Source organism: Delftia sp. Lp-1, from assembly GCF_020523835.1.
GTDB classification, from domain to species: domain Bacteria; phylum Pseudomonadota; class Gammaproteobacteria; order Burkholderiales; family Burkholderiaceae_C; genus Comamonas; species Comamonas acidovorans.
This window is the reverse complement of record NZ_JAJALJ010000001.1, coordinates 1,493,118-2,238,227: the sequence shown is the minus strand read 5'-3', so window position 1 is coordinate 2,238,227 and position 745,110 is coordinate 1,493,118. Positions and strand designations below refer to the sequence as shown.

The 745,110-nt window shown below is 66.9% G+C and carries 682 protein-coding genes, 13 tRNA genes, 1 other RNA gene, 2 pseudogenes and 3 riboswitches (1 of these 701 cut by a window edge); of the genes and pseudogenes, 333 read left to right on the top strand and 365 right to left on the bottom strand.

Going from position 1 to position 745,110, the window contains the following annotated elements:
* Positions 1-6 precede the first annotated feature (6 nt).
* The 13 genes from LGR64_RS10020 to uvrB form a co-directional block, all read right to left on the bottom strand.
* Positions 7-81 (bottom strand) — tRNA-Val (locus LGR64_RS10020).
* Between the two features lie 38 nt (positions 82-119).
* Positions 120-194, bottom strand: a tRNA-Val gene (locus LGR64_RS10015).
* Positions 195-232: 38 nt separating this feature from the next.
* Positions 233-307 (bottom strand) — tRNA-Val (locus LGR64_RS10010).
* A 37-nt stretch (positions 308-344) separates the two neighbouring features.
* Positions 345-419: transfer RNA gene (locus LGR64_RS10005), tRNA-Val, on the bottom strand.
* Between the two features lie 42 nt (positions 420-461).
* A complete protein-coding gene (gene dnaQ, locus LGR64_RS10000; protein ID WP_034394212.1) occupies positions 462-1,178 on the bottom strand; it encodes a DNA polymerase III subunit epsilon in 717 nt (238 codons plus the stop codon).
* Positions 1,179-1,188: 10 nt separating this feature from the next.
* A complete protein-coding gene (gene fdx / locus LGR64_RS09995; RefSeq protein ID WP_013802212.1) occupies positions 1,189-1,527 on the bottom strand; it encodes an ISC system 2Fe-2S type ferredoxin in 339 nt (112 codons plus the stop codon).
* A gap of 25 nt (positions 1,528-1,552) precedes the next feature.
* A complete protein-coding gene (gene hscA / locus LGR64_RS09990) occupies positions 1,553-3,421 on the bottom strand; it encodes a Fe-S protein assembly chaperone HscA (RefSeq protein WP_012205820.1) in 1,869 nt (622 codons plus the stop codon).
* Between the two features lie 84 nt (positions 3,422-3,505).
* Complete coding sequence (gene hscB / locus LGR64_RS09985) at positions 3,506-4,024, bottom strand: Fe-S protein assembly co-chaperone HscB (RefSeq protein ID WP_141831793.1); 519 nt, start codon at positions 4,022-4,024, stop codon at positions 3,506-3,508.
* Between the two features lie 117 nt (positions 4,025-4,141).
* Positions 4,142-4,465 (bottom strand): iron-sulfur cluster assembly protein IscA, encoded by a 324-nt coding sequence (gene iscA / locus LGR64_RS09980; RefSeq protein WP_012205822.1) that lies wholly within the window; start codon positions 4,463-4,465, stop codon positions 4,142-4,144.
* Between the two features lies 1 nt (position 4,466).
* Positions 4,467-4,865 carry a Fe-S cluster assembly scaffold IscU gene (iscU, locus tag LGR64_RS09975; RefSeq protein WP_012205823.1) on the bottom strand — a complete coding sequence of 133 codons (399 nt, stop codon included), beginning with the start codon at positions 4,863-4,865 and terminating at the stop codon, positions 4,467-4,469.
* Between the two features lie 43 nt (positions 4,866-4,908).
* Positions 4,909-6,129 carry an IscS subfamily cysteine desulfurase gene (locus LGR64_RS09970; RefSeq protein ID WP_012205824.1) on the bottom strand — a complete coding sequence of 407 codons (1,221 nt, stop codon included), beginning with the start codon at positions 6,127-6,129 and terminating at the stop codon, positions 4,909-4,911.
* Positions 6,130-6,263: 134 nt separating this feature from the next.
* On the bottom strand, positions 6,264-6,800 hold the full coding sequence (iscR, locus tag LGR64_RS09965; RefSeq protein ID WP_012205825.1) for a Fe-S cluster assembly transcriptional regulator IscR: 537 nt from the start codon (positions 6,798-6,800) through the stop codon (positions 6,264-6,266).
* Positions 6,801-7,025: 225 nt separating this feature from the next.
* Complete coding sequence (gene uvrB / locus LGR64_RS09960) at positions 7,026-9,113, bottom strand: excinuclease ABC subunit UvrB (RefSeq protein ID WP_141831791.1); 2,088 nt, start codon at positions 9,111-9,113, stop codon at positions 7,026-7,028.
* Between the two features lie 128 nt (positions 9,114-9,241).
* Here uvrB and LGR64_RS09955 point away from each other — a divergent pair, with 128 nt between their 5' ends.
* From LGR64_RS09955 to LGR64_RS09945, 3 genes are all read left to right on the top strand, one after another.
* Complete coding sequence (locus LGR64_RS09955) at positions 9,242-10,438, top strand: amino acid aminotransferase (protein ID WP_012205827.1); 1,197 nt, start codon at positions 9,242-9,244, stop codon at positions 10,436-10,438.
* Positions 10,439-10,631: 193 nt separating this feature from the next.
* Entirely contained in the window at positions 10,632-11,621 is a 990-nt protein-coding gene (locus tag LGR64_RS09950; protein WP_141831789.1) for a CoA transferase, read from the top strand.
* A 332-nt stretch (positions 11,622-11,953) separates the two neighbouring features.
* A complete protein-coding gene (locus LGR64_RS09945) occupies positions 11,954-14,416 on the top strand; it encodes an EAL domain-containing protein (RefSeq protein ID WP_141831787.1) in 2,463 nt (820 codons plus the stop codon).
* A gap of 13 nt (positions 14,417-14,429) precedes the next feature.
* Here the strand turns inward: LGR64_RS09945 and LGR64_RS09940 are convergent, their stop codons facing one another.
* From LGR64_RS09940 to LGR64_RS09915, 6 genes are all read right to left on the bottom strand, one after another.
* Positions 14,430-16,925, bottom strand: a complete 2,496-nt coding sequence (locus tag LGR64_RS09940) for a YgiQ family radical SAM protein (RefSeq protein ID WP_034394236.1) — start codon at positions 16,923-16,925, stop codon at positions 14,430-14,432.
* A gap of 75 nt (positions 16,926-17,000) precedes the next feature.
* Positions 17,001-17,993, bottom strand: coding sequence for an AraC family transcriptional regulator (locus LGR64_RS09935; RefSeq protein ID WP_043822934.1), 993 nt, complete (start codon positions 17,991-17,993; stop codon positions 17,001-17,003).
* Between the two features lie 67 nt (positions 17,994-18,060).
* A complete protein-coding gene (locus tag LGR64_RS09930) occupies positions 18,061-18,300 on the bottom strand; it encodes a DUF2783 domain-containing protein (RefSeq protein ID WP_141831785.1) in 240 nt (79 codons plus the stop codon).
* On the bottom strand, positions 18,297-20,033 hold the full coding sequence (locus LGR64_RS09925; RefSeq protein ID WP_141831783.1) for an FAD-dependent monooxygenase: 1,737 nt from the start codon (positions 20,031-20,033) through the stop codon (positions 18,297-18,299). Before LGR64_RS09925 ends, LGR64_RS09930 begins: the two co-directional genes overlap by 4 nt.
* Positions 20,034-20,134: 101 nt before the next feature.
* Positions 20,135-21,001: a helix-turn-helix transcriptional regulator gene (locus LGR64_RS09920; RefSeq protein ID WP_141831781.1), complete on the bottom strand. Its 867-nt coding sequence runs from the start codon at positions 20,999-21,001 to the stop codon at positions 20,135-20,137.
* Positions 21,002-21,237: 236 nt separating this feature from the next.
* Positions 21,238-21,408 carry a hypothetical protein gene (locus LGR64_RS09915; RefSeq protein WP_012205835.1) on the bottom strand — a complete coding sequence of 57 codons (171 nt, stop codon included), beginning with the start codon at positions 21,406-21,408 and terminating at the stop codon, positions 21,238-21,240.
* Between the two features lie 196 nt (positions 21,409-21,604).
* On the opposite strand from LGR64_RS09915, the gene LGR64_RS09910 reads away from it, so the two are divergent.
* Entirely contained in the window at positions 21,605-22,204 is a 600-nt protein-coding gene (locus LGR64_RS09910) for an IMPACT family protein (RefSeq protein WP_141831779.1), read from the top strand.
* A gap of 21 nt (positions 22,205-22,225) precedes the next feature.
* Here LGR64_RS09910 and LGR64_RS09905 read toward each other — a convergent pair whose 3' ends face one another.
* Positions 22,226-23,404, bottom strand: a complete 1,179-nt coding sequence (locus LGR64_RS09905) for a M20 aminoacylase family protein (RefSeq protein ID WP_141831777.1) — start codon at positions 23,402-23,404, stop codon at positions 22,226-22,228.
* A gap of 10 nt (positions 23,405-23,414) precedes the next feature.
* The gene (locus LGR64_RS09900; RefSeq protein ID WP_141831775.1) at positions 23,415-24,398 is read right to left on the bottom strand and encodes a tripartite tricarboxylate transporter substrate binding protein; all 984 of its coding nucleotides are present in this window, start codon (positions 24,396-24,398) and stop codon (positions 23,415-23,417) included.
* A 134-nt stretch (positions 24,399-24,532) separates the two neighbouring features.
* Between LGR64_RS09900 and LGR64_RS09895 the strand changes: the two genes are divergently transcribed.
* Complete coding sequence (locus LGR64_RS09895; RefSeq protein ID WP_141831773.1) at positions 24,533-25,483, top strand: LysR family transcriptional regulator; 951 nt, start codon at positions 24,533-24,535, stop codon at positions 25,481-25,483.
* A gap of 80 nt (positions 25,484-25,563) precedes the next feature.
* On the opposite strand, the gene LGR64_RS28660 is transcribed toward LGR64_RS09895, so the two are convergent.
* The 3 genes from LGR64_RS28660 to LGR64_RS09885 form a co-directional block, all read right to left on the bottom strand.
* Positions 25,564-25,656 (bottom strand): trypsin-like serine protease, encoded by a 93-nt coding sequence (locus LGR64_RS28660; RefSeq protein WP_442873822.1) that lies wholly within the window; start codon positions 25,654-25,656, stop codon positions 25,564-25,566.
* A gap of 354 nt (positions 25,657-26,010) precedes the next feature.
* The gene (locus LGR64_RS09890) at positions 26,011-26,274 is read right to left on the bottom strand and encodes a hypothetical protein (RefSeq protein WP_141831769.1); all 264 of its coding nucleotides are present in this window, start codon (positions 26,272-26,274) and stop codon (positions 26,011-26,013) included.
* Positions 26,275-26,314: 40 nt separating this feature from the next.
* Positions 26,315-27,529, bottom strand: coding sequence for an HAF repeat-containing protein (locus LGR64_RS09885; protein ID WP_141831767.1), 1,215 nt, complete (start codon positions 27,527-27,529; stop codon positions 26,315-26,317).
* A gap of 294 nt (positions 27,530-27,823) precedes the next feature.
* On the opposite strand from LGR64_RS09885, the gene LGR64_RS09880 reads away from it, so the two are divergent.
* Complete coding sequence (locus LGR64_RS09880; protein WP_141831765.1) at positions 27,824-28,318, top strand: hypothetical protein; 495 nt, start codon at positions 27,824-27,826, stop codon at positions 28,316-28,318.
* A gap of 237 nt (positions 28,319-28,555) precedes the next feature.
* Positions 28,556-29,980, top strand: coding sequence for a dihydrolipoyl dehydrogenase (locus LGR64_RS09875; RefSeq protein ID WP_141831763.1), 1,425 nt, complete (start codon positions 28,556-28,558; stop codon positions 29,978-29,980).
* Between the two features lie 28 nt (positions 29,981-30,008).
* Here the strand turns inward: LGR64_RS09875 and LGR64_RS09870 are convergent, their stop codons facing one another.
* The gene (locus tag LGR64_RS09870) at positions 30,009-31,829 is read right to left on the bottom strand and encodes an ABC transporter ATP-binding protein/permease (protein WP_230355344.1); all 1,821 of its coding nucleotides are present in this window, start codon (positions 31,827-31,829) and stop codon (positions 30,009-30,011) included.
* Positions 31,830-32,114: 285 nt separating this feature from the next.
* Here LGR64_RS09870 and LGR64_RS09865 point away from each other — a divergent pair, with 285 nt between their 5' ends.
* Genes LGR64_RS09865 through LGR64_RS09855 form a run of 3 tightly spaced genes read left to right on the top strand, consistent with a single transcriptional unit; the run spans position 32,115 to position 34,358 of the window.
* Entirely contained in the window at positions 32,115-32,726 is a 612-nt protein-coding gene (locus LGR64_RS09865) for a chromate transporter (RefSeq protein ID WP_141831759.1), read from the top strand.
* Positions 32,723-33,331 (top strand): chromate transporter, encoded by a 609-nt coding sequence (locus LGR64_RS09860; protein ID WP_141831757.1) that lies wholly within the window; start codon positions 32,723-32,725, stop codon positions 33,329-33,331. Before LGR64_RS09865 ends, LGR64_RS09860 begins: the two co-directional genes overlap by 4 nt.
* A 46-nt stretch (positions 33,332-33,377) precedes the next feature.
* On the top strand, positions 33,378-34,358 hold the full coding sequence (locus tag LGR64_RS09855) for an aldo/keto reductase (protein ID WP_013802191.1): 981 nt from the start codon (positions 33,378-33,380) through the stop codon (positions 34,356-34,358).
* 44 nt (positions 34,359-34,402) lie between these two features.
* Here the strand turns inward: LGR64_RS09855 and LGR64_RS09850 are convergent, their stop codons facing one another.
* Together LGR64_RS09850 and LGR64_RS09845 are read right to left on the bottom strand one after the other, a co-directional pair.
* Positions 34,403-35,200: an SIR2 family NAD-dependent protein deacylase gene (locus LGR64_RS09850; protein ID WP_230355343.1), complete on the bottom strand. Its 798-nt coding sequence runs from the start codon at positions 35,198-35,200 to the stop codon at positions 34,403-34,405.
* Positions 35,201-35,256: 56 nt separating this feature from the next.
* Positions 35,257-35,895, bottom strand: coding sequence for a TetR/AcrR family transcriptional regulator (locus tag LGR64_RS09845; protein ID WP_088164529.1), 639 nt, complete (start codon positions 35,893-35,895; stop codon positions 35,257-35,259).
* A gap of 223 nt (positions 35,896-36,118) precedes the next feature.
* Between LGR64_RS09845 and LGR64_RS09840 the strand changes: the two genes are divergently transcribed.
* The 5 genes from LGR64_RS09840 to LGR64_RS09820 all read left to right on the top strand — a co-directional run bounded on the left by LGR64_RS09840 (position 36,119) and on the right by LGR64_RS09820 (position 38,456).
* Complete coding sequence (locus LGR64_RS09840; protein WP_013802188.1) at positions 36,119-36,622, top strand: VOC family protein; 504 nt, start codon at positions 36,119-36,121, stop codon at positions 36,620-36,622.
* Positions 36,623-36,690: 68 nt separating this feature from the next.
* Entirely contained in the window at positions 36,691-37,113 is a 423-nt protein-coding gene (locus tag LGR64_RS09835; protein WP_034394280.1) for a VOC family protein, read from the top strand.
* Between the two features lie 47 nt (positions 37,114-37,160).
* Positions 37,161-37,544 carry a VOC family protein gene (locus LGR64_RS09830; protein ID WP_013802186.1) on the top strand — a complete coding sequence of 128 codons (384 nt, stop codon included), beginning with the start codon at positions 37,161-37,163 and terminating at the stop codon, positions 37,542-37,544.
* 8 nt (positions 37,545-37,552) lie between these two features.
* Positions 37,553-38,029: an SRPBCC family protein gene (locus tag LGR64_RS09825; protein ID WP_123693596.1), complete on the top strand. Its 477-nt coding sequence runs from the start codon at positions 37,553-37,555 to the stop codon at positions 38,027-38,029.
* Positions 38,030-38,054: 25 nt separating this feature from the next.
* On the top strand, positions 38,055-38,456 hold the full coding sequence (locus LGR64_RS09820) for a DUF1428 domain-containing protein (RefSeq protein ID WP_034394298.1): 402 nt from the start codon (positions 38,055-38,057) through the stop codon (positions 38,454-38,456).
* Here the strand turns inward: LGR64_RS09820 and rlmB are convergent.
* A complete protein-coding gene (rlmB, locus tag LGR64_RS09815; protein ID WP_012205857.1) occupies positions 38,453-39,244 on the bottom strand; it encodes a 23S rRNA (guanosine(2251)-2'-O)-methyltransferase RlmB in 792 nt (263 codons plus the stop codon). The genes LGR64_RS09820 and rlmB overlap by 4 nt on opposite strands.
* Before the next feature lie 217 nt (positions 39,245-39,461).
* Here rlmB and sstT point away from each other — a divergent pair, with 217 nt between their 5' ends.
* Positions 39,462-40,685, top strand: a complete 1,224-nt coding sequence (gene sstT, locus LGR64_RS09810) for a serine/threonine transporter SstT (RefSeq protein WP_096916459.1) — start codon at positions 39,462-39,464, stop codon at positions 40,683-40,685.
* Between the two features lie 24 nt (positions 40,686-40,709).
* Here the strand turns inward: sstT and LGR64_RS09805 are convergent, their stop codons facing one another.
* Entirely contained in the window at positions 40,710-41,420 is a 711-nt protein-coding gene (locus LGR64_RS09805; RefSeq protein ID WP_141831750.1) for an ABC transporter ATP-binding protein, read from the bottom strand.
* A 16-nt stretch (positions 41,421-41,436) separates the two neighbouring features.
* On the opposite strand from LGR64_RS09805, the gene LGR64_RS09800 reads away from it, so the two are divergent.
* Positions 41,437-42,102, top strand: a complete 666-nt coding sequence (locus LGR64_RS09800) for an arylesterase (protein WP_034398647.1) — start codon at positions 41,437-41,439, stop codon at positions 42,100-42,102.
* 19 nt (positions 42,103-42,121) lie between these two features.
* Here the strand turns inward: LGR64_RS09800 and LGR64_RS09795 are convergent, their stop codons facing one another.
* The 5 genes from LGR64_RS09795 to LGR64_RS09775 form a co-directional block, all read right to left on the bottom strand.
* Positions 42,122-42,307 (bottom strand): hypothetical protein, encoded by a 186-nt coding sequence (locus LGR64_RS09795; RefSeq protein ID WP_034394318.1) that lies wholly within the window; start codon positions 42,305-42,307, stop codon positions 42,122-42,124.
* A gap of 64 nt (positions 42,308-42,371) precedes the next feature.
* On the bottom strand, positions 42,372-43,181 hold the full coding sequence (locus LGR64_RS09790; RefSeq protein ID WP_141831748.1) for a DUF2189 domain-containing protein: 810 nt from the start codon (positions 43,179-43,181) through the stop codon (positions 42,372-42,374).
* A gap of 112 nt (positions 43,182-43,293) precedes the next feature.
* A complete protein-coding gene (locus LGR64_RS09785) occupies positions 43,294-45,045 on the bottom strand; it encodes an alkaline phosphatase D family protein (RefSeq protein WP_141831746.1) in 1,752 nt (583 codons plus the stop codon).
* A gap of 98 nt (positions 45,046-45,143) precedes the next feature.
* Positions 45,144-46,373 (bottom strand): PLP-dependent transferase, encoded by a 1,230-nt coding sequence (locus LGR64_RS09780; RefSeq protein ID WP_230355342.1) that lies wholly within the window; start codon positions 46,371-46,373, stop codon positions 45,144-45,146.
* Positions 46,374-46,473: 100 nt separating this feature from the next.
* Entirely contained in the window at positions 46,474-46,944 is a 471-nt protein-coding gene (locus LGR64_RS09775; RefSeq protein WP_013802176.1) for a BON domain-containing protein, read from the bottom strand.
* A gap of 150 nt (positions 46,945-47,094) precedes the next feature.
* Between LGR64_RS09775 and LGR64_RS09770 the strand changes: the two genes are divergently transcribed.
* The 4 genes from LGR64_RS09770 (at position 47,095) to LGR64_RS09755 (ending at position 51,349) form a co-directional block, all read left to right on the top strand.
* Positions 47,095-48,840 carry a SulP family inorganic anion transporter gene (locus tag LGR64_RS09770; RefSeq protein WP_141831744.1) on the top strand — a complete coding sequence of 582 codons (1,746 nt, stop codon included), beginning with the start codon at positions 47,095-47,097 and terminating at the stop codon, positions 48,838-48,840.
* Positions 48,791-49,654, top strand: coding sequence for a GGDEF domain-containing protein (locus LGR64_RS09765; protein ID WP_141831742.1), 864 nt, complete (start codon positions 48,791-48,793; stop codon positions 49,652-49,654). Before LGR64_RS09770 ends, LGR64_RS09765 begins: the two co-directional genes overlap by 50 nt.
* The gene (locus tag LGR64_RS09760; protein WP_013802173.1) at positions 49,641-50,510 is read left to right on the top strand and encodes a MinD/ParA family protein; all 870 of its coding nucleotides are present in this window, start codon (positions 49,641-49,643) and stop codon (positions 50,508-50,510) included. The genes LGR64_RS09765 and LGR64_RS09760 overlap by 14 nt, the downstream gene beginning before the upstream one ends.
* A gap of 65 nt (positions 50,511-50,575) precedes the next feature.
* Positions 50,576-51,349, top strand: coding sequence for a sulfurtransferase (locus LGR64_RS09755; RefSeq protein ID WP_034394337.1), 774 nt, complete (start codon positions 50,576-50,578; stop codon positions 51,347-51,349).
* A 100-nt stretch (positions 51,350-51,449) separates the two neighbouring features.
* On the opposite strand, the gene LGR64_RS09750 is transcribed toward LGR64_RS09755, so the two are convergent.
* A complete protein-coding gene (locus LGR64_RS09750) occupies positions 51,450-52,229 on the bottom strand; it encodes an IclR family transcriptional regulator (protein ID WP_034365152.1) in 780 nt (259 codons plus the stop codon).
* Positions 52,230-52,466: 237 nt separating this feature from the next.
* On the opposite strand from LGR64_RS09750, the gene LGR64_RS09745 reads away from it, so the two are divergent.
* The 4 genes from LGR64_RS09745 (at position 52,467) to LGR64_RS09730 (ending at position 56,086) form a co-directional block, all read left to right on the top strand.
* Complete coding sequence (locus tag LGR64_RS09745; RefSeq protein WP_141831740.1) at positions 52,467-53,240, top strand: ABC transporter substrate-binding protein; 774 nt, start codon at positions 52,467-52,469, stop codon at positions 53,238-53,240.
* 91 nt (positions 53,241-53,331) lie between these two features.
* Positions 53,332-53,997, top strand: coding sequence for an ectoine/hydroxyectoine ABC transporter permease subunit EhuD (gene ehuD / locus LGR64_RS09740; RefSeq protein ID WP_034394345.1), 666 nt, complete (start codon positions 53,332-53,334; stop codon positions 53,995-53,997).
* Positions 53,994-54,749, top strand: coding sequence for an amino acid ABC transporter ATP-binding protein (locus tag LGR64_RS09735; RefSeq protein ID WP_034394348.1), 756 nt, complete (start codon positions 53,994-53,996; stop codon positions 54,747-54,749). Before ehuD ends, LGR64_RS09735 begins: the two co-directional genes overlap by 4 nt.
* Positions 54,750-54,751: 2 nt before the next feature.
* Entirely contained in the window at positions 54,752-56,086 is a 1,335-nt protein-coding gene (locus LGR64_RS09730) for an NAD(P)/FAD-dependent oxidoreductase (protein WP_409333510.1), read from the top strand.
* 20 nt (positions 56,087-56,106) lie between these two features.
* Here the strand turns inward: LGR64_RS09730 and LGR64_RS09725 are convergent, their stop codons facing one another.
* The 3 genes from LGR64_RS09725 to LGR64_RS09715 form a co-directional block, all read right to left on the bottom strand.
* Positions 56,107-56,676: a flavodoxin family protein gene (locus LGR64_RS09725; RefSeq protein WP_034394353.1), complete on the bottom strand. Its 570-nt coding sequence runs from the start codon at positions 56,674-56,676 to the stop codon at positions 56,107-56,109.
* A 160-nt stretch (positions 56,677-56,836) separates the two neighbouring features.
* Positions 56,837-57,244, bottom strand: coding sequence for a DoxX family protein (locus LGR64_RS09720; RefSeq protein ID WP_013802170.1), 408 nt, complete (start codon positions 57,242-57,244; stop codon positions 56,837-56,839).
* A gap of 44 nt (positions 57,245-57,288) precedes the next feature.
* The gene (locus LGR64_RS09715) at positions 57,289-57,990 is read right to left on the bottom strand and encodes a pirin family protein (protein ID WP_034394356.1); all 702 of its coding nucleotides are present in this window, start codon (positions 57,988-57,990) and stop codon (positions 57,289-57,291) included.
* A gap of 133 nt (positions 57,991-58,123) precedes the next feature.
* Between LGR64_RS09715 and LGR64_RS09710 the strand changes: the two genes are divergently transcribed.
* From LGR64_RS09710 to LGR64_RS09690, 5 genes are all read left to right on the top strand, one after another.
* On the top strand, positions 58,124-59,062 hold the full coding sequence (locus LGR64_RS09710; RefSeq protein WP_034394359.1) for a LysR family transcriptional regulator: 939 nt from the start codon (positions 58,124-58,126) through the stop codon (positions 59,060-59,062).
* Positions 59,063-59,196: 134 nt separating this feature from the next.
* Positions 59,197-60,324 carry an NAD(P)/FAD-dependent oxidoreductase gene (locus LGR64_RS09705; protein WP_088164516.1) on the top strand — a complete coding sequence of 376 codons (1,128 nt, stop codon included), beginning with the start codon at positions 59,197-59,199 and terminating at the stop codon, positions 60,322-60,324.
* Between the two features lie 55 nt (positions 60,325-60,379).
* Positions 60,380-61,318 carry a tRNA glutamyl-Q(34) synthetase GluQRS gene (gene gluQRS / locus LGR64_RS09700; protein ID WP_141831736.1) on the top strand — a complete coding sequence of 313 codons (939 nt, stop codon included), beginning with the start codon at positions 60,380-60,382 and terminating at the stop codon, positions 61,316-61,318.
* A 64-nt stretch (positions 61,319-61,382) separates the two neighbouring features.
* A complete protein-coding gene (gene trmB, locus LGR64_RS09695) occupies positions 61,383-62,138 on the top strand; it encodes a tRNA (guanosine(46)-N7)-methyltransferase TrmB (RefSeq protein ID WP_373765413.1) in 756 nt (251 codons plus the stop codon).
* A 34-nt stretch (positions 62,139-62,172) separates the two neighbouring features.
* The gene (locus LGR64_RS09690) at positions 62,173-63,195 is read left to right on the top strand and encodes a GGDEF domain-containing protein (RefSeq protein WP_088164513.1); all 1,023 of its coding nucleotides are present in this window, start codon (positions 62,173-62,175) and stop codon (positions 63,193-63,195) included.
* A 20-nt stretch (positions 63,196-63,215) separates the two neighbouring features.
* On the opposite strand, the gene LGR64_RS09685 is transcribed toward LGR64_RS09690, so the two are convergent.
* From LGR64_RS09685 to alaS, 3 genes are all read right to left on the bottom strand, one after another.
* Entirely contained in the window at positions 63,216-64,466 is a 1,251-nt protein-coding gene (locus tag LGR64_RS09685) for a GGDEF domain-containing protein (protein ID WP_141831734.1), read from the bottom strand.
* Between the two features lie 9 nt (positions 64,467-64,475).
* Positions 64,476-65,567, bottom strand: coding sequence for an ABC transporter substrate-binding protein (locus LGR64_RS09680; RefSeq protein ID WP_141831732.1), 1,092 nt, complete (start codon positions 65,565-65,567; stop codon positions 64,476-64,478).
* Positions 65,568-65,655: 88 nt separating this feature from the next.
* Entirely contained in the window at positions 65,656-68,280 is a 2,625-nt protein-coding gene (gene alaS / locus LGR64_RS09675; RefSeq protein ID WP_034394377.1) for an alanine--tRNA ligase, read from the bottom strand.
* A 168-nt stretch (positions 68,281-68,448) separates the two neighbouring features.
* Between alaS and LGR64_RS09670 the strand changes: the two genes are divergently transcribed.
* Complete coding sequence (locus tag LGR64_RS09670) at positions 68,449-68,649, top strand: hypothetical protein (protein ID WP_141831730.1); 201 nt, start codon at positions 68,449-68,451, stop codon at positions 68,647-68,649.
* A 66-nt stretch (positions 68,650-68,715) separates the two neighbouring features.
* Positions 68,716-69,057, top strand: coding sequence for a hypothetical protein (locus tag LGR64_RS09665; protein WP_088164510.1), 342 nt, complete (start codon positions 68,716-68,718; stop codon positions 69,055-69,057).
* A 56-nt stretch (positions 69,058-69,113) separates the two neighbouring features.
* Here LGR64_RS09665 and LGR64_RS09660 read toward each other — a convergent pair whose 3' ends face one another.
* A complete protein-coding gene (locus LGR64_RS09660; RefSeq protein ID WP_013802160.1) occupies positions 69,114-70,451 on the bottom strand; it encodes an MFS transporter in 1,338 nt (445 codons plus the stop codon).
* A gap of 298 nt (positions 70,452-70,749) precedes the next feature.
* Between LGR64_RS09660 and cyoA the strand changes: the two genes are divergently transcribed.
* The 7 genes from cyoA (at position 70,750) to LGR64_RS09625 (ending at position 77,717) form a co-directional block, all read left to right on the top strand.
* Positions 70,750-71,796, top strand: coding sequence for a ubiquinol oxidase subunit II (gene cyoA, locus LGR64_RS09655; protein ID WP_012205882.1), 1,047 nt, complete (start codon positions 70,750-70,752; stop codon positions 71,794-71,796).
* A gap of 66 nt (positions 71,797-71,862) precedes the next feature.
* On the top strand, positions 71,863-73,869 hold the full coding sequence (gene cyoB, locus LGR64_RS09650) for a cytochrome o ubiquinol oxidase subunit I (protein WP_013802159.1): 2,007 nt from the start codon (positions 71,863-71,865) through the stop codon (positions 73,867-73,869).
* A complete protein-coding gene (gene cyoC, locus LGR64_RS09645) occupies positions 73,862-74,494 on the top strand; it encodes a cytochrome o ubiquinol oxidase subunit III (protein ID WP_141831728.1) in 633 nt (210 codons plus the stop codon). The genes cyoB and cyoC overlap by 8 nt, the downstream gene beginning before the upstream one ends.
* Positions 74,495-74,935, top strand: a complete 441-nt coding sequence (gene cyoD / locus LGR64_RS09640) for a cytochrome o ubiquinol oxidase subunit IV (RefSeq protein ID WP_012205885.1) — start codon at positions 74,495-74,497, stop codon at positions 74,933-74,935. It abuts the gene before it with no gap.
* A 71-nt stretch (positions 74,936-75,006) separates the two neighbouring features.
* On the top strand, positions 75,007-75,720 hold the full coding sequence (locus tag LGR64_RS09635) for an SURF1 family protein (protein WP_230355341.1): 714 nt from the start codon (positions 75,007-75,009) through the stop codon (positions 75,718-75,720).
* A gap of 129 nt (positions 75,721-75,849) precedes the next feature.
* Positions 75,850-77,151, top strand: coding sequence for an ATP-binding protein (locus LGR64_RS09630; protein WP_013802157.1), 1,302 nt, complete (start codon positions 75,850-75,852; stop codon positions 77,149-77,151).
* A 29-nt stretch (positions 77,152-77,180) separates the two neighbouring features.
* Complete coding sequence (locus tag LGR64_RS09625) at positions 77,181-77,717, top strand: response regulator transcription factor (protein ID WP_012205888.1); 537 nt, start codon at positions 77,181-77,183, stop codon at positions 77,715-77,717.
* Positions 77,718-77,788: 71 nt separating this feature from the next.
* Here LGR64_RS09625 and cyoE read toward each other — a convergent pair whose 3' ends face one another.
* The 3 genes from cyoE to LGR64_RS09610 form a co-directional block, all read right to left on the bottom strand.
* Positions 77,789-78,694: a heme o synthase gene (cyoE, locus tag LGR64_RS09620; RefSeq protein ID WP_012205889.1), complete on the bottom strand. Its 906-nt coding sequence runs from the start codon at positions 78,692-78,694 to the stop codon at positions 77,789-77,791.
* Positions 78,691-79,890 carry a COX15/CtaA family protein gene (locus LGR64_RS09615; protein ID WP_230355340.1) on the bottom strand — a complete coding sequence of 400 codons (1,200 nt, stop codon included), beginning with the start codon at positions 79,888-79,890 and terminating at the stop codon, positions 78,691-78,693. The genes cyoE and LGR64_RS09615 overlap by 4 nt, the downstream gene beginning before the upstream one ends.
* A 490-nt stretch (positions 79,891-80,380) precedes the next feature.
* Positions 80,381-80,659 (bottom strand): hypothetical protein, encoded by a 279-nt coding sequence (locus LGR64_RS09610; RefSeq protein WP_230355339.1) that lies wholly within the window; start codon positions 80,657-80,659, stop codon positions 80,381-80,383.
* A 52-nt stretch (positions 80,660-80,711) separates the two neighbouring features.
* Between LGR64_RS09610 and LGR64_RS09605 the strand changes: the two genes are divergently transcribed.
* The 4 genes from LGR64_RS09605 to LGR64_RS09590 all read left to right on the top strand — a co-directional run bounded on the left by LGR64_RS09605 (position 80,712) and on the right by LGR64_RS09590 (position 82,132).
* Positions 80,712-81,122 (top strand): hypothetical protein, encoded by a 411-nt coding sequence (locus tag LGR64_RS09605; protein ID WP_013802153.1) that lies wholly within the window; start codon positions 80,712-80,714, stop codon positions 81,120-81,122.
* A gap of 161 nt (positions 81,123-81,283) precedes the next feature.
* Positions 81,284-81,466: a hypothetical protein gene (locus LGR64_RS09600; RefSeq protein WP_230355338.1), complete on the top strand. Its 183-nt coding sequence runs from the start codon at positions 81,284-81,286 to the stop codon at positions 81,464-81,466.
* Complete coding sequence (locus LGR64_RS09595; RefSeq protein WP_230355337.1) at positions 81,463-81,699, top strand: hypothetical protein; 237 nt, start codon at positions 81,463-81,465, stop codon at positions 81,697-81,699. Before LGR64_RS09600 ends, LGR64_RS09595 begins: the two co-directional genes overlap by 4 nt.
* A 151-nt stretch (positions 81,700-81,850) precedes the next feature.
* Positions 81,851-82,132: a hypothetical protein gene (locus LGR64_RS09590; protein WP_034394410.1), complete on the top strand. Its 282-nt coding sequence runs from the start codon at positions 81,851-81,853 to the stop codon at positions 82,130-82,132.
* Between the two features lie 49 nt (positions 82,133-82,181).
* Here LGR64_RS09590 and LGR64_RS09585 read toward each other — a convergent pair whose 3' ends face one another.
* From LGR64_RS09585 to LGR64_RS09575, 3 genes are all read right to left on the bottom strand, one after another.
* A complete protein-coding gene (locus tag LGR64_RS09585; protein WP_230355336.1) occupies positions 82,182-82,970 on the bottom strand; it encodes a class I SAM-dependent methyltransferase in 789 nt (262 codons plus the stop codon).
* A gap of 710 nt (positions 82,971-83,680) precedes the next feature.
* Positions 83,681-83,818, bottom strand: a complete 138-nt coding sequence (locus LGR64_RS09580; RefSeq protein WP_172642938.1) for a hypothetical protein — start codon at positions 83,816-83,818, stop codon at positions 83,681-83,683.
* 177 nt (positions 83,819-83,995) lie between these two features.
* Positions 83,996-84,283 (bottom strand): H-NS histone family protein, encoded by a 288-nt coding sequence (locus LGR64_RS09575; protein WP_012205896.1) that lies wholly within the window; start codon positions 84,281-84,283, stop codon positions 83,996-83,998.
* 134 nt (positions 84,284-84,417) lie between these two features.
* Between LGR64_RS09575 and LGR64_RS09570 the strand changes: the two genes are divergently transcribed.
* From LGR64_RS09570 to LGR64_RS09535, 8 genes are all read left to right on the top strand, one after another.
* Complete coding sequence (locus tag LGR64_RS09570; protein ID WP_013802146.1) at positions 84,418-84,669, top strand: putative hemolysin; 252 nt, start codon at positions 84,418-84,420, stop codon at positions 84,667-84,669.
* 1,276 nt (positions 84,670-85,945) lie between these two features.
* Positions 85,946-86,019 (top strand) — tRNA-Gly (locus LGR64_RS09565).
* Positions 86,020-86,229: 210 nt separating this feature from the next.
* Positions 86,230-86,493 carry a hypothetical protein gene (locus LGR64_RS09560; protein WP_071957157.1) on the top strand — a complete coding sequence of 88 codons (264 nt, stop codon included), beginning with the start codon at positions 86,230-86,232 and terminating at the stop codon, positions 86,491-86,493.
* Between the two features lie 42 nt (positions 86,494-86,535).
* Positions 86,536-87,144, top strand: coding sequence for an RNA polymerase sigma factor (locus tag LGR64_RS09555; protein ID WP_096916536.1), 609 nt, complete (start codon positions 86,536-86,538; stop codon positions 87,142-87,144).
* Entirely contained in the window at positions 87,141-87,668 is a 528-nt protein-coding gene (locus LGR64_RS09550; protein ID WP_230355335.1) for a hypothetical protein, read from the top strand. The genes LGR64_RS09555 and LGR64_RS09550 overlap by 4 nt, the downstream gene beginning before the upstream one ends.
* A 2-nt stretch (positions 87,669-87,670) precedes the next feature.
* Complete coding sequence (locus LGR64_RS09545) at positions 87,671-88,228, top strand: periplasmic heavy metal sensor (RefSeq protein ID WP_230355334.1); 558 nt, start codon at positions 87,671-87,673, stop codon at positions 88,226-88,228.
* A gap of 57 nt (positions 88,229-88,285) precedes the next feature.
* On the top strand, positions 88,286-89,656 hold the full coding sequence (locus LGR64_RS09540; RefSeq protein WP_230355333.1) for a DUF1800 domain-containing protein: 1,371 nt from the start codon (positions 88,286-88,288) through the stop codon (positions 89,654-89,656).
* A gap of 5 nt (positions 89,657-89,661) precedes the next feature.
* On the top strand, positions 89,662-90,885 hold the full coding sequence (locus LGR64_RS09535) for a DUF1501 domain-containing protein (RefSeq protein WP_230355332.1): 1,224 nt from the start codon (positions 89,662-89,664) through the stop codon (positions 90,883-90,885).
* Positions 90,886-91,006: 121 nt separating this feature from the next.
* On the opposite strand, the gene LGR64_RS09530 is transcribed toward LGR64_RS09535, so the two are convergent.
* The gene (locus LGR64_RS09530) at positions 91,007-91,336 is read right to left on the bottom strand and encodes a hypothetical protein (RefSeq protein WP_071956109.1); all 330 of its coding nucleotides are present in this window, start codon (positions 91,334-91,336) and stop codon (positions 91,007-91,009) included.
* 181 nt (positions 91,337-91,517) lie between these two features.
* Between LGR64_RS09530 and LGR64_RS09525 the strand changes: the two genes are divergently transcribed.
* Positions 91,518-92,012, top strand: coding sequence for a hypothetical protein (locus LGR64_RS09525; protein WP_230355331.1), 495 nt, complete (start codon positions 91,518-91,520; stop codon positions 92,010-92,012).
* Between the two features lie 33 nt (positions 92,013-92,045).
* Here the strand turns inward: LGR64_RS09525 and LGR64_RS09520 are convergent, their stop codons facing one another.
* Both LGR64_RS09520 and LGR64_RS09515 read right to left on the bottom strand, forming a co-directional pair.
* Positions 92,046-93,011, bottom strand: a complete 966-nt coding sequence (locus LGR64_RS09520) for a hypothetical protein (protein ID WP_230355330.1) — start codon at positions 93,009-93,011, stop codon at positions 92,046-92,048.
* 38 nt (positions 93,012-93,049) lie between these two features.
* Positions 93,050-93,376 carry a hypothetical protein gene (locus LGR64_RS09515; RefSeq protein WP_225971107.1) on the bottom strand — a complete coding sequence of 109 codons (327 nt, stop codon included), beginning with the start codon at positions 93,374-93,376 and terminating at the stop codon, positions 93,050-93,052.
* Positions 93,377-93,476: 100 nt separating this feature from the next.
* On the opposite strand from LGR64_RS09515, the gene LGR64_RS09510 reads away from it, so the two are divergent.
* Positions 93,477-94,622, top strand: coding sequence for a hypothetical protein (locus tag LGR64_RS09510; RefSeq protein WP_230355329.1), 1,146 nt, complete (start codon positions 93,477-93,479; stop codon positions 94,620-94,622).
* 20 nt (positions 94,623-94,642) lie between these two features.
* Entirely contained in the window at positions 94,643-95,470 is an 828-nt protein-coding gene (locus tag LGR64_RS09505) for an isocitrate lyase/PEP mutase family protein (RefSeq protein ID WP_180319336.1), read from the top strand.
* On the opposite strand, the gene LGR64_RS09500 is transcribed toward LGR64_RS09505, so the two are convergent.
* From LGR64_RS09500 to LGR64_RS09465, 8 genes are all read right to left on the bottom strand, one after another.
* Positions 95,455-95,769 carry a hypothetical protein gene (locus LGR64_RS09500; RefSeq protein ID WP_230355328.1) on the bottom strand — a complete coding sequence of 105 codons (315 nt, stop codon included), beginning with the start codon at positions 95,767-95,769 and terminating at the stop codon, positions 95,455-95,457. The two genes, LGR64_RS09505 and LGR64_RS09500, sit on opposite strands and share 16 nt — an antisense overlap.
* Positions 95,766-97,454 (bottom strand): SWIM zinc finger family protein, encoded by a 1,689-nt coding sequence (locus LGR64_RS09495; RefSeq protein ID WP_230355327.1) that lies wholly within the window; start codon positions 97,452-97,454, stop codon positions 95,766-95,768. Before LGR64_RS09495 ends, LGR64_RS09500 begins: the two co-directional genes overlap by 4 nt.
* A complete protein-coding gene (locus LGR64_RS09490) occupies positions 97,451-98,644 on the bottom strand; it encodes a VWA domain-containing protein (RefSeq protein ID WP_230355326.1) in 1,194 nt (397 codons plus the stop codon). Before LGR64_RS09490 ends, LGR64_RS09495 begins: the two co-directional genes overlap by 4 nt.
* A 47-nt stretch (positions 98,645-98,691) precedes the next feature.
* On the bottom strand, positions 98,692-101,094 hold the full coding sequence (locus LGR64_RS09485; protein ID WP_230355325.1) for a DUF5682 family protein: 2,403 nt from the start codon (positions 101,092-101,094) through the stop codon (positions 98,692-98,694).
* Positions 101,084-102,208, bottom strand: coding sequence for an ATP-binding protein (locus LGR64_RS09480; RefSeq protein ID WP_230355324.1), 1,125 nt, complete (start codon positions 102,206-102,208; stop codon positions 101,084-101,086). Before LGR64_RS09480 ends, LGR64_RS09485 begins: the two co-directional genes overlap by 11 nt.
* The gene (locus LGR64_RS09475; RefSeq protein WP_230355323.1) at positions 102,208-105,135 is read right to left on the bottom strand and encodes a DUF4132 domain-containing protein; all 2,928 of its coding nucleotides are present in this window, start codon (positions 105,133-105,135) and stop codon (positions 102,208-102,210) included. Before LGR64_RS09475 ends, LGR64_RS09480 begins: the two co-directional genes overlap by 1 nt.
* 23 nt (positions 105,136-105,158) lie before the next feature.
* On the bottom strand, positions 105,159-108,149 hold the full coding sequence (locus LGR64_RS09470) for a DUF4132 domain-containing protein (RefSeq protein WP_230355322.1): 2,991 nt from the start codon (positions 108,147-108,149) through the stop codon (positions 105,159-105,161).
* Positions 108,150-108,225: 76 nt separating this feature from the next.
* A complete protein-coding gene (locus LGR64_RS09465; RefSeq protein WP_230355321.1) occupies positions 108,226-111,168 on the bottom strand; it encodes a DUF4132 domain-containing protein in 2,943 nt (980 codons plus the stop codon).
* Positions 111,169-111,541: 373 nt separating this feature from the next.
* On the opposite strand from LGR64_RS09465, the gene LGR64_RS09460 reads away from it, so the two are divergent.
* Complete coding sequence (locus tag LGR64_RS09460; RefSeq protein WP_230355320.1) at positions 111,542-111,724, top strand: hypothetical protein; 183 nt, start codon at positions 111,542-111,544, stop codon at positions 111,722-111,724.
* A gap of 38 nt (positions 111,725-111,762) precedes the next feature.
* Positions 111,763-112,473 carry an alanyl-tRNA editing protein gene (locus tag LGR64_RS09455; protein WP_197943612.1) on the top strand — a complete coding sequence of 237 codons (711 nt, stop codon included), beginning with the start codon at positions 111,763-111,765 and terminating at the stop codon, positions 112,471-112,473.
* 43 nt (positions 112,474-112,516) lie between these two features.
* Here LGR64_RS09455 and LGR64_RS09450 read toward each other — a convergent pair whose 3' ends face one another.
* Complete coding sequence (locus LGR64_RS09450; protein ID WP_230355319.1) at positions 112,517-112,807, bottom strand: hypothetical protein; 291 nt, start codon at positions 112,805-112,807, stop codon at positions 112,517-112,519.
* 328 nt (positions 112,808-113,135) lie between these two features.
* Between LGR64_RS09450 and azu the strand changes: the two genes are divergently transcribed.
* A complete protein-coding gene (gene azu / locus LGR64_RS09445; RefSeq protein ID WP_012206029.1) occupies positions 113,136-113,594 on the top strand; it encodes an azurin in 459 nt (152 codons plus the stop codon).
* Between the two features lie 119 nt (positions 113,595-113,713).
* Here azu and LGR64_RS09440 read toward each other — a convergent pair whose 3' ends face one another.
* The 3 genes from LGR64_RS09440 to LGR64_RS09430 form a co-directional block, all read right to left on the bottom strand.
* Positions 113,714-114,226: a hypothetical protein gene (locus LGR64_RS09440; protein ID WP_230355318.1), complete on the bottom strand. Its 513-nt coding sequence runs from the start codon at positions 114,224-114,226 to the stop codon at positions 113,714-113,716.
* Positions 114,213-115,550: a hemolysin family protein gene (locus tag LGR64_RS09435; RefSeq protein WP_230355317.1), complete on the bottom strand. Its 1,338-nt coding sequence runs from the start codon at positions 115,548-115,550 to the stop codon at positions 114,213-114,215. Before LGR64_RS09435 ends, LGR64_RS09440 begins: the two co-directional genes overlap by 14 nt.
* A 180-nt stretch (positions 115,551-115,730) precedes the next feature.
* Positions 115,731-116,093, bottom strand: coding sequence for a hypothetical protein (locus LGR64_RS09430; RefSeq protein ID WP_230355316.1), 363 nt, complete (start codon positions 116,091-116,093; stop codon positions 115,731-115,733).
* Between the two features lie 133 nt (positions 116,094-116,226).
* Here LGR64_RS09430 and LGR64_RS09425 point away from each other — a divergent pair, with 133 nt between their 5' ends.
* The 3 genes from LGR64_RS09425 to LGR64_RS09415 all read left to right on the top strand — a co-directional run bounded on the left by LGR64_RS09425 (position 116,227) and on the right by LGR64_RS09415 (position 118,589).
* The gene (locus LGR64_RS09425) at positions 116,227-116,733 is read left to right on the top strand and encodes a hypothetical protein (RefSeq protein WP_012206033.1); all 507 of its coding nucleotides are present in this window, start codon (positions 116,227-116,229) and stop codon (positions 116,731-116,733) included.
* Positions 116,734-116,954: 221 nt separating this feature from the next.
* On the top strand, positions 116,955-117,554 hold the full coding sequence (locus LGR64_RS09420; protein ID WP_230355315.1) for a cysteine hydrolase family protein: 600 nt from the start codon (positions 116,955-116,957) through the stop codon (positions 117,552-117,554).
* A 147-nt stretch (positions 117,555-117,701) separates the two neighbouring features.
* On the top strand, positions 117,702-118,589 hold the full coding sequence (locus tag LGR64_RS09415) for a class I SAM-dependent methyltransferase (protein WP_230355314.1): 888 nt from the start codon (positions 117,702-117,704) through the stop codon (positions 118,587-118,589).
* Positions 118,590-118,656: 67 nt separating this feature from the next.
* On the opposite strand, the gene LGR64_RS09410 is transcribed toward LGR64_RS09415, so the two are convergent.
* From LGR64_RS09410 to LGR64_RS09375, 8 genes are all read right to left on the bottom strand, one after another.
* Entirely contained in the window at positions 118,657-119,304 is a 648-nt protein-coding gene (locus LGR64_RS09410; protein WP_065347680.1) for a nitroreductase family protein, read from the bottom strand.
* On the bottom strand, positions 119,301-119,804 hold the full coding sequence (fur, locus tag LGR64_RS09405; protein WP_034394641.1) for a ferric iron uptake transcriptional regulator: 504 nt from the start codon (positions 119,802-119,804) through the stop codon (positions 119,301-119,303). Before fur ends, LGR64_RS09410 begins: the two co-directional genes overlap by 4 nt.
* The gene (locus tag LGR64_RS09400) at positions 119,801-120,406 is read right to left on the bottom strand and encodes a DUF2325 domain-containing protein (protein ID WP_198819070.1); all 606 of its coding nucleotides are present in this window, start codon (positions 120,404-120,406) and stop codon (positions 119,801-119,803) included. Before LGR64_RS09400 ends, fur begins: the two co-directional genes overlap by 4 nt.
* A gap of 303 nt (positions 120,407-120,709) precedes the next feature.
* Positions 120,710-121,741, bottom strand: coding sequence for a c-type cytochrome (locus tag LGR64_RS09395; protein ID WP_230355313.1), 1,032 nt, complete (start codon positions 121,739-121,741; stop codon positions 120,710-120,712).
* 17 nt (positions 121,742-121,758) lie between these two features.
* Positions 121,759-122,514, bottom strand: a complete 756-nt coding sequence (locus LGR64_RS09390) for a c-type cytochrome (RefSeq protein WP_230356172.1) — start codon at positions 122,512-122,514, stop codon at positions 121,759-121,761.
* A gap of 168 nt (positions 122,515-122,682) precedes the next feature.
* Positions 122,683-124,227 (bottom strand): ATP-binding protein, encoded by a 1,545-nt coding sequence (locus LGR64_RS09385; RefSeq protein WP_230355312.1) that lies wholly within the window; start codon positions 124,225-124,227, stop codon positions 122,683-122,685.
* Positions 124,224-124,886 carry a response regulator gene (locus LGR64_RS09380; protein ID WP_230355311.1) on the bottom strand — a complete coding sequence of 221 codons (663 nt, stop codon included), beginning with the start codon at positions 124,884-124,886 and terminating at the stop codon, positions 124,224-124,226. Before LGR64_RS09380 ends, LGR64_RS09385 begins: the two co-directional genes overlap by 4 nt.
* A gap of 151 nt (positions 124,887-125,037) precedes the next feature.
* Entirely contained in the window at positions 125,038-125,625 is a 588-nt protein-coding gene (locus tag LGR64_RS09375) for a TetR/AcrR family transcriptional regulator (RefSeq protein ID WP_216294317.1), read from the bottom strand.
* 144 nt (positions 125,626-125,769) lie between these two features.
* Here LGR64_RS09375 and LGR64_RS09370 point away from each other — a divergent pair, with 144 nt between their 5' ends.
* From LGR64_RS09370 to LGR64_RS09355, 4 genes are all read left to right on the top strand, one after another.
* Entirely contained in the window at positions 125,770-126,969 is a 1,200-nt protein-coding gene (locus LGR64_RS09370) for an MFS transporter (RefSeq protein WP_230355310.1), read from the top strand.
* Positions 126,970-127,105: 136 nt separating this feature from the next.
* Positions 127,106-128,062, top strand: a complete 957-nt coding sequence (locus LGR64_RS09365; RefSeq protein ID WP_230355309.1) for a TlpA family protein disulfide reductase — start codon at positions 127,106-127,108, stop codon at positions 128,060-128,062.
* Complete coding sequence (gene dsbG / locus LGR64_RS09360) at positions 128,059-128,865, top strand: thiol:disulfide interchange protein DsbG (RefSeq protein ID WP_230355308.1); 807 nt, start codon at positions 128,059-128,061, stop codon at positions 128,863-128,865. The genes LGR64_RS09365 and dsbG overlap by 4 nt, the downstream gene beginning before the upstream one ends.
* A gap of 11 nt (positions 128,866-128,876) precedes the next feature.
* Complete coding sequence (locus tag LGR64_RS09355) at positions 128,877-129,278, top strand: DsrE family protein (RefSeq protein WP_141831665.1); 402 nt, start codon at positions 128,877-128,879, stop codon at positions 129,276-129,278.
* On the opposite strand, the gene LGR64_RS09350 is transcribed toward LGR64_RS09355, so the two are convergent.
* A complete protein-coding gene (locus LGR64_RS09350) occupies positions 129,263-129,727 on the bottom strand; it encodes a hypothetical protein (protein ID WP_012206046.1) in 465 nt (154 codons plus the stop codon). The two genes, LGR64_RS09355 and LGR64_RS09350, sit on opposite strands and share 16 nt — an antisense overlap.
* 366 nt (positions 129,728-130,093) lie before the next feature.
* Here LGR64_RS09350 and dsrO point away from each other — a divergent pair, with 366 nt between their 5' ends.
* The 3 genes from dsrO (at position 130,094) to LGR64_RS09335 (ending at position 135,278) form a co-directional block, all read left to right on the top strand.
* Positions 130,094-130,939, top strand: a complete 846-nt coding sequence (gene dsrO, locus LGR64_RS09345) for a sulfate reduction electron transfer complex DsrMKJOP subunit DsrO (protein ID WP_012206047.1) — start codon at positions 130,094-130,096, stop codon at positions 130,937-130,939.
* A gap of 16 nt (positions 130,940-130,955) precedes the next feature.
* On the top strand, positions 130,956-131,999 hold the full coding sequence (gene nrfD, locus LGR64_RS09340; RefSeq protein WP_230355307.1) for an NrfD/PsrC family molybdoenzyme membrane anchor subunit: 1,044 nt from the start codon (positions 130,956-130,958) through the stop codon (positions 131,997-131,999).
* A gap of 78 nt (positions 132,000-132,077) precedes the next feature.
* Entirely contained in the window at positions 132,078-135,278 is a 3,201-nt protein-coding gene (locus tag LGR64_RS09335) for a tetrathionate reductase subunit A (RefSeq protein ID WP_230355306.1), read from the top strand.
* Here the strand turns inward: LGR64_RS09335 and LGR64_RS09330 are convergent, their stop codons facing one another.
* The 6 genes from LGR64_RS09330 to LGR64_RS09305 all read right to left on the bottom strand — a co-directional run bounded on the left by LGR64_RS09330 (position 135,279) and on the right by LGR64_RS09305 (position 142,105).
* Positions 135,279-136,733 carry an efflux transporter outer membrane subunit gene (locus LGR64_RS09330; RefSeq protein ID WP_230355305.1) on the bottom strand — a complete coding sequence of 485 codons (1,455 nt, stop codon included), beginning with the start codon at positions 136,731-136,733 and terminating at the stop codon, positions 135,279-135,281. It abuts the gene before it with no gap.
* A complete protein-coding gene (locus tag LGR64_RS09325) occupies positions 136,730-137,971 on the bottom strand; it encodes an HlyD family secretion protein (RefSeq protein WP_230355304.1) in 1,242 nt (413 codons plus the stop codon). Before LGR64_RS09325 ends, LGR64_RS09330 begins: the two co-directional genes overlap by 4 nt.
* A 29-nt stretch (positions 137,972-138,000) precedes the next feature.
* Complete coding sequence (locus LGR64_RS09320) at positions 138,001-139,776, bottom strand: MFS transporter (protein ID WP_012206052.1); 1,776 nt, start codon at positions 139,774-139,776, stop codon at positions 138,001-138,003.
* A gap of 1 nt (position 139,777) precedes the next feature.
* Positions 139,778-140,326 carry a TetR/AcrR family transcriptional regulator gene (locus tag LGR64_RS09315; protein WP_230355303.1) on the bottom strand — a complete coding sequence of 183 codons (549 nt, stop codon included), beginning with the start codon at positions 140,324-140,326 and terminating at the stop codon, positions 139,778-139,780.
* A 105-nt stretch (positions 140,327-140,431) separates the two neighbouring features.
* Positions 140,432-141,349, bottom strand: a complete 918-nt coding sequence (locus LGR64_RS09310) for a pseudouridine synthase (protein ID WP_141831655.1) — start codon at positions 141,347-141,349, stop codon at positions 140,432-140,434.
* Positions 141,350-141,361: 12 nt separating this feature from the next.
* Entirely contained in the window at positions 141,362-142,105 is a 744-nt protein-coding gene (locus LGR64_RS09305) for a GntR family transcriptional regulator (protein WP_071956139.1), read from the bottom strand.
* A 138-nt stretch (positions 142,106-142,243) separates the two neighbouring features.
* On the opposite strand from LGR64_RS09305, the gene LGR64_RS09300 reads away from it, so the two are divergent.
* The 6 genes from LGR64_RS09300 (at position 142,244) to tsaA (ending at position 149,105) form a co-directional block, all read left to right on the top strand.
* On the top strand, positions 142,244-143,038 hold the full coding sequence (locus tag LGR64_RS09300; protein WP_141831653.1) for an SDR family oxidoreductase: 795 nt from the start codon (positions 142,244-142,246) through the stop codon (positions 143,036-143,038).
* Between the two features lie 54 nt (positions 143,039-143,092).
* Positions 143,093-144,025: a 3-keto-5-aminohexanoate cleavage protein gene (locus LGR64_RS09295; protein WP_043821529.1), complete on the top strand. Its 933-nt coding sequence runs from the start codon at positions 143,093-143,095 to the stop codon at positions 144,023-144,025.
* Positions 144,026-144,137: 112 nt separating this feature from the next.
* A complete protein-coding gene (locus LGR64_RS09290) occupies positions 144,138-145,472 on the top strand; it encodes an MFS transporter (protein WP_141831650.1) in 1,335 nt (444 codons plus the stop codon).
* 147 nt (positions 145,473-145,619) lie between these two features.
* The gene (locus LGR64_RS09285) at positions 145,620-147,893 is read left to right on the top strand and encodes an AsmA family protein (protein WP_141831648.1); all 2,274 of its coding nucleotides are present in this window, start codon (positions 145,620-145,622) and stop codon (positions 147,891-147,893) included.
* Between the two features lie 352 nt (positions 147,894-148,245).
* Positions 148,246-148,608 (top strand): winged helix-turn-helix domain-containing protein, encoded by a 363-nt coding sequence (locus LGR64_RS09280; protein ID WP_013802017.1) that lies wholly within the window; start codon positions 148,246-148,248, stop codon positions 148,606-148,608.
* The gene (gene tsaA, locus LGR64_RS09275; protein ID WP_141831646.1) at positions 148,605-149,105 is read left to right on the top strand and encodes a tRNA (N6-threonylcarbamoyladenosine(37)-N6)-methyltransferase TrmO; all 501 of its coding nucleotides are present in this window, start codon (positions 148,605-148,607) and stop codon (positions 149,103-149,105) included. The genes LGR64_RS09280 and tsaA overlap by 4 nt, the downstream gene beginning before the upstream one ends.
* A gap of 35 nt (positions 149,106-149,140) precedes the next feature.
* Here tsaA and dnaE read toward each other — a convergent pair whose 3' ends face one another.
* From dnaE to LGR64_RS09245, 6 genes are all read right to left on the bottom strand, one after another.
* Positions 149,141-152,527 (bottom strand): DNA polymerase III subunit alpha, encoded by a 3,387-nt coding sequence (dnaE, locus tag LGR64_RS09270; protein WP_141831644.1) that lies wholly within the window; start codon positions 152,525-152,527, stop codon positions 149,141-149,143.
* The gene (locus LGR64_RS09265; RefSeq protein WP_230355302.1) at positions 152,520-154,028 is read right to left on the bottom strand and encodes a Y-family DNA polymerase; all 1,509 of its coding nucleotides are present in this window, start codon (positions 154,026-154,028) and stop codon (positions 152,520-152,522) included. Before LGR64_RS09265 ends, dnaE begins: the two co-directional genes overlap by 8 nt.
* A 6-nt stretch (positions 154,029-154,034) precedes the next feature.
* The gene (gene imuA / locus LGR64_RS09260; protein WP_141831640.1) at positions 154,035-154,907 is read right to left on the bottom strand and encodes a translesion DNA synthesis-associated protein ImuA; all 873 of its coding nucleotides are present in this window, start codon (positions 154,905-154,907) and stop codon (positions 154,035-154,037) included.
* A 90-nt stretch (positions 154,908-154,997) separates the two neighbouring features.
* Complete coding sequence (locus LGR64_RS09255; RefSeq protein WP_034394715.1) at positions 154,998-156,362, bottom strand: HD-GYP domain-containing protein; 1,365 nt, start codon at positions 156,360-156,362, stop codon at positions 154,998-155,000.
* A 102-nt stretch (positions 156,363-156,464) separates the two neighbouring features.
* Complete coding sequence (locus LGR64_RS09250; protein WP_012206068.1) at positions 156,465-157,103, bottom strand: 3-oxoacid CoA-transferase subunit B; 639 nt, start codon at positions 157,101-157,103, stop codon at positions 156,465-156,467.
* Between the two features lie 2 nt (positions 157,104-157,105).
* Positions 157,106-157,813 carry a CoA transferase subunit A gene (locus LGR64_RS09245; RefSeq protein ID WP_013802011.1) on the bottom strand — a complete coding sequence of 236 codons (708 nt, stop codon included), beginning with the start codon at positions 157,811-157,813 and terminating at the stop codon, positions 157,106-157,108.
* A 73-nt stretch (positions 157,814-157,886) separates the two neighbouring features.
* On the opposite strand from LGR64_RS09245, the gene LGR64_RS09240 reads away from it, so the two are divergent.
* Positions 157,887-158,429: a PAS and helix-turn-helix domain-containing protein gene (locus LGR64_RS09240; RefSeq protein WP_012206070.1), complete on the top strand. Its 543-nt coding sequence runs from the start codon at positions 157,887-157,889 to the stop codon at positions 158,427-158,429.
* A 263-nt stretch (positions 158,430-158,692) separates the two neighbouring features.
* Positions 158,693-160,144 carry a catalase gene (locus LGR64_RS09235; RefSeq protein WP_230355301.1) on the top strand — a complete coding sequence of 484 codons (1,452 nt, stop codon included), beginning with the start codon at positions 158,693-158,695 and terminating at the stop codon, positions 160,142-160,144.
* A 66-nt stretch (positions 160,145-160,210) separates the two neighbouring features.
* Here LGR64_RS09235 and LGR64_RS09230 read toward each other — a convergent pair whose 3' ends face one another.
* Positions 160,211-160,651: a nuclear transport factor 2 family protein gene (locus tag LGR64_RS09230; RefSeq protein WP_063325552.1), complete on the bottom strand. Its 441-nt coding sequence runs from the start codon at positions 160,649-160,651 to the stop codon at positions 160,211-160,213.
* 47 nt (positions 160,652-160,698) lie between these two features.
* Positions 160,699-162,720: an oxidoreductase gene (locus tag LGR64_RS09225; RefSeq protein WP_230355300.1), complete on the bottom strand. Its 2,022-nt coding sequence runs from the start codon at positions 162,718-162,720 to the stop codon at positions 160,699-160,701.
* A 163-nt stretch (positions 162,721-162,883) separates the two neighbouring features.
* On the opposite strand from LGR64_RS09225, the gene LGR64_RS09220 reads away from it, so the two are divergent.
* The gene (locus LGR64_RS09220; protein WP_016446262.1) at positions 162,884-163,423 is read left to right on the top strand and encodes a PadR family transcriptional regulator; all 540 of its coding nucleotides are present in this window, start codon (positions 162,884-162,886) and stop codon (positions 163,421-163,423) included.
* A gap of 57 nt (positions 163,424-163,480) precedes the next feature.
* Here the strand turns inward: LGR64_RS09220 and LGR64_RS09215 are convergent, their stop codons facing one another.
* The 9 genes from LGR64_RS09215 to LGR64_RS09175 form a co-directional block, all read right to left on the bottom strand.
* Positions 163,481-164,404 (bottom strand): SMP-30/gluconolactonase/LRE family protein, encoded by a 924-nt coding sequence (locus tag LGR64_RS09215; RefSeq protein WP_230355299.1) that lies wholly within the window; start codon positions 164,402-164,404, stop codon positions 163,481-163,483.
* Positions 164,405-164,426: 22 nt separating this feature from the next.
* Positions 164,427-165,335: an amidohydrolase family protein gene (locus LGR64_RS09210; protein WP_230355298.1), complete on the bottom strand. Its 909-nt coding sequence runs from the start codon at positions 165,333-165,335 to the stop codon at positions 164,427-164,429.
* A 4-nt stretch (positions 165,336-165,339) separates the two neighbouring features.
* Positions 165,340-166,296 carry a tripartite tricarboxylate transporter substrate binding protein gene (locus tag LGR64_RS09205; protein WP_230355297.1) on the bottom strand — a complete coding sequence of 319 codons (957 nt, stop codon included), beginning with the start codon at positions 166,294-166,296 and terminating at the stop codon, positions 165,340-165,342.
* 39 nt (positions 166,297-166,335) lie between these two features.
* Positions 166,336-167,340, bottom strand: a complete 1,005-nt coding sequence (locus LGR64_RS09200) for a Bug family tripartite tricarboxylate transporter substrate binding protein (RefSeq protein ID WP_230355296.1) — start codon at positions 167,338-167,340, stop codon at positions 166,336-166,338.
* A 75-nt stretch (positions 167,341-167,415) separates the two neighbouring features.
* Complete coding sequence (locus LGR64_RS09195; RefSeq protein ID WP_230355295.1) at positions 167,416-168,348, bottom strand: NAD(P)-dependent oxidoreductase; 933 nt, start codon at positions 168,346-168,348, stop codon at positions 167,416-167,418.
* Positions 168,345-169,031: an RraA family protein gene (locus tag LGR64_RS09190; protein ID WP_230355294.1), complete on the bottom strand. Its 687-nt coding sequence runs from the start codon at positions 169,029-169,031 to the stop codon at positions 168,345-168,347. The genes LGR64_RS09195 and LGR64_RS09190 overlap by 4 nt, the downstream gene beginning before the upstream one ends.
* 56 nt (positions 169,032-169,087) lie before the next feature.
* Entirely contained in the window at positions 169,088-170,086 is a 999-nt protein-coding gene (locus LGR64_RS09185) for a Bug family tripartite tricarboxylate transporter substrate binding protein (RefSeq protein ID WP_230355293.1), read from the bottom strand.
* Positions 170,083-171,018, bottom strand: coding sequence for an amidohydrolase family protein (locus LGR64_RS09180; protein WP_230355292.1), 936 nt, complete (start codon positions 171,016-171,018; stop codon positions 170,083-170,085). Before LGR64_RS09180 ends, LGR64_RS09185 begins: the two co-directional genes overlap by 4 nt.
* A gap of 84 nt (positions 171,019-171,102) precedes the next feature.
* Complete coding sequence (locus tag LGR64_RS09175; protein WP_123693724.1) at positions 171,103-172,104, bottom strand: Bug family tripartite tricarboxylate transporter substrate binding protein; 1,002 nt, start codon at positions 172,102-172,104, stop codon at positions 171,103-171,105.
* Between the two features lie 127 nt (positions 172,105-172,231).
* Here LGR64_RS09175 and LGR64_RS09170 point away from each other — a divergent pair, with 127 nt between their 5' ends.
* Positions 172,232-173,020: an IclR family transcriptional regulator gene (locus LGR64_RS09170; RefSeq protein WP_416136096.1), complete on the top strand. Its 789-nt coding sequence runs from the start codon at positions 172,232-172,234 to the stop codon at positions 173,018-173,020.
* A gap of 40 nt (positions 173,021-173,060) precedes the next feature.
* Here LGR64_RS09170 and LGR64_RS09165 read toward each other — a convergent pair whose 3' ends face one another.
* On the bottom strand, positions 173,061-174,614 hold the full coding sequence (locus tag LGR64_RS09165) for a YdgA family protein (RefSeq protein WP_230355291.1): 1,554 nt from the start codon (positions 174,612-174,614) through the stop codon (positions 173,061-173,063).
* Positions 174,615-174,629: 15 nt separating this feature from the next.
* Between LGR64_RS09165 and LGR64_RS09160 the strand changes: the two genes are divergently transcribed.
* Positions 174,630-174,929, top strand: coding sequence for a hypothetical protein (locus LGR64_RS09160; RefSeq protein WP_230355290.1), 300 nt, complete (start codon positions 174,630-174,632; stop codon positions 174,927-174,929).
* A gap of 64 nt (positions 174,930-174,993) precedes the next feature.
* Here LGR64_RS09160 and LGR64_RS09155 read toward each other — a convergent pair whose 3' ends face one another.
* Positions 174,994-175,896 (bottom strand): alpha/beta fold hydrolase, encoded by a 903-nt coding sequence (locus tag LGR64_RS09155; RefSeq protein ID WP_230355289.1) that lies wholly within the window; start codon positions 175,894-175,896, stop codon positions 174,994-174,996.
* Positions 175,897-176,029: 133 nt separating this feature from the next.
* Between LGR64_RS09155 and LGR64_RS09150 the strand changes: the two genes are divergently transcribed.
* Positions 176,030-176,956, top strand: coding sequence for a LysR family transcriptional regulator (locus LGR64_RS09150; RefSeq protein ID WP_230355288.1), 927 nt, complete (start codon positions 176,030-176,032; stop codon positions 176,954-176,956).
* Between the two features lie 120 nt (positions 176,957-177,076).
* A complete protein-coding gene (locus LGR64_RS09145; protein ID WP_013801997.1) occupies positions 177,077-177,658 on the top strand; it encodes a peroxidase-related enzyme in 582 nt (193 codons plus the stop codon).
* On the opposite strand, the gene LGR64_RS09140 is transcribed toward LGR64_RS09145, so the two are convergent.
* Positions 177,627-179,120: an aminotransferase-like domain-containing protein gene (locus LGR64_RS09140; RefSeq protein WP_230355287.1), complete on the bottom strand. Its 1,494-nt coding sequence runs from the start codon at positions 179,118-179,120 to the stop codon at positions 177,627-177,629. The two genes, LGR64_RS09145 and LGR64_RS09140, sit on opposite strands and share 32 nt — an antisense overlap.
* Positions 179,121-179,216: 96 nt before the next feature.
* On the opposite strand from LGR64_RS09140, the gene LGR64_RS09135 reads away from it, so the two are divergent.
* Positions 179,217-180,011 carry an arylamine N-acetyltransferase family protein gene (locus LGR64_RS09135; RefSeq protein ID WP_141831597.1) on the top strand — a complete coding sequence of 265 codons (795 nt, stop codon included), beginning with the start codon at positions 179,217-179,219 and terminating at the stop codon, positions 180,009-180,011.
* A gap of 4 nt (positions 180,012-180,015) precedes the next feature.
* Here the strand turns inward: LGR64_RS09135 and LGR64_RS09130 are convergent, their stop codons facing one another.
* The gene (locus LGR64_RS09130; protein WP_012206091.1) at positions 180,016-181,020 is read right to left on the bottom strand and encodes a LacI family DNA-binding transcriptional regulator; all 1,005 of its coding nucleotides are present in this window, start codon (positions 181,018-181,020) and stop codon (positions 180,016-180,018) included.
* Positions 181,021-181,249: 229 nt separating this feature from the next.
* Here LGR64_RS09130 and LGR64_RS09125 point away from each other — a divergent pair, with 229 nt between their 5' ends.
* The gene (locus LGR64_RS09125; protein WP_141831594.1) at positions 181,250-182,218 is read left to right on the top strand and encodes a Bug family tripartite tricarboxylate transporter substrate binding protein; all 969 of its coding nucleotides are present in this window, start codon (positions 181,250-181,252) and stop codon (positions 182,216-182,218) included.
* 43 nt (positions 182,219-182,261) lie between these two features.
* Positions 182,262-183,419: an L-talarate/galactarate dehydratase gene (locus tag LGR64_RS09120; RefSeq protein ID WP_141831592.1), complete on the top strand. Its 1,158-nt coding sequence runs from the start codon at positions 182,262-182,264 to the stop codon at positions 183,417-183,419.
* 6 nt (positions 183,420-183,425) lie between these two features.
* Here LGR64_RS09120 and LGR64_RS09115 read toward each other — a convergent pair whose 3' ends face one another.
* From LGR64_RS09115 to LGR64_RS09105, 3 genes are read right to left on the bottom strand one after another with little or no spacing between them, the layout of a single operon-like run.
* Complete coding sequence (locus tag LGR64_RS09115; RefSeq protein WP_063325572.1) at positions 183,426-184,772, bottom strand: sigma-54-dependent transcriptional regulator; 1,347 nt, start codon at positions 184,770-184,772, stop codon at positions 183,426-183,428.
* Positions 184,769-186,649, bottom strand: a complete 1,881-nt coding sequence (locus tag LGR64_RS09110) for a sensor histidine kinase (protein ID WP_034394780.1) — start codon at positions 186,647-186,649, stop codon at positions 184,769-184,771. Before LGR64_RS09110 ends, LGR64_RS09115 begins: the two co-directional genes overlap by 4 nt.
* Before the next feature lie 46 nt (positions 186,650-186,695).
* Positions 186,696-188,003 (bottom strand): dicarboxylate/amino acid:cation symporter, encoded by a 1,308-nt coding sequence (locus LGR64_RS09105; protein WP_141831590.1) that lies wholly within the window; start codon positions 188,001-188,003, stop codon positions 186,696-186,698.
* Positions 188,004-188,550: 547 nt separating this feature from the next.
* On the opposite strand from LGR64_RS09105, the gene LGR64_RS09100 reads away from it, so the two are divergent.
* Positions 188,551-188,925, top strand: coding sequence for a hypothetical protein (locus LGR64_RS09100; RefSeq protein WP_141831588.1), 375 nt, complete (start codon positions 188,551-188,553; stop codon positions 188,923-188,925).
* Positions 188,926-188,999: 74 nt separating this feature from the next.
* Here LGR64_RS09100 and LGR64_RS09095 read toward each other — a convergent pair whose 3' ends face one another.
* Complete coding sequence (locus tag LGR64_RS09095; RefSeq protein ID WP_230355286.1) at positions 189,000-190,574, bottom strand: methyl-accepting chemotaxis protein; 1,575 nt, start codon at positions 190,572-190,574, stop codon at positions 189,000-189,002.
* Positions 190,575-190,805: 231 nt separating this feature from the next.
* On the opposite strand from LGR64_RS09095, the gene LGR64_RS09090 reads away from it, so the two are divergent.
* The 5 genes from LGR64_RS09090 to LGR64_RS09070 all read left to right on the top strand — a co-directional run bounded on the left by LGR64_RS09090 (position 190,806) and on the right by LGR64_RS09070 (position 194,388).
* Positions 190,806-191,819 (top strand): MerR family transcriptional regulator, encoded by a 1,014-nt coding sequence (locus LGR64_RS09090; RefSeq protein ID WP_230355285.1) that lies wholly within the window; start codon positions 190,806-190,808, stop codon positions 191,817-191,819.
* Positions 191,780-192,412, top strand: a complete 633-nt coding sequence (locus tag LGR64_RS09085; RefSeq protein ID WP_230355284.1) for a lipocalin family protein — start codon at positions 191,780-191,782, stop codon at positions 192,410-192,412. The genes LGR64_RS09090 and LGR64_RS09085 overlap by 40 nt, the downstream gene beginning before the upstream one ends.
* Complete coding sequence (locus LGR64_RS09080) at positions 192,409-193,479, top strand: NAD(P)/FAD-dependent oxidoreductase (RefSeq protein ID WP_230355283.1); 1,071 nt, start codon at positions 192,409-192,411, stop codon at positions 193,477-193,479. The genes LGR64_RS09085 and LGR64_RS09080 overlap by 4 nt, the downstream gene beginning before the upstream one ends.
* Before the next feature lie 20 nt (positions 193,480-193,499).
* Positions 193,500-193,679: a DUF2256 domain-containing protein gene (locus LGR64_RS09075; RefSeq protein WP_141831580.1), complete on the top strand. Its 180-nt coding sequence runs from the start codon at positions 193,500-193,502 to the stop codon at positions 193,677-193,679.
* 100 nt (positions 193,680-193,779) lie between these two features.
* The gene (locus tag LGR64_RS09070; protein ID WP_012206105.1) at positions 193,780-194,388 is read left to right on the top strand and encodes a DUF4337 domain-containing protein; all 609 of its coding nucleotides are present in this window, start codon (positions 193,780-193,782) and stop codon (positions 194,386-194,388) included.
* Positions 194,389-194,482: 94 nt separating this feature from the next.
* Here the strand turns inward: LGR64_RS09070 and LGR64_RS09065 are convergent, their stop codons facing one another.
* Positions 194,483-194,974 carry a hypothetical protein gene (locus LGR64_RS09065; RefSeq protein WP_034394802.1) on the bottom strand — a complete coding sequence of 164 codons (492 nt, stop codon included), beginning with the start codon at positions 194,972-194,974 and terminating at the stop codon, positions 194,483-194,485.
* 136 nt (positions 194,975-195,110) lie between these two features.
* Between LGR64_RS09065 and LGR64_RS09060 the strand changes: the two genes are divergently transcribed.
* From LGR64_RS09060 to LGR64_RS09050, 3 genes are read left to right on the top strand one after another with little or no spacing between them, the layout of a single operon-like run.
* Positions 195,111-195,602, top strand: coding sequence for a helix-turn-helix domain-containing protein (locus LGR64_RS09060; RefSeq protein ID WP_043821580.1), 492 nt, complete (start codon positions 195,111-195,113; stop codon positions 195,600-195,602).
* Positions 195,599-196,006, top strand: coding sequence for a VOC family protein (locus tag LGR64_RS09055; RefSeq protein ID WP_141831578.1), 408 nt, complete (start codon positions 195,599-195,601; stop codon positions 196,004-196,006). The genes LGR64_RS09060 and LGR64_RS09055 overlap by 4 nt, the downstream gene beginning before the upstream one ends.
* A gap of 11 nt (positions 196,007-196,017) precedes the next feature.
* Positions 196,018-196,248 (top strand): hypothetical protein, encoded by a 231-nt coding sequence (locus LGR64_RS09050; protein ID WP_034394808.1) that lies wholly within the window; start codon positions 196,018-196,020, stop codon positions 196,246-196,248.
* 149 nt (positions 196,249-196,397) lie between these two features.
* On the opposite strand, the gene LGR64_RS09045 is transcribed toward LGR64_RS09050, so the two are convergent.
* Positions 196,398-197,306 (bottom strand): LysR family transcriptional regulator, encoded by a 909-nt coding sequence (locus tag LGR64_RS09045; RefSeq protein WP_096916606.1) that lies wholly within the window; start codon positions 197,304-197,306, stop codon positions 196,398-196,400.
* 127 nt (positions 197,307-197,433) lie between these two features.
* On the opposite strand from LGR64_RS09045, the gene LGR64_RS09040 reads away from it, so the two are divergent.
* Both LGR64_RS09040 and LGR64_RS09035 read left to right on the top strand, forming a co-directional pair.
* Positions 197,434-198,186 carry an SDR family oxidoreductase gene (locus LGR64_RS09040; RefSeq protein WP_141831574.1) on the top strand — a complete coding sequence of 251 codons (753 nt, stop codon included), beginning with the start codon at positions 197,434-197,436 and terminating at the stop codon, positions 198,184-198,186.
* 63 nt (positions 198,187-198,249) lie between these two features.
* A complete protein-coding gene (locus tag LGR64_RS09035) occupies positions 198,250-198,924 on the top strand; it encodes a glutathione S-transferase family protein (RefSeq protein ID WP_230355282.1) in 675 nt (224 codons plus the stop codon).
* 11 nt (positions 198,925-198,935) lie between these two features.
* Here the strand turns inward: LGR64_RS09035 and LGR64_RS09030 are convergent, their stop codons facing one another.
* Complete coding sequence (locus LGR64_RS09030) at positions 198,936-199,820, bottom strand: LysR substrate-binding domain-containing protein (RefSeq protein WP_034394820.1); 885 nt, start codon at positions 199,818-199,820, stop codon at positions 198,936-198,938.
* Between the two features lie 135 nt (positions 199,821-199,955).
* On the opposite strand from LGR64_RS09030, the gene LGR64_RS09025 reads away from it, so the two are divergent.
* The 6 genes from LGR64_RS09025 to LGR64_RS09000 are packed head-to-tail and all read left to right on the top strand — an operon-like array spanning position 199,956 to position 206,330.
* Entirely contained in the window at positions 199,956-201,230 is a 1,275-nt protein-coding gene (locus LGR64_RS09025) for a ribulose-bisphosphate carboxylase large subunit family protein (RefSeq protein ID WP_230355281.1), read from the top strand.
* Positions 201,231-201,233: 3 nt separating this feature from the next.
* Entirely contained in the window at positions 201,234-202,640 is a 1,407-nt protein-coding gene (locus tag LGR64_RS09020) for a four-carbon acid sugar kinase family protein (RefSeq protein WP_216294359.1), read from the top strand.
* A gap of 40 nt (positions 202,641-202,680) precedes the next feature.
* Positions 202,681-203,454, top strand: a complete 774-nt coding sequence (locus LGR64_RS09015) for an SDR family NAD(P)-dependent oxidoreductase (protein ID WP_230355280.1) — start codon at positions 202,681-202,683, stop codon at positions 203,452-203,454.
* A gap of 33 nt (positions 203,455-203,487) precedes the next feature.
* Complete coding sequence (locus tag LGR64_RS09010; RefSeq protein ID WP_230355279.1) at positions 203,488-204,498, top strand: TRAP transporter substrate-binding protein; 1,011 nt, start codon at positions 203,488-203,490, stop codon at positions 204,496-204,498.
* 15 nt (positions 204,499-204,513) lie between these two features.
* Positions 204,514-205,035, top strand: a complete 522-nt coding sequence (locus tag LGR64_RS09005; RefSeq protein ID WP_096916611.1) for a TRAP transporter small permease — start codon at positions 204,514-204,516, stop codon at positions 205,033-205,035.
* Positions 205,032-206,330: a TRAP transporter large permease gene (locus LGR64_RS09000; protein ID WP_230355278.1), complete on the top strand. Its 1,299-nt coding sequence runs from the start codon at positions 205,032-205,034 to the stop codon at positions 206,328-206,330. The genes LGR64_RS09005 and LGR64_RS09000 overlap by 4 nt, the downstream gene beginning before the upstream one ends.
* Here LGR64_RS09000 and LGR64_RS08995 read toward each other — a convergent pair.
* Positions 206,327-207,217, bottom strand: coding sequence for a LysR family transcriptional regulator (locus tag LGR64_RS08995; protein WP_096916612.1), 891 nt, complete (start codon positions 207,215-207,217; stop codon positions 206,327-206,329). The two genes, LGR64_RS09000 and LGR64_RS08995, sit on opposite strands and share 4 nt — an antisense overlap.
* 119 nt (positions 207,218-207,336) lie before the next feature.
* Here LGR64_RS08995 and argC point away from each other — a divergent pair, with 119 nt between their 5' ends.
* Positions 207,337-208,323 carry an N-acetyl-gamma-glutamyl-phosphate reductase gene (argC, locus tag LGR64_RS08990; RefSeq protein ID WP_141831560.1) on the top strand — a complete coding sequence of 329 codons (987 nt, stop codon included), beginning with the start codon at positions 207,337-207,339 and terminating at the stop codon, positions 208,321-208,323.
* A gap of 126 nt (positions 208,324-208,449) precedes the next feature.
* On the opposite strand, the gene LGR64_RS08985 is transcribed toward argC, so the two are convergent.
* A complete protein-coding gene (locus tag LGR64_RS08985) occupies positions 208,450-209,031 on the bottom strand; it encodes a GDSL-type esterase/lipase family protein (RefSeq protein ID WP_043825486.1) in 582 nt (193 codons plus the stop codon).
* 148 nt (positions 209,032-209,179) lie between these two features.
* Complete coding sequence (locus LGR64_RS08980; protein WP_141831558.1) at positions 209,180-209,599, bottom strand: acyl-CoA thioesterase; 420 nt, start codon at positions 209,597-209,599, stop codon at positions 209,180-209,182.
* A 218-nt stretch (positions 209,600-209,817) separates the two neighbouring features.
* Here LGR64_RS08980 and LGR64_RS08975 point away from each other — a divergent pair, with 218 nt between their 5' ends.
* The 4 genes from LGR64_RS08975 (at position 209,818) to LGR64_RS08960 (ending at position 214,716) form a co-directional block, all read left to right on the top strand.
* Positions 209,818-211,518, top strand: a complete 1,701-nt coding sequence (locus tag LGR64_RS08975; RefSeq protein ID WP_141831556.1) for an electron transfer flavoprotein-ubiquinone oxidoreductase — start codon at positions 209,818-209,820, stop codon at positions 211,516-211,518.
* Positions 211,519-211,922: 404 nt separating this feature from the next.
* Positions 211,923-212,894: an ABC transporter substrate-binding protein gene (locus LGR64_RS08970; RefSeq protein ID WP_034394850.1), complete on the top strand. Its 972-nt coding sequence runs from the start codon at positions 211,923-211,925 to the stop codon at positions 212,892-212,894.
* Positions 212,895-213,017: 123 nt separating this feature from the next.
* Positions 213,018-213,905 (top strand): ABC transporter permease, encoded by an 888-nt coding sequence (locus LGR64_RS08965; protein ID WP_034394853.1) that lies wholly within the window; start codon positions 213,018-213,020, stop codon positions 213,903-213,905.
* Between the two features lie 16 nt (positions 213,906-213,921).
* Positions 213,922-214,716, top strand: a complete 795-nt coding sequence (locus LGR64_RS08960) for an ABC transporter ATP-binding protein (protein WP_012206116.1) — start codon at positions 213,922-213,924, stop codon at positions 214,714-214,716.
* Positions 214,717-214,783: 67 nt separating this feature from the next.
* On the opposite strand, the gene LGR64_RS08955 is transcribed toward LGR64_RS08960, so the two are convergent.
* The 3 genes from LGR64_RS08955 to LGR64_RS08945 all read right to left on the bottom strand — a co-directional run bounded on the left by LGR64_RS08955 (position 214,784) and on the right by LGR64_RS08945 (position 217,580).
* The gene (locus LGR64_RS08955) at positions 214,784-215,170 is read right to left on the bottom strand and encodes a cupin domain-containing protein (protein ID WP_043825491.1); all 387 of its coding nucleotides are present in this window, start codon (positions 215,168-215,170) and stop codon (positions 214,784-214,786) included.
* 76 nt (positions 215,171-215,246) lie between these two features.
* Positions 215,247-216,059, bottom strand: a complete 813-nt coding sequence (locus LGR64_RS08950) for an AraC family transcriptional regulator (RefSeq protein WP_063325588.1) — start codon at positions 216,057-216,059, stop codon at positions 215,247-215,249.
* A gap of 60 nt (positions 216,060-216,119) precedes the next feature.
* Positions 216,120-217,580 carry an MFS transporter gene (locus LGR64_RS08945; protein WP_328511967.1) on the bottom strand — a complete coding sequence of 487 codons (1,461 nt, stop codon included), beginning with the start codon at positions 217,578-217,580 and terminating at the stop codon, positions 216,120-216,122.
* 93 nt (positions 217,581-217,673) lie between these two features.
* On the opposite strand from LGR64_RS08945, the gene LGR64_RS08940 reads away from it, so the two are divergent.
* Both LGR64_RS08940 and LGR64_RS08935 read left to right on the top strand, forming a co-directional pair.
* Positions 217,674-218,564 (top strand): LysR family transcriptional regulator, encoded by an 891-nt coding sequence (locus LGR64_RS08940; RefSeq protein ID WP_230355276.1) that lies wholly within the window; start codon positions 217,674-217,676, stop codon positions 218,562-218,564.
* A gap of 255 nt (positions 218,565-218,819) precedes the next feature.
* A complete protein-coding gene (locus tag LGR64_RS08935; RefSeq protein ID WP_013801947.1) occupies positions 218,820-220,301 on the top strand; it encodes an amino acid permease in 1,482 nt (493 codons plus the stop codon).
* 51 nt (positions 220,302-220,352) lie between these two features.
* On the opposite strand, the gene LGR64_RS08930 is transcribed toward LGR64_RS08935, so the two are convergent.
* The 3 genes from LGR64_RS08930 to LGR64_RS08920 all read right to left on the bottom strand — a co-directional run bounded on the left by LGR64_RS08930 (position 220,353) and on the right by LGR64_RS08920 (position 222,029).
* Complete coding sequence (locus tag LGR64_RS08930) at positions 220,353-220,715, bottom strand: VOC family protein (protein ID WP_141831549.1); 363 nt, start codon at positions 220,713-220,715, stop codon at positions 220,353-220,355.
* 85 nt (positions 220,716-220,800) lie between these two features.
* A complete protein-coding gene (locus LGR64_RS08925) occupies positions 220,801-221,568 on the bottom strand; it encodes a helix-turn-helix domain-containing protein (RefSeq protein WP_141831547.1) in 768 nt (255 codons plus the stop codon).
* A 5-nt stretch (positions 221,569-221,573) separates the two neighbouring features.
* On the bottom strand, positions 221,574-222,029 hold the full coding sequence (locus LGR64_RS08920) for an Lrp/AsnC family transcriptional regulator (RefSeq protein WP_012206124.1): 456 nt from the start codon (positions 222,027-222,029) through the stop codon (positions 221,574-221,576).
* Between the two features lie 367 nt (positions 222,030-222,396).
* On the opposite strand from LGR64_RS08920, the gene LGR64_RS08915 reads away from it, so the two are divergent.
* Positions 222,397-224,118: a sensor histidine kinase gene (locus LGR64_RS08915; protein ID WP_409333504.1), complete on the top strand. Its 1,722-nt coding sequence runs from the start codon at positions 222,397-222,399 to the stop codon at positions 224,116-224,118.
* Positions 224,119-224,169: 51 nt separating this feature from the next.
* Here LGR64_RS08915 and LGR64_RS08910 read toward each other — a convergent pair whose 3' ends face one another.
* Positions 224,170-224,661 (bottom strand): DMT family transporter, encoded by a 492-nt coding sequence (locus LGR64_RS08910; protein WP_230355275.1) that lies wholly within the window; start codon positions 224,659-224,661, stop codon positions 224,170-224,172.
* Between the two features lie 98 nt (positions 224,662-224,759).
* Between LGR64_RS08910 and LGR64_RS08905 the strand changes: the two genes are divergently transcribed.
* Positions 224,760-225,689 carry a LysR family transcriptional regulator gene (locus LGR64_RS08905; protein WP_230355274.1) on the top strand — a complete coding sequence of 310 codons (930 nt, stop codon included), beginning with the start codon at positions 224,760-224,762 and terminating at the stop codon, positions 225,687-225,689.
* A gap of 27 nt (positions 225,690-225,716) precedes the next feature.
* Here LGR64_RS08905 and LGR64_RS08900 read toward each other — a convergent pair whose 3' ends face one another.
* A complete protein-coding gene (locus tag LGR64_RS08900; RefSeq protein WP_268868997.1) occupies positions 225,717-227,321 on the bottom strand; it encodes a fatty acid--CoA ligase in 1,605 nt (534 codons plus the stop codon).
* A gap of 169 nt (positions 227,322-227,490) precedes the next feature.
* Positions 227,491-227,602: riboswitch (glycine riboswitch) on the top strand.
* A gap of 15 nt (positions 227,603-227,617) precedes the next feature.
* Positions 227,618-227,736, top strand: a riboswitch (glycine riboswitch).
* Positions 227,737-227,795: 59 nt separating this feature from the next.
* On the opposite strand from LGR64_RS08900, the gene gcvT reads away from it, so the two are divergent.
* From gcvT to LGR64_RS08840, 12 genes are all read left to right on the top strand, one after another.
* Positions 227,796-228,929: a glycine cleavage system aminomethyltransferase GcvT gene (gene gcvT / locus LGR64_RS08895; RefSeq protein WP_442873805.1), complete on the top strand. Its 1,134-nt coding sequence runs from the start codon at positions 227,796-227,798 to the stop codon at positions 228,927-228,929.
* 135 nt (positions 228,930-229,064) lie between these two features.
* Positions 229,065-229,439, top strand: coding sequence for a glycine cleavage system protein GcvH (gene gcvH / locus LGR64_RS08890; protein ID WP_012206130.1), 375 nt, complete (start codon positions 229,065-229,067; stop codon positions 229,437-229,439).
* Between the two features lie 71 nt (positions 229,440-229,510).
* Positions 229,511-232,402 carry an aminomethyl-transferring glycine dehydrogenase gene (gene gcvP, locus LGR64_RS08885; RefSeq protein WP_230355271.1) on the top strand — a complete coding sequence of 964 codons (2,892 nt, stop codon included), beginning with the start codon at positions 229,511-229,513 and terminating at the stop codon, positions 232,400-232,402.
* A gap of 154 nt (positions 232,403-232,556) precedes the next feature.
* Entirely contained in the window at positions 232,557-234,776 is a 2,220-nt protein-coding gene (locus LGR64_RS08880; RefSeq protein WP_065347154.1) for a PAS domain-containing hybrid sensor histidine kinase/response regulator, read from the top strand.
* Positions 234,773-235,495: an RluA family pseudouridine synthase gene (locus tag LGR64_RS08875; RefSeq protein ID WP_409333503.1), complete on the top strand. Its 723-nt coding sequence runs from the start codon at positions 234,773-234,775 to the stop codon at positions 235,493-235,495. The genes LGR64_RS08880 and LGR64_RS08875 overlap by 4 nt, the downstream gene beginning before the upstream one ends.
* A gap of 340 nt (positions 235,496-235,835) precedes the next feature.
* Entirely contained in the window at positions 235,836-236,957 is a 1,122-nt protein-coding gene (locus tag LGR64_RS08870; RefSeq protein ID WP_012206134.1) for a branched-chain amino acid ABC transporter substrate-binding protein, read from the top strand.
* A 97-nt stretch (positions 236,958-237,054) separates the two neighbouring features.
* Entirely contained in the window at positions 237,055-237,981 is a 927-nt protein-coding gene (livH, locus tag LGR64_RS08865; RefSeq protein WP_012206135.1) for a high-affinity branched-chain amino acid ABC transporter permease LivH, read from the top strand.
* A complete protein-coding gene (locus LGR64_RS08860; protein ID WP_043824703.1) occupies positions 237,981-239,219 on the top strand; it encodes a high-affinity branched-chain amino acid ABC transporter permease LivM in 1,239 nt (412 codons plus the stop codon). Before livH ends, LGR64_RS08860 begins: the two co-directional genes overlap by 1 nt.
* A gap of 52 nt (positions 239,220-239,271) precedes the next feature.
* Positions 239,272-240,039, top strand: a complete 768-nt coding sequence (gene livG, locus LGR64_RS08855; protein WP_034394891.1) for a high-affinity branched-chain amino acid ABC transporter ATP-binding protein LivG — start codon at positions 239,272-239,274, stop codon at positions 240,037-240,039.
* A gap of 8 nt (positions 240,040-240,047) precedes the next feature.
* Complete coding sequence (locus LGR64_RS08850) at positions 240,048-240,749, top strand: ABC transporter ATP-binding protein (protein WP_034398706.1); 702 nt, start codon at positions 240,048-240,050, stop codon at positions 240,747-240,749.
* 167 nt (positions 240,750-240,916) lie between these two features.
* Complete coding sequence (gene pdxK / locus LGR64_RS08845; RefSeq protein WP_230355270.1) at positions 240,917-241,828, top strand: pyridoxine/pyridoxal/pyridoxamine kinase; 912 nt, start codon at positions 240,917-240,919, stop codon at positions 241,826-241,828.
* On the top strand, positions 241,825-242,601 hold the full coding sequence (locus LGR64_RS08840; protein ID WP_230355269.1) for an SDR family NAD(P)-dependent oxidoreductase: 777 nt from the start codon (positions 241,825-241,827) through the stop codon (positions 242,599-242,601). The genes pdxK and LGR64_RS08840 overlap by 4 nt, the downstream gene beginning before the upstream one ends.
* A gap of 78 nt (positions 242,602-242,679) precedes the next feature.
* Here the strand turns inward: LGR64_RS08840 and LGR64_RS08835 are convergent, their stop codons facing one another.
* Entirely contained in the window at positions 242,680-242,892 is a 213-nt protein-coding gene (locus LGR64_RS08835; RefSeq protein ID WP_185750922.1) for a hypothetical protein, read from the bottom strand.
* Here LGR64_RS08835 and LGR64_RS08830 point away from each other — a divergent pair.
* From LGR64_RS08830 to LGR64_RS08785, 10 genes are all read left to right on the top strand, one after another.
* On the top strand, positions 242,891-243,889 hold the full coding sequence (locus LGR64_RS08830) for a hypothetical protein (protein ID WP_141831531.1): 999 nt from the start codon (positions 242,891-242,893) through the stop codon (positions 243,887-243,889). The genes LGR64_RS08835 and LGR64_RS08830 overlap by 2 nt on opposite strands.
* Positions 243,890-244,023: 134 nt before the next feature.
* Positions 244,024-246,639 carry a DNA ligase D gene (gene ligD / locus LGR64_RS08825; protein ID WP_141831529.1) on the top strand — a complete coding sequence of 872 codons (2,616 nt, stop codon included), beginning with the start codon at positions 244,024-244,026 and terminating at the stop codon, positions 246,637-246,639.
* A gap of 34 nt (positions 246,640-246,673) precedes the next feature.
* On the top strand, positions 246,674-247,651 hold the full coding sequence (gene ku, locus LGR64_RS08820) for a non-homologous end joining protein Ku (protein ID WP_097202078.1): 978 nt from the start codon (positions 246,674-246,676) through the stop codon (positions 247,649-247,651).
* Between the two features lie 216 nt (positions 247,652-247,867).
* A complete protein-coding gene (locus tag LGR64_RS08815) occupies positions 247,868-248,080 on the top strand; it encodes a hypothetical protein (protein ID WP_012206144.1) in 213 nt (70 codons plus the stop codon).
* A 152-nt stretch (positions 248,081-248,232) separates the two neighbouring features.
* Complete coding sequence (locus LGR64_RS08810) at positions 248,233-250,320, top strand: catalase (protein WP_230355268.1); 2,088 nt, start codon at positions 248,233-248,235, stop codon at positions 250,318-250,320.
* Positions 250,321-250,481: 161 nt separating this feature from the next.
* Positions 250,482-250,658: a hypothetical protein gene (locus LGR64_RS08805; RefSeq protein WP_185750921.1), complete on the top strand. Its 177-nt coding sequence runs from the start codon at positions 250,482-250,484 to the stop codon at positions 250,656-250,658.
* A 74-nt stretch (positions 250,659-250,732) separates the two neighbouring features.
* Complete coding sequence (locus LGR64_RS08800) at positions 250,733-251,782, top strand: DNA topoisomerase IB (RefSeq protein WP_141831527.1); 1,050 nt, start codon at positions 250,733-250,735, stop codon at positions 251,780-251,782.
* A gap of 132 nt (positions 251,783-251,914) precedes the next feature.
* Positions 251,915-253,549 (top strand): sigma-54-dependent transcriptional regulator, encoded by a 1,635-nt coding sequence (locus LGR64_RS08795; RefSeq protein ID WP_141831525.1) that lies wholly within the window; start codon positions 251,915-251,917, stop codon positions 253,547-253,549.
* 64 nt (positions 253,550-253,613) lie between these two features.
* Positions 253,614-254,141, top strand: coding sequence for a hypothetical protein (locus LGR64_RS08790; protein WP_096916632.1), 528 nt, complete (start codon positions 253,614-253,616; stop codon positions 254,139-254,141).
* A 71-nt stretch (positions 254,142-254,212) separates the two neighbouring features.
* Positions 254,213-254,491 carry a GlsB/YeaQ/YmgE family stress response membrane protein gene (locus LGR64_RS08785; protein ID WP_013801923.1) on the top strand — a complete coding sequence of 93 codons (279 nt, stop codon included), beginning with the start codon at positions 254,213-254,215 and terminating at the stop codon, positions 254,489-254,491.
* 18 nt (positions 254,492-254,509) lie between these two features.
* On the opposite strand, the gene LGR64_RS08780 is transcribed toward LGR64_RS08785, so the two are convergent.
* Positions 254,510-256,087, bottom strand: a complete 1,578-nt coding sequence (locus tag LGR64_RS08780) for a hypothetical protein (protein WP_230355267.1) — start codon at positions 256,085-256,087, stop codon at positions 254,510-254,512.
* A gap of 328 nt (positions 256,088-256,415) precedes the next feature.
* Between LGR64_RS08780 and rpoN the strand changes: the two genes are divergently transcribed.
* From rpoN to LGR64_RS08740, 8 genes are all read left to right on the top strand, one after another.
* Positions 256,416-257,978 carry an RNA polymerase factor sigma-54 gene (rpoN, locus tag LGR64_RS08775; protein ID WP_034394922.1) on the top strand — a complete coding sequence of 521 codons (1,563 nt, stop codon included), beginning with the start codon at positions 256,416-256,418 and terminating at the stop codon, positions 257,976-257,978.
* Positions 257,979-258,147: 169 nt separating this feature from the next.
* Positions 258,148-258,462: a hypothetical protein gene (locus LGR64_RS08770; RefSeq protein WP_034394925.1), complete on the top strand. Its 315-nt coding sequence runs from the start codon at positions 258,148-258,150 to the stop codon at positions 258,460-258,462.
* Between the two features lie 48 nt (positions 258,463-258,510).
* On the top strand, positions 258,511-258,705 hold the full coding sequence (locus LGR64_RS08765; protein WP_012206153.1) for a hypothetical protein: 195 nt from the start codon (positions 258,511-258,513) through the stop codon (positions 258,703-258,705).
* 1 nt (position 258,706) lies between these two features.
* On the top strand, positions 258,707-258,907 hold the full coding sequence (locus LGR64_RS08760; RefSeq protein WP_013801919.1) for a hypothetical protein: 201 nt from the start codon (positions 258,707-258,709) through the stop codon (positions 258,905-258,907).
* Positions 258,908-258,962: 55 nt separating this feature from the next.
* Positions 258,963-262,826 (top strand): ATP-binding protein, encoded by a 3,864-nt coding sequence (locus LGR64_RS08755; RefSeq protein WP_230355266.1) that lies wholly within the window; start codon positions 258,963-258,965, stop codon positions 262,824-262,826.
* Between the two features lie 66 nt (positions 262,827-262,892).
* Entirely contained in the window at positions 262,893-264,185 is a 1,293-nt protein-coding gene (locus LGR64_RS08750) for a Zn-dependent hydrolase (protein WP_034394931.1), read from the top strand.
* A 254-nt stretch (positions 264,186-264,439) separates the two neighbouring features.
* Positions 264,440-265,423, top strand: coding sequence for a Bug family tripartite tricarboxylate transporter substrate binding protein (locus LGR64_RS08745; RefSeq protein WP_141831517.1), 984 nt, complete (start codon positions 264,440-264,442; stop codon positions 265,421-265,423).
* A 110-nt stretch (positions 265,424-265,533) separates the two neighbouring features.
* Entirely contained in the window at positions 265,534-266,088 is a 555-nt protein-coding gene (locus tag LGR64_RS08740) for a bacteriohemerythrin (protein WP_224986183.1), read from the top strand.
* Positions 266,089-266,178: 90 nt separating this feature from the next.
* Here the strand turns inward: LGR64_RS08740 and LGR64_RS08735 are convergent, their stop codons facing one another.
* The 3 genes from LGR64_RS08735 to pobA all read right to left on the bottom strand — a co-directional run bounded on the left by LGR64_RS08735 (position 266,179) and on the right by pobA (position 268,805).
* Positions 266,179-266,616, bottom strand: coding sequence for a universal stress protein (locus LGR64_RS08735; RefSeq protein WP_012206159.1), 438 nt, complete (start codon positions 266,614-266,616; stop codon positions 266,179-266,181).
* Between the two features lie 99 nt (positions 266,617-266,715).
* On the bottom strand, positions 266,716-267,498 hold the full coding sequence (locus LGR64_RS08730) for a 2OG-Fe dioxygenase family protein (RefSeq protein ID WP_141831515.1): 783 nt from the start codon (positions 267,496-267,498) through the stop codon (positions 266,716-266,718).
* A gap of 131 nt (positions 267,499-267,629) precedes the next feature.
* Positions 267,630-268,805, bottom strand: a complete 1,176-nt coding sequence (gene pobA / locus LGR64_RS08725; protein ID WP_141831513.1) for a 4-hydroxybenzoate 3-monooxygenase — start codon at positions 268,803-268,805, stop codon at positions 267,630-267,632.
* Between the two features lie 170 nt (positions 268,806-268,975).
* Between pobA and LGR64_RS08720 the strand changes: the two genes are divergently transcribed.
* Entirely contained in the window at positions 268,976-269,758 is a 783-nt protein-coding gene (locus LGR64_RS08720) for an IclR family transcriptional regulator domain-containing protein (protein ID WP_012206162.1), read from the top strand.
* A 40-nt stretch (positions 269,759-269,798) separates the two neighbouring features.
* On the opposite strand, the gene LGR64_RS08715 is transcribed toward LGR64_RS08720, so the two are convergent.
* Positions 269,799-270,698 (bottom strand): LysR family transcriptional regulator, encoded by a 900-nt coding sequence (locus LGR64_RS08715; protein WP_012206163.1) that lies wholly within the window; start codon positions 270,696-270,698, stop codon positions 269,799-269,801.
* Positions 270,699-270,902: 204 nt separating this feature from the next.
* Here LGR64_RS08715 and LGR64_RS08710 point away from each other — a divergent pair, with 204 nt between their 5' ends.
* Positions 270,903-271,910 (top strand): Bug family tripartite tricarboxylate transporter substrate binding protein, encoded by a 1,008-nt coding sequence (locus LGR64_RS08710; RefSeq protein WP_141831511.1) that lies wholly within the window; start codon positions 270,903-270,905, stop codon positions 271,908-271,910.
* A gap of 69 nt (positions 271,911-271,979) precedes the next feature.
* Here the strand turns inward: LGR64_RS08710 and LGR64_RS08705 are convergent, their stop codons facing one another.
* The gene (locus tag LGR64_RS08705; protein WP_141831509.1) at positions 271,980-273,122 is read right to left on the bottom strand and encodes a DSD1 family PLP-dependent enzyme; all 1,143 of its coding nucleotides are present in this window, start codon (positions 273,120-273,122) and stop codon (positions 271,980-271,982) included.
* 11 nt (positions 273,123-273,133) lie between these two features.
* Positions 273,134-273,538 (bottom strand): GFA family protein, encoded by a 405-nt coding sequence (locus LGR64_RS08700; protein ID WP_088164404.1) that lies wholly within the window; start codon positions 273,536-273,538, stop codon positions 273,134-273,136.
* Between the two features lie 110 nt (positions 273,539-273,648).
* Here LGR64_RS08700 and LGR64_RS08695 point away from each other — a divergent pair, with 110 nt between their 5' ends.
* The 12 genes from LGR64_RS08695 to LGR64_RS08640 all read left to right on the top strand — a co-directional run bounded on the left by LGR64_RS08695 (position 273,649) and on the right by LGR64_RS08640 (position 287,480).
* Complete coding sequence (locus LGR64_RS08695) at positions 273,649-274,188, top strand: DUF6886 family protein (RefSeq protein ID WP_141831507.1); 540 nt, start codon at positions 273,649-273,651, stop codon at positions 274,186-274,188.
* A 37-nt stretch (positions 274,189-274,225) separates the two neighbouring features.
* Entirely contained in the window at positions 274,226-274,573 is a 348-nt protein-coding gene (locus LGR64_RS08690; RefSeq protein WP_230355264.1) for a low molecular weight protein tyrosine phosphatase family protein, read from the top strand.
* A gap of 165 nt (positions 274,574-274,738) precedes the next feature.
* The gene (locus tag LGR64_RS08685; protein ID WP_230355263.1) at positions 274,739-278,827 is read left to right on the top strand and encodes a TOMM system kinase/cyclase fusion protein; all 4,089 of its coding nucleotides are present in this window, start codon (positions 274,739-274,741) and stop codon (positions 278,825-278,827) included.
* A gap of 17 nt (positions 278,828-278,844) precedes the next feature.
* Positions 278,845-279,630, top strand: a complete 786-nt coding sequence (locus LGR64_RS08680; protein WP_034394953.1) for a BMA_0021/BMA_0022 family TOMM bacteriocin — start codon at positions 278,845-278,847, stop codon at positions 279,628-279,630.
* A complete protein-coding gene (locus tag LGR64_RS08675) occupies positions 279,605-280,471 on the top strand; it encodes a class I SAM-dependent methyltransferase (protein WP_230355262.1) in 867 nt (288 codons plus the stop codon). Before LGR64_RS08680 ends, LGR64_RS08675 begins: the two co-directional genes overlap by 26 nt.
* Positions 280,428-282,659, top strand: coding sequence for a TOMM precursor leader peptide-binding protein (locus tag LGR64_RS08670; protein ID WP_328511966.1), 2,232 nt, complete (start codon positions 280,428-280,430; stop codon positions 282,657-282,659). Before LGR64_RS08675 ends, LGR64_RS08670 begins: the two co-directional genes overlap by 44 nt.
* Positions 282,660-282,778: 119 nt before the next feature.
* The gene (locus LGR64_RS08665; RefSeq protein WP_141831499.1) at positions 282,779-283,723 is read left to right on the top strand and encodes an FHA domain-containing protein; all 945 of its coding nucleotides are present in this window, start codon (positions 282,779-282,781) and stop codon (positions 283,721-283,723) included.
* A gap of 199 nt (positions 283,724-283,922) precedes the next feature.
* Positions 283,923-284,258: a hypothetical protein gene (locus tag LGR64_RS08660; protein ID WP_225970979.1), complete on the top strand. Its 336-nt coding sequence runs from the start codon at positions 283,923-283,925 to the stop codon at positions 284,256-284,258.
* Between the two features lie 92 nt (positions 284,259-284,350).
* Positions 284,351-284,761 (top strand): GFA family protein, encoded by a 411-nt coding sequence (locus LGR64_RS08655; RefSeq protein WP_088164397.1) that lies wholly within the window; start codon positions 284,351-284,353, stop codon positions 284,759-284,761.
* A gap of 93 nt (positions 284,762-284,854) precedes the next feature.
* On the top strand, positions 284,855-285,331 hold the full coding sequence (locus LGR64_RS08650) for a hypothetical protein (protein WP_230355260.1): 477 nt from the start codon (positions 284,855-284,857) through the stop codon (positions 285,329-285,331).
* Positions 285,332-286,456: 1,125 nt separating this feature from the next.
* Positions 286,457-287,203 (top strand): Crp/Fnr family transcriptional regulator, encoded by a 747-nt coding sequence (locus LGR64_RS08645; RefSeq protein ID WP_141831495.1) that lies wholly within the window; start codon positions 286,457-286,459, stop codon positions 287,201-287,203.
* A 118-nt stretch (positions 287,204-287,321) separates the two neighbouring features.
* Complete coding sequence (locus LGR64_RS08640; RefSeq protein ID WP_034398712.1) at positions 287,322-287,480, top strand: DUF3309 family protein; 159 nt, start codon at positions 287,322-287,324, stop codon at positions 287,478-287,480.
* Here the strand turns inward: LGR64_RS08640 and LGR64_RS08635 are convergent.
* The gene (locus LGR64_RS08635) at positions 287,477-288,265 is read right to left on the bottom strand and encodes a GGDEF domain-containing protein (RefSeq protein ID WP_080736917.1); all 789 of its coding nucleotides are present in this window, start codon (positions 288,263-288,265) and stop codon (positions 287,477-287,479) included. The two genes, LGR64_RS08640 and LGR64_RS08635, sit on opposite strands and share 4 nt — an antisense overlap.
* A gap of 150 nt (positions 288,266-288,415) precedes the next feature.
* On the bottom strand, positions 288,416-288,640 hold the full coding sequence (locus LGR64_RS08630) for a glycine zipper 2TM domain-containing protein (RefSeq protein WP_013801898.1): 225 nt from the start codon (positions 288,638-288,640) through the stop codon (positions 288,416-288,418).
* A 275-nt stretch (positions 288,641-288,915) separates the two neighbouring features.
* Between LGR64_RS08630 and LGR64_RS08625 the strand changes: the two genes are divergently transcribed.
* Positions 288,916-289,158 carry a hypothetical protein gene (locus LGR64_RS08625; RefSeq protein ID WP_013801897.1) on the top strand — a complete coding sequence of 81 codons (243 nt, stop codon included), beginning with the start codon at positions 288,916-288,918 and terminating at the stop codon, positions 289,156-289,158.
* Positions 289,159-289,308: 150 nt separating this feature from the next.
* Positions 289,309-297,864, top strand: a complete 8,556-nt coding sequence (locus tag LGR64_RS08620; protein WP_442873804.1) for a GH36-type glycosyl hydrolase domain-containing protein — start codon at positions 289,309-289,311, stop codon at positions 297,862-297,864.
* Here LGR64_RS08620 and LGR64_RS08615 read toward each other — a convergent pair.
* The gene (locus LGR64_RS08615) at positions 297,861-298,580 is read right to left on the bottom strand and encodes a Crp/Fnr family transcriptional regulator (protein ID WP_034398720.1); all 720 of its coding nucleotides are present in this window, start codon (positions 298,578-298,580) and stop codon (positions 297,861-297,863) included. The two genes, LGR64_RS08620 and LGR64_RS08615, sit on opposite strands and share 4 nt — an antisense overlap.
* Positions 298,581-298,882: 302 nt before the next feature.
* Between LGR64_RS08615 and LGR64_RS08610 the strand changes: the two genes are divergently transcribed.
* Positions 298,883-299,035, top strand: a complete 153-nt coding sequence (locus LGR64_RS08610) for a hypothetical protein (RefSeq protein ID WP_013801894.1) — start codon at positions 298,883-298,885, stop codon at positions 299,033-299,035.
* 88 nt (positions 299,036-299,123) lie between these two features.
* On the opposite strand, the gene LGR64_RS08605 is transcribed toward LGR64_RS08610, so the two are convergent.
* Together LGR64_RS08605 and trhA are read right to left on the bottom strand one after the other, a co-directional pair.
* Positions 299,124-299,447, bottom strand: coding sequence for a hypothetical protein (locus LGR64_RS08605; protein ID WP_071957174.1), 324 nt, complete (start codon positions 299,445-299,447; stop codon positions 299,124-299,126).
* A gap of 158 nt (positions 299,448-299,605) precedes the next feature.
* Positions 299,606-300,259, bottom strand: coding sequence for a PAQR family membrane homeostasis protein TrhA (trhA, locus tag LGR64_RS08600; RefSeq protein ID WP_141831489.1), 654 nt, complete (start codon positions 300,257-300,259; stop codon positions 299,606-299,608).
* A 206-nt stretch (positions 300,260-300,465) separates the two neighbouring features.
* Between trhA and LGR64_RS08595 the strand changes: the two genes are divergently transcribed.
* The 3 genes from LGR64_RS08595 (at position 300,466) to LGR64_RS08585 (ending at position 302,775) form a co-directional block, all read left to right on the top strand.
* A complete protein-coding gene (locus tag LGR64_RS08595; RefSeq protein ID WP_013801892.1) occupies positions 300,466-300,879 on the top strand; it encodes a CopG family transcriptional regulator in 414 nt (137 codons plus the stop codon).
* Between the two features lie 10 nt (positions 300,880-300,889).
* Positions 300,890-301,999: an extracellular catalytic domain type 1 short-chain-length polyhydroxyalkanoate depolymerase gene (locus tag LGR64_RS08590; RefSeq protein WP_141831487.1), complete on the top strand. Its 1,110-nt coding sequence runs from the start codon at positions 300,890-300,892 to the stop codon at positions 301,997-301,999.
* A 335-nt stretch (positions 302,000-302,334) separates the two neighbouring features.
* Positions 302,335-302,775, top strand: a complete 441-nt coding sequence (locus tag LGR64_RS08585; RefSeq protein WP_013801890.1) for a hypothetical protein — start codon at positions 302,335-302,337, stop codon at positions 302,773-302,775.
* 36 nt (positions 302,776-302,811) lie between these two features.
* On the opposite strand, the gene LGR64_RS08580 is transcribed toward LGR64_RS08585, so the two are convergent.
* From LGR64_RS08580 to LGR64_RS08570, 3 genes are all read right to left on the bottom strand, one after another.
* Positions 302,812-303,291, bottom strand: coding sequence for a GNAT family N-acetyltransferase (locus tag LGR64_RS08580; protein WP_230355259.1), 480 nt, complete (start codon positions 303,289-303,291; stop codon positions 302,812-302,814).
* A gap of 144 nt (positions 303,292-303,435) precedes the next feature.
* Entirely contained in the window at positions 303,436-303,873 is a 438-nt protein-coding gene (locus LGR64_RS08575; protein ID WP_230355258.1) for an acetyltransferase, read from the bottom strand.
* 214 nt (positions 303,874-304,087) lie between these two features.
* Positions 304,088-307,987 (bottom strand): IPTL-CTERM sorting domain-containing protein, encoded by a 3,900-nt coding sequence (locus tag LGR64_RS08570; protein WP_442873821.1) that lies wholly within the window; start codon positions 307,985-307,987, stop codon positions 304,088-304,090.
* Between the two features lie 531 nt (positions 307,988-308,518).
* Here LGR64_RS08570 and LGR64_RS08565 point away from each other — a divergent pair.
* Positions 308,519-308,899 carry a hypothetical protein gene (locus LGR64_RS08565; RefSeq protein WP_141831483.1) on the top strand — a complete coding sequence of 127 codons (381 nt, stop codon included), beginning with the start codon at positions 308,519-308,521 and terminating at the stop codon, positions 308,897-308,899.
* Positions 308,900-308,959: 60 nt separating this feature from the next.
* Here LGR64_RS08565 and LGR64_RS08560 read toward each other — a convergent pair whose 3' ends face one another.
* The 6 genes from LGR64_RS08560 to LGR64_RS08535 form a co-directional block, all read right to left on the bottom strand.
* Positions 308,960-310,246 carry an arsenic transporter gene (locus tag LGR64_RS08560; protein WP_141831482.1) on the bottom strand — a complete coding sequence of 429 codons (1,287 nt, stop codon included), beginning with the start codon at positions 310,244-310,246 and terminating at the stop codon, positions 308,960-308,962.
* 88 nt (positions 310,247-310,334) lie between these two features.
* A complete protein-coding gene (locus LGR64_RS08555; protein ID WP_230355256.1) occupies positions 310,335-310,838 on the bottom strand; it encodes an arsenate reductase ArsC in 504 nt (167 codons plus the stop codon).
* Positions 310,839-310,878: 40 nt separating this feature from the next.
* Positions 310,879-311,202: an ArsR/SmtB family transcription factor gene (locus tag LGR64_RS08550; protein WP_012206185.1), complete on the bottom strand. Its 324-nt coding sequence runs from the start codon at positions 311,200-311,202 to the stop codon at positions 310,879-310,881.
* Positions 311,203-311,368: 166 nt separating this feature from the next.
* Positions 311,369-312,073: an SDR family oxidoreductase gene (locus tag LGR64_RS08545; RefSeq protein WP_063325626.1), complete on the bottom strand. Its 705-nt coding sequence runs from the start codon at positions 312,071-312,073 to the stop codon at positions 311,369-311,371.
* A 31-nt stretch (positions 312,074-312,104) separates the two neighbouring features.
* Positions 312,105-313,106: an NADP-dependent oxidoreductase gene (locus LGR64_RS08540; RefSeq protein WP_230355255.1), complete on the bottom strand. Its 1,002-nt coding sequence runs from the start codon at positions 313,104-313,106 to the stop codon at positions 312,105-312,107.
* 73 nt (positions 313,107-313,179) lie between these two features.
* Positions 313,180-313,785 (bottom strand): TetR/AcrR family transcriptional regulator, encoded by a 606-nt coding sequence (locus tag LGR64_RS08535; RefSeq protein ID WP_230355254.1) that lies wholly within the window; start codon positions 313,783-313,785, stop codon positions 313,180-313,182.
* 70 nt (positions 313,786-313,855) lie between these two features.
* On the opposite strand from LGR64_RS08535, the gene LGR64_RS08530 reads away from it, so the two are divergent.
* From LGR64_RS08530 to LGR64_RS08515, 4 genes are all read left to right on the top strand, one after another.
* Entirely contained in the window at positions 313,856-315,166 is a 1,311-nt protein-coding gene (locus tag LGR64_RS08530) for a flavin-dependent oxidoreductase (protein WP_230355253.1), read from the top strand.
* Between the two features lie 131 nt (positions 315,167-315,297).
* Positions 315,298-316,200 carry a glutamate ABC transporter substrate-binding protein gene (locus LGR64_RS08525; protein WP_230355252.1) on the top strand — a complete coding sequence of 301 codons (903 nt, stop codon included), beginning with the start codon at positions 315,298-315,300 and terminating at the stop codon, positions 316,198-316,200.
* A gap of 3 nt (positions 316,201-316,203) precedes the next feature.
* Positions 316,204-316,866 (top strand): amino acid ABC transporter permease, encoded by a 663-nt coding sequence (locus LGR64_RS08520; protein ID WP_013801877.1) that lies wholly within the window; start codon positions 316,204-316,206, stop codon positions 316,864-316,866.
* Entirely contained in the window at positions 316,863-317,663 is an 801-nt protein-coding gene (locus tag LGR64_RS08515; RefSeq protein WP_013801876.1) for an amino acid ABC transporter permease, read from the top strand. The genes LGR64_RS08520 and LGR64_RS08515 overlap by 4 nt, the downstream gene beginning before the upstream one ends.
* Before the next feature lie 6 nt (positions 317,664-317,669).
* Here LGR64_RS08515 and LGR64_RS08510 read toward each other — a convergent pair whose 3' ends face one another.
* Positions 317,670-319,127 carry an MFS transporter gene (locus LGR64_RS08510; protein WP_230355251.1) on the bottom strand — a complete coding sequence of 486 codons (1,458 nt, stop codon included), beginning with the start codon at positions 319,125-319,127 and terminating at the stop codon, positions 317,670-317,672.
* A 128-nt stretch (positions 319,128-319,255) separates the two neighbouring features.
* Here LGR64_RS08510 and LGR64_RS08505 point away from each other — a divergent pair, with 128 nt between their 5' ends.
* From LGR64_RS08505 to LGR64_RS08495, 3 genes are all read left to right on the top strand, one after another.
* Complete coding sequence (locus tag LGR64_RS08505; RefSeq protein ID WP_034395799.1) at positions 319,256-320,194, top strand: LysR family transcriptional regulator; 939 nt, start codon at positions 319,256-319,258, stop codon at positions 320,192-320,194.
* Between the two features lie 187 nt (positions 320,195-320,381).
* On the top strand, positions 320,382-321,065 hold the full coding sequence (locus LGR64_RS08500) for an energy-coupling factor ABC transporter permease (protein WP_034395797.1): 684 nt from the start codon (positions 320,382-320,384) through the stop codon (positions 321,063-321,065).
* A 329-nt stretch (positions 321,066-321,394) separates the two neighbouring features.
* Positions 321,395-322,558, top strand: coding sequence for a GGDEF domain-containing protein (locus tag LGR64_RS08495; RefSeq protein ID WP_230355250.1), 1,164 nt, complete (start codon positions 321,395-321,397; stop codon positions 322,556-322,558).
* A gap of 42 nt (positions 322,559-322,600) precedes the next feature.
* Here the strand turns inward: LGR64_RS08495 and LGR64_RS08490 are convergent, their stop codons facing one another.
* Complete coding sequence (locus LGR64_RS08490) at positions 322,601-323,680, bottom strand: glycosyltransferase family 9 protein (RefSeq protein WP_230355249.1); 1,080 nt, start codon at positions 323,678-323,680, stop codon at positions 322,601-322,603.
* Between the two features lie 188 nt (positions 323,681-323,868).
* On the opposite strand from LGR64_RS08490, the gene LGR64_RS08485 reads away from it, so the two are divergent.
* From LGR64_RS08485 to LGR64_RS08455, 7 genes are all read left to right on the top strand, one after another.
* The gene (locus LGR64_RS08485; RefSeq protein ID WP_230355248.1) at positions 323,869-325,983 is read left to right on the top strand and encodes a metallophosphoesterase family protein; all 2,115 of its coding nucleotides are present in this window, start codon (positions 323,869-323,871) and stop codon (positions 325,981-325,983) included.
* Between the two features lie 227 nt (positions 325,984-326,210).
* The gene (locus LGR64_RS08480) at positions 326,211-326,366 is read left to right on the top strand and encodes a hypothetical protein (protein WP_012206197.1); all 156 of its coding nucleotides are present in this window, start codon (positions 326,211-326,213) and stop codon (positions 326,364-326,366) included.
* 248 nt (positions 326,367-326,614) lie between these two features.
* Complete coding sequence (locus LGR64_RS08475; RefSeq protein WP_034395786.1) at positions 326,615-327,016, top strand: BLUF domain-containing protein; 402 nt, start codon at positions 326,615-326,617, stop codon at positions 327,014-327,016.
* A 60-nt stretch (positions 327,017-327,076) separates the two neighbouring features.
* Complete coding sequence (locus tag LGR64_RS08470; RefSeq protein WP_230355247.1) at positions 327,077-328,861, top strand: putative bifunctional diguanylate cyclase/phosphodiesterase; 1,785 nt, start codon at positions 327,077-327,079, stop codon at positions 328,859-328,861.
* A gap of 86 nt (positions 328,862-328,947) precedes the next feature.
* A riboswitch (yybP-ykoY riboswitch) is annotated at positions 328,948-329,129 on the top strand.
* Between the two features lie 16 nt (positions 329,130-329,145).
* Positions 329,146-329,715, top strand: a complete 570-nt coding sequence (gene mntP / locus LGR64_RS08465) for a manganese efflux pump MntP (protein WP_043824905.1) — start codon at positions 329,146-329,148, stop codon at positions 329,713-329,715.
* A 164-nt stretch (positions 329,716-329,879) separates the two neighbouring features.
* Positions 329,880-330,287, top strand: a complete 408-nt coding sequence (locus LGR64_RS08460; RefSeq protein WP_034395775.1) for a PRC-barrel domain-containing protein — start codon at positions 329,880-329,882, stop codon at positions 330,285-330,287.
* Positions 330,288-330,437: 150 nt separating this feature from the next.
* Positions 330,438-330,812, top strand: coding sequence for a cytochrome c (locus LGR64_RS08455; RefSeq protein ID WP_096916668.1), 375 nt, complete (start codon positions 330,438-330,440; stop codon positions 330,810-330,812).
* A 2-nt stretch (positions 330,813-330,814) separates the two neighbouring features.
* On the opposite strand, the gene LGR64_RS08450 is transcribed toward LGR64_RS08455, so the two are convergent.
* Positions 330,815-331,750 carry a LysR substrate-binding domain-containing protein gene (locus tag LGR64_RS08450; protein ID WP_088164374.1) on the bottom strand — a complete coding sequence of 312 codons (936 nt, stop codon included), beginning with the start codon at positions 331,748-331,750 and terminating at the stop codon, positions 330,815-330,817.
* A 90-nt stretch (positions 331,751-331,840) separates the two neighbouring features.
* Here LGR64_RS08450 and LGR64_RS08445 point away from each other — a divergent pair, with 90 nt between their 5' ends.
* Entirely contained in the window at positions 331,841-333,202 is a 1,362-nt protein-coding gene (locus LGR64_RS08445; protein WP_230355246.1) for an MFS transporter, read from the top strand.
* Positions 333,199-333,837, top strand: coding sequence for a LysE family translocator (locus tag LGR64_RS08440; RefSeq protein WP_013801864.1), 639 nt, complete (start codon positions 333,199-333,201; stop codon positions 333,835-333,837). The genes LGR64_RS08445 and LGR64_RS08440 overlap by 4 nt, the downstream gene beginning before the upstream one ends.
* Before the next feature lie 125 nt (positions 333,838-333,962).
* On the opposite strand, the gene LGR64_RS08435 is transcribed toward LGR64_RS08440, so the two are convergent.
* Entirely contained in the window at positions 333,963-334,268 is a 306-nt protein-coding gene (locus tag LGR64_RS08435) for an antibiotic biosynthesis monooxygenase family protein (protein WP_230355245.1), read from the bottom strand.
* A 166-nt stretch (positions 334,269-334,434) separates the two neighbouring features.
* Positions 334,435-335,430 carry an NAD(P)H-quinone oxidoreductase gene (locus LGR64_RS08430; RefSeq protein ID WP_097202034.1) on the bottom strand — a complete coding sequence of 332 codons (996 nt, stop codon included), beginning with the start codon at positions 335,428-335,430 and terminating at the stop codon, positions 334,435-334,437.
* 140 nt (positions 335,431-335,570) lie between these two features.
* Here LGR64_RS08430 and LGR64_RS08425 point away from each other — a divergent pair, with 140 nt between their 5' ends.
* Positions 335,571-336,467 (top strand): LysR family transcriptional regulator, encoded by an 897-nt coding sequence (locus LGR64_RS08425; protein WP_230355244.1) that lies wholly within the window; start codon positions 335,571-335,573, stop codon positions 336,465-336,467.
* Here LGR64_RS08425 and LGR64_RS08420 read toward each other — a convergent pair.
* From LGR64_RS08420 to LGR64_RS08395, 6 genes are read right to left on the bottom strand one after another with little or no spacing between them, the layout of a single operon-like run.
* Positions 336,439-338,400, bottom strand: coding sequence for a hybrid sensor histidine kinase/response regulator (locus LGR64_RS08420; RefSeq protein WP_230355243.1), 1,962 nt, complete (start codon positions 338,398-338,400; stop codon positions 336,439-336,441). The two genes, LGR64_RS08425 and LGR64_RS08420, sit on opposite strands and share 29 nt — an antisense overlap.
* Before the next feature lie 45 nt (positions 338,401-338,445).
* A complete protein-coding gene (locus LGR64_RS08415; RefSeq protein WP_013801857.1) occupies positions 338,446-339,306 on the bottom strand; it encodes a sensor histidine kinase in 861 nt (286 codons plus the stop codon).
* The gene (locus LGR64_RS08410) at positions 339,303-340,289 is read right to left on the bottom strand and encodes an ATP-binding protein (protein ID WP_230355242.1); all 987 of its coding nucleotides are present in this window, start codon (positions 340,287-340,289) and stop codon (positions 339,303-339,305) included. The genes LGR64_RS08415 and LGR64_RS08410 overlap by 4 nt, the downstream gene beginning before the upstream one ends.
* A gap of 47 nt (positions 340,290-340,336) precedes the next feature.
* Complete coding sequence (locus LGR64_RS08405) at positions 340,337-340,741, bottom strand: anti-sigma regulatory factor (RefSeq protein ID WP_012206212.1); 405 nt, start codon at positions 340,739-340,741, stop codon at positions 340,337-340,339.
* Positions 340,731-341,105, bottom strand: a complete 375-nt coding sequence (locus LGR64_RS08400; RefSeq protein WP_012206213.1) for an STAS domain-containing protein — start codon at positions 341,103-341,105, stop codon at positions 340,731-340,733. Before LGR64_RS08400 ends, LGR64_RS08405 begins: the two co-directional genes overlap by 11 nt.
* 7 nt (positions 341,106-341,112) lie before the next feature.
* Positions 341,113-341,955 carry an STAS domain-containing protein gene (locus LGR64_RS08395; RefSeq protein WP_230355241.1) on the bottom strand — a complete coding sequence of 281 codons (843 nt, stop codon included), beginning with the start codon at positions 341,953-341,955 and terminating at the stop codon, positions 341,113-341,115.
* A gap of 451 nt (positions 341,956-342,406) precedes the next feature.
* On the opposite strand from LGR64_RS08395, the gene LGR64_RS08390 reads away from it, so the two are divergent.
* A complete protein-coding gene (locus tag LGR64_RS08390) occupies positions 342,407-343,108 on the top strand; it encodes a pentapeptide repeat-containing protein (RefSeq protein WP_230355240.1) in 702 nt (233 codons plus the stop codon).
* Positions 343,109-343,143: 35 nt separating this feature from the next.
* On the opposite strand, the gene LGR64_RS08385 is transcribed toward LGR64_RS08390, so the two are convergent.
* Positions 343,144-343,644, bottom strand: coding sequence for a hypothetical protein (locus LGR64_RS08385; protein ID WP_230355239.1), 501 nt, complete (start codon positions 343,642-343,644; stop codon positions 343,144-343,146).
* 103 nt (positions 343,645-343,747) lie between these two features.
* Positions 343,748-344,011 carry a VF530 family DNA-binding protein gene (locus LGR64_RS08380; RefSeq protein WP_097202027.1) on the bottom strand — a complete coding sequence of 88 codons (264 nt, stop codon included), beginning with the start codon at positions 344,009-344,011 and terminating at the stop codon, positions 343,748-343,750.
* Positions 344,012-344,217: 206 nt separating this feature from the next.
* On the opposite strand from LGR64_RS08380, the gene LGR64_RS08375 reads away from it, so the two are divergent.
* The 6 genes from LGR64_RS08375 to LGR64_RS08350 all read left to right on the top strand — a co-directional run bounded on the left by LGR64_RS08375 (position 344,218) and on the right by LGR64_RS08350 (position 350,231).
* A complete protein-coding gene (locus LGR64_RS08375) occupies positions 344,218-345,774 on the top strand; it encodes a methyl-accepting chemotaxis protein (protein ID WP_230355238.1) in 1,557 nt (518 codons plus the stop codon).
* Between the two features lie 26 nt (positions 345,775-345,800).
* Positions 345,801-346,106: an NIPSNAP family protein gene (locus tag LGR64_RS08370; protein ID WP_012206218.1), complete on the top strand. Its 306-nt coding sequence runs from the start codon at positions 345,801-345,803 to the stop codon at positions 346,104-346,106.
* A gap of 112 nt (positions 346,107-346,218) precedes the next feature.
* The gene (locus tag LGR64_RS08365) at positions 346,219-347,211 is read left to right on the top strand and encodes an ABC transporter substrate-binding protein (protein ID WP_071956235.1); all 993 of its coding nucleotides are present in this window, start codon (positions 346,219-346,221) and stop codon (positions 347,209-347,211) included.
* Positions 347,212-347,230: 19 nt separating this feature from the next.
* Entirely contained in the window at positions 347,231-348,094 is an 864-nt protein-coding gene (locus tag LGR64_RS08360) for an ABC transporter permease (protein ID WP_013801848.1), read from the top strand.
* Positions 348,091-348,816 (top strand): ABC transporter ATP-binding protein, encoded by a 726-nt coding sequence (locus LGR64_RS08355; protein ID WP_230355237.1) that lies wholly within the window; start codon positions 348,091-348,093, stop codon positions 348,814-348,816. The genes LGR64_RS08360 and LGR64_RS08355 overlap by 4 nt, the downstream gene beginning before the upstream one ends.
* Positions 348,817-348,863: 47 nt before the next feature.
* A complete protein-coding gene (locus LGR64_RS08350; RefSeq protein ID WP_230355236.1) occupies positions 348,864-350,231 on the top strand; it encodes an LLM class flavin-dependent oxidoreductase in 1,368 nt (455 codons plus the stop codon).
* 31 nt (positions 350,232-350,262) lie between these two features.
* Here the strand turns inward: LGR64_RS08350 and LGR64_RS08345 are convergent, their stop codons facing one another.
* Together LGR64_RS08345 and LGR64_RS08340 are read right to left on the bottom strand one after the other, a co-directional pair.
* The gene (locus tag LGR64_RS08345) at positions 350,263-351,156 is read right to left on the bottom strand and encodes an amino acid ABC transporter substrate-binding protein (RefSeq protein ID WP_141831431.1); all 894 of its coding nucleotides are present in this window, start codon (positions 351,154-351,156) and stop codon (positions 350,263-350,265) included.
* A 274-nt stretch (positions 351,157-351,430) separates the two neighbouring features.
* Positions 351,431-352,144, bottom strand: coding sequence for an alpha/beta fold hydrolase (locus LGR64_RS08340; RefSeq protein WP_065346249.1), 714 nt, complete (start codon positions 352,142-352,144; stop codon positions 351,431-351,433).
* A 212-nt stretch (positions 352,145-352,356) separates the two neighbouring features.
* On the opposite strand from LGR64_RS08340, the gene corA reads away from it, so the two are divergent.
* Together corA and ppk2 are read left to right on the top strand one after the other, a co-directional pair.
* Positions 352,357-353,331 carry a magnesium/cobalt transporter CorA gene (gene corA, locus LGR64_RS08335; protein ID WP_141831427.1) on the top strand — a complete coding sequence of 325 codons (975 nt, stop codon included), beginning with the start codon at positions 352,357-352,359 and terminating at the stop codon, positions 353,329-353,331.
* Between the two features lie 114 nt (positions 353,332-353,445).
* Positions 353,446-354,366, top strand: a complete 921-nt coding sequence (gene ppk2 / locus LGR64_RS08330) for a polyphosphate kinase 2 (protein ID WP_230355235.1) — start codon at positions 353,446-353,448, stop codon at positions 354,364-354,366.
* A 60-nt stretch (positions 354,367-354,426) separates the two neighbouring features.
* Here the strand turns inward: ppk2 and LGR64_RS08325 are convergent, their stop codons facing one another.
* Positions 354,427-360,504 (bottom strand): DUF4011 domain-containing protein, encoded by a 6,078-nt coding sequence (locus tag LGR64_RS08325; protein WP_230355234.1) that lies wholly within the window; start codon positions 360,502-360,504, stop codon positions 354,427-354,429.
* Between the two features lie 201 nt (positions 360,505-360,705).
* Between LGR64_RS08325 and LGR64_RS08320 the strand changes: the two genes are divergently transcribed.
* A complete protein-coding gene (locus tag LGR64_RS08320) occupies positions 360,706-361,593 on the top strand; it encodes a LysR substrate-binding domain-containing protein (protein WP_230355233.1) in 888 nt (295 codons plus the stop codon).
* Positions 361,594-361,652: 59 nt separating this feature from the next.
* Here the strand turns inward: LGR64_RS08320 and LGR64_RS08315 are convergent, their stop codons facing one another.
* From LGR64_RS08315 to LGR64_RS08290, 6 genes are all read right to left on the bottom strand, one after another.
* Positions 361,653-362,522 (bottom strand): DMT family transporter, encoded by an 870-nt coding sequence (locus LGR64_RS08315; protein ID WP_230355232.1) that lies wholly within the window; start codon positions 362,520-362,522, stop codon positions 361,653-361,655.
* Between the two features lie 110 nt (positions 362,523-362,632).
* Entirely contained in the window at positions 362,633-364,303 is a 1,671-nt protein-coding gene (locus LGR64_RS08310) for an ABC transporter substrate-binding protein (protein WP_209802034.1), read from the bottom strand.
* A 115-nt stretch (positions 364,304-364,418) separates the two neighbouring features.
* Positions 364,419-365,936, bottom strand: a complete 1,518-nt coding sequence (locus LGR64_RS08305) for a leucyl aminopeptidase family protein (RefSeq protein ID WP_230355231.1) — start codon at positions 365,934-365,936, stop codon at positions 364,419-364,421.
* A gap of 116 nt (positions 365,937-366,052) precedes the next feature.
* A complete protein-coding gene (locus LGR64_RS08300; RefSeq protein ID WP_013801838.1) occupies positions 366,053-366,442 on the bottom strand; it encodes a thiol-disulfide oxidoreductase DCC family protein in 390 nt (129 codons plus the stop codon).
* Positions 366,439-367,014, bottom strand: a complete 576-nt coding sequence (locus LGR64_RS08295) for a DUF4166 domain-containing protein (protein WP_230355230.1) — start codon at positions 367,012-367,014, stop codon at positions 366,439-366,441. Before LGR64_RS08295 ends, LGR64_RS08300 begins: the two co-directional genes overlap by 4 nt.
* Complete coding sequence (locus tag LGR64_RS08290) at positions 367,011-368,126, bottom strand: saccharopine dehydrogenase family protein (protein WP_034395709.1); 1,116 nt, start codon at positions 368,124-368,126, stop codon at positions 367,011-367,013. Before LGR64_RS08290 ends, LGR64_RS08295 begins: the two co-directional genes overlap by 4 nt.
* Positions 368,127-368,271: 145 nt before the next feature.
* Between LGR64_RS08290 and LGR64_RS08285 the strand changes: the two genes are divergently transcribed.
* A complete protein-coding gene (locus LGR64_RS08285; RefSeq protein WP_034395706.1) occupies positions 368,272-368,610 on the top strand; it encodes a DUF6616 family protein in 339 nt (112 codons plus the stop codon).
* A 55-nt stretch (positions 368,611-368,665) separates the two neighbouring features.
* Here LGR64_RS08285 and LGR64_RS08280 read toward each other — a convergent pair whose 3' ends face one another.
* Genes LGR64_RS08280 through LGR64_RS08270 form a run of 3 tightly spaced genes read right to left on the bottom strand, consistent with a single transcriptional unit; the run spans position 368,666 to position 371,308 of the window.
* On the bottom strand, positions 368,666-369,340 hold the full coding sequence (locus tag LGR64_RS08280; RefSeq protein ID WP_088164352.1) for an RraA family protein: 675 nt from the start codon (positions 369,338-369,340) through the stop codon (positions 368,666-368,668).
* Between the two features lie 40 nt (positions 369,341-369,380).
* Positions 369,381-370,373, bottom strand: coding sequence for a Bug family tripartite tricarboxylate transporter substrate binding protein (locus LGR64_RS08275; RefSeq protein WP_230355229.1), 993 nt, complete (start codon positions 370,371-370,373; stop codon positions 369,381-369,383).
* A gap of 47 nt (positions 370,374-370,420) precedes the next feature.
* Positions 370,421-371,308, bottom strand: coding sequence for an NAD(P)-dependent oxidoreductase (locus LGR64_RS08270; protein WP_268868945.1), 888 nt, complete (start codon positions 371,306-371,308; stop codon positions 370,421-370,423).
* Positions 371,309-371,496: 188 nt separating this feature from the next.
* On the opposite strand from LGR64_RS08270, the gene LGR64_RS08265 reads away from it, so the two are divergent.
* A complete protein-coding gene (locus tag LGR64_RS08265) occupies positions 371,497-372,153 on the top strand; it encodes a GntR family transcriptional regulator (protein ID WP_012206234.1) in 657 nt (218 codons plus the stop codon).
* 6 nt (positions 372,154-372,159) lie between these two features.
* Here LGR64_RS08265 and LGR64_RS08260 read toward each other — a convergent pair whose 3' ends face one another.
* The 6 genes from LGR64_RS08260 to LGR64_RS08235 form a co-directional block, all read right to left on the bottom strand.
* Positions 372,160-373,443 carry an MFS transporter gene (locus tag LGR64_RS08260; RefSeq protein WP_230355228.1) on the bottom strand — a complete coding sequence of 428 codons (1,284 nt, stop codon included), beginning with the start codon at positions 373,441-373,443 and terminating at the stop codon, positions 372,160-372,162.
* 84 nt (positions 373,444-373,527) lie between these two features.
* Positions 373,528-373,965 carry a type II 3-dehydroquinate dehydratase gene (aroQ, locus tag LGR64_RS08255; protein WP_141831405.1) on the bottom strand — a complete coding sequence of 146 codons (438 nt, stop codon included), beginning with the start codon at positions 373,963-373,965 and terminating at the stop codon, positions 373,528-373,530.
* A 55-nt stretch (positions 373,966-374,020) separates the two neighbouring features.
* The gene (locus tag LGR64_RS08250; RefSeq protein WP_230355227.1) at positions 374,021-375,079 is read right to left on the bottom strand and encodes a Gfo/Idh/MocA family protein; all 1,059 of its coding nucleotides are present in this window, start codon (positions 375,077-375,079) and stop codon (positions 374,021-374,023) included.
* 10 nt (positions 375,080-375,089) lie between these two features.
* Positions 375,090-376,241, bottom strand: a complete 1,152-nt coding sequence (locus tag LGR64_RS08245) for a porin (RefSeq protein WP_016451443.1) — start codon at positions 376,239-376,241, stop codon at positions 375,090-375,092.
* A 91-nt stretch (positions 376,242-376,332) separates the two neighbouring features.
* Positions 376,333-377,166, bottom strand: a complete 834-nt coding sequence (locus LGR64_RS08240) for a shikimate dehydrogenase family protein (RefSeq protein ID WP_099751514.1) — start codon at positions 377,164-377,166, stop codon at positions 376,333-376,335.
* 48 nt (positions 377,167-377,214) lie between these two features.
* Positions 377,215-378,609, bottom strand: a complete 1,395-nt coding sequence (locus LGR64_RS08235; protein ID WP_230355226.1) for an MFS transporter — start codon at positions 378,607-378,609, stop codon at positions 377,215-377,217.
* 196 nt (positions 378,610-378,805) lie between these two features.
* Between LGR64_RS08235 and LGR64_RS08230 the strand changes: the two genes are divergently transcribed.
* Positions 378,806-379,576, top strand: a complete 771-nt coding sequence (locus LGR64_RS08230) for an IclR family transcriptional regulator domain-containing protein (RefSeq protein WP_012206241.1) — start codon at positions 378,806-378,808, stop codon at positions 379,574-379,576.
* 17 nt (positions 379,577-379,593) lie between these two features.
* The gene (locus LGR64_RS08225; protein WP_230355225.1) at positions 379,594-380,031 is read left to right on the top strand and encodes a nuclear transport factor 2 family protein; all 438 of its coding nucleotides are present in this window, start codon (positions 379,594-379,596) and stop codon (positions 380,029-380,031) included.
* Between the two features lie 16 nt (positions 380,032-380,047).
* Here the strand turns inward: LGR64_RS08225 and LGR64_RS08220 are convergent, their stop codons facing one another.
* From LGR64_RS08220 to LGR64_RS08155, 14 genes are all read right to left on the bottom strand, one after another.
* Positions 380,048-381,073 (bottom strand): aldo/keto reductase, encoded by a 1,026-nt coding sequence (locus LGR64_RS08220; RefSeq protein WP_230355224.1) that lies wholly within the window; start codon positions 381,071-381,073, stop codon positions 380,048-380,050.
* 72 nt (positions 381,074-381,145) lie between these two features.
* Complete coding sequence (locus LGR64_RS08215) at positions 381,146-382,042, bottom strand: sugar phosphate isomerase/epimerase family protein (protein ID WP_065346192.1); 897 nt, start codon at positions 382,040-382,042, stop codon at positions 381,146-381,148.
* Positions 382,043-382,107: 65 nt separating this feature from the next.
* Positions 382,108-382,992: a 4-hydroxyphenylpyruvate dioxygenase gene (locus tag LGR64_RS08210; RefSeq protein WP_012206245.1), complete on the bottom strand. Its 885-nt coding sequence runs from the start codon at positions 382,990-382,992 to the stop codon at positions 382,108-382,110.
* A 51-nt stretch (positions 382,993-383,043) separates the two neighbouring features.
* The gene (locus tag LGR64_RS08205) at positions 383,044-384,003 is read right to left on the bottom strand and encodes a Gfo/Idh/MocA family oxidoreductase (RefSeq protein ID WP_012206246.1); all 960 of its coding nucleotides are present in this window, start codon (positions 384,001-384,003) and stop codon (positions 383,044-383,046) included.
* Positions 384,000-384,872, bottom strand: coding sequence for a class III extradiol dioxygenase subunit beta (locus LGR64_RS08200; protein WP_088164340.1), 873 nt, complete (start codon positions 384,870-384,872; stop codon positions 384,000-384,002). Before LGR64_RS08200 ends, LGR64_RS08205 begins: the two co-directional genes overlap by 4 nt.
* 1 nt (position 384,873) lies before the next feature.
* Complete coding sequence (ligA, locus tag LGR64_RS08195) at positions 384,874-385,329, bottom strand: protocatechuate 4,5-dioxygenase subunit alpha (RefSeq protein ID WP_141831397.1); 456 nt, start codon at positions 385,327-385,329, stop codon at positions 384,874-384,876.
* A gap of 48 nt (positions 385,330-385,377) precedes the next feature.
* Positions 385,378-386,295: an amidohydrolase family protein gene (locus tag LGR64_RS08190; RefSeq protein ID WP_230355223.1), complete on the bottom strand. Its 918-nt coding sequence runs from the start codon at positions 386,293-386,295 to the stop codon at positions 385,378-385,380.
* A gap of 10 nt (positions 386,296-386,305) precedes the next feature.
* A complete protein-coding gene (gene ligK / locus LGR64_RS08185) occupies positions 386,306-386,989 on the bottom strand; it encodes a 4-carboxy-4-hydroxy-2-oxoadipate aldolase/oxaloacetate decarboxylase (protein ID WP_141831393.1) in 684 nt (227 codons plus the stop codon).
* Between the two features lie 32 nt (positions 386,990-387,021).
* On the bottom strand, positions 387,022-388,050 hold the full coding sequence (locus tag LGR64_RS08180) for an amidohydrolase family protein (protein ID WP_141831391.1): 1,029 nt from the start codon (positions 388,048-388,050) through the stop codon (positions 387,022-387,024).
* A 37-nt stretch (positions 388,051-388,087) separates the two neighbouring features.
* Positions 388,088-389,464, bottom strand: coding sequence for an MFS transporter (locus LGR64_RS08175; protein ID WP_141831389.1), 1,377 nt, complete (start codon positions 389,462-389,464; stop codon positions 388,088-388,090).
* Positions 389,465-389,566: 102 nt separating this feature from the next.
* Entirely contained in the window at positions 389,567-390,694 is a 1,128-nt protein-coding gene (locus tag LGR64_RS08170) for a 4-oxalomesaconate tautomerase (protein ID WP_230355222.1), read from the bottom strand.
* Between the two features lie 180 nt (positions 390,695-390,874).
* A complete protein-coding gene (locus tag LGR64_RS08165) occupies positions 390,875-391,393 on the bottom strand; it encodes a hypothetical protein (RefSeq protein ID WP_034395652.1) in 519 nt (172 codons plus the stop codon).
* Between the two features lie 184 nt (positions 391,394-391,577).
* A complete protein-coding gene (locus LGR64_RS08160; RefSeq protein ID WP_230355221.1) occupies positions 391,578-392,579 on the bottom strand; it encodes a tripartite tricarboxylate transporter substrate binding protein in 1,002 nt (333 codons plus the stop codon).
* A complete protein-coding gene (locus LGR64_RS08155) occupies positions 392,576-393,439 on the bottom strand; it encodes an amidohydrolase family protein (RefSeq protein ID WP_230355220.1) in 864 nt (287 codons plus the stop codon). Before LGR64_RS08155 ends, LGR64_RS08160 begins: the two co-directional genes overlap by 4 nt.
* 121 nt (positions 393,440-393,560) lie before the next feature.
* Here LGR64_RS08155 and LGR64_RS08150 point away from each other — a divergent pair, with 121 nt between their 5' ends.
* The gene (locus tag LGR64_RS08150; protein ID WP_230355219.1) at positions 393,561-394,448 is read left to right on the top strand and encodes a LysR family transcriptional regulator; all 888 of its coding nucleotides are present in this window, start codon (positions 393,561-393,563) and stop codon (positions 394,446-394,448) included.
* Between the two features lie 150 nt (positions 394,449-394,598).
* Positions 394,599-395,375: an SDR family oxidoreductase gene (locus LGR64_RS08145; protein WP_230355218.1), complete on the top strand. Its 777-nt coding sequence runs from the start codon at positions 394,599-394,601 to the stop codon at positions 395,373-395,375.
* Between the two features lie 140 nt (positions 395,376-395,515).
* On the opposite strand, the gene LGR64_RS08140 is transcribed toward LGR64_RS08145, so the two are convergent.
* Positions 395,516-395,941, bottom strand: a complete 426-nt coding sequence (locus LGR64_RS08140; protein WP_230355217.1) for a phage late control D family protein — start codon at positions 395,939-395,941, stop codon at positions 395,516-395,518.
* A gap of 681 nt (positions 395,942-396,622) precedes the next feature.
* Between LGR64_RS08140 and LGR64_RS08135 the strand changes: the two genes are divergently transcribed.
* Complete coding sequence (locus LGR64_RS08135; protein WP_012206260.1) at positions 396,623-397,048, top strand: Fur family transcriptional regulator; 426 nt, start codon at positions 396,623-396,625, stop codon at positions 397,046-397,048.
* Positions 397,049-397,162: 114 nt separating this feature from the next.
* Here LGR64_RS08135 and LGR64_RS08130 read toward each other — a convergent pair whose 3' ends face one another.
* The 6 genes from LGR64_RS08130 to LGR64_RS08105 form a co-directional block, all read right to left on the bottom strand.
* Positions 397,163-398,527 (bottom strand): DUF3526 domain-containing protein, encoded by a 1,365-nt coding sequence (locus tag LGR64_RS08130; RefSeq protein WP_230355216.1) that lies wholly within the window; start codon positions 398,525-398,527, stop codon positions 397,163-397,165.
* Positions 398,524-399,951, bottom strand: a complete 1,428-nt coding sequence (locus tag LGR64_RS08125) for an ABC transporter permease (protein ID WP_230355215.1) — start codon at positions 399,949-399,951, stop codon at positions 398,524-398,526. The genes LGR64_RS08130 and LGR64_RS08125 overlap by 4 nt, the downstream gene beginning before the upstream one ends.
* Positions 399,948-400,787, bottom strand: coding sequence for an ABC transporter ATP-binding protein (locus tag LGR64_RS08120; protein ID WP_230355214.1), 840 nt, complete (start codon positions 400,785-400,787; stop codon positions 399,948-399,950). Before LGR64_RS08120 ends, LGR64_RS08125 begins: the two co-directional genes overlap by 4 nt.
* A gap of 8 nt (positions 400,788-400,795) precedes the next feature.
* On the bottom strand, positions 400,796-403,000 hold the full coding sequence (locus LGR64_RS08115; protein WP_230355213.1) for a TonB-dependent siderophore receptor: 2,205 nt from the start codon (positions 402,998-403,000) through the stop codon (positions 400,796-400,798).
* A gap of 117 nt (positions 403,001-403,117) precedes the next feature.
* Complete coding sequence (locus tag LGR64_RS08110) at positions 403,118-403,507, bottom strand: DUF2946 family protein (protein WP_230355212.1); 390 nt, start codon at positions 403,505-403,507, stop codon at positions 403,118-403,120.
* A 134-nt stretch (positions 403,508-403,641) separates the two neighbouring features.
* A complete protein-coding gene (locus tag LGR64_RS08105) occupies positions 403,642-404,256 on the bottom strand; it encodes a TetR/AcrR family transcriptional regulator (RefSeq protein WP_012206266.1) in 615 nt (204 codons plus the stop codon).
* A 134-nt stretch (positions 404,257-404,390) separates the two neighbouring features.
* Between LGR64_RS08105 and LGR64_RS08100 the strand changes: the two genes are divergently transcribed.
* Together LGR64_RS08100 and LGR64_RS08095 are read left to right on the top strand one after the other, a co-directional pair.
* Positions 404,391-404,783: a hypothetical protein gene (locus tag LGR64_RS08100; protein WP_230355211.1), complete on the top strand. Its 393-nt coding sequence runs from the start codon at positions 404,391-404,393 to the stop codon at positions 404,781-404,783.
* Positions 404,784-405,024: 241 nt separating this feature from the next.
* Positions 405,025-405,303: an H-NS histone family protein gene (locus LGR64_RS08095; RefSeq protein WP_012206267.1), complete on the top strand. Its 279-nt coding sequence runs from the start codon at positions 405,025-405,027 to the stop codon at positions 405,301-405,303.
* A 54-nt stretch (positions 405,304-405,357) separates the two neighbouring features.
* Here the strand turns inward: LGR64_RS08095 and LGR64_RS08090 are convergent, their stop codons facing one another.
* The 7 genes from LGR64_RS08090 to LGR64_RS08060 form a co-directional block, all read right to left on the bottom strand.
* The gene (locus tag LGR64_RS08090) at positions 405,358-405,762 is read right to left on the bottom strand and encodes a RidA family protein (RefSeq protein WP_097201994.1); all 405 of its coding nucleotides are present in this window, start codon (positions 405,760-405,762) and stop codon (positions 405,358-405,360) included.
* Positions 405,763-405,766: 4 nt separating this feature from the next.
* Positions 405,767-406,219: an acyl-CoA thioesterase gene (locus tag LGR64_RS08085; RefSeq protein ID WP_013801801.1), complete on the bottom strand. Its 453-nt coding sequence runs from the start codon at positions 406,217-406,219 to the stop codon at positions 405,767-405,769.
* 9 nt (positions 406,220-406,228) lie between these two features.
* Positions 406,229-407,869, bottom strand: coding sequence for an AMP-binding protein (locus LGR64_RS08080; protein WP_216294431.1), 1,641 nt, complete (start codon positions 407,867-407,869; stop codon positions 406,229-406,231).
* Positions 407,870-407,910: 41 nt separating this feature from the next.
* Complete coding sequence (locus LGR64_RS08075) at positions 407,911-409,080, bottom strand: acyl-CoA dehydrogenase family protein (protein ID WP_230355210.1); 1,170 nt, start codon at positions 409,078-409,080, stop codon at positions 407,911-407,913.
* Positions 409,081-409,082: 2 nt separating this feature from the next.
* Positions 409,083-409,940 carry an enoyl-CoA hydratase family protein gene (locus tag LGR64_RS08070; protein WP_097201990.1) on the bottom strand — a complete coding sequence of 286 codons (858 nt, stop codon included), beginning with the start codon at positions 409,938-409,940 and terminating at the stop codon, positions 409,083-409,085.
* Between the two features lie 42 nt (positions 409,941-409,982).
* Positions 409,983-410,786: an SDR family NAD(P)-dependent oxidoreductase gene (locus LGR64_RS08065; protein WP_230355209.1), complete on the bottom strand. Its 804-nt coding sequence runs from the start codon at positions 410,784-410,786 to the stop codon at positions 409,983-409,985.
* Positions 410,787-410,990: 204 nt separating this feature from the next.
* Complete coding sequence (locus LGR64_RS08060) at positions 410,991-413,339, bottom strand: bifunctional salicylyl-CoA 5-hydroxylase/oxidoreductase (protein ID WP_230355208.1); 2,349 nt, start codon at positions 413,337-413,339, stop codon at positions 410,991-410,993.
* Positions 413,340-413,526: 187 nt separating this feature from the next.
* On the opposite strand from LGR64_RS08060, the gene LGR64_RS08055 reads away from it, so the two are divergent.
* Together LGR64_RS08055 and LGR64_RS08050 are read left to right on the top strand one after the other, a co-directional pair.
* The gene (locus LGR64_RS08055; protein WP_017407498.1) at positions 413,527-413,781 is read left to right on the top strand and encodes a DUF7661 family protein; all 255 of its coding nucleotides are present in this window, start codon (positions 413,527-413,529) and stop codon (positions 413,779-413,781) included.
* Complete coding sequence (locus tag LGR64_RS08050; protein ID WP_230355207.1) at positions 413,778-414,524, top strand: enolase; 747 nt, start codon at positions 413,778-413,780, stop codon at positions 414,522-414,524. The genes LGR64_RS08055 and LGR64_RS08050 overlap by 4 nt, the downstream gene beginning before the upstream one ends.
* A gap of 19 nt (positions 414,525-414,543) precedes the next feature.
* Here LGR64_RS08050 and LGR64_RS08045 read toward each other — a convergent pair whose 3' ends face one another.
* The 13 genes from LGR64_RS08045 to LGR64_RS07985 all read right to left on the bottom strand — a co-directional run bounded on the left by LGR64_RS08045 (position 414,544) and on the right by LGR64_RS07985 (position 430,266).
* Entirely contained in the window at positions 414,544-414,945 is a 402-nt protein-coding gene (locus LGR64_RS08045) for a hypothetical protein (RefSeq protein ID WP_230355206.1), read from the bottom strand.
* The gene (locus LGR64_RS28615) at positions 414,942-415,883 is read right to left on the bottom strand and encodes an RHS domain-containing protein (protein ID WP_185750919.1); all 942 of its coding nucleotides are present in this window, start codon (positions 415,881-415,883) and stop codon (positions 414,942-414,944) included. Before LGR64_RS28615 ends, LGR64_RS08045 begins: the two co-directional genes overlap by 4 nt.
* A gap of 297 nt (positions 415,884-416,180) precedes the next feature.
* A complete protein-coding gene (locus LGR64_RS08035) occupies positions 416,181-416,849 on the bottom strand; it encodes a hypothetical protein (RefSeq protein ID WP_141831356.1) in 669 nt (222 codons plus the stop codon).
* On the bottom strand, positions 416,818-420,867 hold the full coding sequence (locus tag LGR64_RS08030; protein WP_141831353.1) for an RHS repeat-associated core domain-containing protein: 4,050 nt from the start codon (positions 420,865-420,867) through the stop codon (positions 416,818-416,820). The genes LGR64_RS08035 and LGR64_RS08030 overlap by 32 nt, the downstream gene beginning before the upstream one ends.
* 54 nt (positions 420,868-420,921) lie before the next feature.
* Positions 420,922-421,533 carry a hypothetical protein gene (locus LGR64_RS08025; protein ID WP_141441584.1) on the bottom strand — a complete coding sequence of 204 codons (612 nt, stop codon included), beginning with the start codon at positions 421,531-421,533 and terminating at the stop codon, positions 420,922-420,924.
* Between the two features lie 29 nt (positions 421,534-421,562).
* Complete coding sequence (locus LGR64_RS08020; RefSeq protein WP_088164314.1) at positions 421,563-421,922, bottom strand: DUF4150 domain-containing protein; 360 nt, start codon at positions 421,920-421,922, stop codon at positions 421,563-421,565.
* Positions 421,923-421,925: 3 nt separating this feature from the next.
* Positions 421,926-423,035: a DUF2169 family type VI secretion system accessory protein gene (locus tag LGR64_RS08015; RefSeq protein WP_230355205.1), complete on the bottom strand. Its 1,110-nt coding sequence runs from the start codon at positions 423,033-423,035 to the stop codon at positions 421,926-421,928.
* A 10-nt stretch (positions 423,036-423,045) separates the two neighbouring features.
* Entirely contained in the window at positions 423,046-425,355 is a 2,310-nt protein-coding gene (locus tag LGR64_RS08010) for a type VI secretion system Vgr family protein (RefSeq protein ID WP_141831351.1), read from the bottom strand.
* A gap of 235 nt (positions 425,356-425,590) precedes the next feature.
* Positions 425,591-426,304, bottom strand: a complete 714-nt coding sequence (locus LGR64_RS08005) for an ABC transporter ATP-binding protein (protein WP_013801790.1) — start codon at positions 426,302-426,304, stop codon at positions 425,591-425,593.
* Entirely contained in the window at positions 426,304-427,098 is a 795-nt protein-coding gene (locus tag LGR64_RS08000) for an ABC transporter ATP-binding protein (protein ID WP_185750918.1), read from the bottom strand. Before LGR64_RS08000 ends, LGR64_RS08005 begins: the two co-directional genes overlap by 1 nt.
* The gene (locus LGR64_RS07995) at positions 427,095-428,057 is read right to left on the bottom strand and encodes a branched-chain amino acid ABC transporter permease (protein WP_230355204.1); all 963 of its coding nucleotides are present in this window, start codon (positions 428,055-428,057) and stop codon (positions 427,095-427,097) included. The genes LGR64_RS08000 and LGR64_RS07995 overlap by 4 nt, the downstream gene beginning before the upstream one ends.
* Positions 428,058-428,059: 2 nt before the next feature.
* Positions 428,060-428,980 carry a branched-chain amino acid ABC transporter permease gene (locus LGR64_RS07990; protein WP_013801787.1) on the bottom strand — a complete coding sequence of 307 codons (921 nt, stop codon included), beginning with the start codon at positions 428,978-428,980 and terminating at the stop codon, positions 428,060-428,062.
* 110 nt (positions 428,981-429,090) lie between these two features.
* Complete coding sequence (locus LGR64_RS07985) at positions 429,091-430,266, bottom strand: ABC transporter substrate-binding protein (RefSeq protein ID WP_065347534.1); 1,176 nt, start codon at positions 430,264-430,266, stop codon at positions 429,091-429,093.
* A 197-nt stretch (positions 430,267-430,463) separates the two neighbouring features.
* On the opposite strand from LGR64_RS07985, the gene LGR64_RS07980 reads away from it, so the two are divergent.
* Both LGR64_RS07980 and LGR64_RS07975 read left to right on the top strand, forming a co-directional pair.
* Positions 430,464-431,369, top strand: coding sequence for an alpha/beta hydrolase (locus tag LGR64_RS07980; RefSeq protein ID WP_097201976.1), 906 nt, complete (start codon positions 430,464-430,466; stop codon positions 431,367-431,369).
* Entirely contained in the window at positions 431,366-431,854 is a 489-nt protein-coding gene (locus LGR64_RS07975; protein WP_012206289.1) for a MarR family winged helix-turn-helix transcriptional regulator, read from the top strand. Before LGR64_RS07980 ends, LGR64_RS07975 begins: the two co-directional genes overlap by 4 nt.
* A gap of 22 nt (positions 431,855-431,876) precedes the next feature.
* Here the strand turns inward: LGR64_RS07975 and LGR64_RS07970 are convergent, their stop codons facing one another.
* Positions 431,877-433,514: a sensor domain-containing diguanylate cyclase gene (locus tag LGR64_RS07970; RefSeq protein WP_141831349.1), complete on the bottom strand. Its 1,638-nt coding sequence runs from the start codon at positions 433,512-433,514 to the stop codon at positions 431,877-431,879.
* Between the two features lie 476 nt (positions 433,515-433,990).
* Between LGR64_RS07970 and LGR64_RS07965 the strand changes: the two genes are divergently transcribed.
* Positions 433,991-434,206: a hypothetical protein gene (locus LGR64_RS07965; protein ID WP_034395578.1), complete on the top strand. Its 216-nt coding sequence runs from the start codon at positions 433,991-433,993 to the stop codon at positions 434,204-434,206.
* 77 nt (positions 434,207-434,283) lie between these two features.
* Here LGR64_RS07965 and dbpA read toward each other — a convergent pair whose 3' ends face one another.
* A complete protein-coding gene (gene dbpA / locus LGR64_RS07960) occupies positions 434,284-435,684 on the bottom strand; it encodes an ATP-dependent RNA helicase DbpA (protein WP_034395575.1) in 1,401 nt (466 codons plus the stop codon).
* Positions 435,685-436,035: 351 nt separating this feature from the next.
* On the opposite strand from dbpA, the pseudogene LGR64_RS07955 reads away from it, so the two are divergent.
* Together LGR64_RS07955 and LGR64_RS07950 are read left to right on the top strand one after the other, a co-directional pair.
* Positions 436,036-437,941 (top strand): annotated as a pseudogene (locus LGR64_RS07955) (DUF1800 domain-containing protein).
* 55 nt (positions 437,942-437,996) lie between these two features.
* A complete protein-coding gene (locus LGR64_RS07950; RefSeq protein WP_141831345.1) occupies positions 437,997-439,445 on the top strand; it encodes a DUF1501 domain-containing protein in 1,449 nt (482 codons plus the stop codon).
* 40 nt (positions 439,446-439,485) lie between these two features.
* On the opposite strand, the gene LGR64_RS07945 is transcribed toward LGR64_RS07950, so the two are convergent.
* Both LGR64_RS07945 and LGR64_RS07940 read right to left on the bottom strand, forming a co-directional pair.
* Entirely contained in the window at positions 439,486-440,430 is a 945-nt protein-coding gene (locus tag LGR64_RS07945; protein ID WP_230355203.1) for an oxidoreductase, read from the bottom strand.
* Between the two features lie 12 nt (positions 440,431-440,442).
* Complete coding sequence (locus LGR64_RS07940) at positions 440,443-441,552, bottom strand: SDR family oxidoreductase (protein WP_141831343.1); 1,110 nt, start codon at positions 441,550-441,552, stop codon at positions 440,443-440,445.
* A 75-nt stretch (positions 441,553-441,627) separates the two neighbouring features.
* Here LGR64_RS07940 and LGR64_RS07935 point away from each other — a divergent pair, with 75 nt between their 5' ends.
* The 3 genes from LGR64_RS07935 (at position 441,628) to LGR64_RS07925 (ending at position 443,868) form a co-directional block, all read left to right on the top strand.
* Entirely contained in the window at positions 441,628-442,017 is a 390-nt protein-coding gene (locus LGR64_RS07935; protein WP_141832487.1) for a MerR family transcriptional regulator, read from the top strand.
* Between the two features lie 96 nt (positions 442,018-442,113).
* Positions 442,114-442,527, top strand: a complete 414-nt coding sequence (locus tag LGR64_RS07930; RefSeq protein WP_230355202.1) for a VOC family protein — start codon at positions 442,114-442,116, stop codon at positions 442,525-442,527.
* Between the two features lie 114 nt (positions 442,528-442,641).
* Positions 442,642-443,868 carry a PQQ-dependent sugar dehydrogenase gene (locus LGR64_RS07925; protein ID WP_141831341.1) on the top strand — a complete coding sequence of 409 codons (1,227 nt, stop codon included), beginning with the start codon at positions 442,642-442,644 and terminating at the stop codon, positions 443,866-443,868.
* Positions 443,869-443,941: 73 nt separating this feature from the next.
* On the opposite strand, the gene LGR64_RS07920 is transcribed toward LGR64_RS07925, so the two are convergent.
* Complete coding sequence (locus LGR64_RS07920) at positions 443,942-444,175, bottom strand: hypothetical protein (protein ID WP_012206300.1); 234 nt, start codon at positions 444,173-444,175, stop codon at positions 443,942-443,944.
* A gap of 175 nt (positions 444,176-444,350) precedes the next feature.
* On the opposite strand from LGR64_RS07920, the gene LGR64_RS07915 reads away from it, so the two are divergent.
* The gene (locus LGR64_RS07915) at positions 444,351-445,733 is read left to right on the top strand and encodes an aminotransferase-like domain-containing protein (protein ID WP_230355201.1); all 1,383 of its coding nucleotides are present in this window, start codon (positions 444,351-444,353) and stop codon (positions 445,731-445,733) included.
* A gap of 132 nt (positions 445,734-445,865) precedes the next feature.
* Here the strand turns inward: LGR64_RS07915 and LGR64_RS07910 are convergent, their stop codons facing one another.
* Positions 445,866-446,582, bottom strand: a complete 717-nt coding sequence (locus tag LGR64_RS07910) for an aspartate/glutamate racemase family protein (RefSeq protein ID WP_099733283.1) — start codon at positions 446,580-446,582, stop codon at positions 445,866-445,868.
* 105 nt (positions 446,583-446,687) lie between these two features.
* On the opposite strand from LGR64_RS07910, the gene LGR64_RS07905 reads away from it, so the two are divergent.
* The 5 genes from LGR64_RS07905 to LGR64_RS07885 all read left to right on the top strand — a co-directional run bounded on the left by LGR64_RS07905 (position 446,688) and on the right by LGR64_RS07885 (position 452,739).
* Entirely contained in the window at positions 446,688-447,482 is a 795-nt protein-coding gene (locus tag LGR64_RS07905) for an AraC family transcriptional regulator (protein WP_230355200.1), read from the top strand.
* Positions 447,483-447,899: 417 nt separating this feature from the next.
* Positions 447,900-449,129: a sensor domain-containing phosphodiesterase gene (locus LGR64_RS07900; RefSeq protein WP_013801771.1), complete on the top strand. Its 1,230-nt coding sequence runs from the start codon at positions 447,900-447,902 to the stop codon at positions 449,127-449,129.
* 293 nt (positions 449,130-449,422) lie between these two features.
* Positions 449,423-450,532, top strand: coding sequence for an acyl-CoA dehydrogenase family protein (locus tag LGR64_RS07895; protein ID WP_230355199.1), 1,110 nt, complete (start codon positions 449,423-449,425; stop codon positions 450,530-450,532).
* Positions 450,533-450,595: 63 nt separating this feature from the next.
* Positions 450,596-451,462, top strand: coding sequence for a phosphate/phosphite/phosphonate ABC transporter substrate-binding protein (locus LGR64_RS07890; RefSeq protein ID WP_096916728.1), 867 nt, complete (start codon positions 450,596-450,598; stop codon positions 451,460-451,462).
* 8 nt (positions 451,463-451,470) lie between these two features.
* Complete coding sequence (locus LGR64_RS07885; protein WP_328511964.1) at positions 451,471-452,739, top strand: ferritin-like domain-containing protein; 1,269 nt, start codon at positions 451,471-451,473, stop codon at positions 452,737-452,739.
* Positions 452,740-452,975: 236 nt separating this feature from the next.
* Here the strand turns inward: LGR64_RS07885 and LGR64_RS07880 are convergent, their stop codons facing one another.
* Complete coding sequence (locus LGR64_RS07880) at positions 452,976-455,834, bottom strand: midcut-by-XrtH protein (RefSeq protein WP_230355197.1); 2,859 nt, start codon at positions 455,832-455,834, stop codon at positions 452,976-452,978.
* Positions 455,835-456,049: 215 nt separating this feature from the next.
* Entirely contained in the window at positions 456,050-456,667 is a 618-nt protein-coding gene (locus LGR64_RS07875; protein WP_230355196.1) for a LysR family substrate-binding domain-containing protein, read from the bottom strand.
* A gap of 47 nt (positions 456,668-456,714) precedes the next feature.
* Between LGR64_RS07875 and LGR64_RS07870 the strand changes: the two genes are divergently transcribed.
* The 3 genes from LGR64_RS07870 (at position 456,715) to LGR64_RS07860 (ending at position 460,931) form a co-directional block, all read left to right on the top strand.
* Positions 456,715-457,263 (top strand): porin, encoded by a 549-nt coding sequence (locus LGR64_RS07870; protein ID WP_230355195.1) that lies wholly within the window; start codon positions 456,715-456,717, stop codon positions 457,261-457,263.
* Positions 457,264-457,571: 308 nt separating this feature from the next.
* Entirely contained in the window at positions 457,572-459,056 is a 1,485-nt protein-coding gene (locus tag LGR64_RS07865) for a helix-turn-helix domain-containing protein (RefSeq protein WP_230355194.1), read from the top strand.
* Positions 459,057-459,125: 69 nt separating this feature from the next.
* Entirely contained in the window at positions 459,126-460,931 is a 1,806-nt protein-coding gene (locus LGR64_RS07860) for a methyl-accepting chemotaxis protein (RefSeq protein ID WP_141831318.1), read from the top strand.
* A gap of 7 nt (positions 460,932-460,938) precedes the next feature.
* Here LGR64_RS07860 and LGR64_RS07855 read toward each other — a convergent pair whose 3' ends face one another.
* From LGR64_RS07855 to LGR64_RS07810, 10 genes are all read right to left on the bottom strand, one after another.
* Positions 460,939-461,736 (bottom strand): SDR family oxidoreductase, encoded by a 798-nt coding sequence (locus LGR64_RS07855; RefSeq protein ID WP_141831316.1) that lies wholly within the window; start codon positions 461,734-461,736, stop codon positions 460,939-460,941.
* 1 nt (position 461,737) lies between these two features.
* A complete protein-coding gene (locus LGR64_RS07850) occupies positions 461,738-462,748 on the bottom strand; it encodes an ABC transporter substrate-binding protein (RefSeq protein WP_046239925.1) in 1,011 nt (336 codons plus the stop codon).
* Between the two features lie 38 nt (positions 462,749-462,786).
* Positions 462,787-463,548 carry an ABC transporter permease gene (locus LGR64_RS07845; protein WP_016450562.1) on the bottom strand — a complete coding sequence of 254 codons (762 nt, stop codon included), beginning with the start codon at positions 463,546-463,548 and terminating at the stop codon, positions 462,787-462,789.
* Positions 463,545-464,291: an ABC transporter ATP-binding protein gene (locus tag LGR64_RS07840; protein ID WP_185750950.1), complete on the bottom strand. Its 747-nt coding sequence runs from the start codon at positions 464,289-464,291 to the stop codon at positions 463,545-463,547. Before LGR64_RS07840 ends, LGR64_RS07845 begins: the two co-directional genes overlap by 4 nt.
* Before the next feature lie 74 nt (positions 464,292-464,365).
* Positions 464,366-465,853, bottom strand: a complete 1,488-nt coding sequence (locus LGR64_RS07835) for an acyl-CoA reductase (RefSeq protein ID WP_141831312.1) — start codon at positions 465,851-465,853, stop codon at positions 464,366-464,368.
* Positions 465,850-466,968 carry a LuxE/PaaK family acyltransferase gene (locus LGR64_RS07830; RefSeq protein ID WP_141831310.1) on the bottom strand — a complete coding sequence of 373 codons (1,119 nt, stop codon included), beginning with the start codon at positions 466,966-466,968 and terminating at the stop codon, positions 465,850-465,852. Before LGR64_RS07830 ends, LGR64_RS07835 begins: the two co-directional genes overlap by 4 nt.
* 187 nt (positions 466,969-467,155) lie before the next feature.
* Positions 467,156-468,904 carry a YncE family protein gene (locus LGR64_RS07825; RefSeq protein ID WP_230355193.1) on the bottom strand — a complete coding sequence of 583 codons (1,749 nt, stop codon included), beginning with the start codon at positions 468,902-468,904 and terminating at the stop codon, positions 467,156-467,158.
* Positions 468,905-469,004: 100 nt separating this feature from the next.
* The gene (locus tag LGR64_RS07820) at positions 469,005-470,054 is read right to left on the bottom strand and encodes a DUF418 domain-containing protein (RefSeq protein WP_230355192.1); all 1,050 of its coding nucleotides are present in this window, start codon (positions 470,052-470,054) and stop codon (positions 469,005-469,007) included.
* Positions 470,051-470,677: a TetR/AcrR family transcriptional regulator gene (locus LGR64_RS07815; protein ID WP_230355191.1), complete on the bottom strand. Its 627-nt coding sequence runs from the start codon at positions 470,675-470,677 to the stop codon at positions 470,051-470,053. Before LGR64_RS07815 ends, LGR64_RS07820 begins: the two co-directional genes overlap by 4 nt.
* Before the next feature lie 51 nt (positions 470,678-470,728).
* Positions 470,729-472,558, bottom strand: a complete 1,830-nt coding sequence (locus tag LGR64_RS07810; protein ID WP_230355190.1) for a CocE/NonD family hydrolase — start codon at positions 472,556-472,558, stop codon at positions 470,729-470,731.
* 347 nt (positions 472,559-472,905) lie between these two features.
* Here LGR64_RS07810 and LGR64_RS07805 point away from each other — a divergent pair, with 347 nt between their 5' ends.
* Positions 472,906-473,193 (top strand): TFIIB-type zinc ribbon-containing protein, encoded by a 288-nt coding sequence (locus LGR64_RS07805; RefSeq protein ID WP_012206334.1) that lies wholly within the window; start codon positions 472,906-472,908, stop codon positions 473,191-473,193.
* An 81-nt stretch (positions 473,194-473,274) separates the two neighbouring features.
* Entirely contained in the window at positions 473,275-473,775 is a 501-nt protein-coding gene (locus tag LGR64_RS07800) for a MarR family winged helix-turn-helix transcriptional regulator (RefSeq protein WP_099733267.1), read from the top strand.
* A 6-nt stretch (positions 473,776-473,781) separates the two neighbouring features.
* Here the strand turns inward: LGR64_RS07800 and LGR64_RS07795 are convergent, their stop codons facing one another.
* Positions 473,782-474,669 carry a 4-hydroxyphenyl-beta-ketoacyl-CoA hydrolase gene (locus tag LGR64_RS07795; RefSeq protein ID WP_013801753.1) on the bottom strand — a complete coding sequence of 296 codons (888 nt, stop codon included), beginning with the start codon at positions 474,667-474,669 and terminating at the stop codon, positions 473,782-473,784.
* Positions 474,670-474,864: 195 nt separating this feature from the next.
* Between LGR64_RS07795 and LGR64_RS07790 the strand changes: the two genes are divergently transcribed.
* The 9 genes from LGR64_RS07790 (at position 474,865) to LGR64_RS07750 (ending at position 485,057) form a co-directional block, all read left to right on the top strand.
* Complete coding sequence (locus LGR64_RS07790) at positions 474,865-476,574, top strand: tannase/feruloyl esterase family alpha/beta hydrolase (RefSeq protein ID WP_230355189.1); 1,710 nt, start codon at positions 474,865-474,867, stop codon at positions 476,572-476,574.
* A gap of 182 nt (positions 476,575-476,756) precedes the next feature.
* Entirely contained in the window at positions 476,757-477,905 is a 1,149-nt protein-coding gene (locus tag LGR64_RS07785) for a porin (RefSeq protein ID WP_230355188.1), read from the top strand.
* Between the two features lie 49 nt (positions 477,906-477,954).
* Complete coding sequence (locus LGR64_RS07780; protein ID WP_230355187.1) at positions 477,955-478,947, top strand: tripartite tricarboxylate transporter substrate-binding protein; 993 nt, start codon at positions 477,955-477,957, stop codon at positions 478,945-478,947.
* Positions 478,948-479,013: 66 nt separating this feature from the next.
* The gene (locus LGR64_RS07775) at positions 479,014-479,499 is read left to right on the top strand and encodes an Rrf2 family transcriptional regulator (RefSeq protein ID WP_230355186.1); all 486 of its coding nucleotides are present in this window, start codon (positions 479,014-479,016) and stop codon (positions 479,497-479,499) included.
* Complete coding sequence (locus tag LGR64_RS07770; protein WP_230355185.1) at positions 479,486-480,385, top strand: NAD(P)/FAD-dependent oxidoreductase; 900 nt, start codon at positions 479,486-479,488, stop codon at positions 480,383-480,385. The genes LGR64_RS07775 and LGR64_RS07770 overlap by 14 nt, the downstream gene beginning before the upstream one ends.
* A 201-nt stretch (positions 480,386-480,586) precedes the next feature.
* Positions 480,587-482,740: a TonB-dependent receptor gene (locus LGR64_RS07765; protein WP_230355184.1), complete on the top strand. Its 2,154-nt coding sequence runs from the start codon at positions 480,587-480,589 to the stop codon at positions 482,738-482,740.
* Positions 482,741-482,819: 79 nt separating this feature from the next.
* Complete coding sequence (locus tag LGR64_RS07760) at positions 482,820-483,092, top strand: hypothetical protein (protein WP_230355183.1); 273 nt, start codon at positions 482,820-482,822, stop codon at positions 483,090-483,092.
* Positions 483,073-483,411: a hypothetical protein gene (locus LGR64_RS07755; protein WP_013801745.1), complete on the top strand. Its 339-nt coding sequence runs from the start codon at positions 483,073-483,075 to the stop codon at positions 483,409-483,411. Before LGR64_RS07760 ends, LGR64_RS07755 begins: the two co-directional genes overlap by 20 nt.
* Positions 483,408-485,057, top strand: a complete 1,650-nt coding sequence (locus LGR64_RS07750; protein ID WP_230355182.1) for a PepSY-associated TM helix domain-containing protein — start codon at positions 483,408-483,410, stop codon at positions 485,055-485,057. Before LGR64_RS07755 ends, LGR64_RS07750 begins: the two co-directional genes overlap by 4 nt.
* A 73-nt stretch (positions 485,058-485,130) precedes the next feature.
* Here the strand turns inward: LGR64_RS07750 and LGR64_RS07745 are convergent, their stop codons facing one another.
* From LGR64_RS07745 to LGR64_RS07735, 3 genes are all read right to left on the bottom strand, one after another.
* Positions 485,131-485,349 (bottom strand): hypothetical protein, encoded by a 219-nt coding sequence (locus tag LGR64_RS07745; RefSeq protein WP_013801743.1) that lies wholly within the window; start codon positions 485,347-485,349, stop codon positions 485,131-485,133.
* 105 nt (positions 485,350-485,454) lie between these two features.
* Entirely contained in the window at positions 485,455-486,255 is an 801-nt protein-coding gene (gene blaOXA / locus LGR64_RS07740) for a class D beta-lactamase (RefSeq protein WP_230355181.1), read from the bottom strand.
* A gap of 180 nt (positions 486,256-486,435) precedes the next feature.
* Complete coding sequence (locus LGR64_RS07735) at positions 486,436-488,130, bottom strand: long-chain fatty acid--CoA ligase (protein ID WP_141831286.1); 1,695 nt, start codon at positions 488,128-488,130, stop codon at positions 486,436-486,438.
* 216 nt (positions 488,131-488,346) lie between these two features.
* Here LGR64_RS07735 and LGR64_RS07730 point away from each other — a divergent pair, with 216 nt between their 5' ends.
* Complete coding sequence (locus LGR64_RS07730) at positions 488,347-488,886, top strand: pyridoxamine 5'-phosphate oxidase family protein (protein ID WP_141831284.1); 540 nt, start codon at positions 488,347-488,349, stop codon at positions 488,884-488,886.
* A gap of 1 nt (position 488,887) precedes the next feature.
* Here LGR64_RS07730 and LGR64_RS07725 read toward each other — a convergent pair whose 3' ends face one another.
* The 4 genes from LGR64_RS07725 to hrpA form a co-directional block, all read right to left on the bottom strand.
* Positions 488,888-489,391, bottom strand: coding sequence for a hypothetical protein (locus LGR64_RS07725; protein ID WP_141831282.1), 504 nt, complete (start codon positions 489,389-489,391; stop codon positions 488,888-488,890).
* Positions 489,392-489,393: 2 nt separating this feature from the next.
* Complete coding sequence (locus LGR64_RS07720) at positions 489,394-490,296, bottom strand: LysR family transcriptional regulator (protein WP_013801737.1); 903 nt, start codon at positions 490,294-490,296, stop codon at positions 489,394-489,396.
* A 61-nt stretch (positions 490,297-490,357) separates the two neighbouring features.
* Positions 490,358-491,008: a cysteine hydrolase family protein gene (locus LGR64_RS07715; protein ID WP_141831280.1), complete on the bottom strand. Its 651-nt coding sequence runs from the start codon at positions 491,006-491,008 to the stop codon at positions 490,358-490,360.
* Positions 491,009-491,266: 258 nt separating this feature from the next.
* Complete coding sequence (hrpA, locus tag LGR64_RS07710; RefSeq protein ID WP_230355180.1) at positions 491,267-495,349, bottom strand: ATP-dependent RNA helicase HrpA; 4,083 nt, start codon at positions 495,347-495,349, stop codon at positions 491,267-491,269.
* A 214-nt stretch (positions 495,350-495,563) separates the two neighbouring features.
* On the opposite strand from hrpA, the gene LGR64_RS07705 reads away from it, so the two are divergent.
* On the top strand, positions 495,564-496,730 hold the full coding sequence (locus LGR64_RS07705) for a metallophosphoesterase (RefSeq protein WP_185750915.1): 1,167 nt from the start codon (positions 495,564-495,566) through the stop codon (positions 496,728-496,730).
* Positions 496,731-496,757: 27 nt separating this feature from the next.
* Here the strand turns inward: LGR64_RS07705 and LGR64_RS07700 are convergent, their stop codons facing one another.
* Genes LGR64_RS07700 through LGR64_RS07685 form a run of 4 tightly spaced genes read right to left on the bottom strand, consistent with a single transcriptional unit; the run spans position 496,758 to position 502,233 of the window.
* Positions 496,758-497,867 (bottom strand): lactonase family protein, encoded by a 1,110-nt coding sequence (locus LGR64_RS07700; RefSeq protein ID WP_141831274.1) that lies wholly within the window; start codon positions 497,865-497,867, stop codon positions 496,758-496,760.
* Entirely contained in the window at positions 497,864-498,607 is a 744-nt protein-coding gene (locus tag LGR64_RS07695) for an ABC transporter substrate-binding protein (RefSeq protein ID WP_012206352.1), read from the bottom strand. Before LGR64_RS07695 ends, LGR64_RS07700 begins: the two co-directional genes overlap by 4 nt.
* 19 nt (positions 498,608-498,626) lie before the next feature.
* Positions 498,627-499,592, bottom strand: a complete 966-nt coding sequence (locus tag LGR64_RS07690) for a GntR family transcriptional regulator (protein ID WP_230355179.1) — start codon at positions 499,590-499,592, stop codon at positions 498,627-498,629.
* 25 nt (positions 499,593-499,617) lie between these two features.
* Positions 499,618-502,233, bottom strand: a complete 2,616-nt coding sequence (locus tag LGR64_RS07685) for an aconitate hydratase AcnA (RefSeq protein WP_230355178.1) — start codon at positions 502,231-502,233, stop codon at positions 499,618-499,620.
* A 97-nt stretch (positions 502,234-502,330) separates the two neighbouring features.
* Here LGR64_RS07685 and LGR64_RS07680 point away from each other — a divergent pair, with 97 nt between their 5' ends.
* Together LGR64_RS07680 and LGR64_RS07675 are read left to right on the top strand one after the other, a co-directional pair.
* A complete protein-coding gene (locus LGR64_RS07680) occupies positions 502,331-503,344 on the top strand; it encodes a Bug family tripartite tricarboxylate transporter substrate binding protein (RefSeq protein WP_230355177.1) in 1,014 nt (337 codons plus the stop codon).
* A gap of 57 nt (positions 503,345-503,401) precedes the next feature.
* Complete coding sequence (locus tag LGR64_RS07675) at positions 503,402-504,385, top strand: Bug family tripartite tricarboxylate transporter substrate binding protein (protein WP_034395452.1); 984 nt, start codon at positions 503,402-503,404, stop codon at positions 504,383-504,385.
* A 33-nt stretch (positions 504,386-504,418) separates the two neighbouring features.
* Here the strand turns inward: LGR64_RS07675 and LGR64_RS07670 are convergent, their stop codons facing one another.
* The 3 genes from LGR64_RS07670 to LGR64_RS07660 form a co-directional block, all read right to left on the bottom strand.
* Complete coding sequence (locus tag LGR64_RS07670) at positions 504,419-505,564, bottom strand: AAA family ATPase (RefSeq protein ID WP_230355176.1); 1,146 nt, start codon at positions 505,562-505,564, stop codon at positions 504,419-504,421.
* Positions 505,565-505,599: 35 nt separating this feature from the next.
* On the bottom strand, positions 505,600-506,454 hold the full coding sequence (locus LGR64_RS07665; RefSeq protein ID WP_230355175.1) for an RNA ligase family protein: 855 nt from the start codon (positions 506,452-506,454) through the stop codon (positions 505,600-505,602).
* 411 nt (positions 506,455-506,865) lie between these two features.
* Positions 506,866-507,723 (bottom strand): LysR family transcriptional regulator, encoded by an 858-nt coding sequence (locus LGR64_RS07660; RefSeq protein ID WP_230355174.1) that lies wholly within the window; start codon positions 507,721-507,723, stop codon positions 506,866-506,868.
* 135 nt (positions 507,724-507,858) lie between these two features.
* On the opposite strand from LGR64_RS07660, the gene LGR64_RS07655 reads away from it, so the two are divergent.
* Positions 507,859-508,242, top strand: a complete 384-nt coding sequence (locus LGR64_RS07655; protein ID WP_034395446.1) for a tautomerase family protein — start codon at positions 507,859-507,861, stop codon at positions 508,240-508,242.
* Positions 508,243-508,279: 37 nt separating this feature from the next.
* On the opposite strand, the gene LGR64_RS07650 is transcribed toward LGR64_RS07655, so the two are convergent.
* A complete protein-coding gene (locus tag LGR64_RS07650; protein ID WP_043822811.1) occupies positions 508,280-509,164 on the bottom strand; it encodes a LysR family transcriptional regulator in 885 nt (294 codons plus the stop codon).
* A 132-nt stretch (positions 509,165-509,296) separates the two neighbouring features.
* Here LGR64_RS07650 and LGR64_RS07645 point away from each other — a divergent pair, with 132 nt between their 5' ends.
* Both LGR64_RS07645 and LGR64_RS07640 read left to right on the top strand, forming a co-directional pair.
* Positions 509,297-510,286, top strand: coding sequence for a Bug family tripartite tricarboxylate transporter substrate binding protein (locus tag LGR64_RS07645; RefSeq protein WP_013801719.1), 990 nt, complete (start codon positions 509,297-509,299; stop codon positions 510,284-510,286).
* A gap of 13 nt (positions 510,287-510,299) precedes the next feature.
* Positions 510,300-511,931, top strand: coding sequence for a gamma-glutamyltransferase family protein (locus tag LGR64_RS07640; RefSeq protein ID WP_230355173.1), 1,632 nt, complete (start codon positions 510,300-510,302; stop codon positions 511,929-511,931).
* 25 nt (positions 511,932-511,956) lie between these two features.
* Here the strand turns inward: LGR64_RS07640 and LGR64_RS07635 are convergent, their stop codons facing one another.
* Positions 511,957-512,952 (bottom strand): tripartite tricarboxylate transporter substrate binding protein, encoded by a 996-nt coding sequence (locus LGR64_RS07635; RefSeq protein ID WP_013801717.1) that lies wholly within the window; start codon positions 512,950-512,952, stop codon positions 511,957-511,959.
* Positions 512,953-512,978: 26 nt separating this feature from the next.
* Complete coding sequence (locus tag LGR64_RS07630; RefSeq protein WP_230355172.1) at positions 512,979-513,869, bottom strand: amidohydrolase family protein; 891 nt, start codon at positions 513,867-513,869, stop codon at positions 512,979-512,981.
* Positions 513,870-513,939: 70 nt separating this feature from the next.
* On the opposite strand from LGR64_RS07630, the gene LGR64_RS07625 reads away from it, so the two are divergent.
* The 3 genes from LGR64_RS07625 (at position 513,940) to LGR64_RS07615 (ending at position 516,903) form a co-directional block, all read left to right on the top strand.
* Positions 513,940-514,938, top strand: a complete 999-nt coding sequence (locus LGR64_RS07625; RefSeq protein WP_063325727.1) for a LysR family transcriptional regulator — start codon at positions 513,940-513,942, stop codon at positions 514,936-514,938.
* Positions 514,939-514,989: 51 nt separating this feature from the next.
* Entirely contained in the window at positions 514,990-516,195 is a 1,206-nt protein-coding gene (locus tag LGR64_RS07620; RefSeq protein ID WP_230355171.1) for an MFS transporter, read from the top strand.
* A gap of 78 nt (positions 516,196-516,273) precedes the next feature.
* A complete protein-coding gene (locus LGR64_RS07615; RefSeq protein WP_230355170.1) occupies positions 516,274-516,903 on the top strand; it encodes a DUF4124 domain-containing protein in 630 nt (209 codons plus the stop codon).
* A gap of 62 nt (positions 516,904-516,965) precedes the next feature.
* Here the strand turns inward: LGR64_RS07615 and LGR64_RS07610 are convergent, their stop codons facing one another.
* The 4 genes from LGR64_RS07610 to LGR64_RS07595 are packed head-to-tail and all read right to left on the bottom strand — an operon-like array spanning position 516,966 to position 521,838.
* On the bottom strand, positions 516,966-518,111 hold the full coding sequence (locus LGR64_RS07610) for an ABC transporter permease (RefSeq protein ID WP_230355169.1): 1,146 nt from the start codon (positions 518,109-518,111) through the stop codon (positions 516,966-516,968).
* A 1-nt stretch (position 518,112) separates the two neighbouring features.
* A complete protein-coding gene (locus LGR64_RS07605; RefSeq protein ID WP_230355168.1) occupies positions 518,113-519,327 on the bottom strand; it encodes an ABC transporter permease in 1,215 nt (404 codons plus the stop codon).
* Positions 519,328-519,340: 13 nt separating this feature from the next.
* On the bottom strand, positions 519,341-520,390 hold the full coding sequence (locus tag LGR64_RS07600; protein WP_013801710.1) for an HlyD family secretion protein: 1,050 nt from the start codon (positions 520,388-520,390) through the stop codon (positions 519,341-519,343).
* Entirely contained in the window at positions 520,387-521,838 is a 1,452-nt protein-coding gene (locus LGR64_RS07595; protein ID WP_063325732.1) for a TolC family protein, read from the bottom strand. The genes LGR64_RS07600 and LGR64_RS07595 overlap by 4 nt, the downstream gene beginning before the upstream one ends.
* Before the next feature lie 283 nt (positions 521,839-522,121).
* Here LGR64_RS07595 and argA point away from each other — a divergent pair, with 283 nt between their 5' ends.
* Positions 522,122-523,468: an amino-acid N-acetyltransferase gene (argA, locus tag LGR64_RS07590; protein WP_012206372.1), complete on the top strand. Its 1,347-nt coding sequence runs from the start codon at positions 522,122-522,124 to the stop codon at positions 523,466-523,468.
* A 171-nt stretch (positions 523,469-523,639) separates the two neighbouring features.
* Here the strand turns inward: argA and bla are convergent, their stop codons facing one another.
* Positions 523,640-524,551 carry a class A beta-lactamase gene (gene bla, locus LGR64_RS07585; protein ID WP_012206373.1) on the bottom strand — a complete coding sequence of 304 codons (912 nt, stop codon included), beginning with the start codon at positions 524,549-524,551 and terminating at the stop codon, positions 523,640-523,642.
* Between the two features lie 110 nt (positions 524,552-524,661).
* Between bla and LGR64_RS07580 the strand changes: the two genes are divergently transcribed.
* The 3 genes from LGR64_RS07580 (at position 524,662) to LGR64_RS07570 (ending at position 527,038) form a co-directional block, all read left to right on the top strand.
* A complete protein-coding gene (locus tag LGR64_RS07580; protein WP_230355167.1) occupies positions 524,662-525,519 on the top strand; it encodes a LysR family transcriptional regulator in 858 nt (285 codons plus the stop codon).
* 93 nt (positions 525,520-525,612) lie between these two features.
* Positions 525,613-526,284, top strand: coding sequence for a glutathione S-transferase (locus tag LGR64_RS07575; RefSeq protein WP_013801706.1), 672 nt, complete (start codon positions 525,613-525,615; stop codon positions 526,282-526,284).
* A 106-nt stretch (positions 526,285-526,390) separates the two neighbouring features.
* Positions 526,391-527,038: a LysE family translocator gene (locus tag LGR64_RS07570; RefSeq protein WP_013801705.1), complete on the top strand. Its 648-nt coding sequence runs from the start codon at positions 526,391-526,393 to the stop codon at positions 527,036-527,038.
* A gap of 35 nt (positions 527,039-527,073) precedes the next feature.
* Here LGR64_RS07570 and LGR64_RS07565 read toward each other — a convergent pair whose 3' ends face one another.
* The 7 genes from LGR64_RS07565 to rpiB all read right to left on the bottom strand — a co-directional run bounded on the left by LGR64_RS07565 (position 527,074) and on the right by rpiB (position 534,121).
* Positions 527,074-528,030: a sugar-binding transcriptional regulator gene (locus LGR64_RS07565; RefSeq protein WP_012206377.1), complete on the bottom strand. Its 957-nt coding sequence runs from the start codon at positions 528,028-528,030 to the stop codon at positions 527,074-527,076.
* A 45-nt stretch (positions 528,031-528,075) separates the two neighbouring features.
* The gene (locus LGR64_RS07560; protein ID WP_034395413.1) at positions 528,076-529,197 is read right to left on the bottom strand and encodes an alcohol dehydrogenase catalytic domain-containing protein; all 1,122 of its coding nucleotides are present in this window, start codon (positions 529,195-529,197) and stop codon (positions 528,076-528,078) included.
* Positions 529,198-529,245: 48 nt separating this feature from the next.
* On the bottom strand, positions 529,246-530,226 hold the full coding sequence (locus LGR64_RS07555) for an ABC transporter permease (protein WP_141831249.1): 981 nt from the start codon (positions 530,224-530,226) through the stop codon (positions 529,246-529,248).
* A gap of 48 nt (positions 530,227-530,274) precedes the next feature.
* Entirely contained in the window at positions 530,275-531,039 is a 765-nt protein-coding gene (locus LGR64_RS07550) for a GolD/DthD family dehydrogenase (protein WP_141831247.1), read from the bottom strand.
* A complete protein-coding gene (locus LGR64_RS07545; protein WP_141831245.1) occupies positions 531,036-532,091 on the bottom strand; it encodes a substrate-binding domain-containing protein in 1,056 nt (351 codons plus the stop codon). The genes LGR64_RS07550 and LGR64_RS07545 overlap by 4 nt, the downstream gene beginning before the upstream one ends.
* Positions 532,092-532,154: 63 nt before the next feature.
* On the bottom strand, positions 532,155-533,645 hold the full coding sequence (locus LGR64_RS07540) for a sugar ABC transporter ATP-binding protein (protein ID WP_141831243.1): 1,491 nt from the start codon (positions 533,643-533,645) through the stop codon (positions 532,155-532,157).
* A 2-nt stretch (positions 533,646-533,647) separates the two neighbouring features.
* Positions 533,648-534,121, bottom strand: coding sequence for a ribose 5-phosphate isomerase B (gene rpiB, locus LGR64_RS07535; RefSeq protein ID WP_012206383.1), 474 nt, complete (start codon positions 534,119-534,121; stop codon positions 533,648-533,650).
* Positions 534,122-534,415: 294 nt separating this feature from the next.
* On the opposite strand from rpiB, the gene dhaL reads away from it, so the two are divergent.
* The gene (gene dhaL / locus LGR64_RS07530) at positions 534,416-536,212 is read left to right on the top strand and encodes a dihydroxyacetone kinase subunit DhaL (RefSeq protein ID WP_141831241.1); all 1,797 of its coding nucleotides are present in this window, start codon (positions 534,416-534,418) and stop codon (positions 536,210-536,212) included.
* A 3-nt stretch (positions 536,213-536,215) separates the two neighbouring features.
* Here the strand turns inward: dhaL and LGR64_RS07525 are convergent, their stop codons facing one another.
* From LGR64_RS07525 to LGR64_RS07495, 7 genes are all read right to left on the bottom strand, one after another.
* Positions 536,216-536,722, bottom strand: a complete 507-nt coding sequence (locus LGR64_RS07525; RefSeq protein WP_012206385.1) for a disulfide bond formation protein B — start codon at positions 536,720-536,722, stop codon at positions 536,216-536,218.
* A 98-nt stretch (positions 536,723-536,820) separates the two neighbouring features.
* On the bottom strand, positions 536,821-537,948 hold the full coding sequence (locus tag LGR64_RS07520) for a sulfate/molybdate ABC transporter ATP-binding protein (RefSeq protein WP_013801698.1): 1,128 nt from the start codon (positions 537,946-537,948) through the stop codon (positions 536,821-536,823).
* A gap of 37 nt (positions 537,949-537,985) precedes the next feature.
* Positions 537,986-538,984, bottom strand: a complete 999-nt coding sequence (gene cysW, locus LGR64_RS07515; protein ID WP_082848104.1) for a sulfate ABC transporter permease subunit CysW — start codon at positions 538,982-538,984, stop codon at positions 537,986-537,988.
* 1 nt (position 538,985) lies between these two features.
* The gene (gene cysT, locus LGR64_RS07510; protein ID WP_013801696.1) at positions 538,986-539,891 is read right to left on the bottom strand and encodes a sulfate ABC transporter permease subunit CysT; all 906 of its coding nucleotides are present in this window, start codon (positions 539,889-539,891) and stop codon (positions 538,986-538,988) included.
* Between the two features lie 74 nt (positions 539,892-539,965).
* Complete coding sequence (locus LGR64_RS07505; protein WP_013801695.1) at positions 539,966-540,967, bottom strand: sulfate ABC transporter substrate-binding protein; 1,002 nt, start codon at positions 540,965-540,967, stop codon at positions 539,966-539,968.
* A gap of 157 nt (positions 540,968-541,124) precedes the next feature.
* Positions 541,125-541,784: an RBBP9/YdeN family alpha/beta hydrolase gene (locus tag LGR64_RS07500; protein ID WP_013801694.1), complete on the bottom strand. Its 660-nt coding sequence runs from the start codon at positions 541,782-541,784 to the stop codon at positions 541,125-541,127.
* A gap of 115 nt (positions 541,785-541,899) precedes the next feature.
* Positions 541,900-542,829, bottom strand: coding sequence for a LysR family transcriptional regulator (locus tag LGR64_RS07495; RefSeq protein ID WP_099751257.1), 930 nt, complete (start codon positions 542,827-542,829; stop codon positions 541,900-541,902).
* Between the two features lie 176 nt (positions 542,830-543,005).
* Here LGR64_RS07495 and LGR64_RS07490 point away from each other — a divergent pair, with 176 nt between their 5' ends.
* Together LGR64_RS07490 and LGR64_RS07485 are read left to right on the top strand one after the other, a co-directional pair.
* A complete protein-coding gene (locus LGR64_RS07490) occupies positions 543,006-543,644 on the top strand; it encodes an FMN-dependent NADH-azoreductase (protein WP_012206392.1) in 639 nt (212 codons plus the stop codon).
* 335 nt (positions 543,645-543,979) lie between these two features.
* Positions 543,980-544,468 carry a hypothetical protein gene (locus LGR64_RS07485; protein WP_034395398.1) on the top strand — a complete coding sequence of 163 codons (489 nt, stop codon included), beginning with the start codon at positions 543,980-543,982 and terminating at the stop codon, positions 544,466-544,468.
* 91 nt (positions 544,469-544,559) lie between these two features.
* Here the strand turns inward: LGR64_RS07485 and LGR64_RS07480 are convergent, their stop codons facing one another.
* The 4 genes from LGR64_RS07480 to LGR64_RS07465 all read right to left on the bottom strand — a co-directional run bounded on the left by LGR64_RS07480 (position 544,560) and on the right by LGR64_RS07465 (position 547,711).
* Positions 544,560-545,108 carry an NADPH-dependent FMN reductase gene (locus LGR64_RS07480; RefSeq protein WP_063325741.1) on the bottom strand — a complete coding sequence of 183 codons (549 nt, stop codon included), beginning with the start codon at positions 545,106-545,108 and terminating at the stop codon, positions 544,560-544,562.
* A gap of 95 nt (positions 545,109-545,203) precedes the next feature.
* Entirely contained in the window at positions 545,204-546,034 is an 831-nt protein-coding gene (locus tag LGR64_RS07475) for a MetQ/NlpA family ABC transporter substrate-binding protein (protein ID WP_141831239.1), read from the bottom strand.
* Positions 546,035-546,096: 62 nt separating this feature from the next.
* Complete coding sequence (locus LGR64_RS07470; RefSeq protein WP_012206396.1) at positions 546,097-546,762, bottom strand: methionine ABC transporter permease; 666 nt, start codon at positions 546,760-546,762, stop codon at positions 546,097-546,099.
* Between the two features lie 67 nt (positions 546,763-546,829).
* Positions 546,830-547,711: a methionine ABC transporter ATP-binding protein gene (locus tag LGR64_RS07465; protein ID WP_034395395.1), complete on the bottom strand. Its 882-nt coding sequence runs from the start codon at positions 547,709-547,711 to the stop codon at positions 546,830-546,832.
* 386 nt (positions 547,712-548,097) lie between these two features.
* Between LGR64_RS07465 and LGR64_RS07460 the strand changes: the two genes are divergently transcribed.
* From LGR64_RS07460 to LGR64_RS07435, 6 genes are all read left to right on the top strand, one after another.
* Entirely contained in the window at positions 548,098-548,838 is a 741-nt protein-coding gene (locus LGR64_RS07460) for an energy-coupling factor ABC transporter ATP-binding protein (protein ID WP_141831237.1), read from the top strand.
* Between the two features lie 17 nt (positions 548,839-548,855).
* A complete protein-coding gene (locus LGR64_RS07455) occupies positions 548,856-549,449 on the top strand; it encodes an energy-coupling factor transporter transmembrane component T family protein (protein WP_141831235.1) in 594 nt (197 codons plus the stop codon).
* Between the two features lie 70 nt (positions 549,450-549,519).
* Positions 549,520-550,113 carry a biotin transporter BioY gene (locus tag LGR64_RS07450; RefSeq protein ID WP_013801685.1) on the top strand — a complete coding sequence of 198 codons (594 nt, stop codon included), beginning with the start codon at positions 549,520-549,522 and terminating at the stop codon, positions 550,111-550,113.
* Positions 550,106-551,614 carry an AMP-binding protein gene (locus LGR64_RS07445; protein WP_141831233.1) on the top strand — a complete coding sequence of 503 codons (1,509 nt, stop codon included), beginning with the start codon at positions 550,106-550,108 and terminating at the stop codon, positions 551,612-551,614. The genes LGR64_RS07450 and LGR64_RS07445 overlap by 8 nt, the downstream gene beginning before the upstream one ends.
* Positions 551,611-552,810 (top strand): thiolase family protein, encoded by a 1,200-nt coding sequence (locus tag LGR64_RS07440; protein ID WP_141831231.1) that lies wholly within the window; start codon positions 551,611-551,613, stop codon positions 552,808-552,810. The genes LGR64_RS07445 and LGR64_RS07440 overlap by 4 nt, the downstream gene beginning before the upstream one ends.
* A 4-nt stretch (positions 552,811-552,814) precedes the next feature.
* A complete protein-coding gene (locus LGR64_RS07435) occupies positions 552,815-553,540 on the top strand; it encodes a nitroreductase (RefSeq protein ID WP_141831229.1) in 726 nt (241 codons plus the stop codon).
* A 187-nt stretch (positions 553,541-553,727) separates the two neighbouring features.
* Here the strand turns inward: LGR64_RS07435 and LGR64_RS07430 are convergent, their stop codons facing one another.
* The 4 genes from LGR64_RS07430 to ydiJ form a co-directional block, all read right to left on the bottom strand.
* Positions 553,728-554,546 (bottom strand): MetQ/NlpA family ABC transporter substrate-binding protein, encoded by an 819-nt coding sequence (locus LGR64_RS07430; RefSeq protein WP_012206404.1) that lies wholly within the window; start codon positions 554,544-554,546, stop codon positions 553,728-553,730.
* 134 nt (positions 554,547-554,680) lie between these two features.
* On the bottom strand, positions 554,681-555,031 hold the full coding sequence (locus tag LGR64_RS07425) for a single-stranded DNA-binding protein (protein ID WP_012206405.1): 351 nt from the start codon (positions 555,029-555,031) through the stop codon (positions 554,681-554,683).
* A gap of 217 nt (positions 555,032-555,248) precedes the next feature.
* Positions 555,249-555,325: transfer RNA gene (locus LGR64_RS07420), tRNA-Pro, on the bottom strand.
* A 107-nt stretch (positions 555,326-555,432) separates the two neighbouring features.
* Positions 555,433-558,486 (bottom strand): D-2-hydroxyglutarate dehydrogenase YdiJ, encoded by a 3,054-nt coding sequence (gene ydiJ / locus LGR64_RS07415; RefSeq protein WP_141831227.1) that lies wholly within the window; start codon positions 558,484-558,486, stop codon positions 555,433-555,435.
* A gap of 53 nt (positions 558,487-558,539) precedes the next feature.
* Here ydiJ and LGR64_RS07410 point away from each other — a divergent pair, with 53 nt between their 5' ends.
* Positions 558,540-559,538, top strand: coding sequence for a LysR substrate-binding domain-containing protein (locus LGR64_RS07410; RefSeq protein ID WP_082138189.1), 999 nt, complete (start codon positions 558,540-558,542; stop codon positions 559,536-559,538).
* A 90-nt stretch (positions 559,539-559,628) separates the two neighbouring features.
* Here the strand turns inward: LGR64_RS07410 and LGR64_RS07405 are convergent.
* The 10 genes from LGR64_RS07405 to aceA form a co-directional block, all read right to left on the bottom strand.
* Positions 559,629-559,705, bottom strand: a tRNA-Pro gene (locus LGR64_RS07405).
* A 30-nt stretch (positions 559,706-559,735) separates the two neighbouring features.
* Positions 559,736-560,146 carry a MerR family transcriptional regulator gene (locus LGR64_RS07400; RefSeq protein WP_016453295.1) on the bottom strand — a complete coding sequence of 137 codons (411 nt, stop codon included), beginning with the start codon at positions 560,144-560,146 and terminating at the stop codon, positions 559,736-559,738.
* 188 nt (positions 560,147-560,334) lie between these two features.
* Complete coding sequence (locus tag LGR64_RS07395; RefSeq protein ID WP_088164239.1) at positions 560,335-560,667, bottom strand: integration host factor subunit alpha; 333 nt, start codon at positions 560,665-560,667, stop codon at positions 560,335-560,337.
* A gap of 33 nt (positions 560,668-560,700) precedes the next feature.
* Positions 560,701-563,148, bottom strand: a complete 2,448-nt coding sequence (pheT, locus tag LGR64_RS07390) for a phenylalanine--tRNA ligase subunit beta (protein WP_141831225.1) — start codon at positions 563,146-563,148, stop codon at positions 560,701-560,703.
* Positions 563,149-563,223: 75 nt separating this feature from the next.
* Positions 563,224-564,276, bottom strand: a complete 1,053-nt coding sequence (gene pheS / locus LGR64_RS07385; protein WP_012206411.1) for a phenylalanine--tRNA ligase subunit alpha — start codon at positions 564,274-564,276, stop codon at positions 563,224-563,226.
* Between the two features lie 110 nt (positions 564,277-564,386).
* Positions 564,387-564,746, bottom strand: a complete 360-nt coding sequence (gene rplT, locus LGR64_RS07380; RefSeq protein ID WP_012206412.1) for a 50S ribosomal protein L20 — start codon at positions 564,744-564,746, stop codon at positions 564,387-564,389.
* A 26-nt stretch (positions 564,747-564,772) separates the two neighbouring features.
* The gene (rpmI, locus tag LGR64_RS07375; protein ID WP_012206413.1) at positions 564,773-564,976 is read right to left on the bottom strand and encodes a 50S ribosomal protein L35; all 204 of its coding nucleotides are present in this window, start codon (positions 564,974-564,976) and stop codon (positions 564,773-564,775) included.
* Positions 564,977-565,179: 203 nt separating this feature from the next.
* Positions 565,180-565,797: a translation initiation factor IF-3 gene (infC, locus tag LGR64_RS07370; RefSeq protein WP_012206414.1), complete on the bottom strand. Its 618-nt coding sequence runs from the start codon at positions 565,795-565,797 to the stop codon at positions 565,180-565,182.
* An 80-nt stretch (positions 565,798-565,877) separates the two neighbouring features.
* Entirely contained in the window at positions 565,878-567,809 is a 1,932-nt protein-coding gene (gene thrS / locus LGR64_RS07365) for a threonine--tRNA ligase (RefSeq protein WP_013801676.1), read from the bottom strand.
* A gap of 308 nt (positions 567,810-568,117) precedes the next feature.
* Positions 568,118-569,449: an isocitrate lyase gene (gene aceA / locus LGR64_RS07360; protein WP_013801675.1), complete on the bottom strand. Its 1,332-nt coding sequence runs from the start codon at positions 569,447-569,449 to the stop codon at positions 568,118-568,120.
* A 362-nt stretch (positions 569,450-569,811) separates the two neighbouring features.
* Here aceA and LGR64_RS07355 point away from each other — a divergent pair, with 362 nt between their 5' ends.
* The 8 genes from LGR64_RS07355 to hemP all read left to right on the top strand — a co-directional run bounded on the left by LGR64_RS07355 (position 569,812) and on the right by hemP (position 575,282).
* A complete protein-coding gene (locus LGR64_RS07355) occupies positions 569,812-570,762 on the top strand; it encodes a DMT family transporter (RefSeq protein ID WP_230355166.1) in 951 nt (316 codons plus the stop codon).
* Positions 570,763-570,978: 216 nt separating this feature from the next.
* Positions 570,979-571,278 carry an SWIB/MDM2 domain-containing protein gene (locus LGR64_RS07350; protein WP_012206418.1) on the top strand — a complete coding sequence of 100 codons (300 nt, stop codon included), beginning with the start codon at positions 570,979-570,981 and terminating at the stop codon, positions 571,276-571,278.
* Positions 571,279-571,395: 117 nt separating this feature from the next.
* On the top strand, positions 571,396-572,523 hold the full coding sequence (locus LGR64_RS07345; protein WP_141831221.1) for an alpha-hydroxy acid oxidase: 1,128 nt from the start codon (positions 571,396-571,398) through the stop codon (positions 572,521-572,523).
* Between the two features lie 106 nt (positions 572,524-572,629).
* The gene (locus LGR64_RS07340; RefSeq protein ID WP_012206420.1) at positions 572,630-572,902 is read left to right on the top strand and encodes a (2Fe-2S)-binding protein; all 273 of its coding nucleotides are present in this window, start codon (positions 572,630-572,632) and stop codon (positions 572,900-572,902) included.
* Positions 572,903-573,003: 101 nt separating this feature from the next.
* Positions 573,004-573,705 carry an energy transducer TonB gene (locus LGR64_RS07335; protein ID WP_230355165.1) on the top strand — a complete coding sequence of 234 codons (702 nt, stop codon included), beginning with the start codon at positions 573,004-573,006 and terminating at the stop codon, positions 573,703-573,705.
* Between the two features lie 15 nt (positions 573,706-573,720).
* On the top strand, positions 573,721-574,443 hold the full coding sequence (locus tag LGR64_RS07330) for a MotA/TolQ/ExbB proton channel family protein (protein WP_012206422.1): 723 nt from the start codon (positions 573,721-573,723) through the stop codon (positions 574,441-574,443).
* 3 nt (positions 574,444-574,446) lie between these two features.
* Positions 574,447-574,860: an ExbD/TolR family protein gene (locus LGR64_RS07325; protein ID WP_013801671.1), complete on the top strand. Its 414-nt coding sequence runs from the start codon at positions 574,447-574,449 to the stop codon at positions 574,858-574,860.
* A gap of 200 nt (positions 574,861-575,060) precedes the next feature.
* Positions 575,061-575,282, top strand: coding sequence for a hemin uptake protein HemP (gene hemP / locus LGR64_RS07320; protein ID WP_012206424.1), 222 nt, complete (start codon positions 575,061-575,063; stop codon positions 575,280-575,282).
* A 261-nt stretch (positions 575,283-575,543) separates the two neighbouring features.
* Here the strand turns inward: hemP and LGR64_RS07315 are convergent, their stop codons facing one another.
* Positions 575,544-575,951, bottom strand: coding sequence for a GlcG/HbpS family heme-binding protein (locus LGR64_RS07315; RefSeq protein ID WP_063325750.1), 408 nt, complete (start codon positions 575,949-575,951; stop codon positions 575,544-575,546).
* A 190-nt stretch (positions 575,952-576,141) separates the two neighbouring features.
* On the opposite strand from LGR64_RS07315, the gene LGR64_RS07310 reads away from it, so the two are divergent.
* Both LGR64_RS07310 and LGR64_RS07305 read left to right on the top strand, forming a co-directional pair.
* On the top strand, positions 576,142-576,834 hold the full coding sequence (locus LGR64_RS07310) for a Bax inhibitor-1/YccA family protein (RefSeq protein WP_012206426.1): 693 nt from the start codon (positions 576,142-576,144) through the stop codon (positions 576,832-576,834).
* 66 nt (positions 576,835-576,900) lie between these two features.
* Complete coding sequence (locus LGR64_RS07305; protein ID WP_012206427.1) at positions 576,901-577,329, top strand: hypothetical protein; 429 nt, start codon at positions 576,901-576,903, stop codon at positions 577,327-577,329.
* 101 nt (positions 577,330-577,430) lie between these two features.
* On the opposite strand, the gene rlmD is transcribed toward LGR64_RS07305, so the two are convergent.
* Together rlmD and LGR64_RS07295 are read right to left on the bottom strand one after the other, a co-directional pair.
* Positions 577,431-578,903, bottom strand: coding sequence for a 23S rRNA (uracil(1939)-C(5))-methyltransferase RlmD (gene rlmD, locus LGR64_RS07300; RefSeq protein ID WP_034395354.1), 1,473 nt, complete (start codon positions 578,901-578,903; stop codon positions 577,431-577,433).
* A 76-nt stretch (positions 578,904-578,979) separates the two neighbouring features.
* Positions 578,980-579,297, bottom strand: coding sequence for a hypothetical protein (locus LGR64_RS07295; protein WP_013801667.1), 318 nt, complete (start codon positions 579,295-579,297; stop codon positions 578,980-578,982).
* A gap of 186 nt (positions 579,298-579,483) precedes the next feature.
* On the opposite strand from LGR64_RS07295, the gene LGR64_RS07290 reads away from it, so the two are divergent.
* The 4 genes from LGR64_RS07290 to LGR64_RS07275 are packed head-to-tail and all read left to right on the top strand — an operon-like array spanning position 579,484 to position 581,819.
* Positions 579,484-580,044 carry a GbsR/MarR family transcriptional regulator gene (locus LGR64_RS07290; protein ID WP_012206430.1) on the top strand — a complete coding sequence of 187 codons (561 nt, stop codon included), beginning with the start codon at positions 579,484-579,486 and terminating at the stop codon, positions 580,042-580,044.
* 32 nt (positions 580,045-580,076) lie between these two features.
* Positions 580,077-580,946, top strand: a complete 870-nt coding sequence (locus LGR64_RS07285; protein ID WP_230355164.1) for an NAD-dependent epimerase/dehydratase family protein — start codon at positions 580,077-580,079, stop codon at positions 580,944-580,946.
* Positions 580,939-581,343 (top strand): DoxX-like family protein, encoded by a 405-nt coding sequence (locus LGR64_RS07280; protein ID WP_230355163.1) that lies wholly within the window; start codon positions 580,939-580,941, stop codon positions 581,341-581,343. Before LGR64_RS07285 ends, LGR64_RS07280 begins: the two co-directional genes overlap by 8 nt.
* Positions 581,340-581,819: a DUF2269 family protein gene (locus LGR64_RS07275; protein WP_012206433.1), complete on the top strand. Its 480-nt coding sequence runs from the start codon at positions 581,340-581,342 to the stop codon at positions 581,817-581,819. Before LGR64_RS07280 ends, LGR64_RS07275 begins: the two co-directional genes overlap by 4 nt.
* Before the next feature lie 41 nt (positions 581,820-581,860).
* Here the strand turns inward: LGR64_RS07275 and LGR64_RS07270 are convergent, their stop codons facing one another.
* From LGR64_RS07270 to LGR64_RS07235, 8 genes are all read right to left on the bottom strand, one after another.
* A complete protein-coding gene (locus tag LGR64_RS07270) occupies positions 581,861-582,076 on the bottom strand; it encodes a TOBE domain-containing protein (protein ID WP_012206434.1) in 216 nt (71 codons plus the stop codon).
* Between the two features lie 54 nt (positions 582,077-582,130).
* Entirely contained in the window at positions 582,131-583,111 is a 981-nt protein-coding gene (locus LGR64_RS07265; protein ID WP_047218081.1) for an ATP-binding cassette domain-containing protein, read from the bottom strand.
* A 15-nt stretch (positions 583,112-583,126) separates the two neighbouring features.
* Complete coding sequence (gene ssuC, locus LGR64_RS07260) at positions 583,127-583,978, bottom strand: aliphatic sulfonate ABC transporter permease SsuC (RefSeq protein WP_047218080.1); 852 nt, start codon at positions 583,976-583,978, stop codon at positions 583,127-583,129.
* Positions 583,979-583,989: 11 nt separating this feature from the next.
* Positions 583,990-585,150, bottom strand: a complete 1,161-nt coding sequence (gene ssuD, locus LGR64_RS07255; protein ID WP_230355162.1) for an FMNH2-dependent alkanesulfonate monooxygenase — start codon at positions 585,148-585,150, stop codon at positions 583,990-583,992.
* 38 nt (positions 585,151-585,188) lie between these two features.
* Positions 585,189-586,244: an aliphatic sulfonate ABC transporter substrate-binding protein gene (locus LGR64_RS07250; RefSeq protein WP_043820577.1), complete on the bottom strand. Its 1,056-nt coding sequence runs from the start codon at positions 586,242-586,244 to the stop codon at positions 585,189-585,191.
* 23 nt (positions 586,245-586,267) lie between these two features.
* On the bottom strand, positions 586,268-587,269 hold the full coding sequence (locus tag LGR64_RS07245) for a sulfonate ABC transporter substrate-binding protein (RefSeq protein WP_016448337.1): 1,002 nt from the start codon (positions 587,267-587,269) through the stop codon (positions 586,268-586,270).
* Positions 587,270-587,441: 172 nt separating this feature from the next.
* A complete protein-coding gene (locus tag LGR64_RS07240) occupies positions 587,442-587,621 on the bottom strand; it encodes a hypothetical protein (RefSeq protein ID WP_230355161.1) in 180 nt (59 codons plus the stop codon).
* Between the two features lie 81 nt (positions 587,622-587,702).
* On the bottom strand, positions 587,703-588,725 hold the full coding sequence (locus tag LGR64_RS07235; RefSeq protein ID WP_012206440.1) for a sulfate ABC transporter substrate-binding protein: 1,023 nt from the start codon (positions 588,723-588,725) through the stop codon (positions 587,703-587,705).
* 144 nt (positions 588,726-588,869) lie between these two features.
* Between LGR64_RS07235 and LGR64_RS07230 the strand changes: the two genes are divergently transcribed.
* The 8 genes from LGR64_RS07230 to LGR64_RS07195 all read left to right on the top strand — a co-directional run bounded on the left by LGR64_RS07230 (position 588,870) and on the right by LGR64_RS07195 (position 597,754).
* Positions 588,870-589,142 carry an oxidative damage protection protein gene (locus LGR64_RS07230; RefSeq protein WP_012206441.1) on the top strand — a complete coding sequence of 91 codons (273 nt, stop codon included), beginning with the start codon at positions 588,870-588,872 and terminating at the stop codon, positions 589,140-589,142.
* 172 nt (positions 589,143-589,314) lie between these two features.
* The gene (locus LGR64_RS07225; protein WP_012206442.1) at positions 589,315-589,983 is read left to right on the top strand and encodes a trimeric intracellular cation channel family protein; all 669 of its coding nucleotides are present in this window, start codon (positions 589,315-589,317) and stop codon (positions 589,981-589,983) included.
* Between the two features lie 15 nt (positions 589,984-589,998).
* Positions 589,999-591,930 (top strand): FAD-dependent 5-carboxymethylaminomethyl-2-thiouridine(34) oxidoreductase MnmC, encoded by a 1,932-nt coding sequence (mnmC, locus tag LGR64_RS07220; RefSeq protein ID WP_230355160.1) that lies wholly within the window; start codon positions 589,999-590,001, stop codon positions 591,928-591,930.
* Between the two features lie 191 nt (positions 591,931-592,121).
* Complete coding sequence (locus LGR64_RS07215) at positions 592,122-594,203, top strand: TonB-dependent receptor plug domain-containing protein (RefSeq protein ID WP_230355159.1); 2,082 nt, start codon at positions 592,122-592,124, stop codon at positions 594,201-594,203.
* Between the two features lie 132 nt (positions 594,204-594,335).
* Complete coding sequence (locus tag LGR64_RS07210; RefSeq protein WP_230355158.1) at positions 594,336-594,887, top strand: DUF2478 domain-containing protein; 552 nt, start codon at positions 594,336-594,338, stop codon at positions 594,885-594,887.
* A gap of 5 nt (positions 594,888-594,892) precedes the next feature.
* Positions 594,893-595,954, top strand: a complete 1,062-nt coding sequence (locus LGR64_RS07205; protein WP_230355157.1) for an iron ABC transporter substrate-binding protein — start codon at positions 594,893-594,895, stop codon at positions 595,952-595,954.
* Entirely contained in the window at positions 595,954-596,967 is a 1,014-nt protein-coding gene (locus tag LGR64_RS07200) for a FecCD family ABC transporter permease (protein ID WP_230355156.1), read from the top strand. The genes LGR64_RS07205 and LGR64_RS07200 overlap by 1 nt, the downstream gene beginning before the upstream one ends.
* A 1-nt stretch (position 596,968) precedes the next feature.
* The gene (locus LGR64_RS07195) at positions 596,969-597,754 is read left to right on the top strand and encodes an ABC transporter ATP-binding protein (RefSeq protein ID WP_198820246.1); all 786 of its coding nucleotides are present in this window, start codon (positions 596,969-596,971) and stop codon (positions 597,752-597,754) included.
* Here LGR64_RS07195 and LGR64_RS07190 read toward each other — a convergent pair.
* Positions 597,751-598,677, bottom strand: a complete 927-nt coding sequence (locus tag LGR64_RS07190) for a hypothetical protein (RefSeq protein WP_230355155.1) — start codon at positions 598,675-598,677, stop codon at positions 597,751-597,753. The two genes, LGR64_RS07195 and LGR64_RS07190, sit on opposite strands and share 4 nt — an antisense overlap.
* A 381-nt stretch (positions 598,678-599,058) precedes the next feature.
* Here LGR64_RS07190 and LGR64_RS07185 point away from each other — a divergent pair, with 381 nt between their 5' ends.
* The 8 genes from LGR64_RS07185 (at position 599,059) to LGR64_RS07150 (ending at position 606,348) form a co-directional block, all read left to right on the top strand.
* Positions 599,059-600,891, top strand: a complete 1,833-nt coding sequence (locus LGR64_RS07185; protein WP_013801649.1) for a nitrite/sulfite reductase — start codon at positions 599,059-599,061, stop codon at positions 600,889-600,891.
* Positions 600,892-600,919: 28 nt separating this feature from the next.
* Positions 600,920-601,303 (top strand): DUF934 domain-containing protein, encoded by a 384-nt coding sequence (locus LGR64_RS07180; RefSeq protein WP_034395300.1) that lies wholly within the window; start codon positions 600,920-600,922, stop codon positions 601,301-601,303.
* Between the two features lies 1 nt (position 601,304).
* Positions 601,305-602,063 carry a phosphoadenylyl-sulfate reductase gene (locus LGR64_RS07175; protein ID WP_013801647.1) on the top strand — a complete coding sequence of 253 codons (759 nt, stop codon included), beginning with the start codon at positions 601,305-601,307 and terminating at the stop codon, positions 602,061-602,063.
* A 41-nt stretch (positions 602,064-602,104) separates the two neighbouring features.
* Positions 602,105-603,037 (top strand): sulfate adenylyltransferase subunit CysD, encoded by a 933-nt coding sequence (gene cysD, locus LGR64_RS07170; protein WP_013801646.1) that lies wholly within the window; start codon positions 602,105-602,107, stop codon positions 603,035-603,037.
* A complete protein-coding gene (locus LGR64_RS07165; RefSeq protein ID WP_012206455.1) occupies positions 603,037-604,428 on the top strand; it encodes a sulfate adenylyltransferase subunit 1 in 1,392 nt (463 codons plus the stop codon). Before cysD ends, LGR64_RS07165 begins: the two co-directional genes overlap by 1 nt.
* Positions 604,429-604,592: 164 nt before the next feature.
* Positions 604,593-604,922 (top strand): ferredoxin FdxA, encoded by a 330-nt coding sequence (gene fdxA, locus LGR64_RS07160; RefSeq protein WP_012206456.1) that lies wholly within the window; start codon positions 604,593-604,595, stop codon positions 604,920-604,922.
* A 13-nt stretch (positions 604,923-604,935) separates the two neighbouring features.
* Positions 604,936-605,988, top strand: a complete 1,053-nt coding sequence (locus LGR64_RS07155) for an NAD(P)/FAD-dependent oxidoreductase (protein ID WP_230355154.1) — start codon at positions 604,936-604,938, stop codon at positions 605,986-605,988.
* Between the two features lie 87 nt (positions 605,989-606,075).
* On the top strand, positions 606,076-606,348 hold the full coding sequence (locus LGR64_RS07150; protein ID WP_224986237.1) for a hypothetical protein: 273 nt from the start codon (positions 606,076-606,078) through the stop codon (positions 606,346-606,348).
* Between the two features lie 45 nt (positions 606,349-606,393).
* On the opposite strand, the gene asd is transcribed toward LGR64_RS07150, so the two are convergent.
* The gene (gene asd / locus LGR64_RS07145; RefSeq protein WP_230355153.1) at positions 606,394-607,248 is read right to left on the bottom strand and encodes an archaetidylserine decarboxylase; all 855 of its coding nucleotides are present in this window, start codon (positions 607,246-607,248) and stop codon (positions 606,394-606,396) included.
* Between the two features lie 451 nt (positions 607,249-607,699).
* On the opposite strand from asd, the gene infA reads away from it, so the two are divergent.
* Both infA and LGR64_RS07135 read left to right on the top strand, forming a co-directional pair.
* The gene (infA, locus tag LGR64_RS07140) at positions 607,700-607,948 is read left to right on the top strand and encodes a translation initiation factor IF-1 (RefSeq protein ID WP_012206460.1); all 249 of its coding nucleotides are present in this window, start codon (positions 607,700-607,702) and stop codon (positions 607,946-607,948) included.
* 60 nt (positions 607,949-608,008) lie between these two features.
* Positions 608,009-608,085: transfer RNA gene (locus tag LGR64_RS07135), tRNA-Pro, on the top strand.
* A 190-nt stretch (positions 608,086-608,275) separates the two neighbouring features.
* On the opposite strand, the gene LGR64_RS07130 is transcribed toward LGR64_RS07135, so the two are convergent.
* Positions 608,276-608,929, bottom strand: a complete 654-nt coding sequence (locus LGR64_RS07130) for an SOS response-associated peptidase family protein (protein WP_268868990.1) — start codon at positions 608,927-608,929, stop codon at positions 608,276-608,278.
* A 98-nt stretch (positions 608,930-609,027) separates the two neighbouring features.
* Here LGR64_RS07130 and LGR64_RS07125 point away from each other — a divergent pair, with 98 nt between their 5' ends.
* The 4 genes from LGR64_RS07125 to LGR64_RS07110 are packed head-to-tail and all read left to right on the top strand — an operon-like array spanning position 609,028 to position 609,998.
* On the top strand, positions 609,028-609,306 hold the full coding sequence (locus tag LGR64_RS07125; protein WP_230355152.1) for a hypothetical protein: 279 nt from the start codon (positions 609,028-609,030) through the stop codon (positions 609,304-609,306).
* A gap of 16 nt (positions 609,307-609,322) precedes the next feature.
* Positions 609,323-609,532, top strand: a complete 210-nt coding sequence (locus LGR64_RS07120) for a hypothetical protein (protein ID WP_141831188.1) — start codon at positions 609,323-609,325, stop codon at positions 609,530-609,532.
* Positions 609,533-609,540: 8 nt separating this feature from the next.
* A complete protein-coding gene (locus tag LGR64_RS07115; RefSeq protein WP_230355151.1) occupies positions 609,541-609,783 on the top strand; it encodes a hypothetical protein in 243 nt (80 codons plus the stop codon).
* Between the two features lie 5 nt (positions 609,784-609,788).
* Entirely contained in the window at positions 609,789-609,998 is a 210-nt protein-coding gene (locus LGR64_RS07110; RefSeq protein WP_013802140.1) for a hypothetical protein, read from the top strand.
* Between the two features lie 9 nt (positions 609,999-610,007).
* Here LGR64_RS07110 and LGR64_RS07105 read toward each other — a convergent pair whose 3' ends face one another.
* The 3 genes from LGR64_RS07105 to LGR64_RS07095 are packed head-to-tail and all read right to left on the bottom strand — an operon-like array spanning position 610,008 to position 611,683.
* A complete protein-coding gene (locus LGR64_RS07105) occupies positions 610,008-610,469 on the bottom strand; it encodes a DUF421 domain-containing protein (protein WP_013802139.1) in 462 nt (153 codons plus the stop codon).
* Positions 610,470-610,481: 12 nt separating this feature from the next.
* Entirely contained in the window at positions 610,482-611,075 is a 594-nt protein-coding gene (locus LGR64_RS07100) for a cysteine hydrolase family protein (protein WP_141831184.1), read from the bottom strand.
* Entirely contained in the window at positions 611,075-611,683 is a 609-nt protein-coding gene (locus LGR64_RS07095) for a hypothetical protein (RefSeq protein WP_141831182.1), read from the bottom strand. Before LGR64_RS07095 ends, LGR64_RS07100 begins: the two co-directional genes overlap by 1 nt.
* 155 nt (positions 611,684-611,838) lie before the next feature.
* Here LGR64_RS07095 and LGR64_RS07090 point away from each other — a divergent pair, with 155 nt between their 5' ends.
* Positions 611,839-612,042, top strand: a complete 204-nt coding sequence (locus tag LGR64_RS07090) for a hypothetical protein (protein WP_017406852.1) — start codon at positions 611,839-611,841, stop codon at positions 612,040-612,042.
* Positions 612,043-612,111: 69 nt separating this feature from the next.
* Here LGR64_RS07090 and LGR64_RS07085 read toward each other — a convergent pair.
* The 26 genes and pseudogenes from LGR64_RS07085 to LGR64_RS06960 form a co-directional block, all read right to left on the bottom strand.
* A pseudogene (locus LGR64_RS07085) lies at positions 612,112-612,291 on the bottom strand (DUF2514 family protein); the annotation flags it as partial.
* 22 nt (positions 612,292-612,313) lie between these two features.
* Positions 612,314-613,204, bottom strand: a complete 891-nt coding sequence (locus tag LGR64_RS07080; protein WP_230355150.1) for a hypothetical protein — start codon at positions 613,202-613,204, stop codon at positions 612,314-612,316.
* A 57-nt stretch (positions 613,205-613,261) separates the two neighbouring features.
* Positions 613,262-614,116: a hypothetical protein gene (locus tag LGR64_RS07075; RefSeq protein ID WP_230355149.1), complete on the bottom strand. Its 855-nt coding sequence runs from the start codon at positions 614,114-614,116 to the stop codon at positions 613,262-613,264.
* 45 nt (positions 614,117-614,161) lie between these two features.
* Complete coding sequence (locus LGR64_RS07070; protein WP_230355148.1) at positions 614,162-614,671, bottom strand: hypothetical protein; 510 nt, start codon at positions 614,669-614,671, stop codon at positions 614,162-614,164.
* On the bottom strand, positions 614,668-615,279 hold the full coding sequence (locus tag LGR64_RS07065; protein WP_230355147.1) for a lysozyme: 612 nt from the start codon (positions 615,277-615,279) through the stop codon (positions 614,668-614,670). Before LGR64_RS07065 ends, LGR64_RS07070 begins: the two co-directional genes overlap by 4 nt.
* Positions 615,276-615,578 (bottom strand): hypothetical protein, encoded by a 303-nt coding sequence (locus tag LGR64_RS07060; RefSeq protein ID WP_230355146.1) that lies wholly within the window; start codon positions 615,576-615,578, stop codon positions 615,276-615,278. Before LGR64_RS07060 ends, LGR64_RS07065 begins: the two co-directional genes overlap by 4 nt.
* An 8-nt stretch (positions 615,579-615,586) precedes the next feature.
* Positions 615,587-616,099: a hypothetical protein gene (locus LGR64_RS07055; protein ID WP_230355145.1), complete on the bottom strand. Its 513-nt coding sequence runs from the start codon at positions 616,097-616,099 to the stop codon at positions 615,587-615,589.
* 718 nt (positions 616,100-616,817) lie between these two features.
* A complete protein-coding gene (locus tag LGR64_RS07050) occupies positions 616,818-618,014 on the bottom strand; it encodes a hypothetical protein (RefSeq protein WP_230355144.1) in 1,197 nt (398 codons plus the stop codon).
* Positions 618,011-618,961: a hypothetical protein gene (locus LGR64_RS07045; RefSeq protein ID WP_230355143.1), complete on the bottom strand. Its 951-nt coding sequence runs from the start codon at positions 618,959-618,961 to the stop codon at positions 618,011-618,013. The genes LGR64_RS07050 and LGR64_RS07045 overlap by 4 nt, the downstream gene beginning before the upstream one ends.
* Positions 618,958-623,934 carry a tape measure protein gene (locus tag LGR64_RS07040; RefSeq protein ID WP_230355142.1) on the bottom strand — a complete coding sequence of 1,659 codons (4,977 nt, stop codon included), beginning with the start codon at positions 623,932-623,934 and terminating at the stop codon, positions 618,958-618,960. The genes LGR64_RS07045 and LGR64_RS07040 overlap by 4 nt, the downstream gene beginning before the upstream one ends.
* Positions 623,935-623,949: 15 nt before the next feature.
* Positions 623,950-624,405, bottom strand: a complete 456-nt coding sequence (locus LGR64_RS07035) for a phage tail assembly chaperone (RefSeq protein WP_034392011.1) — start codon at positions 624,403-624,405, stop codon at positions 623,950-623,952.
* An 8-nt stretch (positions 624,406-624,413) separates the two neighbouring features.
* Entirely contained in the window at positions 624,414-624,851 is a 438-nt protein-coding gene (locus tag LGR64_RS07030; RefSeq protein WP_230355141.1) for a hypothetical protein, read from the bottom strand.
* 68 nt (positions 624,852-624,919) lie between these two features.
* Positions 624,920-625,588 carry an InlB B-repeat-containing protein gene (locus tag LGR64_RS07025; RefSeq protein WP_230355140.1) on the bottom strand — a complete coding sequence of 223 codons (669 nt, stop codon included), beginning with the start codon at positions 625,586-625,588 and terminating at the stop codon, positions 624,920-624,922.
* A gap of 12 nt (positions 625,589-625,600) precedes the next feature.
* Positions 625,601-626,071 (bottom strand): hypothetical protein, encoded by a 471-nt coding sequence (locus LGR64_RS07020; protein WP_213757786.1) that lies wholly within the window; start codon positions 626,069-626,071, stop codon positions 625,601-625,603.
* Between the two features lies 1 nt (position 626,072).
* Positions 626,073-626,381, bottom strand: coding sequence for a head-tail joining protein (locus LGR64_RS07015; RefSeq protein WP_230355139.1), 309 nt, complete (start codon positions 626,379-626,381; stop codon positions 626,073-626,075).
* A 17-nt stretch (positions 626,382-626,398) separates the two neighbouring features.
* On the bottom strand, positions 626,399-626,755 hold the full coding sequence (locus LGR64_RS07010) for a DUF2190 family protein (RefSeq protein WP_012206481.1): 357 nt from the start codon (positions 626,753-626,755) through the stop codon (positions 626,399-626,401).
* Between the two features lie 41 nt (positions 626,756-626,796).
* Entirely contained in the window at positions 626,797-628,878 is a 2,082-nt protein-coding gene (locus tag LGR64_RS07005; RefSeq protein ID WP_230355138.1) for a prohead protease/major capsid protein fusion protein, read from the bottom strand.
* Positions 628,879-628,931: 53 nt separating this feature from the next.
* On the bottom strand, positions 628,932-630,434 hold the full coding sequence (locus LGR64_RS07000; protein ID WP_230355137.1) for a phage portal protein: 1,503 nt from the start codon (positions 630,432-630,434) through the stop codon (positions 628,932-628,934).
* 2 nt (positions 630,435-630,436) lie between these two features.
* A complete protein-coding gene (locus tag LGR64_RS06995) occupies positions 630,437-630,667 on the bottom strand; it encodes a phage head-tail joining protein (protein WP_097202184.1) in 231 nt (76 codons plus the stop codon).
* A gap of 53 nt (positions 630,668-630,720) precedes the next feature.
* On the bottom strand, positions 630,721-631,074 hold the full coding sequence (locus LGR64_RS06990; RefSeq protein WP_197943846.1) for a Mor transcription activator family protein: 354 nt from the start codon (positions 631,072-631,074) through the stop codon (positions 630,721-630,723).
* 4 nt (positions 631,075-631,078) lie between these two features.
* A complete protein-coding gene (locus tag LGR64_RS06985; protein WP_230355136.1) occupies positions 631,079-633,175 on the bottom strand; it encodes a phage terminase large subunit family protein in 2,097 nt (698 codons plus the stop codon).
* Positions 633,172-633,660, bottom strand: a complete 489-nt coding sequence (locus tag LGR64_RS06980; RefSeq protein WP_230355135.1) for a hypothetical protein — start codon at positions 633,658-633,660, stop codon at positions 633,172-633,174. Before LGR64_RS06980 ends, LGR64_RS06985 begins: the two co-directional genes overlap by 4 nt.
* Positions 633,661-633,859: 199 nt before the next feature.
* Positions 633,860-634,930, bottom strand: coding sequence for a YdaU family protein (locus tag LGR64_RS06975; protein ID WP_230355134.1), 1,071 nt, complete (start codon positions 634,928-634,930; stop codon positions 633,860-633,862).
* Positions 634,931-634,954: 24 nt separating this feature from the next.
* Positions 634,955-635,296, bottom strand: coding sequence for a hypothetical protein (locus LGR64_RS06970; RefSeq protein WP_230355133.1), 342 nt, complete (start codon positions 635,294-635,296; stop codon positions 634,955-634,957).
* A gap of 17 nt (positions 635,297-635,313) precedes the next feature.
* On the bottom strand, positions 635,314-636,174 hold the full coding sequence (locus LGR64_RS06965) for a hypothetical protein (protein WP_230355132.1): 861 nt from the start codon (positions 636,172-636,174) through the stop codon (positions 635,314-635,316).
* Positions 636,164-636,694, bottom strand: coding sequence for a phage regulatory CII family protein (locus LGR64_RS06960; RefSeq protein ID WP_199136431.1), 531 nt, complete (start codon positions 636,692-636,694; stop codon positions 636,164-636,166). Before LGR64_RS06960 ends, LGR64_RS06965 begins: the two co-directional genes overlap by 11 nt.
* 27 nt (positions 636,695-636,721) lie before the next feature.
* Between LGR64_RS06960 and LGR64_RS06955 the strand changes: the two genes are divergently transcribed.
* Positions 636,722-636,970, top strand: coding sequence for a hypothetical protein (locus LGR64_RS06955; RefSeq protein ID WP_230355131.1), 249 nt, complete (start codon positions 636,722-636,724; stop codon positions 636,968-636,970).
* A 3-nt stretch (positions 636,971-636,973) separates the two neighbouring features.
* Here LGR64_RS06955 and LGR64_RS06950 read toward each other — a convergent pair whose 3' ends face one another.
* On the bottom strand, positions 636,974-637,231 hold the full coding sequence (locus LGR64_RS06950; RefSeq protein WP_230355130.1) for a helix-turn-helix domain-containing protein: 258 nt from the start codon (positions 637,229-637,231) through the stop codon (positions 636,974-636,976).
* A gap of 85 nt (positions 637,232-637,316) precedes the next feature.
* On the opposite strand from LGR64_RS06950, the gene LGR64_RS06945 reads away from it, so the two are divergent.
* Positions 637,317-637,826, top strand: a complete 510-nt coding sequence (locus LGR64_RS06945) for a hypothetical protein (RefSeq protein WP_230355129.1) — start codon at positions 637,317-637,319, stop codon at positions 637,824-637,826.
* A gap of 221 nt (positions 637,827-638,047) precedes the next feature.
* On the opposite strand, the gene LGR64_RS06940 is transcribed toward LGR64_RS06945, so the two are convergent.
* Positions 638,048-638,365, bottom strand: coding sequence for a helix-turn-helix domain-containing protein (locus LGR64_RS06940; RefSeq protein WP_230355128.1), 318 nt, complete (start codon positions 638,363-638,365; stop codon positions 638,048-638,050).
* A 366-nt stretch (positions 638,366-638,731) separates the two neighbouring features.
* Between LGR64_RS06940 and LGR64_RS06935 the strand changes: the two genes are divergently transcribed.
* From LGR64_RS06935 to LGR64_RS06900, 9 genes are all read left to right on the top strand, one after another.
* Entirely contained in the window at positions 638,732-639,256 is a 525-nt protein-coding gene (locus LGR64_RS06935; protein ID WP_230355127.1) for a hypothetical protein, read from the top strand.
* A 514-nt stretch (positions 639,257-639,770) separates the two neighbouring features.
* Positions 639,771-640,106, top strand: coding sequence for a hypothetical protein (locus tag LGR64_RS06930; protein ID WP_230355126.1), 336 nt, complete (start codon positions 639,771-639,773; stop codon positions 640,104-640,106).
* Entirely contained in the window at positions 640,103-640,354 is a 252-nt protein-coding gene (locus LGR64_RS06925) for a hypothetical protein (protein ID WP_097202172.1), read from the top strand. Before LGR64_RS06930 ends, LGR64_RS06925 begins: the two co-directional genes overlap by 4 nt.
* A gap of 28 nt (positions 640,355-640,382) precedes the next feature.
* Positions 640,383-640,616: a hypothetical protein gene (locus tag LGR64_RS06920; protein ID WP_230355125.1), complete on the top strand. Its 234-nt coding sequence runs from the start codon at positions 640,383-640,385 to the stop codon at positions 640,614-640,616.
* A gap of 13 nt (positions 640,617-640,629) precedes the next feature.
* Positions 640,630-640,758, top strand: coding sequence for a hypothetical protein (locus LGR64_RS28540; protein WP_255247323.1), 129 nt, complete (start codon positions 640,630-640,632; stop codon positions 640,756-640,758).
* A complete protein-coding gene (locus LGR64_RS06915; protein ID WP_230355124.1) occupies positions 640,736-640,951 on the top strand; it encodes a hypothetical protein in 216 nt (71 codons plus the stop codon). Before LGR64_RS28540 ends, LGR64_RS06915 begins: the two co-directional genes overlap by 23 nt.
* Positions 640,952-640,976: 25 nt before the next feature.
* The gene (locus LGR64_RS06910; RefSeq protein WP_230355123.1) at positions 640,977-641,306 is read left to right on the top strand and encodes a hypothetical protein; all 330 of its coding nucleotides are present in this window, start codon (positions 640,977-640,979) and stop codon (positions 641,304-641,306) included.
* Positions 641,303-642,142 (top strand): HNH endonuclease signature motif containing protein, encoded by an 840-nt coding sequence (locus tag LGR64_RS06905; protein WP_230355122.1) that lies wholly within the window; start codon positions 641,303-641,305, stop codon positions 642,140-642,142. Before LGR64_RS06910 ends, LGR64_RS06905 begins: the two co-directional genes overlap by 4 nt.
* Positions 642,102-642,455: a hypothetical protein gene (locus LGR64_RS06900; RefSeq protein WP_230355121.1), complete on the top strand. Its 354-nt coding sequence runs from the start codon at positions 642,102-642,104 to the stop codon at positions 642,453-642,455. Before LGR64_RS06905 ends, LGR64_RS06900 begins: the two co-directional genes overlap by 41 nt.
* 96 nt (positions 642,456-642,551) lie before the next feature.
* Here LGR64_RS06900 and LGR64_RS06895 read toward each other — a convergent pair whose 3' ends face one another.
* Positions 642,552-643,193: a hypothetical protein gene (locus LGR64_RS06895; protein ID WP_230355120.1), complete on the bottom strand. Its 642-nt coding sequence runs from the start codon at positions 643,191-643,193 to the stop codon at positions 642,552-642,554.
* The gene (locus LGR64_RS06890) at positions 643,190-643,600 is read right to left on the bottom strand and encodes a RusA family crossover junction endodeoxyribonuclease (protein WP_230355119.1); all 411 of its coding nucleotides are present in this window, start codon (positions 643,598-643,600) and stop codon (positions 643,190-643,192) included. Before LGR64_RS06890 ends, LGR64_RS06895 begins: the two co-directional genes overlap by 4 nt.
* Positions 643,601-643,816: 216 nt before the next feature.
* Between LGR64_RS06890 and LGR64_RS06885 the strand changes: the two genes are divergently transcribed.
* The 3 genes from LGR64_RS06885 (at position 643,817) to LGR64_RS06875 (ending at position 645,664) form a co-directional block, all read left to right on the top strand.
* Positions 643,817-644,065, top strand: a complete 249-nt coding sequence (locus LGR64_RS06885; RefSeq protein WP_230355118.1) for a DUF7220 family protein — start codon at positions 643,817-643,819, stop codon at positions 644,063-644,065.
* Positions 644,062-644,922 (top strand): DNA adenine methylase, encoded by an 861-nt coding sequence (locus LGR64_RS06880; RefSeq protein WP_230355117.1) that lies wholly within the window; start codon positions 644,062-644,064, stop codon positions 644,920-644,922. The genes LGR64_RS06885 and LGR64_RS06880 overlap by 4 nt, the downstream gene beginning before the upstream one ends.
* Positions 644,923-645,262: 340 nt before the next feature.
* Positions 645,263-645,664, top strand: a complete 402-nt coding sequence (locus tag LGR64_RS06875) for a BLUF domain-containing protein (RefSeq protein WP_230355116.1) — start codon at positions 645,263-645,265, stop codon at positions 645,662-645,664.
* Positions 645,665-645,744: 80 nt separating this feature from the next.
* Here the strand turns inward: LGR64_RS06875 and LGR64_RS06870 are convergent, their stop codons facing one another.
* Complete coding sequence (locus LGR64_RS06870) at positions 645,745-645,927, bottom strand: hypothetical protein (protein ID WP_157760139.1); 183 nt, start codon at positions 645,925-645,927, stop codon at positions 645,745-645,747.
* 90 nt (positions 645,928-646,017) lie between these two features.
* On the opposite strand from LGR64_RS06870, the gene LGR64_RS06865 reads away from it, so the two are divergent.
* Positions 646,018-646,320: a hypothetical protein gene (locus tag LGR64_RS06865; RefSeq protein ID WP_230355115.1), complete on the top strand. Its 303-nt coding sequence runs from the start codon at positions 646,018-646,020 to the stop codon at positions 646,318-646,320.
* Between the two features lie 19 nt (positions 646,321-646,339).
* On the opposite strand, the gene LGR64_RS06860 is transcribed toward LGR64_RS06865, so the two are convergent.
* Positions 646,340-647,275: an HNH endonuclease gene (locus LGR64_RS06860; protein ID WP_230355114.1), complete on the bottom strand. Its 936-nt coding sequence runs from the start codon at positions 647,273-647,275 to the stop codon at positions 646,340-646,342.
* A gap of 142 nt (positions 647,276-647,417) precedes the next feature.
* Between LGR64_RS06860 and LGR64_RS06855 the strand changes: the two genes are divergently transcribed.
* From LGR64_RS06855 to LGR64_RS06845, 3 genes are all read left to right on the top strand, one after another.
* A complete protein-coding gene (locus LGR64_RS06855) occupies positions 647,418-647,648 on the top strand; it encodes a DUF4224 domain-containing protein (RefSeq protein ID WP_230355113.1) in 231 nt (76 codons plus the stop codon).
* A complete protein-coding gene (locus LGR64_RS06850) occupies positions 647,645-648,673 on the top strand; it encodes a tyrosine-type recombinase/integrase (protein ID WP_230355112.1) in 1,029 nt (342 codons plus the stop codon). Before LGR64_RS06855 ends, LGR64_RS06850 begins: the two co-directional genes overlap by 4 nt.
* Positions 648,674-649,086: 413 nt before the next feature.
* Positions 649,087-649,521, top strand: a complete 435-nt coding sequence (locus tag LGR64_RS06845) for a YbaY family lipoprotein (RefSeq protein WP_141836284.1) — start codon at positions 649,087-649,089, stop codon at positions 649,519-649,521.
* 71 nt (positions 649,522-649,592) lie between these two features.
* Here LGR64_RS06845 and LGR64_RS06840 read toward each other — a convergent pair whose 3' ends face one another.
* A complete protein-coding gene (locus LGR64_RS06840; RefSeq protein ID WP_230356163.1) occupies positions 649,593-650,216 on the bottom strand; it encodes a glutathione S-transferase family protein in 624 nt (207 codons plus the stop codon).
* Positions 650,217-650,317: 101 nt separating this feature from the next.
* Between LGR64_RS06840 and LGR64_RS06835 the strand changes: the two genes are divergently transcribed.
* Entirely contained in the window at positions 650,318-650,782 is a 465-nt protein-coding gene (locus LGR64_RS06835) for a ribonuclease HI family protein (RefSeq protein WP_230355111.1), read from the top strand.
* 59 nt (positions 650,783-650,841) lie between these two features.
* Here LGR64_RS06835 and LGR64_RS06830 read toward each other — a convergent pair whose 3' ends face one another.
* From LGR64_RS06830 to LGR64_RS06820, 3 genes are all read right to left on the bottom strand, one after another.
* Entirely contained in the window at positions 650,842-651,168 is a 327-nt protein-coding gene (locus tag LGR64_RS06830) for a tetratricopeptide repeat protein (RefSeq protein ID WP_012206511.1), read from the bottom strand.
* 397 nt (positions 651,169-651,565) lie between these two features.
* A complete protein-coding gene (locus LGR64_RS06825) occupies positions 651,566-651,778 on the bottom strand; it encodes a hypothetical protein (protein ID WP_141836278.1) in 213 nt (70 codons plus the stop codon).
* Positions 651,779-652,151: 373 nt separating this feature from the next.
* On the bottom strand, positions 652,152-655,970 hold the full coding sequence (locus tag LGR64_RS06820) for an ExeM/NucH family extracellular endonuclease (RefSeq protein ID WP_141836275.1): 3,819 nt from the start codon (positions 655,968-655,970) through the stop codon (positions 652,152-652,154).
* 457 nt (positions 655,971-656,427) lie between these two features.
* Here LGR64_RS06820 and LGR64_RS06815 point away from each other — a divergent pair, with 457 nt between their 5' ends.
* Together LGR64_RS06815 and LGR64_RS06810 are read left to right on the top strand one after the other, a co-directional pair.
* Positions 656,428-656,724: an H-NS histone family protein gene (locus tag LGR64_RS06815; protein ID WP_141836272.1), complete on the top strand. Its 297-nt coding sequence runs from the start codon at positions 656,428-656,430 to the stop codon at positions 656,722-656,724.
* 97 nt (positions 656,725-656,821) lie between these two features.
* Positions 656,822-657,040 (top strand): hypothetical protein, encoded by a 219-nt coding sequence (locus LGR64_RS06810; RefSeq protein ID WP_012206514.1) that lies wholly within the window; start codon positions 656,822-656,824, stop codon positions 657,038-657,040.
* Between the two features lie 142 nt (positions 657,041-657,182).
* On the opposite strand, the gene ssrA is transcribed toward LGR64_RS06810, so the two are convergent.
* The 4 genes from ssrA to ompA form a co-directional block, all read right to left on the bottom strand.
* Positions 657,183-657,560, bottom strand: a transfer-messenger RNA (tmRNA) gene (ssrA, locus tag LGR64_RS06805).
* A 12-nt stretch (positions 657,561-657,572) separates the two neighbouring features.
* A complete protein-coding gene (locus LGR64_RS06800) occupies positions 657,573-658,238 on the bottom strand; it encodes an HAD family hydrolase (protein WP_088164208.1) in 666 nt (221 codons plus the stop codon).
* Between the two features lie 5 nt (positions 658,239-658,243).
* Positions 658,244-658,966 carry a bifunctional 2-polyprenyl-6-hydroxyphenol methylase/3-demethylubiquinol 3-O-methyltransferase UbiG gene (ubiG, locus tag LGR64_RS06795; RefSeq protein WP_141836269.1) on the bottom strand — a complete coding sequence of 241 codons (723 nt, stop codon included), beginning with the start codon at positions 658,964-658,966 and terminating at the stop codon, positions 658,244-658,246.
* An 84-nt stretch (positions 658,967-659,050) separates the two neighbouring features.
* Positions 659,051-659,710: an outer membrane protein OmpA gene (gene ompA / locus LGR64_RS06790; RefSeq protein WP_012206517.1), complete on the bottom strand. Its 660-nt coding sequence runs from the start codon at positions 659,708-659,710 to the stop codon at positions 659,051-659,053.
* A gap of 229 nt (positions 659,711-659,939) precedes the next feature.
* On the opposite strand from ompA, the gene gyrA reads away from it, so the two are divergent.
* The 17 genes from gyrA to LGR64_RS06705 all read left to right on the top strand — a co-directional run bounded on the left by gyrA (position 659,940) and on the right by LGR64_RS06705 (position 680,041).
* Positions 659,940-662,606, top strand: a complete 2,667-nt coding sequence (gyrA, locus tag LGR64_RS06785; RefSeq protein WP_034395021.1) for a DNA gyrase subunit A — start codon at positions 659,940-659,942, stop codon at positions 662,604-662,606.
* Positions 662,607-662,729: 123 nt separating this feature from the next.
* Positions 662,730-663,839 carry a 3-phosphoserine/phosphohydroxythreonine transaminase gene (gene serC, locus LGR64_RS06780; RefSeq protein WP_141836266.1) on the top strand — a complete coding sequence of 370 codons (1,110 nt, stop codon included), beginning with the start codon at positions 662,730-662,732 and terminating at the stop codon, positions 663,837-663,839.
* A gap of 19 nt (positions 663,840-663,858) precedes the next feature.
* Positions 663,859-664,959, top strand: a complete 1,101-nt coding sequence (gene pheA, locus LGR64_RS06775; RefSeq protein ID WP_013801628.1) for a prephenate dehydratase — start codon at positions 663,859-663,861, stop codon at positions 664,957-664,959.
* A complete protein-coding gene (locus tag LGR64_RS06770) occupies positions 664,959-665,837 on the top strand; it encodes a prephenate dehydrogenase (RefSeq protein WP_230355110.1) in 879 nt (292 codons plus the stop codon). The genes pheA and LGR64_RS06770 overlap by 1 nt, the downstream gene beginning before the upstream one ends.
* Positions 665,838-665,951: 114 nt before the next feature.
* Positions 665,952-667,979 carry a bifunctional 3-phosphoshikimate 1-carboxyvinyltransferase/cytidylate kinase gene (locus LGR64_RS06765; protein ID WP_141836263.1) on the top strand — a complete coding sequence of 676 codons (2,028 nt, stop codon included), beginning with the start codon at positions 665,952-665,954 and terminating at the stop codon, positions 667,977-667,979.
* A gap of 167 nt (positions 667,980-668,146) precedes the next feature.
* Positions 668,147-669,850, top strand: coding sequence for a 30S ribosomal protein S1 (gene rpsA / locus LGR64_RS06760; protein ID WP_288124655.1), 1,704 nt, complete (start codon positions 668,147-668,149; stop codon positions 669,848-669,850).
* A 90-nt stretch (positions 669,851-669,940) separates the two neighbouring features.
* Positions 669,941-670,282, top strand: coding sequence for an integration host factor subunit beta (locus tag LGR64_RS06755; RefSeq protein ID WP_013801626.1), 342 nt, complete (start codon positions 669,941-669,943; stop codon positions 670,280-670,282).
* Positions 670,283-670,362: 80 nt separating this feature from the next.
* Positions 670,363-670,683, top strand: coding sequence for a LapA family protein (locus tag LGR64_RS06750; RefSeq protein ID WP_141836260.1), 321 nt, complete (start codon positions 670,363-670,365; stop codon positions 670,681-670,683).
* The gene (lapB, locus tag LGR64_RS06745; RefSeq protein ID WP_141836257.1) at positions 670,673-671,848 is read left to right on the top strand and encodes a lipopolysaccharide assembly protein LapB; all 1,176 of its coding nucleotides are present in this window, start codon (positions 670,673-670,675) and stop codon (positions 671,846-671,848) included. Before LGR64_RS06750 ends, lapB begins: the two co-directional genes overlap by 11 nt.
* Before the next feature lie 260 nt (positions 671,849-672,108).
* Positions 672,109-672,510, top strand: coding sequence for a ComEA family DNA-binding protein (locus LGR64_RS06740; protein ID WP_088164204.1), 402 nt, complete (start codon positions 672,109-672,111; stop codon positions 672,508-672,510).
* 139 nt (positions 672,511-672,649) lie between these two features.
* Positions 672,650-675,628, top strand: a complete 2,979-nt coding sequence (locus LGR64_RS06735; protein ID WP_198820227.1) for a monovalent cation/H+ antiporter subunit A — start codon at positions 672,650-672,652, stop codon at positions 675,626-675,628.
* Positions 675,628-675,993: a Na+/H+ antiporter subunit C gene (locus LGR64_RS06730; protein WP_012206529.1), complete on the top strand. Its 366-nt coding sequence runs from the start codon at positions 675,628-675,630 to the stop codon at positions 675,991-675,993. The genes LGR64_RS06735 and LGR64_RS06730 overlap by 1 nt, the downstream gene beginning before the upstream one ends.
* On the top strand, positions 675,990-677,786 hold the full coding sequence (locus LGR64_RS06725; protein ID WP_012206530.1) for a monovalent cation/H+ antiporter subunit D: 1,797 nt from the start codon (positions 675,990-675,992) through the stop codon (positions 677,784-677,786). Before LGR64_RS06730 ends, LGR64_RS06725 begins: the two co-directional genes overlap by 4 nt.
* Positions 677,783-678,274, top strand: a complete 492-nt coding sequence (locus LGR64_RS06720; protein ID WP_012206531.1) for a Na+/H+ antiporter subunit E — start codon at positions 677,783-677,785, stop codon at positions 678,272-678,274. The genes LGR64_RS06725 and LGR64_RS06720 overlap by 4 nt, the downstream gene beginning before the upstream one ends.
* A complete protein-coding gene (locus LGR64_RS06715) occupies positions 678,271-678,549 on the top strand; it encodes a K+/H+ antiporter subunit F (RefSeq protein ID WP_012206532.1) in 279 nt (92 codons plus the stop codon). Before LGR64_RS06720 ends, LGR64_RS06715 begins: the two co-directional genes overlap by 4 nt.
* Entirely contained in the window at positions 678,546-678,929 is a 384-nt protein-coding gene (locus tag LGR64_RS06710) for a monovalent cation/H(+) antiporter subunit G (RefSeq protein ID WP_012206533.1), read from the top strand. Before LGR64_RS06715 ends, LGR64_RS06710 begins: the two co-directional genes overlap by 4 nt.
* Positions 678,930-679,171: 242 nt before the next feature.
* Positions 679,172-680,041: an LOG family protein gene (locus LGR64_RS06705; protein WP_013801619.1), complete on the top strand. Its 870-nt coding sequence runs from the start codon at positions 679,172-679,174 to the stop codon at positions 680,039-680,041.
* Positions 680,042-680,110: 69 nt separating this feature from the next.
* On the opposite strand, the gene LGR64_RS06700 is transcribed toward LGR64_RS06705, so the two are convergent.
* The 6 genes from LGR64_RS06700 to LGR64_RS06675 form a co-directional block, all read right to left on the bottom strand.
* A complete protein-coding gene (locus tag LGR64_RS06700; RefSeq protein ID WP_230355109.1) occupies positions 680,111-681,292 on the bottom strand; it encodes an MFS transporter in 1,182 nt (393 codons plus the stop codon).
* 1 nt (position 681,293) lies between these two features.
* Entirely contained in the window at positions 681,294-682,784 is a 1,491-nt protein-coding gene (locus LGR64_RS06695) for a DNA recombination protein RmuC (RefSeq protein WP_096916751.1), read from the bottom strand.
* Positions 682,785-682,894: 110 nt separating this feature from the next.
* A complete protein-coding gene (locus tag LGR64_RS06690; protein WP_065345041.1) occupies positions 682,895-683,902 on the bottom strand; it encodes a 2-hydroxyacid dehydrogenase in 1,008 nt (335 codons plus the stop codon).
* A gap of 37 nt (positions 683,903-683,939) precedes the next feature.
* A complete protein-coding gene (locus tag LGR64_RS06685) occupies positions 683,940-685,367 on the bottom strand; it encodes a sodium:proton antiporter (protein ID WP_013801615.1) in 1,428 nt (475 codons plus the stop codon).
* A 61-nt stretch (positions 685,368-685,428) separates the two neighbouring features.
* Entirely contained in the window at positions 685,429-686,649 is a 1,221-nt protein-coding gene (gene pncB, locus LGR64_RS06680; RefSeq protein WP_230355108.1) for a nicotinate phosphoribosyltransferase, read from the bottom strand.
* 115 nt (positions 686,650-686,764) lie between these two features.
* Entirely contained in the window at positions 686,765-687,226 is a 462-nt protein-coding gene (locus LGR64_RS06675; protein ID WP_013801613.1) for an acyl-CoA thioesterase, read from the bottom strand.
* A gap of 323 nt (positions 687,227-687,549) precedes the next feature.
* On the opposite strand from LGR64_RS06675, the gene LGR64_RS06670 reads away from it, so the two are divergent.
* From LGR64_RS06670 to LGR64_RS06660, 3 genes are all read left to right on the top strand, one after another.
* On the top strand, positions 687,550-688,098 hold the full coding sequence (locus tag LGR64_RS06670) for a phasin family protein (RefSeq protein ID WP_013801612.1): 549 nt from the start codon (positions 687,550-687,552) through the stop codon (positions 688,096-688,098).
* A 301-nt stretch (positions 688,099-688,399) separates the two neighbouring features.
* Complete coding sequence (locus LGR64_RS06665; RefSeq protein WP_012206542.1) at positions 688,400-689,446, top strand: Fe(3+) ABC transporter substrate-binding protein; 1,047 nt, start codon at positions 688,400-688,402, stop codon at positions 689,444-689,446.
* Between the two features lie 131 nt (positions 689,447-689,577).
* Entirely contained in the window at positions 689,578-690,336 is a 759-nt protein-coding gene (locus LGR64_RS06660; RefSeq protein ID WP_034394989.1) for a 3-hydroxyacyl-CoA dehydrogenase, read from the top strand.
* A gap of 153 nt (positions 690,337-690,489) precedes the next feature.
* Here LGR64_RS06660 and LGR64_RS06655 read toward each other — a convergent pair whose 3' ends face one another.
* Positions 690,490-691,344, bottom strand: a complete 855-nt coding sequence (locus tag LGR64_RS06655; RefSeq protein ID WP_230355107.1) for a N(5)-hydroxyornithine transformylase PvdF — start codon at positions 691,342-691,344, stop codon at positions 690,490-690,492.
* Between the two features lie 21 nt (positions 691,345-691,365).
* Positions 691,366-693,081 carry a cyclic peptide export ABC transporter gene (locus LGR64_RS06650; protein WP_230355106.1) on the bottom strand — a complete coding sequence of 572 codons (1,716 nt, stop codon included), beginning with the start codon at positions 693,079-693,081 and terminating at the stop codon, positions 691,366-691,368.
* A gap of 245 nt (positions 693,082-693,326) precedes the next feature.
* On the opposite strand from LGR64_RS06650, the gene LGR64_RS06645 reads away from it, so the two are divergent.
* The 5 genes from LGR64_RS06645 (at position 693,327) to LGR64_RS06625 (ending at position 698,725) form a co-directional block, all read left to right on the top strand.
* Positions 693,327-694,292 (top strand): alpha/beta hydrolase, encoded by a 966-nt coding sequence (locus LGR64_RS06645; protein ID WP_230355105.1) that lies wholly within the window; start codon positions 693,327-693,329, stop codon positions 694,290-694,292.
* Between the two features lie 149 nt (positions 694,293-694,441).
* Entirely contained in the window at positions 694,442-695,554 is a 1,113-nt protein-coding gene (locus LGR64_RS06640) for a GNAT family N-acetyltransferase (protein WP_230355104.1), read from the top strand.
* Positions 695,555-695,565: 11 nt separating this feature from the next.
* Positions 695,566-696,864: a lysine N(6)-hydroxylase/L-ornithine N(5)-oxygenase family protein gene (locus LGR64_RS06635; RefSeq protein ID WP_198820233.1), complete on the top strand. Its 1,299-nt coding sequence runs from the start codon at positions 695,566-695,568 to the stop codon at positions 696,862-696,864.
* A 214-nt stretch (positions 696,865-697,078) separates the two neighbouring features.
* Positions 697,079-697,678 carry an RNA polymerase sigma factor gene (locus LGR64_RS06630; protein ID WP_012206549.1) on the top strand — a complete coding sequence of 200 codons (600 nt, stop codon included), beginning with the start codon at positions 697,079-697,081 and terminating at the stop codon, positions 697,676-697,678.
* A gap of 12 nt (positions 697,679-697,690) precedes the next feature.
* A complete protein-coding gene (locus tag LGR64_RS06625; RefSeq protein WP_230355103.1) occupies positions 697,691-698,725 on the top strand; it encodes a FecR family protein in 1,035 nt (344 codons plus the stop codon).
* A 76-nt stretch (positions 698,726-698,801) separates the two neighbouring features.
* Here LGR64_RS06625 and LGR64_RS06620 read toward each other — a convergent pair whose 3' ends face one another.
* The 16 genes from LGR64_RS06620 to gltX form a co-directional block, all read right to left on the bottom strand.
* On the bottom strand, positions 698,802-701,201 hold the full coding sequence (locus tag LGR64_RS06620) for a TonB-dependent siderophore receptor (protein WP_230355102.1): 2,400 nt from the start codon (positions 701,199-701,201) through the stop codon (positions 698,802-698,804).
* Positions 701,202-701,381: 180 nt separating this feature from the next.
* Positions 701,382-719,948: a non-ribosomal peptide synthase/polyketide synthase gene (locus LGR64_RS06615; RefSeq protein WP_230355101.1), complete on the bottom strand. Its 18,567-nt coding sequence runs from the start codon at positions 719,946-719,948 to the stop codon at positions 701,382-701,384.
* Positions 719,948-729,910 (bottom strand): non-ribosomal peptide synthetase, encoded by a 9,963-nt coding sequence (locus tag LGR64_RS06610; protein ID WP_230355100.1) that lies wholly within the window; start codon positions 729,908-729,910, stop codon positions 719,948-719,950. Before LGR64_RS06610 ends, LGR64_RS06615 begins: the two co-directional genes overlap by 1 nt.
* A 10-nt stretch (positions 729,911-729,920) precedes the next feature.
* Positions 729,921-734,663, bottom strand: coding sequence for a type I polyketide synthase (locus LGR64_RS06605; protein ID WP_230355099.1), 4,743 nt, complete (start codon positions 734,661-734,663; stop codon positions 729,921-729,923).
* Positions 734,663-740,005 (bottom strand): non-ribosomal peptide synthetase, encoded by a 5,343-nt coding sequence (locus LGR64_RS06600; protein ID WP_230355098.1) that lies wholly within the window; start codon positions 740,003-740,005, stop codon positions 734,663-734,665. The genes LGR64_RS06605 and LGR64_RS06600 overlap by 1 nt, the downstream gene beginning before the upstream one ends.
* Before the next feature lie 20 nt (positions 740,006-740,025).
* Entirely contained in the window at positions 740,026-741,015 is a 990-nt protein-coding gene (locus LGR64_RS06595; protein WP_016450666.1) for a TauD/TfdA family dioxygenase, read from the bottom strand.
* The gene (locus LGR64_RS06590) at positions 741,012-741,701 is read right to left on the bottom strand and encodes a 4'-phosphopantetheinyl transferase family protein (protein ID WP_012206557.1); all 690 of its coding nucleotides are present in this window, start codon (positions 741,699-741,701) and stop codon (positions 741,012-741,014) included. Before LGR64_RS06590 ends, LGR64_RS06595 begins: the two co-directional genes overlap by 4 nt.
* The gene (locus LGR64_RS06585) at positions 741,679-742,422 is read right to left on the bottom strand and encodes a thioesterase II family protein (RefSeq protein WP_230355097.1); all 744 of its coding nucleotides are present in this window, start codon (positions 742,420-742,422) and stop codon (positions 741,679-741,681) included. Before LGR64_RS06585 ends, LGR64_RS06590 begins: the two co-directional genes overlap by 23 nt.
* A 5-nt stretch (positions 742,423-742,427) precedes the next feature.
* Positions 742,428-742,712 (bottom strand): MbtH family protein, encoded by a 285-nt coding sequence (locus tag LGR64_RS06580; RefSeq protein WP_034395838.1) that lies wholly within the window; start codon positions 742,710-742,712, stop codon positions 742,428-742,430.
* Positions 742,713-742,863: 151 nt separating this feature from the next.
* A complete protein-coding gene (locus LGR64_RS06575; RefSeq protein ID WP_043824402.1) occupies positions 742,864-743,388 on the bottom strand; it encodes a sigma-70 family RNA polymerase sigma factor in 525 nt (174 codons plus the stop codon).
* A 707-nt stretch (positions 743,389-744,095) separates the two neighbouring features.
* Positions 744,096-744,172 (bottom strand) — tRNA-Asp (locus LGR64_RS06570).
* A 44-nt stretch (positions 744,173-744,216) separates the two neighbouring features.
* Positions 744,217-744,292 (bottom strand) — tRNA-Glu (locus tag LGR64_RS06565).
* A gap of 71 nt (positions 744,293-744,363) precedes the next feature.
* Positions 744,364-744,440 (bottom strand) — tRNA-Asp (locus tag LGR64_RS06560).
* A 44-nt stretch (positions 744,441-744,484) separates the two neighbouring features.
* Positions 744,485-744,560: transfer RNA gene (locus tag LGR64_RS06555), tRNA-Glu, on the bottom strand.
* Positions 744,561-744,597: 37 nt separating this feature from the next.
* A tRNA-Ala gene (locus tag LGR64_RS06550) sits at positions 744,598-744,673 on the bottom strand.
* A gap of 70 nt (positions 744,674-744,743) precedes the next feature.
* On the bottom strand, positions 744,744-745,110 hold the 3' end of the coding sequence (gene gltX / locus LGR64_RS06545; RefSeq protein ID WP_065347882.1) for a glutamate--tRNA ligase. Its footprint extends 1,040 nt past the window's final position; 367 of the gene's 1,407 nt are visible here — the last part of the coding sequence; its start codon lies beyond the right edge, outside the window — the gene reads right to left on this strand; its stop codon occupies positions 744,744-744,746.

The window sequence follows — 745,110 nt, the reverse complement described above, 5'->3', positions numbered from 1 at the left end:
AAAAAATGGTGGGTGATACATGGATCGAACATGTGACCCCTGCCGTGTGAAGGCAGTGCTCTACCGCTGAGCTAATCACCCGCGAAGCTGGCTGCTAGGCCAACTTCTTTGGAAAAAAATGGTGGGTGATACATGGATCGAACATGTGACCCCTGCCGTGTGAAGGCAGTGCTCTACCGCTGAGCTAATCACCCGCGAAGCTGGCTGCTAGGCCAACTTCTTTGGAAAAAACTGGTGGGTGATACATGGATCGAACATGTGACCCCTGCCGTGTGAAGGCAGTGCTCTACCGCTGAGCTAATCACCCGCGAAGCTGGCTGCTAGGCCAACCTCTTTGGAAAAAATGGTGGGTGATACATGGATCGAACATGTGACCCCTGCCGTGTGAAGGCAGTGCTCTACCGCTGAGCTAATCACCCATATGTCGTTACTGCGACAAGACTTAGATTATGTCATAACTTCTAGGACTGATTTTCGAAGCCGCGCCAAATTGTCTTGCCGCCGCTCGATTTGTCCATCTGCACCATCACATCCTCGTGTGCGGCCAGCTCCTGATCATTGGCGTGCACCACGCGCAGCTTGAAGCTGGCCAGATCCACCTGCGCCACGACCAGTCCACCCTCGGACTGGACAGGCTCTTCCGCCATCAACAGAGCCTCCTGGCCCCGCGTGAGGTTGATGTAGACATCGGCCAGCAGCTCCGCATCCAGCAAGGCGCCGTGCAGCGTGCGCCCGGAGTTGTCCACCTCCAGGCGATCGCACAGCGAATCGAGCGAGTTGCGCTTGCCAGGGAACATCTCCTTGGCCATGACCAGGGTGTCGATGACCCCGCTCACGCACTGGCGGATCGGCGGGCGGTTGGCAAGCTCCAGCTCCTTGTTCAGGAACCCCAGGTCAAAGGGCGCGTTGTGGATGATGAGCTCGGCGCCCTGCAGGTACTCCCAGATCTCCTCGACCTTGTGCTCGAAGCGCGGCTTGTCCTTGAGGAATTCGGTGGTGATGCCGTGCACGCGCAGCGCGTCCGGATGGCTGTCGCGCCCCGCATTGAAATACAGATGCAGGTTGTTGCCGGTCAGCTTGCGGTTGACCATCTCCACGCAGCCCAGCTCGATGAGCCGGTCGCCGTTGTCGGCTGACAGGCCAGTGGTTTCAGTGTCGAGAATGATTTGACGCGACATGCGCTGGCCCTCAGTGGTTTTCCTTGGCGTGATTGAGCGAGTACTTGGGAATCTCGATGGTCACGTCCTCGCGTGCCAGGATGGCCTGGCAGGACAGGCGGGACTGCGGCTGCAGACCCCAGGCGCGGTCCAGCAGGTCTTCTTCCTCTTCCTCGGCCTCGTTCAACGAGTTGTAGCCCGCCTTGACCACCACATGGCAGGTGGTGCATGCGCAGCTCATGTCGCAGGCATGTTCGATCTTGATGTTGTTGTCCAGCAGGGCCTCGCAGATCGAGGTTCCGGCGGGCGCCTCGATTTCGGCACCCTGGGGACAGTATTCGGCGTGGGGAAGTATTTTGATAACGGGCATGACGGATCTGCTGTCGGATCAGAAATCAGGAAAGGGATTGCACGCTCTTGCCGGCCAGGGCCTGCTGGATGCTGCGGTTCATGCGCTCGGCGGCGAAGGACTCCGTGCCCTTGGCCAGCGCTTGTGTCGCGGCCTCGATGACGGCGGCATCCTCGGAGCCCACGCTGGCGCGCAGGGCGTCGATCAGCGCATCGATGGCTGCGCGCTGGTCCGCGGCGAGCACATCGCCATCGGCCTGCAGAGCGCTCTCGGTGGCCATCAGCATGCGATCGGCATCGACACGTGCCTCCACCAGTGCGCGGGCCTGCATGTCCTGCTGGGCCGTGGCAAAGCCGTCCTGCAGCATGCGGGCAACCTCGTCGTCCGACAGGCCGTAAGAAGGCTTGACATGGATATGGGCCTCTACGCCACTGGTCTGCTCCTTGGCGCCTACCGACAGCAGGCCATCGGCATCCACGGTGAAGGTCACACGGATGCGGGCCGCGCCGGCCGCCATGGGCGGGATGCCGCGCAGCTCGAAACGCGCCAGGCTGCGGCAGTCCGCCACCAGGTCGCGCTCGCCCTGCACCACATGGACGGCCAGGGCCGTCTGACCATCCTTGTAGGTGGTGAAGTCCTGGGCACGGGCTGTGGGAATGGTCTCGTTGCGGCTGATGATTCGCTCGACAAGGCCGCCCATGGTCTCCACGCCCAGGGACAGAGGAATCACGTCGAGCAGTAGCATGTCGCCGCTGGAGCTGTTGCCAGCGAGCTGGTTGGCCTGGATGGCAGCCCCCAGCGCGACGACTTCGTCGGGGTTGAGATTGATGAGAGGATCGCGGCCAAAGAACTCGGCCACGGCCTCGCGCACCTGGGGCATGCGGGTGGAACCGCCGACCAGCACCACGCCCTGCACTTCGTCGCGCGCCAGCCCTGCGTCCTTGAGCGCGCGGCGCACGGCCGCCAGCGAACGTGCCGTCAGATGGGCCGTGCTCGCATCGAAATCGCTGCGCTTTACATCGAAATGCACAGCGCCGGTAGACAGCTCGGCCGTGAGCGTTGCGACCTGTGCATCCGTCAATGCCTGCTTGCAAAGGCGTGCCGCCATGCGCCAGCGGGCCTTGTCCTCGGCCGTCTGGGGAACCACGCCAGTCTGCTGGGCCACCCACTCGGCCAAAGCCGCATCGTAGTCGTCACCCCCCAGGGCCGAATCGCCGCCAGTGGAGACGACTTCAAACACACCCTGGGACAGACGCAGGATAGAAATGTCGAAAGTGCCGCCACCCAGGTCATAGACGGCGTAGACGCCTTCGGAGCCGTTGTCCAGGCCGTAGGCAATGGCTGCAGCCGTGGGCTCGTTGATCAGGCGCAGCAGGTTGATGCCGGCGAGCTTTGCCGCATCCTTGGTGGCCTGGCGTTGTGCATCGTCAAAGTAGGCGGGCACGGTGATGACGGCGCCATGGATGTCGTCATTGAAGGTGTCTTCGGCACGGAAACGCAGCGTAGCCAGGATCTCGGCGCTGACCTCCACGGCTGTCTTGGTGCCATCGACGGTCTCGATCCCGATCACGCCACGGCCGGCCTCCTGCTCTGCAAAGCGGTAAGGCAGCTTTTCCGGCGCATCGATGTCAGCCAGCGTGCGGCCCATGAAGCGCTTGGCCGAGGCAATGGTGTTGCCCGCATCGGTAGACAGTGCAGCCTGGGCGGCGTGGCCGATCTCACGACGGCCCTGGGGCAGATAGCGCACGACAGAAGGCAGCAGCACTCGGCCCTGGTCATCCGGCAGGCATTCGGCCACGCCATTGCGGACAGCGGCGACCAGCGAATGCGTGGTGCCCAGGTCGATGCCCACGGCAATGCGCCGCTGGTGGGGATCGGGGGACTGACCGGGTTCGGAAATCTGCAAAAGCGCCATGAAAATACTCGGGGAAATTGCAGGTCCGGGCCGGCCGGCCTGCCTTGTGAATGAGGGTCTCTCGTGGGAGGTGCGGATCGCGGGCTATTGTCCCAGTTGATCGCGGCGACGCTCTATGTCCTGCGCAAATCGCGCAACAAACATGAGGGCTCTGACCTGCTGCACAGCCGCCTGCGCATCGTGCAGCTCATCCAGCTGACGACCACATTCAGCCAGCATGCTCTTTCTCGCCTGCAGCACCTCGTCGTCCAGCGCATCCAGAGCGGCCTCGTCCTGCGCCTCTTCCAACGCCTCGCGCCACTCCATTTGCTGCATCAGAAAGGCAGTGGGCATGGACGTGTTGTCCTCGGCACGCACGGGTGCACCCTGCAATTCGCAGAGATACGCTGCGCGCCTGAGTGGCTCTTTCAACCGCTGGTACGCCTCGTTGATGCGCACCGACCACTGCATGGCCACGCGCTGCGCGGCGGCTCCCTGCGAAGCAAAGCGGTCAGGGTGGGCCTCGCGCTGCAACTCCTTCCAGCGCGTGTCAATGGTGCTGCGCTCCTGCGCAAATTGGCGCGGCAGCGCAAACAGCTCGAAATCGTCCGATTGCAGGTTCATGTCGATAAAAAGCCGCCAGCACCGAAGCGAAGGCGGCCTCTTGAGGGAGTAGAAGAAATCAGGGTCTGCCGGGCATGCCTCCAGGCCACAAAGGCCCGGCCACCCGGCAAATTCCGGTCAGATGCGAAAGCTCTCGCCGCAACCGCAGCGATCACGCTCGTTGGGGTTGTGGAACTTGAAGCCTTCGTTCAAGCCCTCACGCACGAAATCCAGCTCCGTGCCGTCGATATAGGCCAGGCTCTTGGGATCGACCAGCACCTTGATGCCGTGGTCCTCGAAGATCACGTCCTCGGGCAATTGCTCGTCCACATACTCCAGCTTGTAGGCCAGGCCAGAGCAGCCCGTGGTCTTGACCCCGAGGCGCACGCCGATACCCTTGCCGCGGCGCGACAGGTAGCGGCTCACGTGGCGTGCCGCAGAATCGGTCAGCGAGATCGCCATATCAGGCGGCCACCACCGCAGTGCGCTTGGCACGGTAGTCATCGACTGCTGCCTTGATGGCGTCTTCGGCCAGGATGGAGCAGTGCACCTTGACGGGAGGCAGAGCCAGCTCTTCGGCGATCTGGCTGTTCTTCAGCGCAGCCGCCTCATCCAGCGTCTTGCCCTTCACCCACTCGGTCACCAGCGAAGACGAGGCAATCGCGGAACCGCAGCCATAGGTCTTGAAACGCGCATCCTCGATGACGCCGGTTTCGGGGTTGACCTTGATCTGCAGCTTCATCACGTCGCCGCAGGCAGGAGCGCCGACCATGCCGGTGCCCACCGATTCGTCGTTCTTGTCGAACGAGCCCACGTTGCGGGGATTTTCGTAGTGGTCTACCACTTTGTCGGAATAAGCCATGATGTCTACCTCTTCAATACTTGATTCGCGTGCCGGCCAATGCTCAGTGAGCCGCCCATTGGATGGTGCTGAGATCGATGCCGTCCTTGAACATCTCCCACAGCGGGCTGAGTTCGCGCAGCTTGACCACATTGGTGCGGATGGTGCTGATCGCGTAGTCGATTTCCTCTTCGGTCGTGAAGCGGCCGATCGTCATGCGCAGGCTGCTGTGCGCCAGTTCGTCGCTGCGGCCAAGTGCACGCAGCACATAGCTGGGCTCCAGGCTGGCCGACGTACAGGCCGATCCCGAGGACACCGCCAGACCCTTGATGCCCATGATGAGCGACTCGCCTTCGACGAAGTTGAAGCTCATGTTCAGGTTCTGCGGCACACGGTGCTCCATGCTGCCGTTGATGAAGACCTGCTCCAGATCCTTCAAGCCGTTGAGCAGACGCTGCTGCAGCGCGTAGGCCTTGGCATTGCTTTCAGCCATTTCTTCCTTGGCAATGCGGAAGGCCTCGCCCATGCCGACGATCTGGTGCGTAGGCAGCGTGCCCGAGCGCATGCCGCGCTCATGGCCACCACCGTGGATCTGAGCTTCCAGACGCACACGCGGCTTGCGGCGCACATACAGGGCACCCACGCCCTTGGGGCCATAGGTCTTGTGCGCGGTCATGCTCATCAGGTCCACCGGCAGCTTGGACATGTCGATCTCCACGCGGCCCGTTGCCTGCGCGGCATCCACATGGAACAGGATGCCCTTCTCACGGCACAGCGCGCCGATGGTGGGAATGTCTTGGATGACGCCGATTTCGTTGTTCACGAAGAGCACGCTGACCAAAATGGTGTCGGGGCGCAGCGCGGCCTTGAAGGCTTCAATGTCGAGCAGGCCATCAGGCTGCACGTCCATGTAGGTCACCTCAAAGCCCTGGCGCTCGAGTTCACGCATGGTGTCGAGCACGGCCTTGTGCTCGGTCTTGAGCGTGATCAGGTGCTTGCCCTTGCCCTGGTAGAAATGCGCCGCGCCCTTGATGGCCAGGTTGATGGACTCGGTGGCACCGCTGGTCCAGACAATCTCACGGGGATCCGCGCCGATCAGGTCTGCGACCTGGCCGCGGGCCTTCTCGATGGCCTCCTCGGCTTCCCAACCCCAGGCATGACTGCGCGATGCGGCGTTGCCGAAATGCTCACGCAGCCAAGGAATCATGGCGTCCACCACGCGAGGGTCCACGGGGGTGGTCGCGCCATAGTCGAGATAGATGGGGAAATGCGGGGTCATGTCCATGACTGGCTCTTATCAAGGTTCAGGCTGGCAAAAAACGGGAAGGCGATGAACTCCGGTGAATCCATCCAGGCGGACAACACCACGCCACACAGCCATGCGCGGCGGTGCCCTGCCCTCAGGGTGTCAAAAGTCGATCAGGACTTGGCGAAGGCGTTGCCCAGCGCGAATACCGAGTTCGGGGCATTCACACGGATGGGCTTGACCACGGGAGCCGTGGAAATCGCGCGACGCACCACGGGCTTGTCCTCGATCTGGATGCCCTTGGCCAATTGTTCGTCCACAAGCTTTTGCAGCGTCACGGAATCGAGGAACTCGACCATGCGCTGGTTCAGTGCGGCCCACAGCTCATGCGTCATGCAGCGGCCGGCTTCGCCCAGGCAATTTTCCTTGCCGCCACACTGGGTGGCGTCAATGGGTTCGTCCACGGAGACGATGATGTCGGCCACGGTGATGTCGCCAGCCTTGCGGGCAAGTGTGTAGCCGCCGCCGGGTCCACGGGTGGACTCGACGAGTTCATGGCGGCGCAGCTTGCCGAACAGCTGTTCCAGATACGACAGGGAAATCTGTTGCCGCTGGCTGATGGCTGCCAGCGTGACAGGGCCATTGTTCTGGCGCAGGGCCAGATCGATCATGGCAGTGACCGCAAAACGGCCTTTGGTGGTGAGACGCATTACGAGCTCCTTCAGTCAGGCTTGTACGTTACAGAAACACCCGCTCCAGCGATTTGACTGGAGTTGGGCACAGTCTCCGCCCTTACTCCGTCCTGTTCAAAAGGTTCAGAGCCCTTCTTTTCATCGAAGTTTTTGTTGTTGTTGAGTGTTGACCCTTAGTGTACCACATTCCCCATCAATTTTGTCGGGTAACAGGAGCTAACGGGCTTCAGACCAGGCGCCGCCTCAGGAAACCTGCACGGATGAGCCCCCGAACAGTTGCTCCTTGAGCAGCGCCAGCTGATCGCGCACCCGCGCAGCCTGTTCGAACTCCAGGCTGCGCGCATGTTCGAGCATCTGCTTCTCCAGACGCTTGATTTCCTTGGCCACATCTTTTTCGGACATGTCCTCGACACGCGCTCTTTCGAGCTGATTGGCCTGCAGGCGTTCCGCTTCCTTGCCACTTTTTTCGCTGTAGACACCATCAATCAGGTCTTTCACCCGCTTGACAATCTGTTTGGGTTCGATTCCGTTTTCCTCGTTGAAGCTTATTTGCTTGGCACGACGGCGCTCGGTCTCTCCAATGGCCTTCTTCATGGACTCCGTGACACGGTCCGCATAGAGGATGGCCTTGCCATGCAGGTTGCGCGCGGCGCGGCCGATGGTCTGGATGAGACTGCGTTCGGCGCGAAGAAAGCCTTCCTTGTCGGCGTCGAGAATGGCGACCAGCGAGACTTCGGGGATGTCCAGCCCCTCGCGCAGCAAGTTGATACCCACGAGCACGTCAAAGACACCCAGGCGCAGGTCACGAATGATCTCTACACGCTCTACAGTTTCCACGTCGGAGTGCAGATAGCGCACCTTGACGCCGTTTTCACTCAGGTAGTCGGTGAGCTGCTCGGCCATGCGCTTGGTCAGCGTGGTGATGAGAACACGCTCCGTGCGTTCGACGCGCAGGCGGATTTCCTGCAGTACGTCGTCCACCTGATTGGTGGCCGGGCGCACTTCGATTTCAGGATCGATGAGGCCTGTGGGGCGAACGACCTGATCCACGACCTGGCCCGAGTGGGTCTTCTCGTAGTCTGCCGGCGTGGCGGAGACAAAGATGACCTGGCGCATGCGCCGCTCGAATTCCTCGAATTTGAGCGGCCGGTTGTCCAGCGCCGAAGGCAACCGAAAGCCGTATTCCACCAGCGTGGTCTTGCGCGAGCGGTCGCCGCTGTACATGGCGTTGAGCTGGCCGATCATCTGGTGACTCTCGTCCAGGAACATGAGGGCGTCGCCGGGCAGGTAGTCGGTCAGGGTGCTAGGCGGCTCGCCGGGTGCGGCGCCTGAGAGGTGGCGGGTGTAGTTCTCGATGCCCTTGCAGTGGCCGACCTCGGTGAGCATCTCCAGATCGAAGCGCGTGCGCTGCTCCAGGCGCTGGGCTTCGACCAGCTTGCCGTCACCCACCAGTTGCTTGAGCCGCTCGGCCAGCTCCAGCTTGATGGTTTCCACGGCGGCCAGCACCTTGTCGCGCGGCGTGACGTAGTGGCTGCTGGGGTAGACGGTGAAGCGCGGAATGCTCTGGCGCACGCGACCCGTCAGCGGATCGAACAGTTGCAGGCTTTCAACCTCGTCGTCGAAGAGTTCGATGCGTATGGCCAGCTCGGAATGCTCGGCGGGGAAGACATCGATGGTGTCGCCGCGCACGCGGAACTTGCCCCGGCTGAAGTCCTGGTCGTTGCGCTGGTACTGCATGCGGATCAGTTGCGCAATGACGTCGCGCTGGTTGATGCGGTCGCCGGTGCGCAGCGTCATGATCATGCGGTGGTAGCTTTCGGGCTCGCCGATGCCGTAGATGGCCGAGACCGTGGCGACGATGACCACGTCGCGCCGCTCCATCAGGCTTTTGGTGCATGACAGCCGCATCTGCTCGATGTGCTCGTTGATGGCGCTGTCCTTTTCGATGAACAGGTCGCGCTGGGGTACATAGGCCTCGGGCTGGTAGTAGTCGTAGTAGCTGACGAAGTATTCGACGGAGTTCTTGGGAAAGAACTCGCGGAATTCGCTGTACAGCTGCGCTGCGAGCGTCTTGTTGGGCGCAAAGACAATGGCCGGGCGGCCCAGGCGGGCGATCACGTTGGCCATGGTGAAGGTCTTGCCCGAGCCCGTCACGCCCAGCAGGGTCTGGAAGGATTCGCCGTCCTGGATGCCTTCGACCAGCTTTTCAATGGCTGCGGGCTGATCGCCGGCCGGCGGATAGGGCTGGAACAGCTCGAAGGGGGAGTCCGCGAAATGCACGAACTGGCCGGAGGCCCCAGGTGCTGGAGAGGAATCAGAGACTTCGTGCATGACGTGGGTTCGCAAAAGTGAGTATCGGCCGGCGAGATCGCTAGAATTCATGGGTTAACCCGAAAGCCTACCGTAGCTTGGGGCTAGCCGCGTTTTTTCCACCTCCCAAGACATCCCAAGGACGCTTCATGTCTCTGTTTACCGCCGTCGAAATGGCCCCCCGCGACCCCATCCTGGGTCTGAACGAGCAGTTCGCTGCCGACACCAACCCCAGCAAGGTGAATCTGGGCGTGGGCGTGTACTTCGACGACAACGGCAAGTTGCCCCTGCTCGAATGCGTGCAGGCCGCCGAGAAGGCGATGATGGACAAGCCCACGGCCCGCGGCTATCTGCCCATCGACGGCATCGCTGCCTATGATGCCGCAGTCAAGGGCCTGGTGTTCGGCGCCGAGTCCGACGTCGTCAAGTCCGGCCGCGTGTCCACGGTGCAGGCCATCGGCGGCACCGGCGGCCTGAAGATCGGCGCCGACTTCCTCAAGAAGATCAGCCCCGCCGCCAAGGTGCTGATCTCCGACCCGAGCTGGGAAAACCACAAGGCCATCTTCACCAATGCAGGCTTCGAAGTGGGCACCTATGCCTACTACGACGCGGTCAACCGCAAGGTGAACTTCGAAGGCATGCTGGCCGACCTGAACGCAGCGGCCGCCGGCACCATCGTGGTGCTGCACGCCTGCTGCCACAACCCGACCGGCTATGACATCACGGCCGAGCAGTGGGACCAGGTGATCGCCGCCGTCAAGGCCAAGGGTCTGGTGGCCTTCCTCGACATGGCCTACCAGGGCTTTGGCCACGGCATTGCCGAAGACGGCGCCGTGATCGGCAAGTTCGTGGCCGCCGGCCTGAACATCTTCGTCTCGACCTCGTTCTCCAAGAGCTTCAGCCTGTACGGCGAGCGCGTGGGCGCGCTGTCGGTGGTGGCCAACGACAAGGAAGAAGCGGCCCGCGTGCTGAGCCAGCTCAAGATCGTCATCCGCACCAACTACTCCAACCCGCCCACCCATGGTGGCGCCGTGGTGGCCGCCGTGCTGAACAACCCCGAGTTGCGCGCACTGTGGGAAAAGGAGCTTGGCGAGATGCGCGTGCGCATCAAGGCCATGCGCCAGAAGCTGGTTGACGGCCTGAAGGCTGCCGGTGTCCAGCAGGACATGGGCTTCATCACCACCCAGATCGGCATGTTCAGCTACTCCGGCCTGAGCAAGGACCAGATGGTGCGCCTGCGCACCGAGTTCGGCGTTTACGGCACGGATACTGGCCGCATGTGCGTGGCCGCGCTGAATAGCAAGAACATCGACTACGTCTGCCAGTCGATCGCCAAGGTGGTCTGACCCCCACCCCGGCTGCCCGGCCATGCGCCGGGTTTGCAGACATGCCGCCAACGGTACATTGCCCTGGCGGCATTTTCTTTTTCCGGGCGGCTTTTGCATCCTCACCGTCCGGTATGCGCCAGGCCCTTGGAGGCATGGGTGCGATCATGCGTGCAGTTGAAACACCGAATGCACACTGAGACGCTCGATACCCATGCCCGATCACGCGCCCCTTGACGCTATTGCGCTACCCGCGTCCCTCCCATCTTCCCCCATCAACGGGCTGCCGTTGTCGGGCGTGCGCATCCTGAGTCTGGCCCTGAATCTGCCCGGCCCCGCCGCCCTGATGCGCTGTGCCGCCATGGGCGCGCAGTGCAGCAAGCTGGAGCCTCCGTCTGCACAGCCCGCTGCGGCCGGTGCAGCCGGTGCGGCCGGTGCAGACCCGATGGCGCACTACAGCCCGCAAGCCTATGCCGACATGCACCAGGGCGTTGCGGTCTGGCAGGCGCAGCTCAAGAGCGAGGAAGGACAGGCGGCGCTGCACGATGCGCTGGATGCGGCCGACATCCTGCTCACCTCGTTCCGCCCCGCCGCACTGGCCAAGCTGGGGCTGGACTGGGCGTCGCTGCAGCAGCGCCATCCGCAGCTGTCGCTGGTGCGCATCGTCGGCAGCGCGGGAGCCCTGGCCGATGTGCCCGGCCATGACCTGACCTACCAGGCCGAGGCGGGGCTTGTACAGGGCGGCGCCATGCCACCCAGCCTGTTTGCCGACATGGCCGGTGCGCTGATGGCCAGCGAAGCCGTGCTCAAGGCCTGGCTGCTGCGCCAGCGCAGCGGCCACGGCAGTCTCCAGGAAACAGGCCTGGCCCAGGCCGCGCAGTGGCTGGCTTTGCCCTGGCATTGGGGCCTGACCCGGCCCGATGGCGATGTGGGCGGCGCGCACGCAGGCTATCGCGTCTACGCCTGCGCCGATGGATCGGTGGCCGTGGCGGCCCTGGAGCCGCATTTCGCGGCTCGCCTGTGCGCCGTGGCGTCGGTGAATGGCGATGGCAGCATCGCCAGCATGCGCAGCCCCGCCATGCATGCAGCCCTGCAAGCCTTCCTGGCCCCCTTGTCCTGCGCCGAGCTGGCAGACCTGGCCGAGCAGCACGATCTGCCCCTGCACCCTCTTCCCGGCCAACCCCAGGCATGGCCTCGCTTGTAGGCGGACACCTAAAAGCACCACCTGCCCGCAACCTACATGCCGCGCAGGTCATGGCTGGCCGCAGCATGCGGGCACGCTGCGGCCAATGACCCTCTTTACCGTAATAGCCCGCTCCTCTTAAATCGGAGTTGCGCATACAACCGGACAACCCGAACACATCTGGAAACACCCATAATCGGCTTATCTGGAGGCAGCCCCATGGTTCGAGAACATCCATCAACGGCCCGGATATCCGGGACGCGTCAGCCACCCAGCCATTCGGCGCCAGTTCTGCGGCGCATTGGCGCCAGCGCCTGAGCCGCCCACACGGCCAACTCTCCCCTGCTCCACCCATGCAAAGCCAGCCCCCAGCCCATGTGCCGGTACTGCAGCTGGTGCAGCGCATCTGGCCCCTGGTGCTGGTGGTCGTGGTGCTGGTGGTCATGGCCAGCGGCAGCCTCTACCTTGTGTCTGCGGTGCGCGCCTTCGTGGCCGGGGAAAGCCTGTGGTCCAAGGCACAGAAGGACGCCATCTACGCCCTGAGCCGCTATGTGGACAGCGGCTCGGCGCGCGACATGGCGCGCTTCGAGCAGGCCATGGCCATTCCCGCGGGCGACTGGCAGGCGCGCATGGCGCTGGACGATGTGCCAGCCAGGGTCAAGGATGCGCGTGCCGGCATTCTTCTGGGAGGCAACCACCCTGACGATGCCGAGGCGCTGATCTGGCTCATGCAGACCTTCCGCCATGTCGAGCTTCTGGAAGAGCCTTATCGCTACTGGAAACAAGGCGATCAGTATCTGCAGCAGCTCGACAGGCTGGCCCAGGAGATAGGGCAGCGCCACGCCGTGGGCAGCGTCAGCGCCGAGGACGCCATCACCTGGAAGCGCGAGATCGAGCAGATCAACGCCGGCGTCACACCGGCCACCCAGCAGTTCAGCGCCTCGCTGGGCCGCAGTTCACGGCAGATGGTGATGTGGCTGCAGGGCATCCATCTGGTGCTGGGTGTGGCGCTGATCCTGGTGGCGCTCTGGCATACGCGGCGCATGCTGCAGCAGCGCCAGCAGGTGCAAAACGACCTGCTGACGGAAAAGGAAAGGGCCCAGACCACGCTGGCCTCGCTGGGCGACGCCGTGATCACCACGGACGCCCAGGGCGTGGTGGACTATGCCAACCCCGCCGCGCTGGGCCTGTTGGGCAGCAGCGAGCAGCAGATCAAGGGCCAGCACCTGGCCAAGGGCCTGCATTTCAACAGCATTGACGCCACCCAGACCGCGGAAAGCCTGCTGGCCCATTTGCTTTCGGGCCAGCAATTGCGCGAGGAGCACACGCGCTGGCTGCGGCGCCATGACCGCAGCATCGTGCCGGTCAAGCTCATGGGGTCGGCCATCAGCGGCGGCGGGGAGCGCCCGGCCGGTGCGGTGATCGTGCTCAGGGATGTCTCGCGGGAGCAGCAGTATCTGGACCAGCTGTCTTGGCATGCCAGCCACGACGGGCTGACCGGGCTGGAAAACCGCGTCGAGTTCGAGCGCCGCCTGCAGCGCCTGCTCAACCAGGGCCAGCACAGGCTGCGGCCCTCGGCCGTGCTGTACATGGACCTGGACCAGTTCAAGCTCATCAACGAGACCTGCGGCCACCCGGCGGGCGACGAGATGCTGTGCGAGGTCAGCCGCCTGCTGCTGCACAACCTGCGCGAGACCGACACCCTCGCGCGGCTGGGCGGAGATGAATTCGGCGTTCTTCTGGAGAACTGCCCGCCCGAGCCCGCCCTGCGCATTGCCGAGAAGCTGCGCCAGGCGACCGAGGCCCTGCACGTGCACTGGGGCAAGCAGGTGCTGCGCACGGGGCTGAGCATCGGCCTGGTGCACATCGGCGGCGAGGTCCAGTCGGCCCAGGACCTGCTGCGCATGGCCGACATGGCCTGCTACCGCGCCAAGGAGCGCGGCCGCAACCGCATCTACGTCTACCGCAGCGACGATGGCGAGTACACCCGCCACGTCAGCGAGATGGAATGGGTGACACGCATACGTATGGCACTGGAGCAGGAGCGCTTTTGCCTGTACGCCCAAAGCATTGCACCGCTGCAGCCCGACGGTCAGCGGGGCCTGCATTTCGAGGTGCTGCTGCGGCTGCGCGACGAGCAGGGCCAGATCATCTCGCCGGCCACCTTCATTCCCGCGGCCGAGCGCTACGGCATCATGCCCACGGTTGACCGCTGGGTGATCGCCAGAACGCTGGCCACGCTGGCCCAGCATCCGGCCGCACTGCGCCACATCGACACCTGCGCCATCAACCTGTCAGGCCCCAGCCTGGATGACGACGGGCTGCTGGACTTCGTGCAGAAACAGCTGAGCACGCATGGCATTGCGCCGCAGTTGCTGTGCTTCGAGATCACGGAGACCAGCGCCATCGCCAGCCTGTCCAGTGCCACCAGGCTGATCCAGGCCCTGCGCACCCTGGGCTGCCGCTTTGCGCTGGACGACTTTGGCGTGGGCATGTCCTCGCTGACCTATCTGAAGCAGCTGCCCGTGGACTATCTGAAGATCGACGGCGGCTTTGTGCGCGACATGCTCCAGGACCCCAGCAACCACGCCATGGTGGAGATGATCAACCGCATAGGCCACATCCTGGGCAAGCGCACCGTGGCCGAGTATGTGGAAACCCGCGAGATCGCCCAGGCCCTTCAGGCCGTGGGCGTGGACTATGCACAGGGTTTTGCTCTGGCACGGCCCGTGCCGCTGGACACGCATTACTTTGAAAGCGGCGCCCAGGCCGCCCGCCGCGAATGGCAGGGCACGCTAGCGCCGGCCGCCAGCTAGAGGCAAAGGCGCGTCAGCGCGGCTTGCGACCGCCCGGCGCCGCCTTGCGGCCCGAACCGGCAGCGCCCGCAGAACGGGAAGGACCACCCACACCGGGGCGCGGCGGCAGGCCCGTGTGCTGGGTCAGCATGCGGCCCGGCTGGGGCTGGCTGGAACGGAAACGCACATCGCCCGCAGGCTCGCGCGACTCTGCCAGCACCTTGCCCGGCCCGGCATTCTTGCCGCCGGCCTTGTTGAGGGCGTAGGCCTTGCCTTGCTGGGATACCACGGCACGTGCGGCCACGCCCGTGCCCTGCGTGCTGTTCTTGCGGCGCGCGCTCTGGTAGCCGCCATCGACCAGGGGCTGGAAGGTGGGGATCAGGTGCTGCTTGCCGTTGCCGATGAGGTCGGCACGGCCCATGGCCTTCAAGGCCTCGCGCAGCAGCGGCCAGTTGTTCGGGTCGTGGTAGCGCAGAAAGGCCTTGTGCAGGCGCCGGCGCTTTTCACCGCGCACGATGTCCACCGACTCCTCGTTCACGTCGCGCATCTCGCGGCGCACCTTGGTCAGCGTGTTGCGGCCAGAGTGGTACATGGCCGTGGCCGTGGCCATGGGGCTGGGATAGAAGGTCTGCACCTGGTCGGCGCGGAATCCGTTCTTCTTCAGCCAGATGGCGAGGTTCATCATGTCCTCGTCGCTGGTGCCCGGGTGGGCCGCGATGAAGTACGGAATCAGGTACTGCTTCTTGCCCGCTTCCTCGCTGAACTGCTCGAACATCTGCTTGAAGCGGTCATAGCTGCCGATGCCAGGCTTCATCATCTTGGTCAGCGGCCCGGACTCGGTGTGCTCAGGCGCGATCTTCAGATAGCCGCCCACATGGTGCTGCACCAGCTCCTTGACGTACTCGGGCGACTTCACGGCCAGGTCGTAGCGCAGACCCGAGCCGATCAGGATCTTCTTGATGCCCGGCAGATTGCGCGCGCGGCGGTAGATCTTGACCAGCGGGGCGTGGTCGGTGTGCAGGTTCTGGCAGATGCCGGGGAACACGCAGCTGGGCTTGCGGCAGGCGGCCTCGATCTCGGGGCTCTTGCAGCCCAGGCGGTACATGTTGGCCGTGGGGCCGCCCAGGTCGGAGATGGTGCCGGTGAAGCCCTTGACCTTGTCGCGGATGTCCTCGACCTCCTGGATGATGGACTCCTCGGAACGGCTCTGGATGATGCGGCCCTCATGCTCGGTGATGGAGCAGAAGGTGCAGCCGCCGAAGCAGCCGCGCATGATGTTGACCGAGGTGCGGATCATCTCCCAGGCCGGGATCTTGGTCTCGCCCTCATGGCTGCCGCTGGCGTCGGCATAGCTGGGATGGGGGCTGCGTGCATAGGGCAGGCCGAAGACCCAGTCCATCTCGGCGGTGGTCAGCGGGATGGGGGGCGGGTTCAGCCACACATCGCGCGCGGTCACACCCTCGCCGTGGGCCTGGACCAGGGCACGGGCGTTGCCGGGGTTGGTCTCCAGGTGCAGCACGCGATTGGCGTGTGCGTAGAGGATGGGATCGGCCTTGACCTGCTCGTAGCTGGGCAGGCGCAGCACGGTCTTGTCGCGCGGCGGCTGCTTGCCCTTGCCGCGCAGCGACGGATTGGGCACGAACTGGATGGTCTGAACGGCGGCGACCGAGGCACCGTCCGGCTTCGCGGCGGCATCACCCTCTTCCTTGGAGCAGGTCTGGCCCTGGGCCTCGGCCTGCTCGCTGGTGGTCATGTAGGGGTTGATGTGGGGCTCGACCACGCCAGGCTCGTCCACCACGGAGGAGTCCAGCTCGAACCAGCCCGCTTCCGACTCGCGGCGGAAGAAGGCCGTGCCGCGCACATCGGTAATGCTTTCCACGGGCTCGCGAGCGGCCAGGCGGTGGGCCACCTCGACCAGGGCGCGTTCGGCGTTGCCGTACAGCAGGATGTCGCACTTGCTGTCCACCACGATGGAGCGGCGCACCTTGTCGCTCCAGTAGTCGTAGTGGGCGATGCGGCGCAGGCTGCCCTCGATGCCGCCGAGCACGATGGGCACGTCCTTGTATGCCTCACGGCAGCGCTGGCTGTAGACAATGGCCGCGCGGTCGGGGCGCTTGCCGCCCACGTCGCCCGGCGTGTAGGCATCGTCGGAGCGGATCTTGCGATCGGCCGTGTAGCGGTTGATCATCGAATCCATGTTGCCCGCCGTCACGCCCCAGAACAGGTTGGGACGGCCCAGGGCCTTGAAGGCCTCGGCGCTCTGCCAGTCGGGCTGGGCGATGATGCCCACGCGAAAGCCCTGCGCCTCCAGCACCCGGCCGATCACCGACATGCCGAAGCTGGGGTGATCCACATAGGCATCGCCCGTCACCAGGATCACGTCGCAACTGTCCCAGCCAAGCTGGTCCATCTCGGCCCGGCTCATCGGCAGGAACGGGGCCGTGCCGAAGCGCTTGGCCCAGTACGGTCGGTAGCTGGTCAGCGGCTTGGCAGCGCGATGGAAAAAGGAAACGTCAACGGGGGCGTTCATGATGGGCGGTTCGGCTTCTGGGAGCCTGTGCGGAAGGAACCGGCCAGTGTACGTTTCGGCACTCAACCCTGCTGGCTAAGGGTCTTGCTCCAGCCCCCTGATACGGCCTTCCTGCTGCTGCCAGCCCGACCTCTTTGCGGCCTCCTGCGCCAGATAGGCCTTGGGCGTATGCCCGGACCAGCGGCGGAAGGCCCTCGCAAACACCTTGGGAGAATCGTAGCCCGCGTTCTCTGCGATGCGGGCCGATGACAGCCCGCCGGCCTCCATCTGCTGGGCGGCCAGCGCCATGCGGTGCGCCGTCAGGTAGCCGATGGGGGTGGCGCCCACCAGCTGCTTGAAACGCATGCTGAAGCGGGTGCGCGACATGCCGGCCTCGGCCGCCAGCGTCTCCACGCTCCAGCTGCGCTGCGGCTCCCGGTGCATGCAGACGATGGCGCGGGCAATGCAGGCATCGCCCAGGCCCCGCAGCCAGCCTTCACCCACGGCGGCCTCGCGCGCCAGGTGCTCGCGCAGGATGTTGACCAGCAAAAGCTCGCCCATGCGCGCGGCCGACAGGCGCCAGCCCGGGCGCCGCGCCAGCGTCTCCAGCGTGAGCGACTGCATGGTGGCGGCCAGGCAATCGGCCAGCGGCAGATCGCTTGCGCGGATATGGATCAGCGGCGGCAGGATGCGGAACACCGAATGCCGGCAATAGGCTGAAAACCACAGCAGGGCCGAAAACATGTCGGTCGCCTCGCCCCCGCCGCCATGGCTGAAGACCAGCGGATTCTCGTCCTGCGGGCCTTCGGCATGGCGGGAGATCAGCCGCGAGAACAGCTCGCAGGCCATGCCCAGATCCGAGGCCACCACATGTGCCGCGCCCATGGGCAGCATGACCAGATCGCCCGGCTCGACCCGCAGCGGCTGCATGCCTTCCACCTGTATCCAGTATGGCGCGCCGCGCGCCATGCGGATCATGGCGCCCGTGACGCCCGTGGACTTCAGGCTCCACGGCGCGGTCAGCGCAAAACGCGCCGTCACGGCGCGCTCTGACCGGCAAATATCGAGAACTTCGCTCAGCACATCCATGGGGTCGTGGCATCCTTGATTCCGGGCCGATGTTAGCCAGCGCCGGCCACGCAACCACCCGGCAGGGCTAGCGGTTTACCCTAGGCTGAAGATCCTGCTGCGCCGCCTGCACCAGCTCGGAGAACTGCCGGGCGCTGCCCAGCCGCTCGGCAGCCAGCAGCGCCAGCTTGACCAGAAACAGCTCGGACTGCTGCGGGCCTGCCGCGTCAATGGCCGTGGCCAGTTGGTCGTAGACGGCCTCCAGACCGGCGATATCCAGGGTGCCGGGCGATTCAAGCGTGTCGGGCGATGTGTGTGCTTGGCTCATGCCTGGGCTCCTTGCGTGCAGGTGGCGTTGTCGAGTGCGGATTGCAGGCGTCGCGCATCCAGCGCCAGCCAGCGTGCGCAGACATGCTGGTCGGGCCGCAGCAGGTAGGCGGCGCCAGAAGGTGGATCGGCAGGCACGCCATGGCGTTCGCGGCAGCGGCCCTGACTATCGGAAAGGGTCAGGTCAGCGCCCTGAACTGGCTGCGGCTCCGCCTGGCTGGAGATGGCCACGATGCGCAGGCCCACGCCGCGGCCGCGCACCACGCGGGCAACCTCGCTCAAAGCGGGTGGCACGGCCGAGCCATCGGTGAAATACAGCAGGTCGAAGCCGCCGCCCAGGTGATCCAGCAGATAGTCGTCCGGCGCCAGGCACACGTTCTGCGGCGGCGCGCCATGGGCGGGGCCGCCCTTGAACAAATGGTTGTCGTCGTCCCTGCTGTTGAGGGGCGAGCGGGCGTACTCATGGGGGCGAGATGTACGCCAGTGGTACAGCGGGCGCACGAAGGCCTGGGTGAGCGACAGCGACAGCACGGCATCGCGCAGCAGCCGGAAGCCGCGCGAAGGCGGCGCCATGAAGCGCGTGCTCTTGCCGGCCTCTTCGACAATCTCGCGCGCCGCGCCCACGCGCTCGCTGCTGTAGCTATCCAGCAAACGGGCCGGCGCCACGCCGCGCGCCACCAGGGCCAGGCGCCAGGCCAGGGCCTGGGCGTCCTGGAAACCGGTGTTGGCGCCGCGCACCCCGAAGATGGGCAGCAGGTGGGCCGCATCGCCCGTGAAGACCACGCGGCCGTGCACGTAGTCCGGCAAGGTCAGCGCGCGCGCCGAGTAGACCGAGCTCCAGTCCATCTCCCAGGGCGTGCCGCCAAAGCCGACCATCTCCAGTTGCGCGTCGATGCGCGCCTTGAGCGATTCGGGCTGCAGTGCCTGCTGCGGATCTTCGCCCGCAGGCAACTGGTAGTCCACGCGCCAGATGCCATGCGGCTCGCGGTGCATGAGGATGGTGTTGCCGGGGTTCCACACCGGATCGAAGAAGGCCAGGCGCTCGGTGGGCAGCGGCAGGTCGATGCGGATGTCGGCAATCACGAAGCGGCCTTCGTATGACGCCCCTTCCATGACCAGGCCCATGGCCGTGCGTATGCCCGAGCGTGCGCCATCGGCGGCGACCAGCCAGTCGGCTTCCAGCGCATACGGCCCCTCGGGCGTGTCCACCTGCAGCCGCGCTTTTGCAGCGGCGCCTTCGCCAAACTGCTCCACCCGCTCCACGCGGTTGCCCCAGCGCAACTCGATCAGCGGATGGGCCAGCACGGCATCGACCAGGTACTCCTCCAGGTACTGCTGCTGCAGGTTGGTCATGGGGAAGAAGCGGTCGTCCTCGCTGTGCGGTGCTTCCATGCGAAACACGCGCTGGCCCCGGTAGAAGGAGTTGCCAAAGCGCCATGGCAGCCCGCTGTCGCTGACCCGTCCGGCCACGCCCACCTGCTGGAGGATCTCCATGGAGCGGCGCGTGAAGACGATGGCGCGGCTGCCTTCGGATACCTGCAGCTCGGACTCCAGCAGCACGCATCGCTGCCCGTGGCGCGCCAGCTCCAGTGCCGTGGTCAGGCCTACCGGCCCCGTTCCGACAATGACGACGGGGTGCCGCTGCACCCCCTGATGCTCCGATGGCAGCCAGGGCCGATGCACCTGGTAGCGGTAGTAGATGGACTGCCTGGGCTGGGCATGGGGCTGGTGCATGGGGGTCTCCGTCGTGCGTCTTGTTCAGGGCGCAGTGTAGGCAGCACCGGCCCTGAAGATGTCCCCAGATGAGGACACCCTGCGGTGCCCACCTCCGTGGTTCAGGACATTGCTTCGGGCGCCATCAACAAGGCAAACAGCTCACGCTGCCCCTGCACGCCCAGTTTGGCGCAGACCCGCTTGAGATAGGTTCGCGCGCTGGACACGGTGATGCCCAGGCGCTGCGCCAGCCGCTCGGCATCAAGCCCCTCGATCACGCAGCGCACCACGTCCAGATCGCGCTGCGTGAGATGGGCAAAGCGCCCGGCCAGGCGCGCCAGCACCAGCCCCGCCAGATCGTCCTGCAACGCCTGGCCCGCATAGTGCAGGCGCATGGCCTGCATGACCAGGGGCGCAAAGGCTTCGATGCGTGCGATGGACTGCGCATCAAGGCAGCCGTGCTCCTCGCCTCGGTACAGGTTCACCGCCAGCCACCGTGCGCCAGGCTGCAGGGTCAGCAGCGAGAGCCGCTCCACCAGGCGCGGCAACCCATAGCAGACATGGCGGTACTCGGGATGGCTGACATCGCAGGGGCGCTGGCGGTGCAGCCAGACGCGCGCGGGAGCCTGGGGGTCGCGCTGCTGCCGCGCAAGTTCGGCCTGCATCACGCGCTGTGCGCCGTCGAGCGGATAGAAGCGCTCGCTGTAGTCCTGCGAAATCATGGGCAGCGCCCCCGTGCGTGCCCGGTCGCCAAAACCCACGATGCGCGGACGTGATCGCCCCTGGAACGAGAAGATGGTGCACTGCGCCAGCGGCACGTGCCGGCCCAGCAAATGCAGCAACTGCCCGGCCACCTCGTCGCTGCTGGCGCTGGAGCGGCCCACCTGCTCCAGCAGCGCCGTCACATCGCCCAGGGGCACGGGCAGGCTGGCGTCGCTGGCGGAGGCAGGCGCCAGCAGCCAATGGCTGCGGCCTGTGTCAGTGCTCATGGTTCCTGCAGGAATGCAAAAAGGCCGACGCTTCGCGCAGCCGGCCTGGGTGGGTAGGTACGTGGAAATTGGAAATTGGAAATGATAAATCCAGCGCAGCCAGGCAAGAGCCTGCTGCGCCTGGTTCGCGGCCTGTTCGCTTGAGGATCACCGCCTGTCGGCGGGCCGCTGCACGGTCCAGCCGGACCTGACAGCACTGATGCCGCTGCAGGCCCTTGGCCAGGCGGCACCTGCCATCACCATTCGCCGACGTTGCGGATGCGCTGGTCCAGATCCAGAGGAATGCCGCCGCCAGCGGCTTCATGGTCCTGACCAGCTTGCTCCAGCGCCATGGGCGGGGGACTGAAATGATCGCGGCCAAAGGTGTGTTCGGTGAGAACGGGATCGCGGGAAGGTGGGGTGTTCATGGTTGCGCCTCCTTGACAGAAAGCTTACTGCGAATCTTTCACGATTTCTGTAGGACAAACCTGGATGCAACCCTCTGAAGCTGAAATAACACAAGGTACGCATGCTCACAAATGTGTAGCGCTTCGTAATAAAGGCGTAATGAATCCATGCGCCAAACACCGGGCCAGGGACGATCGGGTAAGCTTGCCGCCCTCCATGCCGCAGACACTCCGCGCACCCGCGCACAGCGAACTCATCATCAAGAAAAGCCGCTTCATCGGTTGCGTGCAGCCGATGGCCGACCGCGCCAGCGCCCAGGCGGTGGTCGATGCGCTATGGCGCGAGCACCCCGGCGCCGCCCATGTCTGCTGGGCGCTGCTGGCAGGCGGCCAGTCGGCAGCCGTCGATGATGGCGAGCCCAGCGGCACGGCAGGCCGTCCCATGCTGGATGTGCTGCGCCACCAGGATCTGGAAGGCGTGCTGGCCACCGTGGTGCGCTACTTCGGCGGCGTCAAGCTGGGCGCAGGTGGCCTGGTGCGCGCCTACACCGATGCCGTGGCCCAGGCCCTGCTGACCGCCGAGAAAGTGACACTGCAGCGCATGCAATCGCTGCGCTGCGCCGTGCCCTATGCGCTGGAAGGCCTGGTGCGCCGCGAGATCGATGCAGCAGGCGCCGAGCTGCTCCAGGTCGAGCACGGCTCCCTGGTGCAGTTCGATCTGCGCCTGCCGCAGTCGCAGGCGGAAGGCTTTGTGAGCCGCCTCAATGAGAGCGGTCAAGGACGCGTGGGCTGGATGGAAATCCACCACGGCGAATGAGATGCGCCGGGCTCAAGCAGCTCAACCGGCCACCAGAAACCGCTGCGCCAGCAGCACCCAATAGGCGGCGCCCACGGCTATGTTGTCGTCGTTGAAGTCATAGCCCGGGTTGTGCACCATGCAGGCGCCTTGCTCGCTTCCCTCGCCATTGCCAATCAGCAGATAGCTGCCTGGCACGCGCTGCAGCATGAAGGCAAAGTCTTCGCTGCCCGGCAAGGGTGGCGCCTGCAGCGTGACATGTTCCGGGCCCAGCAGCTCCAGCGCGATCTGGCGCGCGAAGTCCGTCTCCTTGGGCGTGTTGACCAACACGGCATAGCCGGGCCGCCACTCGAGTTGCGCCTGCACGCCGAAGCTCTCGGCCTGCGCACTCACCAGATCGCGAATGCGCTGCTCCAGCAGCCTGCGCACATCGGCATCCAGCGCACGCACGCTCAACTCCAGCACAGCGCTGTGGGCAATCACGTTGTTGGCCTTGCCTGCGTGGATGGCTCCCACGGTCACCACCGCCATCTGCAGCGGATCGATGTTGCGCGAGACGATGGTCTGCAAGGCCATGATGATGCTGGCGGCCGCAACGATGGGGTCGGCCGTGCGGTGCGGCATGGCACCGTGCCCTCCCACGCCGGTGAGGGTGAGCGTGGCGTAGTCGGAGGACGCCATGGCTGCGCCCTCGCGCAAGGCCAGCCTTCCCTGGGGCAGGCCCGGCATGTTGTGCATGGCGAAGATTGCATCGCAGGGATGTCGCTCGAACAGCCCGTCTTCCATCATGCGCAGGGCACCGCCGCCGCCCTCCTCCGCAGGCTGAAAGATCAGCGTGAGCGTTCCGTCGAAGCCGCCGTGCTCGGCCAGATGCCGGGCCGCTGCCAGCAGCATGGCCGTATGGCCGTCATGCCCGCAGGCATGCATCACGCCGTCATGCGTACTGGCGTGGGCGAAGGCATTGGTCTCGGCGATGGGCAGCGCGTCCATGTCGGCACGCAGGCCCAGACGCCGGTGGCCGCTGCCGCGCACCAGCCGCCCCACCACGCCCGTGCCGCCCAGGCCGCGTTCCACCTCGTATCCCCATTGCTCCAGTTGCTGCGCGACCAGGGCGCTGGTGCGGTGCTCCTCGAAGCCGAGCTCGGGGTGCCTGTGGATGTCGCGGCGCACATCGACGAAGGCTGCGGCCGAGCCGCGCAAAGTGTCCAGAAGGGTGTTCATGTGCGGCATCTCACTGGGGTTGCAGGCGGATGGAGCGGGCAATGCTGCGGTAGCGGGCGATCTCGGCCTCATAGAACTGCGCGGCTTCGGCCAGCGACATGGGCGCCGCGGCCAGCTGCGTCTGCAGGGCCAGTTGCTCGCGCACGCCCGGGTCCTTGAGCATGGCGCCTATCGCCTGGTGCAGCCTTTGCACCACCTCCTGCGGCGTGTCCTTGCGCACCAGAAAACTGGTCCAGGTCTTGTAGGCGAAGTTTTTCAGCTCCCGGCCCTCACGCACCGTGGGCACATTCTTGAGCAACTCCGATCGCTGCTCCCCCAGCTGGCCCAGGATCTTGAGCCGGCCCTGCTCGGCCAGCGCGCCCATGGCAGCGCTGTAAACCAGCACAGCGAAATCGACCTGCCCGCTGCCGATGTCCTGCAGCAGCGGCGCGTTGCCCTTGTAGGGCGCATGCATGAGTTGTATGCCGGCGTCCTGCTGCACCTTCTCCAGGATCAGGTGGTAGAGCGAGCCAATGCCGACGCTGCCGTACGACAGCGGCCGGCTGGCGCTTTTGCGGGCCAGTGCGATCAGCTCATCCACGTTGCCGGCCTCCAGGTCCTTGCGGGCGACAAACACCATCACGGCCTCGGCCACGGGATGGACCAGGCGGAAATCCTCGGCCTTGAGCCGCACAGCCGCATTGGCCAGCGGCGACAGGATCACCTCGTTGGGCGAGCCCTGGAAGACGTAGTGCCCGTCAGGCGGAGCGGTCAGCACTTTCTGTGCGGCCATGGCGCCGCTCACGCCGCCCAGGTTCTCCACGATGACCTGCTGGCCCAGCGCCTTGGACAGCGGCACGCTGAAGATGCGGGCAATGGCATCCGAAGGGCCGCCGGCCGGATAGGGAACCATCAGGCTTACGGGCCTGGAGGACGGGCTCTGCGCACAGGCCAGGCCCGCGCTCAGCAGCAGGCCGGCGCCCGTCAGCCAAACGCGCTGGAACAAAAATCTCATCATGTCTCCTTGGTGGATGGCTCCGGCTCGGTCGGCCGGATACGCGGCATCCTAGGAGCCGGGTCATCGAACGTCCAATGCATTGTTGGCTGCATTAGCATGAGTTTCATGCAGACTTCAGGGCGCGAAAAATCATGACGCTGGTGCAGCTCAGGCATCTCATATCGGTGGCGCAGACCGGCTCCTTCAGCCGCTCGGCCGAGGCCATGCATCTGACACAGCCGGCCCTCAGCCGCAGCGTGCGCGCGCTGGAGCAGGAGCTGGGCATACCCTTGTTCGATCGCATCGGCCGCCACAGCGAACTCACAGCCTTCGGCCGCGAGATGCTGGGACGGGCGCGCGCCCTGGTGGCCGAAGCCGACGAGCTGCGTGACAGGGGGCGCCAATTGCGCGAGGGTGCGGCCGGCACCGTGCGTGTGGGCCTGGGATCGGGCCCCGGCGCAATATTGATGACGCCGTTCCTGCAGCACATGACCGTGCACCATCCCGGCGTGCGAACCGAGGTGGCGCGCGGCAGCACCGATCTGCTGGTGCACTCGCTACGCGAGCGGCTGCTCGACGCCCTGGTCGTGGACCTGCGCGCGCTGCGGCCCGCACCCGACCTTGCGTTGGACGTCGTGCACGAAATGCGCGCCGCCTTCATGTGCCGCACCGACCATCCACTCGCCCGCCTGCAGCGGGAGTTGCGCTTCGAGGATGTGCAGCGCTACCCCGTCGCCTCCACCCCGCTGAGCGACCAGGTGGCCTGGCTGCTGGTGGAGACCTATGGCGCCACGGCCCACCCGGCGCGGTTCGTCACACTGCAGTGCGAGGAGCTGCCCAGCCTCGTGGACGTTGCGCGCAACAGCGACACCGTGCTGCTGGCCGTGCGCGCCGTCGCCCCGGACCTGGCCGAACTGCCCATGGACCCGCCCATGTGCAGCACCGCCCGCTTCGGGCTGGTCACGCTGCGTCAGCGCAGCGAGGCGCCGACGCTGGCAATCCTGCGAGGCCTGATGGGGAAGTTGATGGCCGACGATGCCCCTGCGCCGGAACGGGCGCCCAGCCATGGCGGAAGGCTGGGCCGCATGGCATCGCCAGACTGATTTGAAGCCGATGATTATCCATCAAATGACATAAAGGCAAATCGCAAGCAGGGGAAACAAGCCATGTCAGATTGAATGATTTACACAGCTTTTTTCAATAAATTCCTTACGCAATGACTGGCTGTAAACACCTTAACGTTCGATATCAAGACACCTCCACAAACATGATACATGACAACCCCATTTAAATCACCATCCGCATGCAGGCTGCTATTTTCCAAATTTATTAGACCATCTTCCGAGAAATAAATATTATTCGCATGCAGCGCGGAGGAGGACATTAAAACAATAAATACCACCATAGTGGACAATGATTTTTCATATCGAACTCTCATTTCAGCCTCTTTATCTCATCGTTTTTGAATTGATACTGACGAGCAGGAGTCCACAGATTCTGCACACAGCACGCGTTGTCTGTGGACGCCCAGATGATGGCGCGAAAGCTTTCATCGCCCAGTTCGCTGTAGCAAGCCACCATTGCGGTATCGCCTATATTCACCACAGGCGCATTCATACCGCAAAAATGCTCATATTCCTTTCACCATCAACTGAAATGGCAGTAGTCTGGTTTCACCTATATTCGCAGTCATCATTTCCATCAATTTCGACGACTCGCTCGTTTGCGCCATCATCATCAGTGGCGGCATACTATATGAGCAGCCAAAAGCCTGTGCCGCATTGGAGGAGGAAAAATTCTCGAATGAAATGCCGTTCGCTTGCACAGCAGGGACCCAGAGCCCACACACAACGATTGCCAGTGGGGTTGCAAGTCTTGGATATCGCATCTTCATGGTATTTCCTTTATGCACGGTGTGAGATGAGGCTCCGCCTTCATGGCGCGCACAGGTTCTGCACGAAGGCATGCGTGGCCAATTGCGCGACTTCGCTCCTTCCTGTCATGTAGCAGCCATCCTGGCTCAGTGCCGAGGCCGCACTGTTCTCGCCGCCTGCGAGGGTTCCCTGGTCCACGGTGCCGCCCAAGGGGGTCCAGGTGATGGCGTGCGAACTTCCGTCGGCCAGTTCGCTGTGGCCCGCCACCGTTCCGTTGTCACCGATATCCACCACACGTGCATTCATGCCGCCAGGCAGCGGAGGAATATCGCGGATGACACCGGTCTGGCTGTTCCAGTAATAGGGCATGCTGCGCCCGTCTGCCAACTGGTAGTGCCCAATCACCTCGCCGAGGATGTTGAGATCGACGCCGCTGTTTCGCGCGGGCGGGGACGATATGGACAGCACCTGCGGACTGGAGGACGAGTTGAGCCAGACGACGGTGCGTCCACCTTGGGCACCGAAATCGCAGTAGCCCATGATGCGGGTATTGACGACGGTCTTTGCGCGGCAGAAGACGGCATTGAGAGGCAGGTTCAGGGCCGTGGCCATATAGCCGCCCAGGACTGCGGCAGACCAATAGACAGGACGCGGATGCCCGCTGTTGTCGGGACAGTTGCCCACGATGCCCGGCATGTTGCCGCCCACCACGAAATTGTCCACATCGGACGGAATGCAGTTGGTGCTGTTCAGGCCCAGCAGACCCGCCGGCAGCGCGCGTGCCGTGGTTTCATTGTTGCGCCACATGACAGGGCGGGCCGTGTTGCTGCCGCTCAGGCTGACGCCTGCCACATAGCCGCCCTGGTTGAATGCCGTGGGCATGCTGCGCACATCGAGCGTCAGCGGCTGCAGTGTCTGCACCGTGGCTGGCGTGGCCGCATTCCAGAACACGCCCACGGACACCGAATTACCGTCCAGGCAGCTGCCCACCACCTGGCCGCTGTTGGTGATGGCCGCCGCGTTGCAGTTGCGCCCCGGCGACAGGCGCACAAGGTCTGCCGCACTGCCCGGCGCCAGCGACACGAAGCCTGCGGACGAGCCGTCGCTCTCTGCACAGGCGCCCACGACATGGCCGCTGTTGTTGATGTCCAGGCCCACGCATTGCGGACCTGCCGACGTGCCCACGTCCTGCATGGGCAGGGCCTGCGCGGCCGGCAGTGCCAGCAACGCAAGGCACGCAACGGAAAAATTCAAATGCTTTGGCTGAAGGCGCATGAAGGGTTCTCCTGAAAAAGCAAAGAAGTCGTTCATGGAAATCGGGCGCCGAACAGGAAATCCGCATGGGGCTTGGCATATGCGTGCCGGTGCAGACGCTATTTCCGTGATCCGCATCCCGGCCCCACGATAGGCATCGCGGTATGGAGCCGTCCATCCGAGCAGCAATCAAAACAACAAAAACAATCAACAAAATCAAAAGCTTGCAAAAGAATCCCCCATCAATAATTGTCTCATCGGCATCCGGGATTCAGGCCATGCCACAGCGCAGCGCCATATGAATGGGAGCTTTCCATGGCAATCACACACTGCCTGACATCCGACAGCGCATGGCCGAATGGCGCAATTCGCCGCCGCTGGAGTCCCGCAGAACTGCTTGCACTCGAACGCTGGGCCGGCGTCCTGCCCGTGCAGATGATCTGCCGCCGGCTGAACCGCAGCGAGCGCTCCGTTCGCTGCCAGATGCACAGGCGCGGCCTGAGCACCCGGGTCCGCGAGGGCGTCGGGCTGCGGCAGGTCTGCGAGGACCTGCAGCTGTCCGCACGGTCGGTGAAGGCCTTCATCCTCGATGGCCGCCTGCGCCTGCACAGCGCACAGGTGCATGGCGGGGTGGTGTCGCAGCTTCATTGGTCCCTGCGCCGCTGGCTGCAAACGGCACAAAGCCGCTTGTGCCGCGTCAGCCATTTGAGGGTTACCGAGACATCCCTCAGGCGCTTTGCGCGGGAAGCGGATTTCGGCGCATCAGGCAGCCGCACGGACGCGGCATGGCAGCACTGGGCATCCGGCTAGTCCCTGCGCGGCACGGGCCGGGCCCTGAATGTCCAGCAGCGGTTTCGGCCCTTCGCCTACGACTGCCGCAAGCGCCAGCATGCAGACTGGCACGCATGTCCCATGGCAGGCGAGGCAGTCATCTCGACCATCTGTCGGCACTTCAGTCGGCACTCCCGTCGGCACACCTTTCGGCCCATCCACCGGCAGCGGAGACCTCCACGGGACCTGGTGCCACAGTCAAAGGAATCAGACAGCATGAAAAACCCACCCACCACCGCCCTCGACGTGATCATCGTCGGTGCCGGCTCGGCCGGACTGTCGGCGCTGCGCGAGGTGCGCAAGCACACGGAGCATTTCGCCATCGTCAACGACGGACCCTGGGGAACAACCTGCGCGCGGGTGGGATGCATGCCGTCCAAGTTGCTGATCGAGGCGGCCAACGCCTTCCATGCACGCCATCACTTCGATACCTTCGGCATACGCGGCGCGAGCGGGCTGCAGCTGGACCTGCCCGCCGTTTTGCGCCGCGTGCGCAAGCTGCGCGACGAGTTCGTGGCAAGCACGATCAAGGCCACGGAGGGCCTGGGCTGGCGGGCCATCGACGGGCGTGCCAGGCTGCTGGCGGCCAATCGGATCGAGGTCAACGGCAAGGTGCTGGCTGCGCGCAAGCTCATCCTCGCTCCGGGCTCCAGCCCCGTGGTGCCGGAGGAATGGAAGCGCTTTGGCAAGCGCATCCTGACCACCGATACCTTGTTCGAACGCAAGACGCTGGGCCCGCGCGTGGCCGTCGTCGGCCTGGGTCCGCTGGGCGTGGAGATTGCACAGGCGCTGGCACGGCTGGGACTGGAGGTCACCGCACTGGGACGCGGCCCGAAGCTTGCCGGCCTGTCCGACCCGAATGTCACCGACGCATTGCGGCATCTGCTTGAGAAAGAGATGACGGTGATCACTGACCATGAAGTGCAGTTGAGCAAGGGCCCGGACAGCAGCATCGTCGTGCGAGCAGGCGACACCCGCATCGTCGTGGACCACGTGGTGGCCGCCATGGGCCGGCGCCCGCAGTTGGAAGGCCTGGGGCTGGAGACGCTGGGGCTTGAGCTTGACGAGCATGGGCAGCCGCCCGTGAGCCGCGAGACACTGCAGGTCGGCGAGCTGCCGCTGTTTCTCGCGGGCGATGCCAATGGCGACCGCCCCTTGTTGCATGAGGCCGTGGACGAAGGCCATATCGCCGGCACCAACGCCATGGCAGAGAACGTGGCCTGCTTCGAGCGGCGCGCGCCGCTGTCCATCGTCTTCAGTTCCCCCAACGCGGCTGTCGTGGGCCAGCCCATGAAGGCGCTGCTGGGTCAGGACTTTGTGGTGGGCCGCGTGGATTTCGCGCACCAGGGGCGTGCGCGCGCTGCGCAGCACAACGCGGGCCTGCTTCACGTCTATGCGGACCCGGCCAGCGGCCTGCTGCTGGGCGCGGAAATGTGCGCACCGGGCGGCGAGCATCTGGCCCATCTGCTGGCCCTGGCCGTGCAGCAGCAACTGACCGTGCACGAGTTGCTGCGTGCGCCCTTCTACCACCCCGTGCTGGAAGAGGGCCTGCGCACCGCCTTGCGCGACGCGGTACGCCAGTTGCGCGAGCCGCCGCCGTCCGACCTGGGCAACTGCGATTCTTTGCCTATGGACGATTGATCGCGCGCGACCCAGGGCTGCATGCGGATCAAGCCTGGGGCGCGCTCTGCGGTGCGCTTCCTTCCGACAGCGTCCACCCGCCATTGCCATCGACCGCCAGCGCGTGGGTATGGAAACCCGCCAGCGTGCTGCGGTGGCCCACGCTCACCAGCATGGTCGAGCGCATCTGCTCGCGCAGCAGGGTGTACAGCGCATGCTCCAGGCCCTCGTCCATGGCCGAGGTGGATTCATCGAGAAAGACGATGGCGGGCCGGTTGAACAGCACGCGGGCAAAGGCCAGGCGCTGCTGCTCGCCAATCGACAGGATGCGGGACCAATCCTGGTTCACATCCAGCTTGTCGGCCAGATGGGCCAGGCTGACCTGGCGCAGCGCCTGCCGCAGCCGCTCGTCGTCCTGCGGCGATGCATCGGCGGGATAGGCAATGGCCGTGCGCAGGTCACCCAGCGGCAGATACGGACGCTGAGACAGGAACAGCGCCTGGTGGCCGCCCGGGCGGCCCACCGTGCCTTCGGCATGCGGCCACAGGCCGGCAATGGACCGCAGCAAGGTGGTCTTGCCGCTGCCCGAAGGCCCCTTGATCAGCAGCGCCTGGCCGGGAATGAGCTTCAGTTGCAGGCCGCTGAGCAGGTGGTGGCCATCAGGGCGGCTGACCTGCAGGCCCTCGATGTCCAGGGCGCCGGGTTGCTTTCTGTGGACGACCTGGGGCAGTTCGCGGGTCTGGGCATTGGCATCCAGAAAGCCGCACAGGCGGTCCAGCGCAGCGCGGTACTGGGCGAAGGTGTCGTAGGAGGTTCGGAAGAAGGACAGCGCATCCTGCACCTGCCCAAAGGCCTGCGAGGTCTGCATCACATCACCGAGCTTGATGGCACCGCTGAAAAAGCGCGGCGCCTGCAGCAGAAAGGGAAAGACCACGGCCACCTGGTTGACGGTGAGGTTGAAGCCGTCGAACTTCAGACTGCGGTAGACCAGGGCCCAGACATTGGCGATCAATGCCGAGAAGCGCGTCAAAAGCGTGTTGCGTTCGATGGCCGCGCCCTGGTAGAAGGCGATGTTCTCCGCATATTCGCGCACGCGCACCAGGGCGTAGCGGAAGTTGGCGGTCAGCCTCTCGTTCAGGAAGTTCAGGCGGATCAGCGGCTGGCCCAGGCGAAAGGCGATCAGCGTGGCGATGATCACATAGACGTAGACCGCAAAGACCATGGCCCGCGGAACCTCCACGCCCGCCACCGCAATGGGCGCGGACAGCCCCCAGAGAATGCCCGTGAACGCCACCAGCGAGACCACGGCGCTGACGGCACCCAGCGCCAGGGTCAGCGAGTTCGAGACAAAGGTGTTCACATCCAGCTCGATGCGCTGGTCGGGGTTGTCCACCGGCTCGTCCAGGAAGTGGCTGCGGTAGTAGGCATCGCCGCGCATCCAGTCGGTGGTCACGCGCTCGTTGAGCCAGACCCGCCAGCGGATGCGGAACGCCTGGTTCACGTAGTAGTTGAACAGCTCGCGCATCACATGGATGGTGGCCAGCACCGCGAAGATGCCCAGGAATCGCCAAAAGCCCTTCTGGTCCAGTTCCTGCAGCGCGCTGTAGAAGCCGTTGTACCAAAAGGAGAACAGCACGTTCATGCGCACCGAGACCAGGGCCAGCACCAGCAGCAGCATAAACACCAGCAGCGGCCACCAGCTGTTTCTGGGGTGCAGGAACGGGCCGGCCAGCTGCCAGAACTGCCGACCCCAGCGGGTGAATCGAACCACCAGCAGCGCCACGGCCGCGAAAGCCACGACGGTGATCACTGAGGCCGCCGCCAGCCAGACCAGGCTTTCCTGCAGCGCCTTGCTCCAATCCATGTCCATGCCGGAGATCCTCGGGTTGTGTGGGTGGAGAGAATCTACTCCTGTTCAGGCAGGCCGGCGGGCAGGCCCGGGTGCATGCCGGCAGCAAGCCATCTGCGCTTGCAATGCCCCCATCGCCGTTGCCGATGGGGCCGCTGCCGACGAGGCCGCTGCGCAGGATTAATATTCCGTGCGTGCCACCCCGAGGCAGGCACGGAGACAGGATCGGCCCGCACGGTTCCACCCCATGACAACAGCGATGCCGTCCCCGGGCCCTGCCCGGGCGGCCCAGACACAAGCCAGAACATGCCCGCATCGCCGCCCCAGGCTTCCCCGCCACACGACACCGCCGATGCGCCTGCCCAGCGCCCCGCCCCCGCCAACCTGCGCGACCTGTTCTGGTCCTTCACCTGGCTGGCCCTGCAGGGCTTTGGCGGCGTGCTGGCCGTGGTGCAGCGCGAGCTGGTCGAGAAAAAGCGCTGGCTGACCAACGACGAGTTCGTGGAGGACTGGGCCGTGGCCCAGATCATGCCCGGGCCCAATGTGGTCAACCTGTCCATCACCATTGGCGAGCGCTACTTCGGCTGGCGTGGTGCCGTGGTCGCCGTGTGCGGGATGCTGTGCTTCCCCATGCTGCTGGTGCTGACGCTGACCGTGATCTATTCGCAGCTGGCCGACCACCCCGCCATGGCCGGGGCGCTGCGCGGCATGGGCGCCGTCGCGGCCGGCCTGGTGGCGGGCATGGGGCTGAAGCTGACCAGCACGCTGAGCCGCCACCCGCTGGGGCGCTGGTGCAGCGCGGCCCTGGCGCTGGCCTCGTTCATTGCCATGGCCGTGCTGCGCGTGCCGCTGGCCTGGGTGCTGCTGGTGGTCGGCGGTGCCGGCTGCGTGCTGACCTGGAGAAAGCTCGCCACATGAACGCCGCCCACCAGATCGCCCTGAACCTGCAGCCCGCCGACTGGCTGCAGTTGCTGCTGTATTTCCTGACGCTTTCGCTGATGGCCGTGGGCGGCGCCATTGCCACGGCGCCCGACATGCACCGCTTCCTGGTCGATGGCCACGGCTGGCTCAGCGAGGCGCAATTCAGTAGCTCCATCGCCATCGCCCAGGCGGCGCCCGGGCCCAATGTGCTGTTCATCGCCCTGCTGGGCTGGAACCTGGGCCTGAACGCGGGCGGGGGCACCGGGCCGCTGGCATGGACCTTTGGCGCGCTGGGCGTGACCATCTGCATGGTCGGCATCCTGCTGCCCAGCTCCCTGCTGGCCTGGCAGGCCTCGCGCTGGGGCCAGCGCAACAAGAACCGGCGCGGCGTGCGTGCCTTCAAGCAGGGCATGGGGCCGCTGGTCATCGGGCTGCTGCTGGCCACGGGCTGGCTGCTGGGCAGCGCCGGCGGCCGCCCCGCACAGGACTGGCGCCTGTGGCTGCTGACCCTGGCCTGCGCCCTGCTGGTGTGGCGCTCGCGCATCCACCTGCTGTGGCTGCTGGGCGCGGGCGCGCTGCTGGGTGCGCTGGGCTGGATCTGAGAGGTCCTGAGGACTACCCTGGTTTTTTCGTCAAAAGGAGCCGTACATGGCGCAAGCCCCTTCCCTCCGTTCCCTGGGCCGCAGCGGCCTGCAGGTCTCGCCGCTGTGCTTTGGCGGCAATGTCTTCGGCTGGACCGTGGACGAGGCCACGTCGTTCTCGCTGCTCGACGCCTGGCTGGATGCCGGCATGAACTTCATCGACACGGCCGACGTGTACTCGCGCTGGGCGCCGGGCCATGCGGGCGGCGAGTCGGAGACCGTGATCGGCAAATGGCTCAGGCGCAGCGGACGGCGCGCCGACATCGTGCTGGCCACCAAGGTCGGCAAGGACATGGGCGAGGGCCGGGTCGGCCTGCGCCCCGAGTACATCCGCCAGGCCGTGGATGCCTCGCTGCAGCGCCTGCAAACGGACTACATCGACCTGTACCAGTCGCATGACGACGACGCCAGCGTGCCGCTGGCCGATACCCTGGGCGCCTTTGCCGACCTGATCGCCGCAGGCAAGGTGCGGGCCATCGGCGCCTCCAACCACAGCGCGCCGCGCCTGGCCGAGGCCCTGCGCACCAGCGCCGAGCTGGGCCTGCCGCGCTACGAGAGCCTGCAGCCGCTGTACAACCTGTATGACCGCGCCGTGCTGGAGCGCGATCTGGCGCCGCTGTGCGCGGCCGAGCAGGTGGGCATCATCAACTTCTATGCGCTGGCAGCAGGTTTTCTGACGGGCAAGTACCGCAGCAGCGAAGACGCAGCCAAGAGTGCGCGCGGCGGCAAGACCGTGGCCACCTACCTGAATCCGCGCGGCCTGCGCATTGTGCAAGCCCTGGACGCCGTGGCTGCGCGCCTGAACAGCCAGCCCGCGTGCGTGGCCCTGGCCTGGCAGATGCAGCGCCCATTTGTGACTTCGCCCATCGCAAGCGCGACCTCGCTGGCCCAGTTGCAGCAACTGGTGCAGGCCACGCGCCTGCAGCTGTCGGCTCAGGACGTGGCCGAGCTCAACCAGGCCAGTCAGGAAGAAGGCGCAAGGGACTGACCTGCGCAGGCGAGGGCAGCCTGCCCGCCCTGGCCCGGGGCCTCTCAGCCCGCCAGCAGCGCGGGCAGGATCTGGGCCGATGGGCCGCGCAGGCACTGGTGCGCTGCGTCATCCAGCTCGGAAGGCGCCGGGTTGATGACGGCCACGTGCGCGCCTGCCCGGCGCGCGATTCGGGCCAGCCCCGCTGCCGGATACACGGCGCCCGAGGTGCCGACCACCAGCAGCACCTCGCAGCGCTGCACGGCGGCCTCGGCGGCCTGCCATACGCCCATGGGCAGGGACTCGCCGAACCAGACCACGCCCGGGCGCACCAGGTTGCCGCAAACAGGGCACTGCGGAGGCTCGCCAGGGTTCTGCCCGGCCAGGTCGCAGCAGGCGCGGGGCCGCTCCAACCAACGGTCGCGCATCAACTCGCCATGCAGGCACAGCACGCCGGGGCTGCCCGCGCGCTGGTGCAGGCCATCCACGTTCTGCGTGACCAGGGTCATGCGGCCCGGGTGCTGCAAGGCCCACTGCGCCAGCGCATGGTGGCCTGCATTGGGCTGCACTGCCGCCACGGCCTCGCGCCGGTGCGCATACCACTGCCACACGCGCTGCGGATGGGCGCGAAAGCCCGCTTCGCTGGCCATGTCCTGCGGGTTGAACTGTGCCCAATAGCTGTTCTTGTCATCGCGGAACGTGGGCACGCCGGACTCGGCACTGACGCCTGCGCCCGTGAGCACGGCGATATGCGCTGCATGCGCGATGCGCTCGCGCAGCTCGTGCAGCTCGTGCAGCTCGCGCTGGCCGGGCAGTTCAGCGGCAGCCGCAGGCAGCGAAGTGGGGGAAGGTTCGTCGGGCATTGGAGGGCGAAGGAAAAAAAGCAGGCCATTGTGCGGCAGCGCCGCCCCAGGGCGCATCAAATGCCTTTTTCCACCATCTCCAACAGGCGCAGCGCCAGCGCCCGACGCTGCTCGGGTGTGGCACGGCGCAGCGGGCCGTCGATCACCAGCAAGGCCATGCCGTGCACGGCCGACCAAGCCAGGAACTCGGCCTGGGGACGGCGCTCGGGCGGCAGCACGCCGGCCTCGGCCATGCTGTCCAGCGCGTAGCCCAGCAGCTCGAACGGATTCAGGCCCATGGCCGCCGCACGCGTGGTGTCGGGCGGCAGGTCCACGTCGTACTCGACAGAGGCAAAGGCCGTGCGAAACCAGCCGGTCTCCGTCTGGGCAAAGCCCAGGTAGCCCCGGCCCACGGCGGCCAGCAAGGCGCGTGAGCGCAGCAGCACATCGGGCAGGGTGTGGGCCTGGGCCATTTCGGCCTCGATTGCTGTGGCCAGTGCGCCCAGGGCGGCGGCGCGCACGGCGTCAAACAAGGCCTGGCGGTTGGCAAAGTGACGATAGGCCGCATTCGGCGCCACGCCCGCCCGCCGCGTGGCCTCGCGCAGCACGATGGCCTGGGGGCCACCTTCACGCGCCAGCGCCAGGCCAGCTTCGACCAGGGCCTGGCGCAGGTCGCCATGGTGATATGACTCACGCCTGACACGTCGCTGCGTCACTGTTTTGATTCCTTTTTTTTCTGCATGACCACGTCACACATGAGGGACGACAGCCCTGCCCCGCCGATTTACAGCTTGACACCGAAGCTGACAGCGCCTGATGTGGACAGCGTCCATTTTAGTCCCTAGCATATGTGAACGGCGTACACACGCTGGGCAGAAATAGATAAAAAGCCGGCATCGAACGGCAAAAACGGTTTTCACCGTCACCAAGGAGACAAGCATGGCTTTGCACACCGGCCGCATCCAGCCCTGCCTCTGGTTTGACAACCAGGGCGAGCAGGCGGCGCGCTTCTATACGGAAGTCTTTCCCGATTCCCGCATCACGGCCATTGCCCGCTATGGCGAAGCCGGCCACGACATCCACGGCAGGCCGGCGGGCAGCGTGATGACGGTGCAGTTCGAGTTGGACGGCCAGCCCTTTCTGGCGCTCAACGGCGGCCCGATGTTCCGCTTCAACGAGGCCGTCTCGCTGATGGTCAGTTGCGATACGCAGGACGAGATAGACCACTACTGGGGCGCCCTGTCCGAGGGCGGCGACCCGGCGGCGCGTCAATGCGGCTGGCTCAAGGACCGCCATGGCCTGTCGTGGCAAATCGTTCCGGCCCAGATGGCGGGCTGGATGGGGGGCCCCGACATGGCCGCCGCCCAGCGCGTGATGCAGGCCCTGCTGGGCATGCAAAAGCTGGACATCGCCGCTCTTGAGCGCGCGCATGACGGCCGCTGAGGCCTCCTGCGCCCATCCTCCCACTCCTCTCCCCCTCCCCTCGCCACCATCCACTTCAGGAGCGTTCCATGCAATTCATCCCCTATCTGAACTTCAACGGCAACTGCGCCGAGGCCTTTGCCTTCTACGCCAGGCTGTTCGGCGGCACCATCGTGCACCAGAGCACCTTTGGCGAGACACCGGGCATGGAGCAGATGCCCGATTCCGCCAAGGGGCTCATCATGCATGCCCACCTGCAGATCAAGGACCAGGCGCTGATGGCCTCGGACGCCACCGACAACTGCGGTGGCGGCGGCTACCAGCAGGCCCAGGGCATGTGGATCTCGATCGGCGTGGACGACGCCACCGAAGGCGGCCGCATCTTCAACGCGCTGGCCGAAGGCGGCAAGGTGACCATGCCCTTCCAGGCCACGTTCTGGTCGCCGGGCTTTGGCATGGTGACGGACCGCTTCAACACACCATGGATGGTCAACGTCAAGGGCGAGGCCTGAACAAGGCCGGCCGACACATTGCCTCTGTCACCCAAGAAGGAGTCTTCATGAACGCCAACCCAGTCGTCTGGTTCGAGATCCATGTGCAGGACATGGCGCGTGCGCGCCGGTTCTATGAAACCGTCTTCCAGGGCAAGCTGGAGCATCTGCCCGCGCCAGATGGCTCCGACAGCCAGGAGATGCTGTCCTTTCCGATGGACATGACAGGCCCCGGCGCGGGCGGAATGCTGGTGCGGATGGACGGCGCACCTTCCGGCGGCGGCGGCACCCTGGTCTATTTCGGCTGCGAGGACTGTGCCATCGAACAGGGCCGCGTCGAGGCCGCAGGCGGGCGCATCGAGCAGGCCAAATTCTCCATAGGCCCCCACGGGCACTGCGCCGTCGTGGTGGACACAGAGGGCAACCGAATCGGGCTGCATTCCATGCAATGAGGAGCGCCATGACAGCACAAGACATTCCCGACCATGCCAATGACCTGGTGCTCACGCGCCTGCTGGACATTTCCGCCGACAGGCTCTACCGCTGCTGGACCGAACCCGCGCTGATCCAGCAATGGTTTGCGCCCAGCCCCTGGAGCGTGTCCCGCGTGGACAACGATGTGCGGCCCGGTGGCCACAGCCTCATCGTCATGCGCAGCCCTGAAGGCCAGGAGATGCCCGGCAGCGGTGTCTACCTGGAAGTCATTCCCAACCGCCGCCTGGTCTTCACCGACGCATTCACCCAAGGCTGGGTGCCTGCCGACAAGCCCTTCATGACGGGCATCGTCAGCTTCGATCCCGAGGGCGCCCAGACCCGCTATACCGCCCGGGTGCGCCATTGGAGTGCTGCCGACCGCGCCCAGCACGAAGCCATGGGTTTTCACACCGGCTGGGGCCAGTGCACGGACCAGCTGGCCGAGCTCGCAGCCCGGCTCTGAAGCCGGATTTCACCAGGAGAGAGCCATGCACTACATCGACGGATTCGTGCTGCCCGTTCCCCGGGCCAACCTGCAAGCCTACCGCGAGGTGGCGCAGGCCGCAGGCAAGGTATGGATGGAATACGGCGCGCTGCAGTACTGGGAATGCGCGGGTGATGACGTGCCCATGGGCAAGCTGACCTCGTTTCCCCAGGCCGTGCAGCTCAAGGAAGGCGAGATCGTGTTCTTCTCATGGATCATCTATGCGTCGCGCGCGGAGCGCGACCGCATCAATGCCGCCGTCATGAAGGACCCGCGCATTGCCTCCATGGACCCGGCCACCATGCCCTTCGACGCCAAGCGCATGTTCTGGGGCGGCTTCGAGAGCGTGGTGGAACTGGGCACGGGCGAGGGTGCAAGTGCGGGCGCCAGCGGCGCGCCGGCCTAGATCTGGTCAGCCGGGGCGGCAGACACGGCAGGCGTGGTGCCCTGGCCGCGCTGGCGCAGCGCTTCGTACAGGCACACGCCGCTGGCCACGGACACGTTGAGGCTGGAGACGGCGCCCATCATGGGGATGCCGATCAGCTCGTCGCAGGTCTTGCGCGTGAGCTGGCGCATGCCGTCGCCTTCGGCGCCCAGCACCAGGGCCGTGGGGCCCGTGAGGTCCACCTCGTACAGGGTTTTGGGCGCATCGTCGCTGGTGCCGATGATCCAGATGTCGCGCTCCTTGAGCTCATTGAGCGTGCGCGCCAGGTTGGTGACCATGAAATAGGGCACGGTCTCGGCCGCGCCGCTGGCCACCTTGGCCACGGTGGCGTTCACGCCCACCGCATGGTCCTTGGGCGCAATCACCGCATGGGCGCCGGCGCCATCGGCCACGCGCAGGCAGGCCCCCAGGTTGTGCGGATCGGTCACGCCGTCCAGCACCAGCAGCAGCGGCTTGCTGATGCCGTCTGCCTCCAGCTGCTCCAGCAATTCGTCCAGCGAATGCACCTGGGCCACCGCCTCCACGCGAGCGGCCACGCCCTGGTGGCCATGGCTGCCAGCCAGCTTGGCAAGGCGTTCGCCGTCGGCCTCGATCAGCCGGACGCCGGCCGACTTGGCGCGGTCGAGGAACTGGCGCATGCGCGCATCGCGGCGCGTGGCCTCGTAGTAGACCTCGATGATGGATTGGGGCGCGGTCTTCATGCGCACGCCGACGGCGTGGAAGCCGAAGAGAACTTTGGGGGACGACATGGGGCGCAATTATCCCGCCAATTGAGCGGTGCCCCGGCCCCCGCCTTGCGAAGCCCGTCTGCGCGCAACGGCTCCTGTGGTTTTTACGTAGCCGCTACACTGCGCGGCTTGGCCGCCTTCCAGCAGCCCTGCACATTGCGGCATGCACCGTAGCCACGGGCATGCCGCTTTGCATTTTTCCATCGCTTGAGTTTTTTCCTTTTCTTTGCCAACCATCATGCTCAAAGCCCTCTTCGCCCGGCTTGCCCGCACCAGCCTGGTCGGCCAGATCGCCATCAGCCTGGTCGCTGGCGGCCTGCTGGCCTGGCTCTGGCCCGAGGCCGCCCAGTCCGTGTCCCTGCTGGGCACGCTGTTCATCTCCGCCCTCAAGGCCGTGGCGCCCGTGCTGGTGCTGCTGCTGGTGGTCTCGGCCACCAGCAACCACCGGCCTGGCCAGGCCACGCAGATCCGCCCCATCCTGTGGCTGTATGTGCTGGGCACCTTTGCGGCGGCCGTGGTCGCCGTCGGCGCCAGCATGGCCTTCCCTTCCACCATCCAGTTCAAGGATGCCGCCCCGGCCCAGGGCGCACCCGGGCGCATTGGCGAAGTGCTGATGGCCCTGGTCCAAAGCGCCTTCGACAACCCCGTGCGTGCGCTGATGAATGCCAACTACATCGGCATCCTCGCCTGGGCACTGGCCATGGGCCTGGCCCTGCGCCATGCCTCGGAGTCCACGCGCGCCGTGATGCAGGACCTGGGCCAGGCCATCACCCGCGTGATTCAGGGCGTGATCCGGCTGGCGCCGCTGGGCATCTTCGGCCTGGTGGCCGGCACCTTTGCCCAGTCGGGCCTGGAAAAGCTGCTGGACTATGCCCACCTGCTGGCCGTGCTGCTGGGCTGCATGCTGTTCGTGGCCCTGGTGGTCAACCCGTTCATCGTCTGGACGCAGACGCGCCGCAACCCCTATCCGCTGGTACTGACCTGCCTGCGCGAGAGCGCGGTGACGGCCTTCTTCACGCGCAGCTCGGCCGCCAACATCCCCGTGAACCTGGCGCTGGCCAAGCGCCTGGGCCTGGATGAGGACACCTACAGCGTCTCCATCCCGCTGGGCGCCACCATCAACATGGCCGGCGCCGCCGTCACCATCAGCGTGCTCTCGCTGGCTGCGGCTCATACGCTGGGCATCGAGGTCGATCTGCTGACCGCCATCTTGCTGTGCGTGGTGTCCGCGGTCTGCGCATGCGGCGCCTCGGGCGTGGCCGGCGGCTCGCTGCTGCTGATTCCGCTGGCCTGCAGCCTGTTCGGCATCTCCAACGATCTGGCCATGCAGGTGGTTGGCGTGGGCTTTGTGATCGGCGTGATCCAGGACTCGGCCGAAACCGCGCTGAACTCCTCGACCGATGTGATCTTCACGGCAGCTGCCTGCGAGGCAGCCGGGCGCCGTGAGGCCGTGGCGGCCTGAGCGCAACCCCTTGCTGGCGTCCGATCAGACCGCCAGCGCCTGCCCTTCTTCGATGCTGGCAACGCGGCCGGCCTCGATGGTCACGCGGCGCTCGCAGCGCGCGGCGATGGCTCGGTCATGGGTGACCATGACCAGCGTCGTGCCGCGTTCGCGGTTGAGCGCGAACATCAGCTCCATGATGGTTTCGCCGGTCGCAAAGTCCAGGCTGCCCGTGGGCTCGTCGGCCAGCAGCACGGCGGGCTCGACCACGAAGGCGCGGGCCAGCGCCACGCGCTGCTGCTCGCCGCCCGACAGCAGCTTGGGATAGTGGCCCAGGCGCTGGCCCAGGCCCACGCGCTCCAGCATCTCGGTGGCGCGGCGGCGGGCCTCGCGGCTGCCCGCCAGCTCCAATGGCAGCATCACGTTCTCCAGCGCCGTCAGATTGCCCAGCAGCTGGAAGCTCTGGAACACAAAGCCGAGCTTTTGCGCGCGCACGGCGGCGCGTGCATCCTCATCCAGCGCGAACATGTCCTGGCCCTGCAGCCGCACCGTGCCGCGCGTGGGCGTATCCAGGCCGGCAAGAATGGACAGCAGCGTGCTTTTGCCCGAACCCGAGGCACCGACGATGGCCACGGTTTCCCTTGCGGCAAAACGCAGATCGATATCCCGCAGAATATCCAGTGTTCCGGTCGAATCGCTGACCGACTTGAAGACATGCTCGACTTCGATCAGGGGCTGGGCAGTGCTTTGTGACATGGAGGATGGGAAGACGATGCAAGACAAGCTGCGCGCAATGCGCCGACGCCGCCACTTTATATCGGCCGGCTTGGCCTTCGGCCTGCTGGGTACTTGGACGGCCACGTCCACATGGGCAGCCGAGACGGGCCCGCTGCTGGTGCTGGGCGACTCGCTGAGTGCCGAATACGGACTGGCCCGTGGCACGGGCTGGGTGGCACTGCTGCAAAAGCGCCTGCAGGAGAGCCCAAAGAATGTGCCGCTGGTCAACGCCAGCGTGAGTGGCGAGACCACCTCGGGCGGCCGCTCTCGCCTGCCTGCCTTGCTCAAGCAGCACAAGCCATCGGTGGTGGTGATCGAATTGGGTGGCAACGATGCGCTGCGGGGTCTGCCGCTGCAAAGCACGCAGGGCAATCTGGACGCCATGGTGCGCGCGGCCCGGGATGCCGGAGCCAAGGTGCTGCTGGTGGGCATGCAGGTGCCGCCCAACTATGGCAGCGGCTATACACGCCAGTTCGAGCAGTTGTTTGCCAAGGTGGCGCAGGAGCAGAAGGTGCCGCTGGTGCCCTTCCTGCTGGCCGGCATCGGTGATGCGGCCGATTCGGCCCAGTGGTTCCAGGCCGACCGCATCCACCCCACGGCCAAGGCCCAGCCGCGCATGCTGGACAACGTCTGGCCCCAGCTCAGCAAGCTGCTGCCCTGAGCTCAGGGCAGGCAGGGTGTCAGCTGCCGCGGCCTTCCTCGCCGGGACGGGCTGCTGCAGGAGATGCCTGCGCACTACCTTCTGAGCCGTCGCCCTCATGGTCGTCGGGTCTTTTTTCGGCCTTGGCCTTCTCCTTCTCTAGCTTCTTCTGCTTCTTGGCCAGTTCGCGCTGGCGTTTTTCATAGGCGTAATTGGGTGTCGCCACAGGTGGACTCCTCTGTTGTTGCAAGCCCCACTGTAGCCGCAAGACGGGGCATGCCAGGAAAACCTCAGGATATGGTGGACGCAGGCACGGCGGAATCGCCCACGCTGCAACGGTATGCATGCCAACTGGCACAACCCAGCAAAGGCCCCACCAGCAGCAGGCCCGCGCCGTGCCACCACAGGGCAACCGCCACCAGCACGGTGATGATCGCGGCCCACTGCAGCATGACGGCCAGGTTCAGGCCGACCACGCGCATGCTGGTGATGCAGGCCGTGAGTGCGTCGCTGCCCCGGTCCAGCATGGCCGGCAGCGCCACCACCATGCTGGCGAACACCAGGGCCGCGAATGCGCCGCCGACCAGCAGGTAAATGGCCAGGAATTCCCAGTTCTCGGGCCGCGCCACGGCCTGCAGCATGCCGGCCGTGGTCGGCATGCCGGTATCGAAAAACACAGCAAAGACCACCATGGAGGCGCGCGCCCAGAGCATCTCCAGCACCAGCAGCACCATGACCAGCATGCCCATGCTGCCCATCTGCGTGTCCCAACAGGTCAGCGAGCTGCTCAGTTGGGGCGGCAAGCCCCGCTCCAGCCTGCGGCTGGTGTCGTACAGGCCCATGGCCAGGAAGGGGCCGATAAGCAGGCAGCCGCTGGCCATGGCCATGCTGTATTCCGGGCTGGCGCGGAACACCCAGCCGATCAGCAGGGCCATGGCCCAGAAGCACAGGCCGTAGAACAGCGCCACGCCGGGCGCACGCCGCAGATCGCGCCAGCCCAGGGCCAGCCAGCGCCAGGGATCGGCCATGCGCAGCAGTTGCACCTGCAGCATGCCGGCCGGGTTGTCGGAAGCTTTCTCGGGAGCGGGGGATGCCTGCATGCCTGGACCTCCTGGATCAGCGAGTCCAAAGTTATCGCAGCCATGGCACTGCTGCCATGGCGGAAACTACCGAGGCCCGCCCAGACCCCCAGGTCTGTGCCCAAGTCTGCACTCAGGCCTGCACCAGCTTGCCCGGCTGGCCGGGCAGCACCTTCCAGGCCGCATCGCGCACAGCCTGGTATTGGCGGCTGAACACGGTGTCCACGTAGATCCACTCGGCCTGGCAGGCCTGCGGCGTGGCAGTGACGATCATGTAGCCACGGCGCGAGGTATCGCAGTACTTGAGCGTGGAGATGAATTGCAGCAGCGCGCCACGCAGCTGGGCCGGGTCCTGGCCCGACAGGTATTCCTCGAAACCCGGCGAGCTGACGGACGAGGTGGCGAACTCCACGCCCACGGCCTGCCCGCTGCGGTCACGCAGTTCGCTGGCCCAGGCATTGTGGGTGTCGCCCGCCAGCACGACCAGGTTCTTGCCCAGGCTGCGCGCCGTGGCCAGCACGGTCTCGCGTGCCACGGCGTAGCCGTCCCAGGCATCGAGGTTGTAGGGGATGCTGGGCTGGGCCAGGATGGCCTTTTCCGCCGCCGTCAGGCTGGCCGGGTTCGCCTGCGCCTTGGCCAGCAGCGCCGCGTAGGCCGGCAGCGAGACACCGCTGCCGGGGCTGAGTATGTCCATCAGCAAGGGCGCCGGCAGCTCCATGCGCCCCATCAGCACCTGCTGACCCAGCACCTGCCAGGTGGCCTGCGAGGCTGCCAGCTGCTGGCCCAGCCACTGGGTCTGGTTGGCGCCCATGAGCTGGCGCGCAGGATTGGCCATGTCGGAGGTGAAACGTGCCGCGTCCAGGCCCTGGGCGGTGAAGTAGTCGGCGTAGTCCAGTTGTTTGTCGCGGCCGATGACGCGCGTGTCCAGCATGTGCAGCGCCAGCAGGTCGCCGAAGGCGAAGCTGCGGTAGATGATCTCGGGCTGCGCGTTGCGCGTGGGCATCCACTCGTGATAGGCCTTGAGCGCGGCCACCTTGCGCAGTTCGAAATCGCCCTCGGTGGCCGGCTGGTGGTTTTCGGCGCCGTGCATCCAGGTGTCGTTGGAGACTTCGTGATCGTCCCAGACCGCAATCATGGGCGCTGCCGCATGCAGGGCCTGCAGGTCGGCATCGCTCTTGTACTGGGCATGGCGCTGGCGGTAGTCGGCCAGGCTGACGATTTCGTTGGCCGGCAGGCTCTGGCGCTGCATGGCTTCGGCCTTGCCGTTGGCATAGCCGCCGCGCGCATATTCATAGATGTAGTCGCCCAGGTGCACGGAGGCATCCAGGTCGCCCTGGCGCGCGGCATGCGCGTAGACGTTGAAGTAGCCCGCCGGGTAGTTGGCGCAGGAGAACACGGCCAGCTTGACCTGCTGCACGGCGCCCACGGGCAGGGTGCGCGTGCGGCCCGTGGCGCTGGTCATGCCCTGGCAGCGAAAACGGTAGTGGTAGCGCGTGGCGGGCTTGAGGCCCGTGGCGTCGGCCTTGAAGGTGAAGTCCTGGGTGGCGCGCGCCATGGCCTTGCCCGACACCACGATGGTCTTGAAGTCGGCGTCCGAGGCCAGCTCCCACTCCACCTCGATGTCGCTGGAATGGCCCTGGGGTGGCGTCACGCGGGTCCAGAGGATGACGCGGTCGCTCAACGGGTCGCCGCTGGCCACGCCGTGGCGGAACTCGACGGGAATGCCGCTGTCGCCATCGGAGCCGCCGCAGCCGGCCAGTGGCAGCGCCAGGGCCGATGCGCCCATGCCGCGCACGAAATGGCGGCGGCTGGCCACGATGCCGGACCCATTGGACGCGGTCTTCGCGTGCTGCAGGATATTGGTGATGCTCTCTTTGTGCTTCATGCTGAACCAGGGCCTGGAGGCCCCCGTGGGATGGTATGAAGCCAACGAGCATCGGTGTTGCCGGTGACAGGCGCATGTCACCGGCGCCTGGCGCTCAACTATGCGAACGCAGCGGCCAGGGCCTGCTCCAGGTCGGCACGCAGGTCCTGCACGGCCTCCAGGCCGATGGCAAAGCGCACCACGGTGCCGCTGCGCAGCTGGGGCGTGGGGCAGCTGCGCATGGACGGCAGCTCATAGGGCACGACTAGGCTGATGGGGCCGCCCCAGCTGTAGCCGATCTTGAACAGGCGCAGGCTGTCGCAGAAGCGGTCCACGGCCTGCTGGCCGTGGCGCGGGTCGATGACCACGCTGAACAGGCCGGCCGCCACGCCCTCGCCGCCGCCGGCTGCGCCACACAGGGCCTTCCAGTTCTCGTGGCCTGGAGCGCCTTCCAGCGCGGGATGCAGCACCTGGACCACAGCCGGCTGCTGCTGCAGCCAGCGCGCCAGCTCGCGCGCGGCGCGGTCCTGTGCGTGGTAGCGCAGCGCAATGCTGGGCAGCGAGCGCAGCACGGCCTCGGTGTCGTTGCCGCCCACGCCCAGGCCCAGGCGCATATGGGCCAGCTTGATGCGCATGTGCAGCGCCTGGTCGCGCGTGATGATGCTGCCCATGAGCACATCGCCGCCGCCGCTGGGGTACTTGGTGAGCGCATGGACGGTGGCATCCACGCCCAGGCTGTGCGAGCCGTCGCCCAGCAGGTCGAAGGGATTGAAGGCCAGGCCCGCACCCCAGGTGTTGTCCAGCACGGTGGTGATGCCGCGCGCGCGGCACAGGCGCACCATGGCGATGAGGTCAGGGAACTCCATGGTCACCGAGCCCGGCGCCTCCAGCCAGACCAAACGCGTCTTGGGCGTGATTTTGGCTTCGAGGTCGGCAACATCCATGGCGTCATAGCACTGGTGGCGCACGCCGAAATGGGCCAGCTCGCCCTCGCTCAGGGTCTTGTTGGGACCGTAGGCGTTGTCGGGCAGCAGCATCTCGTCGCCGGTGCGCAGCAGGGCCAGGGAGGTGGTGGCGATGGCCGCCAGGCCGCTGGGCACCAGCAGGCATTGCAGGCCGCCTTCCAGCGCGCTCAGGCGCTCTTCCAGCAAGAACGTGGTGGGCGTGCCGTGCAGGCCGTAGGTGTAGCTGCTCTTGTCCAGCCACTGGCGGCGGCGCATGGCCGCCACGTTCTCGAAGATCACCGTCGAGGCCTTGTGCACCGGCGGCTGCGTTGCGACAAAGCCTTCGGGCGGCTGGTAGGGATGGTGGATGAGATGGGTGCTGATCTGCAGGTCGGGTGTGCTCATGCAGCGCATCTTATGCGCTGGGCCACGGCGTTCAGGCATAAAAAAACCAGGCGGACGAAGCGCCTGGTTTTCATTGGGGGAGCAAAGCCGGTGGCTGCGATCAGCTGGCCTTGATCTCCAGCATGTTGCTGACGTTGTTCACGCCCTTGACGGCCTTGGCAATGTCGCCGGCGCGCATCTTGAGCGCATCGCTGGGCACCGAGCCGGTCAGCGTGACGGCGCCGGCCTTGGTGTCCACGTCGATCTTGAGGGCGGAGATATCGGGTTCCTTGATCAGGTCGGCCTTGATCTGGGCGGTGATGCCTGCATCGTCGAGCGCGGCGCCCGCCTGGCTCATGGCGTTGTTGGTGGCCGTTTCGGCCTTCATCGCGCCTTCCTCGATCTTGGTGCCGGCGCTGCTCATGGCGTTGTCGATCTTCTGGCCTGCGCTTTGCGCGGCCTGCTGGGACTGCTGGACGGCGGAGTCGAGCTTCTGGCCGGCAGTGTCTTCGGTCTTGCCGCATGCGGCGAGGCCGAAGGCCAGGGCGGACACGGCGAGGATGTGGCAGCAGCGTTGGGTGATGAAAGTCATGCGGTTACTCCTTGAATAGTTGTGAGGCGGTCAACACAGGCCTCGACTTTATTTATGGCCCTGGGACAAACCCATACGACGCCGACGCAAGCGCCTGTAGGACAAGCCCGAACATCCCGGCACCATCCAGTTAGCATGACAATAGCGGCCATGCATTCCCTGGCGCGCTGGTTTCCCTTCCTGGCATGGCCCAAACCCTCGGCAGCCGTGCTGCGCGGGGAGTTCTGGGCAGGTCTCACCGTTGGTCTGATGCTTCTGCCCCAGGGCGTGGCCTATGCGGCGCTTGCCGGCATGCCGCTGATCACCGGCATTTACGCCTCCATCGTCCCTGCCCTGGTGGCCGTGATGTTCAGCGGCTCGCCGCGCCTGGGTGTGGGGCCCACGGCCTTGAGTGCACTGCTGATCGGCGCCTCCCTCACGGGCCTGGCCGAACCCGGCTCCGCGCACTGGGTGGCCCTGGCCGCCTGGATGGCAATTCTGTCGGGCCTGGTGCAGTGGTCACTGGGCCTGATGCGCGCCGGCTGGCTGCTCAACCTGGTGACCTCGCCCGTGCTCACGGGTTTCACACAGGCGGCAGCGCTGCTGATCCTGGCCTCGCAGTTGCCCACCCTGCTGGGACTGCGTTCGACCTGGAGCGCAGTCTGGAACACGCCTTCGCTGCAGCTTTTCGACTGGCAGTCCATCCTCTACGGCATTGCCAGCATTGCGCTGCTGGTGCTGGCCAAGCGCTGGCGCGCGGCCTTTCCCTCGGCCATCTTCATCATTGCGCTGACCGGCGTGATCAGCTGGGCCACGGACTTTGCCGATGATGGTGGCGCCGTGGTCGGCCACCTGCCGGCAGGCCTGCCCAGCTTCCAGTTGCCGGGATTGCTGAGCTGGGACGAGTTCGGCGCCCTGGTGATGCCGGTGCTGGTGATCTCGCTGGTGAGCTTTCTGGAGACGGCCTCCAGCGCCCAGGTGGAGCACCAGCAGGCCGGCACGCGCTGGAACGAGAACCAGGACCTGGTCGCCCAGGGGCTGTCCAAGATCAGTGCGGGCCTGTTCGGCAGCTTTGCCACCAGCGCCTCGTTCTCGCGCTCGGCCGTGAACCTGCTGGCCGGCGCCAAGACGGGCTGGTCCAACGTGTTCTCCATCCTGCTGGTGGTCATCGTGGTGCTGTGGTTCATCCCGGCGCTGTACCACGTGCCCAAGGCGGCGCTGGCGGCCATCGTGATCACGGCCGTGGTCAACCTGGTCAAGCCGCGCGTGCTGCTGCAGTTGTTCAAGGTGTCGCGCGTGGAGGGCAGCATTGCGCTGGCCACGCTGCTGCTGACCATCGTCACGGCGCCGCGCATGTACTGGGGCGTGTTCGCGGGCATTGTGCTGAGCCTGGGCTACTTCCTCTACCAGCGCCTGCATCCGCGCATCATCGAAGTGGGCCAGCATCCCGACGGCAGCCTGCGCGACCGCAACCTCTGGCAACTGCCGCCGCTGGCGCCGGGCCTGCTGGCCCTGCGCATGGATGCCGAGCTGGACTTCGGCTCGGCCTCGGCCCTGGAGCGTCGTATCGGTGACGAATGGGCGCTGCGCCCGGAGACCCACCATCTGTGCCTGCTGGCCCAGCCCATCAACCGCATCGACGTGACGGGCGTGGAGACCTTCGTGCGCCTGCAACTGCTGGCGGCCAAGCGCAGCGGCGTGCTGCATGTGGTGGGCCTGAAGCTGCCGGTCGAACAGGTGCTGCTGCGGGCGGGCGCCCTGCACCGCGGACCGCACCTGCGTCTGTACCGCACCGATGCGGAATTCCTCGCCGCCCTTGCCCTGCCGCCGTTCGTGCCTGCACCAGGATCAACATCTGTTACCACCGATGGTGCAAAAGTCGATGCCGACGCGGCGACAATCGAGCCTACACACTGATACACTTCACTGGCTTTTCATTCAGCCCTCCGTGACTGCCCCCGCATCCCACCAATCCGTATACCTGCGCGACCTGCGCCTGGCCACAGCCCACGCGCTGGTTACCCACGCTGGTGGGGCGGTCCATCTGCCCACGGATTCGCCGACGCGATATCTGCAGGCGCTGATCGATGAACTGTGCTCGCTGTCGCTGCGCGACCCGCTCACGGGGCTGGCCAACCGCCGCCATTTCCGCACCATTGCCGAGCGCGAGATCGACCGCGTGGCGCGGTCTGGCGAAGCGGCCCTGATGCTGATGCTGGACATCGACCATTTCAAGCAGATCAACGACCAGCACGGCCATATCGTGGGCGACCGGGTTCTGCAGTCGGTGGCCCGTACCCTGACCAATTGCGTGCGCCCCATGGACACGCTGGCCCGCTACGGAGGAGAGGAATTCGCCATCGTGCTGCCCGCCTGCCCTGCGACCTTCGGTGTCTCCGTGGCCGAACGCATACGCAGCGCCATCGAGCGCATGCCGGTGGTCATCTCACCCACGCTGACACTGCAGATCACCATCAGCATCGGCGGCGCCTATGCGCTGCAGTGGATACGCAGCACCACAACCCTGTGGACCGAGCGTGCCGACAAACAGTTGTACCTGGCCAAATCTGCCGGCCGCAACCGCGTGCACATTGAAGAACAACCTGACAGTACGGTAAGCGCGGAGGAAAAAAGCCTGCTTTTCGGACCTTTGTATGCCCCGTCCCCGTTTGACAATGGGCTGAATCCAGATATTGCAACCGATGTGGACCCCGAAGATGGACTCCGCTGATAGCCAGGTGGTAAGCGACAACGCCATTCCCCACCCCTCCCTGCCCGCTGCCGTTCCGATGAGCGATGCCGTGCGCGCCAAGCCGCGCGGACACATCATCGCCGTGACCAGCGGCAAGGGCGGCGTGGGCAAGACCTTCGTTTCGGCCAATCTGGCCGCAGCGCTGACACGCCATGGCCTCAAGGTCCTGGTGCTTGACGCCGACCTGGGTCTGGCCAACCTGGATGTGGTGCTCAACCTCTACCCCAAGGTCACGCTGCACGATGTATTCACCGGCCGTTCCTCGCTGGAGGAAGCCATCCTGCCCGCGCCCGGCGGCTACTCGGTGCTGCTGGCCGGCTCCGGGATGATCGAGTACTCGCGGCTCACGCCCGAGATCCGCCAGCAGTTCACGCACACCATCGAGACACTGGCCCCGCGCTACGACATCGTGCTGCTGGACACCGGCGCAGGCATCTCGGACGTGGTGCTGTTCTCCGTGTCCATGGCCACCGAGGTGCTGGTCATCGCCACGCCCGAGCCCACCTCGCTGACCGATGCCTATGCGGCCATCAAGGTGCTGGCCATCCAGCAAAAGCGCCAGCAGATCCGCCTGGCCATCAACCAGGCGGCACGCCCCGGAGATGGCCGCGCCATCACGGGCCAGCTGCAGCAGGTGCTCAACCGCTTTGTCAACACGGCCTCCGGCGAGCCATTGCGGCTCACGCACCTGGGCGATATTCCGTCCGACCCGGCCGTGCGCGAGGCGGTGATGCGCCGCCAGTTGCTGCTGCAGTCCATGCCCGGCGCACCGGCTTCGCTGGCAGTGGCCCAGCTGGCCAATAAAATCAAGGCCCTGCTGGTGTCGGGCGGCTGATCGGGTCGCCTCTCGCCGGCGCCCCGATCCAACCCGCGGCCTGTGCCGCACCCGCCTGCCTGCCCGTGTCCGACATCCTCAATATTTCCTGCTACAAGTTCACGCCGCTGCCCGATGCAGCGGCGCTGCGCGACACCCTGGCCGAACGCGCCCAGGCCCTGGCGCTCAAGGGCACCATCCTCCTGGCCGAGGAAGGCATCAACTTCTTCCTGGCCGGCCCCGCCCAGGCGGTGCACAGCTTCGTTGACCAGTTGCGCGCCGATGAGCGCTTTGCCGACCTGGCCCCCAAGGAAAGCTGGTCCGACACCGTGCCGTTTCGCAAGATGCTGGTCAAGGTCAAGCGCGAGATCATCCGCATGGACCACCCCACCATCCGCCCGGCAGAGGGCCGCGCGCCATCGGTCAGCCCCGCCACGCTGCGCCGCTGGCTGGAACAGGGCCACGATGACGAGGGCCGCGAGGTGGTGACGCTGGACACGCGCAACGACTTCGAGGTCGATGCCGGCGCCTTCAAGGACACCATCGACTGGCGCATCACCAAGTTCACCGAGTTCCCGCCCGCGCTGCGCGCCCACAAGGCCGATCTGGCCGACAAGACCGTGGTCAGCTACTGCACGGGCGGCATACGCTGCGAGAAGGCCGCCATCCTGATGCGGGACGAGGGCCTGGAGCATGTTTACCAGCTGGAAGGCGGCATCCTCAAGTACTTCGAGGAAACCGACGGCGCCTTCTATGACGGCGGCTGCTTCGTCTTTGACGAGCGCCGGGCCGTGGACGCGGACCTGTCGGCCGCACCCCAGCTGGAGCATCCGCAGGCCCAGGAGACTCCGTCTCCATAGACTGCTCCCCCAGCCCTGACTTGAAGCCCCTGGGCATGCACGCCACGCTTGCGGCGTGCGACACCAATGCGGCCGTACCGGCTGCAGCATCGGCCGCTGTTCAACCTAGGGCACGCACCGAGTTGCTGAGCGAGCGGGCGCAGGCCAGCAGCCCTGGGCCCAGGCGGGCTTGCGCTTCCTCCACCGTCCATCGGCTGGTCGGTGCGACGATGTGCACGGCAGCCACGGGGCGGCCATGGCTACCGATGACGGGCGCGCCCAGCGTCATGTCGCCCAGAAAGAGTTCCTCCCGGTTGACGGCATAGCCGCGCCGACGCGCCTGGGCCAGTTCATCGAGGATGGCGGCCTCGTCCGTGATGGTGAAACGTGTGTGCGCGGTCCGCTCGCTCTGGCGCAGCAGGGCCAGGGCTTCTTCATCGGGCAGTGCGCTCAGCCAGGCACGCCCCGAGGCAGTGCAGTACATGGGGATGCGGCTTCCAATGGGCATGTGCACCGGCACAAACTGGGCGCTGATGAAGCGTGCCACGTAGACCATCTCCAGCCCGTCGGGCTCGGTCAGGCAGGTGGTCTCGGTCGTGATCTTGGTCAGTTCCGAAAGATACGGATTGGCCAGGTCGATCACCGGGTTGGCCGCCAGGTAGTTGTAGCCCACGCGCATGACGCGCGGCGCGAGCTGGTAGCGCCGGGTTTGCGGATGCTTGCGGACATAGCCCAACTGCTCCAGCGTGAACACCATGCGTTGTGCCGAGCTTTTGTTGATGCCCGCAGCGGCGGCCACATCGGCCAGCGTCATGCTCCGGTGCTGAGCGCTGAAAGCGCAGAGCACGGCCAGGCCTTTCTCCAGCGACTGGTTGAACAGGGGGTTGGTGTCGTCATCCATCGGTGACGAAGCGGGTTGAGGCGTTGCTTGCATGGCGGCAAGTATAGGCATTCACCTCCAAAGAATCGCATATCGATTTCTTTGAATTGCTTAGTGGTTTTCTCTTATTTCTTAAAGATTCATCCACATTGATCATTGGTGCGGTTCCGAGAATTCTCCACTGCAGGCGAGGGGCTGCCCCCAAAGGTGACCTGTCCCTGCTGTTTCCTTCCGCCGTTCACGCCAAGGAGTCAGGCAATGCCAGGTTTTGTCCACCGCGTCCTCCAACTCGCCCTGGGCATGTGTGCCGCCGGCGCCGTCGCGCTGGCTGCAGCGCAAGGCGGCAGCGCCCCGGCCAGCTACAACGTGGGCGCCACGCCAACAGGCATTCCGTTCACCTTTCTGGATGTCAAGAGCAACAGCATCCAGGGCATGATGATCGACACCATGCAGGCCGTGGCCAAGGCCGGAGGCTTCCAGGCCCATGTGCAGCAGACCAGCTTTGCGGCGCTGATCCCCTCGCTCACATCCAGCAAGATCGACATCATCTCGGCCGCCATGCTCAAGACCGCCGCACGCCAGCAGGTGGTGGATTTCAGCGATGCGGTCTACTCCTACGGCGAGGGCCTGATCGTCAAGGCTGACGATGCCAAGGCCTATGTATCACTGGACGATCTCAAGGGCGAGGTCGTCGGTGCCCAGGTGGGCACGGTGTTCTACGACCTGCTGCAGAAAAAGGGCATCTTCAGGGAAGTGCGCAGTTACGACTCGGTAGCCGACATGACGCGCGATCTGGCGCTTGGCCGCATCAAGGCAGGGCTGGGTGACCAGCCCATCATTGCCTACCAGATCCGCCAGCACAGCTTCCAGGGCGTGAAGCTGGCCGAAAGCTACAAGCCCTCCAACGTGGGGGATGTGTGCCTGGTGGTGCGCAAGGGTGACACCGAAACCCTGGCCCGCCTGAACAAGGCCATCGCCACCATCAAGGCAGACGGCACCCTGGCCCAGATCGTCAAGAAGTGGGGCATCTGAGGACATCGGACGCCCGCCGGGTCGCCTCGCGCCTCGCCTCCCCCCCTTGCCGCGCAATGCACGGCAATGACACCTTCGAGGAAAGTACGCCATGCAAGCATTTGTGCAGCACGCGCGAGAGTTCCTGCCCATCCTGCTGCAAGGAGCGGTGGTCACGGTGCAGGTCACCGCGCTGTCGTTCCTGTTGTCCAGCGCGATCGGACTTGTGCTGGCGCTGTGCAAGCTCTCACCCGTGCGCGCCGTCTCGTGGGCCGCATCGACCGTGGTCAATGTGATACGGGGCCTGCCCATCATCGTGCAGCTGTTCTACATCTACTTCGTGCTGCCCGAGGTCGGTATCCAGCTCACCGCATTCCAGGCCGGCGTGATCGGCCTGGGCATTGCCTATTCGGCCTATCAGGCAGAGAACTTCCGCGCCGGCATCGAGGCGGTGGACCCAGGCCAGCGGGAAGCCGCATTGGCCATGGGCATGCGACCCGCCCTGCTCATGCGCCGCGTGGTGCTGCCGCAGGCATTCCGCATTGCGCTGCCGCCCTACGGCAACACCCTGGTGATGATGCTCAAGGACTCGTCCCTGGTCTCCACCATCACCGTGGCCGAGATGACGCGCCAGGGCCAGTTGATCGCAGCGTCCACCTTCCAGAACATGACGGTCTACACCCTCGTCGCCCTGCTCTACCTGGCCATGAGCCTGCCGCTGGTATGGGGGCTCAGGCGTCTGGAGAAGCGCTTTGGAGCGGGGAGGAAGTCACCATGATCGAGATTGACCACCTGGAAAAGGCCTACGGCGAGCATCGCGTGCTGCGGGGCGTCAACCTGCACGTGGCACGTGGAGAAGTGGTGTGCCTGATCGGCCCTTCGGGATCAGGCAAGTCCACTGTGCTGCGCTGCATCAACGGCCTGGAGTCGTACCAGGGCGGCGAGGTGCGCGCATTCGGGGAGTGCGTGGACACCCGCGCGCCCTCCATCCACGCGCTGCGCAGCCGCATGGGCATGGTGTTCCAGCGCTTCAACCTCTTCCCGCACCGCACCGTGGTGCAGAACGTGATGGAAGGCCCCATCCATGTGAAGGGCCAGGCTCCCGGCCAGGCCCATGCCGAGGCATTGGAGCTGCTGCGCAAGGTAGGCCTGGCAGACAAGGCACAGGCCTGGCCCGCACAGCTGTCGGGCGGACAGCAGCAGCGGGTGGCCATTGCCCGCGCCCTGGCCATGAAGCCCGAGGCCATGCTGTTCGACGAACCCACTTCGGCCTTGGACCCCGAACTGGTGGGCGACGTGCTGGGCGTGATGCGCCAGCTGGCCGAAGAAGGCATGACGATGATCGTGGTCACGCACGAGATGGCCTTTGCTCGCGAGGTGGCCGACCGCGTGTGCTTTCTGCATGGCGGCACCATCGTGGAGGAAGGCCCTTCGGCCCAGGTGCTGGGCGCACCGCGCCATGCACGCACGCAGGACTTCCTGCGGCGCGTGCTGCAGCAGCACTGTGCGCCATCAGGAGGTGCGGCATGACGATGGCAGCTACCGCCTCCTTCGCATCGTCTTCGTCGGTACGCCCCGTGCTGTCGCACCCGTCAGCGCCATCGCTGTGGGCAGCCACTGCGCCCGCCGCACCGCCCACGCCACCGCTGGCGGCACCGCTGACCACCACCGACGTGCTGGTGATCGGCGCGGGATATACCGGCCTGTCGGCAGCACTGCATTTAGCCGAAAGCGGCGCCAGCGTGTACGTGCTTGACGCCCATGCTCCCGGCTGGGGTGCGTCGGGCCGCAACGGCGGCCAGGTGAACCCCACCCTCAAGTACGACCCCGACGAACTGCAGCGCATCCACGGCGCCGCTCGTGGCGAGCGGCTGATCGACGCCGTCTCCCGCTCGGCCGACCTTGTGTACGGGTTGATCGAACGGCACGGCATCGACTGCGCGCCCGTGCGTGCCGGCTGGCTGCAGGTCGGATACACCCAGCAGGCGGTGGACGGCATGCACGCACGCGCCCGGCAGTGGGAACGGCGCGGCGTGCGCGTGGAACTGCTGGACCGCGCTGCCACGGCAGCACGCACAGGCACGCCCGCCTTTGCCGGCGGCTGGCTGGATGGACGCGCCGGCGCCATACAGCCCCTGGCCTACGTGCGTGGACTGGTGCGCGCCGCACAGGCCCTGGGCGTGCAGGTTCACAGCGAATCGCCCGTGCTGGCACTGGAGCGCCAGGGCACGGACCACTGGGTCGCCACCACGGCCCAGGGTCACCGCATACAGGCCAGGCAGGTGCTGCTGGGCACCAACGGCTATACCGATGGCCTGTGGCCTGGTCTGGCGCGCACGGTGCTGGCAGCCAACAGCTTCATCGTGGCCACGCAGCCCCTGGGCAAGGCGGGCGCGCACATCCTGCCCGGGGGCGAGACAGGCTCGACCTCGCAGCGCCTGCTGCTGTACTTTCGCAAGGACGCACAAGGCCGTCTGCTCATGGGCGGGCGCGGACATTTTGCGGACCCGCAGGGCGCAGGCGACTATGCCCACCTGGAACGCGCCGTGGCGCTGATGTTTCCCGGCCTGGGCCCCCTCCAATACGAGTACCGCTGGGCTGGGCGCATCGCCGTCACACGCGACTTCATGCCCCATCTGCACCAGCCTGCCCCCGGCATCACCATGGCCCTGGGCTACAACGGCCGCGGCATTGCCATGGCCACCCTGCTAGGGCGGGAGGCGGCAGCGCTGATCGCCGGCGGAAATGCGCTGGCCTGCCCTTTTCCGGTAACGCCGGTTCAGCCAATACCGCTGCATGGGTTGCAACGGTTGTACATAGCGGCGGGAGTGGCCTGGTACAGCCTGCTGGACCGGCTGGGGGCGTGAGGTTCAGTGGGGACAGCCGATCAAGCCGCGCCGGCCTGGCGCATCAGCCGCAGCGCCTGCTGCGCCACGCGCTCGCCGAACACGCGCGCCGTCTCCAGGTCGCCCGGCAGCATCTCGGCGGCCGAGGCATCCGAGGCCGATTGCGCCATGGCACCGCTGAAGGCGCCTATCCAGTTGAGGTCATTGCGCTGCGCGGCGCGCGCGTTGGACGGCAACATGCCGCTGCCCACCCACAGGCCACCATGCTGCATGGCCAGCTGGAACAGGTAGTCCAGCGTGGTCTGCTTGTTGCCGTTGACACTGGCACTGTTGGTGAAGCCGGCGAACAGCTTGTCCTTCCAGGCCTGCACGAACCACGGCTTGGAAGAGGCATCGGCAAAGCGCTTGAACTGCCAGCTCGGCCCGCCCATGTAGGTGGGCGATCCAAAGACGATGGCGTCTGCCGCCGCCAGCAACTCCCAGCCACCCGCAGGCAGCTGGCCGTCGCTGTCGATCGACAGCATGCGCGCGCCTGCGCCGTCGGCCACGGCCTGGGCCATGCGCTGGGTGTGTCCGTAACCCGAGTGGTAGACCACCACGATATCTGCCATACAAGAAATCCAATCCTCAGACGCCCTGCGCAGCCACAGGCCAGCCAGCGCCGCATTCATCAATCCATCCACGCCAAAGGGCCCCGCAGCGCTGCTGCGGGGCCCACTCAAGGCAGTAGCCTAACAAAAATCAGGGCATGGCCAACGCTGCCCCACCCACTTAATGGCGGCGCGCATCCACGCTCCAGCCACCGGCACCGTGGGCGGCAAAGCCCAGCAGGCCGCCAGTCACGGCGATGTTCTTCCAGAACAGCAGCTGCTGCATCATGGCCGCGTCGGCCGGCACGCTCCAGTAGGCATGGAAGAAGAAGCTGGCCACCAGCGTGAAGAACGCCAGCACCAGGGCCGCCCAGCGCGTGCACCAGCCCAGCAGCAAGGCCAGGCCGCCGACGATCTCCACCACCAGGGCAATGGCCACGCCGATCTGCGGCATGGGCATGCCTACCGATGCGGCATAGCCCACGGTCCCGGCGAAGCCTCCGATTTTCTGAAAGCCCGCAGGCACGAACATCAGCGCGATCAGGATGCGGCCGGCCAGCGCCAGCGGGTTGCTCAGACGGTTCAACATGATGGGTACTCCTCGTGAATCTTCAGAGCGTGCTGTGCACGCTCTCAGGCTTGCAGATCGAACACCAGGACCTCGGACTGTTCCCCGTCGTGCAGGCGCAGTCGCGGTTCATTCTCCACAAGGGCCGCATCGCCCGTTGTCAGCCGTTGCCCATTGACACTCAGCGCGCCGCGCACCAGGTGCACATAGGTCTTGCGGCCGGCGGGCAGTTCCAGCTCGGCCTGCTCATCGCCGTCGAACAGCCCGGCATACAGCCGGGCATCGGCATGGACGCTGACCGAGCCCTCGGCGCCATCGGGCGAGGCCACCAGGCGCAGCCGGCCGCGCTTTTCCTCGTCGGCAAAGGCTTTTTGCGCATAGCCGGGCGCTATGCCCGTCTCGCTGGGCAGCAGCCAGATCTGCAGGAAATGCGTGGTCTGGCCCGGCGCATGGTTGTGCTCGCTGTGGACCACGCCCGAGCCGGCGCTCATGCGCTGCACCTCGCCGGGCGAGATGGTCTGCTCGTTGCCCATGCTGTCCTTGTGCGAGAGCCGGCCTTCGAGCACGTAGCTGATGATCTCCATGTCCTTGTGGCCATGGGAGCCGAAGCCCGTGCCCGGGGCGATGTGGTCCTCGTTGATCACGCGCAGGTTGCCAAAGCCCATGTGGCGCGGATCGTGGTAGCCCGCAAACGAGAAGCTGTGGTGCGAGCGCAGCCAGCCATGGTCGGCATGGCCGCGTTCCCGGGATTTGCGCAGGGCGATCATGTTTTTGTCCCTTTCCAACGTGTCAGATCTTCGAAACTCTTGCGTCGATGGCTCCACTGTAGAAGCCGCTGCCGCAGGCAAGGCGCAGCAGGATTGATGGCATCATTCAAAGCTTTTGAAGCCATAACGCCCCATGCCCAGCCCCCGCGACGTGCTCACCCCCGACAGCCTGGCCATGCTCCAGGCCATTGCCGAGGCCGGCAGCTTTGCCGCCGCAGCACGCCAGCTGGGCCTGGTGCCCAGTGCCCTGACCTACCGTGTGCGCCAGATCGAAGATGCGCTGGACGTGCTGCTGTTCGACCGCCGCTCGCGCCACGCCCAGCCCACCGAGGCCGGCCGGGAGCTGCTGCGCGAGGGGGTGCGCCTGCTGCATGAGATCGACACCGTGGCGCATCGCGTGCGCCGCGTGGCCACGGGCTGGGAGCCTCACCTGACCATCGTGGTCGATGGTGCCGTGGCGCGCACGCCGATGCTGGAGCTGGTCGAGGCCTTCTACGCCATGCAGCCACCCACGCGGCTGAAGCTGCGCGACGGCATCCTCACCGGCACGCTGGAGACGCTGACCTCGGGCCGGGCCGACCTGGCCATCGGCGTGGCGGTCAACTCCAGCAACGTGGCGGGCCTGCAGGCCTGCGAGCTGGGCGAGCTGGACTTCGTCTTTGCCGTGGCGCCCCACCATCCGCTGGCCACGGCGCCCGAGCCCATCACCGACGCTACCTTGCTGCAGCACCGCATCATCGCCGTGGCCGATTCAGGCCTGCGCGACAGCGCCAGCATGGGCCTGCTCAGCGGCCAGGACATCTTCACCGTGGACTCCATGCAGGCCAAGATCGAGGCCCAGGTGCGCGGCATAGGCTGCGGCTTCCTGCCCCATTTCATGGCCGATGTGTATGTGCAGGCCGGCCTGCTGGTAACACGCCAGGTCGCCCGGCCCTCGCGCAATGTGCGCATGCACTACGCATGGTCCTGCCCGCCGCAGCAGGTCCCCCCGCGCGCGCTGCAGTGGTGGCTGCAGCAGTTGGAGAGCCCCGCCACGCGCCGCGCTCTCATGGAAAATCATCACCGACATTGAGCTGGCGCACGCCGCCGGGCGGTCTTCGCGGGTGTAGAGTGGTTACAGGTCCCGGCCTGCCACGCCGCTGCGGTGCAACAGGCCGGAAAGGACATGCTTCCCGGAATCTGCCACTGCCCGCAAAGGTCTGCTCCATGAACGCTTCCCGCGCTGCCTCCAAGTCCACGGTCAAGAAAAAGGCCACCAAGCCCCCCGAAGCCTCCAAGGCGCGCCCCAAGGCCGGCGCACGCCGCATTGCCGTGATTGGCGCCGGCATGGCGGGCCTGGCCTGCGCACGCACGCTGATGCAGGCCGGCCACGATGTCCATGTCTACGAGCGGCTGCCCCAGGTGGGCGGGCGCATGCGCTCTGTCAACGCCGCGCATGGCGCCTTCGACATCGGCGCGCAGTATTTCACCGTGCGCGACAAGCGCTTCGAGCTGGCCCTGCAGACCGTGCCCGGCCTGTGCCGCCCCTGGAGCGTGAGCACGCTGCGCGTGCTGGATGCGCAGGGCCGCCAGTCCAGCGCCGCACCCGCACCCACCGAAGCCCATTGGGTGGCCACGCCCGACATGCAGGCCCTGCCGCTGGCCTGGGCCGCGCCGCTGTGGGATGCCGACCGCCTGCACCTGGGCCAGCGCGTGACCAAGCTCGAACGCCAGCCCGGCCCGCAGGGCTGGAGCCTGCATGTGGAGACTACCGAGCCGACCACGCAGATCCGCGCAGGCTTCGATGAAGTGATACTCGCCCTGCCCGCGCCCCAGGCGCGCCAGCTGCTGCAGACCACGCCCCTGGCCCTGTCGCTGGTGCAGGGCATGGCGGCCGTGGAAATGGCGCCCTGCTGGGCGCTGACGCTGTCCTACCCCATGGCCACCGAGGCCGGCCTGTCCACCCTGGGGCCGCAGTGGAATGCGGCCCGCACCACGCATGAGCGCGCGGTCTGGGTGGCACGTGAATCCTCCAAGCCGGGCCGCTCCCAAAGCGAACGCTGGACCGTGCTGGCCAGCCCCCAATGGTCGCAGGAGCACCGCGCCGACGACGCCCCGCGCGTGCTGGCCAAGATGCAGAAGGCCTTTGGCGAGATCACGCGCATCCGCATCCCTCCCCGCCATGCCAGCGTCTACCTCTGGCCCCATGCGCAGACCCTGTCGCCGCTGGGCCGCAGCCATTTGCGCAACAAGGATGCGGGCCTGGGCCTGTGCGGCGACTGGTGCATTGGCCGCCGCGTGGAGGATGCCTTTGTCTCGGGACTGGAAATGGCCCTGGCGTTGGTTGCAGACTGAACCAGGCCACCAGGTCCTGGCAGGGGGCGGCGCAAGGCCTTAACATCCGGCCCCGATGATTCCCGCCGCCCCTGAATCCGCCGAAACCGGCTCCGCACCCGCCCCATCCCCGTATGTCGGCCGCTTTGCGCCCTCACCCACGGGCCTGCTGCATGCAGGCTCCCTGGTGGCGGCGCTGGCCAGCTGGCTGGACGCACGCGCCCATGACGGCCGCTGGCTGGTGCGCATCGAGGACATAGACCCTCCGCGCTGCCAGCCCGGTGCCGACACCGCCATCCTGAACCAGCTTGCCACCTGCGGCCTGCTGCCGGATGGAGAGCCCGTCTGGCAGTCCCGCCGCCACACCTTCTACGAAAGCGCACTGGAGCGGCTCAAGGCCGGCGGCCTGGCCTATCCCTGCGGCTGCACGCGCAAGGACATCGAGGCAGCCTGGGAAAACCTGGGCTGGGCCCATGAGCGCCATGTGGAGCGGCCCTACCCCGGCACCTGCCGCGACGGCCTGCACGGCAAGAGCGCCCGGGCCTGGCGCTTTGCGCTGGACCGCTTCACCCGCCACGACCCCGTGCTGCACTGGCAGGACCGCCGCTTGGGCGCCCAGCAGCAGGATGTGATCCACGGCGTGGGCGACTTTGTCCTGCGCCGGGCCGACGGCCTGTGGGCCTACCAGTTGGCCGTGGTCGTCGATGACGGCCTGCAGGGCATCACCCATGTGGTGCGCGGCGCCGACCTCGCCGACAATACGCCCCGCCAGATGCTGCTGCAGCGCGCCCTGGGCATAGATCACCCGCAGTACCTGCACACGCCGCTGGTGCTCATGCCCGACGGCGAAAAGCTTTCCAAGCAGCACGGTGCCCCCGCACTGGACCTGAGCGCCCCCGTGACCGCGCTGCGCACCGCAGCCGCCCACCTGGGACTGCCCCAGCCATCACCCCAGGCCGCATTGGGCGAAGCGCTGCAGTTCTGGGTCAGGGGCTGGCGCCATACATACAATTGAGCCCGTGAACCCAATTTCTTCCCCCCAAGCCGAGCAGTCCATGGACGGCGATACCCCGAACACCATGTCCGCTGCCCCCGGTGCGCCGCACGATTCCTCTTCGCCCTCCACACCTGCGGCCGCCCGTACCGGCCAGCCGCCCGAGGGCGTGGCCCATCCCAAGACCATCAAGAGCTATGTGCGCCGCGCCGGCCGCACCACGACAGGCCAGGCCAAGGCCTTCGAGGAGCTGGGTCCGCGCTTCGTGCTGAACTACCAGGCCGCGCCGCTGGACGCCTCGGCCACCTATGGCCGCCAGGCCCCCCTGATCCTGGAGATCGGCTTCGGCATGGGCGAGGCCACGGCCCACATCGCGCGCGTGCGCCCCGATGACAACTTCCTGTGCTGCGAGGTGCACGAGCCCGGCGTGGGCGCCCTGCTCAAGCGCATTGGCGAGCAGGACATCTCCAACATCCGCATCCTGCAGCACGACGCCGTCGAAGTCATCGACAACATGCTGCCCGAGGCCAGCCTGGACGGCATCCACATCTTCTTCCCCGATCCCTGGCACAAGAAAAAGCACAACAAGCGCCGCCTGATCCAGGAGCCTCTGGTGGCCAAGCTGGCACGCCGGCTGCGTCCCGGTGGCTACATCCACTGCGCCACCGACTGGGAGCCCTATGCGGTGCAGATGCTGGAGGTGCTGGGCGCGGAGCCCCTGCTGGCCAACACGGCCGAAGGCTATGCCGCCAAGCCCGACTACCGGCCGCTGACCAAGTTCGAGAACCGTGGCATCCGCCTGGGCCACGGCGTGTGGGATCTGGTGTTTGAGCGCCGCTGAGCCGGTCGCGCCCTCTTCCAATACAAGGCCTCGCATGCAGCCATTGCTACAGAATCTGGTCGAGATGACGGCCCACAGGGACCATCTGCGATTGGAAATCTCGGTGCTGTCCACCCTGTTCAAGCTCAATGGCGTGGTGCAGGTGCGGGCGCTGGAGCTGTTCGCCATGCCCGACGGCAGGCATTGCGTGCGTGCGCGCACCTGGAGCCAGGGCGATCAGGTCATGTCCACCGATGCCGAGGCCTTGTATGACCCGCAAAGCGTGGAGCTGGCCTCCATGCCCGCGCTGCAGCAGGCGCTGCAGCAGCGTGCCCTCATCGCCTCGGCCGTGCAGCCCGATGGCCAGCACGTGCTGTGGCTGCCGCTGTGGCGCCAGGAGACGGCCTACCACTGCCTGGAGATCACGCAGTCCACGGCCTTCTCGCCCAGCCGGCTCGATGTGATCCAGGGCATCTTCGGCGTCTATCACAACTACCAGAGCCTGCTGGACTACAGCGAACGCGATGCGCTGACCGGCCTGCTCAACCGCAAGACCTTCGACGAGCAGTTCCTGCGCCTGTCGCTGCAGGAGCCGCCGATGGCCATGCCGGGCGTGGCCACGGAAGACGTTCCCGGCCAGTGGCTGGCCGCCATCGACATCGACCATTTCAAGCGCATCAACGACCGCTTTGGCCACCTGTATGGCGACGAGGTGCTGATCCTGGTGGCCAACATCCTGCGCAGCTGCTTCGACGCCAAGGACCGTGTGTTCCGCTTCGGCGGCGAGGAATTCGTGGTGCTGCTGCGCTCGGTCAGCCTGGTCAATGCCCGCAAGGCGCTGGAGCGCCTGCGCCACGACGTGGAGAGCTACGAATTCCCCCAGGTCGGCCGCATCACCGTGAGCACGGGCTTTGCCGCCATGGGCACGGGCGCACCCGTGGAGGTGCTGGGCCATGCCGACCAGGCCCTCTACCACGCCAAGGAGCATGGCCGCAACCAGACCTGGTACTACGGTGATCTGATCACCCAGGGGCTGCTGGCACCCCAGGTGAACAGCAACGACATCGAACTGTTCTGAGCCGGCCCGGCGCCGTGCCGTCAGGCGAGGCCGGCCACGCGCACGCAGTCGCGCCCGGCGTGCTTGGCCTCGTAGAGCATGGCATCGGCGCGCTGCAGCAGTTCCTGCGCGCTCTCGGCGCCCTGCAGTTGTGCCACGCCAAAGCTGGCCGTCGCCGCCAGCTCCAGGCCATGGACCTGTATGGGCGTGGAGCGTATGGCCTCGCGCAGCTGCCCGGCCAGCGCCCAGGCCTGGGCCGCAGCCACACCGGGCATCACGATCAGGAACTCCTCCCCGCCATAGCGCGCCATCCATTGCGCCGAAGGCTCCCGCTCCAGTGCGCGCCGGCAACGCAGTGCCACCTCGCGCAGCACGGCATCGCCTGCGGCATGGCCGTGCCTGTCATTGACCTGCTTGAAGCGGTCCACGTCCACGAACATCACGCTCAGGGCCGCACCCAGGCGCTGGCCCTGGGCGACCTCGGAGGCCAGGCGCTCGTCCATGGCGCGGCGGTTGAGGCATCCGGTCAGCGCATCGGTCAGCGACATGCGCTTGACCTCTTCCACCAGCTCCTCCAGCTGGGCCGTGCGCTGGGCCACCAGCAGGTCCAGATGCTCGATGTGGCCGCGCAGGTCATGCTGCAACTGGCCAAAGCCCTGCACCACCATGTCGATCTCGTCGCGCTGCCCGCGGCGCGCCCGCTCCAGCACCAAGGGCCTCGACAACTCATTGGGTTTGAGGTTGGCCGCAAAGCCCGCAATCTGCTGCAGCGGCTGGCGCAGCTCCCTACGCATCACCCAGGCCACCATCAGACAGACCAGGGCCGTGAACAGCGCATAGCCCAGCAGCACGCGCAGCGTGGAGTCGCGCAGCACCTCCAGGTAGTGGCCCCGGTTCTCCCAGACCTGCAGTTCACCCAGCGGCAGGCTGGACTGGCTGTGACGCGGTGCCGGAATGAGCATGGACACGGCAGGCGCGCGGCCATCCCTGGGCTCGCCCGCCTCGTACATCTCGCCCGTGGAGGTGACGCGCAGCTGCACATGTCCCACCAGGGGCAGCTTGCCCAGCCACTGCACCTGCTCGCGCACCAGGGCCGGCTCGATGTCCCACAACGCGGCGGAAAGCGAGATCATGCTGTTGGCCACCAGCGTCTCCATGGAGCGGCGAAACTCCTGCTGCCCCTTGCGGTACTCCCACCAGGCGTGGGCGCCGCCAAACACCAGCATGCAGGCCACGGCCAGCAGCATGATGCGCAGGATCAGCAGGGAGGCGATCGAACGGAAGCGGGGCATGGAAGGCGCTCAGCGCAGCAGGTGCTTGAGCTCGAATCCGTAGCGCCGCAGCTGGGGATTGAGGTGCTTGCTGTAGCTGCGAAAGTCCAGAGGGGCCAGCGGCGCGCTGATCCTGTGCTCGTAGCGGTCGATCTGGGACTTGTCCAGCAGCGTGAACATGGGCCGCACCTGCTCCAGCCCTTCGGAGGCGAAATCGGCGCCGTGCGCATGGTCGTAGAGCATGACCAGGGCCCAGGCGCCGGTCAGGAAATGGCCGCCCGCCAGTGCCGACAGCTCGCCCGTGCGCAGCGCCGTCATGGCGGCCGCCGATGAATTGATGGCGCTGAAGAAGGCGTCACGCCCCGGCGAGCCGCCCCGCGCGCGCCAGGCCTGCATGGCGCCAAAGGCCATCTCGTCGTTGCCCGCCCAGACCAGGCGAACCTCGGGATACCGCTGGAACAGCACGGCCGCCTGCTGCTCGGCGCGTTCGCGGCGCCATTCGCCAAAGACTTCCTGCTGCAGCACCACGTCGCTGGCCTCGGCCGCCGCGCGGCGCATGCCGGCATTGCGCTCCACCGAGGAGGGCGTGGAGCGGTCTCCGGCAATGGCCACCATGTGCAGCCGGCCATCGGCCGCACGCGCCTGGCCCGATGCCCGCGCAGCGGCGAACAGTGACTTGGCGGTCAGGTAGCCGGCCTCCTCGGCGCCCGGCTCCAGGCTGCCCAGCCAGTGGCGATAGCGCTCTCGCGCCACGCCGGTCTGGCCGCGCAACGTCTCGGGCACGCCGCTGAAGGCCATGAAGCTGTCGATGCCTGCGGCCTCCAGCGTGCGCAGGATTTCAGGCGCCACGCTGTAGTCGTTGGTAAACATCACGTAGCGGGGCCGCTGCCCCTTTGGCAAGGCGGCAATCTGGCGCGCAATCTCGATGGGGCGCAGGTGGTCGCGCTGCGCGTAGCGCACCTGCAGCTGCATGCCCAGGCTGCTGGCCGCGTCCTGCATGGCCTCGCTGACCGTGGTCCAGTAGCGCTCGTCGGAGCGGCCGGGGTTGATGAAGACCACGCTTTGCGCGGCGGCAGCGGCCGATTGCGCCAGCACGCCCATCACCCAGGCCATGTAGGTCATACGCAGCGCCCACGGCAAGACGCCCCGGTGGAGTCCACCGGGGCGTCCCGAAGAAGGGGCAGCAGGAATCATCTGCCGCGCAGCTGGGTCAGACGCGCTCTGCCACCCAGGCCTGCACACCGGCCAGCGCCGCGGGCAGGCCCGAAGCGTCCGTGCCGCCGGCCATGGCCATGTCGGGCTTGCCGCCGCCCTTGCCGCCGACCTGGCTGGCCACGAAGTTCACCAGATCGCCAGCCTTGATGCGCGAGGTCTCGGCCTTGGTCACGCCTGCGGCCAGTTGCACCTTGTCGCCATCGACGGCGGCCAGCACGATAGCTGCGGCGCCCAGCTTGTCCTTGAGCTTGTCCATGGTGTCGCGCAGGGTCTTGGCGTCGGCGCCTTCCAGCCTGGCGGCCAGCACCTTGATGCCCTTGACGTCCACAGCCTGGCCGGCCAGCTCGTCGCCCTGGCTGGAAGCGAGCTTGCCCTTGAGCGCAGCCACTTCCTTCTCCAGCGCGCGGATCTGCTCCAGCGCACCGCCGATGCGGGTGTTCAGCTCGGCTGTCGGCGCCTTCAGCGCGGCGGCGGCCTGGTCCACCGTGGATTCCAGCGATTGCAGGTAGGCCAGCGCGTTCTCGCCGGTCACCGCCTCGATGCGGCGCACGCCAGCGGCCACGCCGCCTTCGCCCACCACCTTGAACAGGCCGATGTCGCCGGTGCGCTGCACGTGGGTGCCGCCGCACAGTTCGCGGCTGCTGCCGATGTCCAGCACGCGCACGGAGTCGCCGTACTTCTCGCCGAACAGCATCATGGCGCCCGTGGCCTTGGCCGATTCGATGTCCATCACGCGCGCATCGGTGGGCGTGTTGGCCAGGATCTCGGCATTCACGCGGCGTTCGATCTCGCGGATCTCTTCAGCGGTCACGGGCTGGTTGTGGGCAAAGTCGAAGCGCGTGCGCTCGGCGTTGACCAGCGAGCCCTTTTGCTGCACGTGGTCGCCCAGCACTTCGCGCAGGGCCTTGTGCATGATGTGCGTGACCGAATGGTTGCGCATGGTGGCCGCACGCAGCTGCGTGTCCACCTCGGCCTGCACGGCATCGCCCACCTTGAGGCTGCCGGACTCCAGCACGCCGTGGTGGCCGAACACATCGGCCTTGATCTTGAGCGTGTCCTCGACCGCGAAGCGTGCGCCCGTGGTGCTGATCACACCCTGGTCGCCCACCTGGCCGCCGGACTCGGCGTAGAAAGGCGTGGTGTCGAGCACGACCACGCCGCTCTGGCCGGCCTTGAGTTCCTGCACGGCGCTGCCTTCGGCATACAGTGCCACCACCTTGGCGGCCTCGGCCAGCTTCTGGTAGCCCGTGAAGGCATTGGCATCGCCCGTGTATTCCAGGGCGCGGTCCATCTTGAACTTGCCTGCTGCGCGGGCCTTGTTCTTCTGCTCTTCCATGGCGGTCTGGAAGCCCGCCTCGTCCACGCTCAGGCCGCGCTCGCGGCAGACGTCGTTGGTCAGGTCCAGGGGGAAGCCGTAGGTGTCGTGCAGCTTGAAGGCCACGTCGCCGGGCAGCACCTTGGCGCCACCGGCCAGCGCCGCGTCCAGGATTTCCATGCCGTTGGCCAGGGTCTCGAAGAAGCGCTCTTCCTCGACCCGCAGCACTTCAGTGATGCGCGCTTCCTGCTCGCGGATCTTGGGATAGGCATCGCCCATCACGGCCACCAGATCCTTGACCAGCTTGTGGAAGAACGGGGTCTTCTGGCCCAGCTTGTAGCCGTGGCGGATGGCGCGGCGCACGATGCGGCGCTGCACGTAGCCGCGGCCTTCGTTGGAGGGGATCACGCCGTCGGCCACCAGGAAGGCGGTGGCGCGGATGTGGTCGGCGATCACCTTGAGCGAGGGGGTCTCGATGTCGGCGATGTGCGTCTCGCGCGCAGCGGCCTTGATCAGCGCCTGGAACAGGTCGATCTCATAGTTGCTGTGCACATGCTGCAGGATGGCGGCCAGGCGCTCCAGGCCCATGCCGGTGTCCACGCAGGGCGCGGGCAGCGGCTTGACGTTGCCCTGCTCGTCCATGTCGAACTGCATGAACACGTTGTTCCAGATCTCGATGAAGCGGTCGCCATCTTCATCAGGGCTGCCCGGAGGGCCGCCGGCCACGTGCGCGCCGTGGTCGTAGAAGATTTCCGAGCAGGGGCCGCAGGGGCCGGTGTCGGCCATCATCCAGAAGTTGTCGCTCTTGTAGCGGCCGCCCTTGTTGTCGCCGATGCGGATCACGCGCTCGGGCGGCAGGCCGATTTCCTTGGTCCAGATGTCATAGGCCTCGTCGTCCTCGGCGTAGACCGTGGCCAGCAGGCGTTCCTTGGGCAGCTTGTAGACCTCGGTCAGCAGCTCCCAGGCCCACTTGAGCGACTCGCGCTTGAAGTAGTCGCCGAAGGACCAGTTGCCCAGCATCTCGAAGAAGGTGTGGTGGCGGGCCGTGTAGCCCACGTTTTCCAGATCGTTGTGCTTGCCGCCTGCGCGCAGGCAGGTCTGCACCGAGGTGGCGCGCTTGTAGGGGCGCTTGTCGGTGCCCAGGAACACGTCCTTGAACTGGACCATGCCCGAGTTGGTGAACATCAGCGTCGGGTCGTTGCCGGGCACCAGGGGGCTCGACTCCACGATGGTGTGGCCCTTGGATGCGAAAAAGTCCAGAAAGCTCTTGCGAATGTCGGCAACGGTGAAAGTGGGTGTGCTCATGGTGTCTAGGAGTTCGGAGCGCGCACGCGGGGCGCTGTCCCTGGTGGGAGGGTGTCCCGTCGGGACCAACGCGCATTATAGGTTTGCCCCATGGTTGCGGCAGCGAGCCCTGCCTGGCCTCCATCACGCACCTGGCCAAAGAAGGCCTCTCCTCCCATCTGCCCGCCCTTGAGCACGATCTCCAGCCCGTCGCTGGCCGGATCGCTGCCATGCGCGCGCAACAGCGGCGCGCAGCTGGCCGGTCCACGGCGCCTGCAGCTGTGGGTGACGCCCCGTCTGGGCCGCAGGGCCGACATTCTTGCGCTGGAGAAATGGCTGGTGCAGGAGATGAGGGAGATGGCTAGCACAGGCGATCTAGCCGTTCCCTGATCCCGCTCAGACTGCGCGCGATGGGCGCCCTGGATAATCTCCAGCCGGAACCACAGCAAGCACACCATGGCGCAACCACAGACACCCGAGCCTCATTCCAGCGAACCGGCCCCCGCTGCCAGCGCCCACGGATCCGATCCGGCCAAACCGCCCAAGCCGCCAAAAAGCCGCATCGTGCCCTGGCTCATCGGCCTGCCCGTGGCCTTCTTCGCTGTGCTCATGCTGGCTGGCCAGTTGCTGTCCACGCCCGAAGGCGAGGCGCGCTGGGTGGAGCGCGAAACCATCAAGATCTGCCGCAAGGAAACCGCGCGGCCAGAGGCCGAGCGCAAGACGCAGCAGTTTGAATCGGTGCAGGACTGCGACAGGCTCGAATTCGACTTCAAGCAGCGCTACGGTGAAAACCCCTGAGGCGAAGTCACAACGAAAAAGGCCGGCAGAGCCGGCCTTTGATTTGCTGCGCCCGTTCAGTCGCGCGTCTCGATGGCGCGGTTGATGCCCAGCGCCGCCAGCGTGCACAGCGCACCCGACAGCAGATAGATCCCCAGCGCCACCAGTCCGAAGCGCGAGGACACGCCCAGGGCCACCAGCGGAGCGAATGCCGCGCCCACCAGCCAGGCCATGTCCGAGGACAACGCGGCACCCGTGTAGCGATAGCGTGAGGGGAAGTTGGACGTCACCGTGCCTGCCGCCTGGCCATAGGACAGGCCCAGCAGGATGAAGCCGACGATGATGAACACGTTGTTGCCCATCGTTCCGCTGCCCAGCAGCCAGGGCGCAAGGAAGCTGAAGATGCCGATCAGGCAGGCCATGGTGCCCAGCGTGTTGCGCCGGCCCACACGGTCGGCCAGCCAACCCGAGACCATGATGGCGGCAGCCGCACAGAAGGCGCCCACGATCTGCACCCCGAGCACATGGGTCACCGACTGGTCCGAGTACAGCGAGATCCAGGACAGCGGGAAGATGGTCACCAGGTGGAACAGCGCAAAGCTGGCCAGGGCGGCAAACGCACCGATCACCACGTTGCGACCCTCGTCGCGCATCAGCGGCAGCACGCCCATGGGCTCCAGCTCACGCTGCTGCAGCAGTTCGGTGTAGGACTGGCCCACGACCAGGCGCAGCCGGGCGAACAGTGCCACAACGTTGATGGCAAAGGCCACGCAGAAGGGATAGCGCCAGCCCCAGCTGAGGAACTCGTCGGCTCCCACATGGGCGTAGATGAAGGCAAACAGCCCTGCCGCGAGCACGAAGCCCAGCGGCGCGCCCAACTGGCCCATCATCGAATACCAGCCCCGCCGGTTCTTGGGCGCCGACATGGCCAGCAGCGACGGCAGGCCGTCCCACGAGCCACCCAGCGCAATGCCCTGGCCTATGCGCAGCAGCGCCAGCACGATGATGGCATTCACCCCCGCCTGCTGGTAGCTGGGCAGGAAGGCCATGCCCACGGTGCACACGCCCAGCAGAAACAGCGCCAGCGTCAGCTTGGTCGCCCGCCCCCAGCGCCGCTGCACGGCCATGGACAGCGCCGTGCCCAACGGCCGGGCCACAAAGGCCAGCGAGAAGATGGCGAACGACATCAGCGTGCCGTCGAGCTTGGAAAGGTAGGGAAACAGCAGTGCCGGGAAGACCAGCACGCAGGCGATGCCGAACACGAAGAAGTCGAAGTACTCCGAGGATCGCCCGATGATCACGCCGACGGCGATTTCGTTGGGCGTGACATCTTCGTGGGTGTCGGCGCGGGACAGAGATTCTTTGCTCTCATAGCTTCCGCCGGGGAAGCTTGCAGTTGTGTCGAGGCCGCTCATAGATGGATGCTCCTTGTCTCGTCTCACTGACAGCTCTGTTCTACGCCCTCGCTTGATCTGGCGCAAGGCGGTTTCCACCTCGACCGGCCTCGGTGTTTGTCCTGCTGCGCGCGACGCGAAAATGCGCCCTCCGGACCGCCAGGCACCTGCCGTGCACCCGCCCAGGTAGCAGAAAGTTCCCGGGTTCTCCTTGACGTTGGACAAAATGTCCAATGGACAAATTTATACTTCGTAATACATTTGCCCGGATCTTGTAATCCGCGTTTCTATGTAAACGCGCTCTTGTTGCGCCCCTAGCATGCTAAAAATCAAGGAACTCCGTGGGCCTGCGTGGCTCACCGCGGCCGCTTTGACAGCCAGTCTCACTGGCTGCAGCAAAGCCGTCGTGCTCAACCCCGCCGGCGACATCGCCGCGCAGCAAGGCAACCTGGTGGTCACGGCCACCTTGCTGATGCTGATCATCATCATCCCGGTGATCATCCTCACGCTGCTTTTCGCCTGGAAATACCGCCAGTCGAACACCGAGGCCCACTACGACCCCGAATGGCACCACTCCACCACGCTGGAGCTGGTGATCTGGTCCGTGCCGCTGATGATCATCATCGCGCTGGGCGCCATCACCTGGATCAGCACCCACAAGCTGGACCCCTACCGTCCGCTGGACCGCGTCTCGGCCACCAAGCCGCTGAGCACCGATGTCAAGCCGCTGGAGGTGCAGGTCGTGGCCATGGACTGGAAGTGGCTGTTCTTCATCCCTGAAAAAGGCATCGCCACCGTCAACGAGCTGGCCGCTCCCGTGGATCGTCCCATCCACTTCAAGCTGACCGCCACCTCGACGATGAACTCCTTCTACGTGCCTGACCTGGCCGGCATGATCTATGCCATGCCCGGCATGCAGACCGAGCTGAACGCCGTGATCAACAAGCCCGGCGTGTTCCACGGCCTGGCATCGCACTACAGCGGCGCCGGCTTCTCGGGCATGACGTTCAAGTTCCACGGCCTGAGCAACGAAGAGTTCGATCAGTGGGTTGCCAAGGCCAAGTCCGAAGGCAAGGCCCTGACGCGCGATACCTACCTGAACCTGGTCAAGCCCAGCGAGCGCAACCCGGTCGAGCGCTTCGCCACGGTGGACGAAGGCCTGTACGACAAGGTGCTCAACCGCTGTGTCGAAGAAGGCAAGATGTGCATGCATCACATGATGGCCATCGACGCTGCCGGCGGCGAAGCCTATCTCAAGGCCGTGGGCATGAACCTGCCCCAGGATGTGTGCACGGTGCAAAACGCCGACCGCGTCGTGGCCTTCCTGGACCAGCGCGACGGCTCCGCAGCCGCTGCGCAGCAATAAGCAGTTAGCGGACGCGGACGACGGCCAGACCGCCGCCCGCTCCCATCACGACCTAAGAGACTCGATATGTCTGAACATACCTCCCCGGCACAGGCCCACTGGCTGCTGGGACGCATCACTTGGGACTCCATCCCGATGGCGCATGAGCCCATCGTGCTGGCGACCTTCATCGCCGTGGTGCTCGGCGGCCTTGCCGTGCTGGGCCTGCTCACCAAGTTCCGCCTGTGGGGCCCGCTGTGGCGCGACTGGCTGTGCAGCATCGACCACAAGAAGATCGGCATCATGTACATGATCCTCGGTCTGGTCATGCTGTTGCGCGGCTTTGCCGACGCGCTGATGATGCGCCTGCAGCAGGCCATGGCCTTCGGCGACAACCTGGGCTACCTGCCTCCGCACCACTACGACCAGATCTTCACGGCACACGGCGTGATCATGATCTTCTTCGTGGCCATGCCCTTCGTGACCGGCCTGATGAACTATCTGGTTCCGCTGCAGATCGGCGCCCGCGACGTGTCCTTCCCGTTCCTGAACAACTTCAGCTTCTGGATGACGACGGGCGGCGCCGTGCTGGTGATGATCTCGCTGTTCCTGGGCGAGTTCTCCACCTCCGGCTGGCTGGCACTGTCCAACCTGGGGGCGCAGAACCCCGGGGTCGGGCTTGACTACTACATCTGGGGATTGCAGGTGGCCGGCGTCGGCACCACGCTGTCAGGCATCAACCTGATCGTGACCATCATCAAGATGCGCGCACCCGGCATGAACCTGATGAAGATGCCCGTCTTCACCTGGACCGCCCTGTGCACCAACGCGCTGATCGTGGCCTCGTTCCCCATCCTGACCGCAGCCCTGGTGCTGATGTCGCTGGACCGCTACGTCGGCACGAACTTCTTCACGAACGAGCTGGGCGGCAACCCCATGCTGTACGTGAACCTGATCTGGATCTGGGGCCACCCCGAGGTCTACATCCTGATCCTGCCCTGCTTCGGCATCTTCTCGGAGATCGTCTCGACCTTCAGCCGCAAGCGCCTGTTCGGCTACACCTCCATGGTGTACGCGACGGTGTGTATCACCATCCTGTCCTACCTGGTCTGGCTGCACCACTTCTTCACCATGGGCTCCGGCGCCAGCGTGAATACCTTCTTCGGCATCACGACGATGATCATCTCGATCCCGACGGGCGCCAAGATCTTCAACTGGCTGTTCACCATGTACCGCGGCCGCATCCGCTTCACGGTGCCGATGCTGTGGACCGTGGGCTTCATGTGCACCTTCGCCATCGGCGGCATGACCGGCGTGCTGCTGGCCGTTCCCCCGGCCGACTTCGTGCTGCACAACAGCCTGTTCCTGATCGCCCATTTCCACAACGTGATCATCGGCGGCGTGGTGTTCGGCGTGTTCGCCGGCATCAACTTCTGGTTCCCCAAGGCCTTCGGCTACAAGCTCGACGAGTTCTGGGGCAAGTGCTCGTTCTGGTTCTGGCTGGTCGGCTTCTGGGTCGCCTTTACACCGCTGTACGTGCTGGGCCTGATGGGCGTGACACGCCGTGCCAACCACTTCGAGGACCCCTCGCTGCAGATCTGGTTCGTGATCGCCGCCCTGGGCGCCGGTCTGGTGGCACTGGGCATCGGCAGCTTCCTGATCCAGCTCGTGGTCAGCTACTTCAAGCGCGACCAGCTGCGTGACGTGACCGGCGACCCCTGGGAAGGCCGCACGCTGGAGTGGGCCACCTCCTCGCCCCCTCCCCAGTACAACTTCGCCTTCACGCCCGTGGTGCATGAGATCGATGCCTGGTGGGACATGAAGAAGCACGGCTACCAGCGTCCGCTGACCGGCTTCAAGCCCGTCCACATGCCGTCCAACACCGGCGCCGGCGTCGTGATCGCCGCGCTGTCCACGGTCTTCGGCTTCGCGATGATCTGGCACATGTGGCCCCTGGCCATTGCGTCGTTCGCCGCCACCGTGCTGGCGTCGATCATCCACACGTTCAACTACAAGCGCGACTACTACATCCCCGCCGCAGAAGTCGCGGCCACGGAAGAACTGCGCACACAACAGCTGGCACGTCATGTCTGATACCCGTTACACCGCAGGCGGCGCTGCCGCCCTGGCCCCGCGCGAGTACCACCTCGCCGAGGAGCCCCATCCCGAAAACGGCACCGCTCTGGGCTTCTGGCTCTACCTGATGAGCGACTGCCTGATCTTTGCAGCGCTGTTCGCCACCTATGGCGTGCTGGGCCGCAGCTACGCTGCAGGTCCCACGGGCGCCCAGCTGTTCGACCTGCCCCTGGTGGCGATGAACACGGCCTTCCTGCTGCTGTCGTCCATCACCTTCGGCTTCGCCATGCTGCAAAAGCAGCAGGGCAAGCTGGGCGGCACCCAGCTGTGGCTGGCCATCACCGGCCTGTTCGGCCTGTGCTTCCTGGGCCTGGAACTCTATGAGTTCTCCCACCTGCTGCACGAGGGCGCAGGCCCTCAGCGCAGCGCCTTCCTGTCCTCGTTCTTCACGCTGGTGGGCACCCACGGCCTGCACGTGAGCTTCGGCCTGATCTGGCTGGTCACGCTGATGATCCAGATCAACAAGCACGGCCTGACGCACGAGAACAACCGCCGCCTGATGTGCCTGTCGATGTTCTGGCACTTCTTGGACGTGGTCTGGATCGGCGTCTTCACTTTTGTTTACCTGATGGGGGTGCTGTAAATGGCTGCACACGACATCCACGCCGGCCATGGCCACGGTCACCACGACCATCATGGCCATGACGATCACCACCACGACGCAGGCCCGCACAGCACGTTCTCGGGCTATATGTGGGGCTTCGTGCTCTCGATCATCCTGACGGCCATCCCGTTCTGGCTGGTGATGAGCAACGTCATCTCGGACCGTGCAACGGCCGTGATGGTGCTCGGCGGCTTCGCCGTGGTGCAGATCCTGGTCCACATGGTCTTCTTCCTGCACATGAACGGCAAGATCGAAGGCGGCTGGACCCTGCTGTCCACCATCTTCACCGTGGTCTTCGTGGCCATCGGCATTGCGGGCACCCTGTGGGTCATGTTCCACATGAACACCAACATGATGCCCCAGCACACCATGCCGGCCGACCCCGCCGCGCAGACGGCTCCGGCCTCGGTCACGCCTTGACCGCATCCGGAAACTCCGGGCCGTCCAGCCACGCCGGCGCATCGCGCCGGCGTGGCCCACTCGCTCAGGCGATGCTCATCTCGGTGGGCATCGCCTTGTTTTTGGGCTTCATCTTCCTGGGCAGCTGGCAGGTCCAGCGCCGTGCCTGGAAGCTGGACTTGATAGAGCGCGTGGACCAGCGCGTGCACGCCGCACCCACTGCCCTGCCCCCGCCCGCCGAATGGCCGCAGATCACGGCCGCCGACCACGAGTACCGCGCCGTGCAGGCCAGCGGCCACTGGCTGGCCGGCAAGACCGTGCTGACCCAGGCCGTGACCGAATTGGGCGCCGGCTTCTGGGTGCTGACGCCGCTGCAGATGGACGACGGCAACCAGGTGCTGGTGAACCGGGGCTTCATTCCCACAGCGCAGCGCGCGCGCTGGCAGGATCAGCACGCGCAGGCGCCCCAGGACCCGGTGACGGTGGCTGGCCTGCTGCGCATCAGCGAGCCGCGCGGCGGCTTCCTGCGCGAGAACGATCCCGCGCAGCAGCGCTGGTTCTCGCGCGATGTGGCGGCCATTGCACAGGCCCAGGGCCTGGCCCATGCAGCCCCCTACTTCATCGACGCAGGCCTGCCGGGCCAGCCCGTGGCAGACGGCACCTGGCCGCGCCCGGGCATGACCGTGATCCGCTTCCCCAACAGCCACCTGGTCTATGCGCTGACCTGGTACGGGCTGGCGCTGATGGTGGTCGGCGCGGCCTGGCTGGTCAGGCGCAATGACCGGCAGGCAAGCAGCAAGCCGTAAAGCCGTAAGGCCGTAAAGCCGTCGCTGCAGGCAACAGGGCCACCGATGACATCGGTGGCCTTTTTTACGCCAGTCCTCTACAAGACCCTGTCGCGCCACGGCTGCCTGCGGTAGCGCACAATCGCCCGCGTGAATTCGCCTTCAGAGTCCCTGTTCCGCGTCGAGCGCACCACCGAACGCCAGAACATGCAGCTGCTGATACAGCTGCGCTGGTTTGCCGTGGTCGGGCAGGTGATCACCATCTCCCTGGTGCACTACGGCTTCGGCATCACCCTGCCGCTGCCGGCCATGGCCCTGGTGCTGATGGCCAGCGTCTTCACCAATCTTGGCTACATCTACTGGTACCGCAGCCACCGCCGCCAGATCTCGGCGCGCAACCTGTTCCTGGCCCTGCTGGCCGACGTGCTCGCCCTGGCCATACAGCTGTATTTGAGCGGCGGCGCCAGCAATCCCTTCATCTATCTGTTCCTGCTGCAGGGCATTCTGGGCGCCGTGCTGCTCAGGCCCGTGCACGCCTGGATCATCGTTGCCAGCACCTCGCTGTGCACCCTGGTGCTGGCCATCGTGCACTGGCCCCTGCCCATTGGCGCGGCGGGACCGGACGGGCTGCCCGGCCTGTACGTGAGCGGCATTCTGATCAGCTTCGGGCTGACCACGGTGCTGCTGGTCGTCTTCCTGCGCCGCATCGTCTCCAACCTGCGCCGGCGTGACGCACGGCTGGCCAACATGCGCCAGCGTGCCAGCGAAGAGGAGCACATCGTGCGTATGGGCCTGCTGGCCACGGGCGCGGCGCACGAGCTGGGCACGCCGCTGTCCACCATGTCCGTCATCCTGGGCGACTGGCAGCGCATGCCCGCCATCACGCAAGACCCCGACCTGCTGGCCGACCTGCAGGAAATGCAGCAGCAGCTGCTGCGCTGCAAGTCCATCGTCTCCAGCGTGCTAATGTCGGCCGGCGAGACCCGCGCCGATGCGCCACAGGCCACCACGCTGCGCGCCTTCATGGACGGCGTGGTCGCGCACTGGCAGTCACGCCACGCCGTGGAGCATTTCGACTATGTCCAGGCCGACGAGGACTTCCCCATTCTTTCCGATACCGCGTTGCAGCAAATGGTTTGCAATGTGCTCGACAATGCGGCCGAAGCCTCCCCCCGCCATGTGGCGCTGCACCTGGCCGTGCGCACCGGCATGCTGTGCATCACCGTGCGCGACAAGGGACCGGGCTTTGCACCCGCCGTGCTGGAACAGCTGGGCCAGCGCCATATCTCCACCAAGACGGAGCGCCCGGGCCGGGGGCTGGGCCTGTTCCTGGTGCTCAACGTGGCGCGCTCGCTGGGCGGACGCGTTCAGGTGAGGAACACCCCGCCGCGGGGCAGTGAGGTGGAGATCCGCCTGCCCCTGTCATCGATTGCCATTGAACCCGGCGCCTGAAGCGGCGCCCACAGGAACCCGAATCGCCCATGGACAGCTCCCGCCTCCTGCTGCTGGTTGAAGACGATGCGACCTTTGCGCGCACGCTGACGCGCTCGTTCGAGCGGCGCGGCTACCGCGTGCTGCAGGCCGCCAGCGCCGAGGAAGTGCGCGAGCTGCTGCAGACGCACTCGCCGCAATACGCCGTCATGGACCTCAAGCTGGCGGGCAACGCGTCGGGCCTGAGCTGCGTGCAGATGCTGCACCAGCACAACCCCGAGGCGCTGATCGTCGTGCTCACAGGCTATGCCAGCATTGCCACGGCCGTGGAGGCGGTCAAGCTGGGCGCATGCCACTATCTGGCCAAGCCCTCCAACACCGACGATATCGAGGCCGCCTTCGGCCGCCTCGAGGGCCGCACCGACGTGGAACTGTCGCGCAACCCCACCTCCATCAAGACGCTGGAGTGGGAACACATCCACGAAACCCTGGCCGAGAGCGATTTCAACATCTCCGAAGCCGCCCGTCGCCTGGGCATGCACCGGCGCACGCTGGCGCGCAAGCTGGAGAAGCGGCAGATCAAGTAAGGCGGCAGGCACCAAGACAAACCGGGCCTCAAGGGCCCGGTTTTCATTGCGCGGCCATGGCCCTCAGGCCATCAGCCCAGCCAGAGGTAGTGATCGATCAGCAGCGCCAGGAACAGCACGCTCAGGTGGATCAGCGAGAAGCGGAAGGTCTTGCGCGACAGCTGGTCCGAGTAATTGCGCCACAGTGCAAAGGCATAGGCACAGAAGCCCACGCTCAGCACCACGGCCACCACCAGATAAAGCCAGGAACTCATGCCGTACATGAAGGGCAGCATGCAGGCCGCAAACAGAATCACCGTGTACAGCAGGATCTGCAGCCGCGTGTACTCGCTGCCATGCGTCACGGGCAGCATGGGCAGGCCGGACTGGCGGTAGTCTTCCACGCGGTACAGCGCCAGCGCCCAGAAATGGGGCGGCGTCCACAGGAAGATGATGAGGAACAGGATCAGCGCCTCGGGCCCGACCTGGCCCGTCATCGCGGCCCAGCCCAGCACGGGCGGCATGGCACCGGAGGCGCCGCCGATCACGATGTTCTGCGGCGTGGCGGGCTTGAGGATCACCGTGTAGATCACGGCATAGCCCACGAAGGTGGCCAGCGTCAGCCACATGGTCAACGGGTTGGTGCACAGCAGCAGCACCAGCGCGCCCAGCGTGCACAGGATGGCCGAGAAGGCCAGCGCCTGCTGGCTGCTCAGCTCGCCCCGCGCCGTGGGCCGCCAGGAGGTGCGCTTCATGCGCGCATCGATATGGCGCTCCACCAGGCAGTTGAAGGCGGCAGCCGCGCCCGCCACCAGCCAGATGCCCAGGCAGGCCAGCGCCATGTGCAGCCACTGGTCGGCGTTGGGCCAGCCCGGCACGGCCAGCACCATGCCGATCAGTGCGCAGAACACGATCAGCTGCACCACACGCGGCTTGGTCAGGGCATAGAACTGTGTCCAGCGCGAGGGCTCGACACTCAGGGAAGCTTGTTTACTCATGCAATCTCTCCACGGGCAACCGGCAGACCGTCCCGCAGTGCGCCCGGGCGGCTGGCCGCCAGGCACCAAACAATCACGGTCACCAGCGCAGCTGCGCCGCCCGTATGCAGCACCGCGGCCACCAGCGGCCAATCGAGCACCACGTTCGACAGGCCTGTCAGCACTTGCAGCACCAAAAACGCACCCAGCACGCGGCGCTGCGACGCCAGTGCGGGCACTTCACCCAAACGCCACCACAGCCCGGCCAGCGCAGCCACCACCACATAGGCCGCCAGGCGGTGCAGATAGTGGATGGCCGTGAGGCCCGCAAAGCTGATGTTGCTGCCGTCCTGCAGCAGGCCCAGCGGACGCCAGATCTGCAGCGCCTGCGAAAAATCCATGGCCGGCCACCAGCTGCCCTGGCAGGTCGGGAAACTGCTGCAGGCCAGCACCGCATAGTTGGTGCTGACCCAGCCGCCCAGCGCCACCTGCAGCACCAGCAGCGCAAGGCCCAGCCACAGCCCCGCGCGCAGCGCGGGTGAAATTACGGTCGCCCCTTGCTGGCGCGCAGCACGGCTCAACCCCACGGCGGGCACGCACAGCAAGGCCAGCAGCCCCGTGCCGCCCAGCAGGTGCAGGGTCACGATGGCCGGGAAAAGCTTCATGGTCACGGTCCAGGCGCCAAAGGCGCCCTGCAGGCAGACCCAGAACAGCGCCAGCGTGGGCCACCATGGACTCAGGGCACCGCCTGTGCCCCCCGCCCCTGTACGCTCGGCCCCTGCGCCACCCGCCCTGCCCAGGCGCCGCGCGCGCCGCCAGGCCATGATGGTCATGGCGATGATGAGCACGCCCACGGTGGTTGCCAGATAGCGGTGGACCATCTCTATCCATGCCTTGCCATGCGTCACCGGCCCGGTGGGCATGGCGGCCTGCGCCTCGGCAATCTGCGCGCGGGCGCCCATGGGGCTGGCGCTGCCATAGCAGCCCGGCCAGTCGGGGCAGCCCAGGCCGGAATCGGTCAGGCGGGTGAAGGCGCCGAACAGCACTAGATCGAAGGTCAGGAACAGCGTGAGCACCGACAGCGCCTGCAGCCGCTTGAGCGAGCCACCGCTGCGATTGCGCAGCCACACCCAGGCCAGGGGGCCCAGCGCCAGCAACAGGCCCAGCAGCATCAGCTCCAGAACGGGGGCCAGATCGTACAGCGCCTGTTCGCTCACGCCCGCCCTCCGCAGTGCGGCGTGCACCACACGGCATGGCCCCCGGGCAAGCCGAAAGGCAATGCCGCAGGCGCATCCGGTTGGCGACAGCAGATCTTCATAAATGAGAGCAATTTGACGAGAAGGCTCAGCCCCATGCGCGAGATTGGATCGCAGGCCGGGCCTACAGAGAATCAGGACATGCACCCAGATACAGGCAGTGGGAGGCGCACCTCATGCACAAGGCCCGCCAAGCGGGCCCGGTCGCTGCAACTTTCAGAGCAGCATGTCTTTGATATGAAACAATTCTACTTGGCTGCGAACCGCTCAATCGCCCACGCATGCAGTGCCCCTAGATCGCAGCCAGCTTCTTTTGGCCGGTGCGATGCGGCTTGGGCCTGGCGCACACGAATTTCCACAGGACCCTGCCCAAGGCGTCGGCGGCCCAGCTTTACACGACTGCTCAGATTCGCTCAGATTCAGACACCTCGCGTTCCTTAGATTGGTGGTTTCACTTGGGGACCGGCAACTGCCGGGTGAGGCCATGATTGCAGGAGGCTCGTGGACTGTGCTTGATGGGCACGGAAACGAAATCGGGCGTGTCGAAGGCGATGAATTCGTCCGGTGCGGGACCAGGCCCATCTACCGCATCGATGGGCCGGCGCTGTACTCCATGGACGGTCCGGTCAGACTGATGGGCTTTATCGAAGGGACCGAGGTCAGAACGCGGCAAGGCCGGATCTTCCTCAAATTTCTCGCACATTGAGCGGCACTGCTCAGATTTGCTCATCTTCGGCCAGGTGAAGCCAGGGAGACTCCACGTCCAAGAAAACCTCCAGGCAATGGACCTCTTTTTCGTGCGCGTGCTCTCCAACAACGATTTCAATGCCTTCTGGGACGGCATCGCCCAGGACAAGCCCCTGAAGACGCCCGACAAGGGACGCACCGCGTCCTTCACTGTCATCCGCCGCAGCGACAGCGGCCTGGAAGTCAGAACGCACAAGGGCAACACGGTGCGCATAAGGCGGGAAGCCTTCGGCGCCGTGCTGCGACATCTGGCCCAGGAGCATCACGGCGCCGAGCGGCCCTGCATCGTGGCCTCCAGCCAGCACCGGCCCGGCTTTCTGGGCTTTGCGGCCAAACAGGCCAACGACAACGCAGCCGTGGTGATCACCTACATCCTGCCCATACTGCAGGACGCAGGACTTGTGGAAATCGACGGCAACCGGCCCAACAGGACCTGGCTGCTTTGAACAACTGCACAGCCTTCGGCCTTCTGCGCCGGTCGATGACAATCTATGTCAATTCATTCATAGCCAATCACTAAGGCGCACAGATAATTGCCGGCATTCGTGTGAATTGTGAGAAGGGTCCGGGCCACGCTCCGCGCCCTTCGATGCTGGAGGATTGGCAGATGAGCGCCCCGGAAATGGAGGCCATACAGGAGCGGCTGAAGAAGCTGCGGGTCGACGAGGCGCTGGTTGCCGAGCAGCTGGACCGGCTGCAGGCCCAAAAGGCTGCGCTGCAGCACAGGCTGGCCATGATCCAGGGCGCCGTGCAGGTGCTTGAAGAGATGCGTCAGGAGCTGGAGCCATGAACCGTGGCAAGCCCGTCTCACCACCCGCATCGCCCACCTTGCCCACCGCCGAAGACTGGCTGGCAAGAATTGCGGCGCTGGATGCCACACAGCCCCCTCCCACCCCGCCCCGTTTGCGCAACCCCCGCAAGACAAAGCGCCGCAGGGCGGTCACCATCGTGGCAGTGGCCGTGCTGCTGGTGCTGCTGGCCATCGCCCTGGCCGTGGCGGTGCAGTTGATGTGGGTCAAGTAGCTGTCACACGGCAGCAGCGGAAAGAGCCTTCAAGCGTGAAGCCAACCGAGCCGGTGCTGCTGTATACCCTCACATCCTGGCGAAGTCCCCATATTGTTTGCATGCTCACTTACGCCTAGCATGTGTCCACACTCAACGCAGTGGAGGTGCCATGGCCGATCCCGAAGAACCACTGGAAGTACGCTCAGAACGCTGGCAGTCGCTGAAGGGGCTGGACATCGCCTCCGTGGATCTGGGCCCCATCTGCGTGGTGCTCATGCTGACGCTGGTCTGCATGGCCGTGATGATGCTGCTGGCCAAATCAGGCACCGAGCAAGCACGGCAGGCCCAGCCATCGTCCCAGGCCAAGGGCCCGGCTCCCCGACCGAAGCCGGCGCAGCCCGTGACCGAACCCGCCCAGCAACAGACCTGGACGCCGGCCTTGCGCACCTGAGGGCGACATGAGGGCGACCTGAGGGCGTCAAGGCCAGGCAGCAGTACCTTCAGAGTTTCACCGAACGTGTCGCAATGAAGGTCGGCACGAACTTCTCGATCACAAAACGGGCATGGGGTTGCCAGTCTTCATGAAAGCCCGTCAGCACCAGCCCCGCATCCAGCTGGCCGCCGATCTGATCGGCCAGCGTATGGCCGAACACCAGCGCCTCATTGCGCTCCCGCTTGGCATCGATCGCTGCGGGCGGCAAATCCACCACATCGGAATACGGCAGGCGCCACGCAGGCCGCATGAGCCCTTGCTCGCGCAACGCGGGGTCGCGGTCCTCCACGAAAACCACCGGATTCCAGAAGCTGGACAGAAGGCGCCCACCCTTCGCGAGCACCCGCGCGCATTCACGCCATACGGGCCGCACATCAGGCACGTAGAGGTTGGAGATGGGGTGAAAGACCACATCGAAGCCGGCATCTGCAAAAACGCCAAGATCACGCATGTCGCCCTGCACGCAGGTCAGCGCAAGGCCTTCGCGCTGCGCTACATGGCGGTCCTGTGCAAGCTGCCCGGCAGAGGCATCGAACACGGTGACCTGCGCGCCCGCCGCCGCAAGAATGGGCCCCTGCTGGCCGCCGCCGCTGGCAAGGCAGAGGATGCGCAGGCCACGCACATCATCCAGCCAGCCCGCTGGCAAGGGGCCGGGCGTGAGCCGCGCCTGCCAGCTTCCGGCACGGGCCCGGGCTATTTCAGCGCTGTCGACCGGGCGCGACCAGTCGCAGTCTTTCGCTGCCTGCAGGTTCCAGGCGGCGGTGTTGTGGGCAAGGATGTCGATGGGTTCTGTCATGGGCACTCTTTCAAAAAGAGGCCGCACGGCGACGCGAGGTTGCGTTCAGAAAACGCGGAGCAGTCAACGGGCATGCAGGTGGTGACGCGGGCGTCCGCCGTGGGCCGGCAATGGGCTTCGGGGGATCGGTCGGACAAGGGTCCGAAGGCGTCACAGGTTCATGTCAGGCTCGCAGCGGTCGCAGGAATGGAAGAGGCAAATTCTAAGACTGCGCAAATTGCACTGTCAAACCACTGCGGCGCGTTCCCCACACGGTCATGCGGAAGTCACAACCGTGAGACGGCTTGGCTGTAAGTTGAGCACGCACCCTCGATGGCGCTGGCTTCTGCTGCGCCATGGCGCGCCCGCTGACGACCGGCCTTTCCCAACCCGGCGCCCAATGGATACCGAGGAGCAACACTTTGAAGGAGAGCTATGCGTAGTCCCAAGAAAGGCCGAGAGCCGATCCGGCTCATGGACCTGGCCCCCGCCGTCTTCTGCATCCAGTGCGAACAGGAAAAACCCGCCACAGGAGCCCGCCAATTCCACGCGTGGCATGTGTGCAGCGACTGCTCGCAGAAGTTGGCCCAACTCCCCCCGGCGCAAGCACCCACGGCGCACCACGCGCACTGAGGCAAGCGATTCCCCAAAACGAAAGCCCGCCAGATGGCGGGCTTTCTCATGCCCTCGCGGAAATGAGCGGGGGGCGGGAGCGGGACGTCGATGCGCGCCTACCAGGGCACAAACATGATCACCAGTGCCACAGCCACGATAGCGGCAACGATGTACATGGTTCGCTTGGTGGCGAACCGGTTGCGGGACGACGAGGTGGGCACTTGGCCCGGGGTGTTGGGAGTAGGTTTGTTCATGGCCTCAAGCATGGTCGCCGCCCGGGACCGGCCCTGTCGGACAAGCACAGCTAAGGCAATCAGCGCAGAGCATGACAAGGGCGTCGGCCTTGGCGCAAGGTGACGCTTGTGAACTGCCGTGGGCTCACTGAGCGCAAGTGGCCAGAAAAGACAAAGCCCGCGAGTGCGGGCTGTTGGTCAGATTTCGAAGGCAGTGCGGTCCACTGCATCCTTGATCCACGCAGGAGGCTTGCCCCGGCCGGTCCACGTTGCGCCGGTGGACGGATCACGGTACTTGGGCACGCCTGCACCGACGGGCGACTTGCGCTTGCCCGTGCTGAACACATCTTCCTGGGTCAATTGGAATTGCTGGACGAGCTCGCGAACCTTGGCGATGGCCCCGCCTTTTTCGGCTTTCAGGACTTCGGCGATGCGTGCTTCGATCTCTGCCTTTTGCTGCAGGAGCGTCTTGTAATCAGGTGTCATGGACTTTTCTTGGGTTGTATGCTAGCGAGTCAGCATTCTATGCACAAAATGCCGCGCTGACATACCTTTGCATCGCAAACCGAAGGTTGCGGACACAACAACACTCCCAACCTCCAGAGGTATAGAGTGGCGCAATGAACAAAGCACTGGAACTCTCAGGAATCGCGCTGGTGGCGCTGGTGGCACTGGCACTCAGCGCATGCGCCCAACAGAAGCTGGCACCCTCCGTGGGCATGGCCAATCCCGCATCGGTCTATTGCGGTGAAATCGGCGGACAAGTTCGGATGGAGAAGACGCCCCAGGGCCAGGAAGGCATCTGCGTGCTGCCGAACGGCACGGAAATGGAAGAGTGGACGCTGTACCGCAAGGACCATCCGGCCAAGTAGTGGGATAGCGCTCTGCACGAACCACAAGCAAGTCGTTAACGCTCTGCCGTCACTGCGCGGATGCACAGCGCAAATGCACAGCTATACGCTCAGAGCAGGTGAGAACCCGGCCGCAGTCAAGCCACGTTCCACCTGCATCACGCAGCAGACCTGCAACTTCTTTACACGACGTAAAGCTTTCCTTCAGGAAAGGTCTGCATACTGGCCAGCAACGGATTCCGCCGAGCCTGGGAACTTTCTCCTCCCTCCCTCTCAAATCCCTTCCCCAGGCACGCCACCACGGCATCGGCATTTTTCTTCCAGGGCCCGCAGCTTCGCCGCTTGCGGGCCCTTTTCGTTGCCGGATCGCAGCGACCGCACCCCAGCAATTCATCCATCCTGATGACGAACGAACGCTGGCCGGATGTGGCGCGCTGATAGAGGCAACGCGACACGCTTGCCCTTCAACGGCCGCTGCTCCAAGCGGACACCTTGTCGAAAGAACTCATACATCCGGGGCATGCTCGACCTACATAAGCACCCTTACTTGGCTCGCACAGGGAAGCCTCACAAGCAGTTGAAATAGCGTCTGTCCCGAGACCGCAATGCCCTGCTGATGGAGATAAGCATGAGTCAAGTCGTACCGAGTGAGTCTTTCAATCCGGACCCTGATGCCCGTTACCACCGGAGTCTCCTGGATGCCTTTCCGGTAAGGGGCAGCTACCAGCTCATTCAGTTGCGCAGCACCAGATCTCGCAGCCCCTTCCGACGTTTTGCGAAGGCTTGCATTCGGGCGGTTCGCGCACTTGTTCAATGACTTGAAGGAGATTGTGATGCGACATATTTTCCTCACATTTTTCTGGTCCGTGGTGACCCTCATCTCGCTGTACATCTCCACGCTGGCAGGGCCGATGTTCCCCGTCACGAGCTGAAATGCGGTTAACAGCCGGGCCTATGGTTGACTCATGGTTCTCCTCCTGGAATTCATAGGCGCGCCCTGAAAAGGGCACCGGACTTTTTCTTCCCCGTGCCTGCACGTCGCAGGCATTCACAAGCTCGCAGCACCGCTGGCGGGCTTCTTTTCTGTGGGGGCCGCTTGCGGCTTTGGCCCGCTTTGCAGAGATGCAAGGCGGGCATACATCGGGTGCGCACAGCGAAGCGCCAGCGGCGCCAAGGTTCAGGCGACCAAGCGGAGGCTTATGCCGGTGCGGCATCAAGTACAGGACATTGAAAATGCGGAGCGCTCCGCATTTGGTCAAATGCCGGCATCGCGTAAGATGCTGATCCACCAGTAGAAGCGGGCGTCGTTCAATGGCAGGACCTGAGCTTCCCAAGCTCATGATGAGGGTTCGATTCCCTTCGCCCGCTCCAGATTTCCTGGAGCAAAGTCCATCAGTCCCGGATACACATCCGCCACTGATATCCCCACGGACCGCCTTCCGCGCGGGCCCGATCTCTCCCGCCTCCGACCTCTCCCCCGCTTTTCTCCGCGACATTTTTTCGCTCCTCCGCGACGGATCCGTGCTGCCCGCGCGTTGAACGCAATAAGGCTGCCTGATGTGGCCGATGCAGGAGTCTTTCATGTCCTCATTGCGTTTGACTGTTCGCCGCGCCGTCCGTCCGCTTGCGCTGGCGCTTGCCGCCGGCAGCCTGGCCGCGCTGGCCGGCTGCGTGGTAGCGCCTGTTGCGCCCGTGGCGCCTGGACCCTACGTGGTGCCGCCGGGCGTCGCCTATGTGGCGCCTGCCTATCCGATGCCCAGCGTCGGCTTCGTGTGGCAATACCACCCGCGCTACGGCTGGGGCTGGCACCATCCGGTCTACGGCTGGCATCGCGGCTGGCGTTGAGCCGCGCGACACTGGCTGACCCCGCCACTACACCGATGCCCTTTGGCTGAAATCGATGACCCGGATGCCGACCTGCTGGCGAGACTGGCCCGCGGTGAGCCGCAGGCCGCCCGCGAACTGGTGGAGCGCAAGCTGCCACGCATGCTTGGTCTGGCCCAACGCCTGCTGGGCAACCGGGCCGAGGCTGAAGAGGTGGCGCAGGAAGGCCTGGTGCGCGCCTGGCAGCAGGTGGGCCACTGGCAGCCGGGCCAGGCCCGCTTTGACACCTGGCTGCATGAGGTGGTGCTCAACCTGTGCCGCGACCGGCTCCGCCGGCGCGCGGTGCGGCGCGAAGAAGCGCTGGACGAGCACGCCGAAGCCGCCGCCTTCGCCGACCCCGGCCCCACACCGGAGCAGCAGCTGGACCACGCGCAGCACAGCGCCCGGGTCGCCGCTGCCCTGGATGCACTGCCGCCGCGCCAGCGCGAGGCGCTGGTGCTGCACTACTACCAGGCGCTGCCCCAGGCCGAGGCGGCAGCACTCATGGGCGTCTCCGTGGATGCCCTGGAAAGCCTGCTGGCCCGTGCGCGGCGCAGCTTGCGCGCCCGCCTGCAGGACGCAAGCACGAGCGCAATCGCTGCACCCGCAGACCCTGGAGGATCACCGCCATGACGCCAGAACGCTTTGAACAATTGGCCGACGCCTGGGGCGCCGACCTGCGGCGCTGGCCGGCACAGGAGCAGGCTGCAGCACGCGCGCTGATGGAACAGCCGGCCTTTGCGCCTGCGGCCCGGGCCTTGCTCGCCCGTGCGAATGAACTCGACACGCTGCTGGGCAGCCATGCCGTCGCCCCCCCCAGCGCAGCGCTGGCAAGCGCGGTGCTGGCCGGCTTGCAAGCTCGCCCAGGCTTGGCGACTGCGCCAGGCCAACCATTGCCGCATGCATGGCCGCAGCCCCGTGGTACTGCGCCCGCACGGCCGGTGCGCGCCAGCGGCCGCAAGCCCTGGCATGGCTGGTGGTCCGGCGCCAGCATCGCCGGTGCGGGCCTGGCCGGTGTGGCCGCAGGCGCCCTGGCCGTGGCCTTGCTGATAGGCACGGCCTTGCCCACGGCCCGGCCGGCACAGTCCGACGGCGGCTGGTGGCCCGGCACCGCCTTCGACACGGGCAGCGCCTTGGTGGAAGGAAGCGAGGAATGACGATGAACGAATCCCCCATCGGCGATGCCCCCCGCACGACGCACCTGCGCCGCTGGCTGTGGGCCTCTGCCCTGCTGAATCTGTTTCTGGTGGGCGGCATTGCCGGTGGCACCTGGCGCTGGTGGGCACACCAGGCCGAGGCCAGGTCGGTAGCCACATCCACGCAGACAGGAACACCCACCGGAGCACCGGCAGGCAGCTCCCCGGCCACTGCGCGCGGACTGCGCTTTGCCGCAGACGGCCTGCCACCCGAGCGGCGCCAGGCTTTCCGCACAGGACTGCGTGAAGTGCGGCGCGAGGCTGCTGCGCTGACCCAAGGCAGCCGCGAAGGCCGCACCGAGGTGGTTCGCCTGCTGGCTGCGCCGCAGTTCGATCGCGCTGCCGTCGAGGCTGCATTGGCACGCACCCGGGCCGCCGACACGGCGGTGCGCGAGCGCGTGGAAGCGCACGTGGTCGACTTCGCGGCACAGCTCACGCCGGCCGAGCGACAGACACTGGTGCAGGGGCTGGCAGCGCAGCAAGGCCCCTTCCATGTGCCCGCATCCCCGGCCAAGCGCTGAGGAGCACAGGACACGCCCGCCACGCCCGCCACGCCCGCGATTTTTCGAGGTGAATCCATGAATTCTGCCGCCATCGCCCTGAACCGCTTCGGCCTGGGTGCCCGCCCTGACGACGCACTGCCCGCCGACCCGCAGCGCTGGCTGCTGGACCAGTTCGCGCGCTACCAGCCACAGCCCCCTGCCTGGGCCGGTAACGCGGACACGGACGCGCTGCTGTCCGACTACCAGTCCCGGCAGCGCGAGCTGCGCAGCCTGCCTGAAGACCAGCGCGCCGCCGCCCGCCAGCAGTTGCGCCGTGGCGCACGCAACGGCTACCTGGACGCAGTGAACGCGCGCCTGGCCAGCGCCATCGACACACCCGCGCCGTTTGTGGAACGCCTGGTGCATTTCTGGTCGAACCACTTCGCGGTCTCGGTGGAAAAGCCCGTGGTGCTCGACCTAGCCGGCGCCTACGAGGCCGAGGCCATACGCCCGCACGTGCTGGGCCGATTCGAGGACCTGTTGCTTGCCGCCGTGCGCCACCCGGCCATGCTGGTCTATCTGGACCAGGCCCAGTCGGTGGGACCCGCCAGCCCCGCTGCACAGCGCGCCGCCCGGCGCAACCCGGACAAGACACGCGGCCTGAACGAAAACCTGGCGCGGGAAATCATGGAGCTGCACAGCCTGGGCGCGCGCAGCGGCTACACCCAGCAGGACGTGACCGAGTTCGCCCGCGCGCTCACCGGCTGGAGCTTGGGCAATGACGCAGGCAGCCCGGCCGCCAGCGCCGGCTTCCAGTACCGCCCGGCATTGCACGAGCCCGGACCGCGCCGCCTGCTGAGCCGCAGCTATGCCGCAGGCGGGCAAGAACAGGCGCTGGCCATCCTGCGCGACCTGGCGGCCTCCCCCGCTACCGCGCTCCATGTCGCGGCCAAGCTGGCACGGCACTTCGTCGCCGACGATCCGCCGCCCGCGCTGGTGCAGCGCCTTGCGGCCGCCTACCAGCGCAGCGGCGGGGACCTGCCAGCCGTCTACCGCGCGCTGATCGATTCGCCAGAACCCTGGGCCGCGCCAGCCACGAAGTTCAAGACACCCTGGGAATGGGCCGTCTCCTCAATGCGTGCACTGGGCCGGCGCGAGTTGAAGGGTGCTCAGGCCGCCGGCCTGCTCAACCAGCTCGGCCAGCCGGTGTGGCGCCCCGGCTCGCCGGCCGGCTACGACGACATCGCCGCCAGCTGGGCTGCGCCCGATGCGCTGGTGCGCCGTGTCGAGCTGGCGCAGCGGCTCGCAGCCCAGGCCGGCAACAGCGTCGATGCGCGCGCGCTGGCGCCCCGATTGCTGCCCGGCGATGCACTGGGCGCGGGCACGGCCGAGGCCATTGCCCGATCCGAAAGCGGCAGCGGTGCTCTCGCGCTGCTGCTGGTCTCGCCCGACTTCCTGCGCAGGTGAACACCATGACCACGATCCATACGACCGCCACGAACATCGCGACCAGCACGATGGCCAGGCGCAATCGCCGACATTTCCTGGGCCTGCTGGCCGCAGGCACCGGGCTGGCACTGGCCGCGCCCCACCTGGCGCTGGCGCGTGCAGCCACCGAGCGCCGCTTCGTGTTCATCATCCAGCGCGGCGCGGCCGACGGGCTGGAGACCCTGATTCCCTATGCCGACCCCGGCTACGCCCGGCTGCGCGGCGCCATCGCCGTGGACACGGCTGCGGCCACGCGGCTGGACGGCATGTTCGCGCTGCATCCCTCATTGGCCGAGACCGGCAGGCTCTACGCCCAGGGCCAGGCGCTGTTCGTGCACGCGGTCGCATCGCCCTACAGTGACCGCTCGCATTTCGACGGCCAGAACGTACTGGAAACCGGAGGCAGCGCGCCCTACCAGGTCAAGGACGGCTGGCTCAACCGCCTGGTCGCCCAGTTGCCGCACCGGGAAGAGGCCATTGCCTTCGCGCCCACCGTGCCCATGGCGCTGCGCGGGCCGGCGGAAGTGGCCTCCTACGCGCCTTCCTCCCTGCCCCAGGCCAGTGACGACCTGCTGCTTCGCGTGGCCAGGCTCTACGAGGGCGATGCGCAGCTGCATGCTCTCTGGACTTCCGCCATGGACACGCGCGGCGTGGCCATGGACAGTGGCAACAACCGGCCGCGCCTGGATGGCGCCAGCCTGGGCAAGCTGGCAGCCGGCTTTCTTGCCCGCCAGGACGGGCCGCGCATCGCCATGATCGAAACCGGTGGCTGGGACACGCACAGTGCACAAAACAATCGGCTGGCAGCCCAACTCAAGAACCTCGATGCACTGATTGCGGCGCTGCATGACGGCCTGGGCGATGCCTGGTCGCAGACCGTGGTGCTGGTGGCCACCGAGTTCGGCCGCACGGCCGCGGCCAACGGCACCGGTGGCACCGACCACGGAACAGGCGCCGTCGCCATGCTGATGGGCGGCGCGGTTCAGGGCGGCCGCGTGCTGGCCGACTGGCCTGGCCTGCAGCCCGGCCAGCTATTGGAGAACCGGGATCTGAAACCGACCACCAGCGTCGATGCGCTGATTGCCTCGGCAGCCGGCGAGTGCTTCGGCATCGACCCGCAGCGGCTGGCGCGCAACCTGTTCCCCCAAGGCCATGCCCTGCCAGGCGGTGCCCCGGCGCGGTCGCTGCCGCCATTGCTGAGAACCTGAACGCGGGCCGCGCGCCAACATGAAAAAGGGCCGGCGCCTCAAGGCGGCCGGCCCTTGTGTCATGTGCGCAAGATCTGGCGAGATCTGACCGGCGGCCGCGCAGTGGCCGCTCAGTGCCTGCTCAGTGGCCGATCTCACGGCTGACCTGGTTCTCCTGCTGGTTCAGCACATGCTGCTCGCTGCGCGTGATATGACCGCCGTTCTGGCTGGCCATGAGGCGTTCTTCCTGCCGGATCTTGTGGTCCTGCTGGTGCAGCGCAGCCGCCTGGCCATGGCTGATCTCGCCCTTGCGGACTTCGTTGTGGATACGGCGGTCCTGGTTGGCCAGGCGGCCGTTGACCTCGGCACGGCGCGGATGGGCCTGGTCCCAGGTGGCGGCGGATGCGGCGCTGCCGAGGCCGGCCAACGAAGCAGTGGCAATGACGAGCATGAAGGCTTTGCGCAGGGACATGGTGTTTCTCCTTGAAAGGATGTGGACGGACGTTGCTTGCAGAAAGCCGATGTCGGCTTGCCACATCACTTCAACGCACGGCCAAGGCCAATCCGTCGCGGATCAAGCAAGTCCATCGTCCGTCCGGGGCCGTGCACGCTACATTGGCAAGCACCGTATCCGTCCCACCTCACCAGGCAGCATGCAGTACACCCTCTCTTGCGAGAACACCACCGAAGACATCCAGCTGAGCGCCGTGCGCGTGCGTGGCATGAGCGTCTGCAATTGCATCGCACGCATGCACATGGATCTCGAAGCCAGGGGCTCGCCCGATGCACTGGACGTGATGCACCACTTCTTCAACTACTTCTGGCTCAACGACCTGGACCTGCCCTATCTCGCCGAGCTTCTGGATCTGCGCAATCCTCAGGTGCGCGCTGTCAGCCTGCGTGAGGACGGCTGGGCGCAGATGGAGCCGGACCAGCGCCAGGTGCGCATCTGCAGTACCTACGGCGACTCACCCTGTGCGCTGATCGCCTGGGAAGAGTTCAGCGCGGCCATGCAGCTCAAGCACCGCTTTCTTGGCCTGATGCGGCGGTATGAGGGACATGGCATTCCTCGCTACAGCGTGTCGGAAGGCTTCAGGGTCCGGCTTCACGCGCCCGGACTTGAGGGGGCCCGCGCACAGGGTCGGTGATCGATGCGGGCCATGCTCGCTCGCGTTGCTCAGCTACGGCGCCTCATCCTCCGCGCCCTCGGGCCCTACCCACCAGGCCCAGCTTTCTTCCCCGTCGGGCACGGGCAGTTCGCGGGTCTGCACTGCGTCGATACGGCGCCCGGCGCCACCGGCTTGCCATGCGTTGAGCACGGCATCGACGGCGGCGCGGTCCACTGCGGCGATGCCCAGGTTGCGATCGGCCTGCCAGGACGGTTCGCCCTCGCGTGGCGAAGCTTCTTCGGCATGCTGGTGGGGCGTGCCGTAGCTGCAGCGCATGCAGTAGTGGCGGATGCTGGCCGTCCAGTCCTCGGCATAGCCAATGCCCGGGGCTTCGGTACCCAGCAATTCCTGCAAGTCCTGCGCATTGGCGCAGGTGATGAAGACCACGAAGGTCTGGAATGCCGAGGGCTCCAGCCGCTGCAGCTCGTTGAAGACCGGCACTTCGCGCTGGCCGTTGAACCGCTGGCCGGTGGAGGCGCCGTCGTGCAGCACGATGTCGCCGAAACGATGGCCGCTTTCGGGCAGCGGCACGTTGAGCAACTGGGCGCGCACGGGGTCGATGCGGCGCATGAACACGGTCTCGCCGCCCTGCCAGGGGTGCAGGCGCACCACGGCCACGCCGTAGTCACCCTCGATGGGGCCCTGCTCGCCGGGCACCTGGATGCCGCAGGCCTTCCACAGCCTGCGCGCCGTGGTCCAGTCGGACAGCGCCGTGGCCGCGATGGCGCCATTCCAGAGGCTGGCTTCATCGTCTTCGCCCGCCAGTGCAATGGCGCGCAGGTTGTGCTCCAGCGATGGCTGCCAATCGCGCTGGTACTTGCGCGCAAGCCCCAGCATGTAGTGGTAGTGGCGGTTGTCCGGCATGTGGGCTGCCAGCGCCTCGAAGGCCTGGGCGGCCTCGGCCAGCGCGCCGCATTCCATGTCGGCATAGGCCTGATCGTGCAGGGCTTCGAATTCGTCGGGTGTGGAGGAGGTCACGGTGCTGCGATGGGGCAATGCTGGACAGCGCCAGGCGGCTATCGCACGCCGGGCGACGAGCTGCCCATGTCGACTTTCAGGTCCGGGAAGGAACTGACCATCTGGACCTTGAAGTCGGGGAAGGAGGTGACGATCTTCCACTCACCGCAACTGTCTGCAAAGGAGTCCACCACCTTGACCTTGAGGTCCGGGAAAGAGCTGGTGGCCTGGACCTTGATGTCGGGAAAAGAGTGCACGATCTGGACCTTGCCGTAGAGGCGGATGCCTTTGTAGGTGCAGTTTTTCTTGTCGAAGTCTGCGGCGTGAACGAAGGCAGGCAGTGCGAGACAGGCGAGGACAAGGCTGAAACGCGGCAGAAGTGGCATATGCGACAAGGGAGTGGGTCTTGAGAAACAAGCCAGGCCATGGCTTGCGGCCGCCCGCATACTAGCAGGCCGACCCACCCCTGCGAATGACGTCCCGCACATGCCGTCCATCCGTCCTCTGCGCTCCCTGCTGTTGCTGTTTCTGGCGATCTCGGCCGAGGCGCTGCCGCAAGCGCCAGCTCCCGAACCTGTCCCCGCCGATGCTTCCGTTTGCAGGCACCGGGCCGACACCGCCTGCCTGCAATCCTTCAACCTGCCCGGCAACGCGGGGCGCATGCGCTACTACGCATCGCAGGCGCCGGGGGCCAGCAACAGCGCCATGCCCCGGTCCGCGCTGGTGGTGATGCACGGGCATCCGCGCGATGCCAACCGCAGCTTCGAGGCCGGCCTGCGGGCCGCCGAAGGCGCGCAGCGGCTGCAGGACACCCTGGTCATCGCCCCGCTGTACCAGGTGCCCGAGGACCAGGCTGCGCATTGCCACAGCCGTGGCGTGCCCGCAGCCGGGAGCGCAGACGCGGTATGGACCTGCGCGGGCTGGCTGGCCGGCGAGCCCTCGCTGGGGCCGCATCCGATAGGTTCTTTCGCCGCGCTGGATGCGCTGGTGGCCGAGCTCGTGCAACGCTGGCCCGGCCTGCGCAGCGTGACCCTGGCGGGGTTTTCGGCAGGAGCGCAGATGCTGCAGCACAGCGTGGCCTTTGCTGCCGATGCGCCGGGCACGGTCACCTTGCGCTACGTGATCGCCGACCCGGGCACCTGGCTGTATTTCGATCCCGTGCGGCCACAGCCGCAGATGGCCGGGCAGAGCACCGACTGGGCAGCCTGCGGCACAGGCGCGGCGTTTCCGGGGGCGTGCAGCTATGTCTTCCATGCGCCGCCCGCCGCCAGCGCCTGCCCGGCCCATGACCGCTGGAAGTACGGCCTGCAGGACCTGCCCGGCCACCTGGGGCGCGATGCCGCTGCCGCGCGGGCCCGCTATGCGGGCACGCAGATCGACTACCTGGAAGGCGCCCTGGACAGCAGCGCGGACAAGGGCGCGTTCTATCCCATCCTCGACAAGTCCTGCGCCGCCATGCTGCAAGGCCCGTTCCGGCTGCAGCGAGGCCACGCCTTCGCGGCATACGAGCGCGAGCTGCTGGCGCCGAAGCGGCCACGCCGCTTCGTCGTGGTGCCGGACTGCGCCCATGATGTGGCTTGCGTGCTGCCGTCCCTGGCCGCGCGGCCCCTGCTGTTTCCACCAGCGCCCTGACCCCGCAACGGAGTGCCCCCATGACCCCCACCACCGAACAAAAGCGCGCCACCTTCCACGCCCTGCACCGCCAGGGCTGCTTTGTGCTGCCCAATCCCTGGGATGCGGGCAGCGCCCGCATGCTGCAGGGCCTGGGCTTCAAGGCGCTGGCCAGCACCAGCTCGGGCCATGCCTGGTCGCTGGGCCAGCCCGATGGCGCCATCTCCCGCGAGATGACGCTGGAGCACCTGCGCAGCCTGGTCGCGGCCACCGATCTGCCCGTGAATGCGGACTTTGAAAGCGGCTTCGGCCTGGGTCCGCAGGAGGTCGCCGAAAGCGTGCGCATGGCCGTGGACACCGGCGTGGCGGGCCTGTCCATCGAAGACTCGTCGGGCGATGCAGCCAACCCCTTGCGCAGCATCGAAGAAGCCGTGGCCCGGCTGCGCGCCGCCCGTGCCGCCATCGACGAGGCCGGTGGCGGCACCTTGCTGGTCGGGCGTGCGGAGAATTTCTTCGTGGGCCGCCCCGATCTGGACGACACCATTGCCCGGCTCAAGGCCTATGCCGAGGCCGGCGCGGACTGCCTGTACGCACCCGGCATACGCAGCGCCGAGCAGATCCGTGCCGTGGTGGCGGCCGTGGCACCCAAGCCGGTGAATCTGCTGATCGGAGGGGCCAGCGAATGGAGCCTGCAGGATGCCGAGGCCATGGGCGTGCGCCGCATCAGCGTGGGCGGCGCACTGGCGCGCGCAGCCTGGGGCGGCTTTCTGCATGCGGCGCGCTCCATTGCCGAGACGGGGCGCTTCGACGCGTTCGCCCAGGCCACGCCGGGCGCCGAACTCAATGGCTTTTTTCAGGGCAAGGACTGATCCGCACCGGCCTGCAGCCGCTGCGCGGTCATGACCCAGACTGCGATATCGAGCAGGGCGGCCGCGCGCTCCATCGGCGGAAGCTGTGGGTCCAGCACGCCGTCCATCTGCCTTGCCAGGGCGCCCCAGCCCAGCAGCGCGCCCTCATCGGCCCAGGCGCGGCCGGCGGCCAGCAGCGGCATGCCCGCCCCCGCAAGGCCTGCGGCCTGCATATCGGCCAGCCAGGCCTGGCCTTCTGCCAGCCAATGGCGCAGCGGCGCGGTGGTGCTCTCGTTGCTTGCTTTGCTTGAATTGCTCATGGAGCCTTCTCCACACCGACTTCGGCAAGCGGCGGCGGCCAGGCCGTGCTGGGATGGTGCCAGTGCGCGCTGTCCTGCCAGCGCACCGATGCCACGGCCATCTGCAATCGACCGGCCACGAATTCCACGCGGCCAAAGACTTCCCGCAGCACGCGGCCGCGCGCCAGTTCCCTGCGCAATGCCTCACCCGCCCTGCCCTGCATGCCGTGCAGATCGCCCACCAGGGACAGGGAAGGCCCGGGCACGGGCGACTGCAATGCAATCGTCCAGCGCTGCAGCAGCTCGTCACGCTGCGTCAGGCCGCTGCCGGCCACCTGCAGCCGTGCCCAAAGGGGCGGCTGCTGACGCCAGGGGTCGGCATGCAGCTCCTGCAGATGGCGCTGCAGCAGGACCTGGGGGTCGTCGGCCACCGGCAGCGGGCTGGTTGCCTGGGTCGGCAGCGGGCCGGTCGCCTGGGCCGGTGCCAGCCGCGTGGCGTCGCGCGCCGACAGGCGGCCATCGTCGCTGGCCCAGCCGTCCAGCAGCACATGGGGGCCTTGCAGCAGCTGCCTTGCGGTGAGGCCGCCCAGGGTTTCCGAGTCCAGCGCCTTGGCCGGTTCCCACTCCGGGTCGAAGCCTTCGGCGCGCGATGCGGACCAGGTCAGATACCGACCGCTGGCCGCGTCCTGCAAATGCACGGAAAACCCGCGCTGCCCGCCGCGCGCATGCCATAGCTCGGCTGCCACGGCGTGCAGGCAAAGGCCTTGCACGCGCCGGTAGCTGCGCCTGTGCACGCCCGCCAGTTCGCTCAGGGGCCGTGGCATGGGCTGTTGCGCCAGGCCGCGCAGCAGCATCCACAGCGCGGCCAGCAAGGGCGCCACGCGTTCGGCCGCACCGGCACGCCCTGCACGCTCGTCACGCAAGGCGCGTACCAGCAGGTTGAGCACGCTGGCAGGGCGCGGCAGGTCGGCCTGGCGCAGTTCGGTGGCCAGTGCCTCGCCCTGGTCGAGGAAGGCCGGGCTCATGCCTGCACGGCCCTGCAGCACCCAGCCGGTCAGCCATTGGCGCGCCTGGGCCAGCCGCTGCAGTGCGCCGGCTTCCAGCGCATGCGCGGGCAGCTCCGGCATGGGTGCGCCCGCCAGGCGCCGGGCCTGCAATGCCACCAGGGCGCGGTGGGCGCAGGCCGCTGCCTTGCAGCTGCAACTGGCCGCCGCCAGGCCGCCGGCGCGCGGCAGGCGCACGGTGACTTCGTCGGGGTTGGACAGTTCGCCGATCAGCGTGGCCGGGGCCTCTTCCAGCACTGCCTCGAAGCCCTGGGCCATCCAGCGCAGGGCCTTTCGTTGGGCGGCCATTCCAAAGGCCTGGGCCACGGCGCCGGCATCGCCGTCGAGCCACGGGGCAGCGGGCGTCTGGGCCATGCCATCGGCCGGGGTCTCGTGGGCCAGCCGCGCCCGCAGGCCCAGCAGCAAGGCGCACAGATGGTGGCAGGGGCCAAAGGCGGGGCAGCTGCATTGCAGCGTGGCAAAGCCCGCGCCGGCCAGGGTCTGGACATGGCCTTCGATGTCGGCGCGGGCCTGGTTGGCCGCCAGTTCCCACTGCCCTGCATCCGCCGCCGCCAGGGCCTTGGCCCCGCGCTTGAGCAGGCCCTTGTTGGCCCAGTCGGCAATGGCGTCATCGTCCAGGGTGCGCAGCCATTCCTGCATCATGAGGATCGCCCTCCCTGCATGGCACGGGCCAGCCAATCCACCAGATGGTCGGGCGTCATGGCGGCAACCTGGGCGCCGCGCGCCACCAGTTGCGCGGCCAGGTCGCGGTCATAGTCGGGGTGGGCGCGGCGGTCCAGCGCAGCCAGCACCAGCACGCGGGCGCCACTGGCAACCAGCCGCTCGGTCTCGGCGATGACGCGGGCCTCGTCATGGCCTTCGTACAGGTCGGTGATCAGCACGATCACGCTGCGGCGCGGCGCGGCAAGCTGCCCGGCCACATGCGCCAGTGCCAAGCCGATGTTGGTGCCCCCGCCCAGTTGCGCGCCCAGCAGCAGCTCTTCGGGCGCATGCAGCTGGCCGGTGACATCGGCCACCGCATCGGAGAACAGCAGCACATGGGTGCGCAGGGCGCGCACGCGCGCAAAGATGCTGCCCATGACGGCGCTGTGGATGACGGATTCATGCATGGACCCGCTCTGGTCCACCACCAGCCACAGGTCCCAGGTCAGGCGCTGTGCTTCGTTCTCCCTGAAGAACAGGCGCTCCAGCACCAGCATCTGCTCCTCGCTCTGGTAGTGGCGCAGGTTGTGGCGCAGGGTGCGCGGCCAGTCCAGATCGCTCATCTGCCCCTGGCCCCGGCTACTGCGGCGCCTGCGCCGCCGCCCCAGAGCCGAGTGCACGCGCGAGGACAGCCGCGCCTGCAGATCGGCCACCACGCGCGCCACCAGCCGGCGGGCCTCGGCCAGCACCTCGGGGGGCAGGCTGGTGCGCACCGCCATCAAGGCGGCCACCAGTTCGATGCTGGGCGTGGCCTCGGCCAGGACCTGGGGATCACTGAGCAGGCCATGGAGCCCATAGCGCGACAGCGCATCGCGCTGCAGCGTTTCCACGGCGCTGCGCGGGAACAGGTCGCGCACCTCGCCCAGCCAGTGCACGGCCTGGGGCTCGGGCACGCCGCTGCCGCCCTGGCGCGCGGACAGCCCGCCTGTGCCCTGCCAGGCGTCGGTGCCTGCACCGTCGGGCTGCTCGCGCAGGCGGTGCTCGCGCTGGTAGAGATAGTCCAGTGCCGCGTCGCGGCGCGCATCGGCGGCATCGAGCGGCTGCGCGGCAGCCAGGGGCTGGGCGGCTTCGGGCCCGAGGATGAGGCGCCAGCGCCGCAGGGCGGCGGCATCGATTGCCTGTTCCTGCATTGGCGGCTCGTGCATTGGCGGCTCGTGCATTGGCGGATCTTCCCGGCTCATGACAGTCCCCAGGGTTGCAGCAGCCGGCCCACCTGGGCCGCCAAGGCGCGGCTGTGCGCCAGGGCCTCGTCCGATGGCAGGTGCACGGAGGCCAGCGTGGTTGCGCCGGGTGGCGGGGCCGCGCCCGACAGCCCCGCCAGCCGCCCGGCCAGCTGCCGCAGTTCGGCGCGGGTCAGCTGGGCAAAGGCCAGCCGCAAGGCAGGCAGGCCGGCCAGGAAGGCGTCTTCCGGCCAGTGCGCAATGCCGTCACTGAGCAGGCGCAGCAGCGGCGGATGGCTGAGCAGCCAGCCCTTGGCCACGCGCAAAAAGCCCTGCAGGTATTCGCCCATGGCGGCGCCATCGACCTGCGCCAGGCCCAGCATGGCGCGCAGGGCGGCATCGGTCTGCGCGATCTGCCAGCGGCCGGCCATGCTCAGAATGCCGGCCGTGGCGCCGCGCACGCGCGCGGGCGTGCTGTCGGCGCCTGCCTCATGCAAGGCGGCACAGGCATCGTGGAACAGGCCGGCGTCGGCCCAGGGCGCGTGGCGGCAGACCATGCCGTGCAGATCGGCCAGGGCATCCAGGGCCTGTGCCTGCTGGGATGCATCGCCCTCGCCCAGCCAGGGCAGGCGCAGGCAGGCCTGGGCAAAGCAGCGCCGCAGCAGCGGCAGCAGGCGCGCCAGGCCCACGCCGCCCAGCGCATGGCGGGCCTCGTAGGCCAGGGCCAGGCAGCCCGTGGCGCGGGCCAGGGCCAGCGCGTCGTGGCTGCGCTCCATCCAGGCCTGCACGGTGTCCAGCACCTGCTGGGCGATGCCGTCCAGCCCCATGACCAGCACCTCCAGCACGCGCTGCGCGGGCTCCGTGTGGGCCGTCTGCGCCAGGCGCTCGAGCACGAGGTGCACCGCGGCTTCCTCCAGGCTGGAGCCGTGGCACATGGCCTCGGTCAGGGCCACCGTGGTCTCGACCTGCCAGCCCAGCGTCCAGACCTCGCGCACACGCGCCAGGCCCGTGCCCGCCACGAAGTCCGGCCCGGCCAGGCGCTGCGCATAGGGCACGCCCAGGTAGCACAGGCGGTGCAGCCCCTGCGACAGCCGGCGGTGGCGCGCGCTGCGGTAGATGTCCAGCTCCTTGCGCACGGGTGCGGCGGGCCGCACGGGCAGGCGGTGGCGCAGGCAGAAGGCCTGCACATCGACCAGCAGCGGGGCAGCCGGCGCGTTGGGTGGCAGCTGGCCGTAGTTGTCGGCGTCCAGCAGCCATTGAGCAGTCTGCTGCCCGGTCTGCTGCACCGTAGGCTGCGGTCGCAGGGCCTGGGCATGCTCCTTGAACACGGCGCTGTCCAGCGCTTCCAGCAGCTCGGCCCGGCCGCCGCGGCAGGCGCGCAAGGCGGCCAGGCCATGGGCCAGGCGCACGGCCTCGGCCGCGTCAGGCAGGCTGGCGGGCATGCCCCGGGCGCGCAGGCTGTTCACGGTGCGTGCCGCCATCTCGGGCCAGGCCTGGGCATCGGGTTGCGAAGCGCCCTGCTCCAGCGCCTGCCAAACGCCCTGGTAATAGCCGGGCATGGGCATGCCGGCCGCGTAGCCGCTGGCGCGCTCCAGCCGCTGCAGCGTGTAGGCAATGAGGTGCACGCCCACATCGATCGCGGGCCTGGCGTCCGCAGGCTGGGCGGGGGCCGAGAGGCCGGCAACGATGCCCGGCACATGGAAACCGCCGCAGACCACCAGGCAGCGCCCGCCTTCGGCCAGGGCCGCGCTGACCTGGGCGGCCATGTGGGCCTCACGGGCCACGTCCTCGGCATCCATGCCGCTGCCGCCCGCGCCCTGCTCGCGCTCGCGCAGCAGCTGGCTGAAGGCCAGCACGCCGGCAAAGTACGCCTGGGGCGATGCGTCCTCGTTGCCAGATTCGTAATGCCGGTCCCACCATTCGTCGAAATCGCGGCAGCCGCTGGCCTGGATGAGGCCGGCCAGCACATCGGGCGCGCGCCGCGCGGGCTCGTCGGCCAGCAGGGGTTCGGGCGCGCAGGCGAAGTAGTCCAGCTGCGCGGCCTGCGCCAGCCTGTCGGCATAGGGCAGGTCGATGAAGCGCACGGCGCTGCGCAGCCGCGCCGCCTCGCGCAGGGCCACCCATTCGGGCGAGAAGGCGGCAAAGGGCACGTAGCAACGGCAGCGCCAGTCTTCCTCGGCCGTGCCGGGCCCGGCCATGGCCGCATGCAGGTAGGCGGCCAGCGGGGGACGCGCCTGGGCGTGCTGCAGCGCGGGCAGCAGGGCATCGAGCTCGCCCGGGCCTTCGATCAGCACGTGGGTGGGCTTGAACTCGCGCATCAGCGCGCGCAGGTGGTGGGCGCAGCGCGGGCTGTGGTGGCGCACGGGCACCAGGCGCAGCTGCGGCAGCGGCGCCAGCCACGCGGCAGCGTCAGTGCTCACGGCCGCCTGCGACAAAGTCCTGCCACTGCGGCTGCCCTGCGCGCTGGCGTGCCACCACGCGCAGGTATTCGGCGAAACGGCGCCGGTCCTCGTCGTCGTCCTTGATCACCGTGCCCAGCAGGTGGCGCGCCAGGTGGGCCGGACCCACCTGCTCCTGCCCGAAGTACCAGCACTGGCAGGCGGCGTTGAAGGCCACGTCGATGGCCTCGGCCGTGGACAGCACGGTGCCCGGCCGCTCCACGGCCGTGCCCTCCACGCTGCCGCTGCGCAGCTCCTGGAAGGCCGTGGCCAGCAGGGCCAGCACATCGGGCGCGACGGTGGTGCCGATGCGCTGCTGCGCCAGTGCGCGGCCCACCTCCTGCCCTATCAATGCGGCCTGCGCGGCCACGCCTTCGAGCGGGCGCATGGTCTCGAAGTTGAAGCGGCGCTTGAGCGCGGCCGACATCTCGTTGACGCCGCGATCGCGCAGGTTGGCCGTGGCAATCACATTGAAGCCCGGCCGTGCCAGCAGCCAGGGCTGCTCGTGCTTGAGTTCGGGAATCTGCAGCAGCCGCTCGGAGAGCACGGGCACCATGCAGTCCTGCACCTCGGTGGAGCAGCGCGTGATTTCCTCGATACGCAGCAGCCGCCCTTCCCCCATGGCGCGGTGCAGCGGGCCGGGCACCAGGGCTTCGGGGCCAGGGCCGTCACGCAGCAGCAGGGCGTAGTTCCAGCCGTAGCGGATCTGCTCTTCCACCACGCCGGCACCGCCCTGCACGGTGAGCTTGCTGTCGCCGCTGATGGCGGCGGCCAGCAGCTCGGACAGCAGGGACTTGGCCGTGCCCGGCTCGCCCACTAGCATCAGGCCGCGCTGGCCGGCCAGGGTGACGATGGCGCGCTCGACCAGGGCATCGTTGCCGTGGATCTTGCGCGCGATGGCAGGCCCGCCGCCGTCAGGCTCCGCACCGCCCAGGATGAAGCGCCGCACGGAGCGCGGGCTCAGGCGCCAGCCGTCGGGGCGCGGGCCCTGGTCGGCGGCCTGCAGGGCCGCGAGTTCCTGGGCGTGGGCCATCTCGGCCGGCAGCCGCTGGGCGGCAGGCTCAGGGGTGGCCGCTGCAATGCGTTTGGTGGCCATCAGTCGCTCTCTTTGGTGCTGGCCGATTTGGCGGCGATGGCCGCGAACTGCGCCATCAGCGTGGCCTGCAGTGCGCGCGGCCACTGCTGCGGCTGCAGCCGGGGCCAGCGGCCATCTTCGCCGCGATGGCTGCTGTCGTAGACCACGGCATGGGTGATGTCCACGCGGTTGTCCAGGTCCATGAACGGCAGGTAGCGCCCGTGGTGGAGTTCGATGTACAGCTGCGGGCCTGCCAGGTCCAGCTTGTGCTCGTAGATGCCGGGGCCGTCCCCCACGGGGCCGGGGCGGTAGTTCCACTTGGCCAGCAGGCCGGACAGCGCGCCCTGGCGTATCTGCAGCGGGCCGGCGGGGTGCAGTGCATGGTTCTTCCACTGCCCGGCTTCGGGCAGTTGTGCGCCTGCGTTCAGCTGGTCGATCAGCGGCTGCAGCTCGTAGTCGGCCAGGCAGGTGCGCCAGGCCTCAACCTCGCCCGCTGCGGCATCGACCGGATGCCAGAGCAGCACCTGCGCATCGTTGGGCAGCTCCACGGCATCGTCGGTGGCGTCGAGCAGGGAAAAGTCCTCGGCAATGCGAAAGCTCGCGCCCTGCTCCAGCCGCCAGATCAGGCTGCGGCCCACGATGCGCAGCAGGGGATGCTGCAGGAACAGGCGGCGCCAGCGCGGGACGGACCAGCGCTGTCCCGTCATGAAGGCGGTACCCAGGCGCGGCACCTGCTGCTTGGCGACGGCCTTGACGCCAGAGGCAACGGTCTTGAATTCGGCCTGGGCCGCATTCCACTGCAGGCGCAGCGATTCGTCCTTGAGCGCAGGCAGGGTCTTGGAGGCCTTGCCCTTGTCACCCACCACGCGCAGGCTCAGGTCGCCCTGCAGCTGCAGGCGGTAGCGCTGCGGGCCCACCTCCAGCACCAGGCCTTCGCCGCCCAGGCCGAAATCGGGCGTCAGCTCGTCATACAGCTCGATCAGGCTCAGGCCGCGGCGCTGGGCGGCCGCCTTGAGCGCGTCATGCGTGGCTTCAATCACCAGGTCCTTGAGCTTGCGCGAGGTGGACAGGGTCTGGACCTGGGACAGCGCGTACAGCGTGTCCAGCGCACCGAGCTGCTCCACGGCGATGATGGCGCGCAGCTTCTTGCTCCAGCCCCAGGCCTTCACGGCGGCCGCCAGGGTCTGCACCAGGCGGTCGTCGATATGGCCGGTGGCCAGGCGCAGCGCCCAGCGCGCCTTGGGCTCGCCCTCCAGGGCCACCCAGGCATTGACCAGGTGCAGGGACAGCTGGGCGCGGCTTTCGGCCGGCACATGGGCCAGCAACTGTTCCACCAGCGGCGGCAGCTCTTCCTCGGCCGTGGCCACCAGGTGCAGCACGGTGCGTGCCGCATGCCCGGACAGCGGCGCGAACAGCGCCAGGGTCTCGGGCTGGTCATAGGCCTTGATGCTGCTGGAAAAGCGCTTGAAGCGCGCCACGCGGGCCTCCAGCGCATCGAGCGGGACCCGGCCCCCCTCCCCCTGCGCCACGGTCAGAGCGCCTGGCACTGGGACACCCAGGGCCAGCAGCCGGCTCTCGACCATGCTTTCGGAGCCCAGGTCCAGGCCCGTGCGCAGCAGCGCCTGCAGCAGCGGTGCGACCCCGGGATCGGGGTGGGACAGCAGGATATCGCGGCAGGCCAGCTGCATCGCTTTCTCGCGCCGCTGCAGCCAGGCGTTGGACTCGAAGGCAGCGCCTACGGCCTGCGCATCCAGCCCTTGCATGAAGCGCGCCACCGCTTCGCGCAGCGCCCGCGAGCTGCTGGCCGCCAGCAGTTCGCCCAGCAGGGGCAGCCGGGCATGCAGCATGGCCGGGTCCAGCTGCGCCAGCAGCGGGGCCAAGCGCACGGTGGGAATCTCGCGCAGATAGTCGGGCTGCTCGGTGAGCATCTGGTTGAGCAGGCCGATGAAGGGCTCAATGCTCGATTTCTGCAATATGCAGCGCAGCAGATGGGGCAAAAGCTCCGGGTAGCGTGCCGTCCAGATCTGCCGGGCGACCACTGCATCGAAGTGGTACTTGGGCTGCCATCCTTCGATCCAGGCGATGAAGGGCGCGGCATCCTCCCGCATCAGGCGGTCGAAAATGGGGATGAAGTAATCAGCCGGCTCGCGGTCCGCCCTGCCCAGCAGCAGGTTGACCAGTTCCAGGCGCCGCTGGGCGTCGGCGCCCAGGTCCCAGCGCAGCGCGATCAGGCCCGGGTCTTCGTTGATGGGCTTGTCGTCGAACCAGTCGGGATGGCGGCGGTAGAAGTCGTACCAGGGCGCGCAGCGCTGCGGGTGCGGAACGTCGCTGTGCCGCTTCATGTAGACATCGCGGATGTCGGCATAGAGCGCGCCGCCGCGCTCGGCCAGCTCCATCAGGTCCTGGTCTTCCAGGCTGCCCAGCAGCAGCTTCCAGTCGGTTCTGTCATACCTGGCGCCGGACTGGACGTTCAGCTCTGCGGCCCAGTCCAGCAGCTGCATCACCCGTTCGCGGCTGATGCCCGGGTACCAGAGCCAGCCGAACATGTCCAGGATGCGGATTTCACGGTAGTCGTTGTCGCCGTCCGGCGCAGGTGGACGGGCCAGGCTGGCGCGCGCCATCTGCTCGAACTCGGCCGCAAGCTCGGGACTGTGGCGTGGAATGTCGCCGTCCAGGCTGCCGTCGATCCTGCGCCCGAAGGGGATGGTCTGCCGCGCGAAGGCCAGCCACAGGTCATGGTCATGGGTCCAGGGCAGATCGAAGTTGCCCAGGGCGCGGATGGGGTTGGAATAGTCGTCGAAGGCATTGCGCGTGAAGGCGCCCACTTCGTCATGCCGGCCCGCGCGCATGCGGCTGGCCAGCACCTGGACCAGCTCGGCGGGCGGCAGCGAGGCGCTCAGTTCCTCCAGCGTGGCCTGGTCGGTGTGTTCTAGGGTCGAAGAGGTCATGGATTCAGGGGTTCTGGAGGGAGTCAAACCTGGGCTGCGGCTGCCGCGCCCGCAGCGCGCGAGGCCAGGGCCTGGAGCATGGCGCACAGCGATGCCTGCAGCGGCAGCGGCCATTCGGCCGGGGGCAGCAGGCGGTCGGCGGCCATGTCGCGCAGGGCAAAGCCTTCGATGTCGATCTCATGGCCGGGCTCGTAGTACGGCATGGCCGCGCTGTGCAGCAGCTCCACGCGCCAGCGCTGCACGGCAAAGTCCCGCAGGTGCAGGTAGATGCCGGGGCCATCGCACACGGGGCCGGCATGAAAGCGCCATGGCCCTGCCAGGCCGTCCAGCGCCTGCTGCGTGAGCCGTATCGGTGCCTGGGGCTGCAGCAGCTCATGCTGCCACTGGCTGGCCAGTGGCAGGTCGGCGGGCGCATCGACCTGCTCGATCAGGGCATTGAGGCCGTAGTCGGTCAGGCATTCGCGCCACTGCGCACGCTCCTGTTCGGTGGCCTGCGCGGGGTGCCACAGGGCGATGCGGCCCTCGGCCGGCAGTTGCACCGCGTCGCTTTCGGCATCGACAAGGGACAGGTCTTCGGCAATGCGCAGGCTGAACGGCTGGCCGGCCGCCGGCTCCACCCGCCAGACCAGGCCCTGTGCCACCACGCGCAGCAGCGGGTGCTCCAGGAAGAGGCGGCGCCAGGTGTCCAGCGGCCAGTGCCGGCCCAGCATCAGGCAGGACTGCAGGCGCGGCGCCTGCTGCTGCAGCACGGCCTTGATGCCCTTGGCCAGTGTCTTGAGCCGCGCGGCGGCCGCCTCCCACTCCGTGCGCAGGCCCTCGTCGGCCAGGGCCGGCAGGCTGCGCACCAGCTTGCCGGCCGGCGTGCGCAGGCGCAGCGACAGGTCGCCCTGCAGCAGCACGTCATAGGTCTGCGCGCCCACTTGCAATTGCACGCCCCGGCCCAGGTCGAAGTCCGGGGTCAGCTCATCACTGAGGTCGGCCAGCGCCATGCCGCGCCGCGTGGCGGCCTCGGCCAGCACGGCCTGCGCGGCAGCCAGCACGCTGGGCTTGAGCGTCTTGCCGGTGGCCAGGGCCTGCACGCAGGACAGGGCATAGACCGTGTCGAGCCGGCCCAGCTGCTGCAGCGCGACCACGGCGCGCTCCTTGCGCGTCTTGTGCCAGGCCAGGGCGGCCGAGGACAGCACATCGACGATGCGGTCGTCCGCCGCGCCGGGCAGCAGCTTGAGCACCCAGCGCGACTCGGGCGCGCCATCGGCAGCCACCCAGTGCTGAACCAGGGCCAGGGCCAGTCGCGCACGGTTCTCGGCGCTGGCCTGGGCCAGCAGTTGATGGGCCAGCGCCGGCAGCTCCTGCGGGCTGGTGGCCGCCAGGTGCAGCAGCGCGCGCGCGGCCTGGGCGGACAGGGGCGCGAGCAGGTCCAGCAGCGCCGGCTGGTCCAGCGCTGCAATGGCGGGCGACAGGCGCTGCAGGCTGGCGGCCTGGGCTTCAAGCTCTGCCAGGGAGCCGGCATCGCTGCCTGCCGGCGCGGCTTCGGCGGGAGGTGACCTGGTATCGGCCACCGCCGCCACAGGGGCTTGCGCACCCAGAGCCTTCAGGCGTGCCTGCACCGGGCCTTGCTCGGCCACGTCCAGCAATCCACCGGACAGCAGTGCCGACAGCAGGCTGCCAGACGCCGGATCAGGATGGGCCACCAGCACATCGCGGTAGGCCAGCACCAGATTCTTGTTGGGCTTGGCCAGCCAGCCGGCGGCCTGGGGCGCATCCACGGGCAGGGCAGACAGGGCCTGTGCCAGCGCCGCACGCAAGCCCTTGGAGGCACTGCCGGAGGCGGCCTTGCCCAGTTGCGGCAGCAGCCGCTGCAGCGTGTCCACCCGCAGCGCGGGCAGCAGGTGCGTGAGCGGGCCGGCGGCCAGCCGGGCCAGGTCGCCAGGGCGATCGGCCAGCAGGGTCTCGGCCACCGGGGCGTAGCCGGCGCGGTCGGATTCGTGCTTGCAGCCGTCTGCGCAGGCCGGCAATAGCAGCGGCAGCAGGGCCGGCCACCGGGCGTCCCACAGCCGCTGCGCCACGGCGGGATTGATCGCCAGGTGGCCCAGTTGCTTGAACCAGGCGACCAGCGGTGCGGCATCGGTCTGCAGCATGCGCTCCACCAGGACACGGTCATGCGGCCAGTCATCGTCCGAGGCAAAGCACAAGGCCTTGAACAGGTCCTGGGCCAGCAGGTCGCGGCGCGCGGCATCGGCCGTCTCCCAGCGCGATGCAATCAGCACGGGTTCGGGCAGGCGCAGCTGGTCAAGCACGGCGGGGAATTGCGCAAAAAAATCCCGCCACAGCGCCCAGCGCTGCCCTGCAGGCCGCGTGCGCTGCAGCGGCAGCTGGCGTTGGACGATGTCGCGGCTGAGCTGGCCGCCGCCGTCCTCGATGGCCATGGCCAGCAGTTCGGGCTCAGGCAGCTGGTGCAGCAGGTGCTGCCAGTGGCAGTAGTACTGCGCGCCGGGCGCAATGCCGGCCTTTGCGCTCAGTTCCCGCGCCCAGCGCAGCAGGCCGGTGATCTCGGCACTGGACATGCCTTCATGGCCCAGCACGCCAAACACCTGCCTGAGCACGAGGTCGTAGCCATCGCGCAGTCTCCAGGGCTGGTGGCTGCGGCTGCCCCAGTCATCCAGCCAGGCGCGGGCCAGTGTAGTCAGTTCGGCCGTCAGCTCGGCACTGCGCCGGGGCACTCCCGAGTTGCCCCCATAGAACTGTCCCAGCGGAAGGCTGATGCGCGCCAGCGCCAGCCACAGCGCGTGGTCGCGCTGCCAGGGCGCATGCTCGCCGGGCAACTGGTGCAGCCGCTCCTGGCACAGGCTGCTGGTGTCGCGCAGGAAGTCCGCCACCTCGGCATCGCGCCCCTGGGCCAGGCGCTTTGCCAGTTCGGCGGCAAAGGCCGGCATGCCCTCGCGCCCGGCCGGCGCGGCCGTGTGCAGTTCGTACAAAGCCTGCAGGGGAAGCGCTGCTGTCTCGTTGTTGCTCATGGTCTGTGGAGTCTTGGGTGATGGGCGGTCGGGCGGCCAACGTTTCAAGGGGTCAAAGGTTCACAAAGACAAGGACTCAGGCAGCCGCCTTGGCCGCCAGGGCCAGCCACTGGCCTTGCAGCGTGGCCAGCAGCGGCTTGGGCAGCCGCGCCGGGTCGGCGCTGGCCCCATATTCCTTGCTCAGGTCGTGCACTCGCAGACCTTCCACGGCCACGGGCAGGCCCAGGTCCAGATAGGGCGGGAAAAAGCCGTGCGACAGCTCCAGGCTCAGCTCCAGCGCGGGCAGGCGCCACACATGCTCATTGATGCTGGGGCCATCGCCCACGGGGCCGGGCCGGTAGCCGAATTTCTTGAGCAGGCCGCCAAGCTGCTCCTGCGCCAGCGTGATCGGCGCGGGCGGCAGCAGCATGCCGTTCTTGAACTGGCCGGGCGCGGGCTGCTCGGCGCAGGCGCCCAGCTGGTCGACCAGGGGCTCCAGCTCATAGTCGGCCATGTAGGTCTGCCAGGCTTCGCGCTCGCCGGGCTGGGCCGTGGCCGGGTGCCAGAGGCTGATGCTGCAGCCAGCGGGCAGGGTCACGGTTTCATCCTCCACATTAACCAGCGAGAAGTCCTCGGCCAGGCGGAAGCTGGTGCGCGCCAGGCCCGGCGCATCCTCTGCGCGCCAGATCAGGCTGCGCCCCACGATGCGCAGCAGCGGGTGGGCCACGAACAGCCGCTGCCAGCGATCCAGCGGCCAGCGCTTGCCGCTGACCAGGGCCGCCAGCATGCGCGGCGCCTGCTGCTTGACCACGGTCTTGAGGCTGGTGGCCAGGGTCTTGAGCTGCGCGGTGGCCGCCTCCCATTCGGGCTTGAGCGCCTCGTCCTTGACCGCAGGAATGGTCTTGCTGGCCTTGTTTTTGTCGTTGATGACGCGCAGGCTCAGATCGCCCTGCAGCTCCACGCGGTAGCTCTGCGGACCGACCGTGACCGTCAGGCCCTGGCCCAGGCCGAAGTCCGGCGTCAGCTCGTCGAAGAGTTCGGGCACGCTCATCTTGCGGCGCGCGGCGGCAGCGCGCAGGGCGCTGCGCGCCGTGCGCTGCACCTGGTCCTTGAGCGAGCGCGACTCGGAGATCTCCTGCACGCGCAGCAGAGCGTAGAGGCTGTCCACCTCGCCCAGATGCTCGACGGCGGCGGCCGCGCGCTGCAGGCGCGGGCGGTTCCAGGCCTGGACGGCGGACACCAGCGCATCGACCACGCGGTCATCGGCATGGCCGGGCAGCAGCCTGAGCGCCCAGCGCTGCTTGGGCTCGCCCTCGGAAGCAATCCATTGCTGCACCAGGGCCAGCGCCAGGCGGGCACGGTTGTCGGCCGGAATGCGCGCCAGCAGCTCGCCGGCCAGCGGCGGCAGGCCGCCTTCGGCAATGGCGGATACATGCAGCAGCACGCGGGCCGCGTGTTCGGACAGCGGCGCGCACAGCGCCAGCAGCTCGGGCGTGTCAAAAGGCTTGATGGCCGCGCTCAGGCGCTTGATGGAAGCGAGCTGGGCTTGCAGATCCACGCCGCCAGCGGCAGACGCTGGCGATGCGGCATCTGCCTGGCTTTCATCCGATGTCGAGGCGCCCTGCCCTGTCAGGCCCAACTGCTGCAGCCGCTGCTGCACGCTGCTGGCCGAGGCCGCATCCAGCTTGCCGCCGGCCAGCAACTGCGCCAGCAAGGGACCGACAGCGGGGTCGGGGTGGGCCAGCAGCACGTCGCGGCAGGTCAGCAGCAGGTTCTTGGGCGGTTTGTTCAGCCAGCCGGCATCCACCAAGCTGGCCAGCGGAATATGGGCGGCCAGGCTGGCCATGGCAGCGCGCAGGCCCTTGGCGCTGCTGCCGGTGATGATGGCGGTCAGCGCAGGCAGCGCGGCCTTCAGGCTGGCGGTGTCGAACGCGGGCAGCACATTGACCAGGTCCTTGACAGGCACCTCGGCCAGATCGGCCGGGCGGCGGGTCACCAGTTCGCGGATCACGCTGCGGTAGCGGCGCAGCTCGTCCTCGCGGTCGCAGCGCTGGGCCATGGCGGGCAGCAGCAGGGGCAGCAAGGCGGCATCGTCTTGCTTCATGACATGCATGGCCAGCGCCAGGCTGATCTGGTAGCGGCCGTTTTCGCGCAGCTGCTTGGCAAAGGGCGCGGAATCCTCGGCCACCAGGCGGTCCAGCAATTGCAATGCGCTCGTCCGCTCGGCACGCTGGGAGTAGGTCAATTGGCTGAGCAGCAGCGCGGCCAGTTCCTCTCGCCGGGGCGCGCCGGCACTGGCCCAGCGCTGCCCGATCAGGTCGGGATCATCTATGTAGGATTTGTCGAAGAGCTGGGGATGCTCGGCAAAGAAAGGCAGCCAGCCCTTCCAGCCCTGGCCCTTGGGCTGCCCGGGCTGGCGCTCGTTGCGGTAGTGGTCCAGCACATCGTCGAACAGCTTGCCGCCCACGGCGGCGTAGCGCTGCAGGTCGGCATCGTTCAGCTGGGCGACCAGGGGCTTCCAGGCCGCGTGGTACTCATGGCTGCGGCGGAACCCGGCCTCCTCGCGCAGCGCCAGCGCCCAGTCCAGCGTGGACGTCACCTCGTCATAGGGCATGCCGGGATAGCTGAGCCAGGGCAGCAGGCTGCCGAGCACCAAGCCTATGCCCTTGTACACAGGCAGGTCGGCGCTGCGGGCGTGGGCCAGCCATTGCTCGGCCAGCACGCGCACTTCGGCAGCCACATGGGCATTGGTCAGCTCCTCGCTGCGGCCCGACAGCACATGGCCGCGCGGCACGGTGAGCCGCGCAAAGGCCAGCCAGCGATCGCCGTCACGCGACCAGGGTGCGTCGCTGCCGCTCAGATGCCCCAGGATGTTGAGACAACGCTCCTCGCAGTCGCGCAGGAAGGTGCGTGCCTCGTCGGCCCGCCCGTCATGCAGGCGGGCGTCGAGTTCGGCGGCAAAGGCCTCGTCGCTGAGGCTTTCATGCAGCCGGTCATAGAGATCGCTCAGGGAAGCCGCGTGAAGATCGGTAGTGCTCATAAAGATGAGGAGATGAACAATGTGGGCAGCCGCAAACCAGGGCCTGCCGGGATGGAGACGGGGGTGGAGCCTGCACCGGACGGAAGCAAAAATTCTTGATCCATCCGGACAGTCCCTCGGAAAACTCACAGATTCATGCCCTGCGTATGTCGTCAGCTTTGGAAAAATCTGTAGCGCCATCCGCAACGGCCACGCCATTGTTCCCCGGCACGCACGCGGTGCGGGCGCCGATCTTGTCAGGTCGTGGGCACCGCCACTTGACAGGCTGTCAAGCAGGAGACTGCCGCCGCTGCGGGCCATGGACTGTACTGGGGACTTTTCGCCCAGGCGTACTGCCCGGCCCCGCCATGCCGCCGATACCATGGACCGCGACATGACACGCGCCATGACACGGGAGCCTGACCATCTCATCGCCGCCGCAGCCGGACTGGACCGCGGCGCCCGGCATGTGGCCGCCCTGTGGCCGACCTGCGGGGCGTTGCACCCCGGGCCGGCGGCTCGCACGCCCCCAGATCCCCAGATGGAAACCGCCCAGGGCCAGTGCGCCCTGCGCTGAAGCCCCTAACCCAAGAACCAGGACACCGGAGACACCCCATGCCCCAGACGCACAAGCTCTTTGACGACGACGCCTACCTGGACCGCTGCGAAGCCACCGTGACGGCCGTCAGCCCCGAAGGCATCGAGCTCGATGCCACGGTCTGCTATGCCCGCAGCGGCGGCCAGGCCGGCGACACCGGAACGCTGACCCTGGCCGATGGCCGCAGCCTGGCGCTGATCGATACCGTCTATGCCGATGACCGGCAGCGCATCCTGCATGTGCTGCAGACCGATGCGCCGCCCCAGGTGGGCGAACGTGTCCAGGTGGTGATCGACTGGGACAGGCGCCACCGGCTGATGCGCCTGCACACCTGCCTGCACCTGCTGGGCGTGCTGGTGCCTGTGCCCGTGACGGGCTGCAGCATCTCGCCCGACTCGGCGCGCCTGGATTTCGACCTGCCTGAATCCACGCTGGACAAGACCGATCTGACGGAGCGCCTGAACGCCCTGATCGCCGCCAGCCATGCCGTGAACGTGGACCGCATCACGCCCGAGCAACTGGCTGCACAGCCCGATCTGGTACGCACCGCAGGCGCCGCGCCCCCAGGCGGCACGGCGACGATCCGCATCATCGACATCCCCGGCCTGGACCGCCAGCCCTGCGGCGGCACGCATGTGCGCAGCACGGCCGAGATCGGCACGGTGGCCGTCACCAAGATCGAGAAGAAAAGCCGCACCAACCGGCGCGTGGTGGTGCAGTTCGCCTGACACCTCCCAGACCTGTTGATGCCAGACCTGTCGATGCCAGGCCTCAGGACATCCAGGACCTGGGCGCCACAGGCCCGCTCGCTTCAGGGGGCCCATCGCCTCCCTGTGCCAGCCCCTCGCCCTGGCTGCCGGACTTTCGCACCAGTTGCAGGATCTGGTCGAGCTGGTCATGCTCGACGGCGATCGAGTGCAATCTGAACAGCACATACGGAATGAGGACGCTGGCGCAGGCCATGGCCGCCAGCGCCGCCTGTTGATGGGAGCTGTCGACGAAAAACGCCATCAGCAAAAAGATGGCGCCGATGACCGAGCCTATGAAAACAATAAATCTCATACATTCCCTCTATTTACGGCAATCGTACCCAAATGTGACTGACGTGAGTAGAGGCATGCGAGCTGTGGGGTTGCCCGTCGCCAAAAGACCACGGGCGGCAAAACCGTTTTCCTGCGGCAGCCCGAATGCATGCCCTGCATGCGCGACGCCATACCGCATGCTCCAAGCGCAAGTCTTCGAACTCTTTTGACTTGATTCAAATCAACCTGCCGCCCCCGATCCTGTCTATGCTTGGGGCAGCCATACAAAGCATCCATGGCAACAGACCGCCTGCCGGTCCATGGCCCTCGGATGCCAGCCACCTCACCCGCTTTTCAAGGAGAAAACAATGGCAAAGCAATGGAAGCCCGTCCTCTTGGCCCTCGCAATGACTGCCGTCGCCGCGCCTGTGCTGGCCGCCGACTGCGCCGTCGAGATCGAAGGCAACGACGCCATGCAATTCAACAAGCCCACCATCAGCGTGCCCGCCAGCTGCAAGCAGTTCACGGTCAAGCTCAAGCACGTGGGCAAGCTGCCCAAGACGGCCATGGGCCACAACTGGGTGCTGAGCAAGACGGCCGACCTGCAGCCCGTGGCCAATGACGGCATCGCCGCTGGCGCAGCCAAGGATTTCGTGAAGGAAAAGGATGCCCGCGTGATCGCCCACACCAAGGTGATCGGCGGCGGCGAGAGCGATTCCGTCACCTTCTCCACCGCCGCCCTGAAGGCCGGCGAGGCCTACAGCTACTTTTGCTCCTTCCCCGGCCACTCCGCGCTGATGAAGGGCACGCTGACGCTGGCCAAGTAAGCCGGCGATCTGCCTTGGCGCGGGGCTCTCGTCCCGCGTTCAAACCGGCGGCACTTCGGTGCCGCTTTTCATTTGTGGGGATCGGAGCAAGCAGCCTGCCCGCCGCGCTTCATGCCTCTTCAGTGCCGGCCTGCGGCCCCCCTGCCATGCGAGAGGCCCTGCATTTCCACGCAGCCCTTTTGCATCAGGCGCAGCAGCAGCTGGGTCCAGCTGGCGTCGGCCCATTTGGCGCTTTCCAGCACCAGGGAGCGCGCGGCCTGCAGGCCGTCGCCGGGCTGCAGCTCCACGCGGAAACTGCCGCGTTCGCGCTGGGCCGTGACGGCCACCACGCTGCCCAGCAGGGCGATGTCATGCGAAGGCCTGGGGCCCTGCGGGCCGTCCAGGTCCACGCGCAGCACGCAGCCGGAACGCAGTTCGTAGGTCCAGCGATGGTCGGCGTGGCCGGCCGCGCCCATGACGTTCATTTCGGCAAGCCGCTGCTCCTGGGTCATGTCGTAGGGGCTGATGATGGGCGCCTGCTGTTGCGGGTAGCCCTGCACGCCGTCCAGGCAGGCGGCCATGAAGACCACGGCCGCCGCGCATGCCAGCAGTTTCCATGCGCCGCGCGGGCCCCTGCGTTCAGCGCGCGGCATGGGCCGCACCGACGTCTTCACCACCCGGTACCTGCAGCGACACGTCCACGCGCATGGCCAGCACCTTGTCGATGGCCTTGCCGTCCATGTCCACCACCTCGAAGCGCCAGCCTTCCCATTGCACGGTGTCGGTGACACGCGGCAGCCGGCCCGTGAGCAGCATGACCATGCCGGCCAGCGTGTGGTAGCGCCCGCGCTCTTCCTCGGGCACGGTGGCCAGCTCCAGCCGGTCCTTGAGTTCGGGCACGGGGATGTGGCCGTCCAGCAGCCAGCTGCCGTCCTCGCGCTGCAGCGCCCAGGAGTTGCGCGGATCGCGGGGCTGGAATTCGCCCGTGATGGCTTCCACCAGGTCCTGCAGGGTGACGATGCCCTGGACCTCGCCGTACTCGTCGATCACAAAGGCCATGTGCACGTCGGACAGGCGAAAGCTCTCCAGCAGTTCCATGCCGGTGATGGTTTCGGGCACATAGAGCGCGGTCTGCATGGGCTGGTCGGTCAGGCCCTGCTCCTTGCCCTGCAGCGCGCGAGACAGCCACTGGCGCGCGTTGAGCACGCCGATGATGGAGTCCATGCCGCCGCGCACCACGGGAAAGCGCGCATGGTCGGACTGCTCGATCACGCGCAGGTTGTCCTCGAACGGCGCATCGGCATCCAGGCAGACCACGTCGCTGCGCGGCACCATGAGCGAGCCGATCTGGCGGTCATCAAGGCGGAACACGTTGCGCACCATGGTGTGCTCGTGCGATTCGATGACGCCGGCCGTCGTGCCTTCGGCCAGCATGGCGTGGATTTCTTCCTCGGTGACGGCGCTGCCGCTGTTTTCCTTGACGCCCAACAGGCGCAGCAGCGCATGGGTGGACACGGACAGCAGCACCACGAAGGGCTTGGTCAGATGGGCCAGCCAGTTGACTGGGCGTGCGATCAGGCGCGCAAAGGTCTCGGGATAGGTCTGGCCGATGCGCTTGGGCACCAGCTCGCCGACGACGATGGAGAAATAGGTGATCAGCACCACCACCAGCGCCGTGGCCGTGTAGCCGCCATAGGGCGCGGGCACGCCCATGCGCTGCAGCCACTCGGCCAGGGGGGCGGCCAGCGCGGCCTCGCCGACGATGCCGTTGAGCACGCCGATGGAGGTGATGCCGATCTGGATGGTGGACAGAAAGCGCGTGGGGTCGGCCCCCAGCTGCGCGGCGGCGGCGGCGCCGGCATCGCCCTCGTCAATGAGTTTTTGCAGGCGCGCCTTGCGCGCCGTCACCAGCGCGATCTCGGACATGGCGAAGACGCCATTGAGCAGGATCAGCGCAAAAAGTATGGCAATTTCCATGATGCGTGTTGTGGGAACCGGGAGCCGCAGCTGCGGCAGAAAGGGCCCATGCGGCGATGGGTCCGGGAAGAAGGAAAGCCAGGGGCCAGCCCGGCAGCCGGGCATTCAGGACAGGGTCCCGAAGCGGCAGAGGCACCGCAGGCGCAGGGCACTGCAGGTCAGAAAAACGGCAATGGGGGATCAGGCTGCCCGGGGAGGCCGGTCGGGCGGGGCCAGGCTGCGCCACGGGCCTTCGCGCAGGCTGGCGGTGATGTGGCGCCCGGCCTGCAGGCGGGGTGCCGGCATGCCGTCCACGGCGTGCACGACATCGGGGAGGTCCTGCTGATCGTCCATCAGCGCGTGGTCGAAGTCATCGAGCAGGGAGACCGTGTCCACCCGCGGCGCCGCCGCGCGCTCCGGGCCGACGCAGGCCGCGCGCGGGTGGACACCGGGCGGCTCGCATGGCTCGTTCGGCAAGGCGCGCCATGGCGCAAGCCCCAGCGTGGACAAGGCCACGCTGACGACGAAGTGCAGGGAGAAAACCGCGATGAACCATCTGGACATGGTCCTCGGATTCTATCCATGCCCGTGACCCGCAGACAGGCAGGCCGCCTGTCCACCGCTGTTCGCCGCTTCCTACAAGCGGCGCGCCGCAGCCGTGGAAACATGCGCCACGGCCCACTCTCCGCCCTCTGCCATGAAAGCCATCCATACCCTTTTCACCGTGTTGCACGCCCTCATCGCGCTGCTGTTTTCGCTGGCCGCCGTGGCCCTGCTCTGGATCGCGGGCCTGAAGGGCTGGAACGCCATGGCGCATGGCGTGGATGGCGAATCGGGCCTGCGCATCGTCGAGGCGCTGGGCATCCTGGCCTCCGGCGTGGTTGCGCTGCAGATCGCCCAGACCATCACCGAAGAGGAAGTCATACGCGAGGCCCACATCAGCGGCCCCACGCGCGTGCGCCGCTTTCTCTCGCGCTTTCTGGTGGTGCTGGTCGTCGCCCTGGCCGTCGAAGCACTGGTCGCTGCCTTCAAGACGCAGGAAGAGCCGGCCCACCTGCTCTACCCCGCCGCCCTGGTCAGCGCCGTGGGTGTCCTGCTGCTGGGCTGGGGCGCCTTCATCCACCTCAACCGCTCCGCCGAGGAACTGGAGCCCGAGGCCATGGAAGAAGCCAAGGGCGAGGACCACAAGGTCAACAAGTCGTGAGGGCCAGGCCCGCGCACGCCGTGGTTGACAGGCCGCATCGCCGGCCTCAGGATGCGCGGATGGTTTTTGCCACGCACCGCCTCACGACCACGACCGCCAACGGCGGACCGTGGACGGATACCTGAGCGCCGCAAGGCAGCCACCATCCCCCAAGGCCCCGCCCACGATGGACGGGGCCTTTGCGTTTCTCCGTGCATCCAGGGCATCACCGGAGAGACTTCATGCAGATTCCCCCTTCCGCCGCTTCCGCCCCTTCCGCCGCCTCCTCCCCATCCTCGACGGCCGCACCGGACGGCCCACGGCGTGCCCTGCTCGTCATCGACATGCAGCAAGGTCTTTTCAACGGCAGCGACGCGCCGTTCGACAAGGACCGCGTGCTGGCGAACACCCGACAACTGATCGCCCGCGCCCGTGAAGCCGGCGCGCCCATCTTCGCTGCGCGCCACACCGGCCCTGCAGGCTCGCCGATCGCCCCGGGCAGCCCGCTCACGCAACTGCTGCCGCAGCTGGGCATCGATGCGCAGCGGGACCGCGTCTTCGACAAGACACGGCCCAGCTGCTTCGAGGGCACCGGCCTGGCCACCTGGCTTGCCGAAGCCGGCATTGCCGAATTGGTCATCGCCGGCATGAAGACCGAGTTCTGCGTGGACACCACCTGCCGTGCCGCAGCCGGCCTGGGCTTTCGCCCGGTGCTGGTGGCGGATGCCCATACCACCACCGATTCGCCGCTGCTGCAGGCCGAGCTCATCATCGGCCACCACAACCGCACGCTGGGCGGCGCCTTTGCGCAACTGGTGCAGACTGCGGACTGCCGGTTCTGAACGGACTTCGCGCATGATGGCCCTGGAAGCGTCGCGGGTCGTGCCGTGGCAGCCTTGCATCAAACCAATATGAATGACTTCCGTTAACTGGTTCATGACGTGCGCAGGCCTGGCATGCTGGCCTGCAGCGCACCACAGGAGCGAGCAATGCCCGAACCTCTTGCACCGTCGGCCGGCCCGGCTTTCACCGATGCGCCGCCCTCCATGCCCCGGCAGGAAAAACTGTCCGACGTCAGCGAGACGCTGCGCATTCCGCTGACTGCCCGCGCCCTGGGCGACCGGCTGTTTCCGGGCATGGCCGTCAGTGACGCCCATGCCTTGGACACGCTGACCCAACTGGACGACGACGGCAGCCGCTGGCTGCAGGACAGGCAGAGCATCTACGGCGTGCTGGCGCGCACGCACTGCTTTCGCGCGCTGGCGCAGGACTTTCTCCGGCGCCAGCCGCGGGGCCATGTGGTGAACCTGGGCTGCGGCCTCAGCGACTATTTCCAATGGCTGGACAACGGGCAGATGCGCATGACGGATGCGGACCTGGGGCCGGTCGTTGCACTGCGCAGGCAGTTGCTGCCCTGGCAATCGGAGCGCCAGGAGATCCGCGAATTCGACCTGGCCGACGCCGACTGGTGGCAGCGGCTGGGACTGCCGGCCGACAGGTCAGGGCCTGCCGTCTTCATGATGGCCGAAGGCGTTTCCATGTACCTGCAAAAAGAGCAGATACAGGCGCTGTGGACCACGTTTGCGCAATGCAGCCCGCCGGGTTCGGAACTGGTGTTCGACGCCATGTGCTGGCTGGCCGCCGGGCGCGCAAGCCAGCACCCCTCGGTCCGGCTCACCCAGGCCCAGTTCCATTGGGGCCTGCGCCGCGAGGCCGATCTGGCGCAAGCCCATCCGCGCCTGCAGCTGGTGGCCGCGCACCAGGTGATGGAAGGCTACGGCCCGCCCTACTCGCTGGTGGGGCCGGCATTCCGCTGGACCTTTGGCGTGCACTTCTATGCCATCTACCAGTTGAAGTCGGTCGAGACGGCGGCTTAGGCCGATTGCGCAGCCGCAACGAAAGATGCCCGGTCTAGCCGGGCATCCTTGTTTCAGGGAACCAGGATCAGCCTTCGTCGGCCGCGCTGGAGGACAGGGCCAGGGCCAGGCCTTGCACCAGGTCTTGCCCGGGCTGCCATTCGCGCACAAAGCGGTTGCGCGGCGGCCGCAGGGCTTCGCGGCCGGCCGAGACGGGCGTGCCCACATACAGCAGGCCGACGAGCCGGTCATGGGGCTCGAATCCCAGGGCCTCGCGCACGCGCGCATCGTGGCTGTTGGCGCCGCTGGCCCAGAAGCCGCCAAAGCCCAGGATGTGCAGGGCGTTGAGCATGTTCATGGCGGCAGCGCCACCGGCCAGCAGCTGCTCGCTTTCAGGCACCTTGTGCTCGGGCTGCAGGTGCACGCCCAGCGCAATGATCAGCGGGGCGGACAGGGCCTTGGCGCGGAATCGCTCGGCGTCGGCCTGCGGGTCACGCGCCTTGGCAGCCTGCACGAACACCTCGCCCAGCGCATGGCGCGCATCGCCCTGCACCAGCACGAAGCGCCAGGGGCGCAGCTGGCCGTGGTCGGGGGCGCGCAAGGCCGCGTCGATGACGGTGTCGATCACGCCGGGGCCGGGCGCCGGCTCCTGCAGCGGCCAGCGTGACTGGCGCGACATCAGCAGGTCCAGCGCGGCGCGCTGCTCGGGGGTCAGGGATCTGTCGTTGGTGCTCATTCGTTGTCCTGCAGCGCAGGCTGTCTTGCCTGCACGGGCTGTGCCGGTGATTCGGGTGGCAGCTGCGAGCACGCGCCGCAATGGCCGTACAGGGCCAGGCGGTGGTCGGCCAGGCGGTAGCCGTGGGCCTGGGCCACCTGGTGCTGCAGCGCTTCGATGTGGTCGTTGCTGAATTCATCCACGCGTCCGCACTGCAGGCAGATCAGGTGGTCATGGTGCGGCCCCTCATTGAGCTCGAACACCGCCTTGCCGCTTTCAAAGGTCTGGCGCAGCAGCAGGCCTGCGGCCTCCAGCTGCGACAGCACGCGGTAGACGGTGGCCAGGCCCACCTCGGCACGCCGCTCGGCCAGCAGGCGAAACACGTCTTCGGCGTGCAGGTGACGCGACTCGCTCTGGCGAAACATCTCCAATACCTGCATGCGCGGCAGCGTGGCCTTCAGGCCGACGCTGCGCAGTTCGGGTTCGCCGCCCGGGCTCAGGGGCATCTTGCTGCGTGTCATGCGGTGGTGTCTCCGTGTGTCAGTGTCATGGCGGGGTTGTCGCCGCCTTCGGCACCCCGGTGTATGCGGACGATGCGCAGCGCATCGGGCTGCTCCACCAGCACGCAGGTCTTGCCCGTGCGCTGGCAATGGTCCTGCATGCGCCAGTACTCGCCGTGGCTCAGGCAGCCGGTCTGGCAGATCACCAGATCGGCCTCGCGCAGGCTGGCCTCGAAGGCCTCGGCGTCCTGTTCGGGCTTCCGCGCAGGCATGGCGGGCTGCGCCAGGGGCGCGGCCGTCTGGCGCTGCCAGCGTGCGCGCTCGCGCAACAGGTCCTGCACGCGCACCAGCAGCGACTCCACGCGCCGTGCCAGCGTGACGCGGCGCGAGAGGCCGGGAATGGCATTTTCCAGCGCCTCGCGCTCCTCGCGCGCCCACAGCAGCTGGGTTTCCTTGGCCATCAAGGCCGCGCGCTGGCGGATCACCAGCCTTTGCAGCCTCTCTATTTCCTGGGCTTGAAGGCACAGCAGCTCGCTGCTGCGCAACTGGGCGTGGCCGTAGCCACGCAGCAGCACCTGGTGCTCATGCGCCAGTTGCTGAATGTCGTCCAAGGTCTGGGTCATGGTTTCCTCGGCAAACCTGAGCATTGCGCGGTGGTCGCGCGAAGGCCTTTGCGCATGGCTCCGTGCGGCACGGGCCCGGCTTGCCGACAAGGCAGTGTGCTGCGGTGCAAGCCGGATGCGCTGGCAAATCAGTGAGAATGATTCTTATTAAATCATGAAATGCCGGCCGTCAAACCGATGACCGTACGCCGTCTGGTGCGAAGGCCGCACCGGCGCAGATGCGCTTGCAGGGCGGCCGTCAGCGCCCTGCCATGTACAGCAACGCAGGCCTGCGCCCGGCCTGCCGTTGCCTGTCCGACCTGCTCAAAGACCCTTGAGCAGCCGGCCGTTGACCTCGGTGCCGTACAGCGAGAACGGGGTGTCGTGGAACTGCTTGCGCGTGTCGGCCACGTTGCCGGTGAAGCGTGGGTCCTGCGGGCGCTCCATGCTGTTGATGTAGGTAGCCACGTCCCAGGCCTCCTGGTCATCCAGCGTGGGGTTGCCGTAGGGCATGTTGCCCTTGATGAAGCTGGCGGCCTTGTCCACCTCATGCGTGCCCGCGCCCCAGTTGTAGGACTGCTTGCCCCAAAGCGGCGGGAACACGGTCACGCCGCCCGCTTCCTGGCCCTGGCCCTGCGCGCCGTGGCACAGCGCGCACTTGGCCTCGTAGACCTTGGCGCCGCGCTCGAAGCTGGGCTCCTGCGCGGCCTTGCCCACCTTGGTGAAGCCCGCGCCCGGCAGCTTCTCGCCCGTGGGCGCCTTCTGGGCCATCCAGTAGGCGTAGGCCTCCAGCGCCACGAGGATGTCGTGGCCGTCGTCGGGGGCCTTGCCGTTCATGCTGTACATGAAGCAGCCGCGCACGCGCTCGGCGAAGGTGTCCACGTGGTTGGTCTTCTTGCGGTAGGCCGGGTACAGCGGGTAGGCACCCCACATGGGTGCGGCGCCCTTGAGCCGGCCTGCGTCCAGGTGGCAGTTCACGCAGTTGAGGGTGTTGCCCGAAAAGCCCACTGCGTTGGCCGGCGTGCGCAGGAAGATGGCCTCGCCACGCCGAATCCACTCGCCCATGGGCGTGTCGGGGATGTCGCGGGCACCGGGGGGTGTGAAGGCGCCGCCGTCGGCAGCCACTTTCACGGCTTGGGAAGTGACCTGCGCATTCGCATTTGCATCGGCCCTGGCTGCGGTGGCAGCCGCAGCGGGGACCGCGCCCAAGCGGGCCGGCGCAGGTGGCATGTCTGGCTGGCTGATGTACATGCCATAGGCGAGCGCGCCCGCCAGGCCGGCGAACAGGCAGGCGACGACGGCGTACTCGGCGGTATTGGAGTTTTGAGAGGCGTGGGTGGGTTGTGTGTCGGACATGTTCGGCTCCCGGTCCATCAGGGTTTGGCTGGCGCGGAGGCCGTGGCTGCGGTGCTGGTGCTGGTGCTGGGGCTGGTGCCATGCAGGCGGGCGTAGTAGGCCGCCACGGCCTGGATGTCCGCGGGCGTGAGCTTTTGCGCGACCTTGCCCATGAGGCCCAGCGGGCCGGCCTCGCGCTGGCCCTTGTTCCAGGCGGCGACCTGGCTTTGCATGTAGTCGGCCGTCAGGTGGCCGATGGCCGGGAAATCGGCGCCCACGCCCACGCCGCCCGGGCCGTGGCATTGGGCACAGGCGGGAATGCCGTCCGCCCAGCGACCGCGCTCGACCAGCCAGGCGCCGTCATCGTCCTTGCCCTTGGGCAGGGGGCCGCGCACGGGCTGGATGGGCAGCGGCAGGCTGGCGTAGTAGGCCGAGACGTCGGCACGGTCCTGGGCCGACAGGGCCTTGGCCATGGGCGCCATCACGGGGGCCTGGCGGCTGCCGTCGGCCAGGTGCTGGAGCTGGCGCGCCAGATAGCCGGCGTGCTGGCCGGCCAGGGCCGGAAAGCCCGCCATGCCCTCGCCCTTGGCGCCGTGGCAGGTGGCACATGCCGCCGCACCCTGGGGCGTGCCCGACTGGGCGATTTTCTGGCCGGCTGCTGCACTGCCTTGCACCGCAGCTGCGGGCGCTGGTGCCTTGGGCGCGGCGTCTTGCGCCCAGGCGCTGCCCATCAGCATGCAGATGCCGATGGCGATGCACGACCGGGACAGGGTCTGTTTGTTCATGCGGATCATCGTGGGAAGAGGCATTTGCCCTGCCATGCGTCCGCGCCACGCACCCAGGAGCGCACGGCTGCGGCGGACAGGATCGAATAGGGATACCGGCCACCGCCCCGCAAGGCGCAATGCCCGCAGGGCTGGCCAGCCAGGCCCGCACGATACGGAACCGAGATTAAGCCGGCGTTAATGGGTCGGCGTTAATGGGCCGGCGGCCGGGGCCTGCGGGCACGGGCCGTCCGCCAGCGGCAGGTACAGGCGCGCGACCAGGCCGCTGGCCTGGCCTTCCTCGGGCCGCCACAGGCTGCGCGGCTGCAGCAGCAGGCAGCCGCCTGCGCATTCGGCGATGCGCTGCACGATGGGCAGTCCCAGGCCGCTGCCATGCTCCTGGGGACGCTTGCGCCAGAAGCGGCGCGTGGCCTCTTCGCATTCCTCGGCGCTGAGCCCCGGGCCGTGGTCGGCCACGGTGAACTCCACATAGCCTGTGCCCGGCTGCTGTGTCTTGCCCGGCATGGCGCCAATGGGGCGCACGGCCAGTTCCACGGGATGCTGCGGCGCATGGCGCAGGGCGTTTTCCAGCAGATTGCGCAGGGCCGAGACCAGCAGGGGCTCGGAGATGGCCAGCGGCCAGTCCTGCACGGGCTGGCCGTTGTCCAGCCATGTGCGCAGCGCGGGCGCTGGGGTCTGGGCGCTCACGGCATTCACAGCCAGTTGCCAGGCCTTGTCCAGCGCCTGCAGCGCATCGGCTGGCGCATCGCCGCAGGCCAGCACGGAGGCAGCGCCAGGTTCATGCTGCTCCAGCCGCGCCAGCAGCAGCAATTGCTCCAGCGTGTGCTGCAGGTGCTCCACGCCCTCGCCCGCTTGGGCCAGCGAATCGCGGGCCATGGAGCCGGGCGGCGCGGCCAGAAGGCCGGCAGGCATGCCGGGCGCCGCCAGCGCCATCTGCGCCACCTGCACATGGGTCTTGATGGCGGTGAGCGGCGTGCGCAACTCATGGGCGGCGTCGTCGCTCCAGCGGCGCTCGCGGTCGATGGCGGCGCGCACGCGGTGCAGCAGCTGGTTGAGCGTGCCCACCAGCGGCGCCAGCTCGCGCGTCTGCAGGCCCTGGGCCACGGGCGAGTCGTCGCCGGGCGGGCGGCGCGCCAGTTCGCGCCGCAGGGCCTCCAGCGGCCTGAGGCCCTGGGTCACGGCCCACCACATCAGCCCCATGCTGGCCAGCAGCGCCAGCACGAAGGGCAGGACGATGGTGTAGGCAAAGCCGTGGATCAGGCCCTCGCGCACATCGATGCGGTCGGCCGTGGCGATGCGCACGCCGTGGTCCTCCAGCACATAGGTGCGCCAGGGCTTGCCCCCCTTGATGATGGTCGAGAAGCCCAGCGGCATGCTCTGCGGGAACACGGGGCTGCCCTCGGTCTTGGCCAGCACCTGCGGCAAGGCCGACTCGGGCCGCACGGGCTGGACCTCGCCGCGCACCAGGCTGACCTCGCAGGCCACGCCGTCGCGCGCGATCACGTTGAGCATGGGGCTCCAGTCCTGCGGCAGCTCCCGGGCAGGCCGGAACTGGTGGACGATGCCTGCCACCATGCGCGCCGAGGCGATCAGCCGGTCATCCAGCACGGTGCGCAGTTCGTTGCGCATGTCGGAGAACATCCAGGCCGCCACCCCGCCCCACAGCGTGCACAGCGCCAGGCACAGACATGCCAGCAGGCGCACGCGCAGGCTGCGCATCATGGGTGCAGGCCCAGGCGGTAGCCCTCGCCGCGCACCGTCTCCACCAGTTCATGGCCCAGCTTGCGGCGCAGGTGGTGCACATGCACGTTGACGGCATTGCTCTCCACGTCCTGGCTGTAGCCGTAGAGGCTGTCGCGCAGTTGCTCGGTGCTGAGAATGCGGCCCGGCGACTGCAGCAGCGCGCGCAGCAGCGACCACTCGCGGCGCGACAGCTCCACCGTGCGGCCCTGGCGCTGGATGTGGCCTGCGGCGGGATTGATGCGCACCTCGCCCAGCTCGATCCAGTCCACGCTGCGGCCGGCCGCGCGGCGCAGCAGCGCATGCAGGCGCGCCGCCAGTTCGTGCAGGTCAAAGGGCTTGACCAGGTAATCGTCGGCGCCGGTCTGCAGGCCTTCGATGCGCTGTGACACGGCATCGCGCGCCGTCAGCACCAGCACGGGCACCTGCAGGCCCTGGCCGCGCCAGCGCGCCAGCAGCGAGAGGCCATCCTCGTCCGGCAGGCCCAGGTCCAGCACGCAGGCATCGAAATGCGAGTAACGGATGGCCGCATCCGCCTGCCCGGCCGAGGCCACGGTATCCACGCCAAAGCCCTGCAGCTGCAGGCCGGCTCGCACGCCGCTGGCCACCAGGGCGTTGTCTTCCACCAAGAGAACATGCATGTTGTTGTCCGCAGGGCCTGGCGCCAGGCCCCGCCGTCTGTATCCAAGTCGGGAACGAAAAGCGACTGAGCATCGCAGATTTGTAGCGAGGTGTGCGCCAGCATGCCGAATCTCGCAGGCACGCGCACAAGAATGCGGCCAGATGGCCCGCTCAGGGCCGGGCCAGCAGCCCGCCCAGCAGCAGGTCCAGCGCCGCCGCGCCGCGCTCCAGCCGCAGGTCGGCGTCCTCGCCCTCGGCAATCCAGAAAGCCGCTTCGGCCAGGCTGCCGTAGATCAGCGATGCCAGCGCCTGCGGATCGGCCCGGGCCACGATGCCCTGCGCCATGAGGTCCGCAATCAGTACCTGCATGGACGCAATGCAGTGGCGCTGCGATTGCGGCAGCGCACCGCCCAAAGCCGCGCGCGCATCGCGCAGCACGATGCGCTGGATTTCAGGCTCCAGCGCCATTTCCAGGTAGGCCCGGCAGCGGCTGCGAAAGCCCTGCCAGGGATCCTGGGCATGGGCGGTGATGGCCTTCAGGCGTTCATCCACCTCGGCATCGATCTGCTCGACCACGGCCGCCAGCAGGCCCTGCTTGTCGCCGAAATGGTGGTACAGCGCGCCCCGCGTCAGGCCCACCTGCGCGGTGAGATCGTCCATGGAGGCATCGGCGTAGCCCTGCTCTCCAAAGGCCTTGCGGGCCGTGGCCAGCAGCGTGGCGCGGGTTTCTTCCATCTCGGCGCGGGTGCGGCGAACCATGGCCAATCTCCTTACATACGGCGTGCATGATTATTTACATACGCCACGTATGTATATAGGATTCTATTCATACGCAGCGTATGTATTTTCTCTGTCCCGCGACGGCGGTGCAACACCCCCCACCTGTTTGAAGGGATCTGGACCATGAATTCGTCTTCCTCCACGCGGCCCGAACCCGCCGCGCGCCGCCCGTGGCTGGCCGTGTCCGCCGTGGGCCTGGCCACCTTTTCCGTGGTGACCACGGAAATGCTGCCGGTCGGCCTGCTCACATCCATTGCTGGCAGCCTGGGCACCTCCATGGGCAGGGCCGGCCTGATGCTCTCGCTGCCGGCGCTGCTGGCCGCGCTGTTCGCGCCGCTGGTGGTGATGGCGGCGGGCGGCATGGACCGGCGCCGCATCCTGTGCGGACTGCTGGCCCTGCTCGTGCTGGCCAACCTGGCCTCGGCGCTGGCGCCGTCGCTGATCTGGCTGCTGGCCGCGCGCGTCCTGGTGGGCTTTTGCCTGGGCGGCATCTGGGCAATCGCGGGCGGGCTGGCGGCACGGCTGGTACCCCAGGCGTCGATGGGCCTGGCAACCTCCATCATCTTTGGCGGCGTGGCGGCGGCCTCGGTGCTGGGCGTGCCGCTGGGCGCGCTGATCGGCGATTTCGCGGGATGGCGCTGGGCCTTTGGTGGCATGGCAGGCTTCAGCGCACTGGTGCTGGCGCTGCACGTGGCCGTTCTCCCCGCCCTGCCTGCCACAGGCTCGGCCAGCCTGCGCCAGTTCAGCCATCAGCTGGCCAACCGCGGGCTGCAGGCCGGGCTGGCACTGACGCTGCTGCTGGTGGCCGGGCATTTCATGTCCTTCACCTTCGTTCGCCCGCTGCTGCTGACGGTGTCGGGGTTCGATGCGCAATGGATGAGTGCGCTGCTGCTGGCTTACGGCATCGCGGGTATTGCGGGCAACTTCCTGGCGGGCATCATCGCGGCGCGCCGCACGGCGCCGAGTCTGGCGGCGATCGCCCTGGGCCTGCTGCTGGCGCCTGTGCTGTTCCTGTCCGTGGGCGACTCGCCAACCGGTGGTGGCGCCGTGCTGCTGGTCTGGGGCCTGGCCTACGGCGGCGTATCGGTGGGCCTGATGACCTGGATGATGCAGGCTGCGCCACGCGCCGTGGAAATTGCCACGGCGCTGTACGTTGGCGTCTTCAACATCGGTATTGCGCTGGGCTCATGGGCGGGCGGCCAACTGGTCGATGGCTGGGGGCTGCACGCCACGCTCTGGCTGTCTGGCGGCTTGGCCGCTGCGGCCTTGCTGCTGTCTGCGGCCATGGGATTGGCTGGGCGAAATGGACCGGTCGCAGCCTGATGGCCATGAGGCCGTTAACCCTCGTTAACCCCCCGTTAATTCCCCGCTGCCAGCATCCACGACCTGTCAGCCTGCATGGCTGAAACTCCCTTCCATGCATCTCCGGTCATCCCCTCTTCTTTCGTCCTTCCTGCCCTTGCTTGCTGGCCTGCTGCTGGCGCCTTCGCCTGTTCTTGCCGGAGCGGCAGAGCCTGGCGGGCCGTCAGCGCTATCGGCGCTGGGCGCCTGGCTGCACCTGCCTGCCAGCCTGGCGCTGGGCCCGCTGGTCCTGCCGATGGGTGTGGTGGTGGCCATGCTGGCCTGGCTGCTGGCGCAGTGGCTGGCGCGCAGGAATGAAAGGCGCACGGGCCAGGCCGTGGATGCGCTGCTGTGGCAAAGCACCCTGGCCGGCCTGCTGGCGGCGCGCCTGGCCTATGTCGCGCAGTGGTGGACAGAGTACGCGCCGGCCCCCTGGGATTGGAGCGGGATGCCGGCCTTCGCAGGCCGCATCATCGATATCCGCGACGGGGGATGGAACCTGTGGGCCGGCCTGCTGGCCGCGCTGCTGTACATGCTGTGGCGCAGCCGCCGCTCCCCGGTGCTGCGCCGCGCCACAGGGCTGGCGCTGGGCGCGGGGGCGGCCCTGCTGGTGCTGGGCAGCCTGCTGCAGGCGCTGCCGTCCGCAGATGCACCGGCCCTGCCGGCCTTCACCCTGGTCAACGGACAGGCGCAGCCGGTCTCGCTGCAGCAGTTGCAGCAGGCCGATGGCAAGCCCATGGTCATCAACCTCTGGGCCACCTGGTGCCCGCCCTGCCGGCGCGAGATGCCGGTGCTGGCCCAGGCCCAGCAGCAGCGGCCCGATGTGCGCTTCATCTGGATCAACCAGGGCGAGTCAGCCGAGGCCGTGATGGGCTACCTGCGGCGCGAGCAGGCAGCAGCCCCGCTGCCGCTGGCCCAGGTGCTGTTCGACCCGCAGCAGCAGGCCGGCCGGCACTGGCGCCAGCGGGGCCTGCCTTCCACCTATTTCTATGGCGCCGACGGCCGGCTGTGCGGCATGCGCATGGGCGAGCTGTCGCGCGCCAGCCTGGCCCAGCATCTGAAGGAATGTTCATGAGCGCTTCCCCCCTGTTCCCCCTGCCTGCACTGGCAGGAGCCCTGGCCCTGTCGACAGCCTTGGCCCTGCCGGCTGCGGCGTCCGAGCTGCCATCGGAGGATTTCCTGGCCCAGCAGGGACTGACCCTGGTGGGACCGCTGCCGGCCGTGGGCGGACTCAAGGCCTGGGCCACCTACCGCGACCGCCAGCCCGTGCCCATCTACCGCATGCCTGACGGCAAGCACTGGGTGCTGGGCACGGTCATCGACGCCCAGGGCCGCGACGTGAACGCCCAGGCCCTGCAGGCCGCCGTGCAAAAGCCCATGGGCGAGCAACTGTGGAGCGATGTGCAGCGCGCCCAGTCCATACCGGACGGCCGGGCCGACGCGCCGCGCACGGTCTATGTGTTCACCGACCCCAACTGCCCCTATTGCAACCAGCTGTGGAACGATGCCCGGCCCTGGGTGGAGAGCGGCCAGGTGCAGTTGCGCCACATTCTGGTGGGCATCCTCAAGCCCAGCAGCGAGGGCAAGGCCGCCGCCTTGCTGACCGCGCGCCAGCCAGAGCAGGCCCTGGCCGAGCACGCACGTGCCTATGCCAAGGCCGGCCGCGCCAGCGCAGAAGGCGCGGGCGCCACGCCGCTGGCCCCGGTGCCGCAGGCCACGCGGCAGGTGTTGGCCAACCATGCCTCGCTGATGTCCACCTGGGGCCTGCGTGCCACGCCGGCCCTGGTCTGGAAGGATGACAAGGGGCTGGTGCAGGTACGCACCGGCCTGCCGCCGGGCCTGCTGGAAGAGGTCATGGGGCCGCGTGGCAGGAAATGACGAGGACGACCATGAGCACAAGCCGTTGTCCCGCCGCTTCCACCTCCTCCAGCGACTGTAGCGACCTGTTCCCCGCCCGGCCGGATGCGCCGCCGCTGCGCATCGTGCTGCATGCGCCCACGCCCGGCGCCCTGGCCCGTGCACGCAGCAATCTGGCCAACCTGCGCCAGGACCGGCCCGGTGCCGAGGTCCGCATCGTCATCAACGGCCCGGCCGTCGAGGCGCTGCTGGACGCCGCGCCGGGCACGCCCCAACATCTGGATGCAGAGGCCCTGGCCCATGCGCTGGTCTGCCCGAACACGCTCAGGAAGCTGGGCCGCGAGGCGCCTGCCGGCATGCGCGTGCTGCCGCAGGGCGGCATCGAGTCACTGGCCCTGCTGCAGCAGTCGGCCTGGTGCTACGTGCGCTGCTGAGCGGCCTGCGCCAGCGAGGCCAGGCAGCGCGCCTGCCATTGGTATTCAGGCTCGAACGATTCACGGTCCGTGACGGCGCCGTGGCCGCCCTCGCCATAGACCATGGCGTAGGCCGCATAGTCGGCCGCCTGCAGCGCCCGGCCCGCCAGCCCATGGGCCGTGGCATAGGTGGCGGACACGGCGGCATGGCCGCAGCCGTCGAGGGAGCGCGATCCCTGGTGGTGGTTGGCCAGGCTGGCGGCCTCGCGGGCCAGGCGATCCAGCTCCTGCCTGTCGATCTGGCCGTCCAGGTAGCGGCGAAGGCCTTGTGCGCAGCGGATGACGTCCGGGTCTTCCAGCAGGTGCGCGATGCGGTCCACGCAGGCCTGTGTGAATTGCAGCCTCAGGTGCTCGCCGGCTTCGGCGGCAAGGTCCAGTTCCGAAGCAAGGCTGTTCAGGGCATGGTTCATGGAGAACTCCTTGGCAGTGGCGACACAAGCAGCGTAGACCGGGGCCGCGCGCGGAAACAAGAGGGTGATTTCCGATACGCGCCCCGCATTCCCGAGGAATGCAGTCACCCTGTTAACCCCGTCTTAATCCCTGCGCCACACGCTATGGACTGCCTTGGGCGCCTGTCCATGGCAGGCAGTTGGTGGCGCTTTGCAAGCCCTCGGCAGGCACTCAGCAGGCACTTGGAAAGCCCATTGCTTGACTCACATCAAGCCGCCAAGGCCCTGAATTTCATATATTAAATTCAATATAAAAAGCATATTTTTAATGCTTTATTGAGTTTGAGCGACCACGATCCGTGGCCGCAGGACGATGAAAGACAGGCCATGCCAAAAACTTCCCGCGCCGGCAGCGGCTGCAACGACTGCAGCTGCAAGCCCTCCTCCCAGGACATCCCCGCCCGCACCGCCGCCCATGCGCAGCCCGCCGCAGGCAAGCGCGGCTTCCTGCAGGACCTGCTGGCCGCCGCCATGGCGGCCGTGGCCCTGCCCGTGGCGGCGGCCGCGCCCGGCACCCCCGGTTTTCAACCGCCGCGCCGTCCCGGCGAGGCCGGCAGGCGCTACGGCATGCTGGTGGATCTGCGCCGCTGCATAGGCTGCCAGGCCTGCACGGTGAGCTGCTCCATGGAGAACCTGCCGCCGCTGGGCCAGTTCCGCACCACGGTGCTGCAGTACGAGGTGCAGCACGCGGGCAACGAGGACCTCCCGCCGGCCATGCTCAACCTGCCGCGCCTGTGCAACCACTGCGACAACCCGCCCTGCGTGCCGGTCTGCCCGGTGCAGGCCACCTTCCAGCGCAGCGACGGCATCGTGCTGGTGGACAACGAGCGCTGCGTGGGCTGCGGCTACTGCGTGCAGGCCTGCCCCTATGACGCACGCTTCATCAACCACGAGACGCAGACCGCCGACAAGTGCACCTTCTGCGAGCACCGCCTGGAAGCCGGCCTGCTGCCGGCCTGCGTGGAAAGCTGCGTGGGCGGCGCCCGCGTGATCGGCGACCTCAACGACGAGGGCAGCGAGATCCGCCAGCGCATGCGCGAGCACGCCAAGGACCTCAAGGTGCTCAAGCCCGCCATGGGCACGGACCCGCATGTGTACTACCTGGGATTGCCCGACGCCTTCGTCGACGGCGTGGACGGGCAGGCCAGCGTGCGGCTGGTCACTTCCCACTGAACGCAAGGAGCACCCCATGCACATCGTCGAACTCCTGACCCCCGCCTACGAATCGGCCTGGCTGCCCTGGGCCGTGCAGTACTTCTTCCTGGCCGGCATTGCCACGGGCGCTGCCCTGCTGGCCGCCGCCTGCGCCTGGGCGCCGCGCGCCAGCGCCATGGCGCGCCTGCTGCCGGCCGCCGTGCTGGTGCTGGCCGTGAGCGCCATCGCCGCACCCGTGTCGCTGCTGGCCGACCTGCACCAGCCTGCGCGCTTTTGGCATTTCTATGCGCACTTCACGCCGTGGTCGTGGATGTCGGTGGGCGCCCTGCTGCTGCCGGCCTTCGTGGGACTGGCGCTGGCCTTCGTGCTGGCCTGGTGGCTGGGCCGGCCGCAGTGGCTGCGCTGGCTGGCGCCGCTGCTGGCCGTGTCGGCGCTGACCATCACCGCCTATACCGGCGCCGAGCTGATGGCCGTGCGCTCGCGCCCGCTGTGGAACACGCTGTGGGTGCCGCTGAACCTGGCACTCACGGGCTGGCTGGCCACGGTGGGCTGCATGCTGGTGACGGCGCGCTTTCTGCCCGCCCGCCACCGCCCCGATGCCGGCGCCCTGCAGGCCCTGCGCGTGCTGGGCCTGGCGCTGGCGCTGTGCCTGCTGGCCATGGTGGCGGTCTGGGCCGTTGCCGGCTGGCTGGGCCAGGGCCGCTCCTTCCAGGCGGCGCTGCAGCTGTGGCAGCAGTTTCCGGTCTGGCGCCTGAGCATGCTGGGCTCGGCCGTGGCCGGTGCCGCCCTGCTGTGGGCCCTGGTGCGGGGTGGGCAGCGCATGGCCTGCCCGCGCTACACGCTGGCCCTGGGGCTGGGCCTGGCCGCCGCGGCCTGGGCCTTCCGCTGGGCGCTGTTCATGGGCGTGCAAGGCGTGCCCAAGTACGGCGCGGGCCTGTACATCTACCACATGCCGCTGGGCGGCGACGGCCTGCTGGGCATGCTGGGCGTGGCCGGCCTGTGCATTGCACTGGTGACGCTGGCCACCTGGGCGCTGGAGCTGTTTCCCGCGCGTTCGGCCACGGCCCGCGCCCTCTGACACCGCCGCCCTGACGACCCCTCACCCATTCACGGAGCGCGGCCCGCCACCGGCCGGCCGCGCCACAGAAAGCCTTTCATGACCGACAAGAAGAAACTCCCCCAAGCTCCCCAAGATTCCCTGGATGCCGAGGCCGCCCGCCGCCGCCTGCTGCTGCGCGGCGGACTCACCGCCGGTGGGCTGGCCGCCTTCGCGGCCGGCTACGGTGAAACACTGGCGCGCGGTGCCAAGGGCCTGGTTGCAGGCACCTCGGGCACGCCCACGGCCAGCGCCACGCGCGGCAATTCGCTGACGCCCGAGTTCCGCATCGACCCGGCCACGGGCGCGCTCGCCACCCAGCCCGGCCAGGTGGTCAGCCCCTCCAGCTGCCTGGGCTGCTGGACGCAGTGCGGCGTGCGCGTGCGTGTCGATACCGCCAGCAACCGCATCCTGCGCGTGGCAGGCAACCCCTACCACCCACTGGCCACCACGCGCCCGGCCGCCATGGAAGAACCCGTGCGCGAGGTCTACGCCAAACTGGGCAAGGAGCTGGGCCTGGAGGGCCGGGCCACGGCCTGCGCGCGCGGCTCGTCCATGCTGGAGCACCAGAGTGCGCCGCACCGCGTGCTCACCCCGCTCAAGCGCGTGGGCCCGCGCGGCAGCGGCCGCTGGCAGAGCATTTCCTTCGAGCAACTGGTGCAGGAAGTCTGCGAGGGCGGCGATCTGTTCGGCGAAGGCCAGGTCGAGGGCCTGCGCGCCATCTGGGACACCAGGACGCCGCTGGACGCCGACAACCCCGAGTTCGGCCCGCGCTCCAACCAGTTGCTGGTGACCGACGCCTCCAACGAAGGCCGCGCCCAGCTGCTGCGCCGTTTTGCGGGGCCGTCCTTCGGCACCGTGAACGTCAGCAACCACGGCGCCTACTGCGGCCAGAGTTTTCGCGTGGGTGCGGCAGCGGCCCTGGGCGACCTGCCCGGCATGCCGCACGGCAAGCCGGACTGGAGCCATGCCAGCTTCGGCCTGTTCATCGGCGCGGCGCCCGCGCAGTCCGGCAACCCCTTCCAGCGCCAGGGCCGCGAACTGGCCGAGGCCCGCTCGCGCGAGGACAACCGTTTCCGCTACGTGGTGGTCTCGCCCGTGCTGCCGACCTCGTCCAGCCTGGCTGCGGGCAGCGGCAACCGCTGGCTGGCCGTCAAGCCGGCCAGCGACCTGGCCCTGGCCATGGCGCTGATCCGCGTCATCCTGGACGAGGCGCGCCATGACACGGGCTTTCTCGCCCAGCCCGGCCCGGCCGCCATGCAGGCCGCGGGCGAGGCGTCCTGGAGCAATGCCACGCACCTGCTGGTCAACGAGCCCGGCCACCCGCGCCATGGCAGCTTTCTGCGCGGCGCCGACCTGGGCTGGGCCCTGCCCGCGCCAGCCGAAGACGGCAAGCCGGCCCAGGATGTGTTCGTGGTGCAGCGTGCCGATGGCAGCCTGGCGCCGCACACCCAGGCCGAGCCTGCACAGCTGATGGTGCGCGCCCGCGTGGCCGTGCCCGGCCTGAAGGCAGAAGGCGCGGACCAGGCCCCCGAGCTGTCGGTCTGCTCCTCGCTGGCCAAGCTGCATGAGCAGGCCAGCCTCAAGACACTGGACGAATACGCGGCGCTGTGCGGCGTGGCGCGCGGCGAGATCGAGGCGCTGGCGCGCGAGTTCACCAGCCATGGCAAGCGCGCCGTGGCCGATGCGCATGGCGGCACCATGAGCGGCGCGGGCTTCTACACCGCCTACGCCATCAGCATGCTCAACACCCTGGTGGGCAACCTCAACGTGCAGGGCGGCCTGGTGCTGGATGCCGGCCCGTTCGGCCCCTTCGGCCCGGGCCCGCGCTACGACTTCGCCAACTTCGACGGCAAGGTCAAGCCGCGCGGCCTGGCGCTGTCACGCCACCGCCAGCCCTACGAGAAAAGCGCGGAATTCCAGCGCAAGCGCGAGGGCCAGCCCGAGGGCGCGAAGAACTACCCCGCCGCCCAGGCCCCGTGGTACCCGGCCGTGGGCGGCCTGTCCAGCGAGATGCTGGCCAGCGCGCTGGCCGGTTACCCCTATCGCGCCAAGGCCTGGATCAACCACATGAGCAACCCCGTCTACGGCATTGCGGGCTTTCGCAACGCGCTGGTGGACGATCTCAAGGACCCGAAGAAGCTGCCGCTGATCGTCTCCATCGATCCCTTCATCAACGAGACCAGCGCGCTGGCCGATTTCATCGTGCCCGATACCGTGACCTACGAGAGCTGGGGCATCTCGGCGCCCTGGGCCGACGTGGTGGCCAAAAGCTCCACCGTGCGCTGGCCCGTGGTGCAGCCCGCCGTGGCGCGCACGGCCGACGGCCAGCCCGTGAACGTGGAGAGCTTTCTCTTCGCCGTGGCAGAACGGCTGGGCCTGCCCGGCTTTGGCGAGGCCGCCATCAAGGACGCCCAGGGCCAGCCCCATGCGCTGCGCTCGGCCGAGGACTTCTTCATCCATGCCCTGGCCAACGTGGCCTGGGCAGGCGGCAAGCCCGTGCCGGCGGCCAGCGATGACGACATCGCCATCACCGGCGTGGACAGGCTGGTGCCCGCGCTGCGCCAGCGCCTGAAGGACGATGAATGGCGCCAGGTGGCCATGCTGCTGACGCGCGGCGGGCGCTTCGACCGCATCGAGGACGCCTGGAAGGACGGCCACACCCGCAAGGCCCACGCGCCTGCCCTGCAGGTGTGGAGCGAGGAGCTGGCCCGCATGCGCCACGCCATGACGGGCGAGCGCTACAGCGGCTGCCCCACCTGGTATCCGGCGCGGCTGGCCGACGGCAGCGCCATGCGCACGCATTTCGGCGAGCAGCAATGGCCGCTGCTGCTGACCTCCTACAAGTCCAACCTGATGAGTTCCATGTCGATTGCCGTCTCGCGGCTGCGCCAGGTGCATCCGCACAACCCGGTGTCCCTGCACCGCGATGACGCCGAGCGGCTGGGCATCGCCAACGGCGACACGGTGCGCATCCGCACGCCGGGCGGCGCGGTGACGGCCGTGGCCATGGTGCGCGACGGCGTGATGCCGGGCACCGTGGCCATCGAGCACGGCTACGGCCACCGCGAGCTGGGCGCGGGCCGCCACAGCATCGACGGCAAGCCCATGCCGGTGAACGCCGAGCATGCCAATGGCGTGAACCTCAACGACCTGGGCTTTGCCGATCCCACGCGGCCCGGCTGCAAAAACGTGTGGGTGGACTGGGTGTCCGGCGCCACGGTGCGCCAGGGCCTGCCTGCGCGCATCGAGAAGGTCTGATCAGCGGGCGGGGCTGGCGACAGGTGCAGTGACGGTTGCAGCGACTGGTGTGGTGGCGGCCTGCCAGCCCCCGCCCAGCGCCTGGTACAGCGCAATGGCGTTTTCCAGCTGGCTCTGGCGCAGGCGTATCACCTCCTGCTGCGCCTGGAAGAGATTGCGCTGGGCGTCCAGCTCTTCCAGGTAGCTGGCGTAGCCGGCCTCGTAGCGGTCCTTGGCAAAGCCCAGGGAGCGCTGCAGCACCGCCTCGCGTTCGCTGGCGTGCTGCCACTGCGACTGCAGGCGCCGGGTGCCGACCAGGGCGTTTTCCACATCGGCCAGGGCCTTGATCACCACGCCACGGTAGGCATAGGCGGCCTGGTCGCGCTGGGCGGCGGCGGCGTCGAACTGCCCTTGCAGCCGGCCGCCCGTGAACAGCGGCGCGAGCACGCTGCCGCCCAGGGCCCAGACCGTGGCCGGGTGGTATTGCAGGGCATTGACCAGCAGGCTGCCGGCGCTGGCCGTCAGCGAGACCTGGGGCAGGAAGGCGGTGCGCTGCACGGCCAGGCTTTCGTCGGCGGCCGCCAGTTGCAGTTGGGCCCGTGCAATGTCGGGGCGGCGCTGCAGCAAGGCAGAAGGCAGGCCGGCGGCCGGCGCAGGCGGCGGTGCGCCCAGCGCAGCGGACTGGCCGTCGGTTGTTGCCATGAGCGCGGCTGCCTGCTCGTCACCCTCGCCGCCGGCCAGCAGCAGGAGCGCCGTGCGCTGGCGCGCCAGCGACAGCTCCAGCTGCTCCACGGCCTGCTGCACGGATTGCAGCTCGGCCTGCGCCTGGGTGAGCTGCAGCTGCGAGGTGTAGCCGACGCGCGCCTGATCGTCAGCCAGGCGCAGGGCCTGTTCGCGCGAGCGGGCCGTGGCCTGGGCCACTTGCAGCTGCGATTGCAGCGAGCGCAGGCCCACATAGGCCTGGGCCGTGGTGGCTGCCACGGCCAGGGCCACGGCGTCGCGGTCGGCCTCGCTGGCCTGCAGGCGCAGGACGGCGGCCTTTTCCAGGTGGGCGATGCGGCCCCACAGATCAGGCTCCCAGCTGGCCTGCAGGCCGGGCTGAACCGAGCGCGTGTGCGCCAGGCCCCGCGCGCCCAGGCTGCGGCCCGTGGAGGTGCCAGCCGTGGCCGAGAGCTGGGGCAGGCCCGCAGCGCCTGCCACATCCAGGTTGGCCCGCGCCTCATCCACGCGCGACAGGGCCAGCAGCACATCGTTGTTGCGGGACTGGGCCAGCTCCACCCAGCGCGTGAGCAGCGGATCGCCAAAGGCCTGCCACCACGATGCCTGGACGGCGGCGGCCGGCTCCTGCCCTGCCCCGCTCCACTGGGCGGGCATGGCGGGCCGGGCCGCTTCAGGCGCGGTGCTCAGCGGCGGCACGCTGCAGCCGGCCAGCGCGGTGGCGCAGGCGATGGCCATGGCCAGTGCGCGGGCGGTCATGGGCGGGCCTCCGGTTGGGGTGCGGGTTGCCGTGCGGGTTGCGGTGCGGGTTGGGGCTCAGGCTGCGCCGTATCCAGCCGCACCACCACCGACATGCCCGCGCGCAGCCTGGCGGCCAGCTCCTGGTCGGGATCGATTGCAATCTTGACCGGCAGGCGCTGCACGACCTTGGTGAAGTTGCCCGTGGCGTTGTCGGCCTTGAGCACGCTGAATTCCGAGCCCGTGGCCGGCGCGATCTCCAGCACGCGGCCCGTGAGGTGGGCGCCGCCCAGCGCATCGACGCTGAAGCGCACAGCTTGTCCTATGCGCACCTGGGCGGTCTGGGTTTCCTTGAAGTTGGCCACCACCCACAGCGTGTGCGGCACCACGTACATGAGCTGGGAGCCGGCCGTGACGTACTGGCCCCGGCGCACGCCCACCTCGCTGACCTGGCCATCGCCGGGCGCGTGCACCACGGTGTTGTCCAGGTTGATCTGGGCCTGGCGCAGCTGGGCCTCGGCCATCTGGACCTGGGCTTCGAGCGAGGCGCGGTTCACCGTCGTCGCCTTGATCTTCTGGGCGTTGATTTCGATGTCGGCCTGGGCCTTGGCCACGTTGGTGGCCGCCAGGCGCGCGGTGGCACGCACCTTGTCGCGCTCGTTGAGCGAGACGGAGCCGCGCTCGGACAGCGCCTGCACGCGCTGCAGCTCGGCAGCCGCACGGTCGGATTCGGCCTGCGCCGCCGCCAGGCCGGCGCGGCTGGCGCCCAGCGTGGCGCGGTTCTGCGCCTGGGTCTGGTCGGCATTGGCCAGCTGTGCGCGGGCATTGGCCAGCTGGGCCTGCGCCTGGGCCTGGGCGGCTTCGTAGGTGCGGGCGTCGATGCGCACCAGGGGCTGGCCGGCCTTGACGTTCTCGTAGTCCTGCACCAGCACCTCGGTCACATAGCCGCTGACCTGGGGCGCGAGCACGGTGACGGCGCCGCGCACATAGGCGTTGTCGGTGCTGACCACGGTGCCCGCGAAGGGGAACAGGTTCCAGGCACGCAGCACCAGCAGGACGCCGGCCAGTGCGACCACCAGCATCACCAGCACGCTGCGCAGCGAGGGTTTGATGAGCTTGGGCGATGGCGATGGCGATGGCGATGGCGATGGCGATGGCGATGGCGAAGGTGAAGGGGAAGGCGAAGGCGCCGCAGCGGGAGCCGGCGCAGGCGAGGCAGAGGCGGCCGTGCCGCCATTGGAATTTTCGGAGTCACTCATGTTGTTGTCTTTTCTCTTGGCGAACGGTTTCAGGCGCGGGCGACGGGTTGGGTGGGCGGCTGGCCCGGCGCGTCCTGCGGCGCGGCGGCATCGGTGCCGCGCATGGCCGAGGCATCGGCGGCAGCGGCGCGCATGCGCTCCACGAAGGCGCGCTGGCGTGCGCGGCCTGCCAGGGCCAGCATCCACAGCAGGTAGAGCACGGCCACGCCGGCCGTGAGCGCGAACACGTCGTTGTAGGCGCGCACATTGGCCTCGCGGCGTGCGGCCTGCGCCAGCTGGGCCGTGCCCTGGGCCGCACGCAGGGCCGGGTCGGCGATGACGCGGGCCAGGCTTTGCTGCTGCAGGCGCAGGCGGTCGGCCACGATGGGGTCGGTGGGATCGACATCGGCCACGATGGCGGCCGAATACACCTGCTCGCGGTGCATCTGGTAGGTGCTCAGCAGGGCCGAGCCCATGAGCGCGCCCATGGCCTGCGTCATGGAGATGGTGACGATGGCCGTCAGCATGTAGTGCGCGCCGAACTTCAGGCCCTGCACCACGCCGATCAGCATCAGCGGCCCCATGAACAGGCCCGCGCCCACGGCCATGAGGAACTGGCTGCCGAAGAAGTCCTCGGGCCGGGCCAGGCTGGTGCGGCTGTGGTCCAGCCAGGCCGCCAGCGCGAACAGCACGATGGAGCCCACGATCTGCTTGCCCATGTTCTCCAGCCCGAAGGTCAGCGCCGACACGGCAATGCCCGCGATGGTGCCCAGCAGGATGACGATGAACAGCGGCTGCATCTGGTCCACCGTCATGCCCAGCATGCGCTGCATGCCGATCACGCCATAGGTCTGCTCGGTGGTCAGAAAGCGCAGCAGCAGCGCACCGATCACGAAGCGCACCGTGGGCGCCAGCACGAACCAGCGCGTCTGCAGCATGGGGTTGCGGCGGTGGTGCTCGATGTACAGCGCCACGCTCAGCAGGACGATGGAGCCGATCAGCATCCAGGCCAGCCAGGGCGTGTCCAGCCACCAGTGGTTGTAGCCCTGCACCAGCACGGCGATCAGCAGGCCCACGCCGGGCACCATGAGGAAGAAGGTCAGGAAGTCCAGCCGCTCGAAGCTGCGGATATGCACGCCCGGCGGCAGCTTGAGCACCACCACGCCCGCGAACGAGATCAGGGCCAGGCCGGCCTCGAACAGATAGAGGTTGTGCCACTCGCTGTTGAACAGCAGGCCCGGCGAGAGGATCCAGGCCAGCGGCGTGGCGATCTGCCCCAGCCCCACGCCGATCACCAGCATCTTGAGCACATGCTTGCGCGGCGCAGCCTGCAGCATGTAGAGCGTGCCCAGCGTGCTGCAGGTGGCGCCCGCCAGGCCGCTGGCCGCGCGCAGCATGAGCAGGCTGGTGTAGCTGCCCAGCACCAGGTGCAGCAGCGTCAGCAGCGCATACAGGCCCAGGCCGATCTCGGCGAACAGCCGCATGCCGAACTGCTGGCGGAACTTGTAGACCAGCAGGTTGGCCGTCATGTTGAGCATGACGTAGGCGCCGGTCAGCCAGGCGGCCTCGGAAGACGTCAGCCCCATCTGGCCCTGGATGGTGGGCAGGTTGGCCGTGAACAGTGCATTGCCCAGGCCACCCGTCAGCGCCACCAGCACGGCGATCAGGCCATAGGCGGCGCGCACGGCCGGCTGGTGCAGCGGCATGGACGGCGAGCCCGGCAGGCTGGGCTTTTCATGCTCTTCCCAGTCCGGCGGGGGCTTGAGGTAAACGACGGGGGGCGACGGGGGCAGCACGGGCCCCGGTGGAGTGGGTGTGGTGGCCATGTCAGGCCTTCAGGCCTTGCCAGACGATCTGCAGCGCCTTGCGCGCCAGGGTGCGCCGCTGCTGCGGCGTCTCGCCGCGCAGCGAGGCGCCCAGCATGCCGAAGACCAGGGACAGCTCGGCCTGCGTCAGCGGCTGGCGGCAATGGCCACAGGCCACGGCCCGGTCCATGGCCGGCCGAAAGATCTGCCACATGGCAACGCGGGCCTGGGCGATGACCTCGTCGCCGCGCTCCACCGTGCGCCAGTAATCGGTGATGGGGGCGGATACCGCAATGCGCTCGGCCAGGCGGGACAGCAGCTTGTAGAAGGCATCGTCGTCCTCGGCCATGGCTTCGGCCGCGCTGCGCATGGTGTCCAGCGAACGCTCCAGCAGCGCCAGCATCAGCGCGCGCCGGTCAGGAAACTGCCGGTACAGCGTGGCGCGGCCGACTTCGGCGCGCTCGACCACCAGGTCCAGCGGCGCGGTCACGCCATGCTCGGAAAACACGGCATCGGCCGCGTCCAGCAACTGGGCGCGGCGGATATCGGCACTGGGTCTTTTGGAAGTCATGCGGACAATTATCGGACAAAGTTGTCCGTTAAATGTCCGCAACCGGCCTATCCCATGGCAAGGCCATGGGCAAAAAACCAACGGTTTCCGGCAGTGGAAAAGCCTCTACAGGTCGGTCAGCGGCAGCAGCTGGCGGCGGCTGTCAAAGCGCCGCGACTGGCCGTCCAGAGGATCGGTGAAGGCCAGGCTGCGCGCCAGCAGCTGCAGCGGACGCGAATAGTCGCCCTCGGGCATGTCATGCACTTCGGGATAGAAGCCGTCGCCCCACAGCGGCAGGCCCAGGGCGGCCATGTGCACGCGCAGCTGGTGGCGCTTGCCGCTTTCGGGCTCCAGCCGGTAGCGCGCCCAGGGGCCGTGCTGCTCCAGCACCTGCATGTGGGTGCGGGTGTTGGGCGTGCCGGCCACCTCGTGCATGCGGAAGAAATGGCCGCTTTCCTCCATGCGGCTTTCATGCACGCGCGGAAAGGCCACATCTTCGCGCCAGGGCGCGACGGCCTCGTAGGTCTTGTGGATGGCACGGTCGCGGAACAGCGCCTGGTAGATGCCGCGCGTGGCGCGCTGCACCGAAAACACCACCAGCCCCGCCGTGTCGCGGTCGATGCGGTGGATGGGCGACAGCTCGGGCAGGTCGAACTCGCGCTTGAGCCGCACCAGCAGCGTCTGCTGCAGGTACCTGCCGGCCGGCACCACGGGCAGGAAATGCGGCTTGTCGGCCACCAGCAGATGCGCGTCGCGGTGGATGACCTCGGCCTCGAAGGGGATGGGCGGCTCGGCCTGCAGCTCGCGGTAGTAGTAGTAGCGCAGGCCCGGCGCAAAGGCCGTGCCTGCATCGGCGGCGCGGCCATGCTCGTCCACCACCTCGCGCAGCGCCAGGCGCCGCAGCCAGTCTTCGCGCGCCACGGCCGGCAGGCGCTCGGCCAGAAAATCGATCAGCAACCCGCCGCCCTGGCTGGGCAGCACCACGCAGCTGGGGCTGACGCCGTCGCGTATGGGAAGAACCTTGGGGTCGTGGGCGTTGTGCATGGGGCGGCGATTCTAGCGGCGCAGGACTTCCGGCGCGCCGTCATCCCCACCGCCCGCGGCACCGTCCGCCGTCACCAGCACGCCCGCCGAAACGATGTAGTCGGCCGCGCTTTCGATGTCGCCGCGCAGCGCCTCCTTGGCGGCTGGCGCATCGCCGCGCCGCAGCGCCTCGACCAGGCGCGCATGGTGGCCGACCGCCACCTGTTCGCTCACGCGGCGCGAGCCCGAGCGCATGTCGTGGTTGAGGATGGGGCCTATGCGCAGCCACAGCGCCTCGATCATCTGCAGCAGCATGGGCATGCCGGCCGCGCTGTAGACGGCGAAGTGGAAATCCTTGTTGAAGGCGATGAGCCGCGCGCCGTCCGGCGAGGCGCTGGCCATCTCGGCCGCAAAGCGGTCCTGCAGTGCGGCGATGCGTTCCAGCTCGGCGGCCGGCAGTTGCCGGGCCGCCTGCTCCGTGGCCAGGCCTTCGAGGTTGACGCGGATGCGCGTGATCTCGCGGAAGGCGCTTTCCGTCATCAAGGGCACGCGCAGCGCGCGGTTGGGCGTGAGTTCCAGCGCCTGCTCGGCCACCAGCCGGTGCACGGCCTCGCGCACGGGCATGACGCTGACGCCCAGCGCGCTGGCCGTGGTGCGCAGCGAGATCTGCTCGCCCGGAATCATCTGGCCCGTGATCAGCAATTCCCTGAGCTGTGCATAGACATCGCTGCTGAGGGTCTGGCGTTTGAGTGGGGTGACTAGTTCGTTGATGGCCATGGCGGCGATGGTAGCGCGGCGCCGCCGCTGTCATGCCGCATAGGGTATTCACCATATTTGATCTGTGATCACATATACAAAATCCAAACCCAACCCGAATCCCTTTCAACTTTGTTTGAGTCCCCAAGGAGTCCCCGCATGTGGAAAAACGATCTTCTGGCCGGCCAGCGCGTCCTGGTGACGGCGGGCGCCGCCGGAATCGGCCTGGAAATCAGCCGCGCCTTTGCCGAGGCCGGCGCGCGCGTCATGGTCTGTGACGTGGCCCAGGCCAGCCTGGATGCGCTGGCTGCCGCCCTGCCCGGCGCCAGCGGCCGTCTTGCCGATGTGTCGGATGCCTTGCAGGTGCAGGCCCTGTTCAAGGCCGTGGACAACGAGTTGGGCGGCCTGGACATCCTCGTCAACAACGCCGGGGTGGCCGGCCCCACGGGCGCGGTGGAGACGCTGGACCTGGCCGACTGGCAGCGCACGCTGGATGTGAACATCACCGGCGCCTTCCTGTGCACACGGCTGGCCGTGCCCCGGCTTCGGCAATCGGCACGCGAGGGCCGGCAGGCGGCCATCGTCAACCTGTCTTCGGCGGCAGGCCACCTGGGCATGCCGGGCCGCTCGGCCTATTCGGCGTCCAAGTGGGCGGTGATCGGCCTGACCAAGTCGCTGGCGCTGGAGCTGGGCGCCGACGGCATCCGGGTGAACGCCATCCTGCCGGGCGCCGTGGACGGCCCGCGCATCCGCGATGTGATTGCCGCCAAGGCGCAGGCGCGCGGCCTGCCGCTGGAGGACGTCACGCGCAGCTACACGCACCAGGCCGCGCTGGGCCGCATGGCCACGGCGCGCGACATTGCCAACATGGCCGTGTTTGCCGCCAGCCCGCTGGCCGGCCATGTCACGGGCCAGGAGCTGGCCGTCGATGGCCTGACCCAGGCGCTGAGCTGAGCACCCTCTCCTCCCCTCCTCCTCTCGACTTTTCACTGTTCGCAAGGACCTTCCATGGCCACCCGCACCAAAGCCATCATCACCTGCGCGCCCACGGGCGCCATCCACACGCCCAGCATGTCGCCCCACCTGCCGGTGACGGCCGAGCAGATTGCGCGCGCCGCCATCGATGCCGCCGAGGCCGGCGCCGCCATCGTGCACCTGCATGCCCGTGATCCCCGCGACGGACGCCCTTCGCAGGACCCTGAGCTGTTCCGCCCCTTTCTCAAGGCGATCCGTGCCGAGAGCGATGCCATCGTCAACATCACCACGGGCGGCAGCCCGCACATGACGGTGCAAGAGCGCATGCGGCCCGTGACCGAGTTCCAGCCCGAGCTGGCCTCGCTGAACATGGGCTCGATGAACTTCGGCCTGTTCCCCATGCTGGAGCGCTTCAAGGACCTGGAACACGCCTGGGAGCGCGAGCACCTGGAAAACAGCCGCAACCTGGTCTTCAAGAACACCTTTGCCGATATCGAAGGCATCCTGCGGCTGGGCCAGGCCCAGGGCACGCGATTCGAGTTCGAGTGCTACGACATCAGCCACCTGCACAACCTGGCGCATTTCGTGGACCGCGGGCTGGTGCAGGGGCCCGTGTTCGTGCAGTCGGTGTTCGGCATCCTGGGCGGCATCGGCGGCCACCCGGAGGACCTGATGCACATGCGGCGCACGGCCGACCGCCTGCTGGGCAGCAACTACCAGTGGTCCATCCTGGGCGCCGGGCGCAACCAGCTGCCGCTGGCCACCATGGGGGCGGCCATGGGCTCGCATGTGCGCGTGGGGCTGGAAGACTCTCTGTGGATAGGCCCGGGGCAGCTGGCCACCTCCAGCGCCGAGCAGGTGCGCCGCATCCGCACCGTGCTCGAGGCCCTGAATGTCGACGTCGCCACGCCTGACGAGGCGCGCAGCATGCTGGGCCTCAAGGGTGCGGCCAACGTGGCCTTCTGAGCCCCCCCTTTCCAACCATCCAGCACATAGCACCAGAGCCTGCTGCAGCAGGCCGGGCCGGTCCCTGGAAGTTCCGCCCCACGCCCCCCAAGCCTTGAAGGAGACAAGCACCATGTCCAGCCATTCCGTCCATGCGCCGCCGCCAGTTCCTGGCAATGCGGCCAGCAGTGCCAGCGCGGCGCTCAACGCCAGAATCTTCCGCCGGCTGATGCCGCTGCTGGTGCTGTCCTATGTGATCAGCTTCATAGACCGCACCAATATTGCGCTGGCCAAGTCGCACATCGAGGTGGACCTGGGCATCTCGGCGGCCGCCTACGGCCTGGGCGCGGGGCTGTTCTTCCTGAGCTATGCGCTGCTGGAAGTGCCCAGCAACCTGATCATGCACAGGGTGGGCGCGCGGTTCTGGATCACCCGCATCATGGTGACCTGGGGCCTGCTGTCGGCCGGCATGGCCTTCATCACCGGAGAGACCTCGTTCTACGCGATGCGCGTGCTGCTGGGTGCGGCCGAGGCGGGGCTGTTCCCCGGCGTGATGCTGTACCTGACCTACTGGTTCGGCCGCGAGGAACGGGCCCGCGCCATCGGCTACTTCCTGCTGGGCGTGTGCATTGCCAACATCCTCAGCGGCCCCGTGGGCGGCGCGCTGCTGCAGATGGACGGCTTCCTGGGCTGGCACGGCTGGCAGTGGATGTTCGTGATCGAGGGCCTGCCCGCCGTGGCCCTGGCCTGGGTGGTCTGGAAGAAGCTGCCAGACGGCCCGGCCAGCGCGCCCTGGCTGACGGCCGCCGAATCGCGCGAGGTACTGCAACGCCTGCAGGCCGAGCAGGACCAGCAGGCCAGCGCCGGCCAGGTGGGCCACTCGCTCCGGGACTGCCTGCGCGACCGCCAGATCTGGCTGGCCATCCTTGTCTACTTCTGCCACCAGATCAGCATCTACACGGTGATCTTCTTCCTGCCGGGCATCATCGGCACCTACGGCCAGCTCTCGCCGCTGCAGATCGGCACGCTCAACTCCGTGCCCTGGATCGCAGCCGCCATCGGTGCGGCCTGGCTGCCGCGCTTTGCCACCCACCCGCAGCGCTGCCGGCGCATGCTGCTGGCGGGCCTGGCCACCATGGCCGCCGGCCTGCTGGTAGCCGCGCTGGCGGGCAAGGCCTCGCCAGCCCTGGGCCTGCTGGGTTTCAGCCTGACGGCGCTGATGTTCTTCGTGGTGCAGTCCGTGGTCTTCCTGTTTCCGGCCTCGCGGCTGGCGGGCGCAGGGCTGGCGGGCGGCATAGCCCTGGTCAATACCTGCGGACTGGTGGGCGGTTTCATCGGCCCCACGGTGATGGGGATGATCGAACAGGCCACGGGCAGCACGCGCAACGGCCTGTTCATCATGGCGGGCCTGCTGGTGGTGGCCGCCCTGGCATCCACCCGGCTGCGCCAGGGCCAGGAGACGCCGTGATGACGGCCTCTTCCCCGCCGCAGGCCGCGCTGTAGGTCAATCTCCTGTATGCGGGCCTGCCGGCTGCCCGCCAGCGCGTCCCGGGCCTTGGCAAGCGTTTTCATGGCGATAGGATGGACCGAACCCCATTTAGCGGCCCCCTGCGCCATGACAGACACAGCGACCGACACAGCGAACCACAGCCCCGCCACACCAGCACCCCACCGCCCAGCCCGCCGCCGCTGGCTGCGCGCCCTTTTGTGGACGGTGTCGGCCCTGGTGCTGCTGCTCGCCGCGGTTGTGGTCCTGATTGCAACCTTCGACTGGAACCGGGCCAAGCCCTGGGTCAACGAACGCGTCAGCGAAAGTACCGGCCGCCACTTCGCCATTGAAGGCGACTTGCGCCTGCGCTGGACCTGGCCCCAGCCCCTGGACCAGGGCTGGCGCCATTGGGTCCCGGGCGTGACCATCGAGGCCGAGCAACTGGCCCTGGGCCAGCCCGAAGGCTGGCAGGTCGAGCAGGAACCGGCCAAGGGCAGCGACGAACTGCCAGCCCTGCCCGCGCCGCCCGACCATCTGAACAAGGGCCGGCTGCCCGAAGACCCACCCATGGGTCAGCGCAAGGACCAGCTAAAAGGGAAAACGAAGGCCAATGAAGGGGACGCGCAGGCCAGCCGCCCCGCACGCGATATCGATACCGACAGCATCGCCCTCTCCGACGAAAAGCTGGCGCCTCCGGCGCGCGATGCCGACACCATGGCCACGGCAGCCCGCGCCACGGCCAGCCTGCGGCTGTGGCCGCTGCTGGGCCGGCATGTGCTGCTGGACCATCTGCAACTGGAAGGCCCTGACCTGGTCTTTGCCCGGCGCAAGGATGGCAGCAACAACTGGACCTTCAAGCGCCCCGAGTCCACAGGGCCGCGCTGGCGCTTTCAGATAGCGCAATTGAGCCTGCGCGGCGGTCTGGTGGGCTGGAGCGATGGCGTGCGCCAGATGGCGGTACGCGCACGTCTGGACAGCCTTGTGCAGCCGCCCAGTCCAGACTTTCCGTATGGCATGCGCGTCGGCCTGACTGGCCGCATCGCCAAGGCCACGGTCGAGGCCCAGGGCCTCATCGGCCCCGTGCTGGACCTGCAAAGCGAACAGGCACGCTTTCCCGTGAAGCTGTGGGCCCATGCGGGCAGCCTGCGCGCCCGGGCCGAGGGCATTCTCGACAATCCCAGGTCGCTCAAGGGCATGGACCTGCAAGTGCGCCTGCGCGGCTCCAGCATGGCCGACCTGTTCCCGCTGACGGGTCTGCTGCTGCCGCGCACACCGCCCTTCGACACCAATGGCCATCTGGTCGGCAGCCTGGAGCCGGGGCGCGCCGTCTGGGATTACGAGGAATTCGATGGCCGCGTGGGCCAGAGCGATCTGCGCGGTACGCTGCACTACGCATCGGGCAAGCCGCGCCCCAAGCTCAGCGGCGATCTGGCCTCGCGCAAGCTGCGCCTGGCCGACCTGGGGCCGGTGGTGGGAGCACCTTCCACCAAGCAGGGCCAGAAGACCCGGCAGGCGGCCAGCGGCAAGGCCCTGCCCACGCAGCGCTTTGACACCAGCAAGTGGAATGCCATGGACATGGATGTGCGCTTCAAGAGCGACCGCATCGAGCGCCCCCAGGCCCTGCCCATCGAGGACTTCAGCGTGCATGCCGTCATGGACAACGGCGTGCTGCGCCTGTCCCCGCTGCGCTTCGGCATGGCCAAGGGCAGGCTGGACATCGAGGCCGTGGTGGACAGCGGCGCCAAGCCGCCCAAGGCCAGCCTCCAGGGCAAGGTCCAGGGGCTGCAGCTGTCGGCCCTGTTCCCCGAGATCGAACTGATGAAGAAAAGCCTGGGCAGCATGGATGGCGCGCTGGGCCTGGAGGGCCGGGGCCAGTCCATTGCCGAATGGCTGGGCACCAGCTCGGGCGACATCCGCCTGTATGTGCGCGATGGCCGCTTCAGCAAGCAGCTCCTGGACCTGGCCGCGCTGAACCTGGGCAGCGTCATCGTCACCAAGCTGTTCGGCGCCGACAAGGAAGTGCAGCTCAACTGCGCCGTTGCCGACCTGACCGTGAAGCAGGGCATTGCGCGCACCCGCAACGTCAAGCTGGCCACGCCCGAGGCCATCATCGAGGCCACCGGACAGATCAGCCTGGCGCAGGAGACCATGGACCTGCGCATCGTGCCCGAGTCGCTGAAGTGGAAGTTCTTCTCGCTGCGCACGCCGCTGTACGTGCGCGGCAGTTTCGCCCAGCCCAAGGTAGGGGTGGAGCCCGGCCCGCTGCTGCTGCGCGCGGGCGCGGCCGTGGCCGCCGCCGTGGTGGCGCCGGCGGCCCTGGCGCTGGTGCCGCTCACGGTGCCGGCCGCCGAGGAAGATGCGCAATGCCAGCGCCTGCTGGCAGAAAGCAGCAAGAAGTAAACGCGTGACCCGGATGCGCGGCAAGCGCCGCGCTGCATTGGCGCAAAAAGGCTAGCAAACCCGGTGGCAATGTGACGAAATAGCGCCGCAGCACACAGGCATCGAGACGCGGCGCCGGCAGGTCAAGGGCCTCGCCAATGCACTCGCAGACGATGCGCAGGCAGCGGGCGCCCTGGCGGCAGCGCCAGCGCGCCGGCCCCGACGGCCCGTGTGCAGGAACGCCCTGCCAGAGCACCCCTTCGCTGTAGCGATCCATGCATTGCGTATTTCCCCTTAGCCCCTGTGACGGCGCAAGCCGTTGATTTCGCTTAACCTTGACGTTCGCTTTTCTCCTGTGCCAAGTCCTTTTCCCATGTCCTCCAAAGTCCAGTTCCGCCTGCGCGTATACAACGACAGCACCATTGCCATCGGTCCCGGCAAGGTGCAGTTGCTCGAAGCCATTGCCGAGGCGGGCTCCATCTCGGCTGCAGCGCGATCGCTGGGCATGTCCTACCGGCGCGCCTGGGTGCTGGTCGACGAGATGAACCGCGCGCTGCAGACGCCGGCCGTCAACACCAGCGCTGGCGGCGCCCACGGCGGCGGCGCCTCGCTCACCTCCACGGGCGAAGCCATCGTCAGGCATTACCGCTCCATAGAGACCACGGCGCGCATGGCGGCGGCGGCCGATATCGCCGCGCTGACACGCCTGCTCAATCCCCAGGGAACGAGCGCATGAGCGCGTCCGGCTCCACGGCGCAGGCCGTCGCCTGCCGCCCCATCGGCCATGTGCGCAGCCGCTTCACCGACCCGGTGGGCATGCCCATACAGACGGCGGGCGCGGCCGACGAGGCCGGCCGCGTGGAGCTGCTGCCCGAGTTCGAGGCCGGGCTGCGCGACATCGAAGGCTTTGACTACCTGATCCTCATCACCCACCTGCACCAGGCCGTGGAAAAGCTGGAAGTCGTGCCCTTCATGGACGACAGCAGCCACGGCGTGTTCGCCACGCGCGCCCCGGCGCGGCCCAACCGGCTGGGCCTGTCCATCGTGCGCCTGGTGCGGCGCGAAGGACTGCTGCTGCATTTCCTGGGCAACGACATGCTGGACGGCACGCCCGTGCTCGACATCAAGCCCTACGTGCCCAGGCTGGATGTGCGCCAGACCGAGCGCATAGGCTGGTTCGGCAAGCGCATAGACCAGATGCCGGACATCCGCGCCGACGCCCGCATGGCCTGAGCCTGCTTCGGCAGCCGCAGCAACGGCAACAGCCCTCAGTGGAAATTGCGGCTCGCCACGCCGGCACCGCCCAGGCGGCCCAGCCAGCGGCTCATGTCGCGGGCGCGGTGCACGATGAGATGGCGTACGGCGGGCACCTCCTGGCTGGCCTGCTCTGCAGGCGCTGGCTCGCCGCAGTTCTTGCCGCCGCCCCAATCCGAGCTGCTTTGCCAGATGCCCTCCACCGCCAACAGCCGCGCGCCCAGCAAGGGCTCGCCCCAGCGCGTGACGGTATCGGGCCAGACCACCAGGTTGACCGTGCCCGTCTCGTCCTCCAGCGTGATGAAGACCGTGCCCTTGGCCGTGGGCGGGCGCTGGCGCACGGTGACGATGCCGCAGGCCCGCACGCGCATGCCCGGCAGCGTGTCGCGCAGCTCCAGCGCCGTGCGCAGCCCGTGGCGGCGCAGGCGGTCACGCAGCAGGGCCAGCGGATGGCGGCGCAGGCTCAGGCCCGTGGCAGCGTAGTCGAACAGGATTTCCTCGCCCTCGGGCGCGGCGGCCAGTTGCACGGGCGCCTCGTGCACAGGCACGCCCGCAAAAAGCGGGGGCTGCACCTGCAAGGCCGCGGCATCCCACATCTGCTGGCGGCGGTGGCCTGACAGGCCCTGCAGCGCATCGGCCGCCGCCAGGGCCTGCAGCTCGGCGCGCTGCAGCCGAGCGCGCAGAGCCAGGTCCTCGGTGCTCCTGAACGGCGCCTGCGCGCGGACCTGCGCCACGCGCTCGCCCGAAGCCTTTGGCAACTGCGCCACCATGCACAGACCCAGGCGCACGGCCGGCTGCGGCAGCTCGACGCCGGCAATGCGCTCGTGCGGCGCCTCCAGCGTGCAGTCCCAGTCGCTGTGGCGCACATCGACGGGCAGCACGCGCACGCCGTGGCGGCGCGCATCCTGGATCAGCTGCGAGGGGGTGTAGAAGCCCATGGGCTGGGCATTGAGCAAGGCCATCAGAAAACAGGCCGGCTCATGGCGCTTGAGCCAGGCGCTGGCATAGGCCAGCATGGCGAAGCTGTAGGCATGGCTTTCTGGGAAGCCGTATTCGCCAAAGCCCAGCATCTGGCGGAAGATGGCCTGGGCAAATTCGGCGCTGTAGCCGTTGGCCAGCATGCCGTCGATCAATGGGCGCTCGAAGCGGTGCACGCCCCCCTTGCGCCGCCAGGCGGCCATGGAGCGGCGCAGCTCGTCGGCATCGCCCGCCGAGAAACCCGCCGCGATCATGGCGATCTGCATCACCTGCTCCTGGAAGATGGGCACGCCCAGCGTGCGTTTCAGCGCACCCTCGAGCGCGGGCTTTTCCAGGACCAGGGCATCGCCCTGCCGCCGACGTTCGCGCGCCTGCAGATAGGGATGGACCATGCCGCCCTGTATGGGGCCGGGCCGCACGATGGCGACCTCGACCACCAGGTCGTAGAACACGCGCGGCCGCAGCCGGGGCAGCATGCTCATCTGGGCGCGGCTCTCGATCTGGAAGGTGCCCACGGTGTCGGCGCGGCAGATCATGTCGTAGGTGGCGGCGTCCTCCTTGGGAATGTCGGCCAGCTCCCAGCGCGGCCCGCGCAGCGCGGCGCGTGCCTTCAGGCTGCCGCGCAGCACGGTGAGCATGCCCAGGGCCAGCACATCGACCTTGAGCAGATTCATGGTGTCCAGATCGTCCTTGTCCCACTGGATGACCGAGCGGCCCTGCATGGCGGCCGGCTCCACGGGCACCAGCCGCGTCAGCGGCCCGTCGGTCAGCACAAAGCCGCCCACGTGCTGGCTCAGGTGGCGCGGGCTGTCGCGCAGTTGCAGGGCCAGCTCCAGCCACAGCCGCGCACGCTGGGGCGACAGTTGCGGGCAGTCGTCGCCCAGCCGCTCGCGCAGCCGGGCCAGGCGCAGCAGCTTGGAGCGCACCCAGCCCAGGGCGGGGTCATCGGGTTCGGGCTCCGGCTCGGCCGCTTCGTCCTCGGCATCGCTGAACCAGTGGTGCTGCCGGGCCATGGCGTCGATCAGCACCGCATCCACGCCCAGGGCCTTGCCCGCGTCGCGCAGTGCGCCACGCGTGCGCCAGCAGCTGACCACGGCCGTCAGCGCCGCACGGTCACGGCCGTATTTTTCGTAGATGTACTGGATGACGGTCTCGCGCCGCGCGTGCTCGAAGTCCACGTCGATATCTGGGGGCTCGCTGCGCTCGCGGCTGATGAAGCGCGCGATCAACAGCGTCTGCAGGGTGGGATCGACGGCCGTGATGCCCAGGCAGAAGCAGACCACCGAGTTCGCGGCCGAACCCCGGCCCTGGCACAGGATGTCCTGACTGCGAGCGAATCGCACGATGTCGTGCACGGTGAGGAAGTACATCTCGTAGCCACAGTCGGCGATCAGCGCCAGTTCCTCTTTGAGCTTGTCGCTCACCGCGTCGGGAATGCCTTGCGGATAGCGCCCCGCCGCTCCCTGCCAGGTATGCCAGGCCAGGGTCTGGCGCGCGTCCATGCCGGGCAGCACGCTTTCCTGCGGATAGTGGTAGCGGATCTCACTGAGCTTGAAATCGCAGCGCGCGGCAATCTGCAAGGTTGCATCCAGCATGGCGCGCGGATAGATGCCGCCCAGCCGAAACCGCGAGCGCAGATGTCGCTCGGCATTGGGGTGCAGCTCGAAGCCGCACTCGGCCACCGTGCAGCCCAGGCGCAGCGCCGTCACCAGGTCCTGCAGCGGCTTGCGCGAGCGCGCATGCATGTGCACGTCGCCGCAGGCCACGCAGGACAGGCCCAGTAACCCTGCCACGTCCTGCAGGCTTTGCAGCCACAGGCTGTCGTCGGGCGCCAGCAGCAGCTCCACGCCCAGCCAGCAGCCCGGCCCCAGCTGCGCCACGGCGGCCTGCACGGCCTCGGCCATGGCGGGCACATCGCCGGGCAAAAGCTGCGCACGCTGCGGCACAACGATGCATTCGCAGCCTTCACGCAGCAGATGCCAGGGGCTGTCGGCATCGACCAGGTACCGGCCCTTTTCGGCACGGGCGCGCGCTGCGCTGATGAATTCGCAGAGGTTGCCCCAGCCGTTCAGATCGCGCGCCAGCGCCACCACGCGCAGCGGCCCCCAGGCGAATTCGCTGCCATGGATCAGGGCCATCTCGCAGTCGCGCGCGGCCTCGAAGGCGCGCACGGCGCCGGCCACCGAGCATTCGTCGGTCAGGGCCAGCGCCTGGTAGCCCAGGGCCTTGGCGCGCTGCACCAGTTGGGCGGGCGAAGAGGCGCCGCGCAGAAAGCTGAAGTTCGACAGGCAGTGCAGCTCCGCATAGCCGGGCAGGCCCGGGCCCGATGCCATGCCGGACACCGGCCCGGTGGCCTGGGGCGGGGGCTGCAGCCGCTGCAGCTGCGGGGGCGGCGGCTCCAGCAGGATGTCCTGTTCAGCCATAGATGCCTTGCGCAAACCAGGCGGCGGGCGACAGCAGGGCCGGCATGCCTGGCAGCCGCTCCGATGCAGGCGCGCGCTCGCGGTAGATCCAGACATGGCCGACAGCCGCGTTGCTGGCCACGAAATAGTCGCGCACGGCGAGCGCCGCATCGGCCTGCGGCTCTCCCCACCAGCCGGCCTCCAGCCGATAGGGGCCGGCCAGCAATTGCAGCGGCCCCTGCCAGCAGGGGCGGCTGCCCTGCAGGAGCAGAGGCTGGGGCGGATCGAGCAGCCAGGGCGGCAGCAGGTCCTGCCAGGGGTTGGCCGCCTTGCGCGCATGCGCGGGCCGCCGCGGTGCCTGCGGGGTCTGCAGGGCCTCGCAGGCAGGGGTCCAGCGCTGCATGGCCTCGGGCCGGTGGTCCGATTGCAGCTGCGCCACCCGCACGCCCTGCGCACCACGGCGGGCCGAGACGCGCTCCACCCATTCATGCCAGGCCATGCCGCTGGCCGCGCCTGCCCCATCTGTCGCGCCTGCCGTCTCGCCCAGCGGCGCCGGGCCGGGCGCGGCCGGTGGCAGGCAACTGCCGGCATCGGCCGCGAAAGGCGCGGTGTCCAGCGCCACCAGCTCCAGCATGTCCGCAGGCGCGCGCCAGGGCGTGCGGGCCAGGCGTTCGCGCAGCAGGCGCTCCATGTGCTCCAGCGCCTGGGCGGGCCGGGCCGTGCGGATGTCCAGCGCTTCCCAGGCCGGCAGCTGCGTGCCGTCCACGCGCCGCAGATCGTGGTGCCAGCGCAGCTGCAGGCCCAGCACACCCTGGTGGCGGGCCTGCAGCCAGGCCTGCAGCGCACGCAGCAGGGGCCGGGCGGCCTGCAGCAGGGCCTGGGCGTCGCTGGCCGGATAGCCCAGGTCGGCGCGCAATGCAAAGTGCTCGGGCAGCTCCAGCCAGTCCAGCGCATGGGGGCTGCTGCCATAGGCCTGGTCCAGCGCCAGCAGCGCCGGCAGCCCGATGCGCCGCGCCAGGCCCGCGCGCGGCAGGGCGCGCAGCTCGCCCCAGCGGCGGCAGCCCATGCGCTCCAGGGCCGGCGCATGCGGCTCCAGTGCGGGCAGTGTCCAGATGGGCAGTGCGTCGGCAGGCGGCCAGGGCTGGCGCGAATCCGTGCCATGCATGCGCCAGCGCAGACGCGCCAGCGCCTGCCATGCCGTGGCGCCCCGGGCCCAGAACGGCATCCGGGGGCCGCCCGCCTGGCCGCCCTCGGGCTGCTGTTCGCGCAGCGCGCGCAGCAGGCCCAGCAGCATGGCCTGGCGACCGCCCCACAGGCGCTCCACGCTGCCCACCTCCATCAACGCCACGGCCTGCCCTGCCCCGTACCAGAGAGCCACGCGCGGCGTCCAGCGCAGGGCCCACCAGGCCTGCTGCGCGCAGGCACTGCGTTCGCCATCACTGTCACCGTTGCCCTGGCCATCGCCCTGCGCGACATGCAGCGGCCAGGCAATCCAGTGCAGTGCTTGATTCGGCTGTGCCATGGCATCTCACCCCAGGATGTGCGCTGCCGCCTGCAGGGCGGGCGCCTCGGCGGGCAGCAGTTGCCCGTGTCCATGAAGCCAGCGCTGCGCCTCGTCCGCCTGCCGGGTGCGCCGCTGGGCCTGGGCCTGCAGCACGTCCTGCCAGGCCCAGTGGTGCAGCGGCAGCTTCAAGGGATGCTCCAGCGCAGGCCCCCGGCGCTTGAGCAACTGCACGCGCAGGCAGGCTGGCGTACCGCCTTCGCCCGGCTCCCCCAACTCTGTCTCCACGCGCAGCCGCAGCGGCGCGGGCGAGGCCACCGTCTGCAGGGCGGCCGAGGCCTCGCGCCACAGCCACAGAATGCGCCCCTGCGCAGCGGCCGCCCATTGCAGCCGGCGCAGCGTGGCCATGGGCAGACCGGTTGGCAGCCAGGCCAGCACGGCCAGCACGTCGCGGCAGCGCAGTGCCTGCTCACAGACCCAGGCCAGCCCTGCCCCATCGCCTGCCGGGTGGACGCCGGGGTGGGTGTCGGCCTCCACGCAGCACAGCCGGTGCGCCGCCACGCCTGCCGCTTCCAGTCCCGGAGCAAAAGGCCTGCAAGGCGGCGCCACCAGCACCACCTGGCCCGCGCTGCGCTGCATCAGGGCCGCCAGGCCCGGCAGCAGCAGCGGCCACTCGGCATGGCCATGCGCGGGTTGCAGCAGCTCGACCATGGCACCCAGCGGCCAGCCCCCGCCTGGCAATTGCGCATCCAGCAGCGCATGGCCCGAAGGCTGGACCCGCTGCTGCAGCGCCTGCTGCCAGCCATCGCCACGCCACACGCCCTGCAACTGAGGCAGCACACGCGCCGCGCCCGCCATGGGGGCGGGCTGCGCAGGTTGGGAGGCGTGGGGCGTGGTCATGGGGGAAATCTCAAATACTGTATGAATATACAGCATTCTTGATTTCCAAGAGATCCACGGATGTAAAAAAGCCGGGCAAGCCCGGCTGTCTCAGTGCGCTGGCGCTCTCGCTGCGCCGCCCGCTGGGGGTGTGGCGTCGATCTGCATGCAGGCTTCGCACCATTGCGCGACCGCTGTGTCCACGGCGTGGGTGCGGGCGTTAATGGCGGGCCAGCGGCGCAGGCAGGCGTTGACGATGGCCTGCAGTTGCCACAGCGCCTCGCGGCTGAGCAGGGCCAGCTCGCTCATGCCCTGCACATCGTCCTTGAGGTAGGCCAGCAGGTCGGTTTGCTGGCTGGGATGCAGGCCGGCCTCGGCCAGCTGCTTTTTCAGGCCGCCGATGCTGGAGTCGATGTAGACGGCCGCCTGGTGGTCGGGCATGGCCTGCCAGCGCTCGGGAAAAGCCTGGCTGAACGTGTCCCACATCTGGAAGGCGGCCGACAGCGCTGCCACGCTGTGCGTGACCTCGGCCTGCAGCGGCGGCAGCGGCGTGCCCGGCGAGATCTCGTCGTACAGCAGCGGCAGCAGGATGCCGACCAGATCGGCCGGATAGCGGCGGTGGTTCATGCGCAGCATCAGCGACAGGCGCTGGCCAGGCAGGTCCTGGAATTTGTCGAAGAAGGCCGAGACCACCTCGGCCAGCAACAGGATACGGCCCATTTTGGAGATGGCTTCGCCATGCACGCCGCGCGGATAGCCCGTGCCGTCCATGCGCTCGTGGTGCTCGAGCACGGCCATTTCCACGTCCTGCGAATACGCGCCCGCGCCACGCATGATGAGCATGCCCGTGACCGAGTGCGCCACCAGGTGCTTGCGCTCGGCGCCCGTGAGCCGGTAGTTGGGGTCGGTCCAGGCCGGGTCCATGTAGAGCATGCCCACATCGTGCAGCAGGGCCGCCGTGGCCAGCGGACCGCATTCACGCTCGCTCCATTCGCTTTGCAGCGCCAGGTAGACGGCCACCAGCATCATCTGCAGGCTGTGGGCGAACAGCTCGGGCCGCTGCTCGCGCATGACCGTGAGCTTGAAGGCGATCTGCGGCGGCAGCACCATCAGGCGCAGCGGCGCCAGCAGCCGGTCCGTGCCGCCCAGCGACTGCACCAGGCGGCGCATCAGGTCCACGGTCTCGCACTGCACCATGGCCTGGGCCTCGATGGCCAGCACGTCCACGCGGTTGTCCACGCCCAGGTGCTTGTCGATGGGGTCGCGCAGCTTGTGCTTGACCAGGCGCTCGTACATGTTGCCGTCAATGCGCGCTCCCTTGTCCACGAGCTTGACGCCCTTGTCGTTGAAGATGGGCTCGCCGGTGACCACGTTGCAATGCTCGGCCATGTCGGTGACGGCGCGCAGGAAATGCACGCCCTCGTCCTTCCATCCCTGCGCTGTCGGTGGATTGCGCACGGCCGCGACATCCGTCATAGAGGCTCCCATTGGCTCGAAATCTGAAATATAAGCAAAAGAGCCCGCGCAAGGCGGGCTCTCGTTGCGCAGGCCTGCCAAGGCAGGCCGTGCACGGCAACATCAGCGAATCAGCGTCACGCCGGTCTTGGACTGGATGTCCTCGAAGCTCACTTCGGGGGCCAGTTCCACGAGCTTCAGGCCCTGCGGCGTCACGTCCATCACTCCCAGGTCGGTGATGATACGGTCCACCACGCCCACGCCGGTCAAAGGCAGGGTGCAGGCGGGAAGAATTTTGAGGTCGGTCGTGCCGTCCTTCTTCTTTGCCACATGTTCCATGAGCACGATGACGCGCTTGACGCCGGCCACCAGGTCCATGGCGCCGCCCATGCCCTTGACCATCTTGCCGGGAATCATCCAGTTGGCCAGGTCGCCCTTCTCGGACACCTGCATGGCGCCCAGGATGGACAGGTTGATCTTGCCGCCGCGGATCATGGCGAACGACTGGTCGCTGCCGAAGATGGACGAGCCGGCAATCGTCGTCACGGTCTGCTTGCCGGCGTTGATCAGGTCGGCGTCCACGGCATCCTCGGTCGGGAAGGGGCCGATGCCCAGCATGCCGTTCTCGGACTGCAGCCACACTTCCTTGTCACCCGTGTGGTTGGCCACCAGGGTGGGAATGCCGATGCCCAGGTTGACGTAGAAGCCGTCTTCGAGTTCTTGGGCCGCGCGGGCGGCCATCTGGTCTTGGGTCCACGGCATGGTCAGGCTCCTTGTTTTTCTGTGATGGTGCGCTTTTCGATGCGCTTTTCGGGGTTCGGGTTGTGCACGATGCGGTGCACGTAGATGCCGGGCAGGTGGATGTCGTCCGGTGCGATCTCGCCGACCTCGACCACCTCTTCCACTTCCACGATGCAGACCTTGCCGGCCGTGGCTGCGGCAGGGTTGAAGTTGCGCGCCGTCAGGCGGAACTGCAGGTTGCCGCTCTTGTCGGCACGGTGGGCCTTGACCAGGGAGACATCGGGCACGAGCGAGCGCTCCATCACATAGGTCTCGCCGTCGAACTCGCGCAGCTCCTTGCCCTCGGCCACCATGGTGCCCACGCCGGTCTTGGTGAAGAAGGCGGGAATGCCGGCGCCGCCGGCACGCAGCTTCTCGGCCAGCGTGCCCTGGGGGGTGAATTCCAGCTCCAGCTCGCCGGCCAGGTACTGGCGCTCGAACTCCTTGTTCTCGCCCACATACGACGAGATCATCTTCTTGATCTGGCGCGTCTCCAGCAGCTTGCCGAGGCCAAAGCCGTCCACGCCCGCGTTGTTGGAAATCACCGTCAGGCCCTTGGCGCCGCTGTCACGCAGCGCGTCGATCAGGGCCTCGGGAATGCCGCACAGGCCGAAGCCTCCCACAGCCAGCAATTGCCCGTCGGCCACGACGCCCTGGAGCGCCTGCTCCGCGGAGGGGTAGAGCTTTTTCACACATGTCTCCTTCAGATTGGATGCGCTACGATACTACGTACTTGCATAGGTAGTTTTTCGTAAAGATTTGCCCATGGATATAGATTACCGGCTGGCGTTCGAAGCCGCCCCCGTCGGCCTCGTGATCTCGCGCAATCGCACCATGATCGACTGCAACCGCCAGGTCTGCGAGATGTTCGAGGCCTCGCGCGAGGTGCTGATCGGCCAGACCTTCCAGATCCTCTACCCCAGCGCCGACGAGTATGAGCGGCTGGGCGCGCGCATCGCGCCCATTCTCAACGCCCGGGGTTTCTACTCGGACAACCGCATCATGAAGCGCGCCAACGGCGAAACGTTCTGGTGCCATGTCACGGGCCGCACGCTGGACCGCAGCGACCCGCATGCCTCGGGCATCTGGAGCTTCGAGGACCTCAGCGCCCACCGTCCCGTCAAGGCCGAGCTCACGGGGCGCGAGCGCGAGGTGGCGGCCCGCCTGCTGGAGGGGCTTACCTCCAAGGAAATCGGCCGCGCCCTGGCCATAAGCCACCGCACGGTGGAGATCTACCGCGCACGGCTGATGCGCAAGTACGGCGCCTCCACGGCCGCCGATCTGGTCCACAAGCTGGTCTCGGGCTGACAGGGCGACGGCCTACACGGGCCGTATCCGCCCGCGCAACACAATGCCTTGGCAAAAAGCATGCCCGGCACGACGCATGCGGGGGCGGTGAAATTTTTTGGCTATGGCGCAGTTGAGATTTGCCAATCGCCAAAGCCTTGCCGCATCCATAGAACGAAACAACAATAAAAGCAATTCGATAGCACACAGCTATTGATTTTCCAAGCGCCGCGCTGCCTGCGTGCAAGCCGGCGCCGCTACCACCCCTCGATCAAGGAGAGACCATGACCCACAAGCTCACCACCGCCGCAGGCGCCCCGGTTGCCAACAACCAGGACTCGCTCACGGCCGGCCCGCGTGGCCCGATGCTGCTGCAGGACCTGTGGCATCTGGAAAAAATGGCCCACTTCAACCGCGAAGTGATTCCCGAGCGCCGCATGCACGCCAAGGGCTCGGGCGCCTTCGGCACCTTCACCGTGACGGGTGACATCACGCGCTACACCCGCGCCAAGGTGTTCTCCGACATCGGCAAGCAGACCGAAGTGTTCGCGCGCTTTTCCACCGTGGCCGGCGAACGCGGCGCGGCCGACGCAGAGCGCGATATCCGGGGCTTCGCCGTCAAGCTCTATACCGAGGAAGGCAACTGGGACCTGGTGGGCAACAACACGCCGGTGTTCTTCTTCCGCGACCCGCTCAAGTTCCCCGACCTGAACAAGGCCGTCAAGCGCGACCCCTACACCAACCTGCGCTCGCCCGAGAACAACTGGGACTTCTGGACCGGCCTGCCCGAGGCGCTGCACCAGATCACCATCGTCATGAGCGACCGGGGCATTCCGCGCGGCTACCGCCACATGCACGGCTTCGGCTCGCACACCTACAGCTTCATCAACGCCAGCAACGAGCGCCACTGGGTCAAGTTCCACTGGGTCTGCCAGCAGGGCATCGAGAACTTCGGCGATGCCGAGGCCGCCGCCGTGGTCGCCTCCGACCGTGAAAGCAGCCAGCGCGACCTGCTCGAAGCCATCGAGCGCGGCGAGTTCCCGCGCTGGAAGCTGTGCGTGCAGATCATGCCCGAGCATGAAGCCGAGACCTACCGCTTCCACCCCTTCGACCTGACCAAGGTCTGGAGCAAGAAGGACTACCCGCTGATCGAAGTGGGCGTGATGGAGCTCAACCGCAACCCGCGCAACTACCACGCCGATGTGGAGCAGGCCTCGTTCACGCCGGCCAACCTGGTGCCGGGCATCGGCCCCTCGCCCGACCGCATGCTGCAGTCGCGCCTGTTCTCGTATGGCGATGCCGCGCGCTACCGCCTGGGAGTGAACCACCACCAGATCCCCGTGAACGCGCCGCGCTGCCCCTACCACGCCTACCACCGCGATGGCGCCATGCGCGTGGACGGCAACTACGGCGGCACCATCGCCTACGAGCCCAACACCAAGGGCGAGTGGCAGGAGCAGCCCGCCTTCGCCGAGCCGCCGCTGGCCCTCAACGGCGCGGCCGACCGCTGGAACTACCGCGAGGACGATGCCGACTACTTCACCCAGCCCGGCGACCTGTTCCGCCTGCTCACGCCCGATGCGCAGCAGCGCCTGTTCGAGAACACGGCGCGCAACATCGCCGGCGTGTCCGAGCACATCGTGCAAAAGCACATAGCGCACTGCACCCAGGCCGACCCCGCCTACGGCAAGGGCGTGGCCGATGCCATTGCCCGCCAGAAGGCCGGCACGCTCTGACCGGCTGACGCCCACGGCAAAACGCCCCCGCATCGCCGGGGGCGTTTTTCATGGCGCGCCCTGCCCTCAGGCCACGGCCTTGAAGGCGGGAAGCTTGTCGCCCAGCCGCTTGCCCATCTCCGTGCCCAGGGCCTGCAGACCGCTCATGGGGCGCACCATGACCTCGAATTCCCGGATCAGCCCCTGCTCGTCGAAGCGGATGAAGTCGATGCCCTTGAGGTTCTTGCCGCCCACGCTGGCGCTGAACTCCAGCACCACGTCCAGGCCGTCATCGCTGGCCATCTGGCGGTGGTAGGTGAAGTTCTCGAAGACCTGGACCACGGTGGACAGCGCCAGCATCAGCGCGGGTGCCGAGGCATAGGGCGTGTTGGCCATGGGCGAGCGGAACACTGCATCGGGATGGACGATGGTGTGCAGCTCGCCCAGGTCGCTGGCGGCAACCATGCGATGCCACAGCTCCAGGGAGCGGGCGACTGCGGGATGGGCGTTCTTCGGGGGCTGGGACATGCTTGTCTCCTGGTGGTTGAGGTTGAAAACGGAATCGGGCGGCGCCCTCAAAGGCTGGCCGCCAGCGTGGTGCCTTGCACGATGGCGCGCTTGGCGTCGAGTTCGGCCGCCACGTCGGCGCCGCCGATCAGGTGCACGCTGCAGCCCGCCGCGCTCAGGGCCGCATGCAGCTCGCGCTGCGGCTCCTGGCCCGCGCAGAGCACGACGTTGTCCACCTCCAGCAGTTGCGGCTGGCCGTCCACGGTGATGTGCAGGCCGGCGTCGTCGATGCGCTCATAGGCCACGCCCGAGCCCATGGCCACATTGCGTGCCTTCAGCGAAGTGCGGTGTATCCAGCCCGTGGTCTTGCCCAGCTGGTCGCCCACCTTGGTGGACTTGCGCTGCAGCAGGTGCACGCGACGCGGCGAGGGCTCGGCCTGCGGCTGCGCCAGGCCGCCGGCCCGGGCGTAGTCCGTGTCTATGCCCCACTCCGCATAGAACTTGCGGGGCGCCACGGCGCCGCTGTCGCCGGCATGGGTCAGGTACTCGGCCACATCGAAACCTATGCCGCCCGCGCCGATGATGGCCACGCGCTCGCCCACGGGCCTGTCGCCCTGCAGCACGTCCAGGTAGCCGAGCACCTTGGGATGGTCCACGCCGTCGATGGCGGGAACGCGCGGCCGTATGCCCGTGGCCAGCACGATCTCGTCATAGCCGCCCTCGATGAGCTGGGCGGCCTCCACGCGGTGGCCCAGTTGCAGCGCCACGCCGCCCAGCTCCAGCTGGCGCCGGAAGTAGCGCAGCGTCTCGTGGAACTCCTCCTTGCCGGGCACCTTCTTGGCAATGTTGAACTGCCCGCCGATCTCGCTGGCCGCATCGAACAGCGTCACCGCATGGCCGCGCTGCGCGGCGGTGACGGCAAAGCTCAGGCCCGCCGGGCCGGCGCCCACCACGGCGATGCGCTTGGCGGCGGGCGCAGGCGCAATCACCAGCTCGGTCTCGTGGCAGGCGCGCGGGTTGACCAGGCAGGAGGTGATCTTGCCGCCAAAGGTATGGTCCAGGCAGGCCTGGTTGCAGGCAATGCAGGTGTTGATCTCGTCGGCACGGCCCTGGCGTGCCTTGCGCACGAAGTCGCCATCGGCCAGCAGCGGCCGGGCCATGGAGACCATGTCGGCATAGCCCTCGGCCAGCAGGCGCTCGGCCACTTCGGGCGTGTTGATGCGGTTGGAGGTGATCAGCGGGATGCCCACCTGCCCCATCACGCGCTGCGTGACCCAGGCATAGGCGGCGCGCGGCACCTTGGTGGCGATGGTGGGGATGCGCGCCTCGTGCCAGCCTATGCCCGTGTTCAGCAGCGTGGCGCCTGCGGCCTCGATGGCCTGGGCCAGCGCGATCACTTCCTCCAGCGTGGAGCCGCCCTCCACCAGGTCCAGCATGGACAGGCGGTAGATGATGATGAAGTCCCGCCCCACACGCTGGCGCGTGCGCCGCACGATCTCCACCGCAAAGCGCATGCGGCCCGCGTAGCTGCCGCCCCATTCGTCATCGCGGTGGTTGGTGCGCGCAGCGATGAACTCGTTGATCAGATAGCCCTCCGAGCCCATGATCTCCACGCCGTCGTAGCCCGCATGCCGGGCCAGGGCTGCGCAGCGCACGAAGTCCTCTATGGTCTGCTCCACCTCGTCGCTCGTCAGCGCATGCGGCACGAAGGGGTTGATGGGCGCCTGCAGCGCGCTGGGCGCCACCAGCCCGGGCTGGTAGGCGTAGCGGCCGAAGTGCAGGATCTGCATGGCGATCTTGCCGCCCTCGGCATGGACGGCCTGCGTGACGATGCGGTGCTGGTCCGCCTCGTGTTCGTTGACCATCATGGCGCCGCCCTTCATGGGCCGGCCGCGCTCATTGGGGGCGATGCCGCCCGTGACGATCAAGCCCACCTCGCCGCGCGCCCGCTCGGCGTAGAAGGCGGCCATGCGCTCGAAACCGTTGGGCGCCTCTTCCAGTCCCACGTGCATGGAGCCCATGAGCACACGGTTTCTGAGCGTGGTGAAGCCCAGGTCCAGTTCGGCATTCAGGTGGGGGTAGTGGGTCATGCCTGTCTCGCTTTTTTATGCAACTGATTGCATGAATGTAGTCAGCCTCCTTTATTTATGCAACTGGTTGCGCAAAAAATTGCAGAAATGACTGCAGCGCTTGGCCGCACCTCCATGCAGGCCCGTAAGATGGCGCCCAGCTCCAGCGCCTTTCTTGTTGCCGATGTCCCTGCCACACGCCCTTCTCACCGCCTTGGTCGAGCACCCCTGCTCGGGCTCGGAACTTGCCGAGCGCTTCGACCGCTCCATCGGCTATTTCTGGAATGCCACGCACCAGCAGATCTACCGCGAACTCGCCCGGCTGGAAGAGGCGCAATGGATCGAGGCCCTGCCCGCCGAATCCGGCCGGGGCCGCAAGCGCCAGTACCGCATCCTGCCCACGGGCCGCAAGGAGCTCAAACGCTGGGTAGCCGAGCAGGAAGACCCCAAGCCGCTGCGCGAGGAATGGATGGTCCGCCTGCGTGCCGAGGCGGTGGTGGGCCCCTGCGGACTGCAGGACGAAGTGCAGCGGCTGCTGGCACTGCACCAGGCGCAGCTGGACGTCTACCAGCGCCTGGAGCAGCGCGACTTCCTGGACAAGCCGCCCACGCGCGAGCGGCGGCTGCAGCATCTGGTGCTCAAGGCCGGCATACAGCAGGAGCAGCTGTGGATAGGCCTGCTGCAGGAAGCCCGGGAGATCCTGGACATGCCGGCCAGGCCCTGAGGAACGGTTGCGACGACTGAGACGGCTGAGACGGCTGAGAAGGTCGAAACGGCCGCCTCAGCCCTTGTTCAAGCCGTGCAGCGCCAGCCCCGGCGCCTCCAGCCGGGCACGCAGAATGCGCCCGTGCGTGGAGTCCGTCACATACAGCGTGCGGCGGTCCGCACCGCCAAAGGCCAGGTTGGTGAGCGAGCTTCCCGGCACGCCACGCAGCACCTGCACGGGCTCGGCGCGGTGGTTGAGCACCCACACCAGGCCCAGGCCCGGGTTGGCCACCAGCAGCCGGCCCTGTTCATCCACGGCCAGCCCGTCGGGGCCGCTGGGGCCGTAGGAGGTGAAGAACTGCCCCACCTTGGCCACGCTGCCATCGGGCAGCAGGGGCACGCGCCAGACGCAGTTGCCGCGTGTCACGGCCAGGTAGAGCACGCGGCCGTCGGGCGACAGCGCCACGCCGTTGGGGCTGGGCACGTTGGCCAGCAGCAGGTCCAGCCGGCCATCGGGCCGCAGGCGGTACAGGCGGCCGCTGGGATCGTGCAGGCCGCTCTGGCCCTGGTCGGTGAAGTAGAGGTTGCCCTCGGCATCGAAGACGAGGTCGTTCACGCCCTTGAAGCGCTCGCTGTTGCGCCGCTGCAGATAGGGGCTGACGCGCCCCGTGGCCACATCCAGGCGCATCAGCCCGTTCTTGTAGTCGGTGATCAGCAGCGTGCGCTCGTCAAGGAACTTCATGCCGTTGGGCTCGCCGTCGTACTCGGCCACCAGGGTCCAGGCGCCTTGCGGATCGATGCGGAACACGCGGCCCCAGGGAATGTCGGCCACGTACAGATGGCCGGCCGCGTCGAACACCGGCCCTTCGAGGAAGGAGTCGGTCACGGCGCCGCTGCGGTTGGCATCGGCCCAGTCGCTGCGCTCGGGGCGGCGCAGGGCATCGGGCATGGTGGTGAACGATTCGAGGTCGCAGACCTGGGGAGCTTGCAGCAGAAACATGGTGTCTGTCTTTCTTGGAGTGTCAGGCCGCGCCGTCGAAGCCATACAGCCTTGCGGGGTTGCCCACCAGGATGCGGTCCATGGCCTCGTCCGTGCCGGCCCAGGCCTGCAGCAGATCGACCAGATCGGCATCGTTGACGGAGCCCGGCGCCTCGGTGGTGTGCGGCCAGTCGCTGCCCCAGACCAGGCGCTCGGGCGCGGCGCGCACCAGGTCGCGGCCCAGCGGCAGCGTGTCGGCATAGGAGGGGCCGCCCACCGATGAACGCATATAGGCGCCGGAGAGCTTGACCCAGGTGTTGCCGCCGTCGAGCAGCCGGCGCAGCGCGGCATGGGCCGCGCCCTCCACGCCAGCCACGCCCTCAACGCCTTCAGCCGGGTCGATGCGGCCCAGGTGGTCCACGACCAGGGGCACAGGCAGCGCGCCCAGCACGGGCTCCAGCGCCACCAGCTGTTCGGGCTGCACAAAAATCTGCACATGCCAGCCCAGCCGTGCAACCCGGTGCGCCAGCGTGACCAGCATGTGGGCCGTGGTCTCGCCCCAGGACTGCGGCGAGACAAAGTTCACGCGCAGCCCGCAGACGCGGTGCGCGGCCAGCCGGTCCAGCTCGGCATCGGCCACGTCGTGGGCGACCACGGCCACGCCGCGCGCCACATCGCCCAGGCGCTCCAGCGCATCGAGCGTGCAGGCGTTGTCCGTGCCATAGGTCGAGGGCGTGACCACCACGGCGCGCGAAGTGCCCAGGCGCTGCTGCAGTTGCCGGTACATGGCCACGTCGGCATGCGGCGGCGTGCGCGGCCAGTGCGGCGACGGTGCAAAGCGCGCATCGAAGATGTGCATGTGGCTGTCGCAGGCCAGCGGCGGCAGCGTGCGGAAAGGCCGGTTGGTGCCGGCCGAATGCGCAACGGCGATGGTCGATGCGTTCATGGCCATGCGCTCAGTCCAGCACGATGGCGCCCTTGCGCACCACCTCGCCCCACTTGGCGTCTTCCTTCTGGAGGAAGGCGGCGAACTCGGCCGGCGTCGTTCCCATGGGCTGGGCGCCCAGGTCGCTCAGGCGCTGGCGCACCTCGGCTTCCTGCAGCACCTCGGACAGCGCCTGGTGCAGGCGCGCGGCCACGGGCTCGGGCGTGCCCGTGGGCAGGAAGATGCCGTTCCACTCATAGGCCTCGTAGCCGGGAATCACGGTCTCGGACACGGTGGGCACATCGGGCAGGCGCGCCGAGCGCTGGGGCGCGGCCACGGCCAGGGCGCGCAGCTTGCCACCCGTGACCAGCGGATAGGTGGCCGCCATGGTGCCGAACATGAAGTCCACCTGCCCGCCCATCACATCGGCAATGGCCGGCCCGCCGCTCTTGTAGGGCACGTGGACCATGTCCAGATCCAGCCGCTGGCGCAGCAGCTCGGCCGCCAGGCGCTGCACCGTGCCGCTGCCGCCCGAGGCGAAGTTGATCTTGCCCGGCTGCGCCTTGGCCCTGGCGGCCAGGTCGGCCACGCTGCGCACGGGCGAGTCGGCCTTCACCACGACCACATTGGGCATGAGCAGCACCAGCGACAGCGGCTGCAGCGCGCTGCGCGCATAGGGCAGCTTGGCGAAGAGATGCGGGTTGATGGAAAACGGCGTGGCGTCGTAGAGCACCGTGTACCCGTCGGCGCGCGCCTTGGCCACCTGGCTGGCGCCAATCGTGCCGCTGGCGCCGGGCCGGTTGTCCACGATGATGCTGGTGCCCAGCCGCGCACCCATGCGCGTGGCCAGCAGGCGCGCGGCCGCGTCAGCGCCGCCGCCGGGCGCATAGGGCACGACCAGGGTGATGGGACGCTCGGGAAAGGCGGCCTGGGCCACGGCGGCGGCCAGGGCGCAGGCCGCGATCAGGGTTCTGGCAAGGAATTTCATGGCTTGTCTCCAGTTTTTTTCGAGGGGGTGGCGGCCGAATCAATCTGCCTTCAGGTTCAGTTCGCGGGCGATCTGCGCATAGGAGGCCGCTTCGCTGGCCACGCGCTGCGCGAAGGCGCTGCCGCAACTCGACTCGGCATCCATGCCCAGGCCATGCAGCTTGTCCGCGGCCGATGCACTCTTGGCAAACTCCACTGCCACGCGCTCCAGCGCCTGGGCCACGCCGTCGGGAATGCCGGCCGGCGCGAGCACGCCATACCAGACATCGGCCGAGTAGTCGCCGCCGCCCGCTTCTGCAAAGGTGGGCACCTGGGGCAGCAGGGACGCGCGTCTGGGCGAGGCCACGGCCAGCGCCGTGAGCTTGCCGCTGCGCACCTGGGGCAGCACCGAGCCCAGCGTGGCGAACGAGCTGTCGAGCTGGCCGCCCATGAGATCCGTGACCACGGGCGCCGCCCCCTTGTAGGGGACGTGGTTGAGCTTCAGGCCCTTGGCCCGCGCAAACATCTCGGTGGCGAAATGGCCCGAACTGCCCATGCCCGCCGTGCCGGCCGTGACGCTGCCGGGCCGGCTGCGCGCCTGGTCCATGTACTCCTGAAGGCTGCGCGCCGGCATGCCCGGCCCCACGACCAGCACCGTGGGGCTGCTGGCCACCGTGCACAGCGGCCGGAACGAACGCACCACGTCGAACTTCACGCGGCCCTGGTACAGCGCCGGGATCATGCTGTGGTTGGTGGCGCCGAACAGCAGGGTGTAGCCATCGGCCGGCGCACCAGCCACGGCCTGCGCGGCCACGATGGTGTTGGCCCCGGGCTTGTTGTCCACCACGAAGGGCTGGCCCAGCGCCTTGCCCGCATGGTCGGCAAAGGCGCGCGCCACCACGTCGGTGGGGCCGCCCGCCGCAAAGCCCACGACCAGCCGCACGGGCTTGGCCGGATAGTCCTTCTGCGCCAGCGCGGGCTGGGCGCCCAGCGCGGCCAGCCCCATGGCGGCCAGCAGGCCGCCGCGCAAGGCCAGGCGGCGGACCTCTTGAAAATTCCTCGACATCGCTTGTCTCCTCAAATCACATGCATGCACATGCATGGGCCAAGGGCGCGCACGGCGCCCCTGCCCTGCCCTGGCTCAGGCGCCGGCCGCCGCAGGCACGCGGGCCAGCACCTCCAGCACATTGCGTGCCGCGCCCACGCCCATGTTCACGTAGGCATCGCCGGTCACGCCGCCGATATGGGGGCTGAGCACGAAGTTCCTTTCGCCCTGGAACGGATGGCCGGCCACCATGGGCTCCACCGCAAAGCTGTCCAGCCCTGCAGCCGCCACCTGGCCCGAGCGCACGGCAGCCAGCAGCGCGGCCTCGTCGATCAGGCCGCCGCGTGCGGTGTTGACCACGATCACGCCGCGCCTGCAGGCCGCCAGCGTGGAGGCGCCGAGCATGCCCCGGTTTTCCTCGGTCAGCGGGCAGTGCAGCGAAATCGCATCGGACTCACGCCAGATGGTTTCCAGGTCCACGGGCTGCACGTAGGCGGGCAGGTTCTTTGCGAAGGGATCAAAGCCGATCACGCGCATGCCCAGCGCATCGGCCATGCGCGCAAAGCGCAGGCCAATGGCGCCCAGCCCCACCAGGCCCACGGTGCGCCCGCCCAGCTCCAGGCTCTTGTGCGTGGCCTTGTCCCAGTGGCCTGCGTGCATGCGGGCATCCAGCGCCACCACCGACTTGGCGCAGGCCAGCAGCAGGGCCAGTGCCTGCTCGGCCACGGCCGCCGCATTGGCGCCAGCGGCGGCCACCACGGCAATGCCGCGTTCGGCGGCGGCCGCCTTGTCGATGGTGTCCGTGCCGCTGCCGTGCTTGGAGATCACGCGCAGCGAGGGCGCCGCGTCCATCACGGCCGCGCCCACCTTGCCGTAGCGCACGATGATGGCCACGGGATCATGGGCACGGCACAGCGCGACCAGGTCCTCTTCGGTGGGCGTCTTGCCCGCATAGACGATCTCGTGCCGGGCCAGCAGTTCCAGAGCCTGTGGCGCCAGATCGGCGCCGGTGACGATGATGGTGCTCACAGCGATTCCCCTTCCTTGAGCACGCCGGCCGCGCGCAAGGCCGCGGGCAGCCACTTCGATGCCGTGTCGCCGCGCGCAATGGCCTCGATGCGGGCGGCCTCGTCAGCCACCTTCTTCACGGCCAGCTCCAGCATGGCGGGGGCCTTGGCGCGCTCGATGACGACCACGCCATCGGCATCGCCCACCACCAGGTCACCGGCGTTCACGGTCGTGCCACCGGCCGAGATGGCGTGGTTGATGCGGCCCGGCACGAACTTGGTCGGGCCTGCGGGATTGAAGCCTGCGCTGAACACGGGGAAGTCCAGCTCCAGCAGCTCCAGCCGGTCGCGGATGGCGCCGTCCACGATGACGCCGGCCAGGCCCAGCTTCTTGCAGGCGCTGAGCATCAGCGTGCCCATCAGCGCGGCGGTCTGGTCGCCCTTGCCGTCGATGACCAGCACGTCGCCGGGGCGGGCCAGCGCGATGGCGGCGTGGATCATGAGGTTGTCGCCGGGGCGCACCTCGACGGTGAAGGCCGGGCCGGCCACCTTCATGCCCTGGTGCACGGGCGCCACGCGCGAATGCATGGTGCCGCGGCGGCCCGCCACGTCGGCCAGGATGGCGGCCTGAAAGCCGGCTGCGCGTTGCACGACTTGGGCGTCCACGCGCTGTATGTCACGGATGATTTCTGGGAGTTGGCTCATGATGGTCCAGTGAGATGGGGGAAGAAAAACAGGAAGATCAGGAAGATGTGCGCGCGTCAGTCGGCCTTGATGCCGGCCTCGCGGATGAGTTGGGCCCACTTGGCGGAGTCGGATTTCTGCAGCTCGCCCAATTGCCGCGGCGTGCCGCCGACCAGGGTCACGCCCAGCCGCTCGGCCAGCGCCACGACGGCCGGGTCCTTGAGCGCCTGGCCGATCTCCTGGTTCAGGCGCTGCACGATGGCGGCCGGCGTCCTGGCCGGTGCAAAGACGGCCTGCCACTGCTCGACCACGAAGTCGGGGATGCCGGCCTCGGCCATCGTCGGCACGGCCGGCAGGGCCTTGAGGCGCTCTGCCGAGGTCACGGCCAGCGCGCGCAGCTTGCCGCCCTGCACATGGGGCAGCGCGGCCGCCACGGGAGCGAACATGAACTGCACCTGCCCCGCCAGCGTGTCCTGCAGCGCGGGCGTGTCGCCCTTGTAGGGCGCATGGATGAAGCGCACGCCGCCCTTTCTTTGCAGCAGCTCGCCCTGCATCTGCAAGATGGTTCCGCTGCCGCCCGAGGCAAAGGCCAACTGGCCCGGCTGCGCCTTGGCGGCGGCCAGCAGATCGGCCACCGACTGGAAGGGCTGGGCCGCGCCCACCACCAGCAAATGGGGAATGGTGCCTATGGTGATGACGGGCTCGAAGCCCGCAATCGGGTCATAGGGCAGCTTGCCCATGAGGTGGGGCGCAATCGCCTGCGGGCCGATGGAGGTGCCCAGCAGCGTGTGGCCGTCCGGCGCCGCCTTGGCCACGTAGGCCGCGCCGATGGTGCCCGTGGCGCCCGCGCGGTTGTCCACGATCACGGTGCTGCCCAGGACCTTGCCCAGGTGCAGTGCCACCTGGCGGCCCAGCACATCGGTGCTGCCGCCGGGCGGGTAAGGCACGACCCAGGTGATGAGCTTGCCTGCCGGCCATGCGGGCTGCGCCTGGGCGGCGGGGCTGCACAGCGGCCCCAGCAGGGCCGCGCCGCCTGCGGCCAGCAGTGCGCGGCGCGCGGGATGGAAGGTGTTCATGATTTGTCTCCTGCTTGTGTGCAAAGCGATGGCGGCGCTGCGGTCTCGAAGCCGTACAGCGCCTGGGGGTTGTCCACCAGCACGCGCTGCAGCGTGGTGGCACCGCCGGCATGGGAGGTCCAGTCGGCCAGGCGGTCGATCTGGCGGGCGTCATCGGGCAGGGGCTGCATGCCTGCCAAGGCGCTGACATGCGGCCAGTCACTGCCCCAGAGCACGCGCTCGGGCGCGCAGCGCAGATAGCTGGCGGCCAGGGCATCCAGCGCCGGGTCTTCGACCGACTGCAGCGCGCTGACGATGTAGCCGCCGGACAACTTGACCCAGGCCCGGCCGCCCTCCAGCAGCTCCAGCAGCAACGCATGGCCCGCATGGCGCCCCGCCTGCACCGGGGCGATGCGGCCGAAGTGGTCGAACACCAGCGGCACCGGCAAGAGCCGCAGCACGCCGGCCAGGGACGCCAGCAGGTCCGGCGCCATCAGCAGCTGCAGGTGCCAGCCCAGCGGGGCGATGCGGCGGGCCAGCGGCACCAGCAGCTCGGCCGTGCCCGTCACGCCCAGCGACAGGTTCAGCCGCACGCCGCGCACGCCCAGGGCGTGCAGGCGCTGCAGCTGGTCATCGCTTTCACTGCCATCGATCACGGCCACGCCCCGCGCCTGCGGGCCCAGCGCAGCCAGCCCATCCAGCAAACAGCGGTTGTCGCTGCCATAGGTGGACGGCGTGACCAGCACGCAGCGCGAGGTGCCCAGGCGCCGTTGCAGCACGCGGTAGTCGCCGGCCGAGGCATCGGGCGGCAGCAGCCGCGCGCCCGGGGCTGCCGGGTAGCGGCCGTCATAGACATGCACATGGCAGTCGCAGGCATCCGGGGGCAGCACGGCACGAGGCCGGGCGCTGCCCTGCGAGAAACGGACGGGCACGGCAAGGCTGTCGCAGTCCATGGCGAGATCTCGATGGAGGAAGAAAAAGGAAGGGAGGAGGAAGCGCGGAGGAAGCGAAAGGGCTGGCGCCCCTGCCCCCCGGTCTCAGTCCAGGCTGGCGCCCGAGTCCTTGACGATGCGTGCCCAGCGCGGCACCTCGGCACGCAGCAGCGCGGCGAACTTCTCGGACGAGCCGCCCAGCACCTCGCCGCCTTCGGAGCGCAGCTTCTCGGCCACCTCGGGCACGAGCAGCGCGTCGTTGATGGCCTTGTTCAGTTGCTGCACGATGGCCTGGGGCGTCCCGGCCGGGGCCAGCACGCCGAACCAGGTGACGGCCTCGAAGTCCTTGTAGCCCGACTCGGCCAGCGTGGGCGTCTGCGGCAGCTGGTCGGAGCGCTTGAGCGAGGTCACCATCACCGCGCGCAGCTTGCCGTTGCGCACCTGGCCCAGCAGCGTGGGCACGGCCGACATGTAGAAATCGATCTGCCCGCCCACCAGGTCGGTCATGGCCTGGGCCGCGCCCTTGTAGGGCACATGGCGCAGCTTGATGCCGGCGGCGTTCTCGGCCAGTTCGCCGGCCAGGTGGGCCACCGTGCCGTTGCCCGAGTAGCCCAGCGTGAGGCCGTCGGGCTTGGCCTTGGCGGCCTTGACCAGGTCGTCAAAGGTCTTGTAGGGCGAGTTGGCGGGCGCGGCCATCACGATGGGCGCGGAAGACACCAGCGCCACGGGCACCAGGTCCTTCAGCGGGTCATAGGGCAGCTTGGCGTACAGCGAGGGGTTGATGGCCAGGTTGCTGGTCTGGCCCATGACCAGGGTATGGCCGTCCGGCGCGGCCTTGGCCACGGCATCCACGCCCAGGTTGCCGCCGGCGCCGGGCCGGTTGTCCACCACCACGGTCCACTTGTTGTGGTCCGCCAAGCGCTGGGCCACGGTGCGCGCGATCATGTCCGTGCCGCCGCCGGGCGGAAACGGCACGACCAGGCGGATGGGCTTGCGGGGATAGGCGTCCTGGGCCTGGGCAGCGCCCATGGGCACGATGGCGGCAACGCCAACCAGGGCGGCAAGAAGGCGTGCGTTGAGGCAACGCGAAAGCGAGGGAATCGGCATGGCGGTTTGTCTCCGTTTGTTGTGTCCAACGCCCGCATGGCTGCGGTGCGTGGGACGAACTTTATGAAAACGTTTCAACCCATACAATGCCGTTTCATACAGCGCAACCGATTGCATGCCTTGCACCATGAACAAGCCCCCCAGCACCCCTTCCCCGGCGCAGCCACCCGATGACATGGCCAGCCCGGCCAAGGACGGCGGCGTGATTGCCGTCACGCGTGCCTTGCAGTTGCTTGGCGCCTTCGCCCTCGGAGAGTCGCACCTGTCCCTGGCGGAACTGAGCCGGCGCTGCGCTCTGCACAAGACCACGGTGCTGCGGCTGGCGCGCACGCTGGCGCAGTCGGGCTTCATGGTGCAAAGGGACGATGGGGACTGGCGCCTGGGCCCGGCCGCAGGCTGGCTGGGTGCGCGCTACCAGGCGGGCTTCGATGTGCAGAACGTGCTGGAGCCCGCGCTGCGCGCGCTCACGCAGGCCAGCGGCGAGAGCGCGGCCTTCTATGTGCGCGAGGGCAATGTGCGCACCTGCCTCGTGCGCGTGGAAGGGCCGCAGGCGCTGCGCCACCATGCGCGCATGGGCGAGGGGCTGCCGCTGGACCAGGGCTCGCCGGGGCGCGTGATCCTGGCCTTTTCAGGCGAGCCGGGGCCGGTGTACGAGCAGATCCGGCAGCGCGGCTACCACTGGTCCATCGGCGAGCGCGAACAGGGCGTGGCCACGGTGTCGGCGCCGGTGTTCGGCATGCACTGGCGGCTGATGGGGTCGGTGTGCATCTCCGGGCCGGCATCGCGCCTGCCCGAGTCCCGGCTGGAAGCCATGGCGCAGACCGTGGTGGCGGCGGCCAACCAGCTGTCCTATGCGCTGGCGGGCAGCGCCAGCACACAGGCCCCTGTGGTGCGCGCCAGCCAGTGGCATCCCTGAGAACACCTTCCGGGGCGACGCCCGGAAGGTGGATGGCCGCTTACTGCAGCGCGCCCATGGGCAGGGCGATGGGCTTGCCGTTGAGCGTGACCTGACCGGCCTGCATCTTGAGCGCGCTGACCAGCTTGTCGCCTTCCAGGCGGGCATAGCCCGTGGCCTGGGCCATGCCCAGCATGCCTTCCACATCCTCGGCCGAGACATCGGGCTTGCCCGATGCCTTGAGCAGCGGCTCCAGCCAGGCCTTGGGCAGGCTGGCATTGGCCTGCAGTGCCGAGGTCTTGAGCAGCGCGGGCATCCAGCCGGCCTCGGCGACCTGCTCCTGCGTGGGCGCGCTTTGCACTTCGGCGCCGTACTCCAGGTGGCCGGTCTGGCCCTGGTAGGTGGCCTGCAGCTTCATGGAGTACGCCGGCAGGGCCGCCACCAGGCGCGGGGCGTTCTGCATCAGCACGCCCATGCCCTGCTCTTCCAGCGATTCCAGCGCCTTGGCCAGGCCCTCCTTGCGGTAGCCCTCGACCATGACGCGCTGGAAGCCGCGCAGGGCCTCGATGTCCAGGCGCTGGATCTTTTCCTCGTAGCCCACGGACTCGAAATCGATGGGGCCGATGCGGCCCGTGCCCTTGACCTGGGTGGTCATGCCCAGCGTGGTCTTGTCGGACTCGATGACCGAGCTGCCGTCCACGTTCTTGAGGTCCAGCAGCGTCTTGGCCTCGCCGCCTTCGGCGGGCGTGCTGCTCATGCCGAAGCGGGCGATGCGCACGCTGGCCTTGCCAGGGCCCAGGCCCCACAGGCCGTCGATGACCTTGTTCTCAAAGCTGCTCTCCAGGCCCGTGAGCATGATGCTGGTGCGCTCCACCGGCACTGCGGCCGGCTGGGTGGGGAGGGCCTCGTCGTTGTCGGATTCCTCCTCCTCGCCCTCTTCCTCTTCCACGCCCATGGACTTGTCGCGGCTGGGCAGGCCCAGCAGGGCCACCTCGGGCCAGCGCCAGGTGCCCTTGACGCTGCCACCGCCCAGGGCCGTGTCCAGCACCATTTCCTGCCAGCGCATGGTGACTTCCTGGTCGCCCAGCTCGCCGGCGGGCAGCAGCAGGCGCACATCCTGGCCGCCCGTGAAGTGGTGCACGCTGGTCAGCGTGGGGGCTACGGCCTTGGCCAGCATCTGAGTGCTCTTTTCGTCCAGGCCGTCGAGCGCAAAGCGCGTCTCGGAAACCGCTGCCGCCAGTCGGCCACCGGCCAGCGGGCCGTGGCGCACCGTGGTGTCCACCACCAGGCGCACGGGCTTGGACGCAGCGACCGGTTCTGCGGCGGCGGGCGCTTCAGCTGTGTCGGCTGCTTTTGCCGCGTCAGCCGTTTCAGCCGCCTCGGCGGCCTGAGCTTCCGCCGCAGGCCACTGCAGTACCAGCTTGGCCTGGGAGGAGAGGAATCCCTTGTGGTACTCGTCGGTCACGACGACTTTCTCGCCCAGCACCTTGCGCAATTCGGCCACGGCCTCCTTGTAGCCAGCCTCGGCCCGCTGGCCGGTATACCAGGTGGTTCCTCCATAGCCCACGACGGCCAATGCCACGGCAGCGGCCACTACGGTTTTCTTGTTGCTCATTGTGAATATCCCGTGATGAATAAGACCCTCCCCCTCGGGCGGGCCGCGCGACTGTATCAGTTCGGCGTTTCACCACAGATCGGCAATGGGCTGCGCATTGACGCAGCCATGCCTACTGTCGCAGGCACGCATGGACGCAGGCCCTTGCCCAGGGCTTGCCAGGCCTTGCCTGCAGCGGTTTTCAGGATCTGCGCCCCCGGCATTGCCCGCGCAAGACAGGCACCCGGATTTTTCAATTGCTTACCATTGCCGCACATGATTGGCATGCCAATTGAATTCGGAGGAAAACGCTATGGCGTCACGGATATGGCGTGAATGCACCTTTCCCCTCTTTGCCGGCTTGCCCGAATGCCGTACCGAGTGCCTCCAATGACGGCACTCACCCGGCCTGCAGCAGAAATGGCAGGGCCGCGTCCAGCAGTGCATCGGGCGCCTCTTCGGCGATGTAGTGCCCGCAGGCCAGCGGTCGGCCGCGCACATCGTCGGCCACGAGCTGCCACTCGCGCAGCGGATCGAAGCAGCGGTGCACCACGCCCTCCTCGCCCCAAAGCACCAGCAGCGGCATGGACAGCCTGCGCCCGAGCTGGCGGTCTTCGCGGTCATGCTCCAGATCGATGCCGGCCGAGGCGCGGTAGTCCTCGCACATGCCGTGCGCGCTGCCCGGCAGCGCCAGGCAGCGCTGGTACTCGGCCAGCGCACGCGGGTCGAACGGCGCCAGGCCGGCGCTGCGCCGGCCCATGATCTCGCGCACATAGGCGGGGGGATCGGCCTCGATCAGGCGCTCGGGCAGCGGCGTGGGCTGGATCAAGAAGAACCAGTGCCAGTAGGCGCGCGCAAAGGCCTCGCCGGTCTGCTCGTACATGGCCAGCGTGGGCGCAATGTCCAGCAGCACCAGACGCTGCACGCTGGCGGGATAGTCCATGGCCAGCCGGTGCGCCACGCGCGCGCCCCGGTCATGCGCCAGCACGCTGAAATGCTCATGGCCCAGCCGCGCCATCAGCCGCAGCAGGTCGCGGGCCATGGTGCGCTTGCTGTAGTTCACATGCTCGGGGTCGCCGGCCGGGCGCGAGGAGTCGCCATAGCCGCGCAGGTCGGCCAGCACCACGGTGAACTGCTGCGCCAGCCGGGGCGCGACGCGGTGCCAGATGGCGCTGGTCTGCGGGTGGCCGTGCACCAGCAGCAGGGCCGGCCCCTGGCCGCCCACCCAGGCGTTGATCTCCACCCCGTCATCGACCGTGATGCGCTGCTGGCGCAGGCCCGGCATCCATGGATCTGTGTGCATCCCGGAGATTCCTTCTACGTTGTTCATGACTGTCAGCCTGCCATGCTAATCAGTAAACCAGGCTGCATAAATAGCAAAATACTGCATTGATCCATCAGTTCAATTTACGAATCAACCATCCACCGCATCCACCATGGACGGCTTTTCCGACCTGCGTTTCTTCTCGCTGCTGATCCGCGAAGGCAGCCTGGCCGCCGCGGCCCAGCAGATGGGCGTGACGCCGCCCGCCGTCAGCCGCCGCCTGTCCCTGCTGGAGCGGCGCCTGGGCGTGCGCCTGCTGCAGCGCACGACACGGCGCATCCACCTGACGCCCGAGGGCGAAGCCTACCTGCTGGACGGCGCGCGCATCCTGGCCGACCTGGAGGCGCTGGAGCGCAGCATCTCGGGCACGCGCGCCACGGCGCGCGGCCCGCTGTCCATTGCCTGCACGCTGGGCTTTGGCCGCCAGCGGCTGGCGCCCGCGCTGTCGGCCTTTGCGCGTGCCTATCCCGAGGTGCAGGTGCAACTGCAACTGACGGACAGGCCCGTCAACCTGGTCGAGCAGGGCTTTGACGCCGTCGTGCGCTTTGGCACCCTGCCCGACTCCGCCCTCACCGCCCGCCTGCTGCTGCCCAACCGCCGCGTGCTGTGCGCCGCGCCCTCCTACCTGGACGCCCACGGCGAGCCGCGCCAGCCCGCCGACCTGCAGGCCCACCGCTGCATCGTGATCCGCGAGAGCGACGAAACCTATGGCAGCTGGCGCCTGAGCCGGCGCACGCGCCAGGGCCTGAACGAGCACAACATCAAGGTCAACGGCGTGATGAGCACCAACGACGGCGCAGCGGCCCTGGCCTGGGCGCTGGACGGCCACGGCATCCTGCAGCGCTCGCTCTGGGATGTGGCCGCGCCGCTGGCCGCAGGCGCGCTGCGTGAGGTCCTGCCCCAATGGCAGTTGCCTGCGGCCGACATCTACCTGGTGCACGCCACGCGCAGCGAGATGTCGGCCAGAATCCGCGCGCTCACCGGCTTTCTGGGCGACTGGTTTGCACAACGGCCTGAGCCGGAGATGGCGCCCGCCTGAGCCCGGGCGCAATCTGCAACCTCGGCGGCAGACAGGCTGTCATGCGCGTTCACCCCGCGCAGCGCAGGCCATGCGAACATGGCCCGCAACGACAACCACCACACCCAGGAGACAAGACACATGGCCACCGCCCGCTACCCCCAGCCCGAACTGTCCAGCCTGCCCGAGGACATCCGCACCCGCATCCTTGAAGTGCAGGAAAAGGCCGGTTTCATCCCCAACGTCTTCCTGGCCTTTGCGCGCCGCCCCGCCGAATGGCGCGCCTTCTTCGCCTACCACGATGCCCTCATGCTCAAGGAAGAAGGCAGCCTGACCAAGGGCGAGCGCGAGATGATCGTCACCACCACCAGCGCGGCCAACCAGTGCCTGTACTGCGTGGTGGCCCACGGCGCCATCCTGCGCATCTACGAAAAGCAGCCCTACGTGGCCGACCAGGTGGCCGTCAACTACCGCAAGGCCGACATCAGCGCCCGCCAGCGCGCCATGCTGGACTTCGCCATGAAGGTCTGCGAACGCAGCCATGAAATCTGCGAGGCCGACTTCGAGGCGCTGTACCCGCATGGCTTCGACGACGAGGACATCTGGGACATCGCCGCCATCACCGCCTTCTTCGGCCTGTCCAACCGCATGGCCAGCTTTGCCGGCATGCAGCCCAATCCCGAGTTCTTCCTCATGGGGCGCGTGCCGCGCGAGAAGAAGTAGGCTGGCCGGCCTGTGCCCCCTGGCGCGCCGCAGCACCCTCGACCAAACCCCGGCATATCTCCCCCACCTGCCCCACGGCCCCCAGCAGGCGCGGCGTGGGCTCGTTGGCGCAGTTCAGGCGCAGGTGGTTGGGCAGGTCCGAGCGCGATGAGAACAGCGGGCCGGGGCTGACGCCAATGCCCAGCTCCAGCGCGCGGCGGTGCACCTCCAGTGCATTGACCTGGCGCGGCAGTTCCACCCACAGCAGAAAGCCCGCGCGCGGGGCCGAGACGCGGGTGCCGGGCGGAAAGCTGGCCTCGACCCTGGCCGTGACGGCCTGCACCCCGGCCTGCACGCGGGACTTGAGACGGCGCAGGTGCCGGTCGTAGTCGCCGCTGGCCAGCACCTCGCTCACGGCGGCCTCCAGCAGCGGCACACCGGCCCAGTCGCCCGCCAGGCGCACCTGCAGCACCTGGGCATGGAAGCGGCCCGCCGCAATCCAGCCCACGCGCCAGCCCGGCGCCAGGGTCTTGGACACGGAGCCGCAATACAGCACGTTGCCGCTGCCGTCGAAGGCCTTGCAGGCCGGCGGGCGCTGGCCGTCGCCTGCAAGGTCGCCATAGACATCGTCTTCGATCAAGGGAATGCCCGCCCGCTCCAGCAGCGCCACCAGGGCCTGCTTGCGCTCCACCGGCATGCTGGCGCCCAGCGGGTTCTGCACGGTGGGCGATGCCAGCACGGCAGCCGGCCGGTGGCGGGCAATGGCCTCGGCCAACGGCTCCAGCAGCAGGCCTTCGCGGGGATCGGTGGCAATCTCCAGCGCCTTCAGGCCCAGGTCCTCCAGCAGCAGCAGGCTGCCGAAATAGGCGGGCCGCTCCACGGCCACGACATCGCCGGGCTTGCACACGGCGCGCAGCGCCAGCCGCACGGCCTGGGTGGCGCCTGCCGTCAGGACCAGGTCATCGGGGCCGAAGCGCGCGCCCCATTGCGCGGCCCGGGCTGCTATCTGGCCCCGCAGGTCGGCGCGGCCCGGCGGCATGCTGTAGGTCTGCCCGTGCGCGTCCAGGCGGCGCCCGGCGGTCTGCAGCGCGCGCTGCAGCCGGGCCGTGGGCAGCCAGGCCGGATCGGGCAATGCCGCACCCAGCGGGATCAGGCGCGTGTCGGGACTGCTGAACAGCGAGCGCGCCAGGGCCGACAGGGTCACAGGCACGGGGCGCGACGACGGGCGGGACGCCTGCAGCGCCGCGCCGCCCGTTGCCTGCCGCACAAAGTAGCCCGAGCGCGGGCGCGCCACGATCAGGCCCTCGGCCTCCAGGCAGCGCAGCGCCTCCAGCGCGGTGGGCAGGCTGACCTGTTCGCGCTCGGCCAGGCTGCGGGCGGAGATCAGCCTGTCGCCGGGGCGCAGTGCGCCGCAGGCCAGCGTCTGGCGCAGGGCCTGGGCAATGCGGCGGTACTGGGGCAAGGGTTCGTTGGTGGTGGGCATGCCAATCTGTACAGGTCAGTTTTCTTGGATTCTGCTTATACAGGCATTGGCTGCCCGGATTTATCGTTGCATCCATCAAGCAACCCGAGGAAACCCATGCAAGCCAGCAATTTCGATCTCCAGGCCTACTTCCGCCGCATCGGCTTCAGTGCCGGGGACTCCGCCCAGGCGAATGCCGCCACCCTGCATGCGCTGATGCGCCAGCAGCTGTTTTCCGTGCCTTTCGAGAACCTCGACGTGCAGGCCGGCAAGATCGTCTCTCTGGTGCCAGAAGACATTGCGGGCAAGATCCTCGGCGGCGCCCGGGGCGGCTACTGCTACGAGGTGAACGGCCTGTTCGCCATGGCACTGCAGGCCCTGGGCATTGCCTACCGCTTTGTGGCGGCGCGGCCCATGTTCTATCCGGCCCGCCGCCCCCGCACCCACATGGCCCTGGTGGCCGAGGTCGAGGGACGGCGCTGGCTGTGCGACCTGGGCTTTGGCAGCTACGGCATACGCGCCCCCATGGCCCTGGACGTGCTGGATACCGAGGTCCGCCAGGACGGCGACACCTTCCGCCTGAGCCTGGACGACCAGGGCGAATACCTGCTGCAGGCCCGCGTGGACGGTGAATGGGCCAACCAGTACGCCTTCAACCTGTCGCCCCAGGAATGGGTGGATTTCGCCCCCGCCAACTACCTGAACTCCACGCACCCGGACGCCATCTTCGTGCAAAAGCGGGTGGTGGTGCTGCACCAGCCGGCCGGCCGCATGATCCTGGTGGGCGACGCGCTCAAGACCATCACGGCCAGCGGCACCGAAACCAGGCAGCTGGCGCCTGATGAAATCCAGCACGTGCTGGGCAGCCTTTTCGGGCTGGCGGCCGAGCGCCAGGCGGCTGCCGTGTGCTGACTCTCTAAGCTCGGCGGGTCGAATCCCGCTCGATCAGCTCGAACCCCAGGTCGAACGCCGACCGCCCGGCACTGTGGCCCTTGCAGCGTGCCAGCACGAGTTCGGCGGCCAGGCGGCCTATGCCCGGCCCGTCCACATGCACGGTGGTCAGCGACGGCAGCAGGTGGGCCGCGAAATCGGCATTGCCGAAGCCCGAGACGGCCAGGTCCACGGGCACGCGCAGGCCGCGCGCCTGGGCTTCCACCAAAATGCCGTGGGCCAGCATGTCCGAGCTGCAGACCACGGCCTGCAGATCGGGCTGCTGCGCCAGCAACTGGCCCAGCGCCTGCCGGCCCAGCTCCAGGCTGCCGGGCGCGGACACGGTGACCGTGGGCACCTCGCGGCCCCAGGCCGCGAGAAAGCCCTCGCGCCGCTGCTGGGCCCGGTGGTCGCTGCCCGTGGCCATGCCCACGCGCTGCAGGCCGCGCGAGAGGAAATAGCCGGCCAGCGCGCTGCCCACCTTGAGGTGGGAAAAGCCCACCACCATGTCCAGCGGCCGGTCGCTGAAGTCCCAGGTTTCCACCACGGGAATGCCGGTCCTGCGCAGCCGCTCACGCGCCTTGTCGGACTGCACCAGGCCCATCATCACAATGCCGTCGGGCTGGCGCCCGATCATGGCGTTGAGCACCTCTTCCTCGCGCTGCTCGTCGTAGAAGGTCTGGCCCAGCAGCAGCTGATAGCCCTCCTGCGCCAGCGTGGCCGTCAATGACTGCACCGTGGGCAGGAATTGCGACACCGACAGCGCGGGCACCACGCCGGCCACCATGCGGCTGCGGCGGGACTTGAGGCCGCCCGCCAGCAGGTTGGGGATATAGCCCGTGGCCTCCACGGCCTGGCGCACGCGCTCGCGTGTCTTCTCAGAAACGATGGAAGGATTGCCCAGTGCGCGCGAGGCCGTGATCAGCGAGACGCCGGCCGCCTCGGCCACGTCGTGCAGCGTGGCGGGCCTGGGTGGTGTGGGTGTGTTCATGGGCAAGCGCGATCGCGGGCTGGTATCGGGGACGGGCCTGAAGATAGCAGACCGCCCTCCACGCACGGGCGCCAAGCCTGCCCTGCATCGCAGAAATCGTGATTGACAGCCAAAATGACAACGATATCATTTTGCTGAAAGCGCAAATCCTTGCATCTAAAAAATGGCATCGGCGCTTTTTCATTTCCCCGGAAATGACAACGATGTCATTCACAAATCAGGAGACAAGATGAATCACATTCTTCGTGCCATGGCGCTGGCCCTGGCCGCGCTCGCTGCCTTTTCTGCATCGGCCCAGGCCTGGCCCGACAGGCCCGTCACCCTGGTCGTGCCCTTCCCCGCCGGCGGCTCCACCGACCAGGTCGCGCGCGCCGTGGCGCCCAGGCTGGGCGACAAGCTCAGGCAGTCCTTCGTGGTGGAGAACAAGGCCGGCGCCACGGGCACCATCGGCGCAGCCTTCGTGCAGCGCGCGGCGGCGGACGGGCAGACCTTTCTCGTCACCTCGCTGGGCCCGCTGGTCATCGTGCCCCACCTGATCAAGAACCTGCCCTACGACGCGCTCAAGGACTTCGACCTGATCACCGTGGCCGTGCAGTCGCCCAACGTGCTGGTCGTGCCCGCAAGCTCGCCGCACAAAAGCGTGGCCGACGTGGTCGCCCACCTCAAGGCCCATCCGGGCAAGATGAGCTTTGCCTCGGCCGGCCACGGCTCCAGCGACCACCTGACGGCCGAACTGTTCTGGCAGCAAACGGGCACCCAGGGCGTGCACATCCCCTACAAGGGCGGCGCGCCCGCCCATGCCGACCTGATCGGCGGCCAGGTCGATGCCTCGTTCCAGAACATCAATGCCGTGATCCAGCACATCCGGGCCGGCAAGATGCGCGCCCTGGCCGTGACGAGCCCGCGCCGCTCGCCCGTGCTGCCGGACCTGCCCACGCTGGCCGAGGCCGGGGTGAAGAACGTGGAGGTCGCCTCCTGGCAGGCCATCGTCGCGCCCAAGGGCCTGCCGCCTGCGCTGCGCGACAAGGCCCATGCGGCCTTTGTCGAGGCGCTCAACGATCCCCGGGTGCGCGAGCAGTTCGTCTCCATCGGCTACGAGATGGTGGCCGGTACGCCCCAGCAGTTCGCCGAATTCCAGCGCCAGGAATACGCGCGCTGGAAGACGGTCATCGAGGCCGGAAAGATCAGCATCGACTGATGCCTGCCCCTGTCCTTTTTCCAACCACCGCACTCCCGCAGCCATGACTTCTTCCGCGCTCTCCGAAACCACCAGCCAGGACCGCATCCAGTGGATACGCCTGTCGTCCTGCTACCTCCCCCTGGCCCAGCCCATCAGCGATGCCAAGGTGCTCACGGGCCGCCAAAAGCCCATGACCGAGGTGGCCATGCTGTTCGCCGAGATCCAGACCCGCGACGGCCACCGGGGTCTGGGCCTGAGCTACGCCAAGCGCGCAGGCGGCCCCGGCCAGTTCGCCCATGCCAGCGAAATCGCGCCCACCCTGCTGGGCGAAGACCCCAGCGACATTGCGCGGCTATGGACGCGCATGTGCTGGGCCGGCGCCTCCGTGGGCCGCAGCGGGCTGGCCGTGCAGGCCATCGCGGCCTTCGACGTGGCGCTGTACGACATCAAGGCGCGCCGCGCGGGCCTGCCGCTGTCCAAGCTGCTGGGCTCGCAGCGCGAATCCGTGCGCTGCTACAACACCTCGGGCGGCTTTCTGCACACGCCGCTCGATGAGCTCAAGCGCAACGCCAGCGCCTCGCTGGAGCGCGGCATTGGCGGCATCAAGCTCAAGGTGGGCCAGCCCGACTGCGCGCTGGACATACGGCGCGTGGAGGCCATGCGCGCCCACCTGGGCGATGCCGCACCCATCATGGTCGATGCCAACCAGCAATGGGACCGCCCCACGGCCCAGCGCATGTGCCGTGTCTTCGAGGAATTCAACCTGGTCTGGATCGAGGAGCCGCTGGACGCCTACGACCACGAAGGCCACGCCGCGCTGGCCGCACGCTTCGACACGCCGATCGCCACCGGCGAGATGCTGACCAGCGCCGCCGAGCATGGCGATCTCATACGCCACCGCAGCGCCGACTTCCTGATGCCCGACGCGCCGCGCGTGGGCGGCATCACGCCCTTCCTGCAGATCGCGGCCCAGGCCGAACTGGCCCACCTGAGCCTGGCGCCCCACTTCGCCATGGAGCTGCACGTGCACCTGGCCGCCACCTGCGCCAACGAGCCCTGGGTGGAACACTTCGACTGGCTGGAGCCGCTGTTCAACGAACGCCTGGACATCGCCGATGGCCGCATGCTCGTGCCCACGCGCCCCGGCCTGGGGCTGAGCCTGAGCGAGCAGGCGCGGCGCTGGACGCGCGAAAGCGTGGAGTTCGGGGAGCGGGGTTGAGGGTGCCTACCCATCCAGCCCGTACTTGCGGATCTTGTCGTGCAGCGTGGTCTTGGGCATGGACAGGGCTTCGGCCGTGCGCGCCAGGCTGCCGGCGTGGCGGCGCAGGGCGTCGGCGATGAGGGCGCGCTCGAAGGCCTCGACAGCGGCGGACAGCGGCCGGGGCGCGGCGTCCTGCGCGGTGGTGCCGGCCGGCTGGCCGAAGGGGGGCGAGCCGGTCTCGATGCCCAGCACCGTGCGCTCGGCCACGTTGCGCAGCTCGCGCACGTTGCCGGGCCAGTCATAGCCCAGCAGTTGCTGCACGCGCGCCGTGGTCAGCTCGGGCACGGGCCGCTGGTGGCGCGCGGCGCCCTGCAGCGCGAAGTGCTCGAACAGCAGCGGCACGTCCTCGCGCCGCTCGCGCAGCGGCGGCAGCGAGACGGTGGCCACGTTCAGGCGGTAGTAGAGGTCGGCGCGGAACAATCCTTGCCGGCTCAACTCCAGCAGATCCACCTTGGTGGCCGCGATCACGCGGCAGTCGATGGGGATCAGGGTGTTGGAGCCCAGGCGCTCCAGCACGCGCTCCTGCAGCACGCGCAGCAGCTTGATCTGCATGGGCAGGGGCATGCTTTCGATCTCGTCCAGGAACAGCGTGCCGCCGCTGGCGTGCTCCAGCTTGCCGATGCGCTTCTTGCCCGCGCCGGTATAGGCGCCGGCCTCGCTGCCGAACATTTCGCTGTCGAACAGCGTGTCGGGCAGGCCGCCGCAGTTGACGGCCACGAAGTTGCCGTCGCGCCGCGCGCTGGCCTCGTGCAGGCAGCGCGCCACCAGTTCCTTGCCCGTGCCGGTCTCGCCCTGGATCAGCACATCGGCAGCGCTTTGCGCCAGCCCCGTGAGCATCTGGCGCAGCTGGCGCATGTTGGGCGCGCGGCCTATCAGCCGGTGCTCCAGGCTGTCGCGCTGGTCCAGCTGCTGACGCAGCGCACGCACTTCCAGCACCAGGCGCCGGCGCTCCAGGGCGCGGCGCACGGCGCCGACCAGGGTTTCGGGGGCGAAGGGTTTCTGGATGAAGTCCTGGGCGCCGTCCTTCATGGCCTGCACGGCCATGGAGATGTCGCCGTGGCCGGTGATCAGCACCACGGGCAGCTCGGCATCCATGGCCACCAGTTCGCGCAGGAAGGCCATGCCGTCCATGCGCGGCAGGCGGATGTCGCTGACCACGATGCCCGCGAAGTCGCGCGACAGGCGCCGGCGCGCCTGCTCGGCGCTGCCCACGCTTTCGCAGGCGATGCCTTCGAGCTGCAGCGCCTGCTCGCAGCCGAGCACGATGTCGGGGTCATCCTCGATGATCAGGACTTTGAGGGCGTCGGTCATGGTGTGTCGGCAGAGGGTGTGGAGGGAGCCAGGGCCAGGCTCAGCGTGAAGACGGCGCCGCCGCCCGGATGGTTGCTGCCCGTGAGCGTGCCGCCGCATTCACGCACGATGCCGGCCGACAGCGCCAGCCCCAGGCCCAGGCCCACGCCCTCTTCCTTGGTGGTGAAGAACGGCTGGAACAGATGGGCCTGCGCCGCTTCGCTCAGGCCCGGGCCGTGGTCGCGCACGGTGACCTGGGCGCGGCCATCGGCCACGGCGCAGGCCAGCTCCAGGCAGGGCGCGGGCTGGCCGCGCATGGCGTCCAGGGAGTTGTTGATCAGGTTGATCAGCACCTGCTCGATGCGGTTGCGGTCGCACCAGGCCACGGCCTCGGGCACGCCGTCATCGCGCAGGATGCGGGCGCCAGTCTCGGCCACGCGCGACTCCAGCACGGCCAGCGCATTGTCCAGCGCATGCGCCAGCGGCACGGCCTGGCTGGCGCCGCTGGACTTGCGCGCGAAGTTGCGCAGCTGGCCGGTGATGCGGCCCATGCGGTCGGCCAGCTGAGCCATGCGCTCCAGGTTCACGCGCGTGGTTTCGGTATCGCCGCGCTCCAGAAAGCGCTGGCTGTTGCCGGCCAGGGTGCGCAGCGCCGTCAGCGGCTGATTGAGTTCATGGGCGACGCCCGTGGACAGCTGGCCTATCACGGCCAGCTTGCCGGCCTGCACCAGCTCGTCCTGGGCGGCGCGCAGCGTGGCCTCGGCGTGGGTGCGCTCGGCCACCTCGGCCTGCAGCGCCTCGTTGGCGGCCGACAGGTCGGCCGTGCGCTGCTCCACCTTGCGCTCGAGCTCGTCGTGCGCGGCCTGCAGCGCCTCGCGCGCGGCCAGCCGGTCGCGCAGGTGGCGGCGGCGCTCGTTGACCATCATGGCCAGCAGCAGCACAAAGGCCGCGCCCACGGCCGCGGCCAGCGCGCGGCTCTGGGCCAGCTGGTCGACCTGCTCCAGGTGCGATAGCACGGTGATCGTCCAGGGCGTGCCCGGCAGCTGGCGCGACTGGGCCAGGAAGCGGCCGCTGACCGGGTAGACCGAGCCCGGCGATTCCTCGCCATGGCGGGCAATGCGCACCAGGCGCGCGCCCTGGCCCAGGTCGCGCAGCACCTGCAGGCCCAGCGGCTCCAGCGCGCGGCGGTTGTACTGGCGCGTGTGGTCGAAGGCGGCGCGCGTGCCCTCGTCCAGCGTGCGCAAGGTGGTGAATTTCCAGTCGGAGACCGTGCCCAGGATGACGACGCCGTTCTCGTCGCCCACCAGCACGGGCGCCTCCACCGTGGACCACGATTGCTCCAGCTGGTCCAGGCTGACCTTGACCACGGCCACGCCCAGCGTGTGGGTGTCGTCGCCCAGGGTGGAGGCCAGGTAGTAGCCGGGTTCGCCGCGCGTGGTGCCTATGCCGAAGAAGCGCGCGCTGCCCGTGGCCATGGCGGTGCGGTAGTAGGGGCGAAAGCTCAGGTCCTCGCCCATGTAGCTGTCGGTGCGCCGCCAGTTGCTGGAGGCCACGACGTGGCCGCGCGCATCGACCAGGTAGGCGGTCAGCGTGCCCGCGCGGTCGTTGAGCTGCTCGAGGTAGGCGTTGACGCGATTGGTGAGCTGCTCGTCGCCGGGCTCGGCCAGCAGCCTTTGCACATTGCCTTCCAGTGCCAGCACGTCGGGCAGGAAGGCATATTTGCCGATCTCGCGCTGCAGGCTGGCGCCGTACAGCTCCAGCCGGTGCATGCCCGTGGCACGCAGATCGGCGATGCCCAGCCGCTGCGCCAGCAGGTACGCACCCCAGCCGCTCAGCCCGCTCAGGGCAAGCCACAGCAAAAGCAGGATGAGCTGGCGCAGGGGGCGGCGGGCGGGCATGGTGAAGGCACCGATGTTATCAGTGCCCCCCAGCGCCGCCTGGGCCTCAGGCCGAGACAGCGGGCCGCCCTTGCTCGGAATGGTCCGTGGGCAGCAGGGACTCGTCGTCATCCGTAGCCGCAGTCGGATCGACGGCGCCTTCCCACTTGGCCACCACGGCCGTGGCAATGGCATTGCCCAGCACATTGGTCAGCGTGCGGCCCATGTCCAGGAAGTGGTCGATGCCCAGGATCAGCAGGATGCCCGCCTCGGGCAGGCCGAACATGGGCAGCACGGCGGCCACCACCACCAGCGATGCGCGCGGCACGCCGGCAATGCCCTTGCTGGAGACCATCAGCACCAGCAGCATGGTGATCTGGGCCGTCAGCGTCATGTCGATGCCGTAGGCCTGGGCGATGAAGATGGCCAGGAAGGTGGTGTAGACCATCGAGCCGTCCAGATTGAACGAGTAGCCCAGCGGCAGCACGAAGCCGATGATGCGCGGCTTGATGCCGAACTTCTCCAGCTGCTCCATCAGCTTGGGATAGGTCGATTCGCTGCTGGCCGTGGAAAAGCCCACCAGCAGCGGGCCGCGGATCAGGTTCAGCAGGCGGAAGATGTCACGGCCCAGCACGACGTAGCCGGCCACGATCAGCAGCACCCACAGCGTGGCCAGGGCCAGGTAGAAGCACAGCATGAACTTGCCGAACACCGACAGCATGCCCAGGCCATGGATGGTGATGGTGCCGGCCACGGCACCGAACACGCCCACGGGGGCGAAGCGCATCACGTAGTCGGTGACCTTGAGCATGATGTGGACCACTTCGTCCATCAGGCCCACCATGGAGCGCGCGGCCTGGTTGTGCAGATTGCCCAGCGCAATGCCGAAGAACAGCGCGAACACCAGGATCTGCAGCACCTCGTTGGTCGCCATGGCCTCGAAGATGTTCTTGGGGAACACGTGGGCGATGAAGTCCTTGAGGTTCAGCGCCGAGGTCTTGAGGTTCAGGCCTTCGGCCGACGACGGCAGGGCCACGCTCAGGCCATGGCCGGGCTGCAGCACGTTCGCATAGATCAGGCCGATGGCCAGCGAGCAGAACGAGGCCACGATGAACCAGCCCAGCGCGCGGCCGCCGATGCGGCCCACGGCCTTGGCGTCGCCCATGTTGGCCAGGCCCGACACCAGGGTGGCGAACACCAGGGGCGCGATGATCATCTTGATCATGCGCAGGAAGACATCGGTGAGGATGCCGAAGTAGCTGGCGATTTCCTTGGCGGCCTCGGGCGTGGGTGCGTAGCTGTTGCAGGCATAGCCCACCAGCACGCCGAGGACCATGGCCACGAGCACCATGGTGGTCAAGCGGTTGAATTTCATGCGGATTTTTCGTTGGACGTATTTCGGTCTTGCAAGCGAGCCCGGCCACCACGGCTGCCGGCACGGGCCGGATGCCACAGCGAAGACGGGCTTGTCTCCCTGCATACACAACCACGATGCACGTGGCCTGCGCCTGACAGTGCACAGACCGTGCCAGCCACATCCGGCACCTGCACCCCGCGCTAACTGCTTGATTCGCCTATATCGACCTTACTTTTATGCATAAGGTGGCACGGAAATCCGAACGATGGAACGCCTGCGTCGTTCGGAAAACCGGATGACCGGACCTGCCGCCTCCGACCCTCCCGGCCGGCGCTATCATCCGCACCGGCCCCCTGTCACGGGGCCGGTGCTTCAAAACACCTCCATCACACAGCGGCACAACCTCTTCGAAAGCGAGGTCTGTCAATGCAATTCACGGATCAATGCAATCGCAAAGGCCAGTGAATTCGCTTTGCAATGGAGCATCAAACATGAACACCGTTTTCCTCGCACTCGCCTGCGCGCCCTCTGCTGGCGCCGCCCCTTCCACACGGAGGGCCAAGGCATGACCCCCGCCCAACCCACCCCCGCCAAGGACAGCCACACCACGCGGCAGCTGTCCAACGCCCTCACCCAGGTGGACCATCTTGTGCAGCAAGGCTGTGCAGAGATTTCCTCCATCGCCCAGCTCGCCCTGGCATGGCTGGAGACGCCCAAGGGCCATCGCCATATGGACGTGGTGGCCCGCGCCCTGCAAAGCATCCGCGACAGCGCCGAGACGCTGGCCGACTACGCCGGCACCGAGGCCCAGGCCATGGGCTGCGGGTTTGAAGACGCGGCCGAGATGCGCCGCGCCGAAGCGGCCGAGGCAGCCGCCAAAGCCATGGCGCAACTGTTTGAACGCCGGCCGGTGCCCGGGCAGGACGGCGGCAGCGGCTGATGTTCCGGCGCCTGTAGAGGGACCCGCTCTCCCAGGGTCCCGCACCGTGTCTTCACCGGTGCGCCAACCCTGCCTCAACCCTGCGCCTGAGGCCCCAGGCGAAAAACGCTCACGGACTGCACAAGGTCATGCGCCTGCTGGCGCAGGCTCGTGGCTGCCGCCGCCATTTCCTCCACCAGGGCTGCGTTTTGCTGCGTCGCCTGGTCCATCTGCATGACCGCCTCGCCCACCTGCGCAACGCCGCTGCGTTGTTCGGCGGAAGCCGCGCTGATCTCGCCCATGAGGTCGGTGACGCTGCGTATGCTCGTCACCACTTCAGCCATGGTGCCCCCCGCGCGGTCGGCCAGCACAGAGCCCTGTTCGACCCGCTCGACGCTGTCGGAGATCAGGGCCTTGATCTCCTTGGCCGCCGCCGCGCTGCGGCCGGCCAGGCTGCGGACCTCGGAGGCCACCACAGCGAAGCCGCGGCCCTGTTCTCCGGCACGCGCAGCCTCCACCGCAGCGTTCAGCGCCAGGATGTTGGTCTGGAACGCGATGCCGTCGATGACGTTGATGATGTCGGCGATGCGGCGCGAACTTTCACTGATGCCCTTCATCGTGTCCACGACCTGGGTGACCACCTCGCCCGCCTGCCCGGCCACGCCGCTGGCCTGCTGCGCGAGCGCGTTGGCCTTGCCCGCGCCATCCGCGTTCTGGGTCACGGTGGCTCCGAGCTGCTCCATGGAGGCCGCCGTCTGTTCAAGCGCGCTGGCCTGGCTTTCGGTTCGCGAGGACAGGTCGGTGTTGCCCTGGGCAATCTGCGTGCTTGCACTTGCCACGGATTCGCTGCCGCTGCGCACGACGGCCACGACCTGCGATAGCGCATCACTCATCTCGCCGAGGCTGCGCAGCAGGGTCCCCACTTCATCGTGGGTGGTGGCCTCCACCCGCTGCGTCAGATCCCCGCATGCCACCGCGCGTGCCACCTCGATAGCCCGGCCGATGGGGCCCGTGATGGAGCGCGTGACCCAGGTCCCCAGCAAGGCGGCCAGCACGACGGCCACCAGCGCGCCCCCCAGCTCGAACGCCAGCGTCATTGCCGCCAGCGACTCGGTGCGCGTCAGGCGCTCGGCCATGAGCTGCTCCTCCTCACGCACCAGGTCCGCCTGCAGTGCGCGCAGCCCATCCATGGCCGCCTTCTCGCGCCCCAGGGAGAACTCGCGAACCAGATCCTCGACCGTTGCCGAGCCTTCCTGAACTTGCCGCCGCAGCGCCTGCAGCGGCTGCACCGCCTGAACGAATTCACGATGGCGCAGGCGGATACCGTCCAGGCGGCGCTGCTGGGCGGGGTTGTCCTCGGTCAGGCGTACGGCCTCCTGCCAGGAGGCCTCGAACTCCTTGAGTCCTTCATCCCAGGGGGCAAGAAAACGGGAGTCACCCGACAGGAGATAGCCCCGCGAGGCCGTCTCCATGTTGACCATGCCCGTGAGCATGCGCTGTCCCTGGGACATGACCTTGAAGGTGTGCTCGTTCCATTGCTGGGCCTCCTTGAGCCGGGACTGGCTGCTCACGGCCAGCGCGATGACAAGAAGAAAAATGGCGATGACGCATGCGAAGGCAGCTGCGAGACGGCGGGCCAGTGGCCAGTTGGACAAATTCATGATGATCATCGGTACGAACTGCGTGGCCGGAAAGACTGCACAAGGGCGCGGCGATCATGGTGTGAAGCCTCGCCTGCGCCTGGGGCAGTCATCTCCTGGCCGGGATCTACAAAGCACTCGCGCCAGCGAGCCTGCCGGGTGGCGGCCAGTGGGCCTGCGCTTTGTTTCTCTATGTAATATATTGGACAAAACATATTTTTGTCCTAGACAATTCAGAAAATCCCTCAAAACATCCCGGCCATGACCGGACGTTTTGTTCCCTTCAGATCAATGACGCCACTTTCTGACCCCCTGCCTTTGGCGCCTGGCCCCGGGCTGCCCATCTCGGCCGTCGAACGCGAGACCGGACTCGCCAAGGACACCCTGCGTGTCTGGGAAAGACGCTACGGCTTTCCAAGGCCTGAACGGGATTCGGCAGGCGATCGCCGCTACCCGGCGGACCAGGTTCGACAACTGACCCTGATCCGGCGGCTCATGGATACGGGGCTGCGCCCCAGCAAGCTGATGGGCGTGGATCTGGACGGCCTGCAGGCGCTGCTGGCCCGCGCCGACACCTCGCCGAGCATGGATTTGTCCAGGACAAATCCAGAGAACGCAGCAGACTCTGACCGCTTCGCACCCATGCTCAACGCCATTGCCGCCCATGATCCCGCCCAGCTCAGGCATTGCCTGAGCCTGGCCCAGTCGCGCATGGGCCTGGCCGGTTTCGTGACCACGCTCGTGGCCCCGTTGACCACGGCGGTCGGCGATTTCTGGGCACAGGGGCGTTTTGAAGTGTTCGAAGAGCACCTGTACACCGAGGTGCTCACCGGCGTCTTGAGGCAGGCGATCGTCTCGCTCGCCCCTCCTTCCCCGCCGTCCGCGCCCAAGGTGTTGCTGACCACGCTCCCGCAGGAGATGCATGGACTGGGACTGCTCATGGTCGAAGCCCTGCTGGCCCTGGAAGGCTGCAACTGCGTATCGCTGGGCACCCAGACGCCCATCGGCGACGTGGCACAGGCCGCGCGGGCGCATCGCGCCGACATCGTGGGGCTGAGCTTCAGCAGCGCGCACAACGGAGCAATGGCGCAGGCTTGCCTGGGCGAGCTGCGCAGCCACCTGCCGCCGTCGATCGAGTTGTGGGCCGGTGGAGCTTGCCCGGCGCTTTATTCCAGCCCGGTCGCGGGCATCACGCCGGTGCGCCATCTCACGGATCTGCAACCGCTGGTCGCCCGATGGCGGCAGACGACAAGAACATCAAGGACATACGCATGAACTTTCCCGCCCACCGCCCCGTCTTCACCGCCAGGCGGCGCACCCTGCTGGCAACGGCCCTTGGCGCCGGCCTGCTGGCCAGCGGTTGCGCCAGCATGCGCCCGCCCGGCTCGGTCACGCCCGTCTCACCGTTCGATCTGCAGCGCTACCAGGGCCTGTGGTACGAACTGGCACGGCTGGACCATGGTTTCGAGCGGGGCATGACCGATGTGACCGCCGAGTACACGCCGCAGGCAGACGGCAGCGTGAAGGTGGTGAACCGGGGGTTTTCCGTGCCCCGGGGCCAGTGGCAGCGCGCCGTCGGCAAGGCCTTGTTCACGGGCAAGCCGGACACGGCTTCGCTCAAGGTCTCCTTCTTCGGTCCGTTCTACGGCGGCTACCATGTGGCCGCCCTGGACCCTGACTACCGCTGGGCGCTGGTCCTCGGGCCGGACACGCAGTACTGCTGGATACTGGCCAGAGAGCCGAAACTGCCCCCGCAGACCCTGCAATCCATCGTCGCCAAGGCCGGGGAACTGGGCGTCGATACCAGCGCGCTGATCTGGGTCAGCCATGAGCGCCACCAGGAAGCGCACAGCCAGGAGGCCTTGTGAACGGCGCGCCCCCCGTCGCGGTGATCGGCGCGGGAATGGCAGGTTTGGCATGTGCACAGCTGCTGGCCGATGCTGGCTGCCGCGTGGATATCTTCGAGAAAAGCCGAGGCCCATCCGGGCGCATGAGCACGCGGCGCGCGCAGGATCCGCAGGGTGCGTGGCAGTGCGATCACGGCGCTCCATCGTTTGCGGCCCAGGACCCGGAGTTTGTGCAGGAGGTGCGCCATTGGGAGCAGCACGGCGTTGTCGCCGCCTGGCGTCCGCGCGAAGTGCGCCTGCAGGGCAAAGACGTGGTGCCAGCAGATGGGGGCCCCGACCGCTGGGTGGGCGTGCCGCGCATGACCTCTCCCGCAGCGTTTCTTGTCCAGCGGCTTGCACAACAGGGGCATGGTGCACGGCTGCACCTGCAAACCACGGTTCAGCAGTTGAAGTACGAATCTGCCTGCTGGACTGTGCACTGTGCCGAACACGGGCAGATCGGATCGGAATACTGCGCCCTGGTTTTGGCAGTGCCTGCACCGCAGGCGGCAGCCTTGCTGGAGCCGGTCTCGCCCTATGCTGCGGCACTGGCTGCCAGCGCGCGCATGCAGCCTTGCTGGGTGGCCATGCTGCGCACCGACGCCCCCCTGCCGCTGGACTGGGATGCGGCAGAAATCACGGATGGCCCGCTGTGCTGGGTGGCACGCGACAGCGCCAAGCCAGGACGACAGGGGCCGCAAGTGCCGCAAGGACCTCAGACCTGGGTGCTGCATGCCAGTGCACGATGGAGCCAGGATCACATCGAGTCGGACGCCGAATCCGTGGCCCGGCAACTGCTGCAGGCATTCGAGGCCCTGGCCGGCCCACTGGCCGGCTCTCTGTACGACTCTCTACCAGGCGGCCTGCGCGTCACTGCCCACCGCTGGCGCTATGCGCTGCCGGCGCCGCACCTGGTCAACCGCTGCTGGTGGGATGCGCCTGCGGGCCTGGGCCTGTGCGGCGACTGGATGTGCGGCGCAGGGGTCGAAGGCGCCTGGCTCAGCGGACGGGCGCTGGCCCGGCGCGCCCTGGCCACGCTGACGCGCTGAACCACAGGAACGCCCGCGCCATGCACAAGAAGCCCCACCTGCCCTCCAAGCTGTGTGCGTGCTGCGGTCTTGCGTTCACATGGCGCAAAAAATGGGCACGTGATTGGGACGAGGTCAAATACTGCTCGCAGCGCTGCCGCACCGCGCGACCGCCGCCTGATCCCACTCCCCCATCTGCAGGCCGCCAGCCAAGGCGCTGACCTCCAAGCGGGCCATGCGCCCCGCACATCCTGGAGCCCTGGATTGCCGCCAGGCCGGCCCCATAATGCGCCACCCCATTGCATCAAGGAATTGGCACCTATGTCTTCCGGCGGCTTTCACGTCCACGGCCCACACGATCACGAACTCGAACATGCTGCCCAGGGCGAGCATGGCCAAACCGCCCACCACGGCATCGGCGGCGGCAGCCTGACCAACCAGATCGCCATGTGCACGGCAGTCATCGCCACGGTGGGAGCCATCTTCGCGTACATGGGCGGAGCCACCCAGGCCAATGCCGGGCTGTACAAGAACGACGCAGCCATCAAGAAGACCGAAGCGGCCAACCAGTGGGCCTTCTTCCAGGCCAAGAGCACCAAGCAATCGCTGTCCGAGTTCGCGCGTGATCTGGCGACCACGGAGGACAGGCGGGCGGCCTACCAGGCCAAGGTGGAGCGCTACGAAAAGGAAAAGGACGACATCAAGCGCGATGCCGACCGCCTGGAAGCCGAGGCCCGGCAATGGGACGAGAAGTCCGAGATGCAGATGCATCTGCATCACCGCTGGGCGCAGGCCACCACCGCGCTGCAGGTCGCCATTGCCCTTGCAGCCATCGCGCTGCTGACCAAGAAGAAATGGCTGGAATACGCCATGCTCGGCGTGGCAGCGCTAGGCCTTGGCGTGGGCGGGCTGGCCATGCTGCACATCTAGAGCGTGTGGCAAAGCCGCAAAGCCGCAAAGCCGCATATCCGCCTTGGAAGGCAGCTGTGAAACAGCCCCCTGATTCCCCGGCCTTGCCCGCGGCTCAGTCCTCGCTGGGACGGGGGTAGCCTGCCTCTGCCCAGGCTTGCGCAGACGTCCGGGTGAGCTGATGGTCCGGCCTGACTCCCACCTTGGCCAGCTCGCTGCCGTCGGCGGCAGTGGCGGTGAGCGTGGCGCTGGGATTGTCCTCATCGGGCTCGATATCCAGAGAGACGGTCACGCGTGACCCGCTCACCACGATCTGCACATCCTTGTGCAACTGCGCTGCCAGATGCTGCTCATGCCGGCGCATCACCTCGTGCGCCGTCTTCACGAGCGTGTTGAAGGCGGAAACGTCCAGCGGCTTGGGATTTTTCTTGTCGCGGCCCATGGTCCACGGGCCGACCAGGCTTGGCTCCACCTGGCCGTCCTGGGTCATGGCAACGGCCCAGCCATCGTCGTCTTCATTCTTGATGACGCGGGCCTCCCAGCCGTTGTGATGCCAAAGGCGGTCTTCGAAGATTGAGACGACTTCTTGTTCGAGTTCTGCGGACATGTCCAGACCCTTCCCTTGTGGAAACTATCGAGCCCGAAATTCTACTGTCCATCCATACAGTTCGCGCGCAGGGGTCTATTCCCAAACCGTGGACTCCCAAGAGACGAAAATGCTTCCCGATGGCACCGGAGACGGCATGAACAACGACCTTGCACACCAGGATCCTGAACTGTTGCGCCGGCTGCTGCGCGCGAAGGACAGCATTGACGCCGCATCGCACGAGGCCTGGCCTGTCGGGCGACTGGCGCAGGTCAGTGGCGTGTCCGAAGCGCACTTCGCCCGGTCGTTCAAGCAGGCCTTCGGCAGTCCGCCGCACCGGTACTTGCTCACGCGGCGCATCGAGCGGGCAATGACGCTGCTGCGCGAAACCGATCTGGCCATTACCGACATCGCCTTTGATACAGGCTGGGCAAGCCTGGGCACCTTCGGACGCACCTTCCGCGATATCACAGGCGACAGTCCCAGCGCAGTCCGGGTGCGCGCCCGGGCGACGATGCACGAGCTGGGCCGCGTGCCCGCCTGCATCGTCAGCGCCGCGCACCGCCCCGACCTCACGACCGCAGTTTCGGAGAAGCGACGCCGGGCAACAAGCGATACAAACGAACCCGAACAACAGGAGATCCCATGATTCAAGGCGTTGAAGTGGTTGGTTTGTATGTGCGCGATCAAGACGAAGCACTCGCGTTCTATGTCGACAAGCTCGGGTTCCGCGTCCACACGGACGTGGCAAACGGCGACTATCGCTGGCTCACGGTGCAGCACCCGGAACAGCCGTCGTTCCAGCTCGGCCTGTTCACACCCGGCCCGCCCGTGCTCGACGCAGCAACGGCGCAGGCAGTGCGCGCGATTGTGGCCAAAGGCGCCATGCCGCCCCTCGTACTGACCGTGGATGACTGCCGCGCTGCCTACGACCGAATGCTCGCAAGCGGGGTGGAATTCACGCAGGAACCCGTGGCACGGTACGGCACCGTGGACGCAGGCTTGCGCGATCCGTCGGGGAACGGGTGGAAGATGATCCAGGCGCGCCGCTAAGGGAGGCCGCCTTGAACTGGAACCACCGGATCCGGCAGATCCACCGCTGGCTGTCAGTCGCCTTCACGGTCACCGTCATCGCCAACTTCATTGTCCGGGCGCAGGGGGAACCTCCCTCCTGGGTCAGCTACTCGCCGTTGCCCCCGCTCTTTCTCTTGCTGTTGAGCGGTCTGTACCTCTTCGTGCTGCCGTACGCCTGCATGCGACGCAGTGGAACAAGGAAGCCAGGCGATGCAAGGTAGGTGTCTTGGCCATTGAATGGCCGCCAGCAACCGAAGGCCACAGCCGGGCGTCGCCAGCCGGCTGCTGGCCGGTGGCTTCAGGCTGGGAACAGTCTTTCGGGGCGAGCTGATCGACTGTCCGCAGTCGACCCCATAAGGAACATCTGCAACTAGCTCCCCTGCTCCTGGCCAGCGGCACCGAATGCGGGAATCCTGGAGAACACGTCGCTCATGAAGTCCATGAACGCGATGGCCCGTGTGGGAAGCAAGCGGTTTGCGACGTAGACGATCTGAACAGGCACATGCGGGGCGGTATGTTCCAGCAGGATGCGCTGCAAGGCCCCGCTTTTCAGCCCCCCCTCGAACAACCACGCGGGGCCGTGTCCAACCCCCAAACCGGCGATGACCGCTTCGCGAACCGCGTCGGGCGAGTTGACCCTCAACCGGCCTGAAACCGGAACTTCGGCGTCACGGAAGCGCCATGTCGCACCGGACGACAACAAGGTGTAGACCACGCAGTCGTGGTCACGCAGTTCATCGGGCGTCTGTGGCTCTCCGCGTTTGGCCAGATAGCCCTTGCTGGCAACGAACACCCGCTCGTACGAGCCGACGCGCCGAGCTCGCAGCGCACTGTCTTCAAGATGTCCAATGCGAATGGCAAGTTCAGTCCCCTCGTTGACGAGGTCCACGTAGCGATCGCTGATTTGCAGGTCCAGGGCCAGCCTCGGGTAGCGCTCCAGAAACGCGGGGACGTGGGGCATCACGAAGGTGTGTGCCAGTGAGGTGGGACAGGCCACGCGCAAGAGCCCTGAAGGATCGACGCTGTCCCGGAACGAGGATTCCGATTCGTCCACGGCATCCAGGATGCGCCGCGCGTCGGCGTAGTAGCGCTCACCCTCCGGCGTCAGGGAGAGCTTGCGTGTGGACCGGTGCAGCAGCCGTGTCTGCAGGTGCTCTTCCAGCGCCGCCACGTAGCGGCTCACGTTGGGTTGTCCCAGGCCCAGGTCGCGCCCCGCAGCAGAGAAGCTGCCTGTCTCCACGGCGCGGGCAAAGCAGGTCATCCAGAGCAGTCGGTCCATGTTTTTCCTTTTATTCATGCCATTTTTGCATGAAATATATTGAAAAACCATATCTTATGTATTTCAAGACATGAATGCACATTACTCCCAGGCGGCCGCGGTTGGTCGTCACCCCAAGGAGAATTTCATGTCACGCCTGCAAGGCAAACGCACCCTCATCACCGGCGGCACCAGCGGCATCGGCCTGGAGACCGCCAAGCAGTTTCTGGCTGAAGGTGCCCGTGTCATCGTGACCGGAGTCAATCCCGATTCGATCGCCAAGGCCCAGGCCGAACTCGGCCCGGAGGTCCCGGTGCTGCGCGCAGACTCGGCCAGCGTCGCCGCACAGAAAGAACTGGCTCAAGCCGTAAAGGACCGCTTTGGCCAGCTGGACGTCGCCTTCCTCAACGCCGGTGTGTCGGTCTGGCGTCCCATCGAGGAATGGACGGAAGAGATGTTCGACCGCCTGTTCGATGTCAATGTCAAGGGGCCGTACTTCCTGCTTCAGTCCCTGCTGCCGGTGTTCGCCAATCCCGCTTCCGTGGTACTGACCACGTCCATCAGCGCCCATGCCGGTGCGGATCGCTCGTCCGTCTACGCCGCCACCAAGGCAGCGTTCCTGAACATGTCCAAGACGCTGTCAACCGAACTGCTCGGGCGTGGCATCCGTATCAACGCGGTCAGTCCCGGCCCCGTCGAGACACCGCTGTACGACAAGCTGGGCATCCCCGGCGCCTACCGCGAGCAGATCAACAAGGACATCGTGGCAACCATCCCGCTCGGCCGCTTCGGAACCTCCGAGGAGGTGGCCAAGGCTGTGCTGTACCTGGCGTCCGACGAATCCCGCTGGACGGTGGGCTCTGAAATCGTGCTCGATGGCGGCCGCCTGCTCAACCGCTGAGGACGCAGCGTGTGCGGTGTGTCACCGCCTGTGGCTACCGCACCCCCACTTCGAAAGAGCTTCATGATCGAGCCCCGCATCACCCTCGTCAGCCATCCGCTATGCCCCTTTGTCCAGCGAGCGGCGATCGTCCTGCTGGAAAAGGGTGTTCCCTTTGACAGGATCACCATCGATCTGGCCGCCAAGCCCGACTGGTTCCTGGACATGTCGCCGAACGGCAAGGTTCCGCTGCTGCGCGTGCGCCAGCAAGACGGAACGCAAGCCGTGATCTTCGAGAGCATGGTGATCTGCGAGTACCTCGAAGAGTCGCAGGGCGGCGCACCGATGTATCCACGCGACGCACTGGCGCGTGCCCGCCAGCGGGGCTGGATCGAGTTCGGCACCGCGACACTTGCGCACGCCTGGCAGTTTCTCAACGCCATCGACCGCGCGGCTGCAGATGCCAAGCAGGCAGCGTTCCGGCACCGCCTCCAGCAATTGGAAGCGGTGCTCGGGTCGGGGCCCTATTTCGACGGCACCGCGTTTGGCATGGTGGACGCCGTCTTCGCTCCTGTTTTTCGCTACTTCGACAGCCTGGATCCGGCGGTGTCGCACGCCATCTTCGAGAACCTGCCTCGCGTGTCGGCATGGCGCAACGCACTCGCGCTGCGACGCAGCGTCATCGATTCCGTGGGAAGCGACTATGCGCAGCGGTTCAGGCAGCACCTGCGTGAGCACGCCGCGCTGCTCGCCGGCTGACCCGTGGGGATTCAGGGCTCCGTGGCCCGCAGTTCGTCGTGAAGCCAGTCCACCAGCTTCACCACATCGGGGCGGCGGCTGAGGTGGGGCGCGGTCCAGGACACGAGCCGGTTGGGGCCGCGCACAAAGCCCATGGGCGCCACCAGGGTGCCGCTCATCAAGTCGTCGCGCACCAGCATGCGCGGCACATTGGCCATGCCCAGGCCGCAGCGCGCGCCCTGGATAAGCAGGTAGAAATGCTCGAACGACTGGTCCACCCGCAGGTTTTGGTCTGGCTGCGTGCTGCAGCGGGCCCAGTCGGCCCAGGCGTTCGGGCGGGTGCGGGAAACCATGAGCTGCGCCCGCGCCAGGTCTTCGAAGGACGCGATGCGGTTCTGTCGCAGGTACTCGGGCGAACACACCGGCCCGATCCACTCGTGCGCGACGTCTGCACGCACGGCGTCCCGGGGCGGTTCGATCGACGACAGCCGGATCGCCACACTGACGTTGTCGTGCGCAAAGTCGATCGGCCCGTGGCTCATGTTGAAGCGCAGCTCCACCTCGGGGTGAGCTTCCTTGAAGCGACCCAGCCTGGGAATGAGCCAGTACATCATGATCGACTCCGAGCAGGCCAGGGTCAGCGGGCCCGGCTTGAGCTGCTCGACGCTGGACTGGATCAGTCCGAAACCCTTCGAGAGGCCCTCCGCCAGGCGCTGCCCTTCGCCGGTCGGCATGGCCCCCTGCGCCGTGCGCTGCAAAAGTGCCAGACCCAGCGTGTCTTCCAGCATCCGGATGTGGCGGCTGACCGCGCCATGCGTGACCGACAGTTCCTCCGCCGCCGCGCTGAAGCTGCGCAGGCGCGCCGTCGCTTCAAAGGCCCGCAGTGCGTTGAGCGAGAGGCGGTGGGGGGTGGTCATGGATGCACTTTCCAACTAAGGGTCAACCTGGGTGCCGTGTGAGTTTAAGTCACAGCCTACCGAAATCATATCGTTTTACACAAGGAAAGATGGCTCTTATCGTTCAGTCCGGTTTCAAAATTAACTCACAGCCCGATGACCAAGAACACCACCCGTGCCGAATTCACCGCGCGCTACTTCGTCGAAAGCTCGGTCTCGTCCGAGAAGGTTGCGCAGGTCATCGCCGGCGAACAGTCCAGCGGCACCTTCCTCTCGTTGCCCGGCGAGACGGACGAGCTCAAGGAACGCTCTCGCGCTCGTGTCACCCGCATCGAGCCGCTCGCCCCTGCGCTTGAGCCCACGCTGCCCAGCGCCTATGTGGATCGCCAACCGCACGGCGGGGTGTTCCATCGGGCCGAGATCGAGATCGCGTTCCCGGAGGCCAACGTCGGAGCCAACCTGTCCAGCCTGCTGGCCACGGTGGCGGGCAACCTGTACGAACTGGGCGAGGTCACCGGTCTGCGCCTGCTGGACCTGGACCTGTCGCCCGGCTACGCCGCCCAATTCGCCGGCCCGGCCTTTGGGGTGTCCGGCACCCGGCGGATGGCCGGGGTCCACGGCCGGCCGCTGATCGGCACCATCATCAAGCCCAGCATCGGCCTCACGCCTGGCCAGACTGCCGAACTGGTCGACTCGCTGTGCGCAGCCGGCATCGACTTCATCAAGGACGATGAGCTGATCGCCGATCCACCCTATGCGCCGTTCGACGAGCGCCTGCGGGCCGTCATGCCGGTGCTGCAGCGCCATGCAGACCGCCTGGGCCGCATGCCGATGTACGCAATCAACATCTCCGGCTCCATCGACGAGATGCTGCGCCGCCACGATGCCGTGCTCGCAGCAGGCGGCACCTGCGTGATGGTGAGCGTCAACTGGGTCGGCTTCGCCGGGGTGGAACACCTGCGCCGCCACGCTCAGTTGCCGATCCACGGCCACCGCAACGGCTGGGGCGCGTTCACACGGCACCATGGGCTGGGCTTCTCGTTCCAGGCTTACCAGAAGCTGTGGCGCCTGGCGGGCGTGGACCACCTGCACGTCAACGGCCTGCGCAGCAAGTTCTGGGAGCCGGACGACTCGGTCATCGCCTCGGCCCGCGCCTGCCTGTCGCCCTGGGCCGGACACCAGCCGCTGATGCCGGTGTTCTCGTCGGGCCAGTGGGCGGGCCAGGCGCCGGACCTGTACGCGGCTCTGGGTACGGTGGACCTCATGCACCTGGCCGGCGGCGGCATCATCGGCCACCCCGACGGCATCGCCGCCGGTCTGGCCAGCATGCGTGAAGGCTGGGAGGCGGCGGTGGCGAGCATCGGCCTGGACGCCTACGCCAAAACGCACCCCGCACTCCAGCGGGCAATGGCGCACTTTGCCGGGCGGTGAACGATGACTTCGACTGACAAGCCCCAAGGGCTGAAGCTCGCGTTCTACGGCGACGACTTCACCGGCTCCACCGATGCGCTGGAGGTCCTGGCTTTCAGCGGGCTGCGCTGCGCGCTCTTCCTGTCGGTGCCGAAGTCGGCGCAGATGGCTGCGTTGGGCGGCTTCGACGCCATCGGCGTGGCCGGCGCGAGCCGGGCGATGACGCCGCAGGAGATGGATGCGCAGCTGCCCGACGTATTGAGTGGGCTCGCCGCCCTGGCGCCACAGATCGTGCACTACAAGGTATGTTCCACCTTCGACAGCGCGCCAGCGGTGGGCAACATCGGCCGGGTCATCGAACTGTCTCGGGCGGCCTTCCCGCAGCCCGTGGTGCCGATCGTCGCCAGCACGCCGGCACTGGGTCGCTACTGCCTGTTTGGCCACCTGTTTGCGCGGTCGGGCACCGACGGCGAGGTGTACCGCATCGACCGCCACCCGATCATGAGCGTGCACCCGGTGACGCCGATGCAGGAGTCCGACGTGGCCCGGCACCTGGAAAAGCAGGCGCCATTGGCCATCGGCAACGTGCCGCTGACCTGGCTCGACACCCAGTCGCCGGCCGAGCTGGCGCAACACATCCGCGCCATGGCGCCAGCCCGGCAGGCGGTGGTGATCGACGGCCTGAGCGCCGGCCACCTGACCACCACCGGCGACTGCCTTCAGCAGATGGCTGCGGGGCTAAAAGCGCCCCTCTTTGTGGTCGGATCGTCCGGTGTCGAGTACGCATTGACGCAGTCCTGGCAGGGAGAAACGGCTGCGTCGGGCGACCGCTACGGCAGCTTCGGCGCCGTCGACCAGGTGCTGGTCGTCTCGGGCAGCGCCTCGAAGCTCAGTGCGATGCAGATCGAGGCGGCGGTGGACGCCGGCTTCCGCGAGGTGGCGATCGATGTCGAGGCGCTGGCCATCGGCCCTGACACCGCCGCCGCCGAGGCGCGCCTTGTGAGCGAGGTGGTCAGTGCGCTGGCCAGCGGCGCCAGCGTGGTGATGCACACCGCACGCGGCCCGTCCGATCCGCGCGTGGCCCGCTTGATCCAGGGCCTGCAGATGCGGGGCGCCAGCCTGGAGCAGGCGCGCCACCAGAGCGGGCGCCTGGTCAGTGAACGGCTGGGCATCGCGGTGGACGCCATCGTTCGCCGCCACCGGCTGCGTCGCCTGGTGCTCTCGGGGGGCGACACGTCCAGCCGCATCACACAGGCCCTCGGCCCCGACGCCCTGGAGATCCGCGCCCGCCTGTCGCCCGGCGCACCGCTGTGTGCCGTCCTGTCCACACAGTCCCACCTGAGCGGGCTGGAGCTGGCCCTCAAGGGCGGCCAGATGGGCGCTCCCGACTACTTCGTCCGCGCGCTGCGGGGCAGCGCCGGGGACGCCTGATGCATTGAACCATTCACACAAAACCACCAGGAGACCTGTCTTGCCATCCACCCACACTCCACACCGCGTCGCGGTCGTCACCGGCGGCGCCATGGGCATCGGCGCCGAAGTCTGCCGGCGTCTGGCCGCCGCAGGCTTTGCCATCGTCGTCGCCGACAGCGACCAGACGGCCGCCGAGACCACCGCCGCGGACCTGCGCGCCGACGGTGCGACCGCCGAGGCCCAGGCCATCGACGTTGGCGACGCCGCATCGGTCGACAGCGCCTTCGCCGCCATCGAGCAGCGCCATGGACGCTGTGACGTGCTGGTCAACTCGGCCGGCATCGCCAAGGTCCATCCCTTCCTGGAGTTTCCGGACGACAACTTCGCGGCCACCATGGCCGTCAACGTCAACGGCACCTTCCTGTGCAGCCAGCGCGCAGCGCGCCTGATGGTGCGCAACCATTGGGGCCGTATCGTCAACATCGCCTCGGTGGCAGGCATGCGCGCCGTCGGCACCGGGCGGACTGCCTACGGCACCTCCAAGGGCGCCGTGATCGCGCTGACCCGCCAAATGGCAGTCGAGCTGGCCGAAAAGGGCGTGACGGCCAACGCCGTGGCGCCCGGTCCGGTGGACACACCGATGACCCGTGTGCTGCACACCGCGCAATTCCGTCGGGAGTACGAGAACGCGATCCCGATGAACCGATACGGCACCGTGGGCGAAATCGCAGCGGCCGTGATGTACCTGGTGTCCGAGGACGCGGGGTTCGTGACCGGCGTCACCCTGCCGGTCGATGGCGGCTTCCTCGCCTCTGGCGCCCGGGGCATCTGAACCATCACTTTTTCCACCCTGAGAGGAGACTCCATGAACAAGCGCAACTTCATCGCGGGCGCTGCGCTCGCACTCGCCACCCTGGCCGCCGTTCCGGCCATGGCCCAGCAGGTCAAGGCCCGAATGGGCCATGTCTTCGCTGCCAACAGCACCATGGACCAGGCAGCGCAGGAATTCGCCAGGCTGGTGGGCGAACGCACCAAGGGCCGGATCGGCATCATGGTCTTCCCGGCCAACCAACTGGGCGGCGAGCAGGCACAGGCGCGCGAACTGTCGCGCGGCTCGTTGGAGCTGGCACTGCTGAACCCCGGCTCACTGGCCGGCCTGAACCCGCTGCTCGACATCCACTACCTGCCCTACATCGCATCCGACTTCAAGCAGGTAGATGCCATCTTCTACAACCCCAAGGGCGTTCTGCAGACGACGCTGCGCGAGACGCTGGCCAAGCAGAACATCGAGACGCTGGGCTTCTTCGAGCTCGAGTTCCGCGCTGTGACCAACTCCAGCCGTCCGGTGGAGAAGCCGGCTGACCTGAAGGGCCTGAAGCTGCGGGTTCCAGGTTCGGCTGCGATCAAGGGCTTTTTCGAGGAAACCGGCACCCAGGTGGTTGTGATGCCGTTCCCCGAGCTGTTCACGGCGCTTCAGCAAAAGACGGTGGACGGCCAGGACAACGGCGCCAGCATCACCTACGAATCGCGCCTGTTCGAGACACAGAAGTACATGACGCTGACCAACCATGTATATGCCATGGGTACGGTGGCATCGAGCTCGAAGTTCTGGTCGGCGCTGTCCGAAGCCGAAAAGAAGATCCTGACCGACACCGCCGCCGAGGTGACCAGCAAGCAGATCGACAAGAGCCGCCAGCTCAACGCGGACTTTCTGAAGAAGATCGAGGCCGGCGGCATCAAGCTCGTCCGGCCATCGGCGCAGGCCATGGCCGAGTTCGAGAAGGTGGGCCAGGGCCTGTGGGGAAAGCTGGCGGGCACCTACGGTGCTGAACGCATCGCTGCTCTGCGCCAAGAGGCTGCGGCTGCTCGCAAATAAGTGAAGGAGGGGCCCATGTCCGTCAGCAAACGCGCCAGCACGTGGCTGTTTTCGGTGGAACGCCACGCGTTCCTGGCCGAGAAGTGGATTTGCATCATCTCGCTTGTCGCCATGCTGGTGGGCATTTGCTTCAGCGTGGCGGTGAGGTACTTCAGTCTCCACCTGCCCGACGCCGGTGAAATCGCCATCTACGCCATGGCGCCACTCACTTTCGTCGGTGCAGCAATGTGTACCTGCACAGGGACGCACATCGCGGTGGACATCATCGACCAGGTCAAGCGCCCGTGGGTTCGCCGGACCGGTCGGGTGTTCACGGCGCTCACCATGATCGTCTTCGGCGCAGTCTATTGCTGGACAGCACTGGGGTTCTTTCAAAGCGCGTTGAGCTCCGGCGAGCGAGGCCTCGACATGGGCATTCCTGTCGCGATTCCCACTTTCTTCTTCCCGCTCGGCATGGCGCTGGTGGTGCTGCATGCCCTGGCCGAGCTGATCCGTGCCGCAACCAATCAACCATCGGTTGCCAAGGAACACCCATGATCATCGGTCCCGCTCTCATCTTCATTCTGTTGTTGGGTGTGCCCGTCGGTGTGGCCTTCACCTTGGTGGTGATGGTCAACGCCGAACGGTGGAACATCGACTGGTCGGTGCTGCCCTCCATCACCTATGACACCGTTACCGTTTTTCCGCTTCTGGCGATTCCGCTTTTCCTGCTGGGTGGGCAGCTCATGAGTCATGGGGGGCTGATCCGGCAGCTCACCGCTGTCTGCGATGCACTGATCGGGCGGCTACAGGCCCACCTGGGCCATGTGATGGTGCTGGCCAGCGCCCTGATGGGCGCCATCACCGGCTCGTCGGTCGCGACTGTGGCCGCGATAGGTAGCACCGTCGGCAAGGAAATGATCGAACGCGGCTACTCGCCCGGCTACACCGCGGCGCTCAATGCGTCTGCGGGATTGCTCGGCGTGCTCATCCCTCCGTCGATTCCGTTGATCCTGTACGGCTCCATCGTGGGAGTCTCGATCACCGAGCTGTTCATGGCATCCATCGGGCCCGGGATCGTCATGATGCTGGCCTTCATGATCGTGCACGCCTCGCTCGCCCGCCGCGTGCTGCCGGGTGGCAAGGAAAAGCCGGCGGCAGTGCATTCCGGTGAATCCAGCCGTACCTGCGCTGCCGCGCCCGTCTCGCGCACCAGCGTGTTCTTGCGAGCCGTGCCCGCGCTCATGCTGCCGGTGCTGGTGCTGGGAGGCATCTACACGGGCATCTTCACGCCCACCGAGGCGGCAGCGGTGGCGGCGCTCTACGCGCTGCTGATCACGCTCGTCAGCAGGGCCGTGCGCGTGCGCGACATGGAGAAGATTTTCCTGAGCGCCGCGCTGTCCGCCGCGGCGATCCTGGTGATCATCGGCTTCACCAGCATCTTCAACCGCGCCATGGTGCTGGAGCAGGTACCGCAGTCGATCGCGATGTGGGCCACCACGGTGACCGACAGCCCGATCATCTTCCTCCTGGTGGTGAACATCATCCTGCTGGTCGTGGGCATGTTCATGGAAACCAATGCCGCAACCCTGCTCATGGGCCCCCTGCTGGCGCCGACTGCAGCGAAGTTCGGCATCGATCCGATCCACTTCGCCATCATTTTGGTGACCAACATCGAGCTCGGGCTGCTCACGCCGCCGCTGGCCGCGAACCTCTATGTGGCGGCACGAACAAACAAGGTGCCGATCATCGACCTGCTTCGAAACCTGGGCTGGTTCCTGGTGGCGTGCCTGGTCGTGATGGCCATGATCACCTACGTTCCGCAGCTGCCCCTTTGGTATCGATTTTTCTAAGCCGCGATGCCCCGCATCCCCATCAAAACCTCAATCGTCACCGTCGTCGCGTCGTCATCCGGCCTTTTGCGATGCGCGATGCCCAACGCCCTTGACAGTGCTGGCCGCAGGGGTCGCGTGGTGATGCGGGGGTCAGGCTGCGGAGCGCCGGCCTCGTGGGGCAGCAGCGCGGCGCCGTAGCCCGCCGCCACCAGGCTCTTCATTGCGTCGTTGTAGTTCAGCTCGATCCGTGCCTGTGGCCGGGCGCCGCCTGCGGCAAACCATTCGGCGGTCTGGCGTGACAGCCGAGTGCCACGGTCGTTGGCGATCAGGGGGCGGGCCGCAAGCCAGGCGGGCGTGATGTGCCGCGGCGGCTTCCAGGCGGCCGGGATGAAGGCCAGCACGGGGTCCTGGCGCCAGGCCTGCACCTGCAGCCCGCGCAGCACGGGCTGTGGCAGCGCGACGATGCCGATGTCCAGGCTGCCGGCAGCCAGGCGCGCCAGGGCTTCCTCGCTGGTCATCACCGCCACTTGCACGTCGATCTCGGGATGCCGGGCGGCCAGGGTTTCCAGTGCCTGGGGCAAGAGGTGCGCGAGTGCGCCGGTGGAGGCGCCCAGGCGCACGCGGCCCCCGCGCGTGGCGATCTGGCGCTGCACGGTCTGCAGGAGATCATCGGCCTCGGCCAGGAGCTGGCGCGCCTTGTCTATCAGCAGGCTGCCGGCCGATGTGGCGGTGACGCCGGCCGGTGCGCGGTGCAATAGACGTGTTCCCAGACGCTCTTCGAGCTGCGCCACATGCAGCGTCACCGTGGGCGGCGCCAGGTGCAGCACCTTGGCGGCGGCAGCGAATGAGCCCAGGTCGGCCACCGTCAGCAGGGTGCGCAGACGGTCCAGATTGATTTCGCGCATGGTGCGGTGTCCCAGGTTGCCAGCAATTCAGGAATCATGAATCCGTAGTTTGTCAGATTCAACTGGCCTGCATGCGGCAGGCGCTGCACCATGCGCTCCACACCCAATCGGAGCAACCCATGACCTCTCTTGTTTTCATCGATGGCGACCAAGGCACCACCGGCCTGCAGGTGCGCGAATGGCTGGCGGATCGGACCGACCTGCGCCTGCTGCAGCTGCCGGCCGACCTGCGCAAAAGCACGGCGCACCGCGCCGAGGCGCTCAACGACTGCGACATCGCCTTGCTGTGCCTGCCGGACGAGGCTGCGCGCGAGGCCGTGGCGCTGGTGCGCCGGCCCGGCGTGCGCGTGATCGATGCGAGTTCTGCGCATCGCACCGCGCCGGGCTGGGTCTATGGCCTGCCGGAACTGGAGGCAGGCCAGGCTGAACGCATCGCCCATGCCCGGCGCGTCAGCAATCCCGGCTGCTATCCGACAGGTGCGCTGGCACTGCTCAGGCCCTTGATCGACGCGGGCCTGCTGCCCCCCGACTACCCGCTGGCCATTCACGCGGTATCGGGCTACTCGGGACGGGGCCGCGCAGGACTGCTGGACCATGAGGGCGCTGCCGCCGCGACTGCCGTGCCCCTGCAGGTCTATGGCCTGGGGCTGCACCACAAGCACGTGCCCGAGATCCAGCAGCATGCCGGCCTGGCCCATGCGCCGGTGTTCGTGCCGGCCTATGGCCACTACCGGCAAGGCATCGTGCTGACCATCGCCCTGCATCTGCGGCTGCTGCCCGCCGGTGTGACCGCCCGCAGTCTGCACGCTGCGCTGCAGGCGCGGTACCAGGGCCAGCCCTGCATCGAGCTGCAACCCCTGGTGGCGGACGCCGATGCGCAGCGGCTCGACCCGCGCGCGCTCAATGGCAGCAACCGGATGCGGCTCGCGGTGTTCGGACAGCCGCAGGAGCAGCAGGTACTGCTGACCGCCGTGTTCGACAACCTGGGCAAGGGCGCTGCCGGCGCGGCGGTGCAGAACCTTGATCTGATGCTCGGGCTGCAGCCAATGCTGCAGCCACTGCTCCAAGGCTCAACGAATCCGTCGCGCATTCCCCTCCCCCTCTGAGCAGGGGGACATGCACCCCCTGCATAGCGCGGCAAGCAGGCCACCGCCTCGCTGCCAGCCAGACCGAAGCGGGTCCTGCGCCAGTCGGCCCGAACTGTGCGGCTCGGCAGGCCAGGGCCTGCGGTTTCAGCGGGGCAGCCTGTCGATGGTCTGGATCAGCAACTGGGCCAACCTGTCGCTGGCGGCCTGGGTGCGGTGCACGCCATCCGGGTTCAGATCCTCGTCCCCGCGAAAATCGGCATCCCAGCCGGCGTGCGGTATGCCCTGTTGCGTGGCGATGTCGTGCATCACCGCGTTCAGGGCGTCAAGGTTGTCCGTCCATTCCACGGGAAAGCGCCCCAGCGGCATGCCGGGCAGGCCCGTGAAGACGGGAGTGGAACCGCATTCCCGGCTGATGCGCACGGCCTCCAGCAGGTCGGCCCGGTACTCGTCTGGCGGGACCAGGCCGAAGCCATCATTGGCGCCCAGGGCGATGACCGTGACGCGGCTGTTGTGCGGCACGTCGGCAAACGTCAGCATGAGTTTTTGCAGCCGCAGGCCGTTGATGCACCTGTCATCCAGCGTCCACCAGGGGCGTGCCGCCTGGATGCGCTGCACCGGCGTGATGTCCACGCCGTAGCCGTTGAGAATGCTGTCGCCGTTGAGCTCGATGCTCAACGGGCAGCGATAGCCAAACAGCCGGCACAGCAGCTTTTGCAACCAATCCATATCGAACCTCCTGGGGAATGCGGGCATGGACGACACGGCATGTGTCGTTCATCCGATGATCCGCGAGGCTCCCGCGCCCGCAGGCACTCCGGGCGCCATGGCCTGGCGTGCAGTGCCCAGGCACATCATCTGAAGGAAGCCAGGGCCGCTATCCCACCATCTCCCGCACCCAGCCCGGCAACTCGATGGCCTTCTGCCTGGGAAAGTCCACCCAGATCACGGTGCCGCCGCCGGCGGCGCAGATGACGCCGGGCTCGGAGATGCGTTCCATGGTTCCCCAGGTCTCGAAGGTGGTGCGGCCGGGGTCGCTGACGTACATCTTGAGCAGCACTTCGTCGGGATAGGCCAGCTGCTGGTGGAAGTTGCAGAACGCATTGACGATGACCGGCCCCTGCCCGCCCGGCGTAGGCGCCATGCCCGCTTCGACCATCCAGTCGATGCGGGCAGTCTCCAGATAGCGGAAGTACATGGCGTTGTTGACATGGCCCATGGCGTCCATGTCGCCCCAGCGCACTTTGAATCGCATCTCGTGAACCCATTTTTTATATTCTGGAATCTCTATGCGCATGCCTGCAGTCTCCTTGTTGTAGCGCCACCGCAAGGCACCATGCCCCGCAGCCCCCGGTCACTGTGCAGCAGGGCGGATTCCCGCGCTGTCACCTATCAGCAACGACGGGGTCCACGCACGTCATAGAATCCACCGCATTGCGGCATTTGCGCTGCAGCCGAACGAACGTTCGGTCTGCCGAACATCCTGTTTTTTCAATATCCAAGCGAGACACCCCGATGACGAACGAAGAAATCCTGGCCCAGTACGGGCCGCGCGAAGCCATGGAATACGACGTGGTGGTGGTTGGCGGCGGCCCCGGCGGCCTGGCCACGGCCATCCGCCTCAAGCAGCTGGCGGCCGAAAAAGGCCAGGATGTCTCCGTCGTCGTGCTGGAAAAGGGCTCGGAGCCCGGTGCCCACATCCTGTCGGGTGCCATCATGGACCCGCGTGCGCTGACCGAGCTGATCCCTGACTGGAAGGAAAAAGGCGCGCCCCTGACCCAGCCCGTCACCGACGACGCCATGGTCTTCCTGGGCGAGAAATCCGCCCTGCGCACGCCCAACTTCCTGCTGCCGGCCTGCTTTCAGAACCATGGCAACTACATCGTTCGCCTGGGCTACGTGGTCAAGTGGCTGGGCGAGCAGGCCGAGGCACTGGGCGTTGAAATCTTCCCGGGCTTTGCTGCCGCCGAAGTGCTCTACAACGACGACGGCTCGGTCAAGGGCGTGGCCACCGGCAACATGGGCATCGGCAAGGACGGCGAGCCCACGGGCGAGTTCCAGCTGGGCATGGAGCTGCACGCCAAGTACACGATCTTTGCCGAAGGCTCACGCGGCCACCTGGGCAAGCAGATCATTGCCAAATACCAGCTGGACGCCGGCAAGGACCCGCAAAGCTACGGCCTGGGCATCAAGGAGCTGTGGGAAATCGACCCGGCACGCCACAAGCCCGGCTTCGTGATGCACACGGCCGGCTGGCCCATGGACAGCAAGACCTACGGCGGCGCCTTCCTCTACCACCTGGACGACAACAAGGTCACGCTGGGCTTCATCACGGGCCTGGACTATGCCAACCCCTACCTGAGCCCCTTCGAGGAATTCCAGCGCTGGAAGACCCATCCCAACATCCGCTACTACCTGGAAGGCGACGAGTCCAAGGGCATCAAGCCGGCCAAGCGCCTGGGCTACGGCGCGCGCGCCATCACGGCCGGCGGCCTGCTGTCCCTGCCCAAGTTCGTGTTCCCGGGCGGCGCGCTCGTGGGCTGCGACGCAGGTTTCCTGAACGTCAGCCGCATCAAGGGCAGCCATGCCGCCATCAAGACCGGCATGCTGGCCGCCGAAGCCGCCTATGACGCCATCGTCGCGGGCCGCCAGGGCGACGAGCTGGGCGCCTATGTAGAGGCCTTCGAGAACAGCTGGCTGTACGAAGAGCTGAACAAGTCGCGCAACTTCAAGGCCTGGTTCAAGAAGGGCCTGACCACAGCCACGCTGATGAACGGCATCGAGCAGTTCGTGCTCAAGGGCAACATCCCCTGGACGCTGCACCGCGACAAGCCCGACCACGCCTACCTTAAGCCTGCGGCCGAGTGCAAGCCCATCGACTACCCCAAGCCCGATGGCAAGCTGACCTTCGACCGCCTGTCCAGCGTCTTCATCAGCAACACCAACCACGCCGAAGACCAGCCCGCCCACCTGACGCTCAAGGACGCCTCGGTGCCCGTGGCCATCAACCTGGCCAAGTACGCAGGCCCCGAGCAGCGCTACTGCCCGGCCGGCGTCTATGAGTTCGTGGACGACACGGCCCAGGGCGGCAAGCGCCTGCAGATCAACGCCCAGAACTGCGTGCACTGCAAGACCTGCGACATCAAGGACCCCACGCAGAACATCGTCTGGGTCACACCCGAAGGCGGCGGCGGGCCGAACTACGCGGGCATGTGATCCGCACGCCACACCGGCCCTCCTCTGAAGCCTGCCCAAGCCTGCTTGTGCAGGCTTTTTCTTTGAGCGCCGTCAAAGCCATGCAGGCCCAGAAAGCATAGAAGGCCATCCGAAAGGCGCTTGCACGCAATAAAAATGCACGACAAAGCCAAAAACAAGCCCCTGAAGACGCAAACCTGCACCGCCAAACCTGTCCAACACGCATGAAAAAGTTGCACCTAGGGCATTCCCCGCAGATTTCATGCCAATTTTTAGATACAAACCTATAGGTGAAAACCGGGTCGTCCAAACGCCAAGGCGTACAGGGCGGCTGCAGTAGACTTTGCCGCGAAGCGCCGCGACCGTCCTGTGCGGCCTTCTGCTGAGCAAACAGGAACAAACACAAGCACGTTGGAGATACACGTATGAAGCACTTGTCTTGGGCGCCCCTGGGCGCGCTGGCCCTGGCAATTTCCGCCATCACGGGCGGCGCCCACGCCGCTGACGAGAAGTCGGTCGCAGTGACCGCCATCGTCGAGCACCCTGCACTCGACGCCGTGCGCGACGGCGTGCAGGCCGCGCTCAAGGAAGCAGGCTACGAAGCCGGCAAGAACCTCAAGTGGCAGTACCAGAGTGCCCAGGGCAACACCGGCACGGCCGCGCAGATCGCACGCAAGTTCGTGGGCGACAAGCCTGACGCCATCGTGGCCATCGCCACGCCCTCGGCACAGGCCGTGGTCGCATCGACCAAGACCGTGCCCGTGGTGTTCTCCGCCGTGACCGACCCCGTGGCCGCCAAGCTGGTGCCCAGCTGGGAGCCGTCCAAGAACAACGTGACCGGCGTGTCCGACCTGCTGGCACTGGACAAGCAGATGGATCTGGTCAAGCAGGTCGTGCCCAACGCCAAGCGCGTGGGCATGGTCTACAACCCCGGCGAGGCCAACTCCGCCGTGGTGGTCAAGGAACTCAAGGCCCTGCTGCCCAAGCTGGGCATGACCCTGGTGGAAGCCGCCGCACCCCGTTCCGTGGACGTCAGCAGCGCCGCGCGCAGCCTGGTCGGCAAGGTCGATGTGATCTATACCAATACCGACAACAATGTGGTCTCGGCCTACGAGTCGTTGGTCAAGGTCGGCCAGGACGCCAAGATCCCGCTGGTGGCCTCGGACACCGACTCCGTCAAGCGCGGCGCCGTGGCTGCCCTGGGCATCAACTACCGCGATCTGGGCGAGCAGACCGGCCGCATGGTCGTGCGCATCCTCAAGGGCGAAAAGCCCGGCGACATGAAGACCGAAGTCAGCACCAAGATGGAGCTGTTCGTGAATCCCGGCGCCGCCGAGAAGCAAGGCGTCAAGCTGTCCGACGCGCTGGTCAAGTCGGCCGCCCAGGTGATCAAGTAATACCCGGGGTTTGCCTGCCCGGGACCAACCCGGTCAGTGCGCCCACGGTGGCAGGCGCCATGGCAACATGGCCCTGCCCTTTTTTTAAGTCGTTTTCTGTCCCACGCGCCTGTCGCTCCTCCTATGTCTCTTTTCTCATTGCTCGGTGCCGTCGAGATCGGCCTGATCTTCAGCCTGGTGGCGCTGGGCGTCTTCATCTCGTTCAGACTGCTGCGCTTTCCCGACCTCACGGTGGACGGCAGCTTTCCGCTGGGCGGCGCCGTCTGCGCCATCCTGATTTCCACGGGCACCAATCCCTGGCTGGCCACGCTGGCCGGCACGGCCGCGGGCGCCGTCGCGGGCCTGATCACGGGCTGGCTCAATGTGCGCCTGAAGATCATGGACCTGCTGGCCTCCATCCTGATGATGATCGGCCTGTATTCGGTCAACCTGCGCATCATGGGCGGCCCCAACGTGCCGCTGATCAACGAGACCACGCTGTTCACCCTGCTGCAGCCCGACAGCGTGGCTGACTATGTGATGCGCCCGGTGATCCTGTTCGTGATCGTCGTGCTCGCCAAGCTGGGCCTGGACTGGTTCTTCGCCACCGAGCGGGGCCTGGCCATCCGCGCCACGGGCTCCAACGCCCGCATGGCACGCTCGCAGGGCGTGAACACCGGCGCCATGATCCTGCTGGGCATGGCGATCTCCAACGGCCTGGTGGGCCTGGCCGGCGCGCTGTTCGTGCAGACCCAGGGCGGCTCGGACATTTCCATGGGCATCGGCACCATCGTCATCGGCCTGGCTGCCGTGATCGTGGGCGAGTCCATCCTGCCTTCGCGCCGCATCGTCTGGGCCACGCTGGCCGTGGTGGTGGGCGCCATCGTCTACCGCTTCTTCATTGCAGCGGCCCTCAACAGCGATTTCATCGGCCTCAAGGCCCAGGATCTGAACCTCGTCACTGCCCTGCTGGTGACCGTCGCCCTGGTGATCCCACAACTGAAGCGCAAATTTGCACAGCGCAAGTCCTGATCGCCGGAGAACCCTCATGCTGAGCGCACAACAACTCGAAATCACCTTCAACCCCGGCACGCCCATCGAAACGCGGGCGCTGCGCGGCATGTCGCTGGACATTCCCGACGGCCAGTTCGTCACCGTCATCGGCTCCAACGGCGCCGGCAAGTCCACCTTCCTGAACGCCGTCTCGGGCGACCTGTCCGTGGACAAGGGCCGCATCGAGATCGCCGGCCAGGACATGACGCGCCTGCCCGTGTGGGCACGTTCCGAACGCGTGGCCCGTGTCTTCCAGGACCCCATGGCGGGCACCTGCGAGGACCTGACCATCGAGGAAAACATGGCCCTGGCCCAGCGCCGCGGCACCTTCCGCCGCCTGAGCCGCGCCGTCAAGGCCGAGATGCGCGACAACTTCCGTGAGCGCCTGTCCATCCTGGGCCTGGGCCTGGAAAACCGCCTGACCGACCGCATCGGCCTGCTCTCTGGCGGCCAGCGCCAGGCCGTGAGCCTGCTGATGGCGGCGCTGCAGCCTTCGCGCATCCTGCTGCTGGACGAGCACACCGCCGCGCTCGACCCGCGCACGGCCGACTTCGTGCTGCAGCTGACGGCGCGCATCGTCTCCGAGGCCAAGCTCACCACCATGATGGTCACCCACAGCATGCGCCAGGCGCTGGACGTGGGCGAGCGCACGGTGATGCTGCACCAGGGCCAGGTCGTGCTCGACGTCAGCGGCGAAGAACGCGCCCGCATGGACGTGCCAGACCTGCTGCACATGTTCGAGAAGGTGCGCGGCGAAAAGCTGGCCGACGACGCGCTGCTGCTGGGCTGAGCGCTCCGCACTTCCGGGAACAAGGGGCGCTGCGGCGCCCCTTGTTCATGGGATGGCTGCGGGCTGGCTAAACCCACACATCGTTCATCGCCGTCCTCTCGCCGCCTTCCTCCCCGGTGTTCAGCACCCCGCGCGGCTCGATCAGCATGAGGCGGGCTTCCCGCTTGGCGCTGGGCTTGTGCTCCGTGCCTTTGGGAACCACGTAGAGCTCACCCTGGCGCAGCAGCACATGGCCATCACGGAAGTCGATGCGCAGTTCGCCGTCCAGCACCAGGAAGGCTTCATCCGTTTCGGCATGCGAGTGCCAGATGAACTCGCCCTGCACGCGCACGATCTTGAACTGGTAGTCGTTCATCTCGGCGACGACGCGGGGGCTCCACTGGCCGGTGAAGCGGCTGAATTTCTCGGGGAAGTTGATGGCCTCGTAGGGGCGGTTTCCAACGGGGAACGTCATGGGCAGACCTTATGAAAGCGTGTGAAGCCTCCATGCTAGGAAGCGCCATCCCTTCGGTCTTGCACGATCGTGCAGCTCAGGCCGCGCCCAGGCGCCTGAGCCAGCGTGCGGGCGGCACGCCATAGGCCATGGCGAACTGGCGCGCCATGTGGCTCTGGTCGAAGAACCCGGCCTGCAGTGCGGCATCGGCCACGCCCTGCCCGGCCAGCAGCAGGCGCCGCACGGTGTCCAGCCGGCGCATGGTCAGGTAGCGGTAGGGGCTGGTGCCGTAGAGCGCGCGGAAGTCACGGCACAGCCGCCAGCGGTCCAGGCCGCTGGCCTGGGCCAGGGCATCCAGGGTCACGCCCTGCACCAGCGCGTCGTGGATGCAGGCGCGGGCGCGCTCCACGGCCCCCAGGTCGGGCAGGCGCCGGACGTTGCGGCGGCCCGCCACGGCGTCCAGCGCCCATGCCAGGTCGTAGATGGCGTCGTCGCGGGCCAGCGGCTCCAGGTCTTCATCCAGGCCCTGCAGCAGCGGCAGCAGCGCGGCCTTGAGCCGCGGATCGGCAGACAGCCCGCCCTCGACAAAGGGCAAGGGCCTGCCGCCGAGCACCTGCTGGATCAGGGCCGGCTCCACATAGACCATGCGGTAGCGAAAGCCTGCGTCGGTGCCCGCGTGGCCGTCATGCAATTCATCGGGATGCAGCACCATGGCACCGCCCGGCAGACTGTGCCGCTGGCTGCGGCGGTAGGCAAAGCTTTGCACGCCGGACAGCGTCAGGCCCAGCGCGTAGGTGTCGTGCCTGTGGGGCGCATAGCCGTGCCCGCCGAAATAGGCCTCGATGCGCTCCAGGCCAGCGCCCAGTTGCGAATGCCGGACCCAGTCGCTGGAGATGCTCGTTTCTGCCATGTGGGTTGGTGGTGAGGGGTGTGCAAAGCAGCCGCAGATGGTAACTGCGGGCCAGTGACCTCAAGGCGAGCAGGCCGGCTGCTCCGCGCCCGGCACGGCTTGGCTTGACGGTGCGCGGCGCATGCCCGCCGACACCACCCACCCCAGCAGCGCGATCAGCGCAGCACCCCATTCGGCCTGCTGCAGCCCCCGGGCGGTGGCCTCGCGCAGCGCATCGGGCGCCGTGATGCCGGCCAGCGGCGCCGTGGCCACCATGACCAGCAGGGCCAACCCCAGCGCCGCGCCCACTTGCTGGGCCGTGGCCGCAATGCCCGAGGCCACGCCCTGCTGCCCAGCCGCCACGCCCTGGCCGGCCACCACCCACATGGCGGTCCAGCACGCGCCCTGGCCCAGGCTGAGCACCACGAAGCCGGGCACCAGCCAGACATAGCTGCCACCCAGCGGCAGCGCCCAGGCCATGTAGGCCAGGCCGATGGTGCCTGCGGCCCAGCCGCCCATCAGCACGGTGCGCGGCGTGGAGCGGTGCAGCCAGTGTTCGGCCCAGCGGATGCCCAGCGTGCAGACCGCCGTGGGCAGCAAAAAGGCCATGCCGGCCTGCAGCGGGCTCCAGCCGAAGATCTGCTGGAAATACAGCGCCAGGAAGTAGTACTGCACGCCAAAGCTGCTCATGAAGATCATGGTCAGCAGCATGGCCGCGCGCAGGCTGGGCACGCGCAGCAGGGACAGCGGCATCAGCGGCGAGGCGATGCGGGCCTCGATGCGCCAGAACAGCGCCAGCGCCGCGATCGCCACGGCCAGCGTCCCCAGCGTGGCGGCGCTGGCAAAGCCCCATTCAGGGCCTTGCACCAGGGCCGTCACCAGCAGGCTGCTGCCCACGGTCACGCTCAGGCAGCCGGCCAGATCGAAGCCCTGGCCCGGCGCGGCGCGCCCGGTCTGGGCCGAGGGCGGCAGAAAGCGCAGCGCCGCCATGGCACACGGCCAGGCCACGGGCACCAGCACCCACAGCACCCAGTTCCAGCCCAGCGTCTGCGTGAGCACGCCGCCCAGCATCGCGCCGGCCGCCAGCCCGCCGGCCGACGCCATGCTCCACACGGCCAGGGCGCGATTGCGCTCGGGCCCTGCCGCATACAAGGTGTTGATCAGCGACAGCGTTGCCGGAAACAGCAGCGCCCCGGCCACGCCCTGCCCTGCGCGGCCCAGCACCAGCTGCCAGGGCTGCGAGGCAAAGCCGCCGACCAGGGAGGCCAGGCCGAACAGCGCCATGCCCGCCACATACATGCGCCGCTTGCCCAGCAGGTCCGCGCAGCGCCCGCCCAGCAGCAGGCAGCCGCCAAAGGCCACGCTGTAGGCACTGACCACCCATTGCAGATGGTGCGCGTCCATCTGCAACTGCTGACCCATGGCGTCGAGCGCGACGAAGACGATGGTGGCATCCAGCGCAATCAGCAGCTGGGACAGGGACAGCAGCGCCAGCGCGGCGCGCGGGTGGCGCAGGGCGCCGGGGGAATCGGTCATTGGCATGGCGCCGATCCTAATTAATGCACTTGTGAAGATAAACAGCAGATTTTCATTTTTCTTATGCAAAACTGCATTAATCGAATCTGGAGACATGCCATGGATCTCAACGCCGTGCACCTGCTCATCAAGGTGGCCGAAAGCCGCAGCTTCACCCAGGCCGCCACGCTGCTGGGCACCAGCCAGCCCCGCATCTCGCGCGCCGTGGCGCAGCTGGAGAAAGACCTGGGCACGCGGCTGCTGCACCGCAATACGCGCAGCGTCTCGCTCACGCCTGATGGCTGTGCGCTGGTGGACCGCTGCGCCCCGCTAATCGCCGGGCTGGAAGAGGCGCGCCAGCTGGTCAGCGACCGGCGCTGCGCCCCCAGCGGCGTGCTGCGCATGACGGCGCCGTCCATGCTGGGCCGCATCGTGCTGGTGCCGCTGCTGGGGCAGTTGCTGCGCGAGCATCCGCAGTTGCAGATCGACACCAGCTTCACCGACCGCCTGGTGGACATGGTGGAGGAAGGCTTTGACGCGGCCGTGCGCATAGGCCCGCTGGCAGACAGCCGCATGATTGCCCGCGCCCTGCCGCCGCTGCGCTGGGTGACCGTGGCCTCGCCCGCCTACCTGGCGGCGCGCGGCACGCCGCAGACGCTGCAGGAGCTGGCGCAGCACAGCTGCATGGCCGTCTACAACCACTACCTGGGCCGGCGCGTGCCCTGGCAGTTCCTGGCCGGCAATGGCGAGACGCTGGACTGGCCTGCGCCGCAGACCGTGACCTTCGACAGCGGCGATCCGCTGGTGGAAGGCTCGCTGGGCGGCCTGGGCGTGGCCCAGGTCATGGAGTTCGCGGTGCGCGAGCACCTGCAGGCGGGCCGGCTGGTGCGGCTGCTGCCCCAGCACGAGGGCCGCGCCCGCGAACTGTCCCTGGTCTACCCGCGCACGCGCCAGGCCTCGCCGCGCATCAAGGCACTGGCCCAGCTGCTGCTGGCGCAGACACAGTGGTAAGCAGGCAGGCGGGCCGCAGACGGCGTGGCGCCATGCACACAGTGGGTTCGGATTCAGTTCCGCTTATGTGGGTGAAGGGGGATTAAACTCCTGCCTTTCCACGATGGCAGCGTTCTCGGACAATCACGCCTTTTCGTGGTGCATGCACCTTGATGGGGCCGCGACACAGCGGCTCTTTTGTTTTTCCTGTTTTGCATTCCTGCCCCCGCGCCGGCCAGCGGCCGCGCGGGATCTGATCCACCAATCGACACATCCATGGCAGCAGACAACTCCAAGAATGCCGCTCCCACCGCGCTCAGGCGCGAACTCAAGGCGCGGCATCTGTCCATGATCGCCATCGGCGGCTCCATCGGCACCGGCCTCTTCGTTGCCTCGGGCGCCACCATCTCGCAGGCCGGCCCCGGCGGCGCCCTGCTGGCCTACATGATCGTGGGCCTGATGGTCTACTTCCTCATGACCAGCCTCGGCGAAATGGCCGCCAACCTTCCCGTCTCGGGCTCGTTCGCCACCTACGGCGCGCGCTATGTGGACGAAGGCTTCGGCTTCGCGCTGGGCTGGAACTACTGGTACAACTGGGCCGTCACCATTGCCGTGGACCTGGTGGCCGCCCAGCTGGTCATGGCCTACTGGTTCCCCGACGGCAACGGCATGCTGTGGAGCGCCCTGTTCCTGGCCATCATGTTCGGCCTCAACGCCATCTCGGTCAAAGGCTTCGGCGAGGCCGAGTACTGGTTCGCCGCCATCAAGGTGACCACCGTCATCCTCTTCATCGGCGTGGGCGTGCTCATGATCCTGGGCATCGTGCGGGGCGGCGCGCCTGAAGGCGTCTGGGGCAACTTTGCCCTGTGGAGCCAGGGCGACGCGCCCTTTGCGGGCGGTTTCTCGGCGCTGATCGGCGTGGCCATGATCGTGGGCTTCTCCTTCCAGGGCACGGAACTGATCGGCATTGCCGCTGGCGAATCCGAGAACCCTGCCAAGAACGTGCCCCGCGCCGTGCGCCAAGTGTTCTGGCGCATTTTGCTGTTCTACGTCTTCGCCATTCTGGTCATCAGCCTGCTGATCCCCTACACCGATCCGCACCTGCTCAAGAATGATCTGGGCGACATCAGCGTGAGCCCCTTCACCCTGGTCTTCGAGCGCGCGGGCCTGCTGTCGGCCGCCGCCGTGATGAACGCCGTGGTGCTGACCTCGGTGCTGTCGGCCGGCAATTCGGGCATGTACGCCTCCACGCGCATGCTCTACACGCTGGCCTGCCAACGCATGGCGCCGCGCATGTTCTCGTATGTCAACAAGCGCGGGGTGCCCACACTGGCCCTGCTGGCCACCACCGTGGTGGCGGCGCTGTGCTTCCTGACCAACATCTTCAGCCCGCAGCTGGTCTACATCTGGCTGCTGAATCTGTCGGGCATGACGGGCTTCATCGCCTGGCTGGGCATTGCCATCAGCCACTACCGCTTCCGCAAGGGCTTCGAGGCCCAGGGCCTGGACCTGAACCAGCTGCCCTACCGCGCATCCTGGTTCCCGTTCGGCCCAATCTTCGCCTTCGTGCTGTGCATGGTGATCACGCTGGGCCAGAACTACGAGGCCTTCATGGCCGACCGCATCGACTGGACCGGCGTGGTCGCCACCTATATCGGCCTGCCGCTGTTCCTGCTGATCTGGGGCGGCTACCGCCTGGTCAAGGGCACGCACATCGTGAAGTACAAGGACATGCAGCTGGGCTCCAACGTCGACTGACGCCCGGCCCAGTCCCATGAAAAACAGCCCGCAGATGCGGGCTGTTGGCTTTCAGGCATCGGCCGACCACACGGCCAGCTCGTAGCCATCCGGATCGGTGAAGTGGAACCTGCGGCCACCCGGGAACGCGAACACCGCGCGGCTGATCACGGCCCCGGCCCCGGCCGCTTCCACGCGGCGCTGTGCCTCGACCAGATCGTCGGCGTAGAGGATGACCAGCGGGCCACCGGGCCGCACCTCCTCGCCGGTGGTGAAGCCGCCCGTCAGCCGGCCATCGCTGAACTCGGTGTAGGCCGGCCCGTAGTCGGTGAAGGTCCAGCCGAAGGCCTCGCCGTAGAACGCCTTGCTGCGTGCGATGTCGGCCACGTTGAATTCGATGTTGTCGATCTGGTGGTTGTTGCCCCTGATGCCCATGTGATGCTCCATTGAATGTCGGTAAGCCGCCATCATCGGCCACGCAGGGGCACGGCATCTTGAACAAAACGGCCAGCCGGACTGCTCAATCCAGCAGTTGCTGCAGGGCAGCGCGGGGCGTGACGCCGCACAGCGCCCTCACCTCGCGCGACAGATGCGCCTGGTCCGCATAGCCGGCGTCCGCCGCCAGCGCCGCAAGACCTGCCTGCCGGTCAGACCGTGCCAGGGCCAGCAGGCGCTGAAAGCGCAGCACGCGCTCCAGGGTCTTGGGGCCGTAGCCAAACTGCGCGTGGCACAAGCGGCGCAGGCTGCGCTCGGACATGTCCAGCTGCGCGCGCATGGCGGCCAGCACACCGGATTCATCCCGCCCGGCCGCAGCCGCCACACTGAACAGCTCCATGGCCTGCCGGTCCGGCGCTGGGGCGTCGCGGCCCATTTGCACCAGTCCATGGATGAACACGGCCTGCCCTGCGCCCGGCTGCGCATCGTTGATGCGATGCACCCACTCCCGCGCGCGCGGCCCCAGCAGATCGCCCAGTTCCACCGCCTGCCCCACGATCTCGTCCATGGGCAGGCCCAGCCAGGCGCTGGCCGCACCGGGGCCGAAGCGCGCCCCCCATACCTCGGACCCCGGCACCAGCGCGGGCCGCGCAGCCACCCTGTCAGGCCCCACGGCCAGCAGCCGCCCGCCCTTGCAGACGATGTCCACGCAGCCATCGGGCACCACGAGAAAGCCGCCGGCATAGTCCGGGGCCACGGTGCTGCTCCACAGGCACTGGAAGTGCGGCTGCAAGGCGGGCGGCGGGCAGTGTTCGCGGTAGGGGGCGGGCGGCGGCGCCTGGCCAGAGGGCATTGACTTCAGACCCCCAGCGGCAGGTCGGCCTTCTTCAGCGTGCGCAGCACAAAGCTGGACTGGCTGTGGCGAATGCCCTTGATCTTGTAGAGCTTCTCGCGCAGCAAACGCTCGTAGTCACGCGTGTCCTTGACGACGACGCGCAGCAGGTAGTCGTACTCGCCCGAGACCAGATGCGCCTCCACCACCTCGGGAATGGTCGCCAGCATCTCGCCGAATTTCTCCAGCGTGTTGTCCGAGTGGCTGTCCAGAGTGACCTGCACCAGCACCGTATCGCCCAGGCCCAGCGCCAGCGGGTTCAGGCGCACGGTATAGCCCTCGATCACCCCCGCCTCTTCCAGCTTCTTGATGCGCGCCCAGCAGGGCGAGGCGCTCAGACCCACGGCAGCGCCGATTTCCTGCAGGCTGGCGCGCGCGTTGGCCTGCAGGGCGGAAAGAATCTTTCTGTCGAGGATGTCCATGGCCGGCAATCTACTGCAAAACAGGCAGGCGCAGAATAATTTTCTGTAGCAACGCCTGTTTTGAAGAAATAAAGCAGCATTTTCTGAGACCAAACGCGCACACTTGTCTGCATGGAAGCACGCTTACCGGCGCAGCAAAACCATTCACCCAGCCCCGCCGACTACCGCCAGCGCCCGGATGCGTGATCCAGACCAGGAGCCCGTTACAGGCCGCCCCGCTTATCCGCAGCGGGGCGGCCTGTTGCATTGGGGCACCTGGCAGACGGCAGACAGCGCTTTCCCGCAATGGCCGCCGGTGCACAATGGCCCCCCGCAAGCCTGCACGGCGGACATATATGGGCGCACGCCACATCAACCAATCGGACCCTTGATCCACACGCAAGACAACCCCACCGAAGGCGGCCGGGGGCACTGGCAAACAGGTGCTGCAGCGCAATGGCTGATGCAGACCCTGGTGCAGGCCCTGGCAGCTGCAGCGCTTCTGGCACTGCTCACCCGCTTGCTGCCCAACCCACAGGCCGCCCAAGGCATTGCGGTCTTTCCCGGCAGGAGCATGGCGCCGGCCGCCATGCTGCTTTACGCGTACATGGGCTCGGCCCTGGCCATCACGCTGATGAGCCTGATCCTGTGGTGCTGGCTCAGGGAAAGGCTCTACATTCTTTGCGCCGCGCTCCTGGCAGCCGGCTTTGCCTACGCTGCTTTCCGTTACCGGCCCGAAGGCCTGTGGCTGCCCGGCGCCGACCAGCCCCAGCATGCACTGTCCATCGCCTACTGCAGCTTCTGTGTGGTGGCGACGGTGTTTTTCAGCCAATTGTTCGAGTTCCGTCGCCATTGGATCTGGGCTGCGCACCTCTTCAGCGTGGTGGCCTGGCTGAATGCCATCGCACTGGGCCTGGCACTGTCGGGTGGCTATCCGCAGATCTCGCGTGCCGTGGTGTTCACGGCCCTGGTGTCCACATCGTTCGGCGCGGTCTTCGTGCTGTACCTGCTGGTGGTTCGAAGGCAGTGGCAATACCTGCCGGGCGCGCTGGCGTTTGCGGTGCCTTCCGCCCTGGGCATCCTGAACCTGCTGAGAACCCAGGGCCTGCTGCCGGATGTTGCGCTGCCATCGGCACAGATGCTGTGGTTTGCCGGGCGTGTTTCCGAGGCCATCCTGCTGGGAATGGCGGTGACCAATCGCACGCGGGTGGCGGAGCGTGCCCTGCGCAGTGAGCGGATGCAGGCCCTGTCACGCGCCCAGGCGGCCGAGCGCGAGCTGGAGTCCAAGGTCCTGCAGCGCACCGCACAGCTGCAAACAGCCCAGCAGGCCTTGCAGACCGCCTTGCACAGCGAGCGCGAGATGCGGCTGGAGCAGCGCCAGTTCTTCAACATGATCAACCACGAGTTCCGCACCCCGCTCACCATCGTGGACGGCGCCGCGACCGAGCTGCAGACGTTCCCGACGACGGATGCGGATTCCCTCATCGAGCAGGCGTCGCAGATACGCAGGGCTTCGCGCCGGCTGATGAACCTGGTGGACACCTGCCTGATCAACGACCGGCTGGACGCGGGCGCGTTCCGGCTGCAACTGGAGCAGACGCCATTGGATGAACTCCTGGAGGAGTCTGCAGAGCTCGTCGGCTGGTCCCGGCGGCATCGCTTGAAACTGGATCTGGAACACGGCCCGCAGCAATGGCAATGCGACCCTGTCCTGGTGCGCATTGCCATCTCCAACCTTGTCGGCAACGCCATCAAATATGCCAAGGCGGGCGACATCACCCTGGCCGCCCGCTGCGATGCGTCCGGTGACCTGCTGATTTCCGTCAGCGACCAGGGACCGGGCCTTGCGCCCGAAGCGGCAGGACAGGTTTTCGAGCCCTATGAACGCGCAAGCGCCACCCGGCACGTCAACGGGCATGGCCTGGGCCTGTCCGTGGTCAGGCGCATCGCCAGGCTGCACGCAGGCGACGCGTTCTTCCAGCCGGCTGCCGGAGGCGGGGCCTGCTTTGTCATCCGGCTGGGCCGGTTCCTGCCCGGCACGGCAGATGCCCGCCAGGAACGTCCACCAGCGGCAAGGCCGGCCGCCGTGCCGCCGGGCATGCCCGCCTGACGCGGGCAAGGCCGGGGCCTTCGCCGGTGAAGCAGGGCGTGCTCGCGGCACTCATGGGGCCGCCGCTGCACGGGCCGTCCCGCCCTGCACCACCAGCAGCACACCACCCAGGATCAAGGCCACGCCAGCCAGGCGCGTCGCATTGACCGGCCGTGCGCCCAGGCCCATCAGGCCGAAGTGGTCCACCAGCACCGAGACCACGATCTGCCCCGCCACCACGCAAACCAGGAAGCCGCCTGCGCCCAGCTTGGGTGTCACGGCCGCCGCACTGGCCACATAGATGGCCCCCAGCACACCGCCTATCCATAGCCACCATGGCCCCGCTGCCGCCTGGGCCATGGCCGGAGCGGGCGCGCGCAGCACCCACAGTGCAGGCACCACGACCATGACGCTCACGGCCAGCGAGACCAGCGCGCCCCACAGCGGGTGGCCCAGCAGGCGGCCCACCAGGGCATTGCTGGCAGCCTGGAATGGCAGCATGGCCCCCGCCAGCAGCGCCAGGGCCACGGGAGCAAGGGCGGCGAATGTGCTTTTACCTGTCATGCAGCAAGACCTTTCTTCTTCTGTCAATCGATGCCTGCATGCTCTCGCATCCAGCGTGTTGATGGAAATCGTTTGTGTGCACGGTCTATATTCATGGCATGGATGAACTGCGCCGGATCGACCTCAACCTGCTGCTGGCCCTGCACGCCCTGCTGGCCGAAAAACATGTGACGCGTGCGGCCCTGCGTCTGCACAAGAGCCAGCCGGCCATGAGCCATTCGCTCGCGCAGCTGCGCGAACATCTGGGCGACCCGTTGCTGGTGCGGCGCGGCGGCCGCATGGCGCTGACGGCACGCGCACAAGGCCTGGTGCAACCGCTGGCGGATGCGCTGGGCAGCCTCAACGGCTTGCTGGCACAGGCGGAGTTCGACCCCGCCCACGCACGCGGACGGCTGCGGCTGGCGCTGTCGGACTACGCATCGCGCATCGTGCTGCCGCCGCTGATGCGGCATCTGCGCCAGCACGCACCCGGGCTGGACCTGGCCATCAGCCAGTCCACGCGCGAGGTGATGCTGGCCCAGCTGGCCGATGGCGAACTGGACCTGGCCCTGGGGCCCTTCCCCGACGCACCCGACCTGCCCGAGGGCATCGAGGTGCAGGATCTGTTCCAGGAGCAGTTCGTGAGCGTGGCCGACCAGGCCGTGCTGCCGGCACGCGGCGGGCTGTCACTGCAGGACTGGCTGCAGCGCCCGCACGTCATGCTGGCCATGCGGCCCGACGCCAGCGAGGAAATCGAACGGGCGCTGGCCGCCCAAGGCCTGAGCCGCCGCGTGGTGCTGGCCCTGCCCCACTGGAGCGCGGCGCTGGAGGTGCTGGCAGGCACCGACCTCGTGCTGACCGTGGGCAGCCGCGCCATTGGCGACCTGCGCCGCCACAAAACGCTGCGCCGCTTCGCTCCGCCGCTGGAGCTGCCCGAGTTCGCCTACCAGCAGGCCTGGCATGTGCGCAAGCAGGGGGATGCCATGCATCGGTGGCTGCGCAACTCGATGGCGCAGTGCTGTACTGCGCAGGGGCAAACACAGGCGTAAGAGCAGGAGTAAGCGCAGGCCGCAGCCTCAGGCTGCCACCACCACCCTCAGCAACTGCTTCTGTATCTTCCCGCTGGCCGTCTTGGGCAGGGCCTCGCGGAAGTGGTAGCGGCGCGGGCGCTTGTAGGCGGCCAGGCGGTCGCCGTGGACCAGAAAGGCGTCCAGCGCCTCGGCCGTGGGCGTGGCGCCAGGCTTGGCGACCACGTGGGCGGCGACGATCTGGCCCCAGCGCTCATCAGCCTCGCCGATGACGGCGACCTCGAGCACGTCGGCATGCTCGACCAGCGCGTCTTCCACTTCGCGCGGATAGACGTTCTCGGCGCCCGAATTGATCATGTAGTCGATGCGGTCGCGGATCCAGAGGTAGCCATCGTCGTCGATGTGGCCCAGGTCGCCCGTGTGGTACCAGCCGTGCGCCAGGGCGCGGGTGTTGGCGTCGGGGCGGTTGAGATAGCCGGCCATCATGCAGGGGCCGCGCACCAGGATCTCGCCCACCTCGCCGGGCAGGCAGGCCTCGGCCGGATCGGTGGGGGCGTTGTCTTCGCGCAGGCGCGCCACGATGAGGTCATGGCCCATGGAGGGCAGCCCGGCCGAGCCCGCGTGCGAGAGTTGCTCGCGCGGCAGGAGGATGGACATGCAGGGTCCCATCTCGGTGGTGCCGTAGACCTGGACCAGGTCGCTGCCGACCTTGCGCGTCCATTCGCGGATCAGGTGGGGGGCCATGGAGGCGCCGCCGTACTCCACCAGCCGCAGCGCGGGCGCCTGCTCAGGCGAGGCAATGGGGTCGGCCAGCAGCATGGTGACCATGGTGGGCGCCGCGAAGAAGAAGCTCACGCGCTCTTCGCGGATCAGGCGCCAGGCCTCGGCCACGTCGAAGCGGCGCAGCAGCACCTGGGTCGCCCCGGCCTGCAGGCGCGGCAAAAAGCTGGTGTGCAGCTCGGCCGTGTGGTTGAGCGGCGCCATGGCCAGGCCCACGTCGTCGCGCGTGAACTGCATGGTCTGGTGCATGAGGGCGTTGTGCGCCAGCTTGCTGCGGTGCGTATGCAGCACGCCCTTGGGCCGGCCCGTGGTGCCGCTGGTGTACATGAGGATGCAGGGGTCGCTCTCGCGCACATGGGCCTGGGGCGGCGCGCTGCTGCGGCCCCTGGCCAGGGCGGACAGGCGCTGCGTGGCCCAGACCGGCAGCGGGTCGGCCGGGGCATCGTCGGCAAAGATCCAGTGCTCGATGCCTGCGCCAGTGCCGCCGCCTTCGGCCTTGAGCAGGGCCTGGGCGCGTGCGGCCACCTCTCCGCCCTCGTGCTCGAACACCAGGGCGCGCGCAGCACCGTCCTTGAGGATGAAGGCCAGCTCCTGCGCCGCCAGCCGGTAGTTGATGGGGTTGAAGATGGCGCCCAGGCGCGCGGTCGCCAGCATGGTGAAGACAAAGGCCGGCGTGTTGTAGAGAAAGGCCGCGACCACGTCGCCATGGCCTATGCCCAGCTCGGCCAGGCCGTGGGCGTGGCGGTTGACTTCGGCATCGAGCTGGGCGTAGGTCCAGGCGCGGCGCTCGCCGCCCTCCCAAGCGACCAGGGCTTCCTTGTTCGGCAGGTAACGTGCCGGCCAGGCCAATGTGTCTCCCAGCGTCTGCTGCATGTGCGCTTCTTCCTTCTCGCTCACGAGATTTCATATATCGATGCATCTCAATGTAGGAGATTTTTTAGACAGTTATGCAATTTGCAAATGCATCCATGCAGGCAAGCGCATGGAGCTGGGGCCGGCCCGCGGAAATCCCGAAGCCGCGCGGACGCTGGCCGCAGCTAGAATGCGCCGGTCAGGAGAGAGTGCCCGCCCGGCCGCAATGGTCACAGGCAGCGGCACCGCCGAAGGCGCAGGGTTCGTCCCGAACGCTCAGGCAAAAGGACTGGCACCGCCTGCCGCCACGGCCGCAGGCGTTCCTAGCTGGAGAGAGATGCAGGGCACGGCGGTGTGCCCCATCCACCGAAGGAGCAAGCCCCACGCATGGAAGGTGCGGGTGAATCTCTCAGGTAAAGCGGACAGCAGGGCAGGACATCCCGGGATTCCGGGATGGCGTTGTGCCTTGCCCCTTGCCGAAAAGAGAGTCCCTCCTTGACCGCTGCCTCCACCACCGATCTGCTCAAGACCCCGCTGTTCGAACTGCACCAGGAACTGGGCGCGCGCATGGTGCCGTTTGCCGGCTACTCCATGCCCGTGCAATACCCGCAGGGGCTGATGGCCGAGCACCTGCACACGCGCGAGGCGGCAGGCCTGTTCGATGTCTCGCACATGGGCCAGATCATCCTGCGCGGCCCGGATGCCGGCGCGGCGCTGGAATCGCTGCTGCCCATGGACGTGCTGGGCCTGGGCGAACACCGCCAGCGCTACGGCCTGCTGCTCAACGACGCGGGCGGCATTCTGGACGACCTGATGTTCGTGCGCCGCGAGGACGACCTGTTCCTGATCGTCAACGGCGCCTGCAAGCACGAAGACCTGGCGCACATAGAGGCCCGCATCGGCCAGCGCTGTGAAATCGAGCCCCAGTTCGACCGGGGCCTGCTGGCGCTGCAGGGCCCGCAGGCAGCAGCCGCCATGGAGCGCTTGCTGCCCGACACGGCCGGGCTGGTGTTCATGACGGGCGGCCACTTCGACTGGGAAGGCGCCGAGCTGTACATCACGCGCAGCGGCTATACCGGCGAGGACGGCTTCGAGATCTCCCTGCCTGCCAGCCACGCCGAGGCCTTTGCCCGTGCCCTGCTGGCCCAGCCCGAAGTCAGGCCCGTGGGCCTGGGCGCGCGCAATTCGCTGCGCCTGGAAGCCGGCCTGTGCCTGTACGGCAACGATCTGGACACGACCACCACCCCGGCCGAGGCCGCCCTGAACTGGGCCGTGCAGAAGGTCCGCCGCATCGGTGGCGAGCGCGAAGGCGGCTTTCCCGGCGCGGCCACCGTGCTGGCCCAGCTGCAGGCGCCCGAGCTGCTCACGCGCAAGCGCGTGGGCCTGGTGGCCCTGGAGCGCGTGCCCGTGCGCGAAGGCACGGAGCTGCTGGATGCCAGCGGCCGCAAGGTCGGCCAGGTCACCAGCGGCCTGCTGTCGCCCACGCTGAACCAGCCCGTGGCACTGGCCTATGTGGAGCCGGGCAGCGCCGCCGTCGGCACCACGCTGCAGGCCATGGTGCGCGGCAAGGCCGTGCCCATGCAGGTGCAGGCCACGCCCTTCGTGGCGCCCCGCTATCACCGCGGTTGAGGACAGCCTGCGCGCTTGGCGTGGATCGAGTTCGGCGGATTCGTTTTTCCTGCCATCGCATGCCGCTACAGTGCGCACTGACCTTTCTCAAACCGCCTTTCACAGGTTTCTTTTCAGTTTCTATCGGAGCAAGCCATGAGCATCCAGTATTCCAAGGACCACGAATGGATCAACGCCGCCAACCCTGACGCGGCCATCGTCGGCATCACCCTCCACGCGCAGGATGCGCTGGGCGACGTGGTGTTCGTCGACCTGCCCGCCGTGGGCACCAGCTTCAACCAGGGCGATGTGGCCGGCGTGGTCGAGTCCGTCAAGGCCGCCGCCGATGTCTACATGCCCGTCAGCGGCGAGATCGTCGAAGTCAACGAAGCCCTGCGCGACGACCCCTCCCTGGCCAATAGCGATCCGCTGGGCGAAGGCTGGTTCTTCAAGGTCAAGCTCAGCGACGCAGGCCAGCTGGCCGCGCTGCTCGACGAAGCCGCCTACACGGCCTTCGCACAGAGCAACTGACGCCACTTTCCGGCCAGGACGGGCGCCAGGGCCCGCCCTGGCGCTTTTCAGCTTTTGAGACAGGTCACTCCATGCTGATGTCCTCCACCCAGCCCCTTGCCGCCCTCGAGAACGCCACCGAATTCGTGGCCCGCCATATCGGCATCGCGCCCGAAGACGAGGCCCACATGCTCAGCGCCATTGGCGCGGCATCGCGCGATGCGCTGATCGACGCCATCGTCCCGCCCTCCATCCGGCGCCACCAGCCCATGGCGCTGCCGCCGGCCGCCACCGAGGCCCAGGCGCTGGCCGAGCTCAAGGCGCTGGCAGGCCGCAATCAGCTGCTCAAAAGCTTCATCGGCCAGGGCTACTACGGCACGCACACGCCCGGCGTCATCCTGCGCAACATTCTGGAGAACCCCGCCTGGTACACGGCCTACACGCCCTACCAGGCCGAGATCTCGCAAGGCCGCATGGAGGCCCTGGTCAACTTCCAGACCATGGTCTGCGACCTGACGGCCATGCCGATTGCCAACGCCTCCATGCTGGACGAGGCCACGGCGGCCGCCGAGGCCATGACGCTGGCCAAGCGCTCCGTCAAAAGCAAGAGCAACCGTTTCGTGGTGGCCGGCGATGCCCACCCCCAGACCATCGAAGTCATCCAGACGCGCGCCGCGCCGCTGGGCATCGAGGTGCTGCTGGCCAACTCGCTGGAGGAATGGAACCAGCTGATGGAGGGCGACTACTTCGCCGTGCTGGCCCAGTACCCCGCCACCAGCGGCCGCATCGACGATCTGCGCGCCGACGTGGACAAGGCCCATGGCAAGCAGGCCGCCTTCATCGTGGCCACCGACCTGCTGGCGCTGACCCTGATCACGCCGCCCGGCGAATGGGGTGCCGACATCGTGGTGGGCACCACCCAGCGCTTTGGCATGCCCATGGGCGCCGGCGGCCCGCACGCCGCCTTCATGGCCTGCCGCGACGAGTTCAAGCGCTCCCTGCCCGGCCGCCTGGTCGGCGTGAGCGTGGACGTGCATGGCAAGCCCGCCTACCGCCTGGCACTGCAGACGCGCGAGCAGCACATCCGCCGCGAAAAGGCCACCTCCAACATCTGCACGGCCCAGGTGCTGCCCGCCGTGGTGGCCAGCATGTACGCCGTCTACCACGGCCCCGAGGGCCTGGAGCGCATCGCCCGCCGCGTGGCCTCGTACACGGCCATCCTGGCGCGCGGCCTGGCCGAGCTGGGCGCGCCGCTGCGCGAGGTGCCCAGCTTCGACACGCTGAGCCTGCACACGGGTGCGACCACCCAGGCCATCGTGGAGCGTGCCGTGTCCCTGGGCGCCAACCTGCGCGTGTATTTCAAGGAATACCTGTGCATCTCGCTGGACGAGACCACCACGCGCGCCGATGTCGAACTGCTGTGGAAGATCTTCGCCCGGGACGGCCAGGCCCTGCCCAGCTTCGCCGCCTTCGAAAAGGGCGTGGAGCCGCTGATCCCTGACGGCCTGCGCCGCAGCAGCGACTTCCTCACGCACCCGGTGTTCAACACCCACCGCTCCGAGACCGCCATGCTGCGCTACATCCGCCAGCTGTCGGACAAGGACCTGGCGCTGGACCGCAGCATGATCCCGCTGGGCTCCTGCACCATGAAGCTCAACGCCACCAGCGAGATGATTCCCATCACCTGGCCCGAGTTCGCCCAGGTGCACCCCTTTGCCCCGGCCGACCAGCAGCAAGGCTATGCGGAACTGGACAAGCAGCTGCGCGACTGGCTGTGCCAGGCCACGGGCTACGCCGGCATCAGCCTGCAGCCCAATGCCGGCAGCCAGGGCGAGTACGCGGGCCTGCTGGCCATCAAGGGCTGGCATGCGAGCCGGGGCCAGTCGCACCGCAACGTCTGCCTGATTCCCAGCAGCGCCCACGGCACCAACCCCGCCAGCGCGCAGATGGTGGGCATGCAGGTGGTGGTCACCGCCTGCGACGCCAACGGCAACGTCGACATGGCGGACCTGGCGGCCAAGTGCGAGCAGCACAGTGCCAACCTGGCCTGCATCATGATCACCTACCCCAGCACGCACGGCGTGTTCGAGACCCAGGTCAAGGAGCTGTGCAAGCTGGTGCATGACCACGGCGGCCGCGTCTACGTGGACGGCGCCAACATGAACGCCCTGGTGGGCCTGGCCGCGCCGGGCAGCTTCGGCGGCGATGTCAGCCATCTGAACCTGCACAAGACCTTCTGCATTCCGCACGGCGGCGGCGGCCCGGGCGTGGGCCCCGTCTGCGTGGTCGAGGACCTCGTCCCCTTCCTGCCCGGCCATGCCACGGCGGGCCTTGCGGGCGGCACGGGTGCCATCAGTGCCGCGCCGCTGGGCAATGCGGCCGTGCTGCCCATCAGCTGGATGTACATCCGCATGATGGGTGCCCAGGGCCTGACCCTGGCCACCGAGACCGCCATCCTCAGCGCCAACTACATCAGCGCCCGGCTGCGCGACCACTACCCCACGCTGTACGCAGGCGAGCACGGCCATGTGGCGCACGAGTGCATCCTGGACCTGCGCCAGTTCAAGGAAAGCACGGGCGTCATGGCCGAGGACGTGGCCAAGCGCCTGATCGACTACGGCTTCCATGCGCCCACGCTGTCCTTCCCCGTGCCCAACACGCTGATGGTGGAGCCCACCGAAAGCGAAAGCCTGTACGAGCTGGACCGCTTCGTGGACGCGATGATCGCCATCCGCGAGGAAATCCGCGCCATCGAACAGGGCCGCCTGCCCCAGGACGACAACCCGCTCAAGAACGCGCCGCACACGGCCGAGACGCTGCTGGCCTCGGAATGGGCCCACCCCTACAGCCGCGAGGCCGCTGCCTACCCGGTGGCTGCCCTGCGCCAGTCCAAGTACTGGTGCCCGGTGGGCCGCGTGGACAACGTCTACGGCGACCGCAACCTGTACTGCAGCTGCATCCCCGTGGACGCTTACCTGAGCTGAAGCACCTGCCACCGAAAGGGGCGCTTGTGGCGCCCCGCCTGGCGCGCGTACACTGCGGCCCTGCCCGCGCCGGGCTCCGGTAATCTGCCGGACGCCGGGCGCGGGCCACCAGGATTTGTGCGGCATGTGCCGCTTTCCACAGCGCCAGCCCGCGATGAGCAGCCCAGACCATTCCGATCCGCCTCGCGACGACGAGCACCTGCCCCTGCATGCGCTGCTGGCGCCCGGCGCCGACCTGCCCCCCGTCGAACGCTTTCCCCTCTTCCAGCCCGAAGACGACCCGCTGCAGGCCCTGGTGGCCGAGCTGCGCAACTACCAGCGCGAACTGGAAATCCAGAACCGCGTGCTGGACTACAGCCAGGCCGTGGCCGAAAGCGCCTCCGAGCGCTTCGAGGCCCTGTTCGCCAGCATTCCCCTGCCCCTGCTGGTGGTGGACGAGCACGACATGGTGGTGCAGGCCAACGCCATGGCGCACAGCGCCTTCCAGCCCTCCGAGCATGACCGGCTGCTGGTGAACTTCGCGCCCTTCGTGCACCCGGATGACGCCGAGCGCGTGCGCGAGACCTTCTCCGCCGCACGCGAACTGGGCCGCACCGAGGCACATGAGGTCTGCTTCGAAATCACCGAGCAGCACCAGCTGCGCGCCGACCTGCACGTGGCCTGCATCGCCATCCCCCAGCAAAGCGGCCCGCCCATTGCCCAGTACCTGTGCGCCGTGGTGGACCAGGGCCCGCTGCTGGCCGAGCGCCTGGCGCTGCAGCAGCGCAACCATCAGCTGTTCCTGAGCGAGCGGCGGCTGGAATCGGTCATCAACTCGGCGCTGGACGCCATCATCTGCCTGGACTCGGACCAGCGCATCACCGTCTTCAATCCCACGGCCGCCGCCCTGTTCCTGTGCCCGCCGCACGACGCGCTGGGCAGTCCGCTGGAGCGTTTCCTGCCGGACGCGGCACAGGCCCTGTCCTTTGCACCGCTGACCACGCAGGCCGTGCTGGGCGAGATGACGGCGCGCACGGCCAGCGGCCGCGAGATTCCGGTCGAGGTCAGTGTCTCCTTCGAGCACCACAGCGGCGGCGAGACCACCACCGTGTTCGCGCGCGACCTCACCAGCCGCAAGAAGGCCGAGGCCCAGCGCAACGAGCTGGAAGACCAGCTGCGCGAATCGCACAAGATGCAGGCCCTGGGCACCATGGCCGGCGGCATTGCGCACGACTTCAACAACATCGTGGGCGCCATCCTGGGCAACGTGGAACTGGCCAAGGCCGACTGCGGCGGCAATGCCGCGGCCATCGAAAGCCTGCAGGAGATCGAAAAGGCCGGCCGCCGCGCGCGCGACCTGGTGCGCCAGATCCTGACCTTCAGCCGCAACGAGCCGCCCCAGCGCAAGCCCGTGCAGGCGCGCGAAGTCATGGGCGACACGGCGCGGCTGCTGCGCGTGACCCTGCCGCCCGCCGTGGAGCTGCAGGTGCACGTGCCGCCGCAGCTGCCTCCCATGCTGGCCGACGCCATGCAGGTGGAGCAGGCCCTGTTCAACCTGTGCACCAACGCCATGCACGCCCTGGGTGAGCGGCGCGGCCTGATCCAGATGGACGCCGACCTGGTGCGCCCCGACCAGCGCCTGTGCGAGCGCCTGGGCCTGCCGCCCGTCAGCTACGTGGCGCTGTCGGTGCAGGACAACGGCCCCGGCATGGATGCGCGCACGCTGCAGCGCATCTTCGAGCCCTTCTTCACCACCAAGCCCGTGGGCCAGGGAACGGGCCTGGGCCTGCCCGTGGTGCACGGCGTCATGCGCAACCACGGCGGCGCCGTGGACGTGTACAGCATTCCAGGACAAGGCAGCCGCTTCACGCTGTACTTTCCCCCGGCCGACGCCCTGGCGCCCGCCGAGTACGCACCAGCCCAGGCGCCCGCGGCCGAAACGCCGCCCAGCCTGCCCGAGCCGCTGGCAGCCGCAGAAACCCCGACCGGCCCGCAGTTCGCCCTGCTGCCCGACCCGCAGGCCGCACAGCAGCATGTGATGTACGTGGACGACGACCAGGCCCTGGTCTTCCTGGTGCAGCGTCTGCTGCGCCGTCGCGGCTACCAGGTCAGCGGCTTCACCGATCCGCACGAGGCCACCGAGGCGCTGCGCGCCGCCCCCCAGGACTACGACCTGCTGGTCACCGACTACAACATGCCCGGCTACAGCGGCATCGACCTGGTGTACGAGGCGCTGTCCATCCAGCCCCTGCTGCCCATCGCCCTGGCCTCGGGCTACATCACCGCCGAGATCGAGCAGGCCGCCATGGCCGCTGGCGCCCGGGCCCTGGTGCACAAGCCCAATGACGTGGAGGAGCTGTGCGCCACCGTGCACAGGCTCCTGAATGAACGGTGAGCGGCTCAAGCCCTGAACGGCTGCAGGAGTGCCCCGGTGCTGGTACTGCTGCCGATGCAGATACCGATGCAGGTGTCTCCTGCCTGTACGAGGACGCCGAGCTGCTGGTGCTGGACAAGCCCTCCGGCCTGCTGTGCGTGCCCGGGCGCGGCCCCGACAAGCAGGACTGCCTGAGCGGCCGCGCCTTGCAGCGCTGGCCCGATGCGCTGGTCGTGCACCGGCTGGACCAGGCCACTTCGGGCCTGGTGGTCATGGCGCGCAGCCTGGCCAGCCAGCGCCTCCTGAGCGAAGCCTTTGCGCAGCGCCGCGTGCACAAGCGCTATGTGGCCGTGGTCGCCGGCCGTCCTGCCGCGCAGCAGGCCGACGCCTGGCAAAGCATCGACCTGCCGATAGCCGCCGACTGGGAGCGGCGCCCCTTGCGCATCATCGACGCCCTGCAGGGCAAGCCCAGCCAGACCCTGTGGCGCGCCATGCCCGCAGCCACCGAAGACCAGGGCACACCCACCACGCGGGTGCAGTTGCAGCCCGTGACGGGCCGCACCCACCAGTTGCGCGTGCATATGGCGGCGCTGGGCCATCCCATCCTGGGCGATGCGCTCTATGCCGATGCCGCCGTGCAGGCCCTGTCGCCGCGCCTGCTGCTGCATGCGCACCAGCTGGAGCTGGCCCATCCCCTGTCGGGCCAAACGCTGCGTTTCGAATCCGCCGTGCCGTTTTGATCCACCGCAGAAACACGGAAACCGGCGCCCCCTGGCGCGTTGCTGCAATGCAACATTCCGTGTACGTGTTTCCCCTTCTTGCAGTCGGTCATATTGGTTTCATGCAGCACCGTCTGGGTGCACCGTCGGCATCAGGCGTTTTCGTCGCCCAAAACCGGCGTTGACAAGCGGCCTGCGATGGCATCCAGCCCTTAGCGAAAAGCCTGCATGCGCGCCAGCCCCGGGATACCCTGTTGCCATTGGTAACCAGGAGATTAATCTGTGCTTCTTTGCGCGGATCGCCCCTACAGGAGCCACCGCGTTTTTCAGAACGCTTTACCCAAAGTTGAAGGAAGTACTCATGAGCATTCCGTTCCGCATGCACACCGTCGTCGCCGCCCTGGGTTTGGCTGGTGCCGCCTTGTTCTCCACAGCGCATGCGCAAATCAAGATCGCCATGGTGGTTCCCACCACCGGCCCGCTGACGCAGTACGGCGACATGGTCAAGGAAGGCGTGAACACCGCCGTGGAAATGGCCAATGCGGCTGGCGGCGTCAATGGCAAGAAGATCGAGCTGGTGTCCGTCGATGACGCCTGCGAACCCAAGCAAGGCCCCGTGGCCGCCAACCGCGTGGTCAACGCCAAGATCGGCTACGTGATCGGCCCCGTCTGCTCGGGCGCATCGATTGCCGCCGCCCCGATCTACAACAACGAAGGCGTGGTCGTCGTGACCCCCTCGGCCACCTCCCCGGCCCTGACCGACGGCAAGAACTACCACTTCATCTTCCGCACCATCGGCCGCGATGACCAGCAGGGCCCTGCCGCCGCCAAGTTCATCCTGGACAAGGCCAAGCCCAAGAAGGTTGCCGTGCTGCACGACAAGCAGTCGTATGGCCAGGGCATTGCCTCCTCCGTGCGCGACGACCTGAAGAAGGCCGGCGTGGAAGTGGCCCTGTTCGAAGGCATCAACGCCGGCGACAGCGACTACTCCGCCGTCATCACCAAGCTCAAGAGCGCCGGTGTGGACTTCGTCTACTACGGTGGCTACCACCCCGAAATGGGCCTGCTGCTGCGCCAGGCTTCCGAGCAGGGCCTGAAGGTCCGCATGATGGGCCCCGAAGGCGTGGGCAACCCCGAAGTCAACGCCATCGCCGGCAACGCCGTCGAAGGCATGCTGGTGACCCTGCCTGCAGACTTCTCGGCCAACCCCAAGAACGCCGCCGTGGTCAAGGCCTTCAAGGACAAGAAGCGCAATCCCTCGGGCGCCTTCCAGCTGACCGCATTTGCCGCCACGCAAGTGCTGCTGGACAGCATCAAGGCCGTGGGCGACAGCCCCGCCAAGGTGGCTGACCACCTGCACAAGTCCAACTTCGAGACCGTTCTGGGCTCGGTGGGCTGGAACAAGCAGGGCGACCTGAAGTCCTTCGACTTCCAGGTGTTCGAATGGCACAAGGACGGCAGCAAGTCGGTCGCTGCCAAGTAATCCCCCTCGTTGACTGGCCGGGGCACGCTTGCGCGTGTCCCGGTTGTCTGCATCCTGGCCTTTTAGGCCTTTTCCTGTTTTGGGGCGGCATTACACCATGTCAGAACTCTTACCTCAGCTGATACAGCAGCTGTTCAACGGACTGTCCCTGGGCGCCATCTATGCCCTGATCGCCATCGGCTACACAATGGTCTACGGCATCATCGGGATGATCAACTTCGCCCACGGCGACATCTACATGATCGGCGCCTATATCGGCCTGGTCACGCTGTCGGCCATCGGCACGACAAGCGGCCTGCCCGTGTGGGCCATCATCGGCCTGATGCTGGTGGTGTCGGTCTTCGTCACCGGCGTCTACGGCCTAGTGGTGGAACAGGTGGCCTACAAGCCGCTGCGCCGCAGCCCGCGCCTGGTGGCCCTGATCTCGGCCATCGGCATGTCCATCTTCCTGCAGAACTGGGTGGCCCTGGGCCAGGGCGCGCGCGACATGGCCGTGCCCTCGCTGCTGCCGGGCGCGCTGCGTTTCGGCGCCGAAGGTGGCTTCGAGATCTATGTGCCCTACTCGCGCATCCTGATCATCGTGGTCGCCATCGTGCTCATGGTGCTGCTGACGCTGTACATCCGCCATTCCCGCATGGGCCGTGCCTCGCGCGCCTGCGCCCAGGACATGCACATGGCCAGCCTGCTGGGCATCGACACCAACCGCGTGATCTCGTTCACCTTCGTGCTGGGCGCCATGCTGGCGGCCGTGGGCGGCGTGCTGATCGCGCTGGCCGTGGGCAAGCTCAACCCGTTCATCGGCTTTCTGGCCGGCATCAAGGCCTTCACGGCGGCGGTGCTGGGCGGCATCGGCTCCATCCCCGGCGCCATGCTGGGCGGCGTGCTGCTGGGCGTGGCCGAGACCTTTGCGGCAGCCTACATCTCGTCCGAGTACAAGGACATCGTGGCCTTCGGCCTGCTGGTGCTGATCCTGCTGTTCCGCCCCACGGGCCTGCTGGGCAAGCCTGAAGTGGAGAAGGTCTGATGAAAGCCAAACCCACCTTGAACCTGCGCGACGCCCTGATCGCCACGGTGATGACCGCCGTGGTCGTCACGCCCATCTTCGGCCTGCACCTGGAGCGCGCCGGCACCCGCACCATCATCAACCCCGACTGGACGGTGGTGGCCTGGGCCTGCGCCCTGGTCTTCCTGGTGCAGCTGCTGCGCCCGCTGATCGCGGCGAAGATGCCCAAGGTCTCGCTGCCCTCGCTGCCGCACGCACGCCCCAGCCACCGCAACGGCCTGATCCTGGCCGCCCTGCTGATCGCCGTGTCCTGGCCCTTCTTCGCGGGCCGCAACGCGGTGGACATCGCCACGCTGGCCATGATCTACGTGATGCTGGGCCTGGGCCTGAACATCGTCGTGGGCTTTGCCGGCCTGCTGGACCTGGGCTTCGTGGGCTTCTACGCCGTGGGCGCCTACACCTATGCGCTGCTGTTCCACTGGGCCGGCTGGTCCTTCTGGGAAGCGCTGCCGCTGGCTGGCGCCGCCGCCGCGATGTTCGGCTTCGTGCTGGGCTTTCCGGTGCTGCGGCTGCGCGGTGACTACCTGGCCATCGTGACGCTGGGCTTCGGCGAAATCATCCGCCTGATGCTGGTCAACCTGACCAGCATCACGGGCGGGCCGGACGGCATCTCCAGCATTCCCAAGCCCACGGTGCTGGGCCTGGAGATGACGCGCAATCCCTCCACCGAGGGCGGCACGACCTTCCACCAGTTCCTGGGGCTGGAGTTCAGCTCGCTGCACATGGTGATCTTCCTGTACCTGATGGCGCTGCTGCTGGCCGTGATCACGCTGTGCATCTCCAACCGCCTGGTGCGCATGCCCATTGGCCGCGCCTGGGAGGCGCTGCGCGAGGACGAGATCGCCTGCCGCTCACTGGGCCTGAACCCCATGAAGATCAAGCTGTCCGCCTTCACGCTGGGCGCCATGTTCGCCGGCCTGGGCGGCGCCTTCTTCGCGGCGCGCCAGGGCATCGTCAACCCCGAATCGTTCACCTTCATCGAATCGGCGCTGATCCTGTCCATCGTGGTGCTGGGCGGCATGGGCTCGCAGCTGGGCGTGATCATCGCGGCCATCTTGCTGACGGTGCTGCCCGAGCTGGCGCGCGAGTTCTCCGAGTACCGCATGCTGATCTTCGGCCTGGTGATGGTGCTGATGATGATCTGGCGCCCGCAGGGCCTGCTGCCCATGCGCCGCCACCATGTGGAGGTGCGCTCATGAGGCATGCCGACACCATGATTTTTGGGACAACAGAAAGCAGCAAGGGCCGGCAATGAGCGAGTATTTGCTAGAAGTCAAAGACCTGTGCATGCGCTTCGGCGGCCTGCTGGCCGTGGACCATGTGGGCTTCAACGTGCGCCCGCAGGAAGTGTTTGCCATCATCGGCCCCAACGGCGCCGGCAAGACCACGGTGTTCAACTGCATCAGCGGTTTCTACCAGCCCAGCAGCGGCTCCGTCACGCTGGACGGCAGCGCCATCGAGGGCCGCAGCAGCCACCACGTGGCCAACCACGGCGTGGTGCGCACCTTCCAGAACGTGCGGCTGTTCAAGTCCATGACGGTGCTGGAAAACCTGCTGGTGGCACAGCACCGCAGCTCGGGAGTCAACCTGCTGTCGGGCCTGTTCAACACGGCAAGCTACCGCCGCAGCGAAGAGGAAAAGATCGAGAGCGCCCTGCACTGGCTGGACGTCATGGGCCTGCGCGAGTTCGTCAACCGCGAGGCCGGCAACCTGGCCTACGGCCACCAGCGCCGCCTGGAGATCGCGCGCTGCATGATCACCAAGCCGCGCGTGCTCATGCTCGACGAACCCGCCGCCGGCCTGAACCCGCAGGAGAAGAAGGACCTGCAGGGCCTGATCGACCAGCTGCGCCGCCAGTACGGCATTGCCGTGCTGCTGATCGAGCACGACATGGGCCTGGTCATGGGCGTGTCCGAGCGCATCCTGGTCATGGAGTACGGCAAGCCCATCGCCATGGGCCTGCCGGACGCCATCCGCAACGATGAACGGGTCATCAAGGCCTATCTGGGAGAAGCCTGATGCCTGCCATGCTGCAACTGGAGAACATCTCCACCCACTACGGTGCCATCTGCGCGGTCGACAGCGTGAGCCTGCACGTCAACCAGGGCGAAATCGTCTCGCTGATCGGCTCCAACGGCGCCGGCAAGACCTCGCTGCTGATGACGGTGTGCGGCAACCCGCGCGCCAGCTCGGGCCGCATCTCGTTCGAGGGCGAGGACATCACCCAGCTGCCCTCGCACCACATCATGCGCAAGGGCATCGCGGTCTCGCCCGAGGGACGGCGCATCTTCTCGGACCTTACGGTCACGGACAACCTGAAGATGGGCGGATTCTTCCTGGACAAGCCGCAGATCGAGGCCGGCATCGAACATGTGTTCGGCCTCTTCCCGCGCCTGCGTGAGCGCGCCCACCAGCGCGCCGGCACCATGTCGGGCGGCGAGCAGCAGATGCTGGCCATCGGCCGCGCGCTGATGAGCAAGCCCCGCCTGCTGCTGCTGGACGAGCCCACGCTGGGCCTGGCGCCGCTGATCATTGCGCAGATCTTCGAGATCATCCAGACCATCCGCACGGCCGGCGTCACGGTCTTCCTGGTCGAGCAGAACGCCAACCGCGCCCTGCAGATCGCCGACCGCGGCTATGTGCTGGAAACCGGCAAGGTGGTGCTGGAAGACACAGGTGCCAACCTGCTGACCAACGACGCCGTGCGCCGCGCCTACCTGGGCGCCTGACAACGCACAGGCGCCTGGCGCTCCACGGGCCCGCCCTTCGGCGGGCCTTTTTCTTTTCACGCGCAGATCGCACAGTGGTCTGGTCATGCGCGGCCGATTGTGGGGTCTGCGGCCTGGGCGCAGGCGTTATAAAACACGTCCCTGCCTCTCATTGCTCCCCCACGCCCATGAACGCCTGCGCCCCCCAAGACATGCTGCAACCCCTGGCCATCGACGTGGTGTCGGTGCAGTCCCAGGTCGTCTACGGCCGCGTTGGCAACAACGTGGCCATGCCCACGCTGCAGGCGCTGGGGCTGGCGGCGGCGGCCGTGCCCACGGTGGTGTTCAGCAACACGCCGCACTATCCCAGCATCCACGGCGGAGCAATTGCCGCCGAGTGGTTTGCGGGCTATCTGCAGGACCTGGGCGCGCGCGGCGGGCTGCGGCAGTTGCAGGCCGTGCTGGCCGGCTACCTGGGCGGGCCGGCCCAGGCCACGCTGCTGGCGGACTGGGTTGCCGGCCTGCTGGCGCAGCGGCCCGGCCTGCGCGTGGTGGTGGACCCGGTGATCGGCGACCACGACAGCGGCATCTATGTGGACCCCGCCATGGTCGAGGCCTACCAGCGCCACCTGCTGCCGCTGGCCGACGGGCTGACACCCAACCATTTCGAGCTGGAGCGGCTGACCGCGCGCCCTGTGCGCGGCATGGACGATGTGGTCCAGGCCGCGCGCAGCCTGCTCAAGGGACGCACGCAGTGGGTGGCCGTGACCAGCGCATCGCCCGAGCTGGACGGCGAGCCTGCCCAGCGCATGCGCGTGGCCCTGGTCACGCGCGATGACGTGCACGTGATCACCCACGCGCGGGTGGATGCGGTGCCCAAGGGAACGGGCGATCTGTTCAGTGCCGCGCTCACCGGCCACTGGCTGCAGGGCGCCAGCCTGCACGAGGCGGCCGAGCGTGCCTGCGAACGCATCGTGCAGGCGCTGGAGCGCACCCGGCAGGCGCACAGCGCCGAGCTGCTGCTGCCATCGGACCCTGTCGCCGGCCAGGCAGCGGCCGGGCCGGCAGCACGGGCACAAGCGATACCATCGCCCGCATGAACAATGCATCGCCTCTTCTTTCCCTGACGATTCTTACCGGCGCCTCGCGCGGCATGGGCCTGGCCATGGCCCGGCAACTGCTCGATGCCGGCCATGAACTGGTCACGCTGTCGCGCTCCACCAGCGAAGACCTGGCCCAGGCGGCCGCCACGGCGGGCGCGCCACTGCAGCAGTGGAGCGTGGACCTGGGCGAGCCCGAGGCCGCGGCCCGCAGGCTGGGCGACTGGTTGGCCGGCCTGGACGCCGCGCGCTACGCCAGCGTCACCCTGATCAACAACGCGGGCGTGATTCCGCAGATTGCACCGCTGTCGCAGCTGCAGCCCGCCGACATTGCCCAGGCCATGCGCGTGGGGCTGGAGGCGCCCATGCTGCTGACGGCCGCCTTCCTGGCCGCCACCGAGGGCTGGACGGCCGTGCCGCGCAAGGTGCTCAACATTTCTTCGGGCCTGGGCCGGCGCGCCATTGCCTCGCAGGCCTCCTACTGCGCGGCCAAGGCCGGCATGGACCATTTCAGCCGCAGCGTGGCGCTGGACGAGGCGCTCAAGCCCCACGGCGCGCGCATCTGCTCGCTGGCGCCCGGCGTCATCGACACCGACATGCAGGTGCAGCTGCGCAGCGCGGATACAGCCGCCTTCCCCGATGCAGGCAACTTCGCCCAACTCAAGGAGGGCGGCAAGCTGTCCACGCCCGACCAGGCGGCAGCGCTGGTGCTGGGCTGGCTGCAGCGTGCCGATTTTGGCGAGCAGGTGGTGGCCGACGTGCGCCAGCCCTGAGCATTTTCCGGATGGCAGCTTCAATGCGGCGATGAATATCCGGCAATGGAAAAGGCATCGCCGCACTGACCTGAATAATCAAAATACCCGCCCTGGAAAATGTTCTGCAAGAATTACCGATTGCAGGCAGCATTTTCCGTATCCAACCTGAGCATTCGCTTGAAAATCGTCATCTGGCAAAGGATGACGTTTTTCATCTGCGTTTGCCAGTCCTGCATTTCCAATCCTCCTACAGCGGCGTCTATTGCGACTGGCAAGAATGGGGCACTCAACTCCAAGAAAGTCGGCCATGTCCATTGCCTATTCCGAATCCGCGCCCCTGGCTGAAGCGCCAGTGGTCAACACGGTCGCCACCGTAGATACCTCACGCAGCGGCGTTTCATGGGCCGCGATATTTGCCGGCGCCATGGCGGCGGCATCGCTGTCGCTGCTGCTGTTCATTCTGGGCACAGGCCTGGGCCTGTCGTCGGTGTCGGTATGGTCCGGTGAAGGCCTGGATGCAGGCGCCCTGGGCCTGACGGCCGTGGCATGGATCGCCTTCACCCAGCTGGCCTCGGCCGGCGTGGGCGGCTATCTGGCCGGGCGGCTGCGCACACGCTGGCAAGGCGTGCACACGGACGAGGTCTACTTCCGCGATACGGCCCACGGCTTTCTGTCCTGGGCACTGGCCACGCTGGCCATGGTGGCCCTGATGGGCGCCGCTGCAGGCGGTGCCGTCTCCGGCGCCTTCAAGGCAGCGCAGACTGTGGCCACCAGCGCCTCCAACGTGGTGGGCGGCGCGATCGGCGCCGCCGGCGGTGCAGCTGCAGGCGGTGCCGCAGCCATGGCCGGTGCCTCGGGCGCCGATGCCTCGCCCCAGGGCCTGGTCTACTGGACCGGCAGCCTGTTCCGCAATTCAGGCGCCGCTACCTCCACCAGCAATGCCACCCCCGCCGACCTGGCCAGCGCCACCCGCGAGGCCGGCGTGATCTTTGCCCAGTCGCTGCGCACCGGCCAGCTGTCTCCCGCAGACGAGCAATACCTGGCCCAGCTGATTGCGCGCAATTCCGATATGTCCGTGGAAGATGCGCAAAAGAAAGTGCGTAGCACCTTTGATTCCGTGCAAATGCAGATAAAGCAGGCCGAGCAAAAGGCTGAAGAAGCCAAGCAAAAGGCCAAGCAGGCAGCCGAAGAGGCGCGCAAGGCCACGGCCCATTCCATGCTCTGGCTGTTTGTTTCCCTGATGCTGGGCGCTTTTGTGGGCAGCCTGTGCGCCACGTGGGGTGGCCGCCAACGCGATGCCATTTGATTTTGCATCGCAGTCAACACCATCCAACCACTCATTGAACGGAGGCCATTCATGCGATCCATACTGCTTTTTCTTCTGGGCGTGCCCATTCCCATCATCATTTTGATTGCATTGATGTTCTGAAGGAGCGCCGCATGCCCGCACCGCGCCGCAGCCACCCGGTCACACAGCAGCCGCGGCGGGCTGCTGCGGCCGGCGGGCAGGACAAGGCTGCCGCTTCGCTAGCGGCCTACCGGCAAAAGCGCGACTTCACGCGCACACCGGAACCTTCGGCAGAACCTTCCAGTGAAGCGATTGCAGGGCAGCCCGGCGCGGGCGCCCTGCAATTCGTCATTCAAAAGCACTGGGCCAGCCACCTGCACTACGACTTTCGGCTGGAGCTGGAAGGCAGCATGAAGAGCTGGGCCGTGCCCAAGGGTCCCAGCTACGACCCGGCCGACAAGCGCATGGCCGTCCAGGTGGAAGACCACCCCATGGCCTACAACCGCTTCGAGGGCCAGATTCCACCGGGACAGTATGGCGCGGGCAAAGTCATCATCTGGGACCGTGGCACCTGGCTGCCCGAGGGCGATGCGGCAGAAGGCTATCGCAAGGGCAAGCTCAAGTTCGAACTGCGCGGCCACAAGCTGCAGGGCCGCTGGACCCTGGTGCGCATGCGCGGCAAGGACGACGCCAAAAAGCCCGCCTGGCTGCTGATCAAGGAGCACGACGGCCTGGAACGTGCTGCCAGCGAATTCAACGTGGTCGAGGACATGCCCGACAGCGTGGCCGGCCTTCCCGTGCCCACCGCCACAGCGCCCGTCACCACGCCCGTCGCTACGCACGTCGCCGCGCCCATGCCACAGAGCATCGCCCCGCAGCTGGCAACCTTGGTGGACCATGCACCTGCAGATGCCGGGCAATGGATCTTCGAGAGCAAGTTCGACGGCTACCGGCTGCTGGCGCGCATCGAGGACGGCGCCGTTCGCCTTTTCACACGCAACGGCAAGGACTGGACCACCAAAATGCCCGCCCTGGCCCGCGCCTTTGCCGCACTGCCCCTGCAATCGGGCTGGGTGGATGGCGAGGTGCTGCTGCTGGACAGCGACAGCCGCCCTGACTTCCAGGCCCTGCAAAACGCCTTTGACGGCGAGCGCACCGACCACCTGGTGTTCTTCGCGTTTGACCTGCTGTGGCAGGACGGCCAGGACCTGCGGCCCCAGCCCGTGGAGCAGCGCCGCCAGCAGTTGCAGGCCCTGCTGCACAAGGCGCCTTCGGACCGCCTTCGCTTCAGCGAGGCCTTTGACGCCCCGCCCGCCGACCTGGTGGCCGCCGCCTGCCAGCTGGGCCTGGAGGGCGTGATCGGCAAGCGGCGCGGCAGCGCCTATGCCTCGCGGCGCAGTGCCGACTGGATCAAGCTCAAGTGCGGCCTGCGCCAGGAATTCGTGATCGCGGGCTACACCGATCCCCAGGGCACGCGCACGGGCCTGGGCGCCCTGGTCCTGGCCGTGCATGGCGAGGACGGCCAGCTGCGCGCGGCAGGCAAGGTGGGCACGGGGTTCAACAGGCGCACCCTGGCCGACCTGCGCCAGCGCCTGGAGCGCCTTGCCACCGGCATCTCGCCGCTGGCGGACAGCCGGGGCCTTGGCAGCGGGGTGCACTGGGTGCGCCCCACGCTGCTGGCCGAGGTCTCGTTCGCGCAGTGGACCGAGGACGGCCAGGTCCGCCATGCCGTATTCCAGGGCCTGCGTGCGGACAAGCCTGCACGCAGCATTGTCAAAGAGGAGCCACAGCACGTGCCATCGACCGCATCTTCCGCCAGCGCTGCAGCCACGCATGGCGCCGCACGAACGCAAACCCGCCATGCCAGGGCGGCGCGACTGCCCGCCTCGATGACCATCACCCATCCCGAGCGGGTCATCGATCCCTCCACCGGCATCACCAAGATGGATCTGGCGCGCTACTACGCCACGGTGGCGCCCTTCATGATCACCCACCTCAAGTCCCGGCCCGTGGCCATGGTGCGGGCGCCGGACGGCATCGAGGGCGAGCTGTTCTTCCAAAAGCACCTCGACCAGGCGCCGCTGCAGGGCATCGCCGCCCTGTCGCCGCAACTGGACCCCGGCCATGCCCCGCTGATGGAGGTGTCCCGGCGCGAAGGCCTGGTGGCGGCGGCGCAGATGAACACCATCGAATGGCACACCTGGAACGCGCGCAAGGACCGCATCGACCGGCCTGACCGCATGACCTTCGACCTGGACCCGGGCGAAGGCGTGCCCTGGCAGCAGGTGCAGGAGGCCGCCAGCCTGCTGCATGTGCTGCTGCAGGAGCTGGAGCTGCCGGCCTTCCTCAAGACCAGCGGCGGCAAGGGCCTGCACGTGGTCGTGCCCATCAAGCGGCTGCTGGACTGGGACACCGTCAAGGCCTTCTCGCAGGCCGTGGTCCAGCACCTGGCCCATGCCGTGCCCCAGCGCTTCGTGGCCAAAAGCGGGCCGCGCAACCGCGTGGGAAAGATTTTTGTGGACTACCTGCGCAACGGCTTCGGCGCCACAACGGCCTGCGCGTGGACGGCCCGGGCGCGGCCGGGCATGGGCATCTCCGTGCCCGTGGCCTGGAACGAGCTGGACAGGCTCACGGGCGGCGCGCACTGGACCATTCGCTCGGTAGACCAGCGCCTGCGCCTGGGCAACTCCCCCTGGGAGCACTACGGCACGGCCGCCGTGGGCCTGGGCCGCGCCATGAAGGCGCTGGGCTTCGAGGCGCAGCGTTGAGCACCGTCCTGCAGGGATCGAAGAAAGCACCGCCATGAAGAAAGCCGCCTCCCCCAAATCCAGCCCGTCCACCTCCGCGCGCAGCATGTGGAAGGGTGCCATCAGCTTTGGCCTGGTGCACATTCCCATCGGCCTGTACGCGGCCACGGCCAGCTCGGACATCGACTTCGACTGGCTGGACAAGCGCAACATGCAGCCCGTCGGCTACAAGCGCATCAACAAGGTCACGGGCAAGGAGGTGGCCACGGCCGACATCGTCAAGGGCGTGGAATTCGAGGAGGGCCGCTACGTGGTGCTGAGCGCTGAAGAGATTGCCGCCGCCTTTCCCAAGACCACGCAGACCATCGAGATCGAGGCCTTTGTCGATGCCCAGGACATCCCCTTCATCTACCTGGAACGCCCCTACTACACCGCCCCCCTGCACCGTGGCGAGAAGGTCTACGCCCTGCTGCGCGAGGCCCTGCGCAAGAGCAACAAGGTGGGTGTGGCCAAGGTGGTCATCCAGACCAAGCAGCACCTGGCCATCCTGATTCCCTGCGGCCGGGCGCTGGTGCTCAACCTGCTGCGCTGGGGCGGCGAGATCCGCTCCTTCGAGCAGCTGGACCTGCCGCCGCTGGACGCCAAGGCCGCCGGCATCAAGAGCGCCGAGATGACCATGGCCATGGCTCTCATCAAGGACATGAGCCAGGCCTGGGACGCCGACCAGTTCCGCAACTCCTTCAGCGAGGAAATCCACCAGCTCGTGCAGGCCAAGGCGCATGCGGGCGATGTCCAAAACGTGGAAAAACAGGAGACCACACCCGCCGCGCCGGCCAACGCGGCCGTGCTGGACCTGACGGCCCTGCTCAAGAACAGCCTGGGCAAGGGCGCAGGCGGACCATCCGCCACCGCAGCCAAGGAAAAAAATACCGCGTCAACGGTAAAAAATGCAAAGACCCCAGCGCCCAGAAAATCGACAAAATCCACAAAAACCCCGGCCAGGGCCCCTGCAAAACGCCCCGCCGCCAAATAACCCCATATTTGGCCTGGCTGCATTTTTTACAAAAGAAATTTCATTATAAGAAATACATCCATTTGTACCGACAAAATGGAACAAGACCACTCCATAGCAAATTCCAATGCTTTACCAAAAGTAATCTTCCAAATATCCTACAAGCCAGCCATTTTCACGGTCGCACAATGAAATTGCAGTGATGACGGCATCGCTGTTTACTTAAGGAGTACGGAAATGACGCAACAGACCAACAACCCTCAAGGCAACACGGCCAGCAACCAGCAAAACGACAAGAACAAGCAGCAGCAGCAACAGAACAATCCGGGGCAGCAGCAGCAAAGCAATCCCAACAACCCGAACAATCCCAACCAACAGCAGCAACAGAGCAATCCCCAGCGCAACCAACCAGGGGAACAGCAAAAGCAGGGCAGCCATCAGCAGCGTTAAGCTGCCGATAGCGTGAACTGGCAAAGGGCCCCCTGGGCCCTTTTTTTATCCCCAGAGCTTTGCTGACGATGCCCTTTGGTTCAGCCAATCGCCTCTTTCAATAATTATTGCCTCATACAACAGGCCATCCTCTTTCTTTCAAGGAGTAAATCGTGGCTAAGAAATCCCCTGGTGAAAAGAAATCGTCCCAGCAATCCCCCACAGGCCATGGCGGAGAATTACAGCAACAGGCCGACGGACAGCACCCCGGATTGACCACGCAGCAAGGCATTCCGGTTCCTGATAATCAGAACTCTCTCACCGCCTGGGAAAAAGGCCCTACGCTGCTGGAAGATTTCATCCTGCGCGAGAAAATCACGCATTTCGACCATGAGCGCATTCCAGAGCGAATCGTCCATGCACGCGGCACAGGCGCCCACGGTTATTTCCAGCTGACAGATTCGCTGGAGCAATACACCACCGCAAAGGTCCTGACCGAAACCGGCAAGCAAGTGCCGATCTTTGTGCGCTTTTCCACCGTGGCCGGTGGAGCAGGCTCGGTGGACACCCCGCGCGATGTGCGCGGCTTTGCCATCAAGTTCTATACCGAAGAGGGCAACTGGGATCTGGTGGGCAACAACATCCCGGTCTTCTTCATCCAGGATGCCATGAAGTTTCCCGACCTGGTCCATGCCGTGAAGATGGAACCCGACCGGGGCTTTCCGCAGGCCGCCAGCGCGCACGACACGTTCTGGGACTTCATCTCCCTCATGCCCGAGTCCATGCACATGGTCATGTGGATCATGAGCGACCGCACCATTGCACGCAGCCTGCGCATGATCGAGGGCTTTGGCGTGCACAGCTTCCGGCTGGTCAATGCCCAGGGTGAAAGCACCTTCGTGAAATTCCACTGGCGGCCCGAGCTGGGCATCCAGTCCACGGTCTGGGACGAGGCCCTCAAGCTGCAGGCCGCAGACAACGACTACCACCGCCGCGACCTGTTCGAGGCCATCGAGGCGGGCGACTACCCAGCCTGGGAGCTGTGCGTGCAGCTGTTCTCGCAGGAGCAGGCAGACGCCCTGCCCTACGACCACCTGGACCCCACCAAGCTCATCCCCGAAGAGGAAATTCCGCTGCGCAAGATCGGCCGCTTCGTGCTGGACCGCTGGCCCGACAACTTCTTCGCCGAGACCGAGCAGGTGGCCTTCTGCCCGGTCAATATCCCGCCGGGCATCGATTTCAGCAACGACCCGCTGCTGCAGGGCCGCCTGTTCTCGTACCTGGACACCCAGCTGTCGCGCCTGGGCGGGCCCAACTTCACGCAGCTGCCCATCAACGCGCCCAAATGCCCGTTCGCCCACCACCAGCGCGACGGCCACATGCAGACCGAGGTGCCCAAGGGCCGCGTGGCCTATGAGCCCTCCAGCCTGCAGGCCGACAGCCCGCGCGCCTCGGCCGCCCGCGGCTTGCGGCACTTTGCCCAGCCCGCGCAGGAGGGCGCCAAGGGCCGCATCCGCCCCGAGAGCTTTGCCGACCACTACAGCCAGGCGCGCATGTTCTACCAAAGCCAGAGCGCGCAGGAGCAGGCCCACATCGCCAGCGCCCTGGTGTTCGAGCTGTCCAAGGTACAGACGCCGCATGTGCGCCTGGCCGTGGTCGGCCACCTGCAGGTGATAGACGCCGACCTGGCAAAGCGCGTGGCCGACGGCCTGGGCCTGCCCCAGTTGCCGCCTGCCGCCAAGCCTGCCGTGCCCCCGCAAAAGCTGCCTCCCAGCCCGGCCACGCGCATCATCGACCGCATGAAGCCCACCTTGCAGGGCCGCTGCGTTGCCATCCTGGTGGATGAAGGCTCCAGCGCCCGGCACATTGCCGCCTTCCACCAGGCGCTGGTGGCGCAAAAGGCCAGCGTGAAGATCATTGCGCCCAAGATCGGCGGCGCCACGCTGGACGACGGCAGCCACCTGCCGGCCGACGGCCAGCTGGCCGGATCGCCATCCGCGCAGTTCGATGCCGTGGTGTCCATCATCACGCTGGAGCGCGGCCAGGCGCTGGCCCATGAGGCAGCCGCGCAGGACTGGTTCCGCGACGCCTTCGGCCACCTCAAGGCCATTGCCGCCTGCAAGGCCACGCAGCACATCATGAAGACGGCCGGCATCACACCGGACGAGGGCGTGTTCCCCATCGACACGCCCGAGCCCTTCATCGAAGGCGCCAAGAAGCGCTTCTGGGCCCGCGAAGCGAAGTTGAGAACGCTGGCCTGACCACCCGCCCCGGCGTGCGCCACATCATTGCCACCAGATGGCACCGCGCCGGACTTCAACCAACCTTGTACCCGGGCCATTTACCTCGGGTCCAGGCATGGCGCTTGCCACGGCAACACCAAGGCCGGCCCGGCCTGCCACCCCTACAGGAGCAACTTCCCATGATCACTTCGGTACCTGCCCCCCCTGTCACTCCACCCATTGCGCCCCCCGTCAACCCGCCGCCCACCGAGCCGCTGGTTCCCCCCGTGGGCGACCCGCCACCGGCCCCGGCACCTTCGCCCTACTCCGACCCGCCCATTGCCCCGCCGCCACCGCCGCCGCAGGGGGTGCACTGAGCTCCGCGCCAGCCAGGGGCAGGGCAGCGAACGCAGACGGCCCCGGCCCTGCCCTGACCTATGTGAACGACCGCATGCCCGGCTGGCGACGCGTGCGGCGCGGCAAGGGCTTTTCCTACGTGGCACAGGACGGCAAGCCCGTGCGCGATGCCCAGGCGCTGGCGCGCATCCGCAAACTCGCCATTCCACCGGCCTATGTGGATGTCTGGATCTGCCCCGATGCACAGGGCCACCTGCAGGCCACGGGCCGCGATGCCCGGGGCCGCAAGCAGTACCGCTACCACCCGCAGTGGCAGGAACAGCGCAAGCAGGTCAAGTTCGACCGCATGCGCTCCTTTGGCCGCCACCTGCCCGCCATCCGTCGGGCGGTGGCGCGCGACCTCAAGCCTGGCCGGCCGCAGCTGGACACCGTGGTGGCCGCCATCGTCTGGCTGCTGGACTGCACGGCCCTGCGCATAGGCAATGACGAGTATTCCGAGAGCAATGGCTCCTACGGCCTCACCACGCTCAGAAACCGCCATGCCCAGGTGCACGCGGGTGAGCTGACGCTGAGCTTCAAGGGCAAGAGTGGCGTGCTGCAGCAGGCCCGCGTGTCCGACCGGGCCGTGGCCCGCATCGTCAAGCGCTGCCAGGAGCTGCCGGGCCAGCGGCTGTTCCAGTTCATCGACGATGAAGGCGAAGTCCACCATGTGCGATCCGAGCATGTGAACGACTACATCCGCAGAATTTGCGGCAAGGCTGCGGCCCATGGGGCTGATGCCGGAGATACCTCAGACGGCCCGGATTTCAGTGCCAAGGATTTCCGCACCTGGCATGCCAGCGTGTACGCGCTGGAACTGGCGCTGACCGCAGGCAAGGCAGCGCCGCAAGAAGGCGCAGGCACCAGTGCGGCGGCGTTGAACGCTCTGGTCACGCAGGTCGCCCGGCGCCTGGGCAATACCTGTGCGGTTTGCCGCAAGTTCTACATCCATCCCCAGGTGCTGGCCCTGTGCGAGCAACCTGGGCAGGACACTCCCACCGCACCGGACAGGCGTCCGCGCGGACTGAGCGCCAAGGAATGCCTGTTCCTGGGGCTGCTGCAGCCCCGCAGTGGCCGGCACGCCAGTCGCCAGCCGCCTCCCTGATCCCGCCTCCCGCACGCCCGGCAAACACTGTGCCTGTGGACTGACAAAGACGCCTGCATGCTCGCCCTTAAACTGGCCGATCATGAAATTTTGTCAAAACGCGTTGCGGCGAGGACCCCTGGAGGCCATGCAATGAACCACGTGCTGATCGTCGATGACGATGCGGATTCCGCAGCGACCATGCGCGAACTCGTGGGCGTGGACCGCTTCTCGGTCGCCGTGGCCCACACCCTGCGCGACGCGCGCCGGCAGATGGCCATGCAGCCGCCCAGCCTGGTGCTGCTGGACCTGCAGCTGCCCGATGGCAACGGCATGGACCTTTTTGGCGACCAGCAGGTGCCGCAGGACTCGCAGATCGTGCTGGTGACCGGCCACGCCAGCCTGGACTCCTCCATCGAGGCCCTGCGCCGTGGCGCCATGGACTACCTGGTCAAGCCCGTGGGCATCGGGCGGCTGGAGGACATTCTTTCGCGCTTTCTGATCCCCACGGCCGGCCTGCCGGAGACGGGCACCAGCACCGTCACGGGCGCGGCCTTCGACCAGATCACCCCGCAAGACAGGCCAGGCGCCACGCCCGGCGCCGGCTACTGCGCGCAGGAAGGGCGCTTTGGCCGGCTGTGGGGCGGCTCGGCCCCCATGCAGCGGCTGTACCAGCAGATGGAGCGCGTGGCGGGTACTTCGGTCACGGTCTTTCTGACGGGCGAAAGCGGCACCGGCAAGGAAGTCGTTGCACAGACCCTGCATGAGCTGAGCCAGCGGCGCAGCCGGCCCTTCCTGGCGGTCAACTGCGGGGCCATTTCTCCGCACCTGATCGAAAGCGAGATCTTTGGCCACGAAAAGGGAAGCTTCACCGGCGCCGACCGCCAGCACCAGGGCTTTTTCGAGCGCGCGGCCACGGGCACGCTGTTTCTGGACGAAATCACGGAAATGTCGATGGAGCTGCAGGTCAAGCTGCTGCGCGTGCTGGAGACCGGGCGCTTCATGCGCGTGGGCTCCACCCAGACGCTGCAGACGGATGTGCGCGTGATCGCCGCCACCAACCGCTGCCCCTACGAGGCCGTGGCCAGCGGCAAGCTGCGCGAAGACCTGCTGTACCGCCTGAACGTCTTCCCCATCGAGCTGCCGCCGCTGCGCGAGCGCCTGACCGACGTTCCGCTGCTTGCGCAGCATTTCATGGAGGCCATCTCCCAGCGCGAGGGCCAGGCCAAGCAATTCACGGCATCGGCCCTCAAGCAGCTTGCGCAATACAGCTGGCCCGGCAATGTGCGCGAGTTGCGCAATGCCGTGCAGCGCGCCTATGTGATGGAGCCCGGCCCGCTGGTGGGCCAGGAATGGCTGCCCCGGCCGCCCGTGGCCATTGCCCAGCAGCCGGCCCCGGTGCATCCGGCCGCCCACGCCCTGCACCTGCCGCAAGTGCCGCAAACGCCACATATGCCGCAGGCGGGGTCCATGCCAATGAGCGCGCCATTGACCACGCCATTGACTGCGCCCACCCCCCCCACCATCACAGCGCATGCGCCCGCCGACCACGCCCATGCAGCCGCCACCTACGACCTGCCAGACACGGAGCCGGCCACCATACAGCTGCCCATCGGCATGACGATGGCGCAGGCCGAGCGGCTGCTCATCCAGGCCACGCTCAAGCAGTGCAAGTACCAGAAGGAACGCACGGCGGCCGTGCTCGGCATCAGCCTCAAGACCCTGTACAACCGGCTCAGGGACTATGCGGGCGGCAAAAAGGGCGAAACGGACGCCGAGCCCGGCTGACACCCGCCGGCAGGCACGCTGCTTGCCACCTTGCTTTCACCTTCGTGCAACCAAGGACAAGCCCATGGACTCCTCTCCTCCCCGCGCCTACGGTGTCTTCAAGCCCGTGGGCCACATGGTGGTCTCGTTTCCCACAGCTGCGCAGGCCGATGACGGCGTGGCCGCGCTGCAGGCGCTGGACCTGCCCGCCCAGGACATCCAGCGCTATACCGACCGGGAAATGCTGGCCCAGATCGATGAAGACCTGCGCCAGGCCAGCCCCGTTGCCGCCGTGGGCCAGGAGCTCAACCTGGTCAAGGCCCACCAGGCCCTGGCCGAACGCGGCTACCACTGGCTGGTGGTACGCGTGGACAACGACGAGGACGCACGCACGGCCGCCGATGCCCTGAAGGCCGCCGGCGCCGAGCGCGCCCAACTCTATGGCCGCTTCATCATCGAGGAATTGATAGAGCACGCCGCCGACCTGCCCCAGGTCAGCGAGTCGCCCGACCGGGGCCTGGATGCCCAGACGCCTTCGGGCCATGAGGCGGAGCGTGCAGAGATTCGCCCTGCCTCGGACCAGGACACCGCCCCTGACAAGCCGAGGCTCTGAACGGCCTGCAGGAGCCGGGCACGCCGATTGCCCTTGACCACCAACCGTAACTTTTTCTCAAGGGCAATGCCATGGACTTCCTCATCTGGCTCATGGTGGGTGGCCTGATCGGCTGGATTACCAGCATGGTCACGAACACCCAGGCCGAGCAGGGCATTTTGCTCAACGTGGTCATAGGCGCCATTGGCGCACTGTTGGGCGGCTGGCTGCTGGCGCCGATGCTGGGGCCTTCGGCCATGAATGCGCAGACGGAGGCGCCGGCCACCTCCATGTCCATCTTCGTCTCTCTGGCCTGCGCCGTTGCGCTGCTGGCCATCTTCAACCTGTGCAAGCGGAGCGTGCCGCGCTGAAACCGGCCAGGCAGCCTGTCAGTCCAGCCTTTGCGCCAAGCAGTCCTGCGCCGCCATGGCCACGCGCGGCAGCACCAGTGAGACCGCCAGGCAGCGGCCATGCTCACCCTTGGCCCGCACCACGCCACCGCGCTCCAGGCACAGGCGGCGCGCCAGGCTCAGGCCGCAGGTGGCGTCCGCATCGGCATCGTTCAATGGAGTGAAGACAGGCGGCGGATCCTGCCTTTCCACACTTTCCAGCCGTGGCGCGCCCGCCTCGCCGGAGCCGGTGCTGGCGGCGCCCGCCCCGTGGGCCAGGGCCTCGATGCGGATCTCCACCAGCGCATTCCCGCGAGAAGCTGCGGCCTGGGCCTGGGCCAGGTCCTCTGACAGGGGCCGGGCGGCCATGTGCACCTGCGCGCCATCGGTCATCGCTTCGCGGATGGCAAGAAAAATACTGATCAGCGCCAGCTCCAGCTCATCCGGGTCCACATGCACGCCCAATCGCGGCGCCGGCTGGCCGGGCTGACTGGCCTCGGCAGGCTCCGCCACCTCCAGCGCCATGCGCTTGCCCAGCACCACGGCCAGCGTGCCCTGCAGGCCGGGCAGCCAGCGGTACAGGTCCACCACCAGCGCATGCGTGCAATGGCGCGCCCCAAAACGCAGCAGTTGCTGCGTGAGGCGGCTGGCCGTGTCCACCGAGCGCAGCATGGCCTGGGCGGGCAGGCGCAGGCCCGGGTCCTCGGAGCGCCGCTCTATCAGATAGGCGCTGTTGCTCAGAATGCCCAGCTGGTTGTTGAACTCATGGGAAAACCGGCCTGCCAGCCGCCCCACCACCTGCAGGCGTTCGCTCTGGAGACGGGCAGCGGCCTCTTCGAGGCCGGCAGCGTCCACCGCAGCGCCATCGGGCCGGCCGGCATCACCGCCGCCCTGGCCCTGGCCATGGTCTTGCGCATTGCCGCCCATTGCCGGCAACACCAGGGCCGCGCTGCCCCGCAGCGCCAGCCGCGCCAATCCCAGGCCCGCCACCGCAAACAAAACGATGGCCACCCAGATCACCCCCTTCAGGGGCCGGGAGCATGCGGGGTCCAGCGCAGAACAGGGGACCCAGCTCACCCAGGTCCAGCCCTGGGCGGACTTGCTGAAGAAGGCCCGCAGCGGCCCGCCCTGCGCATCTGGCAGATCCAGCCAGCCCTGCGAAGCGTCCTGCCCTGCGCCCTGCCCTGCGCTTTGCTCTGCGCCTTGCCCCGCACTTTTCACGCCGGGCGCAGCCTGCGCCAGGCTGGCCGCCAGCCGTTCGCTGAAATCGGCGGGCAAGGCAGGCAGGTCGGCTGCCGCGCCGGGCCCGGCCGGCAGGGCGCGGCCTGTGCTGTCCACCAGAAAGCCGGGCCAGCCGGAGTCCAGCAAGGGCCGCAAGGCCGCCAGCACCTGGTCGGCGCCGGCCGTGCGCGGCTCCTTGTCCAGCAAATGGGCCACGGCCATGCTGCTGACGCGCGCGGCCTGCTCCTGCGCCGCATGCTCGGATTGGTAGGCGCGCAACAGCAGCCAGGACGAGGCCGCCAGTACAAAGACCAGCAAGGCCAGCAGCAGCAGGACCAACCTCAGGCGTATGGACATGGGATCTTCGGGCAGGGCATCACGCGGCGCCTCCCGTGGAACGGAATTTTGGGCCCCCGGGGGCGGGACCGTGTGGAAGCTGGTGGACTGGTACATGGCAAAGTTTGCAGAAAACCTTGCGCCCAAACGGCAATTTCTGCCGTGGACGCCATGACCGGCCCCGCTGTTCCAGAACCGATCCCCCGCAGCGGCGGCAAAACCCTGGGCCCCGTGCCGCCTGCGCAGGGAGACCACAGCAGGTTTCGTGCCCAAAGTGTATCCAGACGATTCGCCGCCCGCATGGCGGCATGGAGCTTGCGTCTTCGGGTCATCGCACCAAGGAGATGAAATGGGTTCCATGCACCTCAGGGCGGACATACGCCAGTCCCAGACGCTTTCTCCCCGCCTGCAGCTTGCAGTGCGGATGCTGCAGATGTCCTCGCTGGACTTTGCCGCCGTGGTGCGCAGCAAGCTGGAGGACAACCCGTTCCTGGAAGACCCGCAAGATGCGCAGGACGGCGAGTACGAACAGGGGCTGCTCGACGGCAAGGAGCTGGGTGAAGAGGACCGGGAAGGCGGCATGGGCAGGCTGGCCCCGGAGGCAGGCCTGGCCCCGGACACGGGCATGGATGACGGCATCGGCATGGGCATCGGTCTGGACATGGACCGCGATCTCCCCGGCATGCAGCACCCGCCCGACCCGGCCGACCACCTGCCCGGCCCCGCCACCGAACCCGCCGACGACCGCGACCTGTGGCTGGCCGACATGCATACCGGCGCGCGCCAGGGGGTGGATGGAGAAGGCACCGCCATGGATCTGGCGGCCTGCGAGACCACGCTGGCCATGCACCTGCACGGCCAGCTCAATGTGATGACGATGACGCCGCGCGACCTGTGCATGGCCCGCGCCATCGTGGAGTCGCTGGACGACGACGGCTATCTGCGCACCGACCTGCAGGAGCTGGCCGGCCTGCTGGCCCTCACCCCCGCACCTGACGCGCAGGAAATGCTCATTGCCCTGCGCCTGGTGCAATCGCTGGACCCGGCCGGCGTGGCCGCCCGCAGCGTGGGCGAATGCCTGTTGCTGCAATGCCCGCAGATCGGCGATGCCCACCTGCGCCAGCTGGCCCAGGCCATGGTGCAGGACCACATGGATGCGCTGGCCGCCCGCGACGTGCCCCGGCTGGCCCGGGCGCTGCAGGTGCCACCCGCGCAGATCACGCAGGCGCTGGACTGCATACGTCGGCTGAACCCCAGGCCGGGCTGGAACTTCGGCTCCTCCCACGTGGACTACATCGTTCCCGACGTGATCGTGCGCCGGGGCCAGAACGGCTGGGACGTGCACCTCAACCCCGCGGTCGTGCCGCGCGTGCGCCTGAACCGCGTCTACGAGCAGCTGTTTCAGCGCCACCGCCGCAGCGGCCAGAACCAACTGGCCGACCACCTGCAGGATGCGCGCTGGACGGTGCGCAACGTGGAGCAGCGCTTTTCCACCATCCTCGACGTGGCGCAGGCCATCGTGCGCAAGCAGCAGCTGTTCCTGGAGTTCGGCGCCATGGCCATGAAGCCGCTGGTGCTGCGCGAGATTGCCGAGGAAGTGGGCGTGCACGAGTCCACCGTCTCGCGCGTGACCAACAACAAATACATGGCCACGCCCACGGGCGTGTTCGAGCTCAAGCATTTCTTCTCGCGCCCCATGCTCAGCGCCAGCGGCAATGCCTGCTCGGCCACGGCCATCCGCGAGCTGATCGGCGACATCATCGCGGCCGAGTCCGATGCCCGGCCGCTGTCGGATGTTGAAATCGCACGCCAGCTCGGTGCCCAGGGCCTGGTCGTGGCGCGCCGCACCGTCACCAAATACCGCCAGCTGCTGCGCATAGAACCGGCCGACCGGCGCAGGCGCCACGCCTGAAACCTGGCGTGGTGGCAAGCGGCGTGCCTGTCCAAAAGCCTGTCCGGCCCGTCCTGCCAAGCCCCACCGCCGTGCAGCGGCTTGTCGCTCCCGCAGGGCATGCCTTGTCCGACAGTTGCAGGCCGCCGCCCGGCCTAAGGTGAAAGCTCATGGACTGAAGGAGCCCGCCATGGACAACTCACCCCGCCGAATGCATGCCCCCCTCGAACGCCAGCGCAGCGAGAACAACCACATCCGCGACGGACGCTGGCCCCTGCGCATTGGCGCACTCACCGCCGCCGTCGCACTGATCCTGGTGCTGATGTTCAACTTCATGGCCCCCAAGGGCCGGCTGGATGCGCCCAGCGCCACTGGAGCGACTGGAACGCCTTCGCCCTCACCGTCTCCCGCGACACAGTCCGTGTCGCCGCCCGCGCCTTCCGCCGCGCCGCAGCAGGCTGATCCGGCCACGACGCCTGCCCCCACCTCCACGCCTGCGCGCTGAGCCGGCATCCACCGCTCATCACCACACACCCCCAAAAGGACACGCACCATGAATCACCCTCTGCCCCACGCACCCAATATTCCCCAGGTGCCGACCACGCCCAACGACCCAGTGGCCCCCGATGATCCCAACCGCCAGCCCGGCCGCCCGCGCGGGCCCGAGCCCATCGACCCGCCCACCACGGCGCCGCCCATCGAGCTGCCACCGTCCCCGGAGCAGGAACAGACGCGCAAGGGAGAGTGACATGCCACAAGGTGACAAATCGGCCTATACCGATAAGCAAAAGCGCCAGGCTCGGCATATCGAAGACAGCTACGAGTCGCGCGGCGTGGGCCACGAAGAAGCTGAAAAGCGCGCCTGGGCCACCGTGAACAGGCAAAGCGGCGGCGGCAAGCTGTCGGGCTCGGGCCGGGGCAGGCAAGCGGGCCAGTCCAAGTCAAAATAACCGCGACTGCGGCCAGGCCCGAGACCCGAGACCCGCAATTGCCGTGGGAGAAAGTGTGAACTCAGAAGACAGTTTTCGATTCCTGCCGCAGCGCGGCGAAATGCCGGCACGCGTGCGTTCCCACGACTGGGCGGCCACGCCCCTGGGATCGCCGGATGGCTGGCCGCAGAACCTGCGCAATGCCGTGAGCCTGGCGCTGGGCTCGCGCTTTCCCATCACCATCTGGTGGGGCGAAGACTTCCGCCTGATCTACAACGATGGCTATATCCCCTTCCTGGGAACCAGCAAGCACCCCCAGGCGCTGGGCCAGGCCGGCGCGCACTGCTGGAGCGAGATCTGGAGCGATATCGGCCCCATGCTGGAAGGCGTGATGCGTACCGGCGAGGCCACCTGGTCCACCGACGCCCGCTACTTCTTCGACCGCGACCTGCCCCAGGAAGAGGTCTTCGTGACCTTCACCTACGGCCCCATCCTGGCCGATGACGGCGTCACCGTGCAGGGCGTGTTCTGCCCCTGCACCGAGACCACGGAAAAAATCGTCAGCCGCAGGCGCCTGGAGACGCTGCACCGCCTGGGCATACGCACGCTGGACATGCACAACGCCAGGGACGCCGCCCAGAAAGTCTGCGCCGTGCTGGACGAGAACCCCTACGACGTGCCCTTCGCCATCATCTACGAATGCGTGGACACCCCTGCCGCGGGCAGCGCAGGCGCCAGCGGCCCGGCCTTCAGGATGCTCTGCGCCACGGGCATGGATATGGACATGGAGCTGGCGGCCGACCCCTCGCGCTGGCCGCTGGACCGGGCCGTGCAATCCGATCCATCGGACCGAACGGACCAGGCGCATCAGGCGGCCCAGCCGGGCCAGCCCGCCAATGTGGAACTGGCGTCCTTGGGCCTGTCCCTGCCCGGCGGCCCCTGGCCCGAGGTCTCGCGTCTGGCGCGCATCGTGCCTGTGCGCTGGTCGGGCGACGGCCAGGTCTCGGGCGTGATGGTGCTGGGCGTCAGCCCGCGCCGTCCGCTGGATGTGGACTATTGCGCCTTCCTCGACATGGTGGCAAGCCACACGGGCAGCGTGGTCGCGCACGCCCAGGCCTACGAGCAGGAAGCGCGGCGCGCCAAGGCCCTGGCCGAGGTGGACCACGCCAAGACCGTGTTCTTCTCCAACGTCAGCCACGAGCTGCGCACCCCGCTGACGCTGATCCTGGGCCCGCTGGAAGATGCCCTGCGCGAGCACGGCGGCCAGGTGCCGGCCGGGCAGACGCAGATGATCCACCGCAACGCGCTGCGCCTGCAAAAACTGGTCAACGCCCTGCTGGACTTCTCGCGCATCGAGGCCGGGCGCATGCAGGCCAGCTACGAGCCCACGGACCTGGCCCGCACCACGGCCGAGCTGGCCAGCATGTTCCGCTCGGCCGTGGAGCAAGCCGGCCTGCGGCTGCGCGTGGATTGCCCGCCGCTGGACGGACCGGTCCATGTGGACCGCGACATGTACGAAAAAATCGTGCTCAACCTGCTGTCCAACGCCTTCAAGTTCACGCTGCAAGGCGAAATCGCAGTGGCGCTGCGCGATGTGCGCGATGTGCAAGATGCGCACAATGCGCACGGCGCGGGGGGGGCCGATGGTGCGGTGGAGCTGTCCGTCACCGACACCGGATCGGGCATTGCGCCCCAGCACCTGCCCCATCTCTTCCAGCGTTTCCACCGCATTCCCGGCAAGCCGGCCCGCACGCACGAGGGCACGGGCATCGGCCTGGCCATGGTGCAGGAGCTGGCGCGGCTGCATGGCGGCACCGTCACGGTCAGCAGCACGGAGGGCGAAGGCAGCCGCTTTACCGTGCGCCTGCCCAGGGGGCATGCGCATCTTCCGGCCGAGCACCGGCCCGCGCGCCCGCCTGCATCGCACCCGCAGGTGGATGAGGCCCTGCGCTGGCTGCCCGGCGAGCCCGCCCCGGTTGCCAGCGACGAAGCCAGGCCCATGCAGCGGGACATGCACGGTGGTGCCCTGCCCCCGCGTGCCCGCATCGTCTGCGCCGATGACAACGCCGACATGCGCAGCTACATCGGCCAGTTGCTGGAGCCGCTGTATGACGTGGAGATCGTGGGCGATGGCCGCGCCGCGCTGGCCAGCATCCACCGCCAGCGGCCCGACCTGGTGCTGGCCGACGTGATGATGCCCGTGCTCGACGGCTTCGAGCTGCTGCATGCGCTGCGCAGTGACGAGACCACGCGCGCCATTCCCGTCATCATGCTGTCCGCGCGGGCCGGCCAGGAGGCCCAGGTCGAAGGCCTGCGCGCGGGCGCGGACGACTACCTGGTCAAGCCCTTTTCGGCGCGCGAGTTGCTGGCGCGCATCGCATCGCTGCTGCAGCTGGTGCGTGTGCGCGAACAGGTCCACGCCGCCGTGCAGGCCAACGAGAAAAAGCTGCGCGCCATCATCGACCAGATGCCTGCGGGCGTGGGCGTCTCCGACATGAGCGGCACCATGGTATTGAGCAATGCGCTCATGGACCGCTTCGTGCCGCGCGCCATTCCGTCCACCCTGGCGGACCGCCTGCCGCGCTGGAAGGGATGGGATGACAAGGGCCAGCCCATTGCCCCCGAGAACTGGCCCGGCAAGCGCGCGCTGCGCGGCGAAGTGGTCATGCCGGGTCTGGAGATGCTGCACACCGACGACGATGGCCGCGAATGGTGGATGCGCGTCAGCTGCGCGCCGCTGCGCGATGACGACGGCCAGCTCATAGGCACCTGCTCCGTCATACAGGACATCACCGAACTCAAACAGGCCGAGTACCACCTCAAGGAAGCCGACCGACGCAAGGACGAATTCCTGGCCACGCTGGCGCATGAGCTGCGCAATCCGCTGGCGCCCATCAGCCACGGCCTGCAAATCCTCAAGCGCACCGCCAGCGGCGACGACAGCGTGCGCCACAGCCACGAGATGCTGGAGCGCCAGGTCAACCACATGATCCGCATGGTGGACGACTTGCTGGAGGTCTCGCGCATCACCACGGGCAAGGTCCAGTTGCGCAAGGAACTGGTGGATCTGAACGATGTGCTGCAAGGCGTGGTGGCGGCCAGCGGCGCGGTCATGGAGGCAGGCAGCCACCAGTTGCGCCTGGAGCTGCCCGCCGCGCCCGTATCGCTGCTGGCCGACCCGATGCGGCTGGCGCAGATGGTCTCCAACCTGCTCAACAATGCCGCCAAGTACTCGCACTCCGGCGGCCACATCGTTCTGTCCGCCTGGACCGATGGCGCGCAGGCCGTGGTCTCGGTACGCGACAACGGCATCGGCATCCCGCCCGCCCTGCTGGGCAAGGTGTTCGATCTGTTCATGCAGGTGGACCGCAACGGCCGCCGTGGGCAGGGCGGCCTGGGCATCGGGCTGACCCTGGTGCGCAGCCTGGTCGAGATGCACGGCGGCAGCGTGCAGGCGCTCAGCGGAGGCAAGGGCCAGGGCAGCGAATTCAGGCTGCACCTGCCCCTGCCCACCCAGGCGCAGCCCCTGGCGGGACAGGCACCAAATGCCCAGCCCGAGGATGCAACGGCCTTCGGCCGCATCCTGGTGGTCGATGACAACATCGACGCCGCCGACACCCTGGCCATGCTGCTCAGGCTGCTGGGCGCCGAAGTCGAGATTGCCCGCGACGGCCCCGGCGCCCTGGCCATGCACGCGGCGTTCAGGCCCGAAGTGGTGCTGCTGGACATCGGCCTGCCCGGCATGGACGGCCTGGAGGTCGCCCGCCGCATCCGTGCCGAGCACGGCCGCGACCAGGTCGTGCTGATCGCGCTCACGGGCTGGGGGCAGGAGGAGGACCTGAGACGATCGCGGGAAGCCGGCATGGACCACCACCTGGTCAAACCCGTGAGCTTCGACACGCTCGAGCGTCTGCTGGCGGGCCTGCGTCCCCTGCCGTGAGGACTGCTTTTTTCGCGCGAGAATTCGGGCTGCCCGATCCAGCTGCCCCAGACGCCACCGAGACCGATGACCGCCCTGCCCGCTTCCTCCGCCCCCAACCTTCCCCCCATCAATGCCGAGCGCCTGTGGCGCCGCGTGGAGACCCTGTCCACCTTCACCCTGCCCGACGTGCCGTGGACGCGCCGCGCCTTCTCCCCTGAATTCGACCAGGCCCGCGCCTGGCTGCGCGGGCAGTTCGAGGCTGCGGGCATGCAGGTCCATCTGGATGAGGGCGGCAACCTGGTAGGCCGCCTGCCGGCTGCCCCAGGCCCGGTGCAACGCGCCCCCATCTCCACCGGATCGCACTGCGACACCGTGATGATGGGCGGGCGCTTCGACGGCATCATCGGCGTGCTGGCCGGCATCGAGGTCGCGCACTGCCTGCACGAAAACGGCATCGCCCTGCAGCACCCGTTCGAGGTGATCGACTTCCTGTCCGAAGAACCCAGCGACTACGGCATCTCCTGCATAGGCAGCCGCGCGCTGTCGGGCAAGCTGGACGCCGCCATGCTGGCCGCCCGCAACCCGCAAGGCGAAACCCTGGCCGAAGGCATGCGCCGCATCGGCGCGCGGCCCGAGGCGCTGGACCGCCCGCTGCGCAGCGCCGGCGGCACAGCCGCCTTCGTGGAACTGCACATAGAGCAGGGCCCGGTGCTGGAGCAGCGCGGCCTGCCGATTGGCGTGGTGACGAACATCGTGGGCATACGCCGCGTGAGCTTCACCGTGCGCGGCCAGGCCGACCACGCAGGCACCACGCCCATGGACATCCGCCAGGACGCGCTGGTGGGCGCGGCGCGCATCATCGATGCGGCCAACCGCAAGGCCGCCGCGCTCAATGGCCAACCCCACTATGTGGTGGCCACCGTGGGCCGGCTATCGCTCACGCCCAATGCCTCCAACGCCGTGCCCGGCCTGGTCGAGATGATGATGGAAGTGCGCAGCGACCACGCCGGCGTGCTGGAGAGCTTCCCCGAGGAACTGCTGGCCGAAGTCCTGCCCGGCCTGGCCGCCTTGCGCGTGCGTGCCGAGATGGCCGACGTGAGCCGCTCCCAGCCCACGGACTGCGCTGGCCTGGTCATGCAGGGCGTGGAGCAGGCCTGCGCAAACCTGGGCTACGCCCACATGCGCATGCCCAGCGGCGCCGGCCATGACGCCGTCTACATGGCGCCCACCGGACCCATGGGCATGATCTTCATCCCCTGCCTCCACGGCCGCAGCCACGCGCCCGAGGAGTGGATAGAACCCGCCCAGCTGCTGGACGGCACCAGGGTGCTGTACGAGACGGTGCGCGTGCTGGACAGGCAGTTGGCGCAGGGCTGAGCGCCTGGCCTGCGGCCAGGGACCAAGGCGGCATAAAATAGCCCGCTTCCCTCTGGAGCAGGCACAAGCTGCTCCTTGGTGGAAGCCCCTGTGGCACAGATTGCGGAAATCCGCCCAAATAGCGGGTTTCCCAATGCAAGATGGCGGAACCACCCTCCCCGATCATCGACAACCCACCGCGTGGGCGGCCCGGCACTGCCGGTCCGCTGCGAGAGGGTTGCACCGCCCCATCAGACCCTGGAGTTTCTTCTTTCATGTTCCGCCAACTGATCACCTGCACCGCCGTGGCCGCCGCCATGGGCCTGAGCTTTTCCGCAGCCGCCCAAGGTGCGGCTGCCGACTATCCGAACAAGCCCGTGCGCATGATCGTGCCCTTCCCGCCCGGCGGCGGCACCGACATCCTCGCGCGCGTGGTGTCCAACAAGCTCACCGAAGTCAGCAAGTGGACCGTGGTGCCCGACAACCGCGCGGGCGCAGGCGGCACCATCGGCATCACCGAGGCCGCCAAGGCAGCGCCCACGGGCTACGACATGGTCATGGGCCAGAAGGACAACGTGGTCCTGGGCCCCTACCTCTACAAGAACCTGCCCTGGAACCCCGTCAAGGACCTGGTACCCGTGGCCCACGTGGCCTACACGCCCATCGTGATCGCCACCAGCGTGAACTCGCCCTACAAGACCCTGGCCGACATCGTGGCCGCTGCCAAGCAGCACCCGGGCAAGGTGACCTACGGCTCGCCGGGCAATGGCACCAGCATCCACATCTCGGGCGTGCTGCTGGAGAAGGCCGCAGGCATCCAGCTGGTGCACGTGCCCTACAAGGGCTCCAATCCGGCCCTGATGGATGCGCTGGCCGGCAACGTGGACCTGCTGGTGTCCTCCGTGCCCTCGGCCATCGGCCAGATCAAGGCCGGCAAGCTGCGCGCCATCGCCGTGACCTCGGCCAAGCGCTCGTCCTCGCTGCCCGACACGCCCACGCTGGCCGAAGCGGGCCTCAAGGGCTTTGACGTGAGCACCTGGTACGGCCTGTTCATGCCCAAGGGCACGCCCACGGCCATCGTGACCAAGGTCAACGCCGAAGTGAACAAGCTGCTGGCCATGCCCGAAGTGCGCGACGCCATCCAGACCCAGGGCGCCGAGCCCCAGTCCATGAGCGTGGCCGACTTCGACAAGATGTTCCAGGCCGACTTCAAGCAGTCCAAGCAGATCGTCGAGTCCTCGGGCGCCAAGATCGAGTGACATGCCTGCGGTGCCAGGGCTGCATGCCCGGCACCGCCTGCAATGGCCAACGCCGCATTTCATTGATGCAGATCAGGCTGATCTGCATCAAGGAGCTATGTGACAGTCCCGTGAATACTTCTCTGGAAATCACCGAATTCCTGGAGAACGTCATGGCATTGCTGGTCTGGGTCCCCGAGCTGGACACCGGGATTGCAGAAATCGACCGGCAGCATCGCCGCATCGTCGATTACATCAACAAGCTCTACGAGCTGCGCTCGTCGCCCGACCGCGAGGCCCTGGGCGATGTCATCGGCGAGATGATCGACTACACCGTCTCGCACTTCGTGTTCGAGGAAAGCCTGATCGAGAGCGCCGGCTACATGTTCGCCGGCCCGCACAAGAAGGTGCACGAGCTGTTCACGCGCCGCGTGATCGAGATGCAGACCCGCTTCGATGCGGGCGAGGACGTGGCCGCCGAGCTGCACGGCATGCTCTCGCGCTGGCTGTTCAACCACATCCGCAACGAAGACACCGGCTACGTGGACTCGGCCAAGGCGTATCTGCGCATGGCGCGCGAGTCCAGTCCTGCCGCCGAGAAGGAAAGGCTCAAGAACGAAGTGCTGCAGGAGCTGGAACTGCAGCGCAAGAAAAAGGGCTGGCTGGCACGGCTGCTCAATCGCTGATCGCCCTCTCCCCCTGCAGCGCACCAACAAAAACGGCTCCCGAGGGAGCCGTTGACGTTTCACCCGGCGAAGGGCCGAGCGGCCCGGTGATTACTCGCGCACCACCAGCACCGGCACGCGCACGGCGCCCAGCACGCGCTGGGTCACGCTGCCCAGCATCAGCTTTTCCAGGCCACGGCGGCCTTGCGAGCCCATGATGATCAGGTCGGCGCCCGTGCTCTCGAGCACGCGCACGATGCCTTCGTGCACCGCATGGCCTTCGCCGACCACGGTGGTGGCGGTGATGCCGGCCTCGTCGGTGATCTTCTTGACGGCGTCCAGCGTGGTGTTGGCCTCGGCCGTGGCCGCGCTCAGGTACTGCGACTGGCCGTAGGCGAAGTCGGCGCCCACGCCCGTGAACGGATAGGGGTCCACCACGTAGACCGCCGTCAGCGTGCTGCCAAAGGCCTTGGCCAGCTCCACGCCCTTGTGAACCGCCAGCATCGAGCTGTTGGAGCCGTCCACGGGAACCAGGATGTGCTTGAACATGCGTTTTCTCCTTTGTGCTTGGCCGCCGTCAACAATCGGGGGCGGCCGGGTCGATGAACCAAAGTGTGCGCCCATCATGCGCCAGCGTCTTGAGCTGCATCAATCCTTGCGGCGACGCGTCAGCTCCGAGCCCTGGAAACCCTGGCGGCGATAGGTCAGCACCAGGGTATCGCGCACGCCGCCCGGCTGCTCTGGCTGGATGGGCGTGGTCTCATGGATCATGCGGGCATCGTCCAGCAGCATCACCGACCAGGGCTCGGTCAGCGTGAAGCGCTGGCCGCTGGGGCCCGTGGCCTCGAAGATGCGTGTCTCGCCGCCCTTCACGCCCTCGCGCCCGACCAGGATCACGGCCACCAGGTCCACGCCGTCGCGGTGCGCGCCTTCGGGCGTGGGCCGGCCAATGCCGTCCGTGGTGTCGATGCGGAACTGGTGGGACTCGATGAACCAGCGCTCGTGCTGCACATCATCACCCTGGGCGCAGAACACCTGGTCGGACAGGCCCGCCAGCGCCAGCAGCAGCCGGCTCCAGGTGGCGCTTTGCGCCGTGGCGTCGCGCATGGGATCGAACATGCGCAGCATGCCGCCATGCAGGGCGTTGTATTCCACCGGCTGCCAGTGCGCGCGGTGCTCCACCTGCTGCAGCCCGTCCTCCCCGGCGATGAAGCAGGAATGGCGGCGGCGCCGGTAGCGCCCGCCGTCCTTCAGAAAGGCATCTGGCGGCAGCTGGGCCCAGTCGGCATCGAGCGCATGCAGCTCGGTCAATGACACGCCTGCCCAGGCCGCGAATTCATCGGGGCGCAGCACCGCATAGCCTGCGTCGCGCAGCGACTGCGCTGCATTCTGGGGGGCGATATAGGGAGGGGGAAACGTGATGTGCGCCATAACCCGACAAGCTTACTCCTCGCCCGCACCCGTCCGGGCGAGGCGGGCTGCAAATTTGCGCAATGCTGTGGCGACAGACGCGCATCAATGCGGGCGCAGCCTCGGCGGCGCGCGGGGCCTCACACCGGTTCTCACACCAGCGGCAGCCCCACATAGTTCTCCGCCAGCGAGGTCGAGCCTGCGCGGGAGTTGACGATGTAGTCCAGTTCCGCCTCCTGCACCTTGGTGTCGAAGCCGCCTGCATCGGGGAAGCGGTGCATGAGCGAGGTCATCCACCACGAAAAACGCTCGGCCTTCCAGACGCGGCGCAGGCATTGCTCGGAGTAGCCGTCGATGCCTTCGGGCGCCTTGTCGCGGTAGTACTGCGCGAAGGCGCTGGACAGGTAGCCCACGTCCGAGGCGGCCAGGTTCAGGCCCTTGGCGCCTGTGGGCGGCACGATGTGGGCCGCGTCGCCGGCAAGGAACAGGCGGCCGAAGCGCATGGGCTCGGTCACGAAGCTGCGCAGCGGGGCAATGCTCTTTTCCAGCGAGGGGCCGGTCACCAGGCGCTCGCGGGCCTCGGGGTCCAGGCGCAGGCGCAGTTCGTTCCAGAAGGCCTCGTCGCTCCAGTCCTCGACCTTTTCGGTCAGCGGCACCTGCAGGTAGTAGCGGCTGCGCGTGGCGCTGCGCTGGCTGCACAGTGCGAATCCGCGCTCGGTCTGGGCGTAGATCAGTTCGTGCGAGACGGGCGGCGTGTCCGACAGCAGGCCCAGCCAGCCAAAGGGGTAGACCTTCTCGAAGGTGCGCACCTTGTCCTGGGGCACGCTGGCGCGGCAGATGCCATGAAAGCCGTCGCAGCCGGCGATGAAGTCGCATTGCAGCTCATGGACCTGGCCGTCCTTCTCATAGCGCACGACGGGGCTGTCGCCATCGAAGCCCACGGGCTGCACGTTGCTGGCCTCGTAGACCGTGGTCAGGCCCTCGGCGGCACGCACTTCCATCAGGTCGCGCGTGACCTCGGTCTGGCCGTAGACCATGACGCGCTTGCCGCCGGTCAGGCCGTGCAGGTCGATGCGGTGGCGCTGGCCGCCGAACAGCAGTTCGATGCCGTCGTGCGGCAGGCCTTCTGCGCGCATGCGGGCGTCGGCACCGGCCTGCTCCAGCAGGTCCACCGTGACCTGTTCGAGCACGCCGGCACGGATGCGGCCCAGCACGTAGCCGGCGCTGCGCTGCTCGATGATGACGTTGTCTATGCCTGCGCGGTACAGCAGCTGGCCGAGAAGCAGGCCGGCAGGGCCTGCACCGATGATGGCGACTTGGGTGCGCATTGATTTGTCTCCGTTGCGTTGTTCGATGTCATGGCCGGTTCATGCCATGGCCTGCGCCCAAGATTAGTTTTGAGGCAGCGCAAAGACGAGGGGCTGCAGCACGCGTTGCGCGGTGATCGCGCAATCTGCGCGACAATCGCGCACTACCTGCATGCCCGCCCTCCCCGCCCATGAACCAGCCCTTTCCCATCGACCCGGATGACTTCATCGCCGGCCTGGCCAAGGGCCTGGCCGTGCTGGAGAGCTTCGACACCGAGCGCCAGCGCCTGAACGCCACCATGGCGGCCGAGCGCTCTGGCATCACGCGCACGGCCGCGCGCCGCCATCTGCTGACCTTGACGCACTTGGGTTATCTGGAGACGGACGGCAGCCATTTCTGGCTGGCGCCCAAGGTGCTGCGGCTGTCGGGCAGCTACCTGGCCTCGGCGCGGCTGCCGCGCATCGTCCAGCCCGTGCTCTACCGGCTGGCGGCGCAGACCCAGCTGTCGTTTTCCTGCGTGGTGCGCGATGGCCACGAGGTGGTCATCGTGGCGCGCAGCGCCCTGCACGAGCGCGGCCAGCGCCTCATGGCCCACGGCCTGCACCTGGGCAGCCGCCTGCCCGCCCATGCCACCTCCACGGGCCGCGTGCTGCTGGCCGCCCTGCCTGCGGCCGAGCTCAGGCAATGGCTGGCATCGCACGATCTGCGGCGCCTGACCGCCCACACGGTGACGGACAGCGCCGCGCTGGAAGGCGTGCTGGACGAAGTGCGCCGACAGGACTTCTGCCTGGCCCTGGAAGAGCATGAGCTGGCCGTGCAGGCCCTGGCCGTGCCGCTGCGCAACATGGAGGGCCGCACGGTGGCCGCGCTCAACATCGTGACCTCGCCCCAGCGCATGGCGCCCGCCGACATGGCGGCCGAGCTGCTGCCGCTGCTGCAGGAGGCGGCGCGGGAGCTGCGGCCGCTGCTCTGAGGCCTGCTGGCCTGCGACCTGCCGCCGTCGCTGCAACCGCTCAGAGCGGCGCGCACACCAGCCGGCTCAGTTCGCGCAGGGCCAGCGAGGTCTTGCGGATCAGCGGCGTGGCCTTTTTCTTGGCCGACTGCGCCAGGCACAACGTGCTCACCACATGGGGCGACTCGATGGGAATGCCCACCAGCTCGGCATCGGTCAGGTGGCTGCGCATGGCGCTGTCGGTCAGCGCGGCGTAGCCGTAGCCGCCGCGCACCAGGTCCAGGATGGCCGGCACGCTGGACACTTCCCAGACCACGTTGAGCTTGACCTGGGACAGCGTGGCCTGCGCTTCCATCAGCTTGCGGAAGATCTGGCCGTGCTGCGGCATGATCAATGGAAACTGAGACAGCTCGTCAAAGCGCACGCCGCTGCGCCCGCCCAGGGTGCGCGCCGGGCCGATCAGGCACAGGCGTTCTTCCAGCACGGGCGTGACCTCGATGTGCGGATGCGGCTCGGGCGTATAGACCAGGCCCAGGTCCATGCGGCCCGAGGTCAGCCATTCGGCGATGTTCATGGAAAAGCCCTCGACCACGGCCAGGCGGGCCTTGGGCATGTCCTTGCTGAACAGGTCGATCAGCGGCAGCGTCAGGCGCCGCGCCAGGCTGGGCGGCAGGCCCACCACGATGCGGCCCACGGGCTCGTCGCGCTGGCTGCCCAGATCCTCCTTGGCCAGCGCCACACGCTGCATGATGGCGTGGCCGTGCTCCAGCAGGCGGCGGCCCGCGTCGGTCAGCGTCACGCCGCGGCCGGTGCGGATCAGCAGGGTTTCGCGCAGCTCGGTCTCCAGCGCCCGCACTTGGCGGCTCAGTGCGGGCTGGGCCGTCTCCAGCAGCACGGCCGCCTTGCTGAAGCTGCCGGTCTCGGCCACATGCACAAAGGTCTCTATCTGCTGCAAATTCATGTTCTATCGTCTCCTCACTTATGCCATTTTGCTATAGCTGCTAGCGGCGGCGATGGCTAGGTGCTTTGCGGCGAACTGACACAATGCGGCGACTGGATCATCCAGCCGCTCCCGCAAGAGAGCGTAAAAAACAAGAGCGGCCCGTGCATTCCCGGCATAGGGCCAAGCCACCCAGCAAGCCCAACAGCGACTCGGAGACAAACCATGAAAGACAGCGCCTTCAGCATCAATCGCCGCCAGGCGGGCCTCGCCCTTGGCGCCCTGGCCCTGGGCGCGCTGGCGCCAGCGCGTGCCCAGTCGGGTGCCGCCGCCAACTGGCCCACCAAGCAGGTGCGCATCATCAACCCCTTCCCCGTGGGCGGCGGGCCGGACGGCACTTCGCGCCTCGTGGCCGACAAGCTGGCGCGCCTGTGGAACCAGCCCGTCATCGTGGAAAACCGCCCCGGCGGCAACGGCTTCATCGCCATCGAGGCCTTCAAGCGCGGCGCCACCGACGGCACGGACATCATCCAGCTGGACAACGTCCACCTGGCCGCCTATCCCCACCTGTTCAAGAAGCTGCCCTACAACATCGACAAGGACTTCGAGGTCGTCCTGCCGCTGTTTCGCACCTTCTTCTTCGTCTGCGTGCCGGTCAACAGCCCCTACAAGACCGTGGCCGATCTGATTGCCGACGCCAAGGCGCGCCCCGGCAAGCTCAACTACGGCTCGTGGTCCGTGGGCAACCCGGTGCACCTGGGCTCGGCCCTGCTGGAGTCGCTGACGGGCACCAAGATGGAACACGTCATCTACAAGGAAACCAGCCAGCTGTACACCAGCGTGGCCACGGGCGAGCTGGCCTTTGCGCTGGGCTCCTCGGGCACGGCCGGCCCGCTGATGCGTTCGGGCAAGCTGCGCTTCCTGGCCGTGCTGGCACCCCACCGCCTCAAGGGCTATGAAGACGTGCCCACCGTGGCCGAGTCCGGCGGCCCGGCCGACGCCGTGGTCACCGGCTGGAATGCCTTTGCCGTCTCCAAGTCCACGCCGCCCGCCGTGGTCGAGAAGATCCGCCAGGACACCATGAAAGTCCTGCGCGAGCCCGACATCCAGCCCAAGTTCCAGACCTTCGGCTATGAGAACTACTTCCCCACGAACGAAGAGTTCAAGGCATTCATCGTCGAAGAGAACAAGCGCTTTGGCGACGTGATCCGCCGCGCCAAGATCGAGCTGTAAGCCACAGCAGGCCGCAGACGCAAAAAAGCCGCCGTGCCGAAAGGCCGGCGGCTTTGCTTCATGTCGCCGTCAGCGCGACAGCCCGCGCGCCGCAATCGTCCACAGCGCGTGCACCACGCCGTCCTGCAGCACCACCAGCTCGTCGTGCAGGTTGAATGTCGGGTCCACGTGCGAGGGCAGCAGCTGCAGCACGCTGCCCAGGGCCGGCGCCTGGGCGCCCGGCTCCACGCGCACCACGCTGTGCTCGTCGTTGATGGCCACGCAGCGCAGGCCGGGCGTGCCGTACATGGCAGGCGGCCCGCATTCGGCCGAGGTGGACTTCAGGCCCACGTCAAGGATGACGCGGTCCGGCGCGGGCGTGCTCATCACCGTGGACAGCAGGAACAGGCTGCTGCGAAAGGCCAGCGCCCCGTCCCACTCGTTGGCGCCGTAGTCACCATCCATGAAGGCATAGGAGCCCGGCTGCAGCTCGGTGTAGACGCCGCTGGCCGCGTCGAACTCCACGCTGCCCGTGCCGCCACCCGTGATGGTGTCGCAGGCCATGCCGTTGTCGCGCAGCAGTTGCGCGCATGCCGCCGCCTGGCGCGCCGCCTCCCGACAGACCTGCGCACGCTCTTCGCGGCTGCGCCGGTGCTGCACCGCGCCGTGGTAGGCCTGCAGGCCCGCGAAATTCACGCCCGGCAGGTCATGCGCCTGCCGCGCCAGGGCCAGCACGGCCTCGGCACCCGTGACGCCGCAGCGGCCCTGGCCCACATCCACCTCCACCAGCACGTCGATCTCCACGCCCGCCTGCGACATGGTCTCGGACAACTGCACCAGGTTGGCCGCGTTGTCCACGCACACGGCCATGCGCGCCGTGCGCGCCAGCCGGGCCAGCAGCGCGTGCTTGGCGGGTCCCACCACCTCGTTGCTGATCAGGATGTCGCGCACGCCGGCCGCCACAAAGGGCACGGCCTCGCTCACCTTCTGGCAGCAGATGCCGCGCGCGCCCAGCGCCAGCTGGCGCAGCGCGATCTGCGGGCACTTGTGCGCCTTGGCATGCGGGCGCAGCGCCACGCCGTGGCGGTCGGCCCAGTCCTGCATGGTGCGCAGGTTGGCGTCGAAGACGGTCAGGTCCAGCGCCAGGCTGGGTGTATCGACCCGGTCGAGCGGATCGCCGGGCCGTGCGGCAGGCTCCATTGCCAGGCCGCTGGAGTCATCGTGCAGGGGCATGGGGCTGTGCCTCATTCCTGCGGGGGCGCGTATTGGGCGATGACCTCGGCCTCGGTCATGGTCGGCGTCTGGTTGGCGAAGTCGTAGTAGCCGGGCTTCTTGTCGATGTAGATCTGCGTGGCCAGCTCGAAGTCCTGCGACTCGAAGGCCCCGGCCGGCACAAAGTACTCGCCCGTGGCGTGCAGCCGGTAGTACAGGTGCGTGCCGCACTGCCTGCAGAAAGCGCGCTCGGCCCATTCGGAGGATGCATAGGTGCCGATGTTCTCGCCGCCCTCGAACTTCACATCGGGCCCGCAATGCACGGTCAACATGGGGCCGCCGCCCCAGCGCCGGCAGTATCCACAGTGACAGGCCCCGATTTCCCGGGCCTGGGGAGAGACAAAGCTGACTGCGCCGCAAAGACAGTGACCGTTCATGGTGCGTGGACCTTTCCGTGGGTTGCAAGTAGCTGTGATTATTCACAGGTGCCGCGCATCATAGGCGATGGCGCAGCACCTGCAAACCGCGGCGCCCTACACTGCGCGCCATGCAGCTTTTTCACTTCAGCGAAGACGGAGATATCCGGCAATTCCAGCCCCGCCCGGTCCTGAAGGCGGCACCCCGCCGCCCGGGGCAGGAGTGGCTCAACGGCCCCCTGGTGTGGGCCATCGCCCAGACGCATCAGCGGCTGTACCTGTTTCCGCGCGAATGCCCGCGCATCGTCATATGGCCGCACGAGCACAGCACCAGCGAAGACAGGGCCCAATGGCTGAACGCCCTGCCAGATGGAGCGCTGGCCGTGGCCTATGTGGAGACTGCCTGGGCCGCGCGCCTGCAAGCGGCCCGGATACACCGGTACGAGCTGCCAGCCGATACGTTCGAAAGCCTGGAGGACGCCGGCATGTACGTCAGCCGGCAGGCCGTGCAGCCCCTGCGCCGGGACCTGCTGGTCGATCTGCCGCAAGCGCTAGCGGAATGCGGCACCGAGCTGCGCATCGTCGATTCGCTGCAGCCGCTGCGCGGCGTTTGGGACAGCTCGCTGCATGCCAGCGGCATACGGCTGCGCAATGCGGCCAGCTGGGCCTGAGCGCACTTGCATTCAAAGACCAACGCCTCTTTCCAACATGCCCCGCAATGACAACCGCCTCAAGGTCCTCTTCGTCTGCAGCCGCAACCAGTGGCGCAGTCCCACGGCCGAGCAGGTCTGGCGCAGGCACCCTGCCTTGCAGGTGCGCTCGGGCGGCACCAGTGCGGGCGCCCGCCACCACGTGTCGGCCGACGATGTGGCCTGGGCCGAGGTGATTCTCGTGATGGAGGAAAGGCACCAGACCCGCCTCAAGGCCGATTTCGGCCGGCTGCTGGCGCAAAAGCGCGTGCATGTGCTCGATATCCCTGACGAGTACCGCTACATGGACCCCGAGCTGGTGGACATGCTGCAGACCGCCGTCAGCGCACTACTGCAACTGGACTGAGCACCGGACGCCACGGCGACGGCAACCATAGGCAAGCACGTAGGCAAAAACAGTCAATTGCATTCGGACGTACGCTATAGTAACGAACGGTATCAAAAGCACGGTCTGCCGTATGACAAATGGACGACTGGATACCCTCCAGGAGGACCCCCAACCGAGGCTGAAATGCACGATGCCATCACCAACCCCACGCAAGCTGCGGTGACCCCGGTGGCGCCAGCCCCCCTGGAAATACCCGATTACGAACTGCTGGAAACCTTGGGATCGGGTGGCTACGGCACCGTCTACCGCGCGCGCCACCGGCGCACGGGTGCATCGGTGGCCATCAAGGTCGTCAGGCTGCAGGAAGGCGGCCGCCAGGTGGAGCGCTTCCACCGCGAGACCATGCTGTGCGCGTCCCTGCACCATCCGCACATCGTCCAGTTGCTGGACAAGGGCGAGCAAGGCGACTGTGTCTACGGCGTCTTCGAGTATGTGCCCGGCGAGACCCTCAAAAGCCTGATCCGCCGCCAGGGCGTGCTGACGGCGGCCGAGGCCGGCCGCCTCATGGCCGAGGTGCTCGATGCGCTGGACTGCGCGCATGCCGCCGGCATCGTGCACCGCGACCTCAAGCCCGACAACGTGATGGTCACCTCCACGGGCGCCGTGCGGCACGCCATGGTGCTGGACTTCGGCATCGGCACCGTCATTCCGCAGTTTGCCGGCCCGCAGGTCTCGCAGCTCACCATGGGCGACGAGTGCCTGGGCACGCCCGCCTACAGCGCCCCCGAGCAGCTGCGCGGCGAGCCGCCCAGCGCCCGCACCGACCTGTATGCCTGGGGGCTGATGTTCCTCGAATGCCTGACGGGCACGCCCGCCGTGCAGGGCGCCTCGGTGGCCGAGATCGTGCACCGCCAGCTCAGCCCGCAGGAAGTGCAGCTGCCGCCGGCCATCTCCACCCACCCCATCGCCACCTTGCTGCGCAAGGCGCTCAAGAAGCGGCCCGCGGAGCGCAGCGACTCGGCGGCGGCCCTGCTCAGAGACCTCATGCGCGTGCGGCTGGACGATCTGGTGGGCCAGTTGCCCGCCGCCGCCCAGGTGCAGCAGGCAGACCTGACACGCACCGTGGCCACCACACGCGTGTTCTCCGAAGTGCGCCAGCTCACCGTGCTGTGCTGCAGCGTCTCCTTGTGGCCGGGCAGCGACACCCACGGCATGGACAGCGCGGCACGCACCGCAGGCCAGCCCTCGCAGGGGCTGAACATCGAAGACATCGAACTGCTGCAGCGCGAGGAACTCACGCTGTTCTCCGACGTTGCCACCCGGCGCGGAGGCATGCTGGCGGGCACGCTGGGCGACCGCATGCTGGTGCTCTTCGGCTACCCGCACACCAGCGACACCGATGCCCGCCAGGCCGGCATGACGGCGCAGGAGCTGCTGACGCTCAGCCGCAGCCGCGCGGCCGCCATCGAGCAGGTCCACGGACTGCACCTCGGAATCCGCATGGGCCTGCACACCGGCATGGCCGTGGTGGTCGGCGGCGAAGCACCCTCGGGCCATGCCGTCAACGTGGCCATGCGGCTGGAGGCCATCGCCGATGCGGGCACCCTGCTGGCCAGCGAAAGCAGCCATCGCCTGCTGGCCCGCCATGCGCGCTTCGAGAAAGCCGGCAGCCTGCGCCTGCCCGGCCAGCCCACGGGCATGCAGACCTATCGCCTGGAGCTGGAACAGCCCGCCGAGCCACTGCCAGGGCCTGTGTCCGATGCGGCCTTGCAGTGCATAGGCCGCGAACCCGAACTGCAGCGCCTGCACGACGCATGGGCGCGGGCCCGCGAAGCAGGGGGCAATGCGCTGTGGATTCGCGGCGAGCCGGGCATCGGCAAATCCTGCCTGGCCGACATGCTGCTCGTCCACGCCAGGACACAGGGCGCGAACACCGTGGTGCTGCAATGCCAGCCCGAGCACCGCAACACCGCGCTGACCCCTTTCCTGGGCCTGATACGGCAGCGGCTGGAGGCGGCCGATCCCCCGCAGGACCACCGCGAGCAGATGCGCGAAGCCCTGCGCGCCGCAGGCTGCGATGCCGAGGCCGCCCTGCCCATTCTGTGCGCCTGGCTCTCGCTGCCCCTGGGCGACTGCGAGCCCAGCCGCATCTCGGCCGTCATGCAAAGGGCGCTGCTGCTGCAGTCCACCGCGCAATGGCTGCTGCACATGTCCGAAGCCGAGCCCTTGCTGCTGGTCGTCGAGGACGTGCACTGGGCCGACCCCACCAGCATCGAACTGCTGGAGCAACTGGTAGCGCGCCTGCCCGGGCGGCGCGTGCTGCTGGTGCTCACGGCGCGTCCGCAGTGGCAACCGCCCGAAGGCCTGCAGGCCCAGTGCGTGGACGTACGGCGCCTGGAAGACGCGCAGGCCACCGAGCTGGCCCGCCAGACGCTGGCGCCGCGCAGACTCAGACCCGCCGTGATCCGCCACGTGGTGGAGCGCACCGACGGCGTGCCGCTGTTCATCCAGGAAATGGCGCGCATGCTGCTGGACGCCCACCTGGTGGAGCAGGACGGCGTCTGGGACTTTCGCCATGCCGGGCTGCCGGCCGCCATTCCGTTGACCCTGCGCGACTCGCTGGTCAGCCGCTTTGACCGCATCGGCCCGCTCAAGCCGCTGCTGCAACTGGCCGCCACCATGGGCCGGCACTTCGACTTCGGCCTGCTGTGCGCCTGCGTGGAACGCCCGCAAGGCGAGGTCGAGCAGGAACTGGCGCAGCTGGGCCAGGCCGGCCTGGTCATTGCCGATGAACGTGCGGGCGCCGGCGCCTTCATGTTCCGCCACGCGCTGATCCGCGATACGGCCTACGAATGCATGCTGGCATCGCAGCGCCGGCTGCTGCACCGCGACGTGGCCCTGGCCCTGATGCAGCACCAGCCCCAGCGCGTTGCCGCAGAACCCGCAGGCGTGGCCCAGCACTGGGCAGACGCGGGCGACCATGCCCAGGCCGTGGCGCTTGCGGTGCGGCAGTTGCGCATCACGCAGCTGCGCTCGCTCAACGATGAAACCATTGCCTACGCGCGCCACATCGACGACTGGCTGCACCAGCTCCAGGGCGTGGCCCAGCGCGAGGCGCGGCTGGACGTCAACAGCTACGTGACCCAGGCGCTGATGAACAAGCACGGCTGGGCCCATGCCCAGGTGGTGGAAAGCATCGCGCTGTCGCAGGAGCTGCTGGCCGGCCCCGGCGCCAACGCGGTGGCCGACTACAAGCAGGTGCAGCACCTGTGGATGCTGATCACCTACCACCACGTGGCCAGCAACCGCGAGGAAGTGCGCCAGCTCAGCCACCGCCTGCTGGAGCAGGCCGTGCGCCAGCAGGACACGGGCGTGCTGGTGGCCGCGCAGACCTACCTGGGCCTGGCCCACTACTCCGACGGCCGATTCGAGCAGGCCGAAGAAGCGCTGACCGACGCCATCACCCGCTACGACCCCGTGGCCCATGCCCACCATGCGGCCGAGTTCGGCTTCGACACGCGCGTCTGGGCCACCTGCGGGCGCGCCCTGGTGCGCTGGTTCGCCGGCTTCGACCAGGCCGCGCTGGCCGATGCGAACGACGCCGTGCGCCTGGCGCACGAGGTCTCGCACATCCCCTCCCTGAGCATGGCCCTGCTCTACCAGGCCCTGGTCCACCAGGCACGTGGCGACAAGGAAAGCGCCTTGGCCACCACGGGCGAGCTGCTGGACATCACGGCCCGCTACGGCCTGCCCGCGTTCTCGGGCTATGCGGACATCATCCGCTGCTGGGCGCTGGGTGACAGCGCAGGCAGCGCCAGCGCCGAGGGCATTGAGCGCGCCAGCGGCACGGCGCAGCTGCTCTGGGACATGGGCTGCCGCTACTGCCAGACCTACTACCGCTCCTTCGTCGCCGAAATGCTGGCGGCCAGCGGGCGCTGGGCCGAGGCCCTGGACAAGATCGACGAATGCCTGCGCCTGGCCGACGTGCTGGACGAGCGGCTGCACAGCAGCGAGCTGCACCTGAAGAAGGCCCGCTTCCTGCTGGCCATGGGCGCCGACCACGCAGCCGTGCAGGACAGTCTGGCCCAGGCGGCAGGGACTGCGCGCACCGCCGGCAAGTACCGCACCGAAACCGAGGCGCTGGCCCTGTCGCAGGCCCTGGCACCCGCCAGGCCGGACGTGGCCGCGCGCCTGAGTGAGCTGGCCGCATTGCGGCCTGAACTGTCCGTGCTCCTGTCAGGGCCCCTGCCCGGCCAGGCGCATTTTTCTTGAACCGAGGATGAAGTCACATGACCACCCAGCTGCAGAATACTGAACCGTTGCTCGCATTCCGCCTTGCCTATCTGCGGGCCATCGCCCGCTCCTGGCAGGATGACGCCTACCGCCGTGATCTGCTGGGGCAGCGCGACATCCAGCCCATGCTGCACCGCGACTTCAGCCTGCCGACCCAGTGGCCCCAGGTCGATGTGTCGCTGCGCCTGAGCGACGACCCCACCCAGCGAGCCGAATGGAAGCCCGTGCTCACGGCCGGCTGGATCGGTCCTGACGATGAATTCGTCATCGTCCTGCCCCAGGCGCCCCAGACCCATGCCTCCGAGGCGCTGGCCGCCTACTACCAGCTGTTCCCCAACTTCATGGGCATCAGCACCTCGTTCGAGGAACCGAGCAACGGCACGCTCAGGGCCGCCCTGCCCACGGGCCTGGGCATCCCCGGCGGCGGCCCGGACTCGCTGCTGGCCTTTGGCGGCGTGGTGCTGCGCGCCATCGCCCTGGCCTGGCAGTCGCCCGAGTTCCACGCAGAGCTGACACGTGACGATGGCAAGGACAAGGCCCCCGTGCTGAGCCAATGGCTGGGCTACAACAACCCGTTCAACTTCCAGGTGCGTTTCGAGACCGAGCAGGCCTTCACCTGGGATGCGGCACGCGGCGAATGGAACCTGCAGCGCGCAGACGGCACGGCCATCAAGAACGGCATCGTGCTGAACTACCCGGTGGCACCCGCCGAGCAGGACCTGTGGGCCATCGCCCTCACCTCCTACAACAACACCGGTGACGCCTACCCCTTCACCTGCTGATACGGCACCGGCGCAGCTGCAAGGGGCCACGGCCACCTTGCTGCTGACGCTGGCGGCACGTGCCCGGGCGGCAGGTCCGGCAGCTTCCTCGGAACTGCCGGACCTGCCGCCTTTTTCCGACCCCGAGGCGCGCCGCATTGCCGCCGCCCTGCCCCAGGCCAGCGAGGCCCATGCGGCCGACCCCGCCTTTGTACGCAGCGTGGTGCTGCGCTCGCAGCTGTTCGACCGGCTCACCACCGAATTTCTGACCGCCCATCCGTCCGGCCTGTGCATTGCGCTGGGTGCAGGCCTGTGCACGCGGCGCAACCGCCTGGCCCCCGAGGCCGGCACCGCACGCTGGCTGAACGTGGACCTGCCCGACGCCATCGCCCTGCGCGCGCAATACATTGCAGGCACTGAAGCCAACCTCGCCTGCTCCATCCTCGACACCTCCTGGCTGGACACCGCCGCCCTGCCCGGCAACCAGCCCGTTCTGGTGCTGCTGGAAGGCGTCTGCCCCTATCTTCCCCAGGCGGCGCTGGAGGCCATGCTGCAGCAGCTGGCCCAGCGCTTTGCCGCGCCCGGCAGCCCGCCGTGCACCGTCGTGCTCGACCATGTGCACCCGGCCCTTGCGCGGCTGCCCATGCAGGTGGGCGGAATGCGCCTGCCCGTCGTCTCGGGCTTTGCGGACGGCGCGCAGATAGAGCGCATCCACCCCGCCATCCGCATCAGCCTGCAAGAGCACCTGTATGCCCGCTTCTCGCAGCAGCACCAGCTGTTCGAGACCGCCTTCCACGCCACCACCGGCCAGCACCCCTATGCCGTCGTCCGCCTTGAACTCGGAGCACCGTCTCTTGCCTGAGCCCATGGCCCCGGACCTGTTCGCCCACGCCTTTCGCTGGCACGAGAAATTCCTGCCGCCCGTGCAGCAGGGCGACCGCCTTTTGCTGGCCAGCGAACGCGACACCCTGGCCCTGGGTTCTGCCGCCGTGCTGGCGCTGAACGCCCCGCTGCAGGCCGGCACCAGCCTCATGCAGCACTGCGCCACAGCGCCCGATGCGCCGCTTGCACAGATGCTGCACGCCCTGGGCGCCCTGCTGCGCCAGGGCCTGGTACAGCCGGTGCTGCACAGCGACTTGAACGGCCACGGTTATCTGCAACCGGATTTCTCGGCCCCGCCCGTGCGCCTGCAGGCATCGGAGCAGATCGACATCGTCATGCTGACTGCAGCGCTGGACAGCACAGCCGCCTGCCGCTGGGCTGCGGCCGTTGCCGGGGCCGTGGCCACGCAGGCACCCGCCCCCGCCCCCACCCCGCTCACCATCGTTTTCTGCGACGACTATCTGGACCCGCGCCTGGGCGCCATTGACGCCAACCAGCGTGCCGCAGGCCGGCCCTGGCTGCTGGTGCGGCCTGCGGGCGAGCAGACCATGGCGGGACCGCTTTTCAAACCCCAGGCAGCGGCCTGCTGGCATTGCCTCGCACACCGCTGGCAACGCAACCATCCCGCACGCGGCGGCAAGCACGGCCAGGCACAGGACAGCGGCCGCTGCCCTCCCGTGCGCGCCGGCGCCGACCTCATCGCCACGCGGCTGCAGGCCCTGCTGCCCACGGTGCAGCGCCTGCTGGCGCACACCGATGCGGCGCAAACCGTGTGGACGCTGGAGCCTGACCAGCCCCACCCGGTGGCCGCCCGCCCGCAATGCCCGCACTGCGGCACGCCAGGGCTGATGGCCCTGCGCCAGCGTGAACGCATTGCGCCAGTTCCCGGCACGCATGCCGCGCGCGCCGACGGCGGCTGGCGCAGCGTGCCGGCCGAGACCACGGTGCAGCGCCTGTCGCAGCACGTCAGCCCGCTGACCGGCGTGATTGCCCGGGTCACGCCGCTGACGGCCGAGACAGACGAAGCGCTCACCATCTACCGCAGCGAAATCTTCAGAACACCGGCCCCCGGCAGCACCAGCCTGCCCAGCTCCGGAACACAGCTGTGTCTGGGCAAGGGCCTGTCGGCCGTGCAGGCCCGCGCCAGCGCCATGTGCGAAGCGGTGGAACGCTACGCCGCCTTCCACCAGGGCGACGAAGCCGTGGTCATCGCCCCCGCCGCCGAGCTGGACGCGCCCTGCATCGCGCCCACGAAACTGGCCCGCTTCAGCGAGCGGCAAACCGCCGGCTTTGCCACCGACAGGCCGCCGCATGCCGTGGCCCCCAGCGCCGGCCAGGGCGAGCCCCTGTGGTGGGCTCCCGCCTGGTCCCTGACCGCCGATGCGCGCCGCTACCTGCCGCTGGCCTTTTGCCTGGCCCATGCGCCTGCACAAAGCCAGCACCACGTGGGCTGGACCTCCAACGGCTGCGCCGCAGGCAACACGCGGGAAGAGGCCATCCTCCAAGGCTTCATGGAACTGGTGGAACGCGACGCCGCCGCCATCTGGTGGTACGGCCAGATCCGCAGGCCCGCCATTGCGCTGCAAGGCATCGACCAGGCCACACGCCAGCGCCTGGACCGCAGTTGCGGCCCGCAATGGTCGTACTGGCTGTTGGACATCACGCATGACTTCGGCATACCCGTGGTCGTCTCCGTGGGCCGCCACGCCGACACCGGCCAATGGGCCGTGGGCTTTGGCTGCAGCCTGGACCGCGCCCTGGCCTGCGAACGCGCCCTCACCGAAATCAGCCAGCTGATCGCGGCCGGCAAAAGCTTTGCCGTGCCCGAGCCACTGCAGGCCTTCCTGCACCCTGCGGACAGCGCCGATGCGCCGCCGCAACAGCCTGCGCCACTGTCTGGGCACACGCCGGACACCGCGCCGCCAGACATTGCCCAGGCCATTGCGCGCTGCGTGGACATCGCACGCGGCCTGGGCCTGGAGACCATCGTCTACGACCATTCGCGCCCCGACATCCCTCTGCACACCGTCAAAGTCGTGATTCCCGGCCTGTGCCATATCTGGCCGGAACTGGGCAATCCACGGCTGCGCAACGTACCCGTGGCCCTGGGCTGGCGCAGCCGGCCGCTGCAGGAATCCGAACTGAATCCGCAGGCTCTGTACGTTTGACAAACTGAAACGCGCAGCGGGCATGTACTCTCTCAGCTTGGCAACAGGCTGCCGGCTCCGGGCCAATGCGCCCCCAGCCCACCCCCTGTTCACACAAGCCCCAAGGAGAATTCGAGGCGATGGCCCTCTTTCGTAACCAACTCGACGGTCGCATCGTCGTGCTGCGGCCCCTGCATACCTTCGGCCGCCACCCCTCGGTCTGCCAGACCGTCATGAAGGCGCCCGACGTCTCCCAGGTCCACGCACTGTTCCGCTGGAACCGGCAGACCTGGGAAATCGTGGACCAGAGCCGCAACGGCACCATGCTCAACGGCGTGCGCCTGGTCGCCGGCCGCTGGACCGTTTTGGCGGTGGGCGCCAAGCTCAGCATGGGCGAAGGCGCAGAAGCGGCCTGGACCGTGGAAGACCTGGGACCTCCCATCACCTGCCTGAGCCCCGGCCCGGGCCTGCCCCAGGACGGCCCCCTGGCCCTGAACCCGCGCGGCACCCTGCTGCCCGACGCGCAGGAGCCCGAAGCCAACGTCTTCTTCGAGGATGGCCGCTGGCTGCAAGAGTCCGGCGACGGCACCGAGCCCCTGGTGGACGGTGCCATGGTCCACACCTCCACAGGCAGCTGGGAATTCGTGCAATGCGACGACCTGGAATCCACGCGGGAAAGCAGCTTCGACCCGCGTGCGCCCAAGCCGCCGGAAGTGTCCTTTCGCTTCACCGTCAGCCAGAACGAAGAGCACGCCAGCCTGACCGTCATGAGCGACGGCAAGCCCATTGCGCTGGGCGAACGCATACACCACTACACCCTGGTCACCCTGGCCCGCGTGCGCCAGCAGGACGCAGAAAAAGGCCTGGCCCCCGCAAGCCAGGGCTGGATAGAACTGGATGCACTCTCACGCATGCTGGGCGTGGAGCCCTCGTACGTGAACATCCAGATCTTCCGCGCCAAGCACCAGATCCTCAGCGCCCTGCCCGAATGCGCTGCCTCGCCCGCCCTGGTGGAGCGGCGGCGCGGCAGCCTGCGCTTCGGGGACTTTCCGTTCGAGATCGAAGGCGGGGCGCGCAGCGCCTGAACGGCGAACTGGAACGGAGAACGGCAGGCACACGGCGCATCGCTCGCCGCATGTAATCAGCTGTAATTTTCTTGTTGTGCACACGTGAATAAAGTGGGAACCGGTTCTTGCCGCCTGCGGTGCGAACCCTCTCACCCTCCTCCCGGACCGGGTTGCCCGAGTCCACTGGCGCACCTGGAAGACGCAAATGAGCATGGACATGCGACGTGTACTGTTGATCCCCGCCAGCGCGCGGCCTGTTGACCCTGGCCTGGCCAGCCTTTCCATGGACGCACAGGTCTGGGAAAACGGCTATCCGCTGGTCGTAGGCAAGGCCCGCCACGGCCTGCTTCAGGACTTCTGGCGGCACTACTACGGCGAATCCGCCGCCATGTTCGTTGCCGCCGACCAGCTGCTGGAACTGCACAACGACATCATGGCCGCCATCCCCGCCTGCGTGGGCGAGATGCCCGTGCTGCGCTTTCTCAACGATCTCGGAAGAATGTGCCTGCAGGCGCACGGGGACGGCAGCGGGCTGCAGGTCATCGGCGACTGACGAAACGGATGACTCCTGGGGTTGCCGCGCATCCCTGTCGCGGCATTGGGCGCATGCACAATGGCATGCGCCTTTTTTGCGCCCGACTGACCATGAGCAATGCCCCGGATAGCCCCCCTCTTGCCCTGACCGGCAGCTGCCTGTGCGGCGCCATCGCCTATGAACTGCGGTCCAGCCCCAAGGCCGTGTCGCACTGCCACTGCCGCATCTGCCAGAAGGCCCACGGCGCCGCATTCGCCACCTACGGCAGCGTGCCGGCAAAGGACCTTGTCTTCACCCAGGGCCAGGAGCAGTTGCGCTCCTTTGCCTCATCGCCCGGCATCACGCGCTGCTTTTGCCAGCAATGCGGCTCATCGCTGACGTGGCACAGCGCGCATTACGCAGAGGGCGCCTGGATCTCTGTTGCTTTGGCCACGCTGGATTCGGAATTTGTGGTGGGTGGGCAGCGGCATGTAAATCGGGGGGTGGGGATGGGGTGGGTGGACTGGGGAGGGGTTGATTAAACGGCTGGTTTCGGTTGTGACTTCAACCGGCCATTCGCGGTATAGGCAGAATCCATCCCTGCAAACTGGCATTCGAAGCGAGCATTGGACCTCGTGAAACACACCACCTATTTCCAGATTGAGCCATCAGCAGTTGCGCTGGTCACATTCCCATCAGTCCTCACGGCGGAAGAGGCGGACATGCTTCTGCAGCCGGTGCTGACAAGCAGGTGCTGGTCAGACAGGTCGGCGTGGCGCCAAGAGGCGGTTGCTATGGCGGTGAAACTGCTCCACCTTGCGCGCGTCCGTGAGTACGAATTCCTGTCCTCCTCTCTCGACGCCCATCGCGTTCTCGGCTCCGACGGCATCACCATTCAGGTGTTCGACCGCTGGTGGACTCTTCATGAGATGCCGTGGGAAGAGCCGTCCGAGCATTGGGAAGCCTACTTGGCCACGGTCTCGGACAAAGTTGAGGTGACGGGCGACGTTGCCGTTGACGATTTGCTCCGCGTCATCTCGCAGCGCCAAGCGGCCCAGCGGCGGACTGGGGGCGGCCAAGGGCCGACGGTCGATGTTTTCCCGGGGGCATAGGAATCAGGATGTTTGAGGCGACCCAAGAGATGCTTGAGGCGGCGCGTAGTGAGCTGGCAAGTCAGCCTCCCGCAACAGCCTTGCGAAAAGTCGCGCGCCGCTTCCAACTTTCAAGGACAGACTTGGCGTGGCTCGCCGTGAACGTTTACGAGAATGCCATGACGCCAGAGGTTCAAGCAATTTGGCATTGGGACCTAGTCGAGAACGGCCGTGGACACAACGACACAGAGCTCAACGACATGCTCTCCAGCCTAGTCTTCCGCGTTTCGTAAGTTCGGCTATCGGCCAGGAGCGGTCCTCACAGACATCCCGGTAGATGACGGCTTCAGGCTGAACTGCGACATTCACGGCGCAGTGCGTGAGTGGCTGCAACGGTCAAGACCGGTCACTCGCTGGTTGTTCTGCAAGGCGCTGCCGGCGCCCAAGTTCCTGGCCTCGTGCACGACCGCCGAACACGCGGCATGGCATCGCATCAATGAGACCCTTGGCCTACTGCAGGCGACTGTTTGCCGAAGCGATCACGGATATGCCTGTGGAAGAACTGGGCCGCTGAGGGCCGCTGGCAGTCGCTGAGGGCACCCGCGCCCACTCCAGCCAAAGCCAGGGCGCAACGCCTGGACAGTCGAATCTGGATTGCCGCAGAACCACTGTTGCAGCATCCGAGTGCCAGCTCATAAATTTCTCTCTACCAAGGTTTTTTGAGCCGAGGATTGAGTGATCCGGCACGCCCTTGCCGTGTCGCGAGATTTTTGGATTGGCGGCCATGGCGCCTTCCGTGCGTGGCATTTCTTCACTTTTTAAAGTTGCGTAGGCCGGTCAGCGTTATTTTTGGATCTATTTTTTCTATTTTTCTGTTCGCCAGCGCACATCATGGAAAAAATATTTTGGATGCGCAATTAAATGAACTCATCTCGGACTAGGCAGCAGAACTGGGTTTCATATGAAACACAGACTTTCCGGCAGCTGGATTTGCGTACGCAGCCGCACATACATGGAATCAAAAAAGCACCATGATCAATAGTGCGGCCTGCTTGAACAGAAAAATCATCTGATGACCCGGCTTCAGCGTCAGTCATCGAGGTATCCATCACGAGAAATGAACGAAACTCATTTCATTGGAATTGTATGAAAAATTCGGGCACCCATCATGCCAATATTGAAAACAGGATAATACGCCTGCTTTATCCTGCATCGGCAGATCACTTTGTTGAGCACTGTGAAATCTTCGAATTGATCGCATTATCAGAATTGAGCAAAGCAGGCAACCCTCTGGAGCACGCTTACTTTCCTGAAAGCGGATGCATCTCCTTGGTTATGGAAATCAACAGCAACCATTCCCTGGGACATTCCCTGGGACATTCCCTGGGAATAGGCATGGTAGGGAATGAGGCGATGGTCGGGTCAGAAAGCATTCTAGGCAATGCAACACCTCCTCCTTGGAAGATCTTGGTACAACAATCTGGTACCTGCTGGAGAATAAGCCGCACGGATTTAGAAAAGCAGTGCACAGAGATCCCCATGCTCGGTGAATTGATAAAAAAATTCATACTTGTGCGCTTGCATCAACAGGCACGTTTCACAGTCTGCCTGAACTACCATACGGCAGCCTCCCGTCTGGCCCGATGGCTGTTGATGAGCAGCGACCGATGTGCCGGCAGCTTTCATGTCACACAGCAATTCATGGCATTGATACTGGGCGTACGGCGTGTCAGCATCACCAACATCGCCAGCAGATTTCAGAACGACGGCATGATTGCCTACAAACGTGGTGAGATGATGGTATTGAACCGCGCAGCGCTGGAAAACAGGGCGTGCAGCTGCTACGCGGCAGACAGACAAATCTATTCAAGAATCATGGGCATCCCGGCCTGAAAGACCAAAGTCAAAAATTCAAAAATCCAAGGACGTGCGCCAGCGCACAGACCATCGCTTGGGAACACGATGCAATGCAACTCTACGCCGTGCATTGCAAAGCGCCTTGGAGAGCATCATGAGTCTGACCACCATTCTTCTAATCGTCCTGATCCTGGTGCTTGTAGGCGCTCTGCCTTCATGGCCCCACAGCCGTAGCTGGGGATACGCTCCCAGCATCGCGATAAGCCTGCTGGTGGTGGTGGTCGTGGTATTGCTGCTTACGGGGCGGGCCTAAGTGCCCTCAAAAACACTGAACTGATAGCCGCTGCGCATGCGCTTGGCCCGATACATGGCGCGATCCGCATCAGCAATCAATTGCTCCGCAGACACAGGCCATTCGTGTGCGATCACGATGCCCATGCTGGCCTCCACTTTCAGCTCCAGCCCGTTGCAGTGAATGGGGTTGGCTATTTCCCTGCAGATCATTCTGGCCAGGGCGCGCAGCTGCTCCATTTCCGGAGAGGGCTCCAGCAGGCATGCGAACTCGTCGCCTCCCAGCCTGCACACCAGATCCTCGCGGCGGATGAAGGATCTCAGGCGGCCCGATACGACCTTGAGGACTTCATCTCCTGCACTGTGGCCATGGAGATCGTTGATTGTCTTGAAGCCATCCAGATCCATATACAACACCGCGATGGGAATGGCCTGGGGCATGGCAAAGCCGATCGCCCTGGAAAGCCGATCCAGGAATGAGAACCTGTTCGGCAGGGAGGTCAGATGGTCATGTGTCGCCAGGTGATGCGCTGCGCGTTCATCCGCCTTGGTCCTGTCAAGCTCGAAATGCGCCTTTCCCAGGGCGATACGCGTGTTGTGCAACTCCTCGCGCAGTGAATCGCATTGCCGCTGCAGGCCTTGCAAACAGGCTTCAAGCCCCTTGCGCATTCGATTTTCCACGGAGACGCCCAGCCAGTGATTTCGCTCGAAATCCGACTGGATGGCGTGGGGGCGAAGGCCTGCTTCGTCTGCAAAAAAAGCACCTGTTCTTCTTGATCCGATGTGCCTTGGATACCTTTGAGCCATGGTGTTCCTCAGAATTCGCCATGCTTGAGGGAAACGGATGATTCGCAGATCCGGAAGATGAATATCGCCTTCACCATTTCACAGACAAGCCCTTGATCCGCCAGCGATTTCTACATGGCCATGCAGGATGCCAAGCCTGCATGGCCAGGTTTACTTCTTGTCCTTGCCGACCTGGTTGCCGATCACTCCACCGACCGCAGCACCACCGACCGTTCCCACAGCGCTGCCTCCTGTGAGCACGGCCCCGCCGATCGCTCCTGCACCCGCACCGATCGCCGTGCTTTGATCCCTTTTGGACATATTGCCGCAGCCGGCCAGGCCCATCAGCAGGACTGTCGCCGCCAGGGCGAGCGCATTGACCTTGATTTTTTTCATGGGAGAACCTCTTTGAAACGTAGTGGACTGGCGCATGGCGTGGAGGCTGCCCGCCCTGGTCAGGAACGCCGTCCACCGCACCCACGCGCTGCGCTGTGCCTGCCATGCCATCCCACAGTGGCCTGTTCGCACATCGCCGTCGGTGCGGTAGGGCACATCGCCGCGTGTTGCCCGTGAATGTTCGTCTGCGCACAGACGCCGCGGCCTGCGCCCCCTACAAGAGGGCATGTGTCCAAGGGATTGCATCCGCGCAATCCGCACCAGGAGTTCCGCCCATGCCCCGCTTTTCCAACCTCGTCCCGACCTGGGACACCTCCTGCGTCGGCGGGCCTGCCAGCCTGTCCCAGATGGATCGCCTCATGCTCACCGAGCACCTGGCGCACTGCGATGCGCTGAGAAGGCCATTGCTCGCGCTTTGGACGGGATTCACGGCCATCCACCGCATGCTGGGCGAGCGCACGCTGACGGGAATGCTGCTGATCGCAACCCTGGCCGCCGTCGTGTGGCTTGCTCTGTAGTGCGCTGCCCGGAAGCCATGAATGCAAATGCGCAAGCGCTGGAAATGGATACCGCCACATATCAGCCACCTGCTGGATGCCCGCCATGGAGAAGTCCTGGCACCCATCAGGTCGGAGCTTTTTGGCTGCGCACACTTTGAACAGTATGGGATGACCCTGGGGGGCGCGCATGCCGTGGGCCGCCCACGTTTTGGCCAGGCGACGTTCTATCCACGTCTTGAAAACAATCTCAGATCCCTGCGCACCTCATTCAGGTACATCGCCGGCCTGCACCAGGAGGGCCATGAGCTGGGATCCGGCGCAGAGTGGCTTTTCGACAATTTCCACCTGATCGAGGATCAGTTGCGGGAGATCAGCGAAGGCCTTTCCACCCGCTACTACCGCTCGCTGCCCGTCTTGCAGGAGGCCCCGCTCACAGGCCTTCCTCGCATCTACCAGGTGGCATGGTCCTTTGTCGCCCACACCGATGGTGCCTTCGATGAATCGCTATTGACCTGCTTTCTTGACGCATACCAGAGCAAGAGCGAACTCAGCCAGGGTGAGCTCTGGGCGCTGCCCACCACGCTGCGGGTGATTCTGGTCGAGAATTTGAGGCGCCTGGCGGAGCGGATTGCGTGCCAGGCGGCGGCCAAGGAGGTGGCCACCCTGGCTGCGGGCCATATCGACAGGCTCGATGCCGCCGGCTTCCACGAAATCCACCGCTTGATGCAATTGCGCGGTGTAGGCCAGGTCTTCCTGTCCCATCTGGCGCAAACACTCTTCGGGCATCGCTCGGTCTTCAGCGACGGCGCGTACATGCAGATCGAAGAGTGGCTGCGCAGTGCAGTGCCCGATCTGGCGGCACTGCAGGTGCAGCAGCATGCCGACAGCGCGGCCGACCACCTGAGCGTGGGCAATGCGGTGGCCTCGCTGCGGCTGGTGGGCGCCGGGGACTGGCCCGGTATCGTGGGCAGGACCAGCCTGGTCGTGCGCGCACTGCAAGCCTCGCCCGTTTTCCTGGCCGAGGACGATGCCAGCCGCAACACTACGCTGCATGGCATAGAGCGCCTGGCCGCGCGCAGCCCTGATCGCTCCGAGGCCGCCGTGGCCAGGGCCCTCATCCGGTTGATGGGCCAGTCGCAGGGCGCAGCCCAACTGGCCGGGTACTGGCTGCAGGGCGAGGGACGCGCCCAACTGGAGGACATGTTCGGCGCGCGACGGCCCCTGTCGGACCGCTGGTATGCCATCCTCCTGCTGTCGCGCACGGTCACCTACATCGGCGCCGTTGTGGCAGCTTCGCTGGCCCTGGTGGCATGGATGCTGCACCTCAACGGCGCAGGCAATGCCGCCGCGATGCAGGGTCCACTGGGTCCCCTGGGCCCGCTGGACGCATGGGTGGGCCATGCAGGCCTGGCCCTGCTGGGACTGCTCATGTTTTTCCCGGCCTCCGAGGCGGTTTTGGCCCTGGTGAACCGGCTCATCTGCGAGTCCGCCACTCCAGCGCATCTGCCGCGCTTTCTCTTGAAGGAGGGGATCGGCCCCTCGGCGCGCACCCTGGTCGTCATTCCTGCGCTGCTGAGCAAGCCTGCTGCCATCTCCGAACTGGCACACCGCCTGCAGCTGCACTATCTCGCCAATCCGGAGCACTGTGTCCATTTCGCGCTGCTGAGCGATTGGGCGGATGCGGACCGGCAGGGCACGGCCGACGATGAGCCGCTGCTCGCGCAGGCACGCGAACAGATACAGGCGCTCAACCTGCGCTACCCCGCCGGGGAGGGCCAGGCCCAGCGCTTTTTGCTGCTGCACCGCCCCCGTTCCTTCAGCGCGACGCAGGGCCTGTGGATGGGCTGGGAGCGCAAGCGCGGCAAGCTCGAGCAACTGGTGGCCGCGCTGGCGACGGAAATGCCGGCCCCCTTCCTGGAGATGGGCGTGCTGTCCGACCTGCCTGCCGGCGTGCGCTATGTGCTGACGCTGGACAGCGACACCGAACTGCCGCCGGGCCAGGTCAGGGCCTTGGTAGGCATCGCCGAGCACCCGCACAACCAGCCTGAACTGGATGCCACCGGGCGCAAGGTCATACGCGGCTACGGCATCCTGCAGCCGCACGTGGTGTCGCCCTTGCCGCAGACGCGGCAAACCTCTGCCTGGCAGTGGCTTTTTTCCGGACAGCGGGGCATGGACCCCTACAGCGCAGCCACTTCGGATGTGTACCAGGACCTCTTTGGAGAAGGCAGTTTCATCGGCAAGGGCCTTCTCCATGTGCAGGCCCTGCACGCCGTGCTGTCGCAGCGCCTGCCCGAGGGCCGCATCCTCAGCCATGACCTGCTGGAAGGCTCGCTGGCCCGCTGCGCGGCGATCTCCGATGTGACCGTGATGGAGTCGGACCCGCTGCACAGCGACACGGCAGCAGCCCGGCTGCATCGCTGGGTGCGCGGGGACTGGCAATTGCTGCCCGTGCTGTGGCACGGCAGGTACTGGCAACTGGCGGCCATCCACCGATGGAAGCTGTTCGACAACCTGCGCCGCTCACTGGTTGCGCCCGTGTCGCTGCTGCTGATCGTGCTGTCCATGGCAGGACATGGCCTGGCCCTGCCTTTGTCCCTGGCACTGGCGGCGGCGGCCTGCATCACCGGGCCGTTGATAGGCGCCATCGCCGGTGCCCTTCCCCACCATGCGCGATTCGTGGGCAGCCGCTTCGCCCTGCAGTGCGCAAGGCAGTTGCTGCAGGTGGCACTGTCCGGCGCGTGGTACCTGGCGCAACTGCTGCCGCAGGCCATGCTCCACGCGGATGCCGTGGCCCGCACGCTGTACCGCATGGCCGTAAGCAAAAGGCATCTGCTGGAATGGACCACCGCCGAAGCATCCCATGCCGCCATCCGGCCCGGCTGGGCGCCGGCCTTGTCAAGGCACTGGCACAGCACCGTGCTCGCGCTTGCGCTGCTGGCGGCCCTGTGGCTGCTGCCCGCCCCGCTGCCAGCCGCGGCATGGCTGCTGCTGTCCGCCTGGGTTTTCACCCCGGCCCTGGTCTGGCTGTGCAATGCCCCGTGGCGGGCCCCTTTCAGCCATGCAGGGCTGCAGACTACAGACCGCGAACTGCTGCAGGACATTGCGCGTGACACCTGGCGGCTTTTCGAGCGCTGCGTGGGCGAAGGCGACAACCACCTGCCCCCGGACAACCTTCAGACGGCGCCGTTCGAGGTGCTCGCCCACCGGACCTCTCCCACCAACATCGGCCTTTATCTGCTCAGCGCCGTCTGTGCGCGGCAGTTCGGCTGGATAGGGACCCAGGATCTGCTGATGCGCCTGGAAGCGACCTCGGCCACGCTGGCCAGGATGGAGCGCCACAACGGCCACTTCCTCAACTGGTATGACACCCAGAGCCTGCAGCCGCTGCTGCCTCGCTATGTCTCCACCGTGGACAGCGGCAACCTCGGAGCCCATCTGCTTGCCGTATCCCGCGCCTGCCTTGAGCTGGCCCGCGCCCCGCTGGATCCTGCGGCCAGCCAGCAGGCGATCCGTGCGGCCAGGCGCCGGTTGAAACCCTGCCTGGCGGGCGCAGCGCGCCTGTTGCAGCGCCCGCTGCAGCAGACGGCTATCGGCCAGTTGCTGGACAGCCCCCTGGCCGATCCCGCAGACATATCGGCCCAGATGATGCTGCAGGGATTGCTGCGCGACGCCTTTGCGGAGCTTCACGCGCTCGATCTGCCGGAACCTGGGGCCGTGGCCGACACCCCGCCCGGGCCGCAGGACCCCTTGCCATGGCTGCTGGCCGACCTGCTGGCCACCCTGCAGTCGGCGGCCCTGGACGTCAGCGCCGTCGGCGCGGGGCAGCAAGATGGGATCTCCCTGCGCCTGCGGACGATGGCCCACACCCTGGAACAGCTGGCGTGGGATGCGGATTTCCGTTTCCTGCTCGACCCGCGGCGGCAATTGCTGCACATAGGCTACCGGCTCGAGGAGCAGCAGCTCGACGCATCGTTCTACGACCTGCTGGCCTCCGAGTCCCGCACCACCAGCTTGCTGGCCATTGCCAAGGGCGACCTTCCCGCCAGGCACTGGAAGGCGTTGGGCCGGCCGTTCTTCGCCCATGGCCGCAACGCGATTTTGCGGTCCTGGTCGGGGTCCATGTTCGAGTACCTGATGCCTTCGCTGGTGGCAGTGGAGCCAGCGGGCAGCGCGCTGGACGAGGCCAACCGCTGCGCACTGCGCGAGCAGATGGCTTTTGCCAAGGGCCTGGGCATTCCCTGGGGCATGTCGGAAAGCGCCTATGCGGCGCGCGACCAATCGCTGGCCTACCAGTACGCCTCCCAGGGAGTGCCCTGCCTGGCACTGCGCCGCACGCCGATGGCAGAGAAAGTCATCGCCCCCTATGCCACGGCGCTGGCCTGCCAGGTGGCTGCGGTACCTGCGTGCGCGAACTTCCGCGCGCTGGCCGCCCTGGCTGCGCGCGGGCGCTATGGCTTCTACGAGGCCCTGGACTTTTCTGCCGCACGGCAAATCCATGGCGGAAGGTTCACGCTCGTCAGCACCTACATGGCCCATCACCAGGGCATGACCATCGTGGCCCTGGCCAATGTGCTGCTGCAAGGGGTTGCACAGCGCTGGGGCTCTGACCACCCCCGCATCCAGGCCATGTCCACGCTGCTGCAGGAGCGCACCCCCCGCGAGCTTGCAAGCCTGAGGCCCGGCGCGCTGGCCGCACCCTTTTTGCATGCCCAGTCCCGACGGCCTGCCAACGCGATCCGCACCGTCGTTCCGGGGGCCCGGGCCCTGGAGCCGACCCTCTTGCTGAGCAATGGGCGTTACAGCGTTGCATTGCGCGCCAACGGAGCCGGATGGAGCCGCCTGGGCAACACCCACATCACGCGCTGGCGCGACGACCTGCTGCGCGATGCGCACGGGAGCTTTGTCTACCTGCGAACGGACCGGGACAGCGCCCCGGTGTCCGTGACCCGCAGCCCGGCACCCGATCCGCAGGCGGCCTACACCAGCACGTTCCACCCGGACCGCATGTGCTTCGATGCCCGCTGGCCGCAGTGGCGTGTGCGCACCACGGTCTGGATCAGCCCTGAAGACGATATCGAGTTGCGCAAGGTCGTGCTGAACAACCTGGGTAACCTGCCCATGGACGTGGAGCTGATATCGGCCATGGAGGTGGTCCTGGCCGGCGCGGGCGCGGACGAGGCCCACCCGGCGTTCTCCAGCATGTTCGTGAAGGCGCAGTGGCTGGCGCAGCAGCAGGGCATGCGTTTTGAGCGGGTTGCCCGCCACAAGGAGGAGAAGGTGGTGCAGATGGCCCATTTCGTGGCCGGCACGCAGGGGGAGGTCCTGGGCCTGCGCTACCAGAGCGATCGGGCGAAATGGGCCGGCCGCAATCACGCGGCCAGCCAGCCGCAGGCGTGCCTGGAGCCCGCACCGGGTGAAGCTGTCGCGCTGGACACCGGCCTGGACCCCGTCGCCGTGCTGGGCGTGCGCATGCGCGTGGGCCCTGGCGGACAAGTGAGCGTGGTGTTTGCGACGGCTGCCTGCGACAGTGCCAGCACCCTCATGGCCATCCTGGACAAGTACCGCCAGCCCAGCTATGTGGAGCGCACCTCCGTGATCTCCGCCACCTTGGCGCAGGGCCAGGATGCCCTGCAGCACCGGCCCCGGCCCGAGTACCTGCCGGCACTGCAACTGCTGGGCACGGCGCTGATGTTCACCCTGCCCAAGCTGCAGCCCGGCCTGCACCCGCATCGCGCAGGCGCCGTCCGCCTGCCGCAGATCCAGGACCGGCGCGTGCTGTGGCAGTTGGGCCTTTCGGGCGACAGGCCGATCATCGTGGTGAGTGCCGCGGCGCCCCAAGGCCTGGGCCTGCTGCGCATACTGGGACAGGCCCTGGGCGAATGGTCGCGCGCCGGCGTAGCCTGCGACCTGGTCGTGCTCAGCAGCGAGTTCCACTCCTACTACATGCCGGTGCAGGCCGAGCTGAACGCCATCGGCGAACAGCATGAGGCGGCCGGCAACGCCCGCCCAGGGCTCAGCACGACAGGCTTTCATGTCCTGGGCCAGGACACGCTCACCCCTGCGCAGGCAGCCTGCCTGGAGCGCCTGGCATGTGTGCGCCTGCATGCCGATGGCCGTGCATTGCTGCAACAGATCCATGCCTGGAGCGAGCAGTTCGAGGCCCAGGCCAGCCGGCGACGCACAGCGCATCTGCCTCAGAAAATACCGGTCCAGCCAAGCCGGGGCTCGGCTGTCCCCGCATCGACCGGACAGTTCCTCGGCGACCGTGGCCACTTCCAATTCGATGTCAGCGCATCCCGGCGTCCGGGCAGGCCCTGGATCAACGTCCTGGCCAACCCGGGCTTCGGAGGGCAGATATCCGAAAGCGGCGCAGGCAATACCTGGGCGATCAACAGCCGGCTCAATCAGGTCACGGCCTGGTCCAATGATCCCGTCTGCGACATGCCGTCCGAGTGGTTTTTTCTCCAGAACCGGCGCACACACGAGACATGGAGCGTGGCCCCCAACGCCTGGGGGCACGCCCAGGCCCGCTACAGCGTGGTGCATGGCCAGGGCTTCACTGAAATCGCCCACCGCCACGGCGACCTGGGCATCCGTGCGCGCTGGTGCGTGGACATCAGGACGGCCGTCAAGCAAGTGCGCATCACCGTGGTCAACCATGGCAACTCCAAGATGCACCTGAGGATGGCGGGCATGGTGGAGTGGATGCTGGGCGAGCGCCGGGCCGACCGCGCCACGCTGGAGACCATGGCCCTGTGGGCACCGGCGCCCGACAAGCGCTTTCTGGGCCTGCTATGCACCCAGACCGAGGCTGCGGGCGGCTTTGGCGGCGGCACGGCTTTCTTCTGCGAATCGCATGCCGGCGAAGGCACCCTCGCGGGAAAGCACGACAGCCTTGATTGGACCTGCGACCGCAGCGAGTTCTTTGCATCCGACGGACATTTGCAGCTCCCGGCACAGCTGGGGCAGCGCAGCGGATACGGGCTCGAACCCTGCGCAGCCCTGTCGCGCCTGGCCACGCTTCGGCCCGGCGTGGCCTGGGAGCAGACCTATCTGATCGGCCATGCCACGAGTCCCGATGCGGCGCGCCAGTTGCTGGAGCAAGCCACCGTCCTGGCCCCCCAGGCACGAGAACAGGCCAACAGCGACTACTGGGATGGCCTGCTCCAGGCCACGCAGATCCACACGCCCGATCCGCTGATGGACGTGCTTGTGAACCGCTGGCTGCCCTACCAGACGGTCTCCTCGCGGCTGTGGTCCAAGGCCGGTTTCTACCAGGCGGGAGGCGCCACCGGCTACCGCGACCAATTGCAGGACGCCATGGCGCTCGTCTGGGCCGATCCCGGCGTGCTGCGGCAACAGATCACGCTGTGCGCCTCACGGCAATTTCTCGAAGGGGACGTGCAGCACTGGTGGCATGCGCCTTCGGGTGCCGGCGTGCGCACCCGCTGCAGCGACGACCTGCTGTGGCTGCCCTTCGCCTGCTCGCACTATCTCCAGGCCACTGGCGACACGGCGCTGCTGCAGCAGCAGGTTCCGTTCCTGGAGGCGCCCGCCATTGCCGACGGCGTGGACGACGTCTACGAAACACCGGGCATCAGCGAAGTTTCGGCTTCGGTCTACGAGCATGCGGCGCGCGCCATCGACCGCAGCCTTGCCGTGGGCGTGCACGGCCTGCCCCTGATGGGCGCAGGAGACTGGAACGATGGCATGAGCGCTGTTGGTCACCAAGGCCGGGGCGAATCGGTATGGCTCGCCTGGTTCCTGTGCGCCATCGTCACGGACTGGATACCGCTGGCACGCGGCTGCGGCGACGAAGCACGGGCCGACGCCTGGCAGACAGCCCTGGCCGGCTGGCGCCAGGCCCTGGATGTTGCGGGCTGGGATGGGCGCTGGTACCGGCGGGCGTTCTTCGATGACGGCACGGTACTGGGTTCGGCCCGGCAGCCCGAGGCGCGCATCGATCTGATTGCGCAGGCCTGGTCGGTCCTGGTCACCACGTCAGGCACCTCGCGCCCGCGCATTGCCATGGAAGCGGTGGACACGGAGCTGGTCCAGCCCGATACAGGCCTGATCCCGCTGCTGGCACCGCCCCTGGTCCATGGCCTTCCGCATGCAGGCTATATCCAGGCCTACCCGGCAGGGGTGCGGGAAAACGGCGGGCAGTACACCCATGCCGGAGCGTGGGCCGTGATGGCCGCCGCTTCGCTGGCCCTGCGCCAGGCGGCGCATGCCACCGCCACCGGCAGCGAGCGCCTTCAGGACACACCCTACCGGTACTTCACCTACCTGAGTCCGGCCCATCGCGCCAGCCATCCCGTATGGGGCAGCCAATACGCCATCGAGCCTTACGCCATGGCAGCAGACGTATACACCCAGCCCCCTTTTGTCGGACGGGGCGGATGGAGCTGGTACACGGGCTCGGCTGCATGGATGCATCGCGCCGCGGTGGAATCCATCCTGGGGCTGCACATACACGCCGGGGAACTGTTCTTCACCCCTTGCCTTCCTTCCCATTGGCCCCAGGCCGAACTGGTATTGAAACGGGAGGGCCGCAGCATGCGCTTTCTCCTGGTTCGCGGCAGCACCGACGCGCTGGCGGCCAGGTGTGCCGTGGAGGGTGCAGTGATGCTGCAGGTATCGCAGAGGCTGCGCTGGACAGAGCTGGCAGCGCACAGCTGCTTTGTCATCCCTTTGCAAGAGGCCGCGATCGGGACCTAGCAAGCCGTGATGTCCGGCAGCAACCGGTCGTACTCTTTTCTCACCACCGCATAGCACTCGCAGGAGCGCTGCTCCAGGCCCGTACGGTCCAGCACACTGATGCGGCCACGCGAATAGCGGATGATCTCGGCGCGCTGCAGCTTCAGCGCGGCCTCGGTCACGCCCTCGCGGCGGACTCCGAGCATGTTGGAGATCAGCTCCTGCGTCATCACCAGGTCCGTGCCCTGGAGCCGGTCCAGGCTCAGCAGCAACCAGCGGCAAAGCTGCTGGTCAAGTGAATGGTGACGGTTGCAGACGGCGGTCTGGGCCATCTGGGTGATCAACGCCTGCGTGTAGCGCAGCAACAGGTGAAGAACCGGGCCACCGCGCTCGAACTCCGCCTGCATGGCGCCGACCTTCAGCCGATAGCCCCTGCCGGCGCTTTGCACGACCGCCCTGCTGGTCGTGGACCCTCCGCCCATGAAGAGGGAAATGCCCACAATCCCTTCGTTGCCCACCACCGCGATCTCCGCCGACGCACCGTTCTCCATCACGTACAGCAGGGAGACGATCGCCGTCGTGGGAAAGTACACGTGACTCATGACCCGGCCCGCTTCATACAGCACCTGGCCCAGGGCAAGCTCCACGGGCTCCAGCGCAGGCTCCCACCGCTGCCATGGCTCGGGTGGCAAGGAGTCGAGCAAATGATTGCCGGTGGACGCGGCGCAAGAGGGCATAAAGGCAATTCCAGTGCAGTCATCCCGGCACTTCAAGAGAGTCTGGAGGCAGCAGAAATGACGCTCTTGCATCTTACGGGCCAGGCCCACCAGCTCTGTGCGGTACCGCACATACCGGCAGTGGCATCTGTGCCTGGCCCTGCGGGCCCCCCGCATCCAGAAAGCCCCTCGAAAACCCTTGTGCCGCCACGCTTACAACATAATCTGTCCGCGGCCGGTTTGACTACATCCCATCGCCTGGACCAGGAACACAGTGGACTTTCAGGAGCCATCTTGGCTTTTGAAGACCATAGGAGTTTCACATGTCCGTTTCCCAGAACACGCCAGGCAAAAGCCAGCAGCCCGTTGGCCAGCCCAGCAAGCCCCAGCCACAGCAAACTGCTCCCAAGCAGCATCAGCCGGGCTCCGCTGAAGAGCAAAAGAAGCAAGCCCATCAAGGGCAACCGAAGCAGTAATCCAGCCGCTCCGTAACGAAAAAGGGCCCTCGGGCCCTTTTTGATTTCAATGGACGCAAAGGACGGGTTTCTGCATTCGGCCGGTCCATCAATCCTTGTGTTTGATCCACGTGGCTCCAGCCGCCTCCCCGCATCCGGCGCCCACCAGGCCACCGACGGCGCCCCCAACGAATATTCCAACCGGTCCTCCCACGGCCGCGCCAAGTACAGACCCCAGTGCTGCGCCAAAAATCATGAAGCCGGCCACCATGGTCGATTTGGACTCCCGCAAGGCCTCTGCCTTGCCCATTCGAATCTGTGCTGCCTGGTCGGGGTCCTGCGAAGGAACGCCGTGCCCTGGAACCGCCTGGTCGGCAAGATCAGGGTCCTGAGGCCTGCCAAGCAGTGACCTCAGTGAAATCGATGCAGTCATGGCCTTCTCCTCGAAGATGAGGAAGAGATAGATGCACCCCGCCTCGACCATGTTTTAAGCCCATGCCAGAATTTTCGATGAGGTCCGCCCCGCCGAAATTGCGTAAGCAAACAGCCTCATCAGGACGGCAGGGTGTCGAAGCCATGAATGGCAGGAGGTCAGGCGAGCAAACCGGCTACCGCGACGGTATGGCAGGCGCTGCCGGCAACCACGAACAGATGCCAGATGCCGTGCGCGTGGCGCATGCTCGCCAGACGACGGTAGAACACCGTTCCTGCCGAATAGAGCAGTCCGCCGGCGAGCAGCCAGGCCAGGGTCTGCGCACCATGGCGAAAGGCCACCGGCACCGCGCCCCCCAAGCTGAGCCAGCCAAGGCTGATGTACAGGGACAGGCGCGGCGGCGAATCGAAACCCAGTGCACGTATCGCACCCTGAAATGCGAGCCCCCATACGCCGCCAAGCAGCAGCCAAGCCCACAAGCCAGGGGGCGCCATCAAGGCAAAGGGCGTGTGGCTGCCGGCAATCAGCAGGTAAATGCAGGCGTGGTCGACGCGCTGCCAGAAACGCTTGCGCACCCCGGTACAGCCATGAAAGAGGGCCGATGCGCCAAACAGCGCCGCCAGAGACAGGCCAAACACCACAGCGCCCACAATCTTGCGCGCATCGCCGCCGGCCACCGTTTCGCAGATGAGAACCACACTGGCCGCCAGGCCCACGGGCAGGGCTGCCAGATGACTCCAGGTATTGAACCGTTCGCCTGGCTGGCCCCAAACGCAAGGGCCGTGCGGCGAGCCTGCCTGAAAATCTTGCATGGAGCCTCCTGGCGCATGGCTGAGCAACGCCGGGCGTGGTGGCCCGGCTCGGCCACCTTACGGCCCAGACGTGACAGGGCAATGATGGCAACGGACACGCTGGAGCGCCCATCCACCGGACACCACGCGACGTGCAGCGCCAAATTGAAACATCAGGCCTTGAAACCATCCTCAAACCATCCATATGGATGGCATAAGGATGTTCCATGGCCACAACCACCTCCACCCCTCGCGTGAGCGAATCCGAGAAGCTCACCATCAATCTGGGCTATGTCGACCTGGGCCAAATCGACCTGCTGGTCGCCGAAGGCTTCTACGCAAACCGCAGTGATTTCATCCGTACAGCGATACGCAATCACCTGCGCAGCCACGCGGACGCGTTGCAACAGGTCGTCGCCCGCAAGATGCTGGTCCTGGGCATGCAGCATTTCTCCCAGGCCGATCTCATGCGGGTGCAGGCTGCCGGGGAAAAGCTGCAGATCCGGGTGCTGGGCTTGGCCAGCATCGCGCAGGACGTGCCTGCGCAGCTGGCCGCAGAAACCATCGAATCCATCACGGTGCTGGGAGCGCTCCAGGCCAGCCCCGCCGTTCGTGCCGCTCTGGCCGGCCGCATTACCTGAGAACCATTCCATGAAACAGCTTTTTCACGACATGCTGGGCGAGGCTACACGCCTGACGCGCACTGGCAATTTGCTGGAAGCAACCGAGCTGATTCAGCGCACCTTGCGAGGCGAAAGCCCGCCCGCGCCCCACGGCAAGACAGCCGCAACCAGTCACAGGGAAGAAGGCTGGATCGTCGATGCTGAAGCCCGTTTCATCGACGATGCTCCCGAACTCGCCGTGCCTGCGGGCTCATCGCAGGCAGACACATCCAGCGACGAGCAATGGCTGCGCGGCAGCTACTCGCACGGAGGCCGGCAGTTGGCCTATCGGCTGTATGTTCCGCCAGGCAGTGCACTTGAAGCGGGGCCTCGGCCGCTCGTCCTCATGCTGCACGGTTGCACCCAAGGGCCGGAAGACTTCGCCGCCGGCACGCGCATGAATGACCAGGCACGCAGGGCTGGTGTATTGGTGCTCTATCCTGAACAAACACAGCATGCGAACTCGCAAAAATGCTGGAACTGGTTCAAGGCCCAGCATCAGCAGCGGGGCCGGGGCGAGCCAGCACTGCTGGCGGGCCTCACACGCCAGATGGTGGCTGACCATGGCGCGGACGCATCGCGTGTCTATGTCGCCGGACTATCGGCTGGAGGTGCAATGGCGGACATATTGGGACGCACCTACCCTGAGCTGTTCGCCGCCGTGGGTGTGCATTCAGGCTTGCCCGCCGGTGCTGCGTCCAATCTGCCATCAGCCCTCGAGGCGATGCGAAGAGGCGCAGCATCAGGCTCGGCCAGCGGTCCCAGCGTGTGTCCAGTGATCGTGTTTCACGGCGATGCCGACACGACGGTGCACCACGACAACGGCGCGGCCGTGGTGAATGCTGCACGCAGCGCGCAAAGTCCCCAAGGCGCACCTCGCGTCATCCAGGGCCATGCGCCGAACCGCCAGCGATTCACCCGCTCTGCCTATGTCGCGGCCGACGGAAGTACCGCCATTGAACACTGGCAACTGCATGGCGCAGGCCACGCATGGTCCGGCGGCAGCTCAGAGGGCAGCTACACCACGCCAGGAGGAATCGACGCCAGCGCCGAGATGCTTCGCTTCTTCCTTTCGCACAAGCGTGCTCACGGCTGCTGACGCGCGGCACCGGCAGCGAGCTCGCGAGGAGGCCCTGGGCGGCAGCAACCGCTGCGGAGCAGCCGCTGCAGATTTCCGAACAATGGTCTCAGGCTGAGAGCTGACGCAGGAGCTTCAACATCGAACATCGGCGGCGATCAACAGTTGAACTTGATGGTCTCTGGCTGCAATCTCCAAGAATCGGCATCCAGGGATTTCCGCAGCCCTTGTCGGCGACCACCTCGGCCCGGCCCCTTGGCGACGATTCACCGTGCCATCAGGCAAAATCCAGAACATCGGGAAAGCTTGGCGTCAGGTCTGCCGAGAGGCCCAGCTTGAAGAATGGAACAGTATCAATGGCACTGACGAAGAAGGGCGAGTTCTGGTACGGGACGACTTCCGGCGACACCCAAGCCGAGCTGCGCAGCTACAGCATTGCGAATCTTCATGAGGCCGTCCGGTTTGCCTCGTCCAAATGCGATTGCGGGTGCCGGACTTTTGCGCTGCAGACGGATGAAGAAGCAGGCGTGGCCATCCGCACCTGCACCGACTGCGGGCAGGAACACCTGATGGGCGACAGCGCGGAATATGTTGAAGAGGCCACCCCCGAGGCACACGAGTGCGTGTGCGAGAACGAGACGTTCGAACTGATGTCCGGCGTCTCCGTGTACGAGGGCACACACGACGTGCGCTGGTACTACATCGCTTGCCACTGCGTGGAATGCAATCTGGTTGGTGTCTTCGCAGACTGGAAGTGTGAAGCGGGTGATGCGGCGGCCTTCCTCGCCAAGGTGTGAGCGCGTGGGATCAAGACGCGCTGCTCCAACATCTGGTCAAGCGGGTTTGCCGGGTGCATGCAGGCGATAGCGCAAAAAACGAGTCCCCTCGATATCCAATGCGCCATCTGGCCGAAATCCCATCTTGAGAACTCCTTTTATTCTGGTTCTTGAAGGTGGCAGCAAAATCGTGATGGAGTTCAGCCCCAAGCCAGTGAATGCACGTTTCACTATCTCTTGATAGATGGCCTTGCCACTTCCCCAGAACTTGGGGTGAAGCACCAAAGCGAGGTCGGCATCACCTTCCTCGTACTGCAAGCCGCCCCAGCCGGCAAATTGCTGATCAATTTCAAACGCCCACGGCCCATAGCCGTATTGCTGCCACTGGGCATCTTTTTGCTGAGCCCATTCATTTGCTTTCGCCAGGTCGAAATCCGCACTTCCAAGCGGCATTTGTCGCAGCACATCTGGATTGTTGTTCAGCGAAACAATATGAGCCGGATCAACTTCAGTGAGCCGCTTGAATTTCAAAATCATGCCTGTATCTGGTTGTCTATCCATCAAATTCAAAGCGTACCAAAACGGTGGTTGCCGAATGTGTATCTGAGCGTCAACCAAGGGGGCAGCAGTCCACAGTAAGGGGTTGCTGCTGCAAGGCAGGCCCCAGCGGCCTGCTTCCAGCTAGCCCTGGTATCGCAGGTGAATAAGAGGATATGGGCGTCCCTGCGAATCCACCTGCGAACGTCCAGTTTCAACGAACCCCATCCGTTGATAGAAGCCAACCGCTTGGGAGTTCTGCATGTTGACGTCTGTGCTCAATGCCCCGTGCAGCGCCAATCCATGCTGCAACAACTTGCGGCCGATGCCGGTGCCGCGGACATCCGGATCGATGAACAGCGCCTCCATGTGCGTGCCATCGATCAGCATGAAGCCATGGGGCTGGTCATGTTCATCCACAGCAACAGTCACCGGCGCATGAGGCAGAAACTCGACCACTTCGGCATCAATTGCCTTTCGATCATCGGGACTGAGAAAGTGATGGGTGGCGTCTACGGAACGCCGCCAAAGGTCAACCAGAGCGGCGCCATCTTCAGGACGTGATGTGCGGAGTGTGTACATGGCAACTTTGCAAATGATTCAGCGTTGCGTGAAGTATGACGGGACACACCTGCGAAGTCGCCTCGGCCCCCGTTGTACACACTCAACGGCGGCGCTGTTTCGGCAGCACTTATGCATGGGCCGCAACAGGAAACTTTGCGGAGCCCCTGTGTCCCGCCGGCAACTCATCTGAAACCCGTCGCTGGGGCGGCTTTGCCTTGGTGACAGTTTGGCTTCACTTTCTGATCAGCGGTGCGCAACCACCGCTCAACGCTCGGCGACGCACCGCCACCAGACCCGCCGCCAGCAGCGAAAGCAGCGCCAGCGCCCAGGGCCCGAGTGCGGGGATGGCCTGCGGGGCCAGCAGCACGGGCATGCCGGGGTCGGTGATCTGGTTGGGCACGGAATCGCTGTCACCCACGCCGCCATCGGCCAGGGTGAAGGTCACGCTCAGGCCGTCGGGCGCAAACTGCGCGCCCGGCAGCGCATACCAGTGCGGCTGCGCGCAGGCAGCGCCGGTGCAGCCCAGCCCGTCGGGGCTGGGGCCGTATTTGTAATAAACGGCCCCCTGCGGCACTGGTGTGGTGAAGTGCACGGTCACCTGTGCATCTGCATTGCCAGCGACACGCCCCAGCACCAGGCCCAGCGGCGCGTGCACCGCACGCACATGGGACGGCAAGGGCGCGGGCAAGGTGGAGGCAAAGGCGGCGTTGCTGATCTCCCAGCCGTTCGCGCTGTCCACCTCCACCGCCCCCAGATTGCCGTTGCCGCCCGCACTCTGCCACGGTGCGCTGCACTGCTGCGCTGCGCCGCCATATTCACCGCTGCACTGCCATTTGTATTGGCCGCCAGCGGATAGCACGATCCCTGGCGTGCCCGTGGCGCATAGATTCGCGCTGGGCTTGAAGGCCACAGCGCCATTGGCCGCTGAGCCGCAGGTGGCATCGACCGGGTCGTGGGTGAAAGTGGCCGAAACGCTGCGCGGGCTGGTCACACTGGTGAGCTGGCATGCACCCGTGCCCGTGCAATCGCCTGACCAACTGGTGAAGTGGTAACCCGCATCGGGCGTGGCGGTGCAGCTTGCGTCCTGCCCATGGTTAACCGGGTTGGGTGCGCAGGTGACCGTGCCGTTAGTTGTGGCGGGGGTGATGCTGATGGGGTAAGTGTTCAGCGCGAAGGTGGCGCTCACGCTGAGCGCGCTGGTCACGTTGGTGAGCTGGCATGCCCCCGTGCCCGTGCAATCGCCTGACCAACTGGTGAAGTGGTAACCCGCATCGGGCGTGGCGGTGCAGCTTGCGTCCTGGCCGTGGGTCACGGGGTTGGGCGTGCAGGTGACTGTGCCATTGGTGGTGGCGGGGGTGATGCCGATGGAATAGGTGTTGAGCACAAATGTGGCACTCACGCTGCGCGGGCTGGTCACATTTGTGAGTTGGCATGCCCCCGCCTCCGTGCAATCGCCCGACCAACTGGTGAAGTGGTAACCCGTATCGGGCGTGGCGGTGCAGCTTGCGCCCTGCCCATGGTTAACGGGGTTGGGTGCGCAGGTGACCGTGCCGTTGGCCGGGGCGGGGACGATGCCGATGGAATAGGTGTTGAGCACAAATGAGGCGCTCACGCTGCGCGGGCTCGTCACGTTAGTTAGCTGGCATGCACCTGTGCCCGCGCAATCGCCTGACCAACTGGTGAAGTGGTAACCCGCATCAGGCGTGGCGGTGCAGCTTGCGCCCTGCCCATGGTTAACGGGGTTGGGTGCGCAGGTGACCGTGCCGTTGGCCGGGGCGGGGACGATGCCGATGGAATAGGTGTTGAGCACAAATGAGGCGCTCACGCTGCGCGGGCTCGTCACGTTAGTTAGCTGGCATGCACCTGTGCCCGCGCAATCGCCTGACCAACTGGTGAAGTGGTAACCCGCATCAGGCGTGGCGGTGCAGCTTGCGTCCTGGCCGTGGGTGACGGGGTTGGGTGCGCAGGTGACCGTGCCGTTGGTTGTGGCGGGGGTGATGCTGATGGGGTAGGTGTTCAGCGCGAAGGTGGCACTCACGCTGCGCGGGCTGGTCACGTTAGTTAGCTGGCATGCACCTGTGCCCGCGCAATCGCCTGACCAACTGGTGAAGTGGTAACCCGCATCAGGCGTGGCGGTGCAGCTTGCGTCCTGCCCATGGTTAACGGGGTTGGGTGCGCAGGTGACCGTGCCGTTGACGGCGGCGGGGGTGGCGATGGAGTGGGTGTTGGGCGTGAAGGTGGCCGAGACGGTGCGCGACGCGGTCACGCTGGTGAACTGGCATGCACCTGTGCCCGTGCAATCGCCCGACCAACTGGTGAAGTGGTAGCCCGCATCGGGCGTGGCGGTGCAGCTTGCATCCTGGCCGTGGGTGACGGGGTTGGGCGTGCAGGTGACTGTGCCGTTGGCCGGGGCGGGGACGATGCCGATGGAATAGGTGTTGAGCACAAATGTGGCACCCACGCTGCGCGGGCTGGTCACGTTGTAGAGAATGCACGCGCTGGCAGTGCCCGAGCAATCGCCCGACCAATGGGTGAAGTGGTAGCCCATAGCGGGCGAGGCGACGCAGATCGTGTCTTGTCCATGGGGCACGGGGTTGGGCGTGCAGTTCACGCTGCCGCCGGTGACGGCGGGGGTGGCAATGGCATAGGTAATGGGCGCGAAGGTGGCTCCCACGCTGTGCGCGCTGGTCACGTTGGTGAACTGGCATGCACCCGTGCCCGCGCAATCGCCCGTCCAGCCGGTGAACTGAAAGCCCGTTTGCGGCGTGGCAGTGCAGCTAGCGCTCTGGCCGTGGGGCACGGGGTTGGGCGTGCACGACATGCTCCCGCCTGTGGTGGCAGTGGTGGTGATGGCGTAGGTGATGAGCGTCGTATTGGCAGAGACGGTGGTAGCCCCGAGAACCACGGGCTGGCAAGCCCCCACGCCGCTGCATGCGCCGCCCCAGCCGCTGAAGGGGCGGGCGACAGGGTCGTGCACCGTGGCCGCGCAGGTGGCGCTGGAGCCATGGGTCACGGGGTTCGGGGTGCACTGTGCGCTGGCAATGCCCGCATCCGTGTTGACTGTCACCATGTATTGGCGCGGTGCCAGGCAAGTAGCCGTGGTGCCGCCGCTGATGCCTGCGCAATTCCAGCGGAAGGCGTCGGCCGCGGCAGACTGGTTGGTGGCCGAACCGGCGCTGCACAAGAGGGTTGGCAAGGTGAGCGAAGGCGCCGTGCTGCCACACATGCCGTTGGTGGGCGGCGGGGCGAAGGTGGCGCTGATGGTGCAATTGCCGGTAATGGTCGCAGTGGTGTAGGTGTTGCCCGCAAGCGATCCGCCGCAGCCGCTGACCTGCACCGTATAGCCCGGTGGCGTGGTGAGCGTGAAGCTGGCCTGCTGCCCCGCCGCTACATCGCGCCCCGCCTCGATGCTGCCGCCGCCCGTGGCCTGGGAGGTAACGAGGTAGGCGCGAGGCACGGAGCATTGCGGCGAAGGGTTGCCGCCGTAGCTGCTCTGGCACACCCAGGAGAAGGAGTAGGTTTCACCCATCACGCCGCTGGTCGTACCCACGCTGCACAGCAAGGCGTCTGGCGGATAGCGGCGAGGCGTGGCGCTGCTGGCACTGCCGCACACGCCATCGAGCTGCACGGAACCGGCCTCGACCGTCATGCCGATGGAGGTCTGCGGCTCGGCCACCCAGGCTGGGTTGTGGCTCGCGCCCGAATACCAGGTCAGCCCGTCGTTGGTGGCCGTGGTGATCTGGCGGCGGATCATGGTCTGGCCGATGCTGCGCACCACCACCCAGGCAAAGTCGCCCGCCGCCACGATGCGGTCGCCCGTGAACACGCGCATGCCTGGCGTGGCCGCGTCGGCGGTGAAGGGGGTGCAGGCCGTCATGTCCGCGAACGGCGTGGCGGCGCTGGCGTCGGTTGCGCACACTTGCAGCTCGAACTGGTCGATCTGGGTGAGATTCATCTTCACCTGCGTGATGCGCAGCGACTGGCTGCCAATCGGGATCCGGTTGGCCACCCACAGGTTGGTGTGGTAGCTGGAGTTGTGCTGGATGAGCCACGGGTCATTGGCGGCTGCCAGGTTGTCGAATACCGTGACTGCACCAGCAGACACTGAAGCCGCCGCCGTCAGCAGCAGCATGGCAATTCGAAGGGCAAGGGTTTTCATGGCGATGCGGTGGGTGGGTGGAGCTGTGTTCCACCCAGCCGCGATCGGCCATGAAAAATGCTTTCAGCACTTGTGTATCAAGCGCTGAAAGCCATGTTTATGGAAGCGTGTGGCACGGGTGGATGCGCACTGCCGGCCATCTTGCGGGCGCGCAGCCCTGGTGGCTTGACTGTGCGTTCGTGCCGCGCTTGACTGGACGTTTCGCAAGCCTCAGCCCCCCAAAAAAGGGGCGTTCCCCTCCCCCTCCCGCGCTATCATCCGCCCCGGCCCCCTGTCCCGGGGCTGATGCTTCAAAACATCCGTCCTATAGCGGCACAGCCTCTCCGAAAGCGAGGCTTGGTACACCGAATCCATCAGTCAATGCAGATGCAATGGCCTGTGGATTCGATCCGCAATGGAGCACGGAACAATGAACGCCGTTTCTCTCGCCTGCGCGCCGTCTTTTGGCGCAGCCCCTCCCTCATGCCAGCCCTTTGTGCCCGGCCAACTGCGGAGGGACATGGCATGAACCCCACCCAGCCCTCCACCGCCACGGACAGCCACAGCGCCCGGCAGCTGTCCAATGCGCTCACCCAGGTGGACCATCTCGTGCAGCAAGGCTGTGCAGAGATTTCCTCCATCGCCCAGCTCGCCCTGGCGTGGCTGGAGACGCCCAAGGGCCATCGCCACATGGACGTGGTGGCCCGCGCCCTGCAAAGCATCCGCGACAGCGCCGAGACGCTGGCCGACTACGCCGGCACCGAGGCCCAGGCCGTGGGCTGCGGGTTTGACGATCCGGCCGAGATGCGCCGCGCTGAAGCGGCCGAGGCGGCGGCAAAGGCCATGGCCCACCTGTTTGAACGCCGCGCCAATGTGCCGATGCCTGCGCAGGACGGCAGCAGCTGATACGCCAGCGCGCCGGCCGGCCGGCGTTCAGCCCACGTTCAGACCACACTCAGCCCACACTCAGCCCACACTCAGCCGCAGCGCAAGCGCGACCAGCGTGATGGCAAGGACCGGAAGGGTCAGGACGATGCCGACGCGCAGGTAGTAGCCCCAGCCAATCGTCATGCCCTTGCGGGCCAGCACATGGAGCCAGAGCAAGGTGGCCAAGCTGCCGATGGGCGTGATCTTGGGGCCGAGGTCACAGCCGATCACATTGGCATAGACCATGGCTTCCTTCACCAGCCCCGTGGCCCCGGAGTGCTCGATGGACAGGGCGCCCACCAGCACCGTGGGCATGTTGTTCATCACGGAAGACAGGCCCGCCGACAGAAAGCCGGTGCCTATTGCGGCGCCCCACACGCCGCCGCCCGCAAACACTTCCAGCACCCTGGCCAGGGCGCCGGTCAGCCCTGCGTTGCGCAGGCCATAGACCACCAGGTACATGCCCAGTGAGAACACGACGATCTGCCATGGCGCGCCCTTCAGGACCCGGCCTGCGCTGATCACCCGGCCATGGGCGGCGACGGTCAGCAAGAGCAGCGCACAGGCCGCGGCCACGGCGCTGACGGGAACGCCCAGCGGCTCCAGCCCGAAGAAGCCCAGCATCAACAGCGCCAGCACGGCCCAGCCTGCACGGAAGGTGGCCAGGTCCCGGATAGCGGCCGATGGCGGCTGCAGGCGCTCCAAGGCATAGGTGCGGGGCAGATCCTTGCGGAAGAACAGGAACAGCACGCCCAGGCTGGCGGCCACGGCCACCAGGTTCACCGGCACCATGACCGACGCGTAGTCGTTGAAGCCGATGCCGAAGAAGTCCGCCGAGACGATGTTGACCAGGTTGGACACCACCAGCGGCAGGCTGGCCGTGTCCGCGATGAACCCTGCCGCCATGACGAATGCCAGGGTGCTTGCGGCAGAAAAGCCCAGGGCCACCAGCATGGCCATCACGATGGGCGTCAGGATGAGCGCGGCGCCATCGTTGGCAAAGACCGCAGACACCACGGCGCCCAGCAGCACGATGAAGGCAAACAGGCGCCTGCCGCTTGCGCGGCCCCAACGGGCCACGTGCAGTGCAGCCCAAGCGAAGAACCCGGCCTCGTCCAGCAGCAGGCTGATGATGATGACCGCCACGAAGGTGGCGGTTGCGTTCCAGACGATGCCCCAGACGACGGCGACATCGGCCCAGTGCACCACCCCCAGGGCCAATGCCACGATGGCGCCTAGCGACGCGCTCCAGCCGATGCCCAGGCCTGCGGGCTGCCAGATGACCAGGACAAGGGTGGCTGCAAAGATCAGGAGGGCCGCAAGCATGTGCTGTTTTCTTCGAGGATGTGCAGGCGGCAGCGGGGCCGCAGCGGTTTCGGTGGCGGGTGTCGGTAGCAGGTGTCAGTGGCAGGCTTCAGTCACGGGCCAGGTCGCGGGCAGACTGCTGCAGCGCGTGCCTGGCCAGGGACGATGGCGGCAGGTTGACGAGCCGCTCCAGGCGCTGCCGCATGGCCAGCAGGGTCTGGCGGAATGCGGCCTGCCGGCCTTCGTCGCTGCCTTCGGCCTGCGACGGGTCCGCGTAGCCCCAGTGCGCGGTGGCGGGCTGGCCCGGCCAATAGGGGCATGCCTCGCCAGCGGCGCTGTCGCAGACGGTGATGACCAGGTCCATAGGGGGCGCATCAGGCGCGCCGAACTCATCCCAGCTTTTGCTGCGCAGGCCTTCGGTGCACACGCCCGCCTGCTCCAGCGCCGCAATCGCCAGCGGATGGGGCCGCTGGTTGTCGCGGGGGCTGCTGCCTGCGGAGTAGGCCTTGAAGCGCCCGCCGCCGAGGTGATTCAGAAGGCCTTCCGCCAGGATGCTCCGGGCAGAGTTGTGCGTGCACAGAAACAGGACATTCAGGGGTTTGTCGGAAGTCATGGCAGGAAGTGTTAGGGGCGGGGAAACCGGGGGAGCAGCGTCAGCAGGACTTGCAGGACATGTCGGCCACCTCGCATGCCGCGCCTGCACAGCAGTTCTGCGTCAGGAAGCCAAGCAGGCCGTTCATGCGCTCATAGGCGGCGCGGTACACCAGGTTGCGGCTGGCCCGCTCCTGCGTCACCAGGCCCGAGCGGGTCAGTTCCTTGAGATGGAAAGACAGCGTGGTGTTGGCGGCGCCCAGGCTTTCTGCCATGACGCCCGGCGTCAGCCCCTCGGGCCCGGCCACGACGAGCGCGCGGAAGATGCGCAGCCGCAAGGGGTGGGCAAGCGCGGCCAGGGATTCGACGACTTCAGATTCATCCATGGGCAAATCATACGATATTTCAACAAATATGGAAATATAGGCCAGGCCGGCGCTGACCGATCGTGCCAGCCCATGCCAACCCACGCCACCCCATGCGGATGGGCACCCATGGCTGACCGCCGTGCCCGGTTGCCGAAAAGCGCAGGCAACCGGGCGCGGTCCGATCTCAGGCGCCCTGTGGCAGATAGCTCGGCCGGGCCGCCGTCATGCCACGCTTGACCTGCTGGGTGAGCTCGTCGGCCAGCACTTCATCGAGCCCGGCCTCCAGTCCGTCCAGCGCGCGGCTGACGATGTCCTCGGGGCTGGACTTCGGCGCGTCAAGCCCGCGCGTGAGGTCGGTGTCGACATAGGCCATGTGCAGGCCCAGCACCTGTGTCTTCTGCCCTGCAAGCTCGCTGCGCAGGGCGTTGGTGAGTGACCATGCGGCCGACTTGCTGGCCGAATAGGCGGCCAGCTCGCCACCGTTCACCCAGGAGGCCACCGACAGCACATTGAGCAAGGCCCCTCCGCCGTTGGCCTTGAGAACCGGCGCGAAGGCCTGGCTCATGCGCAGCACGGCGAAGAAGTTGGTCTCGAAGATGCGCCTGGCGACCTCTTCGCTGTCGGGCGCCATGAAGCCGCCGGGCTGGGCGATGCCGGCGTTGTTGATCACCAGCGTGACGTCCGACGCCAGCGCGGCGGCGGCGGCCACGTCCTGCGGACGGTTCACGTCCAGCTGCAGGGCATGCACGCCGGGCTGGGTGACCGTGGCGGGGTCGCGCGCGCCGGCGTAGACCTTGCGGGCGCCACGGGCAAGCAGCTCGCGTGCGAAGGCCAGGCCGATGCCGCGATTGGCACCGGTGACGAGAACAACAGCGTTTTCAATTTTCATGGATCGCTCCAGGGGTGGGGAAAAAAACGGGTCAACGGATCTTGATGACGACCTTGCCCTTGGCATGGCCGGCTTCGGCATACGCAAGGGCCTCGTTGGTGGACTCGAATGCGAAGACCTTGTCCACGACCGGGCGGATGGCGCCCGCTTCGATGAGGCGGGTGATCTCGCGCAGCTGGCCGCCGTTGGCCCGCATGAAGAGGAAGGAGTAGTCAATGCCACGGCCTCGCGCCCGGCGCCTGACGCCGGAGCTGAGCAGCCGCATCACCAGCCGCACGAATGCGGGCGCCGCGATGTTTCTGCCAAACGCGGGATCGGGTGGGCCGGAGATGGAGACCAGCTTCGCGCCGCCCTTGAGCACGCGCAGGGATTTGCCAAGCGTCTTGCCGTCCTGGCTGTTTAGCACCACGTCGTAGTCGTGCAGGACGTCCTCGAAGTCCTGCGTGCGGTAGTCGATGACGACATCCGCACCCAGGCTCCTGACCAGCTCGAAGTTGGCCGCGCTCGTGGTGGTGGCCACAGTGGCGCCCAGGTGCCTGGCCAGCTGGATGGCGAACGTGCCCACGCCGCCGGAGCCGGCCTGGATGAAGACCCTTTGCCCCTTCGTCAGCTTCGCTGTCTCCACCAGTGCCTGCCAGGCCGTCAGGCCCACCAGGGGGATGGAGGCCGCCTCTTCCATCGTGAGCCCCTTCGGTTTTGGCGCCAGCGACGACTCCTTGACCGGCACGAACTCCGCGAACGTGCCGATCCGGAAATCGTCCGTGCGTGCATAGACCTCGTCGCCGGGCTTGAACTGCCGCACGCGCGGGCCGGCCTTGACCACCACGCCGGCCACGTCGTGGCCCAGGATCAGGGGCAGGCGATAGGGCAGGATGAGCTTGAATTGCCCGTCCTTGATCTTGGAGTCCAGCTGGTTCACGCCTGCGGCATGGACCTGGACCAGGACTTCGTCGTCACGCAGCTGCGGCTCGGGTACCTCTGCCAGCTGCAAGGCCCGGTTCGCTCCATGGCTTTCCAGAACAAATGCCTTCATGGTCTTCCTTTATATGATGATCATCATATGTAACGGCAAAAAAAATCCAGGCACATGCACAGGGCATGCGCCATCACTGGCTGGCCGGCCCCAGGTGCTTGAGTGCTGCCTCGCGAAGGCTGTCGGACAGGCCAGGGTCATCCACTGCCCGTGCCAGCAGCAGGCTGCCGACCATGGTGGACAAGGTGACGAGCGCGCGCTCATGGGCACCGGGCTGTCCCCAGTCCGGCGATTGGCGGGCGATGAGATCGACCATTTCCTTGATGTGGCCCGTGGCCACGCGGCGCACCTCCGGCGCCTGGCGCGACGTCTCGGAGCCCAGGGCCGCCAGGGGGCAGCCCACCTCGGCGCGCTGGACATGTTCCTTGGAAAGATAGGCGGCCAGCATGGCCTGCAGCACCATGCCGGGCGGCGCCTTGGCCACCACGTCGGCGACAGCGGCACAGGACTCGGCGCAGGCCTTGCCCGCCGCTTCGGCCAGCATGGCGTCGCGCGAGGCGAAATGGGCGTAGAAGGCGCCGTGCGTCAGGCCCGCCTCCTTCATGATGTCCGCCACCCCGGTGCCGCCATAGCCGCTGCGGCGGATGGCACGCGCCGCCACGGAGACGATGCGCTCATGCGTGGCCTCCTTGGCGGAAGCGCGGGCGCTGGAATTTGTGTTTCGCATGATGGTCATCATACATTGTTTGCGCCATGCACGCGCCGCAGATGGGACATCCGCCCGCAGCCATTGCATGGACAATCCTGGCATGTCTGCTGCTGCTTCACACAACAATCCATCCCGCCCCGTGCTCATTGCCGGCGGCGGCATCGGTGGCATGGCCACTGCCCTCACGCTGCACCAGATCGGCGTGCCCTGCATCGTGTTCGAGTCGGTGGCGCAGTTGCAGCCGCTGGGCGTGGGCATCAACCTGCAGCCGAACGCGGTGCGGGAACTGCATGACCTGGGCTTCGGCAACGATGTGCTGGACACCATCGGCCTGCAGGCGCGGGAATGGGCGCTGGTGGGCCGCAACGGCAACGAGGTGTATGCCGAGCCGCGCGGGCTGCAGGCGGGCTACCACTGGCCTCAGTACGCGGTGCACCGGGGGCAGCTGCAGATGATGCTGTTCAACGCCGTGCGGGAGCGCCTGGGCGACGATGCCGTGCAACTGGGCCGGCGCGTGGTGGGCTACCGGCAGGATGCCGACGGCGTGACCGCGCTCATCGACACCCGCGATGGCCAGCGGCTGGAGGTGCAAGGCTCGCTGCTGGTGGCGGCCGATGGCCTGCACTCGGCCGTGCGCGCGCAGATGCACCCCGCGCAGCCGCCCATCCAGTGGGGCGGCGCCATCATGTGGCGCGGCACCACGCCGGGCGTGCCGGTGCGCACCGGTGCGTCCTTCGTGGGCGTGGGCTCGCTGCGCCATCGCGTGGTGCTGTACCCCATCACGCCGCCGGACCCCGTCACGGGCTTGGCCACCATCAACTGGATCGCCGAGATCACGGTGGACAACGACGGCGGCTGGCAGCAAGGCGACTGGAACCGGCGCGTGGCGCTGGAGGAATTCATCCACCACTTCGACGGCTGGGACTACGGCTGGCTGGACGTGCCGGCCATGCTGCGCGGCGCCACGGATATCTTCGAGTACCCCATGATCGACCGCGACCCCGTGCCCACCTGGGTGGACGGCCGCGTGGCCTTGCTGGGCGATGCGGCGCACGTGATGTACCCCGTGGGCTCCAACGGCGCCAGCCAGGCCATCGTGGACGCGCGCGTGCTGGGCGCGCAGCTGCTGGACCACGGCGTGGGTCCGCAGGCGCTGCGCGCCTATGACGACAGACTGTGCAAGGACATCTCGGCCCTGGTTCTGCGCAACCGCGGGGCCGGCCCCTTCGGCCTGCTGGGGCTGGTGGACGAGCGCTGCGGCGGCGTCTTCGACCATATCGACGAGGTGCTGCCGCGCGAGGAGCGCGAGGGCTTCATGGCCCGCTACAAGGCAGCAGCCGGCTATGCGATCGAGACGCTCAATGCCGCAGCCCCCACCATCGCACCCGGTCGGCGCATGGCCAGCACGTGACCGGCGCATGACCGGCGCGTGACCAGGGACTGAGCCCTTGTGCGGCAGCAAGGGCCGCGAGTCGCCATAATCGGCCCTTGCCCCTGGCAGCCATCCCCAGATTTACATCACAGACCAAGCAGGAAGACCACATGCCCATCAAATCCATTCTGAAATCCACCGTGGTGACGCTGGCGATCGTGGGCAGTGGATCGCTTTTTGCGCAGGGCGCGCCCCTGAACACAGCGGCGTTTGACGCCCTGGTGGCTCAGGGCCCCGTCGCCGACGCCGCGACCATTGCATCGAGCACCTGGGCCAGCAAGATCAAGCAGACCGGCACGCTGCGCCTGGGCAGCACCCAGACCTCCAATCTGTTCTCCCTGCTCAACGAGAAGGACGGCAAGATCCGCGGCTTCGACGCAGGCCTGGCCCAGCTGCTCACGCGCTACATCCTGGGCGATGCGTCCAAGTACCAGTTCGCACAGGTGACCTCGTCCACGCGCGAGCAGGTGCTCATCAACAACCAGGCGGACATGGTGGTCGCCACCTACTCCATTACCCCCGCACGCGCCGAGAAGATCTCGTTTGCCGGCCCCTACTACACCTCGCAGGCCGGGGTGCTGGTCAAGGCAAGCAACAAGACCGTGCAGTCGTACAGCGATCTGGCAGGCAAGAAGGTGGCCACGCAGGCCGGCTCCACGGGCCCCGCCATCCTGGCGCAGCACGCGCCCAAGGCGGTCGTGCAGGAGTTCCAGACGCACCAGGAGGCGCTGGACTCCCTGCGCCAGGGCCGTGTGGACGCCTACGTGACCGACTACACCCTGCTGCTCAACACCCTGAGCCTGGGCACTGGCGACGCGCGGCTGGCAGGCGCGCCCTTTGGCGCCCAGGATTCCTACGGCATCGGCCTGCCCAAGGGCTCGGACGGCGTGGCCTTCATCAACGCCTTCCTGAAGAAAATCGAAGCCGATGGCACCTGGGCCAAGCTGTGGACCGTCTCCATCGGACAGCGCACCGGCAGCACGGCCGTTCCCACGCCGCCCGCCCTGCCCTGAACGATGGGTGACATCTCCCGGCTCCTCGCCGACCACGGGCCTGCCTTCTGGCAGGCCCTCTTGCTGACCTGGAAGCTCACCGCCTTCTCGTTCCTGCCCGGCTTCCTGCTGGGCGTGGTCGTGACGGTGCTCAGGCTGCTTCCCCTGCCGCCGCTGCGCTTCGTGCTGACGGGCTACGTCGAGATCTTCCGCAACATTCCCAGCGTGGCGCTGCTGATCTTCATCGTGTTCGCGCTGCCCGATCTCAATGTCGTGATCGACTATGAGCCCAGCGTGGTCCTGGCCCTGACCCTGGTTTGCTCCGCGTTCACGGCGGACTATCTGCGCGCGGGCATCAACACCATTGCCGGCAGCCAGATCGAGGCCGCGCTCAGCCTGGGCATGCGGCCCATGCAGATCATCTCGGCCGTGGTGCTGCCGCAGGCGCTGCGCTCGGTGGTGCAGCCGATGACGTCGCTGCTCATTGCGCTGATGCTGTCCACCTCGCTGGCGTCCCAGGTGCCGCTGGCGGGCCGGGAGCTCACGGCGCTCGTGTCCAAGATCGCCAACGACTCCGCCGCCGGCATGGCCGCGTTCGCGGTGGCCGCCGCCCTGTACGTGGCCACCGGATTGCTCATTGCCTGGGTGGGCGCCATCCTGGAAAAGAAGCTGCGGATACTGCGATGAGCCGTTCTCTGGAAGACATTCTGTTTGGCGCGCCCAGCCCGCAGGCCAGGAAGATCACGCAGGTGGTCAGCCTGATCGCCGCGGCCGGGCTGATTGCGCTGGCTGCGGGCGTCGTGTGGCGTTTTCATTCCGCAGGCCAGCTCGAGGCCCGGTTCTGGGAATTCTTCGCCTGGCCCACCACCTGGGCCTTTCTGGCCAAGGGCCTGCTCGGCACGCTGGCGTCCTCGGCCATGGCCGCCGTGATTGCGCTGAGCCTTGGGCTGGTGCTGCTGGCGGGGCGCCTGGCGCGGCCACGCATCGTGCGCTGGCCCAGCATCGCCGTCATCGAATTCCTGCGCGGCACGCCCACGCTGCTGCTGATCTATGTGTGCTTTCTGGTGCTTCCCGCAGCCGGCATCAAGCTCGGCACGTACTGGATGCTGACCCTGCCCATAGGCCTGAGCACCGCCGCCGTGGTGGCCGAGGTCTACCGCGCAGGCGTGCTGGCCGTCCCTCGCGGCCAGACCGATGCCGCGCGAAGCCTGGGGCTGACCGAGGTCCAGGTCTTCCGGTTCGTCGTCTTCCCGCAGGCCCTGCGCTACATCGTCCCGGCCCTGGTCGCGCAACTGGTCATCGTGGTCAAGGACACCACCTTCGGCTACATCGTCACCTACGGCGAGCTCATGCAGAACGCCAAGGTGCTCATCGCCAACTACCACGCGCTGGTGCCCGTGTACCTGGTGGTGGCGGTGCTGTACTGCCTGGTGAACTACGCGATATCGAGGGCGAGCAGGCGGCTGAGCCGGCCGGTGCACTGAGCCTCGTCACGAACGGCTTGTCGCGAGAGCACGGCTTGCAACTGCCATTGCCATGGCCAGGGCAACGACGATCAGAACGGCCGAGACTGCGAACGTGATCCGCATCGCGTTGGCAACGGCCTCGGGATGCGCCGTGGCGATGTCGGGCGTCTTTGAAGCGAGCGCGAAAACCGTCCCCATCATGGATGCCCCGGTGATGAGCCCAAGGTTGCGCGACAGGCTGAGCATGCCCGAGATGACGCCGCGCTGGTCTGGATGGACATTCGCCATGACGGCGGTGTTGTTGGCCGCCTGGAAGAGCTGATATCCAGGGGTCAGGACGACGATGGCAGCAACGTATCCCGCCACGCCGAACATCGCCGCAAGCACGGACAGTGCAAATGCACCCGCCGCCATGGCGATGAGCCCGACGATGGCCATGGATGGCGCGCCCCAACAATCGACGGCACGGCCAGAGGGGACACCGCTCAATATGGCGATTAATGGGCCCACCGCCATCACGATGCCGACAATGGCTTCGTTGAGCCCGAGCGCACGGGCGAGGTAGAACGGCCCCACCACCAGCGTCGACATCATCACAGTCGAGACGAGCGCGTTCATGGCAAGGCTTGCGCTGAAGCCTGGATCACGGAACATCGCCAATCGAATCAAGGGCGATGCGGCTTTCGCCTCGGCAAGCACGAAGAGCACGGCACCCAAGGCAGTGGTCAACACAAGAGCCCCGTTGAGCGGACCGAAACTTCCGCGCCCCAGCGTCATGGCCAGTGCGTACGCCACAAGCGTCACAGCCAGCAGCAAGGTGCCCAGATTGTCGAAGCGGGCCCGCCCCGTCTTCTCCCCCCGGCAATCGGCGGGCAGGCAACGGTGCGCGAGAACCCATGCCACGATACCCAGCGGTACGTTGACGAGAAAGATCGCCTGCCAACCGAGTCCGGCGATCAGAATGCCGCCCAGCGATGGACCGAGAGCGGTGCCCATTGCGGACATCGTTCCGAGCAGTCCCATGGCGCTGCCGGTCCTTTCCTTCGGCACCGCCCCAGCGACAAACGCCATGGTGAGGGCCATCATGATGGCCGCGCCAAGACCCTGCACCGCCCGGGCGGCAATCAGCAGCCGGAGCGTGGGCGCCAGGCCGCAAAAGACCGAGGCCAGCGTGAACAGGAAGATGCCGACCAGCAGCAGCCGTCGGCGGCCCATGAGGTCGCCGAGCCGTCCGACGCTGACGATCAGGGCGGTGATGGCCAGCAGATAGGCAAGGACGACCCACTGGACCTGCTGGAAAGAGGCGCCGAACGCCTGAGCCAAGGTCGGCAACCCCACATTGGCGATGCTGGTGCCCAGCGATGACAGCAACATGGATAGCGAAAGGCTGGCAAGCACCCACCGAGTCGACGGCGTCTGCTCTGCACTGTCAGCGGCTATCCCATCTCTTGCTGTCGTGGCTGATTCTGGTGTGATTTTCATCGTTGGCGACTCCCGAAATTGAGCTATCGGAAGCGTAGTTCCCTGCCCGGCATGGCGGAAGGCGCACCACTTTCACTTTATTCGTGCGTCTGGCGCCATGTCACCACACGCCGTGCTACGGTCAATCCATGTCAAGACCCGATCTCAACCTGCTTGTCACCCTGGATGTGCTGCTTGCGGAAGGCAACGTGGCGCGCGCCGCCCAACGGTTGCGGCTGAGCCCGTCAGCGATGAGCCGGGCGTTGGCGCGTTTGCGGGAGACGACGGGCGATCCGCTGCTGGTCCGGGCCGGGCGCGGCCTCGTTCCCACACCTCGGGCGCTCGAACTCCGCGAGCGGGTCAGCCAGCTCGTGCAGGACACGGAAGCGGTTTTGCGCCCTGCCGAGCAGCCCAACCTCCAGCAGCTGGTCCGAACGTTCACACTGCGGACCAGCGAAGGCTTTGTGGAGAATTTCGGACCGGACCTGATTGCCCGCGTCGGCGAGCAAGCGCCTGGCGTTCGCCTTTGCTTTGTGCAGAAGTCAAACAAAGGGAGCGGCCCGCTTCGCGACGGCACGGTCGATCTGGAGACCGGCGTTGTCGGGAGCACGATAGGTCCGGAGGTGCGTGCGCAGGCGTTGTTCCGAGACCGTTTCATTGGCGTCGTACGAATGGGGCACCCGCTGAGCCAGGGCGAGATCACGCCCTCGCGCTATGCGGCCGGCAGGCATATCCTGGTGTCCCGGCGAGGGCAGGACAAGGGCCCCATCGACGAAGCCTTGAGTTCTCTCGACCTGCAACGGCAGATCGTTGCGATCGTTGGCGGCTTTTCAGCGGCGCTGGCCTTGGCCCGGGCCTCCGACCTGATCGCCAGTGTTCCCGAAAGGCACACGGGGAACCTGCGTGCCGGAATGCACAGCTTCCCCCTCCCCGTCCCTGTGCCGGAGATCACGGTCTCACTCCTGTGGCACCCGAGGCTGCATGCCGATCCGGCGCACCGGTGGCTGCGCGGGTGCGTACGGGAGATCTGCTCGGAACAGCACAGCGATTCCTGGTCATGCGAAAAAGCGGCCGAAAGCCCGGCGTGAGAGCGAGCGCGTGAAACCGCGCGTGAAACCGATGGCTATCCGAAGTGCGGCAGCGTGACTACAGCGTGGCCACAGCGTGAAATGAACATGGCGCAGCACACCGTCCCCGGCTATGCTCGGTGCCTTTGCCGTTGCGCAGTCGGTGCCCGCCGGCTCTCCAACGGACCTTGCCTGTTCAGGACCTCCCATGCACATCGAACCCGGCGTCGTCAGCCCCGAGAAAATCGCCCTCAGTTACGTCACTGCCGCAGCGGCCTTCGGCCTGACCGCCGCCCTGGCACGGCAAAGCCTGCGCGACAACGGCGGCGCGCTCGCGCTGCTGGTGCGCAGTGTGATCACCACCGCGCTGGTGTTCAGCTTCTTCGAGGTGTTTCCGCACGAGCCGGTCGGCGTATCCGAGGTCCATCTGATTCTGGGCTCGACCTTGCTGCTGATGTTCGGCGCGGGTGCTGCGGCCATTGGCCTGGCGTGCGGCCTGCTGGTCCAGGGCCTGTTCTTTGCACCCTTCGACCTGCCGCAGTACGGCATGAACGTCACCACCTTGCTGGTGCCGCTGTATGCGGTGAGCCAGCTGGCGCGCCGGCTGATTCCGGCCGGCACGGCCTATGTGGACATCAGCTACCGGCAGGCCCTGGCCCTGTCCACCACCTACCAGGGCGGCATCGTGCTGTGGGTCGCCTTCTGGGCCATCTACGGCCATGGCGCCAGCCTGGCCACCATGACCGAGGTCGCAAGCTTTGGTGCCGCCTACATGTGCGTGGTGCTGGTGGAGCCCCTGGTGGACCTGGCCGTGCTGTGGCTGGCCAAGCGTCTGGCCGCCTTCACGCAAGGGCCGCTTTTCAATACCCGCCTGCACGCAGCGGCCATCTGACAGCCGGCTCCCGGTCACCGCACCCTTGGTGCTCCGCTGTGGCGGGCTGTTCACGACTCCAGCCGCATCCGCGCTGACCAGCGCCACGGCGGCTGCATCACGGAAATCAGGCCGAAAATCAGGCAAGGGGCTCCCGTTCACGGGCCGTCCGATCCGTGACTTCCACCCAACGGACTGCCGCGCAGCAAGGGCCTGAAGGCCCGCATCCTGCGACAATTCGGCCCGCGCGCTCCGCTCCATTTCAATGCGACGGCCCCGACCTGCGCCGCATTGCTCCTTGCCTGGCAGCTATTGCACGGGGCCTGCCTGCGCCGATATCTTCATCGTCCATGGTTCTCGATCCCTTCACCCTGCTCGTTCTCACCACGGCCATGGCCGCCGCCTCGGCGCTGTATCTGGCTGCGGAATGGGGCAGCGTGCGCGAACGCTCGCTGCTGCTGTGGAGCGGGGGGTTTGCCATCATCGCCGTGGGCTGTGTGCTGGCCCTGCTGCGCTCCAGCGGCCATGTGCTGCTGGGCATCTGGTTTCCCAACGGCTTGCTGATCTGCGCGCACTGGCTGTTCCTGGCCGGTGTTGCCGCGTTCACGCACACCCGGCTGCCGCGCCTGTGGTGGCTGGTGGCCGTCGTCTGGCTGGCAATGCTGTTCATGCCCAGCGGGCCGTGGTGGTCCAGGGCAATGCTGGGCATCCAGTCGCTGCTGATCGCCGTCATCAGCCTGCGCGCCGGCCTGATGCTGCGCCCGCACGGCGGCACGCTGGGCGTGGGCGCGGCGCAGCTGCGCTTCGTTCTGCTGGCCCACGGCCTGTTCTATTTCGCCAAGGCCGCCTCGGCCGTGGCGCTGGACACCTTCATCAACCTGGCCAATTTCCACGGCACGGTGATCCTGGTCTCGCTGGTGGAAGGCGTGATGGCGATCATGCTGCTCGCCATGTCCATGACCGGCACGGAGCGCCATCGCCGCGAGGAACGCATCGCGCAGATCGCCGCCCGCGACCCGCTCACCGCCCTGGACAACCGCCGCGCGCTCTATCTGCGCGCACCCCAGCTGCTGGAGCAGGCCTCAGCGGCCAGCCCCTGCGCCCTGCTGCTGATCGATATCGACCACTTCAAGCAGGTCAACGACCTGCACGGCCACGATGCCGGCGACCGCCTGCTGCTGACCCTGAGCGACCTCATCCGCAGCGCACTGCCGCGCGGCGCACTGGCCGCCCGGCTGGGCGGGGACGAGTTCGTGATCGTGCTGCGCAGCGTCGACCACGCGGCAGCGCAGGCGCTGGGCCAGGACTTGCGCGAGGCCTTCGCGCAGCAGGCGCGCACCCTGTTCGAGACGCCGGAACCGGTGTCGCTGAGCATCGGTGCCACCCTGTTCGACCAGCCCGGGGTGGAGCTGTCCCACTGGCTCAAGCAGGCTGACGAAGCCCTCTACACCTCCAAGCGCAAGGGACGGGACCGGATGGAACTGGTCCCGCTTGCGCCCGGGCGGCCGCACTGACGGCGCCGGGGGTGCCGAGGGTGCCCTGGCCCTGGGCATGCCTCACGCCAGCTCTTCATCGGCCAGCGCCAGCGCTGCTTGCGCCAGCAGTTCGGCGGCATGCGCATCGCTGCCGGGGGTGAAGACCCGGTGGCGCTGCGGGTCCAGCGGCGGGCCCCGGTCCACTTCGCCGGCTTGCGAGGCGACCACGCTGCGCGTGCCCAGGGCAGCAGCCATCATGGAGACGGTGGTGTTGTTGCACACGGCCACGCTGGCCGATGCCAGCGCCGCGCCCAGCATCCAGATGTCGGTGCGGCCGCTCAGGTCCAGGGCGGGGTGGCGCATTTGCGCGGCCACCGATGCCACCAGGGCGCGCTCGTCCTCGCTGCCGGTGAGCACCACTTCCAGCCCCGCCTGCGCCAGCCGGTCGGCCACGGCCGCGAAGCCGCTGGCGGACCAGCGGCGCACAGCCAGCCGCGCGCCCGGGTGCACGATGGCGTAACGGCGGCTTGCGGGCAGCAGCGGGCGGACGCGGGCGCGGTCATCGGCATTCAACGGCAGATCCAGCTTGAGACCGCGGCGCGGCAGGCCCATGTAGTCGGTCAGGGCCAGCAGGCCCAGCACTTCGCTGCCCAGCCCGGGCCAGGGCACAAAGCGCAGCGCATCCGCCTCGGGCACCCAGTCATCGGGGTCCGCAAAGCCCGCGTTGCGGCGCGCGCCAAAGTTGGCGACCAGGGCATTGGTGTTGCGGCCCGAGTCGTGCAGCTGCACCACTAGGTCAAAGCGGCGCGAACGCATGCGGCGCTGGAAGAAGCTGTATTCATCGGCCTTGGCCGAGGGCACGCCGGGCAGACCGGGCCAGCCGGGAAACAGCTCGAAGTCATCGACCGAAGACAGCCTTTGCGCCAGGCCTTCGGCCTCGGGCAGCCCGATCAGGGTGATGCGTGCCTTGGGCCAGGCCGCAGCCAATGCACGCAGAACGGGCGTGGCGCACAGCAGATCCCCGAAGCGGCGCGCGCGGAACACGCCGATTCTGCGCAGCTGCGGCAAGACGGCCGACCTGCGGTGGTCCGTGTACTTGCCGGGCCTGAGGGCGGGGGTTGAATCGGCCAGCCTCAGCAAGGGGTGATTCATGGAATTCATGGGCACTCTCCGCCTGTGGTTGCAGGCCAGGGATACGTAGCAATCGGCGTGCCCGCCGCGCGCCCGCCCCCGGCAAAAGTCGGACGCCGGCTACCACGCCTGGCTGGGTTGCCCTGTCACACCCATGAAACATGGGCTGCAGACAATGCCGGACTTTGTCAATCAGAGCGCCCCGCGCAACACGAAGAATGCAAGTCTGGAAATTGGGAATGGTGGCCGGTGCCGCAGCGCTGGCCCTGGCGGGTTGTGGTGGCAGTGATGGCGATAGGGCAGATGGGGGAACGAACAGCCAGGCCGTGGCCTTCATGGCCGATGTGCACTTCCAGGATGTGTACGGCGACCTCAAGAACAGCAGCTTCAAGGGCGTGCCCACGGCCAATGGCATGTTCGCCACCATCCGCACCATGTATGCGCAGTTGACTTCCACGCGGCTGTTCAACGAGAACTACTTCGCCTTCCGCGCCGCGCTGGACGATTCGCTGGCCAAGGGCGTGAAGCTGGTGGCCTTTCCCGGCGACTTCTCCGACGACGGCCAGCCGCTGAACGTGAACGGCTTTCGCGCCGTGCTGGCCGAGTACGAGAAAAAGGGCATGCGCTTTTTCATCGCGCCCGGCAACCATGACCCTGTCGCCCCCTACGACGATGACGAAAAGGGCAAGGACGACTTCATGGCCGCCAACGGCAGCACGGTCAAGGTCTACGCCAAGAACTACCAGGGCTGCCTGAACGCCGAAGCCAACGTGGTCTGTACCGACCAGTTGATGGAGCAAGGCTATGCCTCGCTGCTGCGCGACCTGGCCCCCTACGGCCTGATGCCCAATGAGAAGGACGTGTACTGGGAGACCCCCTACAGCACCTACGCGCAGGACAAGTACAGCTATGCCGAGGCGGCCAGACAGGCCCAGCTGAGCCAGCGCAGCTACGAGATCTGCAAGGAAGGCGAAGGCGGCAGGTTCAAGCAGGCCGGCTACACCAATTGCACCAGCATTGCCGATGTGAGCTACCTGGTCGAGCCCGTCAAGGGCCTGTGGCTGCTGTCGGTGGACGCCAACGTCTTCGTGCCGGACAAGCTGGACCCCGCCAAGCCCAACTCGCCCAAGGGCTTCACCGGCGCCGGCAATGCAGGCTGGAACAAGATGACCACGCACAAGAAGAGCGTGATGGCGTGGATCGAATCGGTGAGCGCGCGCGCCAAGGCCCAGGGCAAGCAGCTGGTGGCCTTCTCGCACTACCCGACCATGGACTTCTACGCCAACCAGACCGATGCCATCAAGGCCGCCTTCAAGCCCGGCGCCTTCCAGACGGCGCGCGTGCCCGAGCAGGCCACGGCCGAGGCGGTGGCCGCCACGGGCCTGCCGCTGCACATCGGCGGCCACATGCACTTCAACGGCACCAACGACTACCTGAGCAAGAGCGGCAAGTACCTGGTGAACGTGCAGTCGCCGTCGCTGGCCGTCTATGGCGCGGCCTACAAGATCGTGCGCTTCGACACGCCGCGCAAGGTGGACGTGCAGACCGTGGCGCTGAACAACGTGCCGCGCTTCAACGAGCTCTTTCCGCTGTACGAGATGGAATGGAAGTACGTGGAAGGCAGCAGCAAGCCCGAAGACGCCAAGCGCCGCTGGGACAAGGCCATTCTGTCCAGCACCAGCTATGGCGACTTCACCAGCCGCTACTTCGGCGAGCTGTCGCGCCTGCGCTTCCTGGACGAGTACTGGGCCTGCGACATGAAGGACCTGGTCAGCCAGCTCAACCTGCAGCAGATGCTGACCATGGCCCAGCTGGACACCAAGGTCACCTACGCCCAGCTCGCCGGCCTGGCCGCGCAAGGCGTTGCCGTGCCGTTCAAGCCCAGCGCCGGCTGCCTGCAAGGCAGCCCCGTGGCCGGCAATGCCGCGCAGTGGGCCGCCGACTGGAGCGTGGCCGAGAACGCCGCCCGCGCCAAGGCCCAGGCCGCGGGCGTGGACTTCAACGCGCTGGCCAATGTGTCGGCCTATACCTTCTACGGCGACTTCCACCGCACCGTCTACGCGGGCGGCCTGTCGCTGAACGACATGGGCAAGCAGCGCGTGGAACAGTACCGCCTGCTGATGAGCGCCTTCCCTGCCCTGACCTCGGCGCCCCAGAAAACGGGCGACAAGCTGGCCGACAGCACGCCCGTGGGCCAGCCCTTCCAGTACAGCTTCAAGCAGGTGTTCTCCATCCTCAAGGGCCTGGGCTCGGGCAAGCCCAGCGACCATTTCTCGGTGGACTTCGACGCCAGGACGCTGCGCGCCGAAGGCAGCGACAGCCTGAAGTTCTGACGGACAAGGCGCGGCCTGTACAGCGCTGATCTGTGCCAAGGGGTGCCCTGCCCCTTCGTGCAGGTCAGCGCTTTCTTGCATTTGCGCAGGCATGGCTACACGGCTTCCGATCTTTCCTACACCCGGATTTCACGGCGCGCCACACACTTGCTGCATTCGTCCCGCAACCCCTAAAGACCGGCGGCATTGGCCTCCAGCCGCCACCCGCCGGATCAGGAGTTCTCTCCATGAAGCAGCTCATTCCCATGGCAGGGTCCCATCACCGTTCCTATGTCCCCATGCAGATGGGCCAGCCCATCAGCGACGGCAACTACACCCAGCAGCAGACCAAGGCCAACCAGCGACAGATAGGCCAGCCCTTGCCGCAAAAGCAGCAGCAATGAGGGCGATGCCGCACCTGTAAGGCCGGCCACGTCAATCCAGGCTTGGAACACCCTCCTCCTCTTGCACAAGCCCCCGCAAGCCCTGCCCGCCAGTGCTTGTGGGGGCTTGTTGTCGTTGGGCCCCGCAGCCGCCCAGGCCCAGGGCGCAAGCAGGATGGTTACATATGCAACAACGGGTTGCGCACCTACGTGCCCCCCCTCGCGCAACGCATACCATCGCCGCCCAACAACTCAGAAAGGGGGAGGGTATGCAAGAAAATTCTCTCGAATGTTTCCTTTATCACAGCCAGTTGGCCCCAGGGGCTGACACCACATGCATCGCGGCGATCATCAAGGCGGCGCGCACCTTCAACTGGTCGGCCGGGATCACGGGCATGCTGGTTTTCGACGGTGAACGCTTCTTCCAGTATGTCGAAGGTCCGCCAGAGCAACTGGCGCTGCTGGTGGAGTCCATCTCGCGCGATGAAAGACACATCAACTTCACGCCCCTGTTTCCACAGGCGCGCCTTGATCAAAGGCGTTTTGCCAAGTGGTCCATGGCCTATGTGATTGTGGAAGACACGGAGCCGCTGGGCACCATCTCCGAGCTTCAAGGCCCAGGCGCACTGGAAAAACTGCAGGAGCTTTTACCGCTGCTGGACGCCCAGTAATCCCTTTGACCCCAAAGGCGCGGCAGTTTTATAGTATGGGTTCACTGAGGCAGGAAATCGATGCTTACCCGTTGGACTACCGAATCCGAGAAAGAGCAACTGCTCGGACTGCAGACCGCTGAAATCCTGGACCTGAATGCCAGAAAGGAATTTCAGCGCATCACCGAGCTCACCAGCCGCATGTTCATGGCTCCAATTGCCATCATCACGGTTCTGGATGAGCACAGGCAATGGTTCAAGGCACCTGTGGGTGTGGATATGGATGGCAGCCTGCGCACGGATGCATTCTGTGACCACACCATCAGAAACGAAGGAATCATGGTGATTCCCGATACGCACCTGGACAGCAGATTTTCAGAAAATCCCCTGGTCACCCACAAGCCCAATATCAGATTCTATGCAGGTGTGCCTTTGATAATGGAATCCGGCCACGCCATCGGCAGCCTGTGCATCATCGATACCCAGCCCAGGACATTCTCCGAAGAGCAAGGCCAGCAACTGCAAGCCATGGCCGCCATCGTTCAGGCTCAACTTCAATACCATCACAGAATTGGAAAAACAAACGAAGTCACGGGCCTGCCAAATCGCACGCAACTCAAGTTGGACCTGAAGAGCCTTTGCATTCTGGCCCCGGGAGCGGCACGCGGTCTGGTATTGATGGAGGTGCTCAACCACGCCAGCCTGCTGGAAATGAGCAATGCGCTGGGCTTGAACTATGTCGAGCAGCTCATGCGTGACATTGCCAAGGCAGTCACGGACATGACGGGGCCGCACGCAACCGTCTACCACGTGGGCCTGGCCAGGTTTGCCTGGGTGATCAGCGCCGGCAGGCAAGAAGATGAGGAGGCATTGGTCAACCAATTGCTGGAATACCTGCAAAAACCCATCACCAGCGCCGATCTGCGGTTCGAACTTCAACCCAGGGCAGGCGTGGTGCGGTTCTACCTGAACCAGGACGAGGTGGACGATGTCATTCGCAAGGCGATGGTGTGCGTGCAGCAGGCCGGATACAACGCACGATCATTTCACCGCTATGAGGAGAACGAGGACAGTCTCCAGCAAAGGTCCTATCGGCTCCTGCGGGACTTCGGACATGCGCTGGGCAATGGGCAGTTGCGGCTGGTGTACCAGCCCAAATTCGACAACCACAGTTTCAGCTGCAAGGGGCTGGAGGCCCTCATACGCTGGAAGCATCCACAAATGGGAGAAATCCCGCCCAGCGAATTCATACCCCTGGTTGAAGCCACGCCGTTGATCCACAGCCTGACACGGTTCGTGATCAAAACGGCGCTGGCGCAGGTGGCGGCCTGGAAAGCCGAGAAACTCGATCTTCAGGTCTCCATCAACATCTCCCCGCGCAATCTGGATGAGGTCGATTTTCCGGACTACCTGAACGCCATGTGCAACCAGCACGGCGTTCCGCTGAAAAACATCGTGATCGAGTGCACAGAAAGCGATGTGCTGACAGGCCAGGGCACGGTTCAGGCGCTTCAACACATCAGGAAACTCGGCATAAAGGTTGCACTGGATGATTTTGGCGCCGCATATTCCAATCTTGCATCGCTCAAGAATCTTCCTGCCGAGATATTGAAGATAGACCGGTCCATGGTCTGCGACATCGATACCAATGACCGGGCCCTGTCCGTATTGAAATCCATCATGACCATGGCCTCGGATCTTGGCTATCGCCTGGTGGCAGAGGGCGTTGACAGCGCCGAAGTCTTTGATTTACTGGTTTCCCTGGGTTTCGATGAAATACAGGGCTACTATTTCAGCAGGCCCATTGAAGCGTCGGAAATCAGGAAATTCGTTGAAGAGCGCAATCGGTACGCCAACGAAAAATAGCGGCAGCCACGAAGATACGAATCATTTCCAGAGAGCCGCATGCCGATGGGGGCATAGGCCCCGATCACGCCCTGCGCTTCTAGAATCACGCATCCCTTGGGGAGTAGCCTGCTTGCAACCTGCAAGCGCCTGCGTCAACACACTCGGCATCCTGCATGCTGTGGCGCAGGCATCCGTTCTTCGGTTGGCGAGACCATCGGCATTTCACCGCGACACAGGTCACAAGGTCGGGCAGCGGTGAAGTGCCGTTGTGCGCTTGCCCGGCCATGAAGAACCCCTCCCAGATGAACGCCGCATCCATCCTGCTCCTGGCCTTTGCCATGTCCACCGACGCCTTTGCCGCTGCCGTGGGCAAGGGCTCCGCCCTGCTCAAACCCCGCTGGTCCGAAGCCCTGCGCACAGGCGCCATCTTCGGCGTCATCGAAGCCCTGACGCCGCTGGCGGGCTGGGCGCTGGGCTATGCGGCGTCCGACTATGTCAAGGCATGGGACCACTGGATTGCCTTCGTGCTGCTGCTGGTGCTGGGCGGCCGCATGCTGCTGGGCGCCCTCAAGGCCGCTGACGGCGAAGAAGAGGCCAAGCCCGCCCGGCACGGCTTCTGGCTGCTGGTGGCCACCGGATTCGCCACCAGCATCGACGCCATGGCCGTGGGCGTGGGCCTGGCCTTCCTGGATGTGAGCATCACCACCGTGGCCCTGGCCATCGGCTTTGCCACCTTCGCCATGGTGACCCTGGGCGTCATGGTCGGCCGCCTGCTGGGCAGCATTGCGGGCCGCTGGGCGGAGGCCGTTGGCGGTGTGCTGCTGATCGGCATCGGCTCGGTGATTCTGTATGAGCATCTGAGCGCAATCTGATTGGGGGCCTGCACCCCGCCAGCACACGGTTGCGGGAGCTTGTAGGCAGGCTCCTCGCCGCGCCGCTCGATTGGCTGACAGGCCTTTGCTTGCTTTTCCGATCTCCGTGCGCTTGGGCAGCGCTCCTAATGAGGGCTTCAAATTTTGTTTTCCAGGAGTTCTCTATGACAGGTCACAAGACGCTGAAGATGGGTTTGATCGCTGCCGCCCTGATCGCAGGCGCAGCCTCCACCAGCTGGGCCCAGCCCGTGGCGGGCACCACCACGCTGGGCGTGGCGGCCACTGAAGTCCAGGCCGTGGCAACGGGCTGGAGCCTGAAGAAGTCCGTGCTGGGCAAGAGCGTCTACAACGAGGAAGGCAAGGCCGTGGGCAAGATCGACGATGTGATCGTCGCACCCGACAAGGCCGTGTCGTACGCCATCATCGGCGCGGGCGGCTTCCTGGGCATGGGCAAGCATGACGTGGCCATTCCTGTGAACCAGTTCCGCGTGGAAAACAACAAGATCACCCTTCCCGGCGCCACCAAGGACGCGCTGAAGGCACTGCCCAAGTTCGAATACGCGAAGAAGTAAACCAGGCGCGCCCTCTCGCCTCATTCACAAGCCCTGCACTGCAGGGCTTTTTCGTGGGCGCGTGGCTGGCGGCCAGGCAAGCATCCAGCGTGGCCGTGGAAGGCAATATGATCGCGGCGGATCAGATTTATACAAAAAATCCACGAGCAAATGAAAATACTCTTCGCCGCGTCATTGGGAATATCGTTGGTCATTCAGGCATCGCCCTGCTTTGCGGACAACAGCAATGGGAAGCAGCTCTATTCATCGAGATGCGCCATGTGCCACGGGGCAGACGCCAGGGGCACGGGCCCGCTGGCCAACAAGAGCAACCCTCCCACGCCCGACCTGACGACCGCCGCCTTCAGAAAAAGGCTGCATGATTATCCGGGCGTGATTGTCTCGTCCGTCATTCTTCGCCCGAATGGAGATTTGATTCCCAGGACCTTGCGGGAAAACGGCGTGAAAGTACCGCCCCATGCCTGGACGGTGAAGGATTTTCGTGACCTGAATGAATATTTCAGTGGCCTGATCACGAAGAAATAAATTCAAATTGCGATTTCCTGCCTGTGCACATGCTCGCGCACTGCATCGACCAGGATGCGCGCAAGGCGGTCCACGGGCTCCGGGGCATCCAGCGCGGCGCGGCCCAGGATCAGGTCCATGGACGGCAGGGCCGGCAGGCCAAGGGCCTGTGCATCCAGCGGCCTGACGTGGGCGGGCAGGCCGAACGGTGTGCGCACGGACAGGCCCAGGCCGGCCGCCGTGGCGGCCCAGACGGCAGTCAGGCTGGCGCTGTTGAAGGCGTGCCGCCAGGCCAGGCCCTTTTTGTCCAGGGCGGCCGTCACGATGTCCCGCAGGGGGCAAGGCGCCTCAAGCATGGCCAGGGGCAGCGCCTCATCGCCCTGCGCCCCGCCGTTGAGGCCGCGCGCCCAGCCGGCCTCGGCCGCATCCAGCGATGCCGGGCCAATCCACTGAAGCGGCAGCCGCATGATGTGCTCGCCATGCACGCAGGCATGGTTCATGCCCACATCCCAGAGCAGCGCCAGGTCGAACTGGCCCAGGGCCATGCGTTCGCGCAGTTCATCGCTGCGGGCCACGCTGGCCTCGATGCGCACGTGCGGGTGGGCACGTGCGAACTGCCCCAGCACATGGGGCAGCACGCTTTCGCCCAGGTCTTCCTGCAGGCCCAGGCGCACCAGGCCGCGCAGCTCGCTGCCGCGCACGGCCGCCACGGCGCGGTCGTTGAGCTCCAGCAGGCGCAGCGCGTAGCCGCGCAGGGTTTCTCCCGCCTCCGTCAGCACCAGCCCCCGGCCGGACTTGCGCAGCAAGGGCGTGCCGCATTGGGACTCCAGCTTCTTGAGCTGGGCACTGACGGCCGATGTGGAGCGGCCCAGCCGGTCCGCCGCCCGGGCAAAGCTGCCCAGTTCGACGCCGGTGCAAAAGGTGCGCAGCACATCCAGGTCATAGAGAACGCGTGTCATTGCCAAGCCCCCAATCGTGCTGAAAAAATGGATTGTAGATACGAAATTATGTGATTTTCAGGATGGTTGAGGCCCAACATACTGCCGCCCATGACCTCCTCTTCTCCTGCACCCAGCGCCGATCCGGGCCCCCTGCCCTTGCCCTCCCCGCCCCGCCACCGATGGAAGGTGCTGGCGGCAGGCGTCATCGCCAATGCCGCGTTTTCCGTGGCTTTCAGCGGGATTCCCATGACGGCCATCCTCATGCGTTCGGGCTACCAGCTGGACACCCGGACGCTGGGCCTGGCGCTGGGGCTGATGGGCCTGGGCATTGCGCTCAGTGAATTGCCCTGGGGATTGCTGACGGACCGCTGGGGTGACCGGCCGGTGCTGCTGCTCGGCCTGTGCGGCACGGCCGTGGCCCTGGCGGCCATGGCGCTATGGGCTTCGCCATCGCCGGCCTATATCCCGCCGTTTGGCTTGCTGGCTGGCGGCCTGGTGCTGGTGGGGCTGCTGGGCGGCAGCGTGAACGGCGCCAGCGGCCGGGCAGTCATGGGCTGGTTTGCCGAAGGCGAGCGCGGCCTGGCCATGAGCATCCGCCAGACCGCCGTGCCGCTGGGTGGCGCCATCGGCGCGCCCTTGCTGACCAGCCTGGCCACGCATGCAGGCTTTGCCGCCGTCTATGGCGTGCTGGCTGCGCTGTGCCTTGGGGCTGCCGCATTCGCCGCGCTGTGGATTCAGGAGCCGCCGCAGTCACCGCTTCGAAGCAAGGCCGCCGCGCCGCACCACGCAGCAACCACCACGCCCGGCCCATTGCGCGATCTGCAGGCCTGGCACATGGCCGCCGGCATCGGCATCCTTTGCGCCCCGCAGTTCGCCGTGCTGTCCTTCGGTACGGTGTTCCTGCATGACTATGCCCAGTTGGGGCTGGGCGCGGCGGCCGCCGTCATGTCGGTCGTGCAACTGGCTTCCATGGCCTTGCGGATCTGGAGCGGCCGCTGGACCGACAGGCACCGGAACAGACCCGCCTTTCTGCGCGCCTGCTGCCAGCTCACCCTGGCGCTGTTCGCGGGCCTTGCGGTCCTGAGCTGGGCCGACCAACCGGCCGGGTCTGCTGCAATGGGTGTGGCTCTCATGGTGATGCTGGGCATCTGCGGCATCTGCGTGTCCGCCTGGCATGGCGTGGCCTACACGCAGCTGGCCGGGATGGCCGGCGCAGCCCGCGCGGGCACGGCGCTGGGCATGGCCAATACCTCCGTGTTCGCGGTCTGCTTTCTGGTGCCCCTGGCCATACCGCACCTGCTGTCGGCCCAGGGCTGGGGGCTGGTCTGGGCCTGTGCGGCGGCCTGCGCGGGTTGGGCCATGCACCTGTTTGCACGGGCCGGTGCCATTCGCAACGCCAAGGCCGCGAAGACCTCCCAATTGCACGAGAATGTCGGCTGTCTTCCCCCACCGACCTCCCCCCGATCATGACCATCGCCCACTGGCTTGTTTTCTGCGGCGTCTCGCTGTTGATGTGCTTCACCCCCGGCCCCGCCGTGTTGCTGGCCATCTCCAACTCGGTGGACGTGGGCGCAAGGCGAACGGCACTGAGCTCGCTGGGCAGCTCGGTCGGCATCTTTGTGGTGTCCGGGCTGGCGATGATCGGCATGGGGACCATCCTCGCCATGTCGGCCCATGCGTTTCTGGCCATGAAGGTGGCGGGCGCCATGTACCTGATTTGGCTGGGCGTCAAGCGCTGGCGCAGCAAGGACGGCTTGCTGGGCAGCGATGCGGGCCTGGCCCCCACCCAGCGGCGCGAGCGCAAGAACTGGCAACTGGTGGCCCAGGGCATGGGCGTGTCGCTGACCAATCCCAAGGCCATCCTGTTCTTCTCGGCGCTGTTTCCCCAGTTTGTCGTCCCGGGCGAGCCGCTGCTCACGCAGTACCTGGTGCTGACCACCACCTTCGCGGTCTGCGCCCTGATCTCGCACGCCTGCTACGTGCTGCTCATCTCCCTGATCAAGGGCCACCTGGTGGCACACGCCAAGCTGTTCAACCGCATCGTGGGCGGCACCTTCATCGCGCTGGGCGTGGGACTGCTCAGGACACGGCACAAGCTGGGCTGAGTGCGTGCGCAGCCCCTGCTCGCACGGGCGAGGTGCGCTGCGCAAGCCAATGCAGGCCCTCCCCCAGCGCCCGCCACGCCCGCGACGCCCACAACGGGCGGGCGGCGCGGCCGCAGATGCCAGGCTCAGTTCGCCCGCGCATCCTTCACCACGAAATGCTCCACATGCGGTGCCTGCGCAAAGTACGGGCCGATGATGGCGCGCCACTGCGCGAAGGCGGGTGACTCGCGAAAGCCCACGGTGTGGTCTTCCAGGGTCTCCCAGTTCACCTGCAGCACGTAGCGGCCGGGCGTTTCCATGCAGGCAAGAATGCTGTGCCCACGGTATCCAACGGCCTTGGACAGCACGTCGGCCACGGCCTGGGTCAGGGCCTGGCCAAATTCCTCGTGCCTGGCGGGATCGACCCTCAGCTCGGCAATTTCAACAATCATGGATATCTCCTGGAGAGGCGGCTCGATGTCGGCGCGGGAGGGCGGCCGGGGTCATCGCTCCTGGTTGAGAGACTGGATGCGCGCAGGGCTGCGCGCATCCGGAGACTTGGAATATTGCAGAACTTGAGGATTCCTGCCCAGGGGATGCGCGCCCCGGGCAGGCGCCTTACTGCCCGGCCTGCTCGGGGATCAGCAGCAGCTTGCCCACGCTCTGGCCCGATTCCATGCGCCGGTGCGCCTGCGCGGCCTCGGCCAGCGGGTAGGTGCTGTCGATCACCGGGCGGATGGTGCCGGCCGCCAGCGCGGGCAGCCAGCGCTGGGCGAAGCGCTGGACCATGGCCTGCTTGACTTCGGGCGGGCGCGACTTCATCACCGTTCCGAAGATCCGCAGGTGCTTGTACAGCAGCACATCCATGGGCACGGCCGCCGCCAGCGCGCCGCCCAGCAGGCCCACGCAGACCATGCGCCCGCCCATGCCCAGCGAGCGCATATTGCGCTCCAGGTAGGGGGCGCCAATGAAATCGACCACCACATCCACGCCCTTGCCGCCCGTCCTGTCGGCCACCACGGCCTGGAAGTCTTCGCTGCGGTAGTCGATGAACACGTCGGCGCCAAGGCCTGTGACGGCGTCCCGCTTGTCGCCGCTGGCCGTGGCAAACACGCGCGCGCCGGCCGCATGCGCCAGCTGCACGGCCGCCGAGCCCACGCCGCTGCCCGCCGCGTGGATCAGCACCGATTCGCCAGGCTGCAGGCTGGCCAGGTGGAACAGCGCCTCATGCGCGGTGACGAAGACTTCGGCCACCGCGCCGGCGTCGGTCAGCGACAGGCTCTCGGGCACATGCATGGCCATGCGGTAGTCGATGCGCGACAGCTCGGCATAGGCGCCGCCGCCCACGATGCCCATGACGCGGTCGCCCACGGCAAAGCCCTGCACCTGCGCGCCCACCTCCACCACGGTGCCGGCGATCTCCAGGCCCATGAGGTCGGATTCACCAAAGTGGGCGCGGCCATAGGCGCCCTTGCGGTGGGATACATCGGCACGGTTCACACCAATCGCGGCGTTGCGCACCAGAAGGTCATGGGGCCGGACTTCGGGCCGGGCCACGTCGCGGGCCACGAGCACTTCGGGGCCGCCGAAGTCGTCGAAAACAATGGCTTGCATGCTTGTGCTGTCTTTCATTGCGCAATGAGTATTCAAAAAAGGGTTGAAGGTCCGATACCCAAAGCTTACGACTGCTCCAAGCCGCTCAAACGCAGCGATTTCGCTCTACAGTGCTGCAAATATGCATCACCAAAACCGCCATGAACTGGGATGACACCCGCATCTTCCTCGCGCTGACGCGCACGCCCTCCTTGCGCGCCGCCGCGCGCAGCCTGGGCGTGGACCAGGCCACCGTGGGCCGGCGCCTGAACGCGCTGGAGGCCGAGCTGGGCAGCAAGCTGTTTTTGCGCGCCAGGGATGGCTACCTTCTCACCGCCGCCGGCGAGGCCGCGCTGGGCGCCGCGCGGCGCATGGAAGGCGCGGCGCTGGACCTGCGCACGCGCATCGAGGGGCTGGACGACAGCCCGGCCGGCCTGGTGCGTGTGACCAGCACCGACTCGATCGCCACCGAATTCCTGCTGCCCGCCATAGAGCGCCTGCAGCAGCGCTGGCCCGGCATCCGCGTGGATCTGGAGGTATCCACGCACATGCTGAACCTGGGCCGCCGCCAGGCCGATATCGCGTTTCGCAACGTTCGCCCCGAGGCACCCGAGCTGGTGGTGCGCCGCGTGGTCGCCTGGCCCGTGGGACTGTTTGCGAGCGCTGCGTACGTGGCGCGCTTTGGCCAGCCGTCGGCAGAGGACGAATTGCGCGGCCACCACCTCGTGGTCTATGGCCCCTTTCTGGAGCAACGGCCCGTTCCCACCATGGTCGATGTGCCCGCGCGCCAGGCCCGGATTGCCATGGCCGCCAACTCCAGCCTGCTGGTGCGCAAGGCCGTGGCGGCCGGCATCGGCCTGGGCGAGATGCCCGTGAGCATGGGCGAGCGCGAAGGCCTGCTGCGCATCTGGCCCGAGCGCCAGCGCTCGGACGACTACGAGGTCTGGCAGGTCATGCACCCCGATCTGCAGCGCACGGCCCGGGTGCGCGTCACGGCCGAGTTCCTGGCCCAGGCGCTGGGCCAGACGATCAGCCCTGCTCCAGCAGCACCCGGATGAGGAGGTGCGGCTGCAGCGGCTTTTCCAGATAGTGGTCAAAGCCTGCCTGCAGCGCCTGGGTGCGGTCCTGCTCCCGGGCAAAGGCGCTGAGCGCCACGATCTTCACCTGTCTTGTTCCGCCAAAGTGCGCAGCCTCCGCTTCGCGCAGGGCCTTGACCAGCTGGAACCCGTCCTTTCCCGGCAGCCCTATGTCGCTGACGATGAGGCTGGGCCACTGCGCCTGGACCAGGGCCATGGCCTGGTCGAAGTTCTCGGCACTCCTGACGGTCGCGCCCTGGTCGGTCAGCACCACTTTCAGCATTTCGCTGGTGTCCGCATTGTCTTCAACGATGACGATGTCCTTGCCTTCCAGGGATTCGCCATTTTCAAGATGCGCATTCATCGGGTCGGCCTGGGAGGCGCTTGCCTCGTGCAGCGGAATCTCCACCCGCATGGTGACGCCAAGGCCCACACCTTCGCTGTGGGCACGCACGGTGCCCCCATGCAGCTCCACCAGGTGCTTGACGATGGACAGCCCCAATCCCAGGCCGGAATGCCCACGGGTGGCGGGGGCCGAGGCCTGCGAGAAGCGCTCGAAGACATGGGGAAGAAATTCAGGCGCGATGCCCACGCCCTCGTCCGCCACGCTCATCACCAGGCTTTCGTCCCTGATTTCAAGGCCCACCTTCACCACGCTGCGCGCATTGGAGAACTTGATGGCGTTGGAGACCAGGTTCCACAGGATTTGCTGGAATCGCGTGACATCGATCCACGCCATGATGTCATCGGACGGCGCCTCGAACTGCAGGGTAATGTTCTTGTCGGCGGCGTTGTCGCGCAACGGCTCCAGGCTTTGCACGGCCAATGAGCAGACATTGACCTCCTCGCGGTGCAGATTGAGTTTTCCCGTCGTCAGGCGCGAGATATCCAGAATGTCCGCAATGATGCGGCTTTGCGCCTTCACGCCTTTCTCGATGGCATCTATGCCCTTCTTGAGCATGGCCTCGCTGAGGTTGGCGCGCTTGAGCAAATGCGTGCCCCCGTTGAGCAGGGACAGCGGGGTGCGCAGTTCATGCGAGAGCACGGCGACAAAATCATCCTTGGTGCGGCTGATGCGCTCTGCGGCCACGCGCGCCGCCTGCTCCTGCTCCAGCATCTGCTGGCGCTGCCTCTCGAACTCCAGGGACTCCGTCAGATCCTGGGCCACGGCCAAGCGGATGCCGGGCTCGATGGGATCGGAGAACTTCCAGGAGATCAGGCGCTCCTGCCCGTCTGCCGGGAGGATGGGGAACTCGCCGCGCCAGGACTTTTCGGGGTCTTCGGCCAATTGCTGCGCAGCTTTTTCCCGAACGGCCTGCGGAACAAAGCCGGTCAGCGGCTTGCCCGCCAGGTCGTCAATGCCGCGCTGCAGCAGTGCCTGCGCCTGGGAGTTGGCATCGCTGATCAGACCGTCGGCGCTGACCAGCATCATGGCCGCCGGCGCCTGGTCATAGATGGCGCGAAAGCGTGACTCGCTGCGGCGCAGCCCGTCTTCCGCCAGGCGTGCGCGGATCAGGGCATGCAGCGTGGCAATCAGCAGCTGCGGCTCCACGGGGTGCACCATGTAGGCGTCGGCCCCGGCATTGAGGCCCGCCACCTGGTGGTTGCTTTGCACATACTCGGCCGACAGGTGCACCACGGGAATCAGGCTAGTGTGCCGCGCACCGCGGATGGTGCGGCATACGTCGAAGCCCGAGATATCGGGCAAGTGCACATCCAGCACCACGGCTGCCACGCCGGTCTCCGACAGGGCAATGGCCTTTTCCCCGGTTTCCGCCTCGACCGTCTGGAATCCCGCCGCCCTGATGACCCGTGCCGTGGAGTAGCGCGTGGCAGGGTTGTCATCAACGACAAGAATGGTGTGCAGGCTTCGGTCGAATGAGGGAAGAATCATTCCAGTCGTGTTCTTGGGCATGATGTTCCTGTTGTTTTTGATGGGATGAAGACCGGCTTGGCCGTATCAGGCCTTCAGATCCTTGGTATCGACCGGAAGATGCGCGGGAACGATCACGGAAAAGGTCGAGCCTTCGCCCAGGGCGCTTTGCACTTCCACCCAGCCCCCCAGAAGCTGTGCCAGCTGCTTGGACAGGGCCAGGCCCAGGCCCGTGCCCCGCAGGCGCTTCTGGATGGGTGAGTCGACCTGGGTGAAGTCATTGAAAATCGCGTCGTGGAATTCCGAGGCGATGCCTATGCCGGTATCCGCCACCGAGAATTTCACCAGCATGTCCCCCACCAGTTCTGCCGACACCTTGATCTCACCCTGCGGCGTGAATTTCAGCGCATTGGAGATGAAGTTTCTGAGGATCTGCGAGAGCTTGCGGTTGTCGGTGTAGAAGCGCGGCAGATCACCGGGCTCTTCGAACACCAGGCTCAACTCCACGTTGTCCGCCATGGCCTTGAACATGCCGCGCAAGGCAGCAAACAAATCCATCATCTCGAACCAGCCAGGCGAGATTTCCAGGCGGCCCGCCTCGATCTTGGCCAGGTCGAGCAGGTCGTTGACCATCTCGGAAAACTCGGCGGCGGTTTCCTGGATGAAGCCGACCTGCCGGGTCTGCTCGGTGGTGAGCGGTCCATCCACATGGTCCAGCAGCAGGCGCGCATTGCTGCGGATGGCGCCTATGGGCGTGCGGAACTCATGGCTCATGTAGGAGAGGAAATGGCTCTTGAGTTCGGTGGCCTTGCGCAGCTTCTCGGCCTGCACATCCAGCTCGCCGTAGAGCGCGACCACGCCGCGATTGGTCTCGTCCAGCTCCTCGCGCAAGGACCTGACCTCGGCGCGGCACAGTTCCAGTTCAGCTTTGAGATCGTCTTCGTTCATTGCTCTTCCTCGGCCTTGAGGACGACCACGGTGGCGTCATCCCTGCTGCGGGTGTTGTGCCAGAGAAGGCAGGCGGCCAGCAGGCCGGGGTCCCTGCCCAGCAGGCCCGCATAGTCCTCATGCTTCCAGCGGGCAGACACGCCGTCGGAGTGCAGCACCAGAACGCCATGGTCAAGGCTGGAGCAGTCGGCCACCCTGGGCCGCGAGATCTGTACACCTGCCGTGCCGTGCTGGCTGCTCAGGGAAAGGCTGGCCACGCCATTGAAAAGCCTGCCACTGATGTTTCCCGCACCGCAGCTGTGCACGCCCTGTGCGCCGAAGCGCACCGCCAACAGGGCCGCCCCGCGCGTGCCACGCAGCGCTGCATGGGCCTGGGCCACGAACTCCTCCAGCGGCATGGCGGCATCGGCACCGCCGTTCCCGTTCCCATTCCAGTTCTGCGACGCAAAGACATCGACCGCCGCACGTGCCGCCTCACCCGCCAGCGGCCCATGGCCCAGGCCATCGGCCACCAGCACCTCGGCCAGCCCCGCGCCCGACCTGACCGCCCAGGCGTCGCCGCTGATGGTCTCGGGCGCCACGGCCAGGCAAACGGCGCCCATGCGCAGCGACAGTGCCGACGGCGCCCTGCGGCCTTTGCGCAGCCGCGCCAGGCTCACCGTGCCGGTGGCTTCGGAGACGACAAAGAAGTCGTCGGCCACCCTGGAGATGGCCCCCAGGCCCGTGCCCGGCGAGCCCGAGCCGGTGCTCACCCCGTCCTGCATGGCGGTGGCAATGTCCTCGATGCCCGGGCCGCGATCGACACAGATGATTTCGATGTCATGCAGGGGCGGCCGCGCGGCTATCCAGATTTCAGCGTCCCGGGCATGCCGCACCAGGTTGGTGGCCAGCTCGGTCGCCACCAGCCCCGAACGGCCCATGTCCTCTTCGCCCCAGCCCATGTCGGAGGCCAGTGCAACCACATGGCGCCTGACCTCACCCACGCGGCTCGCATCGCCTATTGGAAATGAACGATGGGTCCAGCCCCGGATTACTTCCACTTGGTGATACTCACTCGTGTGCCCTGGCCCAGCTCGGTTTCTATCTTGAAATCATTCACCAGCCGCTTGCTTCCCGGCAGGCCCAGGCCCATTCCCATGCCGGTGGTGAAACCATCGGTCATGGCCATTTTCAGATCCTTGATTCCAGGCCCTGTGTCTTCAAAAATCAATTGCAAGGCCTGTTTTCCATTGACTTCGATGATGGCCCAGTTCATGTGGCCACCTTTTCCATGAATCAGCGTATTGCGGGACAGCTCGCTTGCAGCGGTAATCATCTTTGTCTGATCGACCAGCGAGAACTTCAGCATCTGGCAAAGCGAGCGCACCGTTTGGCGCGTGGCAACAATCTGCTGCTCGTTTTGTAACGGCATTTGGCCGCTGCGATCATGTTCCAAGGGTGGCTCCCGACTGCTGGGCCCGCAAAAGGGCCATTCCCCTCTCGACGGTCATCGCCGTCCTGACCCCTCCAAGGGACAGGCCCAACTCCACCAGGGTGATTGCAACGGCAGGCTGCATGCCCACCACGACGGTGGCGGCAGACAGGATGCGGGCAATGCCCGAGATGGTCACCAGCATGCGCCCGACGAAGGAGTCCACCACCTCCAGCGCCGAGATATCGATCATGACGCCGCTGGCGCCCGTGCTCGCGATGCGCTCGGCCAGGTCGTCCTGGAGCGCCAGCGCCGTCTGGTCCTGCATGTCGATCTGGATGGAAACCAGCAGCACATCGCCCATGCGCAGGATTGGAATGCGGTCCATGGATGGCTCACTCCTGTGTCTGGCGGGTGATGCGCCAGCCGGTCTTGCCCATGGCCAGCTTGAGCGCCTCGGCCAGCGTGGCCTTGGTGGTGATGTCGCGCATGTCGATGCCCAGGTGCACGATGGTCTGGGCAATCTGGGGCCGGATGCCGCTGATGATGCATTCCGCGCCCATCAGGCGAATGGCCGTCACGGTGCGCAGCAGGTGCTGGGCCACCAGCGTGTCCACCGTGGGCACGCCGGTGATGTCGATGATGGCCAGCTCCGACTCGGTCGACACCAGGCTTTGCAGCAGGGATTCCATCACCACCTGGGTGCGGTTGCTGTCCAGCGTGCCGATCAGCGGAATGGCCAGCACGCCCTCCCACAGCTTGACGACGGGGGTGGACAGCTCCAGCAATTCTTCCTGCTGGCGGATGATGATCTCCTCGCGTGCCTGCTGGAAGCTGCTGACCGTGTGCTGGGCCATGTTGTCCACCAGCACGGTGGCACTCCAGATTTCCTGGATGGCCGCAGCAGGATCGCCCGACAGCCCGCGCTGGATGTGTGCGAACAGCGGCTTTTTCAGCGACAGGATGAACTGGCTGGTCTCACCGGCACGCTGGCCCTGGGCGGCGCGGGTGCGGGACAGCTCGGCCAGCAGGCGCCGCGCGGGATTCCAGCCCTCGTCCGAAAACCTTTGCGGATCGGCGCCGCAGGCGAAGGCGCCCACAATGGCGTTGATAATCCCGCGCGCTTCTTTTTCAGCATTCTTTCCAAGCGTGGAATCACCCACGCTGGCCTGGGCCATCCAATCATGGATCAAGGCATCAATATCATTTTGGAGTGTTTGCTGGATAATTCCGGTCATAGATATTTGCTGGATTTCAAATAAATTATTCGTTGAGGCTGCCAGGGAACTGCATTGGTGAAAATACAGCTGGTGTACCAACCATGTTTTTCTACAGATTATTCACTGATGCCCTCGCCACACGAGACACAATTTGTAATATCAAATGGCATCTTCCTGTAAGGGTTTTTCGACAGATGCATGTCCGCCAAGCCGCCAGCTGGTCAGCAAGCCCCCGGCCAGCAAGCTCCCGGTAAGCAGCCACGGGTGACATGGGCACGCCGGCTCCGCCCTTCCTGGAGGGCGGAACCGGCGCCGAAAGCAGCCCGCAACCCGTGTGCTCACAGGTTTTCTCATCCGTCAAACTGCGCAATGCATGCCCTTGGAAAATCCCAAGGACATTTCACACCTGGGCGCGGCAAGGCCATACACTGCCCAGCCTTTCTGAAATACGCCATGCCTGATATTGACCATGCAAAAAACGCCTTCCACAAAAACCATCGTCAATCAGATTTTTGATGAGGACCGTTTGTCGGAGCTATTGAAACAAGAAGCCTCTCATGGCCTGGGTTTCGAGCAATGCGAATTCGATGGATTGAATCTCTATCAACTCGATTTGCAGGGCGCGCAATTTGTGGAGTGCAGTTTTGCCGACACCTGCTTTGAAAGCTGCCAACTGGCCGGCACCCGCTGGCTGCATTGCAAGGCGGGCCGCGCCGATTTTCGGCTGGCAAACCTGACGGATGCCCTGTTTTGCCAGAGCGACCTGAACAACACCAACTGGGAATTGGCCAAGCTGGCCTCAGCGCGCTTTCTTGAAGTCAAGCTGACCGGCGCCAGGTTTGGCGGTGCGCAAACCCTGGGCATTGATTTTCATGAGTCCCTGCTGATTGGTGCCGATCTGCGCGGCATGTCCTTCCGCAAGAAAACGCTGGAAGGCCTGAACTTCAGCGATGCCGATCTGGCCGGCTGCGACTTCCGCGATGCCGTTTTCCACAGGGCAAGCCTGCGCGATGCCCATCTCAAGAATGCCCGGTTCGATGGCGCGGACCTGCGCTCGGCGGACTTGCGCGGCTTGACGATTGCCTCGCTCAGCCAGCATTTCAAGGGCAGCCTGATCTCGCATGAGCAGGCTGCCGAGCTGGTGGGCGGGCTGGGCGTGCGCGTGATGTGAAGTCGAGGCGGGTGCGCCGCCACCGCCATCCGCACTCAGTAAACGATGTCGTGCTCGTACAGCAGCCTGGAGATGTCCTTGGGCACAAAGCCTGTCAGCAGCGAGTTCTCGTCCAGCAGATTGATGAACTCCCCCGCCGTGCAGGACTTGGAGTGGTCAATGATGAAGTCCAGAAACTCCTCGCTGACGCGGTCACCGTCCTGCTCGAAGGACCAGCTGTGCTCCTGGCCGCCCGATCGGAAGCGCAGCGTGACGGTGTCGCCCTCCATGCCGGATTCGATGCCCTCATAGCCGATGGCGCCACCGCAAGCCTTGGCGAAGCGCTTGAGCAGGGCCACGTAGTCTTCGTCGGCCTCGTTGTCTTCGCCAATGCCGCCATCGAACAATTTGACCTGGGCGGCCTTGGTGTGCTGGCGCAGCGCCGCCATCAAGGCGTACTCGTCCTCGATGGAGGCGATGTCGAAATCCGCAGGCACGATGCCGTGCGCCTTCATGGCGGAGGCAATCACGGCGACAGGGTTCTGGCTCTGGGTCATGGTGGTGTCTGAAAGGGTTGCGGGATCGGAGACGGTGCCGATGATAGGCACAGCCTGTGCCTGCGCACTGGACATCTTGTCCGGTGGCATCCGGCTTGCGCCTTCAGTCTGTGGAAGCGGGCCTGCGCCTGTCCTTGCGCAGCATGTCCAGATAGAGCGCTTCCACCTTCTCGCGCGCCCAGGGCGTCTTGCGCAGGAATTTGAGGCTGGAGCTGACGCTGGGGTCCAGCGTGAAGCAGCGCACCGGAACCTGCCGTGCCAGGTCGGGCCAGCCATAGCGGGCCTCCAGGGCACGGACGATGGCTTCGAGCGTGACGCCGTGCAGCGGATTGCGGGGCTGGGCGGCGGGGGGCGGAGTTTCTTGCATGGGGTGATTCTCCCTTGTGATGGACCGCAAGCCTGGCAGTGCGGTGCACGCGCTGGTGCCGAGGTTGGCAGCGGCAGGACAGGTTCCGCAGAAACGGGGCCGCGCCGGCACTGTGCGAGCGCGGAAAAATTTGTAAACACATGAAACCAAAGAGGAAGTTTCTGTAGCATTCACGGCGTCCCTGCCTCTTCTTCGAACCCGCTTCCATGCCTGCCCTGTCCCTTCGCCAGAAACTGCTGGCTCCGCTGGTTTTCTGCCTGCTGGCGCTGCTTGCGCTGACCCTGTTCAACGCCTACCAGGCACGCAGCAAAGCCTATGAGGCCCGGCAGCAGGCGCTGCGGGACTTTGTCGATTCGGCAGACAGCCTGATTGCCGCCATTGCGGCAGAGGCCAAGGCCGGCAAGCTGCCTGAAGAAGACGCCAAGGCCACGGCCATTGCCCGCGTGGGGCAGCTGCGCTATGCCGGTGGTGCGGGCTACATCACCAGCATCACGACGGATTCCGTGGTGCTGAACAACCCCGCAAGCCCGGGCATCAACGGCAAGAACATGGCCGGCTTCCAGGACGCCAAGGGCAGCTACCTCTACCGCAGCATTGCCGCCGTGGGCGCTTCTGCCCAGGGCAACGGCTACCTCACCTACTGGTGGCCCCGTCCCGGCGCGAAGGAGCCCAGCGAGAAGCTGGCCTATGCCAAGCGATCCACCTCCTGGAACTGGGACCTGATCGCGGGTGACTATGTGGACGACATCCAGCAGGCCTTCATCGCCACCATCATCAAGTCGGTGGCGGCGCTGGCGGTGCTGGGCGCACTGCTGTCGTTGATCGCCTGGATGGCCACGCGCAGCGTGCTCCATGCCATCGGCGGAGAGCCGGCCGTGGCGGCAGCGATCGCCAACCGCATCGCCGCCGGGGATCTGTCGCAAACCGGGCTGGAGGGGGCATCGCACGCACCGGAAGGCAGCGTGATCGCGGCGGTGCAGCGTATGAGCGAGCAGCTGCGCCAACTGGTGACGCGCATCCATGACACGGCGGGCATCATCCACCGCTCGGCCGGCGAGATTGCCACGGGCAGCCTGGACCTGTCGCAGCGCACGGAGCAGCAGGCCAGTTCGCTGGAGGAAACGGCGGCGTCCATGGAGCAGTTGACCGCCACCGTGCACCAGAACGCGGAAAACGCGCAGCAGGCAAGCCAGATCGCCTCGGGCGCCTGCGCGGTGGCCGAGCGCGGCGGCACCGTGGTGGACCAGGTGGTGAGCACGATGGGCGAGATCAATACCTCGTCGCGCCGCGTGGTGGACATCATCGGCGTGATCGACGGCATCGCCTTCCAGACCAACATCCTCGCGCTGAACGCGGCCGTGGAGGCTGCCCGTGCTGGCGACCAGGGGCGCGGCTTCGCGGTCGTGGCGGGCGAGGTGCGCACCCTGGCGCAGCGCAGCGCCTCGGCCGCGCGCGAGATCAAGACGCTGATCCAGGCCTCGGTGGAGCGTGTGGATGCCGGCGCCACCCTGGTGGACCAGGCCGGGCAGACCATGCGCGAAGTGGTCACCACGGTGCGCAACATCACAGGCATCGTGACCGAGATCGCCTCGGCCAGCCGCGAGCAAAGCAGCGGCATCGAGCAGGTGGGCCATGCCGTGACCGACATGGACCGCGTGACCCAACAGAACGCCGCACTGGTGGAGCAGTCCTCGGCCGCCACGCAGGTGCTGCAGCAGGAGTCGGAGAAGCTCTCCCGCCTGACGGCATCGTTCAAACTCTAGGCTTCGCTTCCCTTCTCTTTTCAGACATGATCACCTGCTACCTGCGCTACATCATCGACCCGTTCAAGGCCAAGGAATTCGAGGAGTACGGCAAGACCTGGATTCCGCTGGTCGAGAAATTCGGCGGCAAGCACCACGGCTACTTCCTGCCGTCCGAAGGCGCCAACAATGTGGCGCTGGCCATGTTCAGCTTCCCCAGCATGGCGCTGTACGAGGAGTACCGCATCAAGTCCATGCAGGACCCCGAGTGCCAGGCCGCCTTCCGCTACGCGGAGGACACGCGCTGCATCCTCAGCTACGAGCGCAGCTTCATGCGCCCGGTGTTCGGCTGAACCTCCCCCCGCGCCACGCCCATGTGCGTGGCGCGCGTTTGCAAATACGGAATCGGTATTTTCACAACTGAAGCACGCTAACTAGCATCCATCCCATTGCAATCTTTTGAGGATGGAGCGCGTGAACAAGCGTCGTTTCCTGCTGGCCGGCCCTTCTCTGCTGGCCGCTGCCGCCCTGGCTTCCACCACCGCCGCGCGGGCTGCGGCGGATCCCCGGACCCGATTGGTCGTCGCCGACCAGAGCGAGCTGCTGCGCCACCTGCTGGATGCCAGCGGTGAGCGCAAGCGCCTGGGCTTTCAGCTGGAGCTGCCCAACTTCGCGGGCGGCCCGGCCATCTTCGAGGCCATACGCGCAGGCGCGCTGGACATTGCCTATGTGGGCGACACGCCGCCCATCCAGGCACGTGCCGCCGGTGTGCAGCTGCCCATCATCGCCACCTTCACGCGCGAGCGCGCCCAGTACCGGCTGGTGCAGCGTGCCGATGCAGGCATAGAGCGCCTGGCCGACCTGCGCGGCAAGCGCCTGAGCTATGTGGAAGGCTCGGGCCGCCAGGTCTTCCTGATCGAGGCATTGACACGCGCGGGCCTGACGCTGGCCGACGTGAAGCTGGTCAACCTGCGCGTGGCCGAACTCAACGACGCGCTGCGCGCCAAGGCGGTGGACGTGGCCGTGCTCATGGAGCCCCATGTCACGCGCCTGGGCAAGCAGATCGGCGCGCGGCCCGTGCCCGATCCGCAGGAGCGCGCGCTGCTGCCCGCCACCTCGTACATCTACGCACGGCCCGACGTGCTGGCCGACCCGGCCAAGTCCCAGGCCATCGTCGATTTCCTGGGCGCCTTCGTGCGCGCAGGCAAGTGGAGCAATGGCCACGAGCAGGAATGGGGCCGCCACTACTACACGCAGTTCCAGCGCATCGATGCGGAGAGCACGGCGGCCATCCTGGCATCGCAGTCCGACCTGCTGTTCCAGACTGCCGCCGAGGCGCAACCCCACCACCAGAAGCTGATCGACATCCTGCACGCCGCCGGCAGCCTGCCGCAGCGGCTGGATGCGGCCGGCTCCTTCGTGTCCACCTACGACCGCGTGATCGTGGCCAACCGATGAACCGGCCAGAAAACACACGATGACGCAAGCGCAACTGGACATCAACGCGGCCGGTCTGGCACCGGCCACCGCAGCCACCGCTCAATCCGCGCCCGCCACCCGGGCCGCCGTGCAACTGGTGCCCGCGCGCCTGTCGCAGGGCGCGCTGCTGGTGGGCCCCGGCTTGCTGCTGGTGCTGTGGGAGGCGGCCTCGCGCCTGGGCTGGCTGTCGCCGGAGACGCTGACCGCGCCCTCGCAGGCCCTGGTCGCCGGCTACGGCATGGTGGCAGACGGCAGCCTGCTGCCCCACCTGCTGGCATCGGCAGGCCGTGCCTACAGCGGGTTGCTGCTGGGCGTGGTGGCTGGCGTGCTGCTGGCCCTGGCCTCGGGCCTGACGCGCACGGGCGAGGCCCTGCTCGACGGCCTGGTGCAGATCAAGCGCGCCGTGCCCACGCTGGCGCTGATTCCCCTGGCCATCATCTGGCTGGGCATTGGCGAGTCCATGAAGATCTTTCTGATCTTCACGGCCGTGCTGGTGCCCGTCTACATCAATACCCACGCGGCCCTGCGCGGCATCGACATCGGCCATGTGGAGCTGGCCCAGACCCTGGGCCTGTCGCGCGCCGAATTCATCCGCAAGGTGGCGCTGCCGGGCGCGCTGCCGGGCTTCTTCGTGGGCCTGCGCATTGCCGTGTCGCTGTGCTGGACGGCGCTGGTGGTGCTGGAGCTGATCAACACGCAGACCGGCATCGGCTACCTCATGAACCGCGCCCGCGACTGGGGGCAGACCGATGTGATCGTGGTGGGCATCCTCATCTACGCCCTGCTGGGACTGCTGTCCGACGCCGTGGTGCGCCGCATCGAGGCGCATGTGCTGTCCTACCGGAGGTCGCTGGGATCATGAGCCATCACCCCACCCCGGGCGCCGTGCGGCTGCAGCGCTTCACGCGCAGCTTTGGCGGCAAGAACGTGCTGGACGCCATCGACCTGGACATTGCCCCGGGCCAGTTCGTGGCCCTGCTGGGCGAGTCCGGCTCGGGCAAGACCACCTTGCTGCGCGCGCTCGCCGGGCTGGACGGCCATGCGCAGTCCAGCGGCGCGGCCAGTGCGCAGGGCAATGTGTCCGTGCTGTTCCAGGACGCGCGCCTGCTGCCCTGGCTGTCGGTGCTGGACAACCTCACGCTGGGTCTGGACGCGCGCGCCGTGCTGCCCGCAGCACGGCAAATCCTCCACGACGTGGGCCTGCAGGACAAGGCTGGCGGCTGGCCCGCCACGCTGTCGGGCGGGCAAAAGCAGCGCGCATCGCTGGCCCGCAGCCTGCTGCGCGACCCGCACGTGCTGCTGGCCGACGAGCCCTTTGGCGCGCTGGACGCGCTCACGCGCATGCGCATGCACGGCCTGCTGCTGCGCCTGGTCGAGCGCATACGGCCCACGGTCATCCTCGTCACGCACGACGTGGACGAATCCCTGCTGCTGGCCGACCGCATCCTGGTGCTCAGGGACGGCCGCATCGCCGAGGACCACGCCGTGGACCTGCCCCATCCCCGCCGCCCCGACCATCCTGCCTTCATGCAGCTGCGCGCCACCTTGCTGCGCAGCCTGGGCGTCGAGACAGAGATCGCCTGACGCCGGCCCCGCCCGCGAAACAACCCACACAACAAAGGACTGCTCCCATGTCTCGGCAACTGCACCTGAACCTGTTCCTCATGACGCGCGGCCACCATGAAGGCGCCTGGCGCCATCCCGGCGCCAACCGCAAGGCGCTCACCGACCTGGAGCTGTACGTCGATGCCGCACGCATCGCCGAGGCCGCCAAATTCGACGCCGTCTTCCTGGCCGACAGCCTGGTCGGGCCCGAGAACGGCCAGCAGATCACCTCGGGCCTGCTGGACCCGCTGGTGCTGCTGACGGCACTGGCGCTGCGCACCGAGCGCATCGGCCTGATCGGCACCGCCTCCACCACCTACAGCCATGCCTATACGCTGGCGCGCCAGTTCGCCTCGCTGGACCATCTGTCCAAGGGGCGGGCGGGCTGGAACATCGTCACTTCCTGGGCGCCCAATGCGGGCCTGAACTTCGGCCTGGCCGACAACGTGGACCACGGCGACCGCTACCGCATCGCCGAGGAATTCGTGTCCGCCGTCGATGCGCTGTGGCGCAGCTTTCCGGCCAGCGCCCTGCTGGACGACACGGCGGCCGGCCAGTTCCTCGACGCATCGCAGATCCAGCCCATCCACTTCGAGGGCAAATACATCCGCACGCGCGGCCCGCTCAACGTGCCCGGCAGCCCGCAGGGCCGGCCCGTCTTCGTGCAGGCCGGCCAGTCCGAGTCCGGCCGCGCCTTTGCCGCGCAATGGGCCGAAGCCATCTTCACGGCCCACGGCTCGCGGGAATCGGCTCAGGCCTTCTATGCCGACATCAAGGGACAGGCGCAGCAGCTGGGCCGCCGCCCGCAGGACATCGTGATCCTGCCCGGCATCAGCGCCGCCATCGGCTCCACCGAATACGAGGCGCGCCAGGTCTGGGAAGAGCTCGACAGCCTGACCAGCATCGAGGTCGGCCTGGCCCGCCTGTCCGCACGCTTTGGCGGCCACGACTTCTCGGCCGTGCCGCTGGACCGCCTGCTCACGCGCGACGACTTCCCCGATCCCGACAAGGTCGAAGCCTCCCGCAGCCGCGCCGTGGGCTACGTGGAAACCAGCCTGCGCGACGGCCTCACACTGCGCGGCCTGCTCAAGCGCCTGGCAGGCGCCCGCGGCCACCTGGCCGTGGCCGGCACGCCCGAACAGGTGGCCGACATCATCGAAGACTGGTTCAAGCACGGCGCAGCCGACGGCTTCAACGTCATGCCGCCCATACTCAACCAGCAGTTCGAACTGTTCACCAGCGAAGTCGTCCCCCTGCTGCGCAAGCGCGGCCTGTTCCGCGAGGAATACGAAAGCCGCACGCTGCGCGGGCATTTCGGGCTGGGGGAGCTGGCGGGGACGGGGGCAGGTGGCGCCCCAGCCGCCCGCCCAAGGGAGCAAGCGCTGGCGGCTTGACCGATGCGGCGCTGCGGCTGCACAGACAGGCCTACAGCAGAATGTCCGCCGTGGGGTACTTCCAGAAGTCGCGCAGCAGGTAGCTGATCGGCAGGTTCAGATTCGTGGAGCTGGGTGGAATCGGCTGCAGGAACCACTTCTCGTAGATGGGGTGGATTTCGCGGCTGGTGATGATCCGCTTCATCTCTTCATCGACCAGTTTCTTGAACGCGGTATCGGCCTTCGGCAGCATGATCGCCAGGGGTTCGGTGGACAGGAACTTGCCCACCACCTTCAGGGCGCGTGGATCGGGCCGTGCAGCGGCCAGCCCGTTGAGAAGCACGTCATCCATCACGAACGCGTCGGCTTCGCCCTTCTCCACCATCTCCAGGGCCCTCGCGTGATCGGGGGCCTCCACAATGGTGATGCCCATGAGGCGCTGCCTGTTGGCCTGCGTCACCAGGGCCATCGGGCTGGTGCCCTTGGTGGAGACCAGCTTTTTGCCCTTGAGATCTTCCATCGCGTTGATGGTGCTTTCGGCCTTCACGAGCATCCGGGCGCCGGTGATGAAATGGGGAACCGTGAACGCCACGGTCTGGCGCCGCTGCGCGTTGTTCGTGGTCGAACCGCACTCCATGTCGGCCTTGCCCTGCTCGATCACGGCCATGCGATTGGCGGGCGTGACCATCAGGAACTCCACCTTCATGTCCTTCCTGCCTGTCTGCTTGCGCACCGCCTCGGCCAGGCGAAGGCACAGATCCAGCGCGTAACCGACGGGCTTGCCGCTGCGCGTGTCGATGTAGGAGAAGGGGACCGACGATTCCCGGTGCGCAATCACCAGCGCGCCACCGGCATTGATCTTGTCCAGCACACCGGCTGTCGATACGCCGCTCAAGGCCGACAGGCCCAACGCACCCAACGCAATTCCCCACTGGCGAAAGATCATCGAAGTCCTTGGATCGCAGGCGCTGGGCGGCGCCCAGCAGTGTCGTGACAGGTTATACACGTATTGTTACCAGATGTGCAAACCTGGGCTTACGCGCCCCCAGCCTCATCCAGCAGTTCGAATCGTTCGCCAGCGAAGTCCTCCCCATGCTGCAAAAGCGCGGCCTGTTCCGCAAGGAAGACGACAGCCGCATGCTGCGCGGGCATTGCGGGCTCGGGGAGCTGGCAGGGGCGGCGAGTGGGAGAAGGCGTTGGCTGTCTGAGGCAAAGCCGACCTATCGTGGCGCGGCCATGGCAACACAGGCCTCATGAAACGCCACGATGGCCTTCGTGCAAGCCTGGGGCTCCGCCTGAAAAATGAAATGCGGCCCGGCAATGCTTTCCACGCGCGCATTGCCGGATATGGATGCCACAAGGCCCGCCGCATTGGCTGGCATCAGCCTGTCGTGGCTGGCTCGCAGATAAAGCAAGGGCTGCCGCACACGAACGCCCTGCGCCAGCAGATCAACCTCCAGAGCCTGCCGGACGCGGCCCGCCCAAACCACCGGAGCAACCGTCTGCAGGGCCTGCTTGAGCAAGGCGCGCCCGGACGCTGTCGCATGGCCGTTGCTCAGCACTCCATCGAGCAGCCACATCGGAGCGCATGCCGCCGGGACCCATGCCAACAGCCCAGACAGGCTAGAAAGGACTGACTTCAAGGGCAAATCCAGGCGTGCGAACGAGGCTCCCAGAATGACGCCCCGAACCCGCGTGAGGTGCTCCGCCGCCAGGCGCAACGCCAACGGTCCCGAGAACGATTCGCCGATCAGCAAAAACGGCCCGGCGGGCAGACGGGCTCGCACATGGCCCAGCAGTTCGTCATAGGAAAGCGGCTCATCCGTCGGATAGGTGATGACCTGCACCTGAAAGAACGTGGACAGAACCTGCGCGAACTCCGCCAGCAGCAAGCCTGTGCCGTCCAGACCAGGCAGGATCACCAGTCTGGGCAAAACCTGGCCCTGGCCATGGCTCTGCCCCTTGTTCTCACCCGCTCCACCACTCACTCCCCTCATCGGACATCGCTCCCTCAAAGGCCCAACCATAGCCGAAGCACGCCCTTGATTGGCGCCCGCATGTGCGGCAGCCCCGGACCTGCTCCAGGCTATCCGCCCTCCCCCGTTGTGGCAGGATCACCAGCACCAGAATTACCGAGGGAACTCCCATGCTGATCAACTGCGTCGCCTACGAAAACGGGGCCAAGCTGGCGGACATTCCCGTCGCCGACATCAGCAACTACATAGAGCGCCCCGGCTGCTTCGTCTGGGTGGCGCTGGCGGACGCCACGCCGGCCGAGCTGGAGGAGATGCGCCAGGAGTTCGGCCTGCACGCCCTGGCCGTGGAGGATGCGCTGCACGGCCACCAGCGGCCCAAGCTGGAGGAGTACGGCAGCTCGCTGTTTGCCGTGATGCACCTGCTGGAGCCCGAGCCCGAGCGGCCCGGCCACTTCAACCACGGCGAGGTCGATGTCTTCGTGGGATCCAACTATGTGCTGTCGGTGCGCAACCGCAGCAAGCGCGGCTTCCTGGGCGTGCGCGAGCGCTGCGAGAGCGAGCCCGAGCTGCTGCGCCACGGCTCGGGCTTTGTGCTGTATGCGCTGATGGATGCGGTGGTGGACCGCTACTTTCCCATCATCGACGCGCTGGAGGTGGAGCTGGAGCAGATCGAGCAGCAGATCTTCACCAAGGGCGCGGCGCGCGACAACATCAAGCAGCTGTATGAACTCAAGGGCCGCGCCATGGACCTCAAGCACGCCGTGGCCCCCCTGCTGGAAGCCGTGGGCAAGCTCAACGGCGGGCGCGTCCCCCAGATCTGCATGGGCTCCAGGGACTACTTCCGCGATGTGATGGATCACCTGGGCCGCATCAACGCCCAGATCGACACCATGCGCGACACCGTGGGCACGGCCATCCAGGTGAACCTGTCCATGGTGTCCATCGAGGAAAACGAAGTCACCAAGCGGCTGGCAGCCTGGGCCAGTATCTTCGCCATCTGCACGGCCTTCTTCGGCGTCTGGGGCATGAACTTCGAGAACATGCCCGAACTGAAGTGGCAATACGGCTATCCGGCCGCACTGCTGTTCGTGCTGGGTGTTTGCGGCCTGCTCTACTACAAGTTCCGCAAGGCGGGGTGGCTGTAGGCGGCGGGAAGGCGAACGGTGCCAGGGTATTCACCCAGCCGCACCGTCACAGCCGCGTCACACATCCACGCCACCATCCCAGGCGCCAACTCCTGGACGCCCGGATTCCCCACCATGTACGACGAACTTCTGCCCGACCACCATGATTCGCTGATGCAGCGCATCGAACGCGATCTGCTCGACAGCTACGACGAAGAACTGGAGATGGAGATAGACGACGCCCGACTGGGCAGCGGTGGCGACGATCTGGACAGTGCCGACACCGTGAGCCGCCAGACCTACTTTCGCGAACTGCTGCGCCTGCAGGGCGAGCTGGTCAAGCTGCAGGACTGGGTGCAGCACCACAGGAAAAAGGTGGTCATCCTCTTCGAGGGCCGCGATGCGGCCGGCAAGGGCGGCGTGATCAAGCGCATCACCCAGCGCCTGAACCCGCGCGTGTGCCGCGTGGCCGCCCTGCCCGCGCCCAATGACCGCGAGCGCACGCAGTGGTATTTCCAGCGCTACGTCTCCCACCTGCCTGCGGGCGGCGAGATCGTTCTCTTTGACCGCAGCTGGTACAACCGCGCGGGCGTGGAGCGCGTGATGGGCTTTTGCTCCGACGAGGAGTACGAGGAGTTCTTCCGCTCCGTGCCCGAGTTCGAGAAGATGCTGGTGCGCTCGGGCATCACGCTGGTGAAGTACTGGTTCTCCATCACCGACGACGAGCAGCACCTGCGCTTTCTGGGCCGCGTGCACGACCCGCTCAAGCAGTGGAAGCTCAGTCCCATGGACTTCGAGAGCCGCCGCCGCTGGGAGGACTACACCAAGGCCAAGGAAGCCATGCTGGAGCGCACCCACATCGCCGAGGCGCCCTGGTGGCTGGTGCAGGCCGTGGACAAGAAGAAGGCGCGGCTCAACTGCATCTCCCACCTGCTGACGCAGCTGCCCTATGAAGAGATAGAGCACCCGGCCATCGTGCTGCCCGAGCGCACGCGCAACCCGGAGTACACGCGCAACCCTGTCCCTCAACACATGTACGTTCCGGATCTGTACTGAGCGGCGGCCGGCAGCGGGCTGCCGGCGTTCTCACGCCCCGTCTTCTCAAGACCCGTTTCCTCAAGCCTTCTGCGCCTCGTCATCCTCCACGGATGCCTCGGGCGACTCAGAGGACACGGAGGACACGGAGGCCTCGGACGCCTCAGGCGTCTCTGGCGCTGGCTCTGCCCCGGCGACTGCAGCCGCCTGGAGCACCTCGGCAACCTCGACAACCTCGGCCGCACGCTTGCGCCGGTCCTGCTCCAGCAGCGCGGTCAGCGCCGCGTGGATGCGCTCCAGCGTGCCGCCCGGGTTGACCCACCAGTCCGTGGACCAGATGCGCAGTATCTGCCAGCCCAGGCCGCGCAGCACCTGCTCGCGCAGCTTGTCGCGGTCGCGCGCCGTGGCCGAGCGGTGGTAGGTGGCGCCGTCGCACTCCACGCCCGCCAGGTAGCTGCCCGCATGGTCCGGGTGCACCACGCCCAGGTCCACGCGGAATGAGGATGCGCCGATCTGCGTGTGCACGCGCCAGCCCTTGCGCTCCAGCGCCTGGGCCACGCTGGCCTCGAACGGGCTGTCGAAATCGCCCTGGCTGCCATGGTGCGACTCGGCCAGCGCGCGCGGGCCGCGCTCGGCAAATTCCAGGAAGTGCTTGAGGTCGCGCACGCCCGCCGCCTGGGTGCGCGACAGGTCCATCTGTTCGCCGCGCAGGCTGGAGAAGATGCGAAGCTCCTGCCGCGCGCGCGTCACCGCCACATTCAGCCGCCGCTCGCCGCCGTCGCGGTTGAGCGGGCCGAAGTTCATGGACACCGCGCCCGAGATATCGGGCCCGTAGGTGATGGAAAAATACATGATGTCCCGCTCGTCGCCCTGCACGCTTTCCAGGTTCTTGACGAAGACGGGCTCCAGCAGCGCATCGGAGAAAAACGGCTCCAGCCCCGGGTCCTTGCGGCGCTCCTCGTCCAGCAAATCCTCGATCAGGCTTTGCTGCTCGGAGTTGAAGGTGACCACGCCGATGGTGGCACCCGACTGCGCAAACCCCGGCGACTGCAGCCGCGCCACCAGGTCGGCCACCAGGGCCTTGGCCTCGGGCTGGTTGATGCGGGCGCCACCTTTTTCATAGCGGCCCTGCACGGCGTGGAAGCTGACGGCGCGGTCATCGGTGACGGGCGAGGGAAAGGTCACCAGTCCGCCGCCGTAGTAGCGGTGGTTGCTGAAGGCGATCAGGCTTTCATGGCGCGAGCGGTAGTGCCAGGACAGGTTGCGCGTGGGCAGGCTGGCGCCCAGGCATTCATCCAGGATGCTTTCCATGTCGCCTTCCACGCCCTGCGTGTCGTCGTCGAAGGTGTCGGAGGTGTCGGCGCGGCCGAAGAAGCTGGTGGGCGGCAGCTGCTTGGGGTCGCCCACCATGACCACCTGCCTGGCACGCGCCATGGCGCCGATGGCGTCCCAGACGGGTATCTGCGAGGCCTCGTCGAAGATGACGATGTCGAAGTTGCTGGTCTCGGCGCTCAGGTACTGGGCAATGGACAGCGGGCTCATCAGCAAGCAGGGCGTCAGGCGCAGCACGGCCGAGGGGATCTGCTCCAGCAGCTGGCGCAGCGGCAGGTGCTGGCGCTTCTTGGTGATCTCGCGCCGCAGGATGCCCCACTCGCTGTTGCGCTGGATGCTGTCGGCCGACGGCAGGCCCGCGCACAGCCGCGCACGTATCCACTGGCGCGTGACCGAGGTGAATTCATCGTCCAGCGCGCGGAAGTCGGCAATGCGCCGCTCATGCTCGGCAGAGACGAAGCGCTTGAGCACCTCGTCCTCGTCCACGGCCAGCGCCAGCCACCAGCGCGCGTAGTTGACCTCGAAGGCCTTGGGTGCCTGAGCCGGTTCCAGGCTGCCGGACTCGATGGCGTCGGCCAGCGCACCCAGCCCGCCCGCGCGGGCCGAGGCCTGGGCATTGCGCCAGGCGCACCATGCATGCAGGCCGCCTTGCCCGGCCAGCACTCCGCCCGCCGTGGCCGCCAGCTGCTCGGCCGTGCGCTGGGCAAGGGCACGCTGCTGCGGCTCGCCATGGGCTGCAGCCGCGCTGAAGGGGTCTATGGCCGCGTGCAGGCCGGCCAGGCTGTCCAGCAACTGCTGGCAGGCCATGCCGACCGCGGCGCCCTCGCCCAGCTCGGCGCTGCGCAAGGCCAGCACCTGGTGCAGGGCCTGGCGTGCCTGGGCCAGCTCGGCCTCCTGCCAGCCCAGCCCGGTCAGTCCTGCCTGCAGCGATCCCTGCAGACGCAGCGCATGCTCCACGGCTTGCGGGCGCGTGTCCAGGCCGTCCCAGACGCCGGGGCAGCGCAAGCGCAGATCGTCCAGCGCCAGCAGCTGTTCCTCGATGGCGCTGCGGGCCGCCAGCTGCGCATGGGCCTGCTGCAGCGCCGCGCCACAGCGGCCCTGGGCCACGGCGGCGTGCGATGCCACCAGGCCGCCGCGCCGCGTCAGTTGCAGGCGCTCGCGCTCGAAGGCCAGCGCGTCCTGCAAGGCCTGGGCATCGGTTTCCAGCCCGCGCCACAGGCCGTGGCTGGCATCGGCCAGCGGCAGGTAGCCATCGAGCTGGCGGTCGATCTGGTACAGGGCCTGCAGGCGCTGCACTTCGGCCGCCCAGCGCTCGCCGCCATGGCCTTCGGCCACGGCCTCCAGGCCGTCGAGCGAGAAGGATTTCTGCGCACGCGCGGCCAGCAGGGCCGCATTGGCCTTCAGGGCGCTGCGCGCATGGTCGGTGCGCGTGCGGTGTCCGGCCCACAGGCCGTCGGCTGCGGCGCCGGGCTGGATCTGGTCCAGTTCCTCGCGCAGGCCCCGGATGCGCACCAGGGCGGCCAGGTCATCGGCCACGCGCGGCTCGCCCGCGCCTTCGATGGTGGCCTCCAGCGCCGCGCGCACCTTGCGCCTGCCCAGCCAGGACAGCGGCCACAAGGACTTGCCGGCCCTGGCCCATTCGCGCTGCAGCTGCGCCACGTTGAGCTGGCCCAAGCCCGCGCCGTACTTGACGGACAGGCCCTGGCGCAGCGCCGCGATCTCGTCGATGCACTGCAGGCCGCGCTCCAGCTCGTCGCCCAGGGCCACGGGCCAGGGCGTGCCCAGCCCGGCCTGCAGGCGCCGGCGCTGCGCCAGCAGGTCCAGCGCCTGGGCCAGGCGCGCCTGCAGCTCGGCCGGCCAGGGCGCCGGAATCTGTGCGGACAGATCACCGTGCTGCGCCAGCAGTTGCAGGCCAGATTGCAGGGATTCGCCAATGCGCGCGCCGTCAGGCAGCACGCAGAAAGCCAGGTTGCGGCCTGCGGCCGCAGGCAGCGCCCGTGCGATCACGCCCAGCGCCGAGCGCGCCTGGCGTCCCAGCGCCGGCCACTCGATGCGCAGCAGCCGGCCCAGCTGCTGCGCCGCATCGGCAAAACCCTGGCCTGCATCGTGCAGCGCCTGGGCGGCATCCACCATCTGCTGCTGCCAGCGCACGGACCAGTCGCTGGCCTGCACCGTGGCCAGCGGCCCGTCCTTCAGATGCTGCGCGCCCACGGCCTGGGCATTGGCCTGAAGGCGGCCCGCAGTCTCGCGCAAAAGGGCCAGGCCCGCTTCGTCATGGGCCTGGGGCGTGGGCCAGTGAAATCCCAGGCGCGGCAGCGCCTCGCCACCGGCCACGGCGCCAATGGCGCGGTAGATGGTCCAGCCGTTGGCGTGGCGCCGGTGCAGGCGCTCCACATAGGCCGACAGCTGCTCGCGCAGGCGGCCGAGCTGGCTGGCCTTGGCGGCCCAGGCCTCGGCATCCACCTGGCCATGCGAGTCCCAGGATTTCTGCAGCTGGCCCAGCACATCGAGCTTGCGGCTCTTGTTGGAGTGCAGCTCCAGGCAGAACTCGCCCAGGCCCACTTCGCGCAGGCGGCGGTAGACCACGTCCAGCGCGGCGATTTTCTCGGCCACGAAGAGCACGCGCTTGTCCTCGGCCAGGCACTGCGCGATCAGGTTGGCAATGGTCTGGCTCTTGCCCGTGCCCGGCGGGCCGATGAGCACGAAGTCCTTGCCGCGCGCAGCGGCCATCACGGCCGACAGCTGCGATGAATCGGCCGGCAGCGGGCTGAAGACCTGCTGCGGCGCGAACTCCTGGTCCAGCCGCCGCGTGTCGGGAAAGGCGATCTCCGAGCGATAGGGCTCGCGCGGCGTGTCGATCAGGTGGGCGACCACGGGCGAGCTGCGCAGCTGGTCGGCGCGCTCGGCCAGGTCCTTCCACATCAGGTATTTGGCGAAGGAGAACATGGACAGGACCACGTCCTCGCTGACCTCCCAGCCGCGCACGTCCTTGATGGCCTCGCGCACGCGGGCCCAGATGCCGGTGATGTCCAGCCCGGCCTCGTCGCGCGGCAGGTCGCCTGCGGGCACGCCCAGCTCCAGCTGGAAGTCCTGGCGCAGCATCTCGACCAGCGTAGGATTGAAGCGCGGCTCGTCCTCATGCGCCTGCAGCGTGAAGCCCGAACGCGCGCTCTTGCGCTCCAGCGTGACGGGCAGCAGGATCAGCGGCGCGCGCACGCGTACATCAGGCTTGTCGGGCCGGCTCCAGACCAGAAAGCCCAGGGCCACGAACAAGGTGTTGGCGCCGCCTTCCTGCAGCGCGTTGCGCGCGCCGCGAAACAGCTCCACAAAGCGGCTGTCCAGCTCCAGCGGCTCCAGGTCGATGAAGACCTCGCGCCGCTGCAGCCCCTCTTCGGCGTGCGCGCCGCGCAGGTCTTCCAGGCTGCGCGCCTCGTGCAATGGCTGGCTGCGCGGGTCCTTGCCCTGCATGAGCTCGGGGCTGGGCAGCAGCTTGAGCACCTGGCCCCGGGCCAGCGTGTCCTCCAGCGCGGGCGCGGCCACCTGCAGCAGCAGCGATTTCTTGCCGGGTTTGAAGTTGAGCAGCGCATTGCGCAGCGACAGGTCCAGCAGCCGGCGCTGCCAGCGCGCCAGCCTGTCCTTGGGATCGAGCTGGGAGGTGGGCACTTCGCGTGCCTGCGCCTGCGCCAGGAGTTCGGGCGGCGGCTCCACGGTGAGCCGTGGCTCGGCCTGGCCTTCGCCGGCCTCGGGCGCGGCGTCCTGCGGCTGGGCCAGCGCCAGCGGGCGGATGCGCTGCATGCGCGCGCGCCGCACGTCCACCAGCAGCTCGAACTGGTCCTCATGCTCCTCCGCCAGCTGGCGCGCCCCCTGGGCAATGGCCTGGCTGAAGGCCACGGCCTGGCCCTGCGCGGCCAGCGTGGTCTCGAAGACCACCAGTTCCTGCAGCTTGAGCCGCTTGCGCACGGCCGTGATGTCGTCGACCACGGCGGTCGAGAATTCCTGCCTGCCCAGCCACAGGCCCACGAAGGCATGGCCGCGCGTGAAGACCAGCAGCGGGTTCAGGTGCGCCTGCTCCAGGCAGGAGGCGAACAGCAGCGTCAGGTCCAGGCAGGTGGCCAGGCCCGCATCCAGTACCTGGGACGCGCCGCGTATCTTCTGGCCCGCATGCTCGAAGCTGGCCGGCGGCAGCGCGTAGTTGAGCTTCTTCTGGAGCACGGAGGTCCAGATGGCCGAGGCCAGTTCCCAGGCCCGCTGCGGCCCCTGTTCATAGCCGTTGATGGCGCCGGACTTGCCCGCCGCCTCCAGGGCCAGCGCCGCGCCCTTGAGGATGCGGTCCACGGCCGGGTCGTTGGGTTGCACGAAGGCCGTCACCATCTCGGGCAAATGCCCCAGGCCGCCCCACTGGTTGCGTGCCAGCAGTTCCAGCGGGTGTTCGTGCCGGGCCAGCACAGTCTCTGCCGGCTGGCCGCTGCGCAGCTCCAGCCGCAGCACGGCAGGCTCGGCCTCGGTCAGGCGCGAGAGCAAGGCGCCGTCCAGCGCCACATCCAGGTCGGTCAGCGCATAGGTGCTGTGCGCGGCCACCGACTCCAGGCGCCAGGTGCGCGGCTTGATGAAGGCAGGCTCCGAGGCCAGGTGCAGGCTCAGCGCCTGCAGCGGCAGTTCGCCCTCGTTGACGATGGCCAGCTCCAGCAGCGCGGGCACGGCGTTCTGGAAGTCGGCGAGATTGAGCTTGGCGACGGTGCCGATGCGCAGCTGCGGTGCCGTCTGCGGCGCCTGCGCGGCGGCGGGGGCGGCGTCTGCGGGGGAATCTCGGCGGGGGTCTTCTGTCATGCGCGGTAGTCCTTGGCTGGCCAGCAGGCGGCGGGAACTGTCGAAATCCCGTCATATTCCTGGCCTGACGATTGTCCGCTGCGAATGGGGCGCCGTGTCCGAGATGGGCGGTTTTCAGGGGTCACTGTTTGCAAAAAATGAGAGCACGGATGAAGGCGCCGGCCATCGGCGCGCCCGGCTCCAGTACGATGCCGGCCAGCCATGCGCAACATCCCGCCCCTTCACCTCATCGCCGCCTTCGATGCCGTGGCGCGAAGCCAGAGCTTCAAGCAGGCGGCCGAAGAACTGAACCTTTCGGACAGCGCCGTCAGCCACCGCATCCGCGAACTGGAAAAGCTGCTGGGCACCCCGCTGTTCCACCGCACCACGCGCGTGGTCACGCTCAGCGCCGAGGGGGCCTGGCTGCACCAGCAGACCCGCGCCCCGCTGCAGGCGCTGGAGACCACCTTCGGCAGCCTGGTGCAGGGGCGCGAGGTGGTGCGCATCAGCGCCCTGCCCTCGTTCGCACGGCTGCGGCTGGTGCCGTCGCTCACGGCCTTTCAGCGCAGCCATCCGGACGTTTCCATCGCCATCGATCCGACCACGCGCACCGTCAACCTCCAGCAGGGCGAGGCGGACATCGCCATCCGCTTTGCACACCAGGCGCCTCAGGCACCTCTGGCATTCCACTGCGAGCGCCTGCTGGACGACGAATGGTTTGCCGTGGCCGCGCCACGCTACCTGGAGCAGTTCGAGGGCCTGGATCTGGCGGGGCTGTTCCGGCGGGCCAACCTGCTCTCGCACAGCCGCCAACCCTGGGATCCCTGGCTGCAGGCTGCGGGCCTGCGCATCTCGGCAGCCCAGCGCCAGCTCAGCTACTCGGACACGGGCTTCATGCTGGACGCGGCGCTGAACCTGCAAGGCATTGCGCTGGGCCGCCGCTCCCTGGTCCAGCGCCTGCTGGCCGAGCGCAGCCTGGTGCGCGTCTCGGACACGGCCATCCCCTGCAGCCAGAGCTATTTCCTGCTGGCTTCCGAGCGCGCCATGGTCTCGCGCCATGGCGCGGCCGTCATGGACTGGATTCGTGCGGTGGCGGCCGAGGCCGGATAGCCGGGCGCCGCCGCCCGCGTTCACGCTTCCCACGCTCACACGTTCACGCCCTCACATCCTCAGCGCGCCATGGTCAGCGCAATGCCCAGCAGCACGCCCGCCATGGCCGCCGCCTTGGGCCGCAGATGGCGTTCGGCAAAGAACCGTGCCGACAGCGCGAACACCATGACCAGATTGGCGCGGCGCAGCACCGAGATCACGGCAATCTGCGCGCCCTCCATCTGCACGGCGGCCAGGTAGATGGACTCGGCCAGCACATAGGCCAGCGCAATGGCGGGCACGGCCCAGTTGTGCCCCAGCATGCTGCGCAGCTCCAGCGCGCGCCAGATCCAGGGCAACAGCAGCAAGGCCAGGGCGCCGCGCTGCAGCGCAGACCAGGCCTGGACGGCAACCAGGTCCATGCGCAGCGTGGCCAGAATGTGCTTGTCATACAGGGCATTGGCCGAAGACAGCAGCGTGGCCGCCAGCATGCACAGCACCCAGAGATTGCGGCCAAAGCCTATGCCCTCCTTCTGGCCGACCAGGGAGAACAGGTAGTACGAGGCCATGGACACCGCCAGCCCCAGCCATTGCCACCAGCCCAGTTGCTCGGACAGCAGGAGCACCGCGCCCAGCGCCGTCCACAGCGGCCCGCTGGCACGCACGCCCGCAGAGATGGACAGCGGCAAGGCCTTCACCGAGTAGTACGACAGCACCCAGGTGGCTACCATCATCAGCGACTTGGGCAGCAGCAGCATCTGCTGGCGCAGGTCCAGCACGGCGGACGAGGAATCGCCCATCGCCACGAAAGGCAGCCACAGCAGCGCGCCCAGCGCCGAGCACCAGAACACCACCTCCAGCACGGACTTTTCCCCCAGCGCCAGCTTGGTCAGAAAGTCATATGCCCCCAACACCAGGCCGGCCAGCAGCCCCAACACCATCCAGTCCATATCCGCCTGCACTCCTGCATTGACAAGGGTGCAAGCGTAGGAGCGATGGCCGCAGGCATTGCTGAGACCTGTGCGGCGATTGCGCAATCGCGCTCATGAATGCGCGGGCATCACTGCGCGCCGGCCACCGCAGCCTGGCGCGCACCGGGCTGCTTGAACAGCTTGAAGTACGGCGTGTTCGACGGATTCACCGGGATGTCGAACTTGCGCACCATGGCATAGGTCTGGATCTGGTCGTGCAGCGGCAGGTAGATCAGCTCCTTTTGCACCGTGCTCCAGATGGAGTGGATGGTGGCATCGCGCTTGCGCGCATCGCCCTCGGAGGCCAGGGAGACGATCTGGCTGTCCAGCTCGGCATTGCTGTAGCGCGTGGCATTGGTGTTGCCGCGGCCGTTCTTGCCGCGCGTGTGCACCAGGTAGTCGAAGACATAGGCCGAGTCATAGGTGGGCACGCCCCAGCCGTAGAGGTAGAAATCCGTCTCCTGGTTGTTGATGGCCGCCGTCTGGATGGCCAGCGGCCGGGACGACACCGCCGTCTTCACGCCGATGCGGCCCAGAAAGCCGGCGATGGCCTGGCAGATGGCCTCGTCGTTCAGATAACGGTCGTTCGTGCAATGCAGGGTGATGCCGAAGCCGTTGGGATAGCCGGCCTCGGCCAGCAGCTTCCTGGCCTGGACAAGGTCGGCCTTGCCCACGGCACCAAAGGATTTCTCGTAGCCGTGCACAAAGGGCGGCGCAATGATGTTGGTGGGCACGGACAGGCCGCGCATCACGGCGCGCTGTATGGCCTGCCGGTCGATGGCCAGCTGGAAGGCCTGGCGCACGCGCAGGTCGGCCAGCGGGTTCTTGTCCTTCACATCGGAATGCGACAGCGGGGCGGCGCCCACGTTCAGGCCCAGGAAGATGGTGCGGTTCTCGGCGGCCTGGTTGATGCGAAAGCGCGGGTCGGCGCTCAGGCGCGCAATGTCCTGGATGGGCAGGTCCTGCACGAAGTCCACCTCGCCCGACAGCAGCGCCGCCACGCGCGTGGCCTGGGACTTGATGGGCAGGTAGACCAGTTCGTCGATCTCCAGCGGGAACAGCCCCTTGCCCCAGTAGCCGGGAAACTGCCGCAGCACGGTGCGCGTGTCCTGCTCGCGCGAGGCGATGACGTAGGGCCCCGTGCCGTTGGCGTTGCGCGTGGCGTAGTTCTCTTCCTTGGCCAGCGCGTTCTGCGGCTGCTCGGCGCCATGGGCCTTGGCCCAGGCAGCGCTCAGGATCTGGATGTTGATGAGGCTGGCCGGCAGCAGCGGGTTGGGCCCGTTGGTCCTGATGTGCACGGTGAAGGCATCGACCTTGGTCACGTCGGTGATCGAGGTCAGCAGCGAGCGCATGTCCGAGGTGGCCGAGCGCGCGCGGCGCAGCGAGAACAGCACGTCGTCGGCCGTGAACAGGCTGCCGTCATGGAACTTCACGCCCTTGCGCAGCTTGAACTCCCAGACCGAGGGGTCGGCAGTCAGCGCCCAGGACGTGGCCAGGGTGGGCAGCAGCTTGCCATCGGCCGTGCGGATGATCAGCGGCTCGTAGATCTGGTGCAGCAGGTTGTGGTTGGGGCCGTTGTTCAGCGCGTGCGGGTCCAGCGTGGATGCGTCGGTGGAGCGCGCCCAGCGCAGGGTTTCGGCCTGGGCGGGCGGTGCGCACAGCAGCGCTGCGGCCAGGGCGGGAAGCAGTGCGGAAGTTCGCAGGGTGCGCAAGTGGGTGCGCAGCAGGGAAAGGCGAGGCAGGAAGCGTCTTTGGGTCATGAAGTGTCCTGGCAGCCGGAACAAGATCGCAGGAAGGCGGCGGCGGGTGCCGCGCCGGCTGCACCAGACGGCCGATTGTGTGGAGCCACCAGCCCGCCGCAAAGCCCGATTGCGCCTATGCAAATGCGCTGCGCGCAGATGCAAAGCGCTGCGACAGCAGGGCGTACAGCGCGCGCAGGCCCTGGGCCTCGCCGCCCCTGGGCCGGCCGGGGCGCTCCTCCAGATTCCAGGCGAACAGGTCCAGGTGCAGCCAGGGCAGCTCGGGCGGCACAAAGCTCTCCAGGAACAGTGCAGCCGTGATGGCGCCGCCCTGCGGCGTGCTGGCGGCGTTGAGCAGATCGGCCTGGTCGGAGCGGAGCATGCGGCGGTACGGGGCCCACAGGGGCAGGCGCCACAGCGGATCGGCCTGCGAGCAGCCCTGGGTCAGCAGGGCCTCGGCCCAGCCGTCATGGTTGCTGAACAGCGCAGGCAGGTCCGGCCCCAGCGCCGTGCGCGCAGCGCCCGTGAGCGTGGCCAGGTCGATCAGCAGCGCGGGCGGCGTGGGCGCGCTGCGAATGGCGTGGTGCAGCGCATCGGCCAGCAGGAGCCGGCCTTCGGCATCGGTGTTCTCGATCTCCACGCGCCGGCCATCACCGGCCTCGATGATGTCGCCGGGCCGCAGCGCACCGGCACCCACGGCGTTCTCCACCGCAGGCACCAGCAGCTTCAGGTGGATGGGCAGGCCCGCCTGCATCAGCAGATCGGCCAGGGCCAGGGCGTGTGCGGCGCCGCCCATGTCCTTCTTCATCCAGCGCATGCCTGCGGCGGGCTTGAGGTCCAGCCCGCCGGAGTCAAAGCACACGCCCTTGCCGATGAGCACCACATGGGGCAGCGCGGCATCGCCCCAGGTCAGCTCGGCCACGCGCGGCGCCTGGGCCGCCTGGGACGCCTGGGACGCCGCCCGACCCACGGCGTGCACCAGGGCAAAGCCTGCGGCGGGCAGCTCGTCGCCCACCCATTGCCGGTAGCGCGCGCCATGGCGCGCGGCCAGGTCGGCCACGGCCTGGGCCAGCTGTTCGGGACCCAGCTGGTTGGCAGGCAGGTTGACCAGCCGCCGCACCTCGCCAATGGCTGCGGCCATTGGCGCGACGGCGGCCTGCTCATCGGGGCTTGCCACCAACCGAGCGAGTGATAGAGCGAGTGATGGAGCGGTTGCCGCATCCGACTGCCGCGCCTGGCGGGTCAATGGCAGCGCGCCCAGTGCCCAGCCCAGGAGCAGATGCGGCCTCTGAGCCTCATCCGCATCGGCGAGCGCATAGGTGCCGGGCGGCAGCGCAGCCGGCAGGCCGGCCAGCTGCCACAGCGGCTGGTCCGGGTCCACGCCGACCAGCACGCCAGCGAGGGCAGTGCACTCGCCCTGCCCTTCCCTCTGCACTTCGGCCTGCACTTCAGCCTGCATGCCGGGCAACAGCAGCATGCGGCCCGGCTGCGCATCAAAGCCTGCGGCGCGCGCCCATCGGGCCTGGGCCGGGGGCAGTTGCTCCAGCACGGCCGCCAGAGTGGCGGGCGTGGCACGGTGCAACGCCGTGGCGGGTTGGGGGGAAGTGGCGAATGCGCCGGATTGGGAAGGGGAGCTTGTGGCAGGGCTGGACATGGTGCTGGCAAAGCGCGCCAGCCTAAGGGCCGACTCCGCTTGGAGCAAACACGCCTGTCGCATATGCAAAGCAGAAATGATTGGTGGACGTCTGCGTGCAGGCGGGCCGCAGCCGCTCAGTCCAGAAAGCGCGCGGCCACCTGCGGATCGGGCACCATGCACTGCGCGCTGCGGCCAAACCAGCGGTAGCGGTTGCGGGCCAGCCAGCGGTACAGCCCATCGCGCAGGGGGCGGGGAATCAGCCACGCCGCCCATGCCAGCCGCCAGGGCCAGCCCAGGCCATGGAGCACGCGCAGGATGGCGTCCGTGTGCTGCCAGGAACGGTCCCCATCCACCAGCAGCAGCGTCTGCAGACCTTCGACCCGCAGGCCTGCATCGGCCAGCATCCTGCCGCCGGCCTCGCCCTGGATGGAGGCAAAGCGGAACCTGCCGCGCCTGTCGTGCCTCAGCAGAAACTGCACCCAGCCATTGCACAGCAGGCATTGGCCGTCGAACACCACAATCATGATTCGCCCTCCTTGGGCACTGAAGTGTCTTGCCGCACCGTGGGCAATTGCAGATGCCCGCTGTAGCTGGCGACCACGCCCACCCAGGGCACGGCTGCCTCGATGTGGAAATGCAGGCGATCCCCCTCGCCGCGCTCCTCGGCCACGATGCGCGGCTCCAGCCAGGCCGGGCAGGCCATGCCCAGAAAGCGCAACTTGCGCAGGCGCATCACCAGCCGATTGCCATCGGCCTCCAACCCGAAGCTCAGCCGCGCTGCGCCCAAGGATTCGATGATCTGCCCGTCCTGCAGGCGCAGGCTGGAACGCATGGTCTGCGCGGGAAAGTGGCGGGTCCAGACCTCACGCGGGGGCTGGGCATGCAGCGCGAAGCGGATGGGCCCCTCGCTGGCGCGCAGCGGCGTGCCCAGACACAGCGCCAGCAGCCGGGCCGCCAGGGACTGCGGCGCCTGGGTGCGGACCCAGCCATGGAGCTCATGGCGGCCCGTCAGGCGGTGGAAGGCCTGCACGGCGGGGTCCAGCCGGGCAAAGCGCTCGCCCATGGCCTGCTCGTACATGGACAGCCTCCGGCTCATGGATGGATCTCCCTCATGCGGATGTCCAGGCCACGGGCCTCCTGCTCGAAATCCTCCAGGGTCAGCAGGCCCATGCAGGGCATGGCGCCCACGGCGGGCAGTTGGCCTGCCGCCAGCTTCCGCGCCAGGGCCGAGGCGGCCAGCGTGGGCACATAGGGGCCGTCGCCCGACCCGGCGACCAGCACCCAGACGCGCTCCTGCACGAAGCCCTGTGCGTCCCGCCCACGCACGCACACATGCATGGCACCCGCATCGCTGCCCCAGTCCTTGAAGCAGTCCGCCGCGCGCTTGAGCCACGCGGCGTGCACCGACCAGTCGCGCACCAGGCCCAGGCGCGCCAGCCAGGCCATGGCATTCATGCCCCTGTGCAGAAATGCCAACTCCAGCCCCGCGCCAAAACGCACGCCAGGCTTGCCCGCATACCGGGGTGCCAGCAGTACCAGATCAGGCACATCGCAGGGCGACAGCAGCCGCGCCCCCACAGGCTCGGGATAGCGGTGGCGCCAGCTGCCCGACCAGCCGAACACCGGCTGCGGGCCAGCGGACGCGAGGCGCTTGCCGCAGTAGCTCAGGATGCCGGCCACCGTGGACAGGCCGCGCTCCGTGCGGTTGCCGGGGCTGATGCCTATGTCGATGGAATCCACGCAGGCCATGCCGCCTGCCAGCCGATCGGCCACCGCCGTGGACAGTGCGGGGACGGAACTGGCCCCGCTGGTCAGCAGCACGCCCCGGGCCAGCGCAGCGGCTTGCAGGGCGGTGATGCCGCCGACGAAGTCGCGGCCATCGGCCAAGTCCACGTAGTGCACACCCGCATGGGCGCAGGCCTGTGCCACGCGATGGTCCTGCCCCTGGAAAGGGCCTGAGGTATGGATGAGGAGATGGATGCCATGCTCCTGGAGCCGGGCCTGCAGCCCCGGGTCCATGGCGTCCACCGCCACAGCGGACAGCCCGGCATGGGCATCGGGCAAAAGCGCATCGACCAAGGCCTGTGCCTTGGCGCCCGAGCGGCCCACCACCACGATGTGCAGCGCCTTCTGCCGTGCCAGCCGGCGCACCAGCCGGCTGCCGAAAAAGCCATATCCCCCGACAACCATCACCCTGAATTCGTGCATGCGCCAGTGTAGGGCCGACCGGTCGCCAGGACGGCGGTGGCAGCATTTCCCTCCAAGGTGTTTCATCAGGAAAATATATGGTTAGCCACCATACAATATGCCGACACCACACCTGGCGCACAGCGCCTCAACCCCAGGAAACACCATGTCCCACTATCTGGTCGAGCTCTATTCCCCCAACCCCGCCTGGCTGGCCCTGCCCGCCGCGCAGCGCCAGCAGTTTCTGGAAGGGGTTGCCAGCGCCATGGGCGGGCTGGCTGCCATGGGCGTGCAGGTGCTGGCCCTGGCCGAGACCGACCGCGGCCTGGACCAGGCCAGCCCCCACCGCTTCCTGGGCATCTGGCGCTTTCCCGATACCGCCGCCCGCGATGCCCTGCTGGCGGGCATCAAGGCCAGCGGCTGGTACGGCTACTTCGACCATGTGAACGCGGCCAGCGGCACCGGTGGCCTGGAAAGCCATCTGAAGGCGCTGGCCGAGGCCTGAGGCGGACGGGCGACGGGTGCTGGATGGGTGCCGGATGGGTGATGCAGCGCCGGCGCTACGGCTGAATCGGGCAGCCCAGACGCTTGAGCGTCTCGTCTATCCATGGCGCGCTGTAGGTACCGGCAGCGATGTCGGCCACCATCCTGGCCTCAACGACCTGCTTTCCGTGTGCTGCATCCAGCAGGGCCTGCGCCTGCGCATACGGTACGCACAGCAAGCCATCGTCATCGCCAATCATGAGGTCACCGGGCTCGATCACCATGCCATCGATGGCGATCGGCACATTGATTTCGCCCGGGCCGTCCTTGTAGGGTCCGCGGTGCGTGACGCCCGCGGCGAATACCGGGAAGCTGCCTGCACGAATCCATGCCGCGTCCCGGATCGCGCCATTGATCACGATGCCGCCCAGCTGGCGACGCATGGCGTCTCCCACCATGATTTCTCCGATGAGTGCGTTGGTGAGGTCGCCGCCCGCATCCACCACGATCACGTCACCTGGGCTGGCCAGTTGAAGTGCCTTGTGGAGCATGAGGTTGTCGCCCGGGCGGGTCTTGATGGTCAACGCAGGGCCGGCCATGCGCCCGCCGCCGTGCATGGGGCGCAACCGCGCGCCGCCAGCCGTCATGCGGGCCATGCAGTCGCTGACGTTGGCAACAGGCACGTCGAGATAGCGCCTGGCAATATCAAGGCTGACAGCGCGTTGCCGCTTCAGAATTTGAAGACCGATCATGGTGAGGTACTCAGAGTGGATGGAATGAAAGCCGTGCCGCTCAATCGAGCGTGGTGCCAGAGCTCTTGACGATGGGTGCCAGGCGGGCGCGGTCGCTGGCGTAGAGCCTGGCCATGTCCTGCGGTGTGCCGGTGATGAGTTCCGCGCCGGAGTCGGCGATCTTCCTGGCCGTGTCGGGTGCGTTCACCACCTTGTTGATGGCTTCGTTGAGCTGCTTGACGATGGCGTCGGAGGTGCCGGCCGGGGCCATCACGCCCCACACGCTGGCCAGCTCCACGCCCTTGATGCCGGATTCGGTGTAGGTCGGCACGTCGGGCAGCAGCTTGGAGCGGCTCGCGGTGGTCACGCCGATGGCGCGCACCTTGCCCGACTGGATGTGCGACAGCAGCGTGGGGACGGACCCCATGTACATGTCGATGCGCCCGCCCAGCAGGTCGGGCATGGCCTGCGCCATGCCGCGAAACGGCACGTGGGTGAACTTCACATTCGAGCTTTTCTGCCAGGCCTCGCTGATGAGGTGCGAAATGGTGCCGGTGCCCGGCGTGGCAAAGCTCAGGCGCCCGGGGTCTTTCTTCGCCGCCTGGACGATGTCGCCCAGGGACTTGTACGGAGAATCGGCATTCACCACGAGCACGGCCGGGCCGGCTGCGACCAGGGCCACGGCGCGCAGGTCCTTGTCGGGGTTGTAGGTGAGCTTGGTGTACAGCAGCGGGTTGAGCACCACGTTGTCGGTCTGCGCCATCACCAGGGTCAGGCCATCGGCGGGGGCCTTGGCCACCTGGTCCAGCGCCAGGTTGCCACCGGCCCCGGGCTTGTTCTCCACCACGATGGCCCACCCATGGGCCTCGGTGAGCTTGGTGCCGACCAGCCGCGTGAGGTTGTCGGTGCCGCCGCCGGCCGGAAAGGGCACGATGAACCTGATGGGCCGCTGCGGATAGGTGCCCTGGGCATGGGCATGGGCCGGGGCCATGGCGGCAGCGGTCAGTGCCAGCAGGCCGGCGAGGGCCAGGCGGCGTCGGGTCGGGGTCGTCATTGCGGATGTCTCCTTTGGTGGTGTCGGTTGGCGCAGGGGTACGTTGATCAGGTTTGGCTGGCGAGCACGTGGCTGCCCAGCCAATCGATGGCCTCGTCGGTGGAGGTGCCGGTGAACGGCTGGGCCGCATGCGCCCGGGCCGTGGCGGCGAACAGCGCCTCGACGGCGGGCGAGGCGATGGGCGCCAGGCCGTTGCGGGCCATCTGCTGCCGGGCCTCGGCCACCTCGTTGCGGCGGCGTGCGGAATGCGGGATGTGCGTGCGCACCATGGACTCCATCAGCGTGCGCAGCGGTGTCTCGTCGATGTCCTGCAGCACGGCATGCAGCTGCTCGCGCAGGCCCATCTGCTGGGCCGTCACCAGGCACTCCACGGCCAGCGCCTCGGTCCCCTTGGTGTAGATGCTGCGCAGGAGCTTGAGCGCGGCGGCATCGCCCGGCTGTCCCCCCACCACGCGAACGGAGCCGCCAAAGGGCAAGAACAATTCCTGTACAAAACCGGCTTTGCCACCGGCCACGAGCAGCGGCGTCTTCCTGCCGCCCAGGTTGACCGCGCCGGTGATGGCCACGTCCACGAAGTGCACCGCCCTGCCCTGGGCGACGCGCCGGGCCAGCTCGCCGCATTCGCGCATCTCCTGCGGGTCGGCCGTGGTCATGTCCACATAGACCACGCCATCGGGCAGATCGCGCAGATGAGGCAGGCAGGCCTCGAACAGGCTGCGCGCCACGGTGCCGAACACGGCGCTCACCACCACGTCGGCCTCGGCCAGCCAGGCACCGGGCGCGGTATGCACCTGCGCACCAGCGGCCTGCACGGCGTCGGCCACCGCAGCGTTGGGCTGCAGGTCGCACAGGCCCACCAGGCTGTGCCCCTGCTCCACAAAGGCCTGCATGTAGCAGGCGCCGACCATTCCACCACCCAGTATTGCGAACTTCATAAAAGTACAAATTTAAAACATTGATCGCAGTCTATGGAGTGCAACTCCGATCCACTCATAGAGATTTCCCGTAGAACTGCGGATATTTGTACTTGTTTTGTATTTTTCCGAATGAAGCGCAGCGCGGCGAGCCCTTCCGTCGTCACCTAGAATCAGCGCACCATCCCCACCCACCTGGTGCAAACACAGTGCAAAACGTGAAAGACAAGGCGTACGAGGTTCTGCGGCAGCGGCTCATCGGCGGCCACTACCGACCCGGCGAACAGCTCAAGGAAGAGCCCATTGCCCGCGACCTGGGACTGAGCCGCACGCCGGTGCGCAATGCGCTGCACCGCCTGGTGGAAGATGGCCTGGCCACCGATGGCGCGGGCCAGGGTATCCGCGTGTCGGAGTGGAGCGACTGGGATGTGGAGGAGACTTTCCAGCTGCGCATGCTGCTGGAGCCGTACGCCTCGTTCCTCGCGGCCACGCGCGGCGGCGAGGGGCTGGCCGATGAGCTGGAGGCCAGCAACCAGCGCATGGAGGCCGGCATTGCCGCTGGCCACGACGGCATTGGCGAGGTGCAGTCAGCCAACCGGGATTTTCACCACGCGCTGATCGAGGCATCGGGCTCGCCGCGCCTCAAGACCATGCTGGCGACGATGATCGACATGCCGATCATCAAGCGGTCGTTCTACATCTACACGCCCGAAGAGCTGGTGCAAAGCCTGCACCACCACTGCGACCTGGTGATCGCCATACGTGCCAGGGATGGGGAGCTGGCACGCCAGGTGATGCAGCTGCACCTGCGCATGTCCTACCACCGGTTCATGAAGCATCGGGGGGAATACCGCGCGGATGCATGAACAGTGTCATGACCGGGGCTGAACCCTTTGCGCTGACCGCACCCGGTACAGCCACGGCAGCCAGACAAAGGCGATGAGGACCAGCACAACGCCTGCCAGCGCCATGGGCAGCACCATCGGCCAGGCACCGTGGCGCATCGTCGGATCGACAAATTGCGCCGCCAGCTGGCCGGCGCAGAAGGCCACGCACATGATCGCGAAGCCCGAACACGACACGGCCCGCCCGGCCAGCTGCGGCGGCAGACCACCCACCGCGCCCGCCTGGCCGCAAGGCTGGTGCAGGCCATGGCCCAGTGCATACACCGCGTGCCCCAGCAGCAGTGGAAAGGGCGAGGCCGGCGCCAGCACGCAGCCGGCGATCTGGATGCACGGCCCCAGCAGACTGAGCGAAGCGCCCAGTTGCACCGTGCGCACCGGCCCGTGGCGCGACAGCAGGCGCCGGCACCATGTGATGCCCAGGATGTAGACCAGCGAGCCGCCCGCAGGAATCCAGCCGTAGAGCACGGGCGACAGACCGAACAGGTCGACGTACACCATCGGCGACAGCAGCAAAAAGCAGAAGATGCCGCCGTAGGTGGCTGCGGCCAGCGCCGTCCAGGCGCAAAAGCCGGGGTCGGCGATCACCTGGCGCACACCGCCAGCGGATACGGATACGGATACGGATACGGGTACGGGTACGGGTACGGGTACGGATGCGATGACCGGGGCAGACTCCGCCGGCGCTTGCCGCGTCTCGCTGAAAGTGCGCCAGCACAGTGCCAGCAAAGCCAGCGAGTAGACGCCCATCGCCACCAGCACCCAGCGCCAGCCGGTGGCCTGGACTCCCCATGCACCGGCAATCGGCGCCACCAGTGCCACCAGCCCCAGGCCTGTGAGGCCGCGGGCCATGATGCGCGGTCCTTCATGGGCCGGATACAGGTCGCGCACCGCAGCCCGTGCGCACACCAGGATGGCCGCCATGGCCGCGCCCTGCACGGCGCGCCAGGCCACCAGTGCGTCCGCGCTGCCCGCCAGCGCACAGCCTGCCGCCGCTGCCGTGTAGCAGGCCAACCCCGTCAGCAGCACGGGCCGGCGCCCGAAGCGGTCAGCCAGCGGCCCGCACACCAGCTGGGCGACACCGAAGGCCAGCATGAAAACGGTCAGGCTGCTGCTGGCCGAGCCCAGGTCGCGCGCGATCTCGGGCAACGCCGGCAGATAGCCATCGGTGGCGACCGGCTGCGCGGCCAGCAGCAGCGGCAGCAGCAGAAGAAAGGAAACGGAGCGGCGCGGGCCGGGATCGGCGAAGTTCATCTCAATGAAGCCTGGTCACGGCATGCAGCGCGTCGAGCGAGGGAGTTCGAAGGACGATACATGGCCAGTTGCGCGCCATGCATCCTATGCGACGGCGGACAGCACGGCCCGCAGGCCCAGCAGATAGCTGTCCGCGCCGAAGCCGCAGATCTGGCCTCGGGCGATATCGGCAAACACCGAGTGGTGGCGGAAGGGCTCGCGCGCATGGATGTTGCTCATGTGGATCTCCACCACGGGCACGGTGAGCATGGCCAGCGCGTCGCGGATGCCGTAGCTGTAGTGCGTCCAGGCGCCGGCATTGATGAGCACGCCATCGACGCCGTCCCGAAAGCCCTGGTGGATGCGATCGCACATGGCGCCTTCGCAATTGGTCTGGAAGCTGTCCACCTCGCAGCCCAGCTGGCTGCCCAGGCTGCGCAGCGAGGCGTCGATCTCGGCCAGCGTGACCATGCCGTATTGGGCGGGGTCGCGCTGGCCGAACATGTTGTGGTTGATGCCGTGCAGCATCAGGATCTTTTTCATGGAGGCTCCGTGGCTTGATGTCATGGATGAAGGATGCGCGCCGGTGGTGTCCGGGTCACGCTGTGGTGTCGATGGCGGCGCCCATGCGGGCAGCCTCTGCAATGGCCTCAGTGATCTGCAGGTTGCGCAGGCCGTCGTGCACGCTGACCAGGGGCTGCGCCAGGCCGCGCGCCACCTGCGCGAAATGCGCCATCTGGCGCACCAGCGGGTCTTCGCGCTCCACGGCGGCCACATCCAGGTCGAAGGGCTCATTCCAGGAACGCTGGCCGGCCGATGCATAGGTCTTCAGCCGCATGCTCGGTATGGCCAGCGAGCCGAAGGTGCCCGCCACCAGATAGCAGTCTTCGTCCTCATAGCTGGCATAGGCCTTGTTCTCCTGCGAGGTCTGCTCCCAGCTGCGCGCGCTGGCGGCCGTGTCCGAAAGCATAAAGCTGCCCAGCGCACCGCTGGCAAAGCGCAGGTTGATGGCCACCGTGTCTTCCACGGCGAAACCGCGCGTGGCATGCGAGGCGAAGGCCTGCACGGCCACGATGTCGCCGCACAGCATGCGCAGGTTGTGGACCTCGTGGATCATGTTGAGCAGGATGGGGCCGCCCCCGGCCTCGCGGCGCCAGGGGCCTTCCTCGAAATAGGCGTCCGGCTTGTAGAACAGGGCCGCGCCGGTCACGGCCACCAGGCGGCCCAGCCGCCCCTGGGCGATGAGGGCTGCGGCCCGCGCCATGATCGGGCTGTGGGCGCGGTGGTGGCCCACCAGCACGCGGGCGCCGCTGCGCTCGGCCAGCGCGGCCAGGCGCTGTGCCTCGGCCACGGTGGAGGTGACGGGCTTTTCCAGCAGGATGGGCAGGCGCGCATGCATGCACTGCGCCGCCTGCGGGGCATGCAGGCGGTTGGGCGTGGCCAGCACCACGGCGTCGGGCCGGTCATGGGCGATCAGCTCGCCCAGGTCGCGCCACAGCGGCACTCCGGCCCTTTGGGCAAGCTCCCGGGCGGCGGGCGCCGGGTCCACGATGGCGGACAGGCGGCAATCCGCCTGGGCCCCGATGGCGGCGATATGCGCCTGGCCGATCGCGCCGGCGCCGGCCACGGCAATGCGAAGCGGGTGCAGCTGTGCCATGGCATGCCCCTCAGAAGCGGTGCAGCACGCCCAGCTGCACGCCCTTGATGGTGCGGCCGTTGACGTCGTCGGCCGATGTGAAGTTGGGCTTCATGCCGCCCGAGGCCGCCAGCCGGAAGCCCGCATTGCGGTCGTTCTTCAACTGCTCGGCCACCGCGTAGAGCATGGTGCGCTTGGACAGGTCGTAGTAGGCCGCGACCGCGCCGCCCGATGCGCCGCGCCCGCTGTCCGAGCCATCCTGTATGCGGCCCCACAGCGCGCCCACGCGCAGTTGCGGCGTCACGCGGTAGTCGGCCGACAGCTGCCAAACGCGGTAGAAGCGGCGCACATCGGCATTCGTGCCCGCCACCAGCCCGCCCACATTGCCCAGCACCGTGCCCGTGTTGTTGCCCGCCGAGCCTGCCGTGCTGTTGTTGGACCGCACAAAGGCCAGCTGGACCTTGCCCTTGCCGTAGTCGTAGTTGGCGTAGAGGTTGTCGTAGCGGACCGCGTCGGTATAGGCCGCGTTCTGAGGCGCACGCGCATACAGCCCGGCATATCCCACGCGGTAGGGGCCGTTCAGGTAGTCCAGGCCCAGCTGGTAGATGGCCTGGCGCGCTGGAGCACCGGTCTCGGCCATGGCGTAGTGGGCCTCGAACAGGAAGCCGGCCATGCGCGGCGAGGTGTAGGAGATGTCGTTGTCGAAGCGCGAGGGCACGCCGAAGTTGTTGACCATCGATCCCAACGTGCGCGAGGTGAAGTCGATGTAGTCGCCGCGCCCGAAGATCACGGTGTTCTGCCGGCCCAGCCGCACCTCGCCCCAGCCGCCGCCCAGGCCCACCCAGCTTTGGCGGTCGAAGCCGCGCGTGCTGTCGGCCTGCGTGCCGTTGTCGGCGTTGATGCCCATCTCCAGCTGGAACTTCGCGTACAGGCCACCACCCAGGTCTTCCTGACCGCGAAAGCCCAGGCGACTGCGCAGCAGGGCACCGTCCTCCAGCGTGGTCATGGATGCGCCCGAGCTGCTGCGCATGTGGTTGATGTACTGGTCCACGCTGCCGTAGATGGTGACCGAGGACTGGGCGTGGGCGCCCGCGCCCCAGGCGCCCAGCACGGTGGTCAGGGCCAGGATGCGAAGGGCCCCGCGCTGCGGCACTCGCGGTGTCTGGTGCATTTGCTGTTGCATGGTCTTGTCTCCTTCTCTGTGAAAAATGCTTTTTTGGGCGTGGCTGCGCCCTGCCCTGGACGCATTCAGGGCCGGTTGTCTGTCGGCTGGATCAGTAGGAGATGTGCGCGGTGGCGCGCAGCTCGTCGGGCGTGGCGCTGCCGAAGCCGAAGAATTCGAGGTAGGCGGGAATCATCTCGAACAGCATGTCCGTGCCCACCTGGAAGTCGCAGCCCTTGTCTCGCACGGCGCGCAGCAGGGGCGTGAACTCGGACTTCATCACCACCTCGCCTACAAAGGTGGTGGGCGCGATGCGCTGCACATCGAAAGGCAGCGGGTCATCGGCCTTCATGCCCAGCGGCGTGGCGTTGACGACCACGTCGAAGCCCTGCGGGTCCCTGGAGCCCGTGCCCACCTTCATCCTCGGGTAGTAGGCAGCGAGCCGCCCGGCCAGGGCCTGCGCGCTCTCGTCCCGCGTGTCGAACAGCATCAGCTCGCCCACGCCGGCTGCCGCCAGCGAGGCGGCAATCGCCGACCCCACGCCACCCGCCCCGGAAATCAGCACCCGCGCGCCCTGCAGCTGCCGCCCCTTGCGCAGCACGCCGCGCACAAAGCCCGCGCCGTCGAACTGGTCGCCCAGCAGCGAGCCATCCTCGCGCCGCAGCACGGCATTGCAGGCGCCTGCAATGTGCACGGCGGGCGTGACCTCGTGCACCAGGTCCACCACGGACACCTTGTGCGGCATGGTGATCAGCGCGCCGCGCAGGTTGGTGAAACGCATGATGGCCGCGAAGTCCGGCGCGAAATGCGCCGCCTTCACGCCCATGGGCACGACGCAGGCGTCTATGCCCCGGCCGTCGAACCACGGGTTGTAGATCATGGGCGACTTGAAGGTCTCGGTGGGATCGCCGATGTGCGCGATGAGGGTGGTTTTTCCGGAAATCATTCCCTGGGCTTTCGGATGCTTGGGTTGGCGGAATGTGGCGTGTGAAATTCAGCGGCCGGACTGGGGCAGTGCCTGGGTGCGCAGGCGCTCGTACTCGGCGGCGTCCACAGGCTGCGCACCGGCCTCGCCCAGATCCTCCATGCGCACGCGGTAGGTCTCGCGGGCGCTCCAGGCGGCCAGCGCTGCGACCACGGTGATGCCGAAGGCGATCAGCCCCACCGTCAGCCAGATGTTCTGGGATCCCGGAGGCGCCACGGCCGTGAACAGCGCGGGCAGCATGGCGGTGATGGCCGTGCCCACGTTCTGCGAGATGGCCATGGCCGAGACGCGTGTGCGGGTCGGGAACAGCTCGGGGTAGAAGCTGGGGAACACCGCGTTGTAGCCCTGGTAGACCACGCCCCACATCAGGATGGACATGGCGAAGGCCAGCGGCATGTTGCGCGTGCTGATGGCGTAGAGGTAGCCGATGGCCAGCAGCCCCGACAGCAGCGCGCCGAAAATGATGGGCGGGCGCCGGCCGATGCGGTCGGACAGGTTGCCCACCAGGGGGATCACCAGCACCGCGACGATGTTGCCCACCACGGGAATCCACAGGTACATGTCCTTGGCGAAGCCGATGCCGTAGGCGGGCTGCACCGCATAGGCGGCACCGAAGATGGTGGCCACCACGGGGATCACGTTCATCAGCGCCATGCAGACCACGCGCAGCATGTCGGGCGAATGGTGGCGGAAGGCCTCGACCACGGGCGAACGCGGACGTGACTCGCTGCGGCCTGCTGCCGTGAAGGCCGGGGTCTCGTTGACCTCGCGGCGGATGATCCAGCCCGCAATGATGACCACGAAGCTCAGGATGAAGGGAATGCGCCAGCCCCAGCTGTTGAACTGCTCGGTGGGCATGTAGTGCGCCAGCGGCAGGAACACGGCCGCTGCCAGGATCTGGCCGGCCTGCACGCCCTGCAGCGTGAAGCTGGCGAAGAAGCCGCGCCGCCCGAACGGGGCATGCTCCAGGATCATCGAGCTGGCGCCCGAGATCTCGCCGGCCACCGCAAAGCCCTGGATCAGCCGCATCAGCACCAGCAGCGCGGGCGCCCACAGGCCGACCTGGTCATAGGTGGGCAGCAGCCCCACGGCGATGGTGGAAAAGCCCATCAGGAACATGCACCACACCAGCACCTGCTTGCGCCCGTGCGTATCGCCCAGGTGGCCCAGCACGAAGGCGCCGATGGGCCGCGCCACATAGCCCACGCCGTAGGTGGCCAGCGAGGCGATGATCGCAATCGCCGGATCACCCTGCGGAAAGAAGATCTGCGGAAAGATCAGCGCCGCAGCCGTGGCGTAGATGAAGAAATCGTAGTACTCCAGGGCCGAGCCTATCCAGCCGCTGGTTGCGGCCTTCCTGGGTTGGTGCTGCGTTGACTGCGTATGTATCGGTGTTGCGCTCATGTGTTGTCTCCTCCAGGCAAAAGATCCCCGCTGCGGCACGTGATGGATGCTTGCGGCCAGGCCAGCGGGATGTAAAAAATGTAGTTCCCGCCTATGAATCTGCCCAAGCCAATTTCCAGGGGCATGTGCGCTGATCGCACCGCGCGGTTCGATAATCGCACGCACCCAGGGTTAATACGGAAAACTCAAGCTCGCCATGACAACACCTTCCACCCTCGCCCAGCGCGACTGGATTGCCGGACTGGAACGCGGCGTATCGATCATCGAAGCCTTTGACGACGCCCACCCGCGCATGACGGCCGCCGAGGCCGGCCAGCGCACGGGCATGACGCGCACCGCCGCGCGGCGCTACCTGCTGACGCTGCAGCACATGGGCTACGTGGCGGGGGACGGCAAGCTGTTCTGGCTCACGCCGCGCGTGCTGCGGCTGGGGCAGTCGTACCTGGAGTCGGCGCGGCTGCCGCGCATCGTCCAGCCGTTTCTGCAGCGCGTGGCGGCCGGCACCCATGAAACCGCCTACCTGGCGGTGCTGGACGACGACGAGGTGGTCTACATCGCACGCAACGGCCCCAACCGCAACATGAACACCGGCTACGTGCTGGGCGCACGCGTGCCGGCCCAGGTCACGGCGGCCGGCATGCTGATGCTGTCCATGCGCAGCGACGCCGAGCTGGAGCACTGGCTGGACAACCGCGCGCTGACGGTCTTCACCTCGCACACCATCACCTGCCCCGCCGAAATGCGCCGCGAGCTGGCCCTGATCCGCACCCAGGACTGGGCGCTGTGCGAGCAGCAGCTCAACCTGGACTCGCGCGGCATTGCCGTGCCGCTGCGCGACCGCCACGGCGCGCTGGCCGGCGCCCTCAACATCACCATGCCCATGGGCCGCGAGACCGGCAAGGACGCCGTGGCGCGCGTGCTGCCCATGCTGCGCGAGACGGCGCAGGCCATGCGGGATCTGATCTGATGGTGAACAACATGGCCATGGCGCAACTTCCTGACCTGGACATGCATGGCGGCGACGACCGTCTGCTGCAGCATCTGCAGGCACTGGAAGTGCGGCTGCACGATCCGCAGGTGCGCTCGGACGCAGGCCAGCTGCAGGCGCTGCTGCATGAAGACTTCCTGGAATTCGGCCGCTCGGGCGGCGTGCATGGCAGGGCTGATACCGTGGACAGCCTGGCGGCCGCCTTGCCAGAAGGGCCCCCTGCCCGGTTGGTGTCAGGCGGCTTTGCCCTGACGCGCCTGGGGCCGGACAGCGCGCTGCTGACCTACCGCTCGGCCAGCGTGGCCGAGGATGGAACGGCCGGCCGGCATACGCTGCGCTCCTCGGTCTGGCTGCGCACGGCCCGGGGCTGGCAGATGCGCTTCCACCAGGGCACGCCCACGGCGCCATTCGACCTGGCCGCATCCATGCCATGAGCGGCCTGCGGCGTGTTCAGACGGTTTCGAACGCGTATTTTTCCGTGTCCACCTCGCGCTGCGAGGCCACGGCATAGCGGTCGCCCTGGATGCGCTCGGGCTTGAAGAGGTCGTCCAGTTCGGCCAGCAGGGCAGCGTCCAGGCGCACGGCGCCGCCGCGCAGGTCTTCGTGCAGGTGGTCCACGCTGGTGGTGCCCGGCAGGGCAATCACATGATCGCCCTGGTGCAGCACCCAGGCGATGGCCAGCTCGGCCAGCGTGCAGTCGGCGCGCTCGGCAATGGACTGCATGGGCGCGAGCAGCTGCAGGTTCTTCGCATAGGCCTCGGGCGCGAAGCGCGGCATGCTGGCGCGGATATCGCCCTTGACCAGGCCCTCGACCTCCTGGAGCTTGCCGGTGAGGAAGGCGCGGCCCAGCGGGCTGAAGGCCACGTAGGCAATGCCCAGTTCCTTGCAGGCCTGCAGCGTGCCCAGCTCGGCATTGCGCGACCACAGCGAATACTCGCTTTGCAGCGCGGCGATGGGGAAGGTGGCATGGGCGCGGCGCAGCGCGTCGGCGCCGATCTCGGACAGGCCCAGGGCGCGCACCTTGCCCTCTTCCACCAGGCGCGACATCTCGCCCACCGATTCCTCGATGGGCACGCGGCGGTCCCAGCGGTGCAGGTAGTAGAGATCGATGACATCGGTGCCCAGGCGCTGCAGGCTGTCTTCGCAATTGCGGCGCAGGGTCTTGGGGTGGCCATCGATCACGCGGCGCACCACGCCGTCGTCGCCGCGCACGCCGGCCATGCCGCATTTGCTGGCCAGGGTGATGTGGTTGCGGTGGGACTTGAGCACGGGGCCGATCAGGGATTCGTTGGCGCCGAAGCCATACAGCGCCGCCGTGTCGAACAGCGTGACACCGGCATCCAGCGCCGCATGCAGCACGGCCTTGCCCTGCTCGGGCGACGGCGGATGGCCATAGGCATGGCTGAGGTTCATGCAGCCCAGGCCGACGGCGCTGACGGAGAAGGGACCCAGGTGGCGTGTGGACAGGTTGGTCATGGTTTTCTCACAGGGAAAAGAAGCAAGGGAGCGGCCAGCGCTCCCTTGCAATGTCGAAGTCCCATTTTGCCGTCAAACCGACGTGCCCCTCACGCCCGTGCGCGCCCAGGCCGGCAGCGGCACGGGCCGGTGCAGCACGTCGTCGTTGAGCCACAGGGCGCTGCGGCGCGCGCGCTCGGCCACGGTGTCCAGCGGCAGCTGCTGGTAGTCGTCGTTGAAGACCTCGAAGCTGTAGTCGCCCCGGTAGCCCAGGCGGTCCAGGCGCAGCACCAGGTCGGCCAGGCGCTCGCTGTGCACGCCCTCGCCCGGGAACACGCGGAAGGTGCGCGCCGTGGCCATGCGCTCTTCGAAGGTGGGGGCGTCGTGCCACATGAAGTCGGACAGTTGCACCAGGAAGATCTTGTCGCGGTCGATCAGCTCCAGCGCGTCCAGAGGCGTCTTGGCAGCCAGGATGTGGAAGGAGTCCAGGCCAATGCCCAGGTTGGACGTGTCGGCACGGCAGACCACGTCCCAGCTGGTGGTGAACTCATTGACGGAGCGACCCCAGGACAGGCCCTCGTAGGCGATCTTCACGCCCAGCGGAATGCCCAGCATGGCCAGCTTGCGCAGGTCGCGCGCAATCACGTCGAGATCGCCCGTGGCATGGCGCGAGGTGGACGAGCAGGCCAGCAGCACGGGGCTGCCGATCTCGGCGCACATCTCCAGCATGGATTTGGCGATGTCCACCTTGTAGTGGTGCAGGTGGTCGGACAGGCCCTCGAAGTCGCGCAGCACCTGAAAGCCCGTGGGCCGCAGGCCGCTGGCGCGCACGGCCGCAGCCGCCGCCTTGACGCCGCCCGGGTGGCCGGCCAGATCGCGCGCACTGAGCATGACCTGGGTGAAGCCCGCGCGCCGTATGGCGTCGAGCTTGGCCTCCAGCGAGCCATTCAGAGTGATGGTGTCCATGCCATAGCTGTCCAGCAAGCCCATGTTGCCCTCCAGGATCGTTGTGTGTATCGGCGGTTGAATCGGACGGCGGCGCGCCAGGCTTTGCGCTAGGCGTCGCGGTGCACCAGCTCGAACACCACGGTGCCCATGGCGTTGCGCGTGAGCGCGCCGCGGTCATCGGGGTGCAGGCGGCTCGATTCCACGAACTCCACGCCGCGCTGGCGCAGCGCCTGCACGGCGCCAGGCACGTCGGTGGTGCCCAGGCCGATGCGCTGCAGGCGCTCGGGCATGTCGTCCCACTCCAGGCCCGGATCGGGCTCGATGAGCTGCCACAGGAAGCGCTTGCAGGGGCTGCGCATGAGCTTGCCCTTGGGCAGGATGCCGAAGCGCTGCGCGTCGGGCAGCAGGTGGAAGTCGAACATGCGCTCGAAGTAGGTGATCCAGTCGGCGCTGCGGCCACGCCCTATGTACTGGACCACGCCGAAATAGCCCAGGCCGGCCAGCGCTGGTGGATGTGGATCGGCCCCGGCGATAGGCTTGAAATCGATGTCATAGATGGAGAACTCCTGCCATCGATCGACAAAGTAGAAGCGGCTGCCACCCGGGCCGTGGATGGCCGGGATGTGCAGCTCCATCGCCTGGGCCTGGCTGGGCGCCGCCCAGGCTCCCAGCTCGATGCAGCGCGTATGCGCCTGCAGGGCATCCTGCACGCGCAGCGCCACGGCCGAGATGACGGGCTGCCCGTCCGAGGCGGCATTGGCCAGCGCATCGGCAGCGCCCGCATTGACCACCAGGTTCATGTCCCCCTGCCGGTACAGCGTCACCTCGCGCGAGCGGTGCCGCGCCACGGGGCGAAAACCCAGCCCCTCCAGCACCTGGCCCAGGGCCTGGGGCTGGCTGGTCGTGTACTCGATGAACTCTATGCCGTCGATCCCGAGGCGATTGGACGCCTCGGGCACGTCTTCCCGGCTGCTGGAGGAGGAATCGGTCATTGCGGTACTCCGGATGGAAACATGGTGCGCTGCGACGGCTCGCCGGGCGCGTCAGGCCTGCAGTTGCTGCTCGAGGTCGTGCAGGACCTGATAGCAGGGCAGCACCTGGGCCACGCTGGAATTGGGCTCGCGGCCTTCGCGGATGGCGGCGAAGAACTCGCGGTCCTGCAGCTCGATGCCATTCATGGAGACATCAACCTTGGAAACGTCGATCTTCTCCTCCTTGCCGTTGACCAGATCGTCATAGCGCGCGATGTAGGTGCCGGTGTCGCCGATGTAGCGGAAGAAGGTGCCCAGCGGGCCGTCGTTGTTGAAAGACAGGCTCAGCGTGCAGATGGCGCCATTGGCGGCCTTGAGCTGGATGCTCATGTCCATGGCAATGCCCAGCTCCGGATGGATGGGGCCTTGGACGGCATTGGCCTTCACGATGGGGCTGCCGGCCTGGTAGGCGAACAGGTCCACGGTGTGGGCAGCGTGGTGCCACAGCAGGTGATCGGTCCAGCTGCGGGCCTGGCCCAGCGCGTTCATGTTGGTGCGGCGGAAGAAGTAAGTCTGCACATCCATCTGCTGGATGTTGAACTCGCCGGCCGCGATCTTCTTGTGCACCCACTGGTGGCTGGGGTTGAAGCGGCGCGTGTGGCCGCACATGGCCACCAGGCCGGTCTGCTTTTGCAGATCGGCCACGGCCTGGGCGTCCTTGAGGCTGTCGGCCAGCGGGATCTCCACCTGTACATGCTTGCCGGCCTTCAGGCATTCGATGGCCTGGGCGGCATGCATCTGCGTGGGCGTGCACAGGATGACGGCGTCCACCTCGGGCAGGGCCAGGCTGTCGGCCAGCTCGGTGGTCACATGCTTGATGCCGTACTTGTCGGCCACTTCCTGGGTCTTGGCCAGCTCGCGGCCCACCAGGGAGACGACTTCAACGCCGTCGATGTTCTTGATGCCGTCCAGGTGCTTGATGCCGAAGGCACCGGCGCCCGCCAGGGCGACTTTGATGGTCTTGTTGCTCATTGGGGGTTCTCCAGGATGAGGTGTCCGACAGCGGTGTTCGATGCCGGCACATGGTAGAAGCGGTGGTTGACCTTGGGCAGCGGCGCGGGGCCATCCACATCGGCCATGGCACCGCGCGCGATCAGCCACATCACCAGCTCGATGCCTTCGGAGCCAGCCTCGCGCACGTAGTCGATATGCGGCATCTTGGCCAGGCCGGCAGGGTTCTCGATCAGCAGGTCCAGGAAGCGGTTGTCCCACTCCTTGTTGATCAGGCCGGCACGCGCGCCCTGCAGCTGGTGGCTCATGCCGCCCGTGCCCCAGATCTGCACGTTCAGGTCTTCATCGAAGCTTTCCACGGCGCGGCGGATGGCGCGGCCCAGGTTGAAGCAGCGCTGGCCCGACGGCACGGGGTACTGCACCACGTTCACGGCAAACGGAATCACCGGGCAGGGCCAGGCGCCTGTGCGCGCGTCCTGCTGGCCGCACATCAGGGACAGCGGTACGGTCAGGCCGTGGTCCACGTCCATCTTGTTGACGATGGTCAGGTCGAAGTCCTGCTGGATCACCGACTGCGCGATGTGGCTGGCCAGCTCCGGATGGCCGACGACCTTGGGCACGGGGCGCGGGCCCCAGCCTTCGTCGGCGGGCTGGTATTCAGCGGCCGTGCCGATGGCAAACGTCGGGATGAAGTCCAGGCTGAACGCGGTCGCGTGGTCGTTGTAGACCAGGAAGATCACGTCGGGCTTGTTGTCCTTGAGCCATTGGCGCGAGTGCTCGAAGCCCTTGAACAAAGGCTGCCAATAGGGCTCGTCGGCCTTGCCCAGGTCCATGGCCGCGCCGATGGCGGGCACATGCGAGGTGTAGACGGATGCGGTGATGCGCGCCATGTCAGATGCCTTCCTTGTTCTTGTTCGCTGCGCCGGCGAGGCCTTGCGGCTGGCGGTGGGCCTGGGCATCGCCCTCCTCGCCCACGCGGCGGTTACCTTCGGCCGAACGGCCTCCGCCCACCATCATGTTGCGGTATTCCTCTTCGGACATGCCGGTCATGGAGCCTGCCATCTGCTGGAAGCTCTTGCCGTCCGTGGCGCCGATCTTGGCCAGGAAGTAGATGTTGCCGCCCGTGCGCATGCACCAGTTGAGGTCGCGGGCCAGCACGGCCTGCTTCTGTTCCTCGCTCATGGCCCATTCGTCCAGGTAGGCACGCTCGTCGGCCTTGAAGCGCTCGCGGTTCTCGGCCTTCATCAGCGACATGCAGAACTGGTTGAGCCAGTAGCCTTTGCGGGACTGCTCGGCATCAAAAATGATGGTGCCGGGCACGTCCAGATAGGGTTTGTCCAATGCCATGGATATCTCCTTGAATATGTCCGGCACCCAGGCCGGACATGGTCGCCTTCAGGCCTCTTCGGGCCAGTAAAGGCGCATGGGGTTGTCCACCAGCAGCTTGCGCTGCAGTTCGGCCGTGGGGGCGATGTGCGGGATGAAGTCGACCAGCAGGCCGTCATCGGGCATGTGGTCCTTGAGGTTGGGGTGGGGCCAGTCGGTTCCCCACAGCACGCGGTCGGGGAATTCCTCGACCACGCGGCGGGCGAAGGGCACCACGTCACGGTAGGCATTTTGCTCGCCGTCCAGCGCCTTGGGGCCGGTGACGGACAGGCGTTCGGGGCAGCTGACCTTGCTCCAGACGTTCTGGTGCTCGCGCATGAACTTGAGGAACAGCTCGAACTCGGGGCCGTCCACGGGCTTGTTCACATCGGGGCGGCCCATGTGGTCCACGACCACGGTGGTGGGCAGGCTGGTGAAGAAATCCCACAGCTCGGGCAGGTCCACGGCCTCGAAGTAGATGACCACATGCCAGCCGAGCTTGGCGACACGGCCCGCGATCTCCATCAGCTCGTCCTTGGGCGTGAAGTCCACCAGGCGCTTGACGAAGTTGAAGCGCACGCCGCGCACGCCGGCGGCGTGCAGCTCCTGCAACTCCTCATCGGTCACGCTGCGGCGCACCGTGGCCACGCCGCGCGCCTTGCCGTTGGCGGCCTTGCAGGCATCGACCATGGCGCGGTTGTCGGCGCCATGGCAGGTGGCCTGCACGATGACGTTGCGCGCAAAGCCCAGGTGATCGCGCAGCGCGAACAGCTGCTGCTTGCTGGCATCGCAGGGCGTGTACTTGCGCTCGGGCGCAAACGGGAATTCATCGCCGGGGCCGAAGACGTGGCAATGCGCGTCCACGGCACCTGCGGGCACCTGGAACTTGGGCTTGGAGGGGCCGGCGTACCAGTCCAGCCAGCCGGGGGTTTTTTCAAAAGCGCTCATGTTCCCTCCTTCAGTCGATGTAACGGAGGCCGGCCTTTTCAAGCGGCTCGCGCATCTTGTACATGTCCAGCCCCAGCACGCCGGAAGCCAGCTTGGCGCGCTTTTCGCCCTCGAAGCTCTCGCGCTTTTGCGCGGCGGCCAGGGTTTCGGCGGCCTTGGCGGCGGGCACGCAGACCACGCCATCATCGTCGGCCACGATCACGTCGCCGGGCGTGACCCACATGCCTGCGCAGACCACGGGAATGTTGACCGAGCCCAGCGTGGCCTTGATCGTGCCCTTGGAGGAGATGGCGCGGCTCCACACGGGGAAGTTCATCTCCTGCAGCGTCTTCACGTCGCGCACGCCGGCGTCGATGACCAGCGCACGCGCGCCGCGCGCCTGAAAGCTCGTGGCCAGCAGGTCGCCGAAGTAGCCGTCCGTGCATTCCGAGGTCACGGCCGCGACCACGATGTCGCCGGGCTGGATCTGCTCGGCCGCCACATGCATCATCCAGTTGTCACCGGGCTGCAGCAGCACGGTGACGGCCGTGCCCGAGACCTGCTGGCCCGCATAGATGGGGCGCATGTAGGGCTTGAGCAGGCCCACGCGGCCCATGGCCTCGTGGACGGTGGCCGAGCCCAGGGCGGCCAGGCCGTCGGCGGCCGCGCGGTCGGCGCGCTGGATGTTGCGGTAAACCACACCGAGTTCGTACATGGTGTTCTCCTTGATCTGAGGTGTCGGCCTGCTTACAGGCCCTTTTGCTTGAGGGCGGCGTCCAGGCGCGGGAACACGCGGCGCGCGTTGCCTTCGTAGACCTGGTAGCGCTCCTCTTCGGTGAGGTTGGCCGTGGCCTCGATGTAGCGCTTGGTGTCGTCGTAGTAGTGGCCCGTGGTCGGATCGATGCCGCGCACGGCGCCGATCATCTCGCTGGCGAACAGGATGTTCTTGACCGGGATCACCTTGGTCAGCAGATCGATGCCGGGCTGGTGGTAGACGCAGGTGTCGAAGAAGATGTTGTTCAGCAGGTGCTCGTCCAGCAGCGGCTTCTTGAGCTCCTGCGCCAGGCCGCGGAAACGGCCCCAGTGGTAGGGCACGGCGCCGCCGCCATGGGGGATCAGGAACTTGAGCGTGGGGAAGTCCTTGAACAGGTCGCTGGTCAGGCACTGCATGAAGGCCGTGGTGTCGGCATTCAGGTAGTGGGCGCCCGTGGTGTGGAAGCACGCGTTGCAGCTGGTGGAGACATGGACCATCGCGGGGATGTCGTACTCCACCATCTTTTCGTAGATGGGATACCAGGAGCGGTCCGACAGCGGGGGCGAGGTCCAGTGGCCGCCTGAAGGATCGGGGTTCAGGTTGATGCCCACGTTGCCGTACTGCTCCACGCACTTGACCAATTCGGGAATGCAGGTGGCAGGGTCCACGCCCGGCGACTGCGGCAGCATGGCGGCCGGGATGAAATGCTCGGGGAACAGCTCGCTGACGCGGAAGCACAGCTCGTTGCAGATGGCGGCCCAGGTGCTCGATGTCTGGAAGTCGCCGATGTGGTGGGCCATGAAGCTGGCGCGCGGGCTGAAGATGGTGAGATCGGAGCCGCGCTGCTTCATCAGCTTGAGCTGGTTGGTCTCGATGGTCTCGCGGATCTCGTCGTCGCTGATCTTCAGGTCGCTGGCCCTGGGGGCCTTGGACGGGTCCTTGAGGCCTGCGATCTGCAGGTCGCGCCAGGCGCCCAGGGCCGCGGGCGCGGTGGTGTAGTGGCCGTGTACGTCGATGATCATCGGATGGTCTCCTGCGTCTTTATGGGGTGGGAATGTGTCAGTGAAGGGGTGTGGCAGGCGCCGCGCCGCCTTGCGGCTCGGGACTGCTGTACTGCTTGATGATGAGGGCGGCCATGGCGATCACGCCCGGAATGGCCACCACGGCAAAGATCTCGCTGAAACCCAGCTGGCGCGCCGACAGCTCGGCCACCAGGAAGGAGCCCGCAATGCCGCCGAAGCGGCCAATGCCCAGCATCCAGGCCACGCCCGTGGCACGGCCCCGCGTGGGGTAGTAGGCGGCAGCCAGCGCCGGCATGGACGACTGGGCGGTGTTCATGATGGTGCCGGCCAGGAAGACGGCCACCACCAGCCAGCCCAGGTGGCCGGCCGTCTGGCCTATCCACCAGATGGAGGCCGCCGTCAGCGCATAGCCGATGGCGATGATGCGGTTGGCATTGAAGCGGTCCATGAGCCAGCCGAACAGCACGGCGCCCACGCCGCCCAGCGGGAACAGCGCGGCCACCAGGGTGCCGGTCTTGGGGTCCAGGCCCGCTTCCTTGAACAGCACGGGCATCCAGTTCATCAGCGCGTAGAAGATGACCAGGCCCATGAAGTAGGCGATCCACAGCATCACCGAGCCCACGCGGTACTGGCGCGACAGCACCACGCCCATGCCGCTGCTGGCACGCGCCTCGGGCCTGGCTTCGGTCAGCACGAAACGCTGCACGCCCTGCACGGCATCACCGGCAATGCGCGCCAGCACCTTGCGGATGCGCTCGGCAGGGTAGTTGTTGGCCACCATGTGGCGCACCGACTCGGGCAGCAGCACGATCAGGGCCACCAGCAGCAGCAGCGGCGCGGCACCGCCCAGGATGAGCACGCTGCGCCAGCCGAAATGCGGGATCATCCAGGCCGCCAGAAAGCCGCCGAAGGCCGCGCCCAGCGGAAAGCCGCAGAACATGGCGTTGGTCAGCGTGGCGCGGCGCGAATCAGGGCAGTACTCGCTCATCAGCGTGACGGCATTGGGCATGGCGGCACCCAGGCCCAGGCCGGTGACGAAGCGCAGCACGGCCAGCGTCCAGATGTCGGGCGAAAAGCCCGAAGCCAGGCAGGACACGGCAAACACCGCCACCGAACCCACCAGCACGGACTTGCGGCCCAGCCGGTCGGCCAGCGGACCAGAGAACAGGGCGCCTGCAGCCAGGCCGAACAGCGCCGCGCTGAGCACGGGCGCCAGCGCAGGCTTGCTCACGCCCCACTCGCCGATCAGCGAGGGCGCGATGTAGCCGATGGCCGCCGTGTCAAAGCCATCGAGCAGAACGATCAGGAAACACAGTGCAAAGATCACCCACTGGAATCCCGAGAACGGGTGCTCGTTGAGCAGGGTCTGCACATTGACGCCGGGCTGGCCGGCGTCCTTCTGGACGGATGTCATGACTTGTCTCTTCCACTGTCTCTGGGATTGGCGGATGCCTGCACCCGCAGGCGCGGCCCGTCCCCTGGAACCGCGGGGGCCCGGCCCCCGCACTGTCCGTTCTTACCGTTCCTGCCTGCGGCCGTCCCAGGCCGAGCGCGGCACCATCACTTCGCCGCGCATCAGCAGGCGCGCCGTGCGCAGCAAGGCAGCCTTGGTCACCACCTCGGGGTGGGCCGGATCGCTGTCCAGCGTCACGCTGAATTCGCCCGTGGGATGCTCCACCGACACCGTGAGCGGGCCCGCGCCCTGCGTGAGCTGCGCCACGCCGTCGCACACGGTGCCCGGCATCTTCACGGCCGTGCCCACGGTGACGGCTGCCAGCACGCCGATGGCGTCATGGCAGACGTGGGGGATGAAGCTGCGCGTGGTCAGCGCGCCGCCATGCTGGGGCGGCGCGATCAGCGTCATCTTGGGGTAGTTCTTGGCCGAGACATCGCCCAGGCCCATGGTCCGGGAGATCTGCAGGCGCAGCGCCTCGATGCGGCGCTTGAGATCGGTGTCGGCGTTGAGCTCGGCCACGGTCTCCAGGCCGGTGGCGCCCACGTCGGCGGCCTTGAAGATCACCAGCGGCATGCCGTTGTCTATGCAGGTGACGTCAAGCGTGAAGTCTTCGAAACCCTCGCCCGTCACCGTGACCGTGTCCCGGGGCTTGCCCGTGGGCAGCAGGCCCGAGCAGACCGAGCCGGCCGTGTCCAGAAAGCTGATTTCGATGGGTGCCGAGCTGCCCGGCGCGCCGTCGATGCGGGCCGAGCCTTCGTACTCCACCTGGCCGCCGGGCGTCTGCACGGTGATGTCGGCCGCCATGCCGGTGTTCAGCGTCAGCACGCGGAAGGTGCTGGTCTCGCCGCGCGAGGAGACCATGCCGGTCTCCAGCGCAAAGGGAACCACGCCGGCCAGCATGTTGCCGCAGTTGGGCGTGGTGTCCACCGTGTCCTTGTCGGGCTGCAGCTGGGCGAAGAGGAATTCGAGGTCGATGCCTTCCTTGTCGGAGAGGCTGACGATGCCGACCTTGCTGGTCAGCGGATGCGCGCCACCCACGCCGTCGATCTGCCGCTTGTCGGGCGAGCCCATGGCCGCAAGCAGCACGCGGTCACGCGTGGGCAGGTCGGAGGGAAGATCGGTGGCCCGGAAGAAGGGGCCCTTGGAAGTACCGCCCCGCATCAGCAGGCAGGGAATGGCCGTTTGCATGGCTGTCTCTATCAGTATGGGTATGACAGCTATTGTGAGCATGGCGCGGGCCAGGCACCACTGAGCAAGCCCGCTAGCAGCTATAGCAAACCGGCATAGCTCAGTGCCAGGCTTGCGCTGCGGGTTGCGGCGCCCGTGCGCCGCAACTGCTTGATACAACTTATTTTTGTGCGGTGCCGCTCAATCGCGGCCATGGCCCCGGCCGCGATCATGGCCATGCCCGGGGCCACGGTGGTCATCACCACGCCCGCCATGGCGATCGTGGCGGTCGTCACGGTCCCAGCGGCGGTCATCGCGGCGGTGTTCCCATTCGCGGTGGCGGCGCTCCTCGCGCCAGCGCGGATCGGGACGCGGCGGCCCGGCATGCCAGTGCGGCGGCGGGTTGCGCAGGAAGTACACCGGGCGGCCGCAGGCACCGTAGCGGGCGCAGTGCTTGCCCCAGTGCTTGGCGTGGCCCGGGGGCACCCACATGTAGACAGGCGGCGGAGCCATGGGGGCCGGCGCAATGATCACGGGGCGCTGGTACAGCAGCGCTGGCGGCGGCGCGTTGCCGATGTCCACGGTGCCGTAGACGCCCGGTGCCAGCTGGCCCGAGACCGAGCCGCTGATGTAGGTCTGCGCCTGGGCCGCAAGGGCCGAGCAGGCCAGCGCAAAGGCGGCCGCGGCGCGCAAGGTGGTTCGCAAGGTGAGCAGGGCCATGTTCTTTTGAAGTGGGTGAAACAGGAAAGGCCCCGTTTCTACCAAGCGCGCGGGGCCGCGTGGGCCGCTGCGCCTGAAAAGGTGTAAGAACCCGTTCAGGCCAGCGCCCGTTCCTGTTCAACGCGCCAGGGCTGCCTGCGGTGCACAGCAGACCGCAATGGTCCGCTTTCTGGCCTGCACGCGCTCAGTCCAGCTTGAGCCGGGAATCCTTCACCACCTTCTGCCATTTGGCGATCTCGGCGCGGCGGAATGTCTCCAGTTCGGCCGGCGAGGAGCCTATGGGCTCGGCGCCTATGCCAGCGAGCCGCTCCACGATGGCAGGCTCGCGCAGCACCTTGGCCAGCACCGTGGACAGCCGGTTCACGATGGCGGGCGGCGTGCCGGCCGGCGCAAAGATGGCGTTCCATTCATAGGTCTCGTAGCCGGGCACGCCCGACTCGGCAATGGTCGGCAGCTCGGGCGCGGCCTTGGAGCGCTCCAGCCCGCCCACGGCCACCGCGCGCAGCTTGCCGGTCTTCACGTGCTGCCAGGCCGAGCCCATGCTGGCAAACATCAGCGGCACCTGGCCCGACATCACATCCATCATGGCCGGGCCGCCGCCCTTGTAGGCCACATGGTGCAGCTGCGTCCTGGCCAGCAGGTTGAACAGCTCGCCCGCCAGGTGCTGGGCCGAGCCCGGGCCTGCGGACGCAAAGTACAGATGCCCGCCCCCTTCGGAGCGGCCGGCCTGGATCAGGTCCTGCACGCTCTTGATGGGCGACGAAGGAGCAACCACCAGCACATTGGGCACGCGCAGCAGCAGCGAGACCGGCGCGAAGGCCTTGAGCGTGTCGAACTGCATGCGCGCGTGGATGGCGGGGTTCTGCGCGTGGTTGGAGGCATCGAGCATCAGCGTGTAGCCGTCGGGCTGGGCCTTGGCCACCTGGGCACCGCCGATCATGCCGCCTGCCCCGCCCCGGTTCTCGATCACCACGGGCTGGCCCAGCTCGGCAGACAGCCTGGGGCCGATCAGGCGCGCCACCACATCGACGGTGCCGCCCGGCGGATAGGTCACGACCAGGGTGACGGGGCGCTCGGGGTAGTTGGCCGCTGCAGCCGCTGCGGCCGGCGCGGCCATGCCGGCAACGGCCGAAAGCAGGCCTGCTGCCGCCCACAGGCTGGCGGTGCGTCTGGACAGGGAATTCATGGTGTGTCTCCTTGGTTTGGCATGTCGTTTTGGAATCGGAACAGTTCGAAGGCGGTGCGGCCCAGCACGGCCTGCAGGGGGCCGGCATCGTCCAGCCAGTCCTGCAGCCAGCGCACGGCCGCCGGATAGCTGGCCTGGCCGGCGTGCTGCGTGTGCGGCCAGTCGCTGCCCCAGAGCAACCGCCCGGCCGTGAAGGCCTGCAGCAATTGCGCGGTGGCCTGCCGGCCCGAGGCGGCGCAGCCGGCGGCCTGCCAGATGCGGTAGGGCGCGGACAGCTTGACCCACACACGGCCGCTGTCGGCCTGCTGCAGCAGATAGCCAAAGCCCGGGTCGCGCACGCCCAGGGCCGGGTCAGGACGCCCGAAGTGGTCAACCACCACGCGGCAGTCGGCCGCCAGCAAGGCGGGCAGCAGGTCCGGCAGGCGCTCGGCCTGCAGGTGCAGCTCCACATGCCAGCCCAGGGTATTGGCATGCTCCAGCACGCGGCGCCAACCGGGCGCATTCAGATCGGGCAAAGGCAGGCCGATCAGGTTCAGGCGCATGCCCACCACGCCGGCATCGGCCAGGGCCTGCAGTTGTTCATCGCCCGTGCTCTCATCCACCACGGCCACGCCGCGCAGGCGCTGAGGCTGGGCGCGCAGCGCCTGGAGCAGGTAGCTGTTGTCCGTGCCCAGAAAGCTGGGCTGCACCAGCACGCCATGGGCCAGGCCGTGCGTGTCCAGGTGGTGCAGATAGGTGCCCAGGAGCGCGTCCTCTTCGGGCGCGTAGCGGCGCGCATCCGGCATGGGCAGGCCACGCTCGAAGACATGGGCGTGGGTATCGACGCTGGACGCAATGGCGAACCGGGGCACGGCAGACACGGGCAGAACTCCTTGTGGGTTGCGCCACGCAAGACGCGGCGCGGGGGCATGGGGCCGGATTCTAGGAACGGTGGGTATATATTTCCATTCTTCAAAATGGATTTATTCATACCGGATCAATATGGAAACCCGGCATCTGCGCTACTTTCTCGCGGTGGTGGACCAGGGCAGCGTCAGCCGCGCAGCCGACTGGCTGGGCATTGCACAGCCGGCCCTGAGCCAGACCCTGGCCCGCATGGAAAAAGACCTGGGCGTGCAGCTGTTCCAGCGCTCACGCCAGGGCGCCCTGCCCACCCCGGCCGCCCTGGCCATGCTGGACGATGTGCGCACCAGCGTGGCCCGCATTGACGCAGCCGCCAGCCGCGCGCGCGAGATCGCCAAGGGCAGTGCGGGCCAGTTGACCGTGGGCCTGGTGTCCTCGGCGCTTTTCGGCACCCTGCCCCGCGCCCTGCGCGCGTTGCGGCAGCAGGCGCCCGGCGTGCGCGTCATCCTGCGCGAGATGAGCAATGCCGAGCAGGCCGAGGCCCTGCAGACCGGCGCCATCGACATCGGCCTCATGCACACGCCCGTGGCCGTGGGCGGGCGCATGCGCGAGCGCCAGCTGCTGCGCGAGCGCCTGGTGGCCGCCGTGCCCGATGAATTCCAGATCGGCGAGGACGGCCGGGTCAGCCTGGCCCAGATCGCCGAGGCCGGGCTGGTGATGTACCCGCAGGCGCAATTGCCCGTGCTGCATGCCGGCATCCTCGACGCGCTGCGCAAGGCCGGGCACGAGGCCCATGTGGCGCAGGAAGCCAACCGCACCCTCACCGTGCTGGCCTGCGTGGCCGGTGGCTGCGGCGTGGCTCTTCTGCCCAGCTGGATACGCTCCATGGACTTTCGCGGCGTGCGCTTTTGCGAGGTGCGTGACGGCCAGGCCCTGCCCAGCCTGGACCTCAGCGCCATCTGGCCCGCACGCTCCACGCCCACGCTGGCCGACCTGTTCGCGCACCTGGATCTGGGCGAAGACTGAGCTCTTCCTAGCCCGCTGCGACCATGTGCAGCCCGGCACTGCCCGGCACCACCGAGCGCGGCCCGGCGCCAGTGCAAGAAGCGGGATGCACGCCCGCCTGCGCCGCACTACAAACCGCTTTCCCTCATTCACGGAAAGAAAAGGTGCGAGATGCAGCCATCGCCACAGCAACTCCACGGAAAAGTCGCCCTCATCACGGGCGCCAGCTCAGGCATAGGCCGCGAAGCCGCCAGGCTGTTTGCCCGCCACGGCGCCAGGCTGGTCCTCACGGCCCGCCGTCAGCCGGAACTGCAGACGCTGGTGGCGGAGATCGAGCACAACGGCGGCCAAGCCATCGCGCTGGCCGGCGACGTGCGGGACGAGCCGCTGGCACAGGCCCTGGTCGAGACCGCCACGGCGCGCTTTGGCGGCCTGGACATCGCCTTCAACAATGCCGGCATGACCGGCGATCCCTGTGCCCTGCCCGACCTGTCGCTGCAGGCCTGGCAGGACGCCATCGCCACCAACCTCACCAGTGCCTTTCTGGGCGCCAAGCACCAGATACCGGCCCTGCTGGCACGCGGCGGCGGATCGCTGATCTTCACCTCCACCTTCGTGGGCCATACGGCGGGCCTGCCCGGCATGGGCGCCTATGCCGCCAGCAAGGCCGGCCTCGTCGGCCTCACCCAGGTCATCGCCACCGAATACGGCCCCCGCGGCCTGCGCGCCAACGCCCTGCTGCCCGGGGGCACCGACACTCCCATGGGCCGCGCCAGCACCCCCACGCCCGAGGCGCGCGCCTTCGTTGAAAACCTGCACGCGCTCAAGCGCCTCGCCACGCCCGCAGAAATCGCGGCGGCGGCGCTGTTTCTGGCGTCGGACGCATCCAGCTTCATCACGGGGACAGCCATGGTGGTCGATGGTGGCGTGTCCATCAACCGGACTTGAACGAGACCCCTGGCCGGCATGCCCAGGCCAGGGGCCGCAGCGCCTGGACCGCATCTGTCCCATGCGGCTTACCGGTACGTCCTGGCCATGCCTGCCCGTGCAACTTCAGGGCCGTCGCTGCAATGGCGGCCCGGCTTGATTTACTGCTCCAGCTGCCGGGCGTGGATGTTTTGCGGATCGCCTGCGCCGGCCTTTTCAGGAGGATAGAAAGGAATAGATTCATCCCCGGGCAATGCGCTGTGCGAGGCATGCTCGAAGAAGAAGAAGAAGAAGTAGATGCCTTCGTGCTGCATCCACCGCGGGACAAGGTCGCAATCGCTTTCGTTGAATTGAGCGCAGCAGTCCCCGCTGCGATAGCCGCGCGTGAGTTTCTTTCGCAGCGGATGGCCATAGACGCCCAATACCTGCTCGATGATGTCGGGCACGGTCTGGTTCTGGAGGATGCGAAAGTCGCTCCTGCGCTTGGCCAGCCACAGCCAGGGGCTCAGGCGGGCCTTGCAGGCGTAGCCGCGGTGGACCTGGCCCTGCATGCCCAAACGGGTGACGATGCCGTCGATGTAGCGCATTGCGCCGCCCTGGATTTGTATTTCTATGGTGGTGCTTTACCCAACAGGGCCTTGGCGAAGATGCTTTCGCTGAGCATTTCCCAATCGAGGCTGAAAGGCCAGCTGATTTTTTTCCGGCCACGCAATTCGCGAAAATCCACTTCATCGCCCAATGGCCTGTGGATCGCGACTCGGCATGTCATTGTGCAAACCACCCTGGGTGGCAGTTCCGGGGCGGCCTCCTTTCCCCTTTCAAGGAAACGGATCATGGACAAACGAAGCGCATTGAGGCAATCTACCCGTATTGGCAATACACTGTCCATGTAAGTAATTGCATCTCACCTTGGGCCAGCACCACCTCTTGCAGCCCTGACGGTAAGCACCACACTCATTCTCATTTCAAGCACTCTTCAATCAATAGATCAATTACATCCCATTACAGCATTGTTGACGGCTATGACATTTAACCAGCGCATAAGGTCCATCGAATGCTCACCACATATACTCGCGAAAACTGGCAAGAATGGAGCGTCTGATGTCTGTCAAATGGGATTTCTTCTCCTTGGGGCAGAGATCCATTGCACACACTGCATCTCCATGCTTGTCGGACCCGCAGGTAAACACAGTGTAAATTTCAGCTGTGAGCGCTCGTGAGCACTGATTAATCGCGTCGAGATTGTTATAGTAAATAACGGAACCACCATGACTAGACACACTCAGCCCATCGTGGAGCGCTTGTTCAGGCCTATGGAACGCTCGACCCGTCAACGCAGTTCGATACGCACGGTCATGGAAGAGGCTGGACGCCCCCTGCTTCCGGCCGAGATCCTCGGAGCAGCGCAGCGCGAGGTGCCAGCCATCGGGCTGGCCACGGTGTACCGCAACATCAAGCAGCTGATGGAAGCGGGCGAAGTGCAGGCCGTGGACCTGCCCGGCGAGGCCACGCGCTACGAACTCAGCGGCCGCGCCCACCACCACCATTTCCGCTGCATGAGCTGCAACCGCGTGTTCAACGTGCCCGGCTGTCCGGGCGACATGCAGCGCATCGCCCCCGAAGGCTTTGTGGTGGAGCGCCATGAGATGACGCTGTACGGCGTCTGCAGCGACTGCCACCAGAACGTGCAATAACAGGGAGTCGCCCGCCTCAGGCTCAGCCTCGGGCCCACGGATCCAAGAAGATGACAGCCATGGTGCAGGCCCTGCCTGAACCATGGCTGTTTCCTTTTTCACCCGCCCTTGGCCTCAGCGCCTGCCCGGCCGCACGCGGCCTGCGGCAACACCGCCGGTCAGCAAGGCCAGCGCAGCCACCAACCACAGCATTGCCGTCTGCCCCCAGGCCTGCCGCGCAGGCCGCGGGCTGGCCGTGAAGACGGGCTGGGCTGCAAAATCCTGCGCACCGAATGTGCGGTCCTCAAACAGATAGGGATAGAGGAAGGCGCGCAGGCGCGCGTGAAAGGCGGTGATGTCGTCCTGATAGGCCAGTTGCGCCAGCAGGTCGGTGCCGGCCTGGCGGTGCAGCGCAGCCTGCACGCCCACGCCGGGCAGCAGCCAGCCCAGGCGCCCGGTCCAGGCCTGGCGTGCCTGCAGGCCGGCGCGGTAGGCGGCGAACTGGGATGCGACACTTTCGTCGCCGAGCTGCTGGAAGGCGTAGTACCACTTCCAGTGAAAGCCCGCAGGCAGCGGCGCGGTGTCGCGCCATTCGGGGTGGTTGCGGAAAAAGCGCTCCATGGTCTGCTCGCGCGGCTGGTCCCAGGCGCCATGCACGGTCTGGCGCTGGGCCAGCATCAGCTCCACGCCCTGGCTCACGGGGATGGCACGCGACAGCGCGGCATTGGCCAGCGTGGGCAGCACCAGGGTCAGCACGGCCCAGCAGCCCATGAGGGCCATGGCATTGGCGACCGAGCTGCCGCCCAGCGCGGCAACCACCAGGCACAGGCCGCTCCAGAAAACCACATAGGCCGTGGCGGACAGCAGCACCGTGGCAAGGGCGCCCGCCGCTGCCCCGCCGGCCAGTGCGCCTGCCAGGGCAGGCAGCGCCACGCAGGCCAGCACCAGCACGGAACGCAGTCCCGCACGGCGCAGCCACAGCCGCCGCCCGGTGCCAGGCATGGCCTGCAGCATGCCCAGGCGGCCCGATTCGCGCTCGCCCGAGACCAGGTCGTAGAGCAGCGCGATCAGGAACAGCGGCACCAGGTAGACCAGCACAAAGGCGAAGTCGAAGCGGCCCGCCAGCGCCAGCTCCGGGTTGAAGCTTTCGCCTTCATGCAGCTGTGCCTGCAACGCCAGGGCGCGCACGCGCAGCACATAGGGCGCGGCATCGCGCAGGCCCAGGGCAAGAAAGGCCGTGGACGATGGCGCATCCCATGTGGCGTGAAAGCCGTAATAGGCCACCGAGCCTGCGTCGCCGGACTGGGCATGCCGGCTTGCCTGGGCCGCCATGTCCTGCTGCTGCAGTTGCGCAAGGCGGTCCAGTGTCAGGCGTTGCGAGGCGATCTCGCGCAGGCCAGACAGCACGGCCAGCGTGGACAGCAGCAACAGCAAGGCCAGGGCACACAGCGCCAGGCGCGAGCGCGTCAGAAGACGCCATTCATGCAGGAGCCAGCTCATCGCGCCACCCTCCCCAGCCGTTGCGTGGCCAGCAGCAAGGCCACTACCAGTGCAGCCAGCCATGCCAGCAGCACATAGGCGGCAGGCGCCGCGCGACGCAGGGCCGCCGGCGGTGGATCGGGCTCATGGTGGAAATCGGAGACGCCGCGCCAGTGCTCGTGGCCGATGCGGTTGTCGCGGCTCGATCGGTCGCCCGCATAGCTGAGCTTGTCCACCTGCAGGCGGTTGAGGGCCTGCACCATGCGGTAGCGATGCTGCTCGGCCTGCTCCAGAAAGCGTCGGTAGCCTTGCAGGTCGGTCCCGGCCACGGCCATGGACAGGCGGCGCAGCGCGATCACAGGGCTGATCAGGGCAAATGCGTCAGCCCGGCGCAGTTGCTCGGCCTGCAGATCGAAGCTGGCCTCGGCATGGCGCCTGAAGAGTTCACTGGTCAGCCGCTCGCCTTCCATGCCGACCAGGCCCTTGTAGTTGACGGGCAGATCCTCGACGCGCGAGACACCGTACTGCGCCAGCACCCTGGCGCGGAAAGCGGCGAAATAGGGATCGTCGGGATTGTGGCTGTCGCCCAGCGCCGCCAGCTCGCGCGCGGTGGCGATGTCGGTCTCGAAGCGCGTGGGCAGCGCCAGGGCAGATCCCACCAGCTCAGGCACCAGACGGGGCAGCAGCACCACGGCGATGGCCCAGGCCGCCAGCAGGGCCAGCAAGGCATCGCGCCCGCGCCGCATGAAGGCCGAGACAGCGACGATGCCCACCGCCCAAAGCATCAGCCACAGCACATGGCCTGCCGCCAGCGTGGCCACCAGGCTGATGGGCACCGGCGTGGCCACGGCCATCCAGGCCAGGGCCAGCAGGGCCGGCAGCAGCACCAGGGCCGCCACGCCCGCCAGCGCCAGCAGCTTGCCGGCCACGAACTGCCGCGTGCCCACGCCCTGGGCCAGCAGCACGCGCAGGGTGCCGGCCTCGCGCTCGCGTGCAATGCAGGCATGGCCCATGAAAATCAGCAGTAGCGGCGCCAGCACCTGCAGCACAAAGGCCGGCGTGAGCTGGCCGAACCGCAGCAGCAGCGAGGACTGGCGCACATCGCCGAAGTTGGCGCTGTTCTGGCGGTGGCCCTCCAGAAACAGCGTGTGGCCGGTGTAGGCGTCGATGCCCGCATCAAAGGCCGCCAGCGGATTGAGCGGGCGGAACACGAAGTGGCCGTAATGCACCATGCGGTGCGGATGGCGGTCGGGCTGGGCTTCGAACTCGCTGTCCACCTGGGACTGGTGGCGCTCGCGCTGGGCCTGGGCCGCGCTGCGCTGGTCCCAGGCGGTGAAGGCGGCAGCGGCGCTGAGCAGCAGCCACAGCGCCATCCCCAGCACGGCCACGCGGTCGCGCAGCAGCAGGCGCCATTCCTCGCGCGCAATGGTCCAGGCCGCGCTCATGCAGCCGCTCCCTGCGTGTCGGCTTCAATGTGCGTGTGCGTGTGCGTGTGCGTGTGCGCGTCCGTGTCCGTGCCCGTGTGCGTACCCACCCCTGCATAGTGGCGGTGCAGTGCGCGCACATCGAAGCGCTCCTCGCCGCTGGCCGCCACTTCCTCGACCAGGCGCCCGCCTGCGATGAAGCCCATGCGGTCGGCCACGTCGGCGGCCCCCAGCAGGTCGTGCGTGACCATGAGAATGGCCACACCCTGGCCGCGCAACTGCATGAGCAGCCGGCTGAACTCGGCCGTGGCCTGTGGGTCCAGGCCCGAGGTGGGTTCGTCCAGCAGCAGCGCCGGCACCCTGCGCGCCAGCGCCAGCGCAATCGCCACTTTCTGGCGCATGCCCTTGGAAAAGCCGGAGACGCGCCGGTCGTGCGCGGCGGCGTCCAGCCCTGCGGCAGACAGCGCCTGGCCGATGGCGCCGGCCGTGGCCGGCTGGCCCGCCAGCTCCAGCAGGTAGGCCACGTTCTCGCGCGCACTCAGGTGCTCGTACAGCGCCACGTTCTCGGGGATATAGGCGATCAGGGCACGCGCCTGCGCAGGCGCCGTCACCGGGTCCACGCCCTGCACGCGCACCTGTCCGCTGCGCGGCCGCACAAAGCCCAGCAGCAGGCTCAGCGTGGTGGTCTTGCCCGCGCCGTTGGCGCCCAGCAGCGCATAGATCTCGCCCGCATGCACGGCCAGGTCCAGACCCTGGAGGATGGTGCGCTCGCCATAGTCCACCACGGCGCCCAGCGCTTGGAGCACGGGCGTGGAGGCAGAAGTGGGGTTGGAAGAAACAGGAAGGGATGAATGCATGGCGGGGCTCAGAACTTTGCTTGAAGGCCTACGGTGACGGTGCGGGCCGTGCCCGGCGTCACCCACAGCCGGCTGTACGAGCTGGTGTAGTAGGTCTTGTCAAAGAGGTTGTCCACGTCCAGCGTCAGGCGCAGCGTGGGGCTGATGCGCCAGTAGGCAACCAGCTTGGCCGTGGTGTAGCTGGGCAACTCGAAGGCGGCCTTGCCGGCATTGGCCTCGGCCTGCGTGCGGGCCTGGCCCAGGCGCTTGCCCATGTGGGTGATGCCGCCGCCGATGCCATAGCGCTGGCCGTTGGAGAAGGCGTTTTCATAGACGGCCAGCACGCTGCCGTTGACCTTGGGCACGTTGAGCAGGCGCCCGCCCACCTCCAGCGTGTTGTCGCGCGAGATCTCCACATCGTTGAGCACCAGGCTCGCATTCAGGCGCCAGCGCTGCGTGACCTGGCCGGCGAAGTCGAACTCCAGGCCCCGGCTGCGGATCTCGCCGGCCGAGACCGAGTAGCCGGCGTTGCCCGGGTCGGCCGTCAGCACATTGCGCTTGCGGATGTCGAACAGCGCAGCCGTGGCACCCATGCGCTGGTCGGCGCTTTCCCACTTGGCGCCCAGCTCCATCGAACGGCCGGATTCTGGGCTGAAGCCCGCACCGGCCACATCGATGCCCACGTTGGGCCGGAACGAGCGGCCCGCGTTGGCATAGAAGGTCCATTGCGGCACCGGCAGCCAGCTCAGGCCCAGGCGCGGAGAGGTCGAGGTCGGGTCCTGCTGCGTGGTCGCCCCCGTGCGGCGGTTGTGCAGCGACTGGTCGTAGCGGTCCATGCGCAGGCCGGCCACCACACGCCATTGGGGCGAGAGCTTGATGGCGTCCTGCAGGTAGAACGCCGTGTTGCGCTGCCGCTCGAAGGTGTCGGTATTGGCCGTGGGCACGGGGCGCGCACCGCCGTAGATGGGGTTGTAGATGTTGATGGCGTAGGGATTGGCCGCCGTCGGGTTGGCGCGCAGCATCAGCGTGTCCATCTCGAAGCGAAAGCTCTCCAGGCCCAGCAGCAGTTCGTGCTCGATGGCGCCCGTGCGCACGGTGCCCTGCAGTTCCGCCTGCACGGCGATGTCGTCGGACTGGTAGTCGCGAAAGCGCCGCTGGCGCGTGAGGTCGCCATTGGCCAGCAGCGCGTGCGGCTCGGTGGAAAAGCCGTTGATCGAGGTCTCGCGATAGGACAGGCCCAGGCGGCTGCGCCACTGCGCGTTCCACTCATGCGAGAGGATGAACTGGTGGGTGCGGTTTTCCACCGTCACATCGCCGTCGCCCGGCTCGCCCAGGAAGCGGCTGCGCGAGATGGCGCCCAGCCGGTCGCCCACGGCCACCACGCCGCGGTCCAGCGGCGTCTTGTGGCGCAGCAGCTCGCCCGAGTACTCCAGCACCGTATCGCGCCCCAGCTTCCAGGTGAAGGCCGGTGCGATCACCTGACGGCTGGCGCCTACGAAGTCACGGAAGCTGTCGCGGTCCTCCACGGCGATGTTGAGCCGGTAGGCAAAGTTCTCGCCCACCGGTCCCGTGGTGTCCAGCGCGCCACGCCGCAGGCCGTAGCTGCCTGCATAGGCTTCCACGGAATGCGAAGGCGTCCACAGTGGGCGCTTGGAGACCACGTTCAGCGTGCCGCCAGGCTCGCTGCTGCCGTAGAGCGCAGCGGCCGTGCCCTTGAGGAACTCGATGCGCTCCACGCCGGCCAGGTCACGTGGCGCATTGAAGCCGCGCCCCGAGGAAAAACCGTTGAACAGGGTGGCCATGCCCACGTTCTGGTCGCCGGGCAGACCGCGGATGACGATGTTGTCCCACAGCCCGCCAAAGTTGTTCTGGCGCGAGACGCCGCCCACGTAGTCCAGCACGTCGTCAAGCTTGGTGGCGCCCAGGTCGTCCATGGCCTGGCGCGTGATCACGCGCACCGACTGCGGCAGCTCGCGCAGCGGCAGGTCGGTCTTGGCACCGGCCGCCTCGTCGGTGTGATAGGCGCCCGAGGCCGTTCGGCCCACGACTTCCACGGCAGGCAGCAGCGCCTGCTCCTGCGCGGAAGCGGAAGCGGCGGCAGCGGGGCCGGGGCCGGAGGACGGATCCTGACCTTGGGCCAGCGCAGGCGTGGACAGGAAGGCGGCAGCGCTCAGGGCAAGCGGCAGCGGGCGAAGGCGGGGAAGCGGCTTCGCGGGGAAGAAGAAGGCAGTCATGGTGAAAACGGGCACAGGCGCATGCCGCCGGCATCCACAGCCGGCGCGCGCAAACACGGACATGCCGCCGGCACCAATGGGCGCTGGCGGCAGAGAAGGAAAAAAGTGCTTGCGGGTTCAGCGCGGCGGGTCGCGCGATGCAAAGGCCCAGCGGTTCTGCGAGGGGATGGCGCCGCCCACAGTGCGCGGCGGCACCCTCTCAGGCGGCGCGGCCACGGCCAGCGGCAGGCCGAAGTGCGGCAGCCAGGCCGCCGCATGCGGTGCATGGCCCATGCACCATGCGCAGACGGCTTCGGCGGCTTCGACGACTTCAGCCTTTTCGCCAGCCTGGCCGCGTTGGCCGGCCTGGCCGGCCAGCGCATCATCTTCGCAGCCGTTGAGGCCTGCAAAAGCCTGGGCAGGCCCGGCCACCGCCTGCCGGATATGCGTTGCGCCGTGCAGGGGCATGCCAATGGCCGTGTTGAAGAACACGGCCAGCAATAGCAGGCGCAAAACAAGCAGACGCATAGGACGGCGATCTTACTATTGACAGTTAAATATCATTAACAACCCGCCGCCATTTTCTGCACAGGGCCGGGACAGCAGCGCGGGAATATGCCACCGGCATGTGACAGGCCGATTGGCGATTTTCAGCCTTGCGCCTATTTATCTGCCGGTCCCACGCCCCGGAAGAACATGTCGCAGATCTGGTCTGCCACCTTCTCCAGCGAGCCCTTGCGGGGGTTGAACCAGGACTGTATGGAGTTGATGCTGCCCAGGATCATGATGCGTGCCAGGTGGATGTCGGCGTCGGCCCGCAGGCGGCCTTCGGCACGCAGGTCTTCCAGCAGGCCGCTCCAGAATTTCTGGTGGCGCTCGCGGCGCTTGATCTGGCGCTCGCGCACCTTGTCGGGCAGTTGGCCCAGCAGCCGGCCGTGGGCCAGGGCGAAGTCGCCATGCTTTACCAGCCCCGCCATCTGGCCCAGCACGGCTGCGCGAAAGCGCTGCTCGGCCGTGGCGTCGGCGCCCAGGGCGGCAAGGCGCTCCTGCTGCTGGCTGATGATGCGGTTGCCGCCCTGCTCCATGACCTCGTCCACCAGTTCCTCCTTGGAGGCGAAGTGGTAGTAGATGCTGGCGGCCTCGATCCCGGACTGCTCGGCAATGTTGCGCATGGTGGTGGCAGAGTAGCCCTGCTCACCGAAGGTACGGGCGGCCAGCTTGAGAAGGGTCTCGCGGGTCTCGTTGCCGTCGTGGGCGCTGGTCTGCCTTCTTGCCATGTCTGCCAGGTGGTGGATCGTTGTAGTGCGGCGATCCTAACAGGCTGTTGGTAGCGCGCCAATCAAGCGTTCGGTGCCTTCCGCCCGCCGACTGCCGCATGGCCGGGCCGCGAAATCCGATTCAAGAATCACCCTTGAAACAACTGCAGGCTGCAATGGCTCCGGCAATCGGGAAGCCGATGCGCTTGTCCTGTATCGACAGAAGGCGCCGCCATTCACCATTCGAACAAGCGGTCTTTAACAATAAAAAAAACCTATCCTGCAAATCGATTATTCAAATGAAACCACAGGCATCAATCAATGCATTGAATAACTCGATCAAATCACATGTAATATATTTTATAAATCTCTTTTATGATTTGATTGATAAAATGCAAATGTTGATTGTTTTCCATACCCAAGGCGGAACTTTCGCGGCCAACGCTGCGCACTCCCCTGAAAAAGTCATGACAGCACGTCGTCTCCAGAGGAGGAAGCGCCAACCACAGTGCTCTGCAAATGTAACAACGGCACAACAGCTTTTGTAAAGTGCCGGTTATCCAGATTGCCCTGGATATAATGCGGATCGCCTTGGAATATGCCCAGGCATGAGAAGAAGGGCCCTACCCTCTATAGAGCGCCAACATCATCAGTATTTATACTTACGGTGAGTTCTTCATCCCCACTGCACATGCACCAGGATTGACCATTCTGCAAAGAGTCCTGGGTCCAGGCTCTTGCTGCGCAGTTTTCACACAAATAGCCGCACTTAGAAATTCTTCCATCAAGATGACTACATACCAAGAGCTGATTGCCCAGAAAAAATTGCTCGACCAGCAAATCGACGATGCCCGCAAGCTGGAGTCCAAAGCGGCCCTGGCATCAGTGCAGGAGCTGGTCCGTGAGTTCGGCTTCACGGCACAACAGGTCTTCCCCTGGAAGCCCGATGGCAAAAAGAGCGCTCCCGCCAAATACCAGGACCCCGAGTCCGGCAAGACCTGGACCGGCCGCGGCAAGCCGCCGAACTGGATCCTGGGCAAGGACCGCACCCTGTTCGAAATCAAGTGAGTCCCTGCCGCGCATGGGCCCGCCCGCACGGCGGCGCACATGCGCGGATGAGCGTCATGCAGGCACCACCGCCGTGACCTCGATCTCCACCTTGGCCCGGTCTTCCACCAGATCCGCCACCTCCACCGCCGTCATGGCCGGGAAATGCCGCCCGATCAGTTCGCGGTAGTGCTTTCCAATGGCCGGATAGGCCGCCACGTATTCCTGCTTGTCGGTCACATACCAGGTCATGCGCACGATGTGTTCGGGCCTGGCGCCGCCTTCGGCGAGGATGGCGACGATATTGGCCAGCGCCTGCCGCACCTGTTCCGCAAAGTCGTCCGACTCGAATTGCTGCTGGCCGTTCCAGCCAATCTGGCCGCCGACGAACACCAGCCGGGAGCCGACCGTCATCTCGGCAAGGATGCCATTGGCATAGCCTCGGGGCGCCAGCCAGTCCGGGGGTTGCAGAGTCTTCATTGCTTCATCCTGTTCTCGTTGAATCCATAAAACCGTCCTGCGGCACCAGATAGGCCTGCAGGCGCTCGCGCAGATCGGCCGGCAGTGGCGTGGCCTTCATGCTGCGCAAATCCATGGTGACGATCGTCATGCGCGCAGACAGCCGGCGTTGGCCGTCCGGCCCTTCGAAACGCACATCGAACTGGAACGATGCCCCGCCGATGCGGCGCACCTCCAATACCTGGCGCAGCGTGTCGTGCCAGCGGCTGGGCGCCGTGAAATCGCATTGCACCGACACCGTGGGCGTGCCCACCTGGCGCTGTACATGCAGGGTGTGAAAGGGCAGGCCCATTCCCCTGTCGAACCATTCCTCGACCAGGTCGTTGACCATCTCGAAATAGCGCGGGTAAAAGACGATGCCGGCCGGATCGCAATGGCGAAACAGCACCTGCACCTGGCTGACGAAGGCGGAGGCCATGGCGCGCGCTCACGGCATCTTGCGCAGCACGAATCGCTGCAGCTTGCCGGTCTCGGTGCGCGGCAGGGCCGGCACGAAGACAATGGCGCGCGGGTACTTGTAGGGCGCAATGCTGGCCTTGACGAAGGCCTGCAGTGTGGCGGCCATGTCGTCGCCGGCCGCAAAGCCGGGCTTGAGCACCACAAAGGCCTTGACCACCTGGCCGCGCTCGTCGTCTGCCGCGCCGATCACGCCGCATTCGGCCACGGCCTCGTGGCGCAGCAGCGCATCCTCCACCTCGGGGCCGGCGATGTTGTAGCCGGCCGAGATGATCATGTCGTCATTGCGCGCCTGATAGAACAGATAGCCGTCGGCGTCGCGCACAAAGGTGTCGCCGGGCAGGTTCCAGCCGTTTTGCACAAAGCGCTTCTGGCGCTCGTCGGCAAGATACCGGCAGCCGGTCGGCCCCTTGATGGCCAGGCGGCCGGGCGTGCCGTCGGGCACGGGCTGCATGTCGTCGTCCACCACCTGGGCCACGTAGCCGGGCACGACCTTGCCGATGGCGCCCGCGCGCACCTCCTCGGGCGGGCTGGACACGAAGACGTGGATGAGCTCGGTGCCGCCGATGCCGTCGATCATCTCGATGCCCGTGGCCTGCTTCCACAGCTGGCGCGTGGCGTCCGGCAGGGCCTCGCCCGCCGACACGCTTTTCCTGAGCGACGACAGATCGAAGCGCGCTGCCTGCGCCGCCATCTGCCGGTAGAAGGTGGGCGCGGTGAAGACGATGGTGGCGCGGAAATCCTGCACCAGCTGCAGCAGGCCCTCGGGCGTGAGCTTTTCGGCCAGCACGGTGCTGGCGCCCACGCGCAGCGGAAAGCACAGCAGCCCGCCCAGGCCAAAGGTGAAGGCCAGCGGCGGCGTGCCGCAGAAGATGTCGTCCGGGCCCGGCCGGATCACATGGCGCGGGAACAGGTCGCACATGGCCAGCACGTCGCGGTGGAAATGCATGCAGCCCTTGGGCGCGCCCGTGGTGCCGCTGGTGAAGGCGATCAGGCAGACATCGTCTGCCGATGTATCGCAGCAGGCGAAGGTGTCGGGCTTGGCTGCGGCCAGGGCGTCCAGCGCATCGGCTGCGCCGTCGTTGAAATACAGCACGCGCGAAAGGTCCGGGCAATGGTGTTCATGGCCGGGCTGCAGGCACAGCTGCACTTCGTCCTTGAGGCGCACATCGCACAGCACGGCCTGCACCTGGGCCTTGGCGATGATCTGCTGCAGCTCCTTGGCACGCAGCAGCGGCATGGTGGGCACCGTCACCAGCCCGGCCTTGATGGCGGCCAGCCAGGACGCGGCCATCATGGCGTTGTTGGGGCCGCGCAGCAGCAGCCGGTTGCCGGGCACCAGCTGCAGGTCTTCCACCAGCACATGGGCGATGCGGTTGGTCAGCGCCTGCAGTTCGGCATAGGTCATGGCGGCCTGGTCCGCGCCCTGCCTCCAGCGCAGGGCCACACGGCCGCCCTGGCCGCGCGCCACCATGGCATCGACCAGTTCGGCCGCGCAGTTCAGGCGTTCGGGATAGGCCACGTCCGGTCCGTCGAGCAGGAACTCGGGCCATTGGTCGGGCGGCGGCAGATTGTCCCGGGCGAAAGTATCGATGTGGGCGGAGGCTTGCATGCGATGTTCCCTGGCTTTGCGTTGAATGGGCAGCCTGCCGCTCAGGCCTTGAGCAGCTCGCGCGCGATGATGAGTTTCTGCACCTCGGTCGCGCCCTCGTAGATGCGCAGCGCGCGGATCTCGCGGTACAGCATCTCCACCGGCATGCCCGAGACCACGCCCGCCCCGCCGAACATCTGCAGCGCGCGGTCGATCACGGCCTGGGCCGATTCAGTGGCCGTCATCTTGGCCATGGCCGCCTCGCGCGTGGTGCGCGTCTTCTTCACATCGCGCATCCAGGCGGCGCGGTAGGTCAGCAGGGCCGATGCGTCGATGGCCGTGTCCATGTCGCCCAGCGCCGCCTGGGTCAGCTGAAGGTCGCCCAGGGTCTGGCCGAACATGCGGCGCGACTTGGCGCGTGCCAGGCCTTCATCCAGCGCGCGGCGCGCAAAGCCCAGTGCGGCGGCGGCCACCGAGGCGCGGAAGATGTCCAGCGTCATCATGGCCAGCTTGAAGCCCTGCCCCGGCTCGCCCAGGCGCTGCGACACGGGTATGCGGCAGTTGTCGAAGCGGATGGTGGCCAGCGGGTGCGGCGCGATCAGTTCGATGCGCTCGCCGATCGAAAAGCCCGGCGTGTCCGCATCGACCACGAAGGCGCTGATGCCTCGCGCGCCCGGTGCCTCGCCCGTGCGGGCGAACACGCAGTAGAAGTCGGCAATGCCGCCGTTGGAGATCCAGGTCTTGGCGCCATTGAGCACATAGTGGTCGCCTTCGAGCCGCGCCTCGCAGGCCATGGCAGCCACGTCGGAGCCGGCATCGGGCTCGGACAGCGCAAAGGCCGCAATGGCCTCGCCGCGCGCCACGCGCGGCAGGTAGCGCTGGCGCAGCGCATCCGACCCCATGAGCGATATCGCACCGCTGCCCAGGCCCTGCATGGCAAAGGCGAAGTCGGCCAGACCTTCATGGCGGGCCAGGGTCTCGCGCAGGATGCAGACCGCACGCGAGTCCACCTCGGGCAAGGCCCCGCCCCAGGCGCCGCCGGGGCCGGACGGCACGGCATAGCGCAGCCAGCCGGCCTGGCCCAGGGCCTTCACCAGTTGGCGGCAGGCCGCATCGGCATCGTGGTGGTCCACTTCGCCCAGGGATTGGGCGCACCAGGCGTCGGCCTCATGCGCCAGCGTGCGGTGGGCGTCGTCGAAGAAGGGCCAGTCCAGCCAGGAGGAATCACGCATTTTCAGTTTCCTTCGAAGACGGGCTTTTGCTTGGCCACGAAGGCCTCGTAGGCGCGGTGGAAGTCGCGCGTCTGCATGCAGATGGCCTGGGCCTCGGCTTCGGCCTCGATGGCCTCGTCCACGCCCATGTTCCATTCCTGGTGCAGCAGCTTCTTGGTCACGCCATGGGCAAAGGTGGGGCCGGCGGCCAGCTGGGCGGCCAGCGCATGGGCGGCTTCGCCGATCTGTTCGGCGTCGTGCAAGGCATTGAAGAAGCCCCAGGCAGCGCCCTCCTCGGCCGTCATGGCGCGGCCCGTGTACAGCAGCTCGGAGGCGCGGCCCTGACCGATCATGCGCGGCAGCAGCGTGCAGGCGCCCATGTCGGCACCGGCCAGGCCCACGCGGGTGAAGAGAAACGCCGTGCGCGCCGCGGGCGTGCCCAGGCGCATGTCGGCCGCCAGCGCGACCATGGCGCCCGCGCCCGCGCAGATACCGTCCACCGCCGCCACGATGGGCTGCGGGCAGGCGCGCATGGCCTTGATCAGATCGCCCGTCATGCGCGTGAAGTCCAGCAGCTCGGGCATGCTCATCTTGGTGAGCGGGCCGATGATCTCGTGCACATCGCCGCCCGAGCAGAAATTGCCGCCCGCGCCCGTGACCACCACGGCCTTGATGTCGGTGGCATAGACCAGGGCGCGGAACAGGTCGCGTAGCTCGGCGTAGGAGCCGAAGGTCAGCGGGTTCTTGCGCTCGGGCCGGTTCAGGGTGATGGTGCCGATCTTGCCGTCGGCCGATACCTGCCACACAAAGGTCCTGGCCTCGTAGCCGGCCAGGGGCCGCTTGTGGTGCTTCATGCTGTGTTCTTCGGGCTGGGTGCTCATGGTGTCTCCATCAAGAATTCAGAAAACGGGAGTGGACCGGGTTCAGCCGGTCATCACCTCGCCGCCGTCGACGGCAATGGACTGGCCGTTGACCGAGGCGGACGCCGGCAGGGCCAGCCAGGCCACGGTCTCGGCCACTTCCTCGGGCTGGACCAGGCGGCCCTGCGGGTTGCGTTCGGCCAGCCTGGCGCGGGCCTCATCCGCCGTCATGCCGGTCTTGTCCACGATGTTGGCCACGGCGCCGCGCACGATGTCGGTCTCGGTATAGCCGGGGCAGACGGCGTTCACCGTCACGCCCTTGCCTGCGGTCTCCAGCGCCAGCGAGCGCGTGAGGCCGATCACGCCATGCTTGGCCGCGCAATAGGCGCTGACATAGGCATAGCCGATCAGCCCTGCCGTGCTGGCCACATTGATGATGCGGCCCCAGCGCGCAGCCAGCATGCCCGGCAGCGCGGCCTGCATGCAGTGGAAGGTGCCTGTGAGGTTGACGGCCAGCATCGCCTGCCACAGTGCGGCATCGGTGCGCTCGAACTTCTGGCTGCTGGCCTGGCCCGCGTTGTTGACCAGCACCTGCACGGGGCCGAAGGCCGCCTCGGCCTGCGCGAAGGCCTGGCGCACCGAGTCCTCGTCGGCAATATCCGCCTGCACGGAGTGCACCATCTGTGCTGCCGGTGCCGTGCCGCCCAGCTCGCGTACGGCAGCCTCCAGCGCCGCACCATCGCGTCCCAGCAGCGTGACCCGCGCGCCGCGCGCCAGCAGCGCCCGCGCACAGGCCAGGCCTATGCCGCGCGCCCCGCCCGTCACCAGGGCATGGCGCCCTTCAAGAAGATTCAAAGATATGGTCATTTCAATCACCCGTGGCGATGCGAGCCACCCGCAACCTATGAAACCGGCGCGCCACACAGCGAGGGACGCCGAGGAAGGGCCTGGGCCGGCCGCGCCGCCCCGCACCGACGGTGTCGCCGGTGGCCCGTATGCCCCCCTCCCGCGAAGCGAGAGAGGGCGCCGTGCACACGGGGGAAGGCGCGAAGCGACTCAGGGGGTGTAGTTTCATTTCGCGTCCAACTGCGCCATGGTGGCGGCGCGTTCGAAGTTGGTTTCCAACTGGCGCTTGCCGGGCTGGTACTGGTTCGGCCAATCCACATCCTGCGCACCGAGTCTCGCAGCCTCGCGCAGCGTCCAGGCGGCATCGGCCAGGTGCGGACGCGCCAGCGCGCACAGGTCGGCCCGGCCCGAAGCGATGATGGCGTTGGCATGGTCGGCCTCGAAGATGGCGCCCACCGCAATGGTCGGTATGCCGGCCTCGTTGCGGACACGGTCAGCAAACGGCGTCTGGTACATGCGGCCGTACACCGGCTTCTGGTCGGGGCTGACCTGGCCCGAGGAGCAATCGATCATGTCGGCGCCCGCCGCCTTGAAGCGGCGCGCGATCTCCACCGCATCGTCGGGCGTGATGCCGCCCTCCACCCAGTCATGGGCCGAGATGCGCACCGACATGGGCCGGTCCTGCGGCCAGGCTGCGCGCACCGCCTCGAACACCTCCAGCGGAAAGCGCAGGCGGTTGTCCAGGCTGCCGCCATATTCGTCATCGCGCCGGTTGGTCAGCGGCGAGATGAAGCTGGACAGCAGATAGCCGTGGGCGCAGTGCAGCTCCAGCCAGTCAAAGCCCGCTGCCGCAGCGCGCCGCGTGGCGGCCACGAAGTCCTCGCGCACACGGTCCATGTCGGCGCGGGTCATGGCGGCGGGCACTTGCGAGAGTCCCTCGATATAGGGCAGGGCCGATGCCGACAGCAGCGGCCAGTTGCCCTGCTCCAGCGGATGGTCGATCTTTTGCCAGCCCAGCTGGGTGGATCCCTTGCGCCCCGCATGCCCCAGCTGCACGCCAATGTGCGCCCCGCCCTGCGCGTGCACGAAATCGACAATGCGCCCAAAGGCCTGCGCCTGCTCGTCGTTCCACAGCCCGGGGCAGCCGGGCGTGATGCGCGCGTCGGGCGAGGTGCAGGTCATCTCCACCATCACCAGGCCCGCGCCGCCCATGGCGCGCGCGCCCAGGTGCACCAGGTGGAAGTCGCCAGGCACGCCGTCGGTGCAGGAATACATGGCCATGGGCGAGACCACGATGCGGTTCTTCAGCCGCAGGCCGCGCGCCTGGTAGGGCGTGAGCATGGGCATGGGCGGGCGGCGGCCTTCGGGCACGGTCTCGCCCGCATGCTCGGCAATCCAGCGCTCGAAGCCCTGCAGCCAGGCGGCATCGCGCAGGCGCAGGTTCTCGTGCGAGATGCGCTGCGAGCGCGTCAGCAGCGAATAGGCGAACTGCTCCGGCTCCAGGCCCGCATAGCGCTGCACGTTCTCGAACCATTCCGTGGAATTGCGCGCCGCGTTCTGGATCTTGAGCACCTCCACGCTGCGCACCTCCTCGTAGTGGCGCAGGCCGGCCTCGATGCCCCCCGCAGACCGCAGGCTGCGCGCCAGCTCGATCGCATCCTCCAGCGCCAGCTTGGTGCCCGAGCCAATCGAGAAATGCGCCGTGTGCGCCGCATCGCCCATCAGCACCACCGGCACGCTGCGCGGGCCGCGCGGCGTGTCCAGCGCATTCCAGTGCACCCAGGTATTGCAGATCACGCGCGGAAAGCGGATCCAGATAGCCGAGCCGCGCAGGTGCGTGGCATTGCTGACCAGGGCATGGCCGTCCAGCCAGGGGGCGAACAGCTTCTCGCAATAAGCAATGCCCTCTTCCTGGCTCATCTGCTCTATGCCGGCGGCCTGCCAGGTCTCCTCGGGCGTCTCCACGATGAAGGTGGACATGCCGTCTTCATAGCGGTAGGCATGGGCCTGGAACCAGCCGTGCTCGGTCTGCACGAAGGCGAAGGTGAAGGCATCGAACACCTTGGTCGTGCCCAGCCACACGAAGCGGCAGCGGCGCTGGTCGATATCGGGCCGAAAGGTATCGGCATAGCGCGTGCGCACCTGGCTGTTGATGCCGTCCGAGGCGATGACCAGGTCTGCGTCGTACTCGCGCGCCATCGCCTGGTCGTCCTGCACGAAGTTCTCGAACACCAGCTTCACGCCCACGTCCTCGCAGCGCGCCTGCAGGATGTTGAGCAGCTTCTTGCGGCCTATGCCGATGAAGCCATGGCCGCTGCTGCGCAGGCTGCGGCCCTTGAAGTGGATGTCGATATCGTCCCAGTGGTTGAAGGCGTCACCAATCGTGCGGGCCGACACGGGGTCGGCCTCGCGCAGGTTGTCCATGGTGGCGTCCGAGAACACCACGCCCCAGCCAAAGGTGTCGTAGGGCCGGTTGCGCTCCACCACCGTGACCTCGTTGGCGGGGTCCTGCAGTTTCATCAGCAGGCCGAAGTACAGGCCGGCGGGACCTCCACCGATACAGACGATCTTCATACCGCAAACCCTTTTCTCGCAGGGCGACGGCACAGGACGCCCCAGGTTCAGAATCCAGGCCCAACAACTTTAAGCCTGAATAGTTTAGGTTTGAAATATATAGACGAAACGCCGGCACGAACCTAGGGAGAACACGCATGAGCCCCTCGACAGCCGCTACGATGCCGGATCGCCAGGAGGATCTCCCTTGGAAAAATACCGGTTCAATGTCTTCGGCCGCATCATCGCCATCGAACGCGCGCAGGCCCAGTGGCGCTGCTTCAACGTCGGCGCCGACGGCAAGCGCGCGCCCGCCCTGCTGGCCATTCCCTGCGATGTCACCCACGCCGAACTGGCGCAGTACCTCTACGACATCTACCACGAGAGCGCGGCCGCATCGGACCAGGACATCTTCGAGATCACCCCCGGCACCACCATCCCCTCACCCAGGAGTTCCTCTTGACCCAGCAAACCGAAGTCCGCGAACTGAAGCCGGGCCTCAGCCCCTTTCCCGCCGCCGCCGACATCTTCGTGGCCGACCAGCCCTGGCTGGCCGAGCACCTGCTGCCGCTGATCTCCATCGACCTGGGCCTGGTGCGGCCCGAACTGGCCAGCACCGTGGTCCACATGCTGTGCCCCGTCGAGCCCTTCGAGGGCTGCATCGGCGATGAGACCGAAGCCCACCACAACGCCTTCACCGCCCCCAACTGGTTTGCGCTGGAGCTGACGCCCGACAACCGCTACCGCTTCCTGGGCAACGAAGGCTTCTTCCAGCGCGCGCCGCAGCATGGCGGCCAGTTCACCAAGGATGCCTTCGCCTGCGAGCACACTGACGAAATGCTGGCCAGCCACGCCAAGGCCAGTGCCTACTACGCCGAGCATGGGCGCCTGGCCAGCTACTCGCGCTACGGCAAGGGCGAGCCCATGGAGCACGACTACCTGGACAGCCTGGGCGGCGGCATCTGGTACGGCAACTGGACCGGCCACCCGCCCATTCCCCCGGCCTTCCAGCTGGACGAAGCGGAAAACGCCGGCATGGGCGATGAACTGGAAGACGACGGCATCCGCATCACCCGCGACGGCAAGCCCTTCTTCCACGTGGCCAACGTGGCCGGCTACAACTGGTGCGCCACGGGCGCGGACAGCATCCTGCTGTTCTACGAGCCGGAAAGCCGCACGGTGCTGTTCACGTTCGACTGGACCTGAGCCGGCCGAGCAGCGCCGCTCAGACGCGGCCCTGCTCGGGCGTGACGATCAGATGCGCCAGCAGCGGCCGGATGCGATCGTCCTGGTAGTAGCCACCGTATTCCGTGTAGCGCAGAAAGGCGGCATTGCAATGGTGGCAGCGCCAGAGCGTGCAGCGGTTGTACGGGTGCCAGCCCAGGGCGATGGGAGCATCCGGCGACCACTGGTTCGTGCCCTGGGGGTGGTATTCATCAAGCAATTCCCGTGTCTCCGGCGTGCCCAGCGCACAAACCTGCTGCAGATGCGAAGTCTTGTCCACTCCCGACAAGGACTCCCAGCCCGGCCTCCACAGCACAGCGCAGTCCGTGCATCGCTGCTGCTCGGCCGCCGCCGCGGCGAAGGCTCTCAATTCGGGTTCGGGAAGGGGGGTTGAAGTTGTCATGGAACGGTGCCTTGGTTTCCATGGATTGTCCGGCAGGTTTGGGGGCGGGCCTGGCAGGGTTTCATATTCCGGGGCAAAGCGCTGCAGCGGGTGCTGCCCGTCTCAACGTCAAAATATTGGCCCTGGAATCTCAGGCGCTGCTCAGGCCGGCTGCCCTGGTCCTGCTCCACCCAGTGCTGGGTCAAGGTATTGCCCATGCGTACCGTCTGCAGCACGGCGGGGTAGTCAATGCTGGCCGTAGCGCCCCAGGCCTTGTAGCTGGCGGCCCAGACGATATGGCCATCTGCGTTGGTCAGTTCCCGGGGTGTGCCCAGGTGGTCCGTATGCACGTGCAAGGTCTGGCTTTGCAGCGCCTTAGGGGGAGCTTCCTGCGGCACCACGCCCTTCAGGCGCGATTGCAGTTTGCGCTGCAGCGGCAGGACCTTGGTGTTCCAGACCTTGTCGTCATTGCGCGCTTCGTGCAGGGCCTGCTGCACAAAGGGGTTGCCCAGGGCCTTGTCGCGCGCCTGCTGGTCCTTGTTCCAGAGGCTTTGCACCTGGGCCAGCGGCACAAAGCTGTCGGGCTCATAAAGGTAGAGCCTGTGGCTTGTCGTGTCCCTGCCGTCCTTGTGCTGCAGGGCGTGTTCGGCCAGCAGGCGGTTGCCGTCCCACAGGAAGTGGGTGACGGCGTGGCGTGCGAGCTTTTTCTGGACTGCAGAGGCGTGGCGTTCCTGCCATTTGGCTATGCGCCGGCCAAAGGGATCATAGGCATAGCGCCAGTGCGCCTGCTCACCTTGGCGCTGGTTCTGGTTTTCCGTGTGGACGGCAATGAGCTGGTGCTCCGCATCCCAGGTGTAGTGCTGTATCTGGTGCTTGCCGCTGCGTTTGTCGGTGCAGTTGCCCCAGGTGTCGTACTCGTAGCGGTGCTCTTGCCAGACCTTGAGCCGGTTGCCCGCCACACGATCCCATTGCGCAGGGTCGGCGCTGGCGATGAGCGCGTCGTCCCTCGCCTGGAGCAGGTTGAAGTTGGGGTCTGAGAGGTGCTCCCTGACGTAGCGCGCCCATTGTTCGTCCGGTGTCTCCGTGCCTGGCAGGCGCGGGTTGGCAGGGCTGGCAGGGCTGGTCTGCTGTGGCGGTGGCGGATCGGGGTCGATGAGGTTGTGCGCCGGGTCGAAGGCGAAGCGCTCCGCCGCATGGCCCGCCAGCGCCTGGGTCAGGCGGCCGATGGCATCGTATTGGTAGGGAGCGCCAAGTACTTACGGCGAGTAGACGACAGGAAGCTTTTGGCCATTTGGATGAGACTCACCGGAAGTTGGCGGTGAATGATAACCATCTATTATTTCAAATATTTTTCTTATATTTCTATTTTCTTTATATTTTCCAATACTTTTCAAATATGAAAATTGCTTAAAAACAGATTTGGTTGCAATTGCTGAATTCTGCATGCTTGCAGATACGCTAATATCTGTTTCAAAGGTTAAAGCTCTTGGAGATTTCCTACCCATAAATGAGAAACGGCATACGCAGAATTCGTTGATCACAAGAGCACCGTCGTCATATGCGTTCACATCAAAGAAAACATCGATTTTTCTTATGTGATTTTTTGCTAGCCTTAGAATAGATTTTAACCTAAAACCAAAAAAATCGACGCCACTCGCCCACGGATCTCCTTCATGAAAATATATTTTAAAGTTAATTCCTTTATTTCCACCCATAGAATAATAATTCTCAATAAGTGAGTGATCCTCAGTTGATCCGACTCTGTCGTACCCCAATCTCAGTAACTCATCCTGGCTTTCAAAAAAATCTCTACTCTGATCCCAGTTTCTCACTACCCCTCCAGCCAGATAAGTTACCAATATATATTCAATCTGTTTTTTTATGTGAGACATACTAGAACGGCGTTTTTTTCTTTGATAGTGCATTTTCTATAATTTCTTTTACTTTTCTCAGCGAATCTGCGCGAGATTTTCCATGATGCTCATTCATTCCATTCTCAGCCTGCTTTGCAATTTTTTCTAAATTTTCCTCTGCAAACTCGATGACGCACTTGCACAGCTTACCCCAATCTTTCTCACCAAGTTTTCTAGTTGCCGCATCCGCAGGCTTAGGCTCAAGTTTACCTAAATTATCTGTAGTTGGTGCTATCTCGACATGTCCACCTTTAGGAGGTAGCCCTGGACCATTTACATTCACATGAGCACCTCTAGAAAGAGTATCTGAACCTGCGGTATTGCCCATCTTTACAGAATACCCTTTATTTTCTTTCGCTAATCCTAGCGGATCAATCCAGCCCACCGGATTAGGCGCATACTGATAATTATTAACCCCTCCCGCCAACCCAATCGGATCCTGACTAACAAACCTCCCCACATCCGGATCGTAGTACCTGAACCGGTTGTAATGCAGCCCCGTCTCAACGTCAAAGTATTGCCCCTGGAATCTCAGGTGCTGCTCAGGCCGGCTGCCCTGGTCCTGCTCCACCCAGTGCTGGGTCAAGGTATTGCCCATGCGTACCGTCTGCAGCACGGCGGGGTAGTCAATGCTGGCCGTAGCGCCCCAGGCCTTGTAGCTGGCGGCCCAGACGATATGGCCATCTGCGTTGGTCAGTTCCCGGGGTGTGCCCAGGTGGTCCGTATGCACGTGCAAGGTCTGGCTTTGCAGCGCCTTAGGGGGAGCTTCCTGCGGCACCACGCCCTTCAGGCGCGATTGCAGTTTGCGCTGCAGCGGCAGGACCTTGGTGTTCCAGACCTTGTCGTCATTGCGCGCTTCGTGCAGGGCCTGCTGCACAAAGGGGTTGCCCAGGGCCTTGTCGCGCGCCTGCTGGTCCTTGTTCCAGAGGCTTTGCACCTGGGCCAGCGGCACAAAGCTGTCGGGCTCATAAAGGTAGAGCCTGTGGCTTGTCGTGTCCCTGCCGTCCTTGTGCTGCAGGGCGTGTTCGGCCAGCAGGCGGTTGCCGTCCCACAGGAAGTGGGTGACGGCGTGGCGTGCGAGCTTTTTCTGGACTGCAGAGGCGTGGCGTTCCTGCCATTTGGCTATGCGCCGGCCAAAGGGATCATAGGCATAGCGCCAGTGCGCCTGCTCACCTTGGCGCTGGTTCTGGTTTTCCGTGTGGACGGCAATGAGCTGGTGCTCCGCATCCCAGGTGTAGTGCTGTATCTGGTGCTTGCCGCTGCGTTTGTCGGTGCAGTTGCCCCAGGTGTCGTACTCGTAGCGGTGCTCTTGCCAGACCTTGAGCCGGTTGCCCGCCACACGATCCCATTGCGCAGGGTCGGCGCTGGCGATGAGCGCGTCGTCCCTCGCCTGGAGCAGGTTGAAGTTGGGGTCTGAGAGGTGCTCCCTGACGTAGCGCGCCCATTGTTCGTCCGGTGTCTCCGTGCCTGGCAGGCGCGGGTTGGCAGGGCTGGCAGGGCTGGTCTGCTGTGGCGGTGGCGGATCGGGGTCGATGAGGTTGTGCGCCGGGTCGAAGGCGAAGCGCTCCGCCGCATGGCCCGCCAGGGCTTGAGTCAGGCGGCCGATGGCGTCGTACTGGTAGAGCGTGCGGCCCGTGCGACTGTCGTCGATGCTTTGCAACTGGCCTGCAGCGTCATAGCTGTAGCGCCTTGCGATGCTTTGGCCGCTGGTGGTGTTGTGGGTGCTGGCAGCAGGCGCTGTGCTTGCCCCGTCTGAGGCGGGCCCGGCCTGGCTGGCCAGCAGGCGCCCCAGGGGGTCCAGGTGGTAGCTGCTGCGCAGGGCGCCCTGGCTGCGCTCGATTTCCCGGTGCAGGGCGTCGCGTTCAAAGTCGCAGATGACTTCACCGTCGATATGGATCTGATGCACGTGGCCCGATCCATAGGTCAGCGTGTGGATGGTCCGGCCATCGGGCAGGCAGGTGGAGATGCGGTTGCCCAGCAGGTCGTAGCGGTGCGTGAGTGCACCGTGCTGGCCCAGGCGGGTGTGCAGGATTTCGCTGGCGATCTGGCCCACGGGGTTGTAGAGCAGTTGCACCCGTGCATTGGCATTGCGTGCCATGGTGAGCTGGCCTGCGGCGTCGTAGGCCAGGCGGGTGCGCGTGGATGGCTGCCCGCGCTTGTGGGCCCGGCGCTCCAGCATGCGCCCCATGGCATCACGCTGGTAGTAGGTACGGATGGCTGATGGATCGCGCCCCATCCATGTGGCGCCCTGGGGCAGTCCATCGACCATTTCCAGCAGATGGCCGACACGGTTGTAGCGGTAGTCCAGGCGCCGGCCATCAAAGCCCTGCTCCGCCAGGAGACGATCCAGGGCATCCCAGGCAAAATGGTAGTGGGCCCCGTTTTCGTTGATGAGGCGCGTGAGGCGACCGAAGCCGTCGTACTCGTACTGCAACGAATGTCCCAGCGCATTGGTGCGGGCGAGCGGGTTGCCGTAGACGTCGAGCTGGTAGCGGGTGTTCTGTCCCAGTGGGTCCTGGTGCGCAATCAGGCGGCCTGCGGGGTCATAGGCGAAGCGTTCCTCGCTGCCATCCGCTGCGCGCAGCAAGGTCAGGCGCCGGCCACGGTTGAGGCGCGCGTATCCGTGCAGCGTCTTGTGGCCCAGTGCGTCGGTGATGGACAGCACGTTGCCCTCAAGGTCCCACTGCAGTTGTGTGGGCTGGCCGGAGCAGTCCGTGTATTGGACCAGCTGGCCCAGCCCGTCGTATTGCAGCTGCCTGGATTTGCCCAGGGCGTCGGTGATGGTGACGGGCAGGCCGCGCTGGTCGTAGCGGTAGCGGGTGGTACTGCCGTCCGCAGCCGTGGTGCTCAGAAGGTTTCCGCGCTCATCCCATTCGAAACGGGTGGTCCGCCCCAGGGCATCGGTGATGGCTACGGGCTTGTCCTGGCCCTGCAGCCACTGCGTGGACTCCTGGCCGCCGTCAGGCAGGTGTGCCAACGTGGTCCGGCCCCGCGCGTCGTATTGGTAGGTGGTGATGTTGCCTTGGGCGTCGGTGTGTGAAAGCACGTTCCCATAGGCATCGCGTTCGAGCCGGGTAACGCCGCCCAGCGCATCCACCGATGCAAGAAGGTGGCCATCCGCGTCGAAGCGCTGCTCGAAGCTGCGGGACATCGTGCCGCTGCTGTGCGTGACCTGGACCGTGTGCGCAGCGTCGTCATAGCGCATGTGCCACTGCGCGCCTGTGGAGTGCCGCATGGCCAGTACCTTGGCCTCTGGCTGGAGGGAACTCCATTCGTAGCGGACAACCAACCCACTGGCTTCCTGGCGCTCCACCAGTCGGTGGTCCACGTACGTGAACCGCTGGCAGACGACACCGGTGTCATCCACGACTTCGCTCAGGTCGCCATCCTTGCTGTAGCGGTAGCTGACCAGCAGCGGCGCCTGTGCAGGCGCCGGCGCCTCTTCCTCGAGCTGACCATGCCATAGCACCTGCACCAGCCGGGGACTGCCCGGGACGATGGACCAGTCATAGGCGAAACCCACTTGGACGCCGTCCGTCCTGCGCAGTGTCACGGGCAGGCCGGCGGCGTCGTACTGCAGGTGGAAGCCGTTGCCGTTGCTGTCCTCCACTCCCGCCAAGGGGATATAGCGGGTGGCGGCCGCTGCGGCGGCCCCAGGCGCTTCGCCGCCACGGCCGAACAGCAGGCGCGTGCCATCCTGGCTGACCACTTCCCAGCTTGCACCTTCTACACACCGCAGCGTGATGTGCTCATACCGGGAGTAGAACTGCTGGCCTGCCTCCAGACGCGGAAACGAAATACGCCGGCCCTGCGCATCGATGAGGACCACTTCCTCGGGCATTGCGAGCAGATGCAGCGACATGGGTACAGTCCATCCCCTGCCAAGGAGGCCTGAATGCGCGTTGTCGGACAGGTAGGTACGCTGCCAATGCAGGGGCATGGCCCCGTCGATCACGAAGTCTCGCTCGTTGACCCCATTGAGCACGCATGCGCCATAGGCCAGTTGAATCGATTCAGGATTGGCGCTCATGCGTTTTCCCTCTCTTTTTATCTATTTGTCTATTTTTTGCACTGCAGAATTTTTCTAGCAGGCGCAGTTCTTGTCGGATTTCCCCTTGCCCCTGCGCCGAATAAACGCCCCGGACAGGGAGGCAGCAAATACCGTAGTGAGCTGGTTGCGTGCATAGCTTCCCAATTCAGGGACTTCCTTGGGATCAATGCTCTCCTTGCTGGCCCTTTCCTTGAAAAGCTCCAAAGCCACTTTCAGCTGCTCGCGGCGCGCATATTGTTCAGGACCCCCACCAGGAATGGATCGCCCTGACCCATAGTCGCCAAGCTCAGTAAGAATCGCAGAAGTTTCCCCTCTTATCTTTTCACGAGGAACGCCATCGACATAGTTCTTCAGCCCATCGATGCCTTTTTCCCAGTCGGACAATTGTGGCAGCCCCGGCTTTGGTTCTGTCTTCTGCTGCGCAGGCGCTGAGCCTTGATATGTCTCGGTTTTTGGCGTGATGATCCCCGGGGCATTGGCATGGGTGCCAGGCTGCGGGAATCCGTTCGCTTTCTTCGTCGCGCGTTTGTAGACCTTATAGCTTTCATCGGGCTTGACCACAACTTCATGAAGAACCCATCCATCACCTTTTGGGCTTCTTGAATATTCGTAGCCATCACTGACTCGATTGCCGGAGGTGGTCATTTGCAATAATCCATTATTATCATGTCAGGTCAGGGTTTCTTGCGATTCATCCAGACCTTGTCACCGGTCCGCACCACATGGCGTTGGTTGACAAAAACGGTGGCGCTGTGCTGCTCGCTGCGGCTGATAGCTACATGCGTGCCGGAAACGATTCCCTTGCCTCCACCTGGCTCATCACCTTTCACGTTGTCCACGTAGCTCTCTTCGTGCAGGTAGGCAGGCTTTCCTGCAAAAAACACATTGGGAGAGCACTGCCCACTCTGATCCATGCTATGCATGATGGGATAAGGGATGGGTTTCCCTTTTTTGTTGGGCGTCAGGCATACATCCGGCAGTGTGTTGATCAAGACAAACTGGCCATCCTGGGCTGTTCCCATTTCCTTTGCCATAAATCACTCCTTGGTGCGCTGAAGAACTTCGATCATCTTTATTCCTGCATTGGCCGCGATGTTGGTGCGGTGCACGCAGGTCAGTGTCATCTTCTGCATGTCGAAAATCAGCGTATCTAGATGCATGGGGCGCTCCAGTACCGGGCCCGCGTGAAGCCCCACCAATGAATAAGGATGATTGCCTGGGACCTTTGCGCGCAAATATCCTCCGCCTGGCGTCAGTCCGAACAAGGTAATGCTCTCGCCACCTTTTGGATAATCAATCTGCTGGTCCGCAGGTGTACAGTTCCAGTAGGAAAAATCAAAATCCTTGGGCAAGGCAGGCCAACGGCTTTCAAGCCATTTGTGGTCATAGCTGCCTGTCAGCTGCACACGTGGCTGCCACCAGCGTCCGATAGGCCCCAGCCCGACCACAGGATAGTTCTGGCCGCGGAGCCATCCATCATCGAAGGCCTTGTTGAACACTTCGATCTGTGGTGCACGAAATTCATTTTTCCCGGTTTTTTTGACCCATGCCTTGTCCAGGAATCCGCATCCAATCGGATTGAGTTCATGACGCGAAAAAATCTCGGGATCGGCGTCTTCATCGTTTTTTTCCGGCCAACGACAGGTTCCACCAAACGCAAGTTCATGGCAGATAGGTACACGAGTGGCCTTTTCTGGCTCACTGAGCTGCCAGCCCAATAAACCGGAGCGTATGACGCGCGGGCCGCAAACCATCAACACCTTGTCCCATTTATCGATCTTGAAACCGGCAGTCCAGCGATTGAAGGGTTTCTCCTCCGGAGAATATGCAAAGGCATGCGAGAAGATGACATCGCAGCGGGGCTTGTAGGGCGAAAAATCGCTCTCCTGGACAATCGAGCTGGTATGACGCCCGGTATAGAACTCGTCGGTTTGCACCAGTTCAACTTGCTGTTTTGCAAGACGTGGAAACCCGTTTTCATCCAGTCGATTCAGGTCATAGGTAATTCGGGTGACCATGACGTGAAATACGTGGTCATCGGTATCCAGCATCTGAAAATACTGGCTCGGGAAGCGGGTGCGATTTCTGACTTCGGGCAAGTCCGCAGTGGGCGTCGAAGATTCCAGAACATAGGAGGGGCTGCTCATTGCACCCCCCTCAGTTCAGGTCTATCCGGTCGGATTCCATGCCTATGTGCTTGGACCCAACCACATCGATGGTGTTTCCATTGACGACAATGGTCCCATCCTCCTGCATCACGATCAGGCTTTTGCCCACCTTCAACGTAATGCTCTTGCCGTCCATGGTGATGGATGACCCGGCCGCGCCGCCGCCTTCCGAATTCGCGCTGCTGGGCGCGGTGATGTTCATCGCCATCCCGGAAGATGCACTTCCACTGCCGCCTCCTCCACTGCCCGCCCCGACTTTGAGCTCGTACTTGTCGCCCACACTGACATCCTGTGTCTTGCCGATCGTGTCCTTGCGGCTGCTGCCCACATTGGTGATCATGGTCATGCCTACGTTGAGGTTGTAGGCCACGCCAATATTCACCATCTTGGCGACACCCACGTTCTGCATGTAGGCGATGCCTATGGTCTCGGTCTTGAACCGGCCCACAGTGATGGACCAGTTGCGACCTATCTTGTCCTTCTCGTGTTTGCCAACGGTTTTGTTGCGTGACTGCCCGATCTTCACGGTCTCGTTCAGATCCACGGTCCGTTGGCGGTTCTGGTGAACGGTCAGCGTCTCATCCAGGTCCACCACTTCAGTGCGCCAGCCGTGGACATCGATCTTCTCGTTGCGGTCCACGGTCTCGGTGCGGTCCCTGTGGATGACGTTGGTCTCGTCCCGGTCGATGGTCTTGCGCCGGTCGTTGCCCACCCATTTGTCCTCGTCGTTCTCGACCTCGGTGAGCTGGTCCTTTTGCGCGTGCAACCACAGCTGTTCGGCGCCCGCCTTGTCCTCGAAGCGGATGGCGTTGGCGTCGCCCGGGCCGTTCTTCATGCCCGCGCCTGCGGCACCGCCCTTGCTCGATCTGGTCTTGATGCCCGATTGCGTGGCGTTGGCCGGCAGCGCCCAGGGCGGCATGTTGGCCGCGTTGTAGACGCAGCCCGTGACCAGCGGGTAGTCCGGGTCGCCGTTGAGGAAGTCGACGACGACTTCATGCCCTATACGGGGAATGGAGATGGCCCCGAACCCCGGGCCCGCCCAGTTCGTGGCCACGCGGATCCAGCAGCTGGAGTTCTCGTTCATGCCGCCCAGCCGGTCCCAGTGGAACTGCACCTTGATGCGGCCGTATTCGTCGGTCCAGATTTCTTCTCCGGCCGGGCCCACGACGACGGCGGTCTGCGGGCCCGTGGTGCGCGGCTTGGGCGTGGTGCGCGCGGGCGTGTAGGCAAGACTTGTGGGCTGGGCCTGCAACTCGTAGCGCTGGAAGGAGCCGTCTTCCGCGGCGCTGCCCTTGGCGCCAGGGGCCACGGCACTGACGCGTGGGTTTTCCTTGAGGTGGTAGCTCAGGCCCGTGATCAGGTACTGCTGGTTCTGGTCGCCGCGCGGGTAGTTGCAGAGGCTGAACGTGTAGCCCGTGGCCAGCGCCCGGTGGCAGGACTGGCCCCGCACCCGGCTTTGGCCCGTGAGGCTTTCCTTCAGGCGCACGCGGATGTAGTCCTCACCGTCGCTCAGCTGGGTGTAGCCGCCCGGCCATTCATAGATTTCGTGGCCGTCATGGGCGTGGCCCGGTGGGTCGCGCCGCAGGTGGGTGAGGTCGGCCCGGGGTTTCTTGAAGTCGTAGTCGTCGCTGTAATGGCGGCCCGATTTGATTTCCTGCTCCAGATGCCAGGCGTGGATGTTTTCCTGATCGCCTGCGGCGGCTTTTTCCGGGGGATAAAAGGGAATGGAGGCGCCCCCGGGCAATACGCTGTGCGAGGCAATGATGTCGTCGCACAGCACCAAGGTGTGCTGGCCCGAGGCATGCTCGAAGAAGTAGTAAATGCCTTCGTGCTCCATCAATCGCGAGACAAAGTCGCAATCGCTTTCGTTGTATTGAACGCAGTAGTCCCAGCTGCGATAGGCGCGCGTGAGTTTCTTTTGCAGGGGATGGCCATAGACGCCCAATACCTGCTCGATGATGTCGGGCACGGTCTGGTTCTGGAAGATGCGAAAGTCGCTCTTGCGCGTGGCCAGCCACAGCCAGGGGCTCAGGCGGGCCTTGTAGGCGTAGTGGCGATGGTCCTGGCCCTGCATGCCGAAGCGGGTGACGATGCCGTCGATGAAGCGCCTGCCGCCGCCCTGGGTTTCTATTTCTATGGTGGCGTTTTTGCCCAATAGGGCCTTGGGATCGATGCTTTCGCTTTCGCTGAGCATTTCCACATCGAGGCTGAAGAGCTGGCTGATGTTTTCCTGGCCGCGCAATTCACGGAAATGCAGCTGCTCGCCCAATGGCGTGTGTATGGTGACTCTGCGTGTCATAGTGCGCGCCGCCCTGGGGGCGGCCTCCCTGCTCTTGGTGAGCGGGGATCATAGACAAGCCGATGGCCATAGGGCAATCAAATGCAGGGCCGGATACATCCTGTAAATGTAAGCAATTGCCTATCTTGGATACAGGCCTGTATTTGAATGGCATGCCACCCATTGATCTTCAATGCCATTCAACCCTCCATCGCGCCTTGAATTTCGCCTTGAACCGCGAATGCATTGCGCGTGCTCACACTCCCAAATACCGTTCCCACAGCGCTCTGTCCCCATCCAGCGCGGCCGAGTCTCCGCTCCACACGACCTTGCCGCGCTCCAGGATGAGGTGGCGGTCGGCCAGGCCCAGCAGGCGCTCCACGTATTTGTCGATGACCAGGATGGTCTGGCCGGCGGCGCGCAGCTGGGCCAGGCAGGACCAGATCTCTTCGCGGATGCGAGGGGCCAGGCCCTCGGTGGCTTCGTCCAGGATGAGCAGGCGCGGGTTGGTGACCAGGGCGCGGCCTATGGCCAGCATTTGCTGCTCGCCGCCTGACAACTGGTTGCCCATGTTGGAGGCGCGCTCGCCCAGGCGGGGAAACAGCGCGAACACGCGCTCGGGCGTCCAGGGCTCGGCCGCGCCGGGGCTGCCCGAATTGCGATGGGCCACAAAGGCCGTCAGGTGCTCGCGCACCGTGAGATTGGGAAAGCACTGGCGGCCTTCGGGCACGATGGCCACGCCGGCGCGGGCGATGCGGTCGGTGGCCCAGCCGGCGATGTCCTGCCCGGCAAACACCATGCGGCCGGCGCGCAGGGGCAGTTGGCCCAGCAGCGTGCGAAGCAGCGTGGTCTTGCCCATGCCGTTGCGGCCCAGCAGGGTGACGACCTGGCCTGCCTCGATGCGGAGGTCCACGCCGAACAGCACCTGGCTGGGTCCGTAGCCGCTTTGCACGGCCTGCATTTCGAGCATCACGCGCCCTCCTTCACTTCTTCGTCGCCCAGATAGGCCTGGCGCACGTCGGCGTTGCCACGTATCTCGTCGGGCGTGCCGGTGGCGATGATGCGGCCGTAGACCAGCACGGAGATGCGGTCGGCCAGGCGGAACACGGCCTGCATATCGTGCTCCACCAGCAGCATGGCGGCACGGCCGCGCAGGGATTCGATCAGCTCGGTCAGGCGCAGTGTTTCGTCGGGACCCATGCCGGCCATGGGCTCGTCCAGCAGCAGCACGCCGGGGCGCGCGGCCAGGGCCAGCGCGAATTCCAGCTTGCGCTGCTCGCCATGCGGCAGCGTGCCTGCGGGGCGCTGCAGCAGGCTGGCGTCAATGGCGCATTCGCGCGCCAGCTCGCGGGCCTGCTCGTAGAGCGCGGTCTCGGCCGCGCGCGGGCGCCAGAAGCTAAAGCTGCTGCCCGCATGCGCCTGTACGGCCAGCACCAGGTTGTCCAGCACGCTGGACTGCTTGAAGATGTTGGTGATCTGGAACGACCGCGACAGCCCCGCCGCCACGCGCTGGTGGGCGTTGAGCGCACTCACGTCGCGCCCCGCCAGCACCAGCGTGCCCGCATCGGCCGCCAGCGTGCCGGACAGCAGATGGATGAGCGTGGACTTGCCCGCGCCATTGGGGCCGATCAGCGCATGGATCTCGCCAGGCGCCAGCGACAGCGAGACATGGTCGGTGGCCAGCAGCGCGCCAAAGCGGCGCACCAGGCCCTTGGCTTCCAGGGCCGGGGTGGGAATGGAGATAGGGTTGGCCGCGCCGCTCATGCCTGCCTCCCGCGTGCGGGCCACAGGCCCATCAGGCCGCGCGGCGCACCGAACACCACGCACAGCAGCAGCAGGCCCAGCGGCAGGTGCCAGTACTCGGTCCACATGCGCAGCACTTCCTCCAGCGTCAGCATGACGATGGCGCCGGCCACGCCGCCCCAGCGCAGGCCCACGCCCCCTACCAGCACCATGATCAGCAGGTTGGCCGACTGGGTCCAGTGCATGAGGCTGGGGGAGATGAACAGGTTGTGGTTGGCCAGCAGCGCGCCCGCCAGCCCGGCCACGGCGCCGCTGAGCACAAAGGCCGCCAGCTTGATGCGATAGACCGGGTAGCCCAGCGACTCCATGCGCGACTCGTTCTCGCGCACGCCCTGCAGCGCCTTGCCGAAGCGCGAATCCACCAGCCGCCCGAACACGGCCATCAGCACCGCGAACAGCGCCAGCACCACGTAATAGAAGGACACATCGTGGCCCAGGTCCACCCCGGGCAGCACGGACTGGCCGGGCAGGTTGAGCCCGTCCTCGCCGCCGTACTGGCGCAGCGAGATGAAGATGTAGAACAGCATCTGCGCAAAGGCCAGCGTGATCATGATGAAGTACACGCCGCGCGTGCGCAGCGACACGGCGCCCGTGGCGGCGGCCAGCAGCCCCGCCAGCAGCGCGGCGGCCGGCCAGGCGACCAGGGCCGAGGTGACGCCATTCATCGCCAGGATGCCCACCGCATAGGCCCCCGCACCGAAGAAGGCCGCATGCCCCAGCGCCACCATGCCGCCATAGCCCAGGATGAGGTTCAGGCTGGTGGCGGCCAGCGCGTAGATCAGCACCCGGCGCACGAAGGAGATGTAGAAGTCCAGCCCCAGCGCCGGAGCCACCAGCGGGAACACCGCCAGCGCCAGCAGCGCGAGTACGGTCCAGAAGAACCGGGCCTGGAACCTGCCTTGTAATGTGCTGTGTTCCATGCTCAGCCTCGCGCGGGGAAAAGGCCGGAAGGCCGGTACACCAGCACCACCGCCATCAGCACGTAGATGGAAATCGCCGCCAGCGTGGGCCCCACGCTGGATGCCACGGCCGGGGAGAACACCTGGCGCAGCAGCATGGGCAGAAAGGCCCGCCCCGCCGTGTCCACCATGCCCACCAGCAAGGCGCCAACCAGGGCGCCGCGTATGGAGCCTATGCCGCCGATGACGATGCACACCAGCACCAGGATGAGGATCTCTTCCCCCATGCCGACCTGCACCGAAGTGATGGGCCCCAGCAGCGCCCCCGCCACCGCCGCCAGCATGGCGCCCAGCGTGAACACGCCCAGGAACAGCAGCGGCACGCGCACGCCCATCAGCGTGGCCATCTGGCGGTTGGAGGCGCCTGCCCGCACCAGCACGCCGGCGCGCGTGCGCGTCACGAACCAGTACAGGCCCAACGCGGCGGCCAGGCCGAAGACAATGATCATCAGCCGGTAGGCCGGGTACATGAGATCGGGCAGCAACTGCACCGGCCCCGACAGCGCGGCCGGCATGTTGAGCATCACCGGCGCCGGGCCCCAGACCATCTTGACCAGGTCATTGGCGATGAGGATGACGGCATAGCTGCCGAGCACCTGGGCCAGATGGTCACGCACGGCCAGGCGGCGTATCAGCACCAGCTCCAGCACCACACCCGCCACGCCCGTGGCCACGGCTGCCACCAGCACGGCCGCGGTGAACGAGCCCGTGCGCTGCATGGTCTCGGCCGCCACATAGGCGCCCGCCATGTACAGCGAGCCATGGGCCAGGTTCATGATGTCCATGATGCCGAACACCAGGGTCAGCCCGGCCGCGATCAGAAACAGCATCAGCCCGAACTGCAGGCCATTCAGCAATTGCTCCAAGAGCAGCGTCCACGTCATCCACACGCCCCCTGCCGCAGGCGCAGTGGCCCGCGCGCGGTCAACAAATCATCCGGCTTTGAAAATCAAGATCAAGGCACGCCGCCCCCGACGGGGGCGCGGCGGCGGGGTCACATCTTGCAGTCGTTGACGTAGACGTCTTGATATTTATCGAACACCTTGCCCACCAGCTTGTTGGTGATGCGGCCGCTGCCGTCCTTCTCGATCACGCGCTGGTAGTAGGCCTGGATGGGATAGTGGTTCTTGCCGTACGTGAAGGGGCCGCGTACCGAGGCGTAGTCGGCCTTCTCCAGCGCCTTGACAATGGCCTGGCGGTCCGAGGCCTTGCCGCCGGATTGCTTGACCGCCGCATCCATGGCCATGATCACGTCATACGCCTGGGCCGCATAGACCGAGGGGTTGCGGCCCTTGTACTCCTTGCGGAAGGCCTCGACAAAGGCCTTGTTCTGCGGCACGTCCAGGTCATGCGCCCACTGCGCGGTATTGACCATGCCCAGCATGGGCTCGCCCACGGCCTGGATCACGTCCTCGTCGGCCGAGAAGCCCGGGCCGATCAGCTTGACGCTTTGCGACAGCCCCGTGGACACGAACTGCTTGACGAAGTTGATGCCCATGCCGCCCGGCAGGAAGATGTAGACCGCATCGGGCTTGGCCGCGCGGATCTGGGCCAGTTCGGCCGCGTAGTCGATCTGGCCCAGCTTGGTGTAGACCTCTTCGCCGGGCGCGGTCTTGTAGCCGCGCTTGAAGCCGACCAGCGCATCCTTGCCCGCCGGATAGTCGGGCGCCATGATGAACATCTTCTTGAAGCCACGGTCGGCGGCCAGCTTGCCGGCTGCCTCGTGGAAGGCATCGTTCTGGTAGGAGGTGCCGAACCAGAACGCATTGCACTGCGCGCCCGCGAACTGGCTGGGGCCGGGGTTGTTGGACAGGTAGGGCACCTTGGCGCCGAACAGCGCCGGGCCCACGGCCAGGGCCACGTTGGAGCCGATGGGGCCGGTGAAGAAATCCACTTTGTCGCGCTGTATGTAGCGCGTGACCAGCTGGCGCGCCTGGTCGGGGTTGCCGCCCATGTCGGTCTGCAGGAACTCGGCCGGCTGGCCGCCCAGCTTGCTGCCCAGCTGCTTGATGGCGAGGTTGAAGCCGTCACGCGCCTCGGCGCCCAGCGCGGCAAACGGCCCGGAAATATCGTTGGCGATACCGACCTTGATGGTGTCCGCCTGCGCGAGCGCGGGAACAAAGGCAGGGGCCAGGGCCGCTGCGGCCAGGAAGGGGGTGAGGAAACGCATGCTGCTGTGCTCCTTGCGCGGGCCGCGCGGATGGCAATCGGTGGTGAGGCAGTCTTCCGTCACGCTGGACGGGAAACTCTGTAAGGGCTGGAACGGTTGGCGCGGGTCTTAGTTTAGGTTTAAAGTATTTTGCAGAACAAGTCTGGGACTTGTACCAATACCTGCCATACAAACCATTTCGCGCCATCTCCGTTCCAATGCCCGCACTCTACCGTCACTACGACCGCGCCGGACTCGATGTCCAGTACAACGCCCGCGCGACGGTACCCGACATCACCCCCATCATCAAGGCCTATGCCGACGACAGCCGGGCCGCGCGCCAAAGCCTGCCCTGCGCGCTGAACGTGGCCTACGGCGATCATGCCGACGAACTGCTGGACATTTTCCCGGCAGCAACCGGGGCGGCAGGCGCCCCTGTTCTCTTCTTCATCCACGGCGGCTACTGGCGGCTGCTGTCCAAGGACGACTCCAGCAGCATGGCGCCCACCTTCACGCGCGCCGGCGCCGTGGTGGTGGCACTGAACTACTCGCTGGCGCCCGCCGTCACGCTGGACCGCATCGTGGACCAGACACGCCGCGCCCTGGCCTGGGTGCATGCCCACATCGCCCGCTACGGCGGCGACCCGGGCCGCATCCATGTCTGCGGCAGCTCAGCCGGCGGCCACCTGGCGGGCATGCTGCTGGCCGGTGGCTGGCATGCGGACTACGGCGTGCCCGAAGACGTGGTGCGCGGCGCCGCACCGCTGTCGGGCCTGTTCGACCTGCGCCCGCTGGTGCACACCCACATCAACGAATGGATGCGCCTGAGCGAGCAGGACGCCATTCGCAACAGCCCCGCTCTCCTGCCGCACGGCGCGGCCTGCCCGCTCATCGTCAGCTACGGCGAGAGCGAGACCGATGAATTCAAGCGCCAGAGCGACGACTACCTGGCCGCCTGGAACCAGCGCCGTGGCCCCGGTCCATCGTCAGGCCAGTACGTGGCCATGCCCGGCACCAACCATTTCGACATCGTGCTCACCCTGAACGACCCGGCCAGCCCGCTGACGCGCGCCATCCTCGCGCAGATGGGCTTGAGCGCCCCCACACCGCAGAACCAGCCATGACCCACGCTCCCGACCTGGAGTCGCGCGCCGCGCCCGACGACCACCATGCGCTGCGCCTGTGGCTGCGCATGCTCACCTGCTGCAACCTCATCGAAGGCGAGATCCGCAACCGCCTGCGCAGCGAATTCGACACTACCCTGCCCCGCTTCGACCTCATGGCGCAACTGCAGCGCGCGCCCGAGGGCATGAAGATGGGCGAGCTGTCGCGCCACATGATGGTGACCAACGGCAACATCACCGGCATCACCGACCAGTTGGAGAAAGAAGGCCTGGTGGTGCGCACCAAGGTGGAGTCCGACCGGCGCAGCTCCGTGCTGCACCTCACCCCGCTGGGCCGCAAGACCTTTGCGCGCATGGCCAAGGCGCATGAATCCTGGGTCATGGGCATGTTCGGCGACATGCCGCAGGCCAGCCGCAACGACCTGTACCAGGCGCTGGGCGACCTCAAGCAGCAGGTGGTGGCCCACCGCTCGCCCACGGACTGAGCGCGCGCAGACCCAAGCCCATTCAGCCCTGCACGCAGTTGCGCCCTGCGGCCTTGGCGCGGTACAGCGCACGGTCGGCCGCCTCCACCAGCGCCACGGCGGCACCTTGGGTGGAGCCGTGGGTAGTGCCTTGTGTCGCGCTTTGGGTCGCGTTTTGTGTCGCGCCTTGGGTCGCGCCAGCCTCATCGCCCTGCGCCGTGGCCACGCCAATGCTGGCCGTCACATGGCCAAAGCGGCTGATGCGGTGCTCCAGGGCCAGGCCCTCGATGCGCGCGCGCAGCCGCTCGGCCACCTGCTGCGCGCCGGCCTTGTCGGTATTGGGCAGCACCACGGCCAGCTCTTCCCCGCCATAGCGCGCCGCCATGTCGCCGGGCCGCTGCACCGCCTGGGCCAGCGCGCTGCACACGGCCTGCAGGCAGGCATCGCCCGCCACATGGCCGTAGGCATCGTTGTAGCCCTTGAAGTAGTCCAGGTCGATCAGCAGCAGCGACAGCGGCGTGCCCTCGCGCGCAGCGCGACGGGCCTCGCGCTCCAGCACCTCGTCAAAGCGGCGGCGGTTGGCCAGGCCCGTCAACTGGTCCTGGGCGGCCAGCACCTCCAGCCGGCGATTGGCATCCAGCAATTCCTCGCGCGCGCTGACCAGGGAGCATTCGGCGCGCGAACGCAGCCGCATCGCGGCCGTCAGGCGCCAGCCGATCAACGCAATCGCCAGAAACAGCCCCAGCACCACGGCCAGCGTCAGCAGCGCCTGGCGCCGCCAGGAGCTCAACGCCTCATCGCGGCCCAGGGCCACCGTGGTCACCAGCGGATAGCGCTCGCTGCGCAGGAAGGCATAGATTCTTTCCGTGCCATCCAGGGCCGAGCGGAACGACGCCGTGCCCGACATCGCCCCCACGTAGTGGCGCAGGAAATTGGGCGACTGCGAGAAGTCCCGCCCCAGGTCCTGCTCGCGGAACGGGTGGCGCACCAGCAACTGCCCGCCCGGCGTGCTCAGCGCAATGGCCCCCTTCTCGCCAATATCGATCTTGCCGAACAGCCGCAGGAAATTCTCCACACCCAGCGCCACCACCACCGCGCCTGCAAACTGGCCCTCGGCGTCCGTATAGCGCCGGCTGATGGTGATCACCCATTCGCCCGTGGAGCGGCTGCGGATCGGCGGCCCGATGTAGATGCCTGACGATGCGTCGTCACGGTGGTGCGTGAAGTAGTCCCGGCCGGAGCTTTCCGATCCTTCGGGGAACGCCCCCTTGGACGACATCAGCCAATAGCCCTGCGCATCCACGATCAGCAGCTCGTTGAGCTGGTTCAGCAGCTGCTCCTGCCGGTTGACCAGATACAGCACCCGCTCCAGGAGCACGGGGCTGGTGCCATCCACTTCCAGCCGCTCGGCAATGCCCAGCAGCAGCATGGAGCTTTGGGTGATCACGCCCTCGGCATAGGTGTTCAGTGTCTGGGCCAGGTTGCGGTTGCTGGTATCGACCTCGGCCAGCGTGCGCTGGCGCGCCGCCACCAATTGCCAGACCGTGGCCGCAGAAACCGATACGAACACCACCGCCAGCAACCAGGCCACCAGGCGGGCATCACGCTTCACGGGCCGGCCTCTGCCCCCGCACCAGGCCTTTGTCCACCAATCCCTCTCCATCACATGCACCTGCGCCATCTCGGCAGTCCTGCTGCCGTCCGATCTTGGGTTTTCTGCATCCGGCTCAGCACCTGGGCAGCGTCTTTGCGCGGGCGTTTCCGACCTTGACCCAAGTCAAGCCGGAAAAACCCGCGAACCCGGTATTGTCCCCGGCTTCGGAAAAATCGGCCGGCAGGGTTGGGATTGGGGGGTGCTGCCGGCTGGGTAGGCAACGTATTTGCGATAACATTTCGCCGTCCCTCAGCGGACACGGGCTTGGCGGCCCGTACACAGGCGCAGCAGCCGCCCGCTCTTGATGGTGTGCGGCTTTCAGTTTTCCCAGTGCTGCGCTGGACATGGCTTCATTTCAACGCAGCCATGCGAAACATCCATGCACAGGAGCCGCCATTGACCGACACCACCCTCCCCCGCACAGCGCATGCTGGCGCGCCAGTTCTCATTCCTGTCTCAAGGCACCAGCAGGCCGTGCTGGCTCATCGCTGAAAGGGACAGGCATGTACTACCCGATTGCCGAGGAAGAGCTGCAAGTGGTTCAGGATTGCATGCAGCAGATATCGCTGCTTGTGGACTTGGGCTGCGGGATTTCTGCCGTGCAAACCACGGTCGGGACTGAAGCGTTGTTGAGCTTCCTGATTGCACAGCGGGAGGCGCTGCAGGGGGCTGTTGAGGCGGTGCAGGCCCGGGAGGTCATGAGGGGGCCTGCGGGTTAGGCAGGGCCGCTTGAAGGGGCGAAGCGCGTTCCGCCAAGTGCATACATTCGCACACCGACTGATGCGCCTGAAACCCCTCAATCCTTGAGCAACCGCGCCTTCACCGTTCGCCCCTTGATCTTCCCGCTATTGAGCCGGGCAACCACATCATGCGCAATCTTGCGGTCCACGGCGACATAGGTTGCGAACTCGTTGATGTCGATCTTGCCCACTTGCTCGCGGGTGTAGCCCAGGTCTGCGGTGAGAGCGCCCAGCACGTCGCCCGGGCGGATCTTGTCCTTGCGGCTGGCATTGATGTGGATGGTGGCCTTGGATGGCAGGAGCCGGCCGCCGGGAGCCGGTGTCAGCTCGTCCAGCGGGTACCAGACGGATGGGCTGCCCTGCATCTGTTCGATGTTCCCGACCGCGCCCATTTCGTCCATCGTCGCAAGACTCAGAGCCAAACCTTTCTGACCGGCGCGGCCTGTGCGGCCGATGCGGTGCACGTGCACTTCAGGGTCGGGCGTGATGTCCACGTTGATGACGGCGCCCAGATTGGTCACATCCAGCCCGCGAGCCGCCACATCGGTGGCAACCAGCACAGAGCAACTGCCGTTCACGAAGCGCACCAGCACCTGGTCACGATCACGCTGCTCCAGATCGCCGTGCAGCTCCAGCGCGCTGTAGCCCTGGGCCTGCAGCAGCTCGGCAAGGGCCCGGCAGCGCGCCTTGGTATTGCAGAAGGCCAGCGTGCTCTCGGGCCGGAAGTGCTCCAGCAGGCGAGCCACCGAAGGCAAGCGCTCTTCCTTGTCCACCTCGTACCAGCGCTGCTCGATCTGCTCGCCGCTGTGCTGTGCGGCGACCTTGACCGTGACCGGGTCACGCATGAATCGCGCGGCCAGCTTGGCGATGCCTTCAGGGTAGGTGGCGGAGAACAGCAAGGTCTGGCGCTGCGGGGGGCACTGCTTGGCGACTTTGGCGATGTCATCGACGAAACCCATGTCGAGCATGCGATCTGCTTCGTCAAGCACCAAGGTGTTCAGCGAATCAAGGTTCAGATTGCCCCGGTCCAGGTGATCGATCACACGGCCGGGCGTGCCCACGATCACGTGCGCGCCGTTCTCAAGGCTCGCGTTCTGGCCGCGCAGCGGAACGCCCCCGGACAAGGTCACCACCTTGACGTTGTCTTCCGCACGCGCCAGGCGGCGAATCTCGGTCGTCACCTGATCGGCCAGCTCGCGGGTGGGGCAGAGCACCAGGCCTTGTACCGAGAAATTGCGCGTATCCAGCTTGGCCAGCAGCGCCAGGGCAAAGGCTGCGGTCTTGCCGCTGCCGGTCTTCGCCTGAGCGATCACATCCTTGCCTTCAAGCGCAGGGGGCAGGCTGGCGAGCTGGATCGCCGTCATTTCAAGGTAGCCGAGCCGCTCAAGATTGGCGAGCGTCGCAGGCGAAAGCGCAAGTTTGTCGAAGGAATTGGGGGAAGCCGAGGGAGGAGTCATGGGGGCATTTTAAAGTTGGCGATTTCAAGACCGCAGCGCGCACGTTGGTCACTGAAAAAGAACAGGAGGCATGCTGGGCAATTGCCAGCATGTGCGAGAGGACGGCCAGCGGGGTGTTGAAGCCATGGATGGCAAAAGACGCGTCAACCGGCGACGGCCCCGGGCGAGACCCATGCGTCTTGGCCCAACGCTGTGTTTCTGCATGCCGCCCCTGCAACGCCTAACATCTTGACACGCTTTAGGACTGCAAAGTGTCCACTCACATCCGAAAACCTTGGAACACTCTGCGCCACGCGCCGAAGAGCGAGGCAGTTCGTTGCCACGCCCCGGCCACTGCCTGAAAGCCCCGCAATGCACCCCACACCACAGGCTGCAGCCTCCACGTTGCAGCCGCCCGACCGCGCACCCGCGGACTCCTACCCGGCCTGCGCAGAGCCAAACCACCTCGGCCACGAAGCCAAGAGTTCCTTGATGCCCCCCGCCATGGCCGCCTCCCTGGCGGCCGCGCTGCTGGTGGCCTGCGGGGGCGGTGGGGGCGATACGGCACCCGGTACCGGAAATGGAGGCAACGGCGGCACGGGCACCGGCCCTGGTGGCGGAACCGGTACCGGTACGGGCACCACGGCCACCCCTGCCAGCGACGAAGAGGCCGCGCGTTTCCTGCTGCAGGCGCAGTTCTCGGCCACCGACGAGGAGATCGCAGCGCTGCGCGCCAAGGGCTACGGCCCGTGGCTGGCCGAGCAGTTCGCGCTGCCCGTGGACACCACGGGCACGGCCTGGCTGATGCAGCGCGGCTATGGCGTGGCAGAGGCCGGCACGCGCTACGACAACGTTTCGTATCCCTCCGACTTCATGCTCTGGAGCCAGCTTTTCACGGAGCGCGACGCCGTGCGCAAGCGTGTGGCATTGGCGCTGTCGGAGATCATGGTCGTGTCCACCACCGGGCTGGAGCAGCCGTGGAGCATCTTCCTGGCCTCCGGCTACTGGGATCTGCTGAACCAGCATGCCTTCGGCAACTTCCGCACGCTGCTGGAGGCCGTCACGCTCAGCCCGGCCATGGGCATCTACCTGAGCACGCGCGGCAACCAGAAGGAAGACGCCCGCAGCGGCCGCCAGCCCGACGAGAACTACGCCCGCGAGGTGATGCAGCTGTTCACCATCGGCCTCTACCGCCTCAACCCCGACGGCACCGAGCAGCGCGACGGCAGCGGCAACCGCATCGATACCTATTCGGCAGCCGACGTGAGCAACCTGGCGCGCGTCTTCACCGGCTACGACTACGACACCAGCAAGAACCAGCCCACCAAACCTGAGCGGCAGCACGGTGACAGGGCTGCAGCAGGCGCTGCTGCCCATGGCATTCAACGCAGCGCGCCATTCCACGCTGGCCGCCACTTTCCTGGGCACCACCGTGGCTGCGGGCACGTCGGGGCCAGCGGCGCTGAAGGCGGCGCTGGACACGCTGTTCAACCACCCCAACGTCGGGCCCTTCATCGGGCGACAGCTGATCCAGCGCCTGGTCACCAGCAACCCCAGCCCCGCCTATGTGGGGCGCGTGGCCGCCGCCTTCGCCGACAACGGCAGCGGCACGCGGGGCGACCTGCGCGCCGTGATCGCCACCGTGCTGCTGGACCCGGAGGCACGCGGCGCGGCAGGGCTTGCCAGCCCCCAGTACGGCCGCCTGCGCGAGCCCATGGTGCGCTTCGTGCAATGGGGCCGCACCTTCGGGCTGAGGTCGGCACGCGGCACCTGGAAGATCGACAACCTGAGCGACCCGGCCACCCGCCTCGGCCAGAGCCCGCTGCGCTCGGGCTCGGTGTTCAACTTCTTCCGCCCGGGCTACGTGCCGCCCTCCACCCCCCTGGCCACGACGGGCCAGGTGGCGCCGGAGTTCCAGATCGTCACCGAAACCAGCGTGAGCGGCTACCTGAACTTCATGCAGAACGTGATCCGCTTCGGCTACTACGTGAACGCGCCTGACCTGCCCCAGGGCGGCAGCAGCGCAGCCAACGGCTTCGACATCACCTGCAGCTACGCCAACCTGCTGCCCCTGGTGGCCGACGCCGCCGCGCTGGTGCGCAAGGTGGCGCTGCTGCTGTCGGCAGGGCAGGTATCAGCCGCCACACAGGCGCGCATCGTGGCAGCGCTCAATGCCACGCCGGTGACGGCCACCAGCAACGCCGCCACCCAGCTCAACCGCGTGGCAGCCGCCGTGCTGCTGGTGATGGCCAGCCCCGAATATCTGGTGCAGAAGTGACCGAACAAGTGACCGAACAGGTGACCGAACGTCTGCAAAGCAAAGCGATATCGCCATGAACTTCATCGACCCCGCCCGCCACACGCGCCGCGCATTCCTGCGCCGCAGCACGCAACTGGCCGCCGCCGGTACCGCCCTGCCCTTCGCCCTGAACCTCGCCGCGCTGGGCGAGGCCGCCGCCTTCGAGGCGAACGACTACAAGGCGCTGGTCTGCGTCTTCCTCTACGGCGGCTGCGATTACGCCAACACCGTCGTGCCCTACGACAGCACCCGCTACGGGCAGTACTCCGCCATCCGCGGCGGCAACAGCGACGGCACGGCCGGTGGCATTGCCCTGGCCCGCGCCGCGCTGGGCAATACGCTGCTGCAACCCCGCACGGCGCTGGCCGGTGGCATGCAGTACGCGCTGCACCCGTCCATGACAGGCCTGGCCGGCCTCTTCAACGCGGGCCGCGCGGCGGTGCAACTGAACGTCGGCCCGCTGCTGGTGCCGCTCACGCGGGCCCAATATGCCACCGGCGACCGGCGCAGCTACCCGCTGCCGCCCAAGCTTTTCTCGCACAACGACCAGCAGTCGGTCTGGCAGTCGCAGGGCGCAGAAGGCTCCACCCTCGGCTGGGGCGGCAACCTGGGCGACCTGGCGCTGTCGTCCAACGCCACGTCGCTCTTCACCTGCATCTCGGCCACGGGCAACGCCGTGTTTCTCTCGGGCGACCAGGCGCTGCAGTACCAGATCAGCCCGGGCGGCGCCGTGCCCATCAACGCCGTCAAGGGCGCCAGCGTCTATGGATCGACCGCCGTGCGCGGCCTGCTGAGCGAGCTGGTGCAGACGGCCGGCAGCCACGCGATGGAGGCCGAGTACGCCCGCGTCACGCAGCGCTCCATCAGTGCCGAGGGGCAGATCTCTTCGGCCCTCTCCAGCGGCAGCCTGTCCACCGCCTTCCCTGCCAGCAACCCACTGGCCGATCAGCTCAAGGTGGTGGCCCGGCTCATCGCCGGACGCAACGCGCTGGGCACGCGCCGGCAGGTGTTCTTCGTCTCTCTGGGCGGGTTCGACCTGCACGACAACCTGATCGCCAACCAGCCGCAGCTGCTCGACAAGGTGAGCAGCGCCATGACGGCCTTCTACAACGCCACGGCCGAACTCGGCGTGGCCGACAAGGTCACGGCCTTCACCGCGTCGGACTTCGGCCGCACGCTGACTTCCAACGGCGACGGCTCGGACCATGGCTGGGGCAGCCACCACTTCGTCGTGGGCGGTGCGGTGCGTGGCTCGTCCTTCTATGGCGCGCCACCGCCCATCAGCGTGGGCAACGGCAGCGGCAGCGAAGACCAGTGGCATGTCGGCCAGGGCCGCCTGTTGCCCAGCACTGCCGTGGACCAGTACGCCGCCACCCTGGCGCGCTGGTTCGGCGTGGCGAATACCGAGCTGGCGGGGGTGCTGCCGCACATCGGCAACTTCGGCGGCTCGGCATATCCCATCGATCTGGGATTCATGGGCTGAAGCCTTGCGATCGCAGACTTTATGGTCAAGGCACGAATGATCAGCCGGGGCCGTCGCTCGCTGCGGCGAGAAGCGGCACCAGTACATCACCAATCGGTGTCGGAACTCCGCGCGCCCGGCCGCGGCGCGCGATGACACCGTTGCGGATATCCCATTCGAGCGGCCGGCCTGCTTCACGATCCGCCAGTATGGACGTGCCCAGGTCGGCCGGAAATGCCTGGAACTTGTCGAGGATCGCCTGGGGGACCTCATCGCCCAGTTCAGCACCTTCGGCGCGTGCCACGGCCAGGCACTCCCTCAAATAGTCCAGAGTGAGCTTAGAGATGTCGTGCCGGCCGAACATGCCTGAGCGGCGATGCGTGAGTGCCATGAGCCCGGCCGCTGCGTTCTGCAGCAGCTTTTGCCACGCCAGCGATTTGAAATTCGAAACCAGGTCTACCGAGCATCGGGTGCCTTGCAGTGCCTGCGCGACCACGAGGGCAGCGGCCTCGTCAGGCAGGCTGATCCGGGCGTCGCTGCGCAGGAGCACTGATCCGTCGGGTTGCGCCTGTGCAGGGAACCACACGACTGCGGGAACGATTCGCCCCTGCGGGCACAGCGGGGTGACACTCTCTACCTGCTCAACCCCGTTTTGCAGGACACATACCACGGTTTGCGGACCACTCAACGCCGCCAGCCAATGCGCAACCGCAGCAGTTTGAGTCGCCTTGACCGCGAGAAAAACAAGGTCCGCCGGACCATCGACCTGGGCCGGATCCGTTCTGACCGGGCCGGGAACCACGATGCGAAGACCGCTGCCGTGCAGCGTCAGGCTGTCGCGCGGCGTACGACCGCACAGCAACGGCGTGCGACCGACTTCATGCAGCGCAGCAGCAACCGTTGTCCCGATTGCCCCGGGCCCCAGCACCGCAATGCGTGGATGGGTTGGTTGATTCACTGAAACGAACTCCTTGATTTTGGTGCGCAGCGGCAACTCGGGCACCATTGAAAGCGGTGATTATGATGTTCTGCGCAGTGGATGGACAAGTCGGCGGGCCTTGCCTTTTGGAATGCAATATGAGTTGACATATATTGCAGTATTCCTCAACGACTGGCGCATATCCGGCTTTGTGATTCCGTGCCTTTGGGAAAATTTCTCCACTTCCGTCGTGTCAAAACGGGTTGTCTGGATAAAATCCAGGGCCTCGGCGCTGGTATTCAAAAACCTCGCAATGGGACGAATACTCAGAAGCCATTTCAGCAATCTCAGCGGAATATGATGCCCGGGCGCCTTCAGCCCAAGAGATTGGGCCACCTGCTTCAGGAGTTCCTGCAAGCCGGGGCTCTGGGCATCGAGGGCCAGCAGTTCCTGGCCCACCATGGAAGGATCAAAGGCGCAAGCCGCCACCAACTCGACCAGATAATCCACAGTGACCAGTGGCAACCAGTGCGCGGCAGTACCGGGTACTGCAGCCAGCTTTCCCTGCACCAGATTGCGTATCAGATCCACCAGCGGCTGGCCATCCGCTATATGCCCCGTGCGGCTATGACCGCAAACCGTGGCGGGGTGTACAACGGTCATCTCTCCACCCTTGGCATTCATGAAGCTGAGGGTCGCGAAGTGCGCCTCCAGTTTGCTCGCCTCGTAAGCACCGACTTGGCGATAGATGGCAGGCCAATCCGTCAGCTCCGGATGGCCGGGATCAATCCCTATGCGTTGCAGATGTTCATTGTTTTTCAGCATGTAGCCACCAATCATCACCAACCGGCTCTCTTGCTCGGCCGCCAACTGCGCCACACGCCTTGCCCCTTCCACATTCACTGCACGTGCATGCTCCATCGAAAGGCCCCAGGCGAAGTGGGCTCCCAGATGGAATACGACCTTGGCCTGCCTCAGGACCTCTCTATCCGCATGGCTCAGACCGAGGTTTTCTTGCTCCAGATCGCCGGCTACGGCAAAGACGCGGGCTGCGACGCCACGCAAACCATCGACCTGCTGGCGCAGTTCAGCGAGGCGCTCCGGGCGACGCATCAGCACCCGAATGGTGTGACCTTTCGCGCTCAGGTACGACAGCAAATGCTGACCGATGAAGCCCGTCCCTCCCGTAACAAAGCACTCCACGCTCATTTTTCTGCTCCTTGGCACGATGAAAAAACCAAGTGTAGACTGTTGACTCAACTCTACAGTCAAGCGATTTTTTCCATGAATATCGGAGAACTTGAGGTCCGCAGCGGCGCCACGCGCCATACCTTGCGCTACTACGAGAAAATCGGTCTTATTTCACCCTTGCGGCGAACCAACAATTATCGCGTTTACACACCGCAAACCCTGCAAGACCTGGACTTTATCCAGCGGGCACAAAGCATGGGATTTTCTCTTGGGGAAATAGGCGAAATTCTGAATGCTCAGAGAAACAAGTCAATAGATTGCGCCGAGGGTGCAAGACTGATTGAAAAGAAGATGGCGGAAATCAGAAAGAAAATCACTGACCTCAAGAGCATTTATCGGTATTTGGATGCGGAGCGCGCAAACCTTGAAGCCAGTGCGGCCAGGCAACTTGAGCTTCAGCAACTCAATGGCTCTTCCAGTTAATGGGGCAGCATCCGGAGTGCAGGTGCTGCATGATGGATGTTCTGACCGAGCAGTCCTGCACCCACCATAACTGCAGCCCCACCCACGGAGCCAAACATGACCAAGTCCCTCTTCATCAGCCTCCCCGTGACCGACCTCGGCGCCTCCACCGCCTTCTACAAGGCGCTGGGCTTCAGCCAGAACCCGCAGTTCAGCAGTGAGGATGGTTCCGCCATGGTCTGGAGCGAGGCGATCCAGGTCATGCTGGTCACGCATGCCAAGTGGCGCACCTTCACCCAGCGCCCGTTGCCGCCGGCCGGCTCCTGCGGGTTGATGCTTTCCCTGGCCCTTGAGAGCCGCGCCGCCGTGGATGCGATAAACGAGGCCGCTGCGGCCCATGGCGGGCAGGCCGACGTGAATCCGATGGAGGACCACGGCTTCATGTACACGCGCGATCTGGCCGATCCTGATGGACACATGTGGGCGGCGCTGTGGATGGACCCGGCGGCCATGCCTGCATCCGCTGGGTGAGCGAGGCTGAACGCGGCTGGACGCAACTTCAGGCTTGCCGCGCAGATAGCCCGGAATTCGGCGGTGCGGCGGTGATGCGCGGATACTGTCCCGTCCCCCACTGCGGAGCAAAGCATGCGATTGCCGAAGTCTGGACTCATCCCCTGGTTGCTCATGGTCGCAACCCCTGTGTTGGCGCAGATCAATGCGGGAACGCTGCCTGCCACTGCATCGCCTCCGTTCAAGGTCACCAAGGTCGCGCAATTCGATCTGCCCTGGCGCATTGCCTTCCTGCCGGACGGGCGCATGCTGGTCACCGAGAAGGTTGGCAAGCTGTTTCTCGCGGCCCAGGACGGGCAAAAGCTCGAAGTCACCGGCGTGCCGCCCGTGCTGCATGAAAACCAGAACGGCCTGCTCGGTGTCTACTTGGCCCCTTCGTATGCGAGCGACGGGGCCATCTACCTGACCTATTCGGAGCCCGGAGAGATCCGCGGCACGTCGAGCCTGGCGCTCGCGCGCGCCACGCTCAGGATCGGTGCCGGCACCGCTGCGCTGGAAGACCTCAAGGTCATCTGGCGCGACCCCGTCAAGGGCAAGGGCGGGCAGGTGGGTGCCGCCGTGGCTTTTTCGCCGGACCAGAAGTTTCTGTTCCTCACGGCCGGGGACCGGCAGCGCTTCACGCCTGCCCAGGACCCGAATCAGCCGGCCGGCAAGATCCTGCGGCTGACCTTGGACGGCAAGCCCGCGCCCGGCAATCCGATGCAGGGGCAGACCGGCGCAACGTCGGTTCCTGTGATCGATCCGCCCAAGGACACCGAAGCCGCCAAGACCGCGCCGGTGTTGCGCACGTTTGTCTTTGACGGTCCGAATCTGACGCCGCCCGAGACCTGGTCCACGGGGCATCGCACGCCCTACGGCCTGGCGTTCGCGCCGGATGGGCGTCTTTGGGAGCTTGAGCATGGGCCTCGCGGCGGCGATGAGCTCAACCTGATCGAGCCGGGCAAGAACTATGGCTGGCCGCTGGTCTCCTATGCGGTGAACTACAACGGCGTGCCCATTGCCAGCCCGGATACGCGAACGGACCTCACCAAGCCCGTGATCTACTGGACGCCTGTCTTCGCGCCGGGCAGCCTGATGTTCTACAGCGGCGAGATGTTTCCGCAGTGGAAGGGCTCAGCGTTTGCGTCCGGCCTGCTGACCCGTGCCCTGCACCGGATCGAGGTGAACGGCGCGAGCGCCACGCCTGCCGAGCACTGGACGGTAGGCTTTCGCGTCCGCGACGTGGCGCAGGCGCCGGATGGTGCGCTGTGGCTGATCGAGGACGACCGCAAGGGCGGTCTGTATCGACTCACACCGAAGTAGACAGCTGGGGGATGGTTGCCGCGCTGGGCACGGCCTGCGGGCACAGGCCCGGCGCTGGCAGCGCCACCTGCCATCAAAGGCTCAGGTCCATGCCCAGCATGGTGGCCAGGCCGAAGGTGAAGAGCAGCACGCACAGCAGCAGCAGCGTGAAGACGGCAACGATCTTGCCACTGGCAATGAGCAGCTCGCGCCGGCTCGCCCCCTTCTTCTTGCCTTGGTCGTAATGCCACTTGATGGCGAAGAACATGGCCGTGCCGAACACGAGCACCTTGAAGGTGACGAAGACTATGGGGACCCAATCGATCATTTTGAGAGCTTCCAGCCAATGACTTGGCACTGTCCATGGTGGGGAGCCGCCCTCCCGGACATGGGAGGCGAGAGCATCAGCGACGGCCTTGCAAGCACGGTGCTGCCACACCTTGTGGCGCATACTACCCAAAAGCAATTTCCATACATGAGCCCATACGTCGCCGCTTAAATCCATGCAAGATGAGCCTTTGCCCCTCTGGTTGCCGCAACTGGCCGTGCAGGGCGGCCCCCGATTCCTGCAGATCGCCGATGCCTTGCAGGCAGCCTTGGCAGACGGATCGCTGAAGCCCGGTGACCGCCTGCCCCCGCAACGCCGGCTGGCGGCCCAGCTGGATGTGGACCTGACGACGGTCACGCGCGCCTACGACGAAGCCAGGCGCCGCCAGCTTCTGGAGGGACGCGGCGCCAGAGGCACCTATGTCGCGGCGCCCAAGGTGGAGCTGAATGCCGTGCTGGACCTGAGCATGAACACCCCGCCACCGCCGGCTGGCGTGGACCTGGACGACATGTTGAAGCAGGGCCTGTCGCAAGTGCTGATGGGTGCGGATGCCCAGTTGCTGATGACCTACCACCTGGGCGGGGGAAGCGACTCCGACCGCAAGGCGGGCGCCAGGTGGCTGGAGCCCATGTTCGGAGATGTGGATGCCCGGCAGCTGGTGGTCTGCCCAGGCGCGCAGGCGGCGATTGCCGCCCTGGTGCTTGCGCTGACGGAGCCTGGCGATGTGATCCTGACCGAGCCCACCAGCTATCCCGGCCTGCGTGCCGCAGCGGCCCAGTTCGGCCGGCGCATCATTGCGGTGCAAGCGGACAGCCAGGGGATCATGCCCGAGCGGCTTGAGCAGGCATGCCGCCAGCACAGGCCTGGGCTGGTCTACCTGAACCCCACGCTGCAGAACCCGACCGCCATCACGCTTGCCGAGGACAGGCGCCAAGAGATCGCCAGCATCGCAAAGCGCTGCCATGTGCGCATCGTCGAGGACGATCCCTACTGGCTGCTGGCCGATGCCCCGCCGCCGCCGATCGCCAGGTTTGCGCCGGAGCAGGTGTACTACATCTCCACCCTCTCGAAATGCCTGACGCCCGGTTTGCGGGTGGCTTTCGTGCTCCTGCCTGACCCGCACGAGCGCCAGCGTTTCCTGGTCGCGCTGAGATCGTTTGCGCTGATGGCCACGCCGCTGACGGCCGCCCTGGCCACGCAGTGGATCCTCGACGGCTCGGCCGGAAAATTGATGGAAGGCGTGCGCAAGGAGGCGCGCCTGCGCCACCGGATGGCCAGGGATGTGCTGGCCGGCCGGTACAGCGGCGCGGGAGACGGCCTGCATGTATGGCTGGAGCTACCGAGTTACTGGAGCCCGTCGCAGCTTGCGCGTGCGGCCGACAGCGAGGGCATCGCCGTCACGCCGGCACAGGCCTTTGCCACCGGCGGCGAATCCGTGAATGCCATCCGCATCTCCCTGGGCAGCATCAAGGACCGTGGACGCCTGCAGGCAGGCCTTCAACGGCTGTCGCATCTGCTTGCGCGCCTGCCCGAGTCGTTCAGCGCCGCCGTGGTTTAGCGGTTCAGCGCGCATCGAGGCGTGAGGCGTGAGGCGTTGCGCCGATGCGTTGCCACAACGGCTCAAGGCGCCCCGGCAACCCCAGGGGGTGCACGCCCTTGAAAGCAGGCCTGGGCATGGCCCGCTGGCCGTTCAAGGCTCCAGAGCAAAGTCCACCGCCGCCTGCGCATGCAGGGCGGTGGTATCCAGCACGGGCACAGGGCAATGCTCCTGCCGCACCAGCAGGCTGATTTCCGTGCAGCCCAGCACCATGGCCTGCGCACCCTGCCCGGCCAGCTGCGCCATGATGCGCTGATACGTGCGCCGCGACTCTTCAAGAATCCGGCCCGTGCACAGTTCCTCGTAGATGATGCGGTGCACCTCGGCGCGGTCTGCCTCCTGCGGCACCAGCACCTCCAGCCCCTGCTGCTGCAGCCGCTCGCGCATGAAGGGCTGCTCCATGGTGAAGCGTGTGCCCAGCAGCCCCAGCTTCCGGTAGCCGCGTGTGCGGGCTGCGTCGGCTACCGGGTCGGCAATGTGAAGAAAAGGGATGCGCACCGCTGCCGCAATGCGGTCTGCCAGCTTGTGCATGGTGTTGGTGCACAGCAGCACGCCGTCCGCCCCGCCCTGCTGCAGCCGCCGGGCGGCATCCTCCAGCAAGGCGGCGGCGTCGTCCCATCGGCCTTCATGCTGGGCCTGCTCGATGGGGCCAAAATCCACGCTGTACATGAGCAGTTTTGCGGAGCGCAGCGGGCCCAGCCTGTCACGCACACCCTGATTGATGAGCCGGTAGTACTCGGCGCTGGACTCCCAGCTCATGCCACCGATGAGACCGATGACGCGATGAATTTCCGTGTGGTTTGAGTTCATGCCCGCAGTGTGGGCAGCGGCCGATTTCGCGTCTATCAGGAAATTTCAGTTCAGGAACGCAAGGCAAGGCAAGGCAAGGCAAGGGCCATACAAGGCAATACAGCGATGACAGATCACGAGCCACCGGGATTCGAGGTGCAGTTGCTGGGCCGCACGCCCTACAGCAGCCATGACCCGACCCGCCTGCATTCGCTGGGCATCGCGCTGGAGCGCCAGCAGGGCGTGCATGCGATTGCCAGCGATCGCCGGGTCGACTTCGATACCTGGCCCGGGACGGTGGCATGCACGCCGCCGGGCGTCGACGTGTTTTCCGAATCGGCCACGGGCGGCGAGTACCTGGTGGTTCGCTGCACCCAGGCGCATTGGGAACAATGGCTCAGCGACGGCGCGTCTGCAACCCAGGCCCGGCGCGTTGTGACGCCCGGGCAGCGCAGCGCCTTGCAGATGGCCCACCAACTGCGCCAGCTGCTGCTGAGCACCGAACCGGACACGCTGGCCATTGAGCAGGCCGCGCTGTGCTTCATGGCCGGGCAATGCCATGCGCCCACCGCCCGCGTCGAGGCCTTGCGCCCGGTGTACCGCCCTGTCCTGGAGCGCATGGCGGCCGAGTTTGCGCAGCCGTTGAGCATTGCCCAGCTGGCCCGGATGGTCCAGCGCACGCCGCTGCAGTTTCTGCGCGAGTTTTCCCAGCTGCTGGGCATGACGCCGCATGCCTTTCTTGTGGAAACCCGCGTGCAGGCGGCCCGCTCCATGATGCAGGCAGACACCCATTCCCTGGCGGGTATCGCCCACGATTGCGGCTTCAGCCATCAGTCGCACATGGGCGCCGCTTTCCGCAAGACTCTGGGGTTGACGCCCAGCCAGTACCTGGCCCGCATTCGTCACACGGGCAAGCAATGACCGATGGAGCACCTGAGACAGCCACAGCCAGGACATAGGGCTTGACGGGCTTTCCAGGGAGTGCCGGGCCCTTTCAGCTGCCCGTGTTGGATTTTCATAACTATTGTCAATCCGAACAGACGGACTCGACCTGCGCACTTCAACCGCGCATACTTAAGTCTGTTTTTCTCACTACTGCTTTGGGTTGCAAACGGGGTTGCCATTGAGCTTGCAACTGGTGGTTCGATTGGGATTTTCTATCGCGTGGCAACCACGATTTGCCGCGCATCGGTCAATGGAGCGGCTTAATGATAATTCATTCCTTTTATCAATTCATATCGCACCGCTTGGCCATCGCACTCGGAACCGAGGATAGCCAGCCCGCAGGCAGCGTGTGAATTTAGTGTGCGTACACATCTGATAGAGCAGATCAACGAAATGACCCTTCGTAAATCCACATTCGCACCTTTGAGCAGAATTTTCGCTTTTGCCATTGAACTGGATGGAGTCGACCGTGTTCTGTCTGTCGTTCGTCGGCATCTCGGCATGGATGTCGCCTTTGTGGCCCGATTCCGGGAAGAGGATCGGGTGCTGGAGCATGTGGACGAGAGCACTGCCGGAGTGATTTTCCAGCATCAAAAGATTCCATTGAGCGAGGGCTATTGCCAGAAAGTGGTCAATGGCGAATTGCCGGAGTTGATTCCCGACACCTCCCTGTTGGCCGCTGCCCAGGAGATACCGGAAACGCACACCATTCCTATCGGCTCGCACCTGAGCGTTCCCATCCGCCTGGATGACAACCAATTGTTCGGCACCTTGTGTTGCTTCAGCCACCAGCCCAATCCTGCGCTGAATGCGCACGATATGTCACTGCTGCGGGCATTCTCCGATTTATTGGGACTTCATTTCAGTGCGACTTCTGCCGTCCGGCATGCAAGAGACAAAGTGACGCACGAAATTCGACTTGCAATGCAAGGCAATGCGCTGCGCCCCGTATTTCAGCCCGTATACACCATCGCGACCGGCAAGCTGCACGGTTTCGAATGTCTGTCACGCTTTGACCTGGAGCCACGTCGCCCGCCCGACCAGTGGTTCAAGGCAGCGCATGAGGTGGGGCTGGGGCTGGAGCTGGAGCGCCATGCGATCGACACAGCGCTTGGCGCACTTGGCAGCCTGCCCACCGACTGGCTGCTCGCCGTCAACTGCTCGCCGCAGCTGATCCAGTCGGGGCAGTTGCCCAGGCTTCTGGGTTCGGACCGGGATCTCTCTCGCGTGACGCTGGAAATCACGGAGCATGCCGCCGTGGATGACTACAGGGCTTTGGCCGATGCACTGGCGCCGCTGCGGCGCCGGGGCGCGACCTTGGCAGTCGACGATGCGGGGGCCGGCTACTCCAGCATGCGGCACATACTGCATCTGCAACCAGACATGATCAAGCTGGACATGAGCATCACGCACGATGTCGATACCGACCGCAGCCGCCGTGCGCTGGCCAAGGGCCTCACGAGCTTCGCGCACGAGATAGGAAGCGTGGTGGTTGCCGAGGGTGTGGAGACAGCCGAGGAATTCAACACTCTGGCGAGCCTGGGCGTGGATTTGGCCCAGGGCTACTTTTTTGCCAAGCCGATAGGGCCGCAAGAGGCGCTGGCAATGGGCGCTGCAATATAGACCACGATCTTCCAGCAGGCATCCTCGCCTGGCTGCCGGCCGCCTGTTGGCCGAAACCGCCGAAGGCAGTACCCAGCCACCAATTGACCGAAATCAAGCGCCAACGGCAATTGCGCCCGGCCGCCGCGCACCCGGCGCATAATCTTTCGCATTCTTTCCCCCAGCCCATCCGCCATTGCAGGTCTGCATGCGGCAGGCGCGCCCAGCGGCCATCGCGGCGCTCCAGCATTTCCCCAGACTTCCAGCAAGTGCCTCTTGGCAGGCGGCCATGGGCATGCCTACGGTGAACCCAGATGGAAGTTTTGCAGCAACTCGAACCCCTCATGCGCGAGATCATCGCGCCCCAGGCCGCGCAGATTGACGAGCAGGCACGCTACCCGCGCGCTGCGCTGGATGCGCTGGCCGCAGCCGGCCTGCTGGGCCTGATCAGCGCCAGCGAGGTGGGCGGCCGGGGCAAGGGCCTGGCCGAGGCGGTACAGGTCGTCGAACGCATTGCCCAGGACTGCCCCTGCACGGCCATGGTGCTGACCATGCACTACTGCGGCGTGGCGCTGATCGAGCCCTTTGCCGATGACGCGGTGCGCCGCGACATTGCCGCCGGCCGCCACATCACCACGCTGGCCGTGTCCGAGGCCGGCTCGCGCAGCCATATCTGGGCACCCACGGGCACGGCCACCGCCGCTGAAGATGTCATCCACCTGAATGCGCTCAAGAGCATGATCACCTCGGCCGGCGAGGCCGATTCCTATGTCTGGATCTCGCGCGCCACGCAGGGCGAGGGCAATACGCTGTGGCTGGTGGACAGCCGACTGCCGGGACTGTCCATTCCCGGGCGCTTCAACGGCATGGGGCTGCGCGGCAATGCCTCCTCGCCCATCGAGGCGCGCGATGTGGGCGTGCCGCGCGCCCGCATGCTGGGCGCCGATGGCGAGGGCGAGGCCGTGAAGGGCCGCCACCTGATGCCGTTTTTCCCCACGCTGATCGCCACCACCTCCATCGGCCTGATGCAGGGCGCACTGCGCCGCGCCGTGGCCCATGTGGCGGGCACGCGCTTTGCGGAAAGCGGCAGCTCGCTGGCCGACCTGCCCACCATCCGCGCCTACCTGGCCCGCGCCCAGCTGCGCCTGGAGCAGGCGCGCCTGCTGCGCGACGACACCGTGGCCGCCGTGCAGGCCGCCCGCCCCGACACGCGCACGCGCCTGCTGCAGACCAAGGCCGCCGCCGCCGAAGCCGCGCTGGAGGTGACCGACATTGCCATGCGCGTGTGCGGCGGCGCCGCCTTCCGCAAGGAGCTGGGCATAGAGCGCCTGTTCCGCGATGCGCGTGCCGCCTCGGTCATGGCGCCCACCACCGACGTGATCTACGACATGCTCGGCAAGGCCATGTGCGACGCCGCTGCCTGAACCTGCGCCGCAGATCCTGTCGATAGCCTCAATCCCCTTCCCCATCCAGCAAAGGACTTCCGAATGACGACAACCGCCCCTGTGATCAAGCTCGGCGCCGTGGCCTACGCCCCCAAGGTGATCACCATCTGGGAAGGCTTCAAGGCGTATTTCATCGAGCGCGGCTACTACTTCGACTACGTGCTCTATTCCAACTACGAGTCGCTGACCGAGGCGCTGATCGCAGGCGATGTGCACCTGGCCTGGAATTCGCCGCTGGCCTTTGTGCGCGCCGACCGCATGGCCCGCGCGCGCGGCCTGCGCGTGGAGTCCATCGCCATGCGCGATACCGATCTGGACCTGCATTCGCTGCTGGTCGTGCCCGCCGACAGCCCCATCCAGAGCGTGCAGGACCTGCGCGGCAAGACCGTGGGCTTCGGTGCGGTGGATTCGCCCCAGGCCACGCTGATCCCGCTGGACCATCTGCGCCAGGAAGGGCTGCTGGCCGGGCGCGACTACACGGCACGCCGCTTTGACGTGCTGGGCGGCAAGCACGGCGACCACATCGGCGGCGAGCGCCTGGCCGCCGCCGCCATGGTGGCCGGCGAGATACAGGCTTCATGGATGGTGGGCAAGAACTACCAGGCCTTTGCGCGCGAAGGCACGCTGCCGGCCGGCGGCACGCGCGTGCTGGCCACCTCGGGCGCGTTCGACCACTGCAACATGACGGCCGGCCCGCACATCGATGCCGAACGCGCCGCCGCCTTCCGCGACATCCTGCTGGCCATGTCCTGGGACGACGCGGCCGTGCGCCCGCTGCTGGAGCTGGAAGGCCTGAAGGTCTGGCACCCGGGCCGCGGCACGGGCTACGGCCTGCTGGAGCGCGCAGTGACGGACGAGGCCTTCTACGACGCCGAAGGCCGCATCACCGTGCAGGACTACCGTTACTGACACGCGCCATGGCCATGCCTGATTCCGACAGCGGCGCCCTGCACGCCCGCACCCTGCCCGCCTCCACCCTGCCTGTTATCGACCTGCAGGGCCTGGGCTTCGATGCCGGCGCCCATCTTCTGGTCAAGCACGCGCTGGCCGCCCTGCCCGTGGGCGGGCAGCTGCGCGTGACCGGCAGCGCGCCGGGCTGGCAGGCCCAGCTGTCGGGCTGGTGCAGCGACCAGGGCCACGGCCTGCGCTGGGAGGACGGCGCGGGTGCTGCGCAGGCCATGGCCATCGTGGCGCGCGGCAGCGCGCAGTCCGGGCGCTGGCGTGGCGCGGCGCAGACGGGCCGCAGCGATGCGCGCTCGGGCGGCGATGCCGTGGCCGCGCAGGCCCAGCCTTTCTGGGGCCTGGCGGCGCGGGGCGCGCAGGTGGAAGCCGGGGCGCCGGCCTTCCATTTCCGGCTCAGCGACAAGCTGCAGGTCTGGACCGACAGCGCCGCCGACCTCTACGCCCAGGCCGTGGCCGCGCAGTGGAATGCCGACACCGACATCGACTGGTGCGATGCGCCCGAGCTGCCCGCGCCCGTGGAGGACGCCATCGTCCAGCTCATGACCTACATGGTGGAGAACGAGAACGCGGCCCTGCTGGTGCCTGCGCGCTTCCTGGGCCAGTTGCACCCGCATTACCGCGAGCTGCAGGCGGCGCTGGCCATCCAGGTGGCCGACGAGGCGCGGCACATCGATGTCTTCACGCGCCGCATCCGCCGCCACGGCCGCGAGCCTGCCCTGTCCACGGCGGGCGGCCAGGCCTCGCTCAAGAGCCTGCTGGACGAGACGGATTTTTCCGTGGCGGGCTTTTTGCTGTCGGTGCTGGGCGAAGGCACCTTCGTGCACCTGCTGCAGTTCCTGCAGACCGAGGCGCCCGACCCCCTCACACGCCAGATCTGCCGCCTGGCCGCGCGCGACGAGGCGCGCCATGTGGCCCTGGGCATGTCCCACCTGCTGTACCGCCTGCAGCACGAGCCCGGCTTCCAGCATCAGCTGGCCCAGGCCGTGGAGCAGCGCTTCGACAACCTGGCCGGCACCTCGGGCCTGAACGAGGAAGTCTTTGACGCCCTGATCCTCATCGCCGCTGGCGCCCTCACCCCCGAAGCCCTGGCCCGGGGCGCCGCCCGCGTGCAGCAGCTCATGCGCGACATGGCCGACGGCCGGTTTTCCAAGCTGCTGCGGCTGGGGTTCGAGCGTGGGCATGCCGAGCGGCTGGCTTCATTGCATACGAGGAATTTCATGTAGACGGGGAACAGCCCACTTGAAGGCTGCGCAGCACCCTCAATTCCGGCGAATGAAGCTCAAGCGCGTGCTCTTCTACTGCCTGCTGCCTTTCGCAGTGGCGCTTGCGCTTGTCGGGTTTCCCATGCCGGTGGCTCCGCCCCGCGCGACAAAGGCGGGCCAGGAGCAGTCTGCGCCTGCGCAAGAGCGGCGTTGAGCTGCGGGAGCATTTCTCGCACGGCGAGGCCCGAACGGCAGCCTCAATCCACGATCAATTTATTGCTGTTCAGCAGCTGCGTGATGATCTGCTGATCCGTGGCGGCACCGAAATACAGCGTCTGCAGATTCACGCCTTCCAGGATGATCTGCTGGGTCTCGGCCGATGCCGAGTAGCCTGCACCCACCGCATGGGAGTCTGCACCGAAGCCGCCCGTGTGGCTGACATGGACCCAGGTATCGCCTCCCGTGATCTCGAAGTGCAGGTAGTTGGCCAGGTTGCCTGCGGCATTGCTGGGGCCTGCGGATTCACCCTGCAGCAGGTCGCGCAGGTCCAGTACATCACCGCCTGCGCCGTTGGTTCCCGCTGCCGCCGTGGAGAAGTTCTGGATTCGGTCCAAGGCCGGCGTTCCCGCCGCCCCCTGATCTCCCAGCAACCAGACAAAGACATCCACAAAGTTCTCGCCCGCATCGCCGCCTATCAACAGGTCGTCGCCGGAGCCTCCGATCAGCCGGTCCGTGCCCGATCCCGCGTTGAGGGTGTCGTTGCCGCTGCCGCCGATCAGCACATCGGAGCCCGAGCCCGCCGACAGGTTGTCGTCGCCATCGCCCCCGAAAACGATGTTGTTTCCGCTGCCGGCGTTGATGGTGTTGGCGCCGTTGCCACCGGTGATGTATTCGTTGGCCGAGTTGCCCGTATGGTTGCCGCTCTCGGTCGTGGTGATATCCACGGTCGTATATGAGGCCTTGAGCGTGACCACGGTGGATGTCGATGCCGTGAAGCCGCCGCTGACCTCCGTCGCCGTGACCTGGACCGTGAGATGCGTGGCGTTCGTGGTGTAGCTGCCAGGCAGATTCAGGATGAGATTGGGCAGGTCGGCCTCGGTGAATTGCCAGACACCACCACCCAGGTTCGTACCCGCATTGAAGGACAGATTGGTGGGCAGTCCACTGATCCTGATCGACAGGGTTTCCGAGCCATCCGTATCCACCAGCTTCGTGGTTATCGGAAACCTGACGCTGGTCCCGCCTGTGCCGTGTGCGATGGCCAGCAGGGACTTCAGGACAACGACCGAAGGAGCGCTGGCCGCTCCAACCGACAGATTGACCGTGCCGATACTGGTGCCGCCGCGCCCATCGCTGACGTTGTAGAGAAAGCTGGCCGGTCCTTCGTAGCCTGCAGCGGGCGTGAACAGCACCCCGCCCGCCTGCAATGCAAGGCTGCCATTGATCGGCGAATGAGCCAAGGTGATGGTCAGGCTGTCGCCGTCGGCATCCGTGTCATTGGCCAGCAGCGTGGCAAAGCTGATGCTCCACGGGATGTCCGTGGCAACCATCAATTGATCTGCCACGGCAACCGGTGCATCGTTCACGGGAGTGACCGTGATGGAAACGGTGACGATGTTTCCCATGGCCTGCCCGTCGCTGGCACGGTAGGTGAAGCTATCGGAAGTCGTCTCGCTGCCGTTGTGGATATAGGTGAAGGTGCCATTGCCGTTCAGCGTCAGGGACCCGTTCGCCGGACCCGTCACCAGCACCGCGACGAGCGGATTGCCGTCAGGGTCCGTGTCGTTGGCCAGCACGCTGGTTGCACCGCTGGCAAGGACCGTGGCCACAGCGCCCTCTGCCACCACTATCGCATCGGAGACAGACACTGGCGGTTGATTGCCGGAGGGCGCAGCAGCAACCGTCACCGACACGCTGGCCGTGGCAGAACCGCCCCTGCCGTCGCCAATGGTGTAGGTGAAGCTGTCGCTGCCGGTGAAGTTGGCGTTCGGCGTGTAGACCGGATTGCCCGTGACGGCATCCACGACCACGGAACCGTGGGTGCCCTGGGTGATGCCGGAAACGGTCAGGCTGTCCCCATCCGCATCGCTGTCGTTCCCGCGCACGGCGATGGTGACGGATGTATCGGCATCGGTGGTGGCCGTATCGTTGCCGGCCACGGGCACCCGGTTCACGAAAACACTCAGCGTGCTGGACGCGCCGGTCTGCACGGTGTAGCCGATGGCCAGCGGATGGCCGCCGCTGTAGTTCGCATCCGCCTGGAAAGTGAAGCTGCCGTCTGCCTGCAGCGCGAAGGTCCCGCGCCCCGCCACGTTCCGGGAGCTGCCGGCCGCCACGGTCTGGCCTTCATAGGTGAAGCTGGCGACCACGAGCGCCCCATCGGCATCGGAATCGTTGGACAGCACATTGCCCGTGCGCTGCCCGGCCGTGTCCACCTGCACGCTGTCGGGCGCAAGCACGCTGGCATGGCTGCCGCGCACGGTTTCCGCCGCCGCGGCGCACAGTTGCGCCACGTCCACCCAGCATGAATCGCCCGCCTCCAGCGCGGCGCCGACTGCGCAGGCGCTGCCGGGACGCGGGGCCGTCGATGGAATCGCGCCGGGCACGCCCAGCGGAAAGCAGGTGTTCCACACAGGGTCCGTGATGCCGGTGATTTTCAGCCGCACCGACGTCTGGTTGCGATAGACCACGGGCAGGAATCCCTGCGGTGCGCCATCGGCACCCACCGCTGTCGTCTGCACGGGAACGGTGAGCGTCTCGCCTGCGGCCTGGTTGAAAGCTTCCTGCAATTCCTGAATCTGGGCCTGCACCCGCTCTCCCCAGACCGCCGTGGCTGCGGTCACGACAACAGCACCGCCCATGGCCCAGGCACGCAGGCCGACCAGGGAGATCCGCCCTTTTTGTACACCCCGCACAAGGCAGGCCCCCAAGGCCAACGCCAGCAGCGCAAGAGCGCCAGGGTGGTCCACAGGAATCGCCGCCGGCGCCACGGCTGCCAGCGGTGCCACCGTAATGCTCTGGGCCTGGGCGGCCGGTAAGGCAACGGCAGCAGCAAGAGCGCTGCACGCCTGTATGAAGCCGACGCCACGAGCGGGGAAATGGAAACGTTGCAGCATGGGCCTTGCCTGGAGAATGCGAACCAAACAGGCGAGGGAACAGCCCACGCCGCTGCCTTCAGGCACATCACAAGCGATTGCGCTGCTGACAAATTCTTACTCTAGGCGATCGCTTTCGCCGCGCATATCCCTGAAAACAGGTAATTGGCCAGCCGACGCCGCGAAGAAAGGGGCCATTTGAAGGCCGCATGGCCATACCAGCATCGGTAACCCCCTTACCGCAACCGCGCCAATCTCCGCCCGAACTGCTTCAACTCCAGCGCGGCAGCCTGCGCCACGCGTCCTGCATCGCTTTCGCCGTCAGTCGACCCGGCCACGGCCAGCACCGCCAGCCGGCTCTGGTAGCGAGATTCCTGCAGCGGCCTGAACACCAGCTTGCCCCGGTACAGCGAGGCAAAGGACGAGGGGACGATGGCCACGCCCAGGCCGCAGGCCACCAGGGCGAGCACGTTGACGAACTGGCCGGCCTCGTGGCGTATGGAGGGGGTGAAGCCCGCGTCCAGGCACAGGGCCACGGTGCGGTCGAAGTAGTCGGCGTCCTCGTAGCGCGCAAAGCCCACGAAGGGCTCATGCGCAGCCGACTGCAGCGGTAGCGCGCCTTCGCCAGCCGCCAGCGGGTGGGACGGCGCCATGGCCAGGCAGTAGGGATCGTCCATGCCGGCCACTTCCTCGGCCAGTGGCTCGCCCTTGCCGGGGCGCCCGAAGCCCAGGTCCAGCTCTCCGGCGCGCAGGGCGCGCAGTTGCTGCGAGGTGATCATCTCGCGGGCTTCCACGCGCAGGTTCCAGCCTGCGTCGGCAATGCGGCGCAGCAGGCCGGGCAGCACCGAGTGCATGGCCGACGGAACAAGGCCCAGGCGAACCACGCTACCAGTCGCCGAACATGGGCGGCTTCACGGTGCGCGGCATGTATTCGTTCGGCGAGGCGGCGGGCTCCAGCGTGGCCAGCCTGTACGGCGGCTCCGTGGACTATGCGGCCGGGCCCTGGGCACTGGGTGCATCGTGGATGCAGCGGCGTACCACGGCCGTGAATACCGACCGCTATGCGCTGCTGGGCGCGGCCTATGACTTCGGCGTGGCGCGCGCCGCGCTGCTGCTGTCCACGCGGCGCGACGACCTGCCTGCCGCCACCAGCGGCCAGGGCCGTTTCTACGAGGCCAGCGTGACCGTACCCATGGGCATGGCGGGGCAGTGGCTGCTGTCCTATGGCGCCTACCACGGACAGGCTCGCGCCCAGAGCGATGCGCGTGCGCTGAGCGTGCGCTACGACCACGCGCTGTCCAAGCGCACCAAGCTCTATGCGGGCGTGGGCCGCATCCACAACGAGGCGGGTGCCGCCTTCACCATCAACACCGCCAGCAATGCGGGGCCGGTGGTCCAGGCAGGCAGCCGGCCCAGCTCCGTGGTGCTTGGCATATCGCACGCCTTCTGATTGCCGGGGCAGCTACGGCGAGCGCCTGCCATGCCGACAGGGCGGCCCGGCTGGAGTCTGGCCGTTGTAACAACCCCATGAAATCCAGGGAATATTCGCCTATTTGAATGGATTTTTCCAATCAGAAAAAGTCTGTCCAATCAGCGAATTAGGAGATTTGCAAGAGAGAAAGTTTCGCAAAAAGACAAGTGCCTGCGTGATCCGGCAAGAAAAATAAAATCCAAATGTAAACAATTGTTTATCTGGCCTGTAAGATTCTTCCAGTCAATCAGTGTTTCCCCAGGAGGGTGTTGTGAAGCACCTCGCCGATGCATTCATCGGGAAAATGCATCGCACCCGCCTGGCCATTGATTTTTTCATATAAGAATTCTTACTCATTCAATCTTTTGACGCACCACATCCACGGCCACCAAGATGAGAGCGCATCCAGATTATGGAGAATAATATCCGCCCATCACCAGCAAGCCGATACTGGATATAACAAAATCAGCCGGGCCGAGGAATTGCTACAGGCCTGCAAATGGCCAGAGCCTTCCATATATCCCCTGCTGGTGCTCAGATATGTGCAGGAAGCACAGGCCATTTTCGAGCTGCACCGCATGCCCGACCGCGTGGTCTCATGCCGTATTGCAGCGGCCTTCATCCATTGCCAGCTGGGCGAAGAGCGCAATGCGATTGCACTGGCCACTGCGGCAATGGCCAATCCCGCGCTGCTGCAGCCGGAATCCATGGCCTGCGCCACCTATGTGAGGGCGCTGGCGCACAGCCGGCTGGGCGAGCTCGATACCGCCTTGCAATTGATCGAAGGCAAGGACCATGATTTCGCATTGATGGCGCCGGGCATCACGCCCTGGCTGTCCGCCCTGATCAATTGGGCCAGGGCGCAGATCCTGTGGAAGATCTATCTCTACAAGAATCACCAGAATCTGTGGTGCGGTCCGCCCCCGGATTCAGGCCTGGTCCAGCTCGGTGCCGCGGCACCCGACAGCGCCGACCTGCAGGCGCTGCTGGAGCGGGTCGGCCGCCAGCTGCCAACGGGCTTGGCTTGGCCCTACAGCGATTTGCTGCAGCTCTCGGTCAAAGGGCTGGATGCGGGTCGCCGCGAAGCCGCTTGCGTGATCCGCGCCATTGAACGCATCGGTGTCCGCCACCAGATCAAGAACCCGCCGATTGCCGGCTGGGCCTGGCTGAGCAGCGCACTGGTGCACTGCAGCAAGCGCCAATATGCCCAGGCCCTGCAGGCGGTGATGCTGGCAAAGTCCACGGCCCAGACCTACCAGCTCGAAGGCCTGTGCCGCAATGCCCTGGTCTACGAGTACCACATACAGGAAACGCAGGGCGATTTTGCAGGCGCGCTGTCCACGCTGAAGGCGCTGAACATCATGCGGCTCAAGAGCATGGCCATCAGCCCCTATCTGGAGAAATCCAGATTCACGGCCATGGACGAGGCACGGCTGCACGATCTGGAACCCGCCTATGTCAAGCGCGCCCTCCAATACATACAAGAAAACCTGGACAAGAAACTACCTATCCAGACCATTGCCGACCATTGCCGCGTCAGCCGGCGCACTTTGGAGGTTTCCTTTCGCAACAGCCGGTCGTGCAGTATCGGCGAATATATAAGGCAAAGCCGTATTCATCTTGCGGCCGAATCGCTGCTTACCACCGACCAGAGCATAGGACAGATTTCCTCGCAGCTTGGTTATTCCTCGCTCTCATCATTTTCCCGAGATTTCTCCGGACATTATGGAATACCGCCGTCTGTCTGGGTGCGCCATCATCGATTGGCGTGATCCGGATTTTTATGCGATGCGGCCCGATTGCGTGGCACGCAGCCCTATTGAATACTGAAAGGAATACGCATGAAATACCTGAAAAACATGAAGACGGGCTCCATGTTGGGTCTGGGTTTTTCGATTCTGGTTGCCATCGCGCTGTCGATTGCGCTGTATGGCCGCGCCCAGCTGGTACAGGCCTCCGATGATGTGGCCTACCTGGCCGACAAGCGGGTCACCAGCCTGCTCCGGCTGGTGGAGATCAAGGGCTCGGTGGAGTTCATCTTTCGCGGCGTGCGCAGCATGGCGTTGATGGAGGACGCCGGGGAAAAGAAGCTGGCCAAGGCCGCACTGGATGCACAGCGCCAGAAGATCGGACAGCTGATGGAGAAATTCCGCGAAGGCCTGAGCACACCGCAGGGCGTTGCGCTGTACGACAACATGAAGAACGCGCGCATTGCCTATCTGCCGCTGCTCGACCAATTCATGGAGGCGGCCACGCGCCACGACCTGCAGGCCGTCTCGGCCATGCTCGGCGAAAGCGGGGAGTTCCGCAAACGCCAGGACGCGTTCTTCAACTCCATCAATGACATCCTGGCCCACCAGCAGGTGCGTGCCACGGAAACGGCGCAGGCCTCCGAGGACAAATCCCTGGCTGCCGGGCGGCTGATGCTGTCCCTGGCGCTGGCCGCACTGGCCATAGGCGCGCTGGTGGGCTGGGCCATCACGCGGCGCATCACGGGCCTGCTGGGCGGGGAGCCCGCCTACGCGGCGCAGATCACGCAGGAAGTCGCCAGGGGCAACCTGGCGGTGGCCGTGGCGCTGCGGCCCGGTGACACCACCAGCCTGCTGGCGGCGCTGAACTCCATGCGCGCGAGCCTGGCAGACATCGTCAGCCAGGTGCGCCACAGCAGCGAATCGATTGCCACGGGTGCCAGCCAGATCGCCTCGGGCAATGCCGACCTGAGCGCTCGCACGGAGGAGCAGGCCGCCAACCTGGAGGAAACGGCCGCCTCCATGGAGCAGATGACCGCCACCATTCAGCAGAACGTGGACACGGTGCGCAGTGCCTCGGGCCTGGCCCAGTCGGCCAGCGCCACGGCCGTGCACGGCGGCGAGGTGGTGCATGGCGTGGTCAGCACCATGGAGGACATCACGCACAGCTCGCGCAAGATCGAGGAAATCATCGGCGTGATCGACGCCATTGCGTTCCAGACCAACATCCTCGCGCTCAACGCCGCCGTGGAGGCCGCGCGTGCCGGGGAACAGGGCAAGGGCTTTGCGGTGGTCGCATCAGAGGTGCGCTCCCTGGCCCAGCGCTGCGCCAACGCGGCCAAGGAGATCAAGGGCCTGATCAGCGAGAGCGTGGGCAAGGTCGCTGCCGGCTCCCGCCAGGTGGCCGAGGCCGGCAGCACCATGAACGACATCGTCACCCAGACGCACCGCGTGGCCGAACTGATCTCCGACATCGGTGCCGCCACGCAGGAGCAGTCCCAGGGCGTGACCCAGGTCAGCGACGCCGTGCAGCAGCTCGACCAGGTGACGCAGCAAAACGCCTCACTGGTGGAAGAGTCTGCCGCCGCTGCCGACAGCCTGAACAAGCAGGCGGCGCAGCTGGTGCAGTTGGTCAGCGTGTTCCGCCTGGATGAAAGCGAGGCCCGGGCACAGGCCGTGTCCGCGCCGGTGGCAGCGGCCGTGCCGGCGCGCGCACAGACCGCCAGGCCGTCTCCAGCGCTGGCCCCCGCCGCGCCACGTACCAAGCCCCTGCGTACGGCAGCGGCGGCGGCCTCCAGCGCGCCTGTGGCGCTGCCTGCCAAGGCGGCAACACCCCGCCGCGCCACGGCGGCCGGAATGGCCGGGATGGCCGAGGCCGAGGAGTGGGAGCAGTTCTAGAACAGGCTCAGCGCATCACCAGGCCGCCGTCGACGAACAGCACCTGTCCCGTCATGAAGCCGCTCAGTTCCGAGGCCAGGAACAGCACCGGCCCCGCCACGTCTTCGGGGCTTGCCAGGCGGCGCAGCGGCGTGGCGGCCATCAGAGATTCTCGGAAGGACTCGCGCGTGTCCTGGGTGCCCTGCGTGGGATAGACCAGGCCGGGCGCCACGCAGTTGACGCGTATGCCCACGGGCCCCAGCTCGCTGGCCAGGTTGCGGCTGAAGGCCACCAGCGAGGCCTTGGCCGTGGTGTAGTCGTGGTAGGGCACGACGGGGTGCTCCACCAGGTTGCTGGCGATGTTGACGATGCTGCCCCGCGCACGCTGGCGCATCTGCGGCAGCACCGCGCGGCAGACGTTGAAGGCCGCGCCCACGGCACCGTCGTATTGGGCCTGGTAGTCGCTCCATTGCAGGTCGTCGAAGAGGCGGCGGCGCTCGGGGTCGAAGGCGTAGGGTTTGAAGGCGTTGTTGACCACGATGTCGATGGCGCCGGCCTCGCGCGCCACGGCATCGGTCATGGCCTGGACGGCGGGCTGCGAGCCCACATCGGCCTTGATGGCCCAGGCATCGCCGCCTGACTCCTGTCCCGCCGCCTGGCAGGCCGCCACGGTGCGGGCGGCGGCTTCGTCGTTGGACAGGTGGTTGACCACCACGGTGGCGCCCTCGCGCGCAAAGGCGACGGCAATGGCCGCGCCTATGCCACGGCCGGCGCCGGTGACCAGCACCACCTTGCCTTGCAGGCCCAGGGAAGACGGCTGTGCCATCTCAGGCCCCGGGCAGCAGGCTGGTGTCCACCACGTCGGACACCTTGATCTGCCTTTGCACCATGCCCAGCGCGCGGTAGGCGTCGGCGCCCTTTTGCAGGGCGGCCAGGTCGAAGCTGCCCAGCGGCTTGCCGGCCTGCAGCGGCTGCGAAGACGCATTGCGCAGGCGGATCACGTCCAGGTTGATATCGCGCTGCGTGCCGTCGATGGCGTGCTTGCCGGCCAGCGTGGCGGCTTCCTCGGGGTTGGCCATCATCCAGGCGGCGCTGTCGCGGTAGCCCTTGAGGAAGGCGCGCAGCAGGTCCTTCTTGTCGCGCAGCGTGTCCTCGCGCACCACGAACATGTCGCTGGAGATGTTGAGGTGGTCGCGCACCTGCATCACATCGACCTCGCCAATGCCTTTGCGCAGGCCCACGGCCAGGCCGGTGTCGGTGGCAGCCGTGGCATCGACCTGGCCCTGCATCAGCGGCGCGAAGTTGAGCAGGCCGGTGACGACGATGGTCACGTCCGACTCCTTGAGTCCCGCCTGGTGCAGCATCACCAGCAGGTTCTGGCGCGTGCCGCTGGACAGGCTGTAGACGCCGATCTTCTTGCCCTTGAGGTCCGCCGGCTTGCGGATGCCCGCCGACTTGAGCGAGACCACGTTGAACACGTTCTGCGGGTAGATGTCGTAGATGGCGACCAGCTTCTCGCCCTTGTCCAGGGCCATGAAGAAGGAGCCGGGGTCGGTGAAGGCCACATCGGCCTGGCCGCTGAGCATGTTGCGGATGGCGTCGCCGCCGCCCGCGCCGGGCAGGTAGGCCAGCTCCACGCCCTGGGCCTTGAAGAAGCCCTTGTCGGGCTCGGCCAGGATGTTGGTGATCTCGCTGATGGGCTTGCTCCAGCCGGCCAGGCGGATCTTGCCTTGCACAGGAGCGGCCAGGCAATTGCCGGCCAGCGCCAGGCCGGCAAAACCGGCAGAGGCGCCCAGCAGGCTGCGGCGGGTGAGGAAGGGGGACTGCGGTGTGTGCATGGCGCTTGGAGAAAAGGTTTCGGAAGTGTTCAGGATGGTCAGGCGGCGCGCGAGCGCAGCAGCCGGCGCTCCAGCACCAGGCAGGCCTGGTACAGCAGCAGGCCCATGGCGGCGATCAGCACCAGGGCCGCAAACATGAGGGTGGTGTCCATCATTCCCTGGGCGGCAATGACCACGGCGCCCAGGCCGCGGCTGGCGCCCATGAATTCGGCCACCACGGCGCCGACCAGGGCCAGCACCACGGCCACGCGCAGGCCCGCAAGAATGGCGGGCAGGCCCGTGGGCAGCTTCAGGCGCAGCAGCGTCTGCAGCCGCGTGGCGCCCAGCATGCGAAACAGCTGCAGGCGCTGGGCATCGACCTGGCGCAGGCCGGTCAAGGTGTTTTCCATCAGCGGGAAAAAGCAGATCAGCGCCGTGATCAGCACCGTGGGCAGCATGCCGAAGCCGAACCACAGCACGAACAGCGGCGCCAGCGCCAGCTTGGGCACGACCTGGCTGACCACCACATAGGGCTTGAGCACACGCTCGAGCAGCTCGGATTCAGCCAGGGCCATGCCAGCCAGCAGGCCGATCGCGCTGCCGGCCGCCAGCCCCAGCAGCAGGGCCTGGAGCGTCGCCCAGATGTGCGGCCAGAAATAGCCCGTGGCCAGCCCCGTCCACAGCGATGCCGCAATGGCCGAGGGCGCCGGCAGCACCAGGGCGGACAGGCCCCATTGCCGCACCAGCAGCTCCCACAGGCCCAGCAGGACCAGCGCCAGCGCGGCGGCCAGCAGGCGGGCATGGAACAAGGACACCGTCATGCCGCCGTCCTGTCCATGGCTGCGCGCACGCGGGCGCAGTGCTCATTGAACGCCGGCCCGTGGCGCATGGCCTGGGTGCGCGGCGCGGGCAGATCGACCGCCATATCGGCCACGATGCGCCCGCCGTGCATGAGGGCGATGCGGTCGCCCAGGTAGACGGCCTCGTTGATGTCGTGGGTGACGAAGAGCACCGTGGTGCCGCGCTCGCGGCAGGTGCGCAGCAGGTCGTCCTGCAGATCGGCGCGCGTGATGGCATCCAGCGCGGCAAAGGGCTCGTCCAGCAGCAGCAGCGGCGGGTCCAGCACCAGCGCCCGTGCCAGCGCCACGCGGCTTTGCTGCCCGCCCGAGAGATGGCGCGGATGGCGCTGCGCGTGGCTGGCCAGGCCCAGCTGCTCCAGCAGCGCCAGGGCGCGCTGCTCGTCCTGCGGCGCGGAGCGCCTTTGCAGCGACACGGGCAGCAGCACATTGCCCAGCGCCGTATGCCACTCCAGCAGCGTGGGCGCCTGGAACATGAAGCCCAGTTGCGGACCGGGCTCGGCCAGCTCGGCGCCACGCAGCAGAATGCGGCCCGACTGCGGCCTGAGCAGCCCCGCCGCCAGCTTGAGCAAGGTGGTCTTGCCGCAGCCGCTGCGGCCCAGCAGGCAGTGGATCTCACCGGCCTGCACGCGCCAGTCCACGCCGTCCACCACGGGCGGGCGGCCAGGGTAGGTGAACACCACCTGTTCGATATCGAGAAACGCCATGCCGTCAGCCCCGTCTGTGATGCCCGTCGTGCCCGTCGTGCCCGTCGTGCCTGTCGTGCCGGTGTGCATGGATGTCAATCCGCATACGGGGCGAACGGCTGCGCCGCCGCCTCGGCAGATTGCTCGATCTCGGTCATGCGCACCAGGTCCAGCAGGTTGAAGCGGCCGTCATGGTGCCAGCCGGCCTCGGGCATGCTCATGGAGCCGATGGCGCTGATGCGCGTGACGCCGGCCGCGCCCAGCAGGCCGGCCAGGCGGTAAAGCTGCTCGGGCGAGGCGGCAATGCCGGCCGTCTGCAGGTATTCGCGCTGCGCGGCCACCACGGGCACGGCGTCATCCAGGCGGTCCACACCCACCACGGCAATCGTGCGGTACAGGGCCGTGGGCGCCAGCGGCTGCAGGCTGTCGCTGTAAGCCACGCTCCAGGGCGCGTCCACCGGACCCAGCAGTTGCTGTTCGTCACCCGACCATTCCACGGACTGCTGCCAGCGGGCCACGGCGGCGCCCTCCTCCAGCTCCAACGGCCGGCGCGCAAAGCGCCGCTGCAGGTTGGCCAGTTCGGCCGCCAGGTAGTCGGCAAAGGCACGCGGAGAGACTGGGGCGCCGCGCTCCACGTAGAAGACATGGGGCGAGTAGCAGCCCTGCTGGTCGTAGCGCATCACGTCCCAGGCCGCCAGCCGCGCCACGGCGGGCGCCTTGAGCGTGTCCAGCGCCTGGGCGCCCACCATGCCGAAGCCCAGCTTGTGGCCGTGCGGCAGAAAGCGCGTGGTCACGGGCAGGCGCTGGCGCAGCGCCTGCAGCGTCTGGTTGCCGCCGTAGGCGAGCACGGTGTCGGCCTCGGCGTGGAGCGCGGCGGCGGCATCTCCATCCGCGCCATCCGCCCCATCCACACCCCCCGCACCGCTCCACCACACCACGGCCAGGCAATCGGCCAGCGGCGGATGCACCTCGGCCAGCAGCCGTGCGAACCAGCCCGCGAACAGCGGCTCGGCGCTGGCCAGCTTGCCAATGGCGGGCGCCTTGACCAGCAGGCCGCAGACCAGGCTCCACAGGGACAGCGCAGGCACATTGCCGGCCCAGCTGTGCATCAGCAGGTCAGGCCCGAAGGCACGCACCGCGCCGCCCTTGAGCGCGGGCTGGAAGCCGTCGAGCACGGCCGGGTTGGCAAAGTCCTCGGCCACAAAGCGCCGCAGCTGCGCGGCGCGAAAGGTCTTGAAGAAGCCCGTCAGCCCCAGGCGCACCATGTCGGCGTCATAGCCGCTGACCACGGGCAGCCAGGTCTCGGCCTGGCGCCGATAGGGATCGCTGCGGTCCAGCAGGCGGGCAATGGCGCGGTCGATGGCATCGATGATCTCGGCCACGGGCATGGCCCTCAGGTGGCGGTCGGCGGCACGGCGCACATGGGCTGCCAGCGCATGCATCTGCGGGCCGGTCAGCAGGGGCACGGAGACTTCCAGCCGCACGCCACCGCGTTCGAAGGGCAGCACATGCCACTGCACCTCGTCCTCGCGCAAACCAGGCAGTTCGGGCAGGTAGCCGGCCGTGATCCGCTCGATGTTCATGCAGCAGCGGCCTTCACGAATTCATCGACCGCCAGCGAGCAGCCCTTGGCCGCTGCGCCCTCGGCACGCCCCAGCAACAGGAAACCGCTGTTCTCGCCATGGCCGGCCCACAGGCCCACGTCCTCGGTGAGGATGGTGGTGACCGCGTTGTAGTTGGCCAGGTCGCAGTGCACGAGAATGCCGCGCTCGCCGGGCGCCACACTGCGGCCGGTGACGGGTTCGACCAGGCGCGAGCGTATCCAGTGCGGCCCCGACTTGACCGAGGGCAGCGCGGCATTGCCGTCGTCATAGAACTGCGTGCTCAACTCGGTCATGCCGTACATGTTGATGCAGTGGCTGCGCGGCACGCCCAGCAGCCGGGACAGGTCGGCGTAGAAATCCTCCAGCGGCAGCTCGCGCGACTGGCCCTTGTAGCCGCCCGTGTCCAGGATGCGGCTGCCCGGCGGCAGGCAAAAGCTGCGGCCCTGCTCGCGCAGCGCGTCCATCACATGCACCAGGCTGAAGCTGGCGCCCAGCAGCGCATAGGGGCGGCCGCTGCGCTCGGATTCCTCCAGCACGGCGCACAGGCCGGGCATGTCCAGGCCGTCGGGGGAGAGGAAGTAGCGGCTGTCAGGAGTGCCGAATTCCGTCTTGGCCAGCGCCAGGTAGTGGGCCAGCGAAGAGTTGGGCATGGCCTGTTCGTCGGGAAAGAGGATGCCCATGGGCAGGCGCTCGTGCCCGGCCATGAAGCGCTGCGCGAAGTTGCGCGTCATCGACGCATCGTAGACATCGAGCGCGGGATGGAAGTGGCGCCCGCGCGAAGACAGCCCCTTGGCCTGGCCCGTGGTGCCGCTGGTCATGAACACGCGCTCCGCGGGCGAGGCCGGCTCGCTGCGCAGCTCCATGGCCTTGAACGCGTCAATCGGCACGGCGGGAATGTCGCTCCAGGTCTTCACATTGCGCAGCGTGGCGCCGCGCCGCTGGCAGAAGCTGCGAAACGGCGCATTCGATTCGTATTGGTAGGCGAACAGCCGCAGGGCCAGTGCGTCGAACTGCTCGTCGGTGCAGCCGTCCATGGCGATGAATGCAAGCAGGTCTGCGACCAGAGAAGCCGCCTGGGGCCGGGCCTTGTCCATGGAATTCCTTCGAGAGCTGGGACGTGATGCTCCGAAGGCTCCCCCGCCCGTGGCGCATGGGCGGCCACGCAGGGGTGCAAGCTCTTCTTCCGCCGGAATGACCCGGTTCAAGTTCTCGGGTGTGGATCTCAGCACTGGCGTGCACCCCGGAGCGGAGGGCTATCTTACAGCAGGGTCGCCAACCCCGTCAGGCCAGCAGGCGAACCCCAAAACCCAACAAGGTCGCGACATACAGCAGCACCAAGGCCTTGCCCAGCACACCGGTGTTGGACCAGAAGTGGCGTGCCACGGCGAAGTCCCAGGCGCCATCGCGCACCTGCAGCTGCGGCAACCGCGCCAGGATCTCGCGCCTGAACGCGGCCTCGTCGAACAGGGGACTGCCATTGAGTCGCAGGGGAATGGCGCGAAGGCCCATCCACAGATGCTGGCGCGTGCAGGTGACGCGACTGGCATCGAATTTTCGGGTCCTGCGTGCCATGCGTACCGCGATCCGATGCCCGTCCGTGGCTATGCGCATGGTCTCCAGCTGCTTGAGCTTGCGCCAGAGCCATGCATACAGACACAGCGGCAACACGGCCAAAAGCACCAGCAGGACACCGAGCATGCCCGTTGGATCGCACGATTTGTCCGGACCGCAGTCGCGCTGGTGCAAAAGCGGCAAGAACCAGTAGACCATCCCGCCAGCGACCAGGCAATGCAGAACGCCAACCATGGCAAGCGCACGCCTGCGCTTCACGGTACTGCCCGCAAGCGCCGTGACCGAAGTGACCAGCGGCTTTCCTTCCGAGGCTTGAGAAGCCTGCGCGGCGTGCTGGGACGGTGAGGGAACCACGACCGCGCTGGAGGCTTCGGTGTCGGCCACTTCCTGCCAGCGCTTGCCGCCCAATTGGCGCAATTCCCCTGCCTTCCAGGCAAGCCACAGTCCCAGAGCCATCAATACCCCGATGCTGCCCAGCAGGAACGAAGGCAACCGCCTGCTCCATTCATAGGACGAGCGGGCAGACGCCAGTTCGCCGCGAAATGAAGCATCCCCGAAAGGCTCCAGCACGCGGCCGTCCAGATCCACGCGATGGACGGTGAATTGGGTCATGTCCGGCAGCAACAACTCCTGACCCACCATGGCGATGGCGTTCGGGTCCTGGTCGGGCGAAAGCGGCAGCACCCGTTCAGGCCTCAACTGTGAATCCATCAACAGCAGATCTGCTCCCCGCATGCTCGAGTCTGCGACCAGCACCCATAGACGCTGCTGGCCATCCAGCTGCATGGCGAACGGGAAGCGGCGCCCGGAACGCAGGCCCGCATATTCCACGGGAAATACGGCAGGCGCGGCCTGGGTGCTCTGTGCCGTATCGATTTGCGCAATCTGATGGCGGTTGGTATTGGCCACCCACATGCGCTCGCCTACCTGCAGCGTCTGATTCGGAAAGCGCAGGCCTTCGCTGTAGGTCTTGAGCAGCACATAGGCTTGCGCTGCACTGGAAGCGGCGTCGCGCTGGTAAACGAGAACGCGGTGATGGGATGCGTCGGAGACCACAATCTGCGCTTCATCGGCCGTTACCCGCATCCAGCGATAGCCACCGCGTATGGACAAATCGGGCAGATCCAGCGCCACGCAGCGCTGCATTGCCAGATCGCAGCGATGCACACGTCCCTGGTCATGCGCCCAAAGCGTCTTCTCGCCAATGAACTGAAGGCTACTGACCGATGGAGTCAAACCCAATTGCGCCAACTCCAGACGCTGCAGGCGTGTGCCCTGCCGATCAAACTGATGCAAAGCGCCATGGCTTTGAATCCACACTGTATTGCCTTGGATTGAGGGAAGCCTGGGGCCCAATGGGTCGGGCAACAGCCAACCCCGAAAGACAAAGGCCAGGATCAACAGGCATTGCAGGCCGATCACAGCCCTGAGCCATTTCTTGTAAACCGCCTCAGCCATTGAATCTCCCCCATTTTTGAATGGGGGCAAGTGTAGACAAACAAGGCATTGCGGCCATCAAAACGATGACTTCATTCAAGCGCAATTTCCAAACTGTGGATCAATCCAGTGCCGTCAGCCGCCGCATCACCCACTCCACGGGCCCCTGCGCCACTTTCGTGCTCCAGGCCCAAGCCGCCACACTGGCCACGGCCACGTACAGCGCCGACGCCAGGGCGGTCTCCTGCAGGCTGCGCGATCCGTCCAGCGCGCCCATCGCTTCCAGCAGCCCCATGCCGATGAGGATATGGGCCAGGTACAGGGTCAGCGTCATGCGCCCGGCCGGCAGCAGGCCTCGCCACGGTCCACCGGGCCAGCAGTCGGCCAGCCGCAGGCAGGCGCCTATGGCAATGCTGGCGCAGCCCAGGCCCATCAGCAGGTAGGCTGGGCCGGGCGGCATGGGGCCGGTGGCCAGCCAGGCAGCCCATTCACTCTGTGCCGCAAGCGCCGAGACGGCGCAGGCCAATCCCACCATCAAGCCGCCCGCAGCCACCAGGCCCCATTGCACGCGCGGCTCGGCCAGCGGCAGGCGTGCCAGCAGCATGCCGCAGAGGAAGAACGCAAACCAGGGCAGCACCGGATGGAAGCCGTTGAACAGCAGGTTGCGCGCAAAGCCGGCCGGCTCCCACAGGCCCTGGTAGGACAGGCTCGCCCAGTCCCAGCCCTGGCTGTAGTCCAGCTGCAGCAAGGCCCAGGCGGACAGCGCGGCCACTGCCGCCATGCTGGCCAGCAGCGCCCGTGCGCCGGCCTGCAGCCAGGCGATGGCCAGCAAGAAATACACCGCGTAGTAGTGAATGATGTCGGCCGGAAAGATCAGCAGGTTCATGCCACCGGCCACCAGCAGGAACAGCGCGCGGCGCAGCGTCCAGAGGCGCGCCGTGGCCGGCTCCAGCGAGCGCGTGGCCAGCACCAGGCCCAGGCCGGCCAGCACCACGAAGGTGGCCGAGGCCTTGCCCTCCAGAAAATGGAAGAACGACAGCAGCCAGCCCGGCTCCTGCAGCGCGGGATGCATGGCCTGCTTGAAGTTGACGAACACCATGCCTGCCAGCGCCAGGTAGCGCGCCAGGTCCAACCCCGCCAGGCGGGCGCCCCTGCCGGTGGCGTGCCTCATGTCGCGTCCCCCCGTACCTCGCCTCCAAGCAGGCAGGCCAGCAAGGCGGGATGCAGCACATCGACCCCTTCATCCGCCCCCGCGTCTTCTTGCGGCGTCACCGCCAGCGCAAAGCGCAGCGCATCGCTTTCCACGGCATCCAGCAGCAGTTGCGCGGCCAGGCGCACGGGCACGGCGGGCCGCAAGAGGCCCTGCTGCGCCCCGCGCTCCATGAAGCCTGCCAGGCCGTCGAGCATGCGCCTGCGGTTGGCCTCGAAGGCCGGCGCCAGCCCGGGCGAACGCGCGATCTCGGACAGGCATTCGGCGCTGAGCACAGCCCATTCCCGCTGGCGGCACAGCGCCTGGTAGGCGGCCAGGAATTGCGCCACCACAGGCAGCGAAGGGGCTGCGGCCCGCTCCAGCGCCTGCAGCAAGGGCAGCAGCTCGGTCTGCTCCTGCGTGGCGACCTCGGCAATCAAGGCCTGCTTGCTGTCGAAGTGGTTGTACAGATTGCCCAGGCTCACCGAGGCAGCCTGCGCGATGTCGCGCATGCTGGTGCAGTGAAAGCCGCGCTCCACGAAGCACTGCAGGGCGGCCTCCACGATGAGAGCCCGGCGCTCGCTGATGTCTTCTTTCTTTTTCATGCCCCGAATGATGAACGAACGTTCATTCATAGTCAACACCGGGGCATGAAATCACAGCGGCGGCTGGGGGCCCACGCCCGAAGGAACGGCCTCCTCGTTGGGCCTGCAAGGCTGGCGCAGCATGCGCCGGCAGTCCGGCAACTGCCGCTCATGGGCATAGGCGATGTGGCCCAGCACGATCTTCGACGGCCGGCTGCGGTCCAGCCAGACGGTGTTGGTCGAAGGCGTGGACAGATGGTCGAAGGCCCAGTACCCGGTCTGCGAAGGCGTGTCCAGGGTCACGCGCAGGCTGGAGCCCGCGCGGAACACATGGGCGAATTTCTGGATTTCCACGCGCATCAGCGTGGGCTCGCCGGGGCGCAGCGGGCGCACGGCGGCCTCGGTGAAATCGCCCCAGGGCCGCAAGGCGGTGGAACGCTGGCCGTCCAGCGCACGCATGGAGGCACGCAGCCAGCCGCGCTGCACGAACATCTCCTGGCCGTCGGGACGCACCTCCGAGACGGTGACCTGCACATCGGTATCGCCGGCCGTGGCGCTGAGCCACAGGTCCAGCGAGGCCTCGCCATAAAAGCTCAGCGCGCGCGGCAGCGGGGCCGTGGTGAAGCGCAGCAGGCCCTGCCCGGCGGGACTGGCCGTCCATTGGCCCGCGCCGGACTCGGTATCCGCGTCGGGATGGTTGGCCTCGGCGCCCGGCAGCGGGTAGCGGTAGCTGGCCGACTGGCGCTCGGCCTGCGGGGGCGCATCGCCCAGCCCGCCGCCCGGCTGCAGCCACAGCGTCATGGGCGTGACGCGCACGGGCAGCCGGTCAAAGCTGGCCACGGCCGAGGGGCGCAGTTGCCCATAGTCGCCCCCACCGTTCATCCACTGCATTTCCTGCGCCAGCAGCACGCGCGGCGTGTGCTCGAAGCCATTGCTCTCGCCCTTGAGAAAGCGCGCATAAAAGCGCTTCATGGTCTCGCGCAGAAAGGGGGCGTTGTCGGTGTGGTGGTCGCCGTTGGAGCTGATCAGCCACATCTTGTCCGGGGCGATGCTGTCCTCGTAGTAGCCCATGCGGGTGCCCACCTGCTCGTCCTGCCAGGACTGGGTGCCCAGCGTGGGGATGTCGATGCGGTGCGTGGAGTTCATGGCGCTCTTGAGCGCGTAGCGGGCGCCGAAGAAGCGGTCCTCGTCCAGCCAGCGCGCCATATCCAGATCGGGGCGCTGGATCTTGCGGATGTTGTCCTCCACCACCTGTGCGCATCCGGTATCGCCGTCCAGCGCCCTGGCATCCTCGGCGGCCTTGCGCCATATCGCGGGGAACTGCCGCCACCAGTTGGCGGGAAAGCCGATGTTCTGGATGCCGCCCGGATAGGCCACGTCGCGGTAGGGATCGGCCACGTTCTTGCCCGGCGCGATCGCCTTGAGGCTGGGCGGACGCTGGGCCGCCACCCACAGCTGGTCGTAGCCCGAGTACGAATAGCCCACCATGCCCACCTTGCCCGTGGACCACGCCTGGCGCGCAGCCCACTCCACCGCATGCGCCCCGGCCGCGCCCACGGAGGCGTCGGCCCACTGGTTCTCGCCCGTGGAGCAACCCGTGCCGGGCACGTTCAGGCCCATCACGGCATAGCCTTCCTTGGTCCATTCCTGGGTGGTCTGGTCTGTGACCGAGCCCGATCCGTAGCCGTCGTACTCCATCAGCACGGGAAACGGCCCCGGCCCCTTGGGAAAGACCACCGAATAGCGCATCTTGTTGCCGTCAGGCAGCTGGATGTAGCCCCAGATGCGCGGCCCGGGGTTGGTGCTGCCCGAAGAGCCCCCGCCGCAGGCCGCAAGGCCCAGGGCAAGGGTGGCGATGCCGGCCGCGCCGAGCCACGCGCGGGAATGGCGAAAAGTCATCATGGATGGTCCTCCTGGTTGCTGATGCAGTCATGCCCGCAAGGGGGCAGGCCGCAATGTAGGACCGTCCGGGCACATGGCGCACGCACAGGCTGAAGGGGGGATGAAGGGGCGCTGAAGCGCGCCTGAAGACAGGCTGAAGGCGAACGCGGCCAGTCGCCACGGCCTTCGGCCTCGGGCCACGGCGGCATGGACTGGCACGAGATAGTGATGGAGCTTGGAGCGACGGAACTATCCATCGCCCCCGCAGTCGAACGGCCTTCGCTGGAGACCTCAACGCATAACAGCCCGGCCCACACTCCATCGTTGCCGATGGAGCCACTGCCTGAACAGGCAAAGGTGAAACTGTCATGCAATGTCCCGCCTGCCGAGATGCCACGCTCATCATCTCCGAGCGCCAGAACATAGAGATCGACTACTGCCCCCAATGCCGCGGCGTCTGGCTGGACCGCGGAGAGCTGGACAAGCTCATCGAGCGCTCCGCCGCCCAGGCACCCACAGCGCCAGCAGCCTATGAACGCCCGCAGGAACGGCGCGCGGGCCCTGACGGATCCCATGACCGGCGCGAGCACTCCAGCCACGATGGTTACCGCCGCAAGAAGCGCGAAGGCTTTCTCTCCGATCTTTTCGACTTCTAGCACCAGGGCAAGTCCGCTGTGCCGGCATCGGGACATGGCAGCCGCGCCCCACTATGATTCGGCTTTCAGTTCCTTGTCCCCATGCCCCGCGCCCGCACACCCAAGCCCGCTCCTGCCGAAGAGAACACGGCCCCGTCCAGCACTGCAGCGCCGGGGCCGTCCATCGACGCCTCCTTCCTGCACACCCTCGTGGGCTACAACGCCCGGCGTGCCTCGCTGTCCATCATCGAAGTGTTCGTGGAGCGCATGGCCACCCACGATCTCAAGATGGTGGAGTTCTCCGTGCTGTCCCTGGTGTCCCACAACCCCGGCATCACGTCGCGCCAGCTGTGCGCGGCGCTGGATGTGATGCCGCCCAACCTGGTGGGCCTGATCGCAGCGCTGGAGCGCCGCAAGCTGATCGAGCGGCGCACCCACCCCACCGACCGCCGCGCCGTGGGCGTGCACCTGACGCCCGCGGGCGCCGAGCTCACGGCCCGGGCGGAAAGAACGGCGTCGGAATTGGAAATGGATGCCACCTACCGCCTGACCGACGCCGAGCGCAGGACGCTGATCCAGCTGCTGCAGAAGATCTACAACTGAGCGCGCTCAGTCCGCCTTCTCCGCTGCCGGCTGCTCCAGCCCCAGCAGCCGCACCGCGTTGCCCTTGAGGATGCCGGGCATCACCTCGGGCTTGAAGCCGGCTTCCTGGAAATCCTTCATCCAGCGCTCGGGCGTGATCAGCGGATAGTCGCTGCCGAAGAGCACGCGGTCCTTGAGCAGGGTGTTGGCGTACTGCACCAGCTGCCGGGGAAAGTACTTGGGGCTCCAGCCCGACAGATCGATCCAGACATTGGGCTTGTGCAGGGCCACGGACAGGGCCTCGTCCTGCCAGGGAAAGCTGGGGTGGGCCATCACGATCTGCATGTCGGGAAAGTCGATGGCCACGTCGTCCAGGTGCATGGGATTGCTGTAGGCCAGGCGCAGGCCGCCGCCGCAGCGCATGCCGCTGCCAATGCCGCTGTGGCCCGTGTGGAAGATGGCCGGCAGTTGGTACTCGGCCACCACCTCGTAGATCGGCCAGGCCATGCGGTCGTAGGGATGGAAGCCCTGCACCGTGGGGTGGAACTTGAAGCCCCTGACGCCCTCTTCCTCGATCAGCCGCCGCGCCTCGCGCGCACCCATGCGGCCCTTGTGCGGATCGATGCTGGCGAAGGCCACCATCATGTCGCTGTTGGCCCGCGCGGCCTCGGCGATCTCCTCGTTGGGAATGCGGCGCCGGCCCAGCTGCGACTCGCTGTCCACCGTGAACATCACCAGGCCCAGGTTGCGCTCGCGGTAATAGGCCACGGTCTCGGCGATGGTCGGGCGCCTGCCGTTGCCGAAGTACTTGTCGGCGGCGCGGTCGTACTCCTCGCCGTAGTTGTCGAACGGGTTCCAGCAGCTCACCTCGGCATGCGTGTGGATGTCGATGGCAATGAGTTTTTCGTGGTCCATGTCTGTCTCCTGTGCGGCCTGCTGCCTGCCCCGGCATCAAGGGGAAGTCCCAATAAGAAATTCGCAAAGGCCGCTTGAATTGGTTATTAAATATAACCAAAATCGCGGCCATCAGAAAGCGATGCGGATGCGGGCAACGGCTGCCACGCAACGGTTTCGCGCTGAGGCTTCACACCACCTTCCGAGGAGACAGACATGGACAGAAAGATCCACAAGACCCGTTCCCGCGCCTTGCCGGCCACGCTGGCCGCCGCCCTTCCCGTCCTGCTGCTGGCCGCCTGCGGCGGCTCGAACGACGGCATTGCCCAACTGGCCGAGGCCCGCCCGGCAAGCCTGCTGTCGTGCAACGACCTGGCGGCCAAGATCTCGTTTCCCAACACCCGCATCACCGCCGCCGAGACCGTGGCCGCCGGCACGCTGACGGTGGCAGGCAAGCCCATTGCCGAGCACTGCCGAGTGACCGGCCGCATGCACGAGCGCGTCAGCACCGTCGATGGTCAGAACTACGCCGTGGGCTTCGAGATGCGCCTGCCGCGCGACTGGAACGGGCGCTTTTTCTACCAGGCCAACGGCGGGCTGGACGGCGTCGTGAGCACGGCCGTGGGCGCGCTGGGCGGCGGGCCGCTGGGCAATGCGCTGCAGATGGGCTTTGCCGTGCTCAGCTCCGACGCCGGGCATGCAGGCAGCCTGGGTCCCTTCTTCGGCCTGGACCCGCAGGCGCGGCTGGACTACGGCTACCAGGCCGTGGGCAAGCTCACGCCCATGGCGCGCAGCGCGCTGCAGACGGCCTATGGCAAGGGCCCGGACCGCTCCTACCTGGGCGGCTGCTCCAACGGCGGGCGCCACGCCATGGTGGCGGCCTCGCGCTATGCCGACCAGTACGACGGCATCATTGCCGGCAACCCCGGCACGCGCCTGCCGCTGGCGGCCATTGCCAACATTGCCGGTGCCCAGGGCTATGCGAAGCTGGCCACCACGACACAGGATCTGGGCACGGGCTTCACCCAGGCCGAGCGCCGTCTGGTCAGCCAGGCCGTGCTGGCCCGGTGCGATGCGCTGGACGGCGCCACCGACGGCATGGTGCAGGCCGGAGCAGCATGCCAGGCGAGCTTCGACCTGGCGCGCGACGTGCCCACCTGCGGCGGCGCGCGCGACGGCAGCTGCCTCAGCGCCGAGCAAAAGAGCACCATTGCCGGCCTGTTCAAGGGCGCCACCACCAGCGGCGGCAGCCGCATCTACAACAGCTTCCCGTATGACGCGGGCCTGGATACGGCCGGCTGGGCCGGCTGGAAATTCTCCAACCCCATCAGCCGCGACTCCGGTGCCGTGGCCTTCATCTGGCAGACGCCGCCGGAAAGCGCCGCCAGCTTCAACGATGCGCAGTTCGCCCTCAACGGCAGCGTGGACAGCATGCTGGCCAAGGTGCAGGCGACCAATGGCACCTTCACGGAAAGCGGCCTTTCGCTGATGATGCCGCCCGACTACGGCAAGCTGCCCGTGCTGCGCAACCGGGGCGCCAAGCTCATGGTCTACCACGGCACGGCCGATCCCATCTTCTCCAGCGACGACACCGTGCAGTGGTACGACACGCTGCGCCGCAACCATGGCGATGCCGCCGACTTCGCCCGCCTGTACCTGGTGCCCGGCATGAACCACTGCAGCGGCGGCCCGGCCACCGAGCAGTTCGACATGCTCAGCTCCCTCGTGGCCTGGGTGGAGAAAGGCCAGGCCCCAGACCGCGTGATCGCCAGTGCGCGCGGCGCAGGCAATGCGGGCGGCGTCAACGCCGACCTGCCCGCCACCTGGTCGCCCACGCGCACCCGGCCGCTGTGCCCCCATCCGCTGGCCGCCCACTACAACGGCAGCGGCGACATGGAAAGCGCTGCCAGCTTCAGCTGCCGCTGACCATGCACTGAAGGCGGGCGGCGCCTGAACGGTCACCTGAACGGCCCGCCCCCTCCGCCCTCATCCACCCCTTGTCCGCAGTCCCGCCCCCGGCGGGGCCGGGCCCCGCTGCGCCCGAGAAAAGGCGTGCGGACACCCACGCCAAGACGGCAACGATTTTTCAAACCAGAGGAGACATCACCATGCAAAAAACCCCTTCCCCGCTGACCCTGGCGGCCGCCGCCGTGCTGGCCCTGGCCGGCTCCGGCGCCAGTTTCGGCGCCTTCGCGCAGGGCACCTCCAGCGTCACGCTCTACGGCATCGTCGATGTGGGCGTGGAGCACGTGAACAATGTGGCGGCGGGCGGCGGTCTCAGCCGCATGCCATCGACCACCAGCCTGGTGCCCTCGCGCTGGGGCCTGCGCGGCAGCGAGGACCTGGGCGGCGGCCTCAAGGCCATCTACACGCTGGAGTCGGGCTTTGCGCCCGACCAGGGCACCTTCAACCAGGGCGGACGCGGCTTTGGGCGCCAAAGCTGGGTGGGACTGGGCGGCAACTGGGGCAGCCTGACCATGGGCCGCCAGAACTCCATGCTGTTCTGGTCGCTGCTCGATTCGGACATCATCGGCCCGGCCGTCTTCGCCATGGGCTCGCTCGATGCCTACATTCCCAACTCGCGCGCCGACAACATGCTGGCCTGGCGCGGCAACTTCGGCGGCCTGGCGCTGGGCGCGGGCTACAGCTTCGGGCGCGATGCCGTCAACGCAGGCCCCAGCCCCGCCGGCACCAATTGCCCGGGCGAGAGCGGATCGGACACGCAGGCCTGCCGCCAGTGGTCGCTGTATGCCAAGTACGACACGCCCGTCTGGGGCGTGGCGCTGGGCTACGAGCAGCAAAACGGCCGCACGCCGGCCTCGTCCACCGACCCGGTGTTCGGCGGCATGACCTCCAGCGCCAAGCATGACGAGCGCCTGCACCTGGGCGGCTACTTCAAGCTGGCCGGCGTGAAGGTCGGCGGCGGCCTGCTGCGCCGCGACAACGATGGCGACGCCGTCAAGCCGCGCAGCAACCTCTGGTACGTGGGCGCCTCGTACCCGGTCACCGAGGCGCTGGTGCTCGAAACCCAGTGGCTGACGCTGCGCTACCGCGGCGTCTCGGGCTACGACTCCGACCTGCTGGTGGCACGCGCCATCTACAACCTGTCCAAGCGCACGGCGGTCTACACCCAGCTCGGCCACATCCGCAACGACCGCCTGGCCACCGTCTCGGTCAGCGGCGGCGCCCCGGGCAGCAACACCGCGCCGGGCCGCTCGCAGACCGGCATCAACGTCGGCATCCGCCACATGTTCTGAGCCTGTTCTTTCCAGCTTTTCCTTTTTTCGATTTCACCAGGAGACATCCATGCAGATGCATCGCCGTCATTTCGTACAGGCCCTGGGCAGCGCCGCCGCCCTGGGGTCGCTGTCGCCACTGCAGGCCCTGGCCCAGGCGCTGGACCAGGTCAAGATCATGTACGGCTTTCCGGCAGGCAGCTCGGGCGACAGCGTGGCACGCCGCGTGGCCGAGCGGCTGGGCGGCACGCCCTACAGCAAAGGGCCGGGCTTTGTGGAAAACAAGCCCGGCGCCGGTGGCCGCATCGCGGTGGAGGCCCTGAAGAACGCCTCGCCCAACGGCTCGGTGCTGGCGCTGGCGCCCGTGTCGGCCTTCTCGGTCTACCCGCACATCTACCCCAAGCTGACCTACAAGCCCGAGGATGCGATCCCCGTCTCCATCGGCGCCGTCATCTACCACGGCCTGGCCGTGGGGCCTGCCGTGCCGGCGGAGGTCAAGACCCTCAAGGACTTCCTGGCCTGGGCCAAGGTCCACCCCGACCGGGCCAACTTCGGCTCGCCGGGCGCGGGCTCCATGCCGCACCTGCTGGGCGCGCTGCTGAGCCTGCGTTCGGGGGTGGAACTCAAGCACGCGCCCTATCGCGGCACCGTGCCCAGCATCACCGACCTGGTGGGCGGCCAGGTCGCGGCCACCATGAACCCCAGCGGCGACTACCTGCAGTACCTGAAGGCGGGCCGCCTGCGCGTGCTGGCCACCTCGGGCAAGCAGCGCTCGCCCTTCCTGCCCGACGTGCCCACCTTCACCGAACTGGGCTTCCCCGATGTCACGGTGGAGGAATGGTTCGGCTTCTACGCTCCCGCCAAGACCCCGGCCACCACCATCGCCAACGCCAACGCGGCCATCACGGCCGCGCTCAAGGACAAGGCCGTGATCGACGGACTGGCCGCCCTGGGCCTGCTGGCGCGCGGCAGCACGCAGCAGGAAATGGCAGCCGACCAGCAGGCCGAGTTCGAGCGCTGGAGTTCGCTGGTCAAGCAGATCGGGTTCACGGGCGAGTCCTGATCAGTCGGCGGCAGGCCCATTCCCCTTCACGGGACAAGGCCACACTCATGCAACAAATAATGTTGCATGAAACAGAACAGCCAATTCTCGGACGTCCTCCATGTGCTGCTGCACATGGCCGAGGGCGATGGACCTGCCACCTCCGACATGCTCGCCGCCGCGCTGCAGACCAACCCGGTCGTGCTGCGCCGGTTGATGTCGGGCCTGCGCGATGCAGGCCTTGTCACCTCCGCCAAGGGCCACGGCGGGGGCTGGGTGCTTTCTTGCGAACTTGACCGCACCACGCTGCGCGACGTGCATGAGGCCCTGGGCGCGCCCGGCCTGGTGGCGCTGGGCTTCAGGGAAGACCGGCCCGAATGCCTGGTCGCCCAGGCCGTGAACGAAGCCCTGAGCAACGCGGTGCAGCAGGCCGAGGCCGCCCTGCTTGCACGCCTGGGCACGGTGACGCTGGCCGCCCTGTCCCAAGACTTCCACGCCCGCCTGGCCAGCCATCGCGCAGCAGGCGGCCAGGGTTGGCACCAACTGCAGGAGCACTCGCATGAAACACGTTGATTTCGCCGTCATCGGCGGCAGCTATGCCGGCCTGTCCGCCGCGCTGCAACTGGCGCGTGCGCGCCGCCAGGTGCTGGTGGTCGATGCCGGACTGCGGCGCAACCGCTTCGTGGACCAGGCCGGCGAGACATCGCACGGCTTTCTCACCCAGGATGGCGTGGCCCCCGCCCAGATCGCCGCCCAGGCCCGGCAGCAGCTGATGGCCTACCCCACCGTGCAGTGGCTGGACGGCACGGCCGAAGACGCCCACGTGGCGACCGATGGCCGGCTGGAGTTCCGTGCAGCGGGCACCGCCATCAGCGCCGCCCGCATCGTCCTGGCGCTGGGCGTGCATGACAGCCTGCCGCCCGTGCCGGGACTGGCCGAGCGCTGGGGCCGCAGCGTCTTTCACTGCCCGTACTGCCACGGCTACGAGATGAATGCGGGCCGCATCGGCATCATCGCCAGCTCGGCCCTGGCCCACCACCACGCCGTCATGCTGCCCGACTGGGGCCAGACCACGCTGCTGCTCAACGGCGCCTACACGCCCGGCGCCGAAGAACTTTCCACCCTTGCGCGCCGGGGCACCCAGGTGGAGACCACGCCCATCGCCCGCCTGGAAGGCCGGGCCGACGTGGTGCTGCAGGACGGCCGCCGCCTGGTGATGGACGGCCTGTTCACCCAGCCGCGCACCCGCATCGCCAGCCCCGTGGCCGAGCAGTTGGGCTGCGCCCTGGAAGAAGGCCCCATGGGTGCCTTCATCAAGGTCGCGGAAGGCCAGGCCACCAGCGTCCCCAACGTGTTCGCCTGTGGCGACGCGGCCCGCGCGGCCGGCAACGTGGCCATGGCGGTGAGCGATGGCGCCATGGCGGGCATTGGCGCGCACCGGTCGATGATGGGGTGGTGATGGGGTGGTGATGGGGTGGTGATGGGGTGGTGATGGGGTGGTGATGGGGTGGTGATGGGGCGGGCCTTGGGCCCGTGCATGGAAGTAGATCAACTGCCCGCCGGACGATGCGTGGATACAACAACTTCCCATGCTAACTAAATCCGTAAATATAATTAAGACTGATTCTCATTGACATCTACAACATCAAGAGTCCAGTCCATGCACACCACCAACGGCCGCGCGCTGCGGTTCAACTCCATTGTTCTGGCCATGCTGGCCGCCGGCGCCGGGTCCACGGCGATCGCACAGGATGCAGCGCAGGCGCCGGCCGCAACGACGCCGACGCTGTCGCAGATCGACGTGCGCGACAAGTACGAGCGCGAGGACCTGCCCACGCTGGCACCGGGGCGCAAGGCCGCCAAGGGTGCACGCCTGGGCATTCTGGGCGCCACCTCCATCGTGGACGCGCCGGTGCATGTCAACGCCTACACCCGCGAGCTGGCCGAGGACTGGTCCGCCCTGTCGCTGCAGGATGTGCTGGAAAACGATGCGGCCGTGGTCTTCACCACCAACAAGGGACACCTGCTGCAGAACTTCAACCTGCGCGGCCTGGATGTGACCGCCATGGACATCGCCACCAACGGCCTGTACGGCGTGGCGCCGGCCAATTCGGTGCCCATCGAGATGTTCGAGCGCGTGGAGGTGATGCGCGGCCCCAACGTGCTGCTGTCCGGCATGCCGCCGCTGGCCAGCGTGGCCGGCTCCGTCAACATGGTCACCAAGCGCGCACTGGCCCAGCCCATGGCCGACCTGACGGCCACCTACGTCTCGGACTCCTACCTGCAGATGCATGCCGACGTGGGCAGGCGCTTCGGCCCCGAGCAGCGGCTGGGCCTGCGCTTCAACGGCGTCTACGGCTCGGGCGACATGGGCGCCAAGGATGAGAGCCAGAAGCGCCGCGTGGGCGCCCTGGGCCTGGACTACCTGGGCGACAGGGCCCGCTTCTCGCTGGACCTGTACAACAGCATCACCAAGATCGACGGCGGCAGCCCGGGCATGTTCAGCTTCCTGGGCAGCGCGGCCATCCCCGGCGTGGGCCGGCTGCTGGCACCGCCCAGCGGCGACGTGAACATGTTCCGCGGCACCCACGGCCAGTACGACAACAGCGGCCTGCTGGCGCGTGCCGAGGTGGACTTCACGCAGAACTGGCAGGGCTATTTCGCCTTCGGCGCCTCCGAGGCGCAGGGCAAGGGCCTGCTGTTCGGCACCCGCGCCATCGTCACGGGCCTGGACGGCACCACGCGCGGCGCCATCTACAACGTGCACACCGAATCCGAGCGCCGCACGGCCGAGGCCGGCGTCATCGGCAAGCTGAGCACGGGCAGCGTGCAGCACCGTCTGCAACTGTCGTTCAACATCCTCAAGCACAAGGAAGGCACCTACAACACGGCCTGCAACTACTGCTACACCACCAACATGTACGAGCCGACGACGCCCACCTTCCCGGGCGCGCCGCAGTGGAAGGGCTACACCACCGAGAACGAATTCCGCTCGCTGGCCCTGGCCGACGTGATGAGCTTTGCCAACGACAAGGTGCTGCTGACGCTGGGCGCACGCCACCAGACGGTGAAGACGCCGCTGGTCAACGGCGTGTCGTCCAACTACAGCAAGAGCCGCGTCTCGCCCATGGCCGGCCTGGTCGTGCGGCCCTGGGGCGACAGCGTCTCGCTGTACGCCAACTACACAGAAGGCCTGGAGCCCGGCCGCACCGTGGGCGCGGGCTTTGCCAACACCGGCGAGACCCTGGCGCCCATGCAGACCAAGCAGGGCGAGGTGGGCGTGAAGCTGCAGGCGGGCCAGACCACGCACACGCTGAGCGCCTTCCGCATCGAAAAGCCGTCCATCATCACCAACAGCAGCAATGCCCAGGTGCTCGATGGCGAGCAGCGCCTCAAGGGCCTGGAGTGGAGCGCCTTCGGCAAGCTCACCCAGACGCTGTCGCTGCTGGGCGGGGTGGAGTACATCAAGTCGCGCCAGATCAACTCCGGCCGTGAAAACTACGGCGTGCCCAAGCTGCGCGCGCGCATCGGCATCGACTGGGAAACGCCCGTGCAGGGCCTGTCGGTCGGCGGCCGCGTGCTGTACACCGGCTCGCAGTGGGTGGACTCCGGCAACAAGCTGCGCGCCCCGGCCTGGAACCGCCTCGACCTGATGGCCAAGTACGAGACCAGGTTCGGCGCCACGCCCGTGCGCTTCAATGCCAGCGTGGAGAACGTGACGGACAAGAACTACTGGATCGGCATGTTCACCGACGGCTTCGTCATGCCCGGCGCACCGCGCACCTTCCGGCTGTCGGCCACCGTGTCGTTCTGACCGCCTGACGCACTGCGCGGGCCACCCGGCGGGGCGCATGTGTCCCGCCGGGTCTTTTGCTTCCCACGATCGAATTTCCATGCCGTTCTTCACCGTCGCCGGCCTGCTTGCCACCTCGCTGGCCTGCCTGTGCATCTACGCCGCCTCGCCCAACCAGCGGCTATGGGCGGCCGCTTGGCCGCGCCGGCCTGCCCTCCTGGCCGGTGGCGGCCTGCTCGCAGCGGGCTGGCTGGCATTCGCCCAGGACATGCGGATGCTGGCCGCCACGTTCACCTGGCTCACCCTGCTGATGCTGGCCTTTGCCCTGCTGCCCTATATCGGAGCGCTGTTCCATGGCCGACGCACACCCTGAGGCCCGCCCGCGCAAGCCAGCCCCAATCCGGCCGGACTGGATCTCCAAGACCCTGGCCGGCCTGCTGCTGGGCCCGGGCCTGGCGATCAGCGCCAGTGGCCTGCTGGCCGCCCTGCTGCACGGCATGCCGCTGGCAGTGAGCGGGCAGCTGGTCATGTGGCTGGTGCCGCCGGTCTGGCTGCTGGTGCAGTCCCTGGTGTATTTCTTTTCCAGCGGCCTGCGCGCCTGGGCCTGGCTGGGCGGGGCCAACGCGCTGGCCCTGGCCGCCTGGTGGCTGGTGCGCGCGGCAATGCACAGCAGCGCAGGAGGCCTGTCATGAGAGCCGACTACATCCGCATCTACAAATCCGTACACACCTGGACGGGCATCCTCAGCGGCATGGCCTTGTTCATCGCCTTCTACGCGGGTGCGCTGACGGTGTTCAAGGAACCCATCCGGCGATGGTCCACGCCGCCTGCCGCCGTGGTGCAGGCCGTGCCCATGGACGAGGTGCAGCCGCTGATCGCCCGGACCCTGGCCAGCACGCAGGCGGCCGCGCGCGGCGCCATCGTGCAGCTGCAGGGCGACAACGCCATACCGCGCCTGCAATGGCAGGTGCGCGATCCCAAGGCCGACGACCATGACGAAAGCGCCGTACGCCACTACACGGCCCAGCTGTCGGCCGACGGCAGCGTGCAGATCAGCGAGCAGCGTCCGTCCCGCCTGGTGGAGTTCATCGACGTGCTGCACCGCGTGGTCGGCCTGCCCGTGGACTCGGACCCCAACCGCTGGATCATGGGCGCGATCTCGGCCCTGTACTTCCTGGCCCTGGTGTCGGGCGTGGTGATCCTGCTGCCCTCGCTGGTCAAGGACTTCTTCGCACTGCGCGTGGGCAGGAACCTCAAGCGCATGTGGCTGGACGCGCACAACGTGGTGGGCATCGTCAGCCTGCCCTTTCATATCGTCATGGCCCTGAGCGCCGTGGTCTTCGCCTACCACGACCAGATCTTCGACGTGCAGGACAAGCTGGTTCACAAAGGCCAATGGGCCCAGACCTTTGCGCGCCCCTCGGGCAAGGCCCCGGACGCGCCGGCACGCAGTCCGGCCGACATGCTCACGCCCTCCCGACTGGTGGAGATCGTCAGGGCCGCCGCGCCCGGCTTCGAGCCCGAAAGACTGCAGTACGCCCAGGTCACCGGCCCCAAGCCCACCGTGCGCGTCTGGGGCAGGAATCCCCAGGCCGTATCGCCACGCGCCGTGGGCGGCTTTGCCATGCTCGATCCCTACAGCGGAAAGCTGCTCTCGGCCGACTACCTCCCGGGCGGGCAAAGCACGCCCAACCTGTTCATCAGCAGCTTCTTCGCGCTGCACATGGCCTCCTTCGGCGGACTCGCGGTCTGGTGGCTGTACTTCCTGCTGGGCCTGGCGGGCGCGTGGCTGTTCTACGGCGGCAATCTGCTGTGGGTGGAGACGCGGCGCAAGGCCCAGCGCAAGGGCGCAGACTTGCCCGTGCAGCGGCGCGACACGGCCCTCATGGCCTCGGCCACCGTCGGCGTCTGCCTGGGCTGCGTGGCCGGCATTTCCGCCACCATTGCCGCCGCCAAGTGGCTGCCGGGCCGCGTCGATGACCTGGCCGCATGGCACATGGGCATCTACTACGCCGTGTTCTTCACCAGCATGGCCTGGGCCTTCGTGCGCGGCGCGGCACGCGCGGCCCCGGCCTTGCTGTGGCTGGCCGCTGCCTGCACGGCCGCGATCGCGCTGTCATCGCTGCTGGGCTGGCTGGCGCCAGGCACCGGCGCGTGGGTGGACACCTCGCTGATCGGCCTGGACCTGACGGCCGTGGCCGGCGTGCTGGCCCTGGCCTGGATGGCGCGTGCCACGGCACGGCGCACGCGCAGCGGCCCGCAGGACAGTGTGTGGTCCGCGCCGCGCGACAGGCCGGCGCATCAGGACACCAAGGACTCACCGGCACCGGCCAGCTGACCTGGCCGGCACGCCATGGGAGTGCGCAGGTGGGCCGGTTGCCTGGTGGGCCGGCCCATCCCCGCTGCTGGGTCTATCCGAAAATGGCGCCGCCCGCATCCAGCGAGGGTGGCCGCAGAAGATCGGCATTGACGCCCATGGCCTCGCTGGCCCGCTCCACAGCCTGCCAAAGGGGGGCGGGCATCTGCAGTATTTCCTCGGGGGAGTTCGCGCGGGCAATCCAGTCGCTGATCTCAACGTGCTGCTCGGGAGTGAGCAGGTCCAGGTTCAGCATTTCGTCAATGGTCTTCATCGGGTGTCGGTCTGTCGCTCTTGTGCGGGAGATATGTGGGCGAGGTGCGGGAGATGTGTGGGAGATATGTGGGCGAGGTGCGGAAAGGAAAACGCCCGTGCATTGTCAGCGGTCCGCGGCAGGCAATCGCTGCAGCAGGGCATCGCGTGCGCGCAGGCCGGCATTGGGCTTTTGAGCCTGGTCATCCTGGATCAGCGTGGCGAACACCAGCCTGCGCTGGTCCTTGGTGGCCCAGCCCACATACCAGCCATAGGCCCGGCTGGCATCGTAGCGGTTGTCGCTGCCGGGCGACCCGGTGCCGGTCTTGCCATGCACGGTCCAGCCGTCCACAGGCACGGGGTGCCGGGTGATGCGCGCAGTCATGTCGATGGCCTGACTGCTCACAGACAGTTCCCGGCGCACGATCTTGCGCATGAAGGCCACCTGCTCGGCCGCCGAGATGCGCAGCGAGGACACCACCCACGCGCCGTTGTGGCCGGCATGGGCCACGGCAACGGCGGAGACATCCTCGTTGCCGTACTGGAAGGCCCTCACATAGGCGCCAAACCGCTGCTGGCCCAGCTCCCGCGCCACCTGCTGCGAGTACCAGAACACCGAGTCTTTCATCCACGCCTGGGGCGTGATCTCGCGCCGCCAGGCATCGCCGCCCCAGTCCGGATACTCCGGTTGGTACGGCCACGCGGGCCGGGATTCGTCCTGCAGGATGCCGGCGTCATAGCCCATCAGGCTGATGGCGATCTTGAAGGTGGAGGCCGGCGTGACCCGCTCGGCGCAGGCCGGTCCGCTGTGCACCAGGGACTGGCCCGTGTCGGCGTCGGCGACGAGGGTGCACAGTTCGTGCGCAGAAGCGGGAAGGCAAAAAAATGCTGCCACGACCGTGGCAGCGGACCCAGGAAATCCATGCATGTGCTGTGTACTGTGTTCTGTCTGATGCAGTGTTAGTGTCTGGCGCGCGATCATAGATGCGCGCGCAGCCTTCGCAACGCCCATGCAGCAAACATCCCCCACAGCGTCCTCGGCGGCCGCGTCAGGAACGCGCCGAGGGCAAGGGCTTAGGGCTTTAGCCTTTGAGGCCCTGAGGGCCGGTCAGCCAGCCTCCGCCTCCTGCAGCTGCCGCCACATCACCTTGCCGCTGCCGCTCTTGGGCAGGGCCTTGACGAACTGCACGATCTTGGGCGCCTTGTAGACGGCCATGTTCTCGCGGCACCACTGGATGATGTCCTCGGCCGTGGTGTCTTCCTTGCCGGCACGCAGCACGACGACCGCCTTCACCGACTCGCCCCGGTAGGCGTCGCGCGTGGAGATCACGCAGGCTTCCTGGATGGCGGGGTGGCGGAACATCAGCGATTCGACCTCGGCCGGCCAGACCTTGAAGCCGCTGGCGTTGATCATGCGCTTGAGGCGGTCGGTGATGAAGTAGTAGCCGTCCTCGTCCACGTGGCCCAGGTCGCCGGTGCGAAAGAAGCGCTTGCCGTCGATCTCCATGAAGACCTGGGCCGTGGCGTCCGGCCGCTTCCAGTAGCCGTCGAAGACCTCGGGGCCGTGGACGACGATTTCGCCCTGCTCGCCCTGCGGGACATCGGCGCCGGTTTCGGGGTCGATGACACGCGCCTCGGTGCTCATGAAGGGAATGCCCAGGCATTGCTGCTTGGGATGCTCGAACGGGTTGCTGTGCGTGGGCGCGGCCGTCTCGGTCAGGCCGTAGCCCTCGCTGAAGCGCAGGCCGTATTGCTCCAGCAGGCGCTGGGCCACGGCCTGTGGCATGGCCGCACCGCCGCCGCCGATGTACTTGAGGCTGGTGAGGTCGAACTGCGCAAAGTTGGGGCTGCCCAGCAGGTCGATGACCATGGTGGGAATATTGGTCCAGCTGGTGACCTGGTAGCGAGAGATCAGCCGCCCCGCCAGCTCGCGGTCCCAGCGCGGCATGACGACCAGGGTGGCGCCCACGAAGATGGCCGTGTGCAGCACCGAGACCATGCCCGTGATGTGGAACATGGGCACGACGGCCAGGACCACGGTCTCGCTGGTGCCGCTGCCCCAGTAGCTGCCCGCCACGGCGTTGTGGTTGATGGAGCGGTGCGGGTGCATGCAGCCCTTGGGGTGGCCCGTGGTGCCGCTGGTGTAGGGCAGCACGGCCATGTCGTCGCGGCCCACCACATGGGGCGGCGCGGCGTCGGTGCAGGCCATGGCCTGCTGCCAGGTGTGGACGCTGCCGCCATCGAGCACGGCCGGCTCGCGCCGGGTGAGCAGCCAGTCGTGCCACTGCACGGGCGGGGCGTCGTCGCCCTGCACACCGGCATCGAAGGCATCGGTGAACTGAGTGACGACCAGGTGCTCCAGCCGCTGGCCCGGCGCCAGCGCGTTGCTGGCCTTGGCCAGCTCGGGGGCCAGGTCGGCCGTGGTGATGGCGACCTTGGCGTCGGCGTCGGTGATGTAGTGCCTGAGCTCCTCGGCCATGTTCATGGGATTGACCGGCACCACCACCGCATTGGCGCGGAAGATGGCGTAGTGCGCCAGGATGAGCTGAGGCGTGTTCTGCATCAGCAAAATGACGCGGTCGCCGCGCTGCACGCCCAGGCTGTGCAGGTAGGCCGCCATGCGCTCCGTGCCCTCGCACAGCTCGCGGTAGCTGATGGAGCTGCCGAAGTAGCGGATGGCTGCCTTGTCCGGGTAGCGTCGCGCATTGACGGCCAGGTTGTCCCAGACGCTGGTGGCGGGCACGGTGATGGAATGGGGCAGGCGGCTGGGCCAGAAAGCGTGGTGCGCGGGCTGGGAGGGCATGGGTGGATGGGCTTTGAAGTGTCGGTGAGTGGAAGGGACGGCGGCAATCCGCCTTGCCAGCGAGGCTAGGCTCACACCCGCTTCCCGGCATTGGGGAAGGCCCCAGGAGATCGTCGCCAAAGTGACGCTTGAGCGCCCATGGCATACCGATGCCACCGCAACTCGCCTTGTGCTTTCGCAAGCCGGCCACGGACACGCCACAGGTACGATGGCGCCATGCCCTCCACGCCCGCCATGCCCCACCTGTCCCGCCTGCAGCTGTCGCTGCGCGATCTGCTGGCCCGCCACCGCAGCGCGGCCCTGGCCACCCAGCCCGCCGACTCCCCTGCCCCCGGGGCTGGCGATGCACTGCCCGCTCCCCGGCTGTCCATGGTGCCCTGGGCCTGGAATGCGCAGTTTGGCTGCTTTGTGCTGCACGTCAGCGCACTGGCAGCGCACACGCGGGCCATGGAGCTGCACCCGGCCGTCAGCCTGCTGGTATGCGCGGCCGAAGTGGACGGCGAGGGCGTGCATGCACTGGAGCGCGTGGCCATAGAAGGCGTGGCCAGCACACCGCCGCCCGGCAGCGTGCTGGCCGATGGCGCGCGCGACAGCTATGTGCTGCGCTTCCCCGAAGCCGCGTTCATGACCGATCTGGGCGACTTCCGCTTTGTCTGCATCACGCCATCCATCGCCCGGCACGTGGCGGGCTTTGGCGCGGCGCGCGATGTGTCGGCCCATGACCTGATCGAAGCACTGAACACCCAGCCCAGCTGACTCACTCGCCCCGCACGTGGGCCGCGATCAGGGCGCCCGCCGCATCGCCCTGCCCCGCCACGCAGGCGCGCACATGGTCTTCCCACATCTGGCCCTGCTGCTCCACCTGGGCATGGACAAAGCGCTGCAGCATGCGCCGGGGATCGTCGCAGCGCTCATAGGCATACGGATCGCCGCGCGTGCACAGCGCCTTGAACTGCAGCCAGGCGGCCTGCCGCGTGACGGGCATGCCCTGCAGGCGCTGCCACTGGTGCAGCAGCTCATGGGCAAAGATGCCTGCGATCTGCGGATGCGACAGGCGCAGCGGCTGGCGCGGATCGGACTGCGTGAAGAAGGCGCGCGGCATGAAGATGCGCCCGCCATTCATGGACAGCGCCCTGCGCGTATAGCCCAGGCGCCGCTGGTACAGGCGCAGGCGCGGCAGCAGCGCATCGAGCGAGGCGCCGAAATGCGTGCGCACAAAGGCCTGCTCCTGCGCATCCAGTGGCCGGCTCCAGAAGACCATGCTCAGCCGCCCGGCCCCTGCCGATAGCGCCGCGCCATGAAATCCACAAACGCGCGCACGGCCGGGCGCAGATGCCGCGTGCGCGGATACAGCGCGTGGTAGCTGTACTGCCCCAGATGAAAACAGGGCAGCACCCGCACCAGCTGGCCGCGCTCCACGGCCGAGCGCACGGTATGCCAGGTCAGCGCCGCAATGCCCCGGCCTGCGCGTGCGGCCTCGAAGATGGTGGCCACCGAATCGGTGCGCAGCGCCGTGTGCGGCTGCACCTCGGTGACGGCGCCCTGCCCGGACACCACGCTCCAGCGCAATGGGGCCGGGCCCGCCGCAAAGGCCAGGGCGCGGTGCTCGGCCAATTGCTCGGGCGCCTGCACCACGCCCTGGCGCATCAGGTAGGCGGGCGACGCCACCAGCACCAGCGGCGAATGCGTGAGCAGCCGCGCCTGCAGCCCGCTGTCCGGCAATTGGCGGCTGATGCGCACGGCCGCATCCACGCCCTCGGCCACCAGGTCCACCAGCCGGTCGGTACACAGCAGCTGCAGCTCCAGATCGGGGAATTGCTGCTCGAACTCGGGCAGCCAGTCGCCCAGCTCGATGGCGCCCACGGCCAGCGGCAGCGTGATGCGCAACACACCCGCCACGCGCGCACGGCGCTGCGCAAGTGCGGCCTCGGCCGCATCGAGCTGCTCCAGCAACTGCACACAACTGAGGTAGTAGCTGCGCCCCGCATCGGTCAGGCTCAGCCCGCGCGAATTGCGCTGCAGCAGCTGCGTGCCCAGCTCCGACTCCAGCCATTTGACATGGCGCGACGCCGTGGAATGCGTCATGCCCAGCCGGTCCTGGGCCGCCGTGAAACCCTGCGCGTCCACCACGCCGCAGAACACCCGCATGGCTTGCCATCTGTCCATTGCTCATGCACTCCTTTGGCGGGAATTGTGGAGCATGGACCGCTGATGCCGCCCAGCCCGCTCAGCGCAGCGCCAGCTCCAGGATGCCGTCCGTGGACAGCACATCGCCAAACACATCCTCGATCTCGGCCAGCGCGGCACGGTGCAGGCTGTCGGCGTCCACGGATTCGCCGTTGCTGCGCGTGATGGCACGTGTGGCCACGGCATCGCTGGCCACGACGACCTCGAAGCCCAGCGGCGCGGCATCGCGTGCGGCGCCGGCCACGCAGGCGTGGGTCATAAGGCCGCAGATGACCACGGTGGTGATGCCACGCGAGCGCAGCTGGTCGGCCAGGTCGGTGCCGACGAAGGCGCTGACGCTGCGCTTTTGCACCACGGTGTCGCCCGCGCGCGGCTGCAGGCCGGGGTGGAACTGGACGGTGCTGCCATTGACGGCGAACACGGGCGCACCTTCAGGGGCAATGTGCTGGATGTGGAACACGGCAACCTGCCCGGCATCGGCCCATTGCAGCAGGCGCCGGGCCTGCTCCAGGACCTGCGGGCCGCGCGGGATGGGCAGGCGGCCGCTGAAGTACTCGTTCTGGAAGTCGATGACCAGCAGCGCCGTGGCACCCCGTGGCAACTGGCTGCGCCCCGGCGCGCCGGACAGGGCGCGGAGGGTGGGATGGCTGGTGGATTGGGTGGCCTGGCTGGCCTGTTCTGCGAGTGACATGCAGTGCTCCTGAAAACGGGAAGTGGTTGATGCCTGCAGTCTAGAAACGCACAGGGCCCGCCGCAACGCCATGGAGCGGCCAGCATCTGTGCAGGTTCTGCACAGATCACCCATGCTTTGAAAAATGCCCCATCTCAGTGATGGCGCAAACGGCCTTGCATCGCTCCAACCCGCCGCGTGCCGGGAAGGTGGCGATGCCGCATTGAAACATGGCCTGCGGCCCTCCCGCTCAAGAAAGGGCCGCAGGCGGGCACGGCGCTAGTTCTGCAGCTGCTGCCAGACCTTGTCCAGCCGCTTGATGCTGACTGGGTACGGCGTGCGCAGCTCCTGGGCGAAGAAGCTCACGCGCAGCTCCTCCAGCATCCAGCGGTATTCCTGCATGCGCGCATCGATGTGGCCCTTGCGCTCGGCCACCAGGCGCCAGTAGCGCTGCTCCAGCGGGCGCAGCTCGGTCAGGCGGCTGGCGTCGCGCGCAGGGTCGGCGCGGTACTTGTCCAGCCGGCTGGTGATGGCCTTGAGGTAGCGCGCATAGTGCTGCAGCTGGGTCCAGGGCGCGGCCGCGATGAAGTTCTTGGGCACCAGGCGCTGCAGTTGCTGGGCGGCGTCGGCCGTGGCGTCAGGCGCGTTCTTGGTGTCCTTGATCTTGCGCTGCGCCGCCGCGTACTCGACCAGGATGGTGGAGGCCATGCGCGCCACCTCGTTGGCGATCAGCGTCAGTCGGCCGCGTCCGTCCTGCACGCGCTGCTTGAACTGCGCGTCGTTGGTGGGCAGCGGCTCCTGCAGGAAGGCGCGGTCTATGGCCACGTCGATGATCTGCTCGCGCAGTTCCTCCTGCGTGCCCAGCGGCATGTAGGCGACGGCCATCTTCTGCAGGTCTGGAATGTTCTTTTCCAGGTACTTGAGCGCATCGCGGATCTGCAGCGCGAACAGGCGGCGCAGGCCCACGCGGTGGCGTGCGGCCGCAACCTCGGGTTCGTCGAAGACCTCGATGCCGACGGCATCGCCATGGTCGATCAGCGCTGGAAAGCCGATCAGCGTCTGCCCGCCTCGGCCAATCTCCATCAGCTCGGGCAGCTCGCCAAAGCTCCATTCCTTGTAGCGGCTGTCGGCGGGCTGGCTGGGCTTGGCATTCCTGGCAGGCGTGGCCTGGTCGGGCTTTTCCGCCTTGGCAGCGGGCGCAGGCTTCCTGCCGGTTTCGGGCGCGGTGGCGGCGTTGGCAGCGGATGCAGCAGGAGCCTCGGTGACCGAAGCCACCTTCAGCGCGGCCAGCGCCTGGAAGGCGCCGCGCGCCTTGGCGCCCAGTTCGGCCTTGAGCGCGCCCAGGTTGCGGCCCTGGCCCAGCTGGCGTCCATGCTCGTCCGTGATGCGGAAGTTCATGAACAGGTGCGGGCTGAGCATGTCCAGCTTGAAGTCGGCACGCTTGACGTCCAGCGAGGTCTCGTCGCGCACCTGCTTGAGCAGGGCATCGATCAGCGATCCCTGGCCCCAGCGCTCGGGCGTGGTGAAGAGTTCGGCCAGGCGCTGGGCGCTTTCGGGCAGGGGCACGAAGCGGCTGCGCGGGCGCTGCGGCAGGCTCTTGAGCAGGGCCTGGAGCTTGTCCTTGAGCATGCCGGGCACCAGCCATTCCACGCGCTCGTCGCTGACCTGGTTGAGCACGAACAGCGGCACGGTGACGGTGATGCCGTCGCGCGCGTCGCCGGGGCTGTGCAGGTAGCTGGCCGTGCAGTCCACGCCGCCGAGCTTGACCACCTTGGGAAAGGCCTGGGTGGTGATGCCGGCCGCCTCGTGGCGCATCAGCTCGTCGCGCGACAGGCGCAGCAGGTCGGCGTTTTCCTTGGCCGCCTCGCGGAACCAATGGTCGAAGGTGGCGCCGCTGAACACGTCCTTGGGGATCTGCTGGTCGTAGAAGGCGTAGATCAGCTCGTCATCGACCAGCACGTCCTGGCGGCGGCTCTTGTGCTCCAGCTCCTCGACCTTGCGCACCAGCTTGAGGTTGGCGGGCAGGAAGTGCCAGCGCGTATCCCACTGCCCCTCCACCAGGGCCTGGCGGATGAAGATCTCGCGGGCGGACTGCGGATCGATGCGGCCATAGCTCATGCGGCGGCCGTTGTAGACCACCAGGCCGTAGAGCGTGGCGCGCTCCAGCGCCACCACGTCGGCCTGGTTCTTGGACCAGTGCGGATCGAGCAGCTGCTTCTTGAGCAGGTGGGCGCCGACTTCCTCCAGCCACTGCGGATCGATGGCGGCGATGCCCCGGCCGTACAGGCGCGAGGTTTCCACCAGCTCGGCCGCCACGATCCAGCGCCCGGGCTTCTTGGACAGGTGGGCGCCCGGGTGCGGGTAGAAGCGGATGCCGCGCGCACCCAGGTAGGCGTCGCTTTCATCGCCCTTGTAGCCCAGGTTGCCCAGCAGGCCGGACAGCATGGACAGGTGCACGGCGTCGTAGCCCGCAGGCTCGGTGTTGATCTTCCACTTGTGCTCGTTGACCACGGTCAGCAGCTGCGAGTGGATGTCGCGCCATTCGCGCACGCGGCGGATGTTGATGAAGTTCTGGCGCAGCAGCTGCTCCCACTGGCGGTTGCTGAGCTTGTGCGAGGGCTCGTCATCCGTGCCGGGACCGGTGTCCTGCGGATGGAAAGCCGCCAGCGCCTCGGCCGCCGGGGCGGCCACGCTCTGCCCGCCGCTGCGCTGGGCCACGGGCAGGAAGGCGGCATTGCGCGCCGATGGCTTGGCGGCCGGTGCCTGGGCGCCGGCCATTTCCTTGCGGCTCTTGGCCACCACCTTGCCGCCGCGCGCATCCTGCAGCCATTTCCACAGGCGCAGGTAGCCGCTGAATTCGCTTTTCTCGTCGTCGAACTTGGCGTGCTGCTGGTCGGCCTGCTGCTGGGCCTCCAGCGGCCGGTCGCGCACGTCCTGCACGGACAGGGCGGAGGCAATGACCAGCACCTCGGCCACGGCGCCGCGCGTGCGCGCCTCCAAAATCATGCGGCCCACGCGCGGGTCCAGCGGCAGGCGCGACAGCTCGCGGCCCATGGGCAGCAGCTCGCCGCGCTCGTCCACGGCGCCCAGCTCGCCCAGCAATTGGTAGCCGTCGGCAATGGCGCGGCCCGAGGGCGATTCGAGGAAGGGGAAATTCACCACGTCGCCCAGGCCCAGCGACTTCATGCGCAGGATGACGCCGGCCAGCGAGGAGCGCAGGATTTCAGGGTCGGTGAAGCGCGCGCGCGTGCCGAAGTCGGCCTCGTCGTACAGGCGGATGCAGATGCCGTTGGCGACGCGGCCGCAACGGCCCGCGCGCTGGTTGGCCGCTGCCTGGCTGATGGGCTCGACCAGCAGCTGCTCGACCTTGCTGCGGAAGGAATAGCGCTTGACGCGCGCCGTGCCCGCATCGATCACATAGCGGATGCCGGGCACGGTCAGCGAGGTCTCGGCCACGTTGGTGGCCAGCACGATGCGCCGGCCCGTGTGGCTGTCGAAGATGCGGTCCTGCTCGGCCTGCGACAGGCGCGAGAACAGCGGCAGCACCTCGGCATGGCGCAGCACGGGCTGCTGTGCCAGGTGCTTGCGCAGGTGGTCGGCCGCCTCGCGGATCTCGCGCTCGCCGGGCAGGAACACCAGGATGTCGCCGCTGACGCCGCCGGACCACAGCTCGTCCACGCCTTCGGCGATGGCGTCGTTGAGGTCGTGGTCACGCTTTTCCTCGAAGGGGCGCCAGCGCATCTCCACGGGGTAGGTGCGGCCCGAGACCATGATCACCGGCGCAGGCCCCTTGGGGCCTTCGAAATGCCTGGAGAACCGGTCGGCATCGATGGTGGCCGATGTCACCACCACCTTGAGGTCGGGGCGCCGGGGCAGGATCTGCTTGATGTAGCCCAGCAGGAAGTCGATGTTGAGGCTGCGCTCGTGGGCCTCGTCAATGATCAGCGTGTCGTAGGCCTTGAGCAGCGGATCGGTCTGCGTCTCGGCCAGCAGGATGCCGTCCGTCATCAGCTTGACCGAGGCGTCCTTGGACAGCCGGTCCTGGAAACGCACCTTGTAGCCCACCACATCGCCCAGCGGCGTGTTCAGCTCCTCGGCAATGCGCTTGGCCACCGAGCTGGCGGCAATGCGGCGCGGCTGCGTGTGGCCGATCAGGTGGCCGCGCACCTGGCCCTTGTCGTCGGGCGTGGCGTTGACCTTGCCCCGGCCCAGCGCCAGCGCGATCTTGGGCAGCTGCGTGGTCTTGCCCGAGCCCGTCTCGCCGCACACGATGATGACCTGGTGCCGGTCCATGGCCTCCATGATTTCCTCACGGCGGGCGGATACGGGCAGGGATTCAGGGAAGCTGATCTTCAAAGGCATAAGGGGCTGGATTATCCCCGCGCCATGCCGCTGGCGCCACGCGCCCCCGCATTTCCATACCCGCGCCCTGTGCCGCCCGCGTGAAAACCCCCGCATGCCAGGGCCTTCGCCAAGTCAGGCCAGCGGCATGCAAGGCATTGCGCACAATCGGCGCTCGCCTTGCCGCCCGCGCCCGGCGCTGGCCGCCTCACCCGCCTTCCTCGATCTGCTCCCCATGGTTTCTCTTGCCGCCCTCGTCATCCCGCTATTGGCCCTGTGGCTGTGGTGGCCCGTCCGCCTGATGCCGCGCCGCGCACGCCTGATGGCGGCCGTCGCCACGGCGGCCCTGGGCTGCACGCCCGCCCTGCTGCTGGTGCTGCTGCGCGAGGGCACGGTCGAGTACCGCACGCTGGCCTATCTGCAGGTGCCGGGCGGCTGGGTGCTGGCCATGCTGCTGATGCTGGCCGTCTTCATCGTGCTGCGCGACGGCCTCTGGGCGCTGGCCGCAGTGAGCCGGCGCGAGGACTGGAAGCAGCGCCTGCACGCGCCGCTGCTCACGGCCGGCGCACTGGCCCTGGCGGGCCTGCTGTCGGCCTGGGGCGTGGCCAATGCACTGCGCCCGCCCGAGGTGCACGAACGCACGCTGCGCCTGCCCGGCCTGCCCACCGGCCTGGAAGGCCTGCGCGTGGCCGTGCTGGCCGACATCCACGCCAGCCCCATCAACAACGCGCGCTATGTGCAGACCGTCGTGGACCGCACGCTGGAGGCGCGGCCCGACCTCATCGTGCTGCCCGGCGACATGGTGGACGGCGACGTGGACAGCGGCCGCGCCAACATCGCGCCGCTGGCGCAGCTCAAGGCACGCTACGGCGTCTGGGCGGCGCCCGGCAACCATGAGTACTACAGCGGCTACGACGCCTGGATGGCCGAATTCCGCCGCCTGGGCCTGAACCTGCTGGAAAACCGCATGCAGCTGATCGATGTGCAAGGCGCGCGCCTGGCGCTGTCGGGCATCGGCGATCCGGCCTATGGCCGCCTGTCGCGCCAGAACACCGACCCCTCCGTGGCCGAAGGCGTGCCGCCCGACATCGACACCGTGGCCCGCCAGGCCAAAGAGGCCGGTGCGCAATACCACCTGCTGCTGGCCCACCAGCCCAAGACCGCCCGCGACAACGCTGCCCACGGCGTGGGCCTGCAGCTGTCGGGCCATACGCACGGCGGACTGATTCTGGGCATGGACCAATGGCTGGTGGCGCCCGCCAATGACGGCTTTGTGCGCGGCGAGTACGAGGTCGGCGCCATGAAGCTCTTCGTCAGCGCCGGCGCGGGCCTGTGGGCCGGCTTTGCCGTGCGCCTGGGCGTGCCGGCCAGCATCGACCTGCTGGTGCTGCGCGGCGCCTGATCCTGCCCCGGAGGGCAGCGTGGACGGCTACCGCGCGAACACCATGCACACCGGGCTGGCGCAGTGGGTGCTGGCCAGCGGGCGCCAGGCGTCATCCCGGGCATGGCAGACGATGCTGTCGCTGTCCTCGTTGAGCACATAGAGCAGGCGCCCGTCGGGCGAGGCCGTGAAAAAGCGCGGCGTGCGCCCGCCCGAGGCGAAGCCGCCACTGGCGTGCAGCAGCCCCGTCAAAGGATCGACATCGAAGACCGCAATGCCGTCAGCGCCGCGATTGGACACCAGCACCTGCCGGCCGTCGCGCAAGACCTGGATGCCCGCCGCCCGGCTGTTGCCCACAAAGTGCTCCGGCAGGGTGGACAGGATCTGCAAGCCCTGCAGCGCCCCCGTGGCCGCATCGAAGCGGCAGGTGAGCACGGTGTTGTCCAGTTCGTTGACCACATAGGCGCAGGCCAGCGCAGGATGGAAGGCGATATGCCGCGGGCCCGAGCCTTCGCGGCAGTCCAGCCAGGGCTGGGGCGCAGGCGACAGCCGCCCGTGCTCGAAGGCGAAGATGAAGATCCGGTCCTGCCCCTTGTCAGGCACCAGCACGAAGCGCCCGTCCGGCGAGAAGGGGTTGAAGTGCGGCTTGGCAAACGGCTGCTCCTTGCGATGCGGCCCGGGTTGGCCCGGTAGCGCAAGCCGCTGCTGCACGGAGCCCAGGCGCCCGTCCGGTGCAATCGGCATCACGGCCAGCGTACCGCCTGGCCCGCCATACCCCTGGTGGCCATCGCTGGCAGCCGGCTCGCCCAGATGGTCGGAGACCACCAGCTGCCGTCCGCCCGGGGCGATGGCCAGGTGCACCGGGTTGCGCCCGCCGCAGTCCCGGGTCTGCAGCAACGCCAGGCGGCCCGTTGCGGCATCGCGTGCGAAGACGCTGACCTCGTGGCCATCGCCATGCACGGTGTAGAGCCGGGTGGCGGCTGCATCGAGCGCCAGGAACGAGGGGTTGGCAAGCCCGTCCACGGTCTGCAGATGCTGCAGGACGCCCGTGGCTTCGTCCACGCGATAGACGGTGATGCCCTCGCCACGTGCGTCGCGCTCGCGCGTGGTGCGCGAACCCACGTAGGCGTACAGGGGGCGCGACGCTGAGGTGCTCATGCCGATGCGCCCGCCAGCGGTGCGACGGCCGCGCCCTGAATGCCATGGCGCTGCAGCGCCTCGGCCACAAAGCCGCAAGCCTTGGCCTCCTCCACAAAGGCCGCCAGCACGCGCAGGGCTTCATCGCCCCGCCCCTTGGGCAGGCCCATGGCCTGCTGGATCACCATGAAGCGGCCCGGCAGCAGGCGCAGGCCGGGCAGGCGGGCGGCATCGGCCTCCAGTTGCTGCTTGACGCCGGCGGCCACGTCGGCCGTCGATTCCACAAAGGTCTGCACCACGGCGGGCGAGGACACGGCGCGCTCTATCTGCGCATGCTTGAGTTCGCGGCTCAGGTACAGGTCATAGGCGCTGCCCTTGCCGACCACCACGGTGTGCCCGGCCCGGTCCACCTGGGCGTTGTCGGTCAGCGGCGAATCCTGGCGCACCAGGTAGCTGCCCTCGATCAGCACATAGGGCGCGGTAAAGCCGATGCCCGCGCCGCGCACGGGGTCCACGGCAAAGAAGCCGAAGTCGGCCTCCTCGCGCGTGACGGCATCCACCGACTTGGCGGCCGTATCGAAGACCACCAGTTCCAGCTCCAGCCCCAGCTGCTGCGCAAGGCGCCGGGCCAGGTCGATGGACACGCCTGCGGGCTGGCCATCGGCCTGCAGCCGCGCAAGGATGGGATTGCCGGTGTTGATGGAGGCGCGGATGCGGCCAAGCGGCGCGAGGGTGGACAGCAGCTGGGAGGAAAGGTTCATGGATGGCTCGCTTCAAGGGTCAACGGGATGCCCGCCGGGGCGTGGAAGAGGTACGCGAAGGGGTACGCGAAGGTTCCGGGGACGCTGCGCCGGGACCGAGGAGATCGCTGATGCTGGCCAGGTTGCGCAAGGTGCTCGCCAGGTGCTCGCGCATGGCGAGGGAGGCTTCTTCGTTGCGCTCGCGCCCCAGCAGTTCCAGGATGTTCAGATGCTGCTCGCAGTGCTCGCGGTAGCGCGCCCGGTCCTGCATGGAGCGGTAGGACAGCAGGCGCCGCACGCGGTTGACGCGACGAATGGTGTCGATGAAGAACACGTTGCCCGAGGCCTCGACCAGGGACTCGTGGAAGTTCACCCCCCGGTCGTGGATGCGGTCGGCCGGGTCGGTGGCGATGCCGCCTTCCAGCAAGTGGATTTCGGCCGCGCGGCAGCGTTGCAACACGGCGCGGTCCAGCCGGTAGCCGGGCTCCAGCAGCGCGGCCGGCTCCAGCGCCATACGCAGGCGGTAGGACTGCAGCAGGCTGTCGGGCGTGGTCAGCATGGCCGCAAAGGTCCAGCCGTAGCCGGGCTTGCGCTCGATCCAGCCCTCCTGGGAGATGCGGTTGAGCACGGCCGCCAGCTGGGCCTTGCTCAAGCCGTAGCGCGTGCGCAGCGCGGCCTCGGTGACGGATTCGGGCAGGCTGGCGCGCAGCCGGTCCTCGGCGATGCGAAAGTAGATGGCTTCGGTCAGGTCCTGGTCGCCGGCCGCCGCCTCGGCCAGCAGTTCGGTCGGAATCCCGTCATGCGGCAGGGCCAGGAAAAACCCCCGGTTGCGCTCGCGCCGCACCACGCCATGCTCCTGCAGCTGCTGCAAGGCCTCGTTGACGGGCTGGCGGGAGACGCGCAGCCGGTCGGCCAGGCCCTGGGCAGCCAGGTGGGTTCCGCTGTCCCATTGTTCGGAACGGGCCAGTGCCAGGATTTGCGAGCACAGCTGGGTGGAGGTCTTCATGCCCCCATTGTCATGCCATGCCACATCAGCGCCCGGCCGCCTGCCGCAGGATGGAAGGAATCACGCCGCCGCTGCGCAGCAGCCCGGCCTCCAGCTGCGTCTCCACGGCGGCCGTGGCCTGCAGCGCCTGCACGCTGCCATCGCCGCGCAGTATGCGCACGGGCACGGCGCAGCGCGGCGCCAGGGCGTCGGACGGTGCATCGATCTCGATACGGTCGCCCGGCTGCAGCGCCAGTTCCTGCGGCCCCATGCCCGCAGGCAAGCGCAGCGGCACGATGCCCATGCCGATGAGGTTGGAGCGGTGGATGCGCTCGAAGCTCAGGGCCAGCACGGCACGTATGCCCAGCAGGCGCTGGCCCTTGGCGGCCCAGTCGCGCGAGGAGCCCGTGCCGTAGCGCTCGCCGGCCACCAGCACCACGGACTGGCCCGCCTTGCGGTAGCGCTGCGCGATGTCCCACAGCGGCGCGATCTCGCCCGACGGCGCATGCAGGCCATGGGCCACGGGGGCACCGGGCGCCAGCAGGTTCTTCAGCGTCTTGCTGTGAAAGGCCGCCCGCACCATCACCTCCCAGTTGCCGCGCCGCGACGCGAAGACGTTGAGATCACCCCGGTCGTCGCCGCGCTCCACCAGGAAATCGGCCACCAGGCTGTCGGGCGGTATGGCGCTGGCCGGCGAGATATGGTCCGTGGTGATGTCGTCGCCCACCACCAGCAGCGGGTGGGCCTGGTAGCGGCCCAGCTGGCTGCCCTCGGATAGCGCGGCAAAGGGCGGGCGGCGCAGCGCGGTGGACCGCGCGTCCCAGGGAAACAACGGCCCCTCGGGCGCCTTCAGCGCATGCCAGGCCGGGTTGAGCGTGGCCCGCGCGAAGTCGCGGCCGAAGTCCTGCGGGTGCAGGCCCAGCGCCAGCGCCGCCTGGACTTCCTCGCGAGTGGGCATGAGGTCGGCCAGGAACACGGGCCGGCCATCGGCCAGGTGCTGCACGGGCTCCAGGCGCAGGTTGCGGGCCGCGTCGCCGGCCAGGCCGAAGGCGATGACCAGGGACGGCGACATGATGAAGCTCAGCTCGATGTCCGGATGCACGCGGCCCGGGAAATTCCGGTTGCCCGACAAAATGGCCACGGCCTTGGCCTGGCCGGCGCGCTGGGCCTGGCGCACCGGCTCCGTCAGCGGGCCGGGGTTGCCGATGCAGGTGGTACAGCCGTATCCCACGATGCCGAAGCCCACGGCCTCCAGGTCCTGCAGCAGCCCGGCGCGCGCCAGATAGGAGGCAGCCGCCGGCGAGCCCGGTGCCAGCGAGGTCTTGACCCATGCGGGGACCTTCAGCCCCAGCGCCCGCGCCTTGCGCGCCACCAGCCCGGCGGCGACCAGCAGCGCGGGATCCGAGGTATTGGTGCAGCTGGTGATGGCGGCCAGCGCCACGGCATGGCGCGGCAGCCCGGCCTGCGCGCCGGACGCAACAAAGCCCGCGGCCTGCAGCGCGCGGGCGCTGTCGCCATAGTCCAGCAGGTCCTGCGGGCGGCGCGGACCGGCAATGTGCCAGCCCACGGTGTCCAGGTCGATCTCGATCTGGCGTGTGTAGCGCGGCTGGGCCTGCGGATCGAACCACAGGCCCTGGGCACGCATATAGGCCTCGACCAGGGCGACGCGCTGTGGGCTGCGGCCCGTGGCGCGCAGGTAGTCAAGCGTCTGGCCATCGACCGCGAAGTAGCCCGTGGTGGCGCCGTACTCGGGCGCCATGTTGGCCACCACGCTGCGCTGGCCCGCCGTCAGCGTGGACACGCCGGGGCCGAAGTACTCGACGAACTCGCCGGCCACGCCCAGGGCGCGCAGCCGCTGGGTGGCGACCAGTGCCAGGTCGCTGGCCTGCACGCCGGGGCGCAGCGCGCCGGTCAGCCGCACGCCGATGACGTCGGGGATGCGCAGCATGGTGGGCATGCCGAACATCACGGTCTGCGCCTCCAGCCCGCCAACGCCCCAGCCCAGCACGCCGATGCCGTTGACCATGGGTGTGTGGCTGTCCGTGCCCAGCATCATGTCGGGCACGGCCCAGAGCCTGCCGCCGCGCTCCTCGGTGGTCACTACGGTGGCCAGCTGCTCCAGGTTGATGGTGTGCATGATCCCCGTGCCGGGCGGGTGGATGGTCACATGGGCCAGGGCCCTGGAGGCCCAGCGCAGGAAGCGGTAGCGCTCGGCATTGCGCCGTATCTCGTGCTCCAGGTTGGCCTGGGCGGCGCCCGGCGCTGCATAGGCCTCCACGGCCAGCGAGTGGTCCACCGACACATCGACGGGCAGCACCGGATTGAGCACGGCCGGATCCACGCCCTCTTCGTGCAGAGCATCGCGCATGGCCGCGATGTCGACCAGCGCCGGCGTGCTGGTGGTGTCGTGCATGAGCACGCGGCCCGGCTGGAAGGCGATCTCGGCCTCGCTGCTGCCGTGATCCAGCCAGGCCCGCAGGGCAGCCACGGCAGCGTCCCTTTCCTGCCCCTCCATGTGGCGCAGCACGTTCTCCAGCAACAACCTGAGCACCACGGGCAGGCGCGGCAGGCACTCGCCCAGCACGCCCGGCACATCGGCAGCGTGGTAGCGGACTCCGTCCAGTTCAAGGACGCGGGAAAAGGGGTTCTCGGTGTTTTCCATAGCTGATATTTTGCATTTTGAATTTCTAAAATGCAATCAAACGCCTCATCTCGCTTTCCCTGAAACCCCGGCTAAAAGGCCGCCAAGGAGTTTTGACATGTCCACTTCCTCCCGCCGCAGCTTGCTGCGCAACCTGGGCACCGCGCTGCTCGCCGGCCTCATCAGCCTCATCGGCCTCATCGGCAGCCTGCCCGCTGCGGCCCAGGACGCGCCGCAGCGCAGCATCACTCTCGTGGTTCCCTTCACGGCAGGTGGCGGCGTCGACGCCATGGCCCGGCTGCTGGCCGAGCGGCTGCGCGTGACGCTCAAGCAGCCGGTGGTGGTGGACAACAGGCCCGGCGCCAGCGGCATGCTGGGCGCAGGGGCCGTGGCACGCGCGGCGGGCGACGGCCACACGCTGCTGCTGGGCTCGGCCGGCGAAACCGCCATCGCCCCGCTGGTGCACCAGGGCCGCATGCCCTACCAGCCGTCTCGCGACCTGGCGCCCCTGACCCTGGTCACGCGCGTGCCCAACGTGCTGGTGGCCTCGCCCGGCCTGCCGGCCGGCAACATTGATGAACTGGTGCGCCTGGCCAAGGCCAGCCCCGGCAAGCTCGGCTACGCCACCAGCGGCGTGGGCAATCCCCAGCACCTCAATGGCGAGCTGCTGCAGTCGCTGGCCGGCATCCGGCTGAACCACGTGCCCTACCGGGGCGCGGCCAACCAGCTGGTGGACGTGTCCTCGGGCGTGGTCGAACTGGCCTTCGTCAGCTACGCGGGGGCCGCGCCCTTCATCAAGAGCGGCCGTGTCAAGGCGCTGGCGGTGACTTCAGCGCAGCGCGCCAGCTTCGCCCCCGGCATTTCCGCCATTGCCGAGTCCACGGGCCTGGCCTCCTACGACCTGGACAACTGGTTCGGCCTCTTCGCGCCCGCCTCCACGCCGCCGGCCGTCCAGGCGCGGCTGCATGCGGCGGTGGTCAATGCGCTCAAGGACCCCGCGCTGTTGCCGCGCCTGCGCGAACTGGGCGGCGAGCCCGCCCCCATGTCCCAGCAGCAGTTCAGGGACTTCATCGCCGCCGAGACCGCCAGGTACGCCGCCATCGTGACCTCGGCCCGCATCGTGGCCGAGTGAGGGCGCGCGCCCTTTCCCGGCATTTGCCTTTCCCTTCAGAAAACCACAGGAGACGACATGCAGCTTCATCCCGCGCTGGCCGCCACGGCCGCCGCCATCCTGGTCCTGGCTTCGGCCACGGCCCGATCCCAGACCGCCCCCGACGGCTACCCGGTCCGCGCCGTCACCATCGTCGTGCCCTTCGCGGCCGGCGGAAACACCGACGTCAAGACCCGGCTCGTGGCCAGGCAGCTGGCGCAGATACTGGGCCAGCCCGTGATCGTGGACAACAAGCCCGGCGCCAGCGGCAACATCGGAATGGAGTTCGTGGGCCGCGCCGCAGCCGACGGCTACACCATCGCCATGGGCAGCTTCGGGCCGCTGGCCGTCAATCCCTGGATCTATCCCAGGCTCAACTTCGATCCCAAGACCTTTGTCCCCATCATCCTGCTGGAGAAAAGCCCGCTGGTGCTGGTCACGCCCGCCGACAAGCCCTATCGCAGCGTGGCCGATGTGGTGACGGCCGCCAAGGACAGGCCGGGGCAGCTGAACATCGCCAATGCAGGGCCGGGCGGCGCACACCATCTCTCGGCCGAGCTTTTCGAGGCGGCGGCAGGCCTGGACATGGTCGGCGTGCCCTTCAAGGGCGGTGGTCCCGCCGCCACCGCCCTGCTGTCGGGACAGGTGGACCTGATGTTCGAGCAGACCGGTGCGGCCGCGCCCTCCATACAGGCGCGCAAGATCCGCGCGCTGGGTGTGACCTCGGCACAGCGCCTGGCCATGCTCCCTGACGTGCCCACCTTCGCCGAGTCCGGCTTTCCCCAGGTCACCGTCTCCAACTGGATGGGCTATGTGGCGCCCAAAGGCACGCCGCCCGAGATCGTGGCCCGGCTCAACAAGGCGTTCGCCAAGGCCATGGAGCACCCGGAAGTCCGGGAACGCATCGTCTCCCAGGGCAACGAGTTCGGCGGCGGCAGCAGCCAGGAGTTCGCCGCCTTCATCGACAGCGAAGCCGCCAAGTGGGGCCGGCTGGTGAAGGAGCGCGGAATCCGAAGGGACTGAGCGAAAGGCGGGGCCTCCCCCTCCACCCTCGACCTATCCCTCATTGACCAGCAACGACAGCGCATGCGCCTCGGTAGGCAAAGGCACGTCCCAGCGCTGCAGCAGGCTGAGCAGGGCTGCGTTGGTCAGCGTAGTGTCGCGCGCGCGGTTGCGGGCCAGCAGGGTTGGGCGGCTGGCTTCGAGGTGTACGAGTTCCACGCGGGCGCCGTAGGCCAGGCACAGGTCCACGGTCTTGCCGCGCATCTGGCGCGACAGGTGGGTGGCATTCCAGACAAAGGGCTGGCCCGCGCGCAGCAGGGCCTTGGCCTTGTCCACGGCATGGTGGGCAGCGGCGCCCTCGTTCTGGCCGTGGCGCAGGCCCAGCTCCGTACGCGCATCGTCGAAGGAGACCACGGGCAGGTCGCCATGGTGGGCGGCCACCCAGGTGTTCTTGCCGCTGGCCGGCAGGCCGCACATGACGATGGCGCGCGAGCCTTCCTGCTCGTGCAGCGCATAGTCGGGATGCAGCTGCGCGCCGCGGAAGTAGCGCACCGCCGTCTCGGCCGAGGCAAAGCGGCGTGGCGTGCGCAGGCAGCCCTCCTCCAGCGCGAACTCGCGCACCAGCTCGATGTTGACCAGCACGGACGCAATGTCCGGGCAGATGCGCCCGCGCATGTCGGCGCGCGCCAGCAGGGTGAGCAAGTGCAGGTCCACCTGCCAGGACAGCTCGCGCACGATGAACTCGGGCGAGTGGCCGCGGCGCGAGTCGGCAAAGGCGAAGAACGGCACCTGGTGCACGGCGATCAGCCGGCAGATGGCCTCGCGCTGGTCCACGGGCGCGCCGGCCTCCCAGAGCATGAGCCGCGCATCCAGCGCACCCCGGCGCGAATGGCCGGGCTGGCCGATGCGGCCGTCCTCGCCCACCACGGTGGTCGAGCACTTGGCCACGTCGTGCAGCAGCGCGGCCAGGAAGACCGTCTCGCGCTCGGTGGCGGTGAGTGCCGCATGGCCGGGGTCGGCCAGCAGTTCGCGCACCACCATCTGCGTGTGTGTCCAGACATCGCCTTCGGCGTGGTAGACGGGGTCCTGCGGCGTGGTTTTGGCCTGCTCCAGCTGGGGGAAGGCGGCCAGGCAGGCCGCGAAGTCGGGGTCGGCGCCGGGCTGCGGCACCAGGGACTGGATCTGTTTCCAGTTCGTCATGGAAATCTCCTTGCGATGGGCCTGCGCTGCAGGCCTCACCAGTTTTTTGAAATATCGGCCGCAAAGATGTCTGCGCCTTCGCGCAGCCCGTTGGGGACGATGGGCCGCTCGCTGTGGTGCGAGCCCGAGTCGAGGATGACCTGCACGAAGTCCGGCCGCACGAACTTGTAGCGCGCCACGGTCTGGCCGCCCTCCTCCACCTTGAGGTACAGGCCCTCGGCCAGCTCGGAGCCGTCGGTCTGCCGCCAGCACAGCGGCAGGTCCAGCTTCTGGCGGGCCACCACCTGCTCGAAGGCCTGGCGCCAGCGCGCGCTGCGGCCCAGCGAGGGGGCCAGCAGCGCCAGCAGGTCCTGCATGCGCCGGGGCGCCACCCCGCTGTAGAGCACGGGCACCGAGACCACGGGCACGCCGGCCAGCAGGGCATGGCGGCGCGGCGTGTCCAGGAAGCACTGCGCCGAGCGGTCCCAGATGTCGAACTCGCAGAACCAGTGCGGCAGCGCGTCGTAGAACAGCGAGTGCTTGGCGTACATCCACTCGCCGAACACCTGGTAGCGGTCGTCCAGCAGGGACAGCAGCGCGCCCTCATGGGCCTGGGCCCATTGCTTGAAGAGGTTGAACTGGCGTTCGCGCCCGCCGGGCCGCTCGCTGTCCAGGTAGTGGCCGCGCGACTGCAGCAGCAGTTGGCCGTCGCCGGCAAAGCTCAGCGCGGCGTTGGCGCCGTCGAGTTTTTCCTCGACGACGATGTGCTGGCCGGCCAGCCGCTCATAGGGCACGGCGTCGTCCTGGTCACCGGACTGCAGGCGCGAGCCGCGCAGGTGCGGCGTGCGGGGGTATTTGAGGATCTCGACGCTCGAAAGAAAGTGAGCGCCTTGGGCAATGGATGGGGTCATGTCGTGCTTTCCGAAAACGATGCAGCACCCCACGGCGACATGCCGTGGAGCGGGAAAAGCCGACGACGACGCCAGGCGCCGCAATGCAGGGGATGCAGCGACAGCGCGGCCTGGCCCGTGGTGGCCGGGCCGGCAGGCTGTCGAAGGGGAAGATGGCAGGACTGTCGGCACCGTCCGCAAACCGGACGGTCAGCCGCAAGCCCTCAAAAGGCCACGCACCGCAGCGCACACGCAAAAGACATCCGGGGCAAGGCCAGGATCAGCGTGTGACGAAGTCGTTCAGCAGGAAGCTGTGCGGCGGGGCATGGTGCACCTCGAAAGGGTGAGGGTGAATGGGAGGGGTGCGAGTCTATCGCCCGTTGGCCCGCAGGCACAAGCGGCTGCGCGCCATGCCGGGCCGATTGTTGGCTGCTAGCCACGCACGGCGGACTTGAAGGCGGCGCCCAGCGCATCCAGCGCCGCGCGCGGCCGGCCTTCGCGCACGCGGGTGTGCAGCAGCACGGGCAGGCGCGGCAGCGTGGGCAGGCCCAGGCGCGGGCCCACGTCCACGGCGCCCAGGGCCAGCATGCGCGGCGCCAGCGCGGCCACGCCCAGCCCCGCCATGACGGCGGCCGAGACAGCGGCCACGCCGCCGCCCACGAACACCTCGGTCCACGGCATGCGCGCCGTATCCAGCAGTTGCCCGGCCATGGCGCGCACGCCGCAGGGTTCGGCCAGCGTGGCCAGCGGCAGGGGCTCGCCCGCGCGGTGCTGCCAGCCGGGCGCGGCAAACCAGCCGAAGGGCTCCTCGGCCAGCAGCTCGCCGTCGTCACGCCCGGCATGCGTGCGCACGATCACCGTGTCGTACTCGCGCCGGTCAAACCCCTGCAGCAGCGGGCCGGACGATGCGATGCGGATGTCGATCAGCAGCTGCGGGTCCTGCGCATTCATGCGGGCGATCAGTGCCGGCAGCTCAGGCCCGGCCACGTGGTCGCTGATGCCGATGGTCAGCCGCTGACGCGTGCTGACGGCCAGCGCCAGTGCGCGCTCATGGGCCTGCAGCAGTTCGCGCGCATGGGGCAGGAAGTCGGCACCCAGCGCCGACAGCTGCACATGGCGCGGCGTGCGCTCGACCAGCCTGCAGCCCAGCCTCTGCTCCAGCCGCTTGAGCTTGAGGCTGACGGCAGCCTGCGTGGTCTGCATGGCTTCGGCCGCGCGCGTGAAGCGGCCCAGGTCCGCGATGTGCACGAAGCTCTGCACGGCATCCAGGTCGAGGGGGCGTTGAATCATTGCAATTCATTATTACTGATATCAGCAATCATGGCTTCTCAAAATAGCTGGCACGGCCTACCTTCGAGGCTCCCACAACGCAACGCAACGCAACGCAACGCAACGCAACGCAACGCAACGCAAAGGAGCCACACCATGCCCATGACCCGGATCAACATGCGCGCCGGCAAGTCCCCCGCCTACCGCCAAGCCATCTGCGACAGCCTCTACCGCGCCATGCGCGAGACCTTCAACGTGCCGGAGGACGACCAGTTCATGACCATCACCGAGCATGACGGCGACAACTTCCGCTACGGCGCCTCCTACCTGGGCGTGGCGCGCAGCGACGATCTGGTGCTGGTGCAGCTCACGGTCAGCAACACCCGCAGCCTGGAGCAGAAAAAGGCGCTGTTTAGCCGCATCGCCGAGCTGCTGGTCGAAAGCCCCGGCCTGCGGCCCGAGGACGTGTTCGTCAACCTGGTCGAGGTGGACAAGGAGAACTGGTCCATGGGCCACGGGCTCGCGCAATACGCAACTTGAAGACCTCCGAATCGGCGCAACACCGCCAGCGCCGCGCTCAGGCCGGCACCGCCAGCGCCGCCACGAATTGCTGGCCCACGGCGGTGATGATCTCGGCGCGCGCCGCCGTGCGCAGCTGCACCAGGGCGATCTGCCGGCTCTCGGCAGTCTGGGCAATGGGCAGCACGCGCAGGCGCGGGTCGCCCTCCCAGCCATGCCGCGCCAGATTGGGCAGCATGGCCACGCCCATGCCGTCGCGCACCAGCTCCACGATGGTCTCGATGGAGTTGAGCTCCAGGAACTCCTGGGGCTTGGCGCGCAGGCGGCGCAGCGTGCGCTCCACCAGCTCGCCCGTGTGCTCGGTGCGGTCGAAGCGGATGAAGGGATAGCGCTCCACCATGTCGGCGGGCGCCGCGGGCCGGGCGGCGCGCGGCGCCAGCAGCACCATGGGCTCGGCGTACAGCGGTGTCCAGACCAGCGAGGGGCGCTTGATGGCCGGGTTGTAGACCACCACGGCCGCGTCCAGCTCATGGTTCTCCACCTGGGCGATCAGCCGGTTGGACTTGCCCGAGACCACATGCAGGTCCACCGCCGGATGGTGGCGCTTGAGCTCCAGCGTGGCGCGCACCAGCTGGCTCAGCGCCGAGACGATGGAGCCGAACTGCACGGTGCCGGCCAGCGGTGCGTCGGCCCGCGTGCCGTGCTTGGCCTGCTCGTACAGCGCCACCAGCTGGGTGGCAATGGGCACCAGCGCCCGGCCCTGCTCGTTGAGCGTGACCAGCTTGCCCTGGCGCGCGAAGAGCTTGCGCTTGAGGTCGTTTTCCAGCGTGCGCATCTGCAGCCCCACGGCCACCTGGGTCAGCGCCACGCGCTGTCCGGCGGCGGTGAAGGAGCCCTCCGCCGCCACGGCCAGAAAAGTGCGAAGAATGCGCAGGCTTGGCATAAAAGTTTTGCTTTCAAGATTCGTAAGAAATTCCAGCTTTCACCAAACAGTTTCTATCATCAAAATCGCTGGCAACCGATAGCCGATCGTCCTGATCGCACCCTCCCACTTCCCGGATTTCTGGAGATCTCCATGCCTGCACCCGTGTCCCGCCGCCTGCTCGTCTGCTGCGCCGCCCTGTTGACCTGCGCCACGCCCGGCTGGGCCGCGCCCGCCGCCGATGCCTGGCCCTCGCAGCCGCTGAAGATCATGGTGGGCTTTGCCGCCGGCGGCGCCAACGACATCGTGGCCCGCATCCTGGCCAAGGAGCTGCAGCAGCGCCTGGGCCAGAGCGTGGTGGTGGAGAACCGCGGCGGCGCGGGCGGCCTGATCGCCAGCGAAGTGGTGGCCAAGGCGCCCAAGAACGGCTACACGCTGCTGCTGGGCTCCATCGGCAGCAACACCGTGGCGCCCGTGCTGGCCAAGAAGCTGTCGTTCGACCCGCGCAAGGATCTGGAGCCCATCACCCTGGTGGCCGAGTCCGGCAACGCGCTGCTGGTGAACGCCGCCCTGCCCTACAAGACGGTGCAGGAAATGATCGAGGCCGCGCGCAAGGCGCCGGGCAGCATCAACTACGCATCGTCGGGTAACGGCTCCACGCTGCACCTGGCCGGCGCGCTGTTTGCGCAGCAGGCCGGCGTGAACCTGGTGCACGTGCCCTACCGCGGCAACGGCCCGGCCATCACCGATGTGTCGGGCGGCCAGGTGCAGGCCATTTTCTCGGGCATTCCGCCCGCCATCACCTCGGCCAAGACCGGCCAGACCCGCATCCTGGCCGTGACTACGAAGCAGCGCGTCAAGAACCTGCCCAACGTGCCCACCGTCGCCGAGGCCGGCCTGCCCGGCTACGCCTTCACATCCTGGTACGGCCTGTTCACCACGGGCGGCACGGACCCGGCCATCGTCGAGCGGCTGGCCCAGGAAGTGCGCAAGATCATGGAGCGCCCCGAAGTGCAGGCCCAGTTCGAGGCCCAGGGCCTGGACCCCGAGACCAGCGACCCCAAGTCCTTCAAGCAGCAGATCGACCGCGAGCTGACGCGCTGGAGCCGTGACGTGAAGACCATGGGCATCACCGCCGACTGAGGCAGGTTCTTTCATGCACGCCTCTTCCTCTCCCTTCACTCCCGGCAATCCCTACGACTCCAGGCGGGTGCCCGTGTTCGCGCGCAATGCCGTGTCCACTTCCCACCCGCTGGCGGCGCAGGCCGGCCTGCGCATGCTGTGGGCAGGCGGCAACGCGGTGGACGCGGCCATTGCGGCGGCGGCGGCCATGACCATCGTCGAGCCGGTGAGCAACGGCCTGGGCTCGGACGCCTTCTGCATCCTCTGGGATGGCAAGGAACTGCACGGGCTCAACGCCAGCGGCCGCGCACCGCAGGGCTGGGCGCCCGAGTACTTCCACCAGCGCTATGGTCGCCAGGACAAGCCGCCGCGCCGGGGCGTGGACTCCATCACCGTGCCAGGCGCCGTCAGCGCCTGGGTGGCCCTGCACGAGCGCTTCGGCAAGCTGCCCTTTGACGCGCTGATGGAGCCGGCCGCCGAGATCGCCGAGCGCGGCTACCTGGTGCCGCCCGTGGTCCAGCAGAAATGGGCCGCAGGCGCGCCCGAGCTGCAATCGCAGCCGGGGTTCAGGGAAAGCTTCCTGCCCCGGGGCCGCGCGCCGGAAGTGGGCGAGCTGTTCCGCTTTCCCGCCGCAGCGCGCGCCCTGCGCGCCATTGGTGCCACGCGCGGCAAGGCCTTTTATGAAGGCGAGATTGCCCGGGCCGTGACCTCGTTCGTGCAGCAGCACGGCGGCTGCCTGGGCATGGCCGACATGGCCGCGCACGAGGTGCAATGGGTGCAGCCGCTGGCCAAGGATTACCGCGGCCACACGCTGCACGAGATCCCGCCGGGCGGGCAAGGCATTGCCGCGCAGATTGCGCTGGGCATTCTGTCCAACTTCGACCTGGCCAGCCTGCCCGTGGATGGCGTGGCCTCCCAACATCTGCAGATCGAGGCCATGAAGCTGGCCTTTGCCGACATCTACCGCTACGTGGCCGACGCGGACATGGAGGTGACGCCCGCACAGATGCTCGACGACGCCTACCTGGCCTCGCGCGCCAGGCTGATCGATCCGCGCCGTGCGCAGGACTTCAAGGCCGGCAACCCCGTGCGCGGCGGCACCATCTACCTGACGGCAGCCGACGAGAACGGCATGATGGTCAGCTTCATCCAGAGCAACTTCTCGGGCTTTGGCTCGGGCGTGGTGGAGCCGAGCTTCGGCATCAGCCTGCAAAACCGCGGCCACGGCTTCGGCACCGACCCCCAGCACCCCAACCGCGCCAACCTGGTGGGCCCGGGCAAGCGCCCCTTCCACACCATCATTCCGGCCTTCCTGACCCGCGACGGCCAGCCCGTGATGAGCTTCGGCGTCATGGGCGGCAACATGCAGCCCCAGGGCCACATGCAGACTGTGGTGCGCATGCTGGACTACCGCCAGTCGCCCCAGGCGGCCTGCGATGCGCCGCGCTGGCGCGTCAACGAAGGCCTGGCCATCAACGTGGAAGGCGGCATGGACCCGGCCACCATTGCCGGCCTGCAGGCGCTGGGCCATCAGGTGGAGGTCATCCACGACCCCTACCAGGACTTCGGCGCCGGCCAGTTCATCTGGCGCATGGGCGATCCCGCCGTGGAGGGCTACCAGATCGCCAGCGACCCGCGCCGCGACGGGCTAGCGGCCGGGTACTAGAGGATCAGGAAAGTGCGCGCGGCGGCTACTCCGCGCGCAGACGCCCCTGCCGGGTCAGCCGCGCCGCCAGCGCGGCTTCTTCGCTGACCAGGCGCTGCAGCACGGCCGCGCTGGCCGGGAAGGGCTCGCTGCCCAGCTCGCGGATCAGGCGGCTGAACTCCGGGTCGGCCACAGACTGGGAGATCCAGCCATACAGGCTGTCCACGCTGGCCGTGGGCGCACCCTTGGGCGCGAACACGCCCACGAAGGTGGTGGCATCGAACACCGGCAGGCCCAGCTGGGCCAGGTCGGGCACATCGGCCAGCCCGCCCCCGGCGCGCGGCCCCAGCACGAACAGCGCGCGCAGGGCGCCGCTCTTGATATGCGGCGTGGAGCTGGTGATCTGGTCCACCACGGCGTCGATCTGCCCGCCGATCAGATCGACCAGGGCCGGCCCCGATCCCTTGTAGGGCACGGGATTGACGCGCACCTTCACGGCATCTTCCAGCTGCAGCACGGCCAGGTGATTGGGCGAGCCCGGACCGGCATGGCCCACGGTCACGCTGCCATCCTTGGCCTTCATCGCCTTGATGAAATCGGCAGCGGTCTTGAAGCGCGCGTCGTTGGCGCGCACCACCACGACCACGGGCGTGCGGCTGACCACGGCAATGGGCGCAAAGCTGTCGGCGCGGTAGGGCAGCTTGATCATCTCGGGCAAGGTGCCCAACTGGCCCGGCGTGGCCACCAGCAGCGTATGCCCGTCCGGCTCGGCGCGCGCCACCCAGCCCGAACCCACGGCACCTCCGCCGCCCGCACGGTTGTCCACGATCACGGACTGCCCCGCATGCCGGGCCAGCGGAATGCCCAGCGTGCGGGCCACGATGTCCACGTTGCCGCCCGGCGCAAAGGGCACGACCAGCGTGAGCGGCTTGGCCGGAAATGCGCGCGCCTGCACTGCCGATGCAGCCGATGCCGCAGCCAGCGCCGCGAAAGATACCGCCGTGCGGATAAAGCCTCTGCGGCCCGATGTGATTCGATTCATTTTCTCTGTCTCCTGCTATTTGAAAATCAATGACCCCAATACAGGCGCGCGGGATTATCGACCAATACCGTGCGTCTGTATTCCTCTGGAACCCAATCCACCAATGCCTGCGCCAATTCGCCAGCGGAATTCGAACGGGCCTTTATTCCGGGATGCGGCCAGTCCGACCCCCACACAATCCGATGCGGATTGGCCTGCACCAGGGCATGTGCAATGGGAGTCACGGCCGGGTCAACGGCCGATGCCGTTGCCGATATCCGGTAGGCGCCCGAGAACTTCACCCAGGCCCGGCCTTCCTTCATCAGCGCCTGCAGGTTGCGGCTGCCCGGCCCGCCGGCGCCCAGCTGGCGCGACGGGTGGCCGAAGTGATCCACCACCACGGCCACGCCCATGTCGGCAACGCGCTGCGCCAGGCCAGGGTCTTCATCCACGTTCACCAGCAATTGCACATGCCAGCCCAGGCCCCGGATGCGGTCGGCCACGGCCTGCAGGCTGGAGACGGAGACCCCGCCCGAAAACAGCGCATTGCACCGTGCGCCCCGCACGCCCAGGGCGTGCAGCGCTTCGATCTCCGTATCCGGCGTGTCCTCATAGATCACGGCCACGCCACGCATGCGGCCCGCCTCGGCATGGCGCAGCGTCTGCTTGAGCAGGCCGTGGTCGCGGCCATACACGCTGGGCTGGACCAGAACGCAGCGGTCCACGCCCAATGGGCGAAAGGCTTTCCAATAACCGTCCATGGACGCGACAGCCGGTGTATAGGCGCGCTCCGCAATCAACGGAAAATCATCGGAACGACCAAATACATGGAAATGGGTATCGCAAGAATTTTCTGGAAACAGATATTGCTCCGCTGGATTTTCTGCTGCGTCGGAATCACCGGCACAGCGGTTGAAACTGGGTGAATTCATGGGCATTCATTTCAAAGCTGGTGCATTGTCGTGACGCACGTAAAATTCAGTCAAGCTCATCTTTGTCATCATCAAAATGAACAGCATTCAACATGCGGAAGGCGCGCCCCGGGCTCCGGTCAACCTGCGCAGCATCGACCTCAACCTGCTGGTGATCTTCGAGGCCCTGGTGGAAGAACGCAGCGTGGGCAAGGCCGCAGCGCGGCTGGGCATCACCTCCTCGGCCGTCAGCCATGCGCTGCGCCGGCTGCGCACCCAGTTCAACGACCCGCTGCTGCTGCGCACGGCCGAAGGCATGTCGCCCACGCCCGAGGCCGTGCGCCTGGCGCGCAGCTTCCGCAAGGCCTTCAGCGAGATCGAAAGCGCCATCGAGGTCAGCAAGGGATTCGATCCGGCCACGGCGCGGCGCAATTTCCACCTGCGCCTGTCCGACTACGTGGGCGTGCTGCTGCTCCCGCAGCTGTGCATCCATCTGCGTGCGGTGGCGCCGGGCATCAGCCTGTCGGTGCAGTCCTTCGACGGCCGCCAGCCCTCGGACCGCGTCGAGTACGAAGGCGTGGAAATCCGCCTTTCCGTCTCGCGCGGTCGCTCGGTGCTGTCGGCCTCCCGGCGCCTGCTGGACGACCAGTGGATGGTGCTGATGCGCAAGGACCATCCGGCCGCCGCCTCCCCGCTCACGCTGGAGAAATACCTGGAGCAAGGCCACCTGAAGGTCACGGGCGTGGGCAGCAGCATCGTGGACGAGCTCCTGGCCGAGCGCGGGCTGGCGCGGCGCGTGATGTTCCAGGTGCCCACCTGGCTGGGCATGGTGCCCGTCATCGAATCCACCGACCTGGTGGCCGCCATGCCCGCGCACTGGATGCACAGCGTGCTGTCCGGCTCCAACTGCGTGGCGCGCCCCATGCCCCTGCCCGAGCTGGCCCTGTCCATCGACGCCGTCTGGCATCCGCGCAACGACCATGACGCGGGGCACAAATGGTTCAGGGAGCTGATCCACCAGATCTTCCAGGAGGCGTACAGCAAATCCCTGCTCCAGCAGCGCCTGGACAGGGCGGGCACACGGAACAACGCTTAACCCAGCCCTCATGCTTTTCGGTGAAGATGCGGTCTTTCCGCCGCACAAGCCATGACCTCAGAACAACACACTCCAGCGCTGCAGCGCCGCAACCTCGGCCTGCTCGTGGCCGCGCAATCGCTGGGGGGCGCGTCGCCGCCCATCATCATTTCGCTGGGCGGCCTGGTCGGCCAGCAGCTGTCCACCAATCCCACGGCCACCACGCTGCCGGTCAGCATCTACCAGCTGGGCCTGGCGCTGTCCACGCTGCCCGCGGCCTGGCTGATGCAGCGCATGGGGCGGCGCACGGCCTATGTGCTGGGTGCCATCCTGGGCGTGGTCTCGGGCGTGATCGCGGCCCAGGGCATTGCGCAATCGGACTTCGTGACCTTTTGCATCGGCACGGCGCTGGCGGGCTTTTACGCGGCCTGCGTGCAGAGCTACCGCTTTGCCGCCACCGACGCCATGACCGACCCCGCCGAGCAGGCGCGTGCCATCTCGCGCGTGATGATCGGCGGGCTGATCGCGGCCATCATCGGCCCGCAGGTGGTGATCTGGACGCGCGACGCCCTGCCCATGACACCGTTCGCAGGCAGCTTCTACAGCCAGGCCGTGCTCGCCCTGCTGGCCCTGCCGCTGCTGCTGGGCCTAAAGCTGCCGCCGCCCCAGGCCCGCGCCGTGGCGGGCGAGGCCCGGCCGCTGGCCGAGATTGCGCGCACGCCCCAGTTCATCGTCGCGGCTTCGGCCGGCGTGGTCAGCTACGGCCTCATGGCCTTTCTGATGACGGCCGCGCCCATGGCAATGGTGGGCTGCGGCCACACGGTGGGCGAGGCGGCGCTGGGCATCCAGTGGCATGTGCTGGCCATGTTCGCGCCCAGCTTCTTCACGGGCCGGCTGATCGCGCGCTTTGGCAAGCGCCGCATCACGGCGCTGGGGCTGGTGATGATCGCCGCCTCGGCCCTGATGGCGTTGATGGGGCTGGAGCTGCTGCACTTCTGGGGCTCCCTGGTGCTGCTGGGCGTGGGCTGGAACTTCGGCTTCATCGGTGCCACGGCCATGGTCACCGAGTGCTACCGCCCTGCCGAGCGCGCCAAGGTGCAGGCCCTCAATGACTTCCTGGTCTTCGGCACCGTGGCCGTGGCCTCGTTCGGCTCGGGCCAGCTGCTGCACACGGCCGGCTGGGACGGCATCAACACCTGGCTGCTGCCCATCGTGGGCGTGGTGCTCCTGATGCTGGCCGTGCAGGGACGGGGTCGCGGCGCGGGCGCGCCGGCCTGAAGTGTGAAGCGCATGTCGGAACGGACGCCATGCCAGGCCATCGGAAATCGTGGTCCAGACCTCTTGTGGAGAGAATCCATGCGTGAAGCCATTGCACTGTTGTGCGGCCTGGCATTCGCAGTTCCAGCCATGGCGCAGATCTATCAATGCAAGGATCCATCCGGAGAAATGAATTTTTCCGACCGTCCATGCAGCAGCGCGCAAGTCGGCGGCATGATCGAGCGCCGAAAGACGGATGCGGAGATTCTCCAGGAGCGCGCCGAGGCCGCGCAGGCCAATGAGCGCAAATACCGCCAGCAGGCCGTAGACGCACAGCGGCGCCAGATCGATAGCCAGCAGCGCATGATCGACCAGCAGGCGCAGCAGCCCACGCCTGCATCAGCCTCCCCGGGCTGCAGCCAGGCTCGCAAGGAGCTGGAATTCGTCTCCAGCATCCGCAGTCTCTCCGAAGGCGAAAAGCGCATGCGCATGAATGCGCAGATCTCCAACGTGAACGCATCCTGCGGCACGAATATGCCCTTGCTCCAGGAGCCACCCAAGATTGTCCTGACCCCTCCCGCCGGCACCCGCACCGTAAAGCTCGACCGGTGCAAGGCAGACAGCTGCTTCGACATCAAAGGCAACCTCTATCGCCGGTATCGCGACACCTTGACCGCCTACAACGGGCTGATCTGCCTGCTGGAAGGCGACACGATTCGCTGCGACTGAGCAGCGCCATCCAACCCATGATGGGCCCGCCAAGGCGGACCTGTGCTGGACGCAGCACCAGGCTACTTGCGGCCACCCTCGGGCAGGTCCACGCGGCGGCTGCCCAGCCAGAGCACGGCCACCCAGCCCAGCAGCGCCAGGGCCAGCAGCACGGACAGATGCCATAGCGCCGCCTCCAGCGGGGCGCCGGCCTGGTTCAGTCGCAGCGAGGCCTGGATGGCCGCCGTGCTGGGCGACAGCCAGCGCAGCGCCTGCAGCAGTTGCGGCAGGGCTTCGGCCGGCCAGCTGAAGCCGCCGACGAAGGCCAGCGGGATGGAGGTGAACAGCACCACCTGCATGGCGCGCTCGCGGTTGGCCAGCCACCAGCCCAGCAGCGCCGCCGCTCCCGCCACGGCCGGGACGAAGACGGCCAGCAGCGCCAGCGCACCCCAGGGATTGCCGCCGCGCGGATAGTCGTGCCAGACAAAAATCCAGCCGAAGTAGTACAGGCCCGAGAGCCAGCCCAGCGTGCACAGCGCCAGCAGCCGAGCCAGCCAGGTGCGTGCCGGCGCCCTGTCCAATCCCTGCTCGCGCCAGGTTCCCACCAGCAGCGCGCCGCCCATGAGCAGCGTCTGCTGCAGGATGATGATGGCCACGGCGGCGACGACGAAGCTGCCGTAGCCTTCCGTCGGATTGAACAGGGCCTGCATCTGCAGGTTGACGGGCGAGCGGCTGGCCTGGGCCTGCAGCGCGCTCTGTCCGCCGGCCGTCAGCCGCCGCAGCTCCACGCCTGCCGAGACCGTGCCGAAGGCTTCGGCAAAGCCGTACTGCACCTGCTTGGCGGCCAGCGGGTAGGCACCGTTGGCATAGACGGGGACCACGGCCTCTTCGCTGCGCACCACGCGGCGCTTGAGGTCGCGCGGCAGCAGCGCGTAGCCCATGACGCGGCCATCCAGCAGGGCCTGCTGCGCCTGGGCCTCGTCGCCCGTGACCAGGGTCACCTCGATGCGCGGGCTGGCCTGGGCAAAGCGCAGCATCTGGCGCGCCAGGCCGCTGGCGTCGTGCTGCACCACGGCCACGGGCACGCGCTGCACGACCTCCTGCCCATAGAACCAGGGATAGAAGAAGCCGTAGAGCACGGGCGCCCCCACCAGCAGCATGAGCACGCCCACGTCGCCGAACACGGCACGCAGGGCGCTGATGAAGTCATGCGCAAAGCCCCTGGCCATCTCAGCGCCCTCCCCATTTGTCGGGGCGGGAAAGGCCGCGCGCCAGGCCTGCCGTGGCCAGCAACAGCAACACCAGCGCGGCCAGCAATAGCCCGACCACCACGGGCAGGCTCTGCACGATGGGCGCGCCCATCTGCAACTGCTCTATCTGCAGCCGCGCATAGTGGGTATAGGGCATGGACAGGGCCCAGGCACGCGCCGAATCCGGCATGGCCAGCAGCGGAAAGCCCACGCCGCTGAACGCAAAGGCCGGCGCCGACAGCAGGCCCGCGCCCGACAGCGCCGTGCGCAGCGACAGCGTGAGCGCCGCCAGCAGCGCCCCGGCCGCCAGGCTCACGGCGATCAGCAGCAGCAGGGCCAGCGCCACCCAGGCCAGGCTGGCAGCGCCCTGCCCCGGATGCCAGCCCCGTCCGGCCGTGAGCCACAGCATGGCCAGCGTACCGCCCAGGCCCAGGCTGGCCCAGGACAGCGCCAGCTTGCCCGCCAAGGCGCCCGCAATGGCGCTCCAGCCGGGCTTTCCCGGGCCCGCAGCCTCGGCCATCCACTGGCCCAGCGTGCGGTCGCGCAGCTCGCGCCCCACGGACCAGGCGCCGGCCGTCATACCCAGGATGTGCAGCAGCGCGGGAATCAGCGCCGCCGCCAGGAACTGCTCGTAATTGGTGGAGATGTTGAACAGCGACACCAGGTTGGTGCGTATGGGCTCCATGCGCACGCGCAGCGCCTGGGCCGGGTCGCCGCGCTTGGCACGGGCCTGCATTTCCACGCCGGCCGACAGCGTTCCCACCACCTGGCGCAGGTCGCGCTGGATCAGGCTGGAATGCGTGGCCAGCTGGGCGTTGTGCATGAGCACCACGTCGGCCCCCTGGCCCCGCTTGATATCGCGCGCAAAGCCGGGCGGGATCTGCACCACGGCGTAGGCATTCATGGACTGCAGCGCCCATTGCGCCTCCGAGGCATTGAGCACCTGCGACTGCACGGCCAGGCCCGGCGTGGCATCCAGCATGCGCACCAGCTGGCGCGACAGGGCGCTGTGGTCCTGGTCCCAGACGGCGACCGGCAGGCGCTGGACCAGGCCTGCCGAGAAGATCCAGACCATGAGCAGCAGCGCCAGCAGCGGCACCCAGCTGACCATGGCCAGGTCCCAGGGCCGCCCGCGCAGCAGACGCCATTCGCGCCGCAGGCTGGCGGCAAAGGCCGTGGGCGGGTTCGCGCTCACTGCCGCCGGCCGCTCAACGGCCGCCTTCCACGACCACGCTCATGCCGGGCCGCGCGCCTGCAATGGGCTGCTGCGGCCGCGCGCGGACCTCGAAGGTGCGCGCATCGAAGCCTTGGCCGGCGCGCGTGGCGCGCCAGGTGGCGAAGTCGGGCAGCACACCCAGGTAGTAGACCTCGAAGCCGGCCTCGCGGTTGTCCAGGCCCGGCAGGCGGCCGGTGAAGCGGCTGCCCTGGGCAAAGCGTGCAAGCTGGTCCTCGCGCACATTGAGCACCACCCACTGGTCGGCCAAATCCACCACGGTGACCACGGCCACGCCCTGCGGGGACAGCTCGCCCTGGCGGGCCAGCACCTGGACCACCTCGCCGCCCACGGGGCTGCGCAGCTCGGTCTCGGCACGCGCGGCCTCCACCTCGGCGACCACGCCCTGCACCTGGCGTGCCTGGGCCTGGGCGGCACTGCGATCCTCCTGGCGCGCGCCCGAAGCCGCCATTTCATACTGCGCACGCGCGGCCAGCGCCTGGTCGCGCGAGGCGCGCCAGTTGGCATCGGCTTCATCGCGCTTCTGGGCCGCAACCAGCCCCTGGTCGAACAGGCTTTGCACGCGGCGCAGCGAGGTCTGGGCCAGGTCGGCGGCCGTCTGGGCGCGCTGCCAGTTCAGGCGCGCCATCTGCACTTCCTGCGGGCGGGCGCCGGCCTGCGCCTTGTCGGCCTGGGCCTGGGCGGCATCGCGGGCGGCCTCGGCCTGGGCCAGCTTGGCGCGCACCTCGGGGCTGTCCATCTCCACCAGCAGATCGCCGGGCTGGATCTTCTGGCCTTCGGTGACCCGCACCTTGGCGATGCGCGCCGTGACCTTGGGCGCGATGTCGGTCTCGCGTGCCTCCATCTGGCCCTGGAAATACAGGGGGGCGGGCTGCGCCGCACGCCAAAAGCCCCAGGCCACGAGCAGCAGCACGGCCAGCACGATGGCCAGGGCCAGCCAGGGGCGCCTGCGCCCCGGCGGCACGGGCGCGGGGCCGGGTGCTTCGGGGGCGCTGCGGGGATGGTCGGGCGTGGCTGTGCTCATGGTGCGTCGGGTGGGATCTGTATGTCGGCCTGGGCCATGAATCGGTCGAATTCCTCGCTCTGGCCCGTGCTCTCCAGCAGTGCGGCCAGGGCCTGCACATACTGGTTGGCCAGTTCGGCGCGCTGGGTCTGGACCTTGGCGAGATTGAGGCTGGCATCGATCAGGTCCAGCGTGGTGCTGGTGCCTTCCCGCAGGCCGGCCTCGCGCAGCCGCAGCAGCTCACGCGCAAGATCCTCCTGGGCCTGCTGGGCCTGGTACTGGCGGCGTGCCTGCTCCACGCCCAGCCAGTTCTTCTCGACCAGTAGCGCGATGTCGCTGAGCGCCTGGGCCTCGGTCAGCTCGGCCTGCTCGATCTTGCGCTGCGAGGAGGCGGCCAGCGCATCGCGGTCGATGCTGTCCCACAGCGTCCAGCGCACGGCCACGCCAGCCACCCAGTTGGGCTTGCCGCTGGTGTTGACCTCGCGCGAACCGAAGGCCAGCAGCTGCGGCCGGCGCAGCGCCTCCTGCGCGTCGTGCAGGGACTCGGCCTGGCGCTTCTTGGCCTGCACCTTGTCCAGACCCGGATGGTGCGACTGGGCCGTGGCGACGAAGCCGTCCAGCGGCGGCAGAGGCCGGCTGCTGACGAACAGCGGCGTGCTGGGCAGCACCTGCCGCTGCGCCTTGACCGTGCGCGCCAGCGCCGCTGCGGCCAGGTCTGCGTCGTCGCGCGATTTGCGCGCCTGCTGCTCGGCGTCGGCCAGCGCGGCACGGGCCTGCAGGCGCTCCAGCCGGGAGATCACGCCCGCCTTGAGCATGCTTTGCGCCGCCGTGTCATGCACGCGCACGCCTTCAAGCGCACGCTCGCGCAGCCGTGCGGCCCGCTCGGCCAGCTGGGCGCCGAAGTAGCGCTGCACCAGCAGCGAATGCAGCGCGTGGCTGCTGCTGGCGGCATCGGCCAGGGCTTCGTCGGTGGCAGCGTCCAGGCCACTGCGCACCGCATCGGACAGGCCGCCCAGGTACAGCGGCCAGACCAGGGACAGGCTGGCCGAGGCATTCGTGCTCTTGCGCTGCAAGGCATAGGAGGTGGGCAGTTGCGGCAGCGAGGGAATGGCCGGCCCCACCGAGGGCGGCAGCTGGCCGAGGACGCCGTCCAGGGTGCGCCGCGCAGGATCGAGATCGATGTCGGCATTGGCCGAGTAGCGGTAGCCCAGGCCCGTGATGGCCACGGAAGGCCCGCCCAGCCCCTGCGTACCCTGGCGTCTGAGCCGCGCGCTTTCCACGGCCTTGGCCGAGGCGGCCAGCTGGTCGGAGCCCTGCAGCAGCGCCTGGCGGGCCTGCACGAAGCTCATCGCGGCGGCGGCCTGGGAGGCCGGAGCCTCCCCTGCAGCCTGGGCTGCCCCTGCGACCATGCCCAGCGCCGCCAGCCACGGCACAAGGCGCGCGGGCCGCGCAAGCAACGGAAAAAACATGGAAGCGCTCAATGGCATGAATGGGGGCGCCTTGCGTGGTTCACCGATGGTGGCGAAGCTTACACGGGCTTGCAGGCGGGCCCCCGTCGGACAAGGTCCTGTGCCTTGTGCCCCCGGCACTGTGCAGCAGGGCCGATTTGCGTGGCGTTCCATCCCATTTCTGTGCGCAGGTGCCGCGCCATGCCGCTACACTGGCGCCTGCCTGCGCGAGCATGTCCTGGCGGACCTGTCCGCAGGCCTTTTTTTTCTGCCCGGCATCGGCCCGATGCCCCGACTGACCACCATGTCCACCGTCTTCAACTTCACCTTCGTCCCCTGGTTCCGGTCCGTGGCTCCCTATATCCACAAGTTCCGACACCAGACCTTTGTGGTGGGACTGACGGGCGAGGCCATCGCATCGGGCAAGCTCAGCTCCATCGTCCAGGACCTGGCCATGATCCAGGCCATGGGCGTGAAGATCGTGCTGGTCCATGGCTTCCGTCCCCAGGTCAACGAACAGCTTGCCGCCAAGGGCCATGAGGCCCAGTACTCGCGCGGCGTGCGCATCACCGACTCCGTGGCGCTGGACTGCGCCCAGGAAGCCGCTGGCCAGCTGCGCTACGAGATCGAGGCCGCCTTCAGCCAGGGCCTGCCCAATACGCCCATGGCCGGCGCGCGGGTGCGGGTGATCTCGGGCAACTTCCTCACGGCGCGGCCCGTGGGCATCGTGGACGGCGTGGATTTCAAGCATTCGGGCCTGGTGCGCAAGGTCGATGTGAGCGGCATCCGCAGCGCCCTGGACATGGATGCCATGGTGCTGATGTCGCCCTTCGGCTTCTCGCCCACCGGCGAGGCCTTCAACCTGAGCATGGAAGAGGTGGCCACGCGCGTGGCCATCGAGCTGAAGGCCGACAAGCTGATCTTCATGACCGAGGTGCCGGGCATCCGCATGGACCCCACGGGCCCGGCCGACGAGACCAACCCCATCGACACCGAGCTGCCGCTGGCCACGGCCCGCCGCATGCTGGCCGAGCTGCCCACGCCCGAGCAGCCCACGGACACGGGCTTTTACCTGCAGCACTGCGTGCATGCCTGCGAGCACGGCGTGGAGCGCAGCCACATCCTGCCCTTCGCCATCGACGGCGCCCTGCTGCTGGAGATCTATGTGCACGACGGCATCGGCACCATGATCATCGACGAGAAGCTGGAAGAGCTGCGCGAGGCCACGCCCGACGACGTGGCCGGCATCATCCAGCTGATCGAGCCCTTCGAGAAGGACGGCACCCTGGTCAAGCGCAGCCGCACCGAGATCGAGCGCGACATCGCCCACTACACCATCATCGAACACGATGGCGTGATCTTCGGCTGCGCCGCGCTCTACCCCTACCCCAGCGCCCGGACCGCCGAGATGGCGGCCGTCACCGTCTCGCCCAAGAGCCAGGGCACGGGCGATGGCGAGAAGCTGCTCAAGCGCATAGAGCAGCGCGCCAAGGCCCAGGGCCTGGACAGCCTGTTCGTGCTGACCACGCGCACCATGCACTGGTTCATCAAGCGCGGCTTCCAGCCCGTGGACCCCGACTGGCTGCCCGAGGCGCGCAAGGCCAAGTACAACTGGGACCGCAAAAGTCAGGTCCTGGTCAAGAAGTTGTAACCCCCTGAGGCGCTGTGCGCCGTCCCCCTCACGAGGGGGGCATACGGGCGGCCGGCGACACCCTCGGTGCGGGGGCGGCGCGGCCGGCCCAGGCCCTTCCTCGGTGTCTCTCGTCTTCAGGCCGCGCCAATTTTTTGAAATCGCCCAAATCAAGCGACATGGTGCCGCAACTTAGCCTTGCACTGCTGCCTGCCAGCGTGCGGCCGCCTTGCCGGCCGCTGCCAGCGCCGCATCGCGCTGCGGCGCGTCGGCCGGGCATTCGGTGAGGTAGCCGGTCACCAGCAGCGGTGCGCTTTGCGGCGTGGGCCAGGCGATGACGGCATCGTTGGCCGTGCCGCGATCGCCGGTGCCCGTCTTTCCACCCACGCGCCAGCCGGCCGGCATGCCAGCGCGCAGGCGCTTGTCGCCCGTGCGGCTGGCCACCAGCCACTGCTGCAGCAGGGCGCGGCCATGGCCGTCCAGCACCGATCCCAGCAGCAGGCGCTGCATGCTTTGCACCATGGCCAGGGGCGTGGTGGTGTCGCGCTCGTCACCGGGCAGGCCTTCGTTGAGCTCGGGCTCCATGCGGTCCAGGCGCGTGGTCTCGTCGCCGCTGGCGCGCAGCCACTGCGTCAGCGCCTGCGGTCCGCCGCTGGCGTCCAGCAGCAGGTTGGCGGCGGTGTTGTCGCTGAGCACCACGGCGGCCTCGCACAGTTCGGAGATGGTCATGCCGCCGCCATCACCGGCACGCGGGCCGCTGGCCGGCGAGTAGGGAACCAGCCGGGAGCTGGCGTAGTGCACGCGGCGCGACAGGCGCTCATCGCCCTGCTGCACGCGGTCCAGCACCTGGGCGGCCAGCAGCAGCTTGAAGGTGCTGCACATGACAAAGCGCTCGTCGCCGCGGTGGTCCACGCTGGCGCCCGACTCCGCCTCCAGCACGGCCACGCCGAGCCGGCCGCCCACACTTTTCTCGATGCGCGCCAGCTCGGTCCTGAAGGCCTGGTCGGCAGCCCCCTGTTTTTTTGATGGCAGGGCGCAGCCCGCCAGCCCGGCCGCCATCCAGGCGGCAGCGCCGCCCGTCATCAGAAAATCACGTCTTTGCATTGTTTTTCCTTTTCAGTTGCAGATCGACAACCGCAACGATAGCGCCGCACCCAAGCTGCGACCAGCGTGAATAATTGGCAGCATCCCTTAGAAAAACTATTGGCTCCACCATGCAACTGCCCCTCAATGCCCTGCGCATGTTCGACGCGGCCGCGCGCCATCTCAACCTGACGCGGGCGGCCAACGAGCTGTGCGTGACCCAGGCCGCCGTCAGCCAGCACATCCGCAACCTGGAGGAGCGCCTGGGCAAGCCGCTGTTCCGGCGCCTGCCGCGCGGCCTGGCGCTGACCGACGAAGGCCATGCGCTGTGGCCTGCCGTGGCCGAGAGCTTTGCGCGCATAGAGCATTCGCTGCAGCAGGTGGCCGAACCGCGCCCGCGCGAGATCCTCACCGTGGGGGTGGTCGGCACCTTCGCCATCGGTTGGCTGATTCCCAGGCTGGGCCAGTTCCAGCAACAGCACCCCTACATCGACCTGCGACTGCTCACGCACAACAACCGCGTGGACCTGGCCGGCGAAGGGCTGGATGCGGCCGTGCGCTTCGGCGACGGCGCCTGGCAGGGCACGCGCGCCGAGCTGCTGCTGCGCGCGCCGCTGACGCCCATGTGCACCCCGGCCCTGGCCCAGCGCCTGCGCCAGCCGGCCGACCTGGCCGGGCAGACGCTGCTGCGCTCGTACCGCCTGCAGGAGTGGGAGAGCTGGTTTGCCACGCTGGACCAGAGCGCGCCGCTGGCGCGCGGGGCCATGTTCGATTCCTCGCTGACGCTGGCCGAGGCGGCGGCCCAGGGCGCGGGCGTGGCCCTGCTGCCGGCGCGCATGTTTCAGCACCTGCTGCAGCAGGGCCGGCTGGTGCGCCCCTTCGAGCAGGAGGTGGACACGGGCGCCTACTGGCTGACCCACCTGCGCTCGCGGGCACCCAGCGCGGCGCTCAAGACCTTCAGGCAATGGCTGCTGGCGCAGCTGCAATAGCCACGGACGCCCGCGGCAAGACCCGCAGGCCGCCTGACTTTGGCCCCGGCGCTATCATCTGCCGCTTTTGGCCCCTAGCCCCGTTCCCGCTCCATGACCCAGACCCTGCCGGTTCTCTACTCGTTTCGCCGCTGCCCCTACGCCATCCGCGCCCGCTTGGCGCTGGCCCATGCCGGCCTGGCCTGCGAGCTGCGCGAAATCAACCTGCGCAACAAGCCGCAGGCGCTGCTCGATGCCTCGCCCAAGGGCACGGTGCCCGTGCTGGTGCTGGAGGACGGCCGCGTGATCGAGCAGAGCCTGGATGTCATGCTGCACGCGCTGCGCGCCAATGACCCGGATGGCTGGCTGGCACCGACCAGCGGTTCGCTGCCGGACATGCTGGCGCTGATCGAGCGCAACGACGGCTTTTTCAAGCACGCCCTGGACCGCTGCAAGTACCCCGAACGCTATACGGCCGAAGAGGTCAACCACGCCCAGGCCGATGCCCTGACCTGGCTGGCCGAGCTGGACGACCAGCTGGAGGCCACCGGCTACCTGTTCGGCCAGAACCCCAGCCTGGCCGACATGGCGCTGCGCCCCTTCGTGCGCCAGTACGCGCGCATCGACGAGTCGCAATGGAACGAGCAGCCCTGGCCGCACCTGCAGGCCTGGCTGCAGCGCTGGATCGATTCGGCCCTTTTCGCCGAAGTGATGGAAACCTACCCGGGCTGGGTGCCCGGCACGCGCGGCCCGGTCTTTGCCGCCGGCGGCGTGGGCAGCGACTGACGCCTGCCCGCCCCGTTTGCCCTGCCCCGGGTCGGCAGGGGCTGCGCAAGGCAGGCAAAGCTGGCACAGTGGCAGGCTGTTGCCAACCGCATGAGCCTTCGCCGACATGACCCTCGCCACCCTGCTCGTCTTCTCCCTGGTCGCGCTGATCGCGATCATCACCCCCGGCCCCACCGTGCTTCTGGCCCTGGCCAATGGCTCGCGCCACGGCGTGCGCCGCGCCCTGCCCGGCATGCTGGGCGCCGTGCTGTCGGACTTCGTGCTGGTCGGCGCGGTCGCGCTAGGCCTGGGCGCGCTGCTGGCGGCCTCGGAGTTCTGGTTCTCGGTGGTCAAGTGGGCGGGAGCGGCCTACCTGGCCTGGCTGGGCCTGCGCATGCTGCGCAGCCAGGGCGGATCGCTGTCGGCACCCCAGGGTGACGGCAAGGCAGAGGCCGGCGCCGACGGCTACAGCGCCCGTACCGTGCTGTTCAAATCGTTCCTGGTCGCCGTGACCAATCCCAAGGGCTACCTGTTCTGCTCGGCCCTGCTGCCCCAGTTCATCGACCCGGCGGCCGCCCAGGCGCCGCAGTACATCGCCATTGCGCTGGTGTTCGCGCTCATCGATTTCCTGGTGATGCTGGCCTATGCCTTCGCCGGATCACGCGCCGCGCGGCTGCTGCGCGGGCGGGCCGTGATGTGGCTGGACCGCCTGTGCGGCGGCATGCTGCTGGCGCTGGCAGGCTCGCTGGCCTTCTACCGCCGCGCGTCGAACTAGGCGCGCGGCCCAAGAGCCGCGCCTCCCCCACTGCGTCAGCGCGTCGTCCCCATGACGTCGTCCAGCTGCAGCACGGCCGCCGCGTTGGCCGTGGTGGTGGCCAGCGTGTCGATGGCGCCGGTGCGCAGGGCGCCCAGGATGGCCGTGACCTTGCTGGATTCGGCCGCCACCGCGATGACGTTGGGTATGCGCAGCAGGTCCTCGCGGCTCAGGCCGATGACGCGGTCCTGCATGGGGGTGGCGGCCGGCTGGCCGTGGATGTCGATGAAGTCGTAGCCCATCATGTCGCCCACCGTGCCCGCGCGCCGGGCGTCCGAGATCTCCTGCGCTGAAAACCAGCCCATGCGGGCCATGTTGCTGTCCACGCTGACATCGCCCACGCCGATGAGGGCGATGTCGGCGCGGCGCGCCTTGTCCAGGGTGTGCCTGACGGTGTCGTTGTCCAGCAGCGCCTTGCGCAGTTGCGGATCGCCCACCAGGGCCGGCGCATAGAGCGATTCGGACTTGCCGCCAAAGCGCGCGGCCAAGCGGCGTGCGATGTGGTCGGCGTTCATCGCCTCCCCGCCACGGTAGGAGCCGCCGATGGCGCTGACGAAGTGGCATTCCCGCCGTGTGGCGGACAGGGCGTGCTCGGAGACCGAGGACACGTTGCGCCCCATGCCCACGGCCACGATGGAGCCATCGACCAGGATGCGCTCCAGCTCGCTGGCCACCAGGCCTGCCAGCAGTTCGCGCTGCCGGTCGGCATCCTTGTGGTCCACCGCGATCAGCGCGCGCTTGATGTGAAAGCGCTCGGTCAGCTGCCGCTCCAAGTCGGCGGACACCAGCGAATGCGGCCGCACGCGGATCTCGACGATGCCCTCTTCCTGCGCGCGGCGCAGCAGCCGCCCGACGGTGGCGCGCGAGATGCCGAACTCCTTGGACAGTTGGTCCTGCGTGCATCCATCGACGTAGTACAGGGTCGCCAGTCGCGTCAGGTCGCTTTCAGTCAAGGGTGCCTCCAAGGGTGCCGGGAAAGGCGCGCAGTGTAGCGCCGCTCACCGGGCCTCGCCAGCGTGGGGCAGCAGCAGGACCTTGACCGAGTCCATGGAATCGGCCACCCGGATGGCGCTCTCCCAGTCCGACAGCGCATAGCGGTGGGTGACGATGCCCTCGGAGGTGACCAGCCCGCGCGCCAGCAGGTCGATGGCGATGGGGTAGCAATGGGCGCTGAGGTGGGCGCCGCGCAGGTCCAGCTCCTTTTCCTCGCCGATGATGGACCAGTCCACCGTGGTCTCGCGCCCGAAGACGCTGAACTCCACGAAGCGGCCGAGCTTGCGCACCAGGTCCAGCCCCTGCGTCACGCCCGAGGGCGCGCCCGTGGTCTCTATGTACACATCGCAGCCATAGCCGTCGGTCAGTGCGTGCACGATGGCGCGGGCATCCTCGCGTGCGGGGTTGATGGTCACGTCGGCGCCGCAGCGGCGTGCCAGCGCCAGGCGCTGGTCCGACAGGTCCATGACCACCAGCCGGCGCGGCGTCTTCAGGCGCGCCACCTGGGCCATGAGCAGGCCCAGCGTGCCCGCGCCGGCGATGACCACCACATCATCGAGCTGGATGTCGCCGCGGTTGACGGCATGGATGGCGCAGGACAGCGGCTCGGTGATGGCCGCATCCTCGAAGTCCACGCTCTCGGGAATCCGGTGCACCACGGCGCGGGCGGACAGGCGCATGTACTCGGCCATGCCGCCATCGGCCACCTGGCCCTGGAAGCCGTAGACATCGTGCACCTCGCACATCCAGCGAAAGCCGGTCCTGCAATAGCGGCAGGCATGGCAGGGCACGATCTGCTCGGCGATCACCCGGTCACCCAGCTGCACGCCGTGGTGCTCCTGGGCACCCTCGCCCACCTCCACCACATGGCCCCAGAACTCGTGGCCCGCGATCACTGGAGGGCGCACATAGGCGGGGCGGCCTTTTTCCGGATCTCCCCAGAAGCGCGGCGCGCCAGCCCAGCATTTGCAGTCGCCCGCGCAAATGCCGCAGGAAGCCACGCGGATGACCAGCTCGCGCGGCCCGGCCTGCGGACGCGCGACGCGTTCGAGCCGGTAATCCCTGGGGCCGTGGCAGACCACGGCCAGCATGTTCGTATCGGCGGCGTCAGGCAGGGTGTTTTGCATGGAACTCTCCCGGGTTGCAGATGGTGGACAGGACGTGGGCGCAGCGCTTCATGCCCTGCGACGTGAACTGTCGAGCAGCACGGCGCCGACGATGATCACGCCCTTGATCAGCTGCTGGTAGTACGAGGACACGCCCAGCAGGTTCAGCCCGTTGTTGATCACGCCGATGAGCAGGGCGCCGACGACCGTGCCGCCCAGGCTGCCCGTGCCGCCCGACAAGCTGGTGCCGCCGATCACCACGGCCGCAATGGCGTCCAGCTCGTAGGACACGCCGGCCTGCGGCAGCGCTGCCGTGGTGCGCGATGCCAGCAAAATGCCGGCCAGCCCCGCGAGCAGGCCGCTGACCACATAGACCAGCAGCACGATGGCGCGGGTGTTGATGCCGCTGGTCTTGGCGCTGCGCAGGTTGCCGCCCACGGCGTAGATGTAGCGGCCATACACGGTGTAGCGCAGCACGAAGGCGAACACCGCGACGGCAACGGCAAAGATCACGATGGGCATGGGCACGGGGCCCAGCTGGCCGGCGCCGATGGCAAGAAAGCCGTCGGGCAGCTCGGACACCGGCATGCCGTCGTTGTAGATGTAGGTCAGGCCGCGCGCCGCACTGAGCATGCCCAGCGTGGCCACGAAGGGCGGCACCGCGAACCAGGCCACCAGCAGGCCGTTGACGCCGCCCAGCAGCATGCCCACGCCCAGCCCGGCGCCCACGCTCACCGCCAGCCCCTGGCCATCGGCCGCCAGCCAGGCGCCCACCATGCCGGCCAGCGCCAGGATGGCGCCCACCGACAGGTCGATGCCCGCCGTCAGCACCACGCACGTCATGCCGATGGCCAGGATGCCGTTGATGGAGGTCTGGCGCAGGATGTCGGCCCAGTTGCCCCAGGTCATGAAATGGGGGTTGGCCAACGCCAGCGCCACGCACAGTGCAACCAGCGCGATGACCACGCCGTAGCGCTCGCGCAGGCTGCGCAGGTCCAGCGCGCGCCGCCCCAAGAGCGGCGGCGAAGATGCGGCTTGAAGATTCGTCATGGAGGACTCCCGCGTTGATGGAAGAAAGGCGTGGGGCCGGCAGGCCGCTCACTGGATGGAGTAGCCCCCGTCGATGACGATGTTCTCGCCCGTCAGCATGCCGGCGTGCGTACCGGCCAGGAACACGGCCAGCCGCGCCACCTCCTCGGGCTGCGCAAAGCGGCCCGTGGGGATGAGTGCCCGCATGGCCTCCCCCACCTGCCCGGCCCAGGCCTTGCGGCCCAGCGGCGTGTCCACCACCGTCGGCGAGATGGCGTTGACGGTGATGCCGTCGGACGCCCACTCCAGCGCCAGCACGCGCGTCAGCCCCACCAGGCCCGCCTTGCTGGCGCAATAGGCGGCATGGCGCCTGAGCGCGACCACGCTGGCCTGCGAGGCCAGGTTGATGATGCGTCCGTGGCGCTGGCGGCGCATGGCCGGTGCCACCGCCTGGGCCAGCAGCAGCGGCGCCGTGAGGTTGACGGCCAGCGTGCGCTCCCAGGCCACCTCGCTGATTTCGCCGGCGGGCTCCAGCAGCGCCACGCCGGCGCTGTTGACCAGAATGTCGATGCGGCCCGTGGCCTCCAGCACCGTGGCCACCGCCTGCTCCACGCCCGCAGGCCTGGTCACATCCACCGCCAGCGCCAGGTGGTGCCGGGGCTCCGCCAGGCTGGCAGCGGCCACGTCCAGCGCCTGCCGCTCCAGGTCCACCAGGACGACACGCGCACCGCCTTCGGCGAGCTGCCGGGCAATCGCCAGGCCGATGCCGCCCGCGCCGCCTGTGACCAGGGCCGTGCGGCCGTCGAAGTCCCGCTCCAGGCTGGCGGCGCTCATTTGCGCACCTTCTGCAAGAAGGCGTCGGCATTGGCAGGCACGATGGCGGTCCAGGGCACCTCGTAGGATTTGGCCGTGCCATCGCCCCAGGGCATGGCCTGGGCATACTCGCTCCATACCACCGAGCGCGGCCGGTAGGACGGGCCGACAAGGTGGCGCAGCAGCACATCCAGCGCGCCCTGCGCCTGGGCCTGGGCATCCTGGAAATTGGTGGTCATCTCGCCGCGCTTGACGGCCGTGATGGCGGCGGCCACGCCGTCCACGCCGACCACCGGGATGGTCTTGATATCGATGCCCTTGGTCTTGATGGCCTGCACCGCGCCCAGGGCCTCGTCGTCGTTCTGGGCGATCACGCCCTGGATCTGGCCCGGGAATGCGGTCAGCCAGTTCTCCATCAGGCCCATGGACTCGGCGCGCGACCAGTTGGCGGTCTTGCGCGCCAGCACCTTCACGTCCTTGTGGCGGGCCAGCACCTCGTCATTGCCGCGCGCCCGCTCGATCTGTGCCGACTGGCCTATGGGCCCCTCGATGACGACGATATTGCCCTTGCCGCCGATGGCCTTCATCAGCGCCTCGGCCTGCATGCGGCCGGCCACCACATCGTCATTGCCCACGTAGGAAGTCAGCACATCGCCCTGCACGCGCGTGTTGGAGCCCACCACGGGAATGCCGGCCTTCACCGCCTTCTGCACGGGCGCCGCGCCCGCCTTCAGGTCAATGGGCACGAAGAGGATGCCGTCGTACTTCTGCGTGATCATGGTGTCGAACTGGTTGCTCTGCGTCAGCGCGTCGTAGTTGCCGTCGAACACGGTGATCTGCACCGTGCCGTCCTTCACGGCCGGATGCGCCTTCAGCTCCTTGGTCCACATCTGCATGAACTCGCCCTTGAGCCCATAGACGGCCGCGCCTATGCGGTAGGGCTTGGCCGGTGCGGGCACTGGTACTGGTGCCGCCAGCGGTGCCGGAGCCTGGGCCCGGACCTGCGCTGCGGCCAGGAACAGCCCACCGGCAAGCGCGGCGGCAAGCACGGTGGTGAAGCGGAAAAACGGCATGGTCATGTCTCCTGTGTGTTGTGAAAGGCAAGGGGAAAAACGCTGCGCGGGCATTGCCCGGGCTCAGGAAGCGAGGTGCATCAGCGCCTCCTGCGTGATGCCGTGGCCGGCCACCACGCGGTCAAGCCGGCCTTTGCGGAAGACGGCAATGCGGTCGCTCAGCTCCAGCAGTTCCGGCGCCTCGGAGGACACCACCACCACGGCATGGCCCTGCGCGGCCAGCGAGGCCAGGAAGGCGTACACCTCGCGCTTGGCGCCTTCGTCGATGCCGCGCGTGGGCTCGTCGCACAGCAGGCAGACGGGGTTGGTGGCCATGCAGCGGGCCAGCACCACCTTCTGCTGGTTGCCGCCGCTCAGGCCCGAGACCGGCATGGCCGGGCTGGCCAGCTTCACGCGCAGGCGCTGCAGCAGGCCGCCCACCAGCACGCGCTCTGCCGCGCCATCCACCACCCCGGCGCGCTGCAGGCCCGGCAGTGCGGGCAAGCTGGTGTTGAAGCGCACCGAGGAGCTCATCACCAGCCCCGTGGCCTTGCGGTCCTCGGTCACCAGGGCCAGGCCCGCCTTGATCGACGCCGCCGGATTGCCGCGCGGCAGGGGCCGTCCGCCCAGGCTCGCCTGCCCCTGATCGGCGCGCGTGAGGCCGTACAGGCAGTTGAGGAATTCGCTGCGGCCCGATCCCATCAGTCCGTAGATGCCCAGCACCTCGCCGGGGGCGACGTCCAGACTGATGTCCTCGAACTCGCCCCGGCGCGTGAGCCCCTGCACCGACAGCAGCGGCTCGCCCGGCGCCGCAGCCCTGCGCTCGCTGGCGGCAGCGCGGACCTCCCGGCCCACGATGAGCTTCACCAGCTGCCGCCGGTCGATATCGGCCAGCGCGCCGGTCTGCACGAAGCCGCCATCGCGGAACACCGTGTAGCTGTCGGCAATGGTGAAGATCTCCGTCAGGCGGTGCGACACGTAGAGGATGCCGGCGCCCTGCGCGGTCACGCGGCGTATCGCATCGAAGAGGATGGCGGTCTCGCTTTCGCCAATGGCCGAGGTGGGCTCGTCCATGATGATCAGCTCGCTTTGCCGGCTCAGGGCCTTGGCGATCTCCACCAGTTGGGTCTGCGCCAGGCTCAGGCGGCCCATCTGCGCACGCGGATCGATATCGAAGCCCAGCTGCCTGAGCAGCGCATCCGCCTGCTCCAGCAGCGCGGCATGGCGGACCACCACGCCGGCACGCCGGGGCTCGCGGCCCAGGAAGATGTTCTCGGCCACGCTCATGCCCGGGATGGGCGACAGCTCCTGCGTGATGATGGACAGGCGGTGCGCCAGCGCTTCGTGCGGCTTGGCGAAATCCACCGGCCGGCCCTTGAGCAGTATCTCGCCGGCATCGCGCCGCAACAGGCCCATCACGATGTTCAGGAAGGTGGATTTGCCTGCGCCATTGCCGCCACACAGCGCGTGCACGCTGCCGGCATGCAGCTCAAGGCAGCCGTTGCGCAGCGCAGGCACGCCGCCGAAGCTCTTGGCCACCCCGCGAGCCTGCAGCAGTGCGGTGCCGGTGCCCATGGTCACGCGCCCTGCCCGCGCCCGGCCGCGGCGGCCTGCGAGCGTTCGAAGCCGGTGATGGCATCCACCTTCAGGGCCGAGCTGCCGCCATCGAAGCGCGATGCGAGGAAGCGGTCCACGATGGCCTTGGCCAGCTCCACCCCGATCACGCGCGAGCCCAGCGTGATGATCTGCGCGTCGTTGCTGCGGCTGGCGCGCTCGGCCGAATAGGTGTCATGCGCCTGCGCGGCGCGGATGCCTGCCACCTTGTTGGCGGCAATGGCCATGCCTATGCCCGTGCCGCACAGGAGAACGCCGCGCTCATGGCGGCCCTGGACGATGGCCTGCGCCACCGCGATGCCGATGTCGGGGTAGAGCACCGGCTCGCCGTCGTGCGTGCCGAAGTCGGCCACTTCGTGGCCCTGGGCCAGCAGATGCTGCTTCACGGCGTTCTTGAGGTCGCAGGCGGCTTCGTCGCAGCCGATGGCCAGCTTCATGGCATCCCCTTCATTACAAAAGACCATCACATGATCATTTGATCAATGTTTTATGAGAGTCTTCTCAATCGAAGAGCAGTTGTCAAACAACCATAGCTATGTGAGTCGGCAAGATGAATACGTAACCCGTTGAATTTTCTATAAAACTCATCAAATCCTATCGTTTTCCCTTGGCTATTGAATAGCCAAAAGGCATTGACACGCCAATTTCAACAAATCAAAAATGACCACGAAATGATCATATGAACAGTCTTCGGCACACCCGCCGGGACCGCAGCTGGAGGAGACAAAGGCATGACGACCAACCGCGTGATCAACGACCCCGACCGGGTGGTGGAGGACATGCTCCTGGGATGGATCGCCGCCCATGGCGACACCCTGCGCATCGACGCCGGCAGCCCCCGCGTCGTGCGCCTGCATGGCGCGCCACGCAGGGGCAAGGTGGGCATCGTGACGGGCGGCGGGTCGGGCCACGAACCAGCCTTTCTGGGCTATGTGGGCGCAGGCCTGTGCGACGCCGCCGCCGTGGGCGAGGTCTTCTCGTCCCCCACGGCCAGAAGCTTCTACGACGCCATGCGCGCAGCCGATGGCGGCGCAGGCGTGGCCTGCCTGTATGGCAACTACGCGGGCGACAACATGAACGTTGCCATGGCCGTGCAGATGGCCGCGGCCGAAGGCATGGCGGTCAGGACCGTGGTGGCCAACGACGACGTCCCTTCAGCCGCTCGGGGCGACGAGGCCAGCCGCCGCGGCGTGGCCGGCGAGATCCTGATGTGGAAGGTGGCGGGCGCCCGGGCGGCCATGGGCGCCCGCCTCGACGAAGTGATCGCCCTCGCCCGGCACGCCATGGCCCGCACGCGCAGCATCGGCATCGGCCTGTCGGCATGCACCATTCCCGCCGTGGGCAAGGCCAACTTCCATATCGAGCGCGGCAGCATGGAGGTGGGCATAGGCCACCATGGCGAGCCCGGCATGTCCGTGCACCGCACGGCCACGGCGGCCGATATGGCCGAGCGCATGCTGGACACCCTGCTGCCCGACCTGCCCTTCGCCCCGGGCGACCGCGTGGCCGTGCTGCTGTCCGGCCTGGGCGCCACGCCGCTGATGGAGCAGTACATCCTCTATGGCGAGGTCGCCCGGCGCCTGCAAGAACGCGGCATGCAGGTGGCCTTCCGGCTGGTGGGCAATCTCTTCACGTCGCTGGAGATGATGGGCATCACGCTCACGCTGATGCAGCTGGACGACGAGCTGCTGGCCTGTCTCGAGGCACCTTGCCAGTCAGTCGCCCTGACCCTGGCCGGCGGGCTGCCGCCCCAGCCGCAGGATGCCATTCCAACGCCGCCCTCTGTTCCGGCAAGGACGCCGGCACAGGCCCAGGAACAAGCACAAACCGCCCGTCCCCAAGCCGCAAGGCGCACCAGCCAAGGGCCGGCCATCGCGCTTGATGGCGCGGGCAGCATCGTGCGTGAATTGATCACGGCCATCGTCAGCCACCGGGAGTTCCTGAGCGAGATCGACGGCCTGATCGGCGATGGCGATCACGGCATCAACATGGCCAAGGGCTTTTCCGGCTGCGGCGCACGGCTCGATGCCATGGACGCCAGCCAGGCAGCGCAACTGCCTGCGGCGCTGCAGCAGCTGTCCCAGGCCTTGATGGACGATATCGGCGGCTCCATGGGCCCGCTGTACGGCAGCTTCTTCCAAGGCTTCGCCGATGCTCTTGGGCCGGATCAGGAGATGGATGCCGCCCTGTTCGGCCAGGCGCTGACGCGGGCCGTCGCCGATGTGCAGGAGATGGGCAAGGCCCAGGTGGGCGACAAGACCCTCATTGACACGCTGGCCCCGGCCCTGCAGGCCTACCGGCAATCGCTGCAGGCCGGCGCCGGTTTCCGCGAGGCGCTGCAGGCCATGGAGGCCGCGGCCGAAGCAGGCAAGGAATCCACGCGCCACCTGCAGGCCCGTATCGGGCGCTCGGCCCGGCTGGGGCCGCGCTCCATTGGCGTGCTGGACGCGGGCGCCACGTCCTGCTGGCTGATTCTGAGCACCCTGGCGCAGTCGCTGCAGCGGCGACTGGCGCAAGCCTCAGCCTAGGGCTCAGCGCCTGCGGGCAGCGCCGCGCACCAGCAGCACCAAGACGGCCACGCTCATGATGGCAAAGCAGATGAAGGACCAGTTGGCGATGGAGCCGCCCAGGAAGCTCCAGTCCACGGCGGCGCAGTCGCCCGAGCCACGGAAGATCATGGGCACGGCACGGCTGATGGAGTAGTTCTCGATCATTCCGTAGAAGTCGCGGCCGCAGGTGGCGAACTCGGGCGGATACCACTGCAGCCAGCTCTGGCGCGCGGCGACGAAGGCGCCAAAGCCTGCAGCCACCAGCGCCAGCACGCCCCAGCTGATCAGCCAGCCGCGACCGCCGCGCACACTGCCCAGGCCCGTGAAGAGGGCCACGCCGATCAATGCATAGCGCTGCACGATGCACATCGGGCAGGGCTCCAGCCCGACCACATGCTGCAGATACATGCCGAAGGCCAGCATGGCCACGCAGGCCAGGCTGATGAGCGCCAGGATGCGGCGCGGAGCGTTGTCAAACCATTGAAGCATTCTTGTCTTTCGTCACCCGGTTGAATGAAATCAGGGCTGCGGCGCCGGCCCGGCGCTGCAGCCCTGTTCAGCGGGTGCAGGAAGCCGTTGCCGCGCCGTCAGATGCCAGCCGCCTCGTCCAGAAACACCTTGGCACGGCGCGGTGTCACCACCAGGGTTTCCCCCTCGCGCAGGGCCATGTCCCTGAACTGCTGCGCAGGAATCTGCGCCTCGATCAGGCCACCCTCTTCGGCATTGTCCGTGCTTTCGGTGCTCTCCGATGGAATAAGTTCCAGGCGCGCAATGGGCCCCACGACGATGGCGCGGGCCAGCTGCACGACAATGCCCGTGGGCCGTCCCTGGACGTCCAGGTTCTGGCCGGGCGAGTAGCGCTCCACCTCCAGATCGTGCGGGCGCACATAGGCGAAGGCCTTGCTGTCGCTGGCGCCCTTGGCGTCGTGGCTGTCCAGCTGGGTGCCGTCGTCCAGGTAGACGCGGCCATCGCTGGCACGGCCCTTGAAGAGGTTGACGTCGCCCAGGAAGCCGTAGACGAAGGGCGTGGCCGGGTTGTCCCAGACCTGCTGGGGCGTGCCTTCCTGCTCGATGCGGCCCTGGTTGATGACGACCACGCGGTCGGCCACTTCCAGTGCCTCCTCCTGGTCGTGGGTCACGAAGATGGAGGTCACATGCAGCTCGTCATGCAGGCGGCGCAGCCAGCGGCGCAGCTCCTTGCGCACCTTGGCATCCAGCGCGCCGAAGGGCTCGTCGAGCAGCAGCACCTTGGGCTCCACCGCCAGGGCGCGGGCCAGGGCAATGCGCTGGCGCTGGCCGCCCGACAGCTGGGACGGGAAGCGTTCGGCAATCCAGTCCAGCTGCACCAGCTTGAGCAGGCTCATCACCTTCTCGCGGATCTGGGCCTCGCTGGGCCGCTGGCTGCGCGGCTTCACGCGCAGGCCGAAGGCCACGTTCTCGAACACGGTCATGTGGCGGAACAGCGCGTAGTGCTGGAACACGAAGCCCACGTTGCGCTCGCGCACATGGACATCGGTGGTGTCTTCGCCGCTGAAGTGGATGCTGCCCACGTCGGGCGTCTCCAGGCCCGCGATGATGCGCAGCAGCGTGGTCTTGCCGCAGCCCGAGGGGCCGAGCAGTGCGATGAGTTCGCCGGACTGGATGTCCAGGCTCACATCGCGCAGGGCCTGGAAATCGCCGAACTGCTTGCTGACGTTGCGTATTTCAATGCTCATGGTCTTGCTCTTGCTTTTGTCTGGTCGGGGCCTGGGTTCAGGACACCTGCGGTACCTGGGATGCCTGGGATGCCGCCGTGGGGCGCTCGGGAGGCAGGTCGGCAGCGGCCTTGGCCTGCTGCTCGGCACGCCACTCGGCCACCGACTTGATGACCAGGGTCACCAGCGCCAGCAGGGCCAGCAGCGAGGCGGCAGCGAAGGCGGCAACGGACTGGTACTCGTTGTAGAGGATCTCCACATGCAGCGGAATGGTGTTGGTCTGGCCGCGGATGTGGCCCGAGACCACCGACACCGCGCCGAACTCGCCCATGGCACGCGCATTGCACAGGATCACTCCGTACAGCAGGCCCCACTTGATGTTGGGCACGGTGACCTTCCAGAAGGTCTGCCAGCCCGTGGCACCCAGCACGATGGCGGCCTGCTCCTCGTCGCTGCCCTGCGCCTGCATCAGCGGGATCAGCTCGCGGGCGATGAAGGGGAAGGTCACGAAGATGGTGGCCAGCACGATGCCAGGCACGGCGAAGATGATCTTGATGTCATGCTCGGCCAGCCAGGGGCCGAACCAGCCGTTGGCGCCGAACACCAGCACGTACATCAGGCCCGCCACCACGGGCGAGATCGAGAACGGCAGGTCGATCAGGGTGATCAGAAAGGCTTTGCCCCGGAACTCGAACTTGGCGATACACCAGGCCGCCGCCACGCCGAACACCAGGTTCACCGGCACGGCGATCAGCGCCGTGATCAGGGTCAGCTTGATGGCCGACCAGGCATCGGGCTCCTGCAGGCCGGCGACATAGGCGTCCCAGCCCTTGCGCAGCGCCTCGGTGAACACGGCCGCCAGTGGCAGCACGAGGAACAGGCCGATGAAGATCAGCGCAATGCCCGTGAGAATCCAGCGCACGGCGCGCGGCTCGGTGGTGGTGAGCTTTTCGCGCCGGCCCTTCGGGGGCGCGGTGAGCCTGTACAGCACCAGCACGGCGACCAGCACCGCGCCAATGATCTTGAGAAGCAATGCTTCCTGTGGAGACAACGCCATCTCAAGCCCCTCCCGAATGCTTGCGCTGCCATGCCTGCAGCGCGTTGATGACCAGCAGCATCACGAAGGAGAACAGCAGCATCACCACGGCCACGGCCGTGGCGCCTGCGTAGTCGTATTGCTCCAGCTTGCCAATGATGATCAGCGGTGTGATTTCAGAAATCATGGGCATGTTGCCCGCGATGAAGATGACCGATCCGTACTCGCCGATGGCGCGTGCAAAGGCCATGGCAAAGCCCGTGAGCAGCGCGGGCGTGATGGCCGGCAGGATCACCTTGTAGAAGATCTGCCAGCGCGAGGCACCCAGGCTGGTGGCCGCCTCTTCCAGCTCCTTCTCGGAGTCTTCCAGCACCGGCTGCACCGTGCGTACGACAAAGGGCAGGCCGATGAAGATCAGCGCAATGACCACGCCGTTCGGGTTGAAGGCCAGCTGGATGCCGTAGGGCTCCAGGTACTGGCCCACCCAGCCGTTGCCGGCCAGCAAGGCGGTCAGCGAAATGCCGGCCACGGCCGTGGGCAGGGCAAAAGGCAGGTCCACCAGGGCATCGACGATCTTCTTGCCCGGGAACTTGTAGCGCACCAGCACCCAGGCGATCAGCAGGCCGAACACCAGGTTCACGCAGGCCGCCGCAAACGAGGCGCCAAACGTCAACCGGTACGAGGCCAGCACGCGCGGCGAGGCCACGGCCTCCCAGAACTGGGGCCAGGTGAGCGAGAAGGTCTTGAACAGCAGTGCCGACAACGGGATCAGCACGATCAGGCTCAGATAAAACAGCGTATAGCCCAAGGTCAGCCCGAAGCCGGGCAAAACGCGCTTGGCGCCGCGCCCTTTGCGCGCCGCACCGGACGGTGCGGGCACAGGAGCGTCGGCGCCAGGCCTTGGGCTGGTCGGAACGGCAGACACCATGTTGGATTCCAAATCAGCCAATGTGGGGAGGGGGCCTCAGGCGGACTGCGCCGCCTTCATGCCTGCTTGCGTGCTTACTTGCCGGGGACGTAGATCTTGTCGAACTGTCCGCCGTCGTTGAAGTGCACCTTCTGGGCTTCGGACAGCGAGCCGAAATACTTGGCCACGGTGAACTGCTTGATGGGCTTGAACACATCGGCATGCTTCTTGAGCACGGCCTCGGAGCGGGGGCGCAGCGCGTGCTGTGCGGCGATTTCCTGGGCCTCGTCGGAGTACAGCCAGGCCAGGTAGTCATGGGCCAGCTGGCCCGTGCCCTTCTTGGCCACGGTGCGCTCGACCACGGCCACGGGGTTCTCGGCCACGATGGACACCGAGGGATGGACGGCATCGACCTTGCCCTTGCCGAATTCGCGGTCCACGGAGACCACTTCGGATTCGAAGGTGATCAGCACGTCGCCGATATTGCGCTGCAGGAAGATGCTGGTCGCGTCGCGGCCGCCCTTGCCCAGCACGGGCACGTTCTTGTAGAGCTGCTGCACGAACTCGGCCGCCTGCGCGTCGGTGCCGCCCTTCTCGCGCACCGAACCCCAGGCCGCCAGGTAGGCGTAGCGGCCATTGCCGCCGGTCTTGGGATTGACCACCACGACCTTCACGTCGGGACGGATCAGGTCGCTCCAGTCCTTGATGTTCTTGGGATTGCCGTTGCGCACCAGGAACAGCATGGTCGATGTGGTGGGCGAGGCGTCATTGGGGAATTTCTTGGCCCAGTCCTTGGCGACCACGCCGCTGTCGGCCAGGAACTGCACGTCGGTGGTGGTGTTGAAGGTCACCACATCGGCGGCCAGGCCGTCATTGACGGCACGCGCCTGGGCGCTGGAGCCACCGTGCGACTGGTCCACCTTGATGTCCACGCCCTTGGTCTTCTTGTAGTGGGCGACGAAGGCGGCGTTGTAGTCCTTGTAGAACTCGCGTGCCACGTCGTAGGAAACGTTGAGCAGCTGGTTCTGCGCCGATACCGTTCCCGCGGCGGCCAGCGCCAGGGTGGCCAACAAAGTCTTGAGCTTCAAAGAATGCATGGTTCGCTGCCTTTTATTAGTGGACATCTCTGCGGTGTATTCACAGACAGTCACATTGTGCGAACGCTGACTTAAAACTCAAAAGAATATATTTTTGTTTGTTAATGGCCTGTCACCATATAAAGAACCGCCCTGCCCGCGGTCACCCGCCGGCCCGTCACAGACCGGCAGCCCATGGCGCGCCAGCGCCAGTGCCCGCAGAGACGGAGGCATGCGCAGCCGCCACACGCGGCGGACGCGGCGAGCGCGGCGAACGCACGGCAGGCCGGGGCTGGGCCGGCTGCCAGCTGTCGCCCTGCATCAGCGACTGCAGTAGCGCCAGGCCCAGGGGCCAGTCGCCAAAGCCTGATTCGACATTGATGTGCCCCGCGTTCTGCAGCCGCACGAACTCGCTTCCCCAGGCCCGCGCATAGGCGCCCGCCCGGCGGATCGGACAGTAGGGGTCGTTGCTGCTGGCCACCAGCACGCTGCGGTACGGCAGCGGCGCATAGGGCACGGGCGCAAAGTCGGCCAGCTGGGCACGGCGCTCGGGATCGGCCGGCGCCACCAGCAGCGCACCGCGCACGCGCGCACTGGCCTCGGGGCCCAGGTGCGCGGCCGTGATGCAGCCCAGGCTGTGGGCAGCCAGCACCACGGGCTCGGGCCGGGACAGCACCAGTTGCTCCAGCGCGGCCACCCAGGGGTCGCGGTGGGGCACCAGCCAGTCGTCCTGCTCCACGCGCTCGGCATGCGGCAGCTGCTGCGCCCACAGGCTTTGCCAGTGGTCAGGACCGGAGTTGCGCCAGCCGGGCACGATGATGATGCGGTGGGGATTCATGGGTTCTCCTGGACTGTCCATTGCTGGACATGGGCCCCGATTGTGGAGAACACCGCCAACTATCCCAACGAACGTTTTGTTGTTTTCTTATGGCGTGGCGAGGTGCAACCCAACCCTAGCGTGCCGCCGGCTCGCGCGTGGCATGGCTGTTGCGCCCCGGCACGGTCTCGCCGAGGAAGTCCAGGAAATGCCGCACGGCCGGCGCCAGGCCGCGCCGCGAGGGGAAGACCGCGTGCACGATGCCCTGGGGCGGCTCCCAGCCCGGCAGCAGGTGCACGAGCCGGCCCTCGGCCAGTTCCTCGTGGCACATGTAGTCAGGCAGCCAGCACATGCCGCTGCCGGCCAGCGCCGCGAATTTCAGCGTCAGCAGGTCATCCACCACGTAGCGCGGCTGCAGTTGCAGGCGTTGCTCGCGGCCTTCGGGGCCGACCAGCAGCAGGCTGGACTGGCCATCCACCGCCGACATGGACATGCTGTCCAGGTGCTGCAGGTCGGCCAGTGCACTCGGCGTGCCCTGGCGCTCCAGCAGCTCCGGGCTGGCCACGAGGATCTGGCGCGCCACATCCAGCCGCTTGACGACCATGGAGCCGCTGTCCTCCAGGCTGGGGCGCACGCGCAGCGCCACGTCGATGCCCTCCTCCACCAGGTTCACGGGCCGGTTGGTCACCTGCATCTCCACATGCACCAGCGGGCAGCGCTGCAGGAACTGGGGCATGAGCTCGCCCAGCACGGTCTGGGCCAGGGTCACGGGGCAACTCACGCGGATGGTGCCGCGCGGCTCGGTCTGCACCTCGGCCACGGTGTCGGCGGCGGCCAGGGCCGCATCGCGCATGGCTTGGCAGTGGCGCAGATAGGCCTCACCCACCTGGGTCAGCGAGAGCTTGCGCGTGGTGCGCTGCAGCAGGCGCACCCCCAGCCGGGCCTCCAGCTCCGCCACGCGCCGCGACAGCCGCGACTTGGGTATGCCCAGCGCCCGCCCGGCAGAGGCAAAGCCGCCGCGCTCCACCACCTCGGCGAAGTACAGCATGTCGTTGAGATCCATCATGTAGCGCGTCCCTCCCCTGTGCTCATTGACTGCAAATTCAGGACAATCTATCGCAATTTCGGCGGCTTATCAAAGACTCTGTCCAAATTCACAATTGATCCCATCGTCGGCCCTACAAGCTTTCCCGAGTGGCCGATCCCAACCGCGATCCCAACCGACATCCCAGGAGCTTTTCCATGCAAGTGCTGCACATCGACTCTTCCATCACCGGCGCCGCTTCGGTGTCCCGCCAGCTGACCGCCCAGACCGTTGCTGCCCTGGTGGCCGCCAACCCCGGCGCCAAGGTCGAATACCTGGATCTGGCCGTGAACGCCCCCGACCATCTGAACGCAGTGTCCATGGGTTTTCGCACCGGCCAGGCCGCCACGACGGAAGCCGAGCGCGCACAGAACGCCATCTCCGAAGCCCTGGTGAGCCAGTTCCTGGCGGCCGATGTGGTCGTGGTCGGCGCTCCGTTCTACAACTTCACCATCTCCAGCCAGCTCAAGGCCTGGATCGACCGCATCGCCCAGGGCGGCCGCACCTTCCGCTACACCGCAGCCGGCCCCGAAGGCCTGGCCAAGGGCAAGAAGGTCATCGTGGCCTCCACGCGCGGCGGTGTGTACTCCACCAGCGAAATGGGCCAGGCCCTGGAGCACCAGGAAAGCTACCTGAAGACGGTGTTCGGCTTCCTGGGCATCACCGATGTGAGCATCGTGCGCGCAGAAGGCGTGGCCATGGGCGATGAGTCCAAGGCCAAGGCCCTGGAATCGGCCCGCAGCGACATCGTGCGTGCAGCGGCTGCCGCCAATCAGGAAGCGGCCATCGCCGCCTGAGGGCCATTGCAGCCCGCAGGGGCTGCCTGCTCAATGAATGGACAAGCGCCTGGGTTTCGGCCCAGGCGCTTTTGCTTTTGCAGAGGCACGACAGCGGCCGTGCCGGGCCGCCCGGAATGCTCCCAATGGACTGTGGCGAATAAAAGAGGTATCCGCCTCTGCACCTCCTTTGAAAAAAGCAATGCGCGATGGGCTTTCGCAGACACACGAAGCTGGTAGGCTGAACTATCACCGCCCTATTCGCGGCTTTGTCCGACACGAACCGTCTGTATTTCAGAAGGACGGCGGACCTGCCGATATCCAGGCAGCCTTATTGCATTCACTGCCTTCCATCCATGCCAGCCACAAGCCACCGTCCCCATGCCCGGCCCCGCGGCCCTGTCCATGTCCATGTCCGCCCGCCGTCCGATGAAAACCTGGTGATCACGGTGATTGCCGTGTCCCTGCTGGCCATTACCGTGCTGGGCATCGGCGTCTACCAGTTCATGCAGTACCAGCGCGAGCAGGATCAGGAGCAGCTCAATTCGCGCGTCTACCGCAGCTATGTGCGCAACACCGACGAGGCGCCTGCGCCCGAGGAGCCCGAGCAGCCCGCCGCAGCGCCCACCCCCGCCAAGCCCAGCCAGCAGCAGCTGAACCAGGAAATGACCCGCAAGTTGCTGGCCCATCCCGGCGTGACGCCTGGTGCCGGCTTTTCGGCGCCCGGCGTCAAGTCGACGGGCGTGGTGATCATCGACGCCATCGACCAGGCCCAGGCGCGCGAGAAGGCATCGTCCGCCGCACGCCCTGCTGCGGCGATTGCCAACCCTTCTCCCGCTTCCTGACGCTTCCTGACCTCTGCGCCCACAGGAGCCGCAACGCAAAAGCCCGGCATTGCCGGGCTTTTTTGTGTCTTGAGCGGCCTCGCCGCACCGCTCACTGGTGCTTGCGCGCCCAGGCAGCGAACTTCTGCACGAAGCCGTTCACGAAGTCGCGGCTGCCGGCGCCGATGGAGCCGTCTTCGGCAAACAGGCCGTCCTTGGCCTGGATGAAGATCTCGGGCTGCGCCAGCGTGGGCATGTCCAGGTAGGCCAGCACATTGCGCAGATGCTGCTGCGCCAGCGCCGTGCCGATGGCGCCCACGGAGACGCCGGCCACGGCAGCGGGCTTGCCGGCCCAGACGCTCTTGCCGTAGGGGCGCGAGCCCTGGTCCAGCGCGTTCTTGAGCACGCCGGGAATCGAGCGGTTGTACTCGGGCGTCAGGAACAGCACGGCCTGGGCCGACTGGATCTGGGCGCGGAACTGCTTGACCACGTCCACCTCATTGCCGTCATGGTCCTGGTTGTACAGGGGCAGGCTGTCGATGGCGACCTGCTCGAAGACCAGGCCTTCGGGCGCCAGGCGCGCAATGGCGTCGGCGAATTTGCGGTTGAAGGAATCCTTGCGCAGGCTGCCCACGATGACAGCGACCTTGATCTGGCTCATGCATTGCTCCTGGAGGAAGTGGCGAAAAACGGGCGGGAAAGAGGCGGGAGGGGCACCTCCCGCAAGCAGCCATTATGTGGCCGCCTTCAGCAGGCTCACTGTAGGAAGGAGGGCTTGGCGTAGCCCTGGAACTTGCTGTCCACCACGGCCTTGAATTCGGCGGAGCGGTAGACCTCGGCCAGGTCCTTGGCCCATGCCGTGCCCTGGTCCTTCTTCTTGATGGCCACCACGTTCAGGTAGTGGTCGGGGGTCTTTTCCAGCGAGACGGCCTCGGTCAGCTTCAGGCCCGAGGAGATGGCGAAGTTGCCGTTGATGATGGCGTACTCGGTGTCGCCCAGCGAACGCGGCAGCTGTGCGGCTTCCAGCGGGATGAACTTGAGCTTGCGCGGATTCTCGGCCAGGTCCTTTTCAGACACGCGCAGCGGATCGATGCCGGGCTTGGCCTTGATCAGCCCGGCCTGCTCCAGCAGCACCAGCGCACGCGCCAGGTTGCTCGGGTCGTTGGGCAGGGTCACGCGGTCGCCTTCCTTGGCCTCGGCCAGGGTCTTGCGGGTCTTGGAATACACGCCCAGGGGGGCGATGGGGCCTTGCACCAGCTCCACCAGGTCCAGCTTCTGGTCGGCCGCGAACTTCTGCAGGTAGACACGGTGCTGGAAGAAGTTGGCATCCAGCGAGCCCTGGGCCAGCGCCAGGTTGGGCTGCACGTAGTCGTTGAACTCCACCAGCTTGACCTGGTAGCCCTTCTTTTGCAGCAGCGGCAAGATGCCCTGCTTGAGCTGGTCGATGTTGGAGCCGGCCGTGCCGCCGATCACCAGCTGCTTCTTGTCGGCCTGGGCGTGGGCGGGCAGCGCCAGCACGCTGGCAGCGGCAAGGGCGGCGGCCGAGGCCAGCAGATGGCGGCGCACGAAGGAAAGGGATGCGGTCATGTCGGAATCCTTTTTTTGGGAGAGAGCGGGAAGAAAGAAGAAAGCGGATCTGGACAGCGCGCTCAGCCGCGCTTGTCCAGGCGGCGGGCCGCCGTGTTGCCCACGAACTGGATGACCTGGACCATGGCCACGAGGATGGTCACGGTGAGCACCATCACATCGGTCTGGAAGCGGTAGTAGCCGTAGCGGATGGCCAGATCGCCAATGCCGCCGCCGCCCACCACGCCGGCAATGGCCGAGTACGACAGAAAGCTCACGGCCAGCACGGTCAGCGCCAGCACCAGGCCCGAACGCGCCTCGACGATGAGCACGCGCCAGACGATCTGCAGCTCCGAGGCGCCCATAGCGTGCGCGGCCTCGATCACGCCGCGCGGCACATCGCGCAGGCACTGGTCCACCAGGCGTGCCAGGTAGGGAATGGCCGCCACGGACAGCGGCACGGCCGCAGCCAGCGGGCCGATGGAGGTGCCGGCCAGCCAGCGCGTGAAAGGCACCAGCGCGACCAGCAAGATGATGAAGGGGAAGGACCGCACGGTGTTGACCGTCCAGTTCAGCACGGCGAAGGCCGGGCGGTTGTCCAGCGACTGGCCGGGGCCCAGCAGGAACAGCAGCACGCCCAGCGGGCCGCCGATCAGCACGGCGGCCGACAGGCCGATGCCCAGCATCAAAAGGGTCTGGCCCATGGCCAGCCACAGCTCGGGCAGGATTTCGACGATGTTTTCAGACATGGGAATGCGGAATCGAAAAGAAGAGGAAAACGGGACCGGGCGAAAAGCGGGAACGGGCGAAGGCCCGTCAGTGCTCGGAGCCACCCACGGCGCGCAGCACCACGGGACGGGTGGCGCCGCGCTCGCGCAGGGCCTTGTCGGCGCGCTCCACGCGCAGGGCCTCGAGTTCGCTGCCCAGCAGCGTGGCGCGCTGCGGCGCCTCGTAGGCACGGCCCTGCGGCAGGGCGGGCAGCGTGAAGCGTTCGGCCACCTGGCCCTGCTCGATGATGGCCACCTCGCTGCACAGCGCATCGACCACGGCCAGCTCGTGCGTGACGATGACGATGGTCACGCCCAGGCGGCTGTTGATGTCGGCCAGCGTGGCCAGGATGGAGCGCGTGGTCTCGCTGTCCAGCGCCGAGGTGGGCTCGTCGCACAGCAGCACCTGCGGGCGCGGGGCCAGGGCGCGCGCAATCGCCACGCGCTGCTTCTGCCCGCCCGACAGCTGGGCAGGATGGCTGGCCGCCTTGTCGGTCAGGCCGACGATGTCCAGGCACTCGCGCACGCGCTGCTCGATCTGGGCACGCGAATGGCCACCGTGGATGCGCAGCGGAAAGGCCACGTTCTCGAACACGGTGGCGTTCTGCAGCAGGTTGAACTGCTGAAAGATCATGCCGATGTTCTGGCGCGCCTCGCGCAGCGCGCGGCGGCCCAGGTCGGTCAGGCGCTGGCCTGCCACCACCACCTCGCCGCTGTCGGGACGCTCCAGAAGGTTGATCAGGCGCAGCAGCGTGGACTTGCCCGCGCCGCTCTTGCCGATCAGGCCGAAGACCGTGCCCTGGCCAATGTCCAGCGATACCGAACGCACGGCATCGAAGTGCTTGCCATCGGCTGTTACAAATTTCTTTTGCAGGTCGCGCAGGCGGATCAGCGCGTTTTCCGGGGCCAAATGGGCGGTCTGGACGGTCATGGAGTCTCGGTTCGGCAGTGAAAACGGTCCTGGGATCGGCAACGGCAGCCTTTGCACCGCCATCTCCAGGCAATGGCGCGCAATTTCCGGGCCCTGTGCTGAGGAGTTGGACGCAGTTGCAAGCCGATGGGCATGCGTTGTCTTGCGTCGTCGCCAAGCACAGGCGAATCCCCAGGATCTGCCGTCATTAGTGTTCTAACGAGTGTGTTGCAAAACGTTGTTCAAACAAAAGAATAAAAAATACGGTGCTTATATCGATTGCCGTCTTTCAAGCCTTTATGTATGGCCTGGACGGCATTGCTAGAATCCGCCCCCGACAGGCCTGTACAACGGCAAGATCCCTTGCGGTTGCGTGCATTACAGGTAAGTGCCCGCTTTCCTTTGCCATGCCCGAATCCTCCCGAACTGCCGACCGTCCTGCCAGCGCCGCCCGCCTGCGCGTGGAAGCCGTGCGCCTGCGGCGCGGCATCACAACAGTCTTTGACGGCCTCGACCTGCGGCTGGACGAGCCGCGCGTGGGCCTCATCGGCGACAACGGCGCCGGCAAGACCAGCCTGTTCCGCCTGCTGTGCGGACTGGATGCGCCCGAGGCCGGGCGCGTGCTGCTGGACGGCACCGAACTGCACGAGGCCCGTGCACAGCGCCCGGGCCAGGTCGGGCTGATGTTCCAGAACCCCGACGACCAGATCATCTTCCCCACCGTGGAGGAAGAGCTGGCCCTGGGTCTGCGCCCTTCGGGCATCTCGCGGCGCGAGGCCACGGAGCGCGCCCGCGCCCTGCTGGCCAGCCGGGGCCTGGCCGACTGGGCTCCGCGCGCCGTGGCCGGACTCAGCCAGGGCCAGCGCCAGCAGGTGTGCTGGCTGGCCCTGCTCATTGCCGCGCCGCGCGTGCTGCTGCTGGACGAGCCCTTCGCCAGCCTGGACCTGCCGGGCCAGGCGCGGCTGGCCCGGGACATCGCGGCCGCCGAGCAGCAGGTGCTGGTCTCCACCCACGTGCTGGACCACGTGCGCAGCTTTGGCCGCGTGCTCTGGCTGGAGCGCGGCCAAGTGCGCGCAGACGGCCCCGGCCACGCGGTCTGCGCAGCCTATGAAGCCGACGTGGCACGCCGGCTGCAAGCGCAGGACTGACGCAGGAGCCGGCCGCCATGGGAAGCCTCTACAGCGAATACACCAGTTGGCTCCATGCCTGGAGCGCGGGCCGCAAGCTGCTGCTCATGGCGCTGCTGGGAACGGGCCTGTTCCTCATCGATTCACCGTGGCTGCTGGCCCTGGCCGGCGCCGCCTGCGGCCTGCTGTGGCTGTCGCTGGGCCGCGCCACCGAGGGCGCACGGCGGCTCATGCTGTCGGTCACCGTGGCCGCCCTGCTGGTCGCTGTCTTCCATGTGTGGATGCAGCACTACGCCCTGGCCGCCGCCAGCGCGCTGCGCCTGGTCTGCGCCTCCACGCTGGGCATGGCGCTGACCGTGAGCACACGCCCCAGCGATCTGGTCGATGTGCTGGAGCGGCTGCTGGCGCCGCTGGAGCGCATCGGCATCTCCCCCGAACAGGTGGCCCTGCAGCTGGCATTGATGCTGCGTTTCACCGAGCATTTCTTTGTGCAGTGGAAGCGCATGGACGATGCCCACCGGCTGCGCACGGGCCGCGCCGGCGGCCTGCGCCTGATTGCGCCGCTGACCATCCACATGCTGCAGGCCACGCGCCGCGTGTCCGACGCGCTGTGGGCGCGCCTGGGCCGCTGAGGCCTGCCCTGCCCCATTTCCCGACCGATCCATACGCAAGAGCCTTGCGAGAACCTTCCGAGAACCGTCCATGACCGCCCCCTCCACCGTCTCACGCGCCTCCGCGCGCTCCATGGCCCAGGTCTCGCTGTTTGCGGCGCTGATGGCGGTCATGGGCCTGATTCCCAAGATCGACCTGCCGCTGGGCGTGCCCATCACCATCCAGTCGCTGGGCGTGATGCTGGCCGGCGTGATGCTCGGCCCCTGGCGCGGCATGCAGTCCATGCTGCTGTTCCTCGCGGCCGTGGCCGTGGGCCTGCCCCTGCTGTCGGGCGGGCGCGGCGGCATTGCCGTCTTCATGGCGCCCTCGGCCGGCTACCTGCTGGGCTACCCGCTGGCGGCCTGCATTGCCGGCCTGGTCATGCGTGCGCTGCCCCAGGGCTCGCCCCGGCGCGCGGCGTTCAGCGCCTTTGCAGCCTCGGCGCTGGGCGGGCTGGTGGCCCTGCATGCCTTTGGCGTGCTGGGCCTCATGCTGATGGCCAAGCTCAGCCTGTCGCAGGCCTTCATGGCCACCTTGCTGTTCGTGCCCGGAGATCTGATCAAGTGCGTGCTGTGCGCCCTGGTGGTGCACACGGTGGCGCGCGGCATGCCGGACTGGCCGTTCGGAGGCCGCCAGCATGGTTGAGCCACTCGCGCCCCACCCGCTGGCCGCGCCGCTGCAGCACCCGTGGACCCTGGTCCATGGCCCGCTGGAGCATTGGGCCCGGCAGCGCCCCGATGCGCTGGCGCTGCAAAGCGAGGCGGGCCAATGGAGCTTTGCCGCGCTGCATGCCGCCGTGCTGCAGCGCTCGGCCGCGCTGGTGGCCGGCCAGGCGCCAGAGATGCTGCTGCTGGACACGGGCGGCAGCGCGAGCACCGTGGATGCCATCGTCGATTTCCTCGCCATCCTGCACAGCGGCCGCTGCGCCGCCGTGGCCGACCCCGATTGGCCCGAGGCCGTGCGCCAGCGCATCGAAGGCTGGCTGCCCACCGCGCCCAGCCCGCTGGCCGAGGCCACCGCCACCGGCGCCTTCTACACCGGCTTCACCTCGGGCAGCACCGGGCTGCCCAAGGGCTTCATGCGCCACCACCGTTCGTGGACAGAGAGCTTTCGCGTCTGCCTCGAGGACTTCGGCGCCGTGGCCGCGCAGCGCACCATGGCGCCCGGGCGCATCTCGCATTCGCTGTTCCTGTTCGGCGTGATGCAGGGCCTGTGGTGCGGCGAAGGCGCCGTGGTGCAGGAGCGGTTCTCGGCAGCGCGCTGCCTGGCCTCGCTGGCGCGCGGCGAAGCCCCCTGCCTGGTCGCCGTGCCCAGCCAGTTGCTGCTGATGCTGCAATGGGCCGCACACCGCGCGCTAGCGCCCATCCCCGAGGTGGAGCTGATCATGATCAGCGGCGCGCGCTGGATGCGCGCCCAGACCCCGGCCCTGCGCGCGCTGTTTCCGCGCGCACGCATCATCGAGTTCTACGGTGCCTCGGAGGCCAGCTTCATCGCCTGGATGGAGGCCGACGAACAGGCCCCGCCCCAGGCCGTGGGCCGGCCCTTCAGCAATGTGCAGTTGCAGATCCGCCCCGCCACGCAGCAGCCCGGCGACCAGCCCCTGCAGCCGGGAGAGGACGGCCTGATCTACATGCGCAGCCCCATGCTGTTCATGGACTATGTAGGCGAGGCGCGCGACGGCACGGCCGCGCTGCGCGATGGCGAATGGCTGTCCGTGCGCGACATGGGCCATATCGATGCTGGCGGCCAGCTGTGCCTGGCCGGGCGCCAGAGCCGCATGCTCGTCACCCAGGGCAAGAACCTGTTCCCCGAGGAAGTCGAGACCCTGCTGGCCGCGCACCCGGGCGTGGCCCAGGTCTCCATCCAAGGCCTGCCCGACGCGCTGCGCGGCATGCAGGTGCACGCCGTCGTGCAATGGCACGGCGCCGCGCCCGCAGGCTCCGCACAGGCGCTGGCGGCCTGGCTGCGCGACCGGCTGGAAAGCTACAAGCTGCCGCGCCAATGGTGGAGCTGCACCGACTGGCCGCAGACCGCCAGCGGCAAGACCGACCACGGCCGGCTGGCGCGTGCACTGGCCGCCACTGCCACCGCCACAAACGCTGGCCGGGCACTGCCCGGCGAACCCGCGCTACTGCCCCTGCCATGAACCCGCAAGACGCCCCCGTCATCCTGGCCTGGGCGCGCAGCCCTGTCGCCCCCGTGGGCGGTGCATTGCGCGAATTTGCCGCGCACGAGCTGGGCGCGCCCGTGCTCCAGGCCCTGCTGACACGCGCTGGCCTGCCGGCCCAGGCCGTGGATGCCGTGGTCTTAGGCAACGCCCTGGGCGCAGGCGGCAACCCGGCCCGCATGCTGGCCCTGGCTGCGGGCCTGCCGGAGCGCTGCGCGGCCCACAGCGTGGACACCCAGTGCTGCTCGGGCCTGGACAGCGTGGCCCTGGCCGCAGGCCTGCTGATGTCGGGCCAGGCCGATATCGTGGTGGCCGGTGGTGCCGAGGCCTGGAGCCGCGCCCCCATCCGCCAGACGCGCCCGCGCCATGCAGGCGAGCTGCCCGTGCCCTTTGAACGCCCCGCCTTCGCCCCCGATCCCGCACGTGACCCGGACCTGCTGCAATCGGCCGCCGACCACGCGCTGGCCCACGGCATCACCCGCGCCGTTCAGGAGGCCCATGCCATCCACAGCCACGCGCTGGCGCTCGCGCACCGCGACCGGTTGGCCCAAGAGATCGTGCCCCTGGCCGGGCTGGACCACGACGCCTATCCGCGCGCCTTGAACCCGGCCCGCGTTGCCCGCATGCCCGTGGTGGCCGAAGCGGGCAGCGCCTTTGACGCCCATGCACGCCAGCGCCATGCGCTGAGCACGCCCACCATCTCGCCCAAGGCCGATGGTGCCGCCCTGGTGCTGCTGGCCACGCCGCAGGCCTGTGCACGCCTGGGTCTGCAGCCACGCGCCCGCTGGGTGGCCAGTGCCTCGCTGGGCCATGCGCCCGAAACACCGCTGGTCGCCGCCGCAATGGCGGCCCAGCAGGTGCTGGAGCGTGCAGCCGCAGCGCTGCAGCTGCCTGGCCTGACTGCGGCAGAGCTCCAGGCTGTGGAGCTGCACGATGCCTTCGCCGTGCAGGCCCTGGCCTTTGCCGAAACCCTGGGCCTGCCGCTGCAGCAGCTCAACGCTGGCGGCGGTGGCCTGGCGCGCGGCCATCCCATAGGCGCATCGGGCGCGGTTGCGCTGGTGCGCATGCTCTGCGACCTGCACCGCACGCCAGCAGCCCACAGACCGGCCCTGGGCCTGGCCGCCATTGCCGGTGCGGGCGGCATAGGCGCAGCCTGCCTGGTGCAGGCGCTTTGAATCCATGGACTCCGCATTTCCCATGTCCGCCAACCCACCGTCCGACACCCTTCCCTTTGGCGATGCGCATGAGGCCCTGGTGCACGCGCGCCGCTCCGTGCGCGCCTACCGGCCCGATCCCGTGCCGGACGCGCTGCTGCACCAGTTGCTGCAATCGGCCCGCCGGGCGCCCAGCGGCGGCAACCTGCAGCCCGGCCAGTTCATCCAGGTACGCGGCAGCCTGCGCGGCGCACTCACACAGGCGCTGCTGGCCGACTGGCAAGGCGGAGCACCTGAGCGCGAGGACTACGGCTACTTCCCCCGCCCCATGCCCATGGCGCTGCGCAAGCGCCAGGTGGCGTCGGCCCAGGCCCTGTACAGCTCCCTGGGCGTGGCCCGCGAGGACCGCGCAGGGCGCGACGCGCAGTTCGGCCGCAACTACCGCTTCTTCGACGCGCCCGTGGCGCTGGTCGTGAGCATTGACGCCCGCTTCGGCGCAGGCGGCTACATGGACCTGGGCATGACCCTGTACGGCCTGCAAATGGCCGCAGCCGCCCAGGGCCTGGGCAGCTGCGCCATCGGCGCCCTGGCCTCCTACCCCGACACCGTGCGCCGCGTGCTCGACCTGCCGCCCGGCGAGCACATCGTCTGCGGCCTGGCCCTGGGCTGGCCCGACGAGGCCGCCCCCGTCAACCGCACCCAGACCACCCGCGCACCGCTGGGCGAATATTTCAGAGTGCTGGAAGAATAAAAAAAGCTGCCGAAATCGGCAGCTTTGCGAGCTCGCGCCCACTAGTACGGGTCATGGCGATGGCACCACCAAGGCCCAACTCGGGGACACCGAGGAAGGGCAGCCCCGCACCGAGGGTGTCGTCCCCCTCCCCCGCGAAGCGGGTAGAGAGGGGGAAGGCGCGTCAGCGCCTCAGGGGGTGCGTTCTTCAAAACGCAGGGATCACCGATCCCTTGAACTGCACATCGATGAACTGGCGCACTTCATCGGAGTGGTAGGCCTTGATCAGTTGCGCCACCCAGGGCTTGCCCTTGTCGGCATCGCGCGCGACCAGGATGTTCACATAGGGGTTCTTGGCGTTTTCCTGCGCAATGGCATCGGTCTTGGGGTTCAGGCCCGCCGAGATCGCGAAGTTGGTGTTGATGGCCGAGGCGTCCAGGTCATCCAGCGAGCGTGGCAGCTGGGCTGCGTCCAGCTCCACGAAGCGCAGCTTCTTGGGGTTGGAGACCACGTCCAGCGGCGTGGCCTTCAGGCCCGCGCTTTCCTTGAGCTTGATCAGGCCCTGGGCCTGCAGCAGCAGCAGCACGCGGCCACCGTTGGTGGGATCGTTGGGGATGCCGAACTTGGCGCCCTGGGGCAGGTCGGCCAGCTGCTTGATCTTCTTGGAATAGATGCCGATGGGGAAATTCACCGTGTCGGCCACCCAGCCGATCTTGTAGCCGCGGTCGCGCACCTGGGCGTCGAGGTAGGGGCGGTGCTGGTAGCTGTTGGCGTCCAGGTCACCGGCAGACAGCGCGGCATTGGGCTGCACGTAGTCGCCGAATTCAACGATCTGGATCTTCAGGCCGTTCTTCTCGGCGACCTTCTTGACCTGCTCCATGATCTGGGCGTGCGGGCCGGCCGTGACGCCGACCTTGATGGGCTTGTCCTGCGCCTGCGCGGGCATGGCCAGCAGGGTCATGGCGGCGGTGCTGGCAATCGCGGCGGCCGTGAGCGTGCGGCGGAGGAAATGGCGCTTGGTGGGCATGGATGCGGTTCCTTGTAACCTGTCAAAAACACAGGCGCACACTGTAGCGCCAACACAGCGCGCGGCGGCCGTACCTGCACACTGCGGCTAGACAGTTTTTTCAGTAGCTCACAACCGGCGCCGCAGCGCGGGCGTCAGCGGTCCTGGAACTCGGGCGTTGCCATCACCTGGTGGGCCACGACGTCCAGCACAGGGTGGGGTTGTTCCTGGCGGTCTATCCAGACCTTGGGAGTGAAGCTGCCACGCAGCGCCACGGCATCGCCTTCGATCAGATTGCGCAGCACCTCGCAGGCCTGGGCATCGAATGCAACCACGTTGACCGGGATGGAGGTGCCATCGGATGCCTCGGAACGCACGCGGGCCACCATGAAGGGGCGCCGATTGCGGTCGCTGCGGTGTTCGGGCGTACCGGTGAGTCTGCCGGTAATCAGTCCATCCATCATGTGCGAGACCAGGAAGAAATCGTCAGTTACAAAAGACGCCATTGTAGGTGCAGGTTTTACGTGCCCAGACCGGGACGCGCATCTTCGCGGTGCATGGACTTTTCATGCGCTGGCTGCCCTCGCCATCCGTGATGGACCTGCTTCGCGAAGCTGCACTTTCTCTTCGCGGCAAGGCGCCATCGCGCGCAAAATCGAACGCGCAAAAAACAAACGTACAAAGCAAAAAGCTCCTGACGTTTCCGTCAGGAGCTTTGCGTTTTGGTCGGCGTGGCGGGATTCGAACTCGCGACCCCTTGCACCCCATGCAAGTGCGCTACCAGGCTGCGCTACACGCCGAAGCATTGAATTATAGGGACTAAAAACAGGCCTTCAGGGAAAACGCAGAGATTTTTCAAAAATGTCTGCAAATTCCTGAAATGGCGACGATCAGCCCCCGCATCTTCTCACCCCTGATGCGTGGCGCGCACGTGGTCCAGCAAGGCCTCCAACGGATGGCGCAGCTGCCGTGCAGACAGTCGCTTGACCTGGCTGCGGCAGGAGTAGCCGGTGGCCAGCGGCTCGCCCAGGTTCTGCTTGCTCTCGACCTGTTTCTCCCATGACTGGGCATAGATGGTCTTGGAGGTTTCGAGGTTGCGCGCCTCATGCCCGTAGGTGCCCGACATGCCGCAGCAGCCCGTGGCCTCCACGCTCAGGCGCAGCCCCCGCCGCTCGAAAAGCTGCGTCCACTGCTTGCCGCTGTCGGGCGCGTTGGTCTTTTCAGTGCAGTGCGGCAGCAGCCGGTAGGCCACGCTGGCCACGCTGGTCACCGCCTCGGGCAGCACCTGCAGCAGCCACTCCTGGGGCAGCGCGACCTTCGGCACCTCGCCCATGCCCGGCACCTTAAGGTATTCCTGCCGATAGGCCAGCGTCATGGCCGGGTCCAGCCCCACCAGCGCAACGCCGGACTGCGCCAGTTGCGCCAGCTGCGCGGCATTGCGGATGGCCGCCTTGGCAAAGGCGCCCATGAATCCCTGCACATGCAGCGGCTTGCCATTGGGCAGCAGCGGCGCTAGCCAGACCTGGAATCCCAGGCGCGCCGCCAGCTCGATCAGCACCTGCAGCTGGCCGGTCTCGAAGTAGCGGGTAAAGCTGTCCTGCACGATGACCACGCTGCGCGCGCGCTGCTCAGGCGTTAGCGCGGCCAGCGCCTGCGCATCGGCCGCGCGCACCTTCCATTGCCGCAAGGTGGCAGCCAGGTCCAGCCGGCTCAGCAGCGGGCCATCGACCATGCCGATGCGACGGCTGAGCACATCGCGCATCCATGGCGAGCCCATCACCCCGTTGTAGAGCGCGGGCATGCGCGCCAGCCACGGCATGGTGAACTCCAGCGAGCCGATCAGGTAGTCGCGCACGGGCCGCAGGTAGCGGCGGTGGTACAGCTCCAGAAAGCGCGAGCGGAATTCGGGCACGTTGACCTTGACGGGACACTGCCCGGCGCAGGACTTGCAGGCCAGGCAGCCGGCCATGGCGTCATAGACCTCGTGCGAGAAATCGGCCTCGCCGCGGCGCGCCGCGCGGCTGTTGCGCCAGCGCGCAGCCAGGCTGGACAGAAAGGGCTGGGGCCGCTGCGCGACCTCCAGCACGTTCACTCCGGCCTGCCCCTGCAGGCGCAGCCATTCGCGCATCAGCGAGGCCCGGCCCTTGGGCGAATGCACGCGCTGGCGCGTGGCCTTCCAGGAAGGGCACATGGCGTCGTCCGGATCGAAGTTGTAGCAGGCGCCGTTGCCGTTGCAGTGCATGGCCGCGCCATAGCTTTGCCATACGCGCTCGTCGATCTGCCGGTCCAGCTCGCCGCGCGTGGTGACGCCGTCCACCTTGAGCAGCAAGGTCTTGCTGGCCGGCGGCGTGGCGATCTTGCCGGGGTTGAGCTGGTTGTGCGGGTCGAAGGCGGCCTTGAGCTGCTGCAGCGAGGGATACAGCTCGCCGAAGAAGGCCGGCACATATTCGGAGCGCAGGCCCTTGCCGTGCTCGCCCCACAGCAGGCCGCCATGGCGCTGCGTGAGTTCGGCCACCGCGTCGGAGATGGGGCGCACCAGGGCGGCGTCCACGGGGTTCTTCATGTCCAGGATGGGGCGCACATGCAGCACGCCGGCATCGACGTGGCCGAACATGCCGTACTGCAGGCCGTGGCTGTCCAGCAGCGCGCGGAACTCGGCAATGAACTCGGGCAGGTTCTCGGGCGGCACGGCCGTGTCTTCGACAAAGGGCTGGGGCCGCGCCTCGCCCGCCACGTTGCCCAGCAGGCCCACGGCGCGCTTGCGCATGGCATAGACGCGGTGCACCGCCGCATTGCCTGCCGCCAGCGTGTGGCCCAGCCGCTCCACCGAGGCGTCGGCGCCCAGGTGCGCGAGGAAGGCCTGCACGCTGCCATCGACCTCCTGCGGATCGTCGCCGCTGAATTCCACCAGGTTGATGCCCAGCGTGGGGCGCTGGCCGTCCTGCGGGAAGTACTCGGCCACGCTGCTCCAGACGAAGTCCTTCATGGCCAGCAACAGCACCTTGGAATCCACCGTCTCGATGGACAGCGGCCGGTGCGCCATCAGCGCGCGCGCATCGCGCAGCGCATCCATGAAGCCCGCATAGCGCACGTTGACCAGCACCGAGTACCGGGGAATGGGCAGCACGTTGAGCCGCGCCTCCACCACGAAGCCCAGCGACCCTTCGGCGCCGCACAGCACGCTGTTGAGGTTGAAGCGCCCGTCGCCTTCGCGCAGATGGGCCAGGTCATAGCCGGTGAGGCAGCGGTTGAGCTTGGGAAACCGCGCCTCGATCAACTCCGCCTGGTCCTCGCTGATGCGCCGCGCCGTGCGGTGCACCTTGCCGATGCGCCCCGAATCGGCGCACATGCGCTCCAGCGCCTCGGCATCCAGCGGCGCGCTGTGCAGGCGCTCGCCGCCGAGCAGCACGAAGTCCAGCGCCAGCACGTGGTCCCGCGTCTTGCCATAGGTGCAGCTGCCCTGCCCGCTGGCATCGGTGTTGATCATGCCGCCGATGGTGGCGCGGTTGGAGGTGGACAGCTCGGGGGCAAAGAACAGTCCGTGCGGCTTGAGCGCGGCGTTGAGCTGGTCCTTGACCACGCCTGCCTGCACGCGCACCCAGCGCTGCTCGGCATTGATTTCGAGGATGCCGTTCATGTGCCGCGACAAGTCCATGGTCACGCCATGCGTGAGCGACTGCCCGTTCGTGCCCGTGCCGCCGCCGCGCGGTGTCAGCACCACATCGCGGAACTCAGGCCGCGCCAGCACCTGCGCCGCCCTGGCCACATCCTCGGCGTGACGCGGGTAGATGGCCGCCTGCGGCATGCGCTGGTAGATGGAGTTGTCCGTGGCCAGCACGGTGCGGCTGGCATGGTCCGTGTCCACGTCGCCCTCGAAGCCGGCGGCCTTCAGCGCTTCAAGAAACTCAAGGTAATGAGCAAGCACGGGGGCGCCGGCGTGGGGCAGTGGGGCAATCGACATGGAGGGCAAGGTGGGGAGTTTTGTTGCAGGCGATCAGCCCAGGAAACCCATGCATGCAATACACGATTTCAGGCCGACCATGGCCGCAAGTATCTCTACACTCTTCCTCTGGAACAAACGAAAATTGCTGCCGTAAACACTGCATAAAACTCATGAATTACCGACGCCTGACGCCCTCCATGTCCTTGCTGCTGGTCTTCGAGGCGGCCGCCCGCCACGAAAGCTATGCGCGTGCGGCCGAGGAGCTGTCGCTCAGCCAGAGCGCCATCAGCCGGCAGGTGCAGACGCTGGAGGCGCAGCTGGGCATCAGCCTGTTCCGCCGCGAGGGGCGCACGGTGCGCCTGACCGACGTGGGGCGCCGCTACTTCATCGACCTGGGCGCCGCGCTGGGCCGCATACGCAGCGCCACCCTGCAGGCCATGTCACGCCAGTCCGGCGGTGGCACCCTCAACCTGGCCACCCTGCCCACCTTCGGCTCCAAATGGCTGCTGCCGCACCTGCATGGCTTCTACCAGGCGCAGCCCGGGGTGACGATGCACATCCACTCGCGCATCGGCGATATCGATTTCGACAGCGCAGAGATAGACGCCGCCATCACCGTGGGCACGGGAGACTGGCCCGGGCTGACCGCGCATCGCCTGTACCACGAATTTCTGGTGGCGGTGGCCAGCCCGCAGGCGCTGCAGCAGGCCGGGCAGGCAGCAGCCTCGCCGGATTGGGCTGGCCAGCAGGTGCTGCTCACGGTGGCCAGCAACCGGCAGGCCTGGAGCGAGTGGTTCACGCACTATCGGCTCGATCACCGGCAGATGCGGATAGGGCCGAGCTTCGAGCTGACCTCGCACCTGATACAGGCCGTGCTGGCAGGCATGGGCGTGGGCCTGGTGCCACGGGTACTGGTGGAAGAGGAGATAGCGCGCGGTGAGCTGCACGTGGTGGGAGACGCCATCCCCAGCCAGCGCAGCTACTACCTGGTCTATCCCGAGAGGAACGCGACACTGCCGGCGCTGGCAGCCTTCCGGCAATGGCTGCTTGAAACCTGCGCTCAGGGTTGATCTCTGCGCAATGGCCGCTCTCCTTCAGAGGTTGGCGATGGCACAAAGAAAAACGGACCACAGCCAGAAGCTGTGGTCCGTATTCATTTATGGTCGGCGTGGCGGGATTCGAACTCGCGACCCCTTGCACCCCATGCAAGTGCGCTACCAGGCTGCGCTACACGCCGAAGAATTCAATTATATACAGCTTTTTGCTCTCAAATAGAAAGCAGCGCACGAATCTGCAAAAGCTCCTCGCGCACGGCCTCCGGCTCCAGCGGAACGCTGGCCGCGGCATCGCCACCGAGCAGCGGCGCGGCAGCCGGCGCCGACACCGCGACACCGGCCTGCAGCGCGGGAACCACGGCAGACCCCGAGGCTTCGCGCAGGCGGTTGCGCGCGCCGTTGATGGTGAAGCCCTGTTCGTACAGCAGCTCACGGATGCGCCGGATCATCAGCACTTCGTGGTGCTGGTAGTAGCGGCGGTTGCCGCGCCGCTTCATGGGACGCAGCTGCGTGAACTCCTGCTCCCAATAGCGCAGCACATGCGGCTTGACGTCGCACAGATCCGCGACCTCACCGATGGTGAAGTAGCGCTTGGCGGGAATCTGGGGCAGAAGTGAAGCCATGGCAAATGTGGATGAGGTCAGGATGTGCAATGCCGCTGGTGCGCGGACGCCGATCCGGGAAGAAGGCCGAGCCTACTGCACAGCTCGCTTGCAGGCCAGCACCCTGTCGTAAAAACAGCCCATCCACCGCAAGGCAGACAGGCTGACGACAGCTGGGCCACGGCAAGCCGGACCCCGGGGACGACCCTTCAGGACGTGGAGCCCGTCGTGCCTTCCTGGATCTGCTCCTTGAGCTTGCTGCTCGCATGGAAGGTCACGACGCGGCGTGCCTCGATCGGAATGGCCTCGCCCGTGCGCGGGTTGCGCCCCGGACGCGGCGCCTTGGTGCGGATCTGGAAGTTGCCGAAGCCCGACAGCTTCACATCCTCGCCCGTCACCAGGCTTTGCGAGATCAGCTCGAAGAACGCATCCACCATTTCCTTGGATTCGCGCTTGTTCAGGCCGATCTCGTCGAACAGCAGGTCCGCCAGCTGCGCCTTGGTCAGCGCGGGCGAATCAAGACTTTCCACCGTCAGTTCCATCACGGGATCTCCTTTCACGGCATGGGCCTTCTATCAGGCGCGCAGGCGCGCGCCCAGGCGTTGCTGCAGCTGCTCGAGCACGGCCTGCACGGCCTGTTCGATCTGCACATCGGTCAGCGAGCTGTCGTCATTGCCCAGCGTCAGGCGCACAGCCAGGCTCTTTTCGTCCTGCGCCAGCGCGCCCGGTGCCGCTGTCTCGCCGGCCTTGAGCGCCTTGGGACGGAACACATCGAACAGCACGGCAGAGCGCAGCAGGCCGCCGGTCTGGGCAGCTTCCACCGCCTGCATCAGCTGGGCATGCGTGGCCTTTTCGTTCACGACCACGGCAATGTCGCGCTCCACGGCCTGGTGCTTGGCCACGGGCTTGAACACCGGCACCTCGCGCGCCAGCACGGCATCGAGCTCCAGCTCGAACAGCACGGGGGCCTGGGCCAGATCCCATTGCTGGCGCCACTGGGGATGCAGCTCGCCGATGAAGCCGATGGACTGGCCATCGAGCAGCACACGCGCGCAGCGGCCCGGGTGCATGGCCGGATGCTCGGCCGGCTCGAACACGGGCTTGCGCGGCGCCAGCAGCGCCTCGACATCGCCCTTGACGTCGTAGAAGTCCACCTTGGCTTCGGCGCGGCCCCATTGCAGCTGCTCTCCAGCACCCCAGGCCAGGCCTGCCACGCGCATGGGCTGGTAGAAGCCCTTGACCGTGGTATCGCTGTCAACAACGCTGTCATCCTTGAGGAAGACACGGCCCAGCTCGAACACGCGCACGCGCTCGGCCTTGCGGTCGGCATTGAACTTGAGCACCTGCATGAGCGAGCCGATGAGGCTGGAGCGCATCACGCTGAGCTGGCTTGCGATGGGGTTGAGCAGCTGGATGGGATTGGCATTGCCGGCCAGATCCTTCTCCCACGCGGCTTCCACAAAGCTGAAGTTGATGGTTTCCTGGTAGCCCAGATCGGCCAGCGCGCGGCGCACGGCGAACTGGCTGCGGCGGTTTTCGGCGCGCAGCTTGGGCGCAATGGGCGCCAGCGGCTTGGTCGTGGGCAGGTTCTCGTAACCCACCATGCGCGCCACTTCCTCGACCAGGTCTTCTTCGATGTTGATGTCGAAGCGGAAGCTGGGCGGCGTGACGGTGAGCACGCCATCGCCCTGCTCCACCGGCAGGCCCAGGCCGGCCAGCGCATCGTGGCACTGCTGCTGCGTGAGCGGCATGCCGATGACCTTGGCCGCACGCGCCACGCGCAGCGTGACGGGCTTGGGCTGGGGCATATTGGACTTCTGGTCGTCAATGGGGCCGCAGACGGTCTCGGGCGTGCCGCAGATCTGCAGCACCAGCTCGGTGATGCGCTCGATGTGCTCAACCGTCAGTTCAGGATCGACACCCCGCTCGAAGCGGTGGCCCGCATCAGTGGAGAAGTTGTAGCGGCGCGAACGGCCGGCAATCGACTTGGGCCACCAGAATGCGGCCTCGATGTAGATGTGGCGCGTGTCGTCGGACACGGCCGTGGCGTCGCCGCCCATGATGCCGGCCAGCGACTCGACTTCGCGCTCATCGGCGATCACGCCCACCTGTCCATCCACGGTGACGGTGTTGCCGTTGAGCAGCTTGAGCTGCTCGCCTTCCTTACCCCAGCGCACCTGCAGGCCGTCGTGGATCTTGTCCAGGTCGAAGATGTGCGAAGGACGGCCCAGCTCGAACATCACATAGTTGGAGATGTCCACCAGCGGCGCCACGCTGCGCTGGCCGCAGCGCGCCAGGCGATCGACCATCCACTGCGGCGTCTTCGCCTGGGTGTTGACATTGCGCACCACGCGGCCCGAGAAGCGGCCGCACAGGTCGGGCGCCTCGATCTTCACGGCCAGCTTGTCCTGCACGCCCACGGCGGCAGGCGTGAACGACTGGGGCTTGAGCGGGGCGCCGGTCAGCGCAGCCACTTCGCGCGCCACGCCATAGACACTCAGGCAATGCGCCAGGTTGGGCGTGAGCTTGAGCGTGAGCAGCGTGTCATCCAGGTTCAGGTATTCGCGGATGTTCTGGCCCAGGGGTGCGTCCAGCGGCAACTCCATCAGGCCGCCATGGTCCTCGGACAGCTTGAGCTCGCGTGCCGAGCACAGCATGCCGAAGCTCTCCACACCGCGCAGCTTGCCGATCTTGATCAGGAAAGGCTTGCCATCTTCACCGGGCGGCAGCTCGGCGCCCACCGTGGCGCAGGGCACGCGGATGCCCACGCGCGCGTTGGGCGCGCCGCAGACGATGGTCAGCAGCTCGGGTCCGCCCACATCGACCTGGCACACGCGCAGGCGATCGGCATTGGGGTGCTGCTCGGCAGCCTTGATCTCACCGACGACGATCTTGGTGAACGGCGGCGCCACGGGCTCCAGCTCCTCCACCTCCAGGCCGGCCATGGTCAGGGTGTCGGCCAGTTCTTGGGTGGTCAGCGGCGGATTGCAGAACTCGCGCAGCCAGGATTCGGGAAATTGCATATCAGACTCTTTGGCGTTGGTTCAGTCCGCGCGCCGTGGCGCTGGCGGACTCTTTGGCGAAGGCTTGCAGCCGGATCAACGGAATTGCGACAGGAAGCGGATATCGCCGTCAAAAAACAGTCGCAGATCGTTGACGCCATAGCGCAGCATGGTCAGGCGGTCAGGCCCCATGCCAAAGGCAAAGCCGATGTACTTTTCGGGGTCCAGCCCCATGTTGCGCACCACGTTGGGGTGCACCTGGCCGGAGCCGGCCACTTCCAACCAGCGGCCGGCCAACGGGCCGCTCTGGAACTGGATGTCGATCTCGGCGCTGGGCTCGGTGAAGGGGAAGAAGCTGGGGCGAAAGCGCAGCACCAGGTCGTCGCTCTCGAAGAAGGTCTTGCAGAAGTCGGTGAAGACCACCTTCAGGTCCTTGAAGCTGACGTTCTCGCCGATCCACAGGCCTTCGCACTGGTGGAACATGGGCGAGTGCGTGGCATCGCTGTCCACGCGGTAGGTGCGGCCCGGCGCGATCACGCGGATCTCGGGCATGCCCTGGCCGGCGTCGAGCCGCTCACGGTATTTCTTGACGTGCTGTACAGCGTGGCGCACCTGCATCGGGCTGGTGTGCGTGCGCAGCAGATTGGGAGCCTGCTCCGTGCCGCCTTCCACGTAGAAGGTGTCGTGCATGGAACGGGCGGGATGGTCTTCCGGCGTGTTCAGCGCCGTGAAGTTGAACCAGTCGGACTCGATCTCGGGGCCCTCGGCCACATCGAAACCCATGGAGCCGAAGATGCCCTCGATGCGCTCCAGCGTCAGCGACACGGGGTGCAGGCCACCCTGGCCACGGCGGCGGCCCGGCAAGGTCACATCCAGCACCTCGGCCTTCAGGTGGGCCTGCAGTTCGGCATCGGCCAGGGCCTTGCGGCGCGCTGTCAGCGCGGCCTCGATGCCTTGCTTGGCCACGTTGATGGCGGCTCCGCGCGACTTCTTCTCTTCGACGGAAAGCTGCGCCATGCCCTTCATGAGCTCGGTCACCTTGCCCGACTTGCCCAGAAACTGCGCCTTGGCGTTTTCCAGATCAGCGGGGGTTTGTGCCTGCGCGAACAGCTGCTGCGCGCTCTCGACCAGAGAATCCAACTCGTTCATATCGACTCTTTATCGACTGTGAAAAGAAACAAGGGCTAGCAGCCTTTTCAAGCCCTAGCCCTTGCTGTTTGCGCTGCAGACCATCACGAGGATGGCCGCAGACCGTTATCTCAAGCAGCCAGCTTGGCCTTGACTTGATCAACGATGCTGCTAAACGCAGCCTTGTCGTGCACCGCGATATCGGCCAGCATCTTGCGGTCGATCTCGATGGCTGCCTTCTTCAGGCCGTTGGCGAACTGGCTGTAGGTCAGGCCCAGTTCACGTGCAGCGGCGTTGATACGGGCGATCCACAGACGGCGGAACACGCGCTTCTTGGCACGGCGGTCACGGTAGGCATATTGCCCAGCCTTCATCACCGCCTGCTTGGCGATGCGGAAGACATTGCCGCGGCGGCCGCGGAAACCCTTGGAAAGGGCCAGAACTTTTTTGTGACGGGCGCGGGCCGTTACACCACGTTTGACGCGAGGCATGTGTTTTCTCCTTGTTCGTCAGTGAATTACAGGCCAGCCATCGGCAGCATTTGTGCGATAGAGCCCATGTTGGTCTCATGCACAGACACTGCACCACGCAGGTGACGCTTGTTCTTGGTGGTCTTCTTGGTCAAGATGTGACGCTTGAAGGCTTGACCGCGCTTGACGGTGCCACCGGGACGAACGCGAAAACGCTTCTTCGCGCTGCTCTTGGTCTTCATTTTGGGCATTTGAATGCTCCTGTTGTTTGTGCTCGTGAGGCGGCTCGCAACACTGCGCGCACTTGCTGGCCCCGAGACACTTCTGTGCCAGCCCGGAGGCCGGCAAGAACAAGGGACATGGAAACCATGTCCCTTGCATCGCACGCCACGCGCAATCAACTCGCGCACGGCCTGCAAATTCTGTCGCCCCTCAACGAAGGGCGAAACCGCGATTATGCCTTATCAGCCACCGCAGGTGCAGCAGAAACTTCTGCCGGCTTGCCGCCAGCGGTAGGCTTCTTGCGCGCAGGGGCGATCATCATCACCATCTGGCGGCCTTCCAGCTTGGGGAACTGCTCCACCTGGATGGAATCCGCCAGATCGTCACGCAGACGGTTCAGCAGGTCCAGACCAATCTGCTGGTGCGTGATTTCACGGCCGCGGAACCGCAGCGTGATCTTGCACTTGTCACCATCGGCCAGGAAACGGCGGATGTTGCGCAGCTTGATGTTGTAGTCGCCGTCGTCGGTACCAGGGCGGAATTTCACTTCCTTGATTTCGATGACGGTCTGCTTGGCCTTGGCTTCGGCAGCCTTCTTCTGTTCAAGGTACTTGAACTTGCCATAGTCCATCAACCGGCAGACAGGTGGAGTGGCAGTGGCGGCGATTTCCACCAGGTCCACGTCCAGCTCGCCCGCCATGCGCAGCGCTTCCTGCAGAGGCACGATGCCCAGCGGCTCGTTCTCCGGGCCGGACAGACGCACTTCAGGCGCCATGATTTCACGGTTGAGACGATGCTTGCGCTCTTCACGGTGGCGCCGATCACGAAATTCAGTAGCTATGGTTCTCACCCTTGGATTTAAGTTGCTACAACAGCGTAGCCGCTTGTGTGCAATACACGCATGCGGCTACCGCCTTTGGAGATGCTCCATCAGGCCTTCGCCGCGATGTCCTTGGCCACGAGTTCAATGAACGCATCGACCGACATCACACCGAGGTCCTTGTTGCCCCGTGCGCGCACTGCCACTGCACCAGCGGCCTTCTCCTTGTCGCCAGCAACAAGGATGTAAGGCAGCTTTTGCAACGAATGCTCCCGTATTTTATACGTAATCTTTTCGTTGCGCAGATCTGTCGCCACCCTAAGGCCTTGATTCGGAAATGCTTTTTGCAGCTTTTGTGCGACTTCCCGCACATAGTCCGCCTGCGCGTCGGTGATATTGAGCACGGCGGCCTGCACGGGAGCCAGCCAGGTCGGCATGGCGCCAGCGTGCTGCTCGATGAGAATGCCGATGAAACGCTCCAGGCTGCCGACGATGGCACGGTGCAGCATCACGGGGCGATGGCGGTCGCCGTCCTCGCCCACGTACTCCGCATCCAGGCGCTCGGGCATGGAGAAATCCACCTGGATGGTTCCGCACTGCCACTGGCGGCCGATGGCGTCCTTGAGCGTGTACTCGATCTTGGGGCCGTAGAACGCGCCATCGCCGGGCGAGATCACGTACTCGCAGCCCGAAGCCTCCAGGCTGTTGATCAGCGCAGCTTCTGCCTTGTCCCAGCTTTCATCAGAGCCGATGCGCGCCTCGGGGCGCGTGGCGACCTTGTAGATGATGTCGCTGAAGCCGAAGTCCGCATAGACCTTTTGCAGCAGCGTGGTGAAGGCCAGCACTTCGGGCTGGATCTGGTCTTCCGTGCAAAAGACGTGGCCGTCATCCTGCGTGAAGCCGCGCACGCGCATGATGCCGTGCAGGCCGCCCGTGGGCTCGTTGCGGTGGCACTGGCCGAATTCGCCGTAGCGCAGCGGCAGGTCGCGGTAGCTCTTGATGCCCTGCTTGAAGATCAGGATGTGGCCGGGGCAGTTCATCGGCTTGAGCGCGTAGTCGCGCTTTTCCGACTCGGTCGTGAACATGTTCTCGCGGTACTTGTCCCAGTGACCGGTCTTCTCCCACAGGGTCTTGTCCAGGATCTGCGGACCTTTGACTTCCTGATAGCCGTTGTCGCGGTACACGCGGCGCATGTACTGCTCCACCTCTTGCCACAGGGACCAGCCCTTCGGGTGCCAGAACACGGTGCCCGGCGAATGCTCGTCGATGTGGAACAGGTCCAGTTCACGGCCCAGCTTGCGGTGGTCGCGCTTTTCAGCCTCCTCCAGCATGTGCAGGTACTGCTGCAGGTCGTCCTTCGATGCCCAGGCCGTGCCGTACACGCGCTGCAGCATCTCGTTGCGATGGTCGCCACGCCAGTAGGCGCCAGCCACCTTCATCAGCTTGAAGAACTTGAGCTTGCCGGTGCTGGGCACGTGCGGGCCGCGGCACAGATCCTCGAAGCTGCCTTCGCGGTACAGGCTCACATCCTCATTGGAGGGGATGCTGGCGATGATCTCGGCCTTGTAGTTCTCGCCGATGCCCTTGAAGTACGCAACGGCCTCGTCGCGCGGCAGCACGCGGCGCACCACGGGCTCGTCCTTGGCGGCCAGTTCGGCCATGCGCTTTTCGATGGCGACCAGGTCCTCGGGCGTGAAGGGGCGCTTGTACGAGAAGTCGTAGTAGAAGCCGTTCTCGATCACGGGACCGATGGTGACCTGGGCCTCCGGGAACAGTTCCTTGACGGCATAGGCCAGCAAGTGGGCCGTGGAATGGCGGATCACCTCCAGGCCATCGGCGTCCTTGGCCGTCACGATGGACAAGGGCATGTCCTTGTCGATGACGAAGCTGGTATCCACCACCTTGGCGTCGTCGCCCGTGCCAACCTTGCCAGCCAGTGCAGCCTTGGCAAGGCCCGTGCCTATGGATGCGGCCACTTCGGCCACGGTGACCGGGCCGGGGTACTCACGTTGCGAACCATCGGGAAGCGTAATGTGGATCATGGGATTCCTAAAATATTTCTCAGGGGGCGCGCATCCCCCAAAAGCAAAAAGCGCGGAGCCAGGTCCGCGCTTTCTTGGGGTCGAGTGAATCTCGTGCAGGCGCGAACCGCCAGCCGCTAGCGGCCGGTGTACATCTCCGATGTAGTTCGCGGTGTCATAACCATGATGCCTTTCTCGCCCTTGTCAGTTGTTGTCAATTGAAAACTTCCGCCATTTTAACCCCAGCAAAGAAAAAGCGCCCGAAGCACAAGGCTCCGGACGCTTTCTCACCCCTATCTACCTGAAGTTGCACTCACCGAAGCCGCGCTTCAGTGGAATTGCTCCTCTTCCGTGGAGCCGGTCAGTGCCTTGACGCTGGACGAGCCACCCTGGATCACCGTGGTCACATCGTCGAAGTAGCCCGCACCCACTTCCTGCTGGTGCGACACGAAGGTGTAGCCTTGTTCGCGGGCTGCGAATTCGGGCTCCTGCACCATGTTCACGTAGTGCTTCATGCCTTCGCCGTTGGCGTAGGCGTGGGCAAACTTGAACGTGTTGAACCAGTTGATGTGAATGCCAGCCAGCGTGATGAACTGGAACTTGTAGCCCAGCGCAGACAGGTCTTCCTGGAAGGAGGCGATCTGGCTGTCGTTGAGGTTCTTCTTCCAGTTGAACGAAGGCGAGCAGTTGTAGCTCAGCAGCTTGCCTGGGCAGGCGGCATGCACGGCCTGGGCGAACTCGCGGGCAAAGCCGATGTCGGGCACGCCGGTTTCGCACCACACCAGGTCGGCATAGGGCGCATAGGCCACACCGCGGCTGATGGACTGCTCCATGCCATTGCGGACACGGTAGAAACCTTCCTGCGTGCGCTCGCCGGTCAGGAACGGCTTGTCGTTGGCGTCGTGATCCGAGGTGATCAGGTTGGCGGCTTCAGCATCGGTGCGGGCCAGCACAATGGTAGGCACGCCCATCACGTCAGCGGCAAAGCGGGCGGAGATCAGCTTCTCGACGGCTTCCTGGGTGGGCACCAGAACCTTGCCACCCATGTGGCCGCACTTCTTCACGGCAGCCAGTTGGTCCTCGAAGTGCACGCCGGCTGCGCCAGCGGCAATCATGTTCTTCATCAGTTCGAACGCGTTGAGCACGCCGCCAAAACCGGCTTCCGCATCGGCAACGATAGGCAGGAAGTAATCGATGAATTCCTTGTCGCCGGGATTGATGCCACGGCCCCACTGGATTTCGTCGGCACGCTTGAAGGTGTTGTTGATGCGGCGCACCATGGTGGGCACCGAGTCATAGGCGTACAGCGACTGGTCGGGGTACATGGTTTCGCTGGTGTTGCCATCGGCAGCCACCTGCCAGCCCGACAGGTACACCGCCTCCAGGCCGGCCTTGGCCTGTTGCATGGCCTGGCCTGCGGAGATGGCGCCAAAGGCATTCACATAGCCTTTCTTGGCACCGCCGTTGATCCTGTCCCAGAGCAGTTCCGCGCCGCGCTGGGCCAGCGTGTACTCGGGCTGCAGGCTGCCGCGCAGACGCACCACATCGGCGGCGCTGTAGCCGCGCTTGACGCCCTTCCAACGGGGGTTTTGCGCCCAGTCTTTCTCAAGGGCGGAAATCTGCTGTTCACGGCTCAGTTGCTGGGTCAGGGATTGGGGCATGTTGCTCTCCTGGGAGGTGGTTGAAACAAGCGGCTTTCTTGCGTCGGCCTTGGGATCAAATTTAAGTCTTATAGAAGACTTCATCAACATCTTGTGTCTTATACAAGACTAAATTTTTTACCATATAAATCAACAATTTATTTTCATATTTTTCAATATGAAATCACATTTCTCGTATTGAGAAAAATTGGCGCAATGCAGCATTCCAATATTTCACAATGCGAAACATGGATTCCATGCCATGAAAAGTCACCACAGCATGGCAAGCGTCCGCGACAGGCACATGTCACGCACACCGGACGCGCTCACAGGTACCATCGCGCGTTCAGGCGGCGCTCCCGCCTCTCAAACCAGCACTTGCCGTGAACACCTCCCATCGCAGATCTGCCTATGCCTGCTTGGCGCTGAGCATGTCCCTGGTCGGCAGCTATGTCGCCCTCTCCAAGCCTCTGGCGGCCATTTTTCCGGTGCTGCTGCTGGCCTGGCTGCGCTTTGGCATCGGGGCCATCGCCATGCTGCGCTGGCTGCGCAAGCCGGCTGACGAGGCACCCCTGTCTCGGCGCACGCAGGGCCTGCTGTTTCTTGAGTCGCTGTTCGGCAACTTTCTCTTCACCATCTGCATGGTGACTGGAGTGAGCCTGACAAGCGCCGTCACGGCCGGCGTGACCATGGCTGCCATCCCTGCTGCCGTGGCCTTGATGAGCTGGCTGTTTCTGCGCGAGCGCGTGGCTGCGCGCACCTGGCTGGCCATTGCGCTGGCCGTGGCCGGCATCGGCCTGTATGCACTGTCCCGCCCGGACGCTGGCGCCGACTCGGCAGCATCAGCCTCACCGCAGGCGTGGCTGGGGCAGATGCTGCTGGTCGGCGCCGTGCTTTGCGAGGCGTTCTACGCCGTCATCGGCAAGCGCCTGACCACGTCCCTGGGGCCCAAGCGCATCACATCCATCGTCAATCTCTGGGGATTTGCGCTGTCAACGCCCTTCGGGCTGTATCTGGCGTGGCGCTTCGACTTCGGCAGCGTGGCATGGAGCATCTGGGGTCTGTTGCTGTTCTACGCCCTTGCCGCCTGCGTGTGGACCGTGTGGTTGTGGATGACAGGCTTGCGCAACGTGCCAGCCTCCCAGGCCGGCACCTTTACGGTACTGCTGCCGATCAGCGCTGCCGTGGTCGGCATGTGCGTGCTGGGAGAACGGGTCACATCCATGCAGACGCTGGCCTTTGCGATCGCCCTGCTGGGCATTCTCGTGGCCACCTGGCCGGGCAGAAAACGCCTTGCACAACACCCTTCCGCGAGCGGTGCCAGCCCCTTCTGAAAACGTTGACGCCGACGGCCAACCTGCCAGTGCGGCCCTCGAAAGCGGGCCAGAATGCAAAAACTCCTCAAAAAACAGCGCCACAGCAACAAATCGAGGCAAAAATTTGACGGGTAAGCTTGGAAGAGCGTTTTTTTCCCATTAGCATCAGCCTGCCAGTGGATAGCGACGGTTTTTCGCTGGTAAAGAATCCACTCCATACTAGGAACAAGCAACATGGCAACTGCAAAGAAGGCAACGGCTGCTCCGGCAGCTCCCGCAAAGAAGCGCACTCCCAACGCCGCCTTCATGAAACCCCTCACCCCCAGCCCCGCTCTGGCTGCCGTGGTGGGTTCCACTCCCCTGCCCCGCACCGAGATCATCAGCAAGCTGTGGGTCTACATCAAGGCCAACAAGCTGCAAGACGCTGCCAACAAGCGCATGATCAACGCCGACGCGAAGCTCAAGGAAGTGTTCGGCAAGCCCCAAGTCTCGATGTTCGAGATGGCTGGCCTGATCGGCAAGCACGTCAAGTAATCCTCGGGCCTGCGCCACGACGGATGAAAGCCGGCCCCTGGGCCGGCTTTTCTTTTTTCCGGGATGCCATCTCCTCTTCTTGCCGGAGATGCTGCACACCGACAACATTCCAATGCCATGAGTCAAGTGCCCGCGCTGCAAGCCGTTCCCGACGGCATCATCAATCTGGCCGACCACGAGGCGCATGCACGGCAGCGGATGGACGACAACGCCTGGGCCTATTTCTCGGGCGGCGCGGCCGATGAGCGCAGTCTTGCGGCCAACCGCAGCGCCTGGGACGCGCTCACACTGTGGCCGCGCGTGCTCCGCCCCCTTGCAGGCGGCCATACCCGGCTGCAGTTGCTGGGCAGGGAGCTGGCCTGCCCGCTGCTGGTGGCCCCCATGGCCTTTCAGCGCATGGCCCATGCGGACGCAGAGCTTGCAACGGCCTATGCCGCTGCGGCGCTGGGCGCAGGCATGGTGCTCAGCACGCAGGCCAGCCTGCCGCTGGAGACAGTGGCACAGGCAGCACGGCTCACGCCTGGCCATGGCCCTTTGTGGTTCCAACTCTATCTGCAGCATGACCGTGGCTTCACCACGCAACTGATCAAGCGCGCAGAGGCCGCAGGCTACGAAGCGCTGGTGCTGACGGTGGACGCGCCCACCAGCGGTGTGCGGGACCGTGAACGCCGCGCGCGCTTTTGTCTTCCGCCGGGAGTGTCGGCCGTCAATCTGCAGGGGATGGCGCCACTTGCAGCCACGCAACTTACACTAGGCCAGAGCGCCCTGTTCGACGGCCTGCTGCACCATGCACCTACCTGGGATGACGTCGCCTGGCTGCAGCAGCAGACACGGCTGCCGCTGCTGCTCAAGGGCGTGCTCCACCCGGCCGATGCGCTGCAGGCTGCGAGATTGGGAGTAGCGGGCATCATCGTCTCCAACCATGGAGGGCGCACACTGGACACCGCACCGGCAACGGCAACAGCCCTTGCCCGCGTGGCCAGGGCCGTGCGCGGCGCGGGCCACGAGCTCCCCTTGCTGGCCGACGGGGGCATACGGCGCGGCACAGACGTGCTCAAGGCGATCGCCCTCGGTGCGACGGCGGTTCTGATAGGCCGCCCCGTACTCTGGGGGCTGGCCAATGCAGGCGCCGCCGGCGTGGCCCATGTGCTCAGGTTGCTGCGCGATGAACTGGAGATCGCCATGGCGCTGACAGGGTGTGCCACCCTTGCCCAGGCCACTGTGGAACTACTGGATACCGAGTAAAGCCGAGCGCCATACAGCCCTACAGACAACCAAGAATTGCAAATGCGATGAATTCTCATTTATAATTTTTCATCCTATCAATAGCCAGCCACTACTGCCTGTAGCCATGATCGTCTGTGTATGCCGCCGGGTTTCCGACCGTGAGATCGCACGCCACGCTCATGCGGGCATGAGCTTTGACGAGATCCAATTCGAATTGGGTATCGCCATGCAGTGCGGCCGCTGCGAAAGCTGCGCCCGGGATGTGGTTGCGCAATGCTGCGCCAGCCAGCCCGTGGCGGCCATCCACAACGAGGTCGCGGCCCAGACCGTCCAGCTTGCCAACAACATTCTGGAGAGCAAAGCATGGTCCTCCTCTCAGCACTTGTCGGCAGCCTGATCCTCGTCGTTACATGCACCTGGTGGATTCTGCGCAGCTGATACTCCGTCTTCCGAGCGACAGCACCCGGCTCCCATACGCTGACCGCTCCTTCTGTCTCTATGTCCCAGTCTGATCGTTTTGGCCCCCCCGGGGGCCTTGGCCGTAACGTGGCCATCGCGGGTTCGGTCGTGGTCTTGCATGCAGCAACCCTTTGGGCGATGCAGCATGGACTGCTCCAGCGCGCACCCGAAGAGGTCATCGTGCCAGCCCAGGTGATTGCGGAATTCATTTCGCCACCCGCTCCCGAGCCCGAGGCACCCAAGCCCCCTCCTCCGCCACCACCTCCCAAACCGCAGCCGGTCGTGAAGAAGGCACCGCCGCTGCCCAAGGCCATTGCCGACCCCAAGCCTGCACCTGCGGCGCCGCGCGGCACGCTGGACGACGAGCCCAAGCCCGTGGTGGAAGCACCGCCGGCACCACCCGCCCCTCCTGCGCCGCCAGCGCCTCCCGCTCCCCCGGCGCCACCGGCTCCGCCCAAGATCGAATTGCCGTCCAACAACGCGGCCTACCTCAACAACCCGGCCCCCAACTACCCCGCCATCAGCAGGCGCATGGGGGAACAGGGAACGGTCACGCTGCGCATCTTCGTGGACGCGCAAGGCCTGCCTCAAAAGATCGAGATCAGCAAATCCAGCGGCTACGACCGTCTGGACCAGCAGGCCGTGGACGGCGTCAAGAACTGGAAATTCGTCCCCGGCAAGAGCAACGGCACGCCAACCCCCATGTGGGTCACCGTCCCGGTCAAATTCACCCTCAATTGATTCTCAGGAGTATCCATGGATTCCCAATTCGGCATTGCCCATGTCTGGACGCAGGGAGACTTCGTCACCCGTGCCGTCGCCATCATCCTGCTGGCCATGTCGGTGGCCTCTTGGCTCGTGATGATCATCAAGGCCCTGGACATCGTGAAGTTCAAGAAGCTGGCGCGCAACGCCCAGGACTTCTGGCACAGCCCCGACCTGGCCAGCGGCCTGGAAAAGCTGGGCGATGACCGCTCCAACCCCTTCCGCTACCTGGTGCTCGAAGGCCGCGAAGCCACCGCCCACCACCGCAAGACCAGCGCCCACCTGCATGACACGCTGGACATCAGCGACTGGGTGACCCGCTGCATGCGCAACGGCATCAGCGAATTCACCGCCCGCCTGCAATCGGGCCTGGCCATTCTGGCTTCCGTGGGCTCGACCGCCCCCTTCATCGGCCTGTTCGGCACCGTCTGGGGCATCTACCACGCGCTGGTCGCCATCGGCCTGTCCGGCCAGTCCTCGATCGACAAGGTCGCGGGCCCCATCGGTGAAGCGCTAATCATGACCGCCCTGGGCCTGGCCGTGGCGATTCCCGCCGTGCTCGGCTACAACGCCGTGGTGCGTGGCAACAAGTCCATCCTCAACGCCCTCAACAGCTTTGCTCACGACATGCACGCCTACTTCGTGACCGGCGCCCGCGTGTCCATCGACGGCAAGGAAGCCGGCAACGTGCTGCCGCTGAAGAAAGGCGCGTAAGCCATGGCATTCGGAACAATGGATGATGACGGCGAAGAGGTGATGAACGAGATCAACATGACGCCGCTGGTCGACGTCATGCTGGTGCTCCTGATCATCTTCATCATCACCGTGCCGGTGATGAAGCATTCGGTGAACGTGGACCTGCCCCGCGCCACCAACCAGCCCGAGGACGTCAAGCCCGCCACCGTGCGCCTGGCCGTCTCCGCCGACGGCCAGTACCACTGGAATGGCGTTGCCGTCAGCGATACGCAGTTCGAGGAGAACCTCAAGGCCGAGGCGGCCAAGGAGCCGCAACCTGACCTGCATATCCAGGGTGACAAGGAAGTGCGCTACGAGCGCGTGGCCCAGGCCATGGCCGCCGCACAGCGCGCAGGCGTGCGCAAGATCGGCTTCGTGACGGACCCGGCCAAGTAGGCCGTGGCAGGCATTCCTTGCCTGGCGATCAACGACAACGGCCCTTCGGGGCCGTTTTTCATTCTCTTTGCGTTGGCAGTGCATCGGGTCGCAGGGATAGGACTGGTCCCAGAAACCACAATGCGAGTAAGTCTCACTTGATTTTCAATTGAGAATTGTTATCATTCACAAAACTTTCCAATTTTTGAGGAATTCCCTGCATGTCTGCCACTTCCGCCGCCACCTCGCATTTGTCCGGCAACTCCAACGCCCAGGCCTTTGCAGCGCTGCAGGCCGCAGCATCTGCAGCCCTGACCGGGGCCGCCAGCGGACTCGACAGCACCCTGCTGCTCAATGGACAAAAGGCTGTGACCATCGTGCACAACGGCACGCCCTACCGCCTGCAGGCCACCAAGCTGGGCAAGCTCATCCTGACCAAATAAGCAAGATTCCGGCCGTCGTCGGATGCCCGACCGGCGGCTTCTTCGTTTCATCGTGGGGCGACCTTGGGACTTCCAGTCTCAGAGGTCGATTAGCCAGCCAACAAAATCTCCGGATTTTGCGTAGCCAAGCATTTTTTCCCCGCGCTGCAGCGCAGATTGACCAAAGAAAAAGCCCCTGTCCATCGGCACAGGGGCTTTTTCTTGGCTGCATGGATCAGTCCCAAAGGACCGATTCATGCAGTATGGGTTCACCAGGAGCTATTACAGGCCCAGAGCAGCAATGCCGGCGCTGGCAACCTGCGCATCCTCGCTGGCCTTGACGCCGCTGACGCCCACGGCGCCCAGGCATTGGCCGTCCTTCATGATGGCCACGCCACCTTCGAGCAGGCCGTCCAGCGTGGGCGCGCTCAGGAAGGCCGTGCGGCCGTTGTTGATCATGTCTTCATAGCCCTTGGTATCGCGGCGGCCCAGGGCCGCCGAGCGGGCCTTGGACGGAGCGATGTGGGCCGACACGGCGGCGGCGCCATCCAGGCGCTGCAGCCACAGCAGGTGGCCGCCGTCATCGACGATGGCAATGGTCACGGCCCACTTGTTCTTCAGCGCCTCGGCTTCTGCGGCGGCGGCAATGGCCTTCACGTCGGCCAGTTCGAGTTCATGCTTGGTCTTCATAAGATTCCAATTATCCATTCCATCACAAATGTCCTATAAGCATAGCAATCGTATGAGGACTGACAATGCATGCGCAGAACAAAACATTCGAAACCAAACCATGGCGGCGGCTCGGGGTATTGCAAGTCGCGCGCAAGCCGCCACCTAGAATGGGCAAGTCGCAACAACACTCCTTCGGAGGACTGGCCACATGAATGATCAAGTCACCACACTGGGCTCTGCGGGCTACGGTGTCTCGCAGCAAGAGCGCAATCGCGTATTGCGCAACACCTACTGGCTGCTGGCCCTGAGTCTTCTCCCCACCGTGCTGGGCGCTTGGCTGGGCGTGGCCACGGGCATCACGCGCTCGCTGAGCGGCGGGTTGGGGCTCATCGTCTTCCTGGGCGGCGCCTTCGGCTTCATGTTCGCCATCGAGAAGACAAAGCACTCGGCAGCCGGCATTCCCGTGCTCCTGGGTTTCACGTTCTTCATGGGCCTGATGCTGTCGCGCATGATCGGCATGATCCTGGGCTTCAAGAACGGCTCCGAGCTGATCATGACCGCCTTTGCAGGCACGGCCGGCGTGTTCCTGGTCATGGCCTCGCTGGCCACGGTGATCAAGCGCGACCTGTCGGGCATGGGCAAGTTCCTGTTCGTCGGCGTGCTGGTGCTGTTCGTGGGCTCCATCATCAACGTCTTCATCGGCTCCACGGCCGGCATGATGGCGATCTCGGTGGCGGCCATCGGCATCTTCAGCGCCTACATGCTCTATGACCTCAAGCAGATCATGGACGGCGGCGAGACCAACTACATCAGCGCCACGCTGGCTCTGTACCTGGACCTGTTCAACGTGTTCCAGAGCCTGCTGGCCCTGCTGGGCATCATGGGCGGCGAACGCGACTGATGCCGCACGCGGAAGGCTTCGCCTTCCCTGCTGCACACCAAAGGCCTCCTTCGGGAGGCCTTTTGCATGTCCGGGATCATCATTTGTGCAAAGCGGACTCAACTTCTTCCAGGGCCTGCCGATAATCTCCTCAAGATGACCATGCCTAATCTTCCCCGCACCTTCGCCATCCTGCTGCTGCCCACGCTGCTCGCCGGCTGCAAGCTGGATGATATTCCGGGCCTGGGACCGGACCCCCGCACCGTCGCCAAGGAGGCTGAGGCCAAGGCCATCGGCGGGGCGTGCCGCCATGCCCTGCGCGGGCTGGAGGATTGCTACACGCTCAACCCCAAATCGTCCAAGGCCCTGGTGTTTGCAGGCTGGAAGGATATGGACGAATACATGCGCGCCAACAAGATGGAGGGCACGCCTTCGGTCCTGGGCCAGAGCGACCGCCGCCGCAGCGACAAGGACGAGGCGCCTGCCGAGCCGACCTCAGGCCGCAATCGCAGCTGACCCCTTTTGAGATCCGGATTTGAGATCTGGATCCGCCCGTCAAAAAGCCGTGGCCGCCCGAGGGCTCCACGGCTTTTTTCATGGCACGGGCAGCCAGGCCGTCAGTCTGCGCAGCGCTCGAACACCGCCATGCTCTCCACGTGGGCCGTGTGGGGGAACATGTTGACCACGCCTGCCGACACACAGCGATAGCCGGCCAGATGCACCAGAAGGCCGGCATCGCGCGCCAGCGTTGCGGGATTGCAGCTGACATAGACGATGCGCTCGGGAAAGCGCCAGGCCTCATGGCCTGCCGGCAGGGGCTCGGCGCCTTCGGCACCGATGCGCGCCTGGTGGATGTCGGCCAGGGCCTTGGACAGCGCAAACGCGCCTTCGCGCGGCGGATCGACCAGCCACTTGCCGGCCACGCCGTCGGCAAACAGCATCTCGGGCGTCATCTCGAACAGGTTGCGCGCCACAAAGCGCGTGGGCGCGAGCTTGTCGCCCTCTGCGCGCTGTGCGTTGTTGGCCGCGTAGTTTTCATGGGAGCGCTTGACCAGGGTATCGCTGCCCTCGATGCCCAGCACCTCGCGCGCCTGCGTAGCCAGGGGCAGGGTGAAGTTGCCCAGACCGCAGAACCAGTCGATCACGCGCTCGTCCTTCTTGACATCCAGCAGGCGCAGCGCGCGCGTGACCAGCACGCGGTTGATGTGCGGATTGACCTGGGTGAAGTCCGTGGGCTTGAACGGCATGGTGATGCCGAAATCGGGCAGGCCGTAGTCGAGCTGGGCGCCTCCCTGCTCCATGAGGTGCACGGTGTCCGGGCCCTTGGGCTGCAGCCACCACTGCACGTTGTGCTCGACTGCGAAGGCCCGCAGACGGGCCTGGTCGTCCTCGGACAGCGGCTCCAGATGGCGCAGCACCAGGGCCGTGACGGAGTCGCCGCAGGCAACCTCGATCTGCGGGCAGGTTTCGCGCGCATCCATGGAGGCGATCAGCGCGCGCATGGGCAGCAGCATGGCGTCCACATGGGGGGGCAGGATCTTGCAGGTCTCCATGTCGGCGATGTAGCGGCTCTTGCGCTCGTGAAAGCCCACCAGCACCTTGCCCTTCTTGGCCACATAGCGCACCGACAAGCGCGAGCGGAAACGATAGGCCCAGGACGGACCTTCGATGGGGCGCAGCAGCGTCTCGGGCTTGACCTTGGCCAGATGCCAGAGATTGTCTTCCAGCACGCGCTGCTTGATGGCCACCTGGGCGCCCACGTGCAGATGCTGCATCTTGCAGCCGCCGCAGGCGCCGGCGTGCAGACCGAAATTCGGGCAGCCGGGGCGCACGCGCTGGGAAGATTCGCGGTGGATGGCCGTCAGGCTGGCGGCTTCCCAGTTGTTTTTCTTGCGATGGGTGTTGGCGCTGACCAGTTCGGTAGGCAGGGCGCCGTCGATGAATACCACTTTGCCATCGCTCTTGCGGGCCACGCCCTGGGCGTCCATATCCATGGACAGCACCTGCAGCCAGCCTTCGGGCAGTGCAGGGGCGTCGATGTCGGCTTCGGGCAGGTTGTCGGGGATCTTGTTGTCGCGGGGTTCACTCATGGGGCACGATTGTCTCAGGCTCTCCCCTTGCCCTGTTGGCGGCTCCCCAAAAAAGCCCCCAACTCGCTTTTGCCTCTCAGGACCGCGGAGTGCTGCTGCGGCCCAGGTCCCGCTGCCGCTCCTGGCGCGCCCGGGCCAGTTGCTCGCGTTCGGCCAGCAGGTTGATTTCGGTGATGCAGTTGAATTCGTCCAGCGTGAACACCATGGTGGCGCCGCGCTCGATCTTGTCCACGGTCTGGTGCAGCGGCAAGGTCAGGTCCACCGGCGGGCGGTTGGAGCGGTAGATCAGTTCCTGCTCGGGCGTGTAGACGGAATAGCAGGCGGCAGACGCGGCCTGCGCCAGCGCGCAGGCGGCCAGCACGGTGATGGCACGCAGGTTTTGCACAGCAGTCATGGTGTTCCCCTCAAAACGGCGGCCCGCCTGTGTATGTACTGGGTGGCAGGCCAGGCTGCCCAGCATTATGGAGCAGCACATGCCGCGCCCCGCCAGGTGCCGCCTCCGCGCTGCAGCCGGTTCTGATTTTCAGCTTTCACAAATTTCTCTCTTGACAGAAATTTCAGGTCTACAGACACTGAGGCCATGCAACTGAGTCCCATCGCACACCGTTTCATCCACCATTGGGGCGACATGGGCAGCTCCTGGGGAGTGAACCGCACGGTCGCCCAGATCCACGCCCTGCTGTTTTTCCATGGCCGCCCGCTCAACGCGGAAGAGATTGCCGACACGCTGGGCGCCGCTCGCTCCAACGTGAGCAACAGCCTCAAGGAACTGCAAGGCTGGGAGCTGATCCGCACCAGCCGCAGGCCTGGCGACCGCCGCGACTACTTCGAGACCTCGTCCGATGTCTGGGAGCTGCTGCGCACCATCGTGCGAGAGCGCAAGCAGCGCGAATTCGACCCGACCTCCGAGATGCTGCGCGAATTGATCGCCGAGCCCGGTTTCGATGCCGAATCCCCCGACACCCAGGACCGCGTGCACGAGACGCTGCGCCTCATGGAGTCACTGGGCATCTGGACCGACGAGATGCTGCGGCTGTCGCCCTCCACGCTGGACAAGCTGCTGCGCCTGGGCGCCAGCGTGCAGCGCTTCGTGCGCTCCGAGGCCGCTGACACCCGCGTCAAGCGCGGACGCCGAGCCTGAAATTTCCGTCACAAGAGAAACTGGAGATCACCATGCGCATTCTGGTCTGCGGCGGCAACGGCTTCATCGGCCGCCATATCGTCAACCTGCTGGCCCTGGCCGGCCATGATCCCGTGGCGCGCAGCCGCCATTCCCTGCCTGCGCTCGACTACGCCAAGGCCACCACGCCCGAGGCCTGGCTGCCGCACCTGGCGGGCGTGGATGCCGTGGTCAATGCCGTGGGCGTGCTGCGCGACAGCCCCTCCCGGCCTATCGATGCCATGCACGCCCAGGCCCCCATCGCCCTGTTCGATGCCTGCGCGGCGGCCGGCGTGCGGCGCGTGGTACAGATCTCTGCCCTGGGCATAGAAGGCAGTGCCACGCGCTACGCCACCACCAAGCGCACTGCTGACGAGCACCTGCTGGCACTCACGGCAGCCGGACATCTGCAAGGCTGCGTGGTGCGCCCCAGCGTGGTGTTCGGCGCCGGCGGCGCCAGCAGCGAGATGTTCCTGTCCATGGCGCGCCTGCCGGCGCTGCTGCTGCCGCGCCCCGTGCTGCAGGCCCGCGTGCAGCCGGTGGCCGTGCGCGACCTGGCCGAGGCCGTGGCCGGCCTGGTGACGAGCCCCGAGCCCGTGGGCATGATCGAGATCGGTGGCCCCCTGCCCTTGCCGCTAGCCGCACTGATTGCCAGCCTGCGCGCGCAAATGGGCCGCGCCCCCGCCCGCGTGGGCACGTTACCCGGCTGGCTCACCCGCGCCAGCGCACGCGCTGGCGACTGGGTCAGCGCCTCACCCTGGTGCAGCGAGACACTGGCCATGCTGGCCAGCGACAACGTCACCGATCCGGCCGGATTGCAAGCCCTGCTCGGCCGACCCGGCATTGCGCCCTCCCAACTGCTGCCCACCTTGCGCCATGGATGAGCGCCGCTCCCGCCCCGTTCCTGCACCGCTGCGCACCATGTACTTGAGCCTGATCGCCGTCTGGCTGGGCACGGCCCTGGTCAGTGCCATCGAGCACCGGGGCCTGAGCGTGCAGGTGCTGGCTGATGCCGGCATCCACGATGCGCGCTGGCAGACATTCCTGGTCTGGAGCGGCCTGCTCGCCGACCTGGCCGTGGGCATGGCGCTGTGGCTGCGGCCCGGCCGGGAGAGCTATCTGGCGGCTTTGCTGCTGATGGCTGCAATGACGGTGCTGGCCACGGTGCTGCAGCCGACGCTGTGGCTGCATCCGCTGGGGCCGCTGCTCAAGAACCTGCCGATCGCAGCCATGCTGCTGCACCTGATGTCGGCGCCCGTCACGTCCAAGGAGTCCGCATGAATCTCTACCTGTTGCTCAAGACGCTGCATATCGCGTCCAGCGTGCTGCTGGTCGGCACCGGCCTGGGCTCGGCCTTCTACATGTTCTTCGCCAACCGCAGCGGCAGCGTCGCTGCCCAGGCCGTGGTCAGCCGCCTGGTGGTGCGTGCGGACTGGTGGTTCACCACGCCCTGCGTGGTCATACAGCCTGTGAGCGGCATTGCCCTGGCCCACATGGCAGGCTGGCCGTTGACCACGCCATGGCTGGCACTGTCGCTGGGCCTGTACCTGCTGGCCGGCGCCTGCTGGCTGCCCGTGGTCTGGCTGCAGGTGCGCATGGCCGCCATGGCGCGCGGCGCGCACGCAGCGCAGGCCGCCCTGCCCGCGCTGTATGCCGTCTATGCCCGGCGCTGGGAGGCGCTTGGCTACCCGGCCTTCATCGCCATGGCTGTGACCTACTACCTCATGGTCAACAAGCCGATGCTCTGGGGCGGTTGAGCATCGGCAGTGCCTTCAGTGCCTGGCCTCAGAGCTTGGCCTCAGAGCTTGGCAATGGACACTTCGGTGGACTTGACCAGGGCCACCACGTCGGAGCCCACGACCAGGCCCAACTCGTCCACCGAGCGCGTGGTGATCACCGAGGTGACCACGCCCCAGGGCGTTTGCACATCGACTTCGGAGACAACGTCACCACGGATGATTTCGCGCACCTGGCCCTTGAACTGGTTGCGCACGTTGATGGCTTGAATGGACATGTTTTTCTCCTGGGGATGAAAAGGAATCAAAGGAAGGTTGGGGAAAACGAAAAGTCAGACGGCCCAGCGCAGGCCATGGGCCGGTACGCCGGGCCAGGCCGTGGTGTCGGTCAGCGGGTTGGAGTCGGGCTCGGCGGCGGGCTTTTGCAGCACGCGGTCGAGAATGCGTTGCTCGATGGCCGCCAGCGCCACGCTGCCGTGCACGCGCGGCCGTGGCAGGGCGATGCGTTCATCCAGCGCAATGCGGCCGTCCTCGATCAGCACCACGCGGTCGGCCAGGGCCACGGCCTCCTGCACGTCATGCGTGACCAGCAGGGCCGTGAAGCCGTGGCGCTGCCACAGGCCTTCGATCAGGCGGTGCATCTCTATGCGGGTGAGCGCATCGAGCGCGCCCAGCGGCTCGTCCAGCAGCAGCAGTTGCGGGCGATGCACCAGTGCGCGTGCCAGGGCCACGCGCTGGCGCTGGCCCCCGGACAGGCGCGCCGGCCATTCGCCCTCGCGGTCGGCCAGGCCGACCTGGGCCAGCACTTCGCGGCCACGTTCCTGGGCCGAGGCGGGCAGGCCCAGCGTCACGTTGGCCAGCACGCGCCGCCAGGGCAGCAGGCGCGCGTCCTGGAACATGATGCGCGTGCCGCCCTGCGCGCCCTGCACGGCGCGGGCGGGCTCGCCGTCCAGCAGCAAGGTGCCGGCCGTGGCCTGCTCCAGGCCTGCGACCAGGCGCAGCAAGGTGCTCTTGCCGCAGCCGCTGCGGCCCACGATGGCGACAAACTCGCCAGGCTCCACCTGCAGCTGCACTTCGTGCAGCACCTCGCGCTGGCCGTAGCGCTTGGTCAGCCCGCCGGCCTGCAGGCGCACGCCACGGCGCGGTGCGGATTGGGGGGATGCGGACTGCGGCGCATCGTCGTTCTGGGCCAGGCGGTCGCTGACGTCCAGGCCATCGGCATCGAACGAGGCCTCCCAGGCCATCGCCGGCGCGGTGGTGTTCAGCTCCACGGCCTGTGCCAGCGTGGTCTTCATGCGGTTCCATCGGCTCATGTCGTGCTCCTTGTGTCACTTGGGCTGGTAGCCCGGATGCCAGCGCAGCCACCAGTGCTCCAGCGCACGCGCAAACCAGTCGGCCAGCTTGCCCAGCAGGGCGTACAGCAGGATGCCGACCAGCACCACGTCGGTCTGCAGGAACTCGCGGGCGTTCATGGTCAGGTAGCCAATGCCCGACTGCGCCGAGATGGTCTCGGCCACGATCAGGATCACCCACATCAGGCCCAGCGAAAAACGCAGGCCGACGAGGATGGAGGACAGCGCGCCCGGCAGGATGACCTCGCGGTACAGCTGCCAGCGCGTGAGGCCGTAGCTGCGCCCCATCTCGATCAGCGCGGGGTCCACATTGCGTATGCCGTGGAAGGTGTTCAGGTAGATGGGAAAGAACACCGACACACTGATCAGGAACAGCTTGGCGCTCTCGTCGATGCCGAACCACAGGATGACCAGCGGAATCAGCGCCAGCGCGGGGATGTTGCGCACCATCTGGATGGTGGAGTCCAGCAGCGTCTCCGCCCAGCGCAGCGAGCCCGTGAGCAGGCCCAGCGCCAGCCCCAGGCCGCCGCCGATGGCCAGGCCGCCCAGCGCGCGGCCCGCGCTCACCTGCACATGCTTGAGCAGCTCTCCCGACTCGGCCAGCGCCTGCGCGGCGCGCAGCACATCCAGCGGAGCGGGCAGCACCCGCGTGGACAGCCAGCCGAAGGCCGAGGCGGCCTGCCAGACGGCGATCAGCGCCAGCGGCACCAGCCAGGGCACCAGGCGGCGGCCCACGCCGGCCGCAAAGCGCAGCAGCGGCGACCAGGAATCGCCGGCCGGGGGGGCCGAGGAGGCCGGCAGCGCAGTAACGGTACGTGCATCGGACATGCGTGACTCCCTCAGCTTTGCGACGCGCGCGGCGAGTACAGGTTGGCAACGGTCTCGCCCAGCGGCCCGCCCACGCCGCCAGCCAGCCTGTCGCGCACGGACAGCGGCAGCAGCGGGAAGACCAGCTCGGCAAAGCGGTAGGCCTCTTCCAGGTGCGGATAGCCGGACAGCACGAAGGTGTCTATGCCCAGGTCCGCGTACTCCTTGATGCGGTCGGCCACGGTCTGCGCATCGCCCACCAGGGCCGTTCCGGCGCCGCCGCGCACCAGGCCCACGCCGGCCCAGAGGTTGGGGCTGATCTCCAGCTCGGCGCGCGTGCGGCGGCTGCCGCTGGCATGCAGGGCGGCCATGCGGCGCTGGCCTTCCGAGTCCATGCGCGCGAAGGCGGCCTGGGCCTGGACCACGGTCTCGTCCTTGAGACGGCTGATCAGGCGATCGGCATCGGCCCAGGCCTCGTCCTCGGTCTCGCGCACGATGACGTGCAGGCGGATGCCGAACTTCACGCTGCGGCCATGGCGCGCCGCCTTCTCGCGCACATCGGCAATCTTTTTGGCCACCTCGGCCGGGGGCTCGCCCCAGGTCAGGTAGGCATCGACCTGCTCGGCCGCCAGGTCGTGCGCCGCCTCGGACGAACCGCCGAAGTACACGGGCGGATACGGCTTTTGCAGCGGCGGGAACAACAGCTTGGCGCCCTTGACCGAGAGGTGCTCTCCTTCGTAGTCGAGCGTGCCGCCCTCATGGCTGCGCTCAAGGATCTCGCGCCAGATGCGGATGAACTCGGCCGATTGCTCGTAGCGCTGGGCATGGTCGAGGAAGACGCCGTCGCCCTCCAGCTCGGCGCGGTCGCCGCCCGTGACCAGGTTGATCAGCAGCCGCCCGCCCGACAGGCGGTCGAACGAGGCCGCCATGCGCGCCGCCAGGCTGGGCTGGTGCAGGCCGGGCCGCACGGCGACCAGGAACTTCAGGCGCTTGGTGACCGGAATCAGGCTGGAGGCGACGACCCAGGGGTCCTCGCAGGAGCGGCCCGTGGGAATCAGCACGCCCTCGTAGCCCAGGCTGTCGGCCGCGATGGCGACCTGCTTGACATAGTCGTGGCTGAGCGGGCGGGCGCCCTCGGCCGTGCCGAGGTAGCGGCTGTCGCCGTGGGTGGGAATGAACCAGAAAACCTGCATGCGCTGCTCCAGTCAGGGGACGGAATCGAGGAAGGAAATCAAAGGGCGGAAGAAGGCCGTGCCGCCGCCGGCTCGGCCAGCCGCGCGTACTCGGCCGCCGAGGGCCGCCAGACGATGTCGGCCACCTGCACCTGGCGCGGAATCAGGCCCAGCCGAAAAAATGCATCGGCCACGCGCTGCTGGTCCACCACGGTCTGCGCAGCCAGCAGGCCCACGGGGGAGCTGGGCCGGCGCGCAATGAAGCGGCTGACCACCGCCGCATCCAGGCCGCTGAAGCCGGCCACCAGGGCCACGGCCTCCTGGCGTGCGCTCTGGGCCAGGCGATCGGCGCGCGTGAGCTCGTCGAACAGCGCGCGCAGCACCTGCGGATGGCGCTCCACCAGTCCGCGAGAGGCCAGGTAGAACGAGGCGTTGCCCGACAGGCCTTCGCCATTGGCCAGCACGCGCGGGCGAATCGCCAGCTCGGTGGCCGCGTAGAACGGGTCCCAGATGGCCCAGGCGTCCACGCTCTTGCGCTCGAAGGCGGCGCGCGCATCGGCCGGGGCCAGGTACACGGGCTGGATCTCGTTCCAGGCCAGGCCCGCCTTGTCCAGCGCGCGCACCAGCAGGTAATGGGCGCTGGAGCCTTTTTGCAGCGCCACGCGCCGGCCCTTGAGGTCGGCCAGGGCGCGCAGCGGCGAGTCCGACGGCACGAGAATCGCCGAGCTCTCGGGCTTGGGCGGCTCCGCGCCCACGTACAGCAGGTCACGGCCCGCGGCCTGGGCAAAGACCGGGGGTGAATCGCCGGTCAGGCCGAAATCCAGGCTGCCTGCGGCCAGGGCCTCCAGCAACTGGGGGCCGGCCGGAAACTCCAGCCAGCTGACCTTGGTGCCCGCAAAGCGCTTTTCCAGCACGCCCTGCTGCTTGAGGATGACCAGGTTGACGGCCGACTTCTGGTAGCCGATGCGCAACTGCTCGGGCCCGGCCACGGCGGCCGGCGTCTCGGCGCGTGCGTACTGACCGGCCAGGCTCCAGCTGAAGGCGGTGGTGCCCAGCAGTTGCAGGGCCTGGCGGCGCACGCGGTCCAGGCGGGGCTTCTTGGGGATGGCGTTCATGGTGCGGACTCCTTGCAGTGGGCTCAGGGACGCGACGCGATCAGGTCCACCGGCGCGGCATGCAGCAGGTTGAGCTTGCGGGGGATGAGCTTGAGCTCGAAGAAGGTGTCGGCGATCTGCTGCTGCTCGGCCAGGATCTCGCGCGTCACGGACGAGGTGCCGAAGCGGGCACGGCTCAGGTACAGCTCGGTGATGGACTTGTCCAGGCCCAGGATGCTGGACAGCTCGGCGGCAGCGGCCGTCTGGTTCTTCGAGGCCCAGCGGTCAATCCCATCGACCTCTTCGATGGCAATGCGCAGCACATCGGCATTGCGCGTGGCGAAATCGCGCGAGGTGAAGTAGTAGGCGCGGTTGTTGACCACGCCCGTGGCATCGGCCAGCAGGCGGGCGTCCAGCGTCTTTTGCGCGGCAGCCAGGAAGGGGTCCCAGATCAGCCAGGCATCGACGGAGCCGCGCTCGAAGGCGGCACGCGCATCGGCCGGCGCCAGGAAGACGGACTGCACATCGCCGTACTTCAAGCCATGCTTTTCCAGCAGCTTGACCAGGAAGTACTGCACGTTCGAGCCTTTGTTGTAGGCCACGCGCTTGCCCTTGAGGTCCTGCACGCTGCGGATGGGCGAATCCTTGGGCACGATCACCGCCTCCAGCCCGGGGCGCGGCACGGTGGCGCCCGCATAGACCAGGGGTGCGCCTGCGGCCTGCGCAAAGATAGGCGGGGCCTCGCCCACATCGCCGAAGTCGATGGAGCCCACGTTCAGCGCCTCCAGCTGCACGGGGCCGGCGTTGAACTCGATCCAGCGCACGGATACGCCCAGCGGCGCCAGCCGCTTTTCCAGCGTGCCCCGGCTCTTCAGGATGGACAGCCAGCCCTTTTGGTGGCCCACGCGCAGCACGCGGTCGCCCGCCTTGTCCTGGGCCAGGGCCGGGCCGCCCACCGTGGCGACTGCTGCGGCAAGACCCGCGCCCAGCAGTTGGCGTCGGCGCCAGTTGGCTGTGTGTCGGGGGAAAGAATCAAACGAGACCATGACGGACATCCTTGGAAGAGTGGTGCGTGGTGCGTGGTGCGTGGTGCGTGGTGCAGGCAAAGCGCTGCCCATGCATGCGCGCGGCATGCAGCCAGAAAACAAAAAAAAGGGAAGGCGGAGCAAGGGGCAGCCGCCTGCAGGACCAGGCCTGCAGACGCGCCGCACGGAGTCGTCAGGTGCTACATCGCCGGCTGGCGAAGGCCATGGTCTCGAAGCGAGGAAAAGAGCTGGATGCCACCACGCCTGCCACACCTGCCTTGCCTGCCACTCCTGCCTTGTACATCCGCACGCCTGCCTGCGCCGTGCGGCGCGGGGCCTGCAAAGAGTGGCGGGAAGTCAGCAAGATGGACATGGCGGATCGTGGGGGTTGGCAGGGGTCTGGGAAAGCGGGTGAATTCAGTGGGTGGGCGCCGGCCGGGCCGGCGCGCCGCACTCACTTCTTGGTGTAGATCTGGTCGAAGCTGCCGCCGTCGGCAAAGTGGTCCTTGTCGGCCTTGGCCCAGCCGCCGAAGGCCTGGTCGATGGTGACCAGCTCCAGCTTGGGGAACTTGTCCGCAAACTCGGCCTTGACCTTGGCATCCGTGGGACGGTAGTAGTTGCGGCCGGCGATGCGCTGGCCTTCCTCGGAGTACAGGTACTTCAGGTACTCCTCGGCCACGGCGCGCGTGCCCTTCTTGTCCACGACCTTGTCGACCACGGCCACCGAAGGCTCGGCCAGGATGGACAGCGAAGGCACGACGATCTGGAACTTGTCGGGACCGAACTCCTTGAGTGCCAGGAAGGCCTCGTTCTCCCAGGCCAGCAGCACATCGCCCACGCCGCGCTGCACGAAGGTGATGGTGGCGCCGCGCGCGCCCGTGTCCAGCACTGGCACGTTCTTGAACAGCTTGCCGATGAAGTCCTTGGCCTGTGCGTCGCCGCCGTACTTGCGCTTGGCGAATTCCCAGGCGGCCAGGTAGTTCCAGCGCGCACCGCCGCTGGTCTTGGGGTTGGGCGTGATCACCTGCACGCCGGGCTTGACCAGGTCGTCCCAGTCCTTGAGGTTCTTGGGATTGCCCTTCTTCACCAGGAAGACGATGGTGGAGCTGTAGGGCGCCGAGTTGTGCGGCAGGCGCTTTTGCCAGTCGGCCTTGAGCAGGTTGCCGTTCTTGACCAGGGCGTCGATGTCGCCGGCCAGCGCCAGCGTGGCCACGTCGGCGTCGATGCCGTCGATGATGGAACGCGCCTGCTTGCCCGAGCCGCCGTGCGACTGCTTGACGCTCACGTCCTGCCCGCTCTTGGCCTTCCAGTGCTTGGCGAAGGCCTGGTTGTATTCCACGTACAGCTCGCGCGTCGGATCGTAGGAGACATTGAGCAGTTGCACCGACTGGGCCAACGCCGGCAGAGCCGACAGGGTCAAGCCCGCGATCAGGCCGGCGGCGACAGGAAACTTGATAAAGTGGCGGCGAATTTTCATTGGAGTGTCGGTAGAGAGTGGAGACGACGGTCTGGTGCCGTGGAAAGCATTCTCAAAGCCAACTCTTAAAACTCAAACCAATAAGATTTCAGTTTGTTATTCCCAAAACATCTGAATCTCCACAAGACAAGGACTCAATTCCCCATGGCACGTACCGTTCACTGCATCAAGCTTGGCGTTGACGCTGAAGGCCTGGATTTCCCGCCCTACCCCGGCGAGCTGGGCAAGCGCATTTTTGAAGGCGTGAGCAAGCAGGCCTGGGCCGACTGGCTCAAGCACCAGACGATGCTGGTCAACGAAAACCGCCTGAACCTGGCCGACGCACGCGCCCGCCAGTATCTGGCCCGCCAGATGGAAAACCACTTCTTCGGCGGCGGCGCCGATGCTGCGGCCGGCTACGTGCCTCCTACGGCCTGAGCCGCTTCGCGCCCTTTCACCGCCCCCGTCGCACCGCGCCGGGGGCGGTTTCATTTGCGGTGCCGCAAACGGCCGCCGCCCAGAGACCGCCTACAATGCCCGCCTTCTTGCGCTGGACGGCGCAGTGGCCGCACACCCTGCGGCGCGGGCCGGTCTTCATCCGAGGTTTTCCGTGCTTCCATCCGTCTCCCTGCTGGAATCGTTCCAGGCATCGCAGTTCACCGTCATGCTGGTGATCTACCTCGTGGCCATCACGGCCGAAGCCATGTCGGGCGCGCTGGCGGCGGGCCGGCGCAACATGGACATCTTCGGCGTGGCCGTGATCGCCTTCGTCACCGCGCTGGGCGGCGGCACCATCCGCGACATGGTGCTGGGCCACTACCCCATCGGCTGGACGCAGCACCCTGAATATGTCTACCTGGTCATCTCGGCCGGGCTGCTGACCATCGTCGTGGCGCGCCACATGCACCATCTCAAGCAGGTCTTTCTGCTGCTGGACGCCATGGGGCTGATCGCCTTCTCGCTGATCGGCTGCAACGTGGCGCTGGAGCTGGGCTACCCGCCCGTGGTGGTGGTGATGTCGGGCATGCTGACCGGCATCAGCGGCGGCATTCTGCGCGACGTGCTGTGCAACCAGGTGCCGGTCGTCTTCCGGCGCGAGCTGTACGCCAGCGTGTCCCTGGCCGTGTGCCTGCTGTTCCTGGGGCTGCGCACGCTGGAAGTGGGCTCCAACCTCAGCACCGTCGTCTGCTTTGCCGGCGGACTTACGCTGCGCCTGGCTGCCATCCGCTTCAAGTGGCGGCTGCCCGTGTTCTCCTACCAGCAGCGCTGGGAGGAGTAGTTCTGCCCCTTGCCCATGTCCGAACCCATTGACTGGCTGCCCGATGGCACGCCCTACAGCCCGCGCTTCGGCGACCGCTACCACAGCGAACTCGGCGGCCTGGACCAGGCCCGCCATGTCTTTCTGGGCGGCTGCGGCCTGCCGGCGGCCTGGGCCGATGCGCCGCAATGGCGCATCCTGGAGACCGGCTTCGGGTTCGGGCTGAATTTCCTCGTGGCCTGGGAAGCCTGGAAGGCCGATCCCCGGCGCCCGAGGCTGCTGCATTTCGTCTCGGCCGAGGCCTTTCCCGTCAGTGCCGACGCCATGCGCCAGGCCATGCCGCGCGAGCCAGGATTGCGCCTGCTGGCCGAGGAGCTGGCCACCCGGTTCCAGGGCCTGCTGCCCGGCGTGCACCGCCTCGCCTTCGAGCAGGGGCGCGTGCTGCTGACGCTGTACATCGGTGATGCCCAGGCCATGCTGCGGCGCCAGCAGCTCACGGCCGACAGCATCTACCTGGACGGCTTCACGCCGGAACTCAACCCCGACCTCTGGAGTGCTGACACCCTGCGCGCGCTGGCGCGCCATTGCCGGCGCGGTACGCAGCTGTCCACCTGGTGCGTGGCGCGCACGGTGCGCGACGGCCTGGCCCAGCACGGCTTTCAGGTGCGCAAGGTGGATGGCGTGCGCCCCAAGCGCCACAACCTGCATGCCGTCTTCGACCCGGCCTGGCAACCGCGCGGGCCGCGTGCGCAGCCGAAGGAACCCATCACCCCACGGCGCTGCATGGTGCTGGGTGCAGGCATCGCCGGCGCGGCCGCTGCCGCCAGCCTGTCGCGCCGTGGCTGGCAGGTCACCGTGCTGGATGCTGCCGACGCGCCTGCAGCGGGCGCTTCGGCCCTGCCCGCGGGCCTGTTCTGCCCCCATGTCTCGCCCGATGACAGCCTGCTGTCCCGCCTGAGCCGCGACGGCGCACGCCTGACCCTGGCGCAGCTGCAAATGCTCTCCGGCCAGGGCCTGCTGCAACCGGGCACGGACTGGTGCGATACCGGCGTGCTGGAGCACGGCGTGGAAGCCGCCCCGCGGCTGCCGCGCGACTGGCAATCCCCCGGCCCGGGCGACCACTGGAGCCGGCCCGCCAGCGCCGATCAACTCTCGGCGGCCGGCCTGCCCGCCGACGCCCCGGCCTGCTGGCATGTGCAGGCCGGCTGGGTACGCCCGGCGCGGCTGGTGCAGGCGCAGCTGGCGCTGCCGGGCGTGCGCTGGCAGGGCCGTGCCTGCGTGGCGCGTCTTGCATGCACCGATACAGCAGGTGGCGCGCCCGTCTGGCAGGCCCTGGATGAACAGGGCAATCTGCTGGCCGAGGCTGAACTGGTCGTTCTCGCCCTGGGCCCCGCAACCAATGCGCTGCTGGAGCACAGCCTGGGCGCCCAGGCCGCCTGGCCGCTGCAGCCCATTCGCGGCCAGGTCAGCTGGGATGTGCACACCCCGGCCAGCGCGCAGGCCATGCCGCCCTTTCCCGTCAACGGCCATGGCAACCTGGTGCCTGCCATGCCGCTGCCCGGCGATGCAGCCGGGCCAGGCTGGGTCATGGGATCGACCTTCGAGCGCGACCAGACCGCGCTGCCGCCAAGCCCCGAAGACCAGGCCGCCGCCCAGGCAGCCAATGGCGCCAAGCTGGCGCAGCTGCTGCCAGGTGCCTACCAGGGCCTGCAAGGCTTCTTCGACACGCCACCGCGCGCCACCTGGGGCGCCGTGCGCGTGGCCTCGCCAGACCGGCTGCCCGTGGTCGGACCGGTGTCCGATCAGGCTCCTGGCCTGTGGGCGCTGACGGCCATGGGCTCGCGCGGGCTCACCCTGTCGCTGCTGTGCGGCGAGCTGCTGGCAGCACGCCTGCACGACGAACCGCTGCCCCTGGACGCCAGGCTGGCGGCTGCCCTGGCCAGCGAGCGCCTGGGCCGCAGGCGCTGAGCCGTTGAACCGCCCGGCCGCTGAACGGCCCGGCATTCACACAACGGCCTGAAAGAAAACCCGAGTCTTCCCGCAGACGGTTTTTTGTCACTCGTTATGTTTTCTAGTGCATATCGCTAGAATCCGGAACCTGTTTTCAAAAGGAAACAACCAGCCGCTCCCCGCGTTCAACCACACAAGAACCTGAAACCGTGACCCGCCAGCCCCGCTCCTGCGCTCCCGCATCCTCACCCGCCCTCTGCTCACCCTCGTTCCGCCTTCGCTCCACGCTGACACAAGCCCTGCTGCTCGCAGGCCTGGCCGCCAGCACGCAGGCGCAAGCCCAGGTCGAGGCCCCATCGGGTGCGCCTGCAGCCCAGGCTTCGCAGACCTTCCAGTTGGGCACGGTTGATGTGCACGGTGCGCGTGATGAAGCACAGGCCATATCCGGCGATGAACAGCGACTGGGCGCCGCCGAGATGCGCCAGCGCAATGCCGACACCGTGGCCGACGCCGTGCGCCTGCTGCCGGGCGCCACGCTGTCGCGCAACAATCGCAACGAGGAAATGATCTACCTGCGCGGCTTCGATCCGCGCCAGGTGCCGGTCTTCGTGGACGGCGTGCCGCTGTACGTGCCCTATGACGGCTATGTGGACTTCGGCCGCTTCACCACCTTCGACCTGTCCGAGATCCGCGTGGCCAAGGCCGGCGCCTCGCTGATGTATGGCCCCAATACGCTGGGCGGCGCCATCAACCTGGTCACGCGCAAGCCGGTCAAATCGTTCGAGGGCGATGCACGCATCGGCGCAGGCGCAGGCGGCGAACGCAAGGCCGCCGTGAACCTGGGCGGCAACCTGGGCACCTGGTACTACCAGCTTGGCGCCTCCTACCTGGACGCGGACAGTTTTCCGCTGCCCAAGGGCTTCAAGGACTTCAAGAAGCAGCCCACCGACACGGGCAACTACCGCGACAACGCCTACCGCACGGACAAGCGGCTGTCGTTCAAGCTGGGCCTGACGCCCAATGCCACGGACGAATACGCGCTGGGCTATGTGCGCCAGGAAGGCGAGAAGGGCAACCCCGTGTATACCGGCAGCGCCACGGGCAAGAACGTCATCCGCTACTGGCGCTGGCCCTACTGGGACAAGGACAGCGTGTACTTTCTGAGCACCACGCGCATCAATGCCGACAACCTGCTCAAGACACGCATCTACCACGACACCTACCAAAACGGCCTGGACATGTACACGGACGCGAGCTACACGCGCCATGACCCCACCAGCAGCTACAAGGACGTGAGCCAGGGCGCCAGCGTCGAGTGGGCCAACTACAGTTTCAAGGGCCATGCGCTGCGCCTGGGCGCGCACTACAAGATCGACGAGCACACCGATGCCGCCTCGGCCAAGGACCCCAGCAAGCACTACCGCGACGTGACGCGCTCGCTGGTCGTCGAGGACACGATCTCCCTGGCCGAACGCTGGAGCCTGAACCTGGCGCTCAGCCACGACCAGCGCGATGCGCGCGAGGTCTACCAGTGGCCCACGGGCTCCGCCAGCGCGACCAATGGCGTGGCCAAGCTCGGCTATGCGCTGGGCGGTGGCAGCGAGGCGTATTTCATCGCCTCGCACAAGACGCGCTTTCCCACCATCAAGGACCGCTACTCGGCACGCATGGGCACAGCTCTGGCCAACCCCGACCTGCAGCCCGAGACCGCCAACCACCTGGAGCTGGGCGTCAGCGGCTCGCCCTGGCAGGGCGGCCAGGGCCAGGCCGCGCTGTTCTACAGCCGCGTGCGCAACCAGATCCAGACCGTGGTCGTGGCCTCGGCCGAATGCGGCGGCACCACCTGCAACCAGGCGCAGAACGTGGGGCGCACGCGCAACATCGGCATGGAGCTGTCCCTGGCCCAGCAACTGTCCGCGCAATGGGGCGTAAACGCCGGCTACACCTACCTGAACCGCCGCAACACCAGCGACTCCAGCATCACGCTGACCAACACGCCGCGCCACCGCCTGTTGGCCGGTGTCCAGTGGCGTCCGCTGGCGCAGTGGGAATTCAATGCCGAGGTCGAGACCGAGAAGGGCCGCTACGTGCCGCTGTCGGGCAGCGGCCAGTTGCAGACGCTCAAGCTGCCCGACTACGGCATTGCCAACCTGCGCGCACGCTACAAGCCGCGCAGCGACATCACCGTGGACTTTGGCGTGGCCAATATCGGCGACAAGTGGTACCAGTTCGATGACGGCCTGCCCATGCCTGGCCGCAGCTGGTATGTCAACCTGGGCTATCGCTTCTGAGGAGCGGACCTGGCGCGAAGCGCCCGCCCACGTCTGCCTGCGCTCCGGGTCCAGCCAAGCTGCCCATGGTCAACGACACCGGGGTCGGGCAGGAGTACAACAGCCCCATTGATACGCATCAACCTGCACGCCATGAACCCGCCATTCACCGCCCTGCCCCTGGCCGCCCTGGTCCATCCCGACGACGAGCATGCAATGGAGCTGCTGCTCGAACGCGTGGCGTGCCGCCTGCAAGGCGCGGGCTGGCGCGTGGGCGGCCTGGTGCATCGCCAGGACCGCTATGCCAACGGCAACAAGCGCATGCAGCTGTTCGACCTGCGCAGTGACCGCCAATTCGAGCTGTCCCAGGACCTGGGCTGCGCCTCGCGCGCCTGCAGTCTCAACCCCCAGGCCCTGGCCCAGGCCAGCGCCGTGCTGCGCCAGGCGCTGGACGATGGCGTGGATCTGGTGGTGATCAACCGCTTCGGCATCGTCGAGGCCTCGGGCCAGGGCTTTGCCGCCGAATTCGCGGCCTTTGTCGAGGCCGGCACGCCCGTGCTCACGGCCGTCGCGGCCCGCCATCTTGAAGACTGGCGCAGGTACACCGGCAGCCTGCATGCCGAGCTGGCAGCCGATGAGGTGCAGATCGAGCAATGGTGCCAGGCACAGCTTGAGCGCCGTGGCTGCGCCAGCCCCATCCCCTGATTTTCATGACCGATCTTCTGTTCACCCGCCGCCGCTGGCTGGGCCAGGCCATGGCGGCGCTGGCCTCATCGGCTCTTGTTCCCGGCCATGCCCAGGCAACCACGATTGCCGCCCGCATGGGACAGATGCCGGACCCCGCCAAGCTGCGCCGCGTATTCGCGGCCGGACCGCCCGCAGGCGTGCTGGTGGCCACGCGGGCACCGCACAAGCTGCTGGGCTGGCCCCAGCAGCTGGACGATGTCTCGCGCGCCTATCTGGGGCCCACACTGCAGGCGCTGCCGCATCTGGGCCGCCTGTCCGGGCGCGGCAGCACCATGCCGCTGGAATCGCTGCTGAAACTGCAGCCCGACCTGGTGCTGGACGCCGGCACGGCCGATGCCACCTATATCTCGGCCACCGAGCGGCTGGCGCGCCAGACCGGCCTGCCCTGCGTGCTGATCCAGGGTTCGCTGGCCGACCACGCACGCCAGTTGCGCGAGGTCGGCGCCTTGCTGGGCGAGGCTGCGCGTGGCGAAACCCTGGCCCGCCATGCCGATGCCGTGGCGGCGCTGGCGCAGCGTGCCACCCAGGGCCTGGCACCGGCCGAGCGCCCGCGCGTGTACTTCGCGCGCAGCGCCAACGGTCTGGAAACGGGGCTGGCGGGCTCCATCAATGTGGAAGCCGTCGAATATGCGGGCGGGCGCAATGTGGCGGCCGATGCAGGGCGTGGCGGGCTCACGCGCGTGTCCATGGAGCAGATCCTGGCCTGGGACCCGCAGGTCATCGTCACGCAGGAACCCGGCCTTGCCGAGCGCATGCGCCAGGACCCGCTGTGGCGCGGCGTGGCCGCCGTGCGCTCGGGCCGCGTGCACTGCGCGCCGGTCTGGCCCTTCGGCTGGCTGGACGGGCCGCCCGGCGTCAACCGGCTGATCGGTGTGCGCTGGCTGCTGGAAAAGCTCCACCCGCAGGCGCCGGCCCTGCAGGGACTGCCGCCGTTGGAACGCGAGGTGCGCGACTTCTACCGCCTGTTCTACGGCGCCGACCTGTCGCCCGCAGCGCTGGGCAGGCTGATGGAGACTGCGCGTTGATGCCTGCCACAGGCCGCCGCCTGGGGTGGGTGCTCGCGCTGGCCTTGCTGGCCGCCGTGCTGCTGGGGGCGCTGGCGGCGGGTCAGTTCTCCATCGCGCCGCAGCAGCTGTGGCAGTCGCTGCTGGCGCGCGCAATGGGCACTGCCTCGCCCTTGTCCGCCAGCGCCGAGACCGTGCTCTGGAACATCCGCCTGCCACGCATCGCCGCAGGCCTGGCCGTGGGCGCCACGCTGGCGGCGGCAGGCGCGGCCTACCAGGGCATGTTCCGCAACCCGCTGGTCTCGCCCGACATCCTGGGCGTCTCGGCCGGTGCCGGCCTGGGCGCGGTGCTGGGCATCTTCCTGGGCTGGTCCATGGCGGCCGTGCAGGTCCTGGCCTTTGGCGGCGGGCTGGCCGCCGTGGCCGTGGTGGTGGCCATCAGCACCAGCGTGCGCCGCCATGACCCGGTGCTGGTCCTGGTGCTGGCCGGCATTGCGCTGGGCGCGCTGCTGGGAGCGGGCATCGCCCTGGTCAAGACGCTGGCCGACCCCAATACGCAGCTGCCATCCATCACCTTCTGGCTCATGGGCGGCCTGAGCGCCGTGACCCTGCCCGAGCTGGGTGCCACGGCACCCGTGATGCTGTGCGCCCTGCTGCCCCTGCTGCTGCTGCGCTGGCGCATCAACCTGCTGGGCCTGCCTGACGAGGAGGCGCTGGCCCTGGGCGTGCCCGTGGCACGCCTGCGCCTGCTGCTGGTGGCCTGTGCCACGCTGGGCACGGCGGCGGCCGTGTCGCTGGCCGGCATCGTGGGCTGGGTGGGGCTGGTGGTGCCGCATGTGGCGCGCCTGCTGGTCGGCCCCAATTTCGTGCGCCTGCTGCCGGCCTCGGCGCTGTTGGGCGCGGGCTTCGTGGTGGCGGCCGACACCCTGGCGCGCAGCGCGGCGCGCATCGAGCTGCCGCTGGGCATTCTCACGGCCCTGGTCGGCGCGCCCTTCTTCCTCTACCTGCTGTCGCGCACGGGCCGCAATGACTGAAATGCCGACGGCGCCCGTGCTGCAGACGCTGGCCCTGGCCACGGGCCATGGGCGCCGGCGCGTCAGCCAGGGGCTTGACCTGGCCATTGCCGCAGGCGAGGTGCTGTGCCTGCTGGGCCCCAACGGCTGCGGCAAGACCACGTTGTTCCGTACCGTGCTGGGCCTGCTGGCGCCGCTGGCCGGAGAGGTGCGCGTGCAGGGCCAGCCCGTGCACAGCTGGCCGCGTGCCGAGTTTGCGCGGCGCGTGGGCTATGTGCCCCAGGCGCAGGCCGGCGTCTTCGGCTTCGAAGCGCTGGACATGGTGCTCATGGGCCGTGCCGCGCGCCTGCCTGCGCTGGCCCGGCCTTCAAGTGCCGACCGTGCCCTGGCGCTGGGCTGCCTGGAGCAGTTGGGCATCGCCCATCTGGCGCTGCGTCCCTATACCGAGCTGAGCGGCGGCGAGCGCCAGCTGGTGCTGATCGCACGCGCCCTGGCCCAGGAGCCCGCGCTGCTGGTCATGGACGAGCCCACGGCCAGCCTGGACTTCGGCAACCAGATCCGCGTGCTGGACCAGATTGCCGCGCTGCGTGCACGCGGCATGGCCGTGCTGCTGTCCACCCACCAGCCCGAGCATGCGCTGCAGGTGGCCGACCGCATCGCGCTGCTGGGCCGCGGCGGCCTGCAGGCCTGCGGTGCGGCGGCGCAAGTGGCGACACCGGCCGCGCTGGCTGCGCTCTATGGGGTGAGCGAGGCGGCCGTGGCAGCGCGGCTGCCCGCGGACCTGGACAGGCGCAGCGTTGGCATCTAGTGCTTGGGAACGGGCAGCTTCCAGCCAGGCGGGGGCTGCAGCGGGCGACCTGCGTCCTTGAGCATGCGCTCCAGCAGTTGCTGTTCGCTGTGGATGGAGGGATCGGACAACAGCCGGACAAACGGATCGCCACCCGCCTGCATGCTCAGTGGGTTGGACTCGTGCATCAGCCAGTCCAGCTGGTGCCGCCGGGATTGCACTGCAGCGCGCTCGGCCGGGGTTCTGGCAAGCCAGCGCCGTATCGCCAGCCCAAAGGCCTCATCCAGCACGGTGGATGAGCGTTCCGTCATCAGGTGCGCCACATGCAGGCAGTCGGCATCTCGCGCCGGGGCATCGCCCCGCTTTTCGGGTTTGCAGGCATCGATCAAGGTCCGGTAGCCCGGCAGTTCAAAGGCCGCCCAGATGCCCATGGCCGTGATGGCAGCGCCTTCCTCGGGGCGGTAGGGCTGCCCACCTCCAAACGCCTGCAACTCCTCGGCCGTGGGCGGGTGTTTCAGCAGCACCGACTGCATCCAGCGCACGCCCTCATACATGTGCAGGTCCGCATAGCGGCTGTCGCGCGCGGCAGTCAGCAACTCCTGCGGCCCCAGCGCCTGCCACATCAGCGCAGTGAGATTACTGGGTTCCAGCGCCAGCCAGCGGCGCGCAGCCTGCGACCGCAACTCGCCTTCACGTTCAGGCGCCCTGGCAGCCAGCAGTTGGTAGGCCAGCACGTCCTGCCCGGCCCGCTCCAAGGCGGCCTGGCGCCATTGCGGGGCTCGGCTGTCGGCATCCTCTTGTAGGAAGGGTGGGACCGACAGATTGATCAGGATGGCCGCAAAGGCCAGATCGCGCCCGCTGCCGGAACTGGCCAACTGCGCCGCCACGCGATGCAGATACGCATCCCAGGCCGATTCCTGTGCGGATTTGTCGGGTTCAGGCATGTCAGCTGTGTGCGCTGCTGACAACGGGGACGGCGGCGGTGCCGGCTTCTGGACCTGCGCCTGAGCAGCAGTTGCCAATGCCAAGGCCAGCCCGATGGCGGCACAACGGTTTCGCATTCTGAAATCCTCCCTCTGGCCGGAAAGCATATCGGCCGCTCATGCGTTTGGCATGCCCAGCCCCACAAAGCCTGCTGCCATTCACTTATATCCATATCCACATACTTGCAGGACAAAACAATCGTTTGCTTCTATAAGGCCATTGCTTACATTTCCGTCCATGCAGGGTTCTGCGCGCGTTTCCCGCAAGTGCCTCGGTGCCACGCAATGAACCCCTGCACCGCCGCCACTGGCGGCAGTCGAAGACCCCACATCCGAAGCGCCATGTACCAATACACCGAATTCGACAAACAGTTCATCCGCCTGCGCGCCGAGCAGTTCCGTGACCAGCTCGAACGCTGGCAGGCCGGCAAGCTCTCGGAGGATGAGTTCAAGCCCCTGCGTCTGCAAAACGGCTGGTATGTGCAGCGCTACGCGCCCATGCTGCGCGTGGCCGTGCCCTACGGCGAACTGTCCAGCGCCCAGTTGCGCGTTCTGGCCCGCGTGGCCCGCGAGTACGACCAGCCCGACGCCGCCCTGCTGGCCGAGGCCCGCGCCACCCAGGACCGGCTGGGCGACATCCCGCTGCACGACGGCCGCCGCATCGGCTCCGACCTGAAGTTCGGCTACGGCCACTTCACCACGCGCACCAACGTCCAATACAACTGGATTCCGCTGTCCAAGGCCGCCGACGTGATGGACCTGCTGGCCAGCGTGAACCTGCACGGCATCCAGACCAGCGGCAACTGCATCCGCAACATCAACAGCGACGCGCTGGCGGGCATTGCCATCGACGAGATCGCCGACCCCCGCCCCTTCACCGAAATCCTGCGCCAGTGGAGCACGCTGCACCCCGAGTTCAGCTTCCTGCCGCGCAAGTTCAAGGTCTCCATCAGCGGCGCCGAGGAAGACCGCGCCGCGCTGGGCTGGTACGACGTGGGCCTGCAGTTGCTCAAGAACGAGGCTGGCGAGCTGGGCTTCAAGGTGCGCGTGGGCGGCGGCATGGGCCGCACGCCCACCATCAGCCCGGTGCTGCGCGAGTTCCTGCCCTGGAACCAGCTGATGAACTACCTGGAAGCCGTGATCCGCGTCTACAACCGCTACGGCCGCCGCGACAACGCCTGGAAGGCGCGCATCAAGATCCTCGTGAAGTCCGAGGGCCAGAACTTCATCGACCAGGTCGATGAGGAATTCCGCCAGATCGTCGAGGTCGAGGGTGGTCCCCACACCATCACGCAAGCCGAGTACGACCGCGTGGCCGCCAATTTCCGCGAGCCCGAGCTGGACCTGTCGCCCGCCAATGCCGAGGCCGAGACCCTGGCCCTGCTGCGCACGGCCGCCGAGGAAGACAAGGACTTCGGCCGCTGGCTGATCAGCAACGTGCGCCCGCACCGCCACCCGCAACTGCGCGCCGTGCTGCTGTCGTTCAAGCGCCTGGGCTACGCGCCCGGCGATGCCACGGCCGACCAGATGGATGCCGCCGCCGCGCTGGCCGACCAGTTCTCGGCCGGCGAGATGCGCGTCACCCACGAGCAGAACCTGCTGCTGCCCTGGGTGCGCCGCGACCAGCTGCCCCAGCTGTACAAGGCGGCCAAGGCCCTGGGCCTGGCCAAGCCCAACATCGGCCTGCTGACCGACATGATCGCCTGCCCCGGCGGCGACTTCTGCTCGCTGGCCAATGCGCGCTCCCTGCCCATTGCCGAGGCCATCACCGAGCGCTACCAGGACCTGGACGAGCTGTGGGACCTGGGCGAGATCGACCTGCACATCAGCGGCTGCATCAACAGCTGCGGCCACCACCACAGCGGCCACATCGGCATCCTGGGCGTGGACAAGGACGGCAAGGAGTGGTACCAGATCACGCTGGGCGGCGCCGACGGCTCCCACCTGTCCGGCCCGGCCACGCCCGGCAAGATCATCGGCCCCTCGTTCAGCGCCGCCGAAGTGCCGGGCGTGATCGAAGCCCTGCTGGCCACCTACCGTGAGCAGCGCCAAAGCGAAGGCGGCCGTTTCGAGACCTTCATCGCCACCGTGCGCCGCGTGGGCATCGACCCGTTCAAGGCCGCCGGCAATGCCGCCCGGCACCCCGCCAAGCACACCGAGGAAGCGGCCGCCTGACCCCAGGTGAGAGCCGCAGGAGATCCCCATGAAAATCATCGCCGCCCAAGAGCACCAAAGCCCGGCCGAAGGCCAGCAGACCATCATCGCCCCGGCCAATGACGCCGATCCCTTCACGCTGGATCTGACCGGCGTGCAGCGCATCGACCTGCACTTTCCCAAGTTCACCGATGGCCGCGCCTTCAGCCAGGCCCGCCTGCTGCGCAAGCGCCTGGGCTTCCAGGGCGAGATCCGCGCCACCGGCGACGTGCTGATCGACCAGCTGGTGCAGATGCAGCGCTGCGGCTTCGACGTGGCCGTGCTGCGCGAAGGCGTGGACATCGCCGACGCCCAGCGCCAGCTCGACCGCTTCCACGGCTTCTACCAGGGCGATGCCGTCCATCCCGAGCCCCACTTCGTCAAGGCGGCCTGACATGGGTGCGCAAAGCTTTCTGTCGCGACAGGCATCGGCCAAGGCCACCGAGGTCAACGGCCGTGCCAGCAGCGGCTTTGCCGACAAGCTGGCCGCCACCGAGGCCTTGCTGCGCGAGGCTGCGGCGCTGGGCGCCGAGGCCGTGACGCAGGCCTCCAGCCTGGGCGCCGAGGATGTGGTGATCACCGACATCATCCACCGCCTGGGCCTGGACATCCCCGTCTTCGTGCTGGACACCGGCGCCCTGCACACCGAGACCCTGGCCCTGCTGGAGCGCACCCAGTCGCTGCCCGGCCTGAGCGTCAAGGTCTACCGGCCGCAGCTCGAATCGGTGATCCACTTCATCCGCGACAACGGCCAGGACGCCATGTACCGCAGCATCGAGCTGCGCAAGGCCTGCTGCGGCGTGCGCAAGATGGAGCCGCTGGCGCGTGCGCTGGCCGGCAAGAGCGCCTGGATCACGGGCCTGCGCCGCGAGCAGTCCAATGCCCGCGCCGACGTGCCCGCCGTGGACCGCAGCGAGGTCGAGACCAAGGGCCTGACCAAGTTCAACCCGCTGACCGACTGGACCCAGGGCGATGTCTGGCACTACATCGCCAGCCATGGCGTGGACTACAACCCGCTGCACGACCAGTTCTATCCCAGCATCGGCTGCGCACCCTGCACGCGCGCCGTCAGCCTTGGCGAGGACTTCCGCGCCGGCCGCTGGTGGTGGGAGGATGAAGCGGCCAAGGAATGCGGCCTGCACGCCAAGAAGTGAAGCCTGCAGGGTTTGACACCGATTTGATTGGAAACCAAGAAATGAATGCCCGTGTGGACACCTCCGTGCTGAGCCATCTCAGCAACCGCCACCTCGACGCCCTCGAAGAGGAAACCATCTTCGTGCTGCGCGAAGTGGCCGCCGCCTTCGAGCGCCCCACCCTGCTGTTTTCGGGCGGCAAGGACTCGCTGGTCATGCTGCGCTGCGCCGAAAAAGCCTTCGGCAAGGGCCGCATCCCCTACCCGCTGCTGATGATCGACACCGGCCACAACTTCCCGGAAGTGACCGATTTCCGCGACCTGCGTGCCAAGGAGCTCGGCGCCGAACTCATCGTGCGCAGCGTCGAGGACTCCATGGCACGCGGCACCGTGCGCCTGGCCCATCCGGGCGAAAGCCGCAACGTCCACCAGTCGGTAACGCTGCTGGAGGCCATCGATGAATTCCGCTTCGACGCCCTGATCGGCGGCGCCCGCCGCGACGAGGAAAAGGCCCGCGCCAAGGAACGCATCTTCAGCCACCGCGACAGCTTCGGCCAATGGCAGCCCAAGGCCCAGCGCCCCGAGCTGTGGACGCTGTTCAACACGCGTCTGGCCCCCGGCGAGCACTTCCGCGTGTTCCCCATCAGCAACTGGACTGAACTCGATGTCTGGCAATACATCGAGCGCGAGCAGATCGCCCTGCCCAGCATCTACTACACGCACAAGCGCGAAGTGGTGGAGCGCCGCGGCCTGCTGGTGCCCGTGACCGAACTCACACCCCCGCGCGACGGCGAGGAAGTCGTGGTGCGCGACGTGCGCTTTCGCACCGTGGGCGACATCACCTGCACCTGCCCCGTGGAAAGCGAAGCCGCCACGGCAGCCGACATCGTGCTCGAAACCCTGGCCGCCGAAGTCAGCGAACGCGGAGCCACGCGCATGGACGACAAGACCAGCGACGCCTCCATGGAAAAGCGCAAGAAGGACGGATATTTCTGATGACCACCGCAAGCATTGCCGCCGACGCAGCCGTCGCGGATTCCACGGCCACCCAGGCCAGCCAGGCCACACAGCAGACCGCCGCCAACGCCTCGGCCTTGCGCTTCATCACCTGCGGCTCCGTCGATGACGGCAAGAGCACGCTGATCGGCCGCCTGCTGGTGGACACGCGCGCCGTGCTGCAGGACCAGCTGGCCGGCGTCACCAAGAGCGGCGAGACCGACCTGGCGCTGCTGACCGATGGCCTGTCGGCCGAGCGCGAGCAGGGCATCACCATCGACGTGGCCTACCGCTACTTCGCCACCGAAAGCCGCAAGTTCATCATCGGCGACGCGCCGGGCCATGAGCAGTACACGCGCAACATGGTCACCGCCGCCAGCAGCGCCGACGCCGCCGTGGTGCTGGTCGATGCCACCAAGCTCGACTGGAAGAACCCGCAACTCACCCTGCTGCCGCAGACGCGCCGCCACAGCCTGCTGGCCCACCTGCTGCGCGTGCATTCGCTGGTGTTTGCCGTCAACAAGCTCGACGCCGTCGAAGACCCGCAACAGGCCTTCGTCCACATCCGCGGCGCGCTGGAGCGCTTCACGGCCGAGGCCGGCATTGCCTCGGCTGCCACCGTGCCCGTCTCGGCCCTCAAGGGCTTCAACGTGGTCAACGCCGAGCCCGGCTGGGCCGGCTACGACGGCCCCAGCCTGCTGCAACTGCTGGAGCAGTTGCCCAACACGCCGACCGACACCGGCCTGGCGCTGGCCTTCCCCGTGCAGTGGGTGGAGAAATTCTCGTCCTCGGCCGATACCAGCCAGGGCCGCCGCGTGTTCTGGGGCCGCGTGGCCGCAGGCCGCGCACGCGTGGGCGACGCCGTGCAGATCCTGCCCAGCGGCCAGCAGGCCGTGATTGCCCAGGTGCTGGACCATGCCCGCGTTCCCGGCTCCATCGACGCAGGCCTGTCGGCCGGCATCACGCTGGACCGCGAGGTCGATGTCTCGCGCGGCGACTGGCTCGTCGCAGCCCCTGCGGCTGCAGCGGCCGCTGCCGATGACGACTTCGACGCCCCGCAAGCGCAGCCCGCATGGCCCAGCAAGCGCGAGCTGACCGCCACCGTGGCCTGGATGGACGAGCAGCCGCTGGTCCCCGGCCGCACCTACCTGGCGCTGCACGGCCACCGCTGGATCAAGGCCAAGGCCCGCCGCGTGGTGCACCGCCTGAACATCCACACGCTGGCCCAGGAAGAGGCCACCCAGCTGGAGCCCAACGCCATCGGCCGCGTGGAGCTGCTGCTGCAGGAAAGCATTCCCGCAGCGCCCTTCGCCCAGGCCCGCCAGCTGGGTGCGCTGATCCTTGTGGACACGGCCAGCCACGCCACCGCAGGCGCTGCACTGCTGGATTGAGCAACTGGACAGTCCCGCTTCGCGAGCCGGCACATGCCGGCTCGTGGGCTTTCGGAAAACCGCAGCAGTCCGCGCCAGAATCCTTGCCATGTACGGGACTGGCTCCTGAAAAATTTTAGAATCCCGGGTTGATACCGACATTCACACTGCCATAAAAGACTCCCATGACTCACGTCGTCACCGAAAACTGCATCAAGTGCAAATACACAGATTGTGTGGATGTCTGCCCCGTGGACTGCTTCCGCGAAGGCCCCAACTTCCTCGTGATCGATCCTGACGAGTGCATCGACTGCGCCGTGTGCATTCCCGAATGCCCGGCCAATGCCATCTTTGCCGAGGAAGACGTCCCCGCCGACCAACTGGCCTTCATCAAGCTCAATGCCGAGCTGTCGCTGGAAAAGGGCTGGAAGAGCATCACCAAGCGCAAGGCCTCGCTGCCCGACGCCGACGACTGGAACGGCAAGCCTGGCAAGCTGGACCAGCTCGAACGCTGAAGCCGCGCAGCCCATGCAAGACACCTCCGGTACGCAACCGATCCAGACCGATGCCCTCGTCATAGGCGCAGGCCCGGCGGGCCTGTTCCAGGTGTTCCAGCTGGGCCTGCAAGGCATTCGCTGCCATGTCGTCGATGCCCTGCCCCATGTGGGCGGGCAGTGCGCGCAGCTGTACGGCGACAAGCCCATCTACGACATTCCCGGCATTCCGGTATGCACGGGCCATGAACTGGTCCAGCTGCTGCAGCGGCAGGTCGCACCCATGGACGCGCAACTGCACCTTTCCCAGCAGGTCTCCCAGCTGCAGCGCATGGACGATGGCCGCTGGCTGGCGCAGACCTCGCAAGGCCTTGAACTGCACGCGCGCAGCGTCTTCATTGCGGCTGGCGTGGGCGCCTTTGTGCCCAAGGCGCTGAAGGTGCCCGGCGTGGAGCTGCTGGCTGCAGGCCAGCTTCACTACCATCCTGCCGATCTGGAAATGGTGCGAGGCCAGACCGCCATCGTCCACGGCGGAGACGAAGAGGCCGTGGCCGCGGCCATTGCCTGCGCCGACAAGGCCCAGACCACCTGCCTGCTCTACCGCCGCGACGCCTTCCAGGCTTCGGCCGCACTGCTGGAGCGCCTGCAGGAGCTGCGCGACAGCGGCGCCATCCGCGTGGTGATCGGCCAGATCACGCAACTGCATGCCGATGCAGGCCAACTGCGCGCCGTTCAATGGATGGATGGCGAAGGCCAGGAGCACGAACTGGCGGCGCAGCAACTGGTCGTCTGCCTGGGCATCTCCCCCCGCCTGGGCCCGGTCGCCGAATGGGGTCTGGCCATGGAACGCAAGCAGCTGCTGGTGAACCCTGCAACCCAGGCCACCGATGCGCCAGGCATCTATGCGATTGGCGACATCGTCAGCTACCCGGGCAAGCACAAGCTGATCCTGTGCGGCTTCCACGAAGCCACCATGGCGGCCTTTGCCGCCGCCGAGTACCTGCAGGGCGAAAAACCGCTGCTGCAGTACACGACGACCAGCGCACGGCTGCACGCCATCCTCGGCGTTTCCCACCCGCAGGCATGATTGCTCGTGGCCGCACCCCGGCGGCCCTACAGTTTGGCGCGGCAGTGTCGATAGAGTTGGCAGCGTCCACTCATGCACATCAAGCCTATGGTTGCCACACTCGAAGCCCCTCCCAGCACCGCGATCGCGCCACCGGCCGATCCGCGCAGCTTCACCTTCCAGATGCCGCTGTTTCGCCCCGGCACGCATGTCACGCAAAACGGCAAGGCCGAGAAGGTCAGCCACGTGATACTGCGTCGCCGCGAACTGATGGTCTACCTGGTCGGCCATGAAGACCCCGTCAGGCCTGAACGGCTGAGCATCACGCCTTCGATGTTCACCACACAGCGGCGCCCTGAAGCCCTGAGCTGGATCCTTTGAAAGAAACCGGGCCTGGGCCCGGTTTCATCGATCATCCATCCAGGCTCAGGCCTCGTTGCGCCCGGCCATCCTCTGGCCCAGGCGCACGGGCGCGGCATGCGTCCACTGCCCGTTGAAGCGAAGCCCTGCCGATGCGGGAAACAGCATGACGACGGTGGAGCCCAGCTGGAAGCGCCCCATTTCCTCGCCCTGGCCCAGGACGATGGACTGGTCGTCATAGCGCCAGTCCTGGATGCGTCCGGGACGGGGCGGATTGACGATGCCGTGCCACACCGTTCCCATGCTGCCCACGATGGTGGCACCCACCAGCACCAGCACCATGGGACCGTGGTCGGTATCGAAAACGCAGACCACGCGCTCGTTGCGCGCAAACAGGCCCGGCACGCCGCGCGCCGTGACCGGGTTGACCGAGAACAGTTCGCCCGGCACATAGATCATGCGCCGCAGCCGGCCTGCACAGGGCATGTGGATGCGGTGGTAGTCGCGTGGGCTCAGGTAAATGGTGGCGAAATGCCCGTTGTCGAACTGCCGCGCCAACTGCGCATCGCCGCCGACCAGCGCCGTGGCGCTGTAGCTGTGTCCCTTGGCCTGGAAGATCTGCTCGCCCTCGATGGCGCCGATCTGGCTGATGGCCCCATCCACCGGACAGACCCAGTCGGCCGAAGCCAGCGGCCGCACACCGGGCTTGAGCGCCCGCGTGAAGAACTCGTTGAAGCTGGCATAGGCCGCAGGATCGGAATCGGCCGCCTCCGACATGTCCACGCCATAGCGTGCAATGAAGCGCCGGATGACTGCCGTGGTCAGGTCGCCAGCACGCGCCTGGGCCAGGCGCCCCATGACGGCAGTCAGCGCCTGCTTGGGCAAAAGATACTGGGAGAGAACGGCAAGTCGATCAGACATCGAGGTTTTGCTATGAAAGTAATAGAAGTTGTGGGCGGATTCTAGCCAACCCACACCCCTCGCCCTCAACTCCTCCCGCCGCTTTCAGCACTTGTCACGCCCGCCTTGAAGCCACGCGCACGATTTCCGGAGGCCGCGGATGAAACGCAGATGACAAAGGCAGCACCGCTCCAGCAAAAATCCACCCTGTGTTTTGCGTGCGACGGCCGCATTGGGCCGCGCACGCGCGGGAATGCAACGCTGTAGAATTGGGAAGTTTTAGCTGTTGCCGGGCTTTGCCTTTGCGACACCATTGTGACCTGGCCTTCCGTTCGGTCTGCGCCTCTTGCGCAGAACATCCACTGCTTTTTCAGCCTCGGCCCACGTACCCCATGTTCTGTGGGCCAGGCAAGGCCTTCGTGGTTCCGACAAGTGAGTGCCGCAACCGACCCAGACCTGAGAGATTGAACACATGGCCAAAGAAGAACTGATTGAAATGCAGGGTTCCGTCACGGAAGTCCTGCCTGACTCTCGCTTTCGTGTGACGCTGGAAAACGGACACCAGCTGATCGCCTACACCGGCGGCAAGATGCGCAAGCACCACATCCGCATCCTGGCTGGCGACAAGGTATCGCTGGAGATGTCGCCCTACGACCTGACCAAGGGCCGCATCACCTTCCGTCACCTGGCCAACCGCGGCCCGGGACCCGGCTCGCGTTGAGCAAAAAATTCGCCCATTGCGAAAATACCCATTTTTTTGACGCTACAATAGCGTTTTAGTCGGAGCGTAGCGCAGCCTGGTAGCGCATCTGCTTTGGGAGCAGAGGGTCGCGAGTTCGAATCCCGCCGCTCCGACCAATGAATCAAGGGGTTAGCTCGAAAGGGCTAACCCCTTTCTTCTAACCAAATTCATGGTCTTCTAACCAGAAGCCGCAAAAAGACAAAGCCCCCTCGGCGCCGTGATGGCAGCTGAGGGTTTTTTTTTGCGTTCTGGAGTGCCAACATCCGTCCTGAGAAAAATCAACATCGCCGAGGGCAGGCCAGCGCCCTACCCCTCGGCCTTCAGTTCGGCCAGTTGCTCAGCTGGCAGTAGCCCCTCCTCCTCAGGCTTCTCTGCCCCGCTCCGCAATGCTCCCAGCGGCGGCAGCTTTATCAGCGCATCAGCCTGTGCGGCCGTGCCGTGCAGCCAGGCGTCCCAGTCCTGCTGCTCCAGCATCACTACGCCCCGCTTTTCCTTGCCGGGCCGGTGCATGAGCGACAGCACAGGGTGGCCGTCCGCAGGCTGCGTGATCATCGTGTAGTTCGGGACGAGCTCGCCTGTTTCTGGATCGGTCCATTCGCTGTACAGCCCGGCCAGGGCCGCCGGCTCCCCATCAGCCCGCCGGAACGACCACCACACGTTGCGCGAGACCAGCCCCCAATAGGGCTCTACCCAAGATTCGACCGGGATCAAACAGCGCTGGCCCGCGCGCCAGGCCGGCGCGAACGTCCAGGACTTTCCGATCGTCTCGCGCCGGGCGTTGTTGGTGGACATGTGCTTGCCGTCTGCAGTCATTGGCCGCCGCGTCTTCGAGCTGCGCGGGATCATGCCCCACTGCCCGACCTCAATCTCGCCACCGGGCTTGATGTACGGCCCCAGGGCCAGTGGTGTGACGTGCGGCTTCCACCATGGCAGTGGCGCCTGTCGGCCGACCCGCCACATGCGCTCAACTTCGATCTCACGCGGGGTGTTATATCGATTGCACATAAGTGGATGCTAACTTTTCTCGCTTTGCCAGATAACTGTATATTTATACAGTCATGAAAGTCAAAGTAACCATCCTCCGCGAGGCGGGCGCACGCAGGTATCACCGTGGCCCGTTGCAGTACATCAAGGGTGAGCTGGACCTGAAGCACTACGCACTGCCTGATCAGCGCCGGACGATCCCTGTGCTGCGCATCCTTGGAGACAGCGCCAACAACCAGCTGTTCGAGCCCAAGCTGATCTATGCATGTGCGGGAAAGATGAAGTTCAGCGGACTGGAACGCTGCGACAGAGCATGGCACGCGCAGGAATGGTCCTGCGAGTTCGACTACTGACCACCCAGGAGGCCGCATGTTGCTCACATACGAGGAATTCCCCACGTTGCTCACGATGCCGCGCTGGTTCGGCACGCCCGAAGTCAAAGTCATGCCGGGCAAGCCGGAGGACTATTTCATCGAACAGCTGCATCCCGACTGGTTTCTTGTCTACGACTCGGACGGCGACATGGTCTACAGCGGTGTCGGCCCCGTGTCCGTGCAGCAGTCAAACGCCCCCTTCTGAGAGCTACCATGCAAAACCCCATTGAGCGCGGCGTAATCGCCAAGGTGTGTGGTGAAGAGATGTCGGCAGCACAACGCCTGTTGCCTGTGGCTGGGCGGGGCCAGCCACAACACATCACCTGTGAGATTGAAACGCTGCTTGCCGGCCGAGTGCGCATCACGTTTGAGTTGCAGCGCTATTCGCATGGCCGCAATCAATTCTGGCATTGGGTCGGGCGCGGCGCCGAGCAACTGGAACAGCCTGCTGGCTGAGCGCCATGGCTGATGGCATGACCTGGGGCGGCGCACCCACGGCGCCGGGCTGGTATGCGGTCGTGGTGGATTACGGCCGCCTGCCCTTCCCTGCTGCGCGGCGCTGGGACGGCGCCCTCTGGGATGACGAGCGCGGCATCAGGGCATTCGACGGACCGCACCACTCGGCCGACGCCGCCCTGGACTGGGCCATGGAGCGCTGCCCAGAGGATTGACAGGTTCGACTACTGCTTTTTCTGCACGCTAATGGATCCGTCGGCCTCCAGGAACATGCAGCGGATTTCTGATTCCTCGCAGTCTGCCTCGCGCAGCGCCTTCTCGATATCGTTGCGCGATACCCGGTGGCTTTTGCGCGCACCCTCGAAGATCGTTCCATCCCGCCCCAGCAGCACCGCCTCGCCCTCCAGCAGCTTTTCCGCCCCGCGCCAGCGCGCCGTCACGAAACCCACGGCCGTATTCAACGCAATGAGGATCACGCACACCAGCAGCCCTCCAGGCAGGGACTGATCAGACCCTGTCATTGAGGGCCCCGCCGCCTCGCTCACCAACATCACCACCAGCAGATCGAAAGGCGTGAACTGGCCCACGGTACGCCGCCCCGTCATGCGCATCATCAGCAGCAGCAGGACATAGACCGCCAGCGCACGCACGGACAACTCAAACGGATGGATGTCCAGGTTCCACATACCAACGCCCCTTCAATTCCGCCCCGCCCAGGGGCTACGCGCCGAAGCGCGCACTGAACACTTGAAGGCCTGCCTCAACTGCCGCAATGCCTGCTGCCGCCGCGCAGGCGTCTCGGCCGCCGTGCAATCGCTGGGCACCCAGACCTCGTAGCCCGACATGCGTGCATCCGTAGCCGTGAGCATGACGCACATATCCGCAGCAAACCCCACGATGACTAGCCTGCGCGCATGCATTCTGCCCAGCAGATGCAGGAGCGGCGTGGAATGAAAGGCCGAATGCTGGGGCTTGAGAATCACCAGATCCTCCGCATCGGGCGCAAGCAGCCGAGCGATCTCGCCACGCTCGCCAGCCAAACCCTGGCAGGCGGCCAGAATGTCGCTGAACTCGCTGTGCCAAGTGCCGTAGTTGTCGTTGGCGTAGATCGTAGCTACGCCCTTTTCACGAAGCCTGGCCTTGAGCCGCACAATGCGCCGGGCAGCCCGTACCGCTTCCTGCAGCAAAGGCCCGGCATTGGGAAACTGAAGCGGGTTGATGACATCCACCAGCAACAGCACCTCCGCGCTGTGAGGCACTTGCGTGGGTTCTAACCACCTCGGCCTAGGCATCACAGCATGGATTCGCGTTGCTGCTCCGCTCGAGATGCGCCGATGGCAGTTTCAACCTGCTTGACCTCTTCAGGGGGAGGCAGGACTGCTGGCATACCCAAGCTCTGGATCCACAACTCGCGGCACCAACCCTTGGTGTGATACAGGTGATGATCTTCATCCTTTTCCACTCGAGCGTGGGCCTCCTTGAGGACCTTGCCCTTTTCACCTGTAGCCACCTCGGCGACCTTGCCCAGAAGCTCCCAGTTGGCGTGGTCCTTGGTCTCAGCGTGAACCACGCACTCGCACGCCACGAGTTGCGCAGCGGCCGCACTACCACCCCTGAGAGCCAACTCCATCGCCTTCACCAGCGATGATCCTATGTGCTTCACAACATCACGGGAAGGCGAAGCTTCGTCCGGGTTGACTCCCAACAGTTCACATGTGGTTCGCACCACGTTCTGGTGACTGAGCGTCTCTTCGAGATACTCTTCCCATTCCTTTTTAAGGTCATCGTTCAGGGCACAGGTCAGAGCAGTTCTATACACCTGCTCACCTCCGAGTTCCGTTTCCATCATCTGCAGCAACAGATCTCTGAGTTGAGAATCGTCATATCGTGGTTTAGCCATTTGCCCACTCCGGTTTTCAGTTGCGGTCCGGCGATGGTCGGCCAACCTTGGCACTTTGCGCGTAAGCAGCAACTGAAGGGTATGTAGTGCTTCTCGAAAGTTACGTGTACGTCCAAGACCGTCAAATTATGATGGGCGGACGGCACAATGGCTGCATGAGATTCATCGTGCTACTGATCATCGCTGCAGCCCTGTTCTACGGAGCGTCTCGGATTTCCCACATACAGATCGGTGAACGCGCCACAGGCGGCTACGACGGCGCATCAATGACGCCGCAGCAACGCGTCATCCAGGCCGAAAAGGAAGCTCGAGAAGCGGCAGAAGCAGCGCGCGCCGCGGCGATGAGGCAAGCCGAGTAACACCAGCTGACCCGGCGTCTACGGCCTGACAGGCCGCGTGCATGCCATCAGCGCGGCAAGCAGCCGCACCTACCACGCCGCCTCGGTCATCGCGCTGCCGGCGTTGTAGGCTCGCTCACAGGCACTGCCCCGGCCCCGGGCATCGTCAGCAATGCGCGCCAGCTCTCCCGCTCGCGCATCAGCGCGGCGCTGCAGCTCGGCGAGCAGATCGAGGGCGCTGGTGTCTGGCGCGCACTGTCCGGCAGCGGCAAAATCTACCTCCTTAAGCTGACTAACTGGCCGAATCAGAATTGCTCGCAGGGCTCATCAGCCTAGCAATCGCACGCGTCAACTCAACCTCATCCTTGAGAGCTTGAGATAGTCTCTCAGCAAGCTCTGCGAGCACTACACGCACACTAGTCGCCACCTCCAGACAATGCTCATCAGTGCGTTCATGCAAACCATCACTTAGCGCTGAATGCAAAAGCAAGAGAGGATTAACCCCGTTAATCAATAGCGCTTGAGGCACCGCATCTTTTACATCTTTCAACGCCTGGGTAAATCTAGACTCTTTCTTAGCGGCCTCGAGTTTTTCAATAGCAGGCTCCGGAGAATTTAGTTTTCTGGAAACTTTTATTATCTCATCTAAAATTCTATTTTTCTGACTCTCAACAACTCTGCGATAATACACAAATGCCCCAACGCCAAGACCTTGATTCTCGCATCTGCGCCCCTTAAGAAAAAGATCTCTTTCAGGTCCAACTAATTTCATTAGTCGACTTGGCACTGACGGCCCAAAATTAGGTATCTCACCAAATTTGTAGGCTTTTCCGGCGGTCGAATTTCTATTCAAAACAATCCTGATTGAAAAAATCTTTTCAACGTCTCGGCAATTAGAGCAAACATAACGAACATATGCAAGTCGCGGCTCCGCGCTATCCATATTGATTTCACCATTGGTGCAACGAAAAAATCTATTACCATTGCAAGAATTGTGAGAACAATGCAGCTGAATATCTGGAGCTGAAAATCTATACCCAACGTGCTGTCCTGCAATGTTTTTTAGAGGCTTCCCTAGATCGGAGACATTCAACTCAGATCCTGGAGGAATGCTTTCGAGGAATTCGACAAATGGTGTAATCTCAGCATCCGCTGCAGACTGAATCGCTTTTACATCAACCAAGTTCACCTCCAAAGTATATATTTACCAGCAGAAATTCTCAATATTACAATCGATCGACTACAACCACCCGAATCCCTTTGCCATCAGGCCAATGACTGCCACAACAGCGGCGCCTCCAGCGATATACATTTCAGCCTTTGTAGGGGTGTGCATCAAGCGCTCTTCCACCTTAGCTATGTCTGGTTTCATAGCAGAGTGCTTCAAGAACTCCTCCATTCGCGTCAGAGTGTTCTTGATGACGGCGATGTCTCCGGCTACCGAGTCCATCTTGTCCTCCAATTTCTGAACCCGACGAGGAAGGTCTGACCCACCGCCGTCCGATGGCTGCGCGCCAAGAATCGGAGGCGGTGGCGGCGCTCCACCGCTAGATGCTCTTGGTGCAATCTCTCGCACTAGAGCAGCGATGTCGTTCATCAACGTCAAGTAGGCGGGCGCAACAAGACTGGCGTGAGCGGGGTCACTTATCAGTTGGCCCTGAGTTGCCCTTGCCATCTTCACCTTCCCCGCCAAGCTTTTTAGCTGCTGAGGTTGTGAGCCTTCCGGCTGCTTCTCAACTACGTCAATGATCCCCTGTAATTCCGGAGCATACAAGTCCAGCGAACTTGCAACTCGGAGAACAAGTTTGCGCAACACATTTGCATAAATGTTGACAACCTCCTCCAACTCCTGCCGGGGCACACCGAGGGCAGCGCCACGACTTCTAGCCTCTGACATTTGACCTTGAATGATCTCCTGAAGCATTGAAGCTTCCTTGAAAAGAAGCTGAGCTCGCTTGTCATCAACGCTGTCCGCATCAACCTCTTTCCCCCATCGGATGAGAAGGGCTCGGTAATTGGCCACGTTCTGGGCAAAGCTCTCAGTGGAGACTTGCTCAAGCGTCTCTTTCGACAGGTACTCGCTCGCCGCAGTCATTCCATCTCCGTACTTAGGTAATTTGGTGATCGTAGCGCACCGAGTTCAACGCGACGCCTTAGGCCATGCATTCCGCATCAGCGCGGCGTCAGCGGCGTGGCCATCAGCCGCGCGCGCGATGTCTGCACCGCGCTCTGCCATGCGTCCACCTCGGTCTGCCAGCTCTTGGAGTACGGCTGTGCAGGTTGAGGCGTACTGAGCGAGGGCGGGCTGGGCAGCTCCGGCAATGCGCTCGGGGAGGCCGGCAAAGTCGCCCCGCATGCCTGCAGTAGCAGTGCGCAGCTCGCGCAGGCTGCGGTCAAGATTCTGTTGAGCGGCCGCATTGCGCTGGCCTGTGGCCTGGAAGTTGGCGAGTGCATCTGTCAGTCCCTTCTGGAATCCGGCCATGTCGTGCGCGGCCTGCTTTGTGCTGGTCAATTCGGCGGTGGTCTGTTGATGCCGCAACTGCTCCAGCTGCAGGCCATAGCGCTGGCCCTGGGTCCACCAGGCTCCGCCAGCACCAATCGCAAGCGCTGCAGTGGCCGCAGCCAAATGAGTTGAAATTGGGCTGATCATTGCGAAGCCCTCGCCAACAGGCCATCGCTGAAATGCCCGCCCCTGCCCCACTGCGCACATAGCTCGCTCGTGGCATCGCGGCGATCAACAAGGCCTGGCAGCCAAGTGGGCACGCCGTTCACGGTGCCGTAGACCCATCGCGGCATCTGCTGGCATGCAGCATCGAGCTGGCCGGCGTTGGCCAAGCGCATGACCGTGGTGTCTGCGGCGAGTGCCGAGGGCACGTTGTAGGCCATGTCGATAAAGCTGGCCCGCACCCACACGTTGTAGGTGTCCCAGTGCCGCAGCGCGCGACGCGCCAAGCGCTCAGCCTCGCGGTATTTGGGACGCTCCAGGCGCTCGCAGTCCTCGGGACTGTAGTAGCGCCCCGCCACAACTTCGGGGCCTGTGACGCCCGCGCAGACGGTCAGCGGCTGCCCCTTGCCCAGGCGGTCGATGTAGGGCGTGCCGATGTGCCGGCCGCTGCTTTCGTAGTGCAGCCCGATCTCGCGGGCCAGGGTCACTGCAGGGCTGGGCCCGGCCTCCTGGGTGGCGACATATCCGCCAGCAGCCGTAACAGCCAAGCCGGCGGCCGTGGCCAAAAGGCGATTGCGCAAAGTCTCGTTCATCGGCCACCTCCGCCAATGGTCAGCGCCTTCCAGAAAGCCAAGCCAGCACTGGCCATCATCACGATGTATGTGATGGGCTTTGCCACCTTGCCGATCCAGTTCAGGACCTTGAAAGCCCCCTGCGCGGCAGCGAAAAACTCCACCATTTCGGCCGTGTTGACACGGACCTTTTCCGTGGCCTTGGTGTTCGCGCGCAGCTCTGCCTCAATGCGCGTCATGCGCGCGTCACCCTCGTCCAGCCGTGCATTGATGGTCCGCGCCGTGTTCGGAGTGATTGCGTTTCCGTAGTCGTCCTGCATGGGCACTCCTAGAGCGTGACCGCCAAAACAAAGGCCTCGTCCAGGGATTGGGGAGTGCCACCAAGCTGGGTCCACAGACCAGAGAGAAACGGGTTACCACGCTCCCAGGTGTCAGCCTCGTACTCTATTTCTGCCTCCCGCTTTTGCACCGGGTCCGTGATCGCGGCAATGGCCGTCTCGGCTTCATCGAGCATCCCGAATGCAAGGAGGGCAAGACGCCCCTGGCGTCGCGTGCAGGACTTCGGGATCAGCGCGGCTGCAGCCTCATCGCGTAGACGCTGCAACTCGGCCAACTCCTCTTCGGACAGAGGTACTACAGACCACTGCTGCCGCCAAACGCCATCGATTTCCACGGGCTCGATCTCGGCTGGCTTATGCGTGTCCGCGTCGTATGCGGGCGTGTCCGATGGCTCTACCAGCGCATAGCACTCCAAATGATGCGCCGCCATCGTGCGCGGGTGCAGTTCCTGGATCTGCGACACGCTCAGTGGGTATTGCCCGGTTTCAGTATTGATGTACATGTTGATCCTCAAATAACGCGGCCGAGCCTCGTGCCCGTTGCGAGCCAGGTGACGTATGCGCTGCCATCAACGTAATAGCCAGCGAGTGCGCCAGCAGATCCGTTGCCAGGCACACCAGCACCAGTGCCCCCGCTCGACGCAGCTGCGCCTGCTCCTCCAGCGACTCCAATGTCGCCGCCCGAGGCGCCGCTGCCGCCACTGGCCCAGGGCGGGGTATCTCCCGGAAATGTGGCGCCGTCATATGCGGAGTAAGAGCCGCCCCCAGGCGCTGGGCTCGTGTTCCGATTGATAAAGGTCACCGTGCCCGAGAGCGAGAAACCGGCCCCATTTCCACCTGAACCTCCAATGCCTACCCCGCTCGAACTTGCGTAGCTCCAACTTGCAGTACCGCCCACGCCACCATGCCCACCACCGCCGAAGATCGTGCCGTTGTTAGTGACCCGGATTCGGATGCGCGTGTATAGCCCGGTGCCGCCTACCCCACCATTTGATTGGACGCCACCAATTCGGCCGTTATTGATAATGTGCAGCGAGTCGTCGGGAATTCCAGATATCTGCAATGTCGCAACATCGACTCCAGAATTTATGACGAGCTCTATCTGACCACCAGTAGTCCACCCTGCAGCAGCGGCTAGAGCAGCGATATTCGGTGTGCGAACAGATAATGATATGGTCACACGAACGGGTCTTGCGCCAGAAGACATAAGCCACCGCGCACTCATGTGTGAACTCCTGCGTAGAATGCATCCCAATATGCAGGTCGCGTGCACACCAGTGTAATGGTGACGGTCTGTCCTGTGGTATAGCTTGGAAATGGCATGAGCCCTGATCCACTGCTGGGAAGGGCTACATTAGACGAGAACGTTATAGGCCTTACACCGCCTGCACTGGTTATCCTGAGTGTTACTTGATCTCCCAGTTGTCGCTGGGCATCCATATTAATTGCTATAGGCCCATTAATAGTGATTTGATGGATGCTAGCTTCAGACTGAAGAGGGGTGTAGCTTGCTGTACCGGCTGGAATGTTTACAACCTTGGTACGCTCCATGAAGGTAAATTCATCTAGAAATCTACGCCAGGCCTGCCAAACACCACCGACTTGGATTCGAAAATATTTAGGAGTCGCATCAGTCAGCCCCCAGGCAGACTGCGTTGCATAGTTTTCCTCATGCACGATTTGGTCGACGTACCACCAAGGAGACGCTGTAGATGGCGCATTAACCCAATCTCGCCCCGACCACACGCCATTTACAAGCGGCAGGGTGTTCATGTTTGCGCCAATGCCGGCATAAGTGATCTTTCGGCTCACTACTTCACTGGCGCGCGGCGCCTGGTTGCCAGTGGCACCCTGCGGGACCTCAATATGCCCTGTAAAGATCCCGCCCCCGCGCGGCATGAACGTCGCAGGCAAATCCCCAACGCCAGGCACCCACCTCAGGACGTTGCCACCCCACCAGAACCAACGATTGTTGAGATTGGGATCGGTGCCGACGTTGATATACATCGCGCCCAGCTTGATGGCCCCGCCCTGGTTGTCCGTGGTCGGCGGAACTGTCTTGGGGCCGAGCATGTACTGGTCAACCGCCTGCGCGCTGGCGGCTGCTGATGCTGCAGCGCTCTGGGCTTGATTCTTGAACGTCTCTGCCGATGAGGCCGCAGCCTGCGCAATCGCTTTCGCAGCCTCGGCCGCTGCAGCGGAATTTGCCGCCTGATTGCGGTAGCCCATCGCCGCGTCTGCTTGCTCCCGCGCAGCGATGGCGCAGGTTCGGCAGGCCACGGCAACCTCCCGCATGCGCGAGACGGCGGGCGGCACGCTGGTGGCGTAGTTGTATGCCTCCTGATTAAAATTGGCGCTGCCGAGCGCGGGATACTGCGAAATGGGCAGCAGGTCTGGGATGTTGACGATGTCGGTCATACGTTGCCTTTGATTTGCAGGTCCACCTGGGCCGAAGTCCAATCGGTTGAGCGCACGGTGCCGGTGACCTTCCCTACCGTGGCCAGGTGCCCGTAGCGCGGCAGGTCGCTAACCTCAATGGCCACGGCCTTGCCCAGGATCTGGTCCAGCAGCGTCTTGGCTGCAGGCGCCTGCACTGCGTCGATGACGCAACTCAGATTGATGTTGGTGGCCAGCCGCCCCTGGACCTCGGTGTAAGTGCCGTCCTTGCGGTCATCGACATAGGAGTAGTCGCGCGTGCTGGCTTCGACGCCGTACTGCGCGCCGCCCATGCGCTCGCGGCCAGGCAGCAAAAGCTGCTTCCAATTGCCCACGCTGATAAAGCCCACGGCCGCCTCCACCCCGGCGTTGTTTCGCGCCACGGTGATGGTGATTTCCATGCCCGGGTGAATGGGCAGATCCTTGAGGACGAAATATGTGCCGCGTTGCAGGTCGCCAAACAGGTATTCCCATTCGCCGAACGCCTGCTCCCACAGCTGCGCATTGACGGGCGGCACCAAGTCCACTCCATCAGCCCGGACGGTGATAGTCAGCTTGTCGGCCTCCAGGCCGTACAGGGCCAGGCCGTTGACGAAACCAGGCCGCAGCACATAGGTCAGCGAAGTGGCCCGGCGCGCTTTGGTGAAGAGGTACTTGTCGAACGGCGCCATGCGGTTGGTTGGTGCGCCCTCATCCCGCTCCCAGAATGTGGCGGCATTGGGCGTGCCCGGCTCGTAGGTGTTAGCGGGCGCACCGGCCACGGCCTTGACGCATTCGTACGTGTAGCCCTTCCAGACACGGCGCACGCCCAGCGCGACGTCAACGCCGCTGACCCAGGCAACCTCGCCAACGGCGGCATCGACCTCGGGAATGGTGGTGCCGGCCATGAACATTTCCGGCGTGATGGTCTTGGGCACAAGGATGTTCATGCGATTGCCTTCCCACGCATGGCGTTGCCGCCGTTGGTGACGCGGTCGAACTGTTCGGCCATCTCGGGCATTGGCGCTGTGTTGCGCGCAGTGGCCTCTGCAGGAGCACGCAGGCCCGCCACCTCGCCGCGCAGGGCGCTGACCTCCGCCAGCAGGGCGGCAATCAGAGCTGCGGTGTCAATGCCCTCACCGCCCCCGCGCATGGCTTGGCTGAGCTGATGCTGGTTCCAGTAGCGGGCCGGCCCGGTGGCCTCAACTTCCCAGCCGCGCTCGCCCACCACACGCAGGCCGCCCGCGTGCATGCCGCCGCTAGCGAATGCGGGGAGCTTGATGCCGGTGATGCGCTCGACTTCGGCCCAGTCCCGGGCATACAGCCCCGACAGCGCTTCCATGTCGGACAGCGTTGCACCAGCGCTTTGCATGGAGCGCATGAGCCCGGCCAGGTCGCCCGTGCCGTCATAGCTGTGGTACTTGTCAAACAGGCCATCCAGCTTGTTGACCGTACCCGGCTCAACCACGGGCTCATACCAGGTGCCACCAGAACCATCGCTGCGAGGCCGCAGATACTTGGAATCCACAGTGTCCGGCTGCCCGCCACCGCCTGGCCCCCAGACCGCGCCACCATCGTTGGCGCCGGCGCCCGGCTTGGTGCCGGGCGTGTTCGCCCCGGCATCCTTGCCCAAGGTGGCCAGCAGCTTCTCGAAATAGCCCTGCACCGTGCCGGTGAGCATGGTGGTGCCGTTGACCAGCTCGTCGGCGCGCTTGGCCAGGGCATCGAGGCCTTCTATCTGCGACTGCAGGGCCTTGAGGGACCGTTCCTCGATGCTCAGCTGCGATTCACCCAGCTCACCCAGCTCCGCGAACTTGCCCGCCCACACCAGGGCGTCACGGCGGCGCTCGAAGTCGGTGGCGTAGACACCGCCAGTCAGGCCTGAGCGCGTGGCCTGGATGGCCGAGCCCAGATCGGCGTAGTCAGAGACCTTGCGGCCCGCACGCACCCCCTGCAAGGCCTCCTCTATGTAGACCATGCCGCGCGCAGCCATCCACTGAGTGGCGCTGTCCACGGTGCCATAGAGATCCGTCGCAGCGCCCTTCAATTGCCCCACGGCCGCCGTGATGGCCGAGATGGATTCCTCCACGCTGCTCACGCGCTGCTGCAACAGTTCGCGGTCACGGTTCACGGCGCGGCTGAACAGGTCGTAGGCAGCCGATTGCGCTTCCTTGGCTGCCACCTGTGCGGCGCGTTCGTCCTCGATGGCCCAGATGCGCTCCTGCAGGGCGCGGTTGCTGGGGTCCAGCGCGGCCAGTTCCAGGCGGCGCAGTTCCGCCGTGTTGCCCTGCATCTCCAGCAGCTTGCGCTCCAGGTCGGTGCGCTGGTCCACGCGGGCGATCTCTTCGCGCAGCGCCTGGTTGTAGTCCCAGGCGGCGCGCTCGGCTTCGCTCATGCCCTCGGTGGCCAGCTTGCGCAGAGCCTCGCGGTACTTGTCGGTCTGGCCCGTGGCGCGCAGGTACTCGGCTTCCAGCTGCCGGCGGTCGCTCTTGAGCGTGTCCAGCACCTGGCCGGCAGCATCTGCAACGGCCCCGAATTCCTGGGCCAGCGGGATGAGCTTGGACAGCAGCTCCACGTCGCCGGCCGCCATGGCGTCCTCGATGAGCTTGCGAAATTTGGCCTTGGCGTCCTGGCCCATGCGCGGATCGATGTCGATCTTGAGGTCGGCCAGCGCCTTGTCCACGGCCTTGGCCGCGTTCTCGATGCGCTCCCGCTCTGAATAGAAGCTGGTGTAGAACGCATCCATGCCGGTGATCAGGTCCTGGACGCCCCCCGCGCTCTTGATGAGCTTGGCAATGGCTTCGTCACCCAACTTGCCGAAATTGGTGATGTTGCGGGTCCAGCCCTCAATGGCCGCGCCCGTCAACTCCACGGTCTGCATTGCAGCGTTGAAGCTCTCCAGCGTGATGTCTTCGCCCATGTCATCGAAGACATTGCGCATCCAGCTGGGGATATCGGCCTTTTTCAGCTGCTCGATCAGCGATCCGCCCATGTCGGCAATGAACTGGGCATAGGCCTTGGTGGGGTCCGTACCAAGCGCGCCATCGCGCTTGGTGTAGCTGCTCAGGACCTCGCCGGTCACCTTGTCGATCAGCTTGAAATAGCCGTAGGAATCCTCGTCGCCGTACTTCGGATTGGATGCGAAGCCCGCGACGATATCGATCTGCTTGGCACTGTCAACGGCATAGCGCGCGAGACGCTTATAGACATCGGACAGCGAATCAACGGTGGTGCCCAGTTGCTTCTCAAGATCGGCGTTGTGGCGCTTGGTCAGATCGTCATACCAGTCACCGCCAGCACGATCGAACAGCATCTCGGCTGCCTTGTCATTGCCCGCGCCCGTGGTGCTGTAGGCCGCGCCAACGTGGTTGGCACCACGCGAACCAAACAGGCCACCCTTGAGCAGCGAGAAAATGGCGATGGCACCCGCAATCCAGGGCATGGCAGCCCCCAGACCGCTCATCAAGGAGCCAAAGCTGCTGCCGACACCGGCCCAGCTGCCATTGCCAGCGATCAGTGCGCCAAGGGCATCGCCGCCGGCCAGGCCCACGGCATTGGCACCAGCAAGGCTGGCAGCCGAGGCACCAGGCATAAAGCCCCACATTGCCTGGGCACCTGCACCCAGCGTGCCCAGGTTGTTGAGCATGCCCATGCCAGCGCCGCCGCTCTGGCCAGCCGCAGCAGGTGCGCCAAACAAACTGCCCAGGGCACCGCCAGCGATCTGGACCGTTGCCTGAATCAGCGGCTTGAAAATGAGCGTGCGCGCAAGATTCTTGAGGTACTGGCCGAAGGAAAGTCCGCCCTGCATCAGCTGGTCAGCCAGGCTCTGCCCGATCTGATCCACACCCTTCTGCCACTCCGAGGTGCTGGCCTTGGCAGCCTCTGCAGAGGCTTCACGCGAGGCCTTCGCTGAGGTCAGGCCCAGACGCTCGCGCAGCAGCTCGATTTCCTGCTGGAGCAGCGCATGCTCCATAGTCATGGTGCCGGTGAGCGCAGCGGAGCGCTCCATCTCGGCCAGCTGCTGCTCCTTGCTCAGGATGATGGCCATCTGCCGCTGCTCGATGACCACGCGCTGCTGCTCGGCGCTCAGGCCGATCAGCTCGATCTCGTCGCGCAGCGCCTGGTTGCTGGCCGTCAGCTCCTCGACTGTCTTGCCCTGGGTGGTCATCCACTCCTGGCGGTACTTGCGCTCTTCCTCGGCCAGCTTCAGGGCCTTCTGCCTGGCCTCGTTTTCCTTCTCCAGCGTCTTGAGCGTCTTGAGCTTGGCTTCGATGTTGGCGCGCTCGCCGGCATTGAGCCCCTTGAGCGAGCCCAGCAGATCCTGCGAGTACTTGATGCGCAGCTTGTCGGCCTCGCCCAGCTTCTCCCCGCCGGAGATCTCCAGGCGCTGGGCGGCAATCTTTTCCTCGATGGAATCGACCAGGTTGCCATAGGCCGTGTGCAGCTGCTTGGTCGAGCTGGCACGGGCCTTGGCCGATTCGTCTTCCTTGTAGTTTTCCTTGGCCAGCTTGCTGACCAGCTCGACATAGGCAGCCTCTGTGATGCGGCCGGCCTGGCGCAGCTCGTTGAGTTTTTGCAGCTGCGGCAGGTAGTCCTTGTTGACGCCGTAGAGCTTCTGGCGGATCTCCAGCAGAGCCTGGTCAGCGTCCGCATCTTCCTGGGCCTTCTTGGCGGCAGCCTCTGCAGCGGTAGGCGGATTGACGGAGCCACGCCCGCCGCCAGCGCCCTTGCTGCTGGCGTTGAGCATGCCCAGCTCGGCGCGCAGCTTGGCGATCTGGTCCTTGCGTGCCTCGATGGTCTTGGCGATGTTGTCCGCGCCAGCCGTGCGGCCACCCGCCACGGCGCGCGCCATGGCGGCCTCGGAACGCTCGTTCTCGACGCGCAAGGTGGCAATCGCGTCCTCGATGCCCGCAGCCGTCTTGGCGTACATGCTGACCGCTGCCACGCCGGCACCCGCCACCACGCCAACACCCAGCAGCGCAAGCGTCACGGGATTTGCAGCCAGCACGGCCGCCAGCGTGACGATGGCCCCCTTGACCACGCCGATGGCCCCAGCCACGGCCACCAGGCCCGCCGCTGCGGCCGCGCCGCCTGCAGCACCCAGGAAGGTCATCACCACACCCTGGTGGTTCTCGACCATCTTGCCCAGCCCATCGATGGCGTCCGTGACCAGACGCACGCCGCCGGCTGCCTTCTCAGAGAACCCCGTGCTTTCGTTGATGGTGCGGAACAGTTCGTCCCAGGAGTCACCCAGGGCAGCAATGGCGCCGTCCAGGGTCTTGGCACGCTGCTCCATGGCACCGCCGAAGGCGGTGTTGCCGATGTTCTCCAGATAGTCGGTGATGTCCTTCGCCGAATTCTTCACGCGGGTGGTGACGCCCTGGAACGTGAACGCCACCATGTCGCCCTGCTTGGACGCCTTGATGCCGAATTCCTTCAGGCGCTCGAATTCGCCCGTGGCCGCATCGGCCACGGCCTCGATCATCTGCATGAGGCTCTTGCCCATGCCAGCGGCCGTATTGCCGAAACTGGTGAGCTTGGCCTGGGTGGGATCAAGGCCCAAGGCCTTCATCTTCACGAAAGCCTCGGTGGCCTGGGCCAGCCCATAGGGCGTGTCCTTGGCAAAGGTCTTGATCCAGGCCATCTCCCGGCCAGCGGCCTGGGCACTGCCCGTGACCGTGACCAGCGAGCTGTTGAGCACGTCGAATTCGCGCTGCACCGATACCAGCTTGCCGACGAACGCCGTGACCGACACGCCAGCAAACACGCCGCCGAGGAGCGTGCCCAGGCGCCCCAGCGAGCCGGCCATGCCATCGACCATGCCCGTGACGGTGCGCTTGGACTTCTCCACCTCGGCCTGCAGCTGCGAGCTGTCGCCCGTGATCAGGAACCGCAGGTAGTTGATGTTGCTGGAGCCGATCATGCAGCCCCCTGCAGGTCACTTCGGCGCGCGCCGGAACGAGCGCAGCATGTCGCCCAGGCCGCTGGACACACGCTGGCGTCGCTCCTCGGCCTGCTCAGGTGACTCATCGACACTGCCTGGCCGAGTGGCGCCAGGGTCCTTGGCAGCGTCCTTGGCGACCAGCCACGCGATGGACAGGTCGCAAAGCGTTTTGCCCTCCCAGGGCGTGAGCCGCACGCCGTGAATGGACTGCCATGCCACCAGCTGCTCGTAGCCGATGGGCGTTTCGCCCATGGGCGACTGCAGCGATGGCCCCAGGTCGAAGAACACTTCAAGGAGATAGCCGGCCGGGCCAGGGTCGGGCATGTCAGGCTCGCGGCCTTCTGCCTTGAATTCCTCGATGCGCGTGATCCTGGGTTCATCATCTTGCTGCTGGGTCTTTTTTCCGTTCTTGGGCTTGAGCGGGGCGTTCAGCCACGCCCATGTGCGCACGTAGAGGCTCAGTCCTTCGGCGCACTCTTGGAAAAATTTGCCCAGTCCGCCGCGAAGGCGTTTACCTGATCAGCTACCCAGCCGGCAGCAGGGTCCGCATACAGGGCCTGCATCCCTTCGCGCACGGGGCGGCCTTCCAGGTCCAGGCCTTCAACCGAGTGCGTGATGTCCGCCAGCAGCGCGGCGGTGTCGGCCGTGCGCTCCTCGGGCGTGCGCTCTTCCAGCGCGCGACGGTTCTTCTTGACCAGCGCCATGACGCGGCGCTGGGCGCCCAGCTGGGCCTTGCGGTAGGGCTCCGAACCGGGGCCGTACACATGGATCAGCACGGGCTGCTCCACAGCCCCAGCGCCTTTGGTGGGGTCCTTGAAGTACAGGGGTTCGCCGGCGGCATCCTTCAGGTGCAGGGCAGCGGTGTCGGCAACGCGGAGCTGGGAAAGCTTGAGCATGGTGGTGGCAATGAATGAAAGACAGAGGGGCATGCCACCCGGCCACAGCCGGGCAAGGCGGCGGCGAATTACTCGGGGATGAAGCTGGCCTGCACCGCCACGTTGGCGAGCACGTTGGCATCGGAGCGCGGGTTTTCCGTGCTGTTGTCGCTCCACTTTTCGAAGTCGAAGCCGGCCGCAGCCTGCGCGAACACGGGCTTGCCCGTGGCGCCCTGCAGCACGGTCTGGCTCGCGACGCCCACGATGGAGCCATTGGCGCCGGCCGTGTAGACCAGGGTGAAGGAAATGGCCGGGACTTCGATGATGTCGTTGTCGATTTCCAGCTGTGCCGTGTGCGCCGTGATGGAATCGACGCTGCCCACGTTGAGCTTGAAGCTCATGCACTGCGCCGTGAAGTAGTGGCTCGAACCGTCCTGCAGGCGGATGCAGTAGCTGTAGCTGTCGTCGGACATGGAGGCGGCCTTCAGCAGAACCTGGCCCTCGTCGTCCATGTCACGGGCCATGGGCACGGACAGGCTGCCATCGTTAAAGCTGCCTTTGCGCTTGACGATGCGGCGGGTTGCCAGGGGCGAATGCGTGGCCTGGTTGTATTCCCGGCCCAGTTCGGCCAGGTCGGTGATCTCAGCGATCTCTTTGAAGGCCAGGGCCTGGAAGCCGGCCGCATCGTAGGTTGTAGGGCGGGCGGCGCAGATCAGCAGCTTGCTGCCGGCCGAGGTACGAACGTTTTGGACTGCCATGGTCGTTTCCTTTCAGGGATGGGATGCCGGGCCGCGCGGAGCGCCCTCGGCGGTGAGGTATCGGCACAGCCACATGCCGCGCACGATGTAGATGGGCTGGGTAGCGGCGTCGTCCCACTGCCCCCGGATGCCGCGCAGGCGCGGTGGCGCAATCAGCAGGCCGGCCAGCACGCCGCCCGCAGCAGGCCCCATGCGCTCCTCGATCTGCGCATGCAGCTCCATGGCCTGCTCGCGCGCCTGGTCGCCTGTGGCAATGCTGGTGACATCGACCAGGAATTCCCGGTGCAGCGTGGCCAGGCCACCGCGCCCGCCCGAGAGGGGTTCGATGCCTTCGTCTGCCGCGCTGATATCAATGGCTGGCAGGGCACTTACCGGGTATGCGTTGCGACCTTCGACACGGACGCTGTCTCCAGCCAGGGTGGCCGCGAGCACAAGATCCACCCGCCAGGCGGCCAGGATCTGCTGTTGCATGTGCTGCGCCATGTCAGGCCTCCTCCAGCTGCAGCAGCAGCCAGCCGGACTCATCGGGCTGGGGCGGCTCGGCGATCCGGTAGGCGACCTGGTCGATCTCGATGGGCTCGCCCTGGGCGATGCCTGGCACCATGTCAGCGGGCAGCCGGCAGGCCAGGACGTAGGCACCCACCATCCCCAAGGCCTCGCGCGGGCCGCGCCGCAGGATGACGCCGAAGGGCTCGCCGCCCTGCCAGACAGCCACCGCATTGGCGTGGTGCCGCTGCTGGGCAGAGCGCACGCGCCCTGCCCGCTCGGCGCCTGGGATGAGGAGGAAAGTCATGCCAGTACCCGCTCCGCTTAGGCGACCGTGCCGATGACGCCGGGCAGGCAGACGGCGCCCTGCGTGGCCGCGCTGTCGGCCGCCTCGAAGGCGAACGCCGCCCCCGTCACGTCGCCGGCCGTGGCCGCGCCGCCAACGGCGAACGCGCCGGTTTCGACATCCCAGCGCAGGGGCTGGCCCTGCGTCCACGCGGTGCCTGCCGCCTTGGGCAGGACAAAGACGCCCACGCGCTCGGCGTTGTAGGGCTCGCCGACCTGGGCCGGGCCATTGGCTACGGCGAGGATGGCACCGATGGCCACGGCCTGGCCTGCTGCCACTGCGGCGGCAGCTGCCGGGACCTCGATGACGTGGCCGCGCTGTTGGTAGTTTTTCATGGGTTGAACTCCTGAAAGCGTGTGTGTGGATGGCGGCGCGCTCAGGCGCCGTTGCTCTTGGCCAGGCCGTGCCAGTCCAGGCACTTGGCGGCAAAGTCCAGGCTGGCGCGCAGCTTCACGCCGTCCACGTCTTCGCTGGAGAAGGTCTCGGTGCGCAGGCCTTCGTAGCCGTCCACGTAGGCGTACTCGACGGTGTCGATCTGGCCAGCGCGGGCCGCCAGGTAGAACGCAGTGGTGGACACGTCATCCAGCAGCGGCTCCACGATGGGCTCCAGCGCAGTGCGTCCGCCTGTACGGAACTCGTTGATGTCGCCAGCCTTGGTGGGCTGGTAGTTGGGGCTGGTGTACTGGTAGGCCAGGGTTTCCAGGTCGGAGGGGACCAGCAGGTAGGCCGGAGCGATGTTCAGCGTCTCCTCATCCCGGCCCTTTTGCTTGCGCATCAGCGTGCGCAGGCTGGACAGTGCTTCCAGCGAGAACTTGGACCCTGCGCCGGTCAGCAGGTTGTTGTGCTCGGCATCGAACAGCGGCTCGCCATCGGACATGTCCGGGTTATTGAGGATCTGGCCATAAACCAGACGGTTTTCCAGGCTCCGCGCTGCGGCGGCAAACTTGGTCCCTGTACGTGTCAGGGAGTCAAGATCGTCATTGACGATCATCTGGCGGGTGATCGCTAGCGAGCGGCCGAAAGTGAAGGCGCGGTAGCCCGTGACATCCTCGGACAGGCTGCCGTAGGTGTACTCGCCGTGCTCGTTGAGCTTCTTGAGCTCGACATCGCCGCCCACGCCGATGGCCTGGCGGATGCGGAAGTCCGGCAGGTTGGAGGCACGGCGCGCCCACAGTTGGTAGGTGCTGGGCGCCTCGTCATAGGCCGCCCGCAGCACGCGCTGGCCCACGCCACCGAGCAGCGCGGGGAAGTCGCCCGTGCCCAACATGCCGGAGCGCACGCGCAGCGCCACGTTGACGATCTCGGCGCGACTCATGCCCCGTGTCTTCTGGCCCAGGCCTTCGGCCACCTCGCGCGCCATCTCCACCAGCGACAGCGAGCGGTACTGGCGGCCGTTGTCGTCCAGCTGCGCGCCAGGGTCCAGGCGGTGCATGAGCGCGTTTTCGATGCCGCGCACGCGGGTTTCATGCTCATCGCTCACGGTGCGGATGGTGGTTGTGGGTCCGCTGGCGTTGGCCTGGCTGCGCTGGTCCAGCGCCGTCAGCACGGCGGCGCGGGCCTGGTCCATGGTGGACTGGTTGCGCAGCAGGTCGGCCTGCAGATCGGCCAGGTTGTGGCGCTGGCACAGCGCAACGATGTCGGCGGCGCGCTGGCCGTCGAACGCACCGGCAGGCGCGGGCTGCGGCGCACCCTCAGTCTGGCGGTTCTGCGGGACCTGAGAGACGTTGGTGGGCGCGGCGCCCTGGGGGGTGTTGGCGGTCTGGCCGCCTTCACCGGCTTGGTTTGCTTGGGGCATACGTTGGTGCTCCTGGGTGGTGGGTTGGGCGGCTGCCCGTTGAAAGAACTCGCACGGCATGCCGCCCTGGGGCGCTGCACCGGACGGGGCCTGGGAAGTGGGTGCGCTGCGCGTGCCAGCGTTGGGGTCGGCAGGCACGGTGACGAAAGAGATTTCCTGCGGAGTCCAGGCGACTGCGCGGTAGAGATCGACGTTGATGCCGTCCGTGCGGTCCTGGGCCCGGGTGATTTCGTAGCGCTGGACGCTGTAGCCAAAGCTGATGGCGCGGATGATCCCGGCGCGGATGTCGGCCACGATGCCGGCCAGCTCGGGACGCTGGCTCAGCCGGATCACGGCCCGGCCTTCACCACCTTCGATCCAGCCCCGTACAGCGATGCCAAGGATGGCGGCGACGCCGCCGTAGCTGCGGTGGCCGTCCAGCACCTGGACCGTGCCGGCATCGAAGCGGGCCATGTCCACGGCCTCAGGGGTGATCTGCAGGTCCTCGTCGTAGGGACGCTCGTTCCAATAGTCGTAGCGGCGCACCTTGGCGCCCGTGGTCCAGACCACCTCAACCGTGCCCTCGGCCTCGTTGTAGGTGTCAGGGACCAGGCTTGCGGCGCGCGTCTGCACCGGCAAATCGTGGATCTGGGGCGCGGAAGATTGGGCGTTGGCTTGTGGCATGGCGCTCAGTTTTCCGGTTTGACTGTCTCAAATCCCGGAAAACTGAGACGATTTCACTTCTGCCCCTGCCCCTCCATCTGGGCCACCAGATCGATGGGGTTCTGCGCACCCCACAGCGCGGCCAGCAGCGGCAGGATGCCGCGATCACGCAGCTGCACCAGGTCGCCCTCCAGCTCGCTGAAAACGGCCTCTGGGTCATAGCCCCGGCGCCGGATGACTTCGCTGATGCTCTGCATGCCGCCCTTGACGGCGCTCAGGTCGCTGGCCACGTCCTGCACGGGGTTCGGGCTGGCCCAGCGGGGCGTGCTCCAGTCCGGCGCCTGCACGTTGGCCGGCACCGTGGCCACCAGATCCACGGCCGCCAGGAACCACCGCGCAATGGGCGTGCACAGGCGCGGCACGGTGACGCGCCACTGCTCGGATTCGACCTCGGCCCGGAACTGGTTCATGCTCATGCGCGAGGTGCTGAAGTTCACCTCCGTCAGGTCGCCCGTCATCAGCTCGTAGGGGCAGCGATAGCCTGCGGCCACCTCCTTCCAGCCCCCTTTCATGTAGTCGCCAAAGCCCGGCACGGCCTTGGGCTCGATGAAGGTGGGATTGGTCATCCCCGGCGGGAGGCCCACGATGCCGCCGCCAGCGAGGTCGCCCAGGTCCATCAGGCCGGGCTTTTGCCCCCCGGCCTCTTCGGGCAGCGGCGGCGGCATGCCTCCGGCCCCTTCCATCTCGGCCAGCACCCCCATGCGCGATTCGAGCTGCTTGCGCTGCAGCTCAGAGTCACCGTATGTATGCAGGTCGCGCACCTTGGCAATGATGGGCGCCAGGCGCGTGATGCCGTCCTGCTGGCCGGGGCGCTCGGAGTCGAAGAAGTGGATGATTTCATCGGCCGGCACACGCTGGCTGGTGCCGCTGCGCCCCACGGTCCACATGCCGGCATCGCCCGGGTGGCGGTCGAACAGGTAGTAGGCCAAGCGCTGCCCGCGCTTGTCGTACTCGATGCCCCGAATGATCTCCCGCCCGCCGGCCAGCACGCCGTTGCGCTCCACGTCCAGGAAATCGATCTCCAGCAGCTGCAGCTTGAGCGGCACCGTGGAGCCCATGCGCTGGATGTGCTTGCGGATGAGCACGGCGCCGTCCACGTCGCGCGTGCGCTCGGCCTTGTACTGCAGGCCGTAGAAGTCCAGCAGGCCGTCGTAGTCGGCATGGGGCACCCATTCGCGCCAGCGCTTGGCCAGGCCCTCGTCGGCCCAAACAGGCACGATGCCCTGGCCCACGCGCATGGCGAGCACGGCATTGATGGCGCGCACGATGTTCGGCACGTTCTGGGCAAGTGAGCGCGCACGCATGCGCAGTTCGCGCGCATCGGCGGCGTGGTCTGCCGTGGGGCTGGCCCCCGAGCGCTTGACGCGCCAGCCATCGGCGCGGCTGGCGCCCTCGTAGGCGCGCACCAGCATTTCCCGGGCGACCTGGCGGCGCACGCCCTGCGCGGGCGAGAAATAGCCGACAACACGGTCAACCAGCGTGGGGGAGGCCCTGCGGGCTACGGTACGGCGCTGCATGATCAACGGTCCCGCAGGCCGGCGAAGCGAAACCGCGCCACCAGGGCGCGTGGCTGGCCGGTTCCAGCCACGGCCGCGATCTGCGTGTGCAGATCCCGGCGCGCGCCCATCATCTCGTCCAGGCTGCGATAGGTGACCGAGGCGCCATCCTCGGTCGTGATGGTGCGCTCGCCACTGTGGATGGCGGCATTGAGGCGCGCGAGGCGCATCTGGAGGTCTTGGAGCGTGCTCATATGCCGCACGCTACCGGGGCAACTGTCTCATTTCCCGGAAACCTGAGACGGTTTCAGCCGGGCTGCTTCAGGTGCCGGTACACCGTGGCACGGCTGATGCCCAGCGTGCGCGCCACGGCCGTGGCATTGCGCCCATTCCACAGCCGCAGCACCTGCCGACGCTCCTCGGCCTTGTCCACCGAGGACCTGGCAGGGATGTATGCATCCTGGCCGGCGAACTCCCGGCGCAGCTGAAGCTGGACACGCTCCATGGCGGCAGGGCTGCCGCGCAGCTCGGGCAGCAGCTCAACAAGATAGTCAAACATGCGATCCACCAGATCGGGCGCGAAATCCGCCTCTGGCATGGCGGAACTCTTGGCCGCATCGGGGGCCATGTGGGGTGCTGGGGCGTTGATCTTTGGGGTCATGGGGCTACCAGGAGCGGGAGAAACCGCCGTTGCGGCGAACGGGTGCCGCACGGCGCGGCGCGGGGGCCGACGCACGGGGCGCGGTGGTGATGGAAACGGGTGGCGCGTCCGACGTGGGCGCAGCCGTGGGAGCCGGCGGCGCCACGCTGGCGGGCGCTTCGGGTGGGCTGAAAAGGTCGCGGGCTGGCTGCACCATCTGCTCGACCTGCGCCCAGCGCGCATCGGTGTACTTGTGCAGGCCCTGGGCCATGGCCGCGTGGATGGCGTAGTTTCGGCAGTCCAGGTCCTCATTGCGCTGGCGGCGCTTGACCCAGCGGTAGGCCTCGCGGCCCTGGACCTTGGCCAGGATGCGCTGCTCTGCGGTCAGCTGCTCGAAGAACTCGCGCGGCAGATCCTCGCTGAAGTGCACGCACCCCGGGCCGGCGTCCGTGATCGCCAGCTGGCCCAGCAGCAGGTCCTTGGCGTTGTCCACGCCCACCAGCCAGAGCTTGATGCCCTGCTTGATCTTCTGGCCGCGCCAGTCCATGTCCTGCATGCTGGCCGGTCCCACGATGGGCCGGTTGTCGTTGTTGTCGCCCTTGATGGCGCGCAGGTTGGGCAGCATGTGCTGGTGCGTGCGGACATAGTTGTAGACCGCCTGTGTCTGGTCGGACGAGTCGATGCTGATGGCGCTCAGGCCCAGGCTGCCGCCGTGCCAGGCCTGGCGGTAACGGCGCTGCAGGTAGGCCGTCACGGGCGCCCAATCGCCTTCGCTGGATGGGTTGCCCTCGATGATGTGGCGGTCCACGATCCAGCTTTCCATGCCGCGCGCCCAGGCCCAAACGTTGATCTGCCACCAGGTGCGCTGCACGTCCACGCCAGCCGTCAGCACCAGGCCGCCGACGGGCACCGTGCCGATGGCATAGGGTTCGGCACGGGCCTGCAGCACATGGTCGTCAGTGCCCTCCCCCTTCAGTTCCCAGGCCTGGCCCAGCGTCTCGTTGGTGAACGAGGTCATGGGGCCTGCATCACCCTCCTGCAGGGCGCGGTGGGCCTTCTCGAACTCGTCCACGATGGACGCCCAGGTGCGCTGCGGGCTGTACGCGGCCCAGATGTGCACGCCCAGCGTGCGTGGGGGCCTGCATGGCGTGCCATCGGCAGCGCGCCAGATGCGGTCGGCGCCGAAGCGGCGGCCAGAACGCCGGCACACCCAGGCGCCCGTCAGCGGCCAGCCGCCCGGCAGGTACTCGGCCTGGCTGATGGACTCCCGGCAGTGGGGGCACATGTGGCGCACCGTCTCAGGCTTGCCGGCCTCCCACTTGAAGCCGTGCATGGCCTCCTTGCCGCCCCAGGTCAGCGGGTGCTCGGCCTCGCAGCGCGGGCACTCGATCAGGTAATCGACCTCATCCTCGGAATCTTCGCAGGCTCGGCTGACGTGGCACAGGCCCTTGATGCCGGGCGTGCTGCCGCCGATGAACTTGGGGTAAGGAGCGCCCTCCAGTCGGCCCTTGGCCAAGGTGCCGGGCGAGCCTGCCGACTTGTCCTTGCTGCCCCCGATGGTCTGGTCGAACGCGGTCCATTCGTCCAGGATGGCCACGGCCACCGTGATCCGGCGATAGGCCCGAGCCGCCTTGCCGCCCAGCAGGTGCAGCACGCTGTCGCGGAAAGGCTTGTACTTGATGGTCTCCTCGACCCGGCTGCCCTGCTTGCGGGCCGCGATCACCGAAGGCACGCCGTCCTTGCTGTCCAGCAGGGGCTCGATCTCGGTCTTGACGAAGCTGTCACGGTCATCGTCCGTGGGCTGCCACAGCGCCTGCTTGCGTCGGCGGTGCGCGATGTTGTAGCAGACGAAGGCCGTGATCATTTTCGAGTAGCCGACGCGCTTGGACTTCTTGACGGCCAGTTCCTCGATCCGGTCGTCGCTCATGAAGTCCAGAATGCCCACCTGGAACGGCCAGGCCACCCAACCGCCCTTCTGGTGGCTGGATTCGCCAGCCAGCAGGAAGTTGTCGGCAGCCCATTCGGACAGGGTCTGCGGCGGATCGGCCCGCAGGCTGGACAGGCCCAGCTGCACGGCGGCCTGGATGGCGGAAATCGCCTCTCTCGACAGGGGTGCGCTCAAAATGCGGCCTCCTCGTCCAGTTCATCCTCGTCGGGCGCCTCGGCCATGGCCGCCACGCGCTCGCCGATCAGCTTGGATGTGACCCGAATCCACTCGTTGCGGGCATCGGCCAGCACGCGCAGCACCGTGACACGGGCATCCTCGGGCAGATCCGGGCAGGCCTTGCGCAACTGACCCTCGATCTGGTCCATGCGGTCCACAACGGCCGAGCTGGCCAGACCCAACACGTCCGCCAAAGCACCGATGGGCGCGAATTCGCCACTGGAGACAGCGTTTTTCAGGTCCTGGGCCACACGTTGCGAACGCGCCAGCGCCGCACGTTCCTGGACCAGGTCCAGGCCACCCAAACCGGCCGAGGCACGCCCCGCCGCCTGGTCGCGCAGGCGCTCGCAGTAGGCGAGCAGCCATTCGTGGCCCGAATCGCCCCGGACGATCACGCCTTCGCTCACCAGCTGGCTCACGCGGGCCTCGCTGACACCGATCAAAGCAGCGAATTCTGCTTGCGAAATAGGAGCATCAAAGTAAGGCAGAACCTTCACTTAACCCCCTTAGGAAGGTTGCGCAACAGTCCGCACACGCGGCTCGAATTACCCGCTTCCAAGGGGGCCAAAAAGGACCCGCGATCCTGCCTATTTTTTGAGCACATCGAGAGGGACGCCGCCGCGCCGATGAGGGTGCGCACCGTCATGCCGACACCCCCTGACGCTCGGCCAGCAGCGCATGCACCGCCCCCTCGTAGTCCGCAAAAGCCCGCCGCAGGCCCTGCCCTGCGCGCGCATCGCACCAGTCGTCGTAGCCCGGCATGCCCAAGCTGGCCGCCATGCCCTCGACGCCGCTGCGTGTGTCCGCCCAGTTGTCGGGCTGCTGCCCCTCGCCAGCCGAAGATGCCAGCATCACCACGTCCTTCCAACGCTGCTCACGCACCCAGCGCAGCAGGCTGGGGCAGGCCTTGCCATCCTTCGCCGCCAGCAGTCCACGCTGCTGCTCAGCGGCAGCCAGCAGCTCCTCGGCCGTCACGTCGCCATGGGCGATGGCATCGGCCACGGCGTCGGCCACGTCCACCAACCGGGTGCGCCGATGCTCCGGGAAGCTGCCTGCAAGCGCTGTGGCGATAGCCAATCCACCGTTCGCCCCCCCTGCAGGGGGGTTGGGGGGTATGTATTGGTTTTGGTTCTGGTTCTGGTTACCCGTGTCATCGCCGTGACGAGGCGTGACACCACCCGTGACATCACCGTGACGTGGCGTGACATTGCCCGTATCACCACCAAGCCAGTCCGTGCCATTGAGCGTGACACTGGTATCTGTCACAACGATCCCATGCTGACGGCACAGGGCCATCAGTTCTGCCGCTTTCGCCTTGGCAGCAGGCACGACACCCAGAGCACGAAGCGCAGAAAAGATAGCACTACGCCTAGCCCTGCTGCGCTTCTGACGCAGGTGCTCATTGCTCTTGACCTCTTCGCGCCCCTCCTGCTGCTGGCGGAACTGGGCCACGATCTGCTCACATTCGTCGTTCTGATATCGGCCATCGGGCAGCAGCGTGAAAAACTCGGCCAGCACGAACTGCAGGGCATCGATCTCTTCCGGCGACCGGCACAGCAGGCGCCGAGCCAGCAGATCGAAGCTGGAGCCGTCCAACGCTGCCTCGGTGTCACAGTACATGTCACGCATGTCACGGTAGATGCCACGCTCCAGCCGTGACAAGTGCCGTGTCGCGGTGTTGAAGTCGCCGATGTGGTGGGGGTAGTGATTCATGCCTGCTCAACCTTCGATATCAATTCAGTCCGTCAACGTCGCCTGCTGCAGGCGGCAGCGCACAGGCTTGACCAGGCGATGCGGTGGCAGGGAGCAGGCCCGCGCCGCCACCTCCTCCACGCGCTTGGCCGCGACCAGGGCATTTACCGTGCTGGCCACGCTGGAGATCTCCAGCCATTCGCCCGTGCACTCGTTGTGGAAGTCCCGCAGCTCGCGCCGGCTCAGGGCAGGCTGCCCCCGGCGGTGGGCCTCGGCCAGGCTGCTGTACAGCCGTTCGTTGAGGCGCACCCGCGTGGCATTGCCAATGGCGGAGAAAGAATCCGCCTTGGTGTCATGCGAGGTCACCTGATGCGTGATGTGTTGCATGTCTATCTCTCCTGATATCAGCCCTGACTGGCTTTCTTGAATGCGTCGTAGACGCGGCCACGGACCCAGCGGGGAATCAGCTCATCGACGCCCGAGCGCTTGCGCACCGCTTCCAGGCTGATGCGGGGCTTGTAGTTGCCGCTGCGCACGAACATCAGCACCGCGCGCACGTCAGCGCCGCCCGTACCCGAAATGGCCCAGATGCCTGGGCCCAAGTTGGATACGCGTTGGTCGTACTCGCCGCGCGCCGTGGTCCGGGCGCCGCCGCGCAGGGGGCCATATGCGACGATGAACCGGATGCCTTTCACAGGCCCCATGAACCGAACGCCCTTGCCACCGCGCTGGTGCAGAGCGTTCTTGCGGCCCTGGGACATATTTGCCCTGTAACCCTGCTCGCCAAACGCTTGGAAATACGCGATAAGTTGGACCAGCACCGAGCCTTTGAGATTGCCGCGCCCATCATCAGTACCCGGATACGGCCCGCCGTACCTGTCGGCTGGAATTGCAGTCTGATATCCGTTAGGAAGAATCCCGGCGCGCCGCAGAGCCACCTCACTTCGCTTGTCGCGGCGCCGCCCGCCGTCCTCCTGCGCGGCGAGGATCTGCTGCGGGTCCACACCCTTGCCGCCCATGTAGGTAGGCGCCACCAGGGCATTGAGATCGCCGGCCGTGGCCTTCTTGACCACCTGCACGGACTGCAGCACGTAGCCTGTGGGTCTGTCAAAAACGCTCTGCATTTCAGAGCGCATGGAATTCTTGACCCGGCCAGCACCCATGTTGATGGCCTCGGCCGTGGCCTGAGCAATCTGCCCACCATCCAGGCCGGCAAGGGCACGCTTGTATCGGGCACCGCCCTCAGGCTTGATATCAATACGCATTGCCACCTCCAGGGGTGGCAGCCAGGCGCTGCTGTGCCGAGCGGGCCAGGTACTGCGCCATGACCGTGAGTTCCTGCACCTGGCGATCCAGGCGCCGCACGGCATTGCGCGACGGCTGCCGGTGCGCATCAGCTGCGGCGCGCGTGACCTCGGCCACGGCGGACTGGAAATGCATGAAGGCCTCCACCGGATCGCCCTCGGCCTGGTCTGGCAGGGTGCGCCGGCACTCGAAACCGAGTTCGCTGGCCATTGCATGCAGCACCGCTGCATTGCCCGTCACCACCTGCAACCGCACGGATTCGCGCAACGTCAGGTGGTGGGTGTCGTTGTTGGTGTTGAGCTTGTGCTGCAGCGTGCCGGCGTTGATGCCCATGCGCACCGCCAGGGCCTTGATGCCGCCCTGACTGGTCTGCGCGATCAGATAAGCCGCGTCGAGCACGTCCATGCCGGCGGCAATGTCGGCTTGAGGCTCACTTTCGACATAGCCAGGGGCGATGCCAACTGAGAAAGTTGCACTCATCAGCACAACCCCTTGCGAGCCATCGACATGACCCACAGCACAACACCCGCAACGCCCACAGCAGACAACATCGGCAGCCCCCAATGGGCGCAGGCCCTGGAGCTGTTCCTGGGCCAGATGATCGAAGTCCTGGAGGGCGAAGGCCGAGCCGGTTTCAGCGCGGCCGCGGTAGCCCGCTGGAGCGAGCTGTGCTGCCGGCGCATGCAGGAGACTGGGAGCGCAGCGCCGGAGGTGATTGCACAGCTGCGAGCACTAGTCGCACAAACCACGCGATGAGCTTTAGGCATGTGAAGCCTCGCCTACGCTCCGTGCTTCGCCTGTGCAGGTAGGCAACTCGACATCGCCATACACATGCTCCAGCGATATGGCGAGACCAAGCCCACGAGCGAACTCAACGATCCGCCGGGCGCGACCAGGCGACGGCTCAGTCTGACCACGCTCGTACTGGGCGATGTTGCTTTGAGTGCAACCAATCCCATCAGCAAATGCCTGCTGAGTGATCTGCAGAAGCGCGCGTATAGCTTTAACGTTGCTCATCGCAACATAGTAGCGCCACTTCTAGACAAGGTCAACAGTGGCACTTCTTTGCGAATTCGAGTAGTTCTACTACTGTCAAAGAGTCATGACCAACAGGAAAGCCATCGTCACCGACGAGCACCGCCAGGAGGCGCTGCTGCTCGCCGACTTGTGGGAACGCCTCCCGCACACTAGCCAAGCGGTCTTCGGGGAGCAGCACGGCATCGGCAGCCAGAGTGCTGTCGGCCAATTTCTGCGAGGAGACACACCTCTTAGCCTGAAGGCGGCTGCTGGATTCGCAGAAGGCTTAGGTTGCAAAATTAGAGATTTCAGCCCCAGACTGGCTGAACAAGCAATTCACTTTGCCGGTCTTGCTGGAACAAGTGATTTGCCAGCAAGCATTGCAGATCTGAGCAAATTTGAGATTCAGTTGATACTAATGGTCAGGTCGATGACTAAAGAGTCTGTCGATGCAATTAGTAAGCTTGCTCAAGAGCTTTATAAAAGCTCACAGCATGCCATCGCCCCTTCCGAATCTTCTCCTCTTGGGACACCTGCCAAGCCCAAATCAGTCAAATCAGCTAGTAAGCGACACAAAGAAACGGCTGATCACTAGCTCAGTGGCGAATGATCCTACCGCGCGAGCATTGTGGATCATCGTGCCACTGACATGCGGGGATGTACATGGTGGAACGCTCCTTGATGAGCGCACCCAGTGCGATCAACTCCTCAAGCTCTTGAGCGGTAATCCGTTCCGCCAATCTAGCAACAGCCTGAATATATACATCAGTGACGAACCGAGGAGTCGGCAATTTCTCCTGGTAGTTCTCTATTAGTTCAGCTATTTGCGTCGCATCTTTCGCCATTTTTCATTCTTTCAAATAGTGGCTGGGTTAGGCGCTGCTTTTGCAAAAATTCACTAAATTGCACTTGCTCGAAGGGTTGACCAAACAATAACGAGTGTGCGCAGGCGCAGTAAAGAATCGCCAAATCACCGAGCTGAATAGCAGTGGGACAACTCAATCCTCTCTCCCACTTGGAGACCACCTGCCTAGAAACCCGCAACGTATCTGCTGCATGCTCTTGCGATAGACATGCCGCCTGGCGAGCAGACTTCAAACGTTGGCCAAGAAAGAGCTTTAGGTCAGTGGTCATGTGTATACCTGTTCTTTTATACAGTGTTGCACAGCCCTACATCGAAAGCAACCCCTTCATGCATATGCAACCCAGCGTTGCGCAACGCTGGGTTGCGCAACGCAACGCAAGGTTGCGCAACGCCAAGTTGCACTACTGGAATCGAACCGCCAACACTGAAAACATTGCTACAGATTTATTTTTTCAGCTCAAATAGAAGTGGCACTGTTGCAATAACTAAGAAGTGCCGCTACTATCACCCCTGTGCCGCGACTTCGCTGCACGGGCACCATGGCATCGACCGGGCAAGCCCCGCCCCTTAACAAGAGAGTGGTGACAGCTGCGCGCTTGCTACCATCCCCCTACGCAACCAGACGAGGGGGACAGATGGCTTTGATCAAGTGTGCGGAGTGCAGCAAGGAAATCAGCGACAAGGCCGCCGCCTGCCCAGGCTGCGGTGCTCCAGTGACCCCACCAAGCAGCAGCCCACCCGAGCGCAATAACGAGGGGGCCTATGCCAACATCTGGCCCGACATGGAGAGATCTGGGTCAGCAAAAGGCAAGGGTTTACTTGGGCTGGCTGGAGCAGTTGCAGCGGCCTTCGTGGCCTACTCCTGCGTGTCTGCAGGCAGCGATGCCAACGGACCCATGAAAGAGACGAAGGCCCTGGCCCTTTGCCGGGAGGCCATACGCACGTTCGCCAAAGACCCGAGCAATGCCAAGGTGCCCTCTGCCGGCGCCACCACCTACGGTGAAACTCACCTCTTCACCTGGGCCATCGGCAAAAACGAAGTCCGCTTGCGCAACGGCTTCGGCATGGAAGTTCCTGCCAGTGTTTCCTGCTCCGTGAACTTCATGACTCGCAAGGTCACTTCGCTGACTATCAACGGCGAACGGGTTTTCGGCAGCTGACACGTCACCACTCTCGCCCTGCGAAATAAACAAGACCAGCACCCCACGCTGTGAAGCATGGGGCTGCCTTCGGAGCCCTGCTTTCGCCCAGGCCGGCAGGCGCCCACTCCAATCACTGGAGCTGCGGCGCGAAGACCTGAAAACCCCCTTGCGGCCCAGCGTGGCCGATTTCACCGAGCGCGTGACTACGACCGCCAGGGGATGACCTCGTCTATCGAGGCGCCCACACACCGCAGCCATGGCGGGTAATGGCTGAAGCACTGCCGGCTGTCGGGCTGACCGCCAGCAGCGCGCCCGCCCTGCGCAACGCAGGGCAAACCCAAGCGTCTTGGGTTGCAGGGCGCTTCGGTTTGATGCCGCGCCATCCGCCTTCTGGGCACTTCGCTTTTGGATGTCATATGCGGCCTTCTTTTCGCCGGGCCTGGGTTTCTCGCTTCGCAACCACCAGCCATCTCGCCCACGCAGCCACCACGCGGCACCGGCCCTTTTCTTCGTCCACCACTGGAGATCTGCCATGGCAAATGCCATCCCACCGCGCCGCCCTCCACGCAAAGCCACGGTCGAGCATCTGGGCATCGCGCTCCCAAAAACACCGCCTGACTACGACACGTCAAAGGGCCGATTCTGGATCGCCGCTTACTTCCGCCATGCAGCTCGGGAAACAGCAATTGAGAGCCTCATCCAGCAGAAAAGGCGCCGCGACGGCATCACGACTGACGCACTGCATTTCGCGGCTGTCCTGATTCATGAGCGCGCCAGCGAAGCCCTGTCGCACGCGCTGAAAGAGGGGTTCCTGCTCTTCGCCTGGTCTGGGACGAGGTATTTCGAGGCATGCCCAGACCAGCCATGAGCCCTCCCTATCCCGAGACACCGCCCCCAACCCCTGCCGGGCCGTTCTGGCTGGCCACCTACTTCCGCGACCTGGCCGAAGGCGCCGTGATGGAGCGCGAGAGCGGCGGCCAACCCCTGATCTGGAGCGCATGCGCGCTGCTGAGCAACGCGGGATATGCGGCGCTGGACGAGGCCAGGCACAGCGGAATGCTGCTCTACGCCTGGTGCGGCACCACCTTCTTTGACCAACCAACGGCCCGCCACTGAGCGGGCCGTTTGCATGCCGGAGACCCACATGCAACTTGCCCGCATCACCCGCCCCTCCACGCCGATCACTGATCAGGCCTTTGTCTACCGCCGCAGCGAACACACCAACGTGGCCCAGACCTTCGCCAGGGCGCGCGAGCAGCTGGCCAGCTCCGCAGCTGCTGCCACTCCTTCCAAGCGCCGCAGCCGCAAGGCCAGCGCAGCCGATGCGCCCGCCGCAACCAAGCTCCAGCAGATCCCGCTGGAACTGCCATCCCTCTGATCACTGGAGCCACATGCGCACCTTCACCATCAAATGCGGCTGCACGCAGCAGCAATTCGTCGGCGCCTGCACGCAAGACGCATGCGCCTGGGCGCTGGAGCAATTTGGAGACCGGCCCTATGTCGTCATCTGCCACCGCTGACCGCGACCACCACTGGGCCAGCGATTGGCACTATGCGCTGCGCCACGCCCTCGCGCTGGCCGATGCCCACGCCCTGGCAGCACAGCACGCCAGCAGGCCACCCATCACCCAGCGTGCCGCATGGGCTGTCCAGTTCGACCGCTCGCGCGACCAGATCCACCGCCTTCTGCACCTTGACGGCACCCCGTCCTGACCCAGCCACTTCACAGGAGACCACCATGGCCCGCCAAATCATCATTGCCATTTCCGCCGACGACGAGGGCCGTGTTGCCCTGACCACCAACCTGCCCCGCCCGGTGCCGGGGCGCGGCCTACAGACCGAGGACGCGGCCGCACTGGAGCTACTTCGCATGGCCCAGCACCTGCCCAACCTCGAAACCACCACCTACGACGCCAGCCACCTGGCGCCTGATGTGGCCGAGGCCTTCGACCTGATCCGCGAGCTGATCAACCCTGATGGCTACGGCTACTCCGTCACCGCCGAAGTCGGCAACCACGCACGCCGCGTGCTGCAGATCAAGGGGCTGCAGGTCGGTCTCCCGCTATGAGCAAGAACACGCCATGGCGGGCCGAGGATGACGCGTACCTGCGCGCGCACTACCCCACCCAGCCCACGGCTGCCGTCGCTGCGCAACTGCAGCGCTCGGCCAGGCATGTGCAGCAGCGCGCCTATGACCTGGGCGTGAAAAAGGCACCCGGCGCCAAGACCCTGCGCACCGGCCGCTGGACGCACCTTGATGACCTGCTGCAGCTGCTGTATGCCGACATGCTCAACGAGGACCTGTGCGAGCTGCTGGGCATGCCCAGGCAGGACATCGCCACAAGGGCCAGCCGCCTGGGCCTGCACAAGTCCCCTGCGGTGCTGACCCAGACCTACCGCGCTTCCATGCTGCGCCAGGGCCAGAGGCAGGGACAGTTCACCGCAGGGTTCAAGCCGTGGAACAAGGGGAAGCACGGGTACAGCGTGGAGCAGGGAAAAAGCCATTTCAAGGCCGGCAACAGGCCGCCGACCTGGGTGCCTGTGGGTACCGAGCGCTGGACCACACCGCCCCGAGCGCTGCCACATGCAGCCCGCTACCTCAAGCGCAAGGTGGCCGAGCCAAACCGCTGGGCGCTGGTGCACCGCATCGTGTGGGAGCAGCACCACGGTCCCATCCCAGAGGGACATGCCGTCATCTTCCATGACGGCGACACCTCGAATATCGACATCAACAACCTGCGATGCATCTCACGCGCAGAGCTGTCCCGCAGCAACGGGGCCGCCGTCCCCATCGACCTGCTGCCCGTGTGGGAACTCACACGCCAGCTGGACCAAGAGATCAAGGAATTTGAGAAAGCCGAGCATGACCACCACCACCACGGACACACAGCCCACGCCGCCTGAAACCAGCGGCATGGGCCAGCTGCAATCGCTGCTGCTCCAGACCATCAAGGATCTGCGCAACGGCTCCACCACGCCGCAGATCGCCCGCGCCATCACCGACATCGGCCAGACCTTGGTGGCCAGCTCCCGCGCAGAGATCGAGTTTGCGCGCATCACCAAGGCTTCGCGCGTCGGGTTTCTTGACTCGCCAGCGCTGCTGGCTGCGCTCCCAAAGCCCACAGCAGACGGGTCCGGCCACACCACGCCATTGCCACCGGGCCAGCACTGGCAAGGCCTCATCCACCGCACCAGCGACGAGGAGCCAACTGGATGAAATAGCTCCAGCCCATAGGCTCCGTTTGTCAGAAAGGAATTTAATTCTCAGCAGAAATGCCAAAATCCCGAAAGTTAAAAACGTTCATATCAACAATTAACTTGCAGCTATTAATTTCTTCGTAAGGGACAAGAGTTCCAAAATATCATTACGAGAAATCTTGAAATTAACATTATGAGTCGCTTGATTTCTAAGTTCAAGAAAACTCTTAGCCTGAGAGAGTTCATTGAAATTAATTACTCCTTCAGAATATGCAGTATTTAGCACAGAAAGGTCACTTCGACGAGCTATTTCCACTGAATTTTCATCGATACGCAACAGCAACGCATATATATATGCATTCCACAATGTAACTATTACAAAATCTTCAGATCCGGGTGTTTTTAGAAAATCCTCGACCTTTTCCACTAATCCGACGATCTGATCTAAACGCGCCCTGTCACGGAAGGTACTTTCTTCCAAATCGTCAGGCAAGGTCACAAGCTTAAAACTCCAACCCGGGTGAGCAGAAGCAGTTTTGGATACTTTCAAAAACAATTCGGAATTCACCTTAATCCTAGACCGCTTAATTTCCACAATCATCTTCTTATCTCCCTTAACCGCAAGGATATCGGGACGGTATCCGTGTAAATCAAACGGTATTAACGAAAGATCGGGCTCAATTGTTACCGAATACCCTTCTCCTTCAAGCTTATCAGCCACAGCACGTGCTGCGATAATATCTGCAACTAGCGTCATACAAACTCCTCAGATAATTCGCGAGATTTAGAGATCGCAATGTAGACACAAGGCATCCCGTCTATAACCGCCAAAGAAAGCTGATCAGGAAGACCATCAATAGCAATTGGCTCACTTAAAACACGCTTATGAGCCGACACATCCATCACCAAGTCATCATCTGCATAAACTAAAGAATTTAACGCGTCTTGCACCGGTTTTACAAAATTATTTATATCACCCTCATCGTCAGCTTCAGCCAAGAAAACCATGGTGAATTTTAACGATATTCCGTAAATAGGTGTTCGTGTCCACACCAAACGAGCACGTGAATATACGAAATCCTTCCACAAATCAAGATTGGCTTTATTTTTGGCCTGATGCGATACAGGCTTGCGAGGCAACAAGAATTCAACAAATAAGGTCATCTTCAGATCTAAATGGTTAGAACTCTATCCTGCAATTACAATTCAATATTATTTTTCAAGTAGTTTCACGCAAGTTATTCTATAACATCCACAGCTACAACAGTCATAAATAGTCAAATCCCTGTTCCACCATTCCTGTACACCGCAATACAGATTGATCAACTTCAAGCCCGACCGGTGCAAGCCGCTCGGGCTTTTTTGTTTCTGGAGCCACCCATGAACCAAACCCGCCTGGGCTCGCTGATAGAGACCCTGATGAACGTGACCATCGGGCTGCTGGTCAGCATCGTGGCAAACGCCCTGGTGTTCCCCCGCTTCGGCTTCGCGCCCAGCCTGGGCGAGAACGTGGCCATCAGCCTGATCTACACGGCCATCTCCATCGCTCGCCAGTATGTGCTGCGCCGGTGGTTCAACGCTCGGCTGCAGCGCGCGGCGGCCAGGATGGCAGAGGCTGTCAGCGCATGAGCCACGTCACATCCCCCGCCCTGCGCTACCACGGCGCCAAGTTCCGGCTGGCGCCCTGGGTGCTCCAGCACTTCCCCGAGCACCGTTGCTACGTCGAGCCCTTCGGCGGCGCGGCCGGCGTGCTGCTGCAAAAGCCCCGGGCGTACGCCGAGGTCTACAACGACCTGGACGACGACATCGCCAACTTCTTCCGCGTGCTGCGCGACCCTGGCCAGTCCGAACGGCTTATCCAGTTGCTGCACCTCACGCCATACGCGCGGGCCGAGTTCGACCTGTCTTATCAAGACTGCGAGGAGCCCGTGGAGCGCGCCAGGCGCACCGCCGTGCGGGCATGCATGGGCTTCGGCTCTGCCGGCGCCACAAAGGGAGTGACGGGCTTCCGCATTGACACTGCCAGGCCCTACGGCACGGCCCAGCACCTATGGAGCCGCTACCCCGGCCAGCTGCCGCCCATCATCGAGCGCCTGCAGGGCGTGCTGATCGAGAACAGGCCTGCCATCGAGGTCATGCAGCAGCACGACACGCCCGACACCCTGCATTTCGTGGACCCGCCCTATGTGTTCGGCACGCGCTCGCTGCGCAACGTGGCCCAGGGATGCTACCGGCACGAGATGACGGACGAGCAGCACCTGGAGCTGCTGGGCGTACTGCGAGGCCTGCGCGGCATGGTCGTGCTCAGCGGCTACCCATCGGAGCTTTACGAGCGCGAGCTGGCCGACTGGCAGGCCCACACCACCGGCGCCCGCATCTCTGCTGGCCGTGGCACAGCGGTCAAAACCGAAGTGCTGTGGCTCAACCCAGAGTGCCAGCAGCGCCTAGCCGTGCCACCCGCCGTGCAGCAAGCGCTCGGGATCTAGCTCGAGCAATTCTCCTGCCAGGCCGGCCATGACAAGCCTCCAACTGGATCAACAGCGAGGACCGCGGGCAATTCCTGATCGAATCGGCCAAATGTTAGGCGAGGGGCTGCCGATACACCAAGCAAGGAGGTGCGCGCCAAGTCTAGGCGGTACCTCAAGCCCCTGGAAGCGCACACCAGGGGCTTTTTCTTTGGAGACTGATGCTTCCAAACCGGGCGGAGGGCAAAGACCGTGCCCAACCCGTGCCCATAAAATTTAAATCTGTAATTCCACAAAATACCCACAAAGGGGAATAGTTTGCAACTACTATTTCTTTCCACTTTATGAAAGAGAGAGAAGCATGGGCACCAATCTGCTCGAATGCTTTCTGTACCAGAGCAAACTCGCTCCTGGTGTCGATGCAACCTGTGTCGCGCAGATCGTCAAAACAGCCCGAGCCTTCAACGAAAAAGCCCAGATCACAGGCATCTTGGTGTTCGACGGCGAGTTCTTCTGCCAGTACATCGAAGGGCCCAGCCATCAAGTCCAAAACTTGATTTCGTTGCTGTCCAGTGATCCCCGGCATACGGACTTCACCCCTCTGCTACACCTCCATCAGCAGCCGTACCGCAAGTTCAGCAAATGGACCATGGCCTACCACTTGGTAGACGACGCGGAAGTGCTCGAGGGGATCGGTACCCGCCCTGGCGAGCTTGCTCTGCAAAAGCTCCAGGACCTGATACCGCAACTCGACACTGACTGAAGAGCCGGCCCCAGCCGGTTTTTTTACGCCCAGATCCAAGACAGCGCATGGGCGCTGTCCTGACACATCCCCTTCCTGAATCAGTCGCTGGCCAATACGCGTCGCAGTACGTCGGCAACGCCAGGTTCAAAAGTAAGCGTTCCGATCTCATTCTCCAGCATCCAAATCCCGGCCTTTTCGCGCAGCGACTCTTGAGCGGCTGGGCCCGATGCAGCTGCTTGGCGCTCAAGAGAAAGAACCAGTTGCAGGTGTAGCGTTTCCATGATGTAGCTCCAACGTAAATAGACATCAACCAGTTAATTCTTGCGTCACGACTTGTTCGGTGGTGCACCGTTAACCAGATTTTTCGCTCTATGAACACGATCGAATTCGGCGACTGCCGAGACACCATGCGCGCCTGGGCGGCCCAAGGCGTCCGCGCCCAGATGTGCGTCACGTCGCTGCCCTACTTCGGACTGCGCGACTACGGCCATGCCGGCCAGTTGGGCCTGGAGCAGACGCTGGATCAGTACATCGCGGCCATGGTTCGCGCTCCGGGCCGATGGTTGTATCTGCGCCAGGACATCGAGGCCTCGTCCGCACCGCCCACGGCCAGGCCCAGGCGCCGCGCCACACAACCACCCGAACCAGAGCCCGCACAACGCGGGCTTTTTTGATGGCCGTCCCCAACGGGGCTCAACCCTGCTGCTTATGGAGCTTCGCCCGATGAATCTCGAGATACCGCCGCTGTATTGTTGTGAATGGCCCCACATTCTTCTGCGAGTCCAGACCCCAGCCATGCATGGCACTCACCACCCACGCGCCGGCAGTGATGATTTGCCCATCGTCCGTGAAGCTGATCAGGTGGCGATCGAACAGGCGGTCAACGTGAGGTGAAAGCAGCAGCCCGTTGTGTCCATCCAGCCGCTCGTCGTTCGTGGAATCCTTCCAGGACTTGATATGGCTGGCCACCAAAAGCCGGGGGTCTGAAACTCCAGTAAGGCGGCAGTGCTTCTCAATCTGCATGAGTTTGGTGCGATAGATGCCTTGCCCGCGGCGGGCTTTTACCAACTGCTCAATCTCTGTGGCGGACAGCGTGGTGGATGCGCTGAGCTCCTGCTGGACCTGATCCTCTTCCAGTTCCATAACCTGCTGAACGTGGAGTTCCAGCGCTGCGTCGTTGGCCCTGCCTGCAAGGCCCAGAATCTTCTCGCCCAGTGCTTGAGATACCGATGCAAGGTACATCGCTTGATTGCCATTTCCGTTGGCACGGATGGGCGAGTACTTCTCTGGCAGATCGCTGGCCAAAACTTCCATGTGTTGCTTGGGCCGAACCGGGCTCTGGAGCCGCTCCCACGCGACAGGCACCAGCCACCCATCTGCGTGCCACGCGTCGCCGGCCTTACCGAAATCTTCGGGCTTGCCTGCGTCTCGGTATCCGGAAGTGGCCACGCCAATCGCTTTGACCTGGCAGTCTGCATACGAGATCACCGTGTCGCCCTTCTTCACCAGGCGCAAGTTCTCATAGGCTTGGTGGTAGCCGCCGTTGGCCTTGCGCTGAGGGCTCCAGATGTACCCGCCTTCGATCTCGGACTTGAAAGTCTGTTTGTGATTGACCCACCAATACGCCATTGCCCTCTCCTTTTCGGCAGAGAGGGTAAGCCATTTGTCCTGACATCGCCCGCATTCGCGGGCTTTTTCATGTCCACCCCATGTGCCCGATCCAACCCCAGAGCCAGCACCCGCTGGCCTTTGTTTTTGAAAGGTGCCCACCATGAGCATCAGCCTGACCCTCTCTGAAGACGAAATCAGGGAGCTCACCCACTACCAATGGCCCTCCCTGCAGCTCAAGGCGCTGCACAAGCGCGGGTTCTTCCGCGCCCGCATCAGCGATCGCACGGGCAAGGTGCTGCTGGAGCGCGACCACTACCTGGCCGTATGCGCTGGTCCAGCGCCGTCCACCGTGCCGCGCGTGCGGCCGCCGCAGATGCGGAGGCCAGCATGAGCAAGCGCCGCAGCGACCTGCCCAAGCGTGTCTATGAAAAGGGCGGCGCCTATTGGCATGTCCGCGCCGAAGGGAAAAAGCGGATTTGGACGCGCCTATCCACCATCCGTGACGGCCTACCTGCTCTGTACCGCGCCCTGGCCGATATGGAGCAGGCAGACCAGGCCCGGGACAGCATGGCCGCACTGATCGCGGACTGGCTCGCAGAGGTCGGCAGCCGACACAGCGTGAAAACGCAGGCTAACGATGCCTACCAAACGCGCACCATCTCCGAATCGTTCCAGGAGTTTCGCGCGCAGGAGGTCACTGCGCCGGCCATCGTGGAGTTCCTGAAACACTTCAGCGACAAGCCGCGCACCTACAACGCCTACCGCTCCATGCTGCGAGAGCTGATGCGGTTCGCCGAAGAGAAAGGCTACCGGCCTCCAGGCACGAACCCGGTGGACAGCCTCAAGACAATGTCCGTGAAGGCGCGCACGCGGTACATCACGGATTCCGAGGTGCGCCGCATCAAGGTGGCCGTGATGTACGGGGACGATGGCAAGCGCACGCGGTCCGGACACACGATCTGTGCGCTGATCGATATGGCGTACCTGACCGGGCAGCGCATTGGCGACCTGCTGACCCTGCGGTGGAGCGATGTGGGCAAGCAGGGGATAGCGTTCCAGCCGGCCAAAACCGAGGGCTCGACCGGAGCCCAGGTCCTGATCGCATGGACGCAGCGCCTGCGCGATGTGGTGGACCGCCTGCGAGGACTGCCCAACCAGAGCCCCAGTTTCGTGTTCTGCACGCTGCAGGGCCAGCCCTACACCTACTCGGGCGCGTCCACCGCCTGGAAACGGGCAGTGAAGCGGGCCGGCGTCAAGGACTGCCATTTCCACGACCTCCGCGGCAAGGCCCTTACCGATGTGGACCGTGGGCGCGGAATCATGGAGGCGCAGCGCATGGGCGCCCACTCCACCCAGTCCCAGACCGCCGACTATGTGCGTCACAAACGTGCGCTGAAGGTGGATGCGACACGCTGAATTTTTTCTAACGCGCCTCTGCGCTGCCTATGGCGGGCAGCACCATTTGCAGATGCGCGCGTTAGAAGAAAACGGTGCAAGCCGTTGATTTCAATAATTCGACCGGCTGCTTTGGGAGCAGAGGGTCGCGAGTTCGAATCCCGCCGCTCCGACCAAATGATTCAAGCCCCTGGTTCGAAAGAGCCAGGGGCTTTTGTCTGTCCAGATCGCAAGTGTTCAACCGAGCGTCGCCAGCGCAGCGCCCGCAGCACGGGCACAAACCTTTCACACCCTTGCCTCCAAGACTGGCAACCAGCCAGCAGATCGGCCCATGCGACTTTGGGAAATGGCAGCAGCTTGCGTTGAGCCTGCTCCTACAGCCCCGCAAGCCACGCCAGGCCAGACTGGGACTCCCAAATCAAGAAGGAGCTCCAATGAATTCCAACAGCCTTCAGCGCCGCACAGCCCTGGCCCTCGTGATGTCCGCAGTACTGCTGGGTGCATGCGCCCAGACCCAGCCGGCGCCCAATGCGCCCGTCACTGCGGTCATGGGAACGGTCGACCTGAGGGAGCCCGCTCCGCTTGCGCCCGATGCCGTGCTGGTCGTCGAATTGCAGGACACCTCGCGCGCCGATGCTCCCGCCCCGGTGATATCCCAGCAGTCCATGCGGCTCGAAGGCCTCAAGCCGCCCTACAGCTTCAAGCTGCCCGTCGAGCCCAGCCGCCTGAATCCTGCTGCGCAATACACGGTCACCTCACGCATTACCCAGGGCAACCAACTCATCTTCATCAATGACACCGTCCACCCGGTCCTGACCCGTGGTGCAGGCTCGAAGGCCGACATGATTCTGGTGCGCGTCGCCCCCTGACCCCACACTTTCAACAACCAAAGCCCGCAGGAAACCTGGCGGGCTTTGTCACGCAGGGCGCCAAACCGCCATCAAGGCGTGCCGTTGGCGCCGTGCAGGCGAAAGCCCGCCCGCTCGCAAAGCCGTTCGTAGTAGGCGCGGACTGCAAGCAATTCAGGGCGCTCCATGGGCGCCGACATCCAGCGGTGCGTGGACAGACCCAGCACGATATCGGCCAGGCTCAATTGCGCGCCAGCAGCAAAGGCGCCGGTGCGCGACAACTGGTCCTCCAGAATGCGCATGTGGCGATGCCAGTTCGCCATGCTGCCAGCCAGTTGCGCGGGGTCCTGATGCTCAGGGCTGTTTCTCACCAACCCCATGAAGGCATAGCGCCAGGCATTGTTCAGCTCGGTGGCCTGCCAATCCATCCACTGCTCGACAAGCGCGCGCTCGGCGCGCGCTGCCGGCAGCAGGTCCTGCCGGTCATGGCGGGCCGCCAGGTAGCGGCAGATGGTATTGGACTCCCACAGCACCAGCGGTCCATCAAGCAGCACCGGAACCATCGCATTCGGGTTGAGCCCCAGAAATCCCGGCTCCTGCGTCGATCGATGGCCTGAACCCCATTCCTCCTGGTCGAAAGAAATTCCCAACTCCACGCAAAGCCACAGCACCTTGCGCACATTGATGGACGATGACTTGCCCAGAATCCTGATCATTCGCTGCCTTCTTCGGTTTCGGTGATTTGCAGACCTGCATTGTCCCGCGCCATCCGACAAGAAATGCGACCGAACCTCCACCGCTGCCGCATGATGCAGGCATGCCCCTGGAAAAGCCCTCATCACGCCCAAGCGCCTGCGACCCCGCGCTCTCAGATGCCGACCTCTGGACTGCCTACATCGATGCAAGCGCCGTACCCAACCCCGGACGCATGGCCATGGGCGCCGTCATCACCGCACCCGACGGACGCCGCCACCTTCTGTCCGAGCCCTGCCCCGAGCGAGGCTGCAACAACGAAGCCGAACTGCGCGCCCTGATGGCCGCGCTGCAGGCCCTGCAAGCCCTGCAGGCGCGCCGCCTGAGCATCTTCACGGACAGCAGCATCCTGGTGGAGCAGTTGACTCCATCGCCACGCCCCATCAAGCCCATCGCGCGCCTGGCAGACCTCTTTGATGAGGCCCGCACCATGCTGGCGGGATTCGAGCACGTGCAACTGCGCTGGATACCCCGCCACCGCAACACCGAGGCCGACGCCCTGGCCAGGGAAGCTCTTTTGCAGGCGTGAATCCCGCTCCGCACCAAAACACACACACCCGCACCCACACCCTTTCGCAGGGTCTCGACTCAGCCCGCCTGCTGCCTGTCCAGGCGCTTGAGGAACACCCCAATCTCCTTTACGACCTGGGCATCCCCCTTCTGCTGCGCGCAGGCCAATCCCGTATTCCACGCCCGCCGCGCTCCAGCAGCGTCGCCCAGCGCCAGCAATGCCCGGCCCAGCAGCTTCCACGCCACCGAATAGCCGGGATCGAGTTCAGTGGCCCGCTCCAGGTGTGAATGAGCCACCTCAGGCGCCTCGTTTTCAAGATAGGTCTTGCCCAAGGTACAGCGCAGCAGGGCCGAGTCCTTGCCGGATGCGAGCAGGCCCTCAAGCCTTTGCGTCATTTCATTCATCTTCAAACCCCTTCAGTGGCAACACAGGCCCGTGGCTCCAGCGGCAAATTCTGCCTCTGCTATAATCCCGTGGTTGTCTGCGCAGGCAATGCTGTATCTCACGCCGGCGCGTCGTGCACTACGACGAAAAAAACAACGGTGACAGCCGCAGAGACGTTCTGCCGTAAAACGATGGTCGCGTAATAGCCATCGTCCACATTCCCAGAAAAAAGCCCGCTCCACAGCGGGCTTTTTGCATTGCACGGCGCATTTGGCTTGAGGGGGTTGCATCGGAGTACAAAAAAACAGCTTTACGGCTCAGATGCATGCAACTTCGGCTGCTTTGACCCCATCAAGCACCTTGTTTCAATTTACACTTGACAACCAGGAAGGACCGGAGACGCAGACGCAAGCGCTCTCATTCAAAACCCCTAGCATGTGTCCTTCCTGGATTGATCGCATGGAACGCTCCATTCAGCGCCCCGGCCGCCTCCGCAGCCGGGGCGTTTTTCTTGAGCGGCACCACGTCAGATACCAGTTCAGCAGGCGAAAACCGCAAAACACAAGCTTTTTCTAATTCCAGAGAAAGTTCTGGGTTTATTTGAGAATGATTCTTGTTTGCGTATATCATTCAACCCATGCTGCAGCATTCATGGTGTTGCAGCAGTTCAGTTTCATCGTGGGGCGACTCGTCAGGCCAGTTCAGCCTGCAGTCGTTTTTGCCAGCCAGCGGTATGCCGGTTAGCCAGGCTCTTTTTCAAGCACGATCGTTTCTGGATATCTCTCTCATTCCTTGCACCGAGAAGGCGCCCGCAGCAGCAGACGCGCCACTTTCGCACCCAACCCGGCCATCATCAAGCATCGGCCTGCGGTTGCACACCAAGATCCTCTCCCACCTATCCCTCTTGCACGCAGCCAGGCAAATGCCTGTCCGCAGTTTCCCCTGCCCCAATGCAAAAAGCCCGGCCTGCACGTGGTGCAGACCGGGCTTTTTCACGGCAGCATCAAGGGTTGCGGCGGCGCAGACGGATGGCCAGTCCACCCATCATCAGGCTCAGCAGCGCGACCGCCCACTCGCTCAGTGACGGAATCGCCGCCGGCGTACCGCCACCGACCGCGGCAGGCAGCACCAGGGCCGAAGGGTCTTCCACACGGCCATTGGCCAGCAGATCGTCATCGCCCAGGCCGCCATCGCGCAACACGAAGGAGACGACGCGCCCCTGCAGCGTTGCAGGTATACGGTACCAGTGCTGCGTGGTGTTATCTGCCGTGCGGCCCCACTTCCAGTATTCAGCACCACTGGGCAAATCGTTCGGATAGGTCAGCCTGACCGTCACGAGCGCACCCGCATCACAGCCATCGGTATTGAGCTTCAGCAGCCCGTGTGGCACCACCGCCCCAGGACGTGGAGTACCCGGTGCCGCCACGACCTGCGGCGGCTCGGCCAGGCGGCAGTTGGCGCCACCGCCCACGACCTCGCCCGCAACCGCAATCTGGCTTGCTCCGGTGATGTTGAATCGATTGGCCGGGTCCACTGCGCCCGCGGCGGTCGCCAGCAGCGGATAGCTGGCCGTCACAGCCGCATGGACACCATCGCTCACGCTCAGTTGCAGGCTGGCCGGGCCGGCTACCGAAGCCATGTACATGGCGGCGCGCAATTGCTGCGACACCTGTTCGGGGCTGCCGCGCAGTTGAATGCCGGGCTGTGCAGCATCTGCATCCTCCAGGCCCAGCACCTGTCCGCCGCTGGCGACGATGGACAGTGTGACGACGGAGCTGTCGGCATCGGCCACCACCACGTCCGCCAGATCGGCCGCCTGCCCCACCACCACTGCCTGCGCATTGGCAGGCACGCCACTGAACGATGGCGCCTGGCCACCAAAACTCAGCCCCAAGAGGATGGGGTTGTGGTCACTGGAACGATAGGCAGTGGGCGCATAGAAGCTGGCCTGCTGATCCAGCGACTTGAACTCGACGTTGTAGTCGAGCACCTCGGGCTCCTCGGCATTGATGGCCCACTTGACCGCACGCCCCACGCTGGGCTGCAGACTGGTGCTCACCAGCACATGGTCCAGCGAACCCCACATTCCGTCGAATGCATAGGACAGCCCCTGGGAGACCTTGACATAGCCGCTGGTCTCCAACGTGGTGATGGGGTCTTCCTTCGCATAGGCGTTGAAATCACCCACCAGCACCACGTGGGGGCTGGTCGCGCCTGTGGGCCGGGTTGCCAGCCAGTTGCTCAGTTGCTGGGCCGTCTTCACGCGTGCCGCGTTGTTGGCGCCCTGGCCGTCGAGCACGTCCGCATTGCCTGCGCCACCGAGCACGCTGCCCTTGGATTTGAAATGGTTCACCACCAGCGTGAACTGCTCCGTGCTGCCGCCCACGGCAAAGGTCTGCGCAATCGGCACCCGGGCTCCGCCGATGCTTCCGTTGAAGGCATCGTAGGTAGAGACATTGGGTGCCGCTGCGCTGCCCACCGGCGTGACGCGGTCGCTGCGATAGAGGATGGCCACGGTAATGGCATCCGTGCCCGCACCTGGCACCGTGCCTGCAGCCTCACTGAAGGGAGCCTTGACCACCGAATACACGGCGCCGGCAGGCTTGTCCGCACTCGCGTTCAAGGCGTCGGCCAGATCCTGGATGGCGCTGCCCGGGCCAAAGCCATTGTTCTGCACCTCCATCAGGCCGTACACATCGGCGCCCAGCCCCAGCAGATTGGCCACGATCTTGGCGCGCTGCCTGTCCAGCTCAGCAATGCTGTTGGCACCGCGAATTCCCTGCTGGTTGCCCAGCGGCGTGTTGAACATCACCTGGGAAGAGCCGCTTGTGGCTCCGGTCAGGTTGAAGAAATTGAGAACGTTGGCCGATGCGATCTTGAGCGTGGCCGCTCCCACGGCCTGCTGCAATTCAGCAGCTGAAGGTCGCGCGGCCCCCGTGAACTGCGGCGTCTGCGTGGGCTGCACGCGGTAGCTGGTCAGATAGGGCTCGCTGGCGGCAGCATCAAAGAACTGGTCGAGCACGCCGATGACGCGGTCCACGCCATCGCCAGCGCGCAGCGTGTTGGACGCCGACAGCGGCAAGCCGCCACGACCCGGCACGAACTCGGGATTCTGGGCCCCGGAGCGATCATCGAGAATGATCTGGCTGCGCTGCAGCGTCTGCACGTAGGCTGCATAGCCCGCCACGCTGGGAGCGTTGACTTCGGTGTACTGCGCCAACGGCGTATCGGCAGACAGCGTGACATTGCCGTAGCGGCCCAGCGTGCGGTTATCGCTCACCACCAGCTTGCCGCCTGCGGTGGCGGATGCCACCTCCACACGCATGCCTTCCAGACGCTCCCATTGCCCCATGTCGCTGACAGGCAGTGCGATGCGCACCGGCTCCGGCAAGGCCGCCGCGCCGCGGACCACGAAGTCCGTGATGGCGCTGAGCTGGGTCTGATTGCGGAACTCGCTCACCGAGGCGGAAATCTGCACCAGCTTGCCCACCGTGCTCTCATCCACGCCAGGATTGGCGTTGCCGTAGTAGACAAAGACGCCCTCCGAGGTAGCAGCATCGCCATCGGAGTCTGCCGCCTCTTCCTGCACGAAGAAGCCGCTCAGTCCAGGCATATAGGCCGTCACCACGGCACTCACCGTCACCTTCTGCCCCACCAGAGGAGACTGGTCGCCAGAGCCCTGGACCGCAGAAATCCTGGTGACCGGCGGCTCGTCTCCCGTCGTGAAGCCCAGCGTCGTGCCGTTCCACACATTGCCCGAGGTATCCAACACCGGCTCGCCCACGGAAACCAGGCTATAGGGCGTATTGACCGCCAGCCGCACACCCGCGTTGAGCGTGATGGTCGAGCCACTGAATTTCACCTGTGCCGCATCGCCAGCCTGCAGCGTTGCCACCACCGTGCCGCCCTGGCGCAGTTCGAAGCTGCCGCTACCGGGCTTCACCGCCTCATCGAAACTCAGCTTGATTTCGGGATTCAGCGCCACCCCGGTTGCCGCCGCCGCGGGAATGCTTGCCTGCAGCGTGGGCGCCGTGGCGTCGGGCAGCGCCAGGGTGATGGAGATGTCATCAATGGCCAGGCCGTGGTCGTTGCCCACATCATTGAGCTCCACCCAACGCAGCCACAGCGTGGCACCTGGCGCCCAGCCCAGGCCGCGCAGATCCCCGCCCACATTGTTCACCCGCCCGGCCACATTGCCGTCCACGGCGGCAGCAGTGCCAGTGGCAACAGGCGATTGCCAATTGAAGTTCGCGCCGGCAGGCAGCCATTCAGGCACGTCGGCAAAGGCGGCTCCCATGCCGTACTCCAGCACCATGGGCTGCGGTTCCGTATTGCCACCGTTGCGCCATTGCTCGCCGTTGAATCGCAAGGTGATGCCATCGACCGAGCCACCCGTGTCATTGCGCACCGCCAGCGCAATCCAACCCGCTACAGCGCCCTGGGCCGGACTGCCAAAGTAGGCCCCGCCTGATGCCACGCCCCCCAAGGCGCGGTCCGCGCTCAGCCCCAGGCTGTAGAAGCTGCCGGTGTTGGAGGCACCATTGCCAGCTACGTAAGAGGTGATGGATGCCAGGCTCTTGTTGAAGAGAAACCAGCCCGGCAAGGTGCTGTTATTGGCCCAGGCCAGCCCCGCCCCTGACGCGGCCAGGGTGTCGAAATTCTGCGTGTAGGTGCCGTTGAAGGGCACCTGCGCCCATACCCCGGCAGACGCCGAAAGAAGCAGGCCCGCACCATACAGGCGCCAACGATGGCGCTGCAATGGCGCACTCATCGGATTGGCCGGGTTGAAAACAAATGGAATCAGCGTGGCAGCAATGGACATGGATGCGCAATAAAAAAACAATGCGCTCCCCCCCATGGTTGCGCAACTCCCGGTTTATCGCGCATGGAGATGACCAGCCTGTGACTCGGCAGATGCTCCCCCGTCCTACGTGCAGACTCGCCTCTCACCCATCGGCCGGCCTGCGCACGGCAGGCATCATCGCCTTCAGTTTCTGCACCGTTTCATTGCCGGGTCTGGGGCATTTCCTCCTCCCTCCCTCTCATTCCCCCAGGAAGCTTTCAAAAAGCACCGGCTCTTTCTTCCCAGGCCAGCGCAAGCCGCTGGCCTTTTTCTTGGGCGCACCTCATCGCCCCAACCATCCCCATCACCTGTTCTGAACGCGCTACGTCGCTGGTGACCGTTCCTGCATTCCCACACTCTTTTTCTTACTCATAACTTACAAAATATTCATACCCGTGATATACACGCGCATCTCCCACTGAAAATCATCATTGCCATGACATCCGACTACAAGGCCCTGCTGCAACAAAAAGCCGAGCTTGAGAAAAAAATCGACGCACTCATCCAGAATGCGAAAACCGATGCGATCGCTGAAGCAAAGGCGATGGTGCAGCAATATGGCCTGACGAAGGAAGACGTCTTCCCCTCCGCCAAGAGCAAGCCCGGCAAGGCCGGCAAGCACAGCGTGGGAGAGCCCAAATTCCGCAACCCAGAAACCGGCGCCACCTGGACAGGCCGCGGCAAGCCGCCCAAATGGATAGAAGGCAAGGACCGCGCAAGCCTCGCCATCTGAGAATCAACACCGGGCGCCGGCCATGCCTCCAGTCGGCTCCCCCCTATTCCGCCGCGATGCCATACCATGCGATTTCCACCACAAGGAGGAAACGCACATGAGCAAACAGAGCACAGACACCCTGTTGGCAGCAGAACTGGCTGACCACTTCATAGAAGTCATCCTGTCCAACAAACCAGAGCTGCTGGTCTCGGGCATCGGCGGGGTGGCAGACCTGCACCACATACAGCACGGCGCCAAGGCCCTGGCGCATTTCCGCCTCACGCTGATCCAGGAACTGTCGCAACAGCCCATGCCCGACATGGGCAGCAGCTGAATCAACCCTGGGCCAGCCTCCTTGCCGAGCCCTTTCCCGTAGCTCGTGCGAAATCCGTGCGATTCCGACGACACCGCAGGACACTTGAAGACAAAAAAAACCGCCACACGCTGAGGTCATCAGTGTGTGGCGGTGTCTTGGATGGTGGAGCTGGCGGGAATTGAACCCGCGTCCGCAAGCCTTCGCCGGGCAGATCTACATGTTTAGCGTTCTGTTTTGAGTCTCGCCTCCCAAGTCGCGCAGGCGCACGCTACCCGGGATGCCAGCTTCCTTGGATCTTGCCACGTACTAAGAAGCCCAGCACGCAGCCAGCTGATGTAAATTCCCTTGCAGCCGGGAGGTATTGCTACCCCCTTGCCCAGCCCATCAGCGTGCTGTTGCAAGGCTCACCGGATTTAAGCGGCGAGTGCGAAACGTTCGTCGTTTGCAGTTAGTTTTTTGAATGGAGATTTACGAGCGTCACTCAAGCTCGACATGCACCACACCGGTCCCGAACCCACGTCGAAACCAGGACAGCCCCAAGCCTCCTATCTTAGCCTCTTTCCAGCAGTTTCAAGAGCTCCAGCGGAGAATAGATTTGCGCATCCGCCTGCCACTGCAGCGTATCGCCGGCTGCGCCGAGGTAGCCGTAGCAGGCCGCCACGGTCTTCATGCCTGCGGCCTTGCCTGCAACGATGTCGCGCTCATCATCACCCACATAGACAAAACACTGCGGAGGCAGGCCGATACGCGCGGCAGCTTCCAGCAACGGCGCTGGATGGGGCTTTGCGTGGGGCGTGGTATCACCGCTGACGATGGCACCAGCGCTCGCGAAAAGCGGCATCTGCTGCGTCAGCGGATCGGTGAAACGCATGGATTTGTTGGTGACCACTCCCCAGGGTATGGATGCCGCCTGGAGCTGTGCAATGAGCTCCGGGACACCATCGAACGCATAGGTGCGCTCGGTCATGCACTGCTCGTAGTTGCGGAAAAACTCCTCGCGCATCTCCGGAAACTCCGGCGAGTCAGGCGTGAGCCCGAAGCCCACGCCCAGCATCCCCCGTGCCCCGGCGCCCGCCATGGGCCGATACCGCTCATAGGGAAGCGACTGCAGGCCACGGTCAATGCGCATCCTGTCTGCGGCCGCACCCAGGTCGGGTGCACTGTCGATCAAGGTGCCGTCCAGGTCGAACAGAACAGCTCGGACTTCTTGCCACATGCGGCTCACCCTTCTGCCCGGCGCGTTGCCAGCATGTAGTTCACCGACGTGTCCGCGCTGAGCCAGTAGCGCCCGGTGATGGGGTTGTGCTGCAGACCCTTGCTCGCCTGCAGGTCAAGGCCAGCCTGACGGGCAAACATGGCGAGTTCGCTGGGCTGGATCAGCTTGGCGTACTCATGCGTCCCCTTGGGAATCATCTTGAGCAGGTACTCAGCCGCCACAATGGCCAGACCAAAGGACTTGGCACTGCGGTTGATCGTGGAGAAGAACACCCAGCCCCCAGGCTTGACCAGCTCGGCGCAGGCCGCGACCACGGAAGCGGGATCGGGCACATGCTCCAGCATCTCCATGCAGGTCACCACGTCAAAGGAGCCCGGCTGCTCCTCGGCCAGACGTTCCACGCTGACTTCGTGGTAGTGGATGTTCGGAGTACCCGTTTCCAGCGCATGCAACTGGGCCACGCGCAATGCCTTGGTGGCCAGGTCGATGCCCACCACCTCTCTCGCCCCCTTGCGGGCCATGGAATCGGCGAGGATGCCGCCACCGCAGCCGACATCAAGGACCCTGCGGCCCTTCAAGGGAGCTTGCGCATCAATCCAGTCCAGGCGCAACGGATTGATCTGATGCAAAGGTTTGAACTCACTTTCCGGGTCCCACCAGCGATGGGCCAGGCTGGAGAATTTCTCCAGCTCCGCCGGGTCGGCATTGACGTTGATTGCGTTGCTCATGGCTCGATTGTCGGTGATTGCGACGACCGTTCGGCCATAAAAAAAGCCCCGTTGCCGGGGCTTTTGCGGGAAGCAATCGAAAGATTACTGAGCGGCGCGGGTGCCGACCACTTCGATTTCCACGCGACGGTTCTTTGCGCGGCCTTCCTTGGTCTTGTTGTCGGCGATGGGCTGCTTTTCGCCCTTGCCTTCAGTGTAGACGCGGTTCTTTTCGATGCCCTTGGACACCAGGTAAGCCTTCACAGCTTCAGCGCGGCGGACCGACAGCTTCTGGTTGTAGGCGTCAGAGCCAACGGAGTCGGTGTGACCGACGGCGATGACCACTTCCAGGTTGATGCCCTTGACCTTGGAGGCCAGGTCATCCAGCTTGGCCTTGCCTTCGGGCTTCAGAACCGACTTGTCGAAGTCGAAGAAAGCGTCAGCAGAGAAGGTCACCTTGGAAGCCACGGCCGGAGCGGGAGCCGGTGCCGGAGCGGGAGCTGCCGGAGCGGGCGTTGCGGCAGGAGCCACAGCGGCTGCCACAGGCTTCAGGGCACCGTCGCAGTCAGCTGCTGCAGTGGCGGGCGTCCAGTTGGCATCGCGCCAGCACAGTTCGTTCGTGCCGTTCTTCCACACCAGTTCGCTGGTGCCGTTTTGCCAGTTGTCGATGGTCTTGCCACCGTCAGCAGCCTTCACTTGTGCGCCAGCAGCCGTTGCGAGGGCGGCAGAGGCAAACAACATCGCCACTTTGTTCAGTTTCTTCATGGTTCTCCTCTTGGGGAAAAAGCCGCAGCAGGGCTGCGAATCTGTGGACGTTATCAGTGACCATCACCAAAAACGTTGAATTGATTGTGCCATACGTCACAAGCAGACGGACCGCCAAGCGGGCGCCAACAAGTAGGACAGCGGCGGAATTCCAGGGTTATGTTGCTCGGCTGCTACACGTCATTCGACCTAAAATGGGCCTTTTCCCGCCGTCAGAGTATCGCCACACATGACCCAGTTTGCTAAAGAAACCCTGCCCATCAGCCTCGAAGAGGAGATGCGTCGCAGCTATCTCGATTACGCAATGAGCGTGATCGTGGGCCGGGCGCTGCCCGATGCGCGAGATGGTCTCAAGCCTGTGCATCGGCGCGTGCTGTTCGCCATGCACGAGCTCAACAACGACTGGAACCGGCCGTACAAGAAGTCGGCGCGTATCGTCGGCGACGTGATCGGCAAGTACCACCCGCACGGAGACAGCGCGGTGTACGACACCATCGTGCGCATGGCACAGGATTTCTCGCTGCGCCACATGCTGGTCGACGGGCAGGGCAACTTCGGTTCGGTGGACGGGGACAGCGCGGCGGCGATGCGTTACACCGAAATCCGCCTGTCCAAGATCTCCCACGAGATGCTGGGCGACATCGACAAGGAGACGGTGGACTACGGCCCAAACTACGACGGCAGCGAGCGCGAGCCGCTGGTGCTGCCCGCGCGGCTGCCCAACCTGCTGGTCAATGGTTCCTCGGGCATTGCCGTGGGCATGGCCACCAACATTCCTCCGCACAACCTCAACGAGGTGGTGGATGCCTGCCTGCACCTGCTGCAGACGCCTCAGGCCACCATCGACGAGCTGATGGAGATCATTCCCGCGCCTGACTTCCCCACGGCCGGCATCATCTATGGCATCAACGGTGTCAAGGAAGGCTACCGCACGGGTCGCGGACGCGTGGTGATGCGCGCCAAGTGCCACTTCGAGGACATCGATCGCGGCCAGCGCCAGGCCATCATCGTTGACGAGCTGCCCTACCAGGTCAACAAGAAGACGCTGCAGGAGCGCATGGCCGAGCTGGTGCACGAGAAGAAGATCGAAGGCATCAGCCACATCCAGGACGAGTCCGACAAGTCGGGCATGCGCCTGGTGATCGAGCTCAAGCGCGGCGAAGTGCCCGAGGTCGTGCTCAACAACCTGTACAAGCTGACCCAGCTGCAAGACACCTTCGGCATGAACATGGTGGCGCTGGTCGATGGCCAGCCCAAGCTGTGCAACCTGAAGGATCTGGTTGAGGTCTTCCTGCAGCACCGCCGCGAAGTGGTCACGCGCCGCACGGTGTATGAGCTGCGCAAGGCACGCGAGCGCGGCCATGTGCTGGAAGGCCTGGCGGTCGCGCTGGCCAATATCGACGACTTCATCGCCATCATCCGCAACGCGCCGACGCCGCCTGTGGCCAAGGCCGAGCTGATGACGCGCAACTGGGACAGCAAGCTGGTGCGCGAGATGCTGACGCGCACCCGCACCGATGGCGGCGTGGTCAACGCCGACGACTACCGCCCCGACGGGCTGGAGCGCGAATTCGGCATGCAGGCCGATGGCCTGTACCGCCTGTCCGAAACCCAGGCCCAGGAAATCCTGCAGATGCGCCTGCAGCGACTGACCGGCCTGGAGCAGGACAAGATCGTCGCCGAGTACAAGGACGTGATGTCCGTCATCGAGGACCTGCTGGACATCCTGTCCAAGCCCGAGCGCGTGTCGGCCATCATTGGCGACGAGCTCAAGCAGATCAAGGCCGAGTTCGGACAGAGCAAGGTCGGCGCCCGCCGCAGCACGGTCGAGTACAGCGCGCAGGACCTGTCCACCGAGGACCTGATCACGCCCACCGACATGGTGGTCACGCTCAGCCACACGGGCTACATCAAGAGCCAGCCGCTGTCCGAGTACCGCTCGCAAAAGCGCGGCGGACGCGGCAAGCAGGCCACGGCCACCAAGGAAGACGACTGGATCGACCAGCTGTTCATCGCCAACACGCACGACTACCTGCTGTGCTTCTCCAACCGCGGCCGCCTGTACTGGCTCAAGGTCTGGGAAGTGCCCGCAGGTTCGCGCGGCTCGCGCGGACGCCCCATCGTCAACATGTTCCCGCTGCAGGATGGCGAGAAGATCAACGTGGTGCTGCCGCTGACGGGCGAGTACCGCAGCTTCCCGGCCGACCACTATGTGTTCATGTCCACCAGCATGGGCACCGTGAAGAAGACGGCACTGGACGAGTTCTCCAACCCGCGCAAGGCCGGCATCATCGCCGTGGGCCTGGACGAGGGCGACTTCCTGATCGGCGCAGCCCTCACCGACGGCAAGCATGACGTGATGCTGTTCAGCGACGGCGGCAAGGCCGTGCGCTTCGACGAGAACGACGTGCGCCCCATGGGCCGCAACGCGCGCGGCGTCAAGGGCATGAACCTGGAAGAAGGCCAGAGCGTGATCGCCATGCTGGTGGCCGAGGACGAGTCGCAAAGCGTGCTCACGGCCACCGAGAACGGCTACGGCAAGCGCACCTCCATCGTGGAGTACACGCGCCATGGCCGCGGCACCAAGGGCATGATTGCCATCCAGCAGTCCGAGCGCAACGGCAAGGTCGTCGCCGCCACCCTGGTGCATGCCGATGACGAAATCATGCTGATCACCGACACTGGCGTGCTGGTGCGCACCCGGGTCTCGGAAATCCGCGAACTGGGCCGCGCCACCCAGGGCGTGACGCTGATCTCCCTGGACGAAGGCGCCAAGCTCGGCGGCCTGCAGCGCATCGTTGAAAACGATGCCAACGAAGTCGAGGACGAGGCCACGGGCGAGGAGGCCACAGGCGGCGACGAAGCCGCTGCCGAAGGCACGGGCGAGCCCGCCTGATGACCCAGCAGCCGCTGGGGCTGCCTCCCGCACTGGGAGCGCAGCCCCAGCGGCGGCTCAGATTTTTGACAGTTGCAGGCACCGCCCGAACTGGCGCCTGCGCGTGACTTGACAGTGAACTCCATGAACCGCCCTTACAACTTCTCCGCCGGCCCCGCCGCCATTCCCGCCGAAGTGCTGCAGCAGGCAGCCGCCGAAATGCTCGACTGGCACGGGTCCGGCATGAGCGTGATGGAGATGAGCCACCGCGGCAAGGAGTTCATCTCCATCTATGAACAGGCCGAGGCCGACCTGCGCGAGCTGCTGGCCGTACCGCCCGAGTTCAAGATCCTGTTCATGCAGGGCGGCGGCCTGGCCGAGAACGCCATCGTTCCCCTGAACCTGTCGCGCGCCGGCACGGTGGACTTCGTGCTCAGCGGCAGCTGGAGCCAGAAGTCGGCCAAGGAAGCACGCAAGTACGTGGCCGATGCGCACATCGCGGCCAGCGGCGAGGACGGCAAGTTCACCGCCCTGCCCGCCCCCGAGAGCTGGCAACTGAGCCGCGGCGCCAGCTACGTGCACATCTGCAGCAACGAAACCATCCATGGCGTGGAGTTCCAGGAGCTGCCCGACCTGAAGGCGCTGGGCTGCGATGCTCCGCTGGTGGTTGATTTCTCCTCGCACGTGGCATCGCGCCCCGTCGATTGGAGCCGCGTGGGCCTGGCGTTCGGCGGCGCGCAAAAGAACCTGGGCCCTGCCGGCCTGACCCTGGTCATCGTGCGCGAGGATCTGCTGGGCCACGCCCTGCCAGCCTGCCCTTCGGCCTTCGACTACAAGACCGTGGCCGACAACCAGTCGATGTACAACACGCCGCCGACCTGGGGCATCTACATCGCGGGCCTCACGTTCCAATGGATCAAGCGCCAGACCGAAGGCGGCCTGAACGGCGTGGCCGCCCTGGAGGCGCGCAACATCGCCAAGGCCGACCTGTTCTACCAGTACGTGGACCAGTCCTCGTTCTACGTGAACAAGGTCGCTGCCAATTGCCGCTCGCGCATGAACATCCCCTTCTTCCTGCGCGACGAATCGCGCAATGACGCCTTCCTGGCCGGAGCCCGGGAACGCGGCCTGCTGCAGCTCAAGGGCCACAAGTCCGTCGGCGGCATGCGTGCCAGCATCTACAACGCCATGCCCATCGCTGGCGTGCAGGCGCTGGTGGAGTACATGCGCGAATTCGAACAGCGCAACGCCTGACCGACCCACACTCACGCCCATGAGCACCACACCCCAAGCCTCTCCCGATCTGGCGCATCTGCGCGTGCAGATCGACGATATCGACCAGCAACTGCTGGACCTGCTGAACCGACGCGCCCGCGTGGCAGAGCAGGTCGGCGAGGTCAAGAAGCGTGAAGGCACGCCCTTCTTCCGCCCGGACCGCGTGGCCCAGGTCATCCAGAAGATCGAGTCCGCCAATCCCGGCCCGCTCAAGAACGGCCATGTCTCGGCCATCTGGCGCGAGATCATGTCGGCCTGCCTGGCGCTGGAGTCGCCCCAGCGCGTGGCCGTGCTGGGCCCGGCGGGCACGTTCTGCGAGGAAGCCGCCATCCAGTACTTCGGCGGCGCGGCCGATCTGATGTACTGCAACAGCTTCGACGAGGTGTTCCACGCCACGGCCGCAGGCAGCGCGCAGTACGGCGTGGTGGGCGTGGAGAACTCCAACGAAGGCGTGGTCACGCGCTCACTGGACATGTTCCTGCACACGCCCTGCCACGTGGTGGGCGAGGTCAGCCTGCTGGTGCGCCACAACCTGCTTCGCAGCAGCAACACGACCGAGGGCATCGAAGTCGTGGCAGCCCATCCCCAGGCCCTGGCACAGTGCCAGGGCTGGCTGGCCAAGCACCTGCCGCATGCCGAGCGCCGCCCGGTGTCCAGCAATGCCGAAGGCGCTCGTCTGGCAGCACTGCACCCCAACATCGCCGGCCTGGCCAGCGAACGCGCGGCCCAGCAATTCGGCCTGCATGTGGTGGCGCATGCCATCCAGGACGATGCCTACAACCGCACGCGCTTCGCCGTCATCTGCCTGCCGCACACGCTGGCCACGCCCTCGCCCAGCGGCCAGGATTGCACCAGCATCATCATCTCCGTGCCCAACCGCCCTGGCGCCGTGCATGACCTGCTGGTGCCGCTGAAGAGGCACGGCGTGTCGATGACGCGCTTCGAGTCGCGCCCCGCGCGCACCGGCCAGTGGGAGTACTACTTCTACATCGACCTCGAAGGCCACCCGGCACAGCCCAACGTGGCCAGCGCGCTGGAAGAGTTGCGCGGCCTGTGTGCCTTCTACAAGGTGCTGGGCACCTACCCGGTATCCAAGTGATGCAGCCCTTTGAACAACTGGGCCTGATCGGCTGCGGCCTCATGGGCGGCTCGTTCGCCCTGGCGCTCAAGCAGGCAGGGCTGGTCAAGCGCGTCGTGGGCTACAGCAAGTCGCCTTCGACGACCGAACGCGCTCGCCAGATGGGCGTCATCGATGTGGAGGCCCCCTCCGCCCTGCTGGCCGCCGCCGGTGCCGACCTGGTGCTGCTGGCCGTGCCCGTGGCGGCGACCGAGGCCACGCTCAAGTCCATCAAGCACCTGGTCACGCCCGAGATGATGATCATGGACGTGGGCTCCACCAAGGTCGATGTGGTGCATGCCGCCCGCTCGACCCTGCGCGACCAGCTCGGCTCCTTCGTGCCGGCCCACCCCATTGCAGGCAAGGAAGTCTCGGGCGTCGAGCACTCCGACCCCCAGCTGTACAAGGGCGCACAGGTCATCCTGACGCCCACCGAACGCACGCTGACCGACCACCTGCAAAAAGCCCGCTCCCTGTGGGAACTGCTGGGCTGCCGCGTGCGCGCCATGTCGCCCGAAGCCCACGACAGCGCCTTTGCCACGGTCAGCCACCTGCCGCATCTGCTGGCCTTCGCCATGATGCAAAGCGTGATCACCCAGCCCGACTCCGACGACGTGCTGTCCCTGGCCGGCCCCGGCTTCCGCGACTTCACACGCATTGCCGCAGGCGATCCCAAGATGTGGCGTGATGTGCTGCTGGCCAACAGCGAGCAGGTTCTGGCACAGTCGCGCCAGTTCCAGCAGGCGCTGCAGCAACTCGAATCCCTGATCCAGGCCGGTGACGGACAAGGTCTTGAAGACCGCCTGACCCTGGCCAGTGCCGCGCGCGCCCATTGGCGCATGGGCGCTCCGCGCCGCTGACGCGCAACGCAGGGCAAGCGCCAGACGCAAGCCCGGCGCACCCAAAGCGCTCCTGTGCATTGCGGCCGGCGCGGCCGCAATGCCTCCCGACAGCCTGTTTGCCTCCGAATTGCCATGTTCAGTACCGCCTTTCTCGATATCCCCCCTCTTTCCCGCGCGCAGGGCACGGTGAGCCTGCCGGGCTCCAAGAGCATCTCGAACCGCGTGCTGCTGCTCGCGGCACTGAGCCAGGGCACGACCGTGGTCCACGACCTGCTTGACTCGGACGACACGCGCGTCATGCTCCGGGCCCTGCAGCAACTGGGCTGCACGGTGGAGCCCGCAACCATCACCCTCGGCCAGCCCGTGCGCATCACCGGCCTGGGCGGCGTCCTGCCCTCTGGCGCCAGTGCCGAGCTGTTCATGGGCAACGCCGGCACGGCCATGCGGCCGCTGACGGCAGCCCTGTCCGTGCTGGGCGGCGACTTCAAGCTCAGCGGCGTGCCGCGCATGCATGAGCGCCCCATCGGCGATCTGGTCGATGCGCTGCGCCAGCTCGGCTGCCGCATCGACTATCTGGGCAACGAGGGCTTTCCTCCGCTGCACATCCGCCAGCCCGATTTCTCGCAGTTGCCGCACAGCCCCATCCAGGTGCGTGGCGATGTCTCCAGCCAGTTCCTGACCTCGCTGCTGATGGCGCTGCCGCTGCTGGCCAGCACGCGCGACATCACCATCGAAGTCGTGGGCGAGCTGATCTCCAAGCCCTACATCCACATCACGCTGGAATTGCTGGCCCGCTTCGGCATTGCCGTGCACAACGAGAACTGGCAGCGCTTCACCATCCCGGCCGGCAACCGCTACAGCTCGCCGGGCGAGATCCATGTCGAGGCAGACGCCTCGTCGGCCAGCTACTTCATCGCACTGGGCGCCATCGCCTCGGACAGCGCCGAAGGCATCCGCATCCTCGGCGTGGGACTGGACTCCATCCAGGGCGATATCCGCTTTGTCGAGGCCGCGCGCGCCATGGGCGCCGAGGTGGAAGGCGGCCCCAACTGGCTGCGCATCCGCCGTGGCGCATGGCCGCTCAAGGCCATCGACCTGGACTGCAACCACATCCCCGATGCCGCCATGACGCTGGCCGTCATGGCCCTGTATGCCGATGGCACGACCACGCTGCGCAATATCGCAAGCTGGCGTGTCAAGGAAACCGACCGCATCGCGGCCATGACCAAGGAACTGCGCAAGCTGGGCGCCGACGTCGAGGAGGGTGCGGACTTCATCCGCATCACTCCGCCCGCATCCACCGCCGCATGGCGTGCGGCCAGCATCCACACCTATGACGACCACCGCGTGGCCATGTGCTTCTCGCTGGCGGCCTTCAACCCGGCCGCCCTGCCCGTGCGCATCGAAGACCCCAAGTGCGTCGCCAAGACCTTCCCCGACTACTTCGAGGCCCTGTTCTCCGTCTGCGAGACGGCCCGCGCGCGCATTCCCGTGATCTGCATCGATGGCCCCACGGCCTCGGGCAAGGGCACGATTGCCGCCGAGGTCGCCCAGGCTCTTGGCTACCACCTGCTGGACTCGGGCGCGCTGTACCGGCTCACGGGACTGGCCGCATCGCGCGCCGGCCTGGTGCTGGACGAACCGCACGCCCAGCAGATCGCCGTGCTGGCGCGCGAGCTGCCCGTGCGCTTTGACGCCGAGCAGCGCATCTGGCTGGGTGACGAGGATGTCACCCTCATCCTGCGCAGCGAGGAGTCGGGCATGAACGCCTCGCGCGTCTCGGCCCTGCCTGCCGTGCGCGACGCGCTGGTGGACCTGCAGCTGTCCTTCCAGCAGCTTCCGGGGCTGGTTGCCGACGGCCGCGACATGGGCACGGTGATCTTTCCCCATGCTCCCCTCAAGGTCTATTTGTCGGCCTCCGCCGCCTGTCGCGCCGAGCGCCGGCATAAGCAGTTGATTTCCAAAGGAATTGCCGCTAACATAAGCGCCCTTCGGGCTGACCTTGAAGCACGCGATGCGCGGGACATGAACCGCAGCGTCGCACCGCTCAAGCCCGCCCAGGATTCCATGCTGCTTGACAGCTCCGAGCTCTCCATCGAAGAGGTGGCAGAACAGGTGCTTTCGTGGTGGCAGGAACGCCAGCCGTTCGGCCGCGACTGATTGCCAGTTGCGCCGCACGGTCGGCAAACCCGCCCTCCGGGCCCAGACATGGCGGCACCGCCCCATGTACGGCCCGAGGTCCATAGACTCCAACACCGTGGTTGAACCCACAACACCTCCGCAAACAGTCCTAGAAACGCCTGGCAATAGTGCCGGCGGAAACCTGTTTGCGGGCAAGGAAATACATGTCTGAATCTTTTGCCTCCCTGTTTGAAGAATCGCTGCAACGCACGGAAATGCGTCCTGGCGAGGTCATCACCGCTGAAGTCGTGCGCGTCGAGCACAACTTCGTCGTCGTGAACGCTGGCCTGAAGTCGGAAGCCTACGTGCCAATCGACGAATTCAAGAACGACCAGGGAGAAATCGAAGTCCAGGTGGGCGACTTTGTGTCGGTCGCCATCGGCTCGATCGAAAACGGCTACGGCGACACCATCCTGTCGCGCGACACCGCCAAGCGCCTGGCCTCGTGGCTGGCTCTGGAAAAGGCCCTGGAATCGGGCGAATTCGTGACCGGCACGACCTCCGGCAAGGTCAAGGGCGGCCTGACGGTGCTGGTCAACGGCATCCGCGCCTTCCTGCCCGGTTCGCTGATCGACACCCGTCCGATCAAGGACCTGACTCCGTACGAAAACAAGACGATGGAGTTCAAGGTCATCAAGCTGGACCGCAAGCGCAACAACGTGGTGCTGAGCCGCCGCGCCGTGGTCGAAGCCTCGATGGGCGAAGAGCGCGCCAAGCTGATGGAAACGCTGAAGGAAGGCGCCATCGTTCAAGGCGTGGTCAAGAACATCACCGAATACGGTGCGTTCGTGGACCTGGGCGGCATCGACGGCCTGCTGCACATCACCGACATGGCATGGCGCCGCGTGCGTCATCCCTCGGAAGTCGTGCAGGCTGGCCAGGAAATCACCGCCAAGATCCTCAAGTTCGACACCGAGAAGAACCGTGTCTCGCTGGGTCTGAAGCAAATGGGCGACGACCCGTGGATGGGCGTTTCGCGCCGCTACCCCTCGAGCACCCGCCTGTTCGGCAAGGTCACGAACATTGCCGACTACGGCGCGTTCGTCGAGCTGGAACCCGGCATCGAAGGCCTGGTGCACGTCTCCGAAATGGACTGGACCAACAAGAACATTGCTCCGACCAAGCTCGTTACCCTGGGTGACGAAGTCGAAGTCATGGTGCTGGAGATCGACGAAGACAAGCGTCGCATCTCGCTGGGCATGAAGCAGTGCAAGGCCAACCCCTGGCAAGAGTTCGCGCAGAACACCAAGCGCGGCGACCGCGTCAAGGGCCCGATCAAGTCGATCACCGACTTCGGCGTGTTCGTGGGTCTGGCTGCCGGTATCGACGGCCTGGTGCACCTGTCCGACCTGTCCTGGAACGAGCCCGGCGAAGCCGCCGTGCGCAACTACAAGAAGGGCCAGGAAGTCGAAGCCATCGTGCTGGCCGTGGACGTCGAGCGCGAGCGCATCTCCCTGGGCATCAAGCAGCTGGACAGCGATCCCTTCACGACCTTCGTGACCGTGAACGACAAGGGCCAGATCGTGTCGGGCAAGGTCAAGACGGTGGACGCACGTGGTGCTGAAATCGACCTGGGCGAAGACATCATCGGTTACCTGCGTGCTTCGGAAATCGCCGTGGACCGCGTGGAAGATGCCCGCTCGGTGCTGAAGGAAGGCGACGAGATCACCGCCGTGGTGGTCAATGTGGATCGCAAGACCCGCAACATCCAGCTGTCGATCAAGGCCAAGGACCAGGTCGACCAGCAAGAAGCCATGGCTTCCCTGTCCGCTCAGTCGGCCAAGGAAAACGCCGGCACGACCAGCCTGGGCGCCCTGCTGCGCGCCAAGCTGGACAACTCCGACAAGTAATCAGCAGCCAGTCTGCTGACCGCTGAAGGTCGGATGCGACGGGCGCCTCCGGGCGCCCGTCGCCATTTCAACCCCTGATTCCTATCCTTGATGACCCGATCCGATCTCGTCGAAGAACTCGCCGCCCGCTTTGGCCAACTGAGCCAGCGCGATGCCGAGCAGGCCGTCAAGACGATTCTTGACGCCGTCAGCGATGCCCTGGTGCGAGGCCATCGCATCGAAATCCGCGGCTTTGGCAGTTTCTCGGTCAACCATCGCCCGCCCCGCATGGGCCGCAATCCCCGCAGTGGCGAGGCTGTCCACATTCCGTCCAAGCGCGTGCCGCACTTCAAGCCCGGCAAGGCCCTTCGCGAAGCCGTGGACCTGCGCCCCGGCGCGGCCATCGATACAGACAACACAGGCTCCGGCACAGGCACCGGCCCTGCCGCCTGAAAGCGGGCTGACCGGCTGCGCGCGCCGCAGCCGCCCTCTCCGCCAGGCTCTAGAATCGTTCCCGTCACACAAGGGAACACATGAAGTACTTCCTGTGGCTGCTCAAGGCGGCCATTTTTTTTACGCTGTTCGCTTTCGCCCTGAACAACCAGCAGGACGCGACGGTGCACTTCTTCTTCGGCACCTCCTGGACTGCGCCGCTGGTACTGGTGGTGCTGGCCGCCTTCGCACTGGGCCTGATCGTGGGCGTTCTGGGCATGGTGCCGCGCTGGCTCAAGCACCGCAACGCCGCGCGCTCGACCCAGGCCACAGTGCCTGCCGCAGCCGAGACACCGGCAGCGGCCACGGCGCCCAAGCCCGCCCCATCCCCCATCCTGCCGGGCGACGTGCATGGAATTTGATCTGAGCTGGATACTGCTGGGCCTGCCCGTCGCCTTCGTGCTGGGCTGGCTGGCCTCGCGCTGGGACCTGAGGCAGATTCGCGCCGAAAACCGCCAGGCGCCCAAGGCCTATTTCAAGGGTCTGAACTTCCTGCTCAACGAGCAGCAGGACAAGGCCATCGACGCCTTCATCGAAGCCGTGCAGAACGACCCCGACACTTCGGAGCTGCACTTCGCGCTGGGCAACCTCTTTCGCCGCCGTGGCGAATACAACCGCGCCGTGCGCGTGCACGAACACCTGCTGTCGCGAGGCGACCTCAGCCGCGTGGACCGCGACCGCGCCCAGCACGCGCTGGCCCAGGACTTTCTGAAGGCAGGCCTGCTCGATCGTGCCGAGGACGCGCTGCGCCGCCTGGAAGGCACGGCCTTCGAGGCCGAGGCCCGCCTGGCCCTGCTGGCCATCTACGAACGCTCGCGCGACTGGGCACAGGCCGCCGCCATTGCGCGCCGCATGCAGGAAGCCAACCAGGGCGACTTCAGCGGCCGCCTGGCCCACTACCTCTGCGAAGACGCCCGGGCCCTGCTGACCCAGGGCCAGCAGGCCGAGGCACTGCAGCGGCTGCAGCAGGCCATCACCACCGCCCCACAGGCCGCACGCCCGCGCCTGGAGCACGCGCAGCTGCAGCACCGCATGGGGCAATCGGCCCAGGCCTTGCACACGTTGGAAAGCCTGGCCGAGCAGTCCCCAGCCTCGCTGCCGCTGGCGGCTCAGCTGCTGGTGGACATTGCCGCCGCCACGGGCCAGCGCCAGCACATCCACCAACTGCTCAGCCAGCAGTACGAGCAGGCACCCTCGCTGGATCTGCTGCAGGCGCTGGTCGCGCTGGACGCTCAGATTGAAGAACAGAGCAACGATGGTGAAACCAAGGCACCGGGACGCGCACGCCTGGTCCAGCATCTGGACAGGGAGCCCTCCCTGGTGGCTGCCGCGCAGTGGCTGGCAGGCGAGAAGCTGGCCGAGGAGCAGTACCACCCGGCCGTGCAACGCGCGCTGGACCACGCGGCCAAGCCGCTGACCCGCTACCGCTGCGCGGCCTGCGGCTTCGAGGCACGCCAGCATTTCTGGCATTGCCCCGGCTGCCAGAGCTGGGACAGCTATCCGGCCCGGCGCGTCGAGGAGCTGTGATGCGGGGCAGGCGCGAGAAGCAGCTCCACCCCCTGCCTCGCGTCACCCCCATTGGCAAACACGGCATGGACGGTGTATTTTCAGAGTATTCCTAGAAACCGCCTTGGCAGGCGCATGGCCATTGACTTTGCACACGTTCGGCCATGCCTGCACGGGCCTGCTGGCCCCCTTCACCGCCTAGCCGCACGCCAAGGCCCTGCATAAGATGCCTCTGGGTCGCAATGTTGCGGCCCTCAACATTTTGGGATCAGGAGGTTTGTATGTTCAGAAAACTGATGGCTGGCTTCATTGCACTGCTGTGGTCCGTGATGGCCCTGGCTGCCGTGGAGGTCAACAAGGCGAATGAAGCCGAATTGACATCCATCAAGGGCATTGGCCCGGCCATGTCGGCACGCATTCTCGAGGAGCGCAAATCCTCCGCCTTCAAGGACTGGCCCGATTTCATTGCACGCGTCAAAGGCGTGGGCGAACCGACCGCCGCCAAGTTCTCGGGGGACGGCCTGACGGTCAATGGCACCAGCTACAAGGGCCAGGGAGCCAAGCCCGATGCAAAGGACACGGCGGCCAAGGACACCAAGGACACGGCAGCCAAAGGCGCCAAGCCGACCAAGGACCAGGCCGCCAAACCGGCCACGCCGGCCAAGGCCGGCGCGGCCTCCTGAGTACGCCAACTGTCTCTATCCAACCCGCTTCGGCGGGTTTTTCATGCGTACTACCCTCGGGGTATGCGCGGCCATAGCCTGAAACATGCTCAGGTTTTCATAGCGAAGCAAAAAACCTTGCCCGTAAAATGAACCGCCCATGCCCCTGATCACCCTCATCCTCCTACCCTTCATCGGCAGCCTGATTGCCGCAATGCTGCCCGCCAATGCGCGCAATACGGAGTCAACGCTGGCCGGCGTCATCGCCCTCGGCTGCGCCATCCAGACGGCATTGCTGTTCCCCCAGATCGCCGATGGGGAGGTGCTGCGCCAGGAGATCGAGTGGCTGCCGGCACTGGGGCTGAATCTGGTGATCCGCATGGACGGCTTTGCATGGATGTTCTGCATGCTGGTGCTGGGCATAGGCTCGCTGGTGGTGCTTTATGCGCGCTACTACATGTCGCCGGCCGATCCCGTACCGCGCTTTTTCTCGTTTTTTCTGGCCTTCATGGGCGCGATGGCGGGCGTGGTGCTGTCGGGCAACATCATCCAGATTGCCTTCTTCTGGGAGCTGACCAGCCTCTTCTCCTTTCTTCTGATCGGATACTGGCACCATCGCAAGGATGCACGCCGGGGCGCGCGCATGGCGCTGACGGTGACGGGAACGGGCGGCCTGGCCATGCTGGCCGGCATGCTGGTGCTGGGCCACATCGTGGGCAGCTATGACCTGGACAACGTGCTCATTGCCGGCCAGCAGGTGCGCGACCACCAGTTGTACCTGGTCGCCCTGGTGCTGATCCTGCTGGGCGCACTGACCAAGAGCGCGCAGTTCCCCTTCCACTTCTGGCTGCCGCACGCCATGGCCGCGCCCACCCCGGTGTCGGCCTACCTGCACTCCGCCACCATGGTCAAGGCGGGTGTGTTCCTGCTGGCGCGCATGTGGCCCGTGCTGGGTGACACCGATGCCTGGTTCTGGCTGGTGGGCGGAGCAGGCGCTGCAACGCTGCTCATCGGTGGCTATCTGGCCATGTTTCAGCACGATCTCAAGGGATTGCTGGCCTATTCGACGATTTCCCACCTGGGCCTGATCACGCTGCTGCTGGGCCTCAACAGCAAGCTGGCGGCCGTGGCTGCGGTGTTCCACATCATGAACCACGCGACCTTCAAGGCCTCGCTGTTCATGGCCGCAGGCATCGTTGACCATGAAAGCGGCACGCGCGATATCCGCCGCCTCTCGGGCCTGCGGCACATGATGCCCATCACGGCCACGCTGGCCTGCGTGGCCAGTGCGGCCATGGCGGGCGTGCCGCTGCTCAACGGCTTCCTGTCCAAGGAAATGTTCTTCGCCGAGACCGTCTACCTGGACGCTGCCCCCTGGGTGCGCACGGCATTGCCCGTGGCCGCCACGGTGGCGGGCATGTTCAGCGTGGCCTATTCGCTGCGCTTCACCATCGACGTCTTCTTCGGCCCCAAGGCCACCGACCTGCCGCACGAGCCGCACGAGCCGCCGCACTGGATGCGCGTGCCCGTCGAATTGCTGGTGCTGGCCTGCCTGGTCGTGGGCATGCTGCCGGCGTGGGCCGTGGGCAGCTTCCTCGCAGCGGCCGCCACGCCCGTGGTCGGCGGCGATCTGCCCGAGTACAGCCTGGCCATCTGGCACGGCTGGAACATGCCCTTGATCATGAGCCTTGTGGCGTTGATTGGCGGCATCCTGCTGTACATGCTGCTGCGCTGGCAGCGCCAGGCCGGCCATATCGATACCGCACCGCTGGTGGGCACGCTCAGCGGCCAGCGCATCTTCGAGAACCTGCTGGCCCGCCTGTCCCTGCTGGGCCGCTCGTCGCGCCGGCGCCTGTCCACCATGCGCCTGCAGTGGCAGATGCTGTGGCTGGTCTGCACCGCCGTGCTGGCGGGCGTTCTGCCGCTGTGGCTGCAGGGCATCAAGCTGGGCGATCGGGGCATGCTGCCGCTGTCGCCCGCCTTTGTGCTGCTGTGGTCGGTGGGCATTCTCTGCGCCCTGGGCACGGCCTGGAAGGCCAAGTACCACCGGCTGACCGCGCTGATCATGCTGGGCGGTGCCGGCCTGTGCACCTGCCTGACCTTCCTGTGGTTCTCGGCGCCCGATCTGGCGTTGACCCAGCTGGTGGTCGAGGTCGCCACCACGGTGCTGATGCTGCTGGGCCTGCGCTGGATGCCCAAGCGCGACAAGAGCCTGCACATTCCCGTGCTGTCCGCCGAGCTGCGAGCCCGCTCGCGCCGCATGCGCGACCTGCTGCTGTCGCTGGTGGCCGGGGGCGGCATGGCCTGGCTGGCCTTCGCCATGATGAGCCGCCCCTTCTATGACGGCGCCTCCACCTTCTTCCTCGAACATGCGCTCAGCGACGGCGGCGGCACCAATGTGGTCAACGTCATGCTGGTGGACTTCCGTGGCTTCGACACCTTCGGCGAAATCGTGGTGCTGGGCATCGTGGCCCTGGTGGTCTATGCCCTGCTGCGGCGCTTCCGCCCAGCCCGCGAGACGCTGGACCTGCCCGAACAGCAGCGCTACGTGCCAGGCGACCTGCAGACCGATCTGTTCAATCCGCGCAATGCCGGCGATACGGCCGTGGGCTACCTGATGGTGCCCGCCGTGCTGGTCCGCCTGCTGCTGCCTTTCGCGGCCCTGGTCTCGGTCTACATCTTCATGCGCGGCCACAACGAACCCGGAGGAGGCTTCGTCGCCGGCCTGGTGTTCTCGGTCGCCTTGCTGATGCAGTACATCATCTCCGGCACGCAGTGGGTCGAGGCCCACTTGCCGATCTTCCCGCGCCGATGGATCGGTGTCGGCCTGCTGTTCGCACTGGGTACCGGCATGGGCTCCATCGTGGCCGGCTATCCCTTCCTCACCAGCCACACCTTCCATATGACCCTGCCAGTCGTCGGCGACGTGCATCTCGCCAGCGCCCTGTTCTTCGACATCGGTGTGTTCTCACTGGTGGTGGGCGCGACCATGCTCATTCTGACGGCCATCGCCCACCAATCGGTGCGCAGCCACCGCTACCACGCCCGCCTGCTGGAGGAGCAGCAACAACAGGCCGAGGAGGCCGAAGCCGCCGTGCAGCAGGCCACCGCCGCAGCCCTGGCGCGAGGAGGTTTCTGATGGAAGTCGTGCTTGCCATTGCCATCGGCGTACTGACCGGCTCAGGCGTGTGGCTGCTGCTGCGCCCACGTACCTACCAGGTCATCATGGGGCTGGCACTGCTGTCGTATGCAGTCAACCTGTTCATCTTCAGCATGGGTCGCCAGGGCCTGGCCATCGACAAGGAGCCCGTGCTGCGGGCCGGCGTGCCGCAGGATCTCGCGCACTATGCCGATCCCATGCCCCAGGCGCTGGTGCTCACGGCCATCGTGATCGGCTTTGCCATGACGGCGCTGTTCCTCGTGGTGCTGCTGGCCTCGCGCGGCACCACCGCCACCGACCATGTGGACGGAGCCCATTCCCGCACCGAGCAGGAGATGCCATGAACGAGCTGACCGCCCGTCTCATGCCGCACCTGATGCTGGCGCCCATCGTGCTGCCCATGCTCTCGGCAGCGCTGATGCTGCTGCTGCGCGAGGAGCGCCAGCGCGTGAAGTTCGCCCTTGGCCTGGTGTCCACCGTGCTGGGCCTGGGCGTGGCCGTGCTGCTGATGCTGTGGACCGACCAGGCCGGCGCACCCGTCAACCTGGGCGTCTACATGCCGGGCAACTGGCCCATGCCCTTCGGCATCTCGCTGGCGCTGGACCGCCTGACCGGCATGATGCTGGTGCTGACCTACACGGTGGCCCTGGCCTCGCTGATCTTCTCCAGCGCCCGCTGGCACCGCGCGGGGATGCACTTTCACTCGCTGTTCCAGTTCCAGTTGATGGGCCTGAGCGGCGCCTTCCTCACGGCGGACCTGTTCAACCTGTTCGTGTTCTTCGAGATCATGCTTGCGGCCTCCTACGGCCTGTTGCTGCATGGCTCGGGCCGGGCGCGCATCCAGGCGGGCCTGCACTACATCGCCATCAACCTGGCCGCCTCGTCGCTGTTCCTCATCGGCGTGTCCATGCTCTACGGCCTGACCGGCACGCTGAACATGGCCGACCTGGCACGCGCCATTCCCCAGATCAGCAGTGCCGACCGCGGGCTGCTGCATTCGGCAGCGGCCATCCTGGGCATCGCCTTCCTGACCAAGGCGGCCATGTGGCCGCTGAACTTCTGGCTGGTGCCGGCCTACAGCGCGGCCACCGCGCCCGTCGGTGCCGTGTTTGCACTCATGACCAAGGTGGGCGTCTACGTGGTGCTGCGGCTGTGGACGCTGCTGTTCAGCTCCGAGGCCGGCTCCTCCGCCCTGTTCGGCAGCACCTGGCTGATCGTCGGCGGCATGCTGACCATGGCCTTCGGCGGCCTGGGCATGCTGGGCTCGCAGCGCCTGACGCATATCGCGGGCTTTGCGGCCATCCTGTCGTCAGGCACCCTGCTGGCTGCCACGGGCTTTGGCCAGAACGCGCTGACGGCGGGGCTGCTGTACTACCTGCCCAGCTCCACCCTGGCCGTGAGCGCGCTCTTTCTGATTGCCGACGTGGTGGACCGCTGGCGCGTGGACGACGACGCGGGCGAGCCCTATGAAGACGACGAGGCGCCCTTCCTCAACGCCGAGCTGCTTCCCACCGAGGGATTCAACCTTGACGAATCCGAAGAGGTGCTGATCGGTCGCGCCATTCCCGCCGCAGCCGCCTTCATCGGCCTGAGCTTCATGCTGGCCACCCTGGTGGTTACCGGCCTGCCGCCGCTGTCGGGCTTCGTGGGCAAGTTCGCCATGCTGTCTGCCCTGCTCAACCCGCTGGGCCTGGGCAACTCCAGCGGCTTCCAGGCCGGCTGGGCCGGCTGGGTGCTGGTGGCGCTGATGATCATCACCGGGCTGCTGGCCCTGCTGTCGCTGGTGCGCGCCGGCATACGCCACTTCTGGGCGACCGAGGAGCAGAACTCCCCCTCGCTGCGCGTGGTCGAAGGCCTGCCCATCGCCTTGCTGCTGGCCTGCTGCGTGGCACTGACGATGCGCGGCGGCGAGCTGATGGGCTACACCCAGCGCGCAGCCGATGCGCTGCTGGCGCCCGATGTCTATGTGCGCTCCGTCATGGGCACGCAGCCCGAGCCCAGCCCGGCAGAAAAGAAGGCCCGCCTGGAAGCCGGCCCTGAAGGCGCGGCACGCGCCGCGGCCCAGGCCAGTGGCGCGCCCATACCCGCAGGCATAGGCGATGCAGGCACGACGGCGGGCAAGGAGGATTCCCGATGATGAAAACCTTGCTGCCCGCGCCGCTGCTGTCGGTGGCGCTGTTCCTGCTGTGGCTGCTGCTCAACCGTTCGTTCAGCAGTGGACAGATCCTGCTCGGTGCATTGCTGGGCCTGCTGCTGCCGCTGCTGCTGCGCGGCCTGCGCCCCTTGCCCGTGCGGGTGCGCCATCCGCTGACCATCCTGCGCCTGGCGCTGCGCGTGGTCTGGGACACCTCGGTGTCCAACTTCAACGTCGTGCGCTTCATGCTGTTTCCGGGCATGCGCAAGCACCCGGCCAACTTCGTGCGCATCCCACTGGAACTGCGCGACCCCAACGGCCTGGCCGTGCTCGCCATGATCGTGTGCATCACGCCCGGCACGGCCTGGGCCGAGATCTCGCGCGACCGCTCGCAGCTCATGCTGCATGTGCTGGAGGTCGATGATCCCGAGGAGATCGTCCAGCACGTCAAGCGTTGCTACGAGCGCCCCCTGATGGAGATTTTCGAATGATGCCCTGGTTCCACTGGACTTTGATGTTCGCGCTGGGCCTGCTGGTCGCGGCCATGGGCTGCGCCGTGCTGCGCCTGCTCAAGGGCCCGCACGCCCAGGACCGCGTGCTGGCGCTGGACTGCATGTACCTCAACGGCATGCTGGCCATGCTGCTCATGGGCATCATCTACGACAGCACAAGCTACTTCGAGGCGGCCTTGCTGGTCGCTCTGTTCGGCTGCGTGGGCTCCACCGCCATGGCCAAGTTCCTGCTGCGCGGCGAGGTGATCGAATGACGCCGGAGACCACACTGCCGCTGTGGTGCCAGATCCTGGTTGCCGCGCTGGCGCTGGGCGGCGCCATCATCGCCTTCCTGGGCTCCATGGGACTGTGGCGGCTGGGCAGCTATTTCGAGCGCGTGCATGCGCCCTCCATCATCGCCACCATGGGCTGCTGGCTGATCATGCATGCCACCTGGATCTACTTTTCCGTCAGCGGCCAGAGCCTGGCGGTGCATGCGCTGCTGATTGCGGTCTTCATTTCCGTGACCGTGCCCATCACCACCATCTTCCTGATGCGCGCAGCCCTGTTCCGCGCGCGCCGTGCGGGCCAGGACGTGCCGCCGCCGCTGAGCACCGTCGTGCGCAACGAACCGGCCGAGCACCCGGACGTCTGAAATCGCTTGCGGCGCCTGAAAATACCCGCCCATTGCCGGTGGCGGGCCCCAGGCCCAAGCCCTGCCCAACTGCTCAGCATACGAATCTGTCACCGGCCCCGTCAATGCGCAAAGCAACGGATACGCGAGCCCCGCGGCTATGAGTTTGTGAGCGTATAGTGCAGTCATCATCTGCGCTGGCAACGCATTTGATGGAACGGCCACAGGCGTGGCCGCCCTGGGTTTTCTGTGTACGAGGGTTCATGCAAATCTCTTCCCCCCTGACCGATACCGATCTGGCCAACGGCTGGTCGGCCCTTCACAACCAGGCGCACAACGGCATGGCATTGCAGCAGAATTCCAATCGCCTCGCCTTCGCGGACCCGGAATTCATGTTCCGCCGCGAGACCCGCGGCATCCGCATGCAGCTGGAGCTGCTCAAGCCCGACCTGGCCCAGATTGAACGCGGCATAGAAAACACCGTCGTGGTCTATGGCAGCGCGCGCTTCGTGGACCTGGAGCAGGCCGAGCAGCAACTGGCCGACGCGCAGGCCAGCGGCGATGCACAGCGCATTGCAGTGGCCGAGCGCGCCGTGCGCAACGCCCACCGCTACGAGCAGGCCCGCGCCTTCACGCGCATCGTGGCCGCCGACAGCCTGAACCAGCCGCCCGAGGAGCGCCTCTATATCTGCACCGGCGGCGGCCCCGGCATCATGGAGGCGGCCAACCGTGGCGCCCATGATGTGGGCGCACCCAGCATCGGCCTGAACATCGAGCTGCCGCACGAGCAAAACGGCAACCGCTTCATCTCGCCGGACCTGAGCTTCAAGTTCCACTACTTCGCCTTGCGCAAGATGCATTTCATGATGCGCGCCAAGGCCCTGGTGGCCTTCCCCGGCGGCTTCGGCACGCTGGACGAGCTGTTCGAGGTGCTGACCCTGATGCAGACCGGCAAGACGCATTCCGTGCCCGTGATCCTGTTCGGCACCGAGTTCTGGAAGCGCCTGCTCAACATCGACCTGATGATCGAGGAAGGCACTATCTCGCCCAAGGACCTGCAGCTGTTCCGCTATACCGATGATCCGGTGGAGGCCTGGGCGCTGATCAAGCAGTTCCACGCTGGCGGCTGGTAAGCCGCAGCGGCCGGCAGGCCGCCACCGCATCGCAAGGCGATCTGCGCACCAAGGCGCAGGTCGCCTTTTTCATTCCGGCTTGCGCGGCGGCAGCCCCATGAACCAAGCCGTGCGGATGCCCGAGGCCACGGCCGCGCCCACCACCCAGAACAGCGCAGACACGCCGATCAGCGCCCCCGCCGAGCCGAACAGCACGGGCATGGCCACGCTGGAGGCATTGATGGCCATGAGCCGCAGGCCCAGCGCCTCGCCATGGCGGTGCTCGGGCGTGATCTGGTGCAGCATGCTCATGACCATGGGCTGCACCGAGCCCAGCGAAAAGCCCAGCAGCACCGAGCACACGCCCATGGTCAGTGCCGAGTCCATGAAGGGGTACAGCGCAAAGACGAAGGCGGTGATGGCCATGGCGCCGGAGATCACGGCGCCTTCGCGCAGGCGCTCGGCCACCAGCGGCATGGCCAGGCGGATGGCGGCGGCCGCCACGGCAAAAATGCCCAGCAGCGTGCCGATGACCGAGGCGCTCAACCCCTTCTCATGGCCCAGCAGCGGCAGCACGAAGGTGTGCACATCCCAGCACGCCGACTGCAGCCAGTTGACCAGCAGCAGGTTGCGGAAGTTGCGGTCGCGCAGCAGATCCCAGGCATGCTGCTTGGGGCCGCCGATGGGCGCACGCACGGGCGGCAGCTCCTGCGTGTGGCGCACCCAGCTCCAGGCCAGCACGGGCACCAGGGCCAGCAGGCCGAAGGCGACGCGGTAGCCCATGGTGCTGCCCTCGCCACCAAAATTCGCGTGGTCGATCAGCAGCCCCGTGCTGAAGGGCCCGATGAAGTTGGAGATGGCCGGGCCTATGGCCAGCCAGCTGAACACCTTCTTGAGCGCCAACGGATCGTGGGTGACCCGCCCTGCATGGCGCTGCACGGCAATCACCACCGCGCCGCTGGCACCACCCGTCAGCAGCGCAACCAGACACAGCACGGGATAGACCGGAAACGCCAGCGCCAGCGCACAGCCGCCGCTGGCCGCCAGCATGGACAGGAAAAACGGCTTGCGAAAACCATGCTTGTCCGCAAAGCGCCCGGCCGGCAGCGCCAGGAACACCTGAGTCAGCGCAAACAGCGCCAGCAAGATCCCCACGGCCGCCGCGCTGTAGCCCTGCTGCAGCGCCAACAAAGGCGCGGCCAGCCGCATGCCGGCCATGGTGGCGTGCACGCTGACCTGGGCCATGATGACTTTGAACAGCGCCAGATTCATCTCAGTCCTGCTCCGACCCTGGCTCCATGCCTGCCGCCGTGTCCTTGCCGTCCGGCAGACCGGGCAGCCCTGCGCTCGAGGCCGGCGCGGGCAGCTCCTGCACATCGCGCAATTGCCGCTGGATGGCGCGCGTGCGCACACCCACCTGCTCGAAGCGCTTGGCGGCGGCATCGATGGATTTGCGCGTGGCATCCACCACTTCGCCGAACTTGGCGAACTCGGTCTTGACCTGGCCCAGCACGGCCCAGACCTCGGACGATCGCTTTTCGATGGCCAGCGTCTTGAAGCCCATCTGCAGGCTGCTGAGCATGGCCGCCAGGTTGGCCGGGCCGGTGACCATCACGCGGCAGCCGTTCTGTACGGCCTCGACCAGGCCGGGGCGGCGCATGACCTCGGCAAACAGGCCTTCCGTGGGCAGGTAGAGCACGGCAAAGTCCGTGGTGTGGGGCGGGCTCACATACTTGCCATGGATCTTGCGGGCCTCGAACTTGATCGATGCCTCGAAGGCATTGCCGGCCGAGGCAATGGCGGCCTTGTCGGCCGCATCCTGGGCGTCGAGCAGGCGCTGGTATTGCTCGACCGGGTACTTGGCATCGATGGGCAGCCAGACCGGCGTCTCGTCGCTGCGCCCGGGCAGGCGGATGGCGAACTCCACCATGTCGTCGCTGCCGGGCACGGTCTTGACGTTGCGCGCGTATTGCTCGGGCGTGAGCACGTTCTCGATGATGGCGCCCAGCTGCAGCTCGCCCCAGGTGCCGCGCGTCTTCACATTGGTCATCACGCGCTTGAGATCGCCCACGCTGCCGGCCAGTGTCTGCATCTCCCCCAGGCCCTTGTGCACCTGCTCCAGCCGGTCGCTGACCAGCTTGAACGATTCGCCCAGGCGCTGCTCCAGCGTGGCATGCAGCTTCTCGTCCACCGTGCGCCGCATCTCCTCCAGCCGCGCCGCGTTGTCCGACTGGATGGTGGCAAGGCGCTCGTTGAGCGTGCCGCGCAGCTGCTCGGCATGGACCTGGCTGGACTGCGCCAGCCCGCCCAGCTGCTGCTGGATGTCGTTCTTAAGGGAGTCCAGCGTGCTGCGCGTGGTCTGCGCCAGCGCCTCGAAGCGCTCCTGCACATGGGCGTTGAAGCGCTGCGTGCTTTCGCCCTGGGCCTCGCGGGCCTGGGCGCTGTCGGCGGCCAGGCGCACCGTGAGCCGGCCCAGTTCCATGCGAAAGGCGGCCAGCGCCTCGCCTTGTTCGCGCCGCGCGGCCTGTGCATCGAGCTGGGCCTGGGCCAGATGGGCCTGCAGCTGCTGCGACACACGGTCCAGCCCGCCGTCGCTCTTGGCCACGGCCATCTGCGTGGCCTGGGCGCCGCGCTCGAGCTGCTGCAGCCGCACATCCAGCATCTGCAGCGCCTGCAGCAACTGCTGCGGCGCCACCCCATCATCGCGCTGCGCCGAGCGCCTGCACAGCAGCCAGATCACGGCCGCCTGCCCCAACAGCAGCACGGCCCATGCCGCCCACCACACTCCGGATATCTGGGTCAAGATCTTGCTTCAGCTCCATGCAGCGGGAAGCGGCCAGGGCCTGCCTTCCCGCGATTGTCGGAATACGGCACTCAGGCCTTGGCGCGCGCGCCTGCAGCCGCCGCCTCGGGCTGGTTGACGGGCGTGCGCGGGCCCTTGCCGCTCAGAAAGTCGATCAGGTTGTCGGCTGCCAGCTCGGCCATGGCGCTGCGCGTGCCCATGGTGGCGCTGGCGATGTGCGGGGTCAGCACGACATTGGGCACGGTCAGCAGCTCGGGATGGACCGAGGGCTCGCCCTCGAACACGTCCAGGCCGGCGGCGGCAATGGTCCTGTCGCGCAGCGCCCTTGCCAGCGCCGCGTCATCGACGATGCCGCCGCGCGCGATGTTGATCAGCGTGGCCGTGGGCTTCATCCTTGCGATCTCGGCCGCGCCTATGGTGTGGTGGTTTTCCTTGGTGTAGGGCAGCACCAGCACCACATGGTCGGCCATGGCCAGCAGTTCGTCCTTGCCCACGTAGCCGGCCTTGCATTCGGCTTCCAGCTCGGGCGACAGGCGCGAGCGGTTGTGATAGACCACCTTCATGCCGAAGCCATGCGCACCGCGCCGGGCAATGCCCTGGCCGATGCGGCCCATGCCGATGATGCCCAGCGTGCTGCCGTGCACTTCCGAGCCGGCGAACAGGTCGTAGCGCCAGGAGTTCCACTTTCCGGCGCGCAGGTAGTGCTCGCTCTCGGTCACGCGGCGGGCCGTGGCCATGAGCAGGGCGAAGCCGAAGTCGGCCGTGGTCTCGGTCAGCACGTCGGGCGCGTTCGTGCCCTGTACGCCCGCTGCCGTCATCGCGGGCACGTCGAAGTTGTTGTAGCCCACGGCCATGTTGGCCACGACCTTCAGGCGCGGGCAGGCCGCCAGCAGTGCCGCATCGATGGTCTGCGAGCCCGTGGTCAGGACACCATCCTTGTCCTGCAGATGCGCGGCCAGCTCCTGCGGGCTCCAGACCACGTCGTCCTGGTTGGACTCGACCTCGAAGTGCTGCTCCAGCTTGCGCACCACCTCGGGCGGGATGGCGCGGGCGATCAGGATGCGGGGTTTGCTTGCCATGTCTGTCTCTTTCCTTGTCTTGGCGGGAGGCGGTTCTTCAGCGGAACCAGATGAAGCTCATCAATACGAACAGCGGCACCAGAATGCCCAGCGACCAGGCCATGTAGCCGAAGAAGCTGGGCATCTTCACGCCGCGCTCCTCGGCAATGGCCTTGACCATCAGGTTGGGCGCGTTGCCGATATAAGTGTTGGCACCCATGAACACCGCGCCCGCGGAGATGGCCGCCAGCGTGGAGGCCATCGTGGTCATCAGCTGCGCGGCGTCGCCCCCTGCGGTGTTGAAGAACACCAGGTAGGTGGGCGCGTTGTCGAGGAAGGAGGACAGCAGGCCCGTGGCCCAGAAGTACATCAGCGGATCGGGCGTGCCATCGGCGCGCGTGACGGCGCCCACGATGGCGCCGAACGGCCCGCCCGTGCCCGCCTTGAGCATGGCGATCACGGGGATGATGGTCAGGAAGATGCCCGCGAACAGCTTGGCCACTTCCTGCATGGGCCCCCAGCCGAACTCGTTGGCCTGGTGCACGCTGCGCGGCGTGAGCCGCAGGGACAGCAGCGCCACCACGATCAGGCCCGCATCGCGCACCAGCCCCGGCAGGCCCACATGCGTGCCGGCCAGCACCAGCCCCGCATCGGTGCGCCACAGGCCGCTCATCAGCACCAGAGCCACCACGGCCAGCAGCAGCGCGAAGTTCACGCTGCCATCGAAGCCCAGGCGGCTGGCGCGGCCCGAGGCGTCGATGCTGGGCGTGGGATCGGGCAGGTCCGCCTCGCCGGCCTTGCGCAGCAGCCAGGTGTCGATCGCGTAGAACAGCGCCAGCAGCACGCCGACCAGGAACAGGGTCTCGGTGAAGATGTGGCGCACCGTCCAGAAGAAGTCCACGCCCTTGAGAAAGCCCAGGAACAGCGGCGGATCGCCCAGCGGCGTCAGCGAGCCTCCGGCATTGGAGACGATGAAGATGAAGAACACCACCACATGCACCTGGTGCCTGCGGTTGTCGTTGGCGCGCAGCAGCGGCCGGATCAGCAGCATCGATGCGCCCGTGGTTCCCATGAAGCTGGCCAGCACGGCGCCGATCGCCAGGATGGCGGTGTTCAGCCCCGGCGAGCCCTTGAGATTGCCGCGCACATAGATGCCGCCCGACACCGTGTACAGCGCCGTCAGCAGGATCACGAAGGGCAGGTACTCGGCCAGCAGCGCATGCACCAGGTTGGCCAGGGCCGCACCCGCACCGAACACCGCCGCAAAGGGCAGCAGGAAGGCCAGCGCCCAGGCCGCCGTCAACTTGCCGAAATGCCGGTGCCAGAAATGGGGCGCCGCCAGCGGCACCAGGGCAATCGACAGCAGCATGCCCGCAAAGGGCACGCCCCAGAGCACCGACAGCTGGCCGCCATCGATCTCGGCCGCCAGGGCCCAGGAGGGCACGCAGGCGACGAGCAGCACCAACAATCCACGCAAGGCCTTCATGGTCCCGTCTCCTCTTTGTTCTGTATTCACTGTCCCCTCCTGGCAGCGGGCCGCGCAGCGATCAAGTCTGTGCCGCGGGCGCCGCAATCTCGAACACCTGGCGCAGATAGGCCAGGTATTTCTCGTCGTCGCACATGCTCTTGCCCGGCGTGTCCGAGAGCTTGGCCACGGGCTGGCCGTTGCAGCGCGTCATCTTGATGACGATCTGCAGCGGCACATGGTCGGGCGCGTCACCCAGGTCATTGGTCAGGTTGGTGCCGATGCCAAAGGCCAGCTGGCAGCGCCCGTGGAAGCGCTGGAACAGCTCGATGGTGCGCGGCACCGTCAGGCCGTCGCTGAAGATCAGCGTCTTGGTCAGCGGATCGATGCGGTTGGCGCGGTAGTGGGCCAGCAGCCGCTCGCCCCACTCGAACGGGTCCCCGCTGTCATGGCGCGCTCCATCGAAGAGCTTGCAGAAGTACAGGTCGAAATCGCGCAGGAAGGCCGACATGCCGTAGACGTCCGACAGCGCAATGCCCAGGTCGCCCCGGTACTCGCGCGCCCAGGACTCGAAGCCGAAGATCTGGCTGTCGCGCAGGCGCGGGCCCAGGGACTGGCAGGCCTGCAGGTATTCATGGGCCAGCGTGCCCAGGGGCCGCACGCCCAGCTTCATGGCATACAGCACGTTGCTGGTGCCCGCGAACTGCCCCTCGGACTCCGCGGATGCGCCGGGCCGGCCCAGGCGTGCGCACAGCACGCGCAGCACCTCTTCATGCCAGGCCCGCGAAAAGCGGCGGCGCGTGCCGTAGTCGGCAATCTTGAGCTGCTCCAGGCCCGGCTGCTGCAGCAGCGCGATCTTGGCATCCAGCCGGCGCCGGCCCTCGGGGAAATCGGGCACCGGCTGGGTGTTGCGGAAGTACACCTCGTTGACGATGGCCAGCACGGGAATCTCGAACAAGATGGTGTGCAGCCAGGGCCCGCGGATGGTGATGTCGATCTCGCCGTTGGACAGCGCCTGCACCGTGACGCACTTCTCGTTGAGGTGGAACAGGCTCAGGAAATCGACGAAATCGCTCTTGATGAAGCGCAGCGAGCTCAGGTAGGCCAGCTCCGCATCCTGGAACCGCAGGCTGCACAGCGAGCGGATCTCGGCCCGGATCTCGTTCACATAGGGCGCAAGCTGCACGCCGGGATTGCGGCACTTGAAACGGTACTCGACCTGTGCCCCGGGAAACTGGTGCAGCACCACCTGCATCATCGTGAATTTGTACAGGTCGGTATCGAGCAGGCTGGTGATGATCATGGACAGAGCCGGGCGGTAAGCGCCCAAGCGGTCAGATGGCAGACAGCTTTCGAGTGTAGGCCATCCACACGCCGCCGCGCTGCGAGCGGGCGCCTTGCATGCGCCCCGAACGCCATCAACCGCGCAGCAGCGGCTCCAGCACCCGGCGCAGCGCCTGCGGAATCTGGGCAGGCCGGCGCGTCTGCCGGTCCACATAGACATGGACGAAATGCCCGGCTGCGGCCGACAGCGGCTCACCCTGCGCAAACAGCCCCACCTCGTAGCGCACGCTGGAGCCGCCGATGCGGGCCACGCGGATGCCGGCCTCCACCTCCTGCGGAAAGGCCAGCGGGGCGAAGTAATTGCATTGGGTCTCTATGACCAGTCCTATCGTCTCGCCCGCATGAATGTCCAGCGCGCCCTGCTCTATCAGATGGGCATTCACCGCCGTATCGAACCAGCTGTAATAGACGACGTTGTTGACGTGCCCGTAGACATCGTTGTCCGACCAGCGGGTGCTGATGCGTCGGAATGCCGCATAGGCCGAACGGGGCTGCGGCGCGGGGCGGCTCGGGAGCGATTCATTCATGGCGGCCATTGTGCCGCTGGCCGAATGCGCCCTGTCCCCGGCCACTGTCGCCATCACGACGCGCACTGCTGCCAATCACTCGCCAAGCGAGTAAGCATGCCAACTGAAAAATGTCGTCAAACCGACATAAAACCAATTCAAAATCAAAGACTTACAAAAAACCCACAGCTTTCCGAATTTTTTTGCTGCACCGCAGCATCAGGTACTTGATTCCTTTTTTGCAATCCCTACAATAAGACCCATGCTGCACTGCAACATGACACTCAGTCAGGTCAGCGCAGGCAATTCCCCGTAACCCGAGACCCCTGTGGTCCGTTTTTCTGGAGACTGACATGAGCTTGACCCCTGACCAAATCCTGAGCGCACAAAAGGCCAACCTGGAAACCCTGTTCGGCCTGACGAGCAAGGCCTTCGAAGGCGTTGAAAAGCTGGTGGAACTGAATGTGACCGCCTCGCGCGCCGCACTGACCGAAGCTGCCCAGCACACCCAGGCTGTCCTGAGCGTCAAGGACGCACAGGAACTGCTGTCGCTGCAGGCCAACCTGTTCCAGCCCCTGGCTGAAAAGACCGCTGCCTACAGCCGTCACCTGTACGACATCGCCAGCGGCACCGGCGCCGAACTGGCCAAGACCTTCGAAAGCCAGGCTTCCGACCTGCAAAAGAACTTCAGCGCCCTGGTGGACACCACGGCCAAGAACGCACCCGCCGGTTCCGAAACCGCCGTTGCCGTGATGAAGAGCGCCGTGTCGGCTGCTAACAATGCCTTCGAGTCGGTGCAAAAGGCCGTCAAGCAGGCTTCGGACCTGGCGGAAGCCAACTTCACGGCCGTGACCAACACCGCCAACGAAGCCGTCCAGTCGGCCCAGACCCGCAAGCGTTAATCACGCTGTCTTACAACAGGGCTGCGTGCAAGAATCAGTGATTACCCGCATAATTGCACGCATCCCGGGTCGAAAGACCTGACCAGTTGTCTCCTTGGATCCTCTTGAAACCCCCGTTTCTGGATCCTTTCAAACCCAGTCTTTGGACTGGGTTTTTTTTCGTGCGCTTTTTCGCGCGCCAGGGCTCGCGGCCCACCAGGGACCACCGCGCACAAGCCCTTAGACGGGCCCCACCCTTTATTAAGAACAATTCGCGTTTGACCTATCATCGCGCTTTGCCAACAAAGAGAGGCCTGTCTTCATGTCGAAATCCCTGAAAGCCCTGTTTGCCGCTTGCGCCCTGGTGGCTGCCGGCACAGCCATTGCCGACTCCCAGGTCGTCAACCTCTACTCCGCGCGCCACTACTCCACGGACGAGGAGCTGTACAACGGCTTCACCAAGGCCACCGGCATCAAGATCAACCGCGTGGACGGCGACGACGCCGGCATCATTGCGCGCCTGAAGGCCGAGGGCCAGGCCTCGCCGGCCGATGTGATCCTGCTGGTCGATGCCGCACGCCTGTACCGCGGCGAGGTCGATGGCCTGTTCCAGCCCATCCACTCCAAGCTGCTGGAAGACGCCATTCCCTCCAACCTGCGCGCCCAGCCCACGGCCGATGGCATCAGCTGGTTCGGCCTGTCCACACGCGCCCGCGTCATCGTCTACAACAAGGCCAAGGTCCAGCCCGCCGACGTGCAGAACTACGAATCGCTGGCCGACCCCAAGTTCAAGGGCCAGCTGTGCATCCGCTCGGGCTCGCATCCCTACAACCTGAGCCTGTTCGGCACCGTGGTCGAGCACATGGGCGACCAGAAGGCCGAAGGCTGGATCCAGGGCATGAAGGCCAACCTGGCCCGCCCGCCCAAGGGTGGCGACACCGACCAGATCAAGGCCGTGGCCTCGGGCGAATGCACCATCGGCGTGACCAACAGCTACTACCTGGCGCGCATGATGCGCTCGGGCAAGCCTGAGGACCAGGCCGTGGTCGGCAAGATCGGCGTGGTCTTCCCGAACCAGTCCAGCTGGGGCACGCACCTGAACATCGCAGGCGGCGCCGTGGCACGCCATGCCAAGAACAAGGACAACGCCGTCAAGTTCCTGGAGTACCTGGCCAGCCCCGCCGCCCAGAACTACTTTGCCAACGGCAACAACGAGTGGCCCGCAGCCAAGGGCGTGGAACTGGACAACCCTGCCCTCAAGGAGATGACCGGCGGCAAGCCCTTCAAGAGCGAGACCATCCCGATCACGGCCGTGGGCAAGAACATGACCAAGGTCCAGCAAATGCTGGACCGCGCCGGGTTCCAGTAACCCCCATCGCGCCCATCACCAGCCCGGCACTGCCGGGCTTTTTCTTGGGCGCGGCATGGCTGCGGACGGGGCTGCATGCATAATTTGAGAGTTACGTTTACGTCAACGTCAGATAACCAAGGAGACATTCCATGCAGATCAAGGACCGGGTATTCATCGTCACGGGCGGCGCCTCCGGGCTGGGCGAAGGCACGGCGCGCATGCTGGCTGCCGAGGGCGGCAAGGTGGTGATTGCCGACATGCAGGCGGACAAGGGCGAGGCGGTGGCGCGCGAGATCGGCGGCGTCTTCGTCAAATGCGACGTGAGCCAGGAGGCCGATGGCCAGGCCGTGGTGGACAAGGCCGTCAGTCTGGGCAAGCTGGCAGGCCTGGTCAACTGCGCAGGCATTGCGCCGGCCGAGAAGACCGTGGGCAAGAACGGCGCGCACAACCTGGCGCTGTTTTCCAAGACCATCACGGTCAACCTGATCGGCAGCTTCAACATGATCCGCCTGGCCGCCACCGCCATGTCGGCCAACGAGCCCGAGAGCACGGGCGAGCGCGGCGTGCTGATCTCCACGGCCAGCGTGGCCGCCTACGACGGCCAGATCGGCCAGGCGGCCTATGCGGCGTCCAAGGGCGGCGTGGTCGGCATGACGCTGCCCATTGCGCGTGATCTGGCGCGCAACGGCATCCGCAACATGACGATTGCCCCCGGCATCTTCGGCACGCCCATGCTGTTCGGCATGCCGCAGGAAGTGCAGGACGCGCTGGCCGCCGGCGTGCCCTTCCCCAGCCGCCTGGGCACGCCCCAGGACTACGCCAAGCTGGTGCGCCACATTCTGGACAACGACATGCTCAATGGCGAGGTGATCCGGCTGGACGGGGCCATTCGTCTGGCGCCGAGGTGAAGCACCCCCTGAGCGGCTGCGCCGCTTCCCCCTCTCTACGCGCTTCGCGCGGGAGGGGGACGACACCCTAGCGGCGGGGCGGCGCGGCCGGCATAGGCCCTTGCTCGGTGTCCCTCGCTTTGGGCCGTGCCGGTTTTTGAGATACGCGCGTTGTCACACCGTGGTGTCTGCAGGCGTGTCTGCAGGCGCTCTGGCCATCATCTCCAGCCCCTTGCGCAATGCAGGGAACAGGCTGTGCTGGAAGTTGTTCCAGCGCAGCTCGAGGATGGTGTCTTCGGGATCGATGTCGGTGCCCAGCACGTCGGCGATGACTTCGCCGGAGTCGATGCCGTTGTCCACGTAGTGAAAGGATGCGCCGGTCTTGAACAGGGGCGGGACCGGGCACTGTTCCATGGTCTTCCAGTCCACGATCTTGTAGCCCTGCGCGCCATGCAGCGCGTCCAGCGTGGCACAGGCCCCCCGGCGTTCATAGGGTGACTCCAGCCGCGTGATGCCGGGGTGGATGTTGGCAATCCTGCGGTGGAACAGGGCCCCGGGCCGCACGAGCCGGTCCAGGATGACGAGCAGGCCGTCCAGCACCACCCGCTCGGCACCCAGTTGCACCAGCCGGTCCTGCAGTTGCGCCTCGAACATCTGCTTGCCCGCGGCGCGCTGCGGATCGTTCAGCGGCAGGCGCCGGTAGGAGGACGGCACGGCCATGAGCAGGTCATTGACCCTGCGCCCCTGGATGCGCAGGTCCGGCGGATAGAACCAGCGACCGCCCGGCCGGTAGCTGAAGCCGTAGTCGCCGATTTTTTCCCGGTCGCGCGGCGAGGCCTCGTCGTCGTCGTGGATCACGGCCTCCAGGCTGTAGATATCGCCCAGCGGGCTGGTGTCCAGCAACTCGCCCAGGTATTCGAGCGGCGACTTCATGTAGCGCGTTGCGCCCTTGTAGGCGATGTGCTGGCCGGCCTGGTCGGCGGCGGCGTTTCTCAGGGACCAGATGTAGACGAGTTTTGTCTTTGCCATGTTCGTGGATTCAGCAGGAATTCAGATGTCGGCCAGCGCGCCTTGACTGGCCAGTCCGGCCGGGCTGGCCGCCACCGGCTGCGCCCCGTCTTGCGGCAGGACCATGCGGCCGGCCTCCATGCGCACGATGCGGTCGGCCAGGTGGAAGTAGCGATCGTCATGGGAGATGACCACCAGCAGGTGGCCCCTGGCGCGCAGTTCGGGCAGCAGCTCGGTGTAGAACAGGTGGCGGAAGCTCGGGTCCTGGTCGGCCGCCCATTCGTCGAAGACCAGCACGGGCCGGCCCTCCAGATAGGCGTGGACCAGGGCCAGGCGCTTGCGCTGGCCGGTGGACAGGTCGATGGTGCTGAAGCTGCCGTTGCGCACGCTGACCTTGTGGGCGATCTCCAGCCGCTGCAGGTAGGGCAGCGCGGCCTCGGGCAGCGCGGCGGCCTGGCCCTCTTCGCCGCCGGCCACCAGGTCCTCGAACAGGTAGAAGTCCGAGAACACCGTGGTGAACAGCTGGCGGTAGTCGTCGCGCGCCTGCGCCGTGACGGGCTGGCCGTCGTGCAGGATCTCGCCCTGCTGGGGCGCGTACAGGCCCAGCAGCAGCTTGATCAGCGTGGTCTTGCCCGAGCCGTTGTCGCCCACCACAAAGACCAGTTCGCCCTTGTCCAGCTTCAGGTCGATGGGGCCGATCTCGAAGGCCTTGCCGCCTTCGGGCGCATCGAAGGCATAGCGCACGCCCCGCAGCTCCAGGCCGCGGTCCAGGCGGACCTCGCCGGGCGGGCTGTCCAGGTGCAGGTGCGGCTCGGGGCTGGCAAAGCGCGCCGACAGGTCGGCAATGCGCTGCAGCGCCACCTTGGCACGGCCCAGGTTGGGCAGCGCGCCCGCGATCTGGTCCATGGGGCCCTTGAGGAACAGCAGCACCAGCACGAAGCCGCTGAGCACCACGGGCTCGGTGGTGCGCAGCGCGGCCCAGCCCAGGATGAGGGCGATCAACAGAAAGAACAGCGCCGAACCGAAGGCCGAGGCCAGCACATAGGTGTTGATGGCGCGGCTGTTGATGCGGCGGATGGCATCCACGGTGGAGCCAATCTGCCCGTCAAAGATGCGGCCCCGGCGCGCGCGGTGCATGCGCAGCTCCTTGGCGCCTTCGCTGATGGCGCGGTAGGCCTTGTGCAGCACTTCCTCGTGATCGCGCGCCTTCCAGAACCCCGCCACGCCGCGTGACTGCGCCAGCGCCTGCAGGCTCACGCCCAGCACCAGCGCCACCACCAGCATGGCAAACAGCGGCGGCGACAGCAGGGCCAGGTAGGCCAGGCAGCCCAGCGCAATGGCCAGGGCGATCACGTTGGAGGCCAGCACGAAGGCCACGTCGCTGATCATGTCCACATCTTGCGTGAGCACGGGCATGAGGCGGTGCGTGCGGTAGCGCTCCAGCGCATCGATGGGCGCGGCCAGGATCTTGCTGGCCAGTTCCTTGCGCAGCTGCGCCACCAGGCGCTGCCCCACGAAATTGCCCGACATGTCGGACGTGGCCCGGCACACCAGCACGGTGGCACACAGGGCGATGAAGGTCAGCAGCAGCCCGCCCGCCAGCCCACCGGGACGGTTGAGCACCTGGTTGATGGTCGCCAGCAGCGCCACCGTGGCCCCACCCGCGCAAATGCCCGTGACCACGGACAGCGCCATCCACGGCAGGAAGGGCCTGAGCAGGCGCAGTACCTCGGAGGGCGGTCGGCTGGCGTTTTCCATAAGGGATTCCTCTGGCGCCCGTGGGCGCATGACCTTGCAATGCCGGCGCGGCCCGGCGTTTCCTGGAGCGCGGCGCACGGCGAGCACTCCCTACTCCCTGCAAGACGTGCGTGCGCCAAAAATGTTCACCGCCCAGGCGATGAACAAATTCCGCCGCCCTGCGTCATCACGGGGAAGGGGCAGCGCGGGCGCCATGCCCTGCACCGGCCCGCTTTGCTTTGTCTGCCGCATATCCGAAGGACGCCATGGCTCTCCACCCCGACCTGCAAGCATTTCTTGAACTCGCCAACGCCCAGGCATCCAGCCGCCCGCGCATGAGCCAGATGACGGCAGCGCAGGCGCGCGCCGCCTACGACAACGCCACGCTGGCGCTGGACCTGCCGGGCGACGATCTGCCCACCGAGGACCTGGATCTGCCCACGCGCGACGGCGCGCGTATCCGCGCCCGGCTCTACCGCGCAGCCCCTGAACACACAGCCGCGCCCTGCCTGCTGTTCCTTCACGGCGGCGGCTACGTGCTGGGCGGGCTCGACTCGCATGACAGCCTGTGCCGCAGCCTGGCGCTGGGCACGCCCTGCAATGTGCTGGCCATCGACTACCGGCTGGCGCCAGAGCACCGCTTTCCCACAGCCTTCCTCGACGCACAGGACGCCCTGGCCTGGCTGCTGGAGCACGGCGGCCGCCATGGCCTGGACGCGCAGCGCCTGGCCATTGGCGGCGACAGCGTCGGGGGCACGCTGGCCACGGCCCTGTGCATCGCCGCACGCGACGCGGGCATGCCCCAGCCCTTGCTGCAGTTGCTGCTCTACCCCTGCACGGCAGCGCAGCAGGACAGTGACTCGCATGCGCGCTTGGCCACCGGCCATCTGCTGGAAGGTGACACCCTGGCCTGGATGTTCGGCCAATACCTGCACAGCGATGCGGACCGGCAGGACTGGCGCTTTGCCCCCCTGCAGGCATCCGACCTGGGCCGGCTGGCCCCCACGCTGATGGTGCTGGCCGAGTACGACCCGCTGATCGACGAAGGAAAGTGCTATGCCGAGCGGCTGCAGGCCGCCGGCGTGGCCGTGGACCTGCAGATCTACGCCGGCATGGTCCATGACTTTGCGCGGCTGGGCGCCCTCACCGAAGAGACCGAGGTGCTGCGCGACCGGCTCTGCAAGGCACTGGCCCATGCCTTCCAGGCGGCCCGCAGCCCGGCCCTGGCATGAACGGCCCTGGCATGAACATTTGCCGCGCCTGCGCGTCATCCCGGTCATGAGGCTGCCTTGTGTCCCTTGTGTCCCTTGTGTCCCTTGTGCCCTTGCCCGAGCCCCGACCCGTGTCCCGCACGCCGGGCGCTCCATCTGAAAGAGTCCACGTGCGTCCAGTCGAAGCCACCGCTACACCGTCACCAGACGCCTCCGGCGCCAGCTACCTTGCGCATGCAGGCGCCGAGACGATCAGCGTCTTCGGTGATGGACAGCGGCTGCGCCTGGAACGTTCGGGGTCCGTGGATGCCGGCAGGCCCGGCAAGCCCAGTCTCTGGAACCTGTCGCCCACGGCCGCGCCAGGCCTGATGCAGCTGCAATGGCTGGGCCCCTGCTCGGGCATGCCCGAAGCGGATGAACTGCTGGCCGCACTGCAGGCAGGCTTTGGCCTGCATCCCGATGTGCAAGCCATCGAGCTGTCCCTGCCCCGGCTGCCGCCCGGCCTGCGCGACAGCATTGCCACAGTGCAGCCGGGCCAGGCCCCGTGCGTGGCAAGAAGCGTGCTGTGGCAGCAGCCCCTGTGGCTGCCCCGCCCGCGCCCACCCTATGCGCTGCACTACACGATCAGCGAAGGCCGGCGCCACCCCGTGCGCCTGCACAAGCCGCGCGGCGAGGTCTACCGCCGCTTCATCCCCTGGCTGGGCCGCACGCTGAGCTTTCGCACCGTGGAGCCCGAGGCCGACCTGCCCCTCATCCACCGCTGGATGAACGACCCGGTCGTCGCGCATTTCTGGGAGGAAAGCGGCGACCTTGCCCACCACCGCGCCTACCTGCAGCGCATGGCCGGCGACCCTCATGCGCTGGGCCTCATCGGCTGCTTGGACGGCGAGCCCTTCGGCTACTTCGAGGCCTACTGGGCCAAGGAAGACCGCATCGCCCCCTTCTATGACGCGGGCGACCATGACCGGGGCTGGCATGCGCTGGTGGGGGAGGCACGGTTTCGCGGCCAGCCCTACCTGACGGCCTGGCTGCCCTCGCTGTCGCACTACCTCTTTCTGGACGACTGCCGCACGCAGCGCATCGTCGTGGAGCCGCGCGCCGACAACCGCAAGATGCGCAAAAGCCTGCCGCGCTGCGGCTATGCGCTGGTCAAGGAATTCGACTTCCCGCACAAGCGCGCCGTGCTGGGAGTGCTGCTCAGGGAACGCTTTTTCGCAGACGCCTTGTGGATACCGCAGACCGACGCAGCCGCGCCGGACGCACTGGACGCATCGACCCAATGAAAGGACCTTCCATGCAAACCCACCCGCTGATCGGCATCGGCTTCGGCCCCTCCAACATTGCCCTGGCCATCGCCCTCAAGGAGCGCGAAACCACCGCACGGGCCATGCACCCCGTCTTCATCGAAAAGCAGCCGCGCTTCGCCTGGCACCGGGACATGCTGCTGGAGCAGGCCCACATGCAGGTGTCCTTCCTCAAGGACCTGGCCACGCTGCGCAATCCCACCAGCCGCTTCACCTTCATCAACTACCTGCACGAGAAGGGCCGGCTGCAGGACTTCATCAACCTCAAGACCTTCTTTCCCAGCCGCCACGAGTTCAACGACTACCTGGCCTGGGCCGCCTCCAAGTTCGAGGACCGCTGCGTCTACGGCCAGGAAGTCATCGAGGTGCTGCCTGAAAAACGCGACGGCAAGGTGGAGCTGCTGCGCGTGCGCTCGCGCGATGCGGCCGGCAACGTGCATGAGCGCCTGGGCCAGAACCTGGTCATGAGCATCGGCGGCACGCCCAGCATTCCCGAGCAGTTCAAACCCCTGCGCGGCGATGCGCGCGTCTTCCACTCCAGCGCCTACCTGCGCAGCATTGCCGAGCATGCCAGGCCGCTGCGCATCGCCGTGGTCGGTGCGGGCCAAAGCGCCGCCGAAATCTTCATGGACCTGCACGGCCGCTACGCCACGGCCGAGATCGACCTGGTCATGCGCGCCCGTTCCATCCGTCCCTCGGACGACAGCCCCTTCGTCAACGAAATCTTCAACGCCGACTTCGTGGACCATGTCTACAGCCGCCCGCATGACGAGCGCGGCGCCCTGCTGCGCGAGTTCTGGCACACCAACTACGCCTGTCCCGACCTGGAACTGATCGAGAGCATCTTCAAGGTGTTCTATGAACAGAAGGTCGTCGGCGATACGCGCCACCGCTTCCTGCGCCGCCACGAGGTGCAGGACGTGCGGGCGGCCGGCGACGGCATCCACCTGGGCCTGCGCGATCTCAACAGCGGCATCGACCATGCATCGCGCTACGACGTGGTGGTGCTGGCCACCGGCTATGCGCGCGAGCACCACAAGACCCTGCTGGACCCGCTGGCCCCCTACCTGGGCGACTTCTCCGTGAGCCGCGACTACCAAGTGCACACCACGCCGGACTTCCGCCCCGCCATCTTCCTGCAGGGCGCCTGCGAAGGCTCCCACGGCCTCAGCGACACCCTGCTGTCCGTCACTTCGGTGCGCACCGGCGAAATCGGTGAAGCCCTGCTGGCAGCGCAAGCCCAAAGACCCGATGTTGCGCGCACAGAACAGCTGGCGCTGCAGGATTGAAAGATCGCGCAGGGCATGATGGCGCAGGGATCTCCCATGCCATAATTTGAATGCAAACCATTTGCATTTGAATTTGAATCACCTGCGCCGCTGAATCCCATACCCGCTGCTGCACCGCCCCGGCCCTGGCCGGGGTTGCAGCATCCGGTAGGCCCTTCTCTGTACGGACCCAGGGGTTCCAACCCATCGCCCTTGCGGAAAGGCAGGTATCCGGATGCGTGACCTGATCCAGGAACTCGTGGCTCACTATGGCGATCTGCGCCGCCAGCTCACGCGCGATCTCCGAGATCCGCACTATGCGGCCGACATCGCGCAATCGAGCTTCGAGCGGGTCTATGTGCACGCCCTGGGCCTGCGCAGCGGCAAGAAGGCCGAAACCCTGCCCGACGCCGGCATCGAATCCCCGCGCGCCCTGCTGTTTCGCGTGGCACGCAATCTGTGCATCGACGATGCGCGCAAGCGCAAGACCGCCCAGGAATGGACGCGCCAGCAAATGGTGGTGCAGCACAGTGCGCCCTCCAGCGAAACCCTGGCCGCCCAGCGCCAGATCCTGAACCGCGTCGTCCAGGCGCTGGAAGGCCTGCCGCCGCGCCGGCGCGAAGTCTTCATCCTCTTTCGCGCCCATGGCTACACGCGCGCGGAAATCGCCGATCAGCTCAACATCACCGAAATGGCCGTCGCCAAGCACATGGTGCGCGCCACGCTGGACTGCTCGCGCGTGCTGGCCCAGCTGCGCTCCGAACTGATCGAGGACCATGCGCTGGGCAGCGCCATGGATTTCGACAACAGTACACTGACCGACGACGCATCCTGACTCCCCCTTTCCATGGCAAGTGCACCTAGCGAGCGCATGGTCGAGCATGCGCTGACGCTGATCGTTCAAAGCGAAATCGCTCCCGACCCGGTGGCCGACCAGGCCCGCCTGACCCTGGGTGAATGGCGCGGGAAATCAGCCCGGCACGATGCCGCCGCACGCGAGGCGCACCTGCGCTGGAACCTGCTGGGCGGCATGTCCGGCGGCCTGCGCGAGCAGTTCCAGGAAACCGCCCTGCTGGCCGACAGGGCCTCGCGCTCCACCCAGGCCGTCCGGCGCCGCAAGCTGCTGCTGTCCTTCGCCGGGCTGCTGGGCACAGGCGCGCTGGCGGGCCGGGGCGCCTACTGGTACTGGCAGCAGCCCATACACACCTCGGCCTACGCCACGCGCAACTCACAAATCCTCAAGATCACTCTGGCCGACGGCAAGCTGCCGCTGCAGGCCAGCCTGGTGGAACTGGCGCCCCAGAGCGCCATTGCCGTGACGCTCTACCGCCAGCGCCGCAGCGTGTCCATGGCCCGGGGCGAAGTGCGATTCGACGTGGCCCCCGATCCCGACCGGCCCTTCGAGGTCATCACGCGCGAGGCGCGCATCGAGGTCGTGGGCACGGTCTTCACCGTGCGCGACCGCGGCGGCCCCGTCACCGTGGGCGTGGAGCATGGCCATGTCAGGGTCCGCGTGCTGGGCAGGGATGCGCAGGATGCGACGGGCCCGGCGGCGGCAACGCTGGACCTGCTGCCCGGCCAGATCGTGGACATCCGCAACGGCCAGGCCGAGGCCGTGCGCCAGGCCGATGCCGCCACGCTGTCCGCCTGGCGCGAGGGCTGGCTGGTCTTCGAGAACACCCCGCTGGCCGAGGCCCTGGCCACGGTCAACGCCTACCGCACCCAGCCCATAGAAGCCGCCGATGCGCGCGTGGCCGCGCTGCGCCTGACCGGGCGCTTTCGCGCCAATGACTCGGCCGGCCTGCTGGCCGTGCTGCCGTCCATCCTGCCGCTGAAGGTGCGCCCGCAGGCCGGTGGCGGCGTGCAGCTGCAGGCGCTCTGAACGGCGCCTTCGGTTCCCCGACAAAGAAAAGGCCACGGCCGGATCGCTCCAGCCGTGGCCCATGGCCCATGCCCGCCTACCAGCGATAGGTGGCCGTGCCGATCACCTTGCGCGGCTCGCCGTAGAAGCAGCCGTAGGAGCAGCTGGCGATATAGGTCTTGTCGGTCAGGTTGGTGAGGTTCAGGGCGAAGCGCCAGGGTCCGGTGGTGTAGCTGACCATGGCATCCACCAGGGTGAACGCCGGCAGCGAGACGGGAACGCCATAGGCCAGGCCGCGTGTCTGGCCAAGGTACCTGGCGCCCATGCCCACCTTGAGGCCGGCAAGCCCGAAGTCTCCAAAGCTGTAGTCGCCCCACAGCGATATCTGGTTGTAGGGCACGCCGATGGAGCGCTTGCCCAGTTCGTCCGGCTGCAGGGGGCTTGCCTGCGTGGTGCGCGCATCCGTGTAGGCATAGGCGGCAATGATGTTCACATTGCGGCCGATGGAGCTTCGCGCCTCCAGCTCGAAGCCGCGGGAACGGACTTCACCGGCCTGTATGTTGAACGCCCTGCTGGCGTCCTGGGGATCGGGCACGAGCAGGTTCTGGCGGGTGAGCTGGAAGACCGCTGCCGAAACCATGGCCCTGGAGCCGCTGGGCTGGTAGCGGATACCGGCTTCGTACTGCTGCCCCGTCGTGGGCTTGAACCGCGATCCAAGGCGGTCCTGGCCCTGGGTGGGCTCGAACGACTCGCTGTAGCTGAAGAAGGGGGCAAGGCCATTGGCGGCGAGATAGACCACGCCCAGCCGGCCCGTGAAGGCCGAGCTTTTCTCATTGGCCGCGCTCACGTCCCCGGTGAAGAAGTTCGTCTCGTTGAAGCGGACCTTGTCATAGCGGCCGCCCAGCAGAACCACCCACTTGTCATCGATCTTGATCTGGTCCTGCGCATAGATGCCAAGCCGCTTGTAGTCGTTCTTCCAGGACGAGCGGTAGTAGGGGGAGACAGGCCCCACCGGCTTGCCATAGACCGGGTTGAAGACATCGAGGTCGGCGGCCTGCTGTTCATAGCGCTCGGTCTCGTGCTTTGGCAGGGCGTAGTCGAAGCCCACCAGCATGGTGTGCTTGATGCGGCCCTGGTCCAGCTGGTACTGCAGCGAGGTATCGGTCACGAAGGCCGACGAGCGGTCCCAGCGCGGCTGGAAGTAGCGCTCCACCACCGAGCGCTGGTCGGCGGACAGGCCCCAGCCGTCCGTGCTGAAGTAGCTGCTCTTTGCGTTGTAGTAGCGCATGCTGTTCCTGAGCTTGAGCTTCTCGGAAAAGGCATGTTCGAAGAGGTAGCCGATGGAGTAGCGGTCCAGATCGAATTTGTCCCGTCCCGCCTCTCCGATGAAGCGGTTGCGGGGAATCTGTCCATTGATGTTGGGCAGCAGCGTGCCGTAGGCGGGCAGTCCGTAGACGTAGGTGGTGCGGTCCTTCTGGACCTCGGCCAACAGTGTCAGCGAGGTGTTCGCATCGGGCTGCCACTTGAGCGATGGGGCGACATAGGTTCTGTCATCGGGGACACGGTCGATGAAGCTGTCGCTGTCGCGCTTGAGCGCCACCAGCCGGTAGGACCATTTGCCCTCGTCGTCCAGGGCGCCCGCAAAATCACCCGACACCTGCTTGCGCCCGAAGCTTCCGGCGTCGATGTTCAGCTCCCGGATTTTTTCCGTGGTGGGCCGCTTGCTCACGGTGTTGACCACGCCGCCCGGGGAGACTGAGCCAAAGATCACCGAAGAGGCGCCCTTGAGCAGCTCGATGCGCTCCAGGCCGTAGGGCTCCTGCCGTCCGTCGTAGATGTTGGCCGTGAACAGGCTGCCGTCCCGGTACATGCCCGTGGTGCGGAACCCGCGCAGGTACAGACTGTCCGAGGTACGGTCCAGGCCCTCGGCGCGGGTGACGCCGGCGGCGTAGCCCAGCGCATCCTGCAGGCTTTGCGACTTCAGCGTCTCGATCTCCTGGGCACCGATGACCGTGATGGACTGCGGTGTCTCCAGGATGGGCGTATCGGTCTTCGTGCCCGTTGAGCTGCGCCGGGCGACATAGCCCTGCACGGGGCCGGCTGCGGTTTCGCTGTCCGTGACGTTGATGGTCGGCAAGGTCGCGCCGGAGACCGCGGGACGGCGGATGGCGAAGCCTCCGTTGTTCGTCCTGGTGGCTTCCAGGGACGTGCCGGCGAGCAGCTCCCGCAAGGCCTGCTCCGATGTCAGGCGGCCGTTGACGGCGCGGGAACTGAGCCCGGCAACCAGGTCGCCTGCGGCAAACATCTGGGTTCCCGTCTGGCGGGACAGCTCGTTGATGGCCGAAGCCAGGGCCTGGGCCGGCACATGGATATCGAACACTTGGGCAGCCTCCTGCCCTGTGGCCTGGGCCACCGCCTCGGTGCTCCAGAACGAGACGGAACCAAAGGCCGTGGCAAGGGCCAGGCTCAGCAGATGTTGACGGGGCAAGGAACGCATGGTTGAAGAATTTCCAAAGGCATTGAATGAGACTGGTTACCAACCGGACGCGGACCTCGGCGCTGGTTGTTGTGCATTCCAAAGACGTTCTGCGCAAAAAAATGGAGACAAGGTGTAACCCCGATTTCACGAAAAAAACGGGATGGGACGGGGGCGTCCTGCCCCCGCCCCCGGCTCCCGTCAGTCCAGCGCGTACTCCAGCGCCAGGGCATCGAGGATTTCGGCCGTCAGCCCCTCGTTCCTCATGATGGCGTAGTGGTCGGCGCGGATCACCGCGCCCTCTGCCCTTTCGGCCATTTCGGCCCTATCGGCCCCCTCCTGGCGCAGCTGGTGCGCGAGCCGCAGCCGGTGCCCGGCCGCGGTTTCATCGCTCCACCAAAGGCTTGCCGCCGCTTGCACGGGCGCCAGGGCCTGCGCCTGCAGCGCCAGGTGCTTCAGGTGCAGGGTGGTCAGAAAGGCCTGGGCCAGGTCGGCGCCGTCCATGCAGGCATGGCCGCTCGGTCCCCCTGGTCCCTGCCTTGCAGCTTCGCGGCCCAGCGCGGCAGCCAGAAGATCGGCGCGGGGCGGCACCGATGCATCGATGTCCGCAAGGTCCTCGATGCGCGCCAAGGGCAGCATCTGCGAGACGAAGAGCCGGAAGTCATCCCACCACGACGGGGACCCGGCCGCATCGCCAGCAGGCACGAACGGGTCCACCAGTCCCAGGAAACCCACCGTCTGTCCCTGGGCTTCGAGCCGGGCCGCGATCAGGGCCGCCAGGCTGCCGCCCAGGGACCAGCCGAGCAGGTGGTAGGGGCCGGCGGGCTGTACCTGCCTCACCATCGCGCAGTAGTCGTCGGCCATCTGCTCCAGCGAGCGGTCTCGGTAGCCGGGATCGCCCAGGCTGCGGCAGGGTATGGCGTGGACGGTGCGCCGGTCCTGCAAGGCCCGCGCCAGCGGCTGGTAGTCAAACACCGTGCCGAACCCGGCATGCACGCAGAACAGCGGTGGTGCGGCCTCGCACACGGCGTTGAGCGCCACGACTCCCCCAGCTCCACCGGCGCCGGCTGAGCGAAGCTCCAGCAGGCCGGCAATGGTGGGCCGCTGCAGCAGGTCGCGCAGCTTGAAGTCCAGCTGCGGATCGCCCAGCTTGCGCACCTTGGCGTGCATCCTGAGGCTGAGCAGGGAGTCCCCGCCCAGTTCGAAGAAGTTGTCGCTCTCGCCCACGCGTTCCACGCCAAGCACCTCCTGCCAGATGCGGGCGAGCGCCATGGCCGACGCTGTGGACGGTGGCACGTGAACCCGCCCGGCATCTGCCTGCGGCAGCGGCAGCGCACCACGGTCAAGCTTGCCGCTGACCAGTCTTGGCAAGGCGGGCAGGACCAGCGTATGGGCCGGCAGCATGTAGTCGGGCAGGTGCTCGCCTGTCTGCTGGCGGATGCGCTGGACCAGGGACTGCGCGGCGGTGCCCTCCTCGCCCACCACATAGGCCACCAGCTGCTTGCCTGTACCGGCATCCTGGACCAGCACGGCGGCATCGACCACGCCGGGCACGGCCCGGACGGCCTTCTCGACCTCGCCCAACTCGATGCGAAAGCCCCGGATCTTGACCTGGTGGTCGGCCCGGCCTATGTACTCGATGTTGCCGTCCGGCATCTCGCGCACCAGGTCACCCGTGCGGTACAGGCGGCCGCCACCGCCGTCGAAGGGGTCGGCGACGAAGCGCTCGGCCGTCAGGCCGTGGCGCGACAGATAGCCGCGCGCCAGGCCATAGCCGCCGATGTACAGCTCGCCCACCACGCCGTGCGGCACCCGGTGCAGGTCGGCATCCAGGATGTGCACCGTGCGCTCGCCCACCGGCCGGCCGATGGGGGCGTAGGCGCAGTCGAAGGTCTCGCTGGCCTCGGCCTTCCAGATCAGCGGCGTCACCACCGTCTCGGTGGGGCCGTAGCCGTTGATGAGCAGGCGCGGGCGCAGGCTCTGGCGCACCTTGTCGTAGGCGGCCTTGGGCATGGCCTCGCCACCGAAGACGTACAACTCCACCGGGGGCGGCTCCTGCGACTGCTCTGCGGCCCAGTCCGCGATCTGCGCCAGATAGGCCGGCGGGAACGCGGCATTGGAGATGCCATGGTGGCGCAGGGCCTCGCAGGCCTGCTCCGCCGTCCACATCTGCCGCTCGCGCAGCACCAGGCCGGCGCCGATGCTCAGCGCCGTCAGCCAGCGCTCATGCGCGCCGTCGAAGGAGAAGGACATGAAATGCAGCTCGCGCGAGTTCGCCCGCATGCCGTAGATCCCGGCCGTGGCCGCGCAGTGCATGGACAGCGGCCCGTGCTCGACCACCACGCCCTTGGGCTGCCCGGTCGAGCCCGAGGTGTAGATCACATAGGCCAGGTCGCGCTCGTGCACGGCATGGGCCGGCGCCGCGTTGCAGGCCTGCGTGAAGTCCACCTCCTCGGCCACCACCAGATGGGCCACGGCGGGCGTGCCCAGCTTGTGCAGCGCCGCCTTGTGGGCGATCAGGTGGGAGGCACCGCTGTCTGCCAGCATGAACCTCTGGCGTTCGGCGGGCGACGCCGGGTCCAGGGGCAGGTAGGCCGCGCCCGCCTTGAGCACGGACAGCAGGCAGATCACCATTTCCAGCGAACGCTCCATGGCGATGCCGACGATGGCGCCGCGCCCCACGCCGGACTGCACCAGACGGTTGGCGAAATGGTTGCTGCGCGCCTGCAGCTCGCCATGGCTGATGGTTTGTTCACCCATGACCAGCGCCACCGCGCCCGGGTCCCGACGCGCCTGCAGCGCCATGCCGGCATGCACGGGCAGGAACGGCGGGCGGCAGGCATCCGTGCCCGTGCCCGTGCCCGTGCCCACCGGCCCATCGCGGCCGGGCTCGGGCAGCAAGGCGATGTCCCGCAGGCAGTGCATGCCCTCGCTCGCCATGGACTCCAGCACCTGCACCAGTTGCCGCAGCAGGGCCTGCACGGCGTCATCGCCGAAGCTGCTCCGCTGATAGATCATCTTGAGCGACAGCACATCGCCCAGCCGCACCTCCAGGTCCATGGGATAGGAGGTCACATCGATGGCATGCGTCACCGCAAATCGCAGATGCGGGTCGTCATGCGCGGACAGCACGGCATCCATGGGGTAGTTCTCGAACACCAGGATGCTGTCGAACAGGCCGCGCTGGCCCTTGCCCGCCCAGCGCTGGATGTCCGAAAGCGACGTCTGCTCATGCTCGCGCGAGGCCAGGTTCTGAGCCTGCAGCGTGCGCAGCCAGGGGCCCAGCTCCAGCGCGCCGTCGCAGGCCACGACCACCGGCAAGGTGTTGATGAACAGCCCCTGCATTCTTTCCACGCCGGCCAGCTCGGGCGGGCGGCCTGCCACCGTGGCCCCGAAGGCCACCGTGGCCTGGCCCGTGTACCGTGCCAGCACCAGCGACCATGCGGCCTGCACCAGGGTGTTGGCCGTCACGCGCTCGCGCTGAGCAAACTCCACCAGCTGCTGCGTGGCACCGGCATCCAGCGCGGCGCCGGCCTCATGGTGCCCCTGCCGGGCTGCAGGCAAGGCACCAGGCCGGACAGCAGGCCGGGCAAGCGCATCCACCAGCAAGGTGGGCTCGTGCAGCGGCTGCACCAGGCGCCTCCAGTAGTCCTCGCTGGCCCCGTGGTCCAGGCCTTGCAGCCATGCGATGTAGTCGCGGTAGCTGGTGTCCACGGGCTCCACGGCAATGCCCTTGTAGTCGCGCAGCACCTCGCCCAGCAGGCTCGATGAACTCCATCCGTCCGTGAGCAGGTGGTGGGCGGTCCAGATGCAGTGGTGGCTGCCATCGGACACCCGGACCAGGGCCAGCCGCATCAGCGGCGGCTTCCTGAGGTCGAAGGCCGCGAACTGCCCGGCGGCCAGGGCATCCAGGGCCCCCGCCACATCCTCGCTGTGCCGGCAGTCATGCTCGGTGATGTCCAGCAGGACCTGCCTGGCCACCCATTGCAGCGGCAGGGACGCATCGGCCAGGAAGCCGCTGCGCAGCACGGCATGGCGGTCCAGCACCGCCTGCCAGGCCTTTCGGAAGCGCGTGGCATCCAGGCCATGCGTGTCGATGCGCAGCTGGGTGACATAGGACAGCCCGGAGGGATCGGACAGGCTGTGGAACAGCATGCCCGCCTGCATGGGAGACAGCGGATAGAGGTCCGCCAGATTGCCCGCAGGCAGGTCCAGGCCGTCCAGTTGCGCCTGCGTGACCCGCGCCAGCGGGAAGTCCGAGGGCGTCACCCCCTGCGCGCCGCTCAGGCAGTGGTCGATCAGGCCTTCCAGCTCCTGCCGGTAGCGCCCCATCCAGGCCTGCACATCGGCGGTGTCGTGGCGCGCCGTGCTGAAGGCGGCCGTCATCACCAGCTCGCCGTCGTAGACGCGGCCATTGATGGTGAACTCGTGCGACAGCGGCGCCGAGGCGTCGGCGGGCATGCCGCTGCCCTCGGCAGCCGGCAGCCATTGAGCCGCGCTGTCAAAGCTTGCGTCGAACTGCCCCAGGTAGTTGAAGACCAGGCTGGCCTGGGGCAAGGCCCGCATGGCGTGCCTTTGCTGCGCCGTGCCCAGGTACTTGAGCACGCCATGGCCCAGGCCGTGCAGCGGCACTTCGCGCAGGCTTTGCTTGACGCGCTTGAGCGCGTCGCCCGGGCCTGTGCCCGCATCGAGCGCCACCGGGAACACGCTGGTGAACCAGCCCACGGTGCGCGAGACGTCCACGCCGGCCGACAGCTCCTCGCGGCCATGGCCCTCCAGGTCCACGAGGATGCGCTCCTGCCGGCTCCACGCGCACAGGGCGCGCCCCAGGGCGGCCAGCAGGATGTCGTTGATCTGCGTCCTGTAGGCCGCCGACACGCGGCTGATCAGGGCCTCGGTGCGCTCGCGGTCCAGCCGCAGCTCGACGCTGGACTGCCATGCCAGGGTGTTGGCCCCCTCGGGGCGGGCACAGGGCAGGACGGCCGGCACCTGGGCCAGCGCCTGCCAGAAGGCCAGCTCGCCGCCGCATTGCGCGGCATGGGCCTGCAGCGCCTGCGACCAGCGCTGGTAGCTGGCGGTCTTGTGGACCCTGGCGGGCTCCAGGCCCTGCAGCCTGCTGGCATAGGCCGAACGCAGGTCTTCGAGCAGGATGCGCCAGGAGACCCCATCGACGACCAGATGGTGGGCCACCAGCAGCAGGCGCCAGCTGCCGTCGCCCACCTCGATGCACAGCCCGCGCAGCAGCGGCCCGTGGACGATGTCCAGGCTGCGCTGCGCCTGTTCGCACAAGGCCTCGATCGCGCCGGCATCCCGTGCCTGGCGCACCCACAGCAGTGCCTGCAGATCGACCTCGGACGGGCTTGCGTAGGCCTGCTCCCAGGCGCCCTGCGCCGTGGGGCGAAAGCGCAGGCGCAGGCTGTCGTGCCGGGCCAGCAGATCGGCCAGGGCCTGGCGCAGCGGCGCAGGCTGCAGCGGCTGCGTGCTGCGCAGCAGCAGGGCCTGGTTCCAGTGGGATCGCTGCGGCACGTCCGTTTCGAAGAACTCCGCCTGAATGGGCAGCAGGGGAACGCTTCCCTGGACCGGGGCGTCCTGCTGCATGGCCTCGTCCTGTACGGGCTCGGCCACACGCGCCAGCTCGGCAATGCTTTGCCGCTCGAACAGCTGCCGTGGCGACAGCTTCCAGCCGAAGCGGCGCAGGCGCGAGACAATCTGCAGGCTGAGGATGGAATCACCGCCCAGCGCGAAGAAGTTGTCGCTGCGCCCCACCCGCTCCAGGCCCAGCACCTCGGCCCAGACACGGGCCAGCAGCGTCTCCAGTTCGCCCTCTGGCGCCTGGCTGGCGGCTGGCATGCCGAACGCGGGCAGGGCCTGCCGGTCCAGCTTGCCGTTGGCGTTCTGCGGCAACTGGTCCAGCACCATGATGGCGCCCGGCACCATGTAGTCGGGCAGTACCGTGGCCAGGCGCTCGCGCATCTCCTGCTCGTCCAGGGTCCGCCCGCTGCGGGCAGACACATAGGCCAGCAGCCGCGTGCCCGCCGGTCCCTCGCCGGCCACGACCACGGCCTCGCGCACATCGTCCAGCGCCAGCAGTTGCGCCTGCACCTCGCCCAGCTCGATGCGCAGGCCGCGGATCTTGACCTGGTGGTCCACCCGCCCCAGGTACTCCAGCTGGCCCTGCGCATTCCAGCGCACCAGGTCGCCCGTACGATAGAGTCTTGCGCCATCGCGGCCAAAGGGGTCGGCGACAAAGCGCTCCGCGCTGAGCCCCGCCCGGTTCAGGTAGCCGCGCGACAGCAGGGGGCCGCCTATGCACAGCTCGCCGGCCACGCCCAGGGGCACGGGGCGCATCCGGTCGTCCACCACCCACATGTGCCGGCCCGCCAGAGGCCGGCCTATGGGAAGGTCCTGTGGCGGCAGCACCTGCGGCGCCGCGCCGGCGCCTTCCACCAGGCCCGTGCAGTCGAAGAGGGAGGCCGTGACGGTGGCCTCGGTCGGGCCGTAGGCATTGAGCAGCCTCACATGGCCCAGCCCGGCATCGCGCCAGGCCTGCAGGCCGGCACCCGGCATGGCCTCGCCGCCCACATGCACCTGCCTGAGCCGCCCATACCCGCGCAGGCCCTGGCGCGCGAAATCCTGGACCAGCAGCAGCCAGTAGGCGGTGGTCAGATCGGCCACGCTGATCTGCCTAGCTATGAGTTCCCTGTGGAAGGTGGCACTGTCCCAGAGTTCGGGCCCGCGCAGCACCATGGCCGCGCCGGCCACCAGCGGCGCGAACAGCTGCTCGATGCAGCCATCGAAATTCAGCGTGGCGAACTGCAGCACGCGGTCCTGCGGCGACAGCGCGGCGAAGCCGACGGCCAGCTGCGCCTGTTCGGCCAGGCAGCGGTGGGAGATGCCCACGCCCTTGGGGCGGCCGGTGGAGCCCGAGGTGTAGATCACATAGGCCAGGCATTCGCCATGCACGGCGGCGCCGGGGTTGTGGTCGGGCCCCGGCATCGCGCCGATGGCATCGAGGTCCAGCGCCTTCACGCGACCGGCCACCTCCAGCCCCAGGCGAGACTGCGTGAGCAGGCAGGCCATGCCGCTGTCCTCGACCATGTGGGCCAGGCGCTCGGCCGGATAGCCGGGGTCCAGGGGCACATAGGCCGCGCCCGACTTGAGCACGGCCAGCACGGCAACCACCATCTCCACCGAGCGTTCCACCGCAATGCCCACGCGCACCTCCGCGCCCACGCCCTCGGCGATCAGGCGGTGCGCAAGGCGGTTGGCACGCCGGTTGAGCTGCGCATAGCTGATGCATTCGTCGCCAAAGACCAGGGCCGTGGCCTGGGGCCGCTCGTCCACCTGCTGCTCGAACAGCTTGTGCACCAGGGGCTGGGCGTCGCGGCTCTGCGGGTTGCATCCAGACTGCACCGATTGCGCCCATTGCGTCAGCTGCGCCCATTCATCCCGGTCCAACAGCTCGATATCGCAAGCCGGCAGCGCGGGCGTTTCGGCCAGGGCCGCAACAATGCCTTCCACGGCGGCCAGCATGTAGGCGCACAGGCGCTGCGCGCCCACGGTCTTGCTGGCCTGCCCGACCAGGCGAAAGCCCTGGCCCAGATCATCGATGGACATGTCCACCGGGTAGTTGGTGCGCTCCTGCCCGCCCAGGGCCGTCATGCCTTCCCATGCGCCCGAGGCTGCGTCCGCTGCCTCCGTCTCCTGCGGCGCTGCGGTGTAGCGGTAGTTGAGCAGGGCCGAGAACAGCGGCGTTCCCCCCGCCAGAGCGCTGCAGCGCTGCGCCAGCGACAGCGTGGCGTGCTCGTGGTGCATCAGCCCCGTCAGCCCCGCATGCGTCTCGTGCAGGCATTCCTGCACGCTGCGCCCGCCCAGCCGTATGCGCAGCGGCAGCGTGTTGATGAACATGCCCAGCGCGCTGTGCGCGCCCTCCCCGCCCTGCATGCGGCCAAAGAGCACGGTGCCAAACACCACGTCGTCCTTGCCCGTGGTCCTGCCCAGCACCAGCGCCCAGGCCAGGTGGAACAGGCTGGCTGCACTCACCCCATGGCGCTGCGCCTGCCGGCGCAGCTCGCGCGACAGTTGTGCATCCAGCGCAAGCCTGGCTTCCTCCACCGCGCTGCCGTCGCCCTGCACATCCAGCAGGCCAAACGGCGCCGTGGGCTCATCCACATCGCCGAGCATGGCGCGGAAGAAGTCCTCGTGCTCGCTGGTGCTCACGCCCAGCCGGGCCTGGGCCACGAAGCGCCTGAACGGCAAAGGCCTCGGCAGCTCCGCCTCGCGGCCCTGGGTCATCAGCGCAATCTCCTCGACGATGCGCTCCAGCGTCGTGTGGTCCAGCACCAGGTGATGGGTCAGCAGCTGCAGCAGCCAGCGCCCGTTGCGCGCATCCTGCGCCGCCACGGCGCGGATCATGGGCGCGCGGCGCACATCGATGCGCTGCACGCGCGGGTCCAGCCGCTGCTGAAGCGCGGCGGCCACATCATCTTCGCCCTCGCCTTCACCTTCACCAGGTTCCAGCCAATCGACCAGCACCTGCGCCTGCCGCCAGACCACCTGCACAGGCTCGGCCAACCCCTCCCACAGCACGGCCGTGCGCAGGATGTCGTGGCGTGCGATGACTTGGTTGAGCCGCTGCACAAAGCCCAGCAGCCGCTCGCGCGTGTCGAAGCCCAGCAGCGTGGGCGTGGCATAGGCGTCGCCCTGCTGGTGCAGGGTGTGGTGGAACAGAATGCCTTCCTGCAATGGCGCCAGCGGATAGATGTCCTGGATGTTGGCCGCGCCACCGGGCACGGCGGCCTCGACCCGCGCGATCTCCTGCACGTCCAGCGCCACCAGCGTCAGCATGGCGGGCGTGATGGCCGTGCAGCCTTCGGGGATGCCGTTGGGCGGCACCTGCACCTGGGCGGCGCCGTCCGCCTGCATCAGCTGCGCCGCAAAATCCGCCAGTTGCGGATGCTGGAACAGGCTGCGCACGGAGGCCGACAGGCCATGCGCGCGCATGCGTTCCAGCATGCCCATGGCCAGCAGCGAGTGTCCGCCCAGCTCGAAGAAGTTGTCACGCCGCCCCACGCGGTCCTGCCCCAGAAGCTCGGCCCATATCGCCGACAGCTGCTGCTCGACCCCGTTGTGCGGCGGCTCGTATCCACGCTGCGCCCATTCGGGCTGCGGCAGGGCCTTGCGGTCCACCTTGCCGTTGGCATTGAGCGCAAGCGCAGGCAGCACGACGATGGCCGAAGGCTGCATATAGTCCGGCAGCCGCCCGGCCAAAGCCTGGCGCAAGGTTTCGGCCAGCCCCGCATCGGCGTCCGGACTGGCCACATAGGCGACAAGGCGCGCGCCCGCCGCGCCCGACGTGGCTTGAGCCGCGACCACCACGGCCTCGCGCACGCCGGGCTGGGCCAGCAGATGGGCCTCGATCTCGCCCAGCTCAATGCGCAGGCCGCGGATCTTCACCTGGTGGTCCAGGCGGCCCAGGTACTCGATCTGGCCCTCGCCGTTCCAGCGCACCAGGTCGCCCGTGCGGTACAGCAGGCCGCCCTGCGTGTCCAGCGGGTCGGCCACAAAGCGCTCGGCCGTCAGTGCGGGGCGGTTCAGATAGCCGCGCGCCAAGCCAATGCCGCCCAGGTACAGCTCGCCGGCCACGCCCTGTGGCGCCGGCCGCATGGCGCAGTCCAGCACATAGGTGCGGATGCCGCTGATGGGCTGGCCGATGGGAACCTGGCGCCGCCCGTCGTCGCGGCAGCGCCAATGGGTGACGTCGATGGCCGCCTCGGTCGGGCCATAGAGGTTGTAGAGACCGGCTCCGGGCAGGAGCCTGAAGACGGCGTTCTGCGCCTCGGCCGGCAGGGCCTCGCCGCTGCACAGGATGCGCCTAAGGCCCGTGCATGCCGCAACGCCCGCGTGCGCCACGAAGGCCTGCAGCATGGAAGGCACGAAGTGCACGGTGGTGACGCCATGGCCCGTGATCAGCGCCACCAGCCTTGCGGGGTCACGGTGATCGCCAGGCGCGGCCATCACCAGCCGGGCGCCGACCATCAGGGGCCAGAAGAACTCCCAGACCGACACATCGAAGCTGAACGGTGTCTTTTGCAGCACGGCGTCCGAGGCATCGAGCGCATGGGCCTGCTGCATCCAGGCCAGCCGGTTGTGCAGGGCCGCATGCCGGTTGGCCGCGCCCTTGGGGCGGCCCGTGGAGCCCGAGGTGAAGATCACATAGGCCAGATGCTCCCCATGCACGGCAACCACCGGGTTGCGCTGCGATTCACCGGCCAGATCGATGCGGTCGATGTCCAGCCACTGCAGATCCTCGCCTGCGGGCAGGCGCTCGCGCAACGCGCTGTGGGTGAGCAGGCGCCGCACGGCGCCGTCTTCGATCATCTGCGCCAGCCGTTCGGGCGGGTGATCGGGGTCCAGGGGCACATAGGCGCCACCGGCCTTCATGATGGCCAGCAGGCCCACCACCATCTCGATGGACCGCTCCATGGCGATGCCCACCCGGGTCTCCGGCCTCACGCCCAGGGCCATCAGCCGGTGTGCCAGCTGGTTGGCGCGGCGGTTGAGCTGGTCGTAGCTCAGCACCTGATCGCCAAAGACCAGCGCCACGGCATCCGGCCGTGCCTGGGCCTGGCGCTCCATCAGTTGGTGCACGGGCTGCATCCCTGGTTCGGTTCCGGCGCCCAGGCTCCAGGCCTGCAGCTGCGCCCATTCCTTGCCGTCCAGCATGTCCAGCGCCGCAGCCTCCAGGCCGGGCTCGCTTTCCAGCGCGTGGACCAGGGAGGCCACGGCCGCCGCCATGTATCCACACAGCCGTTCAGCCCCCAGAGCAGCATCGGCCTGGGCCACGATGCCAAAGCCTTCACCCAGGTCGTCGATGGACACGGTCACGGGGTAGTTGGTGCGCTCCTGTCCGCCCAGCGCCGTCATGCCTTCCCACGCGCCCGCTGCGGCCCCCTCCTGCGGCGCCACGCTGTAGCGGTAGTTGAGCAGGGCCGAGAACAGCGGCGTTCCCCCCGCCAGAGCGCTGCAGCGCTGCGCCAGCGACAGCGTGGCGTGCTCGTGGTGCATCAGCCCTGTCAGCCCCGCATGCGTCTCTTGCAGGCAGTCCTGCACGCTGCGGCCGCCCAGCCGTATGCGCAGCGGCAGCGTGTTGATGAACATGCCCAGCGCGCTGTGCGCGCCCTCCCCGCCCTGCATGCGGCCAAAGAGCACGGTGCCGAACACCACGTCGTCCTTGCCCGTGGTTCTGCCCAGCACCAGCGCCCAGGCCAGGTGGAACAGGCTGGCCGCACTCACCCCATGGCGCTGCGCCGCCCGGCGCACACTGCGCGCCAGAGGCTCGTCCAAGGCCAGCCTCGCCTCTTGCACCGCACTGCCGTCCCCCTGTACATCCAGCAGGCCAAACGGCGCCGTGGGCTCATCCACATCGCCGAGCATGGCGCGGAAGAAGTCCTCATGCTCCCGGGTGCTCACGCCCAGGCGGGCCTGGGCCACGAAGCGCCTGAAAGGCAGGGGCCTGGGCAACTCCGCCTCGCGGCCCTGGGCCATCAGCGCGATCTCCTCAACGATGCGTTCAAGCGTCGTGTGGTCCAGCACCAGGTGGTGGGTCAGCAGCTGCAGCAGCCAGCGCCCGTTGGGCGCATCCTGCGCCGCCACGGCGCGAATCATGGGCGCGCGGCGCACATCGATGCGCTGCACGCGTGGGTCCAGCACGGCCTGCAGACGGCTGGCCACATCCGTACCCTCCCCTTCGCTCTCCTTTTCGCTCTCCTCCAGCCAGTCGAGCAGCACCTGCGCCTGCCGGCAGACCACCTGCACGGGCTCGGCCAGCCCTTCCCACAGCACGGCCGTGCGCAGGATGTCGTGGCGTGCGATGACCCGGTTCAGATGGGCCACAAAGCCCAGCAGCCGTTCGCGCGTGTCGAAGCCCAGCAGCGTGGGCGTGGCATAGGCGTCGCCCTGCTGGTGCAGCGTGTGGTGGAACAGAATGCCTTCCTGCAATGGCGCCAGCGGATAGATGTCCTGGATGTTGGCCGCGCCACCGGGCACGGCGGCCTCGACCCGCGCGATCTGCTGCGCGTCCAGCGCCGCCAGCGTCAGCATGGCGGGCGTGATGGCCGTGCAGCCTTCGGGGATGCCGTTGGGCGGCACCTGCACCTCATGCCGGGGCAGGCCCTGCTCGCGGCGCAGCGCCAGCGCCAGATCCGCCAGCCGGGGGTGCTGGAACAGCGTGCGCACCTGCGTCACCCAGCCCTGGGCGCGCATGCGCTCCAGCAGCTTCAGGGCCAGCAGCGAGTGCCCGCCCAGCTCAAAGAAATGGTCCTGGCGCCCCACGCGCTCCACGCCCAGCACCTCGCTCCAGAGTGCGGCCAGACGCTGCTCGCCGTCGCCCACGGGCGCCTCGTAGTGCAGGCTGGCCAGCAGTTCAGGCTCGGGCAAGGCGGCTCTGTCCACCTTGCCGTTGGCATTCAGGGGAAGGCGGTCCAGCACCATGATGGCGGCCGGCACCATGTAGTCCGGCAGTTCAAGGGCCAGGCGCTCGCGCAGTTCGGCCGCCGTGACCTGATGCCCCTCATGCGCCGAGACATAGGCCGCCAGGTGCATGCCCGCCGGGCCCTTGCGGGCCACGACCACGGACTCCCGCACCTGGGGCTGGGCCAGCAGCCGGGCCTCGATCTCGCCCAGCTCGATGCGAAAGCCCCGGATCTTCACCTGGTGGTCCAGGCGCCCCAGGTACTCCAGCTGGCCTTCGTCGTTCCAGCGCACCAGGTCGCCCGTGCGGTACAGGCGGCCGCCGCCCTGGTCGAACGGGTCGGCGACGAAGCGCTCGGCGCTCAGGCCGGGCCGGCCCAGGTAGCCCTGCGCCAGCGCCTGCCCGCCCAGATAGAGTTCGCCGGCCACGCCTGCGGGAACCAGTCCCAGATCCTGGCCCAACACCAGGGCCTTGGTCGCGCTGACGGGGCGGCCGATGGGGACCGGGCTGCGGCCATCGTCGCGGCAGGTCCAGTGCGTCACGTGGATGGCGGCCTCGGTCGGGCCGTAGAGGTTTTGCAGGCTGACGCCGTGCAGGCGGCGCAGGGCCTCGCGCTGTGTCTCGGCCGGCATGGCCTCGCCGCCGCAGATCACGTAGCGCAGGCGGGTCTCCTCCTCGATGCCTTCATGGGCCAGAAACGCCTGCAGCATGGCCGGCACGAAGTTCAGCGTGGTGATCTGGTGGCGGCGGATCAGCGCGACGATGCGCTCGGGATCGCGATGGTCGCCGGGCCGGGCCACCACCAGGCGCACGCCCGCCGTCAGCGGCCAGAAGATTTCCCAGGCCGAGACATCGAAGCCGAAGGCCGCCTTGTGCAGCACCGCGTCGGCCCGCGTGAGCCGGTAGTGGTCCTGCATCCAGGCCATGCAATTGGACAGCGCGGCATGCCGGTTGGCCGCCCCCTTGGGCCGGCCGGTGGAGCCCGATGTATAGATCACATAGGCCAGATGGTCGCCATGGACCGCCACGCCGGGATTGTGGTCAGGCCCCGCGTCCAGGTCCAGGCCGTCGAGCTCGACCACGTTCAGCGCCTGCGCGAACGGCAGGCGCTCGCGTGCCTTGCGCTCGGTCAGCAGCAGGGCAATGCCGCTGTCCTGGGCAATGTAGGCCAGGCGATCCACCGGGTACTCCATGTCCAGCGGCACGTAGGTGCCACCGGCCTTGAGCACCGCCAGCAGTCCCGCCACCATGTCCACCGAGCGCTCCAGCGCAACGCCCACGCGCACGTCCGGCCCCACGCCCAGGGCCATCAGCCGGTGGGCCAGCCGGTTGGCACGGGCGTTGAGCCGGGCCGAGGTCAGCGCCTCGTCGCCATGGACCAGGCAGACGGCATCGGGCTGCTCCCGCACGCGGGCCTCGAATTCCCGGTGCACGGGCAGGGCCTCGGGATGGGACTTGCCATTGAGGCTCCACTGCAGCAGCCTGTCCCGTTCATGCGCGGGCAGCACCGCAATCGCGGTCACGGGCTGGCCGGGGTCGCGCGCCAGGGCATCGGCCAGGCCGTCCAGCGCCTCGTGCATGTAGCCGCACATGCTGTGGGCATTCACCGCATCGATCACATGCGCAATCAACGTGAAGCCCTCGCCCGTGTCGTTGACCGACAGGCCGAACGGGAAGTTGGTGCGCTCGTGGCTTTGCAGTATCTGCACGCCGGTCCAGGCATCGCCAGCGTCCGCGTCCTGCAGCGCCGTGTGCCGGTAGTTGAGCAGGGCCGTGAACAGCGGCGCCCCGCCGGCCAGGCCGCTGCAGGACTGGGCCATCGACAGGCTGGCATGCTCGTGGTGCAGCAGGTCCGTCAGCGCGGACTGGGTCTGGCGCAGGGCCTGGGCCACGCCACAACCGGCCAGGCGAACGCGCAGCGGCAGCGTATTGATGAACATGCCCAGCGCGCGGGCCGCGCCCTGCTGCGCCTGCATGCGGCCGAACAGCACGGTGCCGAACACCACGTCGTCCCTGCCGCTGGTCCTGGCCAGCACCAGGGCCCAGGCCAGGTGGAACAGCGCGGCGGCGCTGACGCCGTGGCGTCGGGACTGCTGCCGCAACCGGGCGGCAAGGCCGCCGTCAAGCACCTGCCGGACCTCGTTCGTGCGCGCTCCGTCGCCCTGGACATCCAGCAGCCCGAATGGCGCCGTGGGCTCCTGCACATCGCCCAGCATGGCGCGAAAGAACGCCTCATGCCCGGCCGTGCCCTCGCCCGAGCGCGCCTGGGCCACAAACCGGCGGAACGGCAGCGGCCGAGGCAGCGCGCTGGAGCGGCCCTGCTGGATCAGCGCGATCTCGCCGATCACCTGCTTGAGCGTGGTGTTGTCGTCCACCATGTGGTGGGCCAGGATCTGCAGCAGCCAGCGCTGGCCCGGCGCGTCGTGCGCTGCCACCAGGTGGATCAGCGGCGCCTTGCGCAGGTCGATGCGGTAGCCCTGTGCGCAGGCGGCCAGCCGGGCCAGCGCGTCCTGCGCGTCCTGCGCGTCCTGCGCGTCCTGCGATGATGCCGCCGTGCCGCCCTCCTCCAGCCAGGACAGCGGCAGGCGGGCCTGCCGGCAGACGACCTGCACGGGCGTCGCCAGGCCCTCCCAGAACACGGCCGTGCGCAGGATGTCATGCCGCGCGACCACCTGGTCAAAGCTCTCGGCAAACCGCTGCAACCGCTCGCGCGAGTCGAAGCACAGCGTGTGCGAGGTGACATAGGCATCGCCCTCGGACTGCAGCAGGTGGTGGAACAAAATCCCCTCCTGCAGCGGCGCCAGCGGATAGATGTCCTGGATGTTGGCCGCGCCACCGGGCACCGCAGCGGCAATGCGTGCAATCTCCTCCTCATCCAGCGCCACCAGGGTCAGCATGTCCGGCGTGATCGCCGTGCAGCCTTCGGGGATGCCGTTGGGCGGCACATCGATCTCGCCGGCCCCCTGCTCCCCTTGCTCACCCTGCTGCTCCTGCAGCACCGCCTGCGCAAACTCCGCCAGCCTCGGGTGCTGGAACAGCGTGCGCACCTGCACGCGCAGGCCCTGGGCGCGCACGCGCTCCAGCAGGCCCAGGGCGAGCAGCGAATGCCCGCCCAGTTCAAAGAAGCCGTCCTGCCGGCCCACGCGATCCACGCCCAGCACCTCGGCCCAGATCTTCGCCAGCGTTTCTTCCAACTCGCCCTGCGGTGCCTCGTATTCCTGCGCACTCGCCATCTCCGGCTCGGGCAGGGCCTTGCGGTCCACCTTGCCGTTGGCCGTCAAAGGCAGGGCATCGAGCACGACGATGGCCGAAGGCACCATGTAGTCGGGCAGCACCTCGCCCAGTCGTCCCTTGAGCAGACCCTCTGCGATTTCTGCATTCAGCGACACATAGGCGATCAGTCTGGCGCCGCCCGCCCCCTCCTTGGCCAGCACCACCGCCTCGCGCACTTCAGGCTGGGCCAGCAGCTGCGACTGCACCTCGCCCAGCTCGATGCGGAAGCCCCGGATCTTGACCTGCTGGTCGGCACGGCCCAGGTATTCGAGTTCGCCCTGGGCGTTCCAGCGCACCAGATCGCCCGTGCGGTACAGGCGCTCGCCTGTCTCGCTGAACGGGTTGGCAATGAAACGCTCTGCCGTCAGTCCTTGCCTGTTGAGATAGCCGCGTGCAAGGCCCTCGCCCGCCACATACAACTCTCCCGCCACGCCCTGAGGCAGCAGGTTCAGGCTGCCATCGAGCACGTACAGGCCCAGGTCGGTTATCGCCACTCCCACCGGGCTGCGGCCGCCATCCAGATCCGCCTCGGTGATCTGCCGGTACGTCACATGCACCGTGGTCTCGGTGATGCCGTACATGTTGATGAGTTGGGGGCTCTGGTCACCGAAGCGGTCGAACCAGGGCCGCAGGCTCTCGGGCTCCAGCGCCTCGCCGCCAAAGATCACCTGGCGCAGGGACAGGCCAGCACTGCCTTCTTCATCCTGCTCCACGGCATGAACCAGTTGCCCGAAGGCCGAAGGTGTTTGATTGAGAACCGTTACGCGCTCGGCACGCAGCAAAGCCAGGAAGTCCTGGGGCGAGCGGCTGACCCAGTACGGCACCACCACCAGCCGGCCCCCCGTGCACAGGGCGCCAAAGATCTCCCAGACCGAGAAGTCGAAGGCATAGGAATGGAACAGGGTCCAGACGTCGTCAGGCCCGAAGCCGAACCAGGCCTCGGTGGCATCCAGCAGCCGTGCCACGTTGCGGTGGCTCAGTTGCGCGCCTTTGGGACGGCCCGTGGAGCCCGAGGTGTAGATCACATAGGCCAGGCTGTCGGCCGAGACTTCAACCTGCGGATCGGTATCGGGTTCGCCCGACAGGTCCAGCGTATCGATCTCCAGCACCTGCAGCGCAGCAGCGCCGGGAATGCGCTCGCGCACCGCAGCCTGCGTCAGCACCAGAGAGATCCCGCTGTCGGCCACCATGTGCGCCAGCCGGTCGGCAGGGTAATCCGGGTCCAGCGGCACATAGGCGCCACCGGCCTTGAGGATGGCCAGCAGGCCCACCACCATTTCCACCGAGCGCTGCATGGCAATGCCCACGCGTGTCTCCGGTCGCACGCCCAGGGCGATGAGGCGGTGGGCCAGGCGGTTGGCCTGGGCGTCGAGTTCGGCGTAGTTCAGCTGTGCGGACTCGCATGTCAACGCCATCGCATCCGGCCGTTGCTGCGCGCTTGCCGCAAAGCGCTGGTGCAGGCAGGCGGGCTGCGCAGGGTTGAGGGCAGGCCCATTGCGGGTACTGCGGCGCGCGCTGCGGTACAGAAGCTGCGCCTGCTCATCGCCGGGCAGCAGTTGCACCTGGTCCAGCGCGCACTGCGGCGCATGCGCCAGCGCCTGCAGCAGCAGCGACAGATGCGCGCCCATGCGCTGCACCGTGGCCGGCTCGAAGCGCTCGCGCGCATAGGCAAAGCCCAGTTGCAGGCTGCCGTTGGCGCGGCGGCTGGCGTGCAGGGTCAGCTCGAACTGGGCGGCCAGGCCATCCAACTCCAGCTTCTGGATCTCCAGGCCCGCCAGGCCGGCCGCCTCTTCGTGCTGGTAGTTCAGCATCACCTGGAACAGCGAGCTGCCGTCCAGGCTGCGCCGCGGCTGCAGCGCCTCGACCAGTTGCTCGTAGGGCAGGTCCTGGTGGGCCAGGCCCAGGCGGACCCGCTCGGCCAGCTGGGCCAGCAGCTCGTGCAGGCGCATGCGGGGATCGAGCCGGCCACGCATCACCAGCGTGTTGACGAAGAAGCCGACCAGCGGCTGGGCCTCGGGCTGGTTGCGGTTGGCCACGGGCACGCCCACGCGGATATCGGTCTCGGCGGTATAGCGATGCAGCAAGGCCTGGAACCCGGCCAGCAGCGCCACGAAGAGGGAGGTGCCCTGCTCGCGGGCGCGCTGCTCCAGTCCGGCCACCAGGCTGGCGGGCAGATCGAGACGGTGCCAGGCGGCATGCCAGCGGGTCTCGGCGCCCGGCGCGCGGGCATGGTCGGCGGGCAGCTCCAGATGCAGGTCCTGACCCCCGGCCAGTTCGGGCAGCCAGTAGTCCAGCAGGCGCTGCCTTTCCCCGGCCTCCAGCCAGTCGCGCTGCCAGGCGGCGTAGTCGGTGTAGGCGATGGGCAGCGGCGGCAGGCGGGTCGGGCGCTGCTGCACCAGTCCCGCGTACAGGCCGGCGAACTCCTCCAGCAGGATCTGCATGGAGCGGCCGTCGGAGATGATGTGGTGCATCACCACTATCAGCAGGTGCTGGCGGCTGTCCAGGCGGACGGCGGCCACGCGCAGCAGCGGTCCCCGGGTCAGGTCAAAGGGCGTGAGGCACAGGCGCTCGGCTTCGGCCAGGGCCCGTTCGCGCCGCTGTGCGGCAGGCTGGGGGGTGAGGTCGATCAGCGGCAGCTCCAGGGCCAGGGCCAGCTGCGGCACGATGCGCTGCCGCGCCAGGCCGTCGGGGCTTTCCTCGAACACCGTGCGCAGTCCGCCGTGGCGCTCCAGCAGCACGTCGAACGCCTGCCGCAAGGCCGCCAGATCCAGCTCGCCATGCATCCACGAGGCCTGGGCGATGTGGTAGGCCGAGCTTTGCGGGTCCAGCTTCCACAGGAACCACTGGCGCAGCTGCGCATGGGACAGGGCTTCGGTCTGGTCGGACGATGGTGCGCGCACCGGGATGGGGAAATGCGAGAGATCCAGTCCCTCGGCCCGGATCTTTTGCAGTGCCAGCGTGCGCTGGGCAGGGCTCAGGCTTGCAAAGCGCTCGGCGATTTGGCGCAGGCGGCCACGGTCCATCAGATATCTCCCAGAGTTTCGAGAAAGGAATCCAGCGCATCGAGCGCCTGCGCATCCGCGCCTGTCGTGCCTGTTGCACCCGCAGCATCCGCGCTGCCATGGGCTGGCAGGCGCACCAGGCCCGCCATGTCCTGCAGCACCGGGGTGCGGAAAATGTCCTGGGCGGTCAGCCCCGCAGCGCCTGCCCCCTGCAGCCGCGCCAGCAGTTGCACCACCTTGAGCGAGTGCCCGCCGCGCTCGAAGAAGCTGTCGCGGCGGTCCACGCGGCCACCGCCCAGCAGCTCGGACCAGAGCCCGGCCAGCATTTCCTCGGCCTGCCCCGAAGGCGCCTCGTAGGACTGGCCGGCCGGTGCCTGCGCCGCAGGCAGCGCGGCACGGTCCACCTTGCCGCTGTTGTTCAACGGCAGCGTGTCCAGCACCACGATGGCGGACGGCAGCATGTAGTCGGGCAGGCCGCTGGCCAGTCTTGCGCGCAGTGCCGCAGCGTCCAGGGGCGGACCTGCATGCAGCGGTGCATGCAGCGACGCATCTAGCGATGCATGTAGCGACCCATGTAGCGATACGTGCGCCACAAGGCGCGTATCGCTGCCGGACCCCGCTGCCGTGACCACGGCCTCGCGCACCTCGGGCTGGGCCAGCAGTGCGGCCTCCACCTCGCCCAGCTCGATGCGGTGGCCGCGGATCTTGACCTGGTGGTCCAGCCGCCCCAGGTATTCGAGCGCGCCATCGGCATTGCGGCGCACCAGGTCGCCGGTGCGGTACAGGCGTTCGCCAGCCGCGCCCGGTCCCGCGAAAGGATCGGCCACAAAACGCTCTGCGCTCAGGCCCGGCCGCTGCCAGTAGCCGCGCGCCAGGCCCTGGCCACCAATGAACAGCTCCCCGGCCACGCCTTGCGGCACGCAGCGCAGTCCTTCGTCAAGCACCAGCAGCCGGGTGGCCGCGATGGCCTGCCCCAGGGTGGCGGCATCGCCCTGCACCTGCTGCAGGCTGGACCAGATCGTGGTCTCGGTCGGGCCGTAGAGGTTCCAGAGGTCCACGCCCGCCGCGCGCAGCAGGGCGATCAGGTCCGGCGCAAGCGCCTCGCCGCCGCACAGCGCCTTCAGGGGCCGTGCCGCCTTCCAGCCACCGACCAGCAGCAGGCGCCAGCCCGAGGGCGTGGCCTGCATCACGCTGGCGCGGCTGCGCTCCAGCAGCGCCGCCAGCGCGGCCGCGTCGCGCACCTGCTCGCGCCCGGCCACCACCAGCTGCGCGCCCACGGCCAGGGGCAGGAAAATCTCCAGGCCCGCAATGTCGAAGGACACGGAGGTCGTGGCCAGCACCACGTCCTGCGCCTGCAGGCCCGGCTGTGCCGCCATGGACTGCAGGAAGTTGGAGAAGGCCGCATGCCGCACCACCACGCCCTTGGGCCGCCCGGTGGAGCCCGAGGTGTAGATCACATAGGCGGCCTGGTCGCCATGCACCTCGACGCGGGGCGCGCGTTCCGTGCCTGCCTGCGGCCCTGGCTCCCTTGCCTCCAGTACCTCCAGCGCCTCCAGTTCCTCCAGCTCCAGCACCTTCGGCACGCTGGCGGCGAGCAAGGCCAGCCGGCCCGGCGCCAGGCCCGAGGCCAGCACCAGGCAGGCCTCGCTGTCCTGCAGCATGTACTGCATGCGTTCATCGGGCAGGGCCGGATCGACGGGCACGTAGGCGGCGCCCGCCTTGAGGATGGCCAGCAGGCCGGCCACCATGGCTGCCCCGCGCTCGGCCACCAGGCCCGCGCGCTGCCCGGGCCGCAGCCCCTGGGCGATCAGGGCCTGCGCCAGGCGGCTGGCCCGCCGGTCCAGATCGCCGTAGCTGAACACCTGCCCGTCCGCGGCCAGCGCCGGGGCCTGGGGCCGCTGCCTTGCCTGCGCCTCGAACATGCGGTGCACCGGCAAGGCCTGCGGCCAGGACCGGGGGTTGCCGGCCTGCGCCAGCAGCGCCTGGCGCTCGGCCGGGGGTACCACGTCCAGCGTGCGCAGGTCGCGGCCGGGCTGCTGCTGCAGCACCTGCACCAGCGCCTGCAGGGCCTGCTGCATGTAGGCGCAGACGCGCCCGGCCCCCACGCTGCGAACCACCTGGGCGACGAGCACAAAGCCCTGGCCGTCGTCATCCACGGCCATGCCCACGGGATAGTTGCTACGCTCGGGGCGGCCCAGCACCTGCACGCCGGCCCGGGCCAGCTCTTGCGCAGCGCCCTCTGCCGCGCCATGCCGGTAGTTCAGCAATGCGCTGAACAGCGGTGTTCCCGCAGGCAGGCCGCTGCAGCGCTGGGCCAGCGACAGGCTGGCATGCTCGTGCTGCAGCAGCGCCGCAAGCGCAGCCGCCGTGCTGCGCAGGCCCTGGAGCACGCTGCCTTCGCCCAGCGGCAGGCGCAGCGGCAAGGTGTTGATGAACATGCCCAGCGCCTGCTGCGCACCGGCGCCGCCGTCCATGCGGCCCATCAGCACGGTGCCGAAGACCGGCTCCTGCCTGCCGCTGGTGCGGGCCAGCACCAGCGCCCAGGCCAGGTGGCAGAGCGCGGCGGGGCTGACCCCATGCGCACGCGCCTGGCGGCGCATGCCCTGGGCCAGTGGGGCGTCCAACCGCAGGCGGGCCTCCTCCATGCCACGGCCATCGCCTTGCACGTCCAGCAGGCCGAAGGCGGCCGTGGGCTCCTGCACATCGGCCAGCATGCGGAGGAAGAACCGCTCGTGCGCCTCGGCCGCCACGCCCTGGCGCGCCTGCGCCACAAAGCGCCGGAAGGGCACGGGCACCGGCAGCTCGGCCACGCGGCCCTGCTGAAGCCGCAGCACTTCCTGCAGCAGCAGGTCCAGCGTGATGCGGTCCATCACCAGGTGGTGACTCAGCAGCTGCAGCAGCCAGCGGCCTTGCCCGGCATCGTGCGCGGCCCGCGCCCCTATCATCGGCGCCTGCCGCACGTCCAGGCGCAGGTCGTGGCTGCGCAGTTGCTCCAGCATCTGCGGCACCAGCGCCTCATGTGCCTCATGTGCCTCATGCGACCCATGCGCCTCATCCGCATCAGGCCACTGCAGCTGCAGCGGCGCCTGGCGCAGCACCACCTGCACCGGCTCGGACAGCCCCTCCCAGAGCACGGCCGTGCGCAGGATGTCATGCCGCGCAATCACCTGGTTGAGGCTGTGCACGAAGGATTGCAGCTGCTCGCGCGCCCCGAAGCTCAGCAGGTTGGGCGAGACGAACACATCGCCCCCGGACTGCAGCAGGTGGTGGAACAGAATTCCCTCCTGCAGCGGCGCTAGCGGATAGATGTCCTGGATGTTGGCTGCGCCACCGGGCACCGCAGCGGCAATGCGTGCAATCTCCTCCTCATCCAGCGCCACCAGGGTCAGCATGTCCGGCGTGATCGCCGTGCAGCCTTCGGGGATGCCGTTGGGCGGCACATCGATCTCGCCGGCCACCTGCTCACCCTGCTGCTCCTGCTGTTCCTCCAGTACCGCCTGCGCAAACTCCGCCAGCCTTGGATGCTGGAACAGCGTGCGCACCTGCACGCGCAGGCCCTGGGCGCGCACGCGCTCCAGCAGGCCCAGGGCCAGCAGCGAATGCCCGCCCAGCTCGAAGAAGCCGTCCTGCCGGCCCACGCGCTCCACGCCCAGCACCTCGGCCCAGATCTGCGCCAGCGTTTCTTCGAGTTCACCTTGCGGTGCCTCGTATTCCTGCGCACTCGCCATCTCCGGCTCGGGCAGCGCCTTGCGGTCCACCTTGCCGTTGGCCGTCAAAGGCAGGGCGTCAAGCACGACGATGGCCGAGGGCACCATGTAGTCGGGCAGCGCCTGGCCCAGCTGGTCCTTGAGCAGACCCTCTGCGATTTCTGCATTCAGCGACACATAGGCGATCAGTCTGGCACCGCCCGCCCCCTCCCTGGCCAGCACCACCGCCTCACGCACTTCAGGCTGGGCCAGCAGTTGCGACTGCACCTCGCCCAGCTCGATGCGGAAGCCCCGGATCTTGACCTGCTGGTCGGCACGGCCCAGGTATTCAAGCTCGCCCTGTGCACTCCAGCGCACCAGGTCGCCCGTGCGGTACAGGCGCTCGCCTGCTGACGCGTAGGGATTGGCGATAAAACGTTCCGCGCTCAGACCGGCGCGGTTCAGGTAACCACGTGCCAGGCCTTCACCCGCCACATACAACTCTCCCGCCACGCCCTGCGGCAGCAGGTTCAGGCTGCCATCGAGCACGTACAGGCCCAGGTCCGGAATCGCCACGCCCACGGGGCTGCGGCCACCGTCCAAATCCGTCTTGGTGATCTCCCGGTACGTCACATGCACCGTGGTCTCGGTGATGCCGTACATGTTGATGAGTTGGGGGCTCTCGTCACCGAAGCGGTCAAACCAGGGCCGCAGGCTCTCGGGCTCCAGCGCCTCGCCGCCAAAGATCACCTGGCGCAGGGACAGGCCAGCGCCGCCTTCTTCATCCTGCTCCACGGCATGGACCAGTTGCCCGAAGGCCGAAGGCGTTTGATTGAGAACCGTTACGCGCTCGGCACGCAGCAAAGCCAGGAAGTCCTGGGGCGAGCGGCTGACCCAGTACGGCACCACCACGAGCCGGCCACCCGTGCACAGGGCGCCAAAGATCTCCCAGACCGAGAAGTCGAAGGCATAGGAGTGGAACAGGGTCCAGACATCGTCAGGCCCGAAACCGAACCAGGCATCGGTGGCATCCAGCAGCCGTGCCACGTTGCGGTGGCTCAGTTGCGCGCCCTTGGGACGGCCCGTGGAGCCCGAGGTGTAGATCACATAGGCCAGACTGTCGGCCGAGACTTCAACCTGCGGATCGGTATCGGGTTCGCCCGACAGGTCCAGCATGTCGATCTCCAGCACCTGCAGCGCAGCAGCGCCGGGAATGCGCTCGCGCAGCGCAGCCTGCGTCAGCACCAGAGAGATCCCGCTGTCGGCCACCATGTGCGCCAGCCGGTCCGCCGGGTAATCCGGGTCCAGCGGCACATAGGCGCCACCGGCCTTGAGGATGGCCAGCAGGCCGACCACCATCTCCACCGAGCGCTGCATGGCAATGCCCACGCGCGTCTCCGGCCGCACGCCCAGGGCGATCAGGCGGTGGGCCAGGCGGTTGGCCCGGGCGTCGAGTTCGGCGTAGCCGAGAACGTGGTGCTCGAAGGACAGCGCCTGCGCCCCGGCCCGCGCCAATGCCTGGCTGGCGAAGCGGCCATGCAGCGTCTGCGCTGCGGCCGGCCGGCCGGCAGGCAGGGCAGCGGTGCGGCCCCATGCCTGCTGCCTGTGCAGTTCGGCCGCGCCCAGCAAGGCGACCTCGCCCACCTTGCGGGCCGGATCATCGGCCAGCGCCTGCAGCATGGCCACATAGTGGCCGGCCAGCGCGCCGATGGTGGCGGCCTCGAACAATTCGCGGGCATAGGTCAGGCGCAGGTGCAGGCGGCCCTGCGCATCGTCGGTGGTGTCCACGGTCAGCTCGAACTGGGCGCCCTGGCCCTGCAGCGCATATTCCTGCAGCTCCAGCCCAGGCAGTTGCTGCAGCGCGCTGCGGTCCTGGCGCTGGTGGTTGAACAGCACCTGGAACAGCGGCTGGGTGCCGGCGTTGCGTTCGGGCTGCAGCGCCTCGACCAGTTGCTCGAAGGGCAGGTCCTGGTGGGCCTGCGCGCCCTGGGCGGCCTGCCGGGCCTGGTCCAGCAGTTGCGCCAGGCCCATGCGCCCGTCCAGCGTGGCGCGCAGAACCTGGGTGTTCACGAAAAAGCCCACCGTGCCCTGCGTTTCCACCCGGTGGCGGTTGGCAATGGGCACGCCCACGCGAATGTCTTCCTGGCCCGTGTAGCGGTGCAGCACGGCCTGCAGGCCCGCCAGCAGCAGCACGAACAGCGTTGCGTCCTGCGCCTGGGCGCGGCGGCGCAGGCTGCCGACCAGTTCGGCCGGCAGCTGCAGGCCATGGCTGGCGGCCACATGGTCCGCGCCAGGCCGGCGCGGGTGGTCCGTGGGCAGTTGCAGCACGGGGTGCGTGTCGCCCAGCTGGGCGCGCCAGTAGGCCAGTTGCCGCTGCCGCTCGCCGGCCTCCAGCCACTGGCGCTGCCAGACCGCGTAGTCGGCGTACTGCAGCGGCAGGGGGGCGGCCTGCGGCACCTGTCCCTGGCACCGTGCGCGGTACTGCTGCACGAATTCATCCACGATGATCTGCATGGACCAGCCGTCGGAGACGATGTGGTGCATGGCCACGACCAGCAGATGCGCCTCGGCCGACTCCCGGATCAGGCCCACGCGCAGCAGCGCCCCGGCCTGCAGGTCGAAGGGCTGGCGGTGCACGGCGGCCGCCGCCTGGTGCAGTTGCTCCTGGCGCTGCGCAGCGGGGAGTTCGGAAAGATCCGTTTGCGCGACCCGCACACGGCCCTGTGCGGCGATCACCTGCACCACCTGCCCGTCCCCGCCCATGCGGAACACCGTGCGCAGAGACTCGTGGCGCGCCACCAGCGCGTCGAAGCTTTGCTGCAGCGCCAGCACATCGAGCGTGCCCAGCAGACGCAGCGCGCCGCTGATGTGATAGGCCGTACCGGCCGGGTCCATCTGCCACAGGAACCACTGGCGCAATTGCGCAAAGGACAGCGGCAGCGGGCCACTGCGGTCGGCCCTGGGCAGGGGCGCCGTGCCTTCGGTCTGCTCGGCGCCGGCAACCGGCCCCTCCACCAGCCGTGCCACACCCGCTGGCGTCTTGCCCGTGAACAGCTGCTTGGGCGTGAGCTTGACGCCGCGCTTGCGGGCGCGCGCCACCAGCTTGAGCGCGAGGATGGAGTCCCCGCCCAGCGCGAAGAAGTCGTCATGCCGGCCCGCGCGCTCCAGGCCGAAGAGGTCGGCCCAGACGGCGGCCAGCGCCTGCTCGGCCTCGCCTTGGGGCGCCTCGAAAAGATCGGCGGCCGCCTGCTCCGGCACGGGCAGGGCCTTGCGGTCGATCTTGCCGTTGGCCGTCAGGGGCATGCACTCCAGCACGGTGATGCTGGCGGGCACCATGTACTCGGGCAGCGCCTGCGCCAGCGCGGCGGCCCACCCCGGCCTGTCGGCGGGCACGCCGGCCTGGGGCACGGCATAGGCATGCAGCTGCATGCGCCCGTCCCCATCCCCATCCCCATTCCCGTCCAGCCGCGCCACGACTTCGGCCTGGGCCACGCCGGGCACGGCCTGCAGCGCCAGCGCCACCTCGCGCAGCTCCACGCGGTAGCCGCGCACCTTCACCTGGTCGTCCATGCGGCCGAGGAACTGCAGGCTGCCATCGGCCAGCATGGTCACGCGGTCGCCCGTGCGGTACAGGCGCTCGCCCGGCCGGAACGGGCTGGCCACGAAGCGCTCTGCCGTCTGCCCGGGCCGGGCCTGGTAGCCGCGCGCCAGACCGGCCCCGCCCAGGTACAGCTCGCCACTGGCGCCCAGGGGCACGGGCTGCAGGTCGGCATCCAGCACCAGGGTGCGGCTGCCTGCCAGCGGCCTGCCCACGGGCAGGCTTTCGCCGCCGCGCAGCGCCTCGCCCGCCTCCTGGGTGAGGATGCCCACCGTGGTTTCGGTGGGGCCGTAATGGTTAAGCACGCGGCAGCCGGGCCTGAGCATGGCAATGCGGTCCACCAGCGGCCAGCGCGTGGCCTCGCCGCCCAGCACCAGGCGGCTGGCGGGCAGCACGTCAGCGGGCATGCCGGCATTCAGCAGCCCCTGCAGATGGCTGGGCACGATCTTGAGCACGTCCACGCGGTGCTCTGCCATGTAGCGCGCGAAGCCGTCGGGGTCGAAGGCCAGTTCGGGCGCCATCAGATGCAGCGCGCGCCCCGAGCACAGCGCGCCGAACAGCACGGTGTGCCCCAGGTCCGCCGCCACGGTCGAGACCATGGCCATGCTGCGCGCCGCCTCGGGCAGGTCCAGCCGCTGCAGCACGGCCTGCACATAGTGGGCCAGCGCCCCGTGGCTGACGACCACGCCCTTGGGCTGCCCGGTCGAGCCCGAGGTGTAGATCACATAGGCGCCCTGTGCGGAATGCGGCGGCGCGGCCGGCGGCGCCTCCCCCGCAATGCACGGCTCCTGGCAGGCATTCAGGTCCAGGCCCAACAGGGGAACGCCCGCGTCCCAGGCGGGCGCCTGCTGGCAGAGCATCAGCACCGCGCCGCTGTCGCGCAGCTGCCAGGCCAGCCGCTGCGCCGGCAGGCCGGGGTCCAGGGGCACATAGGTGCCACCGGCCTTGAGCACGGCGAGCAGGCCCAGCACAAAGGCGCAGCTGCGCTCGACATGCAGGGCCACGCGCACATCGGCCCCCACGCCGCGCGCCACCAGGGCCCGGGCCAGCTGGTCGGACTGCCGGTCCAGCTGCGCGTAGTCCAGGGCCGAGCCTGCGTCCCTGACCGCCGTGCCATCGGGATGGGCCTGCACGGCGCGCGACCAGAGCTGCAGCACGCTGTCGGCGCCAAAGGCCTGCACCGGGCCTGCAGACTCCGACACGCGGCCTGGCAGCGACAGCTCGCCGAGCCTGGGCTGCCTGTCGCTGATTGCGCCGGTGACCTGCAGCGCAAGGTCCTGGAATGCGGCGGCCATGTCGCGCACCACGGCCTCGTCGAACAGGGCATCGGCATAGATCAGCACGCAGTCGATGCCGTCCTGCCGGTCGGTGAAGTCCAGGCTCAGGTCGAAATGCGCCTGGCCGCTGGAGACGGCCTGCATGGCGATCTCCAGGCCTGCGATGTGGCGCGCGGCCGAGGCATCTTCCTGCTGGGTGCACTTGACCTGGAACAGCGGGTGAACGCCCGGCTGGCGGGCCGGCTGCAGCGCCTCGACCAGCAGGTGGAACGGCAGGTCCTGGTGGGCCTGCGCGCCCAGCACCGCCTCGCGCACCTGCGCCAGCAGCGCGCCGAAGTCCTGCGCGGGATCGATGTGCGTGCGCAGCACCAGCAGGTTCAGGAAGTAGCCGATCAGCCCATGCGTCTCGGCCTTCTGGCGGTTGGCCACGGGCGTGCCCACGCGCAGCTCGCGCGTGCCGCTGAAGCGGTACAGCACCAGCTTGAGCAGGGCCAGCATCACCATGAACAGCGAGGCGCCATGCGCGCGGCCCAGGGCACGCACGCGGGTGGCCAGTGCGGCGGGGAGCGTGAACTCCAGGCGCTGCTCCTGTGCCTCCTGCGCGGCCGCCCTGGCCTGCTTCATCGGCAGGGCCAGGGCCTCATGCTCGGTGCCCAGCCGGGCGCGCCAGTAGTCCAACTGCCGCTCGCGCTCACCGGCCTCGAACCAGCGGCGCTGCCAGACGGCGTAGTCGGCGAACTGCAGGGCCATGGCCGGCAGGCGCGATGGCTGCTGCGTGCGCAGGGCCTCGTAGAGGTGGAACAGCTCCTCGACCACGATGCCGTTGGACCAGCCATCGCCCGCAATGTGGTGCAGCGACAGGCCCAGCACATGCTCCTGCGTGCCCAGCCGGCACAGGACGGCGCGCAATGGCGTTTCCGTGTCCAGCGCAAAGGGCTGGCGGGCCAGCAGCAGCACCTGGCGCTGCGCCTCGGCCTGCGGATCGCCGTCCGCCCATGCGCCCAGATCGACATGGCGCAGGGGCACGGGCGCGGCGGGCTGGATGGACTGCCGGGGCTCGCCGTCCTCGCCGGCCGGATAGCAGGTGCGCAGGATCTCGTGGCGCTCGGCCAGGGCCTGCAGCGCCTGCTCCAGCGCCAGCGCATCCAGCGGCCCCTTGAGCGACAGCGATCCCACCATGTTGTAGGCGGGGCTGGCGGGCTCCAGCCGCCAGGTGAGCCAGAGGCTGCGCTGCGCGGGGGACAGGGCAATGGCCAGCGTGCGGTCGCAGCGGGTGATGGTGTGGGCCGTGTTGCGGGTGTCGCCTTCCGGCAGGCCACCTGCGCCTGATGCAGCAGATGCACCCCCGATCCTCAGGGCCAGTGCGGCACGCTGCGCATCGGACAGGCGGGACTTGCGGGAATCGAGATCGTTCAGGGACATGGTGGTCTTCTCACGCAGATGCGAAGGCGGCAAGGGCATCGCCTTCATCGGTAACGGTGGCCTCGATCTCCTCGATCAGCCGGGTCTCCACCAGCACGGCCAGCTCGCCGACGGTGGGGGCCTTGAAGAAGGCGGCAGGGTGCAGCTCGACACCAAAGCGCTTTTTCACGCGGCCCAGGATCTGCAGGGCCAGCAGCGAGTCGCCGCCCAGCTCGAACAGGTTGTCGTGCACGCCCACCGGGGCAATGCCCAGCATGTCGGTCCACAGCGCGGCCAGGGCCTGCTGCAGTTCGCCTTCGGCCGCAACGTAGGCGGTCTGCAGCGCCGGGCGCGGATGGCCGCCACGGGCATGCGATCCGTTGGCAGGTTCGGCAAAGGCTTCGGCGGCAGGTTCTGCCAGCGCATCCACCAGCCCGGCATCGATCTCGCCCAGGCGCTGCTGCAGGTCGGTGGTGGAGATGACCACCTGGTGCGGCACATCGCCGTTGACGATGCGCTCGAACACCGCTGCCGCTTCTGCGCCGCTCCAGCCTATGCCCTCGGGAATGCGCATGCCGGCGGCCATGCCCAGGTCACGCCAGGCGTCCCAGTCCACGGAGATGACGGGCCAGGCGCGCTGGCGGCTGGCCAGTGCCGCCAGTGCATCCATGCAGGCATTTGCGGCGGCGTAGTCGCTCTTGCCCAGGCCTGCGGTGAGGCTGGAGATGGACGAGCACAGCAGCACGAAGTCCGGCGCCTGCATGTCCTGCATGTCCTGCATGTCCTGCGTGCCCTGCGTGCCCTGCGTGCCCTGCGTGCCCTGCTTGCCCAGCAGGTCCAGCAGGTCCAGCAGCAGCCGGGTGCCGCGCAGCTTGGGGGCGAACGTGCGCTCCACGCTGTCCCGCGTGCGGGTGGCCAGCATGCCGCTGTCGGCATGGCCTGCGGCATGGACCACGCCATGCAGCGCGCCAAAGCGCTGGTGCGCCTGCGCCAGCGCCGCCTGCATCTGCGCGGCGTCGGCCACATCGGCCGCCAGGGTCAGCACCTGGGCGCCCTCGGCCTCCAGGGCCAGCAGCTGCAGCAGTTGCTGGCGCAGGGTGCGCGGCTGCCCGTCATCGGCGGCCAGCGCCTCCCATTGGCTGCGCGCAGGCAGCGCCGTGCGGCCCACCAGCACCAGGCGGGCCTGCCAGTGCGCGGCCAGATGCCGGGCCAGCGCCAGGCCCACGCCGCCCAGGCCGCCCGTGATCAGGTACACGCCCTGCCTGCGCAGGCGCGGCGCCGCGGCGTCCTGCCATTGCAGGGGCTCGTAGGTCTTGCGCCAGCGGTGGGCACCGCGCAGGGCGATGGCCGTGTCGGCCGCGCGCAGCCCATGCGGCGCGCGGGCTTCGTCCAGCAGCTGGCGCGCCAGCCGGGCCTGCATTGCGGGCGAACCCGCCTGCACCACATCGACGAAACGGCAGTCGATGGACGGGCATTCCTGCCCTATCGCCTTGCACAGCGGAAAGACGGCGGCCATCTCGGGGTTCAGCGCTTCCAGCCCGGTCACATCTTCCGAACCGCCTGCGGCCACCAGCAGCAGCCGCCGTGTGCGCGGGCCTCCAGCACCGTGCGCACGGGCCTCCAGCGCCTGCGCCAGCGCCAGCACGCTGTGAAAGCCGCGCTCCAGCGGCGCAGGGGCGGCCGCATCCATGGCCCACAGGTGGTAGATGGCGTCCACGGGGCCGAACTGCGCCTGCACCGCATCGAGCAAGTCCTCGCAATCGCGGCGCTCGCCGGGGCGCACGGCATGCCGGCCCGGGGCCAGGCAGGCGGGGGCGGCGCCCGTTTCCACGCAGACCACATCGGTGCCCTGCGCGCGCAATGCGTGCACCAGGGCCTCGGCCGTGGCACTGCCGTCGCCAAATACCAGGGCCACCTGGGCTGCGGCTGCGGCGGTGCCTGCCTCCCACTGCAAGGGACTGCGCTGCCAGGCGGCTGCGTAGAACGGACCCGCGGTAGCCGAGGGACCCGAGGGACCTGCCGTGCCTGCCGCTTTCGGTGCATCGCCACCCTGCCCCGCCGCCTGCACCCAGAAGGAGCGGCGCTGGAAGGCATAGGTCGGCAGCGGCACGCGCCGCCCTGGCCGCCCGCCCCGGCAGGCAGTCCAGTCGATGTCCACGCCCGCGCACCACAGGCCGGCAACGGCCTGCGCCAGCAGCTGCGCGCTGCGTGCGGTCTGCTGGGGATGGGCCTGGCTGGGCCAGATGCCGGCCGCCGTGGCAGCGCGCGCATGCTGGCGAGCCAGGGCGGTAAGGGCTTGGCCGGGGCCCACCTCCAGCAGCACGCGGCCCGGCTCTCGCACAAGCTCGTCCAGCCCATCCGCAAAGCGCACGGTATGGCGCAGGTGGCCGGCCCAGTAGGCGGGGCTCATGGCCTGCTCGGCCGTGATGGGCCTGCCGGTCACGCTGGAGATGAAGGCCAGGCGCGGCGCATGCCGGGGCACGCTGGCCACCACCTGCTCCAGCTGCGCCAGCAGGGGCTCGGTCATGGCCGAGTGCGAGGCCACGGCAATGTGCAGCCGGCGGGCGGTGATGTCGCGCGCGCGCAGCACCTCTTCGGCCGCCTCGATGGCGGCCAGCGGGCCGGACAGCACGCACAGGCGTTCGCCATTGACGGCACCCAGGTCACAGCCCAAATCCAGCAGGGGTTGCAGCTCGGCCTCGGCCAGGGGCACCGAGGTCATGGCGCCCTGCGGCAGCGACTGCAGCAGGCGGCCGCGCGCCGCGACGATGCGCAGGGCATGCGGCAGCTCGAACACGCCAGCCAGGCAGGCCGCCACATACTCGCCCAGGCTGTGGCCCAGCATGGACACGGGCTGCACGCCGCGTGCCATCCACATCCGGGCCAGCGCGTAGCCGATCACGAACAGGGCCGGCTGGGCCTTGTCCATGGCGGACAGCGCCGCGTCGGCCTCCACCTCTTCACCCGGGGCGGGGAACAGCCACTGGCGCAGGTCCCAGCCTGTTTCGGCCTGCAGCAGCTCGCAGCAGCGGTCCACCTCCTGCCGGAATACACCGCCGTCGCGGTACAGGTCCAGGCCCATGTTGGCGTGCTGCACGCCCCCGCCCGGGAAAAGAAAGACCACGCCGGGCGGCTGTGCCGGCACCTCGGTGGCCTGGCCTGCCGGCGCCGCCACCGCAGAAGCAGCAGCGAGATGCAGGCCCTCCACCGCCATGCCCATGCCGTCGGCCACCACGGCACGGCGATGGCCGAAGGCGCGGCGGCCCTGCTGCAGGGTGTGGGCCACATCGTCCAGCGACAGGCCGCTGCCGGCCTGCTGCAGATGGGCAGCCAGGCGGCACGCCGCTTCGTCCAGCGCACGGGGGCTGCGAGCGGACAGCGGCAGCACCTGCCAGCCCCGGGCTGCATCCGCCGGTGCACTGGAAGGAGTGGCAGAGGTGGCAGGGGCGGCAGCAGCCTCCTGCAGCACCACATGGACATTGGTGCCGCCAATGCCGAAGGCGCTCACGCCCGCGCGGCGCGGCGTGGCCGCCTGGGGCCAGGGCCTGGCCACGGTGTTGACATGGAAGGGACTGCGCTCGAAGTCGATCTGCGGGTGCGGCCGCTCGAAATGCAGGCTCGGCGGCAAGGTGGCATGCCGCAGCGAGAGCACCGTCTTGATCAGGCCCGTGACACCGGCGGCCGCATCGAGATGGCCGATATTGGTCTTCACCGAGCCGATGGCGCAGTAGCCCCTGCGCTGCGTGCTGGCGCGAAAGGCCTGGGTCAGCGCCGCGATCTCGATGGGGTCGCCCAGCGCCGTGCCCGTGCCATGGGCTTCCACATAGCCGATGGTGTCGGCCGGCACGCCCGCCAGGGCCTGCGCCGCGCGCACCACGGCGGCCTGGCCATTGACGCCGGGCGCCGTGAAGCCCACCTTGTCTGCGCCATCGTTGTTGGCGGCGCTGGCCAGGATGACGGCGTGGATGGTGTCGCCGTCGCGCAGCGCATCGTCCAGGCGCTTGAGCACCACAATGCCCGCGCCGCTGCCCTGCAGCGTGCCTGCGGCCTGGGCATCGAAGGCGCGGCAATGCCCGTCCGGCGAGAAGATGGCGCCGGCCTGGTAGCGGTAGCCGCCGTTTTGCAGCAGGTTGAGCGAGACGCCCCCAGCCAGCGCCATGGCGCATTCATGGCCCAGCAGCGCCTGGCAGGCGGTGTGCACGGCCATCAGCGAGGTCGAGCAGGCCGTCTGCACGGTGACGGCCGGGCCGCGCAGGTCCAGCTTGTAGGCCACACGCGTGGCCAGGGCATCGGCCATGTTGCCGCTCATCAGGCCCAGCAGGTCGGCGACCTGGGCGCCAGGGCCCGGCGCATGGCGGGGCAGCAGATGGCGCATCAGGTAGACGCTGGCGCCCGTGCCCGCATACACGCCGATGGCGCCGGGATGGCGCCGGCCCTCGTAGCCCGCGTGCTCCAGCGCCTGCCACGCGCATTCCAGGAAAAGGCGGTGCTGCGGGTCCAGCTGCTCGGCATCGCGCGGGGTGTAGCCGAAGAAGTCGGCATCGAAGAGGTCCATGCCGGCCAGCGGCACGCCGGCCTTCACGTAGCCGGCATCGTCCAGCAGGGTCTGGGGCACGCCCAGGGCGCGCAGCTCTTCGTCGCTGTAGCGCTTCACGGACTCGACGCCGTCACGGATGTTGGCCCAGAAGCTGTCGATGTCGTCAGCGCCCGGAAAGCGCCCGGCCATGCCGATGACGGCGATCTCCAGGCCGGTGGTTTCGGAGGAAGAAGACATCAGAGGGTCCTTTCGATGTGGCGCTTGCGCTGCAGCAGCGCCTCGCGGCGGCGCTGGGCCGCGTCCATGCCGTCCCGGGCGGCGGCCGCCTGCGCGGCGCCGTCGCCCTCGCCCTCGCCCTCGCTATCTGCGCCCTGCTCGATGCGCCGCGCCAGGGCCGACACCGTGGGGTGCTTGAAGAGATCGACCAGGGACAGCTCCCGGCCCAGCCGCGACTCCAGCAGGCCATGCACGCGGATGAGCTGCAGCGAATGCCCGCCCAGGTCGAAGAAGTTGTCGCTGGCGCCTATGCGCTCCACGCCCAGCACCTGGGCCCAGAGGGCGGCAATGGTCGCGGCCACGCCGCCCTCGGGAGGCTCGTAGGCCTGGCGCTCCAGGGCCGGCAGGGTGGGCGCCTCGGGCAGCGCCTTGCGGTCCACCTTGCCGTTGGCGTTCAGCGGCAAGGCATCCAGCACGGTGATGGACGAGGGCAGCATGTAGTCGGGCAGGGCTGCGGCCAGCGCGCTGCGCAGCGCGGCCATGTCCAGGCACTGCCCCTGCTGCACCGAGACAAAGGCGGCCAGCCGCGCGCCGTCGGCCGCCTGGCGGGCGACCACCACGGCCTCGCGCACGGCGGGGTGGGCCAGCAGTTGCGCCTCCACCTCGGCCAGCTCGATGCGAAAGCCGCGGATCTTCACCTGGTGGTCCACGCGGCCCAGGTAGTCGATCTGGCCGTCGCCGCGCCAGCGCACCAGGTCGCCCGTGCGGTACAGGCGCTCGCCTGTGCGGCTGGCGGGGTCGGCGACAAAGCGCTCGGCGCTCAGGCCCGGCCGCCGCCAGTAGCCGCGCGCCAGGCCCACACCGCCCAGATACAGCTCGCCGGCCACGCCGCGCGGCACCTCGTTGAGCGCGGCATCCAGCACATGGGTGCGCAGCCCGGCCACAGGGCGGCCTATGGGCACGGACAACGCGCCCTCGTCCCGGCAGTCCCACCAGGTGACCTCGATGGCCGCCTCCGTGGGGCCGTAGAGATTGAGCAGGCGGGTGCCGGGGAAGGCCTGCAGCACGGCCGCCTGCAATTCGGCGGACAAGGCCTCGCCGCTGCAGATGATGCGCTGCAGCCCCTGGCAGGTGGCGGCCGCCGGGTGCGCCATGAAGGCCTGCAGCATGGACGGCACGAAGTGGATGGTGCTGACCTGGTGGCGCGCTATCAGCTCGGCCAGGCGCCGGGGATCGCGGTGGTCGCCGGGGGCGGCCAGCGCCAGGCATGCGCCGGTGGTCAGCGGCCAGAAGAATTCCCAGAAGGAGATGTCGAAGCCGAACGGCGTTTTCTGCAGCACCGTATCGCCCGGGCCCAGCGGCTGGTGCATCTGCCCCCACGCCAGGCGGTTGCACAGCGAACGGTGGCGGTTGGCCGCGCCCTTGGGCCGCCCGGTCGAACCCGAGGTGTAGATCACATAGACCAGGCTGTCGCCATGCAGGGCAATGGCCGGGTTGTGGGCCGGCAGGTCCTGCAGCCGGGACGCCAGACCCGGCACATCAACCAATTGGGCACTGCAGTTGGCCGGCAGTCGGTCACGCACCTGCGGCTGCACCAGCACCAGGGACACGCCGCTGTCCTCCAGCATGTAGGCGATGCGGTCGGCCGGATGCTCGGGGTCGATGGGCACATAGGCCGCGCCGGCCTTCATGATGGCCAGCAGCCCCACGACCATCTCGATGGAGCGTTCCATGGCAATGCCCACCGGCACGCCGGGCCGCACGCCCGATGCAATCAGGTGATGCGCCAGCCGGTTGGCGCGCGCATTGAGCTCGGCGTAGCCCAGCGTGGCCTCGCCCAGGCACAGGGCCGGGGCATCGGGGCTGCGCGCCACCTGCTGCTCGAAGCGGCGGTGCACGATGTCGCCGCCGTGCAGGACCTGGTCATTGCAGCTCCAGGCCGCCAGTTGCTGGCGTTCGCCGGGACCCAGCAGCGGCACCTCGTCCACGGCACATTGGGGCTGGTGCGCCAGTGCGTCCAGCATGGCCGCATAGTGGGCGGCCAGGCGCTGCATGCTGCCCGGCTCGAACAGCTCGCGGGCATAGACCAGGCTGATGCCCAGGCTGCCATCGGAGCGCTCGCGCAGTTCCACGGTCAGCTCGAACTGCGCATCTGCAGTCGCCAGCGGCTGGCCGGCCACCGTCCAGCCCGGCACCTGCTGCAGCGCGTGCCAGTCCTCCACCAGATGATTGAACAGCACCTGGAACAAGGGGCTGTGCGCCAGGCTGCGCTGCGGCTGCAGCGCCTCCACCAGCTGCTCGAACGGCAGCGCGTGGTGGGCCTGGGCGCCCTGCGCCGCCTCGCGGGCCTGCTGCAGCACGTCGGCCAGGCGCATGCGCCCGTCGATGCGGTTGCGCAGCACCAGGGTGTTGACGAAAAAGCCGACCACGCCCTGCAGGTCGGCATGCGCGCGGTTGGCCACGGGCACGCCGACGCGGATGTCCTCCTGCCCCGTGTAGCGGTACAGCAGCGCCTGCCATCCTGCCAGCAGCAGCGTGAAGAGCGTGTCTGCCTGCTGGCGGGCCTGCGCGCGCAGCGCCTGCAAGGTCGCGCCGGGCAGCTCGAAGCTGTGCCGTCCCGCCCGATAGCGTGCCAGCGCCTGGCGCGGATGGTCGGTAGGCAGGGCCAGCACAGGCTGGGCCTCGCCTGGGGGCACCTGCAACCGTTCCAGCCAGTAGGCCAGCGAGGCCTGTTGGCCTTGCTGGGCCTGCTCCCGCTGCCAGACGGCGTAGTCCACGTACTGCAGCGCCGGGCCGCTGTCCGGGGCGCCGGCATACAGCGCCGCCAGATCGTCCAGCAGGATTTGCATGGAGGCGCCGTCGGAGACGATGTGGTGCATCACCAGCGCCAGGATGTGCTCATGGGCCTGCAGCCGCACCAGGGCAGCCCTGGCCAGCGGCCCCTGCTGCAGATCAAAGGGCTGGGCGCACAGCGCCTGAAGCCATTGGGCGGCGTGCTCCTCGCGCTGCGCGGAGTCGCCCTGCGCGGCATCCAGCCACTGCAGCTCCAGCGTGCCCTGGGGGTCCAGGCGCTGCTCGACCTCCCCATCGGGCCGGGCGTTGAATACCGTGCGCAGCGAACCGTGCCGTTCGGCCAAGCCCTGCACGGCCACACGCAGGGCGCCTGCATCCAGCGGCCCGGTGATGCGCAGGGCGCCCTGCACGTGGTAGGCCGTGCTGCGCGTATCCATCTTCCAGAGAAACCATTGGCGCTGCTGGGCCGGCGTCAGCGGCAGGGGTATGGCGCGACGGGCCTCGGCCAGCGGGGCAATGCGCTGCAGCGCCGTGCCCGGCTGGCGCTGTTGGCACAGCCGGTCGATGTCCTGCGCCTGGTCGCGCAGCCGCGGGTGCTCGAAGACCCGCCCGGCCGGATACTCCAGGGACCATTGCCGGCAGATGCGCGCGGCCAGCCGCACGGCGGCCAGGGAGTTGCCGCCTTGCGCGAAGAAGTTGGCCTCGCCGGCCGGCCCGTGCTGGGCATCGCCACCGAGCACCTCGCACCACAGGCCGGCCAGCGTGCTTGTGGTGGGATCTGCCGCGCCCGCCTCCTGCGGTGCCTGGCTGCCGCCGCCCGCGAAGCGGCCCGACTCGAACACCGCCCAGGCATCCAGCGTGCGCGCGGACCAGCCCTGGCGGCAGGCTGCGCGCTGCAGCTTGCCGCTGGAGGTGCGGGGCAAGGCGCCTGGGTTGAGCAGCACAATCACCGTGGGCGCCTCGCCGCACTGCGCACCCACGGCGGTGCTCAGGGCATCGACCAGGGCCTGGGCCGGCACCAGCTTTTGCATGCCGAACGAGACTTCGGCAGCAATGCCTATGCCTTCCCGGCCATCGATGTCCACCGCAAACGCGGCCACGCGCCCCTTGCGCACGGCTTCGACCTCGGCCTCGACCACGCGCTCGATGTCCTGCGGGTAGAGGTTGTGCCCGCGCACGATGATCAGGTCCTTGATGCGGCCCGCCACATGGACCTGCCCAGCATGCACGAAGCCCAGGTCGCCCGTGCGCAGCCAGCGCCGGCCTGCATGCTCGACAAAGGCCTGTTGCGTTTGCTGCGGCTTGCCCCAGTAGCCCTGGCTGATGCTGGGGCCGTGCGCCCAGATCTCGCCCACGCGGCCGGGCTCCAGCACCTGCAGGCTGTGCGGCTCGACGATGGCCACGACATGGCCGGGAACGGCGGGGCCGCAGCCCACGAGCGGGGTGGTCTGCGAGGCGCAGGAGCTTTCCTCGGCCCGGCCCTGCGCCAGGGCCTCGGTATCGAAGGATGTGATCGTGGCGCCTGCGCCGCAACTGCCGCCGGTGATGAACAGGGTGGCTTCGGCCAGGCCGTAGCAGGCATAGGCTGCGTCGGGCCGCAGCCCGCAGGCGGCAAAGCGCTGCGCGAAGGCCGTGACGGTGTCGGCACGCACAGGCTCGGCGCCCGTGTAGGCCAGCCGCCAGCTCGACAGGTCCAGCTGCGCCAGCTGCGACGGCTTGATGCGCTCCAGGCACATGCGGTAGGCGAAGTCGGGGCCGCCGCTGATGGTGGCGCGGTGGCGCGAGATCAGCTCCAGCCAGCGCACGGGGCTTTCCAGAAAGAGGCGTGGCGAGGTCAGCACCAGCGGCAGGCCGCTGTACAGCGGCTGCAGCAGGCCGCCGATCAGGCCCATGTCGTGGTAGAGCGGCGCCCAGGACATGAAGCGGTCGCCCGCGCCGATGTCCATGCGCTGCTGGATGGCGGCCTCGTTGGCGATGAGGTTGCCGTGGCTGACCATCACGCCCTTGGGCGCCGAGGTGGAGCCCGAGGTGTATTGCAGGAAGGCGATGTCGTCGGCAGCCGGCGCATGGGGCCGCCAGGCGCCGGCATCGGCCAGGTCCACCTGGTCGGCGGCCACGGCGGCAATGCCGGCAAAGCGCACATCGGCGCCGGGCAGGGCCTGCATCACTTCGGCCGTGCTGATCACGCAGGCCGCATCCGCGTCGCCCACGATGCCCAGCAGCCGCTCCAGGTGCTGCACGCGCAGCGATTCCAGCGGCGGCACCGGCACGGCGATCACGCCCGCGTAGAAGCAGGCCAGCATGCTGGCGGCGTAGTGCTCGTCGTTGTCCATCATCACCAGGGCGCGCGCGCCCACGGGGCACAGCTGCTGCAGCCGGGCGGCCAGCGCGCGCACGCGGCGGTCGAACTCGCCGTAGCTGTGGCTGCGCTCGACCACGCGGCCGTCCTGCACGGCGGCCACGGTGAGCCAGATGTCGTCGGGCCGCTGCTGCGCCAGGCCCCTCAGATGCTCGACCAGGCTGGCCGGCGCCTGGCCTGCTGCCGCGATTGCACTTTGTCCACTCAGCATGTCAGCTGCCTCCCGGGTTCTCAGAAACGGTCCAGATTGCTGCGCGGCTCGGCCATGGCGACGATGACCTTGCGCGGCCCCTTGAAGGGCGAGCGCGCATGGGCCACGAGCATGTTGTCCAGCATCAGCACGTCGCCCTGCTCCCAGGGGAAGCTGACGGTCTCGGCGTCCAGCGCGGCGCGCACCTCGGCGAAGATGTCGTCGCCGATGGTGGAGCCGTCGGCAAAGAAGGTGTTGCGCGGCAGGTTCTCGATGCCGTAGACCTCCTCCAGCACCTCGCGCTCCTCGGGCTCGCGCGCCGAGATGTGGAACAGGTGGGCCTGGTTGAACCAGACCATCTCGCCCGTGACGGGGTGGCTTTCCATGGCCTGGCACAGCTGGCGCGTGCGCAGGCCGTCGTCCTCCTTCCACTCCCAGTCCATGCGCGCATGGCGGCAGAAGGCCTCGACCTCGGCGCGGCTTTCGGTGTTGAAGACCTTCTGCCAGGGCACGTCCATCTCGCCGAAGTTGCGCACGTACAGAATTCCGGGCTCGAACAGCTCGCGGATGCGCGCCGGAATGCGGCGGTAGACCGCACGGCTGTCGGCAATCGGCGTCTCGCCGCCCTCGGGCGATGCGGTGACGCAGTGGAACCAGATCTTCATGGGCCACTCGCGCGTGTAGGCCTGCTCGTTGTGCAGCGGAATGCTCTGGTGGGCCGGGTATTCGGTGGAGGTGTAGACGCCCGCGCCGCTGGAGGCCTCGACCGCGCTGCGCGGCGTGGAGGCGAACTCGTACTTGAGCAGCGGATGGCCGAAGGCCGAGGCAAAGCGCTGGAAGGTCTCCACATCGGGCACGCCAAAGCCGCGCAGCAGCACACCGCCCGTGGTCAGCAGGGCCTCGTCGATGTCGCGGCGCAGCGGCGGCAGCGCGGCCAGCAGGTCCTGGCCCGGCTGGGCGGGCGTGATGAGCTGGGGAAGCAGCGAGCCCGCGGGGGCCTTGCGCTCGAAGCGCTGGAGGGTTTCGTTCATGTCGATTCCTTGGTGCGCCACGCAAGAGCTGCCGCGTAGCCCGGCGGCGCTGGCAGCGCCATCGCTTGAAAACCATTCCAGTCGGGGACCGCGCAGGCGATGGCCAGCCGTCCGTCCCCTCCCGGGCTGATGCCTATGGAGCGCAGGTGGTCGGCCACGCCGATGCCGATGGCCTTGAGCACGGCTTCCTTGCCCACCCAGCGCTGGTAGAAGGCCGCCAGCCGATCAGGCGCACGGCGCACGCTGGCGCGTTCCTGGTCGGTGCAGACGGCGTCGAGCATGACCTCGGCATCGAGGTCGGGCTTGTGCTGCTCGATGTCCACGCCCAGGTGCAGCACGCCACCGGGGTCGGCCAGCGCGATCAGCGCATGGCCGCCCGAATGCGAGACGTTGAAGAGCGGTGCCCGCAGCGGGTCCTCGTCGACAAAGGGCTTGCCGTGGACGCCGACCGCCAGGGGCACGTCGGCCGGGCAGCAGCCCAGCCTGCGCCCCAGCAGCCGCCGCGTGGCAGCGCGCGTCTGTGCGAAGCGCAGCCGGTCGGCGGCCCGCACGAAGCGCGCGGCGCGACCGCGCTCCTCGGGGGTCAGGTGCGGCAGGCTGTCGCTCAGTTCGGCCGACAGGTCCAGGTCCAGCCTGAAGACCTCGATGCCCTGGCTCATGGCCTCACGCACGGACACGAGCTGCATGGATTTCCCCCTGGAGTGACTGGGACCCGGCCAGGCGCTGCGCCAGCACGGCCAGCACATCGCCTTCGCGCTGCTTGATGAAGAAATGCCCGCCCTCGAACCAGTCCAGCGTGAAGGCCCCGGCGGCCTCCTGCGACCAGGCCTGGACGCGGGGCGCCTCGATGTCGTCCTGCCGCCCCGCAAAGACGTGCACCGGCAGCGGCAGGCCCGCAGCGGGTACATGGCCGAAGCTCTCGCAGACGCGGTAGTCGGACCCCAGCACATCCAGCGTGATGCGCATGAGCTCGGGGCTGCCAAACACCTCTTCGGGCGTGCCGCCCTGCCTGCGCAGATCGGCAATCAGCGCCGCATCGTCGCCCTTGCCCGCAAAGCGCTCGGGATCGCGGCAGGCCGGTGCCGGGCTGCCCGAGGCAACCAGGGCCAGCGGCAGCTCCCTGCCCTCCTCGCGCAACTGCCGCACCATGCCGAAGGCCAGCAGCGCGCCCATGCTGTGGCCCAGCAGCGCAAAGCGGCCGCGCATGGCCTGGCGCTGCTCGGCGCACAGCAGCGAGACCAGCTGCCCGAAGTCCTCGACCGCAGGCTCGCCCAGCCGGCTGCCCCGCCCCGGCAGCTCCACCGGCGCAATGCGGATCCAGTGGGGCAGCAGCCTGCGCCAGCGCAGGTACATGGTGGCGCTGGCGCCTGCGCACGGCAGGCACAGCAGGGTCAGCGGCGCGTGCATGCGCGTCAGCCCGCTGCGGTTTCGATCACGGTATCGGTATCGCTTTGCAGCGCGGCGCCGGCTCCCGCCTGCTCCTGCTGCTGCATCCACACGCGCAGCGACTTGGGCCGCATGTCGGTCCAGGTGGCGTCCACGTAGTCGAGCACGGTTTTCTTGTCGCCCTTCACACCCTCCACGGCGGTCCAGCCGCCGGGCACGGCCTTCCAGTGCGGCCAGATGGAATACTGTTCCTCGTGGTTGACCAGAACGATGAAGGTTTCGTCTTCGCGGTCGAAGCAGCTTGTAGACATGCAGGCGTCCTTTATGCGGTTGAACATCGGTGAGGCCAGTACCGACTCGCGGCGATCCGGTACTGCGCCTCTGTTGAACATGACGTTCCGAATCCGAAACTGTTCACGCCGCGTGCGTGCCGGTTCCGGGTCGTGCGCCGGGCTGCATCGTTCAATGGTGGTCCAGCAGCGAGCGGTGGACATGGATGGCCTTGCAGGCATCGGCAATCCTGGCGTTCACCAGGCCCAGCGCACACTCCATGTGCTCGGCGATCTGGCGCTGGGTGAGGCCCTTGATGCGGTACAGCTCGAAGGTCTCGCGGGTCTTGGGCGGCACCTCATCCAGGGCCTGGTCGATCAGGCGTATGGCCTGGGACTCGAACAAAAGGCGCTCGGGCGAGCGGCTGTCCGGTATCTCCAGCGTCTCCACATCCACGCCGTGGGTGCGGTAGCTGTTCTCGCGCTCCTGGCGGCGCAGGTAGTCCAGCGCCATGTTGCAGACGGCGCGCGTCCAGTAGGCGGCGGGCTTGGCGATCTCGGCATCGCTGCGCATCTCGGCAACGCGCAGATAGGTGTCCTGCACGGCGTCGTCGGCCAGTTCAGGATTCCTGAGAATTCTTCGCGCGACCCTCACCAACTGTCCACGCGAAGCAATGAAAACCTCTTCCAGCGAAGAATGTGTGTGATTCAAGGACACGATGCAGTTCCTCTCGCAAGCTAGGCAAGAACGTCAAGGGGAAATGTCGACCGCAGGTCGATGGACTGCCGGCGCGCCGCCCGTTCAAAAAGACGGGAACGGGGCTCGGCACAGGCGGAAAGCGGCGGCACGACCGCTGACCGCAGGGCATCAGTGCACGCCGATGCGCATCGGCGTGACTTGGGGAATCGGGCCTTAGATCGGCCTCATACCGGCTTCATGGCGGCGGCCGACCTCGCCGGACCCATGCGTCCTGGAACAGGATCGGCAAGGGCTGTGCGGCCTTGCAGACGTGCTGAAACTTGAACCGGGACCAAGGCATGCAGTGGTGCTCCTTTAACGTTTTCCAGAACATGAAATGAGAAGCATTAACAGCTCCGGCGACAAAACCGGGTCTGGATCGGCATCTCGTACCTGTCTGGAAGACGTCCCGCCAAGGCAAACGAAGACACGGCTATCGGCATTGGAAAATCGGCAGCCGATGCCTATGGATTCCCGTCTCCCATGGCTTTCCCTCGCCATGGATGATGGGCCTGGATCATGACGGACTGGTGATGCCCCAAGCGCAGCGCGGGGGCACCGAAGGGTTGGGTGCGCAGGCAGGAAAAGCGAACGGAGCGCGGCCTGCTGCTGCAACCCGCAGACGAAAAAAAGCCACCTTGCGGTGGCTTCTTGTCTGTGCAAACGCTGGGTTTGCACAAGGAATCTGGCGGAGTGGACGGGACTCGAACCCGCGACCCCCGGCGTGACAGGCCGGTATTCTAACCAACTGAACTACCACTCCTGGCAGACAGCTTTTGCGCTCTTTCGAGCCAAGTGCTGCAAACTTGGCGACCCTACGGGGATTCGAACCCCGGTACTCACCGTGAAAGGGTGATGTCCTAGGCCTCTAGACGATAGGGTCACAGCCTATGATCCGCCGATAAAAAAGCGCCTTCGTTTTTCAAAGGCGCTTACATACCAAGCGGCAAATTTTGGCGGAGTGGACGGGACTCGAACCCGCGACCCCCGGCGTGACAGGCCGGTATTCTAACCAACTGAACTACCACTCCTGGCAGACAGCTTTTGCGCTCTTTCGAGCCAAGTGCTGCAAACTTGGCGACCCTACGGGGATTCGAACCCCGGTACTCACCGTGAAAGGGTGATGTCCTAGGCCTCTAGACGATAGGGTCAATCCTAGAACTTGCGTAAATACTCAAGCTTCAATTTTGGTGGAGGTAAACGGGATCGAACCGATGACCTCTTGCATGCCATGCAAGCGCTCTCCCAGCTGAGCTATACCCCCTTCATGCTGCAATCGCTGCTTCTTGTTAGTTGCTGCGTTTGCATCAGAGACTCGAATTATAGACAGGTTTTCAGCGGTTTTTCAAACGGGCCAGAATTTTTTCACGACCCAGCAGCTCCAGCACCGCGTCCACCGAAGGCGTGTGCGCCGTGCCCAGCGTCAGCACGCGCACCGGCATGGCCAGTTGCGGCATCTTCAGGCCCTGGGCCTTGAGCACTTCCTTGATCAGGGCGGCAATGGCTTCCTTGCTCCACTCCACCGAGGCGATGCCTTCGGCGAAGGCGTCCAGGGCGGGCGCCACGGCGTCGGTCACATGCTTGGCCAGGTCTTCGGCGTTGCGGTCGAAGGCGTCCACATAGAACAGGCGCACCCAGCCGGCCAGATCGACCAGGGTTTCGCAGCGGTCCTTGAACAGGGCGCAGATGCGCGGCAGGCGG

Excerpts from the sequence above, each read along its gene's own strand:
- dnaQ (WP_034394212.1), bottom strand. The coding sequence starts at position 1,178 with ATGTCGCGTCAAATCATTCTCGACACTGAAACCACTGGCCTGTCAGCC.
- fdx (WP_013802212.1), bottom strand. The coding sequence starts at position 1,527 with ATGCCCGTTATCAAAATACTTCCCCACGCCGAATACTGTCCCCAGGGT.
- hscA (WP_012205820.1), bottom strand. The coding sequence starts at position 3,421 with ATGGCGCTTTTGCAGATTTCCGAACCCGGTCAGTCCCCCGATCCCCAC.
- hscB (WP_141831793.1), bottom strand. The coding sequence starts at position 4,024 with ATGAACCTGCAATCGGACGATTTCGAGCTGTTTGCGCTGCCGCGCCAA.
- iscA (WP_012205822.1), bottom strand. The coding sequence starts at position 4,465 with ATGGCGATCTCGCTGACCGATTCTGCGGCACGCCACGTGAGCCGCTAC.
- iscU (WP_012205823.1), bottom strand. The coding sequence starts at position 4,865 with ATGGCTTATTCCGACAAAGTGGTAGACCACTACGAAAATCCCCGCAAC.
- LGR64_RS09970 (WP_012205824.1), bottom strand. The coding sequence starts at position 6,129 with ATGGACATGACCCCGCATTTCCCCATCTATCTCGACTATGGCGCGACC.
- iscR (WP_012205825.1), bottom strand. The coding sequence starts at position 6,800 with ATGCGTCTCACCACCAAAGGCCGTTTTGCGGTCACTGCCATGATCGAT.
- uvrB (WP_141831791.1), bottom strand. The coding sequence starts at position 9,113 with ATGCACGAAGTCTCTGATTCCTCTCCAGCACCTGGGGCCTCCGGCCAG.
- LGR64_RS09955 (WP_012205827.1), top strand. The coding sequence starts at position 9,242 with ATGTCTCTGTTTACCGCCGTCGAAATGGCCCCCCGCGACCCCATCCTG.
- LGR64_RS09950 (WP_141831789.1), top strand. The coding sequence starts at position 10,632 with ATGCCCGATCACGCGCCCCTTGACGCTATTGCGCTACCCGCGTCCCTC.
- LGR64_RS09945 (WP_141831787.1), top strand. The coding sequence starts at position 11,954 with ATGCAAAGCCAGCCCCCAGCCCATGTGCCGGTACTGCAGCTGGTGCAG.
- LGR64_RS09940 (WP_034394236.1), bottom strand. The coding sequence starts at position 16,925 with ATGAACGCCCCCGTTGACGTTTCCTTTTTCCATCGCGCTGCCAAGCCG.
- LGR64_RS09935 (WP_043822934.1), bottom strand. The coding sequence starts at position 17,993 with ATGGATGTGCTGAGCGAAGTTCTCGATATTTGCCGGTCAGAGCGCGCC.
- LGR64_RS09930 (WP_141831785.1), bottom strand. The coding sequence starts at position 18,300 with ATGAGCCAAGCACACACATCGCCCGACACGCTTGAATCGCCCGGCACC.
- LGR64_RS09925 (WP_141831783.1), bottom strand. The coding sequence starts at position 20,033 with ATGCACCAGCCCCATGCCCAGCCCAGGCAGTCCATCTACTACCGCTAC.
- LGR64_RS09920 (WP_141831781.1), bottom strand. The coding sequence starts at position 21,001 with ATGAGCACTGACACAGGCCGCAGCCATTGGCTGCTGGCGCCTGCCTCC.
- LGR64_RS09915 (WP_012205835.1), bottom strand. The coding sequence starts at position 21,408 with ATGAACACCCCACCTTCCCGCGATCCCGTTCTCACCGAACACACCTTT.
- LGR64_RS09910 (WP_141831779.1), top strand. The coding sequence starts at position 21,605 with ATGCCGCAGACACTCCGCGCACCCGCGCACAGCGAACTCATCATCAAG.
- LGR64_RS09905 (WP_141831777.1), bottom strand. The coding sequence starts at position 23,404 with ATGAACACCCTTCTGGACACTTTGCGCGGCTCGGCCGCAGCCTTCGTC.
- LGR64_RS09900 (WP_141831775.1), bottom strand. The coding sequence starts at position 24,398 with ATGAGATTTTTGTTCCAGCGCGTTTGGCTGACGGGCGCCGGCCTGCTG.
- LGR64_RS09895 (WP_141831773.1), top strand. The coding sequence starts at position 24,533 with ATGACGCTGGTGCAGCTCAGGCATCTCATATCGGTGGCGCAGACCGGC.
- LGR64_RS28660 (WP_442873822.1), bottom strand. The coding sequence starts at position 25,656 with ATGTATCATGTTTGTGGAGGTGTCTTGATATCGAACGTTAAGGTGTTT.
- LGR64_RS09890 (WP_141831769.1), bottom strand. The coding sequence starts at position 26,274 with ATGAAGATGCGATATCCAAGACTTGCAACCCCACTGGCAATCGTTGTG.
- LGR64_RS09885 (WP_141831767.1), bottom strand. The coding sequence starts at position 27,529 with ATGCGCCTTCAGCCAAAGCATTTGAATTTTTCCGTTGCGTGCCTTGCG.
- LGR64_RS09880 (WP_141831765.1), top strand. The coding sequence starts at position 27,824 with ATGGCAATCACACACTGCCTGACATCCGACAGCGCATGGCCGAATGGC.
- LGR64_RS09875 (WP_141831763.1), top strand. The coding sequence starts at position 28,556 with ATGAAAAACCCACCCACCACCGCCCTCGACGTGATCATCGTCGGTGCC.
- LGR64_RS09870 (WP_230355344.1), bottom strand. The coding sequence starts at position 31,829 with ATGGACATGGATTGGAGCAAGGCGCTGCAGGAAAGCCTGGTCTGGCTG.
- LGR64_RS09865 (WP_141831759.1), top strand. The coding sequence starts at position 32,115 with ATGCCCGCATCGCCGCCCCAGGCTTCCCCGCCACACGACACCGCCGAT.
- LGR64_RS09860 (WP_141831757.1), top strand. The coding sequence starts at position 32,723 with ATGAACGCCGCCCACCAGATCGCCCTGAACCTGCAGCCCGCCGACTGG.
- LGR64_RS09855 (WP_013802191.1), top strand. The coding sequence starts at position 33,378 with ATGGCGCAAGCCCCTTCCCTCCGTTCCCTGGGCCGCAGCGGCCTGCAG.
- LGR64_RS09850 (WP_230355343.1), bottom strand. The coding sequence starts at position 35,200 with ATGCCCGACGAACCTTCCCCCACTTCGCTGCCTGCGGCTGCCGCTGAA.
- LGR64_RS09840 (WP_013802188.1), top strand. The coding sequence starts at position 36,119 with ATGGCTTTGCACACCGGCCGCATCCAGCCCTGCCTCTGGTTTGACAAC.
- LGR64_RS09835 (WP_034394280.1), top strand. The coding sequence starts at position 36,691 with ATGCAATTCATCCCCTATCTGAACTTCAACGGCAACTGCGCCGAGGCC.
- LGR64_RS09830 (WP_013802186.1), top strand. The coding sequence starts at position 37,161 with ATGAACGCCAACCCAGTCGTCTGGTTCGAGATCCATGTGCAGGACATG.
- LGR64_RS09825 (WP_123693596.1), top strand. The coding sequence starts at position 37,553 with ATGACAGCACAAGACATTCCCGACCATGCCAATGACCTGGTGCTCACG.
- LGR64_RS09820 (WP_034394298.1), top strand. The coding sequence starts at position 38,055 with ATGCACTACATCGACGGATTCGTGCTGCCCGTTCCCCGGGCCAACCTG.
- rlmB (WP_012205857.1), bottom strand. The coding sequence starts at position 39,244 with ATGTCGTCCCCCAAAGTTCTCTTCGGCTTCCACGCCGTCGGCGTGCGC.
- sstT (WP_096916459.1), top strand. The coding sequence starts at position 39,462 with ATGCTCAAAGCCCTCTTCGCCCGGCTTGCCCGCACCAGCCTGGTCGGC.
- LGR64_RS09805 (WP_141831750.1), bottom strand. The coding sequence starts at position 41,420 with ATGTCACAAAGCACTGCCCAGCCCCTGATCGAAGTCGAGCATGTCTTC.
- LGR64_RS09800 (WP_034398647.1), top strand. The coding sequence starts at position 41,437 with ATGCAAGACAAGCTGCGCGCAATGCGCCGACGCCGCCACTTTATATCG.
- LGR64_RS09790 (WP_141831748.1), bottom strand. The coding sequence starts at position 43,181 with ATGCAGGCATCCCCCGCTCCCGAGAAAGCTTCCGACAACCCGGCCGGC.
- LGR64_RS09785 (WP_141831746.1), bottom strand. The coding sequence starts at position 45,045 with ATGAAGCACAAAGAGAGCATCACCAATATCCTGCAGCACGCGAAGACC.
- LGR64_RS09780 (WP_230355342.1), bottom strand. The coding sequence starts at position 46,373 with ATGAGCACACCCGACCTGCAGATCAGCACCCATCTCATCCACCATCCC.
- LGR64_RS09775 (WP_013802176.1), bottom strand. The coding sequence starts at position 46,944 with ATGACTTTCATCACCCAACGCTGCTGCCACATCCTCGCCGTGTCCGCC.
- LGR64_RS09770 (WP_141831744.1), top strand. The coding sequence starts at position 47,095 with ATGCATTCCCTGGCGCGCTGGTTTCCCTTCCTGGCATGGCCCAAACCC.
- LGR64_RS09765 (WP_141831742.1), top strand. The coding sequence starts at position 48,791 with ATGGTGCAAAAGTCGATGCCGACGCGGCGACAATCGAGCCTACACACT.
- LGR64_RS09760 (WP_013802173.1), top strand. The coding sequence starts at position 49,641 with ATGGACTCCGCTGATAGCCAGGTGGTAAGCGACAACGCCATTCCCCAC.
- LGR64_RS09750 (WP_034365152.1), bottom strand. The coding sequence starts at position 52,229 with ATGGATGACGACACCAACCCCCTGTTCAACCAGTCGCTGGAGAAAGGC.
- LGR64_RS09745 (WP_141831740.1), top strand. The coding sequence starts at position 52,467 with ATGCCAGGTTTTGTCCACCGCGTCCTCCAACTCGCCCTGGGCATGTGT.
- ehuD (WP_034394345.1), top strand. The coding sequence starts at position 53,332 with ATGCAAGCATTTGTGCAGCACGCGCGAGAGTTCCTGCCCATCCTGCTG.
- LGR64_RS09735 (WP_034394348.1), top strand. The coding sequence starts at position 53,994 with ATGATCGAGATTGACCACCTGGAAAAGGCCTACGGCGAGCATCGCGTG.
- LGR64_RS09730 (WP_409333510.1), top strand. The coding sequence starts at position 54,752 with ATGGCAGCTACCGCCTCCTTCGCATCGTCTTCGTCGGTACGCCCCGTG.
- LGR64_RS09725 (WP_034394353.1), bottom strand. The coding sequence starts at position 56,676 with ATGGCAGATATCGTGGTGGTCTACCACTCGGGTTACGGACACACCCAG.
- LGR64_RS09720 (WP_013802170.1), bottom strand. The coding sequence starts at position 57,244 with ATGTTGAACCGTCTGAGCAACCCGCTGGCGCTGGCCGGCCGCATCCTG.
- LGR64_RS09715 (WP_034394356.1), bottom strand. The coding sequence starts at position 57,990 with ATGATCGCCCTGCGCAAATCCCGGGAACGCGGCCATGCCGACCATGGC.
- LGR64_RS09710 (WP_034394359.1), top strand. The coding sequence starts at position 58,124 with ATGCCCAGCCCCCGCGACGTGCTCACCCCCGACAGCCTGGCCATGCTC.
- LGR64_RS09705 (WP_088164516.1), top strand. The coding sequence starts at position 59,197 with ATGAACGCTTCCCGCGCTGCCTCCAAGTCCACGGTCAAGAAAAAGGCC.
- gluQRS (WP_141831736.1), top strand. The coding sequence starts at position 60,380 with ATGATTCCCGCCGCCCCTGAATCCGCCGAAACCGGCTCCGCACCCGCC.
- trmB (WP_373765413.1), top strand. The coding sequence starts at position 61,383 with ATGTCCGCTGCCCCCGGTGCGCCGCACGATTCCTCTTCGCCCTCCACA.
- LGR64_RS09690 (WP_088164513.1), top strand. The coding sequence starts at position 62,173 with ATGCAGCCATTGCTACAGAATCTGGTCGAGATGACGGCCCACAGGGAC.
- LGR64_RS09685 (WP_141831734.1), bottom strand. The coding sequence starts at position 64,466 with ATGCCCCGCTTCCGTTCGATCGCCTCCCTGCTGATCCTGCGCATCATG.
- LGR64_RS09680 (WP_141831732.1), bottom strand. The coding sequence starts at position 65,567 with ATGACCTACATGGCCTGGGTGATGGGCGTGCTGGCGCAATCGGCCGCT.
- alaS (WP_034394377.1), bottom strand. The coding sequence starts at position 68,280 with ATGAGCACACCCACTTTCACCGTTGCCGACATTCGCAAGAGCTTTCTG.
- LGR64_RS09665 (WP_088164510.1), top strand. The coding sequence starts at position 68,716 with ATGGCGCAACCACAGACACCCGAGCCTCATTCCAGCGAACCGGCCCCC.
- LGR64_RS09660 (WP_013802160.1), bottom strand. The coding sequence starts at position 70,451 with ATGAGCGGCCTCGACACAACTGCAAGCTTCCCCGGCGGAAGCTATGAG.
- cyoA (WP_012205882.1), top strand. The coding sequence starts at position 70,750 with ATGCTAAAAATCAAGGAACTCCGTGGGCCTGCGTGGCTCACCGCGGCC.
- cyoB (WP_013802159.1), top strand. The coding sequence starts at position 71,863 with ATGTCTGAACATACCTCCCCGGCACAGGCCCACTGGCTGCTGGGACGC.
- cyoC (WP_141831728.1), top strand. The coding sequence starts at position 73,862 with ATGTCTGATACCCGTTACACCGCAGGCGGCGCTGCCGCCCTGGCCCCG.
- cyoD (WP_012205885.1), top strand. The coding sequence starts at position 74,495 with ATGGCTGCACACGACATCCACGCCGGCCATGGCCACGGTCACCACGAC.
- LGR64_RS09635 (WP_230355341.1), top strand. The coding sequence starts at position 75,007 with ATGCTCATCTCGGTGGGCATCGCCTTGTTTTTGGGCTTCATCTTCCTG.
- LGR64_RS09625 (WP_012205888.1), top strand. The coding sequence starts at position 77,181 with ATGGACAGCTCCCGCCTCCTGCTGCTGGTTGAAGACGATGCGACCTTT.
- cyoE (WP_012205889.1), bottom strand. The coding sequence starts at position 78,694 with ATGAGTAAACAAGCTTCCCTGAGTGTCGAGCCCTCGCGCTGGACACAG.
- LGR64_RS09610 (WP_230355339.1), bottom strand. The coding sequence starts at position 80,659 with ATGAGCAAATCTGAGCAGTGCCGCTCAATGTGCGAGAAATTTGAGGAA.
- LGR64_RS09605 (WP_013802153.1), top strand. The coding sequence starts at position 80,712 with ATGGACCTCTTTTTCGTGCGCGTGCTCTCCAACAACGATTTCAATGCC.
- LGR64_RS09600 (WP_230355338.1), top strand. The coding sequence starts at position 81,284 with ATGAGCGCCCCGGAAATGGAGGCCATACAGGAGCGGCTGAAGAAGCTG.
- LGR64_RS09595 (WP_230355337.1), top strand. The coding sequence starts at position 81,463 with ATGAACCGTGGCAAGCCCGTCTCACCACCCGCATCGCCCACCTTGCCC.
- LGR64_RS09590 (WP_034394410.1), top strand. The coding sequence starts at position 81,851 with ATGGCCGATCCCGAAGAACCACTGGAAGTACGCTCAGAACGCTGGCAG.
- LGR64_RS09585 (WP_230355336.1), bottom strand. The coding sequence starts at position 82,970 with ATGACAGAACCCATCGACATCCTTGCCCACAACACCGCCGCCTGGAAC.
- LGR64_RS09580 (WP_172642938.1), bottom strand. The coding sequence starts at position 83,818 with ATGAACAAACCTACTCCCAACACCCCGGGCCAAGTGCCCACCTCGTCG.
- LGR64_RS09575 (WP_012205896.1), bottom strand. The coding sequence starts at position 84,283 with ATGACACCTGATTACAAGACGCTCCTGCAGCAAAAGGCAGAGATCGAA.
- LGR64_RS09570 (WP_013802146.1), top strand. The coding sequence starts at position 84,418 with ATGAACAAAGCACTGGAACTCTCAGGAATCGCGCTGGTGGCGCTGGTG.
- LGR64_RS09560 (WP_071957157.1), top strand. The coding sequence starts at position 86,230 with ATGTCCTCATTGCGTTTGACTGTTCGCCGCGCCGTCCGTCCGCTTGCG.
- LGR64_RS09550 (WP_230355335.1), top strand. The coding sequence starts at position 87,141 with ATGACGCCAGAACGCTTTGAACAATTGGCCGACGCCTGGGGCGCCGAC.
- LGR64_RS09545 (WP_230355334.1), top strand. The coding sequence starts at position 87,671 with ATGAACGAATCCCCCATCGGCGATGCCCCCCGCACGACGCACCTGCGC.
- LGR64_RS09540 (WP_230355333.1), top strand. The coding sequence starts at position 88,286 with ATGAATTCTGCCGCCATCGCCCTGAACCGCTTCGGCCTGGGTGCCCGC.
- LGR64_RS09535 (WP_230355332.1), top strand. The coding sequence starts at position 89,662 with ATGACCACGATCCATACGACCGCCACGAACATCGCGACCAGCACGATG.
- LGR64_RS09530 (WP_071956109.1), bottom strand. The coding sequence starts at position 91,336 with ATGTCCCTGCGCAAAGCCTTCATGCTCGTCATTGCCACTGCTTCGTTG.
- LGR64_RS09525 (WP_230355331.1), top strand. The coding sequence starts at position 91,518 with ATGCAGTACACCCTCTCTTGCGAGAACACCACCGAAGACATCCAGCTG.
- LGR64_RS09515 (WP_225971107.1), bottom strand. The coding sequence starts at position 93,376 with ATGCCACTTCTGCCGCGTTTCAGCCTTGTCCTCGCCTGTCTCGCACTG.
- LGR64_RS09510 (WP_230355329.1), top strand. The coding sequence starts at position 93,477 with ATGCCGTCCATCCGTCCTCTGCGCTCCCTGCTGTTGCTGTTTCTGGCG.
- LGR64_RS09505 (WP_180319336.1), top strand. The coding sequence starts at position 94,643 with ATGACCCCCACCACCGAACAAAAGCGCGCCACCTTCCACGCCCTGCAC.
- LGR64_RS09500 (WP_230355328.1), bottom strand. The coding sequence starts at position 95,769 with ATGAGCAATTCAAGCAAAGCAAGCAACGAGAGCACCACCGCGCCGCTG.
- LGR64_RS09495 (WP_230355327.1), bottom strand. The coding sequence starts at position 97,454 with ATGATGCAGGAATGGCTGCGCACCCTGGACGATGACGCCATTGCCGAC.
- LGR64_RS09490 (WP_230355326.1), bottom strand. The coding sequence starts at position 98,644 with ATGCAGGAACAGGCAATCGATGCCGCCGCCCTGCGGCGCTGGCGCCTC.
- LGR64_RS09480 (WP_230355324.1), bottom strand. The coding sequence starts at position 102,208 with ATGGCCACCAAACGCATTGCAGCGGCCACCCCTGAGCCTGCCGCCCAG.
- LGR64_RS09475 (WP_230355323.1), bottom strand. The coding sequence starts at position 105,135 with ATGACCTCTTCGACCCTAGAACACACCGACCAGGCCACGCTGGAGGAA.
- LGR64_RS09470 (WP_230355322.1), bottom strand. The coding sequence starts at position 108,149 with ATGAGCAACAACGAGACAGCAGCGCTTCCCCTGCAGGCTTTGTACGAA.
- LGR64_RS09465 (WP_230355321.1), bottom strand. The coding sequence starts at position 111,168 with ATGAGCACTACCGATCTTCACGCGGCTTCCCTGAGCGATCTCTATGAC.
- LGR64_RS09460 (WP_230355320.1), top strand. The coding sequence starts at position 111,542 with ATGACACGCGCCATGACACGGGAGCCTGACCATCTCATCGCCGCCGCA.
- LGR64_RS09455 (WP_197943612.1), top strand. The coding sequence starts at position 111,763 with ATGCCCCAGACGCACAAGCTCTTTGACGACGACGCCTACCTGGACCGC.
- LGR64_RS09450 (WP_230355319.1), bottom strand. The coding sequence starts at position 112,807 with ATGAGATTTATTGTTTTCATAGGCTCGGTCATCGGCGCCATCTTTTTG.
- azu (WP_012206029.1), top strand. The coding sequence starts at position 113,136 with ATGGCAAAGCAATGGAAGCCCGTCCTCTTGGCCCTCGCAATGACTGCC.
- LGR64_RS09440 (WP_230355318.1), bottom strand. The coding sequence starts at position 114,226 with ATGCCGCGCGCTGAACGCAGGGGCCCGCGCGGCGCATGGAAACTGCTG.
- LGR64_RS09435 (WP_230355317.1), bottom strand. The coding sequence starts at position 115,550 with ATGGAAATTGCCATACTTTTTGCGCTGATCCTGCTCAATGGCGTCTTC.
- LGR64_RS09430 (WP_230355316.1), bottom strand. The coding sequence starts at position 116,093 with ATGTCCAGATGGTTCATCGCGGTTTTCTCCCTGCACTTCGTCGTCAGC.
- LGR64_RS09425 (WP_012206033.1), top strand. The coding sequence starts at position 116,227 with ATGAAAGCCATCCATACCCTTTTCACCGTGTTGCACGCCCTCATCGCG.
- LGR64_RS09420 (WP_230355315.1), top strand. The coding sequence starts at position 116,955 with ATGCAGATTCCCCCTTCCGCCGCTTCCGCCCCTTCCGCCGCCTCCTCC.
- LGR64_RS09415 (WP_230355314.1), top strand. The coding sequence starts at position 117,702 with ATGCCCGAACCTCTTGCACCGTCGGCCGGCCCGGCTTTCACCGATGCG.
- LGR64_RS09410 (WP_065347680.1), bottom strand. The coding sequence starts at position 119,304 with ATGAGCACCAACGACAGATCCCTGACCCCCGAGCAGCGCGCCGCGCTG.
- fur (WP_034394641.1), bottom strand. The coding sequence starts at position 119,804 with ATGACACGCAGCAAGATGCCCCTGAGCCCGGGCGGCGAACCCGAACTG.
- LGR64_RS09400 (WP_198819070.1), bottom strand. The coding sequence starts at position 120,406 with ATGACCCAGACCTTGGACGACATTCAGCAACTGGCGCATGAGCACCAG.
- LGR64_RS09395 (WP_230355313.1), bottom strand. The coding sequence starts at position 121,741 with ATGTCCGACACACAACCCACCCACGCCTCTCAAAACTCCAATACCGCC.
- LGR64_RS09390 (WP_230356172.1), bottom strand. The coding sequence starts at position 122,514 with ATGATCCGCATGAACAAACAGACCCTGTCCCGGTCGTGCATCGCCATC.
- LGR64_RS09385 (WP_230355312.1), bottom strand. The coding sequence starts at position 124,227 with ATGATGCGCAGCCTGCGCGTGCGCCTGCTGGCATGTCTGTGCCTGGCG.
- LGR64_RS09380 (WP_230355311.1), bottom strand. The coding sequence starts at position 124,886 with ATGCATGTTCTCTTGGTGGAAGACAACGCCCTGGTGGCCAGCGGCGTG.
- LGR64_RS09375 (WP_216294317.1), bottom strand. The coding sequence starts at position 125,625 with ATGGTTCGCCGCACCCGCGCCGAGATGGAAGAAACCCGCGCCACGCTG.
- LGR64_RS09370 (WP_230355310.1), top strand. The coding sequence starts at position 125,770 with ATGAATTCGTCTTCCTCCACGCGGCCCGAACCCGCCGCGCGCCGCCCG.
- dsbG (WP_230355308.1), top strand. The coding sequence starts at position 128,059 with ATGAGCGCTTCCCCCCTGTTCCCCCTGCCTGCACTGGCAGGAGCCCTG.
- LGR64_RS09355 (WP_141831665.1), top strand. The coding sequence starts at position 128,877 with ATGAGCACAAGCCGTTGTCCCGCCGCTTCCACCTCCTCCAGCGACTGT.
- LGR64_RS09350 (WP_012206046.1), bottom strand. The coding sequence starts at position 129,727 with ATGAACCATGCCCTGAACAGCCTTGCTTCGGAACTGGACCTTGCCGCC.
- dsrO (WP_012206047.1), top strand. The coding sequence starts at position 130,094 with ATGCCAAAAACTTCCCGCGCCGGCAGCGGCTGCAACGACTGCAGCTGC.
- nrfD (WP_230355307.1), top strand. The coding sequence starts at position 130,956 with ATGCACATCGTCGAACTCCTGACCCCCGCCTACGAATCGGCCTGGCTG.
- LGR64_RS09335 (WP_230355306.1), top strand. The coding sequence starts at position 132,078 with ATGACCGACAAGAAGAAACTCCCCCAAGCTCCCCAAGATTCCCTGGAT.
- LGR64_RS09330 (WP_230355305.1), bottom strand. The coding sequence starts at position 136,733 with ATGACCGCCCGCGCACTGGCCATGGCCATCGCCTGCGCCACCGCGCTG.
- LGR64_RS09325 (WP_230355304.1), bottom strand. The coding sequence starts at position 137,971 with ATGAGTGACTCCGAAAATTCCAATGGCGGCACGGCCGCCTCTGCCTCG.
- LGR64_RS09320 (WP_012206052.1), bottom strand. The coding sequence starts at position 139,776 with ATGGCCACCACACCCACTCCACCGGGGCCCGTGCTGCCCCCGTCGCCC.
- LGR64_RS09315 (WP_230355303.1), bottom strand. The coding sequence starts at position 140,326 with ATGACTTCCAAAAGACCCAGTGCCGATATCCGCCGCGCCCAGTTGCTG.
- LGR64_RS09310 (WP_141831655.1), bottom strand. The coding sequence starts at position 141,349 with ATGCACAACGCCCACGACCCCAAGGTTCTTCCCATACGCGACGGCGTC.
- LGR64_RS09305 (WP_071956139.1), bottom strand. The coding sequence starts at position 142,105 with ATGGCCATCAACGAACTAGTCACCCCACTCAAACGCCAGACCCTCAGC.
- LGR64_RS09300 (WP_141831653.1), top strand. The coding sequence starts at position 142,244 with ATGTGGAAAAACGATCTTCTGGCCGGCCAGCGCGTCCTGGTGACGGCG.
- LGR64_RS09295 (WP_043821529.1), top strand. The coding sequence starts at position 143,093 with ATGGCCACCCGCACCAAAGCCATCATCACCTGCGCGCCCACGGGCGCC.
- LGR64_RS09290 (WP_141831650.1), top strand. The coding sequence starts at position 144,138 with ATGTCCAGCCATTCCGTCCATGCGCCGCCGCCAGTTCCTGGCAATGCG.
- LGR64_RS09285 (WP_141831648.1), top strand. The coding sequence starts at position 145,620 with ATGACAGACACAGCGACCGACACAGCGAACCACAGCCCCGCCACACCA.
- LGR64_RS09280 (WP_013802017.1), top strand. The coding sequence starts at position 148,246 with ATGTCCTCCAAAGTCCAGTTCCGCCTGCGCGTATACAACGACAGCACC.
- tsaA (WP_141831646.1), top strand. The coding sequence starts at position 148,605 with ATGAGCGCGTCCGGCTCCACGGCGCAGGCCGTCGCCTGCCGCCCCATC.
- dnaE (WP_141831644.1), bottom strand. The coding sequence starts at position 152,527 with ATGGCTGAACAGGACATCCTGCTGGAGCCGCCGCCCCCGCAGCTGCAG.
- LGR64_RS09265 (WP_230355302.1), bottom strand. The coding sequence starts at position 154,028 with ATGGCACAGCCGAATCAAGCACTGCACTGGATTGCCTGGCCGCTGCAT.
- imuA (WP_141831640.1), bottom strand. The coding sequence starts at position 154,907 with ATGACCACGCCCCACGCCTCCCAACCTGCGCAGCCCGCCCCCATGGCG.
- LGR64_RS09255 (WP_034394715.1), bottom strand. The coding sequence starts at position 156,362 with ATGACGGATGTCGCGGCCGTGCGCAATCCACCGACAGCGCAGGGATGG.
- LGR64_RS09250 (WP_012206068.1), bottom strand. The coding sequence starts at position 157,103 with ATGCCGTGGACCCAAGACCAGATGGCCGCCCGCGCGGCCCAAGAACTC.
- LGR64_RS09240 (WP_012206070.1), top strand. The coding sequence starts at position 157,887 with ATGGATATAGATTACCGGCTGGCGTTCGAAGCCGCCCCCGTCGGCCTC.
- LGR64_RS09235 (WP_230355301.1), top strand. The coding sequence starts at position 158,693 with ATGACCCACAAGCTCACCACCGCCGCAGGCGCCCCGGTTGCCAACAAC.
- LGR64_RS09230 (WP_063325552.1), bottom strand. The coding sequence starts at position 160,651 with ATGTCCCAGCCCCCGAAGAACGCCCATCCCGCAGTCGCCCGCTCCCTG.
- LGR64_RS09225 (WP_230355300.1), bottom strand. The coding sequence starts at position 162,720 with ATGACCCACTACCCCCACCTGAATGCCGAACTGGACCTGGGCTTCACC.
- LGR64_RS09220 (WP_016446262.1), top strand. The coding sequence starts at position 162,884 with ATGTCCCTGCCACACGCCCTTCTCACCGCCTTGGTCGAGCACCCCTGC.
- LGR64_RS09215 (WP_230355299.1), bottom strand. The coding sequence starts at position 164,404 with ATGTTTCTGCTGCAAGCTCCCCAGGTCTGCGACCTCGAATCGTTCACC.
- LGR64_RS09210 (WP_230355298.1), bottom strand. The coding sequence starts at position 165,335 with ATGGCCATGAACGCATCGACCATCGCCGTTGCGCATTCGGCCGGCACC.
- LGR64_RS09205 (WP_230355297.1), bottom strand. The coding sequence starts at position 166,296 with ATGAAATTCCTTGCCAGAACCCTGATCGCGGCCTGCGCCCTGGCCGCC.
- LGR64_RS09200 (WP_230355296.1), bottom strand. The coding sequence starts at position 167,340 with ATGTCGAGGAATTTTCAAGAGGTCCGCCGCCTGGCCTTGCGCGGCGGC.
- LGR64_RS09190 (WP_230355294.1), bottom strand. The coding sequence starts at position 169,031 with ATGAGCCAACTCCCAGAAATCATCCGTGACATACAGCGCGTGGACGCC.
- LGR64_RS09185 (WP_230355293.1), bottom strand. The coding sequence starts at position 170,086 with ATGAACACCTTCCATCCCGCGCGCCGCGCACTGCTGGCCGCAGGCGGC.
- LGR64_RS09180 (WP_230355292.1), bottom strand. The coding sequence starts at position 171,018 with ATGGACTGCGACAGCCTTGCCGTGCCCGTCCGTTTCTCGCAGGGCAGC.
- LGR64_RS09175 (WP_123693724.1), bottom strand. The coding sequence starts at position 172,104 with ATGCCGATTCCCTCGCTTTCGCGTTGCCTCAACGCACGCCTTCTTGCC.
- LGR64_RS09170 (WP_416136096.1), top strand. The coding sequence starts at position 172,232 with ATGAACAAGCCCCCCAGCACCCCTTCCCCGGCGCAGCCACCCGATGAC.
- LGR64_RS09165 (WP_230355291.1), bottom strand. The coding sequence starts at position 174,614 with ATGAGCAACAAGAAAACCGTAGTGGCCGCTGCCGTGGCATTGGCCGTC.
- LGR64_RS09160 (WP_230355290.1), top strand. The coding sequence starts at position 174,630 with ATGAATAAGACCCTCCCCCTCGGGCGGGCCGCGCGACTGTATCAGTTC.
- LGR64_RS09155 (WP_230355289.1), bottom strand. The coding sequence starts at position 175,896 with ATGCACACAGATCCATGGATGCCGGGCCTGCGCCAGCAGCGCATCACG.
- LGR64_RS09150 (WP_230355288.1), top strand. The coding sequence starts at position 176,030 with ATGGACGGCTTTTCCGACCTGCGTTTCTTCTCGCTGCTGATCCGCGAA.
- LGR64_RS09145 (WP_013801997.1), top strand. The coding sequence starts at position 177,077 with ATGGCCACCGCCCGCTACCCCCAGCCCGAACTGTCCAGCCTGCCCGAG.
- LGR64_RS09140 (WP_230355287.1), bottom strand. The coding sequence starts at position 179,120 with ATGCCCACCACCAACGAACCCTTGCCCCAGTACCGCCGCATTGCCCAG.
- LGR64_RS09135 (WP_141831597.1), top strand. The coding sequence starts at position 179,217 with ATGCAAGCCAGCAATTTCGATCTCCAGGCCTACTTCCGCCGCATCGGC.
- LGR64_RS09130 (WP_012206091.1), bottom strand. The coding sequence starts at position 181,020 with ATGAACACACCCACACCACCCAGGCCCGCCACGCTGCACGACGTGGCC.
- LGR64_RS09125 (WP_141831594.1), top strand. The coding sequence starts at position 181,250 with ATGAATCACATTCTTCGTGCCATGGCGCTGGCCCTGGCCGCGCTCGCT.
- LGR64_RS09120 (WP_141831592.1), top strand. The coding sequence starts at position 182,262 with ATGACTTCTTCCGCGCTCTCCGAAACCACCAGCCAGGACCGCATCCAG.
- LGR64_RS09115 (WP_063325572.1), bottom strand. The coding sequence starts at position 184,772 with ATGACCGACGCCCTCAAAGTCCTGATCATCGAGGATGACCCCGACATC.
- LGR64_RS09110 (WP_034394780.1), bottom strand. The coding sequence starts at position 186,649 with ATGCCCGCCCGCCGCCCCCTGCGCCAGCTCATCCTGCTTTTGCTGTGG.
- LGR64_RS09105 (WP_141831590.1), bottom strand. The coding sequence starts at position 188,003 with ATGAAATTCAACCGCTTGACCACCATGGTGCTCGTGGCCATGGTCCTC.
- LGR64_RS09100 (WP_141831588.1), top strand. The coding sequence starts at position 188,551 with ATGACCCCCGCCCAACCCACCCCCGCCAAGGACAGCCACACCACGCGG.
- LGR64_RS09095 (WP_230355286.1), bottom strand. The coding sequence starts at position 190,574 with ATGATCATCATGAATTTGTCCAACTGGCCACTGGCCCGCCGTCTCGCA.
- LGR64_RS09090 (WP_230355285.1), top strand. The coding sequence starts at position 190,806 with ATGACCGGACGTTTTGTTCCCTTCAGATCAATGACGCCACTTTCTGAC.
- LGR64_RS09085 (WP_230355284.1), top strand. The coding sequence starts at position 191,780 with ATGGCGGCAGACGACAAGAACATCAAGGACATACGCATGAACTTTCCC.
- LGR64_RS09075 (WP_141831580.1), top strand. The coding sequence starts at position 193,500 with ATGCACAAGAAGCCCCACCTGCCCTCCAAGCTGTGTGCGTGCTGCGGT.
- LGR64_RS09070 (WP_012206105.1), top strand. The coding sequence starts at position 193,780 with ATGTCTTCCGGCGGCTTTCACGTCCACGGCCCACACGATCACGAACTC.
- LGR64_RS09065 (WP_034394802.1), bottom strand. The coding sequence starts at position 194,974 with ATGTCCGCAGAACTCGAACAAGAAGTCGTCTCAATCTTCGAAGACCGC.
- LGR64_RS09060 (WP_043821580.1), top strand. The coding sequence starts at position 195,111 with ATGAACAACGACCTTGCACACCAGGATCCTGAACTGTTGCGCCGGCTG.
- LGR64_RS09055 (WP_141831578.1), top strand. The coding sequence starts at position 195,599 with ATGATTCAAGGCGTTGAAGTGGTTGGTTTGTATGTGCGCGATCAAGAC.
- LGR64_RS09045 (WP_096916606.1), bottom strand. The coding sequence starts at position 197,306 with ATGGACCGACTGCTCTGGATGACCTGCTTTGCCCGCGCCGTGGAGACA.
- LGR64_RS09040 (WP_141831574.1), top strand. The coding sequence starts at position 197,434 with ATGTCACGCCTGCAAGGCAAACGCACCCTCATCACCGGCGGCACCAGC.
- LGR64_RS09035 (WP_230355282.1), top strand. The coding sequence starts at position 198,250 with ATGATCGAGCCCCGCATCACCCTCGTCAGCCATCCGCTATGCCCCTTT.
- LGR64_RS09030 (WP_034394820.1), bottom strand. The coding sequence starts at position 199,820 with ATGACCACCCCCCACCGCCTCTCGCTCAACGCACTGCGGGCCTTTGAA.
- LGR64_RS09025 (WP_230355281.1), top strand. The coding sequence starts at position 199,956 with ATGACCAAGAACACCACCCGTGCCGAATTCACCGCGCGCTACTTCGTC.
- LGR64_RS09020 (WP_216294359.1), top strand. The coding sequence starts at position 201,234 with ATGACTTCGACTGACAAGCCCCAAGGGCTGAAGCTCGCGTTCTACGGC.
- LGR64_RS09010 (WP_230355279.1), top strand. The coding sequence starts at position 203,488 with ATGAACAAGCGCAACTTCATCGCGGGCGCTGCGCTCGCACTCGCCACC.
- LGR64_RS09005 (WP_096916611.1), top strand. The coding sequence starts at position 204,514 with ATGTCCGTCAGCAAACGCGCCAGCACGTGGCTGTTTTCGGTGGAACGC.
- LGR64_RS09000 (WP_230355278.1), top strand. The coding sequence starts at position 205,032 with ATGATCATCGGTCCCGCTCTCATCTTCATTCTGTTGTTGGGTGTGCCC.
- LGR64_RS08995 (WP_096916612.1), bottom strand. The coding sequence starts at position 207,217 with ATGCGCGAAATCAATCTGGACCGTCTGCGCACCCTGCTGACGGTGGCC.
- argC (WP_141831560.1), top strand. The coding sequence starts at position 207,337 with ATGACCTCTCTTGTTTTCATCGATGGCGACCAAGGCACCACCGGCCTG.
- LGR64_RS08985 (WP_043825486.1), bottom strand. The coding sequence starts at position 209,031 with ATGGATTGGTTGCAAAAGCTGCTGTGCCGGCTGTTTGGCTATCGCTGC.
- LGR64_RS08980 (WP_141831558.1), bottom strand. The coding sequence starts at position 209,599 with ATGCGCATAGAGATTCCAGAATATAAAAAATGGGTTCACGAGATGCGA.
- LGR64_RS08975 (WP_141831556.1), top strand. The coding sequence starts at position 209,818 with ATGACGAACGAAGAAATCCTGGCCCAGTACGGGCCGCGCGAAGCCATG.
- LGR64_RS08970 (WP_034394850.1), top strand. The coding sequence starts at position 211,923 with ATGAAGCACTTGTCTTGGGCGCCCCTGGGCGCGCTGGCCCTGGCAATT.
- LGR64_RS08965 (WP_034394853.1), top strand. The coding sequence starts at position 213,018 with ATGTCTCTTTTCTCATTGCTCGGTGCCGTCGAGATCGGCCTGATCTTC.
- LGR64_RS08960 (WP_012206116.1), top strand. The coding sequence starts at position 213,922 with ATGCTGAGCGCACAACAACTCGAAATCACCTTCAACCCCGGCACGCCC.
- LGR64_RS08955 (WP_043825491.1), bottom strand. The coding sequence starts at position 215,170 with ATGACGTTCCCCGTTGGAAACCGCCCCTACGAGGCCATCAACTTCCCC.
- LGR64_RS08950 (WP_063325588.1), bottom strand. The coding sequence starts at position 216,059 with ATGGCAGAAACGAGCATCTCCAGCGACTGGGTCCGGCATTCGCAACTG.
- LGR64_RS08945 (WP_328511967.1), bottom strand. The coding sequence starts at position 217,580 with ATGCCAATGACCGATTCCCCCGGCGCCCTGCGCCACCCGCGCGCCGCG.
- LGR64_RS08940 (WP_230355276.1), top strand. The coding sequence starts at position 217,674 with ATGGATCTCAACGCCGTGCACCTGCTCATCAAGGTGGCCGAAAGCCGC.
- LGR64_RS08935 (WP_013801947.1), top strand. The coding sequence starts at position 218,820 with ATGGCAGCAGACAACTCCAAGAATGCCGCTCCCACCGCGCTCAGGCGC.
- LGR64_RS08930 (WP_141831549.1), bottom strand. The coding sequence starts at position 220,715 with ATGGGCATCAGGGGCAACAACCACCAGATCGACAACATCGAATTCAAC.
- LGR64_RS08925 (WP_141831547.1), bottom strand. The coding sequence starts at position 221,568 with ATGCCCTCTGGCCAGGCGCCGCCGCCCGCCCCCTACCGCGAACACTGC.
- LGR64_RS08920 (WP_012206124.1), bottom strand. The coding sequence starts at position 222,029 with ATGGACATCCTCGACAGAAAGATTCTTTCCGCCCTGCAGGCCAACGCG.
- LGR64_RS08910 (WP_230355275.1), bottom strand. The coding sequence starts at position 224,661 with ATGACAGGTAAAAGCACATTCGCCGCCCTTGCTCCCGTGGCCCTGGCG.
- LGR64_RS08905 (WP_230355274.1), top strand. The coding sequence starts at position 224,760 with ATGGATGAACTGCGCCGGATCGACCTCAACCTGCTGCTGGCCCTGCAC.
- LGR64_RS08900 (WP_268868997.1), bottom strand. The coding sequence starts at position 227,321 with ATGCAGCAGACGCTGGGAGACACATTGGCCTGGCCGGCACGTTACCTG.
- gcvH (WP_012206130.1), top strand. The coding sequence starts at position 229,065 with ATGAGCATCCAGTATTCCAAGGACCACGAATGGATCAACGCCGCCAAC.
- gcvP (WP_230355271.1), top strand. The coding sequence starts at position 229,511 with ATGCTGATGTCCTCCACCCAGCCCCTTGCCGCCCTCGAGAACGCCACC.
- LGR64_RS08880 (WP_065347154.1), top strand. The coding sequence starts at position 232,557 with ATGAGCAGCCCAGACCATTCCGATCCGCCTCGCGACGACGAGCACCTG.
- LGR64_RS08870 (WP_012206134.1), top strand. The coding sequence starts at position 235,836 with ATGAGCATTCCGTTCCGCATGCACACCGTCGTCGCCGCCCTGGGTTTG.
- livH (WP_012206135.1), top strand. The coding sequence starts at position 237,055 with ATGTCAGAACTCTTACCTCAGCTGATACAGCAGCTGTTCAACGGACTG.
- LGR64_RS08860 (WP_043824703.1), top strand. The coding sequence starts at position 237,981 with ATGAAAGCCAAACCCACCTTGAACCTGCGCGACGCCCTGATCGCCACG.
- livG (WP_034394891.1), top strand. The coding sequence starts at position 239,272 with ATGAGCGAGTATTTGCTAGAAGTCAAAGACCTGTGCATGCGCTTCGGC.
- LGR64_RS08850 (WP_034398706.1), top strand. The coding sequence starts at position 240,048 with ATGCTGCAACTGGAGAACATCTCCACCCACTACGGTGCCATCTGCGCG.
- pdxK (WP_230355270.1), top strand. The coding sequence starts at position 240,917 with ATGAACGCCTGCGCCCCCCAAGACATGCTGCAACCCCTGGCCATCGAC.
- LGR64_RS08840 (WP_230355269.1), top strand. The coding sequence starts at position 241,825 with ATGAACAATGCATCGCCTCTTCTTTCCCTGACGATTCTTACCGGCGCC.
- LGR64_RS08830 (WP_141831531.1), top strand. The coding sequence starts at position 242,891 with ATGTCCATTGCCTATTCCGAATCCGCGCCCCTGGCTGAAGCGCCAGTG.
- LGR64_RS08835 (WP_185750922.1), bottom strand. The coding sequence starts at position 242,892 with ATGGCCGACTTTCTTGGAGTTGAGTGCCCCATTCTTGCCAGTCGCAAT.
- ligD (WP_141831529.1), top strand. The coding sequence starts at position 244,024 with ATGCCCGCACCGCGCCGCAGCCACCCGGTCACACAGCAGCCGCGGCGG.
- ku (WP_097202078.1), top strand. The coding sequence starts at position 246,674 with ATGAAGAAAGCCGCCTCCCCCAAATCCAGCCCGTCCACCTCCGCGCGC.
- LGR64_RS08815 (WP_012206144.1), top strand. The coding sequence starts at position 247,868 with ATGACGCAACAGACCAACAACCCTCAAGGCAACACGGCCAGCAACCAG.
- LGR64_RS08805 (WP_185750921.1), top strand. The coding sequence starts at position 250,482 with ATGATCACTTCGGTACCTGCCCCCCCTGTCACTCCACCCATTGCGCCC.
- LGR64_RS08800 (WP_141831527.1), top strand. The coding sequence starts at position 250,733 with ATGCCCGGCTGGCGACGCGTGCGGCGCGGCAAGGGCTTTTCCTACGTG.
- LGR64_RS08795 (WP_141831525.1), top strand. The coding sequence starts at position 251,915 with ATGAACCACGTGCTGATCGTCGATGACGATGCGGATTCCGCAGCGACC.
- LGR64_RS08790 (WP_096916632.1), top strand. The coding sequence starts at position 253,614 with ATGGACTCCTCTCCTCCCCGCGCCTACGGTGTCTTCAAGCCCGTGGGC.
- LGR64_RS08785 (WP_013801923.1), top strand. The coding sequence starts at position 254,213 with ATGGACTTCCTCATCTGGCTCATGGTGGGTGGCCTGATCGGCTGGATT.
- LGR64_RS08780 (WP_230355267.1), bottom strand. The coding sequence starts at position 256,087 with ATGTCCATACGCCTGAGGTTGGTCCTGCTGCTGCTGGCCTTGCTGGTC.
- rpoN (WP_034394922.1), top strand. The coding sequence starts at position 256,416 with ATGGGTTCCATGCACCTCAGGGCGGACATACGCCAGTCCCAGACGCTT.
- LGR64_RS08770 (WP_034394925.1), top strand. The coding sequence starts at position 258,148 with ATGGACAACTCACCCCGCCGAATGCATGCCCCCCTCGAACGCCAGCGC.
- LGR64_RS08765 (WP_012206153.1), top strand. The coding sequence starts at position 258,511 with ATGAATCACCCTCTGCCCCACGCACCCAATATTCCCCAGGTGCCGACC.
- LGR64_RS08760 (WP_013801919.1), top strand. The coding sequence starts at position 258,707 with ATGCCACAAGGTGACAAATCGGCCTATACCGATAAGCAAAAGCGCCAG.
- LGR64_RS08750 (WP_034394931.1), top strand. The coding sequence starts at position 262,893 with ATGACCGCCCTGCCCGCTTCCTCCGCCCCCAACCTTCCCCCCATCAAT.
- LGR64_RS08745 (WP_141831517.1), top strand. The coding sequence starts at position 264,440 with ATGTTCCGCCAACTGATCACCTGCACCGCCGTGGCCGCCGCCATGGGC.
- LGR64_RS08735 (WP_012206159.1), bottom strand. The coding sequence starts at position 266,616 with ATGTTCAAGCACATCCTGGTTCCCGTGGACGGCTCCAACAGCTCGATG.
- LGR64_RS08730 (WP_141831515.1), bottom strand. The coding sequence starts at position 267,498 with ATGGCGCACATCACGTTTCCCCCTCCCTATATCGCCCCCCAGAATGCA.
- pobA (WP_141831513.1), bottom strand. The coding sequence starts at position 268,805 with ATGCGCACCCAAGTCGCCATCATCGGTGCAGGCCCTGCCGGCCTGCTT.
- LGR64_RS08720 (WP_012206162.1), top strand. The coding sequence starts at position 268,976 with ATGAACCAGCCCTTTCCCATCGACCCGGATGACTTCATCGCCGGCCTG.
- LGR64_RS08715 (WP_012206163.1), bottom strand. The coding sequence starts at position 270,698 with ATGAATTTGCAGCAGATAGAGACCTTTGTGCATGTGGCCGAGACCGGC.
- LGR64_RS08710 (WP_141831511.1), top strand. The coding sequence starts at position 270,903 with ATGAAAGACAGCGCCTTCAGCATCAATCGCCGCCAGGCGGGCCTCGCC.
- LGR64_RS08705 (WP_141831509.1), bottom strand. The coding sequence starts at position 273,122 with ATGCCCCTGCACGATGACTCCAGCGGCCTGGCAATGGAGCCTGCCGCA.
- LGR64_RS08700 (WP_088164404.1), bottom strand. The coding sequence starts at position 273,538 with ATGAACGGTCACTGTCTTTGCGGCGCAGTCAGCTTTGTCTCTCCCCAG.
- LGR64_RS08695 (WP_141831507.1), top strand. The coding sequence starts at position 273,649 with ATGCAGCTTTTTCACTTCAGCGAAGACGGAGATATCCGGCAATTCCAG.
- LGR64_RS08690 (WP_230355264.1), top strand. The coding sequence starts at position 274,226 with ATGCCCCGCAATGACAACCGCCTCAAGGTCCTCTTCGTCTGCAGCCGC.
- LGR64_RS08685 (WP_230355263.1), top strand. The coding sequence starts at position 274,739 with ATGCACGATGCCATCACCAACCCCACGCAAGCTGCGGTGACCCCGGTG.
- LGR64_RS08680 (WP_034394953.1), top strand. The coding sequence starts at position 278,845 with ATGACCACCCAGCTGCAGAATACTGAACCGTTGCTCGCATTCCGCCTT.
- LGR64_RS08670 (WP_328511966.1), top strand. The coding sequence starts at position 280,428 with ATGCCGTCGTCCGCCTTGAACTCGGAGCACCGTCTCTTGCCTGAGCCC.
- LGR64_RS08665 (WP_141831499.1), top strand. The coding sequence starts at position 282,779 with ATGGCCCTCTTTCGTAACCAACTCGACGGTCGCATCGTCGTGCTGCGG.
- LGR64_RS08660 (WP_225970979.1), top strand. The coding sequence starts at position 283,923 with ATGCGACGTGTACTGTTGATCCCCGCCAGCGCGCGGCCTGTTGACCCT.
- LGR64_RS08655 (WP_088164397.1), top strand. The coding sequence starts at position 284,351 with ATGAGCAATGCCCCGGATAGCCCCCCTCTTGCCCTGACCGGCAGCTGC.
- LGR64_RS08645 (WP_141831495.1), top strand. The coding sequence starts at position 286,457 with ATGAAAAATTCGGGCACCCATCATGCCAATATTGAAAACAGGATAATA.
- LGR64_RS08640 (WP_034398712.1), top strand. The coding sequence starts at position 287,322 with ATGAGTCTGACCACCATTCTTCTAATCGTCCTGATCCTGGTGCTTGTA.
- LGR64_RS08635 (WP_080736917.1), bottom strand. The coding sequence starts at position 288,265 with ATGGCTCAAAGGTATCCAAGGCACATCGGATCAAGAAGAACAGGTGCT.
- LGR64_RS08630 (WP_013801898.1), bottom strand. The coding sequence starts at position 288,640 with ATGAAAAAAATCAAGGTCAATGCGCTCGCCCTGGCGGCGACAGTCCTG.
- LGR64_RS08625 (WP_013801897.1), top strand. The coding sequence starts at position 288,916 with ATGCCCCGCTTTTCCAACCTCGTCCCGACCTGGGACACCTCCTGCGTC.
- LGR64_RS08620 (WP_442873804.1), top strand. The coding sequence starts at position 289,309 with ATGACCCTGGGGGGCGCGCATGCCGTGGGCCGCCCACGTTTTGGCCAG.
- LGR64_RS08615 (WP_034398720.1), bottom strand. The coding sequence starts at position 298,580 with ATGCCCTCTTGCGCCGCGTCCACCGGCAATCATTTGCTCGACTCCTTG.
- LGR64_RS08610 (WP_013801894.1), top strand. The coding sequence starts at position 298,883 with ATGTCCGTTTCCCAGAACACGCCAGGCAAAAGCCAGCAGCCCGTTGGC.
- LGR64_RS08605 (WP_071957174.1), bottom strand. The coding sequence starts at position 299,447 with ATGACTGCATCGATTTCACTGAGGTCACTGCTTGGCAGGCCTCAGGAC.
- trhA (WP_141831489.1), bottom strand. The coding sequence starts at position 300,259 with ATGCAAGATTTTCAGGCAGGCTCGCCGCACGGCCCTTGCGTTTGGGGC.
- LGR64_RS08595 (WP_013801892.1), top strand. The coding sequence starts at position 300,466 with ATGGCCACAACCACCTCCACCCCTCGCGTGAGCGAATCCGAGAAGCTC.
- LGR64_RS08590 (WP_141831487.1), top strand. The coding sequence starts at position 300,890 with ATGAAACAGCTTTTTCACGACATGCTGGGCGAGGCTACACGCCTGACG.
- LGR64_RS08585 (WP_013801890.1), top strand. The coding sequence starts at position 302,335 with ATGGCACTGACGAAGAAGGGCGAGTTCTGGTACGGGACGACTTCCGGC.
- LGR64_RS08580 (WP_230355259.1), bottom strand. The coding sequence starts at position 303,291 with ATGATTTTGAAATTCAAGCGGCTCACTGAAGTTGATCCGGCTCATATT.
- LGR64_RS08575 (WP_230355258.1), bottom strand. The coding sequence starts at position 303,873 with ATGTACACACTCCGCACATCACGTCCTGAAGATGGCGCCGCTCTGGTT.
- LGR64_RS08570 (WP_442873821.1), bottom strand. The coding sequence starts at position 307,987 with ATGCTGCTGCTGACGGCGGCGGCTTCAGTGTCTGCTGGTGCAGTCACG.
- LGR64_RS08565 (WP_141831483.1), top strand. The coding sequence starts at position 308,519 with ATGAACCCCACCCAGCCCTCCACCGCCACGGACAGCCACAGCGCCCGG.
- LGR64_RS08560 (WP_141831482.1), bottom strand. The coding sequence starts at position 310,246 with ATGCTTGCGGCCCTCCTGATCTTTGCAGCCACCCTTGTCCTGGTCATC.
- LGR64_RS08555 (WP_230355256.1), bottom strand. The coding sequence starts at position 310,838 with ATGACTTCCGACAAACCCCTGAATGTCCTGTTTCTGTGCACGCACAAC.
- LGR64_RS08550 (WP_012206185.1), bottom strand. The coding sequence starts at position 311,202 with ATGGATGAATCTGAAGTCGTCGAATCCCTGGCCGCGCTTGCCCACCCC.
- LGR64_RS08545 (WP_063325626.1), bottom strand. The coding sequence starts at position 312,073 with ATGAAAATTGAAAACGCTGTTGTTCTCGTCACCGGTGCCAATCGCGGC.
- LGR64_RS08540 (WP_230355255.1), bottom strand. The coding sequence starts at position 313,106 with ATGAAGGCATTTGTTCTGGAAAGCCATGGAGCGAACCGGGCCTTGCAG.
- LGR64_RS08535 (WP_230355254.1), bottom strand. The coding sequence starts at position 313,785 with ATGATGACCATCATGCGAAACACAAATTCCAGCGCCCGCGCTTCCGCC.
- LGR64_RS08530 (WP_230355253.1), top strand. The coding sequence starts at position 313,856 with ATGTCTGCTGCTGCTTCACACAACAATCCATCCCGCCCCGTGCTCATT.
- LGR64_RS08525 (WP_230355252.1), top strand. The coding sequence starts at position 315,298 with ATGCCCATCAAATCCATTCTGAAATCCACCGTGGTGACGCTGGCGATC.
- LGR64_RS08520 (WP_013801877.1), top strand. The coding sequence starts at position 316,204 with ATGGGTGACATCTCCCGGCTCCTCGCCGACCACGGGCCTGCCTTCTGG.
- LGR64_RS08515 (WP_013801876.1), top strand. The coding sequence starts at position 316,863 with ATGAGCCGTTCTCTGGAAGACATTCTGTTTGGCGCGCCCAGCCCGCAG.
- LGR64_RS08510 (WP_230355251.1), bottom strand. The coding sequence starts at position 319,127 with ATGAAAATCACACCAGAATCAGCCACGACAGCAAGAGATGGGATAGCC.
- LGR64_RS08505 (WP_034395799.1), top strand. The coding sequence starts at position 319,256 with ATGTCAAGACCCGATCTCAACCTGCTTGTCACCCTGGATGTGCTGCTT.
- LGR64_RS08500 (WP_034395797.1), top strand. The coding sequence starts at position 320,382 with ATGCACATCGAACCCGGCGTCGTCAGCCCCGAGAAAATCGCCCTCAGT.
- LGR64_RS08495 (WP_230355250.1), top strand. The coding sequence starts at position 321,395 with ATGGTTCTCGATCCCTTCACCCTGCTCGTTCTCACCACGGCCATGGCC.
- LGR64_RS08490 (WP_230355249.1), bottom strand. The coding sequence starts at position 323,680 with ATGAATTCCATGAATCACCCCTTGCTGAGGCTGGCCGATTCAACCCCC.
- LGR64_RS08485 (WP_230355248.1), top strand. The coding sequence starts at position 323,869 with ATGCAAGTCTGGAAATTGGGAATGGTGGCCGGTGCCGCAGCGCTGGCC.
- LGR64_RS08480 (WP_012206197.1), top strand. The coding sequence starts at position 326,211 with ATGAAGCAGCTCATTCCCATGGCAGGGTCCCATCACCGTTCCTATGTC.
- LGR64_RS08475 (WP_034395786.1), top strand. The coding sequence starts at position 326,615 with ATGCAAGAAAATTCTCTCGAATGTTTCCTTTATCACAGCCAGTTGGCC.
- LGR64_RS08470 (WP_230355247.1), top strand. The coding sequence starts at position 327,077 with ATGCTTACCCGTTGGACTACCGAATCCGAGAAAGAGCAACTGCTCGGA.
- mntP (WP_043824905.1), top strand. The coding sequence starts at position 329,146 with ATGAACGCCGCATCCATCCTGCTCCTGGCCTTTGCCATGTCCACCGAC.
- LGR64_RS08460 (WP_034395775.1), top strand. The coding sequence starts at position 329,880 with ATGACAGGTCACAAGACGCTGAAGATGGGTTTGATCGCTGCCGCCCTG.
- LGR64_RS08455 (WP_096916668.1), top strand. The coding sequence starts at position 330,438 with ATGAAAATACTCTTCGCCGCGTCATTGGGAATATCGTTGGTCATTCAG.
- LGR64_RS08450 (WP_088164374.1), bottom strand. The coding sequence starts at position 331,750 with ATGACACGCGTTCTCTATGACCTGGATGTGCTGCGCACCTTTTGCACC.
- LGR64_RS08445 (WP_230355246.1), top strand. The coding sequence starts at position 331,841 with ATGACCTCCTCTTCTCCTGCACCCAGCGCCGATCCGGGCCCCCTGCCC.
- LGR64_RS08440 (WP_013801864.1), top strand. The coding sequence starts at position 333,199 with ATGACCATCGCCCACTGGCTTGTTTTCTGCGGCGTCTCGCTGTTGATG.
- LGR64_RS08435 (WP_230355245.1), bottom strand. The coding sequence starts at position 334,268 with ATGATTGTTGAAATTGCCGAGCTGAGGGTCGATCCCGCCAGGCACGAG.
- LGR64_RS08430 (WP_097202034.1), bottom strand. The coding sequence starts at position 335,430 with ATGCAAGCCATTGTTTTCGACGACTTCGGCGGCCCCGAAGTGCTCGTG.
- LGR64_RS08425 (WP_230355244.1), top strand. The coding sequence starts at position 335,571 with ATGAACTGGGATGACACCCGCATCTTCCTCGCGCTGACGCGCACGCCC.
- LGR64_RS08420 (WP_230355243.1), bottom strand. The coding sequence starts at position 338,400 with ATGCCCAAGAACACGACTGGAATGATTCTTCCCTCATTCGACCGAAGC.
- LGR64_RS08415 (WP_013801857.1), bottom strand. The coding sequence starts at position 339,306 with ATGAACGAAGACGATCTCAAAGCTGAACTGGAACTGTGCCGCGCCGAG.
- LGR64_RS08400 (WP_012206213.1), bottom strand. The coding sequence starts at position 341,105 with ATGGACCGCATTCCAATCCTGCGCATGGGCGATGTGCTGCTGGTTTCC.
- LGR64_RS08395 (WP_230355241.1), bottom strand. The coding sequence starts at position 341,955 with ATGACCGGAATTATCCAGCAAACACTCCAAAATGATATTGATGCCTTG.
- LGR64_RS08390 (WP_230355240.1), top strand. The coding sequence starts at position 342,407 with ATGCAAAAAACGCCTTCCACAAAAACCATCGTCAATCAGATTTTTGAT.
- LGR64_RS08385 (WP_230355239.1), bottom strand. The coding sequence starts at position 343,644 with ATGACCCAGAGCCAGAACCCTGTCGCCGTGATTGCCTCCGCCATGAAG.
- LGR64_RS08380 (WP_097202027.1), bottom strand. The coding sequence starts at position 344,011 with ATGCAAGAAACTCCGCCCCCCGCCGCCCAGCCCCGCAATCCGCTGCAC.
- LGR64_RS08375 (WP_230355238.1), top strand. The coding sequence starts at position 344,218 with ATGCCTGCCCTGTCCCTTCGCCAGAAACTGCTGGCTCCGCTGGTTTTC.
- LGR64_RS08370 (WP_012206218.1), top strand. The coding sequence starts at position 345,801 with ATGATCACCTGCTACCTGCGCTACATCATCGACCCGTTCAAGGCCAAG.
- LGR64_RS08365 (WP_071956235.1), top strand. The coding sequence starts at position 346,219 with ATGGAGCGCGTGAACAAGCGTCGTTTCCTGCTGGCCGGCCCTTCTCTG.
- LGR64_RS08360 (WP_013801848.1), top strand. The coding sequence starts at position 347,231 with ATGACGCAAGCGCAACTGGACATCAACGCGGCCGGTCTGGCACCGGCC.
- LGR64_RS08355 (WP_230355237.1), top strand. The coding sequence starts at position 348,091 with ATGAGCCATCACCCCACCCCGGGCGCCGTGCGGCTGCAGCGCTTCACG.
- LGR64_RS08350 (WP_230355236.1), top strand. The coding sequence starts at position 348,864 with ATGTCTCGGCAACTGCACCTGAACCTGTTCCTCATGACGCGCGGCCAC.
- LGR64_RS08345 (WP_141831431.1), bottom strand. The coding sequence starts at position 351,156 with ATGATCTTTCGCCAGTGGGGAATTGCGTTGGGTGCGTTGGGCCTGTCG.
- corA (WP_141831427.1), top strand. The coding sequence starts at position 352,357 with ATGCTGATCAACTGCGTCGCCTACGAAAACGGGGCCAAGCTGGCGGAC.
- ppk2 (WP_230355235.1), top strand. The coding sequence starts at position 353,446 with ATGTACGACGAACTTCTGCCCGACCACCATGATTCGCTGATGCAGCGC.
- LGR64_RS08325 (WP_230355234.1), bottom strand. The coding sequence starts at position 360,504 with ATGACAGAAGACCCCCGCCGAGATTCCCCCGCAGACGCCGCCCCCGCC.
- LGR64_RS08320 (WP_230355233.1), top strand. The coding sequence starts at position 360,706 with ATGCGCAACATCCCGCCCCTTCACCTCATCGCCGCCTTCGATGCCGTG.
- LGR64_RS08315 (WP_230355232.1), bottom strand. The coding sequence starts at position 362,522 with ATGGACTGGATGGTGTTGGGGCTGCTGGCCGGCCTGGTGTTGGGGGCA.
- LGR64_RS08310 (WP_209802034.1), bottom strand. The coding sequence starts at position 364,303 with ATGACCCAAAGACGCTTCCTGCCTCGCCTTTCCCTGCTGCGCACCCAC.
- LGR64_RS08305 (WP_230355231.1), bottom strand. The coding sequence starts at position 365,936 with ATGTCCAGCCCTGCCACAAGCTCCCCTTCCCAATCCGGCGCATTCGCC.
- LGR64_RS08300 (WP_013801838.1), bottom strand. The coding sequence starts at position 366,442 with ATGATTGTGGTGTTCGACGGCCAATGCCTGCTGTGCAATGGCTGGGTG.
- LGR64_RS08295 (WP_230355230.1), bottom strand. The coding sequence starts at position 367,014 with ATGAGCCGGAGGCTGTCCATGTACGAGCAGGCCATGGGCGAGCGCTTT.
- LGR64_RS08290 (WP_034395709.1), bottom strand. The coding sequence starts at position 368,126 with ATGCACGAATTCAGGGTGATGGTTGTCGGGGGATATGGCTTTTTCGGC.
- LGR64_RS08285 (WP_034395706.1), top strand. The coding sequence starts at position 368,272 with ATGTCCCACTATCTGGTCGAGCTCTATTCCCCCAACCCCGCCTGGCTG.
- LGR64_RS08280 (WP_088164352.1), bottom strand. The coding sequence starts at position 369,340 with ATGATCGGTCTTCAAATTCTGAAGCGGCAACGCGCTGTCAGCCTTGAT.
- LGR64_RS08275 (WP_230355229.1), bottom strand. The coding sequence starts at position 370,373 with ATGACGACCCCGACCCGACGCCGCCTGGCCCTCGCCGGCCTGCTGGCA.
- LGR64_RS08270 (WP_268868945.1), bottom strand. The coding sequence starts at position 371,308 with ATGAAGTTCGCAATACTGGGTGGTGGAATGGTCGGCGCCTGCTACATG.
- LGR64_RS08260 (WP_230355228.1), bottom strand. The coding sequence starts at position 373,443 with ATGAACTTCGCCGATCCCGGCCCGCGCCGCTCCGTTTCCTTTCTTCTG.
- aroQ (WP_141831405.1), bottom strand. The coding sequence starts at position 373,965 with ATGAAAAAGATCCTGATGCTGCACGGCATCAACCACAACATGTTCGGC.
- LGR64_RS08250 (WP_230355227.1), bottom strand. The coding sequence starts at position 375,079 with ATGGCACAGCTGCACCCGCTTCGCATTGCCGTGGCCGGCGCCGGCGCG.
- LGR64_RS08245 (WP_016451443.1), bottom strand. The coding sequence starts at position 376,241 with ATGCAACAGCAAATGCACCAGACACCGCGAGTGCCGCAGCGCGGGGCC.
- LGR64_RS08240 (WP_099751514.1), bottom strand. The coding sequence starts at position 377,166 with ATGATTTCCGGAAAAACCACCCTCATCGCGCACATCGGCGATCCCACC.
- LGR64_RS08235 (WP_230355226.1), bottom strand. The coding sequence starts at position 378,609 with ATGAGCGCAACACCGATACATACGCAGTCAACGCAGCACCAACCCAGG.
- LGR64_RS08230 (WP_012206241.1), top strand. The coding sequence starts at position 378,806 with ATGACAACACCTTCCACCCTCGCCCAGCGCGACTGGATTGCCGGACTG.
- LGR64_RS08225 (WP_230355225.1), top strand. The coding sequence starts at position 379,594 with ATGGCGCAACTTCCTGACCTGGACATGCATGGCGGCGACGACCGTCTG.
- LGR64_RS08220 (WP_230355224.1), bottom strand. The coding sequence starts at position 381,073 with ATGACCAACCTGTCCACACGCCACCTGGGTCCCTTCTCCGTCAGCGCC.
- LGR64_RS08215 (WP_065346192.1), bottom strand. The coding sequence starts at position 382,042 with ATGGGCTTGCTGGACAGCTATGGCATGGACACCATCACTCTGAATGGC.
- LGR64_RS08210 (WP_012206245.1), bottom strand. The coding sequence starts at position 382,992 with ATGACCGATTCCTCCTCCAGCAGCCGGGAAGACGTGCCCGAGGCGTCC.
- LGR64_RS08205 (WP_012206246.1), bottom strand. The coding sequence starts at position 384,003 with ATGAGCAACAAGACCATCAAAGTCGCCCTGGCGGGCGCCGGTGCCTTC.
- LGR64_RS08200 (WP_088164340.1), bottom strand. The coding sequence starts at position 384,872 with ATGGCGCGCATCACCGCATCCGTCTACACCTCGCATGTGCCCGCCATC.
- ligA (WP_141831397.1), bottom strand. The coding sequence starts at position 385,329 with ATGGCATTGGACAAACCCTATCTGGACGTGCCCGGCACCATCATTTTT.
- LGR64_RS08190 (WP_230355223.1), bottom strand. The coding sequence starts at position 386,295 with ATGAGCGCTTTTGAAAAAACCCCCGGCTGGCTGGACTGGTACGCCGGC.
- ligK (WP_141831393.1), bottom strand. The coding sequence starts at position 386,989 with ATGTACGAACTCGGTGTGGTTTACCGCAACATCCAGCGCGCCGACCGC.
- LGR64_RS08180 (WP_141831391.1), bottom strand. The coding sequence starts at position 388,050 with ATGATCATCGACGTACACGGCCACTACACCACCGCGCCCGCGGCCCTG.
- LGR64_RS08175 (WP_141831389.1), bottom strand. The coding sequence starts at position 389,464 with ATGACATCCGTCCAGAAGGACGCCGGCCAGCCCGGCGTCAATGTGCAG.
- LGR64_RS08170 (WP_230355222.1), bottom strand. The coding sequence starts at position 390,694 with ATGCAAACGGCCATTCCCTGCCTGCTGATGCGGGGCGGTACTTCCAAG.
- LGR64_RS08165 (WP_034395652.1), bottom strand. The coding sequence starts at position 391,393 with ATGGCCCTGCTCACCTTGCGAACCACCTTGCGCGCCGCGGCCGCCTTT.
- LGR64_RS08160 (WP_230355221.1), bottom strand. The coding sequence starts at position 392,579 with ATGAATTCCCTGTCCAGACGCACCGCCAGCCTGTGGGCGGCAGCAGGC.
- LGR64_RS08150 (WP_230355219.1), top strand. The coding sequence starts at position 393,561 with ATGGAAACCCGGCATCTGCGCTACTTTCTCGCGGTGGTGGACCAGGGC.
- LGR64_RS08145 (WP_230355218.1), top strand. The coding sequence starts at position 394,599 with ATGCAGCCATCGCCACAGCAACTCCACGGAAAAGTCGCCCTCATCACG.
- LGR64_RS08140 (WP_230355217.1), bottom strand. The coding sequence starts at position 395,941 with ATGCGCTACATCGACGGCATCGTCACCCGTTTGGGCATGCAGGGCCAG.
- LGR64_RS08135 (WP_012206260.1), top strand. The coding sequence starts at position 396,623 with ATGACTAGACACACTCAGCCCATCGTGGAGCGCTTGTTCAGGCCTATG.
- LGR64_RS08130 (WP_230355216.1), bottom strand. The coding sequence starts at position 398,527 with ATGAGCTGGCTCCTGCATGAATGGCGTCTTCTGACGCGCTCGCGCCTG.
- LGR64_RS08125 (WP_230355215.1), bottom strand. The coding sequence starts at position 399,951 with ATGAGCGCGGCCTGGACCATTGCGCGCGAGGAATGGCGCCTGCTGCTG.
- LGR64_RS08120 (WP_230355214.1), bottom strand. The coding sequence starts at position 400,787 with ATGCATTCATCCCTTCCTGTTTCTTCCAACCCCACTTCTGCCTCCACG.
- LGR64_RS08115 (WP_230355213.1), bottom strand. The coding sequence starts at position 403,000 with ATGACTGCCTTCTTCTTCCCCGCGAAGCCGCTTCCCCGCCTTCGCCCG.
- LGR64_RS08110 (WP_230355212.1), bottom strand. The coding sequence starts at position 403,507 with ATGCGTCTGCTTGTTTTGCGCCTGCTATTGCTGGCCGTGTTCTTCAAC.
- LGR64_RS08105 (WP_012206266.1), bottom strand. The coding sequence starts at position 404,256 with ATGGCAAGAAGGCAGACCAGCGCCCACGACGGCAACGAGACCCGCGAG.
- LGR64_RS08095 (WP_012206267.1), top strand. The coding sequence starts at position 405,025 with ATGACTACATACCAAGAGCTGATTGCCCAGAAAAAATTGCTCGACCAG.
- LGR64_RS08090 (WP_097201994.1), bottom strand. The coding sequence starts at position 405,762 with ATGAAGACTCTGCAACCCCCGGACTGGCTGGCGCCCCGAGGCTATGCC.
- LGR64_RS08085 (WP_013801801.1), bottom strand. The coding sequence starts at position 406,219 with ATGGCCTCCGCCTTCGTCAGCCAGGTGCAGGTGCTGTTTCGCCATTGC.
- LGR64_RS08080 (WP_216294431.1), bottom strand. The coding sequence starts at position 407,869 with ATGCAAGCCTCCGCCCACATCGATACTTTCGCCCGGGACAATCTGCCG.
- LGR64_RS08075 (WP_230355210.1), bottom strand. The coding sequence starts at position 409,080 with ATGCGTGATTCCTCCTGGCTGGACTGGCCCTTCTTCGACGACGCCCAC.
- LGR64_RS08070 (WP_097201990.1), bottom strand. The coding sequence starts at position 409,940 with ATGAGCACCCAGCCCGAAGAACACAGCATGAAGCACCACAAGCGGCCC.
- LGR64_RS08065 (WP_230355209.1), bottom strand. The coding sequence starts at position 410,786 with ATGACCATATCTTTGAATCTTCTTGAAGGGCGCCATGCCCTGGTGACG.
- LGR64_RS08060 (WP_230355208.1), bottom strand. The coding sequence starts at position 413,339 with ATGAAGATCGTCTGTATCGGTGGAGGTCCCGCCGGCCTGTACTTCGGC.
- LGR64_RS08045 (WP_230355206.1), bottom strand. The coding sequence starts at position 414,945 with ATGACAACTTCAACCCCCCTTCCCGAACCCGAATTGAGAGCCTTCGCC.
- LGR64_RS08035 (WP_141831356.1), bottom strand. The coding sequence starts at position 416,849 with ATGCACTATCAAAGAAAAAAACGCCGTTCTAGTATGTCTCACATAAAA.
- LGR64_RS08030 (WP_141831353.1), bottom strand. The coding sequence starts at position 420,867 with ATGAGCGCCAATCCTGAATCGATTCAACTGGCCTATGGCGCATGCGTG.
- LGR64_RS08025 (WP_141441584.1), bottom strand. The coding sequence starts at position 421,533 with ATGACCACCTCCGGCAATCGAGTCAGTGATGGCTACGAATATTCAAGA.
- LGR64_RS08020 (WP_088164314.1), bottom strand. The coding sequence starts at position 421,922 with ATGGCAAAGGAAATGGGAACAGCCCAGGATGGCCAGTTTGTCTTGATC.
- LGR64_RS08015 (WP_230355205.1), bottom strand. The coding sequence starts at position 423,035 with ATGAGCAGCCCCTCCTATGTTCTGGAATCTTCGACGCCCACTGCGGAC.
- LGR64_RS08010 (WP_141831351.1), bottom strand. The coding sequence starts at position 425,355 with ATGACACGCAGAGTCACCATACACACGCCATTGGGCGAGCAGCTGCAT.
- LGR64_RS08005 (WP_013801790.1), bottom strand. The coding sequence starts at position 426,304 with ATGCTCGAAATGCAGGCCGTGCAAAGCGGCTACGGACCCAGCCAGGTG.
- LGR64_RS08000 (WP_185750918.1), bottom strand. The coding sequence starts at position 427,098 with ATGAGCGGCGCGGCCAACCCTATCTCCATTCCCACCCCGGCCCTGGAA.
- LGR64_RS07995 (WP_230355204.1), bottom strand. The coding sequence starts at position 428,057 with ATGGAACACAGCACATTACAAGGCAGGTTCCAGGCCCGGTTCTTCTGG.
- LGR64_RS07990 (WP_013801787.1), bottom strand. The coding sequence starts at position 428,980 with ATGACGTGGACGCTGCTCTTGGAGCAATTGCTGAATGGCCTGCAGTTC.
- LGR64_RS07985 (WP_065347534.1), bottom strand. The coding sequence starts at position 430,266 with ATGCGTTTCCTCACCCCCTTCCTGGCCGCAGCGGCCCTGGCCCCTGCC.
- LGR64_RS07980 (WP_097201976.1), top strand. The coding sequence starts at position 430,464 with ATGCCCGCACTCTACCGTCACTACGACCGCGCCGGACTCGATGTCCAG.
- LGR64_RS07975 (WP_012206289.1), top strand. The coding sequence starts at position 431,366 with ATGACCCACGCTCCCGACCTGGAGTCGCGCGCCGCGCCCGACGACCAC.
- LGR64_RS07970 (WP_141831349.1), bottom strand. The coding sequence starts at position 433,514 with ATGGCGCAGGTGCATGTGATGGAGAGGGATTGGTGGACAAAGGCCTGG.
- LGR64_RS07965 (WP_034395578.1), top strand. The coding sequence starts at position 433,991 with ATGTACTACCCGATTGCCGAGGAAGAGCTGCAAGTGGTTCAGGATTGC.
- dbpA (WP_034395575.1), bottom strand. The coding sequence starts at position 435,684 with ATGACTCCTCCCTCGGCTTCCCCCAATTCCTTCGACAAACTTGCGCTT.
- LGR64_RS07950 (WP_141831345.1), top strand. The coding sequence starts at position 437,997 with ATGAACTTCATCGACCCCGCCCGCCACACGCGCCGCGCATTCCTGCGC.
- LGR64_RS07945 (WP_230355203.1), bottom strand. The coding sequence starts at position 440,430 with ATGGTGCCCGAGTTGCCGCTGCGCACCAAAATCAAGGAGTTCGTTTCA.
- LGR64_RS07940 (WP_141831343.1), bottom strand. The coding sequence starts at position 441,552 with ATGAGCGTGGAGTGCTTTGTTACGGGAGGGACGGGCTTCATCGGTCAG.
- LGR64_RS07935 (WP_141832487.1), top strand. The coding sequence starts at position 441,628 with ATGAATATCGGAGAACTTGAGGTCCGCAGCGGCGCCACGCGCCATACC.
- LGR64_RS07930 (WP_230355202.1), top strand. The coding sequence starts at position 442,114 with ATGACCAAGTCCCTCTTCATCAGCCTCCCCGTGACCGACCTCGGCGCC.
- LGR64_RS07925 (WP_141831341.1), top strand. The coding sequence starts at position 442,642 with ATGCGATTGCCGAAGTCTGGACTCATCCCCTGGTTGCTCATGGTCGCA.
- LGR64_RS07920 (WP_012206300.1), bottom strand. The coding sequence starts at position 444,175 with ATGATCGATTGGGTCCCCATAGTCTTCGTCACCTTCAAGGTGCTCGTG.
- LGR64_RS07915 (WP_230355201.1), top strand. The coding sequence starts at position 444,351 with ATGCAAGATGAGCCTTTGCCCCTCTGGTTGCCGCAACTGGCCGTGCAG.
- LGR64_RS07910 (WP_099733283.1), bottom strand. The coding sequence starts at position 446,582 with ATGAACTCAAACCACACGGAAATTCATCGCGTCATCGGTCTCATCGGT.
- LGR64_RS07905 (WP_230355200.1), top strand. The coding sequence starts at position 446,688 with ATGACAGATCACGAGCCACCGGGATTCGAGGTGCAGTTGCTGGGCCGC.
- LGR64_RS07900 (WP_013801771.1), top strand. The coding sequence starts at position 447,900 with ATGACCCTTCGTAAATCCACATTCGCACCTTTGAGCAGAATTTTCGCT.
- LGR64_RS07895 (WP_230355199.1), top strand. The coding sequence starts at position 449,423 with ATGGAAGTTTTGCAGCAACTCGAACCCCTCATGCGCGAGATCATCGCG.
- LGR64_RS07890 (WP_096916728.1), top strand. The coding sequence starts at position 450,596 with ATGACGACAACCGCCCCTGTGATCAAGCTCGGCGCCGTGGCCTACGCC.
- LGR64_RS07885 (WP_328511964.1), top strand. The coding sequence starts at position 451,471 with ATGGCCATGCCTGATTCCGACAGCGGCGCCCTGCACGCCCGCACCCTG.
- LGR64_RS07880 (WP_230355197.1), bottom strand. The coding sequence starts at position 455,834 with ATGCTGCAACGTTTCCATTTCCCCGCTCGTGGCGTCGGCTTCATACAG.
- LGR64_RS07875 (WP_230355196.1), bottom strand. The coding sequence starts at position 456,667 with ATGCACTCGGTGCTGCCCGGCCTGCTGCGCCGCATTGCCGACGCAGGC.
- LGR64_RS07870 (WP_230355195.1), top strand. The coding sequence starts at position 456,715 with ATGGGCGGCTTCACGGTGCGCGGCATGTATTCGTTCGGCGAGGCGGCG.
- LGR64_RS07865 (WP_230355194.1), top strand. The coding sequence starts at position 457,572 with ATGCATTCATCGGGAAAATGCATCGCACCCGCCTGGCCATTGATTTTT.
- LGR64_RS07860 (WP_141831318.1), top strand. The coding sequence starts at position 459,126 with ATGAAATACCTGAAAAACATGAAGACGGGCTCCATGTTGGGTCTGGGT.
- LGR64_RS07855 (WP_141831316.1), bottom strand. The coding sequence starts at position 461,736 with ATGGCACAGCCGTCTTCCCTGGGCCTGCAAGGCAAGGTGGTGCTGGTC.
- LGR64_RS07850 (WP_046239925.1), bottom strand. The coding sequence starts at position 462,748 with ATGCACACACCGCAGTCCCCCTTCCTCACCCGCCGCAGCCTGCTGGGC.
- LGR64_RS07845 (WP_016450562.1), bottom strand. The coding sequence starts at position 463,548 with ATGACGGTGTCCTTGTTCCATGCCCGCCTGCTGGCCGCCGCGCTGGCG.
- LGR64_RS07840 (WP_185750950.1), bottom strand. The coding sequence starts at position 464,291 with ATGGCGTTTCTCGATATCGAACAGGTGGTGTTCACCTACCCTGGCCGC.
- LGR64_RS07835 (WP_141831312.1), bottom strand. The coding sequence starts at position 465,853 with ATGAACATCGAGCGGATCACGGCCGGCTACCTGCCCGAACTGCCTGGT.
- LGR64_RS07830 (WP_141831310.1), bottom strand. The coding sequence starts at position 466,968 with ATGGACAAGGCCCGGCCCCAGGCGGCTTCTCTGGTCGCAGACCTGCTT.
- LGR64_RS07825 (WP_230355193.1), bottom strand. The coding sequence starts at position 468,904 with ATGGCTGAGGCGGTTTACAAGAAATGGCTCAGGGCTGTGATCGGCCTG.
- LGR64_RS07820 (WP_230355192.1), bottom strand. The coding sequence starts at position 470,054 with ATGAGGCACGCCACCGGCAGGGGCGCCCGCCTGGCGGGGTTGGACCTG.
- LGR64_RS07815 (WP_230355191.1), bottom strand. The coding sequence starts at position 470,677 with ATGAAAAAGAAAGAAGACATCAGCGAGCGCCGGGCTCTCATCGTGGAG.
- LGR64_RS07810 (WP_230355190.1), bottom strand. The coding sequence starts at position 472,558 with ATGATGACTTTTCGCCATTCCCGCGCGTGGCTCGGCGCGGCCGGCATC.
- LGR64_RS07805 (WP_012206334.1), top strand. The coding sequence starts at position 472,906 with ATGCAATGTCCCGCCTGCCGAGATGCCACGCTCATCATCTCCGAGCGC.
- LGR64_RS07800 (WP_099733267.1), top strand. The coding sequence starts at position 473,275 with ATGCCCCGCGCCCGCACACCCAAGCCCGCTCCTGCCGAAGAGAACACG.
- LGR64_RS07795 (WP_013801753.1), bottom strand. The coding sequence starts at position 474,669 with ATGGACCACGAAAAACTCATTGCCATCGACATCCACACGCATGCCGAG.
- LGR64_RS07790 (WP_230355189.1), top strand. The coding sequence starts at position 474,865 with ATGGACAGAAAGATCCACAAGACCCGTTCCCGCGCCTTGCCGGCCACG.
- LGR64_RS07785 (WP_230355188.1), top strand. The coding sequence starts at position 476,757 with ATGCAAAAAACCCCTTCCCCGCTGACCCTGGCGGCCGCCGCCGTGCTG.
- LGR64_RS07780 (WP_230355187.1), top strand. The coding sequence starts at position 477,955 with ATGCAGATGCATCGCCGTCATTTCGTACAGGCCCTGGGCAGCGCCGCC.
- LGR64_RS07775 (WP_230355186.1), top strand. The coding sequence starts at position 479,014 with ATGAAACAGAACAGCCAATTCTCGGACGTCCTCCATGTGCTGCTGCAC.
- LGR64_RS07770 (WP_230355185.1), top strand. The coding sequence starts at position 479,486 with ATGAAACACGTTGATTTCGCCGTCATCGGCGGCAGCTATGCCGGCCTG.
- LGR64_RS07765 (WP_230355184.1), top strand. The coding sequence starts at position 480,587 with ATGCACACCACCAACGGCCGCGCGCTGCGGTTCAACTCCATTGTTCTG.
- LGR64_RS07760 (WP_230355183.1), top strand. The coding sequence starts at position 482,820 with ATGCCGTTCTTCACCGTCGCCGGCCTGCTTGCCACCTCGCTGGCCTGC.
- LGR64_RS07755 (WP_013801745.1), top strand. The coding sequence starts at position 483,073 with ATGGCCGACGCACACCCTGAGGCCCGCCCGCGCAAGCCAGCCCCAATC.
- LGR64_RS07750 (WP_230355182.1), top strand. The coding sequence starts at position 483,408 with ATGAGAGCCGACTACATCCGCATCTACAAATCCGTACACACCTGGACG.
- LGR64_RS07745 (WP_013801743.1), bottom strand. The coding sequence starts at position 485,349 with ATGAAGACCATTGACGAAATGCTGAACCTGGACCTGCTCACTCCCGAG.
- blaOXA (WP_230355181.1), bottom strand. The coding sequence starts at position 486,255 with ATGCATGGATTTCCTGGGTCCGCTGCCACGGTCGTGGCAGCATTTTTT.
- LGR64_RS07735 (WP_141831286.1), bottom strand. The coding sequence starts at position 488,130 with ATGCCCTCCCAGCCCGCGCACCACGCTTTCTGGCCCAGCCGCCTGCCC.
- LGR64_RS07730 (WP_141831284.1), top strand. The coding sequence starts at position 488,347 with ATGCCCTCCACGCCCGCCATGCCCCACCTGTCCCGCCTGCAGCTGTCG.
- LGR64_RS07725 (WP_141831282.1), bottom strand. The coding sequence starts at position 489,391 with ATGGTCTTCTGGAGCCGGCCACTGGATGCGCAGGAGCAGGCCTTTGTG.
- LGR64_RS07720 (WP_013801737.1), bottom strand. The coding sequence starts at position 490,296 with ATGGACAGATGGCAAGCCATGCGGGTGTTCTGCGGCGTGGTGGACGCG.
- LGR64_RS07715 (WP_141831280.1), bottom strand. The coding sequence starts at position 491,008 with ATGTCACTCGCAGAACAGGCCAGCCAGGCCACCCAATCCACCAGCCAT.
- hrpA (WP_230355180.1), bottom strand. The coding sequence starts at position 495,349 with ATGCCTTTGAAGATCAGCTTCCCTGAATCCCTGCCCGTATCCGCCCGC.
- LGR64_RS07705 (WP_185750915.1), top strand. The coding sequence starts at position 495,564 with ATGGTTTCTCTTGCCGCCCTCGTCATCCCGCTATTGGCCCTGTGGCTG.
- LGR64_RS07700 (WP_141831274.1), bottom strand. The coding sequence starts at position 497,867 with ATGAGCACCTCAGCGTCGCGCCCCCTGTACGCCTACGTGGGTTCGCGC.
- LGR64_RS07695 (WP_012206352.1), bottom strand. The coding sequence starts at position 498,607 with ATGAACCTTTCCTCCCAGCTGCTGTCCACCCTCGCGCCGCTTGGCCGC.
- LGR64_RS07690 (WP_230355179.1), bottom strand. The coding sequence starts at position 499,592 with ATGAAGACCTCCACCCAGCTGTGCTCGCAAATCCTGGCACTGGCCCGT.
- LGR64_RS07685 (WP_230355178.1), bottom strand. The coding sequence starts at position 502,233 with ATGGAAAACACCGAGAACCCCTTTTCCCGCGTCCTTGAACTGGACGGA.
- LGR64_RS07680 (WP_230355177.1), top strand. The coding sequence starts at position 502,331 with ATGTCCACTTCCTCCCGCCGCAGCTTGCTGCGCAACCTGGGCACCGCG.
- LGR64_RS07675 (WP_034395452.1), top strand. The coding sequence starts at position 503,402 with ATGCAGCTTCATCCCGCGCTGGCCGCCACGGCCGCCGCCATCCTGGTC.
- LGR64_RS07670 (WP_230355176.1), bottom strand. The coding sequence starts at position 505,564 with ATGACGAACTGGAAACAGATCCAGTCCCTGGTGCCGCAGCCCGGCGCC.
- LGR64_RS07665 (WP_230355175.1), bottom strand. The coding sequence starts at position 506,454 with ATGACCCCATCCATTGCCCAAGGCGCTCACTTTCTTTCGAGCGTCGAG.
- LGR64_RS07660 (WP_230355174.1), bottom strand. The coding sequence starts at position 507,723 with ATGATTCAACGCCCCCTCGACCTGGATGCCGTGCAGAGCTTCGTGCAC.
- LGR64_RS07655 (WP_034395446.1), top strand. The coding sequence starts at position 507,859 with ATGCCCATGACCCGGATCAACATGCGCGCCGGCAAGTCCCCCGCCTAC.
- LGR64_RS07650 (WP_043822811.1), bottom strand. The coding sequence starts at position 509,164 with ATGCCAAGCCTGCGCATTCTTCGCACTTTTCTGGCCGTGGCGGCGGAG.
- LGR64_RS07645 (WP_013801719.1), top strand. The coding sequence starts at position 509,297 with ATGCCTGCACCCGTGTCCCGCCGCCTGCTCGTCTGCTGCGCCGCCCTG.
- LGR64_RS07640 (WP_230355173.1), top strand. The coding sequence starts at position 510,300 with ATGCACGCCTCTTCCTCTCCCTTCACTCCCGGCAATCCCTACGACTCC.
- LGR64_RS07635 (WP_013801717.1), bottom strand. The coding sequence starts at position 512,952 with ATGAATCGAATCACATCGGGCCGCAGAGGCTTTATCCGCACGGCGGTA.
- LGR64_RS07630 (WP_230355172.1), bottom strand. The coding sequence starts at position 513,869 with ATGCCCATGAATTCACCCAGTTTCAACCGCTGTGCCGGTGATTCCGAC.
- LGR64_RS07625 (WP_063325727.1), top strand. The coding sequence starts at position 513,940 with ATGAACAGCATTCAACATGCGGAAGGCGCGCCCCGGGCTCCGGTCAAC.
- LGR64_RS07620 (WP_230355171.1), top strand. The coding sequence starts at position 514,990 with ATGACCTCAGAACAACACACTCCAGCGCTGCAGCGCCGCAACCTCGGC.
- LGR64_RS07615 (WP_230355170.1), top strand. The coding sequence starts at position 516,274 with ATGCGTGAAGCCATTGCACTGTTGTGCGGCCTGGCATTCGCAGTTCCA.
- LGR64_RS07610 (WP_230355169.1), bottom strand. The coding sequence starts at position 518,111 with ATGGCCAGGGGCTTTGCGCATGACTTCATCAGCGCCCTGCGTGCCGTG.
- LGR64_RS07600 (WP_013801710.1), bottom strand. The coding sequence starts at position 520,390 with ATGAGCACAGCCACGCCCGACCATCCCCGCAGCGCCCCCGAAGCACCC.
- LGR64_RS07595 (WP_063325732.1), bottom strand. The coding sequence starts at position 521,838 with ATGTTTTTTCCGTTGCTTGCGCGGCCCGCGCGCCTTGTGCCGTGGCTG.
- argA (WP_012206372.1), top strand. The coding sequence starts at position 522,122 with ATGTCCACCGTCTTCAACTTCACCTTCGTCCCCTGGTTCCGGTCCGTG.
- bla (WP_012206373.1), bottom strand. The coding sequence starts at position 524,551 with ATGCAAAGACGTGATTTTCTGATGACGGGCGGCGCTGCCGCCTGGATG.
- LGR64_RS07580 (WP_230355167.1), top strand. The coding sequence starts at position 524,662 with ATGCAACTGCCCCTCAATGCCCTGCGCATGTTCGACGCGGCCGCGCGC.
- LGR64_RS07575 (WP_013801706.1), top strand. The coding sequence starts at position 525,613 with ATGACCCAGACCCTGCCGGTTCTCTACTCGTTTCGCCGCTGCCCCTAC.
- LGR64_RS07570 (WP_013801705.1), top strand. The coding sequence starts at position 526,391 with ATGACCCTCGCCACCCTGCTCGTCTTCTCCCTGGTCGCGCTGATCGCG.
- LGR64_RS07560 (WP_034395413.1), bottom strand. The coding sequence starts at position 529,197 with ATGCAAAACACCCTGCCTGACGCCGCCGATACGAACATGCTGGCCGTG.
- LGR64_RS07555 (WP_141831249.1), bottom strand. The coding sequence starts at position 530,226 with ATGACGAATCTTCAAGCCGCATCTTCGCCGCCGCTCTTGGGGCGGCGC.
- LGR64_RS07550 (WP_141831247.1), bottom strand. The coding sequence starts at position 531,039 with ATGAGCGCCGCCAGCCTGGAGCGGGACTTCGACGGCCGCACGGCCCTG.
- LGR64_RS07545 (WP_141831245.1), bottom strand. The coding sequence starts at position 532,091 with ATGCCGTTTTTCCGCTTCACCACCGTGCTTGCCGCCGCGCTTGCCGGT.
- LGR64_RS07540 (WP_141831243.1), bottom strand. The coding sequence starts at position 533,645 with ATGGGCACCGGCACCGCACTGCTGCAGGCTCGCGGGGTGGCCAAGAGC.
- rpiB (WP_012206383.1), bottom strand. The coding sequence starts at position 534,121 with ATGAAGCTGGCCATCGGCTGCGACGAAGCCGCCTGCGACCTCAAGAAC.
- dhaL (WP_141831241.1), top strand. The coding sequence starts at position 534,416 with ATGACGACCAACCGCGTGATCAACGACCCCGACCGGGTGGTGGAGGAC.
- LGR64_RS07525 (WP_012206385.1), bottom strand. The coding sequence starts at position 536,722 with ATGCTTCAATGGTTTGACAACGCTCCGCGCCGCATCCTGGCGCTCATC.
- LGR64_RS07520 (WP_013801698.1), bottom strand. The coding sequence starts at position 537,948 with ATGAGCATTGAAATACGCAACGTCAGCAAGCAGTTCGGCGATTTCCAG.
- cysW (WP_082848104.1), bottom strand. The coding sequence starts at position 538,984 with ATGGCGTTGTCTCCACAGGAAGCATTGCTTCTCAAGATCATTGGCGCG.
- cysT (WP_013801696.1), bottom strand. The coding sequence starts at position 539,891 with ATGGTGTCTGCCGTTCCGACCAGCCCAAGGCCTGGCGCCGACGCTCCT.
- LGR64_RS07505 (WP_013801695.1), bottom strand. The coding sequence starts at position 540,967 with ATGCATTCTTTGAAGCTCAAGACTTTGTTGGCCACCCTGGCGCTGGCC.
- LGR64_RS07500 (WP_013801694.1), bottom strand. The coding sequence starts at position 541,784 with ATGAATCCCCACCGCATCATCATCGTGCCCGGCTGGCGCAACTCCGGT.
- LGR64_RS07495 (WP_099751257.1), bottom strand. The coding sequence starts at position 542,829 with ATGATGGATCTCAACGACATGCTGTACTTCGCCGAGGTGGTGGAGCGC.
- LGR64_RS07490 (WP_012206392.1), top strand. The coding sequence starts at position 543,006 with ATGCAAGTGCTGCACATCGACTCTTCCATCACCGGCGCCGCTTCGGTG.
- LGR64_RS07485 (WP_034395398.1), top strand. The coding sequence starts at position 543,980 with ATGCCAGCCACAAGCCACCGTCCCCATGCCCGGCCCCGCGGCCCTGTC.
- LGR64_RS07480 (WP_063325741.1), bottom strand. The coding sequence starts at position 545,108 with ATGAGCCAGATCAAGGTCGCTGTCATCGTGGGCAGCCTGCGCAAGGAT.
- LGR64_RS07475 (WP_141831239.1), bottom strand. The coding sequence starts at position 546,034 with ATGACCGCATCCCTTTCCTTCGTGCGCCGCCATCTGCTGGCCTCGGCC.
- LGR64_RS07470 (WP_012206396.1), bottom strand. The coding sequence starts at position 546,762 with ATGTCTGAAAACATCGTCGAAATCCTGCCCGAGCTGTGGCTGGCCATG.
- LGR64_RS07465 (WP_034395395.1), bottom strand. The coding sequence starts at position 547,711 with ATGACCGTCCAGACCGCCCATTTGGCCCCGGAAAACGCGCTGATCCGC.
- LGR64_RS07460 (WP_141831237.1), top strand. The coding sequence starts at position 548,098 with ATGCCCGAATCCTCCCGAACTGCCGACCGTCCTGCCAGCGCCGCCCGC.
- LGR64_RS07455 (WP_141831235.1), top strand. The coding sequence starts at position 548,856 with ATGGGAAGCCTCTACAGCGAATACACCAGTTGGCTCCATGCCTGGAGC.
- LGR64_RS07450 (WP_013801685.1), top strand. The coding sequence starts at position 549,520 with ATGACCGCCCCCTCCACCGTCTCACGCGCCTCCGCGCGCTCCATGGCC.
- LGR64_RS07445 (WP_141831233.1), top strand. The coding sequence starts at position 550,106 with ATGGTTGAGCCACTCGCGCCCCACCCGCTGGCCGCGCCGCTGCAGCAC.
- LGR64_RS07440 (WP_141831231.1), top strand. The coding sequence starts at position 551,611 with ATGAACCCGCAAGACGCCCCCGTCATCCTGGCCTGGGCGCGCAGCCCT.
- LGR64_RS07435 (WP_141831229.1), top strand. The coding sequence starts at position 552,815 with ATGGACTCCGCATTTCCCATGTCCGCCAACCCACCGTCCGACACCCTT.
- LGR64_RS07430 (WP_012206404.1), bottom strand. The coding sequence starts at position 554,546 with ATGCCCACCAAGCGCCATTTCCTCCGCCGCACGCTCACGGCCGCCGCG.
- LGR64_RS07425 (WP_012206405.1), bottom strand. The coding sequence starts at position 555,031 with ATGGCGTCTTTTGTAACTGACGATTTCTTCCTGGTCTCGCACATGATG.
- ydiJ (WP_141831227.1), bottom strand. The coding sequence starts at position 558,486 with ATGTCGATTGCCCCACTGCCCCACGCCGGCGCCCCCGTGCTTGCTCAT.
- LGR64_RS07410 (WP_082138189.1), top strand. The coding sequence starts at position 558,540 with ATGCAATACACGATTTCAGGCCGACCATGGCCGCAAGTATCTCTACAC.
- LGR64_RS07400 (WP_016453295.1), bottom strand. The coding sequence starts at position 560,146 with ATGGCTTCACTTCTGCCCCAGATTCCCGCCAAGCGCTACTTCACCATC.
- LGR64_RS07395 (WP_088164239.1), bottom strand. The coding sequence starts at position 560,667 with ATGGAACTGACGGTGGAAAGTCTTGATTCGCCCGCGCTGACCAAGGCG.
- pheT (WP_141831225.1), bottom strand. The coding sequence starts at position 563,148 with ATGCAATTTCCCGAATCCTGGCTGCGCGAGTTCTGCAATCCGCCGCTG.
- pheS (WP_012206411.1), bottom strand. The coding sequence starts at position 564,276 with ATGAACGAGTTGGATTCTCTGGTCGAGAGCGCGCAGCAGCTGTTCGCG.
- rplT (WP_012206412.1), bottom strand. The coding sequence starts at position 564,746 with ATGCCTCGCGTCAAACGTGGTGTAACGGCCCGCGCCCGTCACAAAAAA.
- rpmI (WP_012206413.1), bottom strand. The coding sequence starts at position 564,976 with ATGCCCAAAATGAAGACCAAGAGCAGCGCGAAGAAGCGTTTTCGCGTT.
- thrS (WP_013801676.1), bottom strand. The coding sequence starts at position 567,809 with ATGATCCACATTACGCTTCCCGATGGTTCGCAACGTGAGTACCCCGGC.
- aceA (WP_013801675.1), bottom strand. The coding sequence starts at position 569,449 with ATGCCCCAATCCCTGACCCAGCAACTGAGCCGTGAACAGCAGATTTCC.
- LGR64_RS07350 (WP_012206418.1), top strand. The coding sequence starts at position 570,979 with ATGGCAACTGCAAAGAAGGCAACGGCTGCTCCGGCAGCTCCCGCAAAG.
- LGR64_RS07345 (WP_141831221.1), top strand. The coding sequence starts at position 571,396 with ATGAGTCAAGTGCCCGCGCTGCAAGCCGTTCCCGACGGCATCATCAAT.
- LGR64_RS07340 (WP_012206420.1), top strand. The coding sequence starts at position 572,630 with ATGATCGTCTGTGTATGCCGCCGGGTTTCCGACCGTGAGATCGCACGC.
- LGR64_RS07335 (WP_230355165.1), top strand. The coding sequence starts at position 573,004 with ATGTCCCAGTCTGATCGTTTTGGCCCCCCCGGGGGCCTTGGCCGTAAC.
- LGR64_RS07330 (WP_012206422.1), top strand. The coding sequence starts at position 573,721 with ATGGATTCCCAATTCGGCATTGCCCATGTCTGGACGCAGGGAGACTTC.
- LGR64_RS07325 (WP_013801671.1), top strand. The coding sequence starts at position 574,447 with ATGGCATTCGGAACAATGGATGATGACGGCGAAGAGGTGATGAACGAG.
- hemP (WP_012206424.1), top strand. The coding sequence starts at position 575,061 with ATGTCTGCCACTTCCGCCGCCACCTCGCATTTGTCCGGCAACTCCAAC.
- LGR64_RS07315 (WP_063325750.1), bottom strand. The coding sequence starts at position 575,951 with ATGAAGACCAAGCATGAACTCGAACTGGCCGACGTGAAGGCCATTGCC.
- LGR64_RS07310 (WP_012206426.1), top strand. The coding sequence starts at position 576,142 with ATGAATGATCAAGTCACCACACTGGGCTCTGCGGGCTACGGTGTCTCG.
- LGR64_RS07305 (WP_012206427.1), top strand. The coding sequence starts at position 576,901 with ATGTCCGGGATCATCATTTGTGCAAAGCGGACTCAACTTCTTCCAGGG.
- rlmD (WP_034395354.1), bottom strand. The coding sequence starts at position 578,903 with ATGAGTGAACCCCGCGACAACAAGATCCCCGACAACCTGCCCGAAGCC.
- LGR64_RS07295 (WP_013801667.1), bottom strand. The coding sequence starts at position 579,297 with ATGACTGCTGTGCAAAACCTGCGTGCCATCACCGTGCTGGCCGCCTGC.
- LGR64_RS07290 (WP_012206430.1), top strand. The coding sequence starts at position 579,484 with ATGCAACTGAGTCCCATCGCACACCGTTTCATCCACCATTGGGGCGAC.
- LGR64_RS07285 (WP_230355164.1), top strand. The coding sequence starts at position 580,077 with ATGCGCATTCTGGTCTGCGGCGGCAACGGCTTCATCGGCCGCCATATC.
- LGR64_RS07280 (WP_230355163.1), top strand. The coding sequence starts at position 580,939 with ATGGATGAGCGCCGCTCCCGCCCCGTTCCTGCACCGCTGCGCACCATG.
- LGR64_RS07275 (WP_012206433.1), top strand. The coding sequence starts at position 581,340 with ATGAATCTCTACCTGTTGCTCAAGACGCTGCATATCGCGTCCAGCGTG.
- LGR64_RS07270 (WP_012206434.1), bottom strand. The coding sequence starts at position 582,076 with ATGTCCATTCAAGCCATCAACGTGCGCAACCAGTTCAAGGGCCAGGTG.
- LGR64_RS07265 (WP_047218081.1), bottom strand. The coding sequence starts at position 583,111 with ATGAGCCGATGGAACCGCATGAAGACCACGCTGGCACAGGCCGTGGAG.
- ssuC (WP_047218080.1), bottom strand. The coding sequence starts at position 583,978 with ATGTCCGATGCACGTACCGTTACTGCGCTGCCGGCCTCCTCGGCCCCC.
- ssuD (WP_230355162.1), bottom strand. The coding sequence starts at position 585,150 with ATGCAGGTTTTCTGGTTCATTCCCACCCACGGCGACAGCCGCTACCTC.
- LGR64_RS07250 (WP_043820577.1), bottom strand. The coding sequence starts at position 586,244 with ATGAACGCCATCCCCAAGAAGCCCCGCCTGGACCGCGTGCGCCGCCAG.
- LGR64_RS07245 (WP_016448337.1), bottom strand. The coding sequence starts at position 587,269 with ATGGTCTCGTTTGATTCTTTCCCCCGACACACAGCCAACTGGCGCCGA.
- LGR64_RS07240 (WP_230355161.1), bottom strand. The coding sequence starts at position 587,621 with ATGTCCATCTTGCTGACTTCCCGCCACTCTTTGCAGGCCCCGCGCCGC.
- LGR64_RS07235 (WP_012206440.1), bottom strand. The coding sequence starts at position 588,725 with ATGAAAATTCGCCGCCACTTTATCAAGTTTCCTGTCGCCGCCGGCCTG.
- LGR64_RS07230 (WP_012206441.1), top strand. The coding sequence starts at position 588,870 with ATGGCACGTACCGTTCACTGCATCAAGCTTGGCGTTGACGCTGAAGGC.
- mnmC (WP_230355160.1), top strand. The coding sequence starts at position 589,999 with ATGTCCGAACCCATTGACTGGCTGCCCGATGGCACGCCCTACAGCCCG.
- LGR64_RS07210 (WP_230355158.1), top strand. The coding sequence starts at position 594,336 with ATGAACCCGCCATTCACCGCCCTGCCCCTGGCCGCCCTGGTCCATCCC.
- LGR64_RS07205 (WP_230355157.1), top strand. The coding sequence starts at position 594,893 with ATGACCGATCTTCTGTTCACCCGCCGCCGCTGGCTGGGCCAGGCCATG.
- LGR64_RS07200 (WP_230355156.1), top strand. The coding sequence starts at position 595,954 with ATGCCTGCCACAGGCCGCCGCCTGGGGTGGGTGCTCGCGCTGGCCTTG.
- LGR64_RS07195 (WP_198820246.1), top strand. The coding sequence starts at position 596,969 with ATGCCGACGGCGCCCGTGCTGCAGACGCTGGCCCTGGCCACGGGCCAT.
- LGR64_RS07190 (WP_230355155.1), bottom strand. The coding sequence starts at position 598,677 with ATGCCTGAACCCGACAAATCCGCACAGGAATCGGCCTGGGATGCGTAT.
- LGR64_RS07185 (WP_013801649.1), top strand. The coding sequence starts at position 599,059 with ATGTACCAATACACCGAATTCGACAAACAGTTCATCCGCCTGCGCGCC.
- LGR64_RS07180 (WP_034395300.1), top strand. The coding sequence starts at position 600,920 with ATGAAAATCATCGCCGCCCAAGAGCACCAAAGCCCGGCCGAAGGCCAG.
- LGR64_RS07175 (WP_013801647.1), top strand. The coding sequence starts at position 601,305 with ATGGGTGCGCAAAGCTTTCTGTCGCGACAGGCATCGGCCAAGGCCACC.
- cysD (WP_013801646.1), top strand. The coding sequence starts at position 602,105 with ATGAATGCCCGTGTGGACACCTCCGTGCTGAGCCATCTCAGCAACCGC.
- LGR64_RS07165 (WP_012206455.1), top strand. The coding sequence starts at position 603,037 with ATGACCACCGCAAGCATTGCCGCCGACGCAGCCGTCGCGGATTCCACG.
- fdxA (WP_012206456.1), top strand. The coding sequence starts at position 604,593 with ATGACTCACGTCGTCACCGAAAACTGCATCAAGTGCAAATACACAGAT.
- LGR64_RS07155 (WP_230355154.1), top strand. The coding sequence starts at position 604,936 with ATGCAAGACACCTCCGGTACGCAACCGATCCAGACCGATGCCCTCGTC.
- LGR64_RS07150 (WP_224986237.1), top strand. The coding sequence starts at position 606,076 with ATGGTTGCCACACTCGAAGCCCCTCCCAGCACCGCGATCGCGCCACCG.
- asd (WP_230355153.1), bottom strand. The coding sequence starts at position 607,248 with ATGTCTGATCGACTTGCCGTTCTCTCCCAGTATCTTTTGCCCAAGCAG.
- infA (WP_012206460.1), top strand. The coding sequence starts at position 607,700 with ATGGCCAAAGAAGAACTGATTGAAATGCAGGGTTCCGTCACGGAAGTC.
- LGR64_RS07130 (WP_268868990.1), bottom strand. The coding sequence starts at position 608,929 with ATGTGGCGGGTCGGCCGACAGGCGCCACTGCCATGGTGGAAGCCGCAC.
- LGR64_RS07125 (WP_230355152.1), top strand. The coding sequence starts at position 609,028 with ATGAAAGTCAAAGTAACCATCCTCCGCGAGGCGGGCGCACGCAGGTAT.
- LGR64_RS07120 (WP_141831188.1), top strand. The coding sequence starts at position 609,323 with ATGTTGCTCACATACGAGGAATTCCCCACGTTGCTCACGATGCCGCGC.
- LGR64_RS07115 (WP_230355151.1), top strand. The coding sequence starts at position 609,541 with ATGCAAAACCCCATTGAGCGCGGCGTAATCGCCAAGGTGTGTGGTGAA.
- LGR64_RS07110 (WP_013802140.1), top strand. The coding sequence starts at position 609,789 with ATGGCTGATGGCATGACCTGGGGCGGCGCACCCACGGCGCCGGGCTGG.
- LGR64_RS07105 (WP_013802139.1), bottom strand. The coding sequence starts at position 610,469 with ATGTGGAACCTGGACATCCATCCGTTTGAGTTGTCCGTGCGTGCGCTG.
- LGR64_RS07100 (WP_141831184.1), bottom strand. The coding sequence starts at position 611,075 with ATGCCTAGGCCGAGGTGGTTAGAACCCACGCAAGTGCCTCACAGCGCG.
- LGR64_RS07095 (WP_141831182.1), bottom strand. The coding sequence starts at position 611,683 with ATGGCTAAACCACGATATGACGATTCTCAACTCAGAGATCTGTTGCTG.
- LGR64_RS07090 (WP_017406852.1), top strand. The coding sequence starts at position 611,839 with ATGAGATTCATCGTGCTACTGATCATCGCTGCAGCCCTGTTCTACGGA.
- LGR64_RS07075 (WP_230355149.1), bottom strand. The coding sequence starts at position 614,116 with ATGACTGCGGCGAGCGAGTACCTGTCGAAAGAGACGCTTGAGCAAGTC.
- LGR64_RS07070 (WP_230355148.1), bottom strand. The coding sequence starts at position 614,671 with ATGATCAGCCCAATTTCAACTCATTTGGCTGCGGCCACTGCAGCGCTT.
- LGR64_RS07065 (WP_230355147.1), bottom strand. The coding sequence starts at position 615,279 with ATGAACGAGACTTTGCGCAATCGCCTTTTGGCCACGGCCGCCGGCTTG.
- LGR64_RS07060 (WP_230355146.1), bottom strand. The coding sequence starts at position 615,578 with ATGCAGGACGACTACGGAAACGCAATCACTCCGAACACGGCGCGGACC.
- LGR64_RS07055 (WP_230355145.1), bottom strand. The coding sequence starts at position 616,099 with ATGTACATCAATACTGAAACCGGGCAATACCCACTGAGCGTGTCGCAG.
- LGR64_RS07050 (WP_230355144.1), bottom strand. The coding sequence starts at position 618,014 with ATGACCGACATCGTCAACATCCCAGACCTGCTGCCCATTTCGCAGTAT.
- LGR64_RS07045 (WP_230355143.1), bottom strand. The coding sequence starts at position 618,961 with ATGAACATCCTTGTGCCCAAGACCATCACGCCGGAAATGTTCATGGCC.
- LGR64_RS07040 (WP_230355142.1), bottom strand. The coding sequence starts at position 623,934 with ATGATCGGCTCCAGCAACATCAACTACCTGCGGTTCCTGATCACGGGC.
- LGR64_RS07030 (WP_230355141.1), bottom strand. The coding sequence starts at position 624,851 with ATGCTCAAGCTTTCCCAGCTCCGCGTTGCCGACACCGCTGCCCTGCAC.
- LGR64_RS07025 (WP_230355140.1), bottom strand. The coding sequence starts at position 625,588 with ATGGCAGTCCAAAACGTTCGTACCTCGGCCGGCAGCAAGCTGCTGATC.
- LGR64_RS07020 (WP_213757786.1), bottom strand. The coding sequence starts at position 626,071 with ATGGCGCAGCACATGCAACAGCAGATCCTGGCCGCCTGGCGGGTGGAT.
- LGR64_RS07015 (WP_230355139.1), bottom strand. The coding sequence starts at position 626,381 with ATGACTTTCCTCCTCATCCCAGGCGCCGAGCGGGCAGGGCGCGTGCGC.
- LGR64_RS07010 (WP_012206481.1), bottom strand. The coding sequence starts at position 626,755 with ATGAAAAACTACCAACAGCGCGGCCACGTCATCGAGGTCCCGGCAGCT.
- LGR64_RS07005 (WP_230355138.1), bottom strand. The coding sequence starts at position 628,878 with ATGCCACAAGCCAACGCCCAATCTTCCGCGCCCCAGATCCACGATTTG.
- LGR64_RS07000 (WP_230355137.1), bottom strand. The coding sequence starts at position 630,434 with ATGCAGCGCCGTACCGTAGCCCGCAGGGCCTCCCCCACGCTGGTTGAC.
- LGR64_RS06995 (WP_097202184.1), bottom strand. The coding sequence starts at position 630,667 with ATGAGCACGCTCCAAGACCTCCAGATGCGCCTCGCGCGCCTCAATGCC.
- LGR64_RS06990 (WP_197943846.1), bottom strand. The coding sequence starts at position 631,074 with ATGACCCCAAAGATCAACGCCCCAGCACCCCACATGGCCCCCGATGCG.
- LGR64_RS06975 (WP_230355134.1), bottom strand. The coding sequence starts at position 634,930 with ATGAATCACTACCCCCACCACATCGGCGACTTCAACACCGCGACACGG.
- LGR64_RS06970 (WP_230355133.1), bottom strand. The coding sequence starts at position 635,296 with ATGCAACACATCACGCATCAGGTGACCTCGCATGACACCAAGGCGGAT.
- LGR64_RS06965 (WP_230355132.1), bottom strand. The coding sequence starts at position 636,174 with ATGCGTATTGATATCAAGCCTGAGGGCGGTGCCCGATACAAGCGTGCC.
- LGR64_RS06960 (WP_199136431.1), bottom strand. The coding sequence starts at position 636,694 with ATGAGTGCAACTTTCTCAGTTGGCATCGCCCCTGGCTATGTCGAAAGT.
- LGR64_RS06955 (WP_230355131.1), top strand. The coding sequence starts at position 636,722 with ATGACCCACAGCACAACACCCGCAACGCCCACAGCAGACAACATCGGC.
- LGR64_RS06950 (WP_230355130.1), bottom strand. The coding sequence starts at position 637,231 with ATGAGCAACGTTAAAGCTATACGCGCGCTTCTGCAGATCACTCAGCAG.
- LGR64_RS06945 (WP_230355129.1), top strand. The coding sequence starts at position 637,317 with ATGACCAACAGGAAAGCCATCGTCACCGACGAGCACCGCCAGGAGGCG.
- LGR64_RS06940 (WP_230355128.1), bottom strand. The coding sequence starts at position 638,365 with ATGACCACTGACCTAAAGCTCTTTCTTGGCCAACGTTTGAAGTCTGCT.
- LGR64_RS06935 (WP_230355127.1), top strand. The coding sequence starts at position 638,732 with ATGGCTTTGATCAAGTGTGCGGAGTGCAGCAAGGAAATCAGCGACAAG.
- LGR64_RS06930 (WP_230355126.1), top strand. The coding sequence starts at position 639,771 with ATGGCAAATGCCATCCCACCGCGCCGCCCTCCACGCAAAGCCACGGTC.
- LGR64_RS06925 (WP_097202172.1), top strand. The coding sequence starts at position 640,103 with ATGAGCCCTCCCTATCCCGAGACACCGCCCCCAACCCCTGCCGGGCCG.
- LGR64_RS06920 (WP_230355125.1), top strand. The coding sequence starts at position 640,383 with ATGCAACTTGCCCGCATCACCCGCCCCTCCACGCCGATCACTGATCAG.
- LGR64_RS28540 (WP_255247323.1), top strand. The coding sequence starts at position 640,630 with ATGCGCACCTTCACCATCAAATGCGGCTGCACGCAGCAGCAATTCGTC.
- LGR64_RS06915 (WP_230355124.1), top strand. The coding sequence starts at position 640,736 with ATGTCGTCATCTGCCACCGCTGACCGCGACCACCACTGGGCCAGCGAT.
- LGR64_RS06910 (WP_230355123.1), top strand. The coding sequence starts at position 640,977 with ATGGCCCGCCAAATCATCATTGCCATTTCCGCCGACGACGAGGGCCGT.
- LGR64_RS06905 (WP_230355122.1), top strand. The coding sequence starts at position 641,303 with ATGAGCAAGAACACGCCATGGCGGGCCGAGGATGACGCGTACCTGCGC.
- LGR64_RS06900 (WP_230355121.1), top strand. The coding sequence starts at position 642,102 with ATGACCACCACCACCACGGACACACAGCCCACGCCGCCTGAAACCAGC.
- LGR64_RS06895 (WP_230355120.1), bottom strand. The coding sequence starts at position 643,193 with ATGACGCTAGTTGCAGATATTATCGCAGCACGTGCTGTGGCTGATAAG.
- LGR64_RS06890 (WP_230355119.1), bottom strand. The coding sequence starts at position 643,600 with ATGACCTTATTTGTTGAATTCTTGTTGCCTCGCAAGCCTGTATCGCAT.
- LGR64_RS06885 (WP_230355118.1), top strand. The coding sequence starts at position 643,817 with ATGAACCAAACCCGCCTGGGCTCGCTGATAGAGACCCTGATGAACGTG.
- LGR64_RS06880 (WP_230355117.1), top strand. The coding sequence starts at position 644,062 with ATGAGCCACGTCACATCCCCCGCCCTGCGCTACCACGGCGCCAAGTTC.
- LGR64_RS06875 (WP_230355116.1), top strand. The coding sequence starts at position 645,263 with ATGGGCACCAATCTGCTCGAATGCTTTCTGTACCAGAGCAAACTCGCT.
- LGR64_RS06870 (WP_157760139.1), bottom strand. The coding sequence starts at position 645,927 with ATGGAAACGCTACACCTGCAACTGGTTCTTTCTCTTGAGCGCCAAGCA.
- LGR64_RS06865 (WP_230355115.1), top strand. The coding sequence starts at position 646,018 with ATGAACACGATCGAATTCGGCGACTGCCGAGACACCATGCGCGCCTGG.
- LGR64_RS06860 (WP_230355114.1), bottom strand. The coding sequence starts at position 647,275 with ATGGCGTATTGGTGGGTCAATCACAAACAGACTTTCAAGTCCGAGATC.
- LGR64_RS06855 (WP_230355113.1), top strand. The coding sequence starts at position 647,418 with ATGAGCATCAGCCTGACCCTCTCTGAAGACGAAATCAGGGAGCTCACC.
- LGR64_RS06850 (WP_230355112.1), top strand. The coding sequence starts at position 647,645 with ATGAGCAAGCGCCGCAGCGACCTGCCCAAGCGTGTCTATGAAAAGGGC.
- LGR64_RS06845 (WP_141836284.1), top strand. The coding sequence starts at position 649,087 with ATGAATTCCAACAGCCTTCAGCGCCGCACAGCCCTGGCCCTCGTGATG.
- LGR64_RS06840 (WP_230356163.1), bottom strand. The coding sequence starts at position 650,216 with ATGATCAGGATTCTGGGCAAGTCATCGTCCATCAATGTGCGCAAGGTG.
- LGR64_RS06835 (WP_230355111.1), top strand. The coding sequence starts at position 650,318 with ATGCCCCTGGAAAAGCCCTCATCACGCCCAAGCGCCTGCGACCCCGCG.
- LGR64_RS06830 (WP_012206511.1), bottom strand. The coding sequence starts at position 651,168 with ATGAATGAAATGACGCAAAGGCTTGAGGGCCTGCTCGCATCCGGCAAG.
- LGR64_RS06825 (WP_141836278.1), bottom strand. The coding sequence starts at position 651,778 with ATGATATACGCAAACAAGAATCATTCTCAAATAAACCCAGAACTTTCT.
- LGR64_RS06820 (WP_141836275.1), bottom strand. The coding sequence starts at position 655,970 with ATGTCCATTGCTGCCACGCTGATTCCATTTGTTTTCAACCCGGCCAAT.
- LGR64_RS06815 (WP_141836272.1), top strand. The coding sequence starts at position 656,428 with ATGACATCCGACTACAAGGCCCTGCTGCAACAAAAAGCCGAGCTTGAG.
- LGR64_RS06810 (WP_012206514.1), top strand. The coding sequence starts at position 656,822 with ATGAGCAAACAGAGCACAGACACCCTGTTGGCAGCAGAACTGGCTGAC.
- LGR64_RS06800 (WP_088164208.1), bottom strand. The coding sequence starts at position 658,238 with ATGTGGCAAGAAGTCCGAGCTGTTCTGTTCGACCTGGACGGCACCTTG.
- ubiG (WP_141836269.1), bottom strand. The coding sequence starts at position 658,966 with ATGAGCAACGCAATCAACGTCAATGCCGACCCGGCGGAGCTGGAGAAA.
- ompA (WP_012206517.1), bottom strand. The coding sequence starts at position 659,710 with ATGAAGAAACTGAACAAAGTGGCGATGTTGTTTGCCTCTGCCGCCCTC.
- gyrA (WP_034395021.1), top strand. The coding sequence starts at position 659,940 with ATGACCCAGTTTGCTAAAGAAACCCTGCCCATCAGCCTCGAAGAGGAG.
- serC (WP_141836266.1), top strand. The coding sequence starts at position 662,730 with ATGAACCGCCCTTACAACTTCTCCGCCGGCCCCGCCGCCATTCCCGCC.
- pheA (WP_013801628.1), top strand. The coding sequence starts at position 663,859 with ATGAGCACCACACCCCAAGCCTCTCCCGATCTGGCGCATCTGCGCGTG.
- LGR64_RS06770 (WP_230355110.1), top strand. The coding sequence starts at position 664,959 with ATGCAGCCCTTTGAACAACTGGGCCTGATCGGCTGCGGCCTCATGGGC.
- LGR64_RS06765 (WP_141836263.1), top strand. The coding sequence starts at position 665,952 with ATGTTCAGTACCGCCTTTCTCGATATCCCCCCTCTTTCCCGCGCGCAG.
- LGR64_RS06755 (WP_013801626.1), top strand. The coding sequence starts at position 669,941 with ATGACCCGATCCGATCTCGTCGAAGAACTCGCCGCCCGCTTTGGCCAA.
- LGR64_RS06750 (WP_141836260.1), top strand. The coding sequence starts at position 670,363 with ATGAAGTACTTCCTGTGGCTGCTCAAGGCGGCCATTTTTTTTACGCTG.
- lapB (WP_141836257.1), top strand. The coding sequence starts at position 670,673 with ATGGAATTTGATCTGAGCTGGATACTGCTGGGCCTGCCCGTCGCCTTC.
- LGR64_RS06740 (WP_088164204.1), top strand. The coding sequence starts at position 672,109 with ATGTTCAGAAAACTGATGGCTGGCTTCATTGCACTGCTGTGGTCCGTG.
- LGR64_RS06735 (WP_198820227.1), top strand. The coding sequence starts at position 672,650 with ATGCCCCTGATCACCCTCATCCTCCTACCCTTCATCGGCAGCCTGATT.
- LGR64_RS06730 (WP_012206529.1), top strand. The coding sequence starts at position 675,628 with ATGGAAGTCGTGCTTGCCATTGCCATCGGCGTACTGACCGGCTCAGGC.
- LGR64_RS06725 (WP_012206530.1), top strand. The coding sequence starts at position 675,990 with ATGAACGAGCTGACCGCCCGTCTCATGCCGCACCTGATGCTGGCGCCC.
- LGR64_RS06720 (WP_012206531.1), top strand. The coding sequence starts at position 677,783 with ATGATGAAAACCTTGCTGCCCGCGCCGCTGCTGTCGGTGGCGCTGTTC.
- LGR64_RS06715 (WP_012206532.1), top strand. The coding sequence starts at position 678,271 with ATGATGCCCTGGTTCCACTGGACTTTGATGTTCGCGCTGGGCCTGCTG.
- LGR64_RS06710 (WP_012206533.1), top strand. The coding sequence starts at position 678,546 with ATGACGCCGGAGACCACACTGCCGCTGTGGTGCCAGATCCTGGTTGCC.
- LGR64_RS06705 (WP_013801619.1), top strand. The coding sequence starts at position 679,172 with ATGCAAATCTCTTCCCCCCTGACCGATACCGATCTGGCCAACGGCTGG.
- LGR64_RS06700 (WP_230355109.1), bottom strand. The coding sequence starts at position 681,292 with ATGAATCTGGCGCTGTTCAAAGTCATCATGGCCCAGGTCAGCGTGCAC.
- LGR64_RS06690 (WP_065345041.1), bottom strand. The coding sequence starts at position 683,902 with ATGGCAAGCAAACCCCGCATCCTGATCGCCCGCGCCATCCCGCCCGAG.
- LGR64_RS06685 (WP_013801615.1), bottom strand. The coding sequence starts at position 685,367 with ATGAAGGCCTTGCGTGGATTGTTGGTGCTGCTCGTCGCCTGCGTGCCC.
- pncB (WP_230355108.1), bottom strand. The coding sequence starts at position 686,649 with ATGATCATCACCAGCCTGCTCGATACCGACCTGTACAAATTCACGATG.
- LGR64_RS06675 (WP_013801613.1), bottom strand. The coding sequence starts at position 687,226 with ATGGCCGCCATGAATGAATCGCTCCCGAGCCGCCCCGCGCCGCAGCCC.
- LGR64_RS06670 (WP_013801612.1), top strand. The coding sequence starts at position 687,550 with ATGAGCTTGACCCCTGACCAAATCCTGAGCGCACAAAAGGCCAACCTG.
- LGR64_RS06665 (WP_012206542.1), top strand. The coding sequence starts at position 688,400 with ATGTCGAAATCCCTGAAAGCCCTGTTTGCCGCTTGCGCCCTGGTGGCT.
- LGR64_RS06660 (WP_034394989.1), top strand. The coding sequence starts at position 689,578 with ATGCAGATCAAGGACCGGGTATTCATCGTCACGGGCGGCGCCTCCGGG.
- LGR64_RS06655 (WP_230355107.1), bottom strand. The coding sequence starts at position 691,344 with ATGGCAAAGACAAAACTCGTCTACATCTGGTCCCTGAGAAACGCCGCC.
- LGR64_RS06650 (WP_230355106.1), bottom strand. The coding sequence starts at position 693,081 with ATGGAAAACGCCAGCCGACCGCCCTCCGAGGTACTGCGCCTGCTCAGG.
- LGR64_RS06645 (WP_230355105.1), top strand. The coding sequence starts at position 693,327 with ATGGCTCTCCACCCCGACCTGCAAGCATTTCTTGAACTCGCCAACGCC.
- LGR64_RS06635 (WP_198820233.1), top strand. The coding sequence starts at position 695,566 with ATGCAAACCCACCCGCTGATCGGCATCGGCTTCGGCCCCTCCAACATT.
- LGR64_RS06630 (WP_012206549.1), top strand. The coding sequence starts at position 697,079 with ATGCGTGACCTGATCCAGGAACTCGTGGCTCACTATGGCGATCTGCGC.
- LGR64_RS06625 (WP_230355103.1), top strand. The coding sequence starts at position 697,691 with ATGGCAAGTGCACCTAGCGAGCGCATGGTCGAGCATGCGCTGACGCTG.
- LGR64_RS06620 (WP_230355102.1), bottom strand. The coding sequence starts at position 701,201 with ATGCGTTCCTTGCCCCGTCAACATCTGCTGAGCCTGGCCCTTGCCACG.
- LGR64_RS06615 (WP_230355101.1), bottom strand. The coding sequence starts at position 719,948 with ATGGACCGTGGCCGCCTGCGCCAAATCGCCGAGCGCTTTGCAAGCCTG.
- LGR64_RS06610 (WP_230355100.1), bottom strand. The coding sequence starts at position 729,910 with ATGTCCCTGAACGATCTCGATTCCCGCAAGTCCCGCCTGTCCGATGCG.
- LGR64_RS06605 (WP_230355099.1), bottom strand. The coding sequence starts at position 734,663 with ATGTCTTCTTCCTCCGAAACCACCGGCCTGGAGATCGCCGTCATCGGC.
- LGR64_RS06600 (WP_230355098.1), bottom strand. The coding sequence starts at position 740,005 with ATGCTGAGTGGACAAAGTGCAATCGCGGCAGCAGGCCAGGCGCCGGCC.
- LGR64_RS06595 (WP_016450666.1), bottom strand. The coding sequence starts at position 741,015 with ATGAACGAAACCCTCCAGCGCTTCGAGCGCAAGGCCCCCGCGGGCTCG.
- LGR64_RS06590 (WP_012206557.1), bottom strand. The coding sequence starts at position 741,701 with ATGCAGCTCGTGTCCGTGCGTGAGGCCATGAGCCAGGGCATCGAGGTC.
- LGR64_RS06585 (WP_230355097.1), bottom strand. The coding sequence starts at position 742,422 with ATGCACGCGCCGCTGACCCTGCTGTGCCTGCCGTGCGCAGGCGCCAGC.
- LGR64_RS06580 (WP_034395838.1), bottom strand. The coding sequence starts at position 742,712 with ATGTCTACAAGCTGCTTCGACCGCGAAGACGAAACCTTCATCGTTCTG.